We start from the raw sequence: 922,746 nt of genomic DNA on the forward strand, positions 1-922,746 counted from the left end.
AGATCAGCGAAGATTTGATTGAGATATTTTTAAACATGAGGTTTTTGGGTAATTATTTTTCAAGTTTTTCTAAATCAGTCACCAACGCCGCCATTGCCGCAACGGCATGGTGTTGGGCTTCTGATAGTGCGTCGCCGTTGTTTAAGGCGTACAAACCGATCTGCCGGTTGAGTTCGGCAATTAAGCGTGCGCGATGCTCGCGGCGGTTGCGTAGTTTGGCAACCATATTCGAAAACGACAGCGCCAAATCCTGTAGCTGATCGTTTTCTCGCAAGTGCGTGACGGTATCAAGCTTGCCGTCGCCGACCTCTTGGCAGAGTGTTTCGAAGCGATATAAGGGCCCGGCGATTTTGTGCGAGGCGTAGAGCACAGAGCTCACGGCGATGCCGCCTGCAATTAAAATCGCCACCAAGTTGCCGATCAAAATCGATACACCGAGGCGTTCCGCCGCATTAACGATATTGGCGTGCGCCGATTGGGATTGGGCTTGCAGATCGCCGCCGGTCATCCAATAAATCAGTAGGGCCGAACATAATCCGGCCAGCAATATCAGTGCAAAAGCGCCGAGGATGAAACGGCCTTGAAAATCCTTTTTGATAAAAATTTGGCGACGTTTGGTAACGGTATTGTTCATTTTCAGAAACCTTAGTTGACGTTGTGACAAGTTAAACAGAGCTCGCCGTCGCTGTTGTTACGGCGGAGCAAAAAGCTTTTTTTCAGTCTTTCGGCGTTCATCAGTTTATCCATGAAGCTGTGGCTGGCTTGCGGTCGGTCGCTATCCAGCTTGCCGTGCGTGTAGTGGCAGGTCAGACAGGTAATGTCGTTTTCCTCGTTAAGCGGCAAGTCGGCGGGTACCGGAAAGTCGATATTCAAACCCACTTTGTGGCCTTGGTTGGGATTATGGCACGAGGAGCACATGGCCACGCCGTCCTTGCTAAAGGTGGTTTGATCCGCTGATATATTTTTGCTGTGTAAAATGCCGTCCTCTTTGATTTCCGGCGTCGTGGTATGGCAATTACTACACCCCGCTTGCGGCGATTGCTTGGAAATGAGGTGCGGATTGTCGTCGGCGGTATGCGCGCCACTGACGAACAACAGCAAAAGTGCGCCGGTGCCGCCGGCCAATAAGCATTTGTATAGGAGCTTGTTCATGATTAAAAAGACATGACGATTTGGGCTATGCCCAGTTTTCTGTCGAAATAACGCTCGGCGGTTTCGGTGCCCAGCGAATCGTTGTATTCAAATTTGACCCGTAAATGATCGCTGAATTTGTAGTTAAACCCGAGACTAAGCATGGAGAGATCATTGATCGCCACGGTGCTGCCATCAAAGTCCAAGCCAAGGTCTTGCGAAGGCTGCCAGCGGCTGTAGCGGGCGAACACCACAATAGGCTGTTTGCTCAGGCTTTCCAAATCCACGGTCAGCGTGGAGTGGTAGCCCAATTGGTGGCCCTTGCCGAACGGGCTGGTGTTTGGATCGGGGATGATGACAGGCAGTGGGTTGCCATCCGCGTCTTGTTCCAAAAACACCTGTTGATGTGCGTTCAGCAGCATGAATTCGTTTTGTAAACGCCACATGCCGTAGCCGATACTCAGGTCAGCGCCGTAAACGGTATTGCGGATGCGGTTTTCGCCATCGAACTCGCTCAGATGGGAGACACCGATTTCGATACCTTCCGGATTGGCGTTGTGGATTTTGTAGGTATTTTGCCCCATAGCCAGGCCCACCCGGCCGCCGACGGTATGGCCGTCATTGGCGTACAGTGCGTCGGTCCAGAATACCGAGTAGTTGAATATATCCCAAGCACCGTAGGAACGAATACCATCGGCATTGTAACCGCCCAGCTGCATGCGGGAGGTGGTCAACGGGGCGGTAACAGTGATGCGGTCCTTGTTAGCGAAGTTTTGGTAATCGTTGCCGAAGGGTAAGTCGAAACGGCCGGCCTGGATGTGCAGACCTTTGTTATTGAAAATCCGGCCGCGCGGCGGAATACGATCATTAAACATATGGTAGTCGACCAGCGCGACGGCGATACCGGCCATTGTGCTGCCGCCACTCAGCGCGCCGGGGCCGCTGTTACCGCAAAATACCGCACCGGGCGCACCATAGTCGGCGTTGGATGAGTTGCCGCACAAGACTAAAGCCGAGCTGGCGCCGAAGTGGTCGTCGTGTACATAGTCCAGATCCAACTCCACCGAGCCGACGCTAAAGGTCTGGTCAGTAGAGTTGCCGGTTTTGGCGTTGATGTCGAAAAAACCGCTCATTTGCAGGCCGTTGGCTTCGGCTGCTTCTTTTAAGGCAGCAATTTTTTTGTCCAGGGCCTGGAGTTTGGTGTCCACGGTTGGCTCAGGTTTGCCGTTCGCAGCCGTTTTCACCGGTGCCGGGGCGGGTTCGCCGGCCTTAGCGACTGCTGGGCTTGGCGCTGCGGCTACAGCGCCGCTTCTTTCTTGTTCCAGTTGTTTGATACGGGCTTCCAGTTGTTCGATTTTCTGGTCCTTTTCCTTCAGCACGCCTTGCACAATCTGGCGGATATGTTCGTCTTCCGCTGCGGTGGCATGCGCGTTGGCGTGGGCTGCCAGGCTGAGCAGGGCGATAGCTATTCGCTGGTTTCTTGGATGCATATCTGTCTCTGTGTGTAAGCTTAGGACTACATTTTTTTCAGAATCTTCGTATCGAGGCAAGGTTAGTTGCTTTTGTCGGCATTTCAAGTTGATGCATGGGGCTGGCCTTATCCAGCGGGCTCAACTTATCCCAGGCGCCCCGTTCGAACTGAGTTCGTTAAAGCCTGGAGTGATTTGTCCTTCGATAGACTCAGTACTCTCAAGGGCATAAAGGCGAATGGTATCTATGGGCCGGGTTAATCATTCGCCGATCCGTTTGCGAATGCTGGTGCGGCTTATTCAACACAGAATCTGATGTTACAATGAACGGTTTTATGCCCGGCGCGCGTCTGTCAAAGGCTGGGAAACCGCGAATCAAGCTTAGGTCGTTTATGAATAAACTGAAATGTGCCGTGATAGGTGCCGGATATTTAGGAAAATTTCATGCGGAAAAATACGCATCGTTAAAGGATTGCGAGTTGGTGGCGGTGGTTGACATCAATGCCGAGGCGGCGCAACAAGTGGCCGAAAAAAACGGCGCTCAAGCGTTGACGAATTACCATGATTTACTCGGCAAAGTCGATGCGGTGAGTGTTGTGGTGCCCACCAGCTACCATCACAGCGTGTCCAAAGACTTTCTGAATGCCGGTGCGCATGTACTGGTGGAAAAGCCGATCACCGTTACCGTAGAAGAAGCCGATGAACTGATCGCGATTGCCAAGGAAAAGAACGTTATTCTGCAGGTCGGGCATTTGGAACGCTTCAACCCTGCCGTACGCGGTTTGGAGAAAATGGAAGACAAACCTCTGTTCATCGAGTCGCATCGCTTGTCGCCGTTCAATCCGCGCGCCAACGATGTCAGCGTGGTGTTGGATTTAATGATTCACGACATCGACATCATCATGGCGCTGGTCGATTCGGAAGTGGAAAAAATCGATGCCAGCGGCACGGCGGTGCTGACGCAAGGCACCGACATCGCCAATGCCCGCATCACCTTTAAAAACGGTTGCGTGGCCAATGTCACCGCCAGCCGCATCAGCATGAAAATGGAACGCAAGATGCGCATGTTCCGTCCTTGTTCCTATATTTCCGTGGATTTTCAGAATCGGGTTTTGATTAAACACAGAACCGGCGATAAAGAAATGTTCCCCGGTATTCCGGAAATCGTCACCGAAGAATCGGTCTTTGAAAGCGGCGATGCCTTGCTTGATGAGATTAAACATTTTGTCAATTGCATCAAGACCGGCGAGAATCCGCTGGTCCCCGGCGAAGCGGGCCGCAAAGCCTTGGCTACCGCGATAGAAATCACCAAATTTTTAACCCATCGATAAAGGGCTGACACTATGATCCCCATGGTCAATCTGCAAGCGCAGTATGCGGAAATTCAAGATGAAATCGTCGGCGGTTTCACCGAAACCCTTAACAATTGCGCGTTTATCCTGGGGCCGAATGTGCAGGCTTTTGAAAAAGAAGCCGCTGCGTATCTGGGCGTTAAACATGCCATCGGTTGCGCATCCGGTACCGATGCATTGCATTTAGCCTTATTGGCGGAAGGCATAGGCGCGGGCGACGAAGTCATTACTAGCGCATTTACTTTTATTGCCACCGCAGAAGCAATCAAATACGTCGGCGCCAAACCGGTGTTTGTCGACATCGATCCGGGCACGTTCAATATCACCCCGGAAAATATCGAAAAAGCCATCACAGCCAAAACCAAGGCGGTGATGCCGGTGCATTTATTCGGCCAACCTGCCGATTTGCCGGCCATCAAAGCCATTTGCGAAAAACATGATTTGAAACTGATCGAGGATTGCGCGCAATCCTTCGGCGCCACCGTTTACAACAAGCAAACCGGTAGTTTCGGCAATGCAGCCGGTTTTAGTTTCTTTCCCAGCAAGAACCTGGGCTGCTTCGGCGACGGCGGCTTGGTGACGACCGATTCCGACGCGACGGCGGCCAAGATCAAGCAATATCGCAATCACGGTTCGGACGTGCGCTATTACCATGACGTGATAGGCTACAACAGCCGACTGGACGAGCTACAGGCCGTGGTGTTGCGCGCTAAGTTAAAACGCATCGATCAATACAATTCAGCTCGCCGCCATGCCGCGCACTTGTATTCTGATCTGATGGCCGATTTGCCTTTGACTACGCCGTATGAAGACGGCATTGGTGTGCATGTCTATCATCAATACACCTTGTTGTCCGACCGCCGCGACGAGGTGATGAAAGCCTTGCAAGAGCAGAAGATTGGTTGTGCCGTCTACTATCCGGTACCGCTGCATCAACAAAATGTGTTTAAAGAAGAGTGCGCCGGCCTTTCCCTGCCGGTTACTGAGTCAGTCGCGGCGCGTTGCTTCTCTTTACCGATTTGTTCTAATCTGAGCGACGATACCGTCAAGCAAATTGTCGGCGTCATTCGCGGCGTTTTCCAAGCGTAAATTCCAAAACGCATTAATGTAGGGTGGGCTAAGCACCGCGCAGCCCACCAACTGTTCCCAAATGACCAATCAATCTGCCTACACGGTGCTGTTTAGCGCCGGCGAATCCTCCGGCGACCAACACGCCGCCAATATGTTTCTGGAATTGAAACAGCGCTGTCCTGCGGTGCGCGGCATCGGCATGGGCGGCAGCAAAATGCGCCAGGCCGGTATCGACGTGCGCTACGACTCGGCCGGCATCGGCGTGATCGGTTTGGTGGAAATTCTGAAGCACTACGGCGAGATCCGCCGCGCATTGAATTTACTGAAACAGATCATTCGCGATGAAAAACCGGATTTGCTGGTTTGCGTCGATTACAAAGAGTTCAACCTCAAGCTGGCGCGCTTTGCAAAAAGCCAAGGTGTGAAGGTGTTGTTTTACGTCAGTCCACAAGTTTGGGCTTGGCGGCCGGGCAGGGTAGTGACCTACGGCAAGGCCATCGACATGATGGCGGTGATTTTTCCATTCGAAACTCAATATTACGAAGCCGAAAACGTACCGGTCCGTTATGTGGGCCATCCTTCCGTCGATAAAGTCCATCCGCAGCGCAGTCGGTCTGAGGATTTCGAGTTGTTCGGCCTGGACCCCCATCGGCCTGTCGTCGGCATACTCCCCGGCAGCCGAGGCAACGAGATCAAACGCATCCTGCCGGTGATGCTGGCTGCCGCGGCTAGTTTGGCCGCGCAGCGGCCGGAATTGCAGTTTGTCTTACCGCAAGCCGATTCGATCAGCGATGCGGCATTGGCCGCGCATTTCGGAAACACTTCGCTAGCCGTTAAGGTGATCAAACAGCAGCCTTATGATGTCATCCAATGCTGCGACGCGGTGATGACTACGTCCGGCACCGCTTCGCTGGAAATTGCCTTACTCGGCGTGCCGATGGTCATCGTATACCGGCTGGCGGCGTTCAGTTACTGGTTGGGTAAGCGCTTGGTAAAAATCCCATTTATCGGGCTGCCGAATATCATTGCCGGCAAGGCCATCGTCAAGGAATTGATACAAGAACAATTGACCGCAGAGAATTTGGCGGCGGAGATTCTGCAACTGTTGGGCGACGGGGATTATCGCCAACGCTGTCTCTCTGAGTTGCAGGCCGTCAAACAACAGCTTGGCGATGGTGGCGGCTCAAAAAATATGGCGGAACTGGCTTTGGAGATGTTGGGGGGCAAATAGTCGCTCAGGACTGATAAAACATCCTGGCTGCTTTACTCGCAAGCAGCCGGATTTTCAAAATTTACAAACGTTATTAAACTGGACTGCGACTGTCGCGTTGGTCGTAAAATGCGGCGGCAAACGCATCGAAGGTTTGATTTTCAATAGCGTCCCGCAAACCTTGTATCAATTCCAAGTAATAGTGCAGATTGTGGATGGTGTTGAGCCTGGAGCCCAGCATTTCCTTGCACTTGTCCAAGTGCTTTAGATAAGAGCGCGAGTAATTCCGGCAGGTGTAGCAACTGCATTCTTCGTCCAAGGGCCGCGTATCAAATTGGTATTGCTGGTTGCGGATTTTGATCACGCCGTGGCGGGTGAATAAATGGCCGTTGCGGGCGTTGCGGGTTGGCATCACGCAATCGAACATATCGATACCGCGCCTGACACCTTCCACCAGATCTTCCGGGGTGCCGACGCCCATCAAGTAACGGGGTTTGTCCACCGGCATTTTCAGATGAATCGCATCCAGCGTGGCCAGCATTTCATGCTTGGGTTCGCCGACCGACAGGCCGCCGATGGCATAGCCGTCAAAGCCGATCTCGGTCAACCCGGCTATCGATTCTTCGCGCAATTGCGGATACATACCGCCTTGCACGATGCCGAATAAGGCGGCGGAGTTGCCTTGGTGCGCGCGCTTGCTGCGTTCAGCCCAACGCAAGGACAAGCGCATGGAGTCAGCGGCTTCTTGATAGGTGGCCGGGTATGGGGTACATTCATCAAAAATCATCACGATATCCGACCCTAGATCGCGCTGCACCTGCATCGATTCTTCCGGGCCCATGAAGATTTTGCTGCCGTTGACTGGCGATTTGAATGTCACGCCTTGTTCGCTGATTTTTCGCAACGCGCCCAGGCTGAATACCTGAAAGCCGCCCGAGTCGGTCAGAATAGGCTTTTGCCAGCGCATGAAGTCGTGCAGATCGCCGTGGGCTTTCATCACCTCCATACCGGGTCGCAGCAGCAAATGAAAGGTATTGCCGAGAATGATTTGTGCACCTAGCGCGTTTAAATCTTCCGGGGTTAGCGATTTTACCGCGCCGTAGGTGCCGACCGGCATGAAGATGGGGGTTTCCACCACGCCGCGGGCAAAAGTCAGTTGACCGCGGCGGGCGTGACCATCGGTGGCTTTAAGTTTGAATTCCATGCAAATCCGGCAAATGAAAAAAGGCGGAATTATCGGTCCTTTTCGTTCCGCAAGCCAGTGGAGTTGTCGTTTTGAGTTCAACAGGCGAGCGTGGCGGCTTTTGTCCCCTGAGAAAACTTGTTGGTGTCGGATTGTGTTATAAATTTGAGGCACTTGCCGCAGCTTTTCTATCGAAATACCTCAGGTTTAGTAATTCCGTTTATTATCGGGATATTGTTCATTTCACTATGTAAACTAGCAAAATTGATGAATTTTCTTCAGGCCATAACAACAATAATCGGCCGTTATCGGGAGAAGTATGTTGGATACTAAAAGCAAAACCATTTTGGTAGTCGATGATTCTCCGGAAAATCTCACCGTCATCAGCGAATTACTGCAACCGCAATACCGCGTGCGCGTCGCTACCTCCGGGCAAAGAGCCTTGCAGATGGCCGCCAATCAGCCTTATCCGGACTTGATTTTGCTTGACGTGATGATGCCGGGCATGGACGGTTACCAAGTTTTCGAGCATCTGCGCGCCGATCCTATTACGCGCACGATTCCGGTGATATTCGTCACGGCGATGGACAGCATGGAGTCCGAACTGCATGGATTGGATGTCGGCGCGGTCGATTACATTACCAAACCCATTCTGCCGCCCATCGTTTTAGCGCGGATCCGCACTCAGCTGGAGTTAAAGCAGGCCAGAGATTGGTTGCGCGACGAAAACACCTACTTGGAAATGGAAATAGCGAAACGGATGAGCGAAAACGAGTTGATTCAAAAAGTCAGTATTCGCGCCTTGGCGCATCTGGCGGAAATTCGCGATCCGGAAACCGGCAATCACATCCTGCGCACCCAAGGTTACGTGCAGCATTTGGCGCTTGCATTGCTGAGCCATCCGCGCTTTTTCGCGACATTGACTGATCATTACATCGAATTGCTGACACGCTCTGCGCCGCTACACGATATTGGCAAAGTTGGGATACCGGACGCGATCCTGCAAAAGCCAGGCAAACTCACTCCCGAAGAATGGGCGGTGATGAAGACCCATGCCAAATTGGGCAGCGATGCGATAGAAATGGCCGAACGCGATGCGACGCGCTCGGTGGAGTTTCTGATTTTGGCGAAGGAAATCGCGCATTGGCACCATGAAAAGTGGGATGGCAGCGGCTACCCGGAGGCGTTGGCCGGCGATGCCATTCCGGTTTCCGCGCGGATTATGGCGCTGGCGGATGTATTCGACGCCTTGATTTCCCGGCGAGTTTACAAAGAGCCCATGGCTTTTGCTGAAGTCAAGACTATTATTGCTGAGGGACGTGGTCGCCACTTTGATCCGGACATAGCCGATGCATTTTTAGCCGATTTCGATTCATTCTGCGCTATTGCCCAACGCCATCTCGATTCAATTCCGGAGTAAATGAGTCATGACGCAACACGCTCGTATATTGTTGGTTGAAGACGAGGAAATCATCGCCATCATCATTCGGGATTTACTCGCTGCCGAGGGCTTTCAGGTGACGGTTTGCGTAAATGGCTGCATTGCCTGGGAAACATTGCAGCACGACCGGATGGGCTACGACCTGGTGCTGTTGGACCGGGGCTTGCCGGGGATGAACGGTATGGAATTACTGCGATTGATCAAGGGAGATCGGGTCTTGGCTGCCATACCAGTGATTCTGCAGACCGCCCGCAGCGACAAACGAAGCATCCAGGAAGGGCTTAGTCAGGGGGCTTATTACTATCTGACCAAACCGATTCAACCGGAAATCTTGATCGCCGTGATCAATGCCGCACTGCAACAACGCCGTGAGTTGCAGGAAATGTCCGAAACAGCCAATCGCGCCGGGCGTCCTTTGGCACTAGTGCAATCCGCCGTATTTCGTTTTCGCGATCTCGATGAAGCCAAGGTGTTGAGTCATTGTTTAGCCCAATCCTGTCCGGAGCCGGAGCGCGTCATCCAGGGTTTGCAGGAGTTGATGGTCAATGCGGTCGAGCACGGTAATCTGGGGGTTTCTTATGCGGAAAAAGGCGAATTGATGCTGGCGGGAGTCTGGCTGGAGGAAATTCAAAGACGTTTGGCACTCCCGGAATTCAGCCGGCGTTTTGTTACTGTGCATTTCCAGCGTCTGCCGGATAAGCTGGTGTTTACCATTCAAGACCAGGGTGATGGTTTCGATTGTCAAGACTTCCTGGATTTTTCCCCGGAACGGGTGTTCGATTTGCATGGCCGCGGTATCGCGATGGCCAGATTGATGAGCTTTGATCGTCTGGAATATCAAGGTAACGGCAACACGGTAACGGCTGTGGTCAACGGCGTGTCCTTTTTGTACGGCTTCGACCAATAATTAGACTTTGCAAGCCCATGCAGTCGAATAACGATCCATCAAACTCAGCGCAGGTCAGCCGCAAAAGCGTCTTAGCCGTCGTACTGGTATACGCCATCTTCGCCGCCAGCTGGATTTTGGTATCGGATCAATTGGTACACCACGTATTCAAAGATCCGGACCAGCTGACGCTAGCCAGCATGCTGAAAGGCTGGGTTTATGTATTGGTGACTTCTTTATTGCTCTACGGTTTGATGCGGCGCTGGTTTGGTCGAAACAGCGAACCGCAAACCGTTCCCCAGGCACCGCGTAGCCATTGGTTGTCGCTGGGCTTATTGATAGTCGCCATCCTGGCTTTGATGGCTGCCAGCGCGGCGCTGACGATCGAGCAACACACCCAAGAAGAGTTCGGCCGGCTTCAGGCGGTCGCCGGCCTCAAGTCCAGGCAAATCAGCGACTGGCTGACTGAACGGCGCGGCGACGCGGATTTTATCCAAACCAGCGAATTTATCATCGACTTGTATCGCCGCTGGCAGATTGATGGGGATCAGCAAAGTGCCGGACGCCTGCAAAACCGTTTGGAACAATTTCGCAAAAGCTGGGGCGTCACGGCTATCAGTCTGCTTAGACCCGATGGCGAACGCTTATGGCGTTCCGCGAAAGCTCCCGCCACGCTGTTGCCTGAGCTGCTAAAACTTACAGAGTTGTCGACCAAATCGCGGCAAATCCAATTAGTTAATCCTTACAGAGATGATAGCGGGCGCGTCCTGCTGGATTTGGTGGTGCCTCTGACGGCGCAGCCGGTAGCGGCGCCGCTGATTGTTTTACATATCGATCTCAGCGAGTGGCTGTTTCCGGTTCTGGAGAGTTGGCCTGTGGCGAGCGGCAGCGGCGAAACCTTGTTGTTTCGGCGTGCCGGCGATGAGATTCACTATCTGAATCCGCTGCGTTTTCGCCCGGATGCGGCTGCTTCGCTGCGTCTGCCGCTAAACACGCCCAACTTGTTGGCCGGCAAGGCGCTGCAAAGTCCGGTGAGCCTCGACAACATCCTGGAAGCCAAGGATTACCGTAATGTCTCCGTCATCGGTCTGGTACAGGCGATTAGCGGTACCGACTGGCTGTTACTGACTAAGTTGGATAAGGTCGAAATCTACATCAAAGCCAGAAGTGAAGTCGTCTGGATTGTTTGTGTCGGTAGTTTGACCATTTTTATCGTCTGCGCCGGTTTTTATCTGTTGCGGCAAAGTCAGAGCCTGGCCTTGGCCACGGCGGTGCAGAAGGCGCAAGCGGAGCGTTTGCGGGCGCTTGATTTATTAGCCGCAATCTCCGATTTGTCCGTGGATGCGATCTATGCCAAAGACCTAGACGGCCGGTATATTTTGTTTAATACCGCCGCCGCTAATTTTGTCGGCAAGCCGGTCGAGGAAGTCATCGGCCAGGACGATAGCGCGCTATTTCCGCAGTATCAGGCCGAGCACTTGAAAGAGTTTAGCCGCCGGGTAATGGCGGAAAATATCACGCTGACGGAAGAAGAAACGCTGGACACCCAATTCGGATCAAAAACTTTCTTGACCACCAAAGGCCCGCTGTGTGATGCAAACGGTAAGACCATCGGGGTGTTCGGTATCTCGCGGGACATTACCGAACGTAAACAGGCTGAGCTGAAGCTGCGCGAGAGCGAGGCGCGCTTTCGCGGTTTGGTGGAACAGTCACTGGCCGGCATTTATATTATTCAAGATGCACGCTTTGTTTACGTGAATCCGGGGTTTGCCAGGATCTTCGGCTATCAGCGGACCGAGGATATTATCGACGGCAAAACTGTGGCTGATCTGGTCTGTCCGCAAGACAGGCAGATGGTGTTGGAAAATTTGCGTCGACGCCTTGATGGCGAGATTGAAGACCTTAACTACTGTTTCGAAGGCTTGCACCACAACGGCCAAAGCATTGACGTTGAAGTCCATGGCCGCAGCTTCGATTACAAAAACCGGCCGGCGGTGATTGGTTTTATTCTGGATGTCAGCGCCCGTAAAGCCGCCGAAGACCAACTTAATCTCCAGGCCGCGGAATTAAAAGCACGGAATGATGAATTGGAGCGGTTTAATCGGGCCATGGTCGGCCGCGAGCTGGACATGGTTAATTTAAAGCAGCAGGTCAATGAGCTGTCTGTTGAACTTGACCGCCGGCCCCCTTATGCATTGGCGTTTCTCTCAACCCAGCCCGAAAGTGCTGTTGGTCATGATTTTGCTGAAGTTCACACCGAATCCGGCTTGGACCCTCTCAAACCGGACGGATTAATGGGCGGCGATACATCGGCTGCGGAAGAAGACCGTTTATGAGTATCCCCGAGTTGCCATTGGGCGACTTTTCCGCGTTGGTGCCTTCCCGTTACCGGAGCAGCCATAGACTCGCCTACGTGTCGGCGGTGGTCCTGGTATTGGCCGCGCTGGCAATCCGCCTGAGTTTGCCGGCATCCTTTGGCGAGCGCCCGATGTTGCTGTTATTTCTGTTTCCGGTGATCGTGAGTGCCTTGTTCGGCGGCTTGGGGCCTGGATTATTGGCGACATTGATGGCGGCGATGGTCAGCAATTTCCAATTGCTGCCTCCGTATCACAGCTTGGCAATTACCGGCCCTTACGATGTCGTGCAATGGACGTTATTGATTGCCAATGGCGTTTTAATCAGCCTGCTCAGCGAATTCCTGCTGCGGACCCGGCAACGCGAGAATGCTCACTGGCAACAATTGCTGGACGCGCGCGACCAACTGCAGGTTAGCCAAACCTTATTTCAGACTACGTTTGAACAAGCGGCGATAGGCATTTGTTTATTGGCACAGGACGGGCGTTGGCTGAAGGCTAACCGCCAATTTTGCGAGATAGTGGGTTATAGCCTGGAAGAATTGCTAAGCAGCAATTTTTCGGACATTACCTATTGGGAGGATTTTGGCGATTTGTTGCAGATGCCGACAGGTGAAGGTGAAATAGATAGTTTTTCCGGAGACAAGCGTTTCATTCATAAGAACGGCAGTGTTGTCTGGATTAGATTAAGTGCTTCCGTGGCGCGTAAGCCGGATGGTAGCCCTGCGTGTTTTATCTTGCTCATGGAAAACATAGAGCAGCGTGAACAAGCGTTACTGGCGCTACATGAAAGCGAGATGGCTTTGAAAGTCGCTCAGCGTTTAGCCGCCTTGGGTAGTTGGGAATGGGACTTGCGCACCGGCGAATCGAAGTGGTCGGAGCAGATATACAGTTTATTCGGCCGCGCCCCTCATTTACCGCCAGCCGGCTATGACGAGGTTGGGCGATATTTTAAGCCCGATAGCTGGCAGCGCTTGCAAGCTGCCGTCGCTCAGGCTTGTAGCGACGGCTTGCCTTATGAATGCGAGGTGGAATTGCAGAACGATGGCGAACTGCATCGCTGGGTAGTGGCCCGCGGCGAAGCGGTCCGCGATGAGCAGGCTAACATCGTGGCTTTGCATGGTACCGTGCAGGATGTTACCCCACGTAAACAAGCCGAACTTGCGCTGCAAGAGGCGCAGCGGGCGGCCCTGGAAAAGCAACGCGAGGCCAGGCTAGCCGCACTCAATTTGATGGAAGATGCGCTGGCGGCCCGCAAAGCGCTTGAAGCGGCGAATGCGTCGCTGCGCGAAAGCGAAGAATTTAAGCGGGCTATTTTGGATTCGGTGAGCGCCAACATCGCCGTGCTGAACCGTGATGGTGTGATTGTCTCCGTCAATCGACCCTGGCAGCAGTTTGCCGAGGATGATGCTCTGGCATGCGGGCAATCCGCTGATATTTGCAGCATAGGCACCAATTATTTGCAGATTTGCCGGCAGGCATCGGGTCCTTATCGGCAGGGGTCGCAGGCCGTATTCAACGGATTGTCGGCGGTGCTGGAAGGCCGGCTTCCCCGCTTCAGGTATGAATATGCCTGCCATTCCGCGCAGAAGCAGCGCTGGTTTGCCATGGTCGTCACGCCTCTGGGATTCGCGGAAGGCGGCGCGGTGGTTTCTCACACCAATATCACCGAGCGCAAGTTGGCGGAAATGGCCTTGGTCGAAAGCGAGGAGCGCTTACGTCTGGCGCAAAGTACTGCCAATATCGGCATCTGGGATTGGCATATTGATAACGACAAAGTGCAATGGACTCCGGAACTTGAGACGATGTTCGGTTATGCGCCAGGCACTTTTTCCGGGGACTACTCGGCTTTTTCCCAGCGCGTGCATCCCGACGATTTGGCCGAGTTGGAGCATTTTCGAGATTCAGCGGTTGCCGCGCATCGGACTTTTGATTTTGATTTTCGGGTGCAAGCGGAGCCGGGGCGTTTCAGATGGCTAAATTGCAAGGGCGGAGCCAGTTACGATGATATGGGCCGGTCGCAAAGGGTATTTGGGGTTTGTATCGATATTACCGAACGTAAAAATACTGAAAACGAACTCAAGCTCTGGGCGCAAGCATTCGAAAACGCCGAGTTCGGACTGGCCATTGCCGACGCGCAGAGCAATTTGTTCTTGGCTGTGAATCCGGTATTTGCTAAGGAGCGTGGTTATGCCCGAGAAGAATTGATCGGCAAACCGGTCATGACGGTTTATCCGGCCGATTGGGTCGAGCAGATCAAACAACGGATCAATATGTTGGACGCCACCTGTCACGGTGTATTTGAGGCGGAACATCAGCGCAAAGACGGCAGCCGTTTTCCGGTGATGATGGATGTTACCGTCATCAAATCCGGCGACGGCAAATCACTGAGTCGTGTGGCCTATGCCTTAGATATTAGCGAGCGCAAAGCCGCCGAGGTTGCTCTGCGCGAGCAAACTGAGGCCCTGCAGCGCTTCAATCGGGCCATGGTCGGCAGGGAAATGGACATGATCGCATTGAAACAAACCATCAACGAGCTGTCCGGGCAACTGGGACAGGAACGTCCTTATCCGCTGGCGTTTATAGAGCAGGCCGGCACAAACCCGGTTGGGAATGTTCCGGGATGAAACGCGCCCGGTTTGCGTATTACTTAGCCGCCGTGATGATCGTGATGGGTCTATGAATCCTGAATTGAAATTACTGATTATCGAAGAATTACAGGCTGATTATCTGGCCCTGGTGCACCACTTGCAGCAGAACGGCCTAAGCGTGGCATGCCGGCGGATAGATAGCCGCGCGGCGCTGGCGCTGGCTTTGCAAGACGACTGGGATTTGGTGCTGTCGGATTACGCGGTACCGGGAATGGATATTCGCGATACCTTGCAATTCATTCAAACGCACAGTAAAGATTTGCCGGTTATTCTGGTCTCCGCCAGCGTCGGCGAAGAAGTCGCGATGGAGTTGTTACGGCTGGGGATGGTCGATTTCGTGTACAAGGACAATCCGGTCCGCTTGGTGCCCTCCATACGCCGGGCTGTCGAGGAACGCGATCAACGCAGGATAAGACGTGACGCGGAGCAGGCCTTGCGGCAAAGCCAGGAGCAAGCCCTGTTAGAGCAGCATCAGGCGCAACTGGCGGCCTTAAATTTGATGGAAGATGCCATCGCGGCCCGCCAGCGCGCGGAAGCTGCCGCAGAAGCCTTGCGCGCGAGCGAACGGCGTTTAATGCTGGCGCAGGAGGGGGCGCATGTCGGGATTTGGGATTGGGATATTGTCAATGATCGCGGTTATTGGTCGCCGGAATGCGAGCGGCTATATGGCTTGGAACCCGGCAGTGTGCGGTTCAACGCTGACTGGCGCGCAAGAGTGCATCCGGACGATCAGCATTTGATTGATGCGCAGTGGGAAAGCCGCATTTTGCGTGGCGAGGCGTTCGAGGTGGAGTTTCGCTATATTTTGCCATCCGGCGAAACGCGATGGCTGAGCAGCAAGGGCCGTGCGCAATATGACGCCGCGGGTAAACCGATCATGCTGTTTGGGGTCAATCTGGATATTAGCGAGCGCAAACAAACCGAACAGCAACTGCGTAAGTTGGCGCAGGCGGTGGAACAAAGCCCGGCCAGTATTATCATCACCAACCTGAACGGCGATATCGAATACGTTAACGAGGCGTTTTTGCAGGTGAGCGGCTACCGGCGCGACGAGGTCATCGGCCGTAATCCGCGCATATTGCAATCGAAAAAAACCCCGCCGGAAAATTATCGGGCGTTGTGGACCGCACTGGGCTGTGGTCAGACCTGGAAAGGCGAATTTATCAATAAACGCAAGGACGGTAGCGAGTATGTGGAATTTGCCATCATCGTGCCAATCCGTCAGGCCGACGGCAGCGTAACCCATTTTGTTGCGGTACAGGAAGACATCACCGAGAAGAAACGTGTGGCGCTGGAGCTGGATCAGTATCGGCACCACCTGGAAGATTTAGTGGCCAGCCGCACGGCTGAACTGGAAGCGGCGAAACTGTTGGCCGATGCCGCCAATCAAGCCAAGAGCGCCTTTTTGGCCAATATGAGTCACGAGATTCGTACCCCCATGAATGCCATCATCGGCTTGACTTATTTGCTGCGGCAAAGCAGTCCCAATCCGGAACAAAGCGAGCGTTTGGACAAAATCGATAGCGCCGCCCAACATCTATTGTCGATTATTAACGACGTGCTGGATTTATCGAAGATCGAAGCCGGCCGGCTGGAGCTGGAGCAAACCGATTTTTCCCTGGCGGCGGTATTGGACCACATTCGTTCCATTATCGCCGATCAGGCGCGGGCCAAAGCCTTGAGCATAGAGGTGGATGGGCAGGGCGTTCCGCAATGGCTGCGCGGGGATCCGATGCGTCTGCGCCAAGCCATGCTCAACTACGCCACCAATGCCGTGAAGTTTACCGAACGCGGTTCGATCCGGTTGCGGGCGATGGTGCAGGAGGAAACCGCCGCGGGCTTGCTGCTGCGCTTCGAGGTGAACGATTCCGGAATCGGTATCGAAGCGGAGCAACAAGCCGGTTTATTTCAGGCTTTCACCCAGGCCGATGTGTCGACCACCCGCAAATATGGCGGGACAGGCTTGGGATTGGCGATTACCCGCCGCCTGGCGAATATGATGGGCGGCGATGCCGGCGTCGATAGCGTATTGGGTGAAGGCAGTTGCTTTTGGTTTACCGCCCTGGTTCAACGCGGGCACGGCGTCATGCCTTTACACCCCAGTGAAAAGCCCGTCGACGCGGAAATGGCGTTACGCCGAGATTACGCCGGCGCGCGTTTGCTTTTAGTGGAAGATAATCCGATCAATCGGGAAGTGGCGCTGGAGTTGTTGCATGGCGTGGGTTTGGCAGTGGATACCGCCGAGAACGGGCGAATCGCTCTCGAAAAAATCGGCGAGAACGCCTACGATCTGGTGTTGATGGATGTACAGATGCCGGAAATGGACGGTCTGGAGGCGACGCGGGCGATACGTGCGCAGCCGAGTTTTGCCGGCTTGCCGATTTTGGCCATGACCGCCGCTGCGTTCGAGGAAGACCGGCATGTTTCGCTCGCTGCGGGTATGAACGATTTTGTCGCTAAACCGGTGATTCCGGAAGATCTTTACGCGGCCTTGTTGCGCTGGTTGGCACCGCGTTCTGATCCGCGTCCCCTGAGGCCCGATAAAGCGGAGGCAGGGCGCTTTTCGGCAAAAACAGGGGCATCGGACGATACGCTGCCGCCGGCTTTGCTGGCCATCAGCGGCTTGGACACCAAGCAAGGCCTGGCTGTAGTGAAGGGCGACGTGGATAAATATCAACGATTGTTGAGTATGTTTGCCGATGCCCACAATGAAGACTTGAAACAAGTTCAGGCCTACTTGGTTGATGGCAAATCCGCCGAAGCAAAACGCATCAGTCACTGCTTAAAAGGCGTTGCCGGCACGCTGGGTGCCAAACAGGTTGCCGATTTGGCGGCTAAATTGGACCGGGCGATAGCCGAAAGCAGCGATTTGGCGGTCTGCATGGAGTTGGCGGCGTTGTGCGATAGCGAATTGACGCATTTGGTTCGCGCTATTCTGGATTTACCTTCTCAACCGGCAAGCAGCGACGCGGATGAGGAAATTATCGACGCGGAAAATATGCGCCAAGTCGTAGCTGCACTGGCAAGTCTTTTGGCAATTGGCGATGCGCAAGCCAGCCGTTTGGCGCGGGAATACGCCGTGTTGCTGCGGTCAAAATTGGGGGCTACATATCCGGATTTTGCCAGGCAAATCGAAGCGTTCGACTATCAAGCCGCTTTATTGCTTTTACAAGCTGCGGATTTGTAAGGCTGTAAGCTGAGTGAGGTTTTAAAACTATGGCTGTCAATCGGTAGCGGCTGGCATAAAAAAGCCGCAGTCACTAAAAGCGACCGCGGCTATTGCTGTGCAAAGTGCCGAGTCAGGACATTTGCGATTGCAGATAATTTGGCAAACCAATCATGTCGATCAATCCCAATTGTTTTTCCAGCCAGTGTGCATGATCTTCCTCGGTGTCGTCCAGCATCACTTCCAGAATTTCTCGGGTTTGGTAATCGCGCACGGTTTCGCAATAGGCGATGACTTTACGCAAATCCGCAACCACTTTATATTCGACCGCCAGATCGTTTTTCAGCATCTCCGGCACGTTGGTGCCGACCGCCAGCGGTTCGCGTTTGGATAAATCCGGCGTGCCTTCCAGAAACAAAATTCGCTTGATCAAGGCATCGGCGTGGTTGGTTTCGTCTTGAACCTCGTGATTGATGCGTTCGTATAATTTGCTGAAGCCCCAGTTTTCATACATCCTGGAATGAATAAAATACTGGTCTATTGCGGTCAGTTCGCCTGCCAGCAATTCGTTTAAGTGAGCTATGACTTGTTTGTCGCCTTGCATATGCCGCCTCCCGGATAAATTTGCTAATGCCCTGGGCTATGGTAATACAAAATGCCGCCGGATACTGGGTTTGCGTGGATTCCCGCTGGGCCATTGTCACCCCGGCCCTTAAAAATACCATTCGGCTTAATAAATTAATGCAGCTTGATAGCGTTCCTGCTAAGCAGCGGAACAAAAGTCTTGTTTAGATCGGTAGCAAGTGCCGTTGGCTCGCCATGAATGATGAATACCAGCCGGCTGCGGCCGTCGTCGCTTGTTCTGGCGGTTAATGGGGTAGGTGGGTACAGTCGAGTGCCGGCTGCCTGAATCACCATCGGTTCGGTTTGTTCGGCAAGATAAACCACGCCTTTGATGCGCAATAAGTTTTGTGGGTGGCGGTTAAGCAGCTCTTGGAGGAGGGTTTGCAGGTGTTGCCAGGGCAGAATTTGTTCCAGATGCAGCGAGATACTGCGAAAGTTATGTACCGGTAACGGGCCGGCAGGAGGCAAGCGGCGCAAGCTTGGGCCTGCTTTAGTCAGCAGGCTAAGTGCATGAAAGTCTTCTGCCGTCAGTCTGGGCGTGGCCGGCGCTAGAACTTGCAAGCGGGTTGCCAATGCGGTTTGCTGGTCGGCATTGCTTACGTCGGCATGGGTCAGCAATAAAGTATCGGCCCAAGCCACCTGCGCCCGCGCTTCGGCAAAACTGTCCAGCTGTGCTGCAGCCGAGGGTATAGCCAGGGTGGCGATGACGTTTTGTAAATGATAACGGCTGGCCAGCCAGCGCTCGCGCAACAGAGTATCCAGAATCGGTTCCGGGCTGGCGATGCCGCTGGCTTCGATAATCATGCGTGCGAAAGGCTTGCTTGCCGCTTGCTCCCAGGTCATCCACAGGTTTTTTAACGTGGGCGCCAACGCGCCTTTGACCTTGCAGCATAGACACCCGCCGGACAGCACGGTCAGCGGCAGATTTTGGTTTGCCAACAAATCCTGATCGACCGGTATTTCGCCGAACTCGTTTATCACCACAGCGGTCTTTACCCCGTCAGCCAAAAATCGATTCAACAAGGTGGTTTTGCCGCTGCCGAGGAAGCCGGTGAGCACAAAAACAGGGATTTTGTCTGGATCGGGCATTTTCAAGTGGTCGCCGCTTTCTTCATGAAAAGCTGTGATTACGAGGTCCAAGCGAATACAAATTTAATTTACCTATTCGGACCGGTTATCTGTAAAGGCGAATTATGCCTGTTTTTTGAACCGGAACGTCAAAGACAACTGGTGACTGGCCATCTGCCCAGTGCCCAAAAACCCATTCAGCGATTTTGTCTAAACGCCTACCCGGCAAGAAGCCAAGGCCTCCAGAATATCCTCCTTGGGTAAGTCGCGACCGATAAACACCATACTCGATTCCCGTGCTTCATCGGCTTGCCAAGGGTTGCCGAAAGTCTCGGTCATCAGCATATGCACACCTTGATAAATCACTTTTTGTTCGCTGCCGGCGATGTTGAGAATGCCTTTGTAGCGGAGCAACTCGTTGCCGTAGTCGCGGATCATGATGTTCAGGAATGCCAGAATCCGCGCGGCATCCAGAGGCCGGTCGGTTTGGTAGACCAAGGCACGGATGTCGTCCTCGTGCTCGTGGCTGACGTCTTCCAGAAAATCCGGTTCGATTTTCAAAATGTCATCCAGGTTAAAACCGTCAATATCCAGAATATCTTGCAGTTCGGTTTGGCCGAAATGCACGTGTTTGATTGGCGCTCTGGGGTTCATAGCCCGGAGGCGGGTTTCCAGGTCTAAAACAATTTCCGGTTCTTGGAGGTCGGTTTTGGATAGTAGGATGCGATCAGCAAAGCCGACTTGCTCTTGCGCTTCGTGGTGTTCGGCTAGCTGGTGGTGGGCGTGCACGGCATCGACGACGGTGATGATGGCGTCCAGATGGTAGTTTTCGGCAATGTTTTCCTCGATGAAAAAGGTTTGGGCAACCGGAGCCGGGTCGGCCAAACCGGTGGTTTCAATGATGACCCGCTCAAATTGGAGTTCTCCGGATTCGCGGCCATCGCTGAGTTCGCCGAGGATACGCACCAAGTCGCCGCGCACGGTACAACAAATACAGCCGTTATTCATGGTCACGATTTGTTCGTCGGCCTGCATCAAAAGCTCGTTGTCGATACCGGCTTCGCCGAATTCGTTTTCTATCACCGCAATCCGTTTGCCGTGGTCTTCGCTAAGAATTCGGTTAAGCAAAGTGGTTTTGCCGGCACCGAGAAAGCCGGTGAGAATGGTCACCGGTACGGGGTAGTTACGTTTGGGGTTGGCGTTCATAGGGCCTCCGTCAGGATGGGGAATTGACACGCTGTATCAGTGCATAAGCTGAGTGATTATGGATAGACTCGAAGTTTTCCGATTCGACGCTGTAACTGATGATCCGTGGCTCTGCGTTCAAGCGGGCGGCTACATCGCGCACCATGTCTTCGACAAATTTGGGGTGGTCGTAGGCGTATTCGGTGACGTATTTTTCGTCCGGGCGCTTTAACAGGCCGTAAATTTGCGAGGAGGCTTCGGCTTCTACCAGCGTGATCAGTTCTTCAAGCCAGATAAACGACTTGGCCTCTACAGTCACGCTGACGTGTGAGCGTTGATTATGGGCACCGCGTTCGGAAATTTCCTTGGAGCAAGGGCACAGACTGGTGACCGGCACTATCACCTTCACTTTGATGCGACAGCCGGCGTTATCGATTTCGCCAATAAAACTGACTTGATAGTCCATTAAGCTGCGGACGCCACTGACCGGCGCTGCTTTATCGATGAAGTAGGGAAAACGCATCTCGATATACCCGGATTCGGCCTCCAATTTGGCGAGCATGTCCTGCAGCATCGCCGGAAATGAGGCAATGCTGATTTCCCGGTCGTGATCGTTCAAGATTTCCACAAAACGGGACATATGGGTGCCTTTGAAGTCGTGCGGCAAATTGACGTACATCGCAAAGTGCGCAACGGTGCGTTGTTCGCCGCCACTTTTCTCTTTGACCCGGATCGGGTGCAGAATGTCTTTGATGCCGACTTTGTCGATGGCAATGCGCCGTGTGTCAGGGCGGCCTTGAATGTCTTCGATAGGGAGCATGAGTTTAACTGAATTATTCAGGATTTTTGTGTTCGTCCGCTTATCAGCGGTGCACCCTAAACCGGGGGCGTTCTGCGAAGTCGGCATCGTTGATGGCGAAATTGTTAAGTTTCAAACTGTAGAACCGGTTGAAATGATCTTGCACCGTCCGCGTGATGCGGGCATCGTAATTGGGTTGCAGCATTTGAGCTCGGCCGCTTGGCCGCGCCACGACCACGCCGTTTTGCACCACTAGTTCACCGTGTTTAAACATTAGAGCGGCATTGGCGAACATGGCAGCGATATTTGCTTGGGGATGGGTGGTAAATGCACCGGTGATCGGATCGCATCTGCCAATACCCGCCGGGTCGTAGACGGCAATGTCGGCTATTGCCCCCGGCGCCAGATGACCGCGATCATGCAAGCCCAATAACTTTGCGGCAGCACTGCGGGTCATGCTGGCAATTTCGTTTAAGGTAAATTCGCGCTTGAGGTTGGGCAACAAGGTCATCGCCAGCGCTTCTTGATTTAAGCCTGCCATATAGGCCTGGCGGTAATCGGCGTCCATCAACAGTCGGATCAATTCGGGGTAGGCGGTAAACGGTGCGCCGTTCGGATGGTCGGTGGTAAAGAATAAACGCTCCGGGGCTTCTGCAAGCAAAAAAAGCTCCAAGCCGATGGCCCATTGTAAGGTGTTGACGAAACTGGCTTCCCGGTATCGGTAAGGCACCACGCCGCCGGAACCTTCACACTCGGCGTCCCACATTGCCCATTTATTGGGGCTGGCATCCGCGTGGCGGCTGTATTGAGCGATGACATCGCCGGAAATGGTCACGGTCTGGCCGAACAGCACCTGGCCGACATCCATGGTGATATTCGGATGGCGGTTGAACGCTTCCAGAAGTTGCGCGGCTGCAGAGGAAAAGCCCTTGCTGCCGTCCTTGCCATAGGCGTAGAACTGGACGTGGGCTAGATGCATAGGCAGTCCTTGCGCGGCTGCCATGGTGTCTATGATGGTTTCGATATTTCCTGGAATACCCAAGTTGTTGCAATGCACATGTACCGGGTGTGGCACGCCTAGTTGGCATACGGCAGTTTGCAAGGTTTGCAGAATTTGCCGGGAGCTGACGCCGTAGTCGGGGACAATGTCATCCAAAGCGAATTGGCGGGCATTGCTTTTAAAGGCGTTGGCACCACCGGCGTTGATGACTTTCAAGCCCAGCGCGCGGGTAGCGTGTAAAGTCCAGGCTACGTAGTCGTTGATTTGGTTTTGGCTGGCTTTGGCTCGTATCAGTCGCAACAACAAGTCGTCGTTACCCAGAATAGCCAGGGCGGCCGTATCCATAATGGGAATATCGGCCATCTGCAAATGCACGTCCAAGGCATTGACCGGTAACATGGCCGGTTCGACCACCGTGGTGTAGCCCATGCGCGCGTAGCGGTAGCCGGTGTCGGTGGTCGACCATTTCGCCGTGCTGAAGGGATGACGCAAGCGCCGTTCCATGTGATTACGGTGTTGTTCAGGCAACAATAGGCGTGCGGTGTTGACGTTGCCGCCGGCAATATGGCTGTGAATATCCACCGCGCCGGCCATGACAATCTGGCCGGATACGTCGTATACCTGATCGAACTTGGCGTCGGGGCCCGGGTCGGCTGTGATTACGCCATCACGGATAAATAGATCGTGCGATTCACCTTGCCGGTTTTGTGCGGGATCGTAGAGGTGTCCGCCTGCTAATTTGATCAGCAATGGCCGGCCCTCACAGCATATCCAGCGTCAGTACCAAGCGCCGCGGCTGCACCGCCGTTGGCGTAGGTGATCGATGCACAAACCCCTGGCCTTCGTTACCTTCCCAGGCTTCGCCTTTCATCAGGCCCACGGCATAGGCGGGCATCCGCCGAATCGCCGTTTGGTCGACGATCAAACCGGACTGCGCATCATCCAGGCCGCCACTGCCCATCCCCAGCTTTCGTCGATCCAGCGCATATTCCGGTAGCCATTCGGTGCCGATGCCGCCGTAGCTACAAATCATCCGTGCGGGTACTCTATCCACATGAAAGCGCGGACACATGGCGGTTTTCAAGGTCCTTAGGCGCAAGCCGGCTTGCTTGAGTTCGAATAGCTCGCAGAACGCCGTCGTCAATAGTTCGATGTCTGCCAGCCATGTGTCATAGCCATCGAGTTGCCGGGTTTGGGGCCACAGGTTTGTATAGTTGAATTCGGATGGATTGACGGGCTGACTGAGTTCCAAGGGGCCGAATAGCTTCAAGGCTTGATAGATAAAGCCTTCAATTGTGGCGGGCAATGGTCGTTCTATTAAGCAAAAGTTCACGCCATCCTCGTAGATGCGCGTCAAATCCACGAAGTTTGTGGAGACGACGGAGCGGGTCGATGGCCGATACGAAACGGGCTGGAAGGATGTGGGGCCGGTTAACGGCGACAGGGATGATTGACGAAAGGGTATGCGAGCAAACACAAAAACTCCTTAACTAGCGATCAGGAACTGTTCGAAAAATACGATGAATTGCATAAAGACTATGCCGAAACCAAACGCGGCGGTTTGTCCGCTCAGGCTGGAAAAACTGCATGGTTCGTGTAATACCGGAATCAGATCGGAGGCGGCGATATAAATAAAGCCGCCGGCAGCGATGGGTAACAGCAGCGACAAGGAAGATTCGGCTAACTGGCTGAGTAACAGGGTAAAAATCGCGCCCGGCAAAACGGTCAGCGAGCAATAAAAGTTGTAGAGTACGGCTTGCTTGGGTGTATAGCCGCCGCGCAGCAGGGCGCCAACATCCCCGAGTTCCTGCGGGACTTCGTGGGCGATAATGGCCAAGGTGGTGGTCAGTCCCAGTGCCGGATCGGCCAGAAAGCTGCCGGCAATCAAGATGCCGTCGACGAAGTTGTGCATGGCATCGCCGATCAGATTCATTTTAGCCAATGGCATGACCTCACCACCGGTTGGCGTGCTGTCGACATTATGGTCGTGCCGCCAGCGCACCAATTTTTCCAATACAAAGAAACCGAATACACCCACTAATACCGTCAGGCAGACATCGCTGACACTGCCGTGGCGGTCTATGGCATCGGGGATCAAATGAATAAAAGCATCGCCCAGGAGTACGCCGACTGCCAGCGCGACTAGATACGGTACTACCCGATGCAAGGTGTCGGGTTTCAACCACAATGCAAATAAGCTGGACAACGAGCAAAGGCTGACGGCGAGACAGGCCGCAATGACGCCGGCCATAGTGCTGATAGCGATAGTCATGTGCGATGGGGTGTTTTGGCTTTGAGCGAGTGGTATTCGTGCTGAGAACTGTAAATAAATCCGGCTAATTTGTTCGGCAAGGCATGGGTAGCAAAATGCGCCAGCATGAACCCCAACACAGTCAAAAACAGTTTTGACAGCACACGTTTGGTGGGCGGTCTGTCAATCAAGGGCAAGACAATGGCCAGAATAAGCAACAATGCAATGCCGATGATATGCAGATAGCTGTCGATGCTAGCCATCGGCAAACCACTGCGGAAATTCATCTTGATAGTGTCGCCAAACTGCCGGGCCGGCTGCCAGTTCGGCGTCGGTTAACAGGCACTCGTCCAATTCGCGGCGCACTTGGTCGGCATTGAGGTTTTGACCGATAAACACCAGTTCTTGGCGGCAGTCGCCGTAGGGTTCGGCCCATTGTGACTGGATGTCCAGCAGATAGTCTTGCGGCCATTCCTGGCGCGGTACTGTCGCCCACCAGCGACCCGCCAAACCATGGTGCATCACGCCGCCCGCTTGTGACCAGCTGCCGGCGTGATCCGGGCGCGATGCCAACCAAAAAAAACCTTTGGAACGCAACAAGGTGCCGTTATCCCAATCGCCGTGGTGCAGATGATCATAGAAACGCTGCGGATGAAACGGGCGCCGGGCGCTGTAAACGAAGCTGCTTATGCCGTATTCCTCGGTCTCCGGTTTATGTTCGCCACGCAATTCTTTTAACCAGCCTGGGGCTTGCTCGGCTTTTTCGAAATCGAACAAGCCGGTGTCGAGTACTTTGCTTAAATCGACCTGACCCATCACGATAGGGAGGATTTCCGCATCGGGGTTGAGGCTGTGTAACACCGCTTTTAGGTTGATAAGCTCGTCGCTGGCGATCAGATCAATTTTGGAAATCAGAATGACGTTGGCAAATTCAATTTGATCGACCAGCAAATCGGCGACGTTACGTGCGTCGTCTTCGCCGAGTGATTCGCCGGTTTCTTTTAAACTCAAGGCTTCCAGGTAATTGCGCATAAAGTTGACCGCGTCCACCACGGTCACCAACGTATCCAGGCGGGCAATGTCCGATAAACTCAATCCCTGTTCGTCGCGAAACGTGAAGGTTTCCGCAATCGGCAAAGGCTCGGCAATGCCGGTGGATTCGATTACCAAGTAATCAAAGCGGCCATCCTTGGCCAAGTTGCCGACCTCGATCAGCAAGTCCTCGCGTAGCGTGCAGCAAATGCACCCGTTGCTCATTTCGACCAGTTTTTCCTGGCCATGATTCAGTTGTACTTGGTTTTTGACCGTTGCCGCATCGATATTCACCTCGCTCATGTCGTTGACAATTACGGCCACTCTTAAATTCTCCCGATTGTTGAGGATGTGGTTCAACAAGGTGGTTTTACCCGCACCCAGGAAGCCGGACAGTACGGTGACAGGGAGTTGTTTGGCTGGTGCGGATGCGAGGGTCATGGTGTTTTGGATGATATATTGTAGCTTTTGCTTGGCCAAAAAAAGGCGCTGTCGAAAAAAACAGCGCCGGTTTCAGCGTTTTAATAACTGACTCTAAAGCCGACTTCCGCGCCGCGTCCGGCTTCCGGCGCAAAGTTTCGCAAGTAAGATGTCGAGTTGCGGATGTTTTGATCCAGCAAGTTGTTACCTTTGGCGAACACCATCAGTTTGGCGTCTTTATAGGCCCGGACCTGATAGTTGGCGCCGACATTCAGCAAGAAATAGCCCGCGGTGGAAGTTTCGAAATCGCCGGCATGGGGCTGAGATTCGGCTCGGGTAAAGCGCAAATAGGTGGATAATTTGTCCCGGTTGAAATCCAGTTGTAGGCCGTAGCGCAAAGGCGGCATGCGCGGTACGTCGCTGCCGTTTAGAAATTCGCCGCGGGTGTAGTCGCTGAATAAGGTCATCTCTAATAAGCCGACCTGGTTTTCCATCATGGGCATAATCAGTTTGGCTTCATAGCCTTTGAAGATGGCGTCGTGTTGTCCGCTGGTAACCAAAGGCACGCAATCCGCCACGCAGGGATTGCCGTCTTGATCGACGAATTCGCCGCTGCGTTGCTGAAAAATATAATCGCTGGCCCAGTTGTGGAATAAGTCAAATTCGGCACGCAACCAGTCGGTTTTGAAGCGGTAACCCAGATCCAGGTTGTAGGAGGTTTCTTCTCTTAAACCCAGATCGCCTCTGTCGTAACTGCGAGTGGCATCATGGTAGCCGTCGGATAGTAGTTCCTGGACTTGCGGGGCGCGCGAGGAGCGCGTGACTGCCAGATTCAGGCTGTTGCGATTATCCAGTTTCCATACCGCGGATGCCGAAGCACTGACCGGGGTGTAGCTGAGATTGGCGAAACCGTCCGGGCGAATATCGGTTTGTTCGACGCGGGTGCCTAGTTGATAGGTCACCGCGCCAATATCGAACGATTCCACGGCGAATACACCGTAACTGCTGATGTCCGAACGCGGGACGATGCTGGCGCCGGTGAGTTTTTCGATCGCATTAAAGTCGCTGGCTTGGGCTTGAAAACCCACCACGCCGCGCAACGGTCCCAGGTCCTGGTGAGCCATTTCCATGCGGCCTTCGTAAGACTGGTTGGTGTAATAGGCGCCGGGCTCGCCGTTGGCAATTTCGGTGTGTTGGTAATCGGTGTAACCCAGCCGGGTGCGTAGACTTTTCGCGAAGCGGAACGGGTTGTTCAATTCGCTCTTAAAGTCGTATTTGGTTTGCCGCATCGCGATGCTGACGGTTTCGTCGCCGGTGCCGTCCGGAGCGATGGCGTAGTTGTTATTTATATTATTGATGGATACGCCGGCAAAGCCGGGCGCGCCGATCCAAGATAAACCGGCCGAGCCACTGATGGCTTCGGCGCCGGTGTTGTTTAGATAGCCTTTGGGGTTGTCGACAATCGCCAAGCTGGGATCGGTGATGGCCACTTTAGCGGTGTCTATGCCGCTGCCGCCAATGTCCAGATTGTTGCGGTGGCGGTAAAAACCGTCCAGGTGGTAGGCAATGTTGTCCTTGCCGCCCTCGACTTTCATCGTGGTGCTGGTTTCATCGGAAGTGGAATCGAAGCGTTGTTCGAGCGCCGCACCTACCAGCTTGTCGAACTGGCGACCGGGGATACGGTTGTCGATGACGTTAACCACGCCGCCCATCGCGCCGCTACCGTAGAGTAGGGTGGCCGGGCCGCGCAGGACTTCGATGCGCTCCGCCAGCAGCGGTTCGACGCTGGTGGCGTGGTCAGGGCTGATCGCCGAGACATCATTGCTGCCGATACCGTTGCTCAAGACTCTCACCCTCGGGCCGGCCTGGCCGCGTATCACCGGGGTGCCGACGCCGGGGCCGAAAGATTGGCTGCTGATACCCAATTCGTTTTTTAAGGTATCGCCGATGCTGTGGCCGGTCTTCATACGTAAATCGTCGTCGCTCAACACGGTGACCGGTACCGGACTGTCCGATTTTTTATCTTGCAGCGGTGCCGTGACGATGATTTCGTCTAGTGCTTGAATCGCAAGTTCTTCGGCCAGCAAAACCGGCGATGGCAACATTAAAATTAGGGCAGCGGTTTTTTTCATGAGTAAGACAAGCTGTCAGTAAAGATGTGCAAAGATGTTATATTGTAACGCACATGAATGCAATATTATCACATTGGTTTTTTTGCGGCCTATTTGAAGATTTGCGTTCGAAGCGTGGTGAAAACAACAAGCTGACAGTAACAATCCCGAAGGGCGGCGCGGACCGCTTTCGAGATCATAGGGTTGAAATGTTACGGAAATGTTTCTTTGAGCTACGGGATGAAATACTTATTCCCGGCTGAGTTGGTAACGCCTAGTAGTTTGTGCCTACGGCCGGCTAATTTAGGGCGTGCTTTTGTTCCAGGCATTGCTGGGCCTGGATGGCAATTTCCAGTTCCTCGTTCGTGGCAATCACCAATATCGCCACGCCGGCGTTGGCTGGGCTGATGTTGTCGCATGGTTTCACCGGTTTTTGGTTTCTTTCCGGGTCCAAGGCAATACCGAAGATTTGCATTTCCAGACAGACGTGTTCGCGCAGCCAAGCGTCGTTCTCGCCGATGCCGCCGGTAAATACCAAGGCATCGACCCGGCCCAGCACCGCAAAATAAGCGCCGATGTATTTTTTGATGCGATAGGCGTACATCGCTAATGCCAGCCGGGCATGATCGTCGCCGGCTTCCGCCATCCGGTGTATCGCCCGCATATCGTTTTCGCCGCAAACGCCTTTGCAGCCGCTTTCTTTGTTTAACAAGGTTTCTATGGCCTCATTGGACAAATTCAGCGTGCGACTTAGATAAAAATGGATGGCCGGATCGATGTCGCCGCAGCGGCTGCCCATCATCAAACCTTCCAGCGGCGTCATACCCATCGAGGTATCGATACTCCGACCGTTTTGGATGGCGGTGACGCTGGCACCGTTGCCAAGGTGCAAAGTGATCAGATTGGTGTCAGACAACGGTTTGCTAAGATACTGCGCGGCTTGCTCGGCAACATAGCGGTGCGAGGTACCGTGGAAGCCGTAACGTCTGACGCCATGATCGGTATAAAGATGGTTGGGCACGGCATAGCGATAGGCATAATCGGGCAGGGTTTGATGAAACGCCGTGTCGAATACCGCCACTTGCGGCGTATCGTCCATTTGCCGGATGGCTTCCTCAATGCCCAAAAGATTGGCAGGGTTATGCAGCGGCGCCAATGGGATCACTTCGGCAATGCGCTGCATCACTTGCGCATCGATTAAGGCCGGTTCACGAAAATGTTCGCCGCCATGCACCACCCGATGACCAATGCCGGCCAGTTCGCGGCGGTCGGTCAAAACGCGGCAGGCAGCCAGTGTTTCGAACAACAATTGCAAGGCTTGTTGATGGTTGCGGCAATTGATTTCGTCACGTGTCCGGTCATTATTCGCCAGCGCATAACTATGGCTAGCGGCATCTTCGCCGATACGTTCGATGATACCGGCGATCAGCACCGAGCGATCAGACATCTCGAATAAGCTGTATTTAACCGATGAACTGCCGGCGTTGAGCACCAGGATTTTCATGAATATCGTAAAAGGGTGGGGTGATTAATGTACAAGCTTCGCCGGTGGCGGTGGGCTGTAGCGGCGCTCCAGATCATGGTCGATTTTCGTGGTCAGGCTTTCCACGGCTTTGATGGTCAGGCTGGCGTTGGGGCCTTTGGATTCGGCAATGTAATCGCCGACCAATCTACCATTGTCTACCTTGACCAAACGCCCCATTAGATATGCGAATAAAAAGCTGGGTTTGTGTAGCCGCCCCACCAAAATGTAGTCGGCGTGGTATAGCTTGCCAAGTTGCGCGGCGGCGTCGGCATGGTCGAACAAATAGCCAACGCCGCTATTGGCGGCTTGCTGTGCCTGGTGCGGTATGGCTACGATTAGATAGCCGGCGCGGGCTAATTCTTGTTCCAGCAGCGGTTTGATCGACGCGGTTCTTTGCAATTCGGCGGGGACGCCGGGAGCCAGTGTCAGGTCTTTCAATTCAAAATCCAGGATGGCGATGCGGGTCTGTGCCTGTAAATTAAAGCTTAGAAGGCAAAACAGCAAACTGCTTGATAGCGTTTTATATATCATGTTTTGTCGGCTTCTTGGGCTTGAATCGCGGTGATGACGACGGTGTTGACGATGTCTGTCACGGTGCAGCCGCGGCTCAAATCATTGACCGGTTTGTTCAAGCCTTGCAGGATGGGGCCGACAGCGATTGCGCCGGAGGAACGCTGTACCGCTTTATAAGTGTTGTTGCCGGTATTCAGGTCCGGAAAAATCAATACTGTGGCCCGGCCGGCAACTTGGCTGTCGGGTAGTTTGGTTTTAGCAACGCTGGCGTCCACGGCGGCATCGTATTGCATCGGGCCTTCCAGCTGTAGGTCCGGACGCAGACTTTGAGCGATTTTGACGGCGTCTCTGACTTTGTCCACCGCTTCGCCCTTGCCGGATTCACCGGTGGAGTAGGACAGCATGGCAACGCGCGGCTCGATGTTGAACATGCGTGCCGTTTCGGCGGCGTTGATCGCGATGTCGGCCAATTGCGCAGCGTTGGGGTTGGGAATCACCGCACAATCGCCATAGACCAATACGCGATCTTCCAGGCACATGAAAAACACGCTGGAAACAATGGACGCGCCCGGTTTGGTTTTGATGATTTCGAAGGCCGGACGAATGGTATGTTGCGTCGAATGCACCGCGCCGGAGACCATGCCGTCGGCATAAGAAAGATGAATCATCAAGGTGCCGAAATAGCTGGGATCGGCCATTAGGTCGAAGGCAGTATCGTAAACAATGCATCGATGCTTGCGGGCTTGGTAATAGGTTTCCGCGAACAAGGGCCGCAGATCCGATTTAATCGGGTCGATGATGTTGACATTGTCCATCTTCAAAGCCATGGCCTGAATTTTTTGCCGGATCTCGGCTTCGTTACCCAGTAGGGTGATTTTCACGACATCGCGCAGCAGCAAAATCTCTGCCGCGCGCAGAATCCGCTCTTCATTGCCTTCCGGTAGCACGATATGCTGCTTCTTGGCTTTGGCGCGCTGCAACAGATCGTACTCGAACATCAGCGGCGTGATTTTATGCGAAACCTTGCTGCACAGCCGCAGCCGCAGTTCCACCATATTCATGTTACTTTCGATTAGTCCCAGCGCGGTGGCGATCTTGCGGTCATCTTGCGAATGCAGGCGGGCGGTGACCTGGCTGACCTGCATAGCCGTGGTGAAGGTGTCGGAATCGACGCCGAGTACCGCAAACGGTGTGCCGCCCAGGCCATCGATCAATTTTTGCACTTGCGGGGCAGGCTGTTGGTGGCCGGTTAATATCAAGCCGGCGATTTGCGGATAGTTACTGGAGTTGTAGGCCATCAGGCTGGCCATGATGATGTCCGATCTATCGCCAGGCGTGATGATCAAGTCGCCGGTTTCCACATAGTCCAGAAAGTCCGGCACCAACATGGCCGCCACTTTGTAGTGGTACACCTCGCGGCTCATGGTGGCGTTTTCGCCGGAAAACACTTTAGCGCCGATAACCTTGGCAATATTGCCGACGGTAGGTTTTTCCAGGGACGATTCGGCGGGCACCACGTACACCGGAAATTCAGTGGAATGATTCAAGCTGTGGCGCAGGCTGGCAATTTGATTTTGCGCGACCCCGATGATGACTGTGGCCAGCGATTCGCAATCGTGCTCGTGCATGGAATGTTTCAGGCTGGCCAAACCATTTAAAATTTGTTCGTCGCTACGATTTTCGCCCTGCATAACCGGCATCATCAGGCAGCCCAAATTGTTGGCGACATCGGCGTTGAAATCGAATTCGGAAATGGCGTTGCCGTGTCGATAGTCGCTGCCGACGCAGAGCACATGATCGCAACGGGCCTTTAAGGCCCGGTATTTAGCCAGAATGGTTTTCAGCAGTTCGTCGTACTGTTCGTTTGCCAAGAGCTGCCTGGCTTCCGCGCTGGTACATCCATACATGGCATCGTAGGGTGTGGAGAGCTGATAGCGGTGGCTAATGAATTGAATCAAATCGTCTTTGTCGGTATCGCTTTGAATAATGGGCCGAAAAAAACCGATATTGTCGGCGTAGCCGGACAACATTTCGATGATGGCCAACATGATCAAGGATTTACCGTTACCCTCGTCGACACCGGCAATATAGATGTCTTGCGAAATCAAGGGCTCGCTTGGTGCATGGGGCTGAGTTGGATTCATGATCGATGACTTAATGTATTGATGGGAAAGTCTAACCGTGGATGTTGCCACATGGCGCGCCGCTTGGCGACTGTATATTTTTATTTATTCGGGCACCGCAGAGGTATTGGATGCATGCAAATAGTCTTTGGCTATCATAGGTTTGGATTTAAAAAATAATGTAATATCAAAATAATTATTGATTAATCTGCAAGCTTGGCTTTAATGGCTATACTACTAGCCGGGCGCAGGGATTACTTGAACAACAGAGATGGCGAAATTTACCGTTTATTTTAAAGACAATGCAATCCATACAGGTGTTTTTGATTCTGGTGTAGTGCATATTGGTCGTGATGAAACCAATGACCTAGTGGTTGATAGTCTTGCCGTCGCGCCCGCGCATGCCGTTGCCGTGATTAAAGACGGCACTTGTGTTCTCAAGCAATTGAACGAAAAATTTCCGCTGTTGGTCAACGATCAGCACACCAAAGAATGGAGTCTGCAAAACAACGACATCATCAATATCGGCAAGCACTATATCGTCTACCACACGACCGATGAGTTTTCGGAAAAAGTCCTGGTATCGACGCCAGCCGACTTTGGCGATGCAGACGTGCGGGCCTTAAATGAAAAGCTGGAAGATGCCGTCAAATCCCCCGAAGCCAATTTGCAAGTATTGAACGGCATGCATATCGGTCGAATTCTGCGCTTGAAGAAAGCCATGACCCGCCTGGGCCACGAAGGCGCAGGGGTTATTGTGATAGCCAGACGCAAGGACGGCTATTTCCTTTCCGCCTTGCAAGGGCATGAGGGGCTGGCGATTAACGATGAGCCCTTAGGCGACCGCACCGTACAGTTGCAGCGCAACGATGTGATTGTCGTTGACAGTACCTCAATGCAATTTTTCTTGGATTAAGCGTATGACATTTGAAAAAAGCGATGATAAACGCCGTTTTCACAGGATTTTTTACCATACGGGCGCTGTGTTAACCGGTTCGGGTCAAACCTATCCTTGCAAAATTATTGATCTGTCCCTGCGCGGTTGCCTGTTGGATTGTGAGCAGCCCTTAGCCGGTCAGGCCGATACTTTATATAACTTGAAATTCGATTTATCCGAAGAAATCAGTATCAGCATGGAAGTGGCAGCAACCCATGCCGATGCCAACAGGGTGGGTTTTAAATGCGTGCATATCGACATAGATAGCATTTCCAACTTACGCCGATTGGTGGAACTCAACCTGGGCGATAGCGAGCTGCTGGAGCGGGAGCTGGCGGCCTTGGGTGATTTAGCTGAACACGCTGATCATTGATTGAGATTGTTACTTCGATAAACTCAGCTCAATCCTGCCAGCCAAAGTCTAAAACGCATACCCCATTCCGACGTATAGCCTACTGTCGTAAAGACAATCTCGCCGGTGGCGTTAATAAAAAATACAGCCGGCACGCCTCTAATCCCATAGCGTTGACCGAGATTGCCGCTGTTGTTGTTCACAACCGGCCAGTTCAGTTGTTTGTCGTTCAGATAGTTCTGTAAGGTGCCGTCGTCGCCCGAGCGCACCGCTATAGTCAGTCCCGGATAATCCCGCAGTACATTGCTGACGCTGCCCTGCATACTTCGGCATATCCCGCACCATTCCGCCCAGAAATACAACACAGCCGGCCCTTTACTTATGCGTGGCATAGGGTTTTCGCCGGTCAGCGTGGTTTGCACTATGGGCGGCGGGGTGCCGCTGACCAAATCCTGATGGACTAAAAATTGCCCCGCAAAGATAAACAGTGCCGCAAATATATAAAATCCCAATTTTTTCAAAATTACAGACCTTGCATCACGCTGGCGCCGTGCTGTTTTAGCCAGAGCCGGCGTTGTTTAAAGTCGGGTAGGTGTTCGCCAACCAATTGCCAAAAAGCCGGAGAATGATTTTTGTGTTTGATGTGGCAAAGTTCGTGGACTACCACGTATTCCAAAACGGCGGCCGGAGCCAGCATTAGTAGCCAATTCATATTGATGTCGTTTTGTGGACCGCAGCTGCCCCAGCGACTTTTTTGGGTTTTGATGCGGATGCTGCGCGGAAACAGGGCAAAGCGCGGCGCGTGCAGATCAACCCATTGCTGGACATGCTGTTTGGCCTGGTTTTTCATCCAACGTGTCAACGCTTGCTGGATCAGTGCGGAGTATTGTTCATCGGCAATCCCAACCGGTAATTTCACCCAAAACATCTCGTCGTTAAGCAACTCGATGCGGACCGTTTTGGCTTTGCCGGTGGTGATTTTTAGTGGTAAGCGGCGGCCTTGGTAGGGTATATGCGCGCCATCCCGATACTCGCTTGGTGCTAGCTTGGGGGCGGCGGTTTGCACTCTGCCGGCGACGCGCTTTAGTGCGGCTTCTATCCAGTCTTTTTGGGCTTGCACAAAATCCTGAATGTGCCGTTCGGACACTTTGAGCGGGGCTACCACTTCTATTTTGTCGGCGGTTACCACGATGCGTGTGTTTTTGGCCCGGCTGCTGCGGCGCAGCTTGTAAGGTAAGGGGGCGGTTTGCTTGTTCAAAAAGGCGATTCCAGCATTCTTAATTTAAGTTCGGTCCACATGCTCAAGCGGTCCGAACCGCCGACATGTTGCCCGGAGCCTTTGCTTTTGGCAAGCCATAAGCCGGTACCGTTAAAGCTGTATACGGGCTGTAAGTCGCTGCGCTGCGTAGCCGGGACTATGCTCGGCTTCAGATTGTCCAGCACCAAGGGTACCGCGCGCGGCGAGTCGAAATAGGTTAATACCATGTGCGCCTGATTCAGTTCCAAAGCCTTGACGTAGGTAATCCGCAATTTACTTTCATCGACGCCCATTTCTACCAAAGTAAAATATTTGGCGATGGAGTAATCTTCGCAATCGCCGGCGCCTTTAGCCAGAAACTCGGTAGGTGCCGCCCAGTAATCGGTTTTTTGCCACAGGATAATATCGTCAACAAACTCGACGTTACCGTTGAAAAAATTATTCACCCGCTCCAATTTCTCTGCTTCAGGCCAGCTCTTGCCGTTCTCGATCAAACTTTGCCAGTCCACAAAACGTTGCTTGGCGGCCGCACCGTATTTTTTTTCGACTCTATCCAGCAGACTCTGATCGATTAACAGGCCGGCTGCCAGCGCAATGCCGAAACACAGGCTGAAGGCGATAATAGCGATTTTGGCAGCGTTGAGTGCGCCCTTGTTAACGGCTGGCACCGACGATTCCTATCGCCTTTAAGCGGCGATAATCCTGATCCGATTGCACGTTTTCCGCCAAGATGGAAATATCCAGCAATGTGGAAATTTCTTGCATGGTTTGCACAAAAGCGTGTTTTTGCGAGGAACTGTCGATGCCGTTGCCGATGTCGCGGGCCAGGCGGATAAAGTCCGGTTTCAGGCGTTTGACCAATTCCGCCGACATGGATTGGGTTTCGAAGCGCTTGATCATCACCCGGGCGCCCCAAGCATGCACAGTCTCTATGAAGGCCTGATAGGCGCCTATATCCTTGACGACGGCATAAGCCGACAAACTGAATACCAGCTTTTTGGCTTCCGCCGGATTTTGTTTGATTAGTTTTTCCAACCAGAGCCGGAAATCGCTGTTTTTGATAGTGCGGGTCGATACGTTGACGGCGATGGCGTGCTCGATGTGATTGTGTTGAATATGATCTAGCGCGATGCGTATCACACCTTTATCCAGATCGACGATTTTGGCGAATTTTTCGGCAATCGAGATGAATGGACCGATGGCCACCAGGCCGCCCTGTTTATCGTGTACCTGAATGAAAGCCTCTTCCATCAACAGTTCGCCGCTACTGAATGCGGCGATCTGGCCAATATACCAAACCGAGTAACCGTCGTTATCGACGCAATCGAAGACCAAGTCCTTCCAGGTGGCAATATCACGCGCAAAATTATCGCCGGTGCGGATGAAATAACTGTTAGTGCCGATCAGATGCGCTTGTTCATAAGCTTCGTGGGCGGCTTCCAATAAAATTTCGGTGGTCAGCAGCGGATTGAAAGCAACCACGCCGATGTGGGCCAAATCGGTTTTTTGGTAACGTTCGCCCAATTCGGTTACTTCGTTGCTCAAGGTTTTCATCAACTCTTCCAATTGTTCCGAATTCCCAAGCTTCAGTACGAGTGCAAATTCGGCGCCGTAGAATCGATAAGCTTTGCCGGCTTGTGCTCCAGCCAGATCGGCGATTTTTCCCAGGATGGCGGCAAACGCTTGTAAGAATTGATCGATCACGTCGCTGTCGCGCTCTTTGACCAGATCGACCAAGCTATCGATTTTAATCAAAACTACAAAAGCATCGGCGTCTTCCAATGCCAAATTTTTCATGTCGGTTTCGAACACGGATTTTTTATACAGCCCGGTCAAGTCATCGCGTAACAGGCTGGCGCCCATTTGATCCAGCTTGCCATGCAACGCTGCTATCGTAGTTTTGATCTTATGCGACATGGTGTTCATCGATGCCGCCACGTTGCGCACTTCGCGGGTCCAGGGCAAGGCTTCTATGCTTTCGAAATGGCCGTCGCTGATCTGCTGAGCCAGTAAATCGATTCTACTTAGCGATGCCAGCGTGACGCGCAATAACAAGGCTAACAAGGCAATGGATAGTAAAAATGCCGCCAGGGAATAATAAAATCCGGATTTGGCTTGCTCATACAGTTTTAAATAGGCATAGCCGGAGTTGACTGTCACGTAGATCACGCCGCTCATGTTCCAGCCAGAGCTGATTTCGCTTTCGGCGGTGGCCGATGTCATGGGCAGCAGTTCGGTAAACCAGTCCGGCACACCTTCTATGCGTTTATCGCTGCTCAGGGCTACCAGTTCTTTGTTGTCGGCGTCGACTAGCCTGATTTCCTTGTAATAACCCATATCAAAAATGGCGCTCATCATGGTTTTAATCACCGGATCGCGGTTATCGACCATGTAAGGGCTAAGCGATAGACCCAGCGAGGTGGCCGTATCTTGGGCATGGTTTTTTGATTCGCCTTCCAGATAGTCCTTGATGTTGTTGACGCTCAATGCGAAATTGACGCTGAAGATCATCAAAAACAGCGCGGATATCAGGATTAACAATTGTTTGGATAATGACATTTGGCTCAGCTTCCCGTGGCTTCTTGATTGATCATATGCGTCGCGAGTTGTTGTAAGGCGGTACGGATGTTTTCGCGCAGGCGTGGGTCTGTCTCAATTTCATCCAAGGCTTTGTTCATGCATAGCATCCATTGATCGCGCTCCGATTCGCCAATTTGAAACGGAAAGTGTCTGGCGCGCAGCATGGGATGGCCGAATTCTTCGATAAACAAATTGGGGCCGCCCAGCCAGCCGGAGAAGAACTTAAATAATTTGTCTTTGGCGCTTGCCAAGCTGGGGGCATGCATGGCCCGGATGCCCTGGGCTTCCGGCAGAATATCCATGTAAAAGTAGAATCTGTCGACCAGGCTGCGCAACGCATTCTCGCCGCCGATTAACTCGTAGGGGGTGGGGCTCATGTCCTATTTAACCTCGTATGTGCAATTTCTTTAGGTATACTAGCAGACGGTACCGACAATGCCTTGAAACTCCAGGGCCGTTGCGCGGTCATAGCATTACTTGTAACTTTGAGAGGATAACTGATCATGCGTTTAAATACTGCAACTGCTCGTTCGGAAGCCGGCATACTGGCGACCAATAAGGTTTTAAAGAATACTTATTTATTGCTATCGATGACTTTGCTGTTCAGCGCCGCTATGGCTGCGGTAGCCATGACGCTGGATTTGCCGCATCCGGGCTTGATTATCACCATGGTAGGCTATTTCGGCCTGCTGTTTTTAACCACCCGTTTCAGTAACAGTGCTTTGGGCTTGGTGTTTGTGTTTGCATTGACCGGTTTCATGGGGATGACCTTGGGGCCGATTTTAAACATGTATATACATGCGTTCAGCAACGGCCATGAACTGATTTTAACCGCACTGGGCGGTACCGGCGTGATTTTCCTTGGCTTGTCAGGCTATGCCTTGACCACCCGCAAGGATTTTAGTTTTATGGCCGGCTTCCTGATGGTGGGCGTTCTGGTAGCGTTCTTCGCGGGTTTGGCTGCGTTACTGTTCTCGGTACCCGCGCTGTCGTTGGCGGTTTCCGCGATGTTCGTATTGTTGATGTCCGGTATGATTTTGTATCAAACCAGTGAAATCATCCACGGCGGCGAAACCAACTACATTTTAGCTACCGTGTCATTGTACGTGTCCATCTACAACCTGTTCACCAGCTTACTGCAACTGTTGGGCGTATTTGGTGGTAACGACTGATAATTCGGTCAAATACCTTATCACTTTGCGTGCTAGACAAAGCGGGCTGTTAGAGCAACGTTGATAAAGAAAATGCCCCGTCGGGAAACCGGCGGGGCATTTTTTTTGAGTATGGGCTAAAGCTGGGGGGCGAGCGAAGGGCTGGTTTCCGCCTGTTACTTAACCCGTCCGCAAGGATGTATACGGGCCGCTTTAATGTTGTTCGGGGCTATACCAAGCTTCAGCTGCCATTTTGTACATTTCTTGAAAAATGACTTTCAATAATTGAAAAGCTGAAATAGCTATCAGCGCCCCGATAGTGACTCCGGCCATAGCGACAAGTGCAATTTTCATAATGCCTCCTCATTTGATCGAATAAAGTGTGAACAGCGTCTAAAAAAATCCCGCTTCGGGCGCGATTTTCCTATGTTAAACAAGGATTTCAAGTGGTTTTTAAACGACATCTGTCGCGCGATTTTTCAATGTTACGTATCTTCAGAGACTTAACATTGGACCTTAATGTTGTTTGCTAAAAATTTTTTTTCAGAGGCTATGACTCTAGCTGGCGGACGCTGATTTTTGAAAAACGTTTAAGCGGATATTATCGGATCGGACTTATACTCTGGTGCTGCGGTTAATAGACGCAAAAGGGACCTACTCATGCGGTATTTGACTTAAGCAAATAAGCTGGTTAACTACAAAAACGGGGGATAAAACGATGAAAGATAAACTATTGCCAAAAATTGACGAGAACCTGGTGTCCAAAATCGTGGACATTTTTTATGCCGACATGCTCGATGACTATCGTATCAACCGGTATTTTTACTCCAGGCCCATAGAAGAACAAACCAAACCGCTGAAGCAACTTGTTAATGCTTTGCTCAGCGCAGAGCCGGTCAAGCCTAAAAAACTTGCCGAGTTGGCTGATGATTATTTTGCGGCGGCTTTTGCCAGAGGGAACGCCAAGCCCAGTTTGGTCAATAATCGAGACTTTGCGTTTTTGGAGATGTTCGTTACGGGCGATCTAGTCGGTAGCGACGAGAAACCCCATCTGACCCTGCTCTGCCCCGGACATTCCCATTTTTTAAGATTACAGCCCATTGACGATAACTACGATGTGGTGTTGGAACTGTTGCAAAACAGCCTCAATCAATTGCAAGTTCCGCAGGAAACGGCTGAGCAGATCATGGCATTCGCGGCTTCCGGCCGGGACGGTATTCTGGGCAGGGGCCAAGCTATTTATGATGATGGTGAAAAAACGACCGACTTCCGGACGCATGGCTAGTTTTATTGTTTACCCGGTCTTGTTTATTACGCTTATGCCGTTCAGGCTGTGCTCGTCGACGCCGGGGCTTGTGTGGCCTTCAATAGACTAAAGGCATTAAGGCGAACTGTAATTTGTAAGGATAGCGTGAATAGCGTTTAAAACGGGCGCCTAAAAGCTCGTGATTCCCTCATGCAGGAGGTTCTCAAAGCCGATCCGTGCAGAAAATTTTATTCGCAGCGTACCATTTATGTGATTGGCTACCCCTTACCATGCAGGGGCGACGCTCCGCTGGAGATTCTTGCGAAAGAGGTCATATAAAACAGCTTGAGATTGCGTTTAAGCCGTTGTCAGCATTCAATCAGATTCACCGCCAAACCGCCGCGTGAGGTTTCCTTGTATTTGGTTTTCATGTCGGCGCCGGTTTCGCGCATGGTTTTGATTACCTTGTCCAGCGATACAAAATGTTTGCCGTCGCCGCGCAGGGCAATGCGCGCCGCGTTGATAGCTTTTACCGACCCCATCGCGTTACGCTCGATGCAGGGCACCTGCACCAAACCGCCAACAGGGTCGCAGGTCAAGCCCAAGTTATGCTCCATGCCAATTTCGGCGGCATTTTCCACCTGCTCGGGCGTGCCGCCCAATACTTCGGCCAGTGCGCCGGCAGCCATAGAGCAAGCGACCCCGACTTCGCCCTGACAGCCGACTTCGGCGCCGGATAGCGAGGCGTTTTCTTTATACAGAATCGCTATTGCGGCGGCTGTCAACAAGAAGCGAATCACCCCTTCTTCATTCGCACCATCGCAAAAGCGCCAGTAATAATGTAATACCGCCGGGATGATGCCGGCAGCGCCGTTGGTGGGTGCAGTTACGACCCGTCCGCCGGAAGCATTTTCCTCGCTGACGGCAAGTGCAAATAAGTTTACCCATTCCATGGTTCCCACCGGCATGCTGGGAGTTTGCCGAGGAATTTCGCCGCTCAACTGCCGGTAGAGATTGGCCGCTCTGCGCCTGACTTTCATGCCGCCCGGCATAACCCCTTCTTCGTGCAAGCCTCGTTCGACGCAGGCTTGCATCACCTGCCAAATGTTCAATAATTTCTGGCGGATTTCCTCTTCACCCAGCCACGCTTTTTCATTGCTCAGCATCAAATCGCTGATTGATTTGTTATGTGTCGCGCACAGTTTTAGTATCGCTGCACCCGTTTTGAAAGGATAGGGTAGGCAGGTGTCGTCATTGCTCAGCCTGTCCGCTGCGGCTGCCGCGTCGGTCACGACAAACCCGCCGCCTACCGAATAGTAATCGCTTTGCAGCAGTTCGGCGCCGTTTGCGCCGAATACGCTAAAGCGCATGCCGTTGGAGTGATAGGGGAGTACTTTACGTTGAAACAGCAAATCGGCTTTCTCGTTGAACGGTACCGGGTATCGTTGCAATAGCCTAACTGCTCCGGATTCGCGGATTGTGGCCAGGCGTTGTGGAATGATGGCGGGGTCAATCAAGTCAGGTGCTTCGCCTTCCAGGCCAAGTAAAACCGCTTTGTCGGTGCCATGGCCTTTACCTGTCGCACCAAGCGAACCGAATAATTCGATGCGCAGGCGCTGTACCTCATCAATAAAGCCTCGCTGTTCCAGATTATTGACAAACGTCATTGCTGCCCGCATGGGCCCCACAGTATGAGAACTGGAAGGTCCGATGCCGATTTTAAAAATATCGAAGACGCTGATAGCCATAATTGTCGCCTAAATAGTGCTGAGGAAAGGGTGTCTGGAATAAAGGAGTTGTGCTCCCTTCAGTTGCAAAGCAATTAATGTGCCTCCGCTGCGAGATTATAAACAGCATCTCCAATCGAATGGGCAGGGGCATTCCAAGCTAGACTTATCGGTAAAGGTTGTGAGCGAAAACAAATTGGCTGTCGGTTTTTCCGGCGCACTTTGCGTTCGAGCTGCGAATGTCTTTCTTTTAAACCAATGGAATTAGGCCGTGAAAATACTATTTTTAATGGGCTTTAGCATATTCGCATTTTTACCGGTTTGTCAGGCGTTGGCCGAACCCATGAAATGTGTGGTCGATGGAAAAACCTTGTATACCGACGATCAGGCGCGGTGTGCTAAAGGAGACATCAAACCTATTAATGGCAGCGTAATAATTTCATCTTCTCCAACGAGCGTGCCGCGTGCCAATAATATTGCCAAGCCAGCGTTTGACGTGCCGTCCGGCCTTAATGGCATTCTTCAGCAATTTGGTATCACGGAAAAGGAGCTGGAGAATGGGTGGCAAACCGTGATGGAAGCCCATAAGCGCGGATCATGGAAGGCGCCTGAATTGCCGGAGGATGACAAATAGCTTGTTCTTCGACGCAGCTAAAAAGCGGCGCAGGTGTGTGAGGTACGCGCCAGGGCATAAAAAACCCCGCGAAGCCGATGACTTGCGGGGCTTTGGGATAGTGCGGGCCCGTTAAGAACGGGCTTAACTATTTATAGGCTGTAGTACATATCCAGCTCAACAGGGTGAGTGCTCATACGCAGACGAGTCACATCTTCTTGTTTCAATGCGATGTAGCCATCGATTACGTCGTCGGTGAATACGCCGCCACGAGTCAAGAATTCGCGGTCCGCATCCAGAGCTGCCAAGGCTTCGTCCAAAGAGAACGCCACTTGTGGAATCGCTTTTTCTTCTTCTGGCGGCAAGTCGTACAAGTCTTTATCCATCGCTTCACCTGGGTGAATTTTGTTTTGGATACCGTCAAGACCGGCCATTAACATGGCAGAAAACGCCAAGTATGGGTTAGCAGTGGAGTCTGGGAAACGTACTTCGATACGGCGGCCTTTAGGGTTAGTGACGTAAGGAATACGGATAGACGCAGAGCGGTTACGTGCTGAGTAAGCCAGCATCACAGGCGCTTCAAAACCAGGAACCAGGCGTTTGTAGCTGTTGGTTGAAGGGTTGGTAATTGCGTTCAATGCCTTGGCGTGTTTGATGATGCCGCCAATGTAGTACAGCGCGGTTTCTGACAAACCGCCATACAGGTTGCCGGTGAACAGGTTGACGCCGCCTTTAGCCAAAGATTGGTGAACGTGCATGCCGCTGCCGTTGTCGCCAACCAGTGGTTTAGGCATGAAGGTTGCGGTTTTGCCGTAAGCGTGCGCGATGTTGGCAATCACGTATTTCAAGCCCAGTACTTCGTCGGCTTTTTTAACCAAAGTATTGAATTTAACACCGATTTCGCACTGACCGGCAGTTGCCACTTCGTGGTGGTGTACTTCAACGGTTTGGCCGATTTCTTCCAGAACTAGGCACATTGCAGAGCGCATGTCTTGGAATGAATCGACTGGCGGTACGGGGAAGTAACCACCTTTAACGCCTGGACGGTGACCGATGTTGCCGTTTTCGTAAACTTTTTCTGAGTTCCAGCCGGCTTCTTCTGAGTCGATTTGGTAGGAGCAGCCACCCATGCTGGTGTTCCAGCGGACGTCGTCAAAAATGAAGAATTCGTTTTCAGGACCGAAGAACGCGGTGTCGGCGATACCGGTAGATTGCAAATAGGCTTCAGCGCGTTTGGCGATAGAGCGTGGGTCACGAGCGTAACCTTGCATGTCTTTCGGTTCGATAATATCGCAACGCAAGATCAGGGTTTTGTCGTCGAAGAAAGGATCGATAACCGCGGTGCTGGGGTCCGGCATCAGAATCATGTCCGATTCGTTGATGTGTTTCCAGCCGGCGATGGACGAACCGTCAAACATGTTACCTTCTTCAAAGGTGTCTTCGTCGATGGTGTGCGCTGGGAAAGTAACGTGTTGTTCTTTACCGCGAGTGTCGCAGAAGCGGAAGTCGACAAATTTAACGTCGTTTTCTTGAATTAATTTCAGAACGTGATCAACAGACATTAGTGAGGGTCTCCGTAGGTTGTAGTTGTTTTGGTTGAGAAGCTTAAACGATTTAACAATATCATCAAACGTAGTAAAGAGCTATAACAAACAGAGCCTCCAAAGGGCTTTCAACGCAATGGAGGCGTACAGCTTTATAACGATGATTTACTTAGGCTACCAACTTAGAAAGTGATGACTACGTCCGCAGTAACCAAGAATTGGTTGTGGCGTGTACCGTTGTCGAACGCTTTAGCATTATCGGTAAAGTCGTAACGCAAGTTTGGACGCAAGTTCAACCATTTTGCCGGTTTGTAGCTCAAGCCGGCTGTAACGGCGTAATATCCGCTGGCTTCTTGAAACGGGACATAGTTAGCGCCGTAGTTGCTGCCACAAGCGAAGTTGTCGCCGACTGTGCCTGCTGCAGCATAGCAACGGCCAGGGCCGAGAACTCGGATGCCGTTATGATCACGGAACCATTCTGCACGCAGACCGGCTGAGACTTTGTCGTTGACGTCATAAATCAAATATTGGTTGACGCCATACCATTCGGCGTCTTCCCTGCCGTCTGGAAGCCCTGCAAGGCTTGCGTTCCCGGTCCAGATATTATTGGCAAAACCGTGATCGTGTTGAATGATATAATGCAACTTGTCGGTGAAATTGTGCTTGCCGACGATGCTGTACATGGCCCATGTGTCTTTGCTGTTTTCGGAGCGTTCGCCAGCCGTTGAAGTAATAGCCAGAGATGTGCCGGCGTCGTCGCTTGTCCAGGTTACCCCGCCCAACCAAGCCCAGTTGCCCAGGTCTCTGTCCCAGTTGCCGTCCCAGCCGCCCGAGTTGCTTCCGGTAACTGCACCGCCCATTACTGTCCAATTCGGATTGAAAGCGTAGGTTGCGAGTATGCCAGTATGGGTAAATGGTTCGCCATATTGCATAGTGTAGGGTTTGGTGATGAAGAAGTTATCGGGAGCGGTAACTACTTCGTAACCGATTGGAGTATAAAAGTGCCCGGCTTTGACTGCGATACCATTACCGAATGGGAGGTTAAACTCGGCGTATGCTTGTGGTAATGCCAAGCCGTAGAAGCGCTCCCCGTGTCCGCTCAAATTCAGATCCCAGTTGCCACGGTCACTGTCCGCTAGGGTGCCGGGGTCGAATCCGAATGAACCGTAAGCTTGTGTAAACGCGGCATCGGTACCGTACATCACATCGACGCGACCGCCGATGTCGAAAGAGTCGCCGTTCACATTGATAGCTTTTTGCAAATACAGATACAACTGGTTGAGTTGCAATTCACCGCTACGGTCGTTGAATGTCACTGGGCCGTTAAAACCGTCACCGTTGCTATTCATGTTGGCGCCGACGCTACTGTTCAGCCAGCCGCCAACCTTCAGATTATGATCGGTCATGAATTTCGATGCGTTTGGGTCAATCCCCGCTGCACCCAGTAGTCCGGATGCTTCTGTCCAGCTGTCCGCGCTAGCGGAGGCACTGCAAATCACCATTAACCCGGCTAAGCAAGCGCGGCTGTGTGATTTTGTTAACGTTGTGTTGTTTCTCATGGTGGTTATCCCCTTGGTTCAGTGACTACTGAAGATTCTATAGCAGTTTTTAGGCCATATTCGATTTATTAAAAATCAATAAGATAGGCGGCATATGTAGACTAGTTCATGATTCGCAATGGTGCAAATTCTTTTTGTTGCACCAAAGTAATGCAGTGTTGCTATGTTGCGACAAAGCCCTATTTATTCTTAAAGCAAACCACTGAAACTGGCAGATCAAGGCCTGTAGGGTGGTATTGAGTTGCAATGGTGCAATCCAAAAAGCGTTGCACTGGTTTGGTGCGATTCTGTTGTCCTTTTAATGGATGTGTTTAATAAAGCTTTAAAAATCAGGGGAATAAATAGTGGCATGCATCATGCTTTGCTTGTTTCGGGAATTTATTAACTCAAGCAAAGAGGTGTTGAACTATGAAACTGATAACAGCGGTGGTTAAGCCGTTTAAGCTAGACGACGTGCGTGAGGCGTTGTCGGATATCGGTGTATCTGGCGTGACGGTTACTGAAGTAAAAGGCTTTGGTCGGCAAAAGGGCCATACGGAACTGTATCGTGGTGCCGAATATGTGGTGGATTTTTTACCCAAAGCAAAAATCGAGGTAGCGGTTGCGGATGCTTTGCTTGAGCAAGCCGTCGAAGCGATTGTGAAAGTAGCCAATACCGGGAAGATCGGCGATGGCAAAATTTTTGTAACCGATCTGGAGCAGGTGGTTCGGATCAGAACCGGCGAATCCGGCGAAGAAGCTCTTTAATATGAAGATGGGGAAACCAACAATGAAATATTTAACAGGCATGGCGCTGTTCGCGCTGTTTGGACTCTCGGGCATGGCGTTTGCGGAAGAAGTGGCGGCACCGGCCGTGCAAGCCACCGTTAACAAAGGCGATACCGCCTGGATGATAGTTGCAACCATACTGGTTGCTTTAATGGTAATACCTGGCTTGGCCTTGTTCTACGGTGGTATGGTGCGAGCCAAAAACATGCTGTCTATCTTGATGCAAGTCTTTGTTATCTTCTCGTTGACGGCGATTATGTGGGCGACGTTCGGCTACAGCGTCGCGTTTACCGAGGGTAACGCCTTCTTCGGCGGTTTCAGCAAGGCATTTTTGAAGGGTATTACCCCGGATTCGATGGCGGCCACTTTCAGCAAAGGGGCTTATGTACCTGAATTTATTTATGTAGCGTTCCAGCTGACTTTCTCGGCCATCACGCCCGCGTTGATCATCGGCGCATTTGCCGAGCGGGTTAAATTTTCAGCGGTGCTGTTGTTTACCGTGATCTGGTTTAGCTTTTGCTACTTACCGATGGCGCATATGGTTTGGTACTGGGCAGGCCCCGATGCGTATACCGATGCCGCTGCAGCTGAAACAGCAGGCGCGACTGCGGGCTTTTTATTCCAAAAAGGCGCCTTGGATTTTGCCGGCGGCACCGTGGTACATATCAACGCCGGTATCGCCGGCTTGGTCGGTTGTTTAATGATAGGCAAGCGTATTGGTTATGGTAAAGAATTTATCGCGCCGCACAGCGTGACGATGAACATGATAGGCGCATCCTTGTTATGGATAGGCTGGTTTGGCTTTAATGCAGGTTCCAACCTGGAAGCCAACGGTCTGGCGGCATTGGTTTTCGTCAACACATTGTTGGCGGCAGCGGCGGCAACTCTGGCCTGGATGGGTGCGGAATGGGCTGTGCGTGGTAAACCTAGCATGTTGGGCGCTACCTCAGGCGCGGTTGCCGGTTTAGTTGCGATTACGCCTGCTTGCGGCTGGTCAGGGCCGATGGGTGCTATCGGTTTGGGCTTGGTGGTCGGCGCAGTATGCTTCTGGTCGGTAACCTTTTTGAAACACGCGATGAGTTATGACGACTCGCTGGATGCGTTTGGTGTGCACGGGGTGGGCGGTATTATCGGCGCCTTGGGTACTGCTGTGGTTGCCAGCCCTGATTTGGGTGGTACCGGCGTCTGGGACTACGTCACCAACGCAACCTTGCCTGACTACAGTGTGCTTACCCAGCTTGCCAGCCAAGCTTGGGGTGTAGGCATCGCCATCGTTTGGTCCGGCGTGGTGTCCTTCATTGCCTTCAAAATTGCCGATGTGGCTCTTGGTCTGCGGGTTAGCGAAGCGACCGAACGCGAAGGTCTGGATGTCACCGAGCATGGCGAAACCGCTTATCACGTTTAGGGTTGAAAGCTGCGGTTAACGCGAAAAGAAACGGGTGGTCGGCGATGGCTGCCCGTTTTTGTTATCATGAAGCACTACTTTGGTGCTTTTGCTCGGGTAAATTGTAGGTTCTACCGGAATTATTTATTATGGTGGCAACAGTGACGAAACAGCTTTTTAATCATTCGAATTTGGGGATAGCATGAAATTAATTACAGCGATTATCAAACCATTCAAGCTGGACGACGTCAGGGAAGCCTTGTCCGAGATCGGGGTGGCTGGTGTAACGGCGACCGAAGTAAAAGGCTTTGGCAGGCAAAAAGGCCATACCGAGTTATATCGCGGCGCTGAGTACGTGGTGGATTTTCTGCCTAAGGTCAAGCTGGAAATTGCAGTTGCGGAACACGTTGTCGACCAAGCCGTGGAAACCATCGTCAAAGCCGCAAACACCGGCAAAATTGGCGACGGTAAAATTTTTGTGACCAACCTGGAACAGATTATCCGTATCAGAACCGGCGAGACCGGAGAAGACGCTATCTAAGTCTTCAACAAAAAACAAAAAGCAGTAGAACATCAAAAATCGCCCTGGTCTGCGCGAAATTCGCAGACCAGGGCGATTTTGTTGTTTATAGACAGCTTAAAAATAACAACACACATCATCTAGTGAAAGACAATGACAACAATAAAAAGAACGCTGATGCTAATGGCATACAGCTTGATGTTGCCGCAGCAGGCTTGGGCCGAAGGCATTAACCAAGCCAACACCGCTTGGGTTTTAACCTCCACCGCGCTGGTTTTATTCATGACCATTCCTGGCCTGTCGCTGTTTTATGGCGGTTTGGTCAGAAGCAAGAACGTGCTGTCGGTATTGATGCAATGTTTTGCGATTACCTGTCTGGTATCACTACTGTGGCTGGCCGGTGTATACAGCTTCGTATTTGCCGATGGCGGCAGTTGGCAGCCGTTTTTGGGGAGCGGCAGCAAGATCTTTCTGCCGGACATGAACACGCAAACTTTGATCGGCGATATTCCGGAAACCGTGTTTTTCATGTTTCAAATGACTTTTGCGATTATTACCCCGGCCTTGATCGTTGGCGCGTTTGCCGAACGGATGAAGTTTTCAGCCATGCTGTGGTTTAGCGGACTTTGGCTGATTGTGGTGTATATGCCGATTTGCCATTGGATATGGGGCAACGGCTGGCTGGCGGCGATGGGTGCGAAGGACTTCGCCGGCGGGATTGTGATTCACGTCAACGCCGGAGTGGCATCTCTGGTGGCGGCATTAGTGTTGGGGCGCCGTAAAGGCTTTCCCACGGTGGCGATGCCGCCGCATAATATGACCATGGTGGTTACGGGTGCCGGGATGCTCTGGTTCGGCTGGTTCGGCTTCAACGGTGGTAGCGCGTTAAAAGCCGACGGCAGTGCAGGGATGGCGATTGCCGTGACTCATATCGCCGCGGCCGCCGGTGCTTTAACCTGGATGACCATTGAATGGCTGCGTTTTAGTAAGCCCAGTGTTTTAGGTATCGTCACCGGGATGGTCGCCGGCTTGGGCACCATTACGCCGGCCTCTGGATTTGTCGGGCCCATGGGTGGTTTGGTTATTGGTATTGTGGCTGGCGCCGTGTGTTTTTACGCCACGCAATTCGTCAAACGCCGTTTGAAAATCGACGATTCCTTGGACGTGTTTCCGGTACATGGCGTCGGCGGCTGCGTCGGTTCGATTTTAACCGGCGTGTTTGCTGCTGAAAGTTTCGGCGGCTTGGGATTGAACGGCGTGACTATTGCCCAGCAAGTCGGCGTGCAAACGCTTGCGGTTTTAGTGACGGCGGCCTGGAGCGCTTTGTTCAGCTACGTTTTATTGAAACTCATCGGCGTGTTCATCGGTTTGCGCGTCAGCGAAGACGAAGAGCAGCAAGGTCTGGATATTGTGTTGCACGAAGAAACCGGCTACCACAATCTGTAAACATTAGCGCTTAAACTACAGGCTTCTCTTTGCGGGCAGGGCGGATGGCCGTGTTGCCCGCATCCCTATAAAATCAGGAAAATCATGCCCATTACTCTCGAAGCTTTAGAAACCATCGTTCGCGCCGCCGGCGATGTGGCGATGCAATATTTCAACGACTTAGATTCTCTGGCGATCAACAAAAAAAGTGCGCGCGACTTGGTCACCGATGCCGATGTTGCGGTGGAAAATTATCTGAAACAAGCTCTCGGCGAGCAGTGTCCCGAGTACGGTTTTTGGGGCGAGGAAAGCGGTCAAACCGCCAATCAAACCAGCCGCTGGATCGTTGATCCGATTGACGGTACCCATTCATTCTCGAAAGGCCAGTATTTTTGGGGCATTAGTGTAGCCTTGGAAATTGACGGCGAATTGAGAATGGGCGCGGTTTACGGCCCGGCCTTGGACGATTATTACTGCGCGGAAAAAGGTAAGGGCGCTTGGAAAAACGGCAAACCTATCAGGGTTTCGGATGAAACCAGTTTGGCCAGCAGCATGGTATCCACCGGTTTCGCGTGCCTGCGTCAGTATTTGGAGGACAACAACCTGCCGCGATTTAATCGTATCGCACAAGCCACTACCGGTCAGCGGCGCCTGGGTTCCGCCGCGCTGGATTTATGCACGGTTGCGGATGGCCAGGTCGATGCCTTTTGGGAGCAGGAGTTGAATCTTTACGACATCGCGGCGGGTGTGTTGATCGCCAAAGAGGCGGGCGCGACGGTCACCGATTTTAAAGGTAATCCCGGCGTGTTTCCCAAGCAGGTTTTTGTAACAAACGGCAAGATTCTCGATCAGTTGCTGCCGTTGATGTAAGCGTTTTTCATCAACATCTCGCAACGCTTGGCAATATCGATAGCTTGCTGGGCGGGCGAGAAATCGGCGTACTTTTCCGCAAACTGCTGGGCGGCCTGCGTGTGTTTCGAATGACGCAATAACTCAGTCAGGGCTGCCTTGTAGTTAGGGTTTTTGCTTTCCGCCGTGATGTAAGTGCCCGCGCCCAGAGCGGCGAGGTTTTGAGCGCTGATCAGTTGTTCGAGCTGAAAAGGCAATGCCAGCAAGGGTTTGCCAGACAGTAAAAATGCCGACAATGTCGCCATACCGCCATGGCAAATAGCCAAATCGCATTGTTTGGCAGCAGTCGAGATGATTACCGGCTGCGGAGTAATGTGTAGATTGGCGCTGCTGTTTTTTTCTATAAATACAGGTGTTGTGCCGGGTATGTGCGCCAATATCGACCAAGGTGACGCGCGCAACTGTTTTAGCAACACTTCCAGGCCGGGATATTCCGGGTGCAAATAGACGAATATTTTTTCGGCTCCGACGCTCGGCCAGATCGGCCCCGTGCCGTCCGTCTGCAAAATGGTCGGCCCCCAATAATTTGCGTTACGGTATTGCCGATAATGGTCCAGCTCCGGAAACGTGCAGATAAAATCTTCCGTAAACTCTAACAAGTCCGCCAAAATCCTTAATGGTGGTGTATTCAAACGCTCTAAAACCGAGTTAGTCGTGTTTAACACTTGGCTTTCGATAATGTTTAAGGCCTTATCGCTAACGCGCAACCAGGGGCGAATATTGGGCATCGGACTGATGCGCGGCGGCGAAAAAAAGCCGGTGCCGAACCCCGCTCGAGGCGTGTCAAATTTGCGGGCAGCCAGTAACGCGGTCGGTGCGTGGTCGCATACGATCAAGTCAGGACTTACATGGCGATAAAGGGATTGCCAGGCTTTTGCTCGGGTTAGCAGAGCAGTTTCATCGGTAAAGCCGGCGTTTTGTAGAATTCCCGGATAACTGGAGGCTGGCGCTTGCGGACGACTGTCAGGCCAGCGTATCGGGGCTTGTAGGTAACAAAAATGATCGGCAGCTAACCAAGTGTCGGCGTATTCCAAATCTTTAAGCGCGAATATAACCTCGTGCCCGAGACTTTTAAGTTGTCGGGCTATGGGCAGAAATGCGGCAGTGTGACCGTAGCCGGCCCCTAATTCCCAGCAATACAGGACTCTAGCCATGGCAGTGGATTTGCTTTACAAAAGGTTGAAGTTGGAGTTTGTCTACAGCGTTTAGCAATAACTTTTGTTGAAACAACTGGTTTAAGAATTTATGCGCTAGCATTTATCTATGTTCATGATGGCAGTCAATAATAGAATTCAGACTGTTTGCTAATGATTTGGAATCATCGATAGTATTCAGTGCCATAATTAGCATACAAGGTTTTTATTCTTTAATTACGCTGTATCTAACCTGCTAAATTCTCATGATCCTACCTATATTACATTCAGAAAAGTTATCAGGTTTATGCGGACTAACGGCAATGCCGCCGATGTCTTCGCGCCAGTGCTTAAACCGGGCAATTCGACCCCTTGCATTGAGTTCCAAGGAAGTATTGCTGGCAGCGGCGGCCGCTTTATCTTTCGCGCCATTTTCAGTACAAGCTTGGACTCTGGATTTTTCTTCCAGGTCCTATAACTTTAACGAAGCGGATGGTGTTGTCCAGGCTAACGTTAGTCTGGCTAGCAGCTCCGGCGATTATGGCGGCTGCACCATAAGCGGCGACGTCGTCGCTGCCGGCGGCAGTGCAACCGCAGGCAGTGACTACAATATTTCGAGCGGCACCTTTTCTTTCAGCGTTCCCTTTTTGTTTGGCGGGTCTCATACCGATAGTGCGCCGGTATCCATCAATATTATCGACGATGCATTGGTAGAAAGCACTGAAACTGTGACCTTATCTCTTCAGAATGTAACGCCAAGCTGTACTGGTGATTCGGTGTCGGCGGGCGCGTCAGCAGTTGCCAGCATTGCGGACAACGACGTCGCTCCGCCCCCCACCACGCCCACTACGCCCACTACGCCAATAACCTCGACGCCCAACTTAACCGCCGATCCGACCTTTACCCCTAATCAGCAAGCAATTTACGAAGGTTTAACCAGTGCTTGCTCGGGAGCGAGTGGTGATTTATTGGCCCGCTGCAATGAAATAAACAACGCCGACCTGAATGCGGTGATTCCGGATGCGGTGGCGGCGCAAGGTGCGGCGGCTGTAGATTTTGGTTACAAGCAATTTTCCGTGGTGCATGGCCGCATCGTTAATCTGCGCAACTCCCAACAGCAAAGCGCCTCCTTATTGGGTTATTCCACCATTAATGTCAACGGCGAAACCATACCGGTCGGCAAGGCGTTGATGACAGCACTAGGCGCGGCTCGGGGCGGGGCGGCTGGGGATGATCCAAACGAACAGCCGTTTCGCGATAGCCCGTTAGGTTTCTTTCTGAAAGGTCAATTCAACGTCGGCGAAAAAGCCAATACCGGCAGCGAACGGGGCTTCAAAGCCGACAGAAAGGCGGTTACCTTCGGTCTGGATTACAGTTTTATGGATGAATTGGTGTTGGGTGCGGCCTTCGGTTACGGCTCTACCGATACCAATTACAATTTAAACAGCGGCAGTATGTCGACCGATGCGTACGAGTTTTCGTCGTATGGCAGTTATTTCCTGCCGCAGTCATTTTATATCGACTGGATTATGAGCTATGCGCTGCATTCCTTCGATATCAATCGGCGCATCCAATATACCGGATTCGATAATACGGCTACCAGTAGCGCTAATGGCGACCAGTACGGCTTTAGTTTGGGGTTTGGTAAAGATTTTGCGCTGCAAAGTTTTGTGATTAATCCCTATGTGAGGCTGGATTACAGCAAAACCGAAGTGGATAGCTATCAGGAAAGCGGCGGTGGCGGTTTAGCCATGGAGTTTGCCGGCCAATCTATCGATTCGGCGACATCGACTATCGGCGGTCAAGCCAGTAACGCGATCAGTACCTCTTGGGGTGTGTTGTCACCCGGCGTGCGTTTCGAATGGGTGCATCAGTATCTGGACGAAAGCCGTTTGATTCAGGCGCGCTTTAGTCAGGCGGCTGCCGGTGCCGGCAGATTCAGCGTAAAAACCGATACGCCGGATCGCGACTATTTTAATATCGGTACGTCGTTGGCATTGAGTTTGCCGGAAGGTCGGGCGGGCTTTTTACGATACGAATACCGCTTAGGGCAGGCCTATATTACCGATCACACTATCGAGTTGGGAGCGAGAATTCCGTTTTAAGGAATTTAGCGAATGCTTTGGGGAAGGGGCCGCTGCGGGACATCCCGCAGCGGCCGTCTTTAATTCAGACTTATTTGGCTGCGGCTAATTCCGCGCGCATGTCGTCGATGACTTTTTTATAATCCGGTTTGCCGAAAATAGCCGAGCCTGCAACGAAGGTGTCCGCACCGGCTTCCTTGATTTCACGAATATTAGCCACGTTTACGCCGCCGTCGATTTCCAGGCGGATATCCAAACCGCTGTCGTCGATAATTTTTCTGGCTTGGCGCAATTTATCCAACGCGGATGGAATGAAAGATTGACCACCGAATCCGGGGTTGACCGACATCAGCAAAATCATATCGACTTTGTCCAGCACGTGTTCCAGGTAGTGCAACGGGGTGCCTGGGTTGAATACCAGACCGGATTTGCAACCCAAGTCTCTGATCATTTGCAGTGAACGATCAATGTGTCTGGATGCTTCCGGGTGGAAAGTAATGTAGCTGGCGCCGGCTTTAGCGAAATCCGGGATGATGCGGTCTACCGGTTCCACCATCAAATGGACGTCGATTGGGGCGGTAACGCCATGCTTGCGTAGCGCTTCGCAAACCAAGGGACCGATAGTCAGATTGGGCACAAAATGGTTGTCCATCACATCGAAATGCACAATGTCTGCGCCCGCATTTAAGACATTAACAACTTCTTCGCCCAAGCGTGCGAAGTCTGCGGAGAGTATGGAAGGTGCAATCAGATTGTCAGCCATCTTTTGATCCTTTTGGTGAGGTTAAAAAACCGGCATTATAACTTTTTTCCGGCGTTTGGCTAAAACAGTGGATTGATTGCACACTTTAGGGCTGCCGGCGCTTGTTTCAAGCCGACACCACCGGCTCAAGATTTTTGTTAAGAGCGTAGTCGGTCAGAAACTTTTCGAATTCCGCTATCGGTAGCGGTTTGCTGACCAGATAACCTTGGTAAAGATCGCATTGCCGGCTTTTCAGAAAAGCCAGTTGCTCGGCGGTTTCCACGCCTTCCGCTACCACGCGCATGCGTAGCGTCTTAGCCATGGCGATAATCGTCGCGGTGATTTCCATATCGTCAGTGTGTTTGGGGATGTCTTCAATAAAACTTTTATCGATCTTTAAGACATCCAGCGGAAATAGTTTCAAATAAGCCAGCGACGAATAACCGGTGCCGAAATCATCAATGGCCAGATGCACACCCAACCCGTGTAGCTTGTGTAAAATTTCGATGGCTTCTTTTTCCCGTTTCATCAACGCGCTTTCAGTGAGTTCGAGTTCCAGACACTCGGCCGGAAAACCGGTTTCTGCCAAAATCCTGGCGACCACATCGCTAATATCACTATGCAAAAACTGTTGCGGCGATAGGTTAACCGCCAGACGCAAGGCTGGAAAACCGGCTTTCCGCCAGCGCTGGCCGTGGTGACAGGTTTCTCTCAACACCCAATTGCCGATACTGGTAATCAGACCGGTTTCCTCGGCAATCGGGATGAAGCGCAGCGGAGGTATCAGTTCGCCGCTGGCAGTCTGCCAGCGGACCAATGCTTCGGCACCGATAATTGCGCCATTCTCGATGCAAATTTGCGGTTGGAAAAACACCCGCAATTCGCCTTGCTCGATAGCTTGGCGCAGGCGGATTTCTATATCGATACGTTCCCGCGCGGCGCGGGTCAAATCTTCCGAGAAATATTTGAAGCGGTTCCTGCCCTCATTTTTGGCTTGATACAAGGCCGTATCGGCTTGTTGGATCAACTCGTCCGGCGAAGCGCCGTGTTCGGGAAACATGGCGATGCCGACGCTGACACCGATGCGTACTTCATGGCCGCTGGGTAGTTGCCAAGTTTGGTTCAAGGCATTGATGATTTGCGTGGCGACATGAGCGACGGTTTCAGGTTGGTTGACTTCCTCCAGCAACACCACGAATTCGTCACCGCCGAGCCGGCAAATGGTGTCGCTGGTACGCAGCCGGGTAGTCAGGCGTTCGGCGACCATTTGCAGCAAATCGTCGCCGGCCAAATGGCCGAAGCTATCGTTAACGTCCTTGAAGCGGTCCAAGTCCAGCATCAACACTGCCATCTTGTTGGCCTGACGGCGGGCTTTTTCGATGTTGTGTTGCAGGCGCGACAGGAACAGCATGCGGTTGGGCAATTTTGTCAGCGGGTCGTGGTGGGCCAGGAATTCCAGTTCCATTTCCGAAGCCTTCAGCTTGGAAATGTCGGCAAACACACCCACGTAGTGGCTGATCTCGCCTTTGCCGTCGCGCACGGTGCTGATGCTCAACAATTCCGGATACACCTCGCCGGACTTGCGGCGATTCCAGATTTCGCCTTGCCAATGATCCGTAGTGGCAATATTGGCCCACATTTCCCGGTAAAAATCGGCGTTGTGGCGGCCGGAACTTAAGATGCTGGGGCTATGACCGATCACATCCCGATTATCGTAACCGGTGATGTTGCTAAAGGCCTTGTTGACCATCGTAATTCGGCGTTGGGCGTCGGTAATCATCACGCCCTCTCGGGTGCTTTCGAATACGGCGGCGGCTTGTCCCAAGCGCTCTTCATTGGCTTTGATGTCGGAAATATCGGTAATGGTGCCGACGTAACCGCACAATCCGCCCGTTTCGTCCAGTTCCGGTTCGGCGCGCCCCACCACCCAGCGCACACTGCCGTCCGCCAGTTGAAAACGGTATTGCATATTGAAGGGCTGCAAGGCGGATACGCAACGCTGCCATTCGGCAATCACCGAATCGCGGTCTTCGGCAAGCAAACCGGCTATCCAGCCGTCACCATGCGAATCAATAAAATGCAAGCCGGTGATTTCGCACCAGCGATGGTTGACGTAATCGCACTCACCTTTTTCGTTGGTGCGAAAAATGCCGACCGGGGCAATCTTCGATAGCGTATGAAAAAGTAGTTCGCTTTCCTGCAACGCGATTTCCGCTTGCTTACGGGCCGTGATGTCGCGCAGCCCGATGACATAGGCCGGCGCGCCTTCCCATTCCAGCGGCGTGGAGCGCAGTTCCGCCCAGGCTATGCCGCTGGGGCGAATCAGGTTGATGTCTTGAAATTGAATTTTGTCGGCGGAAATCGGAATTGCCAGGGAATGTCCGATCAGGCTGCCGCGTTCCAGCAATTGTTCTGCTGCTTGATTGGCATAAATAACGCTGCCTTGCGGGTCGACCACCATTACGCCGTCGGTAATGGTGTCCAGGATCAGATTGAGTTGTTTGAGTGTTTGTGGCATTTAGGGGTTACGACCGGGCATCAAACAATCACTGTCTGCACACCTGTACCAACATTTTGGGTAGTGATGGCCGCCATCACCGACGACATTCGCGAAAGATCGCCTAGCAGTTTCAACACCGGTTCCGGCAGGTCGCGCACCAGCATCGGCGTAGCAAAGATTTCTTTTTCCAGCGCCTTTTCCGGCATGCCCAACACTTCGACCACGTCGAATACCCAATGGCCGGGCTCGTATATGCCGGCCAGCACCGCGCTGATTTGCTCGACCAGTCTGCGGGTTTCCGGATTCAGCGACACCACGTATAAGGTCAAAACCAGCTTATGGTGGTTGGCCCGGCGTTCTTCATGAACTTTGGCGATGTGTACCACTTGGGCGATATTGCGGATTTGCGATGCCGACAAGGGTTTGCTGGCCAGTTCGAATTGCAAGCCTTCTTCATGGGCGTCTTTCAGTTGGTCCATAAATTCGGCGGCAAAGGCCGTGACGATATAGACATTCAAGCTGGTGTCCAATGCCTTCAGGCGGCGTAAGGTCTCCACGCCGTCTATGCCGGGCATGCGTAAGTCCAGAAATATCAAGTCGGGACGATCGGCTTCCACCATGGCGATACCTTGTAGACCGTTCTCGGCTTCGCGCACACGATAGCCTTCTTCTTCCAGAATCAGCTTGAAGGCGCCGCGTACCGCCGGGTCGTCGTCAATCACCAGAATGTTGTTTACCATCGCCTGTGTCTCTATTCGTTAACAAATACTAAATGTGGGGGAATTTTAACCGGATGCGGCAACCTTCGCCAATGCGGCTTTCCACGGCTATCGAGCCATCGGCATCTTGAATCAAGCGGCGGGTGACGGATAAACCCAGGCCGGTGCCTTGGCCGGGCGGTTTGGTGGTAAAGAAAGGGTCGAACATGCGGCCTTGTACTTCGTCGGGGATGCCGGGACCATTGTCTTTTATATTCAACTCTAGCATTTTTTCGGCACAACGAACGCTGATTTCTATTTCGGGTTGGGCAATACCGCTTAGCGCATCGCGGGCATTGATTAATAGATTGATCAGAATCTGTTGCATGCTTTCCGCCGTGCAGGCGAGTTTGGGCAAGTTTTCCGGTATCTCGGTACGGACTTGGATAGCGGTTTTGCGCAATTCGCCTTCCAGCAACAACAAGGTTTGGCCTAAAACTTCCTCTAGCGAGCAACTGCCGGTTGGCGTGGTCTTTTGATGCATGAACACCAGCATATTCGACACAATGTTTTTGATGCGTTGAATTTGCTGTAAGGCTTGCGCCAGTATTTGCTTGGATTTGGCATCTTCCGTGCGGTCCGAGACAAATTCGACGAAGTTCATCACGCCCATCAGCGGATTGTTGATCTCATGGGCCACGCCGCCGACCAGCGTGCCCAGTGCCGACAGCTTTTCCATTTGCAGCATATGATCCTGGTTTTCTTGTAATTGTTTGTAAGCTTGGCGGGTTTGTTCCAGCAAGCGGGCGTTTTCCAACGAAATGGCCGCTTGGGCGGTCAACAGCTCGGTCATGCTGATTTTCTCCGGGGTGAATACGCCTTCGGATAGCCGGTTTTCCAGGTAAAGCAAGCCGATTAATTCGCTTTGCTTGATCACCGGCAAACACAATACCGAGCGTAAGCCAAACGCCACAACCTCGGGCGCATTTTGAAACTCGCCTTCGCTGCAGGCGTCGCTCAGCACGACTTTTTCGTGGGTACGTTGCACGTAATTGACGATGGCGTGGCAGATGCCGCGCACCTTGTTCAAGCTGTAATAGTGTTTGTGTATCGTGCGTTTTTTGCCGACGTGCTGCTCGGCGGCCACCAATAATTCGTCTTGTTGTTTGATCAACAGATAACCGTGCTGGGCTGCGGAGCTTTCCAACACCACGGCCATGATTTTTTGCATCAATTGGGTCAGATCGATTTCTGCCGATAACGCCAGCGCCGATTTCATCAGATAGCTGATGTCCAGACTAGGTAAGGTGGTGGGAGCGGGCTGAGGTTTGGCTATTCTGGCGCCGGTCTCCGGACTGACGTATTGATGACGTTCCTGCAGCTGGTTGCTTTTCGCATCGGCACGGCATAAGCGGTAATGGCGGCGCGCTTCGCCGTAATACAGTTCCGCGTCGCCCAAGTGTTGCTTCAGCAACAGATCAGCCAGCGTTTCGTAAATATGGCCGGTCAGCAGGCCATAGTTCTGCGCCAGTGACAAGGCAATGGCATCCATGTACAGATTGCGCGCTTCGCGGTATTGGCCCTGCTGTCTGGCAAGCTCGGCATGGACAAACATCAGGTAGGGTTTCAGCAAGGGACCAAGTTGCCCCCACACTTCCAGTTGCGCAAGCAATGGCGCAATTTCGGCATCGATTCGCGCCGCATCCATTTCCGAGCGCAGCAAGTTCAAGATCCGAAAGGCGTACCAAAGACGTTTCAAAACATTGTCGGTTAAGCCGTGCAAATAGTTTTCCACGGCTTTCAGCGATACTGCCGCCGCACCATAGTCGCCCAGGTAATATTGGGCAAAACCCAGTAATGCGAAGTAACTGCCGGTAGCGGCCACATAGTTATTGGCCTGCCATTCCGCCAGCGTGGTTTGCATATCGACCGGACGGTAATCGGGCTTCATCGGTAATACCCAGCCGGCCAGCACCGCCTGGGCCAGACCTATTGAAAACGACAACTGGTTTTTGCGGGAAAATTGCAGACATTCATCGGCGGCTTCCTCGACCCAGCGCAGGTTTTTACCCTGGGCCAATAGATTCCACATCAGCGGGCCGTAGGACAGGCCGGCGTTGTAGAGATCGCCGCAGTTCTTGCCGGACTGAATGGCCTTGTGCGCGTAATCGACAATATCGGCCGGGTGGCTGCGCGAGTGCATATTGCACCAGACGATGCCGTTCATGCCGCGGGTGGCGCCAAAGGTATTGGGATATTTGGCGCACAAATCGTGTGCCAAATCCTGATAGAGAAACGCCTGCGCGAATTTGCCCTGTTCGCCCAGATTGAGGCCCATGATGGAAAACGAATAAATCACCGATTCGTCCATGCCGCCTTCCAGGCAGTGCAGGGTGGATTGGGCGGCGGATAAATACAGCTGCGGCACCAGACCGCACATGTACAAATCCGGAATCAACTCGCTATAAAAAGCCAGTTCGATTTTGCTTTGCCGCTGCTCGGTAAACGGCATGTTCAGGATTTTTTGCCAGACATCGTCTTGCTGTTCGATGATCAGCATCAGATTTTCCGTGCGTTGTCGGGCTTGCTCGGGATCGTCGGGAATGGACTTGTTGAAATACGCCAAGCCACGGTTGGCCGTGGCGATAGCTTGCTTAAAGTTGCCGAATGAAGACAGTGACGTAGTCTGATCGGCCAACGCCTCGGCCTTATCCAGGTCGCTGACCGCATGCTCGATCAGCCGGTTCAGCAAGGCTTCCGAGCTGTCGTAGCGGCCGCACATCAAATCGGTTTTTGCTAAGCGCTGATAAATCCGAAACGTCAGCGCGTAGGCCGTTTCCCAACAATCTGGCGGTAGATAATTATGGGCTTTCAGGAAAAATTCGTTGGCGGCATCCCCGGCCAAAGCATCCAGGGCTTTATTGCCGGCATTGAAGTTGATATTTACCAGCCAGTAGGCGGTTTCTTCGTCCAGATTATCCGGGCAACCTTGATTGAGATGGGCGGCGATGGTGAATAAATTGTCCAGGCTGACCAGCTCGGCACCCGGTGGCACCGCCGACAGCAAGCGATTGCCGATCCGCCAATGGATGCCGGGGCGCGCCGAGGCGGCAACTTGCTGCAATACCGCTTCCTGTACCCGGTCATGGACAAATTGCAGGTCGGCTTTATTTTCCAGTATCAGGCCCATGCTTAATACCGGTTTTAAGTCCTCGAACAGTCGCTCAATGGGCTTGTCCAGCACCAGCCCGACATCCTCTGCTGTGAAGCGATTACCCATACAGGCGCAATGATAAAGAATATCCAAAGTCCGGCTGGGCAATTTACGCACTTTGGCGCTGAACAGTTCCACCACGCTGGCCGGCATTTGCGTGTCGCGGATGCGGTTCATATCCCATTGCCAGTGTTGATTGGCGTCGATGCTGAGTAAACCTTCGTTGTACAACCAGGCCAGACTTTCACTGACAAATAAGGGGTTGCCTTCGGTCAGATGGGCGATAAAGTCGGCCAAATTGGCGGTGGCGTTCAGCGACGAATCCAGAATGTAAGCAACCATTTCGTGGCAATCGGCGTCGCTGAGTTCGGTCAAATGGATCTCGGCCAGCGGCCCGGCGTTTTCTCGCACGCTACGGATGAGTTTGGTCAAAGGATGACCACTATCGACTTCGTTATGCCGATACGCGCCAAGAAAAAATAGATAGGGGTGTTCGCGGTGATTGGCGAACAGGTTTTGCAAAAAATCGAAGGTGGCGCTGTCGCACCATTGCAGATCGTCGATGAATAACACCAAGGGGTTGTCCTCGCTGGCCAGGCAAGCCAGGAAGCGGCCGAACAAATTGTTGAAACGGTTACGCGCTTCCACCGGCGGCAAGGGCTGTACTTCGGCTTGCGGGCCGATGATGAATTCCAGCTCCGGCACTACGTCGATGATTGCCCCGCCGGCATTGTCCAGCGCGTCGAGAATTTTTGCGGACCAATCATGCACTTGGGCGTCGCTTTCGGTCAGAAAGGTGCGTATCAGATTGCGCAAGGCCTGAATCAGCGAGCTGTAGGGAATATTTTTTTGGTACTGATCGAACTTGCCGGAGCTGAAATAACCGCGATTTTTCACCAGTGGTTTTTGGAGTTCCTGAATCAGCCGGGTTTTGCCGATGCCGGATAGGCCGGAAATAAGCACCGAACGAAACCGGCCTTGGGTCACCTCGCTGTATTCCTGACGAATGAGCTCGGCTTCGCTTTGGCGGCCGACCATTTTCGAGATGAAAACCACCCGGCGGCTGCGGTCGTGTTGGCCTATGCCAAAATTCGATACGCTGCCGGTGGTTTCGTGTTCTTTTTGGCAGCGCAGCAAATCGGCCAACAAACCGGAAGCACTTTGATAACGTTTTTCCGGTTGCTTCAAAATCAGTTTGGCGATGATTTCGCTCAGGGTGTTGGGGATGCCCGGACTGATGTCGTGGATTTTGATGGCTTCCTCGGCCAGATGCGAGTGAATCAGTTCCAGCGGATCGTCGGAAAAAAACGGCAGTCGGCCCGTCAGCAGTTCGTAAAACACGATACCCAGTGAATACAAATCGGTGGAGAAATCGACCCGGTAGTTGATGCGTCCGGTTTGCTCCGGCGAGGTATAGGCTAGGGTGTTGCGGACAAATTCCGGATCGTAGATAAAGTGACTGACATCGCGGATGTCCAGCGGCGTGATGAAGTCGGTCAGGCGCAGACTCAAGCTGCCGGATTGCACCAGAATATTGTGCGGTTTGATGCCGCCATGGGTAATGCCGGCATCGTGCACCGATTGCAGGGTATCGGCCAAGGAGCAGGCCAATGTAAAAAAATCGCTCAGATTCACCGCTTGTTGTTGAGCGATCCATACATTCAACGGTTGGCCGTTGAACCAAGGCTGGACGATGAATTGATCGCCGTCGTTGGATTCCAAAGCCAAGGGCGTGCAGACGCGCGGGTCGTGCAATACTTTCAGGCGTTCGATTTTTTGCCGCAGATGTCGGGATTGGTCGTCCCAACTAGACAATAATTTCAGGCATTTAACCACCAGCGGGTATTCCGGCACGTGTTTGTGATAGCCCTTATAAACCGTGGCTTGCAGGCTTTCGCCGAGTTTGTCGGTCAGCACATAGCTGTCCAGTTGCGGAGCGTTTTGAAGCGGAACGGTTCGGGTGCTTATATCGATCATGCGCTGGCGAGTGGGAAAGTTAAGGCGATTTTCGCGGCAGTTCCGGGGGCGGGCTGTTTTATAATTCTAGTCTTGTTTTGACTCAACAGGATTAGCCATGGCCGCGACAGCCTCCACTATGCTGCCTCTGGGCAGTATCGCCCCGGACTTTTGTTTGCCGGACACCGTGACCGGCCGCGAGTATGCTTTGCAGGACTTGAAAGGCGAACGCGGCACTTTGATTTTGTTTATCTGCAACCACTGCCCGTATGTGTTGCACGTCAAAGAGCAATTGATCGCCATTGCCCGGCAATACGCGGCCTCAGGCATTTCGACGGTGGCGATCAGTGCCAATGACATCGAAAACTATCCGCAGGATGCGCCGGATAAAATGCAGCAGATGATGGCAGACTGGGGACATCCTTTTGCCGCGTATTTGTACGACGAATCGCAGGCGGTGGCCAAAGCCTACCAGGCAGCCTGCACCCCGGATATTTATCTGTTCGATGCCGATTTGGCTTGCGTTTATCGGGGCCGCCTGGATGGCGCCACGCCGAAGAACGATGTGCCGGTTACCGGCGAAGATTTGCGCAATGCCCTGGATAACTTACTGGCGGGAAAGCCTGTCGATACGATACAAATTCCCAGCATCGGCTGTAACATCAAATGGAAACTTGCGGAGTAAATGCCGGTAATCCGCAATCCGTTGTCACTTCGGTAAAAACCGCCGCTCAGGTTTTTGAACTTTTCTGGCGGCGGCTTGCGCAGGAGTGCATTCGGGCTGACAAATCATTGCCCCCAGTCTTCGGCACGGTGCGTTTTTAGCGTGGTACGTCGTCGAATTGCTCAACCAACATATCCAGCTCTTTGCTGAGTGCCGAGACACCGCCGCTGGCCGTACTGGCATGAACCGCATGCTCTGTGGTTTGTCGCGATAAGCTGCCGACGGCTTCTACCGTTCTGGAAATTTCTTCGGAAACAATATGTTGCTGTTCAGCGGCGCTGGCGATCTGCACGATCATGTCGTTAATGATATTGACCGACAGTGTGGTTTGTTGCAGCGATTCGGTGGAGTTTTTTCCGTGTTCCGCGCCGGTTGCCGCCATTTCCCTGACTTTAGCCATTTCCTGTACGGCGTTATTGACGCCGGAGCGCAGGCCGTCGATCATTTTATGGATTTCCTCCGTGGATTTTTGCGTGCGTCCGGCCAAGGTTCTGACTTCGTCGGCCACGACGGCAAATCCCCGGCCTTGCTCACCGGCGCGCGCTGCTTCGATGGCGGCATTCAGTGCCAAAAGGTTGGTTTGCTCGGCAATCCCTTGAATCACATCAAGTACGCCGCCGATACTCTTGCTGTGATCGGCCACAATTTTAATAACTGTTTCGGCTTGGCCGACCGCGACCACTAAGCGGTCTATCATTTGGATGGTATTGTTGACCCGCGAAAGCGTTTCTTGCGATTGCCGATTGACATCATTGGCGGCTTGAGCGGCGTTGGCGGCGCTGCGGGCGACCTCGCTGACGGTGGCGCTCATTTGGTGTATCGCCGAGGCAATCTGTTCGATTTCCGCCAGTTGCCTATCCATCGCTACGCTAACTTGGCTGACTGCCTGGTAGCTCGTATCGGCTTTGCCTGCCAGGGGTTCTGTGGCTTGAGTTAGACGGCGTATGATGGTTCGGGATTTGGCTTTTAACAGCTTCACCGCCAACAGTAATTGTCCAACTTCGCCGCCATCGGCGGTGTAAATCTGCTGCATCACCGGATTGTCGATCACCCGGCGCGCTTCTGCCGCTGCGTCTTTTAAAGGTTGTAATACAAGCCAAACCCAGGCATAACCGACCGCTAAGGGGCCGGCGAAGATTGCTGTCGCTACGCCAAAACTGCACGTTTCGCTCAGATAAAGGTTGATGGCGGTGATTAATTGAATCACTGCAAAACCGCCGGTCAGTTTGCCGGACAAACCGATGCGGCTCAAAGGCGAATCGATATTTTTGCCGTGGTTCAGCTTTTCGTAGACAGTATTGGCGCGGGCCACGCAGGTCAAGTCGGGTTTAACCCGCACCGATTCGTAACCGACAATCTTGCTATTTTCGAAGCGCGGGGTGACAAAAGCATCCACCCAGTAATGGTCGCCGTTTTTACAGCGATTTTTGACAATTCCCATCCATGGCCGGCCGCTCTTCACGGTTTGCCACAAATCGGCGAATGCGGCGGACGGCATGTCGGGATGGCGAACGATGTTATGGCTCTGGTTTAACAGCTCTGCCTCGCTAAAGCCGCTAGTGTTTAAAAAATCTTGGTTAACATAATTGATCTTGCCGGCGGGGTCTGTCCCGGAGGTGATGGTAGCCGAAGCTGAGTAAATCAATTCACGTTGGGTAACGGGTAGGTTTTTTCTCATTTTTGTACCGGGTCGGCAGAGATAGAAAGGTAAGTTCCCACGCAAGCGCTGGCTGACTGGGCTGCACCGCTATTGTCGAGGAAGTATAAAAGGCTTTACGGCGATTGCAAAAGCCGGCCCCTGACTAGCGTGTGTTATCTGCAGGCCGTTTTTATTGTTAGATAACGGCGATGCACTATGCTTGCAACGGAAAAACCTAAAATGAGGATGGAAATGACAGAATATCAATCACGGCAGTTGCAATTCAGCGGCAGCGGTGGCGAGTATTTCCGGATTTGGATCGTCAATGTCTGCTTGAGTATCGTCACCTTGGGCGTTTACTCAGCCTGGGCCAAAGTCAAACGTAACCAATATTTTTACCGCCACACTACCTTAGCCGGTGCGGGTTTTGACTACCACGGCGATCCCAAGGCGATCTTGAAAGGACGCATCGTCGCTTTTCTATTGTTTGCTGGTTATACCCTGGTCGGTGAATTCGATCAGCTTGCAGGCTTGGCAATTTTGCTGGTGATCGTATCGGTGATGCCCTGGCTGTTGATGCGTTCGCTCCGCTTTAGAATGCATAACACCAGTTACCGAGGCTTACGTTTTGCGTTTCATGGCAACACCGGCGCGGCGTACTTCAATTTTCTGCTATTGCCGGTATTATCGGCGTTGACTCTGGGGTTGCTGTGGCCGCTGGCGCAACAGCGCATGGCTCGTTACACCCGGGAAAACAGCACTTACGGTAATGAGTTTTTTAAATTCTTTGCCGGCATTGGCGCCTACTACCGCATCTATCTGATGACGATATTCATAGGTGTGCTGGTGTTTGCCGGCCTGATGGTCAGCGTTATGTTGCTGGGTAGCAAGGAGCTGATTCCGGTCGAGGCTGAGCAATTAGTGGCGATGAGCGTATTGGTAGCCGCGATAGGCACCTATTTGGCCTTATTTTTACTGGCTTATCCCTATGTCGCGGCGCGTCTGCAGAACTTAGTCTGGAATAGCACGCAATTGGGTCCGCACGGGTTTCAGGCCCAGCTTCAAGCGCGGGAGATGCTGGGTATTATGTTTAGCAACGTCCTGTTGACTTTGCTGACCTTGGGGCTGTACAAGCCGTTTGCTGATATTCGTTTGGCGCGCTATCGCATCGAGCGCGTCGCATTATTACCGCGCGGCAACATAGACGAGTTTGTGGCCGGTTTGCAGACCAATACTTCCGCCGCCGGTGAAGAATTGGCCGAGATGTTTGATTTCGATATTGCCTTGTAAATGTTGCTTACGGCCGTTTACTACGACGGGCGGCAAGCCAGGCCGCACCCTGTTACCCTCTGCTTAGAGGGTGACAAATTATTGTTGCAGGGCAGAGACATTGTCCGCCGCGAAGATTTAGCCAGTCTGAAAATTCCGCCGCCGCTCGGCAGCACGCCGCGCCTGATTTTGTTCGCCGATGGCGGCCGTTGTGAAGTCGCTGATCGGCAAGGCTTTGCCGAGATGTTGCAGGATGCAGGTAGTAGCGCGGTGACGGGTATGGAAAATAGTTGGTGGTATGCGTTGGCGGCGCTGCTGTTAACTCTGAGCCTGCTCGTTGTTGCGTATTTGTTTGGATTGCCTTATGCGGCGCGGGCGGCGGCGGACCAAGTGCCGATTTATTTGCTGGAACGGATGGATACGCAGTTTTTCGCCAGCCTTGATCAAACCTTATTGAAGCCCAGCACACTATCCGACGAACGTCGGCAAACTATTCAGGATGGCTGGCAGCGCTTGGCTTTGCCGTCGGGTGAGGATAGGCCCGCGCATATTGAATTTCGCGCTAGCTCGACATTGGGCGCCAACGCCTTTGCGTTGCCTGGCGGCAGCGTGCTGCTGCTCGACGACTTGGTGAGTTTGGCGAGTAACGACCAAGAGATTTTGGCGGTGCTGGCCCACGAAATGGGCCATGTCCACGAAAAACATGCTTTGCGGCAAATGCTTCAGGCTTCTGTGGTGGGTTTGGCGATGGCTTGGTACATCGGCGATGTCAGCAGTCTGCTGGCCGTCGCGCCGACCGTATTATTACAAACCCGCTATTCGCGCGATTTCGAACGCCGTGCCGACGCTTTTGCCGCAGAACTGTTGCGCGCCAACGCTATTCCGGTCAGTCGGCTGGCCGATATATTGGAAAAACTGGAGGCCGCCCATCAAACCACAGTACCCAAACAACCCGTAGAATCGCTTGAAGCGCTGGATTATTTATCCAGCCATCCCAATACCGAAGAACGGATCAAACGCTTGCGCGGGCTGTAAAATGCTCGGTAGCCGGAGTATTTTGGCTATTCATTTATAGGTATCAGGAGAATAAAACACCATGAAACGTCTTTATGTCCTCGCGCTGGCGGGGCTGCTGGCAGCCGGCGGAACCGGTTGTGCCTATACTGCCAAACCAGACCAGCAGGCGCAAAATCGCAAAGTACACCACGTGGTGATAGTCTGGCTGAAACAGGCGGGTGATGAAAAACTGCGGCAACAATATATTCAAGACAGTGCAGGCTTGGCTAAATTGCCGGGCGTGCTGGCTTACGATGTCGGTACACCGGCGGCGATTAATCGTGGACGAGCGAATGCTGCGTTAGATGAAAGCTATGATGTGGCCGTATCCGGCATTTACGAAAGCCAGCAGGCTTACGAGGCGTTTTTACAGAATCCGGAATATCTGCGCGTGGCGCAACAGGTGCTGCGGCCCTTGGTGGACAAATATAAGATTTACGATTTTATCGAGTAATGACGTTGTGACCAGCCGTTTCCCGGATCTGTAGACAGGAATGGCTGGACAGCATCAGTCTGGCTTTTTCAGCGCCGGCAGCATGTGGCTTAAGGTGTTGTCGCGCTGCACGTAATGATGAAAGAGTACCGCAGAGACGTGTAAGCCAATCAGGTAATAGCCAATCACACCGCCGGTTTCGTGTATTTCTTTGATCGTTTTGGTCAGTTCCTTGTTTTCGGCGATCAGCGCCGGCAACTCCAGGCCAAAGAATGGAATTGTTTTACCTGCCGCGCTTAATGCCAACCAGCCGGCTATCGGCATTCCCAACATCAATCCATAAAGCAATAGATGCACCAGACGTGCCGCCTGCCGTTGCCAGGCCGGCGGTTCCGGCGATATGGCCGGTGTGGGGCTGGCCAGACGGAAACCCAGTCTCGGTAACAGCAGCATTAACACCAATAAACCCAGCATAAAATGCAAGGCTTTCATGGTTTCACGCGGGTCGCTGCCTTTGGGGAACAACTCGCGTAGCTCGATACAGGCATACCCGGCTGCCATCACGATGAATGTCAGCCAGTGCAAGGCAATCGTCATCGTGCAATAGCGTTCGTTTGCATGGTTTTGCATCGTTAATTACTCCTTTTTTCCGAGAAAATGATAATACGCCGAATTTGCAATGAGCCGATTTGCCAAACGATGCCCGCGACTGGATGATTTAAAAACCTAGCGATGGGTTTATTTTTTCAAAGCGGAGGCTTCAGCGGCGCGGCGGGTGATTTCCGCCCAATCGCCGGCATCGACCAGTTCGGACGGTGCCATCCAGGAGCCGCCGACACAGGCCACATTACTTAGCGCCAGATATTCCACCGCGTTTTTCGGATTGACGCCGCCGGTCGGGCAAAAGGTCACTTGCGGCAGCGGGCCGCCGATGGATTTCAGCATCGGGATGCCGCCCGCCGCTTCGGCCGGGAAAAACTTCATCGCGGTAATGCCCTTGTCCATCAAGCGCATTACTTCGCTGGGAGTGATGACGCCAGGCAAAATCGGCACGCCGGAAGCTAGAGCCGCATCCAGCAAGCTGTCGGTGACGCCTGGACTGACGATAAATTCCGCGCCGGCGTCAATCGCGTTTTTCAGGGTTTGGGTATTAATGATGGTGCCGGCACCGACAATCGCGCCCTGTACTTCGGCTTTGATGCGGCGGATAGCGTCCAGTGCTACGGGCGTCCGTAAGGTGATTTCCAATACTTTCAATCCACCTTCCACCAACGCGCGGGCCAAAGGCACGGCTTGTTCCAGTTGATTGATTACCATCACCGGCATTACCGGGGAGGTGGTCATGACTTCTTTTATTGATACGGTCATTTGTTATTTTCCTAATGTGAGGGTGCTTGGAAAACCCACGCCGTGAAGCGTGCGTGTTTGACAAAACGACAACGGTCTCGGGGTAAACCCTAAACCGTATAGGTTGTCGATGCGGTTTTGCCGCCGTGTCCGGTCCAGTCGGTATGAAAAAACTCGCCTCTGGGTCGGTCGGTACGTTCATACGAGTGCGCGCCGAAATAGTCTCTTTGTGCTTGCAGCAGATTGGCCGGCAGTCTTTCGGTGCGGTAGCCGTCGAAATAGGCCAAGGCAGACGAGAAGGCCGGCGTCGGAATGCCCAATTGTATGCCCAGTATCACGGCTTGGCGCCAGCCCGCTTCGGCTTGTTTCATGGCATCGACGAAGAAATCGGCCAGCAGCAAGTTTTCCAGATCGGGGTTTTGCTGGTAAGCCTGTTTGATGTCGTTCAGAAATTGGCTACGAATGATACAGCCGCCGCGCCACATCAAGGCAATCTCGCCGTAATTCAGCGCCAGTTTGTATTCCTTGGCGGCTTCGCGCATCAGTCGAAAGCCTTGTGCATAAGAAATGATTTTCGAGGCATACAGGGCTTGGCGGATAGCCTGAATCATCGCCGCTTTGTCGCCGCTAAAGCTGGCGCTGGTTTTCGGCAGGGCTTTGGCTGCGCGGATGCGCTCGTCTTTTTGTGCAGACAGACAACGGGCAAAAACCGACTCGCCGATCAAGGTGAGCGGGATACCTAGGTCCAGCGCATTGATGCCGGTCCATTTGCCGGTGCCTTTTTGGCCGGCGGTATCCAGGATGCTGTTCAGTAAAGGTTGGCCGTTGTCTTCTTTGTACGCCAGGATGTTGGCGGTGATTTCGATCAGATACGAGCTTAATTCGCCTTGATTCCACTCAGCAAAAATCGCCTGCATCTCGTCGGTGCTCAAGTTCAAGCCTTCAGCCAGCAATTGATAAGCCTCGCAAATGAGCTGCATGTCGCCGTACTCGATGCCGTTATGCACCATTTTTACATAGTGACCGGCGCCGTTATCGCCGACCCATTCGCAGCAAGGGTCGCCGTCGACATGAGCACTGATGGCTTGAAAAATCGGCTTAACCGCTGGCCAGGCCGCCTTATTGCCGCCGGGCATGATCGATGGGCCGTGCCGGGCGCCTTCTTCGCCGCCGGATACGCCGGTGCCGACGTAGAGCAGGCCTTTTTCCTGCAAATATTGAGTGCGGCGGTTGGTGTCGGTAAACAGCGAATTGCCGCCGTCGATGATGATGTCGCCGGCTGACAGCAAGGGCAGCAAGTCGTCGATATATTGATCCACGACAGTACCCGCTTTGACCATCAACATGACCTTGCGCGGCGACTCCAGGCTATTGACCAGTTGTTCCAGAGAATGCGTACCGATGACTTGGGTGTTTTTAGCCGGGCCGTCGAGAAACTCATCGACTTTGCTGGCGGTGCGGTTATACACCGCCACTTTGAAACCGTGGTCGTTCATGTTCAGAACCAAATTCTGTCCCATGACCGCCAAGCCGATTAAACCGATATTTGCTTTCATGTGCTTGCCTACTGTAAACGTTGTCGTTGTGGGGTGATGACACAATGTTGCTTAATTCTGGTTTCAAGAAAGTCGTCCTTCCGTGGAAGGACGGATTTGGCAAAGTGAAACTAAGACGGCATTGCTTAAAGCGTGTGAATCTCAGTCCACGAAAAACAGATTGGTCGCTCCGGTTTCCGAAGTCGATGCGTTTGCCCGCATTGCGCCAAACAGTTCGCGACCCATACCAAAATGATGGCCGGTAGCGCTGTTGGCAGTCGGCACGCGGGCATCGAATTCGGCTTGATCCACCTGCACGTTGACTTCCCCTGTTTGGGTGTTCAGCGCAATGATGTCGCCGTCGCGGACCTTGGCCAGTGGGCCGCCGTCTATGCATTCCGGCCACATGTGAATGGCCGACGGTACCTTGCCGGACGCGCCGGACATGCGGCCGTCCGTGACCAAGGCGACATGAAAGCCGCGGTCTTGCAATACGCCCAATACCGGCGTCAATTTATGCAATTCCGGCATGCCGTTGGCTTTTGGGCCCTGGAAGCGCAACACCACGATCACGTCTTTTTCCAGTTCGCCGCGTTTGAAGGCAGCCACCACGTCCAGTTGGTCGTCGAACACCATTGCCGGTGCGGTAACTACCTGGTGTTTTTCCGCAACGGCGGAAATTTTTGAGACGCCGCGGCCCAGGTTGCCGTGCATCACGTGCAGACCGCCGCCCGCAGCGAAAGGTTGTGCCACACTGCTAATCACGTCCGGATCCAGCGACACAGCCGGCCCTGCTTCCCAGCTTAGCTTGCCGTCGTTCAGCGTCGGCACTTGGCTGTATTGCGCCATGCCGCGCTGGTCGCCGATGGTCAGAATGTCGCCGTGCAGTAAACCATGCTCGAGCAATTCCTGGATCAACAAGCCCATGCCGCCTGCCGCTTGGAACTGGTTGACGTCGGCCGGGCCGTTCGGATAAATCTTGGTCAATAGCGGGATGGCTTTGGATAGATTATCGAAATCGTCCCAGTTGATGATAATGCCGGCCGCGCGGGCGATGGCGATCAAATGGATGGTGTGATTGGTCGAGCCGCCCGTCGCCAGTAAGCCGATAATCGCGTTGATGATGGCTTTTTCGTTGACGACGTGAGCAATCGGCCGGAAGTCGTCACCCAGCGCGGTGAATTTCAATACCTGTTTGGCAGCAGCTTTGGTTAATTCGTCGCGCAGCGGGGTGTACGGGTTGACGAAAGAACTGCCGGGCAAGTGCAGGCCCATGATTTCCACCATCATCTGATTGCTGTTGGCGGTGCCGTAGAAGGTGCAGGTGCCGGGGCTGTGGTAGGCCTTGGATTCCGATTCCAGCAGTTCTTTTTCCCCGACTTTACCTTCGGCGAATTTTTGCCGGGTGCGGGATTTTTCCTTGTTGGAGATGCCGGTAGTCATCGGCCCGGCGGGCACAAAAACCGCAGGCAAATGGCCGAAACTCAAGGCGCCGATCAGCAAGCCGGGCACGATTTTGTCGCAGACGCCCAAATACAAGGCGGCGTCGAACATGTTATGGCTCAAGCCGATAGCGGTGGATAACGCGATCACGTCGCGGCTGAACAGCGACAATTCCATGCCCGGCATGCCTTGCGTTACGCCGTCGCACATGGCCGGCACGCCGCCGGCGAATTGGGCGACGCCGCCGGCTTCGCGCACGGCCTGTTTAATCAGTTCCGGATAATGTTGATACGGTTCGTGTGCCGACAGCATGTCGTTGTAGGCGGAAATAATGCCGACGTTGGGTTTGACGGCATGCGACAGTGCGTCTTTTTCAACCGCCGAACAGACGGCAAAGCCGTGGGCCAGATTGGCGCAAGGCAGATTGGTGCGTTGTGGGCCGTTGGCAATAGCGGCGTCGATGCGGGCCAGATAAGCAGCACGGCTTTCCCGGCTACGTTCCACCACGTCGGCGGTCACTTTTTCTAAAACAGGATGCATAAGCTCTCCAGGGCAGCAGATGGGGTGGTGTCGACGCGCCGAACGGCGTTTTGGAATCGAGAGTGATCGGGTTATGCGCGTCTAACCCACCCTACATTTAAGCGGCTAAGGTGCCCAGTACAATTCCACCGGCACGTCTTCCTGATTCAATAAGGCCCGAATCGGCATGTCCTCTACCGGGCCCGGTTTTTGGGCGCTGTTGAATACTGCCAACTTATCTTCGCCGGTGAACAAAATCACGATGCGTTCCGACTTTAATAAAGCGTTGCGGGTCAGGGTCAGGCGTTCTGTATTGGCGCCGGTCACTTCGCTTTGAATGGCGGTGATGGCCGCGGTCAGATTTTGATTGTCCTCACTCAATGCGTTGGCCAGACCTTCTGCGTGCGGAAACAGCGAAGCGGTATGACCGTCTGGGCCCATGCCGACGATGCTCAGCGTGAAAGGCTGCGGCAGTTTGGCGTAGCGGCCTTCAGCCTCGGCCTGACCTTGTTTGGCCTTGGCAGCCGGGGTTTTCATGCCGATAAACTCAACGTTTTTGGCGTTGTTGATCAGCAGGCTGCGGCGAATTAAAGCTTCGTTGCTGGCGCTGTGTTGATTGTCCACCCAGCGTTCGTCCACCAGCGCTACCTTGATTTTTTTCCAATTCAAATCGGATTTGGACAATGCTTCATAAAGCGGGGCAGGGGTGCTGCCGCCCGACACCAATAAAGTGGCTTGACCGTGTTTGCTGACGGCTTCGGATAACACATCCTGGCATTCGGCCACCAAGGCGGTAAACAGGTGGTTACGTTGTTCGAAAAAAAATTCTCTAACCATGTTCGTTGTTCTCGTGATGGATACAGATTGATTACTCTTCCCAGGCGCGGCCGTCGCGGGCCAATAATGCCACGGAGGCAATCGGCCCCCAGCTGCCAGCCGGGTAAGATTTTGGAGCGCTATGGTTTTGTGCCCAGGCGTCTTGGATCGAATCGACCCAGGCCCAGGCTTGTTCGATTTCCTCGCGGCTTAAAAACAGCGTGGTGTTGCCGCGCAGGGCTTCCAGAATCAGTTTTTCGTAGCCGCCGAAAATACTGTTTTTCTTGAAGGTTTCCGAAAAACTCAAGTCCAGCTTGGTTTGTTGCAATTTGATATTACCGTCTATGCCCGGCACTTTGTTCAACATCACCACATCCACGCCTTCGTTGGGCTGCAAATGGATCACCAGTTTATTGGCCGGCAGGTCGCGGAAGCTGTCTTTGAAAATGTTGTGCGGCAATTGTTTGAAGTTGACGACGATTTCCGTACGTTTATTGGGCATGCGTTTGCCGGTGCGCATATAAAACGGTACGCCGGCCCAACGCCAGTTATCAATGTCTACCCTAATTGCCACGAAGCTTTCGGTGGTGCTTTCCTTGTTGGCGCCTTCCTCTTCCAGATAACCCGGCACCGCCGCGCCTTTAATGAAACCGGCGGTGTATTGGCCGCGCACGGTTTTTTCCTCGACATTGCGCGCGGTAATTGGCCGTAAGGCTTTCAAGACCTTGATTTTTTCCATATGGATGCTTTCCGCTTCCAGATCGGCCGGCGGCTCCATCGCGACGAAAGTCAGAATTTGCAGTAAGTGATTTTGCAGCATGTCGCGCAACTGGCCGGTTTTATCAAAGTATTCCCAGCGGCCTTCGATGCCGATGTCTTCACCCACCGTAATCTGGATATGGTCGATGGTGTTGTGGTTCCAGTTGGTAGTGAAAATCGAGTTGGCAAAACGCAGGGCCAGCAGATTCAGTACCGTCTCTTTGCCCAGGTAGTGGTCGATACGATAGACCTGATCTTCCTGGAAGACTTCTTCGACGACGTCGTTGATCTCCTTGGAAGACTTCAAGTCGTGGCCGATGGGCTTTTCCATCACCATCCGCGATTCGGCGGTCAATACGCCGCAGCTTTGCAAACCCTGGCAGATACTTTTGAATAGAAACGGCGCTACCGCAAAATAGTTAACCATCACCCGCTTTTCCGGATCGACTGCGGCATTCAACTGCAGATATTGCTCCGGTTGAGTCAGGTCGATTTTCAAGTACGATAATCTTTGCGACAGCCGCTCCCAGATTTCCGGGTTTATCTCTTTGTTTAAGAACGATTTCAGGCTGTTATGGGCAATTTGGACGAAGCCTTCGCTGGTTTCCTCCAAACGGTCGACGCCGATAATGCGGGTATCGGCTTCCAGCAAATTGGATTTTTCCAGACGATACAACGAAATTAGTAACTTTCGTTTCGATAGGTCACCCAATGCGCCGTAAATCACCAGGTCGCAAGGTTTGTAATTTTGATTTTTCATCAGTGATACTAGGAATGAAGAAGAGGGTTGATCGGCTTTGGCATGTCGATTTCCGCGCGCAAACTAAACGCACGTTGCAGGAAACTCTGAGCCCGGATCAGTCGAAAATGCCGCCATTATAATGTTCGTTGTCGGTTTGGAACAAGATCAAAGGCCGCCAAGGCCGGATTTATAGGGGTTGGCGGCGCACAAAACGCTTGACTGCTAGCCGAACATCTCGGTGGTATAACGATAGGCTTGTATCTTGTCAGACCAATAGGCGGCGGGTAAGCCGGCCTTTTGTTTTAAGTGTTGTAAAAACTCGGTGGGGTTGGGTAAATCTTCCCACACCGAGGGCAGGAAGGTGCCGCGCCGGGCGCTTTCCTGCAAAATGATGCCGTCTATGCCGGGGCGCAGTTGCGCGATCAGATCCGCTTCGGACAAAAATGTCAGTGCTACGGCGGGGCTAAGCACGGAGATATGTAAGTCAAGATCGGCCACTTCACCAGCGGCTAATGGCGGAAAGCGCCGATCCCGGAACGCTGCCGCAAAGGCATTTTCCGCTACATCTTCCGCCAGAGGCCTTACCGCTTCCAGCATGCCGATACAGCCGCGCAATTGGCCACGGCGTTCCAGGGTGACGAAAGTCGCGCGGATTTCGCGTAATTCCTCTGGATAAGCATCCAAATCAACCGGTAACGGCCGACCGGTTTGCAGGCCGTGGGCTATGGATTGCCGGGCTAGTGCCAGCAAGCGATTTTGCGAGGTTTCAGTCAACGACATAGGCACCGTATCCCACCACTTGCTGTTTGTTACCGGCCGTGTCGCCGGAATTACGCAGATCTATGGTTTTAATAGACAGGCCTTTTTGTTTCAGTAGCTTCAACAAGCCGTTGACCGGCACCTTACCGCAGGCGGCCTCACCGCAAATTTCGTTGTATTGCAACTGCTCTATCATTCGGCTAGTCGCTTGGTCCAGGCGTTTGGCGGTGTCGTAGTCGTGATAATGGCTGAGATCGGAGCTGATCACCAGCAAGGTTTCATCGCCGCCCCACAACAGCTCCAGAGTTTGGCTGACTTGTTCGGGACTGGCGTCGCCGGCCACGATGGGGATCAGCGTGAATTGCTGTAAAACCGATTGCAGAAACGGCAGATGCACTTCCAGGCTGTGTTCCAGCGTGTGGGCTTGTTCGATGTATTCCACAAACGGCAAACTCAATAAGGCTTCGATAGCGGCCTTGTCTACCTCGACATCGCCGAGCGGGGTGGTGTAAGCCAGGGTTCTGCTGACTGCCAAGCCGCGAAACGCCACGTGATGCGAAGGGCCGATCAATACCACGCGGGTAATGCTGGCTGCGGCCGGCTTTAAACGGGCGTAAGCGGTAGCGGCTATCGGCCCGGAATAAACGTAGCCGGCATGCGGCACGATCATGGCTTTGGGCGCTTTGCCGGTGGGGCGTACGTCCTGCAAATAGCCGGATACCGCGTCATGGAGCTGTTGGGGGTGGGCAGGATAAAACCGTCCTGCTACGGCGGGTTTTCTATTCATGCGCTGATCCTTTTTTAAAGTTTTAATACGATCAGAGGCCGGGCGGATAGCGGCGCGTCAAAAAATTGAATACCCCGCCCATCTTGGGTTTATTCTACTGCTAACTCTCGCCGATAACGACCCGATTTTATGCTTGGGGTTCAAGGAGCATCGCCATGACTACTTTACTCAGCGCGGATACCGCAGCCACCCGTTATTGGCATGTGTTGGCGGACGGCAAAGTGCAGTGCGACTTGTGTCCGCGCTTTTGCAAATTGCACGAAGGCCAACGCGGCTTGTGTTTTGTGCGGCAGAATCTGGATACGCAGATCGTGATGACCAGTTACGGGCGTTCCAGCGGTTTTGCGATAGACCCTATCGAGAAAAAACCCTTGAATCACTTTTTACCCGGTACGCCGATTTTTTCGTTCGGCACCGCCGGCTGCAATTTAGCCTGCAAGTTTTGCCAGAATTGGGACATCAGCAAGTCGCGGGAGATGGATACGCTGATGAGCCGGGCCGAGCCGGAAGCAATAGCCCGAGCCGCACTGGAGCACGCTTGCAGCAGCGTCGCCTATACCTACAACGATCCGGTGATTTTCCACGAATACGCCATCGATACGGCACAAGCCTGCCGGGAGCTGGGTTTGAAGTCCGTGGCTGTGACCGCCGGCTATGTCTGCGCCGAGCCGCGCGCGGAGTTTTACCGCTACATGGACGCGGCCAATGTCGATTTAAAAGCCTTCTCCGAGGATTTTTACCACAAGATCACCGGTGGCCATCTGCAAGCGGTGCTGGAAACGCTGCAATATTTAAAACACGAAACCCCGGTCTGGTTGGAGTTGACCACGTTGCTGATTCCCGGCGCCAACGATTCCGAGACGGAATTGGAAGCCATGACCCAATGGGTGGTCGAGCATCTTGGTCCGGATGTGCCCATGCATTTCACCGCGTTTCATCCGGATTGGAAAATGACTGATACCCCGCACACGCCGCGTGCCACATTATTGCTGGCGCGCAGCATTGCCTTGAAAAACGGCGTGCGTTACGCCTATGTCGGCAATGTTCACGACAAATCGGCGGAGAGCACTTATTGCCACGGCTGCGGGAAAATTTTGATTGGCCGCGACTGGTACGAACTGTCGGATTGGAATTTGGATGCCGCCGGCAACTGCCGGTTTTGCGGATGTTCTTGTGCCGGGGTGTTTAATCCTTTACCCGGCGATTGGGGTGCCAAGCGCCAGGCAGTCAAGTTTTAAGGTAGCGGGCCTGCTCTTAAGACCAGGCATCCGGATTGATTTGGCCGATAGCCTGAAATGTGGGTTTGCAGAATAGATAGCCTTGAAACAGCGTGACGCCGCAGCCCAGCAGAAAATCCCGTTCGGCCTTGGTTTCGATGCCTTCCGCCAGCACTTCGATGCCGAGTTCGCGGCAGATTTGCACAACCCCTCCCACTATCGCCTGTTTGGGTTTGCTGAGATTGATGTCGCGCACCAAATCCATATCCAGTTTCAGCACATCCGGCTGGAACTCGGCGAGTAGGTTCAGGCCGGCGTAGCCCGCGCCGAAGTCGTCGATAGCGGTTTTAAAACCAAAGCGCCGGTATTCGGTGAATATATTGATTAAATGCGGACGGTCGGACACATCCTCGCCTTCAATCACTTCGAAAATGATGCGGTCTTTGGAAAAGTTGTAGCGTTGCGCGGCTTCAAAAGTCGAGCGGATACAGGCTTCGGGTTGGTAAACCGCATTCGGCATGAAGTTAATCGATACAAACTCCTGGATACCCAACCTCGCTGCGCCTTCCACGGCTTTAATCCGGCAGTTTTGGTCGAAGCGATAGCGGTTGGCATCGGTGACTTTGGCGAGTATCGATGCGGCCGATTCGCCGTTAACACCGCGCACCAGCGCTTCGTGGGCAAAAACGGTGCGGGCAAAAAAATTGACGATGGGCTGATAGGCAAAACTAAAATCGAAATCCAGTTCTTCCAGGTCTCGGCAACGGTTACAGCTGGGCAGGTCGGTATTGGTGTTGGTCTGTGGCGAATTTGGTGCGGTATTTTCTGGCATAACGGATTCTCGAAATCGATGTCAGGATGTTGATCATCCTTGCTTGAGCAGGCTTGCTTCCCTGGTAATCGTCATTATCAAGTGTAGCGAAGTTGATGCGAATCATCATTAACTTCGCAAGTTTTCGATTACTGGGTCAAGTTGGTTTTAGGATTCACTGAATTAGTTCAGTGTCAAATTCTAAGATTTAATTATTTGAACCAGCATCAATTTTGATTCTGCAGGGAAACTTGCATATGATAGCCCAACAAATTTAAGTCGGTGCCTGCTCATACTGTCCCTGCAAATATTCAGCAGGCTTGGCAAACGGAACTTAAGGGAATTCCATGAAAAAACCTCGTTCACTCGATCACGACGGCCTGGATGGCATTATTCCGTCTACGGACAAAGCGCGGCTGAGTTCTGCCAATCCGCAAGGCAAATCAGACAAAGCCTTTAAAAAACCCTTGCGCAGCAATGTGCCGTGGTTGCTTGGCGTGATTGGTTTGCTGGCCGTGGTGGCGGTTTTAGTGCCTGATTTAGCGCAAAAGCCGGCAGCCATTAGCCAGACTGCAGACTTGAGTAAACCGGCAGCACCAGCTACCGGTCCTGAGCCGGCAACCCCCGATACCCAAGCGCCGCAGCCCTCAACAGAAGCCGCTCCAGCCTTGCTTGCCGAGGCTAAACCGGATCAAGCGATTGCTGCGAAGCAAGACGCGCAACAGTCGGCATCCGGCAATGACAATCCGCAAACATCGGACCCGATGCCTGAGTTACCTACTGAGCCGACCGCGGCGGGTATTCCCAAAGTCTCGCCGGATACTGCGGCGCAAACCTCTGGCACGTCGTCTTTTACCGTGTATTTCAAATTCGATTCCAGCAAATTAACGCCGGAATCTGCGAACAGCAGCAACGAACTTTTGAGCGCGGCTAGAAGCTGCCAAAACCGGATCAAACTAACCGGGCATACCTGCAATTTGGGTAGCGATGCCGCCAACGTGCAGTTGGGCTTGACGCGGGCTAATGCCGTTAAAAGACTGTTGGTCGGCAAAGGTATCGGCTCAACAGCCATCTTCACCGCATCGGAAGGTATGAGAAATCCGGCGGCGCCGAACGATTCCAAAGAGGGCCAGGCCTTAAATCGTCGGGTCGAATTGCAGTGTGTGGATAATTAACCGAATTGAAGAGGGTAGACGCTATGATACAAAACAGTAAATCAGACTATCAGATAGCCCAGCAGCAAATTCTCGACGGTATTATTTCCGGCGAGTTCGATATCGAAAATCGCAACGATCTGGGCCCGCTGATTCCCATTCGCTTGTTTCAAGCCTTACGCATGGTGGCTTTGGGTTCAAACGTAGAAGACATATTAGGCCAGGGTGCTCCTTCGCTGGTTTATCATTCCGGCCAGAGTTTGGGTTTGGCGATGGGCCAAATTGCCGCCGCCAATATCGATAAAGACCTGGAAACCTATGTCGGCAAAATCAAATTGCTGTGCCGGCAGCTGAGTATCGGTTTGGTGGTGCCGGATAAAGTGGACTTGTCCGCGGGCGTGCTGGAGTTAAGGGTGGATGAATGCGTGTCCTGCGCCGGTATTCATCATGTGTCGGCGCCTATTTGCCATTTCGAAGCCGGCATGGTCGGCGGCATCGTCAAAACTTTTTTCAATCGTAATGTAAAGGCCACCGAAACCAAGTGCAACGCGCTGGGCGACAAGACGTGTTTAATCCGCGTCGATTTACTGTAGGTTGATAATTATTAAAAGCATCAGGAGAGCAACATGAGTAGTAATGTCCAATTTCTCGATCCGCGCAAATCTCAGAACAACGAAATCGATTCCATCTTGCGCAATCTGATGAACATCCAGGGCGTATCGGCAGCGGCCATTGTCGATAGCGACGGCTTTGTCACGCATATTCACCGCGATTTTGAAATCAACACCGACGCCATCGGCGCCTCGGTGCAGGTGGTATTCGGCGCGGCGGCCAAAGCGGCGCAACATGTCGGCCATCATTTAACCAATATGGTGATCTGCGAAAACAACGACGGCTACATTTTATCGACGCCGATAGACGCGGGCTTTATTCTGGCTCTGGTCACCCAGCGGGAAGCGTTGTTAGGACGGGTGCGGTTTGAATTAAAAGAAACCATTCCGGTATTGAAAAAATTGTTTACCAGTTATCTGGCCAATTAACCGCCGTCTAGAGCTTAACTATGCATTGGTTTGAATCGCAGTTGGCGCAGTTGGATACGCTCGCCGACGATTATCTCGCCGCGCGCCGGCAACCTGCGGCCGACATCGTCAATGTCAGTGAAGCCACCCGCTTAAAGCGTGCGGCATTCATTGACGCCGTGCAGTCTGTCGTGGATAAAGTGGTCAAGATCAATGGCGTAAGCGCTTGCGCAGCCTACCACGACGGCCTGATTCTGGCCCAATCCGCGGAAGCGCCCAATATGGATGCGTTCGGGGCGATTATTCAGGAAACCATTCGTGCTGCACAGCACGGTGAAACCTCGCTGGGTTTGGGCGAGATCGAACAGATCGTCATTGTCGGTGCCGTCAACAAGCTGGCAATGCTCAGCGTCGGGCCTATCATTTTGTGTATTTCCAGTCCCAAGGGCGTCAACCTGGCCTCTGTGTTAAGTCAGGCTAAATAGACGGCGGCAAGTCTATCCAGCCGTCGTTTCTTCCTTCTCGCCGGGTGCTGGCGAGAAACCCCATCCCCGCGTTCGTAGAAATTGCCCTCCGTTACCAACTGAACTAAGCTGTTTAGTGAACGGCGGGTGTTGTCCCGCGGTTTCATAAAAATAACTAGATCTTCGCGTTATTAACCCGGCCCTATTGGTCGCGGGTATGCCGTCCGGCTGAGCTCGTCGAAGTCCAGGCTGGTGTGGGCAATGATTAAGGGCCGGGTTAATAAATCTCACTGGGGGGATGCAAAATGAAAGACTGTGGGTCTCAATTTGGCGTCGGCTGGTCTATCGGACTGGTTTTTGTGTTTAGTGTGCTGCGCCAGCCATTAACGCTGGCGGCGGAACCCGGCGGCGACTTCGAAGCCGATTCCCAGGCTGGCCGGACGTTTTCGACTGATTTGAAAGCGGCTGACGATGCTGTTATCGACACCCCTCTTTCCGAACAGGCCGATGAGGCCGCCAGGGATGTGGCGGATATGGATCTGCTGGAGCTGGTGAATGTCAAGGTGTCGCCGTTCGATGTGTCTTCCCAGCTTGATAGCGGATACCTTGCTTCGAATTCGGTGTCCGGCTCCCGTTTCGATGCACCGATCAGCGAATTGCCGTTTGCGCTCCAAGCCTTTACCGAGTCGTTCATCAAGGATCAAAAACCCCGCGATATTTTCGACATAGCCCGCTATTCGCCGGGAGTCACTTACCGCAGCAACGACTTCAACGAAGGCAACGCCAACTTGGCCATTCGCGGCTTTGCAGTGGGTTCTCTGGCCGGCGGCAATATTCACACGTTGCGCGACGGCGTCCACGGTCCGTCCATTTTGGATTTCACCAATATCTCGCGGCTTGAAGTGGTCAAGGGGCCGGCATCGTTTCTGTACGGTCAGGTCGCGCCCGGCGGTATCGTCAATGTCATCACCAAAAACCCGCAGCGCCGGTTTGCCGCTGCTGCGGATGCGCGTTACGGTTCCTACGGTGAGTACCGTTTTGATGTTGACGTAACGGGACCGGCTACAAAAAGCCTGTTCTACCGGCTGGCGGCTTCTTATGATCAGGATATGCATTACTGGGAGCCTTATGATGCGCATTCCTGGAACATCTCGCCTTCTTTGCTTTGGCAACCCAGCGACCGCCTGAGTGTCTCGGTAAAATACGAAAACTTCGAAAAAATAGAAGAGCCCCAACTCATGCAAAAGCCCGGCTACAACACGCAGGCCGGCGTGTTGCCCACTGCCGCGGACCCCAACCTTTCCGGCGTCGATGTACAGGGTTTGCCCGACAATTGGAACAGCATGGCTTACAGCGACTATCGGCGTAGCCACACCCACAATCTCAGTACCTGGATAGACTTTAAGGCCGACGAACATTGGAATCTGCGCACCGGCTATTCGCATCTGGAATACGATGTCGATGCCCTGTTTACCGGTAACTTGGGCATGAGCAATAACACAACGTTGATGCAGGGTCGCCGGGTCAGGCAGCAAGCCTACAGCAACCGTGACGACACGATAGAACTGCAAGGCGTGGGTAAGTATGACCTGGGCTTCGCCAGTCTGCGCTTGCTGCTGGGCGGTCAATACATTGACCGCAACTTCCATCGCGCCGCCGGCCAGGCACCCAACGATCCGGCCTTGGGCAGCAATCCCACCGCTTCGCCCTTGCCTTTGTGGGATCTCGGCAATCCCAACACCTGGAACCGGAATACGGCGATACCCTTATCCCGGCTGACGACCAGCCTCACCGACGAGAACGTGAACGCCGTCGACAAATCGGTCTACGGCAGCTCTACCTTCGGTTTTTTCGATGACCGTTTGCTGCTGTTGGCCGGTTGGCGCTGGACATCAACAGAAAGCCAATACACAAACCGTCTGACCGGCCAAGCACAGGGCGCCACCGCAAGTGCGGTCACGCCCCAATACGGGCTGCTCTTCAAGCTGGCACCCGAATGGTCGTTGTTCGCCAGCTACGCGGAATCGTTCGTGCCGGGTACTTTTCCGGCCAACAATCTGGACGGTAGCACGTCGATTCCTAGGCCGACTGAGGGCTGGGGTTACGATGTCGGCATTAAAGCGGACTGGTTTGACGGTCGTTTGTCCAGCACGCTGACTTACTTCGAGATCTTAAATAAAAACATCGTCAACGATATGGCGTTGACCAATTCCGCCGGCGGCATCACCATTTACGGTCTGCAAAGCGGTGAACAGCGTTCCCGAGGCATCGAATGGGACGCCACCGCTAAACTGACAGACGACTGGCAACTGTATCTGTCCTACAGCTATATGGATGCCAGGATCACCGAATTCAGCGGTCAGGACCATGCCATCCTCGCCCAAGACCCCGGCACGCTCGATGCGGCGGGGCTGGCTAACTACAAGAACGTCAATCGCTTCCACAACGCGCCGCTGCAAATGAGCGCGCCGCATCTGGCCAACCTTTGGACACGTTACGACTTTAGCATTGAGGCGTTGCGAGGCCTGCATCTGGGCGGCGGCGTCAATCTGGTCTTCGATCAGACTCTGTTACCTGATAGCCCGGTTAATTCGCGGCAAACTTATGCCTTGTTGAACGCCCTCATCGGTTATACCTGGGAAGTGGGAGGGCATAGTATGAGCGTGGATCTGATGGGCAAAAACCTGCTGGACGAACAATACCGGCCTTCGCAAAGCAGCCGTAGCAGGCCCCGCGAGTTGATGATCAACTTTTCGGTGAAGTTTTGATACCGGGGCTAAGACTATGACACTAGCCGATTATCGGTACTGTTTCGCAGCGGCAAGCCGGTTAGCATTGGGCATTGCCGATGTTGGGCGCTATGCCGGATGTGTTACGCAAGGAGTGCGGTGTTGAGTGCTAATTCATCAGGGGCTTGCGATCAATGTGCAGGCAATAAGCTATGTCCGAGGCGCCATGCCAGGGCGGCCCTTTGGCTTGCTGCCCTGTTGTTGCTGCCGGGTTTGGCAGTCGGCCAGGAGGTGATAGTCGATAACCCCTATAAAGTAAAAGCGGCCTTTCTGCGTAATTTTGCCCATTACGTGGTCTGGCCGAAACAGGCGCTTCCCGCCGGAAATGCGCCTTGGTGTATCGGTGTTTTGGGGCCCGATCCGTTTGGCGATATTTTAGAAACCACCTTGCGCGGACGAACCGAGCAGGGCCGTAGTTTTGTCATTGTTCGCGCCGCTACGTTGGCGGAATTGCCGCCGTGTCAGATTGTTTTCATGGCTTATGCGGATGCCGCAAAGCGGCGCACGGCGCTGGCGGTGTTGAAACAGCAACCGGTTCTGACGGTCAGTGACGAGCCGGAATTCTTGCCGGATGGTGGAGTCATAGGATTTGAAGTGACGGATAGGGTGCGGATGAGCGTCAACCTCGATCAAGCCCGAGCGGTTTCCTTGACGATTCAGACCAAAATGTTGGAAGTGTCCAGTGAGATTTTGGAAAACGGCGAGCTGCGCCGAATGAGATAAGTCATGTCCATCCAAGCCACTATTTACAACAGACTTGCGGCAGTGCTCTGGGGGGCGGCGCTGTTGGCGTTCGTGTTGGCTGTGGCGGGGCTGGCGCTGTTTCACAGTATGACCCTGGAACAGCGCGTGCGGCAGATCATGGAGCCATACGCGCAGTTGGTCGCTGTGGGCACAGAGGCTGCGGTGGCTTTCGAAGATCCCACGCGGGCTCAGGAAGTGCTGGATACCTTGCGCGCCAATCCGCAAATTCAAGAGGCGGATATTTTTTTAGATGATGGGCGGATGCTGGCCAGCCTCAACCACACTGCCTCCGAGCCGCCGCGGAGTATGCCAACCTTAGCCGATGGCATTTATCTAAACCACGATACCGCGAAGTTACTGCAGGGTTTAGGCAAAGGCGGGCGCTTGCGCATCGTGATGGGTTTGGAGCAATTGAGTCAGCAAACTCACCAGCTGCTCTGGTTATTCGGTGCCGGTATGCTGGTGCTGTTGGCCGCTACCTTAGGGCAACTGGCGGTGCTGCGGCGGACTATCATTCAGCCGATTGCTTCCTTAACCGTCGCTGCGGAGCGGGTTCGGCTGTCCGCCGACTACCGGCACCGGGTTCCTGTCGTCGGCGCCGATGAATTGGCGCGCTTGGGGGGAAGCTTCAACGCCATGTTGGAAGCGGTTGAAGAACGTGAAATGGCATTGTCCCGGCTTAACGCCTTTCATCGTACGATTTTGGACAACGCGGCCTATGCCATCGTCTCTACATCCGCCGACGGCACTGTTACCAGCTTCAATTTAGCCGCGGAGCGCTTGTTGGGGTATACGGCCGACGAGTTGATAGGCCAACACACCCCGGCACTTTGGCACGATGCAGCCGAGATCCAACGGCGTGCTCAGACATTGTCTGCAGAACTGGGTGTCTTGATTAATCCGGGATTTGAAGTGTTTACCGCGCATTCTCAACGGGGTCTACGCGAAGAAAACGAGTGGACTTTTATCTGCAAGGACGGGACGCGCGTGCCGGTCAATCTGTCTATAACGGCCTTACAGGGAGAGGGCGGCGCCGTTAGCGGGTTCGTTGGCTTGGTTTATGATCTGACCGAGCGGAAACAGGCGCAGCACCAACTGCAATTGCTGACTTATGCCCTGGATCAAGTGAAGGAATCCATATTCCTGATGCCGGGGAACGATCCGAAATTTCTTTATGCGAATCAGGGGGCCGCCAACCGATTAGGCTATAGTCGAGATGAGCTTACCCGCGGAATGGGGGTGTTTGATATTGATCCCAGCTGGTCGCCGGACGTGTGGGAGAAATTTTGGCCGGTGTTGTCCGTGAGTCGCCAAATGCAATTCGAAACCAGTCACCGGACACGTAATGGGCGGGTTTTCCCTGTGGAAGTGACCGGTAACTGTTTTGAGTTTGATGGCAAGACATACAATCTGGCAATTTGCCGGGATATTAGCGAACGCAAGAACGCCGAGAAATTGTTGTCGGAATACGCCGCGATCATTGAATCCACTGAAGATGCCATCATCGGTAAAACTCTCGATAGCGTCATTACCAGCTGGAACAAGGGTGCGGAACGCATGTTTGGCTATAGGGCCGACGAGATCGTCGGTCATTCGATTGCTATTTTGATACCCGGAGAATGCCAAAATGAGGAGCGGGAAATTCAGGATAGAGTCAGGCGGGGAGAATCGATTAGGCATTACGAGACGATCCGCCGCCGTAAGGATGGGCAATTGATTGACGTTTCGGTAACGGTGTCGCCGCTACGAAATTCAAAAGGCGAAATTGTCGGGGCTTCCAAAATTGCGCGCGACATCACTGATCGCAAACGCGCAGAAAACGAACTGATGCGCTACCGAAACGAGTTGGAAAACACTGTGCAGCAACGGACGGCGGAATTGCTGTTGGCTCGCGACGCCGCCGAAGCGGCTAATAAAGCCAAGAGCGTATTCCTGGCTAACATGAGCCACGAATTACGCACCCCGATGAACGCGATTCTCGGCTTTTCCGCCATTCTGCTGAAAAATGCCCGGCTACAAGACGGTGATCGCGCCAATGTCGAAATTATCAATCGTAGCGGCGAGCACTTGCTGAATTTGATTAATGACGTGCTGGAAATGGCCAAGATAGAAGCGGGCCGGGTCCAATTGGAAGACGCGCCATTCGATTTGGGGGAAATGGTGCTGGATGTGATGAAGATGATGCAGGTACGCGCGGCCGAGAAAAATCTGCAAATAGTCGTCGATCAGTCTTCCTCATTTCCGCGCTATATCATCGGTGACCAGGCCCGCTTGCGCCAGATATTGATCAATCTGGTGGGCAATGCGTTGAAATTTACCCAGCAAGGCGGGGTGGTCATACGCCTGTCCACCAAGAACAACGCCATCGCCCATCTGTTGATTGAAGTGGAGGACTCCGGTCCTGGGATTGCCGCTGAAGACCAAAAGCACATTTTCGAACCGTTTGTGCAGATAGGACACCTGGCCAACAACAAAGGTACCGGGCTGGGCTTAAGCATCACCCGCCAATTTGTGCAATTAATGAAGGGCTCAATCAGTCTGGAGAGTTCACCGGGAAAGGGTTCGCTGTTTCGCATTGATGTGCCGCTGAAGCAGGCGCAGGCCGCCGATATTACCGATTTGTACCGATTGGAAGAACGCATGGTGCTGGGGCTGATGCCGGGGCAGGATAATTATCGGATTCTGGTAATCGAAGATCAGCTGGAGAATCGATTATTGCTGGTGAATCTGATGGAGGCCGTGGGCTTTCAGGTTAAGGTAGCCGAGAACGGCGAGTTGGGCGTGGTATGTTTCCAAAGTTGGCAACCACACTTAATCTGGATGGATAGACAGATGCCCGTAATGGATGGTTTGGAAGCGACCAGAATCATTCGAAGCTTGCCGGGCGGCAAACAGGTGAAGATAGTGGCGGTCACGGCGTCGGCTTTCACCGAGCAACGGGCGGATATTATGGCGGCCGGCATGGACGACTTAATCTGTAAGCCTTTCCGGGCCAACGAAATTTACGATTGTCTGAGCCGGCTCTTGGGCGTGCGCTATGTTTATGCAGACTCATCGGCAATGATGCCGGAGGACGTGATTTTGACGCCGGAGATGCTGTCGGTCGTGCCGCAGAATTTACGCGAGGATTTGCAGTTGGCGGTGAATAATCTGGACAGTGAGCGTATAGGCGGGATTATTCAACAGATTGCGGCTTATGATCTGCGGGTGGCCGCTGCATTGACTCGGCTTGCCGAAGCTTATGAATATCCGACTATTCTTAATGTATTGGGAACTCACTAAAACATCATGGTAAATGCAGGCAAAATTCTGGTCGTTGACGACACTTCGGCGTCTTTGAAGTTACTGTCGGACCTGCTTAAGGCTGAAGGGTACGAGGTGCGCTCGGCGATAAACGGTGAGCTGGCCGTTAATTTTGCTACTGCCAATCCGCCTGATTTGGTGTTGCTGGATATTTTGATGCCGGGTATGGGCGGCTTTGAGGTTTGCCGTCTGCTCAAAGCGCATCCGGATACCCGCCATGTGCCGATTATTTTCATCAGTGCGCTGTCGGACCCGGACGAAAAAGTCCAAGGCTTTGAGCTGGGCGCGGTGGACTTTGTCACCAAGCCGTATCAACGTGAGGAGCTGCTGGCGCGCGTGCGCACACATTTGGAAATCGACCGGCTGCGCAATCATCTGGAAGAGTTGGTGGAAGAGCGTAGCCACCAGCTCCTGGAGAGCGAGAAAAAGCTCAGAGCCAGTCTGAACGATCTGGTTGCGGCCCATAGCCTCATGCACACCTTGCTGCGGACTATTCCCGATCTGGTCTGGTTAAAGGATCTGCAGGGTGTGTATATCAGTTGCAATCTGCAATTCGAACGCTTATACGGCGCCAAGGAAGCCGACATCGTCGGCAAGACCGATTACGAATTTACCTCCAGGGAACTGGCCGATTTTTTCCGGGACCATGATCGCAAAGCTCTGGCCGCCGGCAAGGTTTGCGCCAACGAAGAATGGCTGACTTTCGCTGATAACGGTTACTACGGCTTGTTCGAAACTCTGAAGACACCGGTATTGAATCAGGACGGCAAACCGATAGGCGTGCTCGGCATTGCCCGCGACGTGACCGAGCGTAAAGCGGCAGAAGCGAAAGTCCAACGCCATATGCAGCTCTATGCGGCCTTGAGTCATTGCAATAAAGCCATCGTCCACAGTGCCGATGAAACCGAACTGTTTCTGGAAATTTGCCGCGCTGCCGTGGAGTTTGGCGGTATGAAAATGGCTTGGGTTGGCTTGTTTGCGGCCGATCAGTGCTCGATACGCCCGGTCGCCAGTTTTGGGGAAGGCGCGGAAGAGTTGGCTACTATCGATATGTGCATGGATGCCGCCAGTGCTTTCGGCCGCGGTCCCGCCAGCGTGGCAATCCGCGAACAACGCCCTTGTTGGTGTCAGGATTTTATTAACGATCCGATGACCGTGCCGTGGCGAGAGCAAGGCTTGCGCGCCGGCTGGGCGGCGTCGGCTGCGTTGCCTTTACTCAAAAACGACCAGGCGGTCGGCGCATTCGTACTGTACGCCGACGAGGCGAACGCCTTCGACGATGCGGCGCGGGACCTGTTGGTCGAAATGTCCATGGATATTAACTTCGCCTTGGAAAATTTCAGCCGCGCGTTGGCTCAAAAACAGGCGGAAGCCGAGATCGAGCGCCTAGCGTTTTACGATCCGTTAACCAATCTGCCGAATCGCCGTCTGCTTTACGACCGCCTGCAACAAGCCATAGTCACCAATGCCCGGCATGATAAGCATGGCGCGGCCTTGTTTATTGACCTGGATAACTTCAAAGCGCTCAACGACACCAAAGGCCATACAATTGGCGACTTGCTGCTGATCGAGGTTGCCCAACGTCTGCGAGAATGCGTGCGCGAAGGCGATACCGTCGCCAGGTTGGGCGGCGACGAATTTGTGATGATATTGAACAGCCTAAGTGCGGACGAAACCCGGGCGTCTGCCCATACCAAAATGCTGGCCGGTAAAATTCTTTCTGCCATTAATCAGCCTTATTCGTTGCAGGGATACGATCACCATTGCTCGGCCAGCATGGGTATCTGCATGTTTCGCAACCAACATATTACGGCAGAGGAATTGCTGAAATACACCGATACCGCGCTTTACCAAGCCAAACGCGGCGGCCGTAACAAGCTGCTGTTTTACGATCCGGTGATGCAGGCCGCTTTGGAAACCCGCGCGGTATTGGAAAGCAATTTGCGTGTGGCGCTAAGCGAGCAGCAATTGGTGCTTTATTACCAGATGCAGGTCAACCGCGCCGGTCAGATTCTTGGCGCAGAAGTCTTGATACGTTGGCTCCATCCCGAGCGCGGCCTGGTTTCGCCTGCGGAATTTATTCCATTGGCTGAGGACACTGGCTTGATCTTGCCGATTGGTAAATGGGTCATGGACTCGGCTTGTGCGCAGCTCAAAGCCTGGGAAAACGATCCGCTTAAGTCTGAGTTACAGCTTGCTGTGAATGTCAGCGCCCTGCAGTTTCATCAGGATGATTTCGTTGAGCAAGTGCGGCTTGCCCTGGCGCGCTACGACTTGAGCCCCAATCGGCTGAAACTTGAGCTCACCGAGAGTTTGGTGCTGGATGACATTGACGATGCGATTGTGAAGATGCAGCAACTGCGTGATTTTGGCGTGCGTTTTTCGATGGACGATTTTGGCACCGGCTATTCGTCGCTGAACTATCTGACCAAGTTACCGATAGACCAATTGAAGATCGATCAGTCCTTCGTGCGCAATATTACGGTATCCCAAAGTGATGCGGTGATTGTGCAAACCATCATCGGCATGGCCGATAACTTGGGTATCGAAAGTATCGCCGAAGGCGTTGAAACCGAAGAGCAGTTGACATTCTTGGAACGGCAAGGCTGTCAGTTATATCAGGGCTACTTGTTCAGTAAGCCGATACCGTTGGCTGATTTTGAAGCACTGTGCATTAAAAAGCCGTAGTCTTTTGGATTGCCTTGAATATAAGCCGAATGCAAAGAGGGCTGAAGCGACTGTGATTCGAATACTGCTTGCCACCGCAGTTATCGCCGCGCTGGTTGCCTGTCCTGCGTCGGAGGACGCACATTCCACAGCGACGGGGGCGGGGCCGGTGCTGACACTGGAAGCAGCGGTTGCCGGCAAGTGGCGCGACCCTGCCAACGTCGCCCGCGACAACTGGCGGCATCCGTTGCAAACGCTGACGTTCTTCGGCGTGAATCCGCAACAGACTGTGATCGAAATTACGCCGGGTTATGGTTGGTACGCGGAGATTCTGGCGCCTTTGCTCCGGGAAAACGGCCATTACATCGCCGCGGTGATAAACCCTGAGAGTGCCGTCAAGAACAGCGCCAAGCATTATTATGCAAAGCAACTCAACGCGCTTGAGCGCAAATTGCGTGCTGCACCAAGCCTATACGGCAGCCCGGAGATTCGGCTGTATGACGAAGCCAAGCCGACGTTTGGCGCACCCGCTTCAGCGGATGTGGTGCTGACGTTTCGCAATGTCCATAACTGGCGGGAAGCGGATAGCGTGGCGTTGATGTTCAAAGGTTTTTTCGACGTGCTTAAACCTGGCGGTACGCTGGGGCTGGTCGAACATCGGGCAAATGGCGATGTGGCGAACGACGATTTCTCCGGTTATATCGGCCAAAATCAGCTGATTGCCTGGGCCGGTGCCGCTGGCTTTGTATTGCAGGCTGCCAGCGAGATCAACGCCAACCCGTTGGACAACAAAGACCGCGAGGGTGGCGTGTGGCGCTTGCCGCCGGCATTCAGCCAAGGCAGCAAGGATAGGGATAAATACGCCGCGATTGGCGAAAGTGATCGAATGACGCTGCGATTTTTAAAGCCTTAAGCGAGCGGTTCGAGACCGGAGGCTTAAAACTCCCAAACCACTTTGCCGTAAACGCCGCGTTGCACTTCGGCAGCCTGGGTGAAAGTTTCCTGAATGTATTCCAGATGTTGGTTGTCCAACAGGTTTTGGCCGACCAGCGATAATTCGACGGCTTGATTGAGCTTCCAGGCCAGACGCAAATCCAGGGTGGTGTAGGCTTTGATATATGCCGGCCCGCTTAGGGTAAAGGCGCTGGCGTTGTCCACATATCGCAGCCAGGCATCCAGGGTAACGTCCGGTGTCGGATTGAGCATCGCCCGCAATGAGGTTTTGTGCTGCGGCGACACCGCTTCCTGGTAATACGGGTTGCTGGATAGTTCGGTTTTCAAAACGCTATAACTGAGGTCCCAGCGCCACCAATCCAGCATCTTCCAAACTATTGCAGTTTCCACGCCATAGGTTTTGCCCTTGCCGGTATTATCGATGATCAAAGGCTGTTTGATAAAAAACGGTACATTTGCCGGGTCTGTCGCTCCAGGATGATAGGAGCGCAGATTTTGATAATCGTTATAAAACAACGATACATCCAGGGAGAAGCTGTTGCTGGGGGTGTATCGATAGCCGGTTTCATAAGCCAACACCTCTTCGGATTGATAAGCGTTGGAACCGGTTACCGCGAGGGCCAGGGGTAAGGGCGTGCTGTTGGGGCTGGTCAGCGGCGGCACCACTTGGCCGATTAACTCCATATGCGCATCCACCCGCGACGGAATGCGCACGCCTCGGGAGATAGCCGCCCACAGCCGGTGATTGGGGTCAGGTCCCCAGAGTAAGCGTGCGCTGGGTTGCACTTCGATGCCGGTGTAATCGTTATGCTCCAGTTTGGAACCCAGTGTCAGCCATAGCTGCTCGTCCACCAAGGTTAATTGGTCTTGGAGAAAGGTACTGAAATAACTCTCGCCGCGTTGAGGTGGCGTGAAATTAACTAAGGTCTGCTTCACTTGGTTTTCTTTGGTATAGGTATACCGATAACCCGCTCCCCAGATAATGTCGTTCCAGTCGTTTAGCGCAAAGCGGTGTTGAAAATCGACGTCGCCGGTATAACGCTCTTCTTCAATAAAACTTTCTCTGCGGTCATAGCTGTCGAAGTAGAGTTGTAGAGCGTAATTTGAGGTGTCGGAAATGCGATGTTGTAGTCGGCCCAGCAAATTACCGCCGGTGGCTTGTACCTGGTCGGCAATCGTTTCTCGATAAGGCGCGGTGAACATAGCTAATCCGATTTGCTGGTTTAAATTGCTATGATAAACATCGCCTTGCACGGTGGCGGAGTCGGCGGCCGACCAGTCGGAGTCTATGCGAAAGCCGCCTTGCATTTTGCTCCAGGCATCGCCGGCGGGCTGGCCGTCGGCTCTGCTGAGCGTGTCACGATCAAAACCTTTGAGATAGGCGCGGCCGCTGGTGTTTTCGTTTAGTTTGCCGCCATAACGGAATGCACCGAATCCGCGTTCCTCGCTACCGCCGCCGGCGCTGAGTAAGCCGCCTTGGGTATCGGCGGCGTGTTTGGTGATGATGTTGATGACGCCATTCACGGCGTTGGCTCCCCACAGTGCCGCGCCGGAGCCGCGAATCACCTCGATGCGCTCCACGTCCTCCAGCATGACATCTTGCATTTCCCAATACACACCCGAGAAAGCCGGCGTGTAGATATTTCTACCGTCGATCAGCACCAGTAATTTATTGGAAAACCGGCCATTAAAACCGCGTGAGCTGACGGCCCATTTGTTGGCGTCGATGCGGCCGACGTCGATGCCGGGAGCCAAACGTAGTGCATCGGGAATGTTAGTGGCGCCGGCGCGTTTGATGTCGTCGTTGCTGATGACAAATACCGCCGCCGCCGCATCGCCTAGCGCTTGGGTTTTTTTGGAAACGGACGTGATTTTTACCGATAGCAGTTCTTCTAAATTCAACTCGGTTAAATCGGTATCGGCCGAAGCAATCTCCGTATGAATAGCCAAGCACAGCGCGCCTATCCAAACGGGGTAAAAGGTATTTTTCATTCTGTAGCAAATTGGGCATGGCAAGAGACAGCGTGTCTCTCGGGTTAATTCTTCAGTTGCAAATGTAGCGCAGCATCGATTTATCACAAAGTTTTTGTAGCATTTATGCATTCTACTTTGTCAGGCGCATAAAGGTGCTGGCCATTCCGGACCGCAAGTATCATGCTGCCCGCCTTAATGGAAATGGTGAACGCAAGAAAAGGCCGGTCAATAGGTCAATCTGTCGACTGACAGCGTTCTGCCCTGACAGGTGCGATGGAATGTGCTGCGCGTGAGGGCCAAGCAAATAGGGGAGGAGGGGATGCGCTGTTGGCCGTTGGTGGCGGGATGAAGATAAAGTTTTCAGCGGTATGCCAACGGCAGTGGCACGAGGACTTAAGCTGACGCAGTTTGTTGTTCCCCGGCCCTGATATGTCAGCGGCCCCGCGCCGCCCAGGGCCAAAAGGGCTGCGCTAAGGTTACCGCTTTCGAGGGATGACGATACTGGGTCTACATAGGAGCCGGAATAACTATCAGGCGGGTTTCACACCTCCGCCCACATTCTCAGCAGGTTGTGGTAACAGCCGGTCAGGTTGACGGTCGGCGCGGTGTCGCCTTGGGTGTTGCGCAATTCCAGGATAGCCATATCCATTTCAAATAACAGGCGGCGGCGTTCGGTTTCCCGCACCATGCTTTCCAGCCAGAAGAACGAAGCCAGCCGCGCGCCGCGCGTCACCGGTTCCACCCGATGCAGGCTGGAACCGGGATACAACACCATATCCCCAGCCGCGAGTTTCACGGCATGTTCGCCGTAGGTGTCTTCGATGACCAGTTCGCCGCCGTCGTAGCTGTCAGGCTCCGCCAGAAAAACCGTCGCCGATAAATCGGTACGCACCCGTTCGCCGCTGATCGGGCAGTGGCGGATAGCGTTATCGATGTGGTTGCCGAAGGTGTTGTGTTCTCCAGCATAGCGATTGAACAACGGCGGGAAAATCTTTTTCGGCAGAGCAGCCGACAGAAACAGGGGATTGCGATTCAGGGCGTTCAGCAGGATGGCACGGGCCGCCTGACTTTGCTCGGTTTGCTCCGGCAGTTGCCAATTGTTTTTGACCTGTGCCGACTGACTGCCGGCAGTGATGCGGCCATCCGCCCAAGGCGCGTCGGCCAGCATATCGCCGAGCTGTTGCAGTTCGGCAGGGGAAAGAACTTCCGGAATTTGGATCAACATGGTCTAACCCGAGATGGCTTGCAAGGCAAAAAACACCGCCAGACTCATGGAGCCCAGCCCCAAACCGGCGGCGGCTAAACGGTTGCCGTGCAGCCTGGTCCACAACAAGGTGCCGGTCAAGGCCAGCAAGATTAAACCGCCTGCCAAGGTATCCACCAATAAGACCCAGCCCATGCCCATGCCGGTGCCCTTATGCAGATTATTCAAAGTGGTCAACAGGTTGGCCTCGCCTTGCTTGACCGTGACAAAGGCGTTGCCCTCCCAATAGTCGGCAGACAACAGTTTTTGCGGATTGCGCACGTTGATCTGCCAGGAGGCCGGCTGTTGAACCGGCTGATTGTTCCAGGTCACGGTTTTACCGGGTTCCTTGCGGATTTTGGCGTGGGACGTATCGATGCTCAGCGTTTCACCCAGCCAGGTTGCCATTGCTTTTGGGTCCGCGGGATGAGGTTCCGGCAAGGCCAGCTGAATTTCTTTTTGTTCCATGCGGCCAATCGGAATTTTCAAGATGTCACGATGATTCATTAAAATCCCGGTAAAGCCGAACAGCAAGCCCAACGCCGCGCCCCACAGCCCGAACCAGGCATGGGTGCGGCGCAGCCATTTCAGAAAGGCGCCGCGCGATAGACTTTTCGGTAAAAACAAGTAGCCGCCGTTGGTTTTCTTGGGCGGGCGGTTGGCTGGCGTCAATAATGAGTCGGTTGCGGTGTTCATGAGTCGGGGTCCAAAAGCGGGCTATGGCAATTGCAAATAAGGGGGTTGCGGATTGGGCGGAACGGTTAAACCATCTCACCAATAGCGGATGTTGTTTAACCGTTCGCACACGTCGAGTTTAGTATTTAAAGCTCACCGTCAACTGCCCGGATACCGGCGTGCCCGGCAAGGCCGAGTTGGTTTGTCCGGATTCGTAGTAGACGGTATCGGTCAGGTTGAACACGTTGAGTTGCACGTCGTAATGTTTTTGATGATAGGCCACCACTGCGTCCAGGCGGGCGTAACCCGGTAATACCGCTTCGTTGACGCTGTCGGCATAACGGTGGCTGGCGTAGTACACGCCGCCGCCGATCTCCCAGTTGTCTGTTAGATGATAAGTGCTCCAGGCTACGCCGCTGTGTTCCGGCACGTTGACGGCCGTCATCCCCTCGAACGATTTCACTAAGCCGCTGACCGAGCCGGTGGCTGTTGATGTGGATTTGCTGATTTTCGAGTCAAGATACGCATAGGTCAGCGATACATCCCATTTCGGCAACACTTCGCCGGCCAGACCGGCTTCGAAGCCGTCCGTACTTTGTTCGCCTGCGAGGATTTGCAGATTGGCATCCAGCGGCGAGGTGGTGCGGGCATTGGTTTTTTCCAGGCGGAACAGGGCGGCGGTGGCCGATAATTTGCCGTCGAACAGTTCCCATTTGCCGCCGATCTCATAGTTATGATTCTGCTCCGGTGGCAGGTTGGCGTTGTTGGCCGACAAACTCAGGCTTTCCGCAGACGGATTAAACGACTTGCCGTAGCTGAAATAGTAAGACTGAGCTTTGCTGGGCTGCCAGACGATGCCGCCGCGCGGGCTCCATTGATCGACGCTGCTATTGAAGTCGGCGCTGCCTATCCGATCTGTCTGTTGCGCCTCGAACACATCGTAGCGGGTGCCGGCCAGTAATTTCCATTCCGGATTGATCTCGAATTGGTCCAACACATAACCCGCGTAGGTTTGGGCTTGGGTCAGACGGCTGGTGTCCAGCGTGCCGCTGAAGTCGTACGCCAAGCCGGTGGTACTGGCGGTAAGGCGCGGATTGAATATCGACACCCGGCTGACGCCAGTCGAGTTTTTCGATTTGTAATCGTATTCTTCCCAACCGAATTCGCTACCGAACATCAAGGTATTGTTAAAGCCGAACAAGGGCTTTTTGTAGACAAAGTCGGTTTGGTTGTAGATGTTTTCCTGGGTATTCAGGCGCAAGGCTTGCGAACGGGCGATGGTGCCGGCATTGGCGCCGGTATAGGCCGCCGCGCCGGAATACAGATGGGTCAGGTATTTACGTTCGTAATCGCCGTAGCGGACCGTGTTTTTAACCGAGAAATCCTGGTTGAAACGGTGGGTTAACGCCACGGTGGCCACATTGACATCGGTGTCCATCATCCGGTTATCGGTAAAGCCGTAAAAGGTGTTGATAGGCACGCCAGCCGGCCGGCCTCGATACATAGGCACGCCGTAATCGAACACGCCTTCATCCTGCTGGTGCAACAGATTTAGCGTCAAATCGGTATCGGCGCTAATGTCCCATTTGAACGAAGGCGCGATACCCCAACGGTTGCTGTAGTTGTAGTCGCGATAGGAGTCGGCATCCTGGTACATTACATTCAGCCGGGCCGATAAATCTTGATATTGGGTTTCGGCGTCGATGGCGGTGCGTTTGAAATCGTACAAGCCATAAGTAAAGCTACCGTTAATCCCGGTTTTACCGGTGGGCTTCTTTGCTACTTGATTGATCACGCCGCCGGTGGCGCCGCGACCGAATAAAATTGACGATGCGCCTTTCAGCACTTCGGCTCTTTCGATGAAAAAGGTGTCGCGAGTGTACTGGCCGTTGTCTTTGACCCCGTCCAGATATTGGTCGGAGCTGGCCGCGAAGCCGCGCAAGGTAATGGAATCGCCGGTACGGCCGCCCTCGCCGGCGGCAATGGTCAGGCCGCTGACATTGCGTAAGGCATCGCGCAGGTTGAAGGCGTTTTGCGACTCGATCAGTTCTTTTTTTACCACGCTGACCGATTGCGGAATGTCGCGCAGCGCCATCTCGGTTTTGCTGCCGGTGGTCGAGGTGTCGGCTTTGAAGCGAATGGCCTGTTTTTCGCGGTTGGCTTTGACCTTAACGTCTTCCAAAACCACTTCTTGATCATTGTTGGCCGCTACGTCGGCGGCCGGGTCAGCGGCGAATGCCGCCCCGCTCAGAGCCGCGCCCAGCGGCAATAAAGCCCCCAAGCGCCACTTGGCAGGGGTGGTTTTTTTCGTGGTCGAATGGTTTGCAGACATAGTATTCCCGTAACTGAATAAATAGTGCTGGCTGCCTGGCTGGGAATGCTGGGTGGCTAAGATTTTACGAACCGACAGTTATTGTCCGTCGGTTATTGATCGCTATTCGAGATATGCGGCTCCAAAAAGCCAAGAAATAAGATCATTCTCAAATAATAACGATTCTCATTTTATTTTTTTTGAGACTAATGTCAACTCCGGAATTTGCGTGCAGACTGTTTCCCAATTCGAAATCAAAGCTTGGATAGGCTTAAATCTTTGAGCGCATTCCAGCCGTTTCGCGAGCTTGGTAGCCTAAAGGCTTGCGGAAATTAGCCTTTAGGCTGCAAAACCAACGGCGAGTTAATGGCTGAAATTTCAAGGAGGAAGAAATACTTTACTTTTCAAATGAGAATAATTATCATTTGAGTCAGATTAAAAATCAGCTGCCGCGACGTGAAAAGATTATTCCCCTTATTTAGAGAACCTGAGGCTGTGCGCTTGGCAATCGCTCCGGAAGTTTTGGCGGCGTTGGTCGAAAAAGGCGAAATCCATGCCACGGATTTCCGATGTCTTGATTTAGGGTCGAAACAAATCGTTTGGAAAATGTTCCTGTCTCAGGCAAAAGCCAAGCTCAATCGTGGTTTAGTAAATCCCGAGCTTTAGTCCGCTTAAAAAGTTTTTTACCCAATCCCTGACGATTTTTGAAGGAGTAAACCTATGAGCAACAAACCCTGTACCCACGAATGTTTGGCGGCGACGGCCTTAAGCAAGGTATTGATTTGCCGCGAATGCGGCGTCGTCCACCTGCATCTGCAGAACATGTCATTGCGCCTGGAAGTGGCGGATTTTCTGAGCTTTGCCGACACCATGGCCGAAGCCGCGCACCAGGCCAGAGCCGGTCAAAAAGACAAAAGCAAACGCGCCGGCTTTACGGTGGTTAAATCCAGCACCAGACTCAATTAGCGAAACCGCACTTGCCGGAAAATTCCCCGGAGGTTTGCCTAAGATAGCGGGATGGCGGAATAACCTTCAGAAACTACCCATTCTGCTTTCGCTGTGTATGCTGGCATCCAGAGACACGACTCTGTCCGCCATGCCTATGGTTTCCGGCCGATGGGCGATAGTTAAGCGGGTGATGCTTAACGAATTGATTGCCAAATTCACCTTCCGCTCTGTTTCGACATCCAAGTGGCTGGTCGCTTCGTCCAGGACCAGTACCGACGGCACTTTGTAGAGCGCCCGCGCAATGATGAGCCGTTGCTTTTGCCCGCCGGAAAAACTGCTGCCCATATCGCCAACCTGGGACAGATAACGCATGGGCAGAGCCTCGATTTCATCGTCGATGCCGGCGAGTTGAGCGCTTTGTTTCAGCAGCTCGAAATTGGTTTGTAAGTCGAAGCCGGAAATATTTTCCTGAAGGCTCCCGGAGAATAACTGGTCTTCCTGCAATACCGCGCCCACCAGCCGGCGCCAATTGGCCAATCCGAATTGGCTTAAAGGCATGCCGTCGATTTCGATGACACCCTCGGTCGGTTCCAGCAGGCCCAAGCAGAGTTTGACCAAGGTGCTTTTTCCGCATCCGGACGCGCCGACGATGGCGATGTGTTCGCCGGGTTGGATGGACAGATGCAAATTGCGAAATATCCAGGGCATATTCGCGCCGTAGCGAAAGCCCAGGTTTTTAAACTCGATGGTGGGGCTGAAATCCTTTCGGTTGATGACTTTGTCTGCGGCGCAGCCGTCAGTCTGTTCTTTTTCCGCCAAGACAATATCGGACAAACGCTCCACATGCAGGCTGACCATGCGCATCGACATCAGGTTGTCGATCAGCCGTTGCATCCGCGATGTAAAGTCGTCTTTGTAAGAAATAAACGCCATCAGCATGCCGACGGTCAAAGCGTTGTCCATGACCATGGTCGCGCCGACCGCCAGCACGGCGATGGCTTCGGCGGCAAACACCGCGCTATAGCCCAGCGAAAATCCCAGCGACATTTTTTGCGCGCCGATGCGTTTATTCACGCCGGCGACGAACAAATTCAGCCAGCGTGCCCGGCGCTGCTCTTCCAAACCCGCCAACTTTGTGGTGTGCACGGCGCGAATGCTTTCCAGAAAATGGCTTTGCGCCTTGGCCTCGTGCGCCAGTGCTTCATCGGTTAAGCGATGATAGATTCCATGGGGCAAAACGCGGATCAGCAGATAGGCCAATACGGCGGCGACGGCGAAAGCGCTTAGTGTGGGGCTGTACAACAACATCACCGCCAGGACAATTAAACCGAATCCGCCGTCCAGGACTACTTCGACTAATTTGCCGGTCAGCGTCTGTTGAATGGCTTGCATCGATTGAAACCGGGATACGATGTCGCCGGTATGCCGTAGTTCGAACCAATGCACGGGCAGCCTTAACAAATGGCCGATAATGCGGCCGGCCCATTGCAGATTGAATTGTGTCGCCAGCACGATGGCCAGCCAGCTTCTAACGGCTTCCAACACGATTTTAATCACGGCAATCAAGGCATAGGCCAAGGCTAACACCAACAGGAAATCCCGGTCGCCGGACACAATCGCACCGTCTACTATCCATTGGGCAACGATTGGTGTCAGCAAGGCGAATAATTGCATGGCAACGGCCAATACCGCGATTTGCGTCAAGCTCCGGATCAGGCCGTCGACTTTACCGACCAGTTTAGCGAGAGGAATACGCGACCTCGGCGTAATACGCTCGAACGCCGGCGCAGGCGTCAGTTCCAAGGCCACGCCGGTAAACAGGGTGTTGACTTCGGCTATAGCCAGCTCCCTTTCGCCCTTGGCCGGGTCGTGGACCAGCACCCGGCCGCGCCCCACTTTTTTTAGCACGACAAAATGGCTCATTTGCCAATGCAAAATACAAGGGAGACTGAGTTGGTCGAGTTCCGCCAATTCCAGGCGTAGCGGTCTGCATGAAAATCCCAATGCCGCGCCGATACCGACCAAATCCATCAACGTGGAGCCGCGTAGCGACACCGCATACTTGGCGCGTAAGTCGCTCATGCTGTGTGCGGCACCGTGGCAGGCGGCGACATAGCCTACGCAGGCCAAGCCGCATTCGGCCGCGGTGGTTTGCAAGTACGACGAATGGTGCGAGTGCTTAAGGTGCTTCATTGTTGGTATCGACAAACACTTCCAGCAACTGATCGGGATTGATGTGGCGGGCAATCGCCGTATTCACTTGGGCCAGCGTCAAGGTTTCAACGCGGGCATTGATGTCGGCGTAGTAGCGCATGTCGCGCCGTAAGCGTAATAGCAGATTCAGCTTGCCGAACAGCTTGTCATGATCCAGCTTGCTCAGATCGTTGCGATGGCGCCAGTTCTCTTTTGCACTGTCGAATTCCGTAGCGCTGAGGCCGTCTTTAACCAGCAGCGCCAGTTCCTCGTGCACGGCTTTGGAGAGTTGTTGCCGCAGGGCCGGCGCATAGGTCGCGCTGATGGTCAGGGTGGCGCGCGGTTCGAAGGCGGAAGCGCTGATCTTGCTGGCCACGCCGTAGGAAATGCCTTCTTGTTGACGCAGGCGGCGACCGAGGCGGGATTGAAGCGCATCCTCGCCCAACGCGACATTCGCCAGCATTAAAGCCAGGGTGTCCGTCTCGTCCGCTTGCAACGGCTGTCTAAGCTGTGCCGTGTAAGTGCCGTGCGCGCCATCGGCTACGGTCATGACATGCCGGCCGGGCGCCAATGCGGCGTAAGGCAGGGGCGGCCGCTGGTAGACCTGCTTGCTGCGCCAGGGACCTAAAAGGCTTTCCAACTGCCGGCGCGTCGCGTTGGCATCAAACTCACCGGACAGCAGCAACTCCCCATTCGCGCCGTAATAATCGGCGTGGAAGGCTTTTACATCGTTCAATTCGATGCGCTCCAACGCGGCGAGCGCTTCCTCCATGCCGGGCTCGCGGCGGATGTCGCCGATAGGGTATGGGCTGGTGAGTGCGGTCACGGCTTGTTCTGCGACGACTTGCGGTTTTGTGCCCAGGCCTTGGTAGGCGACGCGCAATTGATTGCCGATTTCCTTGAATCCCTGCTCCGGCAGTGCCGGATGACGAAGAACATCAATTAGAACGTCCAGAAATTCCGGTAACGATTTCGCGGGCAGATCGAAGCGAATCGCCAAGCGGTCCTCCATCGGCGTCATCGACAAGTGGGCATCCAAACCCACCAAGCGATCAAACAGTTGTTGTCGATCTAAACTGGCCGAACCGTGCGCCAACAGGCTGCCGGTAAGGTCCGCCAGCATACGTTTGCCAAGCATGCTGTCCGCCGTGCCCATACGCACATTCCACTGACCCTGCACGCGACCGGTCGGTATGGGCTTGGGCCAGAGCGCAACCGCCAGCGACTCGTTAATGCTAAAGCGCTCGATTTGCGCATCTATAGCCGCCGCCGTCGCATCGTTAGCCGCCAGGGTCACGGTTTCCGGCAGGTGCGCAGGCGTGGACGCGGGGGATGGTTCGGCGCTTGTCGCTTGCGGTACGAGGGATTCTTTCCGCGCCGTGACACTTGTCGCATGTCGACTGCTCATCAACTGGGCAACCGGGAGACCTTGCTGGAAAAGCGTTTTGGCGGTTTGTTGAATCTCCGGCAATGACATTTCTTGGGCCGCGTCGATGCTCTCGAACCACAGCCGCCAGTCGCCGAGGGAGGCAAATTCAGCCAAACGGTAGCCAAATGCGGCGGCTTGAGTTTGCACATGTAAAGCTTCGTTGCGTATCAAGTTTTTAGTACGTTCCAGTTCTTTTTCAGTGAACACGGTATCGCCCAGCGAATGCACTTGTTCTGCTAAGGTGTGTTGGAGTTGTTCCAACGCTTCGTTATCGGCTGACAGCGGCAGCGCGGTTACTTCGAATGCACCCCCATTGCGCAATAGCAAGGGCATAGCCGAGACAGAGGCTGCCTGTCCGGTGCTAACCAGCGACTCATGTAAGCGACTGGCGGGTGAACCGGCCAGCAAGCCGCTCAGTAGGCCCATCGCCGCTACATGCTTGGCATCGAACGAATGGGGTAACGGATAAAATAACGACGCGGAAGCAACATCGTCGTCGCCGCGAAAACTCGTTTGCGGGTCGCCGCTCTCCTGTCCGGACGCCGCCTGGAATGCCGGTGGCTGCCCAATTTTTGGCGATTTAATCTCACCAAAATGAGTTGCCAATTGCTTCCAGGTTTCGTCAACGTCAAATCGACCGGTAATGATCAACAGCGCATTGTCGGGACGATAGTGTGTCCGATAGAAAGCCTGGGCGTCGTCGATGGCGATACCGCGTAATTCGGTTTCGTTACCTATCGGCGGGCGTACATAGGGGGCAAAGCGAGTAACAACCGGCAGTATTTGTTGCGCTAATTTTTGCCGATGATTGCTATCGCCAAGCTCCTTTTCCCGCAATACTACGGGTAACTCCCTGGCAATATCCGTTTCCGTAATCGCCAGTTTATGCATGCGCAAGGCTTCTTGTTGCAGCAGCCAGTTCAGCGTGGGCTGGTCGCTGGAAAAGGCCGTGTGGTAGATAGTGCGGTCGAAATTGGTATTGCCGTTATAGGCAATGTTGCGGCGCGCCAGCTCGCTGACCAGCGAATGATTGTCCGGCGTCGTCGGCGCGTTAAACAGCAAATGCTCCAGCAAATGTGCGAGGCCCGACTTTCCCTCGGGATCGGCGAGCGAACCGCTAAAATACACCAGCGTCACAGCCGTCTGCTCGGCCTTGGTGTCGGGAACCAACACGGCCCGGAAACCGTTCTCGAATCGCCGTTCGATCGCGCCGTATTTCTCGGCGGCGCTATTTGTATTATTTTCCGTGGCGTGCCCGCTACCAACGTTGACGAGCGTTAGTATTAAACATGCGATTAAGGTCGAGCGGGTAGGGTTCATGGGTAAGATTCCTTTCTAGGGTTGGATAAGTCGAGGTTAATTAAATATCGATCGGCAATAACGAAACTTAGAGAGATACACGTCAATAAATACAACAGAGATGCGCCATATTTGAAATCTCATGCGGATGAATATTGATAGGCAATCCGACTCGTTAGGCGGGAATTAAGCTTTAACCAATATCTGAGGAAGTATTATCGAAATGGCTTTGTTGACGGCCAAAATCTTCGATAAATAACAGCTATGATACTCAGTAATAAAAATACTCCAGAGACCGTAACAATCTTGTCGTGCAGTGCTTTGTCTTGGGTAACTAATTCTGAAGACGCGCCGGCACAAATAAATCCTGCCATTAAGTAAGTTGTTATATCGCGTCGATACACGAATTCGGTAGTTTGTCTCCCTGAGAATAATCTTTCTATGTTATCTTGGTTTTTTTTAAAATAAAAAACGCCTGCCATAAATATCAAAAAGAAGGCGATATACAAGATAACCGCTTCTTCGCCATGGAGATGAGAGCTGATATCTGCAGTCGATTTTGGAAATACGAATGCTAATACCGTAAGTGCCGATAATAGGGTAAAAGCCGAGGTAACTGAAATTAAAAATGGGTGATTTTTCATGATGAGTTTAGGTAGAAAAAATTAATATAGGGCAGATATAAAAAATGGCTTTGGCAAGCCATTTTTTATTTTATCAACTTTTTAATATAAACCATGCAATTAAGCAAATAGCTATCGAATTCAGAAAATGAAGTAAAAACTGAAATCTTGTCATAGCGTCCTTGTCTTTACGTAATTGACTTTTAATCACCATTTCAAGAGAGATAACAGAGGCCATTGCAGAAAAAAATAAACTAATAAAAAGATAAATCATTGCGCCATCCTCAATAAATAATCGGTAAAGTAACCCTCCAAAACTTACTAACCGTCGCCATCTTCACCATGTAATTCTCGCTGAATTTGTGCAAATAATGCTCCATCATTGAGCATGGCGTCTGCCAGAAGAAAAGATCCCAGCCCAACGCCTACAACACCGACAGCAACACCTATGACACTGCCAACCGCAGCAGCTTGCGCAGCTGTAAAGCCACCCCCGGTGGCGATAACAGTTCCGCCTTGGATTTGATCGCCGACTGATATACCTCCGCCGACAACAGACATTTCACGAATTGTCAATTCACGCATTTCTATCTCCTTATCTTTTAATTAATAGGTATATTTGTTTTTACCGGCCACCGATTCTCAATGCTTTTGTTGTTGATTCAAGGTGGATTGCGATAATGGTTCGCAGTGCTGATAGTTTAAATAATCAATAGGCCCAGTCTTATAAGCAATGCCGAACATTTTGGTGTGGCGGATTTTATGGGGTTAGGTAATATATTTACGATAAAAGTTTAATGGTAAAATGAGTCAAGGCGTTGATATAAATAATTGATAAACTAATCCAAAGCACTCTCTTTCTTATTGTTTCTGAGCTGGGTTTAATAAATCTTGATTTTCCTATAATGGTTGTAATTATCACAAGGATAACGCCGAAAACCAATAAATAAGTCTGTGTCTCGTTCATATCGCAATAACGCCATGTTAAGTTGATAAATGTGGGAGTGAATGATGTTTAGCTTCCATCGCCATCTTCCCCGCCACCGCTACTCAAAGCACCGCCTTCAACCAAGCCATCTCCTATGGCAAATCCACCTAAGATTACGGCCGCCGCCCCGGTTGCAACGACTACAGCGCCCACTTCAGGTGCAGCCGCAACTAATGCGATGCCGGTTCCTACAAATGCTAAACCACCGCTAACTTCATCCCAGTCAACCCCTCCGCTGACAATCTCCATTTCCGTAATAGTTAATTCACGCATATATTTATCTCCTTGAATAAAGATTATAAAATTATTTTTTATCGAATTATCTAAAACCTCTCAATAAGGTCGAGTATCGATAATTGTTTCAACAGTTGATTCTCCTTATCGGACAATTGCTTGGTACTTTTATTAGCCGGCGAGTTATCGGCTGAACTGATGCCGGCAAGAAAATCGGCGCTTTCGGTGTCGAGATTTATCTTGAAGCCGTTGGCTAATAAAGTTTTCTGATCGTTGGATATTGGTAGGAACGAGTTTATTCGAATGTTATTGCCCAGAAGGACGGTGTTATCCGATATGCCGGTCGGAGACAAACTGCCAATATTAAATCGCGATTTAACTCTTTGCTGTTCCGTAAAAGCGATGTAAAAATTATCGAGATTTTCCGGTTCGGCTAGCGTGCTTTGTAATAGCGGAGTAAAACTTTCAATGAGACCTGTCGTATTGAGATAAGGGTTGATAGACCCCCGGCTTTCAATGCGGTCCGGCAGTTGATTGCCGCATAGCCAAAGCAGATAGTCCAATAATTTAGGCGGGAAGGTGCCTATGGCGATATGAAACGTCTCGTCGCCGGCGATAGGCAGGGCCTCGTGCCACCAGCCTCTTGGGATATACAACAAATCCCCGGCCACCAATACGGTATCCAGCACCGGTTCCGCCGGGCATTCCGCTTTATGGTTTAGGCTGGTTTGATGGTTTAAAGGCAATTCGAATGTGGGTTGATAGAGGCGCCATCTTTTGCGTCCGATCAGTTGCAAGGCGAACACATCGTGAGTATCCCAATGTTTGCCAAACGAACCGTCGCCGCCGAATGCCGCATAGGCATTGGCGTTGGTTTTTTCGCCGACGAATTGCGCCACGTCCATGCAATAGTCGTTAATTTCCGGGAGGTAGAGCTGTAGTTTGTTTAATACCAAGGTCGCACCGTCCGTTAAATAGCGGTACAAAACGTCTTTGACGATACGTGTGCGTTGTTCGCCCAGTTCCCAATAGGGCTCGGTATAGCGGCTCGGATCGACCGGTCCGTCTTTAAATAATTTAATCTGCGTATTGGCGTTTTCCATGGCGTAAAGCGCCTGGTCGATATGCTTCCAGTTTAAATTGTTCTCGGACAGTACTTGGCGCTTCAGCCACCACCGGCTTTGGTAATGCGCGTCGAAAAATTGTGTTCTATCGATGCCGAAATGAATCAGTGACATAGCGTTCCCTAGTTATATTTGGTTAATCCGTAAAGCGGTTCGATCATCCACTCGATTAAGCGCCGCGTATCTTGTTCGATATCCGCCTCCACGATCATGCCGGATACCAGCCGTTTCGGTTCGCCGTACACCGAGGCAAACTGCGAATCGAGTTTTACTGTGACGCGGTAATAATCGTCCGGTGGGGAATTGGCGAATAAATTCGGTAAGGTCTTCGATGAAACCGGATTTTTCGAGACGGTTGCGACCGTTCCGGAATACTGGCCGAACTTTTGATAAGGGTAGGCTTGGTAACGCAAGCGTACTTTCTGGCCGGATTCGACAAAGCCGATGCCGCGCGTGGTCACGTACAATTGCGCGGTCAGTTCCGCACCATCGCCAAGCAAGGTTGCCAAGGTATCCTTATCCGAAATTTGGCCGGGGTGCACGCTAATACCGGTGACCATGCCGTCAATCGGGGCGACGATAGCCAATTGGCTTTGAATATGGGTTTCCTGGATTTTTTGGCGGAGTATGCTTAAGTCTTGGTCGATATTGGCGATGCTGATTTGGGTTTTTTCCGGTGCGATGCGTTTTTCGTCCTCCAGCTCCAATTTTTTTCGCTCGAGTTCGTCGTAATCCCGCTTTAAATCCGATGCTTGGGCACGCAATAGCGTCAGGTTGTCCAGCTCCTCGTCCAATTTATCTTTTGCAATAAAGCCGGATGTCGCCAGACCGCGATGCTTATTCAGGCGCTGCTCCGCCAGGAGCAATCTTTCCTGATGCTGATTTATCTGTTGTTTGGCGTCGGCAATCGATACTTGTATTGCCGCCAACTGTCTGGATAGTGCCGAATTATTTTTGTCTTGCAGGGTGCTTAATTGGCGCTTTTCCCGGAGATTGGCTTCTTCTTCCGCGAGCAGTGCCGCTTCAAGCTGATCGGCGAATCGGGCTCCGCTGGCGTCCGACCGGTTTGTGAATGAAGAAAGATGGCGTTCGTCTCTTAACGTAAACAAGGTGTCTCCGGCATGAACCGTTTGACCTTCCTCAACATGAACGGCCGAAATAAGCCCTGGCGCGGGCGTGGCAATAATAATCGCGCCGCCATTTGGGACCAACATGCCGGTAGCGTTTGTTCGTTTGGTATAAGACGCAAAGCTGATAAATAAAACGGTTGCGGCGACCAGCGTCAACACAATCGTGAATACCAGCCACGACGACCAGGATCTCGCCAGCAGGATGTCGCCTTCCAAGCGTCCGGTCTGCGCTGCCATGGCTTCCGCACGATAAAGATTCGTCGAGAACATGCGTCTTGCCTATCGAATTTCGATGTTTGACAGCGAAGCGTTTCGTTGGGCCGCTTAGGCTATTAACCCGGTCCTATTTATCCTTGGCGCCCAGTTCGGGCTGAGCGCGTCGAAGCGTGAGCGGGTTGGCCCTTCGACAGGCAAAGTACCCTCCAGGGCATTGAGGCGAACGGTGTTTAAGGGCTGGGTTAATAACGTCGAGCTAAAAATCAGCTGTTGGATGGACTTTGCGGCTTTAGTAAGAAAGCCGGAAACGAAATGGCGGCTAGCAAAAAATGATATGGTCATAAGGTCCCCTGGATGAATTGATTAGCACCGTGAGGGCTGGCTAGTCAGGAGACATGGCTGGCAATACGCCTTCTGCGCGAAGGCTGAGTGGACTTTAAGGAAGTTCTCGCTTGGTGTCAACTCATATTATGCGGTAGGTCTTGTTTGCTTAGTTTTGCAGCAGCCAAGGCTTCGACTGAATAACCAATCTTGTATTTGCCCGTCTCGAAAGGTATATCGAAGCCGAGCAGATTTAAACATTCGTCCCAGGCACCTGATCGCCTGCGGCTTGCGCTTTAACTTCGACGGTTGGCAGCGTCGTGTCGCTGCCGGTTTCGGCGGGTATGCGCCGGGCCTGCTGTGAAAAGATCGGAGGTTCGCGGCTAGCGGTGAGGTAACGAACCGCAAGGAGTAAATTCTACCGTTTCGCGAACGGTGCGGTTTGCAAGCTCACCGGCAGCCTACTCCAGCGCATGTTGCGAGCAGAGGTAGGGTGGGCAAAATTGCCCACCATTCAAATCCGCGTGGGCACAAAACCCCGTGCCCACCCTTGTATGATGAATTTTAACAACCGATAGCCCAGAAAAACCGATTAAGCTGTGATTGTTCATTGGGAGGCCGTCCCACCCTGAGGACTGGTAGTTTACCAGAGCCTGTCGTGTAGATTGGCCCCCGCCCTATTCACCCATACCGTGGAGTATCCGAGGCTTAGAGCCTGCATACACAAGGAAGGTAGGTGCATGTGCAGGGTCGGGAACCGGTGAATAGTGTACTTCCCTTTAAACTGTATTTAAAAATGATGATGACGAACCGCTCGCTCAACACCCCCGCTGAATCTGTCCATCGCCTGTTTGCCGGCGTGGATGTCGGCGCCGACGAATTGGTTTTAGTGATCCGCAAGAACGGCAAGCCGTTCGACCCGCAAAAATATGCTAATACTCGTAGCGACCGTGCGCGTCTGGTGAATAAGTTGATCAAATTACCCGGCATCAAGGTCTGTCTGGAAGCCACCGGTATTTACCATTTCGATCTTGCTATTGCGCTACACGACGTCGGTGTACCTGTGATGGTGGTCAATCCCAAGGCTTCGCATCACTTCGCTAAGGTATTGATGAAAAACAGTAAAACCGACGCCGTCGATGCCAACACCTTGGCCGAATATGTCGAGCGCATGGATTTCGTCGCCTGGACTCGTCCTTCGAATCAAGCGCTGGCTTTGCGCGGCTATGCTCGCCGTATCGACGCGCTAACCGGTCAGAAGGCCGCCGCGAAAAATCATCTACATGCGCTGAGTGCGACCGAGGAAACGCCGAAGGCCCTACTACGCGATGCCAAATTGGCGATTAGTCAGCTGGAAAAACGCATCGATACGTTGGCTGGCGAGGCGCTGGCGTTGATCGACCAGCATCCGGAACTGCAACGAATATTCGACCTGTTGACCGGCATCAAAGGCATGGCCCAAACCAGCGCCATTGCCTTGATGGGCGAACTACTGCTATTGCCGCCCAACCTGTCGCATCGCGAATGGGTCAAGTTTGCCGGACTCGATCCCAAGGCCTTTGAGTCGGGCAAAAGCGTACACAAGAAAATGCGGCTATCCAAGGCCGGTAACCGGCATATTCGTTCGGCGTTGTATATGCCGGCCTTGAGTGCCAAACAGCACGATCCGCATGTGCGAGCGTATTTCCAGGATTTGATCGACAACGGCAAGAAACCTTTGCAAGCCGTCTGCGCCGTCATGCGTAAATTACTGCATGCGATCCATGGCATGTTGAAGCACGATCAGCCGTTCGATAACACACGGTTTTATGCCATCCCTGAATCCATCATCGCCGAGTAAAAAATGATGAAATTTGTTGCTTTTGAACAGAGTATCTACCGGACTTAAAAACCATCCGTTTGATGGCTTTGTTAGGCACAGTTCAACATTGCGCCCAAATAATTCGGTACTCTGGCTCTGCCAATTCACTTTTATTGGGTGGTATAACTTCACTTTCCAACGGGGTAATTGTGGAGATGCCGGGCAGCTTTAGGGTAGCCATTAAAATACCTTGATGCTCTGCAATTTCAATTGCTGATTCAAACTTTGCTGAACTTTCATTAAAGAGTTCTTCAGGATTACTTCTTAAAATAAACCACCAACTGCTTCCGCGTTTTGGCCTTCTTGCGAAGTCTCGAGCTGCATTCATTCGTTCAGATATTGCGACTTCATGAAAATGACTACCAAGTTGTTCCAGCCCCATTTTTATAAGCAATCTACAGACTGGTAGAGGCTCTGTGACCTCAGCAATTACTCTAAACTGAGTTTTCTCACCAGAAAGAACCTTTGACTGAATTTCTTTGTTTAGGGGTTCAAGCGCTACAACTCCAAATTTTCCGGTGCCAAATATTCTTCCTGCGGTACCCATAAAATTTGATACTTTTCCTTTTTTGGTCGGAACTCCCGAAAGCACTCTAAACCCAATAAAAGGAAAGCTATTTAAAGCCTTTGATTCGACTTTTTGGCCAAAATATTGGTTACAAGAATCGCAAGTTACACCGCTATTTGCGGAAGGTGAATGTTTTCCACCCAGAGATTCTGGAACTATATGGGAAACTGATTTTGTGCTTCCACTATACCCACAGAATATACATTTCATTGCGATCTCTATTCCCTAACCAGTTGTTAAGCGGTTTCCGTATATCGCCAAGCTAATACTCATTTTTTTCAATATTTTCAATAACTGATGGGTCAGCATGTAATTTTCCTGTCGATATACCATTCGGCAACCGAAACTAATGACCGATAACGGAGCAATCGGCGTCTTTGAACCACTGGATCGACCGATTGCAACCGGGCTAGTGTCCGCTGCCAGTTTATTCGATTTTACCTCCAATAACACCATCGCCATGCCGAAGAATCTGCAGCATCGAATCGTAAGGTGCCGCCCTCCGTGGCGGAGTTGTTAACGTCTTCCTCCGAACCCGCTAAACCGGGTATTCCGGGGTAATCGAATGCCTGCCGCATGGCTGACGATTCACCCGGCCCTATTGAGCACGGGTATTCCGTTCGGGCCGAGCTCGGCTAAGCCAGGTCGGTGCGCCCTTCGACAAGCTCAGGGCGAACGGTATTCGAGGGCCCGGCTAATAACTCATCGCTCTTGAACGCCTGGCGCCACTTGCCGCCGCGGAATCACCAACGGCACCGCCGGAATTTGCGGATGGCTGGCGATGCTGACCGGGTAAGCGAACACTTGCCGGATCAGCTCGCTGTTCAGGGTTTGCGCCGGTGTGCCGATGGCGGCGAGCCGGCCTTGGTGCAGCAGGGCGATGCGGTCGGCGTAAAGCGCAGCCAGGTTCAGGTCGTGCAATACCGCCAGGACCCCGGCCTGTTGTTGGTCGGCGAAGCGGCGGGCGATGGCCAACACCGCGTGCTGGTGGGCCAGGTCCAGCGCCGAGGTGGGTTCGTCCAGCAATAAATAGCGGTGCAGCGGGTCTTGCGGTTCCCAGATTTGCGCCAGCACCCGCGCCAGTTGCACCCGTTGGCGTTCGCCGCCGGACAGCGTGGTGTAGATGCGTTCGGCCAGATGGCCGGTATCGGTCATCGCCAGCGCGTGTTCGGCGATGGCCCGGTTTCGCGCGGCGCTGTGGGTTTTGCGTTGCGGGCTGCGGCCCATCAAGGCCACGTCGCGCACCGTGAAGCGGAATGCCAGCCCGGCACTTTGCGGCAATACGCCGCGCAGCAAGGCCGCCTGTTGCGGCGGCCATTCCGCCAGCGGCCGGCCGTTCATCGTCACCAGGCCGGCGAACGGCGCCAGCTCGCCGCTGATGGCCCGCAGCAGGCTGGATTTGCCGGCGCCGTTCGGGCCGGCCACGGCCAGTACTTCGCCGGGGCGCAGTGCCAGCGTCACGCCGTCCAGCAAGGTTTTCGCGCCGACGCGCAGGCTCAGGTCTATGGCTTGCAGCATGTCAATGGCCCATTAGTTTTTGGCGGAACAGCAGCCACAGAAAAAACGGACTGCCGAGCAGGCCGGTGACGATGCCGATCGGGATTTCGGCCGGCGCCGCCAAACTGCGGGCCAGATAATCGGCACAGATCAACAGCAAGGCGCCGAGCAGCGCCGACGCCGGCAACAGCCAGCGGTGGTCCGGCCCCAACGCCAGCCGCAATAGATGCGGCACCACCAGACCGACGAAGCCGATCACGCCGGACAAGGCCACCGCCGCGCCGACGCCGAGCGCTACCAAGGCCACCACGCCGGTTTTGATGCGTTCGACCGGAAAACCCAGATGGCCGGCTTCGGCTTCGCCGAGCAACAAGGCGTTCAAGGCATCGGCCAGCCACGGCAACAGCAGCAGATTGGCGAGTAAAAACGGCGCGCCGATGGCAACGCCGTCCCAACCGGCGCCGTTCAGGCTGCCCAGGCTCCAGAAGGTCAAGCTGCGCAACTGGTCGTCGTCGGCCAGATAGACCAGCAAACCGGTGGCCGAGCCGGCCAGCGCGTTGATGGCGATGCCCGACAACAACAGCGAGGCCACGTCCAGCCGGTCGCCGCTGTCGGCCAGCCGGTATACCAGCCAACTGACCCCAAAACCGCCGGCGATGGCCGCGAGCGGCAATAAATAGGCGCCGAATACGCCGGCGATTGCGCCGAACAGGCTGTCGCGCAACACGATGACCGCCACCGCAGACAGCGCCGCGCCGCTGGAAACGCCGATCAAGGCCGGATCGGCCAGCGGATTGCGGAACAAGCCCTGCATCGCCGCGCCGGACGCGGCCAAGGCGCCGCCGACCAGCAAACCCAACACCAGGCGCGGCGCGCGGATCGCCAGCAACACCGCTTGCTGGTCGGCGCCGAACGGCCAGGGCAGGGCGATACCGAAGCGGTCGGCGACGATGGCGACGGCCTGGCCGGCCGAGATGGCGACCGCGCCGCTGCCCAGAGCGGCCAAGGCTACGGCGACCAGCAGCAATGCCAGCATCCAGCACAGGCCGGCGCGGCTCAAGGTCGGTTTTAGCCGAAGACGCGGTCCGGCCGTCGCCATCGCGGCATGGACGGTCATCGGCCTGCCCCTGCGTCGGCGGCAACTGCCGGTTCGCCGTGCAGCCGTTCGGCCAGTTCCAGCACCGCCTGACCGCTGTGTAAGCCAAAGCCGAGCAAGGCCAGGGTATCGACGATAAAGACTTTACGTTGCCGGCCGGCTGGGGTGTGGGCGATGCCGGGTTGCCGGTAGAACGCCTCCAGACCGCCGATGGCGTTGGCGGCGACGTCGGTCAACAAAATCACGTCCGGCGCGGCGGCGACCATTGCCTCCGTGCCTATCGGTTTGTTGCCTTGCAGTTCGCCGGCGGCGTTGGCGGCGCCGGCCAGCGTTAACACCACGTCGGCGGCGGTGCCGCGACCTGAGGCCAGCGGCGCGCCGTGGGCGACCGCCATCAAAAACAGCACTTTGGGGTGTTCACGGCTTTGCGCGCGCCATTGCGCCAGTCGATCGAAGTCGGCTTGCACTTGATCGGCCAGTTCCCGGCCGCGTTCGAGCTGTTCCAGCAAGGCGGCAACGGCGCCTATTTTGGCGGCAATGCCGGCGGCGGAATAGTCTTCGGGTAACGTTTCAATGCGCACGCCGGCCGCGCGCAATTGCTCCAGCACCGCCGGCGGCCCGGCGTGGGCGCTGGCCAGCAGCAGGTCGGGGCGTAGCGACAGCACGCCTTCGGCCGACAGTGTGCGCATATAACCGACTTGCGGCAGCGTCTTGGCTTCGGCCGGCATCAGGCTGGTGCTGTCGACGCCGACCAGGCGCTCGGCGCCGCCTAGCGCATAGACGATTTCGGTCAACGCGCCGCCGACCGAGACGATGCGGCTCGGACCGGCGGCATGGGCCGGCGCGGCGGCGGTTAGCCAGAGGAAGGCCGCACATGCGGCTCGCGCAAGTTTATGGCTTAGGGATGTGGTCTGTTTCATGTTCGGGTTTTAGATGATCTCTACAAATCAAAAGTCGGCGCTAATCGCGACCAAGTGCATCCCTACCGAATGCCTAGCCTCCGCGCATTACCTGGTTTTGCAATTAAGCCGGGGCATCGGCTTCCGCTTCGGCCTTCCGCTGTTTATGCCCGACGTCATTGACGTGGCGGATTTGCCCCAAATCGTCGCCTTCTATCGAAAATGCCTTGGCAAAACCTTGCACGAAACTGCCGCGTTGCGGACGGATGCGAAACAGATGAAAGTCCTGCATTTTTTGTAGCTGTTTTATGAACGCGCCGAATTTTTCCTCGAATAAGCCCATGATGTAGGCGAAAGCTTCGGACTCGCGGTCGATTTCGCCGGCCGAGCAGTGATAGGTAACCCGTTGCCGGGCGAACAAATGCGCGGCTTTGTCTTCGTCCTCGACGAACAACAGACAAACCCGGCCGTTGTGCAACAGGTTTTGGGTGTGCGCCGACAGTTCGCTGACATACACGTAATAATGACCGTCGTGCCTCACGTAGGCGGCGTAACTGGCTTCGGGCTCCCCGGAAGCGCTGACCGTGGCCATTAGCGCGGAGGAAAATGTTTGCGGCAGCGCGGTATAGGCTGCTCTGACTTGTTCGAGATCGATGGTTTTCTGGTTCATGCGGGTTTCCTGATATGGCGTTATCGATAAAAGTATCGGTTTATGGGGTTGGGTATCGACGCAAAAGGCTAGGAACCTCCAGCAAGCGCCGAGGCTCGGAGCAAGTCGCGCCAAAATCCGTTTTCGCCGTTGGTGTCGTCGTAACCGCCGAAGACGGAGGCGATGGTCTGCTGGTTTTGGCCGCGCACCAGCAGGCCGGTTAATGCGTGTTGCCGGTACCTCAGTTGGACGATGTCCGCGCCGGCCACGGCCATTTCGTTAAGGTGCAGATTGAAATCCCGATCCAGAACATTGAACCAGGGCCCGGTGATTTTCAGGTTTTGAATCGGGCCGTCGTGCAGTTGCATCGCGCCGGGATTGCCGACTAGAACTTGTATCGGCAACATCAGGTCCGCCAGTTGCCGCATGAGCTCGCGTAGTGCCGATGCGGCAATCCGGCCTGTGACGGCAGCCTCGGGCGTGTCGGCTAGCAGCAAGCGCCGCCAGTGTTCCGGTAAATCCTGTGATGAGGCGATGGCGCTAAACGCCGGCTTGGTGCCGTCGGTAGGTGGTTCCAGATTGGGCGACTGATCGTCGGCCCGAAAGATGTCGACCAAACGCCGGTACAGGCCGGCATCGGCATGTTCGGTCAAATAGATTTTGTGCACGGCCTCGCCGCCCGTGTCGAAAAATTGCAGGCTGTGGCGCGGGCCGAGATGGGTTTCCTCGGTCACGGCGAAACCCGAATGCCAAATACTGATGGATAGACATAATGCGATATGGTGTCCGGCTACCAGAATGGCGTCGCCGCAGGGGCGGATATCCTCGTAGAGCCCGGTGCTTTCATGCACCGCGAAAGCGTTGCGGGTCAAGGCCATCACCGGCCCCAGTGTGCCGACCGCGCTCAGCAGCGCGGGCCAGTGTGCCCGCAAACGGGTGACGCGGTTGCCGCAGTCGGTTGCCAGCAGTTCGGCTTCGCTGACGCCCAACGTCGCCGCCGCATCGCGAATCCGCATATGCGGGTGATCGGCGAGCAGGTCTTGCCACGCTTGTTTCAAAGTGTCCGCAATCGATAAGGGTTGTTTAGTCATGGATTTTGCCATTACGCTGAGCTCCGTTAAGTGAATGTGCTGCGAATGTTCAGGGAAGCGCACTTTAGGGACTTTGCAGCCGGGCCCTCGGCCTGGCTGCAAAGCGTTTACAGGCCGGCGCTTATGCCGCCAGGCCTTTTTTACGATTTAAACCCAGCAAGCCCATGAAGCCGGCGCCGAACAGCCATACCGCCGCGGGCAGCGGCACACTGGTTACCGGATCGGCGGCGGGACCGATGTCGATAGCCACTTGACCCAAACTCAAGCTATGTTCGGCGCTGCCAAACGAGAACAAATAATTGCTAGCCGGTCCGGATAAATCCCAATAAGCCAGGTATTGCACTAGCTCGACCGGGCCGAATGAGCTTTCGTAGTTGCCATCGTAGAAAGTTTGTGTCGTAAAGCTTGGGGCTACGCCATTCAGTAACAGGCTGGTGTAGTCCATTTGCACGCCCCAGGTTTCGAATTGCAACGCTGCTCTTAAGGGTTGGTTGTCGGTAGCACCGCTCAGTGAGGCCGTGAAATTCTCGACGACGCTGAAGCTGTACAAATTGCCCGATCCGGCCGCGAATGTGCCGGCGTTCCAGCCGATATTGGCGTCGGTGGTGCCGGCGCTGCCCACATCCGGGGCTGCGGTGCGGATGCCGGGATAAGAGCCATCCACGAAGCTGTCCCATTCCGCATACAGCGTGCCGGCATCGCCCCGGTTCCAGTTGCCCCAGGCGGCTTCGCTTGGGGTGTCGAAGCCGTAGCCGGTGGCGTAAGGGTCCGGACCATTGGTCAAGTCAGCCGAAGCGCTGCCGGAAACGGCCAACAGGCCGGCGATTAAGGTCAGTTTTTGTGCAGTTTTCATGGTTGATTTCCTATGTAAATAAATTGACGCATCTCTTCACCGCGAAGACGATCCGTTGCTTTCGTCAAAATAGCGTCCGCCGCTTCGGCCCCATGCCGGCTATCCGCGCTGGCCTTTGGCCTTTGCGGTGGCGGAGATTTAAAACTCAGTGCGGCTCGCGGCATTCCGGAAGTGCGTTACCATCGCGATTGCCGTTCGGCGTGCCTTGCACCTGAAAGTCCAGCACGTAGCGGTACTGTTTGCCGCAATGGATGATCACTTCCTTTTGCCCGCGTTTTAACAAGCGCATTTCCATCCGCAATTCGCCGAAGCCCTCGTGTTCCAGCAATTCGTCGAATAGCGTTTCCAGTTTTTTCCGCGCCTCTTTCTTGGCCCTGTATCCCTTGGTCATAAGATTGTTCTCCGTCAAAAAGCCAGTTTTACGGTGACGCCGAGATTGCGTCCGGGACGCGAATAGCGGTCGGTCCAGTAGCGGGCGTCGGCGAAATTGCCTAGCGTGGTATGCGGATCGCCGGCGCGGGTGTTGATGTCTTCCCAGTCGATATATTTCTTATCCAGCAGGTTGAACACCCCGACATTGAACGAGAGATGCTTGCCGGCGTTGTAGTAGGCATTGAAATCGATGACGCCGTAACCGCTGGGCAGAAATAGGGCGTCAGCCGGGGCGGTATTGGCTTGTTTGGCGCCGACCAAGGTCAGGTTTAATTCCGTGCCCCAGTCGCCGCTGGGTTGGTCGTAGCGCAGGCCGACGACGGCTTTCATCGGGCTGATTTGCCTTAAGGCGTCGTCGTCGCTGCGTTGGCTCTTGAGATTCAAACCTTCGGTGAAGGAGCCGCTGAATAGCAGGCTGGCACCCGACAACGACGGCGCCAGCCAGTCCAGATAAAACCGGCTTTTGATTTCGATACCCTGAATACGGATCGGATCAGGGCTATTGATGTTTTGATAGGTGGTAAAACCCAACGGCGGACAGGCGGCGGTCGCCGGGTTGCAAATCACCGCGTTATAGATGAAGTGGTCGTAATCGTTACGAAACAGGCTTATGTCGAAACTCCCGGCAGCGCCCTGGCCGCGCAAACCCACTTCCGCGCCGACGCTGGTCTCCGGCTGAATGTTGTAATTGGGCAGGTTGGTGTATCCGCCGGTGATATTGGTAAAACCGAGATTGCTCTCGCTGAAGTTGGGGCCGCGAAAGCCATGCGCATACTGGCCGTGCACCGTGAATATCTCGTTGAGGTGCAGTAAGGCGCCGAATCTGGGTAAAAAGGCGTTGGCGTCGATGATGATGGGCATAACCGGATCGGCGCCTTCGGCAACCGCGCCCGCCGAAGCTTTTTCGAATAAATAATCGGATTTGGGCAATAAGCGGAAATATTCCCAACGGCCGCCGGGGATCAGCTCGATACGTTTGTTGAACAAGCCGATGTGGTCTTCGAGGTAAGCGCCTGCCTTGGTGACGGTGGAGAGCGGAAAGTCGCGGACCGGAAACTCATCCGGCGTCACGGTCTTGCTGATCCGGCCTTTGGGACAAATGTTATTGGGCCGTCCGGTGCGCGGGTTAACCGAGCCGCTGACGCAGGTGTAGCTGCCGTCGCGTTGTTGGACTATGGCGTTTTTACTGATCTGGCCGCCGTATTTCAGTGCATGCGCGGTCTCGCCTAAAACAAAGTTCTTTCCCAGTTGCAGTTCGCCGCCGAAGTCGTCGTTGGCAAAATCGAAAATCCGCTCGGTGAGTGTGTTGCCGTCCACGTTGGCGGTGCGATCTTGCAACGTGACTTGCCCGGTAGCGGATTTTTGCGTGTAAAACTTCCACAACCCAGCGTCGAACAGCGGCGTATCCAGATGCTTCAGGGTGTGGTCCAGCGTCAGCCGCCAGCGCGATTGGGTATCGGTGGTGAGCATGCTGTTGACGTTGCGCAGGCTGATGCCGGCACCGCGCAGGTATAGGGCGTCAATATCGGCTCGACTGTCCAGCCATTCGCCGGTCAGGCGCAACACGTTGTCGTCGTTAAAGCGATACAGCAGTTTGGCCAGCAGATTGTAGCTGCCGTTTTCTTGCGGACTGGGTGTGGTGCGGCGGCCGTCGGCAAAATCCGCCGTGCCCTTGTTATCGGTTTCGTTGCTTTGATTGTGGGTGAATAGCGCCATGCTTTCCCAGCCGCCCCAGGCACCCGCCAAGGTTGCGGTTTGCACGAAGCCGTTGTCGGTAGTGTTGTAGTTCAGTTTCAGGCCGGTGTAGTAATCCTTGCCGAATACGTTCAAGTAATCGCGCGGGTCTTTGGTGACGAAGTTGACGGTGCCGCCCATGGCGTCGCCGCCGTAATAGGCCGATCCCGAACCACGGACGATTTCCACGGCTTTTAAAGCATCCATGTCCACCGCATTACGATTGGCGCTGGCAAACGAGCCGATCCGAAAGGCTTCCGGCAGGCGCACGCCGTCGATTTGCATCAACACCCGGTTGCCGCCCAGGCCGCGGATGGTAAAGCCGCTGGCGCCGAAACGTTGCGGGTCGTTACCGACATTGACGCCGGGTTCGTAGCGGATCAGGTCTTTGATATTGCGGACCATGCGTTGTTCCAATGTTTTGTCGTCTATCGTCGATTGGGTGCCCGGCGGTGCGGCGGCCGGTTTGTCGGCTTGAGCTTTGACCGTGACGGTTTCCAGTTCCAGTTCTTCGGGCATTTCAAGCTCCTCGGGTTCGGCAGCCAAGGCTGTGCCGGCCAGCACACACAGCAGCGCGCCAAGCAGGGCGCGCCGGCAGTCGCCTGGAATTCCGGAGCAGGTCGCCTTGGGGCGGTTGTGCAGAGTGGGTACTAAATCAGTCGGTTTATTTGCCATGGCATACAGTAGTTACTGCTGGCTGCCTGGCGCGATGGCTAGGAGGGCTGGCGGGATAATTCGATCAGTCGTGTATCCATTCTGCGCGAAGCACATCATTCCCTTTCTTGTGAAGGGTGCCGTAAAAGCCAAAACAGAACCCTCTCCCGCGAGGAGAGGGAGCAGGCTATCGGTATTCGGTAGCTTGTGCGTTTCGCTGAATAGTTACTAAGTCGTTTGTATGTGCTTCCGCGTCGCGGAAATTTCGTTTTTCCAATTCCGGTGTTTGGCGATGCCAAAAAGTCAGGATTTGGCGCTATTAATGCCCCTCTTTGCAAAAGAGGGGCGGGGGGAGATTCCCCAAACCAATCCCCTCACTCCCGTTTGTCCCCAACCGGTCCGTTGTCGCAACCACCGGAGTTACTCTTCGACGGCAACAATCCCAGGCCGCTAACCGCCGCCGGCAAACCCAACAAGGCCCACGAGGCAACATCCCACGCGCCGTCGCCAACCAATGCCGCCGCCAGACCGGCCGCGCTGGCCAAACCCAGCGCCAGCGGCAGGCGCCAGATTTGCCAGGCCGAACGTCGGCTGGCGGTCCGCATCAGGCCGCCGCCCCGGCAACCGCCGGAAGCCGCCAGCGGCGCCGGGCCAGCCATAAATACACGCCGCTGATCAGCACTGCGATGGCGATCAAATCCAGTACCAGCCACAGGCATTTCAGCGGCAGGCCGCCGTAATTGCCGAAGTGCAGCGGTTTGGACAGCAGCAAGGCTTTGACGTAAGCCGGCAGTTCGCGTTTCGCCAATACCTCGCCGGACGCGGCGTCGATCACAACCGGCGTCAGCAATTGGCTGGTCAGCGGCGTGTTGCCTTGCAGGAAGGCGACGAACTGGCGCGGGCCGGCAAACTCGTTGCCGGGAAAGGCCATAAAGCTCAGAGCCATGTCCGGCGCGGCGCGCAAGGCCGCCGTCAATGCCGCGGCGGCCCGGCCTTGGCCGCTGACTGGTGCCTGGCCCTGGTAAGGCGCCAGCATCGCCGCCAGTTCGGTGTCCTGCCAACGCTGAAAAATCGGTTCGGCCACGGTGTTGACGATGCCGGTCAAGCCGACCACGGCCAGCCAGACCAGGGTGGCGATACCGAGCAGGTTGTGCAGATCCAGCCAGACCAGACGCCGCGAACCGGCGCGGCGCACGCTGCCGAATGGAAATTTAGCCATGTGGTAGTGGTACAGCACGGCGCCGGAGACCAGCGACGCCAATAGCAGCACGCCCATCGCCCCGAGTAGCAGGCTGCCGGGCAAGCCGGCGAACAAGTCGTAGTGCAAGCGAAACATCAGGTTGATAAAGCCGCTGTCCAGCGGTACATCGTGCAAAAACTCGCCGTTGCGGGCGTCGTACAGATAAAACGCGCTTACGTCGCCGCTGGCCGCGGTTTTACCGAGCCGTACCGACCACAAGGCCGGCTCGTCGGCATCGCCGACCAGAAATTGCACGGTGTCGCCGGGCCGGCGGGCCAAGGCATCGGCAACGATGGCGTCCACGTCGGCTTGGCGCTGGTCGTCAGGCCGTTCCGGCGCCGCGATGTGACGGCCCAACGCCAGATCGATTTCCTCGGCAAAAATCAGCGGCAAACCGGTCAGGCACAGCAGCAGCATGAACAGCGTGCAGACCAGGCTGGTCCATTGGTGGAGCCAATACCAAATTTTGAACGTCGATCTGGCGGACATGTTTAACAACCGTTAGAAACTGTACTTGACCGAACCGGTGATCACCCGGCGCATGCCGTAAGTGGCGAAGCCGTCGGCCGGACTGCCGTAATCGAAGGCCGATGTCACATGTTCCTTGTCCAGCGCGTTTTGCAGATTGAAGGCCAGTTGTATCTGCTTCCAGGTGTAATGCAGACTGGCGTCGAACAACACGTAACTCGGCACCTCGGTGGTGTTGCGGCCGTAATAGCTGTTGCCGTACGAGGTACCGATGTAACGGGCGCCGCCGCCGATGCCCCAGCCCTTGGCCGGGCCGCTGGCTACGGTGTAATCGGCCCAAAGCGTGGCTTTGTGGTCCGGCACGTACTCCAGGCGCTCGCCCACTTCGCTGGCAAACGAGCTCTTCGTGACGGTGGCATCCAAATAACTGTAACTGGCTGTCAAATTCAGACCGTTATCCAGACTCGCCAAGCCCTCCAATTCGACGCCGCGCGAGTGGGCGCTGCCTTTCTGCACGTTCTGGAAACTGGTTGGGTCGGTGGTCAGGTAGTTGTCGCGGGTCAGGTCGAAATAGGCCAGGCTGACGAAACTGCGCTGGTTTCTGGGCTGATATTTGACGCCGAACTCGTATTGTTCGCCGGTTTCCGGCTTGAACGTTTGTCCGGTCAGGGCGTCGCGACCGAGCGCCGGCAGGAAGGAGGTGGCGTAGCTGAAATACGGCGCCAAGCCATTGTCGGCAAGATAGACCAAGCCGGCGCGGCCGGTCGCCTTTTCATCCTGCTGGCCGCTGGCCGATCCGCCCAAACGATCCGTGGTGGCGCTGTCGGCCAGATCGTAACGGCCGCCCAAGGTGAGCCGCCATTGCTCGGTGAGTTTAATTTGATCCTGCAAATACAAGCCGATCTGGTCTTGCACCGAGACATCGTTTTGGTAAGGCGACGCGGCCGGTACCGCCGCGCCGTAAACCGGCGCGTACAGATCAAGATTAGGCGCGCTACCGAACGGCAACACATAGGTCGCGTCGGTATGTTGAAAGTCCAGGCCGGCCAGCAAGGTGTGGGCAATAGGTCCGGTCGCCAATTTCAATTCGGCTTGGTTGTCCAGACTAAATCCCTGCACGCGGCCGTCAATTTCGTAGTAGTAGCGGCTGATGGTGCGTTGGTCGGCCAATAGCGCCGCGGTGTAAACGCTGCGCGCGTCCAGTGTATTGTCGTAATAGCGGGTATTTTGCCGAATCGCCAATGTGTCGTTAAAGCGGTGTTCGAATAGGTAACCGACCGAAAACTGTTCGCGATCATATCGATCGACGCCCGGTTCGCCGGTGAAACGGTTGCTGGGCAGTGGCCCGTTCGGATTGCCGAACAAGGTCCCGGCCGCCGGATAGCGTTGCGAGGGCTGGGTTCGGTCTTGCTGGTAATGGCTTAAAAAGGTCAGCGTGGTACGTTCATCCGGCTTCCAGGTCAGAGACGGAGCCAGATAAATTCGGTTGTCGTCGATAGCGTCGATTTGGGTTTCGCTGTCGCGGCCCAAAGCCACCAGCCGGGCCGCCAAGGTACCGGCCCGGTCCAGCGAACCGTGCAGGTCCAGCTCGCCTTGTAAGCGGTCGTAGTTGCCGGCCTCGAATTTGATGTCGCCGCCGAAGGCGCCGAAGATCGGCCTTTTCGAAACGAAGTTAACCAGACCGCCGGCGCCGGCTTGGCCGTATAGCACCGAGGCGGGGCCGCGCGGGATCTCGATGCGCTCGGCGCCGAACGGCTCCAGGTTGTAACTGACGGCGAAACCGGGATTGACCAGCTTCAAGCCGTCCTGAAACAGGCCGGTTTCGGTCACGTCGAAGCCGCGCATTTTTAAATAAGTGGTGCGCGGTTCGAAACCGAACGATTCGCTTTGCACGCCCGGCGTGTAGCGCAGGGCTTCAGCGATAGTGCCGACGTTTTGCGCTTCCAGTTGGTCGTCGGTGACCACCGAAATCGAATGCGGCGTTTCCAGCAGCGGCGTGTCGGTCTTGCTGGCGGCGCTGGAGGTGGTCGCCACGAAGCCGACGTCGCGGCGTGTGCTTTGGTCTTTGACTTCGACGACGGGTAGGGTGACATCCTTGTCGGCCGACGAATCCTTGTCGGTATCCTGTGCCGCGGCCGGCGCCGGGCAGATCAGCGCGGCGGCCAGCGGCAGTGCCGCCATCAGTGCTCGGGAATCCGCCGGCTCGTGCCGGCGGCGTGAATTGGGTTGGGGCATGCGTGCTCCGTCGGGTTAGCAATGTCGTTAAAGTCATGGCTACCTGGCGGGAAAGGCTGGGTGGCGGGTTTGTTGGTTACCCGTCGGAAAACGGGTAACGTTTTTATTTCCGGTTTTGGGATGTCCGGCAGGCAGGGGCTTTACTTCGTTACCATTACAAGGCGGCATCCTTGCCTTGCCCATCTACCAGACATCCCAAAACCGGCAAATTTTTTTCATGACCCCTGCTTTGCAAGTTGGCAAAGCGCCGGGGTTTTAAACGCTATTTTTTCTCCGGCTCCGAGACGAAACCGATTTTACTGACCCCGGCTTTGGCCGCATCCGCCAGCGTTTCGGCGACGAAGTGGTACGGTACGTTTTGATCGGCGCGGATATGCAGTTCCGGCTGCTGCGGCGATTGGGCTATGTCCGCCAGGCGCTGATTCAAGACGCTACGGTCGATTTGCTCCTGGTTCCAGAACAATTTACCTTCGCCATCCACCGACAGCGCCACCGGGTCGTCGCTAGGTTGTTGCGGTACGCTGCTGGCTTTGGGCAGATCGATTTTCACTGCATGCGTCATCAGCGGTGCGGTGATCATGAAGATCACCAGCAGCACCAGCATCACATCGATTAACGGAATCATGTTGATTTCGGCGACGGTGTGGCCGCCGCCCTTGTTTTGATCGAAGCCGCCGAATGCCATTAGTGTTCTCCAGTGGCGAAGGCCATTTCAACGCCGGCAATAGCGGCGGCTGGCGCGCTGGCGATGGTGGCGCCGGTGGTCAGGAACGCAAACAAATCGTGGGCGAAGCCGTCCAAGCGGGCTAACAACAAGCGATTGCTGCGCACGCAATCGTTATAGGCCAGTACCGCCGGTATCGCCACCGCTAAGCCCAGACCGGTCATGATTAGTGCTTCGCCGACCGGTCCGGCGATTTGATCCAAACCGCCCAATCCGCCTTGACCAATATTGACCAGGGCGTGGTAAACCCCCCAGACCGTGCCGAACAAGCCGATAAACGGTGCGGTGCTGGCGATGGACGCTAGTGCGGTCAAGCCCCACTCCAGTTGCGCGGTTTCTTCGTCGATGACCCTGCGCATCGAGCGGGTCAGAAACTCGGCAGTCGAGCCCGCCTGTTGCAAACCATGGCTACCGTGGCGGGCATGATGTTGCGAGGCGGCTAAGGCGTGGCGGGTCAGATTCGAGAACGGGTCGGTTTGGGTGCCGTCGGGCAAGTGGCTGGCGACGTCGGTGAGGGTGTCGCTGGCCCAAAATTTTTGTAAAAACAGCTCGGCGCGATGGCGGACCTGGATGGCGTGCCAGGCCTTGACGACTATGAAATACCAGCTGGCTACCGACATGATGATCAGCAAGCTGAATAGGAAGGCGCCGACACTGTCGGTTTGCGCCAGGAAATGGTCGAGACTTTGATTGAGTGCCATGATTTATCCTTCGAGAGAGAATGAAACGGGAACCACGACCCAGGCGGAAACCACCTGTTCGCCGCGGCGGGCGGGGACGAAACGCCATTTTTGCACGGTTTCCTGGGCGGCTTGATCCAGGCGCTCGTAGCCGCTAGATTTACGTAGCGTGACTTGTTCGACCGCGCCGTCGGTATTGACCAGTACCCGCAACAACACCTTGCCTTGCTCGCCGAGTTGCCGCGATGCGCTAGGATAGGCCGGGGCCGGGTTGTTCAAGTAGTCGGCGTTCAGGTTGGGCAAGGTCATCGGCGCCGACGACGCTTCGCTGTTACTGGCGGAACTGGGTGCCGGGGCAGGCGCGGCCGCAGTGGCCGTTGGTGTAGGTTCGGCGCGCGGTGGTTCCGGCGTTGGCTCTGGCGCGGCGATTGCCGTCGGCGCACTGCCGGCGGTCGACAATAGGTTCGGCTTTTTAACCGGTTTGGGTGGCGTTTTAGGTTTGTTGACGGCTTTTTCCGGCGCTGGTTGGGCTTGCTGTACCGGTGGTTTGGCCGGTGCCTGTTGCGTTTGGGTGTCGCCGATCCATTGCACCATGATAGGTTGCGGCGGGGTGACGGGCTGCGGTTTCTCGCTGTTCGGCATTAGGCCGAACCAGGCTAAATGCAGGCCGAGCGCGATTAGCAAGCCCAGGCCGCGTTCGTTATATTCGGCTTTTTGGATTGTGGCTATCGATTTATACGGCTCTTCGCTGGCTACGAGGCGCATGGGGGCCAGGCAGGCAAGCTGGCGGAAACTGGCGGTCGGTAACATACAGGCCTCTCGATTAACTGAGCTGAAAACGATTGGCTGGCTACCCTGGGGTTGGCTGGCTGGTGTTGTCGGGTATTACGGTTTACTTGGTCAAAATTAATTTGCCGTTGCTGGTAATGCGCAGACGGTACTCGTCGCCTTGATGTTCGATGACAATTTCGTTTTGGGTGCCGAACAATAAACGGCTATTCACCCGCTGCCTGGCTTGCGGTATTTCCGGCGGCGTGTCGGCGGTTGACGGGCTAAGTCGCACTGGGTTGGACGGATTTTTCATAGGACTAAAAATGATGACGAATAAATGCCAAACCCGCTCAATGCGCTGCTACCGACTGCTGGCGAGCTGTTTTTCGCTCTAATAACAGGTTGGTGACTGTTTGCCAGTGTTCCAGCAATTGCAGATACATGTCCCGGCTGGAAGCACTATGTTCTAGTTCCGGATGGCTCAGTAACCGGCCCAATTGCTGTACGATCAGATGCGCCAACTTTGGGTTGTGGTGGCCGTTGATGAATTGGGTCATTAACACGCAGGTTGCGGCATGAATTTGCGCCACATCGCGGCTTCTCGGCGCGCCGATAGAGTTGTCTTCAAACATGATGACCTCGGGTTGCATAAGTTATAAGTTAAATTGCCGCACACTGGATAACTTAGGAGGCTGTGCAGGTGCGGCAATGACAGCACGAGAGATGACTGTCGGATACAAATGATAATGATTATCATCTATATGTCAAGCAAAAGTATTTTGCTGTGGGTGGTTTGGGAATTTGTCGGGAAGCAATTGGCAGGGCCAAGGTGGTTGGGAAGACGATAGAGGTGTTTTGTTTGTGGTAAATGATTTGAGAATATGACTGCAAATGGCAGCGGAAGTCGCCACCCTTGGTCAGGCTTATAGCGTGGCTTCGGCTTTTTGCAGCTTTAGGGCAGCGGTTTGTAAGCCAGTAGTCCGGCCAGCGTTTCCAGGAGTTCGCTACGGGGATGATTTTTGATCCAGACCAGCGCGATTTGCCGGCTGGGCCGCTGGCGGATGGTGATATAACGAATGTCATGATCGTCCGGCTGCACGGCGACCGAAGGCATCAGCGTCACGCCGACGCCGTTTTTGACCATGAAACGCAAGGTTTCCAGGCTGGATGCCCGGAAGTCGTGCTCCACGAAGCGCGACGGATGGCATAATTTTAGCGCCTGATCCCGCAAACAATGGCCCTCGTCCAGCAACAGCAGATTTTCTTTGGCCACCGTGTTCAGGTCAATTTCCGCCTGCTCGGCAAGTGGATGGTCGGCGCACACCGCCAGGGTGAAAGGGTCTTCGAATAGGGTTCGCGATTCCAGGTTCGCCTGTTCGACAGGCAAGGCCAGCAAGGCAGCATCCAGCTTTTTGTCGAGCAGTAAGGCTACAAGAGCGTTGGTTTTTTCCTCGACCAGTTGGAGTTTCAGCTCGGGGTAATGCTGCTTGATGCGAAATACGTATTCCGGCAATACGTAGCTTGCCAGTGAAGGAAAAGCCCCCAACGACAACATGTTGCGGTGCCGATCACTGGCGTGGGCGGCGATTTGGCGAATGGAGCGGGCATCGTCAAGTATACGGCGGGCGAGCGGTAAAATTTCCCGGCAAGTGTCGGTGGTTTCCACCGCATTTTTTTCGCGCAGGAATAAATCCACGCCTAAATAATCCTCAAGTTTCTTGATCTGCGTGCTCAACGTCGGCTGGCTAATCGAACAATGCTCAGCCGCTTGGCTGAAGTTTTTCAATTCCGCTACGGCCACTAGGTAGCTTAAATCCCGCAAGTTCATCGACTGTTATCCGCTGTTGAGGTAAGTGTTCCGAAAGTGCACCCGGACCGGAATCATACCAGCTTGGAAGCGCCTATTATTGACTTGGCCTATCGGTCCATCGAAGAAATCAATTTCAGTTTGCGGCCAATCTCCCGTTGAATATGTCCACCGAACCCGTTTTCTGAAGGGATAGGGCGCCGTTACAACTAAATGCCGCTACAGTTAATCCCGTGCGGTCTTTAAAACGAAAAAAAACAACGGCTGGTTTTTATCTTAAATCACAACAAGGAACAGAGGTGCACCATGACAAGCAAACAAATTTTCCTGGCATCCACATTGGCACTAGCCATATCAGCGGCATTGACCGCCACACCGGTGCAGGCCGAGCCGGAACCGACCATGAACAGCTTCTGGTGGCCGGAGCAACTGAATCTGCAACCGTTGCGGCAGAACGCCGCCGAATCCAATCCCTTGGGCAAGGCCTTTAATTATGCCGAGCAATTCAAAACCCTGGACTTGAAAGCCGTGAAAGCAGACATCGCCGGCGTGCTACATACCTCACAACCCTGGTGGCCGGCCGATTATGGCAACTACGGGCCGTTTTTTATTCGCATGGCTTGGCATAGTGCCGGCGTCTATCGGATTTTCGATGGTCGCGGCGGCGCGTCCGGTGGTCAGCAACGCTTCGAGCCGCTCAACAGCTGGCCGGACAATGTCAATCTGGATAAAGCCCGCCGCCTGTTGTGGCCGGTCAAACAAAAGTACGGCGCCAAACTGTCCTGGGCCGACCTGATGGTGCTGGCGGGCAATGTGGCCTTGGAAGATATGGGCTTCAAAACTCTGGGGTTTGCCGGTGGCCGCGCCGATGATTGGGAGGCCGAAGTGGTCAATTGGGGCACGGAAAAGAAATTTCTGGCCGATGAGCGCCACGACGGTAAAGGTGAGCTGGCGAAACCCTTGGCGGCGGTGCAAATGGGCTTGATTTACGTCAACCCCGAAGGCCCTGGCGGTAATCCTGACCCATTGGCAGCCGCCAAACATATCCGCGAAGCATTCGGCCGGATGGCGATGAACGACGAGGAAACCGTGGCGCTGATCGCCGGCGGCCATACCTTCGGCAAGGCCCACGGTGCGCATAAACCCGACGAATGCGTGGGTAAAGAACCCGCCGCGGCCGGCATTGAAGAGCAAGGCTTAGGCTGGGCGAATAAATGCGGTGCCGGCAACGGCGTCGATACCGTCAGTAGCGGCCTGGAAGGCGCTTGGTCGACCAACCCTACGCGCTGGACCCACGATTATCTGACCTGGCTATACACCTTCGAGTGGCAACAAAGCAAAAGTCCGGCCGGTGCCACGCAATGGATACCTAAAGACGGCAAAGGCGATAACTTTGTACCGGACGCACACGACCAGAGCAAACGCCATCCGCCGATCATGTTTACTACCGATATTGCTTTGAAAATGGACCCGGATTACCAAAAAATTTCCAAACGCTTTTTGGATAATCCAAAAGAATTCGAGGCGGCCTTCGCCAAGGCCTGGTTCAAGCTGACCCACCGCGACATGGGGCCCAAAGCCCGCTATATCGGTGCGGAAGTACCGGCCGAAGACTTCGTCTGGCAGGACCCTATTCCCAAAGTTGATCACAAATTGATTGACGCCAAGGATGTTGGCAAATTGAAATCAGCCATCTTGGCTGCGGATCTGACGATTCCCGAGTTGGTGAAAACGGCCTGGGCCTCGGCAGTCACGTTCCGTGGCACCGACATGCGCGGCGGAGCCAATGGTGCGCGGATTCGGTTAGCACCGCAAAAAGACTGGGAGGTCAATGATCCCGCCGAACTGGGCAAAGTGCTGGCAAAACTGGAAGCCGTCCAAACCGAATTCAACCGCTCCTTGAAAGGCGGCAAAAAAGTGTCGCTGGCCGATGTGATCGTGCTGGGCGGTTCGGCAGCGGTGGAGGAGGCGGCCAAAAAAGCCGGTTATAAGGTGCAAGTGCCGTTCAAACCGGGGCGGATGGATGCGGCGCAAGAGCAAACCGACGTCAATTCTGTCGCGGTGCTGGAGCCCAAAGCTGACGGTTTCCGAAATTACTTTGGCAAAGATAATGCGCATTCGCCTGCGGAAATGCTGGTCGAACGCGCGAATTTTCTGACCTTGAGCGTGCCGGAAATGACGGTGCTGGTGGGCGGCATGCGGGCTTTGGATGCGAACGCCGGCCATGCCAAACACGGGGTGTTCACCAGTCGTCCGGGCACGCTCAGTAACGATTTCTTCGTTAATCTGCTCGATATGTCCACGAAATGGACCAAGTCAGCTACTGAAGGCATTTACGAAGGACGGGACCGGGCCAGCGATCAAGTTAAATGGACTGCCACACCAGTGGATTTGATCTTCGGTTCCCACTCCGAGTTAAGGGCAGTATCGGAAGTCTATGCCTCGGCAGACGGCAAGGAAAAGTTCGTGCAGGATTTTGCCAATGCCTGGGCCAAAGTGATGGAACTGGATCGATTCGATAAGCGCTAAGCTTGGCTTGCGAGGCAGCCAATTTGGCCGAAACTGGGTCAAGTTGGCTGCCTTGCGCAAAAATGCCTTTCATCGTCAACTTATTAACCCGGTCCTAGTTGTCACGGGCATGCTGTTTGGGCTGAGCCCGTCAAAGCCGTGGCTGCTGTGTTCTTCGATGGGGAGAACGGTTTTCTGCGTCGGGTTAATACCAGGCTGGTGGCAAGCCGCAAACACCTCAGTTTGTGCCCAGTGGTGCCAGGGTCCCTCACAGAGAAAAGTCAAAAAAAAGGGCAGTGCAAAGACTGCCCAAAGAGGGAGAACTCAAGGTGAATCAAATCCAGTCGGAATCGTTGCTGTCGTCCGGCACGCTGTAGTCTGCGTCGCTAAGTGAAAAATCGTCACTATTATCCAAGTTGGCTTGCTGGATGGCATCGTCGCCGTAATAGTTGTTGACTACTGTCTGTTCCTGAAGGCCGCTGTGTTCGCCCATTGCTTGCTGGCCCCAGGCGCTGGAGCCGTGATGACCCATTAGACTTTCGATGCCTTGGAACAAAAACGAACCGGCGACGACGCCCGCTGCCGTGGTTGCGACATTACCTAAAAAACTACCGCCACCACCACCGAAGAAGCCGGGCGCTTGCGCGGGAGCGGCGCCGCGCGGCATTTGATAATTACCGGCACCGGGCACCGCTCCGCTATTGTTGGCAGGTTGAGCCCACGGATCGTTCCCCAGGAACCCGCCACGTTGTGGGCTTGCACCGGCTTGCAATTGATTTTGCAACTCGGCGATTTGTGCTTTAGCCGCAGTCAAAGCTTGATCCTGCAACAAGGCGCGTTGCACCAGCAGATAAGCGGCATCGGGTTGTTTGGCCACCGCATCTCTAATCAAGGCTTCGGCCTCGGCGTCTTTTTGGGCGAGCTTTACTTCGTTCAGTTGATTCAGAAACTGGCTGAGCTGGTTGCGTTCCTGTGAATTCATTCAATAACTCCTATCGTGAGATATAACCCGGCTAAACGCCGGCATGGGCAAAGACTGCAAAATCGCTGCAAAGTTTCTTTAACAGTTGGGTGTGGTTTAGGAAGTTTCAATAGTCCGGGTGAAATAGTTGATGGCGTAAATTGCTTCTTTCTAGCAGCAAAGGGCAACGTATTCAATCACTGCCGGTCCTGTTCCAACGGCGCGATAGACTATGCTTCGGCGCCTGGTGCTGCAATTGCTGCTTTATCTTTGGCATTGCAAATTTCGGAATATGGGTTCTCGCACTTTCCGGGAAATGGTCGGGGGTAGGGCATCATAAAACCAAAATTGTAAGGGCAGTGGCTAGGTCGCGGTTAAAGCAGCCAGCCAAAAACAGCATTGCCTGTTAGTCCGGTTAGCGTACAATCCAGAGTGCTTCGCTAGTCGTTTCAAACCCATTTCAGTCGTTAGTTAGTAGCCGGCCGCTAAATCATACGTGATCAGTAACTCGAACAAACAAGCAGCAATTCAAGCGGCACAGCTTCGACAACTGTTTGCAGCAAGCAATGTGTCATTGATCAGCAGTACGCTACTGGCGGCGATTCTGGCTTATATGCAGCGCGACATGATTGCGGCTCATGTGGTGCTCAGTTGGTTGACGCTGATCGTGTTGGTGGCGGTTTCCCGCACTTTGCTGGTCAAGGCTTATCGGTCCGCCGCGCCGGAAGTGGGCGAAAGCACTCTGTTCTGGATGAAAAGGTTTCGGATTGGGGTGCTTGCCGTGGGCTTGGTGTGGGGAGCGGCCGGTTTTCTAATGTTCCCGACCAACAGTTCGCAGCACCAACTCTTTTTGGTTTTCATGCTGGCAGGCTTGTCCGCCGGCGGCGTGGTGGCTTTTTCCGCCGATCTGCTTAGTGCGGTGCTATTTTCTTTGAGCTCGCTGCTGCCCATCATTGTCCGCTTGTTCATGTCCGGCAATGGGTTGTTTGTGGCGATGAGCGTGGCAGGGTTTTTATACCTGTGCTTCATGGTGATCAGCTTGCGTCGTATCAATCGAAGCATCACCGAGAATATTGTCTTGCATCTCGACGCCGCGGAAAGAGAAGAGGCCATGCGTATCAGCGAGCAGCGCTATCGCTTGTTGCTGAAACATTCGCCCATCGGAATTTTTCATTACGACACCGACCTGATCGTCACTTATTGCAACGAACCGTTTGCCGCTATTTTGCAGAATAGCGTCGATAACGTGGTCGGATTGGATATTAAGGGTTTTAACGACGGTTCAATACTTGCCGCTTTGCATCAGGCGTTGAACGGTGAAAAGGTGAGTTATGAAGGCAATTTCAGGCCGGCGCCGGATGCCGCCGGCATAGTGATAGACATGAGCTGCGCGCCGTCCCGCGACGGCGCCGGCAAGATTGTTGGCGGTATTGCGATTATTCGGGACATCAGCGAGCGTAAGCAGGCGGAAGAAATGCTGCGTATCAGCGCCATCGCCTTCGAATCGCAGGCGGCGATGATCGTCACCTCCCCGGACGCGATAATCCTGCGGGTGAATCGAGCTTTTACCGCGCTGACCGGCTACGAAGCGCAAGAAGTAATGGGGCAAACGCCGCAGATGCTCAACTCCGGTCGGCACGACAAGGGATTTTTTACCGCCATGTGGACTTCATTACAGGAAACCGGCCACTGGCAAGGTGAAATCTGGAATCGGCATAAGAATGGCCTGATTGTTGCGCAATGGCTGACCATTGCCGCCGTAGTCGCGCCCGATGGCCGCATTACCCATTACGTCGGTACATTTTCGGATATTACCGAGAACAAGGACGCGGTGGCGGAAATCCACCGATTGGCCTATTACGATCCTTTAACCCATTTGCCTAACCGGCGTTTGCTGCAAGACCGCTTGGGCCAGGAGTTGGTTGCCGGCGCCCGCAACGGCTTGTATGGCGCTATCCTGTTCTTGGACCTGGATAATTTCAAGACGCTTAACGACACGCGCGGCCATGAGGCCGGTGACCAATTATTGATAGAGGTGGCGCGGCGCTTACGTACTAGCGTGCGCGAATGCGACATCGTCGGCCGTCTGGGTGGGGATGAGTTTTTGGTGTTGCTCTCAGATTTGAGCGCCGATGTCGAGCTTGCCGCCATGCAAACCAAGCAAGTCGGCGAAAAATTGCTGGATGCGTTGGCTCATCCTTATGACATAAACGGCTATGAGTTCCATTGTTCGGCCAGTATCGGCATTCGCTTGTACCGTGATCACGAGCTTGCGGAGGAGCTACTCCGGCACGCCGATCTTGCTATGTATCAAGCCAAAATGGCCGGGCGTAATGCTGTGCGTTTCTTCGACCCGAGCATGCAGGCGCTGGCGACTGCTCGCGCCGATTTGGAAAAAGATTTGCGCCTTGCGCTGTCTCAAAATCAGTTCAAGCTGTATTTTCAAGCGCAGATCTACCGAAACCACCAAGTAGTGGGCGCCGAGGCGCTGTTGCGTTGGCAGCATCCGCAACGCGGCTTGGTATCGCCGTTGGAGTTTATTGCCTTGGCGGAAAAAACCAGTTTGATTTTGCCGATTGGCCAATGCGTGTTGGAAGCCGCTTGCACGCAACTGAAGCAGTGGGAGCAGCATGCGCGTTCGCGGCAATTTCGGCTAGCCGTTAATGTCAGTGCGCGCCAGTTTAGAGCGGCGGATTTTGTCGAGCAGGTGCGGCGGACGCTGGATAGCCATGGCGTTAACCCGGACTTGCTGGAACTGGAACTGACCGAAAGTCTGGTCCTTGAGAATATCAACGACACCATCTCTAAAATGCACGCGCTCCGAGAGATGGGCGTGCGCTTTTCGTTGGACGACTTTGGGACCGGATACTCGTCGTTTTCCTATCTGACGCAGTTGCCGTTCGACCAGTTAAAAATAGACCGCTCCTTTGTGCATAACATCGGTATCAAAACCAGCGATGCGGTGATCGTGCAAACCATCATCGGCATGGCCCACAATCTGGAGATAGAAGTCATTGCCGAAGGCGTCGAAACCGAAGCGCAGCGCTTGTTTCTGGAACAGCACGGCTGCCACGCCTGTCAGGGGTTTTTGTTCAGCAAGCCGGTGCCGATAGACGAATTTATGGCCTGGAGTCGGCGTTTGCCCAAGTGCTGACCCAGCCTGTTAATGTAGCCGCTCCGGCTATCAGGCATGCACCTGGCCTTTCGCGGAATTGTTGGTATATTCCTGTTTACTGCCGTTTTTACTAAATTGGGTTTGCCGGGGCTCCGAATGAAATCGTCCGATACACATCCGCACAATTCCCGGCTGGCAGTCCGCGAGGCTTTGAAGGCAGCAAGCAATGACTATCACAACCGGTTAAATCAGCATAGTTTGCTGGTCGGAATCACCCAACCAGACTATTCGCTGGCTAAATACCGAAAGCTGCTGTCCGCTTACTACCATCTCTATCAGGCTTTGGAACAGCGGTTAATTGCCTTTCAGTCTTCTCAAGACTGTCAATTCGACTATTCTCAACGCCTTAAGTTGCCTTGGATTTGCCGCGATCTGGCGTTTTTGGGGATAGACCCGCTTAGGGAATACAACATGGCGCAAAACCTGCCGGCACCGCAGGTAGCCAGCATGGGTGAATATACCGGGGTTTTATACGTGATAGAGGGATCGATGTTGGGTGGACAGCTTATTTCGCGTAGCCTTGAGGCCTACCACGGTTTAAATGGCGAAGCCGGCGCTTGCTTTTTCCGCGGTTATGGTCAGAACACCGGGCCTATGTGGCAAGATTTTCTGCGGTTTGCGGAAAACCTAGCCGGTGACGATGACCAGCGTTCGGCTGCCGAGCACGCGGCCTGCCAAACTTTTCAATTTTTTATTCAAGTACTGGATGATTATGCCTATTCGTAAGTTACACGTTCTCCGCCCGGTCTAATGGATGATATTGATCAACAGGCGTTGCAACAAGCCCTGGAAAAGTGCGCGGCAGAGCCCATTCAACAAATCGGGCAGATTCAGCCGCATGGCGCCTTGTTGGTTTTAAGCGCTGATCGTCCTTACACGGTATTGCAGGCGAGCGCCAATATTAGCGAATTTTTCAGCGAATTGACCGGCGATGTTTACGGTAAACCGCTTCAGGAGTTGGTCGGCGAAAAAATTGCCGGGCAAATCGAGCAAATGTTTCAATCGGCGCAGAGTAAAAACACTGCCGCCGGGAAACTCAGCATTCCCCAGCGCCAGGGCCCTTTTGATCTACAGGCCCATGCTTATTTGAGTGACGGGCTATTTGTGCTGGAACTCGTGCCTGATCACGACGCCGACCAGGAAGGGCGATTGTCCGAATTGCTAATGGAAATGCAGGAATCATTGCTGAGATACGACGCGAATAGCGATTTCTCGCGCTATTTCGATGATGTCGCGCTGTTGGTGCGGCGGATGAGCGGCTACGATAGCGTGATGATCTATCGGTTTGACTCTAATTGGAACGGTCAAGTGATCAGCCAAAATAGCGTGGATCATGCGCCATCCTACCTTGGGTTGCACTTTCCGGCCAGTGACATTCCGCCACAAGCGCGGCGCCTTTACACGAGTAATCTGGTACGCTTGGTTGCCGATATTGATGCCGAGCCGGTGCCCATTTTACCTGGCCTCAATCCCGTAACCGAAAGGCCCTTGGATATGAGTTACTCGGCGTTGCGTTGCCTGTCGCCGATACATATCCAGTATTTGCGCAATATCGGTGTGCAGGGCTCAATGGTGATTTCTTTGCTGCAAAACGGCCGATTGTGGGGATTGATAGCTTGTCATCACTTCACGGCAAAACGTGTGTCGATTGCTCAACGCGAAGCGGTGACGTTTATAAGCCGGATGGTGTCGTCGAAATTATCCTCGATTGAGGCCTTGGAGCAGTACAACTGCGTTGCCAGCGCTAACCATGTGATCGGTGAGTTGCTGAATTATATTTTTACCGATCACGAGCAACGGGTCTTGCAAAGGTTACTACCGCCATTGATGGCGTTGCTGGATGCAACCGGGATATTAGCTGTGGTGGAAGGTAAGCGGCATGTTTACGGCGAGGTGTTGAAACCTGCAGATCTAGGGGCATTATTGCTCTGGCTGGGCAAACAAGCCAGCGGCCAGATATTTAGTTCTGATCATCTTGCCAATGATTTTTTACCGGCAGAAAAATACCAGGAAATAGCCTCAGGGATATTGACCACACCGCTGCCCGGCGATATGCGCAATGTCATAGTTTGGTTCAGACAGGAAAAGCCGCGCACCGTAAGCTGGGCGGGCAAGGCCGAGAAAGGCTTGGTGATGGACAAAAGCGGAAACTACCAACTGACACCGCGTAAGTCATTTGAAATGTGGACGGAATTATGGCGGGGTCGCAGCGAACCTTGGTCGCCTGTACAAATTGATATTGCCCGGATGTTGGCGATGACCTTACCCGAGGGCTTGGCACAAAAAAGCCGGTTGGAGCACGCGCTGAGACAGCAACAGTTATTGGACGCGGAGCTGCGGATTGCCGCTACCGCTTTCGAGTCGCAGGAAGGCATCGTGGTTTTGGACGAGAATCGCTTGATACTGCGGGTAAACCAGGCGTTTACCCGTATTACCGGTTACCTCAGCGAGGAAGTAGTAGGCAAGAATCCGCGGGTATTGGAATTGGATTTGCAGGGTCTGGTCTATTACGAGGAGATGTGGGAAAGGGTCAATAACTCAGGGGTCTGGGAAGGTGAGATTTCTAGTAAACGCAAGGACGGTGCGGTGTTTCCCATGCATTTGGCCGTCAGTACGGTGAAAGACCCGACGGGTTGCATCAAAAATTATGTGGCCACGTTTGTAGATATTACCTCGATTAAAGCCGCTGCCGAGGAAATTGAGCGCTTGGCGTTTTATGACCCGTTGACCGGTTTGCCGAATCGCCGATTACTGCAAGATCGTTTGAAACGAGCGCTGATTGCCAGTGCGCGTAGCGGGCGGGAGGGGGCCATCCTGTTTATCGATTTGGACAATTTCAAGACCTTAAACGACACCCTCGGTCACGACATGGGTGATTTATTGTTGCAATTGGTGGCACAACGTTTGGTGGCTTGCGTGCGCGAAGGCGACACGGTTTCGCGCCTGGGCGGGGACGAATTTGTGGTGATGTTGACGGATCTGAGCGATGAAATGCTGGATGCCGGCGCGCAGACCGAAGTGATAGCGAATAAAATCCTTACTGCCTTGACGCAAACCTACCGGCTTGCCGACCACGAATATCGCAATTCGCCCAGTATCGGCGCGGTGTTATTCAACGACCATGATTCGGACATAGAAAGCTTGCTGAAACAAGCCGATATTGCCATGTACCAGGCCAAAAAAGCCGGGCGGAATACCATACGTTTCTTCGACCCTGCGATGCAGGCCAGTATCAATGCTCGGGTCAAATTGGAGGCGGATTTACACGGTGCTTTAGCGGATAAGCAATTCCAACTGTATTATCAGCCGCAAGTCTCGCAGGGTTTGGATATTATCGGTGCTGAAGTCTTAATCCGTTTTCAACATCCCGAACGCGGCTTGATTTCACCGGCTGAGTTTATACCTTTGGCCGAGGATATTGGTTTGATTGTGCCGATAGGGCGTTGGGTACTGGAAACCGTTTGCCGACAACTGAAGATTTGGGAAAGCAGCACACATACTCAACATTTGCAACTGGCTGCAAATGTCAGTGCGCGGCAGTTTAGGCAAACTGATTTCGTCGACGTGGTGCGGCAAATCATTCGAGAGAGCGATATCAATCCCAATCGCTTGAAGTTGGAGTTAACTGAAAGTCTGGTGCTCGACGATATTGATGAGACCATCCGCAAAATGCATGCGTTAAGGGAAATTGGCGTGCGTTTTTCAATGGATGATTTCGGCACCGGGAATTCCTCGTTATCTAATCTTAGAAAACTGCCTATCGATCAATTGAAGATTGATCAAAGCTTTGTAAGAGATATTTCTGTCGATCCGGACGATACCGTGATCGTCCAAACGATTATTGCCATGGCCAATAATTTGGGGTTGGACGTGATAGCCGAAGGGGTGGAAACCGAAGAGCAACGTAGTTTTCTGGAAAACCATGGCTGCCATACATTTCAAGGCTATCTCTACAGTAAACCCTTACCGTTAGATAGCTTTGAACGCTTGTTACCCTAGGGGGTTATTAACTAGTTGAGGACGGATTTGATAAGAGCCTCCTTAGAGCTTGCTCGATTAGTTTTGGAGCGAGTCCAAGCATCATTCGCAGAGCCCGACCTGGCATATACAGGTCAAAAAATTCCCACGGCAAATACTTATCTGTAGAATCGCGGTTTTTTTGCCAAGCGATCCGGGGAGCAAAAGTCGAATGGGTAGAGCGTATCAAAACCGTAAAGTTTCCATGGCCAAGACGGCTGACGCCAAGGCCAAGGTTTACAGCAAATATGGTCGGGAAATCTATATGGCCGCCAAATCCGGTGGTATCGATCCATCCGGCAACTTGACTTTGCGGGGGTTGATCGATAGAGCCAAAAAAGACCAAGTGCCTACGCATGTCATCGAAAAAGCCATCGATAAAGCCAAGGGCGGCGGCGGGGAAGATTTTGCGCCTGCCCGCTATGAAGGCTTTGGACCTGGCGGTTGTATGGTGATTGTCGATTGCTTGACCGACAATCCGAATCGCACGTTTGGCGATGTACGGCTGTGTTTTACCAAAACCAAATGCAAGATCGGTACGCAAGGTGCTGTCAGCCATATGTTCGATCATTCGGCAATTCTGGCGTTTAAACACAACGACGAGGATGCCGTGTTGGAAGCCCTGCTCAGTGCGGATGTGGATGTGTCCGACATCGAAAACGAGGACGGCAAGTTGACCGTGTTTACCCCTCATGCCGACTACGCGAAAGCCAAGCAGGCCTTGACGGATTTGTTGGGCGAGATCGATTTTGAAGTGGATGAAATTCAGTTTATGCCTAGAAGTGTTACCCCTATCAGCGGCGGCGATGTGGTGATGTTCGAAAAGTTTTTGGATATGTTGAACGACCTGGATGACGTGCAAAATGTTTTCCATGATGCCGAATATTAAGGGCAAAACCGTTCGGTAATTTGAGATATTGCATTCAGGAACCTCAGCGTTCCTGATCCACTAAAGTGCATTGCCATTGCTTGTTTTAGCGTGATAACGCGGCTATTGTTTCTTTTTGTAAAACAAACAATATGTATTAGAGGGCATTGTTGATAAATTATATCTATCTTATAGTGTAAGCGTGTTTATTACGGAGTAACAAAAATGAATGACTTACAAAAAGATATTTTGAACGGTTTGGCTTTTATCACCGGCGTGATCGGTTTTATGTCAGGCGAATTTATTCTTTCATCGGCACTATTTGCTTCAACGACTGTTGCGAGCAACATCAACGCAAATCGGAAAAAGCGCCAGGATTAAGCTGGCTTACTATAGGGCGGTTATATTGGCCTATATCGTTTTAGCAGGGAAATAAGGCATCGGCTTAGGCCGGGTTTTTCCGGAGTCTGCTGTCTCTTCTCGGCTTTATCCTAATCTAGGCGATCAATAAATTTGCATTTGGTCGACAGATTTAAAAATCTATCCGCTCCGGCGCCACCCGCAACACTTCCTCAATGGTGGTAATGCCGGCGGCAACTTTTTCCGCGCCACTTAGTCGCAACGGGCGCATACCTTCTCTGATCGCTTGGCGTTGCAGCAACAGTGTGTCGCAGCCTTCCACGATCAATTTTTGCAGGGTCGGCTGGTTTTCGAAAATTTCGTAGATGCCGATACGGCCGGCAAAGCCGGTATTGCGGCAGGTCTTGCAACCAACAGCTTTATAAATGTGTTTAGGGGTAGCGACTTTAAACGGCGCCACCAATGCCTGCCACTGAGCTTGGTCTACGGTTGTCGCGGTTTTGCATTGCCCACATAGCACCCTTATCAAGCGTTGAGCCATTACCCCCAAAATGGTTTGCTGAATCAGATAGCCTGGCAAGCCAAGATTTAACAAACGTGTCACCGCAGCTGGTGCGCTATTGGTATGGAGGGTGGAAATCACTAAATGTCCGGTCAGCGAAGCTTGCACGGCCATTTCCGCCGTCTCCAAATCGCGAATCTCCCCGACCATAATAATGTCGGGATCTTGCCGAAGTAGGGTGCGAATCCCACTGGCGAAATCCAAGCCGATATTGGCCTGAGTCTGCATTTGATTGAAAGCCGGCTCTATTTGCTCGATGGGGTCTTCCACGGTGCATAGATTGATTTCCGAGGTGGCCAAACGCTTCAGCGTGGAATATAAGGTAGTGGTTTTGCCGGAGCCAGTCGGGCCTGTCACCAGAATAATGCCGTGGGTCTGGCTGGTCATCCGGTTCCAAATCCCCAGCTCCTGTTTATTAAAGCCCAACTGCTCGTAATCGCGCAGCAGCACTTCCGGGTCGAAAATTCGCATCACCAGCTTCTCGCCAAACGCAGTCGGCATGGTGGAAAGCCTTAGTTCTATCTCTTTGTCGTTGCTATTTTGGGTCTTGATCCGGCCGTCTTGCGGCAGGCGTTTCTCGGCGATATTCATCCGGCCTAGAATCTTCAAGCGGCTTAAGACCGCATTCATAATCGGCATCGGTAGTTGATAAACCTTGTGCAGAATGCCGTCGATCCTGAATCGCACATTGCCTTGCTGACGGCGCGGCTCGATGTGAATATCGCTGGCGCGCTGGTCGAAGGCATATTGCAGCAACCAGTTGACCAGATTCACCACATGCTGATTGTTCACGTCCAAATCGGCGCTTTTACTCAGCTCGACCAACTGTTCGAAGTTCTGGCCTTCCGCAGTGCGGCCATCATTGTGGGTTTGCGCGCCTTTCAGCGATTTGGAAAAGTTATAAAACTCGTCCAGATAGCGTTTGATCTCGTCCGGATTGGCAAACACGCAGCGAATCTTGCCGTGGTGCATCTTCGCCAGGTCGAGTTGCCAGGCACGGATGAAGGGTTCGGCGGTGGCTACCACGATTTCATCGGCGTCGATCTTGATCGGCAAAATATTATAATTGCCGGCGTAAGCCTTGCTGAACAAGGCAGTGACCGTAGGTACGTCGATTTTTAGCGGGTCGAAATAGTAATAAGGCATAGCCAGCTTTTTCGCCAGCCATTGGGTCAAGTCTTCTTGCGTCAACGGCGTGCCGAGCTGGCTTTGGTCGGCGAGTTCGCACTCTGCTAAGACCTTTAACGGATGCTTGTTGAGATTGATTTTGGCGGCTGCGTATTGCCGGCATTTTTCGACATCCTTGGCGGATAACATGCCGTCTTCTTCCAGCCACTTCACGATCTGGTTGATGTCCAGCTTTCTGTCTTCGGATTTGTGTTCTTCCCGCATACGCCTGGTTTGCTATGATATAAAGGTTTAGTCTAGCCAAATATGCAGGACGCTGTGTAGATTTAAAGCTTGGCGGTGGAATTTTCAGGCAGAGCATGGAACACTGCAAAAAGGCAAAGTGAGACGACGACAAGAGCTATAATAGCGAATCGATTCTTTAATATGGAGTGGTTTAAGTCTTAACCCTACAATTAAAGCTTCCAGAAACAAACTACTTTCAGGATTTTTAAGCGATGTTTACCCAATTGCATCCAGGCAAGAACCGGGCACTTTTGATAGAAGTGTGTTTATTGACCAGTGCACTGCTGCTGCCCGGATGCGCGAGTACGGAAAAGCGTGACGAGCTTTCCGTTAATGAAGCGGGCCATGCTGATCCGTACGAGGGATTTAACCGGTCCATGTACGGTTTTAATATGACACTGGACAAATATTTTTTTAAGCCGGTTTCCGATGGTTATAAATTTATTACACCTGATTTCATGGAAACTGGCGTCAATAATTTCTTCACCAACTTGAAGGGTATTAACGTGGTGCTCAACGATGTCCTTCAGGGTAAATTCCAACAGAGCGCTTCGGACGCCGGACGCTTTTTAACCAATACCACCATCGGCGTGGGTGGATTAATAGACGTCGCCAGCGAAGTCGGTTTAAAAAACAATGTTGAAGATTTTGGGCAAACTTTGGCCGTGTGGGGAGTCGGGCAAGGTGCGTATTTGGTGCTGCCGGTTTTTGGGCCCACCACTATCCGCGATGGCGGCGCGGGCATCCTCGATAGAGCCGCCAACCCAGGTACCTACGTGCCGGGTACCGGTATTCTCGAGGGGATTAATGATCGGGCAAATGCCGAAGGGGCGTTGAACTTTATCAATGAGGCTGCTTTAGACCCTTATGTGTTTACTCGGGAATCCTTCCTGCAATATCGGCGCAATTTGGTCAATGACGGAAAAAGCGACAGCGCGAACTATGATCTCGATATTGATCCCACCGTTGACGCTGCGTCTGAACCCAAGCCCGGCAGCTCGGAAGTTCTCAAGCCATCCCTAGACACCACGAACAAGACTGAACAGAGTGGTTCACCGTCCACTCAGCCTGCCGTCGGCGCTACTCCCGATACCAAGGCCTTCGACAACATGCTGCAATCGTTTGAAGAAGCTTCAAACAAGCTCGATAAACTGAGTAAGCACAGACGTAGAAGGTGAGTAAAGACCTGGATAAAGCCCGTTATGCGGCTTTATCCAGGCAAGCTCTTTTGACTGTTTGGTAACGTATTGGAGAAGGCCTTTTTTCCACGATGTACTAGGGGCTGTTGCCATTTTGAAACGATAGCCTTGAAATCGAACGGCTCTGCCTCATTGATTGATTTTTCAATCAGCAGACAAGTGAGCTATGCCGCGACAAATGTTTACGGATGCATACTGGAATAAATTCAAAGCCATCCTGTTAAGCCTGGGGATTTATGACAAGCCTTCGCTCAGGCAAACGGTAGAAGGGATTTTTTATCGCATGCGAGTCGGCTGCCCCTGGCGAGACCTGCCTGCCACGTTTGGTAAGTGGAATGCAGTCTACAAACGGTTTAATGCGTGGTCACTGCAAGAAAAACTGATGGGCATCTTTCGAGGCCTGGTTGTGGCACCGGATTTGGAATGGACCTTTATTGACGGCAGTATCGTGAAAGCGCATCAGCATAGTAGTGGTGCGGCTCATGAACAGGATGCCGCGATTGGGAAATCCGTTGCGGGTCACACCACGAAAATCCATATGGCCGTTGATGCCTGTGGGCTGCCTATTCATTTCTCGATCACCGGTGGTGAAGTCCATGACTGCAAAGAAGCGCCGGAATTAGTGGCTAAACTGCCTTTGGCTGACTACACGGTCGCTGACAAAGGCTATGACAGTGAACCTCTACGGATTCAAATTCGCGAGAAAGGGAGTGTCCCCATCATTCCTCGAAAACAAAATTCAACAGTCGGGAATGATGGAATGGATTGGAGCCTCTACCAATATCGCCACCTCGTTGAAAATGTCTTTGCGCGATTGAAACATTTCAGAGCCATCGCGACGCGATATGACAAATTGAAACGCAATTTTGAAGGCGTTGTCACTTTGGCCTGCGCTTTCATTTGGCTACCCATGTAAAACGGCAACAGCCCCTAAGCAACGCCTCGGGGCAATCCAGAGGTTTGGTGTTTGAGCGAATTTGATCTAATCGGATGGTGCGGAATGATCGGATACAGATTGCTTAGCGGTTTGCCGCTTTTTCCTGACAGCATAAAAGTAGGTCATGCCGGAAATGGTGCCGCATACCGTGGCTAATTTATCCAGAATAGGCGCGACGGTTACTATCAAAGGTTCATCGACCAGCCCCAACCAGACGCCAAAAGCGCTTAGGCCGGTCGGCGTGGCTATTGTCGCCGCGACAGCCGATAGCCCGGCAATGATGCTAGTCGCCATGGCGATATGTTCTACTCTAGTGGCAATAACTTCGTGGTTCATGTGGATTGCGGGCGTAGTTGGTGGACTAATCGCAACCGGGTTTCCCGGCGGCTCAGCAGAAAAATCGCCTGCATTTTAGTCAGTTTCGAGCTGCTTGTCAGCGGGAGTGGGCAGCGAATGCTGGCAAAGATTGTCGGCAATCGTTGGCGTTATCGGGCTGAGGTTTCTTTGCTGCGCTGAGTGCCGGCAATATCCGAAATTGGTGTTTGACATTCCTCTGAACCTGGAGTAATACGGTGTCGTATTGGAGTGAAACTGCATGTTCATTCCGAAACCTGCCGCCAGCCTGCGGTGTATTCAGGGAGTTTAGAACGCTATGTCTTCCCTAACTGTTTCCAGTGTTAATCAATCCGGCTTTCAACAGTTGAGCGCGCTGACGGCCAAAAGAAATGCCGACCAAGCCGAGCAAATGGCGCAAGCCTTGAGAAAACAGGCGGATGCCGTTCAAGCTCAAGCCGACCAATATGCAGCCAAAGCCCAGGCGCTCGATTCCCAAGCTAGTAAGGCCAAGGTGAACTCTGACGCTGCACACTTAAGACTGAATCTGTCCAACGCTTTTCAAGATGCAGGCGCGCAGTTAACTAAGACTATTCAGAACGCCGAGGTAAGACCGTCTACCTATTCGCAAACCTTGGCGGGTATAACCACAACTTCTGCGGCTGATGACAATAAAGCAGTGGGGAGTTCAATAGACATCGTTGCTTAGCCTGATTACCGTTCAGTTAGATAAGCAAGAGGTCGTCAAAAAACAGTAAGCGAGGTGACATCATGTTGTCGTCAATCAATACCACCAACCTGGATAAATCCCAAAGTCTGATCCAAACCAGTATCCAGCGCCTTAGCTCCGCGAAGCGGATCAATTCGGCCGCCGACAACCCTGCCGGGTTGGCAATTGCCGATGCCATAAGCAGTCGTTTGGGAGGTCAAAATCAAGCAATCGGCAATATCGGCAAGGGTCTGTCGCTTACGGATACAGCCGGTAGCGCATTAACTCAGGTAACCGACAACCTGCAACGCATTCGTGAATTGACGGTGCAAGCCGGAAACGGCTCTCTGTCGGTCGCTGATCGGCAAAGCCTTCAGGACGAGATCAACGGCTTGGGTAAAAGCATTGATGGTATCGCCGGCAACACCCAGTTCAACGATCAAAAACTGTTGGACGGCAGTTTTTCCGGTCAATTGCAAATCGGCCCCAATCCCGGAGATACCCTTGGCTTAAGCCTCAGTAATGTATCCAGCACCGCCCTGGGTGTGTCGGGATTGGATGTATCGAGCGCTGCAAATGCGTCCAATGCGCTGGATAGCATAGACAGTGCGATTAAAAATGTCGGGAATCAGCAGAGTAACTTGGCAAGTACTGCTGCAGGCTTGAATTCAAATCTGGCGAATCTGAGCAGCAGCTATCAGAATCTGGCCGAAACCCGCAGCCGTATTCAAGACACTGACTATGCGCAAACGGCTGCTGACTTGAACAAGGGAAAGTTGCAAAACCAGGTGGCTAGCTACGCGCTCAAGCTATATCAAGACAATCAAAAAGCCGCATCGGCGTTGTTAACCGGCATCTGAACGCCGTGTGACCTGCATCTGCACGTCAGGTTTTGATTGTCCGAAATCGCCTATCGCTTTTCCGCTGTTTTATCGGCGCGCTGCCGCTGCTTAGGCGGAAGGATGGGTAGCCTAGTGGGCGTGATTGCTTAGTGACGACGCAGTAAGCGCTTACGCAGTTTCAGCGGTTTTACCAGGACAGGAAAAAGCGCGAAGCGCCGCACCAACCATTTTCTGAATTCTTCCAGCAGCAGCATTCCTAGCACAAAAGGCAAGGTAAACAGCCAAACGCTGGCGTCTATCGGCGCGGTGCCGAACAGCGCGTTGCCCCACGGTGTGTAGACAATCGTCAGAATCAACGCAATTTCTAGAGCGATGCCGGACAGGATCAGCTTATTATCCGTAAATGATGTGGCCAACAGGCCGCGTTGCCGCTGTTTGCAGATAAACACATTCGCGATCTGCATCATGATGATTGCGGTCAGGCAGGCGGTAGTGGCTTGCAGGTAGAGCGGGTGATGGCTGGACAATATCTCGCCATAATCCCAGCCGCCGCGATGCAACACAAAAAAGAATGCAGCCATTGCCGCGAGTGCTTCCAGCAGACCTAGGAAGCCGTAAGCCCTGGCCAGCAAGCGCCAGTCGATCAGCGTTTCCTTGTAAGAGCGCGGCGGTTTGTTCATGGCGGATGCATCCGGTTTTTCCACGCCCAAGCCCAAAGCCGGCAGCATGTCGGTGCCCAAGTCAACCGCCAAAATCTGGATGATGGTCAATGGCAGCGGAATTTTGCACAACACAAAGGCTAGATAAGGGATCAGTTCCGGGATGTTGGAGCTGAGGATATAGGTCAGGAATTTGCGGATATTGTCGAACACCGCGCGGCCTTCCTCAATGGCGGCAACGATGCTGGCAAAGTTGTCGTCCAGCAAAATCATATCGGCCGCTTCCTTGGCGACATCGGTACCGGCCTTGCCCATCGCAATGCCGATGTCGGCTTTCTTCAAGGCCGGTGCGTCGTTGACGCCGTCACCTGTCACCGCGACCACATGTTTCTTGCGCTGCAAGGCATCCACGATCAGCATTTTCTGGTCGGCGCGGACCCTGGCGAAAATAATCTCCGGCGCATCCAAGGCCACCTGCAACTGGCTGGACGTGAGTTTTTTCAGTTTATCGCCGGTAATCACCTTGGGATTTTCGGTTTTGACCAAATCGATTTGCCGGGCAATCGCCACGGCGGTATGCGGATGGTCGCCGGTAATCATGATGACTTTAATGCCGGCGATATGGCATTGCGCGATGGCATCCGTGACTTCCGGCCGCGGCGGATCTTCCAAGCCCACCAGGCCGCTGAAGATCAAAGCTTGTTCCGGCTCGGCTTCGAATGGGTCCGATAGGGGCCGATAGGCAAACGCCAGCACGCGCAATCCTTGGTCTGCCAGGGTTTTTAGAGCGTTTAACAGCTGTTGACGACCAGCGTCACCGAGAGGTTCTACGTTACCGTGCATCACAATGTGCCGGCACAGCGGCAGCACCATTTCCAGCGCACCTTTGCAAAACAACATTTTGCCTTGTGGTGTATTGTGAATAGTCGACAGGCGTTTGCGGTCGGTATCGAAGGGCACTTCGCCGATTTTCGGGTAATCGATGCGCATGCCTTGTTCATGTGTCATGGACACCAACGCCACTTCCATCGGGTCGCCCAGCAAACCTTTGCCTTCCACGTGTTTCAGGCTATGGCACAAAGCTGCGTTGGCTAAAAAGGCGGTGTGATGTTGCAGGCTATCGCTGCCCAATTGCTCGGGTTGCCAATATTGATTGTCCAGAAACAGCTGCTTAACCGCCATGCGGTTTTGAGTCAGCGTACCGGTTTTGTCGGTGCAGATCACCGTGGTCGAACCCAAGGTTTCCACCGAGGGCAGGTTACGGATCAAGGCATTACGCTTGGCCATGCGCTGGGTAGCCATCGCCAGCGACAGCGTCACGGTGGGCAGCAGACCTTCCGGGACATTGGCGACGATGATGCCGATTGCGAACATGAAATTTTCCCAAAACGTAAGGCCGATGATTTGCCCGATAAAGAAAAACACCACACCCAACAGCAGGGCCAGCAAAGCCACAAAACGGCTGAGGCGGCGGATTTGCAATTGCAGCGGCGATTGGCCTTTGATCGTGGTTTTTAGGGTGTGAGCAATCTTGCCGAACTCGGTATGCATGCCGGTGGCAAACACCAGTGCCTTGCCTTCGCCGGCTACCACCGAGGTACCGGCGAGCAGAATGTTGCGGCTTTGGCTGATGTCCTCGACATCCGACACTTGCGCATCGCGGCCCTTGGGGAGTGACTCGCCGGTGATGGTGGCGTTGTTTACCCGCAAATTAAATGCTTCCAGCAGCCGGCAATCGGCCGGCACGTTATCGCCTTCCTGCAATACCAGCAGGTCGCCCGGCACCAACTCGTCGGCGAACACCAAGCTTAGCTCGCCGTCGCGGATCACTTTGACTTGATGCGGTAACAGCTTTTGTAAGGCGGCGATTGCCTGCTCGGCTTGATGCCGTTGCCAGAATGAGAAACAGCCGTTGATCGCGATGACGCCCAGCACCGCATAGCCCAAAGTGGCCATGCCCTCGCCGGGTTGCCGGGATTCCGCGAAAAACGCCAAGCCGGCTGCCAACCATAAAATTAAGGCAAAAAAGTGCAGAAACTCTTGGGCAAACAGTAGCAACGCCGAGGTCTTTTTCGATTCCTCGATACGGTTGAAGCCAAATTCATGTAAACGGCCTTCAATGGCGGCATCGGCCAAGCCGTCCATGCTGGAGCCTAAACTGTCCAGAGCTTCTTCGGGGCTTAGATGGTGAATTTTCATGCTCGTAATCCGATCAGCAGAATTAGGTTCGGCAGTTTAAAACGACTCGGAGTATTTCCGGTATGCGTCGCGGTGTGTCCATCAGCTTACTTGCGTTTTGGATGGCGTAGCAGGCACACTCTCTCATTTTTGGTTTGGACAGAAAAGATGAGCTTGAATTGCTGCTATTCTCTCGCGCCTTTCGCCGTCAGATACACGACTGTGTTGGCTTTATGTGCTTTGCAAGGCTGCTTTTCGCCGCTGGCGCTGGACAGGGCAGTTGTCGAATACGACAAGGTTGCCACCGATATTTTGTCGAAACAGTTGTTGCTGAACATCGGCCGGGCCCATCAGCACCAACCCATGCATTTCACGGGTGTTTCGAACATCGCCGCTACGTTTAATTTTCAATTCAATGCCGGCGCCACGCCGGCTTTTACCGGTGAAGTCGGTTCGGTGATGACACCGGTATTTGGCGGGACGATGTCGGAAAATCCGACGATCAGTATCGTACCCATCGAAGGCGAAGAGTTTACCCGGCGCTTGTTGACACCGTTTCAGGAAAGCAAGCTGACCATGTTGTTGCGGCAAGGCGTGGACGTGGATTTGGTGCTGCGTCTGCTTGCTGGCGAGCTGCGGCTAAACGGCGGCGAGCAGGCTGGCGTGTACTTGAACAAACCCATGGATGGTGACGGTTATAGGCTGTTCCGCCAAGCTGTGCTGCATTTGTCGTCCATTCAGGATAGCCATAAGTTGTTTGTGGAACCGTTGATATTCAATCGCAGCTGGAGTCTGCCTGCCGAATCGCTAAACGCCGAGCAATTGGCTGCTTTGCAAAAAGACTATAAAGTTGAGTTTAGCGCAGACCAAAAGCAACTGACCTTAACTAAGCGGGTGACCGGACGAATCCTATTGACCAATTACGATCCCGTAACATTGAGCAACGAAGAGCGTTTGCGTTTGCATGAAGAAGCCGATCAAGGCGCCGAGAACGATGTCAGCGTCGATATTCGAGCAGGCTATCCTGGTGGCGAGTGGCCGCTGCACGGTGTATTTCGCTTGCGCAGCTTTCACAACGTGTTGAATTTTATCGGACAAGCGATAAATGATGATCCGGAGTACCCCGTTGACAAGCATCCTCGCACGCCTTCGGTGAGCGAGAACCCGGTGCACACCATGGCTTTATTGGTCGATGAAGACGAGCCATCAGCAACCGAGATTAGCGTGCGCTTCGGCGATTATTATTATGCCTTAGAGCCGGAAACCGGCTATCAATGGAATCGGGAAGGTTTTAGATTGTTATGCCAGATTTTTCAAATGACCATGACCGATTTGGCGCGCAAAGGTGCGCCGGAAATCACCATTTCCAAATAAACAGGAGACATTTTGAGCGAAACTATCGATAAAAACATGGTGATGCGCTGCGTGGCCTATCAAAAAGGCCTGGGCATCGGTGACGTTACCATCGAAGACATCAGCGAAGTGTTGCTGAAAGACGATACCTTTATCTGGTTGGGTCTACGCGAGGCGAATGCCGAGATATTGAGAAAAATTCAGCAGGAGTTTGGTTTGCACGATCTGGCGATTGAAGACGCTTGTGCCGCGCACCAGCGGCCGAAGATCGAGGAATACGGCGATTCCTTGTTTATCGTGTTGCACACGGCGGAATTGATCGAGAAAAAAGTGGAATTCGGCGAGACGCACATTTTTATGGGGCCGCGCTTTGTAGTCACCGTGCGCCATGGCGCGTCGCAGAGTTTGAGCAAGGTGCGTGAGCGTTGTCAGGCCATGCCGCACCAACTCAGCAAGGGGCCGGGTTTTGCCTTGTATTCGATTATGGATTTCATCGTCGATAATTACATGGTGGCAATTGCCGGCTTGCAGGACCGCTTCGATGTGCTGGAATCCGCGATATTTCAATACCGGCCCAGCCGGCAAACCATGGAAGACTTATACGAGCTAAAGCGCGAATTATTGCTTTTGGAAGGGGCGATTAATCCGGTCATCGACATTTGCAACGAGTTGATGCGCTTTCATGTTGGCCTGATACATAAGGATGTCAGAGTATATTTCCGCGACATAGCCGATCACATCAAGCGCGTTGATCAGGCTATCCACGGTATGCGCGAGATGTTGCTGGCGGCGATGCAGGTGCATCTGACTTTCGAAACCGTGCGGCAAAACGAAGTGGTCAAACGCTTGGCCGGTTGGGGGGCGATTTTAGCGATACCGACTATGGTATTCAGTTGGTACGGCATGAACTTCCGGCATATGCCGGAACTGGATTGGGCCTATAGCTATCCCTTGGTAGTGGGTAGCGTGGCAGTGTGCAGCTTGGCCTTGTATTGGCGTTTGAAGCGGGCAGGATGGTTGTGAACTACAAACCCGCTAAGAGTTTCCCGGTTGGGTGAATATTTATCCGCTTGGCTTTGTATCAGTTCCCGCTCGCCTGCAATTGCTTCAGCGTTTCCGCGACCCGTTTGGCATCCAGGGCCGGGTCTACATCGTCATCGATACGGCGTATGGTTAAGTCGGGATCGACGATAAAGGTCCAGCGTTTGGCCATGTTCAATATGGGCATTTTTACGCCGTAGGCTTCGCTGACTTTGGCGTCCGCGTCAGACAATAAGGTGAAGGTCAGTTTGTGTTGCTGATGAAATGCCAACAGATCCTGGACGTCATCCGTACTGATCCCGTATACCTCGGCATTTTGTTTGCGGATCAGTTCGATGGCGTCGCGGAAAGCGCAAGCTTGCGCAGTGCATCCGGGTGTACCGGCTTTAGGATAAAAATACAAGACTGTCCAACCTTTCCCGCGCCGAGCGGCTAAACTTACTGGGTCGCCAGCGTGCGCTTGCAGTTGAAATATCGGTGCCGATTGGCCAACTTGCAGCGGAGCCGCGTTTGCTGTCATCGCAAACGTTGGTAAGGCGAGCAGCATGAAGACCAAGAGCCTGAATGTAAGAGTGTATTTTTGCATGCATGATCTCCCTTAAGGGGCTTACGACGGTGAAATACCGAATGTTTTTGTGTTTAATTATAATCGCCAGTATGCCGCAGAAAGCCGCTTACACAATGGTGAATAGGTAATCGCAGTGATTCGTTTGGATAGGCCCGACATCCATTTTCAACAGATAAGCCCCATGGTTCGGGCGTCCGGACCGAAAGCCGGAAAACTTTAGTGTTACGGTTCACCTTATATTTCACTTATATTACTCGTGGTTTTAGGCCGGTTGTTTTTAAGTTTTTGGCCGGCTGGTGTCTATTTTGGAGTTGAATAACGGAATAAGCAAAATGACGCGACCGTATTACTTTTCCCGGTTTTCTCGAATTTTGTGGCTGAATCTGGTCATGTTTGTGATTTTCGTGATCGCATTCGCGGTTTACGTGCGCGCCGAGAAGCAAATTGATCGCGCCAACGAAATCCGCTTTGCGTCACACTTGCTGGCCGATGAATTTAGGCAATCGTCCAACGATCTCTCGCATGTGGCGCGCAGTTATGTCGCGACCGGCGATCCGGTTTATAAACACTATTTTCAAGAGATTATCGACATTCGCGACGGCAAACTGCCCAGGCCCGAAAATTATCACGACATGTATTGGGACTTGGTGATCGCCAATGCTCATCCGGCGCCGCAATCAAGCACGCAGCCGGTGGCCTTGCTGGAGTTGATGCGGCAAGCCGGGTTTTCCGAGCAGGAACTGGCGAAAATGGCCGAAGCCACGGCCGATTCCGCTGCACTTATCCAAATAGAGCGCACGGCGATGGACATGGTTGATTCGAATCAGGGAATGCCCGACGGCAAATGGCATCAAGTCAATCTAATGCTGCACGATGCGACTTACCATCGAGCAAAAGCGAAAGTCATGCAATCGATCATCGACGCCTTCGAATTGATAGACCTGCGCACGCAACAGAGTGTGGTTGCCAGAGCGCGTATTGCCTTTTGGTTGCGGGTGGTGTTTGTGGTGTTCGGGGTTATGTTGTTATTGACGCTTTGGCGGGCGTATCGGACTTTACACGCAATATTGGGAGCCTCGGTCGATGAATTGCACGATCAGATCGTGCGTTTGGGTAGCGGCGATTTTTCCGCCGATATTCCGGTATGCAAGGGCATGCGCAACAGCGTGTTGGGCTGGCTGGCGGAAACGCGGGCCAGTTTGGCAAGCGTTGAAGCCGCGCGCCGCACTGCCGAGGCAAGAAATCTGCGATTGACGCAATTGTATGCCGCGCTAAGTCAATGTAACCAAGCCATCGTTCGCTGTACCAGCGAAGCCGAATTATTCCCGCAAATCTGCCGCGACGCCGTGATATTTGGCGGCATGAAAATGGCCTGGATCGGCATGCTTGACCAAAACAGCCAAACTATCAAACCGGTTGCCTGTTATGGCATCGGCATCGAGTATCTGGATGGCATTGAAATATCAATAGACGAGAACCTGCCGACCGGGTGCGGACCAACCGGTACCGCAGTCAGAGAGGACAAGCCATATTGGTGTCAGGATTTTCAACACGACCCCGCCACCATAGCCTGGCATGCGCGTGGGGCAAAATTCGATTGGCAGGCTTCCGCGGCCTTACCCTTGCATCGAAACGGCAAGCCGGCTGGGGCGTTTATGCTGTACGGCGATCAAATCAATGTGTTTGACGATGCCGCGCGCAATCTGCTGTTGGAAATGGCCATGGACATCGATCATGCCATCGGTGGCTTCGAGCGTGAGGCCGAGCGCCAGCAAGCACAGCAGATGGAAAGTTTGCGGGTGTTTATGCTGGAACGGCTCAACGGTAACCTGCAGTTGACGGATATTTTGCATGATGCGGTTACCGAACTGGAAATTATGTTGGCTGGTAGCGTTTGTTCGATTTTGCTTGTGGATGATGACGAACGTCTACGGCTAGGCGCGGCACCTAGTCTTCCGGATTTCTACAATCAGGCGATCGATGGGCTAAAAATTGGTGCCGGAGCGGGGTCGTGCGGCAACACCGCGTACACCGGGCAAAGAACGATTGCGGAAAATCTGGCCGAGCATCCCTTTTGGCAGCCTTTTTTGCCGCTGGCAGAACGGGCCGGTTTGGCGGCATGCTGGTCGGAGCCGGTACTCTCCGCCGGTAAAAAAGTGCTGGGTACCTTTGCGATTTATCATCGTCACCCTGCCGTTCCCAGCAAACATGAATTGCGCTTGCTGGAAATGGTCGCGCATTTCGTCGCCTTAGCTATCGAACGTAAGCAGGCGGAGGAGCACATTTATTACTTAGCCAATTACGATTCGCTCACCGGCTTGCCGAATCGCAGTCAATTGGACGATCACTTGAAATATGCATTGAGTTTGGCCAAACGGAGTAACGGCCACTTAGCTCTGATGTTTCTTGATCTCGATCATTTCAAAAATATTAACGATACCTTGGGGCATAGCGTCGGCGATGCGCTATTGGTGGAGTTAGCCAATCGGCTTTGTGCCGTGTTGCGCGAAGAAGATACCGTGACCCGTTTGGGCGGCGACGAATTTATTTTCTTGTTGCCGGGCACCGATGCCGGCGGGGCCGCGAATGTCGCGCAGAAGCTTCTTGATGCGATAGCCGAACCTTACCGGATTGAGGAATTCGATTTGACGATGAGCGCATCGATTGGCATAGCCTTGTATCCGGACGATGGCGAGGACCTGGAAAGCCTGTCTAAAAGCGCCGATGTGGCCATGTACCGAGTCAAAACCGATGGCCGGCACGGTTACCGCTTTTTTACACCGGAAATGCAAGCTCGCGCCCAGCGTAATCTGCAACTGGTTAATGCCTTATGCCATGCCTTGGACCGTCAACAACTGCATGTTTATTATCAACCGCAGGCGGACATTCATAGCGGGCGCGTGATCGGTGCGGAAGCTTTGTTGCGCTGGCGGCATCCCGAGTTTGGCATGGTTTCGCCGGCCGAATTCATCCCGGTGGCGGAAGATAGCGGACTGATTTTGCCTATCGGCGAGTGGGTATTGCAAACGGCGGTGCGGCAAGCGAAAACCTGCTTTGATCAGGGGTTGGGGCCTTTGATCATGGCGGTCAATCTCTCGGCTGCTCAATTTAGCCATCCGGCCTTGCCGGAGATGGTGTCGCGTATTTTGGAAGAGGAGGGCTTGCCGCCCGAATATTTAGAATTGGAATTGACCGAAGGCGTGTCGATGCAGAATCCAGAAGCGGCTATAGCGGTGATGAATAAATTGCATGAGCGCGGAGTACGCATGTCTATCGATGACTTTGGTACCGGTTATTCGTCGCTGAGTTATCTGAAAAAATTTAAAGTATACAAATTAAAGATAGACCAATCTTTCGTGCGCGACATCAGTACTGATTCGGAAGATAAAGCCATTGTCAATGCGGTGATTAGTTTGGCCGCCAGCCTGGGTTTGCGGACCATAGCCGAAGGTGTGGAAACGGTTGAACAACGGGAGTTTTTGCGCGAACAGGGCTGTCAGGAGATTCAAGGCTATTTATTCGCTAAGCCGATGCCCAGCGAACAATTTGAGCTGTTTTTGCGGCAAAGTGTTATCGAGTCCACCATAGCGATTTGAATAGCATACAAATTGACGAAAGGGTGGAGCGGGTCCATGCTTGCTTACTAAATTCGGCGGTGCTGGTGACTGGCAATGCCTTGCATCTTGATTTTTCGCCGACTTAACGGAGTCAGCCCTTGAACGACGTCAATCCCATTTTTAAAAATCTGCCCGATTCGCTGCCGATTTCGCCATTGTCGATCCTGATTATCGTCACGGTGCTGGTCGGCGCGAGCATGTCGTTTTATACCATTCCCGCCGAGTCAGAGGGGATTGTGTTGCGCTTTGGCGAATACATCGAAAAAGTCCCGTCCGGTTTGCACGCCAAACTGCCATTTGGCGTGGATAGCGTCATCACCGTGCCGACTCAGCGGCAACAGAAGCTGGAGTTTGGCTTTGCCACGGCAGGTTTCACCAACCCGGATCAAACTGGCGACGAGCCCGCGTTGGAAAAATCTATGGTAACCGGTGATCTGAACTCGGCGCTGGTCGAGTGGATCGTGCAATACCGGATCACCGATCCGGAAAAATATCTATTTGTGGTCCGCGACCCCGGTGTGACTTTGCGGGATATTTCCGAAGCCGTGATGCGGGAAGTGGTCGGTGATCGCACTGTCGATGAAATCATCACCATCGGTCGACAGGAAATTGAAGAAACCGTGCTGGCGCGAGCACGCTTGTTGGCCGAGCGCTATCAATTGGGGGTGTCAATTAACCAGGTACAGCTCAAAAATGTGAATCCACCCGAGCCGGTACAGCCCTCGTTCAATGAAGTGAATCGTGCTCAGCAAGATAGAGAGAATGTCATCAATTTGGCTAATGGCGAATATAACAAAGCCGTGCCGCGTGCACGTGGTGAAGCGGACCAGAAAGTTCGCGCGGCCGAAGGTTATCGTTTTAAACGAATTAACGAAGCGGAAGGGGATGTCACCGCTTTCAATCAAGTGTTGGAACAATATTTAAAAGCCCCGGACGTGACTCGTGCGCGGATTTATCTGGAAACCATGGGCGAGGTGTTACCGCAAGCCAGCCAGCAAATTATTGTCGATGACACGGTGCAGCAAATATTGCCGATGTTGCCGTTTCCCGGTCAGGCAGCGGGAGTAGTGAAATGAATTTATCGATAAGAACCTGGCTGTTAATCGTAGTTTCGGGGTTTTTGCTGTGGCAATCGGTGTTTACTGTCGATCAAACCGAGCAAGTCATCATCACCCAGTTTGGTAAACCGGTCGGCGAGCCGATCACCGATCCCGGCTTGCATTTCAAAATTCCGTTTACCCAGCAAATTAACAGCTTTGATAAGCGTTATCTGGCCTGGGATGGGCCGATGGTGGAGATGTCTACCAAAGATAAGACTTATGTGCAGGTGGATACTTTCGCGCGCTGGCGCATCACCCAGCCCATGCAATATTACTTGCGATTACGCGACGAACGCAGCGCGCAATCGCGTTTGGAAGATATTTTAGGTAGCGAGACCCGCACCGCGATTGCCCGCCATGAATTGATCGAAGTGGTGCGTTCTGACAAAGATCGCAAACCCTTGCAAGACGAAAGTTTAGGGCCGTTGACCGGCGAAGGCACCATAGGGGTGCTGCGGCCAATCCGGGTGGGCCGGGCGGCAATCGAAAAAGATGTGTTCGATGCCGCAGCGCCGAAATTGGCGGAATTTGGTATCGAACTGCTGGATGTGCGCTTTAAACGCATCAATTACAACCATCAAGTGTTGGAGCGCATCCACCAACGGATGATCAGCGAGCGCTTGCAAATTGCCCAGCGCTTCCGCTCGGAAGGCGAAGGCGAGGCGGCCAGAATTAACGGTAATCGGGACCGGGATATCAACGAAATCGAATCGACGGCCTACAAGCGAGTGCAGGAAATTCAAGGCGAAGCGGATGCCAAGGCCACGGAAATTTACGCTAAGGCATACGGGCAAAAGTCCGAGTCCGCCGAGTTTTACAAATTTTTGAAGAGCATGGAAACCTACCGCAAAGTAATAGACCGCGACGCCACTATAGTGCTGTCTACCAACAGTGATTTATTTGGCCTGTTGAAGCGGGTGGAGCAAAAGAATCGTTGATAGTCGCCAAAACAGCGCTGCTGTTTGTATCGCCAATAAGCAAAAATTAAGCTACGGACGGCAAACTTTATCGCAAGCAAATAATTGTTTAACAGGAGGTTTGCGATGTTAAAAACAACAACAGTCATCGTTTTGGGTTTATTGGTTTCGTCGGCTGCGTTGGCCGACCATGAGCATTGGGGGCATCATCATGGCCACCATCATCACGGGCATTATCGGCCGATGTACCGGGAAGAAGTGGTTTATTATCAACCCGCCCCGGTCGTTGAATATGTGCCGGCCCCCCAGTATTACGCGCCACCTCCGCCACCGGCTTATTACGGCTACGATCAACGCTCGCCGCAAGGTTTGTTGGGTGGGATGGTCGGTAGTGCGATGGGCTATCAGCTCGGAAATGGCGACCCGATTGCCGCCGGCATTGGTGCCGCCGCCGGGGCTTTGCTCGGTAACGGTATGTACTGAGATTGCCTGATCGGAGCGCTCAATATTCCAGTAACTTGAAAAAACTTTTCGGCGCGCCGCAAATCGGACAATCCCAGTCGTCGGGGATGTCCTCCCAGCGGGTGCCGGGCGCGATGCCGCTATCCGGGTCGCCCTTGGCTTCGTCGTAAATGTGTTCGCATTCCTGGCAATGGTATTTTTTGTAATTGCTCATTGGATTTTCCCTGGGTGTTAAGCGGCACAATCGCCGAGAAATCTTGCGAACGCTGTCGCCATTACGGGCAATATGCTTAATAAGCGGTGGTCGGCATCCAATATATGCAGACGCGCGTGATGTTCGCGGCAGAAGCGCCAGGCGTTCTCCGGTGGTACCACATCATCTTGCCAGCCGTGAAAGACCTCAATGTTGGCGGTGCTAGGCTTAAACTCGGTACGCGCATAGCCTGGCAAATAAAATGCCGGCGCAATCAAAAACAAACCCTTCGGCTTGATGATTTCCGCCGCGACGGTCGAAACATAAGCGCCCATGCTGGAGCCCACCAGCACTATCGTTTCATATCCCGATACATCCAGCGCCAATAGCTGTTGCACGCGCCAGTCCGGATCGTTGCTGGCTTGATAATCCGGGCTGATAAATTCAAACCCTTGGCGTTTGGCGACCTCCGCCAGTGCCAATGGCTTTTCGCCCCAGGGAATACTGTCCTTGCCGTGGTTGTATATCACCAGTTTGCTCATAGTCTTTTTCTCGCTGTCGGAAAGATTATTTTCGGAAAAACAAGTTGGCCAGCAATGTGATCAGCAAGCTGACCACAATCATCGATGTAATCGGTATAAACACGAAGCAGTTTTTATTCTGAATCCGAATATCCCCAGGCAGCTTGCCGAACCAATTCACCAACCATGGGGCGTAATTCAGAACCAAGCCGAGCACCAGGATGGCCGAGCCGATAGTAATGAGTGCTTTACCGGGTTCCATTTTTTTCCTATGCGTTACGGAATGACTACCACTTGCGCGAAACCGCCGCCCGGCGTGCGAAAGTTGGTGGTTTGGCCTTGGTAGAGGCGGGCGCAGAGCAATTGGGTTTGGCCTTGATAGACATAGTGGCGCAAATCCAGTTTTAACTCGCCGGCATCCAGATGCCGTTCGCTGGGTTTTACCAGCGTCTGCGCTACATAATCGTGTTGCAAAATATCCTCGAAAACGCGCCGTGTCAATTTATCGCCGCGATACGCCGCTTTACTGCCATAGCCTCTGGCGGGTTTGAAAAACAGCTGCTTACGTTCCGCCCAGAACTGATCGGCATTCTGCGCATCAACCAGCATCGTGTGGGCGATACCTTCTCGCAATAGTGTTCGGGTACGCTCATCGACGCCGATTGTACGCAGAAAGTCGTCTTTGCCCAGCCAGACCAGATTTCTTTTGTCGGCATACAGCGCATGATTTCTGGGGTGCGGCGTCAGCACGACTGCATCGGCCAGATAGGCTTCTCGTAAACTCCGGCATTTTAGAGATTCCAAGCCAAAGTCGGTCAAGCGGTTATAAACCAGATCGATTTGCAGATCACCGTGCCAAAGTGCGCCGTCGTCATAGCGCAAGGCCTTGGGGTCGCAGACTACGGTTTTGATTTTATGTTGTTCGAACAACTGTTTAAACAACAGAAACTCCGGCCACAGGTATTGATTTTGTGGGTCTTCATCGACAATGGCAATGCTGCGCAGCGGCGCCAAGCCACGCTCCGCGCGCCACTCCCGGTAAAACATGTCGATAAATAAGGTTTCGGCTGGCTGAGTATCCTGCCCAGGCAATTTAAGTGTGCCAGGCTGCTGGTTGCCGGCGATTTCGCAACAGCTGTTTTGCGCGCGAATCAATAACGCATTAATCATCGCGCCGCCGGCATTGGAATTGATTTCGATTAGTTTTGGGCCGTCGGCGCTCAAATGAAAGTCGTAGCCTAGAAATACGCCATGGGCTTTGGCTAAAAACCGCGCCGCGTCCGGTGCGTATGTAAGTACCTGTTGTTGATACGCCGGCAAGGCAATTACGTGTTCCAGCGCGGCGATGATTGCCAATTGTTGGTCCAGGCAAGCTTGATCGATAAACACCGCGGACTCGGCAAATAAATTCGGCCGCTCCTCCGCAATCATCCGATACAAATCGCCGTTTTCGTCCAGCCTGTTCAGTTCGCGACGCAGCGCTGTGCGATTTAGTGATGAGCAGCGGCAATCGCTATTTAGCTGTCTGGCGTTAGGTGTTTGCTCGGGTTCTGGATGGGGATGCATGAAAACGATAGGCGCGGATGGGTGCTGAAACAGAATTTACGCCGCTATTCTAGCGCGATACGCCTGTCCGTTAATCGGTAAATTCTTATACAGATGCCTGCTAGATCGGCAAAAATCATTTACAAACAGGCGGTTGAGCTTATTTTGTTAGCTAGCGTACATGCTGATCGACATGTTCCGAACAGCATGATCCAAACTTGTGAAACTTGAGCCTGCACGGTATTTTGCCGATAGCAGCATCACTTTAGCCGTAACTTTTTAGGGTGCGGCAATGATCGCTGAACTGTATGGCATTAAGCCCTTTTTATCGGGCAAAACTAGAACTTGAGCCCGTATTTTGTCAATATGGCAACCTTTGTCCGAATTTGAACTTGCAAAAATCATGACCCAGCAAGCCGTATCACGCACCAATCAAACAACCAGGCGCAACTTTCCACCGTATCTGCTGACGGTACTGATGCTGTTGTATGGTTTTTCGCAATCCGCCAGCAGCCAGAGCCCGGAGCCTTCTGTAGGGCAAGCCATACAATCGTTACTAGCCGGCAAACAGCAGCCTTTGCTGTCGCAAGCGGATTTTTCGCAGTATAGCGACGCACTAAAACAGCTGTATCAGATGAATGCCAACCAGCTGATTTGGCTGGGGGAAGGTCGAGCCGCGAAAAATCGCGAAGACGCTTTGAGCTTGCTGAGCAATGCCAAAGTCGATGGTTTAAATCCGGACGTTTATGAAGTTGAGCGTTTGCGCGGCTACATACAACAAGCCGTTGCGCTGCCACACACTGCAACGACGCAGTTGGTCTCTTACGACGTGGCTTTGTCGATAGCATTGGTGCATTACGCGCATGATCTGCATATTGGCCGGGTTGATCCGCGCGACTTCAATTATCCCCCACAGTTTGCCGCCAAATCGGCAAGCGAGGTCGCCGTATCGCTGAATCAACATATCCAACAACAATCCCTTGCCGAACTGCCGGCGGCGCTGGCGCCAAAATTCAAGCAATATCAGCAGTTAAAGACTTTGTTGGCTGCTTATCGTCAGCAAAATACTGGGGCGCAGAAGCCAAAACTGCTTTTTGCCAAATCGTTGCGCCCAGGCGAGCAAGACGCGCAATTGCCCGAGTTACGCCAGCGTTTGGCGGAGTTGGGTGTACTGAAAGCGGAAGACGTTGTTGGTGCCGGCAACACGGAAACACTTTACGATGCGGCCGCGACGGAAGCAGTGCAACGCTTACAGCAGCAACAAGGCTTAAAAGCCGATGGGGTGATCGGTAAACAAACTCTGGCCTTATTGAATCAAACGCCGGCCGAAAAAATTGCGATGCTTGAATTAGCCATGGAGCGTTTGCGTTGGATGCCTGAGTTGCCGGAAGGGCCGAGGATATTTGTGAATATTCCGGCGTTTCAGTTATGGGCTTTCAATTCCCGTGACGATCAACAGCCTTTGACGATGAAAGTCATCGTCGGCAAAGCCGAGCAAAATCAGACGCCGGTACTCTGGGAAGAAATGAAATATCTGGAATTCATGCCGTATTGGAATATCCCGAAAAGTATTATGGACAAGGAAATGCTGCCCAAGTTAGTGAGCGATGAAGAGTTTCTGGCGAATCAGGATATAGAATTGGTGGGACGTGACGCCGACGACGATGAAGAGGAAAATCAGGACAGCATCGTCGACGAAATCAAGAGCGGGCGGGTCCGCGCCAGGCAGCGACCCGGCAGCAGCAACCCCTTGGGACGGGTGAAATTTATTTTTCCGAACAAAGCCGATGTGTATTTGCACGATACGCCGGGCAAAGCCGCGTTTAATCGTGATCGCCGCGATCTCAGTCACGGCTGCGTTAGAGTGGCGGAGGCTGAAAAGCTGGCGGAATTTGTGCTGGGCGACCAAGCCGAATGGGACCAACAAACGATACAGCAAGCCATGGCCGGGCCCAAAACTCAACGGGTCACGCTGAAAAAATCGATACCTGTGTTGTTTTTTTATACCACTGTGTTTGTGGGCCTTGACGATAAACCGCGCTTTTACCCGGATATTTATGGTCAAGATCAATTGTTACAAACCGCTTTGAGCAAAGCCGCCAATCCGGGCGCTAAACAACAATTGGTCAGTAAAGCGGTAAATAGTGCCGGCGGCGGTTAACGGGGTTCAGTTTTAAGGGTTTTGGATTATGCTGTTATCCGGAGTGTGGTTTTTTGGGAGACAGGGATATGACGCAAGCAAAAATAGTAAACCAGGCGGTTACCGAGAAAGTTAAGAAATCGCCGGCGCGCAAAGGCAAGAAAGTTAGAATGGCACCGCCGACCAATGGCGAGATTTTGGTCAAAGGTGTCGTGATGGGTATCGTGATTTCCGGGTTGACGCACGCCAGCAAAAGCATCACCCGTGCACTGATCCGCCATCCGCTTGCCTTATTCTCCGGTGGTTTGCTGGCCGGGTATTTGGCGCATAAACACCGCAAGGACATCATCGTGCTGGGTAGTCGCACCGCAGTGGAAAGCCGAAATTTCGTGCTGAGACAACGCGAAAACCTCGGCGATTTAATTGCTGAAATCAAGGCAGAAAGCGGCAAGACTCTCTAATCTTCGGTTTGTTTGGGTTTACCCGGATCTTGCCTCGCCTGCGGGTGTTCTGATGACCGGGCTCTCGTATCCGCGTCACTGCGGTGCATAAGCAGCACTACCGCAAAAATATTTTTACGGTAGATTGCTGGCTATCGCAGTAGCTCAGCATCGTCTTCCGCCAGTATCATGAAAATTTACCACATCCACCGCCAGCAACGCTTGGCGCTCAGTCAGGAGCAGGCGTGGGCGTTCTTTTCCTCTCCGCACTATTTAAATCAAATTACGCCGGAGTTTTTTCATGTCGATATTACTTCGCCGGTGCCCGAGGATATTTACCCTGGCTTATTGATCCGTTACCGGATGAAGGCGGTTTTGGGGGTGCCCATGTCCTGGCTGTCGGAAGTCAGCCACTGCGATAAGCCCAACCGGTTTGTCTATCAACAAGCGGTTGGTCCATTTGGATTCTGGAGCCATGAAGTGTGTCTAAGACCTTGCGAGGAGGGCATCGTATTGGAAGACATCGTGTTTTATACGATGCCCTTCGGCTGGTTGGGTCAGTTGTTGCATGGCTTTATCGGCGATAAGTTGCAGCGTATTTTCGATACGCGCCGCGATTATCTGCAAGCAAAGTGGGGCGTTGGCGGGCCGTAGCGCATGCAATTTGGTATCGGTTTGGCAGTTGACTTTTTTTAACCGCAGGCATCTAATCAAGACCCTGCACATTCAACCTGAAGGAGACGAATATGGCTCAAGACAAAGGTTATTTGGATCAGTCCGGCAATCAAGTGGTTGCTATCGTTAAAAATCTGGACCGCGATGTCGAGCGCGGGGAAGATACCGTCATGTTGGGATATGGCTTGGTATTGCTGGCGCCGGCTTTCGCTCCCTTGTTGCCGCCCAGTATTCTGTTGCCGCTGATGGCGATTGCCTTCGCGGTATCGGCGACTGCGGCGCGTCTGCATTTTTACAAAATGGCTCGCAAGCTCTCGGTTGCCTTGGATGAACTGGAAAGCCGGGATAAACAGACTTTTAAGCCGATCACCGACGTATTCGCCGAGCATCCCCAGCAAACACTGGCTGTCGCTTTTAACCCGTTAAAAAATTTGAAACGTAGCGCGAAAAGCATACTCGGTGGCTTGATGATCAACCCGTTTTGGGGGCCGATTTTTTATATGTTGGGTGTGCAGTTTGTCGAGGATAAACAATTGGTAGTGTTGAATAAGGCCGTGATTGCAGTCGAAGATCAAGTGATGCCTATCGTACTGCGCGACGACTGGGCTGAATAAACGCAGGATTTGCAAATGTTAGGCGGCGGATAAGCCGTTGGGGGAGGAATAATCAGCTTGAGTCTATGGGTTTTAGGCTATTGTTATCGGTGGCAGCCATTGTCCAAAAGTACAGTTATACACAGAAGTTGTGGATAAACTTGTGATCAAATCGTGAGCAAACCAGCCAATCGCCCGTCCTGTTTGGGACATCTTTAAATTGACTAAAAATTAGTCAGGCAATTTTTGACTATGCTTAGAGCATCATAAAAAAGCCGTCGGCTTTGCCCGACGGCCCCCCGTTTTATTTCCTGAAAAGGTTATCCCATGCAAAAGCAAACCCTCACCATCGACGGCAATCAGGCTGCGGCCAGCATTGCTTATAAACTCAATGAAGTGATCGCAATTTACCCGATTACCCCGTCCTCGGCGATGGGCGAATGGGCCGACGAATGGGCCTCCCGCGATCAACCCAATCTTTGGGGTACCGTACCTCGCGTAGTCGAACTGCAAAGCGAAGCCGGCGCGGCCGGCACCATTCATGGCGCGCTGCAAGCCGGTACCTTGGCCACCACCTTCACTGCCTCGCAAGGCCTGTTGTTGATGCTGCCGAATATGTACAAAATCGCCGGCGAACTGAGCCCGACGGTGTTTCATATCGCCGCCCGTTCACTTGCTTGCCAGGGCTTGTCGATCTTTGGCGATCATAGCGACGTGATGGCGGCGCGGATGACGGGCTACGCGATGTTGTGTTCCAACTCGCCGCAAGAAGTGCAAGATTTGGCGCTGGTCGCGCATGCCGTGGCTTTGCAAAGCCGCATCCCGTTCATGCATTTTTTCGACGGCTTCCGCACCTCACACGAGGTCGCCAAAATTGTCGAGATCGACGACAGCGTCATTCGGGCGATGATAGATGACAGCTGGGTTAGCGAGCATCGCGGCCGGGCCTTGACGCCGGATAAGCCGGTGCTGCGTGGTACCGCGCAAAACCCGGACGTGTATTTCCAGGGTCGCGAGTCGGTTAATCCTTACTACGCTGCACTCCCGGAGATTGCCCAACAAACCATGGACCGGCTAGCCGGTTTGACTGGCCGTCAATACCGCTTGTTCGAATACGTCGGGTCGCCGCAAGCCGAGCGAGTAATCGTGATTATGGGTTCCGGCGCCGAAGCGGTGGAAGAGACCCTGGAATATCTGAATCGCCAGGGCGAAGCGGTGGGCTTGTTGAAAGTGCGCTTGTTTCGGCCGTTTTCACCGCAGCATTTGATCGACGCCTTGCCGGCCAGTTGCCGAAAAATCGCGGTACTGGATCGCACCAAGGAACCGGGTGCCGACGGCGAGCCTTTGTACAAAGATGTATTGGCCGCCGTGGCCCAAGCCTTCAGCGACGGCGAAAAATTTACCAGCCTGCCCAAAGTGGTGGGCGGCCGCTACGGTTTATCGTCCAAGGAATTCACGCCGGGCATGATCAAGGCGGTTTACGACGAACTGAAAAACGACAGACCGAAGAATCACTTTACGGTCGGCATCAACGACGACGTCAGCCACACCAGCTTAGATTGGAACCCCGCTTACCGCACCGATACCCACGATCAAACCTTTCAAGCCATGTTTTACGGTTTGGGTAGCGACGGCACCGTTGGCGCGAACAAAAATACCATCAAAATCATCGGCGAAGAAACCGATTTATATGCCCAGGGTTATTTTGTTTACGACTCTAAAAAGTCCGGGGCAATTACCGTGTCGCATCTGCGCTTTGGGCCGAAGCCGATTCGTTCCACCTATTTGATCGGTGAGAACGACGCCCAATTCATCGGCTGTCATCAAACCGTATTTCTGGAACGCTATGACATGCTGGCCAACGCTGCCGACAAAGCGGTGTTTCTATTAAACAGCCCTGCGTCGCCTGATGAAGTTTGGGAGACATTGCCGCGCAAGATGCAGCAGCAAATGCTGGATAAGAAAATCCGTTTTTATCTGATCGACGGCAACGCGGTAGCGGAAAAATCCGGTATGGGCAAACGCATCAACACCATCATGCAGACTTGTTTTTTTGCGATTTCCGGGGTGTTGCCGCAGGAGCAAGCCATTGCCGCGATTAAACATGCCGTCGAAAAAACCTATGGCAAAAAAGGCCAGCGCATTGTCGATTTAAACTTCAAAGCCATCGACGAAACTTTGGCTGGCTTACGCCATGTGCCCTTACCCAAGCAAGCCGACAGCGGTTTCGATATTGCCGCGTTGATTGCCGATAGCGCACCCGAATTTATTCGTCGCGTCACCGGTGAAATCATCGCTGGCCGTGGCGATGCCTTGCCGGTCAGTGCAATGCCTGTAGATGGCACCTTCCCGACCGGCACCGCTGCCTACGAAAAACGCAATCTGGCGCTGGAGATTCCGGTCTGGGAAACCGATTTGTGCACCCAGTGTGGCAAATGCCCGATGGTTTGTCCGCACGCGGCGATCCGCAGCAAAATCGTGCCCAGCGAAGCCTTGAGCAATGCGCCCGAAACCTTCAAGCACGCGGCGATGCTGGGTAAAGATTTTCCTGCCGGCCTGTCGATCAGTTATCAGGTGGCACCGGAAGATTGTACCGGCTGCGGACTTTGCGTTGACATTTGTCCGATCCGCGACAAATCCAACGCCAGCCGCAAGGCCTTGAACATGCGGCCGCAAGCGCCGCTGCGCGAACCGGAAAGTCAAAACTGGGATTACTTCTTGTCCTTGCCGGAATACGATCGCCGCTTATTAAAAACCAACACCATCAAAGGCTCGATGGTGTTACAGCCTTTGTTCGAATTCTCCGGCGCCTGTGTCGGTTGCGGCGAAACCCCGTATGTGAAGCTGGCATCACAACTATTCGGTGACCGGATGGTGGTAGCCAATGCCACCGGCTGTTCGTCGATATACGGCGGCAACTTGCCGACCACGCCCTGGACCAAAAATCCCGAGGGAAGGGGGCCGGCCTGGAATAATTCCTTGTTCGAGGACAACGCCGAGTTCGGTTTGGGCATGCGGGTGGCAATCGATAAACAAGCTGAGCATGCGGCCGAATTACTGGTATCGCTACGGGAAACCTTGGGCGGCGAATTGGTCGATGCGATTTTACACGCCGACCAAGCCGATGAAGCCGGCCTTTACGAACAACGCCAACGCGTCGCCGAATTAAAACAGCATTTACCCTCGCTGAAGCAAGCAGCCGCGCAAGCCCTGTTGCCCCTGGCGGATTATCTGTGCAAGAAAAGCGTCTGGATCATCGGCGGCGACGGTTGGGCTTATGACATCGGTTATGGCGGTCTGGATCATGTATTGGCTAGCGGCCGTAACGTCAATATCCTGGTGTTGGATACGGAAGTGTATTCCAACACCGGCGGTCAGACTTCCAAATCTACACCGCTGGGTGCGGTGGCCAAGTTCGCGGCCGGTGGTAAGGCCACCGCGAAAAAAGATCTGGCGCTGCTGGCGCTGGACTATGGCAATGTTTATGTGGCTCATGTGGCTTATGCCGGCAAGGACACACAAACCCTCAACGCCTTCTTGGAAGCGGAAGCCCACAATGGCCCGTCCATCATCATCGCCTACGCGCCTTGCATAGCCCACGGTGTGGATTTGTCCAACAACCATAGACAGCAAAATCTGGCAGTAAAAAGCGGGCATTGGCCTTTGTTTAGATTCAATCCCGGCCGCATCCAGCAAGGCAAGAATCCGATGCAATTGGATTCTGCGGAACCGTCGGTGCCGCTGCGCGAGTTTGTGATGAGCGAAACCCGCTTCAGCATGCTCTGGCAAAGTCATCCCGACCATGCCGAAGCGTTTTTGAAACAGGCGCAGCAGGACGTTAAAAACCGCTACCGCTACTATCAACAACTGGCCGCGCTGGAATGGAGCGATGCCACCAGTGTCGCGGCAGCCAAAGCCGCACTGAAAGCCGATCTTGCCCAGGAGAGCCAACATGGTTGATTTAACGACAAATTATTTGGGCCTGAAACTGGCGCATCCTTTGGTGCCTTCAGCATCGCCGCTGAGCAAGGACTTGGACAGCGCCCGCCGCCTGGAAGATGCCGGCGCGGCGGCCATCGTCATGTCTTCCTTGTTTGAAGAAAAGATCGAAGCCGAACAGCAACAGATGGAGCGGTTTTTTTACGGGCAGGGCATAGGCTATGGCGAGGCCGATTCCTTTCATCCTGTGCCGGACCATATTTTGACTTACCAGGAACAATATCTGGAACATCTGCAACGCTTGAAAAGTAGTTTGCATATTCCGGTGATCGCCAGCCTGAACGGCATTTCCCAGGGCGGCTGGATCGAATACGGCCAAGCCTTGCAACAAGCCGGGGCCGACGCCCTGGAACTGAATATCTACCATCTGGCGGCTAATGCCGATGAAAGCAGCGAAATGGTGGAAAACCGCTATCTGGATATTTTGCGGGAGTTGAAAAGCCGGGTGAGTGTGCCGCTGACCTTAAAACTCGGTCCGCAATTCAGCTCGCCGATTCATTTCGCCCAACGCCTGGAAGCCGCCGGTGCGGATGGTATTGCGATATTCAACCGGTTTTATCAGCCGGATATTGATTTGGAAACCCTGGAAGTGGTGCCGAAACTGCAATTGTCTTCGCAAGCCGAAGCCTTGCTGCGTATCCGCTGGACGGCCTTGCTATATGGTCGCGTGAAATTGTCCTTGGCGGTCACCGGTGGTTTTCACCATAGCGCGGATGTGATCAAAGCCTTGCTGGCGGGCGCGGACGTGGTGCATCTGTGCAGCGTGTTGTTGGCGCAAGGTGTGGGCAAACTCAGCGAAATTCGCGCGGAGCTGGAACAATGGCTGATCGAACACGAATACGATTCCATCAACCAACTGAAAGGCAGCGTCAGCCAGCAACACGCCATAGACCCTAGCGCGTATGAGCGTGCCAATTACATCCATGTATTGGACAGTTACACGCCGTCCGCCGGTGTGTTGAGATAGCCTGAAGCCGTGCGGGATTTGGATGAACTATTCGCCGGTTTGGCTAAATCCAGATTCCGCAGCCAGTTTCGTTTTAATGCCAAAGACCGGGATTATCTAAAGAGCAAAGGCCTGGAAACGGTATTGAGCCACGCCAGGGACTTTGTCGAAAAGCGCCTGGCCGCCGCCGAGCCGCGCAATGACGGCAAACAAACCCCGTTTCGCGGCCATCCGGTATTCGTCGCGCAACACGCCACCGCCTGCTGCTGTCGAGGATGCCTGGAAAAATGGCATAAAATTCCGCAGGGCAGGGAGTTGAGTGACGACGAACAAACCTATGTTTGTAATGTGTTGGAGCGGTGGTTAAAGATTGCTGTTACCGATATTTAATCAGCCAGATAACGGCAGATATGTAATTCGCATAAATGGATTAAATTCGTGCTTTAGCTGCAATGGTCTTACTATTCCCCGCTATTCCGCCGGACTACGAGCGCAAATGTCATGGGTCAAGAAATTCATGCCGCAATCTATCAAGATGCCGACTTTCAGAGTTTCCGCGAGCGTCTATCCGCAGAAACCGAACTGCTCGGCAGGCTGATTAACAGCCGCGCTTGTTCGGAAGCCGAGCCGGTGGCTGGTTTTGAAATCGAAGCTTGGCTGCTGGACGACAACATGCGGCCGGCACCGATGAATCAGGACTATCTGCACTCTTTTGCCCACCCGATGGCCGGTCCGGAACTGGCCAAATTCAATATCGAACTGAACACGCCGCCGCTGGCGTTGACCGGCGACGTATTCAGTCGCATGCATCAGGATTTGCAAAACACCTGGCAGCAAGCCGAACAGCACGCCCGGCAACGGGATTTGCATTTGTTGGCGATAGGCACCTTGCCAACCTTGCAGCAAAGCGATCTGCATTTGGGCAATATGTCGGACATGAATCGCTACCGGGCCTTGAATCAACAGATTTTGCGCTGCCGAGGCCGGCCGATTGTGCTGGATATATGCGGGCATGAACATCTGAAAATAGAGCATCACGATGTGATGCTGGAGGCCGCCACCACCTCGTTTCAATTGCATATCCAATGTCCTTTGAACATTGCCCATCACGTTTACAACGCGGCTATCATTGCTTCGGCGGCGATGGTGGCATTGGCTGCCAACGCGCCGTTTTTGTTTGGTAAGGATATCTGGGCGGAAACCCGTATTCCCTTGTTCGAACAGGCCATCGCCACCGGCGGCTATGCCGGGGCCGCCGACGGGCCCTTGCACCGGGTGAGTTTCGGTTCCGATTTTGCCCGGCATTCGATTCTGGAATGCTTTGTCGAGAACCAGCAACATTTTCCGGTTCTGCTGCCGGAGTATTTCGACGATGCGCCGGAAGCGTTTCAACACTTACGCCTGCATAACGGCACGATCTGGCGTTGGAACCGGCCGCTGGTGGGTTTCGATGCCGACGGCACGCCGCATATCCGCATCGAACACCGTACGCCGGCCGCAGGGCCGACCGTACTGGACATGATTGCCAACGCCGCCTTTTATTATGGACTGGTGAAAAATCTGGCCGACGAACGGCAAGCGGGCGGGGCGGAGTTATCCTTCGCCCAGGCCAAGGATAATTTTTATCAAGCGGCGCGGCACGGTTTGGATAGCCATGTCGTCTGGTTTGGTGAACATAAACTACGGTTGGCGGTGCTGATCGAGCAGGAGCTAGTGCCGCGTGCCGTTCAGGGCTTGCAGGCTTTGGGCATCTGCACTGCTGATTGTGAGAATTATCTGGATGTGATTCGCCAGCGCCTAGCCAATCAACAGACCGGCAGCCACTGGCAGCGGCGGTTTATCAAGGAAAATCCGGGCGAATTTGCGGAGCTGACGCGGGTTTATTTGCAGCGGCAACGGAGTGGAGAAACGGTTTCGGCATGGGGAATATGAATAACTGCAACATCATCTTTTCGGTGCTCAGTCGTTACTGCCATTAAGTTAAGAAAAAGCTCCCTCTCCTGCTGGAGAGGGTTTCATTGTTCCCACGCTCCGGCGTGGGAACAGGGTTGCACGACGCTCCAGCGTCCCGATGTGCACTGCTGGAGCGGTGCGGGCTACATTCCTTCGCTGGAGCGTGGGAATGATAAACAACTGTTCTACGCCAACCGATCAATCAAGTTCAGCCCGTGACAGCAGATCTCGAAGTACCTCTTCGTTGTTAAAGGCCAATGACATTGCTTTTCCGAGACGTTCCAGCGCGGAACGTGATCCTTGTGCGGAAAACATTCCCGCCTCCGGATCGAAATCGAGCTCATCTTGTAAATCGGGCAGTTGTTCGAATAGTATGACTTGAGCAATTGAGTTCCAGTCGTAACCGTTGCCATTCCAGCCTTCGTCAGCCCGCTCTTCGAATACATGCAATTTCTCAACCATATCCTGGTCGGAAAGTATTAGAGACCGGTATTCTCCCGAGTCCAGAAGAATGAACGGCGCATAGGTAGTCTTGTCTGTATTGTCTTTATCCATAAGGACCTCGGGATGTAAATTTAGTGAAATGTAGCGGGTGCGTAGATCGGAAATGCCATTCGCCTTTGCCCTGAGGATACTGAGTTTAACGAAGGGCCAGCCACCTCAGGCTTCGACGAGCTCAGCCCTAACGGGGCACCAGAGATAAATAGGGCCGGGTTAATAAGGCTGTGGCCGGGTAAGCATAGGTGGTTTTCCCGGTTTCATTTATGTCAGCCTGAAAATAACGATAGAATCGCTCCAAGCAAATCAGTTAAATTCGTTATGCCACAGATTTCACGCGCCAATTGCATCCCCAAACAATTCGACAGCCTGCCAAACGGTTTGCTGGATATTTCGGTTAATAACCTACACACCCTAATCGCCGAACCAACACTATTCCACCTCCCCGGCAAACGCCCGGAAACGTTATTCGTCTCGGTGCTGCTGCACGGCAACGAATTCACCGGCTTTCTGGCAGTACAAAAGCTGCTGCAAAAATATCACGGCCAAAGCTTGCCGCGCGGCTTGACGCTGTTTTTCGGTAATACCCAGGCGGCGCGTTTTAACCTAAGACGGCTGGATGGCCAGCCGGATTTCAACCGCATCTGGCCCGGCACAGCGCTACCCGAGTCGCCGGAGACGGTTTGGGCGGCGCAGATCTGCCAGATTATGCGTGAACGCAAGGTGTTTGCCAGTGTGGATGTGCATAACAATACCGGCCTGAATCCGCATTACGCCTGCATCAACAAATTGGATAAGGATTTTCTGCATCTGGGTGCGCTGTTCGGCCGTTTGCTGGTGTATTTCACCCATCCCAAGGGTACCCAATCCAGCGCCTTTGCCGAGTTTTGCCCGGCGGTGACCTTGGAATGCGGCCGTCCCGGCCAGCCGCACGGTACCGAACATGCTTTTCAATTTCTGGACAGTTGCCTGCACTTGCATGAATTTCCGGCCCAACCAGTCGCGAAGCAGGATGTGGATATTTATCACACGGTGGCGCAAGTGACTGTTGCCGAAAATGTCCGTTATAGCTTTAGCGATGCCACTGCCGATCTGCTTCTTGATCCGGAATTGGAAAGTCTGAATTTCACGGAGATTCCGGCCGGTACGGTGTTGGGCACAACCGACTGCGCCAGGATGCCCTTGATTGCCAAAGACAACGACGGTAAGCCGGTTACGGAGCAATTCCTGACTGTTACGGATGGCCAAGTGCAAATCACTCGGCAAACAATGCCGTCCATGCTAACGCTGGACGCACGAGTCATCCGCCAGGACTGTTTGTGTTATTTGATGGAGCGTTTGGCTGTGGAGACTGGCATTTGAGTTTGTGCTGCTGCTGGATCGGCAGAGCCAAAATCCTGGACGCCGCCTTTGCGGGAATGTTAGATTCATTCGGCCGCAACGGCCTTCCAAAGGAGAAGAATAATGTTGAAGTCACTCGACGTGTTACTGGGTTTATCGGTGGTGATGTTGATCGTCAGCATGGCGGTGACCTTAATCAGTCAGGGCATTTTGAATTTACTGGCCAGCCGCGGCCGCAATCTGCGCACCGGTTTGGCCGACTTGCTGGAATTGTTGGATGCCCGCTTTTCCCGAACCGAGGCCGAGGCCATCGCCGCCTTAACCCTGACGCAACGGACTATCGGCGGCCGCTGTCGCTGCCGACTGCCAGCGTGGTTGCAATTTTTTCAGTTCGGCGAAGTGATCCATCGCGAAGAATTTATCAAGATTTTGCTGGATTTAGCGGCTGGCTACGATGTGTCGATCAAAACGGAATTTGAACAGATCAAAGCCAGGCTAGCCAATAAAACCATCAATGTTGGCCAGGCCACGGAAGCGTTGGAAAGCAAACTCCTGGAATATCCGCTGTTTTTTAAGCGCCTGGATATTGAAGCTTTGCTTGCCAAGATCAAAAAAGAAAAGGCCGAAACCAAAAAACAACAGTTTCAGCAGTTGGAGAAAATCGTCGCCGGACAAATCGATCTGCTGGACAAGTTGAAATCGGTATTGCACGACAATGGTATCGAAGATCCGGCCGCTACCTTAAAAAATGCGCGGATGCTGGCGCTGGAATTTGAAAAATCCAACCCGGAACTGGCGCACGACGTGCGCGAGGCCAATGCCTTGCTACAAGAAGCATCCAGCGATTTTCTGGCGAACATTTGTTTGAATTTCGACCATTTGCTTGACCGGGTCAGTGTCAGATTTATCGCTACTACCCGCGTAGTCAGCGTGATCAGCGCCACCCTGGTAGCGATTGCGTTGCAGTTGGACACCGTGTATTTGATCAATCGGCTGTCCATGGACGAGCAAATGCGCGCGACTTTTGTGGCATTGGCCCCTTCGATAACGGAAGATACGCAAGTAAAGGATGCAGTTGAACCAGCCGCTGCCAAAGCTAGCGGAGAGCAGGATACCGAGACCTCGGCTGACGAGACTGTTACAGCCAAAAAAGGCCTCGATCTGGAAAAGCAAAAGTATTATCTGAATTTTCTAGCGGAACAGGGTTTGATCAGCCTGCCCGTCGACCGGGAAAACTGGTGCAAACATTGGAAATTGGTGAGTATTCCCGGTTTGATTTTGTCGATTTTTCTACTGAGTCTGGGCGGGCCGTTTTGGTATAACGCTTTGAGTAAGCTGGTGCAATTGCGCTCCGGCCTTGCTCGCAAGGATGATGAGCAGAAAGCTATTCGCCAAACCACGCAGGCGTCGGGCGGCGATCCGCAAAACCCCGACACTTCGCCAACGCCTAATCCGTTACAAGGCGAACGTGGCGATATGAAGGCGCAGGGCTGAGGAGGCCGTATGGATAAGCAATGGATAGGCTGCGCGCCGGGTAATTTTCGGGTCGCCCGCCCAGCAGGTTTAAAGCCGGAAATTATAGTTTTGCATACGACTGATGGCAGCTTGACGAATGCCGCTATGTGCTACAACAAGCCGGGCACGTTGCAGTCTGTGCATTATGCCATCGGCAACAACGGTGAGATTCATCAATACGTCCAGGAAGCCGACACGGCATTTCATGCCGGTTTGGTGGTCAATCCGGCTGCCGAATTTATCAAGCAGCGGCCCAACACCAATCCCAATTTTTTCTCGATTGGTGTTGCCTTAGAAGTGTCGGTGCTTGGCCCGCCTACGGCCACGCAATTAGCGGCATGCTCGAAATTAATCAGGGAAATTGCCGACCGCTGGCGGATTAGCGTCGATGCGGATCATGTGTTGTCGCATAGCGCGATTCGCGCCTCGGTAAACTGTCCCGCTGCCAATGTCGATATTGCCCAGCTGATTGCCACTGCGGTGCCGGATCCGGCAACCAATTTAGTGGCCGGCAAGCCAATCGGCTTGCTGAGTAAAGTAAATCTCCGCAGTAGCGCGTCTGTCAGCGCACCGGTGCTGCGCGTCTTGGATGCCGGCAGTAAAGTCGAGGTTGTCAGCTTTACGGCGGGTGATGTGGTGTCCGGCAACGGCTATTGGTATCAGGATAAAGACAATTGTTTTTTCTGGGCGGGGGCCACAGATCGGCCCAATCCGCGGATATTGCTAACGCCGAACGAAGACGAGGCGAGCACCGATACTATGCTGCTCATTGACCAAGCTGCCGCTACGGCTGCAGGTTTGCAGATCAATCGCTCCCGATTCCGTTTGCCGGCTGGGCAGTTTTTTCCCGAGCGGCCGAAAAAAGATCTGATTGTTTTGCACTTCACGGCGGGTTCGTCTGCCAAGTCGGCGTTCGATACCTGGATCGGCGATGCCCAACATATCGCCGCAGCTTATCTGGTGGATGTCGACGGCACGGTCTATGAAGTGTTCGATCCGACGCAGTGGGCTTATCATCTGGGGGTGAAGGGATTTAACGGCCGGCTGGATCAGCGCTCGATAGCGATAGAAATTGCCAATGTCGGGCCATTGCGGCCGGCGGCGGATAATCCGGAAGTCTTGAATTGGTGGCCGCCGCGTCGGGGCCAAACCCAGTTATTCGGTACTCAATACTGCGACAAAACCCAAACCGATAAATATAGGCAAACCAGCTATCGGGGCGAGCAGTATTTCGCTACTTTTCCCGCGCAGCAGGTAGGAGCGATTCGCTTGCTGCTGAACGATTTATGCGGGCGATTCTCCATACCGAAAACCTTGCCTCCCAAAGCCAAGCAATTCGAACGCGATCTGGATTTTTTCCAAAGTTATTCCGGTATCGCCAGTCATGTGAATTTTCGTAGCGATAAATGGGATATAGGCCCGGCCTTCGATTGGGCGGCGTTGGCTATTGCCAATGCGCACGGCGCCTGATTCGCGCTTGTATACGCCAATCCCGCTGGTGATCAGGTATTTTTGGCGCCTTATCACAAGCTTATTATCACAACCGATGCGGCCGTCACAGTTCTGCCCGGCCGCCGGCATGAATGTTCGCTGCGGCTGTTAAGATGGTTTAAGTAAGCGGTCGGGCAATTTTGGCCCGGACCGCTATGCTTATTTGGCACACGCTATCGCCTCACCCGCAAATCCAGCAACCCAGGAAATATCATGCCCGAAAAACCGTTCTGTATTTTTGTAGTGGATGACGATGCTCTGTTGCGTTTGGTCATAACCGACCAATTGCAGGGGCATGGCTATCAACTCCACGAGTTTGCCAATGGCGAGGAATGTTTGGCCGCCATGGATTTGGCCCCCAATCTGATTTTGTTGGATATTGAAATGCCGGGCCTCAGCGGTATCGAGGTATGTCGGCAGATTCGCGCTGACGGCAATGACGATGTGCAGGTCATGTTTGTGTCTGCCCACGACGATCTGGAGATTTTACTGACCGCGTTCGATGCCGGCGGTAACGATTTTATTCCGAAAAATGCCAAAAAAGACGTGCTTCTGCGCAAGGTCGATTTGGCCATCGAAGCCGAGCAGCAAAAACGGCAACTGCAATCGCAACTGTCTTATGCGCAAAAAACCGCATTTACCGCTATGTCCAGTTTGGGCGAAACCGGCACGGTGTTGCAGTTCTTACGCTCATCGTTTCAATGCAATACGTTTCAGCAATTGGGTAGTTTGTTAATCGAGACCTTGCAGCAATACGATCTAAACGGTTTGGTGAAATTGACCGATACCGTGAACGAATACGACTTTAGTCCGGAAACAATCTGTACGCCGCTCGAAGCCTCCATCCTTACCTACGTGGCTAAGTTGGGCCGGATTTATCAGGCTGGTGATCGCTTGGTGTTTAATTTTCCGCACGTAACGCTATTGGTGACCGGCCTGGATACCGACGATCCGGATGCGATTGGCCGATTGCGCGATCATCTGGCGATACTTGCCGAAGGTGCCGGTGCCCGTATCGAAGCCATGATCAGCGAACAACAACGCCTACAGGAAGCGAATGCCCGCCTGGAAGGCGTGAGAGAGTTGACCGATTTATTGATCGAAATCGAGGCCAATCAACAAAGTAATCACTCGCAGATGGTGAATTTAGCCGAACAGCACAAAATGAACATGGAAAGCGCCTTTATTCATTTGGGGTTGACCGATAGCCAGGAGTTTTTGCTACATGGTTACGTGGACGAACTCACTTCGCAAATGGACAACCTGTTCGAGAACGATAACAGGCTGGCCTTACGTTTGAACAAAATTGTCGAAAAACAAAAAGCCTTGCTGTTATCGGCCCAAGATCGCCGCTAACTCCCGTCCGAATCGCTACCGATCTAATATTCGCATCGAGGATTGCCTATGCAAGCTTTGTTTTCGCCCGCCGTGGCGCTGATGAATCGATTGAGTTTCAGCAAGAAGTTTGTGGTGATAGGTTTTCTGTCGTTGCTGGCGGTTGCCGTGGTGTTTTACGCTCTGTATCAAAGTCTGAACCGGGTGATATTGGATTCAGAGCGCGAGCTGCAGGGACTGTTACAAATCAAGCATATTACGCAGACCATGCAATCTGTGCAGCAGCATCGCGGTATTACCGTGGCGGTGCTCGGCGGCATAGAGAGTTTGCGGGATAAACTTGACGTATCGGAAGCCAAAGTCGCTGCGGCCTTATCGGCTTTGGGGCCAACGCTGGCGGCGGATTCGTTGACCGCTGCGGCATACGCGGATATAAAAAACGATTGGGAGCAACTCCGGCAAAACGCCGCCAACCAAAGCATTGAAGAAAGCTACCGCTTACACAGCCGTTTGGTCGAGAAGTTATTGGATTTAGAAGAACTGATTGGCGAGGAATCTTTGTTGTTCACCGACTCGAATCTGGATTCCTACCATCTGATCATGCTGGTAACCGAGCAAATGCCAAAGGCCCTGGAAGGCGTTGCGCAATTGCGTGCGTATGGCATTGGGATACTGGCCAAAAAGCAGATTAGCGCTCAGGAAAAAATCGAAATTTACCTGATTAAGGACAGAATCGAATCCGGCATCAGGGTCATTGAAGAAACGACTCATGATTTTAAACGCTATAAACCGGAATTGCACCCAATACTCGCCACCACCAGGGAAAATATTGTCAACGCAGCCAGGCTGATTACTCAGCATGTCATTGCCGATATTGTGGAGGAAAAATTCTCCATCAATCCGGAATACTTTCATTCCACCGTTACCTTAGCGCTGGATACAGCGTATGCGGAAATTTACGACAGTTTTATCCCTGCCGCCGAACAACTGATCGAGGCCAGAATTGGCGTGGCGAAAACCACGCTAGCGCTGAGTATCGGCATCCCCGGCTTTATATTTATGCTGATCATTTACTTTGCGATTGGCGCGCATCTTGCAGTGAGCCGATACGTGGAGAGGCTGGCGAAAACGGCAAAAGCGTTTGCCGGCGGCGATTTTCAGCAAAGAATGCCGTTAACCCTGCGTGATGAAATCGGGCAGGTTGCGGAGAGCTTTAACGAGATGGCTGATGGCTTTGCGGCGCTGTTGGCTGCGAGGCGCGAGGACGAGATCCGCATCCGCAGTATTGTCGATACCGCGTTGGATGCTTTGGTGCAGATGGATGCCGATGGTTTTATCAATGGCTGGAATCGCCAGGCCGAACAGATATTCGGTTGGCCGGCCACCGAAGTCTTGGGCCGCTTGTTGCATGATGTGATTATTCCGGAGCGTTACCAACAAGCTCATCAGCAAGGCATACGGCGCTATTTGGATACCGGGCGCGGAACGGTGTTAAATCAGCGAATTGAAGTGGTGGCGCTGCACCGTGACGGGCATGAGTTTCCGATTGAATTGGCCATCACCCCTAATAAATTGGCAAATGCTGTCGAGTTCAGCGCCTTTATCAGAGACATTTCCGCGCAAAAACAGGCCATACAAACTTTGCAAGCCAGCGAACAGCGGCATCGGGCGCTGTTCGAATCGTCGCGGGATGCGCTGATGACCCTCAGTGCCAGCCGTGGCTTTATCTCGGTTAACCCAGCGGCACTCAATCTGTTTGCTTGCCGGGATGAACAAGCGTTTTTAGCGCAAACCCCGGCCTCATTGTCGCCGGAATTTCAACCAAACGGCCTATCATCCGCCGAGCTGGCCAATGAAAAGCTCGAGCAGGCCATCGCCGAAGGCTCGGTGATCTTCGAATGGTTGCACCAACGCTTAACCGGCGAAACCTTTTACGCCGAAGTGCAACTCAGCCGGGTGGAGATCGACAACGAAATTGTGCTGCAAGCCACGGTGCGCGACATCAGCGAAAAAAAACGTGCCAAAGCGGCACTGATGACCAGCGAAGCCAGGACTAGGGCGGTACTGCGGACCATGTCCGATGCCGTGGTGTTGATTGATAACAAAGGCATCATGCTGCTGGTTAACGACGCCATTAGCGATTTGTTTGGCTATGAGGAAGACGAGTTATTGGGGCAAAATGTGAAGATGTTGATGCCGGAGCCTTACTATTCCGAGCATGACGGTTATTTGCGCCGGCATCTGGACAATACCAAGGAACGGGTGATGATCGGCCGGCGAATCGAAGTGGAAGGCAAGCGTAAGGATGGGCTGCTGGTGCCGATAGAGTTGAGCGTCAACGAATTGATGGACGATTTTGGTAGCACTTACATTGGGGTTATGCGTGACATTAGCCATCGCAAAGCGGTAGAGCAAGCGCACGAAGCCGCGCGTTTGGAAGCCGAACACCTGGTGCATATGAAAAGCGAGTTTCTTGCCAATATGAGTCATGAAATTCGTACCCCATTAAATGCCATTATCGGCCTGGCCAAAATGAACCTGCGCGACAATGCCGGGCGCAATATGCAGGAAAACAGCGCCCGTATTCATGATGCCGGCATGCATTTACTCAGTGTGGTCAACGACATCTTGGATTTCTCCAAAATAGAGGCCGGCAAGATGACCTTAGACGAGCATCCGTTTCGTCTGGATGCGTTGATACAGGATGCCATCAGTCTGGTGGATATGCGTGCCAAGGAAAAGCAACTCGATTTAATAGTGCATCGTCCCCAAGATTTGCCGGAATGGGTGATTGGCGACCCCTTGCGCTTAAGACAGATTTTGGTGAATTTATTGTCAAATGCGGTGAAGTTTACCAATCATGGCTATGTCAGCCTGGAAATTTATTGGCAGAAAGACATGACGGACATCAGTGTCACGGACAGCGGTATCGGCATGACCGCCGAGCAGATTGGTCGTCTGTTTACCGCTTTTCAGCAAGCGGATAACTCTACCACCCGTAAATTCGGCGGCAGCGGCTTAGGTTTGGCAATTAGCCGGGATCTGGCCAACTTGATGGGAGGCGATATTGTCGTCAAAAGTACGTTGGGGACAGGTAGCAAATTCACTTTGACTGTGCCGCTACCGGCGACGGATGCCGGTGTCGAGCATTCAGCGGATTATCATCAGGACAATGGCGGGCGCTTGCGCGGTTTGAGAATATTGGCTGCGGAAGACGTGGCTTTAAATCGCTTGGTATTGGAGGATTTGTTGAGCCACGAAGGCGCGCAGGTGACTTTTGCGGAAAACGGTCAACAGGCGCTGGATCGCTTGGAGGAAGTTGGCTATGCCGGTTTCGACGCGGTGCTGATGGATATTCAGATGCCGGTGATGGACGGATATCAGGCGGCGCGGCGTATTCTGGAAATCGCGCCGGATTTACCTATCATCGGTTTGACCGCTCACGCCATGCCTGAAGAGCGGCAGCGCTGCCTGGAAACGGGCATGCGGGATCGCGTTACCAAACCCATCGATGCCAACGCCCTGGTTGGCGCGTTGCGGCAGCATGTGTCCATCAGCAAGGTGTCTGATCACGCCAGCGGAAAGGGGGGTGCTGCCGAGGTAATTGAAATTCCGGAAGCGGCAAATGAGGCTATGGTGGCGGTCGCGACTGAAGGCTTGATCGATTGGGAGGCCTTACAGCAGCGTTTTGACGGTCGTCAGGCATTTATAGACAAATTGATAGACAACGCACTGGACGGTGCGCAGCAGGCTAACGTCGATAAACTAAGGTTGGCCGCTCAGCAGCGCGACTATGCCGCAATTAAATTTGTGGCGCATAATTTGAAAGGTTTTGCCGGTATTTTCGAGATTCAGCAAATACAGAACTTGGCGCAGCAAGCCGAGGTGGCCGCCAAGGATCAGGCCGAAGAAGCGATGGTACTGGCCGAAGGTTTGGCCAATGCGCTGGAAACGACTCTGGCGGAGTTGCAGCGTAAACGGACTGTCCCTGGTTAGGGTAACTCCGAAACTATTTTGCCATCAGCCAATTCGTCCGCAGCCTCTGAGCGACCGCTTTCGCGGTAGCGGCGAAATTTAAGGGGCGACCGCTCGTCATCATCCCAGGAAAGGATTTCCCGGTCCTATATTGCACACCGTTATCCCTTTCGTATCCTCAGGGGCATAAAGGCTGAGCTCGTTGAAGCCCCGGCTGGTTTGCATTCCGCAGGTTCTGTACCCGCAAGGGCATTAAGGCGAACGGTAGTTAGTGGCGGGGTTAATAATCATCGCTTGATTGCCCCGATGTGCTTAGACTGGTGACGAAAAAAATGGCGGGTCTATGCAACCCGCCATCAAAACATCCCTGTCGCTAGGAGGAGGTTTGCCTCTCACTAACAAAAGCCGACAAAATCACCTGGTCGATTTGTCATGTTAATGAACGGAACCTCTAAATTAAAACGATATAATGTGATTTTTATATCGAAAGAATCGATTGTCATTGCAACGTCGAATTACAGTATAGGTTAGTAATAAAATTTTGCTTTGAATCCCGGAATTTTTTTAGGAGCACACCTATGAATCTTAATCAATTGGAATTGCTGCGAGTTTTGCAGGAAACCGATTGCAACTTGAGCAAAGCCGCGGAAAAAATGCACGTGGTGCAGTCGGCGGTCAGTCGGCAACTCCAGTTGTTTGAAATAGAAGTGGGCTCGCCGCTGTTCGTCAGACAGGGAAAAAAGCTGACGGGTCTGACGCCCTTGGGCGAAAAGATCATGGAAGAAGTAGATTTAATCAATCAGGCTAAAAAAAATATCCAACTGATTGCCGACGACTTTCTGGAAAATAGTAACGGCACCTTACGGATAGCGACTACTCATACGCAGGCTAAATATTTACTGCCGGAACCGATAGGCCGGTTTAGGCGCAAATATCCGGGCATTAAAATCTATATGGTGCAATCGTCGCCGGATAATCTGATTAATTTGTTACATAGGCATCAAGCCGACATCGCCATCTGCACCGAAAAACTGGACGAAGACGACAAATTAGTGGTCAAGCCCTGTTATCACTGGCATCACGTCGCCGTGGTGCCACTCGGTCACCGGCTGGCGGAAGGCGAAATAAGCCTGCAACGGCTATCAGCTGAGCCGATTTTGACTTACACCCCTGGTTTTACTGGTCGCTCGACGATAGAAAAAGCCTTTCATAACGCCCATTTACCACTGGATATTACCTTGGCGGCGGCCGATTCCGATGTGATAAAAACCTATGTGCGTTTGGGAATGGGCGTGGGGATTATTGCCGGTACGGCTTACGAAGCCAGCAAGGATGCCGATTTGGTCGCTCTAGACCTGTCGGGCTTGATACCCAGTTCCACAACTAAGATTGCTTACCTGAAACAACTGTACGTACCCAATTACTGTCGATATTTTATCGATGAATTGCTGGCGGAAGCCGCGCGGAAAAGCCGGGAAAGAGGCGAGGGGTTTGACGAATGTTAAGCTGTCGGACCATGGCTGTGGGTGGGCCGTCTCTGTCGGTTAGATGTAGCAAATATGTGTGAAACGGGGGGCTAGACCAGCTTTATTTAACATAGATTAATAAAAAACTATCGGATTTGGCGTCTTGCCAATTTTCTAGCTGTTTGATTGCGCAAAATATTTCTAGTCCGGCTTTAAATTTGCTGGTTACTTTCGGTTTAAGCCCTGATACCGAAACCCTTAAGTCGGCAAATGTCTTTTCCAGTCCATCAATCTCTCCAAGAGCTATACGTCAGTTGCCACGGCGAGTTGGAGACTGTGCTGTATTCGCGTGTACGCTGCCGGGAAACCGCCGCCGACATTTGCCAGGAAGCCTTCGTGCGCTTATGCCGCAGCGAGGACTTGGGTAGCGTCGGCAATCTAAAAGCCTATCTGTTCCGTACCGCGCAAAATCTGGTGATTGATTACTATCGCAGTCAAACCGTGCGCCATGCCGCGATTGTGGAATGGCCGGACGATACGCCGCCGGAAGCCGAAGACCTGCGCTGCGCGGAAACTGTGGCGCTGGGCGAGGAGGATTTGGACCGCCTGATCGAGGGCATGAGCAGCCTGTCCCCGTTGTGCCAACGCATTTTTTACCTGAACCGCTTCGAAGGCCTGAAGCAGCGCGAAATCGCCGAAACCCTGAATATCTCGGTTCGCACCGTCGAAGAGAACATCAAAAGGGCATTGCTGCAATGTGCTAAAACCCTGGATGAATTCGAATAGCGTCTGTGGTTTAGGCCTCCGGCCTCGTCTATGATATATCTCCCCCACCGTTTAACCAGGAATTAACCATGTCCACCGAACCGATGTCGGATAATGCCGAGCGTTTGCTGGAACAGGCTTGCGCTTGGTTAAGCCAATTGCATTCCGGTGATTTTTCCACGTCCGCGCGGCAAGAGCTGAATGCCTGGCGCGCCGCCGACAGCGCCCACGAACAAGCGTGGCAACGCGCCGAAGCGCTGTGGGCCGGTTTGGGACAACTGCGCGGCCGCCGCATTATTCCCGGTGCGCAACCCTTGCCCGGGGAGGGAAGCTTAACAGCCAAAATACAACCCTCTCCCTCTGGGAGAGGGCAGGGTGATGGGATGCAAACTAACGCTTTGACGCATTTTGATTCCCTCGCTCCAACCCTCTCGGTAATCGATCCCGACATTACCCTATCTTCTGTATCGATGCAGTCGTCCCGAGAAGAAAGCGAGCTTTTACGACAGTCTCCAGGGCAAGGTGGCAGGCAAGCGCAGGCAGCGGATGTGCTGGCTGCAAGTTCGATTGCCATGCTGGATTCCCGTCGGCGCGGAAATGACAGCCCCAGGGATTTTAAAGTCCGGGTCAATACCAGAACCCGCCACCCTAACCGATCCTTCCGTTTGGCTTTAGCCTGTTGTGTAATGCTGGCAGTCACGCTCACCGCGCTGTATCCGCCGGCATTCTGGCGGGCAGACTATCTCACCGGTAAGGGCGAGCAACGCACCGTGACCTTGGCCGACGGCTCGCGGGTGATGCTTAACACCGCCACGGCCCTGGCCATCCACTTCGATGCCGGCACGCGCCGGGTGGAGTTATTAGCCGGCGAAGCGTTTTTTGACGTGGCTAAAAATCCGCAACGGCCGTTCGTGGTCGCGGCTGCCGGCAGCGAAGTGCGGGCAGTGGGCACCGCCTTCGCCGTAAAGCGACAATCCGAGCATACCGAGGTGGAACTGGTCGAAGGGATAGTTGAAATACAAGACGCGGGGCAGCAACACCAAGAACGCCTGACGGCGGGACAGTCCGCGTCGATAGGCGCCAACAGCATCGCCCTAAAAAGCGCCGGCCAACCTGACAGCATGGCGCTGTGGCGGGCCGGCTATCTGCAATTCGACGGCTTGCCGCTAAGCGACGCCATTGCCCAAATCAACCAATATCGTCCCGGCCGCGTCGTGTTGCTGAATACCGCGCTGGCCGACAAGCGCATTAGCGGCCTGTTTCGCTTGGACGCGCTGGATCAAGCCATCGCCAGTTTAAAAGCCGCCGTACCGGAGCTGCAGATTGTCAACGTTACGCCTTATTTGGTGGTGTTGCGTTAACAGGAAAGGCTAAAGCCAACAGTAATTCCGCCGGTAGATACTCTGTTCAAAAGCAACAAATTTCATCATTTTTTACTCGGCGATGATGGATTCAGGGATGGCATAAAACCGTGTGTTATCGAACGGCTGATCGTGCTTCAACATGCCATGGATCGCATGCAGTAATTTACGCATGACGGCGCAGACGGCTTGCAAAGGTTTCTTGCCGTTGTCGATCAAATCCTGGAAATACGCTCGCACATGCGGATCGTGCTGTTTGGCACTCAAGGCCGGCATATACAACGCCGAACGAATATGCCGGTTACCGGCCTTGGATAGCCGCATTTTCTTGTGTACGCTTTTGCCCGACTCAAAGGCCTTGGGATCGAGTCCGGCAAACTTGACCCATTCGCGATGCGACAGGTTGGGCGGCAATAGCAGTAGTTCGCCCATCAAGGCAATGGCGCTGGTTTGGGCCATGCCTTTGATGCCGGTCAACAGGTCGAATATTCGTTGCAGTTCCGGATGCTGGTCGATCAACGCCAGCGCCTCGCCAGCCAACGTATCGATGCGTTTTTCCAGCTGACTAATCGCCAATTTGGCATCGCGTAGTAGGGCCTTCGGCGTTTCCTCGGTCGCACTCAGCGCATGTAGATGATTTTTCGCGGCGGCCTTCTGACCGGTTAGCGCGTCGATACGGCGAGCATAGCCGCGCAAAGCCAGCGCTTGATTCGAAGGACGAGTCCAGGCGACGAAATCCATGCGCTCGACATATTCGGCCAAGGTGTTGGCATCGACGGCGTCGGTTTTACTGTTTTTCATCAATACCTTAGCGAAGTGATGCGAAGCCTTGGGATTGACCACCATCACAGGTACACCGACGTCGTGTAGCGCAATAGCAAGATCGAAATGGTAAATACCGGTGGCTTCCAGACAGACCTTGATGCCGGGTAATTTGATCAACTTATTCACCAGACGCGCACGGTCGCTACGAGTATTAGCATATTTTTGCGGGTCGAACGGCTTGCCGTTCTTGCGGATCACTAAAACCAATTCGTCGGCGCCGACATCCACGCCGGCAAACAGGCGATGGACAGATTCAGCGGGGGTGTTGAGCGAGCGGTTCGTCATCATCATTTTTAAATACAGTTTAAAGGGAAGTACACTATTCACCGGTTCCCGACCCTGCACATGCACCTACCTTCCTTGTGTATGCAGGCTCTAAGCCTCGGATACTCCACGGTATGGGTGAATAGGGCGGGGGCCAATCTACACGACAGGCTCTGGTAAACTACCAGTCCTCAGGGTGGGACGGCCTCCCAATGAACAATCACAGCTTAATCGGTTTTTCTGGGCTATCGGTTGTTAAAATTCATCATACAAGGGTGGGCAACGCTTTTCTGCCCACCATTTCGCGCGATTGCTTTAATTCCGCGTGGGCACAAAAACCGTGCCTACCCTGACTTTTTATCTAGACTCGCCCAGGACTACTTGGTAAGGAGTGATGCCACACGATGCAAATAGATGCACTCGCGCTACCAAGTATTTTCCTATTTTGACAAGCGACAACCAGTGAAGCTGATTAATCTTTGGTTTTTCTGAAATCCCATAGCTTCCAACAAAGTTATATACATCGTCGCGGTAACCCAATAATAAATCCCGTATTTCAGTTGACTCAAAGGAGTCGTATCCTCGCTCAGCTATAGCATAACAGTAGCCTATTTTGGCTAGCGTGAGAGAGAATGCTGTATGGTTGAACGGTGTTCGAAGCGTAACTCCAGTCGAAGGCATCGGATTTATTCTAAGGTTTACAATTTGAATACGTAATGACTCCAATTCATTGTTCATTACCACTCCCGCTAGCTTTCCTGGGGGCAAAAAATGAACCAGAGCAAATGTTTTAGGGTAGTCATCAATGGTGTATTGAATGTCTTCCCCCCTTCATCCATCAAATGGTTGCCCAATTTAGCCGTGGGCATATGTTTTTTCTGGTTCTTTTTTCGCCGCTTTAAACCAAGCAGCAGACGTGGAACTAGTAGGTCAGCCTGTAAGGCTGGGTTTTCGTATTTTTCGTTTGATATTGCGCGGCATGAATCACAAGCTGCATCGCGAATAATTAATGTGCCATTTAGAGCTAACGGAATAATGTGTTCATCCGTAAGTTGTTCTTTTGAAAATTGTTTGAGGCAGTAGATGCAATGGCCTGTTCCCGCATAGACCTTAGATGTCATCTGTGTGCTTGGTTTCATTGCTGGGCGCCTGTAGATCGATTATTTAACAAGTGTTTTGGGTTGAATGGTGGATAAGAGAAGCGTCATCCACCATTGAAACTTAATTAGGTGGCGGGAGCTTCGCCACCCCACATCTATAAGATTGGTGGAACGGGGGCAACTACTTGATAAAGTAATTGCCTCGGCTCCGAACTTTCTACAAGGAAATACTTACTTAGCCGGTTCCGCAGGTTTAGCTGGAGCAGCAGGCACTTCAACTTTAGCCACCGCCGCTTTTTCCTCAACCTGGGCCGCTTGTTCCGTTTCTTGCTTGGGTCCGATATAGCCTTTATGCCAAGCGTAGGCCGCGCCGGCCAGCAGGATCAGCAAAAACAGGTAGCTTTTCCAATGGCTTTGCTTTTCGCCGAATGGATCGACCATTTGCATTTCCGCGTCTTTCGGTAATTTGGCGATACCGGTCAATAAGCGGCCGAAGGGGATGTTGATAAAGGCTTTGGCATTCACCGCCCAGCCGCAGGCGTCCAGAACCGGTGCCAGATTGCGTTGGCGTAGTTTCAAATAGGCGATAAACATGGATGGGCCGGAAATCGCCAGCATCACGCCGATGATGGCCAGCGGCATTTGCCACCAAACCAAGCCCATGAAGCTGCTCATCACCGTGGCCAGCGCAGTACCGATCGCGCCGATTGCCAAGCCGATGGCGGCGAAAATCCCGGCGAATTTGCCGACGTCGAACGGGGCCGGCGGTTCCTTGCCTTGTCCGGCATTCGCGCCGGCTTCGGAAATGCCTTTAAACGTATTTTCGTGGGCCGCTTTGTCGCGGGCCGACGCGCTTTTTTCCAATTGCTCGTTAATCATCCGCGCGACACGTTTATAAGGCGCCCAGAATGCTTCTTTGATGCTGATCGGGTTTTCGATGATTTTGACGATGGTCGCATCCCAGTCCAAGCCATTGCGGTCGTAAAACACGCCGTTGCGGCCGACGCGCAAATTGTCGCTGTCGCCGCCGGTAAAGGCCGCGGCGATGGTCAGGGTTTCGTTGCTGCCTTGGCGGCGGCAGACGCAATAGGCCAGAAAGATTTTGCTCAGTTCCGCCAACTTGCTATGGCTGTCCACGTCATCCACTTTCACGCACAATTGGCAGCTTCTGCCGTCCAGATACAAGGTGCCGGCTTGGAAAATAGCGTGCGGTTCCGGGCTGTAAAAATCGCGAAACGACACGAAGTTGTTTAATAAGGTGTACAGATCACGGTAGTAATGCAGCAAGCGCACGACAGAATCGATGGCTTTGGCGTGCGGTTCCAAAGCCAAATCCTGTTCGACCAAGCCGGTCAATTTGGCTTGCGTATCGCTTTGCAACAGCGTTTTGATGCGCTCCAGCCCCAAGCTTTCGACGGCATTGGCAGGTTTTTTCTGCAACCAAGCCTGGTAATCGGCGAATTGGCCGACCACGCTTTGCCATTGTGCGTCGGACAAGCTATCCAAAGTGCCCAGCAGCGGTGTCAGCACCTGGGTTTTTAACTGGTCTATCGCCGCCCGCCAAGCTGGATTCAAGCCGGCATTTAACGGCAAGTTAGCGCCGGCGGCGATGGCAGCCAGCGGCAATTTAGCCAGCTCTTCGCTGCCGGCGGATAAATCGATGCCGGCCAGTTGCTCGTAGCGGCTGTCGGCTGGGTTCAACAACTCGGTCGCGCCGGTGTCGAATTCCGCCAATTGGCAGCGGGTAAAAAAGTCGTCGATTTTGGGTTTTACTTGCGCCAGCAAGGCCGCCGCCGCTTCGGTGTCGGCGATTTGATTGCGAATCCGCACGGCTTCGGCGTCGCTCTGTTGCCACCAATCGAAGTATGCGCCGGCGTCTTTAAAAAACTGTTCGATTTTTTCCTGATTAATGCCCGGCTCGCCGCTGCGGTCCTGAATTTCGCCCAAGCAGGCGATGATGTCGGTGATGGCTTGCTGGCCGGCCTCGTCGCCGGCGGCTTTAACCGGAATAATGCCGTCGCCGTTAAATTGGGTGTTGGCGAAAATCTTGGTCATATCGGCCAGATCGTCGGTGGTGATTTGGCTTGCATCCGCCTTGCCCAGGTTTTTTAAGATCTCAATGGCGGAAGCCAGTAGCTGTTGACCTTCTTCATCTTGATCGTTAATCGCCGCCAGCGGCAGGGTGGTGTTTTGTTGGATCAAATCGGCTGGGTTTTTCAGCACTTTACTCACCCAACGCACCGCTTCGATGACCTCGTTCGCTCTGATGCGGCCGTCGTTATCCGTATCCAGTAGCGCCAATGTTTGGTTGTCGAAGAACAAGCCGTGGGTCGGGCAACTCAGCGCCGCCCATAATTTCTGATCCAGTTCAGGCAGTCCAATCAAATCGCTACCGCGCTGCAATTCAACCTGATCGAAACCGCCGAGTCGGGCAAACCGCCATTTTTCGGCAACATTGCGGCTGGATATGGGCGTCATGGTGTGTCTCCTGTGTTGAGTAGTTTTTGTTATGTCTATCACGAAATTTCGTTAGTTTTACAGACTTGGGTCGCCTGACGCAACTTGCTTTATTGGGTTGCAGGCCGGGCAAGAGACTTGCAATAACTCGCCGCTATGTCTATGCCTTAAAGGCCGGGCGCGGCCGTCCAATTGATTCATGTCTTGGTAAAGCCGGTTTTCGTGATGAATCACTTCGCGTTCGTGCTCGAAAGGGTACAAAGTCTGGGCCATGCCGCCGCCGTCGATAAAATGTTGGCTGTCCAGTAACATTAACTTGGCATGCAGCAACTCATGCAGTAAGGCGTCGGCGGGTGAGATGCTGCAGGCGGGTGTGCTGTCGCAGCCAGGATCGTTCAGCAATTGCGCACCCAAGCGGGTATCGAAATAAATCGTCACGCTCTCTACGCCAAATTCGTTGCCGAAAGCCTGGGTTTGCCAAGTGCTTTGCCGGTATTTGAGTACGAGTTTTTGACCGCGCAGTTCGTTAAGCAAATTCACGGCTTGCGGGTAATGTGAAAAGTAGTCGGCCATCACCGCCAGATCCGCGCGGATATTAGAGGGATCGGCGGACTCGGCCTGGTAGATGGTGCTTAGAAAATTGGCAATTTCCGTTTTCGCCAGCGCATCGCTGTTCAGCGTGGCCTGCTTTTGACTGTAGGCCGCCATCACTTCCGCTGCGCTGGGCGGTTTACGCAGGCGCAAGCGTATCGTCGCGGCGCCGTTCTGATCGACCGATAGCTTGGCCTGCATGCTGTTGACCGGTTCGGCCAATTGGCTGGCGACGGCCGGCACGGCATTGACCGGCTGCAAATCGTTGGCGCTTACGATGCGCGAAGAGCCCAGCATGCCTATGCAAAAACTCAACACCAGACTGACTTCACGGCGGCGGTTATGCAGGATAGTGGCATCGTCGCGCTGCCGGCTGTCTTCTTTTAAATAAATACCGTAGCGCTGGGCGATGGCTGCCAATTCGGCAAAAGCAGCTTCGGCGTCGCGGCTCAGGCCGGCTTGACACACCAGGGCCGGATTGCCGCCGATTAAGCAGGGATGCAGAAAGTTGCGGTCCGGCGGCTGTTGCAAATACCAGCGATTTAAATCGCCGGCTAATTTGTCGATTCCCTCAATGCGGCTTGCTACGCCGCCAAAGGCCTGTACCAGGGTTGATAATCCATTCATGGGCTTAGTTAAAGTGGGTGGGTTCAGTTTTTCGGCCGACTTTATCAGCGCTTGAAGGCTGCCGGCAAGCCAGCTGCCGGTGCGGATGTAGGGCTATCGGCCAGGTCGGCTTTGTCATAAAACAGTCATGTTTTCCCAGCATAATCCAAGCATGATGAAATTTGCGGGATATTCAAGATTTGCTTTCGATTGGAAATCAGCGGCGTGTGGATTGGGCGGCGGCGCTTCTTTGCCATGGCTTGCCACAGCGCTGGCTACGGTTTATTTGCTTGCGGTGTTGTATGCCAATCTGCCCGATGCGTTGGCCGATGTCGACCAGATGCCGGCAGAGTCCGCAGCGCCCATCTCACCCGAAATGGTCACGCAAAATCCGCCCATGGATTTGTCGGAAATCGGCACTTGGCATTTGTTCGGGCAAAGCCCGAATAGCGTGTCTGGTGATGGCGCCGTTGCGGAGACGCAATCGCAACTCAAACTGCTGGGTATCCTGTTTTTATCCAAGAATCCGGAAAATGCCAGCGGCATCATCCAAACCGACGACGGCCAGCAAAAGAAATATAGGCTGGGCGATGAACTGCCCGGCGGCGCGGTGTTGCATTCTGTCGAAGCCGACCGGGTGTTGTTAAAGCGTGGCGAACGCCGGGAATCCCTGTTATTAAAAAAAGATAGTGTCCGCGCGCAAACCGCCACTGAATAACCCCTCCCTTGTAAACTGCAAATGAAAACACGCTTGTTGATCGGCTTGCTGCTGGCCCTATTCTGCCCGATGGTGTTGGCGGAAAAAGACGAATTCTCGCTGAATCTGAAAGATGTCGATATTCGGGCGCTGATTGAAACGGTGGCCGATGTCACCGGTAAAAACTTTATTATCGACCCGCGCATCACCGGCAATATCTCGGTAGTGACTTCCACGCCGATGAAGTCCGCCCAAGTCTACGATGTATTCCTGTCCATACTAAAGGTGCACGGTTACTCGGCGATTCCGAACGGCAATGTGGTGAAGATTATTCCCAACATCACCGCCAAGCAAGACGGCGAGGAAAGCGAGTTACGCGGTAATCCGCAGAACGGCGATGAGCAACTGACCCGGGTGTTGCAGGTGCATCACGTGGATGCGGCGCAGTTGGTGCAGACCCTGTTGCCGTTGATGCCGCAATACGCCTTTATCGGCGCGGTGCCGGAAAGTAACACCGTGATCCTGTCCGATACCGCCGCGAATGTTAAGCGCTTGGCAGCGATGATCAAGCAAATCGATAAAAGCGATTTGCAAAACATTGAAATTATCAATCTGCGGCATGCCAACGCCGCCGATTTGATTCAGCCATTAAACACGCTGATTACCAGCAACAATGCCGGTAAAACCACGGCTGTCCCGCCGCCCATGGTGGCCGACGAACGCTCCAATTCCATTATTCTGGGCGGCGACCCGGAGATGCGTTTGCAGATGCGCGCTTTAATCGCCAACCTGGATACGCCGATGGAAAAAGCCGGCAATACCGAAGTAATTTATATGCGTTATGCGGTAGCCAAGGAATTGGTGGAAACGCTGACCGGGGTAGGATCATTAAAAGACGAAAAAGCAGATCAAGCCAAAACCAAAGCCACCACCGCCAAGGACTTTGATATTCGGGCCGACGAAGCCGCCAACGCGCTGATTATCACCGCGCCGCACGATTTAATGCTGACCTTGAAATCAGTGGTCCGGCAGTTGGATGTGCGCCGCGCGCAAGTGCATATCGAAGCGATCATTGCCGAAGTCAGTTACGACAAATCGCAGAACATCGGCGTCGAATGGCAAACCAAGGACGATGGCAGTGTGTTTGCGGCCAGCAGAAAAGGCGAAGGCAACTCTTTGAATTTGTCGCAATTCATTACCTCCGCCGGCAAGGGCCTGAGCATCGGTTATCTAGCCGGTAGCGAACTAAAAGCCTTGCTGACCGCCTTTGCCAGCGATACCGACGTCAACGTGTTATCCACGCCGTCGCTGGTGACGATGGATAACGAAGAAGCTAGCATGATAGTCGGCCGCAATATCCCGTTAACCACCGGCCAATACACGCCGTCGGTCGGCGGCAGCCTGAGCACGCCGTTTCAGACCATTCAGCGCGAAGACATCGGTATCAAACTCAAAGTCTTGCCGCAGATCAACGAAGGCAACGCGGTTAAATTGAAAGTCGCGCAAGAGGTCTCCAGCGTGGTGCAAGGCACTACCGGCGCCGACTTGCAGACCAATAAACGCAAGATCGAAACCAGCGTATTGGTCGATGACGGCAAGGTCTTGGTATTGGGCGGCTTGATCGAAGACGACATCACCGAAACGGTGGATAAGGTGCCGCTGTTGGGCGATATTCCTTATCTGGGTTATTTGTTTCAAACCAATTCCACGACTATCACTAAAAAGAATCTGATGGTGTTTTTGCGGCCGCAAATCATCCGGGACGCGGGTAAATCCAGCGGTTTGACCCACGACAAATACAACTACATTCGCGACAAGCAGCAAGAGTTTAACGAAGACGGCGTGTTGTTGATGCCGGAGCAGAAACAGCCTCTGCTGGATAACTTAGCGGACGACAATGCGGCTGCGCAAGATAATCGCGGTGAGGCTGGCGGCAATGGCCAGCGCTGAACCAACAGTGCCAGCGCCGACCGATAACAGGCTGCCGTCTTACGGTTTTGCTAAACGCCACGGCGTGCTGGTTGCGGAATGTTCGGCGCAGCAGGCGCGTATCGTTTACCAGCCCAAAGCCACGGTAACGGCCTTGTTGGAAATCCGCCGCTTTGTGGATCGGCCGGCGAGTTTTGAAGCGGTCGGCGCGGAGGAATTCGAACGCCTATTGCAGGCGGTTTACGAACACAAAACCGGCCATGCCCAGCAGATGGTGGCCGATATGCAGGACAATCTGGATTTGTCGGAGATGGCCCAGCATTTGCCCAAGCCGGAAGACTTATTGGAAAGCGAGGACGAAGCGCCCATCATCCGTTTGATCAATGCACTGCTTACCGAAGCCATCAAGGAAAATGCCTCGGATATTCACATCGAATCCTACGAAAAACGCATGGTAGTGCGGTTTCGGGTGGACGGCACCTTGCGGGAAATTATCGAGCCGCAACGCGAATTTGCACCTATGGTGATTTCCCGTCTGAAAGTGATGGCCAAGCTGGACATCGCCGAAAAACGCTTACCGCAGGACGGCCGCATTTCCTTGAACATCGGCGGCCGCACCGTGGATGTGCGGGTATCGACCTTGCCGTCCGGGCATGGCGAGCGGGTGGTACTGCGCTTGCTGGACAAGCAGGCCAACCAGTTAAGCCTGAAGCAAGTCGGCATGTCGGATTACGAGTTGAACAGTATTCAGCAAATGATCGCCCGCCCGCACGGCATTATTTTAGTGACCGGGCCGACCGGCTCCGGAAAAACTACCAGTTTGTACGCGGTGGTAAACCAGCTCAATCAACGCAGCCGCAATATTCTCACCGTCGAAGACCCTATCGAATATTACCTGGACGGCGTCGGTCAGACTCAGGTGAATGCCAAGGTGGATATGACCTTTGCCAAAGGCTTGCGCGCAATTTTAAGGCAGGACCCGGACATCGTCATGGTCGGCGAGATTCGCGACCGGGAAACCGCCGAAATTGCAGTGCAAGCGAGCTTGACCGGACATTTGGTGCTATCGACTTTGCATACCAACACCGCCGTTGGCGCCATCACCCGGCTGCGGGATATGGGCATAGAACCGTTCTTGTTGGCCTCCAGCTTGGTCGGCGTGATCGCGCAACGGCTGCTGCGCAAATTGTGTCCGCATTGTAAAAAGCCGGAGCAGGTGCCGGCACGGGATTTAGCCAAGTTGGGTTATAGCGGCGATGCCGAGCAATGGGTGACGGTGTATCAAGCCCAAGGCTGTCCGCAATGTCATAACCACGGTTACAAGGGCCGGGCCGGGATCTTTGAAATGATCATGCTGGATAGCGCGATGCAGCAGTTAATCCATGACGGCGCCGGCGACCAGGAACTGGAACGGCATGCCCGACTGACTTCGCGCAGCATTCAACAAAGCGCGCTGGAAAAAGTCCTGAACGGCGACACCAGTATCGACGAAGCCATCCGTATCACCTTAAAGGACTAACTGGGCATGGCGGTCTTCGAATATCAAGCGCTGAACGGCAAGGGCAAGTCGGTTAAAGGCACGCTGGAAAGCGACACCATCAAAACCGCGCGCCAACAATTGAAAGCCAATGATTTAACCCTGCTGGACATTCAGGAAGTTCATAAAAAAGAACGCAGCGGCCAGTCGCCCTTATTGGCGCAAAACATCGGCATGCGCGCGCTGGCGCATATTACCCGGCAATTGGCCGCTTTATTAAAGTCCGGTTTGGCGATAGACGAAGCGCTGGGCATTATCGCCCGGCAATTGGAATCGGCCAGAGCCAGACGGATTTTGCTGGCGATCAGAAGCCGGATTCTAGAGGGCCAAAGCCTGGCCGTGGCCTGTCAGGCGTTTCCCAGTACCTTTCCGCCCTTGTACCGCGCCACTATCGAAGCCGGCGAATCCTCGGGCAAGCTGGATCAGGTCTTGGAAAAGTTGGCCGATTATCTCAGCGACAAAGGCCAGCTGCACCGTAAGTTGCAGATGGCGATGATTTATCCGGTGCTTCTGTCTTCGGTATCGATATTGGTGGTTATCGGCTTGTTGGCTTACGTGGTGCCGGAAATCACCGGCGTGTTCGACAAAATGGGCCACGAGCTGCCGGCTATTACCCAGGCCTTAATTAGTTGCAGCGATTTTTTGCAGAGCAATGGCATGCTGCTACTGGCTTTTGGTGTGGCTTTATCGGTTGCCGCCAAGCTGATTTTGCGCCGGGAGCGGCCGCGCATGCTGTTTCACCGTTGGTTGTTGACCATGCCGATCACCGCCCGCTTTTCCAAGGGTTTAAACACCGCGCGTTTTACCCGCACCTTGGCGATTTTGACCAATAGCGGCGTGGAGTTGCTGGAAGCCTTGAAAATCTCCAGCCAGGTGTTGGCGAACGAGGCGATGCGGCAGGCGGTGGCGCATACCGCGATTCGCGTGCGGGAAGGGCAGAGTTTGAACAAGGCGCTGGAAGCCAGCGGTTTCTTCCCGCCGGTGACGATACATCTGGTGGCCAGTGGCGAGGCCAGCGGCCAATTACCGCGCATGCTGGAAAGCGCCGCCGACGATCAGGAACGTGATATTCAGGCGCTCACCGAACTGACCATGGGCTTGTTCGAGCCGGCCTTGATTTTGTTCATGGGTCTGGTGGTGCTAACCATCGTGCTGGCCATTCTGTTACCGATATTTGAAATGAACCAATTGATTAGATAGCGGTTTTGTCATACGCCTGTCACGTTGGCTTTCTAATCTTCTCCCCGTTGTCCCGCAGGCCGGGACCTGTTTAAACCAATCCGACTTTAAACCCTTATGAGCAATAAAAAACAGCAAGGCTTTACCCTGATCGAAGTGATGATCGTGGTGGTGATTTTGGGCATCTTGGCGTCCATCGTCGTCCCAAAAATCATGGGCAGACCAGACGAAGCCCGTGCCACGCGCACCTTGCAAGACATCAGAGCCATCAGCGCCGCGCTGGATTTATACAGACTGGATAACTTCAGCTACCCCACCACCGACCAAGGCCTGGAAGCTTTGGTACATAAACCCGCTAATCTGCCGGCCGGCGCGCATTGGAAGCAGGGCGGCTATCTGGATCAACTGCCGGTCGACGCATGGGGCAAAGCGTATTTTTATATGCAGCCCGGCGCGCACGGCGAATTTGATTTGTATTCCTTCGGCGCCGACGGCGTGGAAGGCGGCAGCGAAGCCGGCGCGGACATCACCAATTGGGCGCAAAAATAAGGCCAAATTCCGGCTTGAGCGCGCGTGGTTTTACGCTGATAGAACTGTTAATTGCGATGGTTTTAATCGGCTTGATGAGCAGCATGGCGATGCTGGCGATGGGCAATGCCGATCATAGTAAGCAGCAACAATTGGAAGTTGATCGGCTGGCAAAATTGCTGGCGCTGGCCGAGCAGGAAGCGATGATACGCGGCGAAAGCATAGGTCTGGAGTTGGTCGGCCAAGGGTATAGGTTTCTCTCGCCTACCCAAAGCAAGTGGCAGCCGGAGAATAATGATGCGCTATTCAGACAGAGGAATTTGCCAACAGGCATGACCTTGGCTTTAAGCTTGGACGAAAAGCCGGTGTATCTGAATCAACGGTTCGGCGGCAAAGTTCATCCGGAACCGCAGATTGTCTTTACCCCGGACGGGGCCTCTGCGGTGTTTCAAATTGCGTTGGATTTAGCAAAAAGCGATCTCCGGTTTTGGCTGAGTAATACGGCGGATGGGGGCTTGGCAATTTCCAGCGTCGCCATTAAGCCATGAAATACCCCGGCAACGGCGGTTTCACTCTATTGGAAGTGCTGATTGCGCTGGCGCTGTTAGCCATTCTGATGGCCGGCTTGATCAAAATTACCGCCGACAATACCAAGAACCTTTGGTATCTGGAAAACAAAACTATAGCCGCGACGATAGCCGCTAATCGTGCGGTGCAATTGCGCCTGGATACCGAAAAGCCGGAGAACCAGGACGGGTGGGAAACCATGGCCGGGCGGCGCTGGTATTGGCAGGCCAAGCGCGGTGTGACGCCGAGTCTCGGCGGCACGCTTTGGGATTACCGGATAGAAGTGTTTTTGGAAGGGGATAAATCGCCGTACGCCGGTTTGCTTAGTTATGTTCCGGCCAGCCATGAACAATAGCGCCAGTCGCGGTTTTACCTTGCTGGAAGTCCTGATCGCGATGGCCGTGTTCGCGATCATGGCGGCCATGGCCTACGCCGGCTTGAGCGCGGTGTTGGATGCCAGAGCGGGCACGGAAAAACGCTCGGACAGCATCGCCGCGTTGCAGCAAACCCTGTATTTGCTTAACGAAGATTTAGCCCAGGCTTTGCCACGCTCGATTCGGGACGAATTGGGTAGCGAACAGCCGGCTTTTTCCGGTGGGAATGGTGAAGAATTATTGACTTTAACCCGCAGCGTGCCGGAATGGTCGGCGTTGTCGATGCGAAGTGATCTGCAGCGTGTCAGTTATCGACTGGAAAACGGCAGTTTGTACAGGCAGGTCTGGATCGTGTTGGACCGTACCCAGCAGACGCAATTTCGTCGGAAAAAATTGCTGAATGTTGGCGCGCTTGAACTGCGCTTTTACGGCAGCGACTGGACGACGCATTGGCCGGCAGGTGGCACTGGCTTACCCAAAGCGGTGGAAGCTAATTTTAACTTGGCCGGCCTGGGCGACATGCGCCGGCTGTTTCTGGTGCGGGAATGAAGATGCTAGATCGGGCGCAGCACGGCATAGCGTTGATCACGGTGATGCTGATACTGGCCATCGCCACGGTAGCGGTCGTGTCCATGTCCAGAGCGCGGCAGATGGATATTCGCCGCACCGAAAATCAGCTGCGCAGCATGCAAGCCTGGGAATATGCCTATGGCTTGGAAAGCTGGGCGATTGGCAGGCTGGCCGCTGATGCGAAAGTTGGTGATGTCGATGGTGTGGATGATACCTGGTCCAAACCGCTGGCAATGACCGTGGTGGCTGGCGGCACGATGCAAGCACAGATTGAGGATTTGCAAGGCCGTATAAATCTGAACAACTTGTTGGTTGAGGGAAAAGTATCCGTGCCGGATGTAAAACGCTTGGAACGCTTGCTGGCGCAGCTAAAACTGAAAACCGAGCTGGTACAGGCAATCACGGATTGGATAGACGCAGATATGGACGCTAGCTATCCGCACGGTGCGGAAGACGACGCCTATACCCGATCTAAGCCCGGCTACCGCGCCGCGAACCGGCAATTTGCAGATGTCAGCGAGTTATTGCTGGTACAAGGCATGACGCGCGAGATTTATTCGAAATTATTGCCGTATGTGTATGTGGTGGAAGGCTACGCGCCGCTGAATATCAATACCGCCAGCGCCATGGTGCTGCGCTGTTTGGCGGACGACATCAGCGCCGATCAGGCGGCATCCATCTTCAGAGCCAGAGGCAAGCCTTTCGAAAAAGTCGCCGAGTTTTTAAAGGACGAAGCGGTTGCCGATGCCGGCATCGGTAAATACGGCTTGGGGGTCAGTTCGCAACACTTTTTACTACAAGGGCAAATCGATATGGGCAAAACCCATTTGCAGTTTCAGTCGCAATTGCAGCGTGATAGCGGCGGTGCGCAAGTCTTGAAGCGGCAGCGCCAGGGCTTGGCGCATGGCTGAAAAACTGCTGGTCAGATTCATCTCCGAATCGGCCGATAAACTGGAATGGTTGAGTCTTGCCGAGCCGGATAGTCAGTCGGCATCCGGCACGATGGCCCAGTTAGCAGCTGTTGCGCAGGGTAAGTCTGTACTGCTGTTATTGCCGGCTGCCTCGGTGTTGTTATTGGAAATCGAGCTGGCCGTTAAGACCACCGCGCAACTGAAAAAGGCTTTGCCGTTTGCCTTGGAAGATTTACTGGCCGAGGACGTGGAAAATTATCATCTGGTTTGGTTAAAGCAGGACCGGGATAAACTCGCCGTGGCGGCGATTACGCACGACACATTAGCGGCGCGGCTTACTCCGTTTCGCGAAGCCGGTTTAGAGCTGGCAGCTGCGTATCCGGAAACCTTATGCCTGCCGTATCAGCCTGGACAAACGACTTTGTTGCTCGAAGAAAGCAACGCAATTTTGCGCAGCGCTGCTTATTTGGGCGGCGGCGTGGATACGCAATTTCTGCCGCAACTGCTGGAAAAAGCCCGTGCCGAAGGTGCTGATTTTCAGACTTTATTGATATGCAAAGCCAGCGAAGACCGCAAGCTGCCTGACGGTTTGGCAAATACCTGTTTGGAAACAGTCATAACAAGGCCTTTGCCATTCATGGCGAGCGCTGTCGAATTGTTACCGGCAGAGCTGAATGTGTTGAGCGGTGCCTATGCCGTCACCAGTCGAAAGGTAGGCCGCTGGCAACAGTGGCTGCCTGCAGCAATTATTTTGGGTGCAGCTTTGGCGGTGCAGAGCTACGCCGTATTGCATACCTACTGGCAACAGCAAGCCGAGCTGAGCGAGTGGGAAGCTAAAACCCAAGCGCTGTTCAAACAAAGCTTTCCCGAGGTGAAACGCATCGTCAATGTCAAAGCCCAAGCCGAGCAACAATTGGCGCAGCTCAGAAAACAACACGATGTCATCGGTAGCGGTTTCATGCGCTTGCTTTACCGGTCCGGCTTGGTATTAAAAGACACGCCGGCCGTGCATTTGAAAAAACTCAATTTCCTGAACGGCGGTTTGCAGTTGCATGTAGTTGCCGATGACATAGGCCAGCTGGAGCAATTCAAACAACAACTGCAAACCAGCATGCAGGTGAAACTTCAATCCGCCGATAGCGGCGCAAACGGCGTGGAGGCGCAACTTGAGATTCGCGAAAAATGACATAGCGCAGCGTTTTGCCGAATTAACGCCCAGAGAGCGAGTACTGGCGCTGGGCGGTTTATTGGTCGTACTGGTGTATGGCGCATACCTGCTGTTTTACCAACCAATTGCTGAACAAAGCCGCTTGCTGAACCTAAAAATCCAGGCGCAACAGCAAATCTATAGCTATTTACAACAAGTCGGCAACGAAGCGGCGGCTTTGCGGCAACAAGCCGCGGTTGATACGCCGGCAGTGGATGGCGGTAATCAATCGCCGCTGGCGTTAGTCGATTTCAGCAGCCAACAGCTGGATATAAAACCGGCGATCAAACATCTGTCACCGGAAGGCGAGGACAAAGTCAGCGTCTGGCTGGAAAATCTGGCCTTCGACCGACTGATGTCATGGTTGACAATTTTGGAAACCAAACACCGCTTGCAAGTGCTGCAAATCGATGTGGAAAAACCGGCCGATGCGGACGGTATCGTTAACGCCAAAGTCTTGTTGGGCGTTGTTTAGCCCGCCTTCATATTAGCCTGGCCTTTAACGTCCGTCGCTCCCGCGCAGGCGGGAGCCCAGTGTTCCCAATCGATTGGTGAAGCGGTCGCAAGGCGTTTGCTTGTCGGGGAATGCCGTGTTCAGCGCACGCAGAGTTCGAAGCTTGCCATCCATGGCACCGGACGCCCTTATCCCGGCGGCATGACGGACTTTTTGGGTTTAACTAACTTGCTCAATAGTCAGCAAGGCCCTTGCCGTCGAGAGCTAGCGGCCACTAATACCTAGGCTACGCCGAAAATAGCTTTATTTGATTCCCGCATCCCAAGCTTCTCCCGGAGGGAGAAGGGGGTTCTTCCTTAACTGAATCGCACTGATGCGACCCCCGCAAACAGAATCTTAGATTTCATCGCTCCCTCCCGCCTAGGTCATCCGCTGAATTTTCGTGTTAGCGGCCGGCTTTGTAATACAGATGTATTACATGTCACGTTAATTTAACAATGCTGTAACCGAAACGCCGCTATTGCTCTGGAATAATTCGCGCCAAGTTGAGGGGTTGAGGAACGGCCGTTCAGCAAAGATTCGGGAGCAACTAGGGAACACGGACGGCACGAACAAGGAGCGGCGAAGGAAGAGGATAGGGAGGAGGCTAGGCGGAACATGGTCGCGGGGGCAACAAAGCGGCGCTGTCAGGATGTTAGATGGTGTCGAGTGCAATCTAAAGCGTGTAAAAGCCAAACTCGTTGTGAAGCGGGGACGGAAAGTCACGGGTCTTGCAGGTCAAGACGGCTGGGCTGTCACCTTATGTCATTAATCGAAATTTAAACATGAGGTTTTAAAAATGAAATTGTCTAAAAAATTGTTGGCAGTTGCAGTATTGGCAGCGGCCGCTTCAGGCGCCGCGGAAGCGCGTATCCAAGCTATCGGCGATGCAACAGCAGACGGTAGTGAGTTTTTGTTTAACCTGGTTAACTACACAGCACAAAACTCTTACACGCTGGATTTGGGCATCACTGTTGAACAATTTTTGGCTAACCCCAGCCAACCATTGTCATTCACACTGAGCGACAACAACTTCCAATCGTTCGCTGCTGCTTACACTGCCGGCAACAACGTTACTTGGGGTGTTTCGGGTGGACATGGATTACTGAACGACCCTTCAGATACTGCTAAGTATGGTTTCTATACAACTTCAGTAGTTCCTGCACCTGCTGCTTTCGATACCAACGCAGCAGACATTAGCAACAGCATGAGTAAATGGAATGATTTGGTCAGCTATATCCAAACTCAAGATGCTAATGCCAACAACCTGAGCACCTTCAAAACAGTCGGCCAACAAGGCTACACTGCTGTTTACGGTAATGATTTGCAAACCGCATTGCCATTTACCGGGCAAGGCCAATTGGGCACCGCTTTGGCCTTTGTTCATGAAAAAGTCAATGATAGCGACTTCGACACTGGCGAATTAGTCACTTTTCCAGGTACATGGAATTTTGCAATCAACGGCAATGTCGGTTCATTGACCTACACCGCTGCACCTGCTGCTGTGCCGCTGCCAGCCGCAGTTTGGATGTTCGGCGCCGGTCTGATGGGTGTACTGCGCGCCACTCGCCGTAAATCGCTGGCGGTTTAATCCCGCAAACGTCTTGAGCCGGCCGGATTCTGTTTTGCTGGTTCCCCCTTCATGAACGGGTCGGCTCAAACTTTAAATTCAATCAATTGAGAGATATACAATGAAAAAGCAATTATTGTCTGCTGCTATCGCAGTGGCTTCTCTGGCAGGTTTCTCGCAAGGTGCATCCGCACATGCGCCTAGCGTCACGCCGGATATCGAAATCTTCATGTCCGGCGCTAGCGCGCAAGACAAAGCCCTTGCGGCATTGTTCGTTAATTTGTGCGATGCCGGTACTTTGGATGTATTTAAAGACAACGGTACAGCGGGTTCCGAAGGTAAAAACCATAGTGCTTATTTCTGCACACTGAACTCTACTAACGTACCCGGCCTGACCGTCAACGGTTCTGCGGCAACCACGGCTAAAGTACTGTTCCACAAACGTTCTGCCGGCGGTTCTGCGCAAGGCGTTAACCCGCTGATCGACGGCGTGGCGATTGCGGCAATGCGTATCGACAACGGTAACTGCACGCAACAAGGCGCGACCAACACTTGGTTTTGCAACGCCAGCGGCGCTAACCTGACCAACGTGCTGTCCGATGCCGGTATTTCCGATGTCGAGCCAAAATTGTTTGTTGGCCCAAACAAACCTTCAAACGCTTCTGCGGTTGATCCAGTGGCTGCCGACGCGGCTCTGAACGTGGTGCCTGCGGCGGCCTTGGTATTTGGTGTGCCGGTTTCCGATAACTTGTACGTGGCTTTGCAAAGAGCGCAAAACCTGTTGGCCGGTTTTGGCGGCAGCTGCGCACCGGGCGATTACACCGAAGCCTGTATGCCTAGCTTGAGCAAACAACAAGTGGCTGAATTGATCTCCGGTCAAATCAAAAGATGGTCCGAGTTTAAAGTAAACGGCACGGCCTTAACCAGCTTGACTGCCGGTTTGACTTACACCGATTCCGACGGCACTGTCAGAAACGTTACCCCTAACGATACTAAAGTGCACTTTTGCAAACGTATCGACGGTTCCGGTACCGGCGCACAACAATACGTCAAATTCCTGAACAACCCTTGCAGTACTGCCGGTTTGTCACCTGATTGGACGGGTTCTAATTTAGCGGGTCCTGTTAAGCATGAAGTTAGCGGTTCCGGTGATATGGAGTTGTGTCTGGAAGACTTTGCCGACGGCGAAGCGGTGGCTAAACAAATCACTACGACTAATCCAGACGTGTTCAACACCGCAGTTAACACTGCCGGTAACAGAGGCTGGGCCATCGGTCACCAAAGCTTGGAAAACAATGCCACGCACGCCAAGCATTACCGCTTTATCAAAGTGGACGGTGTAGCACCGACTCTGGAACAAGCCTTCAGAGGCAAGTATATGGATTGGGTTGAGCAAACCTTCCAATGGCGTAAAGGTATCAGCGCGGATAAATCTACCGTCATCGCTAAAATCGCTGCCGACGCGGCTTCACCAACCATTCTGGCTACCGAGTTGAACATTGGTTTTGTTCACCCATTCGGTCAATCAGGTTATCTGGCTATCGGTAACGGCAACAACTTCACCGACACCTTGAACGTCAATGCACCTGTTATGCCTTACTCGCATGCTGCCTCAGGTTCTTTGAGCAACTGCCAAGTGCCGGTTATCAAATCATCTACCAACACCAGCAAGCCGATGTAATCAGCATGTAACAAACCTTTAGTGTAATAGCTGGAGGTTCGCGCAAGGATGCGCATTGAATACAAACAGCCTTCGCTTGCGGAGGCTGTCTTTTTTTGCGATGGGTGAAATGAAACAACATTTGTTTTTAGGCTCGGTCCGGTTCGGGCTCGCGGCTGTGTTGCTGATGGCCAGCGCGCTTGGCCAGGCGGAAGAAACCGGCAATCAATTCGATTTACTGGAGCTGCGGATGAAGGGCAGCACCTTATTGGACCGGAAACTGGTTGAACGCACGGTTTACCGGTTTTTGGGGCCGAAAAAAACCATCGATACCGTCGAGGAAGCCCGTGCCGCACTGGAAGAGCTTTATCGTAGTAAAGGTTATCAAACCGTCTCCGTGGATATTCCCGAACAGAACGTGGTCGGCGGCGTCGTGTATTTACAGGTGACGGAAGGTAAGGTGTCGCGCTTGCGGGTTACCGATTCCCGTTATTTCTCGTTGGGGGCCATTAAAGCCAAAGTACCTGAGCTGGCAGAGGGTAATGTTCCCAATCTACAAAAAATGCAGGAGCAATTGACCACGTTGGCCGGCGAGAGCCAGGATAGAACCGTGGTGCCGGTGTTGCGCGCCGGTGAAACGCCGGGCACGCTGGAAGTGGATCTAAAGGTGAAAGACGAACTGCCTTTGCACGGCAAGGTGGAAGTGAATTCCCACAATACGCAAAACACCAGCCGCTTACGGACCTTGGTATCGCTGCGTTACGACAATCTCTGGCAAAAATTTCACAGCGCTTCGTTTATGTATCAAACCTCGCCGGAAAATCCGGACGAAGTGGAGGTTTTGGTGGGCAGTTATGTGCTGCCGGTCATTGATGACGATAAGCGCCTGGCCTTATACGCGGTCAGTTCATCGTCAACGTCGCAAATTGCCAGCGCCGGCGCCTTATCGGTGATTGGTAGCGGTGATATTTACGGCGCGCGTTTTGTGTCGCCGCTGAAGACCCTAAATAATTACACCCACACTGCGACGCTAGGCGTTGATTACAAAGACTTTAAGGAAGATTTGAATTTATTAGGTTCGGATACCTTAAAAACCCCTATCAGTTATCTGCCGTTCATGGCCCAGTACAGCGGCAATTACCGCGATGCCGAGTCTTTGCTGTCGTTCAATGTGGGCGTTAATTTTGCGATACGCGGCTTGGGCAGTGATGAGCAGCAGTTTGCCGACAAGCGCTTTTTAGCCCGATCCAATTTTATCTATCTGAGCGGCGGTATGGATTACCGGCATGACTTGCCATGGGGTATGGAAGTGGCGGCGCGCATGTCCGGACAGATCACCGATTCGCCGTTGATCAGTAACGAGCAGTTTTCTATGGGTGGCTATCAAACCGTGCGCGGTTATTTGGAAACTAATGCGCTGTCGGATGACGGGGTGACCGCCTCGCTGGAATGGTATAGCCCCCGGCTGGTGCCGGACGAATGGGACGAGTTCGACAAAATGCGGGCGCTGGTGTTTGTCGATGCCGGGAAAGGCTGGATTGTCGATGCCTTGCCGGGTAATGCTAACGAAATGGCGCTGGCCAGCACCGGCGTGGGTTTACGTTTCGATATGTTTAAACATGTGCAAGGCGAGTTTGATTTTGGCATTCCGCTTCTGGACCAAGGCACTGTCCGGCGCGGCGAGAATAGGGTGGACTTTAGGATTGCTACCCAATTTTAGGGCGCGGCGGCTGAATGGTTGCGGAAGACGGGAGCGAATTAACTGGTGTCTTTGGGTTATTCGCTCCTGTCTTAATTATTCAGTCAAAACAGCGTTAATGAATCGTAGGCTGGATAAGCGAAGCGCATCCGGCAATCGTGGTGGATGCGCAAGGCTTATCCACCCTACGCGGACCCTTAAGAATTAACGGTATTGCCTCCGGGCAAGGCGTGTTTACGACAGCCTGCTGAGGGAAAAGGCACTATCAGTGGCTCTCTAGAGGGCCTCTAAAAAACTCGTCATTCTCGCGTATGCGGGAGCCGCAGACCGCGCAGCGAATCCAGGTTGTGGATTTCCCTGGGCAGCCGCTTTTGCGGGCAATACGATTATTTTAGATTATAGGTTTCGCCTAATAATATTACATATTTATTACAAATCTATTTCATGTAATAAATATGTAATATTTTATATTGCCTTGATACTACTTTTGTACAGTTATTATGCGGCTGTTTTAAATTAGTATTTGTTCTGAATTAAACGGTTATTTAGGTAGTTAAAAGTTATTTTTTATAATTTTTACCATTTTATTTAAATATTGCTAAACCCGTTGCGAGGCGGGGGCGGAAAGCCGCGGGTCTTGTCAGTCAAGACGGCCGGGTTGCCAACTGATTTTATTCGGTTGTTTCTTGGATTGGCACAGGCGAAATTATGACTAATAGACAACAGCATCAGCATGGCGACGCGGTATTTTTCAGATTAAATCCTATTGCGGCTTGCGTAAAGTCGGCAGTCGCCGGCAGTATGCTGATCGCTTTTGTCTCGCCGGTCTGCGCCGAGTTACCGGTGCCCAGCGCGGTTTGGGCCAGCATGGGTGGCGCCAGTCGTTCCGTCATCGGCAATAATATGACCATTAATCAGGAAACCGACCGGGTTATTCTGAATTGGGATAAATTCAACGTCAGTGCCGACAGTTCCGTCGAGTTCAAACAGCCCAGCGCCAGCGCCATCGCGCTGAATAAAATCGTCGATCCCAGTAAAAATCCCAGCCAGATTTTGGGCTCGGTGACTGCCAACGGCCAGATATATTTGGTCAATAAAAACGGTTTCGTGTTCGGTAGGGATTCCGTGGTCAATGCCCGCGGTTTGGTGGCTTCGACGATGGATGTCAGTTTCGAAAAAACCTTTGATAAAGAAACCATCGGCACTGTCTCCAAGGATGGTCGCGCCGCTTTTGTCGGTTCCGGCGATTATTATCAAAAAAATACCGACGGCAGTTTTAAGCTGGATGCTAACGGCCAAAAAGTTCCCATCGAAATCAAAGTGGAAAGCGGAGCGCGGATTAAGTCCGGCGAGGGCGGCCGCATCCTGGTGATTGCGCCGAGCATCATGAACAAAGGCGATGTGGAATCGCCCGGCGGCCAGGTGATCATGGCGGCGGCGACCGACAAGGTGTACTTACAGGAAGCACCTACCGCCGATGACAGAAGCAATAACGATGTGCGCGGCTTGCTGGTGGAAGTCGAAACCGGCGGCAAGGTGGAAAACTTGGGTAATATCGCCGCCAATCGCGGTAACGTCACCTTGATGGGTTTTGCCGTCAAACAAAGCGGCAAGGTGTCGGCAACGACTTCCACCAATGTGAACGGCACTATCCGTCTGTTGGCTAGGGAGGGTTTCACCACCAAGACCGAAGGCGGCGAGACAGTAATAGCCGCCAAGTCCACCACCCGCACGACAGATAAAGGCGATGGTTTGGGGCGTTCCGCACAAGTGACTTTGGGTGCGGGCAGTACTACCGAGATTTTGCCCGAGGTGGAATACATTGAGGAAACGCAAACTCTGGAATCCGGCGAAACCGTCAAGGTGTTGGTGGAGAAAACCGCTGTACCCGGTCAGGTGCAGCCGCAATCTCGGGTCGAGATTATGGCTGATAAGGTGCATTTACAGGCTGGGTCGGAAATTAACGCGCCTTCGGGCAAGGTATCAATTACCGCGACCAAATCGCCGTTAAATCCGGTTGCCGACAACAGCCTAAAAAACGATAGCCGGATCCTGATCGATGCCGGCGCGAAAATCGATGTTTCCGGTACCGATAAAGTCATCCGCACCATGGAAAGCAATGTCTTGGAAGTGGAGTTGCGCAACTTTGAATTGAAAGACGCGCCGCTGCAAAAGACCGGGATATTAAAAGGTAAGACCGTCCTGGTGGACATCCGAGAAGGTACGCCGCTAACCGATATTGCGCCTACCGCGGCGGGGATTGGCCGCACGGTCACCGAACGGATGGTTAACGGCGGCGAGATCGCGCTTAACTCCGAAGGCGATGTCATCTTGGAAAAAGGTGCGGTTCTGGACTTTTCCGGTGGCGAGATTACTTATCTGGATGGCTTTATTACCACCAGTAAACTGCTAGCCAATGGCCGCTTGGTCGATATTAGCGAAGCCGATCCTTTAGTGTCTTATGAGGCGATTTACGGTGAGGTGGTGAAAAAATATCAAAAATGGGGCATCACCAAAGTCTGGAAAATCGACGGTCCATTCACGCTGGCGCGTTTCGAACCGGGTTATGTGGAAGGCCAGGACGCCGGCAGCCTGATGATTCGAGCCAACAACGCGATTTTAGACGGCGAGCTATTGGGTAAAACCACTAACGGCAGGCGGCAGCGGACGCTGGCCGAGCAGGCCAAAGGCAGCCGTCTGACGGTCGATACCGCGTTTACGCTGAATAATGCACAGGCCTTGATTTTTTCCGCTGGCGTGCAAAACAGCATTGATTTGGATATCGACGAGGCCTTGCCGGTCGGAAATGACGGCTTGGCCATGGCTCTGGCCGTGGATGCTAACAAACTCATCGACGGCGGCGTGCATACTGCGGTGTTTAAAACCAACGGTAAAATCAGCGTTGCCGAGAATGCGACTTTGCGCTTGGCGGCCGGCGGTAATCTGACGTTACAAGGCGGCGCGATTGACGTGCGCGGCAATATCGTTGGTGCCGGCGCCACGGTAAAACTGCAAACCGCCGAAACCAACGCGCCGGGATTGCAAGGCGAGATTAACCTGGCTGCCGGCGCCAAAATAGATTTGCGCGGGGAATGGATTAACGATTTCGCCCAGCCTGAAAATCTTGACGGCAAGACGGTGGCCATAGACGGCGGTACCTTTATTGCCAAGGCCATGGGTAATGGCGGCGGCGTGAATTTGCGGGCCGGCAGCTTGATCGACATCAGCGCCGGGGCCTGGTTGCACGAAGACCGCAGGCTGGAAGCCGGTAAGGCGCAAAGAAACACCGGCGAGGGTGATACTTTTAAAGAGGGTGGTATTGTGTTGGTCGCCGAACCTGCGATAGACAAGACCGGCGCCAACGTGTTGCTGGATGGTGTCATGCACGCTTATGCCATGCAACAAGGCGGCGGCTTTACCGTAAAAGCCAATGCGGTAGCCATTCGCCGGGAAGAGACGCCAAGCATAGGCGATGGCGGCGTGCAGCCTTTGCAAATCGCTACGACGTTTTTCGGCGAAGGCGGCTTTGCCGAGTTCGATATCGGCGCAAATCTGAACGGATTGACGGTGGACGACGGCGCCAATATCCAGCTGCGCCAACAGAACAGAGTACTAAATAACACCTATCTGGAGCAGGCTAACGCTGACGGTATCGAGGCATTCTCGGATTTGACGACCTTGTTGCCGGAACTGCGCGCACCCAGCAAATTGACCTTGCGAGCCGATCATGCCGCCGGAATTAATGCCAACAGCAATTTGCTGGTGGCTGCTACCGCAACGATTAACGCCGACGATTTAAGCAGCGTTACGCTGGAGTCCGATTCGTCCCTGGTGCTGGATGGCCGGATCGTCGCACATGGCGGTACCGTGGCTCTGGATATTATTCCCGATCAAAGTGAGGTCGATCCGCAATACCAGCAGAATCAAGGCATCTGGCTGGGCAGCACTGCCCGCATCGATGTGTCCGGCAGCAGTCAAATTACCGTCGACGGCTTGGGCCGGCGTATCGGTAAGGTGTTCGACGGCGGCAAGGTAATTGTCGATGCCCAACGCGGCTTTTTTGCCTCCCAGGCCGGCTCTTTGATCAATGTTTCCGGTAGCCAAGACATCCTGGATTTACCGGTTAATAGTCCCGCCGCGATAGGCGCGAGTTTTGCCGCTACGCTAGTAGGTTCGCATGCCGGCAGTATCAATATTACCGCCGCCGAAGGCGCGTTCCTGGACGGCGATATGCAAGCCGCCGGCGGCGTTGCGCCAGGCACCTCCGGCGGCAAACTGTCGGTGTTTCTTAACGTAGACAATCGTGCCGATCCGGATGTAGAAAACTCAATCTTTCCGCGCGCGCCGCGCATTTTGAAAATCTCCCAGGAACGCAATGTACCGTTTTCCGCCGTTTTTTCTAAACCCGGCGATTCATTACCCAAGAAAGATTCGCCCGGTGATCGGCTGACCGGCATTGGCTATCTGGCTGCCGAGCAGATTAGCGAGGGCGGTTTTAGCTCTCTGGATCTGGCCGTATCCGGAGAGAAGGGTGAGATTCGTTTTACAGGCGATGTCGATCTGCAACTGGATAACGCTGTTGCTTTGGATGCAGTCAATTTCGGTTGGGAGCGGAAAACCGCCGCCGATACCGGTAATGTGCAAATCAGTGCCACCACCGCGACCTTGGGGTCGGATAGCTATCGCGCACCGCTAGTAAATACCAGCAACGGCGACGGCAGATTGGCGGTTAATGCCGATTTAATCGATTTGGTCGGTGGCTCGGTAACGACCGGTTTTAATACGGTTGATCTTGCCGCCGCTGGCGATATTCGCCTGAAAGGGATACGGATCGACAGTAAGGAACTGGATTTTGTCGGCGAATTTAAAACCTTTTCCAAGCTTAATTTAACTGCGGCGCAGGTTTATCCCACCTCCTTGACCGAGTTTACCTTGGCGGTTGCCGGCGATCCGAACGGCACGGTGACTTTCAACAAAAGCGGTCATGCAACGCCGGTGCTGTCTGCCTTGGGCAGTTTGACCGTGCAGGGTCCGAATATCGTCCAAAACGGCGTGCTCACCGCGCCATTGGGCGAGATTGTTTTGGATGCGACAAAATCGGTGACCTTCGGCGCCGACAGCATGACGTCGGTTTCGGCCAAGGGGCAAATTATCCCGTTGGGCGTGACGCAAGGCGGCCTGGAATGGCTGCTGCCCTTGGCCGGCACCGGCAACAATCTTAACGTGGTCAACCCCGATCTGAAACCGGCTGAAACGGATAAAAAGCGGGTATTTGAAAGCCCCGAGAAGAAAATAACCGTTAAAGCCGCGCAAATCCTTCGGGAAGACGGTGCTTTGGTGGATTTATCCGGCGGCGGCGATTTATTGGGCTTCGAATTTATTCCCGGTGATGGCGGTTCGGTAGATGTTCTTGATACTGATCAGCGCTTTGCGGTCGTGCCGGGTATGTCCGGTTATTCGCCGTTCGACCCGAAATCGTTTCCCGAATCAGGCCTGAAAACCGGCGACAGCATTTACATCGGTGCCGGTAGCGGCCTTGCCGCCGGCTACTACGCCTTACTGCCGGCTCGTTACGCCTTATTGCCGGATGCATTTTTGGTGTCGCCGGTCGCCGGCAGCGCCAATGCCATTCCCGGTACCAGTAGAACCCGGGTCGATGGCGCAGCTGTCGTCACCGGCTACCGCAGCGTTGCCGGAACAGACATCCGTGATCAGTATTGGTCGGAGTTTGTCGTCGAAGCCGGCAGCATCGCGAAAACCCGCAGCGAATACAACATCAGCTCGGCCAACCAGTTTTTCGCGGATAGAGCGGTAAATAAAGAACTGGCGATTCCGCGTCTGCCGCAAGATGCCGGGCAATTGGTGCTAAACGCCAAAACCCGTCTGGAGCTACCCACCGTGGTGGCCGATGTAGTCGAGGGCGGACGTGGCGGCTTGGTCGACATCGTGGCGGATAAATTGGCCTTGGGCACAACCGCCGCAACCGACGATGTTGAATTGTTGGTTAGCGACCTGGATAAGTTTAGAGTGGATAGCTTGTTGCTCGGGGCGGTGAGAAGCTTTGATGCCGCGACCGGCCACACCAAGCTGGATGTCATCGCCAAGTCGGTGACGCTAGCCCAAAAAACGACCTTGAAAGCACCGGAGGCCTTGCTGGCTGCTAGCGAAACCGTCACGCTTGAACAGGGTGCCAAAATCGAAGCCAACGGCGCGGTTGCGGATACCGATGGCGAAACAGTGCTGGAGCTGAACGGCGACGGCGCCTTACTGCGCGCATCGGCGGGCAAACAGGCAACGATCAACCGAACCGGCGCCAAGGGCTTGAAAGGCGATCTGACTATAAATGCCGGCGCGGTCATTTCGGCCGGCGCGGGCTCGGTGGCGCTGGACTCGACACGGCGGACCAAAATGGCCGGCGAATTGAATCTGGCCGGCGGTTCCTTGTATCTCGGCGCGGAAACTATCAACCTCGGCGAAACCGCCGGCGTATCGACTGGCCTGTCGCTGGATAATACTCAGCTCGCGCACTTGGCCGTTGACGAGCTGGTGTTGAGCAGCCGGGGGATGGTCAATTTGTACGGCGAGTTATTGCAAACTGACGCGCTGGGTCAGCCTTTCCAATTCGGTGATTTACGTATCGACGCCTTGGGTCTGGCCGGCAAAGCCAATGCCGGGAAAACTCTGTCTTTGAGTGCGAAAACCCTGAGTATTGCCAATAGCAAGTCTACGGGCAGTGTTTTGGCGGGCGACGGCAGCGGGGTATTGAATATCAATGTGCAACAGCTGCTGCTGGACCAAGGTAAATTCCAGCTGTCGGGATTTGCCGCAGTGAATGTTAATGCCGGCGAGCGTATGTTGGGCAAAGGTGACAGCACCTTAACCGCATTGGCCGACTTGAGCGTGAACACGCCGTTTGTCAGTGCCGAGAACGGCGCTAAAACCATCATCAGTGCCAGCGGTCATAACTTGTCGCTCACGGGTGGCAGCCAGGTGCTAACCGCTTCTACCCAAGGCATAGCTGCGCATTTACTGTTGGAAGCCGATAGCATTGGTTTGAACACGGCTTTGTTGTATCAAACCGGTAACGTGTCCATGAACGCTTTGCTGGGTAATGTGACCTTAGGCGGGAATGCTTTGATTGATGTATCCGGTGCCGTGGCGTATGCGGGTTTAAGCAAACCGGTGAATCTGTCCGGCGGCAAAATCAGTTTGAGTTCTCAACATGGCAATGTCAGCGCCGAAGCAGGCAGTAAGCTACTGCTAAACGCCAGTAACGCCGAGATACTGGCCGGATTGTTGTCCGCGCAAGCCGGCACCGGCCAGGTGCAATTCAACGGTTTTATCGATGCTCATGGCGTCGGTAAGGCCAACGGTGGCCGGGTCGCCGTTGATACCGGCAGTTTGAGTGCGGGCGGCTTTAGTGCTTTAAATGCGGTGTTTACCGCCGCTGGTTTTAGCGGCGCTGTCGAACTGAGAACCCGCAGCGGCGACATTGTGGTTGAGGCTGGGCAAACTGTGAGTGCTAATGCGATCAATCTGAGCGCCGACACCGGCAGTATCAGCATTGCCGGCACCTTGGATGCTGCGGGTGCGAATGGCGGTTCGGTGACTTTGGCGGCGGAAGATCTGCTGACGCTGAATAGCTCGGCGCTGATTCTAGCGAACGCGCAAGCGGCGAACGGCAACGGCGGCAAGGTGAGTTTGTCGTCTATCGATGCGTCCGCCGATGGCGCCGGCATTGACATCCAGCCCGGCGCGCGCATCAACGTTGCAGCGGCTGGAGCCGGCGTAGCGGGCGAGGTGTATTTACGTGCCGACCGCGACGATACCGACGGCGACAGTCTGGCGGACATTAATGTCAAAGCCATCGCCGCCGGTACTATCGTTGGTGATACCGACGTCACCGTTGAAGGCGCGCGTCTTTATAACAACAGCCGTATCGCCTCCGCCGAGCAACAGGCGATGCATAACGATAATCTGGCCTATATGAGCGATTTGGCGGCGGCCAATGTTGCTAACAGCCGCTTCGGCGCCGGCTTTACCATTATCCCTGGCATAGAAGTTCGCAGCAGCGGCAATTTGACCATCGCCGAGACCTGGGATTTGGGAAAACTCGATAGCGGAGAAGCCTGGCGTTATGGCGCGAACAACGATCTGGTTGGGGTGTTAACGCTTAGAGCGAAAGGCAATTTGTTAATCAATGCCAATTTGAGCGACGGCTTTTCCACCGGCGTTTTGAATTCCGCCAGTTTTGGAGCGATCAACGTCAGCGATTATTTGCAAACCGGTGCTTCATGGAGTTACCAGCTGATCGGCGGCGCCGATTTGAATTCGGCCAATGCGATGACAGTGCTGGCCTCTGCCAGTCTGTTGACCAGCGCCGGCAGCGGCGACGTCAGTTTAGCCAATGATGTCAGCGTGCGGACCGGCACCGGCGATATTGATATTCGCGCGGCCCGCGACTTGGTCTACGGTAATGCAAGCTCTTCAATCTACACGGCGGGCCGCGCGGATGCCGACGACGCTAAACGCTGGGGTAGCGGCGGGCCGGATTTAGCCGCGCTGTTCTATGCCGAATATCCCGTGGATGGCGGCGATATCAGCATTCAGGTCGGGCGTGATATCGATGCCAAACCTAGTGCGCAATTGCTCAGCGATGCGTTGGTACGCACCGGCGATTGGTCCAACAGTAATCAGCACAGTACGGAATTCAACTCGGAACGTCCGACAGCCTGGGGCGTGGCCTTGGGTATCAGCGACTCAAGTGGCTTTTCTCGTCAGCATCAGCAAAGCGTAACCGCTTTCGGCGGCGGTAATGTCCGCATCAGCGCGGGCGGAAATGTCGAAGACTTGTCGGTGATGATCCCTACCACCGGTAAACAGGTAGGTGAACGGGATACGCCGGTGGCGGATGCCACTGTTATCACGTTCAAGACCAATGTGGTCGAAGTGAACGGCGGCGGTAATCTGCAATTGCAGGCAGGTGGCGATATCGCCGGCGGCGTGTTTTATGTGGATGGCGGGGCGGCGGATATTTATGCGCACGGATCGCTGAAAGCCGGCACCAACAAAGGGCTGAATCCGATACTGGCTTTGGGCGATGCGCAGTTTAATGTCGTCGCCGGCAAGTCCATGGCCCTAGAAGCGATTGTCGATCCGATGTTCGTGACCTTGCCGGATTCGGTCGATTTGATCAATGGCTCGTCGAATCGGTTTTTCCGCTACAGTACCGACAGCAAGGTGACATTGACCACGCTTTCCGGCGACCTTGGCCTGGAAAACGACATAGCCAGTTTGAAGAAGGCCACCAATACCAATATTTCCGAAGGCTTTTTGGTTTATCCCGCCGGCCTGCATGCCTACGCACTGAACGGCAATATTGCCGTGGACAAGAGCTTCACCTTGTACCCATCGGCGCAGGGTGACTTGGAGTTATTTGCGGCTGAGAATTTAACCGGTAAGGGTAATCCGCGGATTATTTTGAGCGATGCGGAACCAGCGGCATTACCTAGCGCCGCATTGCCTTTCGTCGGGTCTTCCTTAACCGACTTGGACAATGTGCTGAAGGTTCTGGATATTCAGCAACCGCAATCGCCCACCGCGATACATGCCAGCACGCCTCTGCACGCCAATGACCCGAATCCGGTGTTGATTAGCACCGACAGCGGCAACATCGGCCGTATCGACGATGACATCGTATTCGTATTAGCCAAGCCCGCCGAGGTTAGCGCCGGTCAGGATATTGTCCGCGCCACGTTCAATATTCAACATAACAACGCCGACGCTGTCAGTATCTTTAATGCCGGCCGGGATATTCGTTACACGATTAATATTCACCCCGATACCGGCAATATCATCGAAGCCGATCAAGGTATAGACGTGGCCGGTCCCGGTCAACTAACCGCGCTGGCGGGCCGGGATGTGAATTTGGGATCGTCCATCGGCATTACTTCGTCGGGCGATCAATCCAATGCCGCGCTGGCGGATGATGGTGCCAACATTACCGTGATTGCCGGTTTGGCTGGCGGTGCGCTGAACAGCAACGGCTTTGCCGAAGGGTTTATGCTCAACTCGGGTAAATACGTCCTGGAAAATCAGCGTTACCTGAATTTGTTCGTGCAGGAAATGCGCAGCATCACCGGCGACTCTTCGTTAAGTGTCGATTCCGCCAAACTGGCATTTAGCGGGCTTTCCACGGTGGATAAGGCCCGCCTGGACAGCAAGCTGTTAAGCGTCGTGCAAAGCGTGTTTTTGCAGGAGGTAAAAGCCAATGCAAGCACGCTGGCCAAAGCCACTACCAAACAGGCTCAGGATCTGGCCGAACTAAAATTGCTGGCTACCATCGAGTCGCTGTTCCCCGGTACTACCTTGTTGGCAGGCAATAGCGATTACCGCATTGATGCTGCGAACGGCATTGTAGTTAACGCCGATACCAGTGCCAGCAATATCTTGAACAGTCTGAATGCCGCGTTACAGCAAAAGATCGAGGCGGAGTTGGCACGGCAGGGTAAAACCTTTGCCAGTGCTAGCGACCGCGAGAAAGACGACGCCCGCGAACTGGTCAGGCCCAAGCTGGGCAATATTTCGCTGTTCTTGAGTTCGATACAAACCAAGGACGGCGGCGATGCCAATCTGTTTACTCCCAATGGCGGCATTACCGTGGGTTTGGCGACCGCCGATATTGGTTTGGCAAAGGAAGATGACGAGTTGGGTGTGATCGTGAAAAAGCAGGGGGAGGCCAATCTGCTGGCCCGCAACGATATCGATGTGAACATTCAGCGCGTGGTGACTTTGGGTAACGGCAATATTACCGGCGGTTCCACTGAGGGCGATGTCGATGCCGGTCGTAGCGCGCAAACCGCATTGGCGGCTCCGCCGCTTAAAGTCAGTTACGATGCGGCGGGTATGCCGGTACTGGAAGTATCGCCGGTGTTGCAAGGTGGCGGTATCAGAACGGTGGGAGCAGGGGACGTGTTGTTGTTTGCACCGCGCGGTATCATCGACGCCGGTGAAGCGGGTATCAGAGGCAATAACATTACGCTGGCGGCAACAGCCATCGTCGGCGCGGATAATATCGATATCGGTGGTTCTGCCGTAGGTGTACCGGTCGCTGCGACCGGTAGCATCGCGGCCGGTTTGACCGGCGTCAGCAACGTGGCGGCTGCGGTCGGCAAATCGCTGGATAGTACCGGCAGCGTCGGCAAGGACGCAGCCGAAAAACTGGCTAAGGCAGCGACCAACACCTTGGGTATCTTGAGCGTGGATATTCTGGGTTTTGGTGAATAACCCGCTTAGTCACCATTCAGGCTGACAATGGCTGAATTGCCCGTGTTCGCAGCGGGCAGTGGGCGTGTCGGCCTGCGCTACATCGGTCGGATTAATACTATTTTTTCCCGTTTTTTCGATTCTTTCCCGCTCGTCATAATCATGTAAAAAAACGTTGGGATAATCCAGTTTATGTTTTGATTTGAGAGTGATCATGAAACGGATTGTGTTTTTAGTAGCGGCCCTGTTAGCCATGCCCGGACTGGCGCAAGCTTGGTGGAACGACGATTGGGGTTATAGAAAGAAAATAACCATAGATGCCCAGCAATTGCAGCAGGGCGGCGTGACGCCGGTAGCGGAGGGCTTGGTGCTGGTGCGACTGCATACCGGCAATTTCAGCTTCTTCGCCGATTTGGGCGAGAATGGCAAGGATTTGCGCTTCATGGCCGGCGACGACAAAACGCCGCTGAAGTTTTACATAGAGAAAATCGATACGGTCAACGAGATGGCTTTGATTTGGGTGAAATTGCCCAAGGACATTGCTACGGCCGATGAGCCGATGTTCTGGATGTATTACGGCAACCCCAAGGCTGTGGATGCTCAGGAATCTGCGGGGATATTCGATGTGGCGCAGGCGGTTGCCTATCACTTCGAGGCCGGGCCGGTGAAAGACGCCACGGCCTACGCCAATCAACCGGCCACCGCTACCCAAACCGTTGTGGAAGGTGGAGCCATCGGCGAAGCGGGCGGTTTTAACGGTAGTCAATCGATACGCATTGCGGCAACGCCTGCGATTCAAATGGCAGTCGAATTTGGCTGGACCGTTTCGGCATGGGTCAAAATTGATCAAGCCCAAACCGACGGGGTGATATTCGCGCGCGATGGGCTGATTTTATCTGTTAGAGGTCAAACCCCGGTTTTGGAGGTCAATCGCAAGCAGTTGGTCAGTTCCGCCGATCTGAATTTGGCCACTTGGCAGTATTTGTCGGTCGCCGGGAATAAGGACGGTTTTACCTTGTATGTGGACGGTAAACCGGTCGGTATCTTGCCGGCCAGCGTGCCGTCGCTGTTGGGCGATATGAGCATAGGCGCGGCTGTGGACGGTTCGCGCGGCTTGGTCGGGGCGATCGACGAATTCGGTATCGCCAAGGTCGCTCGCGACCAGAATTACCTGCAATTCGCGGCCATGATGCAAGGCCAGTCGTCGGCGTTGTTGAATTACGGCGAAGACAGTACGCCCGACAGCGAAGAGGGCGGCGAGTCCTATCTAATGTCGACGCTGGATAACGTTACCGTGGACGGCTGGGTCATCATCGGTATTTTGGGTGTGATGTTTATCGTCAGTACCTTGGTGATTGTCAGCAAGGCGATTGTGTTGAACCGTACCCGCAGTGAGAACAAGAAATTCGAAGAGGCTTTTAGTCAATTAGGCGCGAAAAATATCAGCAATCTGGATCACCAGGACGAAGACGGCCAGGAAGATTATGACGAATCGCCGTTACTGCTGTCCTTGACCGGTAATCATGCGGCGTTTGCCGGTTCATCGATCTACCGGATTTATCACGTTGGTGTGCAGGAAATGAACAAACGTCTGGCCAAAAGCGTGGGCGCCGAAGCGGCCGAACAGGGCTTGTCCGCGCAAGCCTTGAACGCCGTCAAGGCGTCGATGGACGGCGTGCTGGTACGCGAACTGCAAAAACTCAATTCGCAAATGGTGTTGTTGACCATCGCGATTTCCGGTGGACCGTTCCTAGGCCTGCTGGGCACCGTGGTCGGGGTCATGATCACGTTCGCGGCGATTGCCGCCAGCGGCGAAGTCAACGTCAACGCCATCGCGCCCGGTATCGCCGCGGCCTTGGCAGCTACCGTTGCCGGCTTGGGCGTAGCGATTCCGGCGCTGTTTGCCTACAACTACCTGGGCAGCATGATCAAAGCGGTGACTGCCGACATGCATGTGTTCGTTGACGAATTCGTCGCCAAACTCGCCGAGCAGCATAGCTAATCAAACATTCGTAGGGTACGCAATGCGTACCTTGCCAAAGTCTGCCGGTACGCGCTGCGTACCCTACGAAAACACGAGAAAATTCAATGAAAGTTCAAGAAGAAAACGCGGCGTACGACGAAATCAACGTCACGCCGATGCTGGATTTGGCTTATGTGTTGCTGGTGGTGTTTATTCTGATGACCACGGCGGCTGTGCAAGGCGTGCAGGTCAATCTGCCTAAGGCCAGCAATACGCCCAGTTTGGCCAAGCCGCAAACCAAGGCCATCACGGTGACGGCGGACGGTACGTTATTTTTGGATACCTTTCCGGTGACGATGGAACAGCTGGAATCGACACTGATGCAATACAAAGCCGCCAACCCGGAATTGCCGGTCGTTGTTAAGGGAGACGCCACCGTCCAGTACCAAAGTGTCGTCGATATTCTGGCTTTGCTCGGCAAACTGGAAATTACCCAGGTTGGTCTGGTTACCCAAAATCTGACCAAATAAAGCCTTGCGACATGTCAAAGAAGAAACATTGGCGGGTTTATATTCCCATGGTCATCGCTGCCGTAATCGCCGCTATCGCGATTTTTTACGTCGTTAAAATCATCATGGAGTTCGTCGACAAAAAACCGGCGAAAAACGAGAAAAAAATTCAGCCGGTTACCCTGTTTAAACCGCCGCCCCCTCCGCCGCCACCGCCGAAAGTTGAGAAGCCGCCCGAGCCGGAGATCAAGGAAAAAATCAAGGAACCCGATCCGGAACCCGAGCCTGAGCCGGAACCCGAACCGGAACAAGCACCGCCGCGCGATCTGGGTCTGGATGCCGAGGGCACGGCCGGATCGGACGGTTTTGGTCTGGCGGCCCGCAAGGGCGGTACCGGCCTGTTCGGCGGTGGGGCCGGCAACCCGTTTGCCTGGTACGGCGGTTTGGTCAAGAACGGCATTCTGAACATTCTCAGCAGCCACGAAGAATTGCGCCGCAAGGGCTATACCGCCATCGTTAAGGTCTGGTTGAAAGCCGACGGCTCGGTAGAACGGGTGGAGTTGGCCAAGGGTAGCAACGATGCGGACATCGACGAATTGCTCAGCCGCTTATTGAATAAATTCGATCGAGTCGCGGAGGCGCCGCCACCGGGTATGCAGCAACCGATCAAGTTAAAAATTTCATCACGTATTTAAGTATCCACAGGTAAAACAATGGCGAATAAGAAACAGCTGATGGCCCTGGCGCTATCAGGACTGATCGGCACCGTGCAGGCCGGAGAAAAGGAAGAGTTGCTGAAACTGCGCAATACCACCACTAATTTGATTAAGCAATTGGTCAAGCAAGGCGTGATTACCGACAAGGCTGCCAACGAGATGATCAAACAAGCCGAAGTCGAAGCCGGCCAGCAAGTGGCCGAAGCCAAGGCCGCCGGTGTCAAGGAAGCGGTGCCGGCCGATGAAGTGCGGGTGGCTTATGTGCCTGATTTTGTGAAGGACGAAATTCGTCAGCAGGTGCGCAGTGAGCTGCGTGAAGAAGTGGTCGGCGATGTGATGCAAAAGGCCAAGAACGAACAGTGGGGCTTGCCTAATGCGTTGCCGGAGTGGACCAGGCGTTTCAAGCTGTCTGGCGATATTCGTCTACGTTCTCAGCATGAGATGATGGCCAAGGAAAACATCGCCAATTCTTATATTGACTGGCAAGCGGTTAACGAAAGAGGCGGTCTGAACGCGGCGGGTGTGGATCAATTCTTGAATACGACTACCGACAGACAGCATTTTCGCGAGCGCTTGCGCTTGGGCATTGATGCGGCGATTACCGATGGTATGAAAGCCGGTGTGCGTTTGGCGACGGGTAATCAACGTGACCCGGTGTCTACTAACCAGTCTTTAGGCTTTACCGGACAAAAATACGATTTCACCGTGGACCGGGCTTATCTGCAATACGATGCAGTCGACGATAACAAGTTTAAATGGCTGACTTTGTCGGGCGGCCGGATCAAGAACCCCTGGTATACCGGCGGTGGCGAGTTTACCGGCGGTAGCGAATTGGTGTGGGATACGGATTTATCTTTCGAAGGTTTTGCCGGCACCGTGCGCCACCGTTTGGGCGGATCGGACAGCTTGATGGCTAACGACGACCACACGCATTCCGTTTTTGCCACAGCCGGGGCGTTTCCACTACAGGAATCGGCGCTGAGCAGCGATAAATGGTTGTTCGGCGGTCAAGTCGGCGTGGATTGGGGCTTTGTCAATCAAGATAATTTAAAGGCCGCGTTGGCTTATTTCGATTACGTCAACGTCGAAGCTAAGCAAAATACCAGCGTTTTAGGCACTTGCGATCTCAATACGCGCGGCAACACCGCTTCGCGTCCGGAATTCATGCAGGGCGGTAATACCTTGGCGTCGATTTGTCGAGAAGGCACCGGCGCTTTGGCTTCCAATCCGGGCATGGTCGGTTTGGCGTCCGATTACAATATCGTCAACGCCAATGTTTCGTATGAAATGACTCTGTTTGCCCCTTACCATCTGCGCTTGAGCGGCGACTACGCTAAAAACGTCGGCTTTAATAAAGCCGCGGTCAGCCGGATGCTGAACGGTACAGTGGTTGAGGGTAAAACCAACGCCTGGCAGTTTAGGGCTGATTTCGGTTGGCCAAGAGCCGAAGTGGCCGGACATTGGAATGTGTTTGCTGCCTATAAGTACGTGGAGCGCGATGCGGTATTGGATGCATTCACCGATTCTGATTTCCACCTCGGCGGTACCAACAGTAAGGGCTGGTTCATCGGCGGTAACTATGGCTTGATGAAGAACGTTTGGTTGACCGGCCGCTGGTTGAGTGCCGATATCATCACGGGACCCCCTCTTGGTATCGATGTGTTGCAGATCGACGTGAATACGCAATTCTAGGTAGGTTGCCGATGAATACATTTCCGAAAGTGGCCGTATTGTTTGTGCTTATTAGCAGCGGCTGGTCCACCAGTCAGGCTGCGCCACGTGAGGCTGCCAAGAACGATGGCGCTGTTTTAAAGCTGCAAGCGATGGTTAAAAGCCTGACGGCCGAACGCGATGCGGCAAAAGCTGAATCGGCCAAGTTAGCCGAGGAGTTACAGGAGCTTGAGCAGTTGAAAAAAGCGCATTCGGCGGCAGTGGCGGCCAAGGAACAAGTCAGCAGCGAGTTGTCCGCACAGCGAAATGCCAACGGTGAGGTGCGCGAGCGTTTGGAGAAAAGTAATGCCAGACTCTCCGATGTGATGGAAAAGCATAAGGAAGTGAGTCAGGCTAAAGCCGATTTGCAAGCGCAACTAACGGCATTAACTGCCAAGCAGCAAGCAACCGAGCAGCAATTGGGGGTTTGCGATATTCATAATGTGAAACTTTACGAGGCCGCCAAGGAATTGCTGGAACGCTACGAAAACAAAGGCGCACTGGCTAGTGTGTTGCAGAATGAAGCCTTGCTGCAATTCAACAGTGTGGAAATGGAAACTATCGTCCAGGAATATCAGGACAAGTTGAGCGCCGGTAAATATCAAAAACAATCTGCTGCGGATAGCGGCACAGCGCCGGCTGGCGTCCAATAGTTTCTCTACTCAGGTGCGGCAACATGCCGCACCTCGACCCTCGCTGATTTACCGAAAGCCTTAAGGCTTGGTCGCGTAAATAAGTTAAAATCCCAAAAAGCGGCGCTCCATCATGGCGGCTACATAATCAAATGCACGAATTATCGAGAGACTAATGACAACGAAACAAAATTTTTTAAAAAATCTAGGCATTGTTGTGTTATCGACCGGCTTGGTGGCCTGTAACGGCGCCGATGAACGGAAAGCGAAATACATGGAAGAAGGCAAACAGCTATATCAAGCGGGTGATTATGAGAAAGCGTTGCTTGCCTATAAAAACGTGCTGCAAATCGATCCTAAGGACTGGGAAACTCACTTCCAGATTGCGGAAGCCCTGAGTAAACAAGGCAAAATCGAAAATGCCTTTAAAGAATACAGCACCGTGGTTGCCGGCAATGAAAATCACGTGATGGCGCGGGTGCGGGTTGGTCAGCTGCTGTTATTAAATCGCGCGGTAGACGATGCGGAAAAAATGGTCGGTGAAGCTTTGGCGAAGGAACCGGATAATGTCGAAGCTTTGGTGTTGTTCGCCGGCGTCCAAGCAGCCAAAAATAACAGCGATGGCGCGATTATGACGGTGGAGCGCGCCTTGAAAAACAGCCCGGACGATGTGCCGGCGACCTTGATGATGGCCTCTATTAAAGCGCGTTTGGATAAAGTTGGCGAAGCGATTACTTTATTGAAGCAAACTATTGAAAAGAAGCCGGATAATGTTGCGTTGCGTAGCATGCTGGCCGGTTTGTACGCTAAAAACAATCAGATTGCCGATTCAGAGGCCATGTTGTTGGAAATTGTCAAACTGGAGCCGCAGCAATTACAGCATTACCGTACGTTAGCCTTGTTCCAAGTCGGTACCAAACAAGTCGATAAAGCCGAAGCGACTCTGCGCGACGCGGTCAGCAAATTGCCGGACAACGATACCGCCAAGACTTATTTGGTCGACTTTCTGTTGGAAAAACGCAGTCCGGAAGTGGCGATTGCCGAGTTGCTACCGATGATAGAGCAAAAGCCGCAAGCGTATGAGTTGAAATTCAAACTGGCTAATATCCAGCTGGCCCAAAAGCAAGTCGATAAGGCCGAAGCGACCATGAAAGAAGTCGTCGATCAGGATAAATTGGGACCCAGCGGCATCACCGCACGAAATAAATTAGCGGCTTTGTATGCAATGACCAAGCGTGGCGACGAGGCTAAGGCCTTGATCAAGGAAGTGTTGGATAACAATCCGCGCGATGCCGAGGCTTTGACGCTGCGCGGTCAGTTTGCTTTGGGTGAAAGCAAAATTCCCGACGCAATTGCCGATTTTCGCTCGGTATTGGTTGATCAACCCAACAATATCGGTGTGTTGAAAATGCTGGCCGCGGCTCATCTGCGCAATAACGAGGAAGAGCTGGCCAGAGAAAACATGGAAAAAGTGGTGGCCGTCGCACCGGGCGATGAGACCGCCCGGCTGGATTTGGTTGGCTTGCATATGAAAGCCGGGCACCAAGATCAAGCCAAGCAGCAGCTTGAAGCGCTGATGAAAGCCAATCCGAAAAGTCTGAAAGGCTTGGAGGCGCTGTTTAAAATGGAGTTGTCGCAAAAGCATTGGGATAAAGCGCAAGAGATTGCCAAACAGGTGCAACAGTTATCCGATAAAGACGCCACCGGCTTTTACATGTCCGGCTTGGGCTATCAGGCGGAAGGCAAGCTGGAAGCCAGCACCGAAGCCTTTCAACAGGCCTTGGCGCGTAAGCCGGATGCGATTGAGCCTTTGACCGAGATGGTCAAAAGCTATTTGGTATTGAAGCAGTCGGATAAGGCTATTAGCAAATTGCAGCAAGTCATTAAACAGCAACCCGATCATTTCGTTGCTTACAATTTGCTGGGTGGTGCTTATCTGAACGAACAGAAATTTGCCGAAGCAAAAGCAGCTTACACAAAGGCTTTGAATATCAAACCGGAGTGGTATAGCCCTTATCGGAACTTGGCCTTGATCGAGTTGGCACAAAAAAACCAGGCCGAAGCCATCAATATCTACAAAAAAGGGATTGAAAAAACTAAAGGGGCATTGGAATTGGTCGACGACTTGGCGCGTTTGTATCATCGTGACGGTCAGCATGAGCAGGTGTTGGCGCTTTACGAAGAGTCTTACAAACTGCATCCGGATTCGGTGGTTGCAGTTAACAATCTGGCCAGTTACTTGTCGGATTTTTCCGCCGGTCCGGATAGTTTGGAACGTGCAGCCAAATTGGCCGAGCCTTTATTGCAAACCAATAATCCTAATATGATGGATACGGTTGCTTGGGTTGCCTATAAACAAAGCAATTACGATAAGGCTAAAGAGATATTGTTGAAAGTGATTGAACGCGATCCGCAATCGCCGATCAGCAATTATCATTTGGGTATGGTGTATTTCAAGCAAAACGATCCGGTTAAAGCCCGCGAATATTTGCAAAAAGCGGTCGATAAAAAAGTGGAATTCGATGGCTTGAATGAAGCGAAGGATGTTTTGAGTAAACTCTGATAGGAAATGTAGGGACGTGGCTACCGCAGGTAGCCACGTCAAACCGGCTTAAACCCCGGTATAGCCGATTTTAATGTCGGTGGCTTTATTGAATACTGTCCCCAGTACGTTGGTGTCTTTTAACAAAGAGGCTGCGTGCTTCAACTGCTCGGTCTTGGTATGGCCTTCGTCGATCACCAACAACACGCAATCCACATAAGGCGAAAAACCCAGCGTATCGTCGTGCGACAAAATCGGCGGCATATCGAAAATAATGATACGCGAGGGATAACGGCTTTTCAGTTCGTTAACCAGTCGTACCATTTTCGGTGAGCGCAACATCTCAGTTGAGTTGAATAAAGGTTTGCCGGCCGGCAGCACTACCAGACGCTCGATGCCCGGATTAATCAGCATGGAGCTTAATTCGGTGTCGTTCAATAAATAATCGCTAAGACCCGCGCCCGACTGAATGCCGAATAATTGATTAATGCTGGGATTTTGGAAATTGGCATCCACCAGCAGGGCAGTGCGGTCAAGTTCCATTGCCATGCTGATGGCTAAATTCGCGGCTGTTAAGCTATTGCCGGTACCTTCGCTGGGGCTGGTAATTGCCATGGTCTTCCATTCCATCGCATCCATTTGCTGCAAGCAGCGGGTGCGTAGCATGCGGTAGGATTCCAGCCATTTTCCAGGTAAAGCCGCGGAAATAATCCGGTTTTGCTTCAGTAAGTTTTGATCCGGAGTGTGTACCCGCGTTTGGGTGTAAGCGATGCTGACTTTGTCGCCGGGTTGATTGGCTAATCCGGCTGCGGCTGGATTACTTTTTTCCACGAGGTTTTCAATGGGGTTCATGAATTTTCCCTTAAATGATTAATTGCCCACGACACGTAGTAATTTGTACCAAAACACATCTAGCGGCATGACGATAAAATGAAATGCGATGACAGCCAGAATGCCGGCTATTGCCATGCCTATCAATAACAGCCGTCGCTCGTTTCTATGTGCTTGATGTTCCTTCTGGCTTTCGAAATAAGGTATCGACGCCAAAGGTTCCACACCAAGAATCGCCGCGACCGCTTTTGGGCTATTAACGGTCGAATCCAGCATTTCGGTCAATGCCACCGCTCCTAAGCCGCTTGCCACCGCCAACACCATGCCCAGTACCATAATCGCAATTCGATTCGGGCTAACCGGTTGTAATGGTTCTTGGGGGGGGTCGATTAAAGTAAAACGCTCGCCTTTTCTTTCCATTTCCAATTGCTGCGAGATTTGCGCTTCCATTTCTCGCGCACTCACTTCACGGTAGCGCAGATTGGTATTGTCCAGATCCTGGATCAAATCCATGTATTCTTTTTCAACCAATGGCGATTGGCGTAGGCTTGAGCGTAACTCTTCCATTTTGCTCTGTACGCGACTACGAGTGAAATTCAACGATTCGATTTCGGTATTCACTGAAGCCAGTTGCGATTTCAAGGTGATATAGGCCGGGTTATCCGGTTGAATGCTGGAGTTGCTGTAGTCGCTTTGTTTCGCGCTAGCCAGGCTTTGTTGCAAGGCGCTGATTTGTTTTTGCAGTTTCACCACGTCCGGGTGTTTGTCCGAATATTGTTTCAACAACAAGGCCAATTCCGCTTTTCTGTCGGTTAGTTCGCCGTTCATCGCATTCAGATCGGTGTTGGAGCCGATTTCTTTTTGCAATGAGTCGATTTCCCGTTTGATTTTAATCACATCGGGATGGTTCGCAGAATGGTTGGATAACACCGATGGATATTGCGATTGTAGTTCCTTCAAACGGTCTTTCATGTCGAACACCCGATTGCCCACGGCATTGGTAGCCATGGTGTTGGGATCGATTTGCGCCAGTTCGCCTTCAAGATAATAACGTCTATCCTGCAGCGTTCGTTCTTGGCTATCCAATTGCAATAACTGATTACTCAAAGAGGTCAGTTCTTGCTGGTTCATGGCGCTGATTTGCGGCAGTTGGTTCAGGTTCTTTTCCTTGAACGTAGCCAGGTTTTGTTGAATTTCCTGAATTTTGGCTTTAAGACGTTTGGATTCCTCACTCAAAAACAATGCTGCATTTTCCGCAGATTCTGTGCGTGACTTGATGTTTTCTTTCAGGAACAAGGAAGTCAATTCGTTAGCGACTTTTTGCGCGAGCGCGGGTGATTTATCGTCAAATGTCAGCGTAAAGGCTATCGTAGCTTGTTGGGCAGGGCCGCTTTTGTTATTGGCGACGTCGGCACTAATGGTTTCGACTTTGATGCTTTTACGCATTTTTTCCAGAATGACTTCTTCCGGCTTTTTTTGCCGTTCCTCGGCATAGAGATCGTATTTCTTGATGATTTCCGTCAAATTCGGTCGGGTCATGATCCGTTGGCTGATCATCTGAATCCGCTGGTCGGCGAAGGTGGTCACTGTGGAATGCACCAGTTCGGCGGGGATTTCTTGCGCCTCGATCAGAATGGTGGAAGTAGAGCGGTAAACTGCCGGTAACAGCACTGCCAAAACGATGCTGATCAGCGCAATGATTAGAAACGGAATAACTAAAAACCGTCTACGTCGTTTGATGATTTTTAGATAGTCCTTGATGTCGATGGCTTGATTTTCCACGCTATTTCACCTGACGATTGATTTGCGGTTGATAAGAGAATTGTAGTTGTACGCTGTCGCCGGTGATGGTCTGGTTGTTTGATTCATACACTTGCTGGCGATAGCTATAAGACAGATCCAAATTGATTTCCGGCGTCCAGCGCCATTGAACATTCGGTGATAGGGTAATAAATGTGCGGTTATTGCTTCTGCTGGTATCGTTACTAAATGTGGATATCGATTCAGATAGCAAGTAATTGGCGTTGATACCGGTGGATAAGCGCTCCGTGAGATTGTATCGGCCTCGGGCTGAAAAGGTGGTTGAGGTTTGTTGCTGACCGGTGCTGGCCGGGTTGAGCTGTTGTCCGGCACTTAAGCTAAAGTCACCCCAGTCGCTTTTACGAGCCAAGCTTGCCGAAAATACGTTGCCGATGGTGTTTTTGGATAAGGAAGACCGACTATTAAGCTCTGGCGCAGGGTTTGACGAGCTGGTGAATTGAGTGCTGTCAGTTGTTGTGTCGCGAATCCCAGCTGAAAATGCTAATTGGGTCTGCTCGTCAAATAGATATTGCACACCCGCCTGGTAAGTGAACGTAGTCGATTTTTGGCTGAAACCTGTTGTTATTGGCGCGGTTTGATAAAATCGCAATGGTACAGGAAAAGTCTTGAAAAGACCGATTCCTGGACTCTCGTTTGCCGATTCATACACCGAATACGCACCTGTCAGGTTAAATGACAAGCGTTCGGTGTAGGCATGGCTGGCCGTTGCCGAATATTGCTGGAAACTATAATCCGAGTAATTAATGTTATTTATCAGGTTTTGCGCTCTGTCAAACGCCACATCCTGGTAGCTATAACCCAATTGTAGAGAGCTTTTCTCGTTCAAGTTATAAGTGACAGTTGGGGAGACTGATTTGGTGTTCCGTGGTACGAGAAGTTGCACGCCACCTGCTTCGTTGATCTGTGTTGGGTCGATTACTGTAGGGTCAAGTTGGTTATTAATCGAGGATTCTTCCGCATAGCTTGCCGCAAGATCGGTTTTGAAACGTTCGCTTTGGTATTTGTGGTTAAGATTGACCAGTTTTTCGGAAAAATCCAGCGCCGAATCGCTACTGTAAATTAATTCGTTCCATCTGAATCGAGTATTCAACTCATTGTCGTCGGCAAGATAACCGAACATCACACCTGGAGAAAGGGTGCTGATAAAATTGCTATGCTTTGGATGAATCTGCATGCGTACATTATCGTCAAAGCGCTCCTTAAAGCTAAACTCCGGTTTGAACAGCAAATCCAGCGCATAGCCATCGGTGCTGAATAAAACCAACGCAGGTAGCAAAAAATCCGTTTTTATCTTCATAGATAGTGCTTCTATCTAATTCCGCTTAGGGTACGGTAACCGTGTCTCCCGGTTCCAGCAGGATGTTTTGTTCCAGGTCTTCGCCATCAATCACATCGCTGTAGTCGAAAGGAAACACTTTAACTTGATCGCCGGTGCGGCGAATAATGCTAATCGAACCTTCCTTGGCAAACACGGTCAGGCCGCCGGCCAGACTCAGGGCTTGCAGCACATCGAGGCGTCTGCCGGAAAACACTTGTCCGGGCTTATTGACTTTACCGATCACAAAGATCGAGTTGCCCTGGTTGTTGAGTAATTTAACCGAAATCGAGGGGTCGGATATGTAATCGGCCAATCGGCTGGTCAAATTGTCTTTCAGTTCGGTAATGGTTTTACCGGCAGCACCGACGGTGCCGATCAAGGGGAAAATAATCGTGCCGTCCGGGGAAATCAGGATTTGCAATTGTTGTAAGCCTTCTTCTTTCCAGACTGTGATTTCCAATGCATCACCAGGCGATAGTTGGTAAGCCGCATAATTGGTCTGCTCGATAGTCACCGTAGGTGCAGGGCTGATTGTAGTGTTGTTAATGGGCTCTATTGGCGGTGCAGGTGGGATCGGGGTTTCCGGTTCTGCCAGGGCAGTGGAGGAGCAAAGCAGACAAAACGAGAAAAGAGTAATTATCTGTTTCAAAATGTATTCCTTTATGATGTTATTGAGGTTGCAAACCGCACTTTTCGAGCCAAACGCCAAAGTAAGGCGGGATTTTAGTAACGGAATATAACAAGAATAAGACGATCCCAAACGCAGTCTTAGGTGAGAAACACCTAGACATTTCATGCGATTATAACCGGGAATGACTGTGTTTTGTTCGAATCAAACAGTAAATTAACCAAAAATTAATAAAACTTTGGGAGTAAGGCAGTGACAGTGAACGATTTTTTACAACGTGTTAAGTCCGGGCAAGCGGTCGAATTTCAGGAAGTCATTGCGCTTATTGCCGAGCATTATCAATACCAACCCACCGAATTTAGTAACGGCTTGCAACAGCCTCTGGTAAACGAAGCGGGTCGTAATGAGGGCTCTTGCAAGATTTTTGCATTCGCCAAATTGCATAAACTGACTGTCGAGCAAACTCTGGCGCTCTTCGGTGATTATTATCGCCAAGATGTATTGGGTAACCCGTCCGGCGACGATCATCAAAATATCAGACACTTTATGCGTGATGGTTGGGAAGGCATTGTTTTTAAAGGCGAGGCCTTGCAAGCCCAATAATTGCCGTGCAAATCGATGTACTGCTGATCGGTCAGGGTTTGGCTGGCAGTTTATTGGCTTGGGAGTTATTGCAGCGGCAATTGCGCGTCGTGGTGGTGGATGATGGCGCCGAAAACGCCTCGCAAGTCGCGGCCGGTTTAATCAACCCGGTTACCGGGCAGCGCTTGGTAAAGCAGGTGGATGTGGAAAACCTGCTGCCGGCCGCAATGCATGCTTATCGGCAACTTGAGAGACAGTTTGGACAAGCCTTTTATCAGCAAATGCCAATGCTGAAAATTCTGCGCACCGCCAAAGAGCTTGAAATTGCCGAACGCCGTTTGAGTCAGGCGGATTATCGTGGTTATTTGTCGAAGTTGGCGGCGGCCCCCAAGAGAATCAACGCGCCTTACGGTGTATTACAACAAGGCCAGACCGGCTATTTGCGGACCGAGGCTTTGCTGAGTCGGTTGCGTGATTTTTTACGGAAAAAGCACTGTTATCGGCGACACACTCTGCAATACGAGGAAATTAATCTCGAGCCGGCGCTGCGTTGGCAGGCAATATATCCGCGGCATATTGTTTTCTGCGAAGGTTATCAGGCGCTTACCAATCCATGGTTTAAGTATCTACCTTTTCAATTGGCAAAAGGTGAAATACTGGGATGCGAAAGTAGGCGAGATATTCCACAACAGATTTTGAATTACGGGCATTGGCTGATTCCATTGGAGTCCGGGCGCTTTAAGACCGGTGCGACTTTCGAAACAGATCAAGTAGATCAACTGCCGACCGAAGCAGCGAAAACCGCTTTATTGGCGAGCTTACGTGCGGTTTGCCCTGAACAACAAGCCCTTGATGTTTATCAACATCGGGCCGGAATCCGGCCGGCTACACGCGATAAACAGCCGTTTATCGGCACACATCCTTTATATCCGCAACTGCATATTTTCAATGGCTTTGGCGCCAAGGGCAGTTTGGCGATTCCCTGGTACGCTGCCCGGTTTGCCGATTACCTGCAACAGCACGCCGGCTTGCCCCCCGGCTGCGATATACGCCGCTATGACAAAACCTATTTCCCTGCTTGAAATTGCTCATAACATCGTCGGTTCTCACGTAGCACCGGGCGATATTTCGCTCGACGCGACACTGGGCAATGGTCACGATACGGTGTTTCTGGCGCGGAGCATTGGAATCGGCGGGCATGTGATTGGCTTTGATATTCAACCGCAAGCGCTGATCAAAAGCTTTCAGCGATTACTTCAGCATGATTTGCAGCGCCGGGTGACGCTACGTCTCGCCAGCCATGCCGATATGCTGTTGCATGTTCCCAAGCAATGGCATGGCCGGGTGAGGGCGGTGATGTTTAATCTGGGTTATTTGCCAGGGGCCGATAAAGCCGTGATTACCCAAATCGATTCGACGTTGGCCGCTTTAAATGCAGCATGCGTTTTGTTGGCGCCGCGTGCCGTGATCACGGTATTAGCCTATCCCGGTCACGCCGGCGGCGAACTGGAGACCGAGCAGTTGGCGGCATGGTCGCAGCTATTGGATCAGACCTGTTATACAACGGAAGTTATACTTAGTAGCCACGACAAGCCCGCCGCCCCCAGGCTTTTTGTTATTCGCAAACAAGCCGATCTGCTATGATTGCGCTCCTTTTTTTACTAGTAACAGATGTGCATCATGTCAGAATTCAATAACGTCACCATCGTCAAGCAGGCCAATGTCTATTTCGACGGCAAAGTGAATAGCCGCACCATTAAGTTTGCCGATGGCTCTTCAAAAACCTTGGGTTTTATGCAGCCGGGCGAATATACCTTTAACACGGCCGAACCCGAGTTGATGGAAATTCTGGCCGGCGAACTGCAAGTGCTGTTGCCGGGTAGCGATGAATGGCAAACCGTGAAAGGCGGCGAGTCTTTTAATGTTCCCGGCAATGCGGCATTCACGATGAAGGTGAGTGTTGCCAGCGATTACTGCTGTTCTTTTCTGAAGTAAGCGCTGGATGGAAAAAGTAGCGATTTTTGTCGACGTTCAGAATATTTACTACACCACCCGGCAACGTTACCAGAAACATTTCAATTACAGTGCGTTTTGGCAGCAGGCAACCGCAGGTAAACAGGTTGTCGCTGCCATTGCTTATGCCACCGATCGCGGCGACAGCAAACAGCAGGGTTTTCAACAAATCCTGAAAAATATCGGTTTCACCGTCAAACTAAAACCCTATATTCAGCGCCGCGACGGCACCAGCAAGGGGGATTGGGACGTGGGAATCACCTTGGATGTAATGGATTATGCCGCGCGGGCTGATCGCATTATTCTCTTGTCCGGCGACGGCGATTTCGAGTTGCTGTTGCAAAAGGTGCGCAACGATTTTGGTACTGCCAGCGATGTTTACGGGATCCATAGTTTAACCGCGCCAGCCTTGATTCAGGCGGCCGACAATTTTATTGCCATTGCCGGCGCACTACTGCTGTAAAACCTCTGGGTACTTAGCCTATTTTTTGTCAGGGTCTTCTTCCACCAGTTCTTTGCCTTTCTCGGCGGAACTGGCAGCTTCTTTGGGTTCGGGAGCATTTTGATTGTTTCTGCGGGCAAAGGTGTCGGGTTCGTCGCTGCCGAACAAACCGCTGATTTTTTCCCACATTGAGCGTTCCAGATCACGTTTTGGTACGTCGACGCTGGTTTCCGTGGATTCCTTGACGACCGGCATAGAGCTGGGTCTGAAGTCGCCTTGTACGCCCATCAAATTGTCGCCGTTGAAAAATAAGGACACCCGCTTTTGCACCCTATCTTCCCCGCTCGGTTGTTCAGAATATAAATAGTCCCAGCGTTTTTCGTGGAAGGCATCGGACAGCATTGGCGAACCCATAATGTAGAGCACCTGGCGTTTAGTCATATTCGGCCGGAGCTGATTGATCATGCTTTGATCGATGATATTGCCTTGCTCAATATCCAGCGTGTACACGCCGGGTAAGTTTGTGAGGATGGTACTGCAAGCGCTAATCGATAAACTGGTGACGGCCGCTAGCAAAAAAGTCGATTTTTTCATGAGGAGTGAATGGAGTCTGACGGCAAACGATGGGCCATTATCCCATAATTCTGTCAGCGGCTCGGCGCAAAAAACGATACAATGTTGCGGATTATCGGTTTAAAGGAGGCGGGCTTGTGGAAACTCAGGATTTGCGTAATGCGGGCTTAAAGGTGACCTTGCCCAGAATCAAAATTCTGGAGATTCTGGAAAAACAGCAGGACGACAGGCATTTGTCGGCCGAGAAGGTCTACAAAATCTTGTTGGCCGAAGGCGAGGAAATCGGTCTGGCCACCGTTTACCGCGTGTTGACACAGTTCGAAGCCGCCGGTCTGGTTAATCGTCATCATTTCGAGGGCGGCAATTCTATATTCGAACTGAATAGCGGCGGTCACCACGATCATGTAGTTTGCATGAAATGCGGGAAAGTCGACGAATTTACCGATGAAGTCATTGAAAAACGCCAATCGGAAATCGCCCTGAGACTGGGTTACACCCTTACCGATCACAGCCTTTACCTTTACGGTTATTGCGCCGCTTGTAAACCCCAAAAAGCTTAAGCATGTTTAAACCTCTCATCCTGTATATCGGGTTACGCTATACCCGCGCCAAAAAACGCACTCAATTTATCTCGTTCATCACCTTAACCTCCGTGCTTGGTATCGCCCTGGGTGTAACCGCCTTGATTACCGTGCTGTCGGTAATGAACGGTTTCGAAGCAGAATTGCGCGAGCGCATTCTCGGTATGACCGCCCACAGTACTATCACCGGTCGCTTCGGCCAGCTTGACGATTGGCAAGCCTTGGAGCAGCGTACGCGCAGCATGCCGCATGTAGAGGGCGCGGCACCGTTTATTCACGGTCAAGTCATGGTTAACGCCGACCGGCAAGTTAGCGGCACCTTGCTGCAAGGTGTGCTGCCCGAATACGAAGCGAAAGTGTCGGAAGTTGCCAACAAAATGATGTTCGGCAGTCTGAACGATTTAGTCCCTGGTGAGTTTGGTATCATCCTGGGCGCAGAGTTGGCCAATTACCTGGGTGTGATGATGGGTGACAAAGTCACAGTCATAACCCCGCAAATCAATTCCACCCCCGCGGGTATCCTGCCGCGCATGAAACGCTTCACCGTGGTGGGGGTGTTCAAAGTCGGTATGTACGAATACGACCGCAATATGGCGCTGATGCATCTCGACGATGCCGGCAAATTGTTCAGATTGGAGTCGGCAGTATCCGGTTTGCGTTTAAAGCTGGATGATTTATTCAACGCGCCACGCATCACGCAAGGCTTGGCAGATACCTTAGGCGACGAGTTTCGGGTCAGCGACTGGACCAAAGCCCACAGCAATTTTTTCCGCGCGGTACAAACCGAAAAGCGGGCCATGTTCATCATCTTGCTGCTGATCGTCGCGGTGGCGGCGTTTAACATCGTCTCGACGCTGGTGATGGTGGTGACCGACAAGCGCGGCGACATCGCCATTCTGAAAACCCAGGGTTTATCCAACGGTTCGGTGATGGGGATTTTTATCGTTTTGGGCTGCATCATTGGCAGCATAGGTACTTTACTAGGCACGGTTGGTGGCGTGTTGCTGGCTTTGAATGTGGAAACCATCGTGCCGGCCATCGAAAAAGCCTTTGGCGTGCAGTTCATGGCCGCCGATGTGTATTACATTAGCGAAGTGCCGTCAAAACTGATCTGGACCGATGTCTACTGGATAGCCTTTGTGGCGTTTTTACTGTCCTTGCTGGCGACACTGTATCCAGCTTGGCAGGCGGCGCGGATCAATCCGGCCGAGGTGTTGCGTTATGAGTAATGCCATCGTGTTGCAATGCCAGCAGTTAACCAAGCGTTACGCGCAGGGCGATTTAAACGTCGAAGTCTTGCGTGGAGTGGATTTGGCGATTCAAGCCGGCCAGCGCGTTGCCATCATGGGCGCGTCCGGTTCCGGGAAAAGCACCTTGCTGCATTTACTAGGCGGGCTGGAAAAACCCAGCTCCGGTTCGGTGATGCTGGATGGCGCCGATTTGCATAAGATTAGCGCCGGCAAACTCAGCCAACTACGCAATCGCTCGTTGGGTTTTATTTATCAGTTCCACCACTTGTTGGGCGAATTTACCATCCTGGAAAACGTCGCCATGCCGCTGTTGATCGGTAATCAATCGATCAAGCACGCTCAACAACAAGCCGCTGAATTACTTAAACGTGTCGGCTTGGGGCATCGCATGCTGCATAAGCCCGGCGAATTGTCCGGTGGCGAGCGGCAACGCGCTGCTGTAGCCCGGGCTTTGATTAATCAGCCTAAATGCGTCCTGGCCGACGAGCCGACCGGTAATTTGGACAGCAAAACTGCCGAGCAGATTTATCAGCTGATGCTGGAGTTAAACCAGGAATTGCAGGTGAGTTTTTTGGTGGTGACGCATGATCCTGAGTTGGCTGGGCGAATGGATCATGTGCTTTATATGGAGGATGGGTTGATTGTGCCGGAGAGGGTTCATCACATTTAAACGTTAGTTTCTGGTGATGCCCTAGTTTCCTCGTGGTTTGCCCCTTCTCCAGCAGGATAGGGTTGGGGAGAGGAGATTCAAATGGTTGTGTCGCTATCGCGACGGCTTGATTTAACGTCGGGTCTCGGCCCGACAGCTGAGATACTTTCGCTACGAAAACCATCCTTGGTTTTCGCCCTTCGGGCCAGCCTGTCGGCTGTTCAAATTCGTTCCAGACGAATTTGTGCGTGGCCAAAAAAAAGTATCCAAAGAAAAGGCCACCCGGATGCCGCTTATTTCCTGCGCTACTCGCTTTTGCCGAGGGTCGGCAGAAGGGGCTTCCTGCCCCTCCGCCAACGTGCGGCATCCCTGCCGCCCCCCTTCGGGCTTTCTCGCCAAAAGCTCCGGTGCTCGGCGCGGCATACGGGATAAAACCGTCCCGTCACTAAAAAGTAGTTAGTGAACAAATGATGTAGCCTCGATGGAGTGAAACGAAATCGAGGTTTTGATGGCTTAGATTACCCGGATTCCGCTACGCTTCATCCAGGCTACTTGCTGAAATCATCTCATCACCGGTTAGGCTCAAAAACCAATGGAGGTAATATGAATATTAGGGCAGTTTTGCTATTGACAGCTGTATTGGTGTGTGGGGGAGCAGCGGCAGATAACTCCGAGATCAATCAGGCCATGCATCAATATGCTACGGCTTTAGGGGCGTATAACACACGCCTCATGACAGATTTAATGCATCCTGAAGCGCTCTCAACTTTTCGAAACACTTTTGATGCAGCCTTGAAAGGCCCGAAAAGTTCGCAGGCGGAAAGAGAGTTGCTACCGTTATTTGGCGTATCAACGATGAATGATTATCGAAGATTAACTAACAAGGAAGCTTATCAACGCCTGAATGATGTAATTGCCAGGGGGCAACCTAATTTGGTGCAGATGATGCGTTCATCTCGTTTAGATATACTCGATACATCGCTTAAAGGCGACGTGGCGTATGTAGTGTATTCCCTTAAAGTGAGTATACAGGGGCGCGATGTCAGCAAAGATGTGGTTCAAAAGCTCAAAAAACATGATGGCAAGTGGATGCTACTCTTACCGCCAACTGCAGAGGCTACGATTGAGGGCATACATGCCGAATTTCAATAGCCTTACTTCTGCCAAATCTGCCAGCTCGTAGATACTGTTATCCAAGTCAAAGCAAACGAAGAGCCGAATCGAAGGTTCAAGACACCGAATGCCACATGAATCAAACTACGCATCATGGCACCGATTATCAGCTTATTGGGTTTACCGGCACCGGCAATCGTCTACGGAATTGTTTGCCCCAGGCGTTTTATAAAGCGTCACCATGGCAGGCATATAGAGTTTGTAGGTCGAATTAGAACAGCGTAATCGGACGTATGTGTAAATTAAATTTCTCGTTCCTCCGAATACGCTGCGCTATTCGGAGCTACATCAAAATTCTGAACAATCCCCAAAATCTTTTACGGTCGAGACGGTTTTGATTCCCGTATGCCGCGCCGAGCACCGGAGCTTTTGAACGGCTCAGCCCGTTAGGGGCGATGCAGGGATGCATCGCGTTGCCGAAGGGGCAGGAAGCCCCTTTCGGCAACCCCGTTCAAAAGCGAGGAGCGCAGGATCAAAGCGGCATCCGGGTGGCGTTTCTTTTGGTGACTTTTCTTTGGCCAAACAAAGAAAAGTTACTCGGCTGTCGGGCCGAGACCCGACCTCTAAACAACCCGTCGCGTTAGCGACACAACATCATCCAACTCAAATAAGGCAACTCAAAATTATCCCGCTGAATAAACCGGAAACCTAGCACACAACAAATGCACCTTCTCCCTAACCGCATCAATCACACTCTCGTCCTCCAGGTTATCCATCACATCGCACATCCATTCCGCCACTTGGCGAACTTCGTCTTCCTTGAAGCCGCGCGAGGTGGGGGCAGGGGTGCCAACGCGGATGCCACTGGTGACGAACGGCGATTGCGGGTCGTTGGGGACGGCGTTTTTGTTGACGGTGATGTGGGCCCGGCCTAATGCGGCGTCGGCGGCTTTGCCGGTGATGCCTTTGGGGATTAAAGACACCAGCATCAAGTGGTTGTCGGTGCCGCCGGAAACCACATCAAAACCGCGTTTGATAAAAACCTCCGCCATGGCTTGGGCGTTTTTCACCACTTGTTGCTGGTAGGTTTTAAATTCCGGGGTCAGCGCTTCTTTAAAGGCTACGGCTTTGGCGGCGATCACGTGCATCAGCGGACCACCCTGGATGCCGGGGAAGATGTTGGAGTTGATCTTTTTTTCCAGGTCCGGATTGCTTTTGCACAAAATCAAGCCGCCGCGTGGGCCACGCAGGGATTTGTGGGTGGTGCTGGTGACCACGTCCGCAATCGGCACCGGATTGGGATATAAACCCGCCGCGACTAGGCCGGCGACATGGGCCATGTCTACAACGAAGTAAGCGCCAACTTTATCGGCAATGTCGCGAAAACGTTGCCAGTCCCAAATGCGCGAGTAGGCCGAGAAGCCGGCGATGATCAATTTGGGTTTATGTTCCAAAGCCAACGCTTCGACTTGTTCGTAATCGATTTCGCCGGTGTCTTTGTTCAAGCCGTACTGTATTGCGTTGTAGATTTTGCCGGAGAAGTTGGGTTTGGCACCGTGGGTTAAATGGCCGCCGTCCGCCAAACTCAAACCTAGGATGGTGTCGCCCGGTTGAATTAAGGACATGAACACTGCCATATTGGCTTGCGAACCGGAGTGCGCCTGGACGTTGGCGTAATCGGCGCCGAACAATTCTTTGGCGCGGTCGATCGCCAATTGCTCGACGACATCGACGTATTCGCAGCCGCCGTAGTAGCGTTTTTCCGGATAGCCTTCGGCGTATTTGTTGGTCAGCACCGTGCCCTGGGCTTCCAAAACTCGGGGGCTGGCATAGTTTTCCGAGGCGATCAGTTCGATATGGTCTTCCTGGCGTTGGCGTTCTTGTTCCATCGCTTGAAATAGTTCGTCGTCAAAGCCTTTGATGGTCATCGATTCGCTAAACATGGGGTCTCCTAAAGTAAGTTCGGGTTATTCGTGGGGATGCAGCAGCAGGACTTGCAGGTCGGCGACATTGGTGCCGGTTGCGCCGCTGAGCAGTAAATCGTTCGCCGCTTGCAAGGCAGGGTATGAGTCATTATCGTCGAGCAGGGCCGCTGGGTCGAGTCCGGCGGCGCGGATGCGTGGCAAAGTGCCGTCATCGACGATGCCACCGGCGGCGTCGGTAGGGCCGTCGCGGCCATCAGTACCGGCGCTCAGAAAGGTCCACGCACCATCCAGAGCGTATTTTTCGGCGGCCAGGGCGAAGGCAAGAGCCATTTCCTGATTGCGGCCGCCCTTGCCATTGCCCTTTAAGGTAACAGTGGTTTCGCCGCCGGCGATGACGGCTGTCGGTTGCGTCATGCCGGCTGTTGCGGATAGCGCATGCAGTGCTATTTGCTCGGCAACCAAGCGCGCTTCGCCGCACAACTGTTTGCTGTAAAGCTGGGTGTCATAGCCCAATTTGCATGCTTTGTCGATTGCAGCGTCAACGCTAATGGTATTGCTGCCAATCAGGTTTTGGCTTGTCTGTCTGAAGGTCGGATCACCGCTTTTTGGCGTTTCAATTTGTAAGCCTTGAAGGCCTTGTTGTAAATGGTTTTGCACGCTGGAGGGTGTTTTCTGCCATACGCCGAATGATTCCAATATTGCGACCGCGTCTACGAAAGTGGTGTCGTCGGGCACGGTGGGGCCACTGGCGATGGCGCTTAAATCGTTATCCAGCACGTCGGATAGTATCAGCGCATGCAAATCGGCGGGCGCGGCAAGCCTGGCTAAGCCGCCGCCTTTGAGTTGAGACAGATGTTTACGGACGCAATTGATCTGATTGATGGTTGCGCCGGAGGCCATTAATAGACGGGTGGTGGCGATTTTATCCGCCAAATTGATGCCGGCGACCGGGTAGGGCAGCAATGCCGAGCCACCGCCGGAAATCAACACTAACACCAACTCGCCGGGATTCGTGTTGCTCAGGCGGGTGGTGATGGTCTTTGCCGCATGCAACCCAGCGGCGTCCGGTAGCGGATGGCCGGCGCCGAATACCTGGCAGTTTTCGACGACATCAATGTTGTCGTAATTGGTCACGACAATGCCTTTAGCGGCAAGCCAAGACTCGGGAATTATTGTTTGTGCCGCATCGGCCATTGCGCAAGCAGCTTTACCGAATGAAATTAAATGAATGCGTCGCCAGTCGCCGCTGCGGTAGCCGGTTTGTTCCGAACCGATATGCAGCAGTTCGCTATCGGCTCTGAGAAAACGTTTTACGGCAAGATACGGATCAGCCGCCGCAACGCCGGCGCGAAAAATGGCGGCTGCGTGTTCACGATAACTTGGCTGGACTGCGGACATATCGATCCGGCAGAACCTTAAGCCATGGCTTTAGCGAGTGCAAAGATGATTTCCGCGTCGAACACCTGCTTATTGCTTTCAAATAGCTTGGTGATACAGGCGCGGTGTAAGGCTAGTTTTAGCGCGCCGAAGCCGATGGCGCCCCAGACGATTTTGCCGTGTCGCTGTTCGCCTCTATCCAGTACGTCCGTGCCGCCAATGCCGACAGGCGGCGTGGCGTTGGCGTCCGCCAACAATTGCAGATTTGGATTGTTTTGCCAATGTTCCGGCTTTAATAATTGGACACCGGCAGCACCGGTCGCTAAAACGACGTTGGCGTCTTGGATGGCGGCGGCGCGACTGTCGTAATCGGCGGCTTCTATGGGTGTCAGATCTACGCCGAAACGCTCCTTCATCGCGAAGCAGGCTTTTTCCGCGTTAAATATGTGTCGGGACGTGATACTGACATGCGCGCCTTCCAGCGCCATCATTGCCGCCGCACGTTGACCGACCGGACCTGTACCAGCTAATACCACCGCTTTTTTGCCGGCCAGGCTTGCGCTGCTGCCCAGTTTGGCGACGGCGGCGGCGGCTGTAGTGTTGCTGCCGTTACTGTCCAGCATCACCGAGACTTGAAACCCGGGGAAAAAATGTTTTTGCACCGCTATCAGTAAACGCTGGCCGGCCTCGATATTGCTGCCGCCGATAAAAATCGCCGTGTTTTTTTTGTCTTTGGGGGCGCGAGTGAAGATCGTACCGTCGACCAGGCCGCCGACGTTATCGGGGGTAATGTTGCCGTAACCAATGACATGGTCCGCGCCGCCGTCGTAAGCGACTACGGTATCGAAAGCCGAGGGATGGGTGTCGGTGTCGAACTGGAATAACAATTTTTTCATTAAGCTACCTGATATGAATAATGGTGGCCCGGTGGGAGAAGGTTAGCCGCCGGCATTATACAGAATAATATTTACCTCGCCGCAGAATCCAAGCGGGTTTTGGCAAGCAGGAATTAGTGATTGTTTGCTCAAAAACTTTATGTCATATTGGAAAAGCCTGCCGTTGGGTCGGGTGTGGAAGAATCCAATCAATAAAGAGGAACGCAGATGAAAACGCCCGTGGATATTGCTGTAACAGGTGCAGCTGGTCAGATTAGTTACTCCTTGCTATTTCATTTGGCGTCTGGCGAATTGCTGGGGCCGGATCAGCCTATCGTGCTGCGTCTATTGGAAATTCCACCGGCTATGAAGCAGTTACAAGGCGTGGTGATGGAGTTGAACGATTGCGCGTTTCCGTTGATCAACAAAATCATCATTACCGACGATCCGAAAGTGGCATTCGATAACGTCGATTATGCCTTTTTGGTAGGGGCAAAACCGCGCGGACCGGGGATGCTGCGTAGCGATTTGTTATTGGATAACGCGCAGATTTTTATCACCCAAGGTCGGGCGCTGAATGAAGTAGCCAACCGGAATGTCAAGGTGTTAGTGACTGGCAACCCGGCCAATACCAATGCTCTGATCGCTATTCATAACGCTCCGGATTTAGCGCCGGAGTGTTTTACGGCGATGACCATGCTCGATCATAAACGTGCGATAAGTCAGGTAGCCGAGAAATGCGGGGTGCTGAGCAGAGACGTGAAAAACGTGGCGGTTTGGGGTAACCATTCCTGCACTCAATATCCTGATTTACATCATGCCAAGGTCAAGGGCATGGATGTATTCTCTTTGGTCGAGCAATCCTGGTTTGTTGATGAATTTATCCCCACTGTGCAGTACCGAGGTACGGAAATTATCAAAGTACGCGGCCAGTCCAGCGCGGCGTCTGCGGCGCATGCGGCGATTGAGCATATGCGGGTTTGGGCCTTCGGTACCGATCCGGGGGACTGGGTGAGTATGGCGGTCGCATCCGACGGTAGCTATGGTGTTGCGGAAGGATTGGTTTATTCCTTCCCGGTGACGGTGGTGGATGGGCAGATCGGCATCGTTAAGGGCTTGGATCTTAACGAGTTCAGCTTGGCAAGATTGCGTCAAAACGAAGTAGAGTTAAAAGAAGAGCGACAAGCCATCAAACATTTACTCTAAATTGTCCGAATGCGGGAGCTCTGCGGCTATTCCGCGCGGCTGGGCTTATCGAGCATCACTATCGCGGTATGGCGTAATAACTACCGCTCCATTATTTGTTGCTGATGTTTTCTTGTGTTTACGTCTGCGGGTCTCTCGGCTAGCCGATTCGTAAGGCGCCGCCATCCGTGGCAGCTTGTTAACGACTGGTAAAAAGCGCTCCATCCCTCATCCAGCGAGAGAGTTTTTTAGCGCGTCCTTAAAATCTTGAATGGGTCGGGGGCTTTAATTGATGCCCCGGAAATTGTTTGGATGGGGCAGGCAACAAAACAGTGCTTTATTATTTTTTTAGATAAAGCAATAGGTGTGCCAATTATGAATTCCCGTTTGACGGGGCATGTACGGGGTGATGGGTGATGCCAAAGTACCGGTTTTGAGGCTTATGCCGCAATGGCAAGGGATATGCCGTATTTTTGGGCATATTGAATTGGTACCGTATCGGTAACGGATAAAACTCAGCGCCTTGCTGGGTCTGCAACGGCTAACGAACCTCCGGAATTGCCGTGTACGTCTATCCATAAGTACGGCAATGCCAACTGTTCCAGCCAACTTGGGCCTTGTTCTTCCTTGAGCATGGCGATGGTTGACGCGCTGCCGGCCACTACGCAGAATTCGCCGACGACACTGACAGATGCCAAATGCCGAACCGGCCAGCCTGTTTGCGGATTGAGGATGTGTCCGTAGCGCTGGCCGTTGACGATAATGCAGCGCTCATAGTCCCCACTGCTGGCGACTGCGCCGTTATGTAGTGCCAAAGTACTTGCTAATGTCTGCCTTTGGCGGGGGTGATGGATACCCACTCGCCAGGCAGTGCCGTCCGGACGTGGGCCTATCAGTTTGATGTCGCCGCCCAGATTGATAAAGCCGTGGCGAGCGCCGGCATTCCGCGCAATTCCCGCAGCCCGGTCTACGGCATATTCTTTGACGATACCGCCAAAATCCAGCTCCATGCCGGCCAATGGGAACTCTAATAGCGGCGCCTGCCAGCGTAGTTTGTCCCAGCCAACTTTTTTCAATAGTGTGTTTATTTGTTGTTCATCCGGCAACTGGCCGGACTCGAAACGCCAAGCCTGCCGTAAAATTCCGGACGTGATGTCGAACAGGCCGTCGCTTTGTTGATGACAGGTTGCAGCATAATTCAGTAAGCCAGCCGTTTCCTCATCCACGGTAATGCGGCCGCCCATGGCTGCGACTTGATTGATGCTTGAAAGCAGGCTGTCGGGTTTATACCGGGAATACAAGCCCTCCAATCGTTGCACGTCGGCTGTTACTATATCGGCAATACGCTTGGCCTGTTTATGCTCCGTGGCAATTAATTGGATTTCGCATTGAGTACCCATAGCCTGGAATGGGAAGCGAAATAAGGATGTTGGGCTCACGATTAATCTTTGTGGGTTTTAAAGTGATAAGCGTGGCTGATGGAATATTAACTCCGTATTTTTTTTATTAGAACCAGGTAAAGCGCTAGAGGCAGTAAACTGGGTAGCATATATTTTAAGTCCTTCATACCAAAATACCCCAAACCCAAGGTTTTTCTAAATAAATGATGCGCGCTAGGTAAATCGTTTTTCCAATAAAACTCATAAGCTCTTTGCAATAACTGGCCTTTTGTCAAAAGATCGGTTTTAGCTTTACCCAGCGTTTGCGATATTACGGGAAAGTCTCGCAGCAAGCCTTTTTGCACGCCCCAATGATTTAGTATGGCCCTAAGTCGGTTGCTGGAAATTTGTTCGCCTTGTTGATGGTGATAGTAAGCCAATACTTCAGGAACGCGGACAATATGGGCGAACATTGCAATTCTGATCCACATATCGAAATCTTCAGCGGTTAGCCAGTGTTCGTTAAAACCTCCAACTTGATCGATGGCAAATTTGCGCGTCAATGCGGCGTGAATTGGCCAAGGGCAACTGCGCAACAAAACGGCAAACTTATCATTTTCTTCGTAATCAGGCGGAATATAAGGTTGGGATTTTTCTGCGCTCAGACCAATATTTTGCCAGCCGCAGTATGCGAGTACGCTATCCGGTTTTTCTTCAAGCTTATGATGAAGCTTTGCCAGAAACTCAGGGTGCCAACTGTCGTCGGAGTCCAGAAAGGCAATAAATTCTCCCAATGCGGCTTCCAATCCGCGATTTCGGGCAGGACCGGGTCCTTTATTCTGTTGGGAAATAACTATTATATTTTGATACAGCGTTGTTATTACCTGCAAAACCTCTAGCGAGTTATCCGATGAACCGTCGTCAACGACTATCAATTCGAAATTCTTGAAGGTTTGTTGATACAGATTGGCGATGGTTTTTTCAATGATATGTGCCGAGTTATAGCAAGGCATAATCACGGAAATGAGTGGTTTAGCTTGAGATATATCAGTAGTTTGTCGCATACTGGATTCGCCTGAATCAGGCCGTTGATTGTGCAAAATTTATTTTAAATCAAATTGTGGCAATTCGAGCTTTTACTGGAATATTGCCTTTAGCTGTTGGCGCCATTCCCAGAGAATGCCTTTTATACGTTGATTTAAGGTTTGCTGTTCAAAGCCTAGCAAACGCAGATGGGCATTATTGATTTGTCCCAATAATCCCGATAGCAGATCAAGTTCTTGATCAGAAATCGCTGCCGGGCCGTAGGCCAGCGCAGCGTTGGCGATGTTCAAAAATTCCTTAGCGTATTTTTGGCTGGAAAATTTTTCAGCGACGGAGATACGGGCGTTAGCGGTGAGTTTTTGAGCAAATTCCGGGTCGTCCAGCAGGCGCAAAATGGCCGTGGCGGCGGAATTTTCATCGCCCGGATCTACCAAAATGCCGTCGTGTTCGTTAACGATGCACTCCCGTAGACCCGAACACGCCATCGCGACCGCTGGCGTACCCAAAGCCATTGCCTCCAGAGCGGCAATGCCCTGGCCTTCAAAAATTGCCGTGGAGAGAAATATAGTGCTTTGTGCCAGCAGGGCGGCAATGTCATCTCGCGGTCCGAGTATATGTAACTTGTTGCTTAATTGGCCACGCTCTAATTCGTCTTCCAACAGGCGTACAGCTTCCGGTTCCTGTTTTGGGCCGGCGATAAGGAAATAACAATCCGATTTAAACGTAACGACCTTGGCGGCTACTCTGGCAAAGGCAGCAAAGTCCTTTTGCGCAGAGATGCGGCCCACGCCGATTACCAGTTTTGCGTCTGCGGAAAGGCCCAATTCCGCGCGAATATCGGTTGAAGAAGATTTGGCAGAATTAAACAGTTCCTCTATATCGATACCGTTATAGAGGGTTTTTATTCGGTCAGCGGGTAAATATTGCGATAGCGATTTAGCAACGTCGTCTGATACGCCGATGATGCGGCTGCTCAATTGTTTTAAAAGGTGAATATAGCCGCCGGCGCCAATGCTGGATTCGTAACGGGATAAATCTTCCGCAAACGGTGCATGAATGTGCCAAATGGCCGGTACTCTTTGACGCGCGGCGGCAATACCGGCATGCAGTAAATGACCGGTGTTAATATGAATAATGTCCGGGTTTTCCTGGCGTATCAACGTAATTAAATTGTCTAATTGCGCGAAAGAATCTCCGTAAAACTTAAATTGCGCCCGCTCTGTTCGGCTTACGCAGCAGGAATATGGGATTAGCCAGTAACGAATTGCTTGAGACTGTAAATATTCAGTGACATTACCCATTTTGGGCGCCGCCGCGATAGGCTCAACGCCTAGTTTTTTTAATGCGACCATCAAGGTGCAGGTGGTTTTGTCAACCCCGTTTTTTAAATCACTATTATGGAAAATATGTAGAGTTTTCATTTTTTATACGGAGAAAACAAACGAACAGCTATGGTCTGATAAACACAATAAAATAAAGCCAAAGTTGCATTTAGATAATCCTTCTTCCGCCAGAGGGCGAGTAAATAAGTTTTCTTATTGTGTGCGAGTAAATATCTAAATAATGGTATCCTGATCGCTAAATTGACACGATTGAGGTAGAAGCTTTCCAGTACCGATATATTACCTTGGTATATATATAAATTTTTGTTGAGCCAAGCTGTTGAAAGGGTTTGAGCATAATGTGCAATTTCAGATTTTGACAAGTTTTCATGGAATACAAGATCAGGAAAGTTTGTCATCCCATAATCCAGATACCAATCGCCAACAGTTTGTTGAAATAAAGGCAATGGGTTGGCGTTTAAAATTATTCCTGGCATAAAATAGCTTACAGCTCCATCGATAATGTTAAATTCGTTTCTAATTGCCAAGTATCTACCCAAGTATCGCCCTGTTGCCACCCCCAGCTCTGCTAAATTGCCTTTTAAGTTGTTCAATAAAGAGCGATGATGAATAAAGTGACTAGACTGCACACGATTTTTTCCAAGTAGAGTGCTACGTGTCCAAACTGGATGGAAGTGATTGTCTAGAGCCGGTTGACCTTTTTCATCGCATGCTTCGCTAAAGTAGCGAGTATCCGGCATAAATGAAATAGATGTTTTGTGCTGGATGTGACTTGCCAGGATTTTCAATATTACATCGATATTGAATCTAAAATTGTCTTCCAAATATGCAAAATAAGCACCTTTAGCCCTATGCAATGCCGTGTGCCACGCAAGGCCGTTTTCATCGAAAATACAATTATGAGTGGCAAGTAACGGGATAAAAGGTTTCAGGCTAAGTTCTGGTTTGACCGAAACTACAATAATTTCTATCGAAAACTTGGCCTGAGCCTTCAAGGCGAAGGCTTGTTGCAGACGTTGATTGAAATCTTCGCCAGCTTGGTTATAAGTGACGAATAAACTTACCGCTGTCTGATTGCTGTGGATAATCGCAAGCGTAGTGGCGTTCAGGGCGGGGTCTAGGTTTTCGATGCCGCGGTAGGCATTGAGTAATGCCGCCAACCAAGGCTTGTCGTTGACGAGTAATTGTTCGCGCAAGGTTTCGCAATAGAGCTCCGGCTTTTCCAGCCACAAGACCAGCGCCTTGTTAAGACGGTCTCCCGAGGTAGCGTCTGGCAGATTCCGCCAGGTGCGATACAACAATGACGGTCCCTGCTCGGGTAATAGTTGTTTGATTCTTTCGTCTTGCCATGTGCCGGTTGGAAAAGTACAAATAACCGTTTTTGAGGTGTCCGCAGCTCGTCGAGGATCGTCTAATAGCAGTTGGTTAAATCCCGCATCGCGAACCTCCGCTACCGAAGCACACTGTGCTCGCGCTTTGTGGTGTGTAGTACTGGCTGGATTTAAGCGCCAGATGAACAGAATTTCCGGCAGATTCGCGAACCGGCATCCCGCCAATTGCATGCGCATAAATACGTCGTAGTCGGGTACCAGACAACTGCGGTCTACGGAGTAGCCACCCACTTTTTCCAATGCGTGTCGTCTAATCATCGTGGTCGGGTGATGCAGCGAAAAAAAAGCGTACATCAACACCGAAATTCTCTCTGAATCAAGCGGGTGCGTATCGATACCAATATCTCGACCGTCGGCGTGCAACATTCGCCATTGGCTACCGACCGCGTCAATGTCTGGATGCTGATCGAGGAACTGTTTCTGTAGCTTTAATCGATCGGGGAAGGAAATATCGTCGGAGTCCATGATGGCAATATATTCACCTTGGCTTTCGGTCATGCCTCTTTGGGTTGCTGCACCTATGCCGGCATTGACTTGAGTGACGAGTTTGATACGCGAATCTTGTTGGGCGAGATCTTTCAAAATCTCCGGGCTGCCATCGGTGCTGCCGTCATCGACGATCACCAATTCAAAGTCCGTAAAAGATTGCGACAGAATACTCTGAATGGCTTCCGTTAAATACCGTTGAGTATTGTAAACGGCCATGATGACGCTGATGGATGGCGGCACCATTTCGTTTGGCCTAATATGCATGATTGGTTTTTATGACCTTACATGCCCGCCAAGTATTTTATAAATATACTTGGTGATGCGGTATACATTACTGTTTTGCAGTCGCTCAAAAAAACCTTCCAATTCAATAAGTCTGGAATTGTGGGCTTCGAGCTTTAAGTTTAGCGCAGCAATTTGCGCGATAAGATGAAAGCAGAGCTCCAAGGCCGGGTCGGATTTTTGCCGATCATTATTTTTTTTCAGTAATTCAGAATATAAAGCTACAAAATTATCGATAAAGCATTCCCAGGAAAAGTTTTTTTCAACTATTTTTCTTCCGGAAATCTTTAAATTATTGGAGAGCTCAGGATTTTCAATAATTCTCAAAGCCTGTTGCGCTATAGCTTCATAATCCCCTATATCGACCAAAAAACCGTTTTCACCATCCACAATTACGTCCTCAGAACCTCCACAACGTGTTGACACGGTAGGACAGCGTGCTGCAAGGGCCTCAAGGCAGACGCCGGCAAGTCCCTCGAATATCGATGTGATGAGTATGACGCTGAGTTGCGGCAACAGGGCAGGAACGTCCTCTCTTTCGCCTAGGAAATGGAAATGGCTTGGATTACGAGAACGGTAAATTTCGTCTTCGACTAGCTTTTTTAGAGTTTTATCATCTGGGGGGCCAATGATTACAAAATGCGCCTCCGGATTTTTTTCGGAAATAAGTTTGGCCGCTCGCACAAATGTTAAAGGATCTTTCTGATCGCATATCCTGCCAACGAAGCCGACTATCGGGTCATTACTATTAATTTTTAATAAATCGCGTAAGTTTGGTTCGCCGCTTTGGGATAAGGTTTTATGATCAAACTCGTCTATCTTGAGCGCGTTCAAAATGACACGCGAGGAAATCCTGGGGTCTCCTTCAAAAAATTTCAAAGTACGCCTACTCACCCCTACCAAAGTATCGCAAAGAGCGGCGTAAAGCGCTCTAATCGCTTGATCGGATAAGTTGTAGGCCTTTAGCAGCGTAGGAGTGGTATCGATATCGAAATTACTATGTACATGCCAGATATGCGGAATATTGGCCATTTTTGCCGCTAAAGCGCCATCGAATGGGTAGACCGTATTGGTATGAACTATATCGATTGCTTCGTCTTTAATGATCTGTAATACCGCTTGTGCTCGTTCGATAGTACCTGCAAGGTATAGATTGATGCCGGCGTTGTTTGAGCCAGGGAATAAAATGCTGGGGATAATATAGGTTTTTATGCCGATAGCATTTAAACGGGTAACTAGCTCCCCGTCTTCGGGCAATACCACGATGGATTCAATACCCCTGTCACGGTAGGAGTCCGAGATTTGTAACAACAGTCGCTCGACGCCGCCCATCACGGTGGCACCGTGCTGAATGAATAAAACTTTTCTTACCTGTTTCCTAAGGTTCATTGATGCGGACGATTGACTTTAGAGAAATACCAGCGCAAAGAAGACAAAGTTTTATTTGGTATTAGGCTAACAAGAACAACAAAAATATTCTCTATTATCAGTGGTGATTTACATAAAGCTTTAAGTGAATAAATGCGAGCTTCCTTGGTGTGGCATTTTCTGATAAATTCATAAGCTATTTCTCGATATAGCGCCGAAATCTGATTATTAACTTTATTTTTGCCGATTTCTAGATAAATTTCCGGAAAATCCTGCAAAATTCCCTCCAAAACTTTTGAACGCTTTATATCTTGCAAGTGCCATTTATGACTTTCATTTTCACCATGAAAACGATAAAGAGCAAAGGTTTTATCAAGATAATCTATAGAAAAAAAGCGTGAAAACCTAAGCCAATAATCGTAATCGTCAACACCTGGCACATCCTCCCGTAAAAAGCCAACAGTATCCATACATTTTCGTTTAAAACAAACGGTCTGAATAGCAATAGCGTTCCAAACGAACAAGCGCTCAAAGCAATGACCGGATGCATTGGTTTCCCAGGGATAGAGACTTTTATCAAGTGGGGTAAGTTTGTCGTCGATATATTCGATATTGCCGTGAAGGAAAACAGCTTCAGGATTTTTCTCAAAATAAGCGATCTGAGATTCAAGCTTATCAGTTAGCCATATGTCATCTTGATCAATAAATCCGATATATTCGCCTTTTGCCTCTCGAAGGGCTAGGTTGCGCGCTCCAGCGACTCCGCTGTTTTTTTGTTGAAAAAAGCGAATTCTATTGTCTTTTTCTGAGAATTCTTTAATTATGCTGGTACTCTCATCGGTAGAGCCATCATCTACGACCAGTAGCTCCAAATTAATATGGCTCTGAGTTAATATGGAGGTGATCGCGTCACGGATGAATTTTTTTCCGTTGTATACGGGTAAAATAACGCTCGCTAAAGGACTTTGAGTGTTCATACGTTTGGAAAAATATTTGATTAAAGGGCCTGTTTAAATCGCCATAAAACGTTCTTTTCCAGCCATTTGTATATCTTTCGGCGCCAAAAAAACAAAGTTGTGTATAAGCGAGGGTGTTGACAAATGAAAAGTTCAAACTCTTTTAATAGTTGGTAGGATGAGTCTTTTTTAGAATGAGAATGTTCTTTCGCAAACCACTCGGCTTCGTTCATAAGATTATAAAACTCTTGTCTTAAATTTATTTCAGGCTTGGATTTTTTGGCTTGCCGTCTAAGCTCGTAAAAATGCTTATTAAATAGGATTTCGTAACGCACGGCCAATCTATCCAAGTACTCCATGATAAACAATTTATTGTCAGTGTTTTTTGATGTTGTGCTGTTACTATGCACGCGGAAACTAGCCAATATTTGGGGAACAATAAACAAACCTTCATTGGCAGCAATCCGGATCCAGTACTCGTAGTCACATAGCTGTGCTAGCAATGGGTTAAACTTTCCATATCTTGAAAATAAATCTCGATGGAGTAGTGTTACTGTTGGTTCGCCAAAGTAGTTTTTATCCGGATATTCTAATGATATTTTTCGGATTGTCTCAGGATTTATATATCCGCCGTTTGGAAATATTGATTTGAGATAAGGTAGTTCATTTATAGTATGTGCAAGGGCAGCACTATTTGTATCGTGCTCGTCATAAATTACGTTTCTTTGACACACTATAAATTGATTTGACTTGTTAGCGTACGCCATCATTTTTTCAATACAATCGCTATGCAGTAAGTCATCTTGAAAAACAAATTTAATCCATTCTCCTTTAGCAATATCGACACATTTGTTCCAGTTTCCTACCAATCCCTGATTTTGTTCATTAACATGCAAATATATGCGGGGGTCGATTGCTATAAACTTTTTTACGATGTTGCAAGTATTGTCACTAGAATGATCATCTATAACGATTACTTCAAAGTCTTTATAAGTTTGGGCTAGAACACTTGACAAAGTGTCTTTTAAATAGCTTTCCCCATTGAATGTAGGTATACAAATGCTAACTTTTGGCATGATTTTTAGCGTTTCTTAAAGAAAAAGCACATTCGACCCGCTGTGTTATTGGCGTTTATGTTTTTGGCCATATTCTTGAAATCCAATAGTTCCTTTGAAGTAAAAATTGTACTATTACGATTTGACCAGTATGAGTTTTTATCTGTGAGAGGTATGTCTCGGCAATATTGTTCGCTACCATAGAGCTCAAAGTCAAGAGTATCGGATATGGTTTTATATAGCTGTAGTCCTGCTAGTTGTCCTAATAATTCTATACTCCTTTTTGAGTGAAGGTATAAATGACGAGGAGGATCCATCTCGACCCAATTTGTCTTATAGTGGTGCCAAGCAAAAGATGATACTGTGGGTATTCTAAGGAGAATTACACCATTCGGTGTCAGTAGGTTCTTTGCACATTCTAAAGTCTCTTGCTGATTAGGTATGTGTTCAAGCGAATGATGCATCGTAATTAAATCAAAATTCCCCTTAATGTCTTTGAGCTCCTTGTTTAATATGGTTATCCTATTATGGTTTATGCATTTTTTTATAAATGGGTCTGCGCCGTAAAGATTTTTAAAGCCAGCGGTGTATAACATTTCGAGCCATATGGACCAACTGCCACAGCCTATATCTAAGAATCTAGCGTTAAAGTCTGATATGCCTGCAGTGCGTAGTATCGTGGGAATTGGTAATACTTCGTCTACTCGTAAGTCTGGCATACTCACAAAATTCGACAATATTTTATTGATTTTGTATCCTTTATCAAATATTGCGTTTTTAAACCTCTGTTTTATTAAGAATCTAATTAATCTTGATCTCTGGTCTTTGGGTGACGTAAAAAAAGAATAATATTGGTCAGGATAAAATCTGCTTAAGTCCTCGGGGATGGTGGTTATTTGTAAGCACTCACACTCCGCGCATTGGAAGTATTCAAATTCCTCTCGGGTTCCGAACATCATTTCTCGTCCGATAAAAACCTCATGATCTGCCGTTGAGCTACATATACGGCACGAAAGTTTTTTTTTCATTATAAAGGTCTGATGTAGTAGGTTTTTAAAGTTCCCATGCTGCATCAAGTGCAACAAACCCGTCTTTAATGGTTATGGGTACTATACCTTCTATTTGAAGGTGCTTAAGGTTCTCTCCATAAAAAACGGTTCTAACGCCATCTCCTGACGTAATGCCAAAGCGCATCGAGTATACTCCTGGAAGCAAAGGCATGGCTTTAATTTTACACCGTATAGTGTAAGTGCCCGTTTTTAGATTAGGAATTTTTAACTGTTCTTCACTATTATGGGTGGTTAAATAAATAAAATCCGTGGTATGGAAGCCAAAGCCAAATGTGACATTATAAAGATCATGCAATACGTTAATTTTGAATAGTATAGTGTGAGGTTTATTGTATATTAAAGAATCTGTTATTGAATTATTGGCATCCATGAAGCAAATTTCAGACAATATAACTTCTCCACTGCTTTCAATTTGTTTCTTATTGGTATCAATGTTTTCTTTTATTTTTTGATCATTTTTTTGATAAAAATAGTCGCAAACTGCTTGAGGGTTTCCTTCTTTATCAATTCTGCCGTGGTTCAGCATTAATACTCTGCTGCAAAGGCGTTGTATTTGACGTATGTTGTGCGAAACTAATAAAACTGTTTTTTTCTGCCGTTTTATTAGATCTTCCATTCGATCAAAACACTTCCGTTGAAAAGCCAAATCACCGACTGCCAGTACTTCGTCAACAATGAGTATGTCCGCATCCATTGTAGTAGCAATAGAAAATCCCAGTTTTACCGTCATTCCAGAACTATAACGTTTAACCGGTGTGTCAATAAATTGTTCTAGCTCGGAGAAATCAATGATTTCATCCAATTTCTGTTGAATGATTTTTTTGGGAATACCTAGGATGGCGCCATTAAGATAAATATTTTCCCGGCCGGTTAGTTCCGGATTGACACCTGCGCCCACTTCAATCAACGGCGCTACGCTGCCTTTAACAATGACTTCACCCTTGGTGGGTTTGCTGATATTGGCCAAGTGCTTGAGCAGAGTGCTTTTACCTGCGCCATTATGCCCGATGATACCGACCACTTCACCTTCATTGATGTGAAAATTGACATCGTCAAGCGCTTTGAAACGCTCGCGCTCGTGAACCGGTTGGAAGGCGAGGCGTCTCATGGTGTTTAAAGCGGTTTCCTTCAAACTGGTAAGGTGACCGAGTTGATATTCCTTGGTGAGGTGGTTGACTTCTATGATGGCCATATATGCTAATTAATGATGTAATTTTGAAGTTTTTTGCCGAATCTTATATGACGTCGGCGAACCAACTTTCCGCGCGCTTAAAAAACCAATAGCTGAACGGTAGTATTACCAAAATCAAAATTAACCCCGGATAAATTACATTTAAATCGGGCTCTGTTGCTTTAATTAAAACACTTTGAAATCCATCTATAATGCCCACTAATGGATTAAGTGTGTATAAAAAATACAAATCATTGGACCATTCGCCCGCTGCCTGTTCGATAACTAATTTCTTTTGTACCAAGCTCAACGGATAGATGACTGGGGAACCGTACATCAATAAAGATAATGCTATTGGTATTGCTTGAGCTATATCGCGGTAGTATACATTCATCGCTGCGCCAAAGAAGCTGATTGTTAAGGCGACTATCATCGTGTATAGCACGAAAGCCGGTATCCAGACCGCATGCAGAGTGGGCATGACATGATAATAAATCATCATGGCCGCCAATATCGCAAAACTGATAACTAATTCCACTAGTTTGGTAACCATCGCGGTTAATGGAAACACTTCACGCGGGAAATATATTTTTTTGATCAAATTGGCATTCGAAGTTACGCTATTGACGCCCTCAGAAACTGATTCCTGAAAAAATACCCAAGGTATTAGTGCTGCAAACGTAATAAGCGGATAAGGTAAGCCCTCGGTTTCTATGCCCACAAAACCCTTAACCAAGGTAAATACCAGCATTAACATAATAGGCTTTAATACAGCCCATAAAATTCCGAGGTATGCTTGCTTATAGCGGATAACGATGTTTTTCCAGGTGAGTGCGGCTATTAGCTCTCTGTAGGTATATAAGTTTTTGGCGATTCGTAACATGGGTATTTATTTTAACTGAATAATCCAATCGGTAGCGGTTAAGCTTTTAATTAGAGATGGGGATTATTTGAAATTCTTCATGCGTTTAAGCAATATTTTCGAGTTGGGGTTGTGTTCCAAGCCTTTTTCTAAAATGGTTTTAGCTTCTGCTTTCATGTTTTTTCTTTGATACAAACTGCTCAAGGCGGCATAAGGAAAAGAGTTATTTTTATCAAGCGAAATACTCTTTAAGTTGGCGGCAATTGCTTCATCAATTTCACCCATGAATTGGTAGGCTTGACCGAGATCGTAAAATATTTTTGGCATTAACTTAAAAGCGGGTGAGGCATGCTCCGGTACATACAGAAGATCGCCCACTGCCCCGCGGTATTTATCCTGTTTTTCAGCCTCATCATGGGCTCTGAAGGCTAGATTCATGGTGTGTAAGCCTGCGCAATAGTGGTGGATGTGAATGAAGTCGTCGCCGAGCCTTCGGTTCCAGCTTTGGTAGTCAGGCGATTTTTGATCGGATGCGCGAGCCTTGCAGTAGGGTGGTAAGAAGGCGTAATCGGCGTCGGTTTTCGGGAACTCGGCTGCCGCATTCCGGATACAGGCAATAAATAGCAATGTAAGTAGTCTGACTTTTTTCTGGGGCATGAATTTGCTCAAATACTGTTTTATAAAAACTTTTGATATATGGACTGTATCGCTTCTGTGTGCTGCCGGACGTCGAAGGTTGCTAATGCTTTGGCCCGAGCGTTACTGGCTAACCGATTCATCAACTCGCTGGAGCGGTAAAACTTAAGGATAGACGCTGCCAAACTTTCCGCGTCACCGCTGTTAAATAATAGTCCGGTTTGATTATCTTCAACCATCTCCGCGCCGCCGCCATGGTTTGGTACGATCAATGGCCGGCCTAACGCCATCGCTTCGATGACGACCGTACCTAATGGTTCGGGGCTAGTGGATGCTGAGACCACAATATCCAGCGCTTTGTAGGCTTCTATCATGTCGCTGACGTGGCCGATAAAGTTGACGGTATCCGATAACGATTCCAGTCTTACACGTTCTCTAAGCTCTCGTTCGTAAGGGATGCAATCGTCTGGCGTTCCACCGACAATCAGCATTTTCAAATGGGGTATTTGGTCTTGCAGTATTTTAGCCGCGTCGATAAATAGTTGGTGCCCTTTCCAAGGAATAAGTAAGCCTACTAAACCTACGATAAAGATATTTTCAGGTAAATCGAATCGTTGCCTAAATAAGGAGCCACCTGCTTGGTTGTTCAGCTTATCCAAAGCGATGCCATCATAGACCACGCTAATTTTCTCGTCCTGCACGGCTAATTTTTCACGCATGCTATTGGCAACCCAATGGGAGACGGACACAAAATGATCGGGTAGGGAATAAGCCCAGCGCGCTGAATGCGGTCCGTCAGGGTTGCCACGGACATGGCAAATACTGGGGATACGCAAAATCTTGGCTACCAAGAGTGCGGCTCTGTTACAAAGCGGCTCGTTATTGGCATGGATCAAGTCGGCTTTGAAACGCCATGCAGTCCAAAGCAAGTCGAGAAAAAACGGTAAAAAATTAAATAAGTCGTCGCTTCTGGCTATCAGTTGATTGACGAAAAACCGCAGGGGAGACACCTTCGTTAACCATTGAATCGATTCCGCTTTTGCACGCCACGCCACGATGTCTATATGACGGTCCGGGATGTGTTTCCATAAGGCTTCATCGGCAATCTCCCGATATTGCGGACCGTTGCGTCCTGTAACAACTAGAGGTAGAAAGCGATCACGATCAAGGTTTCTGACTAAATGCCTCAAACAGATAATGGCGCCACCATAACCAATTCCGTTTTCGACATAGATAATTCTTTTTGGGAGGTTGTTGGTAGACATGAAATCAGAGTTTGGCAATATCAGCGTAGAAAGCGTTAAGGAATATTCTCATATACTCAGGATTTTGCGAATTTTTGTTTAATGACACGTAGCGCATAAATTAAGCTGGCTGGCAAGTTACTGAAAATCAGATAGAGTAGATTGTTAAGTGTGAAGTCCTGGGAGAGGCTTTTTTTAAAGGCTTCTCTGGCTTTGGCATTATTGCCGCCGCTGAAATACCAGTAGCCAAGCGTCCATTGCGCCTCTGCCACTAAACTATTTGGCGAAACGCCTTGGGCAATTAGCTGGGGCGAGGCGAAGTTCCGAATAGACTCAGTCACCTTGGTCAAGTCTATTAACATACCTTCGCTGGCTTGCGTGGCATTGTTGCCGTGCTGGCGGCGCAGCATCAAAATGTCGGGAAGGCACGTTACTGCGTGAAATGTGGCGATTTTTGCCCACAACTCCAAGTCCTCTCCATAGCGAATCTCGGTATTGAACATGCCTGCTTCAAGCAAGGTTTGGCGCTTCACCAAAACGGTACCCGTCGGTATAAAATTTTTTTTCACTAACGCAGCAAGGGCGTTGGGAATTGGTTTTCCGGCCAGCTGTTGGAAATAGTCCAACATTTTATGTTTGGCTAACACCGATTGGGTTAGCAGTTGGTCGTCGTTGTCGATTTCCGTCATGTCGCCGGCAATCAGGTGGAGTTCCGGATTGGTTTGCAATGCTTGGATTTGCTTGGTGGTTTTGTCCACAGTCCATTGATCATCGGCATCCAGAAATGCAATCCAATCACCGCTAGCCAATTCTATGCCTTTATTGCGCGCGGCGGACGGGCCTTGATTGGCTTGTTTGTGATAAATGACGGTATGGGCAAACGTCTTAAGGACTTGTTCGATGTTGTCCGTGGAGCCATCATCCACCACGATGATTTCGTCAACTTTGCTGGTTTGCGCCTGGATGCTTTCGATGGCGGCACGAATGAATGTCGCGCTGTTATACGCTGGAATGACGGCGCTGATTTTCATTTTGGGCTAATCAAAATTTTCGATACGTTAGAATGGTTATAAACTGGTTTTGCAGATCAACCACGCCGGTACAATTAATCCGGTGCAATAACCGATCAGCGCTAATTTTCTGTGTCTGTAGTATAGACGGTATAGAAATGCACCGGTTTTGCGGTGCGTCGCAGCTAAGCTAATTGCTGGCCATTGACGCTGATTGAAACGATTCACGATATTGTCGGTTTTGTTTTGCAAGAATTCGCCTAGTTCCGGGGACGCCAAGAAGCGAACGTTGGGCAAATTCGCCCTGATTTGCCCTAAAAGATGGTCTAACCCACGTATAGCTTGTTGGCATTCGTCCTCTGAGCGCGTGTAATTGTAGCGATGTGTGGAAATACTCAAAGGCAGGGCTTGGCGATAAGCCATTTCAGCTTCGGCAAACGCGCTGGTCGGTGTGTTTTTGCCGTCAACAGGTTCGTACATCACGTTGCGAACGAGGTAAAGTTGTGCGAAACGATTGGTATTGCCGACCCGTATCAGCGGAGGATCCTGAAAATAATGTCCGGTTTCATTGCGCCCGGTACAGCGGTAGCCGGCAGTTTGAATGGCGATGATATTTTGCTGTTGCCAACTTTGTTCGATCTCATCGTTCCATAAATAGCACGGGGCGACTGTGCTGAGGCTGGGATAGCCGAACATGCCGGTAAAACATTGCATGGCATTTGCGACTAGTGAATTGGCTTCCGCAGCGTCAATTGCCTGGGTAGGTAAATTGCGTCCGTCTACATAGTGGCCTTGTAGCGGCGAATCCAGTTTTTCCCAGTCCCACCAATCCTTGGTTGCGCGAGCGGTTGCCAGGCGCGGGTCTTGTTGCCGGCATAATTCCGCGAAGGCCTTGCCGTTCAGGTGTTCCATCCCATGCAGTTGCGGCACTAAAGTGTCTTGTTGTATGCCTTGTTGCAGTGCTGCAAAAATGGCCGGGAAGTCTTTGTCCAGCATGCGCCTGTGGTACTGGCCCGTGGATTCGATCTTTGCTAAATCCGGAACGGCTAACACCATATCGGCGGTAAGTATCGCAGAGCGGTTTACAGCGTCTTTATGTTGGGCCAGCATGGAGAGCAGCTCTGTTAAACGCGCTGCGTGGAAGTCGCCACCCGGACCCCAGTCGTCGCTTTCAATTAAAACCGGCGTATCGGCAAAATAGGGCTCACGCCAGGTAGCGACAAATAGGGTTTTTTTCCACAGCCATAAGCCGGTAAGGCAGGCCAGCCAGAAACCTAAAAAAAACAGAACTACCATGGATTTTGTTTAATAATTAAAAAGCCTGAATATTGGGTCGACCAACGCACTGAACTTTTATCGTAGCAGAGATTAGTGAACTAGCTGAAAACCACTGCGCAAACTTTAGATGTGGTCGACATAGCAGCAGGCTTATGATAACAGCGGTAAATAGCAATTCGCTAAACATTGGGATGAGTCTAGGCTCTGTAGCACATAGACGACGCGGGCGTTCGTAGTTGAGTAACCATAACAAAACTCTAAACAGCAGAGGAATTAGAATGTTAAAAGCTTTAGGACTGCCTGAACACTGGCGTAAACCGCTGCTGGGCGTCGTGTTGGTTACCCTGGTTTCAGTAGCGGCTTTTTTTGAGACCTGGTCAGAAATTGTCGCTATTTGGTCGCGGTCAGACACATTCACGCACGGTTTTTTAGTGGCCCCGGTTAGTCTTTGGTTGATTTGGTCGCGCCGGGAGCTCTATCGAGATTTACGGCCGGTTTTTAGCCCGTTAGGTTTGCTGTTTATTATCGTTAGCGGATTTGGCTGGTTAATTGCGGATTTGGTGCATGTGGCGGTGATTCAGCAATGGGCCGTGGTTGGTGTTTTGGTCGGTGGTTTTTGGGCCGTGCTTGGCAGTCATACCGTCGCGCAAATGTTATTTCCGATAGTGTTTTTATTTTTGATGGTGCCATTCGGGGAAGCATTTATTCCGCCTTTAATGGAATACACCGCCACCTTTGTCGTTACGCTGATACGGCTGACCGGAATGAGTGTTTACCGGGAAGGCTTGTTTTTTACGCTAACCTCGGGTAACTGGTCGGTGGTAGAGGGTTGCAGTGGTTTGCGTTATTTGATTTCTTCGCTAACACTGGGTTCGGTCTATGCCTATCTCAATTACAGCAGCTACAAGAAACGGACTATCTTCATTACGCTCTCGTTTTTGGTGCCGATTTTAGCTAACGGTCTGCGCGCCTATTTGATTGTGATGATAGGCCACTTCAGTAACATGAAGCTGGCTGCGGGTGTCGATCACATCGTTTACGGCTGGGTGTTTTTTGGGATCGTCATGTTTGCGTTGTTTTATTTTGGCTCTTTTTGGCACGATTCGGATGCTGGGGTAGCGGCCGCATCGACCCCGGATTTGGCGGGTGACTCTAACCTTGCTGATGCTGCAACGATTTACAAACATTATTGGCCGGCTTTAACGATAAGCGCTTTATGCGTTTTCATTTGGCCGTTTGCGTCACAAAGCCTATCCGCACTGCAGGCCGCCCACGTCGAGGTACCCGAGCGCTTTAGCAGTCCGTCTTTGCCTGATTGGCAGCCGGTTGCAGCGCCCGATTGGGGTTGGGAGCCCAATTTTAAGGGCGTGGTGGCGGATGCCAAAGTTTATTTAAGCGATGGTCAAACGATAGTCGGTATGTATTTTGCCAATTTTGGCGATGAAACCCAAGGTGGTGAACTGGTCAATTCGCAAAATTATCTGGTGCCGCAAAAACACCCGATATGGCGGATGCTGCATGACGACGTCATTGCCATGCAGTGGGCGGCCGATAAAAGCGGCGATATTGAAGAAGCGGTACTAAACAGTACGCATCGGAGTTTGTTGGTTGAGCGTTGGTATCGGATTGGCAACAAAAATACCGCCAATGCCTATCTGGCGAAATGGTGGCAATTGCTGAAACGTTTGTCAGGTGATGCATCCGCTGAATTGCTTGTCGTGATGTATACCGAAACCCCGGATGGAGATTACGATTTGGCCCGGCAAAAATTGAAACAGCTCGCGGTAGCTTGTTGTGATTAAACGGCTGCGCTGAGCTTATTGTGACAATTCAATGAAAACGAAGGGGCAAATTTGCGAGTTAAATTGCCTAATCTAAGGCTTGACCCCAGCAGTTACCTAAATGTTAGACTAGACCAACCCATTTTCATTCAGCCCGTAAGGAAAACGACATTATGATCCCGGTAGTATTATCAGGTGGTTCAGGAACTCGGCTATGGCCTTTGTCTCGTGGTCAGTATCCCAAGCAATTTTTGCCCTTGGTGTCCGGCAACACCATGCTTCAAGAAACCATTTTAAGGCTTGATGGCGTTGCCGGCTTACAAGCGCCCATTGCGGTTTGTAATGAAGATCATCGGTTTATGCTCGCAGAGCAAATGCGGGAAATCGGCATCAAACCGGCTGCCATTATTTTGGAGCCTGTCGGTAAAAATACCGCACCGGCCGTAGCGATGGCGGCATTAAGTGCACGCTCCGAAGACGATGTGTTGTTGATTTTGCCAGCTGACCATGTGGTCGGTAATCGTGCCGCTTTCCATCGGGCGGTGGTTCAAGCCGAACTGTTGGCGAAACAGGATCTTTTGGTGACGTTTGGCATCGTCGCAACCGAGCCGGAAACCGGCTATGGCTACATCAAGCGCGGCGATACCCGCCATGGTGAAGCCTATAAAGTTGCCGCATTTGTTGAAAAGCCCGATTTGCAAACCGCGCAGCGCTATCTGGAAAGTGGCGAGTATTTTTGGAACAGCGGCATGTTCGCTTTTAAAGCGGGTTGCTTTTTGCGTGAGCTGGAAAAATTCAATCCGGAAATGCTGGAAGTGTGTAGAGAAGCCTTGCGGGCGGCAAAACCGGATATGGATTTTGTGCGTTTGGATAAGCAGATTTTTTCGACGTGTCCGTCTGATTCCATCGATTATGCGGTGATGGAGAAAACCGATAAGGCAGTGGTTATTCCTTTGGATGCAGAATGGAACGACGTCGGTTCTTGGTCCGCGCTTTGGGACGTAACGGATAAAGATGCAGCCGGCAACGCCATCAAAGGCGATGTGTTAACGGTGGATACTTGCAACTCCTATATTCACTCGGCTAATAAACTGGTAGCGGTGATCGGTGTGGATAATTTGGTAGTGGTCGAAACCGACGATGCGGTCATGATCGCCGCGAAAGATAGGGTGCAAGACGTCAAGGAAGTAGTCGATCAACTGAAAAAATTGAAACGCAGTGAAGCCAGCGTGCATCGTAAAGTTTACAGACCTTGGGGACATTACGATTTGGTCGATGCCGGTGAGCGCCATCAAACCAAGCGTATTGTCGTGAAGCCCGGCGCCAAATTATCAGTACAAAAGCATCATCACCGCGCAGAGCATTGGGTAGTTGTCAAAGGTACTGCCTGGGTGGATAAAAACGGTGAGAAAATTTTAGTCACCGAGAATGAATCGATTTATATCCCTTTGGGGGTTATTCACAGCCTGGAGAATCCGGGGGTGATTCCATTGGAAATGGTGGAAGTCCAGTCCGGCAGCTATCTAGGCGAAGACGATATCGTCCGTTACGAAGATCAATACGGTCGTATCTAATGCTCGCCTCAAGATATGCAGTTCGGCGACTGTTTATCGTGTAAATCATTTGCCGAATAGCAATTCCCGGCTATTTCGAAGAGATGGTTTGCATAAATCTGACGTTTGATGTGTCATCAAAATTAAATGCTTTTGTCTAAATTTACTGAAGTTCGCCGTTCAACGAAGAGCGGCGAAGGATTTTTTGTCAGCGTTTTGGTTTAAAGTTAGCCGTTTTATACCCGCCGAATAAAAAATTTGGTGCTTGCTTTATTCCGGAGTTGCTCTTGTCGCTACAAACAATCAACGATTTGTTGAAAAAACATAAGCTTGTCGAAGGCATGCTGAATAACCAGCCTATGCCGCGCCGCAAGTTGATCACTGCTTTGGTACAAAAGCAGCACATGGTGGAACTGCGTAGTCTGTTGGCGCGGCTGTCTGCTATCGAAATTGGGCAAATTCTGCATGCTCTGGACCTGGAAGATGCGAACTTGGTTTGGCAGCAGGTCGAGGAAGCCAGACAGGACGATGTGCTTTGGGAATTGTCCGATACCTTGCGCGAGGAATTGGTCGGCGACCGAGAACCGCATTGTGGCGTGGGACAAATGAGCGCATTCGAGTTGGTCGAAGGTCGCCTCGCTAAGGTCGCTATCACCTGCCGCCACGATTTGTACGCCATCAAGCCGATCTGGATCGATTTGTTGGCGCCAAGCAAGGCGCAGCGGCTGCTTATCGGGCAACATTATGGCCTGGAGTTGCCGGACCCCCTGGATTTGACCGATTTGGAAGCCAGCGCCCGGTTCTACGTAGAAGATCAGCACGAAATTCATATACATTCGGATTTTTTACTGGATCGCGAAGGCAAATCGCGCAGTGTACCTGTCGCCTTCATACTTCGCGGCGACATGTTGTTTTCGGTACGTAGTGAAGAATTGCCCGTGTTTCGTTTACAGCGTTTACGGGCTCGCACGCAGCCTGGCTTTGTCTCCGATTGTAAGGATATGTTGCTGGATTTATACGGCGCTGAAGCCGAGTATTCCGCGGATGCGCTGGAGAATATTTACGAGCAGTTGGAAATTGTCAGCAAAAAAGTTTTGAGCCAGGATATTAGCGACGAAGAAGCTGCGGATATTTTGACCGATATTGCCGCAGAGGAGGATTTAAACGGCCGAATCCGGCGGAATATGCTCGACACTCAGCGCGCCGTGTCGTTTTTGATTCGCCGCAAATTGCTAAATAGCACCCAGTTGGAAGATGCGCAGCAAATTCTGCGTGATATAGAGTCGCTTAATAGCCACACTGCGTTTTTGTTCGATAAGATTAACTTCCTGATGGATGCCACGGTCGGTTTTATCAACATCAATCAGAATAAAGTGATCAAAATTTTCTCGGTGGCTTCGGTGGCTATGTTGCCGCCCACCTTGATTGCCAGTATTTATGGTATGAATTTTGAGAATATGCCGGAATTGCAGTGGATGCTTGGCTATCCTTTTGCCCTCGGATTGATGACTGTCTCGGTATTGTTGCCGTTTATTTTCTTTAAAAGGAAAGGTTGGTTGAGATGAGCGAATGGCAATACCTCTGGCCCATTTAAAGCACAAATGTAGCCTGCGACAATATGCCACATTTGAATTTGAAATTTTCGCAACTATCATTAACCTAGCTTTTTCGTTCGGTTTGATAGTTAAAAGTTGCGTTATATTTCTTCCTATTGCTTCTAAGGCGGTTATTATTAATGACCGCCTTTTTTTGCCTAAAATAAATTTTGGTCAGCGTTTGGGATTGAATTTAATCAGCTTGATCGCGTTTTCATCGCGCTTAATTATTTCAATAATATGCCCATGCAGTTTCACGCTGGTACCCGGTTCCGGAATGGTTTCCATGTATTCGATTACCAAGCCATTCAAGGTTTTCGGGCCTTCGGTGGGCAAATCCCAATGCGTGATGCGATTGAGTTCGCGGATGGTTACGCCGGCATCCACCAGATAGCTACCGTCTTTTTGCATTTTTATATCGGGTTCTTCGGAGACCAATTCACCGACGATTTCCTGTAATAAATCATCCAACGTCACTAAGCCCTGTACATCGCCATATTCGTCTACTACCAAGCCGATACGGAGTTTTTCGGCCTTAAAGATTTGCATTTGCTTGTGAATCGAGGTGCTGGCCGGAATGAAAAAAGGCTTGGACAGGCTATTGGTGATATTGTGTTTATCGAAATCAGGGTCGCTAATTTGTGCCAAAATCGTACGTAAATGTAGAAAACCTATCACCCGGTCTATATTTTTTTTGTATACCGGCAAGCGAGTATGCGGGCTATTTTGAAGTTGTTTGATAATGTCTTCGACCGATTCTTCCAGATCGATACCGATAATTTCATTGCGATGGGTCATGATGTCGGTAACGCTGGCGGATTCCAGATCTAAAATACTCAACAGCATGTTTTGATAGCGCGTCGGCAAATGATTGGCATCCGAAACGATACTTTTTAACTCGTCTTTATTCAGCGATTCGATAGCCGTATTACTCGAGCTTTTAATACCGAACGGCCATAACAACAGGCTGGATATAGCGTTAATCACCCATACCAAGGGATAAAATATCTTTAATAACGGAATGTAAATCCAGGAGGATAGTAAGGCCAGCAACTCCGGTTTGAGGGCGCCCAGGGTTTTTGGGGTTACTTCGGAAAATACCAGCATGCCGAAAGTTAGCAGGCCGATAGCGGGGGCTATAGCGTTATCTCCGCTCACGCGGATGGCAATCAAGGTTGTTAAGGACGACGCCAGGATATTGACAAAATTGTTGCCCAGCAGGATCAGGCCCAGCAAACGGTCCGGCCTTTTTAAGAGTTGATGGGCTTTAATCGCGCCCTTATGATTTTTTTTCACCAAATGCTGCAACCGATAACGGTTCAGCGTCATCAAGGCGGTTTCAGAGCCGGAAAAAAAAGCTGAAATAATCAGTAAGGCTGCCAGTATACCGAACAGTATACTCAAAGATATGTCGTTCAAGGCAACGGGGCTCTTGGTTGTTAAACATCGAGCTAGTTTCTATGTTGTGGAAAATTTGTCAAGCTGCAAAATGGGATGGCTGATTAGTCAATCGATGTAAATAACATGAACTAAACTATGCAATAGCTTGAAATGGGGCCATTTTGACAATAACCGGATTCGATGCTTAACTTAAAATCAGCAACCCCCTTCCGCCTTAAAACAACGTAGTTTGTAGAGAATATACGCATGGCTTTGCCAGAAATTTTGCTCATTGATGACAACACCCACCGCAGTCAGCAAGTGGAAGGCATACTCCGGTTTTTGGAATATCGCGTGGAGGCGGTTGCCAGTAGCGATTTTGAAGCGGCGTTTAGAGATCATGACAGCTTCGGTGCGGTATTTGTCGGCTGCGGCGGAGACAAGCAAGCCAGCTTGATCAAAACGGTCACCGAAAGCGTCGGCGACATTCCTGTGGTTTTGCTGGTGGACGCCGGTGGGCCGCAGGTAGTTAGCGCCATTCAGCAAATGGTCAATAAAACCTTGGAGTGGCCGACTGTCTACCCGCTATTGATCCAACTATTGGACAGTTTGCCGCAGCCTGCGCAAGCCAGTAAAAAGTCGCTGCCTGATAAGGGTCTGGCGGGTAAAAGCAAAGCCATTCAAAAAACCCGTGCGCAGATCGATCAAGTCGCCAAATCTGACGCCACCGTACTTATATTGGGCGAGTCCGGCACAGGTAAGGAAGTGGTGGCGCAAGCGCTGCATCGTGCCTCTGCGCGGCGAGACAGGCCATTCGTGCCGGTCAATTGCGGGGCTATTCCCGGTGAACTGCTGGAAAGCGAATTGTTCGGCCACGAGAAGGGTGCATTTACCGGCGCGTTGACTTCGCGGCAAGGTCGTTTCGAAATGGCGGAAGGCGGTACGCTGTTTTTGGATGAAATTGGCGACATGCCGATGCCGATGCAGGTTAAATTGTTAAGAGTATTGCAGGAACGCACTTTCGAACGTGTCGGCAGTAATAAAACCATCCATTGCGATGTGCGGATTATTGCCGCGACGCATCGTCACCTCGAACAGGAAATTGCCGAGAAGCGCTTTCGAGAGGATTTGTTTTATCGTCTGAACGTGTTCCCGATCGAAGTGCCAGCCTTGCGGGAAAGAGCCGAAGATATTCCTTATTTAATCAACGACCTGATTGCCCGCATGGAAGCCGCCAACCGGGGTACCGTCAGTTTATCGCCTCGCGCAATCGCCACCTTGATGCAACACAGTTGGCCCGGTAATGTCCGCGAGTTGTCAAATTTGATCGAGCGTTTAGCCATCATTAGTCCGGATGCTAGTGTCGATGTCAGTGATTTACCGGAAAAATTTCAGGGCTATGAAGTACCGGAAGGCGTGCAGATTGTATTGCCGGAGCAAGATATTCACATTGTGCGGCCGGCTGAGCGTGAAGCGATGGCAATGCCGACACCCGGTGCAGTTGCGGCCGTGCATTTACCCGAACAAGGTATCGATCTTAAGGAATATTTGACCGATCTCGAGAACGAACTGATTCGTCAGGCTTTGGAAGAATGCAATGGCGTTGTCGCCCATGCCGCCAAACTGTTGAATATGCGCAGAACCACTCTCGTGGAAAAGCTGCGCAAAACCGATACGGCTTAGACCGCACACCGCCTTGCCATGAATAAACTCGATGCTGAATTGTCGTCAGCCTTACTGATACCGGAAATTGTCGCCAATATTGCCGGTATTCGCCAATTGCGCCGCGATATACACGCCCATCCGGAGTTGTGCTTCGAAGAGATGCGTACCGCGGATTTGGTCGCGGCTAAACTGACCGAATGGGGGATTCCTATTCATCGCGGCTTGGGTAAAACCGGTGTAGTCGGGATCATCAAAGCAGGGAGTTCCGACAAGGCAATCGGCTTGCGTGCCGATATGGACGCCTTGCCGATGCATGAACAAAACAGCTTTGCACATGCCTCGCGGTACCCAGGCAAAATGCACGGCTGCGGGCATGATGGCCATACCGCGATGTTGTTGGCTGCGGCGCAATATCTGGCAACCCAGCGTTATTTTGACGGGACTGTCTATCTAATATTCCAACCGGCGGAAGAGGGCGGTGGCGGCGCCGATGAGATGATCAAGGATGGCCTGTTTGAATTGTTTCCGATGCAAGCGGTTTATGGCATGCACAATTGGCCGGAGTTGCCGGCTGGGCAATTTGCGGTGAGTCCCGGACCGGTGATGGCATCCTTGAATACTTTTCGCATCCTGATTCGCGGCAAAGGCTGTCATGCGGCATTGCCGCACTTGGGATTGGATCCGGTGCCGGTGGCCGCGCAAATGATTATGGCGTTTCAAACCATCTTAACCCGCAGCGCCCATCCCTTGGATAACGGTTTGATTTCAGTCACGATGTTACATGCCGGTGAGGCGACCAATATTATTGCCGATACCTGCGAGCTAGCTGGTACGGTACGCACATTCTCCAACCAATTACTGGATTTGATCGAAACCCGTATGCAGGAAGTAGCCCGGCATATTTGTCTGGCACATGGAATGGCATGTGATTTTGAATTTAAACGTAGCTATCCGCCGACGGTTAATCACCTTGAGGCAGTCGAAACGTCCCGTAGCGTCATGGCCTCTATTGTTGGCGACCGGCATGTTTTGGAGCAAAAAGCCACGATGGGCGCCGAAGATTTTGCGTTTATGCTGCAAAAGTTACCCGGCAGCTACTGTTTCATCGGCAACGGCGCCGGTGATCATCGCAGTATTGGTCATGGCGCCGGTCCTTGTGCCCTGCATAACACCAGTTACGATTTTAACGATGATATTTTGCCTCTAGGCGCGACCTATTGGGTGAGATTGGTAGAAACTTGTCTGTCAGCTTAAATAATGCCTGCCAAACGACTGTGACAGAGTGGATTGAAAATGCCGGTTTTGTGACAACTCTGGCAGTTTTTGCGACAAAATTGCCAGGTCAGTGCACAGTTTTCCATGCTTAGCTCATGAGGAGAGCGTTTTCCTTCAAAGCATCAACCCGGGAAAGAATCAGTCTGGGTTTCTTTTGTTTTAGAAAAAGCAGGATTTTGAGGTACTTGGACGGATTCCGGTTTGCGCTCAGGCTATTGAAGCGTAATCGATGAGTGATTTGGCGTGGATCATGCTGCTTGGTTGTTGGGTTTAACCAGCAAATTAGGTGGATGTCATGAAAACCTCAAGCAACGAAATCACCCAACTCAGCAACACACGCACTTTATTCGTTGAAACGCTGAGTCAGCAATTTATCGCGCTAACCGGCTGCGGCGTTTATGTCTATCTCAACCCGGTCGATATCAGCGGTTTATTCAACCAATACTTAAGCGATACGCTGTCGATTAATACGTTCGCCAGACAATGTGTGAAAAACGTATTGGAATAACCCGGCAATTCAACCGAGAAAAGCGATGAGGAAGCAGGGCATCTTATCGATTCACTGCTTCCTGACGCTCAGTTTCGGGCAAAGGCGACTTGATAACCGTTGAGAAATTCGCAGCGTTCCAAGCTTTCCGCAATCGCAGGAATCGATATTTTATGATTACCGGTTGCAATAAAAACCAGATGCCATTCTTCGTGTTTATTGTTGCTGATAACGGCAATCGAGCCTTCGGCCAATCGATAACCCAAGGCATTTGCCAAATCGTTAATCTCGGTCTGATTAGGTCGATAGCTGGTTTGAAAACGCAAAATCACCGACACTGCATGACGGGAAGGTAAGGCTGCTTCGATTCGCCCGCCCCAGATCATCGTCGCCGACGCAATTAAAGCCAACAAAATGGCCGCAAAATAAAACCCGGCGCCGCATAAAATACCAATCGCCGAAGAGGCCCAAATCGATGCGGCGGTCGTCAAGCCGCTGATGTTCAGACCTTCCTTCATGATTACGCCGGCACCCAAGAAACCGATACCTGTCACGATGCCTTGAATAACCCGAGTGGGGTCGGCGGTAGTGGTGAGCGGCAATAAGCCGCCAAACCAGAACTGCGGGTAACCGACGATAACCGTTACTGCCGCGGAAGCCATGCACACCAGACCATAGGTGCGCATGCCGGCTGCTCGGCCGTGGTAGGAGCGTTCGTAGCCCACCACCATGCCCAAAAACAAAGCGCCGACGATATTCATCAGAATCACCACGCTGGCTTCCAATTGGGCAAGCGACCAAAACGAAATCAGCCGGTCCGGCGAGATTGGATTCATGTTTATCGTCCGGTTTTTTGGTAGATACGGGCTAAAGGCTTGGGCCTATGGCACCGTTTCCACTTCAACATTGATTTCAACAGGCTTTTGATAATAGATGCCGGACAGTTTACGTTTGAACTCGTCTGTTATATCCCTAGCATCCTGGCGGCTTTTCATCACGCGCGGGGTGAGCAGCACCACCAGCTCGGTTTTGTCCTTGTTCCGCGTCGTACCGCCGAAAAGCGGCCCGATTAAGGGAATCTCGTGCAGTAGCGGCACGCCGTCGCGCAAATAATCGTTGTTTTCTTTGATCAAACCGCCCAAAACAATGGTTTCACCGCTTTGTACTGCAACGCTGCTCTCGATTTCCCTTTTTTGAATGGTGGGCGAGTCGATGGTGTCGCTGGTCGTGGTTTTAATAGCCTGATTAACACTTTGTAATATGTCCATCAGCACCAATCCACCGGCATTCACCCTGGGCCTAACCGACAAATTCACACCGGTATCGATCATTTGGATTGAACTGGTTTGCACGATACCGTTATTGGAATTGTTGCTGCTCAAATTGCTGGAAACCGACGAACGTATCGGCACCGAATCGCCGACTTTGATCGTGGCTTCCTGGTTGTTCAATACCATCAAGGACGGCGAGGAGATGACATTGACGTTATTATTGACAGCACTGGCATTTAGTACGGCTTGAATGTCCTTTGAACCGCTAGAAAAAGCGTAGGAGAAACCACTTGTGCCAAATGCCTTCATAGCATCTTTAGCAACATTTGTGAGACTCAAGCCTTGTGCAGAGCCTCCAGCTGTATCGTTATTTCCTCCGTTATTGTGGCTAAAATACCATTGCAATCCATACTTTAAATCGTCTTTCAGCGTAACTTCCACAATCGTGGCATCGATCATCACTTGTAAAGGCAGCACATCCAGCTGTTTTAACACGCGCTCAATCACTGCATATTCCTGGGCGGTCGCGACGATAATCAGTGCGTTATTGCCTTCGTCGGCGATGATTTTTACATTCGGCATATCGTTGTTATTGCTGCCGCCCGAATTGCCGCTTAAATTGCCGCTGAGTGCGCCGCTGCCGCTTTTATCTTTGGTTCGGTCGCTGAGCGTTCTATCGCTCATCGAATCCTGCTGCCGGTTGGCGCTGCCTGCGCTGCTACTTGATGAACTATCCGACTTTTTATTGGTGGCCGATAATGATTTGCGGCCGGAGGCGATAGAAGCCTTGCTGGATTTGCCGGAACCGCCGCTACCGAAAATATTGCTTAAAGTTTCGGCCAAATCGGTGGCGCTGACATGTTGCGCCCGGTAGACATTCACGCCGCCGGCTGCCGCTGTGTTAATGCGATCCAGCCTATATACCCAGTTTTCAATGTCCTTCAGATAACCGGCTTGATGGGTGACGGCTAATACCGCGTTAAGCCTTTCTATTTCGATAAACCGGAAAAAGCTGGCTTCGTCGTCTTTGGATTTTTTGGTGTTGAAGATTTGCTCCAGCTCTTCAATGATTTTGCCGGCGCTGACGTTAGCCGGTGTAAACAGAGCAAAGGAGCGGCCTTTTAAAATATCGACATCAAAGGTATTGACCACATCCAACGCCCTGGAGATTTCCGCGCCGGAACCGGCGACCAATATCAGATTACGGTTCGGATCGACATGCAGCAAGGATTTTTCCGGCAATAACGGTTTCAATATCTCCGCCAGTTCCGAGGCCGCGACATTTTTGACCGGAATTACCCGCACCTGATAACCATTGGGCATTTTGGCGCCGGACAGCGAGCTGATTGAGCTGCTGTACAAGGCTTCATTGGACGGTTTAATCAGATACATGCCGCCTTGTTCGGTCAGGGCGGCATTATTCAAGCTCAGCAGCATGTCCAGCGTTGGAATCAGCTCGTCCTTGCTTAAGGGTTTGGAAGTTTGCAAGGTTACTTTGCCGACCACTTGCGGACTGATAGTGTAGTTCCGGCCCAGAATATCGCTGAGTATTACTTTCGCCACTTCGCCCAGATCGGCGTCATCGAAATTCAAACTGTATTCGCCCTTACCACTGGTTTTGCCGCTGCCTTGGTGGCCGGCTTGCGGGGCGATGCTTGCGTCGCCGCTAGGGTACATTTCGACTTTAGTGATTCTATTTTCGGCGTTTTTATTGGCCTCGTTAGCCAGTTCCGGAATCAACAAAGTATCTTCTTGAGCCGGTTTGTGATCGGCAATAGCCAGTTTTTCATGCAACTGCGGGCCGATAAATTCACAGCCGGTCATGGACAGCGCCAACGCCAACATTGGAGGAATGTTGATTTTTTTAGTTGTCATTGATGTTCTCGGGATTTTCATTAGGTACTGGTTCTATAGGTTTGGCAACGGCGTTGGGCTGCGGCGGTCTGGGCGGTACGGCTGGCTTGCCCGGTACCGGAGGCTTGACTTGCGCACGCGGCTTTCTCAATACGACCGATTTTTCCTGGCTGCCTTGCTGAAGCAGCACATGGTCGGCGTGTATTTGCTTCAGCAGCCAGCCGGATATGCTTTGTTCTTCGGTTATTTTTAAAAACTTTTTGGCTTCGTTGCGCTTTCTAAACAAGGCGGTCGGCTTGTTATTTTTATCGTAAACGCCGATTAACTCCCAATCGTCGATTTGTCCGGAATCTTGAGTTTGCAAATTGTCGGTCGGATTGGTTTCGGCGACAGGCTTTCGGCCTTCCACAAACAAAGGTCTATCGACAATATCGCTGTAGGTTTCCGCAGAGCCGCTATTATCGGCGATATTGGGCAGTTGCTCGGCCGGGGATTCGGTTTGCGGGCGCGGCTCAAGCAGTGTTTGCAATTGCTTTAAGGTATATTGACTATACATCCATTCCGCTGCCAACAGCAGGCTCAGCGTGCCGCAACCCAGTAATTGCAATCTGATCAGTTTCTGATTCATGAGGCTTTGGCTCGCATAAAGCTGATCACTTCAAAACTGACATTCAACTGAGAACTGGGGTCCATTTTGTTGGTGCTGCGGTTACGCGCGCCGCGTACCGGGGAAATGTCCAATTGATCGACCAGCAGCAAGGGCATATTGGTATCCAGACTATGCAGCACCGCGCGCAATGCTTCAATGCTGCCGCTCATGCGCACTTTTACCGCGATACGCACAAAATCCTCTTCGGCCTTGCCCGGTAAACCTTGCGTGCTGGTCAGTTGGCCGCCGGCTTCCGTTACTGCGGTCTTGACGATGTTTTGCAGCTCAGCTGAGGCCAAGGCTTCGGTGTCGCTGTCGCTCAGATAGCCTTGCTGTTGGTATTGTTGATTCAATGATTCCAGGTTTTGGGCAACGCTGTCGCGGCGGGCGACAATAGCTTGTTGGCGTTGCAAACGAAACAACAGGTCGTTTTTTTGCTCGCGGTAATCCAGCCAGCTGCTGAATAAAGGCAGCAGTACCAAAAATATCACGGTAAATAACACCAATCCGAGTAAAGCCAGTGCCAGCCAGCGCTGATAGCGCGCTTGATTCATTGCTCGGACCCTCCATTTGCCTCGGATTCAGCTGGAGCAGGCTGGCTGGTCGTCGTCGCCTCAGTATCCTCAGCAGGCTCGGCGGGTGGCGGGCTAACATCCATACTAATTTGAAAGCGCTCGCGCCCGGTGGCTTTATCCTGGGTCAACGGGGAGACGAAACTGACATTGCTGAAATATCCGGAACTTTCCAACAAACCGATCAAAGACGATGCGCCCGGCGATTGACCCTGGATTTGCAGACGTTTGTCGGCAAATTGAAAATGCGTCAACCAGCTGTCATCTTTTAATAAGGTGCTGAGTTCATTCAATACCGCAACCAGAGCGGGAGACTGGGTTTTAATGTCTATCAAACGTTGGGTTTGCTGGCGTAAGGCATCGATTTCGTGCTGTTGTTCTTCTATTACGCGGGTTTCTTTTTCCAGCGTTTTGATGTGATTTTTCAAGACATCGACGGCTTGACCTTCCTGCCACACCGGCCAAATCAAAACTGCCAGAAACAACAGTAACAGTAAGCTGTTCAGCAGCCAATGCATGGCTTGAGCTAAGGCGTTGCCGCGCGGCCGGTAGCGTTCCGGGAGTAAATTGTAAGCGGGCGCATCGGCAGGGCAGACGGTACTGGCATGGCAAAAATCCACCCGTACCGGCTGTATCCCCAAAGCCTGTAGTTTGATCAGTTGCTCGTCCAGTAAGGTTTTAGGCGTAAATACCAGTAATACTTCAATTTGACCATGCTCGGTTTTACCGAGCGGAATGGCGGCAAAATAGACTTGCTCTGCCTTGAACGGCGTGTAACGGTCCAACTCAAAGCCGACAACTTGCTGCAGATTCTCTTGCGCCGCAGCGGGTAAATAGACGATTTTTTTTAGCGCCTGTGTAGGGTCCAGGCGCAAGATACATTCGGCTTTTTCAAAATCCGGATGTTGGGCCTTCAAGGTTTGATAACCATCCGCGAGGTTGCTGTCCAAGCGCCATGTCATCGGGGTTTGCTGTTCGGCCTCGCGGTAAAAACGGATTTGAAAATCCGCGTCGGCGGCGCTGATTACGAGTGCGCCACTACGGTCTGTCAGCAAGGATCTGAGACGACTCGGTACCAAAAACGCCAATTCTCGCCCCCACCACTGGAAGAAACGTTTCAGATCGAAATCAATGCTGGTTTGTAAATTCATCTTGAACGGTAATGAGCTGGGATTCCTTGGCCGAGTCGAATAAGGCCAATACTTGCTGACCTTGTTTCCAATCCAGGATTTGGTAGGGCGCTTGGCTGGGGTCTTGGTTCTGGATTCTTACCACTGCTTCGATAGCGGCCGTCGCCTGATCTTCCAGCAGGGTTTGTACCATAATAGTATACGTTTGCTCTTCATCCGCCAATGCCGGATCGGTCTGATCGGCCGTGCTATCGTCTGCCGCAGCCGATTCAGACAAGCGTTTGTCCAAGTATACATCATGAATATTCTGTGCCTTCAGGTTGTCACCAACCATTTCCAGTAACTCCGACGGTGCCCTCTGCAAGTTTAATTCCGCTTGTCCGGAATAGATGGTAATCCACGGTTGCAGCTGCTCGAAAATTTCGGCGTTGAACCCCAGCACTAATTGCAACTCCTCCAGGGATTGAAAAGGTTGATTGCTGGGCTGATAAGCTAGCCCGGCCTGCCGATATTGTTTTTTCTCGGCGCCTTGCGGACGCGGATCATCGTCGGCGTCTCGCCAATCCAGCAGGGCATCCAACAAATTCTGCTGTAGCTTTTTGTCGTCGCTTACCGAACTAATCAAGGCCTTTAATAAAGGTTCCTCCGCGGCGTTGATATCGACTTTGCCGGATTCGGCGATAATTCGGATCCGAATTTCGCTATCGTTGCCCGGTATTCGATAGATACTGCCATCCGCCTGCCAACGCCGCTCGGGATCGGCCTGTTGCAGCATGAATTGGGCAATGTTTAAACCGGTTTCCGCCAGTGCTAGGGCTTGGGCATTGTTTTTCAACGCGCCGGCGACGCTGCTTTCCCGGCGCATACTTAACGCAAAACTGCCGGCCATCAGGCTTAGCAGTGTCAAAATCCAAATGACGATTACCAGCGCCAGACCGCGTTGCCGATGGGCTGCCTGTGCACAAAGCATGCTATTCATTCGCGATGCCGGGCTGCTGGTTTTGCTCGCCGAGCAACGCTTCTGCGTTCGGCTGGCCGTTGATTTTTAATGCAAATATCATGTCCGGCCAAAAACTGTCGTCGTTTAGTGCGATGCTGACTTTTACCAGTTTGGGTAACTGGCCGGTGGCTTGTCCTTGCCATTCGTCCAGCCAAGCACCATTACCGTCAACGTTGTCAGCCGATGCGCCAAAGTAACTGATTTTGAAATGCCGTAAGTTTTCCAATAACACGACGGGTTCGGCGTCGGCCGGTATCGATTCGGTTTGCCGGTAAGGGGTTAATGCGACTTTCAGGGTCGACGGCTGCTGCGGGTCCAGGCCGACATGAAACACTTGTAAGCCCTTGCGCGCCGACGCGGCCGGCAGCGCAGAGACAAAGCTGATGCTTTGCGGCAAGCCTTCGAAAGCCAGTTTCGGCAATTCTTGCGATGCCAGTTGTTGAGCGTTTTGTGCTTGGTTTTCCTGGATGATAGGGAAGGGTTTGGTATTGCTCAAATGCCGTTTGAAGAATTGGTAAACCACGGCTTTTTTATTCACTTCGCTGATTTTGGCTTCACCGCTGTTCCAGCTTTCCGCGGCTATCCGCAAACTGGCGAAGAGCAAGACCACCATGATCCCCAGCAAGCTGATGGCTATCAGCATTTCGATCAGCGTAAATCCTTTTACCGATGAATGCTGCGACACTAGCCCGGACCTGGTTGTTGTAGTTTTAAGGTATGCAATTCCACGGCACGCGGTTGTTCGTCCTCGCCCCACGCCACCACTACCCGCACCGACATCAGCACCGGTGCCGGCTTTTGTTGATCGGGATCCGTATCTTTCAGACTGGCACGGGATTGCACGGGCGTCGCCGGATTGACCGTGATTTGCCAGTCGTATTTATCGCCTTCCGTGCCCTGGCTTTCACCGACTGTCAGCTCTGTCTCTACCCCAGTGCGGGCCATCAGCGATTCCGCAATTTGCACCGCGATAGTGTATTCCTCGGAAATAACCGCATTGTTAACACCGGTGCCGAAGATGCGCAGCAGTATCGTCAATGCTATCGCCATGATGGAAAAGGCGACCAGAATTTCCAGCAGGGAAAAGCCTTTATGCCGCTGCATCGGAAATACTGACCTGGCCGGTAATCCAGTTAACGTCGATGCGGCGCAATTGATTGCCCCATTCCAGCGTGATCCGGCCGCCGGTGGACGAGCCGTCGCCAAAGAACCGAATATGGCCTTGTTCGCCCTCGCTAAACTCTTCCTCCGCGACCACTAAGGACACGTCAATCTCTTCGGCAAACGGATAAGTTTTGTCGTGGTTACTGATGCGGTAACTGTTGTCTTGCAGGTCGATGGCGACACTGACCGGCTTTTGCGTCATCAGTGCCTGGCCGTGGGCGTAACGCAGAGCCGACGCCATATCCCTGGCGACGGCTTGTAGCTTGGTACTGCGGTTGCCGGAGCCGATATTGCTGCCGACCACCGCAAAAGCCAGCACGCTGATCAGCAGTACGATGATCAGCTCGATCAGCGTAAAGCCTTGCATGCGTTGGCGGGCGGGCAGGGCGGTCATTTATTCCCAGCTGTTGATATCCTGATCTTCGCCTTCGCCGCCTTCTTTTTCATCGGCACCATAGCTGAACAAATCGAACTTACCGTGTTGGCCGGGGAAGACGTAGTGATAATCCTGATTCCAAGGATCTTGCGGGATTTTGTCCTTACGCAGGTAGGGGCCGTTCCAGCGCTTGGCATCGGCCGGTCTTTCCACTAACGCGGCCAAGCCTTGTTGGCTGGTGGGGTAGCGGCCTTCGTCCAGTTTGTACATGTCCAGCGACGCCGCCAGATCCTCGATTTGTACTCTGGCGGCCTTGGTTTTGGAGGCGCCCATATGTTTCATCACCTGCGGGCCGACAATCCCGGCCAGCATGGCGATAATGCCCAATACCACCAATAATTCCAGTAAGGTAAAACCGCCGTGGCGGCGTAACATGTGTTTCATTTGCAAAACTCCTTCTATAAAAATGGATGGTACCGGCGAATTCATTCGCCCATGCGCCTAAACCGCCAGATCGTTTACGCTCAAAATAGCCAGTAAGATGGAAACGATGATGCCGCCTATCATCAAGCCCAGCGAAATGATTAAGGCCGGTTCCAACAGCGCCAGCATCCGCTGGATGGTGGTCTTTAGCTGCTTGTCGTAAATGGTGGCTACCCGCATCAGCATTTCCTCCAGCTTGCCGGTTTCCTCGCCCATTTTAATCATTTGCACCGCCAGTTTGGGAAACAGGTTTTGCTGGGCCAAGGCGTCCGACATGGTCCGGCCTTGCTTGAGCTGGGCTTCGGCATGCTCCAACAGATCGGCCAAGACTATATTGCCGACGGTTTCCCGGACGATGCCCAGCGATTTCAAAATCGACACGCCGTTGCCCAATAACGTGCCGAAGGTACGGCTGAAATTGGCTATTTCCATGGTCAGGATGATGTCGCCGAACAACGGAAACTTCAGTAGCCGGCCGTCCCAGGCTTTCTTGCCGGCCGGATCGGCCAACTGCAATTTTATAGTTTGCACGCTGCCGACAATAACAATCAGCAACACCCACCAGTAACTTTGTAAAAATTCGGCCAGGCCGATCACTATCTGGGTTGGCACCGGCAAGGCTCGGCCGGCGCTATCGAACATTTCCTTAAATTGCGGGACTACAAAGGTCAGCATTACGAACAATGAGGCCAGCGACATCAGTAACAAAATGGCCGGGTAAATCAACGCGGTGCTGACCGTGTCTTTCAGTTCCTGCGAACGTTCCATGTATTCCGACAAGCGCAGCAACACGCCGCCCAGATTGCCGCCCATTTCCCCGGCGCGGATCATGTTCAGATAAAATTTGGAAAACACCCCGCTCTGGCTTTCCAACGCATCGGCGAGTGCCTTGCCGGCTTTGACCTTTTCCAGCACTTCGCCGACTAGTTTATTCAGTTTCGGATTTTCCTCGGTCAACTGCATCAGAATCGTTAACGACCGATCCAGCGGCAAACCCGATTCCAGCAAGGTCGCCAATTCGCCGGTCAGCATACCGATTTCTTTTTGCGACAGTTTGACGGTAGCAGACTTTAGTTTGAAACCCAGAAAAGTCTTATCTTTTGCCAACTCAATGCGGATGGGAATCAAGCCCTGGTTTTGCAATTCCAGCAGCAAGGCCTGCTCGTCTGCAGCATTACGCACACCTTCTTCGGCGACACCCTGACTGTTGACGGCTTTGTAGGAGAATAAAGGCATGTATTTGTTTAGTTTGCTTTTTAGCTGGGTTTGCGCTTTGGTACTCGGCAATGTTTTTGCAATGCCAAAACATGGATACTCGATAACCGTTGTGTGGCGTGTATATGTCTATCACATTTCATGTTACTAGCCCGGCCCTATTGATCACGGATATTCCGATCAAATTGAGTTCATCTAAGCCCAGACGGATATGCGCTTCGATAGCCAAGGGCATAAAGGTGACCGGGTATTTAAGGGCCGGGTTAATCATCACGCAGATTCGGTCTGGCGAGGCCTAATTCCGTCGGCAAAACATGCTCGCCACTATAAAGTAGTTGCGGGCGTATCTCAAAACTCCATGCGTATCCCGACATTAAAGGCGTGGCGGGAAACGTACTCCTGGCCGAAGGTGGTGTCGTATTGCACGAACGCCGAGCCGCCAAACGGCAGTTGGGCGGATAAACCGGCGCGCAGATTGATGTAGTCCTTATCGACGCTAAAACTGTTGGTGGTAAAGGCATTGTTAGGCGAATCAACGAAGCGGGTGGTAATCAAGGAGTTTTTGTTGAACCACTGATGCTCCCACTCGACATTCACTTGCGAAACCAGCACGCCCACCGGTGTGCTCAGCGCATGCGAGACCATCGCGCCGATACTGCTGCTCAACGACTCGTTGTCCAGCTCGCCGACTATCATGTTCATGCCTAAACCGGCACCTTGTTCCTTGCGGCCGTTGACAAAGTTGTAACCGTATTCCGTGCGGCCTCTAAGGCCGAATGTCCATTCTTTTACCGCTATGTCGTAACCGCTACTGAGGCTGGTGCGATTTTGCCAGCCATCGGTTTGGCTGGATGCCGTTTCATTAATCGCTGTGCCGTTGGCGTCGTTATAAAGTGTGACACGTTTGGAATCGTATTGGTTATAAGTCAGGTTGTTGACCAGATCAACGTACCAGTTATCGGTCAGGTTTAACGAGCCGAAGGCTGATAAGGTGTACCCGTCTATGCTTTGGCTGCCGCCCTGTTGGGAAATCAGGGCCGTGCTGCTGCCGTAGCCGGCAGACAAACCCAAGAGTAGCCGTTTGCTCAAGCGATAGTCGGCACCGGCAGTGACGGCGGACATCGTGGACGCATAACCGCGTTGAGCTAGCGTCGCGGTTCTATCAGCCCATTCGAATTGGCCGTTAATGAATAAGCCCAAATTGCTGAAGCCGGAGATAAGATCGGTGCCGTCGTTGTTGTTATCCGTGCTTAAGGAAATACTGACCGAGGAGGGGGCATTGGATGAGGATTGACCGTCTTTTTCCGGCGTTGAAGCCTGAATGTTGATAGCGTTAGAACTGGGTGTGTTGGGTGAACTGGCTGAACTGGTGGGCGCACTGGGTGCACTACTAGGCGTGTTTATGCTGCTTGATGCATTCGGTGAGCTGATATTGTTGGCTGAGCTGGGTGCGCTGAGAACGCCCGGAGCGCTGCCGATAGCCATTGAACTGCTTACCGGTGTGTTGAACGTGGGGGACGACTTGAAACTTGAAGCGGAACCGGCGCCGACGCTTGCGGACCTCAGGGTGACGAGTCGCTGAGTGATGTTGCCGGTCTGCAATTTGGCTATTTGGTTCGATACGGTTTGTTCCGCCGCGATTTGGCCAGGGCTGATTTGCCGCAACGCGCTGATGAATTGGTCTACTTTGCTGGCATCGGCGTTACCGTTTGCTAAAAAGGGTTTCAAGCCGTTCAATAGATTCTGCAGATTAGTTGGGGTTGAGGCACTGCAGTCTATTTGCTGTAAGGCGTTGGCCAAGGATTGCACGTCGGCGGGGACCAGATTGGGCAATCTGGGCACCATGGTCAGCAAAAACTGCTTTTCCTGCTTGGAAAATATAAACATATCGCTGGAGCCTTCCGGACAGGTAATGCTTTGGTTAAAATTTCCGGAGATGCTGCCGCTGGTGGTTTGCAACAGCACAGACTGCGAAAAAGCCTGTTGCGGCGAGAAGTTAGGCTGGCTGGCCAAGCGTTGTAAGTTAAGCTTTGCGCCTTGAATATCGATGCTGCGCGCAGTAATCGAATCGGTTACCAACTGTCCGTTTACCCCACCCAATTCCAAATTCAAGCTGCTGGATTGGCGGAAAATCAAATCAGCCGATGCGGCGTCAATGGCCGCTATCCCTTGCCCATTGGCACCCGGACCCGGCGAGAAACTGTTGTTTATGTCCACGATGCCGGCGTAAGAACCGCTGCCGGATACCGGCCCGTTCAAAGTCAGGTGCGAACCGGCGATGCCGACCGTGCCATTGTTGATGACCGGACCGCTGACGCTGCCGTTGCCGCCGAAGCTGCCGGCTTGTATGTCGGTCAAAGCCTGGCTCCAAACCCCGTCTACCCGGGTAGTGCCCGCGGTTTGCCGGTAAGTGCCGTTGCCGATAAACGAGGCATTACTGGTCACGCGCACATTGCCGGAATTAATGACCGTCGATTGATTGTTGAGGATGAAATTGCCGTTCAGCAATAAGTCGCTGGCGGAGCCTCCCGAGCCGCTGATAATCAAGCTACCTGGGCCGCGCATCTCGCCCCCGGAAAGCACTGCGGATTGCACTCTTAATTCGCCAGGGCCCGATAATATGCCGCCAGTCTGCACGTAACGACTCACCTCGGTGCTGGTGTGCTGTAAATTGACGGTGCCGTTGTTTATGGTAAAAGTGCTACCCAGATTGAGCTGCTTGGTCGCCGCGGACGAAAAATTGACGGTGCCGCCGGATACCGTCGTGGAATTGCTTACCGAATAATCGCCGGCGATAGTAGTTGTCCCTCCGCTAAACACCGCATCGGTGGCCGTTAGCGCAACGCCGGCGTTGACTAGATTGGTCCCACCGCTAAAAGTGATATTGGCTGTGCCAAGGTTGGTGCCGGCATTGAATTGTTGCGTGCCTGCGCCGAATTGCAAGGTACCGTTGCCGGTGAAATTGCCGGAGTGGGTATTGTTGCCGGTAAAATTCAATACGCCGGCATCTACCAGTGTGTTACCGGTGTAGCTGTTAGTGCCGCTCAAGGTCACCGTACCCGAAGTGGTTTTGTTCAAACCCACGCCACCACCCAAATTGGCGCTGACCGTGCCGGATTGAAGATCGAACGCACTGTTCGAGGTCAAGGTGCCGGTGCCGGTGATAGACCCCGACAGCAGTCGTACGCCTGCCACTGTGTCGTTATGGCTGCCCAGAGCAAAGGTACCGCCGTCGACGACCAGACTGGATGTATTGGCAAGCGCGTCACTGGCACTCAAGGCCAACGTGCCGGCGCTGACTTGGGTGGTGCCGGTGTAAGTATTGCTGCCGCTTAGCGTCACGCTACCGGCGGTGGTTTTACTCAAGCCCACGCTGCCGCCTAAATTGGCGCTGACCGTGCCTGATTGCACATCAAAGGCACTGTTCGAAGTCAAGGTGCCGGCGCCGGTGATAGACCCCGACAGCAGTCGTACGCCTGCCACTGTGTCGTTATGGCTGCCTAGAGCGAATGTGCCGCCGTTGACGATCAAGCTGGAGGTGTTGGCTAGCACGTCACTGGCACCCAAGGCCAACGTGCCGGCGCTGACTTGGGTGTTGCCGGTGTAGGTATTCGTCCCGCTCAGGGTCACGCTGCCGGCAGTAGTTTTGGTCAATCCGACGCTGCCGCCCAATACCGCGCTGACCGTGCCGGATTGCACATCAAACGTGCTGTTCGACGTCAGAGTGCCGGAGCCGGTAATCGAACCGGACAGTAATTGCACCCCAGCGACGGTGTCGCTGTTTGCGCCTAGATCAAAGGTGCCGCCGTTGACGACCAGACTGGACGTATTGGCAAGCACATCGCCGGCGCCCAAGGCCAACGTGCCGGCATTTACTTGGGTGTTGCCGGTGTAGGTATTCGTCCCGCTCAGTGTCACGCTGCCGGCAGTAGTTTTGGTCAATCCGACGCTGCCGCCTAGTGCGGCACTGACCGTGCCGGATTGCACATCAAACGTGCTGTTCGACGTCAGAGTGCCGGAGCCGGTAATCGAACCGGACGTTAATTGCACCCCATCTACTGTGTCGTTATGGTTGCCTAGAGCGAAAGTGCCGCCATTGACGACCAGACTCGAGGCATTTGCAAGCACATCGCTGGCGCCCAAGGCCAACGTGCCGGCGCTGACTTGGGTGTTGCCGGTGTAAGTATTGGTCCCGCTCAGCGTCACGGTTCCTGCGGTGATTTTACTCAAGCCCGCACTGCCGCCCAACGCCGCGCTGACCGTGCCGGCTTGCACATCAAACGTGCTGTTCGACGTCAGAGTGCCGGAGCCGGTAATCGAACCGGACAGTAATTGCACGCCGGCGACGGTGTCGTTGTTCGCGCCCAAATCGAAAGTGCCGCCGTTGACGATCAGACTCGAGGCATTGGCAAGCACATCGCCGGCGCCCAAGGCCAACGTGCCGGCGTTGACTTGGGTGTTGCCGGTGTAAGTATTGGTCCCGCTCAGGGTCACGGTGCCGGCAGTAGTTTTGGTCAATCCGACGCTGCCGCCTAGTGCGGCACTGACCGTACCGGCTTGCATATCAAAGTCACTGGTTGACGTTAACGTGCCGGTGCCTGTAATCGAGCCGGACGTTAATTGCACGCCGGCGACGGTGTCGTTGTTTGCGCCCAAATCAAAAGTGCCGCCGTTGACGACCAGACTGGACGTATTGGCAAGCACATCGCTGGCGCCCAAGGTCAACGTGCCGGCGCTGACTTGGGTGTTGCCGGTGTAGGTATTGGCGCCGCTCAGCGTCACGGTGCCGGCGGTGGTTTTGTTTAGACCGATATTGGTGCCACCTAGCTTGGCGCTGACCGTGCCGGATTGCACATCAAACGTGCTGTTCGACGTCAGAGTGCCGGAGCCGGTAATCGAACCGGACAGCAATTGCACGCCGGCGACGGTGTCGCTGTTTGCGCCCAGATCAAAGGTGCCGCCGTTGACGATCAGACTCGAGGCATTGGCAAGCACATCGCCGGCGCCCAAGGCAAACGTGCCGGCATTGACTTGGGTGTTGCCGGTGTAGGTATTCGTCCCGCTCAGGGTCACGGTGCCGGCGGTGGTTTTACTCAAGCCCACACTGCCGCCCAACGCCGCGCTGACCGTGCCGGCTTGCATATCAAAGTCGCTGGTTGATGTTAACGTGCCGGTGCCGGTAATCGAACCGGACAGTAATTGCACGCCGGCGACGGTGTCGTTGTTCGCACCCAAATCGAAAGTGCCGCCGTTGACGATCAAGCTGGAGGTGTTGGCAAGCGCGTCACTGGCACCCAAGGCCAACGTGCCGGCGCTGACTTGGGTGTTGCCGGTGTAGGTATTGGCGCCGCTCAGGGTCACGGTACCTGCGGTGGTTTTGTTCAAGCCCACGCTGCCGCCCAAATTGGCACTGACCGTGCCGGCTTGCACATCAAACGTGCTGGTAGACGTCAAAGTGCCGGTGCCGGTAATCGAACCGGACAGTAATTGCACGCCGGCGACAGTGTCGTTGTTCGCACCCAAATCAAAAGTGCCGCCGTTGACGACCAGACTCGAGGCATTGGCAAGCACATCGCCGGCGCCCAAGGCTAACGTGCCGGCATTTACTTGGGTGTTGCCGGTGTAGGTATTCGCCCCGCTGAGTGTCACGGTGCCGGCAGTAGTTTTGGTCAATCCGACGCTACCGCCCAATATCGCACTGACCGTGCCGGCTTGCATATCAAAGTCGTTGGTTGAGGATAATGTGCCGGCACCGCTCAAAGTCGCCCCGGCATGCGCCATACTGAAATTTGCCACAGTGGGCGAAATATCAAGAGCCACATTTTGGCCGACATTGATAGCCGCATCATCGGCCGCTCCGGGGCTTGCGGCACATGACCAGTTAGCGGGCGTAGACCAAATATCATCACCACCTTGCCAGGTACAAACGGCAGCTTCGGCAGTTGAAAAAAATCCGATCAGCAACGCCGAGAAAGCGAAAGAGGCATCGGCGCCGACGCTGCGCGAACGTCGTTTGGCTATCGTTGGATTATTTGCAGACTCGGCTGGCGATTGGCACATCTTGAATCCATGATGTTGATTAAAAAGTGGGTTTTAGTCATATTCCACTTGACGCTATTTGTTATGCGGTATGTTGGCTTTGTTATTCAAAGCCTTTCTAGGTTTAGATCAACGAAAGTTTGTTGTCGGGCGCCGATTAAACAGCTCAAGCTTCGGTCGTTACCCTTAATACCTCTTCTAAGGTGGTGATACCCTGCAAGGCTTTGCCGACGCCGTCTTCGTACATGGTTTGCATGCCTTCCTGGATCGCGGTTTGCTGGATCACGAAAGCTTCTTCGTGTTTCATGATTTGCTTGCGGATCGTGTCGGTCATCGTCAAAAATTCGATGATCGCCAGTCGGCCTTTATAGCCGATGCCGTTACAGGTGGGACAGCCGACCGGTTTGTGCAGCAGGATTTCGCCGGTAGGTTGCCACTGTCTAAGTTTCATTTCTTCGATCAGCGTGTCCGAGGCCGGGTGGGCTTGTTTGCAGTGCGGACAGAGGCGGCGCACCAAGCGCTGGGCCAGAATGCCGTTGATGGTAGAGCTGAGCAGGTATTCTTCCAGGCCCATGTCCTGCAAGCGGGTGACGCCGGCGGCGGCGTCGTTGGTGTGCAGGGTGGATAACACCAAGTGACCGGTCAGTGCCGATTGCACGGCAATTTTTGCGGTTTCCAGGTCGCGCATCTCGCCGATCATGATCACGTCCGGGTCTTGGCGGACGATGGAGCGCAAGGCCGATGCAAAAGTCAAACCAATTTGTGGTTTGGCCTGAATCTGGTTGATGCCTTCCAACTGATATTCCACCGGATCTTCGACGGTGATGATCTTGCGTTCCGAGGTATTCAGGGTTTTTAAAGCGGCATACAACGACGTGGATTTACCGCTACCGGTCGGGCCGGTGATCAACAAAATGCCGTGCGGTTGCGCCAGTACTTCAATAAAGCGCTCGGCCTGTTTGCCGACGAAGCCCAGGGTTTCGAAATCCAATACCGCGTTTTCCTTGTCCAGCAAGCGGATCACCACGCTTTCGCCGTGCAGGGTAGGAATGGTGGAAACCCGCAAATCCAGCTCCTTGCCTATCATTTGCAATTTGATGCGGCCGTCCTGTGGCAAGCGACGCTCGGCGATATTGAGCTTGGCCATGATCTTGATCCGCGACAGCACGGCGGCGGTCGAGGCGACCGGCGGCGAGTCGATGTCTTGCAACACGCCGTCGATACGCAGGCGCACTTTCAGGCTTTGCTCGAACGGTTCGATATGCACGTCCGAGGCGCGGCTTTCCACGGCTTTTTGTAGGATGAAGTTCACCATCTTGATGATGGGCGCTTCGCTGGCTAGATCTTTTAGATGTTCAAGGTCTTCGCTGCCTTCTTCCTCGACATTCAGGTTGTCCATCAGCTTGTCCATTTGCGACTTGCCTTCGCCGTATTGCAATTCCAGCGCGGCGTCGATTTCCGAAAGTTGGCCGATTTGCAATTTAATGGGTTTGCCGATGGCAAGTTGTAAAGCTTGCGTCACATAGTCATCTTCCGGGTCCATCACCGCGACTTGGATCTGTTCGTCGTCCGCCGCCAGACCTACGGCATGGTATTGCTTTAAAAAACGCTGCGAAACACTATCCGGCAGCGGCGTTTGCGGCGGGTACTGTGCCGGACCTACGCGAGCAATCCCGCTGGCTTCGGCGAAGCTGCCGGCGATGTCGCTGTCCGAACACAAACCCAGTTTGATCAGCAGTTGCGGCACGGAGTCGTCCAATGCCGATTTTTGCATGCGGCGGACTTTACTCAAATCGCTGTCGGAGAGCTTACCTTTCCTTTTTAACAAGCTGAGAAAGGCGGCGTATTTTTCGGGGTTTTCCACGGTTTCCATGTTCACTGTGTCGGCCTAAACTTGCAGAACTCGGGCGCATTGTAGCGATTTTCCACTCAGTCCGGCAGTAATTGTTTATGGGATGGTGACTCTTGCGCCGCGTTAGAGAGGGAATGAGGCGCTGCTCGAACAGTTTCTTGTTTTTGGGGTGGCGAGTGTTGGGGATTTTGACGCCCTTGGGTTCCCGCTTTTGTCAGATCGCACCATGGTGAGTTGACGGTTAAATACTGATCAATTGCTTGGTAGGTTGATCATGATGGCAAGCCCCAATGGCTTGGCATCGCCCCTATACTTGCCTGCACCTTTGTCAAAAGCAAATGTCTGTAGCCATCCTTATATAAATTCAGATGTCAGATCATTTGAAGCGTTTGACCAAACGGGTATTGCCGATACAATCCACGACAAGCTCAACAAAACGTAAATATACGGCTATGGCAGAAAGTACTCACCCCCCTAGAACGTTGCTATTGGTCGACGACGAACCGAACATTATTAATGCGCTGAAACGTACGTTGCGCAGAGATGGCTACAGCATACTCACTGCCAATGGTGCGGAAGAAGCGCTTGATTTACTTGTCGATCATAAAATAGCCCTGATCATATCCGATCAGCGTATGCCTAAGATGAGCGGTGTGGAATTTTTGCGCAAAGTTAAAGAGCTCTATCCAAAAACCGTACGGGTGGTGTTATCCGGCTTTACCGATCTTGAATCGGTGACTGGCGCCATCAATGAAGGGGCGATTTACCGATTTATGACTAAGCCGTGGGATGACGAGTTGCTGCGTAAGAACGTTCGCGAAGCGTTTGAATATCATGAAATGGAACAGGAAAATCAACGGCTGACTCGAGAGCTCCAACATTCAAACGATTTACTTGCCAGACTTAATCAAAGTTTGGAACAACAAGTGATGCAAAAAACCCGTGAAATCGTACATAACATCAAAATGCTGGAAATATCTCAGGAAATACTTGAGCATTTGCCGTTGGCTATTCTTGGCCTTGATGAACGACACATGATCGCCTCTTCCAATCGACTTGCGGACTCGCTATTCCAGCGTTATCCCAACGAATGCTTGCTTGGCCTGCAAGCAGAGAGTGTTTTGCCCGCCCCCTTATTGCATGTATTACAGCAAACCAAGGATTCTGAAACTGCGGCAGAATTTAACGGCAGCTGCTTAGATTTAGGCAATAGTAAGACCCTGTACGTGTGGATAAGCCCAATGGGTGAACTTAGTCAATCAAAAGGCACTATAGTGGCGCTTTCGTCAGTCAAGACATAACCTTGACTGTCTCAGAAAAGTACAGAAGTGGAGTTTGCCGACATGAATACGAAATCCCAAGCGACCCTGCTGACTGATTTGCCGTCCTTACCCACTGTAATCATGGATGCCTTGCAGTTCAAGGCCGACAAGCAAAACTTGTCCAATCTCGCCAACAAAATTAGTCAAGACCCACACATGGCGGTACGGATTTTGCGCGTCGCCAATTCGCCTTTTTACGGTAGGTCTCGAGAAATTGGTTCTTTGCAGGAAGCGGTGGTGGTGTTGGGGCTTAACCGGGTAAAAAACCTGTTGTTAGGCCTTGGTTTTATGAACCTGTTTCGGTTGGACCGCCAAGATTTCGATTACTCACAGTTTTGGCATCACAGCATGGCAGTCGCGGAGTGTGCTCGACAATTGGCGATTCATACCGGTATGGATCAGGATATTGCCTTTACGGCGGGATTGCTGCATGACATCGGGCTGCTGGCCATTGTTTTGTTATTTCCAGACGATTTTAGCAGTATTACTACGGGGCAACATCTCAATAGAATTGAAGCGGAACGGCACGTTTTGGGGTTTGATCATGCGGAGATCGGCTGCAATGTCGCAAAGCATTGGAATTTACCGATGGCGATTCAGCATGCTATCGAACAGCACGAAATCCCACGCGGGCAAGATGAAGGGAAATCGTTAGAATTAATGATCCATATGGCCAATTTTCTGGTACTTGTCACACAACGCGACGACCAGGCTTTTGAGTATCCGGAGTCTATTGTGCAGATACTTGAGATGCTGAACATTCCTCTTGACCAAGCCATAGACTGGGCTAATTCTAGTCAACAATTCGCCAATCAGGTCGTCGCCAGTCTATAAATTCGGGAGCATTATGTTATTAACTGAATCGCAACAATGGGACTGGATTTATAACCTCTACCAATTAGGGCAATCCGATGCGTTTGAAGAGGATACAAACAAGATATTCGAAAAATTACTGCGTCATATTGTAGAGGGATTTAGAGCCGATACCGGCTCATTAGTCTTGTATGAAGGCGAAGACAGCAGCTGTTTAACCATAGTCGCTGCGCTCGGTTTGCCTGAGGAATGTGTCGGCAGCGCGATACCCAATGGCAACGGCGTGATAGCTTGGGTATTGGCCAACCAGCAGGCGCTATTGATCAAGGGCGATATCAATAAAGACTCGCGCTTTCTCCGCTACCCACCCAAAACCAAAACCCGCATACCGGTTGCCTCCATGTGCTGGCCATTGCAGATAGGCCAGCGCTTGATTGGCGCATTATCGGTCAACAGTTTTAACGATGAGTGTAGTTACACGGGAGCGGATTTAGACCACGGACAAAAATTAGTTAATCCGATCACGCTCGTGATCGACAACATTAGGTTACATGGTGATCAACGCAAGCGCATCCAGCAGCTTGCCAACGCAAATCAACGCTATGCCAATGCCAACCAGCAATTAATAGAGGCTCACAAACGCTTGAATGAGTCGGAAAAACGCCTCAACGACATTTTAAATTCACTGGATAGCGTGGTCTGGTCGATGGAGCCGGTCACGATGAAATTGCTGTATCTCAACAAGGCCGCCACTGAGGTATCCGGTCGGCCGGTCGAGGATTTTTTAAATGATCCGCAGTTATGGCTGAATATTATTGACCCGATTGATAGAAAGCAGGTGGAAGCCAGTCTGGCCGATTTAAAGACTAACAGTATCCAGAAAGTAATCTATCGTATTCACCGCCCCGATGGCGGGCTTCGTTGGTTGTTTCATCGCATGTGCGCCGTTTGCGATGATGCCGGCTCACCGGTACGCATCGACGGCATCACTGTGGATATTACCCAGCATAAAAATGCCGAAGACCTGCTGAAACAGCGCAATCAGGAATTACAGACAGCCCTCGACACCATACAAGAAGTCCAGCAGCAATTGGTACAGTCCGAAAAAATGTCTTCCATCGGCCAATTGGCGGCGGGTGTCGCGCATGAAATCAACAATCCTATCGGCTATATCAACTCCAATCTCACTTCATTGAAAACCTACGTGGAAGATTTGCTGGCGTTGGTGGAAAAATATGAAAAAACTGAGGGGGAATGCGCCGACGGCGAACAACTTCGGCAAATTCAGGATTTCAAGCAGCAAATCGATCTGGTGTTTTTAAAAACCGATGTGCTCGATTTATTGGTTGAGTCTCACGAGGGGGCGTCGCGCGTCAAAAAAATCGTTCAGGATCTCAAGGATTTTTCGCATGCTGGCGGTGCCGACGAGTGGCAATGGACGAATTTGCACGACTGCTTGGATAGCACACTGAATATCGTCAATAACGAAATCAAATACAAAGCCAGTGTCGTCAAAGTATACGGGGACATTCCGCGTGCCTGGTGTTTGCCGCATCAGTTGAATCAAGTATTTATGAATTTGCTGGTCAACGCCGCCCACGCCATTGAAAAGGAAGGTACGATCACCATCCGTACCGGCAGCGAAAACGGCACCCTTTGGGTTGAGGTGAGCGATACGGGGCAAGGTATTTTGCCCGAGCACGCCAATAAAATTTTCGACCCTTTCTTTACCACCAAACCGGTGGGCAAAGGAACGGGATTAGGACTGTCCGTTTCCTACAGCATCGTTAAAAAGCACCAGGGCGAAATTAAGGTAGACAGCCGGATCGGCGAAGGCACCACCTTTCGCGTGGTATTGCCAAAAAAAGAACAGCCGGTCGACTTATGAATTTGCCGCCATCACCAATGACCAACGATCGGCGGGCGGCTTTACTGTTTGTCGATGATGACACCAATGTGCTCAAAGCCTTGCATCGACTGTTTCGGCATGAAAATTACACGCTTTATCTTGCGGAGGGCGGTGCGGAGGGCTTGACGGTTTTGCGCGAGCATACGGTTGACTTAATTGTTTGCGATATGCGGATGCCGACAATGAACGGCGCCGAATTTTTCGCTCAAGCATTTGAGCGATGGCCCGATACCGTGCGTATCTTGTTAACAGGCTATGCCGATTTAGAATCGACTATCCAAGCAGTCAACAAAGGCCGGATTTACAGTTATTGCACGAAACCTTGGAATGGCGAAGAATTAAAACTATTGATTCATAACGCACTGCAAGAAAAACGTTTGCGTGAAGAACAGGAACGCTTATCGGCTATCATCCGGCAACAGAACGATGCACTGAAAGCCATCAACGAACATCTGGAAGAAAAAGTCGAACAACGTACAGCAGAGCTGGCGCAAGCCAATAAAACCCTGTTGCTCCACAATCAAGCCATTGAAGCCGCACGCAATGGCATCACCATTACCGATGCCAGACAAGCCGGCAATCCCCTGGTTTATGCCAACCCGGCGTTTCAACGCATTACCGGTTACGACAAAGCGGAAGTACTTGGCCGAAACCTTTCGTTTCTGCTGGGCGAGGATCATGATCAGCCTGGCTTGGAGAGTCTCCGAATTGCAATTCGCCGGAAGACAACCGGCTATGCCGTTATCCGTAATTATCGCAAGGATGGCTCATTGTTCTGGAATGAACTGGCTATCGCGCCAATCAAAAACGCCAATGATGAAGTGACGCACTTTGTCGCCATCGTCGACGATATTACCGAATTCAAATCCAACCAGGCACAGTTGGAATATCGAGCCAACTATGATGATCTAACCGGGCTGGTCAATCGCAATCTTCTTAATGATCGTCTAAATAACGCCATCACTACCGCGCAACGCGAGCACAAAGTATTCTGCCTGTTTTTTATGGATCTCGATGACTTTAAAGTCATCAATGACACGATGGGACATTCGGTGGGGGATGAGTTCCTAAAAATCATTGCCGGGCGACTGCTGAATTGCGTCCGAGCTTGCGATAGCGTAGCGCGATATGGCGGCGATGAATTTGTCTGTGTATGTCCAAGCATCGCTAAAACCGATGATGCTGCTTTGATCGCGGCGCGAATCATTACCGAAATCTCGCAGCCTCTACAGCTGAATGGGCACACCCTGCATGGGGCGGTAAGTATCGGCATCAGTTTTTATCCTGCAGACGGGGCGGACAAAGAGACCCTGCTTCAGCATGCGGATACCGCCATGTATGACGCTAAGGATAAGGGTAGGAATAGCTTTAGTTTTTATACTCAAGCGTTTAACCAACGCCTTATGCAGCGTTTGATGCTGGAGGAAGACTTGCGCCAGGCTTTACGATTGGAGCAATTTGTCGTCTATTATCAACCCAAGTTCGATTTGCATAGTGAACAAATTAGCGGTATGGAGGCTTTGCTGCGCTGGAACCATCCGGAAAAGGGCTTGATTCCCCCCGATCACTTCATTCCATTGACGGAAGATGCCGGCTTGATTTTGCCGATAGGCGAATGGGTGTTGCATACGGCCTGTTTGCAAGCTAAAGCTTGGCAGTTGGCGGGACTACCCGCCATCAATATGGCGATCAATGTTTCACCCAAGCAGTTGCATAGTCCCACGTTTGATCAAACTATTACCCGTGTTTTACGGCAAAGTGGATTGGACGCGAGTTTTCTGGATTTGGAGATAACCGAAGGCGCGGTGATGCAAGACCCGGATAATGTAGCCATTACTTTGACCCGGCTAAAGAATATCGGCATTCGCATTTCCATGGACGATTTTGGTACGGGTTATTCAAGTTTGAGCTACTTAAAACGATTTCCCTTCGATAATCTTAAAATAGACAAGGCATTTATCAACGATATTCCGTTGGGAGAGGGCGATGTTACATTAGTGTTGACCATTATTGCGATGGCGCACAACTTTAAACTTAAAGTGGTAGCCGAAGGGGTTGAAACACAGGCTCAGAAGGATTTTTTGGCGCGGAATGGCTGCGATGAAATTCAGGGTTATTTCTTTAGCCGACCGTTGCCGGCTTCGGAAGTGGAGCAACTGCTGAAAAAAACCAACTGACCGGGACAGCCAATTTCGCTTATTCGCGGATAACGGGATTTTTCATCTAATGATCATGAAATAAGCCGCGTAACTTTGGCAAATAAAAGTTTTTTGTAGCACAAAAACCGATAATGAATGCCATTCGGCGGACTGCCCGCACGTTCCCCAGGAGACTATTTTTACCATACTGACATTAGCACCTGACTTTGAATTATAGATTATGATTAGCCCTAGTGTCTAAACCGAGGTGGGGTACTCACTATGCTTGAATCGAAAGCTGAAACTCTGCGGATACAAAAGCTGCACGAATGCTGCATCCTCGACACGCCCCCCGAATCAAACTTTGACGACATTGTCCGGCTGGCGGCACTAATATGCGATACGCCTTTTGCTGCGATCACACTGGTCGATAGTGACCGCGAGTGGTTCAAAGCCAAAAAGGGCATAGCGGCCAACGAACAACCCAGAGACTGCGGATTCGGTACACCAACCCTATCACACCTGGATGTGTTGGTTGTACCGCATCTCGAGCATGACAGTCGCTTCGCGGCCAATCCCCTCGTGGTGTCCGAGCCGCATATCCGTTTCTATGCAGGCAGCCCGATTCTTGTTCCCACCGGTGAAGCATTAGGCGCACTTTGTGTGTTCGACGTTGTGCAACGAGCGTTAAGCGTCAATCAACTTGATGGCCTCAAGATGCTTGCCGGCCAAGTCGGTGCAGCCTTGGCGCGCAGACAGAAGGAAAAAAGCCGGTCGGACATCCTGGAAAAACCCACGGCCCAAGCCTTGCCGGCTGACTTGGGCCGGCAAGATACAGCGCACAACCCCGAACATTTTAATGGCGCCATATTGGATTCCTTATCAAAACAATACTGTGTGATGGATGAAGCGGCCAATATTCTGAAAGTCAGCAGGCCTTGGCTTGATTTCGATCAGGCATACGCCGGGGATAAAGCCAGCCTTCAACCCGGGCAAAACTATCTGGCCCTGCTGGACACCGGGCTGACCAACGATAGAGGCGGAAAGGCGTTCGCAGAGGGTATTAGGTCGGTTTTGAACGGCGCTTTATCCAGCTTTTCGCTTGAATATCCTTATTACACCGGTTCCGGTCAGCTATGGTTTGCAGGGAAAGTCATCCTGTTTCCCGACCAGAATTTAGCCCGGCTTATCGTAATCCATGACAATATTTCCGAACATAAACAACGTGAGGAGCGGTTGCGGCAAGCAGTGGAGTCGGCGCCGAATGCCATCGTGATGGTGAATGAGTCCGGCACCATTGTTATGGTGAATGCGCAAACGGAAGCATCATTCGGTTACGCGCGAACCGAACTGATCGGGCAGAGGGTGGAGATGTTGATTCCGGAACGTTTTCGCGGCGCACATATCGGTTTCCGCCGGGCCTATCTTGCCGATCCGGTTTCGAGGCCTATGGGGGCCGGACGCGATCTGTACGGGCTACGCAAGGACGGCACCGAATTTCCGGTCGAAATCGGTCTGGGGCTGATCGAGAGTCATGAAGAAACCCTGGTGCTCAGTTCGATCGTCGACATTACCGAGCGCAAGCGCCTGGAACAACGATTCCGGCAAGCGGTGGAGTCGGCGCCGAATGCCATCGTGATGGTGAATGAGTCCGGCACCATCGTGATGGTGAATGCGCAAACGGAAGCCTCCTTCGGTTACGCGCGAACCGAACTGATCGGGCAAATGGTGGAGATGTTGATTCCCGAGCGATTTCGCGACGGACATGTCGGTTTCCGCCGGGCCTACCTAGCCGATCCGGTTTCGAGGCCGATGGGAGCCGGACGCGATCTGTACGGGCTACGCAAGGACGGCACCGAATTTCCGGTCGAAATCGGCCTGGGTCTGATCGATGACGATAACGGCATCATCGTCCTCAGCTCCATCGTTGACATTACCGAGCGCCAGAGTGCCCACGATAAGCTGAAACAAACCCTCAACGAGAAAGAAATGTTGCTTAAGGAGGTCTATCACCGGGTCAAGAATAACCTACAGGTGGTGTCCAGCCTGATCAACCTCCAAGCCGGCAATGTAACGAGTCCGGAGACCGCCGATTTACTCAAACAAAGTGCTGATCGCATCAAAGCCATGGCCTTGTTACACGAAAAACTTTATCAATCCAAAGACTTGGCCAGGATAGATTTCAACGAATACATTCGTAGCCTATCCGACAATTTGCTGTTCGGCTACGGCGCATATTCCGACAAGCTCAAGCTCAACATGAAGATAGACAATGTGTTTCTCGATGTCGATACCGCGATACCCTGCGGCCTGATCATCAACGAATTACTGTCCAATGCCATTAAGTACGCATTTCCCGGAGATCGGCGCGGCGAAATCGGCATTGCTTTCACACAGGAGCAAGGCGAATACATCCTGATAATCTCCGATAACGGCATCGGCCTTCCCAGCGAAATGGATTTCAAAAAAAGCAGCTCGCTGGGTCTGCAATTGGTTGATACCTTGACCAATCAACTCATGGGACAGATGAGCCTGGATCGGACAAACGGATCCACCTTTACTCTGCGTTTTACTAAAACTTGTTAAGCGGGAGGGGCTCCGCATGTTAGCCAGTAGAATTATGATCGTCGAGGATGAAGGCATTATTGCCATGGATATTCGTAGGCAGTTGGAAGGTTTCGGCTATGAGGTGGTCGCGACTGCTTTTTCGGGAGGCCAAGCCATTACGCTGGCCAATGAGCATAAGCCCGATTTAGTCATGATGGATATTGTGTTGAAAGGTGAGATGGACGGCATCAGCGCGGCGCATGCCATCACGGAGTCTCTGCATATTCCCGTGATTTTTCTGACGGCTTATAGCGACCCGGCTACCTTGTTGCGCGCGAAAGCCACAGGCGCATACGGCTATTTGATCAAGCCGTTCCGTCCGGATGAACTGCATGCTTCCATCGAAGTCGCGTTGTATAAGTATCAGCTGGAACGCAAGCTGAAGGAGAGCGAACAGTGGTTTGGCAAAACCCTGCACTGTATCAGTGACGCCGTGATTGCCACCGACGCTGAAGGGGTCATCCGATTCATGAATCCGGTGGCCGAAACGATAACGGAACACAGTCTGGAACAGGCCAAAGGTAAACGGGTCAGCGAACTCATGACGCTGATAGCTGAGTCGAGCCGCAGTGTCATTGAAAACCCGGTCCTCAGTACATTACAGAATCGGACCGTGACCGGCATTGACTGCCCCACTTTGTTCGTTAGTCAGTCAGGCTTGGAAATTCCGGTGGACGACGGCGCCGCCCCGATACTCGATGACGATGGAACCTTGTTGGGTGCTGTGATGGTATTTCGGGACATCACCGCCCGTCGGCAAATGGAACATTTACTGCGGGAAAGCGAAGAACGTTTCCATAGCTCATTCGAACTGGCCGCCATCGGCATGGCGCTGATAGCCCTCGACGGCAGTTTCCTGCAAGTCAATAATGCCCTCTGTGAAATTTTTGGTTACACGCGGGATGAGTTGTTGGGCTCCAATCTGCAAATACTCACGCATGCAGACCATCATGATAAAGTAATAAACCTTTACTTGCGGCAATTGGTAACCGATGTACTGCCGACGTTTCAGATTGAGGTGGAGTGCCTTCATAAAATGGTCGGCAAGACCATTTGGACTATGATCAGCGCCTCGCTGGTTCGCACTGCCGGCGGCGAGCCGCAGTATTTCATTGTGCAAATTCAGAATATTTCCAACCGTAAATACGCCGAACAGCAATTGATCTATCTGGCCAATCACGACCCCTTGACCGGGCTACTGAATCGCGACCAGTTTCATAACCGCCTTACTCAAGCATTATCCACCGGTCAAAGACATAACCGTAAATTGGCCGTGATGTATCTGGATTTGGATCGCTTCAAGTTGATCAACGATACGCTGGGCCATCGCTTGGGCGATTTATTGCTGCAAGCCGTCAGCGACCGCCTGAGAGCCTCGGTGCGCTCGAACGATATTCTGGCTCGGTTGGGCGGTGACGAGTTTATCGTGTTGTTGAGTGACATCAATCAAATCGACGATGTGGCCAGAATTGCCCAAAAGACCCTGGACATCCTCACCCAGCCGTTTACCTTGGAAGGCAATGATCTTGTGGTCACCGCCAGCATTGGTATCAGTATTCATCCAGACGACGGCAAAGACAGCCATTCGCTGTTAATGAACGCCGACACGGCCATGTATTTGGCCAAGGACCGTGGTAAAAACAACTTTCAGTTTTATACCCTGGAAATGACCGAAAAATCGATCGAACGCATGAAGGTGGAACGGGGTCTGAGGCATGCCTTAGCCCATGATGAATTACGGCTGCATTATCAGCCTCAGGTCTGTACCGGCAGCGGCGTGGTGGTCAGCGCGGAAGCGCTGGTGCGTTGGCAGCATCCGGAATGGGGCTTGGTTTATCCAGACCGCTTCATTACCGTGGCGGAAGAAACCGGACTGATCGTGCCTATTGGTGCCTGGGTCTTGCGTGAGGCCTGTTTACAAGCTAAAACCTGGATTGAAAATGATGGGCCGTTCGGCGGTGTAGCCGTGAACGTATCGGCGCGCCAATTCCTCGATACCAACCTGTTTCAAACAGTAAAACGAACCTTGGCCGAAACCGGCCTTAATCCCAGCGCCCTGGAACTCGAAATCACCGAATCGGCAATTATGCAGGATCCCGAGAACACTCTGCAGGTATTGCATCAATTTCAAGGGCTTGGAGTGCGGCTCAGCATCGACGATTTTGGTACAGGTTATTCCAGCTTGACCTACCTGCGCCGATTTCCGATACAAAGTGTCAAAATAGATCGATCCTTTGTGATTGATCTTCCTGGCGACGACGGCAGTAAAACCCTTGTCAGGGCCATCACCGCTCTGGCCCATGAGCTTAACTTGTCGGTCGTGGTCGAAGGGGTGGAAACCAAGGGTCAATTATCCTTTCTAACTGAGCAAAAATGCGATTCGCTGCAGGGTTACATGTTTAGCAGACCCGTGAGTGCGGAACAATTTCAACAGGATTTTATTAATTCCGGTTTTAAGACCTACCTTCCGAATATCTCAAACGATCAACCTTGAAATTAAAATTTAACAAAAACCGGTAACTTGTAAAGATGATTTAGGGGTACAGCTCTCTTGGGTGAGGCAGCAGTTCCAATATCTCGTCGATAACTGTTTGCTGACAGGCACCACCGTTTTTGCGGCAAGGATTAAACTAGGGGTCTTTTATACAGAGGACGTGGAGGCGGGATTATGCGAAGAATCAAAGCCATAAGCTGTGTGCCCTGGGTGTTGGGCTTGTGCAGCGCTTGCAGTGCGGATTGGCCGCAGCGGCTTGGTTATCATGTGCTGCAGAACGCCGGGCAATTGCAGTGCCAAAAAGCCATGGCCAACGATTGCGAACGGCGGCAAAGTTACGACGCCTATCAGCGCGAGCGGCAGCAACTCAAGTAGCCGCTAAATACTGTTCAGCAACGACAGTTCCGCCGGATGCGGCAGCATGTAATAGGAGTTGTCGATAAAGTCATCCGGCTCTCTGCGGAAATGATGGCGGAGCAGGGTGAGCGGCACAATCAGCGGCAATAAACCAATCCGATAGTTTTCGATGGTTTCCACCAGTTCCTGTTTGTCGTCACTGTCCAGCTTGTGCTTTAAATAGCCCTGGATGTGTTGCAAGACATTGACATGGTTGCCGCGGGTGGCGACGATTTTCAGACAAGTCATCAAGGCTCCGATATAGGCAGCGGCGGTGTTTTCAATGTCTGCGTTAGTGACGCCGGCAATAATTCTTCCCAGCTCGCGGGCCTGGTTTTGCTCGTGGCTCATCGCGATCAATTTATGCCGGCTGTGAAAGGTAATCAAACCATGCGCTGTTAAACCCTGCTCGCATAAGTCGCGCCAGCGGCGCATCACAAACACGCGCTGGATAAAGTTTTCCCGCAGGCCCGGATCACCCAGCCGGCCTTCTTCTTCCACCGGCAGGCTAGGGAAAGTGCGCTGTAAATAGTCGGCAAAAATGCCGGTGCCTTGCCGCGCGGGGATGTCGTTTTTATAAATTTTGACGCGGGTCATGCCACAGCTGGGCGAATCTTTTTTCAGAATGTAGCCGCACAAGCCGCCCAGCCAATCGTGTTGCCGGGCGGAGGCCTGTTTCAAGCGTTCCGTCACGTCGAAACTATGATCCTTCACGCCGACGCAACGAATGCCGTCCGGGGTTTCCCGCAACTGTACGCAGGGGCGGGGGATGCCCAAACCGGCTTCGACTTCCGGACAGAACGCTCTAAATTCGAAGTATTGGCCCAGCGTGCGTTCGATGTAGCTGTGATATTTATGCGCGCCGTCGTAGCGCACTTCTTGGCCTAACAAACAGGCGCTGATGCCCACCGAAATTTTCTGCATACTTAATCCTGTTATTGCTTGGGGTGTTGGTCAAAAATCAGTTTGTCAGTGGCAAAACCCAGGGTTTTGGCTTGTTCAATTAAATCTTTTTGGATGCTCGGTTCCAACTCCGGGCTGCGGGCCAGTATCCATAAATAATCGCGATCCGGGCCGGCGATCATCACATAGCTGTAAGTGGTTTTATCCAATGCAATGATGTTATACGCCCCGTAAAACGGTCCAAAGAAAGACACTTTCAGGCGACCGATGTCCGGTTTGTCGATGAAGTAAGCTTTGCCTTCGGCGATTTTTCGTTGGCCTTGCTCGGCGTCGTAGCCGCTGTTTAACACTTTGACGCCGCCGTCATCGCGCAGGCTGTATTCCGCGCTGATGTCCGTCAGGCCGCGCTCGAAGCTGTGATCGAGGCGGGCGATTTCGTACCAGGTGCCCAGATAGCGGTTCAATTCGAAGCCGTCTATCACTTTCACGCCTTCCGGGATGTCGGTGCAGGCGCATAGCAAGCTCAATAATAATATGGGTAGATAACGCATGGTTTACTCCGCTGGCGCCGGGGTATTGCCCAGGGCTTTGAATTGGGCTTTGATTAGCTGGCTTTGTAAGCCGTGGTCAACTCTTGGCCGAGGGTAGTCGCCGGCTTGCGGATGCTTTTCCCATTTGTGGATGACTTCTGCCGGGAAGCGTTGCAACTCCGGAATCCAGGTCTTGATATACACACATTGCGGATCGAACTTTTTCTGCTGTAGCCAGGGATTGAATATCCGGAAATACGGTTGCGCGTCGCAGCCGGTGGACGCAGCCCATTGCCAGTTACCGTTGTTGACGCAAGGGTCGTAATCCAGCAAGCGTTGCGCGAAATAGCGTTCGCCCCAGCGCCAGGATACGTGTAAATCCTTGACCAAAAACGATGCAACTATCATCCGCAAGCGGTTATGCATCCAGCCGGTCCGGTTCAATTCGCGCATGGCCGCGTCCACAATCGGAAAGCCGGTTTGGCCGTTGGCCCAAGCCCAGAAATCCTCTTGGCCGTTGCGCCACAGCAAGCCGTCGTAACGCCTGTCAAAGGCGTGACCGAATACATGCGGAAAATGAAAGCCGATATGGGTGAAAAAATCCCGCCAATACAACTGCCGGATCAAGGGGTGGTCGGGATCGAGCTCGGCTTGGATGCTGTAAAAAGCCTCGCGTACCGAGCAACAGCCGAATTTTAAATAGGCCGAGAGCTGGCTGGTGGCGGCCATGGCCGGAAAATCGCGAACGGCAAGGTAGTTTTTGCAGTTGCCGATGATGGCTAATCGGGCCAATGCCGCTTGCCTGCCACCGGGCAAGGCGTTTTGGTGCGGCTGCTGCAGCTGCTGTATTACTTCCGGTTTGTGTCCGGCATAGGCTTTTGCCGATAGTTTACCCGCTGCCAAGCCTTGCGGAGCCGATACCGGCTGGATCCGGGCTTGCCGATGAAACGCGGTGAATACCTGATAAGGCTTGCCGTTGCTTCTTAAACCTTGCTCGGGTTCGGTCAGTAGCAGATCGGCTTGGCTGTGAAAAGCCAGATGCTGTGTTTCGCATTGTTCGCGCAGCTCGTTGTCCCGTTGCCGGCTGAACGGGCTGTAGTCGCGATTGACAAATACCGCTTCGATGCCTAAGTCCTGCTGCAAAGGCTGGAGCAGATGCGCCGGCTGAGCGTTGAAAATGTACAGCAGGGCGCCTTGCTGTTGCAGTTGTTGCTGCAAATCGCTCAGCGACTCCAGCATGAATTGCAAGCCCGGCGTGCTTTGGTAAGGATGGGTTTGGATTTGCCGGGGATCGAAGATAAAGCAGGCAATGACTTGCCCGGACTGGTTTAGTGCGGCGTTCAGAGCGGTGTTATCTTCCAGGCGTAAATCGCGGCGGAAAATGAACAGCGAGGTTTTGTAGGTTTTTTTTGCCATCGGCTCAACAGTCGCCCCAATGAATAATCATTTGTTGGCAATTAAACAGAATATTGGGGTAATACTGATAAATCACCCAGCGCAGCAGCAAATCGAAATATGCCGCTACCGTCATCAGGCGCGCCACGGCGGCCCAAACTCTGCTGGCGCCTTTGTCCGAGCAACGCCACACGGCGCCGGTCCAGTAAATCAGCGGCGTCGCCATAATAATATGGATGGTCACCCAGCTGGCGACGGTGAAGTTGCCTTCGTTAATTCGGTAGTCGATGAAAAACAATACGGCGTTGTACAGGATAAAAAACGGGTAAAACGCATCTTTTAAGCGCAGATAACCCAGCCAGCTCCATTGCAGGTAAAAATACAGCGTGGCCGGCGTGCGTTCTTCCCATTCCTGGGCGGGTGAGGGCGTCAGATAAAATACCAGCGTGCCCAATGCCAGCGCGACCAACAGCGCTTCGTACCAGGTGACGAACGAGGTAAAGGCAAATAGCAGGGAAAGACTGTCGATCAACATAAGAATGCCCGTTTTTATATCTAGGGTTTATGCAAAATATCGCGCAATGCGGTATCCAGCTGTGAATATTTAAATGCAAAGCCCTGGGCCAGTAACCGCTCCGGCAGAACACGCTGGCTGCCCAAGACTAGCGCCGCCATTTCGCCCAGCAATAATTTAAGGGGCGCTTCCGGCAGCGGCAGGAGCAGTGGCCGCTGAAGCACGCTGGCTAGGCTGACGCTGAATTGTTGGTTGCTGACCGGTTCTGGAGCTGTGGCATTGTAGGGGCCGCGCATTGCCGGTTGATCTAGCATCGCTTCGACGATAGCCAGCCAGTCGTGCAGATGTATCCAGGACATCCATTGCTTGCCATTTCCCATGCGGCCGCCTAATCCCAAGCGAAACGGCAACAACATGCGTTTCAGTATGCCACCATTATCACCCAGCACCAAGCCGGTGCGTATCAGGCAGACCCGACTGCCGAATTTTTCCGCCGCTAAGGCTGCCGATTCCCAATCCGCGCACAACTGCTGGGAAAAATCGGCAATGCTCGCGCTACTTTCAGTCAGAAACTTATCGCCTTGATCGCCGTAAATGCCGATAGCGGAACCGCTTATCAGCACAGGCGCGGGCTGCGCGGAGGAGGCTATCCAGGCCACCAACTGCTCGGTCAGTTTAATCCGGCTATCGCGCAGCAACTGCTTGCGCGCCTCCGTCCAGCGTTGGTCGAAAATGCCGGCCCCCGCTAAATTGACTATCGCTTTAAACGTGGCGGCATCCGGTAAATCGGCTACGGAACTGACCGCTTGCACGCTGTTGCCGAAAGTAGCGGCGACTTTTTCGCGGCTACGACTCAGGACCGACACTGCGTAGCCTTTTTGTATAAGCTGTTTGGCCAGTGCACTGCCCAGGAAGCCGGTGCCGCCGCTGATTAAAATCGAATTTGTATTCATAAGTTCTGCTCCGGAAACTACTGACAACCAACTGCATCGCCGACTATGGGATTGCTGGCTTAATCGGCTTCGGTATCGATGGAAGTGCGGCCTTTTGGAATCATCATTTGACTTAATTGCTTGTTTTTAATCCAGATTACTGCGCGAAAACCCAGCAGCATAAATATCAGGAGCAAATAGAATAAAGGCTCTGCAAGGTTACCTTTAAGCTGCCAGAAATAATGAATCATTGCCGCACCGGCGGCGATATAAATAAATCGATGCAGTTTTTTCCAGCTCTTGCCCAAGAGTTTTTTGGATGCTTTGGAAGAGGTAATCCCCAATGAAAAAACAATGATATAGGCAATTAATCCAAACCAGATATACGAGCTTTCGAGAATATCGATACCGATCATTCGCCAGGCAAAAACCTGGTCTACCGCTAAATAAACCAGGACGTGCAGGCTGGCGTAAAAAAAAGCGAATAAACCGAATAGTTGCCGATACTCGGTCATGCCGCGCCATTTTGTGACAGTTTGCACGGGAGTAATGGCTAAGGTTATCCATAGAAATCGCAAGGCCCAATCGCCTAAACGAATATGCAATGCCTGCATTTGATTTGGGCCCAGATTATCGAAGGCAATATCGAACACTATCCAAAGCAGCGGGATAATGGAAACCGCGATGGTTAAAGGCCGCAAATTATTAATTGGCATAATCATTAGAAAAAATGCCTCAAATCCATGTCACGATACAGGTGAGCGACCTGTTCCCCGTAACCATTGAATAATTCGGTTTGCCGACGCGGGGTAAAAAAGCCGCTGCCCAATAATCGCTCGCTATTTTGGCTCCAACGCGGATGCGGTACATCAGGATTGACGTTGGCGTAAAAGCCGTATTCGTTGGGGGCAAACTTGTTCCAACTGCTAATCGGCGGTCTTCTCAGCAGTTCTATTTTGACGACGGCCTTGATGCTTTTAAAGCCGTATTTCCAGGGCACTACCAAACGCAGCGGCGCGCCGTTTTGCTTGGGTAAAATGTCGCCATACATACCCACCGCCAGTATGGTCAAGGGATGCATGGCTTCGTCGATACGCAAACCTTCGACATAGGGCCAATCCAGCATGGCCTTGCCGCGTTGCTTGGGCATGGTGTCCGGTTGTTGAATCGAGGTGAGCTTTACGAATTTGGCGTTTGATAAAGGCTTGGCGGCTTTCAGCAAATCGCCCAGCGCAAAGCCCACCCAGGGTACTACCATGGACCAGGCTTCGACGCACCGGAAACGATAGATGTATTCCTGTAAGGTGTGCCGGCTCAGAATATCTTCCAACTGGTATGTGCCGGGTTTTTCCACTTCACCGCCGATCTCCACGGACCAGGGATCTATGCGCAGGCTTTGAGCCAGACTGGCGGGGTCTTCTTTGTTAAAGGCAAATTCGTAGTAGTTGTTGTAATTTTTTGCGGCTGCCGCCGGCGTCACCACTAACTCAGGCGCTGAGAACGGGCTTTTGGGTACGGCGCTCCAAAGTGGTTTTGAGTCGTCGGCCCAGCCGGTGCGGATGCTGGTGCCGGTCAGCATCATCGCCGCCATCGCTTTGATGAGGGTGCGGCGTTGCTGAAAAACCAGCGGATCGGTAATTTCACTGCCGGGGATATTTTTTATTGTTTTTATAATCATGGCTTGATTACCGGTAACTTATCAAAGAAGTTCCATTACTTTTTGCCTTTCGGAATCCAGCCCATCAATTGACGGATTTTACGTTCGGTAATAAATGCCAGAGAAAACAATTGAATAAAATTCTCGGCTTCAATCAAATCCAATCCTATATTGGCGGGTACCAGTTCCTTGCGGGTGCCAAACATTCGATCCCAAATCGCCAGCACTATGCCGTAATTGCTGTCATGTTCCGAACGCAAAGTGGAATGGTGAGTGCGGTGCAGGGAAGGGGTGATAATGATTTGAGAAATCGCAGCTTCGTTGGGGACGCGGATGTTGCCGTGATGAAAAAAGATGAAAAATAACTCGATAATTTCGATGGAAAGCACTAGGTAAGCATCCACGCCGATTACTACCACGAATATACATTTGTAAATTATTTCCAGAAATAAATCGAAAACATGAAACCTAAAACCAGTGGAAACATTAAAGCATTTGTCGCTATGGTGGATTTTATGAAATCGCCATAAGTACTCAGACCGATGGCTGGCGTAATGCCACAGGTAAATGGCCAGATCAAAAAAAGCAAACGCCAGAATCCATTTAAGCGGACCATTACTCAGGCCGCTTAATAAGCCGTAACTGGCGAATTGTTGCGCTACCAGAAATAAGGATGAGGCTCTAAGCGCGGTTAAGATTAAATTGTTGACCAAGAAAGCCGTAGTATTGGTGACAAACGACTCTTTATAGGTTTTTGCCTGGAATGGACGATAAGGTTTGGTTTTCTCTATGACCAGCAACAGCACGAAAGCCAGTATCGCTAAGCCGAATAAGGCTTCGTTAAAAAACAGGCTACTGTCGCCTTGGCTATTTGCAGTGGTGTTCATGGAAGTCCCCAGTAATGAGCTATTTATCGAACGGTTTTTAATTTCCTTGAATCGCGTTTAATAAATTTGTCAATTCCTTTATTTCGTTATTGGCATTTATTTGTTGGGTAATGTCGTATTGCACGCCCAGATAATAAATGACTCTATTTTTCTTATCCAATAGCGGGGTTATTTTCAAATGATTGTGGAATAAAGTGCCGTCTTTTTTATAGTTTCTTAAAGTGACTTCCACTGTTTCGTGGTTTTTCATGGCTTCCACAATTTTAAAACGCGCATCTTGCTCTCTGTCTTCACCTTGTAAAAACCGGCAGTTGTGGCCGATGATCTCGTCATGGCTGTATCCGGTTAAACGTTCAAATGCCTTATTGGCATAGATAATAGGCGCGTCTTCAATGTCAGGGTCGGCTAGCGTGACGCCGTTGACGCATTCGTCCAAAATAGCGGAAAGTACTTGCGGAATCAGTCCGCTATCTTTTTCAACAATAAAAGCCATGGTTAAACTCCGGGTTTTATAATAATTATGAGTTTGTAAATGCTAGTTGCATTCTACTAATATTAAATTCCTGATGTTTTCGACGGTGTTTTCCGCACCGTCTTCGATCGCGCAACGAATTAATTTTTCAAAAGGCCGCATAAATACCTCCAACTCCAAAAACTCAAAGCGAAACGTCAAGCGGGTAGGTCGGCGATCTTCCTGAACGGCTTCGAGCAGATAGCTGTGTTTGTAAGGTTGGGTCAACCCTTGAAAGATCAGCTTGGATTTGGGTTCATATTCAGTAATTTCAAAAACCGATTCTATTTCGCCGTTGTTGTCGTTACGAATTTGCTTGGCCTTGGCGCCGATGAATACTTCCTTGCCGTCGAGCGGTTCAAAATCGACTACTTCCAGAGCCCATTTCGGATAGTTTTCAAAAAAATTTTCACCAACATAATGAAAAACATCGTCAACAGGTTTGTCTATATCGATGCAGGCCTCGCCGGCAATGGGCTTGTGTGAGTCAAACGGAAATTTGATGTGCATTTGATGTTCCCCCCTCGCGGAGCTTTCTGCTCAGCGTTGTTATTATTTTTCTGGACACGTAAAGCCAATAAAACGGTATTTAAATCTGTGCAATTAAATCGCCGTCAGGCGCTTCGGCTTTTTATGTCTAATTCTAGCCCGCTTTCTACCGGAAAATTACCAATCTCTAGTTTTGCTGGTGGCGCATGGCCGCGCAGCCGCCATAAAGCAGGTGCGATAAGCCCGAATAAATAAATAATTGCCGGTAGTTTTCGTCGATTTCAATTTGATTAATCGAGCAGTAAAACTCCAGGGAGCCAATTAATAGCAGCAGAAAAACCCCTAACGCCGCCAATGCTTCCGGGCTGTTGCTTAATTTATAAAAACTGTACGCTGCGATTTGGATTAAGCACAAATAAAACATCATTAACCGCATATTGTTTGCCAATGGACCGTACAAGTCACTGCTATCTTCAAAAAACAGGGTATTGCCGAATATGGTGGCTGCACCGCTGATCAATAATAAAATCACCGCTACATTAAAATTAATCTGCAACAACAATTGCAGGAAATTCATGGTTTTTGTGGTTATCGATTGAGTATGCATATTGCTACCTCTGAAAAAAAGATACCCTCCAGGAGTACAGCGTTTGGAGGGTACATAGAGGAGGACTTTTAGGACGCCAATATTTGTCCCTGATCCAGGTGGCCACCGGTTTCTTCGTTTATTGAGTCTTCAATCTCTTCAAACGATTTGGGTTCTTCTACTTCGGGTTCCGGTGGTGCAAGTTTTTTACCTTGTAGTAGCTCGTCAATCTGATACTTATCGATGGTTTCCCAATCCATTAAGGCTTGAGCCATGTTGTGCAACACTTCGATGTTTTCTTTCAGAATAGCTTCGGCGCGGTTGTAGTTAGCATCGATCACCGCCCGAACTTCTTCATCAATAGTTTGGGCCATTTTTTCGGACATTGGCTTGGACTGCGGCCCCATATAGCCGCCTTCGCTGTCGCCGTAATCCATCGGGCCTAAACGGTCTGATAATCCCCACTTGGTGACCATGTTTCTAGCCAATTGCGTGGCCCGCATGATGTCGTTGGACGCGCCGGTGGTGACTTTGTTTTTACCGTAAATCAAGGCTTCCGCTACCCGGCCACCGAACAAACTGGCGATCTGGCTTTCCAACTTGTCCTTGGAAGCGCTGTACTGGTCGCGCTCCGGCAAGAACATGGTGATGCCCAAAGCTCCGCCGCGCGGCATGATGCTGACTTTGTAGACAGGATCATGTTCAGGCACGTTGCGGCCGACGATGGCGTGGCCGGCTTCGTGGTAAGCCGTCATCAACAAGTCTTCCTTGGTCATGACCATGGTGCGTTTTTCCACACCCATGATCATTTTGTCGCGGGCTTTATCCAAATCGTTCATTGTGACGACGCGCTTTTTGTTACGAGCAGCAAACAAAGCGCCTTCATTGATCAGGTTGGCCAACTCCGCACCGGAAAATCCGGGTGTGCCGCGGGCCAGATCGTTGATGTTCACGTCTTCGGCCAGCGGGACTTTGGCACCGTGCACTCTCAAAATTTGCTCGCGGCCTTTGATGTCAGGTAAACCAACTTGAACTTGCCTGTCGAAACGGCCCGGTCTCAACAAAGCCTTGTCAAGTACGTCAGCGCGGTTGGTCGCGGCGATGACGATGATGCCTTCATTGCCGCTGAAACCGTCCATTTCCACCAGCAATTGGTTGAGCGTTTGTTCGCGTTCGTCGTTACCGCCGCCGATACCGCTGCCGCCCCGTTGCCGGCCCACAGCGTCGATCTCATCGATAAATATGATGCAGGGCGCGCGCTTTTTGGCTTGTTCGAACATGTCTCTGACCCTGGAGGCACCGACACCGACGAACATTTCCACGAAATCCGAACCGGAGATGGAGAAGAACGGCACGCCTGCTTCGCCGGCAATCGCTCTAGCCAACAAGGTTTTACCGGTACCGGGGGGGCCAACCATCAGCACGCCGCGCGGAATTTTGCCGCCTAATGCTTCGTATTTGCCCGGATCTTTAAGGAAGTCGACCATTTCCACGACGTCTTCCTTGGCTTCCTCCACGCCGGCCACGTCGGTAAACCGCACCTTGATCTGGTCTTCAGCCATCAACTTGGCTCGGCTTTTCCCAAAACCCATCTGGCCGTCGCGGCCGCCCATCGCGGCCTGCTTGCGCATGAAATACACCAGCACCATGATCAGCAGCAGGGTAGGCGCCCAAGAGATGAGGATGTTCATCAAAGTGGAGGGTTGTTGGGGCTTCTCAACTTTGATTTTCACGCCGTATTCCAGCAACTCGTCGATCATTCTTGAGTCGTTGGGATTGTAGGTGGCAAAGCGCGTGCCGTTCTGGCGTTGGCCGTCAACGTAGTTGCCGTCTATCACCACTTCCGTAACCACTTTGTTACGCACGTCTTCGATAAAGTCGGAGTACGAAATTTCATAATGCGGATCGTATTGCGGCATGTTGCGGTTCATCACCGCCGACACCACCAACCCTGCTACGATCAGGATGGAGAGAAAAATAAACATTTTTTTCATGATAGCTGTCTCCTAACTTACTTTTCGCTGGAGAAGTATTTGAAAAAGTCGGAGTTTGGTTTTAACACCAAAGTATCCTGAGTTTTTTCAAATGAGGTTTGGTATGCCTGCAAGCTGCGGTAGAACGCATAAAACTCGGGGTTTTTACCGTAGCTTTTTGCGTAAATTTCCGCGGATTGCGCATCACCGCGACCGCGAATGCTTTCCGCATCGCGCTGGGCATTGGCAACTATCACGTGTTTTTGCTTATCGGCTTCCGCACTGATTTGCTCGGCACTTTCGGCACCTTGAGAACGGAATTCTCTGGCGACCCGCTCGCGTTCGGCGCGCATCCGTTGGTACACCGAGCTGCTGACTTCCGGCGGCAAATCGATGCGTTTAACGCGGATGTCGATCAATTCGATGCCGAACTTTTCGGCGGCCGGCGCTAATTTAGCCAGTAAGGTTTGCCTTAGTTCGTTGCGGTCTTCGGAGATCAATTGCTTGATGGTCCGTACACCAAACTCGCTACGCATAGCGTCTTTCATGATTTGGTCCAGGCGTAGATTGGCTTGAAACTCGTCGCCGCCGACCGTGGTGTAAAAGAGACCCACATCACCGATTCGCCATTTGACGAATGAGTCAACAATAACGTTCTTCTTCTCGGAGGTAAGAAAACGCTCGGATTTGGCATCCAAGGTCAGCACACGCGCATCAAATGTGCTGACGTTATTGATGATAGGGGTCTTAAAATGTAGCCCGGGAGTGTAGTCGGATGTGACCATCTCACCGAGACGAAACAGAATGGCTTTTTCGTTTTCTTTGACGTAAAAAACCGACATATAGGCCAGTACACACAGGGTTAAACCGGCCGGAATTAAAACTTGGGTGGTTTTGCTGCTCATGGTTTGCTCCTGCTAGGACGTAATTCGTTGCCGGTTGATTTGCGAACGCCGTTTTTGTCAACGTTGTGCGGTTCTGCGCTAACTTCCGGTTCCGTATGGCTGGCCGCGGGCTGCGCATGTTGAGTCATGGTTTGCGGCAAGGGCATATACATCATCGGGCTGGATTGGTCTTCGTTCAGCATGATTTTATTGGTGCTGCTGTACAGCTTTTCTTTGGCTTCCAGGTACAAACGCTTGCGGGTGATGGCTGGGCTTTTTTCGTATTCCACCAGTAATTGATCGAAACGCTCGGTTTCGCCTTTGGCTTTGGCTACCTTTTCGGCTTCGTAAGCTTCCGCTTCTTGAATAATCCGGGATGCCGCGCCGCGCGCTTTCGGAATCACTTCGTTAGCGTAGGCTTCCGCTTCGTTAATCAAACGTTGCTTGTCTTCTCTAGCCCTGATCGCATCTTCAAATGCGCCTTGCACTTCTTCGGGGGGTTGTGCATCCTGCAAATTGACACTGGCAATGCTGATGCCGGCTTTGTAAGCATCCATGGCTTCCTGGATTTGTTCTTTGATCTCGGCGACGATTTGGCTACGGCCTTCGGTTAACACGAAGTCCATATTGTTGCGGCCAATCACCGCCCGCTCCACGCTTTCAGTCAGTTGTTTTAACGTGTTTTCGTTGTTTTTCACGTTAAATAAGTAGTCGCGAGCGTTATTAATTTGATACTGCACAGCCAGACGCACGGTAATGATGTTTTCGTCGGCGGTCAGCATTAGCGATTCCTGCGGAATCACAGATGATTTGTTCACTCTGCTGGCGTCGGTGTAGCCCACTTCGATAAACCGTTGTTGCTCTACGTTGACATTGGCGACGCTTTCGATAGGTGCCGGAATATGCCAGTGTGGCCCGGGTAGAGTAGTTTCCGTGTAGGCGCCAAAGCGGCTTACCACGCCTCGATTGCCTTGGTCCACGATGTAAACCCCGCTGGCCAGCCAGACGACGGTCAACGTGCCACCCACCGCTGCAGCGATGTTGGTTAACGAAAACATACTCTTATGATCGTTGAAGAAGTCGCCCGCTTTGGTAGAGACGTGCTTCCACTGCTTATCCAATTCCAACTTCCAGTCGGACTGCGGCGTTTGCTTACTGGTGTTTTGTTTTTCTGATGACATAATCACTCCTCTTGTAGTGTTAGCCTGACCTGGGTCAATGATTGTTATTGTTAGCCGTCCTTGGGTTCGAGAAATAGCATAAGGTCAAAGCCAAATTGTTGTTTCAGTTTTTTTAAAGCTTCATTTTGAATTTGCCTGACTCTCTCCCGAGTAACATGCAGCTGATCCGCTACTGCCTGCAAGGTCATTTCCGTGTGATCGCGCAGACCGAAACGCATGGTTAAAATCGCCGCCTGTTTTTCAGGTAGCGAAGCAACTGCTTTGTCGACATATTGAGCCAGATCCTGATCAATTAGTTCATCGAGTGGCAGACTGAATTGATGCTGCTGCATTTTTGCCATCAATTCCAGGTTATCGTCATCATCTCCTATAGACGCATCCAAAGAATGCGTGGCTTGATAGTAGCTGCTGATGGTTTTAATCTCTTGCTCGGATAAATCGCAAGCCAGTTTTAGTTCGGCGATGCTCGGCCAGCGCTCATATCTAAGGTAACAACTGCGCATAGCTTCGAATACGGTGGCGGCTTTTTCGGCCAAAGCCACCGGCAAACGCACAATTTTTTCTTGTTTGACGATCAGACGGGATATGGCCTGTCTGATCCAATAAATAGCGTAAGTGGAAAAGCAGATGCCGCGATCCGGGTCGAATCTGTCTACTGCTTTGATTAGCCCGACCAGGCCTTCCTGCATCAAATCTTCAAAGCTCAGGTTACTGGTTTTGTACTTGTGCGCCACGAACGCCACCAAGCCGGTGTTGGCGGAGATCATTTCCTGGCGCAAGCTTCTTAATTCGCGTTTGGCTTTGCCCAAGCGTTTTTTGAAATCTGCGCCGTCTTCGGTGTCCGTGGTCAATATGCTCTCTGCTTGCGCCGCACTGTCCAACAAAAATACCGGTAGCAAGTGCAGGCTGTACAACAAGCGATTCACTGAGCGGGCGATCAGGGATTGCTGGGCAAACTCCGAACCCATAAGTTGTACAACATTCTCGGCTTGTACAACTTTGCCCTGTCCGTTATTCTCACCCCAGGCAAGCTGATGGGATCTGTTGGCTGTCTCGGTATTGACCAGTAATTGCAGTAGCCTTTTATAGTCTTCCGAGTTCTTGGCTAAGATCAGATCCGAGGAGTCCACTCCCGAATCAAGATCATGCAAGAACCTGTTAATTATCAAGGCGTTGGTTTGCTTGTTCTCAAGCAATAACGCTAACAGATTCTGCCTGGCCTGTTCAACTTGAACGGCAAGTGAGTTAGGTTGGGATTCTGTTATCGAATCCATCTCGCTATCAATTGGCAACGCGGCTAAGTTGGACATAATCAATTCACTTGGTTATTTAAGTTGTTGGCAAATAACTTACTAGAATGTAGAATGTTTGTCAAAGTATTTTCTATACAAAAGTTGAACAATGTACTCAATTAAAGCGATTACCTCCTTAACCGGATTAACAGCGGAAACACTAAGAGCCTGGGAACGTCGCTACGCCTGCATCATGCCGGCGCGGAACAGCACCGGGCGGCGTTTCTATTCGCAACAGGATTTGGAAAAATTGACGCTATTGGTCAATCTGACCCGAAAGGGCCATCCCATCGGCAAGCTGGCTACCCTGGACAACCAGCAACTACAAGACTTCCAGAAGCAAGTCAGCGTACAACCGGCGAAAGAACAGTCGCCGCTATTGGCGCAGATCATCGACTCATTGAAACAATACAGAATCGAACGCTGCGAACAGTTGTTGAAGAAGGCTCTGATTGCTGCCGAGCCCTTGGACTACGCCAGAGACATTTTGTTGCCTGCCTTGCAAACAGTGGGCGAACTTTGGCATGACGGAAAGTTGAACATCGCCCAGGAACACATGTTTTCCAGCTGTATTAAGCGGATTGTGTTGAGCATGGTCAACAATTTGCACCACCACTCAAAAAACAATCCGGGCATGCTGTTCGCCACGCCGAGCGGCGATCCGCACGAGTTTGGCATATTGGTGAGCTGCCTAATTGCAGCTAACCAGGGATACAACTGTTACTACTTGGGTGCCGATCTGCCAGCCAAAGATATTATCGAGGCTTGTCAGCATTTGAAGCCGGACGTCATAGTCATGGGCTTGGTCAAGACGCCGCCGGAGCAAGTGACCCTTGACGAACTACAGCTGATCATAGATTCGGTCAGCAGTGAGCCCACCCAGGTATGGTTGGGCGGCAGCGGCGCTTATTTTTATTACACGCAATTGCAAAATGATTTAAGCCACTGCGAGTTGATTACCGATATTGATCATTTCAACGCCAAGGCCCAGCAACAGCAGTTGTCCAACTGAATGGCAGGTTAAACTCAGGCAGCGGACTCGCGATGCTGCTTACCGAGCTTGGCTTGGGCCTTAATCTCTGAGTCCTTCGGCTGCGCTCAGGAGAGCCTTATCGAAAGATATGCCAGATCAGGCGTCGACAGACTCAGCCCCAATGGTGTACCCGTGTTAAACAAGGCCGAATTAATAGCTGAAGGACTTTGCGCTTCCGGCAGATGCCGGAATGACAAATTTTCACCTGTCCTCCATAATCAAGCCACGGCAAGTTTGCCCAAATTTCCTGTCAGTTGCTTTTGCCAATTCAAATCATGAACGAGATTACTTACGACATCGATAGTTTACTGATCGCCTGTGTGTTGCTGGTATCCATGGCGTTCACTATCGAACTGGGTTATCGCTTGGGTTTAAAAATTAACCCTAAGGTGGATGATAATTTCAAAGCCCATGTCAATTCGATCTCCGGGTCTTTACTAGGCATTCTGGCATTGCTGCTGGGGTTTACCTTCTCCTTGTCCTTACAGCGTTACGATAGTCGTAGCGAGGCGGTGGTCGACGAAGCCAATGCTATCGGTACGGCTTATTTGCGCGCGCAATTATTGCCGAAGCCGGTCAGTGCAGAAGTCAGCAGCTTAATACGCAACTACCTGGATTTGCGGGTAAGAACCGGTACTGTCGATCTCACTCAGCGTGGGCAGAGGGAAGCGCTGATCGCGGAGGCCGGACGCATGCAAACGAAGCTTTGGGATTACGCCCGGCAAGTGAATGAACAGGCACCCAGTCCGGTGACCACCGGTTTGTTTATCCCCGCCTTGAACGATTTGATCGATAATTTTGGCAAACGCGATGCCGAGGTGAAGCGGCATGTACCCGAGTTGGTGCTGGCCCTGTTGTACATCACCTTTGTCATGAGCGGAGCATTGGTGGGTTATACCAACGGTCTGGCCGGACATCGCACATCGTTCGTCACTTACATCATGGTCTGGCTGATTGTGGTCATGGTGTTCATTATTCTGGATTTGGACCGGCCGTATCGGGGCGTAATCCGGGTAAGCCAGCAGAGCATGATCGATTTACAGACTGCTATTCGCGATGATGGCGGTGCCGAGAGCCGGCGTTAGCAGTTTTTAACAGCAGGATACTTTCCAGGTTTCCCGGTCCATCAGTATGGTCGCGTCGCCGGCAATCGTTTTTAACCACAAAGACTTGCACGTCTGGTTGCCCTGGGCCAATAAGGCCGCATCCGCATAGCGCGCTAATCTTGAGTTTTTGTCCACGAACTCTGCAAATAAAGCGCCTCAACCTTTTGCCTCGCCCACGGCGTTTTACGCAAAAACTTCAGACTGGAACTAATACTGGGGTCTTTGGCAAAGCAGTTGATGTCGATATGGCTGGCCAATTCTGCCCAGCCGTATTTTTCTACCAAACGGTTCAGCAGGTTTTCCAGCGTGATGCCATGCAATGGATCTTGCTTGCCGGTTTTAGTCATCGGCAGCTTCGCCAGCGTTGGTTTCGGCCTTTTTCACGCGAATCCGGTTGCCGTCCATTTCCAGACCATTCAGGGTTTTGATGGCGGCCTTGGCTTCGCCGGCTTTGGGCATCTCTACAAAGCCAAAACCTTTCGAGCTGTGAGTGTCTTTGTCCATCACCAGCGAACAGGACTGCACGCTGCCGTGTGCCGCGAACATGGCCCGCAATTCGGCTTCGGTGGTGGTGCGGGGAAGATTGCGTATCAGTAATTTCATAGGTTTACTTGTTTATGCTAAAGGCCCGCAACTATACAACTTATCGGATTAGGCTTTTTTGCTAAATACGCCCTGTGCGGCAATTGCTTGAGGTTTTGTCGTTTACGCGACAATCAATCGCTTAGTCAACGCGCGGCGATAGGGCTTTTTTGTGCGCAAACCCGACAATTCGCCGAGTTTGGCGGGCTAAATGGTGGCCGATTAGCGTGGTGCGATTATTGCTGCAAAGTGGTTTTCCATTACCGGATCGGTACTATGCGCTACGAACCCTACCAAGAAGAATATGATGCGGCTCAATCCATGAGCGACGAAGATCTGTTGGAATATTTTATGTATCGCATCGTCGAAATGGACGAAGTCTGGGGCTTGAAGGAAAGCCGGCAATGGATCTTGCGGGTGGTGGACGGCCACGAAACCTTGCCGGTCTGGCCGTACCGGCGTTACGCCGACGAGGCGGCGGTCGGCGAATGGGAAAACATGATAGGCGTGGCGGAAACGCTGGATTTTTTCATGTACCAAATCTTGAACAAGCTGACCGCACAGGGCGTATTAGTAGAAATCATGCCCCGAAAAGCGGCGGCCGGCTGTCTGATCAGTCCGCAACGCTTGTTTAGTTTTCTGGAAGGTATGCGCGATTCGCGCGACTTTGTGCTGGACGACTAAGTCCGTAATCCCAGTGTTGCCGCTCAGAAGTATCGATTCTTTTAAAAATGTTAGAGTAAACACCTGTTAACCGGTTTTTAGAGGTGTTATGCGTTATTGGGTATTTTCCCACCTTGTTAATCCGGCCCTTGAAGCAATCGATTTCGGCTGTCCAGGACATGAGGAGCGCAGGAAATTTAAGGTGCGGGTCGATAGATATGCTCTTGCATGGCTGGTGCTGGCAAATATGCTACCCAGCTTGACGCAGGCCGATGTTTATCGTTTGTCGATCTCGAAAAAATCGATCAATCTAATCGGCGAAACCCAGCAGGCCGTGCTGGCGGACGCTGCCTTGCCGGCGCCCACCTTGCATTGGCGGGAAGGCGAGGACGTGACCTTAGAGGTTACTAATCTACTCAAAGAATCCACTTCAATTCACTGGCACGGCATCATTCTGCCATATCAAATGGACGGCGTGCCGGGCATCAGTTTCGACGGCATTGAGCCGGGCCAGACTTTTACCTATCAATTTAAAGTCAAGCAAAGCGGCACCTACTGGTATCACGGCCATTCCGGCATGCAGGAGCAACAGGGCTTGTTTGGCGCGCTGATCATCGCCCCGCAACAGGAGCAGCAAACGGTGGATCGCGATTATGTGGTGATGCTGTCCGATTGGCCGCTTGCTGACCCGGAGCGGACCATGGCCCGCTTAAAAAAGCAAAGCGACTATTACAATTTTCAGCAGCGCACAGTGGGCGATTTCTTCGTCGATATTCAGCGCTTGGGTTTTTGGGAAACCGTAGCTGATCGGCTGGCCTGGGGCGAAATGCGTATGGAGCCTACCGATCTGGCCGACGTGACCGGCGCCAATTACCGGTTTTTGATCAACGGCCAAACCGCGGAAGCGAAACCGCACTATCTGTTCAAGCCGGGCGAAACAGTGCGTTTGCGCTTTATCAACGCTTCGGCAATGACGCATTTTGATGTGCGTCTGCCGGGTCTGAAAATGACGGTGATTGCCGCAGACGGACAGGCGGTCAAGCCGGTTGATGTGGAGGAGTTTCGGATTGCCGTGGCGGAAACTTATGATGTATTGGTTCAGCCGCAAACCGAACAGGCTTACAGTATTTTTGCCGAAGCGATGGATCGCAGTGGTTATGCCAGTGCGACGTTGTCGCCGCGCGCCGATCTGCTCGCCGATCCGCCCAGCCTGCGACCCATGACTTTGTTGACCTTGGCGGACATGGGAGGCGAGCATGCCGGCCATTCTGCTCATCAGGTACCGGATGAATCCGCGGTCGCTGCGGAAGTTGGCCACTCGCACGCAGAGCACTCGCTTACACAAGATTCCACCATGATGGAGCACAGCGGGCATCAGCATGCCACTGCCGAGGCGCAGTCAAATCTACATGCTGGCCACACAATGCCAGTGGCTGATGCCAGCGATACCGCCAAACCGTTGAGCTATAGCCAGTTAATCGCCACGCAACCCAATCACGTGCTAATGGGGCCGCCGGACAGGGAAATCAAACTCAGGCTAACCGGCAATATGCAGCGCTATATCTGGTCGTTCGACGACACCAAGTTTGCAGATGCGGAGCCGATTCGGGTCAAATTTGGCGAGCGAATTCGTTTTACGTACGTGAACGAAACCATGATGAACCATCCCATCCATATCCACGGCCTTTGGCAGTACCTGGACAATGGTAACGGCATGTACAACCCGAAAAAACATGTGATCAACGTCAAGCCCGGCCAGACGGTCAGCGTCGATGTGCCGGCAGACGCGGAAGGCGAGTGGGCCTTTCATTGTCATTTGCTGTATCACATGGACACCGGCATGTTTCGTAAATTGATCGTGGAAAGGGCTGAGCATGAATATCCCTAATACCCTGTTCAGTGCGCGCAATCCCTGGCTTTGCTTGGCCTTATTCTGTTCCGTTGCTACTGCGCACGATAGCTCGATGATTTTTAATCATTTCAAGGCCGACAGATTGGAATACGAAGGTAATCAAGACTTGCATCTGTTCAAATGGGACGTGCAAAACTGGACCGGCACCGACGAAAATAAACTGTGGTTGAAATCAGAAGGCGATTATTCCGCCGATCAAAACATCTTTGGCCGCGCCGATTTACAGATCCTATACAGTCGCAATATCGACACGTTTTGGGACTTTCAAATCGGTGCGCGGCGGGCGATAGAACCGGAGCGCACGTTTGATGCGGTGATCGGCTTTCAAGGGCTGGCGCCGTATTTTATTGAAGTGGACAGTGCGATGTTCATTAACGAGAAAGGCAACGTGCTGGGGCGATTGACGCTGGGTTACGAAATGCTCTTGACCCAACGCCTGATTCTGCAACCGCGGGTGGAAGTGAATGTAGCGGCAGAAGATATAAAAAATCGCGGCGTCAAGGCGGGTATCACCGAGTTTGAAGCCGGCTTTCGCTTGCGTTACGAGATCGAACGCGAATTTGCGCCTTATCTGGGTATGGACTATGTTGAGGAAGAATCACTCCGCGAGCACCAACACAGTTTACGAGGTGTAGTGGGGGTGCGAGTGTGGTATTGAGGCGTTGCGGATCTGCGTACATTCGGAAAATAATACCCAATTTTCAAGCCTGCAGGGATAGGTAAAATGTCGGCATTGCCAGGAGAAGTTTTGAAACAATCTTTTTACGATTTGAATTATGCTGATTTAGAAGCCGTTATAAAGCAGAATGATTTAAATCAATCGGTAGCAGGTATTCTATTTAATTGGCATTATAAGAAAAAAGAAAGCATGCAATGCCGAGATAATATTTCAAAATCCTCATTGGCTTTTTTTGAAAAACATTTCGATTTTTCCTTGCCGGAAATCGATACCGTGCAACAGTCGTCAAAAGATCGAACAGTAAAATTTCTGTTTAAGCTCAAGGACAACCATAAAGTCGAAACTGTCCTTATTCCGTTTAACAACAAATATTCTATTTGCCTGTCATCGCAGGTTGGCTGCGCCATGAATTGCTCTTTTTGTTTTACCGGCGAACAAGGGCTTAAGCGGAATTTGACTACCAGTGAAATGGTTGGACAATTTCTGCAGGCTTGGCGTTGGTTGGCAAGCAACAGGCCAGGAGAAGAGCGGATTTTAAATATTGTTTTTATGGGGCAAGGCGAACCTTTACATAACTTTGACGCCGTTAAAAAAGCCTGTGAAATTTTTTTATCGCAACGTGGTACGTCAATTGGCGTGCAAAAGATTACGATTTCAACGGCCGGTTATATTCCCGGACTGAAAAGATGGCTCCAGGAAGTGCCCGGCGTGAACTTGGCCTTATCGCTGCATTCACCGTTCACTGAAAAAAGGAATGAACTTATTCCGATTAATAAAAAATATCCGCTCGCTGAGGTATTAACTTATATTGACGCCATACCTTTGCAAAAGAAACAATTTATTACTTATGAGTATATTCTGATAAAAGGTTTAAACGATACTGCGGATGATGCTAAAAAATTGGGCGCGTTACTGCAAGGCAAAAGGGCTTATATAAACTTAATTCCATTTAATGCTTTCCCTGGCTCACGTTACGAGAGTCCTGATCTGATTGAAGTCGAAAATTTTAAGGCAATTTTAGATACCTTTAGAATCCCGACCTTAATAAGAGGCACTAAAGGTGATGATGTATTAGCGGCATGCGGACAACTTAATTCTAAAAATTAAAAAACTCCTCCCTTCAATATTCCGGCAGGATAGCAATATGACAGCTGTACGGACCAGCCACACACATCCGCTGCAGATCGCAGAACTGCGTGCGAGTCCTGCGCATGGAAGGATCGGCATTACTTTCTGCCCCGGCAAGCACGACCACTTTGCTTACACGGGGGCCTGGGAGCGCGACCTCGGTATCGATTTGGATGCCATCGCTGCCTGGGGGGCAAAACTGGTGTTGACACTCGTCGAACCCGCAGAGCTTAAAGCCCTCAAGGTGCCGCAGATCGGGCATGAAATTCGCCGACGCGGCATCGAATGGCGCCATTTGCCGATTGCCGACTTTTCCGTGCCTACTCTGGCTTTCGAACAGCAGTGGGTCACACAAGGCCATGAGATCCGAGAGATGTTGCGCAGCGGCCAAGATGTGCTGGTACATTGCAAAGGCGGCTTGGGTCGGGCGGGCATGATCGCGGCGCGGCTGTTGGTGGAACTGGGCATGGACGCCGAAGAAGCGATCAATGCCGTTCGGCACGTGCGTAAGGGCGCCATCGAAACACCGGCGCAGCTTGCGCTGGTGCGTCGCACTAAACCCATCCCTTAAGCCGGCGCATAACGATGTGTGCCGATACTCCGACTATTGATACCACCACCCTGCAACGGATAGGCGGGCAATTGGGTAGCAATCCAGCAGGCATTTTTCAGGACAGTAACGGTCGACGCTACTACGTGAAAACACTGGAATCTGCGGCGCATGCGCGCAATGAGCTGATCGCAGCCGAGCTCTATCAACTGGCTGGAGCGCCCACTTTGACCTATGTGAGAACAATTGCGGCGGACCAGGTGGCGACAGAATGGGTCGAACTCACCAAAAAATGCATTGCTCATCTGAATGACAGCGAACGCAAACAGGCACGGTACTGGTTCGGTGTGCACGCCTGGACCGCCAACTGGGATGTCGCCGGCTACAATGGCGATAACCAAGGTGTTGCCGGTGGCAAAGTGCTGACATTGGATGTGGGCGGCGCATTGGCCTTTCGGGCTCAGGGCGATCCGAAAGGCAAAGCATTCGGTACCTGCGTCGACGAACTGGAGCTGTTGCGCCGCGATACCGATAACCCGCACGCCGTCAAACTCTTTGCCGAGATGAGCGCCGACGACATCAAGCAGGCCATAAACGTGGTGTTACGGATTCCGGACGAGAAAATCCGCCAAGTCATTCTTGACAGCGGCGGTACCCTGGCCTTGGCTGACAAAATGATTGCACGCAAAGCCGATATGGCAGGGCGCTAGTCTGTTTGTGTGGCAGCGCTAATGGATTGGTTACGAGCGGCAAAAACCCGCCGGTCGCGGTCAACATCCAATTTCATTAGCTAAGACAACTATACCCACGTTATCAAATTAACTGCAGTCACTGGGGATTTTGTGCCAGCAAATCCCCAGCAATATCGCCCAACTTCTTCAACGCCTTTTCTACCCTGTCGTTCCAAGGCACGGCGCAACTCAAGCGAATGAAATTGCCGTATTTCTTTTGCGTGGCCGAGAATAAGGGGCCGGGAGCGATGATGATATTTTCCTGGCTGGCCCGGCGGTGCAGTGCCATGGCATCGACGCCGGCCGGCAGTTCCACCCACAAGGCAAAACCGCCTTCGGGCTGGGTTACTCGCGTGCCTTCCGGGAATAACAGGCTGACCGCGTTCACCGCCAACGCCACGTTGCGGGCATAGTCCTGACGCACATGCCGCAGGTAGCGGTCGTAACCGCCTTGCTCCAACATCTGCGCGACTATCAATTGGTTCAGGGTTGGCACGGCCTGATGCTGCATGTATTTCAGGTTTTCCACCCGTGCCATATAGCGGCCCGGCACCAGCCAGCCCACCCGCAAGCCTGGCGACAGGGTCTTGGCGAAGGAGTTGCAATACAACACCTGGCCGTTTCGGCTCCAGGCTTTGCAGACCGAAGGCCGCCGCAAGCCAAAGCCCAGGTCGCCGTAGACGTCATCCTCGACCAGCGGAATCTGATGTTGTTCCAGCAAGGCCACCAAGGCTTGCTTGCGCTCGTCGCTCATGCACGAACCCAGCGGATTGTTGTAATTGGAGACAAGCAAACAGGCTTTGATCGGCCATTGCTCGATGGCCATTTGCAGCGCATCCAGCGACAAACCGTCACGCGGATGCGTAGGGATCTCCAGCGCTTCCATGCCGCAGGATTCGATGACTTGCAATAAGCCGTAAAAGGTCGGCGATTCGATAGCGATCAAGTCGCCGGGTTCGCAAATAGCCATTAACGCCAGCCTGACCGCTTCGCGCGCGCCGTGGGTCACCACAATGTCGTCCGGACTATCGGCGCATTGCAGTTCCACCATGCGTTTGGCGATTTGCCGACGCAGTTCCTGATTGCCCAGCAATTCGTCGGCGTCGAAACAGCGTTTACCAAAAGAACGAGCCACCTTGCCGGTGGCTTGTTGCAGCGCATGCGTGGGCAAGAAATCGGCGTGCGGTACCGACGAACCTAGGTTGATCTGATAAGGATCTTTGGCAGCACGCAGAATCTGCCGGGTCAGCGATTGGCCGGTGACCTTGGCTGGTGTCACCGGCGCATCGGAAACTTGCGGTTCCACAATCGCCTGCCGGCGAAAGCCGCTGACATAGTAACCGGAACGCAAGCGCGCCTGAATCCTGCCGCTGTCTTCCAGCAGGCGATAGGCTTCCAACGCCGTTGAGATGCTGACATGCAATTGCTGACTCAACCGCCTGACGCCGGGCAGTTTTTCGCCTGGTTTGTAAACACCCTGCTCGATATGCGCAATTACCGTATCCGCGACGGTTTCGTACAAGTGTTTCATGTTTTTATCCAGGTTAAGCCATGCATTTGCACCGAGCATCCTCGCGTTTTAGTTCGATCAGGAAGCCGCATTATAAAGCCAACCCTGCGCTTGCCTTGTCACACCGACGGCCGATTATTAAAGCTCAGCCACTGTCTTAACCGCCAATTTGCTCTGAATCACGTCCGCCAAATACTGAGCATCGTCGGCAATCCCCAGGAACCGTCCGGAACCCCAGGTATGCAGCCAGGGCAAGCCGATAAAGTACAGACCCTCCACGTTGCTGACGCCGTGATCGTATTGCGGGAAACCGCGACCATCGAAGGCCGGTAGCTCTATCCATCGGTAGTTCGGCCTGAAACCGATTGCCCAGATGATACTGGTGATGTTTTCGGCATCGGCGTCGATGCGGGTAGGGTCGAACTCGGGTTCCCAGACTTTGCGGAACGGCGGTTCTACCGGAGCATCGATATTATGCTCGGCGATGTAACGGTCGATGTCATTGCGGATGTTGACGTAGATTTCGTCGGCATCGTCCAGGTTTTTGGTCAAATCCGGTAAAAACTCCAATAGGCTGCCGTTGATATTGGTCATGCTGCCGTAAAGTTTCACGCCTTCCAAGGCAAACTGGCGCAAATCAATTTCGTGACCACCGCTACGCCCGGTTAGATAGTGATTGGTTTTATGTTTGGCTTCGTCGCCCAGGGGATGGCGGTCTATGGTCAATTGATAAAAACCCAGGTCAAACAACCATTCCGTGGTCTCGCGGCCGCGATACATACGCGGCGAACGCGGGGCGCTACCAACTGCCAGATGCACCTTGCGGCCGGCCAAATGCAAGTCTTCCATTAACTGCACGCCGGATTGGCCGGTGCCCACCACCAGCACTTCACCTTCCGGCAGTTGCTCGGGGTTACGGTAATTGACCGAATGAATCTGGGTGATATGTTTAGGCAGGCTGTGGGCATAGTCGGGCACGATGGGAATGTCGTAGCCGCCGGTTGCTACCACCAGATGATCGGCGGAAAACTCGCCGACCGAGGTGCTGACATGCAATTGGCCTTGCTCGCCACGCCAGACCCGATTTACCGCCACGCCTTCCAGGATCGGCGGATTGACTTTTTTGGCAAATGCTTCGATGTAATCGACGATTTCGTCTTTCAGCATAAAGCCTTTGGGATCGTCGCCCTGATAAGGAAAGTCCGGCAGTTGGCATTGCCAGTTGGGGGTGACCAAACAAAAACTGTCCCAACGCTCGTTGCGCCAAGAATGGCCGATGCGGTTTTTTTCGAAGATGATGTGGTTGATACCGTGTTTTTGCAGATTGTAACTGACGGACAAACCGGCCTGGCCGCCGCCGACGATAATCGTGTCATAGTGCAGGCGGGTATTTTCTGATTTTTCTTTCATGGCGTCCTCGTCTATTTGATTGGGGGTGTGTTGGTTTATTCGATGAATTCGGTCACGCTGACCATGGGGTTGTCGCTATCCAAAAATTGGCTGGCCTTGGCTTCGATTTCCGCCAGTTGGCTCATCGCGCTGGAACAGGTGTAGCCATATTTTTGCCGTACTCTTTCGCTGGCTATTTCCAACGCTTCGCGGCTGTACTCGACGAATGCCGGCAAGGGATAACTTTGTCCGGGTTGGAAATAATCCTTGATCACCAGTGACGGCGAATAACACAGGCTTTCGGTTTGGTCCGGCCAGCGGACGCGGAAGCGCATTTCAGGCATAGTGGGTTCCTTGGGCGTTGATGAGTGAACGGTAAATTTCAAGATGGGTATTGGCCGACTGCACCCAGGAAAACTCGCTGCTTAAACGCTGGGCGATTGTTGGCAAGCGAGCCTTGGGAAAATCATCGATGGCGGTTTTCATTGCAATCGAGATCGCGGCGCTATCTTCCGGATCAGTCCAGATGCAGTCCTGATCTTGCAAATAATCGGTAAACGGCGGCCGCAGCGAAACGATAGCCGGCGTGCCGGAGAGAATGGCCTCCAGCACCACTAGGCCAAAGCCTTCGGTCAATGATGGAAACACCAGTGCGTCAGCCAGACGAAACAAACTCGGCATGTCGGCATCGGGCAATGGACCGGTGATGATCAATGGTTGGCCGTGGCCCTCCTGAATAGCGCTCTCGGCGACAGCGGCGTTGAACTGTTGGCGGTAGTCGCTGTGGTCTAATAGGCTGGCGCCGCCGACGATGATCAACTGCGTATTGGGACGCTGCTGCAAAACCTCACGGAATGCCGCGAAGATACGCAAGGTGTTTTTGCGTGCCTCGATGCCGCCAACCGCCAGGAAAATCGGCCCGCCCCGCGACAAACCCAGCGATTGGCGCAGGGTTTCGTCATGGGCATGCGGTACGGGCGAATAGCGTTGCACATCAACGCCGTTATTGACTTGGGTGGCGGCAATCCGATGCTGCTTGTGCAACTTGTCCTGCCAATCGCGGCTGACGCACAAGACTCGTTGGGCGGCCACAAACGAGCGACTTTGCCAGGTCATCAACGAAACGTCGTCGAAACTATCCAGATGATGCACGGTGCGGACAAAGCCATCGATGATGCCGCGTTCGCTAAGTTCGGCCATCGCGCAACCGCTGATGGCATCCTGAGCGTGGTAAATATCGAATGTGGTGGTAGCGGATTGGCTGAAGTAATCGATATAAGCCTGGATGCGCTGGCCGACGGTGGCGACCAAATCGCCGCTCAATCTGGTTAGCGGTATCAGGGTTGTCCGGCAGCGTACGGCGCGAAAGAATTTTTTGCCGGGTTCCGCTGCGGCGATCAAGGTCACATCGTGTCCCAACTCCTGCAAGGCCTCCGCCAATTGCATCGCATGCACCACGCCGCCGCGCGGGTTAACGGAATGGGTCAGCATGGCAATGCGTAGTCTTGGCATGGCTAGTCCTGCCGGTTTGGGCCGCAGCCGATCAGGGCTTCGCTGTTTAAATCCCAGAGCAGTTGCTCTGCGTCGCCGGCTTTAAGCCGCAACCGGCCACTGTCGTCAGTCTTGCCGATGGCCGCGCAAGCGATGCCGCGCAGGCTAAACAGTTCGATCACGTCGCCGGTGTCATGGGTATCGACGCTCAGCACGAAGCCGTAGCTGGGAAAGCAGCGCAACCATCTTGCCAAATCGATGTGGCTTGGACGCGGTATGGCGTTAATATCGATCACGCCGCCCAAACCGGAGCACTCCAACAGCATCAATAAGGTGCCGATTACGCCGGCATTGCTGATGTCCTTGGCGGCATCGCATAGGCCGGTTTCGGCCAGTGTTGGCAGGATTTCCAAATCTTGGCGTAGACGTTCCGGTGGCGCGCCGGTGCTGGCGTCCCACCACAAATAGGGTTCGCGAAAATGGCCGCGCAAATCGATGGCTGCCAGCAGTTGTTGTTCCGGTTTGGCGGCGAAACTGCTCAACAGTTTTTGCGCCCGACCCAGGATAGCTACCGATAATTGCGGGCGGTCGTTACGCAAATTGCTGTGGCCGCCAACCACCGGTACGCCGTAAACTTGCGCGGCAGTGGCCAGGCCTTCCAGTATCGGCTTGGCTTGGCCAGCACCTTCGCTCCAGATCGCATCGACCACCGCGATTGGCCGGCCGCCCATCGCGTAAATGTCGCTGACGTTGACCATCACGCCGCAATAGCCGGCAAACCAGGGTTGGCTGGCGACGAAGTCATTCAAATAGCCTTCGCTTGCCAGCAACAGGAAGCCGTCGCCGTCGGGGATGGCCGCGCAGTCATCGCCCACGGGTACATCGTTCCCACGCTCCGCGTGGGAATGCAAGCTGAACCGCTCCGCGGTTCGGGACGCCGGAGCGTCCGGGGCTGGGTTCCCACGGAGACCGTGGGAACCATAGAGTCTTCCCACCACCTCGGCGATGTCGCGCTTATGCGCCAGCCCCAAGCCTTGTTGGATGCTCTTGGTCAATTCAGTCAATGAACTCATGCCGCGATCCGACTGGTTGTTACAAAACCGATAGCGCCGTTGGCATAAGGCGGATACCAAGCCAGGTCTGCTTGCATCAAATAATGCGGCCGCCCGTGCACCGCGATTTCCTGCAAGGTTTTCCAGTGCAGACGGCGGAACAGCAATTGGTTGCGGGCTTGCACCTGCGCCAAAAAGGTATTGCAGCCCTGGGCGTGGGCACTGGTTACCGCCAGCTTGATCAAGGCCGCGCCGAGGCTGCCTTGCTTGCGGTAGTCCTGATCGACCGCCAAGCGCGAGCCCCACCAGACGCCGGGCTTTTCCTGGTGAATGCGCACGGTGCCGACCACCCGATCCGGCATGCCGGCCAGGCAGGCGATGGCAACGATGGGCGTGGCGACGGCGTCGATGTCGTCCAGGTCGTCGCCGGTGAAGATACCTTGCTCCTCGCAGAACACGGCTTGGCGCAAGGCCAGCATCTGCTGGCGCTCCCAGTCCTGGGTGACGAACTTGATCAGGTATTCGTTGGCGAAATAGGGTTTAAAATCGTCACTCCACATCTCACACCTCGTAGCTAGCCAATGCCGAGCAGGCGCCGCATTTGGCGCAGCCGGCTTTGATGTCTTGGGATAGCAGGTTCGCTTGCTTCAACATTGCGCCGAGCGTCGGCAGGATTTGCTCCATGAAGGCCGGCGTCGGCGCCGGATGGTTTTGCAAGGGTGTGCCGCTAATTGGCACGAACGGCACCACGAAGGGGTAAACGCCTTTGGCGATCAACTGTTCGGAAATCGACAGAATCGCTTCCGGCGTGTCGCCCAAGCCCGCCAGGATATAGGTACTAACCTGGCCGCGACCGAACACCGCCACTGCGGCATCGAAAGCAGCCATGTAACGATCCAGCGGCACGTCGGCTTTGCCGGGCATGATGCGGGCGCGCACTGCCGGCATGACCGCTTCCAAATGCATACCCAAACTGTCTATGCCGGCATTTTTCATGCGCTCGAACCAGATGTCGTCATCCGGCGGCTCGCATTGGCCTTGAATCGGCAGATCGACGACCGCCTTAACGGCTTCGGCACTTTCGCAGAGCAATGCCGCGCCTCTATCGGTGAGATTCGGCGTGCCGGTGGTCATGACCATATGATTGACCTGATCCAGTTCGACCGCGGCTTTCGCGACCTCGGCCAGTTGTTCTGGCGTTTTACGCAAGATGGTTTTGCCCGCCGCCAATGACTGGCCGATGGCGCAGAACTGGCAGGATGTTTTGCGGTTGCCGTAGCGAATACAGGATTGCAGTAGTGTGGTCGCTAACACATCCGCCGAATGCAGCGTGGCGATCTGTGAATACGGAATGCCGTCGGCCGTCTGCAAATCATAAAAACGCGGTTGGCGTGGGAATTGAACATGACTGACCACAGCGCCGTCTCGGCGAATCTCGCTGATACCGTTGACATCGGGCCGACTGGCGACGAACGGCGACTCGCAAGCCGAGACCGTGGCAATCGGTATCATCACAGTTCGGCCCGACAAGTTAACGGCTTTGTGGTCAGAAGGGCCGGCACCGCCACGCCGTCCTGTGATGCCGACTTCGCTGCCTTCCAGGCGTAAGCCTAAGGATTGCAGATCGGCGATCAGCTCTGCCACGCCGGCTTTAGTTTGTGCTGATAGCATCATCGCGGTCGCTCTCTTGGATGGGGTGAGATGAAACGGCTGGCAGGTCGCTGAACATCGGTACCGCCGGCCTGTCGGCTATGCGCAAACTAAGTAGTTCCGGCCGGGCGTAATGGCCGACCGAATCCATCATCCGTTTACGTTTGGTGACTAAATTCATATCCAGATCGGCGATCAGTATGCCTTCGCCTTCCCGCAACGGTTCGACCACATGCTGGCCTTCGGGGGAAATAATCGCCGTGCAACAACCGCCGCGCAGGGCTTTTTGCAGGGTTGGCTCGGTAGTGACCGCGTCGATCTGCTCATCGTTGAGCCAGCCGGTGGCGTTGATGACAAAGCAACCGGATTCCAGCGCATGGTGGCGAATCGTTACTTCAATTTGCTCGGCAAAAATGGGCCCGACCAGGGAGCCGGGAAACTGGCTGCAATGGATTTGTTCGTGCTGAGCCATCAAGGCGTAGCGGGCCAGCGGGTTGTAATGTTCCCAACAGGCCAGCGCACCGATGCGGCCGATGCCGGTTTCCACAACTTTTAATCCCGAGGCATCGCCCTGACCCCAGATCATGCGCTCGTGGTAGGTCGGCGTGATCTTGCGGCGTTTCAATGCCAGACGGCCGGTTTCGTCGAAAATCAGTTGGGTGTTATAGAGACTGCCGTGGTTGCGCTCGTTGACCCCCAATACCACCACGATGCCGTGCGCCTTGGCTTGCGCCGCGACCGCGTCGGTAATCGGTCCCGGTACCGTCGGCGCGTAATCGTATAGTTTCAGATGTTCACGGCCCTGGGCGACCGGTGGCAACACGAAGGAAAAGTAGGGGTAATAAGGCACGAAGGTTTCCGGAAACACCACGATTTGCGCGCCTTTCGCGGCGGCGTCGCTGATGGCCTGGCAAACCTTGTCGCCGGTGGCGGTGGCGGATTCTAACACCGGCGCAATCTGTACCGCCGCCGCTCTGACGATGTTGGGATTGGTCACTTTTTTCTCCTGTGGATGATCAACAAGCTCAAAACGTAGGTTGGGCTGAATGCAATGAAGCCCAACAATTTGATTTTGTTGGGTTACGCTACGCTAACCCAACCTACATTTTGGTTTTTACGACGCCCTCTCGATGAAGGGTTCGGCGTTACGGTTTACAAAGTCCAGGTATCGAGAATGAAGGCGTTGTCGCGCTGGTGCAGCAACACGATGTCTAACACGTCTAATGGGCTGATAGGGCGAATGCCCGGCAGTAAACTGGGCTCGCCATGGCCGTACAAGGCTTGCAGTGCAAAGCGGCAGGCATAGACTTTGCCACCTTCCTCTATGAATTTAGCGATTTGATTGGCGTAGTTTTGGTGACCGGGAAAAGACTCGTCGCCCAAACGTGGAAAGCCACGCTGCAGACCTAAGGTGACTCCCGGACCATACAGCAGAATGGAGGTTTCGAAGCCTTTGCGTTGCAAACGGGTTGCTTGTAGCAGATTGACGAAGCCAATTGATCCTTCAAAAGCGACGGTATGGAATTTGACCAAAGCTTTCTGGCCTGGCTCGGCTTTGACGTCTTCAAATACTTTTTCTTCGAAATCGACAAAACAATCGCCTTTTTGATGTGCCGGTGAGGTGACTGCGGGCATGGAATTCTCCTGGATGTTAGTAAAAAATGCCCTGCATCGGCGGGATGGATGCAGGGAAGTATTTTTGGCCGCCAGCGTTGTCTGGTCGACGGTGAATACTTTACTAACCTCGGAAAAAGCCAAACAGATTCAGTTACTCGCCTAATTTTTAAGTACAGATTTAGTGAAATGAAATCTGTATGGCTTGAAAAAGCGCATAACTGTTATGGTGGCATTTCGCCAAATCATTCAATTTGCGAGCGAGCCAATCAACTCAGATCATATTTTTAGATCACTAACACCGGATCAGGCTGTCTAATTGGAAATGCGGCCAGGGGCAGCGGCGCGAAGCCTGTCACTTTGCTGTTCTGCGCAAATATCAGTTAGCTGCCGGCGGAAGCGCCGGATTGCCGGTTCTCTTCGCGGTAAACTCAACAGGCACATGTGCCGAATAACCGCCTTCGGTTTGCATCACAAATTTAATTTCATCGCCGGCTATTTTGCCTTGATACCGATGGATAGCCTGTTGTGTGGGGCCTGATCCCAGCGATTCCGAGGTTTTGGTGATAAAACGCAAGGTGCCTCCGGCGATCTCGCCTTCCAAAATGCCGTTTGGGCTGCCGGTAAATGTAGCGCTGCCATATAGCTGCGTATCGCTACCGGCGAAATCGAATCGCTCTTGATAATTAGCGTTCGGCCAGTCATAGCTGACTTGGGCTTGCCATAATCCGTTGATTGCCGGCCGCTGTTCTGCGCCGCTTAACAGATCTATTAGATTCCGGGTGGCGTTGGTAAACGTCGAAAGGCCAATAACCAGCGTGCTGACCGCAATCAACAATGACAGCAGCGGGTGGTTTCTAATCCGGGTATTGATTCTGTCCAAGCGGGTTCTTGAGTCGTTCATGGTTTTAGTATCCGTAGCATTTTGGCGTTTCGGTAGAAGGGGACTACCCAGCGAGGTTAAACGTGCCGACAGAATAAGCGTTTTGGCTGACGTTTTCTAACGGTTATCGACTAAGCCGATCAGGCTTGGGGAGAGCTGATAAGGGATGGGTGGCTCCCGTCTGTTTGGAAACGACGGTATGCGTGGGTTGGCTTAATGAATAGCCAGCTTGCGCTTCGCACGCCGCCAGCCGATGACGATACCGCTCGCGCTAATCAACAAGCCGCCGGTGCTGAATACTATCAACACAATATCCCAGACCGGCCGATTGTTCAGTAAAGGCAGCCAGTCCCAACTGTGTAAAAAGGCAAATAGCCAGCGGCTGACGCGCCTACCGGCATCGAGTTTACTGAAGTGACCGGTGTAGGGGTCGAGATGCAGCCAGGTGCTGTCGGCGTCGGCAAATTCCAAACGCAGGATAGGCAAACGTTTGTCGATGTGCCCGGTCATGGTATGCGCGGCGCGGCTGTAGTAGTAAAAATCGTATTCGTTTAACACGCTTTGCCTGGCAATTTTATTCGGAGCCATGAGCCGTTCGGCTGCGGTTTGCAGGGCCGGCCACTCGAATTTCTCGAAAACCCGGCTATCAGTCTGCGCCGTCTGGATACGGCTGCGGCCCTGACCATCAAAAGCAATGTAAAAACCTTGGCCGTTCAGTACGCGCCATTCGATTTCCCGCGGCTGAAACCCGGTATTTTGAAAACGCGCCAAGGCTTCCGCTGCGGACAACGGGAAATACTGCGGCGAAATGTCTCCGCCCATGTAGGTCTGGAGCTTGGGTTTGGCGGCGGTGGAGTCGAATATTTTCCACGGATTCATCGAAAATAAGCCACTGAGTATCCAAGTGAAGGCGATTACGCCAAAGCCCAATCCCAGCAGGTGATGCCACCGCATCCAGGCCTCGCGGTATGGGGTTTTTGTGCCATGTTTGTAACGGCCCTGAAAACGCCAACGCAGTATGCCAACGATTAGGCCAAGCAAACTTAATACCGAACCGGCCAGCGCGGTGTAAATGACAATGTCCGCCGCGTAACGATCCAAAGCGCCGCCGCGAAACGGATATAGCCAATGAATCCAGGCGCCCAGCCAGTTCCAGGTGCGTTCGTGGCGAGTGGCATCGCGCACCACTTCGCCGGTAGTGTTGGAAATATAAAGCAGCGTGGCTTGCTCGTCGGCCATTTGCACGCGGTGCAGCGGCCGATGTTCGTCCAGCGCTTTGGAATGCGTCCAGGCGTCTTCGTCGATGCGATCCAGATAATAGCCGTCAGCCGTCGCCAGAAAGCTGCCGGCTGACGCTAAGGCCTGGGCCGGCGTCACCTGATCGACACGGTTCCCGGTTTCGGCATCCACGGCGATTTGGGTTTTGCCGTAAGCAAATACATAACGCGGCGCGCCGGCCACGCTGGTCAAGCGCACGCTATCGGGACTTTTGGCTTGAGCACTAGCTTCCAATGCTTGTGCAAGGTTGATGCGGCAGCGCTCAGCCGCCAAGCCAGGCAAGGCGCTCAGCTTTTCCTGTGGTGTCAGTTTGGGGTAGCCGACATACATCATCACGACGCCGGATACGAACCACATGGCCATGAAACAGCACAAGGCTATACCCAGCCAACGGTGAACCAGATATAGATTGCGCTTTAGCCCGTTGAGCATTAAAAGTCTACTTTCAATTCCATCATGAAGGTACGCGGTGCGGCGACGAAAAATAACGGGGCGTTACCGCCGCTACCCCATTCGACGTATTGCTCGTCGGACAGGTTTTTAACCCGCGCGGTGACCGTGGCTTTTGGATTAAATTTCCAGAACAGTTGGGTATCGAATACCGCATAAGCCGGGGTTTTGATCAGGTTGGCGGTATCGACGAAACGGTCGCCGACGTAGCGCGAGCCAAAATTCCATTGCCAGTCGGCATCGAAATCCCAGGTCAGCCAGGCATTAGCCACCCATTTGGCGACATTGGCCGGCCGATTGCCTTTTCTTGAGACCGTGCTGGTGCCGACGGTTTCCAGGAATTTGTCGTACTGGGCATCGACGTAGGCCATGTTGCCTTGCACGCTCCATTCGTCGGTGAGTTGTACCCCGATATTGGCCTCTACACCGCCAGAGGACTGTGCGCCAATCGGTAACTGCCGATTTCGGTCCGTCGGATCGGTTATCGATAGATTTTTCCGTTCGATGTAATAGCCTGCCAGTGTCGCCGAGCCTTTGCCGTCCCAAAAGTCGAATTTGGTGCCTACTTCTGCTTGTCGACCGGTGGTGAGATCGAAGTCTTGCAGCGCGGCGAAGGTGCCGGTGGTCAAAATGCCGGACGGCGGATCGGCTGCGGTGCTGTATTGTGCGTAGACGTTGAAGGTGGAGGTGATGTCGTACATCAACGCTGCCCGCCAAGTCACTGCGGTCCAGCGCCGGCCGAAAGCGGCGGGGCTGGTGGCGGTCGGAGGCACAAAGGAAGTGCGTAGATTTTTCGCATCCAGACGAATATCGTCTACCCGCACGCCCGTGATCAAGTTTAAATCGGGCACCAGAGTCAGGCGGTTTTCGGCATAACCGGCGACGGTATACAGTTCGTTGCGGGCGTTGGAGATTGGCCCGGTGGCCAGAGGGTTGTCGTAGTAGGTGCCGGTGCTGAAATTGTATGGGTTAACGATACTGACGGTGCCTGTCGAGCTTTCCATGCTGGGTGCGCGGGTTTGCTTGTTGTAGGCAATGTCGACCCCGGCCGAAATTTTCGAAGGCAGGCTGAACCAATTACTGCTATGCACGATTTCGAATCGGTTGCCGACCAAAGCCTGATCGTGATTTACCGCAAACGATTTATTGCGGGTAATCAGCGTATTAGTGCTGTTCCAGTCGTAACCTTCTACGTTTAAATACTGGCGATCCGCTTTGTAATAGTAAAAGGTGTTTTTGAATTGGGTGTTATCGGACAGTTGATAGTCGACAATGTCGCGTAACCAAAACACCTGCTGATCAAATACCGAACCACTGGCGTTATAGTTTTTAAAGCGGGTGCCGGGGTCTATTTGGCCTTCGGTGGGCCCTAAACCGGCGGTACCCCAGGGGACTATTCTACCGTTGACGACCGGATTCAGCACCGGCGTGCCCCAGTAAGAATCGCGGTCTTCCATCTGATGCTCGAAGGCGATGGTGTGCGACAGTTTGGACGTAATGTCGCTTAACAAGGAAAACGACATCACGCCGGAATCGGCTTCCGTGTGGTCGATATAGCCTTCGGAACCCAAATAGCTGATGTCGGCTTGCAGCCAATTATCGGTATTACCCAGTTGGCCGTTGAAACCGTAGGAAGCTCGGCGATTTAAGTATTCACCCAGCGAAACTAAGCCGTGATGTTCATCCGGGCCTCGGTGGGCGATTTTGCTAACATAGTTGACCGACCCGCCTACAGCGCCTTGGCCGTATAAAAATGTGGACGGTCCGCCCAAGACTTCGACGCGATCAGTTAGCCAACTGTCGATGGGGCGGGCGGCCACGACGTCATATTGCACGGTAATGCCGTTGAACAACTGCGTAATTTGCGAACCGGTGAAACCTCGCATCGAAACCGAGCCAGCCGAGCCGGGTTGCGACGATACGAGTATGCCTGGAGCTTTTTCCAAGGCTTCCTGCGTAGTCTGCGCGCCGCGCTTTTCGAAAGTCGCCCGTTCAATAATCGTGATCGAAGCCGGCGTTTCGCGAGGTGTCAGGCCCAAGCGGCTGCCGGTAGCGGCTTCGCTATCCAGTTGCGGTTTTTGGTTGGGTGGATTAAAGGGAGCCGTTCCCGCTACGGTGACTGTATCCAGCGTAGTGGCGGTGTCGCTGGTTTGGCTTTGGCTAGCGGTTCTGGCCGTTTTGGTTTTGCTGTTGGTTTCGCTGGTTTTTAGATCCTCGGTCGGCGATGGCTCGGCGGCGTGGGCGATGCCGTGCAGCGAAAACAGCAAGGCGGCGACGCCTGCTAGGTGGCCGGTTTGGGCAACTGGAAAATCCTGTAACTTGGTTTTTTTCATTGTTTTTATCAGGTATTTAGAAGTTAGAAGGCTTTTGGGTGGCAGCAATTAGTGTGCCGGGAACGGAAGTCCCAACACGGCGGGTGTTGCAGGGCATAAGGGCTGAGTTTTTTAATTAATCTATGTTAGATAAATGGACGGTTTCGCGGTATATGGCTTGTTTCGCCGGCTTGGTACTGATTTAGGTCCGCGGATATTGGACTTAAAGCCTGCCGGCCGGCAATGCTAAAATGCCGCATGGGCCGGCGCTGCGGTAAAACGCCACTATCGAAAATTTAGTTAAACAATGGATCAAGTATGTCGGGATTTTTTTCCAAACAACATAGCGTCGCGCAGCCCGGCTATAGCCGTTGGTTAGTGCCGCCGGCGGCTTTATCGGTGCATCTGTGCATCGGCCAAGCCTATGCGTTCAGTGTGTTCAACGATCCATTGACTCGGGTAATAGGCATCGGTACCTCCGCGCCGGAGGATTGGAAGCTGACGACGCTGGGCTGGATATTCAGTCTGGCGATTGTGTTTTTAGGGTTGTCGGCGGCGTTCGGCGGCAAATGGCTGGAAAAAGTCGGGCCACGCCTGACGATGTTCGTCGCGGCCTGCTGTTTTGGTGGCGGCTTTTTGATCTCGGCCTTGGGCGTACACCTGCACGAAATTTGGCTGATTTATCTGGGTTATGGGGTGATTGGCGGTATTGGTTTGGGTTTGGGCTATGTGTCGCCGGTATCGACGTTGATCAAATGGTTTCCGGATCGGCGCGGTATGGCGACAGGTATGGCTATCATGGGTTTCGGTGGCGGGGCGATGATAGGCGCGCCCTTGTCCGTGTTGCTGATGGACCAGTTTAAATCGGCCGAATCGGTTGGGGTAGTGCAAACATTTTTGGTGATGGGCGGCCTGTATTTTTGTTCGATGCTGATAGGTGCATTGACCATCCGCATCCCGCCGCCTGATTGGCAGCCTGCGGGATGGACGCCGCCGCTGGTGCAAAACAAAATGATCACCGATAAGCACGTGCATATCGACCAAGCTTTAAAAACCCCGCAATTTTATTTGCTGTGGCTGGTGTTGTGTCTGAATGTGACGGCCGGTATCGGTGTGCTGGGGCAAGCTTCGGTGATGATACAGGAGATGTTTAAAGGCTCGGTAACGCCGGCTTCGGCGGCCGGGTTCGTCGGTTTGCTGAGTTTGTTCAATATGGGCGGGCGGTTTTTCTGGTCGTCGGCGTCGGATTATCTCGGGCGTAAAAACACCTATTTTATTTTTTTCGCGGTCGGAGCTGGCTTGTATTCTACGATACCTACCATGGGTATGAGCGGCAATATGGCGCTGTTCGTGTTGCTGTACGCTTTGATCATGAGCATGTACGGCGGCGGTTTTTCCACAATTCCGGCTTATCTGGCGGACATTTTCGGCACCCGTTTTGTCGGCGGTATCCATGGCCGATTGTTGACGGCTTGGTCAACCGCCGGTGTGTTGGGGCCGGTGTTGGTGAATTACATCCGCGAATATCAAATCGGCCAGGGCGTGGCTAAGGCCGATGCTTACAACGTGACCATGTACATCATGGCCGGATTATTGGTGGTGGGCTTTATTGCCAATCTATCGATCCGGCCGGTGCATGAGAAACATCATATGAAACACGGCGATTTCGATGAGCTGGACGGTATTTATCCGGCTGACGAAGCCGAACATTAAGCAAGGCAGGGCACTTTTATGAATAACTCCGAATCGGGCAAATCTTCCAGCCCCTGGCTGTTGGCGGTATTCTGGCTTTATGTACTGATCCCGCTCAGTTGGGGTGTGTGGTCAACGTTGAAAAAGGCCTTGGCTTTGTTCAGCTGAGGTTTAATCGGGCTGTTGGGCGATAAATTCGTAGGCGCCCACATCAAGCGGTCCTTGTTGGCGGCGTTTTTCGCTGCCGCGCGGATGGCGATAGACAAATTGCGGATTAAGCTGCATCCCGTTGGCGGCGAATCCAGGGGAGATGCCCTGATCGATTGCCGGCGCATTAGGTTTCAGGCGGTAATCGTAATTTGCCGGATCAAGTAACACGTTGGCCTTAGCTTTGAGGTTGTGGTTTTCCTGGTTTGGGCCAATCATGGCGGTGGCTTCGCCTATCAACAGATTGTTGATTAACATCGCAGTGGCAATACTGTGATTATTCAGAAACGAGCCGCCGGGGTAATCGTTGACGAAGGTATTGTTGACCAGATAAAGCTGTTGATTCGGCTGGGTTTGGTTGTGTTCGGCGGCAAAAGCCAGCATTGCGGCATTTTCGGTGTTTTCACTTTGATGAAACAGATTTCCGATCAGATAGCCGGCACCGCCATCCGGTAAATCCACCAAATAGCTGGAGCCGTTACGCTCGTCCGTGATGCGATTGTAAAGAATATAGTTTTCCCTGGCCCGCGATTTGACGTTATGGCCAGTGCTGGCATCGTGGATATAAGAATTTTGCAGGGTAAAACGGCGGATATTGCCAATGTAGATGTTATGGCCGAGTTTACCGTAGCGCGGATAATCGACGGTGTTGTCGTTAAACTCCGAATTTTCGATCAGGATGTCGCTGTCAGGGTTAACGCCGGTCAAGATGCCCATCTGGTTGTGATGGAAATGGCAGTTTCTTAGAGTCAGATGAGTGCCTTCGAAGCGGATGCCGGCACCGTTCAGCGCCGGCGCGCTGGCCCCGGAAAGTTCGATATTTTCAACGACCGTGTCATTACCTTTTAGTACCCAGATCGCTTTGCCTTCCGCTGAATTGCCAAGCGCATCCAGGTGAGCGCTGCCTGCCAGTCCGCGTATGGTCAAGCGCTGCTGCGGCCAACTGGCGACGTCGCCCTCATAGAGTCCGGCATCAATGCTGACGACATCGCCGTCTTTGGCCAGTCTTGCAGCCGCGCTAGGCAGCTTAAGCGCGCGCTGCGGGCCGACTTGCCATTCGGTGCCGTGCGCCGGGAAGGCCAGCAGCCAACTAACCACACTGATCAAACATCCCGACAATATCAAGCGTTGCATCCCGGCTCCTGGTTATGGGCGGCTGTAAAATTCATTAATCCCAAGCGCTATATTCTGTCCGGTCTGCAGCGCCTTACAAAGGCGTCGGACTGAACTTGCAATATTTAAAGTAATACTTGGACCAGATAAGAGTATTATCCTGTCATCAGGCATATTTGCCAGACCTACGACTTGATTATAAGAATAGCGAGACGCTACTGGAGGAACTATGGCTTCACTTGACATGCAAGGGGCTTACGATTTGAGCAATGCCAAAATCAACGAGTTAATCACCGAAAGCGCTGAAGGTAATTATGCCTTGGGCATTATTAATCAAAAAACCAATAAGTTTGTCGTCAAATACGTCGGCCGTTCGGAAACCGACCTAAACGCCCGCTTGAAGCAGCATGTCGGCAGGTATCCCAAATTTAAGTTTAGCTATGCCGCATCGCCCAAGGCCGCATTCGAAAAAGTCTGCCAAAACTATCATGATTTCGGCGGCTCGAAAAAACTGCTGAATCACGTGCATCCGACGCGGCCAGCGGATGTGGATTGGAAATGTCCATGCTGCAACGAATTCGATTGAATTTTTGCGCCAAGTATTTCCAAGCCGTGGTTAATAGGTTGCGGAGTGATTGAAAAAGGCAAAACAGGCTTTTAAGCTCTGCGCGGTTTCCGGCGGCATGAATTCGTTGAATTTAACCCCGTAGTGGTGCTCGCCGTCGACACGCTTGTGCCACACGATGCTACACATCAGTTCCAGCGGTAGTTGCGATTCATATTGCTGAATATTGTCATAAGGAATACGCAATTGAATAGCAATCGAGCTGTTTAGCGGGCAGGGCAGTTCCACAGGCAGACGCAAACAGGCACCGGACATGCTGAAATCAGCAGTGACGCCGTCGAGAACCAAGTCGGCGATTTCGACATGGGCCAGCAAGTATTGGCTGCTGCGCGGAAATTTACGATTCTCGTTGGCGGCGGGAGTCGCCGTCCACTGCGCATCGAAGCTAAAGTGTTCCAGCATAGTGCGCATTTTTTCGGTCACCACGTAAAGGTCGTCGCTGATGGTCCGGGTGATGTGCACTTTGGATTCGTTCTGCCCCAGCGCGTCGAATAAAGCTGCTACTCGGGTCTGCAATTGGTTGACGTTCTCCAGTTGATATTTGGACACCTGGGATATTTGCTGCGCCGTACCCGCATTTTCTGCTATCTGACCCACAATCTCGTTGATGACTACACTGGTGGTTTCGGCTTTTTCCATGCCCTGTTTGGTGGTCTGGATGATGGAGCCCATCGCCAGAGTATTTTCTTCGATGATTTTGGTTAATTCGCCAATAATGCTGGCAATTTCGGCGGTAGCGCCGGAAGCGTTTTGCGCTAGTTTCCGCACTTCATCGGCTACCACCGCAAAGCCTCTGCCGTATTCGCCGGCTCTGGCGGCTTCGATGGCCGCGTTTAAGGCCAGTAGATTGGTTTGCTCGGTGATGTTGCGGATGGTGATGGTAATATCCTGAATTTGCCGATTAGCTTGGCGCAGCGCCACGGTTTTAGCTTCCGCGTTTTCCACTTCCTTCACAACCCTGCGCATTTCATCAAGATTTTCGTTAACGGCGACAATGCCTTTATGTGCCGTGTTTTGCGTTTGCTGGGTGCGGTGGCGAATCTCAACGGAAAAGCGTTCGACTTCTTCGGTGGTGCTACGTAATTGTTCGGTAGCGGTTTTTACCTCGGACGATCTCGCTTGTTCCGAGCGGTTGGCATTGGAAATGCCGCCGGAAATATTGGATATTTGGTAGGAAGATTGGCCGATTTGCTTGCTAACCGCGTTGATCTCGCGCATATGGCGGGTTAGTTCCTGGCCCATGAGCTTCATGGTCGCCAATAGGCTGTTGGTATCGTTTTTCTCAGTGGCGACTTTGATGTCTAATTGGCCCTTGGCGATACTGCCGGCAATTTTCGACGCATAGCTGGGCTCGCCGCCCAACACGCTAAATAATTTTCGCGTCAGCCAGATATTGGCTGACACGATCAATAGTAAAGCCAGACCGGCAACCGTGGCGCTGACCGTAAACATCTGGCTCTGCATCTGATTTTGCTGCTGTGAGGCGGTGTTGGCTTGCTGTTCCACGCTGCCGGCAAGCTGATTGAGTTTGTTGGCCAGAATTTCCGAAGCCGCGTCGAAGCCATTTTCCGGCGCTTTCATGATCAGGTTGCCGGCTTCACGGCCTTGCTGAAAATAGGCGTTCGCCATGCGTTCGCCGGTGGCATAAAGCGCACTTACGGCGTTATCGGCGTCTTGAATCGCTGGCCTCATGTCCGGCATCATCGCCAGTAAACTCGTCAACTCCGCATGCGCGGCGTTTTTTTCCGCCAAGGCATCGCTGTAATCGTCTTCGCCTACCGCTGATGCATCGGTGAGAAATTGCTGGATTTGTACGACGTGATAGCGAACATTTTTAAATGCCAGCGTCGCATTTATCAGACGCTGTTTTTCGGCTTCCGCTGTTTCCAGTTTGCCGTGGCTAAGCCACACAAACATATTGCCGACTATCAGCAATAAAGCCACCGTGGCGGTCAGTACGGTCAACAGTTTGCGTAAGGAAAAATCCTGAGGTGCGGACTGATTACTAAGGCGATCAGGCATAAGCGGTATCCATTTTCAGCAGAAACGTCAATGTGCGGTTTCACAAGTTTAGACTGATACGCGAGTTGCATAGTCATTTTGCAACTTACAAAGCCCGCCGTTGAATGTCGTCGTATCCGCACGGCCGGGAACGCAAATCCCAACGGCCTGGCAGAAAATTCCTACATTACTGAAAATGGCCGTTACAAGGAGTTTGCGGGTGGGGCTTCAGCATTAACCCGTTAGCCCGGAATGGGTGGCCGACGCCGAAATCCCCCGGTATTTCGGTCGCTGCTGCTTTGGAATAATAAAGCTAGCTAGTGTGGGGAATTTTTATAATAATCGCATAGGACAGAAGTCAGCTGGCCGCCGAACCGGTCGGTCCCGAGGCTGTCCAAGCGTAGAATAAAAAATAATAACAGGAGGTACACCATGCTAGCCAAAATAGCTGTAGTCGATTACATGTCGACCAAAATCGTTACCGTTACCCCCGATACCGAAATTTCTCAGGCTGTTAAGATTTTGCTGGACCACAAAGTAACCAGCGTGCCGGTTGTGGACCAACACGGTAAGTTAGTGGGGATATTTTCCGAAAAAGACGGCATGAAGGTGTTTGTCGAATCCGCTTACAACCAAAGCATGGCTGGAAAAGTAGGTGAGTTCATGAGCAAAGACCCGCAATTTGTCAGTGCCGATGCCAGTCTGGTGGATGTCGCCAGCAAATTTCAGGAATCGCCGACCAGGAGTTTCCCGGTTTTTCAAAACGATCAGTTTGTCGGCATGATTAGCCGCGTTGATGTATTAAGAGCGTTGTTAGCCATTCGCTAGATGTTTTAGTTCAAGGGGAGACTGCCGGGATGGTTGTGTCTGCCCCTTGTCCTGCCTTATTGCCGCACGCCTGCCGACACGTAGGTACCCATGATGGTATCAGTGCAGGTTGCGGTAATCTTCGCGCCGTTCGGCGTTACCGTGCCGGTACAATTGCCCTTCGAAACCCAGCCGTTTTGGTATTGTGCGGTGTAATCGTAAGTCAGGGTTTGCCCGATCAGATTGCCACTGCCTTTTGATGTATAGCCCACGCCTTGCGCCAACATCCCCCAGCCCTGGAATTCAAAACTGTCGCTCTGTTGGTTGATGTGGGTGCCGCCTGCGGTAGGCGCGGCGGGGTTATACCAGTCGCCGCTGATGTTGATGACTGGCACAGGCTCCACTACTGCCGGTTTTGCCGGGGCAATCGGCGGAGAAATTGCCGTCACGGTTTGCTGTGCCGGCGGCGATTCTACGGCCTTTTGTTGTCCAGTCAATTTATCCCAGTTAGAGATAATAGCGACACTGATCGAGCCGATGACACCAATGATCGCGGCGGCGATAGCGGGATTTTGATTGGATTCGGCCATAAGTTCCTCTGTTGCTGCATAAAAATGTCCGGCCGCCTGAGGTGGCACAGTTTGAGAATTTAGCGCAGATGTAAACGATTCGGCAATCTAAAAGATGCGCTCGTCGGCTAAAGAATAAATGGGAGAGAGTTAAGAGGCTGGATCTAGCCGAGTGAAGAGGGCGGTAGGGGGCTTTTCGAGCGGGCTGGACTGGTTTGACTGGGCCTAACTGCGGTCACTACATCACCGCAGTGAGGCCCAATCGGATCTGAGGTTACAGATTATTTATCGCATTTATGCGCGGAGCCGCAGCAATCGGCCATGTCGCCGCCGTGCTTTTTGCAATGATCCGCACTGCAATCATGGGCTGCGCCGCCTTGATGATGGGCGCAATGGTGGCTGCTGCAATTGGCGGCAGCGGCGGCTTCGTGATGGGCACAATGCTCGGCACCGCATTGGTGGGCGCTGGCATGGGCATCTTGCGCGCAATGTTGGGCGCAGACTTTATCTTTAGCACCTGGGTGATCGGCGCAATGTTTCGCGCAATCGTGTTCGGCTGCGGCTTTGTCGGCACAATGTTTCAGGCAAGCTTTGCCTTTTTTACCTTTGTGTTTGGCGCAATGTTCAACGCAATTGTGCGCTGCGGCATCGGCTTTATGTTTAGCGCAATGTTCCGGAGACATGGCGGGTGCCGCCGCTGGCGCGGGGGCAGCAGTTTCAGCCGGTGCAGCGGTTACAGGCGTCACGACCGCAGGCTCAGCAGTTGCTTCGACCGGTTTTGCGGATTCGCAGCCTGTCAGGGTCAGCAAAGCCGGCAAGGTTAAGGCGATTAGCAAATGTTGAATTTTCATAAGTATTTCTCTGTGGGTGATAAAGGAGGCGCAATTGTAGGGGTAAGGTGCACGTTAGGCAAATAAAATTGTGTTATTTAACACAGAATAATTTATTGGCGAGCGCGCCTATCTGACAGTGACTGCCAAGCCGTTCCTCAATTTCCTTGGGTTTGTCACGCCCGCGAAGGCGGGAGCCGTTACATCTTACGGCGAATCCACTCTAGCGGCTGAGCTTGCGCCTTTGCGGGAGCGATAATATTTAAGGGCGGGTTGGTAATTCGACCGGGTGAGCGGTCAGGCAGTGATTCCCGAATCCAAACGGTATGCAAAATTACTTTTCCAGACAACGTAAGGTAAAAGTCACCGGGCCGTCGTTGATCAACGCTACTTTCATGTCGGCGCCGAATTCGCCGAACTGGCTGCTTGGGTAAATCTCCAGCGCGCGCTTTTGCAAATACGCGAATAATTCCCGGCCCATTGCCGGCGGCGCGGCCGAGGCAAAACTGGGCCGGTTGCCGGTATCGGTGTTGGCCGCCAAGGTAAATTGCGGTACCAGCAGCAGGCCGCCTTGAATATCGCGCAGACTCAGATTCATTTTGTCGTCCGCGTCCGCAAAGATGCGGTAATTCAAAATCCGCTCCAGCAAGCGGTCCGCTTGCTTGGGGGTGTCGGCTTTCTCGACAGCCACCAGCGCCATAATGCCGGTGCCGATCACGCCGATGTCGTTGCAGTTGACCGTGACTTTGGCTTGAGTCACGCGCTGGATAATGCTGATCATGTTTTGTCCTTGAGATGATGAAGATAGTCGCCGCTTAAGATCCGCTGCAAACCGGTCGTCGGACGGTTGTATAGGTAGGTCCAAGCGCAAACGCTTTGTCCGTCGGGCAGGTTTACTAAAAGTTGGCGGCGGATGTATTCATGCGGCTGCGGAAAATGCGTGGCGCATTCTTCGTAAATATCCAATACAGACAGTGTGTGTTCGGGGGTGCCAAGTAAGTACAGTTCGCCTTTGATCTGCGTTGTGCCGCGGGTTACGGCGCCTGGATAATTATCGATTTCATACAAATCGCCGTGCATAAACGCAGGGCCTATGTAATCGCAATCGTCTAGAAATGGGTGTTGAGTTTGATCGTCCGGGTTTCTGCGCAGCGTACCGTAGACAAACAGGTATTGCGCGCAGCTCATGAATAGATCTGATCGACCAACGCCTTGAACCAGCGTGGGCGGAACGCGATGACATACAGTAGCGTCAAACCCATCAGCGGAAAGGGGCCTATTTCGACGATGGTCAGCAGCAGAATGATCACGAACCACTTGAATCGGGTAAAGGCGGCTTGCGTACTCATCTTAATACTTGATCGCGGTAATGTAATACCGCGTTTCCTGCTCGGCATGGCGGATTGTCACTTCGTCGTCCAGCATCTTCTTCAATAAGGCTTTCGCCAGAGGTGAGTCCAGGCTGATCAAACCACCCGTAGTATCGATTTCGTCGGCACCGACGATGCGGTAGGTGATTTCCTCTCCATCCATCGTTTCCAAAGTCACCCAGGCACCGAAAAATACCTGATCGCGATTGCTCGGCTTCTCGGACACGACAGTCAACGACGGCAAGCGCTTTTGCAGATAATGAATACGCCGGTCGATTTCTCGTAGTTCTTTTTTGCGGTAGATGTATTCTGCGTTCTCGGAACGATCACCTTCCGCAGCGGCGGCGGACAGGGCTATGGTTACGTGCTTGCGCCGTTCCCAAAGCTGTTTCAACTCGGTTTCCAGGGTCCGATAGCCTTCGGCGGTGATGTAAGGTGAAGATTTGGGGCGGGGCGGTCGCCAGCGTGACATGTTTTTTCGGGGAAAAGGTTATATGATGTCGGCTTTTTTCATCTAGCGAATACGCATATGCAAATCACAGACAAAACGGCTGTTTCCATACATTATACCTTAACCAACCAAGACGGTGAGCAGCTGGACAGTTCCAGAGGCGAGGAACCCTTGTTGTATTTGCATGGCGCGGGCAACATCATTGCGGGTTTGGAAGCCGCTTTAAACGGCAAGCAAGCGGGCGATAAATTCAACGTCACCATCGCTGCCGATCAAGCCTACGGCGAAGTCTCCGAAGAAATGATTCAAGTTGTTTCCAAGAAAATGTTCGACGGGATGGATATTGAAGTCGGGATGCAATTTCACGCCGATGTCAGCCATGGTCCGGGCATCATTACCATCGTGGAGATCGACGGCGACGATATTACCATCGACGGCAACCATCCATTGGCCGGTGAAGATTTGACGTTTGACGTGGAAGTCATGGATGTCAGACCGGCCACAGCCGACGAAGTGGCTCACGGCCATATCCACGGTTCAGGTTGCCATCACTAACCGTCGTTTTCCAACATCAGACCGGTAAGCGATAAACGCGCGGCTTTTATCGCTTACATTGACTCACTGCCGTTGTTACTGAGCACTCGCGCTCAGGCCCAAATCCACCCGGCTATGTCCCAGCAAGGTGCCGGTAGCAAACGCCAGATCTATCATCGACACTTGATAATCGCCGATGGCGCGCACTTCGCGTAATTGCGCTTCACCGAGCCGGGTCAGGGTTTCCAGTACCTCGGTCATGGTCCGCAAGCCTTCTTTGAATTGTTTCAGTTCTGCGTCGTAATTCAAACCGGCCAGTACCACGTTTTGCCGGGTGGCTAAAATCCGCTGCCAGTTCTGGCTCATTTGATCCAGCGAGTCGTAGATTTCCCGGCGTACGCTCAATTCGCGCAGTTGTTGCGTGGTCAGACGTTGCATGCGTTCTTGCACGGCCCGATCCAGACGGGCGCGGCGCAGCTCGTTGCTGAGTGGGATCTCCATGCGTACGCCCACCGACCAATCCGAATAATTGCCGCTCAAGGTCTGATCAAAAGCGCCACCGTAGGACGCCGTATCGCGGCCCAGTGCGGCGTAGTTGTAATCCAGCATGAACATCGGCAGGGTTTGATTGCTGAGGTAGTCGATTTTGGTCAAGTCAGCGGCCAGCTTTAATTCCAGTTCCAGCAATTCCAGGCGGCCGTCCAGCGCGCGTTGCGCCAATTGCTCGCGGTCCAGATTAAATTCCAGCAGGGTCGGCGAGGTCTCGGGAATCAGCAGCGTTTGTGAATCCAGATCCAGGTCCGGCGCGTTTAATAACAATTTCAGTTGGCGCTGGCGGGTTTTCAGGCTGGTTTCGGCGATGATCAAAGACTCCAGCCGCTCGGCCACGCCGATTTCGGCCCGGTTGATTTCCACGTTGGCTGTCAAGCCTTCCGCCACGCGCTTCCTGACCATGCTCAGATTGTTGGAGGCGTTTTCGTATTGCTGGCGGCGCACGTCCAATTCGCCCCAAGCCACATACAGACTCCAATAAGCGCGCTCAACCATGGCCAACACCCGAATCGCCTGCAGACGGGTTTTTACGTCGACGGCTTGTTGTTCGTAACGGGCGATGCGGATGCCGGCGACGTTATTGGAAATCCCGGCATCGCGCAGTAAGGGCTGGCTGATGGAAAACCGCAGCGCATTTTGATACTGGTCCGAAGCGACACCGCGAAACTGCCGTTTGCCGTCGAACGGTGAACTGACGGTAATTTTGGCGCCGGTACGCAACGGAATCACGATACCGGCTTCCATATCCAGCACCTCGGTTTCCTGCGGCACGGCGGTGAGTTTGTCGATTTCATTTTTCAGCGGCGAAGTGGGATCCACCGGCGTAAAGCTGACGACATCCAGATTTTGCGCCGGGGTGTTTTTCTTGCCGTATTTGGCCTTGGCGAAGATCAAATCGTCGAATTTGGCTTGCTCTTCGCTGACTGAAGTGGCGGCGATTTTTGGATCGGCCTGGGCGATTTTTAAATCCAGGTTATTTTCCAAAGCCATACTGCGCACCGCAGTGATGGACAATTGCTTGCTCGCTTCCGGTGCTGCCTTCGGTAATTCCGGCTTCGTCGCGCTGGGAGGCGGCAGGATAGTCGCCGACTTGGGCCGGCCTTCCTTAAACTTGGGCAAGGCCTGCTCCACAGTTTGCGGCGGCAGTTGCGAAATCGCCGGTAGCGGTAAACCCTCATCAGGTTTCAGGCGTTCTTCCACGCGCTTGACCAGTTTCCGGTCGGGGCTGGTGTCGAGATATTGTCCGCAACTGACCAGCAAAGGTATCAGCAAGAGTGCGCCGATACGCCGCCGGCAGGCTTGCAAGTGTTTGGCCGTAGCCCCTGATGGGTGTTGACGGGATGCGAAACGATTCATGAGCGCTTATTTCAGTTTTTGCCTGACCAAATCGGTCGCAGGCGCTTCCATAGTCATCTGCGGCGGAAAGGCATTCAGTTGCCGCCACAATTCGTAAGCCATCGTTACCCGGTTCAACAACACCCAGCCTTTTACTCTCACGCCTTGGCGGGCGAAGCGTTCTGTCGGCCAGGGGCGGTCGTTGGGATCGGGCACGATCAGCACCCTGAATTTACCCTTGCCGTCGTCAGTGGAGTCCACGAAGGCTACTAAGCCACCGAAGGTACCGACGGCTACTTCGGGCCAGCCGGCGAATTGCAAGGCCGGCCAGCCTTCGAATTGCAGACGTGCATGCCGGCCTGGGGTGATCAATACGGCATCGTTGCCGTCTACCCACAGTTCCACGGCTTTCACATCCATATCAGGCACCAACACCAGCAAGGGATCACCTTGTCTGACAATGTCGCTCTGCGGATTGGCCAGCAGCCTGAGGATGCTGCTGTCGCGCGGCGCTCTGATTTGTTGGGATTGCTGGCGGGAAACATCCACTTCGCTCTTTAACAGGCTGCTGCGGCTGTCTTCCAGTTCGCTTTGGGTTTTGTTGGCAGAGGCCGTCGCCGAGTCGATACGGGCTTGGGCATCGGCGCGAATTCGGCCGATTTCGGCTTCGGCGGCGCGTTGTTCGGCCAAAGCGCCTTCCAGACTGGCTTGGGCGCTGTTTAAGCTGCGTTGCGCGACGATACCGTCGCGTTGTGCCACTTCGTAATCGCGTTGGGATACCAGGCCGTCGCCGATCAATCTTTGCAGACGCTGGGTTTGCACGCTGGCCGTTTCCAGCGTGGCACGGGCGGAGGCAATGGCTTCACTGGCGGAGCGCGCACGTTGCCGTGCCACATCCAGCCGGTATTGCGCGGTAGCCACTTGTAAATCGCGGGTAGCAATCAAGTTGTCGATTTGCAGGCGATAGGCCCGCAGCTCGTCTTCTTTGGCCGCCAATTTTGCGGCGGCTGCCGCGCGTTGTTGTTGTAAGCGTTCCAGCAATTCCGGATCGACGTCGGTGATTTCCATCAGCAAATCGCCGGCCTTCACTTTGGCGCCTTCTTTAGCATGCCAACTGACGATACGGCCGGAAACCGGCGCATCCAAGTTCTGTTGGCGTTCCAGCGGCGCAAAAGCGGAGACCCGGCCGATACCGTTGATGTTTTGTTGCCACGGTGTCAGCAGCAGGGCTGGAGGGGTCAACAGAAATAACCAGACGCAAGCGCGCGCTAAACTGCTGACCAGGCGAGGAGTATGGGCCGCCGATAGCGCGGACAGCCTAATATGTAACTCAGTCATGGGCAGCTCCCGGCAAAGTGATCTCGCGCCCGCAAAGTGCGGCCAATTCTTTCGATCCGGTCAGCAGCAATAGGGTCCAGGGCGCGTCTGCGGCCAATAGTATTGATGCCAACTGCTGCTGTAACCCGCTATCCAAGCCATCGAGTATGCCATCCACGATCAACAAGGTGGGCCGGGCGATGATGGCTCTTGCCAGCATGACTTGTATGGCTTGGCTGTAGGCAAGTGGCGAGCCGCCGGGACTCATGACGGTATCCAAATCCAAGTCGGTTAAGCCGACTTTGGCTAAGGCCCGTTGGACATCGGCAACGCTCAGATTCGCATCGCCAAGCCTAATATTTTCCAGCAGGCTATCGTGAAAAATCTCCAGTCGGCTGACGACGGCGATGTTTTGCCGCAAAGTACTCAGGCGCAATTCATCCAGTGTTTGGCCGTTGATTTGTATCCGGCCGGCTTGTGCTTGCCGCATCCCGCTGATTAGCGACACCAGCGCGGTTTTACCGCTGCCGGGATCGCCTGAAATCGCGACTTTTTCGCCAGGCTGAATGTGCAGCGCAAAATCCGAGAATAATGGCCGCTGCGCGCCGAAGCCGAATTTTAAGCCGCTGATTGTGAGTGACGCCGGACCGTTAAATTCTGCGTCCAACTCGGCCGAATCTTCTAAGGGCAAATCCAGCAAATGGCCGATCTTGTCCGTGCCGGCCATCAAGTCGTAAAAGCCTTCCAGGTGTTTGCCGAATTTGATCAAGGCTAGCAAAGCTGACGAGACGATCAGTTCCGCCGCCACCAATTGCCCCAAAGTTAAATGGCCGTCTATGACCAAGTAGCCGCCGATAGCCAACAAGGCCGTACTGGCGATGGCGTACAGCGCCACGGAGGCGATGACTTGGCCCAGCAGCACGCGGTAATGCTGGCGTTTGGCCGTTAAATAGTCCAGCGAGAGTTGGTCGGTGCGGTTGGCGGCCATTACTGCACCGTTACCGAATTTAAAGGTTTGAATATTCCCGGCAACGCTTTCCAACCAGGCGACCAAGGCATATTTGCTGATCGATTCCTGAATCGCCGTGGTGACCGCGCCGCGGCCCAACAAAAATATTATTGCCGTGATAGATAACAGCAACACCACATCGAAGGCCAGCAGGAAGGGGTGATAGAAAGCCAGCATGATTAAGCCGACGCAAGTTTGCACCACGGTGCTCAAACCGTCCAAGAGCAGTGCAGAGCCGGCTTTCTGTAAGGTCAATACATCGAAAAAGCGATTGACCAGTTCCGCGCCGTGTTGACTGTCGTAGGCATCGCTGCGCACCCTGGGCAAGCGATAGGCCAAGTCGGCGGCCAGCCGTACAAAAATCCGCCGCTGCACGATCTCCACTAGATAAGATTCCAGCACAAAAACCGCACCGCCGAAGCTTAGAAAGAAAAACAGTATGGTCGCCAATACGATCAAAGGTTGGCCCATACCGCCCATCGCTACGGTATTGACCAGCGCTTGCACCGCCACCGGCGAAGCCAGCGCCAACAATCCGGAGCCCAAAGCCAAACCCAACAATAACCAGAGATCGTGGCGATCAGCGCGTAACAGCTCCAGCAAGCGGCTAAATGGCGGCATGTGGTTGTGATGGTCTTGGCTGACGGCATTCTCCAGCGGCGCCTGGGCTTGCACTAAAAGCCACTCGCTGATGCCGGCGTCGCTTCGGCCCAGTAGTGCGGCGATGTCAGTCGGTTTGACGTAGCGCTCTTCGATCACCTCGCCTTGAGCAAGGGCCACTCTGACTTTGCCGCCGCGAAATCCGCACAACACTAGCCAGCCGCAGCCATCCGAGAGGCTGGTGAGCAGTGGCGTATGTGGGGATGAAGCGTTGGCGGCTGCAATGGGCGTAAGCAGCGTGCTCTCCATATTCAAACCCAAATGGTCACCGATGCGGCTCAGCGCTATCTGGCTGTCGTCACTGACTGAGTCCAGCCAATGCTCGCGGATGCCTTGGGCTTGGCCGGGGATTTCCAGCAGGTCGAATAAGAATCCCAGCAAGGTTTGCGTCGACTGCTTTCTGTGCGGGTGTTCCTTGTTTCCGGCGTTGATGCTCATACGTAACGAAATCCTATCGGTTTAAACGAATAACAGCATGGTCTTGCCGAGTATGCCCAGCAAAAGTGTAACCTTTAATGTGGTAAGTAATTTGGCCGGGCCGGCTTTGGCGCACCAGTTAAGCCAGGCAGTTTCGCATCCCTGGGCGATCACGAGGTAAGCTTTGCACGACAAGCGCCAAACGACGGTGCCGAGCAACGTTAGGCCGGACCAGAACACGATGAATTCGGCTTGGCGGGGCGTTACCCCGAACACGTGTTCCAAAAAATGCTCGAACAACATCTCGACCACCTCAATGGCCAAGTGCACAATGTGCCATAGAAAGGGTAGCAAGGTGTCGCCAAATTTATACAAAAATATCAGGGTCAAGATTGCCATGGCAGGCTTGTTTTCAAACAGCCAGCGCCCGGTGTTAATGATGATTACTCTAAACCAGTGTGCCAATGCGTAGGCGTATTGCATGGTTCTCCTCCCTTTTAGAGTCTGCCGAAAAGCCCTTTCCCCTTTTCAGGGGGGGGCGCGTCCTTCGACCCGTTCAGGACGCCGGAATTTCAGGGCCGGGCTAATAACATCAGCCGGTATTACGCATACCTGCGGCAATCGCATTGATACTGCGCAACAAGGGTTTCATCCACGGACTGTCCGCGGGATTCTCGGTATTCATTTCCCGCAGCCGCCGGATCAAAAAAACCTGGATATAGTTTAGCGGCCCCAGATAAGCATCGCGGCGGTGCAGGGAGGCGGCCAAAGCCGGATTTTCCGCCAGCAAATGGTCAGTGTTGGCTATCTCCAGTATCCACTCCACGCAGCGTTGATGCTCGCCGGCTATCAGGTTGTAAACCCGTTTGCCGGTTTCCGGGTCGTTGCACAATTGCGCGTATTCGCGGGCGATGTTCATGTCGGATTTACTCAAAGCCATTTGCGCGTTACTCAGCAGGTTGCGGAAAAACGGCCAGTCGCGATACATCCGCCGCAGGGTTTCCAGGCGCTCCGGCTTGCCGGCGCACCAGCTGGCCAGGCTGAAACCGATGCCGTACCAAGCCGGAAACGTCTGCCGCGATTGCGCCCAGGCGAATACCCAGGCTATCGCTCGCACCGAGTTTTTCGAGCGATCCAGTTTTTTGCGGTGCGAAGGCCGCGAACCGATGTTCAAGCCGCCAATTTCGCCGACCGGGGTGGCTTCGTAGAAATAATCCAAAAAGCCGGGAGTGCGCTCGGTCAGGTCGCGATAACTTTGCTCGCCGATCCGCGCCAATTCGTCCATCACTGCCAGATCTTCCGCATGATCCGCCGGGACGGCTTGCACCAGGCTGACGCTGGCTTTCAGCAAGCCGGTAACGCCCATGGTTAATTCGTAGACCGCCGTTTCCATATTGTTATACCGATAAAACAGCACTTCGCCTTGCTCGGTAAATTTGATCTGGCCGCGCACGGTGTCGGGCGGCTGGGCCAGAATCGCTTCGTGAGTCGGGCCGCCGCCGCGACCGACAGTGCCGCCGCGGCCATGGAATAATCGGCATTTCAAACCGTAACGCTCGCTGATTGCAATAATTTGCCGTTGCGCGCGCGATAAGCCCCAGGCCGACGCCAGGATGCCGCCGTCTTTGCAGGAGTCCGAATAGCCCAGCATGATTTCCTGGCGGTCATCGCTGACCCGCAACAATTCCCGATAGCACTCGGTATCGAATAGCTGGGTCAGTACCTCGGAGATGCGATTTAAATCGTCGATGGTTTCAAACAAGGGGCTGACGCCGATATGGCAATGCCAATGCCCGCCGATTTTGCCGACCAGGCCGGCTTGCGCCGCCAGCAGCAAGACTTCCAAGACATGACTGGCCGAGTGGGTCATGGAAATTACGTATTTACCAAAGCAGTTCGGGCCTATTTCCCGGCGCATTTTCGCCATCACGGTAAACAACTCCAGGGTTTCGCGGTTGGCCGGCGTCAGCGCGGCGGCGTCGAACATCAAACCACCCGGTGCGGCAATCGCCTCTGCTAACAATGCTATGCGTTGCGCTTCGTCCAGCGCCAGGTAGTCAATGTTCAATGCGGTTGCCAGAATTTCCGCGACTGCTTCGCTGTGGCGAGTCGATTCTTGCCGCACGTCGAGTTGCATCAAGTGAAAGTCGAACACGTCGGCCAAGCGGATCAGATCGGCTAATTCCAGCTCGGCGATATTGGCGTCGCCGTGGCTGCGCAAGGATGCATCAATCAAGCGCAGATCGTGTAAAAACTCGGCCACGCTGGCATAGGCAAGGCGATTGGCTTGTTCCGCTTGGCCCTGTAACTGTTGTTGCACGCGCTGCAAGGTGGATTGCATGCGATATTTCATCAATATCAGTTTGTGCCGGTAAGGTTCCTGCAAATAAGGCTTTTCCAAGTCCGTGACTGCCGCGCCCAGCAGGGCGCGGTCGGCGTGCAGGCTGTCAATAAATTCCGGCGTCAAGTCACAAAGTCCATAAGAATGCGACAACTGGCCGCGCAATTGATCCAGGCGCGCCAAATATTCCTGCATGATGGTTTGCGCCTGCATGCGCAAGGCCAGTTCGGTGGTTTCCGGCTTGACATTTGGATTGCCGTCGCGGTCGCCGCCTATCCATGAGCCAAAACGCAGGAAGCTGGGGATGCGGATTTGGCCGGCAACGTCGGCGCCGAATACATCGCTAAGCGCCCGTTGCAAGTTCCGGTAAACCAAGGTGGTAGCCTGAAATAGCGATAGCGAAAAATAAAACAAACCGGCGTCGATTTCGTCGGCTACGCCCAGTTTACGGGCGCGCACTTCGTCGGTTTTTAACAGCAATTGAATCTGTGCTTGCAGTTTGTCCAAGGCCTCGCTGCGTTGCTGGCTGCGTAGGCGTGGATCGTCCAAGGCCTCCTGGCTAAGGAAGACATTGCGCAACGCGCTTTTGACTGTGCGGCGTTTGGCTTCGGTGGGGTGAGCGGTCATCACCGGCAAATACAGCATTTCGTCCAATAACACCTGTAATTTATCGGCACTGACGCCGCTGTCGCGTAGTTTAATCAGCGTGTCATGAAACGAGCCGGGCCAATAGCGGCCGGTCTGATTTTGTCGGCGCAACGTTAGGTTATGCGATTCTTCGGCGATATTGAGCAGGCTGAAATAGCCGTTAAACACCCGCACCACTTCGCCTATTTCTTCCGCATCCAGGCCTTCCAGAATCTCCATAAACTGGCGGCGGCGGTTGGCGCTGCCCTCTCGGAGCAAGCTGGCAAACTTGCGTTGCAACTGCGCGACGGCGGTGGCCACCTCCGGTTTGGCTTGGGCGGTGAGCACTTTAGTCAAGATCGAACCGAGCAGGCGTATCGAACTGCGTAATTCTTTGTCGTCGCCGTGAGCATCCGATAAGCGATCACTGAGGATTTGGCTGGCGCCGAGGTTATCCAATTCAAACGCCGACTTGTCATACTCCGCTAATGCGGCTCCGGTACTTGGCGCGATGTCTTCGCTGTGCAGTGCTTTTAGCTTTTGCATGTGCAGTTCTCAGGGTAGGTTAGGGTTGCGTGATAGCCTAGCGCAGCATTTTTATATTGTTAAATAGAATGTTTAGAATTAATTCATCGTAAATTCCTATACATTGAGCGCTATGGAACGTATCAACTACCAACATTTGTTTTATTTCTGGAATGTCGCGCGTGAAGAAAGCATCACTCGCGCTTGCGAGAAACTGCATTTGGCGCAACCGACCATCAGCGGCCAATTAGCGGTGTTGGAACAGCAAATCGGCGAAAAACTTTTTTATAAACAGGGCCGTAAACTGGTGCTCACCGACACCGGGCGGGTGGTATTTAATTACGCGGAAGAAATCTTTTCGCTGGGCCGAGAGTTAAGTAACACCTTAAAAGGCCGACCGACCGGCAGGGCTCTGCGTCTGGTGGTGGGCGTGGCGGATGCGTTACCGAAAATGGTGGTTTACCGCTTGCTGGCGCCGGCTTTTCGCTTACCGGAGTCGGTGCAGATTCTGTGTTACGAGGACAAAACCGAGCGGCTTTTGAGTGAGATGGTCATGCAAGGGATGGATATAGTCTTGTCCGATGCGCCGCTGACACCAACCAGTGGCGCCAAAGCGTTTAACCATCTGCTGGGCGAATGCGGGGTTACCGTGTTCGGCGCGCCGGCTTTGGCCGCGACCTATAGGCAAAATTTCCCGCGCTGCTTGAGTGGCGCACCGTTCCTGCTGCCCACCGCCAATACTTCGTTGCGGCGCTCGCTGGATCAATGGTTCGACGCCGAAAGCATCAGCCCGGCTATCCAGGCCGAAATTGAAGACAGCGCGTTGATCAAAACCTTTGGCAGTGGTGGCGTGGGTTTGTTTGTCGCACCGAGTAATGTCGAAGCCGAAATCCAAAGCCAATACGGCGTGGAAGCCATCGGCCGTATCGAGTCGGTGCATGAACGTTTTTACGCCATCACCATGCGCCGCAAACTCAAGCATCCGGCCGTGACCGCGATTTTGGAGAATGCGCGGGTTAAATTATTTCCGGAATGACAATCCTGAGAATGGTTCATCCGGTGTGGCATTTGCCACGAAAAACACCAAGCCAGTCTCTATGCCGCCGCTGCTCTTAAAATATGAGACAGCATCTTCAGGTCTGGATAAACTATTCCGGGTCTCTTATGGGCACTTGCCGCTGACATGAGCGAATTATCGCCGGCTATGATGTGCCGATTTTTACAGATAACTACGAATGCCTTGCTATCGTTGATCGGATTTTTGCCGTGAGGCCGGCAGGTAGATAAAACGATTGAGCGGGCATCAATCAAACCTTAAATTAATCTCTTGAAAACAAAATTAGCTTTCTTAATTCTTTCCCTATTCGTGGCTTTGGAGTCCGGCGTGAGTGCAGAAGAAACAAACGACAATGTTGAAATGCAGGTTCAGGCCTTGCTGGCGCAAATGAGCCTGGAAGAAAAAGTCGGACAGATGACGCAGATCGACTTTAGCGTGGTTTCGGTCTTGAATGGCGAGGTAGCCGATAATCCTATCGATCAGGCCAAACTGGAAGACGCAATCTTGAACCGGCATATCGGTTCAATACTCAACACGCCCACCACACCGAACAACCAAACTCAGCCCATCGAAAAATGGCGGCGGATGACCCAAGCGATACGCGACGTGGCGGCAAAAAGCCGGCTGAAAATTCCGGTGCTGTACGGTATCGACGCGATTCATGGTGCAACTTACACCGAAAACGCAGTGCTGTTTCCGCAAGCCATCAGCATGGCGGCGACGTTTAATCCGGATTTAGCTTTCAAGGAAGGCGAAGTGACCGCGCGGGAAGTCAAGGCGTCGGGTTTGGATTGGAATTTCATGCCGGTGATGGACATCGGCCGGCAACCGTTGTGGCCGCGCTTGTGGGAAACTTATGGTGAGGACGTACATTTGGCGGTGACCATGGGCAGTGCCTACATCCATGGTCATCACGGCGACGACTTTGCGGACGCCGACAAGGCGCCAACTTGCTTGAAACATTACGTCGGCTACAGCTATCCCTTGAACGGCAAGGACCGCACCCCGGCCTGGATAGGCGAACGAGCCTTGCGCGAATATTTTCTGCCGGGCTTCGAAGCGGGCGTGAAAGCCGGAGCGCCGACGGTGATGGTCAATTCCGCCGAGGTGGACGGCATTCCCGGCCACGTCAATCATTACTACCTGAACACTATTTTGCGCGGCGAGATGGGTTTTAAAGGCTTCACCGTCTCCGATTGGGCGGACATCAGCCGTTTATATACCCGCGACAAACTGGCGGCCTCGCCGCGCGAAGCGGTGAAGATGGCGGTCATGGCCGGTATCGATATGAGCATGGTGCCGTTCGATTATTCGTTCTACGACTTGCTGCTGGATTTAGCTAAAACCGGCGAAGTGCCGATGAGTCGTATCGACGAAGCGGTCTCCCGTATTTTGCGCGTGAAGTATCAAAGCGGCTTGTTCGACAGGCACGAACCGGCGCTGGCCGTGGAAGGCAATTTTCTGACGGAAGACGCGGTTGCCGCGAATCGGCAAGCGGCGCGGGAAGCCATCATTCTGGCGAAAAATGACCAGCATATTCTGCCCTTTAGCAAGCAGGCCAGCATTCTAGTCACCGGGCCGACAGCGAACTTGTTGAGCGTGATGAACGGTGGCTGGACCATCACCTGGCAGGGTGCTGCCGAACATTTATATCCAAAAGACAAGCCCACTTTGTTACAAGCCATTCAGCAGAAGACCACGGGCAAAGTGACGTACGTGGGTGGTAAAAATTTCAGCGACGAAATCAATATCGAGCAGGCGGTAACGCAAGCCCGGCAACACGATGTGGTGATTTTGGCGCTGGGCGAAAAAACCTATACCGAAACCGAAGGCAATATCGAATCCCTGCATTTGGACCCGGTACAGTTGCAACTGGCCAGAGCGATCTTCGAAATCGGCAAGCCGGTGGTTTTAGTCACGTTCGGCGGCCGGCCGCGCATCATTACCGAAATTGCCAACAAGGCGCAGGCGGTGGTGTTGGGCTTTCTGCCCGGCATGGAAGGCGGGGCGGCGATGGCCGATATTTTATTCGGCGACACCAATCCCAGCGGCAAATTGCCGATTTCCTATCCGCTGGATGTTAACGATATTGTGATGTACGATCACAAGCCGATAGAGGCGTTTGAGAGCAATCAATATCGGCCTTTGTATCCGTTTGGGCACGGTTTGAGTTACACCACATTTCAGACCAGCGGCCTGCGCTTGAGTAAAGACAATATTGCCATGGGCGAGAATATCGACGTGACGGTTAAGGTGAAAAATACCGGTGCGCTGACCGGTAAGGAAACCGTCATGGTGTATTTGCACGATGTCGCAGCCTCGGTATCACGGCCGTTAAAGCAGCTAAAGGCGTTTAAAAAAGTCGAGTTAAAACCCGGTGCGGAGCAGACCTTGCAATTTATCTTAACCCCGCGGGATATGTCTTTCATCGGCGTGGATATGCGGCGCATCGTCGAGCCGGGCGAGTTTGAGGTGATGGTCGGTAACGAGACCGCACGTTTTCAGGTCGTCAAACCCTAAAATTTAGCTGGAATAACTCATGCAGGATCAACAACACCTGGGTAGACAGTCATATACGGGCTCATTAGCTATTCTGACTTCGCTATTTTTTATTTGGGGATTTATCACCTGTCTTAACGACATCCTGATCCCGCATTTGAAGGCGGTGTTTACGCTGAGTTACACCCAGGCGATGCTGATCCAGTTTTGTTTCTTTACCGCTTACTTTCTGATGTCGGTGCCCAGCGGCTATCTGGTGGAAAAAATCGATTACAAGGGCGGCATCATCGTCGGTTTGGCGATTGCCGGTGGCGGTTGTTTGCTGTTTTATCCGGCGGCGGGTTTGCATTCCTATCCCTTATTTTTGGCGGCGTTTTTTGTATTGGCGTCCGGGATTACCTTGCTACAGGTTTCTGCCAACCCTTACGTGACGGTGTTGGGCGATCCGCACACTGCGTCCAGTCGTTTAACCTTGACGCAGGCGTTTAACTCCTTGGGTACCACGCTGGCGCCGTATTTTGGCGCATTGTTTATTTTGTCGAATGCGGTGAAAAGCGCCGAGGAAATAAAGCTGCTCGACGCCGAGCAATTGTCTGCGTATCAGGCCGCGGAAGCGGCGGCGGTGCAGAATCCGTATTTATGTCTCGCGGCAGTCTTGTTTTTCATGGCGGCAGTGTTTGCGATGTTGAAGTTGCCTAAGATTAACCAGCAAGCCGAGGCAACCGGCCCAAATGCAGTGGATGGCAGCGCCTGGCACTATTCGCATCTGTTGTTGGGTGCGGTGGCGATTTTTGTTTACGTCGGCGGTGAAGTGTCGATTGGCAGCTTTCTGGTTAATTTTCTGGGCGAGCCGCATATAGCCGGTTTGGCTGAGCAGGAGGCCGGCAAATACGTGTCGTTTTACTGGGGCGGGGCGATGGTCGGCCGGTTTATTGGGTCGGCGGTGATGCAGAAAATCCATCCCGGCAAAGTGTTGGCCTTTAACGCTTTGGCGGCGGCTGGTTTGGTGTTGGCGACGATGTTGGGCAGCGGCACACTGGCTATGCTTACTATTCTGGCGGTGGGTTTGTGCAATTCCATCATGTTTCCCACCATCTTTTCGCTGGCTTTGACCGGCTTGGGCAGGCATACCGGCCAAGGCTCCGGCATACTCTGCGCCGCCATCGTCGGCGGGGCTATTTTACCGTTGCTGCAAGGGGCGTTTGCTGATCGTATCGGTATACAGCACGCCTTTTTTATCCCTGCTCTTTGCTACTTGTATATCGCTTATTACGGTTATCGCTGTCGCCGGTTGTAGATAAAAACGCGCTTTTAACCTTTCAAGAATTTTGCCCGATTCGGCGATTGCATGATCAAGTTCGGGATAGCCGATAGCGGCAGTTCGCCGTCGGTGCCGCCCAGTTTCACTGCTTCTTTGGGCATGCCGTAAACCACGCAGCTGGCTTCGTCTTGAGCGACGCACAGCGCGCCAGTATCGTGCAATTCCTTCATGCCGTGGGCGCCGTCGTCGCCCATGCCGGTCATGATTATGCCCAGTACGTTTTTGCCGGCAGCTTGCGCGGCCGAGCGGAACAACACATCCACCGACGGCCGATGGCGGCTGACTAAGGGACCATCCTTGATTTCCACCCGGTATTGGGCGCCGCTGCGGCGCAACAGCATGTGTTTGCCGCCCGGCGCAATCAAAGCCAGACCGGGAATGACCCGGTCGTTTTGCTCGGCCTCTTTAACTGTAATTTGGCACAGGCTGTCCAGCCGTTTGGCAAACGCGGCGGTAAATGCCTCCGGCATGTGCTGAACAATGACGATACCCGGCGTGGTACGGGGTAATCGCGTCAATACGTATTCCAGAGCCTGGGTGCCGCCGGTTGATGTGCCAATGGCGACGACGCGGTCGGTGGTTTCCGTCATCGAGATCAGGCTGGTCGGGGAAATGACGGCATCGGCGGTTAATTTCGGGCTGCCATCCAGAGGTTTGCCGCTTGGAGCCGCTGATTTTCGCAGTCTGGCATGTGAGGCACCTTTAATCGCATCCGCCAGCAGGGTTTTCGAATCTTGCAGAAAGCCCTTCAGGTTGACGGTTGGTTTGGTGATGATGTCGACGGCACCGGCACTCATGGCCTGCATCGTCACTTCCGCGCCCTTGGCTGTGAGCGTCGAACAGATCACGACCGGCGTGGGATGTTCGTGCATTAGCTTCTTAAGGAACGTGATGCCGTCCATGCGCGGCATTTCAATGTCCAGGATGATGACATCCGGCCAGTCTTTTTCCATGCGGGTCAGGGCAAAGATGGGATCCGGCGCGGCGCCGATCACTTTGACGCCAGGCAGGCTATCGAGCAATCCGGTTAATACCTGCCGGACCACGGCGGAGTCGTCGACAATAAATACTTTTGTGTCTGTCATAGTGTTGCCTGTTAATGGTCTTGGATGATTTACCAGAATTCGGCACTGCTTCTGGATTTTTCATGTTCGTCGATATTTTTCTTCCAGTAGCGGCGCTCTTCATTTTCAAGAGACAGTTGCTGATTGTGGTCGATTTTTTTGATAAACACCGAATAATCAGTACCGACGAAATGGACGTTTCTGCCGATATTGCCGCCTAGACAGGCACTAAGCATAGGAATGTTTTCTTTTTTTAAAAACTCTTTGATGAATAAAACATTCACGTCGCCCACGGTTTCCTTGCGGTTTTTGTCCTCTCGCAGTTTTAATACGTTGCCGCCGCCGAAGCATTTGGCTTGTAGATTGAGCCGGTTGGCGCCCAGTTTCATCATTTCGTTGATCAGCAATTCCATCGCATAAATGCCGTAACGGCCCTCTTCGGATTCGATGATAGGCATGTTTTTGGAGTAGGAACGATAAGCCAGCAAAAAATGATTCATGCCAAATACCCGATTGATTGGGTCATATAGGCAGGCAGCCACGCACGAGCCCAATAGTGTTGAAATGACTTCCGGCTGGCGGGAGGCATAGAATTCGCCCGGATCGATGACGATACGCTGGGTATCTCGGAAGGGCAGGATTTTCATGGTTTCCGGTAGATAGAAGGCTTCAGCATTTGTAACTGTTCGGTGACCCGGTGCAGGCTTTCCGAATGACTGATGATGAAATGTCCGCCAGGCTTTAGCGCGGTAATCAGTCGTTCGACGACCTGCTTTTTGGTGTCTTGGTCAAAATAGATTAGAACATTACGCAGAAAAATTACGTCGAACCTCCCCAATGTATGCGGCAGTGAACTCATCAAATTAACCTGATCAAATTTGACGCGGCTGCGTAGTTTGTTGTCCACACGAAAAAAACCTTCCTGGCTGCGCACGCCGCGTAAACAATATTTTTCCAATAGGCGTTTGTCCATATGGTCCAGCCTATCCAGTGGATAGACGCCATGACGGGCAACTTCCAGCACTCGCGTGCTCAAATCGGAGCCGAAAATCTCCCAATTGCGCGTGCCTAGGTTCTCCGCTAATACCATTGCCAGAGTATAGGCTTCTTCTCCTGTCGAACTAGCCGCGCTCCAAACCCTAAAATGCTCGCCGCGCCAGGTCTTAAGAATGTGCTGTTGAAAAAATTCGAAGTGCTTTGGCTCCCGAAAAAAATACGTTTCATTGGTGGTCAGAATGTTGACCAGCGTTTGAAATTCATGGGGGTAATCGGGACTGACAGCCAGTTGGTAGTATTCCCCGTAATGTTCTAGCTGGTAATAATCGAGCCTTTTGGCCAGCCGGCTGGCTACCATGACTTTCTTTTCCGGCGTCAGAGCGATGCCGGCATGGTCGTAAATCAAACGTCTGAAGCGTTCGAATTCTTCGGTTGTGATCGGGGCAATAGTAATAAAACCGTCTCCGTTAGTAAGGATATGCGACGTAATTATGTCAGTAAATAATTACAGGAAGTGCTGAGAACTTAACATTAACGAAAAACCTAAGATGGTAGTGGGTTGAATGCAAATTTAAAACTCTCTACTATCTTTAACATACCCAAAACCCAGACGGAATTCCCATGCTTCGAAAACCTTATCCTGTAGCCAAGAGCCCCGGTCCACTTGGTTTTTATCTGTTAACGGTGGGGTTGGGTGTGACAGGTGGATTGTTGGCTTGCGTGCAAACCGGTTTCAGTTTGATCAGCTTGGGAGCTACTGCCGGGCTTGGTTTTGCCGGCGTCCTGATTGGGTCTACTTTGTACAATAAACAGCAAACCGCGCTGAATGAAGCTAATAACGCCTGGCGTGGCGACGAAGATTTAAAACTGCAAGAGCTTGAAGCATACGCCATTGAGCTGGAGCGGTTGTTTCTGCAAGTAGTGCCCATTTTGCTCAGACAAGTACAAACATCCAGAACGCATACCGAACAGGAAATCACCGTCCTGACCAGCCGTTTCGCCGCTATGGTTAATCAATTGGAGAGACTGATTTCCGGCGGTGCGCAGAATCGTCAAGGTCGTAGCGTGGATGTGTTATTCGGCGAAACCCGGGATGCTTTGACGGCGGTGTTAAAAGTTTTAAGTGAAATCCAGGACGTTGAGCATGCGGTAGTCGACGAGGTTCGTAAATTGTCCGCACATACCGGTCAACTGGACACGATGGCGCAGGAAGTGCGCAAGGTCGCTGAACAAATCAATTTACTGGCGCTGAATGCGGCTATCGAAGCCGCCCGGGCAGGCGAAAATGGCCGGGGTTTTGCGGTTGTTGCCGACGAAGTCCGTAAACTGGCCGGATTTTCGTCTTCCACCGGGGAAAAAATCAGCCACGCCATTGCCGATATCAACAAAGCCATGGCCTCGACGTTGAAAATGTCCGAGGCATCCGGCTCTTCCGATGACAAAGCGATCCGCGATGCCGAACACGCCATCCGCACCGCTCTGGACGATTTGCGGGTGGCTTTGGATATGTTCAGAAACGATGCGGATCAGTTACGCGGCAACAGCGCGCAAATTCGCGACGAGATTTTCTCGGTGTTGACGGCGTTCCAGTTTCAGGATCGGGTCAGCCAAATGCTGTCGCATGTCGAACATAATCTAAACAGCCTGCAAACTGCGGTAGATGCCACGCGCAGCAGCGGCGAGCGCCAAGCAAATAGCTTGGATGTCGGCGCCACATTGTCGAGAATGGAGCTTAGTTACACGATGCCGGAAGAGTTGTTGAATCACTCTTCAAGTGCGGCGGTCAGTCACCAAAGTACTTCCGCCAACGATGAGATTACATTTTTCTAAATTTGATGAAGGATTGACTAATGGCTAAAACCATCATGATTGTTGATGACTCGGCATCCATTCGACAGGTTGTCGGCATTGCCCTTAAGGGCGCCGGCTACGATGTGATTGAGGCCTGCGACGGCAGGGATGCACTGAGTAAATTAACCGGACAAAAAATCAATTTGATCATTACCGATGTGAATATGCCAAATATGGACGGCATAACCTTTGTGACGGAAGCCAAAAAACTCCCGGCTTACAAATTCACTCCGATGATGATGCTGACTACCGAAGCCGCCGACGATAAAAAACAGGCTGGCAAGGCGGCAGGCGCGAAAGCCTGGCTGACCAAACCGTTTCAAGCCCCCACTTTACTCGACGCGGTGTCCAAATTGGTGTTGCCTTAAAAACAACTCCATTGCACAAGGGGAGAAAACCTTGGCTATCCACCTAAAACAACAAAAAAAGGGTGTCACCCATCTAGCCATTCAGGGTGAATTGACCATCTACTCGGTGCTGGAACACAAACAAGCACTATCCCCGTATCTAAGCTCGGCTAAAGACGTGCAAATCGATCTTGCCGATGTCACTGAAATCGATAGCGCCGGTGTGCAACTGCTGATGTTTCTGAAGCAGGAAGCCGTCAGCCGCGATATCCGCTTTAGTCTTATTCAGCATAGCGAGGCGGTCGTTGAAGTGCTGGAGCTGCTTAACCTGAGTAAGCATTTCGGCGACCCTATCGTAATCTCCGCAGATTGGAAAACATCATGAGCGAATTAGATGCGGCCTTAACGGTTTTCGCCCAAGAGGCTGAAGAGTTGTTAACGGATATGGAAGACGCTTTGTTGTCTCTGGAGAGTAAACCGGACGATAGCGAAACCATCAACAGTTTATTCAGGGCCATGCATACCATCAAAGGCTCTTCCGGATTGTTTGGTTTTAACGCCATTGTCGGCTTTACCCATGAAGCGGAGTCGGTCCTGGATAAAGTGCGTAACGGCGAACGCGGCATCGACGCGGAATTGATTTCTGTCTTGTTGGACAGCAAGGATCACACGGCTAAATTGATCGAACATTGTTTGACACAGAAAGACGCCGAGTTACCGGCAAGCTTGGCGGCGGACGGAGAGCGTTTGATTCGGCAATTGACCGGCCGGCAAACGACCGACATGCAGCAAAGCGACGATAGCGTCCAGCTGGAAATTGAAGGCGGCGGTGAAATATCGGTGGACGATAACTGGCTAATTTCTCTAGAGTTTCAGAAAGATGCCTTCAGAAACGGCATGGACCCCTTGTCGTTTATTCGCTATCTGCGCACCTTGGGTGAGATTAAACAGATTCTTACTGTAGCCCCGGAAATGCCGGTCGGTGACGACATGGACCCGGAAAGCTGCTATTTGCATTTCAAAATTGCTTTTCAGAGTGATGCGAATAAACAGACGATAGAGGCGGTATTTGATTTTGCCTCGGACGATTGCGATATCAAAATTTTGCCGCCTAATTCCAAACTAGAGGAATATCTAAATCTGTTGAATGCTCAGGATGACAATCATGTTAAGCGCTTGGGCGATATGCTGGTGCAGGTCGGCGCCCTGACTCAAAACGATGTCAATCATGCCTTGCAACGCCAGCAGGCGAGTGTTGATGCGGAACAGGTAGCCCCCAGCAAACCGTTGGGCGAAATACTGGTCGAGCAACACGTCGTACAGCAGCCATTGGTCGATCAAGCGCTGAAAAAACAGGAGCAGACCAAACAAAAACTGGCAAGCGAAGCCAATTACATTAGGGTCGATGCCACCAAACTCGGCCATTTGATCAATTTGGTCGGTGAGCTGGTGATTTCCAGTGCGGCGATGAATTTGATCGTTGAGCGGCATGGCCTCAGCGATGCCGGCGATGTGGCCGCCAGCATGAATGCCTTAGTCGGCAGTATTCGCGATACCGCATTGGAATTGCGCATGGTGCAAATCGGCGAAACCTTTTCCCGGTTTAAACGGGTGGTGCGCGACGTTAGTAAAGAATTGAATAAAGACATCGAACTTTTTATCAGTGGCGGCGAAACCGAGTTGGATAAAACGGTCGTCGAAAAAATCAACGATCCATTAACGCATTTGATCCGCAACGCCCTCGATCACGGCATTGAAAGTCCCGAGCAGCGGCTCGCCGTTGGTAAGCCGGCACAAGGAACGGTGCAACTCAATGCCTACCACGAATCCGGGCATATCGTGATTCAAATCGCCGATGACGGCGCTGGTTTGAACAGCGAGCGAATACTCGCCAAAGCACTAGCCAACGGTTTGATTAAACCCGATCACGATTTGTCCCAACAAGACATTCACAATCTGATATTCGCCGCCGGACTTAGCACCAAGGATCAAGCCACCAATTTATCCGGGCGCGGTGTCGGCATGGATGTGGTGAAAAAAAATATCGAAGCCTTACGCGGCTCCGTCGAGATAGACAGCGTAGAAGGCGAGGGCACCACCATTTCCATACGCTTACCGCTGACCCTGGCGATTATCGATGGTTTTATGGTCGGTACCGGTCAGGACCGCTACATCATCCCTCTAAGTATGGTAGACGAATGCATCGAGATGAATGCCAACGAATGCGAGATTGATGAATTACAGCATTACATTAATTTACGCGGCCAGGTTTTACCGTATTTGCGTTTAGCGGATTACTTTCGGAACGGTTCCCAAGATACCACTAGGAAGCGTGAGAGCGTGGTGGTGGTCAAATTCGGGCAAAGCAAAGCCGGGTTTGTTGTCGATGAATTGCATGGCGAGCATCAAACTGTCATCAAGCCTTTGGGCAGGGTTTTCGAAAAACTTAAAGGTATTACCGGCGCTACTGTGTTGGGCGACGGTAATGTAGCTTTAATTTTAGATGTGCAGGGTCTGATTGACTCGGCAACCAGTTTTAAGCACCGAAAAGTGCCGATTTATGAACAGTGAACTGTCCCCTTTAAGACCGTAGATTCTATTTTTGCCAGTGAAAGGCTGCACTTTTGTCGGGAGAATTCCCCGTTACTTGAAGGCACTCTGTTCCGGCTTTAATTTATAAGGAATAAAAAAATGAAAATGACCGTGGTAAGAAAAATGATTTTACTGGTCGTGGTGGCCATTATTGGTTTGGCGGCTGTTGCCTGGATAGGCCAACGCAGTATGACCAGTGTCTACGAAAAAACAAATTTTGCTAATTTGAAGACCGTACCGGCGCTCTCGGCCCTCGGTGATGCCGGCCAGCGCCTCGGACGTTTGCGGGTTAGGGTCTATCGGCATGTATTGACCGAGGATATGGCTGAAAAGGCAAAAGTCGAAGCGACCATTAAAGAAGCGCAGGACGGTATTGAGAAGGCGTTTGCACTGGTGGATAAAACGGTCGACGAGGGCAAAGACCGCAAGTTGTTCGAGGAAATGACAAAAACCTATAAGGAGTATGGGTTGTCTATCGATAAAATTATCGAGGTCTCTCGAAAAAATAATGATGCCGATAGTCGAGCGGTGCTGACAGCGGGTGCGCCAATCGCTGAGGAGTTCAACAGCAAAATCGATAGTTTCCAAGAATATGTCATTGAAGAGGGCAAAAAGTCTGCTGACGAAGCGGCGGCTGAAAAGGAAAGCGCAACCTTTATAGTGAATGTGATCAGTGCATCGATCTTGATATTCACGGGGATTCTGGGCTGGGTAATTACTCGCGGCATTATTCTGCCCTTGAATGAACTGCAACGGGTGGTAGACGCCCTTGCGCAAGGAGAATTTAGTACCGCCATTAATATCAATCGTGAAGACGAAATCGGCGTGGTTGCCAACGCCTTGAAAGACATGCGCGGACATTTGGTCAGAGTGGTGCAGGAAGTGCGTTCCAATTCAGAGGCCTTGTTGAGCGCATCGCAGCAAGTTAGTGCCACGGCGCAATCGATGAGTCAAATGGCCACCGAGCAAGCGGCAAGCGTGGAAGAAACGACTTCGTCGATTGAACAACTTAATTCGTCGGTACAACAAAATACCGAAAACGCGCATATCACGGAACAAATGGCCACCAAATCTGCCAGCGAAGCCCGCGATGGCGGTAATGCCGTAAACGAAACGGTAACGGCCATGAAACACATCGCCAAAAAAATTGGTTTAATCGAAGACATTGCTTACAAAACAAACCTGCTATCGTTAAACGCCGCCATCGAGGCCGCGTCCGCCGGTGAGCACGGAAAAGGTTTTGCGGTGGTAGCGGCAGAAGTGCGTAAGTTGGCGGAAAGTAGTCGGGTCACCGCCGAAGAGATCAATGAATTGGCCACTAATAGCGTGGCGATAGCTGAGAAAGCCGGTGGTTTGATCAGCGCAGTGGTGCCTAATATCGCTAAAACCGCCGATTTGGTTCAAGAAATTAATGCCGCGTCGATCGAACAATCCAGTGGCATCAATCAGATCAACGAAGCCATGCGCCAATTGGATAAGGCTACCCAGCAAAACGCCGCCAGTTCAGAAGAATTAGCAGCGACCTCAGAAGAATTAAATGGCCAAGCGACCCAACTGCAGCACGCCGTGGCCTTCTTTAAATTGGAGGAGGACAGCAGAGCGCAAAATTACAGATCGACTCCGCCTGCACCTCGCCCAAATAGAGGTCCGGTAAGTCCCAGCTATGCTGCTAAGCCAGCGGCTCCGGCTTTAGCGGATGGGTCGATTAATTTTAACGACAAAGACTTTGAGCGCTTTTAATCTCTGGAGAACAGACCATGAGTAATCTGATTCGGAGAGAAACCGGCCAGGCAGTGGCGGTTCAGGAACAGGTAGGCCAATACCTGACTTTTTTAGTGGGGACAGAAAGTTTTGCAGTCAGTATTCTGGATGTAAAGGAAATTATTGAGATTGCCAACGTGACGCGGGTACCGTTGACGCCGGACTATATTCACGGAGTGATCAATTTGCGCGGCAGTGTGGTACCGGTTGTCGATTTATCGGCACGTTTAAGCCGGCGTTGCACTGAAGTCAGTAAGCGCAGTTGCATCGTCTTGGTGGCGGTTGAAACGAATGACGGTTCGCAATTGATAGGCATGTTGGTGGACGAAGTCAGGGAGATTTTAGAGATCCCGCCCGCCAACATTCAGCCGGCTCCTGATTTTGGTACTGATATTCGTACCGACTTTATTCAGGCTATGGCACGTGTCGACGACGTGTTTGTTATTCTGTTGGCGATGAATCGCGTTCTATCACTTGACGAATTGTCGCTACTTGGAGATTTGGCTCACTCCCAGGAGCGGCTGGCCACTGTGGCTGACTAAGTAAAGTAAGTCGATTAACCGAACAAAAGGTATTAGTATCATCATTCGGTTGTAAGACACGTGTCCGAACGATACTCGGGGAGAGTATGCATATATTCTCCCATTAGCCTATCCTCTTCTCGTATGTGTACCAACACCCACCGGGTGACGAATGCTTTGATAGCAGCCGGTTGCCAATGTCTATCGAAAATTGTTTCGGAAATTTCGTTCAGCTTTTCCAGCATCTGATTATGAGCGGATATATGTTGAACATAACCCGGGTATCGGCATTGTTTCATTAGCTGTTCTTCCGCTTCGAAATGCTCACGAACATGCTGATAAAACAGCATGAACAAATGCGTCAATGCCTCGCTGCTACCGGCTTCAACAATTTTGTTGGCCAGTTCGAACAGGTGCTGGTGTTGGGCGTCCACGGTTGCGTGGCCGATCTTGTAGTCATCTAGCCAGATAAACTCGCTCATAATTGGCTCCCTTCGTTATTTAAATGAACTCTTTGGTTCAATATAGTGACTTGCCGGATTTCTGCTCCTGTTGGCTGGCGAAGTAGGCATTAATCGCTGCGTCTTCCGCCACTATATGAGCAATCCAGTCGTGCATGAAGCCCGGCACATCAAGTGCCTCCAGTTGTTGCTGGTTGATGTCATTACTAAACTCCACCAATTTTTCCAGCATCAGATTATGCGTTTGCACATGATGTTGATATTCCGGATAACCGTTTTGCTTCATGAAGACTTCTTCAGCTTGAAAATGTTCCCTGACATGGTGGTACAGCAACATGATGTTCTCGGTTAGCGCGTGAATATCCTTCGAAGCTAGCAGTCGGTTTGCCAGACGGAATAATTCTTTGTGTTGTTGATCAACCTTTTCGTTTCCGAGCAGATAATGATTTTCCCAAACGAATTGGTTCATGTAGTTACCGTAATATCTTTTCGTGTTATTGCATCTTAAAAAAGCCGACTTCCCGCATTAGCGTTTGGCTTTGATCGTTTAACTCTTCCGCGGTGGCGGCCAATTGCTCTGAAGCTGCCGCGTTATGCTGAATCGCCGTGTCCAACTGTCCTACCGCTTGACTGATTTGCCGGACGCCGGCAGCCTGTTCGTCGGATGCGGTAGCTATTTCCTGTACAAGCGTAGCGGTTTTTTGAATGCTTGGCAGCATTTGGCTGAAGATACGGCCGGCGTTTAGGGCGATGTCCAGGCCGGTATTGGCTAGTTCGCCGATTTCGTTGGCGGTATCCTGGCTGCGGGTTGCCAACTTTCGCACCTCGGTCGCTACCACCGAGAAACCGGCGCCGTGTTCGCCCGCTTTGGCGGCGACGATCGAAGCGTTTAATGACAGCAAGTTGGTTTGGTAGGCAATCGCTTCGATTAGGCCGATTTTTTCGGCGATTTTGTTCATCGCCTCCACGGTGTCTCTGATCGCTTGTTCACCGCTTTGCGCCGATTCGGCGGCGGTAAGCGCTATTTTTTCCGTAGTCTGGGCATTCTCGTGGTTGTGTTCCACCGACCCGGTCAATTGTTCCAGTGCGGCGCTGGTTTGTTCGATACTGGCCGCTTGTTCGCAGCTGCTTTGACTGAGTGTTTGCGCGGCATTATTGACTTCAGTAGAGGCTTGAGCGATTTGCGCCGAACAGCTGCCGATAGTGCCGATTACATCGGCCAGACGTTTTTGCATGGTCAACATTGCGGCAAAAATGCCGACATGTTGCTCCGCTTGCGGCATGCCGCGCCGTTCCAGTTTCCCGGCGGCGATATTGACCGCCAGATTATTGACCTGCCACGGTTCTCCGCCCAACTGAGCGGCTATGTCCTTACGCAGTATCCAAAATAGCGAAAAAGACAACCCCGCTACCACAATAATAAACACGCCGTTGAACAACAATCGGCGACTGGCGCTGTTTTCAATCGCCTTGGACGAGTCTATGGTGTCTTTGGCGATATAGTTTTCCACGTCTTTCAACAGATTGATCTTGCCGGTTTGCATGGCAAACCAGTGGGCCGGGTCTACCCCAAAACCGCCTTTATCGGCATTGCTCAGAGCTTTGCTGCGCATCGCCGCCGTTTCGTCAATAAACTGTCCGCGCAACGTGTGTTGTAAAAAATCCAGGTACTGCTGGGGGGCGACAGAGGCGAAAATATCCAGATAAGTATTCTGAAAAGCGATCAGGGTCACCAGTTTTTCATACATGCCGGGGCCAAAAGCGTCCTTGGCAAAAGTGTTCGCCAACACGGCCCGCTCCACGCCCGCTTGCTCCTTGCCTTTCAGAAAATTGGCATAGGCATCCAGCTTGTGATTGATTTCTACATTGGTGCTCAATTGCGGCAACTGGGCGATGATGGCCAGATAGGCGGCATTTAGATTGGAATAGTAATTGATGGTAACTTCGCCGCTGGCGCTTAAAGCGGTGACCGACTGGCGAGTCTCGTCGAGTTGGTCGATTTGCCGGTCTACCGCAGCCAAACCAGCCGCCAGATTGGTGGCGGCGGCTTTGGTGTCGAATGCTTTGAGAAAAGCATTCAGTTGTTTCAGTTTTTCGTCGGTGGCTAAGCGTTGTTGCTCCAGTTCTTGTTTAAATTTCTGGCCGCCACTACCCAAATGCCCGACCGACAAGCCGCGTTCTTTTTGTAATTCATGCACCAGATCGCTGGCGTACACGGAAAAGTTGGCTAAGGAGATAATCTTTGCCGCTGACTGCATCTCCACAATATGGGTGTAGACCACGAAGGAGGCCATTAGCAGTAAGCCTGCTAAGGGTATCAGCGATAGGGCCGCTATTTTGTGGCTGAATTTAACGGTTTTCAGGTCAAGCATGTCCACTCCCGGCGACTATTCATATGCTCAAGCATAGTCCAGGGTGCTTATACCTGCTACGTGTAAGGTTGAAGGAAACGGGCCGATTGCATTGCAAAAAATTCGAACAATCGACCCAATTTGCCTAGCGATATTTAGAACAAACCGCTGATCACGCCGTCGTCGCTAATATCGATACGCTCGGCGGCCGGTACTTTGGGTAAGCCGGGCATCGTCATCATGTCACCGGCAATCGCCACGATGAAGCCGGCGCCGTTAGCCAGACGTACTTCATTGATTTCCACCGTATGGTCGGACGGCGCGCCCTTGGCATTGGGGTTGGTGGAAAACGACATTTGGGTTTTCGCCATGCAGACCGGGAAATGACCGTAGTTGGCTTGCAGCGCCTTCAACTCGGCGCGAATTTTCGGGCTGGCGCTGATGTTTGCCGCGCCGTATAGCTTGGTGGCGATGGCTTCGATCTTATTCCACAGCGGCAGTTCGCTGTCGTAAACGTAGCTAAAGCCGGGTTCGCGATGATCGACGATGTTCAGTATCTCCTGAGCCAGCTGTTCCGCGCCGGCACCTCCGTGGGCCCAGTGCTTGGCGACTACGCATTTCACGCCCAACGCTTCGCATTTCTGCTGCAACAAGGCAATTTCGGCGTCGGTGTCGAAGGTGAAATGATTGATACTGACCACGCAGGGCAGGCCGTAATGCTGGGTAATGTTATGCAGATGGCGCTCCAGATTGGCAAAACCTTGTTCCAGTGCCGCCAGGTTTTCCTGGTTCAAATCGTCTTTAGCCACGCCGCCGTGGAATTTCAAAGCGCGTACCGTGGCGACCAATACCACCGCCGAGGGCTTTAAACCCGACATCCGGCATTTGATGTCCAGAAATTTTTCCGCGCCCAAGTCGGCACCAAAGCCGGCTTCGGTGACCGCATAATCGGCCAGCTTCAACGCGGTTTTGGTGGCGGTGACGGTGTTGCAACCGTGGGCGATGTTGGCAAACGGGCCACCATGAATAATCGCCAGATTGTTTTCCAGGGTTTGCACCAGGTTGGGTTTGATCGCGTCTTTTAAGATCGCCGCCATCGCGCCATGCGCTTTCAGATCGCTGGCGTAAACCGGCGTGACTTTGTCGGATTTGTAGCCTATGACGATGCGGCCCAAACGCTCTTTCAAATCGGCGCGGCTGGTCGCCAGACACAGAATCGCCATCACTTCCGAGGCGACGACGATGTCGAAGCCGTCTTCGCGCAAATAGCCGTTGGCCGGCCCGCCTTGGCCTATGGTGATTTTGCGCAACGCCCGGTCGTTCATGTCGATTACCCGCTTCCATTGGATGCGGCGCGGGTCGATGTCCAGTTTGTTGCCGTGATTGATATGGTTATCAATCAACGCCGACAATAAATTGTGCGCCACACCGATGGCGTGAAAGTCGCCGGTAAAATGCAGATTGATGTCTTCCATCGGCACCACTTGCGCGTAACCGCCGCCGGCCGCGCCGCCTTTTACACCGAAGCAAGGGCCCAGCGAAGGTTCGCGCAGGCAGATAATGGTTTTTTTACCCAACCTGTTCAAGGCATCGCCTAGACCTACCGTGGTGGTGGTTTTACCTTCGCCGGCCGGCGTAGGGCTGATGGCGGTGACTAAAATCAGTTTGCCGTCGGTTTTATCGGTCAGGCTGTTGACATATTCCAGGGAAATCTTGGCTTTGTAATGACCGTAAGGGTCCAGATGTGCGGCGGGAATGCCGAATTTTTCGCCGGCCAAATCAATAATCGGGCGCATGCTTGCCTGTTGGGCAATTTCAATGTCAGACATGGTAGTTCCTAAAATACTCTGAGAAATGTGGCAATAAAGCAGAGCAGCCGGCGGCTGCGATGGGCGGATATTGTAGAGTTCTAAGGCTGGGGCAGCCAGAAATTTAATGGGGAAAAGCCGGCAAGGCTTTACGGGTAAGGCGCTGCCGGCTTTTCGGCGACTGAGGTCGTCGCGCCGGACAACCTATCGCAATAAAGGGTAACGCTGTTTAGTAAGTAATGACTTCGCTGCCTTTACCGACCAAAACCACATCCGCGTCGCGGATCGCAAACAGACCGTTGGTGATCACGCCGGGGATATTGTTGATGGTTTTTTCCAACTCGATAGGGTCCAGGATGCTCAAATTATGCACGTCCAGAATCTCGCAACCGTTGTCGGTGATGTAGCTGGCGCCGGTATCTTTGTTCATGCGTAATTCAGGTTGGCCGCCCAATTTAGCCAATTGGCGAGCCACGAAGCTGCGCGACAAGGGCAATACTTCGACGGGCAACGGAAACTTGCCCATCACGTCCACGCACTTGCTTTCGTCAACGATGCAGACAAATTTTTTGCTGGCGCCGGCGATGATTTTCTCGCGGGTCAACGCGCCGCCGCCGCCTTTCAACATTTTTTTATGCGGCGTGACTTCGTCCGCGCCGTCTACGTAAATGTCCAGATCGCCGGATTGATTCAGTTCGATGACGCGAATGCCGATGGATTGCAAATGTTCGGTGGTTTTCGCCGAGCTGGATACAGCGCCTTCGATGTCTCTTTTGAAATCGCAGTCGGCCAACAAATTAATTAAATGGGTGACGGTGGAGCCGGTACCCATGCCGATGATGGGTACGTTTTTCAAATAGTGCAGCGCAGCCTGAGCGACTTGTTTTTTTAATTCGTCTTGAGTCATGGTGATGGTCCTGATGGATTGCTCTTATAAATCTGACACGGCGTTTAACCCGTCATTGTGTGGGATAATAACCGATTGACGCTGATCTCTCAGCTGTTTTTACGCCGAACCGGCTCCAGGCAGCCTCGCCTAAACAACCCCGGAACCCACGCATGGACGGCAAGTGCGCCAGCAGTTGCCGAGGACAATAATGCAGACATACATAGAAAAGATATTGCGGGCAAAAGTCTACGACGTTGCCGAGGAAACCCCATTGGATTTTGCCGCTACGCTGTCGGAGAAAATCAACAACAAGGTGTATCTGAAACGCGAAGATTTACAGCCGGTATTCTCGTTTAAATTGCGCGGTGCCTATAACAAAATCGCCTCCCTGACACCGGAACAAACCGCGCACGGCGTCATCGCCGCGTCGGCCGGCAATCATGCGCAAGGTGTGGCCTTGGCGGCCAAAAAACTGGGCATCAAAGCCCTGATCGTGATGCCGAAAACCACCCCGGAAATCAAGATCAAATCAGTAAAGGCACGCGGCGCGAAAATCGTGCTGCACGGCGACTCCTACGACGATGCTTATGCCCATGCCATGGAATTGGTCGCGGAAAAAGGCATGACGTTTATCCATCCTTACGACGACCCGGAAGTGATAGCCGGGCAGGGAACAGTAGGCATGGAAATTCTGCGCCAACACAACGGCGATATTCACGCGATATTCGTTCCGGTCGGCGGTGGCGGACTGGTGGCCGGTATCGCCGCTTACGTCAAATTCGTGCGCCCGGATATTAAAGTCATTGCAGTGGAGCCCGACGACGCCGATTGTTTGAATCAAGCTTTAAAAGCCGGCCAGCGGGTGATATTGGAGCAGGTCGGTTTGTTTGCCGACGGCGTGGCCGTCAAGCAGGTTGGCGAGGAACCGTTCCGCATCGCCCGTGAGCACGTCGATCAGGTCATCACCGTCAGTACCGACGAGATTTGCGCGGCGATTAAAGACATCTTTGACGATACCCGCTCGGTCGCCGAGCCGGCCGGCGCCCTGGCGGTGGCGGGTTTGAAAAAATACGCCGAACAACACCATCTACAACAACACACCCTGATTGCCATCGACAGCGGTGCCAATATCAATTTCGACCGCTTGCGCTATGTCGCCGAGCGCACGCTGGTAGGCGAGCATAGAGAAATTCTGCTGGCCGTCGAAATACCGGAAGTGCCGGGCAGTTTTTTGCGATTTTGCAAAGTCATCGGCAAGCGCAGCATCACCGAGTTCAATTATCGCTATTTCGACGCGCGCATGGCGCAAGTGTTTGTAGGGATCAGCAGCAGCGGCGCGGAAAATGACCGCCAGCATCTGATCGAGCAATTGACCGTAGACGGTTTTTCGGTCACCGATATGACCGGCAACGAACTGGCCAAGGATCATATCCGTTATATGGTTGGAGGGCATGCGCCATTCGAGTTGAAGGAGAGCGTCTACAGCATCCAGTTTCCCGAGCGTCCCGGCGCGCTGCTGAAGTTTTTGTTGTCGCTGGGTAGCCAGTGGAATATCAGTTTGTTTCATTACCGCAATCATGGCGCCGCCTTCGGTAAAGTGTTGATAGGCTTGCAGATTGACGGTGAGCAACGCGGGCGTTTTGAACAATGTTTGTCGGTTTTAGGACTTGCCTATCGGGATGAGACCGGTAATCCAGCCTATCGACTGTTTGTGGGCGGTAGCGAATCTGCTGACATCGGCTGCTAAGCTTTTCCACTCCCGTTTAGCTTCCCAATCTTAGGGTCTATTTAAAAAATCTCCCCCAGCCCCTCTTTTTCAAAGAGGGGCGAGTAACTTCGCAATTCGGTGCACTCAGAATTGCCGGGCCTTATTTCCCACTAAATCCTTAAACCCGAAAAGCCAGGTGCTTGATGTCCTTAAGTGCTTCGGCAAATTATTCCGCCAAAATTCTTAACGCCCGGAATTATTGGCACATATTTCGGGATTTACTCCTAACGACAACTGGGAATTCACCAACATACAATGCGCGCCATTTTGTGCTATGGCGATTTGAATATAAAGATGCTTCTGTCAGACCCAAAAAAACGTCGTTCCCGCCAGGATGGGGGTAGCCAGAGCCATGGAGGGCACGCTTCGACTTATCCATGCGGTTTGGGCTCGGCTAAGGACAGCGTGATCAGCGGTTTTTCCAACATGGCGGAAGCATCTTTATATTCAAATTTTAAACAGCCTGCTGATACGAAAACGACAAGCGGCTTGGGGCTAATACGTCCGGGCGCGCCAAAGTTTTCGATAAGTGCAAAACATGAATTATCAAGTTACTGAGGCTGTAATTGAAAATCGTAAAACTAAGGCGCGTCAAGGTGTTTTGCATGCTCATGCTTTTGTCGGCAGGCTTTACCGTGCGCGCTGCCGCTAAGTCTTTCGAAATTCAGGAGTTGGAGTTCAAAAACTCGCAGGTCTCCGACATCATCCGCGTACTGTCTGAAGACGCCAACGTCAATATCGTCGCCACGCCGGAAGCCGGCAAAAAGAACGTCACTATTTTTTTAAAAAAAGTCAGCTTGGAAGACGCGATCCGCACGATTTGCCGCATCAGCGATCTTTGGTATCGCCAGGATAATGGCGATGCCGGTACCTTTAGACTGATGACCAAGGAAGAGTACAGCAAAGATCTGGTGATGGGCCAAGACGACAATGTGCGCGTGTTTCAATTGCGCAACCCCAATGTCATGGCGGTGGCTATGGCTATCGAAAGTCTGTATGGAAATCGGGTGCGAGTGTCTTACGGCAACGCGATGATGTTGAGCGGCATGGGCAGCATGAACGGGCGTGGCGGCAACGGCCGTAGCGGCGGTTTCGGCAATAACCGCGGCATGGGCAATACCGGCTTCGGTGGCGGCATGGGTGGTTTTGGCGGCGGTTTCGGTGGTGGATTTCAAGGCGGCTTTGGCGGTGGCAGCGCCGGCAATATGTACGGCGGACGTAACAACCGTTTTTCCGGCGGCATGGGCAATCAAGGCGCAGCCGGTGGTCGCTACGGCAACTTGCAACAAGGTTTTCGCGAAGAAGTACCCAAGGATTTAAGCGTCGAACAACTCGCGGAACTCGGCGCCGACGGCAAACGTGTCGATCCCGGCGAACTGTCTGAGGTGTCCGGCATCAACAAAGTGATATACGTCACCATCAACGCTGAACACAATCAATTGATCGTCAAGACCAGCGACAATGCCATTCTTAAATCCATTTCCAGCCTGGTCGAACAGCTCGACAAGCCGCAAAACCAGGTGATGCTGGAAATGAAGATTATCGACGTCAAGGTTGGCGAAGACTTTAGCTCTTTGTTCAACTTCGAAATCAAAAATACCAAGATTCAAGGCGATAGCCTCAATCCTTTGATCATGGGTGGTGCAGCGGCCATGACCGGCGGCGGCAGTTTTGTTTACGAATTTCTTAGTGATAAGGTTAAGGCCAATATCGAATTTTTGGAGAAGAACAACCGCGTCAACGTGGTTTCCAATCCCATGCTGGTGGCGTCCAATCATCGCCCGGCTAACCTGTTCATAGGAGAGGAACGCATCATGGTGCGTGGCTATTCCATCGACAACATCGATAACCTGAATACCACCCGCACCATTTCCACCCCGGAAACCGAGTTAAAGGAAATCGGCACCACCCTGGAAGTCACCCCGCACATCAATGCCGACGGTACCATCCACATCCAGCTCAGGCAGGAAAACTCAACACTAAACGAGAGAGCCGCATCCATTCCGGTAACAAATAGCACGGGTGGAGTCGTGGTTGAATTACCGGTGGACACCGTTACTACGGCCCGCATGGAAGGCGAAATTTTTGCCAGGCACGGCTATACCGTCGCGGTGGGTGGTTTGATTCGCGACAGATTTTCTCGTGAAAGACGTAAGGTACCCTACCTTGCTGACATACCGCTGCTCGGTAACATTTTTAGACAAACTACCGACGCCGACAGTAAATCAGAAATGGTGTTGTTAATTACGCCTTACGTATTAAACCAGGGCAACGATCACCACGAAGAATACGATCCTACCGAAAAATACCACCGCTACGCACCGGACACCGCCATGCAAGCCAAGCCGGTGCCTAAACCGGAAAATCCCGACGAACCGGTTTGCGGCGAGTTTTGCGCGCCCCCGCGCCTGAGGGAGTCGGATCAATGAGCCGCGACAATTTAAAAACTCGGCGCGCGTTCCCGATACCGAACCAATTCTATGTCTGGAGTTTGCTGAGCCTGTTCCTGCTGGCCTGCACCGCCTGCCAGCCCAACCACATGGGCCTGGATACTCCCGCCGACATCGCCACCGAAAACTGCTACGCCTACCGCTACGGCGACAAATTGCGCAAGATCAATTTTGCCCAGGCCTTCGATTGGTGCCATCGCGCCGCTGGCTCGAGCGACGCAAACAGCCAGGCCCTGCTGGGCGAACTGTATTACCTGGGATTGGGCGGTCCGCAGGACATGACACTGGCGGCCCGCTGGTTCGAATCCGCCGCCCGCCAGGGGCACGCCCATGCCCAGTACATGCTGTATCGGGTGCACGCCACCAGTCCCAATCTGGAGCAGCAGGAAAAAGCCGAATATTGGCTGAATCAGGCCCGCCATAGTGGTTACAAACTGGCCTTGCCCGCGCAATGAACACGCTTGAATTGAATGAGGGAGAAATAGAGATGATGAGAAACCATAAGCACATGCAAGCCCAACCCGTCAAAAGCAAGCTGATGGAATTGCTTGATGAGGTATTGCAGCACGACGGCTTCGGCGAAATCCGCGTCGAGGTCAAAATTCTCAAGCGTCAGCAAAAAGAAGTGATTTTGCACTGCGGCAAACAATACCGTTTCGTGGTGGACAGCAGCTTACCGGGCCAAGCTTGATACTTGCAGTTGGCACGGTCCGTATGGCTATGCGGGAGATTGGCAATGAGGCCGCTTTAGCCTTATTAATTCGCCTCTTTGGCAAACAGGGGCCAGGGGAGATTTTCTAAATAATCCCCTATCTTTTTCTGCCCAGTGGGCACGAGGAAGACAGAGAATTCAGGACTAATCCGCGCACGGATGCGCATAACAAAACGAGTGTGATGGGGTCACATCAAAAAACCAAAAAATAAGATGACCAACAGGCTGCGTGAGGCAGTTGCGGCATTTACATTTGAGAAAACAGTATGAAAGGCAAACAACTGAAAAGACTGCAACACAGACAAGCGGGTTTCACCTTATTGGAACTGTTGGTGGTTATCACGCTGATCGCTACGTTGGCGACTGCGGCATTGGTGGCGTATGACGGTATCGGCGACAGCGCGCAAGCGACTGCCGCTTCTAATAGCACTTCTACCGCTGACGGCGCGATTCGTAACTACCGCGCGGTGACTCAACGTTTCCCTGATCAATGGGATAACTTGGTAACCACTGGTGGTGTCAGCCCTGGCTTCTTGTCTGAAAGGACTGCTCAGCGCTTTGCCAACTGGGCGGTACCAACTTCGGCCACACCGTTTGGTCAAGCTTTAAACACCGCGATGGCGGCAGTTGGAATTACGGAAATACAGCAACGGACCACTGCAACACCGACGACTGGTGTAGAACCTAACTTGCAACACAATGAAGGCGCCACCAACAATAACGGTGACGCCGCAGAGAACGACTGGGCCGCCGTAGCTAACGTCGCCATCCTGCCAACCTTTGGTACTGCGGCTTGTCAGGTCAACACAGTTGCACTGGGCGCTAAGCTAGACGGTACCGCTATGGCGGCTACGGACGGTGATCGTCAAAACGTCATCAACGACTCACTGGAAAGCGACCAATGCAACTTGGTAATTGCTCTGGGCTTTGGTCACGATGCCGCACATAGCACCAGCAATTCTTCTGTGGCTATTTCGACCGCGCCGACTTTCGTGAGCCAAAACATCAATCCTGCAACCACTTATGCTCGTTACATCGCCTTGTTCCACGTCGGTCAAGATGGCGCGAATGGGGGGGCCGAGGATAACAACATCGTTGCTGGTGAGTTGTTCACCAAACCCCGTCTGCTGGCGGTGGTTGACACCGAAGGCCGTATGATCGACGAAAACATCGCCGCTCAAAATCCTAACTAAGTTTAGCTAGGTACGCCGGTTCCCACGGCCCGCCGTGGGAATCCCTGCTAGCTCTGGGCTTTGTTGCAGAGTTTAGAGCTAGCAGGTACCGGGCCTATCGCCATTTCGGACGGTCGCATTTGGATCAGGTTGGCAGTGCAAATGGCAGCCTTTAGGCATTGCCGGGTGTAAGCGTCACAGCCAATTATTAAACACCACCTCGGGAGAGATTGCCCGAGTCCGGAGGCACCGGATGGCGACGGCGTTTTACCGCTCGGCAATCTGGATTTCGCTAGTCGTAAGTGCTCGAAGTGCAGCCCTGGCGGAATGGCGGCCTATTTTCCGGCCCGTAATCCCGTTCGCCTCAATGCCCTTGAGGATACTGAGCAAGGCCGAAGGACGAATGCTTATGCCCAAGGACGTAAGAGCCGCTCATGCTTCGAAAAGCGCAACACAACCAAAACCGACAACAAACGATGAAATCGCTCTACTTCTCCAAACTTCCACCGCTCAGCCTGTTGCTATTAGGCTTGCTGCCGATTTTGCCTTGGCTGGCGCCCTGGCATTTACAGCCGGTAATCACCTTTCATCTGGAATGGCTGGCGGTAGCCGGCGGATTGCTGGCTTGTGCGGCGGCATTGCCAGGCTTGTGGCGTAGCGAGCATTTGCAGCTGCCGCGCACGCTGTGGTTGCCTTTAACGCTGGCCGCCTATCTGGCTTTACAAACCACATTGTTGCCACAAGTCGTCGTACCCCATGCCTATATGGGGATCGCTTATTTGGCTTGGGCTGCGCTGATGATGGTTTTGATGGCTCATTTGCGGCAACAGTTTGGTGGCGAACGGGTCGGCGGCTGGCTGGCTGGTGGTTTGGTAACGGCTGCCGCGCTGGTGGCCTGGCGTGAGCTATTCGGGCGGTTATCCGGGGAAATCGGCGACTGGGGCGGCGTCGGCCAAGCCAACAACTACGGCGATTTCTTGGCCTTGGGCAGTGTGTCTTTACTGTACTGGCATGCGCTTGGTCGGCTACCTCGGTGGGTATTTGCATTCTGCGGGTTTAGCCTGATGCTGGGCTTGAGCCTGACGCCTTCTCGTAGCGTTTTATTGTATTGGCTAGCCATCTTTGTCATCGCTTGGCGCTACCGTTCCGCCTGGTTGAAACCCATTGGTTTAGGCCTTTTCGGCTATCTAGCCTTGCAGGGTTTGTGGTCTCTGGGTGTTTTGCCGGACGCGCAACTGAGCTCGGCGGAACGCATGCTACAACCAACCAGCGGCGCGTCGCCGCGCTGGCATATCTGGCAAGTGGCCTGGCACTTGTTTTTGCAGCAGCCCTTGCTGGGCCAAGGGTTCGGGCAATTCGATACTGCGTACTTTCAAGCTGGTCAATATATTCCGGCACTCCCCACCTACATCGAACACGCGCACAACTTGATTTTGCACTTGTTGGCCGAACTGGGTTTATTACCGGTATTGCTGCTGTTGTTGGCTATCAGCCGCTGGATTCGTCCGGTGCTGGCCGTGGGCGAGGGGACAACGCAGCAAGCGTTTAAAACTTGGCTGATGTTGTTGGCGGCCATTTTGGGCATTCACAGCATGTTGGAATACCCGCTGTGGTACGCGCCGTTTTTAGGGGTTGCCGCGATGGTATTGGGCTTGGGTGATGAGTTGAGCCGGCCGATAGCCTGGAAAAAAACCGGCACTGTCATAGCCGGCTTCTGCATTGCTGCCGCCGCGTCCGTGGCAGTTGTACATGAAACCCACTATCTGCGCATGGAGTTGGCGTTGTTAGCGACGGTGGCGCAACCCTCTCAGCAACGCTCCGATCATCTGGTGGATGTCTGTCAAAAAGCGGTGACGCAAGCGCCGCTGCTCGAGCCTTATGTGCCGATGATTTTTACGTTTACCGGTCAGCCCGATGATTTGGCGATGCGGCCGCAACTGACTGTATTGGCGGATGTTGCCGTGCGTTTTGTGCCGGCCAACAATTTAGTGTACCGGCTGGCGCTGATGCAAGCCCTGAACGGCGATCAGCAAGCATCCAAAAACACGCTGAGCCGGGCCTTGGCCGCTTATCCGAATGATGCCTCAAAGTTTATTGTCGACCTTTTCCATCTTAAAGGCCCGGACAGTGCCAAGGTTAATTTCATGTTGCCGATGCTGGCCTCCACGCTGGGTGCAAAAGTGGTCACCAGCAGCGGCGCGCCTGCCAAGCAACTTTAACTGAGACATATTTGATTGGGTGCCGATGCCGGCGTGACGCCAACTTAATGCCAGTGAATCGGAAACGAGGGCTGGCTAAGTTTTTAATTTTCACAAGCAAGTAAATGAGGTGTTTATTGTTTGTTTTTAGCGGGATGTTACGGTCCGTCGCCTGGCGCGATGTTGCCGCCGTGCGTTCCAAAACCGTGAAAATTCGGTCGCAAGCTGGTTTTACCCTGCTGGAACTATTGGCGGTGATTGCGCTGATGGCCGTGGTGGCTGGGATGGCGGTGCTGGCTTACGAAGGCGTGCAGGATCAAGGCCGCCAAGACGCTACCCGGTTTGAAATCGCGGAAATCCGCAATGCGTTGTTGCAGTTTCGCCGCGATAGCGGTAGCAACGATTTGCCGGGGCAGGGGGTTTATGTCTGCGAGGACCCGGCAAACGCCGGCAAAATCAACCCGGATTTAGTCAATTTACCTTCCGAAGCGGGCACTACCGACGCCGCAAAACTGGCCTGGTGCGAATCGCCGGCCAATTTCTGGATGCTGTTTGCCGATCCTTCCGGCAACGGCTGGAATCCGGACACCCATCGTGGTTGGAACGGCCCGTATTTGCAACGCAAAAGCGCTCTGATGAGTTATGCCGGTGTCGATAATTTGTGGGTGATTACCGATGCCTATCAAGCCAATTACCTCATGCTGGATTTGGATGACGCCGACAAAGCCCGGCTGGTCAGCCTGGGTCCGGATAAAACCGACGATAACCCAACGCCCGGCACTTGCCAGCTGGCCGGCGGTGGTGACGATACCGTGCTGTGTTTGTTGAGATGAACTTATTGATCGAAATCGCCAAAAACGCCAAAGCGCAGGCTATCACGCTCCGCCGTGGGAATCGATGCCAGCTTTTGGGCACAGCGAGTAGGGTGGATAAGCGCAGCGCATCCACCGCATGCAAACCTATCCCGGTGGATGCGCTGCGCTTATCCACCCTACCTGCTGCGGGTTTGAAAAGTTTGAGACCACAGCGCGGCTTTACCCTGTTGGAAATGCTGTTGGTGATTTTTTTGATGGCGCTGGTGGCGTCCACCGGCTTGATGCTGACCGAGGGCGTGGAAGACCAGGCCAAATACGACGAAACCAAACGCCGGATGGAACTGATCCGTAAAGCCATCGTCGGCGACCCGACTCGCACCGTGAACGGCGCGCCGGAGCTTAGCGGCTTTGTGGCGGATATGGGGCGCTTGCCCTTATGTTTGGCGGAGTTATTGAGGCTCGGTGATGAAGTGCTTCCGGCCACCGTTCCGAAAACCTTTAAATCGCCGTGCGATGGCACTGAAATCGTTAGCGAATGGTATTTGGATCAGAACACGGGTGTCGGCATAGGCTGGCGCGGCCCCTATTTACAGGTTATCCCGGAATCCGGCGGCGGCCTGCGATTTAGAGACGGCTATGGCAACGAGGGCGCAAATGCGGCCGCTGATGCGCTGGATTCAGGATGGGATTACAGCGTAACCGCAGCGACCGCCAGTTTAGCTAGCGAAGGCATGGATTTAGCTGTTGCCACCGATGACGTGGCCGCGCCGCAACTGATTGTCAGCGCCGATTGGCAGGTGCAAATACAGGCGGCAGTGAGTGTGACGTTTGAGAATCAAAGCGGGACAAAATTGCCAGCGTTAGACGCCAACTTAGTGTTGCGCCTTTATTTATCCGATTTGACGGATTATGTCGATTCGGACGAGGGAACGCCTGATTACTTGGTTTTGACAAGCCTATCAGTATCGGCGAGCGGTCAAAAAACCGAGAACTTTAAGTTGAGCACGCCGCCACTCTTGCCTATTGGACAACGCGGGTATGCGATTGTTTGTTACCAAGGTGGGACGGTTGACCCAGACGATTTTGTGATTTTCGACGGCGATTGCGATACCACTGGAGCCAATCCCAACCCGAAGCCAAACATCGCCAACATCCGCAGTTTCAGCGTCTCACCCCGCCAGACACTGAATTTGGCCCTTAATTGGATCATTCCATGAGTCCACTTTGTCCGAATCCGTCTCGCCATGTGCTTTCAGTGCGGGCCGTCACTGCCAATACGCTAAGGAAAAAGCTCCTTCTCCCTCCGGGAGAAGGTTGGGATGAGGGGATCAAAATATCGTTTTTTCCCTTATTTATTCCCCTCACCCTAACCCTCTCCCTGGGGGAGAGGGAATCACCTGCTGCTAATTTAATGGCAATGACCGAGGATCGTCGGGGCGCTAAGCGGCAGCGCCGAAAAAGCCACAGTCCGGAAACCGCTAAACAATCTCAAATGCCAAGCATCCATGAAATTTAACCGTTTTATCCCTTTTGCTATCCCGTCGCAGTTATTGGTCTGCGAGACCGACGGTTTTTCCTTGCGCGCCGCCGTGCTGCGCCGTGCCGATCAGGATATGGAATTGCTGTATCAGGCCAAAACCGAGCAGGTGGATATGGCCGAAGGCCTGAGCGATGTGCTGACTACGCTAAAAAGCCAGGGTTGGCAGGGCGGCGGTTCGGCGATTCTGTTGTCGCCGGCGGTGTTTTCCACGCTGGTGGAGTTACCGGTCAATCCCCGCAAACCCCGGCCGTTGTTGCAGATGTTGGAGCTGGCGCGCTGGGAAGCGGAGCCGCTGTTGTTGCAACACGTCACCCGCTGGTCGGTGGGGCATTTATTGGTGGGCCAAGGTTATATGACCGAGGAACAAGCGCGGGCGGTGATGGATTTGCAGCAAGGTAAATCCAGAGCCGGCGGCGGTTTGGCGTTGGCCGAGCAGTTTTCCTTACGGCGTTTCGGCGATCTGGCGGTGGAGTTGGGGTATATCAAACGCAGCCAGCTCAATGCGTGCTTGACCGGGCAGGAGTGGCTGAAAGCCGCCGACGAGGCCATCGAAGTCGGCTGGGCGGCGCAGAGTGCGGTGGACGATATACCCGGTACTTTTAACTGGCTGATTAGTTGCGTGCACCAAAGTTTATTGCAGCGCTGGTCGGACGCTTTCGCGCGGCAGGGTTTGAAATTGCAAACCATGTATCCCTTGACCGGTTGCAGCGCGGCCTTACTGCCACAGACAGAAACCCACGCGGTGCTGCTGGAGACTCAACCCGGTCTGGGGTTTAGCACGCGCATAGCCGCTGGCGGGATTACGGCCTTGCGCCACTATTTGAATCTGCACAAAGCGCCGCTGGATATTTGCCTGGAAAGCTATCACGCGCTGCATGCGCCGCCGCGCGAGCCGGTCTGGCTGGCTAGTTGGCCGCCGGCACCGGAGCTGGCCGCCAATTTGGAACACATGCTGGAACTGGACTTGCATCCGCTAAGCCATGCTGTCGTTGGCGATAAGGTCTCGCCGGGCATGGCCGGCGCGGCTTACCACGCCCTGGGTTTGGCCGAAGCTGAGCGTTGCGTGGGGGTGCGCTTGGGCGGCCCATTGCCGGCACTGCGTGATCGCTTGGAGGTACGGGCCGCGGCGCTGGTACTGCTGCTATTGGTGCTGGTCGGCGTGGCCGAGCTGTCGTTGTGGGCGCGCAAAAGTAGCGTCGAGAGCTACAAGCAGCAGGTGGACGCCAGCTGGCAAAGTATCGATGAGGCTATTAAGCGCATCAACGCCCAAGCGGCTGAAATCTCTCAGATCAAGGACAAGATCAAGAGTTTGCGCACCGAACAGTCGCGCCTGGAAAATCTGGCCCGCTTCTACGACGAAGATATTCCGGAGCGCATGGATTTGGTCAAAGGTGTGTTGGGTATGCTGCAAACGCTGGTTGACAATGAGGTGGTGATCGAGCGTTTGGATGAGCCGGACAAGTCGGCATTAAAACCGGCCGCGGCGCCGAATACGGCTCCGCCCAATCCTATCGACGCCAAGCGCATCGAAGCGGAAAACCTGGTGCTGGAGGCCTGGGCGCTCAGCGACAGCGCGGCGCAGACCTTTATCAAACGGGTGGGTGATGCCGCCGCCCGCTGGGATTTGCAGGTTCGCGAGCCCAAAGTGACTTTTGGCAAAGGGCCGCTGCAGAGCAACGGCTTCAGTATTTCCTTGCGGCTGGTCAAATTGGCCGAGCCGGACGGCAAAATCATTCGTTTATCCAATCCAAACCCCCATGAAACTACCCTCTTTGAGTAAGCGCGAACAATGGTTATCGGCCTTGGCTATCGGCGTGATCGTCATCGGCGGATACGCCGGGTTGCGCTGGGTGCCGGCCAACCGGGAAATCGGCCAATTGCAACAAACGGCGGAAGCCACCGATAAACGCCTGCGTACCGCCGAGATTCCGGAAGAGCCGGATGAGGACATTGAGCGTTTGAAGAGCCAATTAGCGGAACAAGAGCGTTTGCTGGCGGCTATCAAGGAGCAGTCGGACAGCGTGGAAAAACATCTGGCGCCGGACGACTCGCAGTTTCTGATTGTGAATATTTCCAAAGTGGCGCGGGATGCGCAGATTCATGTGCGCGCCAACGAGGTTTTCAAAGCGGCGGTAAGCAACAATGCCGCGCCGGTTGCGGCGGCACCGACAACCACCAAGAAAAGCCGGAAAAACAAACCGGCGACGGTGACGCCGGCCGCTGCCGCTGCCGCTGCGCCCATCGCTGCCGTGATTCCGCCGTTGAGTGCCGGTTGGGTTGCGCGCATGTCGCCGGGTTCGTTGTTGGAAAGGCCGCTGCGGCGCCTGGAGGTGGAGGGCTCCTACCTGGCCTTGAACCGCTTCATTCACGATTTGGACCGGCTGCCGTTTCAAGTGGCGGTGCTGCGTATCAGTGTCGAGCGCATGCCGGTGTTGGCGATGCCGGGTTATCCGCAATCCCTGCTGGCCGAAGTAATTTTGGCGCTGTAAGCGTATGGCTATCAATGACGAACATCTCTTGGACGCCGGTGTGCGCTGCGGCTTGGTGGAGGCCGCGCAACTGGAACGCCTGCGCCTGGAAGCCCGTCGGCAACGCTTAAGTCTGCTGGCTATGGTTCAGGCTCATTATCGCTTTCCCTTATCGGCGTTGCACCGGGCGGTGGCCGAGCAATACGGCATGCCGTATGTCGATCTGGATACTTTACAGGTGGAAAACACCTTGTTAAAAAAAATTCCGCCCAGTCTGGTGCAGCGTAAGTTGCTGTTGCCGGTTAGTGATGGCGAGCAGGTTTTGCTGATCTGCGGCGATCCGGGTGATCGGGCCGGCATCGATTCGGTGCAGCGCTTGCTGGGTCAGTTATTGCCGCTGGCAATGGCCGATCTGGCTTTATTGCAATTAAAGGTTAAGCAGGCTTTGGCCGGAAAGTCGGCGCCGGAACAAAGCGGCGCTGTGACGGCGGAGACCGATACCGATTTGGTAGCCATGTTGGACGGTATCATCCGCGAAGCCTATTTTTATCGGGCCTCGGATATTCACTTACTGCCGGATGCGCAGGGTCTGCGGGTCCGCTTGCGGGTGGACGGCAAATTGCGTGATTTTCCCTTGGTTGCTAACACTGGCGCGGCTGCCGCTTTGGTATCGCGGGTCAAGGTGCTGGCAGGCTTAGATATCGCCGAACAGCGTATGCCGCAGGACGGCGGTTTTTCTTATCATTTGCCCAGGCCCATCGACAAGGGCTTTAACATTCGGGTGGCGACTGCACCGACCCGGCTTGGCGAACGGATTACCCTAAGGCTGCTCGGCCAAGAGGCGTTTGGTTTGACGCTGGCCGATCTGGGCATGATGGATGAAGACTTACAGCAGTTTCGCAAGGTGATTCACCGTCCCTATGGCATGGTGTTGTTGACCGGTCCGACCGGGAGTGGTAAATCGACCACCTTGTTTGCCGCGCTCCAAGAAATCAACCGCGCCGACATCAACATCATGACCGTGGAGAACCCGATCGAATATGTGATGCACGGGGTTTCTCAATTGCAGACCGGGCCGAAAGTCAGTTTTGCCGATGCCCTGCGCTCGTTTTTGCGCCACGATCCGGACGTGCTGATGGTGGGCGAGATCCGTGACCCGGAAACCGCCGATGTGGCCGTAAAAGCGGCGATGACCGGGCATTTGGTGTTTTCGACGCTGCACACCAACAACGCGGTGAGCGCCGTCACGCGCTTGATCGACATCGGTTGCGAATCGTTCCTGATCGGTTCCACGGTGGCGGCGGTTATTGCCCAACGTTTGGTGCGCCGCTTATGCGGACATTGCCGCAAACCACGCTTGGCTACGCCTGCCGAGCTGGCGGAACTGGGGCGGGACGACGACGCCGTGCAGATTTACGAACCGGGCGGTTGCGTGATTTGCCAGGGCAGTGGTTTCCGCGGCCGGCTGGGATTGTTTGAAACGCTGTGGCTGGATGAAACGCTCGCCCGCTTGGTAGCGCGCGGCAGCGATGAGGAAACCTTGGAAGCCAGTGCCGGCGAGCGGCTGAGTTTTATGTGGGAGGACGGCTGCCGGAAAGTGCTGCTGGGCATGACTACGCTGGACGAGTTACGCGATGTGGCGGTCCACAAAACCCGCGGCATGCGTGGGGTAAACTGAGATGGCCGAATTTGTTTACACCGCCTTGGATGAGCGTGGCAACGAGATTGGTGGCAGGTTGCAAGCCGACGATATGGGTAATGCAGCATCACAATTGCGCCAGCGCGGCTTGCGAGTTTTGGCATTGCGGCAGGGACGCGGCAGCAGCGGTTTTTTCGGGCAGGCCAATTTCTCGGACTGGTTGGCCTCGCAACGTTCGGTAACGAACACGGCGTTGATATTCTTTTTCAGGCAAATGAGTTTTATGCTGCGGGCGGGCCTTCCGGTGGCCCAGGCCCTGGAGCTGGCCCAGGCGCAATTGACCAATCCGCGCTTGAATTTGACTTTACGCCTGATGCTGAAGGACATTCGGGTGGGCCAATCGCTGTCGTCGGCGATGAGTAAGCACAAGGCGGTGTTTCCGGAAATGGCGATCAATTTGGTGGTTGCCGGCGAAACCACGGGCGATTTGGACCAAATCATGGAAAGGTTGGCGATACATCTGGATAAAAGAGCCGCTTTGCGGGCGCAGACCATCAACGCGATGATTTATCCGGCGATTGTGGTGCTGGCGGCAATCGGCGTCGGCATTTTCATGGTGGTAAAAATCATCCCCAAATTCAGCAAGTTTTTGATGGGCAAAGGTAAAGCCTTGCCGCCGTCTACCCAGTTGCTGGTGGATATATCCGACTTCGTGCGCCAGCATGGCCTGTGGCTGGTCGGCGGTGCGGCGGCTTTGCTGCTGCTGGTGATATTGATTTATCAAACCCGTAACGGCCGCTTGTGGATAGACCGGCTGTTGCTGCGGCTGCCGGTGATCGGTTCGTTGCTGGTGACCGGTGCCATGGCACAGATGAACTGGGCGCTGTCGATTCTGCTGCGTAGCGGTGTGACGGTGTTTGAAGCGTTGAAAATTACCGCTAATTTGCTGGGCAACCGGGTTTATGTCGATCAGTTGCTGGCCGCATCGAACCAGATTTTAGAGGGGCGGGATATTGCGCGCAGCATCGATCATCCACGCATTCCGCCGCTGGTGGTGCAGATGGTTGCAGTAGGCGAAGGGACCGGGGCGCTGGACGAGGTGTTACAGGAACTGGGGCTTTATTACGAAAAGCTGTTGGAAATTGCGATCAAGCGCCTGTCGGCCCTGATCGAGCCGGTGATGATTTTGGTCATAGGCTTGATGGTAGGCTTTGTCTATTATGCATTCTTTCAAGCCTTATTCTCTTTGGTATCGGGGCATTAAATGAGTTTGTCGAATTCAATCAAGCCGATTGCCGGCCTTGTTTTTTCAATGGCGGCATTAGCCGCGCAGGCTCTGGAAGCGCCGGCCACGCCGCTGCCTTTGACGCCTGCGGCGCCGAAGCAGTTGCGCGATCCGTTCACGCCCAGCGAACTGATGTACGAAACGGCTGGCGAGCAGGGCGGCACCGCCGCCGGTGCGTATGGGTTTATGCCAAATCAGGAAACCATGAAGGTGCCTAACCTTAAACTACGCGGCTTATTGAATCCGTCCGGCAAGGCCTTTATTGCTCTGTTGGAAGTCAGCGGTGTCGGTACTTTTATGGTTCGCGAGGGCGATGAATTCAATTTCGACCCCTCGCAACCCAAGAACGCGATCCGCGTCAGTAAAATTACCCGGCTGAGCGTGACCGTTGAAACCGGTACCTTGGGTTCGATCAGAGTATTGCGCTGAGCGGTTTTAGATAAGGTTTACTGATTGAGTATGTTTAGGTTGACGGCGATGTGGGCCAATTCGGTGGTGGTCTGCACCTGCAGTTTTTTCTTGATTTGCGTCGCGTAGTTGGCGATGGTTTTATTGCCCAAACACAGGTGAACGGAAATTTTCGAGACCGTCAGGCCTTGGGCCAGTAGCCGGAAAATATCGAACGCGCGCGGCGAGAATGCATCGATCAGCGCTTGATACTGCACATTGGCGGAAGGCTCGTTCGCGGGTTTAAGCAGGCCGGGTTCCGTATAACCTTTACCTTGCATAATGCTTTCTATCGCCGGCAACAATAGATTCGGTGCCATGTTTTTAGTGATGTACCCTTGCGCGCCGGCATCCAAGGCGCGCCGCACGTAAACTTGTTCGTGATAGATGCTGTATACCAAAATCCGCGCATCAGCATCCCGCGCGACGATCCGGCGAATGGCTTCCAGACCGCCGATTCCCGGCATGGATAAATCCATGACCACCAGATCCGGCTTGGAGTCGCCATAAAGCTGAATGGCTTGTTCGCCGCGTTCCGCTTCGGCGATGACTTCGACATTGCCACTAACCGACAACAGCATGCGAAATCCTGCGCGTACCACGGCATGGTCGTCGACTAACAATATTTTTAGGGTGTTGCTCATGGCAGCGGTGGAATGGATTGGTGTCATAAATTTCGAAACGGGGCTCTGGATATAAGCTGATGTTTCGGCCTTAAAGTTGACGGCTATTATCCAGGAGGAAATTCCTGGATTGATGCGGGAAAAATTCTTTTTATGAGCCGGGAAAATGGGGGAGGGGGAATTGCAACTGGCTATGTCAATCTATCGCTTCTGTTGGTCATTCGGCGCTGGGCGCGATTAGTTCAATTCGGCCAATAACTGAGCGATCATGCTGTTGGCCTGGTTCAAGTAACCGCTGCCGAACAGATTAAGATGGTTAAGGATATGGTAAAGGTTGTAAAGGGTTTTACGGGTTTTGTAGCCGGGGTCCAGCGGATATTCGGCTTGATAAGCCGCATAAAAATCGCGGCTGAAACCGCCGAATAATTCGGTCATGGCCAGATCGGTTTCACGGTCTCCGTAATAGCAAGCCGGGTCGAAGATTATCGGTTGTCCTTGGTTGTCTGCGGCAGCATTGCCGCCCCACAAGTCGCCGTGCAGCAAGGATGGGTGAGGGCGGTAATCGCTAAAAAAATCGCCAATTCTTTCCAGCAGTTTTCCCCCTTGGCTCTGCAGCGCTCCGCGATAACCGTTGGCGGCGGCAAACTGTAATTGTTTGCCCAGGCGTTGTTGCTGCCAAAAACTGACCCAATCGTCGTATCTAGTATTGTGCTGTGGCGTGGAGCCTATGGTGTTGTCGATGTGCCAGCCGAAATAGGCTTGCGGTCGCTGGTGCAGCAAGGCCAGTTGTTCGCCGAATAAGCTGGCGCTACGGCTATGCAACGCGCCCAATTCGATGAATTCCAACACCAGATAAGCGTGTTGTTGACATTCGCCAAAGCAAATCACCTTGGGCACGCGCACCGCGCCGATGTCGGCCAACTCGCGTAAACCGGCCGCTTCCGCTACAAACATCTCTGCCAGGCTTGCCCGGTTTAATTTGATGAACCAGTCGATATTGGCGGCTTGCAGCCGGTAAGCGCTGTTGATGTCGCCACCGCCGATAGTGCTGAGGCGGTGGTTGTTAAGAGACTGGCCGGTTTGGGTTTCGAGATGGCTAACTAAGGGTTGCAGCGCGGCCATGGTTAATTACCTTGCTACTTTGCCCAACTGTCGCGCAAGGTCACGGTACGGTTAAACACCAATTTTTCCGCGGTGCTGTCGGCATAGTCCAGGCAAAAATACCCGGTGCGCTCAAATTGATAACGGGTATCCGGCGTGGCGGCTGCCAAACTGGCTTCTACCCGGCAATCAGTCAACACTTCCAGCGAATTGGGATTGATGCCGTCCAGGAAATTATCCAGCGTGTCCGGGTTGGGGTGGCTGAATAACCTGTCGTATAAACGTAATTCGGCGGGCAGGGCGTGTTGTTCAGAAACCCAATGGATTACGCCTTTTACTTTGCGGCCTTCGGGGTTTTTGCCTAAGGTGGCCGGATCGTAGCTGCAACGCAGTTCGATGACATTACCGGCTGCGTCTTTAATCACTTCCTCGCATTTGATCACATAGGAGCCGCGCAAGCGCACTTCGCCGCCTGGCACCAAACGCTTGAAGTCTTTAGGCGGGTTTTCCATGAAATCGTCTTGTTCGATCAAAATGGTTTTGGAAAAGCTGACTTCGCGGCTGCCCATTTCCGGTTTTTGCGGATGGTTGGCGATTTGATAAGTTTCGGTTTTACCGTCTTCCCAGTTGCCGATCACCACTTTTAACGGTCTCAACACAGCCATCGCTCTGGGCGCGCGTTCGTTCAAGTCTTCACGGATGCAGTTTTCCAGCACGCCCATTTCGATCCAGGAATCGTTTTTGGTGACGCCGATGCGTTCGCAGAAATCGCGAATCGCTTCCGGGGTAAAACCGGCCCGGCGCAGGCCGGAAATAGTCGGCATCCGGGGATCGTCCCAGCCGTTGACGTGCTTTTCGGTGACCAATTGCAGAAGTTTACGCTTGCTGACGATGGTGTATTCCAATTGCAAGCGGGCGAATTCGATTTGCTGTGGATGGCAAGGGGTTTGCAACTTGTCCAGCACCCAGTCGTAGAGTGGGCGGTGATCTTCAAATTCCAGGGTGCAGATCGAGTGGGTGATGCCTTCCAAAGCATCGGAAATGCAATGGGTGTAGTCGTACATGGGGTACAAACACCAGGCATCGCCGGTACGTTGGTGATGAACACGGCGAATGCGGTAGATGGTCGGGTCGCGCATATTAATGTTAGGCGAGGCCATATCGATTTTGGCGCGCAGCACATACTGGCCGTCAGCAAATTCGCCGGCCCGCATGCGGGTAAATAAATCCAGGTTTTCTTGGATGGAGCGGCTACGGTCCGGGCTTTCTTTACCGGGTTCGGTCAAGGTGCCGCGGTCCGCGCGCATTTGTTCCGGGGTCGAACTGTCGACATAGGCATCGCCTTGTTTAATCAACTGCACCGCGTAAGCGTAGAGTTGTTCGAAATAGTCGGAAGCGTGATATTTTCCGGCCCATTTAAACCCTAACCATTGCACGTCGCGTTCGATGGCTTCCATATATTCGACGCTTTCTTTTTCCGGATTGGTGTCGTCAAAGCGCAAGTTACAAGTGCCTTGGTTCTCGGCGGCCAGTGTGAAATTCAGGCAAATCGATTTGGCGTGGCCGATGTGCAGATAGCCATTGGGTTCGGGGGGAAAGCGGGTGGCAACTTTGCCGTTGTTTTTGTTGGCGGCCAGATCGGCGGCAATGATGTGTCTAATAAAGTTGGATGATACGGGGCTATCGGAAGCTGACATGTTTGAGTAAATGGCTGTGGTTTTGATGAGTTAGGCGGAGATTTCTGACTTAATCTGCATTTTAACGAGTTTGGTCGGAATTCGTAAAGGCGGCATCGCTAGCTGCTTACACAGCAAAATTGAAGCAAAAATCAGTGTAACTATCTGTATCAAAAGATTTTTACTAAATTATTAGCACTCTCGTGTTTCGAGTGCTAGAATTCGGTTAACGTTAATTTATTCCGCGGAAACGAGGGTGATATGAACAACAGCTTGGCTTTGCCGATCAATTTATCGGTTGGGACGTTTGATTCTTACTTGAACTTAGTCGCCCAAATGCCCAAACTCAGCGTCGAGCAGGAGCAGGACTTGGCGTTACGTTACCGGGATGAAGGCGACCTGAATGCTGCGCGTGAGCTGGTGATGTCCAATTTGCGCTTCGTGGCTCATGTAGCCAGAGGCTATGCCGGTTACGGTTTGCCGTTGGCGGACATTGTACAGGAAGGCAATATCGGCTTGATGAAAGCGGTCAAGCGTTTCGACCCCGACATGGGTGTGCGCTTGGTGTCGTTTGCCGTACATTGGATCAAAGCGGAAATTCACGAATATGTGATTAAAAACTGGCGCATCGTTAAAGTTGCTACCACTAAAGCGCAGCGCAAACTGTTTTTTAATCTGCGTAAGTTTAAAAACGACTTGAACTATCTATCGCAAGACGATGCGGAAGCGATAGCAGAGAACCTGGACGTGGACGTCAAAACGGTTTACGAAATGGAACGGCGTTTGGACGGTCGCGATATAGGACTTGAGCCAACGGGCGATGACAGCGAAGATCATGTGCAAGCACCCATCGCTTATCTGGAACAGCATGGTGCCGATCCGGCTTTATTGCTGGAAAATAGCGACTGGGAAGACCGCAAGGAAGAATTGCTGATGGATGCCATGGCTGGCTTGGACGACAGAAGCCGCGATATTCTGGCTAGCCGCTGGTTGGTGGAAGAAAAAGCCACTTTGCACGAATTGGCGGACCGTTATCAAGTGTCGGCCGAGCGTATCAGACAGCTTGAACAAAACGCCATGAAAAAGCTGAAAGCAGCGGTAATATTGGCAGCGTAAAAAATAGTTTGGCATTTCTGCAAAAATCAGTATAATGACGCTTTCTTTGCCGGGGTGGTGAAACTGGTAGACGCGCCGGATTCAAAATCCGGTTCCGAAAGGAGTGTCGGTTCGATTCCGACCCTCGGTACCAAAGAAAGATTTAGAGAAGTGCAAGAACATACAGAAACCCGCAAGCCATAAGGCTTAGCGGGTTTTTTATTGTCCAAAGAAGTGCAACAAAATGCAGTGACATACACCGCAAACAGTGACACGATTAGTGACACGCGCTAAAGTAACGCCTAAACGTATCACTGCGAATCACTTTCGGTGTCACTCGATGGCTAAGAATCTCAATAAAGACACGGTCTACAGGGCAGCTAAGCCTAAAGACAAGGACTACACCATCAACGACGGCGAATGCTTGACGTTGTTGGTCAAAGCCAACGGTTCAAAACTTTGGCGGTTCATCTATCGATTTAAGGGTAAGCAGAATCGGCTTGGCTTTGGATCGTACCCCGAAACCTCCCTCGAAAGCGCCAGGCGCAAAGCTGAGGCCGCCCGCGAGCAGATTGCCAATGGCATAGACCCCGGCGAAATTCGCAAGCAGGAAAAGGCCGACATCCAACAAACCACCGAAGCTCAAAATCGCCTTGATGCTGGTCTGCCACTAATCAACAGCTTCGAATATGTAACTCGCGAATGGTTAGCCTCAAATGCTCACACCGTCCGCGACATCACCCATCAAAAGAAACTCCGCCGCTTTGAGCTGTATGTATTCCCGGCGGTCGGCCAAATGCCGATTGGCGAGGTTAAATCGCCGGATGTTTTCGCCGTCGTGCGGCCGTTGATTATCAAAAACCAATTGGAAACCGCGCATAGGGTACGCTCAGACATCAGCGGCGCCTTTGCCTATGCCATCGCCCACGGCTTCACCGATTACGACCCGGCGCAAGCTGTCGGCGCTCAAATACCCGCGCAAAAAGTCATTCATAACGCCGCGATTACTGACCCCAAAGAAGTCGGCCAATTACTGCGGGACATTACTCACTATCAAGGTACCTTTGTTGTGCAAACCGCGCTCAGGCTATCGCCTTACCTGTTCCAGCGGCCTGGCGAGATTCGGCAGATGGAATGGAAAGATATTGATCTTGCGGCCATGGAATGGCGCTACTTCGTCACCAAAACCGAAGTGCAACACATTGTCCCGCTGTCACGCCAGGCGGTGGCAATATTGGAAGCCATCAAACCGTTAACCGGCGTTGGTCAGTACGTGTTCCCATCCAGCCGTGGCGACGGCCGGCCAATGTCCGACGGTACCGTTCGCACGGCGTTGAAAACACTAGGCTATGAAAAGGACGTAATGAGCGCCCACGGTTTTAGAACCACCGCGTCTACGCTGCTCAATGAACAAGGCTGGTCGCCGGATGCAATCGAGCGGCAGTTGTGCCACATGCCCAAGGATCAGGTGAGGGCGGCCTATAACCGCGCGCAATACTTGGACGAGCGCCGCCGCATGATGCAGGCCTGGGCGGATTATCTGGACGGACTGAAAGCGGGGGCGGATGTGATCCCGTTTCGCAGGGTCGTTTAAACCGAATAACCAAGCCTAGCCCGACGGGGCGAAAGCCGGTCTCCTTGCCGGTTGGCTTGGTTCCTATCAGGGCAAACGCTTTAGGAGGCGTTGTGATTAAGCGCGAATATTATTCTTTAAAAGATTCAGTGGATATCTTTGGTCTTAGCGAAGCTGATCTTCTTCATTTTGGAGCAACGAGTAGGATTCCGATCTACATTCTTCTAGCTAACTGGCGTGTGCGGAGCTTTATCAGGAAAGGCAAAGTCCATTATGAGTCTTCAGATTCCTCAATATATAAAAAACTACTCCCGAGGTGCTTGCTGCAATATGAGGCTGGGGTTTTGAATGTTGAGCCATTGATTGAGCCTGAAGAGTTGCTTATCACGGTAAATGGGCTGGAGGATGTTGACAATACAGAAAAAGCCTTTTATGGCCTTGATAAAAGTACAGGCATTTGGAGTCGGTCTGTTGGGGATAAGGTTTTTTTTCTTGAGAGGCCTGGATACCATTATCCGTCTTATGAAGAATTAGCCGATTATCAGCGACGCGGGGGGGGTGTTGACGACATTTATCCCAATCCCGTTTTGCTTAGCGAATGTGTAATGGTGGTTATGTCCGCAGATATGGATAGGTTATTGGAAAAACCCCTTTACATTCAAAACGATAATATTGAAACCTCGGTTCAAGATAAGTTAAGAAGAGACATTGACAAGTGGCTGTATGAAACTTGGATTTCTGAAGGCAAGCCCGGCGGCAATCGTTATTTGGGAAGGTTAAAGAAATATCGCCGACAAGCCGCCGTCGGGGGTGTAATTATTGATGTTTGGACGGAGGCCAAGTGCTCGGGCTTTTCTTGGGAAACTAAAACTTCTAGTGGTTTTATGGCTTTGAAAACACTAAATAACAAGGTCACTAGCTTTAAAAAACTTACTGGCAAATAGCTGTCAAGCGAAATGTTGTTAAAAAATTCCTGACAGCGTTTCCCGAAATTAAAAAAATTTCCCGACAGTTTTTCCCGTTTCTCACAGTAGGGAAATTCGGGAAAATATCGCACTTAGGATAGCGCCATTGTTCAACAAAGCCCAAAGGAGGCTTGGCAATGGTAGCAAAACCCGACAACGCGCAACGCGCACCAACCGCAAACCGCCGCAGACAGCGGAATAAAATCACTTATACTCCAGCACCTTTGCCGGCTGAAGGCTTCGTTAGATTGCCATCGGTCTTGGGAGTGCTGGGTGTGTCAAAAAGCACCTTCCTCAATGGCGTAAAAGATGGCAAGTATCCGGCGGGAACGTTGCTTTCCCCGCGCTGCCGTGTCTGGCCGGTAGACGATATTCGGGCATTGCTCGATAAGATTGGGGGTGCGTAATGCCAGCCAAAAAAGCCCCTCAAGACGAACTTATCAAGATGCGCCTCGCCATTGCGGCGGCTGAGGCTGAAACCGCCACGGAATCCCGGATTAAGTCAGCCATCGCAACCGAAGCGGCGAAGATTCCCGGCTCATCGCGCAACCAGTGCCGCAAGTTAATTGACGCGCTTGGCTGTCTGTTTCTGGAGTTGGAAATAGAAATGCTGGAGCCCGTCGCGTGTCCGCATTGTGGCCATCAAATCGAAGAAACCGGCGGTGCGCAATGAGCTTTCAGCATATCGAAGACGCCGCCCGCACTGCGCTGGCCGATTATGGGCTGTTACCGCCTAAGTATTTCAAGCGCGACACCTTCCAAGTGGTTGATGTCGAAGATGGTAGACCCGGAAACGGTGCGGGCAGGATTAAGATTTTTATTGACGGTAAAGGTGGTGTCGTCCAAAACTGGAAGACCGGCGAAAAGGGTTCATTCTTTTTGAATGCTGAAGGTCAAGCCACCGCACTATCCGAAGCCGAGCGCCAACGGATCGAGTGCGAGCGCAAGCGCCGCCAAGCCGAGGAATTAGCTCGTATGGATCGTGCAGCCAAACGGGCTTTGGCCACCTGGACGGCAGCCGAACCCGCGCCGTTAGATCATCCTTACTTGCTGGAAAAGCAAATCAAGCCCCATGCTGCCCGCGTTGGCACCTGGAAGCGCACCGTTACCGACGACGCCGGCACTAAGCAAACGGTATCGATTGCGAATAGCTTGCTGATACCGTTATTCGACCACACCGGCGCCCTCCGCAGCCTGCAAGCGATTTTTCCCGATAAGCATCCATTGTTCACGCGCAATAAAGACTTTTTGCCAGGCGGTGGTCTGGCTGGGCTGTTCTGGTGGATCGGGGCGAAAACCGACGTCGTGCTGATTTGCGAAGGCTTTGCCACTGCGGCCACGCTGTATGAGAAAACCCGTATCAAGACTTATCTGGCGTTCACGGCAAACAATCTGTTGGCGGTTGGGCGAATCGTGCGTGAGAAGTTGCCGAACGCCACGATTGTGTTTGCTGCCGACAACGACACCGAAACCGCCGGCAATCCAGGACTGAGCAAGGCCAACGAGGCCGCCGCAGCGGTGGGCGGTTCGGTCATCGTGCCACCGATACCGGACGCGGATTTCAACGACTATCAAATTTTTTTGAACGGTGGCAGCCATGTCGGATAAGCCCAAAACCCCGCCGATTCTGGAAGTTGTTAACGGTGCGAAGAAGCCGCCAACCGCCAAGAAAGCCGGCACCCAAAAGCCAACCGGCAACGGTGGCGGAGGTAGTGGTGGTGGACGCTCAACCCCGCCGGAAAAGTTCGGCGAGTACCTGATAAAAAATGGCGCGTTTCATCAATCCCGCGCCGTTAAGGCCGGGCCGGATGGGTCCGGCTTTGTGGAGTTTCCGCTGTGCGATTTTGTCTGCTCAATCAAGGAGGAAGTGACCGCCGAAGACGGTTTAAACGATGCGGCCTTTCTGCGAATCGAAGGCCGGCGCGGTGATGGTTTGCCGCTGCCGGCGGTCGATGTACCGGCCAAGTCGTTCTTTTCATCGCAAGCCTGCTGGCCTAACGAGGCTTGGGGTTCTCGGGTGTTCGTTTATCCCGGCACGGCCAAACGCGACAACCTCCGCGCCGCCGTGCATCAATTCAGCCGCTTGTCGGGCGATATACCGCGCAGGGTGGTCTATCGCTTCACCGGTTGGAAAAAGATAGACGGCGCCTGGCACTACTTGACCGGATCAGGGGCTATGACTGCCGCCGGACTGATCGATGGCGTTCAAGTCGATTTAGGTCCGGGCAACATGGGCCGCTATGCGCTGCCGACAGCGTTGGCCGGCGATGACTTGAAACAGGCGGTTGCCGATGCCATGCTGTTGTTGGACGTGGCACCCAGCCGGCCGCATATCGGCGCGGCCTTGTTGGCAGCGGTGGCGCGGGCGCCGCTGGGCGAGTGCCAGCAAACCGATTTTGCCGTCTGGTTGCATGGTTTGACTGGTTCTCGTAAGTCCGCCCTGGCCGCCATCGCTCAAGCCTTTTATGGCGATTTCACCGCCCGCAGCTTTCCGGCGAACTGGTCCGATAGTGCGAATGATGCCGAGGCCAAAAGCCATCAGAGCAAAGACGGCGTGTTTTGTATTGACGACTTCCGCCCTTCGGTTAACCGTGTCGAAGCCGAGAAGCAGCACGCGATGGCCGAGCGGATTATTCGCGGTACAGGCAACGGGGCCGGACGGGGTCGCCGCACGGCCAATATGCAGGCGCAAGCCGCGCCGTTCAATCGATCAATGATGATCGTAACCGCCGAGGATTTACCCCGTGGGCAATCGTTATTAGGGCGATTGTTGATACTGGAATTAGGCCGCGCCGACGTTGATAACCCCACGCTCAGCAAACTACAGCACGCCGCTCAGGCTGGACGATTTCCAGGGCTGATGTCTGCCTATCTGCAATGGCTGGCACCGCGCATGGATCGATTGAAAGCCGAATTTCCTAAGGTGGTGGAACAGCTACGCAACGCCGCGATTCGCGACGGCTTCGCCAGCAGTCACCCGCGAGCACCGGAGATTTACAGCAACCTGCTAGGCGGTGCTGAAACCTTTATGGAGTTTCTGGAAGACGCCGGCACCCTGACCAGCGAACAGGCCAACGTGGTGTTGGCCGAGCTTGAGAACTGCTTAAAGCAGGCATTCAGCGAACAGGGCGCATACCAAACCGAACAAGATGAAGTCGAGCGATTCTTGCAATTGTTACGGGCCGCGTTCAGCTCAGGCAATGGTCACATTGCCACCGTTATCAAGCAGGGGCCGCCCGTTACCCGGCCATTTAGCTGGGGTTGGCGCAGTTCCGGCAAGGATTTGAACGGCGATGACATGTATAAGCCGATGGGCGATTGTTGCGGCTGGTATGCCGAACCCAGGGATGCACAGCCCGCCGAGGTATGGATGGAGCCTAACACCGCCTTCAAGATCGTCCAAGAGTTCGCCCGCCATCAAGGCGACAGCTTTCTGATTTCTGCCGGTTCTCTATGGCGTCGGATGGCTGAGCGGGGCTTGTTGTTAAAGATGGAGCACGACGGCGGCGGTAAGCCACGCCCAACCATCAAGCGCACTATTGCGGGCCGGTCGGTGCGTGTGCTGGTTCTGGATGCCGGCCTTGTTGAATCCGGTTAAGCCCCTTCCGCCAAACGTGGAAGGTTTAGCCAAATTTTAAAATTGATATTCGCCGATGATTTCGGCATTAACCGTGAAGGAGAATTCACATGAAGACAGTAAGACTTGTTGGAGATTTGGAAAAATACAAACCCGTCTGGACGCTGGACGTTAAAACCCCGGCTGAAGCGTTGCGGGCGATAGGTGTACAGCGCGATGGATTTTTAGCTGAGTGCGACGCCGGGCATTATGTGGCGGTGCTGATTGATCTAAAAGACCAGGATCGCTCCAGACTCGTGACGGGTGATAATGCGTTCGACCCGTGGTCAGACGAGGAGCTTTGGGTTATGCCTACCGCGAGAGGTGAATATGGCTTTGATGCTGCGATATGGGCTGGAGTCGCGACGGCATTAACCGAAGCGGGTGTAGCTGCTGGGGCGGCCGTCGCGGCCGCTGAGATTGCGGTTGCGTTGGCTAACATAGCTATATCGATAGCGTTGTCTTCCATCGCCAGCCTGATTACCAGCAAAAAGAAAAACACGCCAGCAACTCAGCAAGAGCGCCCGGAAAACAAGCCTTCATTCATCGCCGATGGCGCGGTCAATCTTACGGCTGCCGGCCATCCACATCCCATTTTATTTGGAGAAGTGCCGGATTGCGGCTGCATGATTCTATCGTCTGATTACTGGGTAGAGGATATCCCCGTATAAGTAAGCCGCCCTTTCATATGTTCCCCGCTCCCCATTATTGGTGCGCCATAGGGTAGCGGGCCTGCGGTCGGCTGATTATTTAGCCGGTGCCGTTGCTGAAAAAAATATAAGGGTATGTATAAAAAATCTGGGGAATCTGGGGAGATAAGTCTGTAAGCCTTGATACATAAGGCTTTCAAGCTCCCCAGATTTTTAAAATGGTTGGGGAGATTCCCCAAAAATCTGGGGAGCGTCCAACCCTGGCAAGCTGGACAAATCGACATGGCCGGATCGGAAACCGCGTCAATTTCACCCGATAAGCGCCATCTCCCCAAATAAATCTGGGGAGATTCCCCAGATTTTTAGAGGGGTTGGGGAGCTTGAAAGCCGCGTCGCGCGTGGCTTGGCGGGCTATCTCCCCAGATTCCCCAGATTTTTTGTATAGGGTATAGAAGGAATATTTTTTTAGTGCCCGCCGTCGTTGGATGCATGGCCGGGCGGAAGCCGCCCAATTTATGCGCAGTCATGCCCCCCAGGGGCGGGTCAAAAGTCTAGGGGTTTGCTGTCCCTTTGCGTCGCCCTAGCTAAATTTTCGCTGGGGGGATTTTATAAATAGAAAAAGCCCATGTGGATAAAGCAAGCCAAGGCCTTGGACTTACTCACACCCCTACCAGCTACCCCACCAAAGACCGCCGCCACCCCTATGGCGTCAATCATCGGGGCTGGGGGGAGAAGAAAGCCTTAGCTGTTGCCACCCGTAGCACTGGCCACCCGCATGGCGGCACCATTGCGGGCACGGGGGAGGAAAAGCATTGACACCACCGCCGAATCCGGATCAGAATGTAGTCGTCAGTCCGCAGACTGGCCGGGCGTAGGAAACCCGTTTGAATAGGCGACAATCGCCACCTTAGCCAGTGGCTTTTTTATGCCCGTTGTTCGGCGCGGCCTTGCCGTGTCTGTTGCTATGGCGGGCTTGTTTGGGCAGCCTTTACGGGCTGGCCGCTCCTATTCGCGGTATTTCCTACCCCACTCAAGCCCGTCGCCCATGCCGTAGGAAGCAAGGCGGCGGTTAACTCGTTTATGAATAGGAGAAGCTACCATGCCTAGCGCATCAAATCCCGCTCGAATCGAGCAACAACAATCCTTTACCCAACCCTTACACCAGGCCTTTGCTAATCTGGCGTTTAGCTACGGCATGACCATCAAGGAAGCCGAACGCGGCGAGCTGACCGGCTCCGCAGTGGTCGGCCTGCAATGCGACTGCGAAGAGCTGTTGGCGCTGTCGGTATCGCTACGCGGCCAATTGATGAAGGTGCAACCATGAGCGCCACAACCAGCAACACCACACCTATCAAACTACCTTACTTTGTCGCGGATCAGCGCGGCAGGTATCGCGCTAGCCGAGCATTGACCGAAGAGCAAATCATCAAGGCGGCTACCCTGCTGCTGAATCAACGGGTAGAGCGCGGCTCGCAGCTGACTAGCCCCGATATAACCCGAGCCTATCTTAAAACCCAACTGCGTAAACGTGAGCATGAGGTGTTCGTCTGTTTGTTCCTTGACAACCAGCACCACGTTATTGAATATGAAGAACTATTCCGGGGCACGATTGCCGGCGCCAGCGTTTACCCGCGCGAAGTAGTCAAGCGCTGTCTGCAGCTGAATGCAGCGGCGGTCATATTCGCCCATAACCACCCGAGCGGTACAAACGAACCTAGCCAAGCAGATCGGCAAATAACCGATAAGTTGAAAGCGGCGCTAGGGATGATAGATGTTCGGGTTCTGGATCATTTCATCGTTGGCGACGGTGAACCCTATTCTTTTGCCGAACATAGGATGATTTAACTTGAATTATCTAACATAGCCCAGGCGGATCAAATGACAACCAGCTTGATACAAGAAGAGGAATTGATGGAATGGAGCGGATTTAAGCGCCGCACAGCCTTGGTCAACTGGTTGCGACAGTGTGGTATTCCTTATCTACTTGGCAATCACGGGCGTGTTTGTGTTACTGCGGAATCGGTCAATCTGCCGCTATTGCATATTCAACGGGTTTTAGCCGACAGTAGCGACGACATTTTTTGAAGCCGCATGGATCGCGGCTTATGTTGGCTGGATCGGTCGAAAACTCAGGCGGCAATCAGCTTGTAAAGCGTTGGCCGGCTAATGCCGTATTCCTTCGCCAGTTTGCTTTTATCGTCGCCCTGTTCAACCCGTGCTTTGATTTCGGCGGTTTGTTCCGCTGTCAGCTTGGCCGGTGCGCCTAGCTTTTTGCCTTGGGCTTTGGCCGCTTCGATGCCTTCCCGTTGGCGTTCCTTAATCGATATTGTTCGAATGTGCCGTCTGGTTAAAACGAACTGATAGCGCCCGCGCGAGCTATCGGCTATTCTTTTGGGACATACTTGCCCTAATTGATGCATAATCAGTATATCGGTTGATATAGAAAACAACCGGCAACATACCAGTAATGGTTTTTTAAAAGTTAAGAGTAATTTATGGCAGCATTAGTACAAGGCAAAGTTAAGTGGTTCAACGATGACAAGGGCTTCGGCTTCATTGAACAAGATGGTGGCAAAGATGTGTTTGTTCACTTTAGCGTCATTCAAGGTAGCGGCCGCAAAACCCTGAGAGAAGGCCAGAGCGTAACGATGGAAGTGACCGCCGGAGCGAAAGGCCCTCAAGCGGAAAACGTCACCCCTTTATAGTCGTCATGCGGTGATTGGATTTTGGTAGGCAAAACTCGAAGGAGTGACACGAATAGTGATACGTGCGCAATGTTATATAAATAATTTTTTATAAAACAATGCCTTGTATTTCATATCGGTTCCGACCCTCGTACCACCTACCTATCTTAGGTAGTCCAAAGAAATTTAAAAACCCGCTAGCCGTAAGGCTCAGCGGGTTTTTTATTTTTAAGCGATGCATTTTCGCACCAAGGTTCTCCACGAGGTATTGATATGCCTTTCTCCCGTTCTAAGCAAACCGATCCCACCCGAAAAATATCGACCTTAAAGGCGTTATGGCCGTTTATCCGTCCCTATCGCGCTAGAATGCTGGTAGCCTTTTGTCTATTGTGTCTCGGCTCGGCGACGATTCTGTTAGTACCTTTGGCGTTCCGCGATCTGATTGATTTTGGATTTGGGCAGCGACAGGCAGAGCAGGGTGGGTTGTTAGGCGCGCTGAGTATTGATGGACATTTTCTGGCGCTATTTGCCTTAGCCTGCCTGTGGGCGGTGACGATAGCCGCGCGTTATTACACGGTCAGTTGGGTTGGCGAACGGGTGACCGCGGATTTGCGCAGCGCGGTTTACGAACGGGTTTTGGCGCAGTCTCCGCAGTTTTTCGAAACCTTGCAAACCGGGGAAGTTTTGTCACGACTGACCGGCGATACCACGCTGATTCAGACTGTGGTGGGCAGTTCGATTTCCATGGGCTTACGCAGCGTATTCCAGTTTATCGGCGGCATGATTATGTTGGCGGTGACTAGTCTGCATCTGTTCTCATTGATATTGGGCTTAATGATCTTGCTGACCTTGCCGATTTTGGCAATGGGCCGGAAAGTAAAAAAGCTGTCGCGGGAGTCGCAGGATAAGATCGCCGATGCTTCTGCGCTGGCTGGCGAAATTCTCAATGCGGTGCCTATCGTCCAAGCCTATAACCAGGAGCGCCGCGAAGCGAAACGCTTTAGCGAGCGCGCCGAAATCAGTTTTATGACAGCTGTCCGTCGCAGCCGGTTTCGTTCCGCGTTAACGGTTGTTGTCATCACGGCCGTGATGGGTTCCATTATTTTCGTATTGTGGATAGGTGCCAACCAGGTCAACGCGGGTGTTATGACCGGCGGGCAACTGGCTTCTTTCGTGCTATATGCCACGCTGGTGTCCGGCGGGGTCAGCACCATAGCGGAAGTATGGGGTGACGTGATGCGGGCGACCGGCGCAACCGAGCGCTTGCTGGAACTGCTATATGCCCAACCGGCAATCATTGATGCTGCCACACCTCAGCCTTTGGTAAATGGCGATAAAGCGGCGATTGAATTTCAGCAAGTCAGCTTCAGTTACCCGTCGCGCTTGCAAACCGCCGCGCTGGATAGAATCGATTTAAGTATATCGGCAGGGGAGAGCGTCGCTTTTATCGGTCCGTCCGGCGCCGGCAAGACTACGTTGTTTCAATTGCTGTTGCGTTTTTACGATGTAACGCACGGTACCATTCGCCTTAACGGTCAGGATATTCGTCACCTATCCTTACAGGAACTGCGCGGCAAAATTGCCATTGTGCCGCAGGATGCTGTGATTTTCTCGACCACCGCGCTGGAAAATATTCGTTACGGCCGGCCCGAAGTCAGCGATGAGGAAGTTATCGCGGCCGGGCAATTGGCGCAAGTAGCGGAGTTCATCGATCGCTTGCCGGATGGTTACCAAACTTTTCTCGGCGAGCGCGGTACACGTTTATCCGGTGGGCAAAGACAGCGCATCGCCATCGCTCGGGCCATTCTGAAAAACGCACCGCTGTTGTTGCTGGACGAGGCGACCAGCGCGCTGGATGCAGAATCGGAAGTGTTGGTGCAACGGGGTTTAAATGCCGCCATGCAGGGTCGTACCACCCTGATTATCGCGCACCGTTTGGCCACCGTGAATAAGGTCAGCCGCATCGTGGTGTTGGATCAAGGATGCATCGTCGAAACCGGATCGCCCGAGGATTTGCGCAAACAAAGCGGACTCTATGCTAGGCTGGCGAATCTACAGTTCGATGTGCAATAAGTCTGCATAAGCCTAATGCCTGGGGCGAACCTGTTGCGGTAGAAGATGTATAGCCATCAACTTGGCTTTTTCAATTTATACTGTCAGCGGAGAACGGATTCTATCTTCCCAGTTACCGCCACCCGCCAAGTCCAGCCATGCACCACAAATTAGTAACATTTGTCCGAGACGATATTTGGTTGTTGCACGAGCAAGATCTGCCTTATGTTCAAGAAAAACTGATCAAGTATTTAAAAATCGTTATTTTGTCCTGGCAAAGTTTCGGTTTGGATCTTTGTCAGCTACGTGCCTCCGCTTTAACCTTGTACAGCATTTTGTCGATAGTACCGGTCATCGCCATGTTGTTCGGGATTGCCAAGGGCTTTGGCTTTGAAAGCATGCTGGAGCAAGAACTGTTGCAGCGCATGCCGGAGCGAGATACGTTGGTGGTGCAGCTAATCGGTTTTGCCAAAAACCTGCTGGAAAGCGCTAAGGGCGAAGTGGTGGCCGGGATAGGGATTGTCGTACTGTTTTGGACCGTGATCAGCTTGATAGGCAATATCGAAGAGTCTTTCAACTACATCTGGAAAATCGGCAAGAGCCGGTCGTTGGGCCGCAAATTTAGTGACTATTTGTCGCTGATGTTGTTGGCGCCGGTGTTGCTGATCGCCGCCAGCAGCATCACCGTCTTTGTTAGTACGCAAATCACTTGGTTTATTACCGTCATGCAATTGCCGGCGTTTGCCAGCTGGCTGGTGGTCAAAGCGCTGAGTTTGTCGCCGGTGCTGCTGATGATTGCCTTGTTTTCCTTTACGTTTATTTTTATGCCTAATCATAAAATACACGTTCGCGCCGGCATTATCGCCGGTGTAGTGACGGGCGTTAGTTATCATTTGTTGCAATGGGCGTATTTAAGCTTGCAGATCGGCGTGTCGAGTTATAACGCCATTTACGGCAGTTTTGCGGCGCTACCCTTGTTTGTGGTTTGGCTGCAAAGCTGCTGGATGATCGTTTTATTCGGTTGCGAGATGGCGTTTTTTACCCAAAACTACCAAACCTATCGAAACAATAATCGCTTTGCACATTTAAGCTTTGCGCTGAAAAAACTGGTGGCTTTACAAGTCATGCATTTGATAGTCAAAAACTTTAGCCAGTTGCAGACTCCCTTAAGCGCAGCCGACATCGCCGGCAAGCTGGCCATACCTATAGCGATCATTCAGGAAGTGCTGGCGAAATTACTGCTTAGCCACCTGCTGGCCGAACTGAAAGAACCTGATGGTAGCGACGAGGTCTATCTGCCGGCTGTAGACATTCATATCCTGACCATCAGCTTTGTGATCAACGCACTGGAGCAATGCGGGCAAAACCAATTGCCGGAAAGAAATCAGCAGCCGCTGCTGATCGACGCGGTCGAAAGCTTCAAGAGTCTGATAGAAGCATCCGAGCGTAATCAGCTGCTAAAAGACATTTGAAAGGCGTAGCAGTCTCAACTGTGGTTTGTTGTTGGATATTGCTAACGCTTGCTATCAGCTCAGGCCGGCTGATTTTAGACGCCTTGCCTGCTTTAAGTTCTTGTAGGAATGTTTTGAAGTGTGAAGCGAGTTTTAACGAGTGTGGGATTGCCTGTTCTTTGTCTTGAGTTCGAAGGCTAACCGTAATTTGTTTGAAATCGAGCTAACTTTGATGCTCGGTTGGGATGATTAGGCGGAAGTAAAAGACATTTTTACGTCTGAACAGGTAAGGAATTTTACCCATAAAAAAGCCTCAATTGTGACATTGTTTTGTGAAAAACGTCGTCAATTGAGGCTTTCTGCTTGAAAAAATCTTGATTTATCAAGGTTTTAAGTAATAATGGCGGAGAGCTAGTCCTTCTAACAAAAGTCCGATACTGTTTTTTGTCGTCCTAAATTCTTGTTAAAAAACGATAAGTTACAAATTTATTGTCCAGCTTGGTTCGATAAAATATACTCCAATCCGATGCCGAAAGTAGGGTAGGAAGTAGGGTAGGATTTATGAGTCGAATTTTGAATAAGCTGAACGCACGCAAGGTTGTGACGATCAAAACTCCCGGTTATCACAGTGATGGTGGTGGTCTTTACCTACAGGTTAGTCCGACACTTTCAAAAAGCTGGATTTTCAAATTTGTCAGGAATAAAAAGGCTACCGAGATTGGTCTGGGTAGTTTTGGCGATATTTCGCTGGAAGCAGCCCGGGAGCAAGCATCTGAATACCGAAAGCTGCTCAAGCAAGGTCTGAATCCTCTGGTGGAAAAACGGAAAATTGAACGCGAACTTCACTTGTCGGTCGCCAAATCAATGACATTTGCAGAATGCGCCGCCGCTTACATTGATATTAATCGCCATGGCTGGAAAAATCCTAAGCATGCTCAGCAATGGTCCAATACCCTAGAACAGTACGCATATCCAACCATCGGCAAACTCCCTGTCGCAGAAGTCGATACGGCACTGGTTGTTAAATGTCTTGAAGGAATCTGGACGTCCAAAAATGAAACGGCCAGCAGATTGCGAGGTCGCATCGAGACAGTGCTGGATTGGGCGACTGTAAGCAAATATCGAGAGGGTGAAAATCCAGCTCGATGGCGTGGTCATCTTGACAAGATATTACCTAAACCATCCAAAGTTCAAAATGTCGAACATCATGCCGCATTGCCTTACACTGATATATCGGAATTTATTGTAAAACTAAGAAATCAACAAGGCATAGCCGCGCGATGTCTGGAATTTACGATCCTTACCGCTGCCCGAACCAATGAATCCATTGGCGCAACTTGGGATGAAATAGATGTTAGCAGTCAGACGTGGACAATTCCCGTCGAACGCATGAAAGCCAACAAACCCCATCGAGTGCCCTTGTCATCTCGCGTAATAGCTATCGTTCAGGAGATGGGTCTACTCAAAACTAATGAATTTGTTTTTCCTGGGTTAAAAAGAGGTTTGTCGAATATGGCCATGCTGCAACTATTAAAACGCATGGGCCTCCCGGAACTGACGGTTCATGGATTTCGATCTAGTTTTAGGGATTGGGCCGCTGAAACAACCCATTATCCCAATGAAGTAGTTGAAATGGCATTAGCCCACACGATTAAAAATCAGGCAGAGGCCGCGTATCGCCGAGGCGATTTGATGGAAAAGCGATCTCAGCTCATGGCCGACTGGACCAGATATTGCGAACAGGGTAATTAGGCTTTAAGGTAGTGTTCCGGTTAAGTTCAAATAGTAGCGCGTATGTTTGCGTTCTCCCGTTCTAAACAATACGCCCTGAGCGACCAGATCCTGCAGATCACGAGTGGCCGTTGCCGACGGTGCTCCTGTGATGCTGCGATATTTGTCCGCACTCAATCCGTCTGTGAAGCCATCCGGACCTTCCCGAAACATTCTGGCCAACGCTTTTTCCTGTCGCGGATTCAGTTGCCCGCGTACGCGGTCGTAGATTTTGGTTTTTTGAATTAAGAAATCGATCCATTGATGTGTGTATTCCTGAGCGGCCATCACCAATTCGGCGAAATAAACCAGCCAGTCAGTCACGTCGATCTGCTTGTTAGCCAGCTCCAACGCGGTGTAGTACGCATTGCGTTGACGTTCGATGGTAAATGCCAGAGCGATTAATGTCGGTTGCCCCAGACATTGGGCCAACGCCTTTTCGGCAATGGCGCGACCCATGCGACCGTTGCCGTCCTCGAACGGATGAATGCTGACAAAATAAAGATGCGCAATCCCCGCGCGCTGTAAGGCCGGCAAGGGCGTGTTTCCATCAGGTGCCGTGCGATTAAACCAATCAATGAACCGATCCATTTCCGGCGTCATTTGGCAGGACGGCGGCGCCTCGAAATGGACCTTGGGCGCATAAATGGGACCGGAGACAATTTGCATCGGGTCGTCGTGTGTTCGATACCGCCCGACATCCTTTAGGTCGCTACGACCAGCCGTAATCCAGGTATGCCAGCGATACAACTGCTCGTGAGTTATGGGCGTGGCAAAGTGCTGGTAAAGATCGACCATAACCTCCGCGATACCTTGTTCGGCTGGCGGGACTTTTCGATGATCGGTGGTTAAACCGAATTGGCGGCAAATCGAAGACTGTAGGCTGTCCCGGTTGAGATATTCGCCTTCAATGGCTGATGTTTTCAAGGCTTCATTGCTGATCAGCTCGATGGTCAGCTGCCGTCTGTCTTCTTCAGACAAATGCTTAACCGCGCCGAATGACACACCGGCGCCAAGCAACAAGCGCTTTTCAAAATCGTCCAGCTGCGTCGCGTTGTAGGTGAAGCGCGGCCAACCCGCCAGTTGCCAATTCCAGATCATGATTAATACAAAGTGATTTTATAGATCATAAATATAGCATTTATTGAGCTATAAAGGACCTGTTTAAACATCACGCAGCCAGCATTGCGACTATGGGCAAACTCAAGCCCTGTAACTGTTGAAAATGAGATTACTGGTATTACCGGTGTTACCACCCTGTCTGGTATAGGCTTCAAAGGATATGTTGACGGATTACCCAGTATTACCGGTATTACTCGCAGACGATGTCTATAAATAAAATAAGCCTCCAGATCATCGAGGTCTGTCTCTTATCGAAATCGATTTTGGCGTAACCCCAGTTTTTAATTCCCCGATTTTCAATGGCAGTTGGTGCGAAAGTCATTCATATCTTTAAATCTGAATTGTCCAATAAAATCCAACACCGTCCTGCCTGAATTAGTTTCTTAAGTAATTGAAATAAAATGAAAAAACTATTTGACAGTCGCTCAATTTCAACCCCAAAATAAGCCCGCACGTAGAACTTTTCGGGACGAAATTTTCATAGACTGCACTTCGGCAGTATAAAAAGCGAAGAAGTACCAGCTACATAGTCCCTAGTGGGATGGCAGAGGAACGCCGTTGGATGTACTGTGTCCGTTGGGCCTTAGGGTCATGCGTCCACGCTTAAATATATTTTTGGTGCAGATGGGGCGTTGAAAACGCTCTATCTGGGTCGGCAGGGAAAATGCGCCTCGATGAAAGGCACGGTCGCTGTCGATAGTGAAGCTCGTTTTAAAATCATCAACGATCGTCTGCCGATCGCTGAGTAATCCAAAGCGCCTCAATGGCGCAAACCAATAGACCGCGCGAGTAGAGTTTCGAAAGGCGGTGTTGCCATTGCGCGTTTGCAGGCGCGCAGAAATTTTGCCTGGAACCCCGGTTCCGCAAAATGGATAACTGAAGTGGTGTTTAACCGGTTCAGTGGTGGCAATCGTTTGCTATGGTTTTATATCAATCGCTCCCCTCTGGATCGGCGTCAGGCGACTGCCTGCCCACCCGAGTAAGGCGATTGAAACTCTCTTAAGAATCCCGTCGTCCCGTTTTCAGATCGGACTGTGCCACCGGCAGTCGCGTTTGCCGGCGTAGGCAGCCGATTTCGTCACGCGGATTGGATCTGGATTCCCTTCAATTTCAACCCGGACGTTTCAATAACGTCTGCCGGCACACACCCAAGCCCACTGTTTCGCAGTTTCTAAAAAACAGAAACAGAACAGGCTTTAAGCATTTCCATTAAGTAAATCAACCGGATACCTGCGTATTTGTCGCGGGTTTTGCCGGGTCAGTCTGTCACGAACGTGTAAGGGGCCGAGTTTAGCGTCGCAGGTGGACGCTGAATCCGTCTGGCCAGCACCCCGAGTTCGTCACCGACCGACACCAATTACTCGCCCGCGCAGCGAGTCATAAGCCGCGCACCTCACACTGGGTATACACCTCCGCCGGGTAGGCAACCCGTGCGTCAACACTCATCGTCATGAGTTTGGCCTTGTATACCAAAGTGGGGTTGGAGCCGGGGTCCCCCGCTCATGACGAAAGAAAAACTGTTTTAACAAGGCCACCCCGGCTCCCTTGTTCAAAGCCGACGGCTGATGCGCATGGCATTGCCCATGAAGTCAGTCCCAGTCCGCTTTGGACAAGGGAGTCTGTTGCCAACCATTTTTTGGAGAATCGTATGCCAACCCAAACCACTAAATCCAATCCATTGAAACGAAAGTCGATACATCAAGATCAAGCGGACGATGCCCATATGGCAAACGCGGCTTTGGCTGATCATGCCAAGCCGAGAAAAACACGTGACTGCAAACAGCAAGGAAACCCCGGCAACAAACTCGGCCGCAATCTCGGCCTGGGCAGTCGCAACCTGACCCGAGCCGGAAAAACCTGCGCCCATCAATCCGGCAAAGCGTTTGCCACGCGCGGCACACTCGCCGAACGCTGGTCGGTGTTTGCCAAATGGCTGGAACAAACCCATGGCATTAAACGCATGGAAGACATTAACCGCGAGCACGTAATGGCTTACGGCCAAGCGTTGAAAGGCCGAGTGGAACGCGATGAAATGAAAGCCTCGACCGCGCAACTGTATGTCTCGGCGGTCAACAGCATCATGACGTCTGCAACCCAAGGCGAATGGCAAACGGTCAGTCCGACAAAGGATTGTGGCATACCGAAACGGCGCTACATTCCGGAAACCAGCAAAGCCATGTCACAGTCGCAGCACGACCAGCTGCAAGTCAGCGTCGACGACGAACGCATTACCGCATTGCTCAAACTGCAACGGACATTGGGTTTGCGTTTCAAGGAATCGGCTTTGCTGGATGCGCAAAAAGCGCTTCGCCAAGCCCAACGGGAAGACCGCATCACAGTCTTCAGCGGCACCAAAGGCGGTAAACGGCGCCAGGTGCCGGTGTCAGTGGAAGCATTGGCGGCATTGGAAAAAGCAGCCGAGCTGCAGGACGGACCATCGATGATTCCCGCCAATCTGCGCTATGTCGACTTTCGCGACCACTGCTACCGCCAAGCGCAAAAACAGCAATTCCAATTTCATGGCCAGCGCCATCATTACGCCCAGCAGCGTTACCTAGCATTAACCGGCGTTCCGGCGCCGATCAATACCGACATTGCAAAATCAGTCTGGCATGCCTATATGGCCACCCAACTCAACATCGATCTTGCAGCAGCAGAAAAACTGGATCAACGCGCCCGCAGCATCCTATCGCAGGAACTGGGCCACGAGCGTCTGGAGGTGGTGCGTGTCTATATTGGTTAAACAAATTCATGCTCTAGCCCACCACTATGTTCGCCAGGGTTCCAAAGCCCATCGCCGCTTGCAGTTAGGCCGCATGATCAAGTTCGTGGAATTTATCGAACAGACTGAACGGCCGCACAACCTGCATGAAATCGGCAAACGCCACGTCATTGCCTTCTGGAGAGCGCACCGCGACCTGGCACCGAAAACCGCTCATGCCTATTGGTTGGCGATGTGCGTTATTTGGGAATGGACTGATAAGCCGGGGCAACCGCCGAAACCATTATGTATTGCCAAATTCGAACATAAGGAGGATCAGCCATGAGTGAATTATTACTGGATGGAGAAACCTACAACTATCTGTGGCTGACTGATCGCAGCTATCCCAAGGCGCAACAGATATTGCGCCGGTATCATGGCAGCACCGAACGCCCTTGCTGTCAGTGTCTGACGGATACACGGAATCGGCAATTGGTCATCAAAGTTCGTGGTCAACGATATTACCTGGCCCGCAAAGCCGACACCAGTCACCACCATGCCGAATGGTGTCTGTTGTACGAACCGCCGGAAACGGCAGGCTCATCAGCCAAACAGAAACCAGCTATCCAGTACGAAGGCGATACCGTCAACGTGAAACTGCAAACTCAGCTGACGCGCACCAGCTTCACAACCCAGCAAACCGACGACAAGCCGGTTGCCGAAGACAACCCCAATCTCCCCCGAAGCAAGGCGCCCAGCCTTAAACCGGGTCGAGCATCAACTGGGCTAGTGGGCTTGTTCCATGCCCTGATCCAGAAAGCCCAACTGAACGACTGGCGGCCGCAGCAATCGGAACGCCGGTTTGCAGCATCTACCCGAGCACTAACGAAAGCTGGGCAAACCGTCACCCTGGAAAAGCAGCAACCCGTCGCGGAACGCCTGGTGATCACCCTCTGGGAACTGAGCCTGGAACATAGCCAAGCCATCAACCTGTCCGCGCTGCAAACCAGGACAGACGATCCACAACAAGCTGCCATCGTGGTCGGTGAAATGATGGAGTACCGGAAATCCACCAAGATAGAAGGCTCCCTTGGGCTAAAATTGAAACTGTTGAACGTCCCGCTGTGGCTGCCGCGACTCGTGACCGGAAAGGCGACCAACAGCTTTGGCCAGTTATTCAGCGAAATCGGCAAACCCGACCGGCGCATTTTGGCGATTGCGACGGTATTTCGTAGCAAAACCAGTTTTGTCGTCAGCGACATTGGACTGATCCGTACCAACCGGCAATTCATTCCGGTCGACTCATCCTATGAACTGCAGGTGGCCGACAAACTGATTGCCGAACAACGCAGATTTAGCAAGCCGTTGAAATTGGATGCCGAACTACTCTACCTACCGGATTTTCTGTTACACGACTGCCAGGCTCCATGGGTCATGGAGGTGTTTGGCATGATTAACGATGACCAATACCAAGCTCACAAACTGGAAAAGCTTCAGTACTATCGAGACCATGGCATTCAATGTTGGCAATGGGAACCTGCAGTCGATAAAGTGATGCCGGATTTTCCGGATAAGACATGAACTGCCATCGGCGGGTCTCGGCCATAAGCTGACCATCACGCTTTTCAAATCAATGGAAGGTGATGGTCTCAGAGCAGTCGCTCAACGAGCGAGGTAAACGGCCTTGCGCGGTTTTGTGCGCAAGGCCCGGTTGGGCGGCGCTTGTAAATTCTCAATACTTATTGGCACGTTCCGTAAAGGAAGCCGCCATTGTTTGAAGTTCAGACTTAATGCCGTCCGTATGTACCAGTTGATCGTACTCACCGGCAATCCACGCAGCATTGATGTCAGCAAGTTTTGATATTTCTGACCAAGAGTAGTAGTCAAGACGAGCTGAGGCCAATTTGCGGATTGCCTCATCGAAATTGCTGCCGGAGTGTCTATGCAGCGCTCGCGCGGAAATCATTTTTTCGAGGGTGTTAGTGAAAAACAGAAGGAAGAACATGGCCTCGCGTCGGCGCGACTTTAAGTCGTTTCTTTCTTTGAGAAAGTATAAAAATAGTGCCCCAAGGAAACCGATGCAGGCTGAGGCAAGTGGCAATAATGATGTTGTTTCGTTTGCAATGCTGGTTGTCATAGAACTGTAACCCCTTTCTTTTGCACATTGTCGAAGAAGGCGTCAAGTGATTCGGCCTTTGACGCGCACTGATCAAAGTATTTCTTAAGTTCAGCAATCTCTGTATCGTCACTCTTACTTACTCTTCGATATAGCCCTGTGCAGGTATCCAAAAGAGTTTCCTGAATTCTGTTCATATCTGGGAGAAGCTCGTTCTTCTTGAGGTATTCGCGTAGTCTAGGCATATGCTTCATCTCAGTGCGGAGTGAACTGGCCAAGATTGCGGCAAATGCAATGACTGACTTTGCCTTTGTCGTAACCATGAGCGAGGCGTATTTACTGTATTCATCGCCTCGTTTGATTAGATATGCATAGTCATATTCGGATGCGATTGATGTTATCAAATCGTTTGGAATAGATAGCCACAAGTCATCGACCACAAGCTGCAGATAGTTAAACTCGAAGCAAAATTCAACTCTTGCCTCGCCGAACGCATCCGAGCGTGAAATAAGCTGGTGACCTCGGGGCGTCACGTATAGGTCTGGTTCAGATCTTAAAATCTCTCCAGATGCATCTACGTCAATACAACGTGAGTCATTGGTGCTACACAAGCTTCCGACAACCAAACGAACCAAGTCTTCGTCATAGTCGCCAATAGTGGAGAACAAGCGCAGCAACTGTTCAATACGGCGCGATTTATTCTTTGCAATAACTTTAAGGATAAAGTACTTGAGCCAATAAGTCGGACGATGCTCTGGGTGAGCCATGGCGAACTCATCAGGCACGGCAGCACGGGCATCGACTAAGAATAGATTGGGAAAGTGACCGACGCGCTGAGAGTATCGTCGTTTGAGATTGAGCAAGTACAGGCTTGGTAGATTTTTGCTTTGGCGCATTAGCAACCGTTCGAAAACCTCGGTATCCGCAAGATCAAACTCCAATCGGTCGATGAACTCGACCAATGATCGATACCCATGATTGCCAAGGCGAAGTATCAATTCGATCTCGGGCCGTAGCCGTTCCCCTGCGTCCTGATTGGCAAGTAGCGATTGAAGTGCGGTCAGATACGCATTTTTTGTTTTTCCTATCCATTCCTGTGGGATGACACTAAGTGCTTCGTCGAAGAGTCGTAGCCGTGCCTGAAGCACTTCTTGATCGTCTTGAAGTACTAGCTTGTGCGCACGCCCAAATTCTCGGTCTTTTTCGCTGTGGTCATTGCAACCGGCACGCAAGTACTCGTGAACATAGTCGCGACAGATAATTACGACACACAGACCACACCACCCCAACTCATTTCGAGAGGTAAGGCATGAGATAAGATACTTGAGGTTTCGTACTACCGCCTCTCTCTGAAGGTACTTGTATTTAGTGGAGAAGCGATACTTGGAATAGTGGAAGTGGTAGCGATCGACGTTGTCGACTAGAAGCACTAGTCTCAATTTCCGACGCGCTAAATGTTGCGTGAGTTTGCGAATACGGTTGACAAATCCGGTATCAACGGGGTCGATGAAGCGCCCTAGTTCGCTAATAGTCTCAAGAGTGGGATTGGAACGAAGGCGCGTTGTGATCAGATCTATTATGTTCTTTTCGAACCAAGCGTCATCAATGGGCCGAAGGTTGCCATTGTCTTCCAACTTGTCGTCAACATTGACATACACAGGAACGACTATGTAACCCCCTTCATCTTGCACCTGATATGGGACCTTCTTTCCAGCAAACGCAATTTGACGAAACAGGGAAATGACAAAAAGGGATTTACCTACTCCAACATCGCCAACAATATATGTGTAGGTGTTGCTTCCTAACTCTACCGAGTTCTCAGGACTATCCGTTATTGGGTTTGACTGTATGTCTGCGCACAGCTTATCGTATGAAATGAAGTCCTCAGGCTTGTAGGGGGCATCTGTGTATGGGGACTTTAGAATTGCAGGCGGCACATAGTGCTTGTCGATGAAGCGCACCAAGATTTCGTCTCTTGGGATGTAGCGCCTAGCGTTCCGTGTGAGAAGAGTGAAATGGTCAACAGGTTGGCGATCACTCCATTGCGTGTGGTGATCGAAGCAATCAAGGAAAAGATCAATTAGTTTTTCGTCGCCTGTGGTACGGTCGCGCTCGAAGATTGGCCAATTGACACGCTTCTTCGCTTCAGTCGAGATGGCATCTTGTATGCGCGTGAAGTAATCAGCGTAGTTCTCTTTCACGGCGTTTATTCCCTAGGAATTGTTGGGTGCGGCAGGCGGCACGGCGAATTGTGGAGCCCTACGATAAGGGTGACTTGACGGCGAAAGCGTAGCGACAATAGGAGAGTAGCTTTTGACGGTCAAGTTGACCCGCTGGATAGCCATCGGAGCGCTCACAAATAAGTGAATCACCGTTGGTATCACCAGTTGCTCGGCGCAGTACATATAACCACACCAGAACTGCCACCGTTAGAAGAGCAAACACTCCTAATATCTACTAAAAATGACTCGTAAAACGATAAGCTATTGATCGACACATGAATTTCTCTTCTGTATATCAACGGAACCAATAAATGGCCGATAAACATCAACTAGCAGTCATTGAATCAGATTGTACGATAGTCTGCAACGGGTCGCGAGCCGACCTCTATCCCCCAAAATTGATCCTGCCAGATTTCCGGCTTCATCTGATATCACCAACCGGAAACCCGGCTTTGGCTAATCGTTTCATCCAGGCTGCGCGGTTGCCGTGCGCGGCAAGTAGCTTCATCAGGCCATGCTGAAACTCGACTTCTCTGCCAGCCAACTTCATGGCTTCGGCGAGATCTTTCAGCGCTTGCAAAGCTTGGTCATAGGCATGGCCTGATCCGCGCTGCAAGGTTTTATCGATGGCTGCCCAGGCTTGATCCGACATAACGGCCAGTTTCTCCAGCTGTTGTTTGCGTTCCGCTTGGCGTTTGGTTTCTTGAACGGCGCGGTATTGGCGTTCGGCTTCCAGACGTTTGCTTTTGGCGGCTTCTCGACCGGCGTCGATTTGTTGAACAGTTCGTTGGAGCGGTTGGGGATGACCTGGAGCCTGTTCGCGCTGCCATAACAGATACGCTTGCCGCACGCTTCGTTCCGCTTCTTGACCATGGCCTTCCAGTAACAAGCGCACGGTAGCCTGCATGGATTCCATCGATTGCGTAGCAAGCCAAAGATCGATATCTGGATTTGTCGTATCGCGTTCCGCCAGAGGCGGACTGGCGTTGGCGGCGGCCGCGAGCCAATCAGGGTCGATCTGCAGAAATTCCGTCAAAGCGGTTTGCGCGGGCGTTAAGGTTTGCAAGCCGGCGGGTAATGGCGGCTCGATGTCCTCGTCACCCAACTCTTCGTTACCAACGCGAGCCAGCCATCCCAGGTACATCGGGCGGGTATCGCCGCGTAACAATTCGTCCCGCAACGGCAACAAACTACTCATCCAGCCGGGGCCGTCCGTCTGACTCCAGAAGCGTTCGAACTCACCGGACTCGTCGTTAAAGTCCCAGCTCAACACCCAGTGATCTTTGAAATGTTGTGCCGAAAACGCCTCGCAAAAATCAGATTGCGCGCCGCAAACCGATTTTCTGGTATAGGAAGCCAGCAACTCTTTGTCCAATGCCGACAGCGGCAGCCGAAGCATCAGGCTGCAATTGCCCCAATTGGCAGAATAGATATGGGCGTCGAAATAGCGCTGCATCCAGTCCAGCGGATCGCCTTTCAGGTTGCCCCAGTGATATTCGTTGATGAAACTGGTGGCTGTGATGGTGGCACGCGACGAGCGGCTACGAAGTTCTGCTTGCTGCTGCGGGGTTAACGGCTTGTCTACCGCCCGAAATTCGTAATATTGATATTCGCTCATGCCATTGCCTAATCGATCAAGCGCCTGACTTTAGTGCCGCAATGCTGGCACTTGCCCTCCAGCAACAAGTCGTTTTGTACCGTCGAACAGCTTGGTTCCAGCATGGTGGTGTTACCCCGACATTGCCCGCACCAAACCGTGCTTAAGAATAGTTGTCGGTCATGTTCCGGCAATGCCTGCCAGCGTTGTTGTGCCTGCTTGGTGAATTGGTTAGCCATGCGCTTATAAACGAAATTGTTTCAGAAATCCTCAGCGGAAATTAGGCTCAACGCTGATTGCTCATCAACTCATTCACCTGAACAATCAACTGACGTTGCTTTTTCCGCATTTCAAAACAATACGCCAGACCTCGCTCGAGTTGCATGTCTCTAGGATCGTCAACAGAACCGAACGTCAAATTCCCACACATCCGGAAAAATGCACGATTAGCGGTAGCTGTCTGACACAACGCAATCCGTTCATCCACTTCATGTTCCACCCATTGCTGAATCTCCTCATCGGATTTGGCGGCCCAGGACAAATCGGCACCGGCATACTGGCGGATGACTTCCCAAACCACAACCGGTATGGCCACCGTGATTTTATCGGGTGAGGCTTCGAAAAATGCCTGCTCCAGTTCCAGATAAACGGCATCTTGTTCAAACGCTTCGTGGTAAAGATGGAAATTCGGCCCGCAGGCGATGCTGGATTTGGTGGACATGGGATTGATTGTCGATGGAAATCTAAAATTTAGAGACGGAATAAGCCAAGCTCGTTCTATGGTAGCGCCGAATACAGGTGGTTGCATAATCCGTTTCAACTGGCAAAAATACCAGCATTACCCCAACCACCGTCTCCGACTCTTGAGCCCAGTTTCGCAAAGCCTCCAAAGGCTCGTGATACGCCGCGTCAAAACTAATACTTGTTTCACCAAGCAAATTTATATAAATTTGCATTTTTATAAAATGGCGTTGCAGGTGGTCCGATGACTGAATCAGAGATCTACGAGCAAATCAAAAACGCGCTGGACGATGCGCCACGCAATCAGTACACCGTGGAAATGCACCTGCAAATGATCAAATACGCAGATCAACTCAAGTCCGTCACCGCCAAAGAATTTTGTGAAGGCGTCGGCCTGAAACCCAGTTTCGGCGCCGAATTCAGCAAAATGCGCAACCTCACTCAACGCCTGAAAGCCGCCGGCCTGAACACCGATTTACTCTAACGCCCTGGAACGGCAACTGGAACTCAACCATGCAAGATATTAAAACCAGCGACAGCGCCACGCTGTCCAGCTTTATCTGGAAGGTCGCCGACGAATTGTGGGGCGACTTCAAACACACGGACTTTGCCCGCATCATTATTCCGCTGCTGCTATTGCGCCGCCTGGAATGCGTGCTAGAGCCAACCAAAGCGCTGGTACTCAAGGAATACCAAAACGAGAAAGACTCAGGCATCGACCTGGACCTGATCCTGCCGTCATTTTCCGGTCTGCCGTTTTACAACATTAGTCCCTACACCCTGGACACACTGGGCGGAACCAATACCCGCGCCAATCTGGAAGACTATGTCAGCAAGTTTAGCGCCAACGTGCGGGTGATTTTTGACGAGTTTGGTTTCGTCAACACCTTGCTGGAACTGGATAAAGCCCGGCTGCTGTATCGCATGACCCGGCAGTTTGCCGCTATCGATCTGCATCCGGAGGTGGTATCAGACCGGGTGATGTCCAACGCCTACGAAAACCTGATTCGCCAGTTCGCCGCCAGCATCAACGAAAAAGCCGGGGAATTCATGACCCCGAAAGACGTGGTACGGCTGGCCACCAAACTGGTGTTGGCGCCGGACGAAGCCGTGTTTGCCGACAAAGGTGTGATTCGCACGGTGTACGATCCGGCTTGTGGCTTGCTGGGCTTTATCAGCGACGCTATCGATCAGATTCAGCAGCTGGGTTCCACTGCCACCATTGTGCCGTTCGGTCAGGAGCTGGACCCGAAAACCCACGCCATGGCGCTGACCGCCATGCTGATTCGCGGCTACAAATCGGAAAACATCGCCCAGGGCAGTACGCTATCCAACGACAAACACCGCGAGCGCCGTTTTCATTACGGCCTGGCCAATCCGCCGTTTGGCATCAAATGGGACAAGGACAAAGACGCAGTTGAGAAAGAACATCAGCAACTGGGCTATGCCGGTCGCTTCGGTCCCGGTCTGCCGCGCGTCAGTGACGGTTCGATGCTGTTTTTGTTGCACCTGGTCAGCAAAATGGAACGCCCGGAACACGGCGGCGGCCGGGTCGGGATTGTCTTGTCCGGCTCGCCGCTGTTTACCGGCGACGCCGGTTCCGGCGAAAGCGAAATCCGCCGCTGGCTGCTGGAACAAGATGTGGTGGAAGCCATCGTCGCCTTGCCCACCGACATGTTCTTCAACACCGGCATCGGTACCTACGTCTGGATACTGTCCAACCACAAAGCCGCCGCGCGCAAAGGCAAAGTGCAGTTGATCAACCTCAGCGACACCTGGTCCGCGATGCGCAAATCCGAAGGCACCAAGCGCCGTTACCTGAGTGACGAGCAAATCGACGACGTGGTGCGTGAATACGCCGCGTTTGCCGACAGCCCGCGCAGCCTTATCTTCAATACCACCGACTTTGCCTACCGCAAAGTGGCGATCAAGCGGCCGTTGAAAGCCAAACTGGTGGTCGATAACAGCAAGCTGAAAACCCTGTTGGTGCAAAAAGCCTTTGAAAAACTCGACGAAAGCCAGCAAACCGCCTGGATCGAATTCTTCCGCGACCATCCGGGCGAGTACCCGTATTCATGGGCGTTTGATATCGTCAACGCCCATAACAAAGCCGAAGGCTTCGGCAAAACCGGCAAGGCGCTGGCCACGGCTTTCATTGCCGCCTTCATGGAACGCGACGAAAACGCCGAAGCGGTGCTGGACGATAAAGGTCAGGTCATCGCCGACACCGCGCTCAACGACAGCGAAAGCGTGCCGTTCGGCACCCCGGTGGAAGCCTATTTCCAAGCCGAAGTGCTGCCGCATGTGCCGGACGCCTTTATCGATTACAGCGTGCGCGACAGCAAGGACGGCGAGGTCGGCATCGTCGGCTACGAAATCAACTTCAATCGCTATTTCTACCAATACGTCCCGCCGCGCGCCCTGCACGACATCGATACCGATCTGAAAGCTTGTGAGGCACGGATTCAGGCTTTGCTAGACGAGGTGGCGGAGTAATGAGGGAGTATCCAAGTTATCAGTCAATCAATGGCAGATGGTTTGACTGTTTGCCATCTTCTTGGAATGTACTCAGAGCGAAGTGGATATTTTCTAACGAAAAAGAACGTGCCAGTGATGAGGACGAACAACTTGCTGCAAGTCAGAAATATGGAGTTGTCCCGCAAAAGCTCATGATCGAGTTAAACAATTCAAATGTCATGCTCGCTTTGAAGGGAACTGATAATTTCAAAAAGGTTAGAAAGAACGACTTTGTTATTAGTTTAAGAAGCTTCGAAGGTGGGATCGAATATAGCGAATATGACGGTTGTATTTCCCCAGCATATACGGTTCTTAGACTCAGAGAAATATGGGTTGAACCGATATATTTTAAATACGCACTGAAATGCAATCCATTTATTCAAGCGCTAAACTCAACTTCGGAAGGAATTCGTGATGGAAAAACGATTACCTACGACGAATTTGGTGAGCTGTTATTGGCTTTGCCGCCTCAAGATGATCAACAGTCTATTGCCAACTTTCTCGACCGAGAAACCGCTCGCATCGACAAACTGATTGCTGAAAAGCAAACCTTCATCAAGCTGTTGAAAGAAAAGCGCCAAGCACTGATCAGCCACGTCGTCACCAAAGGCCTGAATCCCAACGTCGAAATGAAAAATTCCGGCATCGAGTGGATTGGTGATGTGCCGGAACATTGGGATGTCAAAAAAATCAAATATCTTTCAAGTAATTTCATGTATGGAACATCTGTTGACTGTAACTTAACAGACGATGGTTACCCTGTCTTGAGAATTCCTAATATCGATGGGGTAACCGTAAATTTTAATGACTTGAAATATACGAGCCTGGACAAAAATGAAGCTAGTCGATACTTAGTTGCGGAGGGTGATGTTTTAGTCATTAGAACTAATGGTAATCCTGCAATTGTAGGCCAAAGCGCTTTGTTCAGTTCTCAGGAAGAATTTTTGTTTGCATCTTATTTGATTAAATTGACGCCTGATAGAAAAATAAACTCAAATTTCTTTATTCAGGCGATGAATTCTCTTTCAATTAGACAAGCGTTAACCTTTCAATCCAGAACATCTGTTGGAAATTACAATCTTAATATTCCATCGCTTTCTAATACATACATGGCAATCCCTAGTATTGAGGAGCAAATACAGATTGCCAAATACTTAGATGTAGTCAAAAACAAATATGATTCAATAATTTCCGAAACTACTCAGTCATTGAATTATTTGGCGGAACACCGCACCGCCCTAATCAGCGCCGCAGTTACTGGCAAAGTCGACGTGCGCCATTTCAAGGAGGAAGCCGCGTGAGCAAGTTAGAAAACAAAATCGAAGCGCAGCATCGCAAACTGTTTGATGTGCTCAACGAACAGAAATACACCGTCGATTATTTTCAGCGCGAATACAGTTGGGGCGAGAAACATATTGAGGAGCTGGTGACGGACTTGACCTCTGCCTTTTTGAATGAGTATGAGCCCGGCCACAAGCGAGAACAGGGCGAAAATTATAATAATTATTATCTTGGTCCGTTCGTGGTCAGTAGTAAGGACGGCAAACGCAGCATCATCGATGGTCAACAGCGATTGACCTCGTTAACCCTGTTTCTGATTTATCTGCACAACCTGCAAAAAGAGCTGGGCTTTAGCGAGAAGATCGAGCCGATGATTTTTTCCGAATTGCGCGGCAGTAAGTCATTCAATATCACGGTGGAAGAACGTATTCCTTGTCTGGAAGCCTTGTTCAATACCGGCAGTTACTCACGAACCGAAACCGATGATGAATCCACCGGTAATATGGCTGAGCGCTATCAGGATATTGCTGAGGCTTTTCCTGACGAACTGAAAAACGCGGCGTTTCCATTCTTTATCGACTGGTTGAAGTACAACGTCATCATGGTGGAAATCATCGCCTATTCCGATGAGAACGCGTACACCATTTTCGAGACCATGAACGATCGCGGTTTGAATTTAACGCCGTCGGAAATGCTTAAAGGCTTTGTGCTGTCGCGTTTTGACCAGGCCGATAAACGTCAGAAAGCCAATGACCTGTGGAAAACCGCCATGATGGATTTGAAGGCTTTTGAAAAGGATGAAGATCAGCGCTTTTTCCAATCCTGGCTGCGGGCGCAATACGCCGATAGCATTCGCCCCGGTAAGGCCGGTTCCAAAAACGAGGATTTTGAGAAAATCGGTACCCGTTTTCATAGCTGGGTGCGAGATAACTTGATTAAGGTTGGACTGGATGTTGATAACGGCAAGACTTTTGAGCGGTTTGTGCATACCGAATTTCAGTTTTACCTGAAGGCTTACATCCAGATTCTTGACGCTGAAAAAACCTTAAATCCAAGGCTTGAGCAGGTCTTTTATATTCATCACTGGGGCATCGCGCCTACGCTGAGCTTTCCACTGATGTTGGCACCACTGAATGTGGGTGATAGTGAAGAAACGGTTTGCGCCAAGATCAATACGGTTGCCCGTTATATTGAAACTTTTGTGGTGCGCCGCTCGGTGAATTTTCGTAAGTTTTCGGCCAGCTCCATTCGCTACACCATGTATAGCCTGGTCAAAGAGATTCGCGGTAAAGACCTGACGGAACTTAAGCAGGTCTTGTCCAAAAAACTGGCGGAAATGCAGGAAAGCTTCGCAGGTATGGATGATTTTCGTTTACATGGTCAAAACTATCGGTTTGTGAAGTTTTTGCTGTCACGCATGACGGCTTGGGTAGAGCATCAGGCGGGGATGAGTACCAGCTTTGCCACCTACTATCAGCCGGAAAAAGGTAAGCCGTTTGAGGTGGAACATATCTGGGCCGATAAATTTACCCGTCACAGCGATGAATTTGCTCAGGAGCATGAATTTAATAGCTACCGTAACCGCATTGGCGATTTGGTATTGTTGCCGCGTGGCACCAATCAGTCTTACGGCGACTTGTCTTACGAGGACAAACACCTTCACTACATCAAAGAAAATTTGTTGGTGAAATCACTGTGTCCATTGGCTTATGTGAATAATCCAAATTTCAGCTGTTTAACACATGAGCTGGCTTTGCCTTTCAAGGCCCACGAAACTTTCAAGAAACAGGATGTGGATAGCCGACAGCATCTCTATCGCGCCATTTGTGAGCGCATTTGGCATCAAGATTTGGATTAAGGCAGGGATGATCACTTATGGCCGCCCGTCAAGGATTATATTTAAAAACCCCGTTGATCGAAAACTGCTCAGAATGGGTTGTATGTCATGACTGAGCTTAATCAATGGAGTGACTACATCGTTTATGTGGATGAAAGCGGCGATCACAGCCTAACCAGTATTAATCCTGATTACCCAGTTTTTGTATTGGCTTTTTGCGTATTTCATAAGCGACATTATTCTGAAGCCATTATTCCTGCACTCACGCAGTTTAAATTCAGCCATTTCGGTCATGATATGTTGGTTTTACATGAGCACGATATTCGCAAAGAAGAAAATGGCTTTAACTTTCGTAACCGTGCAGGGAAACAGTCCTTTATGGAAGAGTTGGGCAATATTATTGAACAGCACAACTTCATAATTATCGGCGTCGCGATTGATAAAAATCGTTTGGCTGAAAAATACCATAACCCGGACAATCCGTACCATATTGCACTTAAATTCTGCCTTGAGCGCTTGTTCTATTTTCTAAGGGAGAAAAATCAGCACGAGTTGAATACTCATGTTGTGGTCGAAAATCGGGGTAAAAAAGAAGACGATGAGCTGGAATTAGAGTTTCGGCGCGTATGCGATGGGCATAATAGTCATGGGCATCGGTTACCGTTTGAGCTCATTTTTGCCGATAAAAAAACGAATTCACCCGGCTTGCAATTGGCGGATCTGGTCGCAAGGCCTATTGGTCTGCATGTCATTCGGCCTGACCAGGCAAACAGAGCCTTTGAAATTTTGGAGAAAAAACTGTACAGCAAAAATGGCAGACAAGGTGTCGGCACTGGCTACAGAGGGTATGGACTGAAATGCTTTCCTTGAAACGCCTTGAAAAACCTAGGCCCCAGAAAAGCGAAAGGCCCCGATGAACTCACCGAAGCCTAGACGCCGATCGGGTACTCCCAATCCACTTGTAAGCAAGCTTAACTAAAATTACCCAGAATGACAAGTTGGTAATCAACAATACAACAATCCAGAAAAGAGCATGGCAGCCCATCACGAAATCCACTTGGAAACTTACATCGTCAACAAACTGGTCGAGAACGGCTGGGTGGAAGGCCACACCAGTCATTACGATCCGGTGCGGGCCTTGTATCCGGAAGATGTGCTGAGCTGGATCAAGATTTCGCAGCCGCAGACTTGGGACAAACTCAGCCGTTTAAACGGCGGCGATGCCGATAAAGCCGTATTGGAGCGGTTGGATAAAGCGCTGTCGGCGAAAACCGGCGGCACTATGAAAGTGTTGCGGCAAGGTTTTGAGTTGGCGGGGGCCGGCCATATCGCCATGAGTCAGCCAGCCGCTGAAGATCAACGCAATCACAAAGCCGTCGAGCTTTATCGTGCCAACATTTTGCGCGTCGTGCGGCAGTTGAAGTATTGCCCGACTCGGGAATGGGCGATTGATTTGGTGTTTTTTATCAACGGCATTCCGGTGGCTACTGTTGAGCTGAAAACCGATTTTACCCAAGCCATTGAAGACGCGATTTGGCAGTACAAGCGCGACCGCCTGCCGCAAGACCCGCAAAGTAAACGCAAGGAGCCGTTGCTGACATTCAAACGCGGGGCGGTGGTGCATTTTGCGATGAGCGACAGCGAAATTGCCATGTGTACCGAGCTGAAAGGCGACAAAAGTGTCTTCCTGCCGTTCAATAAAGGCAACAACGGCCATGCCGGCAATCAGGCCCGTGCTGATGGCGAATATCCTGTGGCTTATTTCTGGGAAGAAATCTGCCAGCGCGATGCCTGGCTGCGCATTTTTCATAGTTTTGTCTACGTCGAAACCAAGGACAAGGTCGACAAATTGGGTATGCCTTACAAGGCTGAGACACTGATCTTTCCGCGCTATCACCAGTTTGAAGCGGTGAATGCGATGATCGCCGATGCCAAGGCGCTGGGCCCGGGCCAGCAATATCTCTGTGAACATTCGGCGGGCTCGGGCAAAACCAGCACGATTGCCTGGACGGCGCACGATTTAATCAAGCTGCGTTACCCGGATGGCAAGGCGTATTTCAACTCGGTGATTATCGTGACCGACCGCACCGTGCTGGATGCCCAGTTGCAGGATGCGGTAAAACAACTGGACCACCAGTTTGGGGTGATTGAAACCATCGCCGCCAATCAGCGCGGCGGCAAATCCAAGAGCAATCGGCTGGCCGAGGCCTTGCAGCAAGGGGTGCCGATCATCGTGGTGACCATTCAGACCTTTCCGTTTGCCATGGAAGCCATTATCACCGAGCAGTCGCTGAAAGATCGGCATTTTGCAGTGATCATCGACGAGGCGCACACCTCGCAAACCGGCTCCACCGCACAAGGCTTGCGCGCGGCTTTGGCGCTGGACAGCAAAGACAAGCTGGAAGACATGAACATCGAAGAGATTTTGCTGGAAATGCAAAAATCCCGAGTTCGCCCAGCCAACGTCAGCCATTTTGCCTTTACCGCGACACCCAAGCACAGCACGTTTACGTTGTTTGGCAGACCGGAAAACCCTGATTTACCGGTATCGGACGACAACAAGCCAATGTCGTTCCACCGTTACACGCAACGCCAAGCGATTGAAGAAGGCTTTATTCTGGATGTGTTGAAAAATTACACACCGTATCTGCAAGCCGTGCGCTTGGGCGACCAAAGTGTCAACGATAAACGCGTCGATAAAAAGTTTGCCCGGCGTGCTTTGGCGCGCTGGAAATCGTTGCATCCCACCATTGTTTCGCAAAAGGCGGAGTTCATCATCGAGCACTTCGTTAAGAACCTTGCCGGCCTGCTGAACGGCGAAGCCAAGGCCATGGTGGTGACCAGTGGTCGACCGCAGGCGGTGAAATATAAACTGGCGTTCGATAAATACATCCAGAAAAACCGGCTGGAGCACATCAAGGCCTTGGTGGCGTTTTCCGGCAAAGTGGACGGTAAAGCGCTGGGCGACGATCTAGAGTCGGGCGAGTTGGGTATCGATTACGCCAAGGAATATTCCGAATACAACCTCAATCCGGGGGCGGGTGCGGATCTGCGTCATGAGTTCGAGCGCAGCGAATACCGGGTGATGATTGTCGCCAATAAATTTCAAACCGGGTTTAACCAGCCAAAGCTGGTAGCAATGTATCTGGATAAAAAAGTCAGCGGGGTCGAAGCGGTACAGACTTTGTCACGCTTGAATCGCACCTATCCCGGCAAAGATGAAACCTATGTGATCGATTTCGTGAACGAGCCGCAGACTATTCTGGATGCATTCAAACAATACGATGACGGCGCCGAACTGGAGGCCGTGCAGGACATCAACGTCATTTACGACATGCAGGATATTCTCGATGATGCCGGGATTTATGTTGCTGGGGATCTGGAGGCGTTCAAAATGGCGCGCGGCAAAGCGCTGCCGGGTAAGGAAACCGACGAAACGTTGCACCGAAAACTGTATAGCGCGACCCAGCGGCCGACGGATATTTTCAACAGCCAAGTGAAAATGCTCAGCGATGCTATCGAGAGCTGGGATGCTGCCATTGATAAAGCCATTGCCGCAGCAGACGAGAAAGCACAAGCCTATGCCGAGGCGCAACGCAGCGAATTTGCCAAGCAACGCGAGCGTTTGATGCGCTTTAAAACCGATCTTGCCCGGTTTGTACGCACCTACAATTATGTGGCACAGCTTGTCGAACTGGCCGATGCGGACCTGGAAAACTTTGCCGCCTTTGCCAAGCTGTTCAGTAAGCGCCTTAAGGGTGTTTCGCCGGAACAGATCGATTTGAGTGGCCTGCTGTTAAGCCACTTTGGCATGCGTCTGGTTAAGGATATCAAAGACGAAGGCGCCAAATATACGCTGAAACCCATTACCGCCAACGAAGCTGAACCGAGCGACCGCGAGAAGGAGTTTATCCGCCAAATCATCGCCCGTATGAATGATTTGTTTGGCGACATTTCTGATGATATTGGCCAGCGACATTTCACCGCGCAAATCGTCGATATCGCGATGCAAAATCACCGGGTGGCGGAACAGGTGGAACACAATACCAAGGAACAGGCCCTGCAAGGGGCTTTGCCGGAGGTGGTCAAAGCAGCCACCGTCAATGCGATGAAATCACACAACGATTTGGCGCGGGTGATTTTGAAAGACCCGCAAAACATGGATCTGTTCTTTAGTCTGGTTTACGACATCATGAAACACAACGCGGGCAAGGATTTGCTTGAGTAACTGTTCACCGCGCAACTATTTTTAGCCAATTATCGAAATCGCAATAATTAGCGCGATTTCGAAGACGACCTTTCAAATTTACTCTTCACAATATTCCCCAGGACGTTTCTGGATGGCTGCCATTGAGTTGAACCCCGTTTAACTGGCATTGGCCGGTATTCATCGAAATTTTTTTCGTGATCGTACAATAAAAGTCAAATAAGACTTTTATTGTACGCAGCGTTCAAAATTTTTGATGAAAAATACGTCCTCAGATCGCTTCAGACAAAATTAATTCTCCGATCTTGCAGCTGACGGCAAATTCGTCGTCAGCTGCAAGCGAGTCGCCACTCGATTTGGATATTCTGTCCGACGCGACATTACGCAATCCAATGGATTGCAGACTGGGCCGGCAACGGTCTGAGCAGGGGGATAGGTCTCTTGTATTAATGACTATCGCCCCATTTTTTCAAATGATTCTGAGGTTAATAGACATGAGTAAATTACCGGAAACTGGTTTTCTACGTTTGAAACAAATTATTGGTGATCCAAAAGCCAAGCCGCCCATTTCTGGATTGCTGCCTATGAGTAAATCATCCTGGTGGGATGGCATCAAAAAAGGCATCTTTCCCAAGCCGATCAAAATGGGTCCCAATATGACGGCCTGGCGGGTGGAGGATATTGCCGAGCTCATTGCACGTTTAGGCGCTCAATGTACCGGCAACGCGAATGCCTGATCAACGACTGCCGTTGCCGCCATTTGGCAAGGAGCTGATCGCCCGACTGCAATCCACGTCGCCACCCTGGCCGATTATGATTTGCTTCGGTCGTGGTGCCTGGCAGCGCGCACGTCATTGGCAATCCAATCCCACCGTATGGGCACTGGTTTGTCCTTCTGACTCAGCACCGGCCCAGTATCGTTGGCCGGTGCTGGGCCAGATGCTTATCGTCGAGTGGCAAATTGATCAGACTGCCGGTCACGATGAGGTATTGGTGCTGGTCAAGGTGCTGCTGGGCTATGGTGCCGAATGTGTTGCCGTCTTGCCTAGTTGGGTGGATTTCAGTCAATCGGCATTTGAATACGACTCCTGTTTACCGGTCGGTGAGCGTTGGGTTCAAGTGCGGGAGGAGATTGTTGTTTATCGCCTTAATGGGGACAACGATGGCTGAGGTTGACGCCAAATCGTTATTGGATGACGAGGCCGAAGGTGGATTGGTAACCGCCATCGGCCGATTTTTGCCATCGCAGTTGTCGTCCACCGATTTAGCCGAGATCCAACAAGCCCGTCAATCCATCGGTGCTGCCAAATCCGAGAAGGATGCGGCAGCCCTTTTCCCCGACGCCTCCAGTCGACCTTGTTACCAAGTGTATGAACATACCTGCGGTCCTAGTCATAGTTGGCCCGCCGGTGTGTATTACCATTTTCTCGGCAAATCGTCTGCCAAGGAGCCGCCGGCGCTGCGCGATGTCAGAATCTGTGGCGTGTTGCAGGCGGTAGCGATTGCCCGCAACCGGCAGGGTGGCGAGTTTGGCTTGCTATTGGAATTTCGCGATCGTCTGGGGCAACTCAAACAATGGAACATGCCGTTTCGTTTAGTCGCCGGCCGCGGCGATGAGCTGCAGAAAGCCTTGTTCGACCAAGGCCTAGATATTCACTATGCGCAACGTAGCCGGTTGGCGGAATATCTGTGTCAGCAACACCCTGACCAAACAGTCTGGATCACATCCACACCCGGTTGGTTTGATCACGTTTATGTGCTGCCGGATCGTAGTATTGGTGATTCAAGTGATGCCGTGATTCTGCAGTCCGAGGGAAATATACACAGTAGTCTTTATCGGCCAGCTGGTACCTTGTCCGCCTGGCAACAACAGGTCGCGGATTTATGTCCCGGTAATCCTTTTTTGCTGTTCGTTGTCTCGCTGGCCTTTTGTGGTCCTTTACTGGCTAAATGCCATTTGGACAGCCTGGCCATTCATATTTATGGTCCTTCCAGTCAGGGCAAGACTAGCGGGATGCAAGCCGCTGCCAGTGTCTGGGGCGAACCGAAACGTTTCCAGCGTTCCTGGACGGCAACCTTGAATGGCCTGGAATCAGCCGCCGTGCAGGTTAATGATGGTTTTCTGTGTCTGGATGAGATGAGTAAAGCCGATGCCCAGGATGTCAGCAAGTCGCTGTATCTACTGGCCAATGGCGTTGGCAAACAACGGGCCATGGTCAATGGTAAAGCCATGCTGCATCAGCATTGGCGGGTAGCGATTCTGTCCAACGGTGAAGACTCGATTGAAGCGCATCTGAGTAAGGCCGGTATTCCGGTCAAAGCCGGCGAATTGGTGCGCTTTCTGCAGTTGCAGGTGTTTGGTCAGCATGGCGCCTTTGACCATCTGCATGACTATGACAGTGGTCGTGCCTTTGCCAGCGCACTGCATCAGCACACATCGCAGCAATATGGCACAGCCGGTATCGCCTTTCTCGAACGATTGACCCGCGATCCACGCGATTTTGCCGCCTACCTGGAGCAGTGTTTACGCATTTTCGAACAGTGTTTCGGTCCCTTATCGGCTCAGGAAGCCCGCGCCGCCCGCAGCTTTGCCTTGATTGGTCTGGCTGGCGAATTGGCCAGCGAATATGGTGTTACGGGCTGGCCGGAACGCATAGCGATGGAAGCGGCGCTGATCTGCTTCAAACATTGGCGCCAACAGCGTGGAACCGGTGAACTGGAACCTCAGCAATTGGCCAATGCGTTGCGGCAGTACATCGAACTCTATGGTGACAGCCGTTTTACCAAAACCGACGATCCCAACCGACTGCATGGCGAGCGTTCCGGTTATTGGCGCCAAACCGAACGAGGCCGGCAATGGTTGTTCAGCTCGGCCGGTTTTAAAAAGGCGATTGGCCATGCCGATTTGGCATTGGCGGTTAAACTGCTGATCGGTCAAGGCATCCTGAAATCCGGCCCCAACCCCAAAAAGCATGTCACCCAGGTCAAAGTCCACGGCGGCTCAGCCTGGTTTTACGTGATTCAATTTGATGACGACCATGTTGGCTGATGTGATACGACATTATCTGACGGAGGCGACCGATGAGCCGTCTCAACAATACGATCAAGGCCACGTAACGCAAAGTAAAAATGTTGTAGCGGTAACACCGGTGTTACCTGACTCGGAATCGGTAATACCGCCACAACCCGCGCCAGAATTGACGGTAACACCAGTAATACCGGTAACACTTCAAAATAGCGAATACCGACAAAGCAACGTTAACAAGCTCAACGCCCAAGACCAAGCCAGACTTATGGCCTATCTGAACGCCATTGGTGAAACCGATTCATTGGTCATCGAAGAGTTTCTCAGCGAATGCGCGGCAAACCCCGACATCCTGCATTACGCATTGCAACTGGCCGAAGATACTCTGCGAATTCACCACGGCGATACGCGTGGATTCGTGCGCTGTGCCAGTTGTCGATTGCTGCAAGTGTCAGAACAACGATGCAGTCAATTCGGCTGGCGGATTGTGGTGGATAAATGGCGGCGATGTAGGAATTTTGAGCAACGTTAAGTTCAATAACAAATAAGGCTCGTCATTGATCCAGTGATACTGTTTGAACAATGGCGTCGAATTCCGCCAAGAATTCCGGCTGCCTTTGCTGCAGAAACCGTTTTATTGCTGGATTTTCAAGTAATTTGGCTAAGTAGCCCTTAGCCAGTACCAAATTGAGGACATCTTGTCCGTATGTCTGCTCAACCATTTTGTATCGTTCTTGAAGATTGCTCATTTCTCGCTCCATTTTGGCTATTTGCTCCGCAGTCAGACCACTCAGCTTTTTGGGCTTTTTGCCTTCGACCAGCATCGACGAAGGGGTGGCGACCAATAGTGCTTCAGCATAATTTATGGTGATGGTATTGGCTGATATCATGAGTTCGACGCATTCGAGTTGGCGGGTCGGTTTCATTTTTCGCAATACTCGTGACAGATCAGTTGGAAATTGGTGATCTTTCAACAGTTCTGCTGCCTCGGGGCATATGCCTTCCAATAATGCCGCTTTGCGTTCAATGGTGCGGGGATCAACGCTCAGCGCCTTGGCCAACCGTTCTGGGGTGACGCCGCGTTCGATGGCGCGGCGAATCATGTGATGTTCCTGTATAGTCGACAAACGGTTAATGCGGCTGTTATACGTGTAACTCTCGTCATCAGTAGCAACCAGGCAGGGAACCTCGAGATAGCCCAATTCCTGCAAAGCGATCAGTCGGATGTGGCCATCCAGTAAAATGAGCTGATCGGTTTTAGTATCGGCAGGCCCGACCGATAGTGGCTCAATCAGTCCAATTTCCTGTATCGATGTGCGTATCTGCAAATATTTTCGCGAGGTAGTAACGCCAGTAGGCGTTCTACGTGAAGGTAGGATCTTATCTACGGGCACTGAAATCGGTTCGAGACTGAATCCGAGAGGTATATTGGTCATATCGTGCGGCCTCCCGACAAGACGCGTTCAGCGAGATATTTCGGCAGAGAGTCCAAACCCTCTGCGCGCAGAAGAGTCGAGAAATTCTCATCGGCAAATAATTCTCGGAGGGCACTGACGACAAACAACAAGCGTTGTTGAGTCAACTGGGCCTTTTTAACGACCAGTTTTTGGCGGTCGACTTCCTTTTGGTAGACTCTGACCAAACTTGCCGTCGTGACATCTTGCGCTTTTCGCGGCGTACCTTTGGCAACCGATGGTCCTAACGTTTGTCGGCGTTCGATAACTCGTCGCGCCTGTATCAATTGTTTTCCGCGTAGTTTTCCAGTCTCGTAAGCTTCCTGAAGGGCGGCCTGGATGGCTTGATCGTCATCACCCGCGCCGACAATGGATAAGGCAGCATTCAATGGAATTTTGCCTTTTTCCACGGCAACCAACAAACGTTCTTCGCCTTTCATCAGTAAGGTGAGTATGCCGTGGACATACTCGACGCAGAGTCCGGTTTTTTGGGCGATGACTTTTTTGTCGTATCCCTGTCCGTGAAGTTGCTGAATACCTGCCAATAACTCTAACGGTCGATAGTGGCGTCGCGCGATATTTTCGGTCAAGCTCATGATGAATGCATTTTCGTCGCTGACTTCAATAACCAAAGCAGGAATTGTTGCTTCACCTAAAGCATGAAATGCCTTCATTCGACCTTCGCCACACACTAAAAGGTAACGGTCAGTCCCGTCTGGGGTGGAGCGCGGCGTCACAGTGATTGGCTTTTTGAGTCCGATTGTTTGGATATTGGTGACGATCTCCTCGAACACTCGCTTGTTTCTCTCTCTGGGATTGAGGACATCAATCAAGTCAATTGGGATCATTTGCATTTGGCCAGTTTTGATTGTTTCTGTCATGCTGCTCTCCTAAAGCGCGTGTGTTCCGCCATCCCGTACAGATAGTCCAAACTGTCGAAGCGGTAGCTTTCGAATTCTATGGGATTGTGTTCGGCAAGGCGTATGCGCGGTTGATCGAAATCCAGTCGCGGTAATAGGTAGTAATCGAGCGCGGCATGATTTGTCTCATCAAGGCGAACCGCCACGGTAATGTCAGGAGCCAGGCTGGTATCAAACCGGACCTTCCAATGATGACGACCACTCTCGGTACTCTGGCAACGCGCCAATACTATGGAAACACTGAATTCATTATTGACTTGCAGCAGATCCGTGCCAGCGTCGCGTTTGACGGTGCCGCCTAATGCCATGATCTGACGTTCGGTTTCATTGACGGTTTCTGGGTGAAAACGACGGAGGAATTGGTTGATCTCCAGATATCGATAGTCCCGATCGGGCGTGAAACCGACCATTTGGTAGGCTCGCACCAGGCTGCCGAAACGATGCGCGTAAACGGACGTGGATGGCATGCCTTCGGATTCGTTGATGATCAATCCCGACAGAAATCCTCTGCGCTGGTAAAGTTCTCGCAGACGCTCGATTAATTCCTTGTCGGTATATCGGTGAACTCTGGCTCGAATGATTCCTTGCGCGGTGTAAAACAGTTCAGGCGGCACGATAGGTTCGAATGCGCCTTCTTTTTTGATCCACATATCAGAAGGATTAACCACTCTTAGCTTTTTGAGCTTGAAGGAAATGCGGTTATAGATATTGTTACCAATGTATTTTTCATTGGTCAGGATCTCTTGCACCGTTGCGCGAGTCCACTGCCGATCCAGGTCAGTATGTATTCCCATGCCGTTCAAGCGTTCGGCAATTTCGGACTCGACCAGTCCATCCTCGATGAACCAGTGATACATCAGATTGACGGTGTGGATTTCCGCCTCGGGACCAGGCATGAGGATGACACGGTCGGTTTGCAGGCTTTTATGTTCGCCTCTGTCCAGTTCGGCTTTAATGGAACCGTTTTGATCGAGTAATACCCGTCGTAGGCCATATCCAGCAGGGCCACCTTGACGAAAACCGAGCTCAATCAGTCGAGACTGCCCAGCGAAAACCTTAGCCGACAATTCTCGGCTGTATTCACCCGCCATAGCCCGTTTAACGCCTTTGACAATGGTGGAAACAGGTGAACCGTCATTTTCAAACTGTTCGGCACAGTAAGTAACTTGAATACCAGCTTTCCGGCACCGATATTCATAGTAAGCGCTCTCATCAGCATCCTGGAATCGTCCCCAGCGGCTAACGTCATAAACCAAAATCATTGAAAAGTCGGCAGAGCCACTTTCAACATCTTTCAACAACTGTTGTAGCGAAACTCGGCCATCGATGCGCAAACCGCTTTTTCCGGCATCGGTGTAGGTTCGGATGATCTCAATATCATGACGAGCGGCGTATTCGCGGATTTTGTCAGACTGGTTTTCAGTGGAGTACTGCTGATGCTCAGTCGACATTCGCACATATTCCACCGCGCGTAATTTGATGAACGTTTCTGGCTGTTCTTCGTTGGATTCAATTTGATTTATCAAACCTGATGATCCCCGATCGCATGAAAATTTAGGCTCTCGCTAAGCCACTGGTGGACCTGAGCTATCTTCTAAGCGGGGACAGTCAAATCCAGGGTTTACCAAGAGCGAACTGACAATACGGTATAAGAATCAGATTGGTTTGCCGATCAAGTCATCTATTTGCAACACTGGCTTATGGCTGACATTCGCAAGCATGTACCGTAATCTCTACGGTCCAAACGTCCATCTTTGCAATATTGGCTTCTGTCACCAAACTTAGTCTGTAAATCCCGGAAGGCAGCAGTTTCGCTGGAGTTGACGCGTCCATGTTTGCAATTGGATTAGTCTTGGCTTTGACGTTGCGCTTTTGTTGCAAAGTCCGATTACGATCGACATACTTTGGATGAGATTCACGGTATTGACGCCAATAATCAGGATTACGCTCTATCCACGATTTTTGAGCCCGTTGTTGGTTCTCTTGATAATCAGGGTCTGTCTGCAGTTTGTTGCGTTGCCATTGTCGTTTACGATGCTGCTGGCACGAAGGCGCCGAACAGTAGGTTTGCAGTGGAACTTGCGGCCGTGGTTGAAAAGACTGGCCGCAAGCGAGGCATTGTTTAATCGCCATTGAAAGCTCCCTACACAAAAATGCGTATTGAGCCCAATCAAATGAGTTAAAAGACTAAAATAAGACTTTCTTGTGATTGAATTTTTGCTGATGTCGTAGCTATGAGTTAGTTTCGGCAGGGGGCTAATAATTTTTCTAGCCTTGGCTCAAATGATGTGCAGATTCAACAAATGGAAGATAATGATTCTGTATCAAATAACGCCGACTGACATGGAGTCAGTGAAAGTTATTAGAATCAAAAGTAGGGTATAGAGTAGGGTAGAAAAAATTAAGGCCTTGATAAATTGTTATTTATCAAGGCCTTAACTATAAATAATGGCGGAGAGCTAGGGATTCGAACCCCAGGAAGGGATAAACCTTCAACGGTTTTCAAGACCGCCGCTTTCGACCGCTCAGCCAGCTCTCCAACAGCCGCGTATTATTACAGAAAATATTTTAAAATCCAGCGTTTTTTGCGGGTCCACTTTCATGCTGCAACCGAATGCAATCTGCTTTAATACCTAAGTGTTTGTTAGTGATTGCCAAATCGGCAAGGATGTTGGTGCAAATGTGTGTCGATTCCGGATGCGAGGTGGTGGCTATCGATTGCTTCGCCGATAGCGATACTCGGCAAATGGCAAAGCAGGCATATCAGGTGCCGTCATTGGCCTGGGATGATATTCAAGTCACTTTGGCTGCGGTTCGTGAGGTTCATGGCTTGACCGAATTGGTATATGGCAGTGGTTTGGAAACTTACCCGGAAACCTTGAGCTGTCTGGAAAAGCATTGGCGCATTATCGGGAACTCGGCGGCTATTTTTCAATGGGTCCAGGACAAGCGTGATTTTTTTGCCCGACTCGATACGTTGTCCATTCGGCATCCGCCGGTGGTGTTTACGAAGCCTGAGGATGGTTTTGACTGGTTGTTAAAGCCTTGGCGTGGCGAGGGCGGCTTGGGGATTAGGCGCTGTCATAATGAGGAGTTTGTTGACGGCTATTGGCAGCGTTATATCGAAGGCCGTTCGATGTCTGTATTGTTTGCGGCGAGTCGCGATGGGGTTGAGTTGATCGGTTTTAACGAGCAATGGACGGTAAAGTCGGAGGGCGGGCAATCGTTCCTGTTTGCGGGGATTGTCAGTCGTGCCAAGGTTTCTAGGTCGATTCAGACTGAAATTGCCGACTGGTTGGATAAGCTTGTCAATGCCTATGAATTGCGCGGTTTAAACAGCATGGATTTTATGCTGTGTGACGGCAGATGTTACGTGTTGGAAATCAATGCGCGGATTTCCGCTAGTGCCCAGCTTTACGGTAAATCACTGCTCTTGAAACATCTACAGGCTTGTCAAAACAGCCGGGATAATCGTGTCGAATTATCGGCGGAGCCGAGTGCTTATCAGATTGTTTATGCGCAAAAAACAGTAACGATCCTCGAGCGGCTGATATGGCCGTCATGGACTGCGGATAGGCCGAATCCCGGCGCAATTGTTGCCACAGGCGAGCCGATATGCAGTATTATTGCCACCGGAAAAAACTCGGGGCAGGTGCTGGATAATCTGCATCGCCAACAACGCATCCTTGCAAATCTATTGGAAACAGGTCTTTAAACATCATGCAATACCAGGCAAGCGTCAATAAATTTTCCCAGCCCTTGGTTCAACAACTGTTGGATAACGCGGATAAATTACGGTTGGGTATCGAAAAGCTGGAAAACGGCTGCACCATTATCGATGCGGGTATTAAGGTGCCGGGCGGTCTGGAAGCCGGCCGAATTATCACCGAAATCTGCATGGGCGGCTTGGGTACCGCGACGATCTCGCAAAGTCCATACACCAGCCATTGGCCGCTGACCATTAATGTACACGCCAGCAATCCGGTGCTGTCTTGCCTGGGTAGTCAATATGCAGGTTGGAGTTTGTCGCACGGCAAATATTATGCCCTAGGTTCCGGACCCGCGCGGGCACTGGCAACTAAGTTGAAAGACGGTGCAGTAGAGCCGGTGGAAGAGCTTTATAAAGAACTGGAATATCGTGATAGTGCCGAGCAAACCGCGCTGGTCATAGAAAACGACGCCTTGCCGCCAATCGAAATCGTCGAAAAAGTCTCGGCGGCATGCGGCGTGTCGCCGGCCAATTTGACCATCATCGTCACGCCCACCAGCAGTCTGGCCGGCGGGGTGCAAGTCGTCGGGCGAGTATTGGAAGTGGCGATGCACAAAGCCCATGCGTTGCACTTTCCGTTGGAAAACATCGTCGATGGTTCCGGCAGCGCGCCGATTTGCCCGCCGCATCCGAATTTCGTAAAAGCGATGGGTAGAACCAACGACGCGATTTTGTTCGCAGGCCAAGTGCATTTGTTCGTCAAAGGCAGCGACGAAGCGGCGGAAAAATTGGCCAAGGAATTGCCAAGCTCCACCTCTAAAGATTACGGCAAACCATTTGCCGATATTTTCAAAGCCTACGAATACGATTTTTTCAAGGTCGATGCGATGTTGTTTAGCCCGGCCAGCGTCATCGTCACCGCAGTCGAATCCGGCAAAAGTTTCCGCGCCGGTAAATTGGACAACGCCTTGCTCGATCTATCGTTCGGCGCTTAATTCGCTCTAACTCTCTTCGACAGCTAACAGGCCTTGCAGGGCAAGGTCAGTTAGCTTGTATCGCTAACTTTTTCGACATACATTCCCTTGCGCCGAATTGCAATAATTACCGATGATCCGGGTTGGCACGGCAAGCAGTTGTGCTTGGCTTTTGCCGAGCGCGGTTATGCCGCCGAATATGTCTCGCTGACTGCCTGCAAATTGCAGTTAACGGTCTCGGATTTGCCGATTGTTATTCCCGGTTTTGAGCAAGAATTACCGGCGGCGGTTTTCGTGCGCGGCGTGCCCGGCGGTTCGCTGGAAGAGGTGGTGTTTTATCTGGATGTTTTGCACGGCTTAAAAATACTGGGCATACCGGTTTATAACGATGCCGGCGCTATCGAGCGTAGCGTCGATAAAGGCATGACCAGTTTTTTGTTGCAACATGGCGGTTTGCCGACGGCAATGACTTGGGTATTGCGGGATCGCGATGCAGCATTGGCGATTGCCGAACAGCAGTTGCGCGCCGGCTATTATCTAATCAGCAAGCCATTGTTCGGTTCGCAAGGCGAGGGCATTCGGCGTATCGAAAAATCTACCGATTTGCTCTGGCTAACCAGTAGTCACGGTATTTATTATTTGCAGCGCTTTGTCGAATGCGCCGGTGATGGCTATTCCGATGTGCGGGTGTTTGTGATTAACGGTAGGGCCGTTGCAGCCATGCGGCGGCGCGGCATTTCCTGGCTGAATAATGTGGCTAGAGGCGCGTCTTGTGAATGTATCGAACTGGAACCGGCTTTAGCAGGATTGGCGATTGCCGCCGTTGTTGTGCTAAACATGGATTATGCCGGGGTGGATCTAATTCAGGACGCCGATGGTGGTTACCGGATTATCGAAGTGAACAGTGTGCCGGCCTGGAAAGGCTTGCAAAGTGTTTGCGATATTAACATCGCCGAATGTTTGGTTGCTGATTTACTTGATCGATATTGCCTGCCAGAAAAAGTATGTTGAACAGGCAGCAATTGATGGACGCTTACCTACAAGCTTGCGAAATCGAGTTGCAAGCGTTCAAGCCTGGAAATGTTAGTGTTTATAGTGCTGCCGACGATATGACCGTTGACGATTTTCGTGTCAGCGCTCGGGTTAGCAGCGAGCCGATTACCAATCCGCAATATAGTTTGGGTGAAAAGATTTATTACGCAGTCAAGGCAACCCGCGAGGCGGTGGCTTGCAATACCAATCTCGGTATTATTTTGCTTTGCGCGCCATTGTTGCAAGTGGTTGCCGGTTTAAAAAAGGGCGAAAACTTGCGCGATGGTTTACGGCTATTGCTGGAAAATACGACCCGTGAGGATGCAGATTGGGTTTTCAAGGCTGTCACCTTAGCTGCGCCGGCAGGTTTGGGCGAATCTGCACAGCACGACGTACAAAAACCGGCGGATGTGACGCTGACCGAGGCCATGGTTTTTGCCGCTGACAAGGACCGAATTGCGTTGCAATACGCAACAATTTTTAAAGACGTTTTTGATTTCGGCGTTTTAAGATATAATCGTGCTTTCGTTTTGTCTGGCGATTGTGCTTGGGCGGCGTTAGCGGTTTTTGCCGCAATGTTGGCTCAATATCCCGATAGTCATATTGAGCGGAAGTATGGAGAGCTGTATTCAGAGTGGATCAAGGCTGAGATGCATAAGCTCGAGAGAGCGATGCAAACAGCTGGTGAGCCTGAAGAGCTTTTGCCAGTATTGTATGATCTGGACAAAGCTTTTAAGGCACAAAGGATCAATCCGGGTACAACAGCTGACATAACTGTAGCGACAGTACTGGTGGTGCTTCTGGAACAACTTATCGGTGAAGGAACCGGTGGGTTATAGAGGGAACTAAGCAGAAACTACAATCTTGAGACACGAAAGTGTCTATTTTTTTGGTTCAATCTTATCTTTAGGGGATAAATTTAAAATGGCAAAAATCAATAACTTGCGCGTTGGCGAATCTTTGGTTGGTGAAGGCAACGAAATTGCTCACATCGATTTGATCATCGGCCCACGCGGCTCAGCAGCTGAAACTGCTTTCGCAAATGCTTTGACAAACAACAAAGACGGTTTCTCTACTCTGTTGGCTGTTGTTGCTCCTAACCTGTTGGTTAAACCTGCAACCATCCTGTTCAACAAAGTAACCATCAAAGGTGCAAAACAAGCTGTTCAAATGTTTGGACCAGCTCAACGCGCTGTTGCTATGGCTGTTGCTGATTCCGTTGAAGACGGCACTATCCCTGCTGACGAAGCTGACGATTTGTTCATTTCTGTTGGTGTTTTCATCCACTGGTTGGCTGAAGACGATGCAAAAATCGAAGAATTCAACTACAAAGCTACCAAAGAAGCTATCGCTCGCGCGGTTGCTGGCACTCCAACTGCTAAAGAAGTCGTTGCTGCTAAATCTGGTGCAAAACACCCATTTGCTGCTAACAACGTATAAGTTTTTAGTTTCAAAGGCTGTCGAAGATACCCCGGCTTGCCGGGGTATTTTTTTGCCTAAAATTTTTCCAGTGTGGTGGCGTCGATATTGCCGTTGTGCAGGGCGCTGGCCAATAACACAGCGGCAATACCGATAGTTTTCAGGCGCATGAGATCGTTTACATCCCGAACCCCGCCAGCCGCGACAAAATGTTTATAGGGATGAGTCTTGCAAAGCTGGCTTAGTTTCTCAAAGTCCGGACCCTGATTGCTGCCGACCAAATCCAAGGTCATCACCACATTTGTTTCCGGCCACAGTTCAGGGCTTTCCAGCCACCCTGGATGACCCAAAACTTGGTTATGTTTAAAATCCAGCGATAGGATCAGATCGGTATTTTTTAACGATACGGGTAGTCGTTGTGATTCAGTACCAATGACCGGCTTGCAGTTACTTGCGAGAGTCGTCATAGTCAGGGCTTGATGGTTGCTGCCCTTATCCAGCCAAAATTCCTTGTTTGGATATTGGCTAAACAAGTTGTTGATGGCCTCGTCGTGGTTACCTTGGCCGCCGATTGCGTCGAGATCTGCGATATAAAACTTTGGAAATGGATACAGCTTTAATAAACTCCACACGACTTGGCTTATTTCGCTGCTGTCGCATATTGACGAGGTGAGATGTACGGGGTGATAGCGGCTGCGGTCGCCTCCTACAGCGTGGACCACCAGGCCGTCTTTCAAATCAATGACTGGAATAATCTGCATAAGCCAAGCGAGTTTTAGAATTGAGAGTTCTGGTATTTGAATTTATTACCGGCGGCGGTTTGGTCGGGCAGGCATTGCCTGCTTCGCTGGCGACGGAAGGCAGCTTGATGTTACAGGCTTTAATCGCCGAACTGAAGTGTCTGGACAATCTTCAGCTATGTGTGCCTTTGGATGAGCGCTGCGCCAGACCGGATATGCTGTTGCCAGGCGAAATTGTGACGGTAAGCGCCGCTTGCGACATCTTTGCACTGTTGCGGGATTTACTGACACAAGCTGATTTGTTTTGGCCCATCGCACCTGAAAGCGACGGTATATTGCAGCGCCTGGCCGAGCTGGCTATTGCCGCGAATGTCGAAATTTTATTATCCAATCCTGCAACCTTGAGCGTATGCGCCAATAAGTATGCGACTTATCAAGCTTTGAAGAAACGGATGATTCCGGCGGTGGCAACACATCTGCTTAGCGAAACGGCGGAGGGTATCGGTTTAGCGAATAAGCTGGTCGTCAAGATTGCGGACGGCGTCGGGTGCCTTGATAGTTTGCAAATCGATGCCGAGCATTTGCCGGTCGCTATTGCCGAATTAACCGATCCGCATCGCTATGTGTTACAGCCTTATATTCACGGACAGGCTGCGAGTTTGTCTTGTTTGTTTAAGCATGGCCAAGCCTGGCTTATCTGCTATAACCACCAGCAAATTGCTTTGCAGCAAGGCCGATTTAGTTTGCAAGGCTGTTTAGTGAATTTACAAACCGATAAGCTGAGCTTTTATCGAAATTTGGTAAGCGAAATAGCCGACGCGCTGCCTGGCTTGTGGGGCTATGTAGGGATTGATGTTATTGAGAATGCCGAGCTAGGTCCGCTGGTGTTGGAAATTAATCCGCGTCTGACCAGTTCTTACGTCGGCATCCGCCAAGCGACCGGGATCAACGTGGCCGAACAGGTTTTGCGCCTGCGCCATGCCGAACCGGTGTTACAGCCGTATAGAAATGAAACAGTTCAAATCCATATCAATTAAAAAGGCAAAATGAACAAACAGATTGCAGGTTGGGACATTGGGGGTGCGCACGTTAAGTTGGCGTTGCTGGATGAGTCCGGACATATCCAGGCCCTTGCTCAGCAGGCTTGTCCATTATGGAAGGGGATAGAGTATCTGCATGGCACTTTGGTCGATTTGGCCGGCCAATTCGATTTGCAAAATTGCCGGCATGCCGTGACGATGACCGGTGAACTGGTGGATTGCTTTACCAGTCGCGAGCAAGGTGTCAACGCCATCGTCCGGGCTGTTTGCGAGCATTTCAATGTCGAGCAGGTATCGGTATTTGCCGGCTTGCGTGGCTTTTTGCCGGCAGCACAGATTCAACCGGCCGATTGCATGGACATCGCTTCTGTTAATTGGTTGGCTAGTCTGATGTGGGTGGCCAAGCGCCTGCCAAACGCCTTATTTGTGGATATAGGCAGCACCACGACCGATATTTTGTTGATCGAAAATCACCAGCTTAAGGTGCAAGGCTTTACCGACTATCAACGCTTGGTCTCCGGCGAGTTGGTGTATACCGGTATTGTCCGCACGGCGGTGATGGCGATTGCCCAAGATGCCGAATTCAATGGCCAGTCAATGGGTTTGATGGCCGAGTATTTCGCGACGATGGCCGATGCGTATCGTTTGACCGGTGACTTGAACGAAGCGCACGATCAAAGCGACACCGCCGATGGTGCGGAAAAGTCGGTTTTGGCTAGCGCCCGCCGCTTGTCGCGGCTGACCGGTTACGAATTTAGCGAGAGCGATCTTGCACTCTGGTTGGCATTTGCCGAGCAGCTCAAAACCAAGCAAACACAGAAAATCAGCCAGGCTTGTGTCAGACAATTGCAAAAGGCTGAAACCGGCTCGGCGATAAAATTAATCGGTGCCGGTGTTGGCCGCTTCCTTGCGCGGGACATTGCTGCGGATCTGGGTGTCGAGTATCTGGATTTTACCGATTTGCTGCCGTCAACCGCTAAAACCCATGAGATTGGTGCCGCCGATTGTGCGCCGGCCGCCGCCGTGGCTTATCTTGCCGGCGGGTTTGGTTAAAGTCTGCGGCTGCGGTAAAATCGGCATATTGCAAATCATGTCCTTGCGGCACATTCCGGCCGCTTAACAGCACTTCTTAATGCCTTTAGCCAAACCCACCAAACAGTCGCTGCCTTATTTTCAAGACAGTTCAGCATTATTTGCCCCGCTGGCGCAGCAGCCTTGGGCGGTATTTCTGGATAGCGCCCAGCCGCACAGCCACCAGGATAGGTTCGATATTATCGCCTATGCCCCGGTCGTAACCCTGCAAACACGCGGTGATATGACGTTTATCGAACGCGATGGCGTGATTAGCGAAAGTACCGATGATCCTTTTGAGTTGTTGAAACAACAGTTAGGTAGGTCCTTAGCCAGCGTTGACGGTTTGCCGTTCAACGGCGGCGCCATTGGTTATTTTGCTTATGATTTGGCCAGACGCATTGAGCGGTTACCGGCGATGGCCGACGACTCTGAAAATCTGCCTGAGATGGCGGTGGGCATTTACCGCTGGGCGGTGATTGTCGATCATCAGCATCGGCAAAGCTGGTTGGTCAGTGTGGATTTACCGGAAAGCGAGCAGCAAAGACTAATCGCGGAATTCAGCACGATTTCGACACCGGCGGAAACGGCGGAATTTAAAGTGCTGCAAGTGCCGCGCGCCAATATGGACAAACAGGCTTACACCACGGCTTTTCAGCGTATCAAGCATTATTTGAAAGAGGGTGATTGCTATCAAATCAATTTGACCCAGCGCTTCGAAAGCCCTTGCCAAGGCCAGCCATGGCAAGCGTATCAAATATTACGGCAGATCAACGCTGCGCCATTCAGCGCTTATCTGAACTTTCCGGATGTGCAGGTCTTAAGTTCGTCGCCGGAGCGGTTTTTAAAAGTCACCGACGGCGCCGTGGAAACCAAACCCATCAAAGGTACCCGACCGCGCCGGAATGATTGGGAAGCCGATCAAGCACAGATCGAAGACTTGGTGTCCAGCACCAAGGATAGGGCCGAGAATGTCATGATCGTCGATCTACTCCGCAATGATTTGGGCAAGAGCTGCAAAAAGGGTTCGGTGTGGGTGCCGAGCTTATTCTCGGTAGAAAGCTATACCACCGTACATCACTTAGTCAGTACCGTGACGGGGTTGCTAGCGGAAGGCCAGCATGCCATCGATTTATTGCGCAGTTGCTTTCCAGGCGGCTCGATTACCGGCGCGCCGAAAATCCGGGCGATGGAAATCATCGAGGAATTGGAACCGCATCGGCGCGGCATTTATTGTGGGGCGATCGGTTATATCGGTTTCGACGGCAATATGGACACCAATATCGCGATTCGTACGCTGGTCCACAATCACGGCACGATACGTTTTTGGGCGGGCGGCGGTATCGTCAACGATTCGGTGCTGGACGAAGAGTATCAGGAATGTTTTGATAAGGCCGCCGCCTTATTGCAGTTACTCAAGCAGTTTGGCGTATGACGTGCGTAATCAAGCTGGGCGGCAGCTTGCTGGAAACAGCCGCCTTGCCGGCTTGCCTGGCGGCAATCGCCAATCGCGCCGGCCCGATTGTTATTGTGCCCGGCGGCGGGCCGTTTGCCGAGCAAGTGCGCATCGCGCAAAGTCAGTGGGGTTTTGATGATGTGGCGGCGCACCGGATGGCAATTCTGGCGATGCAGCAAATGGCCTGGTTGATGAATAGCCTGATGCCCGAATTTGCTGTAATCGCTGACGCGGCAAGATTAGCTTGCGCAGAGCAAGCCAATTCTATAGTGATCTGGTCGCCGCAAGTTGAGCAATTGGATAAAGCCAATATCGCCGCCAGTTGGGACGTTACTTCGGATAGTTTGGCGGCCTGGTTGGCTGGCGTTATAGAAGCTGATGAGCTAATTGTCGTGAAATCGGCGCCGATTCCTGAGCACCTGAGTTTGCCAGACTTACAGCAGCAAGGCATCCTGGATGCCGCTTTTCAACATTCCACCGCCCAGGCTAGTTACAAAATTACCGTAATGAATAAAGACCGTTTCCTGTCCCACCATGATTAATTTTATTAAAGCCATCCTGAATAAGCGTTTGCGCAAGGCTTATTATCAAAGCCGGGAATCCTTACTGGGCCATCAAAAACGCGACATCGTCGTTATGCAGGTCGGGCAGGCTTGCGAGAGTTTGAAGGACAGCCGCGATCAGTTCGTTGATGCTCTGGATAAATTCAAAAGCATCGTCAACGTGAAGGATAGTTCACTGGAACAACGCTATCAGCAACTCAAACGCCGCTACGACCTTTGCAAGGGTAAGGCCGACCAAGTCAGTCAAAGAATTCAGGCGGTGGAAGAGATTAGCGAAGCCTTGTTCAACGAATGGGAAGCCGAGCTGGCTTTATACAGCAACCGGGCTTTGAAGGCGCGCAGCCAGCAACAACTTAAAAAATCCCGGCAGCAATATGCCCGCTTGTTAAAAGCCTTACAGAACGCAGAAACCCGTATGCATCCGGTGTTGGCGGCGTTTCAGGATCAGGTGCTGTTTTTAAAACACAACTTAAATGCCCATGCCATCGCGGCACTGCGGCACGAATTTATGGAAATCGGTGTGGATATTTCGCGGTTGATCGAGGTGATGGAAAAAACCATCAGCGAGGCCAGTCAGTTTGTCGCGGTTCTGGTGGAACAGAAACAACTGCCGGCCCCAGTGCGTAAGTAACTTACATGGCGTGCATTTTGTAATCGACTCTTGCCGGTGGGTTTTTGTCACGTTGGTCAGGGGTTTTCTTGCGGTTTTGGTCGATACGTTCTTGCGAGTATTGGGAAATCATTTGGTCCCAGTTGTCGTATTTCTCATAGTCTTTGCTGCCGGCCGCTTTGCGTTTGGCAAACAGTTCTTTACCGGCTTCTACCAATTGTTCCGGTGTCTTGCCATCGATAGCGTCCAAAAACTCCTTGTTATTGCGGATTTCATCGCGTAAGGTCCAGAAAGACACTTCAAACTCGATGCGTTGGTCCAGCGGCAATTTTTCCTTGATTTGACTGATTGATCGATTCACCGTTTTTAAACTGCTGCCGTTGATTTGGTTGCTTTTATTGCAACCGGCTAAAAATGCGCAGATTAAAAAAACCAAAACAGTAGACGCTTTTTTCATGATGTAGCCCCCCAGTGGCTAAATAAACAAACCCGAATTTTGTATTTATAATGGTTGCAACGCGGGTTACCAAACAAACCAAATTACTCGGTAATTAAAAACACAAGCTTACCACATGCTGGAATTTATCCAACTTCTCAAACAGCGTTACCAAACTGTGCTACAGCAGCTGGATAAAAAAAATCCCCAGTACCTGGATTATCAGCAGCGTATAGAACAATTGTTACACGGCGAAGCCTTTATTCGCAAAGGCGAGCTGCTCGACAACAATCCCGGTTTTCCGCTGCAAATCGCCGTCATCGGGCCGACGCAGGCCGGTAAAAGTTCTGTGGTCAATCTGCTGTTAAATGCCAACGCCGCCGGTGTGAGCCCGCTGGCCGGTTACACGGTGCAGGCCCAGGGTTTTTGCCACAGTCTGACGCCTGAGGATTGCGACGGGATGCAGCATTATTTCGGCCGCTTTCAGCGTTTGGAGCAAACTGAATTGCGTCCTGGACGATACGACTGCTATTCGCTTAGTCCTAGCCCCGGCGCCTCGGCCTTGTTACCGGCTTGCGTCTGCTGGGATACGCCTGATTTCGATTCGATAGACGCCGCCGACTATCGGGAAGGCGTGATCCGCACGATTGCCTTGGCCGATATCGTGGTTCTGGTGGTGAGTAAAGAAAAATACGCCGATCAATCGGTGTGGGAAATGATGAAAGCCATCGAGGTTTTCCAGCAGCCAACCCTGATTTGCGTGAATAAACTCAATGAGGGTAGCGAGCAGGTGATTTTGGATTCGTTGCGGCAAAAGTGGCTGCAAACCCGTCACGATCCTTTACCTACTCTGGTGCCCCTGTTATTTCAAAAAGCCCCGGCGGCACCGAACTGGCCGCAATCGGCCTCGCATGCCTTTAACGAACTGGCGAAAAAAGTCACCCGTCACAAACATGTTGCCCGCCAGCAGCAATTAATCAGCCGCTATTGGCTGGACTGGCTAGAACCGGTGTTTGCCGAACACCATGCCCAGCATCATTGGCAAACCCTGGTCGATCAAGCGTTGGCGCAAGCGGTTAAGGAGTACCAGCGCGATTATCTCAACCATCCGCATCATTACGAAACCTTCCAAAACGCTTTATTAAATTTGCTCACCTTGCTGGAAATCCCCGGCATCGCCAAAGCGCTAGGCAAGACCCGGCGGGCCATGACCTGGCCGTTTCGTAAATTATTCGCGTGGGGCGGCGGCACGCCTATCAATCCCAATCAGGAACTCGGGGTGCTGAATCAGTTAGGCGAACATCTCTTGATCCAGATCGCCGACCGCTTGCTGGAAAAGACCGAAACCGAGCCGGCCGATAGCCGCTGGTGGAAAGAAACCGCGATGGCGCTGAGACAAAAACGCGGCGATTTATTACAGATTTACAGACAAGCAGTGATGGACTATCACAGCGATTTTCAACAAGATGTGGAAGCCTCGGCGCAACGTTTATACGTAAAGCTGCAAGAACAGCCGATGATTCTGAATAGCCTGCGCGCCACCCGGGTTACCACCGATGCCGGCGCCTTATTGCTGGCTATTCAGGCCGGTGGCATCGGCGTCCACGATTTGGTGCTCACGCCCTTGATGCTGACCATGACTTCCTTGTTGGCGGAAAGCGCCATCGGTAGCTATATGCATAAGGTCGAAGCCGAATTAAAGCAGCATCAGCTCAATACCGTGAAGACGGCGTTGTTTGAGACCTGCCTGAAACAGCGGCTGTATTTGTTGCCGCAAGGCGTGCTGTCGCCCACCCGTTTTAATATCTCCGAACAACAATGCCACGCCGCGGAGCAGGCGCTGAAAGAGAAGAAACATGGCTTACGATTACTCTGAATTGCTGACCCAAGCCCAGCAATGGGCCGTAGCCGCGCAAGCCGAAGCCCGATTGAGCGCGGAGCGGGCGCAATTATTGACCACAATAGATGCGCGCAGTACGGAAGCTCTATTTGCGGCGAGTCAAACCGACCCGCAGACCAGACCTTTGATTGTGGCGTTCATGGGTGGTACCGGCGTCGGCAAAAGCAGCTTATTGAATCGTTTGGCGGGGCAGGCGATTGCCCGGGCCGGCATCGAGAGGCCCACCTCTCGGGAAGTGACTCTGTATCACCACCAAAGCCTGGCGATTAACAAACTGCCGGCAGGTTTGCCGCTGGACAGTATCAAGATCAGCCAGCACAACGATGCGGCCAATAGCCATATCGTCTGGATTGATATGCCGGATTTCGACAGCATCGAACTCGGCAACAAGCGTTTGGTATTGGAGTGGCTGCCGCATATCGACGTTTTACTGTATGTCGTCAGTCCGGAACGCTACCGCGACAACAAAGCCTGGCAATTGCTGCTGGCGGAAGGCGCGAAACACGCCTGGCTGTTTGTGATGAATCAGTGGGATCGTGGTCAGCCGGTGCAATACGACGATTTTAAACAGCAGCTGGGTAAGGCCGGTTTCACCGATCCCTTAATCTTTCGCACCAGTTGCAGCGAACCGGACGGCGACGAATTCGCCGCATTGTTGGAACAGTTGCGGCAACTGTCCGGACAGCACAGCGTCGCGCAACTGGAACAGCGCAGCCAGCAATTGCGCCGCCAACATTTAAAGCAGACCTTGCAGCAAATGGCTGACGATTTTTCCGGCCGAGACTATGCACAATGTCAGCAAAATTTTGAGGCGCTTTGGCAGCATACCGAAGCCAGCTTGCAGCAAGGTTTGGCCTGGCCGATTAAACAGCTCGCGCAATTCTGGGCGGAGAACCTGGGCCAACCAGCCGACATCAAGCTTTGGGACGACTGGGCGCAGAACCGTCTGAACGATTTGCTGGACGAATTGGTGTTACAAGCCGCACAAGCCAACATCCCCAGCAAACCCTTGAAAGTTGCGTTGCAAGGTATCCGCGATAACACCGAGAAAAACCTGACTGCTCAAACTGAATTGGCCGGTCGACAGGCTTTATTGCAGCCCGGCAACGGTGCTCAGCGTTTTCTGCTGACATTGACGGCGATTTGCGAAACGGTCTTACCGCTGGCGGCGATGGGCGCCGTCGGTTATCAGGTATTCTCCGGCTATTACCATAGCGCCGCTGATGCTACTGCTTACTTGGGTGCCGATTTTGCAATTCATAGTGTGTTATTGATCGGTTTGAGCTGGCTGATTCCGTTTTTCCTGCACAAAAAAATTCAGCCGTCTTTGCATAAAGCAGCATTGAAAGGCTTGCAAAAAGGTTTGCAGCAGGCCTTGGCGGCGGTGATGGCGGAGATCAAGCAGGTGTTGTTGAGCGAGCAGCAACGGAACGAAATGCTGGGTCAGCAGTTGACGCGGTTGATCGAGCGTTGCGGTGCTGAATCAGCGATGGTTGTCGAAAATGGCAGCCTTCTGGGTCGGGTATTATTGGCTAAGTGAGATTATTCAGCTTAAGGTTTGAGTGCTGACATTACCGTAAACTCAGGTGATCCAAGCCTGGAAATCGTTAAGTTTGTGCCTGAGTAACGCAGCCGCATTCTGCGCTGAATGCTTATAATTTGAAGCGTGCAGCCAACTTATCGAGGCTCGCGGCCTGTTGTGCCAATTGTTCTGCGCTCTGCTTGGTTTTCTCTACGGTTTTAGCCAGCGAGTTGGCATTTTGCGAGATCTGTTCCACCCGATTAGCCATATCGCGTGTAGCAGCCGATTGCTGGCCCAGTGCGCCGCTAATCCCGTCTACCGACAGAGTCACGCGGTATTGGGCATCGAGAATTTCGTTGACCGATTGGCCAGCCTGGCTGGACAGCGCTACGCCGGATTCAACGCCGGTTACCCCGCTTTCCATAGCCTGCACAGCGGCTTTGGAGGCTTGACGAATTTTTTCCACCATCAATTTAATTTCACCGCTGGACGTGCTGGTGCGTTCGGCAAGCGTTCTGACTTCGTCTGCAACCACCGCAAAACCTCGGCCGTACTCGCCGGCGCGGGCGGCCTCAATCGCGGCGTTTAGAGCAAGCAGATTGGTTTGTTCGGCGACACCGTGAATTACGTCGACAATACTGGTTATTTCCGAGCTGATAGATTCCAGATTGCGAATGTAGTCAGCCGCATTTACGACAATGGCTGAAATTTTTTGCATCTCTATGGCGGTGGAGCTAATCACTTTGGTGGATAACTCCGCGCGCTGTCCTGATTCGAATGCAACCTGCTTGGCGTCCAGCGCATTACCGTTGACTTGTTCGAGCGATACCGACAGCTGTTCGATAGTGGCCGCCATACTGCAAGCTGCCTCGTAACCGTTATTGGCGATAATCGATTCTTGCGCGGCGGCCTCTAGCAGGTCCGCCGAATATCGATTAAGCTGGAATACGCCGTTGTGCATATCGGAGATTAGATTGTGTAAGTTCTTGCGCATCTGCGCTAACTTTCTGAGAAGTTGTCCGATTTCATCGTCGCCTGCATCGGGGATCACTACCGTCAGGTCGCCGGCGGCGATAGCCCCAGTGACTTTTTCCGCTTGATCAAGGCTGTAGCGGATTTGTTGGATAATCACGTAGGCCATTATCACGAATGCGATTGCCCCCAACAAGGCCAGTCCGACCAGATACCAGGTTGTGCTACCGACGGTTTGGTTAAGGTTTGCCAAGGTCTCATTGGAATATCGGTTGGAAATTTTGACGGTTTCTGCCAATGCTTCGCGATGCCGTTCGTACTGTTCATCCAGACGTTCCATAGCCAGATCCATTGTTTTTACGTCACCTTCCTTGATTGCTGGAATATAGCGCCCCTCCAATTCTTTCCACCACTGATCAGCTTGTTCGCGTTGCGTGCCCAATATGGCTTGTTTTAGTTGGGCGGGAATCTCCTGTGCGGACTCCCAATAGCGATTGCGGGTGTCGTACTCGATTTTCAATTCTTTTAACCGCGCATACTTAGGGTCTTTATCTTTGTCGTGGTATAGCTGCTCGGCCATTAACTGGGCTTCTACCAGAAATAAGGGGGGCGGTAGAATGTCGGCTAGGATGTCTTTACTTTTCCCCATGCGGTGAGCTGCATCGCCGACATAATCTAAGGCGTGATAGCCAAGTAAAGCCAGGCCGGCCAGCAGTAGCGACGCAAACCAAGACATCAGTTGAAGTTTGGCGGCTATCGAAAAACGATTCAGCATAAGCATTCCCCCTATATTAATAACGTGAAAGCTGAGTAGAAATTGTAGAAGAAATTTTCAATGCAACAATCAGTCACTTAGATAGAGCTGAAATATAGGAAAGGCGGTGGGTCAGTCTGCGAGTGAGCGAATATCGACAGATGCTCGGATTACCTACGATTGAGTGGCGTTGACGGTAAGCGAGCTTATTATTTGTCGGGTTTGTGTTGTTTAACAAATGCCCAAACAAGGTGTCGCTTAACGGGGAATGAGCAGGGCTAATCTACCGGTGGTTCTGGTTTATTTCTTGCTGTCAGTTAGCTGAGCCGCAAAATGGCCTGAATTAGCGGTTATTCATGTCGTTTTCATAACATCGCTCAGGCCGAATGTTCGATGGCCTACAGAGTTTCGATCATTCAAGCGGTTCGACCTGTATTTATAAAACCTATATCAAGAGGAACAGACAATGGCAGAGTTTTTTATTGAGATAAGCGCGCAGGAAAATGGCGACCACCTGATTCATAAATCCAGCTGCTCTTTGCTGCCGGCTAAAGAGGCGATTTATTATCTGGGTTCGATCAGCAGCGTGACCAGTGCAGCGAAGAAGGCCAGTGAGAGATTTGCAAAGCCAACCGCTTGTTCGCAATGTTCTCCGGTTTGAGATAAAACCTTTATAAGGCGAATACGCCAGCGTATTCGCCTTAAGCGTTTGAAAAATCGGTGGATGCCCAAGCGGTAAGCACACCGTTGATTTATTGGGCTACTGCTTCGCTGTCAATCACTGCCGCGGGCCGTTGCTCACCCTTGCCGATTTCCAATAAATCCCAGAACAACAAACCGCCGCCCGCCGCCGTCATCAAGCCAAATACCATGCGCCAGACCATTGCTTGCATGAACCAGGGATGATTTTGTGCGGCAAAATAGCCGGCCCAAGTTGAGCCTTCCACCGCGCGTTCGATAAACGATTGTTCGTAGCCGGCGATCAACAACGCCACCGTCATACCCATCACGCCCAGGTTTAATAGTACCGCTGCGGTTTTCCAGCGCCAGCCATTGACCAACTCGCCGCCCATCCAGACATTACCGCGCGCTTGCTGTGCGGCCAGATAGAAGAAGGCGATGTTGATGGTGGCATAAGCCCCGAAGAACGCTAAATGACCGTGCGAAGCAGACCATTGCGTGCCATGAGTGTAGAGATTGATCTGCGGCAAGGTGTGCATGAAACCCCAAACGCCGGCACCGAGAAAATTGCCGAAGGCGTGAGCGATGATCCAGGCCAGGGCGGGGTGGTTGCTGTTTTTGAAGCGATGCGCGCCGGCGTCGTAGATGGAATGCACCACCATTGCTACCAGCGGAATCGGTTCCAGCGCGGAGAAGAAGCCGCCGATGGTAAACCAGTATTCCGGTGTGCCTATCCAGAAGTAGTGATGGCCCAGGCCCAAGATGCCGGAGCCGAACATCAAGGCCACTTCGATATATAGCCAGGTTTGTACGACATTGCGGCGCACGCCCAGCAGCTTCATCAAGCTCCAGGCCATGATGCAGCCTACCAAGACTTCCCAGGTGGCTTCCACCCACAAGTGAATCACCCACCACCACCAGTATTGATCGACGGAAATATTGGTCACATAAAACATGCCGGCTAAATACAAACCGGCCAGAGCGACCAGATCCAAAGTCAACACGCCGGCGATGCCCGACCATTTGCCCTTGGCAAAAGTGGCGGCGACGTTATAGAAAAAGGTCAATACCACCACGACGATGCCAATGTCGGCCCAGCGTGGTGCTTCGATATACTCGCGGCCTTCGTTGATCAACCAGAGTGAGGTATCGGTACCGCTGCCGATTTGAATCAGCAAGTACACCAAGACCACGACGGTGACGGCGCCGGTCAATACCCAGAACGCCAATTGTCCCCATTTCAGGCCGACGATTTCGACGCCGCTTTCATCTTCCAGAAACCAGTACACCGAGCCGAGGAAACCGTACAGCATCCATACCACCATGGCGTTGATGTGCACCATGCGGTTGACGTTGAAATCCAGGATTTCATAGAGAAAGCTGGGGAAGATGAATTGCAGACCGGCCAACAGGCCGAACAGCAATTGCGCCATAAACAACACCATCGCCACGGTAAAGTAATGTACCGCCAGTTTTTGGCCGCCGCTCAGATGGGGGTTGGTCATGAGCTCGGTATGGCGTTGCTTGCAACCGGCCCAGCAGTTCGCCGCTTTTTCTTGATAAGCTTGTAAGGTCATTTATTGTTCCTCTTCGCCCAGCGCGATGAAATTATGCGGAAAGCCATTGGTGTCGATAGACGACATCCATTTCAGGAAAGCAACGATGGCTTCCGCTTCGGGTGGTGTGATGTCCAGATTGGGCATCTTGCGGTTGGAGCCGTAGGTGCGGGCATTTTTTTCCGGATCGAGCAGGAAATTCACCATCATTTGTTCGCGCGATTCTTTAGCCCCCCAGCCTTGGTCCAGCCAGGCTTTGGTCAAGTCCGGCGCGTAGTAGGCGCCGTTGCCGAGCAGGGTGTGGCAATTCATGCAGTTCTTGGCTTGTACGGTTTTTTTGCCGTGATCGATCAGTTTTTCGGCGTCTTCTTCGCTCAAAGTTTTGCCGAACAACGGTGCGTCCTCGCCTATGGTGGGTTGGTAGCGCTGCTTGGCTTTGTCGAAGCGGTAGCTGATGTCTTTGTTTATCACACTATAAGCCGGCACGCGCGGGCCGCCGGCACTGATTTGTTTCATCGAATCGAAGCTTAAAATAACCAGCAGCACAAAAGACCCGCCGGTCACCCAGATCGCGGTTTTTTTCCAGAATGTTTCCGACGCCCAGCGGGGCGGACTTTGCTCAGTCATGATGATCTCCAGATTGATGAGAGTGGTGAGTATCTGCATCGTGCGTCGCGGCGCACAACTTCCAGATAAAACGCGGCATCCAGCCGTAGCCGAGTACCATTAACAAGGACAGCAGCAGCCAATAATCGTTAAAATGATTGACGTAGCTGAACACGCCGACGCAAATCAACAAAGCAGCGTAGATTAACCAGGCGGCAAACTCGAATTTACGGCGGCCGCTGATCTTGGACCAGGCATACAACGCCGCATACACGGTAGCCAGCAAGATGATCAACGCCGCACTGAAAAAGCTCAGGAAAAAATCGGATAGGGCAACGGGTTCGATCAACATTAAATTTTACCGCCGGACAGTTTTATAACATGCGTTTAAAATGCAACTTTCGGGCAAGTGTAAGCGTCATTAACATTTATTTCAAATACGGCTTTTACCAAATTCACCGACATGCAATTGACTGCACATACCGATTACGCGCTGCGCGTACTGATTTATCTGGCTATCAACACTGAAAAACGGGTAACAATTACTGAATTAGCCGATTTTTTCGGCATCTCCAGAAACCACTTGGTCAAGGTGGTACACAAACTGGGCGTAAAAGGTTTTGTGCTGACGGTACGCGGCAAAGGGGGCGGCATTTGTTTGTCGCGGCCGGCGCGGGAGATCAGTGTCGGCAATGTGGTAAGGGAAGTGGAGGGGCACTTTCAGATGGCAGAATGTTTTAATCCCAAAAAGCAGGGTAGTTGTGCGCTGGAGAAAGGGTGCGGGCTGATAGGATTGTTAGGCGGCGCTGTCGAGCAGTTTTTACAGACTTTGGACAAGGCGGTTTTGAGCGATTTGGTACCAGGGCCCCGGCCGAGTGGCTTGGATGGCGTACCGCTAAAACAGGGTTGAGGCATTGCAATGTTTAGGATGGGTAGAGCGAAGCGAAACCCATCAAGTGTCCTCAAACTGATGCGATGGGTTTCGGCTATCGCCCCTACCCATCCACCATTGTCAATAAAATCCGCTGGCAGCTATTTATCCAGAATGCTAGTTCCTCCGTTTTAACCTGTCCTTGGGCTGGTTTTTTTCGGTTAGCGGTAGGCTCCAACAAAGGGATTGCTGCGCATTTCCGCGCCAAAAGTAGACATAGGGCCGTGACCGGGGATGAATTTCACGTCCTCTCCTAAGGGCCAGAGTTTTAATTCAATCGAGTCGATCAAAGTTTGATGGTCGCCTTTTGGAAAGTCGGTGCGACCGATCGAGCCCTTGAATAGTACATCGCCGACCAGCGCCAGGCGCTCGTCCTCGCTGAAATACACCACATGGCCAGGTGTGTGTCCGGGGCAATGAATTACCAGTAACACTTCATTACCCACCTTAACCGTATCGCCGTCGTTCAGCCAACGCTGTGGGGTAAAACTCACCGATTCAGGAAAACCGAACATCCGGCATTGCTGCGCCAAGGCCTCGATCCAGAAGTTATCTTCAATTTGCGGGCCGATGATCGGCAACGAGAGTTTTTCCGCCAACTCCGCCACGCCGCCAACATGGTCGAGATGGCCGTGGGTGACCAGAATCGATTCCAGCTCCACGCCTCGCTTTTTGACTTCCTTCAGCAATACATCAAGGTCGCCGCCAGGGTCGACCAGAGCGGCTTTATTGGTTTGTTCGCAGACCAGTAAGGTGCAGTTTTGTTGATAGGCGGTGACCGGAATAATGGTGTAGCGCATGAAATTGATGTTGGCTGGAGGTTGGACTCCCGCTCGCGCGGGAGTGATAGATCAGTATCTTAGATATTTAGTAATAAATGTGCCGGCGCTTCCAGACACTCTTTGATGATACCCAAAAATTGCACCGCTTCCTTGCCGTCTATCAAGCGATGGTCGTAGGACAAGGCTAAGTACATGATAGGCCGAATCACGATTTCTCCGTTTTCCACCACCGGCCGGTCCTTGATGGCGTGCATACCCAAAATTGCACATTGCGGCGGATTCAGAATGGGCGTGGACAACATGGAGCCGAAGATGCCGCCGTTGGTGATGGTAAAGGTGCCGCCGCTGAGGTCTTCGACGCTGATCGAGCCGTTGCGGGCTTTATTGCCGAAATCGTGTATGCCTTTTTCGATGCCGGCGAAATCCAGTTGGTCAGCATCGCGCAAAATCGGCACGATTAGGCCGCGCGGTGTAGTCACGGCGATGCCGATGTCGTAGTAGCCGTGGTAAATGATGTCGCTGCCGTCAATGGAAGCGTTAATGGCCGGGAAGCGTTTTAAGCCTTCAATCGATGCCTTGACGAAGAACGACATGAAGCCCAGCTTGATGCTGTGTTTGGTTTCGAAACGATCTTTGTAGTGATTGCGCAGATCGATGACGGCACTGAGATTGACTTCGTTGAAGGTGGTCAGCATCGCCGCGTTTTGCTGGGCTTGCAGCAAGCGTTCGGCCACTTTGGCACGTAAGCGGGTCATCGGCACCCGCTGCTCCGGTCTCAAGCTGGCGACAGCTGTGGCGGACAACGGCGAGTGGGTTTCCGCTGCCGGCGCGGGAGTAGGAGCAGGTGGCGCGTCTTTCGCTTGCGTGTTTAAGAAATCCAAGACGTCGGTTTTCAGAATCCTGCCATGTTTGCCGGAGCCGGCGATGGCTTGCGGATCAAGATCCTTTTCGGCAACCAGTTTGCGAACGGAAGGGCTAAGCACGGCTTCTTCGGTTTTTTCGGTTACCTGGGCCGGTTTGGCTTGCTGGGCGTCGAGTTTGGCGAGTAGTTGGCCGCCGACCACGGTTTCGCCGTCTTGTACCACCAGTTCCAGCAGAGTTCCGGATTTGGGGGCCGGTACTTCCAGGATGACTTTGTCGGTTTCGAGATCAGCCAGATTGTCGCCTTCGTTTACCCATTCGCCCGCCTGTTTGTGCCATGCGACTAAGGTGGCATCGGATACGGATTCGGGAAGGCTGGGGACCAGTATTTCAAAGCTCATGTGTATTTCCTTCGTTGCTGCCATAGAGCGCGGCGTTTACCACGGCGCGTTGTTCATTGAGATGGGTTTTGTAATTGCCGACCGCCGGAGAAGCCGACGCGACCCGGCCGGCATAACTGATCGGGATATTCTTGTCTAGCAAATCGAAAAAATGGTGCTTGCTTTGGTACCAGGCGCCTTGGTTTTTAGGCTCTTCCTGACACCAGACAATATGTTCGACATTGGGATATTTGTCGATTTCGCGTTTGAATTGTTCGTTCGGAAACGGGTAGAGCTGCTCGATACGAATAATCGCGACATGGCGCAGTTGCTCCTGATCCAGGCGGCGGGCCTCCAACAAATCGAAATAGACTTTGCCGGCGCACAATACTATGCGTGTGACATGGTAGGGATCGATATCGTCTTGTTCGCCTATCACGTTCAAAAATTCGCCGTCGGTTAAATCGCTGAGTGTCGATACCGCCAGCTTGTGTCGTAGCAGGCTTTTCGGGCTCATGACGATCAGCGGCTTACGATATTGGCGTAACATTTGCCGGCGCAGCAAATGAAAAATTTGCGCCGGGGTGGTGGGTACGCAGACTTGGATATTGTGGTCGGCACACAACTGTAAATAGCGCTCCAGGCGAGCCGAGGAATGTTCCGGGCCTTGGCCTTCAAAACCGTGCGGCAGCAGCATCACCAAGCCGCTGAGTTTGCCCCATTTGGTTTCACCGGAGGAAATGAATTGGTCGATGACCACTTGCGCGCCGTTGGCGAAATCACCGAATTGCGCTTCCCAGATCACCAATTTATTGGGTTCGGTGGAGCTGTAGCCGTATTCGAAACCCAAGACGCCGGCTTCCGAGAGCAGCGAGTTAAAGATTTGGGCGCGGCCCTGATTTTCGCTCAAATGTTTCAGCGGGATGTAGTTTTCACCGTTGGCCTGATTCAGCAAAATAGCATGGCGATGCGAGAAAGTACCGCGGCCGATGTCCTGGCCGGTCAATCGCATGTCATATTTTTCCAGTAGCAGCGACGCATAAGCCAAATTTTCTGCGAAACCCCAATCCATCGGGATTTCGCCGGCCGCCATTTTATTGCGGTCATCCATGACTTTGGCGACTCTGGGGTGCAACTCAAAACCCTCCGGCAAGCTTTGCAAGCGTTGGTTGCAGAATTGGAGATACTCCAAGCTTATCGAGGTATCAGCTGGCGTGTCCCAATGTTTGTTTTGATAAGGCACCCAGCGCGCTGAGTATGAGTAAACATTGTTTTCGATAATCGGCCGTGATACCGGTTGCCCCTCGTTGAGCAGTTGTTGGTAATCCTGCTCCATTTTCTGCACCATGTCTTCGGTGACGACACCTTCCGCCATTAATTTTTGAGCATAGATTTGCGGCGGCGTTTGGTGGTCGCGGATGGATTTGTACATCATCGGCTGGGTAGCCGCCGGTTCGTCGGCTTCGTTGTGGCCGTGGCGGCGATAGCAAATCAAGTCGATAACCACATCTTTATGAAAGGTATTGCGGTAATCCAATGCCAATTGCGTGATGAAAATCACCGCTTCCGGATCGTCGCCGTTGACGTGAAATACCGGCGCCTGAATCATGTTGGCAACGTCGGTGCAATACAGGGTGGAGCGCGCGTCGAACGGGTTGCTGGTGGTAAAGCCGATTTGGTTATTAATGACGATATGTACCGTTCCGCCCGTTGAAAACGCCCGCGTTTCCGACATATTCAAGGTTTCCATCACAATACCCTGGCCGGCAAACGCGGCGTCGCCGTGAATTAATATCGGCAAAATTGCGTCAAAACCATCCGGGCCATGGCGATCTTGGCGGGCTTTTACTGAACCTTCCACCACCGGATTGATGATTTCCAAATGCGAGGGGTTGAAGGCCAGCGTCAAATGAATCGGGCCACCCGGTGTGGCGATATTGGACGAAAAGCCTTGGTGGTATTTGACGTCGCCGGTCAATACGCCGGGCGAGGACGTGTGAGTGCCCTCGAATTCGCCGAACAATACCGCCGGGCTTTTACCCAATATATTAATGAGTACGTTCAACCGGCCGCGGTGGGCCATGCCGATGACGATTTCCTTGCCTTTGTGTTCGCCGGCGCGTTGGATTAATTCGTCCAGTATCGGAATTAAAGACTCACCACCTTCCAGCGAAAAGCGTTTTTGGCCGACATATTTGCGGTGCAGGAAGCGCTCCAAGCCTTCGGCCGCGATCAGCAACTTTAAAAGCCATTGGCGTTTTTCCGGGTGGCTGCTGAAATCCGGTTTTGCGCCTTCCAGTTTATCCTTGATCCAACGCTTCTTCTCGTCATCGACGATGTGCATGTATTCGCTGCCGATGCTGCCGCAGTAAATCTCGTTAAGCGTTTGAATAATGGCTTTTAAGGGCAAGCGATCAACGCCGCACAAACCGCCGGTGTCGAACAGTGTGCTCATGTCCGCATCCGTCAAACCATAATATATGGGTTCTAAGTCGGCTGGAATGCTTTGCGATTGGCCAAGCGGGTTGTTGGAAGCTATCTGGTGGCCCTTGACCCGGTAATGATTGATCAAACGGGCTACCGCTGATTGCTTCTTGACGCTTTGCTCGGTAAAGCCCTGCATTCTGGCCAGTCTGCCTGGTTCTGCAATCGCCAATTTTTCGAAGCGTTCCACAATCACGCTGTGCGGCGTGTCTTCGGTGGCGCCACTGCGAATGTGGTCGAAGCGCTGTCGCCAGCTCGGGCTGATGGATTCCGGATTGCTCAAGTACTGTTCGTACAAGTACTCGATGAAATGGGCGTTGCCTCCGTACAATGAGGAGGACTCTTCAAATTGTTTAAGCAGGCTACTCATGCAAACATCCAGGTTTTCGGCAAGTTCAGCCGATTATGTTAGAACTAAAATGTTATATTACCAAGGACAATGTGTTGTAACGGGCTAGTGCATCAAGTCATTCCAGTTTCATATGGTTGATTCAATATCGGGAAAAAACATGGCTGATAATAAAGTAGTTATCAAAATTAATTATGATAGGAAACACCCAAGCATAAACGCGGAGCCGCAAACGGTAACGGTTTGGCATATTCGCAGGATACTGGTTGCGGTTCTGGTGTTAGTTTTGATGCTAATAGTATTATTTTCATGGTTTGGTGGCGGCGATGAAGATACCGATACTCAGATCGATACCACGGAAAAAGTTCAAAAATTAAATACACCGGATGTTGAAATGGTTGAACGGCAGGAGCCTGCGCTATTGGAAAAGCCAGTGCCGGCGATAGTACAGCAGGCATCAGCTAACTCAGAAAGTGTTAAAAAAATAGACAGTGTTAAAAAGCCGGCGGCGATTATATTGGACCGCAAGGTTATCAGAGCCTCTTTAAATACCGAACCCAAGGATGATGAGCCCGGCGAACCGATTAAGTCGCCGCTGAGAGTTATTCCTAACCAATCCCGGGAAGTTTTTTATTTTAGTGAGATAAAAAACATGAAGGGTAGATCTTTGTTTCATCAATGGTCGCGTAACGGTCAAATCGTGCATCAAAAACAATTGGATATGAAAGATAAAATAACCAAGGTATGGTCTAGTAAAATCTTGTCTGCCAAAGATAAAGGCGAATGGCAAGTACAGTTGACGGATAAGAAAGGTAAGGTATATTCCGAGGTCAATTTTTCAGTTAACCCTGAATAATAGTTTTATTTATAAACGCCGGGTGATAGAATTGCTTGCGTTTTTTGATTAACGAGGAAAATATGACTGACTTTAATAAACTATCCGAAGCCGAATTACAGGCTGTTATTGATAATGCCGAAAAAGCATTAAAAGAAAGACAATCCAGTAAACGTAAGGAAGTTATTGCGCAAATTAAGGAATTAGCGGCTTCTATCGGTGTAACGGTCGATATTCAAGACGGCGAAAAAAAATCCGAAAGAAAAACCGGCAAAGTTGCGGCTAGATACCGTAGTCCTAACGATGCGTCCTTAACTTGGTCTGGCCGTGGATTGGCACCGAAATGGATGCAGGAACTGCTGGCCTCAGGTCGCAATAAAGCCGAGTTCGAAATTAAATAATCTTCGGATTCAAACCGTAGCCTGGTTTATCCAGTCTTTTAAACGGTTTGCTACCCAGGCTCCATCGTCCAAACATAGATCATGGCCCGCCCACGGGTGCTTGAAGATGTCGATTTGCCATTTACTATGAATGGCGTCGGAACAAGCCGGTGCGACTAGACGGTCGCCCCGGCCGTTCAATATCAGCAACGGTGTCTCGGGTTTTTTCTGACTAGGCCGATAGCGTGCCGCTGCTTTTAGCTGTCTGATTCCATTAGCAAGGCTGATAGGCCGAACTTGCTGTATGGCGGTCCAGGCCTTGGCCGTTTCCGCGTAGAGATTTTGCCGGTTACTAACCAGCTGAAGGATTGCCAGTTCTCTGTGATACAAATCCCTTTCCAATAATAACTGAAAAAACTGCGGATAACTCTGCCAACGCATGCGCCGATAAAACGGGCTTAAGCCTGCAAAGCTGGTGTTGACCAGGGCGGCAGCGGCGATGTCGTGCGGATAGCGCTGTAACCACTCCCAGGCTACCATGCCGCCGAGCGATAGTGCGAGTAACGTTACCGGCTTTGCCAGCAAGCCATAGTCTAAAGCCTGGCCGCGGACTTTTGCCGTTATCGCTTCGATGTTGTCCGGGCTAGGTTCTTGGTAATATCGGCCGGTGCCTGGCAAATCGATAGTTGTGACGGTCGATTCCGGAAAAGCCTGCCGCAACACATCCGGAAAATTTCCCCAATGTGCAGCCTCTCGGCACAGACCGCGCAGTAATAACCAATGTTGCCCGGCTGCTGCTTCAGGCATACCAGAAATCCATTGCTTGTTGCCGATTATGTTCTTGCTGTTGGCTGGTCAATGTCGCCCATTGTTGCGGATAGAGCAGGCTGCGATACAAGAAATCGAATAAGGTCAGATGCCGACGCATGATGCGCTGTTGGCGATGCGGCAACAAGGGGTGAAACAAGCCGTGACGTTGAAACAAATGCGTCGGGCTTTTACGCAGCCACAGCCAAGAGCCCATCTCCAGCGTCAACGGCAGAAACACGCGCTGTCTACCGTGCCGGTCGATAAAGTCGTCATATAGATAATCCCATAAATCGCCGCTGATGACGTATTCCTGGCTCATGGGCTCTATTTTATAAAAATGATGCGGGTAGCAGCGATCAAACAGTTGTTTTAAGCCGTACGCTTCGGCGATGCCTGGAAACGGCGTCTGGCAGGACGCATAGGGAAACCATAACCTATCGTGTATCCCAAACCCCGAATGCAGATCGATAGCAATCGACAAGGGCGCGTCGAATAGATGTTTATGCACCACTCGGCATAAGGCTTGGGCTTCCTTTTCCATTTTCGATTCATCGCCGCGATACCAGGGCAGTTTGGCGCTGAAACGCTGGCCGCTGTATAGCCGGGTATTGCCCATACTTTCGATGGGCGAATTACGCATCAAATCCACGCCATGGCCGTTGCAACGGGTTCCCCGATAGACGCCTACCGGGTTGACGATGGGCACAAATACGAGTCGCGAATGCTGCAAACGAGCGTTAAATTCTTGATCCCAATCCAATAATTGCAGGATGGTTTGCAAGTAGGCCAATATGACTTCCGAGCCGATTTTCTCCAGGCCATGCACGCCGCCGAAAAAAGCCAATACCGGGACGTCCGGGCTGTTTGAACCCAGGCTGAGGCAATGGATGGGAAATTGTGTGTCTTTGTAGCTTATTTGCTCGACTATCTCGCAATGGGCGCGGTCGCCGAATTGCCGGATCATTGCTTCCAGCTGATCCAACTCCGGGAATGAACGATTTTCCATGAATTCGCGCCAATCTACCCGGCCAGTGATTTTTCAATGTAGCGCTGTCTTTTCTTGGGTGCGATTTTATCGACCTCCACCATGATCAGGCCGTCGATACAATTGTTAAAGTCCGGGTCGATATTGAAGGCGACGAAATGGCAGCCTTTATCGACGCATAATTCCACGTATTGTTTATAAAGCGTAGGGATTTTGACGCCCAGTTTTTTTAGTTCGCTATTCAGTATTTTGAAACTGGTGGAGTAGTCGGCGCTGAATTCGGTGGCGGCAAATGCCTTGCCTTGTTGCGAAATCACGAACGGTGTTCTGGCTTTGGTGTGCTGTAAATCGGAGGCAAATTGTTGTTGATAAAAACCGATAATCAGTTCTTTGGCGGCCTGTGGATAGGCGTTGCTGATACTAACCGGACCGAATAGGTATTTGATGTCCGGGCGTTCGCGCAAATACGCGCCGATGCCGTACCAAAGGTAATCCAGGCTGTGTTGCCCCCAATAACGCGGTTGGACAAAGCTGCGGCCCAATTCAATGCTGTAGGGCAGATAAGCTTCAAATTCGCTATGCAAATCGAACAGGGTTTGCGTATAAAAGCCGTCCACGCCGTGGCTGGCCATAATCGCCGAGCCTTCGCCGACTCGATACGCGCCGACGATTTCCAGATCGTTGTCGTCCCACAGCACGATATGGCTGTAGTAAATATCGAATTTGTCCAGATCCAAAGCCAGGCCCGTGCCTTCCTCGACGGTTCTGAAGGTTAGCTCGCGCAAGCGGGCGATCTCCCGCATCACCGGGCAATCGTCTTGAAACTGGTATAAAAAGATCTTTTTGCCGTCGCGAGTTTCGCCAAGCAGACGCGATTGGTACAAGGCCTTCTTCACCGCTTTGGTGTCGGAAGGATGCACTACGGTAGCGACGGTTTCGAATAGCGCCGGTTTGTTTTTCCTGCCCAGGTTTTGCACGTGCTTGCGAAAGCGTTGACTAAGCTGTTTGTTGCTTTCCTCGCTATCGGCAATAACTTGGTAAGGTACGGGTGCGCCGACCATGAATTTAATTTCCTGGCCCTTTTTGTTGAACATCTCCTTGACTAGTAGCATCGTGCCCAGCGGTTTGTATAGCGTCGAGGCGCTATAAAACAAGGCGGAGTTTTTGGCTTTGATAAAGATCGGCAGGATTGGACATTGCGCCCTGCGGGCCAGCTTGATAAAACCGGATTGCCAGGCACCGTCGCGGATGCCTTTAGGGGTGATGCGCGAGACTTCGCCGGCCGGAAAGAAAATGATCGCTTCTTCATGCTCCAGCGCATCCAGCATCACTTTATAGACGTCTTTCAGTTTTTTCTTCTCGGATAACACATCAACCGGGAGGAAGATTGATTGCAAAGGCTCCATGTGCGACAAGACCCGGTTGGCGACGATGCGCACGTCGGGTCTTACTGATCGAATCAATTTCACCAGGGCTAAGCCATCCAATGTGCCGATCGGGTGATTGGCGACGATCAGCAAGCGACCTTCGGAGGGGATATTGTTGTAACAATCGTTGCTGACTTGATAATTAAACTTGAAATAATTCAGTAGTTTGTCGAGAAACGCGAAGCCGCGTAGATGTTGGTTTTTACGGATAACGTCGTTGAAATCGTCTTCGTGGATCAGTTTTTTTAAAGCTTGTACGACCAGCTTATTGTCTTTGCCAAATTTAAAGTCGGGATAGGTTTCTTGCAGAATGCGTTCAGCATCGATCATCGCTCAGTGTCCTGGAAAAAGGAGTATGGCGGGGGATTCTAGTGAGCGAATATGTCAGAAATATGTCAGTCGTGGGCTTATATAAAAGCTGATCAATCAATGGTTGGCTGGCGCGTAACAAATTGCGCCATCTCGGGAGAGGGTAATGTCGCTGGCGTGTATTCGAAGCTGGAATTATAGTTCGGGCTATCTGATGTATGCGGGTCGGAACAGCGCGTCCGGCCCGCGTTTCATTCTTGTTTTTTACAACCTGATAACGACAATTAGTGAGCTTTCCGGCCGGATTTTTCCGGTGTCAACACGGTGTTTTGCGGTGGCTGGCTGTTGTCCAGATCCGGATAATCCTTGGTGTAATGCAGGCCCCGGCTTTCCTTGCGCTGTTGCGCGCAGCGGATGATCAGCTCGGCGACGATAACCAGATTGCGCAGTTCCAACAAATCGCTGGTGATGCGGAATTGGCCGTAGTATTCGGCGATTTCGTCTTTCAGCAACACCAGGCGGTTCATGGCGCGTTCCAGGCGTTTATTGGTGCGAACGATGCCGACGTAATCCCACATGAAACGGCGTAATTCATCCCAATTGTGAGCGATTACCACTTCCTCATCCGAGTCCCCAACTTTGGATTCGTCCCAATCCGGCAGCGGCAGAGGTTCCGGCAATTGTGCGAAATTGCGGCGAATGTCCTGATTGGCCTGCTCGGCGAACACCAAACATTCCAACAGAGAATTGCTGGCCATGCGGTTGGCGCCGTGCAGCCCGGTGCAGGCGACTTCGCCGATGGCATACAAGCCGGGGATGTCGGTGCGGGCGTTGGCGTCGGTTAATACGCCACCGCAGGTATAATGCGCCGCCGGCACCACGGGGATCGGTTGCTGACTGATGTCGATATCCAGTTCCAGACATTGCATATAAATAGTGGGGAAGTGCTTTTGGATGAACTCTCGCGATTTGTGGCTGATGTCCAGGTAGACGCATTCGATACCGTGTTTCTTAATTTCGCTATCGATGGCGCGGGCGACAATGTCGCGCGGCGCCAGTTCCATGCGCTCGTCGTAACGGCGCATGAAACGCTCGCCGTCGGGCAGGATCAAATGTGCGCCTTCGCCGCGCACCGCTTCGCTGATTAAAAAAGAACGCGCGGTCGGGTGATACAGGCAGGTGGGATGAAATTGCATGAATTCCATGTTGCTGATCCGGCAGCCGGCCCTCCAGGCCAACGCAATGCCGTCGCCGCTGGAAATGTGCGGATTGGTCGAATACAGATAAACCTTGTTGGCGCCGCCGGTCGCCAGCACCACCACTTTGGCGGCAATCGATTTGATGCTGCCGGATTTGCTGTCCAATACATAGGCGCCACATATGCGTTGCTCGCTTGCCCCCAGCTTGGTGGCGGTGATCAGTTCGACGACGTTGTGGTATTCCAGTAGGGTGATATTCGGGTGTGCCTGGGCGCGTTCGATCAACGACAGCGAGACTGCTTTGCCGGTGGCGTCGTCGGTATGCACAATTCGGCGATGTGAATGGCCGCCTTCGCGATTTAAATGCAATTGTTTGGCGCCGTCGGCGTTACGCTCTTCGGTAAAATTCACGCCTTGTTGACGTAGCCACTCTATGCTTTGTCGACCCTGCGCGACGGTGAGTCTGACTATCTCCGGATCGCATAAGCCGGCGCCGGCGATCAAGGTGTCTTCTATATGCGATTCGATGGAATCGTATTCTTCGTCAAATACGGCAGAGATACCGCCTTGGGCGTAATAAGTGCTGCATTCGGTCAGTGCGAATTTGGCGAGCACTGCCACCTTATAGGTGTCGGCAAGATGCAACGCAAGACTCAGTCCGGCGCCACCGCTGCCGGCGATAAGGATGTCATAATAGGAATCAGCGGTATTGTTAGGTTGGTTTGCTGTCAGTGTGGTCAACTTTGCGGCCGGATGAATAGTTTTAGCGTTTTCGAATAATATCTGGTTTTAATCCTGCGGTAATTTTTTTTGTGTTGCCAGAACTAATGAGGTTTAATTCTGTCCACTTCAATACCAAAATAGCGCAGTGAACGAACAAGAAACGAATACCGAAGATCTGGATCAAGAGTTGGTGCGCCGCGTGCAGCAAGGCGATAAATCCGCCTTCGATCTTTTGGTGATCAAATACCAGCACAAGATCGTCCACTTGGTGAACCGGTACGTCAAGGATCCGAGCGAAGCTCAAGATGTGGCGCAGGATACCTTTATCAAGGCTTACCGGGCTTTGGGAGATTTTCGCGGTGACAGCGCCTTTTACACTTGGTTGTATCGTATAGCGATTAACACCGCCAAAAACTATTTGTTGTCGCGTTCGCGCCGTCATTTTGACTACGAAATCGATGTTCAAGATGCCGAACAAGTAGAAAACGCGCCACAACTAAAAGATATAGAAACGCCGGAAAATTTGTTGATGAACGAACAAATTGTGGCGGTCATTAAATCAGCTATCGAGAGGTTACCAGAAGAGATGCGGATTGCAATTACGCTCAGGGAGTTTGAAGGGATGAGTTACGAAGAAATTGCGGAAGCAATGGATTGCCCCATCGGGACGGTACGCTCGCGGATTTTTAGGGCTCGCGAAGCCATAGACCAAAAATTAAACCCATTGCTCGACTAAAGGTGTATCGATGCAAGAACAACTTAACGAAAAACTTTCTCAACTGATAGACGACGAACTGGATAGTCAGCAAGCACTGTCGCTATTAAAAACTTTGCAGAACGACGGTTTGCTGAAAGACAAGTTGCGCCGCTATCAAATTGCCAGTCAAGTCATGAAGACTGGCGAATATTCTCACGTTACCAGCGATTTTGTGGACAAGATTCACGAACAGATTAGGCAGGAACCTACCTACTTTTTACCCCAAAAAAAGTCGGCGGTAAATTGGCAAAAAGCGGCGTTGGCGATTGCCGCGTCGGTAGCACTGGCCGTCGTGTGGGTCAGCAGTAAAGTGGATAAACAAATGCACAACCCGCTCGGTTCGGTCGAGATGGTGGCTCAGGGTAAAGACGTATCAGCCGAGGAAATGCATGCTCGATTCAAGGATTATCTGGAAGCCCATGACAACGCGATGTATGTCAATAGCGTGCAAGCGGGACAACCCTACGCACGGGTGGTGGGCTATCGGCAGGAATAAGCGCGTGAGAGTTTTAAAAGCTTTTTTGCTGTGCGTTGTTTGTCAAAGCGCTTTTGCCGATAAGGATCAAGTTACGGCCCGACAATGGCTGGATAATATGAACCGGGCGATGAAAACCCTCAACTACCGGGGTACCGTGATCTTCATGAAAAACGGTCAACTCGATACGATGAAATATCAGCATAGTGTTGAAAACGGCGTAGAACAGGAGCGCTTGGCGTCTTTGAATTCGCCGATGCGGGAAGTGACACGTAAATCCAACGAAGTGACTTGTACATTTAAGGAAACCAGTCAAAAAGTGGTGAATCATCATCCGTTGGATAGCTCGTTTATCGTCAATTTGCCGCAGAACACCGCTAACCTGGAAAAAAATTATCAATTAGTTTTGTCGGGTCAGGAATCCATTGCGATGTTGCCGACGCAAATCGTCAGTGTCGAGCCTACCGATGCGCTGCGCTACCCGAGAAAAATCTGGGTGGATACCCAACATTTTTTGCCGCTGAAAGTCGAAGTTTACAATTTGGACGGCAGTATCGTGGAGCAAGTAGTTTTCACCGATTTAATGACCGATTCCTTAGCCGAGCCCCACACCGGCAATGTCGACGACAACAGCTTTCATGTTAAACATATCCACTCCGCTCAAGCCGAACCGTTTGAAAACGCTACATTCGTATTGAAGAATTGGCCGTCTGGGTTTGAGCCGGTATTTTTTATTCGCAATTCCATCCAGCAATCTCAGAAAGCCGTAGATCACTTATTGATTAGCGACGGTTTCTCTACCGTGTCGGTGTATCTGGAAGCCAAAGAATCGCAAGGTATGAATGGTTTGCATAGCCTGGGTTCTGTCAATTCGTTCAGTAAGGTGATTGGCGATACCCAATTCACCGTATTGGGTGAAGTACCCGCCAAAACAGTCGAGCTAATTGCTGACGGCATAGCGCTACGTTAGCGTGTCCTTTTTGTAACAAATCAAATGTATGAGTGGAGATTACATGCTTAATAAGCTGTTTTATGGAGTTTTGATATTTTTAACGGCGATTGATGCAAGCTATGCGCAATTGCCCGATTTTACCGAAATGGTTAAAACCAATGGGGATGCGGTGGTCAACATCAGTACGACCCAAAAGGCTGCAGATCCGCAAGCGAGCGTCGATCAACAGCAAATGCCTGAGGATATGCCGCCGGAAATGGAAGAGTTTTTTCGGCGGTTTTTCCAGGGCCCTGGGCGTGGAGGTAATTCACCACGAGAAACCAACTCCTTGGGCTCAGGGTTTGTGATTTCCAAAGACGGATACGTCTTGACCAATCACCATGTAGTGAACAACGCCTCCGAGATTGTCGTTAAATTGAAAGATCGCCGGGAGTTGATTGCCAAGCTGATCGGCTCCGACGAAAGCACCGACGTGGCCCTATTAAAAGTAGAAGCTAAGGACCTGCCGGTAGTGGAAGTCGGCTCGCCGGAGCAATTGCAAGTAGGTGAGTGGGTGTTGGCGATTGGTACCCCGTTCGGTTTCGATCAATCGGTTACCGCCGGTATTGTCAGCGCCAAGGGACGGAGCCTGCCGGATGGCAATTATGTGCCTTTCATTCAAACCGACGTTGCCATCAATCCGGGCAATTCAGGTGGCCCCTTATTCAATATGCAAGGCAAGGTGGTCGGAATAAACTCGCAAATCTACAGCCGTTCCGGTGGCTATATGGGCTTATCGTTTGCCATACCTATCGATGTGGCGATGAACGTAGTCGACCAAATTAAAAGTAAAGGTAAAGTCTCGCGGGGCTGGTTGGGTGTACAAATCCAGGATGTAACCCGGCAGTTGGCGGAGTCGTTTGGTATGGACCGGCCGCACGGTGCCTTGGTCTCAAAAGTGATACCCGGCGGACCCGCCGAAAAAGCCGGGATTCAAATTGGCGACATTATTGTTGAGTTTAACGGCCAAGTCATCGAAACGTCCGGTGAATTGCCGCCTAGAGTGGGTATGACGCCTATCGACGAAAAAGCCAAGGTTAAAATTATTCGCCAGGGTGATAAGCAGGATCTTAGCGTGAAAATTGGCTTGTTGCCTGCGCAACCGTCCTCTTTGGCAAACGCGCCCGCCGCTGCGCCTGAAGTCGCTGTGAATCGGCTGGGATTGGCTGTTGCCGATTTAACCACCGAGCAACGCCAGCAATCGCAGGTTGAGAAAAACGGCGTAATAGTACAAAAAGTTAACAAAGGCATAGCAATGGACGCCGGCATTCAGCCAGGAGATATTATTTTGCGCATTCAAAATAATGTGGTGCGTGATGCCGCCGAGTTTAACTCTATCGTCGCGAAATTACCGGTTGAAAAATCGATAGCACTTTTGGTACAACGTAATGGCAGCCCGGTGTTTTTAGCGTTTAAAATCGAGAAATAATAGGGGTAACTCAATGCCTGTTGCCAGCGATGTAATGCACTTGATCGGCAATACCCCGGTAGTGAAATTACATAAAGTCGTGTTGGAAAACTCCGCGACTGTGCTGGCAAAGTTGGCATCGCAAAACCCCAGCGGCTCGGTTATGGACTGAATCGGTGTGGCTATGATTCAAGTCGCGGAGAAAGCGGGGCGCTTGCTAAATAGGGCCTTTTGTCAAGGCCCAGCAAATCGTCAGGCAGTCCTGGGCGCTATGTCCAGGGTTGCCGACATGATCAAAAACCGTAAGCTTCGGATTTTGATTTGGCGGTGGAGCTAGTCGAAACTCCGGTCATCTCGGGCGGCGCGAGCACGGCACTGATGGGCGTGGAGAAAGCCGTGGTGACCATTGTTCATGACACCGGCGAGCGCTTTTAAGTATGAGCTGACGCCGTTTTATCCCGCATTCTGCTGGAGCAAAAAAATAATAATGACAAATCCCAGCATCAAAATCCGTTCTACCGGACTCGGTTATTTTATTAACCGCGTTCAGACCCTGTTTGTCAGCATGTTGCGTATCTGGACGATACCCATCGTCCTGATGCTTAGCCTGTCGTCCGGCTTTACCACTTATTACGGTTTATCGCATTTCATTACGCCCTGGATTGCGTTGGTGATTACCGTCGCCATTCAATCCATCATCGTTATCTGTTCTTTGGAAATGGCCGGCATCCATTGGAAAGCCAATCGCATGCGCTACTTTACTGTGGTAGCGTCTCTAGCGGTGGCGATTGCCGCTTCGGTGACTTTTTCCTATTTCAAGTTTTACGAAATATCCGAGCAGGAAACCCTGCATATCAATCGGCTGAATGAGTTAAGGCAGCAAACCAAAAGTTATGTGGACGGCATTCTGCAAGTTAAAAGCCAGATGCTGCACCAGCAAAAACTGGATCTGGAAAAAGCTTCGCTGGATGCCAGTCAGGCGTATTTTGGAACCCATAATCAGATCGGGCCCGGCTATAAAAATCAGGTGGGAGAAGGGCCGTTCTGGCGTCACTACAACCAAATTTATCAGGAAAAAAAGCAGGCCTTGCAACAGCAGGAACAAGCTTTTCAAACCTTGGACAGCAATATTAGGCTGCTGCAAAGTAACCTTAATGAACTGGATGTGACTAACGACAAGGAAGCCACTTATTCACAATTTTTAAAGAATTATCAGGATATTCAACTCGGCGTGAATCAACTGGCCAGCAGCATGGGCTTAACTTTACCCGACGCGCCCTTGCTAATGACCTATAAACAGTTTGTCGAAGAAGTTAAGCCATCGTTCGCGATGTGGCGCGGGTTTTCCTGGTTCGCATTTGCCTGCGCGGCGATGGTGGATTTTTTCACGGTATTGCTGTCTTATCGTTTGGAATTTACCGCACCCGGACCCTTAACCATTCAGGAAGAAGAGCTGGTTTTCGAATGCCTGCGGCAATTCACCGAGTTTCGGATTAACGAAAACGACGAGCTGGAAATGGTCATCGAAAAGTCCGACTTGGAAAAAGCCCGGCGCTATTCCGATTGGTCGCGCATGTTCGTGGTCGGCTTGCTGCTCAGTCGCGGCTTCTTGCGTAAAGTGGACGATAGAACCGTGGAGTTTGCGCCGAATCTTTACCCGCTGATTGCGGAAAAAATGTCCGACAAAATCGCCGCGCTTAAACAAAAAGCGGTTGCCGCAGCCGGTGTTGTTAGCCATGAATAGCGCCGGCAGCGAATTGGAAATCTGGCTGGCAGGCGGCGATTTATTCGAAGAGTCACTTGCCGATTCGGCGGAGCAATGGATCGCTGGTTTCGACGCCGACCGGCAAGTGGTGCAGCTAAAACTCGGGCCGTATAAAAAACTTTTTTTACGTCCGAAGAAATTCGTCAAGCGCTTCTATCACCACATTCACCCGCTGACGATAGAAAGCTGGCAATACCGGCGGCAGCTGAGTATGTTCGACGATTTTTGCACGGTGGACTTGGCGCTGGATTTGCGCTTTCAGGCTACCTTGGCTTATGTGCTGAAAAACAGCGAAATGCTGCCAACGATTAACCAACACATCAAGCAGTTGTATGCCGACATTATCGACGATGTGGTTAATCTTGAACTGCAAACGCTGGCTGATGGCAACTGGATTCAAACCGGTCTAATTGACACCGAGAAACGCATTGCGCTGGCTATTAACCAAGTGTTGATGCAACAGCATATTCAATCGCAAGCCCTCTGTAGCCTTACTGCCAGCTTTAACGAATTTCCGAACGTGCAGTTGGGCCGCGACAGCGTTTATCTGAACGTGTTGAAAAAGACTTTTGAGTTGAATGAAGAACGCACCCGAGAGCTGTCCCGGCAGCAGCGGTTGCTGGAAGAGGAGGAAATACACGAAAAGCGCCTGCAACTGGAACATTTGCGCCGCGTATCCGAGCTGGAATTGCAGATGCAGGCTCAGGAAGCGGAAAAACAGCGGCGCTTGCTGGAAGACAAACAAGATCAGCTTAGCCAGCAACTGGAACTTGAGAAGCGTTTGTATGCCGAACAGCTACGCCATGAAAACGAATTAAAGGCTATGCGTCTGGAAGCGGAGTTGCTGGCCCAGGAAACCCAGCAGGTTAGGCAAAGGCTTGCAGAAAGTCAGCAACTTACAGAACAACTGACCCATCAGGCGGAATTGCACGATAAAAAGGTACTTGCCGACATTCGCTTGCAGCAACGCACGCAAAGCTTATGGCAAGAGCATAGTTCAACGAACGAAACAGGGAGTGATCATGCAGAGCAATAAATTGATAGGTGTAAGTTACCGGGTGTTGGTTTTGCTGTTGACCGGCTTGCTGGCGGCTTGCAGCACCACACCGCGTCCGCTGCAATTCCGCACGGAAATCGATTCGCTAGTCGCCGTAAGCGCTCCGCAAAGCAATATGCGATTCGTCGTATTGCCGGGCAATGCCGGCGCAAACGAACAGGATTTGCAGTTTATCGAGTTTAAAACCTATATCGAAAAAGTCCTGGCTAATCGCGGTTACAGCAAGGCTAACAGTATCCAGGACAGCAATTTGGTGATGTTCTTAAGTTACGGCGTCGGTGCGCCCGAAGTCCACCAGTATAGCTACGAAGTACCATTGTGGAACGACATGGGTTATTACTATCCGTACCGCATGTCCCGATTTTACAATGGCTATTATCCCGGTTTTGGTTGGGGTTACGGCGGCTATTCGCAACGCACCGAATCCTACACGACGTTCCGGCGCTATCTGGTGTTGGAAGCCTGTGATAAAGAAGCCTATTTGCAACAGCAGCAACGCAAACAGTTATGGAAAACCAGCGTACAAAGTAACGGTTCCAGTAACGACTTACGTCTGGTGTTCCCGTATATGGCAGCAGCAATGCAGCCCTATCTAGGCACTAACACCGGGCATATGATCACTGTGGATATAGACGAAACCAATACCTTGGTACGTAGTCTGCTGGGTCCATATCAACCCAGCACACCGCAGCCGCGATAAAGATGGGATTGGGTTATCCGCCTGCTGCTGAACTGCATTGTAGGCAACATATTGACAACGCTTGGTGGCGGATACAGACTGAGGGTACAACCGCCAAGCTGGGGAACGAATTTGATCTCCAGTATCCGGTTGGCCGAGCCGAAAGTTTAGGGATGAAAGTAAACAATAATAATCAGGAGAGCAGCATGAAAACAATCGTTTTGGGATTTGTCTTGGCTTTCAACAGCCTGACTGCACACGCTGCAAAATACGGTCTGGAGCCGGGCGATGCGGTACTGACCAATTGCCACGAAATTTATACCCGGGGGGTGGTTAAAGCCAAAGTCGATGACGGCTATACCGTGCACTTTCCCAAGAACGCCGGGCCTATCCAGTGTCCGCCGTTTCGTTGGCATGCAGAGTTCGTGTTGCCGTTTCAATCGGTTTCGGAGTATAGCCTGAAGTTTTTGGGCGGCTTAAAACGCGACATCCTGTTTCAAGTAGGCGAACCGGTGACTTTTCGGGTCGATACCGACAGGCGCGTCGTCAAAACCAAAGCCAGCATTGATATTGACGCACAGATTACCGACATCAGCAGCAACGGCGCGATAGCCGTGAAGTTAATCAGCACTGATCCGGAAGCGGCGGCGACATTTTGGCAATGGATAGGCGGCAATTATGTCGATTTGCGGCATAAATATTTGGAACTGGAACGGGATAAAAGATCTCGCTAAGCTAAACACCTTCAGGTAATTGCCAACGCAAGCACCGGCACTCTTAGCTATCTTCTAATGGATCATCGTCCGGATGCAGAAGAAGGGAAACACATGGCTCAATTGCTAAGGGGGTATGAGGAGAATGACTTGCTATTCAGTTCCCAAGCTTTTGATTGGCATGGGGTCCAACTGGATTTGACTCCTGGTTTGCTTATTTTCCTTATTTCCCCTACGCTTCCGGTCAAACTCACTGAAGCAGCGTCTTCCGTATGAAGATGATCGCAAAACCGGGAGTGGTCTGGGGCGGCGTATGGGTAGAGACGGTATGAATTCGACATTTTTCCATCTGACAAAAGTTGATCGAACTGCCAATCCCTATGCAAGATGACCTCAACATCACCATGGATCAGCTTCGGGTCGGGTTGTATATCCACCTCGATCTCAAGTGGTTTGATCACCCATTCTCGTTCAGCCATTTCAAGATTAAAAACGAGGCGCAGATCAAGACCCTGCAGGGTCTTGGGCTGAAATCGATTCGTTACGATCCGGCCCTCAGCGATGTCAATCCGCTGCCTAAAAAAACACAGCAGGTAGAGCAACCACAGCTTGCCGCCAAGCCGGATATTTCGCCGGCGTTGGCAGCCAAACTGGCGCTGGTCGAGCGGATCCAGCAGCAGCGAGAGGTGGCGGCGCGGATTGAAAATGCCTTTATCGATACCGCTAAAACGATACACGGCATTGAGAAAAGCCTGTTTACCATGCCGGCGGAAACCGTGCGCAAGGCTGGGCAATTGGTGGACCAAATTGTCGACTCGCTGCTTTGCGCACCGGAACTTGCTATACATGTCATGATCGGCAAAGTGGGTGCAGAGGAAATGTATTACCACTCTTTGAATGTCACCATGCTTTCCCTAATGATGGCGCGCGACATCCAGTTGCCCCAAGAACTGGTCGGCAGCTTGGGCATAGGCGCACTGTTTCACGATATTGGCCACAAGGAAATTCCAACAAAAATTCTGATGAAAAAGGAGCCGCTCAATCAGGCTGAGCGGCATTTGTTTGAAATGCATTGCCAGTACGGCGCGGAAATCGGCCAGCGGCTGGGGTTGACGCCTGCTGTAGTGACCATCATCCGCGAACATCACGAATGGTTCGATGGGACTGGCTACCCTAATAAACTAAAGGGTGAGGCTATCGGTTTGCTTTCCCGGATTGTTGTCATTGCCAACCACTACGATGAATTGTGCAATCCGGTGAATATTAACGATGCGTTGACACCTCATGAGGCACTGTCGACAATGTTTGCCAAGTTGCGCAACAAATTCGATCAGAAACTGCTCCAGGTCTTTATCCGTTGTCTTGGGGTTTATCCGCCCGGCACCATTGTGCAGTTTTCCAATGGGGTGATCGGCATGGTGGTTACCGTTAATACCGCCAAGCCGATGAAACCGCTGGTGCTGATTTACGACGCCGATATTCCCAGGGATGAGGCGATTCTGGTGGACACGGCGTGCGAAGCGGATGCGAATATCGCAAAGGCGATCAGGCCGGCGCAGGTCCCGCGGGAGATATACAACTATCTCAGTCCGCGCAAACGGGTCAATTACTATTTCGATCCGAATACGCCTGGGCAGGAGCGAGCCGGATGATCAGCCTCGAACATCTGATGCTTGATTACAGCCGGTATATGATGTTGTTGGTTGAACCCGGTGAGTTGCGGATCATCGTTGCCAACAAGATTGTCGAGAAAATGCTGGGCTATTCGGAAGCCGAATTGCTGGCCATGCCGATCACCAACATCGAAAGTTCATTGCAAGACGTGTTTTATTGGGAGGACGTCCGTAACGGCCAATACCAGGATATCGAGACCCAGGACGGACTTTACCAATGCGCCGACGGTTCGATGCTGACGGTGACCAAATCCGTCAAAGTCATTGATCACGAAGGAAGCCCTTTGATTCTGGTGCAGGCCAGGGATGTACAGAACGAGCACAAGGCCGAGGATGCTCTGGCCCAAATATTGTCTCAATTGCGGGCGACGTTGGAATCGACAGGCAATGGCATTCTGGTCATCGATTGGCATGGCAAGATCGCCAACATGAACCGCCAGTTCAGCAGCATGTGGGGCATTTCCGACGAGTTGCTGCTGGAGGGGGAGGAAGCGGATATTCTCGAGTTTATTGCCGGGCTGGTTGCCGAGCCGGAAATATTTCGTATGCGCCTACAGGAACTCGTCGGCAACAGCGAAACCGAAGATATTCTGAGCCTCAATGATGGCCGGATTTTCGAATGTAGATCCCGGCCGCAATATCTAGGCGAGCACATCATCGGCCGCGTCTTCGGCTTTAACGATATTACCGAACGCAAACGGGCCGAGGAAGCATTGCGCGATTCCCGAGACGAGCTCGAAGAACAGGTGCGAAAGCGCACTGAATCCCTGCAAATGGCCAATACGCAATTGCTGGCCGAGAAGGCACGTCAAGAGGAGCTGATCAGGCAGCTTGAAGAAACCCAGATGCAACTGCTGCAATCCGAAAAAATGGCTTCGATTGGTCAGCTCGCGGCCGGTGTGGCTCACGAAATCAATAATCCCATTGGCTTCGTCAACTCCAATTTGAGCACCTTGCAAGAGTATGTCGATGGCATGCTGGCACTGCTGGCGGCTTACGAACGGATTGAAGGGTCGTTGGTAAATGAGGCCTTGCAAAATATCACGCATCTGAAGCAGGAAATCAATATCGGCTATCTGCGCGAAGATATTGGCGATCTTCTGGCGGAATCCCTCGACGGCCTGCAGCGAGTGCGGCGCATCGTTAAGGATCTGAAGGATTTCTCTCACGTCGGCGAACTGGAACAGCAATCGGCGAATCTTGAGGCTGGTCTCGACAGTACGCTTAACGTGGTGTGGAACGAGATCAAGTACAAGGCCGACGTCGTCAAGGAATACGGCGGAATCCCCGAGATAAATTGCATCGCGTCCCAGCTCAACCAAGTGTTTATGAACCTTTTGATCAACGCCGTGCAAGCCATCGAGGATCACGGCCGAATTACGATTCGCACCGCGTATGACGAGCAAAATGTTTGGGTTGAGGTGGAGGACACCGGCAAGGGCATCAAGCCCGAACAGCTTGGAAAAATCTTCGATCCGTTTTTTACCACCAAATCAGTTGGCATGGGCACAGGCCTGGGCCTGTCTTTATCGTATGGGATCGTTAAAAAGCACAATGGGCGAATAGAGGTGAAGAGCGAACTGGGGAAGGGTACGTGCTTTCGCGTATGTTTGCCGCGGACTGGCTGACAGGCGCTTCAGCATTTTGCCGTTATGAGGGCGTAAATATTTTTGCCAATTCCCCCCGATAAATAGCGGTGCCCATGCTACCAGACTGATTTAAGTGATAGATCAGAAGCAAGGCCGCTTTCAGAGCAATAACAGACCTTGGTGCTAAAGGTCGTGGAAGGCAGGTCTTTATCGCTTTCGTCTCAACTAGTCCTAACTAAAGCTAGAAGAATTCGGGTCAGCGTTACGGCAAAGCCCTGATCATGCGTGAGCATATCGCATAATATTCGCCGCCTTCCCAGGCCAGGGTAACCAAGCTAAGCGCCTTGCTATCGGTATCATTCGTTGGATCGGTAATGAGCGATAGTTGTGTTTGCCAGTACCAATTGACCGACTCGACCGATTTCGTGCAATCACCGAACGGCGATACGACATCACCGAACAAGGTTTCCGCTTTTGCCCGCAGCGATTTCAGCAATTCCGAGAGTTCTTCCCGCTTTAAATTACTTTTTAACACCATGCCGTCTCGGGTCATATCTTGAGCATCGGTAAAGGCATTCAGCCAAGTTTCCGCATCGGCTTTATTCGGTGCTTTAAACGATAAATAGTTGTCAGCATAGGTGGGGGCACAAAAGGCCAGCGTTGATCCCAATAGCAGTCTTTTCATAATGTCTCGTTAATAGCTTGATGATTTAGTTTGGGTTGCCGTTTGCATTTGGTTGAAAACCTCTAACAGCTGAGCAATCTCTTCTTCCGTTGACCGAGAGGCGATTTGTGGCTTGCCCCGGATTTTCGCTTCGGTCCAGTCGACAGCTTCGCCTGATCCCCAGGATAGCAGCGAGGCCAAGGTAAACACCAGCAAACTGCGTGTCGTGCCACGGGGCAAATCTTGCTTATCCAGCAAAGTTTGGGCACGTTTGGCTACCCAGATGAATACGAGGGTGGTAATGATCAGGTTCCAGATGGATGGTAAGGTAAACAAATTCACTCCAACTTTTTAACTTGTGGCAAAACCAGCCTCTGCTCTATTTAGTCAGGGTTTAGGCTACTAGCGCTTATTACTACCGGAGGCTTGGTCGTAATGCTTTTGGGCAATATGATCGATAACCACCAAGTGATAACCTTACGCTACTCACATAACTTAAAGGTATCTGAAAAATGAAAAAACTGACTTCGGCTCTTATCCTGGCTGGTTCAATATCAGGCGCGCAAGCATCTACTTTACTGACCAGCGTTTTTACTGCCGATAATGCCTTTGAAGCGTACGTCAGCTCCAGCGCAACCTCGATTAGTAGCCCTGCTATTCTAAGCGGCAACGATTGGGGTAGCACGTATTCTTCGGTCGACAACCTAACCACCACGTCTGTTTCCTATCTGATTTTAAAAGTCACCAATCAAGGTGGCCCGGGTGCAGCATTGGGTACTTTTACGCTGTCGAATAACGACTACTTATTCGGCAATGGCGCAAATACTATTTCAACTGGCGGTACCGGTTGGAGTATGTATGTAGATTCGCTGGTGAATCCGGCATCCCCGATTGTCGCAGAGGGTGCCAATGGAATATCGCCCTGGGGCTTCCACTCCGGTATCGATTCCAGCGCGCAATGGGTCTGGTACTATAACAGTATCAATACCAATGGCGCAGGAGCATGGGGCAGTGATAATAGTACCGTTTATTTGGTCACTTCAATTACGCCAGCCGCTGTACCAGTGCCTGGTGCGATCTGGTTTATGGGTACCGGATTACTGGGTTTCCTGGGCCTGAAACGTAAAAAGGCCTGATATTCTTCGTCCTTTGCGGCTGCCCCGTTTGAGGTGGCCGCCAATTAACTTCGTTGGCGGTCACCGATCAGGGCATATTACTAGGTCACCCCTGCAAAGCCTTCAACAAGCCCTGCAATTTATCATTAGCGTCGCCGAACAACATACGGGTGTTGTCATGCACGAACAGGGGATTGCCGACGCCGGCGTAACCCGATGCCATCGAGCGTTTCAAGACGATAGTGGCAGCACCTTTCCAGCATTCCAGCACCGGCATGCCGGCTATCGGGCTGTTGGGGTCGTCCAAAGCAGAGGGGTTGACGATGTCGTTGGCGCCAATGACGATGGAGACGTCGACATGCGGAAAGTCTTCGTTGATTTCATCCATTTCAAACACGATGTCATACGGCACTTTCGCTTCTGCCAACAAGACGTTCATATGCCCCGGCATGCGGCCAGCCACTGGATGGATGGCAAACCGAACTTTTTTGCCGCGACCGGTCAGCAATTTGGTGATTTCGTTGACCGTGTGCTGTGCTTGCGCCACGGCCATGCCATAGCCGGGAATGATCACGATGTCTTTGGCATCCAGCAATAATTGGGCTGTTTCTTCCACTTCAATGGGTTGTACCTCACCGACCACTTCTGCCGCTTCACCACCCGCGCTACCGAAACCGCCGGCAATCACGCTGAGAAAGTGTCGATTCATCGCCCGGCACATGATGTAACTTAAGATCGCCCCGCTGGAGCCGACCAGCGCACCGGTGACGATCAGCAAGTCGTTGCTGAGCATAAAACCCGTAGCGGCCGCCGCCCAACCGGAATAGCTGTTGAGCATCGATACCACCACCGGCATATCCGCGCCGCCGATGGCCATCACCATGTGTACCCCAAATACCAAGGCGATAATGGTCATAATTGCCAACGGCAGCATGCCGCCACCGCTTTCTGCCGCGCTCAGAAAGCTGCCGCCCAAAATCACGGTAACGACCAGCATGGCCAGGTTTAGCCAATGCCGTGCTGGCAACAACACCGGCTTGCCGCTGATGCGACCGCAGAGCTTGCCGAAGGCGATCACCGAACCGGAAAAGGTCACCGCACCAATAAATATACCGATGTAGGTTTCCACTTCGTGGATGGTTTTTTCGGCGCCGACCAAACTGTTGGAGTGATCCATGGCGTTGGCGTAACCGACTAATACCGCTGCCATACCGACCAAGCTGTGCATTAATGCCACCAGCTCCGGCATTTGTGTCATTTCCACTTTCGCGGCGGCTTTGGTACCGATAAATCCACCGATCAGCAGGGCAATCGTGAGTATGACGTAGGCGGTCACACTGCCGCCGAATACCGTGGCTGCAATCGCAATCGCCATCCCGGTCATGCCGTAATAATTGCCGCGCCGCGCTGTGTCCTGCTTGCTCAAGCCGCTGAGGCTGAGAATGAATAGAATCGAGGCTGCGATGTACGCCATCGTAACTAGACCGTTTGACATGTAGCTCTCCTTATTTTCTAAACATTTCAAGCATGCGGCGCGTCACCAGGAAGCCGCCGGCAATATTGATGGACGCGATCAGAATGGCCACCGCCGACAAAATACCGATTATCGAGTCAGGCGAGGACACCTGCACCAGAGCACCGATGACAATAATGCCGCTGATGGCGTTGGTCACGCTCATTAAGGGCGTGTGCAGTGACGGTGAGACATTCCAAATCACTTGGTAACCGACGAAACAAGCCAGTACAAATACCGTGAAGTGCGATAAAAACGACGTAGGTGCCGTCGCGCCGACCGCAAAGAACACCAGAGCAGCCAAGGCAATCGGCAACCATTGCTTTATCGGTTCAGGTACCAAAGATTTGGTTTCCACTGCGGCGGCGGCTTCGGCTGCTGCCGCTTGTTTGGGGGCAGCGGACAGTTTGGGCGGTGGTGGAGGCCAGGTGATATTGCCTTCCTTAATCACTGTCGCGCCGCGTATCACCTCGTCTTCCATGTTAATGACGGTATTGCCGTCCTTGCCGGGCGTGAGATCGGTGAGTAGATGCCGCAGATTGGTGGCGTAAAGCTGGCTGGATTGATTAGCCAAGCGGCTGGGCAAATTGGTGTAACCGATGATGGTGACATCGTGTTTCACCACGACCTGATTTTTCTCGGTCAAGGCGCAGTTACCGCCTTGTTCGGCGGCCAAATCCACGATCACGCTGCCGGGTTTCATGGACGCCACCATCTCTGCGGTAATCAATTCGGGCGCAGGTTTACCGGGGATCAAGGCCGTGGTGACGATGATGTCCACTTCCTTCGCTTGCTGGGCAAACAAAGCCATCTCGGCTTCGATAAATTCTTTGGACATGGTTTTGGCGTAACCGCCGGTGCCGGAGCCGTCTTCCTGAAAGTCGAGCATCAAAAACTCGGCGTCCATACTTTCAATTTGTTCTTTCACTTCAGGGCGGGTATCGAAAGCGCGGACAATGGCGCCCATACCTTTCGCAGCACCAATCGCAGCCAGACCGGCTACACCAGCACCAATCACCAACACTTTGGCGGGCGGGATTTTGCCTGCAGCGGTGATTTGACCGGTGAAGAAGCGGCCAAAATGTTGCGCGGCTTCTACGATGGCTCGATAACCGGCGATATTGGCCATGGAACTCAGGGCGTCCATTTTTTGGGCGCGGGACATACGCGGCACGCTGTCCATGGCCAACACAGAGACTTTTTTGGCGGCCAATTTTTGCATTAGTGCTTCGTTTTGCGCCGGCCAGATAAAGCTGATCAATTGCTGGCCTTCGCGCAGCAAATCGGCTTCTTCTATGTTCAATTGCGGATGAAATTCGGGCGCCCGGACTTTCATGATAATGTCGCTGTTTTGCCATAATTCCTGCGCCGAAGCGACGACTTGTACGCCTGCCGCACGATAAGCGTCATCGGAAATATTGGCATTGTCGCCGGCGCCGCTTTCCACCAGTACTTCAAAACCTAGTTTGATGATTTTTTCAGCGGCCTCGGGCGTGGTAGCGACGCGCTTTTCGCCGTCGTGAACTTCTTTTGGAACACCGATCTTCATGGTTTCTCCTAAGGTTTGGAGGGGAATAACGGATTGTTGGTAGGCTGAAAAGCCAGCGGGCGAGGATAGGGGATTGACTCGGTTTTATCAATTGTTTTCTGTGAGTTCAATTAATTACGCTAGAATCCTAGAGTCTGCTTAAGCCAACTAAAACAACAATGAAAATATTGGTGGTCGATGATAGTAAAGTGATCAGGCAGCTGGTTGCGGAATGCCTGAAAGAAATGGGGCATGCGGTGTCCTATGCGGAAAACGGTTCCGAAGCCTTGCAATATGTCGCCGACCAAGACGTGGATTTAATTTTGATGGATGTGGAAATGCCCTTGCTGAGCGGTTTCGAGGCCACGAAAGCCATCCGCGAGCTAAAAAAGGCCGATTGGTTTCCCATCATTTTTTTTACGATGCGCGACGATGATGAGTCGTTCGTTAACGGTATTTTGGCCGGCGGCGATGCCTATCTGCCTAAGCCGCTGAATCCTACCCGTTTGCGATTGACAGTGATCGCGATGGAGCGGATTTATGTGATGCGGCAAAAGCTGCAAACCACTCAGCGGGAATTGCAGGCCGCCAATCGGGAATTGGAGCGTTTATCATTGCGCGATCAATTAACCGGCTTGGGCAATCGCCGCCATTTCGATAGCAATCTTGCCATGCAGTTTGCGCTGTCCCGTCGCAATAAAACGCCGTTGTCTTTGATTATTTGCGATATCGATCACTTTAAGAAATATAACGACACCTTAGGGCACCCGCAAGGCGATGGCTGTTTGATTGCGGTGGCGAAAGTTCTCACGGAGCAATTGGAGCGTAGCAGTGATCTCATTTGTCGCTACGGTGGCGAGGAGTTCGTGGCGATCTTGCCCGATACGGCTTTGCAAGATGCCCTTAAGCTTGCTGAAAATATTCGCCGGCAAGTTTTTGAAAAAAACATCGTTTACGGCGACACCGAGACTCAGTGTGTTAGCCTGAGTTTGGGTGTGGCAACCTATGTTGGCCAATATAGAACCGCGCTGGAGATGTTGGAAGCGGCGGATGCCGCTTTGTACAAGGCCAAGCAAAGCGGCCGTAACCGGGTGGAGTTCAATTAAAACCGTGTATCGAGCCAAAGATTTTATAGAAACTGCGGAAGGATTGATTTTCGCGGTCGTTGTTAAGGGCCAGGAAAATGGGAAGGTCTTATGTTTTCTGCGCTACCTCTGTGTGGAGGGCGTTTGGCGCAAGGTCGACACCGCACTGGCGAACCAACATCTTGAGCAATATTGCCCGCAGTACCTGCATTATTCGACGCTGCTTGACGCGCATTTACACGCCGTGCCCAGTGCCGCTATTGTTCGGCATTATCAGCCTCAAAAATTATTGCAAAGATTGTTGGCTGAGGAGCCCGGCGATCCGGTATTGGCCGATTTGCACAAACTGTGTGGTTTGTTGCGGTCCAATGGCTTGGACCTTAGCCGATTCGGCGTGACCGGCTCGCTGCTGGTGGGTATGCAAAAACACAGTTCCGATATTGATCTGGTGTGTTACGAGCGTGGCGAGTTTCATCGTGCGCGCAATATCGTCCAAGCCTTGATTGCCGAAGATCGTTGCCAGGCATTAAACGATGAAGACTGGTTGGAGGCTTACCAGCGGCGAGCCAGCGATTTTGCCTTTGACGAATATGTCTGGCACGAGCAGCGCAAATACAACAAGGGCATGATCAATGGGCGTAAATTCGATTTGTCGCTGGCGGTTGCCGATCAGGAAGCACAGGATAAAAGCTATCGTAAACTGGGCTTCATCACTATCGACGCCGAAGTGTGTGAAGACCAATTCAGTTTCGATTATCCCGCTCGGTTTGCTATCAAGCATCCCCAAGTTGATAGCGTGGTGTGTTTTACCGCCACTTACAACGGCCAGGCACAAATCGGCGAACGGATTCGCGTGGCCGGGCAGTTGGAAGTTGATCAAGATGGTGTGCAGCGCATAGTAGTCGGTTCGAATCGGGAAGCCATAGGCGAGTTTATTAAGGTCATCCGGTGACAGATCGGCATTGGCGGGCGGTTATTTTCGATATGGACGGTCTGGTTTTGGATAGCGAACCGACTTATGTTCAGGCTTGGCGGGCCGGGGCCGATGAGCTTGGTTTTGCGCTGCCGGCTGAATTTTGGGATAGCTTGTCCGGTTGCTCAGGAAAGACGGTTGCGCACCGTTTGCAGGAGCAATGTGGCGTTGGCCTCAATCTGGACAAGTTTCAACATTTAAGTAGCGATTATTGGCTCGCACATGTGCAGCAACACGGTATCGCCGTAAAGCCCGGTTTTTTTGCCGTGTTGGAGGTATTGGCTCAGTACCAATTGCCGTTCTGTCTGGCCACTAATAGCGCGCTGGCGGCGGCGCAACAATGCCTGGCCTGGGCCGGATTGATGGATGTTTTTTCTTATATCGTTGCCGGCGATATGGTCGCCGCGGCAAAGCCGGCCCCGGATATTTTTTTGCGCGCTGCCGCGGAGCTGACACAACCGGTCGAGGACTGTTTGGTGCTGGAAGATTCGCCGACAGGCGTCAGTGCTGCTCTGGCCGCTGGCGCGTCTTGCGTCTTCGTGCCGTCATTACAGCCGGCGGACACCTGGGCTGCCGAACACGCCGATTTTCTCATGGCCGATCTACACCAAGTGGCTGATTTTATCTCGGCCCGCCAACATCATCCGCTATAATGCCGGCTCCTTATTATTTGACGGAATCCAGGTGGTGAAAGCGCGGTACCAATCAGTGACGGTCATAGCACCGGCTCGCTTGCATATGGGCTTTATCGATTTGAGCGGGGCTTTGGGGCGGCATTTCGGTAGCATCGGTTTGGCGCTGAACGAAATCAATACCCAGCTCACCATAACTGCCGCGGATACCCTGCAAGTCAGCGGTCCGTCCGCCGAGCGTGCTCTGAAATGTACCCGGCAATTTTCTCAGCTGCTGGGCGTTTCCGATGCACTTAATATCACTATCGACCATGCCATTCCTGAACATATTGGCTTAGGGTCCGGTACGCAAATGGCTCTGGCTGTTGGTGCGGCGTTGAATGCTTTTTACGGTTTGAAGTTGTCGGTGCGGGAAATAGCGCAACTCTCTGATCGCGGCGCGCGTTCCGGTATTGGTATTGGTATCTTCGAAACAGGCGGCTTGGTGGTTGACGGCGGTCGCGGACCCGACACCAAAACTCCGCCCATGATCGCGCAAATGGCGGTGCCGGAAGACTGGCGGTTTATTTTGGTGTTTGATCAACGCGGCCAAGGTTTGCATGGCGAACAGGAGGTCAGCGCTTTTCAGCAATTGCCGCCGTTTCCGCAAACCCAGGCCGAGCGCTTATGTTACTTGCTATTGATGCAGGGTTTGCCGGCGCTGGCTGAAGGCGATCTTAATAAATTCGGCGAAGTGATTACTGCGTTGCAGCAGGCGGTGGGCGAACACTTCGCGCCGGTGCAGGGTGGGGTGTTTACCAGTCCGGATGTCGCGGCAGCGATGGCTAGTCTGGCTGAGCAAGGCGCGGTGGCGATAGGTCAAACTTCGTGGGGGCCGACCGGATTTTGCGCGGTTGCCGATCCGCTGCGCGCGGCAGAGCTGTTGGCGCAGTTGGAACGGCAATTTGCTGCATCGCCGTTGAGTTTTCTGGTAGCCAGCGCCCGAAATCAGACCGCCGAAATTATTCTTAACTAGCCTATGCTTCAGTCGAGCACGTGCTCGGCGTGATCTTGGTTTTGTCTATTGTCAGTCCATTCGGCACTGAGTCTATCGCCGCTATTTCCTGCTTTTAATCTAAACGTAAAAAACGGATTTTTGGATAGGCTGCCGGCCATATTGGTGGTTAGGATTAGTTGATCGTTTAATTTAACCAGTAACCGCTCGATAAAATGCGCCGGAATCAATTCGCCGTTGGCGTCGCGATTGCGGCCGTTTTCCATCGGATGCGTGATCAGTAATTTAACTTCCGTGTAACCGTCGCGCCGCTGACTTCTGATTTTAATACTGTTAGCCATATCAACCTGTACCGCAGCCGCCGCGCATCACATTCACCCAGCGGCTGGTGCGCAGTAACTCGCCGCCGTGTTCGGCAAGCAAAATCACATTGCAAGATTCGGCTAATTTAATCCGCGCGCTAAGGAAGGGCGCTATCAGCGGCGTGAGTTCGAATTCTGCTAGCAGCGGCGTAGGATTTTTATCGGCGAACAGATACAGTTTTTCGATGTCGTCCAGCTCGCTAGCAATGCTAACCGGCACCACCGCGCCATCTTCGGCAATCTCGGGCAGGATCAAATTGAGTTTATCGCTATCAATCACCGTTCGCTGATCGATAAGCTGCGAGTAGAGGGCGACGAAGTCATCGGCGGCAAAATGCGTTGCCAACCTCTCGGCAAGGACGTTTGCGAATTTGCCGGTCAATAAAGCCGCGGTCAGCAAAATACCGGAGTGCTTTAGAAATAGGCGGCGACTAGGCATAAAATTCAACAACCATAAAAAGTTTGATGTATATCAAAAAATATAAGCTTCCGTTTGTTATCTTTTGCCCCGTTGAAATTTTTTTCAGCACCACCATCACAAACAACAAAAGGAAGGTACAAAATGAGTGAAGTACAAGAAAAAGATAATTTCTGGCTCTATATCGTCATTGCTGTCGTATTGGCGGCTGGCGCCGTACTGATGGTAAAAAATGCCGAGCATGATAAATATGCTACTGCGGCAAAAAATATCGCCGAAGACTCCGCCAACTCAGCTTACCGCAATGATGTACTTCACAGCGGTGGCACGAAAAGATAAGCGCTTTGCAAAGGTTCGGGAAATGTAATCTACGTTTCCCAAATTCGCGGATTTTGGTGGGGCATCCGGGCCCCGTCAAAATCCGTTTCTGTTTCTGCTAGTCGTTGAATAATACCGTTGCTTTCAGCAAGGCGATGGCATTGGTCATGCCAACTTCCAAGTTTTTCTCGATCTCGGCCATGGTGATTTCGCCCTCCACCACACCAGCCGCCCAATTGGCTACCACCGAGATGTTGGCATAAGCCAAACCCAATTCCCGTGCCAACGCGGCTTCCGGCATGCCCGTCATGCCCACCAAATCGCAACCGTCGTTAGCCATACGTTTGATTTCGGCAACCGTTTCCAGCCTTGGCCCTTGGGTGCAGCCGTAAGTGCCTGATGGGGTGAGGGAAATGTTTGCCTGTTGCGCGGCTTGAATAATTCTGGCGCGTAATGAAGGCGTATAGGGCTCGGTGAAATCGATATGCGTGACATGCTCCAGATCTTCGGCAAAAAACGTATGCTCGCGGCCGTAGCTGTAGTCTATCAATTGATCCGGAATGGCAATAACGGCCGGCGCCATTTTCGCGCCGATACCGCCGACCGCCGCTACACCGATAATCTCAGTAACGCCTAGTTGTTTTAATCCCCAGATATTAGCCCGGTAGTTGATCTTGTGCGGTGGGATTCGATGCGGATTGCCGTGTCTGGCCAGGAACACCAATTTCTTCCCATTTAGCTCACCCAGCAAATAAGGCGAGGATGGCTCGCCGAAAGGTGTGGTCAGGCGTTCCTCACCGGTGATGGTGAGTGCTTCGATTTGGGTGAGGCCGGTGCCGCCAATGATAGCCAATGTCATAGTACTTCCTTGCAGGCAAATACGCCTGGCGCATTTCTAAGATAACCCTTGTAATCCATGCCGTAACCAAACAAATAATGATTGGCGACCTTGAGACCGATAAAGTCGGGCTCGATGGGCTTGGTAACTTGCAAATCTTTGTCGAACAGCGCAGCGGTATAAACGGTGCTGGCGCCTTCTTCCCGGCAATATTCGACTATCGCTTGTAGGGTATGGCCTTCGTCGAGAATATCATCGACTACCAACACGGTACGGCCGGCCAATGGCGTAGTCGGTTTGAACAGCCAATGTATATCGCTGCCCGAGGTGGCGTTGCGGTAACGGCTGGCGTGGACGCTGTCCAGATTCAACGGAAAGTCCAGGCGCGGCAGTAACTTGCCGGTAGCGATGATGCCGCCGTTGATGACGCACAACACCAAGGGATTACTGTCTTGCAGTTTGTCGGTGATCGCCGCCGCCATGCTATCCAATGCCGCTTCGACTTCCTCGGCGCTGTGGAGCAGCAGTGCTTGCTGTTTAACAATGCCGATTTCTTCAAGCATGGGCTTCATAAAACTCCGTGATTTGTTTGGAAATGGTTTGCCATTTGTCACTTTTTGCTAAGGCGTCTTTATCGAGCTGGCATTTGCCGCGCATCGCTTGCAGGCGTTGTTCGCGTTTGCTGTTTTGGCTGATGGGCAGTTTATCCAGCACTTGCTCCGCCGCTGTCGAATTATTGCAAACCAGCAGCATATCGCAGCCGGCCTGTTGGGCTAAGCCGGCGCGTTCGGTGAAATCGCCTATGCTGGCCGCGCCTTCCATACTCAGATCGTCGCTGAATATGGCGCCATCGAAACCCAGTTCGCCGCGCAGAATGGTCTGTAGCCAGAAGCTGGAAAAGCCGGCCGGGTAACGGTCTACTTGCGGATAAACCACATGAGCCGGCATGATGGCCTCCAGGCCTTGTGCTATCAATTGTTTGAACGGCAGTAAATCTTGTTGGCGGATGGTTTCCAGATCGCGTTCGTCGACGGGTAGCGTCAAATGCGAATCCAGTGCCACCGCGCCGTGACCAGGGAAGTGTTTGCCGGTGGCAGCCATGCCGGCGCCGCGCATGCCTTGCCGAAATGCGCCGGCCAGTTCTGCGGCTAATTTTGCGTCTTGGGAAAACGAGCGGTTACCGATGATCTCGCTAACCCCGCAATCCACATCCAATACCGGCGCGAAGCTGAAATCCACATCCACGGCCAGCAGTTCGCTGGCCATCAGCCAGCCGGCAGCTTCTGCCAACTCAGGTTGCTCGGCGTAAAAAGCCGCGGCCGGCAGGCGGGTAAAGCCATTTTGAAAGCGTTGCACGCGGCCGCCTTCCTGATCGACGGCGATCAGGATGTCACCGTTGCGTGCAGCGCGGATCTGTTTGATTAAGTCAGCGACTTGTCGCGGATTGTCGTAGTTTCGGGAAAATAGGATTAAGGCGCCGGTATTGGGATGAGCGATTTTTTCTTTGTCCAGCGCACTGAGGCTGTGGGCCTCGATGTCGATCATGACCGGGCCGATAGCTTGTGGTTTCATGGTGTCAAATGGCGAAATTGGAATATACTTTTGGTGTAGTCACTACATTATATGAGGAATCCGTGCGAACATTTATTTTGTTGATCAGTTTGATGCTGTTGCCGGCGATGACCTGGGCGAACTCCGGCGAGAAAAAAGCCGACGAAAGCGCCGGGCCGGTCATAGAGTATCTGGAGATGAAACCCAAGTTTACCGTCAATCTGGCCGAGCCAAAAAAATACCTGATGTTGAACGTGCAGTTACTGGTGGAAGGTGCCGATCATTTGGAAGTCATTAAAAAGCATATGCCGGTTCTGCGCCATGAAATGATAATGATGCTTAGCGGCATGAAAAGTGCCGACCTGCAAAGTATGGAACAGCGCGAAGCCTTACGCTTGAAAACCAAACAAGTGATAACTGATCTGTTGAGCAAAATTCAAAATAGCGACGGTTTTCGTGATGTGTTTTTCTCGGAGTTTTTAATTAACTAGACGCCGCGGTCATTATTGTCCCAAACAAAACTAAGGCTTGCAGCGATGCGAGCTTTTTTTGCGCTGTGATTTTTCCCGTTGTTTAAATACCGTTCGCCTTCATGTTCTTGACGGTTATGAAGCTTGGATTTTTCTCGCGGTCGGTGCTCCCCTTTCAATAGTTAGCTCCCTGCCAGAATGAGTGTGCTAGTGAGGCCGTTTTGATAGCAACCGACGTTACTGTCGATTTGGCAGCAGATAACTTGAATTAAACCCGGTGGTATATTTGGTTAGCGGCTTTTTCGTCGTTTGTCTGGCCCTCGTCTGATGAGTGTTCAAGAGCGGATGTAAGATTAGACGCTGAGCCGGTAAAGCCAAATTCGGGTGGCAAAATCTGTGCGACTATCTGGAGATTGGCGCGTGCTGGGTATAATCCCTTTGCCCAGTTATCAATTGCTTGAAGATGATGCTATGCCTAAGTCATTAATTTACAAAGGTCGCGCCAGTATCAGTAATGCAGTCGGTCGGTTTGAAAAATTGAACAGGCAGGCTGAAGACGACGGCTGGGGCTGTTTGGATGCAGCGTTGCCGCCGTTGCCCACCGAAGTCATTATCGATAGCAGCAAATCGGTGATTACCTATAACGATTCGCCGGATATTCCGTTTGATCGGTCGATAAACCCGTATCGCGGTTGCGAGCATGCTTGTATTTATTGCTTTGCCAGGCCGACCCATGCCTACTTAGGCTATTCCGCCGGGTTGGATTTCGAGAGCAAAATTCTGGTTAAGCCTGACGCTGCACGTTTGTTGCGCGAAGAGTTGGCCAAACGCAGTTATCGTTGCGCGCCGCTGGCCTTGGGAACCAACACCGATCCTTACCAACCGCTGGAACGGCAGCAGCGCATCATGCGGCAAATTTTGGAGGTGTTGGCAGAGACGCGGCACCCGATTAGTATCGTGACCAAGTCGGCGTTAGTCGAGCGCGACATCGATCTTTTAGCGCCGATGGCGGGGCAAGGTTTGGTCTCGGTTTATCTTTCAATTACGACGCTGGACAGAACACTGGCGCGCGCTCTGGAGCCGCGCGCCGCCGCGCCGCAACGCCGTTTGGAGGCGGTCGCCCGCTTGCGGGAAGCCGGGATTCCGGTTGGCGTGATGCTGGCGCCTTTAATCCCTGTTCTCACCGATTACGAACTGGAAAGCATCGTCAGCGAGGCTCATAAGGCTGGTGCGCAAAGTGTGCAATACATCCTGCTACGCCTGCCCTTGGAAACGGCGGATTTATTTGCAGAATGGCTGCAACAAAACTACCCGCTAAAAGCCGAGCATGTGATGGATCGAGTCAGGGACAGCCGCGGCGGCAAAGCCTATGACGCGGCTTTTCATCAACGCCAAACGGGCAGCGGCAGTTACGCCGATTTGCTGGCGCAGCGTTTCAAGCTGATTACCAGAAAGCTGGATTTAACCGGTTCTCTACCAGCATTGCGCAGCGATTTGTTTCGTCCACCAAACTTAGGCGGACAGCTGAGTTTCGATTTTTTCGATTGAACGCGACTTAGGCTTCCGTATCTTCTATATCCCCGCGCTCCAGCAAGCCTTGCTCGCGGATCATCGCTTTAAAGCCTTTCATCACCGGCCGGGAAATAGCGGTTTCCGCCATCAGGCGTTTTTCGTAAATCAGATTTTTCAGGGCTTCGTCGTCTTCATTGGCGCGGGCCGTCGCGATCAATGGATGTAGATCGGCTTGCAGCAGTTGCCCCGGCAGGTGTTTGACGCAGTCATAGAGTAGCGCCATCACCACTTTTTCAGTAGGCCTCATTTTGCATTTGCCGTCGATGATTTTCAGCATCACCGTCACCGCGCAATCGACGTGAATCGGACTGAGTGGGTGATCGTTCACCCATTGCTGAACGTGATCGGGCGTCATCCGATCTCCTCGCCGGCTGCGGTGCGCTTGGCATAGTCCAGCAAGGATTCTTCAACCGCCGCATAGGCGTATTCAGAAACCGCGCGCACGCCGATAGCATGGACTTTGGCGGTGGGGCCGTCGCCGATACGCGCCACGAACACTGCGTAACAGTCTTTAATGGTTGCCAAAATGCCGGGCATTGCGGACTCGTCGGTATGCTGGCCCAGGCAGTAATTGGCCACTTCGCGGGTTTCTAATAATTCGCAACTGGCTTCGGAGACGCTATACACGGAAAACTTCGTGGCATGGCCGAAATGTTCGTTGATGGAAATGTTGTCCTTGGTGGCGACCGCCAGTTTTAACGGAAACTCGGGCATGTGCGAGGGCTCGTTCGGGTGAATGGGATTTAGCCAAGAAACAAGCAAGACCAATACCAAATGAACTGAGGCCGAAATAGCGGGGGTTTGGCGAGACTAACGCAAAGCCGGATTGAGGCTTTGTCGAGTTTACGACAAGCGCAATCGACAAACGGCTTAGTCTTCGTGCTTTTTTAAGGTGTTGCCGGCGGGTTTGAAGGTATGTAAATCCACCGCCGGCTCGGTGTCTTGCGCGGCGCAGCCCCAGCTCAATTGCTGATCCTGGGTAAAGCGCTTGCCCAATTGCCAGGCTATCTCGGCTCGGGCCAGTTCCACGCCCAGATAAAAAGCATGGCCGCCATCGGTTTCTACCTGCAACTTGGGGTAAAAATCAAACGGGTCGAGCGCGGTGTGCAGGCCATCGCGGTTAAATACATGAATGCCGTCGCTGCTGACCTGAATGCGGTAGCTGGGGTCTTTAATTTCCGCGGCCAAACTTTCGATTTCCTCGCGGCTGTTCAAAAACGGCGAGCTGTCATGCACGGTCAGCAAATCCGGCGCGATATGCTTGGGCAGGGTATTGTGCTGCTTGGCGGTGTACATGATGCGGCGGGCGCTGTCGGCTTCCTTGATGGCGCGGCGTGCGTGTTTACTGACTTCAGTAGCCAGAATATGGTTGATATTCAGCTCCGAGCATATCCCCAGCAACATGGCGTTGATGCCGGAGGTGTCGGCGTGGGTCAGTTCGGTGAGATTGCCGACGCCCATCATCATTTCTACGTCCGGATAGCGGCGGCGGAACTCATGATTGCGGACAATGGAGTCGGTGAAACCAAAGTGAATCGGGTCAAGGATGGGATCGACGATGAAGGCGCGGTTTTTTGCGCTCAAGATTTCGATGGCTTTATCCAGCGTACTTAGGTCGCCGTGAGTTTCCGGAATCAGAATCGGCGTGGTCGCCACTTCGTCGGCAATCCACAGGCTTTTGGTGGTCAAGCTGAGCATGTAATCGGCCCCAGCCTGGCCGCCGGCCAGCAGATCGGCGTCTTCCAAGGAGTCGATGCTGACGGTAAAGCCCTCCTGCTTTAAGGTGCGGATGCACTCGGTCAGATGCGGAAACGGCGTGCCGGGCAGAAAGCCAATGTCGATCACATCCGCGCCGTTGGCTTGGTAGTAATAAGCGCGCTCGACGACTGCCTCGACGCTGATGCTGGGCGCGTCGGTAATTTCCGCGAAAATTTTGGTTTGGTATTGGCTGAGGTCGTAATGCTGAGCGGCCAGGCCAAAATGCTGCGGCAAGTCCTTGATTTCCTCCGGACCGCGTTCGAATGGCACACCAAAGTGTTGTGCTAATCCGTAAAGATCGCCGCGGCAACGGCCTGGTAAAATCACTCTGTCAGCGCCTTGCGCGTCTGGCAGCCGGCGGATGATCATGTCGCTGGTAATCAACGCCGCCACCGTTACGCCCATCACATACACCTTGTATTGAAAGTCGGGCTGCATTTTTTCCAAAACTTGCCGGACTTGTTTCTCCGCCAGCCGGCCGGTGATGAACAGGATGCGTTCGGTCATAGACTGGCCAATCGCGTGTTGACGGCGACGATTAGCTGCTCGACATCATCGACCACTTGGGTGTAAGGAAAGCTGCGGATTTTGTCGGTGGCTTCCAGGTCGATTGGGCGCGGATAGACCATGAACTTTTTCTTGCCGGGCGCGGTGGTTTCAATCTCCGGCTGGGTGTCGCAAGGGTAAACGATGCTGGGCACGCGGCATTTGCCGGCCTGGGAATACAGGTTAGTGACCAACGAATCGGCGATGCCCAACACGCATTTGGCGATGGTATTGGAGGTAGTGGGGGCCATGACAAAGGTGTGGTAATAACCTTTATAGAACAAACCAACCGGTGGCGCCGAGGCGGCTTTATCCCGATATACCGCCATCTTGGCGCGGATGTCGTCCAGGCGAATACCGTACATTTTCAAGACTTCCTCGCCGGCCTGACTCAAATACAAATCAACATTATCCAGCGTCAGCATGTATTCAAGACATTCTTCTATATAGTGTCCGGAGCCGGTAATAGCCCAGGCGAGACGCGGTGTGGTCATGGCATGTGTAGTCGTTTTGTGGACAGAGCATTATACGTGAAGACGGTGGCTAATCGACCATTCGCCGGCGATACGATCCGGGCTGTCGCTTATGTGTCGACATTTACAATTTGGTTTGTTGTATGAATTCATGAATTTATAAGATTGGGCTTACAATATTGCCCGAATTCGGCTGGTTTGGTTTGCCGATCTATACGCGACCTAAACAGCCTATTTCATTGCCATCATGGACAGTTTATATATCTCAGAACAGGGCCCTTCAAAACCGCACATTATCGTGTTTGCCGGTGCCAAGAGCGGCGTCGGTAAAACCAGTGTGGTGGCTAATGTAGCGGCGGCAATGGCATTGCGTGGCAAGCGGGTCTGCGTAGTCGATGTCGATACCGGCTTGTCCAATATCATTACTTTGCTCGGGCTGCGGCCGGCACATCGCTTGGAGCAGGTGTTACGCGGTGAAAAGGCCATTGCTGAGGTGTTGCTGAAAACCGGCGACGGTGTTGGCGTCGTGTCAGCTGCGCATCTAATGGGTGGTGTGCCGGTCTCCGCCGAGCAGACACATAGGCTGGCGGCTGCGTTGGCGGATCTGGAAACGCAATTCGATTATTTTTTGATCGACACGGCTGCGATGCATACCGAAACGCTGTTGCGCTTTATCGAATTGGCGCAATCAACTTTTTTAGTGGTCAGCGGTGATCCTGCGGCGCTAACCGATGCCTTTGCGCTGCTGAAGTCTTTGAATACCCGCCAGTATACGGGCAGCCTGCGCGTCGTGGTCAATCAGGCCCTGGATTACCCGGCTGCGACCGATACCTATCGGCGGTTTGCCGCCGTGGCGGAAAAATGCTTGAAATTGAAAGTGGAGTACGGCGGCTTTGTGATTCGCGACGAGAATCTGCCCAAAGCCGTGGCTTTACAGATGTCGGTAGTGGATTTGGCCGTCAATTCCCCGGCCAGTCGCTGTTTGTTGGCCTTGGCGGACAATATTATCAAGCACATCGGGTGCGAAACCGCAGGTACCGGGTTGGTGGAGTACTGGCAAAGGCTGTTAAGCGCTACGCCGACCAGGCAAAATGTGGGTGATGATGCCGATGCTGAGCAGGTTAACGCGCTAAGTCCTGCTGATAGAGCGGAAATGAGTATCAGTGAGTTGAGTCGGAGGTTGTTGTTGGCGATGAAGCAGCAACTGCTCGATCAACCGGCGCTGGAACGCTTTATCGGCGAATTTGTAGAAACCTACTGCGAGCAATTCGGCCGTTTTCCGAATGCCTTCAAGCCGCTGTTTTATCGCTGGCTGGAAACCGAAAATTATGCCGAGCCCAGATTGATTGAATTGGTAGCGACGCTGGAGGCTTTGCATGCGATGCGTTATCAACGGCCAATGTTCAGCCTGGAAGAAAATGCGGCGCGATTGGTGGCGCAGCTACAAGGACAGCAAGAACAGCATAAAAACTTGGTGGAACAATTATGCGCGGCTTATCGGCAGGCTTTTCACACTGAGGTATTCGATGCCGAGCAGGTGTTGCTGGAACGCATGCAGGCCGAGGATTTCACCGAACAGCATTTCGAAGAATTGCTGCAAAAATTGCGGGACGGCTTTCAGACCCGCTTTAAACGGCCTTACCAAAGTCGGCACGAGTTGGCGCTGGCGTCGGCGGTCGAGGCTTTAAATGTCATGGGCGTCGATCAACACAATCTGCAGGATGAAATCACTATGCTGATGCACGGGTTTCAACTGCTCGGTTCGCGGCGGGAAAAGTTGCTGGCTGCTCTCAACACCTTGCAAAATTCTGGTTTGCCACTCACCGCCTCGGCCGTCCAGGATAATTGAGATTCCGTTTCAGGCGCGGGCGCAAACCCAGACGTCGACCTTGCTGACTCCGGCTTGTTTTAGCGTAGCAGCCAGCGCCGAGGCAGTCGCGCCCGTAGTCATGACATCATCGATAATCGCGATATGTTGAAAAGTCAGGGGCTTGATAATCTTGAAAGCCAAACGCATGTTTTTCCGGCGCTGCTTGGCCGGTAAGCCGGTTTGGTGGCCGGTATCGCGCTGGCGAACGCAGCTATGTAAATCCAGTGGTATACGGAGTTGCCGGGACAAATGCCGGGCGATTTCTATCGATTGGTTGAAGCCGCGCTGCCGATAGCGCTTGGGATGCAGTGGTACCGGTAACAGACAATCCGGCAATTCGGCACTTTCCGCGATATGCTCGGCTAGCAGGGCCGCGATTAAGCGGGCGTTTTTGTAATCGTTGGCAAACTTTAATTGGCCGATCAAATAGCGCATCTGGCTTTGGTATAAAAACGGCGCATAGGTCTCGTCGAAGGCCGGCGATTTTTTCAGGCAGCGGCCACAGAGTTGCGGCATATCAATCGCGGTCTCGAAATGTTCTCCGCAACGGTAGCAGCACGAAAGATTGCGCGGCAGGTCGGTCAAGCAGCCCAGGCACAAATCTAAATCGCCGTATCCCGGGCTTGCGCATAACACGCAACGTGGCGGCAGCAATTTCTTCTGTATAATGTTCAGCCAGTTGTTTACCATAATTTTAAATACAGGTTGATGAGTCGGTGTCCGACGCCGGTTTTGTCCTCACTTTTCGGAGATTATCAGAATGTCTGCAAGCCAGAAACCCTTGGAATCAACGGCCACCATCCGTCACGATTGGCAATTACACGAAGTCGAAGCTTTGCTGGCGCTACCCTTTAACGATTTGATTTTTCAGGCGCAAAGCGTGCACAGGGTGTATTTCGATCCCAACGAGATCCAGGTGAGCAGTTTGTTAAGCATCAAGACCGGTTCCTGCTCCGAGGATTGCGGCTATTGCCCGCAAAGTGCGCGCTACGACTCCGATTTAAATCCGGAAGCTTTGATGCCGGTTGACGCCGTCTTAAAAGCCGCGAAGCAAGCCAAGGAGCAGGGCGCGTCGCGGTTTTGCATGGGTGCGGCTTGGCGTAGTCCGAAGGACAGAGACATCGAAAGAGTCGTGGAAATGGTGCAGGGCGTGAAAGCGCTGGGTATGGAAACTTGCGTAACGCTAGGTATGCTCAGCGATAAGCAGACCCAAGCCTTGAGGGACGGCGGCCTGGATTATTACAACCACAATCTGGACACCTCCGAAGATTACTATTCCGAAATCATCACGACCCGTACTTATCAGGACCGTTTGGATACGCTGGAAAGGGTACGTGATGCCGGCATCAATGTATGCTGCGGAGGGATAGTTGGAATGGGCGAATCGCAAACTGACCGCGCCAAATTGTTGTTGCAACTGGCGAATATGCCCAAGCACCCGGAAAGCGTGCCTATCAATATGTTGGTGCAGGTGGAAGGTACGCCATTGCACGGCACCGAAGCGCTGGATCCTATCGTGTTTGTGCGTACCATCGCCGTGGCCAGAATTCTAATGCCGCAGTCGCGGGTACGCCTGTCGGCTGGCCGCAAAGCAATGAGCGACGAGATGCAGGCTTTGTGTTTCCTGGCCGGCGCCAACTCGATTTTCTATGGTGATAAACTGCTGACCACCGATAACCCGATGACTAACCACGACCAGCAATTGTTCGAACGTTTGGGCGTTAAAATGGGCGGTTCCAGCTACGCCTAATGGCCAATAATTTCTACGACTTTGCCGGCCAGCTGCGGCAGCTGGAGCGCGATAACCTATATCGGCGCCGCAGGGTAGTCGATGGTCCGCAAGGCATTACGCTGAATGTCGATGGCCGGCAGCTAATCAATTTTTGCAGTAACGACTATCTGGGGCTGGCTAATCATCCTGAGGTTGCTACAGCGTTTAAAGCTGGTGTTGATCGCTTCGGAGTTGGCAGCGGTTCTGCGCATCTGATTTGCGGTCACAGTAGCGCGCATCATGGTTTGGAAGAAGAATTGGCGTCCTTTACCGGTCGGGAGCGAGCCTTGCTATTTTCGACCGGTTATATGGCCAATCTCGGCGTGATTTCGGCATTGTTGGGTCGCGGCGATACAGTGCTGGAGGACCGTTTGAATCACGCTTCTTTGTTGGACGGCGGTTTGTTGTCACGGGCGCGTTTTCAGCGCTATCGGCATGCCGATTGTGAAGATTTGCAGACTAAGCTCGCTGCTGCTTCCGGCAAGGCTCTGGTGGTCAGCGACGGTGTATTCAGCATGGACGGCGATTTGCCGCCATTGCCCGCCATGGTTGAGTTAGTCAAACAGCATCATGCCGGCTTACTGATCGATGATGCCCATGGTTTTGGTGTGCTCGGTAAAAACGGCGGCGGCGTTGTCGAGCATTTTGGTTTGAGTCAGGATGACCTACCCATTTTGATTGGGACTTTGGGCAAGGCATTTGGGACCTTCGGCGCCTTCGTGGCCGGTTCCGAGGATTTGATCGAGATGCTGATTCAAAAAGCTCGGAGTTATGTCTTCACCACCGCCTTGCCGGCGGCTGTGGCCGAGGCGACTCGCGCCAGTTTGCGGGTGTTGCAAAGTGAGTCGTGGCGCCGCGAACAGCTGCAAAACTTAATCGGGCGTTTCCGAAAAGGTGCGCAGCAACAAGGCCTGCAACTGATGGATTCTTTTACCGCGATTCAACCTGTTCTAATTGGCGACAGCGGGCAAACCGTGGCGGCTAGTCAGCGTTTGCTGGAGCAAGGATTTTGGGTCAGTGCGATCCGGCCGCCGACCGTGCCGGCCGGCAGTGCGCGCTTGCGGATCACTTTTTCCGCCAATCACACAGAACAGCAGGTCGATGCGTTACTGTATGCATTGGCCAAGGCTTTGCCATGACCGGTATTCATAGAGAAATATACGGCCGGGGCAGACCGCTGGTCATGCTGCACGGTTGGGCGATGCATAGCGGCATTTGGCGCGAATTTGCCAGGCAGCTGGCTCGGCATCGCCAGGTGATTTGCCTGGATTTGCCCGGTCACGGCCGCAGTGCCGGTTTGGATGCATATGACCTGTCGGCTATTACGTCCGCTTTATTCGATGCGATTCCGGTCAATCGCTTTAGCGTGTTAGGTTGGTCGCTGGGCGCGACGGTGGCTTTGGATATGGCGGCGCGCTGTCCGGACCGAGTGCAGTCGCTGTTCTTGTTATCAGGCAATCCGAAGTTTGTTAAGACTGCCGATTGGCCGGGAGTGAGGCCGGAGGTGTTGGATGGTTTTGTCGCCCAGCTTAGCGATGACACGAAATTGACCTTGCAGCGCTTTTTGAGTTTGCAAGTGCAGGGCTTGCCTGAGAGTCGGCAGTTATTGCAGCAATTGCGCTTGGCAGTACATGAGTGCGATGCGCCAGCGCGCGATGCGTTGCAGGGTGGTTTGCAAATTCTGAAAAATAGCGATTTGCGCAAGTCCGTGGTGGGCTTGCACTGTCCGACCACGGTCATGCAAGGCGATAAAGATACTTTGATTCCGGTACAAACCGGGCAAGCTGTAAAAACTTTAAATACGCGCGTCAAACTACATCTCCTCGCAAATGCCGGACATGTGCCTTTTTTATCGCACGCCCAGCAGTTATGCGACATCGTTGCTGCGGCTGAATGAGTTTTGCCGTGTTGGATAAAGCCAAGATTAGGCATTCGTTTGCAGCGGCGGCTGGGAGTTATGATTCGGCGGCGATGTTGCAACGCCAGGTGGGATTAGTCCTGCTGCAAAAATATCCGTTGCAATCCGCAACGGGCTGGGTGCTGGATATTGGGTGTGGCACCGGTTTTTTGACGCGATGTTTGCCGTTAGATGGTCTGAATCAGTCTTGTTTGGCATTGGATATTGCATTGCCCATGCTGCAAGCGTCGCGACGGAACAACGGTGCTGTATCGGTAGAATATGTTTGTGCCGATGCCGAAAAACTACCTTTTGCGGATAACAGTCTGCAACAAGTTTATTCGAATCTGGCTTTGCAGTGGTGTCAGGACTTGTCGGCGGTATTTGCCGATGTGCGGCGATTATTGCGTCAGGATGGGCAGCTGGTATTTTCAACCTTCGGTCCGGAAACCTTAAAAGAATTGAAAGCCGCTTGGACCGGTGTCGACGACTTTGTTCATGTTAACGATTTTTATAGTGCGGGGCAGATTGGCGGTTTTTTAAGGGCTGCTGGTTTTGGGCGGGTTGATGTGGATACTGTGATGTATCGTTTATCTTACCCCACGGTACTGGCTTTGATGCATGAGCTAAAAGACCTGGGGGCGCATAATGTTAGCGATGCCAGAAATCGGCGACCCACCACCCGTTCGCAATTGCAGCGCATGATTCGGCGCTACGAGAACAGTATGGTAGGCGGTGAAGTAGTGGCCAGCTATGAAATTATTGTCGTGCGGGCAAGGTTATGAAGTCCGCATTCTTCATTACAGGTACGGATACGAACGTCGGCAAAACCTGGACGACGATTGCCTTGATGCGCTACCTGCAAATGCAAGGTTTGAGTACGGTGGGGATGAAGCCGGTGGCCGCCGGCTGTGAATGGCATGACGGGATGCTGAAAAATTCCGATGCGCTACTGATGCAGCAATACGCTTCGGTGCCATTGGAATACCGGGAAATCAATCCCTACGCTTTTGAAGCGGCAATATCCCCGCATTTGGCTTGCGGTGGTGTAGATGTTTCAGTGGATGTTGTTTCAGATGGATTTACCCGCTTACAACAACGGGCTGATGTGGTGCTGGTAGAAGGCGCAGGCGGTTGGTATTCGCCAATGAGCGGGGTTTTGGACAACGCCGGTCTGGCGCAAGCCTTGCGTTTGCCGGTGATTCTGGTGGTGGGTGTCAGGCTGGGTTGTATCAATCATGCGCGCTTGACTATGTCGGCCATACGCCAGGCCGGCTTGTCTTGTGCCGGTTGGGTGGCGGTGCAAATTGATCAGGCTATGCCGGGTTTTGACGGTAATCTAACGTATTTACGTGAGCGTCTGGATGCGCCTCTATTGGGGATTTTGCCGTTTTCGGCTGCCGGTGATTTTGAGTTGTTGGCGGCTAAATTGAGTTTGCCAAACTGGCAAAAAGTTGATGTAAATCAAAAAAAATGAAGGCCAGATGTTCAAAATGACGACTCCATTACAAAAACAACCAGGAGACGTTATATGGCTTTAATTACTTGGACTGCGGCTCAATATGGCACTAATGTCGGATTTGCCGACCAAGAGCACCAAACCTTGTTCGGTTTGCTGAATAAACTGTACGATGAAGCCACGGGCGGCGCCGCGCGCGCAACCGTTGGCGCTTCGCTGGATGCACTGATTGCCTATGTGGTTGATCACTTTGCTCACGAAGAAAAGGAAATGGTGGCAAAGGGCTTTGCTGGTTATGATAGGCACAAAGCCGAGCACGAAGCGTTGATCGGTATCTGCGCGGATTTACAGAAAAAATTTCATGCTGGCGAAGCCGAAGTAACCGAAGACGTGGGGCAATTGGTCAAAAGCTGGTTGGATAGCCATATTCCTAAATTCGACATGGCGTATTCTGAAGCATTGAAGTAATGACAGCATAAATCTGTCTCTATTACGCAACAAAAGGCTTGCGAGCAGTGATGCTCCCAAGCCTTTTTTATGTGTATTTTTTACAAACGGGAAAACCTCTTCTGGTTTGTGGGTGAGTCATGGGTTAAAATTGCCCAGTTAATTTATGATAATTATCAGTAAATGGAATTGTTCGCCGGTTAAAGGGTCTTGCGACGATATTACGAAGATATAACGCATACAAGTTTATAACTACCAATGGGGAGGCTGCTCCGTGAAGAAAACAAAGCAACTGCTCGCTTGTTTAGTCCTGATGGCTTTAGGCTTGGGGACTGCACATGCGGACTATACACTCAACCTGATGAAGGGCGTGACGCAACTCAGTAACGAGCTCTACGATTTGCACATGCTGATTCTGTGGATCTGCGTGTTTATTGGGATCGCGGTGTTCGGCACTATGTTTTACTCGATTTATCATCATCGTAAATCAAAGGGCCATAAAGCCGAGCAGTTTCATGAGAATACGACTGTTGAGATCATCTGGACCATCATTCCCACCCTGATTCTGGTGGGTATGGCGATTCCTGCCACCAAAGCCGTAATCGATTTGGACAAGGTGCAGGACTCAGAGATGAGCATTAAAGTCACCGGTAAACAATGGTATTGGGAGTATGAATACCTGGATAGCGGCGTGCATTTCGAAAGCCATTTAGACGAGGCCAGCGAAAAAACTCATAGGGTCAGTTCCATGGACCCGCGTAACGTGCCCAATTACTTGTTGAACGTGGACAAGCCGCTGGTGGTGCCGGTCGGTAAGAAAATCCGCTTTCTGTTTACTGCTGGCGACGTGATTCACTCCTGGTGGGTGCCTGATCTGGGCTGGAAAAAAGACGCCAACCCCGGTTTTATCAACGAAGCCTGGACTTCAGTTGATAAACCAGGCACTTACCGCGGCCAATGTACCGAGCTATGCGGTCGAGACCATGGCTTCATGCCTGTGGTGGTGGTGGCGATGGAACAGGATCAATACGACGCCTGGGTGAAAGCGACTCTGGAGAAACAGAACCAAGCACCTGATTTGAGCGACCAAACCCGTAACACGCTGATGGCAAAAGGTGAATCTGTTTATCTGAAAAACTGCGTGGCTTGCCACCAGATCGATGGTAACGGCATCTCCGGTTGGTTCCCCGCTTTGCGAGGCAGCGCGAAAGTCACCGGCAATATGGATCAGCTGATTGGTTTTATTCAGGCAGGTACGAGCAAAATGCCGGCCTTCAAAAAATTGCCGGATGACGAATTGGCCGAACTGATCACTTACATCAGAAACGCGCCGGCATTGGGTAACAACGTGGGTGATGAGATTCAGCCTAATAAAATCACACCTAAATGGGACGATGATGAGTAATTCACTGATTTTCGCAATGAACTCATTTTCTAATTTTTGCTGAGGTATAAAGTATGACTGCTGTCGTAGCTGAACATGATGATCATCACGATCACCACGATCACGGCCCTGAGAAGGGCGTTTTACGGTGGATATTTACCACCAACCACAAAGATATAGGCACCTTGTATCTGGTATTTGGCCTGGCAATGTTTTTTGTCGGTGGTGCCATGGCATTGGTGATACGCTCTGAATTATTCGAGCCAGGCCTGCAATTTGTCGATCCAAACTTCTTTAACTCCATGACCACCATGCATGCTTTGGTGATGGTGTTCGGCGCCGTCATGCCGGCGTTCGTTGGCTTGGCCAACTGGATGATTCCGATGATGATCGGTGCGCCGGATATGGCCTTGCCACGGATGAACAACATGAGCTTCTGGATGTTGGTGGCAGGCGTATTGTTGTTGGCCAGCACTTTGTTCATGGAAGGTGGCGCGCCATCGGGTGGTTGGACTTTTTATCCGCCCTTGGTTTTCCAAAACGGTAAATCCTTCCCGTTCGCTATTTTCTCTGTGCATTTGTTGGGTATCTCATCCATCATGGGTGCTATCAATGTGATCGCCACCATTTTTAATATGCGCGCGCCTGGCATGACCTTGATGAAAATGCCATTGTTCGTCTGGACTTGGTTGATCACTGCGTTTTTGTTGATCGCTATCATGCCGGTGTTTGCCGGTGCGGTAACTATGCTGTTGACCGACAAATTCTTCGACACCAGCTTCTTCGATGCAGCCGGCGGTGGTGACCCAGTGTTGTACCAACACATATTCTGGTTCTTCGGACACCCTGAAGTGTATGTCATGATTCTGCCGACCTTCGGTGTGGCGTCGACCATCATTCCGGTATTTGCCCGTAAGCCGCTGTTTGGATATGCCTCTATGGTGTATGCGACTGGTGCGATTGCCTTCTTGTCTTTCATCGTTTGGGCTCACCACATGTTTACCGTCGGTATGCCAGTCGCCGGTGAGTTGTACTTTATGTACGCCACCATGCTGATTGCGATTCCGACCGGCGTAAAAGTGTTCAACTGGACCGCTACGATGTGGAAGGGCTCTATGACCTTCGAAACACCGATGCTGTTTTCGATTGCGTTTGTGGTGCTGTTCACGATGGGTGGTTTCACCGGTTTGATGATGTCGGTAGCGCCGGTAGATTTTCAATACCACGATACCTATTTCATCGTTGCCCACTTCCACTACACCTTGGTGCCTGCGTCTATTTTCATTCTGATGGCTGCCGGTTATTTCTGGTTACCTAAATGGACCGGCAATATGTACAACGAGAAGATCGGCAAGCTGCATTTTTGGTTGTCAGCGGTATCGGTAAACATCTTGTTCTTCCCGCAACATTTCCTGGGTTTGGCTGGTATGCCGCGTCGTATCCCCGATTATGCGATTCAATTCGCCGATTGGAATATGGTGTCCAGTATTGGTGCTTTCATCTACGGTTTTAGCCAGCTGTTGTTTGTTTACATCGTCATCGACACCATCCGCGGTGGAACCGGCGAAAAAGTGAGTGACGAGGTTTGGGAAGATGCCAGCAAACACAGTCTGGAATGGACCGTGCCTTCGCCTGCGCCTTATCACACCTTCAGCACACCGCCGGCGAGAATCCCTACCGAGCATTTTTAAGGCTTGAAATGAGTGACTGAAATAAGCCATGTCATTTGACATGGCTTATTGGGTAATGAAATGGATACAAAAAAGAAAAACATTTTGACCGCTTTGGTGTTGTTTGCGGTGGCCTTTACGATATACGTATTTGCGGTTATTAAGGCTATCTCGCAATGAGCGACGATATTGGGCAAAAAAATATCAAGTTGGTCCGTAAGCTGGCGCTTGTCGCAATTGCCATGTTTGGTTTTGGTTATGCTCTGGTGCCACTTTACGATGTGCTTTGCGATTTAACCGGTTTGAACGGTAAAGTTGAAGGTCAAGCGGTTCAGGAGGCGGCGTATCAGGTGGATAAAAATAGGGAGGTGACTGTCGAATTTCTCACGTCCTTAAACGAGTCCACTCCGATGTTGTTCCGTTCAGAAGTGAAAAGCATGAAAGTGCATCCCGGTGAATACTACACCGTTAATTTTTATGCCAAAAATACCACTAACAAGCCGATGATTGCCCAAGCGATACCTAGTATTACTCCCGGCTTGGCGGCAGAGTTTTTTAAAAAGACTCAGTGCTTTTGCTTTTCTGAACAAACTTTTGCAGCAAACGAAGAAAAAACCATGCCGGTTCGTTTCGTTGTGGAGCCGGCGTTACCCGAACGCTATAAGACCGTCACGCTTGCATACACTTTTTTTGATAACACTAACATCAGTAAAAAATAGAGGGGAAGGATATGTCTACACACGATAGTTATTACATACCGCATAAAGCCGTATGGCCAGTTTTGGCTACCGGCGGTTTGATGATGACGCTGGCGGGGTTTGCTAATCATCTGAACGGTTCGTCGATTGGTTCCGGCATGATGTTGACCGGTTTCGTAATTTTTTTGGTGATGCTGGGGTTGTGGTTTGCCTTGCAATCCACCGAGAGCGAATCCGGTATGTACAACCACGGTGTCGGTATTTCTTATCGTATGGGCATGATGTGGTTCATTTTTTCCGAAGTCATGTTCTTCGCCGTTTTCTTCGGTGCACTTTGGTACACACGTAATTTGTCCGTGTCTTGGCTGGGTGAAACCGGCTTTCCAAGCGGGCCGGGCCGTTCGACACACGATACTTTGTGGCCGGCTTTTCAATCAGTTTGGCCTACCAACGGTCCCGGTAAAGTAGGTGGTGATTTCGAACCGATGGGTGCGTTTGGTTTGCCGTTTCTGAATACCTTGTTGCTGTTGTCCAGCGGTGTAACTTGTACTTGGGCGCATCACGGTTTGTTAGCAAAAAATCGCGATCAACTGATCAAAGGTTTGATCGCTACTGTTGGTTTGGGCTTTTTGTTCGTGGGATTTCAAGCAACTGAGTATTACGAAGCCTACCATGAAATGGGTTTGACTCTGGGTTCCGGCATCTACGGTTCAACCTTTTTTATGTTGACCGGTTTTCACGGTTTCCACGTTTGCGTCGGTGCAATTATTTTATCGGTCGTGTTGTTCAGAAGCTGGAAAGGTCATTTCACGCCGGAAAACCACTTTGCCTTCGAAGCAGCCGCTTGGTACTGGCATTTTGTCGACGTGGTCTGGTTGGGTCTGTTCGTGTTTGTTTACATGATGTAACAGCTGTTAATCAAACCGGAAAAAGCGCGGTCTTTGCGGATCGCGCTTTTTTTTTGTCGATTTTTAAGGGTTTGACGTTGCAGTTGCTGGATTTTGGTTGGCATGCATGCGGGCACCGATGCCGTGGGGTTGAACCATGCCTGTGGCGTAGGCGATGAACAGCAGGACGAACAAAGCCAGCGAGAGACCGATACGCATGGTTAATGCCTTGGCGGTCTTCGCCGAGTCGCTGTCTTCCTTGTGTTTGACAATATGAAACAGCGCGGACCCGAGGCTGATGACGATGGCCAGGAATGCGACGATAGTGAGCGTTTTGATGAGCATGGCGGCAATAATAAATAAAAACCTGCATTCTCGGCGATTCAGGTACGCTTGCCAATAGCACATATCCACACAGGAGCAGTCCCGATGATCAAATTTAGTATGCGGGGTATCGAATTCCGTTGTTCATTACTCGCATTAAGCGGATACCTGCTGTTATTCGGTTTGTTGTGCGGTTTGGGGGTTTGGCAATTGGGACGCGGCGAACAGAAGGCGGTTTTACTGGCGCAACAGCAAGATGCTGTCAACGCGGAAGCCTTGGATTTAACGCCTCAAACCGGAATAGATAAGGATGTTTTGCGCTATCGACCGGTTTTAGTGACAGGGCACTACGATATTAACCATCAGGTTTTGATCGATAACCAAACGCTAAACGGCAAACCCGGCTATCTGGTTTTAACGCCGTTTTTGCCCGATAGCGGTCAGCCTGGCATATTGGTTAACCGTGGTTGGATTCCGTTAGGCGCTTCCCGCGAAGTTTTGCCGGACATTGGTATCAGCACTGTGACGCAGCAAGTACGTGGCAGAATTAACCGTTTTCCTGAGCCAGGTCTGAAATTAAAAGGCGCGGAAATTCCGGGGGAAACTTGGCCGGTCAGAGTACAAGTAATAGATAGCCAACTCTTGGCGGATAGGTTGGGATATGCGTTGGCCGATTATCAGATCGAACTCGACTCGGCGCAGCCCGATGGCTATCAACGGCAATGGAAGATTGCTGTGGCAATCCCACCTGAAAAACATAGGGCCTATGCAGTACAATGGTTCGGTTTAGCGCTGACCTTAACAGCCCTATTTATTTGGATTAGTAGTCGAAAAATACACCGTGGATAATCAATATAAAAAAAACCGCATCACCATCGTAGTGATATTCGCCATGTCCATCGTGCCCTTTGGGTTTGCGTGGTTTTTGGCGAAAAATCCGGATATCGTTAGGCTAGGCACCAACAATGGCGTGCTGATCACTCCACCGCAAGTAACCTCGGCCGATGACTTTTCCGGTTACGACACATTTTCTGCGCAAAATATGCAGGAGTTGAAAGGCCATTGGGTGCTGGTCAACCCTGTGCCGAGGGACTGCGGGGAAACCTGTCGCGATGCCTTGTATAAAACCCATCAACTGACATTGATGATGGGTAAGGATATTGCCCGGATTCGCCGCTTGGCGGTGTTGTTTGAAAAAACTTATCAGCTGCCGGCGGAATGGCGCGATGACGGTCGCTTATTAAAAGCCTTGCCAGCCGTCTCCTTAAAGGAAAAGTTAACCCAATTAAACGCGCAGCCCTTGCCGGAAGGCATGCTGATCATTATGGACCCACTAGGAAATCTGATGATGCAATACGCTCCGGGCTACGATCCTTACCAAGTCAAAAGCGACTTAAGCAAGTTACTCAGAATTTCACAAATCGGTTAGAAATATGTTCAGAAAATTAACCCTGTGCTGCGCGTTGTTGGCGCTGCTAGTCATCATCGTCGGCGCGTATGTGCGCTTAACCCACGCCGGCTTGGGTTGCCCGGACTGGCCTGGTTGTTACGGCAAGGCTTTCGTCAGTGACAGCGCGGAATTTAAAGCCGATGCGGCTGCTGGATTTCCGCAGTATGCCTTGGATACCGCAAAAGCTTGGAAAGAAATGGCTCATCGCTACTTGGCTGGCGGCTTGGCGCTATTAGCGTTGGTTTGGTTTGGATTGGCGTGGGGGGAAAAACCGCGTTCGCCTGCAGTCATGCTGACCACTCTGGTATTGCTGTTGATAGCCGGGCAAGCCGGTTTGGGCATGTGGACGGTGACATCCGGCACGCGACCCGGCGTCGTAACAGCGCATCTGTTGTTGGGTTTTTTTACGTTTTGGACTTTAGGTTGGAGCTATTTGCGGCTTAATCCGGCTGCCGAAGCAAGGCCGGTTCGTTCCGGCCCCATCCTATTTACCGGTTTGGCGATACTGGTCTTGCTCGCGCAGATTGTGCTGGGCGGCTGGGTCAGTAGCAACTATGCCGGCCTAGCGTGTAGCGATTTTCCGCGTTGTAACGGCGAATGGTTACCGGGCGGCGATTATCTGAGTATTTTGGATCTGTTCAGGGACAGCGGTCTTTCCGCCGATGCGAAAATGGCGATACAGGCATTGCATCGCGTTTTGGCTGCTTTCACTTTCCTGGTGCTCAGCGCTTTGATGTTGTCCGCAACTTCGGAACGCCATCCAAAACCGGTGCGGTTGGCGGGAAATATCCTCAGTATACTGTTATTACTGCAGATCGCACTAGGGATTTTTAGCGTCAAGTACCAGCTGCCTCTGGCGTTGGCCGTTGCGCATAATGCGGTCGCTGCGTTGCTGATGTTGCCCTTGCTGGGGATTTTGTTTTACAGCCGTTATAGCACGGGAACAGAGGACGAAAGTGTAGCCTTCGAAGCCATGGAGCATGTTCCGGCTGAACCGGCCCCGGCGGAAGAACCGCAGATAATCAGCGAAGATTCTTTATATTTGCGTTTAACCACTCAGCTGAAAAAAACCAGAACCGGCCTGGGCGGGGTACTGAGCAGCTTGGCATTCGGGCAAAAGGCGCTGACCAAGGAGTTATTGGCCGACATTGAAGCCCAATTATTGATGGCCGACTTGGGCATCGAAACCACCACGCAATTGATTAAACAGCTGACCGATAGTTTGGAGCGCGATCAACTCAGTGACGGCCAATTATTGAGCCAAACTTTGAAGCAAAATTTGTTAGCGATGCTGGAACCTTGCAGCCTGCCGTTGCAAATTCCCAAACAAGATGGGCCGTTCGTAATTTTGGTGGTGGGTGTTAACGGTGCCGGCAAGACAACTTCGATCGGTAAACTGGCCAAACGCTTGCAGCAACAAGGCCATAGCGTCATGTTGGCGGCGGGCGATACTTTCAGGGCCGCCGCAGTCGAGCAATTGCAAACCTGGGGCGAGCGCAACGATATTCAAGTCGTGGCGCAGCATACCGGCGCCGATTCCGCATCGGTGATTTTCGATGCCTTACAGTCAGCCAAAGCCAAAGGCGTTGATGTATTGATCGCCGATACCGCCGGACGTTTGCATACCAAGTCCAACTTGATGGACGAATTGAAAAAAATCAAACGGATCATGGGCAAACTGGACGAGTCAGCCCCGCACGAGGTATTGCTGATACTGGATGCGGGCACCGGGCAAAATGCCTTGTCGCAAGCTAAACTATTCAACGAAGCGGTAGAGCTGACCGGCATTGCCTTGACCAAGCTGGACGGCACCGCCAAGGGTGGCATTATATTCGCGCTGGCTAATCAACTGCATATTCCGATTCGTTTTATCGGTGTGGGCGAGCAAATTGACGATTTGCAGGATTTCAATGCGCAAACTTTCGTCGATGCCCTGTTTGTTCAAGAGTGATGCGCAGTAGCCAGATACCATGTTGAGATTCGAACACGTAAGCAAACGTTATCCCGATGCCGGCGAAGCCTTGACCGATGTCAGCTTTCATTTGCAACGCGGCGAAATGGCATTTTTAACCGGCCGTTCCGGTGCCGGTAAAAGTACCTTGCTGAAGTTAATCGCGATGATGGAGCAATGCACGCGCGGCAGCGTGTTGCTGGATGGCCAGGATATTACGCGCATCGGCGAACGGAAGATCCCCTACATGCGTCGTAATCTGGGCCTGATTTTTCAGGATTACAAACTGCTGAACGATAGAACGGTATTCGATAACGTGGCCCTGCCATTGGTGGTCTCGGGTTATAACCATCAGGAAGTGGCGCGGCGGGTGCGGGCATCCTTGGATAAAGTGGGTCTGTTAGGCAAGGAAAGGAAACATCCCTTGGCCCTGTCCGGTGGGGAGCAACAGCGCGTAGGTATCGCCCGAGCCATTGTCAATAAACCTAAATTAATTCTGGCCGACGAGCCGACGGGCAACTTGGACCCGGATCTGTCTGCCGAAGTGATGTTCATGTTCGAGCAATTCAAACAAGTCGGGGTGACGGTGTTGATAGCCAGCCACGATATAGAGTTGATTAATCATCTCGGCCATAGAGTATTGACGCTCGATAAAGGCCATTTGATAGCGAGTTGACGATGAAACGCAATCACCGCAGACAAACCGGTAGCAGGCTGGTGGAATTATTCCATGCCTATATGCTCAACCATGCCCATGGGCTGTTCTCCAGTCTAGGCCGGCTGAGCCGGACGCCTTTTACGTCTACCATGACTATCTTGGTGTTGGCTATCGCCATTTCCTTGGCCAGCAGTTTTTATATCGTGGTCGCCAATATCCAGCAATTGACCGGCAATCTGGAGTCCAGCAATCAGATGTCCTTGTTTTTACACGACAACATTACCGACGCGGCCGGCCAGAAGCTCGCCGAGCAAATCCAGCAAAACGGTAGCGTCATGGAAGTTAAATTTATCAGCAAGAAACAGGCGCTGGAGGAGTTCAAAGCCAATAGCGGCTTCAGCGATGCGTTGAATGCGCTGGAACGCAATCCCTTGCCGAGCGTGATTCAAGTAGTGCCGAAAAATGCGCTGGAAAGCAACGAAGACATCGAGAAACTGATGTCCGATTTTAAACAATTCCCGCAAGTCGATTTCGTGCAGGTGGATATGCAATGGGTGGCGCGCTTGCAAACCATCATGCTGATTGCCAGCCGTGGTGTGATGTTGGTCAGTCTGTTACTCGGTTTTGCGGTAACGTTCATTACCGGCAATACCATTCGTCTGGAGTTGCAGAATCGCCAGGACGAAGTGTTTATTTCTAAACTGGTCGGCGCTACCCATGCTTTTATTCAACGGCCGTTTTTGTACACCGGTTTCTGGCTGGGTTTTATCTCGGGTTTTCTCGGTTGGTTGATCATGACTATCATGCTGTTGATCCTGGAAACGCCGGTGGAGAAACTATCGACCTTGTATAACAGTTCATTCGACTTACTGTTTTTGAGTTTCTCGGAGTTTATTTTGCTATTGATGATTTCGTCCATGCTGGCGGTACTTGGTTCCTGGGCGGTGTTGCACTATCAGTTACGGCAACTAAAACCGCAATAAGCCTATGAATTTTTGGGAAACCAAGACCCTGGCGCAAATGAGCACGGAAGAGTGGGAGTCGCTGTGCGATAACTGCGGCAAGTGTTGTTTGAACAAGCTGGAAGACGAAGACACCGGCGAAATTGCGTTTACCAGCGTGGCGTGCGATTTGATCGATTTAGAAACCTGTCGTTGCACTCGTTATAGCGAGCGTTGCACGCTGGTGCCGGAATGCATCGACTTGAAGCAACATGACTTTGCCGAATACAACTGGTTGCCGTCAACCTGTGCATACCGCTTGTTAACAGACGGTGAAGCGTTGCCTAGCTGGCATCCCTTGATCACCGGGACTCGCGAGTCGGTGAAAGAGGCGGGGGTGTCTATCGGCAGTTATGCGGTTAAAGAGTCGCAGGTTACCGATCTGGAAGATCATATTATCGAATGGTTGCAGCCCTGATTCAGGCTGGCTGGGCCGCCGGTCAACTTCGTTTTCCGGCGGCTTCAGGTGTGGAAAAGCCGGGATTACCTATCCCTTGGGTTGGACTTTAGCTTATCCTTTGCCGGGCAACATACCTACCGTACCCGGTTTAATTCGTTTGCAACTCACTACGACATCTTCCTGACGGCATTTTGCTTCCTGTGGGTTGCTGCAGGTGTCGCAAACTGTGTTACCAGTGCTTTTTACCTCGTCGACATGCCAGCCGTAACCTTGGGACTGGCAGAATTTCTTGCTGAACCTGTCGATATTGTAGTTTTTGGCAGCATTTTCCTTGGCCTTGCTCTCAACTTGGCAGTGCTCGGGGGCCAGAGTGTTCGCCATGATGTCTCGATAAATATATTCGGTAGCCTGGACGGGGCTAGCTAACAATAAAGAGGCTAACAGGGTGCCGATAAAAGTGGTTTTCATCATATTAATCCTCGCGGTTGCCGATGACTCGGATGTTCATTAAGCGATTCTCTTCGGCAATTTGATCCTTGATGGGGGCAAATTTTTCGTTTTCGCTCATTTTTACCGCCAGGATGGCGCCAACAACAACTGCGGTAGCCAGCACCAAATACAACACGAAGTTATCTTTTTCTTGTTTTACTTCTGTCATGGTTTTACCTCTTATAATAATAAATCGGCCAGTGCCGAACCGAATTTGTATTGAAAAACCTGTTCGCCCTTTAACAGGGTCGGCACTGATTTGACGTCAACCTTAGCGATTTCTCCGATACCTATAGCATGCTCGCGCCGTCGAGCCAGATCGAATATTTCGCTGAAAGCATTGAATGCATCAGCCAGGAATTGCGTTACACCTCCATGTAAGCAGCTACGGATTGAAAACACCTGATTCAGGCTTTTTTGAGCTGCTTCATGGTAGCGAATCGAAACAATAAAAGAAATGCGCGGGCTTGTCAAACAAATATCGTATCAATATTATACGTTTGCCGTTGTTTTCGCAAAGACTGTCTGCAAGTGGTGTTTGGATTTTGCACTATTATCTGCTCTCCCCAATCTGATCAGGCGCGATTTGGCGTAAAAAGCCGACGGCGCTTTATTTGAAAAGTCTGGAAAAAAGAAGCATCTACCGGCGATAAAATATTCGCGAAGTTGAAATTGGCGATTATCCTGGTAGTCTTCGATGCTGTTCTTGTCTAATTACTTTACTCACAGAAATAGAAAAATCTCATATGCAAACATTGACTAGAAAAATTAAAAAATATGTGACGGTGATTTTTTTAGGTGCATTGCTTCCGGCGCTAAACCCGGTTTGGGCGGAATCCGATAAGCAACTCCAGGAAAAAACGCTTAAAGCGCGGGAATTGATTCATCAGAAAGACATGGATCATTCCGCCCATGCGGAACTCGCGGACAAAACCGAGGGATTTCGCGGCGTGTTTTACGGTTATTTGCCCTGCAAGGAAAAAGATTGTGATGGTTTCAAAATGACCTTGTCTTTGAAACAAAAGAACAATTACTTATTGGTCACTCAATACGCAAAAGCCTCTTCCAGAGAGTTTTACGAGAAAGGCAAGTACGACTGGGATGACAAAACTCACATACTGTCGTTAACCTCCAATAAAGGCGATCTGAATCGCAAATTCAGCATCAAAGACGAAGGAACGTTGATACACCTGAATAGCGACGGTACGCCCATGCTCGGCGACCAGGACGATTACACGCTGGCAAGAAGCGATAAATCCAAATCGCGGGAAGTGCATATTCATTAAGCTCTTCCCTGAAGGGTCTAGCCGGTTTTAGATGACGCCGGCTATTTACACGATAGGCTGTGGGATGCAAAGCGCCGATACAGCCTAGAGAGTATGAAATTTACTCTAATTCAGCTAAATAGTCGTTTTTCAACTTCACATAATGTTTGGCTGAATATTCCAGAAAAGCTTTTTCGTCATCGGTCAAAGCCCGGATTTGTTTGGCGGGTGTACCGACATATAAATAACCGCCTTCCAGCTTCTTGCCGGGCGGCACTAAAGCACCGGCACCCAGCATCACATAATCTCCCAGTTCGGCATCATCCATCACAATTGCACCTATGCCGATGAGACAATAATCGCCTATCGTACAGGCATGCACCACGGCGCGATGACCGATAGTGACGCCTTTACCGATTGTCAACGGATGGCCTTGCGGCGAATAGTCGCCGGCGTGGGAAACATGCAACACCGAGCCATCCTGAACGTTGGTGCCTTCGCCTATGGTAATAGCTTCGACGTCGCCGCGTATCACCGTGGTCGGCCACACCGATACATCGTCGCCTATTCTCACATCGCCGATCACGACCGCGGCTTCGTCGATGTACACGTTTTTGCCGACCTTGGGTTGTTTGCCCTTATATACTCTGATTGCCACCGCAACTCCCATTTTTTGCCATACTTAAACCGCGATGTTACGCAATTAATCGATTCTTCTCCAGTCCAGCGAGGGTAGTAATGGCATTTATAGACGGTATCAAACGGCAACTACGTTCGGTGATCGAATGGGAAAACCCCGATCCCGATCTGTTGTTGGGACAATGGACTGAAAACGGCGACGAAATCAAAAATGCCTCCAAATTAATCGTCGGTCCGGGGCAGGGCTGTATTTTTGTCTATCAGGGCCAGGTCAAAGCGGTGATCGAAGAACAATGCATGATCAATTTAGAAACCGATAACGTGCCGTTTTGGACCACGATCAAGAAATTCATGCAGTTTTTCGAGAGTGAACATAAGGTGGGGATTTATTTCTTCCGTAAAACCAAGATTCTCGATCAGAAGTGGGGCACTACCTCGCCAATTAAATATCAGGACCCGAAATATCATTTCCCGGTCGCGTTAAAAGCCTACGGTAACTACAGCTACCAAATAGCCGATGCCAACGATTTCTTCGTCAACATCGTCGGCAGTCACAACCAAATGCGCATAGACGATTTCCGCAACATTCTTTCCGCGCGAATCATCAACCCGATTTCCGATTATCTGGCGGAATGTCAGCATAGCTTCGCCGACATCGACGCCAACCGAGACGAAATAGCCCGGGGCATAGCCATTAAGCTGGCCATCGTGTTTCGTAAGCTGGGTTTTAGCATTAGCGATTTTCGCATCGAAGGTACCGATTTCGACGAAGACACCTTGCGCCGTATCAATCGTATCGCCGATCTGACCGCTGAAGCGCAAGCCGCGCAAGCGGTGGGTCTGGATTATGCCAAGGTGCAACAGCTGGATGCCCTACGCGACGCAGCTCGCAACGAAGGTGGCGGTGCCGGGCTTGGGATGGGGATGGGTGCGGGCATCGGCTTGGGGCAAGGTATGGCCCAGTCGCTGGGCGCGACGACTAATCAGGTTGCTGCCGATAGCAATCAAACCGTCGCCAAGTTGACCGAATTGAAGCAGCTATTCGAAGCGCAGCTAATAACCGAGACCGAATACGCCGCCAAGAAACAACAAATATTGGATAAGTTTTAGCATGGCCAACTGCACGAGTTGTTCCGCACCCTTGCCTGCCAACACACAGTATTGCAGTTATTGCGGCGTCCGCAACGACATCGATTTGCTAGGCAAGCACGACTATCAAGTCATCGATGCCACCAGCGAGCGAGTTTGCCCGGAATGCGCGCAAAGTCTGCAAACCATTAGTCTGGATGCCGCCGGTTCCCTACATATCGAGCGGTGCGCCAACTGCTATGGCTTATTTTTCGATCCCGATGAAATAGAAACCTTGCTGGATAGCGCAGTAGCGCCGGTGGTTACCGTCAACCTGGAACTACTGAGCAATATTAATAAGGACCGCTATCCGAAAAATGACACCGTAAAATACCTTAAATGCCCGGTGTGCCAGGTGTTAATGAATCGGGTGATCTACGGCTATCGCAGCGGTGTAATTATCGATCAATGCAGAAGCCATGGGATTTGGCTGGACGGTGGACAGATCAGTCACCTGCTGGAATGGAAAAAAGCCGGCGGCCAGATTTTGAATCAGCAAAAAATCACTGCCAAACAAGAAAATGCCAGTTCCGAGCAATTCAAAAAGGCCTTTAGGAAAGACTATTCCCGCCCGCAACAAAGCTACGGCGAAGCAAGTATCGACGGTGACTTAGTGGCGTCGGTCGCCGAAGTGATATTCAAGATTTTTGAGTAACTTTAGTGTCGCCGGTTGTGCTTGGGCTGTGATTTTTTTGAATAATGCCTAAGTAGGTCGGTTTTTGGCTGTTTTCAATCGGGATTTCTGTGTGAGTGCTTTGCCTTGCTAAAATCGCCGTGCCGCCATATTCTTTTTCGATAAGTCGGGGCCTAAAATGTCTCGCTTGAGGTTGGGTTTCGAATTCGCGTTAAAAAACCAAAGACACCCGTCCGCGGTGTTGCAATAACAAAAATGTCCGGCTCTGACAGCTCGGAAAATACCCAAGAACAATATTTAGCGAGTAAGGATGGTTGATGAATAGTTATGCTCAGGACGGTTCCAAAATCGGCAAAATTGCCGTACTTTTGCCTTGTTATAACGAGGGGCTGTCGATCAGAAGAGTGGTTGACGATTTTCGTAAAGAGCTTCCGGATGCTACCGTCTACGTTTACGACAATCGTTCTTCCGATAACACAATTGCAGAGGCCACTCTAGCCGGCGCTGTGGTGAGATCAGAACCGTGGCCGGGGAAAGGCAACGTCGTCAGGCGCATGTTTTCGGATGTCGATGCCGATATCTACATCATGGCCGACGGCGACGGCACTTACGATTCTAAAGTAGCCGGGCAAATGATTCAGCGTTTGGTCGACGAACATTTGGATATGGTTGTAGGTACCCGGCGTAACGTATTCGAAAATGCCCATAGGGCCGGCCATGGTTTTGGCAATCGGCTGTTTAATGCGATGTACCGCAGTCTTTTCGGGCCGCTGTTTACGGACATTTTTTCCGGCTATCGAGTTTTTTCGCGGCGCTTCGTAAAAAGTTTTCCGGCGATATTCAGCGGTTTCGAGATAGAAACTGAAATGTCCGTTCATGCCAGTCAATTGCGCATGCCCATCGCGGAAATGCCCACCGATTACGGCGCGCGCCTAGAGGGCTCCGCCAGCAAACTGCGTACGGTTCGGGATGCGTTCAGAATACTGTTTACCTTTCTGATATTGTTCAAAGAAATTCGTCCGGCGCGTTTTTTTGGCGTGCTTGCGATGGGCCTGATTATGATTGCGCTGATTCTGGCTCTGCCGCTATTGCTGACATATTTAGATACCGGCTTGGTACCGAGATTTCCCACCGCTATTCTGGCAACAGGCATAGTGCTATTGGCTGGCATATTCACTGTTTGCGGTTTGATTCTGGATAGCGTCGCCCGCGGCCGCCTCGAACAAAAGCGCATGTGGTATATGACAAACAGCAGAAGTCAGGCATAGGTTGTAATCCCGATGTTTATTCGCTTCCTGCTCGTCGGCGGAGCCGGCTTTTGTATCGATGCCGGTCTGACTTTTTTGCTGATACAGCTTAATTTGGCGCCGTGGCTGGCGCGTATTCCGGCTATTTTTTCCGCAATGCTATTTACGTGGTTGGCCAATCGGTGTTTTACCTACCAAGTCGAACATTCCCGTTCTATCCGCGAAGGCGGGCGCTATATGCTGGTGGCATTGAGCATGGCTTTAATCAACTATCTGATTTACTTGGTTTTGGTCCGTTATGGCTTGTGGCCGATGTTGGCGGTGACCTTGGCAACCGCTTGTCAGACCATTCTCAGTTTTCACGCCTATCGTTATTTCGTATTCAGTGATGCCGCCGCCGGTAATACAAACAGCGATTTGCGGCAGAAATTATCTAGCGGAACAACGTTGGAGGGCTTTGTTAGGGCAAGCTCTTGGTATCCGGATTTGGCTGTATTTGGTATTGCCACCGCGATTCTCGCGGCAGCAATGATAGTTTTGCGCGGCTTGGACAGTGGCTTGACCGGCAGCGACGAGGGGTCTCATTTTTTGAATGCGTATCTGATCTGGTCGTATGTCACCACAGCATTCGGGCAGAATCCCATGCAGTACGCCACCGATTTTTACGTGCATTACCCCAAGATTTCGATTGGGCATTGGCCGCCGCTGTACTATGCGTTTCTGTCATTATTCTTCTTCATCCTGCCGCATGCTACCTTTCCGTTCATGCTGGTCAATTTGCTGGTAGGGGCGCTACCAGCTTTATTGGTGGCACGTATTACCAGGCAAGTTATGGGTATGCCTTGGGCGCTTTTGGCGGCGATTGCTTATGTCTGCATGCCCGTCACCATTAATAACACCTTGCGATTAATGTTGGACCAGGCTTTGGTTGGCTTGTGCGTGTTGGCGGCCATGCAGTGGAGTGGTTACACCCAACAGCCCTCCTTACGCAGAGGTTTGACCTACGCGGCTTTAACGTCAGCCGCTATCCTGGTAAAAGGTAACGGCTGGTTACTGGGCGTATTCCCATTTTTCCATATTGCTCTGACGGGACGTTGGCAGATACTGCTGAATTGGCGTACATACGTATCGGGTTTCGCGGCGTTGGCTGTCGTGGGGGCATGGACGGTAGTCACCTACAAAATATCCAGCGATGGTTTCAATTACGCTTGGGGTATGGATTACTTTGTTTTGGCTTTATCGGCGTTCCTTCCCGCCATATACGCCAATATCGGGCCGATAGGGACAATCGCGGCGCTAGTCGGGGTAGTCGTCAGTGTGAGCGGCAGGGCGGATCCGGCTTTAAGGGAAGCGGGGCGCACCGGTCTGGCCATGGTGCTTGCCACTATTATCTTTCATGCCATCGTGCCGGTAGACTTGGATCAACGGTATATGTCGTCCGCCATGCCTTATTTGGCGATTTTTATCAGCATGGGTGCCGCAGCCGCAGTACGGCGTTGGCAGTGGGCATTTGCTAGGCCTTGGCTGGTGGCAACAGTCTTGATCTTTGTGTTTTGTGCTCCCGGCTGGTTTTTTCTTGTCGACCGCGCGCCAAGGTTTGATTTGCGCATGGATTTGGTAGCCGAACAAATTATCAGCCAGGCGCCGGGTACGGTGACGATTGTCGACGGGCATGCGGGCACCGAGGGTGCGTTCGCGGCCGAACTGGCGTTACGGGACAAGCTTTTGCAGTGCTACGTGGTGCGCAGTTCGCAGTTGTTGGCAAAATCGGACTTCATGGGTAAACGCTACGCCCTAAAAACGGAGTCGCCGCAAGCCGTGTTGGATTTGCTGGATCAGGTTTCGGCAAGTGCTGTGGTAGTTGCTGAAGGCCCTTTAATAGAACCGCATTTTGCCCACTCCGATTTGTTGCTTTCGGCATTGAAACAGCCGAATTCGCCGTTTCGATTAGCGCAAACTTATCAGCACTACCGGCACGATGGCCGAACCTATTTGTATCTGCGCGACACGCCGATACGATTGGATCGGGAAGCGGTCAAGCGTGTCAATTTTCCCGAAAAAGCGCCACTATGACGCATGGTAGAAAAGGCGGCTTGAGCCGGTTCTCGATTACACATTCAGCACCCCCGGCAGAAAAAACTCCGCGACCAACAACGGTTGCCGATGGATCGCATAAACCGTTCGCCGCCCCCAAATAGCATCGTCTACACCAACCGCCGTTTGCAAACCTGGCGACCAAATGCCTGTATCAGCCCGACTGAACTGTCTCTGGCGGCGCTCCAAATCCGGATAGGCGAAAATCACTTCACCCAAGGGCCTGGTGCCGAGATGGGACAAATTGCGGTGGGCGATTTCTATGGTCGGCTCCGGCAGGATGGTGCGGGCCAGCACCAAGGGCTCGCCGTCGGCATGCAGCAGCACTTCGCGGATCAATTGATAGCGGCAGGGCGGCAAGCCCAATAGTCGGCATTCGTCTATGAAAGCCGGTTTCCAGCGGTGGAATAACACTTTTACGCCGAAGCGATTGCCGTGGATGCCGCGCAGACGTTTGGTCAGCGAGCCGGTTTCGTTGAGCCAGGATTGCAGATCGTTCGGCAGTTGCCGTTGGCTGCTCTGTTCGTGGCTTTTCCAGATGGGTGGGCGGCTGAATAGAAAACTTTTGTCGGGCAAGCGTTAAACCTCGGCGTAATGGCGGCTATGGCCGATCCAGCGTTGGATCAGCGGTTGAATGGCGTTGGGGTGTTGGCTGTGGATCAATTGCGCGGCGGCTGGGATCAGTTCCAGCAGGTCTCTGTCGCGCTCTAGGTCGGCGATTTTGAACTGTATCTGCCCGGTTTGGCGGGTGCCCATCACTTCGCCAGGGCCGCGCAATTCCAAGTCTTTCTCGGCTATGACGAAGCCGTCGTTGCTTTCTTTCAGGATAGCCAGGCGTTGCTTGCCGGCTTGAGAGAGCGGTGATTGATACAGCAGCAGGCAATAGCTGTCCTGATTGCCGCGGCCGACGCGGCCGCGCAATTGGTGGAGCTGCGACAAGCCCAAACGTTCCGGGTTTTCGATGATCATCAGACCGGCGTTGGGTACGTCCACGCCTACTTCGATGACGGTGGTGGCGACTAATAAATCGCAATCGCGATTTTTAAAAGCTTGCATCACCGCGTCTTTTTCCGCGGCTTTCATCCGGCCATGCACCAGACCGACATGTACGTTGGGCAGGGCTTGGCATAGATAGGCGGCGGTTTTCTCGGCAGCCTCGCATTGTAGAACCTCGGATTCCTCGATCAAGGTGCAGACCCAATACGCTTGGCGTTGCTGCGCCACCCAATGTTCGATACGGCCGATGACTTCTTCGCGGCGTTCCGAGGAAATTACGCTGGTGGCGATGGGTTTACGGCCGGGCGGCAGCTCGTCGATGATGGAAATGTCCAGGTCGGAATATTGCAGCATCGCCAAGGTGCGCGGGATGGGCGTGGCAGTCATGATTAATTGATGCGGCCTCAAGCCGCCATGCTGGCCTTTTTCGCGCAGGGCCATGCGCTGATGAACCCCGAAGCGATGCTGTTCGTCGATCACGATCAAGCCCAGCTTATGAAAATGCACGCTGTCTTGAAACAGCGCGTGCGTGCCGATCACGATGTTGGCCGTGCCGTCGGCGAGCGCATCCAAAGTGGCTTGCCGGGCTTTACCTTTCAATTGGCCGGTTAGAAACAGCACCTGATAGCCTGTTTCGGCGAACCATAGGTTGAAGTTACGAAAGTGTTGTTCGGCTAATAATTCGGTGGGTGCCATGATGGCGACTTGATACCCCGAGTTCAGCGCCAGCAAACTTGCCAGAGCTGCCACTACGGTTTTGCCGGAGCCAACGTCGCCTTGCACGAGGCGTAGCATCGGTTGCGCTTGGCGGCAATCGCTTTCGATTTCGGCGGTCACTCGCTGTTGCGCACCTGTCAATTGAAACGGCAAACCTTCCAGGAAGGCCTGCTTGGCAGCTTGGTTAATGTCAAAAATCGGCGACTGCCAGCTTTTATAAGCCAATTTGCCTTGTAGCAGCGCCAGATGGTGGGCCAAAAACTCTTCGAACACCAGGCGTTTTAACGCGGGCAAGCCACCGCCGCTGATGATTTCCGCAGACAAATGCGGCGGCGGATTATGCAGGGTTTGTAGCGCTTCGCTGAGGGAAGGGTAGCCGTGCTCGATCAACAAATTAGCCGGTAGCCAGTCCGTGATGGCGCTGTCGCTGGTTAAACATAGGGTAAACGCCTGTTTGATAGCTTTACGCAATGCGGATTGGGAAATGCCTTCGGTTAACGGATAGACCGGCGTCAGCGTTGCTTCCAGCAGCTGCTCGGCGGCAGAGACGATTTTGTATTCCGGATGCACCATTTCCAAGCCGCTATAACCGTAACGAATTTCGCCGAAACAGCCGAGTAGGGTGCCGGGCTTTAGCTGCTGACTTTGTTGCACGGTGAAATGGAAAAACCGGATCGACAAGCTGCCGCTTTCGTCGGCGATGCGGCAAATTACGCTGGGACGGCCGCGCTGGATGCTGTCTGTAAATTCGACGGTGCCGCAAACCAAGGTGGTCATACCCGGCATCAACTGGGAAATGGGCACGATACGGCTACGATCCTGGTAACGTAAAGGCAGGTGAAACAACAGGTCTTGGAGGGTATGGATGCCCAGTTTCTCAAGGCGGGCGGCGGATTGGGAACCGATGCCTGTCAAGGTGGTGACAGGCTGTTTATGCGGTTCCGGATGACTCATGAATCAATAAATAAGGCGAAAAAACGCCCCGTCGTTTTGATCAGTAGTATTCGTTGCGCAATACCATCACGCCGTCCATTTCCACGCCGACGCCTTTGGGTAATGCCGCCACGCCTACTGCCGCACGAGCGGGGTAGGGTTGGCTGAAGTATTCGACCATGATTTCGTTGACGATAGGGAAATTGCTTAAGTCGGTGAGAAACACATTCAGTTTGACGATGTCGTTGAAGTCGCCGCCAGCGGCTTCGGCCACCGCTTTCAGGTTATCGAATACCCGGCGGATGTGCACAGCGATGTCACCGTCCACGACTTGCATGGTCTCCGGGTCAAGCGGGATTTGTCCGGATAAATAAACGGTCTCGCCGACTTTGACGGCTTGCGAATAAGTGCCGATGGCTTGCGGGGCCAGAGGTGTCGAGATGATTTCCTTGTTCATGCTATGCCTTGATGCGGGTAATTTTTAAAACGATGGAAAGTTTTTTCAATTTACGGATGATATTGGCCAGATGCACGCGGTCCTTCACGGCCAGGGTTAATAAATCCACCGAGACCCGATCATCCTGGCTGACGACGGTAATGTTTTCGATATTGGAATCCATGCTGGAGATGGTCGAGGCGATGGTGGCCAGCGAACCGCGTTGGTTTAACAATTCGATACGGATTTCGGCGGGGAATTCGCCGCTGGCTTCCGGGCTCCATTCCACATCCAGCCAGGTAGTCTGTTTTTTTCTGACTTCATTACTGTTACGGCATTCGTGATGATGAACGACGATGCCCTTGCCGGGGTTGAAGAAGCCGATAATCGAGTCGCCGGGAATCGGCCGGCAGCATTTGGCCAGGCTTACGACGATGCCTTCGGTGCCTTTGATGATCAACGGGGTTTTATGCGTCGATTCGTTGTCGTCGAGTTTGACGGCCGCGTTCACGTCGGTTTGACTGATGCGTTTGGCTACCAGGAAGGGCATGCGATTGCCCAAACCGATGTCTTCCAGCAACTCGTTCATCGAGTGCTTTTTCAAGACCTGTAACACCTGGATGATGCGGGTGTTATCGACATTTTCCAGTTGAATACCCAGGCTCTGCAGTTCTTTTTCCAGCAGGCGGCGGCCCAGATTGATCGCTTCCTGCTGGTTGAAGTTTTTCAAATAGGCGCGGATGCAACTGCGTGCCTTGGCGGTGGTGACGTAGTTCAACCAAAGGGGATTCGGTCTGGCCCAAGTGGCGGTGATGACTTCCACCGTCATACCGTTTTCTAGTTTGGTTTGTAGCGGTACCAGTTTCTTGTCGATGCGTGCCGAAATGCAGGCGTTACCGACATCGGTATGTACCAGGTAGGCGAAATCGACGATGGTCGCGCCGCGCGGCAATTTGATGATTTTGCCTTTGGGGGTAAATACGAAAACTTCTTGCGGGAACAGATCGACTTTTAAGTTATCGATGAATTCCAGCGAATCGCCGGCGGACTTTTGGATTTCCAGTAAATCGCGCAGCCACTCGTTAGCGCGCGCCTGGATGGTCTCACTTTTATCGTTGTCGGATTTGTATAGCCAATGCGCGGCAATTCCCGATTCCGAAAGGCGATGCATTTCGTGGGTGCGAATCTGAATTTCGATAGGTACGCCGTAAGGGCCTATCAATATCGTGTGCAGCGACTGATAGCCGTTGGCTTTCGGCAGCGCGATGTAGTCCTTGAAGCGGCCGGGAACGGGTTTATATAGATTGTGCACGCAACCTAAAGCCCGGTAACAGTCGTCGACCTGATGGCAATAAATGCGGAAAGCGTAGACATCAAAAACGTCGGTAAAGGAAATCCGTTTGCTGAGCATTTTTTGATAAATGCTGGCGATGTTTTTTTCGCGGCCCGCCACTGCACCGTCCAAGTTGGATTCGTTTAGACGATTCTGGATGGCATTCTGGATGGTGTCGATGATTTCCTTGCGGTTGCCGCGCGATTTTTTCACGGCATTATTGATGGCCGTGTAGCGGTTGGGGTAGAGCGCTTTAAAGCCCAGCGATTCCAGCTGATGCCTGACATCGTTCATGCCCAGCCGATTGGCTATAGGGGCGTATATTTCCAGCGTTTCCTTGGCGATGCGGCGTTTTTTATCGACCGGCATATTGCCCATGGTTTGCATGTTGTGCAAACGGTCGGCGAGTTTTACCACGATTACGCGCAGATCTTGAGCCATGGCCAGAAACATTTTTCTGACGTTTTCCGCTTGCGCTTCGGCGCGGGAACGGCTGTCGATCTTGGAGAGTTTGGTCACGCCATCAACCAGTTCAGCCACTTCGACGCCAAACTGTTCCCCCAGTTGTTCCTTGCTGATAGGGGTGTCTTCGATGACATCGTGCAGAATGGCCGCCATGATGCCATGGTGATCCATGTGCATGCTGGCCAGTGTGATCGCCACGGATACCGGATGACAGATATAGGCTTCGCCGCTCCTGCGGAATTGCCCGGAATGCGCGGCCGCACCGAAATGGTAGGCGCGGATCACATCGTTGATTTGTTCTTGGTCGAGATAGCTGCGCAGGATCTCGCAGAGCTGGTGAAGAAGTTTTTCTTCAGGATGCTCGATAGCAGGTAGCGCTGGTGCGGGTTTGACAGCTATCTCGGGCATGGGTGTTAGATTTCCAGATGGGTTTCCGAAACGTAACCTGCGCGATGCAAACGGTCGATATTTTCTTCGTTGACAAAGCCTGCGGCTATTTCACGAAGTGCCAGCACAGTGTCTTTATCTTTGCCGCGTGGAACGAATTCATCGGCGCCTTTTTCCAACTGCCGTGCTCTTTTGCTGGCGAGTAACACCAATTTGAAACGGTTTTCAACATTTTCCAAACAATCTTCAACGGTAACGCGTGCCATTATTAAACCTTATCTGAGTTTGCGGGGGATCTTCGCCCGATAGACTTTAACAGTACTGAGCGGACAGGGTTGAATTATAAGATAAACGGCGCACTTAGGCCAATCGAGGCTGCAAGCGGCTAGGTGGAGAAAGTAAAACGACAGGCAATAAAAAGCCCGCTATACGCGGGCCCGTCCTGTTTGTTGTAATTATTATTGTTATTGTGTTGGACGCCTGCCTTAGGGCAGTTTAGTCAAGCAATTACTATTTTATAGTTATTATTATCAGCCGTTTTACCGGCTGTTTCCCTCCCCCCTCAAAGATGCAACCCGTTAAGGTTGAATGCACTCCGTATTCAAGGTGGGCGCAGTGTATTTTAAAAAAAACCGGGTGTCCAACAAAAAAATCAGTTTTATTTCGGGAAATGGTTTTGCCCCGAAATTAATTTTCTTAAACAAAAACTTAGCTAGCATCAGGTTTATCTAATGTTTGAAATTAGCGTTCCATTCGGCGCGATTCTTCTTCGCTGAGAAAGAAATTTAGCCGTTCGTTGAGGATGGCTTGTAGCTGAAAGCTCAGATCAGTCTGTTGTTTTGCCAATCTGATTTGCATGATCGCCGCTTCGGTTTCGCCGCTGGCGTAATAGTACTCGGCCATGTAGCGATGCGATTCCCCGGGCTGTTTGAGGTCGGCGAAAATCTGTGCGAGTAGTTCGTAATAATACGGCTGGTCTTTCTCGCTATCCGACAAGCTTTGTAACACTTGTTTTGCGCGTTGCGGTTGAGCGTTCTTGACCAGACTACGGGTATATTGAATTTTTAGGGCGTCATTGCTGGGGAAGGTGTTAATTGCTTTCTCAAATAATTTGCCGGCTTTTTCGTAGTCGTGCGCATCCATCGCTGTGCGGGCCAGCGCGGAGATATATTGCGGTTGCGACGGATATTGCTCGGTGAGTTTTTGAAAAATTTCGCTGGCTGCGGCGTATTGTTGATTTTCCAAATATACCAAGCCCATGCCATAGCGGGCGACAGCTCTTTGTTCCGGCGTGCCTTGCATTTCGAGCGTGGTGAAATGCTGTAGCGGGGTGCGTTTGTCCTGCGCAGTCAGCACGGTAAGCTTGGCCTTGGTCAACAAATACGCTAATGAATCCGGATATTGCCGGTAGGGATAGATTTCCGCTCTGCCGCGGGTGTCGGCCACCCGATTTTCCGATACCGGGTGGGTTCTTAAAAATTCAGGTACGCCTTTGCCGTAATACCGCGTCGATTGCTGTAAGCGTTCGAAAAAAGTCGGCATGCTGCGCGGGTCGTAATTGGCACCGGCTAGGGTTTGCATACCCACCCGGTCTGCTTCTTTTTCGTGGTCGCGGGTAAAATCGATTTGAAACTGAATGTTGCCGGCTTGGATGGCCATTAAAGCTGCTTGGCCCATATTGGGGGACTGGGTGCCGATCAAAATCGCCGCCAACGTGGCGGCGACGGTCGGGATCGACAATTTGCTGGCTTTTTCAATGGATCTGTATAAGTGGCGTTGAGTGACGTGGGCAATCTCGTGAGCCATTACCGATGCGAGTTCGCTTTCCGCTTCGGTTAACAGAATCAAGCCGGAATTGACGCCGATATAGCCGCCCGGGCCGGCGAAGGCGTTGATATTGGGGTCCATCACGACAAAAAAGTGGAAGGGATTGGATGGCGTGTCGCTGTGGGACGCTAATTGCCGACCTATGTTCTGGATGTATTGTTGGATTTCCACATCCTGATTAATTTCGGCTTGTTGATGCAAATTACGAAAAAAAGCTTCGCCGAACTCCTTTTCCTGAGCGGGTGAAATGATGGCGCCTGCTGAATCGCCCATGTCCGGCAGTTGGATTTTTTCGATGTCCAAGGCTCGCGGCGACGGACAGAACAGGATCAGGCCAAGGCTGAAAAAAAGAGGCTTAATTGTCATGGAAGCTCGGACTGGAAGCAGTAAGTTTGGTTCAATGGCGAAACAATGCGCGGCAAAAACGGGCAGCTTGAGTGTGCTCGTATTAAAATAGGCCGAATATTGAATTTAACGATTATTTTACAGCGCGATGAAATATGCCGTACAAGTTAATGCCAGTCCTTACGCCAGCAATGCCGGCCTGAACGCCTATCGGTTTATTCAGGCGGCGTTGGCGGCCGAGCACCAAATTCTGCGAGTATTTTTTTACAAGGAGGGTATCTATCATGCTTTCCGTTATGCCCAGCCGCCTGAGGATGAATTTTCGATTACTCGACATTGGTCGGCTTTGGCTGAGCAATATGGCGTGGATTTAGTGGTATGCATCTCCGCGGCGCAGCGCCGGGGTTTATTGTGCCTTGATGAGGCTGCACGGCAGGGTAAGCAAGATGACGATACGGCGCCAGGGTTTCGGATAGCCGGTTTAGGACAGTGGCTGGAGGCGACTCTGCTAGCTGACCGCAGTATTGTCTTCGGTTAACTGTGCCATGAAACGTTATCTATTCATCATGCGCCGCTTGCCTTACAGCGGGGGCCATCTGCAAGAAACGCTGGACGCCATTTTGACTGCTGCGGCCTTTGATCAGCACGTCGCCTTGCTTTTTATTGACGATGCCGTGTGGCAATTAAAAAATCAGCAGCATCCTGGCGGATTAGATTTAAAGGATACCTCGGCAATTTTTCAGGCCTTGCAAATTTACGACGTTAACGATTTGTACGTAGAAGAAGAATCTTTGCAACTGGCCGGACTCACATCCACCGATCTAATCTTGCCTGTCGTCAGTCTGCCGCGTGTCGAAGTTAGCCGCTTGATGCATCGTTACGATCTTATTATTTCTGATTGATGCTGTGGAATTAAACAGTTGAAGCCGCTTAAGCTAAAATTCTTTATTCGTAATATTTACCCCACTTAAGTAGACCGAGGACGAGCACACCATGGCGGATGAAATTGAAGAAAAAAGGCGTTATTTTCGAGTCAACGACACGATAAATCTGCTGCACAAAGTCATCGACAAAAAAAATGTCGACGCCTTGAGTCATGTCTCTAATGATGTATTGGGCAATTGTTCATTGACCTCCGCGTTAGACGTATTGGCGCAGGAAGCGCGCATGTTGTCGCCACGCCTGGAAAGGCGCGATCCGGAAATGTTTGAATATCTGAAGATCATCGATACCAAAATCAACTTGATTGCACAGGCGATCAGCGCACAGAGCGAAGAGTTTTCCGAACACGATACCCGAGACGTCAGTCTCAGCGCCACTGGGTTAGCTTTTAGCAATGAAACACCTATAGCGGTTGGCGAACTGCTGGAATTGCGGATGCTGCTGACCTCGTGTATGGCGGTGATCGTGGCCTACGCGAACGTCGTCCAGTGCAAGGATATTTCCGGCGAAAGCCCGGAGCGGCCATTTTTTATCTGTGTTGAGTACGTCAATCTCAAAGAAGACGATAGAGAGCTGTTAATCAAGCATGTCGTCAAGAAACAATTGCAACAATTGCGTGATAAAAACGAATTCTAGCTGCGTAGTCCGGCTTTACTGCGCGTTCGACAGGTTGGCGATTGATTTCTCCTAAACTTAAACAACTTTTACATGTCCTGGCGGACGGCCAATTTCACTCGGGGACCGAATTGGCGGGCTTGCTGGGCGTGAGTCGTTCGGCGGTATGGAAACACTTAAGTGCGTTGTCCGAATTCGGTATCGAGTTACTAGCGGTATCGGGCAAAGGTTACCGTTTGCAAAGCCCTTTACAGTTGTTGGACGAGCAACAGATTGATCAGCACTTGGAGGGTCATGCTCGATCCTTGCTGGGTGAACTGGAAATTCACGACGAGATTCACTCTACCAATACTTATTTATTGGATAGGGCGCGGCTGGGTGCCGGCATCGGCTCGGTCTGCCTGGCCGAACGGCAAACCGCGGGGAAAGGGCGGCGCGGTAGGTATTGGGTTTCGCCGTTTGGTCACAATATTTATTTATCAATTTTGTGGCGTTTCCAGGGTGGGCCAGCTGCGATCAGCGGATTGAGTCTGGCGGTTGGAGTGGCTGTAATCCGGGCGTTGCGAGGTTTCGGGATTGTTGATGTGGGTTTGAAGTGGCCGAACGATATTTATTGGCGACAACGTAAATTGGCGGGGATTTTGATTGAGGTGTCCGGGGAAAGTAGCGGGCCTTGCCATGCGGTGATAGGTTTGGGTTTAAATGTGTCTTTGCCGGCGCATGAAGGTCAGGCCATCGAACAGGATTGGGTCGATTTGCACGATATTTTGGCGGAGTCGGTTCATGGTCAACGTAATCGGCTGGTGGGCGAGTTATTAAATCAGTTGCTACCGGTGCTGGCGGAGTACGAGACCCGTACGTTGGCGCATTATCTCGACGAATGGCGTGGCTACGATTGCATGCAAGGCAAACAGGTCGATATTTTTATGCACGAGCAGAGCTTTAGCGGCGTGGTGGCGGGCATCGACGATCAAGGCCTGTTGTTGCTGGAACTCGCCGACGGCGAAACCCGGGTGTTTGCGTCCGGCGAAGTCAGTTTTCGGCGCTTATGATTTTACTGGTCGATATTGGCAACTCACGTCTGAAATGGACCCAGGCAGAGGCCGGTGTGCTGAAACCGACGATGTTTATGGATTATCGCCTAGCGGATTTTCCGGAACGTTTGCGTGAGTTTTGGCTGAGTATCCCCGCACCCAAGCAAATGGCTATGGCGTCGGTATCGGAAAATGCTCTGACCGTTTTATTGGCCGACATGGCGCGGGGACTATGGCCCGGTGCAGAGCTGATCATGCCGCAGTCTTCGCAAACAGCTTTTAACGTCAAAAATGCATACGCTGAGCCGGAGAAGTTGGGGGTGGACCGCTGGTTGGCATTGCAGGCGGCGCATCGTTTTTATCCTGGGGATACCTGTGTTGTCGATTGCGGCACCGCCATCACAATAGATTTCATCGAGAGCGATGGCAGGCATCTGGGCGGCTTAATCAGTCCGGGGTTGTTGCTGATGAAAAAATCCTTGGCAAACAATACCGCTGCGCTGCCGTTTAGCGAAGACCAGGCAGAGACAAGTTTGGCGGTTGTCACGGCGGCGGCTATCAATAACGGTACCTTGTTAGCCGCGGCTGGTCTGGTAGAGGCGGCCTTGGTGCGTCAGCCCAAAGCCTATCAGTTAGTGTTGAGTGGCGGCGATGGGGAGATGTTAGCGCGGCATCTGGCCGTTCCAAGCATTGTAGACGGCGATTTGGTCTTTAAAGGCTTGCTCAATTATTGCCAAAACGACAAAGCCTTATGAAGGTGCTGTTTTTTTTGTTATGTCTGCTGAATGTGTTGTTTTTTTTCTGGAAGCTACATTTTGGTGCGCTTACGCCATCGGTCGAGCCGGTCACTAATATTCCGGCCTTGCTAACGGTCAGAGAGAGACAATTGGCACGGCGTGGAGCACAAATTTCTGCTTATCTGGACAATGCTGCCGCTGAATTGCAAGCCAAGCAAGTAACGGATATTCTGCAGCGCTTAAACCCGCCCCAAGTTGTTTTAGTTTTCAAAACAAGCCCTGATACGCCTAAGCCAACTGGTTCAGACAGGCAGAAAACCGCGATTCATCACTGCTATGAGGCTGGGCCGTTCAGCGATCAGGAGGCGTTGCGGCGATGGGCCAGCACTGAGCATTTAACTGTGTTTAAAGCCGCAAACAAATCAACTATGGTTTCTTCGGACTTTCAGGTTTATTACCCGGCTGGAAAAGATGCCGAACAAACCCGTATCAATAAGATGATGTTAAAAGCCAAAGGATTAAACGATGTCTGGCCAATCTCGGATGGTGATATCAAAGGGGCAATATCGCTCGGCGTGTTCAATGATCGGCAGCGCGCCATGCTATTTAAAAACCAGTTGGCCGAGCAAGGCGTCAAAGCGGAAATTAGGCAGCGCAATAAACTCCGGGATGAATTGTTTATTCGGTTCGTCGGGGGGCAGAGCGCTATTTTCAAGAATGTTGGCTATACACGAGTGGCCGATATAGACTGTGGCAATGCATTGAAATAGGCGCCAGACTCTGGCCGCATTTGCTACAGACGCTATGACGGTCGTTGCGCCGGATGAGGCTAATTTAGGTTCATCCGGCTTTTTTATGTCCGAAAAATTACTTTGACGCAGTTCAAAAGGTGTAACGCACCGATTTGGTGACTTTTTTAGGCAAAAGGCAAAAATTACTCGTAACGTGTCGGTAATATTTACACTTTGCAATTTTTGCGCTTATAACTTATTGAAAAAAAACATAATTAATTTTGGCATTGTATTTGCTTTATTCTGTATGGGTGGGTGTTTATATATCCACCCCCCTTCTTAGTTGGGATTGAGGAACAATTTTGACTAAGGAGTAAGGTGGTCAAAAGGATGACCAATTGTTAACGTTAATTTAAATGGGGAATATCCATGAAAACGCTTTTATCTTTAAAACTTTGGCTTGCTGTTTGCCTATTTGCGGTTTCGACTGTAAGTTCGGCAGGCATCATTTGGGAATCTACTGACGGCGATAGCAATTTTATCTCCTTCGGTTCCAGTTCATTCCCATTTACTTCAAGTGACACCTTCGGTATCTTTTCTGCTACCGCTGATCTGGCTATTGATGCACCTGTTTACACTTTTAACGGTGTAGGCACGTTTGCTTCTGCTAGCCCTTTCAAATTGGGTCTGTTGACAGCGAGCGGTTGGGTTAGCGAAGCTGGTAACTATGAATTGGGTGCCCCTAATACGTTCTTGTTGACCTTTGTAAAACCAGGCGTAGTCACCAGCAACTTGAGCTTTCTGTTTGGATTCGATCTGAAAGCTGCTGCGAATCAAGACCCTGTCACTAGTGTACCTCTCCCTGCATCGGTATGGTTTATGACAAGTGCTTTGATGGGCTTCCTGTATACCGGTCGTCGTAAAGCGGCCGTTCAAGCTTAAAATTTTTGAGCTTTTTAAACCGGATGGAGTCGTTCTCCATCCGGTTTTTTTATGTCTGTTGAAAATCTCCGAGTACCTTTAAATTCCCGCATGGCGGGAGCTTTTAAATCGCTTAGTGGATCATTGTGGCCGTTGAGCTCCCGTTTTCCCGGGAGCGACGATTGATAAATAAGTGAGCAATTAATGGTCTTTCTTCACTGCTTTTCTGCTTAAGAACACGCCAACAGCGCTACCGAATAACCAAATGGGTGCGGGCAGCGGAACTGGCTGAACAGAGCCTGACACGGGTTTAAACGACACTAATTTCAACAAATCGCCATTCAGAAAATCGTTGTTCGCCGCCAAGGTAAAGTAGCCGGAGCTGGTCGGCGCGGAGGAGCCGGCTTTGGCGTAAAGGTTAAACTCACCCGCGCCGCCGTCCCATCTAGCGCTTTTTCCCCAACCGCCACCTTGCGTCCACTGGCCTATCAATTGTTGGCTAAAGTTCAGTGTTTCGCCTGCGCTATCCCAGGTGGCAAAATCGAAATCCGTCATCTGAAATGTGCCGTTTCCCAAGCCTCCCGTGGCGTTGGACACGGTTAATGTGAAAGCCTTGATTGCGTCATTGTTGCTGAAATCGAGAAAAGCCGAGCCTGGATTGGGAATGAGTTGCTCATCCAGGCTGATAAGGCCTTGCGCAGTGGCGGCGTTTCCGAATTCTAAGCCGCTGTAATCGAGACTAAAAGTAACTATTGCGGCGTCGGCGTTGCCGGCTGCACATAATGGGATAAGTACGGTCAGGCCGGTTTTTAAAAATTTGTTGAGTTGCTTATTCATCGTTGTTCTGGTTCATATTGAAAAGGAGACCACTCTGGTCCGGTGGGTAGGGCTTTACCGGGCGAGTCGGTTTTGCTAATCCAGCCTTTAAATTCCCTGGCGTTGCTACGCCCGTAAAAACGGGAATCCGGTTCCTCTCCTGTGCGTCGGCTAGCGCAGGAGAGGCTTTGTTTAAAGCTTAGGCTAACAGCTTGCCGAAATGCCGGGACTGGAACATGTCCGTCCCGGCCCGCAGATGCTAACCGCCGCTGACTATCATGCTTCGTGCCTGATTCTTTAGATTGATCGCGTTTTGCATGAGCGTTGTGCGGTTTGGATAAAGCTTGTTCGTTGCCTGTGTTTCGTAATAGAGCGCTTGCTGCAGTTTGTCTAACGCATCCGGATAGGGATTAATGACAGCTTCCTTAAGTACGTCGATAGCGTCCTGAGTATCGGCAATCGCCAGTTTTAAGGTTTTGACACTTTGGTCACCGTTCAACGTAATCGCTTTTTGATCCAAAAGATTGGAGCTGCGGATGTTTTCCAGCACGTTGATGGAGCGCAGGAACAAGGCAACGGCAATCACTTGCGACGAATCCAGTTTGCCTTGGCGGTTGGCTTTGCTTGAGGTGAATGCGCCCGGCGAACTGTTAAATGCATCCGAGCTGTAAAACGCTACGGTCTCTTCCAGCGTGGTCACGCTGTTGTTGTGAAAGAACGGCGCGGTATCGGCGGCTTCGATCAGCGATGGCGTGTTAAAACGATTCAATCCCTGATGTCCCGCTGGGCGCGTCGTGGTGCCAGCCGGCGCCACGCTGCCGTCGCTATAACAAGTCTGATCGAAATTTGGACCGCAATCGGTTTGTAGCGTTTGTCCGAAACCACCATCGTAGGCCAGATTTGGATCGGCCAAATGATGCAATTGGTCGCGCATGCGCTCGACGCCGGTGTCCCGGGTAGGATTGGCGTTGGTGGTGGAACTGATGCCACCGGCGTTGGAATGGCAGCCGTTGCAGTTGCCGGTAGTGCCGAATAGCACCGTACCATCCGCAAGTTTGGGATTGTTTTTGGTGTTGAACAACAGCAAGCCGTTTTGCACCAGCGGCGACTTGAAATACATATTGGCAAGATTGATTTCTTCACTGCGGCCCAGAGACAGCATATAAGCTTCCAACGCATCCAGCTCGGCTTCGGTAGGCAATCTAAAGTCGATGTTTTCAGCGCGAATCAGGGTTTTTGGCAAATGCTGTTTAATGGCCCCCTTGGCGAAATCTCGCAGCGACCCGCCGTCGGGGGCGCCGTCTCCAGACCAACCGATAGCATGCGTATGCGTACCGGATTGCTGCGCTTCGGGGTCGTGAGCGTTGAAATAATCCGTATCCTGAGTGAATTCGCCGTTGCCGTAACCTGGGTTGATGGTTTTTTCGAAGGTCAGGGTGTTGGCAATACCTAGCAGATGCGAGGAGCTACGCATGACTGGCGGCCTATCGAAGCCATCGACATTGGCCACGAACAAACCAAATTGTCTGAGCAGCGCCGGTTTTTCCAGATCGGCCAATACCGGATTGGTCTCGGCTACAAATAGCGGGTCGGTTTTCGGCAGTTTGGCAATGTAGCTGGGATCGATGGTGTGGTTGTTGTCCGGCCTGTGGCAAGTGGCGCAAGTACGGCCGTTGCCGTTAAAGGTTTGTTCGGTAAACAGCTGTTGCCCGGTGGCGATCAGTTGCGTCAGTTGTTCGGGCGAGGTGGCCGCCGACGAAGTTACTGCGGCTTGCGCGGTTTTGGGCAATAAAAATTCGAACGCCGCTTGTGCGGGGCGGGCGTTCTCTTCTGCCGTTACGGCGCCTATGGTTGCCGCCGGCCAATAGCGTTCGGTGTAATACAGCCGTTGCAGCAAGCTTGGTGAGCCGAATAACAGGCCGCCGGTTTGCGGTGTCTCTCCGGCTTTGGCAATCGCGACGGCATCCATCGTAAAGCCGGTGAAGCGGTCGCGGTCCAATTGGGTTGTCAGTAAATGTTTATCTTCATGAGCCGACAATGGGCCAATTTTGATTGCTTTATCGTTTAGGTTATTGCCGGATTTGTGATTATCCAGCAGCCACACATCGTATTGTTCTTGATTGGATAAGCCGCTGACCGCCACGCTTAATTGGCCATTCAGCAGATTCAATGCCGCTTCACCATTGGCAGCGGTAAATTGCCGAGATTGTGCTCGCGAAAAGCCCAGGCCGACACGCAAAACCTCCAGGTTTCCTTGTTGTTCGTGTGCGGTTTTCCAGCGTTCGTATACTTTACTTAAGGCATCGACATTGCCGTGGCCGGTGAAGGGGGCTTCCGGTTTGGGGGTAAGAGCATAGCCCAAGGCGATGGCGGCGACAAAAGCCAAGGGAATTTTTAATTGTTTTTTCATGCTTATAATCCTGGGTTGAGCTAAATAAGGCTGATGCGGCGGACAACGACGGGATTTGATAGAAAGCACGGTTCCGGATGTTTCTGATCATGGTAACCAATTAAATTGTGTTCCAGCGCGGCATCCCCCAGGCCAAAGCAATAGCCATGCCCGAATGTGTTTTATTGTAATCTTGTTGAAAAAACTTATATAAATCAATGATAAGAATTTATTTGATGCTGATTTTTTTCAGCTGAGAACAAGCTTCTTCGGGTCGCTAGATGATTTTTTCGATATGTCAAATTTCTAGCTTTTGGATAAGTGTGTCATATGCCCTATCTATGCGTTATATGACATAGTCATTTAGATTGCCGGCGCTAAAAGTGCTGTAAGTTTTCGCTAGAGGGTATGTTTTAGAGGCTTTTGTTGGGAAATATTTTTTTGTTCTGCAAATTCCGGCATTATTTATCCGGTTTTGGGGGGTGAGCTCTTCCGGTGGACGAGTTTTGGCTATTTAGCGTGTCGGAAATTGGGTTATTTACCTTAAATTGCAGACTATCGAGGCCTTGCGGTCGGACTGAGTGGCTTGCGACGTAACTGTGTTCAGTTGATGTGGATCGGCTGTTCTAGGTTAATGGCTGGCAAAACCAATCGCTTTGAGTAGGCCGGGTTCCGGGATATGAATCCCGTCCCCAGTGCTCAATTAAAACTAATTTTCGTAGCCAAACTCGTTTATAAATGGTTGCAGTTCAGGCAGGATGGAAGTGTATTCCGCCCGATAACGCTGCCATCGGCCAACTGATGATGAATATAAAGGTTGCGCGACCTGGCTAAAACTAGGGCTGGCGATGTACTTGCCGGCTGCTTTTTTATGGAATTCAGTAACCCCAGGATCCCACTCCAAACCAATAAAATCAAATACCTTTCGGAATGCCGGTTCGAAATCAAATACCGCGTCTTCGTATCGAAACTCGATAAAACCCATCGTTAGTTTGGGTTTGATAGTCAGCCACCAGTCCATGACTTGCGCATAAAACCGCGCAGTGCTTTCCCAGCTTAGCAATTGCACCGTTGATGGCGTCGGCAACATGGTTTGCATGAAGCAACTCAAGCAAACGTCACGCGGGTCGCGCAACAAAAATACCAGCTTGGCGTCCGGGAAAATGCAGTTGATCAAGCCCAGATCGATGGTGTTCATCGTGGTTTTATCCAGCAATAATCGGGTGCCGATCTTATCGCCATACAAGGCGCGGGCCCGGTGCCAGTAAAACGCACGTAAGTGCAGCACGCCTGCTAAATCGAGCTTGCGTAGTTGCTCGGCAACGCTACCTTGTCCATTCGATATTCGCTTAAGTTCCTTCGCCATCGAGATAACCAAGTCGGTTTCGTCAGCGACAAAAATTTCCGGATGGGCGGCCAGCACTTCTTGGGTCAGGGTAGTGCCGGTGCGCATAAAACCCAACAGAAAAACCGGTGCGGGTTGGTCGGTGGGGAATTCGGTATTGGCCCAGCGACCGAGTAGTTCGCTATCAAATTCCGTCTTATGCGTTGCTAGCATTTTTGGCACTAAACCGGCGTCTTGGCGTTTTACTTCCGCCAGACGCGGTGCCTGTTCGGCAGCCGCATGCAAATGCGGGAAAACCCGTTCATATTCTCCAAGCTTGTCCAGGATGCGGGCCAACTCTTTATGGGCCCGGAACCTTTCTTCGGTGGTCAATAAGGCATTTTGCAATACCTTTTCCAAACGTTGTTTGGCTTCTTGGTTCAGGCCATCGGCAGCTTCCAGAGTGGCGAGTAATATCGCCAATACTGCGCTGTTCGGCGCCAATTTCAATGCTTGTCTACCGGCTGCGAGGGCGAGTTTTTTTTGATTTAAACGAGAATAGGTCAAGGCCAGCAATTGATAGCCGCGCAATTGCCCCGGATTGATTTGCACGGCTTGTTTGCATAGCGCCAGTGCACCGGGAAAATCGTTCCAATACTGCAATTGGTCGACCATATCCAGAGCCAGGCCGATGTCGCGGCTTTTTCGGGATTTTTTTAAAAGCAGCTGCCCGGACTGATGAAGGTGCGCCAAGCCTTCCTCGCGCTGCCCCAGCCAGCATAGCGATTGTCCCAAGCAGGCCTTGATTTGCGGATCTTTAGGGCTTTCCGCCGCTGCCTTGGTAAACCATACCACCGCTTCGCTGAAATTTTTTTGTTGGACGGCGGCTTGGCCGAGTTGCATGAATGGGGTCATGGTGTTTATCGCTATAAAATCGAATGACAGTTGTCTGCGGGGGCGTTTTTATTGTTAAGCGAAGTTGCAAAACTCGCTTAAATCAATTACGTGAGGTGCTTTAGGGGATTGCGGTTTGCTGTAATTTGTCTTGGCCTCCTGCCGCTGGGGTTTCAATAGGTTATTGACGCTGATTATATCTCAGCCGTGCCAGCTATTATCAGCTGGTTGTGAGCATACTTAGCGTGATGTTGGCTGCCGGTTTTTTCTGGCAATCGAAATCAAGCCTAACAGTCCGCTGCCGAGTATCCAACTCGCGGCGGGAAGGGGTACTGCTGTTGGTGCATCTACGGCAATATCGTCAATTTGCACTTTGAATTCCGCGCCGATTTCGATTATATCCTCAACGCTTTGCGCGCCATGGAAATGTATCCAGACCGCCGCGACACTCGCAAAGTCTCGATTCAGTGCCAGCGTTCCGGAAAAGCCATTTTCAACTGTCTGATAGGCTACTCGGTTGCTATAGTGGGTGCCGTCGCCATTGGTCAAATCCGGGTTCAAGGCGCTGCTTAGCCCTATGATTTCGTAAAAATGAATTGCCGGATCAAAATTTTCCGGTATTGGCGTTCCGCCGGCATAAGGATTTCCTTCAGCGGCGTAAGGTGCTTTGAATTGTATGCTGTGCAGACTAAACGCGATCGAGTCTAGGGCTCTTATATAGATACCCGGTGCATCAGCATGGTAAGACACCTCGGAATCCGTCACGGAATTCAGTGCATGTAGATGCCCCCCGGTATTGATTGCTTCCGACAATGTGCCGACGACAAGACCATTCTGATAAATGCATGCCGTGGTATTGCAAGTGCCATCGGCGCCGGGGGCGGTGTTGGCGTGGCCGTAATAGGCGCCAACCGGTAGTACCGGATTCGGCGAAGCTCTATCGGGTTTTACGCCGAAGTCGACGAAGGTTGGGGCGGTGATCGCCGCGTCGGCATGACTACTTGCTGCAAGCATTGCTAACCAAATTACCGCTAAAGCCAGTTTTGCTTTATTCATAAATATCTCCAGGTTGGGGGAAGAGGGAGTTGTAAAAGATTTCACAAATGCCGATAGTCAAATTAAGCCTCACCTCGGTCACGGAGTTTTCCGGCAGCAGTCCACATGCCTGCGAGGCCGGTGATAAGTAGCCAAGCTGCGCTTGGAATCGGCACTGCCGTGGAAATATTGACGTTGTCTAATTGCATGCCGAAGCTGATTCCGATGTCCGGAACGCGGGGAAAGCCGTGGTAATGGATCCAGAAGGCATTGATATTTCGAAAGTCTTCGTTGAGCAGCAAATTGCCTTGGAAGCCATTAGCGACAGTTTGATACGCCACGCGCGTCGAGTAATTGGTGCCGTCGCTGGTCGCGCCGGCAAGGCCTGGATTCGCAGCGCTATTAAAACCCAGAATTTCCCAATATTCGTTGTCGCCTAGCAAGGCTGTGTCGTCGGGGCTAGAAGAAACTGGCTCGGGTACCAAGTACTGTCCGCCATTACCGTCATTGTAGGCGGAATAAGTTGGATTATCGCCGTAAATAGGGTTGCCGGCATTAATCGGGGCATAGAAGTCCATGCTATCTAGGCTAAAGGCGGAACTGTCTTTAGCCCTGATATATATGCCGGTGGAATCGGCATGGTATTGAGCGCGTTTGTTCCCGCTAACTGTCGCGCTATGAATATGTTCGCCGCCTCCCTCGTAAACCACTCCCACCAGAAAACCGTCCTCCTGGTAGCATGTGCCGTAAATAGCCGAGGGGCCTGGGCAGCCGCCTGTTGCAGGGTTTGCCGGAAGATCGGGTTTGCCGGCAGTTGCAGTACCTAAGGCGCTGAATCCAATCACGGTTGGTAAGGTGGGCGGCGCAATTGCTGCCAAGGACTGCGAACTCGCCAGAATAAGGCTGCTGGTAGTCAGGCAGCGAAATATCGATTTCTGCATAGTGATTTTTTCCTTGAAAAGTTTTAGAGGCATGAAAATCAAAGAACATGCCTGTCCTTGATGTGTTTTAAGGCTAGAGCTCAGTGGAATCAAACAGTGGGTCATAGGTCGCACCGTAGGATAGGCAATACGTCAAAAGCTGCCGCAATATCCGTACCATGATCGTTAGACATTTCGTCGGCCACAATCTTATAAACGGCTGAATCAGGGGTCGGCTGAGGGCGTGAGGTGATTCAGCCAGAAAAGGTTTGAAAGGATAATAATTAAACTATGTTATATAGCTACGTATCGGCGTAATTGCGGGTGATTACTAGTATTTTAGGCTTTTTATCTAACGTATAAACCGGTATGCCAGGCAAGTTTAAACTAGAACCCAAATAATCCATTCGCCAGAAATACACCGAATTCTGACGATTTCTAATAGATGCCATTAGAGTAACTTGTTGATATTAGGGCGATTCAGCCTCTAATGGACAATCTGGGTTGAATGCAGAGCTCAATGTCTGCAAATGAACGTTATTCGAATTGCTGATTGCGCATATTCGAACGTATTAAAACCGTACAGCATCTCGGGGGCGGTTCCGATAGGAACACCGCAATGCTTTGATTTTGCTGGTTTACTTGGCAGATTGTTACGGTTTTTAACGAACTTCGACATGCGTATTTGTAACATGTCCACGTGCCGCAACCGGACCGGTTGCCTGGTTTTTAGAGTTTTATAATTCGCAATATTATTTGTGGCATATTACTTGCTTTAAATTGGGTGTAGCAGCAAGCATGAGCTTGGCTTATCTTGAAAGATGTCGATTGTGTATTGCTTGCAAAAGTAGTCCGTAGTCTTTTCCTGGGCCGGGAGGCGTTGGTTGTGACTGCAGGTTCAAAAAACTAAACGGCAATAACAGCAACATTATAGACATCCCAGACCATGAAATTAAAAGTTGTAGCAGCGTTTTGCCTCATAGCCCATTGCAGTATGGTGTTGTCCGCAGAGATAGGAAGTTCGGTGCCGAGTTGCCCCGCAACTAGCGCAGATAGGACTAATCGGCTAGATATTTCCGCTTACAAGGGCAAAGTGTTATTGATAGATTTTTGGGCGACCTGGTGCGGCCCGTGCCGAAAAGCGATGCCATTTTTGAACGGATTACGTAATGAACAACTCAAGGACGGCTTTGAAGTGATAGGAATTAATGTCGATGAAGACATCGAGGCTGCGCAAGAATACTTGAAGTCCGCCGCAGTCGACTATCCGATGTCGTTTAATCCAGAAGGCGACTGTCCGCGCATTTTCGGAGTAACAGCCATGCCGTCATCATTTATCGTCGATAAACAAGGCAGAATTCGGATGATTCATTTGGGCTTTCGCGACGAAGACAGAGAAGGGTTGCGCAAGCAGATTACCCAGTTATTGAGCGAATAAGATGTTGTTGGATAACAATCGGATTGTTTCGCTTATATGCAAAGGGCTAGCTCTGAGTGTATTGACTCAATGTTTTGGCTGTAGCGCCGTGTCTCCTTGGGAAAGAGGTAATCTTGCCAAAGACGAAATGGCGATCACACCGCATCCAAACAGGGAAGCTTTTCGAGATCATATTTTTACCAGCAAGGAAGCCTCGCAGGGTGGACACGGCGGTTCGGGAGGCGGCTGTGGCTGCAACTAAGCTCGAAAAAAACAAGGTTTTAGCTGCGCTGACATCTGCAGCGTTAGGATTGCCCGGGCTGGATAGTCATGCGGCAACGCCGACGACTCAGGCCGAGGCCAATGCGCAGTACGGCTATTATCAGGAAAGCGATAACCGAATGCGCGTAGAGGTATATCACGGCGATTTTGTGATTCCAATGTCGGATCGCCTGGAGTTTACCTTCAGCGTGGATCGGGATACATACAGTGGGGCGACGCCGTCGTTCAGCATGCCCGAGGTGATGACTAACCAAACGAAAATAGATCAAAACCAGAACCGTGCCGATGTGATTTCGGCTGCCTCTGGCGGAGTAGATCCGACCAAGTTGGCCGGATATCAAGGTGTAATGTCATTTAAAGAACCATTCGAAGCCTATACTGCCATAGGATCCCAAAGCCAACAGCTCGAATTGAATTTAATCCAGCAGGGTACCGCTGCTATAACGGCGAATACCGATCAACTGCTTACCCAGTATCAAGCTGCTAATCCAGCACCCGGTTTTCCGGCGGGTTGGGGACAGACTATTTCCAGCGCAGTTACTATCGATTTTCAGGGAGTAAACGCGGCTGTTTACGGTAAGGCTGATACCAATACTGGCGGGTTCTGCCCGGGTGGAGCGGGGTGTTATCAACAAAATGGCATTGTAGTCGGCACAATTACCGATCCTCTAAACCCCGACGGGCATCTCCATCGACAAGGCACAATTGCGGATCGTGAAATCCAATACCATGCCGACTCATCGGGCATTTATATCCGAGAATTGGATGGTAAGGCTTTTCGCGCTGCAAATATGTTTTTTAACAGTCTGCAAGCAAATGGCTCAGGCGTTAATGATGTCTGGGAAATCCTCGGTTTTAATTCGGCAGTGAATCAAAACTTGAGCACGGGTGATGGCGCAAATTACGCGAATCGAGTGGCTTATCAACAAGTTGCCACCAACCATACCGGCATTTTGGCTCTTGATTCATCGTTCTCGAATATTAATGCGCTGTGGATTCATTACAAGGGTTATATACAAGATGTGACAAATTCAGGCGCTGATTTTGAGCTGAGGGTTGACGACATCAATCTTGCGCCAGCGCAATTTGCCAACGCAACACCGGAACAAATTGCATGGCTGCAGGCCTATAGTGCATATCAGAGCAGTCTTGAAACGGCGTCTGCATCTCAGCGACAAGCTATTATTGATAATGCGGCTGCACAAAAGGCGGCATTCGAAAAGAGCGCCTTAATCAGTATATACCGCAATTTTCTGAACCAAGTTGTCCCGCCCAACACTCGGGTCAAGCAAACGTTCCAGACTCAGCCGCAAGAAACCCGCACGCAACCCGTATTCGGCGCCAAATATTATTTCGATGACGCTACTTTGGGGGTTTCCGGCGGTCAATCGAACGAGCCCGATTTCAACTCAAACTTCGGTTCGGTTAATTTCTCGCAGGAGTTTAATAACAAACTTACCACTGTTTCGGCTGGTTATAGTTACACCCATAATGATGTTATGCGAAGCGGTGGTGGGCACAGCGATCATCATTCACAAGATCCGGGTCACAATCCGGCGATTTATCCTGAGCTTGATGAGTCTAGTGAGTCCAATGGGTTCAATCTTGGTCTGTCCCAAGTGCTTAATAAGAATGCATTATTGCAACTTTCGGCCAACTACACCCGGCAAAGCGGATACCTTAGCAACCCTTATAAATATGTGTACGTACGTGGCGAAGTTACTGCCGAAGAATATTATGAGATGTTTAATTCGCCGGAAACCGTAAACTGGAGTGGCATTACAAATCTGGAAATTGTCGGTATCGATTTATTCCGAGAAGTTCGTCCAAATCTGAGGAATCAATTTTCTTTCTCTACCCGGCTGAATCAATATATCCCGGCGGTCGACGCCGCTTTGCACATGGATTATCGTTATTTTCGGGATGACTGGGGCATTGATTCCCACACTATGGAAATGAAGTGGCTGCAAAAACTGCCTTTCGGTCTCACTGTTACGCCTAGTCTGCGCTATTACTCGCAATCCCAGGCCGATTTTTTCGCGCCGTATTTTTTGGCGCCACGCGCCGACGGGATGTATTCCAGCGATTTCCGCCTTTCCGGCTATGGAGCCCTGAGCGGCGGTGTTACCGTAGCCAAGCAGTTTAATCGTGGTATCAAACTGGAATTGGGCATGGAGTATTACACCCATCAAGGTAATCTGAAATTGGGTGGGGGTGGCGAAAGTGATTACGCCGATTTTAGTTATTGGATGGCGCATGCAGGACTCAATATCGCGCTATCGGCGCCGGGACAAATTTTCGGCGGTGGCGCCGGCGATCACCATCATCATCACCATAATCACGGCGCATCGGCACCGGCTGGTGTGATGTTCGCGCATATGATGAATAGTGCGGACGACATCATGGTAGGTTACCGATACATGTACGCCAATCAGTCCGGTGGTATGTATCAAGGCTCGCATGCCGCCGGTGACAGCGCTGTGTTGAATTATGCTTGCGGTACAACCAGCTGTATCTCGAGGCCGACCGAAATGGGTATGCACATGCATATGCTTGATTTGATGTACGCACCTACTGATTGGCTGAATCTGATGCTGATGCCGCAGTTGATGGATATGAACATGAGCCTGGAACAATTGCCGGGGGCGGTTGCAGAGACTGCACACGGGTCCGGGCACGAAAGTCACGGTTTAGGTGACACGCTGATGGTGGCGATGGTCAAGGTGTTCGATGCGCCCGGTCATCATGTGCATGCCGGTGTGGGCGTTAGTGCGCCTAGCGGCGATGTGGACGTGACGCTGGATGGTAGAGACGAGCCGGACAGCGAGTTACAAGATTACGGCATGCAACTTGGTAGCGGTACCTGGGACTTCAAGCCGAGTTTAACTTATACCGGTCAAATTGGCGATTGGAGTTGGGGTGCTCAACTTAGCGGTACCAAGCGTTTACAGGACCGAAATCCATCGGGTTACGCCTTGGGTGACATGTTTCAGGCCACAGCTTGGGGTGGCTATAGCGTGTCCACTTGGCTCTCGGCCACGTTGCGCGGTATTTATACCGACCAGGGCAAAATACGCGGTGCGTTTAATCGAATAAGCTCTTCGGGTGCGACGGTTGACAGTCCAGCCAACTACGGCGGTAAATTCTGGGATGTTGGCTTCGGTCTAAATCTGAACGTGCCGGATGGTGCGATGGCAGGTCACAACTTTAGTGTGGAATGGCAGCAGCCTGTCGCCGACAAATTTAACGGTTTCCAGCTGGAGCGCGAAGGTGTGTTGTCGGCTACTTGGAATTATGCGTTTTAGAAAGGCCTGGTATTTTGCCACTCAGCAAATATGTAAGTGCTTTGCCTCGGTTTTTCAGAAAATAAGTGATATGGCTCAATTATTCGATTTTTTCGCCAGAGCGAAAGCCGTGGAGCCCGCAGAACATATGATTTCCTAAGGATGGCATGATAACTGCTCTAGCTTTGTCGGGAAATCTGTTAGCTAAGCCCGCTTTCTAGGCGGAATTCCCTGATGCAAGTGCTGAACAAATCGTCGTACACCTCAAGAATTCGGTAAGCCAGGTTTTAGCCTCCCATGGATTGCCGTTGGTGGAGTGGAAAATAGATTTGACCAGCGCTTTTGAATGTAAATGTCCAATCCCCCGAAATCCGGACATTCAAACTGAATGACAGGCCATCGGTCTGTTGCGTAATGATTTTATCTGATGGAGATTTTATCGATGATGAACAAAGCTTTTACACTCAAGACCTTGGGTGGTTTATTTTTGGTTGGCACGGCGGCTTTAGCGACTAATGCTGAAGCGGCGACTGTCGATTTCCAAGGAATGACAGCGGCTACTTATGGTAACGCCAATGAAACAACTGGCGCTTTTATCGGTGGCTGTCCAGATGCCAATTGCTTCGCTCAAAACGGTATCGTAGTGGGTACTGTGGGCGATCCTACTGATTCCGGCGCTCATTATCATCGTCAAGGTACTTCAGGTGATCGCGAAGCGCAGTACCATCCGGATTCCACAGGTCTCTATGTGCGTATGGCTGATCTTTCCAACTTCAGCCTGCAAAATATTTACCTGAACGTAACCAATGGCGAGGCGGGTGGCAATTTCGTGCTGTACGGTTACAGCAATGCTATCAACAACGGCTTGTTGACTGTTGCCGGCGGAACGAGTGGCGGTGCCGGTTCAAGCAGTGACCCGGAAGGCGGTAATACTGCACCTATCGCTAGCTATGTCGTAGCTAACGATGGTACTTTCGATCAGAACGTCACTTTAAGTGACCTGTTGGCTGCCGATTCCGATTGGGGTGATATAGGTGCGTTCTGGCTGACTTTCCAGGGCTTTAATCATAGCCCAACTGTAAACTATGCTTTGGGCAGTTATCCGGACTGGGATATTCGTATTGACGATATCACTCTGGATGCGCCTGTTTCAAGTGTGCCGGTGCCTGGCGCGGTATGGTTGTTCGGTTCCGCTTTGTTGGGCATGATTGCGCAAGGCCGCAGAAAAGCCATGATTTAAGCTGGTTATTTGAAATTCTGCTTGAACTGAAGGGCAAGGCGAGTTCGTCTTGCCCTTCTTTGTTTGTAGCGGAATGGAAGTGGTGGCTATAAATTAGTCCCTGAAAATGGCTTGCTCGCCATTACCTGAATAGCTCGAAAATAGGGTAAATGCCAGTAAATCTATGCTGTATATAACATAGATTAATTTATGGAACATTTACGACCAACAACGCGCCTGTTGGTAAAAAGTAAATTAGACCAAAGTCTTATAATTGTCGCGTCGACTGTGAAAAATATGAAGTCTAATTCGCAAAGGACGTTTTTTGGTCCGCTATCGATCTAACCAAAAACGGCATTATTTTGTTCACAAGTGACTGACCATACTTTCGGTGTTGGTCTTGCATTCGCACCGGCCCTCTTTGGCGCCAATTCCCGTATTTAAATAAGTGATTTAACCTGTTTTTTCTTCCTGGGGTCTGATTATTGTTGGTTAAGGCGAGGCTTTATAAGGCTTTTCGCTATGGCATCGTTTTTGCTAATTCATCGGTTGATGCTTAGCGTAAGGGATCAACAATGACCTTTTTGTCATTAGCAGTCTAGTTCAGTAGTAACTTTTTAGGACATATTTTTTAGGATAAATCTGATGATAAGAAACACACTTGCCAAAGCTATTTCTTTAGCTATCGCTGGCGGCGCAATAACCCTCGCTGGCGTATCAAATGCTTCAGCCTCCACCACGATGTATAACACCAATAAGCCCATTACCAACGGTAATCCTACCGATGCGGCGGCCTTATCTACCGACGGCTGGACTCGCAATAACAATAGTACTAATACCGGAACCCCTTTGCCTTGGTTGGGAACAGTTGGTGCGGTAAGGCCGTTTGGCTACGAAGGCTTGTCGATTGCGAACTGGGCGGCGCATGTTACGGCTGCGGGAGATTCTTTGGAGATTTCGCAAGCCGATGCCGCGACGCGCTACGGGACTGCATGGGGTCCAGTGGCGGGTACAACGTACTTGGCTAATATCGATACAGCTAAAGGCGCTTGGTTCGATGGCTCTACCGGCTGGGCGCACAATACCGATATAGGCTTGTTCAAATCCGACGTTACCACCGAAGTATCCATCAGGTTAACGCCACTGTTTAATGTTTCCGAGCCCGATAAGTCGTGGAGCAATTTTGGTGTTACGGTTTTTACCGGCATGGATACGGATACATCCAAGGCTACAACCCCCAACTATAGTCACCATGCGGGTTGGAACGAGACCAGTTTTACTGCGGACAACCCCATGGGCACCACCGGCCTAACCTATTTGACGCATGACGCGACCGTAGACGCTACGAACGCATTGGTGTTTACCGCAGTTGCCGGACAGGTTTATTCAATATATCTGGGTGGTAACTCGGGAGAAGGTAACTTTAACCCGCACGCTGGGTATCGATTGAATCTTAGCACTGCCGCTCCCGTCCCGTTGCCTGGTGCTGTTTGGCTATTTGGTAGTGCTTTAGTCGGTTTGCTGGGCTTTGGTAAGCGCAATTCGAGTAAGTTTTCACGGTAAACGCTACTGTTGCAAGAGTGAATTCGCCGCTCTTGCAACGAGACTTGGCGACTTGGCGAGTTGGCTGTTGGTGGCAATGTTGCGGCATACTTGATCAAGCGACGGATAGGATTAATTTAGAGGCAAAAAATGAGATTAACCGATATTGTTATTATGTGTTGTTTGCTCGTGTCGCAGGCAGCAGTTGCCCATGGGCCTATGCCTATGCCGCTGCAACGTGTGCCGGTTCCGCCCGTGCCGGGACTTACCGATGGTCCAAATCCAATTGTTGTGGACAAGAATAAAGCGATCGCTTTAGGTAAAGCGTTATTTTGGGATGTCAATGTCGGCAGCGATGGCATGGCTTGCGGCTCTTGTCATTTCCATGCCGGCGCGGATAGCCGCGTCAAAAATCAAATCAATCCTGGTCAAAAAAGTACTCAGCCCAGCGGGCAGACCTTCGAAGCGTTGCCAACCGGCTTGGGTGGTCCCAATCACGAACTCAGCGTTGCCGACTTTCCGCTACGTCGATATAGCGATCCGCTAAATTCAGCGAGTCAGGTCACCTTTAATTCCGACGATGTAGTGTCTTCGGCAGGTACTTTTAGCGGAACCTTCATTAGTGCACCACAGTTTAGTGGCAATAACGATCAATGCGGCAGAGGCGCTGATCCGGTGTTTCACGTGAATGGTATTGGGACGCGGCGGGTTGAGCCGCGTAACGCGCCAACCGTGATCAACGCGGTTTTTAATCATCGCAATTTTTGGGACGGCAGAGCCAATAACGTGTTTAACGGCAGTAGTCCATGGGGCGACCGTGACCCAACGGCCGGTGTCTGGGAGAAAGTCAATGCGCGGAATGTTCAAAAATCACGTTTACATTTGGTCAATTCTTCATTGGCCTCTCTTGCGGTTGCTCCGCCTTTGAGTGATTCGGAAATGGGATGCCGGCAGCGAGTTTGGCCCGATATCGGAAGAAAACTATTGTTAAGGCAGCCGCTGCAGAACCAAAAGGTTCACAACGAAGATAGCGTGCTTGGTCCGTATAGTTTAAGCAGCGCTGGAAATTTGCGGCCCGGCCTAAATACCACTTATAAAGCACTAATCAAGCAAGCTTTTAATCAGAAATACTGGTCCTACAGCGGTATCGGTCCTTTCGGGGGGCGTCAGGGACAAGTACCTTACGACCAAATGGAAGCCAATTTTTCGATGTTTTTCGGTATCGCATTACAGTTATACCAAGGCACGTTAATTTCGGACCAGGCCCCAATCGATTTGACCGCACGCGATCCCGATAGCTTGGAGCCTATTTGGACTAACTTAGGGTACGATCAGGAAAAAATTGATACCCTGACACGCGGGTTTGAGGCTTTTACCGGCAACCATTGTCAACTGTGCCATGGGGGGCCGACCTTAAGCATTGCCGCGGTAGCTACCAATGCCAGTTTGGTGACGCCTACGCCGGGCATGAATTACGGACCGCTTAGTCAACCCATTCCTTACGGTCCGAATGCTATCGGTGACGGTGACGGCGGCAGAATCGGCGGTATCACACCAGCCGCGAATGTTGTGACTCGGGACACTACTCGAAATGGCGCTACCAGCTATTACAAATTGATGGACTTAGGTTTTGCCAACACTGGCGTAGCGGACCCGGACTCTGATGTGGGTGTTGATGGCGTGGACGATTTTGGTAATCCTTTGTCATTTACCAAGCAATATGTCCAATACTTGCTCGATAATCCAGCTGGTGTGCTGGATTCGGGAGTCTCGACTTTGCAAGCCTGTGACTTCATTAAAGCTTTGGCGGATAACGCGATACCGTTTTCTCGTTGGTTTGGCGTAGCTGATGGAATTATCGCAGATGGTAGCAAAGAAGGGCTGCTGCGAAACCAAAACTGTACCGTTGCCAGCTCGGCCTACATTCCCACAGCCGCTGCGGCTTTAGCGAACTTGACGACAGAAAAAATGAGTATTGCCACCAAGGCTGCGTTTAAAGTCCCAACTTTACGTAACATTGAATTGACTGGGCCCTATATGCACAACGGCAGTATGTCTACTTTGGAGCAAGTCCTTGAGTTTTATTCCAGAAAGGGTAACTTCAACAATGATAACAAGCATATCGTTGTCAATCAGATCGCTCTGTCCGGCCAGCCCGCATCGATACGAGCCGATTTGATTGAGTTTCTGAAAACGCTCACCGATGAACGAGTTCGCTACGACAAAGCACCGTTCGATCATCCTGAAATTGTCGTGCCGCACGGACATGCCGGGGACAATGTCGCCGTGACTCCAGGTAATCCATTGAACAGCAATCTGGCGATAGAAGAAACCATGACCATACCGGCAGTGGGGGCGAATGGTTTGCAAGACCCGATTCGGCCTTTCGATACTTACTTGGCACCTTAGCTGTATGTAAACAAGGTGTTAAAGATGTGGGCTGGGGCGATCAGATTTTGCGCTAGCCCACATTCAATTTGAACTTTAGATTTTAGGATTCTCAACATGGGATTTGCAAATAACGGAAGCGCTAGATTTTTTTACCCGACGGTAGTCGCAATATTGTCGGTGTTTTACGGGCAGCAGGCTCATGCGGTAAGCGTATTTAGTAATTATGCCACGCTCACTTACAGTCTTTCTTCGAGCGCTGACGGACTCGATATCGACGGATCTTTTGAAATGTTGGGTAGTCCGGACTCTTTCTTGATCGCCGACAATGGTACGGTTACGCCAAGCCACGGTGCCGGTTTGTTTCCTTTAACTCTGGACACACCCTTAAGCTTTTCTGTGAGCGGTCAAGACAATGCCGGTGAGTTTAAGTCGCAGCATTACGGTGTATTCAGTTTGAATTTTTTTAATTCCAGCACGGCTGTAATCAATGTGGATTTAACGCTGAACTATATACTTCATGCCGCAGTTGCCGGTGAGGCTGCCGACAGCGATGTCTATCTTGATTATTACAACTCAGACTACACTTTTAATGGTTTCGATAGCCTTAACGCCACGCTTTCAGTGCCTTTTTCCGAGCAGTTTACGGTCAATGGCAGTTCCGGAGTATTTAGTTTTTCACTCAATCCCGGTGAATCGGAAACGCTTTCGGCTGACGTTAAAATTGCGAGTACTATGCTGGCTGCACCAGTGCCATTACCCGCTGCGGTTTGGTCGTTTTTAGTAGGCTTGCTAGGAATTTTGGGTTTTAAAAAACGTAAACAGCCCACGATTGCTTAAAGCGTTAGGGATAAGCCGATTCATGGTTTGTTGTGCCGGATTGGATCACTCTATCCGGAAGTTCCTCGCCTGAAAAATAAGCCTGCAAATTCGCCAATACTTTTTCCCCCATCGCGGTGCGCGTTGCAATCGTGGCGCTGCCCAGATGGGGCAGATGTGACGCATTGTCCAGCGTCAATTAGCCGGTATCAAGGGCTGCCTGGATGTGCCGGCATTTACCACTTCGATCTGGCGATTTCGTCGCATGACGCCGGTATTCCCGAGATTTGGGGCAATCCCTAGGCCTCGCAACACTTTACCAAGGTATTAGTGAAAAACAGTAAACCGATGCTGTCGATGCCAATACCCTGATGAAATATGTGGAGCGCATGGGTTTTGTCGCTTGGGCACGACCATCAATCAACGCCTGACTTTACGTGGGTTTGTTGGTCGCATTGATGCTCTGCCCGGTCAGAAAAAACATCTGCACGCGCTGAGTGCGACGCAAAAAAAACCGAAGGCGTTGCTGCGCGATGCCAAGCTGGCGATTAGTAAATTGGAAAAACGCATTACTGCGTTGGCTGCGGAAGTGATGATTGGGGGCAAGGCTCACTCGGAGCTATCGCGTATTTTGAATTTGTTACCAGCAACAGGCATTAACCAAACCAGCGCCATTGCTTTGATGGGCGAGCTGTTGTTACTACCGGCCAACCTGTCCTAGCGCGAGTGGGTCAGTTTGCCGGGCTAGATCCCAAGGCCTTTGAACCGGGCAAAAGTATGCACAAGAAAATGCCGCCATCCAAAGTGGGTAACAGGCATATTGGTTAGGCATGCATATGCCGGCTCTGAGCGCCAAACAAGATGATCCCTAGGTCAAGCTTATTTCCAGCACTTGGTCGACAATGGCAGGAAGCCGTTACAAGTCGCCTGCGCTATCATGCGTAAACTACTGCATGCGATTTCACGGCATTTTAAAACACGATCAGCCATTCAATAACACACGGTTTTTACGCCACTCCGATACCGATCATCAGTGAGTAAAAAGCGATGGAATTTTGTTGACTTGGAATTGAGTATTTACACACCTAGTAACCCTTTCTATCTCTAAGGCATTTGCCGCACTTTGGGGCATTACCCGCACCTAAAGTTGATGATGTTGTCTTGCATTTGGATGGCAACGCTCTCTAAGTATGTTTGAAGGAAGCAAGTTTGCACAGCCAAGAACTTATAACGGAATAGGCCTGAATATTGCTTTAACTTAGTGGCAAACTTCTGCTGACCAGTTGTATCTGCGTCTTATTCATTTATCAAGTTTGTAGCAAAGAAAAAAGTTTCGTTGCGAAATCCAACAATACCTAAATTTCACAAGCCTTTAAACTGCCACTGTAAGTGGATGCACATTTAGTCATAACTATGCATCCCCCATCAAGAGCTGAGCTTAATCAATAAATAAGGAAAATTTAATGAAAAAATCAAAACATTTAAATGACAATATAAAATCAATGTTAATAATTGCGAATTTAATATTGTCCGGCAGCCAAGCTCTTGCATCACCGTATACTATTGAAGCCAATCAAACCATAACTGGTTTATCAAGCCCAGGCTTTGATAATATAATAAATCGTGGACTAGTAATTGGTGAAACTGATGATTACTTACCTTTATTACTAGAAAACTATGGAAGTATTTATTTGCCGTCAAAAATAACTTGTCCTGGGCAAAAATTGGTCAACTATGCCAAGGGATATATTGCTATCGGCGGATATTTTGATTGTTACAAACAGGGAGCCCAAGCGCTGATCGAAAACTCCGGTACCATTGCTGTAACTAACGCTGTTGGTGAAAATATCGCCTTAGATCCACGAACAATTGGTGGACAACTTCGCCCAGCAAAGGACTATATGCCTTGGACATATATATTCTGGGGCAAAATTGATAACAAGGTTACCGGCAAATTCATAATAGACCGCAATAATGGAGTAAATCTATGCCAATCGCAGGGTTCTGAGGCGCCTGAGATAGAAAATCGTGGATATTTTGAGATTGCTCAGGGTAGCACATGCAATTTCATATCTACCAAATCTGGCAGTTACAAGCAATTTGAAGGCGAAACTAAGGTAAACGGTACTTTCGGATCACGTTTACTTGACTTCCAGGGAGGAATTCTGACCGGAACAGGTACGATATTGAAGTTTCCTGAACAATTATGGAACGCCAGTTTTAGTATATCGCCCGGCAATTCCACATCACCTTTCGGTGAATTGACGCTAACCCCTGAAATGGGTTATTCAGTATTCGGTGACGGTACACTGAACTTTGTAATTGGTGGCTTGAACAATAACAGCAAGCTGCACGTTAACGGCGAGGCTTATATTGTTGGTAGCGCCAAAATCGCCATCAGCCTGAAAAATGGCTTTATGCCTAATATAGGCAACAGTTTCACCATAATCACCGCTAACGACATTCGCACGGATGATTTTAACCAAGCCAACCTGATTTTGCCTCAACTACCAACAGGTCGACAATGGCATTTTGATAATGACGGCACCAGCCTAAAATTGAGTGTGATTTGATGCTTTCATATACTCGCGAGGGAAACCTACCTCTGAGCACCGCTTTTAGCCGTTCACAACAGCCCCCACGGGCGCTTTCCCGGAGGATACTTTACTTTCGAGAATAAATAATTTGATTCTAAGCTATACGATCCGGTATGTCTTTGCCGGAGAAATAAGCCTTAAGATTTTCCAGCACCTTTTCCCCCATCGCGGTGCGCGTTGCAATCGTGGCGCTGCCCAAGTGGGGGAGCAGTGTGGCGTTTTCCAGCGCCAAAAAGCCCTGATCTATGTTGGGTTCGCCTTCGTAAACATCCAGACCGGCGCCGGCGATGCGTTTTTCTTGCAAGGCTTTGATCAAAGCCTTGCTGTCCACCACATCGCCGCGCGCGGTATTGATCAAATGCGCGGTAGGCTTCATTAAATTCAAGGTTTTTTCATTGATTAAATGCCGAGTCTCGTTGCCGCCCGGACAATGTAGCGACACGTAATCGCATCGCGGTAATAGTGCTTCCAGCGTATCGCAACGCTCCGCGTTTAGTTCGTCAACGACGGCGGGGTCTGCCGGACTGGGCTTAAGATACAAGATTTTCATGCCAAAGCCGTGATGGGCTTTGCGCGCCATGGCTTGAGCGATGCGGCCGAAGCCGACTAGTCCGAGCGTGGCGCCGGTGACATCGCTGCTCATCATATGCGTTGGGCACCAGCCGGCCCATGCGCCGGCACGTACTAACCTGTCTCCCTCCGCGCCGCGCCGTGCGGACATCAGTAACAAAGTCATCGCAATATCAGCCGTGCTTTGCGTCAACACGCCCGGGGTATTGGTGACGATCAGCCCCTGTTGTTTGGCGGCGGCAATATCGATATGGTTATAACCCACGCCAAAATTACCCAGGATTTTGCAGCGCTTGTTCGCGACATTCAGCACCTCGGCCGGCAGGGAATCGCAAACGCTGGGGCACACCGCATCGTAATTTTGCAATGCCGCCTTAAATTCGTCAGCACTCAAGGGATGGTCGTCGATATTCAGCGTGACGTCATAAAGGCTTTGCATTTTGGCTTCAACACTTGCCGGCCACCGGCGGCTAAGCAGGACTTTGGGTTTGTTCATGGGATTTCCTATCGTAAAACGTCAGGTACTTTCAGGTTAGAATCGGTTGTGGGGTGATCAAGGATCGACGGCCGGGTTGGAGGTGCTTATGCCGCCATTGCGGTGATCACGGTCGTAGGCTTTCAAGCGCGCCGCCCGCAAACTATTGATGCTGGCGATGTTTTCATCGTGTTGCTTTAGGGATCTTTGCCGCTGCAGGGCCAAATGTTGGTCTTTTTGCTCTTGCAAGGCCATCGCCATCGCCGGTTTTTGGTATTGCAGTTCGGCTTGGCGTTCGGCGATGTTTTGTTCTTGCGCGCGCGCGTCCGTGTTCAGACGTTTTTCCATTAAATCCAGGCCGCGAGCTTGGTTTTGCAGCTGTTGCTCGGTCAGTATTCTGGCGTCATCCAGCTGCTGTTGCCTGAGCCTTAATTCCATTTCCGTGCGTTTGGCTTGCTGTTCGTCTTGGTATTGAGCGCTAATCTGTTCATTTTCGCGTAACGCTTGCTCCCGCTGGTTTTTTAGCAATTCGGCGGCAGCAATAGCCTTGTCATTTTGGATGCGCTCTAGTTCGGCTTGTTGTTTTGTTTGCTGATGATCGTGATAAAGCCAAGAGCCAATTGGAAATAGCAGCAGGGCGGCAATCGCAACTCGTTGCAACCATGTTGATGCAGGATGGCGGTTGATAGCGGCAGGTGGCGATAGATCCTGCGGCAAGCGGCTGGCTGCCAATTTACGATCATAGGCGATGCGCCGATTGGCGTCGGACAGGATTACAAATGCTTCTCGGGTTCGGTTCAGTGTATCGATGCCGGCGTCGTCTTCGCGTTTTAGCAAATGGCGTTCAATATCCTTGAATGCGCGATGGATTTGTTGGTCGTCGGCGGACTCGGGTATGTTTAACAGTTGATATAGAGTTTTTGCCATATTCGCATCTCCCAACGCTTTGTCGTCTGATGATCGGGAGATAGCGGACTAGCCCCAGACAATGCCGGTGCTGAACAAAGCACCGGCAGATGGGACTATAAAGAATTGAAATTAACAGTGCAAACGCCCGCTAAAAATTTAATCGGCGACGATAGCTAGCTTTTCTTGGTTCCTGCGCAGCAATGCTAGAGAACCCAGCATGCAGCCCAATACGAACCAAGTTAGCGTGGCGAGGGGCATAGATGACAAGGATTTTTCACTAAGCACCGTCACGGATGGCTGATTGATTTGGGCATCTGCGCGTTTTTCCACTAGAAATTGGTAACCAATGTCGGGGATAAATGACCAGGCTCCGCTACTGATGGCGGGATAGTTCATCACGGACCAGTTCATTGCGCCAATTTCGCGCGCTTCTATGGTATTGCCGCGATTTAATCCTGAGGTGTAAATGGCTTCCATAACGCAAGTGTTGATCTGGTCGACGCTATGGTTGCCGGTTAAGCTGCCGGGTAGCCAGCATAGACCGGGTGCTAAAAAGTCGGAATTTGGCGCCAAGCTATTTTGAGTGGCGTTTTTTAGCAATCCTTGATGGTGAATTTCAGTGGGCTCATGTTCATGAATTTCCGCATGAGCAGGAGCGATCAGTGCTGCTAACAACAATAGGCGGTGTCTCATGATTTTCTCCTTTGGCTTTGGAGTCAGAAGATAACTCAAACAAATATCAAGCAATAGCAATGCCCTTATTTAAAAAGTCTTTTATTTTAAGTAATTACTGATGTTTTAATTGTTTTCGATGTGAAAAATCAGGTGTTTTTGGTGTGGAATGGTGCAAAAGATGGTTAGTTTTGGTGCTTAAAGCACAAAACACAGCTGCTTGTCTCGTGTTCTAAAGTACAGGGAAGTGCTATATCCGCCTGTTTTGGGCTGTGATGGGGGGCTAGGGCGGAGGGAATAACAAGCTGATCGAATGACGGGTGGCTGGTTAAGCAGGCCACCCGCCAAATCTAGGGAATGTTATTTAGCCGTTGAGCGGTAATACTCGATGGCTGCAGCTACGCCGCTGCCGGCTTTGATGTCAAAGCCATGGTCCAGCATAGCCATTTCCACGCCGGCAATCGCACCCAACAAGGAAACATCGTTCATATCGCCAACGTGGCCGATGCGGAACACTTTACCGGCTACTTCGCTAAGGCCTGCGCCCAATGAAATGTTGTATTTGTTGTACGCGGTGCTGATGACGTGGCGGGCATCTTTATCGGCCGGTACCACGATGGCAGTGACGGTGTCGGAGTCCCAACCTGCTTGCGCGCAAGTTTGCAAGCCCCAGGCCGCGACTGCACGGCGCACGCCTTCACCCAAGCGGTGATGACGGGCGTAGACGTTTTCCATACCTTCTTCCAGCAACAATTCCAGCGCTTTACGCAGGCCGTACAACATTGGTGTGGATGGCGTGTAAGGGGTGTAGCCGTCTTTATTGGAGGCTGCCATGTCTTTCAATGAGAAGAAAGACCGCGGGAAGTTGCTGTTGTCAATCGCGGCCAGGGCTTTTTGGCTGAAGCCCAGAATTGCCAGGCCGGCAGGTAACATAAAGCCTTTTTGCGAGCCGGCGATGCTGGCGTCCACGCCCCATTCGTCTTGACGGAAATCCAGGCTGCCTATCGAGCTGACACCGTCGACGAACAGCAACGCAGGATGGCTTGCCGTATCCAGCGCTTTGCGCACGCCAGGGATGTCGCTGGTGACGCCGGTAGAAGTTTCGTTATGTGTCGCCAGAATCGCTTTGATTTCGTGGTTTTTATCTTCGTTAAGACGCGCCTGCAAATGATCCAAAGGAATGCCTTTGCCCCATTCAACCTGATGAATTTCCACGTCAAAGCCCAGTTTTTTTGAAGCTTCCGCCCACAAATGACCGAACTGACCAAAGCGGTAAATCAATACCTTATCGCCTTGGTTCAGGCAGTTGGTCATCGCCACTTCCCAGCCGGCGGTGCCGGTGGCGGGGAATACGAAGCATTGGCCGGTTTCGGTGCGGAACACTTTTTTCAGGTCTTCCAAAATCGGCGCCAGCAATTTAGGGAAGATAGGCGAACGGTGATCTTCCATCGGCACATGCATCGCGCTCAGAATTTCATGTGGGGTATTGGTTGGCCCTGGAACAAATAGGTGATTGCGACCTGCCATCTGGTGTCTCCTTGGAATTTTGGAAGCTTAGAAAATCGCGGGATGTTGCCACAGAAGCCGTGATTCGGCAAGTCGTTTACTGGCGCAAACCTGCACCGAAGCTGACAAGCGCAATTGACATTGCAGGCCCTGAAAGTAAAATGTCACGTTCTTCAACCCATACATGGCGCGGTTTTTTAGCCGGCCAACCAACCGTAGGAAACATACATGAGTCACACTCTTTACGAAGCTAATGCCCAGCGCGTGCAACGTTGCGAATTGGCGGTACCGGGTTCCAGTCCGGAAATGTTTGAAAAAGCCTTAAAAAGTGGTGTGGACTTTGTGTTTCTCGATCTGGAAGACGCCGTTGCGCCTGACGATAAACTGCAAGCGCGGAAAAACGTCATCCAGGCCATCAACGATTTGGATTGGAAAGGTAACGGCATCACGCTGTCCGTACGTATCAACGGTCTGGATACGCAATATATGGTGCGCGACCTGGTTGACTTGGTCGAACAAGCCGGCGCTAAAATCGATACGCTGTTGATTCCCAAAGTCGGCGTCTACGGCGATGTCTATATGGTCGACGCGATGCTGTCGCAGCTGGAAATGCAGGAAGGCCTGAAAAACAAAATCGGCATCGAGTGCCTGATCGAAACGGCACTGGGCATGGCCAACGTCGAAGATATTGCCAAACAAGGTGCGCTTAGCGGTCGGGTGGAAGCCCTGCATTTCGGCGTCGCCGATTATGCCGCCAGCAATCGGGCCCGTACCGTGAATATCGGTGGTTTGAATCCCGATTATCCCGGCGACCAATGGCATGCGGCGATTAGCAGGATGACGGTGGCGTGCCGTGCCTACGGACTGCGTCCTATCGACGGTCCATTCGGCGACATCAAAGACCCTGAAGGCTATAAAGCCGGTGCCCGCCGCGCTGCTGCGCTGGGCTGTGAAGGCAAATGGGCGATTCATCCCTCGCAAATCGCTTTAGCGAACGAAGTATTCACCCCGCCTGCTGCGGAAGTCGAAAAAGCCAAGCGCATCCTGGTAGCGTTGCAGGAAGCCGCCGCGCAAGGCAAAGGCGCTGCCGCACTGGATGGTCGTTTGATTGATGCAGCTTCCGAACGGATGGCGAACAACATCGTCCGTGCCGCCGAAGCGATTGCCGCGAAATCAAAATAAAAAATTGTAGGTTGGGTTGCTCTTTGGGAAAAAACCAAGGGTAACCCAACATTTAAGGCCTTCGTGTTGGGTTAGGGCTGATGCCTAACCCAACCTACATTTTTCCAATATCACGAGAGAGTGCATGGACATTCATGAGTACCAAGCAAAACAGCTATTGGCCGACTATGGCGTGAAAATAGCGGATGGCGGTCTGGCTTACAGCCCGGAAGATGCGGTGCAACGCGCCCGCGAAATCGGCGGCCACGTCTGGGTGGTTAAAGCCCAGATTCATTCCGGCGCCCGCGGCAAGGCCGGCGGTATCAAGATTTGCAAAACCCACGACGAAGTCAGCGATGCCGCCGAATCTTTGCTGGGCAAAAAATTGGTGACACACCAAACCGGTCCTGCCGGCAAACAATGCCTGCGCTTATACGTCGAAGCCGGAACCGATATTGCCAAGGAACTGTATTTCAGCCTGTTGATCGACCGTGCCCAGGAGCGGATTGTCATGGTCGGTTCCGCGCAAGGCGGTATGGAGATTGAGGAGCTGGCGGAAAATAATCCGGATGCGATCAAAAAAATCTACATTGAACCTGCAGTTGGTTTACAGGATTTCCAAGCCCGCGAAATGGCCTTTGCGCTGGGCTTGAACGCCGATCTGATTCCGCAAGCCGTGAAGTTGATTCAAGGCTGCTACCGTGCCATGCGTGAACTGGACGCCAACATGGTCGAAATCAATCCTTTGGTCATTACCGGCCACGACGAATTGATCGCACTCGACGCCAAAATGGGCTTTGACGACAACGCCTTGTTCCGTCGGCAAAAAATCTCCGAATTGCGCGACAAAACGCAAGAAGACCCACGGGAAATGGCGGCCGCTGACCGAGGTTTGAGCTACGTCGGTCTGGACGGCGACATCGGTTGCATGATCAACGGCGCCGGCTTGGCGATGGCGACGATGGACATGATTAAATTGGCGGGCGGCGAGCCGGCGAATTTCCTGGACGTCGGCGGCGGTGCATCGGCCGAACGCACCGAAAAAGCCTTCCGGATGGTGTTGCAGGATAAAAACGTCAAAGCCATGCTGGTCAACATTTTTGCCGGTATCAACCGTTGCGACTGGATTGCCGAAGGCGTGGTCCATGCGGTGAAAAAAATCGACATGCAGGTGCCGCTGGTGGTCCGTCTGTCCGGTACCAACGTTGAGGAAGGCCGCAGAATCATCGAAGAAAGCGGTTTGCCCATCATCACGGCAAATACCTTGGCGGAAGCCGCCGAGAAAGCGGTCGAAGCCCGTAACAAAGTTGTAGCCGCGCAAGCTTAAGGAACAGACATGGCAATTTTTATCGATCAAAACACTCGCATCATCGTTCAAGGCTTTACCGGTAAGATTGGTACTTTTCACGCCCAGGAGATGATCGACTACGGTTCCAACGTGGTCGGCGGCGTGACGCCGGGTAAGGGCGGGCAAAAACATTTGGACCGCCCGGTGTTCAATACCGTCAAGGACGCTGTCGAACAAGCCGGCGCCGAAGCCAGTATCGTGTTCGTGCCGCCGGCTTATGCCGCCGATTCGATCATGGAAGCCGCCGAAGCCGGCATCAAATACTGCGTATCGATTACCGACGGCATCCCGACTCAGGACATGATGAAAGTCAAAATCTTTCTGAGCAAATTTCCCAAGGAAAAACGCATGGTGCTGACCGGCCCTAACTGTGCCGGCACCATCAGTCCGGGCAAAGCCATGCTGGGCATCATGCCGGGGCATATTTATATACCTGGTAACGTCGGCATCGTCGGTCGTTCCGGTACCCTGGGTTACGAAGCGGCCGATCAAATGAAAGCGCTGGGCATCGGCGTGTCGACTTCAGTCGGTATCGGTGGCGACCCGATTAACGGCAGCTCGCACCGCGATATTCTGGAAAAATTCGAGCAAGACCCGGAAACGAAAGTGGTGGTGATGATCGGCGAGATCGGCGGACCGCAAGAAGTGGAAGCCGGTATGTTTGCCAAAGAACATATGACCAAGCCCGTTGTGGCCTACATCGCCGGTTTAACCGCTCCGAAAGGCCGCCGTATGGGCCACGCCGGAGCGATTATTTCCTCAGTAGGCGAGTCGGCGGCGGAGAAAGTGGAAATGCTCAAAGAGTTGGGCGTAATTATTGCCCCAACTCCTGCGGCGATGGGTGAGACAGTGGCTAAGGTATTGGCAAAGCTGTAAGTTACCCACCGCTAAAATAAAGCCCGCTTCGGCGGGCTTTTTTGTTTGTGTTGACTTGAGGTTCTTTAGCTTGCCCTGCCAAGCTGGTAACATCCCCTCTTTTGCCGTTTTGCCGGAATCATGCAATCTTCTCGTTTAGTCGAACGCCTTAAAACTTTTCGAACATTAACCCCAGAGCAACAGGTTATTATGAAGTTGCTGGCGGTTTATTACGGCTATAGTTCGCTGATCAATTTGGCGAAATGCCTGGGCAGTTTGGGTATCAGGGAGGGTGAGAAAACACTTAAGTCGGAAGCTGTCAAAGCCCGGCTAAAGCCGCTGATCAAAGCCGGTTTGCTGGAAGAAAACCTCAAATCCGGCGGCACCCGGTGCTGCCGAACCCTAGCGGAAGTGTTGACCCGCCAAGCGGTCGAAGACAAAGAGTTTGATTTGTTTGCCGGCGCCGTACAAATGAACAATCCGCCCGGCCATGGCTACTATCGTTACAGCACCGTGGACGACTGCATTCGCGAAGCGCGGATCCAATTTTATCGCGGCGATTACGCCAAAGTAGACGAGTGCCTGGAATCCGGTGCCCACTACCTCGGTAAACTGCCGCCGGTTAACGAACTGTATCTTTCCTGGTTTTTAAACCCGCTGGATGTCGCGTGGTTTACTACGCATCATCCGCAATTATTGCTGGGGCTGGCCGGGTTTTCGGGCTTACATCAACTGCTGTATCTGTATGCCGACGAAAAATTGGATGGCTTTTTAGAGCAGTTATTGTTCGTTAGCCAGGGTGTGCAGCAGGAATTGTTGAACCGCGTCGCTTTGGAGTTACGCTTGCTGCGGGGTGACTGGGATGCAGTCGAGCAATGGGTCGCAGATCAAAATGATCCTGAGCTGCAAGCGCTCGCGGCGACATTGATTTTTCTGCGCGGCGATTACGCGGCAGCGGTCAGCCGTTTCGAGGGCGCTTTGGCACAGCTACGCAAGGTTTCCGGACAACGCACTGCCTATTTTTACGGCTTGGCAGGCGTGTTTTACCCGCTGGCTATCCTGAAAAACAATGACGCCAAACAACGCGCCAAACTCAGCACACTGATCAATCAAGCGATCAAAGCCGACAATTATTGGTTGGGCATTTATCATCAGTTGGCCTTGTTTCAGCGTTTTTTACAAGGCGATTTGTCATTGCGGGAGCAACTGTTAAACACCGATTTGACCTATAAAATCAGTAGCGGCTATCGGGAAAGCGGCTACCCGGACACCTTGCTCACTCCGCCATTACTGCTGCATGTGTTTTTAACCCTGATCAAATTTTGGGTTAAAGCCGATCAATTCAATCATGTCACGCCACTGAGTCAAAAGCTGTACCGGCATCTGGTGGACAACGGTTATCGTTGGCCGGCCGCCGAATTAGCCAAGATCTTTACCCATATAGAGCCGCCGCGTTCCCTGCAATGGGATTGCAGCTTTTTCGATGCCAGGCCGGCGTTGGCGGATTTATTTGCCAGCCGCCCGGATTGGGACTTGGCACTGGATGCCTTATTAAATTTGCCCAAGGCCGAAAAAAAAGCCGATACCGCCGCGCTTATCGACAAGCCAACGCGCTTGGTCTGGTTGTTGAGTTACGATGACATTAGCCATCATCTGGACATCGAGCCGCGCGAACAAAAACAACAAGCCAAAGGCGGCTGGAGTAAGGGCAGGGCGATTGCCTTGAAACGGTTGGCGCACGAAACCAACAAGTTTGACTATTTAACCGAACAGGACATTAAGCTGTGCGCGCATATCAAGGAATACCGCGATAGCGGCTGGTACGGCAGCGGCACTTATTTTGAGTTCGACAATAGCATGCCGCAGGCCTTGCTGGGACACCCGCTGTTGTTTTGGGCCGATGCGCCCGAAGTACGGGTGGATGTGGTCAAGGGCGAAGCCGAACTGCGGGTGAAAAAACTGGCTGGTAGCGACAAGATCAAAATCAGCCTGGAACCCGTGCCCGGACACGAACAAAAATTCTATGTCGCCAAGGAAACACCCACGCGCTTGCGCGTGCTGGAGTTCACCGCCGACCATCATAAAATCCTCGCGGTATTGGGCGCCAAGGGCCTGGAGGTGCCGGTATCGGCGCAAGACCGAGTCTTGCAAACTCTGACCAGTATTTCCGGCTTGTTGACCGTACATTCGGATATAGGCGGCAGTTCCAGTAGCGCCGAGCAAGTCCAGGCCGACGCCACCCCGCGCGTGCATTTATTACCCTGGGGCGAAGGTCTGCGCGTGGCGATGCTGATCCGGCCGTTCGCCAGCGGCGGCGCCTATTATCAACCTGGGCATGGCGGCGAAAGCGTGTTAGCCGAAATCGACGGCCGCCATTGCCAGACCAAACGCGATCTGGCTTTGGAAAAACAGCGCGCGCAAGCCGTTTTGCAGGCTTGCGATGTGTTGGAGCAGGCGGAACGCGATGGTGCCGGTGATTATTTGCTGGATCAACCTGAACAATGTCTGGAGCTGCTGTTGCAATTACAGACGTTGCCGGCCGAACAAGCCGTATTGGAATGGCCGGAAGGCGTCAGATTTCGGTTGTTGGGGCAAACCAACGGCAGCGGCTTTAGCATGCAAATCAAGCGCGACAACGATTGGTTTGCCCTGCAGGGCGAGTTGCAGGTCAATGAAGATACCGTTATCGAAATTCAGCAATTGCTGGGTTTATTGAACAACCGTGAAGGCCGCTTCTTGAAATTGCAGGACGGTCAATTCATTGCTTTGACCGAAGAGTTTCGCCGACGGCTCGACGATTTACGCGCCTACGCGGATCTGCACGGCAAGAAAGTCCGGATCAATCCCTTGGCTGCCCTGACGCTGGAAGACTGGCAGGACGAGGCTGGTTTTAAAGCCGATAAACATTGGCAAGCACACATGCAACGCCTGAAGGATTCGCGAGACTATCAGCCAAAAGTACCGTCTACTTTTCAAGCCGAATTGCGCGACTATCAAATGGACGGCTATCGCTGGTTGGCGCGCCTGGCTCGCTGGGGCGTCGGCGCGTGTCTGGCGGATGATATGGGCTTGGGCAAGACGGTGCAAGGTTTGGCCTTGTTGGTTGACCGCGCCCCGAACGGTCCCAGCCTGATCGTCGCACCGACTTCGGTATGCATGAATTGGGAGAACGAAGCCAGCCGGTTTGCGCCGACGCTGCATCCGCAAATTCTCGGTAGCGGTGATCGGCAGCGCTTGCTGGATAACCTGGGGCCTTACGATTTACTGATTTGCAGTTACGGCTTGCTGCAACAGGAACAAGTCGCCGAGATGCTGGCGAAAATCCAGTTCCAGACCGTGATTCTCGACGAAGCGCAGTGGATTAAAAATATCGCCACCCGCCGCTCGCAGGGGGCGATGAATCTGCAAGCCGAGTTTAAACTGATCATGACCGGCACGCCTTTGGAAAACCATCTGGGCGAGCTTTGGAATTTGTTCAGGTTTATCAATCCCGGTTTATTGGGTTCATTGGAACAGTTCAATCAACGCTTTGCCGGCCCTATCGAACGCGACCGTAGTGCCGAGGCCCGTTTTCAACTGAAGAAACTGATCCAGCCTTTTATTCTGCGCCGCACCAAAACCCAGGTATTGCAGGAGTTGCCGCCGCGCACGGAAATCCCAATCTATGTCGAGCTGAGCAGCGAGGAAATGGCCTTCTACGAAGCCTTGCGCCGGGATAGTCTGGCGGCATTGACTAGCGCCGATGCACCGGCCGGGCAAAAACAATTACAGATTCTGGCGGCGATCAGCAAATTGCGCCGTAGTTGCTGCAATACCTTGTTGGCCAACGCCGCGGTGGCTTTGCCCAGCAGCAAGCTGGCGGCGTTCGGTGACATCGTCGACGAATTGCTGGATAACAAGCACAAGGCTCTGGTGTTCAGCCAGTTTGTCGACCATTTGCAATTGATTAAAAACTACATTGAACAGCGCGGCATTCGTTATCAATATCTGGACGGCAGTACGCCGGCCAAAGAGCGCCAGCAACGGGTAGACGCCTTTCAGCGCGGCGACGGCGAATTGTTCCTGATCAGCTTGAAGGCCGGCGGCGTGGGTTTAAATCTGACCGCCGCCGACTATGTGATTCATATGGACCCTTGGTGGAATCCGGCGGTGGAAGACCAAGCCTCGGACCGGGCACATCGCATGGGCCAACAGCGGCCGGTGACGATTTACCGGATGATCGCCAAAAACACCATAGAAGAAAAAATCGTCGCACTGCACAGCCATAAACGCGATTTGGCCGACAGCTTGCTGGATGGCGCGGATATTAGTGGCAAAGTGTCGGCTGATGAACTGCTGAATTTGATGAAAGGCGAAGCTTAAACAGGCAACGAATCCGGCTACTAGGCGTGGTTTTTACTGTAGGTCCATTTTAAAGTGCACCCGAGATGCGGGGTTCCTAGTTTTTGATTTTACTGCGCTCCCGCATTCGCGGGAACGCCAAACCGGGCTGAATTGCGCTGGGTTAATCCCGTCTTAAATTATGTTTCTTACGAGCGATATTGCGGCTGGCTTTGTTTTGTTGATGGGTCAATCGGGCTCGTTCGCCGGCAGTGACCACGCCATCAGCTTTCGCTGCGGCTTCTTGGCGTTCTATGCGCATTTGTTGGTGTTCCAAACGGTTGGCTTCGCGGTCGGTCAAGGCGCCGGAAGCCTCGCCCTGCTCAATGCGTCTTTCCTGATTTTCCTGGCGCTGGTCGATGCGCGGGGTTTCGATGCCGGCGAAGCAGGGTTGCGCCAAGCCAAAAAATGCCAGCAACGCGCCCGATAGTAAAAATGTGTTGATGTTGTTCATGTGTGCCTCGGTAGTGTCGTTATTAGGTTGCCAACGTTTTAAAACCGTCGGCGAAGTCATTTTAGCCGGCAATATTAAGATCGCCTTAACGTTACGCGGCTAGCTGCACGGAGCTTAGTAAGCTTTGGATATTTGGGCGTCTTTTAATTGGCTGACTTAAAACGCCAATCAAGTTCAAGAAATCAAATAAGTAGAACTCGGTTCCTGACCGGCCTCCAGAATTTGTTTCATGCTGACCATGTCATAACCACCGGACAGCAAGACAATAAAGCGTTCGCGCAGCATGGGGCTTTGCCGGGAACGTAAGATGATATTGTTGGCGTCTTTTTGTTCCAGGATTCGGTACCAGTTGTAGATCATTTGAAAGATCCGCCCCATCGGTTCGCGGATGCGGGCTTCGTAATGACTGAAGCGCGCGGCACTGAAATCGTCGCCGTTGGCAAAACCTTCCAGCGCAGCGTCGGCCGCGTAAACCCCGCTACGCATCGCCAGCGTTACCCCGGCGGAAAATACCGGATCGACAAACATCGACGCATCGCCCACCAGCATAAAGCCGTCGCCGTGAAAACGTTCGTTCATATAGCCAATGGATGAAATGGTTTTGATGTCCATGGCTTGCTCTGCGTCGGCCAGCCACTCTCGCACGCACTCGCAACTTTGGATGGCGGCCTCAAAGCGCTGTTGCGGCGAATCGCCCAAGTTTTTCGCAAAGCGGGTATCCAACACCGCGCCGACGCTGATGATATTGTCGCGTAACGGAATATACCAAACCCAACCGCCATCAATGGTATGGATGTCGGTGGTGACCGAACCGTCTATCACGTCACCAAAATTGATAAAACCGTGCGGGTCGCGGCGAAAGCCACCTTTGAAATGGGCAAAATGGGCGATTTTATTCAATTCCGGTAAGGGGCGTCGCCAGTTTAACTTGCGGGCGATCAGGGACTCACGCCCTGAAGCGTCGATGACCACTGAAGCATGAATGGGCGCGGGGTCAGAATCATTCGGGCCGGCGCTCACGCCAATCGCTTGTTTGCCGTCGAATAATACGTCGGCCACCGCCCACTCCCGCCGCACATCAACGCCGCATTCGGCGGCATGCTCCAGCAAAATTTCATCGAAGCGGGCGCGCTCCACGTGGTAGGTATAGGGTCGTTCGAAATACCCCGGATATTCCGCTGTCAGCAGCAATACATCGGGTTTTTGATTGAACATGCCGAAGTTTGCGCCTTGCTTGACGGTAAAACCTTCGGCTTCGATTTTTTCCGTCACGCCCAGCCGCCGCCAAAGCTCCCAGCAAGCCGGCAACAAGGATTCGCCGATTTGAAAGCGTGGAAAGCGTGAGCGCTCGAACAGCACCACGTGTTTGCCCGCTTTGGCCAAGATGATCGCCGCGCTGGTACCGGCGGGACCGCCGCCGATGACGGCGGCATCGAAACGTTCAGATTGTGACATGCTGTTTTGCCTGTGTAAGAAAATCGGGACTAAGGGCGGGGTGGATTTAATTTTGTTGAAGCCACTGTACTAAGCAATGGCTTGCATCGGTTCATCGGCGGTAAATTTGCCATAATACCCGCCTTACGCGACTGACTCCAAACGATTGGCACTATGAACACGACTGAAATATTTCTGATCGCCCTGACCATTATCTACAGCTTGCCGTACCTCATTTGGCGAATCGGCCGGACCGATTATTTCGCGCCCTTGGTGGTGGTGCAAATCATCACCGGGATTTTGTTGGGGCCGGGTATCTTGGGCAGCGTATTTCCCGATTACTATGCTTTTGTTTTCAATACCCAGGTCATACAGGCACTGAACGGCATCGCCTGGTGGTCGGTGATGCTGTTTGTCTGGGTGGCCGGCATGGAGTTGGATTTGCGCCAAGCCTGGCAACACCGTCTGGAAACCAGTATCACGGCGGGCTTGGCCTTGGGTGTGCCCTTGGGTTTGGGTTGTGTTGCAGCTTTGGGGATGCTGCTATTTCCGGGTTGGATGGGCGCCAAGGCCATGCCTTGGCAATTCGTACTGGGGATGGGCATGTCTTGCGCAGTAACGGCGCTGCCGATCTTGATTTTGCTGATGGATAAATTGGCAGTGCTGCGGCAGCCCATCGGCCAGCGTATCTTGCGTTACGCCAGCATGGACGATATTGCGATTTGGGCCGTGCTGGCCTTGATTCTGTTGGATTGGGAGCGGGTAGGCCGGCAGGGTACGTTTTTGTTGGGTTTTGCGATCAGCGCTTACGGGATTCGCAAACTGATGGCCTGGCTACCGGAGCGTGACCGCTGGTATGTCGGTATCATTGCCTTGGCTGCTACCGGCTTTGCCGCCGACTGGGCAGGGCTGCATTTCATGGTGGGGGCGTTTTTGGCCGGTGCCATCCTGGATGGTCATTGGTTTAACCAAGCCCAGATGGACTTGTTGCGTCACCATTTATTGCTGACCGTGATGCCGGTGTATTTTATTAGTGCCGGTTTGAAAACCAATTGGGCGATGGGTGGGGCCGCGGTATTGGTGGTTGCCGGCGTATTGCTGTTGGTGTCGGTGTTCGGCAAATTGCTGGGTATTCATCTGGCCGGAAAAATCCTGAAATGGCAGCGCGGCGAGGCGTCTTTGATTGGCTGGCTATTGCAAACCAAAGCCTTGATCATGATTATTTTTGCCAATGTGTTGCTGGATAAACAAATCATTAGCAGTGAAACCTTTACCGCGCTGTTGCTAATGGCCGTCCTCAGTACCATGCTGACGGTGCCGGTGGTATCGCCGAAACTGGCGAAGATGCAGGCGCTTATTTCCCGTGCAGAATAAGTGCCTTAAGCCCTTAGTCGTCAATCCCTAAGGTTTTCCAAAAATCCGCTTGCTTAGCGATACCCAGTACCGCCTGCGCGGCGAGTAAGGCGGAGACGCTGACACCGGCTACCCCACCGCCTGGCTGGGTCCAATGGCCGGTGTGGAACAAGCCGGGGAGGGAGCCAACTACACTTGGCCGGTTCGGGCCGATCTGATCCGGGGTGGGTGCAAAACCGTAGGCAGCGCCGTGGCGGTTTAGAGTGTAGCGCTCCAGGGTGCGCGGTGAGCCGGACTCCACTACCAACAAATGGTCGTTCAGGCCAGGAAAATGCCGTTCGGCTTTTTCCAGCAAACGTTGCTGAAAACCGCTCTTGGCGATGCGCCAGGATTCGCCTACGTCAAACGGGCACAAGGTGGTCAGCATCATGATGCTTTGTCCGGGCGGTGCCAATGAGGAGTCCGCGAAGGAGGGCAGGGTTGCGGAAAACCAATTGCTCTGGCCGGTCTGGCTGCAGGCATAACTGGCTTCGTGGTCGAACGTTTCAAAGAAAAAGCCCTCATGGGCATGATCTTGCTCAGAGATCGGCAGGTCGGTGGCGATATAGCAGGCGAAGATCGACAAGGACGGCGAAAGCTTTGCCAAGCCTTCGCAATAGCCGTTTGGCAAGTGCTCCGGGCCGATCAGCAAGTCGGCGGTTTGCTGGATGTCGATGTTGGATACTACGGTTTCGGCTCGGATTACCTGGCCGTTTTCCAAAACAATGCCGCAAGCTTTACCTGCTTCGATGCAAATCCGCCGCACGCTGGCATTCAGCAAGACTTCGCCGCCTTGGTTTTCGATGGCGGCGGCCAACTGATTGGCGTAATTTTGGAAACTGCCCCGGCAGTAATAGCCGCCTTCGTAGGTGTATCCGGCCATCATCGACGCCCAATACAGGAAAGACAGTTGCGAGGGCGGTAAACCCAAGTAAGGCCAGAGCATTGCGCAAGCGCTTTTCAGGCGGGCATCCACCAAAAACTCGTCCAGGGCTTCGGCCAGCGTGGTGCGCCGGTAGCGGAACAAATTGCCCAGCATTTGCATCGGCGAAACCCGCGTTGCCTTACTTTGGGACAACACTTCCTCGGCCAGCATGGCTTCTTCCGCCAGGACTTTGCACAGGCGGATCAACGCCAGCAGACCTTCCTTTTCTGCCGGAAAATTTTCGGTTAAGCCGGCTACGAACGCCGCTTCGCCGGCCCGCAAGGGGATTTCGAAATCCGGAAAAACTGCGCGGGCGTAAGACGGGACGGGAATGAACAAGCTCTGCGGATCAATGCCTACCGCCCGGCAAATCTTATTCATAGTGCTGCCGTTGCCATAGCCTTCCGGGCTGCAACCACTGACCAGATGCACGCCGGCATCGAAATGAAAGTGGCGGCGTTTGAAGCCATGGGCATAACCGCCCGGCCTGTCGTGCCTTTCCACCAGCAACACCGACTTGCCCGATTTCGCGAGTAATGCGCCGGTACTGAGGCCGCCAATCCCCGCGCCAATGACGATGACGTCGTAAAATTCTTTTTTCGATTCCGTGTGTATGCCGCGCATTGGCTGTCTTCTATGCAGATAAATAGCCAGCTAGCTTAGGAATAAACCAAATGGAACACAAGCGGTGGTTTTGTATTGGGGCAATGACAGGGGAAGCAATTGTTACTCTGTGCAGCGTTCCGGGTACTGGCGGTTCGTCCGATTGCCAGGACTCCGAATCTCTATAGCAATCGCAGCAATCGTTAACTATGCGGCGAATTTTGTTTACCACATCCTGCTTGTTGCAGAAACCGCCAGGAAACCGCATGATATTCATCGTCCTTTGGACGGGTAAATAGGGGGTGATCGTTGCGGTCATAAAATGCGGACTGGGTTTTTTTAGGATTCGCTAGCGGCTGGTGAGTGTGAGCTATGATGAGTTGCGGAGAGGGACGCAGTCGCTCCGATAGCTCGTGGGCACGAGCACCGGCTCCACACTATTGTATTTAAGCCCCTAAGCAATAAGGTAAAGCGGGTTCGGCATATCCACCCAGTATGGAGTGGACAAGACCATTATTTTTTAATAATGCTTCAACAGTTGTTGAACTTACTTGGAAATGGTCGGCGGCTTCTTCAATCGCTGTTTCCGAATAATCTCCTTCCAGAAAACTTTTCAGTGCATTGATCGGGCAAAGAAATTCTGCGGCAAATGCGCGTTGATATTTTTGCCTTGAGGTGGATAAATCGGTGCTTGTTAACCAGCGATGAGCGTTGCTTGTCAAAACGAAATCGCCTAATAATCGTGCCAATTCAAAGCGTTTTGCTTGAGGATGTTTCTTTCGAGGCACAAACTTGAAATACTCACCGTTTGCAGGTATTGCAACAGTGGCACTACTGCGTGTTAGAGGTACCCAACTCTCGACGTTGTCTTCCGATAGACCTAGCAAGCTGTAAAGCTGATTATTGTCGATGGCAGCTTCTTCTTTACTTAAACATTGGCGCAATTCCTTTGCCGCTGCTACAGCTCGTTGCCACGGCAAACCGGTTGCGGATTTCGATTCTGTCAATTGCGGCATTTCCGGTTTTCCGGTCAGGCCGGGACCATCTATCATCTCGTCAATGGCTTTCAGTGGTTCGTAGTCGGTTGCCTTGCCGTATACCGGCGCCAATTCAGTTAGCGCTTCGGCTCCCATGCGTTGCTCAAGCGCTTGAGCATGAGCCATTATTGCTTCAGGGCATTCTTCCGGATTGTAGCCTAATTCCGCTTCCAGCTTTCGGTAGTCGGCGCTTTGAGAGTCGGTAGTTTCTTCTTGAATTAATTGCCAGAGGTTATACAAGTCACTGTTTTTGCATTCAACCGCATCCAGGCGGTTTATTACGGACTCGATAAACCCGGCTACGCTACGCTGAAACTCAGCCAATTTGACGGAAGCAGGGGTATCCAATCCGTTCAAGTATTTGACAGACTGCTGAATGTTGGCTCTGGAGGGTTCGGCCCAAATTTGCATGGTCTCGCTATCCGATGCAAATACGACCTTCGGCCATACAAATCCGTGGTTGGAGGCACCGATTTCGTGTGCCATACGCCAATCAATAGAGGGTGGTTTTCCATGAGCAGGTAAAGGCTCGAAATTGAGCCGCCACCATGATGAGGCTAACCACATTGCCAAAGGGTAGGCAGAGACTAAAACCGAATCTCGTACCGATTTGGCCCAAATGTTGTCGTTTCTGGTCAAGTTGACATTGCCGATATGTAAAGCCAATTCGGCCATCGTATTGGCGAGCTCCGGGACATCATGTCCTGCAGCTGCCCAGTCGAAGTTAAATTTAAGTTCAGCCATTACAAAGCTTCCATCGTTTGATTACCTCGCTTGCCAGCGGATCTGATTCCGGCATTGGGTAACCATGATAGGTGCCTTGTTCTCGATTATCGAGTTGCGCTTCCAATGGTTCGCCTTTTTCGGTTACGCACCAAATGTTTTGCGGCCAATCGCCGTTATAACGATCACTGACCAATCCGCTTCGCAAACCCGATTCCAACAACGATTGTGCTATACGTTTGGAAAAAATATTTACCGCATCGCACAAAGATTTTCCCGGCCGCGCTCCGTTAGGCGGCGTAAGTCCAAAATCGCCGGGGTTTTGTTTATGCTCAGGATTGCCAACATACGTTACTTGTTTCGCAAGTTCTTCATATTTTTGACGTTCAGATTCTGTTAGCTTTTTGATTACGCGCTTGTTGTTGAACTGCTGATATCTTCTTTTCATTTTTTGCAGTCAACTTAGATTTCTGAAAGTGTGTAGTGATAAATTAAATCTGCTTTAACGGAATATACCAAACAACAGGTGTAGTTAAAAATCTTTGTTTCTCTAACTCCAAAACTCCAGCTTGGGAATACTATCTCGGAAGCTCTAGCTTCCTATCCACATCCAGACTGGAAGGGAAGCTGGAGCTTCCAAGACCGGGGCTCCCAAGCAGGAGCCGGATCGACCGACAGGGTTATGCTCAATCCGAGTCATCATCCACCCCCAACGCCCCCATCTCCAAGCCCTCGATCTCCTGCAACGACTTGCCGGCGATGCCTTGCAAGTCGCCGTACATACCGACCGTGGCGTTCATGACCCGCTCGATTTGCGCTTCGCGTTTGGCCCATTGTTTCAGGATGGCTTTGCGCTCTTTGTCCAAGTCTTCCTGCATGGTGGAGAAGGCTTCGACGATGGCTTCGACCCGCTGCCTAAAGCGCGGGCCGGTCAGGTATTGGTAGACCATCTCTGTCTTGCCGTGCTGGCCTTCGGCGGCCAGGCGGGCCAGGCCGATTTCCAGCAGGGTGTGGCGCAGGATGGTGGCGACCGGCAGGGCGGCACGGGGGCTGGTGACCCAAACGCCGTCGATGACGTCGAAGGTTTCCACTTCCTTGGGCAAGGCATGGCTGACGATGACCGCCAATTCGGCTTTGGCGGCGCGCTGGTCTTCGCGCAGCTTCACTAACCAGCCGTCGCTCCAGTTTTTGGTGCGCTTGGATTCCCACAAGATGTTGCCGGCCGGGGTGCCGTTCGGGCCGTTGACCCGTTGCAACACGTCGCCGCCGAATTCGCCCTTGGCGACCGGTTCGATACTGTCGAACGGAAACTTGCCGCGCAGCAGGTTTTCCAGTTCCAGTTCCTGGACTTCGCCTTGCAGTTGCTGCGAGCCTTGTTCGGCTTTTTGTTTCAGTTCCTCGATTTTTTGCTGCATGGAGGCGATGGTCTGGTCCTTTTCCATCACCCGCAGTTTCAGGCCTTCCTCGGCTTCGCGTTTAGCTTGGCTGCGCACTTCAGCCAGATTGGTTTGCACGCGCTTTTCGATGGTCAGTTCCAGCTCGCGTTTGGCGTCATCCAGTTCGCGCTGCTTTTTGATCAGTTCGGCCTGGGCTTGCTGAGCCTCGGCCAGTTTGGCGTCGCGGACTTTCAACACTTCGTGCAAGTCGGCTAATTCGCGGTTCTTGTGTTCCAGTTCGGCGGCAGCGGCTTGTTTGGCTTTACGGGTTTCTTCCTCAATGACCCGCTGGCGCTCGGCTTGCAGTTGCTTGGCAACTTGCTCTGCGACTTGATCGTCCAGGCCGCGCTTGGCTTCGGCCAGTTGTTTTTCCTGATCTTTGATACCCTGTTCGCGCAAGGCAATCGCTTGGTCTTTTTGTTGTAGCTGTTGCTCAAACTGTTTACGGGTGGCAGCAATTAGCGGCGCGGCCAGCGATTCGGTCAACGGTACTTGCGTGCTGCAATTGGGGCAGGTGATGGTGGCTTCGGTCATGTTTAGGGGCTTTATATAGAGATTCGGAATACGCAGGTATTGGCGCCGGACACACTTGGCATTTTGACCCCAGCATCCGTGCCGGGTCAGGATTTACTGCGTTTGATGGATAGGCACAAGCCGATATTTATCTACGCTGTCTAGCGGCTAAAGCATGGTCGCCCAAGGATTTCAGGTCGGCCAGCCCATGAATTTCGCAGCGTCCGCCGCGAGCGATATAGTCTTCCCGGTAATGGGCGATAAACTCCATCACGGTGTGGTCGATCAAGTCGGTGGAGCTTAAATCGAAGATCACGGTTTGGCCGTCGGCCAGGCTGGCTACCTGGCTTTTTAAGGCCAGAAAGTTGGAGAACAAAGCCGCACCGCTGACTTTAACAATCCAGCTGTTTGGTCCGTTGGCTTGCAGTTTAAAAGATATAGACAGCAAATTACCCAAGGGCACGCCGCGGCCGATGTGCAGCAACAATTTGGCGGCGATGCCGATCAGCACGCCGACTAACAGATTGGTGGCCAGAATCGCGAGAATGGTAATCACGAACAAAGCCAGTTGTTCCTTGCCCAGATCCATGCTTTTGGCAAAGGCTTGCGGCGAAGCCAAGCGATAGCCGGTATAAACCAGTAGCGCGGCCAGCGAAGCCAACGGTATGGTCGAGATCAAGTCTGGAAACAGCAACACAAACAGCAAGACGAAGCCGCCGTGAAAAAAATTAGCCCAGCTGCTGCGGCCGCCGGCGTCTATGTTGGCTGAGCTGCGGACGATTTCCGCAATCATCGGTAAACCGCCGATCATGCCGGAAACAACGTTGCCGATACCGACCGCACGTAATTCCTTGTTCAAGTCAGAGTAGCGTTTTTCCGGGTCGAGCTTGTCAACAGCTGCAGCGCTGAGCAAGCTTTCCAGGCTGCCCACCAGGCAGATTGAAATCACGCTTTCCCAAAACGCCAAGGCACTCAGTTTGCCAAAATCCGGCAGGTAAAAACTGGCCAACAGACTGTCCGGGAAAGTCACCAGAAAATGCGATGCAAACAAAACATCTTTAGGAACGATGAATGCTTCGCCCGGCTGCAATTGGTCGAGCTGGAATAGATGGCCGAGCAGGATGCCGGAGGCGATGACGATAATCGGCGCCGGAATCTTGCGCAGCAAAGGCTGGTGAATCTGCGGCCAGCCGATCAACACCACCATGCCGGCCAGTGCAATCAGGCCGATTTGCGGCATGAAGTAAATCAGGCTGTGCGGCAAGGCGGCGATGCCGGACAGGATGCTGGCACCTTGGCTTTGCACGCCGGCCATCACCGGCAATTGTTTGCTGATGATGATAATGCCAATCGCCGCCAGCATGCCGTGTACCACCGAAGCCGGAAAAAATGCCGCCAAGCGGCCGGCTTTGAAGTAACCCAGCACGGTTTGCAAGGCGCCGGCAATGACGATTGCCGCCAAGGTGTAGCGGTAGCCGGCCATTGCATCGCCGTCGCCGAGGGTTTGCACCGAGGTCAGAATCACTACGATCAAGCCGGCCGCCGGGCCGGTAATAGTGAGTTGCGCGCCGCCGATGCGCGATACCAGCAAGCCACCGACGATGGCGGAAATGATGCCGGCCATCGGTGGAAAGCCGGAGGCGACGGCGATACCCAGGCACAAGGGCAAGGCGATCAGGAATACCAAAAAGCCGGCGGTAAGGTCTTGCCGCCAATAATTTGCTAGCGAGGGTTTTTGCATGAATTCTCCGGGTAGGTCGCATGGCCCGATACGCACGCAGTTAAACGGGCAATGAATTGGATGAGGTTTTTATTCAATCATAACCAGTTTTTTCCGAACGTTATGAAGTTTGTGGGCGGATGCCCGTTCCGGCTTTTTGTTACGGGTATGGCTAAGCGGGTATTGAAGGCCGCAGTGGCAGGTTGGTTTTAACGTTTGCCTAGGCCTGCGACAGTACGTCGCACGGACAAATAAAACGGGCCTAGCCTGATGATTCGGGTAAAATGCGCCGGCCAATTCTGGTCTTTTTTTAACACTGAGAACTAGCTGTTTCCAGTTTCTTTTCCCGCTTAAATTAATAAATATGCACATTGTTGCTCGTGTAATTTTTGTCTTTTTCTGTTTGTTTGCCCAGCCCTTGCTGGCCGCCGATTCGGGTAACTCCAGCTTTCTGGTATTAAATTATCACGACATTCTCGAAGAAGAAGAGCGGGTGCCGCCATTTGATCGGATCGCGGTCAACAAAGACCATTTGGCCGATCATTTTGCCTGGTTGAAGCAGAATAACTATCACGTTATCAGCGTCCAGGATTTGCTGGATTGCATGAAGGGCGACAAGGTGTTGCCGACTAAAGCCGTGATGTTGACCTTTGACGACGGCTACCTGAGTTTTTATACCCGGGCCATGCCTTTGCTGAAAAAATACAAGTATCCGGCCACCTTGGCGGTAGTCGGTTCTTGGCTGGAGCAGCAGAATGTGCCCGGCGTTAAACCGTTAATGACGCCGGCGCAGATTCGCGAAGTGGCGGACAGCGGTCTGGTCGAGATTGCGTCGCACACCTATGATTTACATCACGGCATCGTCGCCAATCCGCAAGGCAATCAGCAAAGCGCAGTGACTTCGCGTTTGTACAGCAACGAATACGACGAATACGAGAAAGACGAGGACTATCGCAAACGGATTTTCCAGGAAGTGGATAAAAGCTCCGAGCGTTTGTTTCAGATATTGGGCAAGCGGCCGCGGGTGATGGTGTGGCCTTACGGCGAATATAACGCGATTGCGCTGGAAGCCACGAAATTGGCTGGCATGCGATTGACCATGGGGCTAAACGACGGCGCCAATACCCTGGCCGATGCGTATGTGATGAAGCGGATGATGATCACCGACGACGTCAACGCCAAACAGTTCGGTGAAATCGTCAAAAATCAGCGCGTGGGCCAGGAATTGCGGGTCGCGCACGTGGATATGGATTACATCTACGACGATGACGAAGAGCAGACCGAGAAGAATTTGGCCTTGGTGGTGGAGCGAATTAAAGCCAGCGGCGCTAATACCGTTTATCTGCAAGCCTATTCGGATCCGGACGGCGACGGTAATGCCGACAAACTGTATTTCCCGAATCGGCATTTGCCGGTACGCCGGGATATGTTTAATCATGTGACCTTGCAATTGCGCACGCGGGCCGGGGTGCGTGTGTATGCCTGGATGCCGATCATGGCTTATAAAGCCGATGTGCCACTGAAATGGTACGTGAAAGAGTGGCGCGACGGCGAGCCGCAGCTATCCCGGCATATCTACACGCGGTTGTCGCCGTTTAACCCGGAAGCACGGCAGTTTGTCGGGGAGATTTATGAAGACCTGGCCAAGCATTGCGACTTTAACGGCATTCTGTTTCACGACGACGGGATTTTGTCGGATTTTGAAGACGTCTCGCCGTTGGCGATGGACTTCAGTCGTAACGTCTGGGGCATGCCGGCCGAGTTCGACAAGATCCACGCATCCAGCGAGTTACGCTTGCGTTGGGCGCAGCACAAAACCGAGTTGATCGGCCAGTTCACCGATTATTTGACCGACAAGGTCCGGTTCTACCGGCCTTACATCAAAACTGCCCGCAATTTTTACTCCTTGCCGCTGTTAAAGCCTTATAGCGAAGAATGGTATGCGCAATCGTTCCCGGCGTTTTTAAAGCATTACGACTACGTGGCGGTGGAAGCGATGCCTTTCATGGAAGAGGCCGAAAATCCCAAGCAGTGGTTGATAGAGTTGGTGGAAAAGACCGCGCAATATCCGGACGGATTGGACAAGATGGTGTTCGAATTGCAGGCGGTTAATTGGAAAACCAAGCAGGATATTGCGATGCCGGTGTTTACCGAGCAATTCGAGTTATTGAAAAAACACGGCGCCAAGCATATCGGTTATTACCCGGATAATGTGTTTAACGATCAGCCGAAGTTGGCCGAACTGAAAAAATTCTTCCCGGTTTCGAGAAAGGATTAAACGATACATGGAAAACTTGCTAGACCAAGCCTGGGTGCAGCAATTTATCGACTGGTGGTTGATCACCCTGGAATATTTGCAGGAAGTGCCGTGGTGGCAGTTCAACGAATGGCTGTCGCGCTTTGTGTTTTATTATCCGTTGCTGATGGCCTATGTCTGGATGTTGGGCGGCATGATTTATTACGTGCGCTGGGAGCGGAATCGCGGGAATGTGTTGTCCGATCTGCCGGAATTATCCGAATACCCGTCCGTGTCGATTCTGATCCCTTGCTATAACGAGGGCGAGAATGTTCGGGAGACCATTGAATATCTGCTGCATCAGGAATATCCCAACTACGAAATTATTGCGATCAACGACGGCAGCAAAGACAACACGCTGGAAATTTTGCACGAGCTGGCCGACCAGCACCCACAAATTCGGGTGGTCAATTTAGCCAGCAATCAAGGCAAAGCGGTGGGTTTGCGCACCGCGGCATTATTAGCCAATAGCGAAATTTTGATCGGCATTGACGGCGATGCCTTGCTGGCGCCGAATGCGACGGCCTGGATCGTTCGGCATTTTCTGGAAGATCCGCATGTCGGCGCGGTGACCGGTAATCCGCGTATCCGCAACCGTTCCACTTTGCTGGGCAAAATTCAGGTCGGGGAGTTTTCCGCCATCGTCGGCATGATTAAACGTGCGCAGCGTTCTTATGGGCATGTATTTACCATTTCCGGAGTGATTGCCGGTTTCCGGAAAACCGCCTTGCACGATGTGGGCTATTGGAGTCCGGACATGGTGACCGAAGACATCGACATCAGCTGGAAATTACAGCTGGCCGGCTGGGCAATCCGTTTTGAGCCGAATGCCTTGTGCTGGGTGTTGATGCCGGAAACGCTAAACGGCTTGTGGAAACAGCGCAGCCGCTGGGCGCAAGGTGGAGTCGAGGTCTTGCTGCGTTATTTCCGGCCGCTGTTTAGCTGGCGTTCGCGTGGTATGTGGCCGCTGTATCTGGAATGCTGCATCAGTTTGACCTGGGCGTTTCTGGTGGTGGCGATGCTGGCGCTGGTGCCGATCGAGTGGCTTAGCAGCGAACCGCAGGAAGCTCTGGAAGATTTGTCGCCGCATTGGACCAGTATGTTGTTATGCGTCACCTGTTTGATTCAGTTTGCCGTAAGTTTAACTATCGATTCCAGTTACGAGCGTAAGAGCGGCGGCTCCGCGCAGCATTATTACTGGATGATTTGGTATCCGATTGTCTATTGGCTAATCAATGTCGGGACCACGATTAACGGCTGCATCAAGGCCTTGCGCAAAAAGCGCGGCCAGCGGGCGGTGTGGGTAACCTTGGATAGAGGCTTGAGGCAAAAATGAAAGACATCATCATTAACCAACCGCATCTACAAAGTTTCTCGCAAAAATGCGGTTCGGCGTTTATGTCGGTATTGAGTTGGGTGCTTTGGTTGTATTTTTTGTGGCCCCTGTTTACGCTCGGCGCCTGGTTGATGGGTTTGAAAAGCCTGTCCGACGAGATCCGCTGGTTCGGGGGTTATAAAACGCTGTTGGAATTGTTGCAGTTGTACGGCGAGATCGTGGTGATCATTGCCGGCATTTGGTTGTTTTGGACTTTGTATTTGTCATGGTTGCATGCCAGCGTCGCTCCTAAGCGGACCGCGCCTGTCACTGATCAACAGTTGGCGGTGGCGTTTAAAGTCGATGAAGCCTTGGTATTGAAGGCTCGGGCCGGCAAAAAAGTAACCGTGCACTTCGATAATCACGCGGTGATTACCGAGATAGATTCGTAGTAGTCCGGATTGCTGGGTTGCGGTTCTGCTTTTCGCGGCGTTGATGTTACACTGCGCTAGGCGTATTCAAGGACTTACATTATGCAACTTGCAATCACAGTGTTGGGCGGCAAGTCCAACGGTTTTATCGCGGAAATCCTCTCGGCCCTGAGTGCCTGTCAATGCAGTGTCGTGGAACTGCGCACGTCCAACCTGACCCAAATCACAGCGGCTTATCTGCTGATAGCCGGCAATTGGAATCATATCGCCAAGCTGGAAGGTATGCTGGAAGCGATAAAAGTTCGATTCGAAATTCAGATGAGTTTTTTACGGCCGGATGAAATCCCGCCAGTATTGGAGGGGGTGCCTTACACATTGGAAACCATTTCCATGGATAAAAACGACGTGCTGTTCGCGGTGACATCGTTTTTATTGGACAGGGGCATTTCTATCGAAGAAGTGACTGCCAGCCGCCATCAAGCGGCTTTTTTTAACACGCCGGTGTTCTCCACCAAATATGTATTGCTGGTGCCGCCGGAAGTGCGCATTTTATCGCTGCGTGAAGAATTTCTGGATTTTTGCGACAGCTTGAATATCGACGCTATTCTCGAACCCATCAAAAGGTGATCTGATGACCTTAGCTACTCTCGGCTCTACCGTTCCCGATTTTGAAATTGCCGCAACCGGCGAAAAAACCGTCAAACTCAGCGACTATCGCGGCAAAAAAGTCGTTTTATATTTCTATCCCAAGGACAACACCCCCGGCTGTACCCAGGAAGGTCAAGGCTTTAGGGATAATATCGAACGGTTCAATCAATTAAATGCCGTTATCCTCGGTGTATCCCGTGATAGCGTGAAAATGCACGAGGGATTTAAATGTAAACAAGAGTTTCCGTTTGATTTGTTATCCGATCAGGACGAGAGCCTTTGCAATTTATTCGATGTCATCAAAATGAAAAACATGTACGGCAAGCAAGTGCGTGGCATAGAGCGCAGCACTTTCCTGATCGACGAAGCGGGTGTGTTGGTCAAGGAGTGGCGCAAGGTGCAGGTCAAAACCCACATTGCCGAAGTGTTGGATTATTTGCAATTGGCTACTGAATAAATCGGTGTCAGTCCATCCTCATTGATGAGGCTATTCAGTTAGCGTCAGACTACGTAAAACGACCGTCTAAGAATACTTTTTTGCCTTACGCTGGCTAGGGCAATTAAACCCTGCGCCCCGCTCAGGATTGTTTAATCCGGCGGTTTTGGCGATAATGAACACAGTTTTTAATCATTTGGACGAAACACATGAACGAAATGCTGTCCTCAGGGATTGAGCTGATGTTAATAGGCATGGGTATGGTTTACGCATTTTTGGCCATGTTGATCGTGGCTATCAATGTGATGTCCCAACTGGTCCGCCGCTACTTTCCGGAAATGCCTGCCAAGTTTTCGGATCAACCTGTCGTGGCAGGCAACGATAAGGCTGTCATCGCTGCTATTACCGCAGCTGTTCATCAGTACCGCAAAAAACATAAACACGGATAATCATACCCACAAGGTAGCAGTGCTCGGCCCAAAAACGTCATTAGGAGAAAAGAGTGGAAAAGGTAAATAAGCCCCTGGGAATTACTGAGGTGGTATTACGTGACGCCCATCAGTCAATTCTGGCGACCCGGCTACGTATCGAAGACATGCTGCCGATTTGCGAGCAGCTTGATCAAATCGGTTACTGGTCTATCGAATCCTGGGGAGGCGCCACCTTTGATGCGTGTATTCGTTATTTGGGCGAAGATCCTTGGGAGCGTTTACGGTTGTTGAAAAAAGCCATGCCCAATACCCCGCAACAAATGCTGTTCCGGGGGCAAAATATTTTGGGCTACCGGCACTATGCCGACGATGTGGTCGATAAATTTGTCGAGCGTTGCGTGGTCAACGGTATAGACGTATTTCGGATTTTCGATGCGATGAACGATATGCGCAATATCGACCGCGCCATCAAAGCCGTGCTATATACCGATGCCCATGCCCAAGGCACTATTTCCTACACCACCAGTCCGGTACATACGATCAAGAAATGGGTTGAGCAGGGCAAGCAAATTGAGGACATGGGTGCGCATTCTATCTGCATCAAGGACATGGCCGGTTTGTTGACGCCTTACGATGCTTACGAGCTGATCAGCAAACTAAAAAAAGCCGTGGCGATTCCAATCCATATGCAATGCCACGCTACCACCGGTTTAAGTGTCGGTACATACATCAAGGCTGTTGAGGCAGGCGTCGACAATGTCGATACCGCCATCTCGTCGTTGAGCATGACCTACGGTCACAGCCCCACCGAAACCATAGTGGCGGCCATGGCCGGCCAAAAGCGCGAAACCGGTCTGGATCTAGCCAAGCTGGAAAAGATCGCCGCCTATTTTCGAGAAGTACGCAAAAAATATGCGCAATTTGAAGGCAGCTTGAAAGGTGTGGATGGCCGGATTTTAGTATCGCAAGTGCCGGGCGGTATGTTAACCAATATGGAAAGCCAATTGCGGGAACAGGGCGCTGCGGATCGTTTTGACGCGGTGCTGCAGGAAATTCCGTTAGTGCGTAAAGACCTCGGTTACATCCCGCTGGTCACGCCCACTTCGCAAATTGTCGGTACTCAGGCCGTGTTGAATGTGCTAGCCGGCGAGCGCTACAAAACGATCAGCAAGGAAACCGCCGGTGTATTGAAAGGCGAATACGGCGCAACGCCAGCCCCAGTCGATAAAGAATTGCAGGCGCGCGTGCTGAACGGCGCCGAACCGATCACATGCCGACCGGCGGATTTGCTGGAAGCCGAGATGGACAAACTGGTGGCAGATGTAAAAGCCAAAGCCGCGGCGGAAGGCGTGAAACTGGCCGACAGTGTTGAAGAAGATGCGCTTATTGATGGTTTGTTTGCGCAAGTCGGCTGGAAATTCATTCAAAACCGCGGTAACCCGGAGGCTTTTGAACCTAAACCGGGAGCAGAGAGCGCGACAGCGTCAGTGCCCGCCGTTACCCAGAAAGCCGTGGTCGCAGAGACCTACACTGTTAACGTCGACGGCAAAAACTATCACGTAGCGGTGGCATCCGGCGGTGCCGACTTAGTCGTTAAACCGGTTACAGTACAGTCCGTTTTGGACAGCGGCCCCATGTTGGCAGCCACTGCGCCTATCGTCAGCGGCAGTGGTGTTGTGGAATCGCCGCTGGCTGGCGTGGTGCTTAAAGTCAATGTCAATGTAGGCTCTCATCTCTCCGAAGGCGATGTCGTTTTGATTATGGAAGCGATGAAAATGGAAACCGAGATCCGCGCCAAAGTAGCCGGTATCGTCAGCGCGGTAAACGTTCGTCAGGGGGATTCCGTGGCGGTCGGCGATGTATTGGTCACCTTGTAATATTTCTTATCGTTTAACGTGGTCTCGGGCCGTTAGCTTAGGCCCGGGATCTAAGTAATTCGCTGATCAGCGATTCGCGCCACGCTACTGGCGGGTGCGATGGCGGTGATTCTGATCAAACAACCGATTGAATACATAATCCATGGAAAATCTTAGACTGTTGTGGGAAAGCACGGGTATCTATAACGTTACCGGGCCGCAAGTCATTATGATGGCGGTGGGGTTTTTGCTGTTGTATCTGGCTATCAAAAAAGGCTTTGAACCTTTGCTGCTATTGCCGATAGGATTTGGCGCGGTGCTGAGCAACATTCCGGTGGCCGGCATGATAGACGAAGGCGGCATCCTTTATTACCTATATGGTGGTATCAAGGCAGGCATCTTTCCGCTACTGATTTTTATGGGCGTCGGGGCGATGACCGATTTCGGCCCGATGTTGGCTAACCCTAAAACTTTGTTTTTAGGGGCTGCCGCCCAATTCGGGATATTCGCGACTCTATTCGGCGCGTTGGCGTTGAATGCCGTTCCAGGTATGGATTTTACGCTTAAGCAGGCGGCGGCGATTGCCATCATCGGTGGTGCAGACGGCCCCACTGCGATTTATGTGGCGTCCAAATTGGCTCCGGAATTGTTGGGAGCGATTGCGGTGGCCGCGTATTCTTACATGGCATTAGTACCCTTGATTCAACCGCCCATTATGCGCGCCTTGACCAGCGAACAAGAGCGGCGGATAGAAATGCAACAGCTTAGAGTGGTTAGCAAGGCCGAGAAAATTGTATTTCCTTTGATGTTGCTGGTGTTGACCGCCATGTTGCTGCCTTCGGCGGCACCGCTGGTTGGTATGTTTTGTCTGGGTAACTTGATGAATGCCAGCGGCGTGGTCGAAAGACTGAGCAAAACCGCGCAAAACGAATTGATCAATATTGTCACGATATTCCTGGGTTTGTCGGTTGGCTCCAAACTGAGCGCCGAGGCGTTTTTAAAAATGGAAACGCTGGGTATTTTAGGCTTGGGCGCAGTCGCTTTTTCTATCGGTACTGCAAGCGGTGTGCTGATGGCGAAAGTCATGAACCGTTTCAGCAGTACGCCGATCAATCCGTTGATTGGTGCTGCCGGCGTTTCCGCAGTGCCCATGGCAGCGCGGGTGGCTAATAAAATTGGTTTGGAAAGTAATCCGCACAACTTCCTGTTAATGCACGCGATGGGGCCGAATGTCGCCGGTGTAATAGGCTCGGCGGTGGCTGCGGGGGTTTTGTTGAGTCTGGTGCGTTAACGAAACGCTGAGCAAATTGATTCCGCCGATTCGATGGATTCAACTTGTTACCTTCATTCCGGAACGGTCGAGGGATTTAATCAGTTTCAACGGACGATATTGGCGTGACAGGCATGGAAGCAAATAAGGCCGAGGCTGATCTGATAAAAGTGCTTTGGTTAACATCTAGCTACCCCAGGTATCCGCACGACAGCGCTTCTGTGTTCCTAGGTTATTTTGCACAAGCGTTGGCAAACCAACAGATCAATCTTCACGTTCTCGCGCCGGACCACTGTGACGTTGAACCCGCTTTTAGGCAAGGCAATCCCATCAGTAGCCACTTCCGATATTTTTTTCCCAGGCGGCTACAGCAGTTAGCCTATGGCTCGGGAATTTTGCCGAACCTTCGCGCCAAGCCTAGGCTAATCCTACAAGTGCCGTTCTTTATGCTGGCGATGTTGCTTGCAGCTATCAGGCGATTAATCATAGACAAACCGACGTTGATTCACGCTCACTGGATTTTTCCACAAGGCACCATAGCGGTATTGCTCGGCAAGTTGTTCAGGGTCCCGGTAGTGGTCACCGCGCATGGCGGCGACGCATTCGCGTTGCGAGGTGGCGTGTTAGCTTGGATCAAACGTTGGACCATCAAAAATTGCAACGTTTGGACCAGCAACACCCAGGCAACAGCCGATGCCGTCGGTCCGGATTTGCCAAAACCCCATATCATAGCGATGGGTATCGATTATCGGCGGTTTGCAGCCGGCAATGCTAAATTGCAAAGAAGCAGCGAACCTGAAAAACTGGTTTTACTCTTCGTGGGCCGGCTGGTTGAAAAAAAAGGCGTTGCCGATTTATTAGCGGCAGTGGCCGGATTGCCAATGCCATTGCGCGGTCGGACCGAGCTATGGATAGTAGGCGACGGCACCGAGCGCAAGCGTCTAGAAGCGCTAGCGTTTGAATACGGTATTAACGATCAGGTGATATTTTACGGCGGTTTACCCAATAGCCAATTACCGGGTTATTACGCTGCTGCCGATATTTTTATCGCGCCGTCCATCGTCGACGCTCAAGGTGACACCGAAGGGCAGGGGGTAATTTTACTTGAGGCGATGGCTAGCGGTACTGCGGTCATTAGCACCCGAACCGGCGGCATCGTGGAAGTTATCGAACACGGGAAGACGGGCTTGCTGGTTAATTCCAACGCACCGGCAGAAATCAGGGATGCCGTCGAACAACTCGTTGCGGATAAGGAGTTGAGGGTATCATTGTGCGTCGCGGGGCAGAGAGCCGCCGAATCTTATGAATGGCGAAAGGTAGCACTTAAATTCACAAACCTATATAGGCGATTGGAACAAATTCAAAGGCTTTCAAGTAAGTCTTGAAGTACCGTCGCCGAAAACATCCAGTCGTGAATCTGATTGTATTCTTTCGTTTTCCAGGACAGAGCCCGATGAATCCGTTCCGCTAAATCCTTCGGATTGCTGCTATCTGCCAAGCATTCTGGATAATCCTGCAAAATCCAGCGTGCGCCAGCCGAGTCCGAAGCAATGACCGGTTTGCGGCATTGCATGGCTTCATACAGCTTAACGGGATAACTATATTCGCCGAATGCTGAACGACGGTTGATGACCACTAATACGTCCATCGCATTGATCAGCAGAGGCATATCCTCATCCGCTAGATAACCGATCTCAATGACCGCATTCCGTATGCCTTCAGGTATTTTTATTCCTTGTTCCCGGCGCCCGGAAATCACAAGCTTGGCTTCAGGAAGCCGGTTCAATAAATAAGCCATTGCTTGAAATAATGACTCCACACCTCGATTTTTATAAAGAGACCCGCAATAACCAATGAGCGGCACTTCTTTTGGCAAGTTAAAGCGGTTTCGTATATTACTACCATCCAGCGGTTGGAATATAGGATCGGCTGCCATAGGGATAACCGTAGAATTATTATCCGCCCGAGTACGCACCATCAATTTAGCCAATTGTGGTCCGGCGGCGCTTATTGCAGAGCATCGCCGCAGAGAGCGACGCCAAAGCCAATGTAAAGGTTTTAACCAGGGAATATAACTTTCATAATTATCATAAGCGTCAATTAGCGTTTTTACGCCATATCGCCCCCCTAAATAAGTCGTGAGAATACCGTACCAAGTATCCGAACATCCGATTATCCAATCAGGTGCCTGAGTTTTAACTATTTCTTCCGCTTGTCTAAGAAAGGCTAAAGGGCCGCTTGAGCGTTTCAGCGGATAAATACTCACAGAAAACCATTCCATGCCATGGGCGTAAAGATGGATGGGGTCGCCAGCCTGATAATCCAGTAACAATAATGTGACTTCGTGACCGCGTTGCGCTAGATAATAAGATAAATAGAAAAAACGCCCATAGGGTCGAGTTAGCAAATCTCTCCCTTGCGGGCGGCGTTTGCATAGAAACAGCAGGCGCATAAAGCCAGTCTATAATCGAGCAACTACCTAAGTTTATAATCCTATGGTCATTTTTAATTCAGCTTCTTTGCACATTAATTTCACAACATCATCAATATCACTTTGAGATTTCCAGCCCAATTCGTTTTCGGCTCTAGTGGCATTGCCTTTACTGGTTCTTATGTCTAATGGTCTTGAGAGTCTTTTATCTTGTATAACATGGTCTGCCCAATGCAGTCCGAAGTAATTAAATACGCTTTCGACAAAGTATGACAGTGGTACTGTTTTACCCGTAGCAATAATATAATCGTCGGGTTTCTCCGCTTCCATCATTAACCACATCGCTTCCACGTATTCCGGCGCCCAGCCCCAATCCCTTTCGATGTCCAAGTCGCCAAGGCTTAATTTTTCCGTATTTCCAGCAGCTATTCGCGCAGCACCGCGCACTATTTTTTGTGTGACGAATCGCTCGGGCCTTAAGGGTGATTCGTGGTTAAACAGAATCCCGGTGCAGGCGAATAATCCGTATGCTTCGCGATAATTGGCTACTAAACCATGTGCCGCAGACTTAGCGACAGCGTAAGGACTTCGAGGATAAAAAGGCGTAGATTCAATGGCGGCTGTTTCTCCGGTATTACCAAAGCATTCGCTTGAGCCGGCATTATAGAAACGGGTGGGGAAATCGATAAATCGAAGCGATTCCAATAAATTCAACGTACCAGTGACGATGCTTTCCATGGTTTCAACGGGTTGTTCAAACGATAAACCCACTGAAGTTTGACCTGCCAGATTGTAAATTTCATCAGGCTTATGTCGTAATATTGTCGAATAAACGCTACGAAAATCGTTAAGCGCCATTGATACCGTTTCAACTTGTTCCTTAATACCCACGGCATGAAGATTTTTAAATGAACTTACCATCGCGTCGCGAGAAGTACCAATCACCGTATAATCTTTTGTTAATAAATAGCGGGCTAAATAAGCACCGTCTTGGCCGTTAATTCCACAAATCAATGCACGTTTCATGGTTAATTATTTAATAGTTGATGATAGGTATTAAGCGTTTCTCTGGCACATTTGTCCCAGGAAAATAGTTTGACGCGTTGTTTTCCTTTCGCTACCAGTTGCGCCGAGTAATCCGGCGATGAAACCACCCGTTCAATTACCAGGCGCATTTCGGTAGTATCCTCCGGATTAAATAGCTCGGCAGCGCTTCCCACTACTTCCGGTAGCGAACTGGTATTGGAACAGACCACGGGGCAGTCAGCAGACATTGCTTCCAGGGGCGGAATTCCAAAGCCCTCGTACAAGGATGGATAAATAAAAACCGCTGCTGAACGATACCAGGCAGCTAACTCATTGTCACCACCGGATGCATAAATGACATTGTCAGGGTTAATATTTAAAGTTTTAAAAAGTTTCAATTCAGCCGGAGTAAAGTTTCCGCCGCCAAAACAAACGATGGGAAATTCGTTCTTTAGCAATTTAGATTCCGAATAAGCCTTAAGTAAGTTTGCAAAGTTTTTGTAGCCGTTGCGTTTACCTACATATAATAAATGAGGTATATTTTTCCTATTCCGCTTGGGGTATGAGGTATCGGTAGAAAAGGAGTGCCCAAGATATATCACAGAGATTTTCTCATTAGGTATATCGGTCAATTCGAGCAAATCTTTTTTAGTATTTTCAGAAATGCAAATGATGTGATCTGCACGACGCAGTGAACGTGCCTTGATTTCACGGGTTCTATCCAAAATGGAAAAATCATTTGGATATTTTTCATGAATCATATCGCATACGGTAATGACCCGTTGCGCTCTCCGTGGACAACAGTCGAATAGGGAATAATAGGTTTCATGAAAAATGTCGGGATGAAACTTGTGTTTTAACAAATTGAGCGCGCCCACATTGGTGAATGTGGAAATTCTTCGTGATAGTATTTGTGGCAGTGCTCTTGGTAATCGCATGCCGCGAGGACGAATTGGGCCGCCTTCGTCAAAATATTCATTCGTATAGAGAGGAGCGAATATTTCGACAGAAGTTTGATCAAGTTTGCCCAAATTATTTGCCAACTCACAAAAGTAACGTGATATACCGCCATATCTTTGTATGCAAAATATTTGGTGGTCGAACAGGATGTTCATTTATTTAAAGGAAAATTATTTTTTTAAGAAATAGCAGTATTTTATCCGTTTTCCTGTTTGGCTAAGTTGGACCCATTGATGTTTGTTTGGATAATGTTCAGTATTTCGGCAGTGCATTCTTTCCAAGTTGGCCATGAGAAGTTCACGGTATTCTCACAGCTAGCGATTCTGCTAATCGTTAAGGACTTATGGATTAATGATACGAGTTCTTCCTTATTTGCAAGGGAAAAATAGGAGCAATGACTGCCGCCAATTTCATGAAACACCGGAATATCGCTTGCAAGTACCGGGCAATTAAATGATAGCGCTTCAACTAGTGGCAAGCCGAAACCTTCAGTCATGGATGGAAAGATTAATGCTTGGGCATTTTTATAGCAAAAGGATAGTTCATTATCGGAAAGGTCTTGAAACCATATCAAAGATGATCCAAACATGGGATGCGATTTTATTCTTGCAATAGTGGCATCTGATTCCCACCCATATTTTCCGATGATACATAGCTTAATGTTAGGATGTGTTTGCCAAATGCATTCAAAAACATCCAGCAAAAAGTTATAATTTTTTCGTGGTTCAATAGTGCCGACAGATATGTATACAGTGTTGTTTTCAAATAACTTATGAAGATGTTCTCGTACTCTTAAAGAATCGCTGATTAAATCAAGATCCGCTCCCAATTTGAATGCGACAATGTCTTTTTTTTGAATACTGGGACGGTCTGATATATATTCTTCAATAACTTTTGCTGTGTCATGAGATATGCTTAATATCAAGTCTGACGATTCGAGCGCGAAGTCTATTTTTGATGAAAAGTTTTTTTCGTGTATTTTTGTTACAAAATCACTATGAGTAATTGGGATCAGATCGTATATGATGGTAACTATCTTAGCATGGTTGTTTTTTGTCTCTGCAACAGCCTTATGGTAGAACGCTGACCACCAAGATGAGCCAGGAATAAATAGTATGTCCTTGCTAGATGGCTTCCATATATTTTTGGGCGCTAAATAAGTTACTAGATTTGCTGTTAAAATTATTGGTATGCATATGGGTAATAACATGGGTAGCAAAATAAAACGAGTATATTTACCCCATATTCTATCAATTAGGCCTGGCGATATAAAATATAGTATTTTTTTAAATATATTCTTTAGGCGTAAAATTTGGCGCGAAGCAATGCTAATTGAATGAAAATATCCAATTCCTTTGTTGAAGTCATCAACAACAATGAAACCATAAAATGGGTCATAATAGGTTAATTGACATGAAATATTTCTATCGGCGCAAATTGAAATCATGTTAGCAATTACATTGCGTTCAGTTCTGCGAATGCCTGTATTGCCTTCTCCACGAACAAAATCAGTACAGTCAATATAAATGCTCATTGTTTATCCTTAGTTCGGTTTCCAAAAATTCTTTATTGGATTTAGAGGGTAAAATGTGTGGTGGATTCAGTTATATATTATAGTCTGGGTAATTATTATTGAGCACTGAAGTTCGTGCCAGAGAGCTACCGTTACTGAATAACTGGCGTCTTAATAAAACGCCAAAGCTGGCAGTGTCGGAATAGCCTGATTTTGCTTGGATGGTTGTCGAGTTAATGAGTTTTCGTTTGCAAACCAAGCCAGGGATATTTCTTTGGATGATATAACTTGGATTGAGCTGTATAAAATTGGATAATTATAAGGCTTCAAAACAGATGATCAAGAATATTGACCCAAGAAAGGCTGCAAAATAGTCATCATTAATCTGTGCTTTTAATAATGACTAATCCAAAACAAGTAGACGCGAATCCATCAATAGCCAATTTTAAATGAGCTGATTGTTTAGAGTCGCTCCATTGTTCTTTCGACAACCATCCTTCTCCAACAGTATAAGGAGGGACATCAATAAACTTATCTAATACACGATCTCCAATATTAAAGTCGGGCCCCAACATAACATGACCTGATCTGATTAGACGTTGTGAAAGTTTAAGAAAATCTTTTTTCCTAAATAGAACCGTTGGCCAATTGTCAATAGTTTTTTCCTCTGAAAGGTAATTATACTCTGTTGTATGAATTGCAATTCCTCCAGGCTTCAAGACGGAGAGTGAATTTTCGACAAATGCGAGCCCTTTCTCAATCGATCCTAAATGTTCCATTGCACAAACGGACCAACAAAAATCAAATTCTTCATTGATCAAAGGGATTTCATTCATGTCGATATACCTATGTCCAACATTTTTATCGAACGTTTCTTTGTCAACAATATCTGGGTAGTAAGCTTGTTCTTTTGCTGTGGTGTGTTGTCCTGTTTCAGCCCAGCCTTTGCCAATTACCTGCTCAATTGAAAGATCGGAAACGATAACTTCCATTCCTTTCGAAGCGAAAAATGAAGCTAAAGGTTCTTGTCCGCACCCAAAGCCTAACCCTCGGATATTCTCGATCAACAGATTGCGTTCGTGCAGTATTTGTAACAAAAATGCAAATTCCCATAATTTCCTATGATAAATGGGCGCGGCTTTTATTTGATTACACCAATAGACGAACCAGGGGCTCTCGACATCGATCTGTGTTGTCGCCTTGCTAACAAGTCCATGATTTTGTGGTTCGCCAGATACATCTATTTGTTGAAGTTTAGGCTGTAATTCTCTTGCGATTTGATACCCGAAGTTTTTTGTATTTAATCTCATTATTTCAATATCTTTAGTTGCTGACCACAGGCTATTAATATTAGGTCTATTTTTTGAATCCGTGAGACTTAAAAGCTCTCGAAATAAAAAATTTGGAATTTTAAATATTTTTTTCATTTTATATGTGTTAGTTATTTGTGCTGATTACGGCGCTGTGTAAAGTTATCAGTTATATTGATAGTATAATTTATTCTCGCCAGAATACTAACAACAGGAATTTAGCTCTTAATAGATAATTTTTTGCTGCTTAAACTAACTCTTCTCCAAACGGAAGTTTCAATGTTAATTTATCTGTCATGATAAAGTTATCCAACGAAGATTCGGGCGTATAATGCCTGGTAGTTTTTCGTGTCTAGCACCATGCCCATCAATATCAACAACTTGGAAAGTCATGCAATAACCTGTATTGATCAACAACTTGTCGTGTGGAGGTAAATCGGCCCCTAAAAGAACTGAATATGTACCTGCATTCAGAATGTGTGATGGAAATTGACATATTGTCTTATATTGACCCGGTGTCTTAATGTTGTTGTTCCACGCATCAGGATCATTTGATCCACACATGAGCGTGCCATCGTTTCTTTGCAACATTAGACCTATTCGTAAACCAGCTATAGGCTCTAAAATTTCATATTCTAAAACAATTGAAAACTCTTCATTATAGTTTATCGCGTACGCAAGATTGTCATCTGAATTCATAATTCTGGCATTACTAAATACAATATTGCGATCTCTTAATGCGGGATTGGCGCTCAACTCTATGAAGTTTGTTTTTTCATTGTAATCTTTATAGTATCTTTCTATGCATTCATTAATATTGCAAGCTGCTATTAATTTGCCACCTTTTATTAAAACTCCTTTGGAACATAATTCGCTAATGGCTGCCATATTGTGGCTTACAAAAATAACTGTTATATTTTTGCTATTAAAGTCTTGCATTTTTCTAAGACATTTTTTTTGAAACTGTGAGTCGCCTACTGATAACACTTCGTCTACAATCAATATTTCAGGTTCTAGGTGCGCCGCCACTGCAAATGCCAATCGCACATACATACCGCTCGAATAATGCTTAACCGGTGTATCCAGAAACTTTTCAACTTCGGCAAAATCGACGATTTCATCGAATTTTTCTTGAATTTCATGTTTTCGCATGCCTAATACTGCGCCATTAAGAAATATATTTTCTCGCCCGCTCAGTTCAGGATGAAAACCCGTGCCCACTTCCAATAAACTTGCTACGCGGCCATTAATCGTTACTTTGCCGGTTGTCGGTGCGGTTATCCGGCTCAATATTTTGAGTAAGGTTGATTTACCGGCGCCATTGCGGCCGATAATGCCTACCCGATCACCTGGCTGAATTTCAAAATTAATATCTTTTAGCGCCCAGAATTGTTCGGTTTCGCGGTTATTCTGAGCTGCTTGAAAAGGATGGAGCAAACGATGAACCATTGAGCGAGCACTGCCACTCAATTGATCGCGTAGTGTGCTGTAGCGAGTCTGGTTTTCATGCTTAATTGTGTATTTTTTGCCAAGATTTTCGACTTTTATTGCATACGTCATTATGTGTTTTTATTGTATTAATGCGATTGGCGAATTATAGGCTGTCGGCAAATTGTCTTTCTGTATTCAAAAAATAACGAATGCCAACGCCTAGCAATAAAAATGAAACGGCAACAGACAAACTGAAGCCTTGTAAAAACAGCGTGGATTCTTCGCCTATTATTCCCCAGCGGAATCCATCAATGACGCCCACCATGGGGTTAAGTGAGTAAATCAGTCGCCATTGTTCAGGAATAATCTGGCTGCTGAAGCCAACCGGCGAAACATACAATCCCATTTGCACAATAAAAGGTACTACATAACGGAAATCACGATATTTAACGTTGAGAGCCGATATTAAATAGCCCAAGCCTATTGCCGTAATGGTTGCCTGTAATAAAAATAACGGCAATAACAGAATATTGATCGAAGGTATAAATCGATACCAAATCATCATGCCCATCAACAATACAAATGAAATAACAAAGTCGATCAAATTAACAAACAAAGGCGTAGTAGGAATAATAATTCTGGGGAAATAAACTTTGCTGATCATGGCTGAATTATCGACGACGGCATTGGCGCTTTCGCTGAGTGAGTTTGCGAAGAAATACCAAGGTAACATGGCCGTAAACACCATGATTGGGTAGGGCGCATTTGCATCACTGGGCAAGTGGGCGATTTTTCCGAAAACCAGCGTGAAGATAAGCATGGTCAGCAACGGCCTAATTACGGCCCATGCGGCACCGATAACCGTTTGTTTATACCTGACTTTAAAATCCCGCCACGCAAGGATGAAAAACAAATCCCGATACTCCCAAAGCTCCTTCGACAGGTGAAGCATGGTTTTTTCCGGAGTAATGATGGTTTGTTGCATCTGAGTGATATTTATACGTTTGACTTTAATGGCGGAGTTCGTCACCAGCGGTTTTACAATCGCAAAACAGCCGGCTTATTCATTGCTAGTTCGATTGCGCAAGTCGTCTAGCATAGTCGCATGTTGTAGAAATTCAATTAACGTTTGGTTTTAAACTGTTTTGTTTTCGACTTGTTAGGAAAGGATCTATCATCGATTTTTGGTTGAAAACTCGGCACCAAATGCTGCTTACCATTACCAATCAAATCCGCGCGGCCCATATGTTTCAAAGCCTCCCGCAGTAACGGCCAGTTTTTCGGGTCGTGGTAACGCAAAAATGCCTTATGTAAGCGCCGCTGTTTAATGCTCTTCGGAATTGCTATGTCCGGGCTGTTTCGGGCGACTTTGTGCAAGGTATCTTTCCCCGAATGATACATCGCCGTAGCAATTGACATCGGCGACGGCAAAAAGGCCTGGACTTGGTCGGCTCGGAAGCCGTTGCGTTTTAGCCATAGAGCTAGATTCAGCATGTCTTTATCTTCGGTACCCGGATGGGCCGCTATGAAGTACGGGATCAGATATTGTTCTTTACCGGCTTCTTTGGAGTACTTATCAAACATCGCTTTGAAGCGGTCGTAAGTGCCCATGCCGGGTTTCATCATCTTCGACAGCGGGCCTTGCTCGGTGTGCTCCGGGGCAATTTTCAGGTAACCGCCGACGTGGTGGGTCACCAACTCTTTCACGTAAGCTGGTGTCTCAACCGCGATGTCGTAACGCAATCCCGATGCGATGAAGATTTTTTTGATGCCCGGCAAGGCGCGAGCGCGCCGGTAGAGTTTGATCAGCGGTGTTTGATCGGTATTCAGGTTCTGGCAAATCCCCGGATAGACGCAGGAGGGTTTGCGGCACGATTCTTCAATCTTCGGGTCTTTGCACGCCAGACGCCACATGTTGGCAGTGGGGCCACCCAAGTCCGAGATATGGCCGGTAAAATTCGGCGAGGTATCGCGGATGGCTTCAATCTCACGAATGATGGAATCTTCCGAACGGTTTTGAATGATGCGACCTTCGTGTTCGGTAATCGAACAAAAGCTACAGCCGCCAAAGCAGCCACGCATGATCAACACAGAATGCTGAATCATTTCAAACGCGGGGATATTGGCCTTGCCGTAAGCGGTATGCGGCAGCCGCGAGTAGGGCAGGTCGAACACGCCGTCCATTTCCGGTGTGGTCAGCGGCAAAGGCGGCGGATTGATCCACACTTCGCGGTTGCCATGGCGCTGAATCAAGGCGCGGGCGTTGCCGGGGTTGGTTTCGCCGTGCATCACTCGGGAGGCGTGTGCGTATAAAATCGGATCGTCTTTTACGGCTTCGTAGTCCGGTAGGCGGATCACGGTTTGCGTGCGCTGCTTGTTGGCGATGGGTTTGAATTGGATCACCTGCTCGTTTTTAGCCCGTGCCGGTTTATCCTCCTTGGCACGGGTTCCCGACCCGTCGCCGCACTCCGATCGTCCCTGATCGTCGCACGCCGGTTGTTCTTGATAGGGATTCACGTGGGAAATCACCGCCCCCGGCTTGTCGATGTCGGTCGAGTCTTTCTCCATCCAGCCCTGCGGGACTTGTTTGACAAAATGCACGGTGCCACGGATGCCTTTCAAATCGGCGATGGTTTCGCCTTTTGCCAAGCGTTGGGCGATTTCCACCACTTGCCGCTCGGCGTTGCCGTAGACCAATAGGTCGGCTTTGGAGTCCAGCAGGATGGATTTACGCACTTTATCGGACCAATAGTCGTAATGCGCGATCCGACGCAGGCTAGCTTCAATACCGCCGATAATAATCGGCACATTTTTGTAGGCTTCGCGGCAGCGGTGTGAATAGACATTCACGGCGCGGTCCGGGCGTTTGCCGGCCGCCCCATCGGCGGTATAAGCATCGTTGGAGCGGATTTTCTTATCCGAAGTATAGCGATTGACCATCGAATCCATATTGCCGCCGGTCACCCCAAAAAACAGTTTGGGTTGGCCCAGTCGTCTAAAGTCCTCGGCACTATGCCAATCCGGTTGCGAGATGATGCCGACCCGGAAGCCCTGCGCTTCCAAAACTCGGCCAATTACGGCCATACCAAAACTGGGATGATCGACATAGGCATCGCCGGTCACCAAGATGACGTCGCAGGCGTCCCAGCCCAGCGCTTCCATTTCCGCGCGGCTCATCGGCAATTCCGGCGCCGGCCCGAAGCGGTGCGCCCAGTATTTTTTATAGCCGAAGATGTTGGGAGCGTTGTGTATCACGATTTTATAATCCGGTTGAAGACGTTGGGGTTGTGGCGTTTTAAATCCAACAAATAGATGGGGAATTCCAGTTGGTACATCTGTTCCAGCCGCTTGGCCTTGTCGATCAATTGTTTGATGCTTGGCTTTGCCATGGCTTCACCAAAGGCAAAGCCGATGACATTGCCGCGATTGCGTACCGGCAAAAACAGCATGCGCCTTTCAAACACGCGGCCCAGGTTCCAGGCCACTTGCTGGAACATATCCTTATCAGTGCCCCATAAATTGATCACCAGCAGACCGTTTTTGGTCAGCAAGGTTCGGCAATTGTCGAAGAAAGTTTCGCTACTCACTTCCGGGGCCATGCCGTCGTGGTCGTAAGCGTCTATGACGATCAAGTCGTGCTGTTCGCTCTGGACCTGGCTGGCTTGGCGTACATGTTGCGCGCCGCAGCCAATCTTGATTTTCAGGCGCGGATCGAATGGCAGGCCAAAATGGCTGCGTGCGACTTTTAACACACTGCTACGAAATTCCACGACCTTGAGCCGGCAATCGGCAAACTGGCGCAGCATGAATTTGGCGATAGTGCCGCCGCCCAAACCTATCATCAGGATTTCGTTGGGAGTGTCGTGGAACAGCAGGCCGGCCATCATTGCCCTGGCATACAACGAATGTAGCCGGTCGGGTTCCATCAGTAGCATACTGCTTTGCCGGGCATGCGAACCAAAGTGCAAGGCCCTGACGCCCTCCTTATCAACGATTTCTATGATGCCTTCGTCGTCGTGGCTTTGGTGTACCACCAGGCCTTCATATTTGTACATGCGCTGTAGCGAATGGTAAAGAGGACGCTATTTTCCTTGAAAATCCAACGCTTGTCTTGTGAATAGTGTGCGGATGACGATTTAGTCACCTTGTAAAAATGAAGGGATATTGGCTTAACTCGGCTGATTGATGGATATGAGTGTGAATGGCTTCACATCGCGAATCTCCGGACAGGAGAAGGCAACAACAGATAGTGCGGCGATAAAAGTCACTCCACGCGATAACCTTCCTCCCTCAGTACCCGTTTAACAACCGGCCGCGACAGCATCAAACGATAGTGTTTCAAGCAGTTTTCCGGCAGCGTAATACCGATTTTATCCGCCCAAAACTCCACGTAAAACAAAGCGGCATCGGCAATGCTGAATGTGCCCAATGCATAGCCTTCGGCTGGCAGCAACTCGTTCAAGATTGCAAAAGCTTTATTGACTATATCCAAGCCTTGGGCCTTAACCGCGTCGTGATCGGCGGGATTGGGCGCGAATTTCTCCGTGGTAAAAATGCGGGCAAAGCCTTGACCATGCAGCGTGCCGACCGCATAGTCCATCAACTCGATAGCTTTCGCATCGCCATCCGCGTCGCCTGGCAATAGTTTTGCTTTGGGGTAGCTGCGCGCCAGCCAGTAGGCGATAGCTTGGAATTCGGTCAGGGCAGTACCGTCGTTACGGACCAGGGTAGGGATGCTGGCTTTGGGGTTGATTGCCAGATAATCGGCTTGATTTTGATCGCCGGCCATTAAATTGACCAGATGCGCTTCAAAAATCAGATCCAGCTCTTCCAGTAAAATATGGATACCGGTCGTGCAGGAGCCGGGTGTCATGTAGAGTTTCATAAATTATCCTATCGGAAAAGTTTTGCTTAACGGCATTCCAGAAAGTAAGCATTAATGTCCAGCGCAAAGTTCCGCCAAAGCAAGGCGATGTCGCTGCGCACCGCGCTCAGGTAAACCTGATCGGGTTTATGCTCGTCTGGGAAATTGGATAAGGCGCAGGAAGTGCGATGTTTATCCACTACCATCAACAAAAACTCGTCGATAAAGCCATCAAATACCGCCAATACTGATTTGGTAATATCCGCCAAGCCCTGATTGACGGTGCTGCCGGTGTGATCAAACGGCAAGGTCTTTAATTGAGCCAGGGCGTCTTGATAGGTTTTTTCCAAGACGATCAAGATATTGCGCTGAAAACAACCATCCCATTGTTGGTGTGATAGGTCATGGGCCAGTAATTGATCGTACTGCTTCTTCATATTGGCTTTCTGCTCGATTATGAATCGACTAAATTCGCCGATGCTGTTCGCGTTAAGCGTTGGATTGTTCATGTCAAAGTCCTTTAGTTAGAGTGTTAATGCGCTAAAAACCCGGTCGCTGGCTGCCAATGCGCCTTCCAAATAGCCGCCGGACCTACTGGCTGTTTCGGTTCCGCAGAAATACAGTTTGTCTTGCCAATGGTCCAATTGCAGCGCGCGATGGCCGTAGGCGGGATGTTCGAACACCGGTATGCGATCTACAGAAGTCGCGGTAAATGGTTCCCGGCTCCAATCCTGAATCATCACACTTAGTGGATTGGCGGCGGCAGGACCGAATAAGCCGACCATTTGCCGCACGATCAGGGCCGGCAGACTGTCTTGATACTGTTCGCGAATCTGGGCTGGCAAACCAAAGAAACCAAACAGGGCAGATGTTCCGCCATCGTCGGAGCAGGCGTCATAGACTTCGGCTAAAACCGCGCCGGGGTAGGATGAAATAGCGTTGCCGGAATAGCCTTGTTGGCGCCAGAAAGCCTGTTCGTAAACCAGAACCGCCTTGGCGTGCCCGGCCATCCAGGTGGGCGTGTCTTGCATCAGTGATAGCAAACCGGGTGCTAGAGCCGGTTGAAAGGTAATGCTGTTAGCCAGTAATCGTGGCGGAGCAGCCAGCACAACTTGGCGAGCCTGTATGGTACTGACGGTGCTATCGCATGCGAATGTTAAATCGACATAACTACCGTGATCGCTAAGTGATAGCAAATTGTATCCAAGGCGCAACACCCGTCCCGGTATCCGTTGCAATAAACTGTCAATTAATTGCTGGCAACCGCCGGCAATCCGTCTGGCTTCAGCGTGAGTCTGAGTATCGATGTAAGTCACCGGCCGGGAGTCTGCTTGCACGTGATATAAGCTTTGGCCGCAGTCCCATTGCGGGAATAGCGTCAATCCCAAGCGCTTTACTAATGCCGAAATACGCGGTTGCTCGGTAGGCCACAGCCAAGTGGGGCCCAAGTCTGCGGTAAAACCCAGGGTAGGGTCAGCTGCGGATAGAATCCTGCCGCCGCAGCGTTCGCGGGCTTCAAATACGCCAATGTTAGGTTTGTATGTCAGCAGTTTTTCTGCCAAGGACAAACCGGACAGTCCGGCGCCAACAATCGCCACGTCCAGCATGGTCATCACGCCATCTGCATCGTTTGGCGTAGCAAGGAGTTACCCTGCCATAGGGGTAATTTCGGCGCTTCGGTCGACGCGCTGGGCATGATCAATTTCTTGCGAAAAATATCCCACACGCCGTCATAGCGTTGTTGTACCCGGATGCTCCATCCCCAAACGATAGGTAAATGTACGGGCACCCAAATATAAAGATCCGGCCTATCCGGTCCGGCGTTTTGCATGAAGTACACGGTGTATTTTTCCAAAACGCTCATCGACGCGACAGTATTACCGGCAATTTCGCACGGAATGGCTTGAGTCACGGTCTGGCTGAACAGCAGTTTTTGCTGCTGGCCTTGCTGTTGAAACCCGCCAAGCGGTATGACCGGCACAGGCCTGTCTTTCTCAGATAGATACAAAACCGGGTCGCCTTCTTCACTTTCGGTATCCAATAAAGTCATCGTTTTGCCGTCGGCGAAGTGTGCTGTTCGAGTAGACTCCAGCAACTGCAAGACGCCCAATTGGCTGCAAAAGCCGGCGGTGTCCCATGCCAGTTCAAAATGAGGTGAGATACTTAGGGTTGGCATATCGTCCGCCAAGCTTACGGTGGGCGCGGCCATGCGGGCGTCAAGCAAGGTCAAACGATTCTGCTTGGGTTGCTGCGGGTGAGCTGTGGTAAGGGCTAAGCAGCTTTTGAGCGGCGGGCTCAGTAAATCGCTGTTCCACACGAATGCGTGTATGGGTGTACGTTTCGTATCCACGGGCACTACCGCAGCCCGTTCGATGCTTAACGAGTAATCGCCGAGTAAGCCGTTTTGTACATCATGCTCTACATCACCGAGTGGGTTATCCGCTAATTTTTGGGTGTCGATGCTGTAGCGATGGCCTGCTTGCAGCACTGGATGCTTGGGTTTGGGCGGTGCAGGCATCGGGCGGGGCAGAGGGAAAATGTGTTCCATCGTTGGGCTGCTAATGACGAAAGCCATAAGGCAATCAAGAATGATGCCAATTGAGCAAATCACCGCATGTGTGTGTAGGATGTAGATTGATAGGGATTATCGCTCTAAGGCAGCTTAGCAAACGATGTCGTGGATGCGACAAAATCGGACGATCCTGTCTGACAACACCATTAAGTCGGCGTTATCGCCAGCGCTTGCTATCCACGTAGAACACTTCTACAGTTCCCAGGTATGTTCATTATTTTGAGGAAAGTCATGCGAAATTTATTGATAACCATGCTGTTACTACTCCCCATCGCCGCTGCCGCTGAAAACGATGCGTTTAAAAATATGGATAAAGAGCAAATGCAGCAAGTGATGCAGAAAATGAAAGCCATGCAAGACTGCGTGAAGCACATTGATAAGACCGACATGCAAGCTTTTCAAGCGCAGGCCAAACAAATGACTGCCGAGGTGGAGCGCTTATGCGCGGCGGGAAAACGCGATGAAGCGATGGCCAGAGCGATGGAGTTTGGTAAGGACGTGTCGGCCAATAAGGCCATGCAGCAAATGAAACAATGCGGCGACGGAATAACGGAAGCCCTGCCTTTATTGCCTGATACCACTCAAGGCCAAAATCAGGCCGGTTCGTCTCGGCATGTTTGCGATCACTAGGGGCTGTTGCCATTTTGTCATAATCCCTTTGAAAATCGATTGGCGAGCCATATTGATTGAGTTTTCAATCAAACGATAACTAGCGAATGCCACGCCAACTGCTTACAGATACCCACTGGGAAAAGCTAAAAACGATTATGTTGAGTTTCAGCATTTACGACAAACCCGGTCTTCGGCAAACGGTCGAAGGGATTTTTTATCGCTTGCGTGTTGGCTGCCCTTGGCGAGACTTGCCCGTCGCTTTTGGCAAGTGGAATGCCGTGTACAAGCGCTTCAATGCCTGGTCACTGCAAGAAAAGCTGAGGGGTATCTTTCAAGCGCTAGTGATTGAGCCTGATTTGGAATGGCTATTTATTGATGGCAGCATTATTAAAGCCCATCAACACAGTAGCGGCGGCGCCCATGAAAACCCAACAGCCATCGGGAAATCGGTCGCAGGCAACACGACCAAAATCCATATGGCGGTTGATGCCGGTGGACTTCCCATCCAGTTCTCGATTACGGGGGGCGAAGTACATGACTGCAAAGAAGCGCCGGAATTTGTGGCCAAGCTCCCCCAGGCGGGCTACATGATTGCAGACAAAGGGTATGACAGCGAGCCGTTACGGATTCAAATTCGAGACCAAGGCACAGTCCCCATCATCCCAAGAAAACAAAATTCAATAGTCGGGAATGAGGAAATGGACTGGTGTCTCTATAAATATCGCCACCTCGTTGAAAACGTATTTGCGCGACTGAAACATTTTAGAGCTATTGCCACCCGATATGACAAACTAAAACGCAATTTTGAAGGTGCTATCGCCCTGGCTTGTGCATTTATATGGTTACCGATGTGAAACGGCAACAGCCCCTAAGCTTTAGAGCACCAATTTGGGTGGATTTTTCGATACGGTCATTTCCAAGAGACCCGCGCCAGCCCTTATATGAGCAGCGCGTTCCTGCCGCCTTGGCGTCGCTTTTAGCTCACTGCCTGGTATCTTAGTGATCTGGCGTTGAAACGCGAGTTTGTCCTGAGCCTGGGTGAGTTTAGAGCTGGCCGCAGTGAGCTGGCTGATCAGGCTAGGCCTGTTCTGACCGCCTGCCGCTGCCGACTGATTGTTCATTTCAGCTAGCATCGCGTAAAATCGCCAGCCATTATCACGCCCCCATTGGAGAGCAAAACATGACATACCGTTTAGTAGTTGCATTGATGATGGTCGCAGGTTTGGCCTGTGCCGAGGAAGCCAAGGAAGAATGGAACGAAACCACTCTGAAAGATGAGACCATCCAGAAGATTCAGCAAGCTCAGTACACCTATAAAAAATGTGTAGTGGATACTATGCAAAAACCCGAGTTTGCCAAGATGGAAAGCCGCAACGCCACCGATGTGATTATTAAGTCTTGTGAGCCGACCTTGGCCGAAATGCGCAAAGTTTATACCGACGCCGAAGTGCCGGGCGTGGTGGCTGACCGGCATTTGAAGAAAATGCGTATCCAGGTAACGCGCAATTTGCTGCAGCAATTAATGTACGCGGAAGCCGCGAAGAAAGCCGGCATGCCTGGTAACTGACTCCCACTGTCCGCAATGGCATTGGCGTGAAAATTTAGCGTTATCTGTTGCGGCATGCTTGAAGATTAGACGCTACAGCACTTGTTTCAATTAACAACCATCACTCGTTTTTCATGAATACCTACACCATCGATTTATCCTTGCGCCCGACCACCTTCGATTTGTGGCACGTGTGTTTGGCCGGTACCGCCGCACTGTTGGCTTTGATCCTGATTGTGGTTTTAGTCTCGGTATTGCTGGGCATGCGCCGCTGTAAATCCGCAGTTCCGGCAGTAGTCGCTCCCAGCCCTGCGCCGCAACCGGAAGTCAAAATCGTCGAGAAGATCGTCGAAGTGGAAAAAATCGTCCAGGCCCCGGCGCCGGAACCGGTGGTGTTGAAGGAAGCGACTCCGGATGCTGCCTTGCAATTATTAAGTTTGCTGCAAAAAGAAGCTCGGTTTATCGACTTCATCAAAGAAGATGTCAGCGCCTTTTCCGATGCCGAAATCGGCGCGGCGGCGCGCGTGGTGCATCAAGGTTGCAGCAAAGCGGTCAGCGAGCATTTCACCCTGGCCCCTGTCAGCAAAGATCCCGAAGGCAACCGGGTGACTCTAAACAAAGGCTTCGATGCCGCGTCATTTCGTTTGACCGGCAATATCGTCGGCGAGGCGCCGTTTACCGGCACTTTGGTGCATAAAGGTTGGCAAGTCACCGATCTGCGTTTGCCGAAATTGACCGAAGGCCATAACGCCAAAATCGTCGCGCCGGCCGAGGTGGAATTATGACCGCGCGTTATTCGGTCGGTATCGATTTGGGTACCACGCATTGCGTATTGTCTTATGTCGATCTGGAAGCCGGCGAGGATCAAGTGGTCCTGGATGTGTTGGCGATTCCGCAGTTGACCGGCCCCGGCACGATAGAAGACAAGGCGCAATTGCCGTCCTTCACCTATTTGGCTCATCCGGCCGAGATTGCCGAAGGCGCCACTGCGTTGCCGTGGACAGCTAAACCGGAATATCTGGTCGGCGAAATCGCCCGTAATCTGGGCAGCAAAACCCCCATCAGATTAGTGTCCAGCGCCAAGAGCTGGTTGTGCCATGCCGGTGTCGATTGCAAACAAGCGATTTTGCCGGTCGAGGCGCCGGAGGATGTGGAGCGGATTTCCCCGTTTGCCGCCAGCAAGGCCTATCTGCAACATTTGCGCGATGCCTGGAATCACCGATTCCCGGAGCATAATTTACAAGATCAAGATGTCACTATCACAGTGCCGGCGTCGTTTGACCCGGCCGCGCGTGAATTGACGGTCGAAGCGGCCCGCGCGGTGGGATTAGGGCAGGCCGTATTGCTGGAAGAACCGCAAGCTGCTTTGTACAGCTGGATCGAAAACAGCGAAGGCGATTGGCGCAATCATGTGCAAATCGGCGACGTGATTTTGGTCGCCGACATCGGCGGCGGCACGACAGACTTGTCCTTGATTGCGGTGACCGAACAAGACGGCAACCTGCAATTGACCCGGGTGGCGGTCGGCGATCATATCTTGTTGGGCGGCGATAACATGGACTTGGCCTTGGCCTATACCGTTAGAGCCAAACTGGAGCAAGACAGCGGCAAGCGTCTGGAATCCTGGCAACTACAAGCTTTGACCCACGCCTGTCGGGAAGCCAAAGAAAAACTATTCAACCAGCCCGAGTTGGGCAGCATGCCTTTAGTCGTAGCGAGCCGAGGATCTTCCTTGATCGGCGGCACTTTGCGCACCGAACTAACCCGCGACGAACTGAACCGCGTGTTGGTCGAAGGCTTTTTACCGTGGGTGCCGGTCGAAGAAAGGCCTGTGATCAGACCGCGCAGCGGTTTGCGTACCGCGGGTTTGCCTTATGCGCAGGATGCCGGCATTACCCGCCATCTGGCTGCATTTTTGTCGCGGCAAAAAGAAGCGACCGGCGAGCTAGCCGATCATGTCTTGCCCGAACACGCCAGTTTCCTGCATCCCACTGCGGTATTGTTCAACGGCGGGGTGTTAAAAGCCGGCGTGATGGCTGAGCGTTTGATGCAAATATTAAATAGCTGGCTGCAAGCCGAACAAGCCGCGCCGGCCAGACTGTTACAAGGCGCAGACTTGGATTTGGCGGTCGCGCGTGGAGCGGCATATTACGGCTTTGTCCGCAAAGGCAAGGGCGTCAGAATCAAGGGCGGCACGGCGGCCGCTTATTATGTCGGCATTGAGAGCGCCATGCCGGCGGTTCCCGGATTGCCGGCAGAAATCGAAGCCTTGTGCATCGCGCCGTTTGGGATGGAAGAGGGCAGCGAACAGGAATTGCCTAATGACGAATTCGGTTTGATCATCGGAGAACCGGTACGCTTCCGCTTTTTTGGCTCGAAAACCCGCCGCGACGATGCGGTAGGGGTAAGGCTGGAATATTGGCAGGACGACGAATTGGAAGAACTGGACGAAATTGAAATCACCTTACCGGAAGAGGGGCGTCATGCCGGCGACATCGTCCCCGTGCATTTGTCCGTGGCTGTGACTGAAGTGGGGACTTTAGAGTTAAAAGCGGTTTCCAAACGCGATCAACAGCGCTGGAAAATTGAGTTTGATGTCAGGGCTGGCGACGCTTGATATTAACAATAGCTAGTGGCTAAACCAGAGCCGAATTTCCAAGGGCTTAACTGAAACCCGCTTCTTTCTCGGAAAGAAGCGGGTTTTTTATGATGGCTGGCTTGTATCTAAAGCTTTATTGTTGTTGGTAATAAGGCTGTGGATACTGCTGCTGATATTGCTGGTTCTGTTGTGGGTAACCCTGTTGCGGATAAGTTTGCTGTGGATACCCCTGTTGCTGTGGGTAACCTTGGTATTGCTGATTCTGCTGAGGGTAACTTTGCTGTTGCGGGTAACCCTGCTGATACGGTTGGTTTTGCTGCGGATAACCTTGCTGCGGGTAGTTCTGCTGCGGATAACCGCCTTGTTGCTGATAAGGCTGGGTTTGTTGCTGCGGGTAGCCTTGCGGCGGCTGTTGGTTGGCGCCGGCGTTTTGATTGGCGTTGATCGCTAGTTCCACCCGGCGATTGATTGCCCGATTAGCATCGCTGCTGTTCGGTACTTTCGGCGAACTTTCGCCCATGCCCTGCTGGGAGATACGCATCCGGTTCACACCGCGTTGCGCCAAGAAGTTGGCCACGCTGGTAGCCCGTGCTTCGGATAAACGTTGATTGTCGGCATCGGAACCCACGTCATCGGTGTGGCCGGTGACGGAAATCGTCGACTCCGGGTAATTGGTCAACACTCTGGCGATGGGATCGAGTGCGTGCTGGGCTTCCGGCGTCAAGTCGGCCTTGCCGAACGCAAACGTTACATCACTGGTGCTGGGCATGTTCAAGGTCAGCTGGTTTTGCGCGGTGCGCTGGACTTCAATCCCGGTGCCTTGCAGCGACTGCTGCATCTCTTCTTGTTGTTTGTCCATGTAATAACCGACACCGGCACCCACCGCAGCACCGGCTAATGCGCCCAGACCGGCGTTTTTCCAGTCGTTTCCGCCGAATAAAGTACCGGCGCCTGCTCCCACTGCCGCGCCGACACCGGCGCCCTTGCCTAGGTTGCTCATGCTGGACTGGCCGGTATAGGGGTTAGTGGTACAGGCTGTTAACAAGCTGGTACCGATGGCGATAGCAAGTAATTTTTTAGTCATTATTTTTCATCCTGGATGCTGTTCATAAATACGTTGAGTCGGGCGGCGTATAAACTCTATGGGTATTGCCAATAGAAGCCGGTCCCGGACCGCGTGGCGATTAAAACCTTAAAGGCTTAACTCGCACTTAAAATGGACCGGCAGGCGGGGGAATGGTTTCCTGAATGGCTTATTAACCCGGCCCTATTTATCCCGGATATGTCGCGGGCTAAGCGCATCGCAGCCCAAACGAGCGTGCCCTTCGACAGACCAAGCGCGAACGGGATTTAAGCGCGGGGGCAATAAATTGATTCAACGGCCTGCGGCGGTTGTTTTTGGCTAAGTGACTTTAGAGGTTGTTTCGCCCGCCGTTTTTGCAGCCAACGCACGACGCCGGTGATATACAACACCGGGCAAGCCAAACCCGCCAGCAACACCAAAATTCGTCCCGGCCAGCCGAAAGCGTGGCCGCTATGCAAAGGCCATTGCCAATCGTAGAATACATCAGCGTTGGAGCCGGTGCCGGAATCGTAGACTTTCAGAATTTCGCCGCTGTATTGATCGACGGCAATATCCCGGTAGCCGACGAAGTGGCTTGATTCTGCGACGTCTCGTTTCATCACCCTAAACACATCCAGCCGGTCCTTCGGTGCGTTCAGCATCCATAGTCGGCCGGCAGGGTAGCTTTGCTGCACTATTGTTTCCACTTGCGCTAAGCTAATCGTCTGTTGCCCCGCTTTGGGTGGGGCGCTATCAATCGTTTCCGGAATGCCGTTGTACGCATTCGGGCGGGTGATAGTCGAGAACGGCTTGACTAGTACGTCTATTCGCTCCGGCTGCGTCATATAAATACCGGAAAACAATACCGGTATTAACACGATGCCGGAATAGAAACCGACTATTTTATGCAGATCGAAGTTGAATCTGACTGATCCCGAACGGCGCTTGAAGGTCAGCGCCTGCCTAAATTTACCGGTCAACGGCCACCAGACGATTAAGCCAGTCAATACCGATAAAATGGAAAAGGCGCCGAGAATCGAGACGATAGTGGCGCCAGTCTTGCCCAGCAGCAAACACCAATGTAACTGCATGATGAAACTGACCAAAGGCCGGCCCCAATATCGATCTTTGGGATGCCAAAGCTGTAAACCCTTGACTTGCGCGGTATAAGGGTCGACGAAGATATAGTAGCCGTCGCCACTGTTCGTTTTACTGTCGTCCCTGACAAAATACAAAAATTTGTAAGCCACTTCGGCGTTTCGTGGGTAGTACACCTTAAAAAACAGACTATCTGGCGGTTTGGCGTTTTCCGCTGCGGCGACGATGTCGTCTAACGACCGCAAGTGTCGTTGTTCTGCGGCGGGTAAGGAAACGACGGACAACTCAGGGTTCAGTATTTCCTGCATTTCCAGATAAAACACCAGTATGCCGCCGGTCAGACCGACGACCGCCAACAGCAATCCGGCACTCAAACCTAAATAAAGGTGAACAGCCAGCCACCTTTTACGACGGGATTTAAGCTTTGTTAACCGGCTAGCACTGGCATTGGGTGCGGGAGGCTTTGCACTGCAGGACGTTAAATTCTCAAGAGCTGGTTTCATAACGATTTTTAAAAATGACTTCGGCTAAGGAACACAAGACGGTTTTCTGATTAAAAAGCGGTTTCAGCAATAACGTCATCTTGGCTGTAACTGCCGAGATGACGATACTTGACACCGCTCGCGCAACTTTATGGTCAGGAGGCGGTTCGGTCGCAAAGAACGGGAAGGACTCCCGCTTTTTGCGACTTACCCGGTCAAAATTCAACCTTGACCGACCCCAAGAACGAACGGGGCGTACCCCAGGTCGCGCGCGTGCCGGACACTAACGCAAAACCGTCGTGGACATATTCCTTATCCAGTAAATTGGTAACATTCAGCTGTAAAGTAACGTTGGTTTTTGCCACTTTGCGGGTATAGCTAGCCAGCAGATCCACGACGCCATAGCCATCGAAGTTGAAATCATGAAAATCGAAGGTCGCCTTCCTGTCGCTCGCCAGTTCGAGGCCGGCACCGACTTTTAAACCGCGTAAGTCGTCCTGCTGAAAGTCGTATGTCGTCCAGAAAGTGGCGGTATGATCCGGAATGCCTCTCAATCGGCTGCCGACCGGGATATTATTCGGATTGTTTTCCTTCAACACTTCGGTGTTGGTGTAAGCATAAGTGGCAATGGCATTCCATCCAGGCAGAATTTCCCCTTTGATATCCACTTCGACGCCCCGGCTACGGGCCTCGCCGGTGGCTACGCTAAAATTTATATTGGTTAAATCGGTGGTGGGAATGTTTTGTTTGGTTAAGTCATAGTAGGCGATAGTGCTGGTTAATCTGTCGTCGAAAAATGCGGTTTTAAATCCCACTTCCCACTGTTGCGCGGTCTGTGGCGGTAAAAAGGTATTGCCTTGTCCCATGCCATTGGTTGTGCCGAAATTCTCGACATAATTACCGTAAATGCTCAGCCATTTTTCCGGTTGCCACAGCACACCCACCTGAGGCGTCACCGCATCCGCTCTTTGCCCAATCCGTTGAGACAATACATCGAACTGCTCCACATTTTGATAACGAAAGCCGCCCATGACATGAACGTTATAAGGCAGTTTGATTTGATCCTGCAGATAGATGCCGTATAAGTCGGTAACGGTAGAAAACGAATTGGCGGCTCGCGTGGTTGGATTGATGGGCGGATTACCGGTATGAATCGGGTTATAAATATCGATAGTGCTTGCGGTTGTGCTGCCATAGCCGACAGAATTTATGTCTTGCAGGTAATAATCGCCGCCGATTAACAAAGTGTGTTTCAAACCCCAGGTGTCGAAATGGCCGGTCAAATTGGTGGTCGTAAAATAGCTTTCGTTGCTGTAAAAATCGCTGGTGACTAAACTTCTATTCAGCGTGCGTTGGTCTGCTTTTAGGGTGGTGGGCAGTAGCGCTGTTCTCGTTCTGTCCAATAAATTGATCCCGAGTTGCTCGCTGATCTCCCAGTTGTCGTTAAATTGGTGTTTCAGATTAAAGCCGACGAATTTATTTTCGACCGGATTCGGGTTGGCTTCCATTAAATTTCGTTCGCGTGGAATATCGACTAAGCGCGGGTTTATCCAGCTGCCGTCGGCTCGGGTACCGTCAATGATTAAGGGTCTGGAATGCAAGTCGTAATCGTTATTTTCGTGACGGTATTCCATTTCCAGCAGAGCCGTCGTTTGCGGGCTGATGTTCCATTGCAGAACCGGGGCGACGAATACTTTTTCGTAGTCCACCAGCTCGCGAAACGATCCGCTGTTCTCATAGGACACGTTCATCCGGTACAACAGATCGCGATTTTCAGTCAACGGTCCGGTCGCATCGATACTGGTACGATATAAATCGTAAGAGCCGAATTGTTGTTGTAGTGCGTAATAGGCAGTATCCAATGGTTTTTTGGTCACCACGTTAACCATCCCGCCAGGTTCGACACGTCCATATAACATCGCGGCCGGCCCTTTCAGAACCTCGATGCTTTGTACATTGGCCATGGCCCGCGTGCCGTCCGCGCCCCCAAAGGTATCGATCCGAAAACCGTTGCGGAAATAGTTAAAATTAAAAAATCCGCGAATAGTCACTTGGTCGCCCAAGCCGCCCGCGCCTTGGCCGGTCGTCACGCCGCTGACGTATTTCACCGCTTGATCGAGTTTGATGGCTTGGCGATCGTCCAATACCGCCTTCGGAATCACCTGGACGTTGAGCGGCGTCTCCATGATCGGCGTATCGGTTTTAGTGGCGAAACGGGTGTTGGGAACCGAGTAATCCTTGTTATAGGGATCGGTGGGGTCGTAAGTGCGTTGTCCGGAGACGGTGACCGCCGGCAAACTGTTCACGTCTAGCGGCTTAATCGATACGGCATTATCGGCGGTGAAGGTGTAACTCAAGCTGGCGCCGCCGACCAGAATCGCTACCGCCTGCTTGGCGCTGTAAGTGCCCTGCAGCGCGGTACTGGTTTTACCGGCTAGGGTTTGCTCCGCGTAGAACAGATGCAGGCCGGTCTGCTGTTTGAGCGTTTCTAGCGCGCCGGACAGGGCTTGCGCCGGAATGTTCAATTGATAGCTTTGTTCCTGAGCCGCGGCAACCAGCGTGGTGCCGGTCAGCAGGCCGCCGACTAGCGTTCTCGAAAGTGAATACATTTGCCCTCCCGTGGTGTGTGGTGATTTCACTACCCAGTAAGAGCGGTTTTCGAGGGCGGAGGCGCCACTTTTTTTTCGAGTGGTTAAAAATATTTTTCGGTAACGATTTCGCGCGCAGCGTAAATTCACTTATTTCCGTCAAGCGTAAACCGCCGGCGGTATGCGGGAATGTTGCCATGGCCAGCGCTTGTGCTAAGGAAGCCAAGGGGGTGTGACGAACCGGCTTCCGACCTGAGCCCGCCAAGCGTCTTATGCGTATTTCGATGTGTTGCTGAACCGGCCCTCTCTCGCTTAGCGTTCGAATTCGATCAGTCGCTCGTTTTTTCGAACCGCCTTGATCGGCAGCGCGGCGCCGATGGCATTGAGAGCAAGGTTTAAGTCGTCGGTCGGAAAGTCGCCGCTGACTTTAAGGTTTTGCAATTGCGGGTCGGCGACGCGGAGTTCGATGTCGTGATAGCGACTTAGTTGTGCCAGAACCTCGGCCAGCGCGGTCTTTTTAAATACCAGCATGCCTTCCCGCCAAGTGGTGACAGTAGTGGCGTCGAAACGGGTCGGCGCGGACGCCAGGCCGTGAGCATCGTATTTAATTTGCTGGCCCGCCAACAGAGTTTGCGGGTCGGGCCGCCGCTCAGTGGCAACGGCGACTTCGCCTTCCAGGACGCTGACCGTGGCGGTGTCATTCAGCATGCACACGTTGAAGCGGGTGCCGATGTCGTGGATCTTGCCGTGGCCGGCGACGACGTCGAAGGGTTTGGTTTCATCGTGCGCCACGCTGAATAAGGCTTCGCCACGATCCAACACCGCTTCGCGGCCGCGCCAGCCGTAGCGGACTCGCACCTGGCTGTTGCTGTTGAGTTCTATCGTCGAGCCATCGCGGAGCGCGATGTGTTGCCGTTGGCCTTTTAGTGTCGAGTAACAGTCGGTGTTTATCCAGTCCCAGGCTAGCGGCATGCCTATTGCCGCAATCAGTAACGAGGCGGCTATCGACAGCCGTAGGTTGCGGCGTGCCCGGCGGCGCTCGATTTGCGCGCGGCGTAAACCGTTCCTGGCCGCCATCAGCCGCGGGTCGGGTTGTGCTTCGATGCTACTAAAATCTCGCCAAATCGCTTCGGCGTTTTGATAGCTCTGGCGATGGCGAGGGCTTAACGCCAGCCAATCCTGAAACGCCCGGCGTTCGCTAGCCGAACAATCGGGCGCGCGCAGTCTGACCACCCAATGACTGGCTTGTTCGTGCAACGACGATGGAATTGGCGGGGTGATTCGGTTCATGGTGTTAGTGTATCGCATCCACAACCGGCTACGCTGGCCGGCGGAGAATTTGGCGGTATTACTCTATGTCCTGCCTGACGGATTTGCTACAGTGGGCCAACGCCTTGATGCAATAGCGCTCGACGGTGCGCGGCGGGATCGCAAAAGCCTTGGCGATTTCGGGATAGGTCAGACCGTCGACGCGGTGTAACAGAAACACGGTGCGAACTATTTCCGGCAGGCTGTCCAGCGCTTGCAGGCAAATTCGCAGGCGTTCCCGGCTTTCGGCGACGGCATCGGGTTGCGGCATCGGGCAGGCTACAGCGTCTGTTTCCGATTCTTCGTCGTTGACGAAAGGGACGATTTGCTCGCGTCTGCGCAGGTCGCCGCTCAGGTTGGCGGTGATGCGATACAGATAGGCGCGATGGTTGTCGATGGCGTCGGTGTTGCCGTGCTGCAAGAGCCTGAGATAAGCATCCTGAACCAGATCCTCGGCATGTTGGCGGCCGGCCCGTTGTTCGGCGAACACCAGCAGTTCCTTGTTGTGTCTTTGGAATAGAAAGTCCAATAGGCGAATATGGCGATTGGGCATGTCGGCGTGAAGTTCAATGGTGCGCAATGGCAAGCCGGAATCATGCCCGATTTCCGGCTGATACTATTATTCAATGGCTTAAGCGGTTTGATGAGCGCGGGCATACGGCCGATTTAATTAAACTGTGTTATATACCAACGGCAGGCATCGGGAAATCGCCGACATTTCAAGCCGAAGGGCGTATCCGCCGCCAATGCCCCGGCATCGTTGAATTAGCAGCGGCCTCTACCGGGATTTTTCTGGGCCTGAATAACGGCGGCGGCCGATTTTGCCCGGCGTTTTTGCAGCCAACGAATCACGCCGGTGGCATACAAAACCGGACAAGCCAAACCGCTCAACAACACCAGAATCCGCCCCGGCCAACCGAAGGCATGGCCGCTATGCAAGGGCCATTGCCAGTCCAGAAACAAGTCGCCGGCTGAACCGCTACCAGAGTCATACCTTTTCAGTATTTCGCCGCTGTATTGATCTATCGCGATTTCCCGGTACCCGATAAACCGGCTCAATTCCGTGACATCGCGTTTCCAGACATAGTAAATACCTTGCCCATCCGCCGGCGCGCTTAGCATCCACATCTGTCCGTTCGGATACTGGTGACGGGCGATCGCCTCGGCTTGACCCGGCGTAATGGCGGTGGTGCCGGGTATAGAACGGGAATGAATTTTTGCCGATTCCATGCCTTCCCAGGCATTCGGCCGCTGTAGCGGCGAAAATTGCTTCACCAAAACATTGACCTGCTCCGGTAAGTTGAAATACACCCCCGAGAACACCACCACTAAAAACACCGCAGCCGAATACACGCCGACGATTTTGTGCAAGTCGAAGTTGAAGCGGACCAAACTAGCGCGAGGTTTAATCGTCAGGGCTGTTCGGAAATTGCCGGTGAGCGGCCACCAGACGATCAGGCCGGTGAGGATTGAAATAATGGCAAACGCGCTGACGATACCAACGAATATCACTCCCGGTGTGTCCAGCAATAGGCAATAGTGCAACTGCATGATGAAGCTGACCAGTGGCCGGCCCCAATAGCGCTGGTAAGGATGCCAGAGCTGCTTGCCGGTGGCTTGCGCATTGTATGGGTTGACGAACACGTAATAGCCGTCGCCCTGCTCGCCCGATTCGGCGTGCGCCGGCGCCGGTTGGTGATACAGCAATTTGTAGGCGGTGTCGGCATGGCGCGGATAATACAGTTTGTCTAACCGGCTGCCGGGCGGTTTGATGGTCTCCGCCGCCGCGATGATGTCATCCAGCGGACAAAGCTGTCTTTGACTAGCCGGCGGCGCTTGGATTCGAATCTGCTCGGCATTCAGCACGTCCTGTAATTCCTCGTAAAACACTAGAATGCCGCCGGTAAAACCCACCACCGCCAATACCGCGCCCACGAACAATCCCAGGTATAAATGCACCCGCAACCAGGTTTGCCGCCGGGATTTCAGCCGTCTTAAGCGTGCCGATGTCAAAATTCAACCTTGACCGAACCTAAAAAAGTCCGCGGCATGCCCGGTTGCGAGCCGAAACTGCGGGTTTCCCAGGTCGAGGCCGAGTAATAGCGTTTATCAAGCAGGTTATCGACATTGAATTGCAGGCTGATTTTCGACGGTCCGGCGTTGAAGGCGTACCCCAGGGCGGCGTCGACGCGAGCGTAACCGGGCAGTTGAAAGCTGTTGGCGCGGTCGCCCTGGCGCTCGCCGGCCAGATAAACCCCGGCGCCCGTCCACAAGCCTTGCCAGCCGAGGCCGGCGAAATCGTATTTGGACCACAGGCTGGCGGCTTGCTCGGGTACATTCGCGAACTGCTTACCTTGAATGTCCGTGACGTCCTTGGTGAACATCGTCCTGGTAAACGAATAGCTGGCGATCACGCTCCAGAAATCGGTAATGTGTCCGGACATATCCAATTCGATGCCTTGACTGCGGCCCTCGCCGACCAGCACGTTGAAGCCCTGCGCCGCCAACTCGGCGTCGGCGGCTGAGTGGCTGGTGTTCTTCTTGGTCAGCTCGTAGTAAGTCAGGCCGGCATTCAACTTGCCGTCCCACCATTCGCCCTTGACGCCGGCTTCCCAACCCTCGGACATTTCCGGGCGGCGTTGACTGCCCGGCACCAGCCGGCTGGTATTGGCGGCATTCATGGCTTTGACGTAGTTGGCGTACATAGACAGCCAGTTCAATGGCCGGTAGAGCAGACCTACCCGTGGACTGAATTCGCCGTCGTCGGTGACATCCGCGCCGTCGCTACTGCCATGGGCCTGATCGTAACGAGTGCCGAACAATAGATGCCAATCCTCGGCGATAGTGACTTGATCCTGAATGTACAAGCCCCACCAAGAGGTACGGCTGGTCGATACCGGGCTGGAGGTTTCCGCCGCCAGATTGATGCCGGGCCGGTCGTAGGTAATCGGCTGAAAAATATTGATGGGTGATGGGAAACTGGTGCCGCAGGTGTCGCACAGGAAATAACTGCTGTTGGTGCGGCCGTCGGTCTTATAAAGATCGCCGCCGACGGTCAGGGTATGTTCCAGGCCGAACGTTTTGAAGTTGCCGGTGAGATTGACAATACCTTGGATGCTGTCCTCGGTGTAGTCGTAGTCGCTGTAGAACAGGGAGGCGTCGCCGGTGGCTTCGTCCAGGGTATTGATGAAAGTACCCGCCGAAAACTGGTGTTCATAGTTGTAGCCGACCTTGGCGTTCAGTTTCCATTTATCGGAAAAAGAATGGCTAAGGCTCAGGCCACCGTAAAGCAGACTGGAATCGCCATCGTCGGTAGCTCGCTCGCCTATGAAGCGGCTAATTGGCAGGTTAGCCGGTCGATTGCCGACGGCCGGAACGCCGAAGGTGGTGGGGCCGTTGACGTCGTGGTAGCGAAAATCCAGATCGAGTTGGGTGCGGGGTGAAATTTTCCAGGTCAGGGACGGGGCGATGAAACCGCGTTCCTTGTTGACGACGTCGATATAAGAATTGCTGCTTAAGTACTCCATGTTTACCCGGTACAACAAGCTGCCGTCATTAGTTATTCGGCCTGTGGCGTCGGCCAGGGTGCGGTAGAGATCGAACGAGCCGAATTGTTGTTGCAGCGAATAGTAAGGTTTGTCGAGAGGGCGTTTGCTGACGTAGTTGATCAAGCCGCCGGGTTCCATGCGGCCGTACAAGGCACCGGCAGGACCTTTCAACACCTCAACCCGGTCGATCATCGCGAGGGAATGCGACTGCGGCAAGTCCCGAAGGCCGTCGATATATTGGCGGCTGTCGGTTGCAAAGCCACGTAAATAAGCGGTGTCATAGACATATTCTTCACCGCGCGAATCGAAATAGCCACTGACGTTGCGCAAGGCATCGCCGACACGGATGGCTTGCTGGTCGTCGAGAACCGCTTTGGGAATCACCTGAATCGATAAAGGCGTATCCATGATAGGCGTGTCGGTTTTAGTCGCCGAGCTGGCATTGGTCCGGTTATAGAAAGGATTTTGCGGGTCGCTGTCGGCATAGCTGACTTTGCCGGTCACTGTGACTGGCGGTAAGGTGGCGGCGGATTGGGGTTCGGTAATTGCTTTCTTTTCCAACATTACATTGCCGGGACCGGTAAGCCGGTAACCAATGCCGGTACCTTGCAATAGTTTGTCGAGCGCCTGTTGCGGCGAAAAATGGCCGTTCACCGCACTGGAACGTGCATTTTGGGCAATTTCCGCCGGAAAACCGACTTGCCAATCACTAGCGGCAATGAAGGCGTTCAATGCGTCGGTCAAGGCTTGGGCCGGGATGTTGAAGGTTCGCGTGGCGCCGGGAGTATCGGTTTGGCCGGTCTCGGCGGCATAAACTGGTAGCGGCCGAATAGCCGGCAAAGCCAAAGCGATTGCCATGGCGAGTTTGCGTAATGCGGCGGGTGGGATGGGTGGTAGCCGATACATGAATACTCCTGGTCCGTGAACTGAATAGTCAGTGCAAAAAAGCACATGGCTACCGAGACGTTTCAGAAAACGGAATACACAGTTAGTTAAGCGATATTTTTATCGGCAAGCGTAGCGTTGCCTAATACGCAGGTAATTGAGCTGAGGTTTGAAGCGGCGTACAGCCGGAGCTGCAAACGGTTGGCGAGGTTTTGGGCTTAGCTTTTTAACACCGTCAGATAAGGCGAGATATTGATGGTTTTGGCTCCCGCAATGTCCGCTAGGGTTCGGATCAGGGCTGCGGTATCTTCGAGTTTGTAATTGCCGGTGATGCGGGTTTGGCCCAACTTGGCGTCGGCGATGGCGATGGTGCCGGGATGGTAGCGATCCAGTTCGCTTATTACGTCTGCCAAGGTTCGATCTTGAAATATCAGGCGGCCTTTTAGCCAGGCAAAGGTCTTACCGGTATCTATGTTGCTGATTTCCGCAACGCTGTGAGCATCGATCTCGGTATGTTGGCCGACGCTTAATTGTCGGTTTTGGCCTTGTTCGGCGCTACAAATCACTAGGCCGCTTTCGACATTCACTTGGGTAGTATCGCCGGTTTTGACGCTGAAACGGGTGCCTACCACGCGCACGGTTCCCTGTGCTGTCGTCACAATAAATGGCCGGTGTTTGTCGGCTTGCACCTCAAAATACGCTTCGCCGCTTAATAAGGTTACGCCGCGCTGTTGACCGGCGTAATCCAGTTTTACCGCGCTATCGGTATTGAGAACCAGCGCGGAACCGTCCGCCAGTATTACTCGGCGCTGTTCGCCGGTGGCGGTGGTAATGTCTGCTTGCCAGCGTTGCAAGCAGCCGGTTGAAGCCAGGAACCAGCCGCTAATCAAGGTAATGCTGGCGGCGGCAGCCCAGCGCCGAATGGTCGATTTACGCTGCGCGGGCGGCCGAAGTGGGATGCTGGCGTATTGGCTTAGGGCGGCGTTCAATGCTGGCGATTGCCAGAGTTGCACCACTTTGTCGTAAGCGGTTTGATGCGTGGGGTCGGCGGCTAACCAGCAGGCAAACTCGGCTTGATCGGCCGCACCGCTTTTATGGTCTTGTAAGCGGGCAAACCAGGCAAGTGCTTGATCTTGGACATTACCCGGCGATGGAACTTCCTGATCAAAACGTAAAGGCATGGCGGTTGACGGGTTAGGCAATGGGGCGAATTTTATCAGTATTGGTGCTGTGTTAAGGAAAATCAGTATGGCCTAAGGTAATGGCTAGGGGCTGTTGCCGTTTCACATCGGTAACCATATAAATGCACAAGCCAGGGCGATAGCACCTTCAAAATTGCGTTTTAGTTTGTCATATCGGGTGGCAATAGCTCTAAAATGTTTCAGTCGCGCAAATACGTTTTCAACGAGGTGGCGATATTTATAGAGACACCAGTCCATTTCCTCATTCCCGACTATTGAATTTTGTTTTCTTGGGATGATGGGGACTGTGCCTTGGTCTCGAATTTGAATCCGTAACGGCTCGCTGTCATACCCTTTGTCTGCAATCATGTAGCCCGCCTGGGGGAGCTTGGCCACAAATTCCGGCGCTTCTTTGCAGTCATGTACTTCGCCCCCCGTAATCGAGAACTGGATGGGAAGTCCACCGGCATCAACCGCCATATGGATTTTGGTCGTGTTGCCTGCGACCGATTTCCCGATGGCTGTTGGGTTTTCATGGGCGCCGCCGCTACTGTGTTGATGGGCTTTAATAATGCTGCCATCAATAAATAGCCATTCCAAATCAGGCTCAATCACTAGCGCTTGAAAGATACCCCTCAGCTTTTCTTGCAGTGACCAGGCATTGAAGCGCTTGTACACGGCATTCCACTTGCCAAAAGCGACGGGCAAGTCTCGCCAAGGGCAGCCAACACGCAAGCGATAAAAAATCCCTTCGACCGTTTGCCGAAGACCGGGTTTGTCGTAAATGCTGAAACTCAACATAATCGTTTTTAGCTTTTCCCAGTGGGTATCTGTAAGCAGTTGGCGTGGCATTCGCTAGTTATCGTTTGATTGAAAACTCAATCAATATGGCTCGCCAATCGATTTTCAAAGGGATTATGACAAAATGGCAACAGCCCCTAGTCTTGCCGGCTGGCTAATAAATGAGTTAGAGCTAACTGTACATTCTTCTCTACCGCGCTACGCGATATGCCGTAATAGGTGGCGATCCGCTCGTAATTCCAATGGTGAAATTTGTGCAACACCAGAATTTGCCTGCGCCGTTCGGGTAATTGCTCAAGCGCTGCCAGCATCAATGCCAGTTCTTGTTGATCGGACGCTTGCTGCTCGGGCGTCGGGGTATCGTCCGGCAAATTGTCCAGCAGCGATATATCTTCGTCCGTATCGGCCGTTTTTGAGTCGTCGGCGCGTTGGCGAATACGCTCTTTACGCAGATGATCCAGTGCCAGGTTTTTTGCGATTTGGTACAGAAACGGCCGCGGGTAACTGATGTCTTGGATTTCCAGGGCGTGCAGCATTTTTATGTAAGCTTCATGCGCCAAGTCTTCGGCGGTTTGCGGGCAGCCGACGATGCCGAAAATAGTGTGAATCAACGAATCGCGATGGCTCAAAAATAAATCGTCGATGTTGAAGGTGAGGCTGTTCATGGCGAAGACGTGTTTGGCGTGCTTGGAACCCGATAGAGCCGATTTACAGCAATATTTGAACCAATAAACAAGTGTGTTGATTTTGAAAGACAAAATCACATGGCACCCGGCGGCAGGGTATGGCATATGCCGTTTTAATGGGTGAATTGCCTGATTTATTTGCAATCAGAGTGGACGGGAGATGTGTGCTGGAAGTGCCCTCAACTACACACTTTTTCTGCGAAAACTGCTAGTCTTATCACCTCGATTAAGCGGGTGGGGCCGAGCTTGGAACAGGATATAACAACAGATTTGCGGGTGTTGGAAAGTCATTTGGACGGTATGCTCAACCGCGTCCAACACAACAGCCTGACCTTGAAACGATTGCAAAGCTTTGAAATGCGTTTGCTGGGCCTTAGTTCGTTGGCGGAAATGATAGAGTTCATTCTTGGTGAAGCCAAGGCGCTATTCGATTTGGACGTGATCAGTTTGTGTTTGATCGATCCGAAAAACGAAATTGCCGGTTATCTGGAAGTGGATAATTATAATTTTCGGGACAGGGAAGGGCTGTTTTTAGCCAGTAGCGAATGGCAATTGCGGCATGGTTTTGGTCTGTCCGATCAGCCGTTTCTGGGTAGCTATCAAACCACGATTTGCGAGAAGTTTTTTTCCGAATCCAGTCAACAAAAACCGGCGTCGGTGGTGATTGCGCCGCTGATTCGCCGGAATCGGTATTTGGGTTCGTTGAATTTGGGCAGTTATCATAATGAGCGTTTCATGCAAGGCATGGCGACCGATTTTGTCGAGCACATCGCCTCGGTCATCAGCATTTGCCTGGAAAACAATTTAAACGTCGAAACCATGCGGCGCACCAGTTTGGTCGATCCCTTGACCGGCGTGAACAATCGGCGTTTTTTGGAGCAGCGCATAGAGGAAGAGTTGGATCGCAGCCAACGCAATCGCGAACCCTTGTCCTGCCTGTTTTTGGATATCGATTTTTTCAAGCGCATCAACGACGGTTTTGGGCATCAGGCCGGGGATCATGTACTGGCTGTGGTGGCTGGTATCATCAAAAAATTGTTGCGCAATAACGATGTGCTGGCGCGTTATGGTGGCGAAGAGTTTGTGGCCTTGCTGTCGCAATCCGATGAAAGTACGGCCTCGGAAATTGCCGAGCGGATTCGTTTGAGTATCGCTAATTTGCAGGTGGAGTATGGCGACCAAGCCATCCCGGTGACTATTTCGATAGGTGTGGCGACTTACCAGCCTAGCCGGTCGCAGAAAAAGCTTGTCGCCGAGATTGCGTTGCAATTGGTGCAAACCGCCGATGCTGCCTTGTACGAAGCCAAACGTAAAGGCAGAAACCGTATTGAGAATGGCGGTTTGGTGTTGGTTACCGAGCCTGCTTAGTGGTAACCGCTGGGATTGTTTTTCTGCCAGCGCCAGGTGTCGGTTATCATTTGTTTTAAATCCCGTTCCGCTTTCCAGCCTATTTTTGCTTCAGCCAAGCTCGGATCAGCGTAGCAGGCCGCGACATCACCGGCTCTGCGTGGTGCGATTTTGTAAGGTACCGCTTGGCCCGTCACTTCAATGAAGGTATTGATCATTTCCAATACGCTGTAGCCGTTGCCGGTTCCTAAATTAATCGCATCGCAAATAGCGGTATCGGCCGATTTACCAATCAGGTATTGCAAGGCTTTGATATGGCCTTGCGCCAGATCGACCACATGAATGTAATCGCGCACGCCGGTGCCGTCCTTGGTAGGGTAGTCGTCGCCGAACACCGACAGGACCGGCAATTTGCCGATGGCGACTTGCGATAAAAACGGCATCAGATTATTGGGTATGCCGTTGGGATCTTCACCGATCAAACCGCTGCTGTGCGCACCGATGGGATTGAAATAACGCAGTATCGCAAATTGCCAGGGCTGGCTGTTGCTGTTCAGGCTGTCGGCATTGCTGACATCGCGCAGAATTTCCTCGATAAACAGTTTGGTGCGGCCATAAGGGTTGGCGGCTTGCAGCGGGAAGCTTTCCAGAATCGGTACGCTATGCGGGTCGCCGTAAACGGTCGCCGACGAGCTGAATACCAATCTTTTCACTGCAAACTCGTCCATCGTTTCCAGCAACACTTGGGTGCCGTAGATGTTGTTGTGGTAATAGCTCAGGGGTTGCTGGCAGGATTCGCCGACGGCTTTCAGGCCGGCGAAATGAACCACCGCATCGATTTTATGCGCTTTAAAAATCTCCCGTAGCGCGGCTTGGTCGGTAATGTCGGCTTGATAGAAACCGGGCTTTTGTCCGGTAATGGTTTCGATACGTTTCAGCGATTCGATTTTGCTGTTACTTAGGTTGTCGACAACGATGACCTCGAAACCGTTATTCAGCAGTTCTACGCAGGTATGGCTGCCGATATAGCCGGCGCCGCCCGTCACTAAGATGGTGTGTTTCATCGTTGCATTCCCTATTAGCGTTCTAGGATGTCCAGTCCGGCTTCATCGGATACGACGCGCGGAATAGTGGATTCGGGGTCGCGGCGCAGGCCGGCAAAATCGAACAAGCTGGTATCGGCCATTTGCGACGGCGCGATATTTTGCAAACTGGCGAAAATCGTCTCGATGCGGCCGGGGAATTGTTTATCCCAAGCGTTGAGCATTTGTTTCATGGCCTTGCGTTGCAGGTTTTCTTGCGAACCGCACAGATTGCAGGGAATGATCGGAAACTGTTTGAAAGCCGCGAAGCGGTTGATGTCTTTTTCCCGGCAATATGCTAACGGACGTATGACGATGTTTTGCTTATCGTCACTCAGCAGCTTCGGCGGCATGGCTTTTAGTTTGCCGGCGTAAAACATGTTCAGGAAGAAAGTCTCGATAATGTCGTCGCGGTGATGGCCCAGGGCGATCTTGGTGATCTTATGTTCCTTGGCAAATCCGTACAGCGTGCCGCGACGTAGCCGAGAACATAGGCTGCAAGTGGTTTGGCCTTCCGGGATGATGCGTTTGACGATGCTGTAAGTGTCGTGCTCGATAATGTGGTAAGGCACGCCTATCGATTGTAGATATTCCGGCAGCACATGTTCCGGAAAGCCTGGCTGCTTCTGATCTAGATTGACGGCAATAATCTCAAAATTGATTGGCGCGGTTTTCTGCAGGTTCAGCAGAATGTCCAACATGGTGTAAGAATCTTTGCCGCCTGACAGACAGACCATCAACTTATCGTCAGGTTCTATCATGTTGAAGTCGGCGATGGCTTCGCCAACGCAGCGTCTCAGGCGTTTTTGCAGCTTGTTAAACTGGGTGCGGGATTTGTGTTCTGGATCGGACATGGATGTTGGAAAAGGCGGCTAAAGGGACGTTTAGCCGCGCTAAATTTAGCCGTTATAGCGTTGGAAAATCAGCGTGGCGTTGGTGCCGCCGAAGCCGAAGCTGTTGGACATAATGGTGTTCAGCGTGACGTTATCCCGATATTCTCTAACGATAGGAATGCCGGCCGCACCTGGATCGAGTTGGTTGATATTGGCGGATGCGCTCAAGAAGTTTTCCTGCATCATCAGCAAGGAATAAATGGCTTCGTTGACGCCGGCCGCACCCAAGGCATGTCCGGTTAAAGATTTGGTTGAGCTGACTGCCGGTACGCCGTCAACACCAAACACTTCGCGCATCGCTTCTAGTTCGCGGGTATCGCCTACCGGGGTGCTGGTACCGTGCGCGTTGATATAGTCAATTTTTTCATTAACGGTAGCCAAGGCTTGTTGCATGCAGCGCACTGCGCCTTCGCCGGAGGGTTGTACCATGTCGTAGCCGTCAGATGTGGCGCCGTAGCCGACCAGTTCGGCGTAGATTTTGGCGCCGCGGGCTTTGGCGTGTTCCAATTCTTCGATGACTAACACGCCGCCGCCGCCGGAAATGACGAAGCCGTCGCGGGTTTCGTCGTAGGGACGAGAGGCCGTTTCTGGCGTGTCGTTATATTTTGAGGACAAGGCGCCCATCGCGTCGAACATCACCGACATAGTCCAGTGCAGTTCTTCACCGCCGCCGGCGAACACAACGTCTTGTTTGCCTAATTGAATCAATTCCATGGCGTGGCCGATGCAGTGGGCGCTAGTGGCGCAAGCGGAGCTGATGGAGTAATTGACACCTTTGATTTTAAAGGGTGTGGCTAGGCAGGCTGTATTGGTGCTGGACATGGCGCGCGTCACCATGTACGGACCGACTTTTTTCACGCCTTTCGAGCGCAGAATGTCGGCGGAATCGACCAGATTGGACGTTGACGGCCCGCCTGAGCCCATCACTAAGCCGGTGCGGATATTGGACACTTGCGACTCTTCCAGGCCGGAGTCGGCAATAGCCTGCTCCATAGCCAGGTAGTTGTATGCGGCACCGTCGCCCATAAAGCGTTTAACTTTACGGTCTATCGCTTCATCCAGATCAATATTAACCGGGCCGTGTACATGGCTGCGAAAGCCCATTTCGGCATAGACCGGTGCGTGAACGATACCGGAACGGCCGGCGCGTAAAGAATCAACCACTTCGTCCCGGTTGTTGCCGATGCTGGAAACTATCCCTAAACCTGTTACAACGACGCGCTTCATGATGGTTTCCTTAGAAATCTTGGGTGGAAGTGAATAAACCGACTCGTAAATCGGTCGCCTCGTAGATTTGTTTGCCATCGACTTCCATCGTCGCATCGGCGATGCCCATGACCAATTTGCGTAGAATTACACGCTTCAAGTCGATTTTATAAGTCACTTTTTTGGCTGTCGGCAGTACTTGGCCGGTGAATTTAACTTCGCCGCAACCCAGCGCGCGGCCTTTGCCGGGGCCGCCCAGCCAGCATAAATAAAAGCCGACCAATTGCCACATCGCGTCCAAACCCAGACAGCCTGGCATGACCGGGTCGCCTTGAAAGTGGCAATCAAAAAACCATAATTCGGGGGTAATATCCAGCTCGGCGATGATTTCGCCTTTGCCGTATTTGCCGCCTTCATCGGAAATATGGACGATGCGGTCCATCATCAGCATATTGGGAAGCGGTAGCTGCGCGTTGGTCGGACCGTATAATTCACCTCGGCCGGACATTAATAATTCTTCGCGCGTGAAACTGTGCTGCTTCTCCATCTTGATTTTTACCTGGTTGGTGGGTTCAAAAACTGCGGCATTATCTAATAATCGGCTTAAAAAATCAGCTCAATTTTTAGCCGGGCATGACCTCGCGCATTAGATCGTCGATCTTTAAGCTGTCGCGTTGCAGCCGTTGTTGGTAGATCAAGCTATACATTAACACCGATGCAACATACCCCCGAGTCTCCTTGTAAGGGATGTTTTCAATCCAGATGTCGGCCGGCAAAGCTCGGTTTTCCGGTAGCCAGCGCTTCACTTTATTGGCGCCGGCGTTATAGGCGGCCGTGGCTAGTGCGACGTGGCCATTGAATTGGCGCAATAGTTTTTTGAAATAAAACGCGCCGTATTTGACGTTGAGTTCCGGCTTAAACAGGCTGTAATCGCTATCCCAACTATCGCGCAATTCGGCGGCAATTTGCCGGCCGGTGTTAGGCATAATCTGCATCAAACCTTTAGCGCCAGCCGGCGAGTCGGCCAATTCATCGAACGCACTTTCCTGGCGGATCAATCCCAAAATCAAACCCGGATCCAATTGTTGTGCTGCAGCGTGACTTTGGATGGGCTGGATATAGATCAGCGGAAAGCGCAAATTGACGTCGTCCCATTGATTAGCCTTGGCTATAGTGGCAATCGCCAAAGCCGGACAATTGGCTTGTTGGGCCAGTTTTGCAGCGACGGGTAGCTGGCGACTGTCAAGTTTGGCTATTGCGTACCACCATTGGCGTTTGGCTTCCGGTTTTCTGTCGATAGCGAGTAGTTCGGAAAATACCTGGAAATCCGGTCGATTTTGTAAAGTCTCGAGGTCGCTGCTTGATACCGTCAAAGGTCTGTCCACCAGTTCAATGGCTTGCCTTAATCTGCCGGCGGCCAGAAAACCGTAGAAACTGCGATTTTTTGCCAATTGTTGGAACAAGGCATTGGCTGCTGCGCTCTGGCCGGTTTCCGCCAAGCCGCGAGCTTGCCAGTACTGCCATTTTTCCTGAGATTTTTCGTCGTCGTTAAGGCCGGTAATCGCCACAGCGACGTCTTGCCAGTTCTGCATATTCAATGCGGCTCTGACTCGCCATTCCCGGGCCGATTCGTCGCTGTTTTCCAGTTGCGACAAGCGGGCGTAAGCGCGGCTGTCGTGTTTTAAGGCCAAGGCGATAGCGATGCGTTTTTCGATAAAAGCGGCGGTTGCCGGCGTAATGGCGATTTGCGATTTATGGCTGTCCCAAGTCGTCATGGCCGTTTCGACGTTGGTTTCCAGCCAGCGGTCAATCGCGTGGGCAAACAGTTCTCCGGCTTGCTCAGGGTTCTCGCGCCAGCCTGTATCAGCAATAACGGTTTCCGGCTGTCGGTGCAGTTTTAACCAGGTATTGGCCTGCTTGAGTTCCGCGTCGCTGAAAAATCGGGTCAAGTAGCTGGCCAGGCTTTGATTGTCGCGCTTGAGGGCGGCGTGAAATCGTTGGTTGATCAGTTCCTTATTAAAATGCGGCGATGATTTATAAGCTTCGAACAGGACATCGCAATTATCCGGTTGCGATTTACCGCTTAACCATAAAGCGCGGGCTTGATTGAAGGCTTCCAAGGCTTGGCCGGTTTGCAATTGAGCTAGGCCAGCGTAGCATTGCAGCTCGGGATCGTCACTGCCTTTATAATTATTCAACAGCACTAGCCACTGCTGCTTTTTACCCAAAGCCAGCAACCACTTTTGCCGCAGCCCGGCCGCGTAACGGCTGGCGGCGTGCTCGTTTAAAAACTGTTTGATGTCGGCGTCGGCGTCCAAATGATTTTTTAACCATTGGTATTGCAGATAAGGATATAGCGGGTAGCCTTTTAGGTTTGAAGCCAGCGCGAAATATTCGGCATCGCGATTCTGGTCAAGTGCTTGCTCGGCGCGCAAAAATAGCTGACGTTGGCTGGCCAAAGAGATTTCATCCGCCTGGGCACTGTTCGGTAAAACGCCGGTCAGAGCGGCAAGCACTAAAAAACACGGGATAACATGCATATCAATTTCCACGACAGCCGAGACTAAACCCTATGCAAGAAGTTTTTGCAAAGTGGGTCGGACCATTATAATCGTTAAACTTCATCGAATTTGTTTCATTACCTTGAAAACCTCACAGCGCGCGGCGCAAGCCGAATATTCCTGGCAGTATATTTACAGCATCGCTAAGCAGCATAAAAAACAACTGATCAACGGGCATTTGGTCGCCATCTTGGCAACAGTTGCCAGCGTACCGGTACCCTTATTGATGCCATTATTGGTGGACGAAGTCCTGCTTAACCATCCGGGCGTGGTGCTGAATAGCCTCAATCCATGGCTGCCCGGCGAGTGGCAGCAACCTGCCATTTACATTGCCATTATTTTGCTGCTGAGCTTGCTGTTGCGCTTGTTTGCCTTGGTGCTAAACATTATGCAGACTCGGCAGTTTTCCAATATTGCCAAGGATGTGATTTTTCGCATTCGCGAAAGTTTGGTGAAACATTTGCAACATATCTCGATGTCCGAGTATGAAAGCCTGGGCAGCGGTACGGTCAGTTCGCACATGGTGACCGACCTCGATACGCTGGATAATTTTATCGGCACCACGATCAGTAAATTATTGGTGGCAGTTCTGACCGTGTTCGGTACCGCTTTGATTCTGCTGTGGATGCACTGGCAATTAGGTTTATTCATTATCTTTTTGAACCCGCTGGTAATTTACCTGGCGAGGGCCGTTGGTTCCAGGGTGAAGGAACTGAAGGCTAACGAAAACAAAGCCTACGCCATATTCCAGCAAGCTTTGAGCGAAACGCTGGAGGCGATTCATCAAATCCGCGCCAGCAACCGCGAGGAGCACTATTGCCGGCAGTTGATCGGCAGCGCACTGGCGGTTAAAAACCACTCGACCATCTATGCCTGGAAAAGCGATGCGACGGTGCGTTTGAGCTTTTTGACCTTTCTATTTGGCTTCGATATTTTCCGCGCCACCGCGATGCTGATGGTGCTGTATTCCAATCTGACCATAGGCGAAATGCTGGCGGTATTCGGTTATCTGTGGTTCATGATGGCGCCGGTGCAGGAGATATTAAGCATTCAGCAGTCTTTTTATGCCGCCAAAGCCGCGTTGGCCCGCGTCAATCAGCTGACCCTGTTGCAGCGCGAACCGTATTATCCGCATTTGCAAAACCCGTTTATCGGGCGTAAAACCGTGTCGGTCAGCGTCAAGAATCTGCATTTTAGTTACAAGGACGAACCGGTACTGAACGGTATTAATCTGACCATACCGGCCGGCGAGAAAATCGCCCTGGTCGGCGCCAGCGGCGGTGGCAAGTCGACGCTGGCGCAAACTTTGATCGGTTTATATCCGCCGGGCAGCGGCATGATTTATTTCGACGGCGTGCCGCTGAACCGGATAGGCTTGGATGTGGTGCGCGAACATGTCGCGACCGTTTTACAGCATCCCGCTTTGCTAAACGATACGATACGCGCCAATCTGACCTTGGGCCGGGAGATTGCCGATGCTGAATTGTGGCGAGCTTTGGAGATTGCGCAAATGAAGTCGACCGTTGAAGAACAGCCGCAGGGTTTGGACACCGTGGTGGGCAGGCAGGGTATGCGCTTATCCGGCGGCCAACGGCAACGGCTGGCCATTGCCAGGATGATAGTCAGCCAGCCGGCAGTGGTGATTCTCGACGAAGCCACATCGGCGCTGGACAGCGAAACCGAGTATAAACTGCACCAAGCCTTGAGCACCTTTCTGGAAGGCCGTACTACCATCATCATTGCGCATAGGCTCAGTGCGGTGAAACAGGCCGACCACGTTTATGTCTTTGAACAAGGCCAGATTTGCGAACAAGGCAAACACGATTCCCTGATTCAACAAAACGGCTTGTACGCCAAACTTTACGGTGATTATCAATAGTGTCGGAATTATACGATTTACACAGTCATTCCACCGCGTCCGACGGCGCGTTGTCGCCCACCGAACTGGTGCTGCGCGCCCAGCAGCACGGCGTCACCGCGCTGGCTTTGACCGACCACGATACAACTGCCGGCTTACAAGAAGCGACCGAAGCCGCCGCGCAAGCCGGCATCCGCTTGATTCCCGGCATCGAACTGTCGGCCAGTTTTGAAAGCCATTGTCTGCACATCGTCGGTTTAAATATCGATCCACAGCATCCGGGCTTACTCGACGGTATTGCCAAGCAACAATTAATTCGCGACCAACGCGCGCAAAAAATTGCCGAAAAACTGGCGAAGAAGGGCATAGCCGATGCCTATCCCACGTTAAGACAAATCGCCGGTAACGGCGAAATCACCCGCCTGCATTTTGCCGATTTTTTGGTTAATCAAGGTGTGGTCGAAACCCAGCAGGACGCCTTTGACCGCTATTTGAGCAAGGGTAAGCCGGCTTATGTGCCGACGGTTTGGGCCGGTCTGGCCGATTGTGTCGGCTGGATTCGGGCGGCGGGTGGTGTGGCGGTTTTGGCCCATCCCTTGCGTTACAAACTCAGCACCAAATGGATCAACAAAGCTTTGGTAGCATTCAAGGCGGCAGGCGGGCAGGGCATCGAAGTGGTGACGGGCCGGGCTAGCATCGACGATATTCGCTTAAGTTATTTGCATGCCAGCAAACATCAATTGCATGCGTCGATGGGCTCGGATTTTCATGCGCCGGGCAACCCATGGCTGGAGCTGGGGCGTCTGGCGGCCTTGCCGGACGGCGCGGCGCCGGTTTGGCAGTTATTTTAACCAGGCGTAAACAACCGGGCGAATTCGTCGGCGGGCAAGGGTTGATTCCAATAAAACCCCTGCGCTTTGCGGCAGCCGAGTTGATGCAGTTGCTCGGCTTGCTCCTTGGTTTCCACGCCTTCGGCCAAGGTCAGTAGGCCCAGCGTATCGCCCAATTGCAGGATGGCTTTGACGATAGCGGTGTCTTCGGCTTTGCCTGAGGTTAAATCCCGGATAAACGATTGGTCGATTTTTAGTTTGTTCACCGCAAAGCGCTTCAAATAACTCAGTGAGGAATAACCGGTGCCGAAATCGTCGATGGCAAAGCTGACGCCCAAGGCGCGCAACTGGGCAATCGTATTGATGACGGCATTGGTGTCGAACATCAGGACCGATTCGGTTAACTCCAGCTCTAAATAATGCGGTTCCAGCCCGGATTCCGCCAATGCGCTTTGTACCGACTCCAGTAAGTTGCCGCGCTTGAACTGTAGGGCCGAGATGTTGACGGTAACCAGCAGTTTCATACCGGTGTCGTGCCAAAGCTTGTTTTGCTTACAGGCTTCGCGTAACACCCAGTCGCCTATCGGTACGATCATGCCGTTGTCTTCGGCGATAGGAATGAACTTGGCCGGCGGGATCATCGGGCTGTTTTCCGGTTGCCAGCGCAGCAAGGCTTCCGCACCGATCACCGTGTTGTTGTGTATGGAATATTGCGGCTGATAATGCAAGCGAAGTTCTTTGCGCTTCAAAGCCATGCGCAGACCGTTCTCGATATTCATCCGCTCGATAGACGCCAGGTTCATATCGTTGGAAAAGAAGCGGAAGGTATTGCGGCCTTCGTTTTTCGCCGAATACATTGCCGTGTCGGCTTTGTTGAGTAAACCGTGAAAATTCAGGCCGTCATTGGGATACAAACTGACGCCTATGCTGAAGGAGGTGCAAAGTGTGACGCCTTCGATGACAAAGGGTTGTGTCAGTTGATCGAGAATTTTCAGCACAATTTGCGTGATTGCGTCGATGTCGGGAATGTCGGTGAGGATAATGATGAATTCATCGCCGCCTTGCCGGCAAACCGTATCCACCTCGCGCACGCATTGCACCAGACGCTCCGCGATGCCTTGCAGTAAGCGGTCGCCGACGTCGTGCCCCATTGTGTCGTTAATATTTTTAAAATGATCCAGGTCCAGAAACAGTAAGCCGACCAGCGTGTTGTTACGCACGGCATGGGCCATGGCCTGGTCGAAGCGGTCGCGCAACAAGGTGCGATTGGGCAGGTTGGTGAGCGGATCGTGACGTGCCAGATATTCGATTTGCGCTTCGGCGGCCTTGCGCTCGGTAATGTCCGAAAAAATGCCGATGTAATGGCTGATCACGCCGTGGGTGTTATACATCGCGGAAATACCCAGCCATGCGGGATAGGTCTCGCCGTTCTTGCGGGTATCCCAAATTTCGCCTTGCCAGTAGCCGTTTTCGCGCAAGGCCTGCCAGATACGTTGATAGTGGTTGAGGTCAAGATGACGCGCATCGAGAATGGAGGGCGTTTGCTGTAGCACCTCTTCGGCTCTGTAACCGGTAATCGTCGTATAGGCCTGATTGCTGGACACGATGCGGGTATCCGGATCGCACAGGAAAATGGCCTCGCCGCTGTTTTCGAACACTTTGGCCAGCAAATTCAGGCGTTCGGCTGCCGTTTTACTGTCGGTGATGTCGGTGTGGGTGCCGAGCATGCGCACTGGCTGATGATTGGCGTCGCGCTCGACGATACTGCCTATCGATAATATCCATTTCCAGCTATCGTCGGCGCAACGCTGCCGGTATTCCAGGCGATATTCTGCCAGTTCCCCGGCGATGTACTGCCGGTAAGCGTCGGAAACGCGCTGCCGGTCATCGGGATGCAAGCGCATGATCCAGCTGTCGATATTGGCGTCGAAATCGGCTGGGTTGTAGCCGAGCATGCTGGCATATTCGGCGTTGATGATCATGGCCCCGGTTTGCGGATTGATGTCATAAAAACCTTGTTTGGCTGCCTGCATGGATAGCCGCAAGCGTTCCTCGCTATCGGCAAGGGCTTGCTGCGTGCTGCGCATTTCGGTGATGTCGTGCGCCAGGCCGTTCACCGCAACCACTCGGCCATGGTCGTCGAACATGGGCGACTCATTGAGGCTGAGTACACGCAGACTGCCATCCTTGCTGCGTACTTCCACTTCGTAGTTCGGTGGTTTGATGCCCGCCAGGCATTGTTCGGTGTAGGTTCTGGCAAGCCGATTGATCGGGTTGTTGGTCGTTATATCGAAGCAGTCGCAATGCAGTTCGTCGGGTTTGTAGCCGAGGATATGCTCCACCGAAGGACCTAGGTAAGTAAAAATACGCTCGGTATTGTGAGAATACAGGAAGTATTCGTTACCGATACTTTCCACCAAATCCCGAAAGCGTTGCTCGCTTTGCTTGAGTAGCGTTTGTTGCTCTATAAGACGTTGAGTAGTGCGGTGCGAGCGCAGCACATAGCTGATGCGATGCGGCAACAGCGGCCATTGGATGGGTTTGCCGATAAAGTCGGTAGCCCCCAGCCGAAAGGCGTTTTCCACCGCTTGCGTATCCTCGATAGCCGTCATCATGACAATCGGCACCGATTTGTCGCTGGCGGCACGCATGCCTTGCAAACATGTGAAGCCATCCATCTCCGGCATCATCACGTCCAGCAGCACCAAATCCGGCTCGGCGGCGATAAATTGTTCCAATCCGGTTCGGCCGTTGTCGGTTTCGATCAGTTCGTAGCCGTCGGCTTGCAAGATTTGCCTGACCAGCAGACGGACCATCGGATCGTCTTCGACTAACAGGATGCGTGGCTTGACGGACATGTCAGACTTTGTCGGCTAAAAAGCGTTGCGCATTGAATGCATGGGCAAATGCGGCAAATTCATTGGCGGGCATGGGCTTGTTGTACAAAAAGCCTTGCACTACCTCGCAACCGCTATCCAGCAGGAAGTTGGCTTGATCTTCATTCTCCACGCCCTCCGCGACCACTTCCAGCGACAGCGCGTCGGCCAAAGCCAATATTGCCGCGGTAATCGCCATGTCGTCTTCATTGTGCGTAAGATCGCGGACAAAGCAATGATCGACTTTCAATTCCGAGATAGGCAGTTTTTTCAAATAAGACAAGGATGAATAACCGGTGCCGAAATCGTCAATACTGATTTTGACGCCCAGGGCTTGTAATTCCCGCAAGGTTATTAAAGCGTCGTCGATATGGTCGAGCAAGATGGTTTCGGTCAGTTCCAGCTTGAGGTAGCGAGGTTCCAAGCCGATGCTGGTCAATACGTCGCGGACGTGATTGCCGAAGCCGTATTGTCGGAATTGAGTCGCCGATACGTTCACTGCCATGATCAGCCCTTGGCTCAGTCCTGACTGTTGCCATTCCAAGGTTTGCCGGCTGGCATTTTCCAGCACCCAATCGCTGATTTGGGCAATCAAGCCGGAATCTTCGGCAATCGGAATAAATTGCGACGGGCCGATCAAACCCAGTTCCGGGTGCTGCCAGCGAATCAAGGCCTCGCAGCCGACGACTTGCTGGCGGCGGATATTTATTTTGGCTTGATAGTAAAGCTGCAATTCATGACGTTCTATGGCGCGGCGCAGGCTGTTTTCCATCGCCAGTTTATGAAACGCGGCAACATTTAGCGATTTACTGAAAAACTGATAATTGTTATGGCCGTGTTCGCTGGCATGGTTCATCGCAAACTCGCCGTTTTTGATGAAGCTGTCTTCATCCTGGCCGTCGCCCGGATAGACGGCGATACCGATATTGATACCCAGAAACAGTTCGGTGTTCTCCACCGTAAAAGCGTGCTGCATCGCCTGAAAAATCCACTTAGCCACTTTGACGCTATCGCGCGTGTCCTCGATACGATTCAGCAACACGGTAAATTCGTTACCGCCCAGCCGGGAGACCGTCATGTCCGCCAAATCGTAATCGGCGTTGATGGAAATGTAGTCGCAATCCCGCACTTCGGCCAGCAAGCGTTCGGCGAACAATTTCAACACCTGGTCGCCGATTTTGGGGCCCAGGGTTTCGTTGATGCGTTTGAAACGATCAATACTGATAAATAAAGTGGAAATGACCGTACCGTAGCGTGTGCAATAGGACATCGCTTGCGCCAGAACTTCCTTGAACAGCGTCCGGTTGGGCAGGCCGGTTAGCGGGTCGTAGTAAGATAAAAGCCTTACCCGTTCTTCTATGTGCCGGCGTTCGGTAATATCTTGCAGCGTACCGTGAATATGGCTTACCTGCCCATCGGCGATCACGGGTTTGCCTTGAATATGAATCACTTGGTTGGCGCCATCGCGACGAGTAATCGATAATTCCAGGCGAAAACTGCGTCGGTTTTTGACGCAAAGATCAATGGCTTGTTGCAGTTTGCCGACTTCCGATGGCTGCATGGATTGGTATAAGTCGCGGCATTTATGTTCGAACGATGAGCGATTCGTGCCGAGGATATTAAAGACTTCTTCCGACCATTGCATGTTGTCGTCGGCAATAGACCAGTACCAACTGCCCAGTTGCGCAATTTTTTGCGCTTGGCGCAGTGCCGCTTCGCTTCGGGCCAGTTCTTCTAACGTGGCGACCGAGCGCAGCAAGTAACGTAAGCGGTGCGGTAAGGTCGGCCAATTGAGTGGTTTGGAGATAAAGTCGGTCGCGCCCAATTGAAAGGCGCGATTGACCGATTCCAGGTCGTCCATGCCGGTCAGCATCACGACGGGCAGCAGGCTGTTGCCGGGCATGTTTTTGATGGCTTGCAGGCAGTCGAAGCCGTTAAGGTCCGGCAACATAACATCCAGCAATACCAGATTGGGCCGTTCGCTGGCTGCCAATGCCAAGCCTTGCTTGCCGCTAGCCGCGCAAATGACATCAAACGCTTCTCTTTGCAGAATTTCTTGCAACATCAGACGCACCATATCGTCGTCGTCTATCGCTAAAATCAGGCTGCGGGCAGGTAATCGTTGCATTATGAGGGTTTGAGTTGCGAAAGCCGCTGGAGAATTTCTTTATATTCTGTTTGCAGGCTTTCGGCAACCCGGCTATCGAATTGCAAAGTGTTGTGCCGCGCTGCATGTTCAAGCGCACGGGCCAGTTCCGACAAGTTTAGTGCGCCAATGTTGGCGGCGGCCGATTTTAGACTATGCGCGGCATGCCGCACTGTTTCCGTATTCCGTTCCAACAGGCCGGAGCGGAGTGTGGCGATATGTTGCTCGGCATTTGTCCTAAACAAGGCCAAGACGTCGTCGACCAGCGCGCTGCCGCCAATTTCCCGCAAGGTATTCAGTGCGGCCGGGTCTAGAGTAGCGGCAATCGATTTGATCTCGGGAGCGGCTGTATTGAGGGCGGTTGTGGGCAGCGGGGCTGCCAATGCCTGGATTTTGTCTTGCAAGGTTTTTTGTAAAAACGGTTTACTGAGATAATCATCCATACCGGCCTGCAAACAGCGTTCGCGATCACCTTCCATGGCGTTGGCGGTGAGGGCGATAATGGGGATTCGAGGCAAATTGCGGCTGCTTTCCCGATTGCGGATGTATTGGGTTGCCGTGTAACCGTCCATGACCGGCATCATGCAATCCATCAGGATGAGATCGACCGGCTCGCGGTCGATAATATCCAGCACTTCCCGGCCGTTATTCGCCAGCGACAGGGTGTAGCCCAACTGGCGCAACATGGCGCTGCAAACTTTCTGGTTGACCGGATTGTCTTCGGCCAACAGGATTCGAATGGCGCCGGCAGCAGAAGCCGGCGTACTGAACGATTGCGGTTTTTGCGACATCAGCCCGAGCAGCGCATCGTGCAGGGTGCGTCTGTGCAGGGGCTTGTGAAGGTAAAGATCGCAGGCGCTGCCGCGAATTTTGGCTAATACGTCCTCATCGTTGCTGGACGTAATAATGACGATGCGGATATTGGCAAATCGCCGGTCTATACGAATCCGTTGGGTTAATTCGACGCCGTTCATGCCCAGCATTTTCATGTCCAGCACGGCAATATCGAAGAACAGGCCCAAGTGTGCCGACTGATCGAGAATTTCCAAGGCGTGAGCGCCATTTTTGGCGACGCGGGTAAACATGCCAAAAACAGTCAAATGATTTTCCAGGATTTTTGCATTGGTGGGGTTATCTTCCACCAATAAGACCTGCTTGCCTTGCAGATCGTTGCCCGGCAAGCTTGCAGGCAGGGCTTGGCTAGCTTGGCGGAGCGGGATATGCAGGGTAAATACCGAGCCGCTGTTCGTACGGCTTTGCACTTGGATATTGCCGCCCATCAATTCGCTTAGTTCCTTGCTGATGGCCAATCCCAGACCGGTGCCGCCGTATTTACGGGTGGTGGAGCCGTCGGCTTGACTAAAAGATTTGAATAGCCTGGCTTGCGTGTCCGGGCCGATGCCGATGCCGGTATCGCTGATACAAAACTCCAGGCACATGCCATCAGCGGATGGGCAGCGATCCGATTCGGCCACATTTACTTGCATTTTCACCGAGCCGGCTTCGGTAAATTTGATGGCGTTGGATAACAAGTTGGTGAGTATTTGCCGTAAGCGATAAGGATCGCCTCTGACGTCGCGCGGCACCCGCTTATCGACGGTGCACACCAGTTCAATGTTTTTGCTGCTGGCGCGTTCGAAGAACAAGGCAGCGAGTTGGTCGGTAAGATTGATCAAATTAAAATCGATTTCTTCCAGCTCCAGCTTGCCCGCTTCGATTTTGGAAAAGTCCAGAATATCGTTAATCACGGTCAGCAAAGAATCGGCGGAGCTGAACACGGTTTCGGCGTATTGGCGTTGCGTGGTGTCCAGGTCGGTGCCCAACAGCAATTCGGTCATGCCCAGCACGCCGTTCATGGGGGTGCGGATTTCGTGGCTCATGGTTGCCAGAAATTGCGACTTGGCGATATTGGCGGCTTGGGCATCGACGACGGCCTGCCGCAGGTCGGCGGTGCGCAGATCGACTTGTTTTTCCAGGTTGCCGCGCTGATTTTCCAGTTCGGCATCGCGTTGTTGTACCCGCTCGATCATCTGGTTGAAGCTTCTTACCAGTTGGCCGATTTCATCTTCGCCTTCACCTTGGGCGCGCACCATGTAGTTGTTGTCCCTGGATACCTGTTTGGCCAGGGACGACAGCCTGATCAGCGGTGCGGCGATCGATTCCGCCAAGCGCCGGCCGAAAAAAACCGCCAGAATAAACGACACCACCATCACCAAAAAAATTTGGCCCAGACTGATAATCACCATACGCCACATGGGCTTTAAGTCGAGCTGCAAGCGTAAGGTGCCGATCACGTCGCCGTTATCGTCGGGTAAGGGGTTTAAAATGACTTGGCTCAATATCCGCAAACCCTGGTTGCGTTGTTGTTGTTCCGCATCGCTCAAGGTGGCGGGGAAACTGTCCGGTGCAGCCTTGGCCGGGTAATGGGCGAAAATTTCGCCGTCATTTTTGTAGAGTTGCGCGGAGATGACTTCGGATTTGCCGCGTAAGGTGGCCAGAATCTCGGTGCCGGTTTTGGTGTCGCCAAACAGCAGCGCAGCGTTGGCGTTAAAACCGATCATTTTGCCGAGCGAACGCACTTCCATTGACAGTTCGCGCCGCTCCTGCCAGATATGCGTCATGCTGGTAATTAACAAGGTAAACAGCAGAGCCAATGCCAAAGTGATGGCTTGCAAGCGTTGCAGCTTGTAGGTCATCGGCAGATTGGCCAGTTTGTCGCGAATCATGGGTGGCGTCGAGATGTCATCTGCATGCGGGCTTATTTACCGGCCAAAATGTTTTTAGCCAGTTTCAGCAGTTGGGCGCTGATGCGCGTGTTGCCGGCGTTGGCGGTTTCCAAGTTAATTTCGAAGCTGAGCCGGTTGCCGTCCTGGATCAAACCTATGGTGCCGCCCTGGTTGATAAACCCGGCTTTGTCGCTGACGCTGACTACCGGCGAGCCTTTTAATTCGCGGGCGTAATCGCCCGGATTATCGGCGGTATCGATAAAGATCAGATGGCAGGATTTTATATCTTTGGGTGATATATTGCGGGCGATATCCAAGGGCTTGCCGTTCACCGTTTTGCCTTCCAACATCAATAAATGGTCGCCGAAATCGGTATGACTGCTCAGGCACAAGGTATAACGATTCGGTGTGGTTGCCGACTCCGGCCATTCGATAAACTTAAAGAAATTGTATAAAAATGCCACTTTTACCGCTGCTTCGCTGGCCGCTTCGGCGTGGCATAGATGGCCGCTAAACAGCAAAGGCAGCAACAGCATTTTGCTGACTAGCGTGATGGCTGCGAATCTTGGTTTTTCCGGGGCGCACAGGCACGACGCATCGCAACTGCGATTTCGGCACAATCTTGCATAGCGATGGCGCAAGATTCGACTCATGTTCGACACCGGTTCTTCGCTGTATGCATAGTGTCGGGCCGCTTAGAAGTCCCAGCGCAAGGTGCCGTATACCTCGCGTTGCACGGCTGTGGCGGTGGAAAACATATCCGAGCCGTATTCGAAATGACTGCTGTTCAGCAAATTCCGGCCCACCAACGCCAGTTCCACGCCCGCGCCCAAGTCCCATCCCAAACGTGCATCCAGGTCTTGATAGGCTCTGGATTGCGCGCCGTTAAGGCCGGTTGCATCCGAATAACGCCAGTTCAGATCCAGCTTGAGTTGCGGGGAGAATTGGTACATAGACCAGAGCATGGCTTTATGGGCCGGGTAGCTATCTCCGGAGATCAGCGTGGTGTTGGCAGGTGCCAGCGGAGACAGGCGGAAGCGTTCTTCTTCGTGGCTATAAGTGGCCCGCAATTTCCAATTTTCAGTCGCTTGCCAATCGACACTGATTTCCCCGCCGTAGACTTGTACATGCCCGTAGTTGTTGTAATCCAGCGTCTGCAACATATAGCCGGCGAAGCGTTGGGTATTGGGGGTCAAGCTGGCGTAATCGTCGTAACTGTAATGATACAAGGCTACATCAGTACTGAGTTGGCGACTGAGTTGGCCGCGCCAGCCCAGTTCGAAGCCGAGCATTTTTTCGGCGGTCAAGTCGGGGTTGCCGGTTAGGTTGCGCAGCACGGGCACGGTATTGCCGCGTATCGTGTATGGCTGGGTCTGCAAGCCGTAGGAAATATTTTGCTCGACCCAATTGGGCGTGCGCACCGAGCGGGATACCGAGCCCCAAAACGAATGTTGGTCGTCGGGCGTCCACAGCAAGCGTGCGTTGGGTTGCACTTCGAATTGCGTGACCGGGTTGTGCTCCAGCTTGCTGCCCAAGGTCAAATGCCAACGATCAGGCACCAAGGTAATATCGTCCTGTCCGAACAGGCTGTAGATACGGTCGGTACGATTGCTGGCGCTCATGGAGATTTGCGCGCTGTCCTCAAAATTATTCAGATTGAAACGCACGCCGCTGCCCCACACCAACATGTGGCTATCGTTCAGCTTGTAGTTATGCTGAAAATCGACATCGATATTGTCGATTTGATATTCCGAATTCAAGTAAGGCGATTTCCGGCTGTGCCTGTCCCAATACATGCGCAGTACGGTATTCGAGTCCGAGCTTTGATGTTGTTCCCAGCGTGCTTGGATGTAATGGCCGGAGAACAATTGGTCCGTCGGTAATTCCCGAGAAAAGGGCGGCGCCAGCACCGGCGTCTGTTGGGATGTTAATGATGGGAAGTGTTGCAGTGCGCCATTGCTCTCGCCGAGGAATGCATCGCCTTGCAAACTGAGTTTGTTGGTAAAGTCGATGGCTTTGTCGTAACGAAAACCGATTTTGCTCATCTCGCCTTCATCGCCGGCCTTAGCGCTGCTGCCTAGGGTTTTTGAGTCGCCGTAGTTAGTGTGGCGGCCGTACACTTTTAGATAGGCGTCGCCGCCCAAATCGGCGCCATAGCGCAGACCGCCGCCGTAGCGTTGGCTGCCGACATGACTGGATAGCAAACCGCCTTGCGTGTCTTTGGCTGATTTAGTGATGATGTTGATGACGCCGTTGACCGCATTGGCGCCCCACAAGCTGGCGCCGGGGCCGCGGATGACCTCAATGCGTTCGATGTCTTCCATCATCACATCTTGTTGATCCCACCATACTCCAGAAAACAGCGGGTTATAGACGCTACGGCCGTCCACTAACACCAACAATTTATTGACAAACTGGCTGCTGAAGCCGCGCATCGATACGGCCCATTTGTTGCCGTCCACTTTAGCCACGTGCATGCCCGGCACCACCCGCAAGGCTTCCGGGATGGTTGTAGCCCCGGTTCGGCGGATTTCTTCGTTGCTCAATACAAACAGGGCGGCGGGAACGTGTTTAATGTCTGTGGGCACCTTCATAACCGAGGTCACATCGAGATTCATCAATTGCTCGACGCTGAGGCCGGTCAAATCCGGTAAATTGTCACGTTCAGGCTCTTGATTGGCGGCGTGTGAGGAGGTTTGTCCCAAACACAAAAGCGCTCCCAGGCCGATAGCCCAAGATTTCCGTCGATGAAACGCCTTTTTCATATGATCGGCCCTTTTTTAAAACGTCAACTGTAGTTTCAAACGAAATTCCCTGCCGTTCATCTGTAACAGGTCGAAGCGGTCGCTGTTGATCAGCATTTCATAATGGCTGTCGAACAGGTTATAAACCCCGAAGGATACATCCAGGCCACGCATCAAGCGATCCGTGCTCAGATTCAGATTGACCAGATTGTAGGCATCGGCTTTGCCGCTCTGAAATGTCTTGCGGTCGCCGATGTAAATATTTTCGATGCCGAGCCGGACAAAATCGTCGAACAAAGGCTCAGCATAGTGTAATTTGAAAATATTTTGCGGCGAACCGTAAGCCCACACTCCTTGTCTGGCTTCGTTGGTAAACAAGCTGTAGGTGTAAGATGCCTTGAACATTCTGCCGCTGTCCCAGCGTTTTTCCGCTTCCCATTCCGCACCGTAGGCGTGGTATTTTCCAACATTGTCCAGCAGCGCCGTATCGGGGTTGGCTTTCAGTAACTCGGTGATGTCGTTGTAAAACAAGGAAACCAGCAGTTTCAGCCCGGCATTGGAATGCCATTCGGCAATCGCTTCGTAGCTTCTGATTTGCTCTTCTCTAAGCTCGGGGCTGACGCCGTAATAGTAGTTGTTGTAATCCAGGTTCCAGGCATGCGGGGCGCGAAATGTCGAGCTGTACAGCAGCTTGAAGGTGGTATTCTCCAAAGGGTTCCATATTAAGCCCAGACGCGGATTGAGTTGCAGGCGCTTGAGCATGTGGGTCTGATCTAGGCGCAGGCCGGCGCTGAAAACCAGATTGTCCAGTAACTGGATGTCGTCTTGAGCGTAGAGTTCGACGCGGTGGCCGCTGAGGTCGCTATCCTGATAAATCTGATAAGGGTCGGTAACATAGCCGAATTGGCGCTGGGTTTGGTCGTATTGATATTCCAAGCCGAAAAGTAGTCTATGTCCGTCGAATACGCTAGTCGTGAGTTGCGCTTCGCCGCCCCACCAGCGGCCGCTGGTTTGGTCGTGATAAACGTAATTACCGAAGTCATTAAACGGGTCCTCGGCCATGTAATCGTAGCCCTGATAAAAACCCTTAGCCATGAACGAGGTCTTCGCGTTCAAGGCTTTTTCATATTTCAGATTGGTGAAAAATTGTCTGTCGTAAGTATGCGAGGTGGGATCGTTGAAAACGGCACCGAAAGCCGCGGTCGGCACCCGCTTGTAACGATCAACAAAACCGCCGCTGAGGGTGAATTCTTCGAATTGCATGCGCCCGAACAATCGGTCCGCGCGTTCGGTATCCATGTTATGCGCGATACCGTTGTTGGTACTTGGGTCGTCGAAAGCCGGGAAATATAAATCTTCCACGCCCTGGGTATCGAAATGCGATGCCGACACCAGCACATCGGCGCCATTATCGAATTGCTTGCCGACACTGACGCGGCCTTTGTAGGTGTCAAAACTACCTACTTCACCGGCTATTTGCGCCCCGTTCAAGGCTTTGCCTTTTTTGGTGACCACGTTGATCAAGCCCAAAAACGCATTGGCGCCGTAAATGGTGGAGCCGGAACCGGGAATAAATTCGATACGTTCCACCAAGTCCATGTCCAGCATGAATTCCTGGCCGATATTGCCGGAGTCGAAGATGTTTTCGTTCATGCGCTGGCCGTCGATCATGAACAGCACTCGGGAATTGTAGTCGCCGGACTGAATAAAGCCGCGCACGCCGACAAAGCTATAGTTGCGATCATTGCTGGTGAACAAACCGCGCATGCTGTTCAGCGCGTCCGCCAGCGTGCGCCAGCCGAAAGTGCGTATGTCGTTTGCCGTTAAAATCGAAACCGAGCTGGGGGCTTGACTGGCTTTTTGACCCAGCCTGGAAGCGCGGATGATTTCCACATTCAGCAATTGCTCAATGGACAGTTCAGTTAAATCTTCCGATGCCTTGCCGGCCGCTTGCGCGGTAGCCAAAGGCATCAACAGCATACCTAGGACGATCAGCGCGCGCATTGAAAGTCTTGTCTAGTGGGGAGCGGGGACATGGATAATGATAAGACTCGGCTTAGTGCGCACAAACTGTCGATTAACGCGATATATAAAAACGATTATTTTACAATAGATTATTGTCGTTCAAGCTAGTTAGATTTTAATTCTGGTGTTTTTAGGCAGGGATTGGTTGGAGATGCTGGAAAAGGCCGACGTATCGTTTTGAGATAGTCTGATTGGTTTTGTTTGGGTGAACGCCATCGTTCTCCCGGGGTCGCATGGCAACGACAACCCTATTAGCTGAGGTCAGATCACCCTTTCGGCGCGTGTAATTTCGATGTTGGTAGCCGTGTCGCTGTTGACGAGGATGCCGGTGAGGTCGTTACTAATGCTTTTCGGAAAACAGGTGTTTCCTCCTACTTACGTTAAGGCCTTGCAAGGCAAGGCCTGGAATTCCTTGGCATGACAGCAATATTGCTATCAAGCCGGACAACCTTCCATTTTGTATATGAAGTAACCTTGGCGATTGATCGTGTCAATCACATTAGCCGGTGCTTGTTGAGTATGGCAAAACCGACATTCCTTGCTGGAGACCACCGCATCGCTTTCCCCGATTGAAGATAGCCACTGTTTGGCATACTGAATGGCTTGCTCACTGTCTTTGCTGGCAGTAAATACATCAAAGTGCATGACGTGGTTGTCGTGTGCTTTTACATAGGTATCGTAAACGTGGATTTCCATCAAAAACTCCCGGATGAATAAAGTAAAAATTGCTCGATGCCATTAACAAAATGGCCAGATAAAAAACGTCCAATGCGGTTTTTCGGTTCGGCGTTGGTCAGGCATTCCCTAAAGGTTTGGTGTTCGGAATTCTTTGACAGCGTCATGAGAAAGATGCCGAGATGACGGATTTACATCCGTCATCGGCAGAGATCCGCAAAAACGTTCCCCTTGGGGTGAAAACGCTTCAACGGATTCACTAAAATTCTATAACAATATCGAATCGATATAAAAAGGTTTTTCATTATCCCGATTTCAGCCATGTATTCATACCATCGCGAATGCAGTAACTGTCCATGTTCGCTGATGATATGCCTCAATATCGCCAATAATTACGGAACTGGATGTACCTATACATGCGGCGCGAATGGTCGTCGAATGACTAGCGGTTTTACTTGAACTGAAACCGCAGCGTATTGCGCGCAGCCTGCTAATGGCAAAGGCAGCGCGACTTGAAACCGACTAATTGACGTTAAGCAGCTGTTCGACAGCTAACGATGTTGGGTTTTTAAAACAGTCCCCAATCCCTGTCCGCCCAAATTAATTCATTCCGGCTCGTCATAAATCTCCGATATTTTACGGGGCGGAGCGTCATAGTGCGCCGCGCTTCGAAACCGGCCGTTTAGTAATCGGGTACGCCGATTAGCAGCTAACGCGAGGAAATTGGCTTTGACGACCTGGAACGACAGATTAGGATGCGGAGTTTGCGGGTATCGGCGCTGGGGACGTGTTCAATTTTGTTAAATTGCATAAGCCCATATCGTCGGCCAAGCGATTGCAGGCGCTGATCAACGCCTTGATCGATGCGCTGACGATATTGGCGTCCATGCCGACGCCATACGCCGTGGTTCCGTTCGCTGTCGCCAGTTCGACGAAGGCGCAGGCCTGGGCATCGCCGCCGCTGCCTATTGAGCGTTCCTCGTAGCTGCGCACCGACACTGAGCCGTCAAGGCAATTTAAAGCCTGGACGGCGGCGGCTATCGGGCCGTTACCGACGCCGGTTAAGGTGCGCGGTTGTCCGTCCCATTCGATGTGCAGCTGTATGCTTTGGCCTTGGGCGTGCTCGAACAATTGATGGCACCGGTAACGCAGCGGCTTTGCCACATCGAGATAAGTCTGCGCGAACAATTGCCACAACGCTTCCGCGCCGATTTCGCCGCCGTGGCGGTCGGCGTGCTGTTGAACCACCCGCGAAAACTCGATCTGCAAACGGCGCGGCAGCACCACGCCGAAATGGCTTTCCAGCAAATGGGCGATGCCGCCCTTGCCGGACTGGCTGTTGATGCGGATCACCGCGTCGTAACCGCGGCCGACGTCGGCTGGATCGAACGGCAGGTACGGCACGTTCCAGACGCTATCGGGTTGCCGGGCGGCAAAGCCTTTCTTGATGGCGTCCTGGTGTGAGCCGGAAAACGCGGTGAACACCAACTCGCCGGCATAGGGTTGGCGCGGCGGCACGCTCAAGCCGGTGCACGCCTCGAAATCGCCCACCACCTTCTGGATGTCTGAAAAATTCAGACCCGGCGCCACGCCCTGGGTGTACAGATTCAAGGCCAGCGTCACCAAGTCCACGTTGCCGGTGCGTTCGCCGTTGCCGAACAAGCAACCCTCGACGCGCTCGGCGCCGGCCGTCAACGCCAATTCGGCCGCAGCGACTGCAGTGCCTCGGTCGTTGTGCGGATGCACGCTTAGGATGACGCTGTCGCGGCGGGTGATATGCCGATGCATCAATTCGATCTGGTCGGCGTAGACGTTCGGTGTCGCCGTTTCCACTGACGACGGCAAATTGAGGATGATCTTGTTATCCGGCGTCGCGCCCCAGGCGGCGCTGACCGCGTCGCACACCTCGACGGCGAAATCCGGCTCGGTGGCGGTGAAGGTTTCCAGGCTGTATTGCAGGCGCCACTGGGTTTGCGGCTGGTCGGCGGTTAATTGCTTGACCAATCGCACCGCATCAATGGCCATCGCCAACACCTCGGCTCGGCTCATGCCCAACACCAGTTCGCGAAAAGGCTGGGAGGTGGCGTTGACGATATGGACGATGGCCGAGCGCGCGCCATGCAAGGCTTCGACGGTTCTGCGGAGCAACGGCTCACGGGCGTGGCTGAGCACTTCGATGGTGACGTCGTCGGGTATCAACGCCTCGTCTATCAAACGGCGCACGAAATCGAAATCGGTTTGCGAGGCCGACGGAAACGCCACTTCGATTTCCTTGAAACCGATGCCGCACAAGGTGCGAAACAGACGCAGCTTGCGTTCGGCGTCCATCGGCTCGAACAAGGCTTGGTTGCCGTCGCGCAAGTCGGTGCTCATCCAGATCGGCGCTTGGCTGATCGTGCGATTGGGCCATTGGCGGTCAGCCAATGCCGGTGGCGGGAAAGGGCGGTATTTGTGGGAAGGGTCTGTCAACATGGCTTTTAACTCCTCAAAATGGTAGCCGATAGGGTAGACCAAATCGTCCGCCAGCCGATTGCGTTTATGCGATGTAAAAGGCTGAATGTTGATAGAATATTGCTGTAAATATCGATAATATTTTATTTTATTGTTTTTTTAAATGAATAGCGGGCATTTTATGGAACTGGATCGATACGACCGGCAAATCTTGAACATCCTGCAAACCGACGGCCGCATCAGCAACCAGGAATTGGCCGACCGCATCGGACTGTCGCCGTCACCGTGTTTGCGGCGGGTTAGAGCGCTGGAGGAGGGCGGCCTGATCGTTGGTTACCGGGCTTTGTTGGATGCCAAAGCCTTGGGATTGACGTTGATGGCCTTGATTCACATCTCGATGGACCAACACACGCCGGAACGTTTCAGCACCTTCGAAGCGGCGGTCGCCGGCATTCCGGAAGTCCTGGAATGCCTGCTGATCACCGGCCAAACCGCCGACTACCAGCTCAAGGTGGTGGTCAAGGACTTAGATGCCTACCAGGAGTTGCTGCTGAAACGCATCACCGGCATTGCCGGTGTCAGCGGGGTACATACCAGCTTTGTGTTGCGGCGGGTAGTGGATAAGACGGCGTTTTTGGTTGGGGAAGGGCTTTGACTATTCAGAACGGGTAGGCCGCTTCGTATAAACTGCGCCTAAACACGGCGACTGACAGCGGACCAGCCGTCTACACTTCGATAACTTTCAAGCATTTTCCTACCGTTAGGCTTTCGCATGGTACCAACCTCAATCAGCGGCAACAAAAAGTATTCGCCCCGGCCGTTACGCCTGTGTGTAGCAGGGGCGCAAGTAGCAGCCGAAATTATGAATCCGGCCGTATTTAATATGGGTACACCGTTCGAGCTGCGCCTGTCGAAGCCTGATTTGGCGCGTCCCTCGACAACTCCAGGGCGAATGGTAAAAGCCAGTCGTTTTAAGAATGAAAGCTAAGGTCTGGGCCGCGTTGTTGGCCGTTTATCTGGTGTGGGGATCAACTTATTTGATGATCCGTTTTGTAGTCGAAACATTGCCGCCATTTTTGTCCGGTGGATTGCGTTTTGTGGTGTCCGGCTTCATTTTGCTGGTTTGGCGGCGTCTGGTCGGCGATGCCTTGCCAACCTTGCGGCAGTGGCGTTCGGCGGCCATTGTCGGCATATTGTTATTGCTCGGCGGCAACGGCTTGGTTTGTTGGGCCGAACAAACCGTCCCATCCGGCGTCGCCGCCCTGATCATCGGCGCGGTGCCGATGTTTCTGGTAATGGCCGACGCACTCAGACCTAACGGCACCAGACCGACGCTGCGTGTACTGGTCGGATTGGTCATTGGCTTCATGGGGATTTACTTGCTGGTCGGTCCGACGGCGTTTTCAGACGGTATCCCGGTAAATCTGCCCGGTGTGGCGGCGCTATTGCTCGCCAGTTTGCTTTGGGCCTTAGGTTCAATCTACAGCAAAACTGCGGATTTGCCGAAGACGGCACTGATGACAACCGGCGCGGAAATGCTGACCGGCGGCTTTGCCTTGTTGCTGGTCAGTGCGCTAAGCGAACAATGGGGTGTTTTCAACCTGGCTCAGGTATCGGTTAACTCCTGGCTGGCCTTGGCGTATCTGATCGTGTTTGGCTCAATGATCGGTTTCGCCTCCTACGCCTGGTTGCTGCAAAACGCGCCGATCCCGTTGGTAGCCACCTACGCCTACGTCAATCCGCTGGTGGCGGTGTTTTTAGGCAACTGGTTCGCGAACGAACCGCTCACGCCGCGCGTCCTGAGTGCGTCGGTGATCATCATTGGGGCTATCGTATTCATGAATAGTGCGCGCGGCTCAAGGGCCAAGCCGGCAGCGGCGCGACGCGCGAGCAAATGACGGATCTCACTTTTTAAGTCCTGGAGCGGAAGCAAACGCCGAAATGCATTGAGGCTGTTTTCCGATAAACCAATAGTATTCCGGGCACGCTTGGGTTTTGCTTTATGACGGTTTGGATTTGGCTAAGCTTGCAAGTAATCCAAGCAGGTCGATGATTTTTAGAAATGGCCCCGCCTCTTTGTATGGCATGCGAAAATCAACGTCATTATCAAGCCGTGCCAAGCGGTCTATTATTGCTTGCCATTACTTTTCCCTGACATTCCACACCTCGCTTTGCCATGAAAATACTGGCTTTATCCGGCAGCTTACGGGCTGTATCCATCAATTCCGCCGTGCTGCGCACTGTGAGGCATTTGGCGCCTTCCTCTATCGAAGTCTATTTGTTTTCCGGGCTTGGCGACTTGCCTTTATACAATCCGGATTTGGAACACGCGCCGCCGGCCGTTGCCCTGCAATTACGCAACGAAGTGGCCGCAGCGGACGCCTTGCTGATCGCCAGCCCGGAATATGCGCACGGTGTTACCGGCACCATCAAAAACACGCTGGATTGGTTGGTGGCGTTTGAAGGCTTTGTCGACAAGCCGGTCGCGGTATTGAACGCTTCGCGGCGTGCCCATCACGCCGATGCAGCGCTCCGGGAAACCTTGGCCACCATGTCGGCCATACTGATCGAAGCCGCATCGATCACCTTGCCGTTGCCGAGCACCCACATCGGCGAAGCGGAGCTGTTGGCGATGCCGGAAATCGTTTCATTACTGACCGGCGTGTTAACCAAAATCCAACGCACGATAACGCTATTGCCGGAAATGAAACCCTTCCTGGGCAGCAGTGTTTATATCGATAGCCAACATCCGGCCATCGTCGGCCAAGCCGCAAAATTGGCTGAGGGCTGCGCCGATGAGGAAGCCATCGCCAAACGCTGTTTCGAATTCGTCCGCGACCAGATCAAGCATAGCTGGGACTACCGGCTGAACCCCGTGACCTGCAAGGCCTCCGAGGTGTTGATCCACGGCACCGGCTATTGTTACGCCAAAAGCCATTTGCTGGCGGCGCTGTTGCGCGCCAACGGCATTCCGGCCGGACTGTGTTACCAGCGCTTGACGCTAGACGGCGATCAGCCGCCTTATTGCTTGCACGGTTTGAACGCGGTTTACTTGCAACAATACGGCTGGTACCGGATCGATGCGCGCGGCAACAAGCCCGGTGTGAACGCGGACTTTTGCCCGCCGCTGGAGAAATTGGCGTTTTCGATTGTGAATCCCTTGGAACACGACTTGCCCGGTATCGATGCAGAACCCTTGCCGGCGGTCATTAAAGCACTAACCGAACACCAAACCGTCGAGCAGGTTTATCACAACTTGCCGGACCTTGCCGTTACTGAGCCATGACGACAAACTCGCCGTTGATCATCCGTACCGCCTTAGCGACCGATGCCGAGTGCGTCAGCCAACTGATTGGCAGCGTTGCCAACCGTTGTACGATTTCCCCTACTGGCGACGGTGCCGAGTTGTTTTATTCGAGCATCAGCCCGCAAGCGATTGCTAGCTACATCGCTAATGCAAATTTCCTTTATCTGGTGGGTTTGCTAAACGGTAAGCTGGCCGGTGTGGTTGCAGTTCGCGATGCCCGGCATCTTTTTCATCTGTTTGTGGCGCCTGACTGCCAATACCAAGGTATCGGCACGGCATTGGCGTTGCGCGCCATCACCTTATCGTTGGCCGCATGCCCGTCGGAGACCTTCACGGTGAATGCCGCGCTATCCTCCGTGCCGTTTTATGCTCGGCTGGGATTTCAGCCGCTGGGGCCTAAGATTGAGGACAAAGGCGTGGCATTTGTGCCCATGCAATTGCCAAGCTCAGCGTTAAACTCCCCATCGTGGCGATGATAGCCATTTCCCTGCCGGATGGCCCGTCCTGCCCCGGATTGCTGAAATATTTCACGATTTGCCGGGGGTTTTGTCCTTGGCTTTCTCCGCCGGTTTTGCTTGGGCTTCCACTACACCCACGGTTTCGCCTTCCACTAACAGATCCGAGGGGCTGGCGACCAAGGTATCGCTGGCGGAGATGCCTTCCAAAATTTCCAGTTCGCGGCCAAAATCGCGGCCCAGTTTTACCGGACGAAACGCCACACGATGTTCCGCATCGACCACTACCACATGCGGACCGGCTTGATCGATCACCAACACATTAGCCGGCACCACCAAGGGGCTGGATTTACCGGCGACGTTGATCGAGATCTCCACGTAGGAACCGGGCAGTAACTTTCCGTCTTTGTTGGGCAGGGCGATATCTACCTGCCGGGAACGATTGACCGGGTCCAGCGCGCCGGCTACATGATCCACATGGGCGCTCACCGGTTTACTTTGCGAATCGAGGAGTCTTACTGAGACTTCCTGGCCGGCCTTGATGTCGTCGGCATAGACTTGCGGTACCCAGACCGTTAGTCGTAAAGGGTCGGTTTGGGTTAACGCGAATAACTCCTGGCTGCCGGCCACGATCAAGCTGCCGACATCGACCGCCCGCCGGGTAATCACGCCGGAAAAGGGTGCGACGATGCGCCGATAGCCTTCGATATTTTCCAGGCGTTTGACATTGGCTTGCGCGGCAGAGAAATCGGCTTCGGCTTGCAGGAAAGCGCTGCGTTTTTCGTCGAACTCCTGTTGCGTGCCGCTGTCGCTGCCGTTCAATTGCGTCCAGCGTTGCAGGGTGGTGCGGGTCAGCTCCAGCCTGGCTTTGACTTGCGCCAGCGCGGCGCGCGCTTGCGCCAGTTCCTGTTCCAGCTCGGGCACGTCGATAACCGCCAACAAGTCGCCTTTCTTGACCTGATCGCCTATGGTTTTGTGCCAGGCGCTCAAGTAGCCGTTGCTGCGCGCATACAGTTGGGTTTCGGTGTTGCCACGCAAACTGGCGGGCAATACCAACTTGCGGGTCGCCTCGCCGCGCCTTGAATGCGCGGCGATGACGCTGCGCTGTTGGCTGGCCGCCGTTTGCGCCTGCAAGGTTTCCGCTTGCTGGAGATTCTGTGCCAGGCGCCAGGCGCCGGCCAGCAGGAGCAATAACAATAGCCCCAGACCCAGCCGTTTTACTACCAGCAGGGTGCGGTGCGTATGGTCGGTGGACGGTCGCGCAAAGGTAGAAGAAGGGATGCTATTCATATGATTTTAGGGAGTTACAAAGCTTGTACGATGCGAAAGGCGGTGCGCCAGCCAGCGGTGGGTGCCGGCAAACACTAGCGGCACGAACAGTAAAGTGGACACGGTGGCAAAGGCCAGGCCGCCGATCACCGCGCGGCCCAACGGCGCGTTTTGTTCGGCGCCTTCGCCCCAGCCTATGGCCATCGGCAACATGCCGACGATCATCGCAAACGCGGTCATCAGCACCGGTCTCAGCCGGGTAGCCGCCGCTTCCAACGCTGCCGTCACCGGCGGTACACCTTCTGCCAGACGGGTGCGGGCAAACGACACCAATAAAATGCTATTGGCGGTAACCACGCCCATGGCCATGATGCTACCGGTCAAGGCCGGAATGCTCAAGGTGGTGCCGGTCAAAAACAAGGTCCAGGCGATGCCTGCCAGTGCGGCGGGCAGGGCGCTGACGATAATCAGCGGGTCCAACCAGGATTGAAAATTGACTACCAGCAACAGGTACAGCATCACAATTGCTACGGCCAAGCCGGCTCCCAAACCGGTAAACGAACTTTTCAGAGTTTCGATCTGGCCGCGCACGCTCAAATCGACGCCGCGCGGCAAATGGCTGCGGCTGTCGGCAACCAGCGTTTCGATTTCTCTGCTCACCGAACCCAAATCGCGGCCTTCGACGCTGGCGTAAATATCGAACACGTTATTGGCGTTGTAATGCGTCACTGCGACGGGTAACACGGTGCGTTTCAGTTTGACTAAATTGCCCAGCAATTGCGGCTGGCCGTTACCACCGCCTACCGGCGTGCGCATCAAGGCATCCAGATTATCCAAGTCCAGCGGATTACCCATCACGCCGATATTCACCGAGTTGCCGTTAGCCGGATTCAGCCAGAACGACGGCGCGGTTTGCATGCTGCCGCTCAGAGTCAATAACAGGTTTTGCGCCAGATCGCGGGCCGATAAGCCCAGTTGCTGCAATTGTTGGCGATTCATTTCCAAATCCAATGCCGGCCGATTCATACGCTGGTAAATATGTGCATCGACGATGCCGGGAATTTGCCGCAATCGATTTTGCAAGGCGATGACCTGCGGCATCACCTCGTCCGGTTTACCGCCGATGAATTGGATGTCGATAGGCGCCGGCACGCCGAAATTCAAGGTCTGGCTGACCTGATCCGCGGGCTGGAAGAAAAATTCCAGGCCGGGAAATTGTCCTGGCAGTTCTGCGCGGAGGCGTTTGATATAGTCGGCACTGGGCGCATGATCGCCGGGACGCAGTGAAATCATGATTTCGGTATCGGCGGTTTCCACGGTGCCGGAATTGCCGAATAAGGTGTTGCGAGTGCTGTAGGGGCCGCCGATGATGTCGAGCAGATCGGCGATTTCTTCGGCGGGAATAATGCCGCGAATGACTTTTTCCACCGCATCGATGTGTTGCGGCATTTCCTCGATGCGGGTGCCGGAAGGCGCCCGGACATGCAGGCGAATCTGCCCGGCGTCCACGGCCGGAAACAAATCTTCTCCCAATAGCGGCACCAAACCCAGCGATGCCAGGCAAAAGCCTAGAATTGCCGAGCTATAGCGCAAACGGTGTTTCAGCAAATGGCTGGCCAGGATCAAATAATGGCCGCGAAACTGTTCGAAGCCGCGCTCGAAGGCGTGATGCAGGCGTTGAAAGCCTCTCGCCAGCGCGTTGGTCGGCGGCGCATCGGTATGGCCGTGATGGCCGGACATCACATACATCACCAGCGTCGGCACCAAGGTACGCGAGAGAATGTAGGAAGCCAGCATTGCGAATACCACCGCTTCCGCCATCGGTACGAATAGGCTGCGCGCCACGCCGGACAGGAAAAACATCGGTACGAACACGATGCAGATGCACAACGTCGAGACCAGCGCCGGCATCGCGATTTCCGCCGCGCCGTCCAAGATGGCTTGATGCGGGTTCTTGCCCAGCAGCATTTGCCGCTCGATGTTTTCGATTTCCACGGTGGCATCGTCCACCAGAATCCCCACCGCCAAGGCCAGGCCGCCCATCGTCATCAGATTGATAGTCTCGCCGACTAAATATAATGCGATCAACGAAACCATGATGGACAGCGGTATCGATACCGCGATGATGCAGGTGGTGCGCCAATTGCCCAGAAACAGCAGGATCATCGCCGCAGTCAAGCCGGCGGCGATCAGCGCTTCGTGCAACACATTGCCGATTGCCGCTTTCACGAATAGGGATTGGTCGAACATTAGCCGCATATTGATGCCATCCGGCATCAGGTCGAGCATTTTCGGAATGGTTTGCCGGACGTGCTCAACCACTTCCAGCGTCGAGGTACGACCAACCTTAAAAATGGAGGTCAGGATGCCGCGTTCGCCGTTTTGCCGGGCGATGGTGGTCACTGGGGCCGCGCCGTCGCGCACCGTTGCCACGTCGCGAACGAGCGTTGTCACACCGTTCACGGTGCGGACCGGCAGGTCGGCGAGCCGGGGTATCGCCGCCACTGCGCCGTTCAGGCTGACGTCGTATTCGTTACTGCCGATTTTTACCGTGCCGGTGGGCAGGATCAGGTTTTGCGCGGCCAGGGTATCGTTTAAATCGGCAGGCGACAGGCCGCGCGCCAACAGGGCCGGGGCGTCGACATCCAGCGTAATTTGCCGGCTTTTCGCGCCGAACGGATTCGTCATCGCCACGCCGGGTTTGGATTGCAATGCGGTTCTGGCGATATTATTCACCAGATCGTTGACATCGGTTTCCGGGACGACGCTACTGGAAATGCCCAACTGCACCAACGGCAGATCGGCCGCCGAATATTGAATGACTTGCGGCGGTGCCACGTTGGTGGGTAACGAGCGGTAAACCGAGTTGCTGCTGGACATCACCTGGGCGATGGCAGTGCGGATGTCGGTGCCCGGATGGAAAAATACTTTAACCACAGCCGCCCCGCCGTAAGACAAGGATTCGCTGTGTTCGATGCCGTCGATCAGTGCCATAGAGCGTTCGACGCTGGTGGTCAGGCGGTCGGCAATTTCTTTGGCGGTCATGCCGTTGTATTGCCAAAGCATCGCTACCACCGGAATATCGATGGTCGGGAAAATGTCGGTGGGCATTTTCCGTAACACATAGGGTGTAGACAATAGAATCAACAGCGCCGCCACGATAAAGGTATAGGGGCGGCGTAAAGCAATATTAACGATCCACATGGATTTTTCGGGAGATCCGATTGGTTAGCGAGGTCTGGCCGGTTTTAAAGCTAGCGTTTATCCGGCAAAGGCAATTTAGTGCTTGTCCCAAGCAAGTGCTATACCAAGCAATCTCCATCGGTTTTTACAAGCATAGTGTCCTGCAGGCGCTTGGGCTTAGGTGAGAACCAGCAACATAATTTTTTCCGGAAAATGTTCCAAGCTGTTGGTATGCAAACAGGCGGGGATCAAAAGCTGCTGCTCTGGCAGCAGGGCGCTGGTCTAAGCACGTTTAGCCTGAGAACAGCAACCCGGCGTATCAAGCCTTGGTGCGCTCAGCTTTACCTATCAACTCGTCGGATAATTCTTCCTGATAGAGTTGGGTGATCGCTTTGGCCTCTTCGGTTTCTTCACTTTCTTTTACCGCTGTACGAAATCCCTTGATAGCATCGCCCAAATCGGCGCCGACATTCTTCAAGCGCTTGGTGCCGAACACCAAGACCACAATCGCTAAAACTACTAATAGGTGGGGAATGCTCAAGCCCATGTTTTGCTCCAAAGTTGAAAGTTGCGGATGTTAGATTAAGTCGCTTAATGAGTTTGACTTAGTCTTTTCAAGGCGGTCTTCAGCAAGATAAGGGCCAATCTGCCGAGTGAGCACTGGAATAAGCCTAAGTGCCGCTGTGTTCCAGGCATATCAACAACACTGGTTTTAGTTACCGATCATAGAAGCAGGCGGGGCAACGGCAAGCAACCAAAAAAATGCTGATTTACAAGCATGACGCCAGCAAATGCTGCTGGTATACGAACAGGCCGCAACATAGTGGGCATGTTTAAGCAGTGATTTCGGCTGACCGGGCTTGTTGAAAAAGCCCGAGCTAATTGGATTGGCGCGAAAAAACGCCATGCCCGGCCAGTAAAATGCAGGCCTATGAAAATATGGTGAAATATCAACACTAAATCAGCAGATTATGTTGCTGTGGCAACATTTGGGTTTCACAAAAACCTGTAATCCTTTATGATGTGCTGAAAACACGAAGTGGCATGAACCATGCTTAGAGCCTGGTATCTCGCTGTTATTTTCCGAGCATTTTGTCTCCATAACATCCACTTCTGCTGACCGGATCGCCGGAAGCCAGTGTGTCCCCAAAGGACTGCTGGCTTTTTTTTGGTCTGTGGTCGGCGCTGGCGCCGGTGTGTGGGCTGACTTTGGGCACGGGTAAGGCTGATTTTTGTTTGGCGTTGGCGTATCGGCAGTTAATTTGCGCTGCCGCTGACGAATCACTATTTTTGACATCTCAGGAAAAGAGTTTTCATGGAACAATTTTTGAGTGGCGGCATCGTTGCTCGCAGTAAAGGGGAAACCGTATGACATTATTGGCATTTGACGAATTGCAATTACGACAGCTGTCGCACACGGTGCGGGCCACGGCGATGGTGTTCGAGGATCCGGTTTCACGAAAACTGTTGGAGCACATCGAGCGAATCGCGCCTAGCGATGCGACAGTGTTGATCATCGGCGAGACCGGCACCGGCAAGGAATTGGTCGCCAGGCATGTGCATGCACTGAGTAAGCGCGCCAAAGGACCGTTCGGGGCTCTGAATTGCGCGGCACTCAGTGAAAACCTGATCGAAAGCGAATTATTCGGCCACGAAAAAGGTGCTTTCACCGGCGCTTTAAATACCAAAGAAGGTTGGTTCGAAACCGCCAATAAAGGCAGTTTGTTTCTCGACGAAGTCGGTGATTTACCGCTGGGCTTGCAAGCGAAATTATTGCGGGTTCTACAGGAAAGGGAAGTGGTCAAGGTGGGCTCGCGCACGCCGTCGCCGGTGGATGTCAGAGTCATCGCCGCTACCAATGTTAATTTGGAAGAAGCGGTGGCGGCGTCGCATTTTCGCGCCGATCTGTATTACCGTTTTAATGTGGCTGCGATTCACTTGGCACCGTTGCGGGAACGGCCGGGCGACATTTTGCCTTTGGCCAGGCACTTTCTGAAGGTCTACGGCGACCGCCTGGGCTACGGCGAAATTAAATTATCGCCATCCACCGAGTTGGCCTTGTTAAATTACGATTGGCCCGGCAATATTCGTGAGCTGGAAAATGCCGTGCATAGAGCATTGTTGGTCTGCCCCGGCAATCGCTTGCGTCCGGAGGACTTTAAGTTATCCGGTGTGCGAGCTTCGCAGACCGGACCGACAGTTTCCACTTCGTCGCTGGAGAGTTCGCTACTACGTTTGTGCGAACAAGCGCCGCCTAAGTTATTCGATATTATCGAAGAAACCGTGATTCGTACGGCGTTCGAGTTTTGCGAAGAAAACCAGGTGCAAACTGCGCGCTTGCTGGATATTAGCCGCAATGTCCTGCGGCACAAACTAGGGCTGTATGGCATGTTGGCCAATGGTCAAAGAAAATTGGCCGTCGCCTACGAAGAAAGCGAAGAGTAATCTCAGCAAGCTCGCCGATGGCGAGCTGCCTGCTATTTTGCAGGGGCCGGGGTAGACGTCGCCGGGCCGATGCCGACAATCTGCAGAATCGTGTCTTCGTCTTTGGCACCGTCATAATGGATTTCGTTGCCGTAGTGGGTAACGAAGCTACCCGCCGGCACCGCTTGCAAATGCGCCGGATCATAATCCGTGCCGGTGCCTACCCACCAAGTTCCTGAAATCACGGTTATGAAGCGGTCGTTCGGGTGCGAATGCGGCTTGCTATTGTGATGAGCCTTCCACTTGTTCAGCACCACATACAGGCCGGGCTTGTTGGGATCGCCTACTAATACCGCGCTCTCCGAGCCGCTGGGGTTTGCCACCCAATTAATCTGCTCGGGCAGTTTGATGTTGATGGCTTTGGGGTCGAGTTCCAACGCTGCCGCCGAGCTATACGCGCAGCATAGCGCGACCGTCAAGATCGGTAGCGATAACGTTGGTCGAATAGGTTTACCTAACATCTTAGTCTCCAAATTATAGGTTGTTAGCGCCATGGGTTTCGGGGTATCCGGTTGTGGAGTGTCCGTTCCGTTAAACTTAATGGTAGTAACCCGTCTACCAAACATCACGACCGGATACCCCGAAACCCATGGTTTTAAAATTGCATACCGCGTACCTGGGTTTTTACCAAGTTGTTTTAAGGTTTGTTACTGGCTACCGGTAGCCGAAATTTGCTCAAATCAGGCGCAGTGACCGGATTTTCACTATGCGGTGTGCCGGCCGGTACCCAATCGTAAGGTACCGGTTGGCCGCGATATACCGAGTTGTTGGCGGTGGCCCGGCCGGTCAAAGCATCCTTACCGGTACGAAAATACGGATTGATATATTCCCAGACTATGTCGCCGTCGGTTGTCTCTTGAAATAAGCGTCCACTCTGGCCCTCGTCTATAAAAGTATTCCCGTTAGGCAAGCGGCGGGCAGCGCTGATATGGGTGCTACGAAACGACCAACTGGGGCCGCCCGAGCTCTCGCCTGTGTACTGCCAGACAATTTCTTTCTTGATCGGATCTATCTCCAATACGCGCGAACCACCGGTACGCGGCACGGGAGCCGGCGGATAACCGGCGATGCCTTGATTGTCGAACACTAATAAATTCCCGGCGCCGGGTAAGCCTTCCGGAATGATATGCGCATCGTGCTGGGCACTGATTTGATCGACCGGGCGCGGCACCTTGCGGGCTTGTTGTTCTTCAATGGACGCGGCTGGGTAGTGCGGCCCCAGGTTCCAGACCACTTTGCCGGTCTTTCTGTCAATAATGATGATGAAATTGGTGTTGCGCGCGTCGATCAACAAATTATCCGGATGAAAGCGCTGATCGCCGGCTGCGTACCAGTGGTTCGGGCCGACTACTTTCAGGTTGTTGACATGCAGATAGTCGGCGATCTCGGCGTTGCGGACCAATTTAAGTTCCGCGGGCGTAAAGCCAAATTCATTCAGATGTTCCGAGGCAATCCATTTCCAGACCACTTCGCCTGCCGGATTGACTTCATAAATCACATCGTCCAGTACCTGCGCTTGCTTAAACCCCTTAACCGGATGCACCAGGTTAGCTAACACCACCGTATTGCCGTTGGGCAGTCTGGCCCAGTCATGATGTTGTTGCGCCGCGCCGCCGGGGGCTTTGTCGCCAAAACGCCAGACGGTTTTGCCGTCCCAATCCAGCTCGGCAATGGTTTTGGTGATTTTCTTGCTAACTTGGCCGGGTACCAGGTCTGTGCCTTTGCCTTCGGTGGTTTCCTGCGTCACAAACACATGTCCCAATTTACCGCCGTTGATGGCGGGATTGATTAAGGTGCTGTGGCTGGCGGCATCCGGCCATTCGTGAACGGAATTTCCGTTTAAATCGATCAAATGTGCGATGTTGTCGCCGCCGCTGAACAAAACAAAAGAGTTATAGGCTTTGCTGGGATCGTAGCGCGTGGTGCCAGTGGGAAAAACACTCGGTCCCGATAATGCCGAGACGCTGAGGGCCGTGCCTAAGGCTATCAATGTGGCTTGTTGCCAAGTCTGGGATTTACGCGATGCCCGGGTTTTTTTGCCTCCCTGCGCGCTTGCGGAGGGTCTGATTTGTGTCATTTTTTATTCCTTTATAAATGGGTGTTTGCTATTGCTTTTGGTGTTAAGCAATGATCAAGCCAATATTTTGTTCTATCCGTATCGGTCACCAAAAATCTCGCCGCAAACAGTCATAAACTCTAAAAGGGCCGGTATTTCAAGGCTTTGTCATTAGCACGCCAGTGCTCACGCGCGGTATTTTTCCAGTAAGCCTTAGGGTAAACGGCAGATGGGGGCGATGGATTTGGCCAAACTTGTTGAGCCAAGTGCAGGCCATCAGCAAAAAGTATTTCCAATTCAGCAGACGTCACTCAGATCTGCAGCAATGCTCGTTCAGCCTAACAGCAAAGGCCGTTCATGTTGTCAGCAGTAGTTGTTTGAGTTTCAGCAGTGTTTGATAAAAACAGCGCGTGAATTGGCTGTTAATTTTTCCGGTTGATCACGAGTAATTAATTTAATTGTTCATATAAAACAGTATTTTATAAATATATTTTCGGGGATTATTTCCCGTCAATGCGCATTTAATATTGCTGGCATGCCTATTGCAAAATCGATGTTAAAGCCGGATATGGTTTTAGACGGCACAGTATTAACGTTAGTTTTTATCGATTTTTTTTTAACATTCGTTTAGGTGGCATAGTGAGCGATAAATTAACAAGTGCTTTTTCAATAAGCGCTACTCGACAGGATGGGGTTCCTCAAGCAATTAGTTCGCGACGTAGGTTATCGACCTGCGTGGCAATGGCAATCGCCGGTGTGTCCATGGCGTCTGCATTCGATGTGGAAGCCGCACCGAAAAAAAACAGCAAAACCAAAACCGTCAACAGCAAAGCGGTCAGCGATTTGGAAGCGGAAAATCAGGCTTTGCGTCAGCAGCTTGCCGCAGCCAAACAACGTGAATTGGAGTTTCTCAAAAAAGGCGCAACGGGCACCGCAGCTGCCGGAACTACTAATGCCGGCGCACCAACCGCTGAAACCGCTGCCGCGCCGAACGAAGCGCAGGCAACCGAGTTAGCCCGGAACGATGACGATCAAAAAGCGGATTTGGGCGAAGTGGTCGTAAAGGCCAAACCCAAATTGGCGAAATTACACGAAGTCGCGCAATCGGTATCGGTGGTATCCGGTACCGAATTAAACCGGGAACTGTCCAGGGACTTGGGCGACATCACCCGCCGCGCGTCCAACGTGCAATTCAATCAAAACAACACCCGCGGCGCCTCGCTATCGGTGCGCGGTTTGGGTAAACGAAGTTTCACGGAAACGCAGGATCCCAGCGTCGGCGTCACGGTGGATGGCGTACCGTATGCCTTGACGCAGTTGGCTAACTTCAGTTTTTACGACGTGGAAGCGGTGGAAGTCACGCGCGGGCCGCGCGGTACCGAAGGCGGTTTGGCCGCCAGCTCCGGTAAGGTCAATGTCACCTCTAAACTACCGACCTTTGCGCCAACGGCGGAATTGTCCGCCGCTTATGGACAGCGGGAATCGTTGATATTGCAAGGTGCTTTAGGTGGGACGGTGATCGATAATTTCCTCGCATGGCGTGGATCATTCATCGTCGACAAGGCGCGCGGTTTTTATGAAAACGAATACGACAGAAACTACACACTATATAACCGCGATCGCTTGAGCGGCCGCGCGCAGTTGCTGTTTACGCCGACCTCAAACTTAACGGCACGCTTTATCGCCGACTTCGAGCCGAAGCAACCACAGGTACAAAACGGGTTAACCTTCTATCATGATCAGCCTTTTAGGTTTGCCGACGGCAGTCTCACGGATAGAAACGGCACATCCGCCTACTCCAAACTCAATGGCTATTTTAGTCACAGTAACCAATTCGCAATGAACGATACCACCAGTCCGGGGGCGATCAGCGCCGTCGGTTCAAGAGCGGCGGCCGGTCAGTATTTTGCCAACAGAGGGTTTACCTATAACGATTATGTTGGTGGCGAACAACGCGGTACCGTCTGGTTCGATCAAAACAAAGGCCAAACCGTCAATAACCAGGGCGCAGCAGCCTTGATCGACTGGGAAGTCGGTAATCATGTGTTGAGCTCAAGAACCGGGGTGCGCGAATATCGCTTTGATGCGCACAACGACGAAGGTACGCCGTTTGACATCAGCGTCGATGGCGGCGGCGGGGTTAAATACAATCAATGGACGCAGGAATTTAAAATCGTCAACAAACCGGGCGGCTTTTTGGATTACAAGGCCGGCGTGATCGGTTTATGGACCAAGGATAATGTAGACTCGAAAGCCGGCTGGGGCGCCGACGCCGGGGCCTGGTTCGCCACCAATGGTCAATACAACGCTTTGTATCGGAACGCCGGCACCAATCGCGGCGCCGGCGAAGCGATCCTGAAAGACTTGTTGCAGGATGCACGCACCTTCGAATCTACGGAGATCCGCACCCAATCCGGTGCTATATACGGCGAATCGGATTTGCACTTTACCGACAACTTCACCCTTACCGCAGGGGTACGCGCCACGCATGAAGACCGTACGTCGCGCAACTTTAAGAATATTGCCAGAAATGGCGTTGGTGGGGCGTTTAATCCGGAGTCGGTGCGCGATGTGGCCACCGGCGGCTTTAATTCTGATACGGCGCAGTCCTTTACTGTCGATCAGGATGGCGACGGGGTGATCGACAAAAATCCCGATGGGAGCAATAAAACGGTTACCAACACGTTTTACGGCTCTACTGCAAACTACGGTAAGCTCAATGCGGCGCAAACCGCTGTAGTAGCCGGCGACGCTGTAGCGAATAGTGCGGAGCAAACCGCGCTGGCGGATTCCTTGGCCGCCCGTTATTTTGGCGGCTCCAGCTACGCCGCGTTGACCGCCGCGCAGAAAACCATGGTAGCCAACGCCAAAACCCTGCGGGCTTCGCAAATCGGCCGCTTGAACCAAACCGTCGAAGACGATTATCAAGACGTGTTGTATACCGCCCAGTTGTCGCCCAGCTATAAAATCAACGACGACCTGACTACTTATTTGTCCTGGCAATACGGTGAAAAGTCCGGTTCGGTCGCGCCGGTCAATGGCCGACCCTTTACGGTCAAGCCTGAAGAAACCCATGCATTGGAGCTGGGTTTGAAATCATTCTGGCTGGACAAGTCGATAGTGGTCAATGTCGATGCCTTCGTGATGGATATTAAAAACTACCAGCAGGCCGTACAGGTGGTGGACGAATTCCAAACCCAAGTCAATATGGAACCGGGCGGCTCCGGTTTGACCGCCTATACCGCATCGCAGGGTAACGTCGGTCGGGTGCGCGTACACGGTGTGGAGCTGGACAGCGTGATCAACACCATTCCCGATTTGTCGATCCGCTTCAACGGTGCCTATAACGTTGCCGAATACCTGGATTACAAAAATGCACCCAAAGCTGATGAGTTGGGTTATCTCACGGGGGATTACGTTGATATGACCGGCCAATCTCTGCCCGGCGCTTCCAAATGGAACTTTAACGTCGGTGCCGAATATTCCAGACCAATCTTCGAGAGCAAATACATCGCGCATACCAGCTTCAATACCAACTACCAAACCGAGTTTAATAACACCGATAACTTGTCGGCCTACGGCTGGGTCGGCGACCGGGCTAGAACCGACGCGGCGATCGGTGTCGGCACCCGCGATAAACACTGGGATCTGAGCTTGATCGGTAAAAACATCTTCAATGATAGAAATCACGAAATTGGCTGGAATTCCTATGCGCCGGATCCTTATCCGCGTTGGTTCGGTATTCAGCTAAGCGGGAAAATTTAGGATGGGAGCCGGAGCAAAAGATGCCATTCAGACCAACTCGTAAACTTGGAATAGAACTGTTGACAGGCAGACAGATGGTCAGCAAGGACTGATGACCTTTCAACAGTTTTTCAGCTGGCGGCTTTCTTATGGTGTTAGAGGGATGGATAAATTGGATTTTAAAGTTAGTTATTAAATTCAATTGTTTAAATCTAAATAATGGATGGCTAGGCGGATGTTTATCATCCTGTGGCACGGTCGTTGCGTTGAGCGTTACAGAAAGTTCGGATTGCGGGCGTCGTCGTGGCGTTGGCTCGAATTGGTTTTTGTAACATTCGAATAGGTGAGATCGTGAAGGAATATTCAATTGGGAGTCTGTCGGCAGACAACATTGAAACGGTGAAAGTGCCGCTGCACATCAGCAATCGGCGCGGTTTGTCGGTGTGCGTGGCAATGGCAATAGCAGGTGGTTCAATGTTACTTGCTAACGATGCGACCGCCCAAACGGCATCGGTAAAAAAGAGCGCGAAAAAAACCGGAAACAAACAAGTTGCCGATACCCAGGTTAGCGATTTACAAGCACAAGTCGAGCGCTTGAGCCGGGAGCTGGAAGCCTCAAAACGGCGTGAGCAGGATCTGCTCAAGAAAGGCGTGGCGGCCGCGCCTGCTGCGGTTGGCAACGCCGACGCAGCTGCGTTAAGCAGCCAGGAGCCTGACAATGTCGTTGCCGCTGCTGAGCCGGAGCCGGAAGAAAAAGCCGACGAGCCGCAAGACCTGTCGGAAGTGGTCGTCACGTCACGGCGTAAGGAAGAAAAGTTACAGGAAGTGCCGATTCCGGTGGCGGTAATCAACCGGGAAACACTGGAGCGGGATAACGTTGTGTCGGTACAAGATTTCTCGCGGCGCGCGCCCAACCTGGGTGTCACGTCGGCTAACGCTCGGCAAACCAGTATTGCTTTGCGGGGTTTGGGTAAAAACAGCGGTAACGAATCCATGGAACCCAGTGTTGGGGTGATGGTGGATAACGTCTGGCGGGCCTGGACCGGGGCGGCCTGGGCCAACTTTGCCGATTTGGATCAAGTGGAAGTGTTGCGTGGTCCGCAAGGTACGCTGCAAGGTAAAAACAGTAACCTGGGTTTGCTGAACATTACCACTAAAGCGCCTTCATTCAAGAACAGTTATTACGTGGATGGCTTTGCAGGGGATAGGGATACCCTGCAAGGCAAATTCGGCGCTACCGGTACCATTTTGCCGGGTTTGTTGGCGTATCGCGCCTCCGGCTTTATCGATAAGCGCGACGGCTTTGTGAAAAATTTGGATGTGCATCGCAGTGAGGGGGATTTAGGCGAAACCAATGCGTTGGGCGGGCGTTTGCAGTTTCTGTTTACGCCGAGCGAAGATTTGAGCGCGCGGCTGATCGTTGATAAAACTGCCTCGACTCAAACCATGAGCGTGCAACCCCTCATCGCCGATCCTACGCGCTTTGACGATGGCACTCTGCGAACCACTACCTTCAGCAGCCGGTTAGCCAGGGACTGGTTCAATACCCTGCGAACCAATGGCCAACCGGTGACCGTAATTGGTGATCCTAGGGCGATGGCGAACAACGAAAGGCGCCAATCGCGCGGCGACGGTTCCGGGGTGTCGGCGGAAATAAACTGGGATGTGGCGGGACATCGGTTGACCTCGATTTCCGCTTACCGGGATGCGCTGTTTGAACCCAATCATGATGGCGAGTCCAGCACTGCTGACGTTGAACGGATCTCCGGTTGGACGGTTAAAAACGAGCAATGGTCACAGGAGCTGAGACTGGCGTCTAAAGACCCTGGGCCCGTCGATTACCAATTCGGCGTATTTGCGATGCGTGCTATCGCCAATACCTTTAATCAACGCCTTTTCGGGGTGGATGCCGGCGCTTTCCATGCCAGCAATAGCCAGTACGCGCTGTTGAATGCCAGCCCGGCGTCCCGGCAATTATTGGCGGCGTCCATGCGCGATACCATGTTGACGCAAAACGTGGTGCCTGCCACCGATAGCTATGCCGGCTACGGTCAGATTAACTGGCATGTCACCGATGATGCGACCTTGACCTTAGGCTTGCGCAATACCTTTGAACGTCGGGAAAACACCGGTTATAGCCGGAATTTGGGCGGTGTGGATTTAGATGCTTTGGGTGCTTCCTTAGGCTCTAATGCCGCTCAGATTGCAGCGGCCAAGGCTATCCGCAGCAATCGATTGGGGCCGGAATGGGACGCACCGCGGCAAGGTTTCGATCAAAATTCGCAAAACTGGTTAATCAATCCTAGTTACAAAGTGAATAAAGATTTGATGGTTTACGGCTCGGTGGCCGGCGGTCAAAAATCCGGGGCGGCGCAGTTCAACTTTAACACTGGGGCCACGGAAAACGTCAAACCGGAAGACGTGATGGACTACGAATTTGGTTTCAAGAGCACTTTGTTGGATCGCAAGCTGGTATTCAACGTCAACTTGTACCAAACCGATATTCAAAGTTATCAATCGCAGTTGGTGGCGGCCGATCCATTGAGGGCCGGTCAATTCTTGACGCAACTGGGCAATATTGGCGGTATTCAATTACGCGGTATCGAATTGGAAACCAATTGGGATATTACCCAAGGTTTGAATGTGTTCCTGAACGGTTCGTATAACAAAGCCATTTACACCGACTTTGCTAACGCGCCGTGCCCACCGGAAGCGAATAACAGCGGATATTGCGATCAAACCGGTAAAACCATCCCGAACGCGCCGGCGTTTACTGCCAACTACGGGATAGATTACCGGGCGCCATTAACCTTTGGTTACGGTAACGACTACGGTTTGCAATGGCATGCGTATTTGATCGACAGCTTTAAATCCGCAGCGAACTACAACGCCAGTTTGTCGCGCTATGGCAAGCAGGACGCCTATCACGTCACCGATGGCGGGATTGGATTGGGTACTAAAAATGGCAAGTACAACCTGGACTTGGTCGGTAGAAACATCTTTGACACCATCTACTTTACCAATGCCAGTAACTTTTCCGGTACCGGCGCGGCGAGTGCTTCATTCGGCGATGCGCGTTACTACGGGGTGCACTTTAGAGCCAAATTCTAATTGTTACACGCGCCGGACGGCTAAACCGCCGTCCGGCAAACTGATTTATCGAAACATTTGCAAAGGAAATACTGATGTTATCTAAACACTTCTATTTACTAGGATTTAGCGCGTTGATTTATGCGGCGGCAGCCGGCGCCGACGACCCGGTTACCCCGGCAATTCCCGGCGTCGCCGCTGGCGGTGTGGTAGCCGAGCTGATCAAAGACGGCTTTAACGGGACCGAGGGGCCTATTGGTTATAGTGACGGCAGTTTATTGTTCACCGAAACCCAAGCCAACAAAATCATACGGATCGGTACGGACGATAAAGTCTCGACTTTTCTGGAAAACTCCAACGGTTCCAACGGCCTGGCTTTGACGCCCGACGGCGAGATCGTCGCGGTACAAACCGTCAAAACCAAAGTCGGTGTGGTTTACCCGGCCAATAAGAAAAATACCTTGGCCGAAAACTATCAAGGCACCGCATTTCAACGTCCCAACGATTTAGTACGCGCCAGCAATGGCGGTATCTACTTTACCGATAGCGGTACGCGGCCGAGCAAGGACAATCCCAACCCGCCGCCGTCGCATCCCGGCGTGTTTTATATTTCACCCGGCGGCGAGCTTAAACAATTGGCGACCGACATTGAACGGCCCAACGGTATTCAATTAAGCAAGGACGAAAAAGTCTTGTACGTCGCCAATACCCAAGGCGAACACATCCTGGCTTACGATATTGCCGCCGACGGTTCGATTCAGAATCGGCGCAATTTTGCCAAACTGGACGGTTGGAAAAAAGGCGAAGACGGCACGTGGTCCAGCGGCGCTGACGGCATTGCATTGGATGACGCAGGCCGGTTGTATGTTGCTTCCAACGCCGGTGTAGAAATCATCAGCGCTAAAGGTGAGAGCCTGGGCGTGATTCCACTACCCAAAAAGCCGCAGAACCTGGCCTTTGCGGGTGTGGACAAGAAAACCCTGTATGTCGTCGGTCGCGGCGCGGCTTACAAAATTCCGTTGCTGACTGCCGGTATTAGCAGTCGGCCGAAATAGCCAATTTGACGAAGTATCTCAAACGGCCCTTAACACGGGACTTAAGGGCCCCCATCATTTCATCAAGCTCTCGTGGTGAGACCTCTAACGGGCAAGGATTGATCCTTAGCCCGTTTTTTTTGGCCCGGCGTTTTTGCCGGGCTCCAAGTGTTGCAGATCGAGGACCTTGCAAGCTTCCTGCTTGGCCTATCTGTACGCCTTCTTTCTATAGACCAAAGCGACTCTATTAACCCCGACCTTAAATACCGCTCGCCTTTATGCCGCTAAAGGTATTGTCGAAGGACCACGCACCTCAGGCTTCGACTAGCTCAGCCCGAACGGCGCGCCAGGGATCAATCCGGTCGGATCATTCAACGGTTGGTGTGGTGCTAGCCCAGCAACAGGGCATGTTGCGACCCTGCTGAATTTCCACCAGTTGCTTAGGCTGTGCTTGGATGTTCAGGGATTTATCAAGTGTTGTCGAGAGTGGTTTGAAATAAATATCACGTGTTAAATCAATGATTAACAAGCTAGTAATGATTTTTTATGGCGGATATTTTTCGAGTGGCATGCTAGTTGCTTTTTACCAAATGAGGAACCTTATTCAAGCGCGATAAACCGTGCAGTTAGCAACTAATAACAGGAAGACATAGCAATGAAAAACACGACCACAGCGGCTCTTTTAGCTCTGATCTTGGCGGCTCCGGTAGCGTTTGCCGCCGACGCAGACGCCGGCAAAAAAACCGAGGCGCCGGCCGCGCGGCCTTATACCTATAAAACCCCAAAATTGAATCGCGCGGAAATCGATGCCTTACTCGCCAAGCCCGAGCAAGTATTGTTTATCGATGTGCGCCGTCCCGATGAAATCAGCAAGATCGGTACCTTTCCCGTCTATTTAAACGTACAAATCGATGAACTGGATAAGGCTTTACCGTTTATCCCTAAAGAACGCTCCATCGTCACCGTGTCCAATCACGCCGGCCGGGCCGGTAAATCCGGTGATTTGCTGAGTGAAAAGGGTTTCAAAGTGGTTGGCGCGATAGGTTCGCAAAACTACGAAGAAGAGGGCGGCAAGATTACCAAAATCGTCCCGCCTGCGCCTAAGCCCGAAGAGCATGCCAAAGAGCAAGAGCACAGCAAAGGCCATAAGCATAAAGGTTAATTTCCGAATGAGGTTGGGTTAAGCCCCGGCTTCGTTCCATCAAGCTGTCATTTTGGAGGAATTCAATGAAAATAAAACTATATTGCGCGGTGGTCTGGGGACTGGCGCTGGCGCTTTCCGATGCAGCCCAGGCAGCAGAGGAAAAGCCGGCGACTGAAGCCGCCGCGCCCGCTGGACAACCGAAATCCAAACTCTGGTCATATCAACCGGTCAAAGCGCCTGCCGTGCCTGACGTGCAGCAGAAAGATTGGGTCAGAACCCCTATCGACGCTTTTGTGCTGGCACCTTTGGAAGCCAAAGGCATCAAGCCTTCACAGGATACCGACCGCGCGTCGTTCATCCGCCGGGCTACGCTGGATGTGTGGGGTGTCATTCCCACCCCGGAAGAAGTCGATGCGTTTGTTAACGATAAATTGCCTGATGCTTACGAAAAATTGGCGGACCGTTTGTTGGCTTCGCCGAAATACGGCGAGCGCCAAGGCCGTAAATGGCTGGATTTGGCGCGTTATGCCGATAGTACCGGTTTTCAAAACGATAACGACCGCTTGAACATGTGGCGTTACCGCGATTACGTGATCAATTCATTTAATCAGGACAAACCGTACAGTAAATTTATTCAGGAGCAATTGGCCGGCGACGAATTGTGGCCGGGCGACGAACAAGCCTTGGTGGCCACCGGCTTCATGGCGCAATTCCCGGACAACAGCAACTCCCGCGACTTGGTACAACGCAAATACCAAATCACCACGGACATTACCGATACCGTGGGTAAGGTGGTGCTGGGTCAAACCGTGGAGTGCGCGCGTTGCCATAACCACAAATTCGACAAGATCAGCCAGAAAGATTATTTCTCACTGCAGTCGTTCTTTGCCAACATCGCGCCGGTAGACAACATCCCCGCGAAGAAAGGCGAGGTGGAAAAAGCCTACGAACAACAGTACGCCAAATGGGAAGAGGCGACTAAAGAGATTCGCGCCAAGAAAAAAGCCATTATCGATACGCATAGGGAAGAGGCGCTTAAATATCACAAGGAACGTTATTTGACTGACTCGCGGGAAGCGATCTTCAAACCCAAGGAGCAATGGAACGCTCGCGACCGTTGGGTAAACCACCGTTTGGCCAATGTGACCGACGAAGGTAGCTTGGAATCGTATTTCCGGGAAAAAGGTGAAAGTACCGATGCCAAAACTCGCGATCCAAAAATCGCCGAGCAATGGGCTGAGTTGGAAAAACTGGATAAAGAACTTAAAAAATTCAACGATCTGAAACCCACCACATCCTCCAACACCATTTCGGCGATGACCGAACTGGGTCATCCGGATGCGCCGCCTAGCTATGTATTTGCGGTGGGCGATCACGAAAAGCCATTGGAAGAAGTGCAACCCGCGTTTCCGGAAGCGATTACCGACGAAAAACCAGACATCAAACCGTTGCCGTTTTCCTCCGGCCGCCGGTCAGCGCTGGCGAAATGGATTACCAGCCCGACCAATCCTCTGACCGCTCGGGTATTTACCAACCGGATTTGGGACCAATATTTCGGTAAAGGCATCGTCACCACCGTCAGCGATTTCGGTAAAGCCGGTCAAAAACCGACGCATCCCGAGTTGCTGGATTACCTGGCCTCCAAATTCGTCAACGACGGCTGGAGCGTGAAAAAACTGCACCGTGAGATTCTGTTGTCCAGCGTTTATCGCCAATCGTCGGATTACCGCGAAGATGTTGCCAAAGCCGACGGCGAAAACCAGTTGCTGGCAGTGTTTCCGCGCCAACGTTTGGAAGCGGAGCAGGTCAGGGATTCCTTGTTAGCTGCGGCTGGCAAGTTGGAAGAGAAAGTAGGTGGACCTAGCGTGTACCCGCCGTTGCCCAAAGCGATCAACACCGCCAGCGGCAACTTCCAAGGCGATCCAGCTTGGAAAACCTCCAAGGATGTTCACGATCAGAACCGCCGCAGTTTGTACATCTTTACCCGGCGCAGTATCCCGTATCCGATCCTGGACTCTTTCAACATGGCGTCGCCGCAGGAAGCGCACAGCAAACGCGAGGTCACCACTACGCCGTTGCAAGCCCTGACTCTGTACAACAGCGAGCTGATATTCGACTGGTCTAAATCCTTGGCTGGCCGGGTGATCAATGAAGCCGGTGAAGATGAAGAAGATCGCATCAGCAGACTGTATCAAATCTTGTTTGCGCGGCAACCGAAGGATGATGAGAAAGAGTCGTTGCAGGCCTTCTTGAATGAACAGGAAGCCATCATTCGCGCTAAGGCGGCGGATGGCAAGTTTGAAGTGAACGTACCGGCCGGCGTTAAGGACAAGCCGCTGGGTGACCCTGTTAGAGCCGCTGCATTCGTGGATTTGGTCCACGTGGTAGCCAACTCCAACGAGTTCATCTACCGGTTTTAACGATACATACGACTCGGTTTAAGTGGGCGTCTGCCAAATCGGCGGGCGCCTTACCCGACCCGAAGCAGTTGCCGACACAAAATACTATTCAAGAGGTTTAGATAATGAACAACAAATCACGTCGCGATTTTTTAATAAAAACCGGCTATGGCTTGGGCGGCTTGGCTGTCAGCGGTTTCCTGCCCGGTGGTGGCGTCATTGCCACTGCCCTGGCGGACGATCCTGCCCTGCAAGCCTTGGCCGGCGCCAATCCTTTAGCGCCGAAAGCGCCGCATTTTGCGCCTAAAGCCAAAACCGTCATCTGGCTGCACATGTCCGGTGCCCCCAGTACGCTGGACTTGTACGATTACAAGCCGCAGCTGGTCAAACAAGCCGGTACCGGTATTCCAGCGTCGTTTTTGCAAGGCATCAAAACCAGTACTCAAGGCGGTATCACCAAATTGATAGCCACCAAACGTGACTGGAAACAGCACGGTCAAAGCGGTGCTTGGTTTTCCGATTGGCTGCCCAATCTGGCGGAACATGCCGACGACTTGGCGTTTATTAAATCCAGCGTGACCGTTGGTGCAACCCACGATATTTCCATCATGAAGTTGAACACCGGCGGCTTGAACCCCGGCCGGCCAACACTGGGTGCCTGGGTGCAATATGCTCTGGGTTCCGCTAACCCAAATCTGCCGGCTTACGTGGTGTTGTACAACGACAAACGCGAACCACGCGGCGGTGTGACCAACTGGGAATCCGGCTTTTTACCAGCGGTTTATCAAGGTACGCCGTTCCGCCCCGGCAATTCGCCGATTCTACATTTGAACAACCCGGAATATCTGGCTAACGCGGAAAAACGCCATGCGCTGGACTTGCTGAAACAGATAAATCAACAACATGCGTCCAACTATCCAACCGATAGCGAACTGCAAGCCCGTACCGAATCCTACGAGCTGGCTTACCGCATGCAGGAAACCGCACCGGAAGCGGTTGACTTTAGTAAGGAATCCGATGCAACCAAAGCGCTATACGGCTTAAACGATGAAATTACCCGCCCTTACGGCGAGTTGCTGCTGCGTGCCAGACGCTTGACCGAACGCGGCGTGCGCTTCGTGCAAGTCGTATCCGGCCCGACCGACATCAAAGGCGACAGCCGAGATTGGGACGCGCACCAAAACATCGAAGACAACCACAGCAAGCATTCAAAAATTATCGACAAGCCGATCGCCGGTTTGTTGAAAGATTTGAAAGCCAAAGGTTTACTGGATGAAACCCTGGTGGTGTGGACTTCCGAGTTCGGCCGTACCCCATGGAGCGAATCCGGCGACGGCCGCGACCACAACCCTTGGGGCTACACCCAATGGATGGCGGGCGGCGGCGTTAAAGCTGGCTACACCCATGGCGGCACCGACGAGCTGGGCGTACAAGCCATCAAAGGTACCGAAGTCGATACCTACGACTTGCACGCCACGGTGCTAAACCAGTTGGGTCTGGATCACTTGAAACTGATTTACAAATATCAAGGCCGTTCGGAACGTCCAACCGTGGTGTACGGCAAAGTGATCAAGGAATTGATCGCCTAAGTTCGAGCTTTAAAGTCTTACCCGAAGGCTTGGCGCTTTCGGGTAAGCGATTCGCCGAGCCGGCTATTTGCCGGAGCAACGCGAATTTGAACCAATGTGGACATCTCTGAAATTCCTTCTTTATCAAACAGGGCGTTAGGACGGCGCTGTCAAAGAGCAAGCGTTTATCCCGGCAAGGATGTTGGGTGGCCAATGGATGGCGAACCGGATTATCTCCCGGTAAAACGCGAAGCTGGGCCGTTGTGGGGGCCTTGGGTGACAGTGTTTCGTTTGAGTCCTGTTTGGCGAAGAGGGAATTTTAGAGATGTTCTGAGAAAACAATTTAGTGCGGTATGTAAAGCCGCAACAGGGTTAACGATATGCGAAAGACGATTTATCTTTTCGGAATTGGGTTGGTTCTCAGCAGCAGCGCGGTGATTGCCGAAAGCGAATTCGATTTCGAAGAGTTAATGAACGATGTGGAAACCAAAATTCAGGAAGTGCAAAACAATATTGCCGCCAAGGACGCCAACACCGCGGTAACCCAAGCCAAGCAATTACAGGACGAATTCAAGCTGGTCGAAGGATTTTTTGCCAAGCGCGGCAACGCTGACGATGCGACGCATAACGCCAAGGAATATCAGGACAAGGCGGCGAATATTCAGAATGCGCTGGCTGCCGGTGATTTCGATACCGCTGCTGTGGCCGCCAATGACTTTTCCAAACAATGCCGCGGCGCCTGCCACGACAAATACAAACCCCTCTAATTGAAGAATTATGAAAAACTTATTTTTGAAAAGCCTGCTGCCTGCCGTCTTTGCTTTGCCGGTGATGGCCGCGCTACCGGAAGGCCATCCAGCCCCGGATTTTCAAGCGCAAGCTTCCCTGGCCGGCAAGGCTTTTAATTACACGCTTGAGGATGCTTTGAAAAAAGGCCCAGTAGTGGTGTATTTCTATCCGTCTGCTTATACCGGCGGTTGCAATTTGCAGGCGCATAGTTTTGCGGTCAATCACGAAAAATTTGCCGCTGCCGGCGCCAGTATCGTCGGTGTCTCGCTGGATAGCATCGAACGCCTGAACGACTTTTCCGCCGATCCCAATTACTGCGCCAGCAAATTTCCAGTGGCATCCGATGCCGACGGCAAAATCTCCGGCAATTACGATATCGCCGTGAAAGCCGCCGCGCCGGGTAAAACCGATAGTAGGGGCGTGGAAATCAACCACGGATTTGCCGAGCGTACCACTTTTGTGATCACGCCGAACGGCAAAATCGCCGCGACCTTGGGCGGCTTGAAGCCGGAAGAAAATGTCGCCAAAGCGCTAGAAATTGTGGAAAAGCTCGCCGCTGATCGACCGAAGGCGAACTAGGCATGGGGTTTTGCCGTTGGCTATGCGCTGTGGCGCCCGAAACCAAATGCCGCGGAGCAAGGCGTCATTGGCGCCGTCGCAGCCCGTGGCTGGCCGTCAGTACCTTTGCCTTGTTGGCCTCGGCGAAAACCGTCTTGGCCGAGCAGGGCGCTGAGCTTGCCTTGCAGCGTATCGGCAACGGCAATCCGGTCGCCGGTAAACAAAAATCGGCTGACGAACGTTGCCAGGAATGTCATGGCGAGGACGGCAACAGCGGCGATGTCAGAATCCCCAGCCACGCCGGCCAATACGCCGGTTATTTGGTTAAGCAGCTCAGCGATTTTAAATCCGGCGCCCGCAGCCACGAAATTATGAATGTGATGGCCGCCGATCTGACTCCAGAAGACATGGCCGACATCGCCGCTTATTTTGCCAGCCAACAAGTCATGTGCGGCGACCGAATTGCCGACAATCCGCTGGCCAAAGATTTGTTTGTAAACGGCGATGCGGCGCGGGACTTGCCCGCTTGCGCCAGTTGCCACGGCGAAAACGGTAAAGGCAAGGTGGTGGATAACGTCATTTACCCAGTGATAGGTGGGCAGCGCCGGGTTTATCTACGCAGTCAATTGACCAATTGGAAGCTGGGCGAACGCAAAAACAGCCCGGAAGCGGTAATGAACAAAGTCGCCAAGTCATTAAACGACGACGAATTGAATGCCTTGGTCGAATACCTATCGGGGTTATAAGCAGATGAGTGTCCCGCCGGAAGCTTATTCCCATCCTTTTTACGGAGTTGATATGAAACGTTTTTTTCTGAGTAGCGCACTATTGCTGTTAGTCGCGTTCTCGGCACTGGCCGACTTGCAAGAAGGCGATGTCGCGCCGGATTTCAATACCCAAGCCTCTTTTGCCGGCAAGCCGTTTGCCTATTCCTTGAAGGAAGCGCGCGGCAAGGGCCCCGTGGTGGTGTATTTCTATCCGACCGCTTACGGACGCGGCTGCAATATTCAGGCAAGAACCTTCGCGATCAATCACGACAAATTCGCCGCAGCCGGCGCGACGATTGTGGGCGTGTCCTTGGACAGTATCGAGCGGTTGAACGAATTCTCGGCCGATCCTGAGTACTGCGCCAGCAAATTTCCGGTGGCCTCGGATGCGGACGGCAAGATCGCCAATGCTTACGGCTTGAGTATGGATGAATCGAAAACCGGGCGCTTGGACAGCCGCGGTGTACAAGTCAATCACGGTGCTATCGCCCGGACTACGTTTGTGGTGGCGTCGGACGGCAAGATCGTCGCTAGCGTCGGCGACTTGCAACCCGCCGAAAATGTCGAAAAGGCCTTGGAGATTGTGCAAGGTTTGGGCAAGTCCGCGCAGGCGGGTCAATAAGGGTTTAAGGAAGTGTGTAGCGGGGGCGAAGTGCAAAGTAGTTTTCAACGGATAGTGTCATCAACAAAGGGCGTTTAAGAGGGCGGCAATGAAGAAGTCTTTGAATTGGTTGTTATATGAAACCCACCGCTGGCTGGGGGTGGTGTTGGCTTTGTTCATGTTTTTCTGGTTTTTCACCGGCATCGCGATTATCTATTCGACGCCGACCACGCAAAGCCGCAGCCAGCAATTGGCACACGCGGAAAGCCTGGCGCCGGAAGCCGGCTGGTTGAGTCTGGGCGAAGCCTGGGACCGCAGTGCCGAGCGGCGCAAGCTGTTTGCCGCGCAACATCAATCCAAGCCCGCAAACATGGGTGAACACGGCGCGCAGGCAAAAGCCGAGACTGGTAATAGCGCCGAGCAGACTGCCGGTATAGCCGATGCCCGCTTGGTAAGACGTAACGACGAGCCGTTTTGGCTGGTGGAAGATACCAAAGGTGCGCGCTTTGCGCTGTCCGCACTGGACGGCAGCTTGCGCGAAACTTCAGTGGAGCAGGCGTTACGCATCGCCGACGACTGGTTCAAACGCGAGGGTATTAACCATAATTTGCAAGTAGTGGAAACGGTGGAAGCGCCGATTATTCTGCGCAATCAGGAGGCTTTGCGGCCGTTTCATCGGGTAGCTAGCGACGACGGCGACGAGTTGTTGATTTCGGCACGTACCGGCGAAGTGCTGCATGCCTCGACCCGCGTCGATAGGGCGTTTTACTACGCCGGCAATTGGCTGCATTTATTCAAACCTTTAGAGGCCATCGGTCTGGGCCAATATCGCCACGATGTGCAATTATGGTCGGGCTTGGGCGCGACTATTGCGTGCATCACCGGTTTAATTATCGGTTGGCTGCGCTGGCGGCCGGGTTTTAACGGCAAGCCCACTTACTCGCAAGGCCGCACGCAACCGTACCGGGAGTTTTGGTTTAAATGGCATTTCTGGAGCGGTTTGATCGGCGGGACCGTCGCGCTGTTCTGGGCGCTGAGCGGATTTATCGATACCAATCCCGGCAAATTATTTTCCGAAGCCAATCCATCCCGGCAAGAGCTGAACCGTTATTTGGGCAAGGTGTTACCCGAGGCGATGCGCAATTGGCAACCCGGCCCGCTGAATACGGCCGAGGGTAAGGACATCGTCGAGTTGGGTTGGCGCCGCTTGGGCGGTGAAGCGGTGTTATTGGCTTATGGCCGCGATGGTCAGCGATTACCGCAAGCGGTGGATGGGGCGGTTCAGCAATTCAATAAAATCTCGGTAACCGACGCGATTATGCGTGTGTCGCAAGATACGCCCATCGCCAGTCAGGAACTCTTGGAAGACTACGACAGCTATTATTACCGGCGGCACCATCAAAGCTTGGTGGAAAAGCCGTTGCCGGTGGTGGCGGTGCAGTTGGCGGACGCAGCCGGCACCCGGTTTTATCTGGACCCGCAAGACGGTAGCTTGCTGGCCAAACTGGATCGCAGTCGGCGGGTGTTTCGCTGGTTATATTCCGGTTTGCATCATTGGGATTTCGGTTGGTTGTATCACCGGCCAATTTGGGATGCCTGGATGTTGACCTGGGTGGGTTTCGGTTTGGTATTGGGCGCCAGTTCGCTGGTGGTTGGATGGAAACGGTTGGTCAAAACCTTTAAGCCGAAAAAACGCAAGGCGGCCGGACCGCAGTCGGTGCTGGAACTGGCTACGGAAACCCGTAGTTAAGATAAATGCTCGGTAACGCCAGGATAATTGGCGTTACCGATAAGCTAAGATATAAGCCGAGAACCAAGATGGTTTTATAGCGGCTTTTTCGCACTTCCTCACATTGAAAGTGCTGCTAAAAATAGGTTGGCATGTCCAGCGCGAGTATTTGAGATCAAGGCTGTATGCCGCCTTGACCTCAAAATGTTAGGCTAGAACCGCCGAGAAGTGCACTGCAACCGTTTTAGGGTTGCCGTTAACCTATCGATTTCCTCGTAAGTGTTATAAAACGCCAACGAGGGTCTGACGGTACTTTCCAAGCCAAAGCGGCGCAAGATGGGCTGTGCACAATGGTGTCCTGAGCGCACGGCGATGCCGGCCTCATTCAAGGCTTTACCAATATCTTGAGTGCTATGACCGTCTATCACGAACGACGCCACGCTGGTTTTTTCCGGCGCGGTGCCGATCAAACGCAGACCCGGTATAGCTTGCAAGGCATGCATCGCATAAACCAGCAACTCATGCTCGTAGCGGGCCACATTTTCGATACCGATCTTGTTTAGGTATTCCAGCGCCGCACCCAAACCCACCGCATCGGCAATATTGCCGGTGCCGGCTTCGAATTTGGCGGGTGCCGGTTGGTAGACGGTTTTCTCGAAGGTGACGTCTTCGATCATATTCCCGCCGCCTTGCCAAGGCTGGGTAGCCTCCAGAACTTCCGCCTTGCCGTACAGCACGCCGATACCGGTCGGACCGAAGATCTTGTGGCCGGAAAACGCCAACCAATCGCAATCCAAGGACTGTACATCAACCTTCAGATGCGACACCGATTGCGCGCCGTCCAGCAATACTTTCGCCCCGGCCCGGTGGGCTAGTTCGATCATTTCCTGCGCCGGCGTGACAGTACCTAAAGCATTGGAGACCTGGGTAAACGACACCAGCTTGGTTTTGGCATTCAGCAGTTTTTGATACTCGGACAAAATCACTTGGCCGTTATCGTCGACCGGGATCACTCGGAGTACCGCACCGGTTTCCGCGCATAATTGCTGCCAGGGCACGATATTGGCGTGATGTTCCAGCCAGCTGATGACAATTTCGTCGCCCGCGCCAATGTTTTGCTTGCCCCAACTTTTGGCTACCAGATTGATGGCTTCAGTAGCGCCACGCACGAAGACCACTTCATCGGCGGACGAGGCATTGATAAAACGCGCGACGATTTGTCGTGCGCCTTCATAGGCATCGGTAGCTCGTGCCGCCAATTCATGCGCGGCACGGTGGATGTTGGAGTTTTCGTGCTGATAAAACTCGGAAATCCGATCAATCACCACCTGCGGCTTTTGCGTAGTGGCGGCGTTATCCAGCCAGGCCAGCGGGTAACCGTTTACCCGCTCTTGCAAAATCGGAAAATCTCGCCGCACTGCATGTACGTCAAACGGCGGATGCGCAGAACCTAAACCCGGACTTTGCGCCGCGCGAGCCAATGCCGATACGTCGTTTAAAAAATAAAACGATGATGCGCTGGGCGTGGTGGGTTGGCTTTTACCAAACGGTGTGGCAAGGGCGGTTTGCAAATCCGCTGTGCCTGGCAAGGCAAAACTGCGTTGCACCAAGGCTGAGATAGCCGTGTCGTCTATGCCGGGCCGGGAGTCGAAACCGGAACTGACGTTATTAAACGGTACAGCAGTTGCTGCCGAGACCGGCACGGTATCGATGGCTTCGCCACCATTAGGCACTTCCTGGAAAAACTGATTGGCCAAGCGCGTCAATTCGGCGGCATCCGGTAAGCCCAAGGGCACCGTACCACCGCTCAGCGCTTGTTGCGCCAGGCCGGCTAAGTCTAGGTTATTGGTAGTCATAGTAGTTGCCTATTTCGACATTCTCCAATACGCCGATGGCATCTTCGGTCAACACGGCCAGCGAGCAATACAGGGATACTAAGTAGGACGCGATAGCCTTGTGGTTGATGCCCATGAAGCGCACGGACAGGCCCATGCTCAGTTCGTCGGTCAAATTGGGTTGATACAAACCGACCACGCCTTGACGGCTCTCGCCGGTGCGCAACAACAGGATATTGGTTTTACCGTTGGTGATTTTTAGTTTGTCGGTCGGAATCAATGGCAGGCCGCGCCAGGTTAAAAATTGTGAACCGAACATGGATATGGTTGGTGGTGGTGTGCCGCGGCGAGTGGCTTCGCGGCCGAAAGCGGCGATGGCGCGTGGGTGGGCCAGGAAGAAGGCGGGTTCTTTCCAAACTCTGGCAATCAACTCGTCCAGGTCGTCAGGGGTTGGCGAACCTTTGCGGGTTTGCACTTTTTGCGCAGGCGCGACGTTGTTTAACAAGCCGTATTCGGCGTTGTTGATCAGCTCGCTTTCTTGACGCTCTTTGACGGTTTCGATGGTCAAACGCAGCTGCTCGTGGATTTGGTTGTAAGGGCTGCTGTACAAATCAGCCACGCGGGTGTGAACGTCCAGTACGGTGTTGACGGCGTTCAAGCGATATTCGCGGCCCCATTCTTCGTAATCCACATAGGTTTGCGGCAGCACTTTTTCATCCAGGCTGGAACAGTCGACGGCGATGCTGGTTTCGCTTTTCACTTTGTTGACCCGGTAAATACCCGCTTCGACTGGTACCCAGTGCATTAAATGCACCAGCCAGCGAGGCGTGATCGTACCCATCATGGGCACGGTTTTGGTGGCGTTGGATAAGGTGCGCGCAGCGACGTCGCCTAACGCGGTATGGGCTTGATGAATGTCTGACATGGTGATTTTCCTTTCTTAGTGGGTGGTGGTTGGTTAAAGTGTTTTTCGTGATGGATTAATCAATGTTGGTTTGAAAAAGCGCCGATTGGCCGTTGAGATTAAATCCCGCCGCCGCCGGCAAATACTTCCGTGCGATTCTGCCCTTGACTGACCAGGCTGTCCGGCGGCACGCTGTGGGTGAGCCAGACGTTGCCGCCTATCGTCGAGTCGCGGCCAATGGTGATACGTCCCAGGATCGTGGCACCGGCATAAATCACCACGTCGTCTTCGACGATGGGGTGGCGGGCGTTACCCTTGACCAGAATGCCGTTGTCGTCCTTGTCAAAGCGTTTGGCGCCCAGCGTGACTGCTTGATATAAACGCACCCGGCGGCCAATGACCGCGGTTTCGCCGATTACCACGCCGGTGCCGTGATCGATAAAAAAGCTTTCGCCGATTTGCGCACCAGGATGGATGTCGATCCCAGTGGCGGAATGTGCAACCTCGCTAATGACGCGCGCTACCAGCGGCAAACCTAATTCGTAGAGCACATGCGCCAAGCGGTGATGAATCACAGCGGTAATGCCGGGATAACACACCAACACCTCGTCGGCGCAACGCGCGGCGGGGTCGCCTTCGTAAGCGGCTTGAATGTCGGTGTCGATCAATTGCCGCACAGCAGGCAACTGGGCGGCAAACTGCCGGGTGATGTCTGTCGCTTGGCTGCGAGTATCCAGGGATAGGCCTTGCTGTTCGGCGACAAATTGCAATTCCAGGCCGATTTGCCGTTGCAATTGCCGCAACAGGCTATCCAGCGTGTGGCCGACGAAATAATCGATGCCTTCATCGGTCAGGTCGGGCACACCCAGCCGGTTTGGGAACAGCGCCGCGCCCAAGTTGTCGACTATCTGGCTCAAAATCTTACGGGAAGGCAATTTGGGCGGATGTTCGCGGCGGTGGCGGTTTTCCAGGGATTGCAGACGCAGTTCGCGCAGTTCTGCGACCAGAGCATCGATTTCCCAGCGTTGGCCGTGTTCGCTTAAGGTCATAGCGCTACACCTTGCGGATCGAACAGGCCTTCGAACAAGGCCGAGCTCAAGTAGCGTTCGCCGGAATCCGGCAAGATGACGACGATGGTTTTGCCTTCGTGTTCCGGACGCTTTGCCACCCGCACCGCTGCAGCCACGGCTGCGCCACAGGAGATCCCCGCCAGAATCCCTTCCTCGCGTGCCAATCGGCGGGCATAGCTTATGGCGTCCTCGTTACTGACCAGGGCAATCTCGTCAACCAGAGACAAATCCAATACTTCAGGCACAAATCCGGCACCTATGCCCTGGATCTTATGGGGCGCCGGCTGTAACGGTTCGCCGGCTCGGAATTGGCTCAGTACCGGGCTGGCCTCGGGTTCCACCGCAATGGAAACGATAGGTTTGCGTTGTTTGAATTTGATATAGCGCGAAACCCCGGTAATCGTGCCGCCGGTGCCGACGCCGGAGACTAAAATGTCGATGGCACCGTCGCTGTCGGTCCAGATTTCCGGGCCAGTCGTGAGTTCGTGGATGCTGGGGTTGGCGGGGTTTTTAAACTGTTGTAGCAGTACATAGCGGTCCGGATCGGACGCGGCAATTTCTTCGGCTTTGGCTATCGCACCTTTCATACCCTTGGCGCCTTCGGTGAGGACCAGTTTGGCACCATAAGCCACCAACAACTTGCGCCGCTCCAGACTCATGGTTTCCGGCATCGTTAAGGTCAGTGGTATGCCGCGCGCGGCAGCGACGAAAGCCAGGGCGATGCCGGTATTACCGCTGGTCGGTTCTATCAGTTCTTTGCCGGCGGTCAGCAGGCCTCGTTGCTGGGCGTCGTTAATCATCGCCGCGCCGATGCGGCATTTCACGGAATAAGCCGGATTGCGGCCTTCGATTTTAGCCAGCAAAGTCACCGGCGCGCCGTCGGTAATGCGGTTTAGCCGGACTAATGGGGTTTTGCCTATTGATTGCGAGTTATCTGGATACCAATGCGTCATGACGGTATTACTCCCTGTCGGTTTTCTGCGGGCCAAAAAAAAGCCAGCAGCCTGCTTAATGAGTTCAGGCGTACTGGCTTCCGGTGGTCCGGTCAGCGATTTTTTTTAAAGTACTTGGTTTAAACGAAGGCTGTCAATACAGGTTCGATTGGTTCGGTTATCTGTAATGCCTATTTGAGATATATAAATCTAAAAATATGATTTACCTCGGTGCAAGGAGCTTGCGGCGGTGGTTGGGCGGTTTGTAAGTCTTTGTTTTTGCGTGAAGGATCGCAAAGTCGAAATTTTTACGGCGGCTCTTATGATAAATATCGAAATCAAAACCGAAATTCGTGCCGGATTTTAATATTCATGCTCCTTGGCGGCTTTGGCAAGCAGCTCGTTAATGAAATATTGCAAATAAGTGGGTAGATATAATTGCTTCAAATAGGCGATTTTCGTCATCGAGCGTGGGATCAGGTGCGATAAATCCCTGGCGACCAAATCATTGTCGTTGCGCGCTTCGTAAGACGTACCGGCGATAATCCCCACGCCCAAACCCAATCTGACATAGGTTTTGATGATGTCGGAATCGGCGGCGGACAGGGTGATGTCCAGTTCCTTACCCGCGTTCTTAAAGGCTTTTTCGATGGTCGAACGGCCGGTATAGCCTTGCGAGTAAGTCAAAATCGGAAATGCGGCCAGCCGGCCCAGCGTCACATCGCCTTGCGCCAAGGGGTGATGGCGCGGCACCACGGCGATGTGTTGCCATTCATAGCAGGATTTGACGACCAGCTTCTCGTCCTCGTCCAGCTTTTCGGTGCAGATGGCAATATCGGCCCGATGCTGATGGAGCTGCTCTATTAATTCTTGTGGTGACGATTGCACCATGTAAATGGTGATGCCCGGATATTTCTCCCGGAATTTTTGCACCGGTTCCGGTAGCAAGTACTTGGCTTGAGTATGGGTGGTGGCGATATGCAAGGCGCCGTTGCGATTTTCGCGAAAGTCGTCGGCTATCGACAGGATGTTCTTTTTGGCTTGATTGATCCTGTCTACCTGTTCCATCACCTGCTCGCCCAGCGGTGTCAGGCCCAGCAGTTTTTTGCCGTGGCGTTCGTAGAGCGGCGAGCCCAATTCCTCCTCCAATAATTGTAACTGTCGGCTGGCGGCCGACTGCACCACATGCATGATTTCCGCGGCTTTGGATTGGTTGAACTGGGTGTCCTTCAGGACGCGCAATAATTCAAGCTGATTTAGATTCATATCGGTCTTTCCATGGGGTGATTTGAGCGATGGGCAACAATCGCGAACCGGGTACAAATGCCGGTACCGGGCTATGTTTGGCATAGCCCGAACTATGAGGGGTGCTGTCAATTAAACCAATGCGCTTGTTTGATATGCACCGCCACGCGGTCGCCCTTGTTTAAATTCAGTTGTTTGAAGCGTTCGTTGGGCATCTCCGCAAACAGCGTCGCACCGGAACCGTTATGTTGCGGATTGAACAGTTCGATGCGTATCGTCGCGCCCAGATGTTGCCAGTCTTTCAAAGTTACCGGCGAACCGGAGGCTTCTTCGGCTTTGACGATGTCGATATGATGCGGGCGGACGTGTGCGAAGATGCCTTGCGGTTTTTCCGCCAGAATCCCTGCGCGTTGCAGCCAGTTGCTTTCGGTTTCCGATAGATCGAAGACGTTGGTTTGCCCGATGAATTTGGAAACAAAGGCATTGGCCGGATGATCGTAAATATCGGCCGGGGCGCCTTGTTGCTCGATGCGGCCTTGATTCAATACGACGACTTGGCTGGCGACTTCCATGGCTTCTTCCTGATCGTGGGTCACAAAAATACTGGTGACATGCAATTCCTGATGCAGATTGCGCAGCCATTGCCGCAGATCTTTGCGCACGCTGGCGTCCAACGCGCCGAACGGTTCGTCCAGCAACAATACGCTGGGTTCTACGGCCAGGGCTCTAGCTAAAGCTATCCGCTGCCTTTGGCCGCCTGATAATTGATCCGGGAAGCGGTCGGCCAGCCAATCCAGTTGTACCAACTCCAACAAAGAGTGCACTTTTTTGCTGATAAAGGCTTCGGTAGGCCGTTCCTTGCGCGGCTTGACCCGCAAACCGAAGGCGATGTTGTCGAACACCGTCATATGCCGGAACAAGGCGTAATGTTGAAACACAAAACCAATCCCGCGCCGGCTGACATGTTGCTCGGTCTTGTCTTCGCCGCTGAGCAGTACCCGGCCGAAATCCGGGGTTTCCAGGCCGGCGATGATTCTGAGCAGGGTGGTCTTGCCGCAACCGGAGGGGCCCAGCAGAGCTACCAGCTCGCCTTCCGGAATTTCCAGGTTGACGTCGTACAAGGCGGCAAATTTGCCGAAGTTTTTGCTGATGTTGTTTAGCAGAATACTCATGTTTTTATCTCAATACCGGATGTTAAACGCCTCAGAATGTCGGCGTATTTTCGTCTTTAGGCTCTGGCCTGCTTCCATTCCAAAACGCTTTTCAAAACCAGCGTAACGATGGCCAGACAGGCTAATATCGAGGCGCTGGAAAAAGCGCCGATCACGTCGTAATCGTTGTAACTGACTTCCACATGCAAGGGCAGGGTATTGGTCACGCCGCGAATATGTCCGGATACCACGGACACCGCGCCGAATTCGCCCATCGCCCGGGCGTTGCACAGCAACACGCCGTACAGCAAAGCCCATTTGATATTGGGTAAAGTCACTTTAAAAAATGTCTGCCAGCCGCTGGCACCCAGCGATAGCGCCGCTTCTTCCTCCTCGTTGCCCATTTCCTGCATCAGCGGAATCAGTTCGCGCGCCACAAAAGGAAAGGTGATAAAGATGGTTGCGAGCACGATGCCGGGTACCGCGAATATCACTTTAATGTCATGCTCGGAAAACCAATGTCCGAACCAGCCTTGAGCGCCGAACATCAGAACAAAAATCAGGCCCGAAATAACCGGCGATACCGAGAATGGCAAATCGATCAAGGTGGTCAATAAGCTTTTGCCCCAAAACTCAAAACGGGTGATGGCCCAGGCGGCGGCGACGCCGAATACGGTATTCAGCGGCACGGTGATCAATGCCACCAGCAAGGTCAGTTGCATCGCGGCGATGGCATCCGGTTGCGCCAGCGCTGTCCAATAGGCTTGCCAACCTTTGGAGAAGGCCTGATACAACACCAAACCCAGCGGGACGCAGAGAAACAACACAATAAAACCTACCGCGATGCCGACCAGGCCCCAGCGCACCCAAAACGGGTCGTGTAGCGCTTTGAAGTGTGCTTGGCCGGTGGCGTCGCTAATCACATGAACATTGGCGTGCATGATGTCTCCTAAATTTGCCCGGAGCGGCGGCGCGCCCAGAGCTGCAATAAATTAACGATCAGTAGCAACAAAAACGACACTAGCAGCATCGTCAGTGCAATCGCCGTCGCCCCGGCATATTGGTACTGCTCCAGTTTGGTGATGATCAATAACGGGACGATTTCCGAGACATAAGGCAGATTGCCGGCGATAAAAATCACCGAACCGTACTCTCCCACCCCGCGGGCAAACGCCAGCGATACGCCGGTTAACAGTGCCGGAAAAATGTTGGGAAAGATCACCTGGGCAAACACTTGTAAGCGAGTAGCGCCCAGACTGGAGGCCGCTTCTTCCATCGTGGTATCAAATTCCTGCAATACCGGCTCGATGGTCCGCACCACAAAAGGAATGCCGATAAAAATCAATGCCACCACTATGCCCAGCGGCTTATAAGCTACTTGCACGCCCAATGAGCTCATCAACCATTTACCCAGCAGGCCGCTGGGCTGAAAAATGGTCGCTAATATGACGCCGGCCACCGCCGTCGGTAAGGCAAAGGGTAGATCGATTAAAGCGTCCAAGAAGCGTTTGCCGGGAAAGGGATAACGCACCAACACCCAGGCAATCACAAAACCAAACAGGCCGGCCACCAAGGCGGCTATCAGAGAGGTACCGAAACTGACCCGGAACGACGATACCACTCGATTATTGCTAATGATGTCCACATACTCGCCCCAACCCAGTTGCAAGCTCTTAAATACCAGGGTGCTCAAGGGGATCAGTACCACCAGTCCAAGGTAGAACAAGGTGTAGGCCAGTGCCGGTCGAAAGCCCGGCATGATGTTGCTTTGAGTCATGGTGTTTCTCTGGAAACAGTCAGTAGGTGCTGACAGGATAGAGAAACTTAAATGCCAACGGAAATGATATAAATTGAATTGATAATCTTTTATTTAGATAACAATCGGGCGAATTTTGGCTATTGCGGCCAGGATGGGAGGGTAAATATTCGCCATGTTATATATCCAATTAACAGATATATATTTCTGTTTATATCGTTTTCAATCGCTTTGTGGTTTTCTTACCATTTGTCCCACGGTCATTGGCGCTAATGCTGCCAAGACAAGGATTCATCAAACCACGATAACCCACCATACCTCAGGAGGCTATATGGCGATTGAACTTAACGGCCATGCATTGAAGCAAGGCGATAACAAGGAGATTGCATTGCAAATCGCGACGATTGTGCAGGATATTCGGTTTGGCTCGGTTGAAGTCGTGATTCACGACGGCCGCATCGTCCAGATCGACAAGCGCGAACGTTTTCGGCTGGGCCAGCAAAAAGATTCTGCATTAGCGGGTTCCAACTAGACTAAGGCTAACGCCGCTAAATAGTTGTTCGCTTGTTGCCACTCAGCCCAAGGACGGCGAGATGAGCAGAATCTTTTTGTGTACCGGCCATTAACTACTCTAAACCCACAGTTATCCACATGAAACGACCTTTAATTTATACAGTACGGGCAGCAGGTGCACTTGGCTTGTTGCTGGCTTGGCCGGCCCTGGTCAACGCCGAAGATTATTATGTCCCGACCAAAGGCTATCGCGTCGAACCTGCGCCAACCGATCCGCCTTTGTACGTGCGCAATTTGAGTAAAACCCAGTTCGAGCAATTTCGCGATGTGAAATGGCTGGATGTCGGGCTGGATTTTCGGACCCGCTACGAATACCGCGAAAACGACTTTAGGCCGCAACGCTCGGGCACCTCAGAGTGGCGGCCCGATGCCGATAACCTGTGGCTGCTCAGGACCCGCGCCTACGTCGGCATCAAAGAAATCCTCGATCCGTTACGCTTTGCAGTCGAAATGGAGGATGCGCGCAGTTATAACGGTTTGTACCCCAAAACCGATGCCGATGTGAACGAGTTTGAGATGATCCAGGGCTATGGTGAGTTGTATTTCGCCAATGCCTTAGGCCATAACCGGCCCCTCAGCATTCGTGCCGGCCGTATGCACTTGGAATTGCTGGATAGGCGTTTGATTGGTAACAACGAGTTCCGTAATACCACCAACAACTTCGAAGGTTATCGAGTACACTTCGGCAAGAAACAGAATGACTGGGATTTGGATACTTTTGCCTTGCAACCGGTGGAGCGCTACAAATACGAATTCGACCAACCGGATGAAGACACCTGGATCTACGGTGCCGTACTCAGCCTGAAACAATGGTCCGAGTTTGTCACCATCCAGCCTTATTTCCTGGGTCGCAAAACCGACGGTGATCCCGCCAACCGGGTGGCAGCCAATCGCAAGGCCAGTATGGATATTTATGCGCCGGGTCTTAGGGCTTATGGCTTTTTCGGCGGCGGCTTTGATTTCGATGCCGACATCAACAAGCAATTCGGACGCTTCGGTTCCTTGTCCGGGACGCGGGAGACCTTACGCCAGCACGACGCCTTGGCCTACTCTTTGGAATTAGGTTACAGCTTCGATCACGATTGGAAACCCCGCGCCAGTCTCTATTACGGCTACGGCACGGGCGATAAAAACGCCGGCGACAATATCAACCAACGCTTTGATGCCTTCTACGGCTTTAACCAACCCTGGTCGCGAAACGATTATTTCTCCTGGGACAATATCATCGCGCCGAAGGCCAGACTGGAGTTTTCGCCCTACAAAGACGTGCGTATCGATACCGGCTACAACGCTTACTGGGAGGAAAGTGCGGCCGGAGGCTGGAACCGGGCCGGCTTGCGCGATACCACGGGCCGCAGCGGGACTTTCCTGGGACACGAGTTTGATATTCGCCTGCGCCATAAACTGAATGCCTATGTGGATTGGAGCATGAGCTATGCACGATTTACCCCTGGCGACTTCACCGAAGCCAGAGCCGTAGGCGTGTCGCAAGGCGGGCAGGGCTCTTATACCAGCGAACCGAGCAATTTCTTCTACTTCGAAGTATCTTTAAACGCCTTTGGCGATGGTAAGCCTACTTACAAATAAACACTCCCGCCGGCGCGGGTGCGACAACGTTTAAGACCCCGGCCAATAAGCAGCCGGGCTATTTAAATTAGAAATCCCCCAGGCAGTCGCTATACTCTCAGCACGAGGAGGGTTTATGCGTGAAGCAATGGCGCCTGCATGGCTGAGATGGATAGCTGCTGCCGGGCTTTATATCGTAACGGCCAGATTGGCTTTGTTGTATTTCGCGCCCAATGGCAGTGCCAGTGTGTTTTTTATTGCCAGCGGGCTGGCATTGGCGGCCATTTTGCTGGGCGGCCGCCACTATCTCTGGGCAATATTCATCGGGGCCTTGGCGCTTAATCTGTGGCAAGGCAAAGCGTTATTGAGCGCGACCAGCATATCAATCGGTAGTACCTTCGGCGCCTGGTCCGGCGCTTGGTTGCTGCAGCGCATCCGCGGCTTCGACCGTTCTCTGAAAACGCTGCGCGATTATCTGGTGCTGATAAGTGTAGGCGGCGTTGTCGCTTGTTCGTTGACTGCGGCAATCGGCACGTTGACTTTGTTTGCTGGCGGATTTATCGGCGAGGAAGCTGTGCTTTCCTCGCTGCTACATTGGTGGATGGGCGATACGCTGGGCGTGATATTGGTTACGCCGCTGATTTTGGTCTGGACTAACAGTGCCTGCAAGCTGCAGGGGGCTAAAGCGTTCAGCGAAGCCATGATGATTATTGCGCTGAACTTTTTGGTGGGGCAGTTGGTGTTTCTCGACTGGTTTCACGACAGCCTCGGCGCTTACGCGAAAAGTTACTGGATATTTCTATTTGTCAGTTGGGCGGCTGTTCGTCTTGGCAGCCGCGCTACCACGCTGATTTTGGTCGTTACCGCCACACAGGCCATGTTCGGCTTGGTTTGGCGACGTTCCGGCCTGACCGATCCCAGCTTGGGCGATAATCACGAAATCAACTATTGGTTTTTCATGGTGGTGCTATCGGTAGTGGGCATGGCGTTAGCCTGCTATTTTTCCGAGCGGCAAAGGGCCTTGGAAACCTTGGCCGAAAAAGAAGATTTGCTACGCACCTTGTTAAAGGCCATGCCCGACAAAATATGGCTGAAAGATCCCGACGGCGTTTACCTGCTGTGTAACCCGAGCTTCGAACCCCTGTACGGCAAGCCTGAACAGCTTATCGTCGGCAAGACCGATTACGATTTTGTCAGCCGCGAACAAGCCGATAAATACCGCGAACAGGATGCTAAAGCCATGGCCGCCGGCGAGCCTATCCGCAATCAGGACTGGATAAGCTATGCCGACGGCAAGCATAAGGCGCTCTACGAAACCATTAAAACCCCGGTTAATTCCTGCGACGGCAAATTGATCGGCGTGCTGGGCATGGCCCGAGACATTAGCCAACTGCATGCAACGCAGCTCGCCTTAAACGAGCGCATCAAGGAACAAAAATGTCTGCACGCGGTTTTTCGCGCCACCGAGGATTTAGAAAAGCCTTTGCCGGAGGTGCTACAGCGCGTTGTTGACTTATTACCTGCCGGCTGGCTTTGTCCCGAAGCAACCGCTGCCCGCATGGAATGGGACGGCCAAAGCTATTTCAGCGGCGATTTCAAAAATTCCAGCAGCTTACTGACCGTACCCATTCAAATCGATGGTATAGCGTCCGGCAGTATCTCGATCGCTAATCTGCAACCGCAGCCCGAGCATCCGGACGATCAGTTTTTAGGCGAAGAACGACTCTTGCTCGATGCCGTGGCGGAACGGGTGAGTAGCTTTATAAAACGCCGGATCATCGAGGAAAAAGCCAGAAATCGCGAGCGGATTTTCAGCGCCATCGTCTCGCAGGCCACCGATGCGATTACGCTAATTGATGCCGAAACTTTCGAGTTCATCGAATTCAATGACGCCGCCTGCCAACACTTGGGGTATAGCCGCGAGGAATTCGCTGGCTTGCGCCTGCCGGATATTCAGGGCGAATTCGACGCTGCCCAGGTTCGCCAGATAGCGGATGATTTCATGCAAGCCGGCGGTGCACAATTCGATACCTTGCGCCGTCACAAGAACGGTACATTGTTGAATGTCCATGTCAGCATCAAAGTGATTGAAATCAGAGGCCGTAATTATTTGTCCCTGATTTGGTCGGACATTACGGAACGCAAGCAGATCGAGCAACAATTCCGCCACCTTTTTGATCACAACCCGGCGCCGATGTTGGTCTACGAGCGCGGCACGCTGGCCATGGTCGCGGTGAATGATGCGTTTATCCAGTTATATGGCTACAGCCAAACTGAAATCGTCGCACTCAAACTCACCGATCTGTTCCCGGAACAACAGCGACAAGCCATTGCAAGCTTGGCGGCCAGTCTGCGCGGTTTTGCCTATATCGGCGAGTGGCAGCATCTTCTTAAAGACGGCCGGGTAATCGACATCATCGTTCGCTCGCACGACATCCATTTTTCCGAGCGTGACTGTCGGGTAGCGGTGATTACCGACATTACCGAACTGAAACAGGCGGAAGCGGAACTGCGCAAACTGTGGCTTGCGGTGGAGCAAAGCCCCAACAGCATCGTCATCACCAATCTGCAAGCGGAAATCGAGTACGTCAATCAGCACTTTACGGCGGTCACCGGCTATAGCCGCGAAGAAGCCATCCGCCAAAATCCGCGGATCCTGCAATCCGGGCACACCGGTCAGGCCACTTATGACGAGATGTGGCATACCCTGACCCAAGGTAAAAGCTGGTCCGGCGAATTGATTAACCGCCGTAAGGACGGCAGCGAATACGTCGAATGGGCGCAGATCACGCCGGTAAGGCAAGCGGACGGTGCCGTCACTCACTATCTGGCCATTAAGGAAGACATTACCGAGAAAAAACGGGTGGAGAGCGAACTGGATTCTTATCGCCACCATCTGGAAGAGCTGGTGGCGGCGCGCACCGTAGAACTGGAACAAGCCCGGCAGGCTGCGGAAGCCGCTACGCTGGCGAAGAGCCAGTTTCTGGCCAATATGAGCCACGAAATCCGCACGCCGATGAATGCGATTCTGGGTATGTTGTATCTGGCGCTGAAGCAGGATTTACCCTCAACCTTGCACAACCATTTGACCAAGGCGCAGAGCGCCGCGCATTCGCTGTTGGGGATCATCAACGATATTCTGGACTTCTCTAAAATCGAAGCCGGTAAGCTGGAGTTTGAGTCTACCGAGTTTGCGCTGGACAGAGTGCTGGAGCAACTCACCGATGCTATCGGCCTACAGGCTGAGCAAAAAGGCGTGGAGTTTTTAATTCGCTACGATGTGAATATCCCCGCCACCTTAAGAGGCGATCCGCTACGCTTAAAACAGGTGCTGCTCAACCTGTGCGGCAATGCCATCAAATTCACCGAACGCGGGGAAGTGGAATTGGCGTTCCGGATGCTCAGCAAAAAGGCTGATGCGGTCATTTTGCAGATTTCGGTTCGCGATACCGGCATCGGCATGGATTGTGAGTTGCAAGGACGTTTATTTCAGAAGTTTACCCAGGCCGATCAGTCCACTACGCGGAAGTTTGGCGGCACCGGCTTGGGGTTGGCGATCAGTAAGCATCTGGTGGAACTGATGGGCGGCAGGATCTGGCTGGAAGATTCGCAACCCGGCCAGGGCACGACGATTTGTTGCACGGTGCAACTGCACATTGCCCAACAGGCCGAGGCCCGTCGTCGGGAATTGCTGGATCAGACCGGATCGTTACTGAAAGGCCTCCGGGTGCTGGTGGTGGACGACAACGACATTTCCCGAGAAATACTCGCGGAAATGTTGCGATTTTTTCAATTGGACGTCAGCGTGGCCGGGGATGGCGCCACTGCGATTCGTTTGCTGGAAACCGCTTCCGAGCATCCCTTCGATCTGGTGTTGATGGACTGGCGGATGCCCGGCATGAATGGCGACGAAGCGACCCGGCGGATTCATGCCGATGCGGCCATTGTGCTGCAACCTAAGGTGATCATGGTCACCGCATACGGCCGCGAAGACGTGATGTTGCTGGCACACCAAGCCGGGGTGGACGGTTTTCTGATCAAGCCGGTTTCGCCGTCGTCACTGTTGGATAGCATGCTGTCGGCATTGGGGCGCAGCGACGTCCTAGACAGGCAGGAGTCGCCGTATGCCGCCGCTCAGACGCCGCCGAATTTGCTTGGCCGCCACGTTTTATTGGTAGAAGATAACGCCATCAATCGCGAATTTGCTGTCGAATTGTTGCGCAGTATGAATATCGCGGCGGATGAGGCGGTGAACGGGGAAGAAGCGTTGGCGATGGTGCAGCGGTATCAGTACGATTGCATATTGATGGACATCCAGATGCCGGTGATGGACGGTCTGGAGGCCACGCGGCGGATTCGCGCTTTGGCCGGGCAAGCGGGGGGAGAACGCTTCGCCAGTTTGCCGATTATCGCCATGACCGCGTTGGCAATGGCCCGCGATGCCGAAGAAAGCCGGGCGGCCGGCATGAACGACCACATTACTAAACCGGTGGAACCGCAAAGCTTGTTTTCCTGTTTGGCAAAATGGCTGCCTGCCGCTTCTAGCGATACGCAGGCCGAGACCTATGCGGTCAATGAAGCGCCGGCACGGGTGGTTTGTTCTCCCGAGTTATTGGGCCTCCAAAGTTTGCAAGTCAGCGAGGGTATTCGCCGCATCGGCGGAAAGGAAGCGGCTTACCGTAAACAACTCAGACGGTTTCGCGAACATTACGCCAACGCAGTGGACGAATTACAGCGTATATTGCAAACCGATAATCTCACGGCCGCTGAAAATTATTGTCATTCCTTGAAAGGGGTAGCCGGCAATATCGGCGCCAATGCGTTTTACGAGTGCATTGCCGGCATCGATGCCGGGCTTAAACAACAGCAACGGCCTGCCGCAGAACACATTGAGCAGCTGCGCGACTTATTGCAACAAGTGATGACCGACATCGATAGTCTTACCCCGCCGCCGACGCCGGCCGCATTGCCGGCAGAACCGCTATCGGTCGAGGCCATAAGCGCTAAAATTACCCGCTTAATGGCTGTGTTGGAAAGCGATTTAGGCGCAGCCGAAGCGTTAATCGGCGATTTACGCAAGGGTACGGCCGGAAGCGAGTTCGAAGCCGATTTCGAGGCGATTGCCGCCGAGGTCGATGCGTTTAACATAGATCAAGCCATCGCTCTGTTGGTGGCGGTGCAACAACGCCTGCTGGCTGGGCCATCATTAGAGCAGCGAGATTAACATGTCCCAGACGAATAACAGCAAACCGAGTATTTTGATCGTCGATGACGTCAACGAAAATCTGCATGCTTTATTGAGCATTCTGCGCGAAGACTACGCCATTCTCGCCGCGACCAACGGCGAAAAAGCCCTGGAACTGGCGGTGCGCGCCCCAGGTCCGGACCTAGTATTGCTCGACATCAAAATGCCGGGCATGGACGGTTACGAAGTGTTGCGGCGGCTGAAGACCGATCCTATGACGGCCGATATTCCGGTCATCTTCGTTACGGCCCTGTCGGAATCGGCCGACGAGGCCGCCGGCCTTAAATTGGGTGCCGCCGATTACATCACCAAACCGATCAATCCCGATCTACTGAAACAGCGGATACTGACGCAACTGGAATTGCGCCAATATCGCCGCAAGCCGCTAATTTCCTTGAACGAACAGATGTTGATCAGAGCGGAGCGGCCGGCACTGCTGCTAGTTGACGATATGCCGGAGAATATCCACGAATTGGCCGAGGCGCTGAAGGAGGAATACCGCATCCTGGTAGCCAACAACGGCCGCAAGGCGGTGGAAATAGTGTTGGGCTCCCATCCGCCCGACGTGGTGCTGCTGGACATCCTGATGCCGGAAATGGACGGGTATGAAGTGTGCCGGCGTATCAAGGCCACAGCCGTAGGCACCCGGATTCCGGTGTTATTCGTCAGCGTGGTGGACAAAACGGTGGACAAAGTGCGCGGCTTCTCGATTGGTGCCGCCGACTACATCACCAAGCCCTTTGACATCGACGAAGTGCGGGCGCGGATACGCACGCATTTGGAACTTAGCCGCTTGAACCATCATTTCGAGCAGTTGATTGAGCTGCACACCGCCGAGTTACAACACTTGGATTCTATCGTCTGCCGGTCTCCGGTGGTCGCGATAACCTGGCGCAACGCCGAGGATTGGCCGGTGAGTTACGTCAGTGCCAATATCGCGGATTGGGGTTATCGTCCGGAGGATTTGCGCTTGGGCAAAGTGAAGTATCTGGATTTGCTTCCGCCCGAAGACCGGTTTCGGGTCGAAGCCGAAGTCGCTCAACACATTGCCCATGGTCCGGACGAATATCATCAGGAATACCGCTTATTGCACGGCGACGGCCATTGGATATGGATTGATGAATTTACCCGGCTAAGCCGCAACGAGCAGGGCGAAGTGGAGTCCTTCGACGGTTTGCTGAATAACATCACCGCCCGCGTCGAAGCCGAGCTGGCTTTGCGGGAGCGGGAACATCAATTGCGGGTGATGGGCGACAATCTGCCGGACGGCTATGTGTATCGTTACCGAATCTGGCAGGATGGGCGGACGGCTCTGCAATACATCAGCGCCGGAGTGGAGAAACTGCACGGGCTGAAGCCCGCGCAACTGATCGAAGACATCAATCCGTTCTTTGCGCAAATGGCGCCCGAGTCGCTTCAGCAATACCGGGAAGAGGAAGCCGAATGCCTCAGGGAATTAAAAGTCTATAAAGGCAGCGTGTTATTCAATCCGCCCGGCGGCCGCCAGTGCTGGATTGCATTTCGGTCCAGCCCAAAACGGCAAGCCGATGGCAGCGTGGTTTGGGATGGTGTGGGCGTTGATGTCACTCAGCGCATAGAGAACGAACAAAAGCTGATTTTACAGGCCCGGCGTGCGCAAGCTTTGTTGGAACTGCCAAAGGCGTCGGAAGACTTGAACGAGGCGGAATTCATCCGGCGCGGCATGCTTCTGGCGGAAGAGCTGACCGCCAGCCAACTGGCCTTTGTATACTTTATCAATCCTGACGAAGACTGTATGGAACCGGTGGCAGAGTCTCGAGCGCGACAGGAACCAAGTGGGAAAACCGTCGCGGACAGCCGTATTCTTCTCAGCCAAGCCGGTATCTTGGGTGAGTCCGTCAAAAACCGCCAACCGGCGGTTTTCAATAATATCCCGGTCCATCTCCCTAAAGAGTTGGTGGTAACCGCCAATACAGAAGCCTTTCCCCGGCTTCCTGCTGCTGGTTTTTCCGATGCGCAGCCTGAATTGCGTCGGCTGATTTCCGTGCCGGTGATCGAGAATGGCAAAGTGGTCATGCTAACCGGTGTGGCGAACAAAGCGACCGACTATACCGAGCTGGATGTGGAAACCGTTCAGCTCATCTCGAACGCCCTGTGGCGCATCGTGCAACGCCAGCGCGTCGAGAAAAAGGCCGCCCGTTTCAGCCAGGTGTTGGCGCGATCCACCAATGAAATCCATATTTTCGATAGCCAGACCCTGCGGTTTATTGATGTGAACCAGGGTGGGCGGGACAATCTGGGTTATTCAACACAAGAGCTTGAGCGGATGACGCCGTTGGATATTAACCCTGAGCTAAATGAGGAGGCCTTTGAACAGCTGTGCGCGCCTTTGCGGGCGGGTAGCAAGAGCCGTTGCGATTTCTCAACGATACACCGGCGTAAAGACGGTAGCGAGTACCCGGTTGAAGTTCATCTGGAATTAATCGATGACCAGCCCCCATTATTTGTGGCCATCATTAACGATATGACTGAAACTCAGCAAATGCAGGAGCGCATCGTGCAATTATCGCGTTACGATCCGGTTACCGGTTTGCCGAATCAATTTTTCTTCGAAGACTTGCTGTCGTCAGCCATCGCGCAAGCCGAGCATCAGCAGCACGATATTGCCGTATTGCGTTTGGATATTGAAAATTTCCATACGATTGATGACACCTACGGTTACGAAATCGGCGATCAAACGCTGAAAATCATTGCCAACCGCTTGGTCAAGGCCGCCGGCAGCGAAGGCCTCGTCACCCGGATGGCCAAGGACAATTTTAATATTGCCTGTTCGGACATCGATAGCCCATCGGCAGCCGAACAATTTGCTGAAGCCCTGCGGGCGGCTGTGACGGAATCGGTGGTGCTAGCCCAGCATGAAATTCATCTGGAAGCCAAGATCGGTATCAGTTTTTATCCCTCAGATGCGAAAACAGCCAGCGAGTTGGTGCAGCGCGCCGGGATTGCTTTAAATCATGCCAAAGCCGACAAGGTGTCCAGTTTTCGTTTCTTCAAGCAAGACATGAATGAGCGGTTACTGGCCAGAATCGCACTAACCAACGACATGCGCCACGCTATCGAGCGGGAACAATTTGAGCTTTATTACCAGCCTCAAGTCGATCTTGCCAGCGGAAAAATCATTGGTTTGGAAGCCTTGGTACGCTGGAATCATCCCGTGCAAGGTTTCATGCCGCCGAATAAATTTATCCCTTTGGCGGAAGAATCCGGCTTGATCGTGCCTTTGGGGGATTGGATTCTCAAACGCGCCGTATCGCAAGCCAAGGAATGGCGAGATGCCGGGCTAATCCCTGAAGGCTTTACCGTTGCTGTGAACGTCTCTGCCATACAAATGCAGGCGGGTGGCTTGGTCGATTTGCTAAAGCAGTTATTTGCTGACACCGATTTGCCGGCCCGTTATATTGAATTGGAACTCACCGAAAGTTTGTTGATGACGAATGTAAGCGAGACCCTGACGCTGTTGAAACAGCTGAAGGACCTGAGCATTCAGCTGTCGATTGACGATTTCGGCACCGGCTATTCGTCGCTTTCCTACCTCAAACAATTCTCGGTGGACAAGCTCAAGATAGACAAAAGCTTTATCGACAATGTGGTCACCGATTCGAACGATGCGGTGATTGTGCAAGCCACTATCGCCATGGCGCACAGCTTGGGCCTAGCCGTCATCGCAGAAGGAGTGGAAAGCCAGGGGCAAACCAGTTACCTGAGAAGGCTGCGCTGCGATCAGATACAGGGTTATTATTTCAGTCGGCCGTTGCCCGGCGCTGAGATTCGGCAGTTGTTGCAGGCCGGAACCCTACTGCGTTTACCTTCGGATGAACAAAAACCGCAGGTTCTTATTGTGGACGACGAACCATATATCATGTCGGCGCTGAAGCGCTGCTTGTGGCGGGACGATTATGAAATTTTGACGGCCGGCAGTGGCCAAGAAGCACTGGAGTTGTTGGCCAATCATCCGGTTATGGTGATTATCTGCGATCAACGTATGCCGGAAATGACCGGTACGGAGTTTTTGTCGCGCGTTAAAATCATGCACCCGCGAACGGTGCGAATGATTATTTCCGGCTATGCCGATTTAAACACTATCACTGAGGCCGTTAACAAAGGCGAAATATACAAATTCCACAAAAAGCCTTGGGACGACGATGAATTACGCAACGACGTTCGGGAAGGCATCGCGCGTTATTACGCCTCTGAAAACATCCGGTCATTGTAGAGGCTTGCAATCGGCGATTTTGTGTCATCCGGCAAAGGGAAATACGACATCTTTGCTGGGCAAGATGTTGTTTAAAACAAGGCCTTTCGCAAACCGGCCAAAACGCCAATAAGCAAGCTTAATTAGAATTTTGTGCACCAAGTTGGATCTGATTTTATTTTTGCTTGCACCACTAAAACGCAAAACGCTGGATTTTGCAGGCGGTGCTGTTTTATATATTATTGATTTATATATAAATTTATGTATGGCATACAGCTTGCTGTATAGAACTACAACACGTGAGGCGCGATCATAAAAGCGCCTTAACAAAATGGTGACTAGGGTTCCGGCTCGATTTCGAGCGTCAGCGACCGAGAGTTGCCGGCTTCTTTCGGGGAGCTACACGGCGGGATAAAAGCCCGGGAGGTCAGACGGTTTTATAAACCGGTCCGCCTCTACGTGTAGCTTTTCAACCCGACTGGAGCTACTCATGACATCTACTTCCTCCCACTGCCTGTCCCGATTAATTGCGCTTGTCCTTGCTGCGGCATTGTTTTGCTTGTCTAAACCGGCTGCCGCTGAGGTAAAGGTTGGGGTCAGCGATTGGCCTGGCTGGGTGGCCTGGTACGTCGCCGAACACAAGGGCTACTTCAAAAAGTACGGCGCCAAGGTCAAACTGGTTTGGTTTGCCAATTACACCGATTCCATCTCGGCCTTGTCCGCCGGCCAGTTGGACGCCAACTGTCAGACCTGGTCCGACACCATGGCACCGCTGAGCAAAAACATACCGGTCAAAGCCATTCTGGTCAACGACAATTCCGACGGCAACGACGCCTTGATGGTCAATCCCGCCATCAAAAGCTTCGCCGACCTGAAAGGCAAAACCGTCGCCCTCGAACAATATTCGATTTCCCACTTCGTGCTCGCCACCGCGCTGAGCAAGAACGGCCTGAGTTTCGACGACATCAAAACGGTAAACCTGTCGGCCGGCGACGCGGCGGCGGCATTCTTGAGTGGCCGGGTCGATGCGACCGTGGTGTGGAATCCCTGGGTCAATAATATCCAGACCAGCGGCAAAGGTACGGCCTTATTCACCTCCAAAGACATGCCCGGCCTGATCCCGGATTTACTGGTGGCTAGAGTCAAAGCCATCGAAACCCACCGCGCCGAGTTGGTCGGCATGATCAAAGCCTGGCAGGACACTCAACAGTTTATTCGCGAGCAGCCGGATCAAGCCGTCGCCATCATGGCCAAGGTGGTCGGCATGAAACCGGATGCCTACAAAGTGTTTCTGCCCGGCACCCGCTTCTTTACATTGGAAGACAATCTGAAAGCTTTGGGACCGGCCAGCGAACCGGCGTCGTTGGCGGCGGTCGGCCCGACCATCGCCGCCTTTTTGAAAGACAACCGTTTGATAGACAGCGTGCCGGATTTGGCGGTCGGCGTCGATGCCTCGTTGGTGGCCGAAGCGCTCGCCGCTCGCTAACGAAGGGTGGCAACCATGACTGGCAATTTAAATCCGCGCCGACCGCTATGGGCGATACGCGGCAGTTTGGAACGGCGCACCCATTGGCTGATTGCCATCAGCGGTTTGCTGTCGGCACTGCTGGCTTGGTGGTGGGCCTCGGCCGGCGGCGCGATAGACCCGGTGTTTCTGCCGACACCGCCTTTGGTGTTGGATAGCGCCTGGGCATGGCTGCGCGACGGCGATTTGCTGGGCGACGTGGCGATTAGTGTTTACCGGGTGGTGGCCGGGTTTTTATTGTCCGCGGTATTGGCCTTGCCCTTGGGTGTGCTGGTCGGCACCTATGCGCCGGTCAAAGCCTTGTTCGAACCCTTGACCGACTTCATCCGCTATATGCCGGCGGCAGCCTTCATCCCGTTGGTGATGCTGTGGGTCGGCATCGACGAGGGCGCCAAGATCGCGATTATCTTCATCGGTACCTTCTTTCAAATGCTGCTGATGATCGCCGAGGACGTGCGCCGGGTGCCGATGGAGCAAATCGAAGCGGCGCAGACCATGGGCGCCGACCGCGACGAAATCGTGATGCGGGTAATCATGCCGTCGGCCAAACCGGCCATTCTGGATACCTTGCGGGTGACAATGGGCTGGGCCTGGACCTATCTGGTGGTGGCCGAGCTGGTGGCGGCCAACTCCGGTTTGGGCTTTGCCGTGCTGAAGGCGCAACGCTTTTTGCAAACCGACAAAATCTTCGCCGGCATCATTTTGATCGGACTGTTCGGGCTGGCGACCGACCAATGCTTCCGCTGGGCGCATCGCCGCAGCTTCCCTTGGCTGTACCGGAGATAGCGCCGATGACGAATCCCATCATTCAAATCCGCCAATTGCAAAAACGCTTTGCCGCCAACGGCGCGGACATTGTCGCCTTGCAGGACGCCGATCTCGACATAGCACCCGGCGAGTTCGTGACGCTGGTCGGCGCGTCCGGCTGCGGCAAATCGACCTTGCTGCGCATCGTTGGCGGCTTAGAGCCGGCCAGCGGCGGCACGGTCAACGTCGACGGTTTGCCTATCGCCGGCCCCGGCATCGACCGGGCTATGGTGTTCCAGCATTACAGCCTGTATCCCTGGTTGAGCGTGACCGACAACATCAAGTTCTGCCGGCAATTGAAAGTGCATCGGGACGTATCGACGCTGAGCGATGTCGAGTCCGCCGAAGGCAGGGCCGACGCCCTGATCCGCTTGATGGGCCTGAGTCACGTCGCCGACGCCTATCCGAATCAACTGTCCGGCGGCATGCAGCAGCGGGTGGCGATTGCCAGGGCCTTGATGGCGCGGCCGCGCATCCTGCTGATGGACGAGCCGTTCGGCGCGCTGGATGCCCAAACCCGCGAGGTCATGCACGATCTGATCCTGCACGTTTCCATCCTGGAAAAAACCACGGTGCTGTTCGTCACCCACGATGTGGAAGAAGCGATTTATCTGGCGCACCGGGTGGTGCTGATGGCGCCGCGGCCGGGACGCATCGCCGCGGTGCACACGGTACCGCTGCCGGATCACCGCGACCAGGACATGAAACAGACCCCGGACTTCATTGCCTTAAAAAAACAAATTTTGGCCGGCATCCGCGACACGTCCGGCATGCAGACCGACTATGAACTGCTCGAGCGCCTGGGTCAGGTTCCGGCGCCATAAACCTATTAGGAGACCAACATGACTTTAGCGGCAATCAATCCTGCAGACCTGCTTTGGAGCGAGACCCTACCGGGCGGCGCCCACACTTCGTTTCGGATGCGGCGCGGCAACCGGCTGCGCCTGACCGACAGCGAAGGCGGCGCCAACTTGTCGGCTTTGTTCGTCAATGACGACGAACGCAGCGAACGCTACAACATGGCCGACACCCTAAAGGCCCAGCACACCTTCCATCTGAGCGAAGGCTTTGTCTGCTATTCGGACATGGGCCGGGTGTTGTGTTCGATTACCGGCGACACGCTGGGCTGGCACGACACAGTATGCGGCGTGTCCGATGCCGGGCAAGTACAGGCCAAATACGGTAACGCCCGCTATCAAAGCCACCGCAATGCGATGTACCGCAACGGCCGCGACAGTTTGTTGATCGAACTGGAGAAATGGGGACTGGGCAAGCGCGATTTGGTCGCCAACGTCAATTTCTTCAGCAAGGTAGCGGCCGAGGCGGACGGCAATCTGCAATTTCAGGTGGATCATTCCGCTCCAGGCAGCCAAGTCGAATTGCGCTTCGAAATGAACACGCTGGTGGTGCTGAGCAGTTGCCCGCATCCGTTGGATCCCAATCCACACTATCAGCCCAAACCGGTGTTGCTGGAGGCCTATCGCGGCGCTCTGCCGGACCAACACGACAAATGCCGCAATTTCCGCCCGGAAAACGGCCGCGGCTTCAGCAATACCGAACGCTATTTTCTGTAATCACCGATCTAACGAGGACGAAACCATGCCCATCGTCGAGAGCACGCTCGATCCGAGCAACGCCATTTACGATTACACCTTGCCGGCCGGCGAGCCCTGGCTGCATACCATCAAGCACGGCCAGACCTTCCGCATCCTGGATTTGGAAGGCAACCAGGCGGTCGATACGCTGTTTTACAGTGCCGCCGACCATGAAGAACGCTATAGCGCCAGCGACACGATACGCCACCAGGGCAATCTGTACCTGAGCGCCGGCTCCAAATTGATGTCCGGCGAGGGTAACGTGCTGCTGACCATCGTCGCCGACACCTGCGGCCGCCACGACACCTTGGGCGGTGCCTGTGCCGCCGAAAGCAATACGGTGCGCTATGCCCTGGACAAAAAGCACATGCACAGCTGCCGCGACAGTTTTCTATTGGCCATCGGTCACGCCGACTGCGGTCTGGCCAAGCGCGACATCGCCAGCAACATCAATTTTTTTATGAACGTGCCGGTCACGGCCGACGGTCAGCTGACCTTTGCCGACGGCATTTCCGCGCCAGGCAAGTATGTGGAAATGCGGGCGGAGATGGACGTGATCGCGCTGATTTCCAATTGTCCGCAGTTGAACAACCCGTGTAACGCCTACAACCCGACGCCGGTGCGCCTGCTGATCTGGGATTGACCCTTAATCCGCGCCGGGACGGCCCGGCGCCGGTATGTCAAGGCGGGACGGCCCGCCAAACGAGGATTCATGTTTAACAAGGTATTGATCGCCAATCGCGGCGAAATCGCCTGCCGCATCATCCGGACTTTAAAGGAATTGGGTATAGCCAGTGTCGCGGTGTATTCCGAAGCCGACGCCCATGCCCGCCACGTCCAGGAAGCCGACGAAGCGGTATGTGTCGGCGGAGCGGCGGCGGCCGACAGCTATTTGCGCAGTGAGCGAATTCTTGAAGCAGCGGTGGCAACGGGTGCCCAGGCCATCCATCCCGGCTACGGTTTTCTGAGCGAAAACGCCGAGTTCGCCGAGCAATGCGCTGCGGCCGGCATTGTTTTCATCGGCCCGACGCCGGAACAATTGCGGCGCTTTGGTTTGAAGCACACTGCCCGCGAAATCGCCAAAACCTGCGGCGTGCCGTTACTACCGGGCACAGGCTTGCTGGCGGACATCGATCAGGCCGTAGCGTCGGCAGCCGCAATCGGCTACCCGTTGATGCTGAAAAGCACCGCCGGCGGCGGCGGTATCGGCATGCGCTTGTGCCGCAACGACACGGAACTGCAAGAGGCCTTTACCGTCGTGCAGCGCTTGAGCGCGGCCAATTTTAAAGACAGCGGCCTGTATCTGGAGAAGTTCATCGAACGCGCCCGCCATATCGAGGTGCAGATTTTCGGCGACGGCGCCGGGCGGGTGATCCATTTGGGCGAGCGCGATTGTTCGGTACAACGCCGCAACCAGAAAGTGATCGAGGAAACCCCGGCACCCGGCCTCAGCGAAGCAACGCGGGAGGCGCTCTATCGGCATGCCCTGGCGCTGGCCGAGGCGGTAAATTACCGTTCCGTCGGCACCGTCGAATTCGTTTACGACCAGGACAGCGGCGAATTTTATTTCCTGGAGGTCAACACTCGGCTGCAAGTCGAACACGGCGTGACCGAACAAGTCACCGGCACCGATCTGGTCGAGTGGATGCTGTGGCTGGCGGCCGGCGACAGCACGTTCCTGGATCAGTATCGGCACGCGCCGCAGGGTTGGGCTATGCAGGTCAGGGTGTACGCCGAAGACCCGAACAAGAACTTCCAGCCCTCGGCCGGCCTGTTGAGCGAGTGCCGTTTTCCGGTCGGCGTCCGGGTCGACCACTGGCTGGAGAACGGCCTGGAAGTCACGCCTTATTACGACCCTTTGCTGGCCAAAGTCATCGTTCACGCCGGCGACCGCGAACAGGCGCTGGCGCAAATGGATGTGGCCTTGGCCGAAACTCGCCTATACGGCATCGAAACCAATCTGGTCTATTTGCGGCAGATCGTCGCCGACGAGGTGTTCCGCAGCGGTCGCCAGATTACCGCTTATCTGGCCGGACTGACTTACCTTCCGCGCACCCTGGACGTGCTGGAAGCCGGCACGCAAAGCATGATCCAGGATTATCCTGGCCGCCTGGGTTATTGGGACGTCGGCGTGCCGCCGTCCGGGCCGATGGATATGCTGGCCTTTCGCTTGGCGAACCGGATTTTGGGCAACCCGGAACACGCGGCCGGGCTGGAAATGGCGATTAACGGCCCCAGCCTGCGCTTCAATTTCGCTACCCGCATCGTGTTGACCGGCGCGACGATGACGGCCGAATTGAACGGCCAGGCCGTCGCATTCTGGCAAGCCATAACAGTATCCGCCGGTGACGTGTTGAAACTGGGCACTATCGCCGGCCAGGGTTGCCGCGCTTACCTGGCGATCCAAGGCGGCTTCGACGTGCCGGAATATCTGGGCAGCCGCGCCACATTCACGCTGGGCCAATTCGGCGGCCATGGCGGCCGGGTGCTGCGGGTCGGCGACGTGTTGCCGGTCGTAACGGAAGCTGCCATGACCGAGGAAGTTGTGCCGAATTCGGCCGCGCTACCGGTTTATTCGGAGCACTGGCAGATCGGCGTGCTGTACGGCCCGCACGGCGCGCCGGACTTTTTTACCGACGAGGACATAGACGAATTTTTCGCGACCGACTGGGAGGTGCATTACAACTCCAACCGCACCGGCATCCGTCTGATCGGCCCGAAACCGCGCTGGGCGCGCAGCGACGGCGGCGAGGCCGGCCTGCATCCGTCCAATATCCATGACAACGCCTATGCCATTGGCGCGGTGGATTTCACCGGCGACATGCCGGTCATCCTCGGCCCGGACGGCCCCAGCCTGGGCGGCTTTGTCTGTTCGGCCACCGTGGTCGCGGCGGAATTGTGGAAACTGGGCCAATTAAAGCCCGGTAATACTGTGCGATTTATCCGCCTGAACCGCGAACAGGCCGCGAGTCTGGATGCCCAAGTCGAACGAGCTTTAGCCGATCCGGCCCATGCCGTGTTACCGGAACTGCCGGTAACAGCAAGCGTCGAGGAAAGCTGCATCCTTGCTCAGGTGCCGGCCAATACCGATCAGGTTGCAGTGACCTATCGCCAAGCCGGCGACCGCAATATGCTGGTCGAATATGGGCCGTTGATGCTGGACATCAATCTGCGCTTTCGAGTACATGCCTTGATGACCTGGCTGCAACAACGCAGCATCGCCGGCATCGTCGATCTGACGCCGGGCATCCGCTCCTTGCAAGTGCATTACGACCGCCGTCTGCCGCTGGACGAACTGATGCGGATCTTGGCGCAAGCCGAAGCCGAATTGCCGGCCATAGAGGACATGGAAGTACCGACCCGTATCGTCCATCTGCCGCTGTCCTGGGACGACCCATCCACGAAACTAGCCATCGAAAAATACATGCAGTCGGTGCGCAAGGACGCGCCATGGTGCCCAAGCAATATCGAGTTCATCCGCCGCATCAACGGCCTGGACAGCATAGAGCAGGTCAAGGACATTCTGTTCAACGCCAGTTATCTGGTGATGGGCTTGGGCGACGTTTACCTCGGTGCGCCGGTGGCGACGCCCATCGATCCGCGCCACCGCTTGGTGACGACCAAATACAATCCGGCCCGGACCTGGACCCCGGAGAACGCGGTCGGTATCGGCGGCGCTTATATGTGCGTCTACGGCATGGAAGGTCCGGGCGGCTACCAGTTCGTCGGCCGCACCGTGCCGATGTGGAACCGCTACCGGCAAACCGCCGATTTTCGCGACGGTAAGCCTTGGCTGCTGCGCTTTTTCGATCAGATTCGCTTCTATCCTGTATCCGCCGAGGAATTGCTGCGCTACCGGCAAGATGTAATCAGCGGCAAGGCCAAACTGGATATCCGCGAGGAAACCTTCAGCCTGCGCCAATACAACGACTTTCTGCGCCAAAACGCCGATGAGATCGCCGCCTGCAAACAGCGCCAGCAAGCGGCCTTCGACGCCGAACGTGAACGCTGGGCGCAAGCCGGGCAAGTTTACGCGGATGACCAGGCCGTCGCGGCGGCGGCTATCGACACCGAACTGGATTTGCCGGCCGGTGCCAGGGCCGTAGCCAGCCACATCGCCGGCAATGTCTGGCAGGTTTTGGTCCAGGCCGGCGCTAGCGTCAAGCAAGGCGATACCTTGGTGGTGGTCGAGTCGATGAAAATGGAATTTCCGGTAACGGCACCGGCAGACGGCACGGTCTGGAAAGTATTTTGCAATGAAGGCGCTCAAATCAGTGCCGGCCAGGATTTGCTGGTGCTGCAAGCCGGGGAGGACGCATGAAGACCTGGAGCGAATTGCCGGAAGTACTCAGCATCGCCAGCCTTAGCCAGGCTTACCGGGACGGCGCACTGACGCCGACGACCTTGGTGGACATGCTCTGGCAACGCCTGGAATCCGCGCCGGCGCGCGGCGTCTGGATCAGCCGTTTGCCGCTGGCGCAGATGCAGGCTTACGCCGCGGCGCTATCGGACCAGTCGCCGGACGACTTGCCCTTGTACGGCATCCCCTTTGCGATCAAGGACAATATCGATTTGGCCGATCTACCCACCACAGCAGCTTGTCCGGCTTACGCCTACCAGCCGCAGCAATCGGCTTTCGTGGTGCGGCAATTGATCGCCGCCGGAGCGATTCCGGTCGGCAAGACCAATCTGGACCAGTTCGCGACCGGTTTGGTTGGCACCCGCTCGCCTTATGGTGTGTGCCGCAACAGCTTCGATCCGGCTTACATCGCCGGCGGCTCCAGCTCGGGTTCGGCGGTCGCGGTGGCGACCGGTCTGGCCAGCTTTGCGTTGGGTACCGACACCGCCGGCTCCGGCCGGGTGCCGGCCGCGTTCAATAACCTGGTCGGCGTCAAGCCGACGCGGGGCTTATTAAGCACGTCCGGCGTGGTACCGGCCTGCCGCAGCCTGGATTGCGTATCGATCTTCGCGTTGACCGCTGCCGACGCGGAACGGGTAATGTGCGTCGCCAACGTTTACGACGCGCAAGACGCCTATAACCGCCCGGATCAAGCTTTGCCGGTGCCGCCGGGCTTTGCCGGCCGTTTCCGTTTCGGTGTGCCGAAACCGGAGCAACTGCAATTTTTTGGCGACCATGCGGAGGAAGCCTTGTTTGCCGCGGCCGTTGAGCAACTGGTGGAACAAGGCGGCAGCGCCGTCGAAGTGGACATCCAGCCCTTGCTGGACGCTGCCGGCTTGCTCTATGCCGGGCCGTGGCTGGCCGAGCGTTATTTGGTGGCCGGCGAATTGTTGCAAAACCAGCCCGAAGCCTTATTTCCAGTGACGCGCGCCATCATTGCCAATGGCACCAATTTGTCGGCCGCCGACGCCTGGCGTGCGTTTTACCGCTTGCAGGAATTGAAGCGGCAAAGCGATGCGCTCTGGCGGCAGATCGATGTATTGGTGACGCCGACCACCGGCACCATCTACCCGATTGCCGCCGTTGAAGCCGAACCGCTCGAATTGAACAGCCGCTTGGGCTATTACACCAATTTCATGAATTTGCTCGACCTCAGCGCCATTGCACTGCCGGCCGGTTTTCGCGGCAATGGCCTGCCGTTCGGCATCACCTTGTGCGCGCCGGCCTTTGCCGACCGGGCTTTGCTGGCCTTGGCGAAACGGCGCGAGCAATCGGTGCCGCATAAGTTGGGCATCTCCACCACCTTAAGCGCCGAATTTCCCGATGCGGACACTGAAGACTCGTCCGGTTTCGTCCGGGTCGTGGTGTGCGGCGCGCATCTATCCGGCTTGCCGCTGAACCGTCTCTTGACAGGCCGAGGCGGCGTGTTGCTGCAACGGACTCACACCGCGCAGAGCTACCGGCTTTACGCATTGCCGGACGGCAAGCGGCCGGGCATGGTGCGCGACGAAACCGGCGCGGCGATTGCAGTTGAGGTGTGGGCTTTGCCGATTGGCCGTTACGGGGAATTCGTCGCCGAAATCCCGCCACCCTTGGGTATCGGCAGCGTGCAATTGCAAGACGGCACTAGTGTGCAGGGCTTTGTTTGCGAAGCCGCCGCCGTGCGCGAGGCGCTGGACATTACCGATTACGGCGGCTGGCGCGCCTATCTTGCTCGCCCCGACTAAACCAACGGTTTTACTCGTTTAAATTTCCCTAACCCCAACCATTCAAGCCGGATTTTCCGGCTGGCGGGAGCGCTTGCGCCCGAAAAACTTCGACGATTCATTTTTCGACAGGAGAACACCATGCCACACTCATCTTTCCGAACCCGCGAATGGCTGTATGCCGCACCGTTATTGTTGGCGATGTCGCCGTTGCCGGCCGAGGAACGCGCCGGTTTATTGAACGGTTTATCGTTGATCAACGATTTGCCCTGGATGAAAGCCGCCGGTTTGCGCGTCCACAGCTGGGCCGATGCCGGTATCGTTTATAACGCCAACGACCCCGGCGACGGCTACAACGGTACCGTGGTGTTTGCAGATCGGGCCAACGAATTCAATCTGCATCAACTCGGCGGCGAATTGATTCGTGATGTGGATACCGCTGGCGACCATTGGGACGTCGGCGGCAAGCTGACCTTGATGTACGGCAGCGACGCCCGCTTCAATACCATCAACCCTTACGGCGGCGGCCATTGGGATAACCGTTTGATCGGTTCCGACGAGCGTTTTTACAAACTCGCGATCCCGAATGCGTACCTGGATATTTTTACGCCGATAGGCAAGGGCCTGACCACGCGCATCGGCCGGTTTTACACGATCATGGGTTACGAGACCGGATTGTCGCCGGATAATTTCTTCTACACCCATCCTTATACCTTTCAATACGGCGAGCCGTTTACCCATTTCGGCATGACCACCACCTATCCGGTCCATCAAAATCTGAGCGTGACACTGGGTGCGGTGACCGGCGGCCACACCAAACTAAACGGCGTGCTGGACGGCAACGGCGCTTGGGACGGGTTCGATAAAAACATGGAAAACTGGAATTTTCTGGGCGGTGCGACCTGGACCAGCGACGATGCGGCAACCTCGTTTACCGCGACGCTGATTACCGGCGACGTCAACAGCAACAACAATTTGCGCGAATTTCAGCGCCAGACCGGTATCAATAAGCGCGACAACCGCACGTTTTACAGTCTGGTTCTCCAACATAACTTTACCGAGTGCTGGCATTACGTGCTGCAGCACGACCACGGCATCGAACAACAACATCCGCTGAACAATTTCGCCGACGCCGAATGGTACGGTATCCATTCGCAATTGAAATACGACGTCACCGATACGGTGGGCGTGGGCCTGCGCGGCGAATGGTTTAGGGATGACGACGGCGTTCGAGTGGGTCAAATGTGCCCCAGTTGTGCGGTGCTGGCGACCGGCCCGGCCAATTATTATGCGGCGACGCTCGGCGTGAACTGGAAACCGGCGAAATGGTTGATGCTGCGGCCGGAAGCGCGTTACGACTGGTCGGAAGGCGTCGATGCTTACGACGAACGGAACAAGGACAGCCAGTTTATTTTTGGTGCCGACGTGGTGGTTACTTTTTAGGGGCTGTTGCCGTTTTTCAAACAACAGCAAAGCAAACGATGCCACGACGGTTGTTTACGGACGAATGTTGGAAGTAATTCAATAAATCTCGTGATTAACCCGGCCCTTAATCACCGTTCGTCCTTTGACGGACAACTCTGGAATAACGGTGTATTAGTGTTAAATAAGGCCGGGTTGATAATTAATCCACCAGCGGCAAAATCAAATAGTCGGTCCATTTGCGGTCGCCATCAGCTTCATCTTCAGTGGGAACCAAGGTTTCATTCCAGCCGCCGCCCAGCGCTTTGACCAATAACACGGACGCCGACAAACGCTGCCCGAGCAATTGCACAGCGGTTTGTTGATTGGATAGCGCCGCGGTTTGCGCCGTTATCACGTTGATGTAGCTAACTGTGCCGGCTTGATATTGATTGTTGGTCAAGGCCAAGGCCTGTTTCGCAGCGGCGACGGCTTTGTCTTGCACTTGGGTTTCTTCATCCAGGATACGCAGCGCGGCCAGGTTATCTTCCACCTCTTGAAAGCCGGTCAGCACGGTTTGCCGATAGGCGGCGACGCTGGCATCGTAGGCGTCTATCGCCTGTTTATACTGGGCATTTTTGGCACCGCCGTCGAACAAGGTCAAGGCCAAGCCGGCCGGCCCCAAGGACCAATAGCGGCGGGCCATCGTGAACAAGGTGTCGGCAGTCGGCGACTGAAAACCGTTAGTCGAGGCCAGATTCAAAGTAGGGTAGTAAGCGGCTTTGGCGACACCGATTTGGGCGTTGGCGGCGGCGATTTTACGTTCTGCGGCGGCGATGTCCGGGCGGCGTTCCAGCAATTCCGACGGCAGGCTGACCGGAATGCCCGGCGGTTGCGCGGTTAAAGGTGCCGGCGCCAGCGACAACTCGGCAGGGGTTTTGCCGATCAGCACCGCGATGGCATGTTCCAGCTTGGCGCGCTGCACGCCCAAGTCGATGGACTGAGCGCGCACGGTTTCCAATTGGGTTTCCGCCTGTACCACATCGGCCTTGGCCACCACGCCCACGGCATAGCGGTTTTTGGTGATTTCCAGGGTTTTCGCAAACGCCGTTACCGTTTCGTCTAATAAGGCTTTCTGGGCGTCCAGTGTTTTCATTTGAAAGTAACTGTCCGCTAACGCCGATTGGCTAGATAGTATCAAAGCGTGCAAGGTCGCGGCGCTGGCCTGGGCGTTGCTGGTATTCGCTTCCACCTGGCGGCGTACGCTGCCCCATAAATCCGGCTCCCAAGCCACGCCGACCGCCTGACCAAACAGGTTGCGCACCCCGCCCACCGCGACGTTTTGGCCGGTGGCGGCGCGGAAGCGGTTGAAGGTGCCGGTCAATGTCGCCACCGGTAGCAACGACGATTGCACCGACTGCACCAGATGCTGGGCTTGCCGATATTGGGCTTCGGCTTGGATGATGGACTGGTTGGCGGCGGCAACCTGTTCTTCCAATTCGTTCAGTTTGGGATCGTTAAAAATCTCCCACCATTTGCCGGGCAAACCGGTATCACGCGGTTGGGCCTGTTTCCAGCCTTTCATTTCTTTAAATTCCTCGGATACATTGGCTTGCGGACGGACATAATCCGGGCCTACCGTGCAGGCAGCCAACGGCAAGGTCAGTAAGGAAGCAAGCAAAGCTGGGTTTATTCTTAAACGCATGACAATCGGTTTAGGTGGAATGTGGCGCCGGGCTGGCGGCGCGGTTGGAAAAACGGCCGTGCAGCCACAGCCGGAATCGGTCGAGGTACAAATAAACGACCGGCGTCGTGTACAAAGTTAAAAGCTGGCTGAAAATCAGGCCGCCCACGATGGAAATCCCCAGCCGCTGGCGCAATTCCGCACCGTAACCGCTGCCCAAAGCCAGCGGCAGGGCGCCAAATAGCGCGGCCAGCGTGGTCATCAGGATGGGTCTGAAGCGCAGCATGCAGGCCTGAAAAATCGCTTCCCGCGAATCCAGACCGCGCTCGCGTTCGGCCAGCAACGCAAAGTCTATCATCATGATCGCATTTTTCTTGACGATGCCGATCAGCAAAATCACCCCGATCAGCGCGATGATGCTGAATTCCTTGTCGCAAGCCATCAAAGCCAGCAAGGCGCCGACACCGGCCGAGGGCAGGGTGGATAGTATCGTCAAGGGATGTATCAGGCTTTCGTAGAGTACGCCCAGCACGATGTAAATGCTGATCAACGCGGCCAAAACCAGCCAGGGCTGGCTGCGCAAGGCTTCCTGAAACGCCTTGCCCGAGCCTTGAAAACTGCCGGTAATGGCAGCCGGCAGGCCAATGTCGCGCAAGGCCTGGTTAATAGCGGCATCGGCCGTGGACATTGAAATGCCCGGTTTTAAATTAAACGACAATTCGGTCACGGCAAACTGGCCTTGATGATGCACCGATAGCGGCGCATTGCTCGGCGCGAAGCCGGCCAAGGCCGACAACGGCACTTGCTTGGGCTGTGCCAGCATGCCGTCGGTGCCGGTTCGGCCTGGCGCACTGATATACAGTTGTTTCAGGCTATCCGGCGATTGCCAGTACTGCGGTGCCAGTTCCATCACCACCCGGTATTGATTCAACGGATTGTAAATCACCGACACCTGGCGTTGCCCGAAGGCGCTGTTCAGGCTGTCGTCGATCAAGGCCTCACTGACGCCGTAACGCGCGGCCAGATCGCGGTTGACGGTCAGGCCGATTTGTTCGCCCTTGTCCTGCTGGCTGGTGCTGACATCGCTCAATTCCGGCAGCCGGGCCAAGGCGGCTTGTACCTTGGGCGTCCATTCCCGCAACAAATTCAGATCGTCGGCCTGCAAAGTGTAATCCAGCATCCCAAACGACATGCGTCCGCCAATCCGCAGCTCCTGGGCCGGAAACATATGCAAACTGGCGCCGGGCACCCGGCCCGCGGCCTTGCGCAAGCGCTCCATCACCACCTCGACGCCGTCGCGCTGTTCGTGCGGAATTAAGGTAACGAAAATCCTTGCGCTGTTGCTGCTTTGCGAACTGCCGGCAAAGCCCGCGACATTAGCGACCGCCGGATCTTTTTGCAAAATATCGGAGATTTGTGCGAACTGCTTTTGCAAGATTTGGAACGAAGTGTTTTGATCGGTTTGAATCTCGCCCAGCAAGCGGCCGCCGTCCTGGGTCGGAAAGAAGCCTTTGTCGATAGCGCCGTACAAATAAACGTTTAAAGCGATGGTCGCCAGCAACAAGCTCAGCATGATGCGGCCGTGGCGCAAGGCCCAGCTCAGGCTGATCCGGTAGATGTCTTGTATCCAATCGAATGCCGTGCCTATGCCGTGATACACCGCGCCATGCTCTTTGGATTCCTTACCCAGCCAGCGGGCGCACAGCATCGGGGTGGTAGTCAGGGAGATTACCAGTGAAACCAGCACGGCTGCCGACAAGGTCACCGCGAATTCCCGAAACAGTCGGCCAGGCACGCCGCCCATTAACAAAATCGGCAGGAACACTGCCACCAGCGACACGCTCATCGCCAACACAGTGAAACCCACTTCCTTGGCAGCCAACAGCGCTGCGCGGAATGGCGCGACGCCTTCCTCGATATGCCGGTTGGTGTTTTCCACCACCACGATCGCATCGTCCACCACAAAACCGGTGGAAATGGTCAAGGCCATCAATGTCAGGTTGTTGATACTGAAGCCGCAGAAATACATCACCGCACAAGAGCCCAGCAGGGAGGCCGGCACCGCGACGATGGGTACCGCCGCCGAGCGTGGATTGCGCAGGAACACCAGCACCACCAGAATTACCAGTACCACCGCGACGAACAAGCCGTGCTCGACTTCTGTAATGGATGCACGGATAGATAAGGATCTATCTACAACCACCGAAAGTTCTATATTACTGGGCAAGGCCGCCCGCAAAGCTGGCATTACCGCCAGCACCTGATCGACGGTCTGAATGACGTTGGCCAAGGGTTGTTTGCGGATGATCAACAGCACCGAGGGCTTGCCGTTCTTTGAGCCGGTATTGCGCAAATCCTCCACGGAATCGACTGCTTCGCCCAAGTCGGCAATCGTCACCGGCGCGCCATTACGATATGCGACGATCAACGGCAGATATTCCTCGGCCTTGCGGGCTTGGTCGTTGGCTTGAATCTGCCAGCGGGTGTTAGCGCTTTCCAGTACGCCCTTAGGTCGGGTGACATTGGTTTGGGCGATGGTGTTGCGCACGTCTTCCAGGCCAATGCCGTATTTGCTCAGGGCGTTGGGATTGAGTTCCACGCGCACCGCCGGCAGCGCCGCGCCGCCGATCTGCACTTGGCCGATGCCGGGGATTTGCGAAATTTTTTGCAGCAAAATCGTCGAGGCGGAATCGTACATTTGACCGCGCGTGAAACTGTCCGAGGTCAGCGCCAGAATCAGAATCGGCGAGTCCGACGGGTTGTCGCGCCGGTAGCTGGGCCGATTTGGCATATTGCTGGGCAGCATGCTGGCGGCGGCGTTGATCGCGGCCTGCACGTCGCGGCAGGCGCCGTCGATGTCGCGGTTAAGATCAAATTGCAAGGTAATCTGCGTAGAGCCTTGGGAACTGCTGGAGGTCATTTCCGTAACCCCGGCGATCCGGCCCAGTGCGCGTTCCAGCGGCGTGGCAACGGTTGCGGCCATGGTTTCCGCGCTGGCGCCGGGTATTTGCGCCTGCACCGATACGGTGGGGAAGTCCACTTGCGGCAGCGAAGAAATGGGTAGATTTAAAAACGCCAGCACGCCGCATAAGGCAATGGCTATGGTCAATAAGGTAGTGGCGACCGGGCGGCGGATGAATAATTCGGACAGGTTCATGGTTGGCTTGGGTCCTCTGCCGCTTGTTCCAATTGATTCAGCCCCAGACCGGCGTTAACCCGCCGCGCCAACCTGTCCATGGCCAGATAAATCACCGGTGTGGTGTACAGCGTCAACAATTGGCTAAGCAGCAAGCCGCCAACCATCGTGATACCCAGCGGATGGCGCAACTCGGAGCCGACGCCGCTACCCAACATCAACGGCAGCGCACCCAATAGCGCAGCCAATGTGGTCATCAGAATCGGCCGAAAGCGTAACAAACAAGCCTGAAAAATGGCCTGCTCGGGCGGCAGATGTCGCTTGCGTTCGGCTTCCAGCGCAAAGTCTATCATCATGATGGCGTTCTTCTTGACGATGCCGATCAACAAAATGATGCCGATGATGCCGATGATGCCCAGGTCGCCGCCGGAGACTTGTAGCGCCAACAACGCGCCAACGCCGGCCGAGGGCAGGGTGGACAAGATCGTGATCGGATGGATATAGCTTTCGTACAGCACGCCCAGCACGATATACACCGTGACGATGGCAGCCAGGATTAGCCACAGCGTATTGCCTAGAGAAGCCTTAAAGGCTTGCGCGGCGCCCTGGTATTCGCTGCGGATGGCTAGCGGCAATTCGATCTCGCTTTTAGCGGCATCGACGGCGGCGACCGCATCACCCAGCGCATAACCGGGTGCCAGATTGAAGGACACGGTCGTCACCGGGAACTGGTCCAGATGGCTGATCGCCAGCGTGGTCGGCCGTTCCGACAGTTCGGCGATAGCCGACAACGGCACTTGCGTGCCGTTGGTGGAGGGTATGCGCAATTCGTTTAAAGCTTGCGGACCGGTCTGCTCGGCCGGATCGACTTCCAATACCACCCGGTACTGATTGGCCTGGGTGAAAATGGTCGAGACCAGGCGTTGACCGTAGGCACTGTATAAGGCGTTGTCCACAGCTGCGGTACTGACACCCAGCCGGCTGGCGGTGGCGCGGTCGATCTTCACAAACACTTGGCGACCCTGGTCCTGCACGTCGCCGACCACGTCGGCAAATTCAGGCCGGCCTTGCAAGGCTTCCACCAGCTTGCCGGTCCAGCGGTTCAAATCGTCGATGTCGGCGCCTTCCAGGGTAAATTGATATTGGGTGCGGCTGACCCGGTTTTCCATCGTTAAATCCTGCACCGGTTGCAGATACAACACGCTGCCGGGCGATTCGGCCAGACGGCTTTTCAAACGGGCGATAATCGCGTTAGCCGATGGCCGTTCATCGTGCGGTTTTAAATTGATCAAAAACCGGCCGCTATTGGGCGTGGCGTTGACGCCATCGACACCGATAAACGAGGACAGATTTTCCACGGCCGGATCTTCCAATATCAGCTTGGCCAGTTTTTGCTGTTGCTCGGCCATGGCCGGAAAAGAGACGTTTTGCGGCGCTTCGGAAAATCCTTGAATGATGCCGGTGTCTTGACTGGGGAAAAAGCCTTTCGGTATCCACACGTACATCGCCGCAGTCAAAGCCACGGTGGCGAAAAACACCAGCAAGTTCGCCGTTTGCCGTTGCATCACCCAGCTCAGGCTACGGCCATAGACCTTGATCAAGCGGCCGAACCAGTCATCGCCGATTTCGTCTTCGTTATGGTTGCCGGCGCCGGGGCGCAGCAGTTTCGCGCACATCATCGGTGTCAGGGTCAACGATACTACCGCCGAAATCAGGATCGCTACCGCCAGCGTAATCGCAAATTCCCGAAACAACCGGCCCACCACGTCGGACATGAATAGCAGCGGAATCAATACCGCCACCAGCGAAAAAGTCAGCGAGATAATGGTAAAGCCAATCTGCGCCGAACCTTTCAATGCCGCCTGCAACGGCGCTTCGCCACGTTCGATATAGCGTGAAATGTTTTCGATGACCACGATGGCGTCGTCCACTACAAAGCCGGTGGCGATGGTCAAGGCCATCAGAGTTAAATTGTTGATACTGAAATCGGCCAGATACATGGCCGCAAAGGTGCCCACTAAAGACAGCGGCACCGCGACGCCGGGGATGATGGTCGCTGGAATGTTGCGCAGAAATAGGAATATCACCATCACTACCAGCGCCACCGCCAGCAATAGCTCGAATTGCACATCATGCACCGAGGCGCGAATGGTGACGGTGCGGTCGGTTAATGCTTTGACGTCTATGCCGGGCGGTAGCGAGGCTTGCAGTTTGGGCAGCAATTCTTGGATGCTATCCACCACTTCGATCACATTGGCGCCGGGCTGACGCTGGATGTTGACGATGACCGCCGCGTTGTCGTTGGCCCAGGCGGCCAGACGCACGTTCTCGGCGCCATCGACAACTTCGGCGACGTCCGCCAGTTTGACCGGCGCGGCATTTTTGTAAGCCACCACCAACTCGCGGTATTCGGCCGGCGAACGCAATTGATCGTTGCTGTCTATCGTCGCGGCGCGGGTCGGGCCGTTGATCGAGCCCTTGGGTTGGTTGACGTTGGCGGCGGCAATCGCGCTGCGCAGGTCTTCCAGGCTGATGCCGTAAGCGGCCAGCGCTTTGTGGTTGGCCTGGATCCGCACCGCCGGCCTTTGGCCGCCGCTGATGCTGACCATGCCGACGCCGGGCAATTGGGCGATTTTTTGCGCCAGCCGGGTATCGACCAAATCCTCTACCTTAAATAAAGGCAGCGATTTGGCGCTGACCGCCAGGGTCATGATCGGCGTATCGGCCGGATTGACCTTGCTATAAATTGGCGCTTGCGGCAAATCGTCGGGTAAAAAGTTGGCGGCGGCGTTGATCGCGGCTTGCACGGTTTGCTCGGCAACGTCCAGGTCCAAGTGCAAGTTAAACTGCAAGGTAATCACCGACGCGCCACCCGAGCTGGTGGAGCTCATTTGCGTCAAGCCCGGCATTTGCCCGAACTGGCGTTCCAGCGGTGCGGTAACGATGGAGGTCATCACTTCCGGACTGGCGCCGGGATACAGAGTAGTAACCTGGATGGTCGGATAATCGACCTGCGGCAGTGCCGAGACCGGCAATAGCCGATAAGCCAGTATGCCCACCAGCAACAAAGCCACCATCAACAAAGAGGTGGCGACCGGCCGCAGGATGAATAAGCGCGAAGGATTGAAGCCGGCCTTACCCGGATCGCTGAGACTCATGGCTTATCCGCGCCGCCGGCGTCTGCCGGATTCGTCTTCCGGCTTGGGTTGCAATTCCGGTTTGGCGGCGACTGCTTGCCCATCTTTCTCGGCCACATCCACCACCGCGCCATCCTTGACCCGATCAATGCCGGTAAGGATGAGTTGTTCGCCCGCCGTCAGATTATGTTCGATAGCCACCTTTTCTCCTTCGCTGGGGCCGGGGGCCACGCGGCGCAGATGGGCGATGTTCTCGGCATCGACCACATACACAAACGCACCCTGGGTATCGTGCTGCAAGGCGCTGCTGGGTATCTGCGTGACGCCGTGCAAGGTATCCAGATGCATGCGCACGTTAACAAATTGATTGGCGAATAGGGTTTGTTCGAGATTGTCGAATTGAGCTTTCAGTTTAATGGTGCCTGTGGTCGGGTCGATTTGATTGTCAAGCGCGGTAAGCTTGCCTTCCGCCAGCTTCAGCTTGCCGCCTCTGTCATAGGCCTCTATGTTAATGACCTGGCCGCTGCGATAGCGCTTCACCACCTCCGGCAATTTGTCCTCGGGCAGCGTGAACACCACGCTGATCGGTTGTAACTGAGTGATGACGACGAGGCCGTTGGCGTCGTTAGCCCTGACGATATTGCCTTGGTCCACTTGCCGTAAGCCCACCCGTCCGGAAATCGGCGCGGTTAGCTTGGCGTAACCGAGTTGCAACTTGGCGCTATCGACCAGGGCCTGATCCATCTCGACATTGCCGCGATATTGTTTGACCTGCGATTCTTGGGTGACGGTTTGTTGGGCGGCAATCGAATCCTGTTCCAGCAGGGTTTGATAGCGGCTCCGGTCCAACTCGGCGTTTTGCAACAAGGCCTGGTCGCGGGTCAGCTGGCCTTGGGCTTGTTGTAATTGCACCTGAAACGGCCGCGGGTCGATTTCTGCCAGCAGATCGCCAGCTTTGACCATTTGCCCTTCGCTGAACGCCACGTTCACCAGTTCGCCGTCCACTCGCGGCTTGACGGTCACGGTACGTAGTGCGGTGACGGTGCCGAGCGCGTTCAGATAAACCGGAAAATCGCCGCTGCTGGCGGACTGGGTAGCCACGACCGCAGGAGCATCTGGTTGTTCAAAAAAGCGCCGGCCTTTACCGCCACCGCGCTCGGCTTTAGTATCCGGGGCGGCTTCGCTGTGCTGAAAATAGACGCCGGCGCCGGCCAGACTCACCACTAATAGCGCGCCGGTCCATAGCCAGGGCCGGCGCTTGCTCGACGAGGGGAAATCGGAAATTTGTGGGTTCATGCTTGGATACGCTTAGGTAAGGTTTGCGAGCGGATGGCACGGATGCCGGCCAGCGAAAAGTCCACCACGTGCTCGGCGAAGGCGCCGATGTCGTTCATGTCGCTGGGCAGGGCGCGTTGCGGCCGGGCTTGTTGTATCTGTTTCAGGCGTAGCAATTGAAAGCATTGGCCCATGATGCTGGCGTGGCAATATTGCAATTGTTGTTCGCTAGCGTCCTGCCCCAGGCATTCGCGCAGCAAGCCAAACATTTGCTGACGTTGCGGATTGATTTCCTTTTCCAGAATGTCGGCCAGCAAGCGCGTTGGTTGCGCCATTTCCTTGTGAATGATGGCAAACGAATAAGATTCGTCGTCGGCCAGGCGGCGGATTAGCGATTTGATACGGCCGGCCAGCCGTTGCTCAACCGGAGCCTGCCGAGACACGCCGCCGTCGGGCGGATGCTGGCCCAATTCCTGGTTGAAGGCATGCCGCCAAGCTTCCAGATATAGGGTTTGCTTGTCGCCAAAATGATAATTCACCGAGGCAATATTGGCTTGGGCCTGCTCGCAAATCTCGGCGATGGTCGCGTCCTGATAGCCTTTTTCGGCAAAGATGCGGCCGGCGGCATTCAACAATCGCTCGCGAGTTTTCTCCGACTTGGTTTTTAGGTCAGTCATGCGTAGTACTGGAACGATGAGAGGATAAATGTGAAATTGCTAATTAAAATACGCATTTAACAAAGCACGCTACATGCCAACTTTGGGAAGGTGGCGTTTTAAAGGGTCTAGCCGCGATTGCGGCGGGGGATTGCTTGAAATTCAGCAGCGATTGGCTGTGGGGTGTTGATGGCGGGGCAGAACCCACTTTTTGCTGAGGCGCCCGCTCAGCGCTCGCCAGCATCGAAAGTTTATTGGGATTTCTAAGTCAGGCCTGTTTGCGCTGAGATTGAGGCGCCGGCATTCAGCCGGTGCCTCAATTGTTGATCTGCTTATCGCGAAGCTTTGGTGATGCCGATGGCTTTACGCAGATCGCCTAAGGTCACCACACGCGGACCGTGCAAGGCAGCAATCTGTCCAACATCCAATTTAAGCCGTTGAACATTTTCATACAGATTCAACGAATAAGGGTTCACAGATGTGGGCGCCGGCGAGTTTGCAGATTGCGGCGTGTAGGCGTCGGCCTCGATCAATATCTTTTCCTTGGGCAAATACACCGCAACGAAGGCATCGTTGTGGCTATTCCCGGATAAAGCATGAATTTCGATATTACGTTTGCCGTCAGAAATCACCTGTTTGCCGGCAAAGCTGAGGAAGTTTGGCGCTTTTTTGGATTTCTCCAGATTGTCGGGGTTAATGCTATGCGGTGCAGCCCAGACTTTCTCGTAATAAGCCTGATTGGGCTGATGGGTGACGATAGTGGCGCCGGCATCGACGAAGGTGCGCAAGCCGCCGCTGTGGTCGAAGTGCGCGTGAGTATTGATCACGTATTTGATCGGTTTATTGGGGATGGTCTCCTTGAGTTTTTCGATCAGCGCCAAGGAGCGTTCTTCGTTTTGCGGTGCTTCTACCAGCACGATATGGTTTAGCTGCTCGATAGCCACGCTATGGTGAGTACCGCCGGTCAAATAATACACGCCGTCCGCAAGTTTATTGGCAGCGACGATTATGTTTGGTTTCTTGGCGGCTTCGGCAGGTACCGCAATGTCTACGGGCGGGTTGGCTTTTACCGTGGTGACGTGCAAATCCAATACCGGATAGCCGCCTTGCAGACGGACGATGTGGCTGGGAAACAGGCCGCCGTCAAATTCCTTGTAGTCGCTGTATTGGGTTTCCAGCAAGGTGTCGCCAAGCACCGGATTGTCAATCCAGGTTTTGACCTTGGTTAATTGGTGGCGGGCATTCAATGTCCCCTGGTAGCGGTATTTGCCGTCCAAAGTAAAGCTGACTTCGGTATCGGTGCCCTTGTCTTCAGTTTTGGCCTGATGGCTCTGCGCTGCTCTTAAAAATCCTTGTGGCGTGGCCCAGATTTCGGCGGCGCGTTCTTCGCTAGCGGTGGGTTGCGTGGTGATGGCGGGGTTAGCGCTGGTGGCGCCGGCCGCAGGCGGGGCAATATTCCAGGCATAAGCGCCGCTGACGTATTGATCAACCTTTTGCTCGGTGGGTTGCGGCCGATTCCGCCCCGGCTCTATCTCTTGCAAACGGCTGATTTGCACGCGGGCGCTGGCGGTTTCGTAATTGATGTCGGCGGTGTAGTTTTTGACGGCAAACGGCGGCCAGGGCAGGTCGGGATTCGGCGCCTGACCGAATTGGTACCAACGGCCGGTGCCGCTAAATTCGATGGATTTGAGGTTCGTGACGCCCGCGGCATCGCTGGCTAATTGGATGCTGTTTTGCTGCAGCGAACTACAGCCGGTGAAAATAAGCGCGGTTAAACCGGCCGTTCGGTATAGCAATTTATACATGTTAACTCCTGTTGGTTTGAAATAGGTGTATGGATCGGTAAGGGTCAAATTAGGCTGTCTGCCGCTAATGCCGGCCGGTTGGACAGTGTCGCTACTGGGATTTTCGGCGCTGATTGATTTCAATTGGAGCTGAGCTCAGCAAGAGCTGTGCCGTTTAACGGTAGGCCGCAAACCCGGCGCAACCAGGGGGATGGCTTATGTTGATAGGAAGGGCGATATGCTGCTCAACTAGCAACGTTTGCTGCTTAGGTGTTTATGCAGAATCAGCTCGGTGTGCCGTGTCGGGCCCGATGATAAAAACAACATGCAGTGCGTCTTACGCATCTTGTCTTTATGCCAATATCTGAAATAGACATCGAAATATATCGTTTTTAAAGAGAGTCTGGCGCTGGATAGAATTTCCCTAAGCTTGTCACACAGGGAAACCTTTTATGTCGTTTGCAAAAATATCATGGGCCATGTTGGGATCTTTTACCGCGTTGGCTGTGTGCGTGCCCGCCGCGAACGCCACCAACGGCTATTTTGCCCACAGCTACGGCGCCCGGAGTAAAGCCTTGGCCGGGGCCAGTACCGGTTTTGCGCAGGATGCGATTGTCTCGGCGATAAACCCGGCGGGCCTAGCCTATGTGGGTGATCGTCTGGATTTGGAATTTGAATTATTCAGTCCGCATCGTGAATACCGCGTAAACGGCGGCGGCATGTTGGCGACCGGGTCGGTCGAAAGCGACAGCGAGTATTTTCCGGTGCCGACCCTGGGTTGGAGTTACAAATTGGATTCTGAGCAAACCCTTGGTGTAGCGATGTACGGCAATGGTGGGATGAACACCGATTACAAACCATTAGTTAACGGTAATGGCTTATTTACCGGCGCGAACGGCACGTTCGGCGCTGGCCGCACCGGTATCGATATGGCGCAAGCGTTTATCGTCGGCACCTACGCGCATTCGTTTGCTAAAGGCCGTTATGCGCTCGGAATATCGCCGATTTTTGCGGCGCAGACTTTCAAGGCCAGAGGCCTGAATACATTCGGTCAATTCGGTTTTTCCAGTGAACCGGATCATTTATCGGATCAGGGACGCGATTATTCTTTCGGTGCCGGCTTCCGGGTAGGCGGATTGGCCGAGTTAACGCCGGGTTTGCGATTGGGTGCGTCTTACAAAAGCCGCATCTATATGTCCAAGTTCGAACGCTACTCCGGCTTATTTGCCCAGGGCGGTGGTTTTGATATTCCGGACAGCTTTAATGTTGGATTGTCCTGGGATGTTAGCAAAGCGCTGACCGCCAATTTTGACGTCGAGCATATCCGCTACAGTGAAATTAAATCGGTCGGCAACACCTTTCAGGGCAATTTGCTGGGACACGCCGACGGCCGAGATTTTGGCTGGAACGATATGACGATTTATAAAGCCGGGGTGCAGTGGCAGCAAAGCCCGGATTGGATTTGGCGCGGCGGCCTGAGTTATGGGCAGCAACCCATTGAAGGCTCCGAGGTGCTGTTCAATATTCTGGCGCCTGGGGTGCAGGAATGGCACTTGACCGGCGGCTTAAGTCACGCGCTTAGCAAACAAGACGAACTCAGTTTTGCGTTTATGTATTCGCCGCAGAAAACCATTACCGGCCCAAATCCATTGAGTCCGGGCCAATCCATCGATTTGTCGATGAGCCAGTTTTCGCTGCAATTTGGTTGGACTCGGCGGTTTTAATTCATTCAGGGCTCTCCTCCCTCTCAAGCGCCGTCAAGGCGCTTCTTTTTAAACGACTGTTACAACATATGCCGATGACTTTTCCCGCTGCTAACCGGATTGCCAATCTTAAACCGTCCGATATACGTCTGATGACCCGCGAGTGCGAACGCATCGGCGGGATCAATCTGGGTCAGGGCTTAGGCGATTTGCCGGCACCGGCCCTAGTGCGGGACGGTGCGATAAAGGCTATTCAAGACGGCCTCAATACCTACACTGCCTCGGAAGGTGTGCCGCCATTACGGCAGGCGATTGCCGCCAAGCTTAAGCGCGACAATGGTTTGGACGTCGATCCTGACAGTCAGATCGTGATTAGCGGCGGCACAACGGGGGCATTTGCAGCTACTTTGACGGCGCTATTAAACCCGGGCGACGGCATTTTGCTGATGGAGCCTTACTACGGCTACCATTTGAACACGATTTTGCTCAACGGCCTGGAGCCGCAGTTTTTAACCTTGGCGCCGCCGACTTTTGCGCTTGACGAAGCGGCGTTGCGTGCCGCCCTAAAACCCAATACCCGGGCAATCGTGGTTTGCACACCCAGTAATCCCAGCGGCAAACTCTTCAGTGCCGCCGAGTTGGCAATCATCGAGCGAGTAGCCGAGCAGCACAATTTGCTGGTTATTTCCGACGAAATCTACGAATACATCACCTACGACGGCGTGCCGCATATTTCCCCGGCCAGTGTCGGCAATCTGGCCAAGCGTACGGTCAGTATCATGGGCTTTTCCAAAACCTTTAGCATTACCGGTTGGCGGCTGGGTTATGCGGTCGCCGAACCGGCATTGGCACAGGCGATAAATTTGGTTAACGATTTACTCTATGTTTGTGCACCGTCGCCTTTGCAATACGGCGCGGCAGCCGGTTTGCAGGCGCCGCCGGACTATTTTCAGCAGCTCAGGGCGCAGTATCAACGCAAGCGCGACATCATTTGCGCCGGCTTGCATGCGGCTGGTTTGACGCCCTTAGTACCGCAAGGCGCCTACTACGTGTTAGCCGACATCGGCCACTTTGGGTATCCCACCGCCAAAGCCGCCGCATTAGCTATTCTGGAACAGACCGGTGTCGCCAGCATTCCGGGCGGTTCCTTTTATCAAAGCGCCGCCGGCGAGGGTTTGATTCGATTTTGCTTTGCTAAGGATGACGCGACCTTGCATGAAGCAGTTAAGCGTTTGAGTAACTTCCACCCTTGATCAATTTGCTAAAGGCTTTTAAGCAAAATAATGTGTGGCTTGTGCTTTCTGGTAGTTGTTTAAACAACAGGCAGTCAACAATTGCTGCGCGTGAGGCAGCAGTGTAGCGATGGCTAATTTGCTAAATACTATGTCAAACAAGCACTTGAAAGCTGGCACGCAAGTTGATTTATGAAAGGAATTAAGCATTTATCGAACACCATGTCCAAATCTACCGTTTCCCGACTCGCCAGCACCCGAATTCCCACGGCGTATGGCGACTTTCAACTCTGCTATTACAGCAACACCCTGGATAACAAAGAACATCTGGCGTTTGTGATGGGTAGCGTCAGCGATGCCGACAATGTCTTGGTGCGCATCCACTCCGAATGTTTTACCGGCGATGTGCTGGGTTCCAGACGTTGCGACTGTGGTGAACAACTGGATCGCTCGTTGCAATTGATCGCCAGCCAGGGTGCCGGCGTTTTAGTTTATCTGCGCCAGGAAGGCCGCGGTATCGGCCTGTTGCAAAAAATGCGCGCTTATAACTTGCAAGACCAAGGTTACGACACGGTGGACGCCAATTTGTTGCTGGGCCACGGTGCCGATGAACGAGATTACTCGTTGGCAGTCCGCATTCTGGAGGAGCTGGGTGTCAAGTCGATACGCCTGATGACCAACAATCCGTTAAAGATTCAAGCTTTGGAAAGCGAGGGCATGCTTGTCAAAGCTCGTATTCCTTTGGAAGCCGCGGTTAATGCCGACAATCAAGGCTATTTGCTGACTAAAGTTAGGCGTATGGATCATCTATTGTGGGTTAAACCTGCCGCTATCAGGGTAAGCGAGAGAGCCGCACATGCTTGTGAACCAGCAGATTGAGCGCTGGCTGATCGCCCAAACAGCGTTTTCCGAATCAGCGGAACGGCCGTTTGTCACGCTAAGTTATGCGCAAAGTTGGGATGGCAGCATTACCACGCGCGCCGGTGAAACCTTGGGCTTGAGCGGTTCCGAGTCGCGGCGTTTGACCCACCAACTCCGTAGTCTGCATGACGGCATCCTGGTTGGTATCGGCACGGTGCTGACCGATGACCCGCAATTAACGGTGCGCGAATGGGATGGGCACAACCCGCAACCCATCGTGCTGGATAGCGGTTTACGCACGCCGCCGACCGCTCGCCTCTGCCAACGCAAGGATAAAGACTGCTGGCTGCTAACCTGTTTAAAACCCGACGGGACATTCGGCGGCAACGCCGAAATCATCACTTTAGCCGGCGATGACGATGGGCGTGTTGACCTGTCGGCAGCCCTGCAACGACTTTGGGAAAAAGGCATCCGCACGTTGATGGTAGAAGGCGGCAGTCAAGTCATCACCGCCTTTTTAAAAGCACAATTGGCGGATGCCTTGGTGTTGACCATTGCGCCGACTTTGGTCGGCGGTTACAAGGGCGTCGGCAACCTGGACCTGGGCTGTAAAAGCCAGTTGCCGCAAATTCGACCGCTACATTCGCAGATGCTGGGACAAGATTTGATCATGTGGGGAAATTTGCATTATCTCGAGCCTGCCTTAGCGTGAACGCTCAACAACTTTGGTTTACCAAGCCCGGAGAGGTGGAAATCCGCGAGCAGCGCTTGCCGCCGTTGCAGCCTGGGCAAATATTGGTGAAGAGTGTTTGCTCCGCGATCAGCGCCGGCACGGAAATGCTGGTTTACCGGGGACAATTACCCACCGATATTGCGTTGGATGCCTCGCTGGTGGCCTTGCAGCAGCAAACCGCTTATCCCTTGCAATATGGTTATGCCTGTGTCGGCCGCGTTGAACAGATAGGCGTTGGCGTGGATGCGGCCTGGCTAAATAAGCGCGTGTTTTCATTTCAGCCCCACGCTAGCCATTTTATTGCCACGGCAGAGCAACTGATCGTATTGCCTGATGATGTCGAAGCCGAGGCGGCGGTATTTTTAGCCAACATGGAAACAGCCGTTAATCTGGTGCTGGACGGTGGTCCGGCGCTGGGGGAGCGGGTGGTCGTTTTAGGGCAGGGCATCGTTGGCTTGTTGCTATCCAGCGTGCTGTCACGTTTTCCGTTGGCGCAATTGCTGGTTTTTGATGAAATCGGCAAACGCCGCAATTACGCTGAGTGGCTGGGGGTGCATCACGCTTTCGATCCAAAGTCAGAAAGCCACATAGCGAAATTGAAAGACACTTTGCGATTGCCGGTCGATTTGTCGGCAACCCCAAATTCCGGCTGCGATTTGATCTTTGAAGTCAGTGGTTCGCCCGAGGCATTGAATCTGGCTATCGAGTTATGCAGCTATTCCGGGCGTATCGTGATCGGCAGTTGGTACGGTAACAAATCCGCTGCTGTGCAACTGGGTGGGGTGGCCCATCGCAATCGAATCAAATTCATCAGCAGCCAAGTCAGCAGCATTGCGCCGGAATTGACGGGGCGCTGGGATAAAACCCGGCGTTTTCAACAGGCTTGGCGGATGATTCGGCAGGTGAAGCCGCAAGCACTGATCAGTCATCGCATTCCCATCGACCAAGCCGCAGACGTTTATAAACTGCTGGATCAAGCGCCGGAACAAGTCTTACAAGCCATTTTTATTTATTAATAGACCATAGCTTTACATGAATTTAGCCCCCTCTCTTCGCGGGAGAGGGCTGGGGTGAGGGGGGATAAAACCCTAGTCTAACCTTCGCCTAAATGACATGTTAGTACCAGAGAACGAACAAGGCATTGGCCGCCAGTAACAAAAATAGCCACCAAAACCCAAGGAAAAGCAATATGTACAGCGTAGCCGTCAGCCGAGACTTTATCGCCAACCATTACTTAATCGGCGGCGATTGGGGTAGCGAAAACCAACCCCACGCCCACCATTACATCGCCGAAGTGCGTATCGACGGCGAGGAACTGGATCAGCACGGCTATCTGGTAGATATTGTTGCCATCGAAGCTGCTTTGGATGAAATCGTCACCGGCTTTCGCGATCAAATGCTCAACGACAAGCCGGAGTTTGCTGGTTTAAACCCCAGTATCGAGCACTTCAGCCGCATCATCTGCGAAAAAATCGCGGCGGCTATCAATCCGCCGGGCACCGGTAGACTACGGGTAAAACTCTGGGAAAACGCCACCTGCTGGGCGGCTTACCGTTTGGCGTTCTAAACCGGCAAACATCATGCACATTGGCTTGCTGGTCGTTGGCGACATGAATAGCGTCAGCGGCGGTTATTTGTATAACCGCAAGTTGGTATCTTACCTGCAAAGCCAAGGTGATCAGGTCAGCATCATCAGCTTGCCGCCACATAATTATTGGCGGCTGTTGGCGGAAAATATTACCGGCGATTTGCTGGAGAAAATCGCCGCAGCCAAGCCGGATATTCTGATTCAAGACGCTATGGTGCATCCGGCGGTGTTTAATTTAAATCGGCGCATTAGCAGTCAACTGCACATCCCGCTAATCGCCCTGGTGCATCTGCTGGTCAGCATCGACCAAGCACCTTGGTATAGCCGCTGGCTGTACAGAATTATCGAGAGCCGCTATTTACAAGCGGTGAACGGCATCATCGCCAACAGCCGGACCACGCTAAGCCAAATCCGACAGCTACTGGCCGGCGAATTACCTCCGCACTGTATTGCTGTGCCGGCCGGCGATAATTTTGCGGGCGTAAACATCGATCACACAGCCGTGTTAAACCGCGCGCTGGAGCCAGGACCGCTGAGAATATTGCTGGTGGGCAACGTCATCCGCCGCAAGGGTTTGCATGTATTGCTCAAAGCCCTTAACCAACTGCCAGCACCGGACTACCTGCTCAGCGTGGTCGGACGGCTGGACATGGAACCGGGCTATGTCGCGGAAATTAAAACCCTGATTCGCGATGCCGGATTGACGCAAAGCGTGCCCTTGCTCGGCCCAATGCAAGGTGAAGCGTTGGCCGATTTGTACCGGCAACATCATCTATTAGTCATGCCATCCGCTTACGAAAGCTACGGCATTGTCTACGTGGAAGCCCAGCAGGTTGGCTTGCCGGTGATCGGCGCCACGGCGGGCGCGGCCTGGGAGATTATTCGCGATGGGGAAAACGGCTATTTGATCGAACCCGAAGGTCATGTCGCCTTAGGCAATTTGTTACAAACCCTGCATCATGATCGACAACTGCTGGCTCGATTGGGCGCTAACGCCCTGCAATTCTATGCCGACCATCCCAAATGGGAGACAAGTTGCGCCGGCATCCGCGCGTTTTTATCGGGTCAAGTAATCGGGCAAAGTCGATAAACACTCAGCCATTCGCCAATAACCGCGTGCGCCGGCTAGCAAGTCCCTGTCGGGCACAGCTATCGATGTAGTGGTGCAGCGCCACCTGAGCATTGGTTTTAGAGGAAAACGGCCCTTTACGGCCTTCCCGAGTCAAAAAATACCAGGCGGGCAGCCCGGTACTAGGATTAACTACAGACAAAAATCGTTCGGTGCGAAACATAGACCACTCACTCTCAAGGATTAAACAGGCGTGATGCCGATAATGTCGTATCACTATTTATGCCATGTTTATAAGCCTTGCCAAGCCTGGCTTTATTACGCCGGGCTGGATAAAAAGTGTTGCTGGAGATACTGATATTGTTGATCGGGTGTATGGAAAACAATTTAGCGGGATGGCTCACAGGACTAAGCTTGGGCTAAACTCAATGGGCTTCGTAGGATGGGTAGAGCGAAGCGAAACCCATCGCTAACTTCAAACTTACGCTGAAAAAAATGACTGAATACCGTCGCCATCGTGTCCAAGGTGGCACTTATTTTTTTACGGTAAATCTAGGGGCTGTTGCCGTTTCACATCGGTAACCATATAAATGCACAAGCCAGGGCGATAGCACCTTCAAAATTGCGTTTTAGTTTGTCATATCGGGTGGCAATAGCTCTAAAATGTTTCAGTCGCGCAAATACGTTTTCAACGAGGTGGCGATATTTATAGAGACACCAGTCCATTTCCTCATTCCCGACTATTGAATTTTGTTTTCTTGGGATGATGGGGACTGTGCCTTGGTCTCGAATTTGAATCCGTAACGGCTCGCTGTCATACCCTTTGTCTGCAATCATGTAGCCCGCCTGGGGGAGCTTGGCCACAAATTCCGGCGCTTCTTTGCAGTCATGTACTTCGCCCCCCGTAATCGAGAACTGGATGGGAAGTCCACCGGCATCAACCGCCATATGGATTTTGGTCGTGTTGCCTGCGACCGATTTCCCGATGGCTGTTGGATTTTCATGGGCGCCGCCGCTACTGTGTTGATGGGCTTTAATAATGCTGCCATCAATAAATAGCCATTCCAAATCAGGCTCAATCACTAGCGCTTGAAAGATACCCCTCAGCTTTTCTTGCAGTGACCAGGCATTGAAGCGCTTGTACGCGGCATTCCACTTGCCAAAAGCGACGGGCAAGTCTCGCCAAGGGCAGCCAACACGCAAGCGATAAAAAATCCCTTCGACCGTTTGCCGAAGACCGGGTTTGTCGTAAATGCTGAAACTCAACATAATCGTTTTTAGCTTTTCCCAGTGGGTATCTGTAAGCAGTTGGCGTGGCATTCGCTAGTTATCGTTTGATTGAAAACTCAATCAATATGGCTCGCCAATCGATTTTCAAAGGGATTATGACAAAATGGCAACAGCCCCTAGCTGATAGAAGCCAAACACTACTGACCGATCATATTGAGATTTTGCGAGAATCCTTCCGTATGGTTAAACAAAAACATCGATTTACAATGGAAGCGATTGTAGTGTTGCCGGAACATCTGCACGCCATTTGGACATTACCTGATGGTGACGATGATTTCAGTTTGCGCTGGCGACAAATCAAATCAGAATTTTCCAGGCATATCGAAATTGGTGAGAAAATTTCCGATAGCCGTATTCGTAAAAATGAAAGAGGAATCTGGCAAAGACGATTTTGGGAGCACCAAATAAAAGACGATAACGACTTTGCCAAGCATGTGGATTATATTCATTTCAATCCAGTAAAACATGGTTATGTCATAACCGTCGCGGATTGGCCTTATTCATCGTTTCATCGGTATGTTAAACGAGGGATTATTCCCGCCAATTGGTGCGGAGTGATGGGATTGGAAAATGATTTAAATTTGGGATAACGGTGGTTATGGTTTTATTTGATGGGTTTCGCGTTGCTCTACCCATCCTACGGTCCTGACGAATCATATTGAGATTTTGCGATAATCCTTCCGTACGGTTAAGTAACAGCATCTATTTGCAATGGATGCAGGTGTGTGTTCTGCCCAATGAAAATAGCATCATGAAAAATCGAAAACATGTTTCTGGGACACGAATTTTTTGGATTGGAAAGGTTATGAAGAAGATTGATATGGGTTTGAATAATACGAAAGAAATAGAAATACGGCGCAAAGCCCGTTGGTTATTGCGCTTTACGGCTTTAATTGCATTAACAAATTTATTTTTTACGCCGTCTAGTTTTGCAGGCCCTAATTCTAATCTTGAATGTACGTCATCAGGACTTGAGGCAATGATTAAGGAGGTGGATGCATTTTTTAATCAGGAGAATAGAAACGACTCATTCATTAAAGTAAATCATATTTCGGATAAGTATCTCAATCCAAAATGTAATTTGTTTGAGCAGTTTAAAATCATGCTTGCTTACGGATTTAAAGTTAACGGTCAGAAAGAAAACGAAATTGAACTCGAAATTCCATTGTTGAAAGATCGATGGTTTCTGTTGTTTAGGCCTGGTTTACAAATAATTATTCGCTTCAACAAAGACAATAAAATTACTGAAGTTTATTCGTATATAGCAAACGTAACGCTATAACCCAAGGAGATAAGACGTGAGTGCGGAAAAAATACAAATTGGTTATTTGCCAGTCAAAGGCGTCGAATATTTTTATCATAAATTCATCATGTATACCGATGCCAATTGCGACAAAACGATAATCGAAGTGCCATAGATAACGCCTTAAAACCGCTTATATGATCGAAATATTTGGATCAAAAGGTTTGCCGGATTTCAAGATAGCGACGGCAAGGTGGATGGATTTACGCATAGTTACATAGTATGTGCTGAACGGAGGGAAGCGCATCAATCACTCGCAATCAATGGGCTTCCTTTCGTCAGCCCATCCAATAAGCTACACGGTGCACACGCTAATCGTGCCCACCCTCTCAAACCAACTCAATCCGCCGCAAAGCAATAAAAATAACCCGCGCCGCCGGTGCTGACCAGGTTTTCCTGGCTGCAGCCTTTGCTGTCGTGGGTGGAGTTCCAGGAGACGTTGCCGCCGGTGGCACCGCGATTGGTGCGGTCGGAGTGGCCGACGCGAACGCTGCCTTCCCCGCTGCTGGTGTAGTTTTTACAGGTGTGGTCGGCGGCATCGGTGTAGGCGCGGCCGTCCGGCTTGGAGCCGGTAATCAGGTCGTGCTGGTTAGGTGTAGCGCCCACGCCATTGATCTGCGCGCCTTTTTCGGTGAGGTTGGTGGTGCGATGCACGTTGTTGCCCAATTGGCCTAACTCCACGGTGTCGCCATGCAGATGGGCAACATCGTTGGCAACGATCGCGCCGTTAGCGTTGGCCCAGGGGCCGTTGCCGATCCGGTCGCGGGCGTTGACGGCGGGTTGGTCGGCCGTGGCCTGGGTGCTCAAATAGGCGCGCCAGGTACGGTTGCCTGCACCGACGTCAGTCGCCAGTTTTTGGCAATGCGCATCCGCGCCCGCCAGGCCACCCAAGTCCGCGCCTTTGCCGGAGCCAACACTGGTAACGAAAAAGCCTAGCGGCGGTTTGGGGGCGTCGCTGGGGGCTTGTTGAGCGAAGGCAGTGTTGGCGCTCAGAACGAGCAGGCCGGCAACAAAGCTAGTTTTTTTCATGCATTTTCTCTCTGGTTATGGGTTATCAAAACGGATGCCTTGAGCAAGGTTCCTGCTCGGAAAACAGCACTAATCGTGCCGTATTTAATCGCCAGGGAATTCCGTTGTTGAACAGAGTTAATGCGCGCCAACTGTTGCGATACAGACAGGGTTTGCTGATACCCTGCCTTCAGGCAAGCACTTGTGCTACCGTCTTGCCTGTAAAACGCGCAAGCAACCCAAGCCGCTGACGAGCATAATCGCGTCGCGCAAACGCATTAACGCAATCAAGCCAATGGCAGCTTCGGCGGGCCAACTCAAATATTGAAACGCCCAGAATAGCGCCGCTTCCAACGATCCAACGCCGCCCGGCAGCGGTAACAAAAATGACAGGCGCATCGCCACCAAAACCACCAGAAATGCAGACATATCCAGGGCAAAATCAAATACGCCAAGCAGCAGCCATAACTCCAATAGCAAACCGGCCCAGCCGCATAGAGAAAATATAAAGGCTTTGCATAAAGCCGGCTTACCTGCCGTGACAGCGTCCTTTAAGTCACTACCCAAGCGCTGCCAATGGGTTTCGATGTTTTGCAGGCGCGGATGCTGCTGCCAACGCCGAGCCAGGCGCTTTAACCCAGCCAATATCTGTTCCGGCTGCTTTAAAATAAACCAGCCAAGCAAGGACAGGGTCAGCAAGATAGCGGTCAGACTCAGCAGGATTTCCCGCCAGTTGGCGACAGCGCCGGCCGGTGAAGCCAGCAGCAATAGCACCGCCAAGATCAGGATACTGAAGTTGATCCACAGCTCGTAAAACCTATCCAGGCCCAAACTCAGCAGCGCCCCGTGCAGCGGCAAATGGCAGCGTTTGTATAGCCAAAAAATCTGCAAAGGCTCGCCGCCGAATTGCGGGCCGGGCGTGATGAAACTGACGGCTTGGCCGGCTTGGCGAATCAGCAATAACTTAGCAACACCAACCGGTAATTTCAGCAAATCACTCAGTACCCACCAACGCTGGGCAGCCAGAAAAATAATCGCAAGATTCAGTGCTATCCAGGCTAGCCATTGGCTAATAGATAATGTGGCTATGCTCCGGTTAATAGCGCCAAGCGGCAATTGGCTAAACACCGTGCCAGCTAGCAGCAACGCCGGCAACCACAATAAAATCGGCAGCGCCTTAAACCAGTTCATCAGGCCCCGTCATAGCGTTGAATCCACTCGTCGCCCCATCTCCAAAGGCTATAACGGCCGGTACCCAGCAGCAAAATCCAGCTGGCAGAGAAGATCAAACCATAAGACACAATAGGATTGCTATCGTACGGATAATGCCAACCCAAGGAGACGATCACGATCAACGCTCCCAAGCGCCCGGCCAAGCCAAGCACAACCAGCGCAGCGCCTAGCACCAGCAGTTTGTCCTTGGTGTCGATGGCATCCGGTATCAGCAAAACCAGCAGCAACGGTACTAATAATCTCAGCCCTGGCTGAAAATACTGCGCGCTCCAATTTGCCAAGCGCTGATAGTCCTGCTGCTTTAACCTACCGCACACCACCCACCAGTCCGCCGCAAATCCGAACAGTACCGGCAACATGAAGGCAATGCCGGCGATAGCGGTCAACTCGGGGTCAAGCAGCGGCCAGAGCGCTACGGCAACAAACGCCATTTGAAAGCCCGCCAAAGTCCGACGCAAAGGATTTTCCGGCAAGTCGTATAAGGGCAACCCCAGTAAGCTACGGCGCTGCAAGCCCCACCGATAAACATAGTAAGCCACGCTCAACAGCAGATAAGAGCCATGCAGTTTGCCCAAACCGATTGCCAATAGCGGTGCGATCACCAATCCCAGCGCATCGAAGGTAATATCCAATTCATTACCCAACAGGCTAACCTGTCCGCTACGGCGAGCCGCGAAGCCGTCCAACCTATCGAGGATAGCCGCCAGCGTGTAAAACATCGCCGGCAAGCAAAGATAAGCGGCAAGCGCTTGCTGCATAAACAAAAAGCCGCCGGTCAGCGCAATAAATCCGCCACGCATGAGAGTTAAACGATTGCCCCAGCCGAGGCTACCGTAAAGTGGCGCTTCCAAACTGGCGCGGTTCAACGGTAAACGCCGCCATACGCATAGGCAGACATAAGCCCAAATTAGACTGGCCCGAAACAGCCAGAGGCCGGCAAGCTGCCAATTTTCCGCAACGCTGAATACACCAAAACCGATCAGCAACACGCCCAAGCCCAATTGGGCGATTACGCGCAATTCGTGCTGCAGAAAATTTAAGTTGGCATTCTCGGTTCGTTGCATGTGTGTCTGTTACTGAGTCGGATTGACCGATAAGCTCAAGCAGATGCCGTGCCAGTTTGGCGTTGTTTTTGCTTGCAAGCAGTATCATCCTTAAACACACAACAGCACATTCGACTTAGCATGCCCGCCTCAGCAAACTTAAATTCACTTTATCGGCAACGGTTTTGCCGGCCACATTTAACCAGCTTGCGGGGCTATAGATGCTAGGCGATAACAGGATTTTCCATTCTCACCGGACAGCTCATCTTTCAACCGGTTTGAATGGTTTCGCGGTGATTTATGTATTGACGGCGTTGCTTATCCCCAATCGCTTAAGCTCGATCTCGTTGGAGGCTTTTGCTTACCTGCCGTTAGAAGCGCTATTGCTTGGACTGGCGCTGCTAGTGCCGGGCCGGGTCGGCTTAGTGATTCGATTATGCGCCACCGGACTGCTGGCGACGGGGATCATCTTTAAAATGGCCGACCTCGCGGCATACCAGGTTTTCGACCGGCCGTTCAACCCGGTACTCGATTCCCGCTTTCCGGCGGACGGCATGAATCTACTGCAAGGCACCATTGGCCAAATTGGCGCCATCGTCGTTGCGGGTTTGCTAATCGCCTTATTGTTGAGTATCTTTTGGCTGACCAACACCTTGCTGCGCCGGGTACAAGCGCTGCTGCAAAGTTCGGCGCAAATTACTGGGCTGGCCTTATGCGCCGGCCTGACGGTTTGGAGCGCATGCGCCTTGGCTGGTTGGTCGCCAGCAGCGAAGCCGTTTTACGACCTAATGGCCCAGCACGTTGCCAGCATCCGCAGCGGCATGGCCGATCAGGAAAGTTTCAACAACGTCGTCGATAGCGACCCTTATGCCGCCGTGCCGGACAGCGCATTGTTCGAAAAATTGAAAGGCAAGGATGTGCTGGTGGTGTTCATCGAATCGTATGGCCGGACCGTGCTCGACAAAGCCGATTACGCCGCACATATCCGTCCCCTATTACAGCAAAGCAGCGCCGATCTGGCCGCAAACGGTTTGTCGGCGCGGAGCGCTTACCTGACCTCGCCGACTTACGGCGGCATCAGCTGGCTGGCGCATGGCACCCTGATGTCCGGTTTATGGATCAATAGCCAGACCCGCTACGACCGCTTGGTGATGAGCCAACGCCCGTCCTTGAATCGCCTGTTCCACCGGGCCGGCTGGCGCACCGTGGCGGTACAACCGGCACATACCATGGCCTGGCCGCAAGGCGAATACTTCGGTTACGACCGCATCTATGCCGCGCAAGACTTGGGCTACCAAGGCCAAACCTTCAACTGGATCACGATGCCTGACCAATACACGCTGTCGGCCCTGCAAGCCTTGGAGCGCAAACCCGGCGCGCGCCAACCGTTGATGGCCGAGCTGGCCTTGATTTCGTCGCATGCGCCGTGGACGCCGTTGCCGGAGCTAGTGCAGTGGGACCAGGTCGGCGACGGCAGCATCTTCAATCAAGCCCGCGTCGGCGACACCCCGGAAGTGGTTTGGCAAAACACCGAGCGCATCCGCGAACAATATCGAAAATCCATCGAATATGCGCTGGCGAATATCATCTCCTACGCGATTAACTATGGTGACGATAACCTGGTACTGCTGGTGCTGGGCGACCACCAACCAGCACCGTTTGTGACCTGCGAATCGGATAGCCACGATGTGCTGGTGCATCTGATTAGTCGCGATAGCAAGGTGATGGATGCAATAAAGGAGTGGCAATGGACGGACGGCATGCTGCCGGCCAGCGATGCGCCCGTGCTGGGCATGGATAAGTTACGGGAGCGGTTTATCGCGGCGTTTTCCCGATAAATTTTGGTTCCTGGTTTTGTGCAAGGTTTTGGCGTTGTTGCGCTGAGGTAGAGTTTTTGGTCTAGGCCTGCTGGTGCCGACCCGTTATTCCGCTCAAGGCTTTACCCCCCAAGAGGTATTCAGTACGGCAGAAAAGGCAGCAGCTCCATTTTGGCAACTGCTTGTAGATACTTTCTTCGGCCCGCCAGGATTCAGGGCTTTACCGCAATGCCAGATACTCCGTGGGGTAGTGCTAGCAATTGTTGGATATACGTTGACGCCTTTGCCTCAGGCTAGCAAGGTCAGGCGAAAAACACGGTTCGGATTTTCTGCACAGGCCAGCTAGAGAATAAATTGTTGATCGCATTGTGTACCTTCATTCTGGATAATACGCAAGCCGATTAGATGATTGGCACTCGATAATAAAAAGCACCAACATATGTCACTTAAAGCTCTTGCAAGCTATACCCACCGCACTTTGCCGCCTATAAACTGGCTTCATCGTCCTTCCTAAGCTTCCCGCCTGTCCCAGCGTCCAAACCTAGATCGGGTGCCACGAGAAGGGAAAACTCCGGATTTTGCGCCACTAATACAGAAACATTTCAAGCCGAACATTCTAATAGAGCAAGTTCGGCCATAACCGATCAATCGCAAACTCAAATCCTCAATTACTTAAAAGACGGCTAAGGATGCAAAAGCAGACTGCCGATTGAAGTTCAAGATTTTCAGATTCGACTTAACCAATAGGAGTTGCCTTACTGTAAGTCCTTAATAAATGCTGTAACCATCTTCAAACCTTAGTCAAGACCAACAAAATACCAGCCACATACAATCCGCTAAACACCAAACTCCGCCATTGCTCTGCACTCAAATCAGGCCAAAATTCGCGCCCAATCAGATAGAGCAAATAGATTACGCCCAACCACAGCAGCGGGGCCACTTTGCTGACCGCGCTAACCCAAAACGACTGTTTACCTTCCTTGATAGTTGCGGGTAGCCCATCTGTTTTACCGGTAATCACAAACTTGGCAATTTCATCCCAATTATCCTCGTGCAAGGCAGCACTGTGCGCACCTTTGGCATAGCGGATTTGATTGACTTGGTCGGATTCAAACCCCCTATGGCCTGCGCCACCCAAATCTTGCCAATTCAACATCTGCATGGCATTTGGAAACCAAGCCACCACCCAGTCGCCAGAGGCAACGTAGTTCAAAACCTTTCCTACCCGTCCCTGCTTTAGCAAGGCTTCCCATGCGTAATCTGTTCTTACCACGCTACCGGCCAACACCACCTGCTTGAAGCGGCAGCACGGGTATTCTTTCAATGCTTTGGTTAGTAAGTATGTTCCGTGACTATGGCCGACATAAGAGAACTCAGCGTTGGGGTATTGCGCCAAACCCTCGGTATATTGATCCATCAACCATTCCACTTTCTCACGACGCCGCCACGGGAATAGAAAAGACAGCATGGGGAAATAGCCATAGCTGGAGGTCTCGGTTTCGAATGTTTTATGGTGATCTTTGCCAAGCTGCTTAACACGACGAGCGATTTTGTGTGTCCAGTAACCAGGATCGCGGATGCCATGGATAACAAAAATCAAGTCGGTGACCTTGTCACGCGAAACAAGCAAACTTTCGTCACGTGGCAACTGGTTATATTCCTGCTTTAAGGTTTGTTCATCCTTCAACAGAGCCGCGCGGAATTTTCGCCTACGGTCTTGCGCATCCGGTTTTTCATCCATATCTATGATGTTGCCATGCCCTGTTTTAGCCACATCCAGATAAACAAAATCACTACCGCTGACCAAATCGATATTATCTTCCGGGCTAACCATATCGTCGATAGAGCCCAATAACTGCACCGTCAAAGCGTTGCCGACACCTTTGTGTTTCGCGTTATATCGCATGCTCAGCCACTGAATACGCAGATTGGTGATAAACGGTGCGCCACGATGGATGTGCATGATTGCCGGCTTTTTGCGTGTTAAGGCTTGCCATACACCACCGAAGCCGACCCCTAAACTGAAATAGAAAGCCTTGCTCAGCGACATATGATGCGAAATGCTCCAGCCGCGATTCATACCGGCCAGCAGAATAATCCGCTCAACGCTGCCGGCCCATGGACGTAGTGTTTTTAGTCTAATGCCCGGTTCAAACGGGGCTAAAGCAGTTTCCCCGCAGGCGTAGACATACAATTTCCGGCACAACAACGCCCCAAAGCTATGGCCGACAAACATGATGCTCTCGTATGGGCTGTGATATTTCTCGATGCGCTCGGCCCACAAGACATCGATTTGCTCAAGAAGTTGATTGCAAACCGCCACCGGGTTGGCACAGGACCATGTCGCGAGCGGCAGCTCAGGTATAAAAATATCCGCGACACTGATGCCATAACTTTCAGTAACCACGGCCCTGACGTATTTCATACTATCGGCGGTATTGGTAAATGCATGCAGCAGCACCACCAGCTTTCTGGAGGAGGCATAGCGGGTCAGTGATTTAGGTTCAATAGGGGTTGGCATAGTCTTCCTTGTAATCAATCGTTTCAGGGATATAACGATTTTAATCAGTGGCGGCAAAAAACCGCAAGAAGTCAAAATTGGCTGACTTCCAAAACAGATTGATCTTCCAATGCTTTAACTCACCTTAGTTATTCGCAGATTCAGCATTCCTCATGTTAGTATCCCGCCGGTTTTTTTCGGCAATCGTCATGGAGTACTTAAACGCCCGCAAAGCCTGCCCGTCGCTTACTGTTTATTTTGGCCGCAGTAGCGCAACTCATCCAACCCGCTGTGGCTGAAACGCCTGATGGTGCGGTATACAAAACCATCAAGCCGGGCAAAGCGGCAAAACGTAAAGTCCGCCAAATGACGGAAACCATAGAAGATTGTACTGTCGATCGACGCGGTCGCGAATCCTGTCATGTCATAGCGACCGTTGAAGTACCGCTACCGGCCAACGGTCAAGTCAACGAATCAACAGTCACCATTAGCGAAGCCGAGGCCATGTACAAAAAATCCGAAGCCGACCGCCAACAAATGCTGGCGGAAATGGAACTGGAAAATCAACGCAGACAAGCAGAGTTACAACAGGAGGCCAAACAACTGCAAGCCCAATCCCAAACCGCTGTTACTCAAGTTGGCCAAGCAGTGGCCATCGCTCAACCGGCGGCAAAAGCCCCTACGGTAGACGAGATACTCAATCAATTTGCCGACCAACTGGTTGGGCGTAAAGCCGTCGCTGCCGGAAATAGCTGTATCACCAATGTCGGCGGATGCGCTGTGCCCAGCATAGATAACCAACCCGGCTTCTCGCCGGTGGCAGCCGTGCAGAATCAATGCAGTTTTACGATAGAGGCCTGCATAAAACAAAAAAACTACGATGGCTCGTTAATGAATGCCAATTGCGACATTCTCAAACCCGGAGATGCGGTTAAGTATTCGATCATCAAACCGGACCCGGCATACTGGAACAACTTCCAATTCAGCGCCGTCGGCTCCCAAACAACCGAGATTGACAAAGCTTGTCGTGAAAGCCCGGCTTCTTATCAGGCCAACATCAAAGGTTTGCCTGGCCAAGCCAGCACTAAAGCCGCCGCTGACGCCGGCAGTGACAATCTCGCAGGGCAAAAAAATAGTAACAAAAAGCCCGAGTATATCTTCAAAGAAGTCGCTGTCGCCGGCCAATGGAAAGATTGTGAATTTGAAAAATCTGGCGCCATCAGTTGGGCAAAAAGGGTGCGTGACCATTATGCCAATGAGCTATGCAATGGCGATGACGGATGGCGTTTTGACCGAATCAAGTTTGAAGGTTATGAACAAGCCATAGCCTGCAAAGACGGCAAATCCTGGAAAGCTGAAATTACCCAAGGGATCGCTATTTGTAAAAAACTGCAATAAGCGTTTTATAAAACTTGGCTATTCACCCGGGGAAATACCGCAATGCGCTATCTGATTTTAATCTTATATTTGTTTACGCCTAAGCTCTACGCCGCCGACCCCGATGCCTGCTTCGTGGTCGACGAAATCATCCAGGGCAAGGAATGTACCAAACCCAATGGAATTCGCATCAACTTTAGCAACCGTTGCGATGCACCGATGGACGCCCGCTATTGCCTGCAAATGAGCAATGGCGATTGGAACTGCGGCGTTGGCATTGCGCTTAACCTGCAGGCTAAACACAACTGGTGGACTTGCGAAGGCACTGGCCAATATAAAATCTGGGGCCGCAGTGTTAATTCCAAAGTACCTTTCCCAGACCCATACGGCAGCTATAAACAACAGGGCGCTCAAATTTACGCCACCGCCAACGGCGAAACCGAAGCCAGTGCCTGTACCCGCGCCCAAGTCGCTGCCAACAATGGCGGGGATTGCCAATGCGAACCCATGACCGACACAGTCGGCTTTCAATGCCGCATCGCTATCGCCGCCTTACCGGCTAACGCCAAGGAACCGGCCAAGGCCTTTAAAGACAGCGAATTTGCCGCCAAAACCAACGGCGCAGCTGCCTCAAACGCCCCGCTGCAAACCGTAACAGCCACCAGCGCCGGCAACAGTGCTGATCAAGCCTGCAACGCCGCCCGCGCCCAGTTGCCCGCCGCTGATGCCGATTGCCAATGCGAAGTAAAAGGCAACCTTGCCGTTTGCCGCGCCACTACCCTACAAGCATCGCCTGAGCCTAGCTTACCCAAACAACTCAGCGAGTTCGGTAAAGACACGCTCAAACAAACCAACCCGATTGACCCCAACCAGCCGCCCCCGCCCAACCCCGGCAGTGGCAAGCGCGATTAAGGGTTTTAATCTTTACCCCGTTTTATTTTCAACATGGATGCGCATCACTATGCCTAACAGACTGATTATCTTCCTCTTGGCCGGCAGTCTGCTTGCCAGTAACGCCCACGCCGGCAGCGCCGAACAACTCGCCACCCATGCCACGCAAGCCCTGGCCGCTAAAAACTACGCCCAAGCCGAGCGCTATCTGGAACAACTGCAAAGCCAACACAGCCCGTTGCCGCAATCGTTCGGTTTTCTGTACGGCCTTAGCCTGTTTCAACAACAAAAACTCGAGCAAGCCAAACCGGTACTGGAAGCCTATCTGGCGCAATACGGTGCAAATGGTCCTTACAGCGAGCAAGTTCAAGCCATGCTCAAACAGCTGGGCAAAGCCGACGATAGGGGCATTGAAATGGTCAAACTGCCCAACGGCATCTTGATGGGCAAATACGAAGTCACCCAAGGCCAATGGCAAAAAATCATGGGCAACAATCCATCTTACTTCAGTACCTGCGGCAACAACTGCCCGGTGGAACAAGTCGGTTGGGACGATGTCCAGCAATTCATCCAGCGCTTAAATCAACAGACCGGTAAACGCCACCGCTTACCGACCGAGGACGAATGGTATGCCGCCTGTCAGGCCGGTAGCAGCCACAAGTACTGTGGCTCCGATAGTATTGGCACGGTAGCTTGGTATGATGAAAATTCGGGTAGAAGCACTCACACGGTTGGGCAAAAGCAACCCAACGCCTGGGGCTTGTTCGACATGAGTGGTAATGTTAGTGAGTGGACCAGTTCGTGCTATGACGGCGACTGTTCCCTGCGTGTGTTACGCGGCGGTTCCCGTGATAGCGGACCGAGCTACCAACGTTCGTCGTACCGCGACGGGTACTACGCCAACTACCGCCTTCACTACCTCGGCTTCCGTCTCGCCCAGGACCCTTAACTTTACGCTTTATGCTTTTCCCTTTACCGTCCGGCGCGTTAGCGCCGGATTTTTTTTACTACCCACGCCCTTTAAGCCAAACGCTGGGCGTACCACACTTTTGAGGTTTTTTGCATGAAGCCCATCACCCCGTCCGTCTTGAGCATTGCCGTGGCCTTGCTGCTCAGCGCCTGCGCGAATCAATCCGTCACGCCGCCGGAATTTCCCGCCGAAAAGTTGTTAGGCCCTCAGCAAACCGCAGGCAACCCCCAAAAGATCGGCTTGGCCTTTTCCGGCGGCGGCACCAAGGCGGCGTCTTACGCAATGGGGGTGTTGGCGGCTGCCGTGCAAAGCAATGGCGGCAAAGGCCTGAGCCAATTCGACGCCATCTCTAGCGTCTCCGGCGGCAGCTACGCCTCGTTGTTTTTGTACAGCAAGTTGATGTTGCATGATCAAGACCCTGGCAATCCGCAAATCACGGACTATTTTGCCGATTGCATGCCGGAGCATTACAGCCAAGTATTGCCAGGTTATGCCAACCAAACTAGGCCTTTTTGCAACCTTGCCACTCAACAGCAAAAAGAGCAGTTCAAATTCCAGCAGTATCTTCGCTGCCGGCAAGATGTTCTGCAAAGCGATTGCAAGCCAGGCATGGACGGTAAAGAGGATGACAATGAGATTGCTACCGGCTTGAAACTGGTTGCTGAAACGGCCGCCATTTTTGTGCCCAATTTTATTGCCCGCACGGTATTCGACTGGCCGGTGAATTTGTCTCGCACCCGGCATGCCTATCAAGAGGGGATTTGGAGCAGTTATGCCTGGTATCCGACAAACAGCATATTCGTAAATCTTGAGGAAGATATTGATGACATCAACGACGTTGCCGACGATAAACAACCTTGCTATTTCCTGCATTGCCAAGCAAATGATCGAGCTAAAGAAGCCCGTCAACTGACGTTTCAACAATTAGAAAACACGCTGAATTCAGCCAAAGACATTAAATACCCAACCTGGTTTATCAACGCTACTGCCAGCAGGAAACGTAGCTTCTTGGGTTGGTCTTTGCCCGGACAGCGCGATTTTACTCAGTACACCATGCAAATGTCGCCCTATGGGGTTAGAACTGGCTTATACGGCGATTTTCAGATGAAAGATTCCGGGAGCGATGCCCGCTTCGACTTGGATTTGTTGGACGCCGTTACCGCCTCCGCTGCATTTGCCGACGCCAATGAATCGGTATTCTCGCAAAAGTGGGGTTTAAGATTTTTCTCGGCAATTTTTCTACACTTGGCCGGCCAGGATTGGGGGAAAGATATAGATAATCCAAATGTCGCCGAAGGCTGGCGCTATCTGCACAATACACTGCCGTTTCCTTTGTATTATACCGATGGTGCTTTACGCATTTTGGGTGGGCAAACCGAGGATAAAACCCGTTCGTCATACATGCATTTGATGGATGGCGGCAATAATGACAACTTGGGCGCATTCAGCCTGATTGAAGCCGGCATGAAGAATATTTTTATTGCCGATAGCGCCGAAGATGAAAAAGGCGATCTTGAGGATGTGTGCTTGTTGCATAACGAAATAAGGATAAGAAATTTATATGGTACCAAGGTTGATAAGTCGGGCTTAATAGACCCTAACGACGCGCGAAAATTAATCATCCCAGGCTTGGAAGGCCTGGAAAATCATTGTTTGAACTTGGTTGGCGAGTCAGCCAATAATCCAGGCGATAAGGTACGCAATGTGAATGGACCTGCAACCAGCGGACATTATTCGATTTATGACTGGCAGCATAAAGTGCTGGTCGGCTGTATTCGTAAAGGCACCGGCAATACTTGCGACAGTAGTCAGGATAGTGAGATAGACGCCAAAGTGTTTTTGTTGAAACCGGCCATTAATCTGGATGAAATCAAAACACAGTATGTCGATGTAGAGCGTAAACAGGTGAAAGTACAAAGGTGTGACAAAAATCGAGAACCTGAATTATGTAACGAGGATGGCTTGGTGAAGCAGGGCGTTTGTGATGAAACAAACAACCCCGGTTTATGCGAAGTGGCGGCTTATATCGCCGATTCTTACGATCCGACCGATAAAGAGCATCATGGCTTGGGGAAATTCCCGCAGGATTCGACCGCCGGCATGACCGCCAACTCCGATGCCAAACGTTACGGCGCCTACCGCGAATTGGGCCGCTGGCATATGAATGCGGCTATGAAATTAATCAACGATCCAGTGGCCTTCGATGCTGAGTTGGCTAAGCAAACTCAACACAAGATTTCCTACGATGCTAAAGCTAACTGAGGCCAGGGTTTTGATCAAACTACTTTAAAAGGATAGGACTATGCGAAAACCAACTTTTTCAAAATCTGCGGTGTGGGCATTTTCCGCGATTATGTGCTTGGCGGCTTGTACCCCGCCCAACACCGCGCAACGCATTTCAGCATTTGCGACGGCTACTACCGATGTTTCCGAAAATGTCGCCGATGCGTTTAAACAGGTTAATCAGGCTTACATTGCAACCGCTACCGATGAGGCGGTTGGCATTATCAGCCAGGGCGGCAAAGTCGACCCAAAGGCAGTTTCAAAACCATTTCTGGACAATGACCAATACGAAGCTCGCGCGGCGGTTCTGCGTGTCCTTGCCGATTACGCCGGGTTGCTGGCGGAAATTATGGGCGACACGCCGCAACAAAATCTGGATGCCGAGGTGGATAAGTTTGCTGCCGCATTAAACAGTCTATCCAGTAGCTCCGACTTACAAAATCTGTTGGGGGTAAGTAGCCCCTTAACCAAAAACGATGTCGGTATATTGGCAACCGGCATCAATGAAATTGCCAGACTGTTTATCGACTACAAACGCACTAAAGAAACTAAAGTGATCATCCGTGACGCCGATGCCTCAATTGCCCGTATTACGACCTTATTGCAGAAAGATATTGGCGCCAAACGTGAGGTGAGTGGTTTACGTAGTCAATTATATGCAGCTTACGATAAGCGCCTAGCAGACCGTTTCATTTGGATTTCCCGTCAATCCAAGCCCGGTAAAACTACAACCAACGGCTTTTCTAGTGTTGAACAACGCGCTGAAGTGGTAGCTTGGTTAGACTTAGTCAAAGACCAGGAACAAGCCGATCACACCTTGGAACGTATTTATAAATCACTGGGCACCCTGCGTGCTGCCCACGGCAAATTGCTGACAGCCTACGATGATGACGCACCTGAATTGGATAGCTTGATTGGTTTGCTGAAAAGCGAAGCCGAGCGAGTGAGCGCCCGTTATAAGTCTTTGAAAAAATAACAACAGATAGGAGACACTGATGACCACCGATACTGAAAACGAACAACAAGCGTTATACACCGCAATTTTCAATCTACATGGTGCACTACGCGAAGCCTACTGGTCGACAGCAGATGAAGCTACAGGCGATAAAATCACCGCACTAGCCGACGCCTGTTATCACATTCTGACCGAACTGAATCAGGAGGACATAAAAAGTAGATCGGATGAATACCTAGAGTTGAAGCAGCTTGCTGAAAACACCATCGTGCGCTTGAAGCAAGTAAAAGAAAATATCGAGCAAATCGTTCATTCCGTGAAAATAGCCACCAAGGTAGCCAACGGCATAGAGGAAGCTCTAAAACTGGCGGCGAAGTTTTTTGTTTAGAAAAACTGCAAGATAGATAGGCATCAATATAAGTCTGCCAAACCTGTAAGGGGTTTGGCAGCTATCTGCAGCTAAGCAGACATAGAGTTTGTTTGTGGTTGAGTGGCGGGTTTGGGTCGATCGTGACAGTTCGCCACTCTCAAAGTCCGACATTTTTTTACCAGTAGAATCCTATCGGAATCGATGACCAGAATTGCATCTGAACTGGCTAGTCGATGTCGCCAGCTCAGTTGCGGACATGCCGCTCATTCAGATTCTAAGAACCCAGCACGCCAACTCGGAAACATCCTCGCCAGCCAAACCATCCGGATTGTCGGGCTAATCCATTCGCACGCCAATCCGGTAGTTTGCTGTCGAATTCATGCGGGCCGGCGTTGGCGGCACTGACCCGTCAAACAGGTACCTGAGTCGGACCGGTTGCCGAGTGTCCTGGCGGCACGCAAAATCGCCTCATGGTTACCGCCGAGTGGTGCGTCGACACATCTCAATCCCGTGGAGGTGCCGACGAAGCGTGCAGCGTACCGCCGAGCACTTTGTGGATGTCCCTCTAGCCCGGCGGGGTACAGCCAAAGCTTTCGGCGGTGCCGCTGGGTATATTTTCGGTGCGCATACGCGGTTTGGGCATATCGCCGGACAATTGCTCGAAGGATGTTGTTCCGCTGCTGCGTTAACAGCACGGCAGTTGTCCTCACCGATAAATCGTCCTCCTGTTTTTGATCGTCACTTGGTCGTTGTTCGCAAAGTAATTAACGCTAAAACAGTGGCTTAGCTAAATAAATACTCCTGATTATCGCGTTGTTATGGGTTATGGGCCTAGTTTTTGCTGAATGCAGGCAATGACGTGGAAAGTAAAGCAAACCATTTTCCACGCTTGATTTTTTAGCGATTTAGCGGAGGACATATCGAATGAACACGAAAGGCAAACTGGTAAGCGTGATATTTGTTGGCGGCCTACTTTCCCTGACCGCGCCGCCAGCCCATGCCCACCACGCCTTTTCCGCCGAATTCGACGCCGAACAACCCATCGAGTTAAAAGGTGTGGTCACCAAGCTGGAACTGGTCAATCCGCATAGCTGGCTGTATCTGGACGTCAAGCAAACCGACGGCAGCGCCAAGAATTGGGGATTCGAATTCGGCGCGCCGTTCAGCCTGAAACAAAAAGGCATCACCAAAGCCAGCCTGCCGGTCGGCAGCGAAGTCACCATCCAAGGCTATCGCGCCAAGAACGGCAAGGATTTTGGCTACGCGGTGACCACCGTGCTATCCGACGGCCGTAGCGTTAAAACCGGCGGCGCTCAGGATGCGCCGGGGACGCAAGCCAACGGCCAGGCGCAATAAACCGAATCGGATTTGTTTGAATATAAATATTACGGAATATACCCTCAATGAGTTCACCCAATAATGGTCCGTCATCGCTACAGATTGCGCTGATGCTGGCCAGCGGCTTGATTTTACTGTTCCTGGCTACCGGCGACGCCGGTGCGGCCGGCCCTAAAATCCCCCGGCTTGCCAACGGCAAACCCGATTTTTTCCGGCATCTGGCAAACCACCAGCGCCGCCGATTACGACCTGGAACCGCACAGCAACCGCAAGGACGCCCCGCCCGGCGCCGGCATCGTCGAAGGCCATTACCTGCCTTATTTGCCTGCCGCGCTGGAGCAAAAGCAGAAAAACTTCGCGGCGCGCGACACGCTGGACCCGGCGCTTAAAGGCTACACGCTGGGTGTGCCGCGCGGCATTTACTACCCGGAGCCGTTTCAAATCTTCCAGCGCAAACAAGACCTGACCTTAGTCCACCAGTTCGGTCATTCGGTACGGACCATACATACCGACGAAACCGATCATCCGAAAGACCCTTACGACTGGTGGTTGGGCGATTCGCGCGCGCATTGGGAGGGCGATACGCTGGTGGTCGACGTCAAGCATTTTAACGACAAGACCTGGTTCGACCGGGCCGGCAATTATCACAGCGATGCCCTGCATGTCGTCGAAAAATGGGCGTTTATCGACCCCAACACCGTCGAATATAAGGCCACCGTCGAAGACCACAAGGTATTTAGCAAGCCCTGAAATCTATCGGTGATTTTGCACCGGCACCGGGAGAAGGATTTTCAGTTGATCGAGGACTACCGCTTTACGCTGGACTACGACGACGCTTATCCGCCCAAGCCGAATAAACCTTAAAGCCGGATACCAGACGAGGACGTTATGACACCCATTAATGCAAGTCGCTCGGCGCTAGTTTCCGGGCTGGCAATCAGCGTAATGCTTACCGCCACGCCTAGCTTATACGCTGCGGACGAGACCAAAAAACCGGAAGCACCGGCAGCTAAGCCGGCCACCAAACCGCTGAAACTGGGCGGCCCCGGCATCGAACAGGAAAGAAGTTTCCCGAAAATCGTTTCCGGCAAATGGACCGGTCCGAAAACCGCCGACGGCCAACCGGACGTGCAAGGCCATTGGTCCAACACCATCGCCAACCACAACAACTTTACCGACCCGCAGGGCGGCATCCTTAACGATCCCAATCCCAACCGGATAGCCAAAGGTCCGCGCGAGGAACGTGCACCCAGCCGGGTCAGCGACCCCGCCGACGGCCAAGTGCCGTTTCAGCCTTGGGCGCTGGAAAAAGTGAAGAATTTTCAAGCCCATTTCCACGACCCGGTCAAACCGGAATACATCGAACCCTTGGCCCGCTGCGCACCGGGCGGCATTCCCAAATCCTTGTTTTGGCACGGTTACGAAATCAGCCAATATCCGGGTTATGTGTTGTTTCAATTCAACTCGGGCACCCGCATCATTCACCTGGACGGCAAACCGCATTTGCCGGAGAACATCAAGCTGTGGAACGGCGACTCGCGCGGCCATTGGGAAGGCAACACGCTGGTGGTGGACGTCACCAATCAAAACGGTAAAGCTTTGTTCGGCCGCTCCGGCGAATTTATCAGCGAAAACGGCCATATCCAGGAGCGCTACATCTTTAGCAATGACGGCGACCGCTACACCTACGAAGCCGTGTTAACCGACCCGACCGTCTATACCCGGCCGTTTACCGTGACGGTGCCGGCCCGCAAATGGACCGCCAAAGATCAGCCTAACGGCTGGCACTTCGAGGTTGAGCCAGCCAATTACACCGGCAAGGTGGCGCTGAAAGAACCTATCCTGGATCAATACGAACGTGTCTGTGCCGAGAACAATGGCGGCTTCGGTCTGGTCGCCGCTGAAGAACCGAAAAAATAGGCTCATCATGTCATTAGTCGAATTTGCCCAACTACTTAACGACTCCGAGTTCGGTACCGCGCTGCGCGAGTCGGTGTACATGTTTCCCTTGATCGAAGGCCTGCATTTGATTGGTTTGGCGCTAGCATTGGGCTTGCTGTTTTTTGTCGACCTGCGCCTGCTCGGCCTGTTTCTGCCGCAGTTGCCGGTTGGGCAAGTTTTGCATCCGCTTAGACCCTGGTTGCTGGGCGGATTTTTAGTCATCTTCGCGACCGGGATTTTGCTGTTCGTGGCGACGGCGGCAAAAATCATCACGCTGCCGGTATTTTTTTACAAACTGGGCTTCATCGCCTTGGCCGGCATCAATGCCTTGTGGTTTGAATTGAAATGGGGCCGCGATGTCGGGCATTGGGGCGACAAGTCCACCTTACCGGTTGCGGTGCGGTTTGCCGACTTCACGTCGCTGACCTTATGGAGTCTAGTAGTCATCGCCGGCCGTTTGATCCCTTACTTGAGCTACCAATAGCTTTATGTCTATCCTCGAATTCTTCAAAGCTTTGCAATCCAGCGGGTTTGGCCGCTTCGTCGGCAGTCTGGACCATTTGTTCTGCGCCTTACTGGAGCTGGGCCATATCGCCGGCATGATCTTGTTGCTGGCGTCGGTGATACTGACCAGCCTGAACTTACTGGGCTTGGGCCTAAGCAGCGTACCGTTGGCGCAAATCCAGCGCAGCACCGGCAAATTGTTCTGGACCGGTTTGACGCTATTAGTAGTATCCGGCTTGCTGATCTTCATCCCGGCCGCCACCAGCTACTATCCCAACGATTTCTTTTGGGCCAAATTCATCCTGTTGAGCCTTGCCTTGCTGGTGTATTTCACGCTCTATCGGTGGGTCGCTAGGTCACACTCACACCATACTTGGCTGGCAAAAGCCACAGGCGGCCTGGCATTGAGCCTGTGGCTGGGCGTGGCGTTCGCCGGGCGTTTTATCGGCTTTTTTGCTTAACGCCAATTCAGCCTTTTCAATATCAAAACGCACCGCCATAAAGCCTGCGTCTTCCTTATTCGCAACGGGATTGCCTATGTTCAAACCATCCAATTTATGTTTAAAAGTGCTTGTCTGCAGCATCACGGCTGCTAGCCTAATGATGGCCTGCAACCCGGCTACAACCGAACCTGCCGCGCCGCCCATTCCTTTCAAACCGGTGGCAACGCTGCAAGAGGTCATGACCTCAATTATCGATCCGAACATTGATGTTGTCTGGAACTCGGTATCCTCGGTCAGTACGGCCACCGGTACGGAAGAGCGCCAGCCGCGAACCGACGAAGATTGGCGACTGCTAAGGCAACACGCCCTGGCCGTGACTGAAGCGGCGAATCTGCTGTTGATCGAAGATCGGCCCGTCGCAGCTGCCAATTCAGTTACTTCCAGCGGCGGTGCGGAACTGACACCCGCTGCGATCAAAACCTTAATCACCGAGCATCGTCAGGAATTCGTAAAACGCTCGCAAAGCCTGCAAAGCGCCGCACAAGGTTTACTGGTGGCGATAGACGCCAAAAACGTCGAGGAGCTGGAAAAAGCCGGCGGCGAAGTCGAACAAGCCTGCGAGCAATGCCACAGCCAGTTTTGGTATCCGGGCGATGCCAGACCAAAGTAGTAGGGGCGTTGGCACATAGCCGGCCTAAGCTGCATACTGTAGGCCTTTTGATCTGGGCTATTGCCGCGCATGACCCACAATTTACCCGATCTCGATACCTACCAAACGCAAGGCTATCTAATCGCCAGGCAGTTATTTTGCCCGGAAGCCATGGCGGAATTACAGTCCATGGTCGAACGGATACATCGGCAATGGGCGGCGGAAAATGGCGATTTAATCCGCGCCAATCGTCTGTTGAACATGCACAGCCTGACCGATAGCCGGTATTTCAAGGAACAGGCTGCGGAACGTCTGACTTTGTTTGCCTGGATCACCCAGCCAGCGGTTACTGGTTGGCTGACGGGGTTATTCGGTGACGAACTGTATTTTCATAATAGCCAATTGTTTTTCAATCCGTTGGACCGCGAGCAATTGCCTTACTGGCACCGGGACCTGCAATACAGCACGGTCACAGACGAGGCACAGCAAAGCGAGCAAGGCCAATTGTTGGCACTGCATCTGCGGGTGCCGCTGTTACCCGAGCGCGGCATGGCCTTAATACCCGGCAGCCATCGCCGCTGGGACAACCATCTGGAACGCGAGGTGCGCTTTGAATTGAATGGTCATGGAAAACACGAAGATTTGCCGGGAAGCGTGCTGATCGATTTGCAGCCGGGCGATGCGTTATTGTTCGATGCGCAAATGTTGCATCGCGGCCATTACCAAAGCAATTCGGCGCGACTGGCCTTTGATATTTGTGTCGGCAACTACCACCCGTTTACGGCAGCGTTTCTAAACAAAGCCGTCTTGCCTGATCAGGCAGAGATGGCGCAATTGGCAAATCACGACTGGTATCGACGGGCTTGGCAAATCGCCGAGGGCTTTGGTTGAAATAGATTCGGTCTGCTAGAGTCCACTTGGCTTCTTGCTTTCGAGTTCGTGGCGATATGCGTTGGGCAATACGTATATCCTTGACGAGATATTTTTGGCTGACTTCCTTTACGCCAGTCAGTTTCGCGCCAACGCCGGTCCATGGCTAACGGCAAGACTCAAAGCAGCTTCGATAAAACACCAGAAAGGCTTTTGCGCCATGAAACCATGATTCGGCAGCACATACTTATCGGTCTGCACCACCCATAACGGATCGGCCATCGGCAATTCTGCCATCGGACGCAGTTGTAAGCCGTCCGCGACTCGCCAAACTCCGGCATCGGTCATAATCCCCGTCGGTCTGTCCAGGGTTAAGGCAGTGGGCGATGCGTTAATGCCGCTAGCGGCATTGACTGTACAGGCTTGATTTGTCGATGCGGTAGCTGTCGCCTCCAAACGATGGGTAATAAAACCGCGAAAATGCCCGACGGCGGTGGCGGCCAAATCCCATTGCGAAGCGCCCGGTATGTTCACCTGCGCAACCGGGTCCAATAGCGACTCGAACCAGGCCGGCACGGCCCGGCTATAGGTAAACATGTTTTTGGTGATGGTATCTGCTTCCGAACTGGCAACCACTACCAGCGGGTTGGCATGCTCAAGGCGATTCGTTGCCGCAATTCGCCGAACTGCCGCGCGCAGATCGGCAAAGCGGCGGGCTTCTACTGCCGGATTGACCAGCAACACCAGATCGCCGAAGCGGGCTTGATCGCCGCGTCCCTGGTGCAAACGTTGCAACCAGACCGGTTGCAAGGCGTTTAACATCACCGACGCGCCCAGACTGTGGCCTATTGTGAGCAAACGGTTATCCGGATCGGCATCGTGTTTGACGATGGCCTCGACATTTAATAAAAAATCTGGAAATTGCTTTTGGCCCAGGCGTTCGCTGACCGACCGCCGACTCCAAAAGGTCAAGGCGCACAACCAGGGCGTTTCCACGGTTTCGCCGCGCCAGCCGAGGTACACGCCAATCACCCGATAGTGCGGATTGCGCAGCTTGATGTCGCGCAAACTTTCCTTGAAACGGCGGACATTGTTATCGCTGTCCTTGGCGTTATGGTGCCAACCGTGGGTATACAGCACCACATATTGCGGCTGTTGACTGGCTTGTAAGCTATTCAGCAATGCGTCGGCTTGGCGTTGATCGTAGAAACGGCCGTCGTCGTCGAATTCCACGAAACCCAAGGTGTAACCATCTTGCGGGTTGACGACTAAATTGGCGGCGCTGCAATCCGCACCGGCATTGGCTAGACAAGGTTTTACACTGATATTGGTACGGAAATAGTCTTGGGGAGCGCAAGCTGATAGCAGTATCAGCATGGCGAACAGTAATCTGCTCATAAGGCGATGACTAGGACAGAGACACAAGGTTTTGCGTCACTGTCCCACTCATCAAAGGTAATTTCAGCTACTGCAGGCATTAACCGGCATATTTGACGGTGCAGCCGTAAGGTTTGGTCACGGCTTTGCTGATGGGTTTACCTGCCGCCAGTTCTTTTAGTGCTGAAGAAATATAATTTTCAGCGGTCGCGATGTCGGCTTGGTCTGCCGAGGCAATGCTGTCTATGCCGCCCTTATACAGCAGAACCCCTTTGAGATCGATGATGAACAATTGTGGGGTATTAGTGGCGCCGTACAATTTGCCGACGGCACCATCCGCATCGAACAAGGTGTTGGCGGGTGTGGCGTTGCGCTCTTGATTGAGTTTTTTTGCGGTTGCCGCGTCGACAAAGCCTTGTTTGCCGGGCGCGGAAGAAATGACTTGCAACCAGACGATGTTTTGGTTTTGGGCCTGTTTTTGTAAATTGGGAATATTGCCGGATTGGTAATGTTTTTGCACAAACGGGCAGTCGGCATTGGTCCATTCCAGAATCACGGTTTTGCCGCGCAGCGCCGCCAAACTCAAGGTGCCGCCTTCTGCGGCCGCCGCCGAAAATGCCGGTGCCGGCTGGCCGACCACCGGCTCTGCTTTGGCAAGGGCCGGCATTAACAGCATTAAGCTAAGGGTCATCAATCCGAACAAACGCTGAGAAATCATAAATACTCCATTGCTGATGGTTAAAGACGAGCGCCTTGAATGGCGCCGATAACGAGATCAGGGGTCAGAATTTGCGGTAATACCGTCGCCTCCTGCGCTCCCGGTCCGAAATACAAATACAAGGGCACGCCGCTGCGACCAAATTGGCTCAATACCTTGGCGATACCCGCATCACGGTTGGTCCAGTCGCCTTTCAGGTAAGTCACCTCGGCGTTGAGAAACGCGCCGCGAACCGCTTCGCTACTCAAGGCAATACGTTCATTGACTAAACAGGTGATGCACCAGTCGGCGGTGAAATTGACGAATACCGGTTTGCCTGCACTGCGTAATTGGGCCAGTTTTTCAGCGCTGTAGGCTTGCCAGTGTTGATTGTTGCTGTCCGTTGCATAGCTTGCTTGCGACAAGGTTTGGATGCCTAGTTCGCCCGCCAGCAAGGCCAGCAGTAAAGTTACGCCGGCGCTGGTGTGGATGACGCGGCGCTTTATTTGGGTGGCGTTTCGGCTAATTTGCAATAACCAGACAGCGAGGGCAACCAACACACAGCCGCCCAGAGCACCGGCAACGGCTTCCGGGCCGGCTTGACGGGCAAGCACCCAAATCAGCCAAGCGGCGGTAGCGTACATCGGAAAGGCTAGCCCTTGTTTCAGGGTTTCCATCCATGCCCCGGGTTTGGGTAGCCAGCGCTGGAGTATCGGCCATTGACAAAGCAGCCAGTAGGGTAGGGCCAATCCGGTACCTAAACTCAGGAACACGGCGATCATCGCCGCCGGTGCTTGGGTGATGGCAAAGCCAATGGCTGCGCCCATGAAGGGCGCGGTGCAGGGGGTGGCCACGACTGCGGCCAACACGCCAGTGAAAAAGCTGCCGGCATAACCATCCCGAGTGGCCAGCTTATGGCCCAAGCCGGTGATGCCGGAGCCGATATTGAATACTCCCGATAAGCTCAAGCCCACTGCAAATATCAAGTAGGCCAGTATCGTCACGAACCACGGTGACTGAAATTGGAATCCCCAGCCGATGCCGGCGCCACCGGCCTTCAGCGCGACCAACACAGCGGCCAATGCGGTGAAACTAATCAATATCCCGGCCAGGTAAGCCCAACCGTGTTTGCGAGTTTTACCGGGATCGTGAGCGGCTTGTTCTATCAATGCCAAGGCTTTTAACGACAATACCGGAAATACGCAGGGCATGAGATTCAATATCAAACCACCGGCCAAGGCCAGTAACAGGGCGGTTGGCAAGGTTTGCTCGGCCAACGCGCTGGCCGGCTCGGCCTGGATGGGATTTGCCGTGCCAGGCCACACCGCGCTGATCTGATAAGCGCGCAAAGCGTCGCCGCTAGCGACAGTCAGCACGCCGGTCAGTGTTTGTTCGGGGGATAATGGCTGGTCGCCGGATGGCAAGCGGATGTCCAGGCCATCGTCGGCTAAGCTTGTTATTTGCTCGCCAGCATGGGAAATCGGTCCCCATTGGTCGGGGTAGAAGGCCAGCGCGTGCTGGTCTGGCGCAGGTAGTTTTTCGCCAGTCAGGTGTAACCGGAGCGTGCCGGCCGGACCCTCAAGCAAGCTGGCTTGCCAGGGTAATACCGCAGGCAATGAATTTTGGGCGGCTGTGATCAAAGGATGGGTTGGGCCGACCGCTACTTCCTTGGCGACCACCGGCAACTGGATTGCTAATTCCACCACCTGGGGAATGCAGGCCTCCTCGCAAACTAACCATTTCACCTTCGCTGAGATGGGCCATTCTGTACCAGGTTTCGCGTCTTCGGCTACCCGCAGCGGAGAGAGTAGGGTGACCGCATCGTGATAGCCGTAATTGACGACCGGCCCCAGCACAATTTTGCTGGGCGCAGGCCATTGGATCTCGCCCACCGACCAGCCGGCTGGCAGTTGGTATTGAATTTTGGTTGGCAGGCCGGAGTCGCCAGGGTTTTTCCAATAAGTGTGCCAGTGCGGAATAATCTGCTGGTGCACGCCAATCAAGATCTCATCGCCAGGATGCACGGCAGTATGCGAAGCAATCAGGCTGGCTCTTACCTGACCCGTGGCCGCTTCCGGTCCGGGGCTGGCTTGTGTGCATGGCATCCCTAAAACCAGAATGATGCCGAGGATGACGCGATAAATATTAAGCACGCTTGCTTCCTATCTTGGTTCAAATACAGGCATGTTAAAGTTCGCTGGCAACTTGGCTATGCATAGCCGGAGCCTGGGTATTGCTAACACCAGAAAGTCGCTGATTGCTGTCATTACCAGCCTTATACATTATTGGCCGCAAAAGGATGTTTGGCGTTTTTCTTCGCGGCAATCACTTCATGAGCACTTGGAAGTCCGTCGACAGCTTTATTGCCTTCGCCAACCCGCAAATTGGTAATTTTTGCCATTTTAAGTAGTCATTTTTACAAACAAATGTAAGTAATATTTTTGAAATATTGAATATCTATAATCGGCTATTTCGGTATTTATCCGCAATAGCCGATTAGCTGCGTTTTGTCCGATTTATATTGCGTTAAAGTAGTTTAAATATTACCTGCCTTGAAGTGGCCTACCGCTTCTTCGGCATGTTTGGTGGCCACTTCGGCATGGTTTTGTTTGCCATGCGCAATGGTTTCTTCCAGTGATTTTTTACCTGCGCTGATGTGTGCTTTGGCTTCTTCGGTGGCGGCGCTTTCCGCTTTATCGACGTGAGCTAGCGCTTTTTCCGCATGCTCCACCAATTGATCCGCATGGCCGGCTTTGCCGTGGGTTACCGCATGCTCGGCATGTTTTAACGATTCGGCAGCATGTTCTTCGGCAAATACGCCGCTGCTGGCAATTAATAAGGCGCTGGTAATCAATGCTACGGTCGTTTTCATAATATCCCCCTGGGAAATGGTTAGTTAATTTACTATTTAAAACCGAATAATACTTAATGGTTTACTGAGGATTTTTAAGTCTGAATAAACTTAGGAGTTTAGCGGTTTTAACAATACGAGATAATCCAATATCTGTTGTATCGCCTAATTACTTACTCAATTTATATGCCAGTTTTCAACTTGTTGTTTGCAAAGAAAAAATGCTGATTAATAGGGGGTTTATGTGTTTGCCTGTCAGCAAAAGTTGCTGACTTGGTGTTGATATATCAGCTATTTTCTGACTGGTGAGGGGGCTAGCCTGATTGCGATAAGTGACTTGTGTTCTTTTAAAGACTAGAGTTTTCTAATAAATGGCTTGGGATTCAACTGTTTACATGGTCTTTGTGTGTAAGCTGTACGCCAATCCTATATAGGTGCGAATTTTGCTTATCTGTGGATTGCTACGAATGCGCGCCAGATAATTACAACCATCCAATCATCAATTCTTATGAGCAAATACACAGTCAACGTCAACGGGACACAACACACCGTGGATGTTAATCCCGATACGCCCTTGTTGTGGGTGCTGCGCGATCATCTCAATCTGGTCGGTACCAAATTTGGTTGCGGGATAGGCCAATGCGGCGCCTGTACCGTGCATATCGACGGCCAGCCGACTCGGGCTTGTCTGACGCCGATTTCAAAAATCGGCCAAAGCCGGGTCACCACGATAGAAGGTCTACATCCAACTGGCGAACACCCTTTGCAGAAAGTCTGGCAAGAGCTGGATGTGCCGCAATGCGGGTATTGCCAGGCCGGGCAGATCATGACCGCCGCTGCGCTGTTGAAAAAGAATCCCCACCCGACCGACGCCGAAATAGACGCCGAACTGGCTGGCAATCTGTGCCGGTGCGGGACTTATTTAAGGATACGCGCCGGTATACACCGTGCCGCTGAACTGGCTGTCAAGGAGTCGATATGAACGAATATGAATTGGAAAACGCCAGCCGCCGTGACTTTTTACGTAAATCCACGCTGGCCGGCGGCGGCCTGGTGCTGGGTTTTTATCTGAATGTCGCCGATAGTGCAGCCAAGCGGGTCGCCAAGCCGGCCACTATTTCGGAAAGCAGCGTGTTTAAACCCAATGCCTTTATCCACATCGCACCGACCGGCAAGGTGACCTTGATCAGCAAGCAGCCGGAGATAGGCCAAGGCATCAAGACCTCACTGCCAATCGTGCAGGGCGACCTGGACCCGATTTACGGTAGCCAAAGCGCCGGCGGTTCACGTTCCACGCCGACCAATTACCAGGAGTTTCATAAACTGGGCGCCACGGCCAGAACCATGCTGATCCTGGCGGCTGCGGAAATCTTGCGGGTGCCCGCCGCCGAACTGCTTGCCAAGGATAGCGCCGTGCATCATCCGGCCAGCGGTAAACAGCTTAGCTATGGGCAATTGGTGGAAAAAGCGGTATCGATCCCTGTGCCCGCGCCGGAATCGGTGAAACTGAAAGACCCCAAAGACTATAAATTGCTGGGTACGCGGATCGGCGGCGTAGACAACCCCAGCGTCGTCACCGGCAAGCCACTGTTTGGTATCGATGTGCAATTGCCGGGTATGCAGTATGCCACTTATCAAAAATGCCCGGCCTTCGGCGGTAAGGTAGTCAGCGCCAATCTGGATAAAATCAAGACGCTACCCGGTGTAAAACATGCCTTTATCGTCGAGGGTGGCACCAGCTTAAAAGGTTTGTTGCCCGGCGTGGCGATAGTCGCCGATTCCACCTGGGCGGCATTCACGGCCCGTAAGCAGCTAGAGGTGGTGTGGGACGAAGGCCAGGCGGCCGCGCAAAGTTGGGCTGGCTTTAGTACTAAAGCCAAGGAGTTATCCGAACAAGCCGGCAGTGAAGTGTTGCGTAACGATGGCAACGCCAAGCAAGCATTGGAAGACGCGGACAAGACGGTAGAAGCGGCCTACAGCTATCCGTTTATTTCGCACGCCAGCATCGAGCCGCAAAATTGCACGGCCTGGTTTAAAGACGGCGGCATCGAGATTTGGGCGCCAACGCAAAACCCGGAAGCCGGGCAGAAGATCGTCACGGAAACCTTGGGCATTCCTAAAGAGAAAATTACGCTGCATATCACCCGCAGCGGCGGCGGTTTTGGTCGGCGTTTGATACCGGATTACATCGTCGAATCGGCGGCCATTGCCAAGCAAATCGACGTACCGGTCAAACTGACCTGGACCCGCGAAGATGATCTGCAACACGATCAATTCCGCGCCGGCGGCTTTCACTTTTTAAAAGGCGGCCTGGACGATAAAGGCAAGCTGATTGCCTGGTATAACCATTTCGTGACCTTTGCGCATAAAGTGCTCAAGGACGGCAAGGAAACCCTGGAGCTAGGCAGCGGCGCCAATCTGTCCGGCGACGAGTTTCCCGGTCGGTGGGTGGAAAACTGTTTGCTGGAGCAAACCCCGCTGGAGTGCAATATCCCGATGGGGCCGTGGCGCGCGCCACGCAGTAATGTGCTGGCCTGGGTGTTTCATAGCTTCATCGACGAACTAGCGCACGCCGCCGACCGCGATCCATTGGCGTTTCGTTTGGAGATCTTGGGCGATAAAGGCCTTATTCCCGGTACCGGCCAGCAAGGCATCCCGTACGATGTCAATCGGATGAAGCATGTATTGCAGTACGTCGCGGAAAAAGCCGATTGGGGCAGGAAAACCTTCCCGCGCGGCCAAGGGCAGGGCATAGCCTTTCATTTCAGCCATCTGGGTTACATCGCCCAGGTAGCGGAAGTCACCGTGTCCAAAGACGGTAAGCTCAAGGTCGATAGAGTGGTGGTGGCTACCGACATCGGCGCGCAAATCGTAAATCTCAGCGGCGCGGAAAATCAGGTGCAGGGCTCGGTCATCGATGGTCTGGGGGCGTTGATGTTTCAGGAATTGAACATCGAAAAAGGCCGGATCGTGCAAAGCAATTTCGGCGATTATCCGATGATCCGTATCGCCGATGCACCTACTCGGGTGGACGTGCATTTTCTGAAAACCGATTATCCGGTCACCGGTCTGGGTGAACCAGCACTGCCGCCATTGGCGCCGGCAGTGTGCAATGCAATATTCGCCGCCACCGGTGTGCGGGTCCGGCAATTGCCGTTATTGCGTACCGATTTGAGCTGGAGTTGATATGGCTTACAATCGCCGGCAGACCCGCAATCGAGTAAATCATGGCCAATAACATCAATCATCTGCTCGAAGCCTATCGGCAACTGCAACGCGACCGGCACGACAGCGTGCTGGCGACCATTCTCGAAAACTTTGGCTCAACCTACCAAAAGGCCGGGGCGCGGATGCTGATTACCCAGACGGGGGAGTTGGTCGGGTTGCTGGGCGGCGGCTGCTTTGAACACGACTTGGTGGAGCAGGCCGCTTCGGTGTTCGCAACCGGCCATGCCAAAACGCTGTTTTACGATATGCGTTCCGGGGAAGACGCGATCTGGGGTTTGGGCCTGGGTTGTAACGGCGCTGTCCGGGTGTTGCTGCAATTGTTAAAGGCCGAGCAGGATTTTTGTCCGTTGAATTTGCTGGCCGAAGCCGCCGAAACCCAAGCTCACGGGGTATTGGTGACGGTATTTGATTCCGCGCACGCGGATTTTCCGGCCGGGCGCAGCCAGTTTTTGCCGGCGGCCATCGTCGGCGAGCAGCCAATTTTGCCTAGCGCGCCGATCCCATTCGCCACGGCGGCGCTGCAAACGGCCTTGCAGCAAAAACCGCGTATCGAAACGCATCTGCTTGATGGCCAGGAATTCAAAGCCTTTTACGGCCCGGTGCAACCGCCTTGGCAGTTGCTGATATTCGGCGCCGGCGCCGACGCGATACCGCTGCTGAACTGCGCCAAATCCGTGGGTTGGCGCGTGACCTTGGTCGATCACCGGCCCGCTCACATTAAGCCAGAGCGTTTTCCTTTAGCCGATCAATTATTGCATCTGATACCGGATCAGGTCGCGTCCCAACTGGATTTAAATCGCTTCAATGCCATCATGCTGATGACCCACAACGTCGAATACGACCAACGCTACTTGCAAGCCATCGTGCAGTGTCGGGCGGCGTTTATCGGTCTGCTGGGTCCGGCGCATCGCAAACAACGATTACTGCAAAGCCTGGGCGACGATGCCGCGCTGATAGCCGAACGGGTATTCGGCCCGGTAGGACTGGATATAGGCGCGCAAACGCCGGAAGAAATTGCGTTGTCTATCGTGGCGGGCATCCATGCGCAGCTCAGCGGCCGCAGCGGCTTGCAATTAGGCTATGACGTAGTCGCTATCAAGCATGAATGCAGCCATAGCCAAGCCCAGTCAATTCGGTGAGGCCGGAGTATAAGGCTAAATTTGGGTTATCCGGGCTGGGCCTGACGACTAAGACGACTCCAACGCTTGCGCCAGATAATCGGTTATGCCGAGCCAATGTTTGCGCAACGTTGACTCGTCGTAATTTTCCTCGCGCCCATCCAGATCAAGGACAATAGCATCGCCTCGGGCCATGAATACCGCAGCCAGGTCTTCCACCGGCCCTGCCGCCAAGGTATGAGTGAGGGCTCGGCAGGGTCCGAAACGGGACGGTGGCTCAAACGGCATGACATTGATCTCGGTGCCAAGCAGGCCGCGCGGATAACCGGCATCTTCCAAATCGAATTCCAAATGCTCGAAACGGTAACGTTGATGCGGTCTATGTCGGGCTAAATCCAGGCGCAGGCGGCGAGCCGCATTGGCTAGATCCAGTTCTTCGACCTGCCGGAGTGGCAAGGGCATGACGTTCATGGCGCTGCACGGAGTGCGGGCAACCGCCCCCGACGCGCGCAGCATCGTAGTCAGGCCCAGTACCGTGTCGCGACCGTAACCGTATCGGGCCAAATATCCGGCAAAACCGGCAATCAATAACTCCGGCCAACTCAATTCCAGCTCCAGCGCACGGCGCTTAAGGCGCAGGCACACCGCATCCGGCAAGGCCCCGCCGATTCGGCGGCCGCGGCCGATTCCGGGCGTGGGATGGGGTGACAGGGACTTGGGTTGCAACCCGGCCAGTTCGGCGAGCCAATAACGGCGGTCGTCCTCACGATCAAACGAATTTTGATAGGCCTGATCGGCTTCCAAAATGGCGTCCAGGGTGCCAAAAGCTGCCGCTGCCAAAGGCTTGCCGGATAGCAGCGCTTCGTAGTAAACGGCAACTCGTCGTGCAATGAGCTGGAAGCCGTAGCCGTCCAGCAGCAGGTGGTGCGCGCGATGTAGCCAGACGTGGCGCTCAGCCCCCCGGCGATAGAGCTTATGCTCATAAAGATAGCCGGCGGCGGGATTGAAGGCTTGTTGTAGTTGCCCGAACAGTTCGGCCATGAATGCCGTCTGGCTAAGCTGTTCGGCGGGCGCTACCGGTAAAGTCGGCGGGCGATGCTCGACGCGCTGCTGCCGATAGGCCCCGTCCATCTCGACGATGCGGACCTGTAGCGCGTCAGCTTCGCGCAACGTGGCCTGCAGGGCCTGTGTAAACAATTCGTAATCGAGGGGGCCGTCTAGTTCGGTGTATTCGGCGGCGTAAAAGACGCTGGCTTCGCCGGCGAGTTGTTGACCAAGCAGGACACCTGTCTGTGCTTGGGTTAAGGGCAGACCGGGTTGACTGCGTATCATCGTCTGTCTGCCTTCGCGGCGGCGTCCTGCCACAAAGCGTGCCAGGCTCTCAGTGTCGGCAACGGCGCCAACTCTGCGAACTCGGCAGCGAATCCGCGTTGGCGCCAACGCTGCATCAATGTCATCAGCGCCAGCGAATCCAAACCCATCAGCAATAGATCGTCGTCATCGCCCAATAGAGCCGGGTTGATTGCCATCGCTTCCGCAATTTCGAGACGTAATGCGTCCAGGCTGGGACTAAGCGATTCCAAAGCGGCCATTGCATCGCGAGTGCTGAGAACGCAGGCACAGCGTCCAGCGGCATAGCGCAAGGCTTGTTCGTGCTCTTCGCGTGAAAAATCGGCCAGCGCATCGCCAACCAAAAAGGCTTGGATATCCAGCATGAAGGCTTCCGCCGCCGTCATCAGACAGCCAATATGGGCATAGACGCCGCAAATCACGAGCTGATCGCGCCCCAGCGCGCGCAGGTGCGCCTCCAGGTCGCTGCGCTTGAAAGCGCTGTAGCGCGCCTTCGGGAACACCGTGTCTTCCGGGTTGGGTGCGACAGCATCGACAATACGTTCCAGCGCCGGATCTTTCGCTAAGCCAGGCCCCCAAAAATCGTTAAGCAACCCGCGCTCGGTCGGCGCCTGTCCGCCGCGTTGCGTGGTGTACATAACCGGCATGCCGGCAGTGCGGCAGGCGGCGATCAGTTCGGTGCAGTTGCGCAGCAGCGCCGGGATCGGCGGCTGGGATGGTTCGAAAAAATCCAGAAAATACTGTTGCATGTCGTGCACGAGTAATACGGCGCGGCGCGGGTCCAAGCGCCAGTTCGCTTTTCCGCTAGGTAGTTGTTCGGGAAGGTCGTATCGCGGGATGCGGGGTATGCTCATGTCGGTGTTCGTGTCAGGTTAAGCGCCAGCGACCGCAGCTGCGGTTTCGCAATTTTGCCTGGCGCGGTAAGCGGTAAGCGGTCAATGAATTCGATTCGGTCGGGAATTTTATGTGCGGCCAGTCCGCAATGATCGCGTAAGTGCAATTTCAGCCCTAGCGCGATTCGCGCCGGCGCTTCGTCTGAGTCCGGCTTGGCCAATTCAACGAAGGCGCAACTGCGTTCGCCCAGGCGTTCGTCCGGTATAGCCACCAGTGCCGCGTTGCGTACGCGCGGATGGCTGAGCAAATGCTGCTCCACTTCTGCGGCGGCAATCTTTTCGCCCGCGCGGTTGATTTGATCTTTGCTCCGGCCGATCACCTGTAAACTGCCATCGGCGCGGCGCCTGACCAAATCGCCGGTACGATAAAAACCGTCCACGGTAAATGCCTTGCGGTTATACTCGTCGGCGCGCCAATAGCCTCGAATGGTATAGGGACCGCGGGTCAGCAGATGGCCGGTCTCGCCGTCGGCCAGCACTCGGTCCTCGTCGTCGACTATGCGGATCTCGTCGCCGGGCGACATAGGCCGGCCCTGGGTTTCCAGAACCACATCGGTATCGTCGTCCAGCTGAGTGTAAGTGACCAAACCCTCAGCCATGCCAAATACCTGCTGCAGTGCGCAACCGAATATCGGTTTAATGCGGGCGGCGACTTCCGCTGCCAGACTGGCGCCGCCCACCTGGACCAGGCACAGACTGCCAAGCGGCGGACGCAGACTTGTCGCGCGCTCCAGCCACGCCAAAAGCAGCGACGGCACCAATGCTACATGGCTGACCGCTTCGGCGGCGATCAGCGTAAAAGCTGCGTCCGGCTCGGGTCGAGTCAACAGCACGATGCGGCCACCGGAATATAAGGTGCCCAGCGTGCCGGGCGAACTTAACGGAAAGTTGTGTGCGACAGGCAAGGCCGCCAGATACACGGTAGCGGCGTCGAAACCGCAAATATCCACACTGGTCCTGACACTGTAAAGATAATCGTCGTGCGTGCGCGGAATCAGCTTGGGCGTTCCGGTACTGCCGCCGGAAAGTTGTAACAGCGCTACCGCTGCTGGGTCCTGGTCCGGCAGCGCCAAGGGCTTCACATAAAGGCTTTGCAAAGGTACGAATTCCTCCGCCGCGCCAGCCACGATCACGTGGCGCAAACACGGTACCAAGGCCCGCGTTTCCCGGGCGAGCGAGCGGTAATCGTATCCGTCGTGGCGATCAGGTATCACGTAGGCGGCGGCTTCGGCCAGCTGGCAGAACGCGGCGATTTCGGCGCGACGATGCCCCGGCAGCGCCAGCACCGGAATCAGACCGAGGCGAAAACAGCCAAAACACACCGCAAAAAACTCGGCGATGTTGGGTAATTGCACCACTACACGTTCGCCGGTGCGCAAACCCAATTGGGCAAACCCGGTCGCCAACTGATCGGCCCGTTCGTCGAGCTCGCGGTACGACCAGCGCCGCGCGCCGCAGACCAATGCGATACGTTCACCGTAGTGCTGCGCCGATTCGCGTAACAAAGCGCCCAAGGTTTGGTTTTGCCACCAACCCTGTTCGCGATAGGACCTGACCAACTCGTCCGGCCACGGCGTGAAATCGGATGCCGTCATACGCCGTCCCCCTGCAGTGCGTCCAGCAAGGTGCGAAATTTGGCCGAGGTTTCGGCCACTTCCCGCCAAGGTTCGGAATCCGCGACGATGCCGGCGCCGGCGAATAGCTTGGCGCGATTGGCTTCGATTTCCGCGCAACGTATCGTCACTGCCCATTCGCCGTCGCCGTTGGCGTCGCACCAGCCCACCAGGCCGGTGAACAGGCCGCGATCGAAGTCTTCCAATTGCTCAATGGCACGGCGAGCCAGATCGCGTGGTTCGCCGCATACGGCCGGTGTCGGGTGCAAGGCTAGGGCCAAGTCAAAGGAGCTGGGGGCATAGTGGCTTAATTCTCCGCAGATCTGAGTGGAAAGATGCCAGACGCGGGGCGTCGCAATCAACTCCGGAACCGGCGGCACCTCTAGGGTGCGGCAATAGGGCCGCAAGGTGTCCGCTACGGCAGCCACCACTAGCGCGTGTTCGTGACGGTCCTTGGCGGAGTGCAACAAGCGGCGGGACCGCGCCAGATCCTCGCCAGGGTCGATGCTGCGCGGTTCGGTACCGGCAATTGGATTGGCCAATACCTGTGTGCCTTTGCGCCGCAGCAATAATTCAGGACTGGCACCTATCAAGCGGCGGACACATCCCGATACAGTGGGCAAATCGACGGCAAAGGTGTAACCGGCTGCATTGCGCGCCGCCAGATTGCGTAACACGCCGGCCTGATCGACATCGCTCTCGCCCACCACTTCCAGCATTCGGGACAGCACGACTTTTTTTAAGGCCGATTGCCGTATCAAGTCCAACGCTTGTTGCACCTGTTGGGCATAGACCGCCGGTGTTGGCCGCTCTTGAGTTACAGAACTGCGTATGGTCGCTTTCGTCCTGGCTATTGCGTGGCGCGTGAGGCGGTCTGCCGTTGCCATTTGCTGGGGAATAAACAATACCGGATCGGCTTCGGGAGCAAACGGCAGCGCGCCCACCGCAATAGCCGGCGTATCGTCTTTTTGCCCAACATCGGCGAACAAACGTTGCAGAGCGGCGGCTGTCGGCTCTCCGGGACGGCGGGTTAACCTAGCCCGGATGCCGCTACCAAGCAGGGTACGCTCGGGAGAGCCCAAGAAAAAACTGGACCCGGCGCCATAGCGATGCAGCAGCTCAATTGCCGTGGACTGCTCGTCGCCCATCCGCTCGGTGGCGGCGGCGTTTACGGAAAATAACTGACTCGTGTCGGTATACATAAGGATTCAGAACTCCAGTCTGGTTGAAACTAGTACGCTACGGCCAGGATTTTGCAGCGGCGTAATGAATCCAACTGCAGTACCGGCGGTGTAGCGATCGGTATAGTCCTCATCGGTGAGATTGTTGACTTCGGCGCGCAGCGTCAGGCCGCGGTAAAAATTCGGCTGCCATTGGGCAAATACGTTGTAGGTGTGATAGCCGTTGAGATCGCGATTGCCCGAATCCTGTGCGAAGCGGTACTTCAGGGCGATTTCCGAACTTACCCCGGTTTTTATACCTAGTTCCGGCCACGCATAGGCGGCGTGCAGCTTGATGATTTCGCCGACGGGCGAGCCTAAGTAGAACGCCAGTGTGCCGAGTTGAGAATGATCGTAGCTGACTTCGGTATTGGTGTAATGCGCGCCGAAATCGGCATTTGCGCGTTGATAGCCTACGCCTAGATTCAAGCCTTCGGTCTTGACTGCCGGGCCGTTAACCCGGACGAAACTGTCGTCGCCCTCTTGATATGCCGGCGTATTTTGGATTCGGGTCGAAAACACTTCGCCCTCAAACTTAACCCTTGCCAAGCGGTAACTGAGCCCGGCCTTGGCGTTGGTGGAGCGTTGCGCGGCAAGATCGGCGGAATAAGCCGAATACGGCATGGTGTGGAAGAGTGCCGCTTCGGCCAGCTGGATGCCGCCGAAGACATAGGAATAACTGCCGTTCAGCGTCAAGTCCGGCAAGGGTGTGATGCCGATAGACACGTTGGGGCTGGCGCCGGTATTGTCGAACAGTTTCCGGTCTACCGATTCGAATTCTTGAGAATCAAGGCGGACGCCGCCGGAAAATTTAAGCCAGTCGGCGGGCTCACCGCGTAATTGCGCGAATCCGCCTAAATTTCGGGCCGTTTCGGTCATCGAAGCATCGCGAAAGTTATCGGTTAGCGCCCGATCCTGATAAAAATCCATGCCGGCGCTGAGTTCGCCCAACGGCGTTTTGACGCGGTTCAACGCCGTCGCCCCGACGCTTTCGATGGTGGAATCGAAATAGCCGGGACGAAATCCGCCGTTCCGATTCGGTCGGGAAAGCGAGGTATCGTTATAGTAAAAGCGGACCTCCGGATCGTAAAACTTGCTCGGCTGCCGGGTGCTGTACTTGAAGTTGGCGGTATTGCGGTTGAAGATATTTTCCGACAATAAGGTCTGACCACGCACTGCGGCGAAATTGGCGCGGAACGGTCGAATTTCGTCATCCGAAAGATGCTGAGCCGAGGCCTCGAAACGGTGTCCGCCCTCCGCTGTATAAGCTAGTTTTCCTAACGCGCTCAACAGGTTGGTGCCGGTGCCCTGGACTGGATCACCATTGCCGGCGTCGTAGTTGCCGCCTTCGGCGTGCGAGGCATAGCCCATGGCTTCGACATTGCGATACCGCCCGTAGGCAGCGCCGGATTTGGTAAAGGTGTCTAGGTTGCTGGCGAAGCCGCCGCTTAAAAACGCACCGTAATCTCGTCCGGGCTGCAACATGTCATCGACGTCTTTGGTTTCGTAGCGCAAAGAGCCACCTAGCGCGCCGGGGCCGGCGTCCGCCGCTGCTACGCCGGCATCCACGCTGACCGCTTTTAGCACGCCGGGGTCGATCAGCAGGTTGGCGTTGTGATGCCATATATTGTTTACCTGCCGGGCACCGTCTATCTGTACGTTGAGATTGGTTTCCTCGATGCCGTTGACAAACACCTTTTGAGATGTCGCGGTAGGGCCGCCGACGCCGACCGAGATATTTTTTTCGAATACGTCCTTGATCGACGTCGAGGGTGTGTCTTCCACCGTTTCGGTGTCTTTATCAGTTTTGACCGCTTTACCGGTCACGTTAATCGTGTCCATGACGACAGTCTTATCCGTGTCCGTTTCATTTGACCCGGCCACCGAGTATTCGGTTGCCGCGAGTAAAAAGAAAGTTAAGGGGAGGGTAAGTTTCGAACCGACAGGGGAGCTGGTTTTCATGATTGGTCTTCAAATAAGAATGATTTACATTAATATTAGTGGCTGCTATTATCCGACTCAAAGCAAATACGTGCGTTTGCGGGGGAACCGGATTCCTTTGCGGGCCGCGCAGATGAAGGCTTGGAACATCATTCATGAATCACTCGGGCAAAATCCTATGAATCGGCTATCAACTATCACCTCATCCAAGATCGACTGCTCGGCCCTGTCGCGACCGGGTCTAAGCACCCCTGGAGGTGCGGCTGTATCCTTGGCTCCCAGCGGCTCCCCGATAGTCAGTGGTCGGCTGCGGGAGTTTCAGCTGCAGCCGGATTTGTCGCTGTACGCCTCAGATGTGCGAGACGAACTCGATATGGAAGTGACGGGAACGTTGCAGCCGGGGCTGTTGATCGTGTTGCCGCTGGCTGGCGAAGCCGATGTAAGCTACGGCGATCAACGTTTTTTGTTAGGCGCAGGCGGCGATCGTCGCGGACTGGTCGTCGCTTTAAGTCGGCGCGAGTGCTTTTCCCGTCAGTTGCGGCGCGGCGCGCGGCGGAAGGTGGTGAGTTTGGCGTTTGGTACCCGCTGGCTGGCCGAGCACGAACACGTACTATCCGCACACCCGGGGCTGAACCACTTGCGCGGTACCCATCTGGCGGCACAGCAGTGGCGATTGTCTGCGCGCTTGCGGACTTTGGCGGCTAGCGTGTTCGAATTGTGCGCCTCCGGCACGCCGCTGATGAGCCTATGCTTGGAAAGTCGCTGCTTGGATATTGCCGCCGAGTCCTTGGGGGCGCTGACGGACGGCCACCGGGAGCCGGAGTGCGTGCTTAGGCCGCGCGAACGGCGGCGATTGGCCGAATTTTGCGCCTTTCTCGATAGCGGAGAGGGCGACGGCTGGTCGATGCAGGCCTTGGCCGAGCACATCGGCATGAGTCCCAGTACCCTGCAGCGCTACTTTCGCCAATACACCGGCAGTAGTGTGTTCGCGTATCAGCGTCGCCGGCTGCTGGATCATGCGCGCCACGCATTGGAATGCGACGGTGTCAGCGTCAGCGAAGCGGCGCATTTGGCCGGTTACACCAACGCCGGCAACTTCGCAACGGCTTTCCGGCGCCAATTTGGCACTCCCCCTGGCAGCTTGCGCGCTCGTTGTTAAGCTATCTTTGCAAAAAATGCATGCTGTTTTGCCAGCCGTTCAATCCACGGCCCCGCGTCCCAGTTAGCCCGTGAACGACCGTATAATCCCACGTCAGCTTAACCACTCGATTTTTTGCATGACGACCCTTAGTACGCATCGTAGCCGGTCTACCCGCATCCCTCAGCGCTTAACTGTACGGGAAACACTCAGTTTGGGTCCGCGTTTACGCCGAATCCGTTTTCACGGCGAGGCCTTGCAAGACATCGTTCATGCTGGGCCAGGCGCGCATCTCAAATTGCTGCTACCTGTTTCAGGCGCGAACTCGACCGACGACGCGCAGTGGCCGGACGGCTTCCGGTCCGTAGCGCGAGCCTATAGCCTGCGCCGCGTCGATTTTGCCGAGAATTTGCTTGATGTCGATTTCGTGCTGCACGGCGACGACGGTCCCGGTTCGCGCTGGGCCATCCGTGCCGCAATCGGCGACATTATCGGTCTTGCCGGCGTGGGCGGTCCCCCGTTGTCGAGTGCCGCGGCCGATTTTCATTTGTTGGCCGGCGATTTAACCGCCCTGCCGGCTATCGCGGCGGTACTGGAAACCCTACCGGCCAAGGCAAGCGGAGCAGCCTTGATCGAAGTGCCTGACGCGGCGGATCAACTGGCGTTGCAGTATCCGCCGGGCGTGCAGTTGCAGTGGCTGCATGCGCGCGCTTCGAGCCCGCTGACGGGCGCCGTCCGCCAAATCCGTTGGCCGGCGGAGGCACGGGTATTCGCAACGATAGCCGGCGAGAGTGCCTCTGTGCTGGCCATTCGCCAATACCTGCTGCGCGAACGAGGTTTATCCCCCGCGTCTCTTTATACAGTGCCCTATTGGTGTCGGGGTTGGAGTGAAGAGGATTACCACGACGAGCGGCACCGCTGCATGGATGGGAATACATGAAAAGACCTATGTTTAGGGTAAGGATTGTGCTGATATTAATATTGGCAGCATGCGATGGCCCACCGCCGGCTACGCCGGAACAGGGGGCTCGTGAGTTAATCGATGCCATCGGCCGACCGGTAAGCGTGCCACAAGCGGCGCAACGTGTGGTGGCGTTGAGCGAGTTGGATTTGGATGCCGCGCTGGCGCTTGGTCTCCGGCCTGTCGGTGCCAGCAACGGTCGCGGCAGCCAGCACCCGCCGCGCTATTTGGGGGGACGGGTGAATGGGATAGACAGCGTAGGTGATTTCGCCCAGCCGTCTTTGGACCGCATCGTCGCGCTACGCCCGGATTTGATCTTGGCCGGCGGTCAGAGCGATCCTGCATTCCTGGAGCAACTACGCGCGATTGCGCCGACCGTAGTCAGCTTTTATCCTGGTGAACACTGGCAAGACAGCGTGAGGCGTATTGCGGATGCGGTGGGTCGGCAGCAGGCCGGTTCGCAAGTACTCGAAGAGTATCGTACGCTGGCTGCCCGCCTGCGAGAGCAACTGAAAGCGCACTGGGGTGAATCGGTGAGCATTGTCAGACTTACGCCTAACGGCCCCATGTATATGCTGGGCGATGCGTTTGCCGGGCGGGTTCTGACAGATTTGGGTTTGACTCGGCCTCCTGCCCAACGTCAACCCGGTGCCGGACATGGAGCGCCGTTAAGCCGGGAAGTATTGGCCGATATCGACGGCGATTGGTTGTTCATCGGTAATTTTGCACCGGATCCGCACGGCGTCGCTGCCTTGCGAGACGAACCGGCTTTTGCGGAATTGCGGGCAGCGCGGCTGCATCGAGTGCGCGAAGTGGATGCGGCTTTATGGACGGTCATCGGTGGTCCGCTGGCTGCCAAAACGCTCCTTGAAGATGTGGTATCGGCATTTGACGCGGTGGAGAGCGGATCGTGAAGGCGCCTAAAGCCGCCCTTTTAGGTGTTTTGCTGCCACTTTCCGTGCTGTTGTTGGCCTTCGCATCGTTAAGCTTTGGCGCAGGTGGTGTCGGCTGGCAAGACAGTCTGCATTGGCTGCTAGGGGCGTCCGGCGACGCCCATGTCGATCTGGTATTGGGCGAATTGCGGCTGCCCCGCCTGCTTAAGGCCTTGGCCCTGGGTGCGGCATTGGGCGCAGCCGGGGTTTTGTTGCAGACCGTCACGCGCAATCCACTCGCTGAAACCGGGTTGTTGGGTGTCAACAGTGGCGCCGCACTTGGGGTGGCACTCGGTATCGCTTGGTTTGCCGGGCAAAGTCCTGCTGCGCAGATCGGCTGGGCCCTGGGTGGGGCAAGCTTGGGCAGTCTTTTGGTGTTGCTGTTGGCGCGTGCCGGCGGCGGCCAGACATCGCCTTTACGGCTGGTGTTGGCCGGATTGGCGCTCACCGCCACCTGCCATAGTCTGACGGCGTGGCTGGCCTTGGTCAGCACCGCCTATCTGGATCGTTATCGGTTTTGGTTGTTGGGTTCCTTAGCCCATCCGCATGCCGGATTACTTTGGCCCGGTCTGGTGCTGATAGGCGTCGGTCTGACGGCGGCCATGGCGCTGGTGCGCCCGTTATCGGCGCTGGCCTTGGGCGATGATTTGGCGCGCGCGCTTGGGCAGGGACCCGCTCCGGCTAGGGTGGGGGCGGTGACGGTCGTGGCACTGTTGACCGGCACAAGCGTAGCACTCGCTGGTCCTATTCCGTTTTTGGGATTAATCGCTCCGTATTGCGCCAGGACGCTGGCCGGCGTGACGATCGCCTCCCAACTTCCCTATTCTATTTTGCTGGGGTCCGCGCTGATGCTGTCGGCTGATTTAAGCTCGCGCTTGTTGCTTGCCCCGTTCGAAGTTCCAGTTAGCGCCGTATTGGCCGGCATCGGCGCGCCCTTGCTGATCTGGATGGTAAATCGCGACGCCACACTGGGCTTAATGCCGGCCGGAAGTGAGCGATGACCAAGGCTGTTCGCCGCCTAGCGCCGATACCGCTATTGCTGGTGCTGGCGTATGCCGCGCTGGTTGCCGGCACGCCACGCTTGTCGGCATCGCAAGTGTATGCCGGCTTGTTTGGCCCTGGGTCCGACTGGCTGTTCACGCTGGTCACGCAATTTCGCTTGCCGCGCTTATGTGCGGCACTCGTGGTTGGCATCGGGCTCGGCGCCGCCGGCGCCTTACTGCAAAACTTGACGCGTAATCGCTTGGCCAGCCCCGATGTTTTGGGAATCAACGACGGTGCGTTACTGGCGTTGGCCCTGAGTTTGATGCTAAACCCGTCCGGTTTGTTGGGCCCGTGGTGGTGTGCGGTGGCGGGTGCGCTGATCACCGCTGTATTCACCTTGCTGGCCGCCGGCGGCGTGGGTACGCGGGGTTACCGGGTCCTCGTGGTCGGGCTGGGCATTGCCAGTTTACTGCGCGCCGGCTTTGACATTGCCTTGGCGACATTGCCCATCTTCCATGCCACCGGTCTGTATGCGTTTAGTGTCGGTAGTTTAGCCGGGCGCGCCTGGCCTGTGGTCACGGTGGCTGCGGCGCTGCTCGGTATCTTGCTCACTGCCTGTTGGGTCATCTCCCGCGCTTTGGTGCTGTTATGTTTGCACGACGACAGTATTCGCGGTTTGGGTGTCAATTTAGGTCAGCTGCGCTTAACCGTGCTGATGCTGGCCGCTGCGCTGGCGGGCGTCGCGGTGGGCGTCGGCGGGCCGATTGGTTTCGTCGCGCTCGCCGCGCCGATGCTGGCACAGCGATTGTCGCCGGACGGCGGCATACCGGTATGGTGTTCCGCCAGTATCGGCGCGGTACTGGTCACGGGTGCAGACTTGCTCGGGCGCATAGCGGCCGCGCCGGTCGAAGTGCCCGTCGGCGTCGTATCCGGTTTTTTGGGTGGTCCTTTTTTATTGTGGTTGCTGATGCGGCCGAAAGCTTATGGAGCCGGGTAATGTTGGAGTTTCGGGTTGACCAAGTAATCGCCGGCTATGGTGCGGAACCCGTATTGCGCGACCTCAGCCTGCAAATTCCGGCCGGACGGGTGACTGCCATTGTCGGCGCCAACGGTTGCGGCAAGAGTACCTTGCTGCGTTGCCTGGCTCGTCTGCATCAAGCCGATTCAGGATGTATCCAGCTGGGCGAAGACGATTTGCGACTATTCTCGAACGCCGACTTGGCACGTAGCGTGGGTTTTTTACCGCAGTTTCCGCAAGCGCCGGTCGGATTGAGGGTAAACGATTTGCTAGCGCTGGCACGCCACCCGCATCGGCATTGGATGGCGAGCTGGTCAGCAGAAGACGAGGCCGCCCGTTGCGAGGCCTTGCGTCTTACCGATCTGACGGAATTGGCTGGACAGCCGTTGGACAAACTTTCCGGCGGGCAGCGGCAACGCGCGTGGATAGCGATGATGCTGACCCAGTCCACGCCGGTCCTGCTGCTGGATGAACCCGGCAGCATGCTTGATCCCGGGCACCAGCTGGAATTGATCGCCTTGTTGCGGGCGTTGGCGGATGCCGGTCGCACCGTGGTCGTGGTGATGCACGACCTGGTTGCCGCGCGCCATGCGGATTGGTTGGTGGCCTTGGATCAAGGCCGACTAGCGGCCTGCGGTTCCCCGGTGGATGTATTGAATCCGGTTTTATTGCGGCAGCTTTACGGCATCGATAGCCATATCCTGACCACACCCGACGGTACACCTGTCGTCGTGCCGGTAAGACCAGCCGATTTGCCGTTGCCGCAAGCGCAGCCTTTTCCTGTGAGCATGGCTTCGGTGGGCCCGTCCGCCGAAGCGTCGGCTAGCGTGGCGGAGCGTCGTTTAGTGCTGTTGTTTGCGGTACTTCAATTCACGCTTTTACTTGATTATATGGTGCTGATGCCGCTGGGCGCGGCGCTGATGCGCGATTTCGACATGGGTCCGGCGCGCTTCGGATCCCTGGTTGGTGTCTATACGCTGGTCTCGGCGCTGACCAGTCTGGTCGGCGGTCGATGGATTGATCGCAGCGACCGCAAGCGCACCTTGTTGGCCTTATACGCCGGATTTGTGGTCGCCACGCTGGCTTGCGGTTTTGCGGGGCAATTCGGCGAATTGCTGATCGCGCGGGCGTTAGCGGGTGCTTGCGCCGGGTTGATGAACGCCACCATGATGGCGATGATAGCCGACCGCATCGAGCCCGAGCGCCGCGGCCAGGCCATCGGTACCATTATGTCGGCCTTCGGCGTGTGTGCCGTGATCGGTGTGCCCGCGGGCCTGGGATTGGCGGCGTTGGGCGGCTGGCGAATTCCTTTTTTAGCGGTTGCGGCACTGTCTGCCTTGTGGTGGCTAAGATTGTACCGGGCCTTACCCCGATCACCCGTTAGTGTCGGTGCCGGGCGCGGGAGTTTGCGTTCGCCGGCACTGGCCTTGGGTTGGGTGTTGAGCTTTTGCATCGTTTTTGCCGGTTTTCTGATCGTGCCTTATCTGGGCGCGCACTTGAACGGCACATTGGGTGTTGATTTACGTGATTTGTCCTGGATTTATCTTTGCGCCGGATTGGCGACTTTCGTAGTGGCGCGCGGTATTGGCCGTGCGGTGGATCGTTTCGGTGCCGCCGGGATTCTGGCTGTATTGATGGTCGCCAGCATCATTCCGCATCTGTGGTTGACTCAGTTACAACCAGGGCCGTTATGGCAAACGACGCTGGTGTTTGTGTTGTTTATGGCTTTAACCTCCACTCGGTCTATTCCGGCCTCGGTTTGGCTGATTGGCAGAGTGCCGCCACCGTTGCGGGGCCGCTACATGGCGGTGAATACCGCGAGCACCGAGGCCGCATCCGGTTTAGCAGCCTGGTGCGCGGGCTTGATGACCGGCGGGGATGGCGCGGTATTGCAGCATTTTGAACGCGCCGGCTGGCTGGCGGCAGGTGTCACCTGCGTGAGCTTGTGCTTGCTGGCCGGCTTACACCGCTTCGGCGCGTCGCAGGGGGCATCGACAACCACGGCGGATTGTCTTACGCCGGTTGCCACGGCCGAATCATGAAATCGGCAAGACAGTCGTCACCTAGCGCCGGATTCGGTTTGCGCCCCGGCGTTGCACTGGTAAGTGGTGCCGCGCGCGGCATCGGCCAGGCGGTAGCCGCCGTGTTGGCCGGCGAGGGCTTGACCGTGGTTGCGGCCGACATCGACGCCGACGCCTTGCGTAAGGTTTACGAGTCGATGCCGGGGCTATATCCGCTGGCGCTGGATTTACGCGACCACGCCGGCATCGAGGCCGCGATCGCCGGCGTGGAAGCGGAAATCGGTGAAATCGACTATCTGGTGAATGTCGCCGGCGTGCTGCTTCCCGGTCATGTAGTGGATGCCAGTGACGAGGACTGGCTGGAAAGCTTTGCCGTAAACTGTCATGGTGTATTTGCGCTAAGCCGCGCGGTAGCTCGTCGGATGCGCGAGCGGCGGCGCGGGGCTATCGTGACGGTTGGTTCCAATGCTGCATCGACGCCCCGGACCGGTATGGCGGCCTACGCTGCATCCAAGGCAGCCGCCGCGCAATTCACCCGCTGTTTAGGCTTGGAACTGGCGCAATACGGCATTCGTTGCAATCTGGTGTCGCCGGGCTCCACCGAAACCGACATGCAGCGCCGCTTCTGGAGCGCCGGTGCCGGTAGCGCCGCGCAAGTCATCGAAGGATGCTTGGCGCAACATCGGCTGGGGATTCCGCTCGGCAAACTGGCCCAACCGGACGATATAGCTCACGCCGTGGCGTTTCTGTTGTCGGATCGAGCCGGACATATCACTCTTCAGGATTTAGTGATTGATGGTGGGGCGACGTTAGGTTAACGGCAAAGTAGTCCGCGTGTGGTCACGATGAATTGCCCGTAAGAAGTTTGAAACTCGAGCGGTTCGTCTGCGCGTAAAGTGGTATGGCGGTCCCGACGCTGATGGCTACGAATGTCCGATATGAGCGAAGCTGTTTAACCTAAATATAAACAGAGAAGATGACGCCGGCGGTGTGCAATGCGATCTTCGCCGCCACCGGCGTGCGGGTTAGGCAATTGCCGCTGTTGCGTACCGATTTGAGCTGGAGTTGATATGGCTAGTACAATCGCCGGCACACCCGCAATCGAGTAAATCATGGCCAATAAAATCAATCATCTGCTCGAAGCCTATCGGCAATTGCAACGCGACGGCGCCGACAGCGTACTGGCGACCATTATCGAAACCTTTGGCTCGACCTACCAAAAGGCCGGGGCGCGGATGCTGATTACCCAGACCGGGGAGTTGGTCGGTTTGTTGGGTGGTGGCTGCTTCGAGCGGGACTTGGTGGAGCAGGCTGCTTCGGTGTTCGCAACCGGCGCAGCCAAAACCCTGTTTTACGATATGCGTTCCGGCGAAGACGCGATCTGGGGTTTGGGCCTGGGTTGTAACGGCGCGGTTAGGGTATTGCTGCAATTATTGAAAGCTGAGCAAGAATTTAGTCCCTTGAATCTGCTGGTCGAAGCCGCCGAAGCGCAAGCGCATGGAGTATTGGTTACGGTGTTCGAGTCCGCGCATGCGGATTTTCCGGCAGGGCGCAGCCAGTTCTTGCCGGCCGCCATTGTCGGGGAACAGCCGATATTATCCAGCGCGCCGTTCCCCTTCGCCACAGCGGCGCTGCGAACGGCCTTGCAACAAAAACCGCGCATCGAAACTCATCCGCTTGACGGCCTAGACATCAAAGTCTTTTACGATCCGGTGCAACCGCCTTGGCAGTTGCTGATATTCGGTGCCGGTGCCGACGCGATACCGCTGGTGAACTACGCCAAATCCTTGGGGTGGCGCGTGACCTTGGTCGATCACCGGCCCGCGCATATCAAGCCCGAGCGCTTTCCTTTAGCCGATCAGTTATTGCATCTGACTCCGGAACAGGTGGCGGCTCATCTGGATTTGCATCGCTTCAACGCCATCATGATGATGACGCACAACGTCGAATACGACCAACGCTACTTGCAAGCCATCGTCCAGTGTCGGGCGGCGTTTATCGGTCTGCTGGGTCCGGCGCATCGCAAACAGCGGTTGCTGCACAGCTTGGGCGACGATGCCGCGCTGATAGCCGAACGGGTATTCGGCCCGGTCGGTTTGGACATCGGCGCGCAAACCCCGGAAGAGATTGCCTTGTCCATCGTGGCCGGCATTCAGGCCCAGCTTAACGGTCGTAGCGGCTTGCAACTGGGGAAAGAGCCGGTTGCGATAAAACATGCTTGCAGATCTGGATAATGTGCATGCTGCCGACTGAGAATGCCCCAGCGCTGAGCGTGGACAAATTACGGGAATGATTTATTGCGGCTTTTTGCCGATAAATAGGGGCTATTTTCTAGGAATCCCCCTTTTCAGAAGCCGGTGTTTGCTAGTTTTCTTGCCATGCATAACGGTGTGGCTTAGCTAAGGCGCTGTTATTCACTTTTTAGCCTTGCATGGTGCGGAAGTCACCGGCCTTAGCCGGTGACTGTGGGCTGAAATTTAAACCGCGTTAGGGTGCCAAATACGCTTCGAAAGGCTGTATAGGCGATGAATTGCCTTGGGCGCCCACCGCGTCAATGGTCAGAAATTCATCTTTACCCAGAACGGCTCCCAGCGGATTACCGCCGCTTACTGTCTGCTCCACGCCAACATGGCCGTGGGGTATTTTGATTTCGGGGTGGTCAAAGGGGGCTTTTTCGTAGCGGACTCTTTCATCGGTCAAGGTTTTCAGGAAGGCGATCAGGTCAGCGCGGTTTTGCGCATCCAGTTGTAGATTGGGCTGCGGAAATACCCGAGTAACTTGTTTGCTGTCGTAGGCAAAATTTCCGCCTCGCGAATAAAATTCGATCGCTTGTTCCAGCGTGGCCATGCTGCCGTTGTGCATGTATGGTCCGGTTAACTCGATATTGCGTAGCGAGGGGATTTTAAATGTCGAGTCGACAGACGCTACCATTTTCCGGGTATTGGGCTTGTTCAACTCCGCTAAAGCGGCAGCGGTCGTGGGCAAAAAGGCATTGTTTGCGGGCAGGAAACAGTTCTCCGTGCTTTGTGGCTGGGGTCTTATGCCGTCGGTGATGGTAAACAAGCTCGGCAGCGAATAAGGCAGTTTGATATTTAGAGCAAGGGCTTCCTGAAAATCGCAGGCTCTCACTTTGGTGACATCTTCATCCAGTACAGCGGCATTATTGCCCGCCAAATGTTGTAAATATTGTCGGCTGAACGATAGCGGGTTGCCAAAGTCGTCGACGCCGCCTGTGCCAATATCGGCTGTTTCTTCGGTGACGCCTGTGGAAGAAAAGCCGGTATCGAAAAATGCGGTAACCGGAGCGTTTTTGATAAGCAAAGGTATGCGATTGACCACATTGGTGGATGCGCTGATGAAGAAAGTCGGTTCGCCGAAGGCTTCCGGATGGGTTTTGGCAATGGCCGCATTGGCGTTGATCGACGCCGCGCTGAAGTTGGGTCCTAAATGGCAGAGCGCGCACTGATTTTTTCGGAATTGTTTTAAGCCGTTCAATTCCGACGCGCTGAGTTCTATGGGTTGATTGCCAGTGTCGCGGGCGCTGTTGTCGAAGGGCGATTCGTCCGAAATTAATGTGCTTTCATAGAGTTGGATGGCTAGGCCGAAAAACATGCCAAAGTTGGCTTCGGTTTGATTATAGGGCGCCAACCCTTTGGGGGCCGGAATTGGCGGGTTACCGCTGTACGACCAGTATTTGGGATTGAATGCCTGCATGATCAGCAGCTTATACAGAGTGTTCGTGCCGGGTTTGGTATTGAGGCTGTAAGGTCCCAGTACACTGTCTTCAGGATGTACTTTTTGGTTTTGCAACGGGCGGCGTAAAAGCAGCTTTCTACCGAGTTCCATCAAGGTCCGGTTACGGCAGGCCATTTCGGTAGTGTTTTGCGGTGGAGCTACCGCTAATGACGCCAGCGAGGAATTGATTAAATGCAGGCGCTGCTTAATTAGCGTCGTGGCATTCTGTTTTACCCAGACGCCGGCGTCGGGATCTCGGTCGCCCCAAGGGCTGCTGCCGTTAAACACATTGTTGGCGCGGCCGTCCCAAAAATTGCGATGATTAAACACCGCATTGATCACGCTGGGCGCATTGCGCGGCGTGACTTTGCGGGTGCCGACCGCGCCGGCATGAAACAGGCTGTCGACGCTGCGGCTGCAGGTGTCGTTTGGCGCTGTGTAGCGGTCCACGGCTCTGAATTCACCACCGAAAGTACCGGACGAACCGACTACATTGTCGGTGTCGTAGAGGACCGCAGAATGTTCTTGGAATGGATCTTCCCTTTGATGTAACGGAAAGTCGCCAATGCTGAGGGTATGATTGGGTCCCAAAGACCCACCCGTCATGGCATTGCTGAATGTTTGATCGCTTAAGGGGCTGGATTGGCCGCCCGGAGCAAGCTGATTTTTTACTCTGCCGTCGGCGCCGGCGTGAAAGTGGCAGGACGCACAGGCCATGCCGTCGCTACCCACGTTAGTATCCCAGAACAGCGCTTTGCCCAAGGCAATCGCGGCATTCTTGTTGACGACAATAGGGTCCGGGCCGTCCAGTAGGCCGGGAACAGGCGGAACGGGCAAATGCTTCAGGCTTATCGGCATGGGCCCTAGTGCCAATTCGACCGCGGCGGCGCTGAAACTGAGCAGTACACCTCCGGCTAAAACAATCGCTAATTGGCTATGACGAAACAATGTCATGGTGAAACTCCACTGAGAAATGGTTGGTTGGCAACAAATACGGCCAAAACGCCCGCATCAGCGGGCTCAAACTATAAAAAAGGCCGATAAATCACAAAGCGTAATTTATCGGCCATCCTTTATTCCTTTGGCGAAGTCCCTCGCCAAGCTTCCTTTTTTTATAGGAACATCGGCTTATCTGCTGGGTGTTGGCTTACGCTTTAGCGTTGCGTTTGCCTCTGCCTCTGCCTCTGCCTATAAAGCCGGCCAGTGCCGTACCGAACAGCCAGACAGCGGAGGGTACTGGCACTGCCGCTGGTGTGTAGGTAGAAGGGGCGGCCGACGCGGAAATGTTCAAAGAGATGCCGGCACTGCTTCCGAGGACGTCTGCACCGCCGACGAACACGGCATACCAGCCAGCTTGCAAGTCGTTCAGTGTCAAGGTCGCGAATCTTTTGGTGTTGGCAAAAGCAGGGTTGCCGGTGACGCCTATAGTGCCGGATACGCCGGTTTCATAAAGGTCGTCGATACTGACATCGTGGGCGCCGGAGTCGATGACACCGCCGAAAGAGTTAACGTAGTTTTTGCTTGAGGAGCTGACGTAGCCCAGGGTTTCGACAATGCCGTCCGCGCCGGTTGCCCACATTATGCCTGGATCGCCGGCTTGGCCCACCGAGTTAAATTTGTGAATTTGGCCGGTTAGCTCAGCCGGTGAGTCGACGCCGACCGTTTCACCCGAATAAGCCACATTGGTTCTGAAAATTGAAAAAGCCGGAAAGTTTGCCGCGGACGAACGCGCGTCGACAGTCACGGATTGGGCTGATGAGCTTAAATAAAAGTTGGTAAATGCACCTTGCATGCCCCAGCCATCATTGGACAGAGACGGATTGCCCGCGAAGCCCAAATTGCTGGAATTAAAACTGGGGTTTGAGATGCTGGTGCCCAGCTCGAGAGTGTTATCGGCACCTGACCAAGCCGCCGCAGCAGGTTGAGCAACGGCAAGGGTTAGCGCGGCGGAGGATAGGGTGATTTTAAAAATAGTTTGTAAATCGATGTTCATTTTTGAGTGTCTCCAATATCTACCACATCGTTGCTTACGATTGTGGTAGATTTAAGTTGCTGTTTAATTTGGATTTGTCTGAGTATTTCGGGCCTGGCAGCCAAAAGATAGACATCTCCAAAGGGTTTAGACATGCATTGCGAGGGGTGAGTCGACAGCTGATGTCGGCTGACCTTTTCGCTCTTGTTTGCCGGGGTTTACGCGGTGCGGCGTTTGCCGAATACACCGAATCCCATTAGTGCAGAACCGAATAACCAAACGGCCCCTGGCACCGGCACTGCGCTAACACCCTCGCCGGTGATGGTCAAAGGCAGGCTGGCTCCGGTGACGTAGTCGGTGGCGGTCAGGGTAATTTGATAGTCGAAATGATCCTGACCGGTGGCGCCCGTTATCGGGTTGACGCCGGTCGCACCGGTGATGGTGTCGCCCTTGTTGAAGCCCAGTACGGCTTCTTCGATGGTCAGAGAGTAATCGCCAAAAGCAATAATGTAATTGCCCACGTCCAATGCAGTCGCCAGGTAGGAGTCTCGGCTCAACAAGCTGCCATCGGCCCATCCGCCGGTATTGCCGGGTATGGTGTAGGCTGGACTGTCGTCGCCGCTGACGATTTCGGTAGTCAGTGAGACTGTGTCCTGAAAAATGCGGAATTGGCTATCTGCCAGTGTTAGTTCGCCGTCGCCGTTTATATCGACATACGCGCCGGGATGCGCGCCCCAGCCCGCTGCGTAGCCTTCATTCGCCAGGACATCGATTATCACATTGGCAGCTGACGACAAGGAGAACGAGTAGAAATCGATTGTGGTGCCGGCGCCGTGAACCGGGTCGACGGTTTTATAGATGGTGCCGTTTACGGTCTCGGCTTGTACATTGCCGAGGCCTAAAAGTGAAATAGCAAGTGTTGCAGCCACCTTTTTCAAGGCAGGCGCATGTTTCGTGTTAACAGACATATTTCAATTCCTTTCATAGTAAGACGAAGATTTTTACCGGTAGGTTTTACCGGCGACATTCAATGTTTCGCAATTCCCTTTGCGAGTCGTTGCCTAACGCACATGCGCCGGATGCCGCGATGCCAGGCTCTTACTTTCCGGTCCTTTGCTTACGGTAAGTGCTGGGCCAATGGATTCCCGCGCAATTTGAACAGCCTTAAAACCGCTATGTATTTCAATATTCCTGGATTGATCACGCTACGCTATGGTTGCGAGAGAGACAGTCCAAAAGAGTTTTAAATACCGGGCTTGCTTGCGTAGTGAGTTAAACAACGGGTTTAGCTAATCAGGAGATACAACAAACTATTCCTGACCAGTGAGCGAGCGCTATGGGTAGTTGTCGGTGTATGAATCTCGACCGGCTAGACCCTTCTCTTACCCGCTCATAAGAGGCAGCTCGACTATCTGAATCAGATCCGCAGCTTTCCGGCCCCGCCTTGCGACGAGTGTGGCGACTTGGTGGCTGCGCCCAGGAGGGTGCAGCACTATTTATAAAGCAAAACATCTGCCAAAATATATTTGAGCGTGGGTTGCTAGTGTTTTTTTATGGTTATGTTCATATAAAACAATGGGATAAGCTGTTTTGTTTGATAGGGTGGAGTAGTAATAAGTGTGGCGGTTTTTTGGGGTTTTAGATGGCTATTACGCTATGCAGGGTGTGTTATTTCGCGTATTTTGGGTTATATCCCTTATTTTATTTAAGAGATTTTGGGCGGCAGCTTTGAGTTTGCGCCGTAAGGGTAAAAGTCATCAGTTTGGGTAGTGATATACCAAGCTGGGTGCTTAAAAATCAGGGTGCTGGAACGAAGGTTGGGAACGAATTCCGAAATAAAAATCCAGCGTTCTCATGCGTATCATGACTTCGTCGGCAATCGACGACCAGCCTCGCCGGAGCTTTAGTCATCTGCCAATTGCTGACGAAAATCACTCAGTCCCAGAAAAGGTTGATTCCTCTAATCGCCTTTGCCATCAGGTGGAGAAGACGTTTTTTGCATTTAAGGCGATGGCATGGCATAGCTACGGGTTAAGCTAAAAACACCGCTTGGTTCTTGGCAGCCTTGTAGTTACGCGGTATTGCGCTTTGGGCGGCTGTGTTATGACGACACTATCCAATATTTCCAACACAAAATTTTCAAACTTAAATTAAGATGCCCGACACTTTCACCGAGGATACATATGAATAAAACCGATGCCATTTTGAACAAGGGTCAGAAGCTCTATGAAGACGATGCCTACATTTTGTTGTGGACGAAATTTTTTGGCCTGAGCCTGCTGGCGCTGACCTCTTACTATGTCTACGATAAACAAAAGCAGCGTCTGATCAAGCTCATGAGTAGAGAAAAAACCTATCTGATGAGCATCAGTTACTATCTCACCCACGATTATGGTTTTACCCCGACAATGGTGTTGGAAGGTATCAGTTTATTTAAGGATATTTCGACGGCAATTGCCGATAGAGGCGGCGAGACATGGAAGACCTTCTTTGCGGAAACCGCCAAAGATAAAGCCAGGACGTATGCGGTTCGGGGCATCCGCAAGGATAAAAAAGCCAAGGCTTGAGTTTCCACACCTTATGCCTTTTGTGCTTGGAGGCCGTCAATAAGTCGCGGACAAAACCCTAGTCAGTTTTTAACTGCTCGAGCGGCAATCTCTTTATAGGAATAGTCAGTGCAGGAATCATCCACTAAAAAACGCACGCCAATTTTTGGCAACAAACCTTTGGCTCGACCTACCAAAAGACCGGCGCGCGCATGTTGATTACCCAAACCGGCGAGTTGGTCGGTTTGCTGGGTCCGGCGCATCGCAAACAACGGTTACTGCAAAGTCTGGGCGACAACACGGCACTGATAGTCGAACGGGTGTTCCGCCCGTTCGGTTTGGACATCGGCGCGCAACCTCCGGAAGAGATTGCCTTGTCCATCGTGGCCGGCATTCAGGCCCAGTTCAACGGCCGTAGCGGCTGGCAACAGGGGATAGAGCCGGTTGCGCTCAAACATGCATGCAGCCATGGATAATGTGCATGCCGTCATACTGGCGGCCGGTGCCTCCAGCCGGATGGGCAGCCCCAAGCAATTACTGATTTGGCAGGAGCGTCCATTACTGGCGCATGCGCTTGCCAATGCGCAAGTCGTGTTGGCGGAGCGGACGGTGGTGGTATTGGGCGCAAATGCTGAGGCGATAAAAGCCGCGGTCGATTTGAGCGGTAGTGAGGTGGTATTGAATCTGGATTGGGCGGACGGTATGGCCGGTTCGATTCGGGCTGGTATCCAGGCTGTGCCGGACACGGCTAACGCGGTATTGTTGATGCTGTGCGACCAACCCTTGATCAACGCCGCGCATCTGCAAAGTTTGCTTAGCGCTTGGCAAAACGCGCCGGAGCGCATCGTCGTCAGTCAGTATGCGGAATCGTTTGGCGTGCCGGCCGTGCTTCCGGCTGCTTATTTTGACCAGCTAGCCAGCTTGACCGGCGACCGGGGAGCTAAGCCCTTGTTACTACGCTTCGAAGACTCACTGGTAAAAGTGCCGTTGCTGGAAGCGGAACTGGATGTCGACACCACGAGCGATTACCAGCGCTTGCATGCACTCAATGAGATGTAGCTCATGATTGACCAACCGCTTGACGCCTACTTACAGCGTATTCATGAGCTATTTATCGAACTGGGTATTCCGGACGAGCTGCCGGCAGCCAGGGGTTTGGCATTTTGCCGCGAGCCCGCCGAATTGATCGTCGCTGACACCACGCCGCAGGGCAGGGCGTATTATCTCACGGCGGAAGCGGCCGTTGCCTGGCACACATTGAAACAGGCCGCCGCCGAGGAGGGCATTACCCTGCTGATGGTGTCGGCCTTTCGCAGTGCGGATTATCAAGCCGACATTATTCGGCGCAAGCTCGGGATGGGGCAAACTATCGAGGAGATTCTGCGTGTCTTGGCCCCGCCCGGTTACAGCGAACACCACACCGGGCGTGCCATCGATATAGGCAGCGACGATTGCCCGGAACTGGGCGAGCGGTTCGAACAAACGGCTGCTTTTCAGTGGCTATCAAGCAACGCAAAACGCTTTCAATTTTTTCTGTCATTCCCGCGCGATAACCGCTTCGGTTATGTTTACGAGCCTTGGCATTGGTGTTATCGGGGACGGCTGTCGGCCATAAGCTGACCATCACGCTTTTCAAATCAATGGAAGGTGATGGTCTCAGAGCAGTCGCTCAACGAGCGAGGTAAACGGCCTTGCGCGGTTTTGTGCGCAAGGCCCGGTTGGGCGGCGCTTGTAAATTCTCAATACTTATTGGCACGTTCCGTAAAGGAAGCCGCCATTGTTTGAAGTTCAGACTTAATGCCGTCCGTATGTACCAGTTGATCGTACTCACCGGCAATCCACGCAGCATTGATGTCAGCAAGTTTTGATATTTCTGACCAAGAGTAGTAGTCAAGACGAGCTGAGGCCAATTTGCGGATTGCCTCATCGAAATTGCTGCCGGAGTGTCTATGCAGCGCTCGCGCGGAAATCATTTTTTCGAGGGTGTTAGTGAAAAACAGAAGGAAGAACATGGCCTCGCGTCGGCGCGACTTTAAGTCGTTTCTTTCTTTGAGAAAGTATAAAAATAGTGCCCCAAGGAAACCGATGCAGGCTGAGGCAAGTGGCAATAATGATGTTGTTTCGTTTGCAATGCTGGTTGTCATAGAACTGTAACCCCTTTCTTTTGCACATTGTCGAAGAAGGCGTCAAGTGATTCGGCCTTTGACGCGCACTGATCAAAGTATTTCTTAAGTTCAGCAATCTCTGTATCGTCACTCTTACTTACTCTTCGATATAGCCCTGTGCAGGTATCCAAAAGAGTTTCCTGAATTCTGTTCATATCTGGGAGAAGCTCGTTCTTCTTGAGGTATTCGCGTAGTCTAGGCATATGCTTCATCTCAGTGCGGAGTGAACTGGCCAAGATTGCGGCAAATGCAATGACTGACTTTGCCTTTGTCGTAACCATGAGCGAGGCGTATTTACTGTATTCATCGCCTCGTTTGATTAGATATGCATAGTCATATTCGGATGCGATTGATGTTATCAAATCGTTTGGAATAGATAGCCACAAGTCATCGACCACAAGCTGCAGATAGTTAAACTCGAAGCAAAATTCAACTCTTGCCTCGCCGAACGCATCCGAGCGTGAAATAAGCTGGTGACCTCGGGGCGTCACGTATAGGTCTGGTTCAGATCTTAAAATCTCTCCAGATGCATCTACGTCAATACAACGTGAGTCATTGGTGCTACACAAGCTTCCGACAACCAAACGAACCAAGTCTTCGTCATAGTCGCCAATAGTGGAGAACAAGCGCAGCAACTGTTCAATACGGCGCGATTTATTCTTTGCAATAACTTTAAGGATAAAGTACTTGAGCCAATAAGTCGGACGATGCTCTGGGTGAGCCATGGCGAACTCATCAGGCACGGCAGCACGGGCATCGACTAAGAATAGATTGGGAAAGTGACCGACGCGCTGAGAGTATCGTCGTTTGAGATTGAGCAAGTACAGGCTTGGTAGATTTTTGCTTTGGCGCATTAGCAACCGTTCGAAAACCTCGGTATCCGCAAGATCAAACTCCAATCGGTCGATGAACTCGACCAATGATCGATACCCATGATTGCCAAGGCGAAGTATCAATTCGATCTCGGGCCGTAGCCGTTCCCCTGCGTCCTGATTGGCAAGTAGCGATTGAAGTGCGGTCAGATACGCATTTTTTGTTTTTCCTATCCATTCCTGTGGGATGACACTAAGTGCTTCGTCGAAGAGTCGTAGCCGTGCCTGAAGCACTTCTTGATCGTCTTGAAGTACTAGCTTGTGCGCACGCCCAAATTCTCGGTCTTTTTCGCTGTGGTCATTGCAACCGGCACGCAAGTACTCGTGAACATAGTCGCGACAGATAATTACGACACACAGACCACACCACCCCAACTCATTTCGAGAGGTAAGGCATGAGATAAGATACTTGAGGTTTCGTACTACCGCCTCTCTCTGAAGGTACTTGTATTTAGTGGAGAAGCGATACTTGGAATAGTGGAAGTGGTAGCGATCGACGTTGTCGACTAGAAGCACTAGTCTCAATTTCCGACGCGCTAAATGTTGCGTGAGTTTGCGAATACGGTTGACAAATCCGGTATCAACGGGGTCGATGAAGCGCCCTAGTTCGCTAATAGTCTCAAGAGTGGGATTGGAACGAAGGCGCGTTGTGATCAGATCTATTATGTTCTTTTCGAACCAAGCGTCATCAATGGGCCGAAGGTTGCCATTGTCTTCCAACTTGTCGTCAACATTGACATACACAGGAACGACTATGTAACCCCCTTCATCTTGCACCTGATATGGGACCTTCTTTCCAGCAAACGCAATTTGACGAAACAGGGAAATGACAAAAAGGGATTTACCTACTCCAACATCGCCAACAATATATGTGTAGGTGTTGCTTCCTAACTCTACCGAGTTCTCAGGACTATCCGTTATTGGGTTTGACTGTATGTCTGCGCACAGCTTATCGTATGAAATGAAGTCCTCAGGCTTGTAGGGGGCATCTGTGTATGGGGACTTTAGAATTGCAGGCGGCACATAGTGCTTGTCGATGAAGCGCACCAAGATTTCGTCTCTTGGGATGTAGCGCCTAGCGTTCCGTGTGAGAAGAGTGAAATGGTCAACAGGTTGGCGATCACTCCATTGCGTGTGGTGATCGAAGCAATCAAGGAAAAGATCAATTAGTTTTTCGTCGCCTGTGGTACGGTCGCGCTCGAAGATTGGCCAATTGACACGCTTCTTCGCTTCAGTCGAGATGGCATCTTGTATGCGCGTGAAGTAATCAGCGTAGTTCTCTTTCACGGCGTTTATTCCCTAGGAATTGTTGGGTGCGGCAGGCGGCACGGCGAATTGTGGAGCCCTACGATAAGGGTGACTTGACGGCGAAAGCGTAGCGACAATAGGAGAGTAGCTTTTGACGGTCAAGTTGACCCGCTGGATAGCCATCGGAGCGCTCACAAATAAGTGAATCACCGTTGGTATCACCAGTTGCTCGGCGCAGTACATATAACCACACCAGAACTGCCACCGTTAGAAGAGCAAACACTCCTAATATCTACTAAAAATGACTCGTAAAACGATAAGCTATTGATCGACACATGAATTTCTCTTCTGTATATCAACGGAACCAATAAATGGCCGATAAACATCAACTAGCAGTCATTGAATCAGATTGTACGATAGTCTGCAACGGGTCGATTGCAGACTATTCTCAGAGAGCTTCTGACTGCAAATGATTGATCAAACGGCGATAACCTCCTTGTTATCGCCGATCTGATGGCTTTATACCTCGGCGCTATTCAACCAAAGATCGTGCTTGTTGCACAGGCTCAAGGCGTAAACGGTACCGCTGTATCCCGCCAGACTGAATTCGGAAATGGCGACCGGGTCTTTGCTGGGATCGAACATCCGCTCGTTCAGGAACTTATAGTCTTTATCCAGCAATACGTGTTTGACGATGTAATGTTCATAGCCTTTCATTTCGTGCGGGGTGGTGATTTTGACGGTGGTTTTATCGTCGGCTTTAACGACTTCAATCACCGGCAAATGCGTCGCGGCTTTGCCGGCCCAGCGGCCTTGCGCATCCTTGGTGTAAAACACATCGCCCGGCGGTGTAGGTTGTTTGCCGGTTTCCGCGGCTTGGGCCAGACTGGGGGCAATGGCGCTGATCGCCGCACCGGCGGCACTCAATCGAATAAAATCGCGACGTTCCATGAAAATTCCTTGTGATGGTTTAAAAATTGTCGACTACCGAGTTAAGCCCGCATGGCTTGCTCGGCAGCGTGTGTTGAACCGGTTCTTTATTCTGCCCATGCAGAAGAAGCGTTCGCAACGGCTCCGGCTCGCTTGACCGCGCGACGCATCGAAATGTATCACGATTTGTTGGATCTACGTCCATGGGTTCTTACGTTAGCTTATATTTATTACGCCGGTCCTTTTTACCCGTTCGGGCTGAGCTCTTCGAAGCCCAGGCTGGCGGCAGGTCAATGAGGCATTTAACGGCGGAAATTCAAGAGGATGTTCAGTATCGATAAGCCGCGCCAGCGGACATGAAGAGCTGATTGCTGTCAGCTATCGCCGCTGTCGAAAAAATCGGCTTTTTCGCTACCAACAATGCCGAGCAGTAAACCGGCAAGTCAAATAGAATGGCTATTCGTGCAATATCAAATGAGAGGGCAGGCTATGGATCACGATTTTTGGCATCAGCGTTGGCAACAGAACCAAATCGGTTTTCACAAGCATGAGTTCAACCCCATTCTGCAAACGCATTGGCCGCGCTTGTCTATCCCGAAAAAAGCGCGAGTGTTTGTTCCGCTGTGCGGCAAGAGCAAGGACTTGCTCTGGCTATTGGCCATGGGCTATCAGGTGGTGGGGGTGGAATTAAGTCCGCTGGCTGTCGAGTCGTTTTTCGCCGATAACAATTTGCAACCAACGGTGCGGCGCCAAGGCGATTTTTGGGTCAGCGAGGTGGACGGTTTGCAGATTTTCTGCGGGGATTTTTTTGCATTGCAAGCTGCCGACGTCGGCGAGTTTGATGCGGTTTACGATAGGGCGGCGCTGGTGGCTTTGCCGCCGGATATGCGCATCGATTACGTGATGAAACTGTCCTCGCTGTTACCCGCCAATGTACAAATGTTGCTGATAGCATTCGATTATCCGCAACACGAAATGCCGGGGCCGCCGTTTAGCGTACAAGCCGACGAGGTTGAGCGTTTATACAGTCACTGGTGTGAAATCGAATTGCTGACCAGCGACGACGCCTTAGCGACCGAGCTGCATTTTAAAGAGCGCGGCTTAACTAAAATGGTGGAGCAAACCTATAAACTGTTGGTTCGGTGATAACAGAAGCACCGAATTGCCAGTCGCATAGCATTAACCCGGCGCTTAAATCGGTGTGTCTATAGGCGCATCCGCTTGGGTTTCGACGCGCGCAATCCGCACGAAACACCAGTGATAAACAGGGCCGGGTTGATCCTCTTTTGAATTTTCTGGAATCGTCGTTCCGGCGAGGAGCGGAGTCCCTTTAAGCCCTTGGGCTCCAATACTCAATGGAGCGGCAGCATTTAGGGCGTCGGTTTATCAAAGCGGGAGACTGTTGCAGAATCGGTGTGCCACGTTTCATTTTTGTTTCAGACTCCTGGATATTGTTTCAATGTTTCATATTGAAACGTATTTTGCACCTCTAAATAGCTGATTGGCCCTTACCTACCTTGATTAATCGGAGAAATCACGCTTGGCACGCAAATTGATATAGAAATATTATTGATTAATGATATTTGTGAAGTGCGTATGTTTTTCGGTCAACTCTCAGAAACTGATACCTCAAGATACAACCATCCGCCGCTAGGCGGTCGTCGCCAAGATACGATGGCGATCAAAAACAGCGTTTCTGCGCTTTTGGTTTCTAACTGCCTAAGACAGGTGCCGAATTCAAAACCGAACTACACTACAAATAAAGAGGGATTGCTGGCCACTGCTAGCCAATATTGCCGAGCTATTCGGCAAACGTTGTTTTCCCTGAGTAAGCCGCACAAGGCCGATTTACCCGCAAGCATTTCCATGGCTCTAAACAAAGAGGTGGCTATGACAGATACTGCCCATACTGAGTTACCAAAATCCGGCTTGCTACGCTGGGAAATAGCCGCAGCGCTGTTGATAAAAGTGATCCTGCTCATCGGCCTCTGGTTTCTGATTTTCCGCTGGCAAGAGCGCCCAGTCGCCAAACCGGACATCGCTGCGCACTTTGCTTTGCCGGCCACACCCGGCGCCACAAATCCCCTTTCTTCCTCATCCACCCAGGAGTCTCGCCATGTTCGGTGACGATATAGTCATGCTGTCGCGCATGCAGTTCGGGCTAACCGCGCTGTATCATTTCCTCTTTGTGCCCTTGACCCTGGGCATGACCTTTATCCTCGGAATCATGGAGTCGGTCTACGTGATGACCGGCAAAGAGGTGTACAAGGACATGGTCAAATTTTGGGGCAAGCTGTTTGGAATCAACTTTGCCATGGGTGTCACCACCGGATTGACGCTAGAGTTTCAGTTCGGCACCAACTGGGCTTACTACTCGCATTATGTCGGCGACATCTTCGGGCCCTTACTGGCTGCGGAAGGTTGGATGGCGTTCTTTCTGGAATCGACCTTTGTGGGTCTGTTTTTCTTCGGTTGGGACCGGTTGAGCCGGGTGCAGCATTTGGTGGTGACGTGGCTGCTGGCAGTGGGCACCAGCCTGTCGGCTTTATGGATATTAATCGCCAACGGTTGGATGCAATATCCGGTCGGTGCGGCGTTTAACTACGAAACGCTGCGCATGGAGATGACTAGCTTTGCTGATGTGTTCTTTAACCCGGTGGCGCAAGTCAAATTCGTGCATACCGTCGCCGCCGGCTACGTCACGGGCTCGATGTTCGTGCTAGGCATCAGCTCCTGGTACTTGCTGAACAAGCGCGACATCGGCTTCGCCAGGCGCTCGTTTTCCATCGCCTCGGCGTTTGGTTTGGCCTCCGTCTTATCGGTGATTGTGCTGGGCGACGAAAGCGGTTACACCTCCGGCGAAACCCAAAAAATGAAGCTGGCTGCGATTGAAGCGGAATGGGATACCCACCCGGCCCCTGCTGGTTTCACCGTGTTTGGTTTGCCGGATCAGGACAATCAGAAAACCGATATGGCGCTGAAAGTGCCTTATGTGCTGGGTTTGATCGCCACGCGCTCCATCGACGAAGACGTTAAAGGTCTAAAAGATTTGCGTGAAGAGAGTGTGGTGCGCATCGAAAGCGGCATGGTGGCTTACGACAATTTGCAAAAACTGCGTGGCGGTGACCTAAGTGCCAAAGCAGCGTTCGACGCCCACAAAGCCGACCTGGGTTACGGTTTATTACTGAAAAAGTACACCGACAAAGTCACCGACGCCGACCCGGCGATGATCCAAAAAGCGGCCAACGACACCATTCCCAAAGTCGCGCCGCTATTCTGGACCTTCCGCATCATGGTGGCTTGCGGCTTTATCATGCTGTTTATCTTTGCGATGACGTTTTACTACTGCGCTACCCGCGTGGCCGATCAAAAACGCTGGCTGTTGCGGATGGCGGTGTGGTGCATCCCCTTACCCTGGATTGCCGCCGAGACCGGTTGGTTTGTTGCCGAAGTTGGTCGTCAACCCTGGACTATATCCGGCGTATTGCCCACCCACATGAGCGTTTCCAGCCTCAGCGCCGGGCAACTGTGGTTCAGTATTGGCGGGTTTGCCTTGTTCTACACGATATTGCTGATCATCGAAATGTATCTGATGTTGAAGTACGTGCGCCTCGGACCTAGCAGCTTGCATACCGGACGTTACTGTCTCGAACAGCAACCCGCCTAACCCCTTCGTCAACAGGAGTTCATTATGTTTGATTATGAAACCATCCGCCTGATTTGGTGGGTCTTTATCGGTATCGTCGGCATTGCCTTCGCATTGACGGAAGGCTTTGATTTCGGAGTTGGCACCTTGCTGCCGTTTATCGGTCAATCCGACGTGGAACGCCGGGTGATCATCAACACCGTCGGCGCCACCTGGGAAGGTAATCAAGTTTGGCTGGTGCTGCTGGGAGGGGCGATATTCGCGATTTGGCCGGCGGTGTATGCCACGCTGTTTTCCGGGCTGTATGCGGCGATGCTATTGGTGTTGTTTTCGCTGTTCTTTCGCCCAGCCGCGTTTGATTACCGCAGCAAGATCGAAGACCCGCGCTGGCGCAACAGTTGGGATTGGAGCCTGTTCATCGGCAGCAGCTTACCGCCGGTACTGCTCGGCGTATTGGTAGGCAATTTGCTTCTGGGCCTGCCGTTTCATTTCGACCAAGATCTGCGCGCGTTTTACGACGGGTCGTTCTGGGCATTGTTGAGTCCGTTTGCCTTGTTGTGTGGGTTCACCGGCCTTTTGCTAACTACTTTCCACGGCGCATTATTTCTGAAATGGCGTAGCGAAGGCGTGATTCATGACCGCGCTATCAATACCGTCAATGCCTTGGGGCCGATGCTGTTATTGGCATTGGCTACGATTACTGTGTGGGTATTCGTGGGTATTGATCGCCCGGAAATTACCCAAATGGCGGCTACCGACGCACCGTCCAACCCACTGCATAAAACCGTGATCGCTCAAGGCGCAAGCTGGTTGCAACATTTTATGAGCTATCCCTGGATGTGGCTGGCGCCGCTGACTGCGTTTGTCGGTATCGGGCTGGCTTGGTTGCTAGGCAAGGGCGAGTCCAGGATGGGGGCATTCGTGCTCAGTAGCCTGGGTATTACCGGTGTGGCGTTGACGGTTGGTTTCGGTTTGTTTCCCTTCCTGCTGATCTCATCAACCGCGCCCGGTTCCAGCCTGACGTTGTGGGACGGTACCTCCAGTCATAACACTTTATTACTCGGGTTTTGGATCACCATCATTTTTCTGCCCATCGTCTTGCTCTACACCCGTTTTGTGTACCGGGTGATGTGGGGCAGCGTGACCGAAGCGGCTGTGCTTAAAGACAGTCACACACTTTATTAAGGAGACACATCATGTGGTATTTCGCTTGGATACTCGGCGTCGGTTTCGCGGCGTCCTTCGCCATCATCAACGCCATGTGGCTGGAATCGGTGTGCGACATCGACCATCACGGCATCGATCAATCGTGCGAGAGCTTGGCGCAACGTAGCAAAGAGAGGTTGTCATGACCACCGAACGTATCGTCCGTATTGTCGCCGGCTTGTTTGTGTTGCTGTCGCTGAGTCTCGGCGTTGAAGGCAGCCCCTTATTTCAGTCTAGCAATTGGCTTTGGTTTACCGCATTTGTCGGGGCCAATTTGTTTCAAAGCGGTTTTACCCGATTCTGCCCGCTGGAAATGATTCTTAAAAAATTGGGCATTAAAGAAAGCTGCCAATAACAGCGGCAAAAAAATAATTATCTATCAATTTGGAGTAGTCTCATGGCAAAAATCGTAATCGTAGGCGCGGGCATCGGCGGTATCCCGATGGCATTGGAAATGAAAGAAAACGCTCGGAAAGAAGACGAGGTAGTGGTGATCGCCGATACCCCGACTTTTCATTTCGTGCCTTCAAATCCTTGGGTGGCGGTCAACTGGCGCAAGCCGGAAGATATCAAGGTCGAATTGGCACCGATGTTCAAGAAAAAGAAGATCGGCTTCATTCAACAAAAAGTCACCCGTTTTCACCCGGAAAACAATCACGTGGAATTGGCCGATGGCTCGCAAGTCGATTACGATTTTTTAGTAATCGCCACCGGTCCGAAACTGGCCTTTGACGAGGTGCCGGGTTTGGGGCCCAACGGCCATACCCAATCGGTGTGCCACGTCGATCATGCCGGCGAGTCCGGTGAATTTTGGGACAAGTTTGTCGAAGATCCGGGTCCGATTATCGTCGGTGCCGCCCAGGGGGCGTCTTGCTTTGGCCCTGCCTATGAATACATGTTCATCGCCGAAACCGATCTGCGGCAACGTAAAATCCGCGATAAGGTGAAAATGACCTATGTCACCTCGGAACCCTATATCGGCCATTTGGGCTTAGGCGGCGTAGGCGATACCAAAGGGATGCTCGAAGCCGAGATGCGGAACAAACATATCAATTGGATTTGCAATGCCAAAATCGACAAGATCGAAGCCGGCATGATGTATGTCACGGAAGTGGATGAAAACGGTCAGGAGAAAAAGAAACACGAGTTACCGTTCAAACACAGTATGATTCTGCCGGCTTTTAAAGGTGTCGATGCCTTGACCGGTATTGACAAGCTTGTGAATCCGCGCGGTTTTGTCATTGTTGACGAGAATCAACGTAATCCCACGTATAAAAATATCTACTCAATTGGGGTTTGCATCGCCATTCCACCGCTCGAGCAAACCCCGGTGCCGACCGGCACGCCTAAGACTGGTTACATGATCGAGTCGATGGTTACTGCTACGGCTCATAACATACGGGCAGAACTTGATGGCAAGCAGCCTAAAGAAAAAGGCACCTGGAATGCACTATGTCTGGCGGACTTTGGCGATTCGGGCGTCGCTTTCCTGGCCATGCCGCAAATTCCGCCACGTAACGTGCAGTGGGCGTCCAGCGGTAAATGGGTGCATTTGGCTAAAATTGGTTATGAAAAATACTTCATGCGTAAAGTTCGCAAGGGTATTAGCGAGCCTTACTATGAAAAACTGACCTTAAAAATGTTTGGCATTATGCGGTTGAAAGGCTGACACTGGTTTGCGCCGCGCTGATAGGGGATGACAAACGCAACAGTGCCGTTGGCCAACCAATGGCGCTATGCGTCTAGACTTCTCTATCAATCCATTTGCCCTAATTGCATGCAGATTACTCAATGATACATCGAACTTTATGGCGGTTAGTTTTCGTGCTGATGCTGGTTTTGGAGACGGCCTTAGCCGATACCGAACCCAGTCAATATAGCCTGGAACAAGCCATTGACACCGCGCTGGCGAACAATCCCGAGCTGGGCATCATGCAAGCGCGTATTCAACAGGCCAATGCGCAGTTGGGCGAATCCTTGGCCAGTTTTTACCCGCAAATCAAAGCCAGTTTGTCCTATCAGCACAGCGATAATCCGGCCCAGGCCTTTGCGATGATCATTGCCCAGCGTCGGCTCAGCTTTGCCGGCAACGACTTCAATCATCCCGGCGGTGTTGATAACTATCGGCCGCAAGTGACAGCGACGTATTCGTTGTTTCGCGGTGGACAGGACTACTACCGCAAACAGGCGGCGGAACTGGGTATCGAAACCTCGGAACTGGAAAAGGCCGCGACCCGCAATCAGTTGGTGAATAACGTCACCGCAGCCTATTACGGCGAGTTGGCGGCAATGGAAGCCCACGAGATTAGTCGGCGCTCGATTACGGCAGTGCAAAGCGAGTTGGATCAGTCACGGATTCGCTTTGATGCCGGCACGGTATTAAAGTCCGATGTATTGTCCTTGGAAGTACAATTGGCCGAAGCCAAGGATGCGGAAATACAAGCTGCAAACGCCATCGAGCTGGCGCAGAGTATGTTGAAAACCTTGCTGGGCTTACCCGTTAACGCACCTTTTACCATCGATACAACTCGGCAAGCCGCATTACCGGCCAGTCCGGCGGTTTTTGACGAATTACTGAATCAAGCACTCAGCAACCATCCTGAACTACAAGCCGCGCAGAAGCGTGTGGCGATGGCCGAACGTCAGCTTGATGTCGCGCAAGCCGCGCACCTACCGCGCGCTGACGCCTTTGTCAGTTATGGTTCCGACAGCAAAGATCTGGCGTTCAGCAGCAACCGCGATAACGTCACTGCCGGGGTAATGGTGGAAGTGGATGTGTTTTCCGGTTTTGCGACGCAAGAAAAAATCAAGAAAGCCGAGCACGAACTGACGGCCGCCCAAGAGGCAGCCAGACAGACCCGTTTGCGCATCGAGCAACAGCTGAAATCCGCCCAAATCAAACTACAAGATGCGCTGAGTCGCGCCGAAGTCAGCGCCGTTGCGGTCAAAGCGGCGGAAGAAGCCCTGCGTTTAGTGAATGAGCAACGCCAAGCCGGTGTCGTGACCGTGACCCGTTATATCGAAGCTGAAGTGGCGCGCGATAAGGCGCATACCCGACAAATCACTGCACGTTTCGATGCCTTGCGGGCCGAAGCGGAACTGAAACAAGCCACCGGTTACTGGCAATAAAGGAGTCACGATGACCGAACATTTTTCTGAATCAAATGCGCCGAGATGGCTGGTCCCTGCGGCAGCGATCACGGCGCTGTTGCTGGTGATTTTATTTGCCCTGGGCATCTTGGGTGGCCAGGATAAGACCGAACCCGGCAACACGGATCTGCCTGAGAGCAGCATACCCGCCGGCGCACACACCTTAAAAGTAGGCACGCAGACTGCGGAGAACAATTTGTCTTGGCAAGGCGTGGTCAAATCCCGCCTGGCGGCGAAAATTGCCCCGAAATTGAATGCGCGCATTCTGGAAATAACCGTGAATCCGGGCGACAAAGTCAAAAAAGGCCAAGTCATCGCCCGTCTCGATGATCGCGATCTGCGGGCGGCTTACAATGCCGCCAGCGCGGGGCAGGCGGCGGCTCAGGCCCAGGCGGCCCAGGCCAATGCCGAAGAAAAACGCATTATCGATCTATACAACAAGCAAGCGGCCACCCGCCAAAACTACGAAGCAGTGCTGGCGCAAGCGCAAAGTGCCAGAGCCATGGCCAATCAAGCGGCCAGTTCCGCGCAACAAAGCAAAGTGATGCTGGGCGAGAACGTACTCTATGCGCCGTTCGACGCGGTAGTCGGTGAGCGTTTACAAGAGCCGGGCGACATGGGCTTGCCCAATCAAGCCATTGTCACTTTGCACAAACCCGATGACTTGCGCCTGGAAGCAGCCATTTCCAGCCACTGTGCCGCAGTCATTAAGTTAGGCATGGAAGTGAAAGTGCGCTTCGATACGCCGCAACAAACGCTGGCGGCGACGGTAGACGAAATAGCGCCGGAAATCGATCCGCAAACCCGCACCCTGGCAGTAAAAGTTAAATTACCTAACATGCCTGGTTTGCAACACGGCCAATTCGGTTGGCTGGAGCTGGCTTGTGCCAGTGCACAACAAGCCGTGATGATCCCGTCTGCAGCCATTTTGCATTACGGCCAACTGCAAGCGGTTAAAGTACTGGATGGGCAAAGGCTATTGACGCGACATATTCGCACCGGCAAACAGTATGGCGACCAAGTCGAAATACTTTCCGGATTGCGCGCCGGCGAAACCATCTTGAGTAACGCTGGGTTGGAGCAATGAGCGAGTTGAACAAAACCATGGAAGCGAAAAAAGACAGCCTGACGGTTGCCATCGTCCGCTTATTCACCACCTCGCATTTATCGCTGCTGTTTTTATTGATTTCCCTGTTGGCGGGAGCGGCGGCGCTGACTTTGACGCCACGCGAGGAAGATCCGCAAATCATCGTGCCGGTGATGGATGTGTTCGTGCATTACCCCGGCGCCAGCAGCGAAGAAGTGGAAAAGCGCGTGACCACCCCGCTGGAAGTATTACTCAAGCAAATTCAGGGTGTGGAATATGTCTATTCCGCCTCCCGCCCCGGCGAAGCGCTGGTGACGGTGCGCTATCGGGTGGGCGAGAGTATCGAAGACAGCTTGATCAAAACCCGCGATAAGCTGCAAGCCAATCTGGACATCATCCCGCCCGGCGTCAGCGATTGGGTCGTCAAGCCGGTGGAAATCGATGACGTGCCGATCTTGCTATTGAGCCTGTCCATGCCTAAGGCCAACGAAGACATTATGGCGGTACGCCGCATCGCCGAAGAGCTGATCGAGCGCTTACGCGCCATCGACGATGTCGGCAAAAGTTGGGTCATCGGCGCCGCGCCTCGGCAGATTTCGGTGTACCCTGATCCCGCCAAGTTGCAAGCCAGCGGCCTAAGCTTGCCGGAAATTCAACAGGCTCTGGCGCAAAGCAATGTCAATCTGCCGGCTGGGCATTTGAATCAGCACAATAACGAAATCCTGCTGGAAGCCGGCCCGCACTATGAAACCCCGGAGCAGGTCGGGGCGACGGTCTTGAAAAACGTCGCCGGCCGTCTGGTGTATTTGCACGATGTGGCGCAGATCGTCGATGGCCCGCAAGACACTGACTATTACACTCGCATCGGCTTCGGTCCTGGTGTGGAGCAAATGCAAACGGTAGGGCACAAAGGTGGTTCTCTACCGATGGTCGGCGAAGAGCGGCAAATGGCTACTATCGCTATTGCCAAACGCCGCGGCAGCAATGCGGTCGGCGTGGCAGAGCAGGTGTTGGAATTGACCGAACAATTGCACGGCACGCTGATTCCGGATGAAGTGCTGGTCACAGTCACCCGTAACTACGGCGAAACTGCCGATCACAAAGTCAATGAATTGGTGATGCATCTGAGCATCGCAATTCTGACCATTATTGTTCTGCTGGCGCTGGCGCTGGGTTTTAAAGAATCGCTGATCGTGTCGTTGGCGGTGCCGATGACCTTTGCGATTACCTTACTGTGCGATTTGATTTTCGGTTACACCATCAACCGCGTGACGCTGTTCGCGTTGATTCTGTCTTTGGGTTTGCTGGTCGATGACCCGATTGTCGATGTCGAGAACATCCATCGCCACTACAAAATGCGCAAAGAGCCACCGTTACAAGCCTTGCTGACTGCGGTGAACGAAATTCGTCCGCCGACCATCTTGGCAACCTTCGCGGTGATCATGTCCTTCGTGCCGATGTTTTTTATTACCGGCATGATGGGACCGTATATGGCACCCATGGCCTTTAACGTGCCGATAGCGATGTTGATGTCCTTGCTGATCGCCTTCACGGTGACGCCTTGGGCTAGTTATAAATTGTTAAAGGGCGATTACGGTAAAGATCATGGACCGGAATTTCGGTTACAGGAATCCCGAGGTTTCAAGCTGTATCAGGCCATTATGGCGCCGCTACTAAGTCACAAATCCAAAGCCTTGTGGTTTTTGCTGGCGGTATTTGTGGCGTTCGTGTTGTCGACCTTGATGGCGGTGACCAGAGTCGTGCCGTTGAAATTACTGCCGTTTGATAATAAAAACGAGCTGCAATTGGTGATTGATATGCCGCGCGGTTCTTCTTTGGAAGCCACCAATGAAGTCGCCACGGCCCTGGGTCAATATCTGGCCACGGTAAACGAAGTCAGTAGCTATCAAACCTATGTCGGTTTGGCATCACCCATGGATTTTAATGGCTTGGTGCGGCATTACTATTTGCGCCAGGGTGCTTATGTCGGCGACATACGTATCATTCTGGTGGATAAATCCCGCCGCGGGCAACAATCGCATGCCATTGCTTTGCGGATGCGTCCGGATATAGAACGCATCGGTCAAAAATATGGCGCTAACTTAAAAATTGTAGAAATGCCGCCAGGGCCGCCGGTGCTGTCCAGTGTGGTCGCAGAAATTTACGGGCCGCCGGAAGCCGGTTATCAGGACTTGGTGAAGGTGTCGAAACAAGTCCGTGAGCATTTGCAAACGACCGAGGGCGTGGTGGATGTGGACGATTACGTGCAAGCCCCGCAAGACCAATGGCAGTTTGTGCTGGATCATGACAAAGCGGCCCTATTGGGTATCAGCAATCAGCAAGTCGCCAGCAGTTTGCAACTGGCGGTAGAAGGTGGCCTAGCCGGTACCTTGCATATTGCCAGCGAACGCCAGCCCTTGCTGATCACACTGCAATACCCCAGAGCGGCGCGTTCCTCAGAGGCTGATTTGTTAAACCTGTCGGTGAAATCGGCGAAAGGCGATTTGATCCGCTTAAGCGAGATCGGGCGGTTCAGCCACGAAATAGCCGATCAAACCATCTATCACAAAAACTTACGCCAGGTGTCGTATGTGCTAGCTGAAATGGCCGGACGCAGCCCGGTGGAAGCGGTATGGGATCTGCAGGATGCCTTGGAACAGCAACCGCTACCAGCCGGATACAGCGCGGAAATGGCCGGGGAGGGCGAATGGAAAATCACCGTCGATGTGTTCCGCGACTTGGGCCTGGCCTTTGCCGCGGCGATGGTGATGATATATATCCTGCTGGTCGGGCAGACCGGCTCTTTGGGTGTGCCGCTGATCATGATGATCGCCATTCCCCTGACGGTAATCGGCATCATGCCGGGCTTTTGGTTCATCAACCTGTTTGCGTCCGATGTGGGTCAATATGCCGATCCCGTGTATTTCACCGCCACGGCCATGATCGGCATGATCGCCTTGGCCGGGATCGTGGTGCGCAACTCCATAATCCTGATCGATTTTATCGAGAACATTTATCGCGGAAATCCGGACATCAGTCTGGCCGATGCCATCATCGAAGCCGGCGCCACCCGTTTGAATCCGATCTTTTTGACGGCGGCTTCGGCAGTGTTGGGCTCGGTGATGATCGTCCTCGATCCCATCTTTTCGGGCCTGGCCTGGAGCTTTATCTTTGGCATTATTGCGTCCACCTTGTTTTCGTTGGTGGTGATTCCCCTGGTGTATTTCTTAATCAACCGCGAAATGCCCAAGCAAGTGCCAGCCGAAGACTAGCTTATTAGCGCCCGCCATGCCAATTCAGTGGGCGCGGTAACTAGCGTTTTTTGTATACTCGTTACTTATCACCCATCCCTTAGCGCTGAGGCCACCCTTATGAAACAATCAAACCGCGTTTGCTACTTACTTTCTGTGTTGGGATTATTGACGTGTGTGTCGCCGATGGTGCAAGCCGACGAGACCGCCAGCAAATTCTCGCGGGAATTGTTAATGACCAAGCCGGTGACTTTACCCAGTAAAGAAGTGGAGAGCCATGTACTGCGGGTGCGCTTCCCCAAGGGGTATCAAACCCCATTGCATACCCACGAAGGGCCCGGCCCAAGATATGTGGTGATGGGAAAACTGAAGGTTGTGGATGACGGCCAGACCAAAGTCTACAGCCAAGGCGAAGTGTTCTGGGAAACCGGCGCGGAAATGACCGTGGAAAACGTTGGTAAGGGCGAGGCGGAAATTATTATATTCGAGCTTGCGGCGGCTAAGTTGGCTAAGCATTGAGGCCTTAAGGAACCTCTGAAAAAAAACATTTTGAGAGGCAGTCACTGTCAAAGTGAGTCAAAAATTTCAATATTCGACCGGTTTATTATCAAAAAAGTGGTTTTTCCTCGCAAACCCGCCCGTTTTCGGGCTTATTTTCAAATTTCGGACGCAATCAGGCTCCGGCGTTCATAAGCGTCACCGCGCAGCACGTTGGCTATCGCCGTCAGGAAGGCCAAACGCGCCGCGTTTTTGGCCAAACCGCGATAACGTTCGCGAGCGTCTAACACCGACGTGATCACGGATGACGTGTGAATCGCCTGGTGGTACTCTAAGTTAACTGTTATTTGGATGTAAGCCATGACCATAGACTATCGAAATATCATCACACTTGAACCAGGCAAACGTGGCGGGAAGCCCTGTATCCGGGGGCTGCGGATTACCGTTTACGATGTCTTGTCTTGGTTAGCCGATGGCATGTCCGAGGATGAAATATTGGAGGATTATCCGGAACTGGAAACCAGCGACATTCGTGCCTGCTTGGCTTTTGCCGCAGATCGTGAGCGTAATGTATCCGCCATTGTTTGATGAAACTGCTATTAGACGAAAATCTATCCCGTCGGGCGGTGGCGTTTTTGCTGGATGCCTTTCCAGAAACGACACAAATAGCGTTGTTGGGTATGGAAAACGCCGATGATTTAACCGTTTGGCGGTACGCAAAGTCCAACGGCTTTGTCATTGTCACCAAAGACGCGGACTTTTTTGAGCTTTCGAATTTACTTGGCCAACCACCAAAAATTATCTGGCTAAAAACCGGCAATCAATCCAAAGCGGCAACCATTAACTGCTTATTAGCTAATCAGAACGCTATACAAGTGGCATTGGTTGACGAAGACAAGGCCTGTATCGAAATTTATCGATAACAGCGAAATTCATATATCGCAAAGGGCGGTAGGCTGGGCAGAGCAACACGAAGCCCTGCAAATGTTTTGAAACGCTAGAGCTGATTCGTTGCAACGGTTCATTGGGTGAGAAAACTCATCAGCGAAATATTCAAAATCAATTTCCCTGCACCCCAAAATTCAACAAACCCTCGGCAAAATAGCGTCCAGATTCAACACGTCCGTATCCGTTAATTCAATCAAATTGAAATTGTACTTCTGATAAATGGCGAGTTTTTCCTGTTTTCGGGCTTGGTATTTAGCGTCGTTTTCGTAGCCTGGAAACACATGGGGATTGACTTTGCAGGCCAAAGATCGCCCGGTTGCCCACTAAATTACCGTTTGAGTTAATGCGTACCAGCCTGGGCTTCGACCAGCCCAAATCGCATACCAATGATAAGTAGGGAGCCCGGTTCAGTAAAAGCATAAATGAGCCTGAACAGCAGGGCAGCGGATGACGTATCTAAGACCTTAGCCCAATAGACAAAACTTAGGACTTACGTACACTTGACAAGCTTTGGAATGTGAACCTTTGTATCAACTTTTATAGACTATGGCGCTGCAGATTTTGGAAACCGATAGATTAATCTTGGTTGCTGACCGGGAGGTCTCGTCCTTTAAAGGTATCAATCGGGTCAGAGAGAGCTTGCAAGCCAACGTGGAATATGTTGCCAGTCGGGATGAGTTGGCTCGCTGGATCGTAGACAATAAGGCGAATTTAACCAGCAAAAATATTGCCTTTGTGATGGTGTTTGACCCGGACGTGGTCGAAATATCGCCGTCCGGTTCCGAGTTGGGCTTATTACTGGAATACCCGCGGATTTGTATCACCCGCTCAAGCGATCTCTCAACGACCTTGCGTTCGATAAAAACCGGTTTGTTTGATTTTATTGAAAAGCCTTTCAGTCTGGAACAGATCCGCAAATGCCTTGAACTGGCGTTTTTCGAGTATGAGTTCGCGACCACTATCAACAATCAATTCCGTAATCTGACCAAACGCGAAATTGAAACCTGCGAGTTGGTGGTACTGGGCCACACCAACAAGGAAATATCCGAAAAACTGGATATTTCCGTAAAAACCGTCAAAGTGCATCGTGCTAATTTAATGCGTAAAACCAACGCCAAAACGGTTACCGATCTTCTGAGGTTGCACGATACCTTCAAGTCAAATACGCGCCAAGGACCGAATGATTTGGTCACTATCCCGCCGTTTAAAATATTGAACACCCAACAAAGCAACAAGCGTGAGAAACGCCAAAAATCTCTGGCTTAACCCTCCTTGCTACCCAACAAAACTACTTTTCGGCAAGCAATAACCGCAAGGCATAGCCAAATTGGAGACGCTCGTGACTGAATTTACAATTTTTCCAACGGTTGGGTCGATTGCGCAAAAACAACTTTTGCGAGCGACTTTAGATATGACTATTCGTTCGGTCTCGCAGTTGATAGACCAGCATAACGTCAGCAGCGTGGTGCTGGAGATCGGCGACGAATATTTTGTATTTTCCGTTGAAGACTTGCTGCGGCATCTGCACGCGGGCGGCAGCAGTGATGCCACCTTGGCTGAATTGACATTACGCAAGATGACCTGCGTTTTCGAAAATGAACGTATTCTGACCGCATTCGAAATCCTTGAAAACAATGGCGACCGCTATCTAGGTGTCGTGGATTCCGCGGAGAGCCTGGTCGGTATATTGACCGATACCGACATTTTATCGGCGGTCGATCCTACCGTTCTGGTGCAAAAGAAAACCATCGGCGAGTTGGTGACCAGAATAGAGCCTGTCACCTTTACCGCGGACTGGATTTTGGACGATGTGCTGAACCATCTGCAAAAAATGGAGGATTCCATCATTGTGGTCGAAGCCAAAATACCGATAGGCATCATTACCACCAAGGATATTTTTAAACTGATTTCCGCTGCGGATACCACCGACAGACCGCTCCGGGAGTACATGACGAGTCCGGTCATTACCACCCAGGTCAGTTCAACTATTCAAGACGCGCTCGCGCAGTTAAAAACCTGTCACATCAAACGCTCCATCGTGGTGAATCTGGAAAACCAGTTGGTAGGTGTCGTTACGCAGAGTGAACTGGTGGGATTTGCCTATGGCACCTGGATTGATTTAATCAAACATCATGCCGGTGAACTCAAAGAGCTGGTGGCTATTCTGGACGCCAAGGCCAAGGGCTTTGAAAAATCCTCGTTGACCGATCCTCTCACCGGACTTGGCAATAGACGGATGCTGGATAAAAGGCTGGGCGATGAAATCGGGCGCATGCGGCGTTATGATGCCCCGGCGTTTTCGCTGTTGCTATTGGACATCGATTTTTTCAAACAAATTAACGATGCGCACGGCCACTTGATCGGCGACGAAATCTTGAAAGCCATCAGCTTGAAACTGAAGAGCGTGGTCCGATGCAGCGATGACGCCATTCGCTGGGGTGGGGAAGAATTTGCGATTTTGCTGCCGCATACACTTCTTCAGGATGCCGTCGAGTTTGCAAATCGCTTGCGTACCACGATAGAAGACCATTCCTTCGTCGAGCAGATACAAGTCACTATCAGCATAGGTGTCGGACAGTTTTCCATTGCCGAGCACGAAAACCAATTCCTTGATCGCGTAGACAAGGCGCTATACCTTGCCAAGCATCAAGGCCGCAATCGGGTGGTTGCCGATACCTCGTCTGGTCCGATCCAACATCTTGTCATGCCGATATGAAACGCATAGATAGCTAAGACTGTATTGCGGCTAATTCGCAAGGTCTCGATGCTCCAGTCAAAAGCGGCGATAATAGGCGCACCGCTCCTCTAAACTATTTCAGCCTATATGCCCGCAGCAGGTCACGCCCACTCCCTAGATAACGGCATTGCCGTGATTCACTCCAATCAACTGGAAGAGCTTCGCGATGTGGTCGAGTACTGGCTCAGACAACATCCCTTGCTGCCCTTGGAAAACGAGATTTTTCTGGTGCAGAGCAACGGCATGGGGCATTGGTTGAAGCAAAGTCTGGCGCAAAATTCTTCTCTGGGCATTGCCGCCGCGATGAAAATTCAATTGCCGTCCTTGTTTATCTGGAGTGTTTACCGGGCCGTATTGGGCGAGCAGATTCCCACCGAGCAACCCTTAGCCAAAGACCCACTGACCTGGCGGTTATATCGACTGTTGCCGGGCTTGTTGCAACAACCCTGCTTCGAAACCCTGGCCAGTTTTTTGACCGACGACAGTCATTGCCGCAAACGTCACCAACTTGCCGAACAACTGGCGGATCTATTTGACCAATATCAAGTGTATCGCTCCGATTGGGTGTCGGATTGGGCGGCAGGACAGGATGTGTTGCGCAATGGTCATGGCGAAATCAAACCGTTGCCGAGCGCGCAACGCTGGCAAGCCGCACTGTGGCGAGCGGTTCTCGAGGATTTGGGTGAGGAGTCCTCGCCATTTGCCAGTAGGGCAGCGGTGCACGCCCAATTCATGGCTAAAATCGATACTTTGACTGCCCGACCCGCCGGTATGCCGCGCCGCGTCGTGTTGTTCGGCCTGTCTTCCCTGCCGCAGCAATCGCTGGAAGTGTTGGCCAAATTGGGCCGATTCTGTCAGATCGTGTTGTTTGTGCATAACCCTTGCCAGCACTATTGGGCCGACATCATCGAAGACAAGGAACTGCTGAAAGCCGAACGCCGCCGCCAGACCTATAAATTGGGTATGAGTGCGGCGTTAAGCGATGCGGAACTGCATTTACAGGCGCCGCCCTTATTGGCGGCCTGGGGCAAACAGGGCCGGGATTATATTCGTTTGTTGGATCATTTCGACGAAACCCGAGCCTACGCCAACTGGCATTGGCCCGATAGTAAAATCGACATGTTCAAGGATTACGGCGAAGCGGGGCAACGGAGTTTGCTGCAACATCTGCAACAGTCGATACTGGATATGGAGCCCTTGCCCGAGCAACCTGTTTTGCTGGCCAACGCCGACGAGTCGATCCAGTTTCACATCGCCCACAGTCCGCAGCGTGAAGTCGAAATTCTGCACGATCAACTGTTGGCGTGCTTCGAGAGTGCGCAACAAAATGGCAAGCCTCTGTATCCGCGCAATATCATTGTGATGGTACCGGACATCAATACCTATGCGCCGCATATCCATGCGGTATTCGGCCAAATTCAAAGCGACGATCCGCGTTATATTCCCTATAGTCTGGCCGATCAGCAACAGCGCGGACAAAATCCGCTATTGCTTGCCGTGGAAGCTTTGTTGAATTTACCCGAGTCGCGGTTTGCGGTTAGCGAATTTCTGGGCTTGCTAGAAGTGCCGGCCTTGCGGGCGCGGTTTGAGATTGACGAAACCGCTATACCTAAACTGCATCAATGGATCGAAGAATCCGGCATCCGCTGGGGCTTGAACGCCCGGCAGCGCACGGAACGAGTCAATATGCCCGCTAACTTGCATGCCAATACCTGGCAGTTTGGGTTGAGGCGCATGCTGCTGGGGTATGCGGTCGGTGCCGGTGCCGCATTCGATGAGATTCAGCCTTACGAAGAAATCGGCGGTCTGGATGCGCAATGGCTGGGCGGTCTGGCGTTTCTGTTGGAAACCCTGGAAAAATACGCAGAGCTATTACGGCTGGAATATCCGCCGGCCCAATGGCAGCAGCTATTGTCCGAACTGCTGAACGATTTTTTTCAAGTAAGCGACGAGCGCGAGCGAAAAACGCTGGAAACTCTAACAAGTGCCTTAACGAGCTGGTCCAGACACTGCGCACAAGCCGGTTTAAGCGAGACCGATTTCCTGCCCATCCCTGTGGTACGCGAAGCTTGGCTGGCTGGCGTTGACGAACCGTCCTTGCATCAACGCTTTCTCAGCGGCCGGGTGAATTTCTGTACCTTGATGCCGATGCGGGCTATTCCGTTTCGGTTGATTTGCTTGTTGGGCATGAACGACGGCGACTATCCGCGCAATCAACAGGCCCGCAGTTTCGATTTGATGAGCCAGCGCGGTCAATACCGCCCAGGTGACCGCTCGCGCCGGCAAGACGATCAATATCTGTTTCTGGAAGCGTTGCTGTCGGCGCGCGAACAGCTGTATATCAGCTGGGTAGGCCGCAGTATCCGCGATAACAGCGAGCGGCCGCCTTCGGTTTTAATCAGTCAATTGCGCGATGTACTGGCGCAGGGCTGGGCGCTTGCCGATAAGCCCGCGTTGTTGGAGAGAATTACCGTCGCGCATCCCTTGCAACCTTTTAGCGAAGCCTATGTGCAAAAGCACCGCGATCCCTGTCTTTTTACCTATGCCAGGGAATGGTTTGTACCAGCCGCCGCTCAGCCGCTTAACGGGCAAATCGTCCCCAGCTCGGATGATAAAACCTACGCCTTGAGCCTGGAATCACTTGCGCGGTTTTTACGCGCGCCGGTGAAAAGTTTTTGTAACCAAACCCTGAAATTTGGCTTTGATAGCCTGGCCGTTACCAGCGAAGACTGCGAGCCGTTTGGAGTCGATAATCTGCAAGCCTATTTATTCAGCGATGAATTACTGCAAGGTTTAACCGCAGAGCATCCGGACGACTTGGAACAATACCTAAGCAGGCAGCAGGCCGTGATGACGCAGAAAGGCCAATTGCCTTTGGGCGGTTTTGCCCAGGCGAGTTTCCAGGCCTTAGCCGAGCCGGTCACAGCGGCTTGGGAGCGTTATCGCGAGTTGGCTTTTGTATGGTCAGAGGTTTTAGAGCCGCATGTGTTGCAGTTAGCCCCTTTTGTATTGGCCGGCGGCGTGACGGTGCAACTGACCGGCGATCTTAGTCAACTGCGCCGGCACAACCAGCAAGTTGGTCTGCTGCATTTGACGGCGCAAAATCTGTTGAATAAAGACAAATCCATCAAGTATCCGAATTTATTGTTGCAGTGGCTACAGCATTTGGCGGCTTGCGCCGATAGCTTGCCGGTAACCACCTTGGTTATCGGTGCCGACACGGCGATTGAAATGCCCATTGTCGAGCAAGACGACGCTTACCAACAGTTGCAAGATCTGGTTGCTGCTTATCACGAGGGCGTGCAAGCCCCATTGCCCGTGGCTTGCCGCACCGCATTTAGTTGGCTTGCCGCCCCGCCGGAAACTGCGCGGGAAAAAGCCCAAGCCAGATATGACGGCGATGACTGGAATGCCGGCGAAGTGCAATACGACGCCTATCTGGCGCGCTTCTTTCCCAATTTTGCCAGTTTGACGGCGTTTGACGCAGAAAAGGATTTTGCATATTGGGCGGATAATTTGTATCGGCCGATGTTGGCGCATATCCGCGAATTACCAGCGGCAGGGGAGGCGTCGGTATGACCACTGCTATCCCGCTCAACCCCCTTGAATTTCCGTTGTCGGGTACGCGGCTGATCGAAGCCAGTGCCGGCACCGGTAAGACCTATACCATCGCGGCCTTATATGTGCGCTTGATTTTGGGACACCATCCCGATAGCGTCGAACCCAGCCGGTATCTATTGCCGCCGGATATTTTGGTGGTGACCTTCACCGAGGCCGCCACCAAGGAACTGCGGGAACGCATACGCGAGCGCTTGCGCCAGACCGCGCGCTTCTTCCGCCAGCAATTGCCGACGAAGGATGCCTTCTTGCAAGACATCCGTGGCGCTTATCCTGAAGTAGACTGGCCGGCCTGTGCCCGCCGGTTGGAATTGGCGGCCAACTGGATGGACGAGGCGGCGGTTTATACCATCCACAGTTGGTGCAACCGCATGTTGCAGCAACATGCTTTCGATAGCGGCAGTTTGTTTCGGCAGGAGGTCAATACCGACGATACCGAATTGTTGAATGAAGTGGTGCGGGATTATTGGCGCAGCTTCTATTACGACATGTCCAACGATGCCGATTTTGCTAGCCTGTATGCGCTGTTCAAACATCCGGACGAGTTATTGCTGGCGGTGCGTTCGCTGCTGGGTAACGCCGAGCCGATACCTTTTAGCTTGGCCGACGGTCAGCCCATCAAAGCCTTGATTGCCGCAGTGGTGTCCATTCGGAAGACTGAGCTACAGGCTTTAAAAGCGCCTTGGCGAAGTTGGCTGCCGGAAGTGCGCGAACTATTGGAAGCGGCTATAGAAACCAAAGTGCTGCCCGCGAAAAATTACAACGCCGCTAACCGCCGCAACTGGCTGGACAAAATCGAGGCATGGAGCCTGGACCCCTTGCAGGATACGCTGGACATTGGTAAAGGCTTTGAGAATCTGTCGCCGGCCGGCATGGCACAATTAGCCAATCCAGGGCAGACGCCGCCGGACCATCCCGGTTTTGCCGCGATAGGCAGATTACCGGCGCAACTGGCGGCGCTGCCTAGTTTAAAAGTCGAGCTGATCAAGCACGCCGTGCATTGGATCAGGCAGCGTTACGATTTTGAAAAGCAACGCATCGCCAGGATGACCTTCGACGACATGCTGATTCGTTTGGATAACGCGCTGCAAGGCCGCAATGGCGACAGGCTAGCGCAGGTGATTCGCGAGCAGTATCCGATTGCGTTGATCGACGAGTTTCAGGATACCGACCCGCTGCAATACCGGATTTTTTCCAGGCTCTACTCCACACTAGCCGGCGGAGATTTTGCTTGTTTAATGATCGGCGACCCGAAACAAGCTATCTACTCGTTCCGCGGCGCGGATATTTACACTTATCTTAAGGCTCACCGCGATACTCAAGGCCGGCATTACACCCTGGGCACCAATTACCGTTCCACCCAGGTGTTAGTCGATGCGGTCAATCAGGTGTTTTTGCAAGCCGATCAGCAAGAGCGGGGCGCATTCCGCTTTAAAACCGAACAGGACAATCCTTTACCTTTTTTGCCGGTCAAGGCCCAAGGTCGCGATGAGGTTTGGGTTATCGATAAGCAACCCGCCCCGGCCTTAACGCTTTGGCATTGGGAAACCGAGGGCGCGGTCGGCATGCCGGCTTATCGGGAAAGGCTGGCGGACGTAACGGCAAGCCAGATTGTTAAATTACTGAAGTCAGCTGATGCGGGGCAAACTGGGTTTAGTTCGGCATCCGGCATGCCGGTCTTGCAGCCTGGCGACATAGCTATCCTGGTCCGCAGCGGCACCGAAGCGGCGGCGATACGCAACGCCTTGGCGCGCCGCCGCTTGCGTAGTGTCTACCTGTCCGAACGCGATTCCATTTTTGCCAGCGGCGAAGCAGTCGACATGTTGCTTTGGTTAAATGCCCTGGCCGAGCCGCGTAATGAGCGCAAGGTGCGAGCGGCCTTAAGTTCGGCGACCTTCGCTTGGTCTTACCAAGCGCTGCACGCACTCGCCTTGGACGAACCCGGCTGGGAATTGCATCTGGAACGCTTTCTGACGTATCAACAACGCTGGCAACGGGACGGCATTTTGCCCGCGCTGCGGCAATTGATTAACGATTATGGCTTACACGCCCGCCTGATTGACGACAGCGAAGGCGAAAGGTCGATTACCAATCTACTGCATCTGGCCGAATTGTTACAACGCGCCAGCACGCATTTGGAAGGCGAGCAGGCGCTGATTAGGTATCTGGCCGAATCCATAGAGGCGGGAGGTAGCCAAGCCGGCGATGACGGTATCATCAGGCTGGAGAGCGATGCCAATCTGATTAAAGTGGTCACGATTCATAAATCCAAAGGCCTGGAATATCCGCTGGTATTTTTGCCGTTTATTTGCAGCTTCCGGGAAGTGGGCGGCCGCTTCAATGCCTATTATCGTTATCACGACGAAAACCAAGATTTGCAAATCGACTTGCATAAGCAAGAGCGCATTAAAGCCATCAGCGACGAAGAGCGGTTGCAGGAAGATTTGCGTTTGCTGTATGTAGCAATGACCCGAGCCCGGCATGCTTGTTGGTTGGGTATTGCGCCGGTCAAATCCGGCAGTACCAAGGATTGCCAGTTGGAAAAATCGGCCATGGGCGCCTTGCTTAACTGGCAGGCCAAAATGCCCATCAGCGCCTTAGCCGAGCAATTGATTGAACTGAAAGGCAGCTGTGACGCGATTTCGATAACGCCCTTACCGGAAATTGACGACGCGCGCTATAGCCCGGTCTTGGTTGAAAGGGGTGGCTTTGATGCGCGCGTGCCGCTTGGCAAAATTTCCAGTAACTGGTGGATAGCCAGTTATAGTGCTTTGCACATCGCGGACCACCTGACGCCTGCGGAAGATCAGTCTCGGCTGTTGCCGGAGTTTGAAACCGCCCACGACGATAAGCAAAACGACGAAGCCGAAATTGCTGCTGCGCTCAGTAAGCCATTGTCCGGTGTCCACGCTTTGCCCAGAGGCGCCGGTCCCGGCGTGTTGATTCACGACTTGCTGGAGGAATGCGCGCAATGGGGTTTTGCCAATGTGGCCGCAAATCCTGCCTTAAGACAAGAATTGATTCAAAAACGATTTGTCGGCGGCGAATGGGAGAACAAACATGCCGTCATCGGTTCCGCCTTGTCGCACTGGTTGAACATGCCCTTGCTGGAGGACGCCAATGTTAGTTTGGCTGCGTTAGAAGCTAATGCCTATCAAGCCGAGCTGGAATTTCTGCTGGGCGCCGATACCGTGGACACTGAGGAACTGGACCGCTTGGTCAGCCGCCACACCTTCGGCGGGCAAGCCCGTCCGGGCTTACTGCCCGGCCAAGTAAACGGGCTGTTAAAAGGTTTTATCGACTTGGTGTTCGTGCACGATCAGCGGTACTACGTGGTCGATTATAAATTCAACAGTTTGGGTGCCGACGATGCGGCTTACACGCAGGAGGCCTTGGTGGCAGCGATGTTGGCTAAACGTTACGATCTGCAATACTGCCTGTATTTACTGGCCTTGCATCGCTTGCTGAAAGTCAGGCTGGGTAATGCTTACGACTACGAGACGCACATCGGAGGCGGGCTGTATTTATTCTTAAGAGGCGCGAAAGGGCCAAGGGCAGGGCAGGTATTCGAAAAACCACCCAGGCTATTGATTGAGCGCTTGGATGCGTTGTTTGGAGCCTCGTCATGATCCGGCAAGCGGCGGTAATAGACAGTATGCAGCACTGGGTAGCGAAAGGCTGGTTGAGTCATTTGAATCGGGCCTTCGTGGGGTTTTTGTTGGATCTCGATCCAGCGGCGTCTGACCAAGTGCTATGGGCAGGAGCCTTGGTCAGCCATCAGCTGGATAGAGGCGAAGTGTATTTGGACTTGGCAAAACTCTGTGAGCAGCCAGGGATGACGCTGGCTATCCCGGCCGATGACGCTTGGGTAGTCGAGCAGGACGCGGCGGTGGTCGAGTTGGCGCGCTTAAAAGTGTATAGCCTTGAAGGCTGGCAAGCGGCGCTATCGCAATCAAGACTGGTGTCATCAGGAGCGGGCGATACGCCGTTGGTTTTGGCGGGTAACCGGCTGTATTTGCGGCGTTACTGGCACTACGAACAAATCACGCAAGCCTGTATTATGCAACGCTTGCAACCGGCGCGGGATAGCTTGCCGGCGTCCTTGGCGGAACGCTTGCAAACGCTGTTTCCCGCCAGCTCGGAAAGCCCGGATTGGCAAAAAATCGCTTGCGTCCTGGCCTTGCGCGCGCGCTTTGCCATCATCACCGGCGGGCCGGGTACCGGTAAAACCACTACCTTGACCAAACTGTTGGCCTTGTTGATTGAACTGGCGCAACAGGAAAGCGATAAACCCAAAAATCTGAATATCTTGCTGGCGGCACCGACCGGCAAAGCGGCGGCCAGGGTCAGCGAATCGATTGCCAAGGCACTCGATAACTTGGCTATCGACGACAGCATTAAACAAACTATTCCCCGAAAGGCCAGCACCTTGCACCGTTTGCTGGGTAGCCGGCATGACTCGCGGCGCTTTCTACATGATCGTCACAATCCTATCGTCGCCGACATCGTGATCGTCGATGAGGCGTCGATGATCGATCTGGAAATGATGGCGTCGCTATTGGAAGCCTTGCCGGTAAACGCCCAGTTGATCTTGCTAGGCGACAAGGATCAATTAGCTTCCGTCGAGGCCGGTTCTGTGATGGGAGATTTATGTCGCGGTGCCGAACACGCGGCTTATGATGCGGAAACGCTGGCTTGGATCGCTGCTTATGCCGGCGAACCGCTCAAACCAGCCACTGCGCCAGGTTCTGCGATTAATCAACAAACCGTTATGTTGCGGCACAGTCATCGTTTCGATGCCCACAGCGGTATTGGTCAATTGGCTAAAGCCGTGAATCAGGGCGATGCTTTGCAGGCTCAGGCCATCTTAGCTGACACGGCACAGTACCCCGATTTGCTACCCGAACCGCGCGCAGAATATATCGCCTTACGCCAACACCCAACTGCGGATGCCGCCAATAGCTTGTTAAGAAAGCTGGTGATGAATAGCGGGGACGCCGTCCGCCGAGGTTATGGCTATTATTTAGCGCAAATCAATAATGGCCGGCCGGACAATGCGGAACGATACGACGCATGGGCCATGCAAGTGTTGACCGCCTTCGATGCGTTTCAGGTGTTGTCGGCATTGCGGAAAGGGCCGTGGGGCGTGGAAGGCCTTAATCAGCGCATCGAAGAATGGTTGTTTGCCAAAGCCAAGCAGGCCCTGTGGTACGAAGGCCGGCCGGTGATGATCACCCGCAACGACTACAACCTGGGCTTAATGAACGGCGATATTGGCATTGCGTTGCGAGACAGTAGCGGCAAGCTTAAAGTGGCATTTCCCAGTGCCGATGCCGGTGGCGAGCCGTCGGCCAATCTGAAAATACGCTGGATCTCGCCAATGCGCCTGCCGGATGTGGAAACTGCTTTCACCATTACCGTGCATAAATCACAAGGCTCGGAGTTTAATCACGTGGCAATGGTCTTGCCGGAAAACATCAGCCCGGTCCTCACGCGCGAATTAATTTACACCGGCATCACCCGCGCCAAACAACACTTTAGTTTGCTGGAAAGCAGCGATGGGGTGTTTGCTAAAGCTATATTAACCTGCCGACAATAGTGGTAAAGCAAAAATCCATTGTGTTGGGGTTTATTCGTAACACTTTGGGTCATGGATTCACATAGGCTTACGCCACTGCCGAATGATGGTTTTTGGAAATGGGAAATTGTTGAAACCGCCCCATTGCCGCGATTCACCTATGACAGAACGACATCAATACAGGCAATAATTCATTTGTTGGTACCACAGCAACGCTTGAACTTCTGTCCACTTCCACAAGGGCATAATTCATTTCGACCAATTTTCCCTGACGATCTAATTGCATTAGTAATGCGCTTTTCTTTGAGCTTTTCCCCTGCTTGTTTCAATCGGTCACGTTCTGTAACTGACAAACCTTCAAGGTTAATGATTGACCAATCTAAACCAATAAGTGTGCCATCGTTGTCATATGAAAGCTCCAGCAATGAACGATCAGGATCGTTGGTACTTATCAAGACCGTACGAACGTGGTGGATTGCATTAGCGCGGTCATATTGAGTAACGTTTGGCATACTAACAAAAATAGTTAACCGAACCTCTCCATGGGTTGACATCGGCAAACATCGTCCCCGCGATGGTAGGTCGTTTAACTCTGTCTCAATCCAGTTAAAAAGCTTTTCTCGCCAATCGCCAGAGAGATCAAGCAAGTAGCTCGCTATATTCGAGCGCCCAGGAATTGGGCTTGAGTTCAGAAAAGTTAATACTTCACGCAGCCGAGGCGGCATTTTCTGCACTGGTAAAACCGGTGTCGTTTCTCCAATTAGCTTTTTAGAGAAGTACCGATCCACCTCTGATCGGTAACCGTGGTAGCGAAGCGTGTCCAATTTGTCTTTCGAACAATTCTCTGCATGCATGGAATAATTGTTATGCTCTAAATATAGCCCGAGATGATCGAGTTCATCGTCCAACTCTAAACGATTGGAAATTGCAGCTAGCATGCGCTGTTCTACAAAGTGTAGAAACTCAAGCGGCCCTTGGAATATGTCTGCGTAAACTCGTAAATCAGACAGAGAGAGTGACCAAATCGGATCGTTGCTGACTTTTACTCCTATTTTGCGAAGATGTTGAGCCTGAGCAGCAATTTCCGTAAATGAGTCAAGCGTAACAGCGCAAATAGTAATAACCCTTAATCCTCCCTTCCTTAACTTGGCAATTTCCCTGTGCCTTACATCAAAGATAGGAACTTCTTCCGAACCCTGCAAATATTTTACAAAACGTTCTCCTTGCTCGACTGGGCTTTGGACCAACGCCTTTAAAGATGATATGTATGCCGGTAGGTCAGTTGCAGGAGACGTATACGTGAACGCTCCTGCTTTGACTTCGATTACAAATAGATGGTCGTCGAATAAAATTAGACAGTCGGCCTCACACCACTTCTTTGAACCACCAGAGGTTGTTTGCGATTGGTAATAAACTTCTGGGTAGACTGTAGCACCTGGTAGTAGTCGCTCGAAATATTGGATCGGCAATGCTTCGGATACTGCCTTTCGTCCAGCAATCCAAGCCTGCTTTTCCGCCTCCGACTGAAGATAAATTTTTTTCTCAATTTGCCTAAAAAAATTATCAAACAGACTATGAATATCGAAACAATAATATCGACCACCAAGCTTTATAAAGGGGCGTTTGTATGTGGGCCAAATTCTTAGCGGCCAGCCTCTAAACTCTCCGGCAGCCAGAAATTCTTGATCCTGACCAGGCATCCACGAGAACTCTTCAAGAAAAACAGTGGGGAGATTAGTGAGTCGCCCAACATCAAATAAAGTCATCCCAAACAATGAACTCATGCTGTTTTCAAGTTCCTCTCTGCAACCAAGGCGGTCACACGAAATTTGCATTAGCTCAGGAATGCTTTTGCCCTTTTCAGATACTCCATCCTCCAATAGTAACTGCACATCATCCATAACCTCTAACCGCAGACGATCAAAGGTTTCCATGGCATCCTGAATTCCAAAGGTTAGGCTATGCCAGATTTTTTCCAGTTCAGCTATCAAATACTCACCAGAAATCCCAAAGGCTCTATGGATAATATCCGACTGAGGAATTAATAAGTCTGCGAGCGATTGAACTTGATGAACTTGATAGTTATCGCCTCGCACATTGCACCAGTGCATCTGCGATTTAAAGAGAAATGTCTCCATAGCATAATCGAAATCATCGCCGGATAATTTCCTTTTAGCCGTAGCGCAAATGTGATATTCGAAATTGATTTTCTGAAACAGCTTCTGAACTTGAACGGAGAGATATTGCCAGTCTTCCTCGGAAACTTCATCTTGTTGCTCTAAACTGGGGGGCGATGCGGCGATAATGCTTTGCACATAATCGACCATCCGCATCGCATGGGCATCTTCCATTCCAACATCGGCTTCTACTTCAATATGCTGGCAAGACATAAGCCGATTAGTCCAAGCACGATGTAGAAGTTGTTCCGCTGGTTGCCTTTGCACAACAGATACAATGCTATCAACGAGTTCGTCTATTTCTTTAACGACAGCGGGGTATTGCCTAGCCAATTCTTGCTGCATCTTTTCATGCTGCCCCTTCACCCAGTTGGAGCTAAATACGACATTTTTTCCATACCGCGCAATTTGAATAGGGCCTGATGAAAAGATTTCATCAGGCTGTAAAACCTTTTTTTTCTTCAAAAATCCTCCTCCTCTTTCAATTTGTTAAAAATCAAATGAATCAATGTTGTCTGCTTCAATTTGTTTTTAAAAAATAGCTGTCCGTCCGCTCTTGGCCGATGGCCGTCAAACCCCACCACCAATAACGTGATCGACTGTATCCAATTCCCGAACGGATGCCATAGTTTCCGCAGGGGCGGTTAGCTGTTCCCCGTTAGTAAGCCTTGGAGCCAAACGAGAATCGCATTTTGCTAGTCGCGAAAGCCAAATTCTCTTGCATGCAAACCAAACTGCCTTGCGCGCAAGGCAGTTTGCCGGGCGAGCAAATCAATTTGCTTTGCCTGCAAGGCTTGGTGGGTTGCGGGCAAACCCAAAAGCGTTGCGAGGATAGCAAAATAGCTTGTGCGCAAGCTTAATAGCCTTGCACGCTAGGCGTTGTGCCCGGCGAACAAATGATTTTGTGTTGCCCGCAAAGCTTTTAAGTGAGTCCGCAAGGCTTTTAGAATTGCGCGCAACCCAAAAAGCCTTGCGACGATAGCGAAAAGTCTCGTGCGCGAGCTTAAAAGGCTTGCGCGCAAGGCTAAAAGCGATGACGGGATGATTCCGAGGCTTGCATGAATCGATTAAGGCTCCGGTGGGCTGCTTGCCACCGGATCTTGGCTGCATGCGGCCTTAGTCGTTGAGGATGCGCTAAACGAACTAAAGCGTAGTTTCCTGCATTAACAAAAGTTTGGAAACTCACTACATCCTAAATCTGCTTTCGGCTGGACATTTACCGCTTATAGCCGAAACCTACATGGTCAGCACATGGTTGTGCCAATAACGCCCGGCATTGGCGAGCGGCCTCGAACACTCCGCCGATGGGCTAGTTCTTACTCAATGTTCCCTGCAGATATTGATTGATCTGTTCCAGATCCTGTTCATTCAGGCTGCCGGCAGCTTCTTTGAGTTTGATGCCGTTGATCAAATAGTCGTAGCGACTTCTGGCGTAATCGCTCTTGGCTTTGTATAAATTGCGCTGTTCGGTAAGCACGTCCACCATGGTTCTGGTGCCGACTTCAAACCCGGCTTCAGCAGCTTCCACGGCCATTTCGGCGGATTTGCTGGTGGCATCTAATGCTTTGACTCTGCTGATGCTGGACACCACGCCGCGAAATGCGTCTTTAACGCCGCGATTGATGCTGCGTTTTACTTTAGTCAAATCTTCTTTGGCAGCTTCATACTCGTAGGCCGCTTGCCGGCTGCGGGAAGAGGTGCCGCCGCCTTCGTATAAAGGCAGGTTGAGTTGCAATCCGAAACTTTCATTGTCGCCGCGTAAACCGTAGCGGTTGCCGGTGTCCATTTCGCTGTATTGCGCGACGATGTCGAGGGTGGGCAGATGTTTGGATTGTTGTAATTCGATGTTTTTGCGGACGTATTCGGCTTGATTAATTTGGGCGACGATAGAGAAATTATTGTTCTCCGCCGTATTCGACCAGGAAGCCAAGTCCTCCGGTGCGGGCGGGCTGAGCGGGATTTGCGCCTGCAAACTGTTCAGTTCGGCGGCATTCTCGCCTATGATTTCCCGCAAGGCTTCCTTGCTGTTATCCAAAAGGTTTTGTGCTTCGATCTCGCTGGCCAGGGCCCTGTCATAGCCGGCTTGTGCTTCGTAAACATCGGTAATGGCGATGATGCCGACATCGAACCGCTGTTTGGCTTGTTCCAATTGTTTTTCGATGGCTTTTTTTTCCGAGTTGGCAAATTCCAGATTGTCTTGCGCGGCCAGTATATTGAAATACGCTTCGGCGGTTCTGCGAATTAAATTTTGCTGTTTGGCCTGAAACTGCGCTTCCGCCTGAGCAATTTTGTTATCGGCTTGATCGAGCTGCACCCAATGGTCCCAATGAAACACCGGTTGTTTCAAATTGATGCCCAATTTGCTGTCCCAGTAATGCTGCAATGTGGTTCCCAGAAAGCTGGTACTTTCCAGGCGATTGCGGCTGCTGTTGGCGCTGAAGGAAAGATTCGGCAACATCTGCGCGATGCTTTGCGATTTGATCTCGGCAGTAGCAAGCTTATTGATATCCGAGCTTTTAAACTCCGGGTCATTGGCTTTCGCTAGCTGATAGGTTTCCAGCAAGTCCTGACTAAAAGCCGGTTTTACCGGTATCAATGCTACCAAAAAGGTGCATAACAGTTTTATCATTGCTATATCTCGTGCTGAGAGTTGGGAATAAACTTACATTATCGCCTAAAATAAAGACCTTACAGTGCTTATTTAATTTTGCCATAAGGTTAGGCACACATCACCCGTTCGTCAAAGTAAAACCTTAAGGAACTGATCATCCTAACCTATACGGAGTAGAAAATAGCAACTGCAGGTTAAAGAAAGATCGCGCACATCACTTTTAAATTCGCCATGTTTCCAAAGAAACTGCATCGAGAAAATAAGTATGCAGATAACAAAGCTCATTACAAATAATGTGATAAACCTTTTAAATAAATATGATTCAATAATTTTAATTGGAAACAAATTATCTTATTTTTGATGTTCAGGACGAAGCAAATCGTTCACTGTTTTTACCGGATTAAATGTTTCGATAGGAACTTCAACAAAAATTGTATTCCAATCGCTCATGGCTCCATTCCAAAGTCCGGGCAACTCTAAAGCTTTCAATTCTTTACCACCCTTCGATTTCGATGAAATAAATCCGGTTTGGTTGTCGACATAATGTAAAAGATTAAATTTTTCGCCTTTATAGTTTTTCACTCCACATACTAAATCAACAGGATTAAAATGCGTTGAATTCATCATTTTAGCTTTTTCAGCAGGATTTGATAAATCAATTTGCGAACTTTCGAGAATTTGAGTGGACACTGTTCCATCTACATTTACAGTAAGAAAAGGACCACCACCAGGCTCTCCGGTATTTTTAACCATGCCACAAACCCTAATCGGACGATTTAGCTTTGACTTCAGATACTGTTTTAATTCACTTTCATTCAATTTATTAATTTCAGGGTGAATATTATTAAGTTCCTTTTCGCAAAACAGTGCAATTTCATGTAAGCTTGAAATGGAGATGTTATCGTTCTCCAATAGTTGAAGATTTTCAAACGCTTTTTGTTGAAGTTTAATCAATAAGCCTGCAATAGCTTTCTTGTATTTAACTGTTTGATCTTTCAGAGAATCAGGAACTACATTATCAATATTCTTAATAAAAATTACATCTGCATTTAAATCGTTCAGATTTTCAATAAGAGCGCCATGTCCTCCGGGACGAAAAACTAATTTTCCATTTTCGCGAAATGGTTGATTTTGTTCGTCGACAGCTATAGTGTCAGTCGATGGCTTTTGTTCTGAAAAACTAATGTTGAATTTTTTACCCAGTACATTTTCGTATTCAGAAAGCGTATCACTTACATGTTTTTCAAACAGTTGACGGTGTTCAGTTGAAACTGTGAAATGAATATTGACTTCATTCGATGCATTAGAAGCATACAATGCACCTTCCACCAAATGCTCTTGTAGCGAAGTACGTTTTTCGTTGTTATATGTGTGAAATAAAAGTAAGCCTTTAGGCAACGCACCATAATTCAAGCCATTACTGTTTAATAAATTAGACACAATAGCTTTCGTCTCTCCATTTTCAATCAAATCATCAATACTTTTATTATTATTTTTCAAACAACATTCGTTCAAAGCATCGTAAAACGCGAAGTTTTTAATTTCAGTAATAAATTTGATTTCAGCAGGTTTTTTTGGTTCGGCATAATCGGCATCCAAAAACTCATATAAATCTTTAAACATACGACTGGCCGCACCCGATGCTGGAACAAATTTGAGTATTGAAGCATCGGTTTTTAAATAAGCATCCCATGTTTCCAACAACTCATTAATTTGTGCATCCGAAGCAATGGTAATACCATGATCTGGCGATGCAGCATTAATAATTTTCAAAAACGGGAAACCCGTTTCAAAACTTTTAAGCTGATAAATAATTTGTGATTCTGAAATACATTTTTCGCGAATTTGCTGTAAATCGTTGTTTGATAGCATCGTATTGTAATTTTAATGTTGAAAATTTTGTAATATTTATCTGCACAGTTAATTATAGGACAAAAGTACAGCTACATTTGGGTGCCTCGAACAAATCATCAGATGAGAAAATAGCGGCAACCCAATCCTGCAGATAACTGCCATGATCAAAGAAATCTTCTTTGCCGGCGAAGCAGGGCATTGATCTGCCCATAGTGGGGATTGTGGTTGTGGTATCCGACTCCGTAGCCTTTACCAAAATCGTCCCCACGTTATAAAACACTGATACCCGATTGATTCCCGTATGAGTTACCGTTCGGCATAACTCTTTATTATAATCATATGGTAACAATGCATCAGCTTTGGAACTAAACAAAATGAAGTGGCGCCGTCTAACATCGCCGTTGTTGGTCGTTATATTCTGATCCCGGCGATTTTTGAAAAAATCGAAAATACCGGCCGTTGCACAGGCGGCGAAATTCAATTGACCGATGCGATTGCCGCGTTGATGAAAGACGAGCAAGTGCTGTCTTACGAATTTGCAGGTAATCGCTACGATTGCGGATCAAAATTCGGTTTCTTGTTGGCTAATGTTGAATACGGTTTGCTGCACCCGGAAATTAAATCAAAATTTGCCGCGTACATGCAGCAGCGCGTTAGCAAAATTTAGTTCGCCGGCAACAACAGAATGGCGATTACCCGCCATTCTGTTGTTGCCGGCGATTGACGATTTCGTAAATCAATAGTGCGCACATAATCAGTGCGGTGCCGGCCATGGTTTTTATCGTCAACGGTTCCTGGTTGACGCTATAACCCAGCACCAGGGACATTACCGGGGTCATCAGATTCATCATCGCCACATTGGTGGCTTGCATGTTGGCCAACACAAAATAATACAAAGCAAAACCCAGGGTGGTGGCAATCACCCCAAGATAAGCAATGGAATACAGGGTTTGCTGTGGAATATTTTCCGGCAATAAGCCGCCATCCAACCAATACCAGGTGCCGAAATACAAGGGCACCGCGATTAACAATCCACCCGTAACCAATTGTAAAGCCGGTAGACGTGCGTCAATCTGCTTGACCCACACCGCGCTGGCCGCGTGGATGAAGGTAGCCACCAGCACGCCGATCAGGCCTTGCAGAGCGAGTTCATCCAATTCCAGCGCCGAGCTGAACATGACCACCAGCCCGCCCATACCCAAACTATAAGCGAATAATTTACCCCAACCCAGGCTGCGTTCGTGCAAATATGCCGCCGCCATAAAGGCGGTCATGAACGGGCTCAATCCAAAAATTACCGAGATCCAGCCGGATGGCACGAATTGCGCGGACCAATAGGTAATCAGCATGCTGCCGTAAAGCTGTATCGCCACCGCCAGATAAGTGATCAAAGCGGGGCGGTTGAGCGGCAAACGCCGGCGCAAAAGCAGCAATAGCAACAGCAGGCAAGCTAGTCCGGTGCTCATTCTTGCCATCGCCCCGAACACGAAGCTGACGCCGATGCTGCTCCATTTTATTGCCAGCGGTGTGGTAGTCCAGACCAGAATGACACCGAAATAGGCTAAAGCCAGCCGTGTTTTCACCTTAAGGCAATTTCAGACGGTTGGCGATCAATTGCTCAACGACCGAAGGATCGGCCAAGGTTGAGGTATCACCAAGATCGTGAAATTCATTGGCGGCGATTTTGCGCAAGATGCGGCGCATGATTTTGCCGGAACGGGTCTTGGGTAGGCCGGGTGCCCACTGAATCAGATCGGGTAGGGCGATAGCGCTGATTTCATCGCGTACCAAGTCCTTCAATTCGCCTTTCAGGCTGCTGTTGCCTTCGATGCCGACGTTCAGTGTCACATACGCATAGATGCCTTGGCCTTTGATCGGATGCGGAAAACCCACCACGGCGGCTTCGGCTACTAAGTCATGCAGCACCAGCGCGCTTTCGATTTCGGCCGTACCCAAGCGGTGGCCACAGACGTTCAATACGTCGTCGATGCGGCCGGTAATCCAGTAATAGCCGTCTTTGTCGCGGCGGGCACCGTCGCCGGCGAAATAATAGCCGGGGAATTTGGCAAAATAAGTGTCGATGAAGCGTGCATGGTCACTATAAACAGTGCGCGCTTGCCCTGGCCAGGGGTAGGTCAACACCAGTACGCCTTCCGCTTCGCCTTCCAGAATATTGCCATCCGGATCGAGTATCGCCGGCTTTACGCCGAAAAACGGCAATGTGGCTGAGCCGGGTTTTAACGGCGTCGCGCCAGGTAAGGGGGTGATGAGAATGCCGCCGGTTTCGGTTTGCCACCAAGTGTCCACCAGCGGGCAGCGTTTGTTGCCGACCACTTGGTAATACCATTCCCAGGCTTCCGGATTGATTGGTTCGCCAACGCTGCCGAGGATGCGGAGCGAACTGCGGTTGGTGCGGGTGACAAAATCGTCGCCCTGGGCCATCAGTGCTCTGATGGCAGTCGGTGCGGTGTAAAAAATATTGACCTGATGTTTGTCAATGACTTGCCAGAAGCGGTCGGGATGCGGGTACGTCGGCACCCCCTCAAACATCAAACTGGTAGCGCCATTGCATAATGGGCCGTACAGCACGTAGGAATGGCCGGTGATCCAACCGATGTCGGCGGTACACCAGTAAACATCGCCTTCCTGGTAATCGAACACATATTTGTGGGTCATTGCCGCGTACAGCAAATAACCGCCTGTAGTGTGCAGCACGCCTTTGGGTTGTCCGGTGGAGCCGGAGGTGTAGAGGATAAACAAGGGATCTTCGGCATCCATCATCACCGGCTCGCAGTCGGTCGATGCGGTTTGCATGGCCTCGTGGTAGCAAATGTCGCGGCCCGCGGTCCAGGGGATGTCATGGCCGGTGTGTTTGATGACGATCACGGTATTCAAATTGGGGCATTGCTTGGCGGCTTTATCGACATTCAATTTGGAATGCACAATCTTGCCGCCGCGAAAGCTCTCATCGGCGCAAATCAAAACCCGGCAATCGGCGTCGATGACGCGATCACGTAAGGCATCGGCCGAAAAGCCGCCGAAGACGATGGAATGCACCGCGCCGATGCGTGCGCAGGCTAAAATAACTACCGCCGCTTCCGCGATCATTGGCAGATAGATACAGACTCTGTCGCCTTTTTGTACACCATGGGCTTTCAGGACGTTGGCAAATTGGCAAACTTGGGTGTGTAATTCGCGGTAGGTCAGTTGACGATCATGCGCCGGATCGTCGCCTTCCCAAATGATCGCTACTTGGTCGCAGCGTTTTTCCAGGTGTCTGTCCAGGCAGTTGACGGTGACATTGAGCTTGCCACCCAGAAACCACCGTATTTCTCCCTTGGGGTAGTCGTATTGCAGTACCTGCTGCCAAGGCTGATGCCAGTCCAAAAATTCGGCGGCCTGTTCAGCCCAAAAAGTTTCCGGTTCGTTTATCGACTGCTGATATAGACGCTGGTACTCGGCACTGTCGATATGCGCGTTGGCGGCAATCTGCGGATTAACCGGATAAATTTTTTGGTCTGACATAACGTAACCTCCTTCTTTGAACGTTATTAACTGTGTTGTAAGGCAGAAACGGCTTGGGTGCTCGTCAAACGCTCGGCTTGCCAGTGTTCGATGGCCCATTCCAGGATACTGTCGATTGCGGCCAGCCGCAAATCGGGTGGTGGATTTTGCTTGAGTAAGGTTAGCAGCAGAAACAAGGTTGGTCCGGCTTGATTGGGATTGACGGCTTGCGCTCGGGTTTGCTTACTCAGCTTATGGCCTTCTTGGTCGACAATCAGCGGAATATGCATGTATTGCGGCGTCGGGTAACCCAGCAAATGCTGTAAATACAGCTGTTTAGGGGTCGAATCCAATAAATCGCAACCTCTTACCACCCGATTAACCGCTTGCCGATGGTCGTCGACGACGCAAGCCAATTGGTAAGCAATGATGCCGTCCTTACGCTTGACGATAAAATCGCCGTGCTGGCCTGCCAGATTTTGGCTGATTTCACCCTGTAAGTCATCAATAAAGCGCGTCGAAATATCCGCCGTTTTTACCCGTAGCGCATGGGGCGCATCAGTCGATTGCGGGTTTTTGCGGCAATAACCTGGATAAATCAAAGGCGAATTTGCCAATAAGCTGCGGCTACAGGTGCAAGGGTAAAGCGCATGCTGCATTTGCAATTCGCTAATGGCATGCTCGTATTGCTCAAGATGATGGCTTTGATAATCCACCTCGCCGTCCCAATATAATCCAAAGCTTTGCAGGCAATTCAGAATCGCGTCGCTGGCTCCCGGCATATTGCGCGGCGTATCGAGATCGTCGATGCGTAACAGCCATAGCCCTTTATGCTGACGGGCATCCAGATAGCTGGCAAGTGCGGTGTATAGAGAACCGAGGTGAAGTGGGCCGGTAGGCGAGGGAGCAAACCGGCCGATATAAGATGTTGCCGCGGGCAGAATTAACCCAATTGTTTTTCCCTGATTTCATCGAGTGTTTTGCAATCGATGCACAGGGTAGCAGTTGGACGGGCTTCCAGACGGCGAATGCCGATTTCGATACCGCACGTTTCGCAATAACCGTAGTTTCCGGACTCGATTTCCTTCAGGGACTCATCAATCTTCTTGATTAGCTTACGTTCGCGGTCGCGGGTGCGCAGTTCCAGGCTGAACTCTGATTCCTGCGTAGCCCGGTCGTTGGGGTCCGGAAAGTTGGCCGCTTCGTCCTGCATGTGGTGGACGGTGCGATCCACTTCCATCATTAATTCGGACTTCCATTTATTTAAGATGGCGGAAAAATGGCTCAACTGCGCCTCGTTCATGTACTCTTCGCCTTCTTTTTCCTCATAAGGCTTAAAAGTAAATTCCGATGCGGCAGGGTTAGAATTGTTCATCCAATGACTCCTGACGGTCTGTAAAAAAATCGGGGCTTTTTAACAGAATAGCCGGGGGCAAGCAAGAAGTTTGTTATGATGCTGGTGCCTTCTACTAACGGAATTTGGACATGAAACACCACGTCGCCGAGCGAATGCGCGGCATCAGCTCATTTTATGTGATGGAATTATTACAGCGCGCCAAACAGCTGGAACAAGAAGGCCGGGATATTATTCACATGGAAATCGGCGAGCCGGATTTCGAAACCCCGCCGGCAATATTAGCCGCTGGAAATGCGTTCATGCAGGGTAGGGAAGTCAAGTACACCGCTGCAGCCGGATTGCCGGAATTGCGTCAAAGCATCGCCGATTATTACCAAGCGCAATATGGAGTAAATCTGGATCCGAAACGGGTTTTCATTACCCCCGGCGCGTCCGGCGCGTTTTTGCTGGCGTTTGGGATTAGTTTGAATCCGGGCGAGCAAATCTTGATGGCCGATCCGTGTTATCCCTGTAACGATAATTTCGTGCAATTGTTCGACGGTAAGACTCAGTTCGTGAATGTTGGCGCCGAAACAGCTTATCAACTCAATGCCGAATTGATTCGACAGCACTGGCAGCCAGCCAGCAAGGGTGTATTGATCGCTTCGCCCTCCAATCCCACCGGTACCGTCATAGTTAACGATGCGCTACGCGCTGCTATTCAGCAGACGCATGCTTTAGGGGGCTGTTTTTACTCGGACGAGATTTACCATGGCCTGGTTTACGGCGAAACCGTCAGCAGCGCTTTGGCGTTCAGCGATGACGTATTTATCATCAACAGCTTTTCCAAGTTCTTTGGCATGACCGGCTGGCGTATCGGTTGGTTGATTGTGCCGGAAGATTTTATCGATGCGGTGGAAAAACTGGCGCAAAACATTTTTATCTCCACACCTACCCATTCACAATACGCGGCTTTGGCCTGTTTCAGCGCTGAAAATATGGCGGAATTGCATCGCCGTCGTGACGAGTTTGAGAAACGCCGGGATTTTCTTTACGACAACCTGTTACGGCTGGGTTTTAAAATTGCCTGCAAACCACAAGGGGCCTTTTATATTTACGCGGATTGCAGTGCGTTTACCGACGATAGTTTTGAGTTTGCCAAGCAGCTGCTCGAACAGGAAGGAGTGGCGGTAACGCCAGGCAAAGACTTTGGTCAGTATCTGGCTAACCAACACATTCGATTTGCATATACCGCCTCAATCGATAGAATGGCCGCCGCGCTTCTAAGACTGGAAAGATTCATATGCCCATAAACCAATACACGCCAGAGCAGCTAAAACAACATTTGCAAGACGATCCGTCGGTATTTTTACTGGACGTCAGGGAGCCCCACGAATTTGCCTATGCCAAGATAGCCGGTAGCGTGTTAATACCTCTGCAACAAATACCCGCGCGCTTCGACGAAGTGCCGGCTGACCGAGACGTGGTGGTGATTTGTCATCACGGTATGCGCAGCCAGCAAGCCTGCCATTTTTTGCAGCATTCCGGGCTACAAAGATTGTTCAACTTGAAGGGCGGCATCGACGCCTGGTCCGTGATTTGCGATCCGTCTGTTCCACGTTACTAAACAATAAATAAAGCTATGTTCCTAAAAGAATACTATGCCATTCAGGATGGCAGTGTGGCTATTAGCGCCGCGCAGGCCAGCATGTTTGCCAAGGAAGTCGCCCATGACTTCAACCCCTTGCACGACGAAGACGCAAAACGTTTTTGCGTGCCGGGCGATTTATTATTCTCGCTGGTTTTGGACAAATACGGCCTTAGCCAAAACATGCACTTCATTTTTTCCGGAATGGTCGGTCATGGTGTGTTGTTGAATTTTCCAGATGACGACGCCGAAAAAATCGATGTTACGGACAACCAAGGCAAGACTTATTTGCAGATCGAGCGCTCCGGCGATGTGATCCGCGATCCGGCTTTAATCGAAGCGTTAATTCGTGACTACGTGGCGTTTTCCGGGCAGAACTTTCCTTATGTGCTGGTACCTTTATTGGCCAAAGAGCAAGTCATGTTCAATATAGACCGGCCTTTGGTGATCTATGAAAGCATGACCTTGAGCTTAAACCGGATGGACTTTCACGAACCGCGTCTGGAAATGCTGGAACCGAAAATGGAAGTCAACGGCAAGCGCGCCACTGCGTATCTTTATTTCCAAATTAAATGCGGTGACGAAGTGGTTGGTTCCGGATTCAAGAAGCTAGCGGTCAGCGGTTTACGCGAATATGAAGCCGAACCGATGCAAGCCTTTGTAGACGAGTATCTGGCTAGAAAACATGGCTATTTAGGTAATCTTGCGGAAGCCACCGCGTAATCAGATATTCTGCCGTTCGCATGCATGGGCTGGCAATTTGTTTGAGTTTCGAGTTTTCCAACCGGAGCGCGCAGAACACTCCGGCTGTTACTTGGGTGGAGGGATTCAGCTGTTTATAACACCGCAGAAAATGGCTCTACTGTCACCATTTCTCCAGCATCTATACCCGTACTATCGGCATTCAGCACAATAAAACAGTTGGACTGACTGGCTACTTTTAGTTGATGAGAATCTTGTTGACCGGCAAGACGGACGGCTAATTCGCCTCCAGCCTGCTGGTAAAGGATGCCGCGTTGATATTCCTGCCGCCCTGGCGATTTTTTTAACCGGCTGTCGCATCGGACTCGCAAGCGCAATGCTTGTCTAGCTGGTAAGCCGGCAAGCTGTTCCAAACCCGGCTTTACGAATTTCTCGTAAGTGACCAATACGGCAACCGGATTGCCGGGCAAGCCGAAAAACCAGCAGCGGCCGATTTTGCCAAAAGCCAGCGGTTTGCCGGGTTTGATTGCCAGTTTCCAGAAGTTCACCTGCCCGCATTTTTCCAGCGTTTGTTTAACAAAATCCGCGTCGCCAACCGATGCGCCGCCGGTGGAAATGATGACGTCATAGTGCTGGGCTGCGTCCTTGAAAGTTTGTTCGAGTTTCAAAGGATCGTCTGCGACGATGCCCAAGTCCGAGACTGTGTGGTTTGGTTCGGATAGCAGTCCGGTTAATAAATAGCGGTTGCTGTCATAGATTTGGCCAACAGCTAGCGGTTCTCCGAGTGCGACCAATTCGTCACCAGTCGAAAAAAAGCCAATGTTGAGTTTGCGTTTGACGCTGATTTTTTCGATGCCGGCGGCGGCTAATAGACTTAGATCGCGAGCTGTCAGCTTTTTCGGTGCGGCAATTAATTCTTCATGTTGTTTAACGTCACTGCCGGCTGCACGAATATTTTTATACGGCTGCCAGTCGAGGGGAAGTGATACAGTGTCACCATCGATTTCAATTTGTTCTTGGGCAATAACGCTGTCCGCAAATTCCGGGACTACCGCTCCGGTGAATATTCTGACGCATTGGCCCGGCCTCTGCTGCGCCAAGAACGGCCGTCCGGCCCATGCGATGCCGATTACTTGCAATTTAGCCGCTTGCCCGGCAGCTACATCGCCAGCAGCAAATGCGTAACCGTCCATGGCCGCCGTGCGTTTAGGTGGAATGTCTATAGGAGACGCCACGCTGTCGGAAAGTACCCGGCCCAGTGCCTGCGGCAAATCGATATGCTCGCGGTCGTTGACGGTCTCGATAGTTTTGCGGATTTCCAATAGCGCCTGTTCGACGCTCAATAACTGGTGTTTGTTGGGGTAGCAGATATTAGTCACGTGGGCGCTTCAAAAAGATTTCGATAATGAATTTGGCTACGGCCTCTGCATCGTTTAGATCAAGGCACGGTAAGCCGGGTGGTGTTAATAGGGGGTGATCGCTTGCTATTGCGATAATCGAGGAGTCTCCAGGGTAAAGCAGCGGCTTGCCTAGGCTTGGTCTGCACAGCTCAATTTTGGGGTAGCTCTCGTGCCTGAATCCTTCCACTAAAATCAAATCCAGGCCTGCGTTGGGAAACAAGGCGAGCTGTTCAGTCAGCGAAATATCGCCGTTTGCCGACAATTCGCTAATTAACGCACGCCGATGTCGGGAAACCAGCATAACCGGACTGGCACCGGCTTCGCGCAGCCGAAAACTATCTTTACCGGGTTGATCGATCTCGAAGTCGTGATGACTGTGTTTGATTACACCGATTTGCAGATTATGTGCTTTCAGTATCGGGATAAGTTTTGTCAATAAACTGGTTTTGCCGGTGCCGCTGGCGGCCGCGAAGCCGAGGACTGAAGGGGTGGACATGGACTTCTCTACATTTGTCGAACTGGCCGTATTCTAAGTTATTATGGCGCTCGTCGGTTAAAGCGTTTGGAGTACGGGTGATACGAATAGTGATATTGTTGGCATTGGTACTGGCAGTTTTAATGCTGCCGGGATTTATGAAGCTACCAGCCGAATTGCGCAGCAAACGACTTAAACAACTGGCCTGGGTTGCGATTGCGCTGATTTTGCTTGTACTGATGCTGAGTGGAAAACTTAGCGGTCTGCTGGCGATATTTGGCGTAATATTCGCGTTTTTAGTGCGCTCGATGCCGCTAATATTGAGGTACGCGCCGCAGCTTCATAGCATTTGGTGGCGGTTCAAAGCCGGCAATCCGCAATATGGTAAGCCTGGTCCTGGGCCATCTCGACAAGCGGGTATGACAACAACGGAAGCTTTTGAGGTTTTGGGGCTTAATCCCGGCGCCACGGAAGAAGAAATTATTCAGGCCCACCGTAAACTCATTTCGCGCTTTCATCCTGATCGAGGCGGTTCAGATTATTTGGCGGCCCAAATTAATCAAGCCAAAAAAACATTGTTAGGTCGTTGAGAAGCACGATCAGAAAAAGCTCCTTTCAGAATTGTATGTTCTTGCAGTTCTTTTAAATATATGTGATGCGCATCACTTTCTTATTTTCATAATTTAGAAGTGGTTCGGATTTTAGTTTGATCTTGCTGATTTTAGTCGCAAAAATGACCTGAGAGGTCGCTGTGAATAAAAATCAAAAAAGAGATGTGGACCACAAAAATATCAGTAAATTCAATTTATAAGATAAATCTTTTAAAGTTATACTGGCACTCGCCGTTAAGGTTAGTGCCCTCGATTAGATCGGATCGGAAATACACGAAGAGGCATGATGTTGTTAAGAATGACCTATTGACTTAATTGGTTTTGGCAGTGAGCAATATCGGTTTCGTTGTTGGGTTTCAATCTTATCTGCATTTAAATAGTTTTAAGGGATTAATAGTTATCTGGCGAGACACGTACCAATAAAAATAAACGATTCCGCAAGCCAAAATACCTGGGAGATTAATCATGATGGAAGAAACGATAGATGTAATTAAAGATATGGATATTCCAGATTTCATTTCTTTTGATGATGTCGATGAAGAAGTTGTCGAAATCGATCCGAACGAAACCTTTAAGCTGGCCGAAATAGAAAGTAACGAATCGCAAAATGAGAGTACTTTCGATGCCACCCGAGCGTATCTGAATGAACTCAGTAAATCCCAACTGTTAACTGCGGATGAAGAAAAAATCTACGGCAGACGAACTCAACAGGGCGATCCACAAGCCCGAAAAATTATGATCGAAAGCAATTTACGCCTGGTTGTGAAAATTTCCAGGCGTTATTTAAATCGCGGGCTCCCTTTACTCGATTTAATCGAAGAAGGTAATTTGGGGCTGATCCGCGCAGTGGAAAAGTTTGATCCTGATCGTGGCTTCAGATTTTCTACCTATGCAACCTGGTGGATCAGGCAGACCATAGAGCGTGCAATCATGAATCAGACTAGAACTATTCGCCTGCCGATTCATATTGTTAAAGAAATGAACATTTATTTGAAAGCGCAGCGGAATTTAGCGCAACAGCTTGATCACGAGCCGACTGTCGACGAGATTGCGCGGCATCTTGATAAACCGGCTAAAACCGTCAGTAAAATGCTGAAACTCAACGAGCGTGTCACATCTGTTGATGTGTCATTCGGTAAGGACTTTGACAAACCCCTACTTGAGACAATTTCCGAAGAAGAAAGCCGTAATCCTGCTGAAATCTTGCAAGACGACTTTATCCAAAATAACGTCACCTACTGGGTCTATCAGCTTGCCGAAAAACAGCGCGAAGTCATATGCCGCAGATATGGTCTTTGCGGCTTCGAAAACGCAACTCTGGAACAGGTGGCGCTAGAATTGGGTGTCACTCGGGAAAGAGTTAGGCAGATACAAATGGACGGTTTGAAGCGTCTCAAAGAAATTCTTGAAAGTAGTGGCTATTCGTTCGAATCGATTTTTAGCTAATACTAAAATTTAACAGGCGGCAAACCAGAGTAGTGCGACTTTGTCAGATCTGGTTTGGGTGCCTTCTGTAGGTACTTATAATCGATACACCGGCAAGCCGTTAATCCTGTCGTCGATTAGTTGGATCAGTTCGTTGTATGCAGAACTTCCTACCGAATGAAACTTGCTAACAAATGTCGCTTCGTCCATATGTTCCGGTAAATCCTGTAATTCCGGGATAATAGACGAATAATCTTTAGTGCTAGACATTATTCTTTGTAATTCCCTCGCTTTCTCGGTTGATGCTACTGCTATTTGACCAAATCGAGTCCCGGCTCGATCAGCTGTCAAATCAATGAAACTGAAGCCGCTACCTTTTTGCGCATCTCCCAGTTCTTTATCTATGCCTATTTGCTCGCCGAGTAATGAGGAATCAAGAATTGCCAATAATGCCGAAGCAATAAAATGCTGCGGTATATCCACTCGCTTATAAGCAAATACAGGATATTCCTTGCTGTAAACCAAGCCAAGCGGCAGATAGCGGCGTAAGTCCTGTTTATAGATATAGCTGCCGACAGCAATGATGATCGCGCGATTTTCCTGAACGGCGTCCTCCGTCGGTGTTTGTTGATACGCCGTCAAAAATAAAGGTTGCAACAAATCAGTAATAGATAAGCGCCAGCTAGGATCATGTTGGCTGACGATTTCGTTGATTTGCTGTTGATAACGATGCAGGTTTGGGTAATCCCGATGCTTTTGGATAGCCAATTGCTTTGCCGCGTCGACGATGGATCCTAGATAACTGATTTCCAAAGCTTGCGGGCTAATGCGGACTTTCTTGACGTATAGGCTCAACAATTGCCAATGCTGCTCTAGCGGCGTGTTATGCACGATAGCGGGAATCAGGAGATTTGCGGCGGGATCGGGAATGGAAATTTCACCAATTTTCAAAGACTTGATAAAAATGGCGTCATCTACCTGTCGTAGATTAAAACTAAAGTCCAAATATCTGCCCCAGGGGCTTTTAGGGACAAATATCGCTATCTGAATCATCAATCTGTCATCTACAATCTGAATTTGCGTCGTATTTTCCGCAAAATGGTTTAATAGATAACTCACCGCAATATTCAAGTCCTTCTGGTCCAAACTAACGGTTTTAATTTGGCCTCTTTCCTCCGGTGCCACATGCAATAACTGCTTCGCGCGCTGTATGTCTTCGCGGTTCAAACCCTGATGGATTTTTAGCAACGGCGTATCGTCGATTGCGAAAAACAGTAAGCCTACGAACAATATTGCCAGCGAAAGGAGGATGTAAAGTAGAAATTTCAGCATTGATCGAAGATCAAATTAAAACGAGCCTCCTTGAGGTAATACATTTCTTGTTTGAGATCAGCATGCGTCAGGGGCGCTTGTTCCAGCCAATTTTCCGGAAAATCGATTTTTATATCGTGGCGATTAATCGTGATGCTAAAGTCCGGGCGTTTACTATTACGATTGCGGTGCAGCAAAGCGGCCAGCCGAAATACTACTGCCATGATCGGCGCATGTTGGCGCCAAGGAAACGGCAAATCCTCAAAACGGCTTAAATTAAGCTTCTTGCGGTGGCTGCGCACCAACTTAGACAGCAACAGTTGATCTTGTTTGGAAAACCCCGCCAAATCGCCATTTTCGATAATATAGGCGCTGTGCTTGTGATACTGGCTATGGGCAATCTCAAAGCCGATTTCATGGAGTTCCGCCGCCCATTCCAAAAACTGTAAACTGGCAGGATTGTCGTTAAAGCAAGGGTGGTCGTCTAATTGCTGAGCGATGTAACGTAAGGTTTCTTTGAGCTGTTGGCTGTGTGATGTGTCGGTGTGGTAACGTGCGGCAATGGTCTGGCTAGTCTGCGAACGAACGTCATCGTTGTAAATTCTACCGAGTAAATCCTGCACCAGACCTTCGCGCAATGCGCCATCCGAAACCGTCATTTGCTGAATATTCAAGGTCTTGAACGTGGCATAAACAATAGCGACCGCGCCGATAAACACCGGCCGCCGCTCGATACTCAAGGCTGGAAAGCTGATTTCGTCGATCCGATTCAGTTTTAAGAGGTGGGCGACCAACTGTTCCAAGCCTTCATTGGTGATGTCGTTATTGCTCCAGCCCATGGTTTGTAACACATTGCTGACCGCCTTCAGGCTGCCGGAAGCGCCAATGGCTTCCTCCCAGTTTTTGGCATTGAACATATTCTGAAAGGGTTCGAGATGTTGCTCGGCAAACAGCACTGCCTTACGAAAGGCCTTTTTGGTCAGTTCGCCGTTTTTGAAAAAGTTCTGGCTAACAGTGACGCAGCCCATGTTCAGGCTTTCTTTAGTGTGGGCAATATCATCCCGGCCGATAATGTACTCTGTGCTACTGCCGCCGATATCCATCACAAAGCGGTTGTTGGCATTGCTGCCCAGGCTGTGGGCCACGCCTTGGTAAATTAAGCGCGCTTCCTCAATGCCGGAAATGATATGAATCGGATGCCCCAGAGCTTTTTCGGCCTTGTTGATGAATTGTTGCGAGTTTCTGGCGATGCGTAGCGTATTGGTGCCGACTATGGAGACGCTGTTGGGTGCAAAATCCCGGATGCGGTGACCGAAGCGTTCCAGGCAGGCTAAGGCGCGTTCTTGCGTGATCTGGTCGAGATTTTTATGTTGATCCAATCCCGCAGCCAGACGCACCATTTCTTTCAAGCGGTCGATGGTTTGCAATTTGCCGTTGTGCAAGCTGCATATAATCATGTGAAAACTGTTGGAACCCAGATCGACGGCAGCAACACTGGTCGGTATTTGATGTGGCAAGAGTCTAATCCTGTTCAGGCTGCTGAGGAGCGGTGAATTCTGATAAAATCCGAAAGCTTTATTGGCGCATATTTAAATAGCGCGTCAATTTCTTTGCCCCGGATTATAACATCAGAGCATGACGGCTTTATCCATCCAAAACCTAAAAAAGACTTACAACAACGGCTTTGCAGCCTTGAAAGGCGTGGATCTCGAGGTCCAGCGCGGCGATTTTTTCGCGTTGTTGGGTCCTAATGGCGCCGGCAAATCGACCTTGATCGGCATCATCAGTTCGCTGGTCAACAAAACCAGCGGATCGGTCAGCATCTTCGGTCACGACTTGGATAAAGACAATGTCGCCGCCAAAACCTGCATTGGTGTGGTACCGCAGGAAGTTAACTTCAATCAATTTGAAACCAGCATGAGCGTGGTGATGAACCAGGCCGGCTATTACGGCATTCCACGTAAGCAAGCCTTACAGCGCACCGAACAATGCTTACGGCAAATGGAACTATGGGATAAACGCGACGTAGTTTCCCGACGTTTGTCCGGCGGCATGAAGCGGCGCTTGATGATAGCCAGAGCCATGGTGCATTCGCCGCGCTTGTTAATATTGGACGAACCCACCGCCGGCGTGGATATTGAAATCCGCCGCTCGATGTGGGAAATGATGCAAGACGTGAACAAACAAGGTACCACCATCATTTTAACTACCCATTATCTGGAAGAAGCCGAAAGCCTGTGCCGGAATATCGCCATCATCAATAACGGACAAATCATCGAGAAATCGGCGATGAGCAGTTTGTTGAGCCGCTTGCACACCGATCATTTTGTATTGGATATATCTCGCCCATTAACTCAAGCACCGACAATCGATGGCTGTGAAATTGTGCTGAGTGCCGATACTGTGTTAGACGTCGCTGTGCCGAAAAGTCTCGGTCTAAACCGTTTATTCCAGGCGCTATCTGAGCAACATATCGAAGTCCTCAGCCTGCGCAACAAGTCCAATCGACTGGAACAATTATTTTTGGATCTGGTGCAATGAACTACTCAGTCGCTTTTTTGACGATTTTGCTCAAAGAAATCCGCCGTTTCACTCGGATTTGGCCGCAAACGCTGCTGCCGCCGGCCATTACCACGGCACTGTATTTCCTCATCTTCGGCAAATTGATTGGCGACCGCATAGGCCTGGTGCATGGCGTCAGCTACATGGACTACATCGTGCCCGGCATTATTCTGATGTCGGTGATCAGCCATTCGTATTCCAATGTGGTGTCTTCGTTTTATTCCACTAAATTCCAGCGCCATATCGAAGAACTCTTGGTGGCACCGGTACCGAATTATGTGATTTTGGCCGGTTATGTCTGCGGCGGCATCGCGCGCGGGGTGTTGGTTGGCGTGGTGGTGGCGGGGATTTCGATGATGTTTACCCATACTACGATTTTGCATTGGGACATCGCCGCTGCGGTGTTTGTGCTGACTGCAACCTTGTTCGCACTGGCCGGCTTCATCAACGCGGTGTTTGCCGATAGTTTTGATGATATTTCCATCATTCCCAACTTTGTACTGACGCCGTTGAGTTACTTGGGCGGTGTATTTTATTCGGTAGCGATGTTGCCGGGAATATGGCAAAAAATCGCGCAAGCCAATCCGATTTTATACATGATCAATGCCTTTCGTTACGGCATGATCGGGGTCAGTGATGTCGAGATCGAACTGGCTTTTGCGATGACGGGTGGCTTTATCGTGTTTTTAACTGCCCTGAGCTTGCTGTTGTTGCACAAAGGTATCGGTATAAAAAATTAGTAGCTTATTCCAATGGCACCAACATATTGCGCAAGGCGGTAATATCTTTGATTGCGATAAAGCGGTTCTGCACCACGATCAAATTATCGTCCTGGAATTTTTTCAGCAGGCGGCTCACCGTTTCCAAGGCTAAGCCTAAGTGATTGCCGATTTCTTGGCGGGTGAGTGACAATTTAAATTCAGATGATGAAAATCCGCGCCGTTTCAACCTTTCAGATAAGCTGATCAGAAAATAAGCCAAACGCTCTTCCGCCGGTCGTTTGCTCAATACCAGCTGGTTTTTGTCCTCCAGCATTTTCTCGCCGGTATGCCGAAACAATTCGCGCGTCAGGCTGGGCATGTTCTTGAACAAATCTTCCATATTGTCGGCCGGTAGGATGCAAAAACTCATGGTTTCCAACGCAATCGCCGCGCAGCCGTGCTTTTCGGCGGAGAGACCGTCGAAGCCCAGTAGTTCGCCGGGCAACAGAATATTCAATATATGCTCGTTGCCATGGCTATCGTTAGCCACCAACTTGGCGCTACCGGACTTTATTGCCAGAATACCGCGGAAATTGTCGCCTTCGCGGTAGATAAAGTCGCCGCGTTGCAAGGTTTTACGGGCCTTGACGACTTGGCTGATGTTATTAATTTCGGCTTGCGATAAACCGCGCGGTAAACAAATATTATCCAGACTGCAATTAACGCAACTGACTTGATTTTTAATCGGCTCAGGGGCTTGAGTTTTCAATGAAAGCATAGTGTTGGGTTTGATAATTTGCCGCTTCTCAAGGAAGCGGCGACATAGCAACGGATTACCGGTTAATCTTGTTGGTGATAGGCAACTATCCGTTCTACTTCGGATTTAGAACCTAAAATCAACGGCACTCGTTGGTGAATACTGCTGGGTTTGAGATCTAAAATTCGTTCGCGACCGGTGGAACACAGCCCGCCGGCTTGTTCGATGATAAATGCCATAGGGTTGGCCTCATACATCAGTCGTAGTTTGCCGGGCTTGGAAGGATCGCGTAAATCGTGCGGATACAGGAATACCCCGCCGCGCGTGAGGATGCGATAGACTTCAGCGACCAGCGAAGCGACCCAACGCATATTGAAATCTTTGCCGCGCGGCCCGTCGACGCCGGCGACACATTCGTCAATATAACGCTTCACCGGCGGCTCCCAGAAACGTTGGTTGGACATGTTGATGGCAAACTCGCTGCTGTCCTCGGGAATTTTCATATTGCAATGGGTCAGAATGAACTCGCCGATATCCTGATCCAGCGTAAAAGCGTTCACACCATTGCCCGTAGTTAGGACCAACATGGTGGAAGGACCGTACAACACAAAACCGGCGCACACTTGTTCGGTGCCTTTGCGTAAAAAATCCTCGGTTTCCGGCTCAACGCCTTCGCGGCAGCGCAGAATCGAAAAAATGGTGCCCACAGTCAGGTTAATATCGATATTCGACGAACCGTCCAAGGGATCGAACAACACCAGGTATTTGCCCTTTGGATATTGTTTGGGGATTTTGATCGGATCGTTGATTTCCTCCGATGCCATGCCGCCCAGTGAACCGCTCCAGTCCAAAGCCTTGACCATGATGTCGTTGGTAATAATATCCAGCTTTTTTTGCACTTCGCCCTGCACGTTTTCGGATTCAGCACTGCCCAATACGCCAATTAAAGCGCCGCAATTGACCCGGTGGGAGATCTGTTTGCACGCAGTCACAATGTTATTTAGCAGCAGCGTGAACGTACCGGATGCTTCCGGTAGCCCGCGCTGCTGCTCGATGATGAACTGGGTCAGGGTAACTTGGTGGGACATGCGTTAATTCTCCATAGCGTTGGCTAAAGTAAGAAGTTGTTTCGGCAGCCACGGCAGTCTAGTGCCTGGCTTGGTGAGTAAGTTGTTTGCCGGTTCGCGGCAGATTTGTTTATCCAATTGCTGTATTCCGGTCCCGGTATCAGACTTTTTCGCTCAACAGACTTTGCGGCGGGAGCGTTTGTGGATGGGTTTGCGAGGGTTTCCCTTGTTGAACATCCATAAATCCGGGTATTAATCCTTTTTGTTCGAACTGTTGTCTTAAATAGTCCAGACGCGCATTGATTTTGTCCACGGTGCTGGTGGACTCGCTCCAGAAACGGGTGTTAATACTGCCGTCGTAACAGGAGACCTTGCAGTGTATTGTAGCAAGTTCGGGAGGGGTAATGGTAATGCTCACTACCCAGTTCTTTTGGCCGTTCTCACTGTTGGCTTGTTTGTCTTGTTCCACTATCAGCTGCAATGTTTCCGGCTCGGCTTTGTTGAAGAACGGTAATTCCAGCATCCAAACCTGTTTTGGCGAATCGTCCCTGGGCAGCGAATTGAGTTGATCCAAGGTCAATTTGGCCAGATTGCCCTGGGCCTTTTGCAAGGTTTCTTTCAGTAGTTCGCTTGCTGTCTGCTGAGCCGCATTTTCATCCTTAGGCACAGCCAGCTCCAAGCCCAACTGCGCAATCAGCTTGCTCAGTTTTAATTTAAAATCGTCTGGCAACACGAATGACGCGGGTTTTGCCTCTGCCTCGACCAAATTGCGTTCCATAAACAAGCCGGATTGTGCGATGGCTTGCTTGAGAGTGGCCGGTTCGAACAGCTTGGTTTTGTCCGGAATATGCTGCAATATTTCGTGGGCCAGTTGCTTGAGTAATTGGCCTACGGCTTTATCGCTTTCGGCAGGCTTTATCAGAGGCGCCAGTTGCGCCAGAAATTGTTGCGGCGGCACTTGAACGGGCAATAACTGCTTGAACACCGTCGCTATCTGTTCGTCAATAGAGGGTGCCGGTAACGATGCGCTCAGCACTGGGCGCTCACCGCTCTTGAGAATTTGTAAATCTATGCGGCTACCGACGGTTAGCGTGGACTTAGCCGCCGGATCGCTCCATTGCAGTTGTTTGCTATCCAATACTGCTCGGCTTTCGCCGCCAGGCAACGCTGTGCTTTGGGTTTGCTTGGCATCACTCGGCTCCGGCGTCAGTTGCACCGTTAGCGTATGTTTGCCGATATTCAAAATTTGCGCCTGTACATGGTCACCGGGGTTTAATGTGGCTAGCGGGTTGCTGGCTAGAGGTGCTGTTGCAGGCGCTGGAGTGGTCGGGGAGGGCAGTAATTTGAGTAGTTGTGCTTCGGGCGGCGCTGAGTTTGAGGTATTGGGCGTTTGCGATGGTGGCGGGGCGATAATTTTTAGCTCCGGGGTCGGCAAAAGTTTCACCACTTGCAACTGCAAGGTCTGGCCGGGTGGCAAAGCCAATGCTTGTTGGCTCTGCAAAGTCATGGTTTTATCGGCGACGCTGACAGTCAGCGTGTTCAGCATGACTTGATTGGTAATGATTTTGGCGTCTAACACTTGATTCAATTTAAGCTCGGCAAGCGGCGCGCTCGACTTGTTCAAAGCCATCACAAGTTTCGCATCTAAAGGCAGCTTTATATCCATGACATCCTCACCTCGCCGCAACCGGGATTTACGCTTGTTCCGCGCAATGTTCGCGGTGTGGCTAGAGTACTATAAAAAACTCACCCTTACGATTCGCTGTGGTAAGCGTTTTGGCAAACTTTTTCGGTGTTCGCCCATAAAAACCTGATGCCACCGCTCAGGTAAGCATACATGTATCAGAAAATAAGCCATGTGTTAGGCCAGAGTCTGTAAATACTTTTATTTTTAAAGAACTTGACAAGCCACTTGCGCGCACTCTAGGCTCAGTTGACATTCAACTGGGGGAGTGAGCCATGAAAACGCTGCAATTGGGTTTTATCTTTACGGTTTTTTGGGTTAATGCCGCGCTGGCGGTTAGCGTGACGCAACGCGCCGGCAATAATTTTCGTACCGCGGCCAATAATCAAGAGTTCACGCTGAATAAAACTAACGTGAATACCGAGCAATTCGGGCTGCTGCGCACTTACGATTTCAACGCCAAAGTCGAAACCCAGCCCTTGGTGATTGAAAAGGGCGCCGGCGCCGATGATTTAGTGATCATCACCACCATGAAGAATGACGTCATCGGCATTAACGCCCGTACCAACGAAACCGTCTATAAAGTTAAACTCGGCCCGGAAATCAGCTCGCAAGACATGGATATGTGGAAACACACGCCCACCTGGGGTATTTCCGCCACGCCGATAATTGACCCTGCCACCAACACACTGTTTGTCGCTTCCTGGCAAAAGAAGAACAACGACAGCCGGTTCCGCGATTACTGGGTGTATGCCTTAAATCCGCTGAACGGCAGCCAAAAAAGTAAACCGGTGCGTATCTTCGGCAAGTCGCAGGAAGGCAACGGCTGCTGGTTTAACGACGCCGGCGCGACATATAAGCAAAATAATCAAACCAAGCAATATGTCTATCCCAAACTACGGGCCGGACTGGCGTTGACAGAGAACAACGGTTTGGTCATGGCATTCGCCGCCAATGGTGAATCGCTGATGGGCGGCCGGAAAAATCCGCATGGTTTCGTAGTGGCTTACGACACTAGGGCCTTGCTCGGCCAAGCCGGTTTTTCCAAACAAGCGGCGATATTTTGCGCCACCTCATTCAATTCCTGGGGCGCCGGCATCTGGCATGCCGGCGGTGCGCCGGTCACCGAAGACGACATGATTTATGTCGCCACCTCCAACGGCACTTCAAATAACGGCGATGTCGATCTGGCCGAAAGCATGATCAAACTCCGTTTCAAACCCAGCGTCGGTGGTGCGCGGCCCGAACTGGAAAAGGTGGATTTTTACAAAGCGTTTTTGGATGAGCGCGTTGCCGGCGACAAGTGTTTATGGAGCGACAATAACTCCGAAGTGTCCTGCGGCAGGGCACAAGCGCATGCCGCCGGCGCAGACTGGGATTTCGGTGCGGCCGGGCCGATGCTGTTGCCGGGTTCCCGGCTGCTGTTGCAAGGCACCAAAGACGGCATCATTTATTCCTTGGATAAACTGAATTTGGGCCGGAACGACCGCTTTAATCAATTGATGTCCAAACCGCCGTTGGTGGCCACCTACTTTGCGGGCGGTGTTCAGGAAAACTGGGACCGGGCTCAGCATCTGAATCGTAGCCTACCGTGCCCGGCATCCGGACATAGCGATCACGGCTGGTTCGTGCCATGCGGCGACCCGGAAAACAACAAAATGCACCACATCCATTCACTGGCCTTGGCGCAACGCGATCAGAGCGGCGGCATCGTCTATGTTTGGGGCGAAAACTCGCGTTTAAAAACCTATAACTTTTCCACCGTAGACGGTAATTTGCCGACCTTCCGCGCCGAAGCTGATGACCTGGCCTCGGTGGGTGTCGAATCGCCTGGCGGTATGCCCGGCGGCTTGTTGATGGTATCAGGCAAACCGTCCACAACTAATAATTTTGCGCACGCCATCGATTTCGATTCGGCCGTCGTTTGGGCGGTATTTTCCAAATTCGGCGATGCCAATAAGGAGTTCGCCGAAGGTCAGCTGATTGCTTACGATGCGACCACGATAGAGCCGGGCAACAAGTTGAAACGCTTATTTCGCACCGGCGACGACAATAACGGCGGCTTAGGCAAGATGTCGCGGATGATTCCGCCGGTGGTGGCGAATGGCCGGGTGTATGTGATGATTTATCGGGTCGGTACCTCAGACTGCACCGTGCCGGACAATCAATTACCGGTTTGCAGTCAGTTGAAGGTGTACGGCTTGAAGTAATAATGGGGACGATTTTTTCAGCGACTCAAGCACATTTCGGCATCATCTTCACCGAAATAGGGTGTTTGCAGACGCAGCGGTAAAATTTGGTATTGACGGCATCGTAGATCAAGCTGCGATGCCGGACTATTAACCCGCAGTTATCTGTCGCGGGTATTCCTTTCGGGCTGAGCGCTTCGAAGCCGAGGCTTGTGTATCATTCGACAGGCCCAGTACTCTCGAGGGCCGGGTAATAAATAATGACCTGATGTATAGCTGCCGCGACCGCTCTGCAAGTCGTCATTTGTTGAACAACTCCGCCATTGATATGACGTTCTTGGCCATTTCACCGATGGCGATGTTGCGGTCCATCGCCAGTTTGCGCAAGGCGTGATAGGCCTGGTCTTCCGTGTAACCTTGCGACTTGATTAAAATCGCTTTGGCACGATCTACTAGCTTGCGATCTTCCAATTGAGTCTTGGTCTTTTTTAATTCTTCTTTTAAAGCATGTTGTTCTTTGAAACGCGCTATGGCGATGTCGATGATGGCCTTGATGCGTTTCGGATCCAAGCCGTCGACTATATAAGCACTGACCCCGGCTTTGATGACCTTGTTGATGGTCTCGGTTTGCTGATCTTCGGCGAAAATGACGACCGGCAGCGAACAGTTATGATTGATGTCAACGATGGTGCGCAAGACGGCCTCGTTAGGGGCGTACAAATTCAAAACCACCACGTCGGGGTTCAGGGTCTGGACAATTTGCATCATGTCCAGTTCTTTAAGTTTCAAGGTTACCACCTCACAGCCGTGCTGGCGCAAGCTGGTTTCCAGCAAGGGTTCGCTGTCGAATTCATCGACGACCAAGACATTAAGCGCTGCCATGTTCAATCCAGGGCGATTTTCAGCAAAGAGCCGTCAGGCATGATTTCGGTGATGTAGTTTTTAGGTTCTTCCAGGTAGTAAATCAAACCCAACAACAGAAAACAGGACAGGCCCAGAATCAAGAAAAATTGCCCGGTGGAGACGAAGGTCAGCAAAATCAAATAAACGATGGCGCCTGCGTTACCGTAAGCGCCGACGATGCCGGCCACTTCGCCGGTGATGGCGCGTTTGATCAAGGGGACGAACGCGAATATCGCGCCTTCCGCCGCTTGCATGAATATAGAGCAAAGCAAGGTAACCGCCACCGTTGCCAGGATAGTCCATTGCGCAGAAATCATCGCCATCAAACAATATCCGCCGGCCAGGCCGGCCACGAATAAATACAGGGACAGTTTGCGGCCAATCTTGTCGCTAAGCCAGCCGCCGGCTGGCCGGGCGATGACGTTGGTTACCACGAAACTGGAGGCCAGAAACCCGGCATCCAACATACTGGTGCCTTGGGTTTCGTTGAATGTCTTAAAGAAAAACATCGGCAGCATCGATAAAACGGCCAGTTTGGAGCCGAAGGTAACCAGATAGGCTATCGCCAGAATGAATACCTGTCGGTATTGATAATGATGGATGCTGGCAATCGGTTGGCTGAGGCGGTCGGCGTTGTTGTTGACCAATTGAAACACGTGGATCAGGAACAGTAGCCAGACGACTGCATGAATAGTCAGATTCCAGCCGTCGGTTAGGACCGGCGTGGCCGGCGTGGACAGTTTCCAGGCTAATAAGGAGATGGTCGCGTACAGGGGCACCAGACTCAGCATGTATAAAAATAAGTCGCGGATGCTGGTGACTTCCATCGCCATGGGTCGGCGGGTTTTCAGGGCGGCAATTTCCGGCGGCAGGTTTTCCACGCTGAAATAATAAATCACCGAATAGATCAAAGCGATGACGCCGGTCAAGGCAATCGCCGAACGCCAGCCGTGTTCCGCGCCGAAATAAAATGCCAGTCCCGGCAGGAAAATCGCCGCAACCGCCGACCCGAAATTGCCCCAGCCGGCATAAATACCTTCTGCGGTGCCGACTTGGCTGGCCGGAAACCAGTCGCCGATGATGCGCACGCCCACCACGAAGCCGGCGCCGATAAAGCCCAGTAAAAACCGCGACCAGGCCAGTTCGGTGAAGTTTTCGGCCATCGCGAACATGAAGCAGGGAATGCTGCAAACGGCCAATAACACGCTGTAACTGATTTTCGCGCCAAATCTATCCACCAGCATACCGGTAATCACCCGAGCAGGAATGGTCAGCGCCACGTTCAGCAATAACAGGATTTCGATTTGGGTTTCGCTGATCCCCAGATCTTGCTGGATCAGTACTAACAAAGACGCATGATTGAACCAAATAACAAAGCTGATGAAAAACGCGATCCAGCTCATGTGCAGCACTTTGGTCTTGCCGCGCATGGATAGTAATTTAAAAGGCGTAAAAGACATGAATGATCCGTGGTTGTCGTTCCTTGGTCTTTTTTAGCAGTTTATATGCCAATGATTCAATAGCGACAAACCCGGCAATTCGCGATCAGATAGCCCCATAGTGGTGCAAGTAACCGGTTTTTTTGCCTTATTTGAGTGCGAATTTTGCGAAAAAAATAATGTCTGGCGGCGGGAAGCGGCGTTTTTAAAGGGTTTTTAATGTTGGCATAAATTTTGTTAAAGATTTAGCAAGTCTCGTCGTTAGACTTTACCCCCGTATTAAACCTGGACAAAGGCGTCCTGCTTGAATGAGTCAATCATTCGAACAGGATGCCTTTTTTTTTGGCTGCGAAAAAGGGCGGTAGCGACCAGACAGTAGCTCCTTGAATCGCCTTACCGCCACTAGGCCGTGTAGCGCGTTTGCATAAATTCTGAGTAAACAGAGGCCCCTGATGAATATGAAACAAACCCTGGTTGTTATCGGCAACGGTATGGTAGGCCAGAATTTTCTGGCTGGATTGGTCGCTAGCAATGCGAGAGATCGCTATCGGATTGTCACATTCTGCGAAGAGCCAAGAGCGGCTTACGACAGGGTGCATTTGTCCGAGTATTTTTCCGGGAAAACCGCGGCCGATTTGTCTTTGGTGGAAGACGGCTTCTTTGCCGAGCACGGTATCGAGATTTATTTAGGCGACAAGGCGGCCAGTATCGACCGGGAGCGTAAGCAAGTCACCTCTGCCAAAGGTGTAATAGTCGATTATGACAAACTGGTATTGGCAACCGGCTCTTATCCTTTCGTACCGCCGGTGCCGGGGCATGAAAGACCGCAGTGCCTGGTGTATCGGACCATTGAAGATTTGGAAGCGATGAAAACCGCGGCAGCCAAATCCAAAGTTGGTGTAGTCATCGGCGGCGGTTTGTTGGGTTTGGAAGCGGCCAAGGCTTTGAAAGACTTAGGGCTGGATACGCACGTGGTCGAATTTGCGCCGCGCTTGATGGCGGTACAGCTCGACGAAGGCGGCGGGGCGATGTTGAAGCGCAAGATCGAAGCGCTGGATGTGAAAGTACATTTAAACAAAAACACCACACTGATCGACGACGGCACCGAATGCCTGCATAAAATGAATTTTGCCGATGGCGAAACGCTGGAAACCGACATCGTATTGTTCTCCGCCGGCATCAGACCGCGCGACGACATAGCCCGTGGCTGCGGCTTGGAAGTGGGGCCGCGCGGCGGCATAGTGATCGACAATCAGTGCCGTACCTCCGATGCAGATATTTATGCGATTGGCGAATGCGCACTGTGGAACGGGCAGATTTTCGGTTTGGTCGCACCGGGTTACGCGATGGCGCGTACCGTGGTTGCTGATTTGGCAGGCGAAGCAGGCAGTTTTACCGGTGCCGATATGAGCACAAAACTAAAGCTGATGGGCGTCGATGTGGCTAGCATCGGTGATGCGCACGCCAGGACCCAAGGCGCGATGGTGTATACCTATCAAAACGGTGCCAGTGAAATCTATAAACGCTTGGTGGTTAGTCAGGATCAGAAACGGCTGTTGGGCGCGGTTTTGGTCGGCGATGCGTCCGCTTACAGCACTTTGTTGCAATATTGCTTGAACGGCATCGAGCTGCCTGAGCATCCGGATTCTTTGATTTTGCCGCAACTTGCCGGTGAATCGGCCGGTCTCGGGCCGGATGCCTTACCCGCATCGGCGCAGATTTGCTCCTGTTACGATGTCAGCAAAGGCCAGATTTGCGGCGCAATCGAAGCCGGTTGCACCACGCTCGGCGGCCTGAAAGCCGAGACCAAGGCCGGCACCGGTTGCGGCGGGTGCTCCGCGCTGCTGAAGTCGGTATTGGATTGCGAATTGACCAAGCTGGGCGTGGAAGTCAGTACTGATATTTGCGAGCATTTTCCGCACACTCGCCAGGATTTGTATAACCTGGTGATGGTGGAAGAAATCAAAACCTTCGACGAATTGCTGGACAAACACGGCAAGGGTTTGGGCTGCGAAGTCTGCAAGCAAGCGGTCGGTTCCATCCTGGCTTCACACTGGAACGACTATATTCTGAAAAAAGAACATATCGGTTTGCAGGATACCAACGATATTTTCCTGGCCAATATGCAAAAAGACGGCACTTATTCGGTGGTGCCGCGCGTTGCCGGCGGGGAGATTACCCCGGATATGTTGATCGCAATAGGCCAAGTCGGCAAAAAATATCAGCTTTACACCAAAATTACCGGTGGCCAGCGTGTGGATTTGTTTGGCGCCCGCGTGGAGCAATTACCGGCGATTTGGCAAGAACTGATCGATGCAGGGTTTGAATCCGGCCATGCTTACGGTAAATCCTTGCGTACCGTCAAATCCTGTGTCGGCAGCACCTGGTGCCGGTTCGGTGTCGATGACAGCGTCGGCTTGGCGATAGAGTTGGAAAATCGCTATAAAGGCTTGCGCGCGCCGCATAAAATCAAGTTCGGCGTCTCGGGCTGTACCCGCGAATGCGCGGAAGCGCAAGGCAAGGACATCGGCGTGATTGCTACCGAGAACGGCTGGAATTTATATGTCTGCGGCAACGGTGGCATGAAACCGCGTCATGCCGATTTGTTTGCCACCAATCTGGATAAAGAAACGCTAATCAAATACATCGACCGGGTGTTGATTTTTTATGTCCGCACCGCCAACCGGATGCAAAGGACTTCGGTATGGATGGAAAATATGGAAGGCGGTTTGGACTATTTGAAATCGGTGGTTATCGAGGATCGGCTGGGTATAGGCGCACAATTGGAAGGGCAGATGCAGCACGTTATCGATACCTATCAGTGTGAATGGAAAACCACGCTGGCGGACGAGCAACGCCTGAAGCGCTTCCGGCATTTCGTCAACAGCGATCAAGCCGACGACAACGTGGTGTTTGTCGAGGAACGCGGCCAAGTGCGGCCAGCCAACGCGCAAGAACGTAAACATTTCAAATTGATCGAGGAGGCGGCATAATGAGTACGTGGATAGATGTGTGCGGCATCGACGATTTGCAAGCCGATTCTGGGGTGTGTGCCTTAGTAAAAGGCAAACAAGTCGCGATTTTTTACCTGCAACGCCGGCAGGAAGTCTATGCCATCGGTAACTTCGATCCGTTTAGCCACGCCAACGTTCTGTCGCGCGGTATGATAGGCGACATAAGCGGCGAACCGATGGTCGCGTCGCCGATGTATAAACAGCATTTCCATCTACGTACAGGTGTGTGCTTTGAAGATGCCGGCGTCAGTGTGCCGGCCTATCAAGTACGCCTGGAAAACGGCAGAGTCGCCGTGATGCCGGCGTCGTCGCCTGCGCAACAAAAATCGCCGTCTTTGGCTGTCTGTGAAATGGAGTAAGGTGTGAACTACCAATATTATATCGCTGATGTCTTTACCGACCAGATTTTCAACGGTGCGCAGATAGCGGTATTACCGAAGGCCGACGGCTTGAATGCCGAGCAAATGGCCAAGATTGCCAAAGAATTGAATCTGTCGGAAACGGTATTTCTTTTTCACAAAGCCGATGGCAATAAGCACCGGCGGATGCGCATATTTTCCCCTTTAGGCGAAATCAATTTTGCCGGGCATCCGATTATTGCCGCAGCCTACGTGTTGGCTATGTCCGGCGGTGTAGCGTTAACCGAACCGCTGACTAAACTCGAGTTCGAACAAAATATCGGCGTTATTCAAGTTAATCTGTCCAGTCAGGATGGCCAACCAAGCTTGGTGCAATTTAGCCGTAGCGTCGATTCGATAGTCGACCGCTTTGCGCCCAGCGACGATGAAATTTGCAGTTTCTTAGGCTTGCAGCTTGCGGAGCTGGATCATAAAAAATACTCGCCACGCCTGGTGTCTTGCGGGTTTCCTTATTTAGTAGTGCCGGTTTGGAATGTCGAATCGGTGCGCAAAGCCCGCTTTAATTACGCGGCTTGGGCGCAATCCACGGCACCGCAAACCGCGGCGCAGGAAATCTTGCTGTTTTGCCCGAAATCATCGAGCCCGGAAGCGGACTTCAATGCCCGCTTGCTGGGACCCAATATCGGCATCCATGCCGATCCGCCGGTCGGCAGCGCGATACCGGCGTTTTGTTGTTACCTGTGCTCGTTTGAACACACTCAGAAAGGCACCCACACTTTTGCGGTGGAACGCGGTGATCTAAGCACTCGCCGCAGCTTGATCCACTTGGAAATGGATAACAAAGGCCTGGAGAACTTGACCATCAGGGTCGGTGGTCAAGCCGTGTTGTTTGCCGAGGGAACGATCCATCTTCCGGATTAAGGTTTATTCGACCAATTCGAGCCTATTTAACCGACGCCTAAACCATAAACCGGTAGCCCAAATTACCAGCAAAATTTCCAGCACAAAGGATCTGTGCAGCAGAAAATTCAGCCGCCAATCCTGGTAGACACTGGGCACCGTAATCAAGGCAAAAGGCTTGTTTACGAAGGGGGCCAGCCAGTAGATATTGGTTGAAATATAATCCAGCACCATATGCAACATACCGTTGCCGGTAAAAATCAGCGCCAACACCGGCAGCTTCTTGTGCCGGCAATGCTGAAAACACAGGATCGCCAGCGTTAATAACAGCAGCCAGACGCTGGGAAAGTGACTGAAATAACTGTGATGTGGGTGAGCGCGGTGGTCGAAACCATAAAAATAAATCATATCCAGATCGGGCGCGATGCTGCCGAGCATGCCGGCGCGCAGAAAATTTATCCCGGTGACCCCATATTTTGCAAATCGCCTAAACAGCAGCGTCGATACGATATAGCCGGCCGGAAGATGAGCAACAATCATAACTACCTCGATTTTGTTGCTCGGAACGCTGCTTAGAGCCAACGCCCCGAGCCGGTGGGATTTAAATGATTGCCGAGTTATCGGCAGCGGATTGACTCAGTCCATACCAATCCAGGCGCCGCGTGGTAACCATCGCCAGGGCCAACAAGACAAACATCAGTAAAGATCCGAGCATCAGCGCGTTATCCTCTGACTCCAACAAGCCATACAAACTTCCGAACAAGCCGCTCAGTAAGGCGCCGGCGCTAATACCGCGTTTGGCGCTGCGCAACACTGCACTGAGATAGAAGCCGATCAGTATTACGCAGGCAGCACTGGCGATTAAATACGCCAGCACAAAGTCCAAATGCTCCGACAAACTCAACAGCAGCAGAAAAAACATCGCCAACGCCAAACCCACCAAGGCGTATTGCGCCGGATGAATCGCCAGATTTTTCAGAATTTCGAACAGAAAGATGGCTGCAAAAGTCAGACAGACGAACAGGAAGCCGTATTTACTGGCTCTATCAGACAAGGAATAGACATTAATGGGTTCCATCAAACGTATACCAAAGCTGTCGTAACAACTGATAGCCTGGCACTTACCAAGACTTTCGGCGACGTTCGACGCCAGCGCATCAACCGACCATAACGCATGAAAACCGGCCTCGCCGACTTGCTGGGTTTGCGGATCAGGCAGAAATCGGCCGTAAAAGCTGGGGTGCTGCCAGGCTGAGGATAATTCCACGCGGGTTTGCTTGCCGGCCGGAATAAAATCCAGCGATTCGATGCCGCGTATTTTTAGCGTGAAAGCAAACGGTATGTTGATGGCGCCGAACTCGACCGGCGGTGCATCCAATGACACGTGCATGCCGTTGGCTTGGTGCATGGGTAACTCCGCGCCTTGTTCGAAGGCATATTGCTTGCCGCCCCATTCCATGCCCGGCGCTTCCAGTACCCCGCGCATATCTGCCAGCACGACGCTGGCGTAAGGGGTGCCGAAACTGATCTGGCCGTTATGTAGCGGCTTGGGATTGCCGTAAGCACCGGGCAGTTTCATATCGCCTTTGATGCTGACATTCAGTACATAAGAGCGCACTTTGAACAGGCCGCGCTGCTTGGTTTCCGTAGCAAGCTCGCCGGTTATATTCAGGTGCTCGGGAAGAACATACAGCAGCCGATTATCGACACGTTCGATTTGTTCGCGCTTGGGTTGACCGTCCTGTTTGGTTTCGATAATCTCGGTCCAGCGCTCGGTGTAAGGTACAGTCAACAACGGGCCGAACAATTGCTGGGGACCGGCAGAACTGGCGGCAATGTCGCTCACCGCCTGTTGTTGGCGTTCGGCGCGTTCGCCCACCAGATTTTTTATCATGCCTATCGGTATCAGCAGCACCAAAGTCAGACCGAACATTATGCAGATCTTTTGCCAGAGTTTTTTTTGCATCGCGTTTATTCCGTGGAGTTAAAAGACGATGAACAGCATGCACCGGCACGGTGAGCGGATGATGGTGGGAATGTGAAGCGAGGGTGAAGTGGGCAGGACTGCCGTGAGGGGTAATGCGAGGGGGCGGGTATGGCTAAGCCTTCAGCCATACCCTAAAAAGCTTAATCAATGGTTTCCACCCAGTGACAGCGCTCTTTGACGATAGGTGCGGTGTGTTCGTTAGCGATGCCTTTGGCGATCAAGGCAATCACCCGGTCGTCCGTATCGTAGCCGATATGGGCATCCATCGGATTCGCCAATTTACCCAAGCCAAACGCATCATAAACCCTGGCGACGTTGATATTGATATTGGTGACATTCACGCATAATCGCGAATCCAGATATTTATTCACGAAATCGTGCGGAATGGCATAGCTGAGTAAATCGTTGGGGTCGCTAAACGCGATCACCGAAGTTTTCGCCATGATCCGTTCATTGTATTTGGCGCCGTCGGCTTGGCAATAAGTGTCGGCATGATTCGCGACTTCCGGTAGTGCCCGTCCCAATTGCAGCATGGGCAATTGGTTGGACATCATGTAAATAGGTATCTCTTTATTCTTTAAAACATTGGTTAATGCGGTGTAGTAACTGGCCGTTTCGCCGTTACCCAGTTTCGAGGCAATTTGTTGCAAGCCGTCGATAGTGATGCGGCTACCCAAACTGTGGGAGATGAAGGCGTAGCTGTCGTTGTAAAACGGTGTGACGTTCTTGGTGGAGCAGGTTTGCTTGACGTCGTCCGGCAGGTTGTTCCAGTCGCCGTGGATCATCCAGCAGAAGGATTGCGCGAATGCCGACAAAATATCCTCGCGCTTCTCGCCCAGATAAATGATGGGGTCCGGTCCGGTATCGTTCGAGAATTTTTTTAACAAATCGTTGACTTCGGCGCGGCGAAACGACTGCTCTCCGGAGTTATCGTAGGACAATACTTCTTTTTCCTTGGCACTAATCTCCGACCAAGTTAGCTCGTAAAACAGCATTTCCTGGGATTTATTGGCATCCAGATAACGGTGGATACGCAAATTGCCCAGTGGTCGCTCAAGGCCTTTTGCATCGGCCAAGCGGATATTTTTGACATTTTTGCTGGTGACGGTCAGATCAAGTTCCTTGGCCAGCTTTTCCATGAACTGGGTGGAGTAACCCGGCAAGTGGTTGCCGACTCCGTGCACCATCAGCAGCTTCATTTTCCGGTCATGCACTTCCAGTTGCGGTTTGATGCCTTCGAATTTATCGCCTTTGATTTCGCAAATGCGGGTGTCTTCGGCTTCCTGCTTTTCCAGAATGGCTTCGGTAATCCCTTTGCCGAGACTGGCGCAACCGTTTAACAGCACGCTGATCGCCAGTATCAGCAGCTTGATGTCGATTTTTTTCATGGCTTGGGTAGTGTTTATTGCTAGAGAGTGGTGGTCTGGGAGCGCAGCCCCCGCGTTAAGCGAATGGCTGCTGCATGTCATGCGGAGATTTTATGATAAATCCCGGTTGCTCGGGAGGCTTAATCGGGGCGCGAATTGTAAACGCTGGTAAAAATAACGTGTCGGCCGCAGCAACTGCAGCTTGCAGTGCGCGCCAGCTTATTCTTTATCGAGTTTTTTCTTGGCTGCCTCGGCTTGTGCGCCGATTTTTTCGACTGTTTCCCGATATTTGGCCTGAGCCTGATTGGCGTGGTCAGCGATGATGCCGTTATCGGTGTTGGCTTCTTTGATCAAGCATTCGAAATAATCGCGGGATTTTTGTTGCCAGGCGTTGATCGCCGCAATGCTTTTATTGTAGGCATCGATATTGCCGGCATCGATAGTAGGTGACTCGGGCACGGCGCCGCAACCGCTGGGTTGCCAACTGCCGTTGGCCAGGCTACCGGCTTGCGCGGGGTTTGCAAATAGGGTGGGCAGCAAGGCGGCGATTAATAATGTATGTTTCATCTAGCTAACTCCTTTGGTAAGAAAAAATCCAAGAATACTCAGGGTTACGAATTACAATTTGCGCAATTCAATCAGGGCCGAATTATTCCGCAACTTGAGTGGATTGCCAACGCTGGCGCTGAGCGGTTTAACTCAACATCTGCCGGATATGTTCGATCTCATCTTTCGCCTGGTCGAGTATATTGATACTTAAATCCGCATCCAGATTGCCTTTTGCCAATTTTTTATAAGCCGGCAATTCGTCCAGCTTGGGCATTTGTTTGATGTCTATCTTGCCGATGAAGCTGTGCAATTGCGAAATCATGACTATGTCGCTGTAACTGGCGGTTTCGCCGCTGTCGCGGTGCCAGTTCTCGGCATGAATGATCACGTCTTCAAAGTCGCTGGGAAAATCCCATTTGCGGATAATTTGCACGCCAATCGGGCTGCGCAATTCGCGCACCGCTTCAGCCAAGTCGCCCGGATTAGCCACAATCTCCGGTTGCCGGTCGGCGTAAGCCAGAATCGGCACCACGCCAATATCGTGAATCAAGCCGGCCAACATGGCCCGGTCCGGATCGAAGCCGGGCGTTTTATGGGCAAATACCGCGCTGATCGCCGCCACGTAACTGCTATGCGCCCAAAGCTCTTGCATCTTACGGCGAATCACCGGTGATTTGGCGTTGAACACCGCTTTTAACGCGAAGGCGGTAATAATGTCCTGCGCGGCTTTCAAGCCCAAACGGGTCAAGGCTTCCGGACAGCTTTCGATCTTGCGCCTGCCCCGGTAGAGCGGACTATTGGAGATTTTGACCAAGCGCGCAGTAATACTGGGGTCGATTTGCACGACTCGGGCGATTTTATTGCTGTTGGCGTTGGGTTCGTTAATTGCCCGGCGGATTTTTACCGAGACATCCGGGATGGTCGGTAACGCCAAGGAATCGGATTGCATATACTTGAAACAATCCTGATATAGACGATTTTTTGCCAGTTTAGCGGATAGCGCTTGAGAATGGGCCTCGGTCATTTACTGTGCTTTATTCGGGCAAGCGGCGGGGGATTGGTTTAAAATCCGCCGCTGCATTTTTAAACGTATTTTTAAGTATAGACACGCTATGAACATAACAGGTCCGGATGTTATCACAACCCTCAGCAGCATCAGAGACTATATTCGCTGGGCTGCCAGCCGGTTTGCCGAACATCAGATTTTTCTGGGCCACGGCACGGTCACGCCTTTGGATGAAGCCGCGGCGATTGTGTTGCATACCTTGCATCAGCCTTACGATTTGGATCACGGCTATCTGGATTCGGTGTTGACCATGACCGAACGCCAGGCGGTGGTGGCGCTGATAGAACGCCGCATCGTCGAACGTAAGCCGTCCGCCTACTTAACTCATGAAGCGATATTTGCCGGCCTGTCTTTTTATGTCGATGAACGGGTCTTGGTACCGCGTTCGCCCATCGCCGAACTCATCGCCGAACGCTTCGAACCTTGGGTGGAAGAAACCCAAGTGTTCAACATCCTGGATTTATGTACCGGTAGCGCTTGCATCGCTATCGCCTGCGCTTATGCCTTCCCGGATGCGCAAGTGGATGCAGTGGAATTGTCGGACGATGCCTTAGCGGTAGCGCAGATCAATATTGAAAAACATGATATGGATGGCCAAGTCCAACTTTATCAATCCGATTTATTCAACGATTTGCCGGCCAAGCCTTACGACATCATCGTCAGCAATCCGCCTTATGTTGCTATCGCCGAATGGGAAAGCTTGCCTGCGGAATTTCATGCCGAGCCCGAGATGGGTTTTACCGGCGGCGAGCACGGCCTGGATCTGGTATTGCGGATTTTGGTTGACGCCAAACGCTACCTGGCGGAGCAGGGCATCTTGATCATCGAAGTGGGCAGCAGCGCCGAAACCTTGCAGGAAATGTTCCCGGACGTGCCGTTCCAATGGTTGGAATTCGAGCGCGGCGGCGACGGCGTATTTCTGCTGACCGCCGCACAAGTCTCTCTTTATCATTCACTTTTTGTTAGCGCTTTATAACCATGTCCGGAAACAGCATAGGAAAATTATTTACCGTCACCACCTCCGGCGAAAGCCACGGCCCGGCCTTGTTGGCTATCGTCGATGGCTGCCCTCCCGGTTTGGAACTGTCGGAAGCGGATTTGCAGATCGATTTGGATAGGCGCAAACCTGGCACGTCTAGGCATACCACGCAGCGCCGCGAAGCCGATGAAGTAAAAATCCTGTCCGGCGTATTCGAAGGCAAAACCACAGGTTGCCCGATTGGGCTGATGATCGAAAACACCGATCAACGCTCCAAGGATTATTCGAAAATTGCCGAGAGCTTCCGACCCGGCCACGCCGATTACACCTACCAGCACAAATACGGGTTTAGAGATTATCGCGGCGGCGGCCGTTCCTCTGCCCGCGAGACCGCGATGCGCGTCGCCGCCGGCGCGATTGCCAAGAAATATCTGTTCCAAGAACACGGCATCCTGGTGCGCGGCTACTTGTCGCAACTGGGTCCGATCAAAATCGACGGATTCGACTGGAACGAAATTCCTAATAATCCGTTCTTCTGCCCCGATGCCGGCAAAGTTGAAGAAATGGAAAAATACATGGATGCACTGCGCAAGGAAGGCGAGTCGATAGGCGCGAAGATCGAAGTGATCGCCAGTCATGTGCCGCCCGGTTTGGGCGAGCCGATTTTTGACCGCCTGGATGCCGAATTGGCTTATGCTTTGATGAGTATCAACGCCGTTAAAGGTGTGGAGATTGGTGACGGTTTTGAGTGCATCGCTACCAAGGGTACCCAATTCCGCGACGAAATCACCCCGGATGGCTTTTTAAGTAACCATGCCGGCGGCATCTTGGGCGGCATCTCCAGCGGCCAGGACATCATCGCCCGGATTGCCTTAAAACCCACCTCCAGCCTGCGTTTGCCGGGTCGAAGTATTAATAGCAAAGGCGAGGTCATAGAAGTGGTTACCGAAGGCCGCCACGATCCCTGCGTCGGTATCCGCGCCACGCCTATCGCCGAAGCCATGGTCGCCATCGTCTTGATGGATCATTTGCTCCGGCATCGCGCGCAAAACCTGCATGTAAATTCAGGATTGCCGATTCTGCGCTGAATGAGCGTACCTTACTGGCGCTTATCCGGCTTTTATTTTTGCTATTTCGCCACGCTGGGCGCATTCCTGCCGTTTTGGAGTTTATACCTTAAGCAAGTCGGTTTCGCCGCCACCGAAATCGGCGAGCTGACCGCTTTTTTGGTAGCGACCAAGATCATTGCTCCGAATTACTGGGGCTGGTTGGCTGACAAAACCGGTCGTAGTTTACGTCTGATTCGCATCACCTCGCTGCTGTCAGTGCTGTGCTTTGCCGGTTTTTTGTACCGTAGTGATTACCTGTGGTTTGCCGCAGTGACGGTGGTTTTCAGCTTTTTCTGGAATGCCACCTTGCCGCAGTTCGAAGCCGCGACCTTGTTTCATCTGCAAGCCGAACCACAGCGCTACAGCCAAATTCGGCTGTGGGGGTCTATCGGCTTTATTGCGGCGGTACTGGGCATAGGCCGTTTTCTGGATCAGTTTAGCATTGCCTATTTGCCGTGGATTATCGGTAGCTTGATGCTGCTGAATTGGCTGATGGCGCTGATGACTCCCGAAGCCAAGCCGCGTCTGACACAAAGCGATACTGGTTGCATCCGGCAAATTCTAATGAAACCTGAGCTGTTGGCATTTTTGCTGGTTTATATGCTGCTGCAAGTCGCGCATGGCCCTTACTATGTGTTTTATTCGGTTTACTTAAAGCAGCATGGCTATTCGGCGACCGAAACCGGTTTGTTGTGGGCCAGCGGTGTAGCGGCCGAGGTGTTGTTGTTCATGGCGATGCGCCAATTGTTGAAATGGCTCTCGCCACGCACGCTGCTGCTTTTTGCGGTATCACTCAGCGTAGTGCGTTGGCTGTTAATCGCTGATGGGGTGGATTCGCTGGCATTGACGATCATCGCGCAAATGCTGCACGCGGCCACTTTTGGGGTGGCCCATGTCGTGGCTATGCAATTGCTGTTTCAGTATTTCGGCGAACGCCATCAAAGCAAAGGTCAAGCACTGTACAGCAGTATCAGTTTTGGCTTGGGCGGCATGATAGGCAGTCTTTACAGCGGTTATTTCTGGGATATGCTGGGCGGCCGTCTGGTGTATATCATCGCCGCCCTGGTGTGTTGCGTGGCTTTGCTGATTACCTATATCGGTGTGGCGCGGCAATCTCGCCTCGGATTGAGTTAAAATTGACAGGTTTCAGGAAAGAGGGATAGACAACGTGTTTGAAGTAATCAAAAACGGCGGCTGGATGATGGCGCCGATCATCTTGTGTTCCATCGTGGCGATGGCGATCATCGGCGAACGCTTTTGGTCTTTGCAGCGCAAACGCATCATTCCCGCCGATTTGGTGCCGTACATTTGGCAATTGCATCGGGATAAAAAGCTGGACGAACCGACCATTCGGCGCATCAAACTCAGTTCGCCACTAGGCCGGATTCTGGCCGCCGGCTTATTGAATCGCAAGCATGGCCGGGAAATCATGAAATCTAGTATCGAAGAGGTGGGCCGCCAGGTGACTCACGAACTGGAACGCTACTTAAACGCACTGGGCAGCATCGCATCCATTACGCCGTTATTGGGATTGTTGGGTACCGTGGACGGGATTATCCGGGTATTTTCCGACATCGCGATTGGCGGCATGGGCGATCCCGCGGTACTGAGCGGCGGTATTTCCGAAGCCTTGATTTGTACCGCCTCGGGCTTGACCGTGGCGATTCCCAGCCTGTTTTTCCACCGTTATTTCGAGCGTCTGGTTGATGATCATGTGGTGCGGATGGAAGAAGAATCTTTGCGCCTGATCGACATCATGCAAGGCGCGCGCGAGGACATTTAATGCAATTCCGCCGCAAACGCCGTACGCAGGTCGATATCGGCTTAATCCCAATGATAGACGTGTTGCTGGTTTTACTGTTTTTCTTTATGGTCGCCACCACTTTTCGTCATCACTCCGAATTGAAGATCAACCTGCCGGAAGCCCAAGGCAGCGACGCCACGGAGCAGGCTAAGACCATCAATTTATACGTCGATGCCAAAGGTACTTATGCCTTGGCCGGTGACGACAACCAGTTTCATGAGCTGGTGAATCAAAACCTGGACGGCTTGAAAGCGGCTTTGGCACAAACTGCCGGCGAGTCCAGATTGTTGCCGTTCATCATCAGCGCCGACGGCAAAGCCCCGCATCAAGCCGTGGTCAGCGCCTTGGATGTTGCCAATCAATTAGGCTTTCACCACATCACTTTTGCTATCAACCGCCCGGAAAAATAATGAACCCGAAATTAGTGAAATGGTTTGAAGATGCCTGGTACAAGGAAATGTACATCTCTGCTTGGTTTATGCCGCTGTCGATGTTGTATGTCGACGCAGTACGTTTACGCAGGTTTGCCTATCGGGTCGGCCTCAAGAAAAGAACCAGACTGCCGGTGCCGGTGATTATTGTCGGCAACATCACGGTGGGCGGCACCGGCAAAACGCCGTTGGTGATCTGGATGGTCGAATTTCTGAAACAACACGGCTACAAACCCGGCGTGATCAGCCGCGGTTATGCCGGCGCGACTACCAGTCCGCAAGCCGTAACCTGTGATAGCGACCCAGCGCAAGTGGGTGACGAAGCGGTGTTGTTAGCCAAGCGTTGCGCTTGTCCGATTATGGTTGGCGCGGATCGAGTCGCGGCCGGCCGGCAATTACTATCAAGTAACGCCTGCGACGTGCTGATTTCCGACGACGGTTTGCAGCATTACGCATTGGAGCGCGACATCGAAATCGTCGTGATAGACGGTCAGCGCCGTTTTGGTAACGGTTATTGCCTGCCGGTCGGACCGCTGCGCGAGCCGCAGGAACGGGTCAAGCAAGTGGACTTGGTGGTCGTCAACGGCCCGGATGAATTGCTGGAAGGCGAATTGCCGATGCACTGCAAAGGCCAACAACTGATCAACATGAAAACCGGCGAACGAAAACCGCTGGTCGAATTCAAAGGCCTGGCTTGCCACGCCGTAGCGGCGATAGGCAATCCCGCTCGCTTCTTTGCGCAATTGGCGGCCGCCGGACTGGATTGTCAAACCCACGCCTTGCCCGACCACCATCCGTTTACCGCCGAAGACTTGCAATTTAAAGAGCCGCGACCGGTGATTATGACCGAAAAAGACGCAGTGAAATGCGCCCGCTTCGCGACCGACCAGCACTGGTATTTACCTATCGATGCCGAACTGCCCGAGGCATTTTCCCAACAACTGTTAAAACTACTCAAAGATAAAGCTCATGGATAAAAAACTGCTCGAGATTCTGGCCTGCCCCCTATGCAAAAGCTCCTTGATTTACGACAAAGACAAACAGGAGTTGATCTGCAAGGCCGACAATTTAGCCTTCCCGATCCGCGACGATATTCCGGTGATGTTGGAAGATGAAGCCCGAGAATTGAGTTTCGAAGAAGCGGACGCCCTGCGTAAATGAGCGGCGGTTTCAAAGTCGTTATTCCGGCCCGCTACGGCTCCACCCGCTTGCCGGGTAAACCCTTGCTGGACATCGCCGGCAAGCCGATGATCGTGCATGTGTGCGAACGGGCACTGGAGGCCGACGCCGAGCAAGTGGTAGTGGCAACCGACGATCAACGTATCTTCGCTGCGGTCAGCGACTTGGGCTTGCAAGCGGTGATGACCGATCCGAACCACCAGTCCGGCACCGAACGCATCGCCGAGGTAGCGCGGATCATGGGCTGGGCCGACGAACAGATCGTCGTCAATCTGCAAGGCGATGAACCGTTGATTCCGCCGACATATATTCGCGATGCGGCGTTGGCGCTGGCTGGACAGGAACAGGCTGGGATTGCCACCTTGGCGGCTAAGATTTTGGACGTGGAGGAAATTTTCAATCCGAATGCGGTTAAGGTGGTGTTGGATAAAAATGGTTATGCCTTGTATTTTAGCCGGGCGGCGATTCCTTGGAACCGAGCCACGTTTCCCGATAAACACGATCCAGCTTCATCTAGTTTGCCGCATCTCAGACATATCGGCATGTACGCCTACACCGTTGGATTTTTACAGCGATATTGCAGTTGGTCGGCGTCACCGCTGGAGTGTGTCGAGTCGTTGGAGCAGCTGCGGATACTTTGGCATGGGGAGAGGGTGTTGGTTCGGGTAGTTGATAAGACGCCGGAGGCGGGGGTGGATACGGAGGAGGATTTGGTGAGGGTTTCTAGGCAGATCATGTACTTAGCTAGTCAACCAAAATAAGCTCACAAATGAACACCTCAGCGGTTTTGGTACAAATTTTTGGGCCATTGATAAGCAATTTTTGGTGGTTGATACTACTCGCTATTGTTGTAAGCGTTCTTAAATCTTCAGTTATCAAAGGGGCGTTTGGCGAAGGACAAGTCAATTTGGCAGCGAAATTCTTGCTGGACAAAGACATATACAAACTGATTAAAAACGTAACGTTGGCTACGGAAAGTGGCAGTACACAAATAGACCATGTAATAGTGTCCCGTTATGGTGTATTTGTTATCGAAACCAAGAATATGAAGGGCTGGATATTCGGGGACGCCAATCAGAAAATTTGGACGCAAAAGATTTACCGTCACACAACTAAATTTCAAAATCCGTTACATCAGAATTACAAGCATACTCAGGCATTACAACGATTTTTAGCGCTTGATCCAGAAAAGATATTTTCGCTCGTTGTATTTGTTGGAGATAGCTCTTTCAAAACGACAATGCCAGCCAATGTTGTCTACGCCGGAGAATTTATTCGCTTCATAGAAAGTAAAACTCAGTTACTTTTTAGTGATAGTCAGGTTCACGAGATTTTTGCCAGATTACAATTTGGACGATTGGAACCAACTAACAGAACACATAGGCGCCACGTAGAGCACGTTAAAAATATTGTTCAGGCCAAACAGACTCGGCATCATGAAAACTCATGTCCGAACTGTGGTAAATCTATGGTCATAAGAACAGCAAGAAACGGTGCCAATAAGGGCAAACAATTTTGGGGTTGTACTGGCTTCCCAAAATGTAGGGCGATCAAGCAAATCAATACCTAATTTTGGAAATGATCTCTAAGGTAAGGTGTCGCTGTCGCGAAGCTTGATTTAATCGGGTTCTCGCACCCGAAGGCGAGATACTTTCTTTTGCTCCGCCTCGGCAACTGCTCCATGCGTTGCCCTACCTCCTGCATCCATGCAGTCGAAAAGAAAGTATCCAAAGAAAAGGCGGCCCGGATGCCGCTTATATCCTGCGCTCCGAAGCTTTTATCGAGGGTCGGCAGAAGGGGCTTCCCAGCCCCTCCGCCGACGCACCGCATCCATGCGGTGCCCCTTCGGGCTGTTCTCGATAAAAGCTCCGGTGCTCGGCGCGGCATACGGGGGAATGCCGTCGCTGTGTAGCAGGGGATTAATGTATTCTCATGGTCTTAACATTCCCTCTCCTTGCGGGAGAGGGTTGGGGTGAGGGGGAAAATTCTTGCAGCATTTGTTTGGACTCCCTCATCCATCCCTTCTCCCTGGGGGAGAAGGGATGGTTTTAATTATTACGACAGCTTTCCCTTGGGAGTGGGTTTTGGTCCCGTATTTCGACCCCGAGCATCGCAGTTTTTTGCAGGATTAGCCCGATAGGGGAGCGGCAGGGATGCCGCTCGTTGGCGAAGGGGCAGGAAGCCCCTTTCGCCAACCCCTGCAAAAAACTGTGAAGCGCAGGATCAGGGCGAAATCCGGGTGTCTTTTCTTTTGGATACTTTTCTTTGGACAAGCAAAGAAAAGTATCTCGGCTGTCGGTCCGAGAACCGACTTCTAAAGAAGCCGTCGCGATAGCGACACCTCGAAATTGTATTCAGTCTGGTCGAAAACGTTTATACCGTAGATACAACAATGACCATCATCAACCTCTCCCAAGAACCCCACCAAATCCCAACCCTAGCCCAATGGCACCACGCCGAATGGGCCGATCTGAATCCCGGCCAAGCCTTGGAACACCGCATCGAAAAAATGCAGGCTTATTTAAGCAACAAACTAATACCGAGTACCTTCATATACAAACATGAAGACCAGCTAGCCGGCTCGGCAGCCATCATAGAAAGCGATATGGATACCCGCCCGGAACTGACGCCATGGTTAGCCAGTGTTTACGTGGCCCCCGAATTCCGCCGGCAGGGCATCGGCTCAGAGTTGGTAAAACATGTCATGTTGCAAGCTAAGACAGCCGGCGTTGCCAAGCTCTATCTGTTCACGCCGGATCAGGCTGGTTTCTATGCAAAACTTGGCTGGACAGCGATGGCCGAGGAATATTATCGCGACCACCGCGTGACGGTTATGAGCGTGTCCCTAAAGGATCCCAATGTTTAGTCTTATTCCAAACTAAGGATAAATGCCCATTGCTCAGCATTCACCGGCATGATGGACAACCGGTTCCCTCGGCGCAGCAAAGCCAGGTCGGCCAGTTCGGTTTTCAGTTTCAGTTCGCGCAGACTGATGTTACGCGATAGCTTTCTGACAAACTTTACATCGACCATGTACCAAGTAGGTTTGTCCGGATTACTTTTCGGGTCAAAATGCTTATCGTCCGGGTCGAACGCGGTAAAGTCGGGATAGGCTTCGCGCACCACTTGCATGATACCGACGATACCCGGTTCGTCGCAGTTGGAGTGGTAAAAAAATACCTGATCGCCGATTTTCATGTCATCACGCATCATGTTCCGCGCCTGGTAGTTGCGCACACCGTCCCAATGCTCGACTTGTTCGGGTCGGTTAAACAAGTCGTCGATGCCGAAGGTGTCGGGTTCTGATTTCATCAGCCAGTAATTCATAGATGTCCACTTTGGGGTTTGTTGTCAGGTTTTTTTATTTATCCCAAACTCAGACGCAATCGGCAAGCAAAATCGCGCAAAACATTCGCCGAAACTTGGGTAGTGTCGTGAGTGCTTGAAGCTGTTGAACTATAGACCCTGGCGAGACTCAAGTAACCGTTGAAACCACGCTTTTTGTGCGCTAAATATTCGCCTGAACTGGTCTAAACTTGACAACCAGCCGGGACCGCACTCAAGCCTATCGTGGTATAGTATCCACACCAGTATTGTCGTTAGATAGATAGTGCTTAAATAAATACATATCCGCTTCGTTAAATAATTTCAATTAGTCTATTTACGGAGTTTACAACGGCCTTTTTAAAGAATACGGTCGGTGTCTATTACTACGGTAGTTTTTACTATTTCATCTGATTTATGTCTGCTAGTATTAAAAAAAGCAAAAGACGTCGCTATATCAGGTATGCGATTGATCTAAACGCTTTATTGATAATCGACCAAACTGATACACTGGAATGCCGTATTCTGGATTTTTGTAGCGGTGGATTTTATCTGGTTTTTGATAAAACTCATCCGCAGATTGTTTTGCATAAAAATATAAAAATCCGCTTTTCTATTCAATTAGAGTTTGAGCTAAAAACTTTTGAAGTAGATGCACAAATAACGCATATCGGCTCGACGGGAGTAGGACTTGTCACTGAACAGATGCCCGCCACCACGTTTAATGCGTTAAGAAAAATAGCAAATGTTGGATCGCTTTCCTCAACGAATGACAATTTAGATACTTCACCAGACAATTTAAATCAAGAAAATTATAAAAACACATTTAAACAATTTCTAATAGAAAGCTTGCCTTTATTAATCGATAGGTTTTTTGATTCGCTGAGCGATTGCATGGAAGCTGCGAACACGCATGCTGAGTTTTTTTCCAATCCATCGGCTTTTGACGACTTAATTACCACGCTAAAGCTGAATAGAGAGATTATTAGTAGCGAATTTTGTTGTTCTGTTATATATCAGGTTGATTATATTTCCAGTGACAACGAAAAAAACTCAGATGCTTTATATCATGATTCGCTTTCATTAATCGAAAAAGACGACTTTGAAGACTGGTTGAATATGTCGGCTACTATCAGAAAGCTTAAAAACTATTTTGACGACGAGCTTAATCTGTTAGTTAGAGAATTATGCAGGGTGTTTGGTATATTTGATAATGCGGTTAATAATCCAATTGGTCCGGCGGTTTTATGTGATAGTTTTAGGGAAATATTCTTGCAGTTAGAGCTGGGGAGTAATATAAAAAAGGCAATTTATAATTGCTTCGAAAAAATATTAATTATCGAATTACCGGGTTTTTATAAGCAAGCAGCTGCGACTTTAGCTAAGTTTGAATCCGCGCGATTGCAAATGCCCGTTCATAGTAAGCAGAGCGGCTCCGTTTTTGATACAAAAAATAGCGATAAACAGCAGGTTTATTTCAATGACTATTTGGATGCCGAACCGCTGGTCGTTCACAAAGCTATTCAACCTTTAAGCCAGGTTACAGGCAAATTACTGAACCTGTTAACTGAAACAATGGCCGTATCTACCGATACCCAGCGCAAGGAAAATACCCTGCCTGTCAATAATGTCCAGCAAGTATTCGACCCAGCGGAAGTTTTATCTGCGATTGCGAAAATCCAAAAGGATATAACCGCCAAATCGGGCCTTCATTTAGATACTACAACACTGCAAAAAAGCCTTGCCGATAAATTACAAGCTGATAATCCGGAGGCAAAATCGTTGGCCGCAAACGATGTTCAGCGTCTTGAACTGTATGGTAGGTTTTTTGATGCCTTGTTTGGTGAGCTTGAGTTTTCTAAAGACATTAAAGATTATTTGGAAAGTATTCATTTACCTCTATTGTCATTGCCCATGCAAGGTAATGATTTTCTGGATTCCGAGTCTCACCCAGCCCGAAAAATACTGAATCAACTAGCTGTTCTGGAACCTGCGATTAAAAGCAATAGGGTAATCAAAAATACTAATATAAAAAATACTGTAGAAAAAGCAATAGCGCGGATTTCCGCTGAGTCCATTAGCAATCCTAATGTTTTCACTGAAGTCGAGCATGAATTGGATAGCGTCACTAAGCAGTGGACAAAATCCAATGAAACCAACGTCAAACGCATAATAGAGCCTTACGAAGGCCAACAAAAATTGGAGGCGGCAAGGCTAACTATTCAGCAGGAAGTTGATAAACGTATAGCCGGCCGTTCTGTACCATCGATTATTCCCACGCTACTTGGCGCTGGATGGCAAGACCTGTTAGTGATTGCCGAATTAAATAAGGAAGCTAAGCCTGAGGAAAAAGCCTCTTATCTCAAAGTAATTGACGATTTACTATTTTGGCTTTACGAACAGGATTCGTTTCTGAATATGCAATCGGTCAGCATTCATACCACACTCAAATTTATCGAAGAGAATCTAGGTACGGTTTGTCCAAACTTATTCAAACGCGATAATGTTATTGAAGAATTGTTTGCGTTACTGGTGGGTAGCGGTGTGCCAAAAGTTAGGAAGCCGATGGATACCGTCAGAATTCCCGCGCCTAGATCCATGCAGGACATTATAGAATCTGAATGGGCAGCGCAAGTTTCACAATTACAGGTGGGCGAATGGCTGATAATCTATAGAGGCTCCGAAGGTTTTGAACCGATGAAACTGGTTTGGATAGGCGATATTTTACCAATTTGCGTTTTTGTTAATCGCGATGGACTGACTAAGTTAGAGCTTAATAAGACCGAGTTGGCACTACTTTTGGAAAATGGCGGAGCGAATAGAATAGAAAGCCTGGATGTGCCTTTAATGGATCGCGCGACTAACCAAATGTTGCAAAACATGCATAGCAAGCTGATTTATAACGCTACGCATGACGCGGAAACCGATTTACTCACTAAAGACGAGTTTGTTAAACAGCTAAAAATCGAGCTCGTTAAACTCGACAGTACCGGCCATATCTTGGGTCATATAGAGGTTTTGGATTTTCGCGTCATTACTAATGTTTGCGGCGTCGCTGGCGGCAAACAATTCTTAAAAACGCTCACGCATTTAATCAGCGAGCAGTTGCGTGATGGCGACTTATTCGCGCGAATCGGCGATAAATCTTTCGCAGTGCTGCTAAAAGATTGCGGCGCGCAAACTGCTTATGAGTTATCCAAAAAACTGTTAAAAGTCATTAGTGAATCGCGGTTTCAATGGCAAGATAAAAGCTATACCATCGGTGTGAGTATCGGTTTGGTGCCGTTCGAACAGAACAATTTTGACGTTAACGAGTTGTTACAAAATGCCGATACCGCCAGCATGTCGGCAGAGCGTTCCGGTCCGAATAATGTTTTGCTTTTTACGCATGATGACGAGAATTTAAAACGTCAAAATAAAATATACGAATGGATAGGCAATATTGACAAGGTATTTTCCGAGAATAGGTTGTTTTTACGTTGCCAAATGATTACCGCGGTCGATGAAACCAGTGCCAGTCATCAACATTACGAAATTTTGCTGGGTATTAAAGACGAAAACGATAATATTATTCCACCCGATCATTTCATACCTGCTGTGGAACGCTGTAAGCGTATGCCGGAAATTGATCAATGGGTCATTACCAATGTGCTTATGTGGATTGAAAATAATAGACATTATTTCGATCATATTGATGGCTTTGCGATCAATTTGTCCGGACAATCTATTAACAGCGAAGAATTTTTAGGGTTTCTTAAAGGAATATTGGAATCAACCAGCGTGCCCACAAATAAACTGACGTTCGAAGTCACGGAAACGGTTGCAGCGGAAAGTTTTTATTTAACAAATAGTTTCATCAAAGCCATCAAGCAGTTTAATTGTAAGTTTTCATTGGATGATTTCGGGTCAGGCTATTCGTCGTATTCCTATCTGAAGAACTTGAATATCGATTATCTGAAAATAGACGGGGCCTTTGTCAAAGACATATTAAACGACAAAGCCGATGTTGCCATCGTTAAATCCATGAATGAAATCGCTCATTCCCTGGGCTTGACGACCATCGCTGAATACGTCGAAAGCAATGAGATTAGAGAGGTTTTAAAAACCATAGGCGTCGACTATGCCCAAGGCTACGGCGTGCATAAACCGATGCCGCTCAGCGAGTTGGTCATCGAACCGCCGCCGAGCGCACCGCTTTTTTCATTTGAAGACACTGAGTTTTGGGGTTTTTGAAAGCGGGGGCGTTTAAAAGACGGTCACACTACTGTTGCCACAAACAATTGCCGCTGACTTTGGCGATTTTTGCCAAGCGTTGTTGGTGCGCCAGTTCTTCCTCGCTACTACAAGCAATGATTTTTAATGGTGCTCTGTCGGCCGATAGTCTAACGATAGCCTGTTCGCCGCCATTGCCGGTGTGATCGCCTTCATCCAGCAAGGAAGCCTGGCCTCCGGTCATCAATAAATAGACGTCCGCCAGGATTTCCGCGTCGAGTAAAGCGCCATGCAATTCGCGGTGACTGTTGTCTATGCCGTAGCGTTTACATAAGGCATCCAAACTGTTTCGCGCGCCGGGGTGTTTTTTCCGGGCGTAAGCCAGGGTGTCGAACACGGTGCTATTGGTTTCGACGCGGCGTTCTTCCCCGGCTAATAGCGCCAATTCGTGATTCAAAAAGCCGACGTCAAACGGTGCGTTGTGAATGATCAGCTCCGCACCCTGAGTAAAGCGCATAAAGTCTTCGACGACATTGGCGAAGCGCGGCTTATCTTTTAAAAATTCGTTGGTGATGCCATGCACTTCGATGGCGCCGGCATCGATTTCCCGGTCCGGATTCAGATAGACGTGGAAATGATTACGGGTCAAACGGCGGTTAATCAGTTCCACGCAGCCGATTTCGATAATCTTATGGCCTTCCTTGGGGTTGATGCCGGTGGTTTCGGTATCCAGCACCACTTGCCGGATTTGGCGGGGTTTTTGACTCATGGCTTATCCTATCCGCAAAACGCTTTGAGCAGTTCGCTCTGCACTTGATAAATGGCTTGATCGTCGGCGCGCAAATGCCGGTACTGGCCGTCGCTTTGCAATTGCCAGGCTTGGGCGTTATCTCTGAGATACGCATCCAGGTCGTTAAGAATGCGTTCGGCAATCCGTTTGTCGGCGATAGGGAAACAGACCTCCACGCGGCGGAACATATTGCGGTTCATTAAATCGGCGCTGGATGCGTAAACCGCCCAATCGCCGCCGTTACAAAACGCATAGATGCGGGTGTGTTCCAGGAAGCGGCCGACGATGGAGCGTACTTCGATATTCTCTGAAACCCCCGGCACGCCCGGCCGCAAGCAACAGACGCCGCGCACGATCATTTTGATTTCCACGCCGGCTTGCGAGGCGCGGTACAGCGCTTGAATTGCCTGTTCCTCGACTACGGCATTGACCTTGATAATAATCCTGGCCGGCTTGCCTTTTTTGGCATGCTCGATTTCTCTATCAATCATCTTCAGGATGCCGTGGTGCAAAGTGAACGGCGATTGCAGCAGCTTATTCAGTTTGCTGACCTTGCCCAAACTGGTCAATTGCATGAATACCCGGCGCACGTCTTCGCCCAATTCTTTTTCGCAGGTAAATAATCCGTAGTCGGTATAAAGCCGGGCAGTTTTAGGGTGGTAGTTGCCGGTGCCCAGATGCACATAATTGCGTAATGTGCTGCCTTCCTTGCGCAAAACCATGCACATTTTGGCGTGGGTTTTATACCCTACCACGCCGTACACCACGTGAGCCGCGGCTTCTTGCAGTTTTGCGGCCAGACCAATGTTGTCCTTTTCATCGAAACGCGCCCGCAACTCGATGACCACCGTGACTTCCTTACCGGCGCGGGCGGCTTTGATCAAGGCCGCGACGATAGGCGAGTCCACGCCGGTGCGGTACAAGGTTTGTTTTATGGCTAATACATCTGGATCGGCAGCGGCCTGGCGAATGAAATCCACCACAGGCGAGAACGACTCGTACGGATGGTGCAACAAAATATCCTGTTTGCGGATGCTGGCAAAAATATCCTTATTGCGCCCTAGCGCGGGCGGCACGCTGGATTTGAACGGCGTAAATTTAAGATCGGGCCGTTCGACCATGCTCAAGATGGTTTGCATCCGGCTTAAATTGACCGGACCGTTGGCTAAAAATAAGCGGTCCGGTTTCAAATCAAAGCGCGCCAACAAGAAATTCACGGTCTCTTCGGGACAATTACCGTCGATTTCCAGACGTACTTCATCACCGTAATTGCGCATCGCCAGTTCGCCTTCCACAGCCAGCATCAAGTCGTCGATCGCGTCGTCGTCGACGAAAAAATCGCTGTTGCGGGTGACCCGGAATTGATAACAGCCCTTGACCATCATGCCGTTGAACAACTCGTTGACGAACGCATGAATGATGGAGGACAGAAACACAAAATCGTAAGGCCCGCTATCGGTCTCGGTAACAGGTAATTGCACGATGCGGGGTAGGGCGCGCGGTGCCTGCAAAACCGCCCGGCCGCTGTTACGGCCAAACGCATCTTTGCCGGTTAGGGAGATGATGAAATTTAAACTTTTATTCAGGATGCGCGGAAACGGGTGGGCGGAATCGAGCCCGACTGGGGTCAGAATCGGCAATAGCTCTTCGTTGAAATATTTTTCCAGCCAGGCTTTTTGTGCCGGGCTCCAACGGTCGCGCCGCAAGAAGCGGATATTCTCGGCCTCCATGCAAGGGATCAGTACCTCATTAAGCACGCGATATTGCTCTGCGACCAGTTCGTGGGCTTTGATCGAGATTTTGTCGAATTGCTCGTTAATGGTTAAGCCGTCGGAACTGACCAGATTGGGGTCCATTTCCGCCATTTGTATCAAGCTGGCGACACGTACTTCGTAAAACTCATCCAGATTGGAACAAGAAATGCATAAGTAATTCAGCCGTTCCAATAGCGGCAGCGTTTCGTCCAGGGCTTGCGCGAGCACCCGAAAGTTAAACTCCAATAAGCTGTGTTCGCGGTTGATATAAAGCTCGGGACTATTTAAATCGATGGATTCCATGTCGGCTGCTAGTTTGATTGGGGTCAGTCGATTATAAATGAAATTTTTTGGCCTTGGGTTACAGCGGCGCTTGAGGTCTGGAACTTGCTATAATCGCCGCCGTAAACTTAACCGGACGTTAAAGTCATGAACTTCCCAACCATAGAATCTTTTGTCGGAAATACGCCATTGGTGCGTTTGCAACGCCTGCCGGTCGCCGGTGGCAATACTATTTTGGTGAAGCTGGAAGGTAACAATCCGGCTGGTTCGGTGAAAGATCGGCCAGCCTTAAGCATGATTCAACACGCCGAAGCGCGCGGCGAGATCAAACCCGGCGATCGCTTGATCGAAGCCACTAGCGGCAATACCGGTATTGCCTTGGCGATGGCGGCGGCGATTAAGGGTTATAAGATGACCTTGATCATGCCGGACAATATGAGCGCTGAGCGCATTGCCTCCATGAAAGCCTACGGCGCGGAGATTATCCTGACGCCGGCCAAAGGCAGCATGGAAGCAGCCATCGATCTGGCAAGAGCCATGGAAGCGCGCGGCGAGGGACGGATTCTGGATCAATTCGCCAATCCCGATAATCCTTTGGCGCATTACGAAGGCACCGGTCCGGAAATCTGGCGCGACACGCAGGGTAAGATTACGCATTTCGTCAGTTCCATGGGCACCACCGGCACCATCATGGGGACCTCCCGGTATTTGAAAGAACAAAATCCCGCGGTTCAAATCATCGGCGTGCAGCCGGAAGGCGAATCGAAAATCCCGGGTATTCGCCGCTGGCCTAAGGAATATTTACCTAAAATATACGACGCTGTGCGGGTGGATAGCATCATCGAAGTCAATCAGCTGAACGCGGAAAACACCACCCGAGCCTTGGCTGCACAAGAGGGTATTTTTGCCGGCGTATCTTCTGGCGGTGCGGTTTACGCGGCTTTGCAATTATCCCAACAAATTGAAAATGCCTTGATCGTGGCGATAGTCTGCGACCGGGGCGACCGCTATTTATCCACCGGCATTTTTCCAACCTAAACAACGCAGCTTTATATTGGGTTACACCGCGCTAACCCAACCCACCCAATCGAGCACAATGGCCCACAAGAAAAAACTCCCGTTAGACCCCGTCACCGTTACCATAGAATCTTTGTCCCACGATGGCCGTGGCGTCAGCCACGTCAATGGCAAAGTCGTGTTTATCGACGAAGCCTTGCCCGGCGAAACGCTGGAATTTGTCTACACCGACAGTCGTAAAGACTATGCAGAAGGCAAAGTGGTCAATCTGATCAGCCGGTCTGAGCACCGGGTCGAACCGGCTTGTCCGCATTTCGGCAGTTGCGGCGGTTGCAGTTTTCAACATGTCGATGACGCCGAACAGATCAACTTCAAAGAGGATTTACTGCGCGATCAGTTCCGTCGCATCGGTAAAGTCGAGATTCCGCAAATCTGGGAAGCTTTGACTGGCCCGCATTGGGGTTATCGCAGCAAGGCGCGGATGGGCGTGAAATGGGTGGCAAAAAAGAATAGGGTATTGGTGGGCTTTCGCGAGCGGCGCAATCCGTTTTTAGCGGAAATCGATAGCTGTAAAGTGATGAACTCCATCGTCGGCGAGAAGCTGATTGCTTTGGGCGAGATGATCGCCGGGTTGACGGTGAAAGACAAAATTCCGCAAATCGAAGTGGCGATTGGCGATAAGGAATGCGTACTGGCGTTTCGGGTGCTGGAGCCACCGACCGATGCCGATAAACAAAGGCTGCGCGAATTTGCCCATCAACATCAGGTCAGCATTTGTTTGCAGCCGAAGGGTCCGGATACCATCGTGCCTTTGGACGGCGAGCCGGAAGTCATTCCGAGTTACGCGCTAGCCGAACAAGGCGTTAAGTTCAATTTCCGCCCGGCGATGTTTACTCAGGTCAATTACCAGATCAATCAGAAAATGGTGACACGGGCCTTGGCAGCGCTGGAACTGACCAAGGAAGACAGGGTACTGGATTTATTCTGCGGCTTGGGCAATTTCACTTTACCGCTGGCGACCCAGGCGGGTCAGGTCGTCGGTGTGGAAGGCGACTTGCCGCTGGTCAAGCACGCTCGGGAAAATGCCAAGTTGAATAATCTGGATAATGTTGAATTTCATGTCGCCGATCTGACTAAGGACTTGAAGGACCAACCCTGGTCCAAGCAAAAATTTACCAAGGTGCTGCTGGACCCTTCCCGGGCCGGTGCTTCGGAAGTGTTACACAACTTGAAACACTGGCAACCGGAGCGCATCGTTTACGTATCCTGCAACCCATCTACCTTGGCCCGCGATGCCGGAATTTTGGTGAATGAGCTGGGCTACAAGCTGGTCAAGGCCGGGGTGATGGACATGTTCCCGCAAACCGCGCATGTCGAATCGATAGCCTTGTTTGTGAAATGACTTCAGGTTCTGCGGCAACGCAGCGCTATCACTTTGCAGCGCCTTATTTGGACATCTCCATTGCCGAGCAACGCCTGCGCTTAGTACACGGCAGCGAGGTGCTCAACGAGTATCAGGTCTCTACCGCAAAAAATGGCCCCGGCGAAAAAAAAGGCAGCTACTGCACGCCGACCGGCTGGCATAAAATCCGCGCCAAAATCGGCGCCGGCCTGCCGATCAACAGCGTGCTGGCAGGCCGGCGGCCAACCGGCGAAATCTACACGCCGGAGCTGGCCGCGCAGCATCCGCAACGCGATTGGATTCTCAGCCGCATCCTGTGGCTGGGCGGGCTGGAACCCGGCAAAAATCGCTACGGCGATGTGGACAGCACCTGGCGCTACATTTATGTCCACGGCACGCCGGACGAGTTGATGCAAGGTAAGCCGGAATCGCATGGCTGCATTCGCATGCGTAACGCCGACCTGATCAGCTTGTTCGAGCAGGTTGCCGTGGGTTGCCGGGTGTGGATTCATGAATAAACAGCAACCGATATGCCGCGCATCGTTTTAGGCATCGAATACGACGGCAGTGCTTACGCCGGCTGGCAATGGCAGGACGGTAAAGCGACCGTGCAGGGCCAGTTGGAAAAAGCCTTGACTAAAATCGCCAATCAACCGATTACCGTACTATGCGCGGGCCGCACGGATGCCGGCGTGCATGCTTTAGAACAGGTAGTACATTTCGATTGTGAGGTCGAGCGCGACATGCATGCTTGGCTGATGGGCGGTAACAGCCAATTGCCCGACGATATTCGCATCACGTGGGCGCAATTGGCGCTCGGTGATTTTCATGCGCGTTACAGCGCCATCGCCCGCGCTTATCGGTATGTGATACTGAACCGGCCGATGAAGTCGGCTTTGCTGAGAACTCAGGCTACCTGGTGTTACCAGCCGCTGGACGAGCGAGCTATGCATCAAGCCGCGCAGGTGCTACTGGGTGAACACGATTTTTCCTCGTTTAGGGCGCAGAGTTGTCAATCGGTCAGCCCCAACCGCTTGATGCATTTTATTGATGTGTATCGCGACGAACAGCGGGTGATCATCGATCTATGCGCCAATGCCTTTTTGCATCATATGGTCAGAAATATCGCCGGGGTATTGATGGAAATCGGTATGGGCCGGCGGCCGGTGGATTGGACTGCCGAACTTTTGGAGACTAAAGACCGCTCCCAAGCTGCGATGACCGCCCCCCCGCATGGTTTACATCTCGCGGCTGTGTATTACCCGGAGCATTATGCGATCGCCAAAAACCCCTTGTTCGATAAGCTGCCGGCAGACGCAAAGCGGCATGATTAATCGCAGCCTGGCAAATCGAGTCGGCGAAACGTCTAGCTCAAACCTTCTAACAGCTTTTCCAGCTCTATTTTTGCAAGTTTACCTGTCCCGTTGCGCGGAATCTGAGTAACAAAATGAATTTTTCGCGGCAGAAACACCTCATCCAGATAGGGCTGTAGACCCCGCCGAATGGCTTGGCTGTCTAGTTTGCTGACCACGACAGCGGCCAGTCGGCCATTATCCTGGATGAAACAAACACCGTCGTCTACGCCGTCTATGTCCAGCAAGCGACGGTTCAGTTCGGTCAGGGACGCGCGCTTGCCGCCGATTTTCACCATGTCTTGATCCCGGCCCAATACGGTAAAACAGCCGTCGGCTTGGATCTGCACAGTGTCTTGCAAAGGCACTGCTATCGGCAAATGCGCAGCTTGCAGACAGCTTTGCCCGCTTTCATATTGATGCAAGCGGCAACCGTCGTAAGGTCGCCACGGGTTCTCAAGTAAGGTCTCGCGGCTGGCAAACGACAGGGTTTCGGTGCTGCCATAGATTTCGCGCGGGGATTGCCCTAAAATTGCCGCGGTTTCGCCGGCCAGCTTTTCAGATAAGGTATCGGTAGCGGAAATAATGCCGGCCAGATTGTCCCAAGCGCCGGTGGTTTTGATTAAGGAACGCAAATGGGTGGGTGTTGACGCCAGCACAACAGGCCAAGGCACGGTGTTAATCGTTTGCCGGATGTCTTCGGCGAAAAACGGTCGGCCGTCGTGCAGCACCAGCCGGGAAAACAACGGCCAAAATACCGAGGTTTCCAGACCGTACATATGTTGCGGTGGCGTGGTGGACAACATCAATAGTTGCTGCTTGGCTAATCCCAGGCTGCTGACCGCCATTTCGGCGGAGGTTTTAAAGGTATGCAGGCTATGCGGACACGGCTTGGGTTTGCCGGTGCTGCCGGAGGTAAAGGCAATCACGGCGGTGCGCTGCCAGTCGAAATCGGGTGGCGATGCTGCGCTTGCAGCGTTTGGCGCGATGACTTGGAACCAATCCAAACCCGTTTGCTGCGGCGCGTGTTCTCTGGCGATATACGCGCCGGGATAATCGCGCAGAATTTCCAGGATAACCGCCATTTGCCCGGCGGGCGGCAACAAGCAAATCTGTCCGCGTACTGCCGCCGCTAACAGGCAGAGGCAAAACAGGTAGCGGTTTTCGCATAAATTAAATTGATAGGGTCGGTCCGGCAATTGCGCGGCCAGGGCCGCCACGTCAGACCATAATTTGCCGCGGCTTACCACTTGGCCGTTGTAGAGGGCAAATGGTGTCGTGTGGTTAGAAATTGGTGTCTGCGCGGCGGGAGATTTTTGGGTTTCCAGCATTGAACGGAATGTTATTGGGGGCAATGCCGCCAAGTTAGCGCCTATCTTGCTAGGGCTTGTTGTAGAAGTTCGTTCTCGTGCTGGAGAAGTATTTCGCCAATTTAACTTGACGGCATAGCCGTTGTTTCTGAATTTTTGCTGGACGTATTTTAACCGGATAAGAGGGTTGGTAAGTAAATGGATGCAGATGTATTGATTATCGGGGCCGGCCCCTCCGGCAGCGTCGCTGCCAAGATGCTGAAACAACTTGGACACCAGGTGGTGATCCTGGAAAAAGAGCAGTTCCCGCGGTTCTCGATTGGCGAAAGCCTGCTGCCGCAATGCATGGCCTTTATGGAAGCCGCGGATATGCTACCGGCGGTGACGGCGGAAGGTTTTCAATTCAAAAACGGCGCGGCATTTTCCAGAGCCGGCAAACTGACCGAATTCGATTTCACCCAAAAATTCAGCCCAGGCTGGGGCACCACCTTTCAAGTACCGCGCGCCCATTTCGATAAGGTGTTGGCCGACAGCGCCGAGGCGGCCGGCGTGCCTATTCATTATCAACAAACCATCCTGGCAGCCGATTTTAGTAATCCTGAGCAAGCCAGCCTGACCAGCGTCGATGCCAATGGCTTGCACAAGCAGTGGAGGGCAAAGATGGTATTGGATGCCAGCGGTTTTGGTCGGGTATTGCCAAGATTATTGGATCTGGAAACGCCTTCTTCGTTGCCGCCGCGACGCGCGCTGTTCACGCATATCGAGGATCGGATTACTGTAACCGATTACGACCGCAATAAAATTTTAATTGCCATTCATCCTGAGTTTCATGAAATCTGGTACTGGCTGATTCCATTCAGTAACGGCAGAAGCTCGCTGGGTGTCGTGACGCCAGCGGGTTTCCTGGACCAGCGCAGCGGCGAGCCGCTGGAAGTGTTAAAGGACATTGCCTTCGAAGAGCCACGTCTCGCCGAGCTGTTGACCAACGCCCGTTTCGATACCCCGGCTAACACCATCGGCGGCTACTCGGCCAACGTCAAGCAACTCTATGGACAGGGCTTTGCGTTACTCGGCAATGCCGGCGAATTTTTGGATCCGGTGTTTTCATCCGGCGTGACGATTGCGATGAAATCCGCTGCGTTGGCCGTACCCTTGGTTGACCGGCAATTACGCGGTGAGCCGGTAAACTGGTCTATCGAATACGAGCGGGCTTTGCGCAAGGGCATAGAGGTATTTCGGGCTTATGTGGAGGCTTGGTACGATGGCCGTTTTCAGCAAATTATTTTCGAGGAAAATCAGTTGGCCAGCGTCAAGGCCATGATTTGTTCCATTCTCGCCGGCTATGCCTGGGACGAGGAAAACCCGATGACGCAGCGCAGCGCCCAGAAAATTGAGGCCATCTTGGCGACTTATCAAACTGCCTGAGCGGTGTCATTTGTATTTACATGACTTAGGCATGGTCTGCGCCTTGGGCGGCAGCAAGGCCGATATTTTAGCCGCATGGCTTGCCGGTCGCTCCTTTCCGCCCGTTCCACCGGCCTGGCTGGATTCGGCGATTCCCGCATTCGGCGTGCTAACGGAATTACCGGCCATTCCCACCAAGCTTAAACAATACGATTGCCGCAATAACCGTTTGCTGTTGTCGGCGCTTTGCCAGATCGAATCCACTATCAGCACCGCCATAGTTCGTTACGGCGCAGATCGCGTTGGCATAGTGGTAGGCACCAGTACCTCCGGGATTGCCGAGGGTGAAACCGCCGTGCAAGTGTTGCGGGAAACCGGGGGCATGCCAAGCCACTATCACTACAAGCAGCAGGAATTGGGCGGTGCGGCGGAGTTTTTGGCGGCTTACCTGGATATTCGCGGTCCGGCCTACACCGTGTCCACGACCTGTTCATCCAGCGCCAACGCCCTGGCCTCAGCGCGCCGCCTGTTACGTTTGGGTGTCTGCGATGCGGTCGTGGTCGGCGGAGCTGACAGTTTATGCCGCACCACGCTGGAAGGCTTTTTTGCGTTAGGTGCCCTTAGCAAAACCACTTGCAATCCGTTCAGTAAAAATCGCGACGGGACGATGATAGGCGAAGGAGCCGCTTTATTTCTAATGACGCGGGAACCCGGCGAAATCGCCTTGCTAGGTGTCGGCGCCAGTGCCGATGCCTATCATATTTCCGCGCCACGCCCTGACGGTAGCTGCGCGTTACTGGCGATGCAGGCTGCGCTGGCCGATGCACAGCTAAAGCCTAAGCAAATCGATTACATCAATCTGCACGGCACCGCAACTTGGCAAAACGATACGATGGAAAATCGGGCGGTCGGGCAGTTGTTCGGTAGCGATACATTTTGCAGTTCCAGCAAACCATCTACCGGCCATTGTTTGGGTGCGGCGGGTGCGCTCGAAGCCGGTTTGTGCTGGTTGCTACTGTCTGATTTACATCAAGAAAGTCGTTTGCCGCCGCATCTGTGGGATGGCGAACCTGATCCCGACATGGTGCGGCTGCATTTGGTCGGGCTGGAAAACCAGGCGCTAAAGCCGCTACAATACTGCCTCAGCAACTCTTTTTCATTCGGCGGAAACAATGTGTCCTTGCTCATTGGACATCCCTGACAGCCCTGCGGTTTTTCCTTACCGCATCGAAACGCTAGTACCTCAGTCCGGGCGTATGGTATTGCTGGACCGGGTGCTGGAAGTAGGGGACAGCCATATCGTAGTCGAATTGGAGGTGCGCGAAGACGGCCTGTTTTCGTGTAGCGATCATAGCGTACCGGCCTGGGTGGGCTTGGAATATATGGCACAAGCCATTGCCGCCTACTCCGGGTATCACCGCAAGTGCCGAGGCGAAGCGATTGGATTGGGGTTTTTATTAGGCACTCGCTACTTCGAATGCTCGGTCGGCAGTTTTCCCTGTGGTGCCAAACTGACCGTCAGTGCGGAAAAAATTATCGAGGCCGCCAACGATATGTCGGTGTTCGACTGCACGATAACAGGGCAAAATATTAAGGCCAGCTCCAAGTTAAATGTGTTGCTGCCACAGGATTCGCAAAAATTTCTCGCCGGAAAAGGAATATGAGCCAACCAACCATCCTGGTCACAGGATCCAGCCGAGGCATCGGCAAAGCCATCGCCCTGCGCCTTGCTCGCGCGGGCTACGATATTGTACTGCATTGCCGCAGCCGGCTGGATGAAGCCGAGCAAGTCAAACAGCAGATTGTCGAGATGGGCCGCCACGCGCGCGTACTCAGTTTTGATTTAGCTGACCGGAATGCGGCCAAAGACAGTTTGGAAAACGATATTCATACCCATAGTGCCTACTACGGCGTGGTCTGCAATGCCGGTCTTTCCCGAGATAATGCCTTTCCGGCCTTGAGCGGCGAAGATTGGGACCAAGTATTGCGCAGTAATCTCGATGGTTTTTACAACGTGCTTTATCCGCTAGTCATGCCGATGATACAACGCCGTAAACCGGGGCGTATCGTCACGCTGTCTTCCGTTTCCGGTTTAGTCGGTAACCGCGGCCAAGTCAATTACAGCGCGGCCAAAGCCGGCATTATCGGCGCGACTAAAGCGCTAGCGGTTGAGTTGGCGAAACGCAAAATCACCGTCAACTGTGTGGCCCCTGGTTTAATCGAAACCGAGATGCTGGAAGGCTTGCCCCTTGAAGAAGCGCTGGCCGCCGTGCCGGCCAAACGCTTAGGCACGCCAGAAGAAGTCGCGGCCTTGGTGGCGTTTTTGATGTCCGAAGATGCCGCTTACATTACCCGGCAAGTGATTTCGGTGAATGGAGGTTTGTGTTGACCCGCCGCGTCGTCGTGACCGGCATGGCCGGCTTTTCGCCGATCGGCAACGATTGGCAGGAAATACGCGGCAGCCTTTTAGCCAAGCAATCCGGCATCCGTTACATTCCGGAATGGGAAATTTATAACGGCCTGCTGACCCGTTTAGCGGGGGCAGTGGAAAATTTCACGCTGCCGGGCCATTACACCCGCAAAAACACCCGCAGCATGGGTCGAGTCTCGTTAATGGCAACTCGGGCCACGGAACTGGCGATGCTTGATGCCGGTTTGCTGGGTGATCCGATTATCAGCAGCGGCCGCACCGGTGTAGCTTATGGTTCGTCAGTCGGATCGACGCCGGCTATCGCCGATTTCGGCAGAATGCTGATTAATCACGACATTGGCAATCTGAATGCTACCACTTATCTGAAAATGATGGGCCACACCACCTGCGCCAATGTGGCTTTGTTTTTTCAGGTGCGCGGCCGGGTCATACCTTCTGTCAGTGCCTGTACCTCGGGCAGCCAGGGCATCGGTTACGCCTACGAAGCGATCAAATATGGTTTGCAGGACGTGATGCTGGCGGGCGGCGCGGAAGAGCTTTGCCCGACCGAAGCGGCGTTATTCGATGCGCTCTACGCCACCAGCACCCGTAACAGCGAACCAAATCTGACTCCGCGGCCTTTCGACCGCGACCGCGACGGTTTGGTGATAGGGGAGGGTGCTTGTACCTTGGTATTGGAGGAACGGGAACGCGCTGTGGCGCGCGGCGCGCGGATCTACGCCGAAGTTGCCGGGTTTGCCACCAATGCCGACGGTGTGCACGCCACGCAGCCCAATGCCGACACAATGCAGGTGGTGATGCGTCTGGCCTTACGGGATGCACAGCTTGAGCCGCAGCAAATTGCTTATATCAGTGCTCACGGCACTGCCACTGAGCAGGGCGACATTGCCGAAAGTCATGCAACGGCCGCAGTGTTTGGCGGCAACACCCCGATTAGCAGTTTGAAAAGTTTCACTGGTCATACCTTGGGTGCTTGTGGGGCCTTGGAAGCCATGGTGGCAATTCAGATGCTGAGGGAAGGCTGGTTTCATCCCAATTTGAACCTGGATAATCTCGATCCGCGTTGTGCCGAGCTGGATTATCTGACCAGCGACGGCCGTCATATCCACGCCGACTACATCGTTAGTAATAATTTTGCGTTTGGCGGCATCAACACATCTTTGGTTTTACAGCGCTGGGATAGCTGAGTTGACCGAGAACATGGCCGAGTCAGGCAGGGAAAGCCGTTTGGCTTTCACAGTAAAGCACTGGTGTTTCTGGCAATCCGCGCCGGAGCCCCAAACCACTAGCTGGCCCAACGGTGAAATATTGCCATATAACCAAGGTAAGGCCGATGTGGGGTTTTTACCGGCGATGCAAAGGCGCAGATTATCACCTTTAGCCAGAGCGGCCTGCGCTGTGGCCTGGCGCAGTCGTAGCGAAAACGGCGATATGCCCTCGGTATTTTTCTCAAGCCATGGCGAAAGCCAGTATTATTTCGAGATGCTTGAAGAGTTGGCAGAGGGCGAACATGTTTCGCCCAGCCGCTTCAGCCAGTGCGTGCATAATGCCATCGCCGGCTTGTCCAGTTTCCATAGTACAAGCTATTTACCGTATGTAGCCTTGGCCGGCGGTACGGAAGGGCTGTATGCGGCTTTTATGGAAGCAGGCGGCATGTTGCTGGATGTTCCCCAGGTTTTGCTCGTCTGTTATGAACAGCCTTTGCCGGAGGCTTATTTGTCTTATCTGCCCGGCAGTCAAACGACCTGGGCTTTGGCAATGACGCTGGGGCGATCAGCCAGTGCCGGGCCGCAATTGCAGCTGACGCGCGAGCCGGCAAATGGCACGGCAATGCCGGAAAAGGGCTTGCCCAATTTCGTGCAAGCAGTCATATCCGGCCGGCAAAGCGGATCATGTCGGCAGGACAGGGCAATCTGGCATTGGCGTTTGGACGAGTTTCATAACTCGATTGCCAGCGGCCTAAGCGATCTGCCGTAACCCAGGGTATAATCCCTGTTTGGCGTAGTAATTTATCGCGCGGTTGGCACAGATACTTTGGCGCTTGGAGTGGTGCCAGAGGACAATACAATATCAACCGATACTCGCTAAATCGAGGCTTTAGAGCGATTGTCAGGCCGAGTCGAGTATCGCAATAGGAAACAACACCCGTATGAAGACCCAAGAAGACGTATTCGCCACCTTAAGAGAATTGATGTCGGAAATGTTCGAGTTAACGCCCGAGGACATCACCTTGGAGGCTAACTTGCGGCAGGATTTGGACATCGACAGCATCGATGCGGTGGATTTGATGGTCAGGCTGCGCGAGATTACCGGCAAACGCATCAATCCCGAGGATTTCAAAAATGCCCGCACCATCCAGGACGTGGTGGATACTGTTTACCGGATCAGTGCTGAATAAGCCTGGATGTTTAAAGATTTTTTCACCAATCGGGTCCTGACCAAGATTCAGGCAAATCCAGACACCCGCATTTGCCCAAAACCTCCAGCAGAGTCTCGGCAAATCATCCTGAATGTGATTATCGGGGCCGCGACGGTCAGCTATCCCTTTCTGATTTGGTTTTCCGCAGATTACTTTCAACCCCGTTCCATGGCTTTAGGGCTAGCTGGATTGTTCTTGCTGCGTTACTGGCTGCAAAAACAGCGTAAATCGGTGGCTGTAGCCGAGTCTAGGTTGATATTGGCCTGCGCGCTGTTTCTATTGCTGAGCGCACTGGTTAACGATGCCGACTGGCTGCTGGCTTATCCGGTGTTTGTTAGTCTGCTGTTTTTTGCGGTATTTGCCTTCAGTTTGATCCATCCGCCGACGGTAGTGGAACGCCTGGCCAGGCTGGAATTTCCGGATCTGCCCGCCCACGGCGTGCTGTATACCCGGAAAGTGACGCTGGTGTGGAGCGTTTTTTTTCTGGGCAACGCGGCAATTTCCTTGCTGACTATTTGGTATGGCGACCGCTGGTTGTGGAGCCTTTACAATGGTTGTATCTCGTATGTGCTGATGGGTTTGTTAATGGCAGCAGAAATGGCGGTACGCCGCAAAGTGAAGGCCAGCTTTTGAGTATGAAAAATCAGGGAAGCGCACCAGGCGTTTTGTTTCCGGAAACGCTAGGCGAACACATTCAGGCTGATGGTAGGGTGTTGGCTTTGCGCATTCCCAAAGATCTGACTTATTTCAACGGTCATTTCGACGAAATTGCGGTGGTGCCCGGAGTCGTGCAAATCCAATGGGCGGTGCATTATGCCCGGCAATACCTGGGTTTAACCCGCGACTTCAGTCATATGGAATCGGTAAAATTCAAAGAGCTATTGTTACCTGGACAGGAGCTGGAATTGGCATTGCACTATCTGCAACAAGCCGGCAAATTGACATTTTGTTACCGTTCGGCGACCTGCGAATACAGCTCGGGTAGAATTTACTTTCATGACCACCACCTTTAATCCCTGCATCTTGATTCCGGTTTATAACCACGAAAAGCCGCTCCTAGGCATTGTTGAGCGCTTGGCTACGCATCAACTGCCGTGCCTATTGGTGGATGACGGTAGCGATGCGTCTTGCGCCGAGGTGATTCGTGGCTTAGCCGAGCAATATGCCTGGGTGCAAAGTATCAGGCTGGAGAATAACCAAGGGAAGGGCGCGGCGGTCAAAGCCGGCATTCTGGCCGCTCAAACCCAAGGGTATTCGCACGGGCTGCAAATCGATGCCGACGGCCAGCACGATTTAAACGATGTGAATAAATTTCTAAACGCCGCCAAACAAGCGCCGGAAGCGGCAGTTATCGGTAGAGCGCTATTCGACGCATCGATTCCTAAACTGCGCTACTACGCCCGCTACCTGACCCATATTTGGGTACATATCAACACACTGTCTTTCGCCATCCCCGACTCGATGTGCGGCTACCGGGTTTACCCGCTTGAGTCTTGTGCAAAGTTGATTCAAAGCCAAGCCATGGAAAATCGCATGGGTTTTGATACGGAGATTTTGGTGCGGCTTTATTGGCAAGGCGTGACAGTCATCTCCATTCCCACTCAGGTGCGCTACCCGCTGGACGGCTTATCGCATTTCCGGGCTTTGGAGGACAATCTGCTGCTCAGTCAGACTCATGCCCGTTTATTTTTCGGTATGTTGTTACGCTGGCCCAAACTGCTACTGAGGCATTTTCAATGAAGCCCGAGAACACCGCCGCCCGGCATTGGGCAGCCGTGGAGGAAAACAGCCTGCTTTGGGGTATACAGGCTTTGGTATGGGTGTATCGGCAATTCGGACGCTGGGTGTTTCGGCTATTTTTGCGGCCGGTGGTGAGTTACTACTTTCTGGCCGGGCGTCTTGCCCGCGAGTCTTCCCGAGAATATTTGCGCCACTTGGCCGATTTTTACCCGGCGTTGGGTTTGGGCAGCGGACTCTGGCAAAGTTACCTGCATTTTTTGAGCTTTGGCGAAACCTTGCTGGATAAAATCGTGGTGTGGACCGGTAACATCACGCCTGAGCAAGTAGACTTTCCCAATCGTCAGCTCCTGTTGGATTTGATCGAACAAAAGCGCGGAGCCATGCTGCTGTCCGGACACATCGGTAACCTGGAAATTTGCCAGGCCATCGCCACGATGCGCGGCCACATCCATCTCAACATCTTGGTGCATACCAAACATGCTGAGAAATTCAACCGCCTGCTCGGCAGCCGCGGCAGCGCCACCATCCAACTAATTCAAGTGACGGAGTTAAGTCCCGCCATCGCGATTACCTTGCAGGAAAAGATCGAGCGCGGCGAATTTCTGGTGATGGTTGGCGACCGGATTCCGGTGCAAGGCGGCCGTACGGTGTCGGCCGGCTTTCTGGGTGAGGACGCCGAATTTCCGCAAGGCCCGTATCTGCTGGCTTCGCTGTTGCGTTGCCCGGTCTATACCTTGTTTTGCTTTCCGGTGAACGGTCGATTCAAGATCCATCTGGAACACTTCGCGGAATCTATTCGCATCCCGCGCGGTGAACCCAAAAGGCATGACATGCTGAAAAATCTGGCGCGACAATATGCCGAACGACTGGAAGCCTATTGCCGAATAGCGCCGCTACAATGGTTTAATTTTTACCCGTATTGGAGCAAGACAACTGCGGGCGATACCAGTCAGATAGCCGTCGAGGACAACTAATATGTTGCGCGCCGAAGTGGAATTAACTGTGCCGTTTCACGACATTGATTTACTTAACATTGCCTGGCACGGCCATTATTGCAAATACATCGAGATTGCCCGTTGCGCGATGCTGGATAAAATCGGCTACGGTTATATGGCGATGAAGGAAACCGGTTACGTCTGGCCGATTGTGGATTTGCAATTACGTTATGTGCGTCCGGCACAGTTCGAACAGCGGATCAAGGTATCAGCGGAGTTGGTGGAATGGGAATACCGGATGAAGATTAAATACCGGGTCGCCGACGCCGAAACCGGCGAAGTGTTGGCCAAGGGCCATACCATCCAGGCCGCTGTGGACGCGGACAGCCGCGAAATGTGTTTCGCTTCGCCGGCGGTGTTTTTGGAAAAGCTCGGGATTAAATCTGATTCGCCCTAGCTAGGTGCTTACTGTAGCGTTTGTGTTTTGGGCTGTTCCGGTTTGTCGTCTTTGTTGTACTGTCGCGTCGCCTGTTGCCTAGCGTCAGCCTGTTCTTAACCTTTTGCTCGAGGGATTTTGATTATGTTCAGAAAAAACTACATTGTGATGTTGCTCTGCTTGGCTGTGTTGGCGGTGGGCTGCAAGAAGGAGCTTAAGCCAGGTGAAGGTGCGGCAGCGGCTGTCCAGCCCGCGCAGGTTTACTATACGCAGTTCAGCCTGTTCCAAGAGCAGAACCGGTTCCGCACCACCAATTACCGTAAAGGCCAGTTGATTCCAATCAATACACCAGTAGCGCTGCTGAAACTGACCTCCGACGAGGCGGTGCTTAGAGTGGAATCCAGCGGCCAACTGATTACCATCGAAAACGTGCAAAAATTTACCAAAGACGATATGCCGATTGCTTTCAGTAAAATTGCCGGCACCAGTAAGGTAGACCTCAATCAATATACTCCCACCGAGCGCGAAAGTATTTTGGCAGGGCAGGTGAAGACAGGCATGAGCAAAAAAGCCGTGCTGGCCGCCATCGGCTACCCGCCGCAGCATGTCACGCCTTCGCTCGATAGCGACGACTGGACTTACTGGTCCAATCTATTCAACCGCTTTTTGGTGAAATTTAAAAACGGCAAAGTCGATAGCATTGTCGAATAAGCCCGGGGCTTTTGATGTACTGGAGCCGGCAGTTGCAGTTCCGGTTCCAGTAGCGATCATTGGACTATTCAAACCCAAATCCGGCTTTAGCCCAGGCTTTGGTTCCCCCTTCCAAATTGCGCAAATGCTCGTAACCTAGTTCGTGTAGCGTTCTAGCTGCGGCATTGCCCATCGGCCCACCTTCGCAATACAGATAAATCGGAGTGGTTTTATCTTGCGGCAGTTTATCCAGGTATTTCTCGACATTGTTGTAAGGAATAAACACATCGGTGCCTTTGATATGCCGCTGCTCCGGGGTATGCACGTCCACCAGAAAAATATCCTGCTGTTGCATCAGCTGATTTAGTTCCGGCGCGGTGACCATTTGTAAATAATCGGGTGCTTGAAACGCGCAGCCGCTCAAGAACAGGCTTAAAGCTGCACTGGCATAGGTTTTTTTCATGGCTTAATTCTCCGAAATCAGACAAATGCGTTAGGGATTTTGGCAACGATCCAAGCTTTCACTCAGCGTGACCGGTTGCAAATTCGCGACAGCAATGGCCTCCAGCAAGGGAGGAAGCACTTCTAGAATTACCGGCTGATTGTTGCTTGTGCGGGCAACATTACTGTCATGCAACAACAGAATGTCGCCAGCTTTCAGGTCTTTCAACAATTTCGCCAAGACGACTTGCGGATTGCCTTCAATCGTGTCAAAGCCGCGCTTGGTCCAACTAGCCAATTGCAAACCCAGGCGGCTGAGCACCGGATCAAGCAAAGGATTGCGCAAACCGACCGGCGGCCGAAAAAACCGGGGCCGAATGCCGGTCACCTCAGTCAGAGTATCCTGGGCCGCGTTTAGTTCGGCCATCCAGCCATTTAGCAGCAGAAACGGCAAATGATATTGGTGATGCATGCTGTGATTTTCGACCGCGTGGCCGCGTTTGACGATGTCCCGACACAAATCCGGGTAGCGTTGGGCTTTATCGGCGATGCAGAAAAACGTGGCTTTGGCGCCGAAGCGATCCAGCAGGTCCAGCACGGCGGGGGTGATTTCAGGATCGGGGCCATCGTCTATGGTAATGGCAATGTCGCCCCGCGCGGCGGCGGCAGGCGGCAGCGAGGTCCAGTTCGAGCCTACCCAAGAGCAACGCGGCCAAAGCCCGGCAAAGGTTAAAACCAACTGATCGGCAATAAAAGTCATCAAGGCCCAAGGCCAAATGCTTGGTTGAATAACTATCGCCAGCGGAGCGGCTATTGTTATTGCCAATGAAACCTTCATTAGCGGCGTAGGCTGCCAGTTGCGGTAAGCGGAAAAATTCATCATGAATGGGGGTGCGTGTTTAACCGGTAAGCGTCGCCGGTACCGAGCAGGGCGGCGATCAGATTTTTCTGCACTTCCGAGCTGCCAGAAAAAAGCCGCCCGGCTAGCGCATCCTGGACCAATTCAGCCATCGCGCCCCCCGATTCCAAGCCGGCCGCGCCCATGATCTGCACCGCATCCAGGCTGGATTGCAAGAAAGCCTCGGCCGCATACAACTTGGTTTGCGCCGACGCCATCGTCAGGCGTTGGCCGGCGTCGCACAATCGCGCGCATTCCCCCAGCCATAAATTGACGGTGTCCAGCCGTAACTTCATCTCGGCGATGCGATGGCTGACGGCCTGATGCTTACCCAAATGCACGCCGCCGGAGCGCCGCTCCCGGCTATAACGAACCACTTCCGCCAATTGCCAATCCATGAGCCCGGCGATGCCGGCGAACACGAAGGCCCGTTCGTACTCCAAAGCCTTTTGGATCATCTGGGTGCCGGCGCCGATTTTTCCGAGCAGGCGATCGGCATCGATTCGACAATCTTGCAAACTCACGCTGCCGGTGGCGCTGCCCCTGCAGCCATCCAATGCACTTTCATTGCTGAAATGGCAGCCGTCATCTTCACGGGACACCAGGAAAGCGGAAATCTTGCCGTCCAATTTGGCGTAAATCACCAACCAGTCGGCCATTGGCACGTTAGTGATATAACGCTTTTCGCCGTTTAGTAGATAACCGTCGCCCGCTTGTTTGGCATGAGTAGTCATCGCTTGCACGTCGGAGCCGCAAGACGGCTCGGTGATGGCATGCCCGCCCAGCCAGTCTCCGCTCAACAAAGCCGGCAGAAATTTTTCTTTCTGCGCCTCGCAGCCGTACAACAAGATAGGGTATACAGAACCCCACAGATGGGCGTTGATCGCCAGCATCAGACCGGGATCGCGACAAGTTTCGCCAAGGCGGCGATGGGTTTCGACTAACGAGGCAAAGTTATCGCCAAAACCGCCGACGGCAGAGGGCAGGGCATGTCGAAATACACCAAGTTCAGCGACGGCACGCAAACGGACTTTGATTTGGGTTTCATTCGGTCGGCCTGCGTAAGCAAGGATCTCGGAAAAATCAGTGGCTATAGTCATGGTTTAGGATTTGAGCAAACGCAATGAATTTGCATTGTATTGTATCGTTCCCAAGCTCCGGCGTGGGAACGAAGGCATACAGCGTCGAGGCAAGCTTGCAAAGACAAAGTTTCTGTTTTTCGCAAAAGCTTCTATGCTGGTTAGGCTTGGAACGCCAGGTCCCACCGCTTGCGATTGGTCAACCAGAGTAAGCCTGGCTAGAAAATTATCAATAACTTAAAAGCACGTATGAGCAAAACCACACCCGCCAACGTCAAACTAACGCTTTACGGTAAGCCTATCGAGCTGAAATTCAGCGCGCCAACGGAAAAAGTGACGCCGGTAGCGATGCTGCCGGCACTGCATCGCATCAACAACACTTTTGTCGAAACCGCAGTGGCTGCCTTTGTTACGGACCAGGAGACCATCTCCTGCCAAGCCGGCTGCGGCGCCTGCTGCCGACAAGTCGTGCCGTTGGCGGAATTCGAAGCCTACCAAATCGCCGGCGTGGTCGAGCAATTGCCCGAGCCCAGGCGTTCCACGGTCAAGCAGCGCTTTGCCGACGCTTGCGAAAAACTGGACGCTATCCAGTGGCTGAGCCGGCTCGAACAGATGCTGGCTGAAGGCACCAGCCACGAAGCGGTAGAGCAACACGCGCTGACTTATTTTCAGCAAGGCGTCCCCTGTCCGTTTTTGGAGGCAGAAAGCTGCTCCATCCACCCGGTCCGGCCCTTGGCTTGCCGAGAATATCTGGTGACATCGCCGGCCGAACATTGCCAAAACCCGACACAGGAACACGTCAGGCACATCGAGTTAAAATTTCAGGTGTCCAAAATTGTCCGCAAACTTTGGCGCACCAGCCATATCAAAGACCTGGATTCGGTGCCGATGATTTACGCCTTGCAATGGGTCAAGAAACACCCCAACCAATTTCCAAAAAAGCGTGGCGAGGCTTGGCTGCGGGAGTTTTTTGACTATATGGCGAATCCGTGACGGCCGGTTTTTCTTATCGTTCCCACGCTCCAGCGTGGGAATGCCGCCCCAGACGCTCCAGCGTCACGGCTACCAAGTATCGATTTCGATCAAGCCGCCTAATCCCGCATAGTTCGCAGCACTGGAATAGCGCCAATGCTCGGGCAAATTTACATAACCCCGCTTCACCGGATTGGCATGAATATAATCTAACTTCTCCCGCATCATCGCTTCATTAAGAATCAGCTCCGCATGCACACCCTCCTGCCAGAACTGAAACTCCCGATCATGCTTGTGAGCGCATTTGGCAAACCGTAATCTCTGCAATAAATGTTCGGCTCGTTTCGCTTGCAGATGATTGATGATCCGCCGCGCGGTATAGGCTTTGAAACTGGCAACGCATTTATCCAGCGTGGCGCTCTGCGCGATGAAATGCAGATGGTTTTCCAGAACCACATAGCCATACAGTTTCAAGCCGACCTGTTGCCGTTGAAATTGCCAGCAGTCGAGCAGGATTTGCACGGTTTCCGGCCGAGTAAAGACCGGCAGCCATTCCACGACCGTGCAGGTCATGAAATGCGCTTGCTGGGGTTCAGTGATGATGTAACGACTTCGGGCCATTGGCTGTTTGTTGGTTTAGGACGCTGGAGCGTCCGGGGCTACGTTCCCACGCGGAGCGTGGGAACGATGGAAACGTAGAATTAATGGGCACTGCACGGCTTTATCACGCAGCGCCCGGTGGGTCGCAGGGTTGGGCATCACTGTTAGGGTCAGTGGTTTGGCTATCCATCCCCATGTGCATGTCGACAAGCCGATCAGAGAACAAGATGCCAATTCTTCCATTTTGCTGGTTCAATCCAAGGTTGCGCTTGTTTGACATCATGTCGATGTTCTTCTTAACATCGGGCTTCATGCAGGATGTCAAATATTCAATGAAAGTATTTACTGTTGCCACCTCTTCAGAGAGACGCTGCAACCCAACCGCATTGATTTCAACACCCACAGTACGCTCCCACATGCTTCGATATTCCTTGAATACCGGAACTCTTCCGTGGAAGTAGACGTCATTGAAACGGAGTTTTTCGAGAACAACATTGCCATGCAACAAATCGTTCCGTTCGTTGACAAGGGTGTGATAGGCCTTGCATGCTGGCGATGTATAGTCCACTGGGTTTTCAAAACCAACGCAAGTTATATGCAGCGATTTCACGCGGACATCGATTGGTTGTCGAATTGTGTTTTCTCGTAGCCGTTCGTCACTCTTGAGTTCTGGGCGCATTAGTGCGAACAGCAAAAAGTTGACATACGCCTCTGCCATCACTGGCAGCATAGAGCGAATACCAAAGCAAAGACCAAGCCCCTTGCTGTATCTGCCGAGAATTTCTCCACATCTGTCTTGCTGGATGTCATCGATCTCGGTGATATCGGGGATAGCTTGCGTTTCTGGCTGAAGGTCCAAGGCGTGAACATCGGATAGCATCTTCTCGATCGTGCGGCGTAACCGCTGATAGGGGTTCACAAATTCCGTCCACTTTTCAAGCGACTTTCGAATCTCGCCGATTTTCTGCCCATAGTTTGCAAAATCTGCCTTGATTTGCGCGGCGAAGATTTCGCTATCGACATCAGATACGTTCAGTCCACTGGAAACCCATATTTCGGTTCTGAAGTTCATCCCTTGAATGTGGATAGTCCCAGATGGGTGATCTAGAACCCACTCCCAGTGAATCAAGTTGTCGGAACTGTTATTGCGTAAGAAGTTTTGCGGACCATTCGGCCTACCAAATCTTGCACCAAGGTAGCAGTAAAGATCAGCCGGACTTACCTCAGACCGCCATTTCCAGACCACCATACCCCTGTGCGTTGGCCCTTTCCGAAGGCGATCAAAGATGAACTTCGGGTGAGGGCATGTCAGGGAAGCAAGGAAATTCTCGGCTAGTGGCATAGCGATGCCCAACAAGTGATTATGAAGTTTCTGTATATCATCTCCGATTGCCGCAACCTAGACAATCCAAGGGTTAGCGAATTTCGGAGTCATCCTTGAGTTTCTAGCAACATCAAATGCCGATAATCCACCTTCCCATTCGCCAATCGCGGCAACTCTTCCAAAATCAGATAACGACTCGGGTGCATATAGGCCGGCAATTGGCGGCTGAGTAACTTCCGAATCTCGGCGATGCTCATTCCCGGTTCCAAAACCACTGCCAAAGCCGGGCGCTGGCCGGCGGTTGGGTCGTCCACACCGATCACGGCGCAACCTTTGACACCAGTGATGGCATTAATGACCGCCTCAATTTCCGCCGGTTCGACGCGGTAGCCGGAACATTTCAGCATGCGTCCCAAGCGGCCGTGAAAGCGGTATTCGCCGTGCTCCTGGCTGGCGCGGTCGCCGGTAGGATACCAATCGTCAGGGTTTAGAAAGGACTGCACACCGCCGTCGCGCCAGTAGCCGCTGGCTAGCGTCGGTCCGCGAACCCATAACTCGCCGGTGTCGGCGGCTATGCGCAGTTCGCAACCGGCGGCAGGGAGGCCGATGGGGATGGTTTGCTCGGCGATCAAACGCTCGCGTTGTACCGGCCAATAGCAGCAGACATTGGTTTCGGTGGGGCCGAAGAAATTGTACAAGGTGGTCAGCGGCAAACTGGCGGCCAGATCGATCAGCGCCGGGGTGGGGAACACCTCGCCGGCGAAAATAATGAAGCGCAAAGCCGCCAGCGGGGTTTGTGCCAAATTGCCTTTGTAAGTGAGGAAGGCCAGCAAGGAGGGCACGGTGTACCAGCCGCTGATGGCGTGTTCGCTCAGCCAGGCGCTTAACCGAGCTGGGGCCATGGTCAAGCCGGCCGGGATGAAATGCAGGCTGGCACCGCTACCTAACACGGCGTAAAGATCGAAGGTGGATAGATCGAAGAAAAACGGTGCGCTGCTGGCGATGCGGTCGGCAGGCGTTAAAGTCAGCAAATCGGCGGCCCACGATGCGAATGCTGATACCGCTCTATGGCTGAGCGCTACGCCACGCGGTTGGCCGGTGGAGCCTGATGTATACAAAATCGCCGCCAGCGATTCGGCGGGAGTTTCAACTGGAGCTGACACACCTTCGTTACAGTTGGCGATGTCCAGCCACAAATTTTCATCTAGCCAGTCAGGCGCCGAATCCGATCCTACTACTGCGCAAACCCGAGCATCAGCGACGATAAAGCTCAGTCTGGGTGCCGGATTCTTCAGATCTAAAGGCACATAGCAGGCTCCCGCCAACAAGACACCGAACAGCGCGCAGGCGGCATCTATGCCGCGATCCAGATGTACCGCGACCGGCTGGCCTGGACGGACGCCTCTTGCTTGCAAGGCAGCGGCAATGGTTTGGGCCTGTTGCAGTAATTGCCGATAGCTGACTTGCCGGTCTTGCTCTTGCAAAGCCGGGGCGTCGGGCTGGAGTTGGCATTGGTGTAGAAAAGGCGCTAGCAACATCGGTTTAGGTTTCGCTAAAAAATGACGATTTTATGGTTCCCACGCTCCCGCGTACCCACGGGGCATAAATGGGAACCCGGTCAGGGACGCTCCCGCGTCCAGAACCGCTGGAGCGGTTCTAACTGCATTCCCACGCTGGAGCGTGGGAACGATGGGTGGAGATGAGCGAGTATTATGGGCTATCCAATAACTCGACATTCATCCGTGCGATCACCGCATCCAACCAAGATTCGTCGATCGCCGGCGACAAGTAGCTATAGGACAAAACCAGCTTGCCGTCGAGTTGGCAGGCCAGCAGCGCCAAACCGGGCGGCAAGGTCATCCAGCACATCAGCGATAGATCAGTCACTGGGACACCTAGAAAGCCTTTCTTGCTCCAGGACAATTCGCCAATGTCGGAAAACCACAAGGAGCTCAACTCACCGCCGCTGTGTTGTTTACGCAGCACTTTCGCGTATTTGTCGGGCGATAGCCATTGGCCCAGCCACATCAACGGCAGGTAGGCCAAGTCCAGTTCATCGCGCACCACTTGCTGATGTTCGCTGAGTAAGTGTGCAAACAAGCCTGTTCTATCCCGCACTTGCTCGCGAGTGGCGCGGGCGAACAGGCAGCCGATATGATTGCCGAATACCGGCGTCGGAGCGTTCTGGCGGCGCAGGTTAAACGCATAAGGGATGCAATAACCGTCTTTAGCGGCCGGCGGGCCGACCAGTTCCATCGCCTGCATGAAGCAGCCGAGATAGTACAAGGTACGCCCGGTCAAGCCAGTGGCTTGTTGCGCCAGTTTGGCGATGCGTTGCGATTGGTCGGCATCGAAACGCTGTACTTTTAAGTGCAGGCGTTGCGAGCCTTGTTCAATTTGCGTGGGCAGGCAACTATCCAGGCTATTGGCGGCGGTATTGTGGCGTTTGGCTTTGAAGAATAACTGCAGTTTTTTCCAGAAGTTCCATTGCGCCAGTTTGGCTTCGATTAAGGACGAAGATTCCTTGAAGCTGTCCGGCCGCTCGGACGACAGAAAGTCCAGCAATATCTTGCAACCGCGCGCGTCCAACAAGGGATGCAGCCAGATCAGCAGCAAAGTACCGCCATCTGCGCCGGCTATCCAGTGCACGATCAGCGGCCGGGATTCCAGGCGATTGAAAATGTCCAGCAATAAGCGTTTGGTTTCGTCGGCTTCATCCGCGCTCGGCTGGCATTGATGAAGTTCCAGCGGTATGGGGTTGCCGGTGGCAACCCAGGCAAAACGCTTGCCGCGCGGCTGAATAACGGCTGAGGATTGAGGAAAACGCTCCACCAGCAAATCCAGGCGCTTTTGCAGATCGGACAAATCCGGCGTTTCCGCCAACTGCAAGGCAAAGCCGCAATACCCGCCGGGCATCCCGGCGTTGCGAATTTCTTGATCGAGTACGTAGGTAAAATAATCGCCGGGATTGAAGAGCTGTTCTTGAGAGTTTGTCATCCGGCGTAACCGCTACGGCGGATCCAGCTTTCCAGCGAGTTCAGACTGCCGACGTTATCCGGTTCGATTTCGGTGTCCGGCAGCGTCACGCCAAATTCTTTTTCGGCAAACATGATCAGGCGCATGATGCCCATGCTGTCCAGGCCGGCGTCCAACAGGTTGTCGTCGTCGCCGAATGAGGCCGGGTCTTCGTGATAAATCAGTTCGGCAAAGATGAAATGCTTGAGTATTTCCTTCATGGCAGCAAAAGGTGGGTGAGTTAAAAACAAATCCTAGTCAAAGCGCAGCACTCGCGTTAAATCGGCTCCGGGGAAAAGGCTTTTGACGCAAAACCCCAGCGCGGCACTTGCCGACAATAGTGGCTGTAAGACGCGCCAAACCGGCTGGTCAAATCCGGTTCTTCGCGAAACACCACGGTAATATGAAAAAACAGCGCAATCGAGCCGGCATAGACTATCAGGCCCGGATCAGCATATAGCAAACATTCCGCCAGCAACACCAGCAATACGCCTTGAAACATTGGATTGCGGGTCCGCCGATACAGGCCGCTCACGACCAGTTTTTTGGGTGGATCGATAGGCGCGGGGGTACCCAAGCCCGCGACGGCGAATTCCCAGGCGCAGCGCAGGTAAATAGCCAGACCCAGCATGATACACAAGCCGGCAGGTATCACCCATGCCGCATTTACTGTCTGCCAGTTGTCCGGATCGGAAAGTAAGTAGTAAGGCAGGTAAATCAGCACCGCGCCGGGGACGATCAGGGTAAACAGCAGGATTTTGAAGGCCAGGAAAGGACGCACGTATCGGTCTGTCGGGTTTGGAAGTTCGGATGGGCTAAGCTTGCGGCAATTTTGGCATTACCCGTGCCGCAATCCAAGTGATTTTGAACCGCTGCGGGAATTTGTGTAGAATCCGGCGTTTGTTAATGGAACTTGAACAGCCATGTCAGAAGACTTGATCAGCCAATTGAAAACCATGCTTATCGAGGGCTTGCTCCTGGAAGACATCGTCCCGGATGACCTGTCACCGGATGATGCTTTGTTCGGCGGTGGATTGGGCTTGGACTCTATCGACGCGCTGGAAATCGGCGTGATGCTGGACCGGCAATACGGCATCAAGATCACCTCCGGCGACGAACGCAATAATCAGATATTTCTCTCTCTCCGCTCGCTCGCCGAATTCGTCGCCGCTAATCGCACCCGTTAACCATGGGGCATGCTGTCAAACCGCTGATTATCGCCGGTGTTGTAGTCGCTTATCCTTTTCTGAGTGCGTATCTGGCCGGTCTCGGTTTTGCCAGCTTTGAACTCATCGTCTTCGCGGCGCTGACCTTGTGGCGCGGTTTTACCGCCTCCGGACTAGTGGCGCGTTTGCTTAGTTTTTTACTGGCTGCGGTGTTGCTGGCCGGTGCCTATTTCGCCACGACCTATTTTGTCTGGCTGGTGCCGTCGTTTGCCTATTTGTGGCTGACTTTTTTATTCGGGCATACCCTGTGGTCGCCGCCTTCTTTCATTGAACGCTTGGTGCGTTTACAGTTTCCCGAATTGATGCCGGGCATTGCCAAGTATTGCCGGCAACTAACCTGGATTTGGATCGGTTTTTTTGCCGCCAATATTGTTATTTGCGCCGTGCTGCCGGCGCTTGCCGGGCAAACCGCTTGGGCGCTTTACACCGGTGTGGTGGTGTATCTATTGATGGGTCTGCTGGGAACCGGTGAATGGTTTTACCGGCACAAGCGCTTTCCGGATTTGGAGATTCCACCGGCGCTGGAGACCTTCAAATGCATCGCAACGAACGGCCATAAGGTATTCAAGGGATGAAGATTAACCGCACGCTGTGTTTGCTTTTAGCCATAGTACCCGTGCTTGGATGGGCTGATGACGCGGTCCTGAGCGAGTTATTGACTCGAATCCGCCAAACAGGTCAGGCGCAGTTTCAGTATGAGGAAACCCGCGTGCTGGAACTGGCAGACGCGCCATGGCACGGACAAGGTGTCATGCTGTCCGGCACCGACGGCAGCCTCGTCAAATTGCAACTGCAACCGGCGCGGGTGATTATGGCGATCACCGAACAGCGCATGCTTTACTGGGACCCGCAGCAAAACCAGCGCCACAGCGCGGCTTTGGATTCGGCGGGGCCGGCGGGCGAGCAAATCAAAGTGTTTCGCAGCATCCTGCAAGGCCGCACCGAAGACTTGCAGCTTAACTATGCCATCACCGCCGCCAAGCAAGGTCAGCAATGGAGTTTGCTGTTGACGCCAAAAACCGAGTTGAGCGGTGATGATCTCCCGTCTATTGAAATAGCCGGCGATGACCAAGACCAGCAACGGCGCATTTCAATCAAACAGCCGGACGGCGAATCCACCGAATACCGCATGCACAAAGCCACGGCAGCACAACAACAGGGCTATTCGCTCCCCAGTTTGTTGCGGGAAGCCAGCGGAGAGTAGGGCGTGTCTTTTGTATGGCGAAAACGCTGGTTCGTGCTGCTGTTTCCTTTATTCCTGGCCATCACGTTCTGGCAGATCAAGGTCGAGACAGACCTGAACGCTTTTTTTACCGCGACCGACGATGAAGACTCCAGGCTGTTGGCCGGCTTGTTGAAGTCAGGCGAGCTGTCGCGGCGCTATTTGCTGGTGGTGGAAAAGTCCGATCACCCTCCAGTGACAGACGCCACGATTGGCGGCGAAACCCCAATTTCCCTGGCCGCATTCAGTGCCAGACTGCTTAGTCAGTTAGCTAAGCTGGGTGACGTGGAGCAAGTGTGGCCGGCCGATCAGCCGCCCCGCGACTGGGTCGATGCCGTAGCTTCGTATGCGCCATACCACGCCCGGTTGTTCAGTCTAAACCCCGAACAAGACGCGCCTGATTTGTTCGACCCAACCCAGTTGCCGGCCAAAGCCGCAGGATTGAAGCAAGCCTTGCTGTCGCCGCAAGGTAGCTTTGTGAAAACCATTGCCAAGCAAGATCCGTTGTTGCTGTCGCTCAACGGCTTCAAGGCGTTACAGGGGCAATTTCAGCAGCAAGCCAAACGCAGTCAGGGTGGCGCGTTAATCTTGCAAAGCCGGCCGGCGGCGCTGGATTCGGCAGCGCAGACGCGCCTGCAAGCGGCGATTCGGGCCGGCTTCGACAATTTGAACGCAGAAGCCGGCGGCGCGTTTAAGTTGTCGATGGCCGGGGTGCCGGTGTTCAGCGTCTCCGCGCAGAGCGAGATTAGTCAGGATGTGACGCTGGTGTCGGTGGTGTCCAGTCTGGCGGTGGCCTTAGTATTTTTATTCCTGTTTCACTCGTTCTCGGCTTTGCATTGGGTGATGATGGTGCAGGGCGCGTCGTTTGTAATCGGCACCCTGGCAACGGCTTTAGTCTTTCCGCAAGTCCACAGTCTGACGCTGGCCTTGGGCGCCAGTTTGATCGGCATCTCCTCCGATTACCCGATTCATGTGATGGTGCATTGCGCTAAGCATCGCAATACTCCGCTAGCGGCGGCCAAGCTGTTGTGGCCCAGCCTGTTGATGGGCGGCTTGACCACGGTGATCGGCTACGGCGCCTTGGGCTTTACCGGTTTTCCAGGCTTCGAGCAAATTGCCGTATTTGCCTTGGCCAGCGTCGTCGGCTCGCTGGGCTTGACCCGCTGGGTATTGCCGGCTTTGCTGATCAATTCATCGTTGCACGCCGCACATTTGCCGGGCATCGGCGCTTGGGTGGATTTTTGCGGCCGGCACCGGAAAATCTTGCTCGGCCTGTTCGCCGCAAGCGTCGTCATGGCTGTGCTATGTCTGCCGCAAATTCGTTGGATGAGCGATATGCAGCAACTGGCGGTCAATATGGATAGCTTAAAACAGCAGGATGCGGCAGTGCGCGCGCATTTTTCCAGTATCGAACCGGGCCGTTTTGTGTTGATACAAGCCGACGACTGGGAAACTGCGCTGCAACGGTCCGAAGCCGCCGAACGCCGGTTGCAGTCTTTAAAGCAAGCCGGAGTCATTAGCGAATATCACGGCCTGTTTCCGTGGTTGGTATCCAAGCAGTTGCAAACCGAGAACAGCCAGGTTTACCAACGTGGCCTGACGCCGGAATTTCAGCAAGCTTGGCAAGCCGGCTTAGCTCAGGCGGGCTTGTCGGTCGAGAAGTTAGGGACGTTAGCCCCGGCGTCCCCCGCAGCGCTGCAACCTGAGTCGGTGATGGACTCGCCGGTCAGACATATTCTGTCCGGGCAAATAGTCAGTGGGCAAACCGGGGTGATGTTGTCGCTGTGGTTGGGAGAACACGATCCCGAGAAACTGATAGCGGGCCTGGCCGGTTTGGAATGTACGCGTTATTTCAGTCAAAAAGATCAATTGGATCATTTGGCGGGTAAATACCGAGACCGATCCTTGCTTATGCTGGGCGTTGGCATCGCGGTGATGGCCTTGTTCATCTGGCTGCAACAACGCAATCTGCGCAAGGTGTTTTTGACCTTGCTGCCTTCGGTGGCATCCGTTCTGTTCATTTTCGCGACGTGGGCGCTGATGGGCGAAGAAGTCAGTTTTCTACACGTGATCGGCCTGTTATTGTCGGTATCGTTGTGCGTGGATTATGGCATATTCTTTATCGATAATCGCGGTAAGGATGCCGATGTTACCTACCATGCGATCGCCTCATCCACACTGACCACAATCGCTTCATTCGGCGCGCTGGGTTTGGGCAAGACGCCGACCTTGCCAATTCTGGCGCTCTCGGTAAGCTTGGGGGTGACCTTGGGTTTTCTTCTCTGCCCTTTACTGATCCAGAAACCGAAGAATTAATGAGTATTTCCCCGCTGATTTCTCCAGTCGCCGTCACGGCCTACCAGTGCGTTAGTGCCGGTGGCGACGATGTAGAAGCCTTGTATGCCAGCCTGATCGCCAACCGTACTTGCCTGAAACCGCTGACGCTATTTGCTATTCCTTTTGATACCTTGGTAGGCGAGGTGGCTTCACCGTTACCGGAAATTCGCCCTAGCTTGCAGGCCTATGACTGCCGCAACGCCAGACTGGCTTTAAAAGCGCTGGCGCAAGGCGATTTTCGCGCCAACGTGGAGCGGGCAATCGCAAGCTACGGCAAGGCACGTGTGGGTTTAGTCCTGGGCACTAGCACCTCCGGCATCTACGACTCCGAGAATGCGTATTCTCATCTGCTACAAGACGGCGTAATGCCTGACGATTTTTACTTTACCAAGGTGCAAACGGCCCAAGCGACTGCCGAGTTTTTAAAGCTGGAGTTTGGTTTGCAAGGGCCTTGCTATGCCATTTCCACGGCCTGTTCGTCCAGCGCCAAAGCCTTGGCGGCGGCGCAAAGATTGATTAACGTAGATTGTTGCGACGCGGTGTTGGTGGCTGGCGTGGATAGTTTATGCCGTCTGACGCTGCACGGCTTCAGCAGTTTACAGCTTATCTCGCCGGACGCCTGCAGACCAATGGATGCCGAGCGCCAAGGCATCAACATAGGGGAGGGCGCTGCTTTGCTATTGCTGGAAAAGCCACGCGCCGACCATGACGACAGGCCTAGATTGTTGGCAGTAGGCGAATCTTCCGACGCCCACCACATGAGTGCCCCTCATCCGGACGGTGCCGGTGCCGCTACAGCAATGGCTCAAGCCTTGCGTCTGGCGGGACGCGATGTTGGCTCGGTCGATTACATCAATCTGCACGCCACAGCCAGTTCGCTGAACGATCTTTCCGAAGCTAGAGCCGTGGCCAGCCTGTTTCCAAACCCGCCGCCCTGCAGCGGCGTGAAGGGTTTGCTGGGTCATACCCTGGGTGCGGCAGGTGCGGTGGAGACTGTGGTTAGCCTACTGGCTTTGGAGCATGGGTTTCTACCCGGTACCTGCGGCTTGCGGCAACCGGATCCGGTATGCCTGTTCCCGGTGGTCGATGCACCGAACCTGGAAATTAGCCCGCGACTGATCTTGAGTAATGCGTTTGGCTTTGGCGGCAACAACGCCAGCGTGTTACTGGAGGCCGCGTGATGGACTGCATGAGCCTGCTTGGCTTTGGAGCCTGTGCGCCGGACGCCGAGTTTAGGGCCAGTCTGCCGTTTCCAGCCTTTGATATTGACCGCGAAGCGATTCCGCCGCTGTTGCGCCGGCGCAGTAGCCAAGCGATGCAAATGGCGTTTAGCGCTGCTACTGCGGCTTGCGGGCATGCCCGGCGTTCGCCCGCGACGCTACCCTCGATATTTGCCAGTGTGGCCGGCGAAATAAAGACCACCGATCAACTCTGCAGCGAATTGGTCAAAGCGGATGGTGTGATTTCTCCGGCTGCTTTTCATAATTCCGTGCAAAACACCGCGGCCGGTTATTGGAGCATCGCCCAACAATGCACTCAGCCTGCCAGCGCCATAGCCGCCGGGACCGACACCTTTGCGATGGCCATGCTGGAAGCCTGGTGCCAGTTGGCTTGCCAGGGTGGTGAACTGCTATTGGTTTGTTACGATGAAATTTGGCCGGAATATCTGGCGTCCGGTAAGGGCAGTCCGGCTTTTGCCTGCGCGTTGGTATTGGCGGCAGGTGCGGTGGTGGGTAGTTCCTTGCAACTAGGCAGGCCACAACCTGGCGAGGCCATTTTTCCATCAGCCTGGACAAAATCCGCGGATAGCATGCCCATTTTAGGCGCCATTCCCTTGCTTGAAGCCGCTTCAGTTAAGTCAGGAGCGCAAGCTATAGCGCTAACGCCGAATACGGCGGGCTGGCAAGTTGATTTAGGTAGTTGGAAGTAATGGCTTTTATTATCCAAAAACAGACAAGGCTGAAAAACTGCGGCAACTGAACTACTATTGACCGCTACCAAAACTAAGCAAAAGGTATTTCCGTGAAACACTATAAAACTTTGGCATTCTTCGCGACTCTGGCGCTGGCTGCCGGCTGCGCATCCAGCAATAAGGCGCCCGCGCAAGCAGGCACGCCGGCGGCTCAATCAAGCACCGCCCCGGAATCGCGGATTGACGGTAATTTTCCGGCCAATAGCCCATTCGCCAAACTCAAGCTGGGGATGACTCAGGGCCAAGTCCATGAAATTCTCGGCCAACCCACAGATACCAAGTCTTACCAAACCGGCAAAGCCTGGATTCCGTTTTATTTCGGTCCGGACGTGATGCGGACCGATGAGTTTTACAAAGGTGTGGGCATCATTACTTACACCGGTGCCGGCATCGGCGGCGTGCATTGGACTGTGTTTCGGGCCATTTACAATGCAGCCGAAGACGGTTATCCGAACGATTAATCAATATATCTCTGAATGATGCTCGACAATAAGCAAAACGGTTTTGACTATGATGTTGCGGTCGTCGGAGGCGGTCCGGCCGGCTCGACGGCCGCGACCTTGCTGGCGCAATATGGCCACAAGGCTTTGCTGTTGGAGAGCGGCAGGCATCCGCGTTTTCACATTGGCGAATCCATGCTGCCGTTCAGCGAACCGGTCATCCAACGCTTAGGGATAGATTGGAGCGCTGGCAACCTATCGAAAAGCGGAGCGGTGTTCATCGACGAAGCCACCAAACAGCGCATGTATTTTCCGTTGGCAATCAATCGCAAGACCTACCAGATCGAACGCGCCCCATTCGATCAGATGCTGTTTGAAAACGCCGGCAAACACGGCGTTGATACGCATCAGGACGAAAAAGTGCTGGACGTTGCCTGCCAACCGGCAGGGGTGGACATCCTGTCCGATAAAGGCCAATACCGCTGCCGTTATCTGATCGATGCCACGGGCCGCAGCGCGTTAATGGGCAGGAAAGACAAAGCCATCAGGCGTATCGACAATTTGGGCAAATTTGCGGTGCATACCCACTTCGAGGATATTCAAGCGGGCGAGGAGGCTGACGAATTGTTCCGTTCCGGCAATATATACGTGCCGGTCGTCGACATAGGCTGGATCTGGATCATTCCGTTGGCTGGACACCGCTTGAGCGTGGGCTTGGTGGTACAGAAAGAGCGTCCCAAGGACTGCGATGCGGAAGAATTGTTACGCCGTTATTTGGCGGCATCGCCGCTCCTGAGTCGTTTGATAACAGGAGCGGCGCAATTCGCGCCCGTGCGAGTTGAAGCGGATTTCAGTTACACCAACCAAAGCCGCTACGGCGTCCGCTATGCCTGCTGCGGCGATGCGGCCGGCTTCCTCGATCCGGTGTTTTCGTCCGGCGTATTTTTAGCCTTCACCAGCGCCGCCCGAGTTGCCGACCGCGTCCATTTTGGGCTAAGCGACGGGCGGGAAGCCGATCCTGATCTGCACACCGAGGACGATGACCAGTACTTGCTGGGTTTTAATACGATGCGATTATTCGTCGAACGTTTTTATCAATCCAATATTGTCCATAACTTGTTTTTCGAAGCCGACCGCGATCCGGATTTGAAAGCCCAGATCGCGCAACTGTTGGCCGGCGATTTATGGGTAGACGACAACAAACTGCAACAAAGCCTACTGGCTGGTCGCCGCAGTGTAAGTTAGTTTTTCCGGAAATTTCCAGCCTTTGCCGGCTAAGCAGCATTTTTTACCTCCCCAAACCATCTAAACCCATCACTAAAACATCAAATTTTTGCTCGGCGCTGTTGGCGCAATGCCAAACATTAGGCATATCCCAACCCGACCATCCATCTGTCCGCGTCGCCGAAATGCGCGGTTTGTAGGCTGTGCTAATCTTTAGGGCTTTTGACTCGGACGAATCACTATGCGCGTTAATCGATCTTCATTGGGGCCAACGCTGCTCAGCCTGCTGGCGGTGGTCGTTTTCGGCTGTCCGATTATTTACACTGTTATGTACCACCCGATCAGCCGCATGGCATCGGCCAATCCCTTATACAAGGAGTTGTCCAAGAACGCTTTTATGGTAATGTCCGCTAAAGTGGATTTGGCAGCAGGACGCTTGATCAGCTTTGACGATGCGGCCGGCAAACTGCAGATCAGCAGAATCGTCGGTATGCCCGGCGATGAAGTCGGTTTTGCGGCGGGCATATTGTCGGTTAATGGCAAACCGGCCGGAAAATATCCGCAGAGTGCATTGCCCAACTCGACGTTAATCGTGCCGCAACAAGCCGTTTTCTTTTTCCCGGATTTTATTCCCGACACTGCGGAGTCCGCGAATCCCGGGACATTGGCAAACCATCTGCTGGCGCATAGCAACATAAATGCAAGCGTGCTTTATGTATTCGATCAAGCGACGTCGGCGGCCGAGCACCCGGAACTATTCGTTTACGGTTCGGCTTTGATCGTGCTCTATGGCCTGGTATTTTTCGGACTGGGCAAGCGTAAGGAGCGTATCTTTAAACCGGTTTATTACTTGGCGCGAATTAGCGTTGGTTTGAATTTTGCGATCTGGTTATTGCTCGGAGTCATAGGCCTATCGGTTGGTTATAACGCCGTCATGCCGGCCATTTATTATGCGTTTGTTTCCTGGTTGACGTTTTTTGGCTTATCTGTCGCCGCAGCGGGCACGACACTGGTGGCGATTGTGATATTCGCGGTGTTAGCGCTATTTTCCGATACCGAATTCGCAGCCAAGCGCCTTAACTCGTAGTCCGAATGACAAACGGCTAAGCTCTGCTAAGCTTGGCTCTCCCATTTCCCGCTCACATCTTTAACAGGACAATCCTCAACTAATGGATGCCATGCTTTCTTTAATTGAAAACGTCGAAAAAGTCATTATCGGCAAACGGCCGGTCATCGAATTGGCCGTGGTCGCGATGCTGTGCCGCGGCCATGTGTTGCTTGAGGATGTGCCGGGGACCGGCAAGACCATGTTGGCCAGGGCATTGGCCCGTTCGGTGGCGGTGGACATGAAACGCCTGCAATGCACCTCGGATTTATTACCGTCCGACATTACCGGCGTCGCTATCTACAATCAAAAAACCGCCGATTTCGAATTCCGGCCAGGGCCGGTATTTACCCATCTGCTGCTAGCCGACGAAATCAACCGAGCCACACCGCGCGCGCAATCGGCGTTGTTGGAATGCATGGAAGAATTTCATGTCAGCGTGGACGGGTATACACATGAACTGCCCAAGCTGTTTATGGTGCTGGCCACCCAAAACCCAATCGATATGGCCGGCACCCACGCCTTGCCGGAAGCACAGCTGGACCGGTTTTTCATGCGCTTGCGGATGGAGTACCCCAATATCGAACAGGAAATGCGGATACTGGCGGCGCAAACCCAGACTCATCCTATCGACAGCTTGCCGGCCGTCACGTCCGAAGCCGATATTCTAGCGGCGCGGGCTCAGGTCAAGGCGGTGCATATCAGTATGGACGTGGCTAAGTATATGGTCGGTATCAGCGCTGCCAGCCGCCAGCATAGCGATTTGCGCTTGGGTATCAGTCCGCGCGGTACCTTGGCCTTGGCACGCGGTGCACAAGGCTTGGCTTATTTACGCGGTCGGGATTTCGTGTCGCCGGATTTGGTGAAAAGCATCGCGCCGGCCATTTTGGAACACCGCCTGATCGTCAAACCGCAGGCCGCGGTGCTGGGGCGCAACGCTGGCGAAATTCTCGCGGAAATTCTCGACCGGCTGCCACCGCCGGTAGTTTGATCGCTAGACCACAATGGCGCTCAGGCTGAAATTTTTAATCTTGTGCGGCTTTACGCTGGCCGCGTATCTGGCGGCGATCAGCCGCGAACAGAGTCTGCCTTGGTTGCTCGCTGCATTGCTCAGTGCCGCCTTATTGACCGGCATGCTCTGGCCGCGTTGGTTGCTTCAACGTTTATCGGTGCGGCGGGTCGGGCCGCAACGGGCGTTGGAAGGCGAAACCATCGTGTTTCGGGTCGACCTACAAAATCGCGGCTGGCTGCCGCGCTTCATGGTGGAGTTGGTCGACCGCTTGCCTTTCGTCAATGCCGCCGAACAGGGCGCCAACGACGGTGACAAATTGCTGGGCAGCGTCGCTTACGTGCCGGGCCGCGGCGCGCGTAGTTTCGATGTACCCTTGCTGTGCGAAAAGCGCGGCTTTTATAAACTGGGGCCAATGGGCTTGGCGTCCAGTTTTCCGTTGGGCTTAGCAGAGGCGCGCAGCCGCGCCGATCGTTCCCGGCAAACCCTGACCATTTATCCGAAGGTCTTTCCGATTCTATCACTGCCGCTGTTCGGCGCACCCAGCCAAATTCACCGCGGTGGTTATTGTCTGCCGGAAGGCGCCGGTGCGGCGGAATTCTCCGGGCTGCGCGAATACCGGCGCGGCGACAACCCTCGGCATATCCATTGGCCGACTACGGCGCGCTTGAATGAGTTGATGGTCAAGGAGTTCGAACCTTTGGCGTCGGCCTGCATCTGCATCGCCCTGGATTTGGCCAAGGACGCCAATATCGGCCGCGGCAAGCACAGTACCCTGGAATACGCGATACGCATCGCCGCCTCCGTGGCGGCTTATGCCTGTGGCCAGAATATGCACAGCCGCGTGTTGGCTGATGCCGCGCAGCCTTTACGGATTCTATCCGGCAAGGGCGATTTTCATTACCAAGCCATCCTGGATGCGCTGGCAATTGCGGAGGCCGACGGCGACACGCCGTATGCCAAATTGCTGACCGAGATTGCGTTGAATTGCGTGCGCGGCGAAACGGTCGTGCTGTTATTGGCGGAGCCGCCGCATCGCAATGCCGAAACCCTGCAGGCGCTGGCTTTGCTGCGGGCCAAGGGCGTGTATTTATTCGCGGTATTGTTTGAACGTGACAGCTTTCTAAATGCCGCCAGTTGGCCCCGTCGCGACAGCAGCGACCGGACATTGAACGCCGGTTTATTGGAATTGGGCGCGCATTGCGTCACGGTTCGGCGAGGCGACGACTTAACGGCGCTGTTTAACCGATGACCGCATCGCCGCTGAGTTTTCCAGTCTATGTGGGATTGTTTCTAGCGCAATGGCTGGCCGTCGCCTGTAATGCGTTTTTGGATATTGAATACGGCAGCTTTGCGCGGGAAATGCTGTTCTGGGCTATCGTATTCGGTGGCACGTCGATTGTAGGCTGGCGGCAAATCCACTGGCTTTCGGGAGCGGGCAAGGTTTGGCAAAAGGCGGTGTTGTTTATCGGTTTCTTGCTGTTCGTATTGGTATTTATGCCGATTTGGGGTATGCCGCGCGCCGGGTTATATCTATTGGCGATGTTGCAGGCTTCCTACAATTGCGTTACCTCCGGCCGGCGCGAGATGAATCTGGGGTTGTTGGTGTCGTTGGCGATAGTATTGTTTGCCGCCTCGCATTACCGCGCCGACTGGACCATGTTGTTTTATCTAGCGCCTTATATCGTGACGGTGGTGTTTTGTCTGGTTGCCGAACAAGTCCAGCGGCGCGGCGCGGACTTGCAGCGTTTGAGCCTTGGCCGGCCCAGCAGCCAAGGGCAGGGCGCCGCTATTTTGGCAGCCACCGCCGCCATCGTGCTGATCGGTGGCGGGCTTTATCTGATAACGCCGCAAATCAACTGGCCTTATCTGGAGTGGCGTTTCGGCCAGGTCAGCTTGCAAAATCCCGGCGGTGATATCGAACAAGCCGGCAGCGGCGGCCAAACCGGTTCCGGTCAGCTAGCCGAAAAAGCGGGTGGCGAGCAACAACAAGCTGCGGGTGGAGGAGAGGGCACGGGCCAACAATGGCAAGCCGGCAGCCGCTGCCCGAACCCGACGGACATGCGTGCCGCCGCTAAGCGAGTCAATATGCCTGCCTGGCAGGCGGCGGCGATCGACGGTATTGCCGACCTTAGCGAATCGGCGCAACAAGCTTTGGTACCGGCTGTGGCGGTAATTTTCGACTGGTGGGAGTGGTTGAAACAATGGCTGCGCGAGCACTGGCTGGCGGCGTTATTGGGTTTGCTGGCTTTGATTTTACTGGTCATTTTACTGGCGTTCGGGGCTTTGTTGCGGGAAATCCCTTGGGTAATTTGGCTAATAACCCAATGGGACTATCTGCGTTTGGGTGTGATCGGTCGCCATGCCGGCGGCGAAACCGCCGCCCGCCAGTATTACCGAGCGATGTCGCGCTTGTTTGCATTGCACGACGTGCCACGCGCCGATACCGCCAACACCCGCGAATATCTGGCGCAAATCAATCGTCGGCATCGCGATGCGCGGCGCAGTGCGGCGGAAATCACCGGTTTGTTCGAAGCGGCCCGTTACGGCGATAAACCGTTAGCGGACGCGCATATTAGGCGCATGCGGCAGTTGTACCGCACAATTTATCGTCAACTTTAATACGGCCAGTGCCATCGATCGTCTTCCGGCCGGTCTATGCCGTGCTCGTAAGCGTAGTTGCGGCAATCGATTTGCCGGTCACGCAGTTTTTCCTTGACGTGGGCGCCGGATACTTGCAAAGCCGGAATCCGATCTATCGCATCGATTGCCAGGCTGAAACGGTCGGTTTCGTTTTGAATGGCTAGTTCCAGCGGGGTGTTAATACTGCCTTTTTCCTTGTAGCCGCGCACATGCAGATTACTATGGTTATGGCGCCGATAGGCCAGTCTATGGATCAGCCAGGGATAACCGTGGAAGTTGAAGATCACCGGTTTATCGACGGTAAACAAACTGTCGAAATCCCGATCCGACAGACCGTGCGGATGCTCACTGGCCGGCACTAGCTTGTACAAATCCACCACGTTGATGAAACGAATTTTCAATTGTGGAAAGTGCTCTCGCAACAAAACCACCGCAGCCAAGGCTTCCTTGGTGGGAATGTCGCCGGCGCTGGCCATCACCAGATCGGGCTCGGCACCATCGTCATTACTGGCCCATTCCCAAATACCGATGCCCTTGGTGCAATGTTTGATCGCCGCGTCCATATCCAGGTATTGCAGATGTTTTTGTTTGTCGCAAACTATCACGTTAATGTAGTCGGTACTTTGCAAACAATGGTTGGCAACAGACAGCAGGCAGTTAACATCGGGCGGCAAATAGATGCGCGTTACCGACGGGCTTTTGTTGACGACCAAGTCCAAAAAGCCGGGGTCCTGATGCGTAAAGCCATTGTGATCCTGCCGCCAGACCGTCGAGGTTATCAACAAGTTTAGCGAGGAGACCGGCGCCCGCCAGGATACAGCCTTGGACATGGCCAGCCATTTGGCGTGTTGATTGAACATGGAATCTATGACATGTACAAAGGCTTCGTAGGACGAAAAAAAGCCGTGGCGTCCGGTTAGTAAATAGCCTTCCAGCCAGCCTTCCAGAGTATGTTCAGAGAGCATTTCCATCACCCGGCCATCCGTCGCCAGTTCGCCGCCGTCGGCATCTTCCGGCAGATAATCCGCCAGCCAGGTTTTCTTACTGGCTTTGTAAACATCATCCAGTTTATTGGAGCTGTTTTCGTCGGGGCCAAACACCCGAAAGTTGTGCATATTGGCGTTCATGATGTCGCGCAAAAACTTGCCCAGCGGCCGGGTATTTTCCGCCGACACTTTACCGTGGCCGTCCAACGCCAAGGCATAATCTTGAAAATCCGGCATCCGTAAAGCCTTACGCAACAGACCACCGTTGGCATGTGGGTTCGCGCTCATCCGCCGGCTGCCTTGTGGAGCCAGGGCTTTTAATTCGGGAATCAGCTTGCCATTCTCATCGAACAATTCTTCCGGTTTGTAACTGTGCAGCCAGTCAGACAATAATTGCATATGCGCCGGGTTGTCTTTCACGCCGGCCAGCGGTACTTGATGGGAGCGCCAAAAGGCTTCGACTTTATGCCCATCCACGTCTTTCGGCCCGGTCCAGCCTTTCGGGCTGCGTAAGATAATCATCGGCCAATGCGGCCGGGTAGGGATGCCGCTTGCGCGGGCTTCTTGCTGGATCCGCCGAATCTCCAGTACGCAAGTTTCCAGTACACCAGCCATCAGCTGATGCATGGTTTCGGGATCGCTACCTTCGACGAAATAGGGCGTATAGCCGTAGCCGCGAAACAGTTGTTCCAGCTCTTCATGAGGAATCCGTGATAACAAAGTCGGATTGTTGATCTTGTAGCCGTTTAGATGCAGGATGGGCAACACCGCGCCGTCGCGGATCGGATTCAGAAATTTATTCGAATGCCACGATGTAGCGAGCGGCCCGGTTTCGGCTTCGCCGTCGCCGACCACCACCGCCACCAGCAAATCCGGATTATCGTAAGCGGCGCCATAAGCATGGGAAATGCTGTAACCCAACTCGCCGCCTTCATGGATCGAGCCCGGCGTCTCCGGGGTGCAGTGGCTGCCGATGCCACCTGGGAACGAAAATTCTTTAAAAAACTGCAATAGACCTTCTTCGTCTTCGCCTTTGTTTGGGTAGATTTCCGCGTAAGTGCCTTCGAGATAGACTGGTGCCAACACTCCCGGCGCACCGTGACCAGGGCCAGCCAGAAATATCGCGTTAAGATCGTATTGTTTGATCAGCCGGTTGAGATGTACGTAGATAAAGCTCAAACCGGGACTGGAACCCCAGTGGCCGAGCAGCCGGTTTTTGATGTGGTCCGGTTTCAGCGATTCTTTTAATAAAGGGTTATCGCGTAGATAAATCATGCCGGCCGCTAAATAATTGCAGGCTCGCCAATAGGCGTTGATGCCTTTTAGTTCTTTTTGGCTCAGTGGTGAGATAACCGCTGGTAAAGCTGTTTCCAGTGTCGTCATGCGCTAACTCCTTTGTTGACCAGAACGTGTTTCCGCGCTACCAGAACGGCGTGGAAATTCCTGGATTAGTGTAGTGTAGTGTAGTGTAGTGTATGCTTGCGCAACTCAAAAATAGCGAATTACCGATAAAATTTGGCATCGTGGCAAAAGCGTGTTTTCGCAATCCATATAATTTAACATAATATACATTATGCGAACTTATTGCAATCTGTAGTTATTCGGTAAACTAATATTGTCATCCCTTTGGGATGATGTGCTATATTGCAACTTAATGAGAACAATTATTAATTAGTTTGCATGTCGACATATCTTAAAGCGCTGGCGACTGGCGATACAGGCCGTATAGTTGGATTCGATCAATCGGGTGGAGTTTATCGCAAGAAGTTGTTGGCCATGGGTTTAACACCAGGCACTGAATTTACAATTACGCGATTTGCACCGATGGGCGATCCGGTTGAAATCAAAATTCGCGGCTTTTCGTTGTCGCTGCGTAAAAACGAGGCCTCCGTCTTACTTATAGAAAAAATATGAGTATGGATTTTACTGTTGGCGTGGTTGGTAACCCAAATTGCGGAAAAACCACACTGTTCAATGCACTGACCGGCTCCAGGCAACACGTCGGCAATTGGCCTGGTGTGACTGTTGAACAAAAAACCGGCGAATACGCGCACCAAGGCAAACAGATAAGCCTGGTCGATCTACCCGGCACTTATTCACTAGAAGCCGATGACGACAGTATCTCCCTGGACGAAAAAGTCGCGCGCGATTATGTCGCTTCTCGCCAAGCTGATTTAATCATTAACATCGTCGATGCCTCCAATATAGAACGAAACCTTTATCTAACCTCGCAATTGATAGAAATGCGGGTGCCGATGATTTTGGTACTGAACATGATGGATGCGGTAAAAAAGCGCGGCATCAAGATCGACATCGAACTGCTTACCAAACAAATGGCTTGCCCGGTAGTACCGGTTACCGCCGCTACGGGTTCCGGCATTAAGGAATTACGCGACCTTATCAATAAAGCCTGCCTCAGCAAGCCCATTCCCGCATTACAAGTCAATTACCATCCCGCTATAGAACAAGCTGTCAGTCAATTACAGCCCCTATTGGCTCAGCAATCTGTCGATTTAATTTGTGACAGCCGCTGGCTTGCCTTGCGCTTACTTGAAAATGATACCTTGGCAAAACAACTTGCCGGCCCTGAACTACAAAAAATTGCAGAACAATTGCGCGCGGATATCGAAACGCAAACTCAAGATGAAATCGACATACTCGCGGCCGACGCGCGCTACGGTTTGGTTAATCAACTGGTACAAACCAGCGTCTGCAAACTTAACGAGGTTTCCCGCAGCACCACCGATAAAATCGACAGCGTGGTGTTAAATCGATTTTTGGGGATTCCGATTTTCTTGTTGGTCATGTATGCCATGTTCATGTTTACCATCAACATTGGCAGTGCTTTCGTTGACTTTTTCGACAAAGCGGTCGGTGCGTTACTGGTGGACGGTTTAAGCGAACTATTAACTGGCATGAATTGGCCTGCTTGGCTTGTGGTGTTGATCAGCAGCGGCATCGGCGGCGGTATTCAAGTGGTGTCTACCTTTATCCCCATTGTCGGCTTTTTATTCATATTTTTATCGATGCTGGAAGATTCCGGCTACATGTCCAGAGCCGCCTTTGTAATGGACCGGTTCATGTGCATCATCGGCCTGCCCGGCAAATCATTTGTGCCGATGATCGTCGGTTTTGGCTGCAATGTACCGGCCATTATCGCGACCCGGACGCTGGATAATCAGCGTGACCGGGTATTGACCAATTTGATGAATCCGTTCATGTCCTGCGGCGCCCGCCTGCCCGTTTATGCCTTGTTTGCTGCGGCCTTTTTCCCGGTTGGCGGCCAGAATCTGGTGTTTGGTTTGTATTTGTTCGGTATTGTGGTGGCGGTGTTGACCGGTTTAATCATGCGTCACACCTTGCTGCGCGGCTCCCCTACTCCTTTTTTGATGGAACTACCCGCATACCATTTGCCCACTTTGCAAGGTGTCTACACCAAAACCTGGGAACGCTTGAAAACCTTTATCTTCAACGCAGGCAAAGTCATCGTGCCTATGGTACTGGTGTTAAATGTATTAAATTCTTTGGGTACGGACGGTAGTTTCGGACAGGAAAATAGCGATAAATCAGTACTAAGCGAAATCGGCCGCGCATTGACACCTGTATTCCACCCCATGGGTATCGCCCACGATAACTGGCCGGCGACCGTCGGCATCTTTACCGGCGTGTTGGCTAAGGAAGCCGTAGTCGGGACGTTGGATGCGTTGTACAGTCAAATGGCCGTTTCCGATCATACCGAAGAAGAAAAAAGCTTTGATTTACAGCAAGCCCTGTTAGAGGCTTGTCAAACGGTACCGGACAACCTGACGGCCATTGCCGACAAGCTGCTGGACCCATTGGGATTGGGTATCGCCAATATCTCCGATCAGGCTGCGGCAGCGGAACAGCAGCAAGTCAAACTCGATACTTTCGGCGTCATGCAAGCCCATTTTGATGGTCAGATCGGTGCCTTCGCCTATTTGCTGTTTATATTATTGTATGCGCCCTGCGTAGCCGCCACTGCGGCAATATACAAAGAAACCAACGGCAGCTGGGCTTTGTTTGTGGTGTGCTGGACTACTTTTGTGGCTTACTTGACCGCTACCCTCTTCTACCAAGGCATGACTTATGCCCAGCACCCCGATTCAGCTGTCGTCTGGATATTGGCATTAACGCTTATCTTTGCCGGAGTACTATTCCTGTTGCGATTTTACGGCGTGCGCCAAGCCAGTGGTGTCCCGCAATGATATTGTCCGACTTACGCAGTTATTTGCAGGAAAAACGCCGAGTCACTTTGAGTGATCTTGTGTTGCACTTTCACATGGATGCCGACGCTTTACGCGGCATGCTGGGCAAGTGGATCAACAAAGGCAAAGTACGATTAAGTCCTGTCGGCGCTTCCTGCGGCACTAGTTGCTGCAAATGCGATCCGGCTTTGACAGAGATATATGAATGGGTGGATTAGTATAGCGAGGCTTATTAAACAAACGCCTCGCTAAACTGAAGCGGTTTATTTGGCTTCCGCCAACCAACCCTGTAGCGCGTCGATTAACTCTTGCGCTTGTTTTTCGCTGGAAATATTGAATTTAGATTTTTGCTGATATTCGCCGTTGCGTTTTTGATAGCGGCGAATGCTAAATCTATCCTGGCTATATTGATTTTTAGCCGGCTCCCAATCCTGATAACGGTAAATAACCGTCGCCCAAGCGCCCTTGCTCAGGACTTTTTTGTCCAGTTCTTTGACAGTTTCAACGCCGCCGTCTTCGTAACTAATGGTTAAATCTTCAACGGTTTCAGCCATATATTTCTCAATGAGGTTAGCAACGGCGCGCAGTCTACCATACATGCGCGACCATCAAAATGCCGAATCACCTAGCGCGCAATGAACTCGCCAAAAGCACGGCTGCCCTCCCCCGTTTTGATCGTGTTCACCACTTTCAGGGTTTTAGCGTCGATGACGGACACATTATTGTCAAACCAGTTGGCAACATAGACGTTCTGGTCGTCCGGATGCGTGCTGATGCCTTCCGGCTTATCGCCGACTGCGACCACGTCAATTTGCTTATATGTGGTGGTATCAACGACCGATACGGTGCTATCGTCCTGATTAGTAACAAACAGCAGGCTATCGTTCAACGCCAGTGCAACCGCATACGGCCTGGCGCCAACCTTGATGGTAGCCAAACGCTTTAGACTGCGGGCGTCCAAAACGGTCACATTGTCACTTTCCACGTTAGCGGAATACAAACGCTTACCCTGACTATCCACCGCTATGCCAAACGGATGCGCGCCGACTTTGGTGGTATTACGGATAGTCAGTTTGCTTAAATCGATTTGCGAAATCGAATCGTCGATACGATTGGCAACGTATAACCAGCGGTTGTCCGGACTAACGGTCATGCCGGACGGCGATTTGCCGACCGTAAGCGTTTTAATTTTCGCGAAGTTTTTGGTATCAAAAACCGTCACAGAATTTTCATACCAATCAGCGACAAATACCTGCTCGCCCTTTCTGTCCGCGGTGATCCCTAGAGAAGCGCCGCCGACCTTAACCTTGGTCAATTTAGTGAGTTTTTCGCTATCCAAAACCGCAAATCCGCCACCTTCCGGGGTGCTGATATATACCTGTTTCTTCGGTTGATTCAGCGCAACGCCAGCCGGCTTACCTTCCACTTTGATCGTTTCAATGACCTGTTGGCTTTTGGTATCGATAACAGATACCGAATTATCCAACTGATTGGTAATAAAAGCGCGCGAATCAGCGCTAACGCCGGATGCGGATGCACCGAGCAATGAAAAAGCCAACAACGAATATCTGATGCGCATGGTGAGAATGACAGGAATGGGGGGGCGAGGGTTCTCGGCGCGAATGACCGAGAACCGAATAACAAAAGCTTAGCGTTTAATATCGATCTCAACTGCGGCGGAACCAGAGCCAACTTTCTTGGCAATCGCTTCCAGACCGGTTTTCAAAACATTGCTAACCGCTTTATCGGCAGTTTCTTCGTTCAACTCCGCTGGTGGGTTGTTGTTAACATAGGCACGGTAATAAGTGGCTACCCACTCGATTTCGGCTTTACCGCCTTTGTCGTTCACGGACAATTCCGCCGCATAGTTACCGACTGGCAATACTGGCAGCGGCTCGTCTTGACCGGCGTGTTTAATGGTGCCGGTTGAGCTCATATCGGTGATTTTGTATTTGTAAGAGAATTTCGCTGCGTCATAGGCTTTTAATTCTTCTGTGATGGTACCGTTCGCCAAAGTCAACACGCGGATAGCGCCTTTATTATTGGTGCCGTCGCCTTTCACGCTTTTAATGCCTGGGTGCCAAGACATATCATCGTAGTTCTTGATCAAATCCCACACTTTGGCTGCTGGAGCATCAACAGTGATGGTGGCTGTCATTTTTGCTCTGACCGGACCATGAGCATGGGCAAAACCGGCGAACAAAAATAAAACGGTTGAAACGAGCAACGAGGTTTTTTTCATAACACTTTCCTATGATGGACACATAAAATGGAGCGGGCGATTATAAAATAAAATCCGTCCGCAAGTATTCGCAAAAGCATGTTTGCGGAAATTTTCCCGACTCCGCCATCCTACCCGCACGTATTTAATGACTACAGCTACTTTTTTCTGGCACGATTACGAAACCTTCGGCATCGATCCGCAACGCGACCGGCCTTGTCAGTTTGCCGGCATCCGCACGGATGTGGATTTCAACATCATCGGCCAGCCCGTCATGGCCTACTGCCAGCCCGCCGACGATTACTTGCCACACCCCGAAGCCTGCCTGATAACCGGTATTACCCCGCAATTGGCCGCCGAAAAAGGCGTTTGCGAAGCGGCGTTTGCCGCCATTATCAATCAGCAACTCGCCGAACCCGGTACCTGCGGCGTCGGTTACAACAGCATCCGTTTCGACGATGAAGTGACTCGCAACCTGCTTTACCGTAATTTTTACGATCCCTATGCGCGCGAATGGCAAAACGGCAACTCGCGCTGGGATATTATCGATGTAGTGCGCGCCGCCAAAGCCTTGAGACCGGAAGGCATCGAGTGGCCGGTTAATGCCGACGGTGTTGCCAGCTTTAAATTGGAAGAACTCACCAAAGCCAACGGTATCGCCCATGAAGCGGCGCACGATGCGTTATCGGACGTGTATGCAACCATCGCAATGGCTAAATTAATCAGGGAGCGGCAGCCAAAACTATTCAACTACTTATTGAACAATCGTTATAAAAACACTGCGCTAAACCTATTACAACTGGGTAGCTTTAAACCCTTAATTCATGTCTCTGGCCGCTTTTCGGCTCGGAATAATAACTTGGCCGTGATTCTGCCCTTAGCGCAGCACCCTAGCAATAACAACGAAGTCATCGTTTACGATCTTTCCGTCGATCCGGCACCTTTACTTGAGTTAAGCGCAGAAGAGATTCAACAGCGGCTGTTTGTTGCCACCGAAGCACTGCCGGAAGGCATTGCCAGGATCCCCTTAAAAACCGTACATATCAACAAATCGCCGGTGTTGGCGCCGTTGTCGGTGATACGCCCGGCCGATGCTGAACGCTTGCAACTCGACTTGGACTTGTGTCTATCCCATTTGCAGGGGATTCAGGCGGCGCCGACTTTAGCGGAAAAGCTGTCGCAAGTCTTTACCCGGCAATATCAAGACTCACCTACCGATCCTGATTTGATGATTTATAGCGGCGGTTTTTTCAGCAACAAAGACAAGGCGGCCATGGCCCGGATCAGGCAAGCCAAACCCAGCGAGCTATCCGAATTTGACACCGATTTCGACGATGCCCGTTTGCCGGAAATGCTGTTTCGCTATCGCGCCCGGAATTATCCGCATACCCTATCCAGGGAAGACGCCCAACTCTGGCAGCAATATTGCCGGGACAAACTAAACGGTATACTGGCGACCGGCGGGCTGACGCTAGAGCAGTTCAACGCCAAAATTAAACTACTGCGGGACGAGCCAAATGTAAATCAATCGATACTGAACGATTTGGCAGCCTATGCGGAAGAGTGACGCTTAAAATTTTCGAATTGATGTTTTTAACGATTTAAAAGCCAGCAGATCGTTTCAGGAATAAGGCGCTTTTAGCGTTATGCCGTATAATGGCGACCATTTGAGTGAATTTCGACCGAGGCATCATGAGCATTAACCTGTCTAACCGCGTAAAAGCGGTCAAACCCTCCCCTACCCTGGCCATTACCGCCCGTGCCGCTGCGATGCGCGCCGCCGGCAAAGACATTATCGGCCTGGGCGCCGGCGAGCCGGATTTCGATACGCCGGAGCATATTAAAGCCGCCGCCATTAAAGCCATCAACTCTGGATTTACCAAATACACCGCCGTGGACGGTACGGCCGGCTTGAAAAAAGCCATCATTGCCAAGTTCAAACGCGATAACGGTTTGGACTATCAGCCCAATCAAATTCTGGTGTCCTGCGGCGGCAAACAAAGCTTTTTCAACTTGGCGCAAGCGCTGCTTAACCCTGGCGACGAAGTCATCATCCCCGCCCCTTACTGGGTATCCTATCCGGATATGGTCCTGCTGGCCGATGGCGTCCCGGTGATTTTAGAAGCCGGACAAACGCAAAACTTTAAGATCACCCCGGCACAATTGCGCGCCGCGATTACTCCAAAAACCCGCCTATTGGTCATTAACAGTCCTTCCAACCCAACGGGCGCTGCGTATAGCCTGGAAGAATTAAAAGCACTGGGCGACGTGTTATTGGATTTTCCTGAGGTGTTGATCGCAACCGACGACATGTACGAATTGATCCTCTGGAATAAAGGCGAATTCGTCAACATTCTGAATGCCCACCCCGGCTTTTATGATCGCACCATCGTCTTAAACGGTGTATCCAAAGCCTATTCCATGACCGGTTGGCGGATCGGCTATGCCGCCGGCCCGGCACCGTTGATCGAAGCCATGTGCATCATCCAATCGCAAAGCACTTCTAACCCCACATCGATTTCCCAAGTGGCAGCGGAAGAAGCGCTGAACGGCGACCAAGGTTGCATCGACACGATGATGGTGGAATTTAAAAAGCGCCACGATTACGTGGTTGCCGAACTGAACAGCATTGATGGTATTGAATGCTTACCTACCGACGGCACCTTCTACGTGTTCCCGAATGTGGAAAAGCTGTTGAGTCGACTGGATGGCATCAACGACGATCTAGAGTTTGCCGAATACCTAATCGAAAAAGCCGGCGTGGCCTTGGTGCCGGGTTCGGCATTTGGCTGTCCGGGCCACATTAGAATCTCCATTGCCACCAGCATGACCTATCTGGAAAATGCCTTACTCAGAATCAAACAAGCGGTTTAAGGCCTATTAGGATTTGTCATCGCGAACGGATAAACCGACATTAATTTGCCATTTTTCAATTGACAAATTTAATCAATGCTATACAATTCGCGGCCTTCGCACTTCATCAGTAAGAAGGCCTCGGTGGCGAAATAGGTAGACGCACGAGACTTAAAATCTCGCGACCGAAAGGTCGTACCGGTTCGATTCCGGTCTGAGGCACCATAAAAATTAAGGACTTTGGTTTACACCTGGTCCTTTTTTTATGCCTAATGATTGCCACGTTCCCTTTGAATAACGCCTCGGTAAAACTGGTTGAACATGAAGAAAATATTTCACTTTAAACGCAGAAATCCGCCGCTGCTATGGCGCCTCAAGTGGTTTCTAGTTTTAGTCACCATCGGCTGCTTGGAAATACTCCCGGTCCCGGTCACCGACTCAATCCTGATATTTGTCTTAATCTACAGACCACTGTGGTTCAAAAATGTGGTCAACAAGCTCTATTCTCATCTGCCCTCTGCATCACCAGAGGAAAGCGAGCTATCCTATTTTTCCAAATATCAATTAGATCACCCCAAGCATTTCAATAAGTGACAGTCACCGGCCTTGCTATAGTCTGTGTCGCGTATCCAAGAGCTTTGCAGTTTAATCAAACCCGGCGAACCGCCTGACTGTCAACGCCGCGCGTTGCTCGATCAGCTCTACGATTTGTCCAACCACTGGGTTTCCAGCAAATTCATGATCCACCGAAGCCTGCAAAGTATGCGCGACATGCGGTAGCCGTTGGCATAAACCAAGAATACGTTTTCGGGTTTGCGCCACCGACAAACCCGCCGCTTGGGCAAAGCGGTCCCAGTGTCTTGCCTGCACTTCGCTGAAATTGTATTTGCCACCCAACTGCATTGCCATCTTGGGCGTCAGGTTGGGATAAACGGCGGTTGACAGGACGTCATAAAGTGGCGCCAGAACGGCACCCTTGTCGGCATACAAGATAGAAAAGTTCTTGGCATGGGCGTCGTGGTTGCCAATCAAGGCATTGAAAATGACCGCATCCAGCAGTCGCAACACCTGCGGCGCACTCGGTCGGGTCAGGCGGCGAACCAAATCAAAGCACTGTTCCAAACCCGGCCCACCCTCGTTCTGATATTTCAGTTCCGGTACCACGCCCAGTGCCTGGCAGAAATCTTCCTGATGCAGACGCACGCATTGGCCATTTGCAGCTTGAGTTCTGTCATAACGCTCAACCAGCAGAAATGAGCGGTCGCGAATGGCACAAATCCTCGACTGTGCGGTCTGGAATTGCATCGCACCCGCTAATGCCAGACAGAAACCTTCGTTGATTACACTGTCTGCAACGGCAGCGATGGCCGGTTTGAGAATGTGGCTACTGGGTGCGCCATTGCGTGGCAGACCGATTCGTTGACCATCGAACACCACCGGCAACTTATCCTGAGCGCCCGCCAACGACAGGCGCAAACCATCCTGACCGGCCAGCATCGGCCGCTGCGGCAATTCATCCAGCAAGGCCACTACGTCAGAGTCGGATAGCCAGTCGATTTCATTCGCTGGTTCAGATACAGCGGGTAATCGGTCTGGCGACAACAGCGAAACGGCACCAGCGCATTCGCCGCCGATATGATCGAGCAAGGCAAAGTCGTTCTGCTTCGAGACCTGAAACTGGCGAGCAATCAGTTGGCGTAATTTGCCTTCCGGTAACAGGCCGGCAAAGAACGGCCGTGTCTGTTGGTCGCTGAACGGCTCAACTTGCAACGGTAACGAGCAGGACAAAGGGACGGCGTCGGCATGTTGCAGCCAGTCGGCGCAGTAGCAAAATTGCAGTCTGCCGTCAACCAGGGCCAAATCCCCCACCCGGCGTTCGAATAAATAGACAGCAAGCAAATAGCTCATGGTGTTTGGGTTATATCCGGCAGGCCATCGAGCATGACCTGCCCACCCAGCGCTTCAATCACGCGCATCACCGTTTCCAGACGCACGGTCGGCTTGCCGGCTTCGAGGTCGACGATAAAGCGAACGCCAACACCTGCCGCCAACGCTAGTTCGGATTGAGTTAATTCGAGTTGTTTGCGGGCAGAGCGTAGCGCTTGGCCAAGTTGTTGTGTAGATTGGATGTTGATCATGAGGTTTTTCCCGTTCGGGAAATTATTAGGCGAAAACAACCAACATACAAGTTTAATTTCCCGAACGGGAAATTTAATTTAGAATTTACGATAGACAAGCATTGAAGTTCCCGTTCGGGAAAAATAACCCCTTTCAGTGTCAGCTCTATTCAGCTCGGTCTGACTGTGATGGTTAGCGCTGAATGCTGATGATATAACTTAGGCTAACTGCAAGTACAAACCAAACAATAACCGACAGCAAATGACTAGCAAACAGAAAAAATCCAAAGCAAGCTGGAGCGACGTTAAATCCAAATTGGCTGACGTTGATCGAATTGGTCTGATCGGGCTGATACAAGACCTATACTCAGCCAATAAAGATAATCAAACGTTTCTGCATGCCCGATTCGGGTTGGGTGAGGATATTCTCAAACCCTATAAGGACACGATTTCCCGCTGGATTTGCCCGGATGTCATGCGTAATCAACCTATTTCAGTGGCCAAAGCGAAGAAAGCGATTACCGATTACAAAAAAGCGGTCGGTCAACCTGAAGGACTGGCCGAACTGTCAATTTTCTATTGCGAAGAAGTATTTGTTTTCCTGGGCTACTGCGGCATGGACGATGAAGGGTATTTTGATGCCTTGGTGCGAATGTTCGAACAAGCGTTGAAATATGTCATGGCATTGCCGGAAGCCAAACGCTCGCCGTTTATAGACAGACTCGAGCAAGTTGCGCTGCAAGGCCGGAACGTCGGCTGGGGTGTTGGCGAAGATATGGCAGTATTGTTATCCGAATATGACATTGATGACTAGTAATGCGCTTTTATCCGATCTTCAAACTAATAACGCAAGGCTGATTGCTTTACTCGAAGCACATAACATCGAGTGGAGGTTACCGCCAAGGCTTCCACCAAAAATAGATCCGATACCTGCTCCCGCACTCGGCAATTGAAACTGACTTCGTAAGATCGCTTGTTTCCCAACACAACTCAACATTAGCCTGGACGCCTCTGAAGTATTAGATCAACACGCCTGCAGCATCCTGTCTCACGAGCGTCTGGAGGTGGTGCGTGTCAACACATCCAGGCCCTGGCCCACCAGTAAGCCCGCCAAGACGCCAACGCCCATCGTCGCTTGCAGGTTGGCCGGATGATCAAGTTCGTCGAATTCATCAAGCAGACCGAACGACCGCATAACCTGCACGAAATCGGCAAGCGTTATGTCATCGCCTTCTGGAAAGCCCACCGCGACCTGGCGCCAAAAACCGCCCATGCCTATTGGCTGGCGTTATGCGTGATCTGGGAATGGACTGACAAACCGGGGCAGCCACCCAAACCGATGTGCATAGTCAAAACAATTTCAGATGGCACAGATGACTAAAACCGCTATCAACAAAGTCCGGCAAAATCCATTCGCGACGGCTTTTACTTTGCTTGCTTCGGCCTAAAAATGTTAATTTCCATGTTTTGGCCACTCGATTTACTTGGTAGTCCTGATTCGACATTAGGATTTTGATTTAGTAAGGAAACATGCAGACACCAACCACCACGCAGTCACCACGTTATCAACTCAGTCGTTGGGCCAAGTGGTTTGCTAAGGATCGCCGCTTTCACGCCTTTGTTCTCGAGCAAGAAAAATTGGTGTTAATCGATGAGCACCATAAGCAACTCAAGCTCCAAATCTTGAACCTTCAGCCTGGAATTGGCATCGACTCCGGTTGGTTTTGGGACACTTTGTTGTTTACGTTAAATGATGGCCAAACGCTACGCTTTGGCGGCGTCAATAAAGAACAGTCGGCGTTTTTGCAGGTCTCGATGAAACGCTATGTTAATCAACGCATTCATAGGTTTTACCAGCAGTTAGTACCCGCACTGATACAAGCATCCCAAGAAGCCAGATTGTTGCTTTCCAATAAAAAATACATTCGCCGATCCATAGCTGAACAGTGGATAGGCAATCATTTGTGGTTGGCGGCGGGACTTAAAAGAACGGATTGTCTGCAGCGTTTGCCAGCCGAGCTTCATCAGGATTATCTCGCTATTCGGCCTCTATTGGACGACGCACACCAGCAGGTTGCCAAACTCAATCAAACCTTTATCGCTCGACAGGCTCAGCAATTCAAAGACTTCTTTGATCAGGTCGAAACCAATCCGCTGACCGAAGCGCAACGTAACGCTTGCATCATCGACGAGCAGCATAACTTGGTGCTGGCCGGCGCGGGTACCGGTAAGACCAGCACCATGATCGGCCGCGCGGGTTATCTGATTTACGCAGGCCTGGCAAAACCCGAACAGATATTGATGCTGGCGTATGCCCGCAAAGCGGCACAAGAAATGGAAGAGCGCATCCAGTCCAAACTGGGGATTCAAAACCTGACGGTGAAAACCTTTCATGCCCTGGGTTTAGACATCATTAGCCAGGTTGAAGGTACCATGCCGGCCATCGACAAAATGGCCGAAGACGACACCTTGCGCGCCGCGTTTGTCGATAGTCAAATTCAAAGTTTGCTGGAGGATGAACGTTATCGCTCGCGGCTGCTGACCTATTTTTTGCGCTTTGCCTATCCTTACAAAAGCCAATTCAATTTCAAGAGTTTGGGTGACTACAACGCCTACATCCTCGAAAACGATATTCGTACGCTACAGGGCGAGCTCGTCAAAAGCTACGAGGAGTGCGAGATTGCCAATTTCTTGTATCGACAGGGCATTGCCTACCAATACGAAGCCAATTATCAGGTCAATACCTCTGGCCCGGACTATCGCGTCTACCAACCGGATTTCTTCCTGCCGGCCTACGGCATTTATATCGAACACTTTGCCGTTAACGAACACAATCAAACACCGCCCTTTATCGATCAAGAAAACTACTTGGCCGGTATGACCTGGAAACGGGCATTGCATGAAAAATATCAAACCCCGTTGATCGAAACCTATAGCTACCTGAAACAACAAGGACGACTGACCGAGGTACTCAGCGAAAAATTACGGGCTGCTGGTGTTCAGTTCCAACCTTTGCCGCAAAATGAATTATTGAACCAACTCAATCAGCTAGGCCAGGTATCGGAATTCAGCAAACTGATGGCGCAAATCCTCAGCTTGTTCAAAGCCGCTTACCTCAGTATCAAACAGCTGGTCGAAAAAGCCGACAAGCATGAAGACCAGGAACGCATGCGCGCCGCCGCGCATTTATTTGAACCGATCTACCAAGCCTACCAGCAACAGTTGCGCGACAACGCCACCATCGACTTTGACGATATGATTGGCAGAGCCATTGAATACGTCGAATCCGGACGCTTTAAGTCTCGGTACCAATACTTATTGGTGGACGAGTTTCAGGATATTTCGGCCAGCCGGGCGCGCTTACTGAAAGCCTTGATGTCCCAGCAACCGGAAGCCAGCCTGTTCAGCGTGGGTGATGATTGGCAATCCATCTACCGTTTTACCGGCAGCGACGTTGCACTGACCAAAGACTTTCAAAGCCACTTTGGCGACACGGCAACCAGTGTGCTGGATCAAACCTTTCGCTTCAATAACAAAATCGGTGAAGTGGCGTCGCGCTTCGTCATCCAAAACCCCAGCCAGATCAACAAACAGATCCGTAGCCTGCGACTTGTCGAGCAGGCGGCTGTGTCGCTAATCAAAACCGATCAGGATTTAACCGGTATTCATACGGCGCTTGACGCCATCGCTGGTAAGGCCAAGCCATCCGCGAGTGTTTTGCTGTTAGCGCGGTTCAACTTCAAACGCCCCGATGTCGCCGCCTTGAAGCGTCGTTATCCGCAGCTGTCACTGCAATTCATGACGGTACATGCCTCCAAGGGCAAAGAAGCCGATTACGTGATCGTGTTTGGCTTAGAAAAGGGCGAACACGGCTTTCCATCTGAAAAAGCCACCCATCCCTTGCTGGAGCTGTTGCTGCCTCAGGCCGAGGCCTTCGCACACGCCGAAGAGCGTCGCCTGTTCTACGTGGCATTGACGCGGGCGCGGCATCACGTGTATTTGGTCACCAACGGTCTTAACCCGTCGCCGTTTGTCAGAGAATTAATTGATGGTGAATACACCGTTACGGTCGACGAATTTACCGGCCCCGGCTTTCAAGAGCAGATGGCCGATATCCCCTGTCCAGCGTGCAAAACCGGCTGGATGGTACCGCGAGATAGTCAATACGGCAGCTTTTTCGGCTGCAACCAATATCCACTCTGCAACCACACACAACGGGCTTGCCAATGGTGTGGCGGCGGCTTGAAAGCCCAAGGCCGCTTTCGCGTTTGTGAAATTCGCCGTTGCGACTTCGTAGAACCCATTTGCCCGCGTTGCCAAGGCGCCATGGTGCTGCGCAAAGGCCCGCATGGCCAATTTTGGGGCTGCTCGCATTACCGAAAAAACGCAGCGTTTTCCTGTTCGCATACAGAGCAATTTATCGATCTACAGGCCGGCAAGGTTAAATCAACCGTCAACGTCGCTTAAGAGCGGCTCCGGGCATGGTCTAAACTTGGTCCGATCTAACCAGAGAACTACAGAGATGAGTGACGAGAAATGTCTATCCACTACCCAACTTGCACTACTTGCAAATCAAAAAAGTGGCAAGTTTATGATACGGATTCAAACACTTACTTTTTTGTCGATGATAAAGATATGGAAAAAGCAAAAACATTGCATCTATTTGGTTTTGTACTTTTTCCATAGACCAATAACTACCAAGGAAGATTAGGGATGCATGACCAAACTTTCAGCAAGAAATCCCTCGAACGTATGTTCCAAAAGCGAGATTTTATTGGTCTTGGAACACCGCATGACCAAGAAATATTTCGTGAAAAAATACTAAGTTTGGCTGTTGATTCAGCAAATATAAGTTTCGGTAAAATTTCTAATCCGCTAATTAAGTTTCAACTTGGAGGAAAAGCAGTATTTAAATTCTGTCAGTTGAGTGACGAATTAATCGCTAGAAAATTATGTGCAAACATAAAAAGATCATTTAGGTCGATTACCGTAGGGCGTTCACAAATTGTGGGGAATTTACGCCTATTGTTGGAAGAGGGTATACCTTTTCGGGTATATCGTCTTGATATCAAGAGTTTTTATGAGTCCTTCGAGCCTTCGTATGTACTATTTATAATCAACAATCTTCATCGCCTAAGCCCGCATAGCAAAACGCTTATGCAAAATCTTTTGTCCTGCCACGCTTCGCTTGGTGGAAAAGGTGTTCCGAGAGGACTATCGCTTAGTGCCCCGCTTTCTGACCTTCTAATGCATAGCTTTGATATGGGGATGCAGTCGAATGAAGATGTTTTTTTCTACTCCAGATATGTGGATGACATTATTCTTATTACTTCTGCACGAGAGACTGCTACGAAATTTGTCAGAGATGTCAAAAAGCTACTTCCACCTGGCCTTTCTCTTAACCAATATAAAAGAAATATCGAGAGTGCTGATAAACAAGTAAGCCCCAAAAAAAGCTCGGATTTAGATGACATTCCACTCTTCTGTTTTGATTACTTGGGGTATGCCTTTTTGATAAGGGAACCTCAGAAAGATTCAAAAACCAGACCTGGAGATCATTACCGCTCGGTTACTGTTGATGTGGCTGCCAAGAAGGTAACAAGATTTAAGACTAGGATTGCAAGATCCTTCATTGACTTTAGTAAAACCGGAGACTTCGTTCTTCTAAAAGATCGTATCAAATTTTTGACCAAAAACTTCAGCGTCTATAACGCCAAAGCCGGAGGAAAGAAAATTGCTGGAATATTTCATAGTTATCCGCTGATCTCAAATGATGCAAATGCGCTAAGAAACCTTGATTACTTTCTGAAAAACGCAGTCATATCAAAAAGTGGACGTATATTTTCCAAGTCATCTTTAAGGCTCTCGGCTAAGCAAAAACGAGAGCTTCTTGCTCATAGTTTTGTTAGAGGACATGCCGAAAGACAATTTGTTTATTTCTCGGGGTCTAGATTAAAAGAAATTCAAAAGTGCTGGAAGAACTAGGTGGCAAAGTGAAAAAAATAAATAAAATTAAGCGCAATGATTATAACCGAGTGCTAATCACTGAAACTTTGCCATTCGAAACTCCAATTATATTTTCTAATGATGGTCTATATAATAATATTTCAAATTTTGAATCTGCAAACTGTATTAAAAAAACATTAATAGAGGCTTTGGTGATTGGAAAAGGTCATTCAAAATCAATTAGCAATACAAAGCCATATTTTTATAAGGTGAGGAAAAATTCGCATGAGTATAGACGACTTGCCTTGGTACACCCGCTATCACAATGGCAAATCAAGATTTTTTACGAGAAATACGAGCAATTAATTTTGCATTATTGCGGCCATAGCCGAGCGTCGATTCGTTCACCTAGGAAAATTGCAGGTAGTTTTTACAATAAAAGTTCGTGGGAAAACATAAATCAGTATAAAAAAGATGCGGTAATGCTGGCTACTCACGATAAGTACGTTAAGCATACGCCATCATACTTTGCTTATCACGGCTATGACCGGCTTTATAAGTTTTTCAACTCTAGAGACTATTTCTCTCTTGAGAAACAATTTTCGGTGTTAATGACCCTTGACGTGTCAAAGTGCTTTGACAGTATTTATACGCATAGTCTTTCTTGGGCAGTTAAAGACAAGGAATTCACTAAAAGTAATGTATCGGTTTCGTCAACATTTTCTCAGGAATTCGATAGAGTAATGCGTCATGGCAATCATAATGAAACAAACGGTATACCAATTGGGCCAGAGGCAAGCAGGATATTTGCAGAGATTATATTTCAGGAAATAGATAACCAAACAATTGCAAAACTTGATGTGCTTAGATTTGGTGTCGACTATACGTTCCGTCGTTATGTGGATGATGTTTTTATATTTTCGGATAGTGAGGGTATAGCAAGAAAAGTGTACGAAGTTTATTCGGATGTTCTTATTGAATTTAATCTCCATGCCAATACGTCTAAATCTGCAATTTTTTATCGGCCATTTCTGACGACGAAGTCTAGACTAATATTTGAGGCAGGACAGAGAACAAACGAATTCCTTGAAAAATTTCTTGCCGTTTCAGAAACCGGTGCTTTAGTACCTAGCCAAATATTTTCTAAATGGAAACTAACAAAGAGCTATATAGATTCAATTAAAGCACTTTGCTCTTCAAGTGCTGCAAATTACGATGAAGTTGCTTCATTCTTGATTTCCGTTCTTAATGAGAGGGTAAAGAAGTTAGTTAATAATAGAATTGAAAGTACTGATGATCAAGAAAAATACAGATATCTAGCCGCTATCGAAGTGTTGATAGATATTTTGTTTTTCTTGTATAGTGTTGCCCCTTCTGTGGGAGCATCATATAAATTTGTCACATCTTTGATTTTAGTATTTAGATTCAGCAAGAAAAATCTTCCAGAGCATACGGAGTTCATTTCACATCAACTATATAGTCTTGCATTAAAAATTCTGCATGATCAGTGTGAAAAGTCGAACGACAGTGTAATTGATAGCTTTGTTAATCTTGAGAACCTGAATATCGTGCTTGCGATTCGTGAGCTTGGGAATAAATATCTTTTGCCCCCAGAGGTTCTTGATAATCTTTTTCTTGGTAAGAGAAAACTTTCATATTTTACCATAGTATCCTGTCTTTACTATGTGCAAGCTGAAGATCAGTATAAAGTAGTCCGAAAAAAACTACTTAAATATGCTGAATCGAAACTAGGTAATTTATCTGATATTTTTATGAATAGCGAGAAAGCTTATTTGTTTCTTGATTTGCTAAGTTGCCCATTTGTCCAAGACTCCTATAAATCTAATTTGCTTCGAAGTTTTTATCTTGCTCTTCAAAAAACAGCACCAAGCAATTCAGAAATCGAGGATTTTTTAGCTGCTGAAAGTAACTCTTATTGGCATGTGAACTGGACAGATGTGGATCTTCTTAACTCTTTAGAGAAGAAAGAATTAAATCAGGCTTATTGATGGTAGAATCGAAACTGAAAGATGGGACGGCCTCTCCTCGGTCAAAGGACTACCTGCGGCCGCAACTGGTTTCCTTGAAAAGAAACTTTTCAGTGTTCAATCTGCCTTTTCTGCCATCAATGGGGAAAAGTTTGCCTGATCACTTGAGTGGTGACCCAGTCACCCACACACTCAGCAGGCCTACCATCTTTCACCCATTCCCCTTTTGTAAATCAGCTATAGTCGACTCTGAAAACATTT

778 protein-coding genes, 3 tRNA genes and 4 riboswitches (1 of these 785 cut by a window edge) are annotated in these 922,746 nt (G+C 52.3%); of the genes, 420 read left to right on the forward strand and 361 right to left on the reverse strand.

Going from position 1 to position 922,746, the window contains the following annotated elements:
* The 4 genes in view from ACWAU0_RS14050 to ACWAU0_RS14065 are tightly spaced (at most 15 nt apart) and all read right to left on the reverse strand, a layout consistent with a single transcriptional unit that may run on beyond the window.
* Nucleotides 1-37 carry the beginning of a methyl-accepting chemotaxis protein gene (locus tag ACWAU0_RS14050; RefSeq protein ID WP_415880366.1) on the reverse strand. 1,580 nt of this gene lie to the left of the window's left edge, so the window shows 37 of its 1,617 coding nt (coding positions 1-37); it begins with the start codon at nucleotides 35-37; its stop codon lies beyond the left edge, outside the window.
* Nucleotides 38-52: 15 nt separating this feature from the next.
* Nucleotides 53-634, reverse strand: a complete 582-nt coding sequence (locus ACWAU0_RS14055) for a hypothetical protein (RefSeq protein ID WP_458137041.1) — start codon at nucleotides 632-634, stop codon at nucleotides 53-55.
* 11 nt (nucleotides 635-645) lie between these two features.
* Entirely contained in the window at nucleotides 646-1,152 is a 507-nt protein-coding gene (locus tag ACWAU0_RS14060) for a cytochrome c3 family protein (protein ID WP_033155403.1), read from the reverse strand.
* 2 nt (nucleotides 1,153-1,154) lie between these two features.
* Complete coding sequence (locus tag ACWAU0_RS14065) at nucleotides 1,155-2,621, reverse strand: hypothetical protein (RefSeq protein ID WP_171695972.1); 1,467 nt, start codon at nucleotides 2,619-2,621, stop codon at nucleotides 1,155-1,157.
* A 371-nt stretch (nucleotides 2,622-2,992) separates the two neighbouring features.
* Between ACWAU0_RS14065 and ACWAU0_RS14070 the strand changes: the two genes are divergently transcribed.
* The 3 genes from ACWAU0_RS14070 to lpxB all read left to right on the forward strand — a co-directional run bounded on the left by ACWAU0_RS14070 (nucleotide 2,993) and on the right by lpxB (nucleotide 6,254).
* Nucleotides 2,993-3,931: a Gfo/Idh/MocA family protein gene (locus tag ACWAU0_RS14070; protein ID WP_101055132.1), complete on the forward strand. Its 939-nt coding sequence runs from the start codon at nucleotides 2,993-2,995 to the stop codon at nucleotides 3,929-3,931.
* A gap of 12 nt (nucleotides 3,932-3,943) precedes the next feature.
* The gene (locus ACWAU0_RS14075; protein ID WP_445368496.1) at nucleotides 3,944-5,041 is read left to right on the forward strand and encodes a DegT/DnrJ/EryC1/StrS family aminotransferase; all 1,098 of its coding nucleotides are present in this window, start codon (nucleotides 3,944-3,946) and stop codon (nucleotides 5,039-5,041) included.
* Between the two features lie 61 nt (nucleotides 5,042-5,102).
* Nucleotides 5,103-6,254, forward strand: coding sequence for a lipid-A-disaccharide synthase (gene lpxB / locus ACWAU0_RS14080; protein WP_458137042.1), 1,152 nt, complete (start codon nucleotides 5,103-5,105; stop codon nucleotides 6,252-6,254).
* 73 nt (nucleotides 6,255-6,327) lie between these two features.
* Here lpxB and tgt read toward each other — a convergent pair whose 3' ends face one another.
* Nucleotides 6,328-7,437 carry a tRNA guanosine(34) transglycosylase Tgt gene (gene tgt / locus ACWAU0_RS14085; protein ID WP_458137043.1) on the reverse strand — a complete coding sequence of 370 codons (1,110 nt, stop codon included), beginning with the start codon at nucleotides 7,435-7,437 and terminating at the stop codon, nucleotides 6,328-6,330.
* A gap of 298 nt (nucleotides 7,438-7,735) precedes the next feature.
* Here tgt and ACWAU0_RS14090 point away from each other — a divergent pair, with 298 nt between their 5' ends.
* The 5 genes from ACWAU0_RS14090 to ACWAU0_RS14110 are packed head-to-tail and all read left to right on the forward strand — an operon-like array spanning nucleotide 7,736 to nucleotide 17,935.
* The gene (locus tag ACWAU0_RS14090) at nucleotides 7,736-8,836 is read left to right on the forward strand and encodes a response regulator (RefSeq protein WP_458137044.1); all 1,101 of its coding nucleotides are present in this window, start codon (nucleotides 7,736-7,738) and stop codon (nucleotides 8,834-8,836) included.
* Nucleotides 8,837-8,843: 7 nt separating this feature from the next.
* A complete protein-coding gene (locus tag ACWAU0_RS14095; protein WP_458137045.1) occupies nucleotides 8,844-9,764 on the forward strand; it encodes a response regulator in 921 nt (306 codons plus the stop codon).
* Between the two features lie 17 nt (nucleotides 9,765-9,781).
* Nucleotides 9,782-12,079, forward strand: a complete 2,298-nt coding sequence (locus tag ACWAU0_RS14100; RefSeq protein WP_458137046.1) for a PAS domain-containing protein — start codon at nucleotides 9,782-9,784, stop codon at nucleotides 12,077-12,079.
* On the forward strand, nucleotides 12,076-14,724 hold the full coding sequence (locus tag ACWAU0_RS14105; RefSeq protein WP_458137047.1) for a PAS domain S-box protein: 2,649 nt from the start codon (nucleotides 12,076-12,078) through the stop codon (nucleotides 14,722-14,724). Before ACWAU0_RS14100 ends, ACWAU0_RS14105 begins: the two co-directional genes overlap by 4 nt.
* A 52-nt stretch (nucleotides 14,725-14,776) precedes the next feature.
* Nucleotides 14,777-17,935, forward strand: a complete 3,159-nt coding sequence (locus tag ACWAU0_RS14110) for a response regulator (RefSeq protein WP_458137048.1) — start codon at nucleotides 14,777-14,779, stop codon at nucleotides 17,933-17,935.
* 112 nt (nucleotides 17,936-18,047) lie between these two features.
* Here the strand turns inward: ACWAU0_RS14110 and bfr are convergent, their stop codons facing one another.
* From bfr to pta, 13 genes are all read right to left on the reverse strand, one after another.
* Nucleotides 18,048-18,518, reverse strand: a complete 471-nt coding sequence (bfr, locus tag ACWAU0_RS14115; protein WP_205450773.1) for a bacterioferritin — start codon at nucleotides 18,516-18,518, stop codon at nucleotides 18,048-18,050.
* Between the two features lie 134 nt (nucleotides 18,519-18,652).
* Complete coding sequence (locus ACWAU0_RS14120; RefSeq protein WP_205454465.1) at nucleotides 18,653-19,627, reverse strand: CobW family GTP-binding protein; 975 nt, start codon at nucleotides 19,625-19,627, stop codon at nucleotides 18,653-18,655.
* Nucleotides 19,628-19,816: 189 nt separating this feature from the next.
* Entirely contained in the window at nucleotides 19,817-20,812 is a 996-nt protein-coding gene (locus ACWAU0_RS14125) for a CobW family GTP-binding protein (protein WP_205450772.1), read from the reverse strand.
* 10 nt (nucleotides 20,813-20,822) lie between these two features.
* Complete coding sequence (gene folE2, locus ACWAU0_RS14130) at nucleotides 20,823-21,611, reverse strand: GTP cyclohydrolase FolE2 (RefSeq protein ID WP_205450771.1); 789 nt, start codon at nucleotides 21,609-21,611, stop codon at nucleotides 20,823-20,825.
* A 43-nt stretch (nucleotides 21,612-21,654) separates the two neighbouring features.
* A complete protein-coding gene (locus ACWAU0_RS14135) occupies nucleotides 21,655-23,340 on the reverse strand; it encodes a formylmethanofuran dehydrogenase subunit A (protein WP_205450770.1) in 1,686 nt (561 codons plus the stop codon).
* 10 nt (nucleotides 23,341-23,350) lie between these two features.
* Nucleotides 23,351-23,953 carry a DUF1826 domain-containing protein gene (locus tag ACWAU0_RS14140; protein WP_458139232.1) on the reverse strand — a complete coding sequence of 201 codons (603 nt, stop codon included), beginning with the start codon at nucleotides 23,951-23,953 and terminating at the stop codon, nucleotides 23,351-23,353.
* Between the two features lie 123 nt (nucleotides 23,954-24,076).
* Nucleotides 24,077-24,862, reverse strand: coding sequence for a ZIP family metal transporter (locus ACWAU0_RS14145; protein WP_205450768.1), 786 nt, complete (start codon nucleotides 24,860-24,862; stop codon nucleotides 24,077-24,079).
* Nucleotides 24,859-25,104: a hypothetical protein gene (locus ACWAU0_RS14150; protein ID WP_033155389.1), complete on the reverse strand. Its 246-nt coding sequence runs from the start codon at nucleotides 25,102-25,104 to the stop codon at nucleotides 24,859-24,861. The genes ACWAU0_RS14145 and ACWAU0_RS14150 overlap by 4 nt, the downstream gene beginning before the upstream one ends.
* Nucleotides 25,097-26,314, reverse strand: coding sequence for a zinc metallochaperone GTPase ZigA (zigA, locus tag ACWAU0_RS14155; protein WP_205450767.1), 1,218 nt, complete (start codon nucleotides 26,312-26,314; stop codon nucleotides 25,097-25,099). Before zigA ends, ACWAU0_RS14150 begins: the two co-directional genes overlap by 8 nt.
* An 80-nt stretch (nucleotides 26,315-26,394) precedes the next feature.
* Nucleotides 26,395-28,425, reverse strand: a complete 2,031-nt coding sequence (locus ACWAU0_RS14160) for a TonB-dependent receptor (RefSeq protein WP_101055157.1) — start codon at nucleotides 28,423-28,425, stop codon at nucleotides 26,395-26,397.
* A 277-nt stretch (nucleotides 28,426-28,702) separates the two neighbouring features.
* Nucleotides 28,703-29,908 carry an acetate/propionate family kinase gene (locus ACWAU0_RS14165; protein ID WP_101055159.1) on the reverse strand — a complete coding sequence of 402 codons (1,206 nt, stop codon included), beginning with the start codon at nucleotides 29,906-29,908 and terminating at the stop codon, nucleotides 28,703-28,705.
* A 24-nt stretch (nucleotides 29,909-29,932) separates the two neighbouring features.
* Nucleotides 29,933-30,460 carry a DUF2380 domain-containing protein gene (locus ACWAU0_RS14170; RefSeq protein ID WP_171695953.1) on the reverse strand — a complete coding sequence of 176 codons (528 nt, stop codon included), beginning with the start codon at nucleotides 30,458-30,460 and terminating at the stop codon, nucleotides 29,933-29,935.
* Nucleotides 30,457-32,586, reverse strand: a complete 2,130-nt coding sequence (pta, locus tag ACWAU0_RS14175) for a phosphate acetyltransferase (protein ID WP_171695952.1) — start codon at nucleotides 32,584-32,586, stop codon at nucleotides 30,457-30,459. The genes ACWAU0_RS14170 and pta overlap by 4 nt, the downstream gene beginning before the upstream one ends.
* A gap of 250 nt (nucleotides 32,587-32,836) precedes the next feature.
* On the opposite strand from pta, the gene ACWAU0_RS14180 reads away from it, so the two are divergent.
* A complete protein-coding gene (locus tag ACWAU0_RS14180; RefSeq protein WP_445368512.1) occupies nucleotides 32,837-33,481 on the forward strand; it encodes an FHA domain-containing protein in 645 nt (214 codons plus the stop codon).
* A gap of 4 nt (nucleotides 33,482-33,485) precedes the next feature.
* A complete protein-coding gene (locus ACWAU0_RS14185) occupies nucleotides 33,486-33,875 on the forward strand; it encodes a PilZ domain-containing protein (RefSeq protein WP_445368513.1) in 390 nt (129 codons plus the stop codon).
* A gap of 23 nt (nucleotides 33,876-33,898) precedes the next feature.
* On the opposite strand, the gene ACWAU0_RS14190 is transcribed toward ACWAU0_RS14185, so the two are convergent.
* Genes ACWAU0_RS14190 through ACWAU0_RS14210 form a run of 5 tightly spaced genes read right to left on the reverse strand, consistent with a single transcriptional unit; the run spans nucleotide 33,899 to nucleotide 38,069 of the window.
* Nucleotides 33,899-34,375 (reverse strand): protein disulfide oxidoreductase, encoded by a 477-nt coding sequence (locus tag ACWAU0_RS14190; protein ID WP_523070805.1) that lies wholly within the window; start codon nucleotides 34,373-34,375, stop codon nucleotides 33,899-33,901.
* A gap of 2 nt (nucleotides 34,376-34,377) precedes the next feature.
* Nucleotides 34,378-35,112, reverse strand: a complete 735-nt coding sequence (locus tag ACWAU0_RS14195; protein ID WP_445368515.1) for a M48 family metallopeptidase — start codon at nucleotides 35,110-35,112, stop codon at nucleotides 34,378-34,380.
* The gene (locus tag ACWAU0_RS14200) at nucleotides 35,109-35,780 is read right to left on the reverse strand and encodes a transglutaminase-like cysteine peptidase (RefSeq protein WP_445368516.1); all 672 of its coding nucleotides are present in this window, start codon (nucleotides 35,778-35,780) and stop codon (nucleotides 35,109-35,111) included. Before ACWAU0_RS14200 ends, ACWAU0_RS14195 begins: the two co-directional genes overlap by 4 nt.
* Nucleotides 35,767-37,671 (reverse strand): bifunctional diguanylate cyclase/phosphodiesterase, encoded by a 1,905-nt coding sequence (locus tag ACWAU0_RS14205; RefSeq protein WP_458137050.1) that lies wholly within the window; start codon nucleotides 37,669-37,671, stop codon nucleotides 35,767-35,769. The genes ACWAU0_RS14200 and ACWAU0_RS14205 overlap by 14 nt, the downstream gene beginning before the upstream one ends.
* A 5-nt stretch (nucleotides 37,672-37,676) precedes the next feature.
* The gene (locus tag ACWAU0_RS14210; RefSeq protein ID WP_033155379.1) at nucleotides 37,677-38,069 is read right to left on the reverse strand and encodes a group II truncated hemoglobin; all 393 of its coding nucleotides are present in this window, start codon (nucleotides 38,067-38,069) and stop codon (nucleotides 37,677-37,679) included.
* 126 nt (nucleotides 38,070-38,195) lie between these two features.
* Between ACWAU0_RS14210 and ACWAU0_RS14215 the strand changes: the two genes are divergently transcribed.
* Nucleotides 38,196-38,864: a Bax inhibitor-1/YccA family protein gene (locus tag ACWAU0_RS14215; protein ID WP_171695947.1), complete on the forward strand. Its 669-nt coding sequence runs from the start codon at nucleotides 38,196-38,198 to the stop codon at nucleotides 38,862-38,864.
* A 192-nt stretch (nucleotides 38,865-39,056) separates the two neighbouring features.
* Here the strand turns inward: ACWAU0_RS14215 and ACWAU0_RS14220 are convergent, their stop codons facing one another.
* A complete protein-coding gene (locus ACWAU0_RS14220; RefSeq protein WP_155931185.1) occupies nucleotides 39,057-39,197 on the reverse strand; it encodes a hypothetical protein in 141 nt (46 codons plus the stop codon).
* A 364-nt stretch (nucleotides 39,198-39,561) separates the two neighbouring features.
* On the opposite strand from ACWAU0_RS14220, the gene ACWAU0_RS14225 reads away from it, so the two are divergent.
* Nucleotides 39,562-40,128, forward strand: a complete 567-nt coding sequence (locus ACWAU0_RS14225; RefSeq protein ID WP_033155377.1) for a globin family protein — start codon at nucleotides 39,562-39,564, stop codon at nucleotides 40,126-40,128.
* A 329-nt stretch (nucleotides 40,129-40,457) separates the two neighbouring features.
* Here the strand turns inward: ACWAU0_RS14225 and ACWAU0_RS14230 are convergent, their stop codons facing one another.
* Entirely contained in the window at nucleotides 40,458-41,837 is a 1,380-nt protein-coding gene (locus ACWAU0_RS14230) for an L-serine ammonia-lyase (protein WP_319962551.1), read from the reverse strand.
* Nucleotides 41,838-42,087: 250 nt separating this feature from the next.
* Between ACWAU0_RS14230 and ACWAU0_RS14235 the strand changes: the two genes are divergently transcribed.
* Nucleotides 42,088-42,450: a hypothetical protein gene (locus tag ACWAU0_RS14235; protein ID WP_129871426.1), complete on the forward strand. Its 363-nt coding sequence runs from the start codon at nucleotides 42,088-42,090 to the stop codon at nucleotides 42,448-42,450.
* 131 nt (nucleotides 42,451-42,581) lie between these two features.
* Here ACWAU0_RS14235 and glnA read toward each other — a convergent pair whose 3' ends face one another.
* On the reverse strand, nucleotides 42,582-43,991 hold the full coding sequence (glnA, locus tag ACWAU0_RS14240; RefSeq protein ID WP_020485489.1) for a glutamate--ammonia ligase: 1,410 nt from the start codon (nucleotides 43,989-43,991) through the stop codon (nucleotides 42,582-42,584).
* A gap of 164 nt (nucleotides 43,992-44,155) precedes the next feature.
* Complete coding sequence (locus ACWAU0_RS14245) at nucleotides 44,156-45,532, reverse strand: porin (RefSeq protein WP_033155374.1); 1,377 nt, start codon at nucleotides 45,530-45,532, stop codon at nucleotides 44,156-44,158.
* Between the two features lie 408 nt (nucleotides 45,533-45,940).
* Between ACWAU0_RS14245 and ACWAU0_RS14250 the strand changes: the two genes are divergently transcribed.
* The 5 genes from ACWAU0_RS14250 (at nucleotide 45,941) to ACWAU0_RS14270 (ending at nucleotide 50,499) form a co-directional block, all read left to right on the forward strand.
* Nucleotides 45,941-46,279, forward strand: coding sequence for a P-II family nitrogen regulator (locus tag ACWAU0_RS14250; protein WP_020485491.1), 339 nt, complete (start codon nucleotides 45,941-45,943; stop codon nucleotides 46,277-46,279).
* A gap of 22 nt (nucleotides 46,280-46,301) precedes the next feature.
* Nucleotides 46,302-47,705: an ammonium transporter gene (locus tag ACWAU0_RS14255; protein WP_458137051.1), complete on the forward strand. Its 1,404-nt coding sequence runs from the start codon at nucleotides 46,302-46,304 to the stop codon at nucleotides 47,703-47,705.
* A 181-nt stretch (nucleotides 47,706-47,886) separates the two neighbouring features.
* Nucleotides 47,887-48,225: a P-II family nitrogen regulator gene (locus ACWAU0_RS14260; protein ID WP_020485493.1), complete on the forward strand. Its 339-nt coding sequence runs from the start codon at nucleotides 47,887-47,889 to the stop codon at nucleotides 48,223-48,225.
* 132 nt (nucleotides 48,226-48,357) lie between these two features.
* Entirely contained in the window at nucleotides 48,358-49,650 is a 1,293-nt protein-coding gene (locus ACWAU0_RS14265) for an ammonium transporter (RefSeq protein WP_503428535.1), read from the forward strand.
* 84 nt (nucleotides 49,651-49,734) lie between these two features.
* Nucleotides 49,735-50,499 carry an inositol monophosphatase family protein gene (locus tag ACWAU0_RS14270; protein WP_458137052.1) on the forward strand — a complete coding sequence of 255 codons (765 nt, stop codon included), beginning with the start codon at nucleotides 49,735-49,737 and terminating at the stop codon, nucleotides 50,497-50,499.
* Here the strand turns inward: ACWAU0_RS14270 and ACWAU0_RS14275 are convergent.
* Complete coding sequence (locus tag ACWAU0_RS14275; protein WP_458137053.1) at nucleotides 50,478-51,692, reverse strand: glycosyltransferase; 1,215 nt, start codon at nucleotides 51,690-51,692, stop codon at nucleotides 50,478-50,480. The genes ACWAU0_RS14270 and ACWAU0_RS14275 overlap by 22 nt on opposite strands.
* Before the next feature lie 356 nt (nucleotides 51,693-52,048).
* Here ACWAU0_RS14275 and ACWAU0_RS14280 point away from each other — a divergent pair, with 356 nt between their 5' ends.
* The gene (locus ACWAU0_RS14280) at nucleotides 52,049-53,776 is read left to right on the forward strand and encodes an autotransporter domain-containing protein (protein ID WP_033155370.1); all 1,728 of its coding nucleotides are present in this window, start codon (nucleotides 52,049-52,051) and stop codon (nucleotides 53,774-53,776) included.
* Nucleotides 53,777-53,846: 70 nt separating this feature from the next.
* Here the strand turns inward: ACWAU0_RS14280 and rpe are convergent, their stop codons facing one another.
* From rpe to ACWAU0_RS14300, 4 genes are all read right to left on the reverse strand, one after another.
* Entirely contained in the window at nucleotides 53,847-54,518 is a 672-nt protein-coding gene (gene rpe, locus ACWAU0_RS14285; protein WP_033155369.1) for a ribulose-phosphate 3-epimerase, read from the reverse strand.
* A gap of 106 nt (nucleotides 54,519-54,624) precedes the next feature.
* Nucleotides 54,625-57,015, reverse strand: coding sequence for a sensor domain-containing protein (locus tag ACWAU0_RS14290; RefSeq protein WP_458137054.1), 2,391 nt, complete (start codon nucleotides 57,013-57,015; stop codon nucleotides 54,625-54,627).
* Between the two features lie 20 nt (nucleotides 57,016-57,035).
* Complete coding sequence (locus tag ACWAU0_RS14295; RefSeq protein WP_033155367.1) at nucleotides 57,036-57,737, reverse strand: response regulator; 702 nt, start codon at nucleotides 57,735-57,737, stop codon at nucleotides 57,036-57,038.
* 28 nt (nucleotides 57,738-57,765) lie between these two features.
* Nucleotides 57,766-62,886 (reverse strand): AAA family ATPase, encoded by a 5,121-nt coding sequence (locus ACWAU0_RS14300; protein WP_458137055.1) that lies wholly within the window; start codon nucleotides 62,884-62,886, stop codon nucleotides 57,766-57,768.
* A 97-nt stretch (nucleotides 62,887-62,983) separates the two neighbouring features.
* On the opposite strand from ACWAU0_RS14300, the gene ACWAU0_RS14305 reads away from it, so the two are divergent.
* On the forward strand, nucleotides 62,984-63,550 hold the full coding sequence (locus ACWAU0_RS14305) for a thioredoxin family protein (protein ID WP_171695937.1): 567 nt from the start codon (nucleotides 62,984-62,986) through the stop codon (nucleotides 63,548-63,550).
* Between the two features lie 136 nt (nucleotides 63,551-63,686).
* Here ACWAU0_RS14305 and ACWAU0_RS14310 read toward each other — a convergent pair whose 3' ends face one another.
* On the reverse strand, nucleotides 63,687-65,267 hold the full coding sequence (locus tag ACWAU0_RS14310) for a methyl-accepting chemotaxis protein (protein ID WP_458137056.1): 1,581 nt from the start codon (nucleotides 65,265-65,267) through the stop codon (nucleotides 63,687-63,689).
* Between the two features lie 213 nt (nucleotides 65,268-65,480).
* Between ACWAU0_RS14310 and ACWAU0_RS14315 the strand changes: the two genes are divergently transcribed.
* The 3 genes from ACWAU0_RS14315 to ACWAU0_RS14325 all read left to right on the forward strand — a co-directional run bounded on the left by ACWAU0_RS14315 (nucleotide 65,481) and on the right by ACWAU0_RS14325 (nucleotide 68,007).
* The gene (locus tag ACWAU0_RS14315) at nucleotides 65,481-66,518 is read left to right on the forward strand and encodes a YjgN family protein (protein WP_458137057.1); all 1,038 of its coding nucleotides are present in this window, start codon (nucleotides 65,481-65,483) and stop codon (nucleotides 66,516-66,518) included.
* Nucleotides 66,519-67,532 carry a M48 family metallopeptidase gene (locus tag ACWAU0_RS14320; protein WP_458137058.1) on the forward strand — a complete coding sequence of 338 codons (1,014 nt, stop codon included), beginning with the start codon at nucleotides 66,519-66,521 and terminating at the stop codon, nucleotides 67,530-67,532.
* A 61-nt stretch (nucleotides 67,533-67,593) separates the two neighbouring features.
* On the forward strand, nucleotides 67,594-68,007 hold the full coding sequence (locus ACWAU0_RS14325) for a Dabb family protein (RefSeq protein WP_445368545.1): 414 nt from the start codon (nucleotides 67,594-67,596) through the stop codon (nucleotides 68,005-68,007).
* Between the two features lie 54 nt (nucleotides 68,008-68,061).
* Here ACWAU0_RS14325 and ACWAU0_RS14330 read toward each other — a convergent pair whose 3' ends face one another.
* The 8 genes from ACWAU0_RS14330 to amrB all read right to left on the reverse strand — a co-directional run bounded on the left by ACWAU0_RS14330 (nucleotide 68,062) and on the right by amrB (nucleotide 76,693).
* Nucleotides 68,062-68,616, reverse strand: a complete 555-nt coding sequence (locus tag ACWAU0_RS14330) for a cytochrome b (protein ID WP_445368546.1) — start codon at nucleotides 68,614-68,616, stop codon at nucleotides 68,062-68,064.
* 108 nt (nucleotides 68,617-68,724) lie between these two features.
* Entirely contained in the window at nucleotides 68,725-69,354 is a 630-nt protein-coding gene (locus ACWAU0_RS14335) for a bifunctional 4-hydroxy-2-oxoglutarate aldolase/2-dehydro-3-deoxy-phosphogluconate aldolase (RefSeq protein ID WP_458137059.1), read from the reverse strand.
* An 89-nt stretch (nucleotides 69,355-69,443) separates the two neighbouring features.
* Nucleotides 69,444-70,889 carry a decarboxylating NADP(+)-dependent phosphogluconate dehydrogenase gene (gene gnd / locus ACWAU0_RS14340; protein WP_445368547.1) on the reverse strand — a complete coding sequence of 482 codons (1,446 nt, stop codon included), beginning with the start codon at nucleotides 70,887-70,889 and terminating at the stop codon, nucleotides 69,444-69,446.
* Nucleotides 70,890-71,030: 141 nt separating this feature from the next.
* Complete coding sequence (gene edd, locus ACWAU0_RS14345) at nucleotides 71,031-72,851, reverse strand: phosphogluconate dehydratase (RefSeq protein WP_458137060.1); 1,821 nt, start codon at nucleotides 72,849-72,851, stop codon at nucleotides 71,031-71,033.
* Between the two features lie 105 nt (nucleotides 72,852-72,956).
* Nucleotides 72,957-73,667 carry a 6-phosphogluconolactonase gene (gene pgl, locus ACWAU0_RS14350; protein WP_033155358.1) on the reverse strand — a complete coding sequence of 237 codons (711 nt, stop codon included), beginning with the start codon at nucleotides 73,665-73,667 and terminating at the stop codon, nucleotides 72,957-72,959.
* Nucleotides 73,668-73,698: 31 nt separating this feature from the next.
* Nucleotides 73,699-75,165 (reverse strand): glucose-6-phosphate dehydrogenase, encoded by a 1,467-nt coding sequence (gene zwf, locus ACWAU0_RS14355; protein WP_101055191.1) that lies wholly within the window; start codon nucleotides 75,163-75,165, stop codon nucleotides 73,699-73,701.
* Nucleotides 75,166-75,369: 204 nt separating this feature from the next.
* Nucleotides 75,370-75,927 carry an AmmeMemoRadiSam system protein A gene (amrA, locus tag ACWAU0_RS14360; RefSeq protein ID WP_458137061.1) on the reverse strand — a complete coding sequence of 186 codons (558 nt, stop codon included), beginning with the start codon at nucleotides 75,925-75,927 and terminating at the stop codon, nucleotides 75,370-75,372.
* Nucleotides 75,914-76,693: an AmmeMemoRadiSam system protein B gene (amrB, locus tag ACWAU0_RS14365; protein WP_205450739.1), complete on the reverse strand. Its 780-nt coding sequence runs from the start codon at nucleotides 76,691-76,693 to the stop codon at nucleotides 75,914-75,916. Before amrB ends, amrA begins: the two co-directional genes overlap by 14 nt.
* A 155-nt stretch (nucleotides 76,694-76,848) precedes the next feature.
* On the opposite strand from amrB, the gene amrS reads away from it, so the two are divergent.
* Entirely contained in the window at nucleotides 76,849-77,931 is a 1,083-nt protein-coding gene (gene amrS / locus ACWAU0_RS14370; protein WP_205450738.1) for an AmmeMemoRadiSam system radical SAM enzyme, read from the forward strand.
* A gap of 16 nt (nucleotides 77,932-77,947) precedes the next feature.
* Here the strand turns inward: amrS and ACWAU0_RS14375 are convergent, their stop codons facing one another.
* Nucleotides 77,948-78,742, reverse strand: coding sequence for an EAL domain-containing protein (locus tag ACWAU0_RS14375; RefSeq protein WP_205450737.1), 795 nt, complete (start codon nucleotides 78,740-78,742; stop codon nucleotides 77,948-77,950).
* Nucleotides 78,743-79,068: 326 nt separating this feature from the next.
* Here ACWAU0_RS14375 and ACWAU0_RS14380 point away from each other — a divergent pair, with 326 nt between their 5' ends.
* From ACWAU0_RS14380 to ACWAU0_RS14420, 9 genes are all read left to right on the forward strand, one after another.
* A complete protein-coding gene (locus ACWAU0_RS14380; RefSeq protein ID WP_458137062.1) occupies nucleotides 79,069-79,896 on the forward strand; it encodes an OmpA family protein in 828 nt (275 codons plus the stop codon).
* A 23-nt stretch (nucleotides 79,897-79,919) separates the two neighbouring features.
* Entirely contained in the window at nucleotides 79,920-80,468 is a 549-nt protein-coding gene (locus ACWAU0_RS14385; protein WP_051669630.1) for a V4R domain-containing protein, read from the forward strand.
* A gap of 33 nt (nucleotides 80,469-80,501) precedes the next feature.
* On the forward strand, nucleotides 80,502-80,915 hold the full coding sequence (locus ACWAU0_RS14390) for a roadblock/LC7 domain-containing protein (RefSeq protein WP_033155353.1): 414 nt from the start codon (nucleotides 80,502-80,504) through the stop codon (nucleotides 80,913-80,915).
* Between the two features lie 20 nt (nucleotides 80,916-80,935).
* Complete coding sequence (locus ACWAU0_RS14395; RefSeq protein ID WP_445368552.1) at nucleotides 80,936-81,379, forward strand: roadblock/LC7 domain-containing protein; 444 nt, start codon at nucleotides 80,936-80,938, stop codon at nucleotides 81,377-81,379.
* A gap of 284 nt (nucleotides 81,380-81,663) precedes the next feature.
* A complete protein-coding gene (locus ACWAU0_RS14400) occupies nucleotides 81,664-84,126 on the forward strand; it encodes a TonB-dependent siderophore receptor (protein ID WP_458137063.1) in 2,463 nt (820 codons plus the stop codon).
* Between the two features lie 123 nt (nucleotides 84,127-84,249).
* Nucleotides 84,250-84,870, forward strand: coding sequence for a YfiR family protein (locus ACWAU0_RS14405; protein WP_458137064.1), 621 nt, complete (start codon nucleotides 84,250-84,252; stop codon nucleotides 84,868-84,870).
* Between the two features lie 3 nt (nucleotides 84,871-84,873).
* Complete coding sequence (locus ACWAU0_RS14410) at nucleotides 84,874-88,173, forward strand: PAS domain S-box protein (protein ID WP_458137065.1); 3,300 nt, start codon at nucleotides 84,874-84,876, stop codon at nucleotides 88,171-88,173.
* 6 nt (nucleotides 88,174-88,179) lie between these two features.
* The gene (locus ACWAU0_RS14415; protein WP_319962572.1) at nucleotides 88,180-90,882 is read left to right on the forward strand and encodes an EAL domain-containing protein; all 2,703 of its coding nucleotides are present in this window, start codon (nucleotides 88,180-88,182) and stop codon (nucleotides 90,880-90,882) included.
* A gap of 52 nt (nucleotides 90,883-90,934) precedes the next feature.
* Nucleotides 90,935-91,774 (forward strand): class I SAM-dependent methyltransferase, encoded by an 840-nt coding sequence (locus tag ACWAU0_RS14420; protein ID WP_319962573.1) that lies wholly within the window; start codon nucleotides 90,935-90,937, stop codon nucleotides 91,772-91,774.
* Nucleotides 91,775-91,797: 23 nt separating this feature from the next.
* Here ACWAU0_RS14420 and ACWAU0_RS14425 read toward each other — a convergent pair whose 3' ends face one another.
* From ACWAU0_RS14425 to ACWAU0_RS14440, 4 genes are all read right to left on the reverse strand, one after another.
* Nucleotides 91,798-93,807 (reverse strand): TOL_0244 family TonB-dependent receptor, encoded by a 2,010-nt coding sequence (locus tag ACWAU0_RS14425; RefSeq protein ID WP_101055215.1) that lies wholly within the window; start codon nucleotides 93,805-93,807, stop codon nucleotides 91,798-91,800.
* A 523-nt stretch (nucleotides 93,808-94,330) separates the two neighbouring features.
* Nucleotides 94,331-95,014 carry a Fe2+-dependent dioxygenase gene (locus ACWAU0_RS14430; protein ID WP_101055217.1) on the reverse strand — a complete coding sequence of 228 codons (684 nt, stop codon included), beginning with the start codon at nucleotides 95,012-95,014 and terminating at the stop codon, nucleotides 94,331-94,333.
* 3 nt (nucleotides 95,015-95,017) lie between these two features.
* Complete coding sequence (locus ACWAU0_RS14435) at nucleotides 95,018-95,728, reverse strand: PepSY-associated TM helix domain-containing protein (RefSeq protein ID WP_101055219.1); 711 nt, start codon at nucleotides 95,726-95,728, stop codon at nucleotides 95,018-95,020.
* 118 nt (nucleotides 95,729-95,846) lie between these two features.
* Nucleotides 95,847-98,039, reverse strand: coding sequence for a TonB-dependent receptor (locus tag ACWAU0_RS14440; protein WP_171695913.1), 2,193 nt, complete (start codon nucleotides 98,037-98,039; stop codon nucleotides 95,847-95,849).
* Between the two features lie 435 nt (nucleotides 98,040-98,474).
* Between ACWAU0_RS14440 and ACWAU0_RS14445 the strand changes: the two genes are divergently transcribed.
* Nucleotides 98,475-98,684 carry a hypothetical protein gene (locus tag ACWAU0_RS14445; protein ID WP_033155342.1) on the forward strand — a complete coding sequence of 70 codons (210 nt, stop codon included), beginning with the start codon at nucleotides 98,475-98,477 and terminating at the stop codon, nucleotides 98,682-98,684.
* Nucleotides 98,685-98,738: 54 nt separating this feature from the next.
* Nucleotides 98,739-98,984: a hypothetical protein gene (locus tag ACWAU0_RS14450; RefSeq protein ID WP_033155341.1), complete on the forward strand. Its 246-nt coding sequence runs from the start codon at nucleotides 98,739-98,741 to the stop codon at nucleotides 98,982-98,984.
* A gap of 66 nt (nucleotides 98,985-99,050) precedes the next feature.
* On the opposite strand, the gene ACWAU0_RS14455 is transcribed toward ACWAU0_RS14450, so the two are convergent.
* The 7 genes from ACWAU0_RS14455 to ACWAU0_RS14485 all read right to left on the reverse strand — a co-directional run bounded on the left by ACWAU0_RS14455 (nucleotide 99,051) and on the right by ACWAU0_RS14485 (nucleotide 108,256).
* Nucleotides 99,051-101,159, reverse strand: a complete 2,109-nt coding sequence (locus tag ACWAU0_RS14455; protein WP_084153202.1) for a peptidase domain-containing ABC transporter — start codon at nucleotides 101,157-101,159, stop codon at nucleotides 99,051-99,053.
* A complete protein-coding gene (locus ACWAU0_RS14460; protein ID WP_458137066.1) occupies nucleotides 101,146-103,908 on the reverse strand; it encodes a M16 family metallopeptidase in 2,763 nt (920 codons plus the stop codon). Before ACWAU0_RS14460 ends, ACWAU0_RS14455 begins: the two co-directional genes overlap by 14 nt.
* 194 nt (nucleotides 103,909-104,102) lie before the next feature.
* Nucleotides 104,103-104,531 carry a hypothetical protein gene (locus ACWAU0_RS14465; protein ID WP_458137067.1) on the reverse strand — a complete coding sequence of 143 codons (429 nt, stop codon included), beginning with the start codon at nucleotides 104,529-104,531 and terminating at the stop codon, nucleotides 104,103-104,105.
* A gap of 300 nt (nucleotides 104,532-104,831) precedes the next feature.
* Nucleotides 104,832-105,095 (reverse strand): hypothetical protein, encoded by a 264-nt coding sequence (locus ACWAU0_RS14470; protein ID WP_171695909.1) that lies wholly within the window; start codon nucleotides 105,093-105,095, stop codon nucleotides 104,832-104,834.
* 430 nt (nucleotides 105,096-105,525) lie between these two features.
* The gene (locus ACWAU0_RS14475; RefSeq protein WP_168030509.1) at nucleotides 105,526-105,771 is read right to left on the reverse strand and encodes a hypothetical protein; all 246 of its coding nucleotides are present in this window, start codon (nucleotides 105,769-105,771) and stop codon (nucleotides 105,526-105,528) included.
* 50 nt (nucleotides 105,772-105,821) lie between these two features.
* On the reverse strand, nucleotides 105,822-106,970 hold the full coding sequence (locus ACWAU0_RS14480) for a cupin domain-containing protein (RefSeq protein ID WP_458137068.1): 1,149 nt from the start codon (nucleotides 106,968-106,970) through the stop codon (nucleotides 105,822-105,824).
* Nucleotides 106,971-106,978: 8 nt separating this feature from the next.
* On the reverse strand, nucleotides 106,979-108,256 hold the full coding sequence (locus tag ACWAU0_RS14485) for an HlyD family secretion protein (RefSeq protein WP_458137069.1): 1,278 nt from the start codon (nucleotides 108,254-108,256) through the stop codon (nucleotides 106,979-106,981).
* A 1,063-nt stretch (nucleotides 108,257-109,319) separates the two neighbouring features.
* Between ACWAU0_RS14485 and ACWAU0_RS14490 the strand changes: the two genes are divergently transcribed.
* A complete protein-coding gene (locus tag ACWAU0_RS14490) occupies nucleotides 109,320-110,363 on the forward strand; it encodes an IS110 family RNA-guided transposase (RefSeq protein WP_458137071.1) in 1,044 nt (347 codons plus the stop codon).
* An 82-nt stretch (nucleotides 110,364-110,445) separates the two neighbouring features.
* Here ACWAU0_RS14490 and ACWAU0_RS14495 read toward each other — a convergent pair whose 3' ends face one another.
* The 18 genes from ACWAU0_RS14495 to ACWAU0_RS14580 form a co-directional block, all read right to left on the reverse strand.
* Entirely contained in the window at nucleotides 110,446-111,162 is a 717-nt protein-coding gene (locus tag ACWAU0_RS14495; protein ID WP_084153201.1) for an HNH endonuclease, read from the reverse strand.
* Nucleotides 111,163-111,654: 492 nt separating this feature from the next.
* Nucleotides 111,655-112,470 (reverse strand): heme ABC transporter ATP-binding protein, encoded by an 816-nt coding sequence (locus tag ACWAU0_RS14500; RefSeq protein WP_033155331.1) that lies wholly within the window; start codon nucleotides 112,468-112,470, stop codon nucleotides 111,655-111,657.
* A gap of 1 nt (nucleotide 112,471) precedes the next feature.
* The gene (locus tag ACWAU0_RS14505) at nucleotides 112,472-113,566 is read right to left on the reverse strand and encodes a FecCD family ABC transporter permease (protein WP_458137072.1); all 1,095 of its coding nucleotides are present in this window, start codon (nucleotides 113,564-113,566) and stop codon (nucleotides 112,472-112,474) included.
* Nucleotides 113,563-114,465, reverse strand: coding sequence for a heme/hemin ABC transporter substrate-binding protein (locus ACWAU0_RS14510; protein ID WP_033155329.1), 903 nt, complete (start codon nucleotides 114,463-114,465; stop codon nucleotides 113,563-113,565). Before ACWAU0_RS14510 ends, ACWAU0_RS14505 begins: the two co-directional genes overlap by 4 nt.
* A 103-nt stretch (nucleotides 114,466-114,568) precedes the next feature.
* Nucleotides 114,569-115,114: a HugZ family pyridoxamine 5'-phosphate oxidase gene (locus ACWAU0_RS14515; RefSeq protein WP_033155328.1), complete on the reverse strand. Its 546-nt coding sequence runs from the start codon at nucleotides 115,112-115,114 to the stop codon at nucleotides 114,569-114,571.
* A gap of 68 nt (nucleotides 115,115-115,182) precedes the next feature.
* Complete coding sequence (locus tag ACWAU0_RS14520; protein WP_458137073.1) at nucleotides 115,183-116,184, reverse strand: ChuX/HutX family heme-like substrate-binding protein; 1,002 nt, start codon at nucleotides 116,182-116,184, stop codon at nucleotides 115,183-115,185.
* 121 nt (nucleotides 116,185-116,305) lie between these two features.
* A complete protein-coding gene (locus tag ACWAU0_RS14525; RefSeq protein WP_458137074.1) occupies nucleotides 116,306-117,037 on the reverse strand; it encodes a VPLPA-CTERM sorting domain-containing protein in 732 nt (243 codons plus the stop codon).
* A gap of 145 nt (nucleotides 117,038-117,182) precedes the next feature.
* Complete coding sequence (locus ACWAU0_RS14530; RefSeq protein ID WP_101055249.1) at nucleotides 117,183-117,428, reverse strand: hypothetical protein; 246 nt, start codon at nucleotides 117,426-117,428, stop codon at nucleotides 117,183-117,185.
* A gap of 14 nt (nucleotides 117,429-117,442) precedes the next feature.
* Nucleotides 117,443-119,878 (reverse strand): TonB-dependent hemoglobin/transferrin/lactoferrin family receptor, encoded by a 2,436-nt coding sequence (locus ACWAU0_RS14535; RefSeq protein ID WP_458137075.1) that lies wholly within the window; start codon nucleotides 119,876-119,878, stop codon nucleotides 117,443-117,445.
* 353 nt (nucleotides 119,879-120,231) lie between these two features.
* Nucleotides 120,232-120,462, reverse strand: coding sequence for a hypothetical protein (locus ACWAU0_RS14540; RefSeq protein WP_458137076.1), 231 nt, complete (start codon nucleotides 120,460-120,462; stop codon nucleotides 120,232-120,234).
* Nucleotides 120,462-121,586 (reverse strand): PepSY-associated TM helix domain-containing protein, encoded by a 1,125-nt coding sequence (locus ACWAU0_RS14545; protein WP_458137077.1) that lies wholly within the window; start codon nucleotides 121,584-121,586, stop codon nucleotides 120,462-120,464. The genes ACWAU0_RS14540 and ACWAU0_RS14545 overlap by 1 nt, the downstream gene beginning before the upstream one ends.
* A gap of 12 nt (nucleotides 121,587-121,598) precedes the next feature.
* A complete protein-coding gene (locus ACWAU0_RS14550) occupies nucleotides 121,599-123,800 on the reverse strand; it encodes a TonB-dependent siderophore receptor (RefSeq protein WP_458137078.1) in 2,202 nt (733 codons plus the stop codon).
* Nucleotides 123,801-124,062: 262 nt separating this feature from the next.
* Entirely contained in the window at nucleotides 124,063-124,485 is a 423-nt protein-coding gene (locus tag ACWAU0_RS14555) for an ExbD/TolR family protein (protein ID WP_458137079.1), read from the reverse strand.
* Nucleotides 124,485-125,225: a MotA/TolQ/ExbB proton channel family protein gene (locus ACWAU0_RS14560; RefSeq protein ID WP_458137080.1), complete on the reverse strand. Its 741-nt coding sequence runs from the start codon at nucleotides 125,223-125,225 to the stop codon at nucleotides 124,485-124,487. The genes ACWAU0_RS14555 and ACWAU0_RS14560 overlap by 1 nt, the downstream gene beginning before the upstream one ends.
* A gap of 3 nt (nucleotides 125,226-125,228) precedes the next feature.
* Complete coding sequence (locus ACWAU0_RS14565) at nucleotides 125,229-126,014, reverse strand: energy transducer TonB (protein ID WP_523070806.1); 786 nt, start codon at nucleotides 126,012-126,014, stop codon at nucleotides 125,229-125,231.
* An 82-nt stretch (nucleotides 126,015-126,096) separates the two neighbouring features.
* Complete coding sequence (hemP, locus tag ACWAU0_RS14570; RefSeq protein WP_033155322.1) at nucleotides 126,097-126,288, reverse strand: hemin uptake protein HemP; 192 nt, start codon at nucleotides 126,286-126,288, stop codon at nucleotides 126,097-126,099.
* Nucleotides 126,289-126,325: 37 nt separating this feature from the next.
* The gene (locus ACWAU0_RS14575) at nucleotides 126,326-126,607 is read right to left on the reverse strand and encodes a hypothetical protein (protein WP_458137082.1); all 282 of its coding nucleotides are present in this window, start codon (nucleotides 126,605-126,607) and stop codon (nucleotides 126,326-126,328) included.
* A gap of 320 nt (nucleotides 126,608-126,927) precedes the next feature.
* On the reverse strand, nucleotides 126,928-127,803 hold the full coding sequence (locus tag ACWAU0_RS14580) for a LysR substrate-binding domain-containing protein (protein ID WP_033155321.1): 876 nt from the start codon (nucleotides 127,801-127,803) through the stop codon (nucleotides 126,928-126,930).
* Between the two features lie 285 nt (nucleotides 127,804-128,088).
* Between ACWAU0_RS14580 and katG the strand changes: the two genes are divergently transcribed.
* Nucleotides 128,089-130,311: a catalase/peroxidase HPI gene (gene katG, locus ACWAU0_RS14585; RefSeq protein ID WP_458137083.1), complete on the forward strand. Its 2,223-nt coding sequence runs from the start codon at nucleotides 128,089-128,091 to the stop codon at nucleotides 130,309-130,311.
* 313 nt (nucleotides 130,312-130,624) lie between these two features.
* Here the strand turns inward: katG and ACWAU0_RS14590 are convergent, their stop codons facing one another.
* Entirely contained in the window at nucleotides 130,625-131,272 is a 648-nt protein-coding gene (locus tag ACWAU0_RS14590; protein WP_319962600.1) for a DUF2076 domain-containing protein, read from the reverse strand.
* A gap of 475 nt (nucleotides 131,273-131,747) precedes the next feature.
* Here ACWAU0_RS14590 and ACWAU0_RS14595 point away from each other — a divergent pair, with 475 nt between their 5' ends.
* The 5 genes from ACWAU0_RS14595 (at nucleotide 131,748) to ACWAU0_RS14615 (ending at nucleotide 139,692) form a co-directional block, all read left to right on the forward strand.
* A complete protein-coding gene (locus ACWAU0_RS14595; protein WP_458137084.1) occupies nucleotides 131,748-134,405 on the forward strand; it encodes a putative bifunctional diguanylate cyclase/phosphodiesterase in 2,658 nt (885 codons plus the stop codon).
* 117 nt (nucleotides 134,406-134,522) lie between these two features.
* The gene (locus ACWAU0_RS14600; protein ID WP_165786408.1) at nucleotides 134,523-135,152 is read left to right on the forward strand and encodes a biliverdin-producing heme oxygenase; all 630 of its coding nucleotides are present in this window, start codon (nucleotides 134,523-134,525) and stop codon (nucleotides 135,150-135,152) included.
* Nucleotides 135,153-135,176: 24 nt separating this feature from the next.
* Nucleotides 135,177-138,425, forward strand: coding sequence for a bifunctional diguanylate cyclase/phosphodiesterase (locus tag ACWAU0_RS14605; RefSeq protein WP_205450704.1), 3,249 nt, complete (start codon nucleotides 135,177-135,179; stop codon nucleotides 138,423-138,425).
* A 190-nt stretch (nucleotides 138,426-138,615) separates the two neighbouring features.
* A complete protein-coding gene (locus ACWAU0_RS14610; protein WP_319962602.1) occupies nucleotides 138,616-139,332 on the forward strand; it encodes a YebC/PmpR family DNA-binding transcriptional regulator in 717 nt (238 codons plus the stop codon).
* A 204-nt stretch (nucleotides 139,333-139,536) separates the two neighbouring features.
* Entirely contained in the window at nucleotides 139,537-139,692 is a 156-nt protein-coding gene (locus ACWAU0_RS14615) for a hypothetical protein (protein ID WP_165786410.1), read from the forward strand.
* A 151-nt stretch (nucleotides 139,693-139,843) separates the two neighbouring features.
* Here the strand turns inward: ACWAU0_RS14615 and tfpB are convergent, their stop codons facing one another.
* Complete coding sequence (gene tfpB, locus ACWAU0_RS14620) at nucleotides 139,844-141,625, reverse strand: type IV pilus assembly ATPase TfpB (RefSeq protein ID WP_319962603.1); 1,782 nt, start codon at nucleotides 141,623-141,625, stop codon at nucleotides 139,844-139,846.
* A 233-nt stretch (nucleotides 141,626-141,858) separates the two neighbouring features.
* Between tfpB and ACWAU0_RS14625 the strand changes: the two genes are divergently transcribed.
* Together ACWAU0_RS14625 and ACWAU0_RS14630 are read left to right on the forward strand one after the other, a co-directional pair.
* Nucleotides 141,859-142,824 carry an MlaA family lipoprotein gene (locus ACWAU0_RS14625; RefSeq protein ID WP_458137085.1) on the forward strand — a complete coding sequence of 322 codons (966 nt, stop codon included), beginning with the start codon at nucleotides 141,859-141,861 and terminating at the stop codon, nucleotides 142,822-142,824.
* A 187-nt stretch (nucleotides 142,825-143,011) separates the two neighbouring features.
* Nucleotides 143,012-143,761, forward strand: a complete 750-nt coding sequence (locus ACWAU0_RS14630; RefSeq protein WP_458137086.1) for an IS5 family transposase — start codon at nucleotides 143,012-143,014, stop codon at nucleotides 143,759-143,761.
* Nucleotides 143,762-143,827: 66 nt separating this feature from the next.
* Here the strand turns inward: ACWAU0_RS14630 and ACWAU0_RS14635 are convergent, their stop codons facing one another.
* The gene (locus tag ACWAU0_RS14635; RefSeq protein WP_458137087.1) at nucleotides 143,828-144,118 is read right to left on the reverse strand and encodes a hypothetical protein; all 291 of its coding nucleotides are present in this window, start codon (nucleotides 144,116-144,118) and stop codon (nucleotides 143,828-143,830) included.
* A gap of 316 nt (nucleotides 144,119-144,434) precedes the next feature.
* Here ACWAU0_RS14635 and ACWAU0_RS14640 point away from each other — a divergent pair, with 316 nt between their 5' ends.
* Nucleotides 144,435-144,824 (forward strand): hypothetical protein, encoded by a 390-nt coding sequence (locus tag ACWAU0_RS14640; RefSeq protein WP_415880445.1) that lies wholly within the window; start codon nucleotides 144,435-144,437, stop codon nucleotides 144,822-144,824.
* Nucleotides 144,825-144,886: 62 nt separating this feature from the next.
* A complete protein-coding gene (locus ACWAU0_RS14645; protein WP_458137088.1) occupies nucleotides 144,887-145,684 on the forward strand; it encodes a flagellin in 798 nt (265 codons plus the stop codon).
* Between the two features lie 128 nt (nucleotides 145,685-145,812).
* On the opposite strand, the gene ACWAU0_RS14650 is transcribed toward ACWAU0_RS14645, so the two are convergent.
* Complete coding sequence (locus ACWAU0_RS14650) at nucleotides 145,813-148,524, reverse strand: cation-translocating P-type ATPase (protein WP_458137089.1); 2,712 nt, start codon at nucleotides 148,522-148,524, stop codon at nucleotides 145,813-145,815.
* Between the two features lie 147 nt (nucleotides 148,525-148,671).
* Here ACWAU0_RS14650 and ACWAU0_RS14655 point away from each other — a divergent pair, with 147 nt between their 5' ends.
* Both ACWAU0_RS14655 and corA (ACWAU0_RS14660) read left to right on the forward strand, forming a co-directional pair.
* Nucleotides 148,672-149,877 carry a hypothetical protein gene (locus ACWAU0_RS14655; protein ID WP_415880448.1) on the forward strand — a complete coding sequence of 402 codons (1,206 nt, stop codon included), beginning with the start codon at nucleotides 148,672-148,674 and terminating at the stop codon, nucleotides 149,875-149,877.
* 36 nt (nucleotides 149,878-149,913) lie between these two features.
* Nucleotides 149,914-150,879 (forward strand): magnesium/cobalt transporter CorA, encoded by a 966-nt coding sequence (gene corA, locus ACWAU0_RS14660; RefSeq protein ID WP_033155758.1) that lies wholly within the window; start codon nucleotides 149,914-149,916, stop codon nucleotides 150,877-150,879.
* Nucleotides 150,880-150,937: 58 nt separating this feature from the next.
* Here the strand turns inward: corA (ACWAU0_RS14660) and ACWAU0_RS14665 are convergent, their stop codons facing one another.
* Nucleotides 150,938-151,483, reverse strand: coding sequence for a peroxiredoxin (locus tag ACWAU0_RS14665; RefSeq protein ID WP_458137090.1), 546 nt, complete (start codon nucleotides 151,481-151,483; stop codon nucleotides 150,938-150,940).
* A gap of 314 nt (nucleotides 151,484-151,797) precedes the next feature.
* Between ACWAU0_RS14665 and ACWAU0_RS14670 the strand changes: the two genes are divergently transcribed.
* The 4 genes from ACWAU0_RS14670 (at nucleotide 151,798) to ACWAU0_RS14685 (ending at nucleotide 157,582) form a co-directional block, all read left to right on the forward strand.
* Nucleotides 151,798-155,061: a bifunctional diguanylate cyclase/phosphodiesterase gene (locus ACWAU0_RS14670; protein ID WP_458137091.1), complete on the forward strand. Its 3,264-nt coding sequence runs from the start codon at nucleotides 151,798-151,800 to the stop codon at nucleotides 155,059-155,061.
* 119 nt (nucleotides 155,062-155,180) lie between these two features.
* The gene (gene hflK, locus ACWAU0_RS14675; protein ID WP_458137092.1) at nucleotides 155,181-156,158 is read left to right on the forward strand and encodes an FtsH protease activity modulator HflK; all 978 of its coding nucleotides are present in this window, start codon (nucleotides 155,181-155,183) and stop codon (nucleotides 156,156-156,158) included.
* Nucleotides 156,155-157,120, forward strand: coding sequence for a protease modulator HflC (hflC, locus tag ACWAU0_RS14680; protein ID WP_458137093.1), 966 nt, complete (start codon nucleotides 156,155-156,157; stop codon nucleotides 157,118-157,120). Before hflK (ACWAU0_RS14675) ends, hflC (ACWAU0_RS14680) begins: the two co-directional genes overlap by 4 nt.
* A gap of 105 nt (nucleotides 157,121-157,225) precedes the next feature.
* A complete protein-coding gene (locus tag ACWAU0_RS14685) occupies nucleotides 157,226-157,582 on the forward strand; it encodes a hypothetical protein (RefSeq protein WP_458137094.1) in 357 nt (118 codons plus the stop codon).
* A gap of 19 nt (nucleotides 157,583-157,601) precedes the next feature.
* Here the strand turns inward: ACWAU0_RS14685 and ACWAU0_RS14690 are convergent, their stop codons facing one another.
* The 4 genes from ACWAU0_RS14690 to ACWAU0_RS14705 are packed head-to-tail and all read right to left on the reverse strand — an operon-like array spanning nucleotide 157,602 to nucleotide 159,841.
* Nucleotides 157,602-157,775, reverse strand: coding sequence for a rubredoxin (locus tag ACWAU0_RS14690; protein ID WP_319963167.1), 174 nt, complete (start codon nucleotides 157,773-157,775; stop codon nucleotides 157,602-157,604).
* Nucleotides 157,776-157,792: 17 nt separating this feature from the next.
* Nucleotides 157,793-158,296: a YqiA/YcfP family alpha/beta fold hydrolase gene (locus tag ACWAU0_RS14695; RefSeq protein WP_458137095.1), complete on the reverse strand. Its 504-nt coding sequence runs from the start codon at nucleotides 158,294-158,296 to the stop codon at nucleotides 157,793-157,795.
* 25 nt (nucleotides 158,297-158,321) lie between these two features.
* Nucleotides 158,322-158,537 carry a DUF2905 domain-containing protein gene (locus ACWAU0_RS14700; protein ID WP_458137096.1) on the reverse strand — a complete coding sequence of 72 codons (216 nt, stop codon included), beginning with the start codon at nucleotides 158,535-158,537 and terminating at the stop codon, nucleotides 158,322-158,324.
* Between the two features lie 14 nt (nucleotides 158,538-158,551).
* Nucleotides 158,552-159,841, reverse strand: coding sequence for a hypothetical protein (locus tag ACWAU0_RS14705; RefSeq protein ID WP_458137097.1), 1,290 nt, complete (start codon nucleotides 159,839-159,841; stop codon nucleotides 158,552-158,554).
* Nucleotides 159,842-160,223: 382 nt separating this feature from the next.
* Between ACWAU0_RS14705 and ACWAU0_RS14710 the strand changes: the two genes are divergently transcribed.
* The 8 genes from ACWAU0_RS14710 (at nucleotide 160,224) to ACWAU0_RS14745 (ending at nucleotide 170,545) form a co-directional block, all read left to right on the forward strand.
* Entirely contained in the window at nucleotides 160,224-161,981 is a 1,758-nt protein-coding gene (locus ACWAU0_RS14710; RefSeq protein ID WP_458137098.1) for a L,D-transpeptidase family protein, read from the forward strand.
* 68 nt (nucleotides 161,982-162,049) lie between these two features.
* A complete protein-coding gene (locus tag ACWAU0_RS14715) occupies nucleotides 162,050-162,421 on the forward strand; it encodes a hypothetical protein (RefSeq protein WP_458137099.1) in 372 nt (123 codons plus the stop codon).
* Between the two features lie 168 nt (nucleotides 162,422-162,589).
* Nucleotides 162,590-163,054, forward strand: a complete 465-nt coding sequence (locus ACWAU0_RS14720) for an SRPBCC family protein (protein WP_458137100.1) — start codon at nucleotides 162,590-162,592, stop codon at nucleotides 163,052-163,054.
* A gap of 92 nt (nucleotides 163,055-163,146) precedes the next feature.
* The gene (locus tag ACWAU0_RS14725) at nucleotides 163,147-163,689 is read left to right on the forward strand and encodes a hypothetical protein (RefSeq protein ID WP_319963160.1); all 543 of its coding nucleotides are present in this window, start codon (nucleotides 163,147-163,149) and stop codon (nucleotides 163,687-163,689) included.
* 306 nt (nucleotides 163,690-163,995) lie between these two features.
* Nucleotides 163,996-167,628 carry a pyruvate:ferredoxin (flavodoxin) oxidoreductase gene (gene nifJ / locus ACWAU0_RS14730; protein ID WP_458137101.1) on the forward strand — a complete coding sequence of 1,211 codons (3,633 nt, stop codon included), beginning with the start codon at nucleotides 163,996-163,998 and terminating at the stop codon, nucleotides 167,626-167,628.
* Nucleotides 167,621-168,634, forward strand: coding sequence for a dihydroorotate dehydrogenase-like protein (locus ACWAU0_RS14735; protein WP_458137102.1), 1,014 nt, complete (start codon nucleotides 167,621-167,623; stop codon nucleotides 168,632-168,634). The genes nifJ and ACWAU0_RS14735 overlap by 8 nt, the downstream gene beginning before the upstream one ends.
* 9 nt (nucleotides 168,635-168,643) lie before the next feature.
* Nucleotides 168,644-169,003, forward strand: coding sequence for a DUF4186 domain-containing protein (locus ACWAU0_RS14740; RefSeq protein WP_458137103.1), 360 nt, complete (start codon nucleotides 168,644-168,646; stop codon nucleotides 169,001-169,003).
* A gap of 111 nt (nucleotides 169,004-169,114) precedes the next feature.
* Nucleotides 169,115-170,545, forward strand: a complete 1,431-nt coding sequence (locus tag ACWAU0_RS14745) for a glutamate-cysteine ligase family protein (RefSeq protein ID WP_458137104.1) — start codon at nucleotides 169,115-169,117, stop codon at nucleotides 170,543-170,545.
* A gap of 219 nt (nucleotides 170,546-170,764) precedes the next feature.
* Here the strand turns inward: ACWAU0_RS14745 and ACWAU0_RS14750 are convergent, their stop codons facing one another.
* A complete protein-coding gene (locus ACWAU0_RS14750) occupies nucleotides 170,765-171,121 on the reverse strand; it encodes an Imm51 family immunity protein (protein ID WP_033155298.1) in 357 nt (118 codons plus the stop codon).
* Between the two features lie 264 nt (nucleotides 171,122-171,385).
* On the opposite strand from ACWAU0_RS14750, the gene ACWAU0_RS14755 reads away from it, so the two are divergent.
* The 8 genes from ACWAU0_RS14755 (at nucleotide 171,386) to ACWAU0_RS14790 (ending at nucleotide 184,313) form a co-directional block, all read left to right on the forward strand.
* Nucleotides 171,386-172,426, forward strand: a complete 1,041-nt coding sequence (locus ACWAU0_RS14755; protein WP_205450687.1) for a M14 family metallopeptidase — start codon at nucleotides 171,386-171,388, stop codon at nucleotides 172,424-172,426.
* Between the two features lie 102 nt (nucleotides 172,427-172,528).
* Nucleotides 172,529-173,899, forward strand: a complete 1,371-nt coding sequence (locus tag ACWAU0_RS14760) for a hypothetical protein (protein ID WP_458137105.1) — start codon at nucleotides 172,529-172,531, stop codon at nucleotides 173,897-173,899.
* Nucleotides 173,900-173,908: 9 nt separating this feature from the next.
* Nucleotides 173,909-175,390: an N-acetylmuramoyl-L-alanine amidase gene (locus ACWAU0_RS14765; protein ID WP_458137106.1), complete on the forward strand. Its 1,482-nt coding sequence runs from the start codon at nucleotides 173,909-173,911 to the stop codon at nucleotides 175,388-175,390.
* A gap of 234 nt (nucleotides 175,391-175,624) precedes the next feature.
* The gene (locus tag ACWAU0_RS14770) at nucleotides 175,625-176,767 is read left to right on the forward strand and encodes a response regulator (protein ID WP_319961998.1); all 1,143 of its coding nucleotides are present in this window, start codon (nucleotides 175,625-175,627) and stop codon (nucleotides 176,765-176,767) included.
* Nucleotides 176,768-176,815: 48 nt separating this feature from the next.
* On the forward strand, nucleotides 176,816-180,742 hold the full coding sequence (locus tag ACWAU0_RS14775) for a PAS domain S-box protein (protein ID WP_458137107.1): 3,927 nt from the start codon (nucleotides 176,816-176,818) through the stop codon (nucleotides 180,740-180,742).
* A gap of 557 nt (nucleotides 180,743-181,299) precedes the next feature.
* Nucleotides 181,300-182,226, forward strand: a complete 927-nt coding sequence (locus ACWAU0_RS14780; protein ID WP_171695860.1) for a LysR substrate-binding domain-containing protein — start codon at nucleotides 181,300-181,302, stop codon at nucleotides 182,224-182,226.
* Nucleotides 182,227-182,457: 231 nt separating this feature from the next.
* Nucleotides 182,458-182,973 carry an RNA polymerase sigma factor gene (locus tag ACWAU0_RS14785; protein WP_458137108.1) on the forward strand — a complete coding sequence of 172 codons (516 nt, stop codon included), beginning with the start codon at nucleotides 182,458-182,460 and terminating at the stop codon, nucleotides 182,971-182,973.
* 68 nt (nucleotides 182,974-183,041) lie between these two features.
* Nucleotides 183,042-184,313: a FecR family protein gene (locus ACWAU0_RS14790; protein ID WP_458137109.1), complete on the forward strand. Its 1,272-nt coding sequence runs from the start codon at nucleotides 183,042-183,044 to the stop codon at nucleotides 184,311-184,313.
* A 72-nt stretch (nucleotides 184,314-184,385) separates the two neighbouring features.
* Here the strand turns inward: ACWAU0_RS14790 and ACWAU0_RS14795 are convergent, their stop codons facing one another.
* The 4 genes from ACWAU0_RS14795 to ACWAU0_RS14810 all read right to left on the reverse strand — a co-directional run bounded on the left by ACWAU0_RS14795 (nucleotide 184,386) and on the right by ACWAU0_RS14810 (nucleotide 190,177).
* A complete protein-coding gene (locus ACWAU0_RS14795; protein WP_458137071.1) occupies nucleotides 184,386-185,429 on the reverse strand; it encodes an IS110 family RNA-guided transposase in 1,044 nt (347 codons plus the stop codon).
* Between the two features lie 722 nt (nucleotides 185,430-186,151).
* On the reverse strand, nucleotides 186,152-186,541 hold the full coding sequence (locus tag ACWAU0_RS14800) for an HNH endonuclease (protein WP_458137111.1): 390 nt from the start codon (nucleotides 186,539-186,541) through the stop codon (nucleotides 186,152-186,154).
* 192 nt (nucleotides 186,542-186,733) lie between these two features.
* Nucleotides 186,734-188,980, reverse strand: a complete 2,247-nt coding sequence (locus ACWAU0_RS14805) for a hypothetical protein (RefSeq protein WP_458137112.1) — start codon at nucleotides 188,978-188,980, stop codon at nucleotides 186,734-186,736.
* A gap of 57 nt (nucleotides 188,981-189,037) precedes the next feature.
* A complete protein-coding gene (locus ACWAU0_RS14810; RefSeq protein WP_458137113.1) occupies nucleotides 189,038-190,177 on the reverse strand; it encodes a hypothetical protein in 1,140 nt (379 codons plus the stop codon).
* A 151-nt stretch (nucleotides 190,178-190,328) separates the two neighbouring features.
* On the opposite strand from ACWAU0_RS14810, the gene ACWAU0_RS14815 reads away from it, so the two are divergent.
* The 21 genes from ACWAU0_RS14815 (at nucleotide 190,329) to ACWAU0_RS14915 (ending at nucleotide 224,435) form a co-directional block, all read left to right on the forward strand.
* The gene (locus ACWAU0_RS14815; protein WP_458137114.1) at nucleotides 190,329-190,874 is read left to right on the forward strand and encodes a type II secretion system protein N; all 546 of its coding nucleotides are present in this window, start codon (nucleotides 190,329-190,331) and stop codon (nucleotides 190,872-190,874) included.
* Between the two features lie 21 nt (nucleotides 190,875-190,895).
* Nucleotides 190,896-192,803: a type II secretion system secretin GspD gene (gspD, locus tag ACWAU0_RS14820; protein ID WP_458137115.1), complete on the forward strand. Its 1,908-nt coding sequence runs from the start codon at nucleotides 190,896-190,898 to the stop codon at nucleotides 192,801-192,803.
* Nucleotides 192,790-194,301 (forward strand): type II secretion system ATPase GspE, encoded by a 1,512-nt coding sequence (gene gspE / locus ACWAU0_RS14825; protein WP_458137116.1) that lies wholly within the window; start codon nucleotides 192,790-192,792, stop codon nucleotides 194,299-194,301. The genes gspD (ACWAU0_RS14820) and gspE (ACWAU0_RS14825) overlap by 14 nt, the downstream gene beginning before the upstream one ends.
* Nucleotides 194,302-194,307: 6 nt before the next feature.
* Nucleotides 194,308-195,519: a type II secretion system inner membrane protein GspF gene (gspF, locus tag ACWAU0_RS14830; RefSeq protein ID WP_458137117.1), complete on the forward strand. Its 1,212-nt coding sequence runs from the start codon at nucleotides 194,308-194,310 to the stop codon at nucleotides 195,517-195,519.
* Nucleotides 195,520-195,615: 96 nt separating this feature from the next.
* Nucleotides 195,616-196,047: a type II secretion system major pseudopilin GspG gene (gene gspG, locus ACWAU0_RS14835; RefSeq protein ID WP_033159026.1), complete on the forward strand. Its 432-nt coding sequence runs from the start codon at nucleotides 195,616-195,618 to the stop codon at nucleotides 196,045-196,047.
* A complete protein-coding gene (gspH, locus tag ACWAU0_RS14840; protein ID WP_129871374.1) occupies nucleotides 196,032-196,574 on the forward strand; it encodes a type II secretion system minor pseudopilin GspH in 543 nt (180 codons plus the stop codon). Before gspG (ACWAU0_RS14835) ends, gspH begins: the two co-directional genes overlap by 16 nt.
* Entirely contained in the window at nucleotides 196,571-196,948 is a 378-nt protein-coding gene (gene gspI / locus ACWAU0_RS14845) for a type II secretion system minor pseudopilin GspI (protein WP_033159024.1), read from the forward strand. The genes gspH and gspI overlap by 4 nt, the downstream gene beginning before the upstream one ends.
* Nucleotides 196,938-197,516, forward strand: a complete 579-nt coding sequence (gene gspJ, locus ACWAU0_RS14850) for a type II secretion system minor pseudopilin GspJ (RefSeq protein ID WP_101052115.1) — start codon at nucleotides 196,938-196,940, stop codon at nucleotides 197,514-197,516. The genes gspI and gspJ overlap by 11 nt, the downstream gene beginning before the upstream one ends.
* Nucleotides 197,513-198,448, forward strand: coding sequence for a type II secretion system minor pseudopilin GspK (gene gspK / locus ACWAU0_RS14855; protein WP_458137118.1), 936 nt, complete (start codon nucleotides 197,513-197,515; stop codon nucleotides 198,446-198,448). Before gspJ ends, gspK begins: the two co-directional genes overlap by 4 nt.
* A complete protein-coding gene (gspL, locus tag ACWAU0_RS14860; RefSeq protein ID WP_458137119.1) occupies nucleotides 198,441-199,634 on the forward strand; it encodes a type II secretion system protein GspL in 1,194 nt (397 codons plus the stop codon). The genes gspK and gspL overlap by 8 nt, the downstream gene beginning before the upstream one ends.
* Complete coding sequence (locus tag ACWAU0_RS14865) at nucleotides 199,615-200,130, forward strand: type II secretion system protein M (protein ID WP_458137120.1); 516 nt, start codon at nucleotides 199,615-199,617, stop codon at nucleotides 200,128-200,130. Before gspL ends, ACWAU0_RS14865 begins: the two co-directional genes overlap by 20 nt.
* Before the next feature lie 699 nt (nucleotides 200,131-200,829).
* Nucleotides 200,830-200,908: riboswitch (cyclic di-GMP riboswitch) on the forward strand.
* A gap of 39 nt (nucleotides 200,909-200,947) precedes the next feature.
* Nucleotides 200,948-201,739: a hypothetical protein gene (locus tag ACWAU0_RS14870; protein ID WP_033159019.1), complete on the forward strand. Its 792-nt coding sequence runs from the start codon at nucleotides 200,948-200,950 to the stop codon at nucleotides 201,737-201,739.
* Between the two features lie 100 nt (nucleotides 201,740-201,839).
* The gene (locus tag ACWAU0_RS14875; RefSeq protein ID WP_033159018.1) at nucleotides 201,840-203,399 is read left to right on the forward strand and encodes a hypothetical protein; all 1,560 of its coding nucleotides are present in this window, start codon (nucleotides 201,840-201,842) and stop codon (nucleotides 203,397-203,399) included.
* A 109-nt stretch (nucleotides 203,400-203,508) separates the two neighbouring features.
* On the forward strand, nucleotides 203,509-205,098 hold the full coding sequence (locus ACWAU0_RS14880) for a ShlB/FhaC/HecB family hemolysin secretion/activation protein (RefSeq protein ID WP_225893068.1): 1,590 nt from the start codon (nucleotides 203,509-203,511) through the stop codon (nucleotides 205,096-205,098).
* Nucleotides 205,099-205,664: 566 nt separating this feature from the next.
* A riboswitch (cyclic di-GMP riboswitch) is annotated at nucleotides 205,665-205,743 on the forward strand.
* 42 nt (nucleotides 205,744-205,785) lie between these two features.
* Nucleotides 205,786-216,363, forward strand: coding sequence for a filamentous hemagglutinin family protein (locus ACWAU0_RS14885; RefSeq protein ID WP_458137121.1), 10,578 nt, complete (start codon nucleotides 205,786-205,788; stop codon nucleotides 216,361-216,363).
* 193 nt (nucleotides 216,364-216,556) lie between these two features.
* Nucleotides 216,557-218,344 carry a DUF2341 domain-containing protein gene (locus tag ACWAU0_RS14890; protein ID WP_458137122.1) on the forward strand — a complete coding sequence of 596 codons (1,788 nt, stop codon included), beginning with the start codon at nucleotides 216,557-216,559 and terminating at the stop codon, nucleotides 218,342-218,344.
* An 86-nt stretch (nucleotides 218,345-218,430) separates the two neighbouring features.
* Entirely contained in the window at nucleotides 218,431-218,835 is a 405-nt protein-coding gene (locus ACWAU0_RS14895; protein WP_020482301.1) for an ExbD/TolR family protein, read from the forward strand.
* 11 nt (nucleotides 218,836-218,846) lie between these two features.
* Nucleotides 218,847-219,509 carry an energy transducer TonB gene (locus ACWAU0_RS14900; protein ID WP_458137123.1) on the forward strand — a complete coding sequence of 221 codons (663 nt, stop codon included), beginning with the start codon at nucleotides 218,847-218,849 and terminating at the stop codon, nucleotides 219,507-219,509.
* 18 nt (nucleotides 219,510-219,527) lie between these two features.
* Entirely contained in the window at nucleotides 219,528-221,222 is a 1,695-nt protein-coding gene (locus ACWAU0_RS14905; RefSeq protein WP_458137124.1) for a putative porin, read from the forward strand.
* Nucleotides 221,223-221,233: 11 nt separating this feature from the next.
* Complete coding sequence (locus ACWAU0_RS14910; RefSeq protein WP_458137125.1) at nucleotides 221,234-221,893, forward strand: hypothetical protein; 660 nt, start codon at nucleotides 221,234-221,236, stop codon at nucleotides 221,891-221,893.
* A 154-nt stretch (nucleotides 221,894-222,047) separates the two neighbouring features.
* The gene (locus ACWAU0_RS14915; protein WP_458137126.1) at nucleotides 222,048-224,435 is read left to right on the forward strand and encodes a tetratricopeptide repeat protein; all 2,388 of its coding nucleotides are present in this window, start codon (nucleotides 222,048-222,050) and stop codon (nucleotides 224,433-224,435) included.
* Between the two features lie 48 nt (nucleotides 224,436-224,483).
* Here the strand turns inward: ACWAU0_RS14915 and ACWAU0_RS14920 are convergent, their stop codons facing one another.
* Genes ACWAU0_RS14920 through ACWAU0_RS14935 form a run of 4 tightly spaced genes read right to left on the reverse strand, consistent with a single transcriptional unit; the run spans nucleotide 224,484 to nucleotide 229,033 of the window.
* Nucleotides 224,484-225,266 carry a CpsD/CapB family tyrosine-protein kinase gene (locus ACWAU0_RS14920; protein WP_458137127.1) on the reverse strand — a complete coding sequence of 261 codons (783 nt, stop codon included), beginning with the start codon at nucleotides 225,264-225,266 and terminating at the stop codon, nucleotides 224,484-224,486.
* An 18-nt stretch (nucleotides 225,267-225,284) separates the two neighbouring features.
* On the reverse strand, nucleotides 225,285-227,027 hold the full coding sequence (locus ACWAU0_RS14925) for a lipopolysaccharide biosynthesis protein (protein WP_458137128.1): 1,743 nt from the start codon (nucleotides 227,025-227,027) through the stop codon (nucleotides 225,285-225,287).
* 1 nt (nucleotide 227,028) lies between these two features.
* Entirely contained in the window at nucleotides 227,029-228,363 is a 1,335-nt protein-coding gene (locus ACWAU0_RS14930) for a hypothetical protein (RefSeq protein WP_458137129.1), read from the reverse strand.
* Nucleotides 228,364-228,388: 25 nt separating this feature from the next.
* Nucleotides 228,389-229,033: a polysaccharide biosynthesis/export family protein gene (locus tag ACWAU0_RS14935; RefSeq protein ID WP_415878641.1), complete on the reverse strand. Its 645-nt coding sequence runs from the start codon at nucleotides 229,031-229,033 to the stop codon at nucleotides 228,389-228,391.
* A gap of 231 nt (nucleotides 229,034-229,264) precedes the next feature.
* Between ACWAU0_RS14935 and ACWAU0_RS14940 the strand changes: the two genes are divergently transcribed.
* Genes ACWAU0_RS14940 through ACWAU0_RS14960 form a run of 5 tightly spaced genes read left to right on the forward strand, consistent with a single transcriptional unit; the run spans nucleotide 229,265 to nucleotide 232,070 of the window.
* A complete protein-coding gene (locus ACWAU0_RS14940; protein ID WP_033159004.1) occupies nucleotides 229,265-229,615 on the forward strand; it encodes a HopJ type III effector protein in 351 nt (116 codons plus the stop codon).
* Nucleotides 229,616-229,620: 5 nt separating this feature from the next.
* Entirely contained in the window at nucleotides 229,621-230,676 is a 1,056-nt protein-coding gene (locus ACWAU0_RS14945; RefSeq protein ID WP_458137130.1) for an NAD(P)/FAD-dependent oxidoreductase, read from the forward strand.
* The gene (mnmM, locus tag ACWAU0_RS14950) at nucleotides 230,651-231,238 is read left to right on the forward strand and encodes a tRNA 5-(aminomethyl)-2-thiouridylate-methyltransferase MnmM (protein WP_458137131.1); all 588 of its coding nucleotides are present in this window, start codon (nucleotides 230,651-230,653) and stop codon (nucleotides 231,236-231,238) included. The genes ACWAU0_RS14945 and mnmM overlap by 26 nt, the downstream gene beginning before the upstream one ends.
* A 36-nt stretch (nucleotides 231,239-231,274) precedes the next feature.
* Nucleotides 231,275-231,589: a pyrimidine/purine nucleoside phosphorylase gene (gene ppnP / locus ACWAU0_RS14955; protein WP_458137132.1), complete on the forward strand. Its 315-nt coding sequence runs from the start codon at nucleotides 231,275-231,277 to the stop codon at nucleotides 231,587-231,589.
* Between the two features lie 7 nt (nucleotides 231,590-231,596).
* Entirely contained in the window at nucleotides 231,597-232,070 is a 474-nt protein-coding gene (locus ACWAU0_RS14960) for a LabA-like NYN domain-containing protein (protein WP_026601170.1), read from the forward strand.
* Between the two features lie 18 nt (nucleotides 232,071-232,088).
* On the opposite strand, the gene ACWAU0_RS14965 is transcribed toward ACWAU0_RS14960, so the two are convergent.
* Nucleotides 232,089-232,643: an outer membrane protein assembly factor BamE gene (locus tag ACWAU0_RS14965; RefSeq protein WP_458137133.1), complete on the reverse strand. Its 555-nt coding sequence runs from the start codon at nucleotides 232,641-232,643 to the stop codon at nucleotides 232,089-232,091.
* Between the two features lie 116 nt (nucleotides 232,644-232,759).
* Between ACWAU0_RS14965 and fur the strand changes: the two genes are divergently transcribed.
* The 4 genes from fur (at nucleotide 232,760) to ACWAU0_RS14985 (ending at nucleotide 236,254) form a co-directional block, all read left to right on the forward strand.
* Complete coding sequence (gene fur / locus ACWAU0_RS14970) at nucleotides 232,760-233,182, forward strand: ferric iron uptake transcriptional regulator (protein ID WP_064009712.1); 423 nt, start codon at nucleotides 232,760-232,762, stop codon at nucleotides 233,180-233,182.
* A 2-nt stretch (nucleotides 233,183-233,184) separates the two neighbouring features.
* Nucleotides 233,185-234,432 carry a lipoprotein-releasing ABC transporter permease subunit gene (locus ACWAU0_RS14975; RefSeq protein WP_458137134.1) on the forward strand — a complete coding sequence of 416 codons (1,248 nt, stop codon included), beginning with the start codon at nucleotides 233,185-233,187 and terminating at the stop codon, nucleotides 234,430-234,432.
* A complete protein-coding gene (gene lolD / locus ACWAU0_RS14980) occupies nucleotides 234,425-235,123 on the forward strand; it encodes a lipoprotein-releasing ABC transporter ATP-binding protein LolD (protein ID WP_458137135.1) in 699 nt (232 codons plus the stop codon). The genes ACWAU0_RS14975 and lolD overlap by 8 nt, the downstream gene beginning before the upstream one ends.
* Nucleotides 235,124-235,705: 582 nt before the next feature.
* On the forward strand, nucleotides 235,706-236,254 hold the full coding sequence (locus ACWAU0_RS14985) for a hypothetical protein (protein ID WP_458137136.1): 549 nt from the start codon (nucleotides 235,706-235,708) through the stop codon (nucleotides 236,252-236,254).
* Nucleotides 236,255-236,898: 644 nt separating this feature from the next.
* On the opposite strand, the gene glyA is transcribed toward ACWAU0_RS14985, so the two are convergent.
* From glyA to ACWAU0_RS15000, 3 genes are read right to left on the reverse strand one after another with little or no spacing between them, the layout of a single operon-like run.
* Complete coding sequence (gene glyA / locus ACWAU0_RS14990) at nucleotides 236,899-238,158, reverse strand: serine hydroxymethyltransferase (protein WP_171694822.1); 1,260 nt, start codon at nucleotides 238,156-238,158, stop codon at nucleotides 236,899-236,901.
* A 24-nt stretch (nucleotides 238,159-238,182) separates the two neighbouring features.
* Complete coding sequence (locus tag ACWAU0_RS14995) at nucleotides 238,183-239,538, reverse strand: glycerate kinase type-2 family protein (protein WP_458137137.1); 1,356 nt, start codon at nucleotides 239,536-239,538, stop codon at nucleotides 238,183-238,185.
* Between the two features lie 17 nt (nucleotides 239,539-239,555).
* The gene (locus ACWAU0_RS15000) at nucleotides 239,556-240,413 is read right to left on the reverse strand and encodes an NADP-dependent methylenetetrahydromethanopterin/methylenetetrahydrofolate dehydrogenase (RefSeq protein WP_033158995.1); all 858 of its coding nucleotides are present in this window, start codon (nucleotides 240,411-240,413) and stop codon (nucleotides 239,556-239,558) included.
* 207 nt (nucleotides 240,414-240,620) lie between these two features.
* On the opposite strand from ACWAU0_RS15000, the gene ACWAU0_RS15005 reads away from it, so the two are divergent.
* Entirely contained in the window at nucleotides 240,621-241,598 is a 978-nt protein-coding gene (locus ACWAU0_RS15005; protein WP_033158994.1) for a malate dehydrogenase, read from the forward strand.
* 494 nt (nucleotides 241,599-242,092) lie between these two features.
* Here ACWAU0_RS15005 and ACWAU0_RS15010 read toward each other — a convergent pair whose 3' ends face one another.
* The 14 genes from ACWAU0_RS15010 to ACWAU0_RS15075 all read right to left on the reverse strand — a co-directional run bounded on the left by ACWAU0_RS15010 (nucleotide 242,093) and on the right by ACWAU0_RS15075 (nucleotide 258,173).
* The gene (locus ACWAU0_RS15010; RefSeq protein WP_458139233.1) at nucleotides 242,093-242,977 is read right to left on the reverse strand and encodes an FAD:protein FMN transferase; all 885 of its coding nucleotides are present in this window, start codon (nucleotides 242,975-242,977) and stop codon (nucleotides 242,093-242,095) included.
* An 86-nt stretch (nucleotides 242,978-243,063) separates the two neighbouring features.
* Nucleotides 243,064-244,020 (reverse strand): glycosyltransferase family 2 protein, encoded by a 957-nt coding sequence (locus ACWAU0_RS15015; RefSeq protein WP_458137138.1) that lies wholly within the window; start codon nucleotides 244,018-244,020, stop codon nucleotides 243,064-243,066.
* Nucleotides 244,021-244,092: 72 nt separating this feature from the next.
* On the reverse strand, nucleotides 244,093-245,421 hold the full coding sequence (locus ACWAU0_RS15020) for a glycosyltransferase family 4 protein (RefSeq protein ID WP_458137139.1): 1,329 nt from the start codon (nucleotides 245,419-245,421) through the stop codon (nucleotides 244,093-244,095).
* Nucleotides 245,418-247,466 (reverse strand): glycosyltransferase family 2 protein, encoded by a 2,049-nt coding sequence (locus ACWAU0_RS15025; RefSeq protein ID WP_458137140.1) that lies wholly within the window; start codon nucleotides 247,464-247,466, stop codon nucleotides 245,418-245,420. The genes ACWAU0_RS15020 and ACWAU0_RS15025 overlap by 4 nt, the downstream gene beginning before the upstream one ends.
* A 30-nt stretch (nucleotides 247,467-247,496) precedes the next feature.
* Nucleotides 247,497-248,837 (reverse strand): glycosyltransferase family 4 protein, encoded by a 1,341-nt coding sequence (locus ACWAU0_RS15030; protein WP_523070840.1) that lies wholly within the window; start codon nucleotides 248,835-248,837, stop codon nucleotides 247,497-247,499.
* A 53-nt stretch (nucleotides 248,838-248,890) separates the two neighbouring features.
* Nucleotides 248,891-249,850, reverse strand: a complete 960-nt coding sequence (locus ACWAU0_RS15035; protein WP_458137142.1) for a glycosyltransferase — start codon at nucleotides 249,848-249,850, stop codon at nucleotides 248,891-248,893.
* A gap of 20 nt (nucleotides 249,851-249,870) precedes the next feature.
* Nucleotides 249,871-250,905 carry a glycosyltransferase family 2 protein gene (locus tag ACWAU0_RS15040; RefSeq protein ID WP_458137143.1) on the reverse strand — a complete coding sequence of 345 codons (1,035 nt, stop codon included), beginning with the start codon at nucleotides 250,903-250,905 and terminating at the stop codon, nucleotides 249,871-249,873.
* 5 nt (nucleotides 250,906-250,910) lie between these two features.
* Nucleotides 250,911-251,912, reverse strand: coding sequence for a class I SAM-dependent methyltransferase (locus ACWAU0_RS15045; RefSeq protein WP_458137144.1), 1,002 nt, complete (start codon nucleotides 251,910-251,912; stop codon nucleotides 250,911-250,913).
* Nucleotides 251,913-251,937: 25 nt separating this feature from the next.
* Complete coding sequence (locus tag ACWAU0_RS15050; RefSeq protein ID WP_458137145.1) at nucleotides 251,938-253,146, reverse strand: ABC transporter ATP-binding protein; 1,209 nt, start codon at nucleotides 253,144-253,146, stop codon at nucleotides 251,938-251,940.
* A gap of 43 nt (nucleotides 253,147-253,189) precedes the next feature.
* Nucleotides 253,190-254,008 carry an ABC transporter permease gene (locus ACWAU0_RS15055; RefSeq protein ID WP_458137146.1) on the reverse strand — a complete coding sequence of 273 codons (819 nt, stop codon included), beginning with the start codon at nucleotides 254,006-254,008 and terminating at the stop codon, nucleotides 253,190-253,192.
* A 63-nt stretch (nucleotides 254,009-254,071) separates the two neighbouring features.
* Complete coding sequence (locus ACWAU0_RS15060) at nucleotides 254,072-254,644, reverse strand: tetratricopeptide repeat protein (protein ID WP_458137147.1); 573 nt, start codon at nucleotides 254,642-254,644, stop codon at nucleotides 254,072-254,074.
* A gap of 20 nt (nucleotides 254,645-254,664) precedes the next feature.
* A complete protein-coding gene (locus tag ACWAU0_RS15065; protein ID WP_458137148.1) occupies nucleotides 254,665-255,888 on the reverse strand; it encodes a glycosyltransferase family 4 protein in 1,224 nt (407 codons plus the stop codon).
* A gap of 56 nt (nucleotides 255,889-255,944) precedes the next feature.
* On the reverse strand, nucleotides 255,945-256,898 hold the full coding sequence (locus ACWAU0_RS15070) for a glycosyltransferase family 2 protein (RefSeq protein WP_458137149.1): 954 nt from the start codon (nucleotides 256,896-256,898) through the stop codon (nucleotides 255,945-255,947).
* A 36-nt stretch (nucleotides 256,899-256,934) separates the two neighbouring features.
* Nucleotides 256,935-258,173 (reverse strand): hypothetical protein, encoded by a 1,239-nt coding sequence (locus ACWAU0_RS15075; RefSeq protein ID WP_458137150.1) that lies wholly within the window; start codon nucleotides 258,171-258,173, stop codon nucleotides 256,935-256,937.
* Between the two features lie 260 nt (nucleotides 258,174-258,433).
* Between ACWAU0_RS15075 and xrtA the strand changes: the two genes are divergently transcribed.
* The 3 genes from xrtA (at nucleotide 258,434) to corA (ACWAU0_RS15090) (ending at nucleotide 263,054) form a co-directional block, all read left to right on the forward strand.
* Entirely contained in the window at nucleotides 258,434-259,957 is a 1,524-nt protein-coding gene (gene xrtA, locus ACWAU0_RS15080; RefSeq protein ID WP_458137151.1) for an exosortase A, read from the forward strand.
* Between the two features lie 152 nt (nucleotides 259,958-260,109).
* Nucleotides 260,110-261,510, forward strand: a complete 1,401-nt coding sequence (locus ACWAU0_RS15085; protein ID WP_171694834.1) for a mannose-1-phosphate guanylyltransferase/mannose-6-phosphate isomerase — start codon at nucleotides 260,110-260,112, stop codon at nucleotides 261,508-261,510.
* 266 nt (nucleotides 261,511-261,776) lie between these two features.
* The gene (corA, locus tag ACWAU0_RS15090) at nucleotides 261,777-263,054 is read left to right on the forward strand and encodes a magnesium/cobalt transporter CorA (RefSeq protein ID WP_458137152.1); all 1,278 of its coding nucleotides are present in this window, start codon (nucleotides 261,777-261,779) and stop codon (nucleotides 263,052-263,054) included.
* 204 nt (nucleotides 263,055-263,258) lie between these two features.
* Here corA (ACWAU0_RS15090) and ACWAU0_RS15095 read toward each other — a convergent pair whose 3' ends face one another.
* A complete protein-coding gene (locus ACWAU0_RS15095) occupies nucleotides 263,259-264,503 on the reverse strand; it encodes an HlyC/CorC family transporter (RefSeq protein ID WP_458137153.1) in 1,245 nt (414 codons plus the stop codon).
* A gap of 228 nt (nucleotides 264,504-264,731) precedes the next feature.
* Here ACWAU0_RS15095 and ACWAU0_RS15100 point away from each other — a divergent pair, with 228 nt between their 5' ends.
* The 3 genes from ACWAU0_RS15100 (at nucleotide 264,732) to ACWAU0_RS15110 (ending at nucleotide 267,912) form a co-directional block, all read left to right on the forward strand.
* A complete protein-coding gene (locus ACWAU0_RS15100) occupies nucleotides 264,732-266,147 on the forward strand; it encodes a sigma-54 dependent transcriptional regulator (RefSeq protein ID WP_458137154.1) in 1,416 nt (471 codons plus the stop codon).
* 18 nt (nucleotides 266,148-266,165) lie between these two features.
* Nucleotides 266,166-267,383 carry a M20 aminoacylase family protein gene (locus ACWAU0_RS15105; protein WP_458137155.1) on the forward strand — a complete coding sequence of 406 codons (1,218 nt, stop codon included), beginning with the start codon at nucleotides 266,166-266,168 and terminating at the stop codon, nucleotides 267,381-267,383.
* Nucleotides 267,384-267,699: 316 nt separating this feature from the next.
* Nucleotides 267,700-267,912 (forward strand): hypothetical protein, encoded by a 213-nt coding sequence (locus ACWAU0_RS15110; protein WP_033159564.1) that lies wholly within the window; start codon nucleotides 267,700-267,702, stop codon nucleotides 267,910-267,912.
* Between the two features lie 68 nt (nucleotides 267,913-267,980).
* Here the strand turns inward: ACWAU0_RS15110 and ACWAU0_RS15115 are convergent, their stop codons facing one another.
* The 13 genes from ACWAU0_RS15115 to gspE (ACWAU0_RS15175) all read right to left on the reverse strand — a co-directional run bounded on the left by ACWAU0_RS15115 (nucleotide 267,981) and on the right by gspE (ACWAU0_RS15175) (nucleotide 285,517).
* On the reverse strand, nucleotides 267,981-268,727 hold the full coding sequence (locus ACWAU0_RS15115) for an MgtC/SapB family protein (protein ID WP_458137156.1): 747 nt from the start codon (nucleotides 268,725-268,727) through the stop codon (nucleotides 267,981-267,983).
* Nucleotides 268,728-268,772: 45 nt separating this feature from the next.
* A complete protein-coding gene (gspD, locus tag ACWAU0_RS15120; RefSeq protein WP_458137157.1) occupies nucleotides 268,773-271,037 on the reverse strand; it encodes a type II secretion system secretin GspD in 2,265 nt (754 codons plus the stop codon).
* Entirely contained in the window at nucleotides 271,027-271,644 is a 618-nt protein-coding gene (locus tag ACWAU0_RS15125; RefSeq protein ID WP_205453940.1) for a hypothetical protein, read from the reverse strand. The genes gspD (ACWAU0_RS15120) and ACWAU0_RS15125 overlap by 11 nt, the downstream gene beginning before the upstream one ends.
* A complete protein-coding gene (gspM, locus tag ACWAU0_RS15130) occupies nucleotides 271,641-272,219 on the reverse strand; it encodes a type II secretion system protein GspM (protein WP_101052139.1) in 579 nt (192 codons plus the stop codon). The genes ACWAU0_RS15125 and gspM overlap by 4 nt, the downstream gene beginning before the upstream one ends.
* Entirely contained in the window at nucleotides 272,216-273,388 is a 1,173-nt protein-coding gene (locus ACWAU0_RS15135) for a PilN domain-containing protein (RefSeq protein WP_458137158.1), read from the reverse strand. Before ACWAU0_RS15135 ends, gspM begins: the two co-directional genes overlap by 4 nt.
* Nucleotides 273,366-274,346, reverse strand: a complete 981-nt coding sequence (locus tag ACWAU0_RS15140) for a type II secretion system minor pseudopilin (RefSeq protein ID WP_458137159.1) — start codon at nucleotides 274,344-274,346, stop codon at nucleotides 273,366-273,368. Before ACWAU0_RS15140 ends, ACWAU0_RS15135 begins: the two co-directional genes overlap by 23 nt.
* On the reverse strand, nucleotides 274,339-275,052 hold the full coding sequence (locus tag ACWAU0_RS15145) for a prepilin-type N-terminal cleavage/methylation domain-containing protein (RefSeq protein ID WP_205453942.1): 714 nt from the start codon (nucleotides 275,050-275,052) through the stop codon (nucleotides 274,339-274,341). Before ACWAU0_RS15145 ends, ACWAU0_RS15140 begins: the two co-directional genes overlap by 8 nt.
* Entirely contained in the window at nucleotides 275,052-275,471 is a 420-nt protein-coding gene (locus ACWAU0_RS15150) for a type IV pilus modification PilV family protein (RefSeq protein ID WP_205453943.1), read from the reverse strand. The genes ACWAU0_RS15145 and ACWAU0_RS15150 overlap by 1 nt, the downstream gene beginning before the upstream one ends.
* A complete protein-coding gene (locus ACWAU0_RS15155) occupies nucleotides 275,458-275,925 on the reverse strand; it encodes a GspH/FimT family pseudopilin (RefSeq protein WP_033159572.1) in 468 nt (155 codons plus the stop codon). Before ACWAU0_RS15155 ends, ACWAU0_RS15150 begins: the two co-directional genes overlap by 14 nt.
* Nucleotides 275,926-276,351, reverse strand: a complete 426-nt coding sequence (gspG, locus tag ACWAU0_RS15160) for a type II secretion system major pseudopilin GspG (protein ID WP_033159576.1) — start codon at nucleotides 276,349-276,351, stop codon at nucleotides 275,926-275,928.
* Between the two features lie 57 nt (nucleotides 276,352-276,408).
* Nucleotides 276,409-277,626 carry a type II secretion system F family protein gene (locus ACWAU0_RS15165; protein ID WP_033159577.1) on the reverse strand — a complete coding sequence of 406 codons (1,218 nt, stop codon included), beginning with the start codon at nucleotides 277,624-277,626 and terminating at the stop codon, nucleotides 276,409-276,411.
* A 327-nt stretch (nucleotides 277,627-277,953) separates the two neighbouring features.
* On the reverse strand, nucleotides 277,954-283,665 hold the full coding sequence (locus ACWAU0_RS15170; protein WP_458137160.1) for an autotransporter-associated beta strand repeat-containing protein: 5,712 nt from the start codon (nucleotides 283,663-283,665) through the stop codon (nucleotides 277,954-277,956).
* Between the two features lie 145 nt (nucleotides 283,666-283,810).
* Nucleotides 283,811-285,517 (reverse strand): type II secretion system ATPase GspE, encoded by a 1,707-nt coding sequence (gspE, locus tag ACWAU0_RS15175; protein WP_458139234.1) that lies wholly within the window; start codon nucleotides 285,515-285,517, stop codon nucleotides 283,811-283,813.
* 347 nt (nucleotides 285,518-285,864) lie between these two features.
* Here gspE (ACWAU0_RS15175) and ACWAU0_RS15180 point away from each other — a divergent pair, with 347 nt between their 5' ends.
* The 7 genes from ACWAU0_RS15180 (at nucleotide 285,865) to ACWAU0_RS15210 (ending at nucleotide 297,154) form a co-directional block, all read left to right on the forward strand.
* Complete coding sequence (locus tag ACWAU0_RS15180) at nucleotides 285,865-286,797, forward strand: response regulator (RefSeq protein WP_458137161.1); 933 nt, start codon at nucleotides 285,865-285,867, stop codon at nucleotides 286,795-286,797.
* Between the two features lie 42 nt (nucleotides 286,798-286,839).
* Entirely contained in the window at nucleotides 286,840-287,652 is an 813-nt protein-coding gene (locus ACWAU0_RS15185) for an HDOD domain-containing protein (protein ID WP_458137162.1), read from the forward strand.
* A gap of 13 nt (nucleotides 287,653-287,665) precedes the next feature.
* Nucleotides 287,666-289,519 (forward strand): ATP-binding protein, encoded by a 1,854-nt coding sequence (locus ACWAU0_RS15190; RefSeq protein ID WP_458137163.1) that lies wholly within the window; start codon nucleotides 287,666-287,668, stop codon nucleotides 289,517-289,519.
* Between the two features lie 17 nt (nucleotides 289,520-289,536).
* Nucleotides 289,537-291,717: an EAL domain-containing response regulator gene (locus ACWAU0_RS15195; protein WP_458137164.1), complete on the forward strand. Its 2,181-nt coding sequence runs from the start codon at nucleotides 289,537-289,539 to the stop codon at nucleotides 291,715-291,717.
* Nucleotides 291,718-291,960: 243 nt separating this feature from the next.
* A complete protein-coding gene (locus ACWAU0_RS15200; RefSeq protein WP_458137165.1) occupies nucleotides 291,961-294,264 on the forward strand; it encodes a PAS domain S-box protein in 2,304 nt (767 codons plus the stop codon).
* Between the two features lie 16 nt (nucleotides 294,265-294,280).
* The gene (locus ACWAU0_RS15205) at nucleotides 294,281-296,779 is read left to right on the forward strand and encodes a GGDEF domain-containing response regulator (RefSeq protein WP_033156714.1); all 2,499 of its coding nucleotides are present in this window, start codon (nucleotides 294,281-294,283) and stop codon (nucleotides 296,777-296,779) included.
* Nucleotides 296,780-296,953: 174 nt separating this feature from the next.
* Complete coding sequence (locus ACWAU0_RS15210; protein WP_033156713.1) at nucleotides 296,954-297,154, forward strand: hypothetical protein; 201 nt, start codon at nucleotides 296,954-296,956, stop codon at nucleotides 297,152-297,154.
* A 3-nt stretch (nucleotides 297,155-297,157) separates the two neighbouring features.
* On the opposite strand, the gene ACWAU0_RS15215 is transcribed toward ACWAU0_RS15210, so the two are convergent.
* The 15 genes from ACWAU0_RS15215 to ACWAU0_RS15285 all read right to left on the reverse strand — a co-directional run bounded on the left by ACWAU0_RS15215 (nucleotide 297,158) and on the right by ACWAU0_RS15285 (nucleotide 310,927).
* Entirely contained in the window at nucleotides 297,158-298,099 is a 942-nt protein-coding gene (locus ACWAU0_RS15215) for a YbgA family protein (RefSeq protein WP_101051868.1), read from the reverse strand.
* 11 nt (nucleotides 298,100-298,110) lie between these two features.
* On the reverse strand, nucleotides 298,111-298,629 hold the full coding sequence (locus ACWAU0_RS15220; protein ID WP_033156711.1) for a lipocalin family protein: 519 nt from the start codon (nucleotides 298,627-298,629) through the stop codon (nucleotides 298,111-298,113).
* Nucleotides 298,630-298,632: 3 nt separating this feature from the next.
* Nucleotides 298,633-300,024: a cryptochrome/photolyase family protein gene (locus ACWAU0_RS15225; RefSeq protein ID WP_033156710.1), complete on the reverse strand. Its 1,392-nt coding sequence runs from the start codon at nucleotides 300,022-300,024 to the stop codon at nucleotides 298,633-298,635.
* A 4-nt stretch (nucleotides 300,025-300,028) separates the two neighbouring features.
* Nucleotides 300,029-300,538 (reverse strand): hypothetical protein, encoded by a 510-nt coding sequence (locus tag ACWAU0_RS15230; protein ID WP_458137166.1) that lies wholly within the window; start codon nucleotides 300,536-300,538, stop codon nucleotides 300,029-300,031.
* 20 nt (nucleotides 300,539-300,558) lie between these two features.
* The gene (locus ACWAU0_RS15235; protein ID WP_458137167.1) at nucleotides 300,559-301,470 is read right to left on the reverse strand and encodes a TIGR01777 family oxidoreductase; all 912 of its coding nucleotides are present in this window, start codon (nucleotides 301,468-301,470) and stop codon (nucleotides 300,559-300,561) included.
* A 59-nt stretch (nucleotides 301,471-301,529) separates the two neighbouring features.
* Nucleotides 301,530-302,165: a protein-methionine-sulfoxide reductase heme-binding subunit MsrQ gene (msrQ, locus tag ACWAU0_RS15240; RefSeq protein ID WP_225893073.1), complete on the reverse strand. Its 636-nt coding sequence runs from the start codon at nucleotides 302,163-302,165 to the stop codon at nucleotides 301,530-301,532.
* A gap of 5 nt (nucleotides 302,166-302,170) precedes the next feature.
* Entirely contained in the window at nucleotides 302,171-303,127 is a 957-nt protein-coding gene (gene msrP, locus ACWAU0_RS15245) for a protein-methionine-sulfoxide reductase catalytic subunit MsrP (RefSeq protein WP_458137168.1), read from the reverse strand.
* 35 nt (nucleotides 303,128-303,162) lie between these two features.
* A complete protein-coding gene (locus ACWAU0_RS15250; RefSeq protein ID WP_101051875.1) occupies nucleotides 303,163-303,993 on the reverse strand; it encodes a sterol desaturase family protein in 831 nt (276 codons plus the stop codon).
* A gap of 37 nt (nucleotides 303,994-304,030) precedes the next feature.
* Nucleotides 304,031-304,486, reverse strand: a complete 456-nt coding sequence (locus tag ACWAU0_RS15255) for a PAS domain-containing protein (protein WP_101051876.1) — start codon at nucleotides 304,484-304,486, stop codon at nucleotides 304,031-304,033.
* A gap of 42 nt (nucleotides 304,487-304,528) precedes the next feature.
* The gene (locus ACWAU0_RS15260; RefSeq protein WP_101051877.1) at nucleotides 304,529-305,014 is read right to left on the reverse strand and encodes an SRPBCC family protein; all 486 of its coding nucleotides are present in this window, start codon (nucleotides 305,012-305,014) and stop codon (nucleotides 304,529-304,531) included.
* Nucleotides 305,015-305,180: 166 nt separating this feature from the next.
* Nucleotides 305,181-305,600: a hypothetical protein gene (locus tag ACWAU0_RS15265; protein ID WP_240617960.1), complete on the reverse strand. Its 420-nt coding sequence runs from the start codon at nucleotides 305,598-305,600 to the stop codon at nucleotides 305,181-305,183.
* 68 nt (nucleotides 305,601-305,668) lie between these two features.
* The gene (ftsH, locus tag ACWAU0_RS15270; protein ID WP_033156701.1) at nucleotides 305,669-307,573 is read right to left on the reverse strand and encodes an ATP-dependent zinc metalloprotease FtsH; all 1,905 of its coding nucleotides are present in this window, start codon (nucleotides 307,571-307,573) and stop codon (nucleotides 305,669-305,671) included.
* A gap of 17 nt (nucleotides 307,574-307,590) precedes the next feature.
* A complete protein-coding gene (gene hflC, locus ACWAU0_RS15275; protein ID WP_033156700.1) occupies nucleotides 307,591-308,457 on the reverse strand; it encodes a protease modulator HflC in 867 nt (288 codons plus the stop codon).
* Nucleotides 308,454-309,617, reverse strand: a complete 1,164-nt coding sequence (gene hflK / locus ACWAU0_RS15280) for an FtsH protease activity modulator HflK (protein WP_458137169.1) — start codon at nucleotides 309,615-309,617, stop codon at nucleotides 308,454-308,456. Before hflK (ACWAU0_RS15280) ends, hflC (ACWAU0_RS15275) begins: the two co-directional genes overlap by 4 nt.
* A 50-nt stretch (nucleotides 309,618-309,667) precedes the next feature.
* On the reverse strand, nucleotides 309,668-310,927 hold the full coding sequence (locus ACWAU0_RS15285) for a sigma-70 family RNA polymerase sigma factor (RefSeq protein WP_171694859.1): 1,260 nt from the start codon (nucleotides 310,925-310,927) through the stop codon (nucleotides 309,668-309,670).
* Between the two features lie 91 nt (nucleotides 310,928-311,018).
* Between ACWAU0_RS15285 and ACWAU0_RS15290 the strand changes: the two genes are divergently transcribed.
* On the forward strand, nucleotides 311,019-311,921 hold the full coding sequence (locus ACWAU0_RS15290) for a MerR family transcriptional regulator (RefSeq protein ID WP_101051880.1): 903 nt from the start codon (nucleotides 311,019-311,021) through the stop codon (nucleotides 311,919-311,921).
* A gap of 296 nt (nucleotides 311,922-312,217) precedes the next feature.
* Nucleotides 312,218-313,027: a bestrophin-like domain gene (locus ACWAU0_RS15295; protein WP_458137170.1), complete on the forward strand. Its 810-nt coding sequence runs from the start codon at nucleotides 312,218-312,220 to the stop codon at nucleotides 313,025-313,027.
* Between the two features lie 134 nt (nucleotides 313,028-313,161).
* Here ACWAU0_RS15295 and ACWAU0_RS15300 read toward each other — a convergent pair whose 3' ends face one another.
* Nucleotides 313,162-313,395, reverse strand: coding sequence for a VF530 family protein (locus ACWAU0_RS15300; RefSeq protein WP_458137171.1), 234 nt, complete (start codon nucleotides 313,393-313,395; stop codon nucleotides 313,162-313,164).
* Nucleotides 313,388-313,651: an RNA recognition motif domain-containing protein gene (locus tag ACWAU0_RS15305; protein ID WP_033156691.1), complete on the reverse strand. Its 264-nt coding sequence runs from the start codon at nucleotides 313,649-313,651 to the stop codon at nucleotides 313,388-313,390. Before ACWAU0_RS15305 ends, ACWAU0_RS15300 begins: the two co-directional genes overlap by 8 nt.
* A gap of 255 nt (nucleotides 313,652-313,906) precedes the next feature.
* Between ACWAU0_RS15305 and ACWAU0_RS15310 the strand changes: the two genes are divergently transcribed.
* From ACWAU0_RS15310 to ACWAU0_RS15335, 6 genes are all read left to right on the forward strand, one after another.
* Nucleotides 313,907-314,314 (forward strand): DUF2750 domain-containing protein, encoded by a 408-nt coding sequence (locus ACWAU0_RS15310; protein ID WP_240348278.1) that lies wholly within the window; start codon nucleotides 313,907-313,909, stop codon nucleotides 314,312-314,314.
* A gap of 181 nt (nucleotides 314,315-314,495) precedes the next feature.
* On the forward strand, nucleotides 314,496-316,181 hold the full coding sequence (locus ACWAU0_RS15315; protein WP_458137172.1) for a copper resistance system multicopper oxidase: 1,686 nt from the start codon (nucleotides 314,496-314,498) through the stop codon (nucleotides 316,179-316,181).
* On the forward strand, nucleotides 316,168-316,863 hold the full coding sequence (locus tag ACWAU0_RS15320; protein WP_458137173.1) for a copper resistance protein B: 696 nt from the start codon (nucleotides 316,168-316,170) through the stop codon (nucleotides 316,861-316,863). The genes ACWAU0_RS15315 and ACWAU0_RS15320 overlap by 14 nt, the downstream gene beginning before the upstream one ends.
* A gap of 66 nt (nucleotides 316,864-316,929) precedes the next feature.
* Nucleotides 316,930-317,991, forward strand: a complete 1,062-nt coding sequence (gene rlmN / locus ACWAU0_RS15325; protein ID WP_225893079.1) for a dual-specificity RNA methyltransferase RlmN — start codon at nucleotides 316,930-316,932, stop codon at nucleotides 317,989-317,991.
* A 37-nt stretch (nucleotides 317,992-318,028) separates the two neighbouring features.
* Nucleotides 318,029-318,583 (forward strand): cyclin-dependent kinase inhibitor 3 family protein, encoded by a 555-nt coding sequence (locus ACWAU0_RS15330; RefSeq protein WP_033156690.1) that lies wholly within the window; start codon nucleotides 318,029-318,031, stop codon nucleotides 318,581-318,583.
* 14 nt (nucleotides 318,584-318,597) lie between these two features.
* Complete coding sequence (locus ACWAU0_RS15335) at nucleotides 318,598-319,272, forward strand: hypothetical protein (RefSeq protein ID WP_033156689.1); 675 nt, start codon at nucleotides 318,598-318,600, stop codon at nucleotides 319,270-319,272.
* Nucleotides 319,273-319,390: 118 nt separating this feature from the next.
* On the opposite strand, the gene ACWAU0_RS15340 is transcribed toward ACWAU0_RS15335, so the two are convergent.
* From ACWAU0_RS15340 to ACWAU0_RS15380, 9 genes are all read right to left on the reverse strand, one after another.
* Nucleotides 319,391-320,824: an aminotransferase-like domain-containing protein gene (locus ACWAU0_RS15340; RefSeq protein ID WP_458137174.1), complete on the reverse strand. Its 1,434-nt coding sequence runs from the start codon at nucleotides 320,822-320,824 to the stop codon at nucleotides 319,391-319,393.
* 117 nt (nucleotides 320,825-320,941) lie between these two features.
* Nucleotides 320,942-322,213, reverse strand: coding sequence for an MSMEG_0569 family flavin-dependent oxidoreductase (locus ACWAU0_RS15345; protein ID WP_458137175.1), 1,272 nt, complete (start codon nucleotides 322,211-322,213; stop codon nucleotides 320,942-320,944).
* Nucleotides 322,214-322,248: 35 nt separating this feature from the next.
* The gene (locus ACWAU0_RS15350; RefSeq protein WP_033156687.1) at nucleotides 322,249-322,536 is read right to left on the reverse strand and encodes an MSMEG_0570 family nitrogen starvation response protein; all 288 of its coding nucleotides are present in this window, start codon (nucleotides 322,534-322,536) and stop codon (nucleotides 322,249-322,251) included.
* On the reverse strand, nucleotides 322,529-323,704 hold the full coding sequence (locus ACWAU0_RS15355; RefSeq protein ID WP_033156686.1) for an MSMEG_0565 family glycosyltransferase: 1,176 nt from the start codon (nucleotides 323,702-323,704) through the stop codon (nucleotides 322,529-322,531). Before ACWAU0_RS15355 ends, ACWAU0_RS15350 begins: the two co-directional genes overlap by 8 nt.
* A 2-nt stretch (nucleotides 323,705-323,706) precedes the next feature.
* A complete protein-coding gene (locus tag ACWAU0_RS15360) occupies nucleotides 323,707-324,756 on the reverse strand; it encodes a sll0787 family AIR synthase-like protein (protein WP_458137176.1) in 1,050 nt (349 codons plus the stop codon).
* Nucleotides 324,753-325,295, reverse strand: a complete 543-nt coding sequence (locus tag ACWAU0_RS15365) for an MSMEG_0567/Sll0786 family nitrogen starvation N-acetyltransferase (protein WP_458137177.1) — start codon at nucleotides 325,293-325,295, stop codon at nucleotides 324,753-324,755. Before ACWAU0_RS15365 ends, ACWAU0_RS15360 begins: the two co-directional genes overlap by 4 nt.
* A 1-nt stretch (nucleotide 325,296) precedes the next feature.
* Complete coding sequence (locus ACWAU0_RS15370; RefSeq protein WP_458137178.1) at nucleotides 325,297-326,409, reverse strand: MSMEG_0568 family radical SAM protein; 1,113 nt, start codon at nucleotides 326,407-326,409, stop codon at nucleotides 325,297-325,299.
* Nucleotides 326,387-327,382 (reverse strand): Nit6803 family nitrilase, encoded by a 996-nt coding sequence (locus ACWAU0_RS15375; RefSeq protein ID WP_205453972.1) that lies wholly within the window; start codon nucleotides 327,380-327,382, stop codon nucleotides 326,387-326,389. Before ACWAU0_RS15375 ends, ACWAU0_RS15370 begins: the two co-directional genes overlap by 23 nt.
* Nucleotides 327,383-327,537: 155 nt before the next feature.
* Nucleotides 327,538-328,020, reverse strand: a complete 483-nt coding sequence (locus ACWAU0_RS15380) for an MSMEG_0572/Sll0783 family nitrogen starvation response protein (protein ID WP_033156682.1) — start codon at nucleotides 328,018-328,020, stop codon at nucleotides 327,538-327,540.
* A 13-nt stretch (nucleotides 328,021-328,033) separates the two neighbouring features.
* Here ACWAU0_RS15380 and ACWAU0_RS15385 point away from each other — a divergent pair, with 13 nt between their 5' ends.
* The gene (locus ACWAU0_RS15385; protein WP_523070807.1) at nucleotides 328,034-328,165 is read left to right on the forward strand and encodes a hypothetical protein; all 132 of its coding nucleotides are present in this window, start codon (nucleotides 328,034-328,036) and stop codon (nucleotides 328,163-328,165) included.
* 213 nt (nucleotides 328,166-328,378) lie between these two features.
* Here the strand turns inward: ACWAU0_RS15385 and ACWAU0_RS15390 are convergent, their stop codons facing one another.
* The 3 genes from ACWAU0_RS15390 to ACWAU0_RS15400 form a co-directional block, all read right to left on the reverse strand.
* Nucleotides 328,379-328,903 (reverse strand): hypothetical protein, encoded by a 525-nt coding sequence (locus tag ACWAU0_RS15390; RefSeq protein ID WP_033156681.1) that lies wholly within the window; start codon nucleotides 328,901-328,903, stop codon nucleotides 328,379-328,381.
* Nucleotides 328,904-329,095: 192 nt separating this feature from the next.
* Nucleotides 329,096-330,592, reverse strand: a complete 1,497-nt coding sequence (locus ACWAU0_RS15395; protein ID WP_101051889.1) for a PepSY domain-containing protein — start codon at nucleotides 330,590-330,592, stop codon at nucleotides 329,096-329,098.
* A complete protein-coding gene (locus ACWAU0_RS15400) occupies nucleotides 330,592-332,943 on the reverse strand; it encodes a TonB-dependent receptor (protein WP_458137179.1) in 2,352 nt (783 codons plus the stop codon). The genes ACWAU0_RS15395 and ACWAU0_RS15400 overlap by 1 nt, the downstream gene beginning before the upstream one ends.
* A gap of 297 nt (nucleotides 332,944-333,240) precedes the next feature.
* Between ACWAU0_RS15400 and ACWAU0_RS15405 the strand changes: the two genes are divergently transcribed.
* The gene (locus tag ACWAU0_RS15405) at nucleotides 333,241-334,635 is read left to right on the forward strand and encodes an L-lactate MFS transporter (protein ID WP_033156678.1); all 1,395 of its coding nucleotides are present in this window, start codon (nucleotides 333,241-333,243) and stop codon (nucleotides 334,633-334,635) included.
* A gap of 18 nt (nucleotides 334,636-334,653) precedes the next feature.
* The gene (locus ACWAU0_RS15410) at nucleotides 334,654-334,782 is read left to right on the forward strand and encodes an MFS transporter small subunit (protein WP_256438971.1); all 129 of its coding nucleotides are present in this window, start codon (nucleotides 334,654-334,656) and stop codon (nucleotides 334,780-334,782) included.
* A gap of 3 nt (nucleotides 334,783-334,785) precedes the next feature.
* On the opposite strand, the gene ACWAU0_RS15415 is transcribed toward ACWAU0_RS15410, so the two are convergent.
* A complete protein-coding gene (locus ACWAU0_RS15415) occupies nucleotides 334,786-335,955 on the reverse strand; it encodes a right-handed parallel beta-helix repeat-containing protein (protein WP_458137180.1) in 1,170 nt (389 codons plus the stop codon).
* Between the two features lie 208 nt (nucleotides 335,956-336,163).
* Between ACWAU0_RS15415 and ACWAU0_RS15420 the strand changes: the two genes are divergently transcribed.
* Nucleotides 336,164-336,520: a hypothetical protein gene (locus ACWAU0_RS15420; RefSeq protein ID WP_101051892.1), complete on the forward strand. Its 357-nt coding sequence runs from the start codon at nucleotides 336,164-336,166 to the stop codon at nucleotides 336,518-336,520.
* A 30-nt stretch (nucleotides 336,521-336,550) separates the two neighbouring features.
* On the opposite strand, the gene ACWAU0_RS15425 is transcribed toward ACWAU0_RS15420, so the two are convergent.
* A complete protein-coding gene (locus tag ACWAU0_RS15425; RefSeq protein ID WP_458137181.1) occupies nucleotides 336,551-338,581 on the reverse strand; it encodes a methyl-accepting chemotaxis protein in 2,031 nt (676 codons plus the stop codon).
* Between the two features lie 411 nt (nucleotides 338,582-338,992).
* Between ACWAU0_RS15425 and ACWAU0_RS15430 the strand changes: the two genes are divergently transcribed.
* Nucleotides 338,993-339,388, forward strand: coding sequence for a CBS domain-containing protein (locus ACWAU0_RS15430; protein ID WP_033156676.1), 396 nt, complete (start codon nucleotides 338,993-338,995; stop codon nucleotides 339,386-339,388).
* Nucleotides 339,389-339,444: 56 nt separating this feature from the next.
* Here the strand turns inward: ACWAU0_RS15430 and ACWAU0_RS15435 are convergent, their stop codons facing one another.
* The 6 genes from ACWAU0_RS15435 to greB all read right to left on the reverse strand — a co-directional run bounded on the left by ACWAU0_RS15435 (nucleotide 339,445) and on the right by greB (nucleotide 342,608).
* Entirely contained in the window at nucleotides 339,445-339,957 is a 513-nt protein-coding gene (locus tag ACWAU0_RS15435) for a hypothetical protein (RefSeq protein ID WP_033156675.1), read from the reverse strand.
* A gap of 260 nt (nucleotides 339,958-340,217) precedes the next feature.
* The gene (locus tag ACWAU0_RS15440) at nucleotides 340,218-340,787 is read right to left on the reverse strand and encodes a hypothetical protein (RefSeq protein ID WP_051669981.1); all 570 of its coding nucleotides are present in this window, start codon (nucleotides 340,785-340,787) and stop codon (nucleotides 340,218-340,220) included.
* 313 nt (nucleotides 340,788-341,100) lie between these two features.
* Nucleotides 341,101-341,547 carry a D-aminoacyl-tRNA deacylase gene (dtd, locus tag ACWAU0_RS15445; protein ID WP_033156673.1) on the reverse strand — a complete coding sequence of 149 codons (447 nt, stop codon included), beginning with the start codon at nucleotides 341,545-341,547 and terminating at the stop codon, nucleotides 341,101-341,103.
* Nucleotides 341,544-341,954, reverse strand: a complete 411-nt coding sequence (locus tag ACWAU0_RS15450; RefSeq protein WP_033156672.1) for a gamma-glutamylcyclotransferase family protein — start codon at nucleotides 341,952-341,954, stop codon at nucleotides 341,544-341,546. Before ACWAU0_RS15450 ends, dtd begins: the two co-directional genes overlap by 4 nt.
* Nucleotides 341,951-342,115 (reverse strand): hypothetical protein, encoded by a 165-nt coding sequence (locus tag ACWAU0_RS15455; protein WP_165385942.1) that lies wholly within the window; start codon nucleotides 342,113-342,115, stop codon nucleotides 341,951-341,953. Before ACWAU0_RS15455 ends, ACWAU0_RS15450 begins: the two co-directional genes overlap by 4 nt.
* 1 nt (nucleotide 342,116) lies before the next feature.
* Complete coding sequence (gene greB, locus ACWAU0_RS15460) at nucleotides 342,117-342,608, reverse strand: transcription elongation factor GreB (RefSeq protein WP_101051894.1); 492 nt, start codon at nucleotides 342,606-342,608, stop codon at nucleotides 342,117-342,119.
* Between the two features lie 57 nt (nucleotides 342,609-342,665).
* Here greB and ACWAU0_RS15465 point away from each other — a divergent pair, with 57 nt between their 5' ends.
* Entirely contained in the window at nucleotides 342,666-343,142 is a 477-nt protein-coding gene (locus ACWAU0_RS15465; RefSeq protein ID WP_033156671.1) for an FKBP-type peptidyl-prolyl cis-trans isomerase, read from the forward strand.
* Between the two features lie 75 nt (nucleotides 343,143-343,217).
* Here ACWAU0_RS15465 and ACWAU0_RS15470 read toward each other — a convergent pair whose 3' ends face one another.
* The 5 genes from ACWAU0_RS15470 to ppc all read right to left on the reverse strand — a co-directional run bounded on the left by ACWAU0_RS15470 (nucleotide 343,218) and on the right by ppc (nucleotide 351,925).
* On the reverse strand, nucleotides 343,218-345,029 hold the full coding sequence (locus ACWAU0_RS15470) for a TolC family protein (RefSeq protein WP_240617963.1): 1,812 nt from the start codon (nucleotides 345,027-345,029) through the stop codon (nucleotides 343,218-343,220).
* Nucleotides 345,030-345,035: 6 nt separating this feature from the next.
* On the reverse strand, nucleotides 345,036-346,346 hold the full coding sequence (locus ACWAU0_RS15475) for an HlyD family secretion protein (RefSeq protein WP_458137182.1): 1,311 nt from the start codon (nucleotides 346,344-346,346) through the stop codon (nucleotides 345,036-345,038).
* On the reverse strand, nucleotides 346,339-348,432 hold the full coding sequence (locus tag ACWAU0_RS15480; RefSeq protein WP_319961398.1) for a peptidase domain-containing ABC transporter: 2,094 nt from the start codon (nucleotides 348,430-348,432) through the stop codon (nucleotides 346,339-346,341). Before ACWAU0_RS15480 ends, ACWAU0_RS15475 begins: the two co-directional genes overlap by 8 nt.
* 21 nt (nucleotides 348,433-348,453) lie before the next feature.
* Entirely contained in the window at nucleotides 348,454-348,894 is a 441-nt protein-coding gene (locus ACWAU0_RS15485) for a hypothetical protein (protein ID WP_033156668.1), read from the reverse strand.
* Between the two features lie 109 nt (nucleotides 348,895-349,003).
* Nucleotides 349,004-351,925 carry a phosphoenolpyruvate carboxylase gene (ppc, locus tag ACWAU0_RS15490; RefSeq protein WP_033156667.1) on the reverse strand — a complete coding sequence of 974 codons (2,922 nt, stop codon included), beginning with the start codon at nucleotides 351,923-351,925 and terminating at the stop codon, nucleotides 349,004-349,006.
* A 112-nt stretch (nucleotides 351,926-352,037) separates the two neighbouring features.
* On the opposite strand from ppc, the gene nhaR reads away from it, so the two are divergent.
* The 3 genes from nhaR (at nucleotide 352,038) to fucP (ending at nucleotide 356,757) form a co-directional block, all read left to right on the forward strand.
* Nucleotides 352,038-352,940 carry a transcriptional activator NhaR gene (gene nhaR / locus ACWAU0_RS15495; protein ID WP_319961397.1) on the forward strand — a complete coding sequence of 301 codons (903 nt, stop codon included), beginning with the start codon at nucleotides 352,038-352,040 and terminating at the stop codon, nucleotides 352,938-352,940.
* 348 nt (nucleotides 352,941-353,288) lie between these two features.
* Entirely contained in the window at nucleotides 353,289-355,481 is a 2,193-nt protein-coding gene (locus tag ACWAU0_RS15500) for a glycoside hydrolase family 3 N-terminal domain-containing protein (RefSeq protein ID WP_458137183.1), read from the forward strand.
* A gap of 19 nt (nucleotides 355,482-355,500) precedes the next feature.
* Nucleotides 355,501-356,757, forward strand: a complete 1,257-nt coding sequence (gene fucP / locus ACWAU0_RS15505) for an L-fucose:H+ symporter permease (RefSeq protein WP_458137184.1) — start codon at nucleotides 355,501-355,503, stop codon at nucleotides 356,755-356,757.
* Nucleotides 356,758-356,771: 14 nt separating this feature from the next.
* Here fucP and ACWAU0_RS15510 read toward each other — a convergent pair whose 3' ends face one another.
* From ACWAU0_RS15510 to ACWAU0_RS15520, 3 genes are read right to left on the reverse strand one after another with little or no spacing between them, the layout of a single operon-like run.
* Nucleotides 356,772-357,866, reverse strand: coding sequence for a protein-glutamate methylesterase/protein-glutamine glutaminase (locus tag ACWAU0_RS15510; RefSeq protein WP_205453998.1), 1,095 nt, complete (start codon nucleotides 357,864-357,866; stop codon nucleotides 356,772-356,774).
* Between the two features lie 29 nt (nucleotides 357,867-357,895).
* Nucleotides 357,896-358,492 (reverse strand): chemotaxis protein CheD, encoded by a 597-nt coding sequence (locus tag ACWAU0_RS15515; RefSeq protein WP_033156662.1) that lies wholly within the window; start codon nucleotides 358,490-358,492, stop codon nucleotides 357,896-357,898.
* Nucleotides 358,489-359,334, reverse strand: coding sequence for a CheR family methyltransferase (locus ACWAU0_RS15520; RefSeq protein WP_308441645.1), 846 nt, complete (start codon nucleotides 359,332-359,334; stop codon nucleotides 358,489-358,491). The genes ACWAU0_RS15515 and ACWAU0_RS15520 overlap by 4 nt, the downstream gene beginning before the upstream one ends.
* 512 nt (nucleotides 359,335-359,846) lie before the next feature.
* On the opposite strand from ACWAU0_RS15520, the gene ACWAU0_RS15525 reads away from it, so the two are divergent.
* The 6 genes from ACWAU0_RS15525 to ACWAU0_RS15550 all read left to right on the forward strand — a co-directional run bounded on the left by ACWAU0_RS15525 (nucleotide 359,847) and on the right by ACWAU0_RS15550 (nucleotide 365,934).
* Entirely contained in the window at nucleotides 359,847-360,671 is an 825-nt protein-coding gene (locus ACWAU0_RS15525; protein WP_373276521.1) for a methyl-accepting chemotaxis protein, read from the forward strand.
* A gap of 20 nt (nucleotides 360,672-360,691) precedes the next feature.
* On the forward strand, nucleotides 360,692-361,060 hold the full coding sequence (locus ACWAU0_RS15530) for a response regulator (RefSeq protein WP_033156659.1): 369 nt from the start codon (nucleotides 360,692-360,694) through the stop codon (nucleotides 361,058-361,060).
* A 31-nt stretch (nucleotides 361,061-361,091) separates the two neighbouring features.
* On the forward strand, nucleotides 361,092-361,424 hold the full coding sequence (locus ACWAU0_RS15535) for an STAS domain-containing protein (protein WP_033156658.1): 333 nt from the start codon (nucleotides 361,092-361,094) through the stop codon (nucleotides 361,422-361,424).
* Nucleotides 361,421-363,610, forward strand: coding sequence for a chemotaxis protein CheA (locus tag ACWAU0_RS15540; protein ID WP_458137185.1), 2,190 nt, complete (start codon nucleotides 361,421-361,423; stop codon nucleotides 363,608-363,610). Before ACWAU0_RS15535 ends, ACWAU0_RS15540 begins: the two co-directional genes overlap by 4 nt.
* A gap of 120 nt (nucleotides 363,611-363,730) precedes the next feature.
* Nucleotides 363,731-365,371 (forward strand): methyl-accepting chemotaxis protein, encoded by a 1,641-nt coding sequence (locus tag ACWAU0_RS15545; RefSeq protein ID WP_458137186.1) that lies wholly within the window; start codon nucleotides 363,731-363,733, stop codon nucleotides 365,369-365,371.
* A gap of 17 nt (nucleotides 365,372-365,388) precedes the next feature.
* Nucleotides 365,389-365,934, forward strand: coding sequence for a chemotaxis protein CheW (locus tag ACWAU0_RS15550; RefSeq protein WP_458137187.1), 546 nt, complete (start codon nucleotides 365,389-365,391; stop codon nucleotides 365,932-365,934).
* A gap of 41 nt (nucleotides 365,935-365,975) precedes the next feature.
* Here ACWAU0_RS15550 and ACWAU0_RS15555 read toward each other — a convergent pair whose 3' ends face one another.
* From ACWAU0_RS15555 to rpiA, 5 genes are all read right to left on the reverse strand, one after another.
* Nucleotides 365,976-366,395, reverse strand: a complete 420-nt coding sequence (locus tag ACWAU0_RS15555; RefSeq protein WP_026601065.1) for a bacteriohemerythrin — start codon at nucleotides 366,393-366,395, stop codon at nucleotides 365,976-365,978.
* Nucleotides 366,396-366,432: 37 nt separating this feature from the next.
* Nucleotides 366,433-366,843, reverse strand: coding sequence for a bacteriohemerythrin (locus tag ACWAU0_RS15560; RefSeq protein WP_458137188.1), 411 nt, complete (start codon nucleotides 366,841-366,843; stop codon nucleotides 366,433-366,435).
* A 25-nt stretch (nucleotides 366,844-366,868) separates the two neighbouring features.
* The gene (locus ACWAU0_RS15565; RefSeq protein ID WP_458137189.1) at nucleotides 366,869-368,746 is read right to left on the reverse strand and encodes a methyl-accepting chemotaxis protein; all 1,878 of its coding nucleotides are present in this window, start codon (nucleotides 368,744-368,746) and stop codon (nucleotides 366,869-366,871) included.
* A 134-nt stretch (nucleotides 368,747-368,880) separates the two neighbouring features.
* Nucleotides 368,881-370,554 carry a formate--tetrahydrofolate ligase gene (locus ACWAU0_RS15570; RefSeq protein ID WP_033156653.1) on the reverse strand — a complete coding sequence of 558 codons (1,674 nt, stop codon included), beginning with the start codon at nucleotides 370,552-370,554 and terminating at the stop codon, nucleotides 368,881-368,883.
* Nucleotides 370,555-370,762: 208 nt separating this feature from the next.
* Nucleotides 370,763-371,440, reverse strand: coding sequence for a ribose-5-phosphate isomerase RpiA (gene rpiA, locus ACWAU0_RS15575; RefSeq protein ID WP_458137190.1), 678 nt, complete (start codon nucleotides 371,438-371,440; stop codon nucleotides 370,763-370,765).
* A 190-nt stretch (nucleotides 371,441-371,630) separates the two neighbouring features.
* Between rpiA and ilvA the strand changes: the two genes are divergently transcribed.
* The 13 genes from ilvA (at nucleotide 371,631) to ACWAU0_RS15640 (ending at nucleotide 387,898) form a co-directional block, all read left to right on the forward strand.
* Nucleotides 371,631-373,169 (forward strand): threonine ammonia-lyase, biosynthetic, encoded by a 1,539-nt coding sequence (gene ilvA / locus ACWAU0_RS15580; RefSeq protein ID WP_458137191.1) that lies wholly within the window; start codon nucleotides 371,631-371,633, stop codon nucleotides 373,167-373,169.
* Nucleotides 373,170-373,795: 626 nt separating this feature from the next.
* The gene (locus ACWAU0_RS15585) at nucleotides 373,796-375,619 is read left to right on the forward strand and encodes a secretin GspD/PilQ domain-containing protein (protein WP_458137193.1); all 1,824 of its coding nucleotides are present in this window, start codon (nucleotides 373,796-373,798) and stop codon (nucleotides 375,617-375,619) included.
* Nucleotides 375,616-376,095 (forward strand): tetratricopeptide repeat protein, encoded by a 480-nt coding sequence (locus ACWAU0_RS15590; protein ID WP_458137194.1) that lies wholly within the window; start codon nucleotides 375,616-375,618, stop codon nucleotides 376,093-376,095. The genes ACWAU0_RS15585 and ACWAU0_RS15590 overlap by 4 nt, the downstream gene beginning before the upstream one ends.
* Before the next feature lie 32 nt (nucleotides 376,096-376,127).
* Nucleotides 376,128-376,331 (forward strand): hypothetical protein, encoded by a 204-nt coding sequence (locus tag ACWAU0_RS15595; protein ID WP_201799028.1) that lies wholly within the window; start codon nucleotides 376,128-376,130, stop codon nucleotides 376,329-376,331.
* A gap of 287 nt (nucleotides 376,332-376,618) precedes the next feature.
* Nucleotides 376,619-377,545 carry a type II secretion system protein gene (locus ACWAU0_RS15600; RefSeq protein ID WP_101051906.1) on the forward strand — a complete coding sequence of 309 codons (927 nt, stop codon included), beginning with the start codon at nucleotides 376,619-376,621 and terminating at the stop codon, nucleotides 377,543-377,545.
* 455 nt (nucleotides 377,546-378,000) lie between these two features.
* Nucleotides 378,001-379,743: a PglL family O-oligosaccharyltransferase gene (locus ACWAU0_RS15605; RefSeq protein WP_165786267.1), complete on the forward strand. Its 1,743-nt coding sequence runs from the start codon at nucleotides 378,001-378,003 to the stop codon at nucleotides 379,741-379,743.
* A gap of 134 nt (nucleotides 379,744-379,877) precedes the next feature.
* Nucleotides 379,878-380,555 carry a type II secretion system protein gene (locus ACWAU0_RS15610; RefSeq protein ID WP_165786268.1) on the forward strand — a complete coding sequence of 226 codons (678 nt, stop codon included), beginning with the start codon at nucleotides 379,878-379,880 and terminating at the stop codon, nucleotides 380,553-380,555.
* Nucleotides 380,552-381,754, forward strand: a complete 1,203-nt coding sequence (locus tag ACWAU0_RS15615) for a type II secretion system protein (protein WP_458137195.1) — start codon at nucleotides 380,552-380,554, stop codon at nucleotides 381,752-381,754. The genes ACWAU0_RS15610 and ACWAU0_RS15615 overlap by 4 nt, the downstream gene beginning before the upstream one ends.
* 288 nt (nucleotides 381,755-382,042) lie before the next feature.
* Nucleotides 382,043-383,857 (forward strand): hypothetical protein, encoded by a 1,815-nt coding sequence (locus ACWAU0_RS15620; protein WP_458137196.1) that lies wholly within the window; start codon nucleotides 382,043-382,045, stop codon nucleotides 383,855-383,857.
* Nucleotides 383,835-384,566, forward strand: coding sequence for a hypothetical protein (locus ACWAU0_RS15625; protein ID WP_458137197.1), 732 nt, complete (start codon nucleotides 383,835-383,837; stop codon nucleotides 384,564-384,566). Before ACWAU0_RS15620 ends, ACWAU0_RS15625 begins: the two co-directional genes overlap by 23 nt.
* A gap of 4 nt (nucleotides 384,567-384,570) precedes the next feature.
* Nucleotides 384,571-386,223 (forward strand): GspE/PulE family protein, encoded by a 1,653-nt coding sequence (locus ACWAU0_RS15630; protein ID WP_458137198.1) that lies wholly within the window; start codon nucleotides 384,571-384,573, stop codon nucleotides 386,221-386,223.
* Between the two features lies 1 nt (nucleotide 386,224).
* The gene (locus tag ACWAU0_RS15635; RefSeq protein WP_458137199.1) at nucleotides 386,225-387,448 is read left to right on the forward strand and encodes a type II secretion system F family protein; all 1,224 of its coding nucleotides are present in this window, start codon (nucleotides 386,225-386,227) and stop codon (nucleotides 387,446-387,448) included.
* Nucleotides 387,449-387,898 carry a hypothetical protein gene (locus ACWAU0_RS15640; protein ID WP_205800343.1) on the forward strand — a complete coding sequence of 150 codons (450 nt, stop codon included), beginning with the start codon at nucleotides 387,449-387,451 and terminating at the stop codon, nucleotides 387,896-387,898.
* Nucleotides 387,899-387,915: 17 nt separating this feature from the next.
* Here ACWAU0_RS15640 and ACWAU0_RS15645 read toward each other — a convergent pair whose 3' ends face one another.
* The 3 genes from ACWAU0_RS15645 to ACWAU0_RS15655 all read right to left on the reverse strand — a co-directional run bounded on the left by ACWAU0_RS15645 (nucleotide 387,916) and on the right by ACWAU0_RS15655 (nucleotide 391,337).
* Nucleotides 387,916-388,587, reverse strand: a complete 672-nt coding sequence (locus tag ACWAU0_RS15645; RefSeq protein WP_458137200.1) for a response regulator transcription factor — start codon at nucleotides 388,585-388,587, stop codon at nucleotides 387,916-387,918.
* A gap of 189 nt (nucleotides 388,588-388,776) precedes the next feature.
* Entirely contained in the window at nucleotides 388,777-389,661 is an 885-nt protein-coding gene (locus ACWAU0_RS15650) for a fructosamine kinase family protein (protein ID WP_458137201.1), read from the reverse strand.
* Between the two features lie 14 nt (nucleotides 389,662-389,675).
* Complete coding sequence (locus tag ACWAU0_RS15655) at nucleotides 389,676-391,337, reverse strand: glutamine--tRNA ligase/YqeY domain fusion protein (protein WP_458137202.1); 1,662 nt, start codon at nucleotides 391,335-391,337, stop codon at nucleotides 389,676-389,678.
* 240 nt (nucleotides 391,338-391,577) lie between these two features.
* On the opposite strand from ACWAU0_RS15655, the gene rpoH reads away from it, so the two are divergent.
* From rpoH to ACWAU0_RS15715, 12 genes are all read left to right on the forward strand, one after another.
* Nucleotides 391,578-392,432 (forward strand): RNA polymerase sigma factor RpoH, encoded by an 855-nt coding sequence (rpoH, locus tag ACWAU0_RS15660; RefSeq protein WP_319961376.1) that lies wholly within the window; start codon nucleotides 391,578-391,580, stop codon nucleotides 392,430-392,432.
* Between the two features lie 48 nt (nucleotides 392,433-392,480).
* A tRNA-Leu gene (locus ACWAU0_RS15665) sits at nucleotides 392,481-392,565 on the forward strand.
* A 186-nt stretch (nucleotides 392,566-392,751) separates the two neighbouring features.
* Nucleotides 392,752-394,005, forward strand: coding sequence for a tyrosine-type recombinase/integrase (locus ACWAU0_RS15670; RefSeq protein ID WP_171694906.1), 1,254 nt, complete (start codon nucleotides 392,752-392,754; stop codon nucleotides 394,003-394,005).
* A gap of 92 nt (nucleotides 394,006-394,097) precedes the next feature.
* A complete protein-coding gene (locus ACWAU0_RS15675; protein ID WP_171694907.1) occupies nucleotides 394,098-394,928 on the forward strand; it encodes a hypothetical protein in 831 nt (276 codons plus the stop codon).
* Between the two features lie 158 nt (nucleotides 394,929-395,086).
* Nucleotides 395,087-395,356 (forward strand): helix-turn-helix transcriptional regulator, encoded by a 270-nt coding sequence (locus ACWAU0_RS15680; RefSeq protein ID WP_171694908.1) that lies wholly within the window; start codon nucleotides 395,087-395,089, stop codon nucleotides 395,354-395,356.
* Nucleotides 395,356-395,622 carry a hypothetical protein gene (locus tag ACWAU0_RS15685; protein WP_171694909.1) on the forward strand — a complete coding sequence of 89 codons (267 nt, stop codon included), beginning with the start codon at nucleotides 395,356-395,358 and terminating at the stop codon, nucleotides 395,620-395,622. Before ACWAU0_RS15680 ends, ACWAU0_RS15685 begins: the two co-directional genes overlap by 1 nt.
* Nucleotides 395,619-396,557 (forward strand): toprim domain-containing protein, encoded by a 939-nt coding sequence (locus ACWAU0_RS15690; protein ID WP_171694910.1) that lies wholly within the window; start codon nucleotides 395,619-395,621, stop codon nucleotides 396,555-396,557. Before ACWAU0_RS15685 ends, ACWAU0_RS15690 begins: the two co-directional genes overlap by 4 nt.
* Nucleotides 396,547-398,547 carry a cell wall-binding protein gene (locus ACWAU0_RS15695; RefSeq protein WP_171694911.1) on the forward strand — a complete coding sequence of 667 codons (2,001 nt, stop codon included), beginning with the start codon at nucleotides 396,547-396,549 and terminating at the stop codon, nucleotides 398,545-398,547. Before ACWAU0_RS15690 ends, ACWAU0_RS15695 begins: the two co-directional genes overlap by 11 nt.
* 89 nt (nucleotides 398,548-398,636) lie before the next feature.
* A complete protein-coding gene (locus ACWAU0_RS15700; protein WP_171694912.1) occupies nucleotides 398,637-399,236 on the forward strand; it encodes a tail assembly protein in 600 nt (199 codons plus the stop codon).
* Between the two features lie 1,078 nt (nucleotides 399,237-400,314).
* Complete coding sequence (locus tag ACWAU0_RS15705; RefSeq protein WP_171694913.1) at nucleotides 400,315-400,539, forward strand: hypothetical protein; 225 nt, start codon at nucleotides 400,315-400,317, stop codon at nucleotides 400,537-400,539.
* Nucleotides 400,536-401,060: a RadC family protein gene (gene radC, locus ACWAU0_RS15710; protein WP_253734401.1), complete on the forward strand. Its 525-nt coding sequence runs from the start codon at nucleotides 400,536-400,538 to the stop codon at nucleotides 401,058-401,060. The genes ACWAU0_RS15705 and radC overlap by 4 nt, the downstream gene beginning before the upstream one ends.
* A gap of 33 nt (nucleotides 401,061-401,093) precedes the next feature.
* A complete protein-coding gene (locus tag ACWAU0_RS15715) occupies nucleotides 401,094-401,300 on the forward strand; it encodes a DUF4224 domain-containing protein (protein WP_171694915.1) in 207 nt (68 codons plus the stop codon).
* A 44-nt stretch (nucleotides 401,301-401,344) separates the two neighbouring features.
* On the opposite strand, the gene ACWAU0_RS15720 is transcribed toward ACWAU0_RS15715, so the two are convergent.
* Complete coding sequence (locus tag ACWAU0_RS15720; protein WP_171694916.1) at nucleotides 401,345-401,635, reverse strand: helix-turn-helix domain-containing protein; 291 nt, start codon at nucleotides 401,633-401,635, stop codon at nucleotides 401,345-401,347.
* Between the two features lie 75 nt (nucleotides 401,636-401,710).
* On the opposite strand from ACWAU0_RS15720, the gene ACWAU0_RS15725 reads away from it, so the two are divergent.
* The 4 genes from ACWAU0_RS15725 (at nucleotide 401,711) to ACWAU0_RS15740 (ending at nucleotide 407,154) form a co-directional block, all read left to right on the forward strand.
* Nucleotides 401,711-401,920, forward strand: coding sequence for a cold-shock protein (locus ACWAU0_RS15725; protein WP_064010690.1), 210 nt, complete (start codon nucleotides 401,711-401,713; stop codon nucleotides 401,918-401,920).
* Nucleotides 401,921-402,172: 252 nt separating this feature from the next.
* Nucleotides 402,173-403,972, forward strand: coding sequence for an ABC transporter transmembrane domain-containing protein (locus ACWAU0_RS15730; RefSeq protein WP_458137203.1), 1,800 nt, complete (start codon nucleotides 402,173-402,175; stop codon nucleotides 403,970-403,972).
* 137 nt (nucleotides 403,973-404,109) lie between these two features.
* Nucleotides 404,110-405,423, forward strand: coding sequence for a YihY/virulence factor BrkB family protein (locus tag ACWAU0_RS15735; protein ID WP_458137204.1), 1,314 nt, complete (start codon nucleotides 404,110-404,112; stop codon nucleotides 405,421-405,423).
* A 540-nt stretch (nucleotides 405,424-405,963) separates the two neighbouring features.
* Complete coding sequence (locus ACWAU0_RS15740) at nucleotides 405,964-407,154, forward strand: tyrosine-type recombinase/integrase (protein WP_458137205.1); 1,191 nt, start codon at nucleotides 405,964-405,966, stop codon at nucleotides 407,152-407,154.
* A gap of 3 nt (nucleotides 407,155-407,157) precedes the next feature.
* Here the strand turns inward: ACWAU0_RS15740 and ACWAU0_RS15745 are convergent, their stop codons facing one another.
* Nucleotides 407,158-408,273, reverse strand: a complete 1,116-nt coding sequence (locus tag ACWAU0_RS15745; RefSeq protein ID WP_458137206.1) for a Fic family protein — start codon at nucleotides 408,271-408,273, stop codon at nucleotides 407,158-407,160.
* 1,669 nt (nucleotides 408,274-409,942) lie between these two features.
* Between ACWAU0_RS15745 and ACWAU0_RS15750 the strand changes: the two genes are divergently transcribed.
* The 3 genes from ACWAU0_RS15750 to ACWAU0_RS15760 are packed head-to-tail and all read left to right on the forward strand — an operon-like array spanning nucleotide 409,943 to nucleotide 412,576.
* Nucleotides 409,943-411,037, forward strand: coding sequence for an integrase domain-containing protein (locus ACWAU0_RS15750; RefSeq protein ID WP_458137207.1), 1,095 nt, complete (start codon nucleotides 409,943-409,945; stop codon nucleotides 411,035-411,037).
* Nucleotides 411,021-411,341 (forward strand): hypothetical protein, encoded by a 321-nt coding sequence (locus ACWAU0_RS15755; protein ID WP_458137208.1) that lies wholly within the window; start codon nucleotides 411,021-411,023, stop codon nucleotides 411,339-411,341. Before ACWAU0_RS15750 ends, ACWAU0_RS15755 begins: the two co-directional genes overlap by 17 nt.
* Complete coding sequence (locus tag ACWAU0_RS15760; protein ID WP_458137209.1) at nucleotides 411,338-412,576, forward strand: DUF1173 family protein; 1,239 nt, start codon at nucleotides 411,338-411,340, stop codon at nucleotides 412,574-412,576. Before ACWAU0_RS15755 ends, ACWAU0_RS15760 begins: the two co-directional genes overlap by 4 nt.
* A gap of 151 nt (nucleotides 412,577-412,727) precedes the next feature.
* Here ACWAU0_RS15760 and ACWAU0_RS15765 read toward each other — a convergent pair whose 3' ends face one another.
* From ACWAU0_RS15765 to ACWAU0_RS15785, 5 genes are all read right to left on the reverse strand, one after another.
* On the reverse strand, nucleotides 412,728-413,132 hold the full coding sequence (locus tag ACWAU0_RS15765) for a hypothetical protein (RefSeq protein ID WP_458137210.1): 405 nt from the start codon (nucleotides 413,130-413,132) through the stop codon (nucleotides 412,728-412,730).
* A complete protein-coding gene (locus tag ACWAU0_RS15770; protein WP_458137211.1) occupies nucleotides 413,129-415,312 on the reverse strand; it encodes a hypothetical protein in 2,184 nt (727 codons plus the stop codon). The genes ACWAU0_RS15765 and ACWAU0_RS15770 overlap by 4 nt, the downstream gene beginning before the upstream one ends.
* 442 nt (nucleotides 415,313-415,754) lie before the next feature.
* Nucleotides 415,755-416,951: a hypothetical protein gene (locus ACWAU0_RS15775; RefSeq protein WP_458137212.1), complete on the reverse strand. Its 1,197-nt coding sequence runs from the start codon at nucleotides 416,949-416,951 to the stop codon at nucleotides 415,755-415,757.
* 8 nt (nucleotides 416,952-416,959) lie between these two features.
* Complete coding sequence (locus ACWAU0_RS15780) at nucleotides 416,960-417,169, reverse strand: hypothetical protein (RefSeq protein WP_458137213.1); 210 nt, start codon at nucleotides 417,167-417,169, stop codon at nucleotides 416,960-416,962.
* 47 nt (nucleotides 417,170-417,216) lie between these two features.
* Nucleotides 417,217-417,651 (reverse strand): hypothetical protein, encoded by a 435-nt coding sequence (locus tag ACWAU0_RS15785; RefSeq protein WP_458137214.1) that lies wholly within the window; start codon nucleotides 417,649-417,651, stop codon nucleotides 417,217-417,219.
* Between the two features lie 264 nt (nucleotides 417,652-417,915).
* On the opposite strand from ACWAU0_RS15785, the gene ACWAU0_RS15790 reads away from it, so the two are divergent.
* The 10 genes from ACWAU0_RS15790 to ACWAU0_RS15835 all read left to right on the forward strand — a co-directional run bounded on the left by ACWAU0_RS15790 (nucleotide 417,916) and on the right by ACWAU0_RS15835 (nucleotide 431,070).
* Complete coding sequence (locus tag ACWAU0_RS15790; protein ID WP_458137215.1) at nucleotides 417,916-418,155, forward strand: HTH-like domain-containing protein; 240 nt, start codon at nucleotides 417,916-417,918, stop codon at nucleotides 418,153-418,155.
* A 29-nt stretch (nucleotides 418,156-418,184) separates the two neighbouring features.
* A complete protein-coding gene (locus ACWAU0_RS15795) occupies nucleotides 418,185-420,167 on the forward strand; it encodes a class I SAM-dependent DNA methyltransferase (protein ID WP_458137216.1) in 1,983 nt (660 codons plus the stop codon).
* Complete coding sequence (locus ACWAU0_RS15800) at nucleotides 420,167-421,489, forward strand: restriction endonuclease subunit S (protein ID WP_458137217.1); 1,323 nt, start codon at nucleotides 420,167-420,169, stop codon at nucleotides 421,487-421,489. The genes ACWAU0_RS15795 and ACWAU0_RS15800 overlap by 1 nt, the downstream gene beginning before the upstream one ends.
* Nucleotides 421,486-423,327 (forward strand): DUF262 domain-containing protein, encoded by a 1,842-nt coding sequence (locus ACWAU0_RS15805; protein WP_458137218.1) that lies wholly within the window; start codon nucleotides 421,486-421,488, stop codon nucleotides 423,325-423,327. Before ACWAU0_RS15800 ends, ACWAU0_RS15805 begins: the two co-directional genes overlap by 4 nt.
* Nucleotides 423,328-423,414: 87 nt before the next feature.
* Nucleotides 423,415-424,176, forward strand: a complete 762-nt coding sequence (locus tag ACWAU0_RS15810) for a DUF3800 domain-containing protein (protein WP_458137219.1) — start codon at nucleotides 423,415-423,417, stop codon at nucleotides 424,174-424,176.
* A 163-nt stretch (nucleotides 424,177-424,339) separates the two neighbouring features.
* On the forward strand, nucleotides 424,340-427,534 hold the full coding sequence (locus ACWAU0_RS15815; protein WP_458137220.1) for a type I restriction endonuclease subunit R: 3,195 nt from the start codon (nucleotides 424,340-424,342) through the stop codon (nucleotides 427,532-427,534).
* 473 nt (nucleotides 427,535-428,007) lie between these two features.
* A complete protein-coding gene (locus ACWAU0_RS15820) occupies nucleotides 428,008-428,250 on the forward strand; it encodes a helix-turn-helix transcriptional regulator (protein ID WP_026604319.1) in 243 nt (80 codons plus the stop codon).
* The gene (locus ACWAU0_RS15825; RefSeq protein WP_458137221.1) at nucleotides 428,243-428,683 is read left to right on the forward strand and encodes a hypothetical protein; all 441 of its coding nucleotides are present in this window, start codon (nucleotides 428,243-428,245) and stop codon (nucleotides 428,681-428,683) included. The genes ACWAU0_RS15820 and ACWAU0_RS15825 overlap by 8 nt, the downstream gene beginning before the upstream one ends.
* Nucleotides 428,676-430,562, forward strand: coding sequence for a DUF927 domain-containing protein (locus ACWAU0_RS15830; protein ID WP_458137222.1), 1,887 nt, complete (start codon nucleotides 428,676-428,678; stop codon nucleotides 430,560-430,562). Before ACWAU0_RS15825 ends, ACWAU0_RS15830 begins: the two co-directional genes overlap by 8 nt.
* Nucleotides 430,543-431,070 carry a hypothetical protein gene (locus ACWAU0_RS15835; RefSeq protein WP_458137223.1) on the forward strand — a complete coding sequence of 176 codons (528 nt, stop codon included), beginning with the start codon at nucleotides 430,543-430,545 and terminating at the stop codon, nucleotides 431,068-431,070. Before ACWAU0_RS15830 ends, ACWAU0_RS15835 begins: the two co-directional genes overlap by 20 nt.
* 22 nt (nucleotides 431,071-431,092) lie before the next feature.
* Here ACWAU0_RS15835 and ACWAU0_RS15840 read toward each other — a convergent pair whose 3' ends face one another.
* The 5 genes from ACWAU0_RS15840 to ACWAU0_RS15860 form a co-directional block, all read right to left on the reverse strand.
* Nucleotides 431,093-431,974 (reverse strand): plasmid partitioning protein RepB C-terminal domain-containing protein, encoded by an 882-nt coding sequence (locus ACWAU0_RS15840; RefSeq protein ID WP_458137224.1) that lies wholly within the window; start codon nucleotides 431,972-431,974, stop codon nucleotides 431,093-431,095.
* Nucleotides 431,971-432,873 (reverse strand): plasmid partitioning protein RepB C-terminal domain-containing protein, encoded by a 903-nt coding sequence (locus ACWAU0_RS15845; protein WP_458137225.1) that lies wholly within the window; start codon nucleotides 432,871-432,873, stop codon nucleotides 431,971-431,973. The genes ACWAU0_RS15840 and ACWAU0_RS15845 overlap by 4 nt, the downstream gene beginning before the upstream one ends.
* Nucleotides 432,870-434,438: a recombinase family protein gene (locus ACWAU0_RS15850; protein WP_458137226.1), complete on the reverse strand. Its 1,569-nt coding sequence runs from the start codon at nucleotides 434,436-434,438 to the stop codon at nucleotides 432,870-432,872. Before ACWAU0_RS15850 ends, ACWAU0_RS15845 begins: the two co-directional genes overlap by 4 nt.
* A 172-nt stretch (nucleotides 434,439-434,610) precedes the next feature.
* On the reverse strand, nucleotides 434,611-435,045 hold the full coding sequence (locus ACWAU0_RS15855; RefSeq protein WP_458137227.1) for a hypothetical protein: 435 nt from the start codon (nucleotides 435,043-435,045) through the stop codon (nucleotides 434,611-434,613).
* 316 nt (nucleotides 435,046-435,361) lie between these two features.
* Nucleotides 435,362-435,451 (reverse strand) — tRNA-Ser (locus tag ACWAU0_RS15860).
* A 75-nt stretch (nucleotides 435,452-435,526) separates the two neighbouring features.
* On the opposite strand from ACWAU0_RS15860, the gene ACWAU0_RS15865 reads away from it, so the two are divergent.
* The 5 genes from ACWAU0_RS15865 (at nucleotide 435,527) to fae (ending at nucleotide 440,067) form a co-directional block, all read left to right on the forward strand.
* Nucleotides 435,527-436,627: an ATP-grasp domain-containing protein gene (locus ACWAU0_RS15865; protein ID WP_458137228.1), complete on the forward strand. Its 1,101-nt coding sequence runs from the start codon at nucleotides 435,527-435,529 to the stop codon at nucleotides 436,625-436,627.
* Nucleotides 436,628-436,632: 5 nt separating this feature from the next.
* On the forward strand, nucleotides 436,633-437,616 hold the full coding sequence (gene mch, locus ACWAU0_RS15870; protein ID WP_171695752.1) for a methenyltetrahydromethanopterin cyclohydrolase: 984 nt from the start codon (nucleotides 436,633-436,635) through the stop codon (nucleotides 437,614-437,616).
* An 87-nt stretch (nucleotides 437,617-437,703) separates the two neighbouring features.
* Nucleotides 437,704-438,606 carry an ATP-grasp domain-containing protein gene (locus ACWAU0_RS15875; protein ID WP_319962412.1) on the forward strand — a complete coding sequence of 301 codons (903 nt, stop codon included), beginning with the start codon at nucleotides 437,704-437,706 and terminating at the stop codon, nucleotides 438,604-438,606.
* A gap of 14 nt (nucleotides 438,607-438,620) precedes the next feature.
* Nucleotides 438,621-439,466, forward strand: coding sequence for a triphosphoribosyl-dephospho-CoA synthase (locus tag ACWAU0_RS15880; protein ID WP_503428536.1), 846 nt, complete (start codon nucleotides 438,621-438,623; stop codon nucleotides 439,464-439,466).
* An 85-nt stretch (nucleotides 439,467-439,551) separates the two neighbouring features.
* Nucleotides 439,552-440,067: a formaldehyde-activating enzyme gene (fae, locus tag ACWAU0_RS15885; protein WP_020482207.1), complete on the forward strand. Its 516-nt coding sequence runs from the start codon at nucleotides 439,552-439,554 to the stop codon at nucleotides 440,065-440,067.
* A gap of 56 nt (nucleotides 440,068-440,123) precedes the next feature.
* On the opposite strand, the gene ACWAU0_RS15890 is transcribed toward fae, so the two are convergent.
* A complete protein-coding gene (locus ACWAU0_RS15890) occupies nucleotides 440,124-440,807 on the reverse strand; it encodes a HisA/HisF-related TIM barrel protein (RefSeq protein WP_458137230.1) in 684 nt (227 codons plus the stop codon).
* A 20-nt stretch (nucleotides 440,808-440,827) separates the two neighbouring features.
* On the opposite strand from ACWAU0_RS15890, the gene ACWAU0_RS15895 reads away from it, so the two are divergent.
* The 5 genes from ACWAU0_RS15895 to ACWAU0_RS15915 all read left to right on the forward strand — a co-directional run bounded on the left by ACWAU0_RS15895 (nucleotide 440,828) and on the right by ACWAU0_RS15915 (nucleotide 445,547).
* Nucleotides 440,828-441,823: an ATP-grasp domain-containing protein gene (locus ACWAU0_RS15895; protein ID WP_458137231.1), complete on the forward strand. Its 996-nt coding sequence runs from the start codon at nucleotides 440,828-440,830 to the stop codon at nucleotides 441,821-441,823.
* A 9-nt stretch (nucleotides 441,824-441,832) separates the two neighbouring features.
* A complete protein-coding gene (locus ACWAU0_RS15900; RefSeq protein WP_458137232.1) occupies nucleotides 441,833-442,879 on the forward strand; it encodes a hydantoinase/oxoprolinase family protein in 1,047 nt (348 codons plus the stop codon).
* Between the two features lie 79 nt (nucleotides 442,880-442,958).
* A complete protein-coding gene (gene pabB / locus ACWAU0_RS15905; RefSeq protein WP_458137233.1) occupies nucleotides 442,959-444,332 on the forward strand; it encodes an aminodeoxychorismate synthase component I in 1,374 nt (457 codons plus the stop codon).
* Nucleotides 444,329-444,895: an amino acid kinase family protein gene (locus ACWAU0_RS15910; protein WP_458137234.1), complete on the forward strand. Its 567-nt coding sequence runs from the start codon at nucleotides 444,329-444,331 to the stop codon at nucleotides 444,893-444,895. The genes pabB and ACWAU0_RS15910 overlap by 4 nt, the downstream gene beginning before the upstream one ends.
* Nucleotides 444,888-445,547: a DUF2959 domain-containing protein gene (locus ACWAU0_RS15915; protein ID WP_205450470.1), complete on the forward strand. Its 660-nt coding sequence runs from the start codon at nucleotides 444,888-444,890 to the stop codon at nucleotides 445,545-445,547. The genes ACWAU0_RS15910 and ACWAU0_RS15915 overlap by 8 nt, the downstream gene beginning before the upstream one ends.
* 1 nt (nucleotide 445,548) lies before the next feature.
* Here ACWAU0_RS15915 and ACWAU0_RS15920 read toward each other — a convergent pair whose 3' ends face one another.
* Nucleotides 445,549-445,983, reverse strand: coding sequence for a DUF6694 family lipoprotein (locus ACWAU0_RS15920; RefSeq protein WP_033158119.1), 435 nt, complete (start codon nucleotides 445,981-445,983; stop codon nucleotides 445,549-445,551).
* A 115-nt stretch (nucleotides 445,984-446,098) separates the two neighbouring features.
* Between ACWAU0_RS15920 and ACWAU0_RS15925 the strand changes: the two genes are divergently transcribed.
* Together ACWAU0_RS15925 and ACWAU0_RS15930 are read left to right on the forward strand one after the other, a co-directional pair.
* Nucleotides 446,099-447,838 (forward strand): GTPase, encoded by a 1,740-nt coding sequence (locus ACWAU0_RS15925; protein ID WP_458137235.1) that lies wholly within the window; start codon nucleotides 446,099-446,101, stop codon nucleotides 447,836-447,838.
* Nucleotides 447,819-449,402, forward strand: a complete 1,584-nt coding sequence (locus ACWAU0_RS15930) for a GTPase (protein WP_458137236.1) — start codon at nucleotides 447,819-447,821, stop codon at nucleotides 449,400-449,402. The genes ACWAU0_RS15925 and ACWAU0_RS15930 overlap by 20 nt, the downstream gene beginning before the upstream one ends.
* A 112-nt stretch (nucleotides 449,403-449,514) precedes the next feature.
* On the opposite strand, the gene ACWAU0_RS15935 is transcribed toward ACWAU0_RS15930, so the two are convergent.
* Nucleotides 449,515-451,131, reverse strand: coding sequence for a methyl-accepting chemotaxis protein (locus ACWAU0_RS15935; RefSeq protein ID WP_458137237.1), 1,617 nt, complete (start codon nucleotides 451,129-451,131; stop codon nucleotides 449,515-449,517).
* Nucleotides 451,132-451,576: 445 nt separating this feature from the next.
* Between ACWAU0_RS15935 and ACWAU0_RS15940 the strand changes: the two genes are divergently transcribed.
* On the forward strand, nucleotides 451,577-451,771 hold the full coding sequence (locus ACWAU0_RS15940; RefSeq protein WP_458137238.1) for a hypothetical protein: 195 nt from the start codon (nucleotides 451,577-451,579) through the stop codon (nucleotides 451,769-451,771).
* 91 nt (nucleotides 451,772-451,862) lie between these two features.
* Here ACWAU0_RS15940 and ACWAU0_RS15945 read toward each other — a convergent pair whose 3' ends face one another.
* From ACWAU0_RS15945 to ACWAU0_RS15955, 3 genes are read right to left on the reverse strand one after another with little or no spacing between them, the layout of a single operon-like run.
* Nucleotides 451,863-453,368: a cbb3-type cytochrome c oxidase subunit I gene (locus ACWAU0_RS15945; protein ID WP_458137239.1), complete on the reverse strand. Its 1,506-nt coding sequence runs from the start codon at nucleotides 453,366-453,368 to the stop codon at nucleotides 451,863-451,865.
* Nucleotides 453,369-453,974, reverse strand: coding sequence for a c-type cytochrome (locus tag ACWAU0_RS15950; RefSeq protein ID WP_171695739.1), 606 nt, complete (start codon nucleotides 453,972-453,974; stop codon nucleotides 453,369-453,371).
* Complete coding sequence (locus tag ACWAU0_RS15955) at nucleotides 453,967-454,305, reverse strand: hypothetical protein (RefSeq protein ID WP_458137240.1); 339 nt, start codon at nucleotides 454,303-454,305, stop codon at nucleotides 453,967-453,969. The genes ACWAU0_RS15950 and ACWAU0_RS15955 overlap by 8 nt, the downstream gene beginning before the upstream one ends.
* A gap of 111 nt (nucleotides 454,306-454,416) precedes the next feature.
* Here ACWAU0_RS15955 and ACWAU0_RS15960 point away from each other — a divergent pair, with 111 nt between their 5' ends.
* A complete protein-coding gene (locus tag ACWAU0_RS15960) occupies nucleotides 454,417-454,863 on the forward strand; it encodes an Rrf2 family transcriptional regulator (protein ID WP_033156619.1) in 447 nt (148 codons plus the stop codon).
* 182 nt (nucleotides 454,864-455,045) lie between these two features.
* Here the strand turns inward: ACWAU0_RS15960 and ACWAU0_RS15965 are convergent, their stop codons facing one another.
* The 3 genes from ACWAU0_RS15965 to ACWAU0_RS15975 are packed head-to-tail and all read right to left on the reverse strand — an operon-like array spanning nucleotide 455,046 to nucleotide 459,761.
* Nucleotides 455,046-455,684 carry an MBL fold metallo-hydrolase gene (locus ACWAU0_RS15965; RefSeq protein ID WP_458137241.1) on the reverse strand — a complete coding sequence of 213 codons (639 nt, stop codon included), beginning with the start codon at nucleotides 455,682-455,684 and terminating at the stop codon, nucleotides 455,046-455,048.
* A gap of 59 nt (nucleotides 455,685-455,743) precedes the next feature.
* Complete coding sequence (odhB, locus tag ACWAU0_RS15970) at nucleotides 455,744-456,928, reverse strand: 2-oxoglutarate dehydrogenase complex dihydrolipoyllysine-residue succinyltransferase (RefSeq protein ID WP_033156617.1); 1,185 nt, start codon at nucleotides 456,926-456,928, stop codon at nucleotides 455,744-455,746.
* Nucleotides 456,918-459,761, reverse strand: a complete 2,844-nt coding sequence (locus tag ACWAU0_RS15975) for a 2-oxoglutarate dehydrogenase E1 component (RefSeq protein ID WP_205450461.1) — start codon at nucleotides 459,759-459,761, stop codon at nucleotides 456,918-456,920. The genes odhB and ACWAU0_RS15975 overlap by 11 nt, the downstream gene beginning before the upstream one ends.
* 139 nt (nucleotides 459,762-459,900) lie before the next feature.
* Here ACWAU0_RS15975 and ACWAU0_RS15980 point away from each other — a divergent pair, with 139 nt between their 5' ends.
* Nucleotides 459,901-460,596: a DUF2914 domain-containing protein gene (locus ACWAU0_RS15980; RefSeq protein WP_458137242.1), complete on the forward strand. Its 696-nt coding sequence runs from the start codon at nucleotides 459,901-459,903 to the stop codon at nucleotides 460,594-460,596.
* 62 nt (nucleotides 460,597-460,658) lie between these two features.
* On the forward strand, nucleotides 460,659-460,976 hold the full coding sequence (locus ACWAU0_RS15985; RefSeq protein ID WP_033156614.1) for an H-NS histone family protein: 318 nt from the start codon (nucleotides 460,659-460,661) through the stop codon (nucleotides 460,974-460,976).
* 9 nt (nucleotides 460,977-460,985) lie between these two features.
* Here ACWAU0_RS15985 and ACWAU0_RS15990 read toward each other — a convergent pair whose 3' ends face one another.
* From ACWAU0_RS15990 to nadB, 4 genes are all read right to left on the reverse strand, one after another.
* Nucleotides 460,986-461,762: an alpha/beta fold hydrolase gene (locus ACWAU0_RS15990; protein ID WP_458137243.1), complete on the reverse strand. Its 777-nt coding sequence runs from the start codon at nucleotides 461,760-461,762 to the stop codon at nucleotides 460,986-460,988.
* Nucleotides 461,755-462,771 (reverse strand): M14 family zinc carboxypeptidase, encoded by a 1,017-nt coding sequence (locus ACWAU0_RS15995; RefSeq protein WP_458137244.1) that lies wholly within the window; start codon nucleotides 462,769-462,771, stop codon nucleotides 461,755-461,757. The genes ACWAU0_RS15990 and ACWAU0_RS15995 overlap by 8 nt, the downstream gene beginning before the upstream one ends.
* Before the next feature lie 14 nt (nucleotides 462,772-462,785).
* Complete coding sequence (olsF, locus tag ACWAU0_RS16000) at nucleotides 462,786-464,507, reverse strand: bifunctional ornithine lipid synthase OlsF (protein WP_458137245.1); 1,722 nt, start codon at nucleotides 464,505-464,507, stop codon at nucleotides 462,786-462,788.
* Between the two features lie 263 nt (nucleotides 464,508-464,770).
* Nucleotides 464,771-466,426: an L-aspartate oxidase gene (gene nadB, locus ACWAU0_RS16005; protein WP_458137246.1), complete on the reverse strand. Its 1,656-nt coding sequence runs from the start codon at nucleotides 466,424-466,426 to the stop codon at nucleotides 464,771-464,773.
* A gap of 127 nt (nucleotides 466,427-466,553) precedes the next feature.
* Between nadB and rpoE the strand changes: the two genes are divergently transcribed.
* The 11 genes from rpoE to ACWAU0_RS16060 all read left to right on the forward strand — a co-directional run bounded on the left by rpoE (nucleotide 466,554) and on the right by ACWAU0_RS16060 (nucleotide 477,554).
* Nucleotides 466,554-467,144: an RNA polymerase sigma factor RpoE gene (rpoE, locus tag ACWAU0_RS16010; protein ID WP_192395959.1), complete on the forward strand. Its 591-nt coding sequence runs from the start codon at nucleotides 466,554-466,556 to the stop codon at nucleotides 467,142-467,144.
* 10 nt (nucleotides 467,145-467,154) lie between these two features.
* Nucleotides 467,155-467,661 carry a sigma-E factor negative regulatory protein gene (locus tag ACWAU0_RS16015; protein ID WP_458137247.1) on the forward strand — a complete coding sequence of 169 codons (507 nt, stop codon included), beginning with the start codon at nucleotides 467,155-467,157 and terminating at the stop codon, nucleotides 467,659-467,661.
* 4 nt (nucleotides 467,662-467,665) lie between these two features.
* A complete protein-coding gene (locus ACWAU0_RS16020; protein WP_458137248.1) occupies nucleotides 467,666-468,610 on the forward strand; it encodes a MucB/RseB family sigma factor regulatory protein in 945 nt (314 codons plus the stop codon).
* 43 nt (nucleotides 468,611-468,653) lie between these two features.
* Entirely contained in the window at nucleotides 468,654-470,060 is a 1,407-nt protein-coding gene (locus tag ACWAU0_RS16025; RefSeq protein ID WP_458137249.1) for a DegQ family serine endoprotease, read from the forward strand.
* A gap of 13 nt (nucleotides 470,061-470,073) precedes the next feature.
* A complete protein-coding gene (locus ACWAU0_RS16030) occupies nucleotides 470,074-470,211 on the forward strand; it encodes a hypothetical protein (RefSeq protein ID WP_458137250.1) in 138 nt (45 codons plus the stop codon).
* Between the two features lie 315 nt (nucleotides 470,212-470,526).
* Nucleotides 470,527-471,783, forward strand: a complete 1,257-nt coding sequence (locus tag ACWAU0_RS16035) for a hypothetical protein (protein ID WP_458137251.1) — start codon at nucleotides 470,527-470,529, stop codon at nucleotides 471,781-471,783.
* The gene (locus ACWAU0_RS16040) at nucleotides 471,776-472,840 is read left to right on the forward strand and encodes a hypothetical protein (protein WP_458137252.1); all 1,065 of its coding nucleotides are present in this window, start codon (nucleotides 471,776-471,778) and stop codon (nucleotides 472,838-472,840) included. The genes ACWAU0_RS16035 and ACWAU0_RS16040 overlap by 8 nt, the downstream gene beginning before the upstream one ends.
* Nucleotides 472,827-473,561: a hypothetical protein gene (locus ACWAU0_RS16045; protein ID WP_458137253.1), complete on the forward strand. Its 735-nt coding sequence runs from the start codon at nucleotides 472,827-472,829 to the stop codon at nucleotides 473,559-473,561. The genes ACWAU0_RS16040 and ACWAU0_RS16045 overlap by 14 nt, the downstream gene beginning before the upstream one ends.
* Nucleotides 473,562-473,746: 185 nt before the next feature.
* On the forward strand, nucleotides 473,747-474,274 hold the full coding sequence (locus ACWAU0_RS16050; protein WP_240617966.1) for a hypothetical protein: 528 nt from the start codon (nucleotides 473,747-473,749) through the stop codon (nucleotides 474,272-474,274).
* 359 nt (nucleotides 474,275-474,633) lie between these two features.
* Nucleotides 474,634-475,905, forward strand: coding sequence for a cyclic di-GMP phosphodiesterase (locus tag ACWAU0_RS16055; RefSeq protein WP_458137254.1), 1,272 nt, complete (start codon nucleotides 474,634-474,636; stop codon nucleotides 475,903-475,905).
* On the forward strand, nucleotides 475,902-477,554 hold the full coding sequence (locus tag ACWAU0_RS16060; protein WP_171695723.1) for a PAS domain-containing sensor histidine kinase: 1,653 nt from the start codon (nucleotides 475,902-475,904) through the stop codon (nucleotides 477,552-477,554). Before ACWAU0_RS16055 ends, ACWAU0_RS16060 begins: the two co-directional genes overlap by 4 nt.
* 223 nt (nucleotides 477,555-477,777) lie before the next feature.
* Here the strand turns inward: ACWAU0_RS16060 and ACWAU0_RS16065 are convergent, their stop codons facing one another.
* Nucleotides 477,778-478,200: a hypothetical protein gene (locus ACWAU0_RS16065; RefSeq protein ID WP_458137255.1), complete on the reverse strand. Its 423-nt coding sequence runs from the start codon at nucleotides 478,198-478,200 to the stop codon at nucleotides 477,778-477,780.
* A 9-nt stretch (nucleotides 478,201-478,209) separates the two neighbouring features.
* Nucleotides 478,210-478,515 (reverse strand): hypothetical protein, encoded by a 306-nt coding sequence (locus ACWAU0_RS16070; RefSeq protein WP_171695721.1) that lies wholly within the window; start codon nucleotides 478,513-478,515, stop codon nucleotides 478,210-478,212.
* A 176-nt stretch (nucleotides 478,516-478,691) separates the two neighbouring features.
* Between ACWAU0_RS16070 and ACWAU0_RS16075 the strand changes: the two genes are divergently transcribed.
* The gene (locus ACWAU0_RS16075) at nucleotides 478,692-479,315 is read left to right on the forward strand and encodes a PEP-CTERM sorting domain-containing protein (RefSeq protein ID WP_458137256.1); all 624 of its coding nucleotides are present in this window, start codon (nucleotides 478,692-478,694) and stop codon (nucleotides 479,313-479,315) included.
* A gap of 85 nt (nucleotides 479,316-479,400) precedes the next feature.
* On the opposite strand, the gene pntB is transcribed toward ACWAU0_RS16075, so the two are convergent.
* Nucleotides 479,401-480,789, reverse strand: coding sequence for a Re/Si-specific NAD(P)(+) transhydrogenase subunit beta (gene pntB / locus ACWAU0_RS16080; protein ID WP_458137257.1), 1,389 nt, complete (start codon nucleotides 480,787-480,789; stop codon nucleotides 479,401-479,403).
* A 10-nt stretch (nucleotides 480,790-480,799) separates the two neighbouring features.
* A complete protein-coding gene (locus tag ACWAU0_RS16085) occupies nucleotides 480,800-482,356 on the reverse strand; it encodes a Re/Si-specific NAD(P)(+) transhydrogenase subunit alpha (protein ID WP_415880562.1) in 1,557 nt (518 codons plus the stop codon).
* Between the two features lie 158 nt (nucleotides 482,357-482,514).
* Between ACWAU0_RS16085 and ACWAU0_RS16090 the strand changes: the two genes are divergently transcribed.
* From ACWAU0_RS16090 to ACWAU0_RS16105, 4 genes are read left to right on the forward strand one after another with little or no spacing between them, the layout of a single operon-like run.
* Nucleotides 482,515-483,441 (forward strand): GGDEF domain-containing response regulator, encoded by a 927-nt coding sequence (locus ACWAU0_RS16090; protein ID WP_458137258.1) that lies wholly within the window; start codon nucleotides 482,515-482,517, stop codon nucleotides 483,439-483,441.
* Between the two features lie 4 nt (nucleotides 483,442-483,445).
* Complete coding sequence (locus tag ACWAU0_RS16095; RefSeq protein ID WP_458137259.1) at nucleotides 483,446-484,372, forward strand: hypothetical protein; 927 nt, start codon at nucleotides 483,446-483,448, stop codon at nucleotides 484,370-484,372.
* Nucleotides 484,369-485,046: an HAD family hydrolase gene (locus ACWAU0_RS16100; protein ID WP_101051946.1), complete on the forward strand. Its 678-nt coding sequence runs from the start codon at nucleotides 484,369-484,371 to the stop codon at nucleotides 485,044-485,046. The genes ACWAU0_RS16095 and ACWAU0_RS16100 overlap by 4 nt, the downstream gene beginning before the upstream one ends.
* A 55-nt stretch (nucleotides 485,047-485,101) precedes the next feature.
* Nucleotides 485,102-486,040: a beta-ribofuranosylaminobenzene 5'-phosphate synthase family protein gene (locus tag ACWAU0_RS16105; protein WP_276308149.1), complete on the forward strand. Its 939-nt coding sequence runs from the start codon at nucleotides 485,102-485,104 to the stop codon at nucleotides 486,038-486,040.
* Between the two features lie 8 nt (nucleotides 486,041-486,048).
* Here the strand turns inward: ACWAU0_RS16105 and soxZ are convergent, their stop codons facing one another.
* Both soxZ and ACWAU0_RS16115 read right to left on the reverse strand, forming a co-directional pair.
* Nucleotides 486,049-486,360: a thiosulfate oxidation carrier complex protein SoxZ gene (gene soxZ / locus ACWAU0_RS16110; RefSeq protein ID WP_101051947.1), complete on the reverse strand. Its 312-nt coding sequence runs from the start codon at nucleotides 486,358-486,360 to the stop codon at nucleotides 486,049-486,051.
* A 1-nt stretch (nucleotide 486,361) separates the two neighbouring features.
* Complete coding sequence (locus tag ACWAU0_RS16115) at nucleotides 486,362-486,820, reverse strand: thiosulfate oxidation carrier protein SoxY (protein WP_133120647.1); 459 nt, start codon at nucleotides 486,818-486,820, stop codon at nucleotides 486,362-486,364.
* 123 nt (nucleotides 486,821-486,943) lie between these two features.
* Between ACWAU0_RS16115 and ACWAU0_RS16120 the strand changes: the two genes are divergently transcribed.
* Nucleotides 486,944-487,138, forward strand: a complete 195-nt coding sequence (locus ACWAU0_RS16120; protein WP_033156590.1) for a hypothetical protein — start codon at nucleotides 486,944-486,946, stop codon at nucleotides 487,136-487,138.
* 97 nt (nucleotides 487,139-487,235) lie between these two features.
* On the opposite strand, the gene ACWAU0_RS16125 is transcribed toward ACWAU0_RS16120, so the two are convergent.
* Genes ACWAU0_RS16125 through nagZ form a run of 3 tightly spaced genes read right to left on the reverse strand, consistent with a single transcriptional unit; the run spans nucleotide 487,236 to nucleotide 489,527 of the window.
* Nucleotides 487,236-487,976 (reverse strand): S-methyl-5'-thioinosine phosphorylase, encoded by a 741-nt coding sequence (locus ACWAU0_RS16125; RefSeq protein WP_101051949.1) that lies wholly within the window; start codon nucleotides 487,974-487,976, stop codon nucleotides 487,236-487,238.
* A complete protein-coding gene (locus tag ACWAU0_RS16130) occupies nucleotides 487,973-488,518 on the reverse strand; it encodes a hypoxanthine-guanine phosphoribosyltransferase (protein WP_165786271.1) in 546 nt (181 codons plus the stop codon). Before ACWAU0_RS16130 ends, ACWAU0_RS16125 begins: the two co-directional genes overlap by 4 nt.
* Nucleotides 488,511-489,527: a beta-N-acetylhexosaminidase gene (gene nagZ / locus ACWAU0_RS16135; RefSeq protein ID WP_101051951.1), complete on the reverse strand. Its 1,017-nt coding sequence runs from the start codon at nucleotides 489,525-489,527 to the stop codon at nucleotides 488,511-488,513. The genes ACWAU0_RS16130 and nagZ overlap by 8 nt, the downstream gene beginning before the upstream one ends.
* Nucleotides 489,528-489,589: 62 nt before the next feature.
* On the opposite strand from nagZ, the gene ACWAU0_RS16140 reads away from it, so the two are divergent.
* Both ACWAU0_RS16140 and ACWAU0_RS16145 read left to right on the forward strand, forming a co-directional pair.
* Complete coding sequence (locus tag ACWAU0_RS16140) at nucleotides 489,590-489,997, forward strand: flagellar basal body-associated FliL family protein (protein WP_033156742.1); 408 nt, start codon at nucleotides 489,590-489,592, stop codon at nucleotides 489,995-489,997.
* Between the two features lie 450 nt (nucleotides 489,998-490,447).
* The gene (locus ACWAU0_RS16145) at nucleotides 490,448-491,524 is read left to right on the forward strand and encodes a PA0069 family radical SAM protein (RefSeq protein ID WP_458137260.1); all 1,077 of its coding nucleotides are present in this window, start codon (nucleotides 490,448-490,450) and stop codon (nucleotides 491,522-491,524) included.
* Nucleotides 491,525-491,531: 7 nt separating this feature from the next.
* Here ACWAU0_RS16145 and ACWAU0_RS16150 read toward each other — a convergent pair whose 3' ends face one another.
* From ACWAU0_RS16150 to ACWAU0_RS16165, 4 genes are all read right to left on the reverse strand, one after another.
* On the reverse strand, nucleotides 491,532-491,903 hold the full coding sequence (locus ACWAU0_RS16150) for a hypothetical protein (protein ID WP_458137261.1): 372 nt from the start codon (nucleotides 491,901-491,903) through the stop codon (nucleotides 491,532-491,534).
* On the reverse strand, nucleotides 491,900-492,262 hold the full coding sequence (locus tag ACWAU0_RS16155; RefSeq protein WP_458137262.1) for a NifB/NifX family molybdenum-iron cluster-binding protein: 363 nt from the start codon (nucleotides 492,260-492,262) through the stop codon (nucleotides 491,900-491,902). Before ACWAU0_RS16155 ends, ACWAU0_RS16150 begins: the two co-directional genes overlap by 4 nt.
* A gap of 156 nt (nucleotides 492,263-492,418) precedes the next feature.
* Complete coding sequence (locus tag ACWAU0_RS16160; protein WP_458137263.1) at nucleotides 492,419-493,813, reverse strand: DUF6513 domain-containing protein; 1,395 nt, start codon at nucleotides 493,811-493,813, stop codon at nucleotides 492,419-492,421.
* Nucleotides 493,810-494,346 carry a flavoprotein gene (locus tag ACWAU0_RS16165; RefSeq protein WP_319962445.1) on the reverse strand — a complete coding sequence of 179 codons (537 nt, stop codon included), beginning with the start codon at nucleotides 494,344-494,346 and terminating at the stop codon, nucleotides 493,810-493,812. The genes ACWAU0_RS16160 and ACWAU0_RS16165 overlap by 4 nt, the downstream gene beginning before the upstream one ends.
* A 226-nt stretch (nucleotides 494,347-494,572) precedes the next feature.
* Here ACWAU0_RS16165 and ACWAU0_RS16170 point away from each other — a divergent pair, with 226 nt between their 5' ends.
* Entirely contained in the window at nucleotides 494,573-496,174 is a 1,602-nt protein-coding gene (locus ACWAU0_RS16170) for a MinD/ParA family ATP-binding protein (protein ID WP_458137264.1), read from the forward strand.
* A 9-nt stretch (nucleotides 496,175-496,183) separates the two neighbouring features.
* Here ACWAU0_RS16170 and ACWAU0_RS16175 read toward each other — a convergent pair whose 3' ends face one another.
* On the reverse strand, nucleotides 496,184-496,885 hold the full coding sequence (locus tag ACWAU0_RS16175) for a ComFC family protein (protein WP_458137265.1): 702 nt from the start codon (nucleotides 496,883-496,885) through the stop codon (nucleotides 496,184-496,186).
* Nucleotides 496,886-496,955: 70 nt separating this feature from the next.
* Here ACWAU0_RS16175 and bioB point away from each other — a divergent pair, with 70 nt between their 5' ends.
* From bioB to ACWAU0_RS16225, 10 genes are all read left to right on the forward strand, one after another.
* Nucleotides 496,956-497,945, forward strand: a complete 990-nt coding sequence (gene bioB, locus ACWAU0_RS16180; protein ID WP_458137266.1) for a biotin synthase BioB — start codon at nucleotides 496,956-496,958, stop codon at nucleotides 497,943-497,945.
* The gene (bioF, locus tag ACWAU0_RS16185) at nucleotides 497,945-499,105 is read left to right on the forward strand and encodes an 8-amino-7-oxononanoate synthase (RefSeq protein WP_458137267.1); all 1,161 of its coding nucleotides are present in this window, start codon (nucleotides 497,945-497,947) and stop codon (nucleotides 499,103-499,105) included. The genes bioB and bioF overlap by 1 nt, the downstream gene beginning before the upstream one ends.
* Nucleotides 499,102-499,863: a pimeloyl-ACP methyl ester esterase BioH gene (bioH, locus tag ACWAU0_RS16190; RefSeq protein ID WP_319962450.1), complete on the forward strand. Its 762-nt coding sequence runs from the start codon at nucleotides 499,102-499,104 to the stop codon at nucleotides 499,861-499,863. The genes bioF and bioH overlap by 4 nt, the downstream gene beginning before the upstream one ends.
* Entirely contained in the window at nucleotides 499,860-500,648 is a 789-nt protein-coding gene (bioC, locus tag ACWAU0_RS16195; RefSeq protein WP_458137268.1) for a malonyl-ACP O-methyltransferase BioC, read from the forward strand. The genes bioH and bioC overlap by 4 nt, the downstream gene beginning before the upstream one ends.
* Complete coding sequence (bioD, locus tag ACWAU0_RS16200; RefSeq protein WP_458137269.1) at nucleotides 500,645-501,340, forward strand: dethiobiotin synthase; 696 nt, start codon at nucleotides 500,645-500,647, stop codon at nucleotides 501,338-501,340. The genes bioC and bioD overlap by 4 nt, the downstream gene beginning before the upstream one ends.
* Before the next feature lie 54 nt (nucleotides 501,341-501,394).
* Nucleotides 501,395-501,790: a bacteriohemerythrin gene (locus ACWAU0_RS16205; protein ID WP_033156576.1), complete on the forward strand. Its 396-nt coding sequence runs from the start codon at nucleotides 501,395-501,397 to the stop codon at nucleotides 501,788-501,790.
* Between the two features lie 253 nt (nucleotides 501,791-502,043).
* Entirely contained in the window at nucleotides 502,044-503,174 is a 1,131-nt protein-coding gene (coxB, locus tag ACWAU0_RS16210) for a cytochrome c oxidase subunit II (RefSeq protein ID WP_033156575.1), read from the forward strand.
* A 53-nt stretch (nucleotides 503,175-503,227) separates the two neighbouring features.
* A complete protein-coding gene (ctaD, locus tag ACWAU0_RS16215) occupies nucleotides 503,228-504,844 on the forward strand; it encodes a cytochrome c oxidase subunit I (RefSeq protein ID WP_033156574.1) in 1,617 nt (538 codons plus the stop codon).
* Between the two features lie 155 nt (nucleotides 504,845-504,999).
* On the forward strand, nucleotides 505,000-505,542 hold the full coding sequence (locus ACWAU0_RS16220) for a cytochrome c oxidase assembly protein (protein ID WP_205450427.1): 543 nt from the start codon (nucleotides 505,000-505,002) through the stop codon (nucleotides 505,540-505,542).
* An 11-nt stretch (nucleotides 505,543-505,553) separates the two neighbouring features.
* Nucleotides 505,554-506,429 (forward strand): cytochrome c oxidase subunit 3, encoded by an 876-nt coding sequence (locus tag ACWAU0_RS16225; RefSeq protein WP_319962453.1) that lies wholly within the window; start codon nucleotides 505,554-505,556, stop codon nucleotides 506,427-506,429.
* A 63-nt stretch (nucleotides 506,430-506,492) separates the two neighbouring features.
* Here the strand turns inward: ACWAU0_RS16225 and ACWAU0_RS16230 are convergent, their stop codons facing one another.
* A complete protein-coding gene (locus ACWAU0_RS16230) occupies nucleotides 506,493-506,753 on the reverse strand; it encodes a twin transmembrane helix small protein (RefSeq protein ID WP_033156739.1) in 261 nt (86 codons plus the stop codon).
* A gap of 84 nt (nucleotides 506,754-506,837) precedes the next feature.
* Here ACWAU0_RS16230 and ACWAU0_RS16235 point away from each other — a divergent pair, with 84 nt between their 5' ends.
* Genes ACWAU0_RS16235 through ACWAU0_RS16260 form a run of 6 tightly spaced genes read left to right on the forward strand, consistent with a single transcriptional unit; the run spans nucleotide 506,838 to nucleotide 512,210 of the window.
* Nucleotides 506,838-507,581, forward strand: coding sequence for an SURF1 family protein (locus tag ACWAU0_RS16235; RefSeq protein WP_458137270.1), 744 nt, complete (start codon nucleotides 506,838-506,840; stop codon nucleotides 507,579-507,581).
* Nucleotides 507,574-508,161, forward strand: a complete 588-nt coding sequence (locus ACWAU0_RS16240; RefSeq protein WP_458137271.1) for a redox-active disulfide-containing membrane protein — start codon at nucleotides 507,574-507,576, stop codon at nucleotides 508,159-508,161. Before ACWAU0_RS16235 ends, ACWAU0_RS16240 begins: the two co-directional genes overlap by 8 nt.
* 4 nt (nucleotides 508,162-508,165) lie before the next feature.
* Entirely contained in the window at nucleotides 508,166-510,133 is a 1,968-nt protein-coding gene (gene ftsY / locus ACWAU0_RS16245) for a signal recognition particle-docking protein FtsY (RefSeq protein WP_458137272.1), read from the forward strand.
* 19 nt (nucleotides 510,134-510,152) lie between these two features.
* On the forward strand, nucleotides 510,153-510,809 hold the full coding sequence (ftsE, locus tag ACWAU0_RS16250; RefSeq protein ID WP_445368926.1) for a cell division ATP-binding protein FtsE: 657 nt from the start codon (nucleotides 510,153-510,155) through the stop codon (nucleotides 510,807-510,809).
* A 2-nt stretch (nucleotides 510,810-510,811) separates the two neighbouring features.
* Nucleotides 510,812-511,774 (forward strand): permease-like cell division protein FtsX, encoded by a 963-nt coding sequence (ftsX, locus tag ACWAU0_RS16255; RefSeq protein WP_445368927.1) that lies wholly within the window; start codon nucleotides 510,812-510,814, stop codon nucleotides 511,772-511,774.
* Nucleotides 511,775-511,778: 4 nt separating this feature from the next.
* The gene (locus ACWAU0_RS16260) at nucleotides 511,779-512,210 is read left to right on the forward strand and encodes a YcgN family cysteine cluster protein (RefSeq protein ID WP_458137273.1); all 432 of its coding nucleotides are present in this window, start codon (nucleotides 511,779-511,781) and stop codon (nucleotides 512,208-512,210) included.
* A gap of 93 nt (nucleotides 512,211-512,303) precedes the next feature.
* Here the strand turns inward: ACWAU0_RS16260 and ACWAU0_RS16265 are convergent, their stop codons facing one another.
* From ACWAU0_RS16265 to ACWAU0_RS16275, 3 genes are read right to left on the reverse strand one after another with little or no spacing between them, the layout of a single operon-like run.
* Nucleotides 512,304-512,663 (reverse strand): hypothetical protein, encoded by a 360-nt coding sequence (locus tag ACWAU0_RS16265; RefSeq protein ID WP_084153277.1) that lies wholly within the window; start codon nucleotides 512,661-512,663, stop codon nucleotides 512,304-512,306.
* Between the two features lies 1 nt (nucleotide 512,664).
* Complete coding sequence (locus ACWAU0_RS16270) at nucleotides 512,665-512,850, reverse strand: hypothetical protein (RefSeq protein ID WP_033156565.1); 186 nt, start codon at nucleotides 512,848-512,850, stop codon at nucleotides 512,665-512,667.
* 11 nt (nucleotides 512,851-512,861) lie between these two features.
* Nucleotides 512,862-513,155: a hypothetical protein gene (locus tag ACWAU0_RS16275; RefSeq protein WP_458137274.1), complete on the reverse strand. Its 294-nt coding sequence runs from the start codon at nucleotides 513,153-513,155 to the stop codon at nucleotides 512,862-512,864.
* A 272-nt stretch (nucleotides 513,156-513,427) separates the two neighbouring features.
* On the opposite strand from ACWAU0_RS16275, the gene ACWAU0_RS16280 reads away from it, so the two are divergent.
* Nucleotides 513,428-513,967: a copper resistance protein NlpE gene (locus tag ACWAU0_RS16280; protein WP_458137275.1), complete on the forward strand. Its 540-nt coding sequence runs from the start codon at nucleotides 513,428-513,430 to the stop codon at nucleotides 513,965-513,967.
* A 100-nt stretch (nucleotides 513,968-514,067) separates the two neighbouring features.
* Here the strand turns inward: ACWAU0_RS16280 and ACWAU0_RS16285 are convergent, their stop codons facing one another.
* Nucleotides 514,068-514,604 (reverse strand): gamma carbonic anhydrase family protein, encoded by a 537-nt coding sequence (locus tag ACWAU0_RS16285; protein WP_458137276.1) that lies wholly within the window; start codon nucleotides 514,602-514,604, stop codon nucleotides 514,068-514,070.
* A gap of 80 nt (nucleotides 514,605-514,684) precedes the next feature.
* On the opposite strand from ACWAU0_RS16285, the gene ACWAU0_RS16290 reads away from it, so the two are divergent.
* The 4 genes from ACWAU0_RS16290 (at nucleotide 514,685) to ACWAU0_RS16305 (ending at nucleotide 519,667) form a co-directional block, all read left to right on the forward strand.
* On the forward strand, nucleotides 514,685-515,695 hold the full coding sequence (locus ACWAU0_RS16290) for an SPFH domain-containing protein (RefSeq protein WP_458137277.1): 1,011 nt from the start codon (nucleotides 514,685-514,687) through the stop codon (nucleotides 515,693-515,695).
* 1 nt (nucleotide 515,696) lies between these two features.
* Nucleotides 515,697-516,368, forward strand: coding sequence for a zf-TFIIB domain-containing protein (locus ACWAU0_RS16295; protein ID WP_458137278.1), 672 nt, complete (start codon nucleotides 515,697-515,699; stop codon nucleotides 516,366-516,368).
* A 296-nt stretch (nucleotides 516,369-516,664) separates the two neighbouring features.
* On the forward strand, nucleotides 516,665-517,615 hold the full coding sequence (locus ACWAU0_RS16300) for a glycosyltransferase (RefSeq protein ID WP_458137279.1): 951 nt from the start codon (nucleotides 516,665-516,667) through the stop codon (nucleotides 517,613-517,615).
* A 12-nt stretch (nucleotides 517,616-517,627) separates the two neighbouring features.
* Entirely contained in the window at nucleotides 517,628-519,667 is a 2,040-nt protein-coding gene (locus ACWAU0_RS16305; protein ID WP_445368934.1) for a GtrA family protein, read from the forward strand.
* A 36-nt stretch (nucleotides 519,668-519,703) separates the two neighbouring features.
* On the opposite strand, the gene ACWAU0_RS16310 is transcribed toward ACWAU0_RS16305, so the two are convergent.
* The 6 genes from ACWAU0_RS16310 to ACWAU0_RS16335 form a co-directional block, all read right to left on the reverse strand.
* Nucleotides 519,704-520,264, reverse strand: coding sequence for a chorismate--pyruvate lyase family protein (locus ACWAU0_RS16310; protein ID WP_171695701.1), 561 nt, complete (start codon nucleotides 520,262-520,264; stop codon nucleotides 519,704-519,706).
* A gap of 3 nt (nucleotides 520,265-520,267) precedes the next feature.
* Nucleotides 520,268-522,355 (reverse strand): ATP-dependent DNA helicase RecG, encoded by a 2,088-nt coding sequence (gene recG / locus ACWAU0_RS16315; protein ID WP_458137280.1) that lies wholly within the window; start codon nucleotides 522,353-522,355, stop codon nucleotides 520,268-520,270.
* Between the two features lie 40 nt (nucleotides 522,356-522,395).
* Nucleotides 522,396-522,791, reverse strand: a complete 396-nt coding sequence (ridA, locus tag ACWAU0_RS16320) for a deaminase RidA (protein ID WP_458137281.1) — start codon at nucleotides 522,789-522,791, stop codon at nucleotides 522,396-522,398.
* A 1-nt stretch (nucleotide 522,792) separates the two neighbouring features.
* Complete coding sequence (locus ACWAU0_RS16325) at nucleotides 522,793-524,976, reverse strand: RelA/SpoT family protein (RefSeq protein WP_020482114.1); 2,184 nt, start codon at nucleotides 524,974-524,976, stop codon at nucleotides 522,793-522,795.
* A 5-nt stretch (nucleotides 524,977-524,981) separates the two neighbouring features.
* Nucleotides 524,982-525,221: a DNA-directed RNA polymerase subunit omega gene (rpoZ, locus tag ACWAU0_RS16330; RefSeq protein ID WP_033156558.1), complete on the reverse strand. Its 240-nt coding sequence runs from the start codon at nucleotides 525,219-525,221 to the stop codon at nucleotides 524,982-524,984.
* A 475-nt stretch (nucleotides 525,222-525,696) separates the two neighbouring features.
* Nucleotides 525,697-527,148: a M48 family metalloprotease gene (locus ACWAU0_RS16335; RefSeq protein ID WP_445368936.1), complete on the reverse strand. Its 1,452-nt coding sequence runs from the start codon at nucleotides 527,146-527,148 to the stop codon at nucleotides 525,697-525,699.
* Nucleotides 527,149-527,275: 127 nt separating this feature from the next.
* Between ACWAU0_RS16335 and tusD the strand changes: the two genes are divergently transcribed.
* The 7 genes from tusD (at nucleotide 527,276) to ACWAU0_RS16370 (ending at nucleotide 532,128) form a co-directional block, all read left to right on the forward strand.
* Complete coding sequence (gene tusD / locus ACWAU0_RS16340; RefSeq protein ID WP_319962467.1) at nucleotides 527,276-527,665, forward strand: sulfurtransferase complex subunit TusD; 390 nt, start codon at nucleotides 527,276-527,278, stop codon at nucleotides 527,663-527,665.
* 7 nt (nucleotides 527,666-527,672) lie between these two features.
* Nucleotides 527,673-528,029: a sulfurtransferase complex subunit TusC gene (gene tusC / locus ACWAU0_RS16345; RefSeq protein ID WP_458137282.1), complete on the forward strand. Its 357-nt coding sequence runs from the start codon at nucleotides 527,673-527,675 to the stop codon at nucleotides 528,027-528,029.
* A 91-nt stretch (nucleotides 528,030-528,120) separates the two neighbouring features.
* Nucleotides 528,121-528,705, forward strand: coding sequence for a PilZ domain-containing protein (locus ACWAU0_RS16350; RefSeq protein WP_033156554.1), 585 nt, complete (start codon nucleotides 528,121-528,123; stop codon nucleotides 528,703-528,705).
* Between the two features lie 41 nt (nucleotides 528,706-528,746).
* The gene (gene birA / locus ACWAU0_RS16355) at nucleotides 528,747-529,736 is read left to right on the forward strand and encodes a bifunctional biotin--[acetyl-CoA-carboxylase] ligase/biotin operon repressor BirA (protein WP_458137283.1); all 990 of its coding nucleotides are present in this window, start codon (nucleotides 528,747-528,749) and stop codon (nucleotides 529,734-529,736) included.
* Nucleotides 529,733-530,473, forward strand: a complete 741-nt coding sequence (locus tag ACWAU0_RS16360; protein WP_458137284.1) for a type III pantothenate kinase — start codon at nucleotides 529,733-529,735, stop codon at nucleotides 530,471-530,473. The genes birA and ACWAU0_RS16360 overlap by 4 nt, the downstream gene beginning before the upstream one ends.
* Nucleotides 530,470-531,225 (forward strand): hypothetical protein, encoded by a 756-nt coding sequence (locus ACWAU0_RS16365; protein ID WP_458137285.1) that lies wholly within the window; start codon nucleotides 530,470-530,472, stop codon nucleotides 531,223-531,225. Before ACWAU0_RS16360 ends, ACWAU0_RS16365 begins: the two co-directional genes overlap by 4 nt.
* Nucleotides 531,226-531,615: 390 nt before the next feature.
* Nucleotides 531,616-532,128: a hypothetical protein gene (locus ACWAU0_RS16370; protein WP_458137286.1), complete on the forward strand. Its 513-nt coding sequence runs from the start codon at nucleotides 531,616-531,618 to the stop codon at nucleotides 532,126-532,128.
* Between the two features lie 180 nt (nucleotides 532,129-532,308).
* Here the strand turns inward: ACWAU0_RS16370 and ACWAU0_RS16375 are convergent, their stop codons facing one another.
* The 5 genes from ACWAU0_RS16375 to ACWAU0_RS16395 all read right to left on the reverse strand — a co-directional run bounded on the left by ACWAU0_RS16375 (nucleotide 532,309) and on the right by ACWAU0_RS16395 (nucleotide 539,506).
* The gene (locus tag ACWAU0_RS16375) at nucleotides 532,309-532,944 is read right to left on the reverse strand and encodes a hypothetical protein (protein WP_458137287.1); all 636 of its coding nucleotides are present in this window, start codon (nucleotides 532,942-532,944) and stop codon (nucleotides 532,309-532,311) included.
* A 238-nt stretch (nucleotides 532,945-533,182) separates the two neighbouring features.
* Complete coding sequence (locus ACWAU0_RS16380) at nucleotides 533,183-535,333, reverse strand: c-type cytochrome (RefSeq protein WP_415880600.1); 2,151 nt, start codon at nucleotides 535,331-535,333, stop codon at nucleotides 533,183-533,185.
* Between the two features lie 688 nt (nucleotides 535,334-536,021).
* Complete coding sequence (locus ACWAU0_RS16385; protein WP_458137288.1) at nucleotides 536,022-537,551, reverse strand: tetratricopeptide repeat-containing sulfotransferase family protein; 1,530 nt, start codon at nucleotides 537,549-537,551, stop codon at nucleotides 536,022-536,024.
* 219 nt (nucleotides 537,552-537,770) lie between these two features.
* On the reverse strand, nucleotides 537,771-538,586 hold the full coding sequence (locus ACWAU0_RS16390; RefSeq protein ID WP_458137289.1) for a VPLPA-CTERM sorting domain-containing protein: 816 nt from the start codon (nucleotides 538,584-538,586) through the stop codon (nucleotides 537,771-537,773).
* Nucleotides 538,587-538,648: 62 nt separating this feature from the next.
* Nucleotides 538,649-539,506 carry a hypothetical protein gene (locus tag ACWAU0_RS16395; protein ID WP_523070808.1) on the reverse strand — a complete coding sequence of 286 codons (858 nt, stop codon included), beginning with the start codon at nucleotides 539,504-539,506 and terminating at the stop codon, nucleotides 538,649-538,651.
* 973 nt (nucleotides 539,507-540,479) lie between these two features.
* Here ACWAU0_RS16395 and ACWAU0_RS16400 point away from each other — a divergent pair.
* The 7 genes from ACWAU0_RS16400 to ACWAU0_RS16430 all read left to right on the forward strand — a co-directional run bounded on the left by ACWAU0_RS16400 (nucleotide 540,480) and on the right by ACWAU0_RS16430 (nucleotide 550,457).
* Complete coding sequence (locus ACWAU0_RS16400) at nucleotides 540,480-540,923, forward strand: TlpA family protein disulfide reductase (RefSeq protein ID WP_458139235.1); 444 nt, start codon at nucleotides 540,480-540,482, stop codon at nucleotides 540,921-540,923.
* Nucleotides 540,924-541,050: 127 nt separating this feature from the next.
* Complete coding sequence (locus ACWAU0_RS16405) at nucleotides 541,051-541,164, forward strand: DUF4266 domain-containing protein (RefSeq protein WP_229427646.1); 114 nt, start codon at nucleotides 541,051-541,053, stop codon at nucleotides 541,162-541,164.
* Entirely contained in the window at nucleotides 541,151-544,489 is a 3,339-nt protein-coding gene (locus tag ACWAU0_RS16410) for a DUF3570 domain-containing protein (RefSeq protein ID WP_458137291.1), read from the forward strand. The genes ACWAU0_RS16405 and ACWAU0_RS16410 overlap by 14 nt, the downstream gene beginning before the upstream one ends.
* Before the next feature lie 421 nt (nucleotides 544,490-544,910).
* The gene (locus ACWAU0_RS16415; protein ID WP_033156544.1) at nucleotides 544,911-545,708 is read left to right on the forward strand and encodes a hypothetical protein; all 798 of its coding nucleotides are present in this window, start codon (nucleotides 544,911-544,913) and stop codon (nucleotides 545,706-545,708) included.
* 624 nt (nucleotides 545,709-546,332) lie between these two features.
* Nucleotides 546,333-547,250 (forward strand): hypothetical protein, encoded by a 918-nt coding sequence (locus ACWAU0_RS16420; RefSeq protein WP_129871381.1) that lies wholly within the window; start codon nucleotides 546,333-546,335, stop codon nucleotides 547,248-547,250.
* 270 nt (nucleotides 547,251-547,520) lie between these two features.
* Complete coding sequence (locus ACWAU0_RS16425) at nucleotides 547,521-549,638, forward strand: cytochrome c peroxidase (RefSeq protein ID WP_269468524.1); 2,118 nt, start codon at nucleotides 547,521-547,523, stop codon at nucleotides 549,636-549,638.
* 96 nt (nucleotides 549,639-549,734) lie between these two features.
* Nucleotides 549,735-550,457 (forward strand): hypothetical protein, encoded by a 723-nt coding sequence (locus ACWAU0_RS16430; protein ID WP_033156541.1) that lies wholly within the window; start codon nucleotides 549,735-549,737, stop codon nucleotides 550,455-550,457.
* A 4-nt stretch (nucleotides 550,458-550,461) separates the two neighbouring features.
* On the opposite strand, the gene ACWAU0_RS16435 is transcribed toward ACWAU0_RS16430, so the two are convergent.
* Nucleotides 550,462-550,635, reverse strand: coding sequence for a hypothetical protein (locus tag ACWAU0_RS16435; RefSeq protein WP_225893087.1), 174 nt, complete (start codon nucleotides 550,633-550,635; stop codon nucleotides 550,462-550,464).
* Between the two features lie 204 nt (nucleotides 550,636-550,839).
* Here ACWAU0_RS16435 and ACWAU0_RS16440 point away from each other — a divergent pair, with 204 nt between their 5' ends.
* A complete protein-coding gene (locus ACWAU0_RS16440; RefSeq protein WP_033156540.1) occupies nucleotides 550,840-551,157 on the forward strand; it encodes a hypothetical protein in 318 nt (105 codons plus the stop codon).
* A gap of 742 nt (nucleotides 551,158-551,899) precedes the next feature.
* Nucleotides 551,900-553,009 (forward strand): hypothetical protein, encoded by a 1,110-nt coding sequence (locus ACWAU0_RS16445; protein ID WP_101051967.1) that lies wholly within the window; start codon nucleotides 551,900-551,902, stop codon nucleotides 553,007-553,009.
* Nucleotides 553,010-553,127: 118 nt separating this feature from the next.
* Here ACWAU0_RS16445 and ACWAU0_RS16450 read toward each other — a convergent pair whose 3' ends face one another.
* The 4 genes from ACWAU0_RS16450 to ACWAU0_RS16465 all read right to left on the reverse strand — a co-directional run bounded on the left by ACWAU0_RS16450 (nucleotide 553,128) and on the right by ACWAU0_RS16465 (nucleotide 557,186).
* Nucleotides 553,128-554,099, reverse strand: coding sequence for a 2-hydroxyacid dehydrogenase (locus tag ACWAU0_RS16450; protein WP_458137292.1), 972 nt, complete (start codon nucleotides 554,097-554,099; stop codon nucleotides 553,128-553,130).
* Nucleotides 554,100-554,156: 57 nt separating this feature from the next.
* A complete protein-coding gene (locus ACWAU0_RS16455; protein WP_319963185.1) occupies nucleotides 554,157-555,005 on the reverse strand; it encodes a hypothetical protein in 849 nt (282 codons plus the stop codon).
* A 138-nt stretch (nucleotides 555,006-555,143) separates the two neighbouring features.
* A complete protein-coding gene (locus ACWAU0_RS16460; RefSeq protein WP_319963184.1) occupies nucleotides 555,144-555,680 on the reverse strand; it encodes a hypothetical protein in 537 nt (178 codons plus the stop codon).
* A 339-nt stretch (nucleotides 555,681-556,019) separates the two neighbouring features.
* On the reverse strand, nucleotides 556,020-557,186 hold the full coding sequence (locus ACWAU0_RS16465) for an aminotransferase class V-fold PLP-dependent enzyme (RefSeq protein WP_033156535.1): 1,167 nt from the start codon (nucleotides 557,184-557,186) through the stop codon (nucleotides 556,020-556,022).
* A gap of 207 nt (nucleotides 557,187-557,393) precedes the next feature.
* Here ACWAU0_RS16465 and ACWAU0_RS16470 point away from each other — a divergent pair, with 207 nt between their 5' ends.
* The 4 genes from ACWAU0_RS16470 (at nucleotide 557,394) to ACWAU0_RS16485 (ending at nucleotide 564,891) form a co-directional block, all read left to right on the forward strand.
* Nucleotides 557,394-558,347, forward strand: coding sequence for an HpcH/HpaI aldolase/citrate lyase family protein (locus ACWAU0_RS16470; RefSeq protein WP_171695686.1), 954 nt, complete (start codon nucleotides 557,394-557,396; stop codon nucleotides 558,345-558,347).
* Between the two features lie 124 nt (nucleotides 558,348-558,471).
* Nucleotides 558,472-559,653, forward strand: coding sequence for a malate--CoA ligase subunit beta (locus tag ACWAU0_RS16475; protein ID WP_171695685.1), 1,182 nt, complete (start codon nucleotides 558,472-558,474; stop codon nucleotides 559,651-559,653).
* A 9-nt stretch (nucleotides 559,654-559,662) separates the two neighbouring features.
* On the forward strand, nucleotides 559,663-560,550 hold the full coding sequence (gene sucD, locus ACWAU0_RS16480) for a succinate--CoA ligase subunit alpha (RefSeq protein WP_033156532.1): 888 nt from the start codon (nucleotides 559,663-559,665) through the stop codon (nucleotides 560,548-560,550).
* A gap of 120 nt (nucleotides 560,551-560,670) precedes the next feature.
* Complete coding sequence (locus ACWAU0_RS16485) at nucleotides 560,671-564,891, forward strand: DEAD/DEAH box helicase (RefSeq protein ID WP_171695684.1); 4,221 nt, start codon at nucleotides 560,671-560,673, stop codon at nucleotides 564,889-564,891.
* 142 nt (nucleotides 564,892-565,033) lie between these two features.
* Here the strand turns inward: ACWAU0_RS16485 and ACWAU0_RS16490 are convergent, their stop codons facing one another.
* Nucleotides 565,034-565,363 (reverse strand): hypothetical protein, encoded by a 330-nt coding sequence (locus ACWAU0_RS16490; RefSeq protein ID WP_171695683.1) that lies wholly within the window; start codon nucleotides 565,361-565,363, stop codon nucleotides 565,034-565,036.
* Between the two features lie 174 nt (nucleotides 565,364-565,537).
* On the reverse strand, nucleotides 565,538-566,818 hold the full coding sequence (locus ACWAU0_RS16495) for an NAD(P)/FAD-dependent oxidoreductase (protein ID WP_458137293.1): 1,281 nt from the start codon (nucleotides 566,816-566,818) through the stop codon (nucleotides 565,538-565,540).
* Between the two features lie 153 nt (nucleotides 566,819-566,971).
* Between ACWAU0_RS16495 and ACWAU0_RS16500 the strand changes: the two genes are divergently transcribed.
* Complete coding sequence (locus ACWAU0_RS16500; RefSeq protein ID WP_458137294.1) at nucleotides 566,972-568,171, forward strand: cation:proton antiporter; 1,200 nt, start codon at nucleotides 566,972-566,974, stop codon at nucleotides 568,169-568,171.
* 13 nt (nucleotides 568,172-568,184) lie between these two features.
* Here the strand turns inward: ACWAU0_RS16500 and ACWAU0_RS16505 are convergent, their stop codons facing one another.
* From ACWAU0_RS16505 to ACWAU0_RS16525, 5 genes are all read right to left on the reverse strand, one after another.
* Entirely contained in the window at nucleotides 568,185-569,738 is a 1,554-nt protein-coding gene (locus ACWAU0_RS16505) for a phytoene desaturase family protein (RefSeq protein WP_458137295.1), read from the reverse strand.
* Between the two features lie 425 nt (nucleotides 569,739-570,163).
* Complete coding sequence (locus tag ACWAU0_RS16510; RefSeq protein ID WP_458137296.1) at nucleotides 570,164-571,498, reverse strand: ImmA/IrrE family metallo-endopeptidase; 1,335 nt, start codon at nucleotides 571,496-571,498, stop codon at nucleotides 570,164-570,166.
* Nucleotides 571,491-571,925 (reverse strand): hypothetical protein, encoded by a 435-nt coding sequence (locus ACWAU0_RS16515; protein ID WP_458137297.1) that lies wholly within the window; start codon nucleotides 571,923-571,925, stop codon nucleotides 571,491-571,493. Before ACWAU0_RS16515 ends, ACWAU0_RS16510 begins: the two co-directional genes overlap by 8 nt.
* Nucleotides 571,926-572,163: 238 nt before the next feature.
* Nucleotides 572,164-573,447 (reverse strand): DUF2130 domain-containing protein, encoded by a 1,284-nt coding sequence (locus ACWAU0_RS16520; protein ID WP_458137298.1) that lies wholly within the window; start codon nucleotides 573,445-573,447, stop codon nucleotides 572,164-572,166.
* Nucleotides 573,448-573,574: 127 nt separating this feature from the next.
* Nucleotides 573,575-575,167: a SulP family inorganic anion transporter gene (locus tag ACWAU0_RS16525; protein WP_458137299.1), complete on the reverse strand. Its 1,593-nt coding sequence runs from the start codon at nucleotides 575,165-575,167 to the stop codon at nucleotides 573,575-573,577.
* Nucleotides 575,168-575,510: 343 nt separating this feature from the next.
* On the opposite strand from ACWAU0_RS16525, the gene pgaB reads away from it, so the two are divergent.
* The 9 genes from pgaB to ACWAU0_RS16570 all read left to right on the forward strand — a co-directional run bounded on the left by pgaB (nucleotide 575,511) and on the right by ACWAU0_RS16570 (nucleotide 585,214).
* Nucleotides 575,511-577,424 carry a poly-beta-1,6-N-acetyl-D-glucosamine N-deacetylase PgaB gene (pgaB, locus tag ACWAU0_RS16530; protein WP_225893088.1) on the forward strand — a complete coding sequence of 638 codons (1,914 nt, stop codon included), beginning with the start codon at nucleotides 575,511-575,513 and terminating at the stop codon, nucleotides 577,422-577,424.
* 7 nt (nucleotides 577,425-577,431) lie between these two features.
* Nucleotides 577,432-578,778 (forward strand): poly-beta-1,6-N-acetyl-D-glucosamine synthase, encoded by a 1,347-nt coding sequence (pgaC, locus tag ACWAU0_RS16535; RefSeq protein ID WP_458137300.1) that lies wholly within the window; start codon nucleotides 577,432-577,434, stop codon nucleotides 578,776-578,778.
* Nucleotides 578,775-579,209: a poly-beta-1,6-N-acetyl-D-glucosamine biosynthesis protein PgaD gene (gene pgaD, locus ACWAU0_RS16540; protein ID WP_171695670.1), complete on the forward strand. Its 435-nt coding sequence runs from the start codon at nucleotides 578,775-578,777 to the stop codon at nucleotides 579,207-579,209. Before pgaC ends, pgaD begins: the two co-directional genes overlap by 4 nt.
* A gap of 81 nt (nucleotides 579,210-579,290) precedes the next feature.
* On the forward strand, nucleotides 579,291-579,815 hold the full coding sequence (locus ACWAU0_RS16545; RefSeq protein WP_033156519.1) for a glycine cleavage system transcriptional repressor: 525 nt from the start codon (nucleotides 579,291-579,293) through the stop codon (nucleotides 579,813-579,815).
* A 4-nt stretch (nucleotides 579,816-579,819) separates the two neighbouring features.
* On the forward strand, nucleotides 579,820-580,293 hold the full coding sequence (locus tag ACWAU0_RS16550) for a peroxiredoxin (RefSeq protein WP_458137301.1): 474 nt from the start codon (nucleotides 579,820-579,822) through the stop codon (nucleotides 580,291-580,293).
* Nucleotides 580,294-580,481: 188 nt separating this feature from the next.
* A complete protein-coding gene (locus ACWAU0_RS16555; protein WP_036274151.1) occupies nucleotides 580,482-580,721 on the forward strand; it encodes an OadG family protein in 240 nt (79 codons plus the stop codon).
* 53 nt (nucleotides 580,722-580,774) lie between these two features.
* Nucleotides 580,775-582,580 carry a sodium-extruding oxaloacetate decarboxylase subunit alpha gene (gene oadA / locus ACWAU0_RS16560; RefSeq protein ID WP_205450392.1) on the forward strand — a complete coding sequence of 602 codons (1,806 nt, stop codon included), beginning with the start codon at nucleotides 580,775-580,777 and terminating at the stop codon, nucleotides 582,578-582,580.
* A gap of 142 nt (nucleotides 582,581-582,722) precedes the next feature.
* Nucleotides 582,723-583,850, forward strand: a complete 1,128-nt coding sequence (locus ACWAU0_RS16565) for a sodium ion-translocating decarboxylase subunit beta (RefSeq protein ID WP_033156515.1) — start codon at nucleotides 582,723-582,725, stop codon at nucleotides 583,848-583,850.
* A 113-nt stretch (nucleotides 583,851-583,963) separates the two neighbouring features.
* Nucleotides 583,964-585,214: a glycosyltransferase gene (locus ACWAU0_RS16570; RefSeq protein WP_458137302.1), complete on the forward strand. Its 1,251-nt coding sequence runs from the start codon at nucleotides 583,964-583,966 to the stop codon at nucleotides 585,212-585,214.
* Here the strand turns inward: ACWAU0_RS16570 and ACWAU0_RS16575 are convergent.
* The 13 genes from ACWAU0_RS16575 to ACWAU0_RS16635 form a co-directional block, all read right to left on the reverse strand.
* Nucleotides 585,190-586,281, reverse strand: a complete 1,092-nt coding sequence (locus tag ACWAU0_RS16575) for a glycosyltransferase family 4 protein (RefSeq protein WP_458137303.1) — start codon at nucleotides 586,279-586,281, stop codon at nucleotides 585,190-585,192. The two genes, ACWAU0_RS16570 and ACWAU0_RS16575, sit on opposite strands and share 25 nt — an antisense overlap.
* 33 nt (nucleotides 586,282-586,314) lie before the next feature.
* Nucleotides 586,315-587,286: a GDP-mannose 4,6-dehydratase gene (locus ACWAU0_RS16580; RefSeq protein ID WP_458137304.1), complete on the reverse strand. Its 972-nt coding sequence runs from the start codon at nucleotides 587,284-587,286 to the stop codon at nucleotides 586,315-586,317.
* Between the two features lie 2 nt (nucleotides 587,287-587,288).
* A complete protein-coding gene (locus ACWAU0_RS16585; RefSeq protein ID WP_458137305.1) occupies nucleotides 587,289-588,401 on the reverse strand; it encodes a glycosyltransferase family 4 protein in 1,113 nt (370 codons plus the stop codon).
* Between the two features lie 41 nt (nucleotides 588,402-588,442).
* Complete coding sequence (locus tag ACWAU0_RS16590) at nucleotides 588,443-589,780, reverse strand: glycosyltransferase family 4 protein (protein WP_458137306.1); 1,338 nt, start codon at nucleotides 589,778-589,780, stop codon at nucleotides 588,443-588,445.
* A gap of 359 nt (nucleotides 589,781-590,139) precedes the next feature.
* A complete protein-coding gene (locus tag ACWAU0_RS16595) occupies nucleotides 590,140-591,186 on the reverse strand; it encodes a class I SAM-dependent methyltransferase (protein ID WP_458137307.1) in 1,047 nt (348 codons plus the stop codon).
* Nucleotides 591,187-591,363: 177 nt separating this feature from the next.
* The gene (locus ACWAU0_RS16600; RefSeq protein ID WP_458137308.1) at nucleotides 591,364-592,629 is read right to left on the reverse strand and encodes an ABC transporter ATP-binding protein; all 1,266 of its coding nucleotides are present in this window, start codon (nucleotides 592,627-592,629) and stop codon (nucleotides 591,364-591,366) included.
* Between the two features lie 34 nt (nucleotides 592,630-592,663).
* A complete protein-coding gene (locus ACWAU0_RS16605; RefSeq protein WP_458137309.1) occupies nucleotides 592,664-593,485 on the reverse strand; it encodes an ABC transporter permease in 822 nt (273 codons plus the stop codon).
* A gap of 137 nt (nucleotides 593,486-593,622) precedes the next feature.
* Nucleotides 593,623-595,755, reverse strand: coding sequence for a YgiQ family radical SAM protein (locus ACWAU0_RS16610; RefSeq protein WP_458137310.1), 2,133 nt, complete (start codon nucleotides 595,753-595,755; stop codon nucleotides 593,623-593,625).
* Nucleotides 595,752-596,555 carry a spermine/spermidine synthase domain-containing protein gene (locus ACWAU0_RS16615; protein ID WP_458137311.1) on the reverse strand — a complete coding sequence of 268 codons (804 nt, stop codon included), beginning with the start codon at nucleotides 596,553-596,555 and terminating at the stop codon, nucleotides 595,752-595,754. The genes ACWAU0_RS16610 and ACWAU0_RS16615 overlap by 4 nt, the downstream gene beginning before the upstream one ends.
* A gap of 209 nt (nucleotides 596,556-596,764) precedes the next feature.
* The gene (locus ACWAU0_RS16620; RefSeq protein ID WP_458137312.1) at nucleotides 596,765-597,385 is read right to left on the reverse strand and encodes a glutathione S-transferase family protein; all 621 of its coding nucleotides are present in this window, start codon (nucleotides 597,383-597,385) and stop codon (nucleotides 596,765-596,767) included.
* 26 nt (nucleotides 597,386-597,411) lie between these two features.
* The gene (locus ACWAU0_RS16625) at nucleotides 597,412-597,873 is read right to left on the reverse strand and encodes an amine oxidase (RefSeq protein WP_458137313.1); all 462 of its coding nucleotides are present in this window, start codon (nucleotides 597,871-597,873) and stop codon (nucleotides 597,412-597,414) included.
* Between the two features lie 15 nt (nucleotides 597,874-597,888).
* Nucleotides 597,889-598,977: a flavin monoamine oxidase family protein gene (locus ACWAU0_RS16630; RefSeq protein WP_458139236.1), complete on the reverse strand. Its 1,089-nt coding sequence runs from the start codon at nucleotides 598,975-598,977 to the stop codon at nucleotides 597,889-597,891.
* A complete protein-coding gene (locus tag ACWAU0_RS16635; protein ID WP_523070809.1) occupies nucleotides 598,977-599,912 on the reverse strand; it encodes a hypothetical protein in 936 nt (311 codons plus the stop codon). The genes ACWAU0_RS16630 and ACWAU0_RS16635 overlap by 1 nt, the downstream gene beginning before the upstream one ends.
* A 255-nt stretch (nucleotides 599,913-600,167) precedes the next feature.
* Here ACWAU0_RS16635 and ACWAU0_RS16640 point away from each other — a divergent pair, with 255 nt between their 5' ends.
* Together ACWAU0_RS16640 and ACWAU0_RS16645 are read left to right on the forward strand one after the other, a co-directional pair.
* Nucleotides 600,168-600,566 carry a hypothetical protein gene (locus ACWAU0_RS16640; protein ID WP_523070810.1) on the forward strand — a complete coding sequence of 133 codons (399 nt, stop codon included), beginning with the start codon at nucleotides 600,168-600,170 and terminating at the stop codon, nucleotides 600,564-600,566.
* 86 nt (nucleotides 600,567-600,652) lie between these two features.
* Entirely contained in the window at nucleotides 600,653-601,402 is a 750-nt protein-coding gene (locus ACWAU0_RS16645; protein ID WP_129871393.1) for an IS5 family transposase, read from the forward strand.
* 21 nt (nucleotides 601,403-601,423) lie between these two features.
* On the opposite strand, the gene ACWAU0_RS16650 is transcribed toward ACWAU0_RS16645, so the two are convergent.
* Entirely contained in the window at nucleotides 601,424-601,753 is a 330-nt protein-coding gene (locus ACWAU0_RS16650; RefSeq protein WP_523070811.1) for a hypothetical protein, read from the reverse strand.
* On the opposite strand from ACWAU0_RS16650, the gene ACWAU0_RS16655 reads away from it, so the two are divergent.
* The 3 genes from ACWAU0_RS16655 (at nucleotide 601,729) to ACWAU0_RS16665 (ending at nucleotide 604,711) form a co-directional block, all read left to right on the forward strand.
* Complete coding sequence (locus ACWAU0_RS16655; RefSeq protein ID WP_033156500.1) at nucleotides 601,729-602,115, forward strand: hypothetical protein; 387 nt, start codon at nucleotides 601,729-601,731, stop codon at nucleotides 602,113-602,115. The two genes, ACWAU0_RS16650 and ACWAU0_RS16655, sit on opposite strands and share 25 nt — an antisense overlap.
* A 113-nt stretch (nucleotides 602,116-602,228) precedes the next feature.
* Complete coding sequence (locus tag ACWAU0_RS16660) at nucleotides 602,229-602,879, forward strand: DUF2760 domain-containing protein (protein ID WP_458137316.1); 651 nt, start codon at nucleotides 602,229-602,231, stop codon at nucleotides 602,877-602,879.
* A complete protein-coding gene (locus tag ACWAU0_RS16665) occupies nucleotides 602,876-604,711 on the forward strand; it encodes an Hsp70 family protein (protein ID WP_458137317.1) in 1,836 nt (611 codons plus the stop codon). Before ACWAU0_RS16660 ends, ACWAU0_RS16665 begins: the two co-directional genes overlap by 4 nt.
* A 115-nt stretch (nucleotides 604,712-604,826) precedes the next feature.
* Here ACWAU0_RS16665 and ACWAU0_RS16670 read toward each other — a convergent pair whose 3' ends face one another.
* From ACWAU0_RS16670 to ACWAU0_RS16715, 10 genes are all read right to left on the reverse strand, one after another.
* Complete coding sequence (locus ACWAU0_RS16670; protein ID WP_445368989.1) at nucleotides 604,827-605,777, reverse strand: YiaD family glycine zipper/OmpA-like lipoprotein; 951 nt, start codon at nucleotides 605,775-605,777, stop codon at nucleotides 604,827-604,829.
* Nucleotides 605,778-606,043: 266 nt separating this feature from the next.
* Nucleotides 606,044-607,357, reverse strand: a complete 1,314-nt coding sequence (locus ACWAU0_RS16675) for a PepSY-associated TM helix domain-containing protein (protein WP_458137318.1) — start codon at nucleotides 607,355-607,357, stop codon at nucleotides 606,044-606,046.
* 194 nt (nucleotides 607,358-607,551) lie between these two features.
* Nucleotides 607,552-609,945 carry a TonB-dependent siderophore receptor gene (locus ACWAU0_RS16680; RefSeq protein WP_458137319.1) on the reverse strand — a complete coding sequence of 798 codons (2,394 nt, stop codon included), beginning with the start codon at nucleotides 609,943-609,945 and terminating at the stop codon, nucleotides 607,552-607,554.
* A gap of 291 nt (nucleotides 609,946-610,236) precedes the next feature.
* Nucleotides 610,237-611,214 (reverse strand): FecR family protein, encoded by a 978-nt coding sequence (locus ACWAU0_RS16685; protein ID WP_458137320.1) that lies wholly within the window; start codon nucleotides 611,212-611,214, stop codon nucleotides 610,237-610,239.
* 58 nt (nucleotides 611,215-611,272) lie between these two features.
* A complete protein-coding gene (locus ACWAU0_RS16690; protein ID WP_458137321.1) occupies nucleotides 611,273-611,785 on the reverse strand; it encodes an RNA polymerase sigma factor in 513 nt (170 codons plus the stop codon).
* A 212-nt stretch (nucleotides 611,786-611,997) separates the two neighbouring features.
* Nucleotides 611,998-613,245, reverse strand: a complete 1,248-nt coding sequence (locus ACWAU0_RS16695; RefSeq protein WP_458137322.1) for a PepSY-associated TM helix domain-containing protein — start codon at nucleotides 613,243-613,245, stop codon at nucleotides 611,998-612,000.
* Nucleotides 613,242-615,686: a TonB-dependent siderophore receptor gene (locus ACWAU0_RS16700; protein ID WP_458137323.1), complete on the reverse strand. Its 2,445-nt coding sequence runs from the start codon at nucleotides 615,684-615,686 to the stop codon at nucleotides 613,242-613,244. The genes ACWAU0_RS16695 and ACWAU0_RS16700 overlap by 4 nt, the downstream gene beginning before the upstream one ends.
* Nucleotides 615,687-615,883: 197 nt before the next feature.
* On the reverse strand, nucleotides 615,884-616,846 hold the full coding sequence (locus ACWAU0_RS16705) for a FecR family protein (protein ID WP_458137324.1): 963 nt from the start codon (nucleotides 616,844-616,846) through the stop codon (nucleotides 615,884-615,886).
* 102 nt (nucleotides 616,847-616,948) lie between these two features.
* Nucleotides 616,949-617,698 (reverse strand): IS5 family transposase, encoded by a 750-nt coding sequence (locus tag ACWAU0_RS16710; RefSeq protein WP_129871393.1) that lies wholly within the window; start codon nucleotides 617,696-617,698, stop codon nucleotides 616,949-616,951.
* A gap of 86 nt (nucleotides 617,699-617,784) precedes the next feature.
* A complete protein-coding gene (locus ACWAU0_RS16715) occupies nucleotides 617,785-618,312 on the reverse strand; it encodes an RNA polymerase sigma factor (protein WP_458137325.1) in 528 nt (175 codons plus the stop codon).
* A 267-nt stretch (nucleotides 618,313-618,579) separates the two neighbouring features.
* On the opposite strand from ACWAU0_RS16715, the gene ACWAU0_RS16720 reads away from it, so the two are divergent.
* Nucleotides 618,580-619,701 (forward strand): DUF484 family protein, encoded by a 1,122-nt coding sequence (locus tag ACWAU0_RS16720; RefSeq protein ID WP_458137326.1) that lies wholly within the window; start codon nucleotides 618,580-618,582, stop codon nucleotides 619,699-619,701.
* Here ACWAU0_RS16720 and galE read toward each other — a convergent pair.
* The 5 genes from galE to ACWAU0_RS16745 form a co-directional block, all read right to left on the reverse strand.
* Nucleotides 619,698-620,744 (reverse strand): UDP-glucose 4-epimerase GalE, encoded by a 1,047-nt coding sequence (gene galE, locus ACWAU0_RS16725; RefSeq protein WP_458137327.1) that lies wholly within the window; start codon nucleotides 620,742-620,744, stop codon nucleotides 619,698-619,700. The genes ACWAU0_RS16720 and galE overlap by 4 nt on opposite strands.
* A 14-nt stretch (nucleotides 620,745-620,758) precedes the next feature.
* The gene (ttcA, locus tag ACWAU0_RS16730; protein WP_458137328.1) at nucleotides 620,759-621,616 is read right to left on the reverse strand and encodes a tRNA 2-thiocytidine(32) synthetase TtcA; all 858 of its coding nucleotides are present in this window, start codon (nucleotides 621,614-621,616) and stop codon (nucleotides 620,759-620,761) included.
* A gap of 45 nt (nucleotides 621,617-621,661) precedes the next feature.
* Nucleotides 621,662-622,882, reverse strand: coding sequence for a beta-ketoacyl-ACP synthase I (fabB, locus tag ACWAU0_RS16735; protein WP_171695641.1), 1,221 nt, complete (start codon nucleotides 622,880-622,882; stop codon nucleotides 621,662-621,664).
* Between the two features lie 10 nt (nucleotides 622,883-622,892).
* Nucleotides 622,893-623,408 carry a 3-hydroxyacyl-[acyl-carrier-protein] dehydratase FabA gene (gene fabA, locus ACWAU0_RS16740; protein ID WP_033156420.1) on the reverse strand — a complete coding sequence of 172 codons (516 nt, stop codon included), beginning with the start codon at nucleotides 623,406-623,408 and terminating at the stop codon, nucleotides 622,893-622,895.
* A gap of 76 nt (nucleotides 623,409-623,484) precedes the next feature.
* On the reverse strand, nucleotides 623,485-625,401 hold the full coding sequence (locus tag ACWAU0_RS16745; protein WP_458137329.1) for a transglycosylase SLT domain-containing protein: 1,917 nt from the start codon (nucleotides 625,399-625,401) through the stop codon (nucleotides 623,485-623,487).
* A gap of 103 nt (nucleotides 625,402-625,504) precedes the next feature.
* On the opposite strand from ACWAU0_RS16745, the gene ACWAU0_RS16750 reads away from it, so the two are divergent.
* On the forward strand, nucleotides 625,505-627,301 hold the full coding sequence (locus ACWAU0_RS16750; protein ID WP_205450354.1) for an ABC transporter ATP-binding protein: 1,797 nt from the start codon (nucleotides 625,505-625,507) through the stop codon (nucleotides 627,299-627,301).
* On the forward strand, nucleotides 627,301-628,131 hold the full coding sequence (locus tag ACWAU0_RS16755; protein WP_458137330.1) for a PHP domain-containing protein: 831 nt from the start codon (nucleotides 627,301-627,303) through the stop codon (nucleotides 628,129-628,131). Before ACWAU0_RS16750 ends, ACWAU0_RS16755 begins: the two co-directional genes overlap by 1 nt.
* Here the strand turns inward: ACWAU0_RS16755 and ACWAU0_RS16760 are convergent.
* The 8 genes from ACWAU0_RS16760 to leuA form a co-directional block, all read right to left on the reverse strand.
* Nucleotides 628,128-630,968 carry an EAL domain-containing protein gene (locus ACWAU0_RS16760; protein WP_458137331.1) on the reverse strand — a complete coding sequence of 947 codons (2,841 nt, stop codon included), beginning with the start codon at nucleotides 630,966-630,968 and terminating at the stop codon, nucleotides 628,128-628,130. The two genes, ACWAU0_RS16755 and ACWAU0_RS16760, sit on opposite strands and share 4 nt — an antisense overlap.
* Before the next feature lies 1 nt (nucleotide 630,969).
* Nucleotides 630,970-633,114 carry a two-component system response regulator gene (locus tag ACWAU0_RS16765; RefSeq protein WP_458137332.1) on the reverse strand — a complete coding sequence of 715 codons (2,145 nt, stop codon included), beginning with the start codon at nucleotides 633,112-633,114 and terminating at the stop codon, nucleotides 630,970-630,972.
* Nucleotides 633,114-635,858, reverse strand: coding sequence for a response regulator (locus ACWAU0_RS16770; protein ID WP_458137333.1), 2,745 nt, complete (start codon nucleotides 635,856-635,858; stop codon nucleotides 633,114-633,116). The genes ACWAU0_RS16765 and ACWAU0_RS16770 overlap by 1 nt, the downstream gene beginning before the upstream one ends.
* Nucleotides 635,859-635,890: 32 nt before the next feature.
* Entirely contained in the window at nucleotides 635,891-636,511 is a 621-nt protein-coding gene (locus tag ACWAU0_RS16775) for a YfiR family protein (protein WP_445369009.1), read from the reverse strand.
* A gap of 42 nt (nucleotides 636,512-636,553) precedes the next feature.
* Nucleotides 636,554-638,623, reverse strand: coding sequence for a TonB-dependent receptor plug domain-containing protein (locus tag ACWAU0_RS16780; RefSeq protein ID WP_171695636.1), 2,070 nt, complete (start codon nucleotides 638,621-638,623; stop codon nucleotides 636,554-636,556).
* 15 nt (nucleotides 638,624-638,638) lie between these two features.
* On the reverse strand, nucleotides 638,639-640,606 hold the full coding sequence (locus ACWAU0_RS16785) for a TonB-dependent receptor plug domain-containing protein (protein ID WP_458137334.1): 1,968 nt from the start codon (nucleotides 640,604-640,606) through the stop codon (nucleotides 638,639-638,641).
* Nucleotides 640,607-641,062: 456 nt separating this feature from the next.
* A complete protein-coding gene (locus ACWAU0_RS16790; protein WP_033156411.1) occupies nucleotides 641,063-641,323 on the reverse strand; it encodes a DUF2024 family protein in 261 nt (86 codons plus the stop codon).
* A gap of 729 nt (nucleotides 641,324-642,052) precedes the next feature.
* Nucleotides 642,053-643,774, reverse strand: a complete 1,722-nt coding sequence (leuA, locus tag ACWAU0_RS16795; protein ID WP_458137335.1) for a 2-isopropylmalate synthase — start codon at nucleotides 643,772-643,774, stop codon at nucleotides 642,053-642,055.
* A 160-nt stretch (nucleotides 643,775-643,934) separates the two neighbouring features.
* On the opposite strand from leuA, the gene ACWAU0_RS16800 reads away from it, so the two are divergent.
* The 4 genes from ACWAU0_RS16800 (at nucleotide 643,935) to ACWAU0_RS16815 (ending at nucleotide 647,536) form a co-directional block, all read left to right on the forward strand.
* Complete coding sequence (locus tag ACWAU0_RS16800) at nucleotides 643,935-644,408, forward strand: Lrp/AsnC family transcriptional regulator (protein WP_319960727.1); 474 nt, start codon at nucleotides 643,935-643,937, stop codon at nucleotides 644,406-644,408.
* A 322-nt stretch (nucleotides 644,409-644,730) separates the two neighbouring features.
* Nucleotides 644,731-645,651: an EamA family transporter gene (locus tag ACWAU0_RS16805; RefSeq protein WP_458137336.1), complete on the forward strand. Its 921-nt coding sequence runs from the start codon at nucleotides 644,731-644,733 to the stop codon at nucleotides 645,649-645,651.
* Nucleotides 645,652-645,929: 278 nt separating this feature from the next.
* Entirely contained in the window at nucleotides 645,930-647,039 is a 1,110-nt protein-coding gene (locus tag ACWAU0_RS16810; protein ID WP_458137337.1) for an NAD(P)H-dependent oxidoreductase, read from the forward strand.
* Complete coding sequence (locus tag ACWAU0_RS16815) at nucleotides 647,036-647,536, forward strand: GNAT family N-acetyltransferase (RefSeq protein ID WP_458137338.1); 501 nt, start codon at nucleotides 647,036-647,038, stop codon at nucleotides 647,534-647,536. Before ACWAU0_RS16810 ends, ACWAU0_RS16815 begins: the two co-directional genes overlap by 4 nt.
* Before the next feature lie 51 nt (nucleotides 647,537-647,587).
* Here the strand turns inward: ACWAU0_RS16815 and ACWAU0_RS16820 are convergent, their stop codons facing one another.
* The 3 genes from ACWAU0_RS16820 to tatA all read right to left on the reverse strand — a co-directional run bounded on the left by ACWAU0_RS16820 (nucleotide 647,588) and on the right by tatA (nucleotide 652,514).
* Nucleotides 647,588-648,805: an efflux RND transporter periplasmic adaptor subunit gene (locus ACWAU0_RS16820; RefSeq protein WP_458137339.1), complete on the reverse strand. Its 1,218-nt coding sequence runs from the start codon at nucleotides 648,803-648,805 to the stop codon at nucleotides 647,588-647,590.
* Between the two features lie 6 nt (nucleotides 648,806-648,811).
* Nucleotides 648,812-651,988, reverse strand: coding sequence for an efflux RND transporter permease subunit (locus ACWAU0_RS16825; protein WP_458137340.1), 3,177 nt, complete (start codon nucleotides 651,986-651,988; stop codon nucleotides 648,812-648,814).
* A 298-nt stretch (nucleotides 651,989-652,286) separates the two neighbouring features.
* Nucleotides 652,287-652,514, reverse strand: a complete 228-nt coding sequence (gene tatA, locus ACWAU0_RS16830; RefSeq protein ID WP_458137341.1) for a twin-arginine translocase TatA/TatE family subunit — start codon at nucleotides 652,512-652,514, stop codon at nucleotides 652,287-652,289.
* A gap of 821 nt (nucleotides 652,515-653,335) precedes the next feature.
* Here tatA and ACWAU0_RS16835 point away from each other — a divergent pair.
* On the forward strand, nucleotides 653,336-654,412 hold the full coding sequence (locus tag ACWAU0_RS16835; protein ID WP_171695630.1) for a sigma-54 interaction domain-containing protein: 1,077 nt from the start codon (nucleotides 653,336-653,338) through the stop codon (nucleotides 654,410-654,412).
* Between the two features lie 32 nt (nucleotides 654,413-654,444).
* On the opposite strand, the gene ACWAU0_RS16840 is transcribed toward ACWAU0_RS16835, so the two are convergent.
* A complete protein-coding gene (locus ACWAU0_RS16840; RefSeq protein ID WP_445369441.1) occupies nucleotides 654,445-654,912 on the reverse strand; it encodes a cupin domain-containing protein in 468 nt (155 codons plus the stop codon).
* Nucleotides 654,913-655,088: 176 nt separating this feature from the next.
* A complete protein-coding gene (locus tag ACWAU0_RS16845; RefSeq protein WP_458137343.1) occupies nucleotides 655,089-656,528 on the reverse strand; it encodes an aryl-sulfate sulfotransferase in 1,440 nt (479 codons plus the stop codon).
* A gap of 741 nt (nucleotides 656,529-657,269) precedes the next feature.
* Here ACWAU0_RS16845 and ACWAU0_RS16850 point away from each other — a divergent pair.
* From ACWAU0_RS16850 to ACWAU0_RS16900, 11 genes are all read left to right on the forward strand, one after another.
* The gene (locus ACWAU0_RS16850; RefSeq protein ID WP_523070812.1) at nucleotides 657,270-660,272 is read left to right on the forward strand and encodes a TonB-dependent receptor; all 3,003 of its coding nucleotides are present in this window, start codon (nucleotides 657,270-657,272) and stop codon (nucleotides 660,270-660,272) included.
* A gap of 330 nt (nucleotides 660,273-660,602) precedes the next feature.
* Nucleotides 660,603-663,362 (forward strand): TonB-dependent receptor, encoded by a 2,760-nt coding sequence (locus ACWAU0_RS16855; RefSeq protein ID WP_458137344.1) that lies wholly within the window; start codon nucleotides 660,603-660,605, stop codon nucleotides 663,360-663,362.
* Nucleotides 663,363-663,436: 74 nt separating this feature from the next.
* Nucleotides 663,437-664,396, forward strand: a complete 960-nt coding sequence (locus tag ACWAU0_RS16860; protein ID WP_458137345.1) for an SMP-30/gluconolactonase/LRE family protein — start codon at nucleotides 663,437-663,439, stop codon at nucleotides 664,394-664,396.
* A 634-nt stretch (nucleotides 664,397-665,030) separates the two neighbouring features.
* Nucleotides 665,031-665,537 carry a rhodanese-like domain-containing protein gene (locus tag ACWAU0_RS16865; protein WP_205450334.1) on the forward strand — a complete coding sequence of 169 codons (507 nt, stop codon included), beginning with the start codon at nucleotides 665,031-665,033 and terminating at the stop codon, nucleotides 665,535-665,537.
* Nucleotides 665,538-665,602: 65 nt separating this feature from the next.
* Nucleotides 665,603-667,939 carry a DUF1549 and DUF1553 domain-containing protein gene (locus ACWAU0_RS16870; protein WP_458137346.1) on the forward strand — a complete coding sequence of 779 codons (2,337 nt, stop codon included), beginning with the start codon at nucleotides 665,603-665,605 and terminating at the stop codon, nucleotides 667,937-667,939.
* Nucleotides 667,940-668,043: 104 nt separating this feature from the next.
* Nucleotides 668,044-669,507 (forward strand): DUF1501 domain-containing protein, encoded by a 1,464-nt coding sequence (locus ACWAU0_RS16875; protein ID WP_458137347.1) that lies wholly within the window; start codon nucleotides 668,044-668,046, stop codon nucleotides 669,505-669,507.
* Between the two features lie 359 nt (nucleotides 669,508-669,866).
* A complete protein-coding gene (locus ACWAU0_RS16880) occupies nucleotides 669,867-670,253 on the forward strand; it encodes a hypothetical protein (RefSeq protein ID WP_192374917.1) in 387 nt (128 codons plus the stop codon).
* 10 nt (nucleotides 670,254-670,263) lie between these two features.
* A complete protein-coding gene (locus ACWAU0_RS16885) occupies nucleotides 670,264-670,854 on the forward strand; it encodes a peroxiredoxin (protein WP_192377270.1) in 591 nt (196 codons plus the stop codon).
* A 29-nt stretch (nucleotides 670,855-670,883) separates the two neighbouring features.
* The gene (locus ACWAU0_RS16890; protein WP_458137348.1) at nucleotides 670,884-671,579 is read left to right on the forward strand and encodes a c-type cytochrome; all 696 of its coding nucleotides are present in this window, start codon (nucleotides 670,884-670,886) and stop codon (nucleotides 671,577-671,579) included.
* Nucleotides 671,580-671,631: 52 nt separating this feature from the next.
* The gene (locus ACWAU0_RS16895; protein ID WP_458137349.1) at nucleotides 671,632-672,222 is read left to right on the forward strand and encodes a peroxiredoxin; all 591 of its coding nucleotides are present in this window, start codon (nucleotides 671,632-671,634) and stop codon (nucleotides 672,220-672,222) included.
* Between the two features lie 88 nt (nucleotides 672,223-672,310).
* Complete coding sequence (locus tag ACWAU0_RS16900) at nucleotides 672,311-673,951, forward strand: PepSY domain-containing protein (RefSeq protein ID WP_458137350.1); 1,641 nt, start codon at nucleotides 672,311-672,313, stop codon at nucleotides 673,949-673,951.
* A gap of 191 nt (nucleotides 673,952-674,142) precedes the next feature.
* On the opposite strand, the gene ACWAU0_RS16905 is transcribed toward ACWAU0_RS16900, so the two are convergent.
* The 8 genes from ACWAU0_RS16905 to cysT form a co-directional block, all read right to left on the reverse strand.
* Nucleotides 674,143-675,786, reverse strand: a complete 1,644-nt coding sequence (locus ACWAU0_RS16905; protein WP_458137351.1) for a family 2A encapsulin nanocompartment cargo protein cysteine desulfurase — start codon at nucleotides 675,784-675,786, stop codon at nucleotides 674,143-674,145.
* Entirely contained in the window at nucleotides 675,773-676,690 is a 918-nt protein-coding gene (locus ACWAU0_RS16910) for a family 2A encapsulin nanocompartment shell protein (RefSeq protein ID WP_020481377.1), read from the reverse strand. Before ACWAU0_RS16910 ends, ACWAU0_RS16905 begins: the two co-directional genes overlap by 14 nt.
* A gap of 98 nt (nucleotides 676,691-676,788) precedes the next feature.
* Nucleotides 676,789-677,718, reverse strand: coding sequence for a serine O-acetyltransferase EpsC (gene epsC / locus ACWAU0_RS16915; protein WP_458137352.1), 930 nt, complete (start codon nucleotides 677,716-677,718; stop codon nucleotides 676,789-676,791).
* Nucleotides 677,715-678,692, reverse strand: a complete 978-nt coding sequence (gene cysK, locus ACWAU0_RS16920; RefSeq protein ID WP_458137353.1) for a cysteine synthase A — start codon at nucleotides 678,690-678,692, stop codon at nucleotides 677,715-677,717. The genes epsC and cysK overlap by 4 nt, the downstream gene beginning before the upstream one ends.
* A gap of 342 nt (nucleotides 678,693-679,034) precedes the next feature.
* Nucleotides 679,035-679,937: a LysR substrate-binding domain-containing protein gene (locus ACWAU0_RS16925; RefSeq protein ID WP_171695617.1), complete on the reverse strand. Its 903-nt coding sequence runs from the start codon at nucleotides 679,935-679,937 to the stop codon at nucleotides 679,035-679,037.
* Nucleotides 679,938-680,044: 107 nt separating this feature from the next.
* Complete coding sequence (locus ACWAU0_RS16930) at nucleotides 680,045-681,088, reverse strand: sulfate/molybdate ABC transporter ATP-binding protein (protein ID WP_033156394.1); 1,044 nt, start codon at nucleotides 681,086-681,088, stop codon at nucleotides 680,045-680,047.
* Between the two features lie 56 nt (nucleotides 681,089-681,144).
* Nucleotides 681,145-682,008, reverse strand: a complete 864-nt coding sequence (gene cysW, locus ACWAU0_RS16935) for a sulfate ABC transporter permease subunit CysW (RefSeq protein WP_033156393.1) — start codon at nucleotides 682,006-682,008, stop codon at nucleotides 681,145-681,147.
* 8 nt (nucleotides 682,009-682,016) lie between these two features.
* Nucleotides 682,017-682,844: a sulfate ABC transporter permease subunit CysT gene (cysT, locus tag ACWAU0_RS16940; RefSeq protein ID WP_205450326.1), complete on the reverse strand. Its 828-nt coding sequence runs from the start codon at nucleotides 682,842-682,844 to the stop codon at nucleotides 682,017-682,019.
* Between the two features lie 310 nt (nucleotides 682,845-683,154).
* On the opposite strand from cysT, the gene ACWAU0_RS16945 reads away from it, so the two are divergent.
* The 12 genes from ACWAU0_RS16945 (at nucleotide 683,155) to ACWAU0_RS17000 (ending at nucleotide 705,913) form a co-directional block, all read left to right on the forward strand.
* A complete protein-coding gene (locus ACWAU0_RS16945) occupies nucleotides 683,155-683,355 on the forward strand; it encodes a YezD family protein (protein WP_171695615.1) in 201 nt (66 codons plus the stop codon).
* A gap of 119 nt (nucleotides 683,356-683,474) precedes the next feature.
* Complete coding sequence (locus tag ACWAU0_RS16950) at nucleotides 683,475-684,983, forward strand: alginate export family protein (protein ID WP_171695614.1); 1,509 nt, start codon at nucleotides 683,475-683,477, stop codon at nucleotides 684,981-684,983.
* A 115-nt stretch (nucleotides 684,984-685,098) separates the two neighbouring features.
* A complete protein-coding gene (locus ACWAU0_RS16955) occupies nucleotides 685,099-690,186 on the forward strand; it encodes a PAS domain S-box protein (protein WP_458137354.1) in 5,088 nt (1,695 codons plus the stop codon).
* 1 nt (nucleotide 690,187) lies between these two features.
* Nucleotides 690,188-694,459: a response regulator gene (locus tag ACWAU0_RS16960; protein WP_458137355.1), complete on the forward strand. Its 4,272-nt coding sequence runs from the start codon at nucleotides 690,188-690,190 to the stop codon at nucleotides 694,457-694,459.
* Between the two features lie 306 nt (nucleotides 694,460-694,765).
* A riboswitch (guanidine-I (ykkC/yxkD leader) is annotated at nucleotides 694,766-694,866 on the forward strand.
* A 62-nt stretch (nucleotides 694,867-694,928) separates the two neighbouring features.
* The gene (locus tag ACWAU0_RS16965) at nucleotides 694,929-695,924 is read left to right on the forward strand and encodes an ABC transporter substrate-binding protein (RefSeq protein ID WP_458137356.1); all 996 of its coding nucleotides are present in this window, start codon (nucleotides 694,929-694,931) and stop codon (nucleotides 695,922-695,924) included.
* Between the two features lie 15 nt (nucleotides 695,925-695,939).
* A complete protein-coding gene (locus ACWAU0_RS16970; RefSeq protein ID WP_033156389.1) occupies nucleotides 695,940-696,749 on the forward strand; it encodes an ABC transporter permease in 810 nt (269 codons plus the stop codon).
* A 5-nt stretch (nucleotides 696,750-696,754) separates the two neighbouring features.
* Nucleotides 696,755-697,594 carry an ABC transporter ATP-binding protein gene (locus ACWAU0_RS16975; protein WP_458137357.1) on the forward strand — a complete coding sequence of 280 codons (840 nt, stop codon included), beginning with the start codon at nucleotides 696,755-696,757 and terminating at the stop codon, nucleotides 697,592-697,594.
* An 18-nt stretch (nucleotides 697,595-697,612) separates the two neighbouring features.
* Nucleotides 697,613-698,344, forward strand: a complete 732-nt coding sequence (locus ACWAU0_RS16980) for an urea amidolyase associated protein UAAP1 (protein ID WP_458137358.1) — start codon at nucleotides 697,613-697,615, stop codon at nucleotides 698,342-698,344.
* Between the two features lie 25 nt (nucleotides 698,345-698,369).
* Nucleotides 698,370-699,008: an urea amidolyase associated protein UAAP2 gene (locus ACWAU0_RS16985; protein WP_033156386.1), complete on the forward strand. Its 639-nt coding sequence runs from the start codon at nucleotides 698,370-698,372 to the stop codon at nucleotides 699,006-699,008.
* Nucleotides 699,009-699,077: 69 nt separating this feature from the next.
* Nucleotides 699,078-702,686, forward strand: coding sequence for an urea carboxylase (uca, locus tag ACWAU0_RS16990; protein WP_458137359.1), 3,609 nt, complete (start codon nucleotides 699,078-699,080; stop codon nucleotides 702,684-702,686).
* Nucleotides 702,683-704,491, forward strand: coding sequence for an allophanate hydrolase (atzF, locus tag ACWAU0_RS16995; protein WP_458137360.1), 1,809 nt, complete (start codon nucleotides 702,683-702,685; stop codon nucleotides 704,489-704,491). The genes uca and atzF overlap by 4 nt, the downstream gene beginning before the upstream one ends.
* Before the next feature lie 120 nt (nucleotides 704,492-704,611).
* Nucleotides 704,612-705,913 (forward strand): porin, encoded by a 1,302-nt coding sequence (locus ACWAU0_RS17000; protein ID WP_458137361.1) that lies wholly within the window; start codon nucleotides 704,612-704,614, stop codon nucleotides 705,911-705,913.
* A 181-nt stretch (nucleotides 705,914-706,094) separates the two neighbouring features.
* Here ACWAU0_RS17000 and ACWAU0_RS17005 read toward each other — a convergent pair whose 3' ends face one another.
* From ACWAU0_RS17005 to ACWAU0_RS17030, 6 genes are all read right to left on the reverse strand, one after another.
* Nucleotides 706,095-707,576 (reverse strand): efflux transporter outer membrane subunit, encoded by a 1,482-nt coding sequence (locus tag ACWAU0_RS17005; RefSeq protein WP_458137362.1) that lies wholly within the window; start codon nucleotides 707,574-707,576, stop codon nucleotides 706,095-706,097.
* A 10-nt stretch (nucleotides 707,577-707,586) separates the two neighbouring features.
* Complete coding sequence (locus ACWAU0_RS17010) at nucleotides 707,587-710,712, reverse strand: efflux RND transporter permease subunit (protein ID WP_458137363.1); 3,126 nt, start codon at nucleotides 710,710-710,712, stop codon at nucleotides 707,587-707,589.
* On the reverse strand, nucleotides 710,709-713,849 hold the full coding sequence (locus ACWAU0_RS17015) for an MdtB/MuxB family multidrug efflux RND transporter permease subunit (protein ID WP_458137364.1): 3,141 nt from the start codon (nucleotides 713,847-713,849) through the stop codon (nucleotides 710,709-710,711). Before ACWAU0_RS17015 ends, ACWAU0_RS17010 begins: the two co-directional genes overlap by 4 nt.
* Before the next feature lie 3 nt (nucleotides 713,850-713,852).
* Nucleotides 713,853-715,124 (reverse strand): MdtA/MuxA family multidrug efflux RND transporter periplasmic adaptor subunit, encoded by a 1,272-nt coding sequence (locus ACWAU0_RS17020; protein ID WP_319961441.1) that lies wholly within the window; start codon nucleotides 715,122-715,124, stop codon nucleotides 713,853-713,855.
* A complete protein-coding gene (locus tag ACWAU0_RS17025) occupies nucleotides 715,121-715,780 on the reverse strand; it encodes a TetR/AcrR family transcriptional regulator (RefSeq protein ID WP_319961440.1) in 660 nt (219 codons plus the stop codon). Before ACWAU0_RS17025 ends, ACWAU0_RS17020 begins: the two co-directional genes overlap by 4 nt.
* Before the next feature lie 311 nt (nucleotides 715,781-716,091).
* Nucleotides 716,092-717,564, reverse strand: coding sequence for an MBL fold metallo-hydrolase (locus ACWAU0_RS17030; protein ID WP_458137365.1), 1,473 nt, complete (start codon nucleotides 717,562-717,564; stop codon nucleotides 716,092-716,094).
* 431 nt (nucleotides 717,565-717,995) lie between these two features.
* Between ACWAU0_RS17030 and ACWAU0_RS17035 the strand changes: the two genes are divergently transcribed.
* From ACWAU0_RS17035 to ACWAU0_RS17065, 7 genes are all read left to right on the forward strand, one after another.
* On the forward strand, nucleotides 717,996-719,267 hold the full coding sequence (locus ACWAU0_RS17035; RefSeq protein ID WP_523070813.1) for an OmpP1/FadL family transporter: 1,272 nt from the start codon (nucleotides 717,996-717,998) through the stop codon (nucleotides 719,265-719,267).
* Between the two features lie 74 nt (nucleotides 719,268-719,341).
* Nucleotides 719,342-720,499 (forward strand): pyridoxal phosphate-dependent aminotransferase, encoded by a 1,158-nt coding sequence (locus ACWAU0_RS17040; RefSeq protein WP_033156475.1) that lies wholly within the window; start codon nucleotides 719,342-719,344, stop codon nucleotides 720,497-720,499.
* 201 nt (nucleotides 720,500-720,700) lie between these two features.
* Entirely contained in the window at nucleotides 720,701-721,357 is a 657-nt protein-coding gene (gene ribA / locus ACWAU0_RS17045; protein WP_084153270.1) for a GTP cyclohydrolase II, read from the forward strand.
* The gene (locus tag ACWAU0_RS17050) at nucleotides 721,335-722,051 is read left to right on the forward strand and encodes a RibD family protein (RefSeq protein WP_458137367.1); all 717 of its coding nucleotides are present in this window, start codon (nucleotides 721,335-721,337) and stop codon (nucleotides 722,049-722,051) included. Before ribA ends, ACWAU0_RS17050 begins: the two co-directional genes overlap by 23 nt.
* The gene (locus ACWAU0_RS17055; RefSeq protein WP_458137368.1) at nucleotides 722,048-723,088 is read left to right on the forward strand and encodes a zinc-dependent alcohol dehydrogenase; all 1,041 of its coding nucleotides are present in this window, start codon (nucleotides 722,048-722,050) and stop codon (nucleotides 723,086-723,088) included. The genes ACWAU0_RS17050 and ACWAU0_RS17055 overlap by 4 nt, the downstream gene beginning before the upstream one ends.
* Nucleotides 723,089-723,261: 173 nt before the next feature.
* Nucleotides 723,262-723,639 carry a 6-pyruvoyl trahydropterin synthase family protein gene (locus ACWAU0_RS17060; RefSeq protein WP_458137369.1) on the forward strand — a complete coding sequence of 126 codons (378 nt, stop codon included), beginning with the start codon at nucleotides 723,262-723,264 and terminating at the stop codon, nucleotides 723,637-723,639.
* 13 nt (nucleotides 723,640-723,652) lie between these two features.
* Nucleotides 723,653-724,750, forward strand: coding sequence for a glycosyltransferase family 4 protein (locus tag ACWAU0_RS17065; protein ID WP_458137370.1), 1,098 nt, complete (start codon nucleotides 723,653-723,655; stop codon nucleotides 724,748-724,750).
* Nucleotides 724,751-724,754: 4 nt separating this feature from the next.
* Here ACWAU0_RS17065 and ACWAU0_RS17070 read toward each other — a convergent pair whose 3' ends face one another.
* Both ACWAU0_RS17070 and ACWAU0_RS17075 read right to left on the reverse strand, forming a co-directional pair.
* Nucleotides 724,755-724,952 carry a DUF6316 family protein gene (locus ACWAU0_RS17070; protein WP_415880688.1) on the reverse strand — a complete coding sequence of 66 codons (198 nt, stop codon included), beginning with the start codon at nucleotides 724,950-724,952 and terminating at the stop codon, nucleotides 724,755-724,757.
* 347 nt (nucleotides 724,953-725,299) lie between these two features.
* A complete protein-coding gene (locus tag ACWAU0_RS17075; protein ID WP_458137371.1) occupies nucleotides 725,300-726,049 on the reverse strand; it encodes an IS5 family transposase in 750 nt (249 codons plus the stop codon).
* Between the two features lie 35 nt (nucleotides 726,050-726,084).
* Between ACWAU0_RS17075 and ACWAU0_RS17080 the strand changes: the two genes are divergently transcribed.
* Nucleotides 726,085-726,609, forward strand: a complete 525-nt coding sequence (locus tag ACWAU0_RS17080) for an REP-associated tyrosine transposase (RefSeq protein ID WP_458139238.1) — start codon at nucleotides 726,085-726,087, stop codon at nucleotides 726,607-726,609.
* Between the two features lie 161 nt (nucleotides 726,610-726,770).
* A complete protein-coding gene (locus ACWAU0_RS17085) occupies nucleotides 726,771-727,301 on the forward strand; it encodes a hypothetical protein (protein ID WP_458137372.1) in 531 nt (176 codons plus the stop codon).
* Between the two features lie 360 nt (nucleotides 727,302-727,661).
* On the opposite strand, the gene ACWAU0_RS17090 is transcribed toward ACWAU0_RS17085, so the two are convergent.
* The 3 genes from ACWAU0_RS17090 to ACWAU0_RS17100 form a co-directional block, all read right to left on the reverse strand.
* Entirely contained in the window at nucleotides 727,662-728,351 is a 690-nt protein-coding gene (locus ACWAU0_RS17090) for a hypothetical protein (protein WP_033156368.1), read from the reverse strand.
* Nucleotides 728,352-728,537: 186 nt separating this feature from the next.
* Nucleotides 728,538-729,521 carry a lysylphosphatidylglycerol synthase transmembrane domain-containing protein gene (locus ACWAU0_RS17095; protein ID WP_458137373.1) on the reverse strand — a complete coding sequence of 328 codons (984 nt, stop codon included), beginning with the start codon at nucleotides 729,519-729,521 and terminating at the stop codon, nucleotides 728,538-728,540.
* Complete coding sequence (locus ACWAU0_RS17100; RefSeq protein WP_458137374.1) at nucleotides 729,521-730,627, reverse strand: CDP-alcohol phosphatidyltransferase family protein; 1,107 nt, start codon at nucleotides 730,625-730,627, stop codon at nucleotides 729,521-729,523. Before ACWAU0_RS17100 ends, ACWAU0_RS17095 begins: the two co-directional genes overlap by 1 nt.
* 200 nt (nucleotides 730,628-730,827) lie before the next feature.
* Here ACWAU0_RS17100 and ACWAU0_RS17105 point away from each other — a divergent pair, with 200 nt between their 5' ends.
* A complete protein-coding gene (locus ACWAU0_RS17105; protein WP_494521764.1) occupies nucleotides 730,828-732,444 on the forward strand; it encodes a sulfatase-like hydrolase/transferase in 1,617 nt (538 codons plus the stop codon).
* 769 nt (nucleotides 732,445-733,213) lie between these two features.
* Here ACWAU0_RS17105 and ACWAU0_RS17110 read toward each other — a convergent pair.
* Complete coding sequence (locus ACWAU0_RS17110) at nucleotides 733,214-734,944, reverse strand: lipase family protein (RefSeq protein WP_458137376.1); 1,731 nt, start codon at nucleotides 734,942-734,944, stop codon at nucleotides 733,214-733,216.
* A 270-nt stretch (nucleotides 734,945-735,214) separates the two neighbouring features.
* Here ACWAU0_RS17110 and ACWAU0_RS17115 point away from each other — a divergent pair, with 270 nt between their 5' ends.
* The 13 genes from ACWAU0_RS17115 (at nucleotide 735,215) to ACWAU0_RS17175 (ending at nucleotide 747,535) form a co-directional block, all read left to right on the forward strand.
* Complete coding sequence (locus tag ACWAU0_RS17115; protein ID WP_458137377.1) at nucleotides 735,215-736,321, forward strand: hypothetical protein; 1,107 nt, start codon at nucleotides 735,215-735,217, stop codon at nucleotides 736,319-736,321.
* Nucleotides 736,322-736,363: 42 nt separating this feature from the next.
* Entirely contained in the window at nucleotides 736,364-737,212 is an 849-nt protein-coding gene (locus ACWAU0_RS17120; protein ID WP_171695579.1) for a hypothetical protein, read from the forward strand.
* A gap of 49 nt (nucleotides 737,213-737,261) precedes the next feature.
* Entirely contained in the window at nucleotides 737,262-738,140 is an 879-nt protein-coding gene (locus ACWAU0_RS17125; protein ID WP_458137378.1) for an SUMF1/EgtB/PvdO family nonheme iron enzyme, read from the forward strand.
* A 114-nt stretch (nucleotides 738,141-738,254) separates the two neighbouring features.
* Nucleotides 738,255-740,423 carry a patatin-like phospholipase domain-containing protein gene (locus ACWAU0_RS17130; protein ID WP_458137379.1) on the forward strand — a complete coding sequence of 723 codons (2,169 nt, stop codon included), beginning with the start codon at nucleotides 738,255-738,257 and terminating at the stop codon, nucleotides 740,421-740,423.
* Nucleotides 740,424-740,463: 40 nt separating this feature from the next.
* The gene (locus ACWAU0_RS17135; RefSeq protein ID WP_171695576.1) at nucleotides 740,464-741,420 is read left to right on the forward strand and encodes a hypothetical protein; all 957 of its coding nucleotides are present in this window, start codon (nucleotides 740,464-740,466) and stop codon (nucleotides 741,418-741,420) included.
* Nucleotides 741,421-741,439: 19 nt separating this feature from the next.
* Nucleotides 741,440-741,787, forward strand: coding sequence for a hypothetical protein (locus tag ACWAU0_RS17140; protein ID WP_171695575.1), 348 nt, complete (start codon nucleotides 741,440-741,442; stop codon nucleotides 741,785-741,787).
* A 906-nt stretch (nucleotides 741,788-742,693) separates the two neighbouring features.
* A complete protein-coding gene (locus tag ACWAU0_RS17145) occupies nucleotides 742,694-743,125 on the forward strand; it encodes a DUF6152 family protein (RefSeq protein ID WP_458137380.1) in 432 nt (143 codons plus the stop codon).
* A gap of 141 nt (nucleotides 743,126-743,266) precedes the next feature.
* On the forward strand, nucleotides 743,267-743,857 hold the full coding sequence (locus ACWAU0_RS17150; RefSeq protein WP_458137381.1) for a hypothetical protein: 591 nt from the start codon (nucleotides 743,267-743,269) through the stop codon (nucleotides 743,855-743,857).
* Nucleotides 743,858-743,995: 138 nt separating this feature from the next.
* Complete coding sequence (locus ACWAU0_RS17155) at nucleotides 743,996-745,027, forward strand: hypothetical protein (RefSeq protein ID WP_458137382.1); 1,032 nt, start codon at nucleotides 743,996-743,998, stop codon at nucleotides 745,025-745,027.
* Between the two features lie 7 nt (nucleotides 745,028-745,034).
* Complete coding sequence (locus ACWAU0_RS17160) at nucleotides 745,035-745,532, forward strand: DUF6644 family protein (RefSeq protein ID WP_458137383.1); 498 nt, start codon at nucleotides 745,035-745,037, stop codon at nucleotides 745,530-745,532.
* A 4-nt stretch (nucleotides 745,533-745,536) separates the two neighbouring features.
* Nucleotides 745,537-746,013 carry a DUF6644 family protein gene (locus ACWAU0_RS17165; RefSeq protein ID WP_458137384.1) on the forward strand — a complete coding sequence of 159 codons (477 nt, stop codon included), beginning with the start codon at nucleotides 745,537-745,539 and terminating at the stop codon, nucleotides 746,011-746,013.
* 139 nt (nucleotides 746,014-746,152) lie between these two features.
* Nucleotides 746,153-746,665 carry a cytochrome c gene (locus tag ACWAU0_RS17170; protein ID WP_523070814.1) on the forward strand — a complete coding sequence of 171 codons (513 nt, stop codon included), beginning with the start codon at nucleotides 746,153-746,155 and terminating at the stop codon, nucleotides 746,663-746,665.
* A 69-nt stretch (nucleotides 746,666-746,734) separates the two neighbouring features.
* Nucleotides 746,735-747,535, forward strand: a complete 801-nt coding sequence (locus tag ACWAU0_RS17175) for a phytanoyl-CoA dioxygenase family protein (protein ID WP_458137386.1) — start codon at nucleotides 746,735-746,737, stop codon at nucleotides 747,533-747,535.
* A 117-nt stretch (nucleotides 747,536-747,652) separates the two neighbouring features.
* On the opposite strand, the gene ACWAU0_RS17180 is transcribed toward ACWAU0_RS17175, so the two are convergent.
* The 5 genes from ACWAU0_RS17180 to smbP all read right to left on the reverse strand — a co-directional run bounded on the left by ACWAU0_RS17180 (nucleotide 747,653) and on the right by smbP (nucleotide 752,460).
* Complete coding sequence (locus ACWAU0_RS17180) at nucleotides 747,653-748,912, reverse strand: alpha/beta fold hydrolase (RefSeq protein ID WP_458137387.1); 1,260 nt, start codon at nucleotides 748,910-748,912, stop codon at nucleotides 747,653-747,655.
* A gap of 79 nt (nucleotides 748,913-748,991) precedes the next feature.
* Nucleotides 748,992-749,609 carry a redoxin domain-containing protein gene (locus ACWAU0_RS17185; protein ID WP_458137388.1) on the reverse strand — a complete coding sequence of 206 codons (618 nt, stop codon included), beginning with the start codon at nucleotides 749,607-749,609 and terminating at the stop codon, nucleotides 748,992-748,994.
* A gap of 20 nt (nucleotides 749,610-749,629) precedes the next feature.
* Nucleotides 749,630-751,741: a protein-disulfide reductase DsbD family protein gene (locus tag ACWAU0_RS17190; RefSeq protein ID WP_458137389.1), complete on the reverse strand. Its 2,112-nt coding sequence runs from the start codon at nucleotides 751,739-751,741 to the stop codon at nucleotides 749,630-749,632.
* A 122-nt stretch (nucleotides 751,742-751,863) separates the two neighbouring features.
* Nucleotides 751,864-751,989 (reverse strand): hypothetical protein, encoded by a 126-nt coding sequence (locus ACWAU0_RS17195; RefSeq protein ID WP_458137390.1) that lies wholly within the window; start codon nucleotides 751,987-751,989, stop codon nucleotides 751,864-751,866.
* Between the two features lie 135 nt (nucleotides 751,990-752,124).
* Nucleotides 752,125-752,460: a small metal-binding protein SmbP gene (gene smbP, locus ACWAU0_RS17200; RefSeq protein ID WP_458137391.1), complete on the reverse strand. Its 336-nt coding sequence runs from the start codon at nucleotides 752,458-752,460 to the stop codon at nucleotides 752,125-752,127.
* 487 nt (nucleotides 752,461-752,947) lie between these two features.
* On the opposite strand from smbP, the gene ACWAU0_RS17205 reads away from it, so the two are divergent.
* The 3 genes from ACWAU0_RS17205 to ACWAU0_RS17215 are packed head-to-tail and all read left to right on the forward strand — an operon-like array spanning nucleotide 752,948 to nucleotide 756,806.
* Nucleotides 752,948-753,421, forward strand: a complete 474-nt coding sequence (locus ACWAU0_RS17205; RefSeq protein ID WP_171695535.1) for a (2Fe-2S)-binding protein — start codon at nucleotides 752,948-752,950, stop codon at nucleotides 753,419-753,421.
* The gene (locus tag ACWAU0_RS17210) at nucleotides 753,418-755,625 is read left to right on the forward strand and encodes a xanthine dehydrogenase family protein molybdopterin-binding subunit (protein WP_458137392.1); all 2,208 of its coding nucleotides are present in this window, start codon (nucleotides 753,418-753,420) and stop codon (nucleotides 755,623-755,625) included. The genes ACWAU0_RS17205 and ACWAU0_RS17210 overlap by 4 nt, the downstream gene beginning before the upstream one ends.
* 41 nt (nucleotides 755,626-755,666) lie before the next feature.
* A complete protein-coding gene (locus ACWAU0_RS17215; RefSeq protein WP_458137393.1) occupies nucleotides 755,667-756,806 on the forward strand; it encodes an XdhC family protein in 1,140 nt (379 codons plus the stop codon).
* A 48-nt stretch (nucleotides 756,807-756,854) separates the two neighbouring features.
* Here the strand turns inward: ACWAU0_RS17215 and ACWAU0_RS17220 are convergent, their stop codons facing one another.
* The 5 genes from ACWAU0_RS17220 to ACWAU0_RS17240 are packed head-to-tail and all read right to left on the reverse strand — an operon-like array spanning nucleotide 756,855 to nucleotide 763,703.
* Nucleotides 756,855-758,117: a condensation domain-containing protein gene (locus tag ACWAU0_RS17220; protein ID WP_458137394.1), complete on the reverse strand. Its 1,263-nt coding sequence runs from the start codon at nucleotides 758,115-758,117 to the stop codon at nucleotides 756,855-756,857.
* Nucleotides 758,114-758,989 (reverse strand): isochorismatase family protein, encoded by an 876-nt coding sequence (locus ACWAU0_RS17225; RefSeq protein WP_458137395.1) that lies wholly within the window; start codon nucleotides 758,987-758,989, stop codon nucleotides 758,114-758,116. Before ACWAU0_RS17225 ends, ACWAU0_RS17220 begins: the two co-directional genes overlap by 4 nt.
* A complete protein-coding gene (locus ACWAU0_RS17230; RefSeq protein WP_458137396.1) occupies nucleotides 758,986-760,623 on the reverse strand; it encodes a (2,3-dihydroxybenzoyl)adenylate synthase in 1,638 nt (545 codons plus the stop codon). The genes ACWAU0_RS17225 and ACWAU0_RS17230 overlap by 4 nt, the downstream gene beginning before the upstream one ends.
* On the reverse strand, nucleotides 760,620-761,843 hold the full coding sequence (locus ACWAU0_RS17235; protein ID WP_458137397.1) for an isochorismate synthase: 1,224 nt from the start codon (nucleotides 761,841-761,843) through the stop codon (nucleotides 760,620-760,622). Before ACWAU0_RS17235 ends, ACWAU0_RS17230 begins: the two co-directional genes overlap by 4 nt.
* Before the next feature lie 6 nt (nucleotides 761,844-761,849).
* Complete coding sequence (locus ACWAU0_RS17240) at nucleotides 761,850-763,703, reverse strand: TonB-dependent receptor domain-containing protein (RefSeq protein WP_523070815.1); 1,854 nt, start codon at nucleotides 763,701-763,703, stop codon at nucleotides 761,850-761,852.
* Nucleotides 763,704-763,980: 277 nt separating this feature from the next.
* On the opposite strand from ACWAU0_RS17240, the gene ACWAU0_RS17245 reads away from it, so the two are divergent.
* From ACWAU0_RS17245 to ACWAU0_RS17280, 8 genes are all read left to right on the forward strand, one after another.
* A complete protein-coding gene (locus tag ACWAU0_RS17245) occupies nucleotides 763,981-764,961 on the forward strand; it encodes a helix-turn-helix transcriptional regulator (RefSeq protein WP_171695527.1) in 981 nt (326 codons plus the stop codon).
* A 118-nt stretch (nucleotides 764,962-765,079) separates the two neighbouring features.
* Entirely contained in the window at nucleotides 765,080-765,880 is an 801-nt protein-coding gene (locus ACWAU0_RS17250) for a siderophore-interacting protein (protein WP_171695526.1), read from the forward strand.
* On the forward strand, nucleotides 765,877-766,815 hold the full coding sequence (locus tag ACWAU0_RS17255; RefSeq protein WP_171695525.1) for an ABC transporter substrate-binding protein: 939 nt from the start codon (nucleotides 765,877-765,879) through the stop codon (nucleotides 766,813-766,815). The genes ACWAU0_RS17250 and ACWAU0_RS17255 overlap by 4 nt, the downstream gene beginning before the upstream one ends.
* Complete coding sequence (locus ACWAU0_RS17260; protein ID WP_171695524.1) at nucleotides 766,812-767,834, forward strand: FecCD family ABC transporter permease; 1,023 nt, start codon at nucleotides 766,812-766,814, stop codon at nucleotides 767,832-767,834. Before ACWAU0_RS17255 ends, ACWAU0_RS17260 begins: the two co-directional genes overlap by 4 nt.
* Complete coding sequence (locus tag ACWAU0_RS17265) at nucleotides 767,831-768,814, forward strand: FecCD family ABC transporter permease (protein ID WP_458137400.1); 984 nt, start codon at nucleotides 767,831-767,833, stop codon at nucleotides 768,812-768,814. Before ACWAU0_RS17260 ends, ACWAU0_RS17265 begins: the two co-directional genes overlap by 4 nt.
* Nucleotides 768,814-770,877: an MFS transporter gene (locus ACWAU0_RS17270; protein WP_458137401.1), complete on the forward strand. Its 2,064-nt coding sequence runs from the start codon at nucleotides 768,814-768,816 to the stop codon at nucleotides 770,875-770,877. The genes ACWAU0_RS17265 and ACWAU0_RS17270 overlap by 1 nt, the downstream gene beginning before the upstream one ends.
* Nucleotides 770,874-771,674, forward strand: a complete 801-nt coding sequence (locus ACWAU0_RS17275) for a 2,3-dihydro-2,3-dihydroxybenzoate dehydrogenase (protein WP_458137402.1) — start codon at nucleotides 770,874-770,876, stop codon at nucleotides 771,672-771,674. Before ACWAU0_RS17270 ends, ACWAU0_RS17275 begins: the two co-directional genes overlap by 4 nt.
* A 294-nt stretch (nucleotides 771,675-771,968) precedes the next feature.
* Nucleotides 771,969-773,090: an XdhC family protein gene (locus tag ACWAU0_RS17280; RefSeq protein ID WP_458137403.1), complete on the forward strand. Its 1,122-nt coding sequence runs from the start codon at nucleotides 771,969-771,971 to the stop codon at nucleotides 773,088-773,090.
* 253 nt (nucleotides 773,091-773,343) lie between these two features.
* On the opposite strand, the gene ACWAU0_RS17285 is transcribed toward ACWAU0_RS17280, so the two are convergent.
* The 3 genes from ACWAU0_RS17285 to ACWAU0_RS17295 form a co-directional block, all read right to left on the reverse strand.
* The gene (locus ACWAU0_RS17285) at nucleotides 773,344-775,545 is read right to left on the reverse strand and encodes a cytochrome-c peroxidase (RefSeq protein ID WP_458137404.1); all 2,202 of its coding nucleotides are present in this window, start codon (nucleotides 775,543-775,545) and stop codon (nucleotides 773,344-773,346) included.
* Nucleotides 775,546-775,738: 193 nt separating this feature from the next.
* On the reverse strand, nucleotides 775,739-776,584 hold the full coding sequence (locus ACWAU0_RS17290) for a hypothetical protein (RefSeq protein WP_458137405.1): 846 nt from the start codon (nucleotides 776,582-776,584) through the stop codon (nucleotides 775,739-775,741).
* A 197-nt stretch (nucleotides 776,585-776,781) separates the two neighbouring features.
* Complete coding sequence (locus ACWAU0_RS17295; RefSeq protein WP_171695518.1) at nucleotides 776,782-777,531, reverse strand: hypothetical protein; 750 nt, start codon at nucleotides 777,529-777,531, stop codon at nucleotides 776,782-776,784.
* Nucleotides 777,532-777,958: 427 nt separating this feature from the next.
* Nucleotides 777,959-778,033, reverse strand: a riboswitch (cyclic di-GMP riboswitch).
* Nucleotides 778,034-778,746: 713 nt separating this feature from the next.
* Between ACWAU0_RS17295 and ACWAU0_RS17300 the strand changes: the two genes are divergently transcribed.
* The 4 genes from ACWAU0_RS17300 (at nucleotide 778,747) to ACWAU0_RS17315 (ending at nucleotide 780,729) form a co-directional block, all read left to right on the forward strand.
* On the forward strand, nucleotides 778,747-779,130 hold the full coding sequence (locus tag ACWAU0_RS17300; RefSeq protein ID WP_101052259.1) for a hypothetical protein: 384 nt from the start codon (nucleotides 778,747-778,749) through the stop codon (nucleotides 779,128-779,130).
* Between the two features lie 191 nt (nucleotides 779,131-779,321).
* Nucleotides 779,322-779,585 (forward strand): XdhC family protein, encoded by a 264-nt coding sequence (locus ACWAU0_RS17305; RefSeq protein ID WP_458137406.1) that lies wholly within the window; start codon nucleotides 779,322-779,324, stop codon nucleotides 779,583-779,585.
* Nucleotides 779,578-780,168, forward strand: coding sequence for a nucleotidyltransferase family protein (locus ACWAU0_RS17310; RefSeq protein ID WP_458137407.1), 591 nt, complete (start codon nucleotides 779,578-779,580; stop codon nucleotides 780,166-780,168). The genes ACWAU0_RS17305 and ACWAU0_RS17310 overlap by 8 nt, the downstream gene beginning before the upstream one ends.
* 3 nt (nucleotides 780,169-780,171) lie before the next feature.
* On the forward strand, nucleotides 780,172-780,729 hold the full coding sequence (locus tag ACWAU0_RS17315; protein ID WP_458137408.1) for a M15 family metallopeptidase: 558 nt from the start codon (nucleotides 780,172-780,174) through the stop codon (nucleotides 780,727-780,729).
* A gap of 119 nt (nucleotides 780,730-780,848) precedes the next feature.
* Here the strand turns inward: ACWAU0_RS17315 and ACWAU0_RS17320 are convergent, their stop codons facing one another.
* From ACWAU0_RS17320 to ACWAU0_RS17330, 3 genes are all read right to left on the reverse strand, one after another.
* Entirely contained in the window at nucleotides 780,849-781,253 is a 405-nt protein-coding gene (locus ACWAU0_RS17320) for a hypothetical protein (protein ID WP_458137210.1), read from the reverse strand.
* The gene (locus ACWAU0_RS17325) at nucleotides 781,250-783,433 is read right to left on the reverse strand and encodes a hypothetical protein (RefSeq protein ID WP_458137211.1); all 2,184 of its coding nucleotides are present in this window, start codon (nucleotides 783,431-783,433) and stop codon (nucleotides 781,250-781,252) included. Before ACWAU0_RS17325 ends, ACWAU0_RS17320 begins: the two co-directional genes overlap by 4 nt.
* A gap of 480 nt (nucleotides 783,434-783,913) precedes the next feature.
* Nucleotides 783,914-784,345, reverse strand: coding sequence for a desulfoferrodoxin family protein (locus tag ACWAU0_RS17330; protein WP_458137409.1), 432 nt, complete (start codon nucleotides 784,343-784,345; stop codon nucleotides 783,914-783,916).
* A 468-nt stretch (nucleotides 784,346-784,813) separates the two neighbouring features.
* On the opposite strand from ACWAU0_RS17330, the gene ACWAU0_RS17335 reads away from it, so the two are divergent.
* The 11 genes from ACWAU0_RS17335 to ACWAU0_RS17385 all read left to right on the forward strand — a co-directional run bounded on the left by ACWAU0_RS17335 (nucleotide 784,814) and on the right by ACWAU0_RS17385 (nucleotide 797,183).
* Nucleotides 784,814-785,470 (forward strand): thiopurine S-methyltransferase, encoded by a 657-nt coding sequence (locus ACWAU0_RS17335; protein ID WP_033156460.1) that lies wholly within the window; start codon nucleotides 784,814-784,816, stop codon nucleotides 785,468-785,470.
* 423 nt (nucleotides 785,471-785,893) lie between these two features.
* On the forward strand, nucleotides 785,894-786,451 hold the full coding sequence (cydP, locus tag ACWAU0_RS17340) for a cytochrome oxidase putative small subunit CydP (protein ID WP_458137410.1): 558 nt from the start codon (nucleotides 785,894-785,896) through the stop codon (nucleotides 786,449-786,451).
* The gene (locus ACWAU0_RS17345; RefSeq protein ID WP_458137411.1) at nucleotides 786,441-787,991 is read left to right on the forward strand and encodes a cytochrome ubiquinol oxidase subunit I; all 1,551 of its coding nucleotides are present in this window, start codon (nucleotides 786,441-786,443) and stop codon (nucleotides 787,989-787,991) included. The genes cydP and ACWAU0_RS17345 overlap by 11 nt, the downstream gene beginning before the upstream one ends.
* Nucleotides 787,992-788,015: 24 nt before the next feature.
* Nucleotides 788,016-789,155, forward strand: a complete 1,140-nt coding sequence (gene cydB / locus ACWAU0_RS17350; protein WP_458137412.1) for a cytochrome d ubiquinol oxidase subunit II — start codon at nucleotides 788,016-788,018, stop codon at nucleotides 789,153-789,155.
* A gap of 11 nt (nucleotides 789,156-789,166) precedes the next feature.
* Complete coding sequence (gene cydX / locus ACWAU0_RS17355; RefSeq protein WP_020481307.1) at nucleotides 789,167-789,322, forward strand: cytochrome bd-I oxidase subunit CydX; 156 nt, start codon at nucleotides 789,167-789,169, stop codon at nucleotides 789,320-789,322.
* The gene (locus ACWAU0_RS17360; protein WP_033156334.1) at nucleotides 789,319-789,531 is read left to right on the forward strand and encodes a YgaP family membrane protein; all 213 of its coding nucleotides are present in this window, start codon (nucleotides 789,319-789,321) and stop codon (nucleotides 789,529-789,531) included. Before cydX ends, ACWAU0_RS17360 begins: the two co-directional genes overlap by 4 nt.
* A gap of 42 nt (nucleotides 789,532-789,573) precedes the next feature.
* Nucleotides 789,574-790,845 carry an NAD(P)/FAD-dependent oxidoreductase gene (locus tag ACWAU0_RS17365; RefSeq protein ID WP_205450288.1) on the forward strand — a complete coding sequence of 424 codons (1,272 nt, stop codon included), beginning with the start codon at nucleotides 789,574-789,576 and terminating at the stop codon, nucleotides 790,843-790,845.
* Between the two features lie 122 nt (nucleotides 790,846-790,967).
* Entirely contained in the window at nucleotides 790,968-792,305 is a 1,338-nt protein-coding gene (locus ACWAU0_RS17370) for a TolC family protein (RefSeq protein WP_205450287.1), read from the forward strand.
* A gap of 10 nt (nucleotides 792,306-792,315) precedes the next feature.
* Nucleotides 792,316-793,413 (forward strand): efflux RND transporter periplasmic adaptor subunit, encoded by a 1,098-nt coding sequence (locus ACWAU0_RS17375; protein ID WP_205450286.1) that lies wholly within the window; start codon nucleotides 792,316-792,318, stop codon nucleotides 793,411-793,413.
* Nucleotides 793,410-796,685, forward strand: coding sequence for an efflux RND transporter permease subunit (locus ACWAU0_RS17380; RefSeq protein WP_205450285.1), 3,276 nt, complete (start codon nucleotides 793,410-793,412; stop codon nucleotides 796,683-796,685). The genes ACWAU0_RS17375 and ACWAU0_RS17380 overlap by 4 nt, the downstream gene beginning before the upstream one ends.
* A gap of 99 nt (nucleotides 796,686-796,784) precedes the next feature.
* Nucleotides 796,785-797,183, forward strand: coding sequence for a cupin domain-containing protein (locus tag ACWAU0_RS17385; protein WP_240347967.1), 399 nt, complete (start codon nucleotides 796,785-796,787; stop codon nucleotides 797,181-797,183).
* Between the two features lie 137 nt (nucleotides 797,184-797,320).
* On the opposite strand, the gene ACWAU0_RS17390 is transcribed toward ACWAU0_RS17385, so the two are convergent.
* The gene (locus ACWAU0_RS17390) at nucleotides 797,321-797,464 is read right to left on the reverse strand and encodes a hypothetical protein (protein ID WP_523070816.1); all 144 of its coding nucleotides are present in this window, start codon (nucleotides 797,462-797,464) and stop codon (nucleotides 797,321-797,323) included.
* 58 nt (nucleotides 797,465-797,522) lie between these two features.
* Here ACWAU0_RS17390 and ACWAU0_RS17395 point away from each other — a divergent pair, with 58 nt between their 5' ends.
* From ACWAU0_RS17395 to recD, 7 genes are all read left to right on the forward strand, one after another.
* Nucleotides 797,523-797,750, forward strand: a complete 228-nt coding sequence (locus tag ACWAU0_RS17395; RefSeq protein WP_205450284.1) for a DUF433 domain-containing protein — start codon at nucleotides 797,523-797,525, stop codon at nucleotides 797,748-797,750.
* Nucleotides 797,750-798,085: a DUF5615 family PIN-like protein gene (locus ACWAU0_RS17400; RefSeq protein WP_458137414.1), complete on the forward strand. Its 336-nt coding sequence runs from the start codon at nucleotides 797,750-797,752 to the stop codon at nucleotides 798,083-798,085. Before ACWAU0_RS17395 ends, ACWAU0_RS17400 begins: the two co-directional genes overlap by 1 nt.
* 571 nt (nucleotides 798,086-798,656) lie before the next feature.
* Nucleotides 798,657-799,376: a response regulator transcription factor gene (locus tag ACWAU0_RS17405; RefSeq protein WP_458137415.1), complete on the forward strand. Its 720-nt coding sequence runs from the start codon at nucleotides 798,657-798,659 to the stop codon at nucleotides 799,374-799,376.
* Nucleotides 799,377-799,449: 73 nt separating this feature from the next.
* Nucleotides 799,450-800,826: a GGDEF domain-containing protein gene (locus tag ACWAU0_RS17410; RefSeq protein ID WP_458137416.1), complete on the forward strand. Its 1,377-nt coding sequence runs from the start codon at nucleotides 799,450-799,452 to the stop codon at nucleotides 800,824-800,826.
* 153 nt (nucleotides 800,827-800,979) lie between these two features.
* Entirely contained in the window at nucleotides 800,980-804,426 is a 3,447-nt protein-coding gene (recC, locus tag ACWAU0_RS17415) for an exodeoxyribonuclease V subunit gamma (RefSeq protein WP_523070817.1), read from the forward strand.
* Nucleotides 804,423-808,094, forward strand: a complete 3,672-nt coding sequence (gene recB / locus ACWAU0_RS17420; protein WP_458137418.1) for an exodeoxyribonuclease V subunit beta — start codon at nucleotides 804,423-804,425, stop codon at nucleotides 808,092-808,094. The genes recC and recB overlap by 4 nt, the downstream gene beginning before the upstream one ends.
* Nucleotides 808,091-810,064 (forward strand): exodeoxyribonuclease V subunit alpha, encoded by a 1,974-nt coding sequence (gene recD / locus ACWAU0_RS17425; RefSeq protein ID WP_458137419.1) that lies wholly within the window; start codon nucleotides 808,091-808,093, stop codon nucleotides 810,062-810,064. The genes recB and recD overlap by 4 nt, the downstream gene beginning before the upstream one ends.
* 170 nt (nucleotides 810,065-810,234) lie before the next feature.
* On the opposite strand, the gene ACWAU0_RS17430 is transcribed toward recD, so the two are convergent.
* Nucleotides 810,235-812,685 (reverse strand): YecA family protein, encoded by a 2,451-nt coding sequence (locus tag ACWAU0_RS17430; RefSeq protein ID WP_458137420.1) that lies wholly within the window; start codon nucleotides 812,683-812,685, stop codon nucleotides 810,235-810,237.
* A gap of 257 nt (nucleotides 812,686-812,942) precedes the next feature.
* Here ACWAU0_RS17430 and ACWAU0_RS17435 point away from each other — a divergent pair, with 257 nt between their 5' ends.
* The gene (locus ACWAU0_RS17435) at nucleotides 812,943-813,080 is read left to right on the forward strand and encodes a hypothetical protein (RefSeq protein WP_458137421.1); all 138 of its coding nucleotides are present in this window, start codon (nucleotides 812,943-812,945) and stop codon (nucleotides 813,078-813,080) included.
* Between the two features lie 449 nt (nucleotides 813,081-813,529).
* Here ACWAU0_RS17435 and ACWAU0_RS17440 read toward each other — a convergent pair whose 3' ends face one another.
* Nucleotides 813,530-814,849 (reverse strand): TolC family outer membrane protein, encoded by a 1,320-nt coding sequence (locus tag ACWAU0_RS17440; protein WP_458137422.1) that lies wholly within the window; start codon nucleotides 814,847-814,849, stop codon nucleotides 813,530-813,532.
* A 333-nt stretch (nucleotides 814,850-815,182) separates the two neighbouring features.
* Complete coding sequence (locus ACWAU0_RS17445) at nucleotides 815,183-816,703, reverse strand: DUF4301 family protein (RefSeq protein WP_458137423.1); 1,521 nt, start codon at nucleotides 816,701-816,703, stop codon at nucleotides 815,183-815,185.
* Nucleotides 816,704-817,064: 361 nt separating this feature from the next.
* Between ACWAU0_RS17445 and ACWAU0_RS17450 the strand changes: the two genes are divergently transcribed.
* The gene (locus ACWAU0_RS17450) at nucleotides 817,065-817,352 is read left to right on the forward strand and encodes a hypothetical protein (RefSeq protein WP_503428537.1); all 288 of its coding nucleotides are present in this window, start codon (nucleotides 817,065-817,067) and stop codon (nucleotides 817,350-817,352) included.
* A 25-nt stretch (nucleotides 817,353-817,377) separates the two neighbouring features.
* On the opposite strand, the gene ACWAU0_RS17455 is transcribed toward ACWAU0_RS17450, so the two are convergent.
* Genes ACWAU0_RS17455 through dksA form a run of 4 tightly spaced genes read right to left on the reverse strand, consistent with a single transcriptional unit; the run spans nucleotide 817,378 to nucleotide 821,564 of the window.
* Nucleotides 817,378-818,268 carry a DMT family transporter gene (locus tag ACWAU0_RS17455; protein WP_458137424.1) on the reverse strand — a complete coding sequence of 297 codons (891 nt, stop codon included), beginning with the start codon at nucleotides 818,266-818,268 and terminating at the stop codon, nucleotides 817,378-817,380.
* Between the two features lies 1 nt (nucleotide 818,269).
* Complete coding sequence (gene acs, locus ACWAU0_RS17460) at nucleotides 818,270-820,210, reverse strand: acetate--CoA ligase (protein ID WP_458137425.1); 1,941 nt, start codon at nucleotides 820,208-820,210, stop codon at nucleotides 818,270-818,272.
* 26 nt (nucleotides 820,211-820,236) lie between these two features.
* Nucleotides 820,237-821,142, reverse strand: a complete 906-nt coding sequence (gluQRS, locus tag ACWAU0_RS17465) for a tRNA glutamyl-Q(34) synthetase GluQRS (protein WP_458139239.1) — start codon at nucleotides 821,140-821,142, stop codon at nucleotides 820,237-820,239.
* Nucleotides 821,133-821,564, reverse strand: coding sequence for an RNA polymerase-binding protein DksA (dksA, locus tag ACWAU0_RS17470; protein ID WP_458137426.1), 432 nt, complete (start codon nucleotides 821,562-821,564; stop codon nucleotides 821,133-821,135). The genes gluQRS and dksA overlap by 10 nt, the downstream gene beginning before the upstream one ends.
* A 110-nt stretch (nucleotides 821,565-821,674) precedes the next feature.
* On the opposite strand from dksA, the gene ACWAU0_RS17475 reads away from it, so the two are divergent.
* Genes ACWAU0_RS17475 through ACWAU0_RS17485 form a run of 3 tightly spaced genes read left to right on the forward strand, consistent with a single transcriptional unit; the run spans nucleotide 821,675 to nucleotide 823,896 of the window.
* Nucleotides 821,675-822,838: a pyridoxal phosphate-dependent aminotransferase gene (locus tag ACWAU0_RS17475; RefSeq protein WP_458137427.1), complete on the forward strand. Its 1,164-nt coding sequence runs from the start codon at nucleotides 821,675-821,677 to the stop codon at nucleotides 822,836-822,838.
* Nucleotides 822,829-823,152: a rhodanese-like domain-containing protein gene (locus tag ACWAU0_RS17480; protein ID WP_033156317.1), complete on the forward strand. Its 324-nt coding sequence runs from the start codon at nucleotides 822,829-822,831 to the stop codon at nucleotides 823,150-823,152. Before ACWAU0_RS17475 ends, ACWAU0_RS17480 begins: the two co-directional genes overlap by 10 nt.
* 15 nt (nucleotides 823,153-823,167) lie before the next feature.
* Nucleotides 823,168-823,896, forward strand: a complete 729-nt coding sequence (locus tag ACWAU0_RS17485; RefSeq protein ID WP_033156316.1) for a DUF3581 domain-containing protein — start codon at nucleotides 823,168-823,170, stop codon at nucleotides 823,894-823,896.
* Nucleotides 823,897-824,009: 113 nt separating this feature from the next.
* Here the strand turns inward: ACWAU0_RS17485 and moeA are convergent, their stop codons facing one another.
* A complete protein-coding gene (gene moeA, locus ACWAU0_RS17490) occupies nucleotides 824,010-825,254 on the reverse strand; it encodes a molybdopterin molybdotransferase MoeA (RefSeq protein WP_458137428.1) in 1,245 nt (414 codons plus the stop codon).
* Nucleotides 825,247-825,771 carry a molybdopterin-guanine dinucleotide biosynthesis protein B gene (gene mobB, locus ACWAU0_RS17495; protein WP_033156314.1) on the reverse strand — a complete coding sequence of 175 codons (525 nt, stop codon included), beginning with the start codon at nucleotides 825,769-825,771 and terminating at the stop codon, nucleotides 825,247-825,249. The genes moeA and mobB overlap by 8 nt, the downstream gene beginning before the upstream one ends.
* A gap of 89 nt (nucleotides 825,772-825,860) precedes the next feature.
* Here mobB and ACWAU0_RS17500 point away from each other — a divergent pair, with 89 nt between their 5' ends.
* Nucleotides 825,861-826,340, forward strand: a complete 480-nt coding sequence (locus tag ACWAU0_RS17500) for a DnaJ domain-containing protein (protein ID WP_225893096.1) — start codon at nucleotides 825,861-825,863, stop codon at nucleotides 826,338-826,340.
* A gap of 486 nt (nucleotides 826,341-826,826) precedes the next feature.
* Nucleotides 826,827-827,807 carry an RNA polymerase sigma factor RpoS gene (gene rpoS, locus ACWAU0_RS17505; RefSeq protein ID WP_033156312.1) on the forward strand — a complete coding sequence of 327 codons (981 nt, stop codon included), beginning with the start codon at nucleotides 826,827-826,829 and terminating at the stop codon, nucleotides 827,805-827,807.
* Nucleotides 827,808-827,882: 75 nt separating this feature from the next.
* Here the strand turns inward: rpoS and ACWAU0_RS17510 are convergent, their stop codons facing one another.
* Together ACWAU0_RS17510 and ppx are read right to left on the reverse strand one after the other, a co-directional pair.
* Nucleotides 827,883-829,118 (reverse strand): hypothetical protein, encoded by a 1,236-nt coding sequence (locus ACWAU0_RS17510; protein WP_033156311.1) that lies wholly within the window; start codon nucleotides 829,116-829,118, stop codon nucleotides 827,883-827,885.
* On the reverse strand, nucleotides 829,112-830,614 hold the full coding sequence (gene ppx, locus ACWAU0_RS17515) for an exopolyphosphatase (protein ID WP_033156310.1): 1,503 nt from the start codon (nucleotides 830,612-830,614) through the stop codon (nucleotides 829,112-829,114). The genes ACWAU0_RS17510 and ppx overlap by 7 nt, the downstream gene beginning before the upstream one ends.
* 118 nt (nucleotides 830,615-830,732) lie before the next feature.
* Here ppx and ACWAU0_RS17520 point away from each other — a divergent pair, with 118 nt between their 5' ends.
* Nucleotides 830,733-831,638: an ABC transporter ATP-binding protein gene (locus ACWAU0_RS17520; RefSeq protein WP_033156309.1), complete on the forward strand. Its 906-nt coding sequence runs from the start codon at nucleotides 830,733-830,735 to the stop codon at nucleotides 831,636-831,638.
* A complete protein-coding gene (locus ACWAU0_RS17525) occupies nucleotides 831,635-832,399 on the forward strand; it encodes an ABC transporter permease (protein ID WP_033156308.1) in 765 nt (254 codons plus the stop codon). Before ACWAU0_RS17520 ends, ACWAU0_RS17525 begins: the two co-directional genes overlap by 4 nt.
* 4 nt (nucleotides 832,400-832,403) lie before the next feature.
* On the opposite strand, the gene ACWAU0_RS17530 is transcribed toward ACWAU0_RS17525, so the two are convergent.
* From ACWAU0_RS17530 to fliK, 3 genes are all read right to left on the reverse strand, one after another.
* Nucleotides 832,404-833,138, reverse strand: coding sequence for a helix-turn-helix domain-containing protein (locus ACWAU0_RS17530; RefSeq protein WP_051669878.1), 735 nt, complete (start codon nucleotides 833,136-833,138; stop codon nucleotides 832,404-832,406).
* Nucleotides 833,139-833,200: 62 nt separating this feature from the next.
* A complete protein-coding gene (locus tag ACWAU0_RS17535; protein ID WP_101052282.1) occupies nucleotides 833,201-834,205 on the reverse strand; it encodes a class 1 fructose-bisphosphatase in 1,005 nt (334 codons plus the stop codon).
* Between the two features lie 139 nt (nucleotides 834,206-834,344).
* Entirely contained in the window at nucleotides 834,345-835,850 is a 1,506-nt protein-coding gene (gene fliK / locus ACWAU0_RS17540) for a flagellar hook-length control protein FliK (protein ID WP_033156306.1), read from the reverse strand.
* Between the two features lie 293 nt (nucleotides 835,851-836,143).
* Here fliK and ACWAU0_RS17545 point away from each other — a divergent pair, with 293 nt between their 5' ends.
* Complete coding sequence (locus ACWAU0_RS17545; RefSeq protein ID WP_458137429.1) at nucleotides 836,144-838,078, forward strand: hypothetical protein; 1,935 nt, start codon at nucleotides 836,144-836,146, stop codon at nucleotides 838,076-838,078.
* A 279-nt stretch (nucleotides 838,079-838,357) separates the two neighbouring features.
* Here ACWAU0_RS17545 and ACWAU0_RS17550 read toward each other — a convergent pair whose 3' ends face one another.
* The gene (locus ACWAU0_RS17550) at nucleotides 838,358-838,939 is read right to left on the reverse strand and encodes an ANTAR domain-containing response regulator (protein ID WP_033156304.1); all 582 of its coding nucleotides are present in this window, start codon (nucleotides 838,937-838,939) and stop codon (nucleotides 838,358-838,360) included.
* 2 nt (nucleotides 838,940-838,941) lie between these two features.
* Nucleotides 838,942-840,420, reverse strand: coding sequence for an MFS transporter (locus tag ACWAU0_RS17555; protein WP_033156303.1), 1,479 nt, complete (start codon nucleotides 840,418-840,420; stop codon nucleotides 838,942-838,944).
* Between the two features lie 431 nt (nucleotides 840,421-840,851).
* On the opposite strand from ACWAU0_RS17555, the gene nirB reads away from it, so the two are divergent.
* The 3 genes from nirB to ACWAU0_RS17570 are packed head-to-tail and all read left to right on the forward strand — an operon-like array spanning nucleotide 840,852 to nucleotide 844,693.
* Nucleotides 840,852-843,392 (forward strand): nitrite reductase large subunit NirB, encoded by a 2,541-nt coding sequence (nirB, locus tag ACWAU0_RS17560; protein ID WP_101052283.1) that lies wholly within the window; start codon nucleotides 840,852-840,854, stop codon nucleotides 843,390-843,392.
* Nucleotides 843,392-843,772 (forward strand): nitrite reductase small subunit NirD, encoded by a 381-nt coding sequence (gene nirD / locus ACWAU0_RS17565; RefSeq protein WP_033156301.1) that lies wholly within the window; start codon nucleotides 843,392-843,394, stop codon nucleotides 843,770-843,772. Before nirB ends, nirD begins: the two co-directional genes overlap by 1 nt.
* A 3-nt stretch (nucleotides 843,773-843,775) precedes the next feature.
* Nucleotides 843,776-844,693, forward strand: coding sequence for a PhzF family protein (locus ACWAU0_RS17570; RefSeq protein ID WP_033156300.1), 918 nt, complete (start codon nucleotides 843,776-843,778; stop codon nucleotides 844,691-844,693).
* Between the two features lie 3 nt (nucleotides 844,694-844,696).
* Here ACWAU0_RS17570 and ACWAU0_RS17575 read toward each other — a convergent pair whose 3' ends face one another.
* From ACWAU0_RS17575 to ACWAU0_RS17595, 5 genes are all read right to left on the reverse strand, one after another.
* On the reverse strand, nucleotides 844,697-845,212 hold the full coding sequence (locus ACWAU0_RS17575; RefSeq protein ID WP_458137430.1) for a metal-dependent hydrolase: 516 nt from the start codon (nucleotides 845,210-845,212) through the stop codon (nucleotides 844,697-844,699).
* 61 nt (nucleotides 845,213-845,273) lie between these two features.
* Nucleotides 845,274-846,638, reverse strand: coding sequence for a cell envelope integrity protein CreD (creD, locus tag ACWAU0_RS17580; protein ID WP_458137431.1), 1,365 nt, complete (start codon nucleotides 846,636-846,638; stop codon nucleotides 845,274-845,276).
* Between the two features lie 161 nt (nucleotides 846,639-846,799).
* Entirely contained in the window at nucleotides 846,800-848,047 is a 1,248-nt protein-coding gene (locus ACWAU0_RS17585) for a hypothetical protein (RefSeq protein ID WP_033156297.1), read from the reverse strand.
* A gap of 198 nt (nucleotides 848,048-848,245) precedes the next feature.
* Nucleotides 848,246-848,593, reverse strand: coding sequence for a hypothetical protein (locus ACWAU0_RS17590; RefSeq protein WP_033156296.1), 348 nt, complete (start codon nucleotides 848,591-848,593; stop codon nucleotides 848,246-848,248).
* Between the two features lie 127 nt (nucleotides 848,594-848,720).
* The gene (locus ACWAU0_RS17595) at nucleotides 848,721-849,599 is read right to left on the reverse strand and encodes an HDOD domain-containing protein (RefSeq protein WP_445369330.1); all 879 of its coding nucleotides are present in this window, start codon (nucleotides 849,597-849,599) and stop codon (nucleotides 848,721-848,723) included.
* Between the two features lie 88 nt (nucleotides 849,600-849,687).
* On the opposite strand from ACWAU0_RS17595, the gene prmB reads away from it, so the two are divergent.
* The 10 genes from prmB (at nucleotide 849,688) to ACWAU0_RS17645 (ending at nucleotide 858,009) form a co-directional block, all read left to right on the forward strand.
* Nucleotides 849,688-850,617: a 50S ribosomal protein L3 N(5)-glutamine methyltransferase gene (gene prmB, locus ACWAU0_RS17600; protein ID WP_458137432.1), complete on the forward strand. Its 930-nt coding sequence runs from the start codon at nucleotides 849,688-849,690 to the stop codon at nucleotides 850,615-850,617.
* A gap of 2 nt (nucleotides 850,618-850,619) precedes the next feature.
* A complete protein-coding gene (aroC, locus tag ACWAU0_RS17605; protein WP_458137433.1) occupies nucleotides 850,620-851,708 on the forward strand; it encodes a chorismate synthase in 1,089 nt (362 codons plus the stop codon).
* A complete protein-coding gene (locus ACWAU0_RS17610) occupies nucleotides 851,709-852,863 on the forward strand; it encodes an MFS transporter (RefSeq protein ID WP_458137434.1) in 1,155 nt (384 codons plus the stop codon). It abuts the gene before it with no gap.
* A 34-nt stretch (nucleotides 852,864-852,897) separates the two neighbouring features.
* Nucleotides 852,898-853,512 carry a MotA/TolQ/ExbB proton channel family protein gene (locus ACWAU0_RS17615; RefSeq protein ID WP_036273364.1) on the forward strand — a complete coding sequence of 205 codons (615 nt, stop codon included), beginning with the start codon at nucleotides 852,898-852,900 and terminating at the stop codon, nucleotides 853,510-853,512.
* The gene (locus ACWAU0_RS17620) at nucleotides 853,512-853,943 is read left to right on the forward strand and encodes an ExbD/TolR family protein (protein WP_033156291.1); all 432 of its coding nucleotides are present in this window, start codon (nucleotides 853,512-853,514) and stop codon (nucleotides 853,941-853,943) included. The genes ACWAU0_RS17615 and ACWAU0_RS17620 overlap by 1 nt, the downstream gene beginning before the upstream one ends.
* Nucleotides 853,943-854,941: a tetraacyldisaccharide 4'-kinase gene (lpxK, locus tag ACWAU0_RS17625; RefSeq protein ID WP_458137435.1), complete on the forward strand. Its 999-nt coding sequence runs from the start codon at nucleotides 853,943-853,945 to the stop codon at nucleotides 854,939-854,941. The genes ACWAU0_RS17620 and lpxK overlap by 1 nt, the downstream gene beginning before the upstream one ends.
* Nucleotides 854,934-855,125, forward strand: coding sequence for a Trm112 family protein (locus ACWAU0_RS17630; RefSeq protein ID WP_033156289.1), 192 nt, complete (start codon nucleotides 854,934-854,936; stop codon nucleotides 855,123-855,125). The genes lpxK and ACWAU0_RS17630 overlap by 8 nt, the downstream gene beginning before the upstream one ends.
* Nucleotides 855,122-855,904: a 3-deoxy-manno-octulosonate cytidylyltransferase gene (gene kdsB, locus ACWAU0_RS17635; RefSeq protein WP_458137436.1), complete on the forward strand. Its 783-nt coding sequence runs from the start codon at nucleotides 855,122-855,124 to the stop codon at nucleotides 855,902-855,904. Before ACWAU0_RS17630 ends, kdsB begins: the two co-directional genes overlap by 4 nt.
* An 8-nt stretch (nucleotides 855,905-855,912) precedes the next feature.
* Complete coding sequence (locus ACWAU0_RS17640; protein ID WP_458137437.1) at nucleotides 855,913-856,713, forward strand: nuclease-related domain-containing protein; 801 nt, start codon at nucleotides 855,913-855,915, stop codon at nucleotides 856,711-856,713.
* A gap of 822 nt (nucleotides 856,714-857,535) precedes the next feature.
* The gene (locus ACWAU0_RS17645; RefSeq protein ID WP_458137438.1) at nucleotides 857,536-858,009 is read left to right on the forward strand and encodes a GNAT family N-acetyltransferase; all 474 of its coding nucleotides are present in this window, start codon (nucleotides 857,536-857,538) and stop codon (nucleotides 858,007-858,009) included.
* A gap of 2 nt (nucleotides 858,010-858,011) precedes the next feature.
* Here the strand turns inward: ACWAU0_RS17645 and ACWAU0_RS17650 are convergent, their stop codons facing one another.
* Entirely contained in the window at nucleotides 858,012-858,470 is a 459-nt protein-coding gene (locus tag ACWAU0_RS17650) for an EVE domain-containing protein (RefSeq protein ID WP_458137439.1), read from the reverse strand.
* Between the two features lie 414 nt (nucleotides 858,471-858,884).
* On the opposite strand from ACWAU0_RS17650, the gene ACWAU0_RS17655 reads away from it, so the two are divergent.
* On the forward strand, nucleotides 858,885-862,700 hold the full coding sequence (locus tag ACWAU0_RS17655) for a DUF1631 family protein (RefSeq protein ID WP_458137440.1): 3,816 nt from the start codon (nucleotides 858,885-858,887) through the stop codon (nucleotides 862,698-862,700).
* 28 nt (nucleotides 862,701-862,728) lie between these two features.
* On the opposite strand, the gene dnaQ is transcribed toward ACWAU0_RS17655, so the two are convergent.
* Together dnaQ and ppk1 are read right to left on the reverse strand one after the other, a co-directional pair.
* Entirely contained in the window at nucleotides 862,729-863,448 is a 720-nt protein-coding gene (dnaQ, locus tag ACWAU0_RS17660) for a DNA polymerase III subunit epsilon (RefSeq protein WP_319962824.1), read from the reverse strand.
* An 8-nt stretch (nucleotides 863,449-863,456) separates the two neighbouring features.
* Complete coding sequence (gene ppk1, locus ACWAU0_RS17665) at nucleotides 863,457-865,526, reverse strand: polyphosphate kinase 1 (RefSeq protein WP_319962825.1); 2,070 nt, start codon at nucleotides 865,524-865,526, stop codon at nucleotides 863,457-863,459.
* A 126-nt stretch (nucleotides 865,527-865,652) separates the two neighbouring features.
* Here ppk1 and cysM point away from each other — a divergent pair, with 126 nt between their 5' ends.
* The 4 genes from cysM to truA are packed head-to-tail and all read left to right on the forward strand — an operon-like array spanning nucleotide 865,653 to nucleotide 869,258.
* A complete protein-coding gene (gene cysM, locus ACWAU0_RS17670) occupies nucleotides 865,653-866,543 on the forward strand; it encodes a cysteine synthase CysM (protein ID WP_319962826.1) in 891 nt (296 codons plus the stop codon).
* A gap of 58 nt (nucleotides 866,544-866,601) precedes the next feature.
* Nucleotides 866,602-867,924, forward strand: coding sequence for a 23S rRNA (uracil(1939)-C(5))-methyltransferase RlmD (gene rlmD, locus ACWAU0_RS17675; RefSeq protein ID WP_415880785.1), 1,323 nt, complete (start codon nucleotides 866,602-866,604; stop codon nucleotides 867,922-867,924).
* Nucleotides 867,921-868,442 (forward strand): L,D-transpeptidase family protein, encoded by a 522-nt coding sequence (locus ACWAU0_RS17680; protein ID WP_415880786.1) that lies wholly within the window; start codon nucleotides 867,921-867,923, stop codon nucleotides 868,440-868,442. Before rlmD ends, ACWAU0_RS17680 begins: the two co-directional genes overlap by 4 nt.
* A gap of 12 nt (nucleotides 868,443-868,454) precedes the next feature.
* Nucleotides 868,455-869,258 carry a tRNA pseudouridine(38-40) synthase TruA gene (truA, locus tag ACWAU0_RS17685; RefSeq protein ID WP_458137441.1) on the forward strand — a complete coding sequence of 268 codons (804 nt, stop codon included), beginning with the start codon at nucleotides 868,455-868,457 and terminating at the stop codon, nucleotides 869,256-869,258.
* A 32-nt stretch (nucleotides 869,259-869,290) separates the two neighbouring features.
* Here the strand turns inward: truA and ACWAU0_RS17690 are convergent, their stop codons facing one another.
* The gene (locus tag ACWAU0_RS17690) at nucleotides 869,291-870,607 is read right to left on the reverse strand and encodes an AMP-binding protein (protein ID WP_458137442.1); all 1,317 of its coding nucleotides are present in this window, start codon (nucleotides 870,605-870,607) and stop codon (nucleotides 869,291-869,293) included.
* 177 nt (nucleotides 870,608-870,784) lie between these two features.
* Between ACWAU0_RS17690 and ACWAU0_RS17695 the strand changes: the two genes are divergently transcribed.
* The 13 genes from ACWAU0_RS17695 (at nucleotide 870,785) to ACWAU0_RS17755 (ending at nucleotide 880,662) form a co-directional block, all read left to right on the forward strand.
* The gene (locus ACWAU0_RS17695) at nucleotides 870,785-872,011 is read left to right on the forward strand and encodes an NAD(P)/FAD-dependent oxidoreductase (RefSeq protein ID WP_458137443.1); all 1,227 of its coding nucleotides are present in this window, start codon (nucleotides 870,785-870,787) and stop codon (nucleotides 872,009-872,011) included.
* Between the two features lie 10 nt (nucleotides 872,012-872,021).
* Nucleotides 872,022-873,191: a beta-ketoacyl-ACP synthase gene (locus tag ACWAU0_RS17700; protein ID WP_458137444.1), complete on the forward strand. Its 1,170-nt coding sequence runs from the start codon at nucleotides 872,022-872,024 to the stop codon at nucleotides 873,189-873,191.
* Nucleotides 873,163-873,654 carry a hotdog family protein gene (locus ACWAU0_RS17705; protein WP_523070818.1) on the forward strand — a complete coding sequence of 164 codons (492 nt, stop codon included), beginning with the start codon at nucleotides 873,163-873,165 and terminating at the stop codon, nucleotides 873,652-873,654. The genes ACWAU0_RS17700 and ACWAU0_RS17705 overlap by 29 nt, the downstream gene beginning before the upstream one ends.
* Nucleotides 873,651-874,379, forward strand: coding sequence for a 3-oxoacyl-ACP reductase FabG (gene fabG, locus ACWAU0_RS17710; RefSeq protein WP_458137446.1), 729 nt, complete (start codon nucleotides 873,651-873,653; stop codon nucleotides 874,377-874,379). The genes ACWAU0_RS17705 and fabG overlap by 4 nt, the downstream gene beginning before the upstream one ends.
* A complete protein-coding gene (locus ACWAU0_RS17715) occupies nucleotides 874,373-875,608 on the forward strand; it encodes a beta-ketoacyl-ACP synthase (protein ID WP_033156273.1) in 1,236 nt (411 codons plus the stop codon). Before fabG ends, ACWAU0_RS17715 begins: the two co-directional genes overlap by 7 nt.
* 1 nt (nucleotide 875,609) lies before the next feature.
* Nucleotides 875,610-876,398, forward strand: coding sequence for a beta-ketoacyl synthase chain length factor (locus ACWAU0_RS17720; RefSeq protein WP_051669872.1), 789 nt, complete (start codon nucleotides 875,610-875,612; stop codon nucleotides 876,396-876,398).
* 172 nt (nucleotides 876,399-876,570) lie between these two features.
* Nucleotides 876,571-876,819 carry an acyl carrier protein gene (locus ACWAU0_RS17725; RefSeq protein ID WP_101052293.1) on the forward strand — a complete coding sequence of 83 codons (249 nt, stop codon included), beginning with the start codon at nucleotides 876,571-876,573 and terminating at the stop codon, nucleotides 876,817-876,819.
* A 6-nt stretch (nucleotides 876,820-876,825) separates the two neighbouring features.
* Nucleotides 876,826-877,473: a COG4648 family protein gene (locus ACWAU0_RS17730; protein WP_101052294.1), complete on the forward strand. Its 648-nt coding sequence runs from the start codon at nucleotides 876,826-876,828 to the stop codon at nucleotides 877,471-877,473.
* 2 nt (nucleotides 877,474-877,475) lie between these two features.
* Nucleotides 877,476-877,853, forward strand: coding sequence for an ApeI family dehydratase (locus ACWAU0_RS17735; protein ID WP_129871389.1), 378 nt, complete (start codon nucleotides 877,476-877,478; stop codon nucleotides 877,851-877,853).
* Nucleotides 877,837-878,580, forward strand: coding sequence for a glycosyltransferase family 2 protein (locus ACWAU0_RS17740; protein WP_458137447.1), 744 nt, complete (start codon nucleotides 877,837-877,839; stop codon nucleotides 878,578-878,580). Before ACWAU0_RS17735 ends, ACWAU0_RS17740 begins: the two co-directional genes overlap by 17 nt.
* Nucleotides 878,577-879,554, forward strand: a complete 978-nt coding sequence (locus ACWAU0_RS17745) for a lysophospholipid acyltransferase family protein (protein ID WP_458137448.1) — start codon at nucleotides 878,577-878,579, stop codon at nucleotides 879,552-879,554. Before ACWAU0_RS17740 ends, ACWAU0_RS17745 begins: the two co-directional genes overlap by 4 nt.
* A 1-nt stretch (nucleotide 879,555) precedes the next feature.
* Nucleotides 879,556-879,972, forward strand: coding sequence for an acyl-CoA thioesterase (locus tag ACWAU0_RS17750; protein ID WP_171695439.1), 417 nt, complete (start codon nucleotides 879,556-879,558; stop codon nucleotides 879,970-879,972).
* 123 nt (nucleotides 879,973-880,095) lie between these two features.
* Nucleotides 880,096-880,662, forward strand: coding sequence for a hypothetical protein (locus ACWAU0_RS17755; protein ID WP_033156267.1), 567 nt, complete (start codon nucleotides 880,096-880,098; stop codon nucleotides 880,660-880,662).
* 64 nt (nucleotides 880,663-880,726) lie between these two features.
* Here ACWAU0_RS17755 and ACWAU0_RS17760 read toward each other — a convergent pair whose 3' ends face one another.
* From ACWAU0_RS17760 to ACWAU0_RS17770, 3 genes are read right to left on the reverse strand one after another with little or no spacing between them, the layout of a single operon-like run.
* The gene (locus ACWAU0_RS17760; RefSeq protein WP_033156266.1) at nucleotides 880,727-881,104 is read right to left on the reverse strand and encodes a rhodanese-like domain-containing protein; all 378 of its coding nucleotides are present in this window, start codon (nucleotides 881,102-881,104) and stop codon (nucleotides 880,727-880,729) included.
* A 30-nt stretch (nucleotides 881,105-881,134) separates the two neighbouring features.
* Nucleotides 881,135-881,965 (reverse strand): polysaccharide deacetylase family protein, encoded by an 831-nt coding sequence (locus ACWAU0_RS17765; protein WP_225893098.1) that lies wholly within the window; start codon nucleotides 881,963-881,965, stop codon nucleotides 881,135-881,137.
* Nucleotides 881,962-883,080 (reverse strand): acyl-CoA dehydrogenase family protein, encoded by a 1,119-nt coding sequence (locus ACWAU0_RS17770; RefSeq protein ID WP_319962838.1) that lies wholly within the window; start codon nucleotides 883,078-883,080, stop codon nucleotides 881,962-881,964. The genes ACWAU0_RS17765 and ACWAU0_RS17770 overlap by 4 nt, the downstream gene beginning before the upstream one ends.
* A 228-nt stretch (nucleotides 883,081-883,308) precedes the next feature.
* On the opposite strand from ACWAU0_RS17770, the gene ACWAU0_RS17775 reads away from it, so the two are divergent.
* Nucleotides 883,309-884,052 carry a YkgJ family cysteine cluster protein gene (locus ACWAU0_RS17775; RefSeq protein ID WP_458137450.1) on the forward strand — a complete coding sequence of 248 codons (744 nt, stop codon included), beginning with the start codon at nucleotides 883,309-883,311 and terminating at the stop codon, nucleotides 884,050-884,052.
* A 69-nt stretch (nucleotides 884,053-884,121) separates the two neighbouring features.
* On the opposite strand, the gene ACWAU0_RS17780 is transcribed toward ACWAU0_RS17775, so the two are convergent.
* From ACWAU0_RS17780 to ACWAU0_RS17805, 6 genes are all read right to left on the reverse strand, one after another.
* A complete protein-coding gene (locus tag ACWAU0_RS17780; RefSeq protein WP_458137451.1) occupies nucleotides 884,122-884,652 on the reverse strand; it encodes an REP-associated tyrosine transposase in 531 nt (176 codons plus the stop codon).
* Between the two features lie 103 nt (nucleotides 884,653-884,755).
* The gene (locus ACWAU0_RS17785) at nucleotides 884,756-885,703 is read right to left on the reverse strand and encodes a hypothetical protein (RefSeq protein ID WP_458137452.1); all 948 of its coding nucleotides are present in this window, start codon (nucleotides 885,701-885,703) and stop codon (nucleotides 884,756-884,758) included.
* 359 nt (nucleotides 885,704-886,062) lie between these two features.
* Entirely contained in the window at nucleotides 886,063-887,493 is a 1,431-nt protein-coding gene (locus tag ACWAU0_RS17790; protein WP_458137453.1) for an amino acid adenylation domain-containing protein, read from the reverse strand.
* 172 nt (nucleotides 887,494-887,665) lie between these two features.
* The gene (locus tag ACWAU0_RS17795) at nucleotides 887,666-888,952 is read right to left on the reverse strand and encodes a hypothetical protein (RefSeq protein ID WP_458137454.1); all 1,287 of its coding nucleotides are present in this window, start codon (nucleotides 888,950-888,952) and stop codon (nucleotides 887,666-887,668) included.
* On the reverse strand, nucleotides 888,949-889,191 hold the full coding sequence (locus ACWAU0_RS17800) for an acyl carrier protein (RefSeq protein WP_171695431.1): 243 nt from the start codon (nucleotides 889,189-889,191) through the stop codon (nucleotides 888,949-888,951). The genes ACWAU0_RS17795 and ACWAU0_RS17800 overlap by 4 nt, the downstream gene beginning before the upstream one ends.
* Nucleotides 889,192-889,247: 56 nt before the next feature.
* On the reverse strand, nucleotides 889,248-889,751 hold the full coding sequence (locus ACWAU0_RS17805; protein ID WP_458137455.1) for a methyltransferase family protein: 504 nt from the start codon (nucleotides 889,749-889,751) through the stop codon (nucleotides 889,248-889,250).
* A gap of 142 nt (nucleotides 889,752-889,893) precedes the next feature.
* Between ACWAU0_RS17805 and apeE the strand changes: the two genes are divergently transcribed.
* The 12 genes from apeE to ACWAU0_RS17865 all read left to right on the forward strand — a co-directional run bounded on the left by apeE (nucleotide 889,894) and on the right by ACWAU0_RS17865 (nucleotide 902,127).
* Entirely contained in the window at nucleotides 889,894-890,157 is a 264-nt protein-coding gene (apeE, locus tag ACWAU0_RS17810; protein ID WP_033156258.1) for an ApeE family acyl carrier protein, read from the forward strand.
* 2 nt (nucleotides 890,158-890,159) lie between these two features.
* Nucleotides 890,160-890,771: a COG4648 family protein gene (locus tag ACWAU0_RS17815; protein WP_458137456.1), complete on the forward strand. Its 612-nt coding sequence runs from the start codon at nucleotides 890,160-890,162 to the stop codon at nucleotides 890,769-890,771.
* A complete protein-coding gene (locus tag ACWAU0_RS17820; RefSeq protein WP_458137457.1) occupies nucleotides 890,768-891,400 on the forward strand; it encodes a LolA family protein in 633 nt (210 codons plus the stop codon). Before ACWAU0_RS17815 ends, ACWAU0_RS17820 begins: the two co-directional genes overlap by 4 nt.
* A gap of 3 nt (nucleotides 891,401-891,403) precedes the next feature.
* Nucleotides 891,404-893,734, forward strand: coding sequence for an MMPL family transporter (locus tag ACWAU0_RS17825; RefSeq protein WP_458137458.1), 2,331 nt, complete (start codon nucleotides 891,404-891,406; stop codon nucleotides 893,732-893,734).
* Nucleotides 893,734-894,936, forward strand: a complete 1,203-nt coding sequence (locus ACWAU0_RS17830) for a beta-ketoacyl-ACP synthase (protein ID WP_458137459.1) — start codon at nucleotides 893,734-893,736, stop codon at nucleotides 894,934-894,936. The genes ACWAU0_RS17825 and ACWAU0_RS17830 overlap by 1 nt, the downstream gene beginning before the upstream one ends.
* Nucleotides 894,936-895,685: a beta-ketoacyl synthase chain length factor gene (locus ACWAU0_RS17835; protein WP_458139240.1), complete on the forward strand. Its 750-nt coding sequence runs from the start codon at nucleotides 894,936-894,938 to the stop codon at nucleotides 895,683-895,685. The genes ACWAU0_RS17830 and ACWAU0_RS17835 overlap by 1 nt, the downstream gene beginning before the upstream one ends.
* A gap of 92 nt (nucleotides 895,686-895,777) precedes the next feature.
* Nucleotides 895,778-896,188, forward strand: coding sequence for an outer membrane protein assembly factor BamE domain-containing protein (bamE, locus tag ACWAU0_RS17840; RefSeq protein WP_101052315.1), 411 nt, complete (start codon nucleotides 895,778-895,780; stop codon nucleotides 896,186-896,188).
* 15 nt (nucleotides 896,189-896,203) lie between these two features.
* The gene (locus ACWAU0_RS17845) at nucleotides 896,204-897,412 is read left to right on the forward strand and encodes an NAD(P)/FAD-dependent oxidoreductase (RefSeq protein ID WP_458137460.1); all 1,209 of its coding nucleotides are present in this window, start codon (nucleotides 896,204-896,206) and stop codon (nucleotides 897,410-897,412) included.
* A 220-nt stretch (nucleotides 897,413-897,632) separates the two neighbouring features.
* Entirely contained in the window at nucleotides 897,633-898,478 is an 846-nt protein-coding gene (locus ACWAU0_RS17850) for a S26 family signal peptidase (RefSeq protein WP_458137461.1), read from the forward strand.
* A 91-nt stretch (nucleotides 898,479-898,569) separates the two neighbouring features.
* Entirely contained in the window at nucleotides 898,570-899,487 is a 918-nt protein-coding gene (locus ACWAU0_RS17855) for an AAA family ATPase (RefSeq protein WP_240618004.1), read from the forward strand.
* A 13-nt stretch (nucleotides 899,488-899,500) separates the two neighbouring features.
* On the forward strand, nucleotides 899,501-900,757 hold the full coding sequence (locus ACWAU0_RS17860; protein WP_458137462.1) for a DUF58 domain-containing protein: 1,257 nt from the start codon (nucleotides 899,501-899,503) through the stop codon (nucleotides 900,755-900,757).
* Nucleotides 900,754-902,127, forward strand: coding sequence for a DUF4129 domain-containing protein (locus tag ACWAU0_RS17865; RefSeq protein ID WP_458137463.1), 1,374 nt, complete (start codon nucleotides 900,754-900,756; stop codon nucleotides 902,125-902,127). The genes ACWAU0_RS17860 and ACWAU0_RS17865 overlap by 4 nt, the downstream gene beginning before the upstream one ends.
* Here ACWAU0_RS17865 and ACWAU0_RS17870 read toward each other — a convergent pair.
* Complete coding sequence (locus ACWAU0_RS17870; RefSeq protein WP_458137464.1) at nucleotides 902,124-904,517, reverse strand: phosphoketolase family protein; 2,394 nt, start codon at nucleotides 904,515-904,517, stop codon at nucleotides 902,124-902,126. The two genes, ACWAU0_RS17865 and ACWAU0_RS17870, sit on opposite strands and share 4 nt — an antisense overlap.
* A gap of 297 nt (nucleotides 904,518-904,814) precedes the next feature.
* Between ACWAU0_RS17870 and ACWAU0_RS17875 the strand changes: the two genes are divergently transcribed.
* Genes ACWAU0_RS17875 through ACWAU0_RS17885 form a run of 3 tightly spaced genes read left to right on the forward strand, consistent with a single transcriptional unit; the run spans nucleotide 904,815 to nucleotide 907,578 of the window.
* Nucleotides 904,815-905,048, forward strand: a complete 234-nt coding sequence (locus tag ACWAU0_RS17875; RefSeq protein WP_033156249.1) for a FeoA family protein — start codon at nucleotides 904,815-904,817, stop codon at nucleotides 905,046-905,048.
* Nucleotides 905,045-907,360, forward strand: coding sequence for a Fe(2+) transporter permease subunit FeoB (gene feoB / locus ACWAU0_RS17880; RefSeq protein WP_458137465.1), 2,316 nt, complete (start codon nucleotides 905,045-905,047; stop codon nucleotides 907,358-907,360). Before ACWAU0_RS17875 ends, feoB begins: the two co-directional genes overlap by 4 nt.
* Nucleotides 907,357-907,578 (forward strand): FeoC-like transcriptional regulator, encoded by a 222-nt coding sequence (locus tag ACWAU0_RS17885; RefSeq protein WP_033156247.1) that lies wholly within the window; start codon nucleotides 907,357-907,359, stop codon nucleotides 907,576-907,578. The genes feoB and ACWAU0_RS17885 overlap by 4 nt, the downstream gene beginning before the upstream one ends.
* 45 nt (nucleotides 907,579-907,623) lie before the next feature.
* On the opposite strand, the gene ACWAU0_RS17890 is transcribed toward ACWAU0_RS17885, so the two are convergent.
* The 3 genes from ACWAU0_RS17890 to ACWAU0_RS17900 form a co-directional block, all read right to left on the reverse strand.
* Nucleotides 907,624-907,914, reverse strand: coding sequence for a hypothetical protein (locus ACWAU0_RS17890; protein WP_458137466.1), 291 nt, complete (start codon nucleotides 907,912-907,914; stop codon nucleotides 907,624-907,626).
* A gap of 71 nt (nucleotides 907,915-907,985) precedes the next feature.
* On the reverse strand, nucleotides 907,986-908,939 hold the full coding sequence (locus ACWAU0_RS17895; RefSeq protein WP_458137467.1) for a YVTN family beta-propeller repeat protein: 954 nt from the start codon (nucleotides 908,937-908,939) through the stop codon (nucleotides 907,986-907,988).
* 69 nt (nucleotides 908,940-909,008) lie between these two features.
* Nucleotides 909,009-909,602 (reverse strand): SRPBCC family protein, encoded by a 594-nt coding sequence (locus ACWAU0_RS17900; protein WP_033156245.1) that lies wholly within the window; start codon nucleotides 909,600-909,602, stop codon nucleotides 909,009-909,011.
* A gap of 127 nt (nucleotides 909,603-909,729) precedes the next feature.
* Here ACWAU0_RS17900 and sbcB point away from each other — a divergent pair, with 127 nt between their 5' ends.
* The 3 genes from sbcB to ACWAU0_RS17915 all read left to right on the forward strand — a co-directional run bounded on the left by sbcB (nucleotide 909,730) and on the right by ACWAU0_RS17915 (nucleotide 912,659).
* Nucleotides 909,730-911,148 carry an exodeoxyribonuclease I gene (gene sbcB / locus ACWAU0_RS17905; protein WP_458137468.1) on the forward strand — a complete coding sequence of 473 codons (1,419 nt, stop codon included), beginning with the start codon at nucleotides 909,730-909,732 and terminating at the stop codon, nucleotides 911,146-911,148.
* 125 nt (nucleotides 911,149-911,273) lie between these two features.
* The gene (locus ACWAU0_RS17910) at nucleotides 911,274-912,455 is read left to right on the forward strand and encodes a pyridoxal phosphate-dependent aminotransferase (protein ID WP_458137469.1); all 1,182 of its coding nucleotides are present in this window, start codon (nucleotides 911,274-911,276) and stop codon (nucleotides 912,453-912,455) included.
* Between the two features lie 117 nt (nucleotides 912,456-912,572).
* Nucleotides 912,573-912,659, forward strand: a tRNA-Leu gene (locus tag ACWAU0_RS17915).
* 420 nt (nucleotides 912,660-913,079) lie between these two features.
* Here the strand turns inward: ACWAU0_RS17915 and ACWAU0_RS17920 are convergent.
* Nucleotides 913,080-914,342, reverse strand: coding sequence for a type II toxin-antitoxin system HipA family toxin (locus ACWAU0_RS17920; RefSeq protein ID WP_458137470.1), 1,263 nt, complete (start codon nucleotides 914,340-914,342; stop codon nucleotides 913,080-913,082).
* A complete protein-coding gene (relB, locus tag ACWAU0_RS17925; protein ID WP_458137471.1) occupies nucleotides 914,339-914,572 on the reverse strand; it encodes a type II toxin-antitoxin system RelB family anti-toxin in 234 nt (77 codons plus the stop codon). Before relB ends, ACWAU0_RS17920 begins: the two co-directional genes overlap by 4 nt.
* Before the next feature lie 241 nt (nucleotides 914,573-914,813).
* Between relB and ACWAU0_RS17930 the strand changes: the two genes are divergently transcribed.
* Nucleotides 914,814-915,365 (forward strand): hypothetical protein, encoded by a 552-nt coding sequence (locus tag ACWAU0_RS17930; protein WP_458137472.1) that lies wholly within the window; start codon nucleotides 914,814-914,816, stop codon nucleotides 915,363-915,365.
* A 234-nt stretch (nucleotides 915,366-915,599) separates the two neighbouring features.
* On the opposite strand, the gene ACWAU0_RS17935 is transcribed toward ACWAU0_RS17930, so the two are convergent.
* Nucleotides 915,600-915,824, reverse strand: a complete 225-nt coding sequence (locus ACWAU0_RS17935) for a hypothetical protein (protein ID WP_458137473.1) — start codon at nucleotides 915,822-915,824, stop codon at nucleotides 915,600-915,602.
* A gap of 257 nt (nucleotides 915,825-916,081) precedes the next feature.
* On the opposite strand from ACWAU0_RS17935, the gene ACWAU0_RS17940 reads away from it, so the two are divergent.
* From ACWAU0_RS17940 to drt3b, 3 genes are all read left to right on the forward strand, one after another.
* The gene (locus tag ACWAU0_RS17940) at nucleotides 916,082-919,018 is read left to right on the forward strand and encodes a UvrD-helicase domain-containing protein (protein WP_458137474.1); all 2,937 of its coding nucleotides are present in this window, start codon (nucleotides 916,082-916,084) and stop codon (nucleotides 919,016-919,018) included.
* Nucleotides 919,019-919,264: 246 nt separating this feature from the next.
* Nucleotides 919,265-920,536 (forward strand): antiviral reverse transcriptase Drt3a, encoded by a 1,272-nt coding sequence (gene drt3a, locus ACWAU0_RS17945; protein ID WP_458137475.1) that lies wholly within the window; start codon nucleotides 919,265-919,267, stop codon nucleotides 920,534-920,536.
* On the forward strand, nucleotides 920,521-922,506 hold the full coding sequence (gene drt3b / locus ACWAU0_RS17950) for an antiviral reverse transcriptase Drt3b (RefSeq protein WP_458137476.1): 1,986 nt from the start codon (nucleotides 920,521-920,523) through the stop codon (nucleotides 922,504-922,506). Before drt3a ends, drt3b begins: the two co-directional genes overlap by 16 nt.
* Nucleotides 922,507-922,746: the final 240 nt, after the last annotated feature.

It is taken from the genome of Methylomonas sp. Uni0009, from assembly GCF_054188105.3.

What these genes read in the sequence shown, in the direction of transcription:
- ACWAU0_RS14055 (WP_458137041.1), bottom strand. Translation starts at nt 634, where the DNA reads ATGAACAATACCGTTACCAAACGTCGCCAAATTTTTATCAAAAAGGAT.
- ACWAU0_RS14060 (WP_033155403.1), bottom strand. Translation starts at nt 1,152, where the DNA reads ATGAACAAGCTCCTATACAAATGCTTATTGGCCGGCGGCACCGGCGCA.
- ACWAU0_RS14065 (WP_171695972.1), bottom strand. Translation starts at nt 2,621, where the DNA reads ATGCATCCAAGAAACCAGCGAATAGCTATCGCCCTGCTCAGCCTGGCA.
- ACWAU0_RS14070 (WP_101055132.1), top strand. Translation starts at nt 2,993, where the DNA reads ATGAATAAACTGAAATGTGCCGTGATAGGTGCCGGATATTTAGGAAAA.
- ACWAU0_RS14075 (WP_445368496.1), top strand. Translation starts at nt 3,944, where the DNA reads ATGATCCCCATGGTCAATCTGCAAGCGCAGTATGCGGAAATTCAAGAT.
- lpxB (WP_458137042.1), top strand. Translation starts at nt 5,103, where the DNA reads ATGACCAATCAATCTGCCTACACGGTGCTGTTTAGCGCCGGCGAATCC.
- tgt (WP_458137043.1), bottom strand. Translation starts at nt 7,437, where the DNA reads ATGGAATTCAAACTTAAAGCCACCGATGGTCACGCCCGCCGCGGTCAA.
- ACWAU0_RS14090 (WP_458137044.1), top strand. Translation starts at nt 7,736, where the DNA reads ATGTTGGATACTAAAAGCAAAACCATTTTGGTAGTCGATGATTCTCCG.
- ACWAU0_RS14095 (WP_458137045.1), top strand. Translation starts at nt 8,844, where the DNA reads ATGACGCAACACGCTCGTATATTGTTGGTTGAAGACGAGGAAATCATC.
- ACWAU0_RS14100 (WP_458137046.1), top strand. Translation starts at nt 9,782, where the DNA reads ATGCAGTCGAATAACGATCCATCAAACTCAGCGCAGGTCAGCCGCAAA.
- ACWAU0_RS14105 (WP_458137047.1), top strand. Translation starts at nt 12,076, where the DNA reads ATGAGTATCCCCGAGTTGCCATTGGGCGACTTTTCCGCGTTGGTGCCT.
- ACWAU0_RS14110 (WP_458137048.1), top strand. Translation starts at nt 14,777, where the DNA reads ATGAATCCTGAATTGAAATTACTGATTATCGAAGAATTACAGGCTGAT.
- bfr (WP_205450773.1), bottom strand. Translation starts at nt 18,518, where the DNA reads ATGCAAGGCGACAAACAAGTCATAGCTCACTTAAACGAATTGCTGGCA.
- ACWAU0_RS14120 (WP_205454465.1), bottom strand. Translation starts at nt 19,627, where the DNA reads ATGCCCGATCCAGACAAAATCCCTGTTTTTGTGCTCACCGGCTTCCTC.
- ACWAU0_RS14125 (WP_205450772.1), bottom strand. Translation starts at nt 20,812, where the DNA reads ATGAACGCCAACCCCAAACGTAACTACCCCGTACCGGTGACCATTCTC.
- folE2 (WP_205450771.1), bottom strand. Translation starts at nt 21,611, where the DNA reads ATGCTCCCTATCGAAGACATTCAAGGCCGCCCTGACACACGGCGCATT.
- ACWAU0_RS14145 (WP_205450768.1), bottom strand. Translation starts at nt 24,862, where the DNA reads ATGACTATCGCTATCAGCACTATGGCCGGCGTCATTGCGGCCTGTCTC.
- ACWAU0_RS14150 (WP_033155389.1), bottom strand. Translation starts at nt 25,104, where the DNA reads ATGGCTAGCATCGACAGCTATCTGCATATCATCGGCATTGCATTGTTG.
- zigA (WP_205450767.1), bottom strand. Translation starts at nt 26,314, where the DNA reads ATGACCCTCGCATCCGCACCAGCCAAACAACTCCCTGTCACCGTACTG.
- ACWAU0_RS14160 (WP_101055157.1), bottom strand. Translation starts at nt 28,425, where the DNA reads ATGAAAAAAACCGCTGCCCTAATTTTAATGTTGCCATCGCCGGTTTTG.
- ACWAU0_RS14165 (WP_101055159.1), bottom strand. Translation starts at nt 29,908, where the DNA reads ATGAAAATCCTGGTGCTCAACGCCGGCAGTTCATCGGTTAAATACAGC.
- ACWAU0_RS14170 (WP_171695953.1), bottom strand. Translation starts at nt 30,460, where the DNA reads ATGATATATAAAACGCTATCAAGCAGTTTGCTGTTTTGCCTTCTAAGC.
- pta (WP_171695952.1), bottom strand. Translation starts at nt 32,586, where the DNA reads ATGAATCCAACTCAGCCCCATGCACCAAGCGAGCCCTTGATTTCGCAA.
- ACWAU0_RS14180 (WP_445368512.1), top strand. Translation starts at nt 32,837, where the DNA reads ATGGCGAAATTTACCGTTTATTTTAAAGACAATGCAATCCATACAGGT.
- ACWAU0_RS14185 (WP_445368513.1), top strand. Translation starts at nt 33,486, where the DNA reads ATGACATTTGAAAAAAGCGATGATAAACGCCGTTTTCACAGGATTTTT.
- ACWAU0_RS14205 (WP_458137050.1), bottom strand. Translation starts at nt 37,671, where the DNA reads ATGTCATTATCCAAACAATTGTTAATCCTGATATCCGCGCTGTTTTTG.
- ACWAU0_RS14210 (WP_033155379.1), bottom strand. Translation starts at nt 38,069, where the DNA reads ATGAGCCCCACCCCCTACGAGTTAATCGGCGGCGAGAATGCGTTGCGC.
- ACWAU0_RS14215 (WP_171695947.1), top strand. Translation starts at nt 38,196, where the DNA reads ATGCGTTTAAATACTGCAACTGCTCGTTCGGAAGCCGGCATACTGGCG.
- ACWAU0_RS14220 (WP_155931185.1), bottom strand. Translation starts at nt 39,197, where the DNA reads ATGAAAATTGCACTTGTCGCTATGGCCGGAGTCACTATCGGGGCGCTG.
- ACWAU0_RS14225 (WP_033155377.1), top strand. Translation starts at nt 39,562, where the DNA reads ATGAAAGATAAACTATTGCCAAAAATTGACGAGAACCTGGTGTCCAAA.
- ACWAU0_RS14230 (WP_319962551.1), bottom strand. Translation starts at nt 41,837, where the DNA reads ATGGCTATCAGCGTCTTCGATATTTTTAAAATCGGCATCGGACCTTCC.
- glnA (WP_020485489.1), bottom strand. Translation starts at nt 43,991, where the DNA reads ATGTCTGTTGATCACGTTCTGAAATTAATTCAAGAAAACGACGTTAAA.
- ACWAU0_RS14245 (WP_033155374.1), bottom strand. Translation starts at nt 45,532, where the DNA reads ATGAGAAACAACACAACGTTAACAAAATCACACAGCCGCGCTTGCTTA.
- ACWAU0_RS14250 (WP_020485491.1), top strand. Translation starts at nt 45,941, where the DNA reads ATGAAACTGATAACAGCGGTGGTTAAGCCGTTTAAGCTAGACGACGTG.
- ACWAU0_RS14255 (WP_458137051.1), top strand. Translation starts at nt 46,302, where the DNA reads ATGAAATATTTAACAGGCATGGCGCTGTTCGCGCTGTTTGGACTCTCG.
- ACWAU0_RS14260 (WP_020485493.1), top strand. Translation starts at nt 47,887, where the DNA reads ATGAAATTAATTACAGCGATTATCAAACCATTCAAGCTGGACGACGTC.
- ACWAU0_RS14265 (WP_503428535.1), top strand. Translation starts at nt 48,358, where the DNA reads ATGACAACAATAAAAAGAACGCTGATGCTAATGGCATACAGCTTGATG.
- ACWAU0_RS14270 (WP_458137052.1), top strand. Translation starts at nt 49,735, where the DNA reads ATGCCCATTACTCTCGAAGCTTTAGAAACCATCGTTCGCGCCGCCGGC.
- ACWAU0_RS14275 (WP_458137053.1), bottom strand. Translation starts at nt 51,692, where the DNA reads ATGGCTAGAGTCCTGTATTGCTGGGAATTAGGGGCCGGCTACGGTCAC.
- rpe (WP_033155369.1), bottom strand. Translation starts at nt 54,518, where the DNA reads ATGGCTGACAATCTGATTGCACCTTCCATACTCTCCGCAGACTTCGCA.
- ACWAU0_RS14290 (WP_458137054.1), bottom strand. Translation starts at nt 57,015, where the DNA reads ATGCCACAAACACTCAAACAACTCAATCTGATCCTGGACACCATTACC.
- ACWAU0_RS14295 (WP_033155367.1), bottom strand. Translation starts at nt 57,737, where the DNA reads ATGGTAAACAACATTCTGGTGATTGACGACGACCCGGCGGTACGCGGC.
- ACWAU0_RS14300 (WP_458137055.1), bottom strand. Translation starts at nt 62,886, where the DNA reads ATGATCGATATAAGCACCCGAACCGTTCCGCTTCAAAACGCTCCGCAA.
- ACWAU0_RS14305 (WP_171695937.1), top strand. Translation starts at nt 62,984, where the DNA reads ATGGCCGCGACAGCCTCCACTATGCTGCCTCTGGGCAGTATCGCCCCG.
- ACWAU0_RS14310 (WP_458137056.1), bottom strand. Translation starts at nt 65,267, where the DNA reads ATGAGAAAAAACCTACCCGTTACCCAACGTGAATTGATTTACTCAGCT.
- ACWAU0_RS14315 (WP_458137057.1), top strand. Translation starts at nt 65,481, where the DNA reads ATGACAGAATATCAATCACGGCAGTTGCAATTCAGCGGCAGCGGTGGC.
- ACWAU0_RS14320 (WP_458137058.1), top strand. Translation starts at nt 66,519, where the DNA reads ATGTTGCTTACGGCCGTTTACTACGACGGGCGGCAAGCCAGGCCGCAC.
- ACWAU0_RS14325 (WP_445368545.1), top strand. Translation starts at nt 67,594, where the DNA reads ATGAAACGTCTTTATGTCCTCGCGCTGGCGGGGCTGCTGGCAGCCGGC.
- ACWAU0_RS14330 (WP_445368546.1), bottom strand. Translation starts at nt 68,616, where the DNA reads ATGCAAAACCATGCAAACGAACGCTATTGCACGATGACGATTGCCTTG.
- ACWAU0_RS14335 (WP_458137059.1), bottom strand. Translation starts at nt 69,354, where the DNA reads ATGACCGTATCAATAAAAGAAGTCATGACCACCTCCCCGGTAATGCCG.
- gnd (WP_445368547.1), bottom strand. Translation starts at nt 70,889, where the DNA reads ATGAAAGCAAATATCGGTTTAATCGGCTTGGCGGTCATGGGACAGAAT.
- edd (WP_458137060.1), bottom strand. Translation starts at nt 72,851, where the DNA reads ATGCATCCTGTTTTAGAAAAAGTGACCGCCGACGTGGTGGAACGTAGC.
- pgl (WP_033155358.1), bottom strand. Translation starts at nt 73,667, where the DNA reads ATGGTTAGAGAATTTTTTTTCGAACAACGTAACCACCTGTTTACCGCC.
- zwf (WP_101055191.1), bottom strand. Translation starts at nt 75,165, where the DNA reads ATGAAAAATCAAAATTACAAACCTTGCGACCTGGTGATTTACGGCGCA.
- amrA (WP_458137061.1), bottom strand. Translation starts at nt 75,927, where the DNA reads ATGTCGTTGACTGAAACCTCGCAAAATCGCTTGCTGGCACTAGCCCGG.
- amrB (WP_205450739.1), bottom strand. Translation starts at nt 76,693, where the DNA reads ATGAATAGAAAACCCGCCGTAGCAGGACGGTTTTATCCTGCCCACCCC.
- amrS (WP_205450738.1), top strand. Translation starts at nt 76,849, where the DNA reads ATGACTACTTTACTCAGCGCGGATACCGCAGCCACCCGTTATTGGCAT.
- ACWAU0_RS14375 (WP_205450737.1), bottom strand. Translation starts at nt 78,742, where the DNA reads ATGCCAGAAAATACCGCACCAAATTCGCCACAGACCAACACCAATACC.
- ACWAU0_RS14380 (WP_458137062.1), top strand. Translation starts at nt 79,069, where the DNA reads ATGAAAAAACCTCGTTCACTCGATCACGACGGCCTGGATGGCATTATT.
- ACWAU0_RS14385 (WP_051669630.1), top strand. Translation starts at nt 79,920, where the DNA reads ATGATACAAAACAGTAAATCAGACTATCAGATAGCCCAGCAGCAAATT.
- ACWAU0_RS14390 (WP_033155353.1), top strand. Translation starts at nt 80,502, where the DNA reads ATGAGTAGTAATGTCCAATTTCTCGATCCGCGCAAATCTCAGAACAAC.
- ACWAU0_RS14395 (WP_445368552.1), top strand. Translation starts at nt 80,936, where the DNA reads ATGCATTGGTTTGAATCGCAGTTGGCGCAGTTGGATACGCTCGCCGAC.
- ACWAU0_RS14400 (WP_458137063.1), top strand. Translation starts at nt 81,664, where the DNA reads ATGAAAGACTGTGGGTCTCAATTTGGCGTCGGCTGGTCTATCGGACTG.
- ACWAU0_RS14410 (WP_458137065.1), top strand. Translation starts at nt 84,874, where the DNA reads ATGTCCATCCAAGCCACTATTTACAACAGACTTGCGGCAGTGCTCTGG.
- ACWAU0_RS14415 (WP_319962572.1), top strand. Translation starts at nt 88,180, where the DNA reads ATGGTAAATGCAGGCAAAATTCTGGTCGTTGACGACACTTCGGCGTCT.
- ACWAU0_RS14425 (WP_101055215.1), bottom strand. Translation starts at nt 93,807, where the DNA reads ATGAAAAATACCTTTTACCCCGTTTGGATAGGCGCGCTGTGCTTGGCT.
- ACWAU0_RS14430 (WP_101055217.1), bottom strand. Translation starts at nt 95,014, where the DNA reads ATGTTGATCCAAATTCCGGAAGTTCTTTCCCCTGCCGAACTGCAACAG.
- ACWAU0_RS14435 (WP_101055219.1), bottom strand. Translation starts at nt 95,728, where the DNA reads ATGAACACCGCAACCGACTCATTATTGACGCCAGCCAACCGCCCGCCC.
- ACWAU0_RS14440 (WP_171695913.1), bottom strand. Translation starts at nt 98,039, where the DNA reads ATGTCTGCAAACCATTCGACCACGAAAAAAACCACCCCTGCCAAGTGG.
- ACWAU0_RS14450 (WP_033155341.1), top strand. Translation starts at nt 98,739, where the DNA reads ATGAGCAACAAACCCTGTACCCACGAATGTTTGGCGGCGACGGCCTTA.
- ACWAU0_RS14455 (WP_084153202.1), bottom strand. Translation starts at nt 101,159, where the DNA reads ATGAAGCACCTTAAGCACTCGCACCATTCGTCGTACTTGCAAACCACC.
- ACWAU0_RS14460 (WP_458137066.1), bottom strand. Translation starts at nt 103,908, where the DNA reads ATGAACCCTACCCGCTCGACCTTAATCGCATGTTTAATACTAACGCTC.
- ACWAU0_RS14465 (WP_458137067.1), bottom strand. Translation starts at nt 104,531, where the DNA reads ATGAAAAATCACCCATTTTTAATTTCAGTTACCTCGGCTTTTACCCTA.
- ACWAU0_RS14470 (WP_171695909.1), bottom strand. Translation starts at nt 105,095, where the DNA reads ATGCGTGAATTGACAATTCGTGAAATGTCTGTTGTCGGCGGAGGTATA.
- ACWAU0_RS14475 (WP_168030509.1), bottom strand. Translation starts at nt 105,771, where the DNA reads ATGCGTGAATTAACTATTACGGAAATGGAGATTGTCAGCGGAGGGGTT.
- ACWAU0_RS14480 (WP_458137068.1), bottom strand. Translation starts at nt 106,970, where the DNA reads ATGTCACTGATTCATTTCGGCATCGATAGAACACAATTTTTCGACGCG.
- ACWAU0_RS14485 (WP_458137069.1), bottom strand. Translation starts at nt 108,256, where the DNA reads ATGTTCTCGACGAATCTTTATCGTGCGGAAGCCATGGCAGCGCAGACC.
- ACWAU0_RS14490 (WP_458137071.1), top strand. Translation starts at nt 109,320, where the DNA reads ATGATGATGACGAACCGCTCGCTCAACACCCCCGCTGAATCTGTCCAT.
- ACWAU0_RS14495 (WP_084153201.1), bottom strand. Translation starts at nt 111,162, where the DNA reads ATGAAATGTATATTCTGTGGGTATAGTGGAAGCACAAAATCAGTTTCC.
- ACWAU0_RS14500 (WP_033155331.1), bottom strand. Translation starts at nt 112,470, where the DNA reads ATGCTGCAAGCCATAGACCTGAGCCTGCGCGTCGGCGCGAAAACCTTG.
- ACWAU0_RS14505 (WP_458137072.1), bottom strand. Translation starts at nt 113,566, where the DNA reads ATGACCGTCCATGCCGCGATGGCGACGGCCGGACCGCGTCTTCGGCTA.
- ACWAU0_RS14510 (WP_033155329.1), bottom strand. Translation starts at nt 114,465, where the DNA reads ATGAAACAGACCACATCCCTAAGCCATAAACTTGCGCGAGCCGCATGT.
- ACWAU0_RS14515 (WP_033155328.1), bottom strand. Translation starts at nt 115,114, where the DNA reads ATGAACCAGAAAACCATCGATCTCGAACAAGTCAGAGCAGCCTATACC.
- ACWAU0_RS14520 (WP_458137073.1), bottom strand. Translation starts at nt 116,184, where the DNA reads ATGACTAAACAACCCTTATCGATTGCGGACACTTTGAAACAAGCGTGG.
- ACWAU0_RS14525 (WP_458137074.1), bottom strand. Translation starts at nt 117,037, where the DNA reads ATGAAAACTGCACAAAAACTGACCTTAATCGCCGGCCTGTTGGCCGTT.
- ACWAU0_RS14530 (WP_101055249.1), bottom strand. Translation starts at nt 117,428, where the DNA reads ATGACCAAGGGATACAGGGCCAAGAAAGAGGCGCGGAAAAAACTGGAA.
- ACWAU0_RS14535 (WP_458137075.1), bottom strand. Translation starts at nt 119,878, where the DNA reads ATGGCAAATAAACCGACTGATTTAGTACCCACTCTGCACAACCGCCCC.
- ACWAU0_RS14540 (WP_458137076.1), bottom strand. Translation starts at nt 120,462, where the DNA reads ATGCGGACCGCCAGCCGACGTTCGGCCTGGCAAATCTGGCGCCTGCCG.
- ACWAU0_RS14545 (WP_458137077.1), bottom strand. Translation starts at nt 121,586, where the DNA reads ATGTCCGCCAGATCGACGTTCAAAATTTGGTATTGGCTCCACCAATGG.
- ACWAU0_RS14550 (WP_458137078.1), bottom strand. Translation starts at nt 123,800, where the DNA reads ATGCCCCAACCCAATTCACGCCGCCGGCACGAGCCGGCGGATTCCCGA.
- ACWAU0_RS14555 (WP_458137079.1), bottom strand. Translation starts at nt 124,485, where the DNA reads ATGGCATTCGGCGGCTTCGATCAAAACAAGGGCGGCGGCCACACCGTC.
- ACWAU0_RS14560 (WP_458137080.1), bottom strand. Translation starts at nt 125,225, where the DNA reads ATGGCACTCAATCAAAGTCTCGACCATTTCCTGGCGCAAACCGACAGT.
- ACWAU0_RS14565 (WP_523070806.1), bottom strand. Translation starts at nt 126,014, where the DNA reads ATGTTACCGACCGCCAGTTTCCGCCAGCTTGCCTGCCTGGCCCCCATG.
- hemP (WP_033155322.1), bottom strand. Translation starts at nt 126,288, where the DNA reads ATGAAAAATCCGTCCAACCCAGTGCGACTTAGCCCGTCAACCGCCGAC.
- ACWAU0_RS14575 (WP_458137082.1), bottom strand. Translation starts at nt 126,607, where the DNA reads ATGTTTGAAGACAACTCTATCGGCGCGCCGAGAAGCCGCGATGTGGCG.
- ACWAU0_RS14580 (WP_033155321.1), bottom strand. Translation starts at nt 127,803, where the DNA reads ATGAACTTGCGGGATTTAAGCTACCTAGTGGCCGTAGCGGAATTGAAA.
- katG (WP_458137083.1), top strand. Translation starts at nt 128,089, where the DNA reads ATGACAAGCAAACAAATTTTCCTGGCATCCACATTGGCACTAGCCATA.
- ACWAU0_RS14590 (WP_319962600.1), bottom strand. Translation starts at nt 131,272, where the DNA reads ATGAATTCACAGGAACGCAACCAGCTCAGCCAGTTTCTGAATCAACTG.
- ACWAU0_RS14600 (WP_165786408.1), top strand. Translation starts at nt 134,523, where the DNA reads ATGAAATCGTCCGATACACATCCGCACAATTCCCGGCTGGCAGTCCGC.
- ACWAU0_RS14605 (WP_205450704.1), top strand. Translation starts at nt 135,177, where the DNA reads ATGGATGATATTGATCAACAGGCGTTGCAACAAGCCCTGGAAAAGTGC.
- ACWAU0_RS14610 (WP_319962602.1), top strand. Translation starts at nt 138,616, where the DNA reads ATGGGTAGAGCGTATCAAAACCGTAAAGTTTCCATGGCCAAGACGGCT.
- ACWAU0_RS14615 (WP_165786410.1), top strand. Translation starts at nt 139,537, where the DNA reads ATGAATGACTTACAAAAAGATATTTTGAACGGTTTGGCTTTTATCACC.
- tfpB (WP_319962603.1), bottom strand. Translation starts at nt 141,625, where the DNA reads ATGCGGGAAGAACACAAATCCGAAGACAGAAAGCTGGACATCAACCAG.
- ACWAU0_RS14625 (WP_458137085.1), top strand. Translation starts at nt 141,859, where the DNA reads ATGTTTACCCAATTGCATCCAGGCAAGAACCGGGCACTTTTGATAGAA.
- ACWAU0_RS14630 (WP_458137086.1), top strand. Translation starts at nt 143,012, where the DNA reads ATGCCGCGACAAATGTTTACGGATGCATACTGGAATAAATTCAAAGCC.
- ACWAU0_RS14635 (WP_458137087.1), bottom strand. Translation starts at nt 144,118, where the DNA reads ATGAACCACGAAGTTATTGCCACTAGAGTAGAACATATCGCCATGGCG.
- ACWAU0_RS14640 (WP_415880445.1), top strand. Translation starts at nt 144,435, where the DNA reads ATGTCTTCCCTAACTGTTTCCAGTGTTAATCAATCCGGCTTTCAACAG.
- ACWAU0_RS14645 (WP_458137088.1), top strand. Translation starts at nt 144,887, where the DNA reads ATGTTGTCGTCAATCAATACCACCAACCTGGATAAATCCCAAAGTCTG.
- ACWAU0_RS14650 (WP_458137089.1), bottom strand. Translation starts at nt 148,524, where the DNA reads ATGAAAATTCACCATCTAAGCCCCGAAGAAGCTCTGGACAGTTTAGGC.
- ACWAU0_RS14655 (WP_415880448.1), top strand. Translation starts at nt 148,672, where the DNA reads ATGAGCTTGAATTGCTGCTATTCTCTCGCGCCTTTCGCCGTCAGATAC.
- corA (WP_033155758.1), top strand. Translation starts at nt 149,914, where the DNA reads ATGGTGATGCGCTGCGTGGCCTATCAAAAAGGCCTGGGCATCGGTGAC.
- ACWAU0_RS14665 (WP_458137090.1), bottom strand. Translation starts at nt 151,483, where the DNA reads ATGCAAAAATACACTCTTACATTCAGGCTCTTGGTCTTCATGCTGCTC.
- ACWAU0_RS14670 (WP_458137091.1), top strand. Translation starts at nt 151,798, where the DNA reads ATGACGCGACCGTATTACTTTTCCCGGTTTTCTCGAATTTTGTGGCTG.
- hflC (WP_458137093.1), top strand. Translation starts at nt 156,155, where the DNA reads ATGAATTTATCGATAAGAACCTGGCTGTTAATCGTAGTTTCGGGGTTT.
- ACWAU0_RS14685 (WP_458137094.1), top strand. Translation starts at nt 157,226, where the DNA reads ATGTTAAAAACAACAACAGTCATCGTTTTGGGTTTATTGGTTTCGTCG.
- ACWAU0_RS14690 (WP_319963167.1), bottom strand. Translation starts at nt 157,775, where the DNA reads ATGAGCAATTACAAAAAATACCATTGCCAGGAATGCGAACACATTTAC.
- ACWAU0_RS14695 (WP_458137095.1), bottom strand. Translation starts at nt 158,296, where the DNA reads ATGAGCAAACTGGTGATATACAACCACGGCAAGGACAGTATTCCCTGG.
- ACWAU0_RS14700 (WP_458137096.1), bottom strand. Translation starts at nt 158,537, where the DNA reads ATGGAACCCGGTAAAGCACTCATTACTATCGGCTCGGCCATCCTGGTG.
- ACWAU0_RS14705 (WP_458137097.1), bottom strand. Translation starts at nt 159,841, where the DNA reads ATGCATCCCCATCCAGAACCCGAGCAAACACCTAACGCCAGACAGCTA.
- ACWAU0_RS14710 (WP_458137098.1), top strand. Translation starts at nt 160,224, where the DNA reads ATGACCCAGCAAGCCGTATCACGCACCAATCAAACAACCAGGCGCAAC.
- ACWAU0_RS14715 (WP_458137099.1), top strand. Translation starts at nt 162,050, where the DNA reads ATGACGCAAGCAAAAATAGTAAACCAGGCGGTTACCGAGAAAGTTAAG.
- ACWAU0_RS14720 (WP_458137100.1), top strand. Translation starts at nt 162,590, where the DNA reads ATGAAAATTTACCACATCCACCGCCAGCAACGCTTGGCGCTCAGTCAG.
- ACWAU0_RS14725 (WP_319963160.1), top strand. Translation starts at nt 163,147, where the DNA reads ATGGCTCAAGACAAAGGTTATTTGGATCAGTCCGGCAATCAAGTGGTT.
- nifJ (WP_458137101.1), top strand. Translation starts at nt 163,996, where the DNA reads ATGCAAAAGCAAACCCTCACCATCGACGGCAATCAGGCTGCGGCCAGC.
- ACWAU0_RS14735 (WP_458137102.1), top strand. Translation starts at nt 167,621, where the DNA reads ATGGTTGATTTAACGACAAATTATTTGGGCCTGAAACTGGCGCATCCT.
- ACWAU0_RS14745 (WP_458137104.1), top strand. Translation starts at nt 169,115, where the DNA reads ATGGGTCAAGAAATTCATGCCGCAATCTATCAAGATGCCGACTTTCAG.
- ACWAU0_RS14750 (WP_033155298.1), bottom strand. Translation starts at nt 171,121, where the DNA reads ATGGATAAAGACAATACAGACAAGACTACCTATGCGCCGTTCATTCTT.
- ACWAU0_RS14755 (WP_205450687.1), top strand. Translation starts at nt 171,386, where the DNA reads ATGCCACAGATTTCACGCGCCAATTGCATCCCCAAACAATTCGACAGC.
- ACWAU0_RS14760 (WP_458137105.1), top strand. Translation starts at nt 172,529, where the DNA reads ATGTTGAAGTCACTCGACGTGTTACTGGGTTTATCGGTGGTGATGTTG.
- ACWAU0_RS14765 (WP_458137106.1), top strand. Translation starts at nt 173,909, where the DNA reads ATGGATAAGCAATGGATAGGCTGCGCGCCGGGTAATTTTCGGGTCGCC.
- ACWAU0_RS14770 (WP_319961998.1), top strand. Translation starts at nt 175,625, where the DNA reads ATGCCCGAAAAACCGTTCTGTATTTTTGTAGTGGATGACGATGCTCTG.
- ACWAU0_RS14775 (WP_458137107.1), top strand. Translation starts at nt 176,816, where the DNA reads ATGCAAGCTTTGTTTTCGCCCGCCGTGGCGCTGATGAATCGATTGAGT.
- ACWAU0_RS14780 (WP_171695860.1), top strand. Translation starts at nt 181,300, where the DNA reads ATGAATCTTAATCAATTGGAATTGCTGCGAGTTTTGCAGGAAACCGAT.
- ACWAU0_RS14785 (WP_458137108.1), top strand. Translation starts at nt 182,458, where the DNA reads ATGTCTTTTCCAGTCCATCAATCTCTCCAAGAGCTATACGTCAGTTGC.
- ACWAU0_RS14790 (WP_458137109.1), top strand. Translation starts at nt 183,042, where the DNA reads ATGTCCACCGAACCGATGTCGGATAATGCCGAGCGTTTGCTGGAACAG.
- ACWAU0_RS14795 (WP_458137071.1), bottom strand. Translation starts at nt 185,429, where the DNA reads ATGATGATGACGAACCGCTCGCTCAACACCCCCGCTGAATCTGTCCAT.
- ACWAU0_RS14800 (WP_458137111.1), bottom strand. Translation starts at nt 186,541, where the DNA reads ATGAAACCAAGCACACAGATGACATCTAAGGTCTATGCGGGAACAGGC.
- ACWAU0_RS14805 (WP_458137112.1), bottom strand. Translation starts at nt 188,980, where the DNA reads ATGACGCCCATATCCAGCCGCAATGTTGCCGAAAAATGGCGGTTTGCC.
- ACWAU0_RS14810 (WP_458137113.1), bottom strand. Translation starts at nt 190,177, where the DNA reads ATGAATGGATTATCAACCCTGGTACAGGCCTTTGGCGGCGTAGCAAGC.
- ACWAU0_RS14815 (WP_458137114.1), top strand. Translation starts at nt 190,329, where the DNA reads ATGATGAAATTTGCGGGATATTCAAGATTTGCTTTCGATTGGAAATCA.
- gspD (WP_458137115.1), top strand. Translation starts at nt 190,896, where the DNA reads ATGAAAACACGCTTGTTGATCGGCTTGCTGCTGGCCCTATTCTGCCCG.
- gspE (WP_458137116.1), top strand. Translation starts at nt 192,790, where the DNA reads ATGGCCAGCGCTGAACCAACAGTGCCAGCGCCGACCGATAACAGGCTG.
- gspF (WP_458137117.1), top strand. Translation starts at nt 194,308, where the DNA reads ATGGCGGTCTTCGAATATCAAGCGCTGAACGGCAAGGGCAAGTCGGTT.
- gspG (WP_033159026.1), top strand. Translation starts at nt 195,616, where the DNA reads ATGAGCAATAAAAAACAGCAAGGCTTTACCCTGATCGAAGTGATGATC.
- gspI (WP_033159024.1), top strand. Translation starts at nt 196,571, where the DNA reads ATGAAATACCCCGGCAACGGCGGTTTCACTCTATTGGAAGTGCTGATT.
- gspJ (WP_101052115.1), top strand. Translation starts at nt 196,938, where the DNA reads ATGAACAATAGCGCCAGTCGCGGTTTTACCTTGCTGGAAGTCCTGATC.
- gspK (WP_458137118.1), top strand. Translation starts at nt 197,513, where the DNA reads ATGAAGATGCTAGATCGGGCGCAGCACGGCATAGCGTTGATCACGGTG.
- gspL (WP_458137119.1), top strand. Translation starts at nt 198,441, where the DNA reads ATGGCTGAAAAACTGCTGGTCAGATTCATCTCCGAATCGGCCGATAAA.
- ACWAU0_RS14870 (WP_033159019.1), top strand. Translation starts at nt 200,948, where the DNA reads ATGAAATTGTCTAAAAAATTGTTGGCAGTTGCAGTATTGGCAGCGGCC.
- ACWAU0_RS14875 (WP_033159018.1), top strand. Translation starts at nt 201,840, where the DNA reads ATGAAAAAGCAATTATTGTCTGCTGCTATCGCAGTGGCTTCTCTGGCA.
- ACWAU0_RS14880 (WP_225893068.1), top strand. Translation starts at nt 203,509, where the DNA reads ATGAAACAACATTTGTTTTTAGGCTCGGTCCGGTTCGGGCTCGCGGCT.
- ACWAU0_RS14885 (WP_458137121.1), top strand. Translation starts at nt 205,786, where the DNA reads ATGACTAATAGACAACAGCATCAGCATGGCGACGCGGTATTTTTCAGA.
- ACWAU0_RS14890 (WP_458137122.1), top strand. Translation starts at nt 216,557, where the DNA reads ATGAAACGGATTGTGTTTTTAGTAGCGGCCCTGTTAGCCATGCCCGGA.
- ACWAU0_RS14895 (WP_020482301.1), top strand. Translation starts at nt 218,431, where the DNA reads ATGAAAGTTCAAGAAGAAAACGCGGCGTACGACGAAATCAACGTCACG.
- ACWAU0_RS14900 (WP_458137123.1), top strand. Translation starts at nt 218,847, where the DNA reads ATGTCAAAGAAGAAACATTGGCGGGTTTATATTCCCATGGTCATCGCT.
- ACWAU0_RS14905 (WP_458137124.1), top strand. Translation starts at nt 219,528, where the DNA reads ATGGCGAATAAGAAACAGCTGATGGCCCTGGCGCTATCAGGACTGATC.
- ACWAU0_RS14910 (WP_458137125.1), top strand. Translation starts at nt 221,234, where the DNA reads ATGAATACATTTCCGAAAGTGGCCGTATTGTTTGTGCTTATTAGCAGC.
- ACWAU0_RS14915 (WP_458137126.1), top strand. Translation starts at nt 222,048, where the DNA reads ATGACAACGAAACAAAATTTTTTAAAAAATCTAGGCATTGTTGTGTTA.
- ACWAU0_RS14920 (WP_458137127.1), bottom strand. Translation starts at nt 225,266, where the DNA reads ATGAACCCCATTGAAAACCTCGTGGAAAAAAGTAATCCAGCCGCAGCC.
- ACWAU0_RS14930 (WP_458137129.1), bottom strand. Translation starts at nt 228,363, where the DNA reads ATGAAGATAAAAACGGATTTTTTGCTACCTGCGTTGGTTTTATTCAGC.
- mnmM (WP_458137131.1), top strand. Translation starts at nt 230,651, where the DNA reads ATGACAAAACCTATTTCCCTGCTTGAAATTGCTCATAACATCGTCGGT.
- ppnP (WP_458137132.1), top strand. Translation starts at nt 231,275, where the DNA reads ATGTCAGAATTCAATAACGTCACCATCGTCAAGCAGGCCAATGTCTAT.
- ACWAU0_RS14960 (WP_026601170.1), top strand. Translation starts at nt 231,597, where the DNA reads ATGGAAAAAGTAGCGATTTTTGTCGACGTTCAGAATATTTACTACACC.
- ACWAU0_RS14965 (WP_458137133.1), bottom strand. Translation starts at nt 232,643, where the DNA reads ATGAAAAAATCGACTTTTTTGCTAGCGGCCGTCACCAGTTTATCGATT.
- ACWAU0_RS14975 (WP_458137134.1), top strand. Translation starts at nt 233,185, where the DNA reads ATGTTTAAACCTCTCATCCTGTATATCGGGTTACGCTATACCCGCGCC.
- lolD (WP_458137135.1), top strand. Translation starts at nt 234,425, where the DNA reads ATGAGTAATGCCATCGTGTTGCAATGCCAGCAGTTAACCAAGCGTTAC.
- ACWAU0_RS14985 (WP_458137136.1), top strand. Translation starts at nt 235,706, where the DNA reads ATGAATATTAGGGCAGTTTTGCTATTGACAGCTGTATTGGTGTGTGGG.
- glyA (WP_171694822.1), bottom strand. Translation starts at nt 238,158, where the DNA reads ATGTTTAGCGAATCGATGACCATCAAAGGCTTTGACGACGAACTATTT.
- ACWAU0_RS14995 (WP_458137137.1), bottom strand. Translation starts at nt 239,538, where the DNA reads ATGTCCGCAGTCCAGCCAAGTTATCGTGAACACGCAGCCGCCATTTTT.
- ACWAU0_RS15000 (WP_033158995.1), bottom strand. Translation starts at nt 240,413, where the DNA reads ATGAAAAAATTGTTATTCCAGTTCGACACCGACACCCATCCCTCGGCT.
- ACWAU0_RS15005 (WP_033158994.1), top strand. Translation starts at nt 240,621, where the DNA reads ATGAAAACGCCCGTGGATATTGCTGTAACAGGTGCAGCTGGTCAGATT.
- ACWAU0_RS15010 (WP_458139233.1), bottom strand. Translation starts at nt 242,977, where the DNA reads ATGGGTACTCAATGCGAAATCCAATTAATTGCCACGGAGCATAAACAG.
- ACWAU0_RS15015 (WP_458137138.1), bottom strand. Translation starts at nt 244,020, where the DNA reads ATGCGACAAACTACTGATATATCTCAAGCTAAACCACTCATTTCCGTG.
- ACWAU0_RS15020 (WP_458137139.1), bottom strand. Translation starts at nt 245,421, where the DNA reads ATGAAAACTCTACATATTTTCCATAATAGTGATTTAAAAAACGGGGTT.
- ACWAU0_RS15025 (WP_458137140.1), bottom strand. Translation starts at nt 247,466, where the DNA reads ATGGTGCCGCCATCCATCAGCGTCATCATGGCCGTTTACAATACTCAA.
- ACWAU0_RS15030 (WP_523070840.1), bottom strand. Translation starts at nt 248,837, where the DNA reads ATGGGCGGCGTCGAGCGACTGTTGTTACAAATCTCGGACTCCTACCGT.
- ACWAU0_RS15035 (WP_458137142.1), bottom strand. Translation starts at nt 249,850, where the DNA reads ATGAACACTCAAAGTCCTTTAGCGAGCGTTATTTTACCCGTATACAAC.
- ACWAU0_RS15040 (WP_458137143.1), bottom strand. Translation starts at nt 250,905, where the DNA reads ATGCCAAAAGTTAGCATTTGTATACCTACATTCAATGGGGAAAGCTAT.
- ACWAU0_RS15045 (WP_458137144.1), bottom strand. Translation starts at nt 251,912, where the DNA reads ATGAAAAAAAAACTTTCGTGCCGTATATGTAGCTCAACGGCAGATCAT.
- ACWAU0_RS15050 (WP_458137145.1), bottom strand. Translation starts at nt 253,146, where the DNA reads ATGGCCATCATAGAAGTCAACCACCTCACCAAGGAATATCAACTCGGT.
- ACWAU0_RS15055 (WP_458137146.1), bottom strand. Translation starts at nt 254,008, where the DNA reads ATGTTACGAATCGCCAAAAACTTATATACCTACAGAGAGCTAATAGCC.
- ACWAU0_RS15060 (WP_458137147.1), bottom strand. Translation starts at nt 254,644, where the DNA reads ATGCCCCAGAAAAAAGTCAGACTACTTACATTGCTATTTATTGCCTGT.
- ACWAU0_RS15065 (WP_458137148.1), bottom strand. Translation starts at nt 255,888, where the DNA reads ATGTCTACCAACAACCTCCCAAAAAGAATTATCTATGTCGAAAACGGA.
- ACWAU0_RS15070 (WP_458137149.1), bottom strand. Translation starts at nt 256,898, where the DNA reads ATGAAAATCAGCGCCGTCATTCCAGCGTATAACAGCGCGACATTCATT.
- ACWAU0_RS15075 (WP_458137150.1), bottom strand. Translation starts at nt 258,173, where the DNA reads ATGGTAGTTCTGTTTTTTTTAGGTTTCTGGCTGGCCTGCCTTACCGGC.
- xrtA (WP_458137151.1), top strand. Translation starts at nt 258,434, where the DNA reads ATGTTAAAAGCTTTAGGACTGCCTGAACACTGGCGTAAACCGCTGCTG.
- ACWAU0_RS15085 (WP_171694834.1), top strand. Translation starts at nt 260,110, where the DNA reads ATGATCCCGGTAGTATTATCAGGTGGTTCAGGAACTCGGCTATGGCCT.
- ACWAU0_RS15100 (WP_458137154.1), top strand. Translation starts at nt 264,732, where the DNA reads ATGGCTTTGCCAGAAATTTTGCTCATTGATGACAACACCCACCGCAGT.
- ACWAU0_RS15105 (WP_458137155.1), top strand. Translation starts at nt 266,166, where the DNA reads ATGAATAAACTCGATGCTGAATTGTCGTCAGCCTTACTGATACCGGAA.
- ACWAU0_RS15110 (WP_033159564.1), top strand. Translation starts at nt 267,700, where the DNA reads ATGAAAACCTCAAGCAACGAAATCACCCAACTCAGCAACACACGCACT.
- ACWAU0_RS15115 (WP_458137156.1), bottom strand. Translation starts at nt 268,727, where the DNA reads ATGAATCCAATCTCGCCGGACCGGCTGATTTCGTTTTGGTCGCTTGCC.
- gspD (WP_458137157.1), bottom strand. Translation starts at nt 271,037, where the DNA reads ATGACAACTAAAAAAATCAACATTCCTCCAATGTTGGCGTTGGCGCTG.
- ACWAU0_RS15125 (WP_205453940.1), bottom strand. Translation starts at nt 271,644, where the DNA reads ATGAATCAGAAACTGATCAGATTGCAATTACTGGGTTGCGGCACGCTG.
- gspM (WP_101052139.1), bottom strand. Translation starts at nt 272,219, where the DNA reads ATGAATCAAGCGCGCTATCAGCGCTGGCTGGCACTGGCTTTACTCGGA.
- ACWAU0_RS15135 (WP_458137158.1), bottom strand. Translation starts at nt 273,388, where the DNA reads ATGAATTTACAAACCAGCATTGATTTCGATCTGAAACGTTTCTTCCAG.
- ACWAU0_RS15140 (WP_458137159.1), bottom strand. Translation starts at nt 274,346, where the DNA reads ATGAATAGCATGCTTTGTGCACAGGCAGCCCATCGGCAACGCGGTCTG.
- ACWAU0_RS15150 (WP_205453943.1), bottom strand. Translation starts at nt 275,471, where the DNA reads ATGCAGCGGCATAAAGGCTTTTCCCTGCTGGAAATTCTGGTCGCCTTT.
- ACWAU0_RS15155 (WP_033159572.1), bottom strand. Translation starts at nt 275,925, where the DNA reads ATGACCGCCCTGCCCGCCCGCCAACGCATGCAAGGCTTTACGCTGATC.
- gspG (WP_033159576.1), bottom strand. Translation starts at nt 276,351, where the DNA reads ATGAAACACATGTTACGCCGCCACGGCGGTTTTACCTTACTGGAATTA.
- ACWAU0_RS15165 (WP_033159577.1), bottom strand. Translation starts at nt 277,626, where the DNA reads ATGCCTTTATTCTCCTACAAAGCCGTCAACAGTCAGGGTGTCGCCGAA.
- ACWAU0_RS15170 (WP_458137160.1), bottom strand. Translation starts at nt 283,665, where the DNA reads ATGTGCCAATCGCCAGCCGAGTCTGCAAATAATCCAACGATAGCCAAA.
- gspE (WP_458139234.1), bottom strand. Translation starts at nt 285,517, where the DNA reads ATGGAAACCGTGGAAAACCCCGAAAAATACGCCGCCTTTCTCAGCTTG.
- ACWAU0_RS15180 (WP_458137161.1), top strand. Translation starts at nt 285,865, where the DNA reads ATGTCAGATCATTTGAAGCGTTTGACCAAACGGGTATTGCCGATACAA.
- ACWAU0_RS15185 (WP_458137162.1), top strand. Translation starts at nt 286,840, where the DNA reads ATGAATACGAAATCCCAAGCGACCCTGCTGACTGATTTGCCGTCCTTA.
- ACWAU0_RS15190 (WP_458137163.1), top strand. Translation starts at nt 287,666, where the DNA reads ATGTTATTAACTGAATCGCAACAATGGGACTGGATTTATAACCTCTAC.
- ACWAU0_RS15195 (WP_458137164.1), top strand. Translation starts at nt 289,537, where the DNA reads ATGACCAACGATCGGCGGGCGGCTTTACTGTTTGTCGATGATGACACC.
- ACWAU0_RS15200 (WP_458137165.1), top strand. Translation starts at nt 291,961, where the DNA reads ATGCTTGAATCGAAAGCTGAAACTCTGCGGATACAAAAGCTGCACGAA.
- ACWAU0_RS15205 (WP_033156714.1), top strand. Translation starts at nt 294,281, where the DNA reads ATGTTAGCCAGTAGAATTATGATCGTCGAGGATGAAGGCATTATTGCC.
- ACWAU0_RS15210 (WP_033156713.1), top strand. Translation starts at nt 296,954, where the DNA reads ATGCGAAGAATCAAAGCCATAAGCTGTGTGCCCTGGGTGTTGGGCTTG.
- ACWAU0_RS15215 (WP_101051868.1), bottom strand. Translation starts at nt 298,099, where the DNA reads ATGCAGAAAATTTCGGTGGGCATCAGCGCCTGTTTGTTAGGCCAAGAA.
- ACWAU0_RS15220 (WP_033156711.1), bottom strand. Translation starts at nt 298,629, where the DNA reads ATGCGTTATCTACCCATATTATTATTGAGCTTGCTATGCGCCTGCACC.
- ACWAU0_RS15225 (WP_033156710.1), bottom strand. Translation starts at nt 300,024, where the DNA reads ATGGCAAAAAAAACCTACAAAACCTCGCTGTTCATTTTCCGCCGCGAT.
- ACWAU0_RS15230 (WP_458137166.1), bottom strand. Translation starts at nt 300,538, where the DNA reads ATGTTGATCGACAGTCTTTCCCTGCTATTTGCCTTTACCTCGTTCGTC.
- ACWAU0_RS15235 (WP_458137167.1), bottom strand. Translation starts at nt 301,470, where the DNA reads ATGAATACAAATTCGATTTTAATCAGCGGCGGCACCGGCTTCCTGGGC.
- msrQ (WP_225893073.1), bottom strand. Translation starts at nt 302,165, where the DNA reads ATGCCAATTAATAATTTGCGGCCTTTAACCATCGCGGTTTCCATTATC.
- msrP (WP_458137168.1), bottom strand. Translation starts at nt 303,127, where the DNA reads ATGATTATAAAAACAATAAAAAATATCCCCGGCAGTGAAATTACCGAT.
- ACWAU0_RS15250 (WP_101051875.1), bottom strand. Translation starts at nt 303,993, where the DNA reads ATGAACACCACTGCAAATAGCCAAGGCGACAGTAGCCTGTTTTTTAAC.
- ACWAU0_RS15255 (WP_101051876.1), bottom strand. Translation starts at nt 304,486, where the DNA reads ATGGCTTTTATTGTTGAAAAAGATAGCGGACTGATTCCGCAAGTACTT.
- ACWAU0_RS15260 (WP_101051877.1), bottom strand. Translation starts at nt 305,014, where the DNA reads ATGCACATCAAATTTCCGTTTGACTCACACAAGCCCATTGCCGGCGAG.
- ACWAU0_RS15265 (WP_240617960.1), bottom strand. Translation starts at nt 305,600, where the DNA reads ATGCATACTCAATCGATAACCACAAAAACCATGAATTTCCTGCAATTG.
- ftsH (WP_033156701.1), bottom strand. Translation starts at nt 307,573, where the DNA reads ATGAAAAAAATGTTTATTTTTCTCTCCATCCTGATCGTAGCAGGGTTG.
- hflC (WP_033156700.1), bottom strand. Translation starts at nt 308,457, where the DNA reads ATGAGCAGCAAAACCACCCAAGTTTTAATTCCGGCCGGTTTAACCCTG.
- hflK (WP_458137169.1), bottom strand. Translation starts at nt 309,617, where the DNA reads ATGTCATCAGAAAAACAAAACACCAGTAAGCAAACGCCGCAGTCCGAC.
- ACWAU0_RS15285 (WP_171694859.1), bottom strand. Translation starts at nt 310,927, where the DNA reads ATGTCCAACTTAGCCGCGTTGCCAATTGATAGCGAGATGGATTCGATA.
- ACWAU0_RS15290 (WP_101051880.1), top strand. Translation starts at nt 311,019, where the DNA reads ATGTACTCAATTAAAGCGATTACCTCCTTAACCGGATTAACAGCGGAA.
- ACWAU0_RS15295 (WP_458137170.1), top strand. Translation starts at nt 312,218, where the DNA reads ATGAACGAGATTACTTACGACATCGATAGTTTACTGATCGCCTGTGTG.
- ACWAU0_RS15300 (WP_458137171.1), bottom strand. Translation starts at nt 313,395, where the DNA reads ATGACTAAAACCGGCAAGCAAGATCCATTGCATGGCATCACGCTGGAA.
- ACWAU0_RS15305 (WP_033156691.1), bottom strand. Translation starts at nt 313,651, where the DNA reads ATGAAATTACTGATACGCAATCTTCCCCGCACCACCACCGAAGCCGAA.
- ACWAU0_RS15310 (WP_240348278.1), top strand. Translation starts at nt 313,907, where the DNA reads ATGCGCTACGAACCCTACCAAGAAGAATATGATGCGGCTCAATCCATG.
- ACWAU0_RS15320 (WP_458137173.1), top strand. Translation starts at nt 316,168, where the DNA reads ATGAATATCCCTAATACCCTGTTCAGTGCGCGCAATCCCTGGCTTTGC.
- rlmN (WP_225893079.1), top strand. Translation starts at nt 316,930, where the DNA reads ATGTCGGCATTGCCAGGAGAAGTTTTGAAACAATCTTTTTACGATTTG.
- ACWAU0_RS15330 (WP_033156690.1), top strand. Translation starts at nt 318,029, where the DNA reads ATGACAGCTGTACGGACCAGCCACACACATCCGCTGCAGATCGCAGAA.
- ACWAU0_RS15335 (WP_033156689.1), top strand. Translation starts at nt 318,598, where the DNA reads ATGTGTGCCGATACTCCGACTATTGATACCACCACCCTGCAACGGATA.
- ACWAU0_RS15340 (WP_458137174.1), bottom strand. Translation starts at nt 320,824, where the DNA reads ATGAAACACTTGTACGAAACCGTCGCGGATACGGTAATTGCGCATATC.
- ACWAU0_RS15345 (WP_458137175.1), bottom strand. Translation starts at nt 322,213, where the DNA reads ATGAAAGAAAAATCAGAAAATACCCGCCTGCACTATGACACGATTATC.
- ACWAU0_RS15350 (WP_033156687.1), bottom strand. Translation starts at nt 322,536, where the DNA reads ATGCCTGAAATGCGCTTCCGCGTCCGCTGGCCGGACCAAACCGAAAGC.
- ACWAU0_RS15355 (WP_033156686.1), bottom strand. Translation starts at nt 323,704, where the DNA reads ATGCCAAGACTACGCATTGCCATGCTGACCCATTCCGTTAACCCGCGC.
- ACWAU0_RS15360 (WP_458137176.1), bottom strand. Translation starts at nt 324,756, where the DNA reads ATGAGTTCATTGACTGAATTGACCAAGAGCATCCAACAAGGCTTGGGG.
- ACWAU0_RS15365 (WP_458137177.1), bottom strand. Translation starts at nt 325,295, where the DNA reads ATGTGGAGTGACGATTTTAAACCCTATTTCGCCAACGAATACCTGATC.
- ACWAU0_RS15370 (WP_458137178.1), bottom strand. Translation starts at nt 326,409, where the DNA reads ATGATGCTATCAGCACAAACTAAAGCCGGCGTGGCAGAGCTGATCGCC.
- ACWAU0_RS15380 (WP_033156682.1), bottom strand. Translation starts at nt 328,020, where the DNA reads ATGCCCGCAGTCACCTCACCGGCACATCAAAAAGGCGATTGTTTTGTC.
- ACWAU0_RS15385 (WP_523070807.1), top strand. Translation starts at nt 328,034, where the DNA reads ATGTTAGTAAAAAATGCCCTGCATCGGCGGGATGGATGCAGGGAAGTA.
- ACWAU0_RS15390 (WP_033156681.1), bottom strand. Translation starts at nt 328,903, where the DNA reads ATGAACGACTCAAGAACCCGCTTGGACAGAATCAATACCCGGATTAGA.
- ACWAU0_RS15395 (WP_101051889.1), bottom strand. Translation starts at nt 330,592, where the DNA reads ATGCTCAACGGGCTAAAGCGCAATCTATATCTGGTTCACCGTTGGCTG.
- ACWAU0_RS15400 (WP_458137179.1), bottom strand. Translation starts at nt 332,943, where the DNA reads ATGAAAAAAACCAAGTTACAGGATTTTCCAGTTGCCCAAACCGGCCAC.
- ACWAU0_RS15405 (WP_033156678.1), top strand. Translation starts at nt 333,241, where the DNA reads ATGTCGGGATTTTTTTCCAAACAACATAGCGTCGCGCAGCCCGGCTAT.
- ACWAU0_RS15410 (WP_256438971.1), top strand. Translation starts at nt 334,654, where the DNA reads ATGAATAACTCCGAATCGGGCAAATCTTCCAGCCCCTGGCTGTTGGCG.
- ACWAU0_RS15415 (WP_458137180.1), bottom strand. Translation starts at nt 335,955, where the DNA reads ATGCAACGCTTGATATTGTCGGGATGTTTGATCAGTGTGGTTAGTTGG.
- ACWAU0_RS15420 (WP_101051892.1), top strand. Translation starts at nt 336,164, where the DNA reads ATGGCTTCACTTGACATGCAAGGGGCTTACGATTTGAGCAATGCCAAA.
- ACWAU0_RS15425 (WP_458137181.1), bottom strand. Translation starts at nt 338,581, where the DNA reads ATGCCTGATCGCCTTAGTAATCAGTCCGCACCTCAGGATTTTTCCTTA.
- ACWAU0_RS15430 (WP_033156676.1), top strand. Translation starts at nt 338,993, where the DNA reads ATGCTAGCCAAAATAGCTGTAGTCGATTACATGTCGACCAAAATCGTT.
- ACWAU0_RS15435 (WP_033156675.1), bottom strand. Translation starts at nt 339,957, where the DNA reads ATGGCCGAATCCAATCAAAATCCCGCTATCGCCGCCGCGATCATTGGT.
- ACWAU0_RS15440 (WP_051669981.1), bottom strand. Translation starts at nt 340,787, where the DNA reads ATGAAAATTCAACATTTGCTAATCGCCTTAACCTTGCCGGCTTTGCTG.
- dtd (WP_033156673.1), bottom strand. Translation starts at nt 341,547, where the DNA reads ATGATCAGCATTATCCAGCGCGTGACTCAAGCCAAAGTCACGGTCAAC.
- ACWAU0_RS15450 (WP_033156672.1), bottom strand. Translation starts at nt 341,954, where the DNA reads ATGAGCTGCGCGCAATACCTGTTTGTCTACGGTACGCTGCGCAGAAAC.
- ACWAU0_RS15455 (WP_165385942.1), bottom strand. Translation starts at nt 342,115, where the DNA reads ATGAGTACGCAAGCCGCCTTTACCCGATTCAAGTGGTTCGTGATCATT.
- greB (WP_101051894.1), bottom strand. Translation starts at nt 342,608, where the DNA reads ATGTCACGCTGGCGACCGCCCCGCCCCAAATCTTCACCTTACATCACC.
- ACWAU0_RS15465 (WP_033156671.1), top strand. Translation starts at nt 342,666, where the DNA reads ATGCAAATCACAGACAAAACGGCTGTTTCCATACATTATACCTTAACC.
- ACWAU0_RS15470 (WP_240617963.1), bottom strand. Translation starts at nt 345,029, where the DNA reads ATGAATCGTTTCGCATCCCGTCAACACCCATCAGGGGCTACGGCCAAA.
- ACWAU0_RS15475 (WP_458137182.1), bottom strand. Translation starts at nt 346,346, where the DNA reads ATGACTGAGTTACATATTAGGCTGTCCGCGCTATCGGCGGCCCATACT.
- ACWAU0_RS15480 (WP_319961398.1), bottom strand. Translation starts at nt 348,432, where the DNA reads ATGAGCATCAACGCCGGAAACAAGGAACACCCGCACAGAAAGCAGTCG.
- ACWAU0_RS15485 (WP_033156668.1), bottom strand. Translation starts at nt 348,894, where the DNA reads ATGCAATACGCCTACGCATTGGCACACTGGTTTAGAGTAATCATCATT.
- ppc (WP_033156667.1), bottom strand. Translation starts at nt 351,925, where the DNA reads ATGCAAAAGCTAAAAGCACTGCACAGCGAAGACATCGCGCCAAGTACC.
- nhaR (WP_319961397.1), top strand. Translation starts at nt 352,038, where the DNA reads ATGGAACGTATCAACTACCAACATTTGTTTTATTTCTGGAATGTCGCG.
- fucP (WP_458137184.1), top strand. Translation starts at nt 355,501, where the DNA reads ATGCAGGATCAACAACACCTGGGTAGACAGTCATATACGGGCTCATTA.
- ACWAU0_RS15510 (WP_205453998.1), bottom strand. Translation starts at nt 357,866, where the DNA reads ATGACAGACACAAAAGTATTTATTGTCGACGACTCCGCCGTGGTCCGG.
- ACWAU0_RS15515 (WP_033156662.1), bottom strand. Translation starts at nt 358,492, where the DNA reads ATGAAAATCCTGCCCTTCCGAGATACCCAGCGTATCGTCATCGATCCG.
- ACWAU0_RS15525 (WP_373276521.1), top strand. Translation starts at nt 359,847, where the DNA reads ATGGTTAATCAATTGGAGAGACTGATTTCCGGCGGTGCGCAGAATCGT.
- ACWAU0_RS15530 (WP_033156659.1), top strand. Translation starts at nt 360,692, where the DNA reads ATGGCTAAAACCATCATGATTGTTGATGACTCGGCATCCATTCGACAG.
- ACWAU0_RS15540 (WP_458137185.1), top strand. Translation starts at nt 361,421, where the DNA reads ATGAGCGAATTAGATGCGGCCTTAACGGTTTTCGCCCAAGAGGCTGAA.
- ACWAU0_RS15545 (WP_458137186.1), top strand. Translation starts at nt 363,731, where the DNA reads ATGAAAATGACCGTGGTAAGAAAAATGATTTTACTGGTCGTGGTGGCC.
- ACWAU0_RS15550 (WP_458137187.1), top strand. Translation starts at nt 365,389, where the DNA reads ATGAGTAATCTGATTCGGAGAGAAACCGGCCAGGCAGTGGCGGTTCAG.
- ACWAU0_RS15555 (WP_026601065.1), bottom strand. Translation starts at nt 366,395, where the DNA reads ATGAGCGAGTTTATCTGGCTAGATGACTACAAGATCGGCCACGCAACC.
- ACWAU0_RS15560 (WP_458137188.1), bottom strand. Translation starts at nt 366,843, where the DNA reads ATGAACCAATTCGTTTGGGAAAATCATTATCTGCTCGGAAACGAAAAG.
- ACWAU0_RS15565 (WP_458137189.1), bottom strand. Translation starts at nt 368,746, where the DNA reads ATGCTTGACCTGAAAACCGTTAAATTCAGCCACAAAATAGCGGCCCTA.
- ACWAU0_RS15570 (WP_033156653.1), bottom strand. Translation starts at nt 370,554, where the DNA reads ATGTCTGACATTGAAATTGCCCAACAGGCAAGCATGCGCCCGATTATT.
- rpiA (WP_458137190.1), bottom strand. Translation starts at nt 371,440, where the DNA reads ATGACTCAAGACGAATTAAAAAAACAAGTCGCTCAGGCTGCGCTGCAC.
- ilvA (WP_458137191.1), top strand. Translation starts at nt 371,631, where the DNA reads ATGCAGACATACATAGAAAAGATATTGCGGGCAAAAGTCTACGACGTT.
- ACWAU0_RS15585 (WP_458137193.1), top strand. Translation starts at nt 373,796, where the DNA reads ATGCTCATGCTTTTGTCGGCAGGCTTTACCGTGCGCGCTGCCGCTAAG.
- ACWAU0_RS15590 (WP_458137194.1), top strand. Translation starts at nt 375,616, where the DNA reads ATGAGCCGCGACAATTTAAAAACTCGGCGCGCGTTCCCGATACCGAAC.
- ACWAU0_RS15595 (WP_201799028.1), top strand. Translation starts at nt 376,128, where the DNA reads ATGATGAGAAACCATAAGCACATGCAAGCCCAACCCGTCAAAAGCAAG.
- ACWAU0_RS15600 (WP_101051906.1), top strand. Translation starts at nt 376,619, where the DNA reads ATGAAAGGCAAACAACTGAAAAGACTGCAACACAGACAAGCGGGTTTC.
- ACWAU0_RS15605 (WP_165786267.1), top strand. Translation starts at nt 378,001, where the DNA reads ATGAAATCGCTCTACTTCTCCAAACTTCCACCGCTCAGCCTGTTGCTA.
- ACWAU0_RS15610 (WP_165786268.1), top strand. Translation starts at nt 379,878, where the DNA reads ATGTTACGGTCCGTCGCCTGGCGCGATGTTGCCGCCGTGCGTTCCAAA.
- ACWAU0_RS15615 (WP_458137195.1), top strand. Translation starts at nt 380,552, where the DNA reads ATGAACTTATTGATCGAAATCGCCAAAAACGCCAAAGCGCAGGCTATC.
- ACWAU0_RS15620 (WP_458137196.1), top strand. Translation starts at nt 382,043, where the DNA reads ATGAAATTTAACCGTTTTATCCCTTTTGCTATCCCGTCGCAGTTATTG.
- ACWAU0_RS15625 (WP_458137197.1), top strand. Translation starts at nt 383,835, where the DNA reads ATGAAACTACCCTCTTTGAGTAAGCGCGAACAATGGTTATCGGCCTTG.
- ACWAU0_RS15630 (WP_458137198.1), top strand. Translation starts at nt 384,571, where the DNA reads ATGGCTATCAATGACGAACATCTCTTGGACGCCGGTGTGCGCTGCGGC.
- ACWAU0_RS15635 (WP_458137199.1), top strand. Translation starts at nt 386,225, where the DNA reads ATGGCCGAATTTGTTTACACCGCCTTGGATGAGCGTGGCAACGAGATT.
- ACWAU0_RS15640 (WP_205800343.1), top strand. Translation starts at nt 387,449, where the DNA reads ATGAGTTTGTCGAATTCAATCAAGCCGATTGCCGGCCTTGTTTTTTCA.
- ACWAU0_RS15645 (WP_458137200.1), bottom strand. Translation starts at nt 388,587, where the DNA reads ATGACACCAATCCATTCCACCGCTGCCATGAGCAACACCCTAAAAATA.
- ACWAU0_RS15650 (WP_458137201.1), bottom strand. Translation starts at nt 389,661, where the DNA reads ATGGCCGCGCTGCAACCCTTAGTTAGCCATCTCGAAACCCAAACCGGC.
- ACWAU0_RS15655 (WP_458137202.1), bottom strand. Translation starts at nt 391,337, where the DNA reads ATGTCAGCTTCCGATAGCCCCGTATCATCCAACTTTATTAGACACATC.
- rpoH (WP_319961376.1), top strand. Translation starts at nt 391,578, where the DNA reads ATGAACAACAGCTTGGCTTTGCCGATCAATTTATCGGTTGGGACGTTT.
- ACWAU0_RS15670 (WP_171694906.1), top strand. Translation starts at nt 392,752, where the DNA reads ATGGCTAAGAATCTCAATAAAGACACGGTCTACAGGGCAGCTAAGCCT.
- ACWAU0_RS15680 (WP_171694908.1), top strand. Translation starts at nt 395,087, where the DNA reads ATGGTAGCAAAACCCGACAACGCGCAACGCGCACCAACCGCAAACCGC.
- ACWAU0_RS15685 (WP_171694909.1), top strand. Translation starts at nt 395,356, where the DNA reads ATGCCAGCCAAAAAAGCCCCTCAAGACGAACTTATCAAGATGCGCCTC.
- ACWAU0_RS15690 (WP_171694910.1), top strand. Translation starts at nt 395,619, where the DNA reads ATGAGCTTTCAGCATATCGAAGACGCCGCCCGCACTGCGCTGGCCGAT.
- ACWAU0_RS15695 (WP_171694911.1), top strand. Translation starts at nt 396,547, where the DNA reads ATGTCGGATAAGCCCAAAACCCCGCCGATTCTGGAAGTTGTTAACGGT.
- ACWAU0_RS15700 (WP_171694912.1), top strand. Translation starts at nt 398,637, where the DNA reads ATGAAGACAGTAAGACTTGTTGGAGATTTGGAAAAATACAAACCCGTC.
- ACWAU0_RS15705 (WP_171694913.1), top strand. Translation starts at nt 400,315, where the DNA reads ATGCCTAGCGCATCAAATCCCGCTCGAATCGAGCAACAACAATCCTTT.
- radC (WP_253734401.1), top strand. Translation starts at nt 400,536, where the DNA reads ATGAGCGCCACAACCAGCAACACCACACCTATCAAACTACCTTACTTT.
- ACWAU0_RS15715 (WP_171694915.1), top strand. Translation starts at nt 401,094, where the DNA reads ATGACAACCAGCTTGATACAAGAAGAGGAATTGATGGAATGGAGCGGA.
- ACWAU0_RS15720 (WP_171694916.1), bottom strand. Translation starts at nt 401,635, where the DNA reads ATGCATCAATTAGGGCAAGTATGTCCCAAAAGAATAGCCGATAGCTCG.
- ACWAU0_RS15725 (WP_064010690.1), top strand. Translation starts at nt 401,711, where the DNA reads ATGGCAGCATTAGTACAAGGCAAAGTTAAGTGGTTCAACGATGACAAG.
- ACWAU0_RS15730 (WP_458137203.1), top strand. Translation starts at nt 402,173, where the DNA reads ATGCCTTTCTCCCGTTCTAAGCAAACCGATCCCACCCGAAAAATATCG.
- ACWAU0_RS15735 (WP_458137204.1), top strand. Translation starts at nt 404,110, where the DNA reads ATGCACCACAAATTAGTAACATTTGTCCGAGACGATATTTGGTTGTTG.
- ACWAU0_RS15740 (WP_458137205.1), top strand. Translation starts at nt 405,964, where the DNA reads ATGAGTCGAATTTTGAATAAGCTGAACGCACGCAAGGTTGTGACGATC.
- ACWAU0_RS15745 (WP_458137206.1), bottom strand. Translation starts at nt 408,273, where the DNA reads ATGATCTGGAATTGGCAACTGGCGGGTTGGCCGCGCTTCACCTACAAC.
- ACWAU0_RS15750 (WP_458137207.1), top strand. Translation starts at nt 409,943, where the DNA reads ATGCCAACCCAAACCACTAAATCCAATCCATTGAAACGAAAGTCGATA.
- ACWAU0_RS15760 (WP_458137209.1), top strand. Translation starts at nt 411,338, where the DNA reads ATGAGTGAATTATTACTGGATGGAGAAACCTACAACTATCTGTGGCTG.
- ACWAU0_RS15765 (WP_458137210.1), bottom strand. Translation starts at nt 413,132, where the DNA reads ATGACAACCAGCATTGCAAACGAAACAACATCATTATTGCCACTTGCC.
- ACWAU0_RS15775 (WP_458137212.1), bottom strand. Translation starts at nt 416,951, where the DNA reads ATGAGCGAATATCAATATTACGAATTTCGGGCGGTAGACAAGCCGTTA.
- ACWAU0_RS15780 (WP_458137213.1), bottom strand. Translation starts at nt 417,169, where the DNA reads ATGGCTAACCAATTCACCAAGCAGGCACAACAACGCTGGCAGGCATTG.
- ACWAU0_RS15785 (WP_458137214.1), bottom strand. Translation starts at nt 417,651, where the DNA reads ATGTCCACCAAATCCAGCATCGCCTGCGGGCCGAATTTCCATCTTTAC.
- ACWAU0_RS15790 (WP_458137215.1), top strand. Translation starts at nt 417,916, where the DNA reads ATGACTGAATCAGAGATCTACGAGCAAATCAAAAACGCGCTGGACGAT.
- ACWAU0_RS15795 (WP_458137216.1), top strand. Translation starts at nt 418,185, where the DNA reads ATGCAAGATATTAAAACCAGCGACAGCGCCACGCTGTCCAGCTTTATC.
- ACWAU0_RS15800 (WP_458137217.1), top strand. Translation starts at nt 420,167, where the DNA reads ATGAGGGAGTATCCAAGTTATCAGTCAATCAATGGCAGATGGTTTGAC.
- ACWAU0_RS15810 (WP_458137219.1), top strand. Translation starts at nt 423,415, where the DNA reads ATGACTGAGCTTAATCAATGGAGTGACTACATCGTTTATGTGGATGAA.
- ACWAU0_RS15815 (WP_458137220.1), top strand. Translation starts at nt 424,340, where the DNA reads ATGGCAGCCCATCACGAAATCCACTTGGAAACTTACATCGTCAACAAA.
- ACWAU0_RS15820 (WP_026604319.1), top strand. Translation starts at nt 428,008, where the DNA reads ATGAGTAAATTACCGGAAACTGGTTTTCTACGTTTGAAACAAATTATT.
- ACWAU0_RS15825 (WP_458137221.1), top strand. Translation starts at nt 428,243, where the DNA reads ATGCCTGATCAACGACTGCCGTTGCCGCCATTTGGCAAGGAGCTGATC.
- ACWAU0_RS15830 (WP_458137222.1), top strand. Translation starts at nt 428,676, where the DNA reads ATGGCTGAGGTTGACGCCAAATCGTTATTGGATGACGAGGCCGAAGGT.
- ACWAU0_RS15835 (WP_458137223.1), top strand. Translation starts at nt 430,543, where the DNA reads ATGACGACCATGTTGGCTGATGTGATACGACATTATCTGACGGAGGCG.
- ACWAU0_RS15840 (WP_458137224.1), bottom strand. Translation starts at nt 431,974, where the DNA reads ATGACCAATATACCTCTCGGATTCAGTCTCGAACCGATTTCAGTGCCC.
- ACWAU0_RS15845 (WP_458137225.1), bottom strand. Translation starts at nt 432,873, where the DNA reads ATGACAGAAACAATCAAAACTGGCCAAATGCAAATGATCCCAATTGAC.
- ACWAU0_RS15855 (WP_458137227.1), bottom strand. Translation starts at nt 435,045, where the DNA reads ATGGCGATTAAACAATGCCTCGCTTGCGGCCAGTCTTTTCAACCACGG.
- ACWAU0_RS15865 (WP_458137228.1), top strand. Translation starts at nt 435,527, where the DNA reads ATGCAATCTGCTTTAATACCTAAGTGTTTGTTAGTGATTGCCAAATCG.
- mch (WP_171695752.1), top strand. Translation starts at nt 436,633, where the DNA reads ATGCAATACCAGGCAAGCGTCAATAAATTTTCCCAGCCCTTGGTTCAA.
- ACWAU0_RS15880 (WP_503428536.1), top strand. Translation starts at nt 438,621, where the DNA reads ATGGACGCTTACCTACAAGCTTGCGAAATCGAGTTGCAAGCGTTCAAG.
- fae (WP_020482207.1), top strand. Translation starts at nt 439,552, where the DNA reads ATGGCAAAAATCAATAACTTGCGCGTTGGCGAATCTTTGGTTGGTGAA.
- ACWAU0_RS15890 (WP_458137230.1), bottom strand. Translation starts at nt 440,807, where the DNA reads ATGCAGATTATTCCAGTCATTGATTTGAAAGACGGCCTGGTGGTCCAC.
- ACWAU0_RS15900 (WP_458137232.1), top strand. Translation starts at nt 441,833, where the DNA reads ATGAACAAACAGATTGCAGGTTGGGACATTGGGGGTGCGCACGTTAAG.
- pabB (WP_458137233.1), top strand. Translation starts at nt 442,959, where the DNA reads ATGCCTTTAGCCAAACCCACCAAACAGTCGCTGCCTTATTTTCAAGAC.
- ACWAU0_RS15910 (WP_458137234.1), top strand. Translation starts at nt 444,329, where the DNA reads ATGACGTGCGTAATCAAGCTGGGCGGCAGCTTGCTGGAAACAGCCGCC.
- ACWAU0_RS15915 (WP_205450470.1), top strand. Translation starts at nt 444,888, where the DNA reads ATGATTAATTTTATTAAAGCCATCCTGAATAAGCGTTTGCGCAAGGCT.
- ACWAU0_RS15920 (WP_033158119.1), bottom strand. Translation starts at nt 445,983, where the DNA reads ATGAAAAAAGCGTCTACTGTTTTGGTTTTTTTAATCTGCGCATTTTTA.
- ACWAU0_RS15925 (WP_458137235.1), top strand. Translation starts at nt 446,099, where the DNA reads ATGCTGGAATTTATCCAACTTCTCAAACAGCGTTACCAAACTGTGCTA.
- ACWAU0_RS15930 (WP_458137236.1), top strand. Translation starts at nt 447,819, where the DNA reads ATGGCTTACGATTACTCTGAATTGCTGACCCAAGCCCAGCAATGGGCC.
- ACWAU0_RS15935 (WP_458137237.1), bottom strand. Translation starts at nt 451,131, where the DNA reads ATGCTGAATCGTTTTTCGATAGCCGCCAAACTTCAACTGATGTCTTGG.
- ACWAU0_RS15940 (WP_458137238.1), top strand. Translation starts at nt 451,577, where the DNA reads ATGGCAGAGTTTTTTATTGAGATAAGCGCGCAGGAAAATGGCGACCAC.
- ACWAU0_RS15945 (WP_458137239.1), bottom strand. Translation starts at nt 453,368, where the DNA reads ATGACCTTACAAGCTTATCAAGAAAAAGCGGCGAACTGCTGGGCCGGT.
- ACWAU0_RS15950 (WP_171695739.1), bottom strand. Translation starts at nt 453,974, where the DNA reads ATGACTGAGCAAAGTCCGCCCCGCTGGGCGTCGGAAACATTCTGGAAA.
- ACWAU0_RS15955 (WP_458137240.1), bottom strand. Translation starts at nt 454,305, where the DNA reads ATGTTGATCGAACCCGTTGCCCTATCCGATTTTTTCCTGAGCTTTTTC.
- ACWAU0_RS15960 (WP_033156619.1), top strand. Translation starts at nt 454,417, where the DNA reads ATGCAATTGACTGCACATACCGATTACGCGCTGCGCGTACTGATTTAT.
- ACWAU0_RS15965 (WP_458137241.1), bottom strand. Translation starts at nt 455,684, where the DNA reads ATGCGCTACACCATTATTCCGGTCACCGCCTATCAACAAAACTGCACC.
- odhB (WP_033156617.1), bottom strand. Translation starts at nt 456,928, where the DNA reads ATGAGCTTTGAAATACTGGTCCCCAGCCTTCCCGAATCCGTATCCGAT.
- ACWAU0_RS15975 (WP_205450461.1), bottom strand. Translation starts at nt 459,761, where the DNA reads ATGAGTAGCCTGCTTAAACAATTTGAAGAGTCCTCCTCATTGTACGGA.
- ACWAU0_RS15980 (WP_458137242.1), top strand. Translation starts at nt 459,901, where the DNA reads ATGGCTGATAATAAAGTAGTTATCAAAATTAATTATGATAGGAAACAC.
- ACWAU0_RS15985 (WP_033156614.1), top strand. Translation starts at nt 460,659, where the DNA reads ATGACTGACTTTAATAAACTATCCGAAGCCGAATTACAGGCTGTTATT.
- ACWAU0_RS15990 (WP_458137243.1), bottom strand. Translation starts at nt 461,762, where the DNA reads ATGCCTGAAGCAGCAGCCGGGCAACATTGGTTATTACTGCGCGGTCTG.
- ACWAU0_RS15995 (WP_458137244.1), bottom strand. Translation starts at nt 462,771, where the DNA reads ATGGAAAATCGTTCATTCCCGGAGTTGGATCAGCTGGAAGCAATGATC.
- olsF (WP_458137245.1), bottom strand. Translation starts at nt 464,507, where the DNA reads ATGATCGATGCTGAACGCATTCTGCAAGAAACCTATCCCGACTTTAAA.
- ACWAU0_RS16015 (WP_458137247.1), top strand. Translation starts at nt 467,155, where the DNA reads ATGCAAGAACAACTTAACGAAAAACTTTCTCAACTGATAGACGACGAA.
- ACWAU0_RS16025 (WP_458137249.1), top strand. Translation starts at nt 468,654, where the DNA reads ATGCTTAATAAGCTGTTTTATGGAGTTTTGATATTTTTAACGGCGATT.
- ACWAU0_RS16030 (WP_458137250.1), top strand. Translation starts at nt 470,074, where the DNA reads ATGCCTGTTGCCAGCGATGTAATGCACTTGATCGGCAATACCCCGGTA.
- ACWAU0_RS16035 (WP_458137251.1), top strand. Translation starts at nt 470,527, where the DNA reads ATGACAAATCCCAGCATCAAAATCCGTTCTACCGGACTCGGTTATTTT.
- ACWAU0_RS16040 (WP_458137252.1), top strand. Translation starts at nt 471,776, where the DNA reads ATGAATAGCGCCGGCAGCGAATTGGAAATCTGGCTGGCAGGCGGCGAT.
- ACWAU0_RS16045 (WP_458137253.1), top strand. Translation starts at nt 472,827, where the DNA reads ATGCAGAGCAATAAATTGATAGGTGTAAGTTACCGGGTGTTGGTTTTG.
- ACWAU0_RS16050 (WP_240617966.1), top strand. Translation starts at nt 473,747, where the DNA reads ATGAAAACAATCGTTTTGGGATTTGTCTTGGCTTTCAACAGCCTGACT.
- ACWAU0_RS16055 (WP_458137254.1), top strand. Translation starts at nt 474,634, where the DNA reads ATGCAAGATGACCTCAACATCACCATGGATCAGCTTCGGGTCGGGTTG.
- ACWAU0_RS16060 (WP_171695723.1), top strand. Translation starts at nt 475,902, where the DNA reads ATGATCAGCCTCGAACATCTGATGCTTGATTACAGCCGGTATATGATG.
- ACWAU0_RS16065 (WP_458137255.1), bottom strand. Translation starts at nt 478,200, where the DNA reads ATGAAAAGACTGCTATTGGGATCAACGCTGGCCTTTTGTGCCCCCACC.
- ACWAU0_RS16075 (WP_458137256.1), top strand. Translation starts at nt 478,692, where the DNA reads ATGAAAAAACTGACTTCGGCTCTTATCCTGGCTGGTTCAATATCAGGC.
- pntB (WP_458137257.1), bottom strand. Translation starts at nt 480,789, where the DNA reads ATGTCAAACGGTCTAGTTACGATGGCGTACATCGCAGCCTCGATTCTA.
- ACWAU0_RS16085 (WP_415880562.1), bottom strand. Translation starts at nt 482,356, where the DNA reads ATGAAGATCGGTGTTCCAAAAGAAGTTCACGACGGCGAAAAGCGCGTC.
- ACWAU0_RS16090 (WP_458137258.1), top strand. Translation starts at nt 482,515, where the DNA reads ATGAAAATATTGGTGGTCGATGATAGTAAAGTGATCAGGCAGCTGGTT.
- soxZ (WP_101051947.1), bottom strand. Translation starts at nt 486,360, where the DNA reads ATGGCTAACAGTATTAAAATCAGAAGTCAGCGGCGCGACGGTTACACG.
- ACWAU0_RS16115 (WP_133120647.1), bottom strand. Translation starts at nt 486,820, where the DNA reads ATGCCTAGTCGCCGCCTATTTCTAAAGCACTCCGGTATTTTGCTGACC.
- ACWAU0_RS16120 (WP_033156590.1), top strand. Translation starts at nt 486,944, where the DNA reads ATGAGTGAAGTACAAGAAAAAGATAATTTCTGGCTCTATATCGTCATT.
- ACWAU0_RS16125 (WP_101051949.1), bottom strand. Translation starts at nt 487,976, where the DNA reads ATGACATTGGCTATCATTGGCGGCACCGGCCTCACCCAAATCGAAGCA.
- ACWAU0_RS16130 (WP_165786271.1), bottom strand. Translation starts at nt 488,518, where the DNA reads ATGCTTGAAGAAATCGGCATTGTTAAACAGCAAGCACTGCTGCTCCAC.
- nagZ (WP_101051951.1), bottom strand. Translation starts at nt 489,527, where the DNA reads ATGAAACCACAAGCTATCGGCCCGGTCATGATCGACATCGAGGCCCAC.
- ACWAU0_RS16145 (WP_458137260.1), top strand. Translation starts at nt 490,448, where the DNA reads ATGCCTAAGTCATTAATTTACAAAGGTCGCGCCAGTATCAGTAATGCA.
- ACWAU0_RS16150 (WP_458137261.1), bottom strand. Translation starts at nt 491,903, where the DNA reads ATGACGCCCGATCACGTTCAGCAATGGGTGAACGATCACCCACTCAGT.
- ACWAU0_RS16155 (WP_458137262.1), bottom strand. Translation starts at nt 492,262, where the DNA reads ATGCCCGAGTTTCCGTTAAAACTGGCGGTCGCCACCAAGGACAACATT.
- ACWAU0_RS16160 (WP_458137263.1), bottom strand. Translation starts at nt 493,813, where the DNA reads ATGACCGAACGCATCCTGTTCATCACCGGCCGGCTGGCGGAGAAACAA.
- ACWAU0_RS16165 (WP_319962445.1), bottom strand. Translation starts at nt 494,346, where the DNA reads ATGACCACACCGCGTCTCGCCTGGGCTATTACCGGCTCCGGACACTAT.
- ACWAU0_RS16170 (WP_458137264.1), top strand. Translation starts at nt 494,573, where the DNA reads ATGGACAGTTTATATATCTCAGAACAGGGCCCTTCAAAACCGCACATT.
- ACWAU0_RS16175 (WP_458137265.1), bottom strand. Translation starts at nt 496,885, where the DNA reads ATGGTAAACAACTGGCTGAACATTATACAGAAGAAATTGCTGCCGCCA.
- bioB (WP_458137266.1), top strand. Translation starts at nt 496,956, where the DNA reads ATGTCTGCAAGCCAGAAACCCTTGGAATCAACGGCCACCATCCGTCAC.
- bioF (WP_458137267.1), top strand. Translation starts at nt 497,945, where the DNA reads ATGGCCAATAATTTCTACGACTTTGCCGGCCAGCTGCGGCAGCTGGAG.
- bioH (WP_319962450.1), top strand. Translation starts at nt 499,102, where the DNA reads ATGACCGGTATTCATAGAGAAATATACGGCCGGGGCAGACCGCTGGTC.
- bioC (WP_458137268.1), top strand. Translation starts at nt 499,860, where the DNA reads ATGAGTTTTGCCGTGTTGGATAAAGCCAAGATTAGGCATTCGTTTGCA.
- bioD (WP_458137269.1), top strand. Translation starts at nt 500,645, where the DNA reads ATGAAGTCCGCATTCTTCATTACAGGTACGGATACGAACGTCGGCAAA.
- ACWAU0_RS16205 (WP_033156576.1), top strand. Translation starts at nt 501,395, where the DNA reads ATGGCTTTAATTACTTGGACTGCGGCTCAATATGGCACTAATGTCGGA.
- ctaD (WP_033156574.1), top strand. Translation starts at nt 503,228, where the DNA reads ATGACTGCTGTCGTAGCTGAACATGATGATCATCACGATCACCACGAT.
- ACWAU0_RS16220 (WP_205450427.1), top strand. Translation starts at nt 505,000, where the DNA reads ATGAGCGACGATATTGGGCAAAAAAATATCAAGTTGGTCCGTAAGCTG.
- ACWAU0_RS16225 (WP_319962453.1), top strand. Translation starts at nt 505,554, where the DNA reads ATGTCTACACACGATAGTTATTACATACCGCATAAAGCCGTATGGCCA.
- ACWAU0_RS16230 (WP_033156739.1), bottom strand. Translation starts at nt 506,753, where the DNA reads ATGCTCATCAAAACGCTCACTATCGTCGCATTCCTGGCCATCGTCATC.
- ACWAU0_RS16235 (WP_458137270.1), top strand. Translation starts at nt 506,838, where the DNA reads ATGATCAAATTTAGTATGCGGGGTATCGAATTCCGTTGTTCATTACTC.
- ftsY (WP_458137272.1), top strand. Translation starts at nt 508,166, where the DNA reads ATGTTCAGAAAATTAACCCTGTGCTGCGCGTTGTTGGCGCTGCTAGTC.
- ftsE (WP_445368926.1), top strand. Translation starts at nt 510,153, where the DNA reads ATGTTGAGATTCGAACACGTAAGCAAACGTTATCCCGATGCCGGCGAA.
- ftsX (WP_445368927.1), top strand. Translation starts at nt 510,812, where the DNA reads ATGAAACGCAATCACCGCAGACAAACCGGTAGCAGGCTGGTGGAATTA.
- ACWAU0_RS16260 (WP_458137273.1), top strand. Translation starts at nt 511,779, where the DNA reads ATGAATTTTTGGGAAACCAAGACCCTGGCGCAAATGAGCACGGAAGAG.
- ACWAU0_RS16265 (WP_084153277.1), bottom strand. Translation starts at nt 512,663, where the DNA reads ATGATGAAAACCACTTTTATCGGCACCCTGTTAGCCTCTTTATTGTTA.
- ACWAU0_RS16270 (WP_033156565.1), bottom strand. Translation starts at nt 512,850, where the DNA reads ATGACAGAAGTAAAACAAGAAAAAGATAACTTCGTGTTGTATTTGGTG.
- ACWAU0_RS16280 (WP_458137275.1), top strand. Translation starts at nt 513,428, where the DNA reads ATGCAAACATTGACTAGAAAAATTAAAAAATATGTGACGGTGATTTTT.
- ACWAU0_RS16290 (WP_458137277.1), top strand. Translation starts at nt 514,685, where the DNA reads ATGGCATTTATAGACGGTATCAAACGGCAACTACGTTCGGTGATCGAA.
- ACWAU0_RS16295 (WP_458137278.1), top strand. Translation starts at nt 515,697, where the DNA reads ATGGCCAACTGCACGAGTTGTTCCGCACCCTTGCCTGCCAACACACAG.
- ACWAU0_RS16300 (WP_458137279.1), top strand. Translation starts at nt 516,665, where the DNA reads ATGAATAGTTATGCTCAGGACGGTTCCAAAATCGGCAAAATTGCCGTA.
- ACWAU0_RS16305 (WP_445368934.1), top strand. Translation starts at nt 517,628, where the DNA reads ATGTTTATTCGCTTCCTGCTCGTCGGCGGAGCCGGCTTTTGTATCGAT.
- recG (WP_458137280.1), bottom strand. Translation starts at nt 522,355, where the DNA reads ATGAGTCATCCGGAACCGCATAAACAGCCTGTCACCACCTTGACAGGC.
- ridA (WP_458137281.1), bottom strand. Translation starts at nt 522,791, where the DNA reads ATGAACAAGGAAATCATCTCGACACCTCTGGCCCCGCAAGCCATCGGC.
- ACWAU0_RS16325 (WP_020482114.1), bottom strand. Translation starts at nt 524,976, where the DNA reads ATGCCCGAGATAGCTGTCAAACCCGCACCAGCGCTACCTGCTATCGAG.
- rpoZ (WP_033156558.1), bottom strand. Translation starts at nt 525,221, where the DNA reads ATGGCACGCGTTACCGTTGAAGATTGTTTGGAAAATGTTGAAAACCGT.
- ACWAU0_RS16335 (WP_445368936.1), bottom strand. Translation starts at nt 527,148, where the DNA reads ATGACAATTAAGCCTCTTTTTTTCAGCCTTGGCCTGATCCTGTTCTGT.
- tusD (WP_319962467.1), top strand. Translation starts at nt 527,276, where the DNA reads ATGAAATATGCCGTACAAGTTAATGCCAGTCCTTACGCCAGCAATGCC.
- tusC (WP_458137282.1), top strand. Translation starts at nt 527,673, where the DNA reads ATGAAACGTTATCTATTCATCATGCGCCGCTTGCCTTACAGCGGGGGC.
- ACWAU0_RS16350 (WP_033156554.1), top strand. Translation starts at nt 528,121, where the DNA reads ATGGCGGATGAAATTGAAGAAAAAAGGCGTTATTTTCGAGTCAACGAC.
- ACWAU0_RS16360 (WP_458137284.1), top strand. Translation starts at nt 529,733, where the DNA reads ATGATTTTACTGGTCGATATTGGCAACTCACGTCTGAAATGGACCCAG.
- ACWAU0_RS16365 (WP_458137285.1), top strand. Translation starts at nt 530,470, where the DNA reads ATGAAGGTGCTGTTTTTTTTGTTATGTCTGCTGAATGTGTTGTTTTTT.
- ACWAU0_RS16370 (WP_458137286.1), top strand. Translation starts at nt 531,616, where the DNA reads ATGAAAACGCTTTTATCTTTAAAACTTTGGCTTGCTGTTTGCCTATTT.
- ACWAU0_RS16375 (WP_458137287.1), bottom strand. Translation starts at nt 532,944, where the DNA reads ATGAATAAGCAACTCAACAAATTTTTAAAAACCGGCCTGACCGTACTT.
- ACWAU0_RS16380 (WP_415880600.1), bottom strand. Translation starts at nt 535,333, where the DNA reads ATGAAAAAACAATTAAAAATTCCCTTGGCTTTTGTCGCCGCCATCGCC.
- ACWAU0_RS16385 (WP_458137288.1), bottom strand. Translation starts at nt 537,551, where the DNA reads ATGACCCCATTCATGCAACTCGGCCAAGCCGCCGTCCAACAAAAAAAT.
- ACWAU0_RS16390 (WP_458137289.1), bottom strand. Translation starts at nt 538,586, where the DNA reads ATGAATAAAGCAAAACTGGCTTTAGCGGTAATTTGGTTAGCAATGCTT.
- ACWAU0_RS16395 (WP_523070808.1), bottom strand. Translation starts at nt 539,506, where the DNA reads ATGCAGAAATCGATATTTCGCTGCCTGACTACCAGCAGCCTTATTCTG.
- ACWAU0_RS16400 (WP_458139235.1), top strand. Translation starts at nt 540,480, where the DNA reads ATGGTGTTGTCCGCAGAGATAGGAAGTTCGGTGCCGAGTTGCCCCGCA.
- ACWAU0_RS16405 (WP_229427646.1), top strand. Translation starts at nt 541,051, where the DNA reads ATGGCGATCACACCGCATCCAAACAGGGAAGCTTTTCGAGATCATATT.
- ACWAU0_RS16415 (WP_033156544.1), top strand. Translation starts at nt 544,911, where the DNA reads ATGATGAACAAAGCTTTTACACTCAAGACCTTGGGTGGTTTATTTTTG.
- ACWAU0_RS16420 (WP_129871381.1), top strand. Translation starts at nt 546,333, where the DNA reads ATGATAAGAAACACACTTGCCAAAGCTATTTCTTTAGCTATCGCTGGC.
- ACWAU0_RS16430 (WP_033156541.1), top strand. Translation starts at nt 549,735, where the DNA reads ATGGGATTTGCAAATAACGGAAGCGCTAGATTTTTTTACCCGACGGTA.
- ACWAU0_RS16445 (WP_101051967.1), top strand. Translation starts at nt 551,900, where the DNA reads ATGAAAAAATCAAAACATTTAAATGACAATATAAAATCAATGTTAATA.
- ACWAU0_RS16450 (WP_458137292.1), bottom strand. Translation starts at nt 554,099, where the DNA reads ATGAACAAACCCAAAGTCCTGCTTAGCCGCCGGTGGCCGGCAAGTGTT.
- ACWAU0_RS16455 (WP_319963185.1), bottom strand. Translation starts at nt 555,005, where the DNA reads ATGGCAAAAACTCTATATCAACTGTTAAACATACCCGAGTCCGCCGAC.
- ACWAU0_RS16460 (WP_319963184.1), bottom strand. Translation starts at nt 555,680, where the DNA reads ATGAGACACCGCCTATTGTTGTTAGCAGCACTGATCGCTCCTGCTCAT.
- ACWAU0_RS16465 (WP_033156535.1), bottom strand. Translation starts at nt 557,186, where the DNA reads ATGGCAGGTCGCAATCACCTATTTGTTCCAGGGCCAACCAATACCCCA.
- ACWAU0_RS16470 (WP_171695686.1), top strand. Translation starts at nt 557,394, where the DNA reads ATGAGTCACACTCTTTACGAAGCTAATGCCCAGCGCGTGCAACGTTGC.
- ACWAU0_RS16475 (WP_171695685.1), top strand. Translation starts at nt 558,472, where the DNA reads ATGGACATTCATGAGTACCAAGCAAAACAGCTATTGGCCGACTATGGC.
- sucD (WP_033156532.1), top strand. Translation starts at nt 559,663, where the DNA reads ATGGCAATTTTTATCGATCAAAACACTCGCATCATCGTTCAAGGCTTT.
- ACWAU0_RS16485 (WP_171695684.1), top strand. Translation starts at nt 560,671, where the DNA reads ATGCAATCTTCTCGTTTAGTCGAACGCCTTAAAACTTTTCGAACATTA.
- ACWAU0_RS16490 (WP_171695683.1), bottom strand. Translation starts at nt 565,363, where the DNA reads ATGAACAACATCAACACATTTTTACTATCGGGCGCGTTGCTGGCATTT.
- ACWAU0_RS16495 (WP_458137293.1), bottom strand. Translation starts at nt 566,818, where the DNA reads ATGTCACAATCTGAACGTTTCGATGCCGCCGTCATCGGCGGCGGTCCC.
- ACWAU0_RS16500 (WP_458137294.1), top strand. Translation starts at nt 566,972, where the DNA reads ATGAACACGACTGAAATATTTCTGATCGCCCTGACCATTATCTACAGC.
- ACWAU0_RS16505 (WP_458137295.1), bottom strand. Translation starts at nt 569,738, where the DNA reads ATGCGCGGCATACACACGGAATCGAAAAAAGAATTTTACGACGTCATC.
- ACWAU0_RS16510 (WP_458137296.1), bottom strand. Translation starts at nt 571,498, where the DNA reads ATGGCTGAACTTAAATTTAACTTCGACTGGGCAGCTGCAGGACATGAT.
- ACWAU0_RS16515 (WP_458137297.1), bottom strand. Translation starts at nt 571,925, where the DNA reads ATGAAAAGAAGATATCAGCAGTTCAACAACAAGCGCGTAATCAAAAAG.
- ACWAU0_RS16520 (WP_458137298.1), bottom strand. Translation starts at nt 573,447, where the DNA reads ATGACCGAAGCCACCATCACCTGCCCCAATTGCAGCACGCAAGTACCG.
- ACWAU0_RS16525 (WP_458137299.1), bottom strand. Translation starts at nt 575,167, where the DNA reads ATGCAAAAACCCTCGCTAGCAAATTATTGGCGGCAAGACCTTACCGCC.
- pgaB (WP_225893088.1), top strand. Translation starts at nt 575,511, where the DNA reads ATGCACATTGTTGCTCGTGTAATTTTTGTCTTTTTCTGTTTGTTTGCC.
- pgaC (WP_458137300.1), top strand. Translation starts at nt 577,432, where the DNA reads ATGGAAAACTTGCTAGACCAAGCCTGGGTGCAGCAATTTATCGACTGG.
- pgaD (WP_171695670.1), top strand. Translation starts at nt 578,775, where the DNA reads ATGAAAGACATCATCATTAACCAACCGCATCTACAAAGTTTCTCGCAA.
- ACWAU0_RS16545 (WP_033156519.1), top strand. Translation starts at nt 579,291, where the DNA reads ATGCAACTTGCAATCACAGTGTTGGGCGGCAAGTCCAACGGTTTTATC.
- ACWAU0_RS16550 (WP_458137301.1), top strand. Translation starts at nt 579,820, where the DNA reads ATGACCTTAGCTACTCTCGGCTCTACCGTTCCCGATTTTGAAATTGCC.
- ACWAU0_RS16555 (WP_036274151.1), top strand. Translation starts at nt 580,482, where the DNA reads ATGAACGAAATGCTGTCCTCAGGGATTGAGCTGATGTTAATAGGCATG.
- ACWAU0_RS16565 (WP_033156515.1), top strand. Translation starts at nt 582,723, where the DNA reads ATGGAAAATCTTAGACTGTTGTGGGAAAGCACGGGTATCTATAACGTT.
- ACWAU0_RS16570 (WP_458137302.1), top strand. Translation starts at nt 583,964, where the DNA reads ATGGAAGCAAATAAGGCCGAGGCTGATCTGATAAAAGTGCTTTGGTTA.
- ACWAU0_RS16575 (WP_458137303.1), bottom strand. Translation starts at nt 586,281, where the DNA reads ATGCGCCTGCTGTTTCTATGCAAACGCCGCCCGCAAGGGAGAGATTTG.
- ACWAU0_RS16580 (WP_458137304.1), bottom strand. Translation starts at nt 587,286, where the DNA reads ATGAAACGTGCATTGATTTGTGGAATTAACGGCCAAGACGGTGCTTAT.
- ACWAU0_RS16585 (WP_458137305.1), bottom strand. Translation starts at nt 588,401, where the DNA reads ATGAACATCCTGTTCGACCACCAAATATTTTGCATACAAAGATATGGC.
- ACWAU0_RS16590 (WP_458137306.1), bottom strand. Translation starts at nt 589,780, where the DNA reads ATGAGCATTTATATTGACTGTACTGATTTTGTTCGTGGAGAAGGCAAT.
- ACWAU0_RS16595 (WP_458137307.1), bottom strand. Translation starts at nt 591,186, where the DNA reads ATGAAAAAAATATTTAAAATTCCAAATTTTTTATTTCGAGAGCTTTTA.
- ACWAU0_RS16600 (WP_458137308.1), bottom strand. Translation starts at nt 592,629, where the DNA reads ATGACGTATGCAATAAAAGTCGAAAATCTTGGCAAAAAATACACAATT.
- ACWAU0_RS16605 (WP_458137309.1), bottom strand. Translation starts at nt 593,485, where the DNA reads ATGCAACAAACCATCATTACTCCGGAAAAAACCATGCTTCACCTGTCG.
- ACWAU0_RS16615 (WP_458137311.1), bottom strand. Translation starts at nt 596,555, where the DNA reads ATGTACAAATATGAAGGCCTGGTGGTACACCAAAGCCACGACGACGAA.
- ACWAU0_RS16620 (WP_458137312.1), bottom strand. Translation starts at nt 597,385, where the DNA reads ATGAAACTCTACATGACACCCGGCTCCTGCACGACCGGTATCCATATT.
- ACWAU0_RS16625 (WP_458137313.1), bottom strand. Translation starts at nt 597,873, where the DNA reads ATGAACAATCCAACGCTTAACGCGAACAGCATCGGCGAATTTAGTCGA.
- ACWAU0_RS16630 (WP_458139236.1), bottom strand. Translation starts at nt 598,977, where the DNA reads ATGACCATGCTGGACGTGGCGATTGTTGGCGCCGGACTGTCCGGTTTG.
- ACWAU0_RS16635 (WP_523070809.1), bottom strand. Translation starts at nt 599,912, where the DNA reads ATGGAACACATTTTCCCTCTGCCCCGCCCGATGCCTGCACCGCCCAAA.
- ACWAU0_RS16640 (WP_523070810.1), top strand. Translation starts at nt 600,168, where the DNA reads ATGCGAAATTTATTGATAACCATGCTGTTACTACTCCCCATCGCCGCT.
- ACWAU0_RS16645 (WP_129871393.1), top strand. Translation starts at nt 600,653, where the DNA reads ATGCCACGCCAACTGCTTACAGATACCCACTGGGAAAAGCTAAAAACG.
- ACWAU0_RS16655 (WP_033156500.1), top strand. Translation starts at nt 601,729, where the DNA reads ATGACATACCGTTTAGTAGTTGCATTGATGATGGTCGCAGGTTTGGCC.
- ACWAU0_RS16650 (WP_523070811.1), bottom strand. Translation starts at nt 601,753, where the DNA reads ATGCAACTACTAAACGGTATGTCATGTTTTGCTCTCCAATGGGGGCGT.
- ACWAU0_RS16660 (WP_458137316.1), top strand. Translation starts at nt 602,229, where the DNA reads ATGAATACCTACACCATCGATTTATCCTTGCGCCCGACCACCTTCGAT.
- ACWAU0_RS16665 (WP_458137317.1), top strand. Translation starts at nt 602,876, where the DNA reads ATGACCGCGCGTTATTCGGTCGGTATCGATTTGGGTACCACGCATTGC.
- ACWAU0_RS16670 (WP_445368989.1), bottom strand. Translation starts at nt 605,777, where the DNA reads ATGACTAAAAAATTACTTGCTATCGCCATCGGTACCAGCTTGTTAACA.
- ACWAU0_RS16675 (WP_458137318.1), bottom strand. Translation starts at nt 607,357, where the DNA reads ATGAAACCAGCTCTTGAGAATTTAACGTCCTGCAGTGCAAAGCCTCCC.
- ACWAU0_RS16680 (WP_458137319.1), bottom strand. Translation starts at nt 609,945, where the DNA reads ATGTATTCACTTTCGAGAACGCTAGTCGGCGGCCTGCTGACCGGCACC.
- ACWAU0_RS16685 (WP_458137320.1), bottom strand. Translation starts at nt 611,214, where the DNA reads ATGAACCGAATCACCCCGCCAATTCCATCGTCGTTGCACGAACAAGCC.
- ACWAU0_RS16690 (WP_458137321.1), bottom strand. Translation starts at nt 611,785, where the DNA reads ATGCCCAATCGCCATATTCGCCTATTGGACTTTCTATTCCAAAGACAC.
- ACWAU0_RS16700 (WP_458137323.1), bottom strand. Translation starts at nt 615,686, where the DNA reads ATGTATCGGCTACCACCCATCCCACCCGCCGCATTACGCAAACTCGCC.
- ACWAU0_RS16705 (WP_458137324.1), bottom strand. Translation starts at nt 616,846, where the DNA reads ATGCCTTTACGTTTTGATCAGGAAGTTCCATCGCCGGGTAATGTCCAA.
- ACWAU0_RS16710 (WP_129871393.1), bottom strand. Translation starts at nt 617,698, where the DNA reads ATGCCACGCCAACTGCTTACAGATACCCACTGGGAAAAGCTAAAAACG.
- ACWAU0_RS16715 (WP_458137325.1), bottom strand. Translation starts at nt 618,312, where the DNA reads ATGAACAGCCTCACCTTCAACATCGACGATTTATTTTTGAGCCATCGC.
- galE (WP_458137327.1), bottom strand. Translation starts at nt 620,744, where the DNA reads ATGAAACACACCATCTTAGTGACGGGCGGCGCCGGCTATATCGGCAGC.
- ttcA (WP_458137328.1), bottom strand. Translation starts at nt 621,616, where the DNA reads ATGTCCGATCCAGAACACAAATCCCGCACCCAGTTTAACAAGCTGCAA.
- fabB (WP_171695641.1), bottom strand. Translation starts at nt 622,882, where the DNA reads ATGAAGCGCGTCGTTGTAACAGGTTTAGGGATAGTTTCCAGCATCGGC.
- fabA (WP_033156420.1), bottom strand. Translation starts at nt 623,408, where the DNA reads ATGGAGAAGCAGCACAGTTTCACGCGCGAAGAATTATTAATGTCCGGC.
- ACWAU0_RS16745 (WP_458137329.1), bottom strand. Translation starts at nt 625,401, where the DNA reads ATGCATGTTATCCCGTGTTTTTTAGTGCTTGCCGCTCTGACCGGCGTT.
- ACWAU0_RS16760 (WP_458137331.1), bottom strand. Translation starts at nt 630,968, where the DNA reads ATGTCCGTCAAGCCACGCATCCTGTTAGTCGAAGACGATCCGATGGTC.
- ACWAU0_RS16765 (WP_458137332.1), bottom strand. Translation starts at nt 633,114, where the DNA reads ATGCAACGATTACCTGCCCGCAGCCTGATTTTAGCGATAGACGACGAC.
- ACWAU0_RS16770 (WP_458137333.1), bottom strand. Translation starts at nt 635,858, where the DNA reads ATGATTCGCGACAAACTGGCCAATCTGCCGATGACCTACAAGCTGCAA.
- ACWAU0_RS16775 (WP_445369009.1), bottom strand. Translation starts at nt 636,511, where the DNA reads ATGAGTCGAATCTTGCGCCATCGCTATGCAAGATTGTGCCGAAATCGC.
- ACWAU0_RS16780 (WP_171695636.1), bottom strand. Translation starts at nt 638,623, where the DNA reads ATGAAAAAGGCGTTTCATCGACGGAAATCTTGGGCTATCGGCCTGGGA.
- ACWAU0_RS16785 (WP_458137334.1), bottom strand. Translation starts at nt 640,606, where the DNA reads ATGCGCGCGCTGATCGTCCTAGGTATGCTGTTGATGCCTTTGGCTACC.
- ACWAU0_RS16790 (WP_033156411.1), bottom strand. Translation starts at nt 641,323, where the DNA reads ATGGAAATCCACGTTTACGATACCTATGTAAAAGCACACGACAACCAC.
- leuA (WP_458137335.1), bottom strand. Translation starts at nt 643,774, where the DNA reads ATGTTGACAGACCCTTCCCACAAATACCGCCCTTTCCCGCCACCGGCA.
- ACWAU0_RS16800 (WP_319960727.1), top strand. Translation starts at nt 643,935, where the DNA reads ATGGAACTGGATCGATACGACCGGCAAATCTTGAACATCCTGCAAACC.
- ACWAU0_RS16805 (WP_458137336.1), top strand. Translation starts at nt 644,731, where the DNA reads ATGAAAGCTAAGGTCTGGGCCGCGTTGTTGGCCGTTTATCTGGTGTGG.
- ACWAU0_RS16810 (WP_458137337.1), top strand. Translation starts at nt 645,930, where the DNA reads ATGAAAATACTGGCTTTATCCGGCAGCTTACGGGCTGTATCCATCAAT.
- ACWAU0_RS16815 (WP_458137338.1), top strand. Translation starts at nt 647,036, where the DNA reads ATGACGACAAACTCGCCGTTGATCATCCGTACCGCCTTAGCGACCGAT.
- ACWAU0_RS16820 (WP_458137339.1), bottom strand. Translation starts at nt 648,805, where the DNA reads ATGAATAGCATCCCTTCTTCTACCTTTGCGCGACCGTCCACCGACCAT.
- ACWAU0_RS16825 (WP_458137340.1), bottom strand. Translation starts at nt 651,988, where the DNA reads ATGTGGATCGTTAATATTGCTTTACGCCGCCCCTATACCTTTATCGTG.
- tatA (WP_458137341.1), bottom strand. Translation starts at nt 652,514, where the DNA reads ATGGGCTTGAGCATTCCCCACCTATTAGTAGTTTTAGCGATTGTGGTC.
- ACWAU0_RS16835 (WP_171695630.1), top strand. Translation starts at nt 653,336, where the DNA reads ATGACATTATTGGCATTTGACGAATTGCAATTACGACAGCTGTCGCAC.
- ACWAU0_RS16840 (WP_445369441.1), bottom strand. Translation starts at nt 654,912, where the DNA reads ATGTTAGGTAAACCTATTCGACCAACGTTATCGCTACCGATCTTGACG.
- ACWAU0_RS16845 (WP_458137343.1), bottom strand. Translation starts at nt 656,528, where the DNA reads ATGACACAAATCAGACCCTCCGCAAGCGCGCAGGGAGGCAAAAAAACC.
- ACWAU0_RS16850 (WP_523070812.1), top strand. Translation starts at nt 657,270, where the DNA reads ATGGCGTCTGCATTCGATGTGGAAGCCGCACCGAAAAAAAACAGCAAA.
- ACWAU0_RS16860 (WP_458137345.1), top strand. Translation starts at nt 663,437, where the DNA reads ATGTTATCTAAACACTTCTATTTACTAGGATTTAGCGCGTTGATTTAT.
- ACWAU0_RS16865 (WP_205450334.1), top strand. Translation starts at nt 665,031, where the DNA reads ATGAAAAACACGACCACAGCGGCTCTTTTAGCTCTGATCTTGGCGGCT.
- ACWAU0_RS16870 (WP_458137346.1), top strand. Translation starts at nt 665,603, where the DNA reads ATGAAAATAAAACTATATTGCGCGGTGGTCTGGGGACTGGCGCTGGCG.
- ACWAU0_RS16875 (WP_458137347.1), top strand. Translation starts at nt 668,044, where the DNA reads ATGAACAACAAATCACGTCGCGATTTTTTAATAAAAACCGGCTATGGC.
- ACWAU0_RS16880 (WP_192374917.1), top strand. Translation starts at nt 669,867, where the DNA reads ATGCGAAAGACGATTTATCTTTTCGGAATTGGGTTGGTTCTCAGCAGC.
- ACWAU0_RS16885 (WP_192377270.1), top strand. Translation starts at nt 670,264, where the DNA reads ATGAAAAACTTATTTTTGAAAAGCCTGCTGCCTGCCGTCTTTGCTTTG.
- ACWAU0_RS16895 (WP_458137349.1), top strand. Translation starts at nt 671,632, where the DNA reads ATGAAACGTTTTTTTCTGAGTAGCGCACTATTGCTGTTAGTCGCGTTC.
- ACWAU0_RS16900 (WP_458137350.1), top strand. Translation starts at nt 672,311, where the DNA reads ATGAAGAAGTCTTTGAATTGGTTGTTATATGAAACCCACCGCTGGCTG.
- ACWAU0_RS16905 (WP_458137351.1), bottom strand. Translation starts at nt 675,786, where the DNA reads ATGACTACCAATAACCTAGACTTAGCCGGCCTGGCGCAACAAGCGCTG.
- ACWAU0_RS16910 (WP_020481377.1), bottom strand. Translation starts at nt 676,690, where the DNA reads ATGTCAGACATTCATCAAGCCCATACCGCGTTAGGCGACGTCGCTGCG.
- epsC (WP_458137352.1), bottom strand. Translation starts at nt 677,718, where the DNA reads ATGACCTTAAGCGAACACGGCCAACGCTGGGAAATCGATGCTCTGGTC.
- cysK (WP_458137353.1), bottom strand. Translation starts at nt 678,692, where the DNA reads ATGACGCATTGGTATCCAGATAACTCGCAATCAATAGGCAAAACCCCA.
- ACWAU0_RS16925 (WP_171695617.1), bottom strand. Translation starts at nt 679,937, where the DNA reads ATGAATCTAAATCAGCTTGAATTATTGCGCGTCCTGAAGGACACCCAG.
- ACWAU0_RS16930 (WP_033156394.1), bottom strand. Translation starts at nt 681,088, where the DNA reads ATGAGTATTCTGCTAAACAACATCAGCAAAAACTTCGGCAAATTTGCC.
- cysW (WP_033156393.1), bottom strand. Translation starts at nt 682,008, where the DNA reads ATGCACGCCAATGTTCATGTGATTAGCGACGCCACCGGCCAAGCACAC.
- cysT (WP_205450326.1), bottom strand. Translation starts at nt 682,844, where the DNA reads ATGACTCAAAGCAACATCATGCCGGGCTTTCGACCGGCACTGGCCTAC.
- ACWAU0_RS16945 (WP_171695615.1), top strand. Translation starts at nt 683,155, where the DNA reads ATGGCGATTGAACTTAACGGCCATGCATTGAAGCAAGGCGATAACAAG.
- ACWAU0_RS16950 (WP_171695614.1), top strand. Translation starts at nt 683,475, where the DNA reads ATGAAACGACCTTTAATTTATACAGTACGGGCAGCAGGTGCACTTGGC.
- ACWAU0_RS16955 (WP_458137354.1), top strand. Translation starts at nt 685,099, where the DNA reads ATGCGTGAAGCAATGGCGCCTGCATGGCTGAGATGGATAGCTGCTGCC.
- ACWAU0_RS16960 (WP_458137355.1), top strand. Translation starts at nt 690,188, where the DNA reads ATGTCCCAGACGAATAACAGCAAACCGAGTATTTTGATCGTCGATGAC.
- ACWAU0_RS16965 (WP_458137356.1), top strand. Translation starts at nt 694,929, where the DNA reads ATGACATCTACTTCCTCCCACTGCCTGTCCCGATTAATTGCGCTTGTC.
- ACWAU0_RS16970 (WP_033156389.1), top strand. Translation starts at nt 695,940, where the DNA reads ATGACTGGCAATTTAAATCCGCGCCGACCGCTATGGGCGATACGCGGC.
- ACWAU0_RS16975 (WP_458137357.1), top strand. Translation starts at nt 696,755, where the DNA reads ATGACGAATCCCATCATTCAAATCCGCCAATTGCAAAAACGCTTTGCC.
- ACWAU0_RS16980 (WP_458137358.1), top strand. Translation starts at nt 697,613, where the DNA reads ATGACTTTAGCGGCAATCAATCCTGCAGACCTGCTTTGGAGCGAGACC.
- ACWAU0_RS16985 (WP_033156386.1), top strand. Translation starts at nt 698,370, where the DNA reads ATGCCCATCGTCGAGAGCACGCTCGATCCGAGCAACGCCATTTACGAT.
- uca (WP_458137359.1), top strand. Translation starts at nt 699,078, where the DNA reads ATGTTTAACAAGGTATTGATCGCCAATCGCGGCGAAATCGCCTGCCGC.
- atzF (WP_458137360.1), top strand. Translation starts at nt 702,683, where the DNA reads ATGAAGACCTGGAGCGAATTGCCGGAAGTACTCAGCATCGCCAGCCTT.
- ACWAU0_RS17000 (WP_458137361.1), top strand. Translation starts at nt 704,612, where the DNA reads ATGCCACACTCATCTTTCCGAACCCGCGAATGGCTGTATGCCGCACCG.
- ACWAU0_RS17005 (WP_458137362.1), bottom strand. Translation starts at nt 707,576, where the DNA reads ATGCGTTTAAGAATAAACCCAGCTTTGCTTGCTTCCTTACTGACCTTG.
- ACWAU0_RS17010 (WP_458137363.1), bottom strand. Translation starts at nt 710,712, where the DNA reads ATGAACCTGTCCGAATTATTCATCCGCCGCCCGGTCGCCACTACCTTA.
- ACWAU0_RS17015 (WP_458137364.1), bottom strand. Translation starts at nt 713,849, where the DNA reads ATGAGTCTCAGCGATCCGGGTAAGGCCGGCTTCAATCCTTCGCGCTTA.
- ACWAU0_RS17020 (WP_319961441.1), bottom strand. Translation starts at nt 715,124, where the DNA reads ATGAACCCACAAATTTCCGATTTCCCCTCGTCGAGCAAGCGCCGGCCC.
- ACWAU0_RS17025 (WP_319961440.1), bottom strand. Translation starts at nt 715,780, where the DNA reads ATGACTGACCTAAAAACCAAGTCGGAGAAAACTCGCGAGCGATTGTTG.
- ACWAU0_RS17030 (WP_458137365.1), bottom strand. Translation starts at nt 717,564, where the DNA reads ATGTATAAATTGCTATACCGAACGGCCGGTTTAACCGCGCTTATTTTC.
- ACWAU0_RS17035 (WP_523070813.1), top strand. Translation starts at nt 717,996, where the DNA reads ATGTCGTTTGCAAAAATATCATGGGCCATGTTGGGATCTTTTACCGCG.
- ACWAU0_RS17040 (WP_033156475.1), top strand. Translation starts at nt 719,342, where the DNA reads ATGACTTTTCCCGCTGCTAACCGGATTGCCAATCTTAAACCGTCCGAT.
- ribA (WP_084153270.1), top strand. Translation starts at nt 720,701, where the DNA reads ATGTCCAAATCTACCGTTTCCCGACTCGCCAGCACCCGAATTCCCACG.
- ACWAU0_RS17050 (WP_458137367.1), top strand. Translation starts at nt 721,335, where the DNA reads ATGCTTGTGAACCAGCAGATTGAGCGCTGGCTGATCGCCCAAACAGCG.
- ACWAU0_RS17060 (WP_458137369.1), top strand. Translation starts at nt 723,262, where the DNA reads ATGTACAGCGTAGCCGTCAGCCGAGACTTTATCGCCAACCATTACTTA.
- ACWAU0_RS17065 (WP_458137370.1), top strand. Translation starts at nt 723,653, where the DNA reads ATGCACATTGGCTTGCTGGTCGTTGGCGACATGAATAGCGTCAGCGGC.
- ACWAU0_RS17070 (WP_415880688.1), bottom strand. Translation starts at nt 724,952, where the DNA reads ATGTTTCGCACCGAACGATTTTTGTCTGTAGTTAATCCTAGTACCGGG.
- ACWAU0_RS17075 (WP_458137371.1), bottom strand. Translation starts at nt 726,049, where the DNA reads ATGCCACGCCAACTGCTTACAGATACCCACTGGGAAAAGCTAAAAACG.
- ACWAU0_RS17080 (WP_458139238.1), top strand. Translation starts at nt 726,085, where the DNA reads ATGGCTCGCCAATCGATTTTCAAAGGGATTATGACAAAATGGCAACAG.
- ACWAU0_RS17085 (WP_458137372.1), top strand. Translation starts at nt 726,771, where the DNA reads ATGAAAAATCGAAAACATGTTTCTGGGACACGAATTTTTTGGATTGGA.
- ACWAU0_RS17090 (WP_033156368.1), bottom strand. Translation starts at nt 728,351, where the DNA reads ATGAAAAAAACTAGCTTTGTTGCCGGCCTGCTCGTTCTGAGCGCCAAC.
- ACWAU0_RS17095 (WP_458137373.1), bottom strand. Translation starts at nt 729,521, where the DNA reads ATGAACTGGTTTAAGGCGCTGCCGATTTTATTGTGGTTGCCGGCGTTG.
- ACWAU0_RS17100 (WP_458137374.1), bottom strand. Translation starts at nt 730,627, where the DNA reads ATGCAACGAACCGAGAATGCCAACTTAAATTTTCTGCAGCACGAATTG.
- ACWAU0_RS17105 (WP_494521764.1), top strand. Translation starts at nt 730,828, where the DNA reads ATGCTAGGCGATAACAGGATTTTCCATTCTCACCGGACAGCTCATCTT.
- ACWAU0_RS17110 (WP_458137376.1), bottom strand. Translation starts at nt 734,944, where the DNA reads ATGCCAACCCCTATTGAACCTAAATCACTGACCCGCTATGCCTCCTCC.
- ACWAU0_RS17120 (WP_171695579.1), top strand. Translation starts at nt 736,364, where the DNA reads ATGCGCTATCTGATTTTAATCTTATATTTGTTTACGCCTAAGCTCTAC.
- ACWAU0_RS17125 (WP_458137378.1), top strand. Translation starts at nt 737,262, where the DNA reads ATGCCTAACAGACTGATTATCTTCCTCTTGGCCGGCAGTCTGCTTGCC.
- ACWAU0_RS17130 (WP_458137379.1), top strand. Translation starts at nt 738,255, where the DNA reads ATGAAGCCCATCACCCCGTCCGTCTTGAGCATTGCCGTGGCCTTGCTG.
- ACWAU0_RS17135 (WP_171695576.1), top strand. Translation starts at nt 740,464, where the DNA reads ATGCGAAAACCAACTTTTTCAAAATCTGCGGTGTGGGCATTTTCCGCG.
- ACWAU0_RS17140 (WP_171695575.1), top strand. Translation starts at nt 741,440, where the DNA reads ATGACCACCGATACTGAAAACGAACAACAAGCGTTATACACCGCAATT.
- ACWAU0_RS17145 (WP_458137380.1), top strand. Translation starts at nt 742,694, where the DNA reads ATGAACACGAAAGGCAAACTGGTAAGCGTGATATTTGTTGGCGGCCTA.
- ACWAU0_RS17155 (WP_458137382.1), top strand. Translation starts at nt 743,996, where the DNA reads ATGACACCCATTAATGCAAGTCGCTCGGCGCTAGTTTCCGGGCTGGCA.
- ACWAU0_RS17160 (WP_458137383.1), top strand. Translation starts at nt 745,035, where the DNA reads ATGTCATTAGTCGAATTTGCCCAACTACTTAACGACTCCGAGTTCGGT.
- ACWAU0_RS17165 (WP_458137384.1), top strand. Translation starts at nt 745,537, where the DNA reads ATGTCTATCCTCGAATTCTTCAAAGCTTTGCAATCCAGCGGGTTTGGC.
- ACWAU0_RS17170 (WP_523070814.1), top strand. Translation starts at nt 746,153, where the DNA reads ATGATGGCCTGCAACCCGGCTACAACCGAACCTGCCGCGCCGCCCATT.
- ACWAU0_RS17175 (WP_458137386.1), top strand. Translation starts at nt 746,735, where the DNA reads ATGACCCACAATTTACCCGATCTCGATACCTACCAAACGCAAGGCTAT.
- ACWAU0_RS17180 (WP_458137387.1), bottom strand. Translation starts at nt 748,912, where the DNA reads ATGAGCAGATTACTGTTCGCCATGCTGATACTGCTATCAGCTTGCGCT.
- ACWAU0_RS17185 (WP_458137388.1), bottom strand. Translation starts at nt 749,609, where the DNA reads ATGATTTCTCAGCGTTTGTTCGGATTGATGACCCTTAGCTTAATGCTG.
- ACWAU0_RS17195 (WP_458137390.1), bottom strand. Translation starts at nt 751,989, where the DNA reads ATGGCAAAAATTACCAATTTGCGGGTTGGCGAAGGCAATAAAGCTGTC.
- smbP (WP_458137391.1), bottom strand. Translation starts at nt 752,460, where the DNA reads ATGAAAACGACCGTAGCATTGATTACCAGCGCCTTATTAATTGCCAGC.
- ACWAU0_RS17205 (WP_171695535.1), top strand. Translation starts at nt 752,948, where the DNA reads ATGAGCAAATACACAGTCAACGTCAACGGGACACAACACACCGTGGAT.
- ACWAU0_RS17210 (WP_458137392.1), top strand. Translation starts at nt 753,418, where the DNA reads ATGAACGAATATGAATTGGAAAACGCCAGCCGCCGTGACTTTTTACGT.
- ACWAU0_RS17215 (WP_458137393.1), top strand. Translation starts at nt 755,667, where the DNA reads ATGGCCAATAACATCAATCATCTGCTCGAAGCCTATCGGCAACTGCAA.
- ACWAU0_RS17220 (WP_458137394.1), bottom strand. Translation starts at nt 758,117, where the DNA reads ATGATACGCAGTCAACCCGGTCTGCCCTTAACCCAAGCACAGACAGGT.
- ACWAU0_RS17225 (WP_458137395.1), bottom strand. Translation starts at nt 758,989, where the DNA reads ATGAGCATACCCCGCATCCCGCGATACGACCTTCCCGAACAACTACCT.
- ACWAU0_RS17230 (WP_458137396.1), bottom strand. Translation starts at nt 760,623, where the DNA reads ATGACGGCATCCGATTTCACGCCGTGGCCGGACGAGTTGGTCAGGTCC.
- ACWAU0_RS17235 (WP_458137397.1), bottom strand. Translation starts at nt 761,843, where the DNA reads ATGTATACCGACACGAGTCAGTTATTTTCCGTAAACGCCGCCGCCACC.
- ACWAU0_RS17240 (WP_523070815.1), bottom strand. Translation starts at nt 763,703, where the DNA reads ATGGACACGATTAACGTGACCGGTAAAGCGGTCAAAACTGATAAAGAC.
- ACWAU0_RS17245 (WP_171695527.1), top strand. Translation starts at nt 763,981, where the DNA reads ATGAATCGGCTATCAACTATCACCTCATCCAAGATCGACTGCTCGGCC.
- ACWAU0_RS17250 (WP_171695526.1), top strand. Translation starts at nt 765,080, where the DNA reads ATGACGACCCTTAGTACGCATCGTAGCCGGTCTACCCGCATCCCTCAG.
- ACWAU0_RS17255 (WP_171695525.1), top strand. Translation starts at nt 765,877, where the DNA reads ATGAAAAGACCTATGTTTAGGGTAAGGATTGTGCTGATATTAATATTG.
- ACWAU0_RS17265 (WP_458137400.1), top strand. Translation starts at nt 767,831, where the DNA reads ATGACCAAGGCTGTTCGCCGCCTAGCGCCGATACCGCTATTGCTGGTG.
- ACWAU0_RS17270 (WP_458137401.1), top strand. Translation starts at nt 768,814, where the DNA reads ATGTTGGAGTTTCGGGTTGACCAAGTAATCGCCGGCTATGGTGCGGAA.
- ACWAU0_RS17275 (WP_458137402.1), top strand. Translation starts at nt 770,874, where the DNA reads ATGAAATCGGCAAGACAGTCGTCACCTAGCGCCGGATTCGGTTTGCGC.
- ACWAU0_RS17280 (WP_458137403.1), top strand. Translation starts at nt 771,969, where the DNA reads ATGGCCAATAAAATCAATCATCTGCTCGAAGCCTATCGGCAATTGCAA.
- ACWAU0_RS17285 (WP_458137404.1), bottom strand. Translation starts at nt 775,545, where the DNA reads ATGACATTGTTTCGTCATAGCCAATTAGCGATTGTTTTAGCCGGAGGT.
- ACWAU0_RS17290 (WP_458137405.1), bottom strand. Translation starts at nt 776,584, where the DNA reads ATGAACATCGATTTACAAACTATTTTTAAAATCACCCTATCCTCCGCC.
- ACWAU0_RS17295 (WP_171695518.1), bottom strand. Translation starts at nt 777,531, where the DNA reads ATGTCTGTTAACACGAAACATGCGCCTGCCTTGAAAAAGGTGGCTGCA.
- ACWAU0_RS17300 (WP_101052259.1), top strand. Translation starts at nt 778,747, where the DNA reads ATGAATAAAACCGATGCCATTTTGAACAAGGGTCAGAAGCTCTATGAA.
- ACWAU0_RS17305 (WP_458137406.1), top strand. Translation starts at nt 779,322, where the DNA reads ATGTTGATTACCCAAACCGGCGAGTTGGTCGGTTTGCTGGGTCCGGCG.
- ACWAU0_RS17310 (WP_458137407.1), top strand. Translation starts at nt 779,578, where the DNA reads ATGGATAATGTGCATGCCGTCATACTGGCGGCCGGTGCCTCCAGCCGG.
- ACWAU0_RS17315 (WP_458137408.1), top strand. Translation starts at nt 780,172, where the DNA reads ATGATTGACCAACCGCTTGACGCCTACTTACAGCGTATTCATGAGCTA.
- ACWAU0_RS17320 (WP_458137210.1), bottom strand. Translation starts at nt 781,253, where the DNA reads ATGACAACCAGCATTGCAAACGAAACAACATCATTATTGCCACTTGCC.
- ACWAU0_RS17330 (WP_458137409.1), bottom strand. Translation starts at nt 784,345, where the DNA reads ATGGAACGTCGCGATTTTATTCGATTGAGTGCCGCCGGTGCGGCGATC.
- ACWAU0_RS17335 (WP_033156460.1), top strand. Translation starts at nt 784,814, where the DNA reads ATGGATCACGATTTTTGGCATCAGCGTTGGCAACAGAACCAAATCGGT.
- ACWAU0_RS17345 (WP_458137411.1), top strand. Translation starts at nt 786,441, where the DNA reads ATGTTCGGTGACGATATAGTCATGCTGTCGCGCATGCAGTTCGGGCTA.
- cydB (WP_458137412.1), top strand. Translation starts at nt 788,016, where the DNA reads ATGTTTGATTATGAAACCATCCGCCTGATTTGGTGGGTCTTTATCGGT.
- cydX (WP_020481307.1), top strand. Translation starts at nt 789,167, where the DNA reads ATGTGGTATTTCGCTTGGATACTCGGCGTCGGTTTCGCGGCGTCCTTC.
- ACWAU0_RS17360 (WP_033156334.1), top strand. Translation starts at nt 789,319, where the DNA reads ATGACCACCGAACGTATCGTCCGTATTGTCGCCGGCTTGTTTGTGTTG.
- ACWAU0_RS17365 (WP_205450288.1), top strand. Translation starts at nt 789,574, where the DNA reads ATGGCAAAAATCGTAATCGTAGGCGCGGGCATCGGCGGTATCCCGATG.
- ACWAU0_RS17370 (WP_205450287.1), top strand. Translation starts at nt 790,968, where the DNA reads ATGATACATCGAACTTTATGGCGGTTAGTTTTCGTGCTGATGCTGGTT.
- ACWAU0_RS17375 (WP_205450286.1), top strand. Translation starts at nt 792,316, where the DNA reads ATGACCGAACATTTTTCTGAATCAAATGCGCCGAGATGGCTGGTCCCT.
- ACWAU0_RS17380 (WP_205450285.1), top strand. Translation starts at nt 793,410, where the DNA reads ATGAGCGAGTTGAACAAAACCATGGAAGCGAAAAAAGACAGCCTGACG.
- ACWAU0_RS17385 (WP_240347967.1), top strand. Translation starts at nt 796,785, where the DNA reads ATGAAACAATCAAACCGCGTTTGCTACTTACTTTCTGTGTTGGGATTA.
- ACWAU0_RS17395 (WP_205450284.1), top strand. Translation starts at nt 797,523, where the DNA reads ATGACCATAGACTATCGAAATATCATCACACTTGAACCAGGCAAACGT.
- ACWAU0_RS17400 (WP_458137414.1), top strand. Translation starts at nt 797,750, where the DNA reads ATGAAACTGCTATTAGACGAAAATCTATCCCGTCGGGCGGTGGCGTTT.
- ACWAU0_RS17405 (WP_458137415.1), top strand. Translation starts at nt 798,657, where the DNA reads ATGGCGCTGCAGATTTTGGAAACCGATAGATTAATCTTGGTTGCTGAC.
- recB (WP_458137418.1), top strand. Translation starts at nt 804,423, where the DNA reads ATGACCACTGCTATCCCGCTCAACCCCCTTGAATTTCCGTTGTCGGGT.
- recD (WP_458137419.1), top strand. Translation starts at nt 808,091, where the DNA reads ATGATCCGGCAAGCGGCGGTAATAGACAGTATGCAGCACTGGGTAGCG.
- ACWAU0_RS17435 (WP_458137421.1), top strand. Translation starts at nt 812,943, where the DNA reads ATGCAAACCAAACTGCCTTGCGCGCAAGGCAGTTTGCCGGGCGAGCAA.
- ACWAU0_RS17440 (WP_458137422.1), bottom strand. Translation starts at nt 814,849, where the DNA reads ATGATAAAACTGTTATGCACCTTTTTGGTAGCATTGATACCGGTAAAA.
- ACWAU0_RS17445 (WP_458137423.1), bottom strand. Translation starts at nt 816,703, where the DNA reads ATGCTATCAAACAACGATTTACAGCAAATTCGCGAAAAATGTATTTCA.
- acs (WP_458137425.1), bottom strand. Translation starts at nt 820,210, where the DNA reads ATGTCAGACCAAAAAATTTATCCGGTTAATCCGCAGATTGCCGCCAAC.
- dksA (WP_458137426.1), bottom strand. Translation starts at nt 821,564, where the DNA reads ATGAACAATTCTAACCCTGCCGCATCGGAATTTACTTTTAAGCCTTAT.
- ACWAU0_RS17475 (WP_458137427.1), top strand. Translation starts at nt 821,675, where the DNA reads ATGAAACACCACGTCGCCGAGCGAATGCGCGGCATCAGCTCATTTTAT.
- ACWAU0_RS17480 (WP_033156317.1), top strand. Translation starts at nt 822,829, where the DNA reads ATGCCCATAAACCAATACACGCCAGAGCAGCTAAAACAACATTTGCAA.
- ACWAU0_RS17485 (WP_033156316.1), top strand. Translation starts at nt 823,168, where the DNA reads ATGTTCCTAAAAGAATACTATGCCATTCAGGATGGCAGTGTGGCTATT.
- mobB (WP_033156314.1), bottom strand. Translation starts at nt 825,771, where the DNA reads ATGTCCACCCCTTCAGTCCTCGGCTTCGCGGCCGCCAGCGGCACCGGC.
- rpoS (WP_033156312.1), top strand. Translation starts at nt 826,827, where the DNA reads ATGATGGAAGAAACGATAGATGTAATTAAAGATATGGATATTCCAGAT.
- ACWAU0_RS17510 (WP_033156311.1), bottom strand. Translation starts at nt 829,118, where the DNA reads ATGCTGAAATTTCTACTTTACATCCTCCTTTCGCTGGCAATATTGTTC.
- ACWAU0_RS17520 (WP_033156309.1), top strand. Translation starts at nt 830,733, where the DNA reads ATGACGGCTTTATCCATCCAAAACCTAAAAAAGACTTACAACAACGGC.
- ACWAU0_RS17525 (WP_033156308.1), top strand. Translation starts at nt 831,635, where the DNA reads ATGAACTACTCAGTCGCTTTTTTGACGATTTTGCTCAAAGAAATCCGC.
- ACWAU0_RS17530 (WP_051669878.1), bottom strand. Translation starts at nt 833,138, where the DNA reads ATGCTTTCATTGAAAACTCAAGCCCCTGAGCCGATTAAAAATCAAGTC.
- ACWAU0_RS17535 (WP_101052282.1), bottom strand. Translation starts at nt 834,205, where the DNA reads ATGTCCCACCAAGTTACCCTGACCCAGTTCATCATCGAGCAGCAGCGC.
- fliK (WP_033156306.1), bottom strand. Translation starts at nt 835,850, where the DNA reads ATGGATATAAAGCTGCCTTTAGATGCGAAACTTGTGATGGCTTTGAAC.
- ACWAU0_RS17545 (WP_458137429.1), top strand. Translation starts at nt 836,144, where the DNA reads ATGAAAACGCTGCAATTGGGTTTTATCTTTACGGTTTTTTGGGTTAAT.
- ACWAU0_RS17550 (WP_033156304.1), bottom strand. Translation starts at nt 838,939, where the DNA reads ATGGCAGCGCTTAATGTCTTGGTCGTCGATGAATTCGACAGCGAACCC.
- ACWAU0_RS17555 (WP_033156303.1), bottom strand. Translation starts at nt 840,420, where the DNA reads ATGTCTTTTACGCCTTTTAAATTACTATCCATGCGCGGCAAGACCAAA.
- nirB (WP_101052283.1), top strand. Translation starts at nt 840,852, where the DNA reads ATGAATATGAAACAAACCCTGGTTGTTATCGGCAACGGTATGGTAGGC.
- nirD (WP_033156301.1), top strand. Translation starts at nt 843,392, where the DNA reads ATGAGTACGTGGATAGATGTGTGCGGCATCGACGATTTGCAAGCCGAT.
- ACWAU0_RS17575 (WP_458137430.1), bottom strand. Translation starts at nt 845,212, where the DNA reads ATGATTGTTGCTCATCTTCCGGCCGGCTATATCGTATCGACGCTGCTG.
- creD (WP_458137431.1), bottom strand. Translation starts at nt 846,638, where the DNA reads ATGCAAAAAAAACTCTGGCAAAAGATCTGCATAATGTTCGGTCTGACT.
- ACWAU0_RS17585 (WP_033156297.1), bottom strand. Translation starts at nt 848,047, where the DNA reads ATGAAAAAAATCGACATCAAGCTGCTGATACTGGCGATCAGCGTGCTG.
- ACWAU0_RS17590 (WP_033156296.1), bottom strand. Translation starts at nt 848,593, where the DNA reads ATGAAACATACATTATTAATCGCCGCCTTGCTGCCCACCCTATTTGCA.
- ACWAU0_RS17595 (WP_445369330.1), bottom strand. Translation starts at nt 849,599, where the DNA reads ATGACCGAGGCCCATTCTCAAGCGCTATCCGCTAAACTGGCAAAAAAT.
- prmB (WP_458137432.1), top strand. Translation starts at nt 849,688, where the DNA reads ATGAACATAACAGGTCCGGATGTTATCACAACCCTCAGCAGCATCAGA.
- aroC (WP_458137433.1), top strand. Translation starts at nt 850,620, where the DNA reads ATGTCCGGAAACAGCATAGGAAAATTATTTACCGTCACCACCTCCGGC.
- ACWAU0_RS17610 (WP_458137434.1), top strand. Translation starts at nt 851,709, where the DNA reads ATGAGCGTACCTTACTGGCGCTTATCCGGCTTTTATTTTTGCTATTTC.
- ACWAU0_RS17620 (WP_033156291.1), top strand. Translation starts at nt 853,512, where the DNA reads ATGCAATTCCGCCGCAAACGCCGTACGCAGGTCGATATCGGCTTAATC.
- lpxK (WP_458137435.1), top strand. Translation starts at nt 853,943, where the DNA reads ATGAACCCGAAATTAGTGAAATGGTTTGAAGATGCCTGGTACAAGGAA.
- ACWAU0_RS17630 (WP_033156289.1), top strand. Translation starts at nt 854,934, where the DNA reads ATGGATAAAAAACTGCTCGAGATTCTGGCCTGCCCCCTATGCAAAAGC.
- kdsB (WP_458137436.1), top strand. Translation starts at nt 855,122, where the DNA reads ATGAGCGGCGGTTTCAAAGTCGTTATTCCGGCCCGCTACGGCTCCACC.
- ACWAU0_RS17640 (WP_458137437.1), top strand. Translation starts at nt 855,913, where the DNA reads ATGAACACCTCAGCGGTTTTGGTACAAATTTTTGGGCCATTGATAAGC.
- ACWAU0_RS17645 (WP_458137438.1), top strand. Translation starts at nt 857,536, where the DNA reads ATGACCATCATCAACCTCTCCCAAGAACCCCACCAAATCCCAACCCTA.
- ACWAU0_RS17650 (WP_458137439.1), bottom strand. Translation starts at nt 858,470, where the DNA reads ATGAATTACTGGCTGATGAAATCAGAACCCGACACCTTCGGCATCGAC.
- ACWAU0_RS17655 (WP_458137440.1), top strand. Translation starts at nt 858,885, where the DNA reads ATGTCTGCTAGTATTAAAAAAAGCAAAAGACGTCGCTATATCAGGTAT.
- dnaQ (WP_319962824.1), bottom strand. Translation starts at nt 863,448, where the DNA reads ATGAGTCAAAAACCCCGCCAAATCCGGCAAGTGGTGCTGGATACCGAA.
- ppk1 (WP_319962825.1), bottom strand. Translation starts at nt 865,526, where the DNA reads ATGGAATCCATCGATTTAAATAGTCCCGAGCTTTATATCAACCGCGAA.
- cysM (WP_319962826.1), top strand. Translation starts at nt 865,653, where the DNA reads ATGAACTTCCCAACCATAGAATCTTTTGTCGGAAATACGCCATTGGTG.
- rlmD (WP_415880785.1), top strand. Translation starts at nt 866,602, where the DNA reads ATGGCCCACAAGAAAAAACTCCCGTTAGACCCCGTCACCGTTACCATA.
- ACWAU0_RS17680 (WP_415880786.1), top strand. Translation starts at nt 867,921, where the DNA reads ATGACTTCAGGTTCTGCGGCAACGCAGCGCTATCACTTTGCAGCGCCT.
- truA (WP_458137441.1), top strand. Translation starts at nt 868,455, where the DNA reads ATGCCGCGCATCGTTTTAGGCATCGAATACGACGGCAGTGCTTACGCC.
- ACWAU0_RS17690 (WP_458137442.1), bottom strand. Translation starts at nt 870,607, where the DNA reads ATGCTGGAAACCCAAAAATCTCCCGCCGCGCAGACACCAATTTCTAAC.
- ACWAU0_RS17695 (WP_458137443.1), top strand. Translation starts at nt 870,785, where the DNA reads ATGGATGCAGATGTATTGATTATCGGGGCCGGCCCCTCCGGCAGCGTC.
- ACWAU0_RS17705 (WP_523070818.1), top strand. Translation starts at nt 873,163, where the DNA reads ATGTGTCCTTGCTCATTGGACATCCCTGACAGCCCTGCGGTTTTTCCT.
- fabG (WP_458137446.1), top strand. Translation starts at nt 873,651, where the DNA reads ATGAGCCAACCAACCATCCTGGTCACAGGATCCAGCCGAGGCATCGGC.
- ACWAU0_RS17725 (WP_101052293.1), top strand. Translation starts at nt 876,571, where the DNA reads ATGAAGACCCAAGAAGACGTATTCGCCACCTTAAGAGAATTGATGTCG.
- ACWAU0_RS17730 (WP_101052294.1), top strand. Translation starts at nt 876,826, where the DNA reads ATGTTTAAAGATTTTTTCACCAATCGGGTCCTGACCAAGATTCAGGCA.
- ACWAU0_RS17735 (WP_129871389.1), top strand. Translation starts at nt 877,476, where the DNA reads ATGAAAAATCAGGGAAGCGCACCAGGCGTTTTGTTTCCGGAAACGCTA.
- ACWAU0_RS17740 (WP_458137447.1), top strand. Translation starts at nt 877,837, where the DNA reads ATGACCACCACCTTTAATCCCTGCATCTTGATTCCGGTTTATAACCAC.
- ACWAU0_RS17745 (WP_458137448.1), top strand. Translation starts at nt 878,577, where the DNA reads ATGAAGCCCGAGAACACCGCCGCCCGGCATTGGGCAGCCGTGGAGGAA.
- ACWAU0_RS17750 (WP_171695439.1), top strand. Translation starts at nt 879,556, where the DNA reads ATGTTGCGCGCCGAAGTGGAATTAACTGTGCCGTTTCACGACATTGAT.
- ACWAU0_RS17755 (WP_033156267.1), top strand. Translation starts at nt 880,096, where the DNA reads ATGTTCAGAAAAAACTACATTGTGATGTTGCTCTGCTTGGCTGTGTTG.
- ACWAU0_RS17760 (WP_033156266.1), bottom strand. Translation starts at nt 881,104, where the DNA reads ATGAAAAAAACCTATGCCAGTGCAGCTTTAAGCCTGTTCTTGAGCGGC.
- ACWAU0_RS17765 (WP_225893098.1), bottom strand. Translation starts at nt 881,965, where the DNA reads ATGATGAATTTTTCCGCTTACCGCAACTGGCAGCCTACGCCGCTAATG.
- ACWAU0_RS17770 (WP_319962838.1), bottom strand. Translation starts at nt 883,080, where the DNA reads ATGACTATAGCCACTGATTTTTCCGAGATCCTTGCTTACGCAGGCCGA.
- ACWAU0_RS17775 (WP_458137450.1), top strand. Translation starts at nt 883,309, where the DNA reads ATGAGCAAAACCACACCCGCCAACGTCAAACTAACGCTTTACGGTAAG.
- ACWAU0_RS17780 (WP_458137451.1), bottom strand. Translation starts at nt 884,652, where the DNA reads ATGGCCCGAAGTCGTTACATCATCACTGAACCCCAGCAAGCGCATTTC.
- ACWAU0_RS17785 (WP_458137452.1), bottom strand. Translation starts at nt 885,703, where the DNA reads ATGAACTTCAGAACCGAAATATGGGTTTCCAGTGGACTGAACGTATCT.
- ACWAU0_RS17790 (WP_458137453.1), bottom strand. Translation starts at nt 887,493, where the DNA reads ATGTTGCTAGCGCCTTTTCTACACCAATGCCAACTCCAGCCCGACGCC.
- ACWAU0_RS17795 (WP_458137454.1), bottom strand. Translation starts at nt 888,952, where the DNA reads ATGACAAACTCTCAAGAACAGCTCTTCAATCCCGGCGATTATTTTACC.
- ACWAU0_RS17800 (WP_171695431.1), bottom strand. Translation starts at nt 889,191, where the DNA reads ATGAAGGAAATACTCAAGCATTTCATCTTTGCCGAACTGATTTATCAC.
- apeE (WP_033156258.1), top strand. Translation starts at nt 889,894, where the DNA reads ATGTCAGAAGACTTGATCAGCCAATTGAAAACCATGCTTATCGAGGGC.
- ACWAU0_RS17815 (WP_458137456.1), top strand. Translation starts at nt 890,160, where the DNA reads ATGGGGCATGCTGTCAAACCGCTGATTATCGCCGGTGTTGTAGTCGCT.
- ACWAU0_RS17820 (WP_458137457.1), top strand. Translation starts at nt 890,768, where the DNA reads ATGAAGATTAACCGCACGCTGTGTTTGCTTTTAGCCATAGTACCCGTG.
- ACWAU0_RS17830 (WP_458137459.1), top strand. Translation starts at nt 893,734, where the DNA reads ATGAGTATTTCCCCGCTGATTTCTCCAGTCGCCGTCACGGCCTACCAG.
- ACWAU0_RS17835 (WP_458139240.1), top strand. Translation starts at nt 894,936, where the DNA reads ATGGACTGCATGAGCCTGCTTGGCTTTGGAGCCTGTGCGCCGGACGCC.
- ACWAU0_RS17845 (WP_458137460.1), top strand. Translation starts at nt 896,204, where the DNA reads ATGATGCTCGACAATAAGCAAAACGGTTTTGACTATGATGTTGCGGTC.
- ACWAU0_RS17850 (WP_458137461.1), top strand. Translation starts at nt 897,633, where the DNA reads ATGCGCGTTAATCGATCTTCATTGGGGCCAACGCTGCTCAGCCTGCTG.
- ACWAU0_RS17855 (WP_240618004.1), top strand. Translation starts at nt 898,570, where the DNA reads ATGCTTTCTTTAATTGAAAACGTCGAAAAAGTCATTATCGGCAAACGG.
- ACWAU0_RS17860 (WP_458137462.1), top strand. Translation starts at nt 899,501, where the DNA reads ATGGCGCTCAGGCTGAAATTTTTAATCTTGTGCGGCTTTACGCTGGCC.
- ACWAU0_RS17865 (WP_458137463.1), top strand. Translation starts at nt 900,754, where the DNA reads ATGACCGCATCGCCGCTGAGTTTTCCAGTCTATGTGGGATTGTTTCTA.
- ACWAU0_RS17870 (WP_458137464.1), bottom strand. Translation starts at nt 904,517, where the DNA reads ATGACGACACTGGAAACAGCTTTACCAGCGGTTATCTCACCACTGAGC.
- ACWAU0_RS17875 (WP_033156249.1), top strand. Translation starts at nt 904,815, where the DNA reads ATGTCGACATATCTTAAAGCGCTGGCGACTGGCGATACAGGCCGTATA.
- feoB (WP_458137465.1), top strand. Translation starts at nt 905,045, where the DNA reads ATGAGTATGGATTTTACTGTTGGCGTGGTTGGTAACCCAAATTGCGGA.
- ACWAU0_RS17885 (WP_033156247.1), top strand. Translation starts at nt 907,357, where the DNA reads ATGATATTGTCCGACTTACGCAGTTATTTGCAGGAAAAACGCCGAGTC.
- ACWAU0_RS17890 (WP_458137466.1), bottom strand. Translation starts at nt 907,914, where the DNA reads ATGGCTGAAACCGTTGAAGATTTAACCATTAGTTACGAAGACGGCGGC.
- ACWAU0_RS17895 (WP_458137467.1), bottom strand. Translation starts at nt 908,939, where the DNA reads ATGCGCATCAGATATTCGTTGTTGGCTTTTTCATTGCTCGGTGCATCC.
- ACWAU0_RS17900 (WP_033156245.1), bottom strand. Translation starts at nt 909,602, where the DNA reads ATGAAAAAAACCTCGTTGCTCGTTTCAACCGTTTTATTTTTGTTCGCC.
- sbcB (WP_458137468.1), top strand. Translation starts at nt 909,730, where the DNA reads ATGACTACAGCTACTTTTTTCTGGCACGATTACGAAACCTTCGGCATC.
- ACWAU0_RS17910 (WP_458137469.1), top strand. Translation starts at nt 911,274, where the DNA reads ATGAGCATTAACCTGTCTAACCGCGTAAAAGCGGTCAAACCCTCCCCT.
- ACWAU0_RS17920 (WP_458137470.1), bottom strand. Translation starts at nt 914,342, where the DNA reads ATGAGCTATTTGCTTGCTGTCTATTTATTCGAACGCCGGGTGGGGGAT.
- relB (WP_458137471.1), bottom strand. Translation starts at nt 914,572, where the DNA reads ATGATCAACATCCAATCTACACAACAACTTGGCCAAGCGCTACGCTCT.
- ACWAU0_RS17930 (WP_458137472.1), top strand. Translation starts at nt 914,814, where the DNA reads ATGACTAGCAAACAGAAAAAATCCAAAGCAAGCTGGAGCGACGTTAAA.
- ACWAU0_RS17935 (WP_458137473.1), bottom strand. Translation starts at nt 915,824, where the DNA reads ATGGGCGGTTTTTGGCGCCAGGTCGCGGTGGGCTTTCCAGAAGGCGAT.
- ACWAU0_RS17940 (WP_458137474.1), top strand. Translation starts at nt 916,082, where the DNA reads ATGCAGACACCAACCACCACGCAGTCACCACGTTATCAACTCAGTCGT.
- drt3a (WP_458137475.1), top strand. Translation starts at nt 919,265, where the DNA reads ATGCATGACCAAACTTTCAGCAAGAAATCCCTCGAACGTATGTTCCAA.